Annotated in this window: 659 protein-coding genes, 2 tRNA genes, 26 pseudogenes and 1 riboswitch (1 of these 688 cut by a window edge); of the genes and pseudogenes, 367 read left to right on the top strand and 320 right to left on the bottom strand. The window is 56.8% G+C overall.

The window, feature by feature from the left end; all coding sequences use genetic code 11:
- Nucleotides 1-25 precede the first annotated feature (25 nt).
- From ACR3EM_RS21290 to ACR3EM_RS21265, 6 genes and pseudogenes are all read right to left on the bottom strand, one after another.
- The gene (locus ACR3EM_RS21290) at nt 26-1189 is read right to left on the bottom strand and encodes a hemopexin repeat-containing protein (RefSeq protein ID WP_480472884.1); all 1164 of its coding nucleotides are present in this window, start codon (nt 1187-1189) and stop codon (nt 26-28) included.
- Nucleotides 1190-1192: 3 nt separating this feature from the next.
- Nucleotides 1193-1549 (bottom strand): hypothetical protein, encoded by a 357-nt coding sequence (locus tag ACR3EM_RS21285; protein ID WP_480471979.1) that lies wholly within the window; start codon nt 1547-1549, stop codon nt 1193-1195.
- Nucleotides 1550-2028: 479 nt separating this feature from the next.
- Nucleotides 2029-2511 (bottom strand): metal ABC transporter permease, encoded by a 483-nt coding sequence (locus tag ACR3EM_RS21280; protein WP_480472924.1) that lies wholly within the window; start codon nt 2509-2511, stop codon nt 2029-2031.
- A gap of 11 nt (nt 2512-2522) precedes the next feature.
- Nucleotides 2523-2804: a metal ABC transporter permease gene (locus ACR3EM_RS21275; RefSeq protein ID WP_480472922.1), complete on the bottom strand. Its 282-nt coding sequence runs from the start codon at nt 2802-2804 to the stop codon at nt 2523-2525.
- Between the two features lie 36 nt (nt 2805-2840).
- Nucleotides 2841-3557 (bottom strand): annotated as a pseudogene (locus tag ACR3EM_RS21270) (ATP-binding cassette domain-containing protein); the annotation flags it as partial.
- 54 nt (nt 3558-3611) lie between these two features.
- Nucleotides 3612-4070, bottom strand: a pseudogene (locus tag ACR3EM_RS21265) (transcriptional repressor); the annotation flags it as partial.
- Between the two features lie 56 nt (nt 4071-4126).
- Between ACR3EM_RS21265 and ACR3EM_RS21260 the strand changes: the two are divergent.
- A pseudogene (locus ACR3EM_RS21260) lies at nt 4127-5193 on the top strand (zinc ABC transporter substrate-binding protein).
- 106 nt (nt 5194-5299) lie between these two features.
- Here ACR3EM_RS21260 and ACR3EM_RS21255 read toward each other — a convergent pair.
- Nucleotides 5300-7707, bottom strand: a pseudogene (locus ACR3EM_RS21255) (YbcC family protein).
- 14 nt (nt 7708-7721) lie between these two features.
- A pseudogene (locus tag ACR3EM_RS21250) lies at nt 7722-9270 on the bottom strand (proton-conducting transporter transmembrane domain-containing protein).
- 112 nt (nt 9271-9382) lie between these two features.
- Here ACR3EM_RS21250 and ACR3EM_RS21245 point away from each other — a divergent pair.
- Both ACR3EM_RS21245 and ACR3EM_RS21240 read left to right on the top strand, forming a co-directional pair.
- A pseudogene (locus tag ACR3EM_RS21245) lies at nt 9383-10271 on the top strand (LysR family transcriptional regulator).
- A gap of 366 nt (nt 10272-10637) precedes the next feature.
- Nucleotides 10638-10714, top strand: a tRNA-Pro gene (locus tag ACR3EM_RS21240).
- Nucleotides 10715-11457: 743 nt separating this feature from the next.
- On the opposite strand, the gene ACR3EM_RS21235 is transcribed toward ACR3EM_RS21240, so the two are convergent.
- Nucleotides 11458-11859 carry a hypothetical protein gene (locus tag ACR3EM_RS21235; RefSeq protein ID WP_480471970.1) on the bottom strand — a complete coding sequence of 134 codons (402 nt, stop codon included), beginning with the start codon at nt 11857-11859 and terminating at the stop codon, nt 11458-11460.
- Between the two features lie 405 nt (nt 11860-12264).
- On the opposite strand from ACR3EM_RS21235, the gene ACR3EM_RS21230 reads away from it, so the two are divergent.
- Nucleotides 12265-12957: an SOS response-associated peptidase gene (locus ACR3EM_RS21230; RefSeq protein ID WP_480471969.1), complete on the top strand. Its 693-nt coding sequence runs from the start codon at nt 12265-12267 to the stop codon at nt 12955-12957.
- A gap of 401 nt (nt 12958-13358) precedes the next feature.
- On the opposite strand, the gene ACR3EM_RS21225 is transcribed toward ACR3EM_RS21230, so the two are convergent.
- Nucleotides 13359-13883, bottom strand: a complete 525-nt coding sequence (locus ACR3EM_RS21225; protein ID WP_480472882.1) for a hypothetical protein — start codon at nt 13881-13883, stop codon at nt 13359-13361.
- Nucleotides 13884-14511: 628 nt separating this feature from the next.
- Between ACR3EM_RS21225 and ACR3EM_RS21220 the strand changes: the two genes are divergently transcribed.
- Genes ACR3EM_RS21220 through ACR3EM_RS21205 form a run of 4 tightly spaced genes read left to right on the top strand, consistent with a single transcriptional unit; the run spans nt 14512 to nt 17037 of the window.
- Nucleotides 14512-15141 carry a tetratricopeptide repeat protein gene (locus ACR3EM_RS21220; protein WP_480472880.1) on the top strand — a complete coding sequence of 210 codons (630 nt, stop codon included), beginning with the start codon at nt 14512-14514 and terminating at the stop codon, nt 15139-15141.
- Nucleotides 15081-15728, top strand: a complete 648-nt coding sequence (locus tag ACR3EM_RS21215) for a PH domain-containing protein (protein WP_480472878.1) — start codon at nt 15081-15083, stop codon at nt 15726-15728. Before ACR3EM_RS21220 ends, ACR3EM_RS21215 begins: the two co-directional genes overlap by 61 nt.
- 41 nt (nt 15729-15769) lie before the next feature.
- Nucleotides 15770-16378 (top strand): hypothetical protein, encoded by a 609-nt coding sequence (locus ACR3EM_RS21210; protein WP_480472876.1) that lies wholly within the window; start codon nt 15770-15772, stop codon nt 16376-16378.
- Nucleotides 16375-17037 (top strand): hypothetical protein, encoded by a 663-nt coding sequence (locus tag ACR3EM_RS21205; protein WP_480472874.1) that lies wholly within the window; start codon nt 16375-16377, stop codon nt 17035-17037. The genes ACR3EM_RS21210 and ACR3EM_RS21205 overlap by 4 nt, the downstream gene beginning before the upstream one ends.
- 260 nt (nt 17038-17297) lie before the next feature.
- Here the strand turns inward: ACR3EM_RS21205 and ACR3EM_RS21200 are convergent, their stop codons facing one another.
- Nucleotides 17298-17603, bottom strand: a complete 306-nt coding sequence (locus tag ACR3EM_RS21200; RefSeq protein ID WP_480472872.1) for a hypothetical protein — start codon at nt 17601-17603, stop codon at nt 17298-17300.
- A 323-nt stretch (nt 17604-17926) separates the two neighbouring features.
- Between ACR3EM_RS21200 and ACR3EM_RS21195 the strand changes: the two genes are divergently transcribed.
- The gene (locus ACR3EM_RS21195; RefSeq protein ID WP_480472892.1) at nt 17927-18466 is read left to right on the top strand and encodes a recombinase family protein; all 540 of its coding nucleotides are present in this window, start codon (nt 17927-17929) and stop codon (nt 18464-18466) included.
- Nucleotides 18467-18743: 277 nt separating this feature from the next.
- Here ACR3EM_RS21195 and ACR3EM_RS21190 read toward each other — a convergent pair whose 3' ends face one another.
- Nucleotides 18744-20039 (bottom strand): hypothetical protein, encoded by a 1296-nt coding sequence (locus ACR3EM_RS21190; RefSeq protein ID WP_480472871.1) that lies wholly within the window; start codon nt 20037-20039, stop codon nt 18744-18746.
- Nucleotides 20040-20585: 546 nt separating this feature from the next.
- Here ACR3EM_RS21190 and ACR3EM_RS21185 point away from each other — a divergent pair.
- The 3 genes and pseudogenes from ACR3EM_RS21185 (at nt 20586) to ACR3EM_RS21175 (ending at nt 23531) form a co-directional block, all read left to right on the top strand.
- Nucleotides 20586-20960, top strand: coding sequence for a hypothetical protein (locus ACR3EM_RS21185; RefSeq protein ID WP_480471962.1), 375 nt, complete (start codon nt 20586-20588; stop codon nt 20958-20960).
- Between the two features lie 667 nt (nt 20961-21627).
- Nucleotides 21628-22092 carry a phage regulatory CII family protein gene (locus tag ACR3EM_RS21180; protein WP_480471961.1) on the top strand — a complete coding sequence of 155 codons (465 nt, stop codon included), beginning with the start codon at nt 21628-21630 and terminating at the stop codon, nt 22090-22092.
- 75 nt (nt 22093-22167) lie between these two features.
- A pseudogene (locus ACR3EM_RS21175) lies at nt 22168-23531 on the top strand (type IV secretory system conjugative DNA transfer family protein).
- A 121-nt stretch (nt 23532-23652) separates the two neighbouring features.
- Here ACR3EM_RS21175 and ACR3EM_RS21170 read toward each other — a convergent pair.
- The 6 genes and pseudogenes from ACR3EM_RS21170 to ACR3EM_RS21145 form a co-directional block, all read right to left on the bottom strand.
- On the bottom strand, nt 23653-23880 hold the full coding sequence (locus ACR3EM_RS21170; RefSeq protein ID WP_480471959.1) for a hypothetical protein: 228 nt from the start codon (nt 23878-23880) through the stop codon (nt 23653-23655).
- On the bottom strand, nt 23849-24544 hold the full coding sequence (locus ACR3EM_RS21165; RefSeq protein WP_480472869.1) for a hypothetical protein: 696 nt from the start codon (nt 24542-24544) through the stop codon (nt 23849-23851). Before ACR3EM_RS21165 ends, ACR3EM_RS21170 begins: the two co-directional genes overlap by 32 nt.
- The gene (locus ACR3EM_RS21160) at nt 24541-25935 is read right to left on the bottom strand and encodes a hypothetical protein (RefSeq protein ID WP_480472867.1); all 1395 of its coding nucleotides are present in this window, start codon (nt 25933-25935) and stop codon (nt 24541-24543) included. Before ACR3EM_RS21160 ends, ACR3EM_RS21165 begins: the two co-directional genes overlap by 4 nt.
- 784 nt (nt 25936-26719) lie before the next feature.
- Nucleotides 26720-27331, bottom strand: a complete 612-nt coding sequence (locus ACR3EM_RS21155; RefSeq protein WP_480472865.1) for a C39 family peptidase — start codon at nt 27329-27331, stop codon at nt 26720-26722.
- A 49-nt stretch (nt 27332-27380) separates the two neighbouring features.
- Nucleotides 27381-28802, bottom strand: a complete 1422-nt coding sequence (locus ACR3EM_RS21150; protein WP_480472863.1) for a peptidoglycan-binding protein — start codon at nt 28800-28802, stop codon at nt 27381-27383.
- A 508-nt stretch (nt 28803-29310) separates the two neighbouring features.
- Nucleotides 29311-30661: pseudogene (locus ACR3EM_RS21145) on the bottom strand (IS3 family transposase).
- A gap of 396 nt (nt 30662-31057) precedes the next feature.
- Between ACR3EM_RS21145 and ACR3EM_RS21140 the strand changes: the two are divergent.
- Nucleotides 31058-32071, top strand: coding sequence for a nucleotidyltransferase family protein (locus tag ACR3EM_RS21140; protein ID WP_480472888.1), 1014 nt, complete (start codon nt 31058-31060; stop codon nt 32069-32071).
- A gap of 575 nt (nt 32072-32646) precedes the next feature.
- Here ACR3EM_RS21140 and ACR3EM_RS21135 read toward each other — a convergent pair.
- Nucleotides 32647-33762, bottom strand: coding sequence for a THUMP domain-containing class I SAM-dependent RNA methyltransferase (locus tag ACR3EM_RS21135; RefSeq protein WP_480472861.1), 1116 nt, complete (start codon nt 33760-33762; stop codon nt 32647-32649).
- Nucleotides 33763-34060: 298 nt separating this feature from the next.
- On the opposite strand from ACR3EM_RS21135, the gene ACR3EM_RS21130 reads away from it, so the two are divergent.
- Genes ACR3EM_RS21130 through nqrF form a run of 6 tightly spaced genes read left to right on the top strand, consistent with a single transcriptional unit; the run spans nt 34061 to nt 39921 of the window.
- Entirely contained in the window at nt 34061-35404 is a 1344-nt protein-coding gene (locus tag ACR3EM_RS21130; protein WP_480472859.1) for a Na(+)-translocating NADH-quinone reductase subunit A, read from the top strand.
- Nucleotides 35405-35409: 5 nt separating this feature from the next.
- Nucleotides 35410-36618 (top strand): NADH:ubiquinone reductase (Na(+)-transporting) subunit B, encoded by a 1209-nt coding sequence (locus ACR3EM_RS21125; RefSeq protein ID WP_480472857.1) that lies wholly within the window; start codon nt 35410-35412, stop codon nt 36616-36618.
- Nucleotides 36611-37426, top strand: a complete 816-nt coding sequence (locus tag ACR3EM_RS21120) for a Na(+)-translocating NADH-quinone reductase subunit C (RefSeq protein WP_480471955.1) — start codon at nt 36611-36613, stop codon at nt 37424-37426. The genes ACR3EM_RS21125 and ACR3EM_RS21120 overlap by 8 nt, the downstream gene beginning before the upstream one ends.
- The gene (locus tag ACR3EM_RS21115; protein ID WP_152460184.1) at nt 37426-38079 is read left to right on the top strand and encodes an NADH:ubiquinone reductase (Na(+)-transporting) subunit D; all 654 of its coding nucleotides are present in this window, start codon (nt 37426-37428) and stop codon (nt 38077-38079) included. Before ACR3EM_RS21120 ends, ACR3EM_RS21115 begins: the two co-directional genes overlap by 1 nt.
- The gene (gene nqrE, locus ACR3EM_RS21110) at nt 38079-38687 is read left to right on the top strand and encodes an NADH:ubiquinone reductase (Na(+)-transporting) subunit E (protein ID WP_050603817.1); all 609 of its coding nucleotides are present in this window, start codon (nt 38079-38081) and stop codon (nt 38685-38687) included. Before ACR3EM_RS21115 ends, nqrE begins: the two co-directional genes overlap by 1 nt.
- A gap of 10 nt (nt 38688-38697) precedes the next feature.
- The gene (gene nqrF, locus ACR3EM_RS21105; RefSeq protein ID WP_480472855.1) at nt 38698-39921 is read left to right on the top strand and encodes an NADH:ubiquinone reductase (Na(+)-transporting) subunit F; all 1224 of its coding nucleotides are present in this window, start codon (nt 38698-38700) and stop codon (nt 39919-39921) included.
- Nucleotides 39922-39980: 59 nt separating this feature from the next.
- On the opposite strand, the gene tviB is transcribed toward nqrF, so the two are convergent.
- The gene (gene tviB, locus ACR3EM_RS21100) at nt 39981-41264 is read right to left on the bottom strand and encodes a Vi polysaccharide biosynthesis UDP-N-acetylglucosamine C-6 dehydrogenase TviB (protein WP_480471954.1); all 1284 of its coding nucleotides are present in this window, start codon (nt 41262-41264) and stop codon (nt 39981-39983) included.
- A 14-nt stretch (nt 41265-41278) separates the two neighbouring features.
- Nucleotides 41279-42292, bottom strand: coding sequence for a GDP-mannose 4,6-dehydratase (locus tag ACR3EM_RS21095; protein ID WP_480472853.1), 1014 nt, complete (start codon nt 42290-42292; stop codon nt 41279-41281).
- Nucleotides 42293-42443: 151 nt separating this feature from the next.
- Here ACR3EM_RS21095 and ACR3EM_RS21090 point away from each other — a divergent pair, with 151 nt between their 5' ends.
- A complete protein-coding gene (locus tag ACR3EM_RS21090) occupies nt 42444-43223 on the top strand; it encodes a metallophosphoesterase family protein (protein ID WP_480472851.1) in 780 nt (259 codons plus the stop codon).
- Nucleotides 43224-43227: 4 nt separating this feature from the next.
- On the opposite strand, the gene ACR3EM_RS21085 is transcribed toward ACR3EM_RS21090, so the two are convergent.
- Nucleotides 43228-43752 (bottom strand): CBS domain-containing protein, encoded by a 525-nt coding sequence (locus tag ACR3EM_RS21085; protein WP_480472849.1) that lies wholly within the window; start codon nt 43750-43752, stop codon nt 43228-43230.
- Between the two features lie 123 nt (nt 43753-43875).
- Between ACR3EM_RS21085 and ACR3EM_RS21080 the strand changes: the two genes are divergently transcribed.
- The 7 genes from ACR3EM_RS21080 (at nt 43876) to ACR3EM_RS21050 (ending at nt 51165) form a co-directional block, all read left to right on the top strand.
- On the top strand, nt 43876-44061 hold the full coding sequence (locus ACR3EM_RS21080; protein WP_480471951.1) for a hypothetical protein: 186 nt from the start codon (nt 43876-43878) through the stop codon (nt 44059-44061).
- Nucleotides 44062-44128: 67 nt separating this feature from the next.
- Nucleotides 44129-45154 (top strand): FAD:protein FMN transferase, encoded by a 1026-nt coding sequence (locus tag ACR3EM_RS21075; RefSeq protein WP_480472847.1) that lies wholly within the window; start codon nt 44129-44131, stop codon nt 45152-45154.
- 15 nt (nt 45155-45169) lie between these two features.
- Nucleotides 45170-45400, top strand: a complete 231-nt coding sequence (gene nqrM / locus ACR3EM_RS21070) for a (Na+)-NQR maturation NqrM (protein WP_170692282.1) — start codon at nt 45170-45172, stop codon at nt 45398-45400.
- A 15-nt stretch (nt 45401-45415) separates the two neighbouring features.
- On the top strand, nt 45416-47086 hold the full coding sequence (locus tag ACR3EM_RS21065) for a sulfatase-like hydrolase/transferase (RefSeq protein WP_480472845.1): 1671 nt from the start codon (nt 45416-45418) through the stop codon (nt 47084-47086).
- A gap of 84 nt (nt 47087-47170) precedes the next feature.
- A complete protein-coding gene (gene gpmI / locus ACR3EM_RS21060; RefSeq protein ID WP_480472843.1) occupies nt 47171-48688 on the top strand; it encodes a 2,3-bisphosphoglycerate-independent phosphoglycerate mutase in 1518 nt (505 codons plus the stop codon).
- Nucleotides 48685-49815, top strand: coding sequence for a murein hydrolase activator EnvC family protein (locus ACR3EM_RS21055; RefSeq protein ID WP_480472840.1), 1131 nt, complete (start codon nt 48685-48687; stop codon nt 49813-49815). Before gpmI ends, ACR3EM_RS21055 begins: the two co-directional genes overlap by 4 nt.
- A 6-nt stretch (nt 49816-49821) precedes the next feature.
- Nucleotides 49822-51165 carry a S41 family peptidase gene (locus ACR3EM_RS21050; protein ID WP_480472838.1) on the top strand — a complete coding sequence of 448 codons (1344 nt, stop codon included), beginning with the start codon at nt 49822-49824 and terminating at the stop codon, nt 51163-51165.
- Nucleotides 51166-51196: 31 nt separating this feature from the next.
- Here the strand turns inward: ACR3EM_RS21050 and ACR3EM_RS21045 are convergent, their stop codons facing one another.
- From ACR3EM_RS21045 to ACR3EM_RS21035, 3 genes are all read right to left on the bottom strand, one after another.
- Nucleotides 51197-52723: an MFS transporter gene (locus ACR3EM_RS21045; protein ID WP_480472836.1), complete on the bottom strand. Its 1527-nt coding sequence runs from the start codon at nt 52721-52723 to the stop codon at nt 51197-51199.
- 94 nt (nt 52724-52817) lie between these two features.
- Nucleotides 52818-53171 (bottom strand): hypothetical protein, encoded by a 354-nt coding sequence (locus ACR3EM_RS21040; protein WP_480472834.1) that lies wholly within the window; start codon nt 53169-53171, stop codon nt 52818-52820.
- 10 nt (nt 53172-53181) lie between these two features.
- Complete coding sequence (locus ACR3EM_RS21035; protein WP_480472832.1) at nt 53182-53943, bottom strand: DUF6478 family protein; 762 nt, start codon at nt 53941-53943, stop codon at nt 53182-53184.
- A 242-nt stretch (nt 53944-54185) separates the two neighbouring features.
- Between ACR3EM_RS21035 and ACR3EM_RS21030 the strand changes: the two genes are divergently transcribed.
- From ACR3EM_RS21030 to ACR3EM_RS21015, 4 genes are read left to right on the top strand one after another with little or no spacing between them, the layout of a single operon-like run.
- A complete protein-coding gene (locus ACR3EM_RS21030; RefSeq protein WP_480472830.1) occupies nt 54186-57281 on the top strand; it encodes an ABC transporter transmembrane domain-containing protein in 3096 nt (1031 codons plus the stop codon).
- Nucleotides 57271-58167, top strand: coding sequence for a CPBP family intramembrane glutamic endopeptidase (locus tag ACR3EM_RS21025; protein ID WP_480472828.1), 897 nt, complete (start codon nt 57271-57273; stop codon nt 58165-58167). The genes ACR3EM_RS21030 and ACR3EM_RS21025 overlap by 11 nt, the downstream gene beginning before the upstream one ends.
- Nucleotides 58168-58226: 59 nt before the next feature.
- Complete coding sequence (gene accD / locus ACR3EM_RS21020) at nt 58227-59159, top strand: acetyl-CoA carboxylase, carboxyltransferase subunit beta (protein WP_480472826.1); 933 nt, start codon at nt 58227-58229, stop codon at nt 59157-59159.
- Nucleotides 59156-60430: a bifunctional folylpolyglutamate synthase/dihydrofolate synthase gene (locus ACR3EM_RS21015; protein ID WP_480472824.1), complete on the top strand. Its 1275-nt coding sequence runs from the start codon at nt 59156-59158 to the stop codon at nt 60428-60430. The genes accD and ACR3EM_RS21015 overlap by 4 nt, the downstream gene beginning before the upstream one ends.
- A 59-nt stretch (nt 60431-60489) precedes the next feature.
- Here the strand turns inward: ACR3EM_RS21015 and zapE are convergent, their stop codons facing one another.
- Complete coding sequence (zapE, locus tag ACR3EM_RS21010; RefSeq protein ID WP_480472822.1) at nt 60490-61548, bottom strand: cell division protein ZapE; 1059 nt, start codon at nt 61546-61548, stop codon at nt 60490-60492.
- A 146-nt stretch (nt 61549-61694) separates the two neighbouring features.
- Between zapE and ACR3EM_RS21005 the strand changes: the two genes are divergently transcribed.
- Complete coding sequence (locus tag ACR3EM_RS21005) at nt 61695-62936, top strand: MFS transporter (protein ID WP_480472820.1); 1242 nt, start codon at nt 61695-61697, stop codon at nt 62934-62936.
- Here ACR3EM_RS21005 and ACR3EM_RS21000 read toward each other — a convergent pair whose 3' ends face one another.
- The 6 genes from ACR3EM_RS21000 to ACR3EM_RS20975 form a co-directional block, all read right to left on the bottom strand.
- Nucleotides 62937-63848, bottom strand: a complete 912-nt coding sequence (locus ACR3EM_RS21000) for an ornithine cyclodeaminase family protein (protein ID WP_480472818.1) — start codon at nt 63846-63848, stop codon at nt 62937-62939.
- Nucleotides 63845-64465, bottom strand: coding sequence for an HAD family hydrolase (locus ACR3EM_RS20995; RefSeq protein ID WP_480472920.1), 621 nt, complete (start codon nt 64463-64465; stop codon nt 63845-63847). Before ACR3EM_RS20995 ends, ACR3EM_RS21000 begins: the two co-directional genes overlap by 4 nt.
- A gap of 146 nt (nt 64466-64611) precedes the next feature.
- Nucleotides 64612-65067 carry a YaiI/YqxD family protein gene (locus tag ACR3EM_RS20990; RefSeq protein ID WP_480472816.1) on the bottom strand — a complete coding sequence of 152 codons (456 nt, stop codon included), beginning with the start codon at nt 65065-65067 and terminating at the stop codon, nt 64612-64614.
- Nucleotides 65064-66524 (bottom strand): Si-specific NAD(P)(+) transhydrogenase, encoded by a 1461-nt coding sequence (gene sthA / locus ACR3EM_RS20985; RefSeq protein WP_480472814.1) that lies wholly within the window; start codon nt 66522-66524, stop codon nt 65064-65066. Before sthA ends, ACR3EM_RS20990 begins: the two co-directional genes overlap by 4 nt.
- 3 nt (nt 66525-66527) lie before the next feature.
- Nucleotides 66528-67361 carry an S-formylglutathione hydrolase gene (gene fghA / locus ACR3EM_RS20980; RefSeq protein ID WP_480472812.1) on the bottom strand — a complete coding sequence of 278 codons (834 nt, stop codon included), beginning with the start codon at nt 67359-67361 and terminating at the stop codon, nt 66528-66530.
- A gap of 103 nt (nt 67362-67464) precedes the next feature.
- Nucleotides 67465-68394 (bottom strand): AEC family transporter, encoded by a 930-nt coding sequence (locus tag ACR3EM_RS20975; protein WP_480472810.1) that lies wholly within the window; start codon nt 68392-68394, stop codon nt 67465-67467.
- A 148-nt stretch (nt 68395-68542) separates the two neighbouring features.
- Here ACR3EM_RS20975 and ACR3EM_RS20970 point away from each other — a divergent pair, with 148 nt between their 5' ends.
- Nucleotides 68543-69160, top strand: a complete 618-nt coding sequence (locus ACR3EM_RS20970) for a TetR/AcrR family transcriptional regulator (protein ID WP_480472808.1) — start codon at nt 68543-68545, stop codon at nt 69158-69160.
- A gap of 167 nt (nt 69161-69327) precedes the next feature.
- Entirely contained in the window at nt 69328-70002 is a 675-nt protein-coding gene (locus ACR3EM_RS20965) for a tyrosine-type recombinase/integrase (RefSeq protein WP_480472806.1), read from the top strand.
- 457 nt (nt 70003-70459) lie between these two features.
- Here ACR3EM_RS20965 and ACR3EM_RS20960 read toward each other — a convergent pair whose 3' ends face one another.
- The gene (locus ACR3EM_RS20960; RefSeq protein WP_480472804.1) at nt 70460-71041 is read right to left on the bottom strand and encodes a TetR-like C-terminal domain-containing protein; all 582 of its coding nucleotides are present in this window, start codon (nt 71039-71041) and stop codon (nt 70460-70462) included.
- A 124-nt stretch (nt 71042-71165) separates the two neighbouring features.
- Between ACR3EM_RS20960 and ACR3EM_RS20955 the strand changes: the two genes are divergently transcribed.
- The gene (locus ACR3EM_RS20955; RefSeq protein ID WP_480472802.1) at nt 71166-71756 is read left to right on the top strand and encodes a YceI family protein; all 591 of its coding nucleotides are present in this window, start codon (nt 71166-71168) and stop codon (nt 71754-71756) included.
- 65 nt (nt 71757-71821) lie between these two features.
- Nucleotides 71822-72361 carry a luciferase domain-containing protein gene (locus ACR3EM_RS20950; RefSeq protein ID WP_480472800.1) on the top strand — a complete coding sequence of 180 codons (540 nt, stop codon included), beginning with the start codon at nt 71822-71824 and terminating at the stop codon, nt 72359-72361.
- A 370-nt stretch (nt 72362-72731) separates the two neighbouring features.
- Here the strand turns inward: ACR3EM_RS20950 and ACR3EM_RS20945 are convergent, their stop codons facing one another.
- On the bottom strand, nt 72732-73646 hold the full coding sequence (locus ACR3EM_RS20945; RefSeq protein WP_480472798.1) for an NAD(P)-dependent oxidoreductase: 915 nt from the start codon (nt 73644-73646) through the stop codon (nt 72732-72734).
- 51 nt (nt 73647-73697) lie between these two features.
- On the opposite strand from ACR3EM_RS20945, the gene ACR3EM_RS20940 reads away from it, so the two are divergent.
- On the top strand, nt 73698-74615 hold the full coding sequence (locus ACR3EM_RS20940) for a LysR substrate-binding domain-containing protein (protein ID WP_480472796.1): 918 nt from the start codon (nt 73698-73700) through the stop codon (nt 74613-74615).
- A gap of 82 nt (nt 74616-74697) precedes the next feature.
- Here ACR3EM_RS20940 and ACR3EM_RS20935 read toward each other — a convergent pair whose 3' ends face one another.
- Both ACR3EM_RS20935 and ACR3EM_RS20930 read right to left on the bottom strand, forming a co-directional pair.
- The gene (locus ACR3EM_RS20935; RefSeq protein WP_480472918.1) at nt 74698-75039 is read right to left on the bottom strand and encodes a nuclear transport factor 2 family protein; all 342 of its coding nucleotides are present in this window, start codon (nt 75037-75039) and stop codon (nt 74698-74700) included.
- Between the two features lie 35 nt (nt 75040-75074).
- A protein-coding gene (locus ACR3EM_RS20930; protein ID WP_480472186.1) for an IS3 family transposase occupies nt 75075-76426 on the bottom strand; the annotation gives its coding sequence in 2 pieces (ribosomal slippage) (nt 75075-76090 and nt 76090-76426; 1353 coding nt in all).
- A gap of 407 nt (nt 76427-76833) precedes the next feature.
- Here ACR3EM_RS20930 and ACR3EM_RS20925 point away from each other — a divergent pair.
- Nucleotides 76834-77745 (top strand): fatty acid desaturase family protein, encoded by a 912-nt coding sequence (locus ACR3EM_RS20925; protein ID WP_480472793.1) that lies wholly within the window; start codon nt 76834-76836, stop codon nt 77743-77745.
- 486 nt (nt 77746-78231) lie between these two features.
- Here ACR3EM_RS20925 and ACR3EM_RS20920 read toward each other — a convergent pair whose 3' ends face one another.
- The 8 genes from ACR3EM_RS20920 to ACR3EM_RS20885 form a co-directional block, all read right to left on the bottom strand.
- Nucleotides 78232-78915 (bottom strand): type 1 glutamine amidotransferase, encoded by a 684-nt coding sequence (locus ACR3EM_RS20920; protein ID WP_480472791.1) that lies wholly within the window; start codon nt 78913-78915, stop codon nt 78232-78234.
- 10 nt (nt 78916-78925) lie between these two features.
- Entirely contained in the window at nt 78926-79897 is a 972-nt protein-coding gene (gene speB / locus ACR3EM_RS20915; RefSeq protein ID WP_480472789.1) for an agmatinase, read from the bottom strand.
- Nucleotides 79881-80693, bottom strand: coding sequence for an ABC transporter permease subunit (locus ACR3EM_RS20910; RefSeq protein WP_480472787.1), 813 nt, complete (start codon nt 80691-80693; stop codon nt 79881-79883). Before ACR3EM_RS20910 ends, speB (ACR3EM_RS20915) begins: the two co-directional genes overlap by 17 nt.
- Entirely contained in the window at nt 80693-81583 is an 891-nt protein-coding gene (locus tag ACR3EM_RS20905) for an ABC transporter permease subunit (protein ID WP_480472916.1), read from the bottom strand. Before ACR3EM_RS20905 ends, ACR3EM_RS20910 begins: the two co-directional genes overlap by 1 nt.
- A 56-nt stretch (nt 81584-81639) precedes the next feature.
- Entirely contained in the window at nt 81640-82779 is a 1140-nt protein-coding gene (locus tag ACR3EM_RS20900; RefSeq protein WP_480472785.1) for an ABC transporter ATP-binding protein, read from the bottom strand.
- A gap of 70 nt (nt 82780-82849) precedes the next feature.
- On the bottom strand, nt 82850-83932 hold the full coding sequence (locus ACR3EM_RS20895; protein ID WP_480472783.1) for a polyamine ABC transporter substrate-binding protein: 1083 nt from the start codon (nt 83930-83932) through the stop codon (nt 82850-82852).
- Between the two features lie 48 nt (nt 83933-83980).
- A complete protein-coding gene (locus ACR3EM_RS20890; protein WP_480472781.1) occupies nt 83981-85291 on the bottom strand; it encodes an NAD(P)/FAD-dependent oxidoreductase in 1311 nt (436 codons plus the stop codon).
- Nucleotides 85291-86640, bottom strand: a complete 1350-nt coding sequence (locus tag ACR3EM_RS20885) for a glutamine synthetase family protein (protein WP_480472779.1) — start codon at nt 86638-86640, stop codon at nt 85291-85293. The genes ACR3EM_RS20890 and ACR3EM_RS20885 overlap by 1 nt, the downstream gene beginning before the upstream one ends.
- 131 nt (nt 86641-86771) lie before the next feature.
- On the opposite strand from ACR3EM_RS20885, the gene ACR3EM_RS20880 reads away from it, so the two are divergent.
- The 4 genes and pseudogenes from ACR3EM_RS20880 to ACR3EM_RS20865 form a co-directional block, all read left to right on the top strand.
- Entirely contained in the window at nt 86772-87470 is a 699-nt protein-coding gene (locus ACR3EM_RS20880; RefSeq protein WP_480472777.1) for a GntR family transcriptional regulator, read from the top strand.
- 163 nt (nt 87471-87633) lie between these two features.
- Nucleotides 87634-89136, top strand: coding sequence for an aldehyde dehydrogenase (locus ACR3EM_RS20875; protein ID WP_480472775.1), 1503 nt, complete (start codon nt 87634-87636; stop codon nt 89134-89136).
- 111 nt (nt 89137-89247) lie between these two features.
- A complete protein-coding gene (locus tag ACR3EM_RS20870) occupies nt 89248-89499 on the top strand; it encodes a transposase (RefSeq protein WP_480472773.1) in 252 nt (83 codons plus the stop codon).
- A 90-nt stretch (nt 89500-89589) separates the two neighbouring features.
- A pseudogene (locus ACR3EM_RS20865) lies at nt 89590-90036 on the top strand (IS5 family transposase); the annotation flags it as partial.
- A gap of 289 nt (nt 90037-90325) precedes the next feature.
- Here the strand turns inward: ACR3EM_RS20865 and ACR3EM_RS20860 are convergent.
- Nucleotides 90326-90410, bottom strand: a tRNA-Leu gene (locus ACR3EM_RS20860).
- A 755-nt stretch (nt 90411-91165) separates the two neighbouring features.
- Between ACR3EM_RS20860 and ACR3EM_RS20855 the strand changes: the two genes are divergently transcribed.
- From ACR3EM_RS20855 to ACR3EM_RS20800, 12 genes are all read left to right on the top strand, one after another.
- Nucleotides 91166-91579: a hypothetical protein gene (locus ACR3EM_RS20855; RefSeq protein ID WP_480472771.1), complete on the top strand. Its 414-nt coding sequence runs from the start codon at nt 91166-91168 to the stop codon at nt 91577-91579.
- 2 nt (nt 91580-91581) lie between these two features.
- Nucleotides 91582-93582, top strand: a complete 2001-nt coding sequence (locus ACR3EM_RS20850; RefSeq protein ID WP_480472769.1) for a dynamin family protein — start codon at nt 91582-91584, stop codon at nt 93580-93582.
- 8 nt (nt 93583-93590) lie between these two features.
- Entirely contained in the window at nt 93591-95249 is a 1659-nt protein-coding gene (locus ACR3EM_RS20845; RefSeq protein WP_480472767.1) for a dynamin family protein, read from the top strand.
- A 38-nt stretch (nt 95250-95287) separates the two neighbouring features.
- Nucleotides 95288-95689: a hypothetical protein gene (locus ACR3EM_RS20840; RefSeq protein WP_480472765.1), complete on the top strand. Its 402-nt coding sequence runs from the start codon at nt 95288-95290 to the stop codon at nt 95687-95689.
- A gap of 23 nt (nt 95690-95712) precedes the next feature.
- Nucleotides 95713-96555, top strand: a complete 843-nt coding sequence (locus tag ACR3EM_RS20835; protein WP_480472763.1) for a hypothetical protein — start codon at nt 95713-95715, stop codon at nt 96553-96555.
- A 70-nt stretch (nt 96556-96625) separates the two neighbouring features.
- Entirely contained in the window at nt 96626-98665 is a 2040-nt protein-coding gene (locus ACR3EM_RS20830; protein ID WP_480472761.1) for a dynamin family protein, read from the top strand.
- The gene (locus ACR3EM_RS20825) at nt 98662-99948 is read left to right on the top strand and encodes a dynamin family protein (protein ID WP_480472759.1); all 1287 of its coding nucleotides are present in this window, start codon (nt 98662-98664) and stop codon (nt 99946-99948) included. The genes ACR3EM_RS20830 and ACR3EM_RS20825 overlap by 4 nt, the downstream gene beginning before the upstream one ends.
- Before the next feature lie 339 nt (nt 99949-100287).
- Nucleotides 100288-102468 carry a serine/threonine-protein kinase gene (locus ACR3EM_RS20820; protein WP_480472757.1) on the top strand — a complete coding sequence of 727 codons (2181 nt, stop codon included), beginning with the start codon at nt 100288-100290 and terminating at the stop codon, nt 102466-102468.
- Nucleotides 102469-102671: 203 nt separating this feature from the next.
- The gene (locus ACR3EM_RS20815; RefSeq protein WP_480472755.1) at nt 102672-103670 is read left to right on the top strand and encodes an FHA domain-containing protein; all 999 of its coding nucleotides are present in this window, start codon (nt 102672-102674) and stop codon (nt 103668-103670) included.
- On the top strand, nt 103670-104449 hold the full coding sequence (locus tag ACR3EM_RS20810; RefSeq protein ID WP_480472753.1) for a PP2C family protein-serine/threonine phosphatase: 780 nt from the start codon (nt 103670-103672) through the stop codon (nt 104447-104449). The genes ACR3EM_RS20815 and ACR3EM_RS20810 overlap by 1 nt, the downstream gene beginning before the upstream one ends.
- Nucleotides 104450-104472: 23 nt before the next feature.
- On the top strand, nt 104473-105735 hold the full coding sequence (locus ACR3EM_RS20805; protein WP_480472751.1) for a substrate-binding periplasmic protein: 1263 nt from the start codon (nt 104473-104475) through the stop codon (nt 105733-105735).
- 44 nt (nt 105736-105779) lie between these two features.
- Nucleotides 105780-106886, top strand: a complete 1107-nt coding sequence (locus tag ACR3EM_RS20800) for a peptidoglycan-binding protein LysM (protein ID WP_480472749.1) — start codon at nt 105780-105782, stop codon at nt 106884-106886.
- A 368-nt stretch (nt 106887-107254) separates the two neighbouring features.
- Here ACR3EM_RS20800 and ACR3EM_RS20795 read toward each other — a convergent pair whose 3' ends face one another.
- Nucleotides 107255-109468, bottom strand: coding sequence for an NADP-dependent isocitrate dehydrogenase (locus ACR3EM_RS20795; protein ID WP_480472747.1), 2214 nt, complete (start codon nt 109466-109468; stop codon nt 107255-107257).
- Nucleotides 109469-110039: 571 nt separating this feature from the next.
- Here ACR3EM_RS20795 and ACR3EM_RS20790 point away from each other — a divergent pair.
- Nucleotides 110040-111773, top strand: a complete 1734-nt coding sequence (locus ACR3EM_RS20790) for a type I secretion system permease/ATPase (RefSeq protein WP_480472745.1) — start codon at nt 110040-110042, stop codon at nt 111771-111773.
- Complete coding sequence (locus ACR3EM_RS20785) at nt 111773-113080, top strand: HlyD family type I secretion periplasmic adaptor subunit (RefSeq protein ID WP_480472743.1); 1308 nt, start codon at nt 111773-111775, stop codon at nt 113078-113080. Before ACR3EM_RS20790 ends, ACR3EM_RS20785 begins: the two co-directional genes overlap by 1 nt.
- A 3-nt stretch (nt 113081-113083) precedes the next feature.
- On the opposite strand, the gene ACR3EM_RS20780 is transcribed toward ACR3EM_RS20785, so the two are convergent.
- Nucleotides 113084-115129, bottom strand: a complete 2046-nt coding sequence (locus ACR3EM_RS20780) for a dockerin type I domain-containing protein (protein WP_480472741.1) — start codon at nt 115127-115129, stop codon at nt 113084-113086.
- Nucleotides 115130-115349: 220 nt separating this feature from the next.
- Here ACR3EM_RS20780 and ACR3EM_RS20775 point away from each other — a divergent pair, with 220 nt between their 5' ends.
- From ACR3EM_RS20775 to ACR3EM_RS20755, 5 genes are read left to right on the top strand one after another with little or no spacing between them, the layout of a single operon-like run.
- Nucleotides 115350-119189, top strand: a complete 3840-nt coding sequence (locus tag ACR3EM_RS20775) for an Ig-like domain-containing protein (protein ID WP_480472739.1) — start codon at nt 115350-115352, stop codon at nt 119187-119189.
- A gap of 18 nt (nt 119190-119207) precedes the next feature.
- Nucleotides 119208-120023, top strand: coding sequence for a SapC family protein (locus ACR3EM_RS20770; protein ID WP_480472737.1), 816 nt, complete (start codon nt 119208-119210; stop codon nt 120021-120023).
- Nucleotides 120010-121353 carry a TolC family protein gene (locus ACR3EM_RS20765; RefSeq protein ID WP_480472735.1) on the top strand — a complete coding sequence of 448 codons (1344 nt, stop codon included), beginning with the start codon at nt 120010-120012 and terminating at the stop codon, nt 121351-121353. The genes ACR3EM_RS20770 and ACR3EM_RS20765 overlap by 14 nt, the downstream gene beginning before the upstream one ends.
- On the top strand, nt 121350-123482 hold the full coding sequence (locus tag ACR3EM_RS20760) for a type I secretion system permease/ATPase (RefSeq protein ID WP_480472733.1): 2133 nt from the start codon (nt 121350-121352) through the stop codon (nt 123480-123482). The genes ACR3EM_RS20765 and ACR3EM_RS20760 overlap by 4 nt, the downstream gene beginning before the upstream one ends.
- Nucleotides 123466-124776: an HlyD family type I secretion periplasmic adaptor subunit gene (locus tag ACR3EM_RS20755; RefSeq protein ID WP_480472731.1), complete on the top strand. Its 1311-nt coding sequence runs from the start codon at nt 123466-123468 to the stop codon at nt 124774-124776. The genes ACR3EM_RS20760 and ACR3EM_RS20755 overlap by 17 nt, the downstream gene beginning before the upstream one ends.
- A 42-nt stretch (nt 124777-124818) precedes the next feature.
- Here the strand turns inward: ACR3EM_RS20755 and ACR3EM_RS20750 are convergent, their stop codons facing one another.
- The 10 genes from ACR3EM_RS20750 to ACR3EM_RS20705 all read right to left on the bottom strand — a co-directional run bounded on the left by ACR3EM_RS20750 (nt 124819) and on the right by ACR3EM_RS20705 (nt 139257).
- A complete protein-coding gene (locus tag ACR3EM_RS20750; protein ID WP_480472729.1) occupies nt 124819-125520 on the bottom strand; it encodes a response regulator transcription factor in 702 nt (233 codons plus the stop codon).
- Nucleotides 125521-127386, bottom strand: coding sequence for a PAS-domain containing protein (locus tag ACR3EM_RS20745; protein ID WP_480472914.1), 1866 nt, complete (start codon nt 127384-127386; stop codon nt 125521-125523). It abuts the gene before it with no gap.
- 89 nt (nt 127387-127475) lie between these two features.
- Nucleotides 127476-129092 (bottom strand): bifunctional aspartate transaminase/aspartate 4-decarboxylase, encoded by a 1617-nt coding sequence (locus tag ACR3EM_RS20740; RefSeq protein ID WP_480472727.1) that lies wholly within the window; start codon nt 129090-129092, stop codon nt 127476-127478.
- A gap of 18 nt (nt 129093-129110) precedes the next feature.
- A complete protein-coding gene (gene aspT, locus ACR3EM_RS20735) occupies nt 129111-130796 on the bottom strand; it encodes an aspartate-alanine antiporter (protein WP_480472725.1) in 1686 nt (561 codons plus the stop codon).
- A 194-nt stretch (nt 130797-130990) separates the two neighbouring features.
- Nucleotides 130991-131986 carry an ABC transporter ATP-binding protein gene (locus tag ACR3EM_RS20730; RefSeq protein WP_480472723.1) on the bottom strand — a complete coding sequence of 332 codons (996 nt, stop codon included), beginning with the start codon at nt 131984-131986 and terminating at the stop codon, nt 130991-130993.
- Entirely contained in the window at nt 131983-132978 is a 996-nt protein-coding gene (locus tag ACR3EM_RS20725; protein WP_480472721.1) for an ABC transporter ATP-binding protein, read from the bottom strand. The genes ACR3EM_RS20730 and ACR3EM_RS20725 overlap by 4 nt, the downstream gene beginning before the upstream one ends.
- Nucleotides 132975-134102, bottom strand: coding sequence for an ABC transporter permease (locus ACR3EM_RS20720; RefSeq protein ID WP_480472719.1), 1128 nt, complete (start codon nt 134100-134102; stop codon nt 132975-132977). The genes ACR3EM_RS20725 and ACR3EM_RS20720 overlap by 4 nt, the downstream gene beginning before the upstream one ends.
- 4 nt (nt 134103-134106) lie before the next feature.
- Nucleotides 134107-135111 (bottom strand): ABC transporter permease, encoded by a 1005-nt coding sequence (locus ACR3EM_RS20715; RefSeq protein WP_480472717.1) that lies wholly within the window; start codon nt 135109-135111, stop codon nt 134107-134109.
- A gap of 67 nt (nt 135112-135178) precedes the next feature.
- Complete coding sequence (locus ACR3EM_RS20710; RefSeq protein ID WP_480472715.1) at nt 135179-137218, bottom strand: ABC transporter substrate-binding protein; 2040 nt, start codon at nt 137216-137218, stop codon at nt 135179-135181.
- 482 nt (nt 137219-137700) lie between these two features.
- On the bottom strand, nt 137701-139257 hold the full coding sequence (locus ACR3EM_RS20705) for an alkaline phosphatase family protein (RefSeq protein WP_480472713.1): 1557 nt from the start codon (nt 139255-139257) through the stop codon (nt 137701-137703).
- Nucleotides 139258-139421: 164 nt separating this feature from the next.
- On the opposite strand from ACR3EM_RS20705, the gene ACR3EM_RS20700 reads away from it, so the two are divergent.
- Genes ACR3EM_RS20700 through ACR3EM_RS20685 form a run of 4 tightly spaced genes read left to right on the top strand, consistent with a single transcriptional unit; the run spans nt 139422 to nt 143338 of the window.
- Nucleotides 139422-140546: an ABC transporter permease gene (locus ACR3EM_RS20700; protein WP_480472711.1), complete on the top strand. Its 1125-nt coding sequence runs from the start codon at nt 139422-139424 to the stop codon at nt 140544-140546.
- A 1-nt stretch (nt 140547) separates the two neighbouring features.
- On the top strand, nt 140548-141354 hold the full coding sequence (locus ACR3EM_RS20695) for an ABC transporter ATP-binding protein (protein WP_480472709.1): 807 nt from the start codon (nt 140548-140550) through the stop codon (nt 141352-141354).
- A 14-nt stretch (nt 141355-141368) separates the two neighbouring features.
- Nucleotides 141369-142685: an MlaD family protein gene (locus tag ACR3EM_RS20690; protein ID WP_480472707.1), complete on the top strand. Its 1317-nt coding sequence runs from the start codon at nt 141369-141371 to the stop codon at nt 142683-142685.
- On the top strand, nt 142682-143338 hold the full coding sequence (locus tag ACR3EM_RS20685; protein ID WP_480472705.1) for an ABC-type transport auxiliary lipoprotein family protein: 657 nt from the start codon (nt 142682-142684) through the stop codon (nt 143336-143338). Before ACR3EM_RS20690 ends, ACR3EM_RS20685 begins: the two co-directional genes overlap by 4 nt.
- A 6-nt stretch (nt 143339-143344) precedes the next feature.
- Here the strand turns inward: ACR3EM_RS20685 and ACR3EM_RS20680 are convergent, their stop codons facing one another.
- Entirely contained in the window at nt 143345-144925 is a 1581-nt protein-coding gene (locus ACR3EM_RS20680) for an FMN-binding glutamate synthase family protein (protein ID WP_480472703.1), read from the bottom strand.
- Between the two features lie 234 nt (nt 144926-145159).
- Between ACR3EM_RS20680 and ACR3EM_RS20675 the strand changes: the two genes are divergently transcribed.
- Both ACR3EM_RS20675 and crcB read left to right on the top strand, forming a co-directional pair.
- Nucleotides 145160-145528, top strand: a complete 369-nt coding sequence (locus tag ACR3EM_RS20675) for a fluoride efflux transporter FluC (RefSeq protein WP_480472912.1) — start codon at nt 145160-145162, stop codon at nt 145526-145528.
- On the top strand, nt 145525-145887 hold the full coding sequence (gene crcB, locus ACR3EM_RS20670; protein ID WP_480472701.1) for a fluoride efflux transporter CrcB: 363 nt from the start codon (nt 145525-145527) through the stop codon (nt 145885-145887). Before ACR3EM_RS20675 ends, crcB begins: the two co-directional genes overlap by 4 nt.
- Here crcB and ACR3EM_RS20665 read toward each other — a convergent pair.
- From ACR3EM_RS20665 to ACR3EM_RS20640, 6 genes are read right to left on the bottom strand one after another with little or no spacing between them, the layout of a single operon-like run.
- Nucleotides 145884-147401 (bottom strand): DHA2 family efflux MFS transporter permease subunit, encoded by a 1518-nt coding sequence (locus ACR3EM_RS20665; protein WP_480472699.1) that lies wholly within the window; start codon nt 147399-147401, stop codon nt 145884-145886. The genes crcB and ACR3EM_RS20665 overlap by 4 nt on opposite strands.
- Complete coding sequence (locus ACR3EM_RS20660; RefSeq protein WP_480472697.1) at nt 147398-148375, bottom strand: HlyD family secretion protein; 978 nt, start codon at nt 148373-148375, stop codon at nt 147398-147400. The genes ACR3EM_RS20665 and ACR3EM_RS20660 overlap by 4 nt, the downstream gene beginning before the upstream one ends.
- Before the next feature lie 20 nt (nt 148376-148395).
- Entirely contained in the window at nt 148396-148716 is a 321-nt protein-coding gene (locus ACR3EM_RS20655; protein ID WP_480472695.1) for a cytochrome o ubiquinol oxidase subunit IV, read from the bottom strand.
- Nucleotides 148709-149341 (bottom strand): cytochrome c oxidase subunit 3, encoded by a 633-nt coding sequence (locus ACR3EM_RS20650; RefSeq protein WP_480472693.1) that lies wholly within the window; start codon nt 149339-149341, stop codon nt 148709-148711. Before ACR3EM_RS20650 ends, ACR3EM_RS20655 begins: the two co-directional genes overlap by 8 nt.
- The gene (locus tag ACR3EM_RS20645) at nt 149338-151428 is read right to left on the bottom strand and encodes a cbb3-type cytochrome c oxidase subunit I (RefSeq protein ID WP_480472691.1); all 2091 of its coding nucleotides are present in this window, start codon (nt 151426-151428) and stop codon (nt 149338-149340) included. Before ACR3EM_RS20645 ends, ACR3EM_RS20650 begins: the two co-directional genes overlap by 4 nt.
- The gene (locus ACR3EM_RS20640; RefSeq protein ID WP_480472688.1) at nt 151425-152378 is read right to left on the bottom strand and encodes a cytochrome ubiquinol oxidase subunit II family protein; all 954 of its coding nucleotides are present in this window, start codon (nt 152376-152378) and stop codon (nt 151425-151427) included. Before ACR3EM_RS20640 ends, ACR3EM_RS20645 begins: the two co-directional genes overlap by 4 nt.
- A gap of 130 nt (nt 152379-152508) precedes the next feature.
- Here ACR3EM_RS20640 and ACR3EM_RS20635 point away from each other — a divergent pair, with 130 nt between their 5' ends.
- The 8 genes from ACR3EM_RS20635 to ACR3EM_RS20600 all read left to right on the top strand — a co-directional run bounded on the left by ACR3EM_RS20635 (nt 152509) and on the right by ACR3EM_RS20600 (nt 163258).
- Nucleotides 152509-153738 carry a lytic murein transglycosylase gene (locus tag ACR3EM_RS20635; protein WP_480472686.1) on the top strand — a complete coding sequence of 410 codons (1230 nt, stop codon included), beginning with the start codon at nt 152509-152511 and terminating at the stop codon, nt 153736-153738.
- Nucleotides 153739-154124: 386 nt separating this feature from the next.
- Complete coding sequence (locus ACR3EM_RS20630; RefSeq protein ID WP_480472684.1) at nt 154125-155753, top strand: peptide ABC transporter substrate-binding protein; 1629 nt, start codon at nt 154125-154127, stop codon at nt 155751-155753.
- A gap of 66 nt (nt 155754-155819) precedes the next feature.
- Entirely contained in the window at nt 155820-156743 is a 924-nt protein-coding gene (gene oppB, locus ACR3EM_RS20625; protein ID WP_480472682.1) for an oligopeptide ABC transporter permease OppB, read from the top strand.
- Nucleotides 156744-156753: 10 nt separating this feature from the next.
- Nucleotides 156754-157683, top strand: a complete 930-nt coding sequence (locus ACR3EM_RS20620) for an ABC transporter permease subunit (RefSeq protein ID WP_480472680.1) — start codon at nt 156754-156756, stop codon at nt 157681-157683.
- Between the two features lies 1 nt (nt 157684).
- Nucleotides 157685-159490 (top strand): ABC transporter ATP-binding protein, encoded by a 1806-nt coding sequence (locus ACR3EM_RS20615; protein WP_480472678.1) that lies wholly within the window; start codon nt 157685-157687, stop codon nt 159488-159490.
- Between the two features lie 213 nt (nt 159491-159703).
- Nucleotides 159704-160597 (top strand): UTP--glucose-1-phosphate uridylyltransferase GalU, encoded by an 894-nt coding sequence (galU, locus tag ACR3EM_RS20610; RefSeq protein ID WP_480472676.1) that lies wholly within the window; start codon nt 159704-159706, stop codon nt 160595-160597.
- 28 nt (nt 160598-160625) lie between these two features.
- A complete protein-coding gene (locus ACR3EM_RS20605; RefSeq protein ID WP_480472674.1) occupies nt 160626-162062 on the top strand; it encodes a mannose-1-phosphate guanylyltransferase/mannose-6-phosphate isomerase in 1437 nt (478 codons plus the stop codon).
- 119 nt (nt 162063-162181) lie between these two features.
- A complete protein-coding gene (locus ACR3EM_RS20600; RefSeq protein WP_480472672.1) occupies nt 162182-163258 on the top strand; it encodes a DUF2793 domain-containing protein in 1077 nt (358 codons plus the stop codon).
- A gap of 34 nt (nt 163259-163292) precedes the next feature.
- Here the strand turns inward: ACR3EM_RS20600 and ACR3EM_RS20595 are convergent, their stop codons facing one another.
- Genes ACR3EM_RS20595 through ACR3EM_RS20585 form a run of 3 tightly spaced genes read right to left on the bottom strand, consistent with a single transcriptional unit; the run spans nt 163293 to nt 165683 of the window.
- Entirely contained in the window at nt 163293-164372 is a 1080-nt protein-coding gene (locus tag ACR3EM_RS20595) for a helix-turn-helix domain-containing protein (protein WP_480472670.1), read from the bottom strand.
- 52 nt (nt 164373-164424) lie between these two features.
- On the bottom strand, nt 164425-165162 hold the full coding sequence (locus ACR3EM_RS20590) for a hypothetical protein (RefSeq protein ID WP_480472668.1): 738 nt from the start codon (nt 165160-165162) through the stop codon (nt 164425-164427).
- On the bottom strand, nt 165159-165683 hold the full coding sequence (locus ACR3EM_RS20585; RefSeq protein ID WP_480472666.1) for an RNA polymerase sigma factor: 525 nt from the start codon (nt 165681-165683) through the stop codon (nt 165159-165161). The genes ACR3EM_RS20590 and ACR3EM_RS20585 overlap by 4 nt, the downstream gene beginning before the upstream one ends.
- A 98-nt stretch (nt 165684-165781) precedes the next feature.
- Between ACR3EM_RS20585 and ACR3EM_RS20580 the strand changes: the two genes are divergently transcribed.
- Entirely contained in the window at nt 165782-166363 is a 582-nt protein-coding gene (locus ACR3EM_RS20580) for a YceI family protein (protein ID WP_480472664.1), read from the top strand.
- Here ACR3EM_RS20580 and ACR3EM_RS20575 read toward each other — a convergent pair.
- The 7 genes from ACR3EM_RS20575 to ACR3EM_RS20545 all read right to left on the bottom strand — a co-directional run bounded on the left by ACR3EM_RS20575 (nt 166351) and on the right by ACR3EM_RS20545 (nt 173195).
- Nucleotides 166351-167037 (bottom strand): GntR family transcriptional regulator, encoded by a 687-nt coding sequence (locus tag ACR3EM_RS20575; RefSeq protein WP_480472662.1) that lies wholly within the window; start codon nt 167035-167037, stop codon nt 166351-166353. The two genes, ACR3EM_RS20580 and ACR3EM_RS20575, sit on opposite strands and share 13 nt — an antisense overlap.
- A 1-nt stretch (nt 167038) precedes the next feature.
- Nucleotides 167039-168061, bottom strand: a complete 1023-nt coding sequence (locus tag ACR3EM_RS20570; protein ID WP_480472660.1) for a trans-3-hydroxy-L-proline dehydratase — start codon at nt 168059-168061, stop codon at nt 167039-167041.
- A gap of 10 nt (nt 168062-168071) precedes the next feature.
- The gene (locus ACR3EM_RS20565; protein WP_480472658.1) at nt 168072-169307 is read right to left on the bottom strand and encodes an NAD(P)/FAD-dependent oxidoreductase; all 1236 of its coding nucleotides are present in this window, start codon (nt 169305-169307) and stop codon (nt 168072-168074) included.
- The gene (locus ACR3EM_RS20560) at nt 169304-170233 is read right to left on the bottom strand and encodes a 4-hydroxyproline epimerase (protein ID WP_480472656.1); all 930 of its coding nucleotides are present in this window, start codon (nt 170231-170233) and stop codon (nt 169304-169306) included. Before ACR3EM_RS20560 ends, ACR3EM_RS20565 begins: the two co-directional genes overlap by 4 nt.
- A complete protein-coding gene (locus tag ACR3EM_RS20555) occupies nt 170224-171183 on the bottom strand; it encodes a dihydrodipicolinate synthase family protein (protein ID WP_480472654.1) in 960 nt (319 codons plus the stop codon). Before ACR3EM_RS20555 ends, ACR3EM_RS20560 begins: the two co-directional genes overlap by 10 nt.
- 162 nt (nt 171184-171345) lie before the next feature.
- Complete coding sequence (locus ACR3EM_RS20550) at nt 171346-172404, bottom strand: ABC transporter ATP-binding protein (protein WP_480472652.1); 1059 nt, start codon at nt 172402-172404, stop codon at nt 171346-171348.
- Nucleotides 172401-173195, bottom strand: a complete 795-nt coding sequence (locus tag ACR3EM_RS20545; RefSeq protein ID WP_480472910.1) for an IclR family transcriptional regulator — start codon at nt 173193-173195, stop codon at nt 172401-172403. The genes ACR3EM_RS20550 and ACR3EM_RS20545 overlap by 4 nt, the downstream gene beginning before the upstream one ends.
- Before the next feature lie 150 nt (nt 173196-173345).
- Here ACR3EM_RS20545 and ACR3EM_RS20540 point away from each other — a divergent pair, with 150 nt between their 5' ends.
- The 13 genes from ACR3EM_RS20540 (at nt 173346) to ACR3EM_RS20480 (ending at nt 188119) form a co-directional block, all read left to right on the top strand.
- A complete protein-coding gene (locus ACR3EM_RS20540) occupies nt 173346-174605 on the top strand; it encodes an ABC transporter substrate-binding protein (protein ID WP_480472650.1) in 1260 nt (419 codons plus the stop codon).
- A gap of 96 nt (nt 174606-174701) precedes the next feature.
- Nucleotides 174702-175628, top strand: a complete 927-nt coding sequence (locus tag ACR3EM_RS20535; RefSeq protein WP_480472648.1) for a carbohydrate ABC transporter permease — start codon at nt 174702-174704, stop codon at nt 175626-175628.
- Between the two features lies 1 nt (nt 175629).
- The gene (locus tag ACR3EM_RS20530; RefSeq protein ID WP_480472646.1) at nt 175630-176478 is read left to right on the top strand and encodes a carbohydrate ABC transporter permease; all 849 of its coding nucleotides are present in this window, start codon (nt 175630-175632) and stop codon (nt 176476-176478) included.
- Nucleotides 176479-176500: 22 nt separating this feature from the next.
- Nucleotides 176501-177841, top strand: a complete 1341-nt coding sequence (gene melA / locus ACR3EM_RS20525) for an alpha-galactosidase (RefSeq protein ID WP_480472644.1) — start codon at nt 176501-176503, stop codon at nt 177839-177841.
- A gap of 11 nt (nt 177842-177852) precedes the next feature.
- On the top strand, nt 177853-179562 hold the full coding sequence (locus tag ACR3EM_RS20520) for an IlvD/Edd family dehydratase (RefSeq protein WP_480472642.1): 1710 nt from the start codon (nt 177853-177855) through the stop codon (nt 179560-179562).
- A complete protein-coding gene (locus ACR3EM_RS20515; protein WP_480472640.1) occupies nt 179562-180329 on the top strand; it encodes an SDR family NAD(P)-dependent oxidoreductase in 768 nt (255 codons plus the stop codon). The genes ACR3EM_RS20520 and ACR3EM_RS20515 overlap by 1 nt, the downstream gene beginning before the upstream one ends.
- Nucleotides 180330-180333: 4 nt before the next feature.
- On the top strand, nt 180334-181227 hold the full coding sequence (locus ACR3EM_RS20510; RefSeq protein ID WP_480472638.1) for a 2-dehydro-3-deoxygalactonokinase: 894 nt from the start codon (nt 180334-180336) through the stop codon (nt 181225-181227).
- Nucleotides 181224-181829: a 2-dehydro-3-deoxy-6-phosphogalactonate aldolase gene (locus tag ACR3EM_RS20505; RefSeq protein WP_480472636.1), complete on the top strand. Its 606-nt coding sequence runs from the start codon at nt 181224-181226 to the stop codon at nt 181827-181829. Before ACR3EM_RS20510 ends, ACR3EM_RS20505 begins: the two co-directional genes overlap by 4 nt.
- Entirely contained in the window at nt 181826-182686 is an 861-nt protein-coding gene (locus ACR3EM_RS20500) for an SMP-30/gluconolactonase/LRE family protein (protein ID WP_480472634.1), read from the top strand. Before ACR3EM_RS20505 ends, ACR3EM_RS20500 begins: the two co-directional genes overlap by 4 nt.
- A complete protein-coding gene (locus ACR3EM_RS20495) occupies nt 182683-184590 on the top strand; it encodes a beta-galactosidase (RefSeq protein WP_480472632.1) in 1908 nt (635 codons plus the stop codon). Before ACR3EM_RS20500 ends, ACR3EM_RS20495 begins: the two co-directional genes overlap by 4 nt.
- Nucleotides 184591-184662: 72 nt before the next feature.
- Entirely contained in the window at nt 184663-186492 is a 1830-nt protein-coding gene (locus ACR3EM_RS20490; RefSeq protein ID WP_480472630.1) for a family 1 glycosylhydrolase, read from the top strand.
- A 21-nt stretch (nt 186493-186513) separates the two neighbouring features.
- A complete protein-coding gene (locus tag ACR3EM_RS20485) occupies nt 186514-187440 on the top strand; it encodes a carbohydrate kinase family protein (RefSeq protein WP_480472628.1) in 927 nt (308 codons plus the stop codon).
- Nucleotides 187441-187453: 13 nt separating this feature from the next.
- Complete coding sequence (locus ACR3EM_RS20480) at nt 187454-188119, top strand: D-lyxose/D-mannose family sugar isomerase (RefSeq protein ID WP_480472626.1); 666 nt, start codon at nt 187454-187456, stop codon at nt 188117-188119.
- A gap of 49 nt (nt 188120-188168) precedes the next feature.
- On the opposite strand, the gene ACR3EM_RS20475 is transcribed toward ACR3EM_RS20480, so the two are convergent.
- From ACR3EM_RS20475 to ACR3EM_RS20465, 3 genes are all read right to left on the bottom strand, one after another.
- Nucleotides 188169-189434, bottom strand: coding sequence for an ABC transporter permease (locus ACR3EM_RS20475; RefSeq protein ID WP_480472624.1), 1266 nt, complete (start codon nt 189432-189434; stop codon nt 188169-188171).
- On the bottom strand, nt 189431-190237 hold the full coding sequence (locus ACR3EM_RS20470; RefSeq protein WP_480472622.1) for a taurine ABC transporter ATP-binding protein: 807 nt from the start codon (nt 190235-190237) through the stop codon (nt 189431-189433). The genes ACR3EM_RS20475 and ACR3EM_RS20470 overlap by 4 nt, the downstream gene beginning before the upstream one ends.
- A 74-nt stretch (nt 190238-190311) precedes the next feature.
- Nucleotides 190312-191307, bottom strand: a complete 996-nt coding sequence (locus ACR3EM_RS20465) for a taurine ABC transporter substrate-binding protein (RefSeq protein ID WP_480472620.1) — start codon at nt 191305-191307, stop codon at nt 190312-190314.
- Between the two features lie 178 nt (nt 191308-191485).
- On the opposite strand from ACR3EM_RS20465, the gene ACR3EM_RS20460 reads away from it, so the two are divergent.
- The 5 genes from ACR3EM_RS20460 to ACR3EM_RS20440 all read left to right on the top strand — a co-directional run bounded on the left by ACR3EM_RS20460 (nt 191486) and on the right by ACR3EM_RS20440 (nt 196784).
- Nucleotides 191486-192460 carry a LysR family transcriptional regulator gene (locus tag ACR3EM_RS20460; protein ID WP_480472618.1) on the top strand — a complete coding sequence of 325 codons (975 nt, stop codon included), beginning with the start codon at nt 191486-191488 and terminating at the stop codon, nt 192458-192460.
- Between the two features lie 209 nt (nt 192461-192669).
- Nucleotides 192670-193683, top strand: a complete 1014-nt coding sequence (gene cuyA / locus ACR3EM_RS20455) for a D-cysteate sulfo-lyase (RefSeq protein ID WP_480472616.1) — start codon at nt 192670-192672, stop codon at nt 193681-193683.
- Between the two features lie 32 nt (nt 193684-193715).
- Entirely contained in the window at nt 193716-194411 is a 696-nt protein-coding gene (cuyB, locus tag ACR3EM_RS20450) for a cysteate racemase (RefSeq protein ID WP_480472614.1), read from the top strand.
- A 9-nt stretch (nt 194412-194420) separates the two neighbouring features.
- Entirely contained in the window at nt 194421-195716 is a 1296-nt protein-coding gene (hisD, locus tag ACR3EM_RS20445; RefSeq protein ID WP_480472612.1) for a histidinol dehydrogenase, read from the top strand.
- 93 nt (nt 195717-195809) lie between these two features.
- The gene (locus ACR3EM_RS20440) at nt 195810-196784 is read left to right on the top strand and encodes a LysR family transcriptional regulator (RefSeq protein WP_480472610.1); all 975 of its coding nucleotides are present in this window, start codon (nt 195810-195812) and stop codon (nt 196782-196784) included.
- A gap of 11 nt (nt 196785-196795) precedes the next feature.
- Here the strand turns inward: ACR3EM_RS20440 and ACR3EM_RS20435 are convergent, their stop codons facing one another.
- Nucleotides 196796-198313 carry a trimethylamine methyltransferase family protein gene (locus ACR3EM_RS20435; RefSeq protein WP_480472608.1) on the bottom strand — a complete coding sequence of 506 codons (1518 nt, stop codon included), beginning with the start codon at nt 198311-198313 and terminating at the stop codon, nt 196796-196798.
- Nucleotides 198314-198499: 186 nt separating this feature from the next.
- On the opposite strand from ACR3EM_RS20435, the gene ACR3EM_RS20430 reads away from it, so the two are divergent.
- Nucleotides 198500-200935, top strand: a complete 2436-nt coding sequence (locus tag ACR3EM_RS20430) for a GcvT family protein (RefSeq protein WP_480472606.1) — start codon at nt 198500-198502, stop codon at nt 200933-200935.
- Here ACR3EM_RS20430 and ACR3EM_RS20425 read toward each other — a convergent pair.
- Nucleotides 200902-201855 carry a GlxA family transcriptional regulator gene (locus ACR3EM_RS20425; protein ID WP_480472604.1) on the bottom strand — a complete coding sequence of 318 codons (954 nt, stop codon included), beginning with the start codon at nt 201853-201855 and terminating at the stop codon, nt 200902-200904. The two genes, ACR3EM_RS20430 and ACR3EM_RS20425, sit on opposite strands and share 34 nt — an antisense overlap.
- A 97-nt stretch (nt 201856-201952) precedes the next feature.
- On the opposite strand from ACR3EM_RS20425, the gene ACR3EM_RS20420 reads away from it, so the two are divergent.
- The 3 genes from ACR3EM_RS20420 to ACR3EM_RS20410 are packed head-to-tail and all read left to right on the top strand — an operon-like array spanning nt 201953 to nt 205914.
- Nucleotides 201953-203113 (top strand): acyl-CoA dehydrogenase family protein, encoded by a 1161-nt coding sequence (locus ACR3EM_RS20420; RefSeq protein WP_480472602.1) that lies wholly within the window; start codon nt 201953-201955, stop codon nt 203111-203113.
- A 2-nt stretch (nt 203114-203115) separates the two neighbouring features.
- On the top strand, nt 203116-205131 hold the full coding sequence (locus ACR3EM_RS20415; protein WP_480472600.1) for an acetate--CoA ligase family protein: 2016 nt from the start codon (nt 203116-203118) through the stop codon (nt 205129-205131).
- Between the two features lie 3 nt (nt 205132-205134).
- Nucleotides 205135-205914: a carnitinyl-CoA dehydratase gene (locus ACR3EM_RS20410; protein WP_480472598.1), complete on the top strand. Its 780-nt coding sequence runs from the start codon at nt 205135-205137 to the stop codon at nt 205912-205914.
- A gap of 6 nt (nt 205915-205920) precedes the next feature.
- On the opposite strand, the gene ACR3EM_RS20405 is transcribed toward ACR3EM_RS20410, so the two are convergent.
- Genes ACR3EM_RS20405 through ACR3EM_RS20385 form a run of 5 tightly spaced genes read right to left on the bottom strand, consistent with a single transcriptional unit; the run spans nt 205921 to nt 210733 of the window.
- Nucleotides 205921-207384, bottom strand: coding sequence for an aldehyde dehydrogenase (locus ACR3EM_RS20405; protein ID WP_480472596.1), 1464 nt, complete (start codon nt 207382-207384; stop codon nt 205921-205923).
- A gap of 20 nt (nt 207385-207404) precedes the next feature.
- Nucleotides 207405-208442 (bottom strand): LLM class flavin-dependent oxidoreductase, encoded by a 1038-nt coding sequence (locus ACR3EM_RS20400; RefSeq protein ID WP_480472594.1) that lies wholly within the window; start codon nt 208440-208442, stop codon nt 207405-207407.
- A 3-nt stretch (nt 208443-208445) separates the two neighbouring features.
- Entirely contained in the window at nt 208446-209363 is a 918-nt protein-coding gene (locus tag ACR3EM_RS20395; protein WP_480472592.1) for a flavin reductase family protein, read from the bottom strand.
- Nucleotides 209350-210159: an alpha/beta fold hydrolase gene (locus ACR3EM_RS20390; protein ID WP_480472590.1), complete on the bottom strand. Its 810-nt coding sequence runs from the start codon at nt 210157-210159 to the stop codon at nt 209350-209352. Before ACR3EM_RS20390 ends, ACR3EM_RS20395 begins: the two co-directional genes overlap by 14 nt.
- Complete coding sequence (locus ACR3EM_RS20385; protein WP_480472588.1) at nt 210131-210733, bottom strand: amino acid synthesis family protein; 603 nt, start codon at nt 210731-210733, stop codon at nt 210131-210133. The genes ACR3EM_RS20390 and ACR3EM_RS20385 overlap by 29 nt, the downstream gene beginning before the upstream one ends.
- A 103-nt stretch (nt 210734-210836) precedes the next feature.
- Between ACR3EM_RS20385 and ACR3EM_RS20380 the strand changes: the two genes are divergently transcribed.
- The 4 genes from ACR3EM_RS20380 to ACR3EM_RS20365 all read left to right on the top strand — a co-directional run bounded on the left by ACR3EM_RS20380 (nt 210837) and on the right by ACR3EM_RS20365 (nt 215808).
- Entirely contained in the window at nt 210837-211517 is a 681-nt protein-coding gene (locus tag ACR3EM_RS20380) for a GntR family transcriptional regulator (protein ID WP_480472586.1), read from the top strand.
- Nucleotides 211518-211574: 57 nt separating this feature from the next.
- Nucleotides 211575-213152 carry a winged helix-turn-helix domain-containing tetratricopeptide repeat protein gene (locus ACR3EM_RS20375; protein WP_480472584.1) on the top strand — a complete coding sequence of 526 codons (1578 nt, stop codon included), beginning with the start codon at nt 211575-211577 and terminating at the stop codon, nt 213150-213152.
- A 138-nt stretch (nt 213153-213290) separates the two neighbouring features.
- The gene (cysK, locus tag ACR3EM_RS20370) at nt 213291-214370 is read left to right on the top strand and encodes a cysteine synthase A (RefSeq protein ID WP_480472582.1); all 1080 of its coding nucleotides are present in this window, start codon (nt 213291-213293) and stop codon (nt 214368-214370) included.
- Nucleotide 214371: 1 nt separating this feature from the next.
- Entirely contained in the window at nt 214372-215808 is a 1437-nt protein-coding gene (locus ACR3EM_RS20365; protein WP_480472580.1) for a pyridoxal phosphate-dependent decarboxylase family protein, read from the top strand.
- Between the two features lie 27 nt (nt 215809-215835).
- Here ACR3EM_RS20365 and ACR3EM_RS20360 read toward each other — a convergent pair whose 3' ends face one another.
- On the bottom strand, nt 215836-216258 hold the full coding sequence (locus tag ACR3EM_RS20360) for a VOC family protein (RefSeq protein ID WP_480472578.1): 423 nt from the start codon (nt 216256-216258) through the stop codon (nt 215836-215838).
- Nucleotides 216259-216558: 300 nt separating this feature from the next.
- On the opposite strand from ACR3EM_RS20360, the gene ACR3EM_RS20355 reads away from it, so the two are divergent.
- The 8 genes from ACR3EM_RS20355 to ACR3EM_RS20320 all read left to right on the top strand — a co-directional run bounded on the left by ACR3EM_RS20355 (nt 216559) and on the right by ACR3EM_RS20320 (nt 224117).
- Nucleotides 216559-218298, top strand: a complete 1740-nt coding sequence (locus ACR3EM_RS20355) for an ABC transporter substrate-binding protein (RefSeq protein WP_480472576.1) — start codon at nt 216559-216561, stop codon at nt 218296-218298.
- Nucleotides 218299-218379: 81 nt separating this feature from the next.
- Nucleotides 218380-219429 carry an ABC transporter ATP-binding protein gene (locus tag ACR3EM_RS20350; protein WP_480472574.1) on the top strand — a complete coding sequence of 350 codons (1050 nt, stop codon included), beginning with the start codon at nt 218380-218382 and terminating at the stop codon, nt 219427-219429.
- Nucleotide 219430: 1 nt separating this feature from the next.
- Nucleotides 219431-220507 (top strand): ABC transporter ATP-binding protein, encoded by a 1077-nt coding sequence (locus tag ACR3EM_RS20345; RefSeq protein WP_480472572.1) that lies wholly within the window; start codon nt 219431-219433, stop codon nt 220505-220507.
- Nucleotides 220504-221367 (top strand): carbohydrate ABC transporter permease, encoded by an 864-nt coding sequence (locus ACR3EM_RS20340; protein WP_480472570.1) that lies wholly within the window; start codon nt 220504-220506, stop codon nt 221365-221367. The genes ACR3EM_RS20345 and ACR3EM_RS20340 overlap by 4 nt, the downstream gene beginning before the upstream one ends.
- Nucleotides 221364-222161 carry a carbohydrate ABC transporter permease gene (locus tag ACR3EM_RS20335; RefSeq protein WP_480472568.1) on the top strand — a complete coding sequence of 266 codons (798 nt, stop codon included), beginning with the start codon at nt 221364-221366 and terminating at the stop codon, nt 222159-222161. Before ACR3EM_RS20340 ends, ACR3EM_RS20335 begins: the two co-directional genes overlap by 4 nt.
- An 8-nt stretch (nt 222162-222169) precedes the next feature.
- Entirely contained in the window at nt 222170-222571 is a 402-nt protein-coding gene (locus ACR3EM_RS20330) for a DUF2160 domain-containing protein (protein ID WP_480472566.1), read from the top strand.
- Between the two features lie 66 nt (nt 222572-222637).
- Complete coding sequence (locus ACR3EM_RS20325; RefSeq protein WP_480472564.1) at nt 222638-223033, top strand: BlaI/MecI/CopY family transcriptional regulator; 396 nt, start codon at nt 222638-222640, stop codon at nt 223031-223033.
- Nucleotides 223020-224117, top strand: coding sequence for a M56 family metallopeptidase (locus ACR3EM_RS20320; protein ID WP_480472562.1), 1098 nt, complete (start codon nt 223020-223022; stop codon nt 224115-224117). Before ACR3EM_RS20325 ends, ACR3EM_RS20320 begins: the two co-directional genes overlap by 14 nt.
- A 148-nt stretch (nt 224118-224265) precedes the next feature.
- Here the strand turns inward: ACR3EM_RS20320 and ACR3EM_RS20315 are convergent, their stop codons facing one another.
- The 4 genes from ACR3EM_RS20315 to ACR3EM_RS20300 are packed head-to-tail and all read right to left on the bottom strand — an operon-like array spanning nt 224266 to nt 227383.
- Nucleotides 224266-225279 (bottom strand): FecCD family ABC transporter permease, encoded by a 1014-nt coding sequence (locus tag ACR3EM_RS20315; RefSeq protein ID WP_480472560.1) that lies wholly within the window; start codon nt 225277-225279, stop codon nt 224266-224268.
- 1 nt (nt 225280) lies between these two features.
- Nucleotides 225281-226228: an ABC transporter substrate-binding protein gene (locus ACR3EM_RS20310; RefSeq protein ID WP_480472558.1), complete on the bottom strand. Its 948-nt coding sequence runs from the start codon at nt 226226-226228 to the stop codon at nt 225281-225283.
- Nucleotides 226229-226244: 16 nt separating this feature from the next.
- Nucleotides 226245-227030, bottom strand: a complete 786-nt coding sequence (locus ACR3EM_RS20305; RefSeq protein WP_480472556.1) for an ABC transporter ATP-binding protein — start codon at nt 227028-227030, stop codon at nt 226245-226247.
- Nucleotides 227027-227383 carry a DUF1636 family protein gene (locus tag ACR3EM_RS20300; protein ID WP_480472554.1) on the bottom strand — a complete coding sequence of 119 codons (357 nt, stop codon included), beginning with the start codon at nt 227381-227383 and terminating at the stop codon, nt 227027-227029. Before ACR3EM_RS20300 ends, ACR3EM_RS20305 begins: the two co-directional genes overlap by 4 nt.
- Nucleotides 227384-227485: 102 nt before the next feature.
- Nucleotides 227486-227689, bottom strand: a riboswitch (cobalamin riboswitch).
- Between the two features lie 167 nt (nt 227690-227856).
- Here ACR3EM_RS20300 and ACR3EM_RS20295 point away from each other — a divergent pair.
- Genes ACR3EM_RS20295 through ACR3EM_RS20275 form a run of 5 tightly spaced genes read left to right on the top strand, consistent with a single transcriptional unit; the run spans nt 227857 to nt 230691 of the window.
- A complete protein-coding gene (locus ACR3EM_RS20295) occupies nt 227857-228291 on the top strand; it encodes a hypothetical protein (RefSeq protein ID WP_480472552.1) in 435 nt (144 codons plus the stop codon).
- Nucleotides 228288-228944, top strand: coding sequence for a MotA/TolQ/ExbB proton channel family protein (locus tag ACR3EM_RS20290; protein WP_480472550.1), 657 nt, complete (start codon nt 228288-228290; stop codon nt 228942-228944). The genes ACR3EM_RS20295 and ACR3EM_RS20290 overlap by 4 nt, the downstream gene beginning before the upstream one ends.
- A 31-nt stretch (nt 228945-228975) precedes the next feature.
- Nucleotides 228976-229302, top strand: coding sequence for an ExbD/TolR family protein (locus tag ACR3EM_RS20285; protein ID WP_480472548.1), 327 nt, complete (start codon nt 228976-228978; stop codon nt 229300-229302).
- Nucleotides 229303-229306: 4 nt separating this feature from the next.
- On the top strand, nt 229307-229684 hold the full coding sequence (locus tag ACR3EM_RS20280) for an ExbD/TolR family protein (RefSeq protein WP_480472546.1): 378 nt from the start codon (nt 229307-229309) through the stop codon (nt 229682-229684).
- On the top strand, nt 229681-230691 hold the full coding sequence (locus ACR3EM_RS20275; RefSeq protein WP_480472544.1) for an energy transducer TonB family protein: 1011 nt from the start codon (nt 229681-229683) through the stop codon (nt 230689-230691). The genes ACR3EM_RS20280 and ACR3EM_RS20275 overlap by 4 nt, the downstream gene beginning before the upstream one ends.
- Nucleotides 230692-230704: 13 nt before the next feature.
- On the opposite strand, the gene ACR3EM_RS20270 is transcribed toward ACR3EM_RS20275, so the two are convergent.
- On the bottom strand, nt 230705-231334 hold the full coding sequence (locus tag ACR3EM_RS20270; protein ID WP_480472542.1) for a LuxR C-terminal-related transcriptional regulator: 630 nt from the start codon (nt 231332-231334) through the stop codon (nt 230705-230707).
- A 217-nt stretch (nt 231335-231551) separates the two neighbouring features.
- Between ACR3EM_RS20270 and ACR3EM_RS20265 the strand changes: the two genes are divergently transcribed.
- The 8 genes from ACR3EM_RS20265 (at nt 231552) to ACR3EM_RS20230 (ending at nt 241644) form a co-directional block, all read left to right on the top strand.
- Complete coding sequence (locus tag ACR3EM_RS20265; protein ID WP_480472540.1) at nt 231552-232793, top strand: aminotransferase class V-fold PLP-dependent enzyme; 1242 nt, start codon at nt 231552-231554, stop codon at nt 232791-232793.
- A 16-nt stretch (nt 232794-232809) separates the two neighbouring features.
- Nucleotides 232810-234006 carry a malate--CoA ligase subunit beta gene (locus ACR3EM_RS20260; protein ID WP_480472538.1) on the top strand — a complete coding sequence of 399 codons (1197 nt, stop codon included), beginning with the start codon at nt 232810-232812 and terminating at the stop codon, nt 234004-234006.
- Entirely contained in the window at nt 234006-234896 is an 891-nt protein-coding gene (gene sucD, locus ACR3EM_RS20255; protein WP_480472536.1) for a succinate--CoA ligase subunit alpha, read from the top strand. Before ACR3EM_RS20260 ends, sucD begins: the two co-directional genes overlap by 1 nt.
- Entirely contained in the window at nt 234896-235867 is a 972-nt protein-coding gene (locus ACR3EM_RS20250) for a 2-hydroxyacid dehydrogenase (protein ID WP_480472534.1), read from the top strand. Before sucD ends, ACR3EM_RS20250 begins: the two co-directional genes overlap by 1 nt.
- A gap of 26 nt (nt 235868-235893) precedes the next feature.
- Entirely contained in the window at nt 235894-236871 is a 978-nt protein-coding gene (locus ACR3EM_RS20245; RefSeq protein WP_480472532.1) for an HpcH/HpaI aldolase/citrate lyase family protein, read from the top strand.
- Between the two features lie 136 nt (nt 236872-237007).
- Nucleotides 237008-237472, top strand: coding sequence for a putative molybdenum carrier protein (locus tag ACR3EM_RS20240; protein ID WP_480472530.1), 465 nt, complete (start codon nt 237008-237010; stop codon nt 237470-237472).
- A gap of 107 nt (nt 237473-237579) precedes the next feature.
- The gene (locus ACR3EM_RS20235; protein WP_480472528.1) at nt 237580-238407 is read left to right on the top strand and encodes a methyltransferase domain-containing protein; all 828 of its coding nucleotides are present in this window, start codon (nt 237580-237582) and stop codon (nt 238405-238407) included.
- 222 nt (nt 238408-238629) lie between these two features.
- Entirely contained in the window at nt 238630-241644 is a 3015-nt protein-coding gene (locus ACR3EM_RS20230; RefSeq protein WP_480472526.1) for an ATP-binding protein, read from the top strand.
- Here ACR3EM_RS20230 and ACR3EM_RS20225 read toward each other — a convergent pair.
- The 3 genes from ACR3EM_RS20225 to ACR3EM_RS20215 form a co-directional block, all read right to left on the bottom strand.
- Complete coding sequence (locus ACR3EM_RS20225) at nt 241641-243290, bottom strand: peroxidase family protein (protein ID WP_480472524.1); 1650 nt, start codon at nt 243288-243290, stop codon at nt 241641-241643. The genes ACR3EM_RS20230 and ACR3EM_RS20225 overlap by 4 nt on opposite strands.
- A gap of 18 nt (nt 243291-243308) precedes the next feature.
- Nucleotides 243309-244367 carry a catalase family protein gene (locus ACR3EM_RS20220; protein ID WP_480472522.1) on the bottom strand — a complete coding sequence of 353 codons (1059 nt, stop codon included), beginning with the start codon at nt 244365-244367 and terminating at the stop codon, nt 243309-243311.
- Nucleotides 244368-244602: 235 nt separating this feature from the next.
- Entirely contained in the window at nt 244603-245481 is an 879-nt protein-coding gene (locus ACR3EM_RS20215; protein ID WP_480472520.1) for a LysR family transcriptional regulator, read from the bottom strand.
- Between the two features lie 98 nt (nt 245482-245579).
- Here ACR3EM_RS20215 and ACR3EM_RS20210 point away from each other — a divergent pair, with 98 nt between their 5' ends.
- From ACR3EM_RS20210 to ACR3EM_RS20200, 3 genes are read left to right on the top strand one after another with little or no spacing between them, the layout of a single operon-like run.
- Nucleotides 245580-246446, top strand: coding sequence for a phytanoyl-CoA dioxygenase family protein (locus ACR3EM_RS20210; RefSeq protein ID WP_480472518.1), 867 nt, complete (start codon nt 245580-245582; stop codon nt 246444-246446).
- Nucleotides 246443-247057, top strand: coding sequence for an HD domain-containing protein (locus ACR3EM_RS20205; RefSeq protein WP_480472516.1), 615 nt, complete (start codon nt 246443-246445; stop codon nt 247055-247057). Before ACR3EM_RS20210 ends, ACR3EM_RS20205 begins: the two co-directional genes overlap by 4 nt.
- 12 nt (nt 247058-247069) lie before the next feature.
- Complete coding sequence (locus ACR3EM_RS20200) at nt 247070-247918, top strand: 3-methyl-2-oxobutanoate hydroxymethyltransferase (protein ID WP_480472514.1); 849 nt, start codon at nt 247070-247072, stop codon at nt 247916-247918.
- A gap of 22 nt (nt 247919-247940) precedes the next feature.
- On the opposite strand, the gene hpaR is transcribed toward ACR3EM_RS20200, so the two are convergent.
- On the bottom strand, nt 247941-248390 hold the full coding sequence (hpaR, locus tag ACR3EM_RS20195; protein ID WP_480472512.1) for a homoprotocatechuate degradation operon regulator HpaR: 450 nt from the start codon (nt 248388-248390) through the stop codon (nt 247941-247943).
- A gap of 97 nt (nt 248391-248487) precedes the next feature.
- On the opposite strand from hpaR, the gene ACR3EM_RS20190 reads away from it, so the two are divergent.
- From ACR3EM_RS20190 to hpaH, 6 genes are read left to right on the top strand one after another with little or no spacing between them, the layout of a single operon-like run.
- Nucleotides 248488-248877, top strand: a complete 390-nt coding sequence (locus ACR3EM_RS20190) for a 5-carboxymethyl-2-hydroxymuconate Delta-isomerase (RefSeq protein ID WP_480472510.1) — start codon at nt 248488-248490, stop codon at nt 248875-248877.
- Nucleotides 248874-250385, top strand: coding sequence for a 5-carboxymethyl-2-hydroxymuconate semialdehyde dehydrogenase (gene hpaE, locus ACR3EM_RS20185; protein WP_480472508.1), 1512 nt, complete (start codon nt 248874-248876; stop codon nt 250383-250385). Before ACR3EM_RS20190 ends, hpaE begins: the two co-directional genes overlap by 4 nt.
- Entirely contained in the window at nt 250385-251239 is an 855-nt protein-coding gene (gene hpaD, locus ACR3EM_RS20180; protein ID WP_480472506.1) for a 3,4-dihydroxyphenylacetate 2,3-dioxygenase, read from the top strand. Before hpaE ends, hpaD (ACR3EM_RS20180) begins: the two co-directional genes overlap by 1 nt.
- Nucleotides 251240-251248: 9 nt before the next feature.
- Nucleotides 251249-252232 (top strand): 3,4-dihydroxyphenylacetate 2,3-dioxygenase, encoded by a 984-nt coding sequence (gene hpaD / locus ACR3EM_RS20175; protein WP_480472504.1) that lies wholly within the window; start codon nt 251249-251251, stop codon nt 252230-252232.
- A 13-nt stretch (nt 252233-252245) separates the two neighbouring features.
- The gene (locus tag ACR3EM_RS20170) at nt 252246-253100 is read left to right on the top strand and encodes a fumarylacetoacetate hydrolase family protein (RefSeq protein ID WP_480472502.1); all 855 of its coding nucleotides are present in this window, start codon (nt 252246-252248) and stop codon (nt 253098-253100) included.
- Complete coding sequence (gene hpaH, locus ACR3EM_RS20165) at nt 253097-253897, top strand: 2-oxo-hept-4-ene-1,7-dioate hydratase (RefSeq protein ID WP_480472500.1); 801 nt, start codon at nt 253097-253099, stop codon at nt 253895-253897. The genes ACR3EM_RS20170 and hpaH overlap by 4 nt, the downstream gene beginning before the upstream one ends.
- On the opposite strand, the gene ACR3EM_RS20160 is transcribed toward hpaH, so the two are convergent.
- The 5 genes from ACR3EM_RS20160 to ACR3EM_RS20140 form a co-directional block, all read right to left on the bottom strand.
- Nucleotides 253894-255129 carry a Tm-1-like ATP-binding domain-containing protein gene (locus tag ACR3EM_RS20160; RefSeq protein WP_480472498.1) on the bottom strand — a complete coding sequence of 412 codons (1236 nt, stop codon included), beginning with the start codon at nt 255127-255129 and terminating at the stop codon, nt 253894-253896. The two genes, hpaH and ACR3EM_RS20160, sit on opposite strands and share 4 nt — an antisense overlap.
- Nucleotides 255130-255151: 22 nt before the next feature.
- The gene (locus ACR3EM_RS20155) at nt 255152-256636 is read right to left on the bottom strand and encodes an aldehyde dehydrogenase (RefSeq protein WP_480472496.1); all 1485 of its coding nucleotides are present in this window, start codon (nt 256634-256636) and stop codon (nt 255152-255154) included.
- Nucleotides 256637-256642: 6 nt separating this feature from the next.
- On the bottom strand, nt 256643-258160 hold the full coding sequence (locus ACR3EM_RS20150) for a tripartite tricarboxylate transporter permease (protein ID WP_480472494.1): 1518 nt from the start codon (nt 258158-258160) through the stop codon (nt 256643-256645).
- A gap of 12 nt (nt 258161-258172) precedes the next feature.
- Nucleotides 258173-258712, bottom strand: a complete 540-nt coding sequence (locus ACR3EM_RS20145) for a tripartite tricarboxylate transporter TctB family protein (protein ID WP_480472492.1) — start codon at nt 258710-258712, stop codon at nt 258173-258175.
- 64 nt (nt 258713-258776) lie between these two features.
- Complete coding sequence (locus ACR3EM_RS20140; protein ID WP_480472490.1) at nt 258777-259724, bottom strand: tripartite tricarboxylate transporter substrate binding protein; 948 nt, start codon at nt 259722-259724, stop codon at nt 258777-258779.
- Between the two features lie 117 nt (nt 259725-259841).
- Here ACR3EM_RS20140 and ACR3EM_RS20135 point away from each other — a divergent pair, with 117 nt between their 5' ends.
- The 7 genes from ACR3EM_RS20135 (at nt 259842) to ACR3EM_RS20105 (ending at nt 267690) form a co-directional block, all read left to right on the top strand.
- Entirely contained in the window at nt 259842-260660 is an 819-nt protein-coding gene (locus ACR3EM_RS20135) for an IclR family transcriptional regulator (protein WP_480472488.1), read from the top strand.
- Nucleotides 260657-262003, top strand: coding sequence for an aminotransferase class III-fold pyridoxal phosphate-dependent enzyme (locus tag ACR3EM_RS20130; protein WP_480472486.1), 1347 nt, complete (start codon nt 260657-260659; stop codon nt 262001-262003). The genes ACR3EM_RS20135 and ACR3EM_RS20130 overlap by 4 nt, the downstream gene beginning before the upstream one ends.
- A gap of 331 nt (nt 262004-262334) precedes the next feature.
- Nucleotides 262335-262964 (top strand): CDP-alcohol phosphatidyltransferase family protein, encoded by a 630-nt coding sequence (locus ACR3EM_RS20125; RefSeq protein ID WP_480472484.1) that lies wholly within the window; start codon nt 262335-262337, stop codon nt 262962-262964.
- Nucleotides 262961-264157 (top strand): ABC transporter substrate-binding protein, encoded by a 1197-nt coding sequence (locus ACR3EM_RS20120; RefSeq protein WP_480472482.1) that lies wholly within the window; start codon nt 262961-262963, stop codon nt 264155-264157. The genes ACR3EM_RS20125 and ACR3EM_RS20120 overlap by 4 nt, the downstream gene beginning before the upstream one ends.
- A complete protein-coding gene (locus tag ACR3EM_RS20115; protein ID WP_480472480.1) occupies nt 264147-265859 on the top strand; it encodes an ABC transporter permease in 1713 nt (570 codons plus the stop codon). Before ACR3EM_RS20120 ends, ACR3EM_RS20115 begins: the two co-directional genes overlap by 11 nt.
- The gene (locus ACR3EM_RS20110) at nt 265852-266499 is read left to right on the top strand and encodes an ATP-binding cassette domain-containing protein (RefSeq protein WP_480472478.1); all 648 of its coding nucleotides are present in this window, start codon (nt 265852-265854) and stop codon (nt 266497-266499) included. The genes ACR3EM_RS20115 and ACR3EM_RS20110 overlap by 8 nt, the downstream gene beginning before the upstream one ends.
- Before the next feature lie 546 nt (nt 266500-267045).
- The gene (locus ACR3EM_RS20105; protein WP_480472476.1) at nt 267046-267690 is read left to right on the top strand and encodes a GntR family transcriptional regulator; all 645 of its coding nucleotides are present in this window, start codon (nt 267046-267048) and stop codon (nt 267688-267690) included.
- A 2-nt stretch (nt 267691-267692) separates the two neighbouring features.
- Here ACR3EM_RS20105 and ACR3EM_RS20100 read toward each other — a convergent pair whose 3' ends face one another.
- Genes ACR3EM_RS20100 through bioB form a run of 6 tightly spaced genes read right to left on the bottom strand, consistent with a single transcriptional unit; the run spans nt 267693 to nt 273075 of the window.
- A complete protein-coding gene (locus ACR3EM_RS20100; protein WP_480472474.1) occupies nt 267693-268448 on the bottom strand; it encodes a methyltransferase domain-containing protein in 756 nt (251 codons plus the stop codon).
- A complete protein-coding gene (locus ACR3EM_RS20095) occupies nt 268445-269068 on the bottom strand; it encodes a pimeloyl-ACP methyl esterase BioG family protein (protein WP_480472472.1) in 624 nt (207 codons plus the stop codon). The genes ACR3EM_RS20100 and ACR3EM_RS20095 overlap by 4 nt, the downstream gene beginning before the upstream one ends.
- A complete protein-coding gene (gene bioA, locus ACR3EM_RS20090) occupies nt 269065-270351 on the bottom strand; it encodes an adenosylmethionine--8-amino-7-oxononanoate transaminase (protein ID WP_480472470.1) in 1287 nt (428 codons plus the stop codon). The genes ACR3EM_RS20095 and bioA overlap by 4 nt, the downstream gene beginning before the upstream one ends.
- Entirely contained in the window at nt 270348-270968 is a 621-nt protein-coding gene (gene bioD, locus ACR3EM_RS20085; RefSeq protein WP_480472468.1) for a dethiobiotin synthase, read from the bottom strand. The genes bioA and bioD overlap by 4 nt, the downstream gene beginning before the upstream one ends.
- Nucleotides 270965-272098, bottom strand: coding sequence for an 8-amino-7-oxononanoate synthase (locus ACR3EM_RS20080; RefSeq protein WP_480472466.1), 1134 nt, complete (start codon nt 272096-272098; stop codon nt 270965-270967). The genes bioD and ACR3EM_RS20080 overlap by 4 nt, the downstream gene beginning before the upstream one ends.
- Nucleotides 272095-273075, bottom strand: coding sequence for a biotin synthase BioB (bioB, locus tag ACR3EM_RS20075; protein WP_480472464.1), 981 nt, complete (start codon nt 273073-273075; stop codon nt 272095-272097). Before bioB ends, ACR3EM_RS20080 begins: the two co-directional genes overlap by 4 nt.
- A 301-nt stretch (nt 273076-273376) precedes the next feature.
- On the opposite strand from bioB, the gene ACR3EM_RS20070 reads away from it, so the two are divergent.
- The 5 genes and pseudogenes from ACR3EM_RS20070 (at nt 273377) to ACR3EM_RS20050 (ending at nt 280573) form a co-directional block, all read left to right on the top strand.
- A complete protein-coding gene (locus ACR3EM_RS20070) occupies nt 273377-276328 on the top strand; it encodes an NAD(P)-dependent oxidoreductase (RefSeq protein WP_480472462.1) in 2952 nt (983 codons plus the stop codon).
- 511 nt (nt 276329-276839) lie between these two features.
- A pseudogene (locus ACR3EM_RS20065) lies at nt 276840-277118 on the top strand (hypothetical protein); the annotation flags it as partial.
- Nucleotides 277119-277169: 51 nt separating this feature from the next.
- Nucleotides 277170-277409, top strand: coding sequence for a hypothetical protein (locus tag ACR3EM_RS20060; RefSeq protein WP_480472460.1), 240 nt, complete (start codon nt 277170-277172; stop codon nt 277407-277409).
- Between the two features lie 108 nt (nt 277410-277517).
- Nucleotides 277518-279273, top strand: a pseudogene (locus tag ACR3EM_RS20055) (type I secretion system permease/ATPase).
- Nucleotides 279270-280573 (top strand): annotated as a pseudogene (locus tag ACR3EM_RS20050) (HlyD family type I secretion periplasmic adaptor subunit). Before ACR3EM_RS20055 ends, ACR3EM_RS20050 begins: the two co-directional pseudogenes overlap by 4 nt.
- A gap of 55 nt (nt 280574-280628) precedes the next feature.
- Here the strand turns inward: ACR3EM_RS20050 and ACR3EM_RS20045 are convergent.
- Together ACR3EM_RS20045 and ACR3EM_RS20040 are read right to left on the bottom strand one after the other, a co-directional pair.
- Nucleotides 280629-281273 (bottom strand): glutathione S-transferase family protein, encoded by a 645-nt coding sequence (locus tag ACR3EM_RS20045; RefSeq protein ID WP_480472458.1) that lies wholly within the window; start codon nt 281271-281273, stop codon nt 280629-280631.
- A 25-nt stretch (nt 281274-281298) separates the two neighbouring features.
- A complete protein-coding gene (locus ACR3EM_RS20040) occupies nt 281299-281850 on the bottom strand; it encodes a cysteine hydrolase family protein (protein WP_480472456.1) in 552 nt (183 codons plus the stop codon).
- Between the two features lie 100 nt (nt 281851-281950).
- Between ACR3EM_RS20040 and ACR3EM_RS20035 the strand changes: the two genes are divergently transcribed.
- Nucleotides 281951-282886 carry a GlxA family transcriptional regulator gene (locus ACR3EM_RS20035; RefSeq protein WP_480472454.1) on the top strand — a complete coding sequence of 312 codons (936 nt, stop codon included), beginning with the start codon at nt 281951-281953 and terminating at the stop codon, nt 282884-282886.
- Nucleotides 282887-283005: 119 nt separating this feature from the next.
- Here ACR3EM_RS20035 and ACR3EM_RS20030 read toward each other — a convergent pair whose 3' ends face one another.
- The 3 genes from ACR3EM_RS20030 to ACR3EM_RS20020 form a co-directional block, all read right to left on the bottom strand.
- Nucleotides 283006-285423: a GcvT family protein gene (locus ACR3EM_RS20030; RefSeq protein ID WP_480472452.1), complete on the bottom strand. Its 2418-nt coding sequence runs from the start codon at nt 285421-285423 to the stop codon at nt 283006-283008.
- Nucleotides 285424-285451: 28 nt separating this feature from the next.
- Nucleotides 285452-286702 carry an aminotransferase class V-fold PLP-dependent enzyme gene (locus ACR3EM_RS20025; RefSeq protein WP_480472450.1) on the bottom strand — a complete coding sequence of 417 codons (1251 nt, stop codon included), beginning with the start codon at nt 286700-286702 and terminating at the stop codon, nt 285452-285454.
- A 255-nt stretch (nt 286703-286957) separates the two neighbouring features.
- Entirely contained in the window at nt 286958-287851 is an 894-nt protein-coding gene (locus ACR3EM_RS20020) for a LysR substrate-binding domain-containing protein (protein ID WP_480472448.1), read from the bottom strand.
- A gap of 226 nt (nt 287852-288077) precedes the next feature.
- Between ACR3EM_RS20020 and ACR3EM_RS20015 the strand changes: the two genes are divergently transcribed.
- Genes ACR3EM_RS20015 through ACR3EM_RS20000 form a run of 4 tightly spaced genes read left to right on the top strand, consistent with a single transcriptional unit; the run spans nt 288078 to nt 292262 of the window.
- Entirely contained in the window at nt 288078-289433 is a 1356-nt protein-coding gene (locus ACR3EM_RS20015; protein WP_480472446.1) for an MmgE/PrpD family protein, read from the top strand.
- Nucleotides 289434-289447: 14 nt separating this feature from the next.
- The gene (locus ACR3EM_RS20010; protein ID WP_480472444.1) at nt 289448-289711 is read left to right on the top strand and encodes a hypothetical protein; all 264 of its coding nucleotides are present in this window, start codon (nt 289448-289450) and stop codon (nt 289709-289711) included.
- 36 nt (nt 289712-289747) lie between these two features.
- The gene (locus ACR3EM_RS20005; RefSeq protein ID WP_480472442.1) at nt 289748-290713 is read left to right on the top strand and encodes a D-2-hydroxyacid dehydrogenase; all 966 of its coding nucleotides are present in this window, start codon (nt 289748-289750) and stop codon (nt 290711-290713) included.
- Between the two features lies 1 nt (nt 290714).
- On the top strand, nt 290715-292262 hold the full coding sequence (locus ACR3EM_RS20000; protein WP_480472440.1) for a trimethylamine methyltransferase family protein: 1548 nt from the start codon (nt 290715-290717) through the stop codon (nt 292260-292262).
- A gap of 37 nt (nt 292263-292299) precedes the next feature.
- Here the strand turns inward: ACR3EM_RS20000 and ACR3EM_RS19995 are convergent, their stop codons facing one another.
- The 4 genes from ACR3EM_RS19995 to ACR3EM_RS19980 are packed head-to-tail and all read right to left on the bottom strand — an operon-like array spanning nt 292300 to nt 297846.
- Nucleotides 292300-293040: a maleate cis-trans isomerase family protein gene (locus ACR3EM_RS19995; RefSeq protein WP_480472438.1), complete on the bottom strand. Its 741-nt coding sequence runs from the start codon at nt 293038-293040 to the stop codon at nt 292300-292302.
- Nucleotides 293037-294104, bottom strand: a complete 1068-nt coding sequence (locus tag ACR3EM_RS19990) for a pyridoxal phosphate-dependent aminotransferase (RefSeq protein WP_480472436.1) — start codon at nt 294102-294104, stop codon at nt 293037-293039. The genes ACR3EM_RS19995 and ACR3EM_RS19990 overlap by 4 nt, the downstream gene beginning before the upstream one ends.
- Nucleotides 294101-295753 carry a hydantoinase B/oxoprolinase family protein gene (locus ACR3EM_RS19985; RefSeq protein WP_480472434.1) on the bottom strand — a complete coding sequence of 551 codons (1653 nt, stop codon included), beginning with the start codon at nt 295751-295753 and terminating at the stop codon, nt 294101-294103. The genes ACR3EM_RS19990 and ACR3EM_RS19985 overlap by 4 nt, the downstream gene beginning before the upstream one ends.
- Nucleotides 295753-297846, bottom strand: a complete 2094-nt coding sequence (locus ACR3EM_RS19980; RefSeq protein ID WP_480472432.1) for a hydantoinase/oxoprolinase family protein — start codon at nt 297844-297846, stop codon at nt 295753-295755. The genes ACR3EM_RS19985 and ACR3EM_RS19980 overlap by 1 nt, the downstream gene beginning before the upstream one ends.
- Before the next feature lie 519 nt (nt 297847-298365).
- Between ACR3EM_RS19980 and ACR3EM_RS19975 the strand changes: the two genes are divergently transcribed.
- Complete coding sequence (locus tag ACR3EM_RS19975) at nt 298366-299184, top strand: DUF2189 domain-containing protein (RefSeq protein WP_480472430.1); 819 nt, start codon at nt 298366-298368, stop codon at nt 299182-299184.
- 68 nt (nt 299185-299252) lie between these two features.
- On the opposite strand, the gene ACR3EM_RS19970 is transcribed toward ACR3EM_RS19975, so the two are convergent.
- Genes ACR3EM_RS19970 through ACR3EM_RS19960 form a run of 3 tightly spaced genes read right to left on the bottom strand, consistent with a single transcriptional unit; the run spans nt 299253 to nt 302330 of the window.
- Nucleotides 299253-300218 (bottom strand): sensor histidine kinase, encoded by a 966-nt coding sequence (locus ACR3EM_RS19970; protein WP_480472428.1) that lies wholly within the window; start codon nt 300216-300218, stop codon nt 299253-299255.
- Nucleotides 300206-300883, bottom strand: coding sequence for a response regulator transcription factor (locus ACR3EM_RS19965; RefSeq protein WP_480472426.1), 678 nt, complete (start codon nt 300881-300883; stop codon nt 300206-300208). The genes ACR3EM_RS19970 and ACR3EM_RS19965 overlap by 13 nt, the downstream gene beginning before the upstream one ends.
- The gene (locus ACR3EM_RS19960; RefSeq protein ID WP_480472424.1) at nt 300861-302330 is read right to left on the bottom strand and encodes a DUF4153 domain-containing protein; all 1470 of its coding nucleotides are present in this window, start codon (nt 302328-302330) and stop codon (nt 300861-300863) included. Before ACR3EM_RS19960 ends, ACR3EM_RS19965 begins: the two co-directional genes overlap by 23 nt.
- A gap of 172 nt (nt 302331-302502) precedes the next feature.
- Between ACR3EM_RS19960 and ACR3EM_RS19955 the strand changes: the two genes are divergently transcribed.
- The 3 genes from ACR3EM_RS19955 to ACR3EM_RS19945 all read left to right on the top strand — a co-directional run bounded on the left by ACR3EM_RS19955 (nt 302503) and on the right by ACR3EM_RS19945 (nt 306261).
- Nucleotides 302503-304809, top strand: a complete 2307-nt coding sequence (locus ACR3EM_RS19955) for a Tex family protein (protein WP_480472423.1) — start codon at nt 302503-302505, stop codon at nt 304807-304809.
- A gap of 201 nt (nt 304810-305010) precedes the next feature.
- Nucleotides 305011-305901: a LysR substrate-binding domain-containing protein gene (locus tag ACR3EM_RS19950; protein ID WP_480472421.1), complete on the top strand. Its 891-nt coding sequence runs from the start codon at nt 305011-305013 to the stop codon at nt 305899-305901.
- Between the two features lie 192 nt (nt 305902-306093).
- A complete protein-coding gene (locus ACR3EM_RS19945; protein ID WP_480472419.1) occupies nt 306094-306261 on the top strand; it encodes a hypothetical protein in 168 nt (55 codons plus the stop codon).
- Between the two features lie 351 nt (nt 306262-306612).
- Here the strand turns inward: ACR3EM_RS19945 and ACR3EM_RS19940 are convergent, their stop codons facing one another.
- The 4 genes from ACR3EM_RS19940 to ACR3EM_RS19925 are packed head-to-tail and all read right to left on the bottom strand — an operon-like array spanning nt 306613 to nt 308694.
- Nucleotides 306613-306834: a Rieske 2Fe-2S domain-containing protein gene (locus ACR3EM_RS19940; protein ID WP_480472417.1), complete on the bottom strand. Its 222-nt coding sequence runs from the start codon at nt 306832-306834 to the stop codon at nt 306613-306615.
- Between the two features lie 5 nt (nt 306835-306839).
- Nucleotides 306840-307175, bottom strand: a complete 336-nt coding sequence (locus ACR3EM_RS19935; protein WP_480472415.1) for a carboxymuconolactone decarboxylase family protein — start codon at nt 307173-307175, stop codon at nt 306840-306842.
- Between the two features lie 10 nt (nt 307176-307185).
- A complete protein-coding gene (locus ACR3EM_RS19930) occupies nt 307186-307944 on the bottom strand; it encodes an amino acid ABC transporter permease (protein ID WP_480472413.1) in 759 nt (252 codons plus the stop codon).
- Nucleotides 307945-307953: 9 nt separating this feature from the next.
- Nucleotides 307954-308694, bottom strand: a complete 741-nt coding sequence (locus tag ACR3EM_RS19925; RefSeq protein WP_480472411.1) for an amino acid ABC transporter ATP-binding protein — start codon at nt 308692-308694, stop codon at nt 307954-307956.
- Nucleotides 308695-308815: 121 nt separating this feature from the next.
- On the opposite strand from ACR3EM_RS19925, the gene ACR3EM_RS19920 reads away from it, so the two are divergent.
- The 3 genes from ACR3EM_RS19920 to ACR3EM_RS19910 all read left to right on the top strand — a co-directional run bounded on the left by ACR3EM_RS19920 (nt 308816) and on the right by ACR3EM_RS19910 (nt 314394).
- The gene (locus ACR3EM_RS19920; protein ID WP_480472409.1) at nt 308816-309586 is read left to right on the top strand and encodes a transporter substrate-binding domain-containing protein; all 771 of its coding nucleotides are present in this window, start codon (nt 308816-308818) and stop codon (nt 309584-309586) included.
- Nucleotides 309587-310190: 604 nt separating this feature from the next.
- Nucleotides 310191-312518 (top strand): fatty acid cis/trans isomerase, encoded by a 2328-nt coding sequence (locus tag ACR3EM_RS19915; protein WP_480472407.1) that lies wholly within the window; start codon nt 310191-310193, stop codon nt 312516-312518.
- A 139-nt stretch (nt 312519-312657) separates the two neighbouring features.
- Nucleotides 312658-314394: an adenylate/guanylate cyclase domain-containing protein gene (locus ACR3EM_RS19910; protein ID WP_480472405.1), complete on the top strand. Its 1737-nt coding sequence runs from the start codon at nt 312658-312660 to the stop codon at nt 314392-314394.
- A gap of 9 nt (nt 314395-314403) precedes the next feature.
- Here the strand turns inward: ACR3EM_RS19910 and ACR3EM_RS19905 are convergent, their stop codons facing one another.
- The 3 genes from ACR3EM_RS19905 to ACR3EM_RS19895 are packed head-to-tail and all read right to left on the bottom strand — an operon-like array spanning nt 314404 to nt 317220.
- Nucleotides 314404-316047, bottom strand: a complete 1644-nt coding sequence (locus ACR3EM_RS19905) for an FAD-binding oxidoreductase (protein WP_480472402.1) — start codon at nt 316045-316047, stop codon at nt 314404-314406.
- A gap of 54 nt (nt 316048-316101) precedes the next feature.
- A complete protein-coding gene (locus ACR3EM_RS19900) occupies nt 316102-316725 on the bottom strand; it encodes a glutathione S-transferase family protein (RefSeq protein ID WP_480472400.1) in 624 nt (207 codons plus the stop codon).
- Nucleotides 316726-316743: 18 nt separating this feature from the next.
- Nucleotides 316744-317220 (bottom strand): nuclear transport factor 2 family protein, encoded by a 477-nt coding sequence (locus ACR3EM_RS19895; RefSeq protein WP_480472398.1) that lies wholly within the window; start codon nt 317218-317220, stop codon nt 316744-316746.
- A 105-nt stretch (nt 317221-317325) separates the two neighbouring features.
- Between ACR3EM_RS19895 and ACR3EM_RS19890 the strand changes: the two genes are divergently transcribed.
- Nucleotides 317326-318222: a LysR family transcriptional regulator gene (locus ACR3EM_RS19890; protein WP_480472396.1), complete on the top strand. Its 897-nt coding sequence runs from the start codon at nt 317326-317328 to the stop codon at nt 318220-318222.
- A gap of 20 nt (nt 318223-318242) precedes the next feature.
- Here the strand turns inward: ACR3EM_RS19890 and ACR3EM_RS19885 are convergent, their stop codons facing one another.
- The 4 genes from ACR3EM_RS19885 to ACR3EM_RS19870 form a co-directional block, all read right to left on the bottom strand.
- Nucleotides 318243-320300 carry an adenylate/guanylate cyclase domain-containing protein gene (locus tag ACR3EM_RS19885; protein ID WP_480472394.1) on the bottom strand — a complete coding sequence of 686 codons (2058 nt, stop codon included), beginning with the start codon at nt 320298-320300 and terminating at the stop codon, nt 318243-318245.
- Between the two features lie 261 nt (nt 320301-320561).
- Nucleotides 320562-322742 carry a molybdopterin cofactor-binding domain-containing protein gene (locus tag ACR3EM_RS19880; RefSeq protein ID WP_480472392.1) on the bottom strand — a complete coding sequence of 727 codons (2181 nt, stop codon included), beginning with the start codon at nt 322740-322742 and terminating at the stop codon, nt 320562-320564.
- A gap of 4 nt (nt 322743-322746) precedes the next feature.
- Nucleotides 322747-323211 carry a (2Fe-2S)-binding protein gene (locus ACR3EM_RS19875; protein ID WP_480472390.1) on the bottom strand — a complete coding sequence of 155 codons (465 nt, stop codon included), beginning with the start codon at nt 323209-323211 and terminating at the stop codon, nt 322747-322749.
- Between the two features lie 29 nt (nt 323212-323240).
- Nucleotides 323241-324083 (bottom strand): SDR family NAD(P)-dependent oxidoreductase, encoded by an 843-nt coding sequence (locus ACR3EM_RS19870; protein WP_480472388.1) that lies wholly within the window; start codon nt 324081-324083, stop codon nt 323241-323243.
- A gap of 160 nt (nt 324084-324243) precedes the next feature.
- Between ACR3EM_RS19870 and ACR3EM_RS19865 the strand changes: the two genes are divergently transcribed.
- Together ACR3EM_RS19865 and ACR3EM_RS19860 are read left to right on the top strand one after the other, a co-directional pair.
- Complete coding sequence (locus tag ACR3EM_RS19865) at nt 324244-325131, top strand: AraC family transcriptional regulator (protein ID WP_480472386.1); 888 nt, start codon at nt 324244-324246, stop codon at nt 325129-325131.
- Between the two features lie 227 nt (nt 325132-325358).
- Nucleotides 325359-326669, top strand: a complete 1311-nt coding sequence (locus ACR3EM_RS19860) for a UDP-glucose dehydrogenase family protein (protein WP_480472384.1) — start codon at nt 325359-325361, stop codon at nt 326667-326669.
- Nucleotides 326670-326693: 24 nt separating this feature from the next.
- Here ACR3EM_RS19860 and ACR3EM_RS19855 read toward each other — a convergent pair whose 3' ends face one another.
- The 4 genes from ACR3EM_RS19855 to ACR3EM_RS19840 all read right to left on the bottom strand — a co-directional run bounded on the left by ACR3EM_RS19855 (nt 326694) and on the right by ACR3EM_RS19840 (nt 331570).
- Nucleotides 326694-327611, bottom strand: coding sequence for a glycosyltransferase (locus tag ACR3EM_RS19855; RefSeq protein WP_480472382.1), 918 nt, complete (start codon nt 327609-327611; stop codon nt 326694-326696).
- A gap of 389 nt (nt 327612-328000) precedes the next feature.
- The gene (rffA, locus tag ACR3EM_RS19850; RefSeq protein WP_480472380.1) at nt 328001-329236 is read right to left on the bottom strand and encodes a dTDP-4-amino-4,6-dideoxygalactose transaminase; all 1236 of its coding nucleotides are present in this window, start codon (nt 329234-329236) and stop codon (nt 328001-328003) included.
- Nucleotides 329237-329542: 306 nt separating this feature from the next.
- Complete coding sequence (locus tag ACR3EM_RS19845; protein WP_480472378.1) at nt 329543-330898, bottom strand: hypothetical protein; 1356 nt, start codon at nt 330896-330898, stop codon at nt 329543-329545.
- Nucleotides 330899-330973: 75 nt separating this feature from the next.
- Nucleotides 330974-331570 carry a polysaccharide biosynthesis/export family protein gene (locus ACR3EM_RS19840; RefSeq protein ID WP_480472376.1) on the bottom strand — a complete coding sequence of 199 codons (597 nt, stop codon included), beginning with the start codon at nt 331568-331570 and terminating at the stop codon, nt 330974-330976.
- Nucleotides 331571-331871: 301 nt separating this feature from the next.
- On the opposite strand from ACR3EM_RS19840, the gene ACR3EM_RS19835 reads away from it, so the two are divergent.
- The 11 genes from ACR3EM_RS19835 to ACR3EM_RS19785 all read left to right on the top strand — a co-directional run bounded on the left by ACR3EM_RS19835 (nt 331872) and on the right by ACR3EM_RS19785 (nt 339647).
- Nucleotides 331872-332084: a hypothetical protein gene (locus ACR3EM_RS19835; RefSeq protein WP_480472374.1), complete on the top strand. Its 213-nt coding sequence runs from the start codon at nt 331872-331874 to the stop codon at nt 332082-332084.
- A 355-nt stretch (nt 332085-332439) separates the two neighbouring features.
- Complete coding sequence (locus tag ACR3EM_RS19830; protein WP_480472372.1) at nt 332440-333543, top strand: Gfo/Idh/MocA family protein; 1104 nt, start codon at nt 332440-332442, stop codon at nt 333541-333543.
- A gap of 2 nt (nt 333544-333545) precedes the next feature.
- On the top strand, nt 333546-334415 hold the full coding sequence (locus ACR3EM_RS19825) for a hypothetical protein (RefSeq protein WP_480472370.1): 870 nt from the start codon (nt 333546-333548) through the stop codon (nt 334413-334415).
- Nucleotides 334415-335221: a WecB/TagA/CpsF family glycosyltransferase gene (locus tag ACR3EM_RS19820; protein WP_480472368.1), complete on the top strand. Its 807-nt coding sequence runs from the start codon at nt 334415-334417 to the stop codon at nt 335219-335221. Before ACR3EM_RS19825 ends, ACR3EM_RS19820 begins: the two co-directional genes overlap by 1 nt.
- Before the next feature lie 2 nt (nt 335222-335223).
- Entirely contained in the window at nt 335224-336108 is an 885-nt protein-coding gene (locus tag ACR3EM_RS19815) for a glycosyltransferase family 2 protein (RefSeq protein ID WP_480472366.1), read from the top strand.
- On the top strand, nt 336105-337121 hold the full coding sequence (gene galE / locus ACR3EM_RS19810) for a UDP-glucose 4-epimerase GalE (protein WP_480472364.1): 1017 nt from the start codon (nt 336105-336107) through the stop codon (nt 337119-337121). Before ACR3EM_RS19815 ends, galE begins: the two co-directional genes overlap by 4 nt.
- Nucleotides 337122-337285: 164 nt before the next feature.
- The gene (locus ACR3EM_RS19805; protein ID WP_480472362.1) at nt 337286-337438 is read left to right on the top strand and encodes a hypothetical protein; all 153 of its coding nucleotides are present in this window, start codon (nt 337286-337288) and stop codon (nt 337436-337438) included.
- 316 nt (nt 337439-337754) lie between these two features.
- Entirely contained in the window at nt 337755-337985 is a 231-nt protein-coding gene (locus tag ACR3EM_RS19800; RefSeq protein WP_480472360.1) for a UbiA family prenyltransferase, read from the top strand.
- Nucleotides 337955-338167, top strand: a complete 213-nt coding sequence (locus tag ACR3EM_RS19795; protein WP_480472358.1) for a hypothetical protein — start codon at nt 337955-337957, stop codon at nt 338165-338167. The genes ACR3EM_RS19800 and ACR3EM_RS19795 overlap by 31 nt, the downstream gene beginning before the upstream one ends.
- An 89-nt stretch (nt 338168-338256) precedes the next feature.
- A complete protein-coding gene (locus tag ACR3EM_RS19790; protein ID WP_480472356.1) occupies nt 338257-338682 on the top strand; it encodes a GtrA family protein in 426 nt (141 codons plus the stop codon).
- Nucleotides 338679-339647 carry an FAD-binding oxidoreductase gene (locus ACR3EM_RS19785; RefSeq protein WP_480472354.1) on the top strand — a complete coding sequence of 323 codons (969 nt, stop codon included), beginning with the start codon at nt 338679-338681 and terminating at the stop codon, nt 339645-339647. Before ACR3EM_RS19790 ends, ACR3EM_RS19785 begins: the two co-directional genes overlap by 4 nt.
- Nucleotides 339648-339661: 14 nt before the next feature.
- On the opposite strand, the gene ACR3EM_RS19780 is transcribed toward ACR3EM_RS19785, so the two are convergent.
- On the bottom strand, nt 339662-339844 hold the full coding sequence (locus ACR3EM_RS19780) for a hypothetical protein (protein WP_480472352.1): 183 nt from the start codon (nt 339842-339844) through the stop codon (nt 339662-339664).
- Nucleotides 339845-340024: 180 nt separating this feature from the next.
- Between ACR3EM_RS19780 and ACR3EM_RS19775 the strand changes: the two genes are divergently transcribed.
- The 3 genes from ACR3EM_RS19775 (at nt 340025) to ACR3EM_RS19765 (ending at nt 343936) form a co-directional block, all read left to right on the top strand.
- Nucleotides 340025-341500: a hypothetical protein gene (locus ACR3EM_RS19775; RefSeq protein WP_480472350.1), complete on the top strand. Its 1476-nt coding sequence runs from the start codon at nt 340025-340027 to the stop codon at nt 341498-341500.
- Nucleotides 341501-341903: 403 nt separating this feature from the next.
- Nucleotides 341904-342596, top strand: a complete 693-nt coding sequence (locus ACR3EM_RS19770) for a sugar transferase (protein WP_480472348.1) — start codon at nt 341904-341906, stop codon at nt 342594-342596.
- Between the two features lie 377 nt (nt 342597-342973).
- Nucleotides 342974-343936 carry a hypothetical protein gene (locus ACR3EM_RS19765; RefSeq protein WP_480472346.1) on the top strand — a complete coding sequence of 321 codons (963 nt, stop codon included), beginning with the start codon at nt 342974-342976 and terminating at the stop codon, nt 343934-343936.
- A gap of 12 nt (nt 343937-343948) precedes the next feature.
- Here ACR3EM_RS19765 and rfbA read toward each other — a convergent pair whose 3' ends face one another.
- The 5 genes from rfbA to ACR3EM_RS19740 all read right to left on the bottom strand — a co-directional run bounded on the left by rfbA (nt 343949) and on the right by ACR3EM_RS19740 (nt 353194).
- Nucleotides 343949-344824 carry a glucose-1-phosphate thymidylyltransferase RfbA gene (gene rfbA, locus ACR3EM_RS19760; RefSeq protein WP_480472344.1) on the bottom strand — a complete coding sequence of 292 codons (876 nt, stop codon included), beginning with the start codon at nt 344822-344824 and terminating at the stop codon, nt 343949-343951.
- Between the two features lie 5 nt (nt 344825-344829).
- Nucleotides 344830-345672 (bottom strand): dTDP-4-dehydrorhamnose reductase, encoded by an 843-nt coding sequence (gene rfbD, locus ACR3EM_RS19755; protein ID WP_480472342.1) that lies wholly within the window; start codon nt 345670-345672, stop codon nt 344830-344832.
- Complete coding sequence (gene rfbB, locus ACR3EM_RS19750) at nt 345669-346712, bottom strand: dTDP-glucose 4,6-dehydratase (protein ID WP_480472340.1); 1044 nt, start codon at nt 346710-346712, stop codon at nt 345669-345671. The genes rfbD and rfbB overlap by 4 nt, the downstream gene beginning before the upstream one ends.
- A 3-nt stretch (nt 346713-346715) precedes the next feature.
- Nucleotides 346716-347276 (bottom strand): dTDP-4-dehydrorhamnose 3,5-epimerase, encoded by a 561-nt coding sequence (gene rfbC / locus ACR3EM_RS19745; protein WP_480472338.1) that lies wholly within the window; start codon nt 347274-347276, stop codon nt 346716-346718.
- An 818-nt stretch (nt 347277-348094) separates the two neighbouring features.
- On the bottom strand, nt 348095-353194 hold the full coding sequence (locus ACR3EM_RS19740) for a PA14 domain-containing protein (RefSeq protein WP_480472336.1): 5100 nt from the start codon (nt 353192-353194) through the stop codon (nt 348095-348097).
- A gap of 434 nt (nt 353195-353628) precedes the next feature.
- Here ACR3EM_RS19740 and ACR3EM_RS19735 point away from each other — a divergent pair, with 434 nt between their 5' ends.
- From ACR3EM_RS19735 to ACR3EM_RS19725, 3 genes are all read left to right on the top strand, one after another.
- Nucleotides 353629-354609 (top strand): glycosyltransferase family 2 protein, encoded by a 981-nt coding sequence (locus ACR3EM_RS19735; protein WP_480472335.1) that lies wholly within the window; start codon nt 353629-353631, stop codon nt 354607-354609.
- Between the two features lie 144 nt (nt 354610-354753).
- Nucleotides 354754-355959 carry a glycosyltransferase family 4 protein gene (locus ACR3EM_RS19730; RefSeq protein WP_480472334.1) on the top strand — a complete coding sequence of 402 codons (1206 nt, stop codon included), beginning with the start codon at nt 354754-354756 and terminating at the stop codon, nt 355957-355959.
- 63 nt (nt 355960-356022) lie between these two features.
- The gene (locus tag ACR3EM_RS19725) at nt 356023-356946 is read left to right on the top strand and encodes a polysaccharide deacetylase family protein (RefSeq protein ID WP_480472333.1); all 924 of its coding nucleotides are present in this window, start codon (nt 356023-356025) and stop codon (nt 356944-356946) included.
- Here ACR3EM_RS19725 and ACR3EM_RS19720 read toward each other — a convergent pair.
- Nucleotides 356933-357160 (bottom strand): hypothetical protein, encoded by a 228-nt coding sequence (locus ACR3EM_RS19720; RefSeq protein ID WP_480472332.1) that lies wholly within the window; start codon nt 357158-357160, stop codon nt 356933-356935. The genes ACR3EM_RS19725 and ACR3EM_RS19720 overlap by 14 nt on opposite strands.
- Nucleotides 357161-357175: 15 nt before the next feature.
- On the opposite strand from ACR3EM_RS19720, the pseudogene ACR3EM_RS19715 reads away from it, so the two are divergent.
- A pseudogene (locus ACR3EM_RS19715) lies at nt 357176-357444 on the top strand (transposase); the annotation flags it as partial.
- A gap of 171 nt (nt 357445-357615) precedes the next feature.
- On the opposite strand, the gene ACR3EM_RS19710 reads toward ACR3EM_RS19715, so the two are convergent.
- The 10 genes from ACR3EM_RS19710 to ACR3EM_RS19665 form a co-directional block, all read right to left on the bottom strand.
- Complete coding sequence (locus tag ACR3EM_RS19710; RefSeq protein WP_480472331.1) at nt 357616-358617, bottom strand: WavE lipopolysaccharide synthesis family protein; 1002 nt, start codon at nt 358615-358617, stop codon at nt 357616-357618.
- Nucleotides 358618-358687: 70 nt separating this feature from the next.
- The gene (locus ACR3EM_RS19705) at nt 358688-359446 is read right to left on the bottom strand and encodes a glycosyltransferase family 2 protein (RefSeq protein WP_480472330.1); all 759 of its coding nucleotides are present in this window, start codon (nt 359444-359446) and stop codon (nt 358688-358690) included.
- Nucleotides 359440-359760, bottom strand: a complete 321-nt coding sequence (locus ACR3EM_RS19700; RefSeq protein WP_480472329.1) for a cupin domain-containing protein — start codon at nt 359758-359760, stop codon at nt 359440-359442. Before ACR3EM_RS19700 ends, ACR3EM_RS19705 begins: the two co-directional genes overlap by 7 nt.
- The gene (locus ACR3EM_RS19695) at nt 359757-360503 is read right to left on the bottom strand and encodes a glycosyltransferase family 2 protein (protein ID WP_480472328.1); all 747 of its coding nucleotides are present in this window, start codon (nt 360501-360503) and stop codon (nt 359757-359759) included. The genes ACR3EM_RS19700 and ACR3EM_RS19695 overlap by 4 nt, the downstream gene beginning before the upstream one ends.
- Nucleotides 360500-361132 (bottom strand): HAD family hydrolase, encoded by a 633-nt coding sequence (locus tag ACR3EM_RS19690; RefSeq protein WP_480472327.1) that lies wholly within the window; start codon nt 361130-361132, stop codon nt 360500-360502. The genes ACR3EM_RS19695 and ACR3EM_RS19690 overlap by 4 nt, the downstream gene beginning before the upstream one ends.
- Nucleotides 361122-361592 (bottom strand): PI-PLC domain-containing protein, encoded by a 471-nt coding sequence (locus ACR3EM_RS19685; RefSeq protein ID WP_480472326.1) that lies wholly within the window; start codon nt 361590-361592, stop codon nt 361122-361124. Before ACR3EM_RS19685 ends, ACR3EM_RS19690 begins: the two co-directional genes overlap by 11 nt.
- A gap of 294 nt (nt 361593-361886) precedes the next feature.
- Nucleotides 361887-362765: a class I SAM-dependent methyltransferase gene (locus ACR3EM_RS19680; RefSeq protein ID WP_480472325.1), complete on the bottom strand. Its 879-nt coding sequence runs from the start codon at nt 362763-362765 to the stop codon at nt 361887-361889.
- Between the two features lie 58 nt (nt 362766-362823).
- On the bottom strand, nt 362824-363666 hold the full coding sequence (locus ACR3EM_RS19675) for a CpsD/CapB family tyrosine-protein kinase (RefSeq protein ID WP_480472324.1): 843 nt from the start codon (nt 363664-363666) through the stop codon (nt 362824-362826).
- A gap of 13 nt (nt 363667-363679) precedes the next feature.
- Entirely contained in the window at nt 363680-365236 is a 1557-nt protein-coding gene (locus ACR3EM_RS19670; RefSeq protein ID WP_480472323.1) for a GumC family protein, read from the bottom strand.
- Nucleotides 365236-366138 (bottom strand): ExeA family protein, encoded by a 903-nt coding sequence (locus tag ACR3EM_RS19665; RefSeq protein ID WP_480472322.1) that lies wholly within the window; start codon nt 366136-366138, stop codon nt 365236-365238. The genes ACR3EM_RS19670 and ACR3EM_RS19665 overlap by 1 nt, the downstream gene beginning before the upstream one ends.
- 468 nt (nt 366139-366606) lie before the next feature.
- On the opposite strand from ACR3EM_RS19665, the gene ACR3EM_RS19660 reads away from it, so the two are divergent.
- The 5 genes from ACR3EM_RS19660 to ACR3EM_RS19640 all read left to right on the top strand — a co-directional run bounded on the left by ACR3EM_RS19660 (nt 366607) and on the right by ACR3EM_RS19640 (nt 381180).
- Nucleotides 366607-367962: an oligosaccharide flippase family protein gene (locus ACR3EM_RS19660; RefSeq protein ID WP_480472321.1), complete on the top strand. Its 1356-nt coding sequence runs from the start codon at nt 366607-366609 to the stop codon at nt 367960-367962.
- Between the two features lie 522 nt (nt 367963-368484).
- A complete protein-coding gene (locus tag ACR3EM_RS19655) occupies nt 368485-374907 on the top strand; it encodes a type I polyketide synthase (protein ID WP_480472320.1) in 6423 nt (2140 codons plus the stop codon).
- On the top strand, nt 374886-375896 hold the full coding sequence (locus ACR3EM_RS19650; RefSeq protein WP_480472319.1) for a glycosyltransferase family 2 protein: 1011 nt from the start codon (nt 374886-374888) through the stop codon (nt 375894-375896). Before ACR3EM_RS19655 ends, ACR3EM_RS19650 begins: the two co-directional genes overlap by 22 nt.
- A 2-nt stretch (nt 375897-375898) precedes the next feature.
- On the top strand, nt 375899-380524 hold the full coding sequence (locus ACR3EM_RS19645; protein WP_480472318.1) for a MupA/Atu3671 family FMN-dependent luciferase-like monooxygenase: 4626 nt from the start codon (nt 375899-375901) through the stop codon (nt 380522-380524).
- Nucleotides 380521-381180 carry a 4'-phosphopantetheinyl transferase family protein gene (locus ACR3EM_RS19640; RefSeq protein WP_480472317.1) on the top strand — a complete coding sequence of 220 codons (660 nt, stop codon included), beginning with the start codon at nt 380521-380523 and terminating at the stop codon, nt 381178-381180. Before ACR3EM_RS19645 ends, ACR3EM_RS19640 begins: the two co-directional genes overlap by 4 nt.
- 95 nt (nt 381181-381275) lie before the next feature.
- Here the strand turns inward: ACR3EM_RS19640 and nadC are convergent, their stop codons facing one another.
- The 4 genes from nadC to ACR3EM_RS19620 all read right to left on the bottom strand — a co-directional run bounded on the left by nadC (nt 381276) and on the right by ACR3EM_RS19620 (nt 385614).
- Complete coding sequence (nadC, locus tag ACR3EM_RS19635; RefSeq protein WP_480472316.1) at nt 381276-382136, bottom strand: carboxylating nicotinate-nucleotide diphosphorylase; 861 nt, start codon at nt 382134-382136, stop codon at nt 381276-381278.
- A 12-nt stretch (nt 382137-382148) separates the two neighbouring features.
- Nucleotides 382149-383687, bottom strand: a complete 1539-nt coding sequence (locus tag ACR3EM_RS19630; protein ID WP_480472315.1) for an L-aspartate oxidase — start codon at nt 383685-383687, stop codon at nt 382149-382151.
- Nucleotides 383684-384655, bottom strand: coding sequence for a quinolinate synthase NadA (nadA, locus tag ACR3EM_RS19625; RefSeq protein ID WP_480472314.1), 972 nt, complete (start codon nt 384653-384655; stop codon nt 383684-383686). Before nadA ends, ACR3EM_RS19630 begins: the two co-directional genes overlap by 4 nt.
- 77 nt (nt 384656-384732) lie before the next feature.
- Nucleotides 384733-385614: an NUDIX hydrolase gene (locus tag ACR3EM_RS19620; RefSeq protein ID WP_480472313.1), complete on the bottom strand. Its 882-nt coding sequence runs from the start codon at nt 385612-385614 to the stop codon at nt 384733-384735.
- Between the two features lie 619 nt (nt 385615-386233).
- On the opposite strand from ACR3EM_RS19620, the gene ACR3EM_RS19615 reads away from it, so the two are divergent.
- The 8 genes from ACR3EM_RS19615 to ACR3EM_RS19580 are packed head-to-tail and all read left to right on the top strand — an operon-like array spanning nt 386234 to nt 393445.
- Nucleotides 386234-386815: a TetR/AcrR family transcriptional regulator gene (locus ACR3EM_RS19615; protein WP_480472312.1), complete on the top strand. Its 582-nt coding sequence runs from the start codon at nt 386234-386236 to the stop codon at nt 386813-386815.
- A 16-nt stretch (nt 386816-386831) separates the two neighbouring features.
- Nucleotides 386832-388379, top strand: a complete 1548-nt coding sequence (locus ACR3EM_RS19610; protein ID WP_480472311.1) for a sulfatase-like hydrolase/transferase — start codon at nt 386832-386834, stop codon at nt 388377-388379.
- On the top strand, nt 388373-389128 hold the full coding sequence (locus tag ACR3EM_RS19605) for an ABC transporter ATP-binding protein (protein ID WP_480472310.1): 756 nt from the start codon (nt 388373-388375) through the stop codon (nt 389126-389128). Before ACR3EM_RS19610 ends, ACR3EM_RS19605 begins: the two co-directional genes overlap by 7 nt.
- On the top strand, nt 389128-389877 hold the full coding sequence (locus tag ACR3EM_RS19600) for an ABC transporter ATP-binding protein (RefSeq protein ID WP_480472309.1): 750 nt from the start codon (nt 389128-389130) through the stop codon (nt 389875-389877). The genes ACR3EM_RS19605 and ACR3EM_RS19600 overlap by 1 nt, the downstream gene beginning before the upstream one ends.
- Nucleotides 389877-390737 carry a branched-chain amino acid ABC transporter permease gene (locus ACR3EM_RS19595; protein ID WP_480472308.1) on the top strand — a complete coding sequence of 287 codons (861 nt, stop codon included), beginning with the start codon at nt 389877-389879 and terminating at the stop codon, nt 390735-390737. The genes ACR3EM_RS19600 and ACR3EM_RS19595 overlap by 1 nt, the downstream gene beginning before the upstream one ends.
- Nucleotides 390734-391642, top strand: coding sequence for a branched-chain amino acid ABC transporter permease (locus ACR3EM_RS19590; protein ID WP_480472307.1), 909 nt, complete (start codon nt 390734-390736; stop codon nt 391640-391642). The genes ACR3EM_RS19595 and ACR3EM_RS19590 overlap by 4 nt, the downstream gene beginning before the upstream one ends.
- A complete protein-coding gene (locus ACR3EM_RS19585) occupies nt 391639-392190 on the top strand; it encodes a carboxymuconolactone decarboxylase family protein (RefSeq protein ID WP_480472306.1) in 552 nt (183 codons plus the stop codon). Before ACR3EM_RS19590 ends, ACR3EM_RS19585 begins: the two co-directional genes overlap by 4 nt.
- Before the next feature lie 22 nt (nt 392191-392212).
- Entirely contained in the window at nt 392213-393445 is a 1233-nt protein-coding gene (locus ACR3EM_RS19580) for an ABC transporter substrate-binding protein (RefSeq protein ID WP_480472305.1), read from the top strand.
- 261 nt (nt 393446-393706) lie between these two features.
- On the opposite strand, the gene ACR3EM_RS19575 is transcribed toward ACR3EM_RS19580, so the two are convergent.
- A complete protein-coding gene (locus ACR3EM_RS19575; protein WP_480472304.1) occupies nt 393707-394474 on the bottom strand; it encodes an MEDS domain-containing protein in 768 nt (255 codons plus the stop codon).
- 357 nt (nt 394475-394831) lie between these two features.
- Here ACR3EM_RS19575 and ACR3EM_RS19570 point away from each other — a divergent pair, with 357 nt between their 5' ends.
- Together ACR3EM_RS19570 and ACR3EM_RS19565 are read left to right on the top strand one after the other, a co-directional pair.
- Entirely contained in the window at nt 394832-395644 is an 813-nt protein-coding gene (locus ACR3EM_RS19570) for a glutathione binding-like protein (RefSeq protein ID WP_480472303.1), read from the top strand.
- A 117-nt stretch (nt 395645-395761) separates the two neighbouring features.
- Nucleotides 395762-396874: an S-(hydroxymethyl)glutathione dehydrogenase/class III alcohol dehydrogenase gene (locus ACR3EM_RS19565; protein ID WP_480471510.1), complete on the top strand. Its 1113-nt coding sequence runs from the start codon at nt 395762-395764 to the stop codon at nt 396872-396874.
- Nucleotides 396875-397013: 139 nt separating this feature from the next.
- Here the strand turns inward: ACR3EM_RS19565 and ACR3EM_RS19560 are convergent, their stop codons facing one another.
- The 4 genes from ACR3EM_RS19560 to dctP (ACR3EM_RS19545) all read right to left on the bottom strand — a co-directional run bounded on the left by ACR3EM_RS19560 (nt 397014) and on the right by dctP (ACR3EM_RS19545) (nt 401201).
- Nucleotides 397014-397988, bottom strand: coding sequence for a threonine ammonia-lyase (locus tag ACR3EM_RS19560; protein ID WP_480472302.1), 975 nt, complete (start codon nt 397986-397988; stop codon nt 397014-397016).
- Nucleotides 397989-397990: 2 nt separating this feature from the next.
- Entirely contained in the window at nt 397991-398752 is a 762-nt protein-coding gene (locus tag ACR3EM_RS19555; protein ID WP_480472301.1) for an aspartate dehydrogenase, read from the bottom strand.
- A 74-nt stretch (nt 398753-398826) separates the two neighbouring features.
- Nucleotides 398827-400178, bottom strand: a protein-coding gene (locus ACR3EM_RS19550) for an IS3 family transposase (RefSeq protein ID WP_480472186.1) whose coding sequence is annotated in 2 segments (ribosomal slippage) — nt 398827-399842 and nt 399842-400178 — 1353 coding nt in all. Because the reading frame shifts where the segments join, the coding sequence is not laid out codon by codon here.
- A gap of 48 nt (nt 400179-400226) precedes the next feature.
- On the bottom strand, nt 400227-401201 hold the full coding sequence (gene dctP, locus ACR3EM_RS19545; RefSeq protein WP_480472300.1) for a TRAP transporter substrate-binding protein DctP: 975 nt from the start codon (nt 401199-401201) through the stop codon (nt 400227-400229).
- A gap of 143 nt (nt 401202-401344) precedes the next feature.
- Between dctP (ACR3EM_RS19545) and ACR3EM_RS19540 the strand changes: the two genes are divergently transcribed.
- Entirely contained in the window at nt 401345-402100 is a 756-nt protein-coding gene (locus ACR3EM_RS19540; protein ID WP_480472299.1) for a maleate cis-trans isomerase family protein, read from the top strand.
- Nucleotides 402101-402144: 44 nt separating this feature from the next.
- Complete coding sequence (locus ACR3EM_RS19535; RefSeq protein ID WP_480472298.1) at nt 402145-402834, top strand: GntR family transcriptional regulator; 690 nt, start codon at nt 402145-402147, stop codon at nt 402832-402834.
- Nucleotides 402835-403077: 243 nt separating this feature from the next.
- On the opposite strand, the gene ACR3EM_RS19530 is transcribed toward ACR3EM_RS19535, so the two are convergent.
- From ACR3EM_RS19530 to ACR3EM_RS19515, 4 genes are read right to left on the bottom strand one after another with little or no spacing between them, the layout of a single operon-like run.
- Nucleotides 403078-403641, bottom strand: coding sequence for a sarcosine oxidase subunit gamma (locus ACR3EM_RS19530; RefSeq protein WP_480472297.1), 564 nt, complete (start codon nt 403639-403641; stop codon nt 403078-403080).
- Nucleotides 403634-406588: a sarcosine oxidase subunit alpha family protein gene (locus ACR3EM_RS19525; RefSeq protein WP_480472296.1), complete on the bottom strand. Its 2955-nt coding sequence runs from the start codon at nt 406586-406588 to the stop codon at nt 403634-403636. The genes ACR3EM_RS19530 and ACR3EM_RS19525 overlap by 8 nt, the downstream gene beginning before the upstream one ends.
- Nucleotides 406585-406875 (bottom strand): sarcosine oxidase subunit delta, encoded by a 291-nt coding sequence (locus ACR3EM_RS19520; RefSeq protein WP_480472295.1) that lies wholly within the window; start codon nt 406873-406875, stop codon nt 406585-406587. Before ACR3EM_RS19520 ends, ACR3EM_RS19525 begins: the two co-directional genes overlap by 4 nt.
- 12 nt (nt 406876-406887) lie before the next feature.
- Complete coding sequence (locus tag ACR3EM_RS19515) at nt 406888-408138, bottom strand: sarcosine oxidase subunit beta family protein (protein ID WP_480472294.1); 1251 nt, start codon at nt 408136-408138, stop codon at nt 406888-406890.
- Between the two features lie 372 nt (nt 408139-408510).
- Here ACR3EM_RS19515 and ACR3EM_RS19510 point away from each other — a divergent pair, with 372 nt between their 5' ends.
- The 24 genes from ACR3EM_RS19510 to queF all read left to right on the top strand — a co-directional run bounded on the left by ACR3EM_RS19510 (nt 408511) and on the right by queF (nt 429258).
- Nucleotides 408511-409536: an ABC transporter ATP-binding protein gene (locus ACR3EM_RS19510; RefSeq protein ID WP_480472293.1), complete on the top strand. Its 1026-nt coding sequence runs from the start codon at nt 408511-408513 to the stop codon at nt 409534-409536.
- Nucleotides 409524-410621 (top strand): ABC transporter ATP-binding protein, encoded by a 1098-nt coding sequence (locus ACR3EM_RS19505; protein ID WP_480472292.1) that lies wholly within the window; start codon nt 409524-409526, stop codon nt 410619-410621. Before ACR3EM_RS19510 ends, ACR3EM_RS19505 begins: the two co-directional genes overlap by 13 nt.
- Nucleotides 410618-412129, top strand: a complete 1512-nt coding sequence (locus tag ACR3EM_RS19500; RefSeq protein ID WP_480472291.1) for an ABC transporter substrate-binding protein — start codon at nt 410618-410620, stop codon at nt 412127-412129. The genes ACR3EM_RS19505 and ACR3EM_RS19500 overlap by 4 nt, the downstream gene beginning before the upstream one ends.
- Before the next feature lie 61 nt (nt 412130-412190).
- Entirely contained in the window at nt 412191-413135 is a 945-nt protein-coding gene (locus tag ACR3EM_RS19495) for an ABC transporter permease (protein WP_480472290.1), read from the top strand.
- Nucleotide 413136: 1 nt separating this feature from the next.
- Nucleotides 413137-414000: an ABC transporter permease gene (locus tag ACR3EM_RS19490; protein WP_480472289.1), complete on the top strand. Its 864-nt coding sequence runs from the start codon at nt 413137-413139 to the stop codon at nt 413998-414000.
- A gap of 18 nt (nt 414001-414018) precedes the next feature.
- Nucleotides 414019-415812: a gamma-glutamyltransferase family protein gene (locus ACR3EM_RS19485; RefSeq protein WP_480472288.1), complete on the top strand. Its 1794-nt coding sequence runs from the start codon at nt 414019-414021 to the stop codon at nt 415810-415812.
- A 1-nt stretch (nt 415813) separates the two neighbouring features.
- On the top strand, nt 415814-416563 hold the full coding sequence (locus ACR3EM_RS19480) for a DUF1028 domain-containing protein (RefSeq protein ID WP_480472287.1): 750 nt from the start codon (nt 415814-415816) through the stop codon (nt 416561-416563).
- A 3-nt stretch (nt 416564-416566) separates the two neighbouring features.
- Nucleotides 416567-417400 (top strand): sulfite exporter TauE/SafE family protein, encoded by an 834-nt coding sequence (locus ACR3EM_RS19475; protein WP_480472286.1) that lies wholly within the window; start codon nt 416567-416569, stop codon nt 417398-417400.
- A 2-nt stretch (nt 417401-417402) separates the two neighbouring features.
- Nucleotides 417403-418122 (top strand): FadR/GntR family transcriptional regulator, encoded by a 720-nt coding sequence (locus ACR3EM_RS19470; protein ID WP_480472285.1) that lies wholly within the window; start codon nt 417403-417405, stop codon nt 418120-418122.
- A gap of 79 nt (nt 418123-418201) precedes the next feature.
- Nucleotides 418202-419344, top strand: coding sequence for an NADH:flavin oxidoreductase/NADH oxidase (locus tag ACR3EM_RS19465; protein WP_480472284.1), 1143 nt, complete (start codon nt 418202-418204; stop codon nt 419342-419344).
- 285 nt (nt 419345-419629) lie between these two features.
- Complete coding sequence (locus ACR3EM_RS19460; RefSeq protein ID WP_480472283.1) at nt 419630-420403, top strand: urease accessory protein UreD; 774 nt, start codon at nt 419630-419632, stop codon at nt 420401-420403.
- A 1-nt stretch (nt 420404) separates the two neighbouring features.
- On the top strand, nt 420405-420707 hold the full coding sequence (locus ACR3EM_RS19455; protein WP_480472282.1) for an urease subunit gamma: 303 nt from the start codon (nt 420405-420407) through the stop codon (nt 420705-420707).
- Nucleotides 420708-420722: 15 nt separating this feature from the next.
- Nucleotides 420723-420884 carry a hypothetical protein gene (locus tag ACR3EM_RS19450; protein WP_480472281.1) on the top strand — a complete coding sequence of 54 codons (162 nt, stop codon included), beginning with the start codon at nt 420723-420725 and terminating at the stop codon, nt 420882-420884.
- On the top strand, nt 420881-421213 hold the full coding sequence (locus ACR3EM_RS19445; protein ID WP_480472280.1) for an urease subunit beta: 333 nt from the start codon (nt 420881-420883) through the stop codon (nt 421211-421213). The genes ACR3EM_RS19450 and ACR3EM_RS19445 overlap by 4 nt, the downstream gene beginning before the upstream one ends.
- On the top strand, nt 421188-422948 hold the full coding sequence (gene ureC, locus ACR3EM_RS19440; protein ID WP_480472279.1) for an urease subunit alpha: 1761 nt from the start codon (nt 421188-421190) through the stop codon (nt 422946-422948). Before ACR3EM_RS19445 ends, ureC begins: the two co-directional genes overlap by 26 nt.
- An 18-nt stretch (nt 422949-422966) precedes the next feature.
- Entirely contained in the window at nt 422967-423419 is a 453-nt protein-coding gene (gene ureE, locus ACR3EM_RS19435) for an urease accessory protein UreE (RefSeq protein ID WP_480472278.1), read from the top strand.
- Nucleotides 423391-424056, top strand: a complete 666-nt coding sequence (locus ACR3EM_RS19430; protein ID WP_480472277.1) for an urease accessory protein UreF — start codon at nt 423391-423393, stop codon at nt 424054-424056. The genes ureE and ACR3EM_RS19430 overlap by 29 nt, the downstream gene beginning before the upstream one ends.
- On the top strand, nt 424053-424682 hold the full coding sequence (gene ureG, locus ACR3EM_RS19425) for an urease accessory protein UreG (RefSeq protein WP_480472276.1): 630 nt from the start codon (nt 424053-424055) through the stop codon (nt 424680-424682). Before ACR3EM_RS19430 ends, ureG begins: the two co-directional genes overlap by 4 nt.
- A gap of 93 nt (nt 424683-424775) precedes the next feature.
- Entirely contained in the window at nt 424776-425729 is a 954-nt protein-coding gene (locus ACR3EM_RS19420; RefSeq protein ID WP_480472275.1) for a LuxR C-terminal-related transcriptional regulator, read from the top strand.
- A 124-nt stretch (nt 425730-425853) separates the two neighbouring features.
- The gene (locus ACR3EM_RS19415; RefSeq protein ID WP_480472274.1) at nt 425854-426846 is read left to right on the top strand and encodes an MBL fold metallo-hydrolase; all 993 of its coding nucleotides are present in this window, start codon (nt 425854-425856) and stop codon (nt 426844-426846) included.
- A 185-nt stretch (nt 426847-427031) separates the two neighbouring features.
- On the top strand, nt 427032-427730 hold the full coding sequence (gene queC / locus ACR3EM_RS19410) for a 7-cyano-7-deazaguanine synthase QueC (RefSeq protein ID WP_480472273.1): 699 nt from the start codon (nt 427032-427034) through the stop codon (nt 427728-427730).
- Nucleotides 427730-428083 carry a 6-carboxytetrahydropterin synthase QueD gene (gene queD / locus ACR3EM_RS19405; RefSeq protein WP_480472272.1) on the top strand — a complete coding sequence of 118 codons (354 nt, stop codon included), beginning with the start codon at nt 427730-427732 and terminating at the stop codon, nt 428081-428083. The genes queC and queD overlap by 1 nt, the downstream gene beginning before the upstream one ends.
- Nucleotides 428080-428781, top strand: a complete 702-nt coding sequence (queE, locus tag ACR3EM_RS19400) for a 7-carboxy-7-deazaguanine synthase QueE (RefSeq protein ID WP_480472271.1) — start codon at nt 428080-428082, stop codon at nt 428779-428781. The genes queD and queE overlap by 4 nt, the downstream gene beginning before the upstream one ends.
- A 15-nt stretch (nt 428782-428796) precedes the next feature.
- Nucleotides 428797-429258, top strand: coding sequence for a preQ(1) synthase (gene queF, locus ACR3EM_RS19395; protein ID WP_480472270.1), 462 nt, complete (start codon nt 428797-428799; stop codon nt 429256-429258).
- Nucleotides 429259-429376: 118 nt separating this feature from the next.
- On the opposite strand, the gene speB (ACR3EM_RS19390) is transcribed toward queF, so the two are convergent.
- From speB (ACR3EM_RS19390) to speA, 4 genes are read right to left on the bottom strand one after another with little or no spacing between them, the layout of a single operon-like run.
- On the bottom strand, nt 429377-430225 hold the full coding sequence (gene speB / locus ACR3EM_RS19390; protein WP_480472269.1) for an agmatinase: 849 nt from the start codon (nt 430223-430225) through the stop codon (nt 429377-429379).
- Nucleotides 430222-431391, bottom strand: coding sequence for a carboxynorspermidine decarboxylase (gene nspC / locus ACR3EM_RS19385; protein WP_480472268.1), 1170 nt, complete (start codon nt 431389-431391; stop codon nt 430222-430224). Before nspC ends, speB (ACR3EM_RS19390) begins: the two co-directional genes overlap by 4 nt.
- A gap of 58 nt (nt 431392-431449) precedes the next feature.
- Nucleotides 431450-432661: a saccharopine dehydrogenase family protein gene (locus ACR3EM_RS19380; protein ID WP_480472267.1), complete on the bottom strand. Its 1212-nt coding sequence runs from the start codon at nt 432659-432661 to the stop codon at nt 431450-431452.
- Between the two features lie 19 nt (nt 432662-432680).
- A complete protein-coding gene (gene speA, locus ACR3EM_RS19375; RefSeq protein WP_480472266.1) occupies nt 432681-434570 on the bottom strand; it encodes a biosynthetic arginine decarboxylase in 1890 nt (629 codons plus the stop codon).
- Nucleotides 434571-435422: 852 nt separating this feature from the next.
- On the opposite strand from speA, the gene ACR3EM_RS19370 reads away from it, so the two are divergent.
- The 4 genes from ACR3EM_RS19370 (at nt 435423) to ACR3EM_RS19355 (ending at nt 441925) form a co-directional block, all read left to right on the top strand.
- Nucleotides 435423-437897, top strand: coding sequence for a CoA transferase (locus ACR3EM_RS19370; RefSeq protein ID WP_480472265.1), 2475 nt, complete (start codon nt 435423-435425; stop codon nt 437895-437897).
- Nucleotides 437898-437901: 4 nt separating this feature from the next.
- The gene (locus tag ACR3EM_RS19365; RefSeq protein ID WP_480472264.1) at nt 437902-439536 is read left to right on the top strand and encodes a N,N-dimethylformamidase beta subunit family domain-containing protein; all 1635 of its coding nucleotides are present in this window, start codon (nt 437902-437904) and stop codon (nt 439534-439536) included.
- A 521-nt stretch (nt 439537-440057) separates the two neighbouring features.
- On the top strand, nt 440058-440984 hold the full coding sequence (locus ACR3EM_RS19360; RefSeq protein WP_480472263.1) for an MBL fold metallo-hydrolase: 927 nt from the start codon (nt 440058-440060) through the stop codon (nt 440982-440984).
- Complete coding sequence (locus tag ACR3EM_RS19355; protein ID WP_480472908.1) at nt 440984-441925, top strand: MBL fold metallo-hydrolase; 942 nt, start codon at nt 440984-440986, stop codon at nt 441923-441925. Before ACR3EM_RS19360 ends, ACR3EM_RS19355 begins: the two co-directional genes overlap by 1 nt.
- Before the next feature lies 1 nt (nt 441926).
- Here the strand turns inward: ACR3EM_RS19355 and ACR3EM_RS19350 are convergent, their stop codons facing one another.
- The 14 genes from ACR3EM_RS19350 to ACR3EM_RS19285 all read right to left on the bottom strand — a co-directional run bounded on the left by ACR3EM_RS19350 (nt 441927) and on the right by ACR3EM_RS19285 (nt 454840).
- Nucleotides 441927-442985 carry a YeeE/YedE family protein gene (locus ACR3EM_RS19350; protein ID WP_480472262.1) on the bottom strand — a complete coding sequence of 353 codons (1059 nt, stop codon included), beginning with the start codon at nt 442983-442985 and terminating at the stop codon, nt 441927-441929.
- A 52-nt stretch (nt 442986-443037) separates the two neighbouring features.
- Entirely contained in the window at nt 443038-444261 is a 1224-nt protein-coding gene (gene hemA, locus ACR3EM_RS19345) for a 5-aminolevulinate synthase (RefSeq protein WP_480472261.1), read from the bottom strand.
- Nucleotide 444262: 1 nt separating this feature from the next.
- The gene (locus ACR3EM_RS19340; RefSeq protein ID WP_480472260.1) at nt 444263-444697 is read right to left on the bottom strand and encodes a DUF302 domain-containing protein; all 435 of its coding nucleotides are present in this window, start codon (nt 444695-444697) and stop codon (nt 444263-444265) included.
- Nucleotides 444698-444777: 80 nt separating this feature from the next.
- Nucleotides 444778-446040, bottom strand: coding sequence for an FCSD flavin-binding domain-containing protein (locus ACR3EM_RS19335; RefSeq protein WP_480472259.1), 1263 nt, complete (start codon nt 446038-446040; stop codon nt 444778-444780).
- A 24-nt stretch (nt 446041-446064) separates the two neighbouring features.
- Nucleotides 446065-446772 carry a c-type cytochrome gene (locus ACR3EM_RS19330; protein ID WP_480472258.1) on the bottom strand — a complete coding sequence of 236 codons (708 nt, stop codon included), beginning with the start codon at nt 446770-446772 and terminating at the stop codon, nt 446065-446067.
- A 2-nt stretch (nt 446773-446774) separates the two neighbouring features.
- Nucleotides 446775-448100, bottom strand: a complete 1326-nt coding sequence (locus tag ACR3EM_RS19325; protein WP_480472257.1) for a c-type cytochrome — start codon at nt 448098-448100, stop codon at nt 446775-446777.
- The gene (gene soxC, locus ACR3EM_RS19320) at nt 448084-449346 is read right to left on the bottom strand and encodes a sulfite dehydrogenase (protein WP_480472256.1); all 1263 of its coding nucleotides are present in this window, start codon (nt 449344-449346) and stop codon (nt 448084-448086) included. The genes ACR3EM_RS19325 and soxC overlap by 17 nt, the downstream gene beginning before the upstream one ends.
- Before the next feature lie 24 nt (nt 449347-449370).
- Nucleotides 449371-451068 (bottom strand): thiosulfohydrolase SoxB, encoded by a 1698-nt coding sequence (gene soxB / locus ACR3EM_RS19315; RefSeq protein ID WP_480472255.1) that lies wholly within the window; start codon nt 451066-451068, stop codon nt 449371-449373.
- Nucleotides 451069-451155: 87 nt separating this feature from the next.
- Nucleotides 451156-452001: a sulfur oxidation c-type cytochrome SoxA gene (gene soxA, locus ACR3EM_RS19310; RefSeq protein ID WP_480472254.1), complete on the bottom strand. Its 846-nt coding sequence runs from the start codon at nt 451999-452001 to the stop codon at nt 451156-451158.
- A gap of 70 nt (nt 452002-452071) precedes the next feature.
- Nucleotides 452072-452401: a thiosulfate oxidation carrier complex protein SoxZ gene (soxZ, locus tag ACR3EM_RS19305; protein WP_480472253.1), complete on the bottom strand. Its 330-nt coding sequence runs from the start codon at nt 452399-452401 to the stop codon at nt 452072-452074.
- Nucleotides 452402-452435: 34 nt separating this feature from the next.
- Entirely contained in the window at nt 452436-452852 is a 417-nt protein-coding gene (soxY, locus tag ACR3EM_RS19300) for a thiosulfate oxidation carrier protein SoxY (protein WP_480472252.1), read from the bottom strand.
- A gap of 46 nt (nt 452853-452898) precedes the next feature.
- A complete protein-coding gene (soxX, locus tag ACR3EM_RS19295; protein WP_480472251.1) occupies nt 452899-453375 on the bottom strand; it encodes a sulfur oxidation c-type cytochrome SoxX in 477 nt (158 codons plus the stop codon).
- Nucleotides 453376-453506: 131 nt separating this feature from the next.
- Nucleotides 453507-454085, bottom strand: coding sequence for a thioredoxin family protein (locus ACR3EM_RS19290; protein WP_480472250.1), 579 nt, complete (start codon nt 454083-454085; stop codon nt 453507-453509).
- Between the two features lie 14 nt (nt 454086-454099).
- The gene (locus ACR3EM_RS19285; RefSeq protein WP_480472249.1) at nt 454100-454840 is read right to left on the bottom strand and encodes a cytochrome c biogenesis CcdA family protein; all 741 of its coding nucleotides are present in this window, start codon (nt 454838-454840) and stop codon (nt 454100-454102) included.
- A 149-nt stretch (nt 454841-454989) separates the two neighbouring features.
- Between ACR3EM_RS19285 and ACR3EM_RS19280 the strand changes: the two genes are divergently transcribed.
- The 3 genes from ACR3EM_RS19280 (at nt 454990) to ACR3EM_RS19270 (ending at nt 456807) form a co-directional block, all read left to right on the top strand.
- Nucleotides 454990-455295 carry a hypothetical protein gene (locus ACR3EM_RS19280; protein ID WP_480472248.1) on the top strand — a complete coding sequence of 102 codons (306 nt, stop codon included), beginning with the start codon at nt 454990-454992 and terminating at the stop codon, nt 455293-455295.
- 100 nt (nt 455296-455395) lie between these two features.
- Nucleotides 455396-455704, top strand: coding sequence for an ArsR/SmtB family transcription factor (locus ACR3EM_RS19275; RefSeq protein WP_170543314.1), 309 nt, complete (start codon nt 455396-455398; stop codon nt 455702-455704).
- Nucleotides 455705-455745: 41 nt separating this feature from the next.
- The gene (locus tag ACR3EM_RS19270) at nt 455746-456807 is read left to right on the top strand and encodes a YeeE/YedE family protein (protein WP_480472247.1); all 1062 of its coding nucleotides are present in this window, start codon (nt 455746-455748) and stop codon (nt 456805-456807) included.
- A gap of 192 nt (nt 456808-456999) precedes the next feature.
- Here the strand turns inward: ACR3EM_RS19270 and ACR3EM_RS19265 are convergent.
- From ACR3EM_RS19265 to ACR3EM_RS19230, 8 genes and pseudogenes are all read right to left on the bottom strand, one after another.
- Nucleotides 457000-457314, bottom strand: a pseudogene (locus ACR3EM_RS19265) (transposase); the annotation flags it as partial.
- 398 nt (nt 457315-457712) lie between these two features.
- Entirely contained in the window at nt 457713-458825 is a 1113-nt protein-coding gene (locus tag ACR3EM_RS19260) for a Gfo/Idh/MocA family protein (protein WP_480472246.1), read from the bottom strand.
- On the bottom strand, nt 458825-459886 hold the full coding sequence (locus tag ACR3EM_RS19255; protein ID WP_480472245.1) for a sugar phosphate isomerase/epimerase family protein: 1062 nt from the start codon (nt 459884-459886) through the stop codon (nt 458825-458827). Before ACR3EM_RS19255 ends, ACR3EM_RS19260 begins: the two co-directional genes overlap by 1 nt.
- A gap of 62 nt (nt 459887-459948) precedes the next feature.
- A complete protein-coding gene (locus ACR3EM_RS19250) occupies nt 459949-461073 on the bottom strand; it encodes a substrate-binding domain-containing protein (protein ID WP_480472244.1) in 1125 nt (374 codons plus the stop codon).
- Nucleotides 461074-461105: 32 nt separating this feature from the next.
- Nucleotides 461106-462056: an ABC transporter permease gene (locus tag ACR3EM_RS19245; RefSeq protein WP_480472243.1), complete on the bottom strand. Its 951-nt coding sequence runs from the start codon at nt 462054-462056 to the stop codon at nt 461106-461108.
- Nucleotides 462056-463021, bottom strand: coding sequence for an ABC transporter permease (locus ACR3EM_RS19240; RefSeq protein WP_480472242.1), 966 nt, complete (start codon nt 463019-463021; stop codon nt 462056-462058). The genes ACR3EM_RS19245 and ACR3EM_RS19240 overlap by 1 nt, the downstream gene beginning before the upstream one ends.
- Nucleotides 463018-464538: a sugar ABC transporter ATP-binding protein gene (locus ACR3EM_RS19235; protein ID WP_480472241.1), complete on the bottom strand. Its 1521-nt coding sequence runs from the start codon at nt 464536-464538 to the stop codon at nt 463018-463020. The genes ACR3EM_RS19240 and ACR3EM_RS19235 overlap by 4 nt, the downstream gene beginning before the upstream one ends.
- On the bottom strand, nt 464535-465383 hold the full coding sequence (locus tag ACR3EM_RS19230; RefSeq protein WP_480472240.1) for a sugar phosphate isomerase/epimerase family protein: 849 nt from the start codon (nt 465381-465383) through the stop codon (nt 464535-464537). The genes ACR3EM_RS19235 and ACR3EM_RS19230 overlap by 4 nt, the downstream gene beginning before the upstream one ends.
- A 109-nt stretch (nt 465384-465492) precedes the next feature.
- Between ACR3EM_RS19230 and ACR3EM_RS19225 the strand changes: the two genes are divergently transcribed.
- The 3 genes from ACR3EM_RS19225 to ACR3EM_RS19215 all read left to right on the top strand — a co-directional run bounded on the left by ACR3EM_RS19225 (nt 465493) and on the right by ACR3EM_RS19215 (nt 473163).
- Nucleotides 465493-466506, top strand: a complete 1014-nt coding sequence (locus ACR3EM_RS19225) for a LacI family DNA-binding transcriptional regulator (protein ID WP_480472239.1) — start codon at nt 465493-465495, stop codon at nt 466504-466506.
- A gap of 1040 nt (nt 466507-467546) precedes the next feature.
- On the top strand, nt 467547-470813 hold the full coding sequence (locus tag ACR3EM_RS19220) for a transglutaminase-like domain-containing protein (protein WP_480472238.1): 3267 nt from the start codon (nt 467547-467549) through the stop codon (nt 470811-470813).
- A gap of 1333 nt (nt 470814-472146) precedes the next feature.
- On the top strand, nt 472147-473163 hold the full coding sequence (locus ACR3EM_RS19215) for a GlxA family transcriptional regulator (protein ID WP_480472237.1): 1017 nt from the start codon (nt 472147-472149) through the stop codon (nt 473161-473163).
- A 120-nt stretch (nt 473164-473283) separates the two neighbouring features.
- Here ACR3EM_RS19215 and ACR3EM_RS19210 read toward each other — a convergent pair whose 3' ends face one another.
- The 7 genes from ACR3EM_RS19210 to ACR3EM_RS19180 all read right to left on the bottom strand — a co-directional run bounded on the left by ACR3EM_RS19210 (nt 473284) and on the right by ACR3EM_RS19180 (nt 479807).
- Complete coding sequence (locus ACR3EM_RS19210) at nt 473284-473595, bottom strand: hypothetical protein (protein ID WP_480472236.1); 312 nt, start codon at nt 473593-473595, stop codon at nt 473284-473286.
- An 878-nt stretch (nt 473596-474473) separates the two neighbouring features.
- Nucleotides 474474-475151, bottom strand: coding sequence for an aspartate/glutamate racemase family protein (locus ACR3EM_RS19205; RefSeq protein ID WP_480472235.1), 678 nt, complete (start codon nt 475149-475151; stop codon nt 474474-474476).
- Between the two features lie 7 nt (nt 475152-475158).
- Nucleotides 475159-475881, bottom strand: a complete 723-nt coding sequence (locus ACR3EM_RS19200) for an ABC transporter ATP-binding protein (RefSeq protein WP_480472234.1) — start codon at nt 475879-475881, stop codon at nt 475159-475161.
- Nucleotides 475882-475884: 3 nt separating this feature from the next.
- Entirely contained in the window at nt 475885-476667 is a 783-nt protein-coding gene (locus tag ACR3EM_RS19195; protein ID WP_480472233.1) for an ABC transporter ATP-binding protein, read from the bottom strand.
- Nucleotides 476664-477635 (bottom strand): branched-chain amino acid ABC transporter permease, encoded by a 972-nt coding sequence (locus tag ACR3EM_RS19190; RefSeq protein ID WP_480472906.1) that lies wholly within the window; start codon nt 477633-477635, stop codon nt 476664-476666. Before ACR3EM_RS19190 ends, ACR3EM_RS19195 begins: the two co-directional genes overlap by 4 nt.
- 19 nt (nt 477636-477654) lie before the next feature.
- Nucleotides 477655-478524 carry a branched-chain amino acid ABC transporter permease gene (locus tag ACR3EM_RS19185; protein ID WP_480472232.1) on the bottom strand — a complete coding sequence of 290 codons (870 nt, stop codon included), beginning with the start codon at nt 478522-478524 and terminating at the stop codon, nt 477655-477657.
- A 95-nt stretch (nt 478525-478619) separates the two neighbouring features.
- Nucleotides 478620-479807 carry an ABC transporter substrate-binding protein gene (locus ACR3EM_RS19180; RefSeq protein WP_480472231.1) on the bottom strand — a complete coding sequence of 396 codons (1188 nt, stop codon included), beginning with the start codon at nt 479805-479807 and terminating at the stop codon, nt 478620-478622.
- 228 nt (nt 479808-480035) lie between these two features.
- Between ACR3EM_RS19180 and ACR3EM_RS19175 the strand changes: the two genes are divergently transcribed.
- The 6 genes and pseudogenes from ACR3EM_RS19175 to ACR3EM_RS19150 all read left to right on the top strand — a co-directional run bounded on the left by ACR3EM_RS19175 (nt 480036) and on the right by ACR3EM_RS19150 (nt 483574).
- The gene (locus ACR3EM_RS19175; protein WP_480472230.1) at nt 480036-480746 is read left to right on the top strand and encodes a GntR family transcriptional regulator; all 711 of its coding nucleotides are present in this window, start codon (nt 480036-480038) and stop codon (nt 480744-480746) included.
- A gap of 107 nt (nt 480747-480853) precedes the next feature.
- Nucleotides 480854-481111 (top strand): annotated as a pseudogene (locus tag ACR3EM_RS19170) (integrase core domain-containing protein); the annotation flags it as partial.
- A gap of 178 nt (nt 481112-481289) precedes the next feature.
- A pseudogene (locus ACR3EM_RS19165) lies at nt 481290-481652 on the top strand (DDE-type integrase/transposase/recombinase); the annotation flags it as partial.
- 62 nt (nt 481653-481714) lie between these two features.
- Nucleotides 481715-481852 (top strand): annotated as a pseudogene (locus tag ACR3EM_RS19160) (DUF2950 family protein); the annotation flags it as partial.
- A 136-nt stretch (nt 481853-481988) separates the two neighbouring features.
- Nucleotides 481989-482567 carry a helix-turn-helix domain-containing protein gene (locus tag ACR3EM_RS19155; protein ID WP_480472229.1) on the top strand — a complete coding sequence of 193 codons (579 nt, stop codon included), beginning with the start codon at nt 481989-481991 and terminating at the stop codon, nt 482565-482567.
- A 116-nt stretch (nt 482568-482683) separates the two neighbouring features.
- The gene (locus ACR3EM_RS19150) at nt 482684-483574 is read left to right on the top strand and encodes a LysR substrate-binding domain-containing protein (protein ID WP_480472228.1); all 891 of its coding nucleotides are present in this window, start codon (nt 482684-482686) and stop codon (nt 483572-483574) included.
- Here ACR3EM_RS19150 and ACR3EM_RS19145 read toward each other — a convergent pair.
- From ACR3EM_RS19145 to ACR3EM_RS19135, 3 genes are read right to left on the bottom strand one after another with little or no spacing between them, the layout of a single operon-like run.
- Complete coding sequence (locus tag ACR3EM_RS19145) at nt 483561-484133, bottom strand: thiamine pyrophosphate-dependent enzyme (RefSeq protein ID WP_480472227.1); 573 nt, start codon at nt 484131-484133, stop codon at nt 483561-483563. The genes ACR3EM_RS19150 and ACR3EM_RS19145 overlap by 14 nt on opposite strands.
- The gene (locus ACR3EM_RS19140) at nt 484130-484678 is read right to left on the bottom strand and encodes a decarboxylase (RefSeq protein WP_480472226.1); all 549 of its coding nucleotides are present in this window, start codon (nt 484676-484678) and stop codon (nt 484130-484132) included. Before ACR3EM_RS19140 ends, ACR3EM_RS19145 begins: the two co-directional genes overlap by 4 nt.
- Nucleotides 484678-485772, bottom strand: coding sequence for a pyridoxal phosphate-dependent aminotransferase (locus tag ACR3EM_RS19135; RefSeq protein WP_480472225.1), 1095 nt, complete (start codon nt 485770-485772; stop codon nt 484678-484680). The genes ACR3EM_RS19140 and ACR3EM_RS19135 overlap by 1 nt, the downstream gene beginning before the upstream one ends.
- Before the next feature lie 130 nt (nt 485773-485902).
- Between ACR3EM_RS19135 and ACR3EM_RS19130 the strand changes: the two genes are divergently transcribed.
- Genes ACR3EM_RS19130 through ACR3EM_RS19100 form a run of 7 tightly spaced genes read left to right on the top strand, consistent with a single transcriptional unit; the run spans nt 485903 to nt 493556 of the window.
- Complete coding sequence (locus tag ACR3EM_RS19130) at nt 485903-486928, top strand: succinylglutamate desuccinylase/aspartoacylase family protein (protein ID WP_480472224.1); 1026 nt, start codon at nt 485903-485905, stop codon at nt 486926-486928.
- Nucleotides 486925-488385 carry an aldehyde dehydrogenase gene (locus tag ACR3EM_RS19125; protein WP_480472223.1) on the top strand — a complete coding sequence of 487 codons (1461 nt, stop codon included), beginning with the start codon at nt 486925-486927 and terminating at the stop codon, nt 488383-488385. Before ACR3EM_RS19130 ends, ACR3EM_RS19125 begins: the two co-directional genes overlap by 4 nt.
- A gap of 24 nt (nt 488386-488409) precedes the next feature.
- Nucleotides 488410-489780, top strand: coding sequence for a Rieske 2Fe-2S domain-containing protein (locus ACR3EM_RS19120; protein ID WP_480472222.1), 1371 nt, complete (start codon nt 488410-488412; stop codon nt 489778-489780).
- On the top strand, nt 489777-490409 hold the full coding sequence (locus ACR3EM_RS19115; RefSeq protein ID WP_480472221.1) for a hypothetical protein: 633 nt from the start codon (nt 489777-489779) through the stop codon (nt 490407-490409). The genes ACR3EM_RS19120 and ACR3EM_RS19115 overlap by 4 nt, the downstream gene beginning before the upstream one ends.
- A complete protein-coding gene (locus ACR3EM_RS19110) occupies nt 490409-491035 on the top strand; it encodes a hypothetical protein (protein ID WP_480472220.1) in 627 nt (208 codons plus the stop codon). Before ACR3EM_RS19115 ends, ACR3EM_RS19110 begins: the two co-directional genes overlap by 1 nt.
- Before the next feature lie 38 nt (nt 491036-491073).
- Complete coding sequence (locus ACR3EM_RS19105; RefSeq protein ID WP_480472219.1) at nt 491074-492225, top strand: YlbE family protein; 1152 nt, start codon at nt 491074-491076, stop codon at nt 492223-492225.
- Nucleotides 492222-493556, top strand: coding sequence for an amidase (locus ACR3EM_RS19100; RefSeq protein WP_480472218.1), 1335 nt, complete (start codon nt 492222-492224; stop codon nt 493554-493556). The genes ACR3EM_RS19105 and ACR3EM_RS19100 overlap by 4 nt, the downstream gene beginning before the upstream one ends.
- On the opposite strand, the gene ACR3EM_RS19095 is transcribed toward ACR3EM_RS19100, so the two are convergent.
- The 5 genes from ACR3EM_RS19095 to ACR3EM_RS19075 are packed head-to-tail and all read right to left on the bottom strand — an operon-like array spanning nt 493510 to nt 499380.
- Nucleotides 493510-494442, bottom strand: coding sequence for an AEC family transporter (locus ACR3EM_RS19095; protein WP_480472217.1), 933 nt, complete (start codon nt 494440-494442; stop codon nt 493510-493512). The two genes, ACR3EM_RS19100 and ACR3EM_RS19095, sit on opposite strands and share 47 nt — an antisense overlap.
- Before the next feature lie 60 nt (nt 494443-494502).
- Entirely contained in the window at nt 494503-495000 is a 498-nt protein-coding gene (locus ACR3EM_RS19090) for a sarcosine oxidase subunit gamma family protein (RefSeq protein ID WP_480472216.1), read from the bottom strand.
- A 1-nt stretch (nt 495001) separates the two neighbouring features.
- Complete coding sequence (locus ACR3EM_RS19085) at nt 495002-497872, bottom strand: 2Fe-2S iron-sulfur cluster-binding protein (RefSeq protein ID WP_480472215.1); 2871 nt, start codon at nt 497870-497872, stop codon at nt 495002-495004.
- Nucleotides 497859-498116, bottom strand: coding sequence for a sarcosine oxidase subunit delta (locus ACR3EM_RS19080; RefSeq protein ID WP_480472214.1), 258 nt, complete (start codon nt 498114-498116; stop codon nt 497859-497861). Before ACR3EM_RS19080 ends, ACR3EM_RS19085 begins: the two co-directional genes overlap by 14 nt.
- A gap of 13 nt (nt 498117-498129) precedes the next feature.
- A complete protein-coding gene (locus ACR3EM_RS19075; protein ID WP_480472213.1) occupies nt 498130-499380 on the bottom strand; it encodes an FAD-dependent oxidoreductase in 1251 nt (416 codons plus the stop codon).
- A gap of 302 nt (nt 499381-499682) precedes the next feature.
- Here ACR3EM_RS19075 and ACR3EM_RS19070 point away from each other — a divergent pair, with 302 nt between their 5' ends.
- The gene (locus tag ACR3EM_RS19070; protein WP_480472212.1) at nt 499683-500471 is read left to right on the top strand and encodes a phytanoyl-CoA dioxygenase family protein; all 789 of its coding nucleotides are present in this window, start codon (nt 499683-499685) and stop codon (nt 500469-500471) included.
- Between the two features lie 195 nt (nt 500472-500666).
- On the top strand, nt 500667-501143 hold the full coding sequence (locus ACR3EM_RS19065; protein WP_480472211.1) for an N-acetyltransferase family protein: 477 nt from the start codon (nt 500667-500669) through the stop codon (nt 501141-501143).
- A gap of 34 nt (nt 501144-501177) precedes the next feature.
- On the opposite strand, the gene ACR3EM_RS19060 is transcribed toward ACR3EM_RS19065, so the two are convergent.
- Nucleotides 501178-502224 carry an aromatic ring-hydroxylating dioxygenase subunit alpha gene (locus ACR3EM_RS19060; protein ID WP_480472210.1) on the bottom strand — a complete coding sequence of 349 codons (1047 nt, stop codon included), beginning with the start codon at nt 502222-502224 and terminating at the stop codon, nt 501178-501180.
- Nucleotides 502225-502320: 96 nt separating this feature from the next.
- Nucleotides 502321-503250: a LysR substrate-binding domain-containing protein gene (locus ACR3EM_RS19055; RefSeq protein ID WP_480472209.1), complete on the bottom strand. Its 930-nt coding sequence runs from the start codon at nt 503248-503250 to the stop codon at nt 502321-502323.
- 96 nt (nt 503251-503346) lie between these two features.
- Between ACR3EM_RS19055 and ACR3EM_RS19050 the strand changes: the two genes are divergently transcribed.
- The 3 genes from ACR3EM_RS19050 to ACR3EM_RS19040 all read left to right on the top strand — a co-directional run bounded on the left by ACR3EM_RS19050 (nt 503347) and on the right by ACR3EM_RS19040 (nt 505849).
- Nucleotides 503347-504432: a hypothetical protein gene (locus tag ACR3EM_RS19050; RefSeq protein WP_480472208.1), complete on the top strand. Its 1086-nt coding sequence runs from the start codon at nt 503347-503349 to the stop codon at nt 504430-504432.
- 154 nt (nt 504433-504586) lie between these two features.
- A complete protein-coding gene (locus ACR3EM_RS19045; RefSeq protein WP_480472207.1) occupies nt 504587-505528 on the top strand; it encodes a fatty acid desaturase family protein in 942 nt (313 codons plus the stop codon).
- Nucleotides 505529-505531: 3 nt separating this feature from the next.
- On the top strand, nt 505532-505849 hold the full coding sequence (locus ACR3EM_RS19040; RefSeq protein WP_480472206.1) for a non-heme iron oxygenase ferredoxin subunit: 318 nt from the start codon (nt 505532-505534) through the stop codon (nt 505847-505849).
- A 21-nt stretch (nt 505850-505870) separates the two neighbouring features.
- Here ACR3EM_RS19040 and ACR3EM_RS19035 read toward each other — a convergent pair whose 3' ends face one another.
- From ACR3EM_RS19035 to ACR3EM_RS19020, 4 genes are read right to left on the bottom strand one after another with little or no spacing between them, the layout of a single operon-like run.
- Nucleotides 505871-506752: an amino acid ABC transporter permease gene (locus ACR3EM_RS19035; protein WP_480472205.1), complete on the bottom strand. Its 882-nt coding sequence runs from the start codon at nt 506750-506752 to the stop codon at nt 505871-505873.
- 55 nt (nt 506753-506807) lie between these two features.
- Complete coding sequence (locus ACR3EM_RS19030) at nt 506808-507641, bottom strand: transporter substrate-binding domain-containing protein (protein ID WP_480472204.1); 834 nt, start codon at nt 507639-507641, stop codon at nt 506808-506810.
- Between the two features lie 36 nt (nt 507642-507677).
- On the bottom strand, nt 507678-508520 hold the full coding sequence (locus ACR3EM_RS19025) for an amino acid ABC transporter permease (RefSeq protein WP_480472203.1): 843 nt from the start codon (nt 508518-508520) through the stop codon (nt 507678-507680).
- A 2-nt stretch (nt 508521-508522) separates the two neighbouring features.
- A complete protein-coding gene (locus ACR3EM_RS19020; RefSeq protein WP_480472202.1) occupies nt 508523-509269 on the bottom strand; it encodes an amino acid ABC transporter ATP-binding protein in 747 nt (248 codons plus the stop codon).
- A gap of 278 nt (nt 509270-509547) precedes the next feature.
- Here ACR3EM_RS19020 and ACR3EM_RS19015 point away from each other — a divergent pair, with 278 nt between their 5' ends.
- From ACR3EM_RS19015 to ACR3EM_RS19005, 3 genes are read left to right on the top strand one after another with little or no spacing between them, the layout of a single operon-like run.
- The gene (locus ACR3EM_RS19015; protein ID WP_480472201.1) at nt 509548-510126 is read left to right on the top strand and encodes a carboxymuconolactone decarboxylase family protein; all 579 of its coding nucleotides are present in this window, start codon (nt 509548-509550) and stop codon (nt 510124-510126) included.
- An 11-nt stretch (nt 510127-510137) separates the two neighbouring features.
- Complete coding sequence (locus ACR3EM_RS19010) at nt 510138-510725, top strand: helix-turn-helix domain-containing protein (protein WP_480472200.1); 588 nt, start codon at nt 510138-510140, stop codon at nt 510723-510725.
- 12 nt (nt 510726-510737) lie between these two features.
- Nucleotides 510738-512138: an MATE family efflux transporter gene (locus tag ACR3EM_RS19005; protein WP_480472199.1), complete on the top strand. Its 1401-nt coding sequence runs from the start codon at nt 510738-510740 to the stop codon at nt 512136-512138.
- On the opposite strand, the gene ACR3EM_RS19000 is transcribed toward ACR3EM_RS19005, so the two are convergent.
- A complete protein-coding gene (locus ACR3EM_RS19000; RefSeq protein WP_480472904.1) occupies nt 512094-512342 on the bottom strand; it encodes a flavin reductase family protein in 249 nt (82 codons plus the stop codon). The genes ACR3EM_RS19005 and ACR3EM_RS19000 overlap by 45 nt on opposite strands.
- Nucleotides 512343-512488: 146 nt before the next feature.
- On the opposite strand from ACR3EM_RS19000, the gene ACR3EM_RS18995 reads away from it, so the two are divergent.
- The 5 genes from ACR3EM_RS18995 to ACR3EM_RS18975 all read left to right on the top strand — a co-directional run bounded on the left by ACR3EM_RS18995 (nt 512489) and on the right by ACR3EM_RS18975 (nt 516419).
- The gene (locus tag ACR3EM_RS18995; protein WP_480472198.1) at nt 512489-513463 is read left to right on the top strand and encodes a LysR substrate-binding domain-containing protein; all 975 of its coding nucleotides are present in this window, start codon (nt 512489-512491) and stop codon (nt 513461-513463) included.
- Nucleotides 513464-513566: 103 nt separating this feature from the next.
- Complete coding sequence (locus ACR3EM_RS18990) at nt 513567-514628, top strand: LLM class flavin-dependent oxidoreductase (protein ID WP_480472197.1); 1062 nt, start codon at nt 513567-513569, stop codon at nt 514626-514628.
- Entirely contained in the window at nt 514625-515404 is a 780-nt protein-coding gene (locus ACR3EM_RS18985) for an SDR family NAD(P)-dependent oxidoreductase (protein ID WP_480472196.1), read from the top strand. The genes ACR3EM_RS18990 and ACR3EM_RS18985 overlap by 4 nt, the downstream gene beginning before the upstream one ends.
- Before the next feature lie 3 nt (nt 515405-515407).
- Nucleotides 515408-516211 carry an SDR family NAD(P)-dependent oxidoreductase gene (locus ACR3EM_RS18980; RefSeq protein WP_480472195.1) on the top strand — a complete coding sequence of 268 codons (804 nt, stop codon included), beginning with the start codon at nt 515408-515410 and terminating at the stop codon, nt 516209-516211.
- The gene (locus tag ACR3EM_RS18975) at nt 516123-516419 is read left to right on the top strand and encodes a trimethylamine methyltransferase family protein (protein WP_480472194.1); all 297 of its coding nucleotides are present in this window, start codon (nt 516123-516125) and stop codon (nt 516417-516419) included. The genes ACR3EM_RS18980 and ACR3EM_RS18975 overlap by 89 nt, the downstream gene beginning before the upstream one ends.
- A 282-nt stretch (nt 516420-516701) precedes the next feature.
- On the opposite strand, the pseudogene ACR3EM_RS18970 reads toward ACR3EM_RS18975, so the two are convergent.
- Nucleotides 516702-516950, bottom strand: a pseudogene (locus tag ACR3EM_RS18970) (IS6 family transposase); the annotation flags it as partial.
- 248 nt (nt 516951-517198) lie between these two features.
- On the opposite strand from ACR3EM_RS18970, the gene ACR3EM_RS18965 reads away from it, so the two are divergent.
- Nucleotides 517199-519256, top strand: a complete 2058-nt coding sequence (locus ACR3EM_RS18965; protein WP_480472193.1) for a DEAD/DEAH box helicase — start codon at nt 517199-517201, stop codon at nt 519254-519256.
- Nucleotides 519257-519335: 79 nt separating this feature from the next.
- Nucleotides 519336-519569 carry a hypothetical protein gene (locus tag ACR3EM_RS18960; RefSeq protein WP_480472192.1) on the top strand — a complete coding sequence of 78 codons (234 nt, stop codon included), beginning with the start codon at nt 519336-519338 and terminating at the stop codon, nt 519567-519569.
- Here the strand turns inward: ACR3EM_RS18960 and ACR3EM_RS18955 are convergent.
- Nucleotides 519532-519720, bottom strand: a pseudogene (locus ACR3EM_RS18955) (IS6 family transposase); the annotation flags it as partial. The gene ACR3EM_RS18960 and the pseudogene ACR3EM_RS18955 overlap by 38 nt on opposite strands.
- Before the next feature lie 240 nt (nt 519721-519960).
- Nucleotides 519961-521781, bottom strand: coding sequence for a caspase family protein (locus tag ACR3EM_RS18950; RefSeq protein ID WP_480472191.1), 1821 nt, complete (start codon nt 521779-521781; stop codon nt 519961-519963).
- Between the two features lie 177 nt (nt 521782-521958).
- Here ACR3EM_RS18950 and ACR3EM_RS18945 point away from each other — a divergent pair, with 177 nt between their 5' ends.
- The 3 genes from ACR3EM_RS18945 to ACR3EM_RS18935 all read left to right on the top strand — a co-directional run bounded on the left by ACR3EM_RS18945 (nt 521959) and on the right by ACR3EM_RS18935 (nt 524822).
- Nucleotides 521959-522609, top strand: a complete 651-nt coding sequence (locus ACR3EM_RS18945) for a DUF928 domain-containing protein (protein ID WP_480472190.1) — start codon at nt 521959-521961, stop codon at nt 522607-522609.
- Between the two features lie 44 nt (nt 522610-522653).
- On the top strand, nt 522654-524522 hold the full coding sequence (locus ACR3EM_RS18940; protein WP_480472189.1) for a CHASE2 domain-containing protein: 1869 nt from the start codon (nt 522654-522656) through the stop codon (nt 524520-524522).
- Between the two features lie 129 nt (nt 524523-524651).
- Entirely contained in the window at nt 524652-524822 is a 171-nt protein-coding gene (locus ACR3EM_RS18935) for a trimethylamine methyltransferase family protein (RefSeq protein ID WP_480472188.1), read from the top strand.
- Between the two features lie 32 nt (nt 524823-524854).
- On the opposite strand, the pseudogene ACR3EM_RS18930 reads toward ACR3EM_RS18935, so the two are convergent.
- A pseudogene (locus tag ACR3EM_RS18930) lies at nt 524855-525495 on the bottom strand (IS6 family transposase).
- A gap of 357 nt (nt 525496-525852) precedes the next feature.
- On the opposite strand from ACR3EM_RS18930, the gene ACR3EM_RS18925 reads away from it, so the two are divergent.
- Nucleotides 525853-527778: a caspase family protein gene (locus ACR3EM_RS18925; RefSeq protein WP_480472187.1), complete on the top strand. Its 1926-nt coding sequence runs from the start codon at nt 525853-525855 to the stop codon at nt 527776-527778.
- Nucleotides 527779-527898: 120 nt separating this feature from the next.
- Here ACR3EM_RS18925 and ACR3EM_RS18920 read toward each other — a convergent pair.
- Nucleotides 527899-528233 (bottom strand): annotated as a pseudogene (locus ACR3EM_RS18920) (DDE-type integrase/transposase/recombinase); the annotation flags it as partial.
- Between the two features lie 72 nt (nt 528234-528305).
- Nucleotides 528306-529657 (bottom strand): IS3 family transposase gene (locus ACR3EM_RS18915; RefSeq protein WP_480472186.1). Its coding sequence is split into 2 segments (ribosomal slippage): nt 528306-529321 and nt 529321-529657, totalling 1353 coding nucleotides; the frame shifts between segments, so codons are not numbered across the junction.
- Between the two features lie 95 nt (nt 529658-529752).
- Between ACR3EM_RS18915 and ACR3EM_RS18910 the strand changes: the two genes are divergently transcribed.
- From ACR3EM_RS18910 to ACR3EM_RS18900, 3 genes are all read left to right on the top strand, one after another.
- Nucleotides 529753-531021, top strand: a complete 1269-nt coding sequence (locus ACR3EM_RS18910; protein WP_480472185.1) for a tetratricopeptide repeat protein — start codon at nt 529753-529755, stop codon at nt 531019-531021.
- A 74-nt stretch (nt 531022-531095) separates the two neighbouring features.
- The gene (locus ACR3EM_RS18905) at nt 531096-531641 is read left to right on the top strand and encodes a GNAT family N-acetyltransferase (protein WP_170687528.1); all 546 of its coding nucleotides are present in this window, start codon (nt 531096-531098) and stop codon (nt 531639-531641) included.
- 70 nt (nt 531642-531711) lie between these two features.
- Entirely contained in the window at nt 531712-532008 is a 297-nt protein-coding gene (locus tag ACR3EM_RS18900; protein ID WP_480472184.1) for a cytochrome c peroxidase, read from the top strand.
- Between the two features lie 37 nt (nt 532009-532045).
- On the opposite strand, the gene ACR3EM_RS18895 is transcribed toward ACR3EM_RS18900, so the two are convergent.
- From ACR3EM_RS18895 to ACR3EM_RS18875, 5 genes are all read right to left on the bottom strand, one after another.
- Nucleotides 532046-533242 carry a cupin domain-containing protein gene (locus ACR3EM_RS18895; RefSeq protein WP_480472183.1) on the bottom strand — a complete coding sequence of 399 codons (1197 nt, stop codon included), beginning with the start codon at nt 533240-533242 and terminating at the stop codon, nt 532046-532048.
- A gap of 14 nt (nt 533243-533256) precedes the next feature.
- Nucleotides 533257-533586 carry a hypothetical protein gene (locus ACR3EM_RS18890; RefSeq protein WP_480472182.1) on the bottom strand — a complete coding sequence of 110 codons (330 nt, stop codon included), beginning with the start codon at nt 533584-533586 and terminating at the stop codon, nt 533257-533259.
- Between the two features lie 861 nt (nt 533587-534447).
- Nucleotides 534448-535347, bottom strand: coding sequence for a glycosyltransferase family 2 protein (locus ACR3EM_RS18885; protein ID WP_480472181.1), 900 nt, complete (start codon nt 535345-535347; stop codon nt 534448-534450).
- On the bottom strand, nt 535344-537125 hold the full coding sequence (locus ACR3EM_RS18880; protein ID WP_480472180.1) for an ABC transporter ATP-binding protein: 1782 nt from the start codon (nt 537123-537125) through the stop codon (nt 535344-535346). Before ACR3EM_RS18880 ends, ACR3EM_RS18885 begins: the two co-directional genes overlap by 4 nt.
- A 112-nt stretch (nt 537126-537237) precedes the next feature.
- Nucleotides 537238-537921, bottom strand: a complete 684-nt coding sequence (locus ACR3EM_RS18875; RefSeq protein ID WP_480472179.1) for a DnaA N-terminal domain-containing protein — start codon at nt 537919-537921, stop codon at nt 537238-537240.
- A gap of 468 nt (nt 537922-538389) precedes the next feature.
- Between ACR3EM_RS18875 and ACR3EM_RS18870 the strand changes: the two genes are divergently transcribed.
- The gene (locus tag ACR3EM_RS18870) at nt 538390-539697 is read left to right on the top strand and encodes an AAA family ATPase (RefSeq protein WP_480472178.1); all 1308 of its coding nucleotides are present in this window, start codon (nt 538390-538392) and stop codon (nt 539695-539697) included.
- Entirely contained in the window at nt 539694-540800 is a 1107-nt protein-coding gene (locus tag ACR3EM_RS18865) for a ParB N-terminal domain-containing protein (RefSeq protein ID WP_480472177.1), read from the top strand. Before ACR3EM_RS18870 ends, ACR3EM_RS18865 begins: the two co-directional genes overlap by 4 nt.
- A gap of 1058 nt (nt 540801-541858) precedes the next feature.
- Here the strand turns inward: ACR3EM_RS18865 and ACR3EM_RS18860 are convergent.
- Complete coding sequence (locus ACR3EM_RS18860; protein WP_480472176.1) at nt 541859-542734, bottom strand: LysR substrate-binding domain-containing protein; 876 nt, start codon at nt 542732-542734, stop codon at nt 541859-541861.
- A gap of 121 nt (nt 542735-542855) precedes the next feature.
- Here ACR3EM_RS18860 and ACR3EM_RS18855 point away from each other — a divergent pair, with 121 nt between their 5' ends.
- Both ACR3EM_RS18855 and ACR3EM_RS18850 read left to right on the top strand, forming a co-directional pair.
- Nucleotides 542856-543605 carry an SDR family oxidoreductase gene (locus tag ACR3EM_RS18855; protein ID WP_480472175.1) on the top strand — a complete coding sequence of 250 codons (750 nt, stop codon included), beginning with the start codon at nt 542856-542858 and terminating at the stop codon, nt 543603-543605.
- A gap of 17 nt (nt 543606-543622) precedes the next feature.
- Nucleotides 543623-544012 (top strand): ectoine synthase, encoded by a 390-nt coding sequence (locus ACR3EM_RS18850; protein WP_480472174.1) that lies wholly within the window; start codon nt 543623-543625, stop codon nt 544010-544012.
- Nucleotides 544013-544315: 303 nt separating this feature from the next.
- Here the strand turns inward: ACR3EM_RS18850 and ACR3EM_RS18845 are convergent, their stop codons facing one another.
- On the bottom strand, nt 544316-545434 hold the full coding sequence (locus ACR3EM_RS18845; RefSeq protein WP_480472173.1) for a permease: 1119 nt from the start codon (nt 545432-545434) through the stop codon (nt 544316-544318).
- On the opposite strand from ACR3EM_RS18845, the gene ACR3EM_RS18840 reads away from it, so the two are divergent.
- Nucleotides 545433-546290, top strand: coding sequence for a LysR substrate-binding domain-containing protein (locus tag ACR3EM_RS18840; protein WP_480472172.1), 858 nt, complete (start codon nt 545433-545435; stop codon nt 546288-546290). The genes ACR3EM_RS18845 and ACR3EM_RS18840 overlap by 2 nt on opposite strands.
- A 264-nt stretch (nt 546291-546554) precedes the next feature.
- On the opposite strand, the gene ACR3EM_RS18835 is transcribed toward ACR3EM_RS18840, so the two are convergent.
- Together ACR3EM_RS18835 and ACR3EM_RS18830 are read right to left on the bottom strand one after the other, a co-directional pair.
- Complete coding sequence (locus ACR3EM_RS18835; RefSeq protein WP_480472171.1) at nt 546555-547457, bottom strand: glutaminase; 903 nt, start codon at nt 547455-547457, stop codon at nt 546555-546557.
- A 175-nt stretch (nt 547458-547632) separates the two neighbouring features.
- Nucleotides 547633-549060, bottom strand: coding sequence for an alanine/glycine:cation symporter family protein (locus ACR3EM_RS18830; protein WP_480472170.1), 1428 nt, complete (start codon nt 549058-549060; stop codon nt 547633-547635).
- Between the two features lie 237 nt (nt 549061-549297).
- Here ACR3EM_RS18830 and ACR3EM_RS18825 point away from each other — a divergent pair, with 237 nt between their 5' ends.
- On the top strand, nt 549298-550110 hold the full coding sequence (locus tag ACR3EM_RS18825; RefSeq protein ID WP_480472169.1) for a helix-turn-helix domain-containing protein: 813 nt from the start codon (nt 549298-549300) through the stop codon (nt 550108-550110).
- A gap of 72 nt (nt 550111-550182) precedes the next feature.
- On the opposite strand, the pseudogene ACR3EM_RS18820 reads toward ACR3EM_RS18825, so the two are convergent.
- A pseudogene (locus ACR3EM_RS18820) lies at nt 550183-550689 on the bottom strand (DUF2165 family protein).
- 53 nt (nt 550690-550742) lie between these two features.
- Entirely contained in the window at nt 550743-551381 is a 639-nt protein-coding gene (locus ACR3EM_RS18815) for an ABC transporter substrate-binding protein (protein WP_480472902.1), read from the bottom strand.
- 204 nt (nt 551382-551585) lie between these two features.
- On the opposite strand from ACR3EM_RS18815, the gene ACR3EM_RS18810 reads away from it, so the two are divergent.
- Nucleotides 551586-551966 carry a hypothetical protein gene (locus ACR3EM_RS18810; protein ID WP_480472168.1) on the top strand — a complete coding sequence of 127 codons (381 nt, stop codon included), beginning with the start codon at nt 551586-551588 and terminating at the stop codon, nt 551964-551966.
- Between the two features lie 17 nt (nt 551967-551983).
- Entirely contained in the window at nt 551984-556759 is a 4776-nt protein-coding gene (locus ACR3EM_RS18805) for a glycosyltransferase (protein ID WP_480472167.1), read from the top strand.
- Here ACR3EM_RS18805 and ACR3EM_RS18800 read toward each other — a convergent pair.
- Nucleotides 556748-557803, bottom strand: a complete 1056-nt coding sequence (locus ACR3EM_RS18800; protein WP_480472166.1) for an NAD-dependent epimerase/dehydratase family protein — start codon at nt 557801-557803, stop codon at nt 556748-556750. The two genes, ACR3EM_RS18805 and ACR3EM_RS18800, sit on opposite strands and share 12 nt — an antisense overlap.
- 175 nt (nt 557804-557978) lie before the next feature.
- Here ACR3EM_RS18800 and ACR3EM_RS18795 point away from each other — a divergent pair, with 175 nt between their 5' ends.
- From ACR3EM_RS18795 to ACR3EM_RS18780, 4 genes are read left to right on the top strand one after another with little or no spacing between them, the layout of a single operon-like run.
- Nucleotides 557979-559718 carry a caspase family protein gene (locus tag ACR3EM_RS18795; RefSeq protein WP_480472165.1) on the top strand — a complete coding sequence of 580 codons (1740 nt, stop codon included), beginning with the start codon at nt 557979-557981 and terminating at the stop codon, nt 559716-559718.
- A gap of 2 nt (nt 559719-559720) precedes the next feature.
- A complete protein-coding gene (locus tag ACR3EM_RS18790; protein WP_480472164.1) occupies nt 559721-560413 on the top strand; it encodes a formylglycine-generating enzyme family protein in 693 nt (230 codons plus the stop codon).
- Nucleotides 560410-561204: a formylglycine-generating enzyme family protein gene (locus tag ACR3EM_RS18785; RefSeq protein WP_480472163.1), complete on the top strand. Its 795-nt coding sequence runs from the start codon at nt 560410-560412 to the stop codon at nt 561202-561204. The genes ACR3EM_RS18790 and ACR3EM_RS18785 overlap by 4 nt, the downstream gene beginning before the upstream one ends.
- Before the next feature lie 4 nt (nt 561205-561208).
- Nucleotides 561209-562165 carry a UDP-glucuronic acid decarboxylase family protein gene (locus ACR3EM_RS18780; RefSeq protein ID WP_480472162.1) on the top strand — a complete coding sequence of 319 codons (957 nt, stop codon included), beginning with the start codon at nt 561209-561211 and terminating at the stop codon, nt 562163-562165.
- 11 nt (nt 562166-562176) lie between these two features.
- Here the strand turns inward: ACR3EM_RS18780 and ACR3EM_RS18775 are convergent, their stop codons facing one another.
- Nucleotides 562177-562893, bottom strand: coding sequence for an OmpA family protein (locus ACR3EM_RS18775; RefSeq protein WP_480472161.1), 717 nt, complete (start codon nt 562891-562893; stop codon nt 562177-562179).
- 136 nt (nt 562894-563029) lie between these two features.
- Here ACR3EM_RS18775 and ACR3EM_RS18770 point away from each other — a divergent pair, with 136 nt between their 5' ends.
- The 4 genes from ACR3EM_RS18770 to ACR3EM_RS18755 all read left to right on the top strand — a co-directional run bounded on the left by ACR3EM_RS18770 (nt 563030) and on the right by ACR3EM_RS18755 (nt 569523).
- Nucleotides 563030-563791: a PP2C family protein-serine/threonine phosphatase gene (locus tag ACR3EM_RS18770; protein ID WP_480472160.1), complete on the top strand. Its 762-nt coding sequence runs from the start codon at nt 563030-563032 to the stop codon at nt 563789-563791.
- Entirely contained in the window at nt 563791-564681 is an 891-nt protein-coding gene (locus ACR3EM_RS18765; protein ID WP_480472159.1) for a M15 family metallopeptidase, read from the top strand. Before ACR3EM_RS18770 ends, ACR3EM_RS18765 begins: the two co-directional genes overlap by 1 nt.
- A gap of 3 nt (nt 564682-564684) precedes the next feature.
- A complete protein-coding gene (locus ACR3EM_RS18760; protein ID WP_480472158.1) occupies nt 564685-567135 on the top strand; it encodes an ImcF-related family protein in 2451 nt (816 codons plus the stop codon).
- An 87-nt stretch (nt 567136-567222) separates the two neighbouring features.
- Entirely contained in the window at nt 567223-569523 is a 2301-nt protein-coding gene (locus ACR3EM_RS18755) for a type VI secretion system Vgr family protein (protein WP_480472157.1), read from the top strand.
- 21 nt (nt 569524-569544) lie between these two features.
- Here the strand turns inward: ACR3EM_RS18755 and tagF are convergent, their stop codons facing one another.
- The 13 genes from tagF to ACR3EM_RS18690 are packed head-to-tail and all read right to left on the bottom strand — an operon-like array spanning nt 569545 to nt 585362.
- Nucleotides 569545-570015, bottom strand: a complete 471-nt coding sequence (tagF, locus tag ACR3EM_RS18750) for a type VI secretion system-associated protein TagF (protein ID WP_480472156.1) — start codon at nt 570013-570015, stop codon at nt 569545-569547.
- 3 nt (nt 570016-570018) lie between these two features.
- Nucleotides 570019-573549, bottom strand: a complete 3531-nt coding sequence (gene tssM / locus ACR3EM_RS18745; RefSeq protein WP_480472155.1) for a type VI secretion system membrane subunit TssM — start codon at nt 573547-573549, stop codon at nt 570019-570021.
- A 2-nt stretch (nt 573550-573551) separates the two neighbouring features.
- Complete coding sequence (icmH, locus tag ACR3EM_RS18740; protein WP_480472154.1) at nt 573552-574907, bottom strand: type IVB secretion system protein IcmH/DotU; 1356 nt, start codon at nt 574905-574907, stop codon at nt 573552-573554.
- Complete coding sequence (gene tssK / locus ACR3EM_RS18735) at nt 574904-576244, bottom strand: type VI secretion system baseplate subunit TssK (protein ID WP_480472153.1); 1341 nt, start codon at nt 576242-576244, stop codon at nt 574904-574906. The genes icmH and tssK overlap by 4 nt, the downstream gene beginning before the upstream one ends.
- A 23-nt stretch (nt 576245-576267) precedes the next feature.
- The gene (tssJ, locus tag ACR3EM_RS18730; protein WP_480472152.1) at nt 576268-576714 is read right to left on the bottom strand and encodes a type VI secretion system lipoprotein TssJ; all 447 of its coding nucleotides are present in this window, start codon (nt 576712-576714) and stop codon (nt 576268-576270) included.
- A gap of 5 nt (nt 576715-576719) precedes the next feature.
- A complete protein-coding gene (gene tagH, locus ACR3EM_RS18725) occupies nt 576720-578033 on the bottom strand; it encodes a type VI secretion system-associated FHA domain protein TagH (RefSeq protein WP_480472151.1) in 1314 nt (437 codons plus the stop codon).
- Nucleotides 578030-579082 (bottom strand): type VI secretion system baseplate subunit TssG, encoded by a 1053-nt coding sequence (gene tssG / locus ACR3EM_RS18720; RefSeq protein WP_480472150.1) that lies wholly within the window; start codon nt 579080-579082, stop codon nt 578030-578032. Before tssG ends, tagH begins: the two co-directional genes overlap by 4 nt.
- Entirely contained in the window at nt 579046-580923 is a 1878-nt protein-coding gene (tssF, locus tag ACR3EM_RS18715) for a type VI secretion system baseplate subunit TssF (protein ID WP_480472149.1), read from the bottom strand. The genes tssG and tssF overlap by 37 nt, the downstream gene beginning before the upstream one ends.
- The gene (gene tssE / locus ACR3EM_RS18710) at nt 580923-581642 is read right to left on the bottom strand and encodes a type VI secretion system baseplate subunit TssE (protein WP_480472148.1); all 720 of its coding nucleotides are present in this window, start codon (nt 581640-581642) and stop codon (nt 580923-580925) included. The genes tssF and tssE overlap by 1 nt, the downstream gene beginning before the upstream one ends.
- 23 nt (nt 581643-581665) lie before the next feature.
- Nucleotides 581666-582145, bottom strand: coding sequence for an Hcp family type VI secretion system effector (locus ACR3EM_RS18705; protein ID WP_480472147.1), 480 nt, complete (start codon nt 582143-582145; stop codon nt 581666-581668).
- A gap of 25 nt (nt 582146-582170) precedes the next feature.
- Nucleotides 582171-583679: a type VI secretion system contractile sheath large subunit gene (gene tssC, locus ACR3EM_RS18700; RefSeq protein ID WP_480472146.1), complete on the bottom strand. Its 1509-nt coding sequence runs from the start codon at nt 583677-583679 to the stop codon at nt 582171-582173.
- Between the two features lie 2 nt (nt 583680-583681).
- Nucleotides 583682-584218 (bottom strand): type VI secretion system contractile sheath small subunit, encoded by a 537-nt coding sequence (tssB, locus tag ACR3EM_RS18695; protein ID WP_480472145.1) that lies wholly within the window; start codon nt 584216-584218, stop codon nt 583682-583684.
- Between the two features lie 19 nt (nt 584219-584237).
- Complete coding sequence (locus ACR3EM_RS18690; protein WP_480472144.1) at nt 584238-585362, bottom strand: type VI secretion system protein TssA; 1125 nt, start codon at nt 585360-585362, stop codon at nt 584238-584240.
- A 228-nt stretch (nt 585363-585590) separates the two neighbouring features.
- Here ACR3EM_RS18690 and ACR3EM_RS18685 point away from each other — a divergent pair, with 228 nt between their 5' ends.
- Nucleotides 585591-586004 carry a DUF6484 domain-containing protein gene (locus tag ACR3EM_RS18685; protein WP_480472143.1) on the top strand — a complete coding sequence of 138 codons (414 nt, stop codon included), beginning with the start codon at nt 585591-585593 and terminating at the stop codon, nt 586002-586004.
- A gap of 38 nt (nt 586005-586042) precedes the next feature.
- Nucleotides 586043-586357 carry a hypothetical protein gene (locus ACR3EM_RS18680; RefSeq protein WP_480472142.1) on the top strand — a complete coding sequence of 105 codons (315 nt, stop codon included), beginning with the start codon at nt 586043-586045 and terminating at the stop codon, nt 586355-586357.
- Here ACR3EM_RS18680 and ACR3EM_RS18675 read toward each other — a convergent pair.
- From ACR3EM_RS18675 to tssH, 5 genes are read right to left on the bottom strand one after another with little or no spacing between them, the layout of a single operon-like run.
- Nucleotides 586354-587259 (bottom strand): beta propeller repeat protein, encoded by a 906-nt coding sequence (locus ACR3EM_RS18675; RefSeq protein ID WP_480472141.1) that lies wholly within the window; start codon nt 587257-587259, stop codon nt 586354-586356. The genes ACR3EM_RS18680 and ACR3EM_RS18675 overlap by 4 nt on opposite strands.
- 11 nt (nt 587260-587270) lie before the next feature.
- Nucleotides 587271-588503, bottom strand: a complete 1233-nt coding sequence (locus ACR3EM_RS18670) for a PAAR-like domain-containing protein (protein WP_480472140.1) — start codon at nt 588501-588503, stop codon at nt 587271-587273.
- Nucleotides 588500-589543, bottom strand: coding sequence for a 3-oxoacyl-ACP synthase (locus tag ACR3EM_RS18665; protein WP_480472139.1), 1044 nt, complete (start codon nt 589541-589543; stop codon nt 588500-588502). Before ACR3EM_RS18665 ends, ACR3EM_RS18670 begins: the two co-directional genes overlap by 4 nt.
- Complete coding sequence (locus ACR3EM_RS18660) at nt 589540-590640, bottom strand: DUF2169 family type VI secretion system accessory protein (protein WP_480472138.1); 1101 nt, start codon at nt 590638-590640, stop codon at nt 589540-589542. Before ACR3EM_RS18660 ends, ACR3EM_RS18665 begins: the two co-directional genes overlap by 4 nt.
- A gap of 9 nt (nt 590641-590649) precedes the next feature.
- Complete coding sequence (gene tssH / locus ACR3EM_RS18655; protein ID WP_480472137.1) at nt 590650-593361, bottom strand: type VI secretion system ATPase TssH; 2712 nt, start codon at nt 593359-593361, stop codon at nt 590650-590652.
- Between the two features lie 131 nt (nt 593362-593492).
- Here tssH and ACR3EM_RS18650 point away from each other — a divergent pair, with 131 nt between their 5' ends.
- A complete protein-coding gene (locus ACR3EM_RS18650) occupies nt 593493-595589 on the top strand; it encodes a serine/threonine protein kinase (RefSeq protein ID WP_480472136.1) in 2097 nt (698 codons plus the stop codon).
- 6 nt (nt 595590-595595) lie between these two features.
- On the opposite strand, the gene ACR3EM_RS18645 is transcribed toward ACR3EM_RS18650, so the two are convergent.
- Together ACR3EM_RS18645 and ACR3EM_RS18640 are read right to left on the bottom strand one after the other, a co-directional pair.
- Nucleotides 595596-597986 (bottom strand): caspase family protein, encoded by a 2391-nt coding sequence (locus tag ACR3EM_RS18645; RefSeq protein ID WP_480472135.1) that lies wholly within the window; start codon nt 597984-597986, stop codon nt 595596-595598.
- The gene (locus ACR3EM_RS18640) at nt 597907-598203 is read right to left on the bottom strand and encodes a hypothetical protein (protein ID WP_480472134.1); all 297 of its coding nucleotides are present in this window, start codon (nt 598201-598203) and stop codon (nt 597907-597909) included. The genes ACR3EM_RS18645 and ACR3EM_RS18640 overlap by 80 nt, the downstream gene beginning before the upstream one ends.
- A gap of 215 nt (nt 598204-598418) precedes the next feature.
- On the opposite strand from ACR3EM_RS18640, the pseudogene ACR3EM_RS18635 reads away from it, so the two are divergent.
- From ACR3EM_RS18635 to ACR3EM_RS18595, 9 genes and pseudogenes are all read left to right on the top strand, one after another.
- Nucleotides 598419-599259: pseudogene (locus ACR3EM_RS18635) on the top strand (IS5 family transposase).
- A 156-nt stretch (nt 599260-599415) separates the two neighbouring features.
- Nucleotides 599416-599463, top strand: a pseudogene (locus ACR3EM_RS18630) (hypothetical protein); the annotation flags it as partial.
- A gap of 117 nt (nt 599464-599580) precedes the next feature.
- Nucleotides 599581-600249: a Crp/Fnr family transcriptional regulator gene (locus ACR3EM_RS18625; protein ID WP_480472133.1), complete on the top strand. Its 669-nt coding sequence runs from the start codon at nt 599581-599583 to the stop codon at nt 600247-600249.
- 332 nt (nt 600250-600581) lie between these two features.
- Nucleotides 600582-600791 (top strand): YgaP family membrane protein, encoded by a 210-nt coding sequence (locus ACR3EM_RS18620; protein ID WP_480472132.1) that lies wholly within the window; start codon nt 600582-600584, stop codon nt 600789-600791.
- Entirely contained in the window at nt 600791-601225 is a 435-nt protein-coding gene (locus ACR3EM_RS18615; RefSeq protein WP_480472131.1) for a YeeE/YedE family protein, read from the top strand. Before ACR3EM_RS18620 ends, ACR3EM_RS18615 begins: the two co-directional genes overlap by 1 nt.
- A gap of 3 nt (nt 601226-601228) precedes the next feature.
- Nucleotides 601229-601666 (top strand): DUF6691 family protein, encoded by a 438-nt coding sequence (locus ACR3EM_RS18610; protein WP_480472130.1) that lies wholly within the window; start codon nt 601229-601231, stop codon nt 601664-601666.
- 23 nt (nt 601667-601689) lie between these two features.
- Nucleotides 601690-602574: an MBL fold metallo-hydrolase gene (locus ACR3EM_RS18605; protein ID WP_480472129.1), complete on the top strand. Its 885-nt coding sequence runs from the start codon at nt 601690-601692 to the stop codon at nt 602572-602574.
- A 21-nt stretch (nt 602575-602595) separates the two neighbouring features.
- A complete protein-coding gene (locus tag ACR3EM_RS18600; protein WP_480472128.1) occupies nt 602596-604275 on the top strand; it encodes a bifunctional protein tyrosine phosphatase family protein/NAD(P)/FAD-dependent oxidoreductase in 1680 nt (559 codons plus the stop codon).
- A gap of 97 nt (nt 604276-604372) precedes the next feature.
- Entirely contained in the window at nt 604373-606085 is a 1713-nt protein-coding gene (locus ACR3EM_RS18595) for a SulP family inorganic anion transporter (protein WP_480472127.1), read from the top strand.
- A gap of 202 nt (nt 606086-606287) precedes the next feature.
- On the opposite strand, the gene ACR3EM_RS18590 is transcribed toward ACR3EM_RS18595, so the two are convergent.
- Nucleotides 606288-606428 (bottom strand): hypothetical protein, encoded by a 141-nt coding sequence (locus ACR3EM_RS18590; RefSeq protein ID WP_480472126.1) that lies wholly within the window; start codon nt 606426-606428, stop codon nt 606288-606290.
- Between the two features lie 397 nt (nt 606429-606825).
- Between ACR3EM_RS18590 and dctP (ACR3EM_RS18585) the strand changes: the two genes are divergently transcribed.
- From dctP (ACR3EM_RS18585) to ACR3EM_RS18540, 10 genes are all read left to right on the top strand, one after another.
- The gene (dctP, locus tag ACR3EM_RS18585) at nt 606826-607926 is read left to right on the top strand and encodes a TRAP transporter substrate-binding protein DctP (RefSeq protein WP_480472125.1); all 1101 of its coding nucleotides are present in this window, start codon (nt 606826-606828) and stop codon (nt 607924-607926) included.
- 75 nt (nt 607927-608001) lie between these two features.
- Nucleotides 608002-609333: a TRAP transporter small permease subunit gene (locus tag ACR3EM_RS18580; protein WP_480472124.1), complete on the top strand. Its 1332-nt coding sequence runs from the start codon at nt 608002-608004 to the stop codon at nt 609331-609333.
- Nucleotides 609334-609336: 3 nt separating this feature from the next.
- Nucleotides 609337-610692 carry a TRAP transporter large permease gene (locus ACR3EM_RS18575; protein WP_480472123.1) on the top strand — a complete coding sequence of 452 codons (1356 nt, stop codon included), beginning with the start codon at nt 609337-609339 and terminating at the stop codon, nt 610690-610692.
- A gap of 390 nt (nt 610693-611082) precedes the next feature.
- Nucleotides 611083-612069 (top strand): CmcJ/NvfI family oxidoreductase, encoded by a 987-nt coding sequence (locus tag ACR3EM_RS18570; protein ID WP_480472122.1) that lies wholly within the window; start codon nt 611083-611085, stop codon nt 612067-612069.
- 30 nt (nt 612070-612099) lie between these two features.
- A complete protein-coding gene (locus tag ACR3EM_RS18565; RefSeq protein ID WP_480472121.1) occupies nt 612100-612828 on the top strand; it encodes an SDR family NAD(P)-dependent oxidoreductase in 729 nt (242 codons plus the stop codon).
- A 67-nt stretch (nt 612829-612895) separates the two neighbouring features.
- Nucleotides 612896-613801, top strand: a complete 906-nt coding sequence (locus ACR3EM_RS18560; RefSeq protein WP_480472120.1) for a LysR substrate-binding domain-containing protein — start codon at nt 612896-612898, stop codon at nt 613799-613801.
- Between the two features lie 89 nt (nt 613802-613890).
- The gene (locus tag ACR3EM_RS18555; protein ID WP_480472119.1) at nt 613891-615072 is read left to right on the top strand and encodes a CaiB/BaiF CoA transferase family protein; all 1182 of its coding nucleotides are present in this window, start codon (nt 613891-613893) and stop codon (nt 615070-615072) included.
- Nucleotides 615069-615779 carry a glutathione S-transferase family protein gene (locus ACR3EM_RS18550; protein WP_480472118.1) on the top strand — a complete coding sequence of 237 codons (711 nt, stop codon included), beginning with the start codon at nt 615069-615071 and terminating at the stop codon, nt 615777-615779. The genes ACR3EM_RS18555 and ACR3EM_RS18550 overlap by 4 nt, the downstream gene beginning before the upstream one ends.
- A gap of 19 nt (nt 615780-615798) precedes the next feature.
- On the top strand, nt 615799-616257 hold the full coding sequence (locus ACR3EM_RS18545; protein ID WP_480472117.1) for a GFA family protein: 459 nt from the start codon (nt 615799-615801) through the stop codon (nt 616255-616257).
- A 72-nt stretch (nt 616258-616329) separates the two neighbouring features.
- A complete protein-coding gene (locus tag ACR3EM_RS18540; RefSeq protein WP_480472116.1) occupies nt 616330-617238 on the top strand; it encodes a carbon-nitrogen hydrolase family protein in 909 nt (302 codons plus the stop codon).
- A 3-nt stretch (nt 617239-617241) separates the two neighbouring features.
- On the opposite strand, the gene nrtS is transcribed toward ACR3EM_RS18540, so the two are convergent.
- The 4 genes from nrtS to ACR3EM_RS18520 form a co-directional block, all read right to left on the bottom strand.
- A complete protein-coding gene (gene nrtS / locus ACR3EM_RS18535) occupies nt 617242-617427 on the bottom strand; it encodes a nitrate/nitrite transporter NrtS (RefSeq protein ID WP_480472115.1) in 186 nt (61 codons plus the stop codon).
- 382 nt (nt 617428-617809) lie between these two features.
- A complete protein-coding gene (locus tag ACR3EM_RS18530) occupies nt 617810-619240 on the bottom strand; it encodes an NAD-dependent succinate-semialdehyde dehydrogenase (protein ID WP_480472114.1) in 1431 nt (476 codons plus the stop codon).
- Nucleotides 619241-619336: 96 nt separating this feature from the next.
- A complete protein-coding gene (locus ACR3EM_RS18525; RefSeq protein ID WP_480472113.1) occupies nt 619337-620284 on the bottom strand; it encodes a LysR substrate-binding domain-containing protein in 948 nt (315 codons plus the stop codon).
- A complete protein-coding gene (locus ACR3EM_RS18520; RefSeq protein WP_480472112.1) occupies nt 620284-621060 on the bottom strand; it encodes an aspartate dehydrogenase in 777 nt (258 codons plus the stop codon). The genes ACR3EM_RS18525 and ACR3EM_RS18520 overlap by 1 nt, the downstream gene beginning before the upstream one ends.
- Nucleotides 621061-621206: 146 nt before the next feature.
- Between ACR3EM_RS18520 and ACR3EM_RS18515 the strand changes: the two genes are divergently transcribed.
- The 5 genes from ACR3EM_RS18515 (at nt 621207) to ACR3EM_RS18495 (ending at nt 625647) form a co-directional block, all read left to right on the top strand.
- A complete protein-coding gene (locus tag ACR3EM_RS18515) occupies nt 621207-622160 on the top strand; it encodes a dihydrodipicolinate synthase family protein (protein ID WP_480472111.1) in 954 nt (317 codons plus the stop codon).
- An 87-nt stretch (nt 622161-622247) separates the two neighbouring features.
- Nucleotides 622248-622790: a 3-hydroxyanthranilate 3,4-dioxygenase gene (locus ACR3EM_RS18510; RefSeq protein ID WP_480472110.1), complete on the top strand. Its 543-nt coding sequence runs from the start codon at nt 622248-622250 to the stop codon at nt 622788-622790.
- A gap of 27 nt (nt 622791-622817) precedes the next feature.
- Nucleotides 622818-623792, top strand: coding sequence for a TRAP transporter substrate-binding protein (locus ACR3EM_RS18505; RefSeq protein WP_480472109.1), 975 nt, complete (start codon nt 622818-622820; stop codon nt 623790-623792).
- Nucleotides 623793-623857: 65 nt separating this feature from the next.
- Entirely contained in the window at nt 623858-624391 is a 534-nt protein-coding gene (locus ACR3EM_RS18500) for a TRAP transporter small permease (RefSeq protein WP_480472108.1), read from the top strand.
- The gene (locus ACR3EM_RS18495; RefSeq protein WP_480472107.1) at nt 624388-625647 is read left to right on the top strand and encodes a TRAP transporter large permease; all 1260 of its coding nucleotides are present in this window, start codon (nt 624388-624390) and stop codon (nt 625645-625647) included. Before ACR3EM_RS18500 ends, ACR3EM_RS18495 begins: the two co-directional genes overlap by 4 nt.
- Before the next feature lie 218 nt (nt 625648-625865).
- Here the strand turns inward: ACR3EM_RS18495 and thiC are convergent, their stop codons facing one another.
- The 10 genes and pseudogenes from thiC to ACR3EM_RS18445 form a co-directional block, all read right to left on the bottom strand.
- Nucleotides 625866-627665, bottom strand: coding sequence for a phosphomethylpyrimidine synthase ThiC (thiC, locus tag ACR3EM_RS18490; protein ID WP_480472106.1), 1800 nt, complete (start codon nt 627663-627665; stop codon nt 625866-625868).
- A 438-nt stretch (nt 627666-628103) separates the two neighbouring features.
- Complete coding sequence (gene arsB, locus ACR3EM_RS18485) at nt 628104-629117, bottom strand: ACR3 family arsenite efflux transporter (protein WP_480472105.1); 1014 nt, start codon at nt 629115-629117, stop codon at nt 628104-628106.
- Nucleotides 629114-630379, bottom strand: coding sequence for an organoarsenical effux MFS transporter ArsJ (gene arsJ / locus ACR3EM_RS18480; RefSeq protein WP_480472104.1), 1266 nt, complete (start codon nt 630377-630379; stop codon nt 629114-629116). Before arsJ ends, arsB begins: the two co-directional genes overlap by 4 nt.
- Nucleotides 630376-631374 carry an ArsJ-associated glyceraldehyde-3-phosphate dehydrogenase gene (locus tag ACR3EM_RS18475; RefSeq protein WP_480472103.1) on the bottom strand — a complete coding sequence of 333 codons (999 nt, stop codon included), beginning with the start codon at nt 631372-631374 and terminating at the stop codon, nt 630376-630378. Before ACR3EM_RS18475 ends, arsJ begins: the two co-directional genes overlap by 4 nt.
- A complete protein-coding gene (locus ACR3EM_RS18470) occupies nt 631371-632204 on the bottom strand; it encodes an arsenate reductase/protein-tyrosine-phosphatase family protein (protein ID WP_480472900.1) in 834 nt (277 codons plus the stop codon). Before ACR3EM_RS18470 ends, ACR3EM_RS18475 begins: the two co-directional genes overlap by 4 nt.
- A gap of 285 nt (nt 632205-632489) precedes the next feature.
- Nucleotides 632490-633164 (bottom strand): aspartate/glutamate racemase family protein, encoded by a 675-nt coding sequence (locus ACR3EM_RS18465; RefSeq protein ID WP_480472102.1) that lies wholly within the window; start codon nt 633162-633164, stop codon nt 632490-632492.
- Nucleotides 633164-634450 (bottom strand): annotated as a pseudogene (locus tag ACR3EM_RS18460) (TRAP transporter large permease). The gene ACR3EM_RS18465 and the pseudogene ACR3EM_RS18460 overlap by 1 nt, the downstream one beginning before the upstream one ends.
- Nucleotides 634450-634971, bottom strand: a complete 522-nt coding sequence (locus tag ACR3EM_RS18455; protein ID WP_480472101.1) for a TRAP transporter small permease — start codon at nt 634969-634971, stop codon at nt 634450-634452. The pseudogene ACR3EM_RS18460 and the gene ACR3EM_RS18455 overlap by 1 nt, the downstream one beginning before the upstream one ends.
- Nucleotides 634972-634975: 4 nt before the next feature.
- A complete protein-coding gene (locus tag ACR3EM_RS18450) occupies nt 634976-635929 on the bottom strand; it encodes a TRAP transporter substrate-binding protein (RefSeq protein ID WP_480472100.1) in 954 nt (317 codons plus the stop codon).
- A gap of 205 nt (nt 635930-636134) precedes the next feature.
- The gene (locus ACR3EM_RS18445; protein ID WP_480472099.1) at nt 636135-636980 is read right to left on the bottom strand and encodes a MurR/RpiR family transcriptional regulator; all 846 of its coding nucleotides are present in this window, start codon (nt 636978-636980) and stop codon (nt 636135-636137) included.
- Nucleotides 636981-637238: 258 nt separating this feature from the next.
- On the opposite strand from ACR3EM_RS18445, the gene ACR3EM_RS18440 reads away from it, so the two are divergent.
- A complete protein-coding gene (locus tag ACR3EM_RS18440; RefSeq protein ID WP_480472098.1) occupies nt 637239-638834 on the top strand; it encodes a FumA C-terminus/TtdB family hydratase beta subunit in 1596 nt (531 codons plus the stop codon).
- Between the two features lie 15 nt (nt 638835-638849).
- Nucleotides 638850-639794 carry a LysR family transcriptional regulator gene (locus ACR3EM_RS18435; protein ID WP_480472097.1) on the top strand — a complete coding sequence of 315 codons (945 nt, stop codon included), beginning with the start codon at nt 638850-638852 and terminating at the stop codon, nt 639792-639794.
- Here ACR3EM_RS18435 and ACR3EM_RS18430 read toward each other — a convergent pair.
- The 5 genes from ACR3EM_RS18430 to glmS are packed head-to-tail and all read right to left on the bottom strand — an operon-like array spanning nt 639769 to nt 645007.
- Nucleotides 639769-640620, bottom strand: a complete 852-nt coding sequence (locus ACR3EM_RS18430) for an HpcH/HpaI aldolase/citrate lyase family protein (protein WP_480472096.1) — start codon at nt 640618-640620, stop codon at nt 639769-639771. The two genes, ACR3EM_RS18435 and ACR3EM_RS18430, sit on opposite strands and share 26 nt — an antisense overlap.
- Nucleotides 640617-641774 carry a CaiB/BaiF CoA transferase family protein gene (locus ACR3EM_RS18425; protein WP_480472095.1) on the bottom strand — a complete coding sequence of 386 codons (1158 nt, stop codon included), beginning with the start codon at nt 641772-641774 and terminating at the stop codon, nt 640617-640619. Before ACR3EM_RS18425 ends, ACR3EM_RS18430 begins: the two co-directional genes overlap by 4 nt.
- Nucleotides 641771-643018, bottom strand: a complete 1248-nt coding sequence (locus tag ACR3EM_RS18420) for a methylaspartate ammonia-lyase (protein WP_480472094.1) — start codon at nt 643016-643018, stop codon at nt 641771-641773. Before ACR3EM_RS18420 ends, ACR3EM_RS18425 begins: the two co-directional genes overlap by 4 nt.
- A 15-nt stretch (nt 643019-643033) precedes the next feature.
- Nucleotides 643034-644500, bottom strand: coding sequence for a methylaspartate mutase subunit E (locus ACR3EM_RS18415; protein WP_480472093.1), 1467 nt, complete (start codon nt 644498-644500; stop codon nt 643034-643036).
- 15 nt (nt 644501-644515) lie between these two features.
- Nucleotides 644516-645007 carry a methylaspartate mutase subunit S gene (glmS, locus tag ACR3EM_RS18410; RefSeq protein WP_480472092.1) on the bottom strand — a complete coding sequence of 164 codons (492 nt, stop codon included), beginning with the start codon at nt 645005-645007 and terminating at the stop codon, nt 644516-644518.
- A 469-nt stretch (nt 645008-645476) separates the two neighbouring features.
- Between glmS and ACR3EM_RS18405 the strand changes: the two genes are divergently transcribed.
- The 12 genes from ACR3EM_RS18405 (at nt 645477) to ACR3EM_RS18350 (ending at nt 657387) form a co-directional block, all read left to right on the top strand.
- Entirely contained in the window at nt 645477-646127 is a 651-nt protein-coding gene (locus ACR3EM_RS18405; RefSeq protein ID WP_480472091.1) for a helix-turn-helix domain-containing protein, read from the top strand.
- A 174-nt stretch (nt 646128-646301) separates the two neighbouring features.
- The gene (locus ACR3EM_RS18400) at nt 646302-647198 is read left to right on the top strand and encodes a class II glutamine amidotransferase (RefSeq protein ID WP_480472090.1); all 897 of its coding nucleotides are present in this window, start codon (nt 646302-646304) and stop codon (nt 647196-647198) included.
- Between the two features lies 1 nt (nt 647199).
- Nucleotides 647200-647883, top strand: coding sequence for a protein GlxC (locus ACR3EM_RS18395; RefSeq protein WP_480472089.1), 684 nt, complete (start codon nt 647200-647202; stop codon nt 647881-647883).
- Nucleotides 647884-647903: 20 nt separating this feature from the next.
- Nucleotides 647904-649232: an FMN-binding glutamate synthase family protein gene (locus ACR3EM_RS18390; RefSeq protein ID WP_480472898.1), complete on the top strand. Its 1329-nt coding sequence runs from the start codon at nt 647904-647906 to the stop codon at nt 649230-649232.
- 84 nt (nt 649233-649316) lie between these two features.
- Nucleotides 649317-650645, top strand: a complete 1329-nt coding sequence (gene glnT, locus ACR3EM_RS18385; RefSeq protein WP_480472088.1) for a type III glutamate--ammonia ligase — start codon at nt 649317-649319, stop codon at nt 650643-650645.
- Nucleotides 650646-651010: 365 nt separating this feature from the next.
- Nucleotides 651011-651631, top strand: coding sequence for a nitronate monooxygenase (locus tag ACR3EM_RS18380; protein ID WP_480472087.1), 621 nt, complete (start codon nt 651011-651013; stop codon nt 651629-651631).
- A gap of 322 nt (nt 651632-651953) precedes the next feature.
- On the top strand, nt 651954-653063 hold the full coding sequence (locus ACR3EM_RS18375; RefSeq protein WP_480472086.1) for an aromatic ring-hydroxylating oxygenase subunit alpha: 1110 nt from the start codon (nt 651954-651956) through the stop codon (nt 653061-653063).
- A gap of 15 nt (nt 653064-653078) precedes the next feature.
- The gene (gene gloA, locus ACR3EM_RS18370) at nt 653079-653516 is read left to right on the top strand and encodes a lactoylglutathione lyase (RefSeq protein ID WP_480472085.1); all 438 of its coding nucleotides are present in this window, start codon (nt 653079-653081) and stop codon (nt 653514-653516) included.
- 3 nt (nt 653517-653519) lie between these two features.
- Nucleotides 653520-653918: a cupin domain-containing protein gene (locus ACR3EM_RS18365; RefSeq protein WP_480472084.1), complete on the top strand. Its 399-nt coding sequence runs from the start codon at nt 653520-653522 to the stop codon at nt 653916-653918.
- A 148-nt stretch (nt 653919-654066) separates the two neighbouring features.
- Entirely contained in the window at nt 654067-655506 is a 1440-nt protein-coding gene (locus tag ACR3EM_RS18360; protein WP_480472083.1) for a glutamine synthetase family protein, read from the top strand.
- Nucleotides 655507-655568: 62 nt separating this feature from the next.
- The gene (locus tag ACR3EM_RS18355) at nt 655569-656585 is read left to right on the top strand and encodes an alpha/beta fold hydrolase (protein WP_480472082.1); all 1017 of its coding nucleotides are present in this window, start codon (nt 655569-655571) and stop codon (nt 656583-656585) included.
- A 349-nt stretch (nt 656586-656934) separates the two neighbouring features.
- Nucleotides 656935-657387 carry an Lrp/AsnC family transcriptional regulator gene (locus ACR3EM_RS18350; protein WP_480472081.1) on the top strand — a complete coding sequence of 151 codons (453 nt, stop codon included), beginning with the start codon at nt 656935-656937 and terminating at the stop codon, nt 657385-657387.
- A 207-nt stretch (nt 657388-657594) separates the two neighbouring features.
- Here ACR3EM_RS18350 and ACR3EM_RS18345 read toward each other — a convergent pair whose 3' ends face one another.
- From ACR3EM_RS18345 to ACR3EM_RS18325, 5 genes are all read right to left on the bottom strand, one after another.
- Nucleotides 657595-658602 carry a GlxA family transcriptional regulator gene (locus ACR3EM_RS18345; protein WP_480472080.1) on the bottom strand — a complete coding sequence of 336 codons (1008 nt, stop codon included), beginning with the start codon at nt 658600-658602 and terminating at the stop codon, nt 657595-657597.
- Between the two features lie 75 nt (nt 658603-658677).
- On the bottom strand, nt 658678-659361 hold the full coding sequence (locus tag ACR3EM_RS18340) for a GntR family transcriptional regulator (protein ID WP_480472079.1): 684 nt from the start codon (nt 659359-659361) through the stop codon (nt 658678-658680).
- A gap of 142 nt (nt 659362-659503) precedes the next feature.
- Nucleotides 659504-659962: a pyrroline-5-carboxylate reductase gene (locus ACR3EM_RS18335; RefSeq protein ID WP_480472078.1), complete on the bottom strand. Its 459-nt coding sequence runs from the start codon at nt 659960-659962 to the stop codon at nt 659504-659506.
- 65 nt (nt 659963-660027) lie between these two features.
- The gene (locus ACR3EM_RS18330; RefSeq protein ID WP_480472077.1) at nt 660028-660225 is read right to left on the bottom strand and encodes an NAD(P)-binding domain-containing protein; all 198 of its coding nucleotides are present in this window, start codon (nt 660223-660225) and stop codon (nt 660028-660030) included.
- A gap of 92 nt (nt 660226-660317) precedes the next feature.
- Nucleotides 660318-660767: an FCD domain-containing protein gene (locus ACR3EM_RS18325; protein WP_480472076.1), complete on the bottom strand. Its 450-nt coding sequence runs from the start codon at nt 660765-660767 to the stop codon at nt 660318-660320.
- Between the two features lie 229 nt (nt 660768-660996).
- Between ACR3EM_RS18325 and ACR3EM_RS18320 the strand changes: the two genes are divergently transcribed.
- Nucleotides 660997-661806 carry a PhzF family phenazine biosynthesis protein gene (locus ACR3EM_RS18320; protein WP_480472075.1) on the top strand — a complete coding sequence of 270 codons (810 nt, stop codon included), beginning with the start codon at nt 660997-660999 and terminating at the stop codon, nt 661804-661806.
- Between the two features lie 177 nt (nt 661807-661983).
- Here ACR3EM_RS18320 and ACR3EM_RS18315 read toward each other — a convergent pair whose 3' ends face one another.
- The 6 genes from ACR3EM_RS18315 to dctP (ACR3EM_RS18290) all read right to left on the bottom strand — a co-directional run bounded on the left by ACR3EM_RS18315 (nt 661984) and on the right by dctP (ACR3EM_RS18290) (nt 668234).
- Nucleotides 661984-662391 (bottom strand): universal stress protein, encoded by a 408-nt coding sequence (locus ACR3EM_RS18315; protein WP_480472074.1) that lies wholly within the window; start codon nt 662389-662391, stop codon nt 661984-661986.
- Between the two features lie 116 nt (nt 662392-662507).
- On the bottom strand, nt 662508-664022 hold the full coding sequence (locus ACR3EM_RS18310) for a malonate--CoA ligase (RefSeq protein ID WP_480472073.1): 1515 nt from the start codon (nt 664020-664022) through the stop codon (nt 662508-662510).
- A gap of 5 nt (nt 664023-664027) precedes the next feature.
- Nucleotides 664028-665284, bottom strand: coding sequence for a malonyl-CoA decarboxylase (locus ACR3EM_RS18305; RefSeq protein WP_480472072.1), 1257 nt, complete (start codon nt 665282-665284; stop codon nt 664028-664030).
- Nucleotides 665281-666597, bottom strand: a complete 1317-nt coding sequence (locus ACR3EM_RS18300; protein ID WP_480472071.1) for a TRAP transporter large permease — start codon at nt 666595-666597, stop codon at nt 665281-665283. The genes ACR3EM_RS18305 and ACR3EM_RS18300 overlap by 4 nt, the downstream gene beginning before the upstream one ends.
- A 5-nt stretch (nt 666598-666602) precedes the next feature.
- A complete protein-coding gene (locus ACR3EM_RS18295; RefSeq protein ID WP_480472070.1) occupies nt 666603-667145 on the bottom strand; it encodes a TRAP transporter small permease in 543 nt (180 codons plus the stop codon).
- A 102-nt stretch (nt 667146-667247) separates the two neighbouring features.
- The gene (gene dctP / locus ACR3EM_RS18290; protein WP_480472069.1) at nt 667248-668234 is read right to left on the bottom strand and encodes a TRAP transporter substrate-binding protein DctP; all 987 of its coding nucleotides are present in this window, start codon (nt 668232-668234) and stop codon (nt 667248-667250) included.
- A gap of 136 nt (nt 668235-668370) precedes the next feature.
- On the opposite strand from dctP (ACR3EM_RS18290), the gene ACR3EM_RS18285 reads away from it, so the two are divergent.
- Nucleotides 668371-669027 carry a GntR family transcriptional regulator gene (locus tag ACR3EM_RS18285; protein WP_480472068.1) on the top strand — a complete coding sequence of 219 codons (657 nt, stop codon included), beginning with the start codon at nt 668371-668373 and terminating at the stop codon, nt 669025-669027.
- Between the two features lie 117 nt (nt 669028-669144).
- Here ACR3EM_RS18285 and ACR3EM_RS18280 read toward each other — a convergent pair whose 3' ends face one another.
- The 3 genes and pseudogenes from ACR3EM_RS18280 to ACR3EM_RS18270 all read right to left on the bottom strand — a co-directional run.
- A complete protein-coding gene (locus tag ACR3EM_RS18280) occupies nt 669145-669522 on the bottom strand; it encodes a VOC family protein (protein ID WP_480472067.1) in 378 nt (125 codons plus the stop codon).
- 3 nt (nt 669523-669525) lie between these two features.
- Complete coding sequence (locus tag ACR3EM_RS18275; RefSeq protein ID WP_480472066.1) at nt 669526-670074, bottom strand: thioredoxin family protein; 549 nt, start codon at nt 670072-670074, stop codon at nt 669526-669528.
- 151 nt (nt 670075-670225) lie between these two features.
- Nucleotides 670226-670399: pseudogene (locus ACR3EM_RS18270) on the bottom strand (putative quinol monooxygenase); the annotation flags it as partial.
- 97 nt (nt 670400-670496) lie between these two features.
- On the opposite strand from ACR3EM_RS18270, the gene ACR3EM_RS18265 reads away from it, so the two are divergent.
- Complete coding sequence (locus ACR3EM_RS18265; protein ID WP_480472065.1) at nt 670497-671402, top strand: LysR family transcriptional regulator; 906 nt, start codon at nt 670497-670499, stop codon at nt 671400-671402.
- A gap of 90 nt (nt 671403-671492) precedes the next feature.
- Here ACR3EM_RS18265 and ACR3EM_RS18260 read toward each other — a convergent pair whose 3' ends face one another.
- The 3 genes from ACR3EM_RS18260 to ACR3EM_RS18250 form a co-directional block, all read right to left on the bottom strand.
- Nucleotides 671493-672035: a cytochrome b gene (locus ACR3EM_RS18260; protein ID WP_480472064.1), complete on the bottom strand. Its 543-nt coding sequence runs from the start codon at nt 672033-672035 to the stop codon at nt 671493-671495.
- Between the two features lie 423 nt (nt 672036-672458).
- Nucleotides 672459-673517, bottom strand: a complete 1059-nt coding sequence (locus tag ACR3EM_RS18255; RefSeq protein ID WP_480472063.1) for a DUF3500 domain-containing protein — start codon at nt 673515-673517, stop codon at nt 672459-672461.
- 12 nt (nt 673518-673529) lie between these two features.
- Entirely contained in the window at nt 673530-673829 is a 300-nt protein-coding gene (locus ACR3EM_RS18250; RefSeq protein ID WP_480472062.1) for a DUF2218 domain-containing protein, read from the bottom strand.
- A 368-nt stretch (nt 673830-674197) separates the two neighbouring features.
- Between ACR3EM_RS18250 and ACR3EM_RS18245 the strand changes: the two genes are divergently transcribed.
- Nucleotides 674198-675751, top strand: coding sequence for a trimethylamine methyltransferase family protein (locus ACR3EM_RS18245; protein ID WP_480472061.1), 1554 nt, complete (start codon nt 674198-674200; stop codon nt 675749-675751).
- A gap of 121 nt (nt 675752-675872) precedes the next feature.
- Here ACR3EM_RS18245 and ACR3EM_RS18240 read toward each other — a convergent pair whose 3' ends face one another.
- The 5 genes from ACR3EM_RS18240 to ACR3EM_RS18220 form a co-directional block, all read right to left on the bottom strand.
- Nucleotides 675873-677699 carry a BCCT family transporter gene (locus ACR3EM_RS18240; protein ID WP_480472060.1) on the bottom strand — a complete coding sequence of 609 codons (1827 nt, stop codon included), beginning with the start codon at nt 677697-677699 and terminating at the stop codon, nt 675873-675875.
- A 68-nt stretch (nt 677700-677767) separates the two neighbouring features.
- Complete coding sequence (locus tag ACR3EM_RS18235) at nt 677768-679108, bottom strand: NAD(P)/FAD-dependent oxidoreductase (protein WP_480472059.1); 1341 nt, start codon at nt 679106-679108, stop codon at nt 677768-677770.
- Nucleotides 679105-680601: an aldehyde dehydrogenase gene (locus ACR3EM_RS18230; protein ID WP_480472058.1), complete on the bottom strand. Its 1497-nt coding sequence runs from the start codon at nt 680599-680601 to the stop codon at nt 679105-679107. Before ACR3EM_RS18230 ends, ACR3EM_RS18235 begins: the two co-directional genes overlap by 4 nt.
- A gap of 5 nt (nt 680602-680606) precedes the next feature.
- Complete coding sequence (locus ACR3EM_RS18225) at nt 680607-681524, bottom strand: dihydrodipicolinate synthase family protein (RefSeq protein ID WP_480472057.1); 918 nt, start codon at nt 681522-681524, stop codon at nt 680607-680609.
- An 8-nt stretch (nt 681525-681532) separates the two neighbouring features.
- Nucleotides 681533-682243 carry a GntR family transcriptional regulator gene (locus ACR3EM_RS18220; protein WP_480472056.1) on the bottom strand — a complete coding sequence of 237 codons (711 nt, stop codon included), beginning with the start codon at nt 682241-682243 and terminating at the stop codon, nt 681533-681535.
- A gap of 234 nt (nt 682244-682477) precedes the next feature.
- Between ACR3EM_RS18220 and ACR3EM_RS18215 the strand changes: the two genes are divergently transcribed.
- The 7 genes from ACR3EM_RS18215 to pbfA all read left to right on the top strand — a co-directional run bounded on the left by ACR3EM_RS18215 (nt 682478) and on the right by pbfA (nt 691740).
- Entirely contained in the window at nt 682478-683428 is a 951-nt protein-coding gene (locus tag ACR3EM_RS18215) for a GlxA family transcriptional regulator (protein WP_480472055.1), read from the top strand.
- A gap of 181 nt (nt 683429-683609) precedes the next feature.
- On the top strand, nt 683610-684386 hold the full coding sequence (locus ACR3EM_RS18210) for a DeoR/GlpR family DNA-binding transcription regulator (RefSeq protein ID WP_480472054.1): 777 nt from the start codon (nt 683610-683612) through the stop codon (nt 684384-684386).
- 85 nt (nt 684387-684471) lie between these two features.
- The gene (locus ACR3EM_RS18205) at nt 684472-686160 is read left to right on the top strand and encodes a Na/Pi cotransporter family protein (protein ID WP_480472053.1); all 1689 of its coding nucleotides are present in this window, start codon (nt 684472-684474) and stop codon (nt 686158-686160) included.
- A 207-nt stretch (nt 686161-686367) separates the two neighbouring features.
- Nucleotides 686368-687555 carry a 2-aminoethylphosphonate--pyruvate transaminase gene (locus ACR3EM_RS18200; protein WP_480472052.1) on the top strand — a complete coding sequence of 396 codons (1188 nt, stop codon included), beginning with the start codon at nt 686368-686370 and terminating at the stop codon, nt 687553-687555.
- Nucleotides 687556-687577: 22 nt separating this feature from the next.
- Nucleotides 687578-688825, top strand: a complete 1248-nt coding sequence (phnA, locus tag ACR3EM_RS18195; protein WP_480472051.1) for a phosphonoacetate hydrolase — start codon at nt 687578-687580, stop codon at nt 688823-688825.
- A gap of 17 nt (nt 688826-688842) precedes the next feature.
- Nucleotides 688843-690285, top strand: a complete 1443-nt coding sequence (gene phnY / locus ACR3EM_RS18190; RefSeq protein WP_480472050.1) for a phosphonoacetaldehyde dehydrogenase — start codon at nt 688843-688845, stop codon at nt 690283-690285.
- Nucleotides 690286-690384: 99 nt separating this feature from the next.
- The gene (gene pbfA, locus ACR3EM_RS18185) at nt 690385-691740 is read left to right on the top strand and encodes a (R)-1-hydroxy-2-aminoethylphosphonate ammonia-lyase (RefSeq protein WP_480472049.1); all 1356 of its coding nucleotides are present in this window, start codon (nt 690385-690387) and stop codon (nt 691738-691740) included.
- Between the two features lie 25 nt (nt 691741-691765).
- On the opposite strand, the gene ACR3EM_RS18180 is transcribed toward pbfA, so the two are convergent.
- Nucleotides 691766-692650 carry a LysR substrate-binding domain-containing protein gene (locus tag ACR3EM_RS18180; RefSeq protein ID WP_480472048.1) on the bottom strand — a complete coding sequence of 295 codons (885 nt, stop codon included), beginning with the start codon at nt 692648-692650 and terminating at the stop codon, nt 691766-691768.
- Nucleotides 692651-692913: 263 nt separating this feature from the next.
- On the opposite strand from ACR3EM_RS18180, the gene ACR3EM_RS18175 reads away from it, so the two are divergent.
- The 4 genes from ACR3EM_RS18175 to ACR3EM_RS18160 are packed head-to-tail and all read left to right on the top strand — an operon-like array spanning nt 692914 to nt 699226.
- Nucleotides 692914-695367, top strand: coding sequence for a GcvT family protein (locus ACR3EM_RS18175; protein ID WP_480472047.1), 2454 nt, complete (start codon nt 692914-692916; stop codon nt 695365-695367).
- Nucleotides 695368-695382: 15 nt separating this feature from the next.
- Nucleotides 695383-696903, top strand: coding sequence for a trimethylamine methyltransferase family protein (locus tag ACR3EM_RS18170; RefSeq protein ID WP_480472046.1), 1521 nt, complete (start codon nt 695383-695385; stop codon nt 696901-696903).
- Nucleotides 696904-696962: 59 nt separating this feature from the next.
- Nucleotides 696963-697976: an Ldh family oxidoreductase gene (locus ACR3EM_RS18165; protein WP_480472045.1), complete on the top strand. Its 1014-nt coding sequence runs from the start codon at nt 696963-696965 to the stop codon at nt 697974-697976.
- Between the two features lie 11 nt (nt 697977-697987).
- Entirely contained in the window at nt 697988-699226 is a 1239-nt protein-coding gene (locus ACR3EM_RS18160; protein WP_480472044.1) for an NAD(P)/FAD-dependent oxidoreductase, read from the top strand.
- A 10-nt stretch (nt 699227-699236) separates the two neighbouring features.
- On the opposite strand, the gene ACR3EM_RS18155 is transcribed toward ACR3EM_RS18160, so the two are convergent.
- The 12 genes from ACR3EM_RS18155 to ACR3EM_RS18100 all read right to left on the bottom strand — a co-directional run bounded on the left by ACR3EM_RS18155 (nt 699237) and on the right by ACR3EM_RS18100 (nt 711052).
- Nucleotides 699237-699971 (bottom strand): SDR family NAD(P)-dependent oxidoreductase, encoded by a 735-nt coding sequence (locus ACR3EM_RS18155; RefSeq protein WP_480472043.1) that lies wholly within the window; start codon nt 699969-699971, stop codon nt 699237-699239.
- Nucleotides 699968-700699 carry an SDR family NAD(P)-dependent oxidoreductase gene (locus ACR3EM_RS18150; RefSeq protein ID WP_480472042.1) on the bottom strand — a complete coding sequence of 244 codons (732 nt, stop codon included), beginning with the start codon at nt 700697-700699 and terminating at the stop codon, nt 699968-699970. The genes ACR3EM_RS18155 and ACR3EM_RS18150 overlap by 4 nt, the downstream gene beginning before the upstream one ends.
- A gap of 3 nt (nt 700700-700702) precedes the next feature.
- A complete protein-coding gene (locus ACR3EM_RS18145) occupies nt 700703-701827 on the bottom strand; it encodes a mandelate racemase/muconate lactonizing enzyme family protein (protein WP_480472041.1) in 1125 nt (374 codons plus the stop codon).
- Nucleotides 701824-702918 carry an alcohol dehydrogenase family protein gene (locus ACR3EM_RS18140; protein ID WP_480472040.1) on the bottom strand — a complete coding sequence of 365 codons (1095 nt, stop codon included), beginning with the start codon at nt 702916-702918 and terminating at the stop codon, nt 701824-701826. The genes ACR3EM_RS18145 and ACR3EM_RS18140 overlap by 4 nt, the downstream gene beginning before the upstream one ends.
- Nucleotides 702919-702928: 10 nt before the next feature.
- Nucleotides 702929-704032, bottom strand: coding sequence for a mandelate racemase/muconate lactonizing enzyme family protein (locus ACR3EM_RS18135; RefSeq protein ID WP_480472039.1), 1104 nt, complete (start codon nt 704030-704032; stop codon nt 702929-702931).
- 32 nt (nt 704033-704064) lie between these two features.
- Nucleotides 704065-704616, bottom strand: a complete 552-nt coding sequence (locus ACR3EM_RS18130) for a TetR/AcrR family transcriptional regulator (RefSeq protein WP_480472038.1) — start codon at nt 704614-704616, stop codon at nt 704065-704067.
- A gap of 176 nt (nt 704617-704792) precedes the next feature.
- Entirely contained in the window at nt 704793-705524 is a 732-nt protein-coding gene (locus tag ACR3EM_RS18125; RefSeq protein WP_480472037.1) for a type 1 glutamine amidotransferase, read from the bottom strand.
- A gap of 166 nt (nt 705525-705690) precedes the next feature.
- Nucleotides 705691-707031 (bottom strand): glutamine synthetase family protein, encoded by a 1341-nt coding sequence (locus ACR3EM_RS18120; protein ID WP_480472036.1) that lies wholly within the window; start codon nt 707029-707031, stop codon nt 705691-705693.
- Nucleotides 707028-707846 carry an ABC transporter permease gene (locus ACR3EM_RS18115; protein ID WP_480472035.1) on the bottom strand — a complete coding sequence of 273 codons (819 nt, stop codon included), beginning with the start codon at nt 707844-707846 and terminating at the stop codon, nt 707028-707030. The genes ACR3EM_RS18120 and ACR3EM_RS18115 overlap by 4 nt, the downstream gene beginning before the upstream one ends.
- Nucleotides 707843-708739, bottom strand: a complete 897-nt coding sequence (locus tag ACR3EM_RS18110; RefSeq protein WP_480472034.1) for an ABC transporter permease subunit — start codon at nt 708737-708739, stop codon at nt 707843-707845. The genes ACR3EM_RS18115 and ACR3EM_RS18110 overlap by 4 nt, the downstream gene beginning before the upstream one ends.
- A gap of 12 nt (nt 708740-708751) precedes the next feature.
- Nucleotides 708752-709891, bottom strand: coding sequence for an ABC transporter ATP-binding protein (locus ACR3EM_RS18105; protein ID WP_480472033.1), 1140 nt, complete (start codon nt 709889-709891; stop codon nt 708752-708754).
- Between the two features lie 72 nt (nt 709892-709963).
- Nucleotides 709964-711052, bottom strand: coding sequence for a polyamine ABC transporter substrate-binding protein (locus ACR3EM_RS18100; RefSeq protein ID WP_480472032.1), 1089 nt, complete (start codon nt 711050-711052; stop codon nt 709964-709966).
- 140 nt (nt 711053-711192) lie between these two features.
- Between ACR3EM_RS18100 and ACR3EM_RS18095 the strand changes: the two genes are divergently transcribed.
- The 5 genes from ACR3EM_RS18095 (at nt 711193) to ACR3EM_RS18075 (ending at nt 717603) form a co-directional block, all read left to right on the top strand.
- Nucleotides 711193-711843 (top strand): GntR family transcriptional regulator, encoded by a 651-nt coding sequence (locus tag ACR3EM_RS18095; RefSeq protein ID WP_480472031.1) that lies wholly within the window; start codon nt 711193-711195, stop codon nt 711841-711843.
- A 122-nt stretch (nt 711844-711965) separates the two neighbouring features.
- The gene (locus ACR3EM_RS18090; RefSeq protein ID WP_480472030.1) at nt 711966-713345 is read left to right on the top strand and encodes a glutamine synthetase family protein; all 1380 of its coding nucleotides are present in this window, start codon (nt 711966-711968) and stop codon (nt 713343-713345) included.
- A 14-nt stretch (nt 713346-713359) separates the two neighbouring features.
- Nucleotides 713360-714754, top strand: coding sequence for an aspartate aminotransferase family protein (locus ACR3EM_RS18085; protein WP_480472029.1), 1395 nt, complete (start codon nt 713360-713362; stop codon nt 714752-714754).
- A gap of 13 nt (nt 714755-714767) precedes the next feature.
- Entirely contained in the window at nt 714768-716069 is a 1302-nt protein-coding gene (locus ACR3EM_RS18080) for an NAD(P)/FAD-dependent oxidoreductase (RefSeq protein ID WP_480472028.1), read from the top strand.
- A 199-nt stretch (nt 716070-716268) separates the two neighbouring features.
- Nucleotides 716269-717603, top strand: a complete 1335-nt coding sequence (locus ACR3EM_RS18075) for an NAD(P)/FAD-dependent oxidoreductase (protein WP_480472027.1) — start codon at nt 716269-716271, stop codon at nt 717601-717603.
- A gap of 131 nt (nt 717604-717734) precedes the next feature.
- Here ACR3EM_RS18075 and speB (ACR3EM_RS18070) read toward each other — a convergent pair whose 3' ends face one another.
- Both speB (ACR3EM_RS18070) and ACR3EM_RS18065 read right to left on the bottom strand, forming a co-directional pair.
- Entirely contained in the window at nt 717735-718700 is a 966-nt protein-coding gene (gene speB / locus ACR3EM_RS18070) for an agmatinase (RefSeq protein ID WP_480472026.1), read from the bottom strand.
- 349 nt (nt 718701-719049) lie between these two features.
- Nucleotides 719050-719652 carry a helix-turn-helix domain-containing protein gene (locus tag ACR3EM_RS18065; RefSeq protein ID WP_480472025.1) on the bottom strand — a complete coding sequence of 201 codons (603 nt, stop codon included), beginning with the start codon at nt 719650-719652 and terminating at the stop codon, nt 719050-719052.
- 147 nt (nt 719653-719799) lie between these two features.
- On the opposite strand from ACR3EM_RS18065, the gene glyA reads away from it, so the two are divergent.
- The 9 genes from glyA to ACR3EM_RS18020 all read left to right on the top strand — a co-directional run bounded on the left by glyA (nt 719800) and on the right by ACR3EM_RS18020 (nt 730853).
- Nucleotides 719800-721053 carry a serine hydroxymethyltransferase gene (gene glyA, locus ACR3EM_RS18060; RefSeq protein WP_480472024.1) on the top strand — a complete coding sequence of 418 codons (1254 nt, stop codon included), beginning with the start codon at nt 719800-719802 and terminating at the stop codon, nt 721051-721053.
- A gap of 11 nt (nt 721054-721064) precedes the next feature.
- On the top strand, nt 721065-722444 hold the full coding sequence (gene lpdA, locus ACR3EM_RS18055) for a dihydrolipoyl dehydrogenase (RefSeq protein WP_480472023.1): 1380 nt from the start codon (nt 721065-721067) through the stop codon (nt 722442-722444).
- A gap of 14 nt (nt 722445-722458) precedes the next feature.
- A complete protein-coding gene (gene lipA / locus ACR3EM_RS18050; protein ID WP_480472022.1) occupies nt 722459-723403 on the top strand; it encodes a lipoyl synthase in 945 nt (314 codons plus the stop codon).
- A gap of 25 nt (nt 723404-723428) precedes the next feature.
- On the top strand, nt 723429-724802 hold the full coding sequence (locus ACR3EM_RS18045) for an alanine/glycine:cation symporter family protein (RefSeq protein ID WP_480472021.1): 1374 nt from the start codon (nt 723429-723431) through the stop codon (nt 724800-724802).
- A 78-nt stretch (nt 724803-724880) separates the two neighbouring features.
- Nucleotides 724881-725303: a universal stress protein gene (locus ACR3EM_RS18040; RefSeq protein WP_480472020.1), complete on the top strand. Its 423-nt coding sequence runs from the start codon at nt 724881-724883 to the stop codon at nt 725301-725303.
- 16 nt (nt 725304-725319) lie between these two features.
- On the top strand, nt 725320-726414 hold the full coding sequence (gene gcvT / locus ACR3EM_RS18035) for a glycine cleavage system aminomethyltransferase GcvT (protein ID WP_480472019.1): 1095 nt from the start codon (nt 725320-725322) through the stop codon (nt 726412-726414).
- 17 nt (nt 726415-726431) lie between these two features.
- Entirely contained in the window at nt 726432-726797 is a 366-nt protein-coding gene (gene gcvH, locus ACR3EM_RS18030; RefSeq protein WP_480471648.1) for a glycine cleavage system protein GcvH, read from the top strand.
- A 111-nt stretch (nt 726798-726908) separates the two neighbouring features.
- The gene (gene gcvP, locus ACR3EM_RS18025; RefSeq protein WP_480471649.1) at nt 726909-729764 is read left to right on the top strand and encodes an aminomethyl-transferring glycine dehydrogenase; all 2856 of its coding nucleotides are present in this window, start codon (nt 726909-726911) and stop codon (nt 729762-729764) included.
- Between the two features lie 96 nt (nt 729765-729860).
- Nucleotides 729861-730853, top strand: coding sequence for a helix-turn-helix domain-containing protein (locus ACR3EM_RS18020; protein WP_480472018.1), 993 nt, complete (start codon nt 729861-729863; stop codon nt 730851-730853).
- Between the two features lie 178 nt (nt 730854-731031).
- Here the strand turns inward: ACR3EM_RS18020 and ACR3EM_RS18015 are convergent, their stop codons facing one another.
- Nucleotides 731032-731904 (bottom strand): LysR family transcriptional regulator, encoded by an 873-nt coding sequence (locus tag ACR3EM_RS18015; RefSeq protein ID WP_480472017.1) that lies wholly within the window; start codon nt 731902-731904, stop codon nt 731032-731034.
- 498 nt (nt 731905-732402) lie between these two features.
- Between ACR3EM_RS18015 and ACR3EM_RS18010 the strand changes: the two genes are divergently transcribed.
- The 14 genes from ACR3EM_RS18010 (at nt 732403) to ACR3EM_RS17945 (ending at nt 747908) form a co-directional block, all read left to right on the top strand.
- Nucleotides 732403-733404, top strand: coding sequence for a Gfo/Idh/MocA family protein (locus tag ACR3EM_RS18010; protein ID WP_480472016.1), 1002 nt, complete (start codon nt 732403-732405; stop codon nt 733402-733404).
- Nucleotides 733404-734975 (top strand): acyl CoA:acetate/3-ketoacid CoA transferase, encoded by a 1572-nt coding sequence (locus tag ACR3EM_RS18005; protein WP_480472015.1) that lies wholly within the window; start codon nt 733404-733406, stop codon nt 734973-734975. Before ACR3EM_RS18010 ends, ACR3EM_RS18005 begins: the two co-directional genes overlap by 1 nt.
- Nucleotides 734972-735739 (top strand): enoyl-CoA hydratase/isomerase family protein, encoded by a 768-nt coding sequence (locus ACR3EM_RS18000; protein WP_480472014.1) that lies wholly within the window; start codon nt 734972-734974, stop codon nt 735737-735739. The genes ACR3EM_RS18005 and ACR3EM_RS18000 overlap by 4 nt, the downstream gene beginning before the upstream one ends.
- A gap of 3 nt (nt 735740-735742) precedes the next feature.
- Complete coding sequence (locus ACR3EM_RS17995) at nt 735743-737266, top strand: aldehyde dehydrogenase family protein (protein ID WP_480472013.1); 1524 nt, start codon at nt 735743-735745, stop codon at nt 737264-737266.
- 57 nt (nt 737267-737323) lie between these two features.
- Nucleotides 737324-738574, top strand: coding sequence for an ABC transporter substrate-binding protein (locus ACR3EM_RS17990; protein ID WP_480472012.1), 1251 nt, complete (start codon nt 737324-737326; stop codon nt 738572-738574).
- A gap of 100 nt (nt 738575-738674) precedes the next feature.
- A complete protein-coding gene (locus ACR3EM_RS17985; protein WP_480472011.1) occupies nt 738675-739568 on the top strand; it encodes a carbohydrate ABC transporter permease in 894 nt (297 codons plus the stop codon).
- Nucleotides 739568-740449 carry a carbohydrate ABC transporter permease gene (locus ACR3EM_RS17980; protein WP_068340098.1) on the top strand — a complete coding sequence of 294 codons (882 nt, stop codon included), beginning with the start codon at nt 739568-739570 and terminating at the stop codon, nt 740447-740449. Before ACR3EM_RS17985 ends, ACR3EM_RS17980 begins: the two co-directional genes overlap by 1 nt.
- Nucleotides 740450-740455: 6 nt before the next feature.
- Nucleotides 740456-741568, top strand: a complete 1113-nt coding sequence (locus ACR3EM_RS17975) for an ABC transporter ATP-binding protein (RefSeq protein ID WP_480472010.1) — start codon at nt 740456-740458, stop codon at nt 741566-741568.
- On the top strand, nt 741565-743055 hold the full coding sequence (locus tag ACR3EM_RS17970) for a GMC oxidoreductase (RefSeq protein ID WP_480472009.1): 1491 nt from the start codon (nt 741565-741567) through the stop codon (nt 743053-743055). Before ACR3EM_RS17975 ends, ACR3EM_RS17970 begins: the two co-directional genes overlap by 4 nt.
- Nucleotides 743052-743810: a 3-ketoacyl-ACP reductase gene (locus ACR3EM_RS17965; protein WP_480472008.1), complete on the top strand. Its 759-nt coding sequence runs from the start codon at nt 743052-743054 to the stop codon at nt 743808-743810. Before ACR3EM_RS17970 ends, ACR3EM_RS17965 begins: the two co-directional genes overlap by 4 nt.
- 16 nt (nt 743811-743826) lie before the next feature.
- Entirely contained in the window at nt 743827-745419 is a 1593-nt protein-coding gene (locus tag ACR3EM_RS17960; protein ID WP_480472007.1) for a GMC family oxidoreductase, read from the top strand.
- Entirely contained in the window at nt 745416-745724 is a 309-nt protein-coding gene (locus tag ACR3EM_RS17955) for a Dabb family protein (RefSeq protein ID WP_480472006.1), read from the top strand. Before ACR3EM_RS17960 ends, ACR3EM_RS17955 begins: the two co-directional genes overlap by 4 nt.
- A 4-nt stretch (nt 745725-745728) precedes the next feature.
- Nucleotides 745729-746898 (top strand): dihydrodipicolinate synthase family protein, encoded by a 1170-nt coding sequence (locus ACR3EM_RS17950; protein WP_480472005.1) that lies wholly within the window; start codon nt 745729-745731, stop codon nt 746896-746898.
- Between the two features lie 5 nt (nt 746899-746903).
- Entirely contained in the window at nt 746904-747908 is a 1005-nt protein-coding gene (locus tag ACR3EM_RS17945; RefSeq protein ID WP_480472004.1) for a LacI family DNA-binding transcriptional regulator, read from the top strand.
- 40 nt (nt 747909-747948) lie between these two features.
- Here ACR3EM_RS17945 and ACR3EM_RS17940 read toward each other — a convergent pair whose 3' ends face one another.
- The 12 genes from ACR3EM_RS17940 to ACR3EM_RS17885 all read right to left on the bottom strand — a co-directional run bounded on the left by ACR3EM_RS17940 (nt 747949) and on the right by ACR3EM_RS17885 (nt 759399).
- Nucleotides 747949-748644, bottom strand: a complete 696-nt coding sequence (locus ACR3EM_RS17940; RefSeq protein ID WP_480472003.1) for an RraA family protein — start codon at nt 748642-748644, stop codon at nt 747949-747951.
- Nucleotides 748637-749341 carry an alpha/beta fold hydrolase gene (locus ACR3EM_RS17935; protein ID WP_480472002.1) on the bottom strand — a complete coding sequence of 235 codons (705 nt, stop codon included), beginning with the start codon at nt 749339-749341 and terminating at the stop codon, nt 748637-748639. Before ACR3EM_RS17935 ends, ACR3EM_RS17940 begins: the two co-directional genes overlap by 8 nt.
- 9 nt (nt 749342-749350) lie before the next feature.
- A complete protein-coding gene (locus ACR3EM_RS17930) occupies nt 749351-750472 on the bottom strand; it encodes a cobalamin-independent methionine synthase II family protein (RefSeq protein ID WP_480472001.1) in 1122 nt (373 codons plus the stop codon).
- A gap of 77 nt (nt 750473-750549) precedes the next feature.
- A complete protein-coding gene (locus ACR3EM_RS17925) occupies nt 750550-751512 on the bottom strand; it encodes a cupin domain-containing protein (RefSeq protein WP_480472000.1) in 963 nt (320 codons plus the stop codon).
- Nucleotides 751513-751663: 151 nt separating this feature from the next.
- Nucleotides 751664-752635 carry a nuclear transport factor 2 family protein gene (locus ACR3EM_RS17920; RefSeq protein WP_480471999.1) on the bottom strand — a complete coding sequence of 324 codons (972 nt, stop codon included), beginning with the start codon at nt 752633-752635 and terminating at the stop codon, nt 751664-751666.
- Nucleotides 752632-753648 carry a LacI family DNA-binding transcriptional regulator gene (locus tag ACR3EM_RS17915; protein ID WP_480472896.1) on the bottom strand — a complete coding sequence of 339 codons (1017 nt, stop codon included), beginning with the start codon at nt 753646-753648 and terminating at the stop codon, nt 752632-752634. The genes ACR3EM_RS17920 and ACR3EM_RS17915 overlap by 4 nt, the downstream gene beginning before the upstream one ends.
- Nucleotides 753645-754409 (bottom strand): SDR family NAD(P)-dependent oxidoreductase, encoded by a 765-nt coding sequence (locus ACR3EM_RS17910; protein WP_480471998.1) that lies wholly within the window; start codon nt 754407-754409, stop codon nt 753645-753647. Before ACR3EM_RS17910 ends, ACR3EM_RS17915 begins: the two co-directional genes overlap by 4 nt.
- The gene (locus tag ACR3EM_RS17905; RefSeq protein ID WP_480471997.1) at nt 754409-755458 is read right to left on the bottom strand and encodes an ester cyclase; all 1050 of its coding nucleotides are present in this window, start codon (nt 755456-755458) and stop codon (nt 754409-754411) included. Before ACR3EM_RS17905 ends, ACR3EM_RS17910 begins: the two co-directional genes overlap by 1 nt.
- A gap of 3 nt (nt 755459-755461) precedes the next feature.
- On the bottom strand, nt 755462-756790 hold the full coding sequence (gene hisD, locus ACR3EM_RS17900) for a histidinol dehydrogenase (protein WP_480471996.1): 1329 nt from the start codon (nt 756788-756790) through the stop codon (nt 755462-755464).
- A gap of 9 nt (nt 756791-756799) precedes the next feature.
- On the bottom strand, nt 756800-757747 hold the full coding sequence (locus ACR3EM_RS17895; protein ID WP_480471995.1) for an ester cyclase: 948 nt from the start codon (nt 757745-757747) through the stop codon (nt 756800-756802).
- The gene (locus ACR3EM_RS17890) at nt 757747-758283 is read right to left on the bottom strand and encodes an ester cyclase (RefSeq protein WP_480471994.1); all 537 of its coding nucleotides are present in this window, start codon (nt 758281-758283) and stop codon (nt 757747-757749) included. Before ACR3EM_RS17890 ends, ACR3EM_RS17895 begins: the two co-directional genes overlap by 1 nt.
- 69 nt (nt 758284-758352) lie before the next feature.
- On the bottom strand, nt 758353-759399 hold the full coding sequence (locus ACR3EM_RS17885; RefSeq protein WP_480471993.1) for an ABC transporter ATP-binding protein: 1047 nt from the start codon (nt 759397-759399) through the stop codon (nt 758353-758355).
- Between the two features lie 285 nt (nt 759400-759684).
- On the opposite strand from ACR3EM_RS17885, the gene ACR3EM_RS17880 reads away from it, so the two are divergent.
- From ACR3EM_RS17880 to ACR3EM_RS17865, 4 genes are all read left to right on the top strand, one after another.
- Nucleotides 759685-760914: an ABC transporter substrate-binding protein gene (locus ACR3EM_RS17880; RefSeq protein ID WP_480471992.1), complete on the top strand. Its 1230-nt coding sequence runs from the start codon at nt 759685-759687 to the stop codon at nt 760912-760914.
- A gap of 71 nt (nt 760915-760985) precedes the next feature.
- Nucleotides 760986-762017, top strand: coding sequence for a carbohydrate ABC transporter permease (locus ACR3EM_RS17875; RefSeq protein WP_480471991.1), 1032 nt, complete (start codon nt 760986-760988; stop codon nt 762015-762017).
- Between the two features lie 2 nt (nt 762018-762019).
- A complete protein-coding gene (locus ACR3EM_RS17870) occupies nt 762020-762904 on the top strand; it encodes a carbohydrate ABC transporter permease (protein WP_480471990.1) in 885 nt (294 codons plus the stop codon).
- Nucleotides 762905-762982: 78 nt separating this feature from the next.
- Entirely contained in the window at nt 762983-763975 is a 993-nt protein-coding gene (locus ACR3EM_RS17865; protein ID WP_480471989.1) for a nuclear transport factor 2 family protein, read from the top strand.
- A 59-nt stretch (nt 763976-764034) separates the two neighbouring features.
- Here the strand turns inward: ACR3EM_RS17865 and ACR3EM_RS17860 are convergent, their stop codons facing one another.
- Nucleotides 764035-764508, bottom strand: partial view of a nuclear transport factor 2 family protein gene (locus tag ACR3EM_RS17860; protein WP_480471988.1) — the 3' portion only. The gene runs 723 nt beyond the window's last position; only the last 474 of its 1197 coding nucleotides appear in the window; its start codon lies off the right edge, out of view — the gene reads right to left on this strand; its stop codon occupies nt 764035-764037.

The following is a 764508-nucleotide window of genomic DNA, read 5'->3' as shown; positions in this document are numbered from 1 at the left end:
AAAAACGCGGTCAATCGACGTCCAGTCAAGGAACGATATCGCGCCCGGGGTTCCCCTTCGCATCATCGCGGTTCCCCCTTCTCTCTCTCTCGCTTCGCCGCATATGCGCCCAAACGGCTGGGAACTTCGTGAAGAATGCAACATAGCCATATTGAGCTCCGGCACCATTCTGGAAGAAGTCTGATATCTGGTTGATACCGTCCCCACCCGGATCGAAGCCGAGCTGGGTTAAGGCCGGATCGCGCCACAGCGCTTCGGCTTCGCCTGCGCTCAATCCGATTGGCTTGGGATATCCATCATCGACTTGCCAGCCGTTTGAAGGGTCAATCCGCACATACCGTCCGACGATCCTGGCCCAGCCTGTGTTGTCGTCCGTGAAAAGATAGATCTTTCCATTGGGCTCACCCCACAGCGCTGCGGCTGGTCCTTTGCCCGAACCGGTAAAGACCTCATCAAGACCCGGCCAGTTTCCGGCGACCGGTTTGGGATAACCGGCATCCATGTTCCAACCATTCGCGGGATCAATGCGCACATACTTTGGTGGCTCGCCCGGATATTTCTTGAAGAAATAAACCTTGTCATTCGCTTTCGCATAAAGACACGAGTCAAACCCTGCGGCAAACTCTGCATCGAGTCCGGGCCAGTTCCCGGCAATCGGCTTGGGATAACCCGAGTCTACTTGCCAGCCATTTGAGGGATCGATGCGGATATACTCATCGCCTTTGAATACATAGATTTTGTCGTTGGGATCACTCCACAGCGCGGCGCTGATACCTGAGGTGAAATTGGCGGGCCAGCCTGGCCAGTTGCCTGCGATCGGTTTGGGATAACCCGAGTCCACTTGCCAGCCATTTGCTGGGTCGATGCGAATGTACTGGCTGCCCTTGAAGCAATAAATCTTGTCATTCGGATCGGACCACAGCAGGGCGTCGGGGCCACGATACCAGGTTTCGGGCCAGCCCGGCCAACGGGCACCCTCCCACGGTACATAGCCAGAGATATTGACGTTGAGATGGCCGTAAATCCATTCGATATTGGCAGCCGGCTCATTGGATGCCAGATCTTCAAGACCTTCCTGCACCTCTGCCGCGATATGAACGCGCTCCTCATCGGTGATGCGATATTCATCGGTGTTTCCGACATAGACGATGCCAACCGAAACGGTGTTGATCAGACGCTCGTTTGCCATGGCTCAATCCTCCTCCATGCAAGGAGCGGAATAGATCTCCTGTTCTTCCGGAGATTCACCCGGCGTTTGACTGGCCTTCATTTCGCGGTATTTTTTTGATTGCCGCAACTGCAGCGCCTTGAGGAAAAGCAGTTCTTGCCCATCGTCTTCGCCAGCAACTTCCGGGGAGACCTTGTCGGGAGAGAGCAATTCGGTTCCCGGTGGCAGGCGATCTTTCAGACCTTTTTCGTCATCAGGAACACCAACGATCATGAAGCGGCTGCCGCTATCATGGACAACTCTAATCCCAAGCTGTTTGAGTCTGGATTTCAACAGGCGACGGTCAGCGCGTTTTTCAGCGCAAATCACCATATTCGACATGATTATTCTCCTGCAGTTTAAATAAATTGAATTCAAAATCAATAAATTAGCCGCTGTTCCATACAACAGCCAGTGCCGCGGAAAAGCGGTCAGACGATCAAATCAGATCTGAAACATGCGCCACCAACAGTGGCTTGCAGACGCAAGTCTGGGTGTCATCAGGCACACCTTACTCAACCCTAGTATACACGAATTTGCCTTCAAATTCACCAGAATCGAGTTTTCTGAGCTCCTTAGGAGACAACGGACAAAGGGCGCGATCAAACTAACTGATCTGACACCAGAAATTGTCGATGACGTTGACGGCGAAATATCGCCTGCGGTGCCTGTCAATTGAGAGTGGCATGCAGTCTGGTGCGATTTATGTAGAGGGCGCAGGCATTCGCCCCACTATTTCTCAGTTGAGGGCAATAGCAGTTTGCAGCTTGCTGGTAAGCAAGCTCTCAACTCGGTTGCAAACGCCAGTGATTTGGCATGACCTAAGTGTTGCGCCATCCCCGCCACCCAAAAAGGTTGAAGCCTGCAAACAACAGGGCCGCGACACAGACTATCGAAGGACCCGCCGGTGTATCAAAGACGTATGCGGCCCTTAATCCGGCAACGGCGGAAAATGCGCCGATTGCCGCAGCAATCAAGGCCATTGCCTCGGGTGAGCGTGCCAGCGTGCCGCCGCCGCCGGAATGATCAGCAACGCTGCAATAAGCAAAACGCCGACGACCTTGATCGCAACCGCCACGGTGACGGCGAGACAACGTCAGGATCAATCGCTCACGCTTTGGATCAAAGCCACTGGCGTATGCGAGCTCTTCATTTAACGTTGCCGTAAGAAGTTGAGACCAGCGCCAGGTGATAAGGGCGACAACAAGCGCTGCACCGCCCCAGATCACAACCAGATCCGAGCGTGACACTGCAAGAATGTCGCCAAAGAGATACGCCATAAGATCGATGCGCACACCAGACAGGAAGGAGACCGCTACGAGCCCGAACGCAAGCGAGGAATGCGCAAGGACCCCAGCAGTGTGTCGATCGCATAACCACGGCCAGCCAAAAGCGTTACCGCCAGCGCCATGACAAGTGCCGCCGTCAGCGCACCCGCAAAGATCGACATCTGGAATGTAAGCGACAATGCGACACCAAGGATCGCAGCGTGTGCTGTAGCATCACCAAAATACGCCATCCGGCGCCATACGACAAAACATCCAAGCGGTGCGGCAGCGAATGCGACGCCGATACCAGCCAGCGTCGCGCGGGTCATAAAGTCATCGAACATTATTCTGCTGCTTCCTGAGTGTTCGCAGTGGTCGTGATCATGGTCATGATCATGACGATAGAGGGCCAGTGCACCCCCGGTTCCAGATCCGAACAGCGCCCGATATTCTGGGGCCGAGGCCACAACAGCAGGGGAGCCTTCACAACAGACATGACCATTGAGGCAAATCACCCGGTCCGAAGCACTCATGACAACATGCAGTTCGTGACTGACCATCAAAATGGCACAACCCGTATCACGCCTCACCTCTTCGATCTGACGGTAAAACGCCGCTGATCCGGGCTGGTCGAGCCCCTGCGTCGCCTCGTCCAGCAGCAACACATCAGGTCGGTTAATCAAGGCGCGGCCTAGCAATACACGCTGAAACTGTCCACCGGACAATTGCGACATCTGGCGCTTTAAAAGATCAGGGACGCCTGCGGAATTGAGCGCCTCTTGGCACTGTTTGCGAGAGACGTGAGTTGTCAGACGCATAAATCTCTCGACCGAGATTGGCAGCGTTGGATCGATATGAAGTTTTTGCGGCACATACCCGATTTTCAACCCAGGTTTCCGCGAAACCTTACCCACCGAGGGTTCGGTGGCACCGATGACAGCGCGCAGCAGACTGGTTTTACCCGAGCCATTCGGACCGACGATCGTTACGATCTCTCCGGGTTCGATTACCATATCCACGTGACGAAGCACGGTGTTCGCGCCATAGCGCACGCTGAGGTTTTCAACTGTGATCAGGCTCATTTCTACGCCTTTGGGTGCAGTCGGGGCAGATTCCTCAGCTTCTACAACTGTGCGTTCGATCTCGAAACCCGCCGCGCGTGCTGCAGCGCCCAATGCTCCCTTCGCGGGCGCAGATTGTGCTTCGGCGACGGCATCGCATTTTCTGCAGATCATGAAAGCAGGCGAATGCGTCGCGCCTGGATGAGAGCAGGCGACAAATGCGTTCAAACGTTCAACCTTGTGAACGAACCCGTTCTGGACAAGAAAATCGAGCGCGCGATACGCCACGGGCGGTTGCGATCCAAAGCCTTCATCGCGCAGGCGATCCAGAATTGCATAAGCTCCAAGCGCGCGGTGTTCCTGCAACAGCATCTCAAGAACTTTGCGCCGAACCGGGGTCAGGCGCAGCCCTTCTTCCTTGCATCGAGTTTCCGCTGTGGTCAGTGCGGTCTCAACGCAATTTTTGTGGTCATGTTCCTGGAACCCGACCGGAGCCGTATCTTCGGTCGAAACAGGGTGCGTCTCACTTGTCATGTTATTCCATATCATGTATGCCGCTCTTAATGTTATAAAATCACACAGAGGGTCTGATGTCCAGAAAGCTTCTTTCACTATCGATCACAACCGCATTGATGGGCGGGACGGCCATGGCAGAGGTGCCCAACGTTGCAGTAGATATTGCGCCGGTGCACTCGCTGGTCGCCCGGGTCATGGAAGGTGTCGGAGCGCCCGATCTGATCATGCAGCCTGGTGCCTCTCCGCATGAATACAATCTGCGACCTTCGGAAGCTGCCGCCTTGCAAGAGGCTGATATCGTTTTCTGGATTGGTGAAGACCTGACCCCATGGATGGAAGGCGCGTTGGAAACACTTGCCGACGGCGCGACTGTTACATCTCTGCTTGAGGCGGACGGCACCGTACTTCTCGATTTCCGCGAGAACGCATTGTTCGAGGCACACGAAGACCACGATGACCATGGGCATGACGAGCACGCCGAACAAGAGGAACATGATGACCACGATCATGACGATCATGGTGATGAGCATGCTGAAGGCGAAGAGCATGACGAGCACGAAAATGAACATGCCGACGAGCACGAAGATCACGCGGAACATGATGGCGATGATCATGATGGTCATGCACACGGCGAAAATGACCCGCACGCTTGGCTGTCCCCTGCAAACGCTGAAATCTGGTTGAACGTGATTGCATCACAACTGTCGTCGACAGATCCTGACAACGCCGGTACCTACTTTGCCAACGCCGCAGCTGCGCGGGAGGAAATGGCGGCTCTGTCTGCCGAGATCACCGCAACACTTGAACCGGTTCGTGGTAGCAACTTTATCGTTTTCCACGACGCTTATCAGTATTTTGAAGATGCGTTTGACTTCCCGGCCGCGGGTGCAATCTCAATCGCCGACGCTTGGACCCAAGCCCGGCCCGTATCGCAGAGATTCAGACCCGTCTTAGGGATGAAGGTATCGACTGCGTTTTGGCCGAACCGCAGTTCAACCCCGGAATTGTTTCAACCGTTCTGGAAGGAACCGAAGCCAATACCGGTGTCATTGACCCGCTTGGTTCTGACCTCGAACCCGGAGCATCACTCTACCCACAGGTCATCCGCAATATGGCCCAGACATTGGCCGATTGCCTGTAACTTCTGGCCCGGCGGTGTCTGAATAATCCGCCGGGCCGCATACCATTAGAGGCATCATGGGATCCCAGCGTCCAAGTGCTGGTTACTATAGAAGCGCGAAGCCCCGCTACTCGGCGGCTATTGCCTGTGCCTCGTCGACATGCTCATTAAATTTTGTCCACTTCAGGTCACCGCGATAGCGCCAGGTCAACTTGCCCTCCTCATCCATAGCAATCAGGTGAAGCCAGCCATTGTCGAACAGTTCACGCACGCCGGGATGACGAGCCAGAATGTCTGACATCGCCTCTCGCGGGGCTTCGATTATGACAGACAGGCGCAGCGGATCGTGTTGGTATGCAGCGCCATCGTGGACGGACTGCCAAGGTAACCCAGGACGCGGAGAGCCTGTGTTGCCCTCTAGAACTCCGATACCGCCAACTACGTTGTGCAGCAGTTTGTTACCACCTCCGAACAGGTTCGGGGCAACGGTCGAGCCATAATACTGCAAGCTGATCCAGCTGGCGACGACAACCGGTGCGGTCATTATCAACTCCAGCACATTGAATTCATCATCCCTTCGCCAATCGTAGTTGTGCAGGAACGCTTTGCCGGACAGATCCACTCCATCCGTGCGGTTCCGCGGAGCTGCGACAAAGGCACGGCATCCTGCAAGGCCCCATTCCGGACGAGTCTCGGCCCAGTCTCGTGCCCGCTTTAGAATTCTGTCGGCGCCATCAGCACGGGGCAGACGGTGCATCCGCTCTGCACGGGCGAGGTTTCCCGCTGCATCCAGCCATGTTTTCAAAAGCGCGAGTTTGTCGGTCGGTACTCCAGCAGGCAGGTCCAGTTCGTACACCAAAACCTCATCTGTGGTTGTGTTATGTAGCGCCGGCAGAAAGACGGTGTCAGAAGGGATGTCGACGCCATGGTCACGCAGACCAAGCTTCACGTCAGGCTCGTTCAATAGTGCCGCCAGAAGACGGGCATTCACATCCCCGGCATAGCCACCGCATGCACCGCACTGTAACGCACTTTGATGCGGGTTGTTGGTAACGTCGGCGCCATGACCGGCCAGCATCACAATCGGTGCGAAGCCCTTTGTAAGCGACATCGCCGACAACACGGATTTCGCCAGTTCAACCCGAGTTTTCAAGTCGATGGATGGGTCCAGCTGTGGTGCCGGGTCAGCTTTCGCTTTACTCCCCAAACCTAGCGAGTCTCGTATCAGTTTTCCGGCATAGAGGGGGCCGGTTGCTTCGACGAAGGCAAATGACGAGACGGCGGCCAATTTGAACCGTCCCAGGCGCGTTTGGCCCGAGCGGTATAGCGACGGCTTAGATCAGCTTTCTCTGACTCCGCCGCGCAGGATGACATGCCAGCTTGTAAAAGAACCGGACCGCGTAGTTCGGTCACATCAGAACCTGCCGCTTTGTGTGCGCTAGCAAGGCCGAAGAACCCAGCGAACCCAATCGTTTCTATCTTGGCATCCTGCGCTTCAAAGGCCCGACGAAAAACCTCTGAGCGGACATCGATGCAAAAGGCCGCCTGCACCTCGGGGCGGCCCTGTGCATTACGTGGTTTCCCACCAAGCAGAGTTTTTGCAAGCAGGCGCTGCTGTGCCCGCTCGGATGCATCCTGCAGCACAGTGTCGATCACAAGTTCTTTCGACGGCGTGACCAGGGTTCGGTGTGCTGCAATAACTTCAGCCCAACGCCCGGCAATCTGTTCTTCGTAGAAATTAAATAACGCCTCGTCGAAGACCATACGTACAGCCAGCAGCTCGGTCACCGTGCTGTCACTCGCACCTTCAAGTTCAGCTTGCCACAGGAAATAACGCCCGTACTGAGCCCATCCGCCGAGCGTCATCAGCCAGCGGTGAAAAGCGGTCTTCGCGGCACCCATATCAACGCTAAGCCGTTCCGAAGCCCGGCCGATGGCGCGCCAGTGCGAGCGATTTGTATCGGTCACGAAAGCGCAGAAACCGGACAACCCATGGATCTCGGGCGTCAGATCCCGCGATGCAAATTCACGCCATGAATGAAAGGTACCCCGCGTGTTGGACTGCGGCCAGAACGCTTGGCCCTGATCAAAATGACTGGCCGCCCATGCGCCGATGCGGTCGTCAATCAAACCCGGCCAATCGAAACCCGAGACTTCCGCTGCCAGCTCAGCAACTGTCGGCAAGGCTTGGGCGTCATCTGTCTCGACCTCCAGAGCTTCCCAAATGTCCTGCAATTTGGGTGCATTGAATTGATCCTCGACCGCAGTGACGGCATCACTCAGATCCGTCTTGGTGATGTCACCAGCCTTCAGCAGCGCAGCCCAATGTGACCGTTGAGGCATTATGCGGGCGCCACCCGTCCGTGCCAGGCGCGCGGCAGCGACGGCCAGTGGTTCGCCTGTCTGACCCAAGAAGGGATTCACCGCTACATTTGCCGACAGTGGGAAAAGCGGTGGGATTGCTTTTGCGGCATCGTTGGCTTCGGTCACAAGTTCCAGCAGCGCGGCGGGGTAAACTTCGAGTTTTGCAAACATGGACTCTGTTCCTTTCAGGCTACTGACCGCCTGGACCAACTGTCCAGAAGCTTGTCGAAAACCGCATTGGCATAAAGGCCGTTGGTTAGGTGGACGCGAAGGCCGGCAGCAGTTGGATGCATGGCCCATAACGGGAAGGTGGCTTGGGCAACGGCGACGCCGCCAAAACTTACAAGCGCCAGTATGATAAGCGCCCATTCCAGCGGGCCGGGGTAGGGGGGCTGCGGCAATGTACCAGCTGTCAGGTGCTGTACGATGGCTTGCAGCAGGAAGTAACTGACTGAGGTGACAAGGGCGAAAACGGCGGTGCGTTGCATCAGTTCGCGCGGGGCCGAGTCTGCAAATCCTTGCGCCAGCAAGTAGGCGACACCAAAGATCAGGATTACACCAAGGGCGATGATCTGGATCGACTTGCCGTCAAATCCGATGATCGTACCGACAAGGCCATAGATCACGATTGCAAAGATGAACGCCTGCAAAACGTTCCGTGCACTTGGCACTGCAGTCGGTCCCGGGCGACGGATCGCAGCGACGTTGCGCACAGCCTCACCGGAACTCAGGAAGGCATGCGCCTTGTAGAGCGAATGCGCCACGATATGCAGCAGAGCCAGCGGGAACAGCGCAAGGCCGCATTGCAAGACCATGAAACCCATCTGCGCAATGGTCGACCACGCGAGCGAAGTTTTGACCGCCGACTGGGTCAGCATAACCAATCCGCCAAACAGCGCGGTAAACCCGCCCAGCATAACAAGTAGCGCCATCACCCCCGGGGCAAGTAGCATGACATCTGCAAACCGGATCAGCAGGAACCCACCAGCGTTGATAACACCTGCGTGTAGAAGTGCGGAGACTGGCGTCGGAGCCTCCATCACCTCGGTCAGCCAACCGTGTAGCGGGAATTGCGCAGATGCCAAGACGGCCGCGATGGCAATCAAAAGCGCCGCGGTCATTGACATCCAATTCGCCTCAACCATCGCAAGGATGGTTTCGATATCGCTTGTCCCGGTCGCGGCAATCAAGAGAATGAAAGCCGCTACCAATGTGCCTTCGCTTAGACGTGCAACAACGGCTTTCTTACGTGCTGCACGTCGCGCTGTCTTGCGTTCGGGATAAAACAACAGCAGCCGTTTCAGTAGCAGGCTGATTGCCATCCACGCTGCAAAAGCTGAAAGAGATTGCCCGACATGACCAAAAGCAGAACTGCGGCCAAGGTCGCTGCCATCCAGCTTGTGAACGCGCCCTGATGCTGTTCCCCGTCCATATATGTCTTGGAATAGCGCAGCACGATCCAGCCAATAAAGCTGACAAGCACGAGCATGATCGAACTCACCGCGTCAAGGCGTATGGACAAACCGAACCCCATGAACCCGATCAGAGCAGATGTGCCGGGACCTTTTACAACCAGCAACGCAGCAGTCAGAGTCGCATTGCAAAGGCCACAAATGCGGCCACCTCTGTTAGTATCGGCACCGTCCCGGGCCGCTTCCCCGGATGTTGTGCTGCGTGAATTGCAGCCGCAATCAGCACCAGAGGGCTGAGCAGGGGCAAAAAAAGATAAATCATGATCGCGTTCCTTCAGTTCTCGAGGCCAGAAGCCGTTGAGACTGACTAGGGCAGCTATTCTAACAATAAAAATTCATTGTTATTTTAATATCGTTCGATATTTTAGAACGTAATGCCATTGAATTATCATCATCTCCGGTATTTTTGGGCTGTCGCCCATGACGGGAATCTGACCCGAACTGCGCAGCGGTTAAACCTGTCGCAGTCAGCGCTTTCGGTTCAAATCAAGCAACTGGAAGAACGCCTTGACCATGCGCTGTTCGAGCGTCGCGGACGGCAGTTACATCTGACCGAGGCTGGCCGTATCGCACTGGATCATGCAGATGCAATTTTCTCGACTGGGCAGGAACTTGTCGCAACGTTGAGTAGCACCGTGCAGGACCGGAAAGCCCTGCGTGTCGGTGCGCTTGCAACCTTGTCGCGCAATTTTCAGGTCGGGTTTCTCAGGCCCATTCTCTCGCGCATCGACGTCGAAGTTATCCTGCGCTCTGGCAGCCCGACCGAATTGCTCGAGGGGTTGGAAACGTTGAACCGGACATGGTCCTGATGAACCGCCCACCGCCGGACGACAGTCTGACACCCTATGAAACACACCATATCGGAGAACAAGCTGTCAGCATCGTCGGAACCCCGGAGCGACTGAAACAGGACCGCCCGATCAAAGAGCTACTGAGCAATCAGCCCTTCATTTTGCCGACAACCGACAGCAGCGTGCGCACTGCATTCGATGCAATGGCCAGCCGCCTGTCCGTCCGGCCTCAGATCGCTGCAGAAGTAGATGACATGGCGATGATGCGCCTGTTAGCGCGCGAGGATATCGGGCTTGCTCTGGTCGCACCAATCGTGGTGACGGATGAGCTCAATTCAGGTCGCCTCAAGGAGGCCACCGACCATCCGCGCATCAAGGAAACCTTTACGCCATAACATTAAGGCGCCGGTTTCCGAACCCCTTGGTCCAGGACCTTCTGGAACAGAATTCTGTGTCTTCTTTTCTGGCCTGAGAGCGCAGAATAACACAGGAACGTCTTGGTATTTTCATCAATTGTCGTGGCTTGAGAAGGCGTGATTTCCCAAGTGTCTTCCTAGTCGCAACACATTTCGTCGTGCATCTTGCCGAGTTCCTGAGCCGTTGTCCTCAATGTCGGGCTCAATACTGCGCTCTAAACACTTTGCCGCAATGCAACTGCCGTTCATCATTCATGCGAACCAACAAAGCCAATAACGCCTATCTAACCCAGAAACCGTCATTCCGATGGAGCGTAGATCAGCCCTTCACTAACATTCAAACTGTGCTGTGTAGACGGGGTTGATCACTAAAAAACCCTCTTGCACATCCAAACCCTCGGGTATAGATCACCCGCCACGGTCGGAGTGTAGCTCAGCCTGGTAGAGCACTGTCTTCGGGAGGCAGGGGTCGGAGGTTCGAATCCTCTCACTCCGACCAGATTATTGAATATTTTCAGAACTTTAGAGTGGCCTTTGCTGGCTTCGTTTTTGATGAATCTATTCGGGCAGCACAGGGGCAGCACCACGAAACCCGCTCATACTGATATGAGAAACTGGTTGACGCTCTTTGTTGCTAGTACTCGAACTGTGCCAGGTAAAGAAACTGATCCTTAAAAATTAGGAGGAGGGCCAAGCACAAGACGGCTACCGCAAGCGAACGGAACAGCTTGACGATCTCTCGCCTTTCCGCAGGCTTCGCGCAGTCATACCCCGTCAAAACCAAAAGGAAGTTTCTCAAGCCCTGCTCCTTATTGTGAACGCTTAGAACAGCAAAGCATAACCTAGAATGAGGTAACCGATCGTTAGCGATGCGCTTCCAGCTTTCGCAAGAAAAATTGGGCCAGTGTGGACTAAAGGTAGAATTTTCGCATTTCTCAGTTGTGATTTGTCATCTGAAGCATCGTACAAAATGATTGCCCGCTGTAGCTGCATGGCTATTGATATGACCAAGTAGTTCATAACCATTGATAACATGAGGAACAGAGACGACCAGTAGATCCCACCTCCAACGAATTTGTCTGAATAGAGAGCCTGGCCGAGTGAAAAACCACTATCGGTGCGCCCGCTACCGTGATTTCAAACTTGAGGTGTGAAATCATAGTTTCAACAAGCTCTTTAGGTGAAACTACATACCACAGTGGTGCTGTTTCTTCCGGCATATCACCCATGAAAACTCGCTCCTTATTGTGAATCCGCTTTATACCACTCCGCGATGGCGTCGTGCATCATCCAAGCCGACGGCGCTGTGCACTTGGGCTCGGTCTCACCATCTACGGTAAAATAGCTCCATTCCTCATCGTCCATATACCATGTTCCAAGGGCTTCGCCGTCTACGAGAAGAACATCGCCCTGCAAATCCTCATTGTGGTAGCCGCAAACTATGATGCCGTGGCGGACCTGAGCCCCTTCATCGACTAAACTGACTATTGTCTGGAACTGCGCGCGCACGGCGGCCAAATCTGAGCCGGAAATTCGGCCGACCTCGAATGAGTTGTATTTCAGCGTGCCGATATGTTGATTGTCGGCCTCGTTGACTTCAATTTCGCAAGTCAAATTTCCGTGCTGTTCGGTGGTAATAAGCACCCTCTTGCACTCCTTGTGGTTCATCAATTTCTACAACGTCAAAAAATAGCCACAGTACAAACATTGATCCAAAAGGCGACCAGAAAACAGAGATGATCCACCACGGCCAAGGGCTGTGACCTCGATCCCTAGCCATATCACCGACGACGGAAAAGATAAGCCACGTCATCAAAACAAAAAGCAGTACAACAATCAGAACAAGAGGAAATTCCACGTTTCGGTACCCATCTCAGTCTACAATAGCTGACCCGTTTGGACCGCGGTTTGCCATTGCCTATTCCGGCTCCATATATGCATCGCCGGGGTTTTGAATAGAGCCACAACCAAACGCGGCGCCTTACCCACCATCGGGATCAACAAAAAAAAGTTCACCAAACGTTCTCTCGATGCCGCTATGCTTTTCCAATGTGCGGACGACTCGGCAGACCTGAGATGACATGGGCAGAGCTATACGCTTTGCAGAATTGGATTGTGAACGGCGTCCCGGTCCCGGTTCAGCGCGATCCCAATGCCACAGACCTGTCGATGAGTTGGAACGTGAAACCCACTCAGATGCTGGATATGGCATTTATCCACGATGACCGGCTCATAAGCTCTACTGCCCGCTGGTGGCTTGTTCCGCACTGGTTCAAGGATGACGTGAAGGCATGGAAGCCAACGACTTTCAATGCGAAGATCGAGACCGCTCATGAATTGGGGTCGTTTCGTGTCGCGTGGAAACATAGCCGCTGTATCATACCCGCCAGCTTCTACTATGAGTGGACCGGCCCGAAGGGCGCCAAACAGCCATGGGTCATAAAGACAGACACTAATGATCCGTGCATGTACTTCGCAGGCCTCTACAGCCGTCTCTCATCGGGCCTGCACACCTGCACGATCCTAACCCGTCCCGCTCTGCATCAGATCGAACACATCCACAAGCGATCGCCGGTTATTCTCTCGAACGACAACCTGGTGCCCTGGATGGCTGGTGAAATTGACCATGACGCAGCGCAGGATCTCGGCTCCGAATGGGATGGCCGGATGCGCTACCACAAGGCGGCACCGATAGGTCGCGATGATGACGGGCCGGAATTAGTTGACGTTATCGAGACGTAATGGCTACGCGCAGTAGATCCCCAAAGAAAGCCGCAGACGAGAAGTATTTTCCCATCAGGGTACGCGTTAGAGTTCCGGAGGAAGGGTTCGGCCACAAGCTTGACGAGATGTTCTCGTGGCTTGATGCACATGCCGGACGGGGCTGCTGGGGGTGGAATGCAGACAACGTGCTTTCACGCGGCGCTCGGGATGCGACCTCGTTCTATCTCTTGAATGAGCAGCTGATAGCACCGTTCCTTGAGGCATTCGGCTTAGAATTGGCTCAAGGTGAAGCTAATCTATGCGGTGAAGGGTCGTTCAAGCTGCTTACCGCCCTTGGTAGTGATTGAAGTACGTTTGGCGGACACCACGATATCCAGATTTTTCTGAGACCCGCCTCAGAACCAAGCAGAGGATTAGTCTCAAATCAGCAATCGCTGATCCGGATCGTGTGTAGGAGAAACCTGTGCCGCAGGAGGTTTTCCGAGAGCTCGATCGAGGTCCAGGAGGCCGTACCGTGAACCTACAAAGATGTTGTGCAGGATGTTTTGAAAGAAGTGAGACACCGCCAGTGCATTTGTCTTAGACCCGTTTTTTGACTGGGTTCCTGCGTTTCCAGCGAATTCAAGAAGCTCTTCCAGCGCATTGAAGCCCTCGTTGACGATACGTTCGTTCAACAGGCGTGGGTATCGCTCCAGCACGTTTCTACGAGCTAGAGAGATCTCTCGCCTCAGCGGCCAATCATGGGGAACCGCGTCGGGTTCTCTCGCCATCATCGTTCGGATCTGAAAGAACGCGTGTCCCAGATTATAGAGATCATGGATAAAATCAGACGCCCTGTTACGTTCATCAGAGTCACTTCGGTTGAATGTCTCCAGAAGGGTCATGATCCCCTCGGCACGGCTTGCCGCCGATCGATTGAACGACTGTTCGTTCGTGAAAAACATCTGCTCGCCCCTTTAGGCTGTTTGTTCTTGGCGAATCATTCGCAGATGAAAATTTGGAGAAAAATAGAGAAGTTTGAGGGGGTTTCTCGAATGTTGGCAGTTGTATAAAGCTGTGAGCCTCCATGCGGCACCTCACGCGCTTACAGTCGCGGCAATATGGTCTGTGCAATAGCCGACCTTGGGCCGACGACCACATGCGGTAGAGTATTAGCTGAAATGGACGTTGATCGTCAGAACAGAATTCCAGAATGAGCAATGGCCGTTTACAGATCCAGCGAATGTGCTCAACGCCGTGCAAAAATCGAGGTTCGAACCTCACCAACTAGGACCATCGCGCGCGCATTGACAAATCCATGTCTGGAAGAGGGCGTGCCGTGTCGTGATATTTGGCACCCGAGCAATGCCCCGCACGAGCGATTAACGGCCTTCCAGTTGATGAGAGCACGATGCAGTCCTTCAACGGTTGTGGTCTGCTGAACGAATTTCGGCTACAATAATGATGTTTCAAACTCGTGGGTCACCGGGTTCATCCGGTTATCGAGCTGCATTTCTTTATCGGTTTCGAGGTTTTGGGCAATTGGCAGAAATAAACAAAGATCAGGATTCTACATCGCCTTCGGCGCAGTCATTGCTTCTGCGCGCCCAGGATCTGTATCGGAACGGCGACCTTGGTCAAGCTGAAGCCGTCACGAAGTCCTTGCTCAACATTCCGTCCGCACGGCCCGATGCGCTGTTTGGTCTCGGCATGATTCAGGTGAAGCGCGGATTGACCGAGGAAGCAAAGAAGAATTTCACTCAGGCTCTCGAGTTAGCTCCCAACTCCGCTGATGCGCATTTCCAGCTTGCAAGGCTGCTACATGATACGGCTCCAAACGAAGCCGAAGCGCACTATCGCAAGGCGCTGGAATCCCGGCCCGGATTTCCTGAAGCGCGTGATGGATTATCTCGGCTTTGCACCCCGCCAGTTCCGTCGCCCGACCTGTCCGGGCCGCAATATCCTGCCGAGGCGGGTGCGGAAGCCTCACCGCCGCAATCCGCAGCGAGCGAAGCCGAGGACAACGGGAGAAGCTCTTTGGCAATGGCGTGCGCCATGATCGGCATCGCGGTCCTGTCCATAGCTGTCTGGGGCCTGTTGGCATGGGTAATTGACGAATTTCTGCCGGAAATGGGCGATTTCGGCCTCTTCGCTCCGATTCTGTGGCGGTCGTTGTTTTCCTGTTGGGGATTGGCCGCCTCATACGCAGATCAAGGCTGGTAGAAGATCCCTTTATTGCGATGGTCGAATCCGATCGCGATCCGATTTCTGCCGAAATCGCCAAGCTCCTTAAAAGCGTTGTTCTCGACCGCAGGCCTGCACTGCTGGCACACCCGGGCAACATATTTGTTTTGCCCGCCTTTGTTGGCGGATGCGTCTTCTTTGCGTTGATCATGGCGCCGGCGCGCCTTGGAGGTATTCGCCTTCCACAAGCAAGCGAAACCGAAGCCATTTTGGTGGCCGTAGTTTCGGCGGCAGCTATTTCCGTGATCGCTATTCTCCGAATTTTGACGACGAGGATCACAATCCGTCAGGGACGGGTGCGCCTTGCCCGGGGAATTTTGCTCCGGCAAATCTCCTATGTCGAACTGGCCCGGGTCACGGACGTGACGGTGCACCGAGGTCCGTGGGGCCTGTTGACGGGGTACGGGACATTGACGCTAACGATCGGCGTACAAACGCCGCGCAACGTCCAACTCAGCGGGATCGCGAGAGGTGCACGGCTGAATAACCTTGCGGAGAACATCCGGCAGACGTCGGTTGCCCTTCGTGCCAGCCGTTGGGGGCGCGACGTTCTTGTCTGGCGCTAGGTGCTGCAACGCCTAGCCTTTCATCAAGGAGAGGAAGCGACATGACAACAAGCAGTGGTGATTGGAAGGGCTCGATTTCCGGTGCCGTGGATAAGGCTCTCGAGGCGGCCGGAGCTGCCAAGGACTCCATCGGCAAAGTGATTGATGATCCCAAGGGAGCGGCAGGAGCCGCAAAGGATGCGGTTGTTGATGCCATTGCAGACGCAGCATCGGATCCACTGGGGGCTGCAACGGATGCGTATGAGGCGGTCACGGATCCTTTTGGAATCGGCGACGCCGTCGAGGAGGCAATAAGCGAAGCGTTGAGCGACATCGCCGGTGAAATCGCCCCGGAAGGCTCATCCGCGGGAGGAAGCGGAGACGCGGCATCGGGTGGCGGCGGCGCGACCGGGGGTTCGGGTGCCGAGGATCGCTCGGCGACGGCGCCAGTGCTGCTGGAGGTGCCGGTGCAGGCGGAGCCGCAGGAGCAGAAGGTGGTGCCGGTGCAGGCGGAGCAGCGGGTGCAGAAGGTGGCGGAGCAAGTGCTGGTGCCGGAAGCGCCGCGGGAGGCGGCGCGAGCACAGGTGGAGGCGCTTCTGGCGCGGCCGCAGGCGCTGGCGTTGGCGGTGGCGCCGCAGCAGGTGCAGGCGCCGCGGCGGGCGGTGGCATGACCGCTCAGGCTGCCGCTTGGGCCATCGGGCTCGGTACGGTCTCAGGCGTACTTGGCAACGCGATCTCCGAGGCGCTCTCCTCCGGAGGGGACTCCAACGAGGCGCAACCGGACACTGAGACTTCGGACACTGATGGCGAATCTGGCGCGCAGGATGGCACAGCAGACGGCGATGAAGCCGGTGCCAACTCAGGAGACGATACATCGGAGCAGGGCACATCAGGCGACGCAGGTTCTAGCAGCGGTGGCTCGATCGAGGGGTCGGGTTGGGGTGATGCCGATTCTTCCGAATCCGGTGGTACGGGCGGCGAAAGCTCCGGCGATACCGGCGGCGGTGAAATCCAGGGCTCTGGATGGAGCGAATCCGATGGCTCCGGAGCCGAGGACGGCGGCGGCGGCATCGAGGGATCCGGCTGGGGCGATGACGGGTCCGGCGTGTCGGACGACGGATCTGGCAGCGGTGATGGCGATCAATCATCGGGCGGCGCGGGTGGAACATCCGGCGGGGATGGCGGTGCCTCGGGCAGTGAGGAAGGGAATGGCGGCGGGTCGAGCGGTGATGGCAGCGGCGGTTCGGACGGAGATGGCGGCGGTGGTACTATCGGGAGTGAAGGAGGGGGTGGCCTAGACGATCATTCAACTGGTGGAACGGGTGAATGAAAGCCTGTGACAGGTGGCTTATGCGGACCATCCATTGATGGAGCCCGCCCACTCGCGCTGGTTCTCAAGCGCGGTTCCCTCCTCCCCTCCGGAGCGGTAGAAACCACCAAACGAACATCTGACAAACTTCAAAAGTCTCAGACCCATGCATTTTTCTTCGCGGTCGGTGCACAGGCTTTCGGCGAAATTTCGGTCTATACCCCAGGGGGCGGGGTCGGAATGTACCGGCCCCCGCACACTGTTAGAGAAGCCAGAGCCTCTCAGACTTTGATCAACTCCAGCGCCAATTCGAGCGCCTCTTTGGCCTTTGCACTGATCTCTTCGTTCTCAGATTTTGCAAGCCTGTCTAGCTCTCTGAGAGATTTGATTGAATACTCGTGGCTTCCGTTGATCGCGATGCCTTCGAGATCGTCGATCCATTCTAGCGACAATTCCGTTTCTTCTGTTTCTTTGAAAGCGCGCGCTCCAGCGACTGCCCGGCGAAAGTAAGTCTCTTCATTTTCTGACATTCGGTTCTCCTTTCTCCTGTCATGACAAAAACTAGGCAGGAGAAGTCTCTTAGTCATGTAGTTTGTTGTTTTCTGACAATGGCTTACAATGCCAGACACTGCTGACATTGTATTGCGTCTGTCTGTCGCCAAATCGATATCTGATTGAATTATCTAGGCCGAACCGACTGACAATCTGGACATCGGAATACAAACCGACAGACAATGCCGTACACATTCGCAAATTCATCATCGAAAAAAGTTGTTGGGCGCTGGTCTCGTTAGGGTACACCCCACCAAAACGAAGCGATGAGACACTAAAAACGTATCAATTAAGTGTCTTGTAATTACCGAAGTGATTCTTATATCGAGTCTAGAGCCAAACGAGACACGGTGTGAAAATGAAAATCGGATATCGCAGAGTCAGTACGACAGATCAGAACTTGGACCGGCAAGAGCTCGACTGGTGTGAAAAGGTCTTTGAAGAGAAGCTGAGCGGTGCGAACCGTGATCGGCCAGCGCTTCGAGAATTGATCGACTTCGCCCGAGAGGGCGATGAGGTCATCGTTCACAGCCTCGATCGCTTAGCCCGAGACCTACGCGACCTAGAAGGCATCGTAGACGAGCTGAACGAAAAGGGAGTCACGGTTGAATTTCTGCAAGAGCGGCTGCGCTTCTCGCCAGATGCAGACGATCCGCTGTCAAAGCTGCAACTGCATCTGATGGGCGCCTTCGCCGAGTTCGAGCGATCTATGATCCGCAAACGCCAGGCCGAAGGTATTGCCCGAGCGAAGGCCAAAGGCGTCTATAAGGGCCGCAGAGCCACCATAGACCGTGATCGGGTTGCTCAACTGCACGCAGTTGGGATGGGGGCTACGGAGATAGCTAGTGAGCTTGGGATTGGGCGGGCGTCGGTTTATCGGGTATTGCAAGGCAACTGAACGTAGATGTAGACACAACGGCCACACAGCTGCCGTTCGCTGCTCTTGCAATATTAAGCCCTACCGAGGTCAGCTTTGCGCAGGAAGCGGACTTTGCAAATTCCGAGCAGCAGCCCGATGCTACCTTTAGTTCAAAGAAAGGTGATTTTGCGACGAACCTAACGATCCCACATATTTCGCTGGAAATCACAAATACCAGAAATCAAAAGAGGTATCCTGCAAGGCAATCACGAAAACGCCAGAACCCGTTATTGCCTGCAAGTCGGGCTTTTTCACATCACAGCTCAGGTACTATTGTCTCTACTTGCGTTTCGGCATCGTTCTGGATTTTCTGAAGCTCGTCGAGCCAATTATCTTCGTGAAATGCGAGCGTTGCTTCGAAATGGGCATCCAAGACGCCAAATGCTTGGTAAATTGCAATAAAAGCCTTGTCTTTGTCCGAACGGTTCTGTTCCCGAATGCCAAAAAAAGCATCTGTGGCGCAGTTAGATGGAATTGGAAGACTAACCTTATTTGCAAAAACCACATCGACTGCATCAAAGCGGAAAGAAATCATGCAACCGTCTTTGATGTTTGGTTCACGATGCAAATTCGCGATCAGTTTCTGATCGATTAACGTGGCATCTGAGCGATAGCTTGAAGCACCCCATCTGCCCTCGCGAGAACCTCCAAATACTTGAGCGCCGCGGTTCGGATCGGCACCCATAAAAAACTCACTATAGGCGACGTCGCCTAAATCGCCGCGCCCCGCGTAAGTCCCTTTTTCAAAGGAGCCGTATTTTTCGTTCATGGCCGCGTAGACAGCATCCAGAGAGTTCTTATCAACAGAGAGTTGCCGAAAAACTGCAAACACTCGATTATCCAAAAAGCCAACAGAAATTCTCTCATCGCCAGGGTTGGCCTCATCCAAAACGAACTGCATTCCTTCTATTCGAGGGTTGTTTTCTAGGGCATCTCGCATCGAACCTTGTTGTATCAAGTCCAGGTTGGTGGTTGGTAAAGTGTAAGATTGACCATCAGGTCTGGTTGAGAACCAGCTAAGATTTGAGAGGATGAATGCCCCGTTAGCAGGGTAATTTTTGTCGGCGGGGCTCTCGCTATAGCCGCGCTCGTTGATCAATATTTGTATGACATCCTCTTTACTCATACCGACTTCAAGTCCCAATACGTCGAGGTTTGCGGGGCTTTTTGCTTCTGACGTAACAGAAAGTGGCAATATCCGCTCGGCAGAAAACTCCGCAGATTTGTTGCCCGCGGAAACATCTATCGACGCGACACTGTCCGCTAGTTCGACATTCATCAAAAAAGATTCAGGACAGCTTTGGGGGTCAGGTACAGACACCCAATTTTTACTGGCTTCCGATTTCCGTAATAAACCGTTGCACCGAAGTACTTTGTGAACCAGCCGAAAACGGCCTGCATTTTCGCCAATTGCCAATTCAATAAAGCCTTCAGGCTTAGCGTTGGGACCGACACTACCCGCATAGAACCCACCGTTTTGTTCCTGCGCCTGTGCGCCTTGCCCCAACAAGAAGGTAAACGACACCGCTGTTGCAGCTACAATATGCTTCATGATTCTATCCCATTTTACTCAGGTACATAGTCGAACTCGAAACCGGCTCTAAATTTACGAACGGCGCAATCTTCACATTTGAGACGCGTCAAAAATTTTCACATCTGTGCATGTTGTTTAGCAGATCACTCGAAATGTTTCTTGTTGGCAACCCCTTACGCGTCGGTACACTATGCGTTGACGGATGCTTCCGGTGTCGTGCAATGGCGATGCAGGTTGCTGCAACATCGCTCAGCCTGGACGGCTGGCATTCGGTCCAAAGCCGGTCTATGACAGTCCGGAAAGCTGTTTTGAGATTGCGCGATGTAGCAAAAACGGAAAGGCTAGGGAATTTTCCGGGCTCTGGCGTGTCCCAAACTTGCCGCAGATGGGCTTCAGTTCTTCGCACGCTGGTCCCCCGCGACAGTCTATACAGGCCCTGCGCAGAATTGGATGACACCAAGATGATCGTGTTCACATGAAGAAGACGAAAAGTTTTTTCGGGGCGGCCTCTTTGGATGTGGGCCGTTCCATTTTCAGCCGAAACCAACTTAAAAGGGGCTATTCATGATACCCGCAAACTGGAAAACACTTACTGCTATTGCGCTATCCGTGCCAACGGCTTCTCACGCCCAAGAAATACGGAACGGTAATTACAGCGGAGCCACGCAGGCCAGCACGACCGTGGTCGTGAACATCAACAACAAGCGGGGAGACATCACAATCCTCGCCAATGGCTGCCTTGGCTTCGTGGAGGGCATTCTGGCGCGCAATGACAAGGGACAGCTCTTTCTGGTCGATGACCTCTATGACGAGTCGCAGTGCGCGGTTGCCCTCATTCCTCAGAGTGCGACGAGCTTTCAGACACAGGAAGGGCCAGAATGCAGTTACCACCACGGGGCTGCTTGTGACTTCAATGCTCTTGTTCAGTTGCAACAATAGTAGGAATGCGAGATGCGATGGATTCTAGAGCAAATCGATTACAAGACGTTCTGAACATCACGCCTCTACCATTTTCTAACCAGTTAATAAGACTGATCCCAACACTGCTGCCCGCCAAACCAGATGTTGACACTGCTGCCTAGAAATGTGGATTTGCCGGCTTAATCGGGTCCATTAATGAGCTATTGCACCATTCAAGAGCAAAGATGCGGAAAGCAGTAAAGCCCGCAATCCGCACTTGCAGAGTCTCGTATTGAAAGTCCGCTTCGGGCTGAGACCTGCCGAATGCCTCTGCGGCAACTTAGCGGTACGGCAAAGGCTGCTCAGGGCTCAAACCACCTGTCTGAACCCGCTGCAGAGAATGGCAGCTCAGTGCCCCAAAGCTCCGGATCCTGCTCAGTGCACAAACGACCGCTACTCAAGCACCAACTGACATTGGGCAAGGCCAGATTTCTGGCCCTGTTGACGCTTTATTCTGATATTGGAGCCTAATACAGGAAAAAGACCCCTATTTTACCATCCAAAGCTATTGGCACATAGCCGAAGACAACTTCAGTGGGGGAAGACTAATTTGACATCCCAACAATCGCAGCACCCCAACGTCTCATAGACTCCAACGCCTTTCCGATGCACCCTGTAAGAATAAAGGGTTGGGTCTGGAGGACATATGCGCGGAAATGACTTTGCTTCACTCGTTCACCGAATTCTGACGACCGAAGCCCAATTCAGCTCAAAAGAGGTCGCGCGGCATATGGGTCTGGAATACGATGCCTTTTACGCCCGTCTGCGCAACCGGACAGTGTTCTCGGCAAATGAAATAAAGGACTTGCTTTCTGCCATGCCTGACGCGCGGCTTGTGGGCTACTTCCTCGAAGAGACGAACTTTGTAGCAGGCGACCGTATCGAATCCAGCGGGCGCGACGACGAAGAAAACCTATACCGAGCCACCAACCGTATCGTTCTTGAAGCAACAGAAGTGATGCGCGCCATGCATCTTGCACTCGCAGATCACCGGGTGGATCATCAAGAAGCCCTAACCATTCAGGCCGAGATAGAAGAGGCTGAACGCGCTCTTGTTGCCTTGCGTCTGCACATTGCCGAAGCATCTAAAAAGCGCAGCATGTCAAAATAACACGCGTCAAATTGATTGCGCCAGACGTCGGAAACACTCATTTCCCATGCTCCACCCGAAAAGCAAGGAGCCCCAATGGATAGTTCTTCCGGCCAACATAATCCTCTTAGCATTCGGTTAGGTTTCACCACGCCACAACACAAGAACACAGGGTTTTCCAACCGCACACCGAGTGAGCCGACAACACAGGAAATCCGCACCGGAGCAGAAGGCCACCTTATCAGCTTTGCGCCAACGGGCTCCGGTAAGACTTGGGCATTGGCCATCCCCACCTTGCTGGATTACCCCGGGTCCGTTGTGGCCTTTGATCCCAAGGGCGAATTAACGAAAGCTACAGCGGCGCGCGGCAGGCCATGGGTCAGGACGTAATCATTCTGGACCCCTTCGGGATTACTGGCCTTGAAGCAGAAAGCCTGAACCCAATGGACCTTGTTTTGGGCAAGGAGCCAACATTGGAAGATGCCCAAAGTCTAGCGGCATCTGTCATCAATAGGGTGAGCGATCTGGAACCGTTTTGGGATATCAGTGCGCGAAACCTGGTTGCCCAACTGCTGCTCTACACACAGTATGAAAGCCCGAAGGGGCTGCGAACCCTACACGAAATCAACTATCTGCTGAACCAAAGCCTGAAAGATTTTGGGCTCACCATCCGCGATATGGCGCGATCCAAAAACAATCTGGTTTCAAGCGGAGCCCATTCCCTACCGACACAAGCAGACAGAACAGTGGCCTGTATTCTGGCATCCGCCCGAAGCCACACCGAAGTCTTCAGGGGCGAAGCCGTTCGAAAAGCAACCAGCGCCACAAGCTTTCCCTTGGAAAAACTGGATGGGGATAATGGTGTAACTATCTATCTGGTCCTACCACCTGTTTATTTACGCAGCCATTCCGCGCTTGTCCGAGTCTGGATGGAAGCTTTGATTGGTTGGCGTGTTCGACAGGTTAATGAAGTCAAACGCGAAACGCTTTTTCTCATTGACGAGGCCGCGCAATTGGGGCCAATGGATTTTTTGCTCACTTCGGTGACCCTGCTGCGCAGCTATGGAGTAAAGTGCTGGACCTTCTGGCAAGATCCCCAACAACTTCAGGCCTGCTACCCTCAGGATTGGCAGACGCTTTTCAATAACTGCCGCTACCACACTGTATTCGGTCGCCAGTCCTTCCTCGCCGAAGAAGCCTTTGCGCCGCTTTATGGAACAGTCGAAAACGATCTGAAGCAATGCGGGTATTTCGTTGAGCTCGGCGAAACGCCTTGTGCCTTTACACGCCCGGACGTTAATCGCGTGGTAGAACGTGTCCGCTCGCAGCCGCAACTCAAGGTCGAAAGAAAAAAGCCAAAGCCAAGTGAAGCAAATGCAGCTTTAAGCAAGCTGCTCAAAGAAGCTCCCGAACGCCCTGAGCCAGATTGCGGCGCGTGCGTTGATCCTATCCCTTTCTAGTTGGTTCCCTCCACCCCTAGTTACGTTCGGGCTAAAGTGACTTTTTCTGTTCCAATCAGCTTCGGAAAACAGAGTCGCGGTCGCGCGTTTCGTGACAGTGGTGTTTTTGCAGCACCCCGATTTAACCTTCTGCTTTTTGCATTCTTTTCTCAAGATCCTCAAGCATCCAATGGTCTGAAGGCTGCAAACGCCCTTCCTGACAAAGTTTCTGCGCAATACTAAGAGCGGCCTTGTACTCCGCGGCGGCGTTACTGCCTGCTTCCGCAAGTTTGACATGGGCGATTATCAAAGCACGTTGCCAGTCCGCATTGTCCGGATCACGCGCAGCAAGTGTGGCGCGGACTTCCATGGCCTTGCGGTACTCTGAAAGCGCTCCCGGGCGGTCCCCTGTGGCCGCCAGCATATTTTCCGAACTTGTCGTGGCTGACCGAAAGATTGCGCTGCCAGCCCGCATTGTCCGGATCGCGCGCAGCGAGTGTTTTATGCTTGAATAAGAGTTCCTCATAAATGCGTGTCGCCGCAACTCTATGACCCTTCCGCACCAGAGTATCGGCTACGTTACCCAACAAGTTAACTGGGGTATTACCCAGTACCCAAGATGAGCCGGAGCCACCTTCATGCTCTTTGCTGAACCGCTCCGCAGCTTCATAAGCCCCTTCATAGTTTCCGAGTTTGTTCTGAATATGCACAAGTCGGGCAAGAGCCAAACCCGTTTGGGGTGAGCCTGCGAGCAACATACGATCCGACGCCAAAGCAAGGGCGTGCGCAAGATCATCATGTGATAATCTGTCAAAAGAACCAGGTTCTTCGACCAATGCTCCAAGCAATTCATCCAGTATCTGATAAAGCTCACCCTCCTTCGGCCAGTTCTCGAGGCTGACCGAGGCCATACCAGAGTGCCGGTAGGTTTCAGCAGCCTCTGCAAAAAGCCGTTCCGTGAAACGCGCGATGTCATTGCGGGACTGATCGACAACATCGCGCACAAATCGGTAGCGGATTTCCCCGTCTTTCAATCCGCCACGCGCTGCGGTTTCAAAACGCGCCTCGGACAGCCGGTCGACCAGACTGACCACAAAGCGGCTTCCCAGTACACTTGCCAAGAGCAAGGCCCGCCTTGCATCAGGAGCGGTGTCGTGCAGCCGTTCAAGAACGATTTCATCGATTGGAAGTTCGGATAACTCCGGACCTTTTCGCAACCATCTTCTGTCAGATCTGCCTGCTGATCCATGTCTTGAAACCAGATAGGACGTGATTTCATTCTGGCGGCAATCTGCTCCAATTTGCGTGGGTTCCCGCCACTCTTCTCAACAATTCGCTCAACGATCTGTTCCGAAAGCCCCGGAAACTGGTTCTTCAAGGCTGGCGTTAGATCATCAACAGGTTCTCCAAGATCAATTTGGACATAGCGCTGTTCTGACAAAGTATCACCACCGACCCCTGTAAATGGCCCGGGATCGCTCGATCTGCGACTGCTTGCGTGGTGCAAGACCTCGGCGATTTTACTGCGGGGCTGCTCAACGTTCTGCCCATCTCGCCACTTAAGAAGCTGGCGGCTCCAATGTGTGAGAATAAGCAACAAAGGCCATCCTTCCCTGGTGCTCGTCGCGATTAGTTTTTCGGTAAATGCTGCTGTTGCTTGATCCCTGTCAGCAAACTGCGCGTCGTCAATTAGCACAACAAGCGGAACCCCAACAAACCCCTTTGAAGCAGGTGAAAAGAGGCGGGACAAATCGGCAATAACGCCATAAACAACAGAATCGATCCTTTTCCCAGCAGCATCCAAAGGAGCATCGCCGTCGTTTATGTGCTTTTTGACAATTGACCCGATACTCAAAACACTCGCGCCGATGCGCTTGATCAACCCTATGCCGATGGCTTCACCGGCGACTTCTATCGAAGCATCCGCAATTTCGATACCAACTTCAGACGCCAGATCTAATGCCTCAACAACAAGCGCACGTTTGCTTGACTTTCGGCGCGCCCATAGTTGTGCTGCAGTGAGGTGAGGAAGCAAGTCTTCCAGGCCGTTGAAGACAGTATTACCGGGGTTGGGGCCATCGGCAACTGCAAGACCCCACCAGACAAAATTCGAGGTTGCGCTGTAGTTGAACTGGTTGTTCTCGGCTTCTGGCATCACCGCAACGCGTTCAGCTAACCGAGCATAGTCATCAGGCCAATAATGTTCCGGATCACATTCCGTTGTCAGGTGTCGATACAACTCCATTGCTAACCGGGTTTTACCCAATCCTCTTTCCGCGTGGATCATCACTACGCGGTTAATTGGTTTTTCCACTGGTTTGCCGGGTTTTAGCTGCCTCGCGGCTTCTGCGACTTCTTCATAGGCACTCTTCAGCCGTTCTAAGTCGGCATGGCGATTCTCGCCGCAAAAGCTAAGTTCTTGCACGCTAAACCCTCTGATTAATCATTAGGAGCGAGAGCACCGCCACCTCTTCAGAAGTGCTATCGCAAGGAAAACGTTTATTTTATTGAACTCTTGCACGGCCTTGATGTCTTAACAAAACTTTTTTGAGAACCTCCCAGAAAATGCAATGTTGAGGAAGTGTTCATGACAATTCCCGCACATTTCTGTTGACCAAGTACAGAAGGTGTGTGCCTTGTTTCGTTTTCCAAAAACTCTATGGCGACTAAACAAGCTCGAAAGTTATTACACCTAACTGGATTGCTGCACCCGCATCCAAAGTCAAAATGTGCCATTCCTGATTTTCATTGCTGTCGCTAAGCGCGGTTCGGACGTTCGTTTCTGGAGAGGCAAAGGCGGCTCAGTCCCGCTCAGCTGCTATTTAGCGTCGGGCTCTGAACGTCCGGTTTGCGCGGTTTGCAACGCGCTGAGAGCAAAGCCACAAAGTGCGGTGGAGGTCTGCTTTGGGCTGAGGGTGTGTGAAAACTCTGGCCCACGAGCTCTCTCGTCGTGCTCGTTTTAAGCGCCTGTGTAAAAGCTCTCCCAGAAGCGCCAGAGAATGCACATAGAGGGTGCTTTCGTCGTATTTTGCTAGACCGTCAGAGTTTTCACACAGCCTCGGCTCAGAGCAGTCATTTGACATATTCAGTAGGACATTAACGCGGTTCTAACAGCCTAGTGCCTCCTGCGCGGACAGAGCGGACCTCTGGCGAGCAATTTCCAACTAGTTTTTCCGGCTCAGAGCCAACGTAAACAAAACGGCCAATTGTCATCTTTTTGGATATGCGAAAAAGGCGCTGCGAGATTTATCGAACTTATGATTGTGCCAATTATCGCGCAACGACGCATAGGTGATGATACGTGATTGAGATTTCGGAAGGTTGGGATCGCGCACGTAGACAACTTGCTCTGTGTCATTAAACCCCATCAACACAAAAGTGTGACCAGCATCTTGATGGACTTCAATCAACACCGGCAACCCCTTTTTCAGATGTCGCTTGATCCTGTTGAGGCCGGAAGCAAATCCCGAGCTGGTGCGTGGATAGCTCTGTATCTTCCACCTATAACCAACTTTTCCAAGTGCGTAGTTCATGTCACGCCAATATGTAAAGTCTTTGTTTCGCTGGCTTATTGGCTTGTGGCCTTCCGCTAAGGCCTTGAGTTGTCGTGGATCGGCAGCATCACCAAAATAGCGAAGAACCATCGCCGCAGATGTTGGCACACAGAGATTAGGTCCCTGACGAATATGGGGCACATCCAAACGTACAATCGTTTCAGAAACCTGCGGCGAAGGAAGCTTTCGGTGAGAAATTGAGCCTTGTTTCCAACTGATTTCTGCGCTCGAATATGTCGCCCAACACAGAGAGGTAACGAAAATCAACAAAGCTGATAGTAGGCCTGACCTTTGAAAGTGCATTCAATACCTCAATCTATTCAATTTCCACAACAAACGAGTTAGTGTTTCCCCAATAATCTCCCCACTTGTTGGAAAACCTAGGTGTTTCACTGTTCCGATTGCGCCTAACGTTCATATACACGGTGGTATACTCTTCATTGTTCCAATTGTTTGGTTGCCCTGGAAGCCAGTTAGTAAATCCGACTTCCTCGCCACTGTCCCATGTCCAACCACTAGATGGTTCTTTAGAGTTCTCGATTTGGATCAAGCCTATTGTCGGGCCAATCCACGACGTTCCGATGCCGTCCATATGCCAATAAGCAGGATCACGCGAAACCAAGTCCGAAATATATCCGTTTTCTTCTTTTGTGCTAATCGAGGCTAAATAGCCGTTTGCTTGATCGGCGAAGGCTTTTGCTTCGAGCCATGAAACTAGCGTCGGCGGCTGTGCTACAACATATAGGTGATGATTGAAGTAGCCATATGTAAGCCGCATCCCTTCGAGAGCTACTGAAGCTTGAACCAATCTCGGATCAGAATTCTTTAAAGACAGAAGTTCTGGAGAGAGCTTTCGGCTGACCTCCTGCGCTTCAGTAAGTTCACCTACGAGTGTTTCCGAGACGTGATTTGTAACGGAAAGTGCCTCGAGTGTCTCATTGTCAAGAATACCGGTATCAGTGATGCCAATCGACTTTTGGTAGTCAGCGACTGCATTTCTGAAGCTTTGACTCACTTGTCCCGGCATGTAGTCGTCTAAAATACCCAGATCTTGCAACTTTTCCTGTGCGCTCAAAATTGTTTGCTCTAGTTGGTTTGATGGGGAGAGCGATTCCGGCCACAAAACAAAGTAGCCAACAACCCCGCAGGCGCTGAATAGACCGACTAGAAAAAGCGAATATACTATCTGAGTTAGGGAACGCTTTTGAACTCCAAGTTTTCCCCCTTTGGGATTTACTGCGTATACTCGAACGGGAGTAGCTATGTTTTTTAGTTTTTGAGTACCAAGAGGTAGATAAGTGACTTCAACTTGGTTTTTGAGCAAATCGTACGCAGTTCCAGAGACAACCAACCCGCCAGGTTCAGCTAAGCTTTCGAGCCGTGCTGCGATGTTGACTCCGTCTCCGTAGAAATCACCATCATCATAGATCACGTCTCCTAGGTTTATGGCCATCCTATAAGCAATTCGCTTTTCCTTTGGGAATGACTCCTCGCGAGTTTCAATTTCCTGTTGGATAACGACGGCACATTGAACGGCTTGAACGACAGACGAAAATTCTGCGAACCAACCATCTCCTGTGAATTTTATGAACTTTCCATTGAAAGCGGCAGTCGTAGGTTCAACAATTTCGAGCCGATGCCGCTTTTGTCGGGTTATTGTGCCGGTTTCGTCCAGTTCGACCAAGCGACTAAAGCTAACCATATCGGTTGCTAGAATGGTAGAAACTCGACGGTCCAAACTGTGTCTTTCTACAAGTCAGGTTCTTGATAAAATTTTTCAACATCAAACCGAATAACTGCCTGTGCGTCAACTAGGGGCTTCACATTGAACTCTAGACATGTTCGGGTGAATCTTGACATGCTTCCCGTTTTTTAATTGGGCTTATTATGTTTGCATGCAGGTTGAAGAAACGACCAATTTCCCTCTATCCTGATGGTCCGCTTTGTCGCTCATTCTACTAGTTTGTTCGGTCCGCAGCATGTCCGCCATCAGCACCCATGGAACAGACTAGGTTGATTGCGTAGCGGAGGATTTCAGGCTCATCGTAACCATCAGAGAGTGGAGATGAGAATGAAATCCGGGAAACAGAAAGCGTCAGTAGAGAGAGTTGTCAAAGACATCCGCAGGAAGACACGGCGCCAGCATTCGGCAGAGGAGAAGATCCGTATTGTGTGTCCGTCATCGAATGATTTGGAACACGAGCGTTTGATTGGCTTAGGAGGATCAGGCTCGCCGTAGTTTCAATCTACGCCGCGTTCTGATGATGCAGCAAGCGGCGTTTCTGGATTGTCTGGTGTTTGATTTCCTTTCTGCGTCTGAGGATTGTTTCGGCTCGACCGAAATAGACATCGGCGGGTGTCAGATTGCTGATGCTCTCGTGGTATCGGTTGTGGTTGTAGTGATTGATGAAGTCGCCGATGGCCTGTTCGAGCGCTCCTGGCAGATAGTAGTTTTCCATCAGGACACGGTTCTTCATCGTCTGATGCCATCGCTCAATCTTGCCCTGGGTCTGCGGATGGTTGGGCGCTCCCCGAACATGATCCATACCCTGCTCATCCAGCCATTTCGCCAACTCGCCAGAGATGTAACTGCTGCCGTTGTCGCTGAGCAGCCGGGGCTTGTGGGCAACGGTGACACTGTCACAACCTGATGCAGCCAAAGCGTCTTCCAGTGTTCCTGTGACATCGTCAGCTTTCATCGTGGTGCAAAGGCGCCAAGAGACAACGTAACGGCTGTAATCATCCAGGATCGTAGACAGGTAGAACCAGCCCCAACCGATGACTTTGAGATAGGTGAAGTCGGTCTGCCAAAGCTGGTTCGGCCGCACAGTCTTCTCATGGAATTCATCCGCCGCTTTGATGGTGATGCAGGCTGGGCTAGTGATCAGATCTTGTGCCTTCAGAAGCCTGTAAACACTGGCCTCAGAAACGAAGTAGCGCCTGGTGTCGGTGAACCGCACCGCAAGCTCGCGGGGCGATAACTCGGGTTCTTCCAGAGCCAGTTCCACGATCTGCTTGCGCACCTTGTCGGGGATGCGGTTCCAAACCCTACCGGCCGAGAATGGCGATCCTCAAGCCCGGCCTCGCCGAAAGACAGATACCTGTCGTACCAGCGGTAGAAGGTCGTTCTGGGAATGCCGAGCTTTTCCAGTGTGCGTTTGATCGGCAGGTGCGAACCGTCAACCAGCCGGATGATCTCAAGCTTTTCGGATGCGGGATATCTCATTCGTCGTCTCCACCATCCTCGAACATGCTTTTTTTGAGCAGCCGGTTCTCAAGGGTCAGGTCGGCGACTACCTCTTTCAGCGCCGACGATTCCGCTCTCAAATCCTTCACCTCAGAGCTGGTAGCCTGGCGTGCGGTATCGCCAGCCAACCGCTTCTTACCGGCCTCAAGGAACTCTTTCGACCAGCTGTAATACAGGCTCGTAGCTATTCCTTCACGGCGACACAGCTCCGCTATGCTGTCTTCACCACGAAGCCCATCCAACACAATACGGATCTTCTCCTCTGCCGAATGCTGGCGCCGTGTCTTCCTGCGGATGTCTTTGACAACTCTCTCTACTGACGCTTTCTGTTTCCCGGATTTCATTCTCATCTCCACTCTCTGATGGTTACGATGAGCCTGAAATCCTCCGCTACGCAATCAACCTAGTCTGTTCCATGGGTGCTGATGGCGGACACCCGAAAGTCGCGTTGATCGCTGCGTGTAACCTGCTGATTATCCTGGGATCGGTATTGTTTGAGGCCTCACGGATCGCCTGGAGCCAGCCAATTTCGTTTCTATTAACGGGTTCGCCAAATACTTCCACAACCGCCTCAGCTGCTGCCCGGCCAATCGCCTGTTCCAGCGCAAACTGCATGTCTTCTCTTTAGCGATACTAAGGTTGGGGATGTGCGGAAGGAAACGCGGGATGTTCAACATCTTTATTTTTTGTTGAACATCAGGCATGCTCAACAAAAATTGAATCTGTTGAACACAGCAGGGATAAAGATGTTCACGCACCACTCATCCATAGCGCATGCTGCCTATCACGACCTTCTGCGGTCCTTGCAGGACGATGCTGTTTCGGACATCCGGGGCATCCCCACGCGTGTCGAACGAAACGGTAGGACCTACTGGTATGACACTTACCGTATCGGCTCTGATGTCAAGAAGCGCTACATCGGTGAGGACAGCGAAGACTTGCAGGGAAGGTTGGAGCAGCACAAGGCTTTGAAGGCTCGCCAGGAAGAGCGACGCCGTAGCCGGACACGCCTCGTGCGGCTTCTCAGAGCTGAAGGTTTTCTGGGCTTGGATGCGGCGACAGGCAGCATGCTTTCGGCGATGGCGGCGTCCGGTGTATTTCGTCTCGGAGGCACCATTGTGGGCACCCATGCCTTTCGCCTCTACGAAGGTGCCTTGGGTGTCCGTTTCGACATGGATATGGCGGCTCACACCGATGACATCGACATCGCTAGCTTCTCAAGATTGTCACTGGTGCTGGAGGATGCCGCATTCCCACCACTTGAGAATGTGTTCGGCGATTTTGACTTCGCTCCGCAGCCCAGTCTCAAGGCTGGTCGCACCTGGCGCTGGAAACAGACGCGCGGCGATACACTCGTCGAGTTTCTCACGCCATCCTTCGGTGAGGATGAAAGTGTGCGCGAACTGCCTGCTTTGGGTGTGGATGCACAAGGGCTGCACCATTTGAACTACCTGATCGCAGAACCGATCAAAGCTGCTGTCACTTACCGTAGTGGCGTATTGGTGCAGATCCCGCAGCCCGAGCGTTATGCCATCCACAAGCTGATCGTTGCAGATCGTCGTCTCGGCGAAGAAAGCCTCAAGGCTGAAAAAGATCGGCGTCAGGCAGCGTTCCTGATTGACGTGCTTGCTGAAGATCGGCCCGATGAGTTGCAGGACGCCTACGAAGATGCTCTCTCTCGTGGCCCTAAGTGGCGCTCCCGGATCAAAGCCAGCCTGAGCCGGATGCCAAAGATACAGCGCCTGCTACAAGAACAGTAAGGAGCGCGCGATAGTAGACAGTTCTCCTTGGTTCAATGAACCTGTCGAACCGGGGCAGGACTGGTTGGATTGGTAAAGCTGCCTGAAAATCAGCGCTTCTATGACCTAAAATCAATGGCTTGGCCATCTACACCGATCTTCGGGAGGCAGGGACCGGAGGTTCGAATCCTCTCATTCCGACCAATAAAACAAGGCGCCCACAGGGCCGCCTGCCCATTCCGCTACGTAGTCGGACAAAGCTGCCTTTCGTGCCTCCACGAGGGCAGCACGTAGGCTCGCCTCTACGAAGTTGCCTTGGGTGTCCGTTTCGACATGGGTATGACAGCTCATACCGATGACATCGACATGGCGGATCCTCCGTTTTCCCAAATACAACGCGGACGACTTCAGCGAGGGAGGATCGACGGCAAGCACCTCTTCTACGGTATATTTAGTGGTCCATCGCGCTTCTTCCTCGGTCGGGGCTGTATTACGCACCCCCGGTCTTATGGAAGCGAACCACTGCGGTTGGAAAGGACCATTTGGTGCGAAACAGAGACTAAACAATGTCGATAACAGTAGGTTTCTCTACGACGTTAAGTCAGCGGATCAGTACGATATAGGCGAATTTTGGTGCCGCCATGGTCAACGATCGGTCCCGGTGGCAACATCGGAAGGCGGGTGGCGCGTGCAAGTCCCGGGGTTGTGGTAACGATGCCGACGCGCCAGCCTAGGAAGCGGCTCATTAATACCTTTCCCAATGTGCCATAAAGCGAGCGCAGTCGCTTTTCATCGCCAATTCTGGCCCCGTAAGGAGGATTCACGATCACGAGGCCTTCAGGTCCTTCAGGTGGTTTGATGTCGCTGATCGAGCGGTGTTGAAAACGGGTGACATTGGAGACACCGGCGCGATCTGCGTTGGTAGTTGCGGCCTCAATGGCACCTGCATTGCGATCAGAGCCGAAATAGATCGACTCCAGTGCGGGTGCTGCCGGATTTTGTCGCAGATCCTGCCAGGTATTCCGGTCAAATGATGCCAGATATTCGAACGCAAAGGTGCGGGTCCGACCGGGATTCAGGCCGAGAGCAATCTCAGCCGCTTCAATCGGGAAGGTGCCAGATCCGCACATGGGGTCTAGAACCGGTTCGGATCCGTCAAACCCGCATTCGCGCAAGAACATTGCGGCCATGGTTTCGCGCATTGGGGCTTTTGCAACGGCGGGTTTATGGCCGCGCTTATGCAGTGGCTCGCCTGAACTGTCGACTGAAAATGTGCAGATATCCTTTTCGATTCGCAGCAGAACCCTTATGGGAGCTTCGGTTGAGATCGGAGCGCCCAGCGTTTCGGATATCGCCCTCTCGACACGCTGACGCGCTGCGCCCGCGTGATAGATGCGGGATTTCCGACTGGTGGCTTCGACTTTGATCGGTACGTTCGGGCGAAAATGTTCTGCCCATGGAAACTTGCGCGCTCGTTTGTCCAGCTGCGCCAGATGAACCGCTGGGAAACTGCCCAGGCGAACCAGAACCTTGTTTGCCCCACGCAGCTGCAGATTTGCGCGCCAGACCTCGGGCCAGTCACCGCGGCATGTCACGCCTCCGGGGGTGATGCGTGCGCCGGCAAAGCCGCGTTCACGAGCTTCGGCGCATAAGGGGGCTTCGAGGCCCGGTGTGGCGACAAGAAATATCTCGAGATCTTCAGTATTTTCCATCTCGGATGCTTACACCGGATGATCTGCGGACGCGACTGGCAAATTCCGCGACGCAATTCGCTGGCATTTTGACGCAATTCCAACGAAAGTGGTGCCTGCATGCCAGTTTCAGCGGTAACAGGTTTGCGTTTCGAGCCACGCTTGCGTAAAGGAGCGTGGATTGAAGTTGCGCCTGCGCGCGCGACCGGTGTCTTGGATGCGTGTCAACGCATCGCGCCCCATTGCCGGGTGCGGACATACCAAAGCAACAGCCCGGATTTCGGGGCGCAGGGAAGAAGGCTTGGAAGAACAGAGCGACATGCAGACTTTCAAACTCAAAAAAGGGCTAAACCTGCCGGTTGAGGGCGCGCCCGAACAGAAAATCCAGCCGGGGCCCGAGTTCTCGTCGGTCGCGGTTCTGGGAGGAGACTATATCGGTCTCAAGCCCAAAATGCTGGTGCAAGAGGGCGATGCGGTCCAACGTGGCACTCCGCTATTCTGTCATAAGGATGCGCCTGATGCGATGATGGTTGCGCCGCTGACCGGCAAGGTCGTGGCGATCAATCGCGGGGCGCGCCGAATATTGCAGAGTGTCGTGATCGAGGTCTCTGATGCCAATGATGGTGGCGTGGATTTCTCGGGCATCGGAGACTCCGAGACCGCCGAAGGTGTCGCGGCCAAGCTGTGCGCCGCCGGGCTGTGGACGTCTTTCCGCACACGCCCCTATTCGAAGATGCCTGAGCCGGGCACCAAGCCCGCTGCGATTTTCGTGACCGCGATGGATAGTGATCCGCTGGCAGGCGATGCGGCATTGATCATTTCAGATGCCGGTGAAGCGTTTGCAGAAGGTCTCGCAGCCGTCTCAAAGCTGACTGAAGGCACGACTTATCTGTGCCAGCAAGAGGGAGCATCGGTTCCCGGAGCAGATTTACCGGGCGTTGAAGCTGCTGCGTTTTCCGGGCCGCACCCCTCGGGTCTGGTGGGAACGCACATTCATTTCCTCGAGCCACTGGCCGGGGACAAGCAGGTTTGGACCGTTGGCTATCAGGACGTGATCGCGATTGGTCGCCTGATGCAGACCGGTCATCTGGACCAGAATATCGTGATTGCGCTGGCAGGGCCGGGGGCACGTCAACCGCGCCTGATCCGCACCGTGATGGGCGCATCGACCGATGACCTGACCCGAGACGAAGTATCTGTCGACGGTACCGCGAGGATTATCTCGGGTTCGATCTTGTCCGGGCGGCATGCTGAAGGGCCGACAGCCTATCTCGGCCGTTTCGCGCGACAGATCAGCATTATTCGTGAAGACCATGATCAAATCCCGATGGGTTGGATTCGTCCGATGCCGTCCAAATACTCGGTACAGCCTGTTTTGGGCTCGGCCTTTGCCAAGAAGCTCTATGCGTTCACCTCGAACCTGAACGGTGGCCGCCGCGCCATGGTGCCGACGGGCGTGTTCGAAGAGCTGATGCCGCAGGATTATCTGCCCACACAATTGCTGCGCGCGCTCTTGGTGATGGATACCGATACCGCGCAGGCACTGGGTGCGTTGGAGTTGGACGAAGAAGATCTGGGCCTTGTGGGCTTTGCCTGCCCGGCAAAATATGAATACGGGCTGGCGCTGCGCGACTGCCTCACCAAGATTGAAAAGGAGGGCTGATCCACATGGGTTTGCGCAGCTTCTTCGATCGGATTGAGCCGAACTTTACCAAAGGCGGCAAGTACGAGAAGTATTTCCCCATCTATGAGATGGTGGAGAGCTTTATCTACACTCCGAAAACCGTCACGACTGTCGCGCCGCATGCGCGCTCTTACGTAGATATGAAGCGGATCATGACCTATGTCGTGATCGCTACGATCCCTTGTATCCTTTGGGGGATGTACAACACCGGCTATCAGGCGAATTCAGCCATTGCCGCGTTGGGACCAGATTCAGCGACCGGCTGGCGGATTGCGATCCTGCAGATGTTCGGGATCTCGCTGAACCCTGACAGCATATTCGCCAATGTGATGCATGGATTGATGTATTTCTTACCGATTTACATCACCACGTTGGTGGCAGGCGGTATCTTCGAGGTCATCTTCGCCACCGTAAGGGGCCATGAGGTGAACGAAGGTTTCCTTGTTACTTCAATGCTTTACACACTGATTATGCCTGCGACCGCGCCTTTGTGGCAGGTTGCATTGGGGATCATATTCGGTGTCGTGATCGGCAAGGAAGTGTTTGGCGGCACAGGTAAAAACTTCCTGAACCCAGCTCTGGTGGGGCGTGCGTTCCTGTACTTCGCCTATCCCGCACAAATGTCGGGAGATTCGGTCTGGACCCCGGTTGATGGCTTCTCCGGCGCGACCGCGTTGGGCATTACTGCGGCTGAGGGCGTTCAGGCGCTGGCGGCTGATGGGATCACCTGGGCCAACGCCTTCTTCGGGCAAATCCAGGGCAGCTTTGGTGAGACATCGACGCTGGCTTGTATGATCGGTCTGGCCTTCCTGCTGACGACCAAGATTGCCAATTATCGCCTGATCGTGGGCTGTCTGGCAGGTACGATCGGCTTCACGCTGCTGCTGAACCTGATCGGATCGGACACCAACCCGATGTTCGCGATGCCCTGGTACTGGCACATCGTTCTTGGGGGCTATGCCTTCGGCTTGGCGTTCATGGTAACCGAGCCCGTCTCGGCCAGCCACACCAACATGGGCCGCTACATCTATGGCGCGCTGATCGGTATCATGGTTGTGATGATCCGCGTCATCAATCCGGCTTTCCCCGAGGGTATGATGCTGGCAATCTTGTTCGGAAACGTTTTTGCGCCGCTGATCGACTATTTCGTCGTCCAGGCCAACATCAAACGGAGGGCGCGTCGCCATGTCTGATACGCAATCCAACGAACCCAAAGGCGCGATCGCCAAATTTCTAGCGGCTTCGCCGGACTCGGTTGGCAAGACGATCTTTATTGCCGTAGCCGTCTGCCTTGTTGCCTCGATGGTCGTGTCCGCCGCTGCGGTCAGCCTGCGCCCGGTGCAGGAAGTCAACCGACTGAAGGATAAACAGGTCAACGTTCTGCAGGTCGCCGGCATCTACGAACCGGGCATTGACGTGACCGAGGCATTCGCCGCCTTTGAACCGCATGTACTGGAACTGTCTACCGGTGATTTCGTAGACGATCAGTTCGACCCGACCACCTTCGATGATATCGCCGCTGCCAGCGATCCAGAACTGAGCGTCGCTCTGGATGATGACCCGGCAGGGATCGGACGCAAGTCTAAATACCGCGTGATCTATCTTTTGCGTGATGACGCAGGCGCGCTGGACAAGGTAATCCTGCCGCTTCACGGTTATGGCCTGTGGTCTACGCTCTATGGCTTCATCGCGCTGGAAAACAATGGCAACGATATCTTTGGCCTTCAGTTCTATCAGCACGGCGAGACACCCGGTCTGGGTGCCGAAGTGGACAACCCACGCTGGAAAGCGCTGTGGAACGGCAAGAAGCTGCGTGACGATGCAGGTGATCTGCAGATTACCGTTGCCAAGTCGCAACCCGCAGCAGGTCCTGATTTCTATGTCGACGCGCTGGCAGGCGCCACGCTGACCTCGGTCGGTGTCGATAACCTGGTGAAATTCTGGATGGGCGACGCGGGCTACGCCCCGTTCCTGGCCAAACTGCAAGCAGGAGAGCTCTGATGTCTCAGACCAAGAAAGAGATGCTGGTCGACCCGCTTGTCGACAACAACCCGATCACGCTGCAGGTGCTGGGCATCTGTTCGGCGCTGGCGGTGACCTCGTCACTGCAGGTATCGATGGTGATGGCGCTGGCGGTGATCTTCGTGACCTCGTTCTCGTCCTTCTTCATCTCATGCCTGCGCAATCAGATCCCGGGTTCGATCCGGATCATCGTGCAGATGGTGATCATCGCGTCTTTGGTGATCCTAGTAGACCAGATCCTCAAGGCCTATGCATTTGAAATTTCCAAAACACTGTCGGTCTTCGTCGGCCTGATCATCACCAACTGCATCGTGATGGGCCGCGCCGAGGCCTTTGCGATGAAGAACCCCCCGGTCGCGTCTTTCATCGACGGTATGGGTAACGGAATGGGCTATGGCCTGATCCTGCTGCTGGTCGGCTTCATTCGTGAGCTGTTCGGGGCCGGGTCGTTGTTCGGTGTCACCATTCTGGAGACCGTCAACAATGGTGGCTGGTACGTGCCCAACGGCATGCTGCTGCTGCCCCCATCGGCGTTCTTCATCATCGGTCTGATCATCTGGGCCTTCCGCACATGGAAGCCGAACCAGGTGGAAGAGCGTGAATACAAAATCCAGCAGGTAGAGGCCCACTGATGGAAGGTCTGATTTCACTGGCCGTAAAGGCCATCTTTGTCGAAAACCTTGCGCTGAGCTTCTTTCTGGGGATGTGTACCTTCATCGCCGTGTCGAAGAAGATCTCGACCGCGCTGGGTCTGGGGATTTCGGTCATGGTCGTGCAGGCCATCACCGTGCCTGCTAACAACCTGCTGCTGAACTATCTTCTTAAACCGGGCGCGTTGGCATGGGCCGGGTTCCCGGATGTGGACCTGACCTTCCTTGGCCTGATTTCGTATATCGGCGTGATTGCGGCGATGGTTCAGATCCTAGAGATGGTGCTCGATAAGTATTTCCCGCCGCTCTACAACGCGCTGGGGATCTTCCTGCCGCTTATCACGGTGAACTGCGCCATCCTCGGCGGTTCGTTGTTCATGGTCGAGCGCGACTACAACTTTGCCGAGGCGGCGACTTACGGTCTGTCTTCCGGCTTTGGTTGGGCGTTGGCGATCACCGCGATGGCGGGTGTTCGGGAAAAGCTGAAGTACTCTGATATTCCCGATGGTCTGCAGGGTCTTGGCATTACCTTCATCACCGCTGGACTGATGGCGATGGCCTTCATGTCCTTCTCCGGCGTGAAACTGTAAGGAGGGCGGAATGGAGACCTTTACCCTAGGCGTCGCCCTTTTTACCGTCATCGTTCTGGCCTTGGTGGCCATCATCATGGCGGCGCGGTCTAAGCTGGTATCGACTGGCAACGTGAACATTACCATTAATGGTGAGAAAACCATTTCGGTCCCGGCGGGTGGCAAGCTGCTGCAAACGTTGGCAGCAGAGAAATTGTTCGTGCCCTCCGCCTGCGGCGGTGGCGGTACATGTGCACAATGTCGCGTGCGCGTGCATTCCGGCGGTGGATCGATCCTGCCGACCGAAGAAAGCCATATCACCAAACGCGAAGCGTCGTGCGGTGACCGGCTATCCTGTCAGGTTGCGGTCAAGCAGGACATGGACATTGAAGTTCCCGAAGAGGTCTTCGGCGTCAAGAAATGGGAATGCACCGTTCGCTCGAACGAGAATGTGGCGACCTTCATCAAGGCTCTGACGCTGGATCTGCCTGAAGGCGAAGATGTGAACTTCCGCGCCGGTGGTTATATCCAGATCGAAGCGCCTGCGCACCAGTTGGCCTATACCGATTTCGATGTTGAAGAAGAGTATCGGGAAGACTGGGATCGTTTCAATCTGTGGCAGTACAAATCCGTCGTCGCCGAACCGATTGAGCGCGCCTATTCGATGGCCAACTACCCGGACGAGAAGGGCATGATCATGCTGAACGTCCGCGTGGCTTCACCCCCTCCGGGGTCCGAAGGTATCCCGCCGGGTCAGATGTCGTCGTATATCTTTAACCTGAAACCGGGCGATATGGTCACAATCTCGGGCCCGTTTGGCGAGTTCTTTGCTCGCGAGACCGAGAAAGAGATGGTCTTCATCGGTGGTGGTGCCGGTATGGCCCCGATGCGCAGCCACATCTTCGATCAGCTCAAGCGCCTTGAAAACCGCAACCGCAAGATCAGCTTCTGGTACGGTGCGCGCTCGAAAAAAGAGATGTTCTTTGTCGAGGATTTCGACACTCTGGCCAAAGAGTTCGACAATTTCGAATGGCACGTCGCCTTGTCGGATGCCCAGCCCGAGGATGACTGGAAAGGTTATACCGGCTTTATCCACAACGTGCTGTTCGAGGAATACCTGAAGAACCACCCCGCGCCGGAAGATTGCGAATACTATATGTGTGGCCCGCCAATCATGAACCAGTCGGTCATCAACATGCTGCTGGATTTGGGCGTGGACCGCGAAGATATCATGCTCGACGATTTCGGCGGGTGATACCAAAAAAAACCGGCGCTTCAGGGCGCCGGTTTTTTCTTCTCGGCTACGGTGAAGGATTACAAACGCAGATCGCTTGCCTCTATCGGCAAGCAGGATTTGACGTCGAACAAAACGCTTTGGTCTTTGCCATATCTTCGAATTTCGCTTGGATCGAGCGCCAGGTATTCGCGATGCGCAACGGCCACCACGATGCCGTCATACGTTCCGGAATGGGCCTTATCGATCAGCGATATACCGTATTCATCGAACGCTGATTGCGGGTCGGCATGCGGATCATGCACATCCACTGCAACGCCGTAGTCCTGCAATTCGGTCACGATATCGATCACTCGGGTGTTGCGCAGATCGGGGCAGTTTTCCTTGAAGGTTAGCCCCAACACCAATACGCGCGCCGCGCTGACATTGATGCCTTCGCGGGTCATCCGTTTGACGAGTTGTGAAACGACATAACTGCCCATGCCATCGTTCAGGCGCCGCCCTGCCAGTATGATTTGAGGGTGATGACCAACGGCTTCGGCCCTGTGGGTCAGGTAGTAGGGGTCGACGCCGATGCAATGCCCGCCGACCAGTCCGGGTCGGAAGGGCAGGAAATTCCATTTGGTGCCCGCCGCGCGCAGCACGGCGTCGGTGTCGATCCCCAGACGACCAAAGATCATCGCCAATTCGTTCACCAGCGCGATGTTCAGATCACGCTGCGTGTTCTCGATGACCTTTGCGGCCTCGGCGACGCGAATGCTCTCGGCTTTGTGGGTCCCGGCGGTGATGATCCGCGCGTAAAGGGTATCGACCAGATCCGCGACCTCGGGTGTGGAGCCAGAGGTGACTTTGCAGATATCGGCGATCCGATGAGTTTTGTCACCGGGGTTAATCCGTTCTGGACTGTACCCCGCAAAGAAATCGCGATTGAATGTCAGGCCCGAGACCTGTTCCAGCACCGGCACGCAATCATCTTCGGTGGCGCCGGGGTAAACGGTGGATTCGTAAATCACTAGATCGCCGGGCTTTAGCACTGCGCCAACCGTTTCAGATGCGCTGAGCAATGGGGCAAGATCAGGCTGTTTGCCCGCAGTAATCGGCGTGGGGACCGTCACGATGAAGGTATCACATGTGGCCAGATCCGCCGCGTCGGTGGTGAAGGTCAATCCATCTGCCGCGCTCAGCTCAGCAGGTTCAACTTCAAGCGTCGTATCTTCTCCGGCACGAAGCGCGGCAATCCGCTCGGCATTGATGTCGAACCCCAGCACTGGCCCGATCCTGCCGAAAGCCACTGCCAGCGGCAGGCCGACATAGCCGAGGCCGATCACAGCAATCTTGCGGGCATTCGGGTCGGTTTCAAACATGCCGGTCACTCAGATCATTTCCCGTAATATTCTCGGAACCACTTGACGAATTGCGCAACGCCGTCCTTGAAGTCGGTCTGCGGACGATATCCGGTCAGGCGTTGCAGCAATGCGCTATCAGCCCAAGTCGCCGGCACATCGCCCATTTGCATGGGCATGTAATTCCGGATGGCTTTCTGGCCAATCGCGTCTTCGATGGCTTCGATGAAATCCATCAGACGCACTTTATCGCCGTTCCCGATATTCACCACACGATGCGGTGCGACGGGGGACAGGCTGTCTCCTTCTTCGATCTCATCGCGGTCCGAGGGGCGCACGGGGGGCACGTCGATCAGTAGCCGGATACCACGCACGAGGTCTTCGACATTGGTGAAATCGCGATACATATCCCCGTGATTGTAGATGTCGATCGGACGACCATCGAGGATCGCATCCACGAATTTGAAAAGCGCAAGATCGGGGCGTCCCCAAGGCCCGTAGACCGTGAAGAATCTGAACATGGTCGTCGGAAGGTCCCAAAGGTGCGCATAGGAATGCGCCATCGCCTCGTTTGCCTTCTTGGTGGCGGCGTAGATCGTCAGCTGATGATCGGCTTTTTCAACCTCGGTGAACGGCATCTCCTCATTTGCCCCATAAACCGAAGAGGTCGAGGCCATCAGCAGGTGGTCGACCTTATGCAGTCGGGCGACCTCCATCACGTTGAACGTACCCACAACGTTCGAGTCGATGTAGCTGCGTGGGTTTTCCAGGCTGTAGCGCACGCCTGCTTGCGCTGCGAGATGTACGATGATCTCGGGCTGGAACTCATCAGCGATTTGCATCAGCTTTTCGTGATCTTCCAGCAGGGCTTCGGTTGCGGTGAAATTCGGGTTTTGCAGCAACATCTGATGCCGGCGATGCTTGAGGCTGACATCGTAATAATCCGTCATTCCGTCATAGCCATGTACGCGAAACCCTTCGGACAGCAGCAGTTTGGCCAGATAATAACCGATAAAACCTGCCGTACCCGTGATCAAAACCCGTTTCATGTATCGTACACCGTTGTTCGGAACCTGCCTCTCAGGGATACTTTCCTCGTCGGATCGTCAAGCGGATATTTCAGGTTTCTGATGGGCAGAGGCATTGGGATCAGGATTTGGCGATTGCTGCAACCGGCTTACCGAGTTAGGCATCTGGCCGATGTTGCCGAGATGGATCAAAATTCTTCTGCGCCCGGAATCGGTGCAGACGCAGGGGACTGACCTGTCGACACTGGCCCCTGAGGGCCGGTTTTATGCGGTTGGCGATATCCATGGCAGGCTTGATCTTTTGCAGAGACTTCTGGCCGCGCTGGACGATGCCGTTCCGGTGGTTTTTTTGGGCGACTATGTTGATCGGGGCGATTACAGCGCCCAGGTCTTGCGCCATTTGCGTCATCTCAGCACCAGCCGCCACGGCAGGGCGATCTGCCTGAAGGGCAATCACGAAGAGATGTTGCTGAGCTTTCTCGACAACCCGGCCAAGTTTGAACGCGTTTGGATGCATAACGGAGGAACGCAGACGCTGGCCTCGTTCGGTCTGACCAGCACGCTTGATCTGGGGCCGGAAACTAAGGCCGAGAAGTTGAGACACGCGATGGGTGAGCCCTTGTTGGAGTGGCTGCGGGAACGCCCGCTGCACTGGACCTCCGGCAATATTACCGCGGTTCACGCGGCAATGGACCCAACAAAACCGGTCGAGGCGCAGATGCCTCGGACCTGCCTGTGGGGCCATCCGAATTTCCCCGCGAAGGCGCGCAGGGACAGACAGTGGGTCATTCACGGGCACACAATCATTGATGAGCCATGCGTGCGGGGCAGGGTCGTTTCAATTGATACGGGCGCGTTTGCGACAAACCAGCTTACGGCGGCCGAAATCTCGGATGGGACCATCCGGTTCATTTCGACCAACCGCTCAGGGATCGTATGTAGCTTGGCCTGAGCCTTTAGCCGACGATCATCTGCTTCATCTTGAGCGCTTCGTACTCCAGCTCTTTCAGGCGGAAATGCACCACGTCTCCGATGGTAATAACGCCGCGCAGGTTGCCATCGGTTAGCACCGGCATGTGGCGGAACCGTCCTTCGGTCATGGTTTTCAGCACATCGTTCAGAAGATCTTCGGGGGCGCAGGTTTTGACCTCGGTCGTCATCAGATCAGACACCGATTGCGGCAATGTCTGACCCGGTGTCTCGGCCATACGGCGTACGATGTCACGTTCAGACAAAATGCCCTGCAGTGCGCCGTTCTGGTCCGTTACAACCACGGCACCGATATGTTTGTCGCGCAGGATATCGACAACCGAATGTATCGTGTCGTTCGGGCGCACCGCAAATACTGCATCCCCTTTGCCTTCCAGCAGTTTCGCAACCGTCGAATGGGTCTGTGACAGGTTGGTTTCAACCGACTGACTGCGGGTTGTCGACGCGGCCTTGTCGCCACGTGTAGGGGGCTGGTAAGAGCTTGGGGCCATGGGCGGTCTCCTCTGTCTTGGGATATCTCTGTTCTGTCCACCTTAACGAAGGGGCAGCCGCTGTATAGGGTGCAAATTTGCAGACCGGCGTAACCCGGCCACTTTACAAGGAAATTCGATCACGTGAGCGAACTGTACCTGACCCCGCCCATAGCCGCGTTGATCTTCTTTTTTGTAGTTGTCTGCGGACACAATTTTCGCATGGCCTGGAAGCAGCAACTCCCCGGCTGGCAGAGGCGTGCGTGGGTGTTCGGCGTCCCGGCGGCAATCGGGCTTTTTATGCTGGCCTTTCTGCCGCTCAAGATATGAAGCCGGTTTGACTCTGCGCATGGCCACTGGCATACGCCGGGCACGGATTTTCCCAGGAGATCGCCCGATGCGCCATCTGATTGCTCTGGCTTCGCTGCTTTTTGTGACCGGCTGCCTGTTCGATACCGAACCTGATGTAGTTTCGCTGTCGGGTGAGACGATGGGAACGACGTTCAACATCACCGCAATCGGTGACGATCTGGACGAAGCGGCGCTTGGCGAGGCGGTGCAAGAGACGCTGGCGCAGGTCAATGCGCAAATGTCCAATTGGGACCCAAACTCCGAGGTTTCGACCTTTTCCGCCTCAGCCAGCACGGATCCTATGCCGGTTTCTGATGAATTCGCGCTGGTCGTGGAGGCCGCCAACGAGGTTCATGCCAAATCCGAAGGCACTTTTGACGTCACCCTCGGCCCGTTGATCGAACTCTGGGGTTTTGGTCCGCGCAAGCCCGAGGATCCGGTACCTGCAGATGCTGAAATCAACGCCGCTCTGGATCAGGTTGGTCAGGCGCGCCTGCTGACTCTGGATCGGGCGTCGGGGACGCTGGCCAAGTCTGAACCGGGTGTAGGGATTAACTTGTCTGCCATCGCCAAGGGCTACGGGATTGATGCGGTTGCCGCCCGGATTCGCGAAGCGGGGATCGAGAATTACATGGTCGAGATCGGAGGCGATCTTGTGGCCATGGGCGAGAATGACAAGGGTGAGGCCTGGCGGATCGGTATCGAAAAGCCGGAGGCCAGTGCTCAGGCCATTCAGTTGATCGTATCTCTGGATAATCTCGGCATGGCGACCTCGGGCGATTACAAGAATTTCTTCGAACAGGATGGCGTTCGCTATTCCCACATCATCGACCCGACGACCGGGCGCCCGATCACGCATCGCACCACTTCGGTTACGGTTCTGGCAGACAGCGCGATGATGGCGGATGCATGGGCGACGGCGATGCTGGCCTTGGGGCAGGAAAAGGGCATGGAACTGGCCGAAAAGCATAAACTTGCCGTGTTCTTCATCTCGCGGGATGTGACAAGCGGGGAAGAAGCCTATATCACCGTACAAAGCAGCGCGTTCAAGGATGCGCTGGGGACCAACTGACCGGTAGGAACCGTTATGAGCACCTTTATTCTGGCCTTTTTCCTGTTGCTGATCGTCATGGTTGGTATGGCGCTGGGTGTGATGCTGATGGGCAAGACCATCAAGGGCAGCTGCGGTGGCCTGAACGCGATCTCTGGTGCCGATAAATGTGTGGTCTGCCAAAAGGATGTCGATCCCGACAGCCCTCTGCGCGACCAGTTGCAGTGCAAGCGTGCGAAAAAGATGCTGCAACAGATGGAAGGCTAGGATACCCCTCTTGGCATGAGCAAAGCCAGGAACATCCTCTTCATTATGTTCGACCAATTGCGCTGGGACTACCTCAGCTGCTACGGACATCCACATCTCCATACCCCGAATATTGACCGGCTCGCTGCGATGGGCGTGCGTTTTGACCGCGCATACATCCAGTCTCCGATTTGCGGCAGTTCCCGTATGTCGACTTATACCGGCCGCTATGTGCATTCGCACGGTGCGTCGTGGAATGGTATTCCGCTGAAAGTCGGTGAGATGACCATGGGCGATCATTTGCGCAAGGCGGGGATGGGTTGCTGGTTGGTCGGCAAGACCCATATGCGCGCAGATGCCGAGGGCATGGCCCGTTTGGGGCTTGAGCCCGACAGCCTGATCGGTGCGCGCGTAGCCGAATGCGGGTTTGATGTATTTGAACGCGATGATGGGATGCGCCCCGAGGGACCCGATGGTTTCTATGATCCCGGTGGGGCTAAGAAGTACAACGAATATCTGAAGGACAAAGGTTACGACAGTGAAAATCCCTGGCACGATTTTGCCAATTCGGGTCTGGATGCAGATGGCAATGTGCTGTCGGGTTGGTTTCTGAAAAACTCATCCGAGGCGGCCAATATCGCCGAGGAAGACAGCGAAACGCCCTATCTGACCTCTCGTGGAATTGAGTTTATGGACGGCCATGAAGGGCCGTGGTGCTGTCACCTCAGCTATATCAAGCCGCATTGGCCTTACATCGTGCCGGAACCCTATGCCTCGATGTACGGCCCCGAGCACGTACTGCCGGTGGTTCGGTCCGAGGCTGAGCGGCAGAATGCGCATCCAGTGCTCAAGGCGTTCATGGACACGAAAATTGGCCAGACATTCTCACGTCAGGATGTGCGCGAGGCTGTGATCCCGGCCTATATGGGCCTGATCAAACAGGCCGATGATCAGATGGGGCGGCTATTCGACTGGATGGAGCAGACCGGGCGGATGCAGGACACCATGATCGTGCTGACCTCGGACCATGGGGATTTTCTGGGCGATCACTGGATGGGGGAGAAGACCTTCTTCCACGATGCCTCAACCAAAATGCCGCTGATCATCTATGATCCATCACCCGAAGCTGACGCGACACGCGGCACCACCTGCGACGCGCTGGTCGAATCCATCGATCTGGCCCCCACCTTTCTGGAGGTTGCAGGCGGAGAACCCGCCGGACACATCCTCGAAGGGCATTCGTTGCTGCCGATTCTACATGGGCAATCCGACAACACCCCGCGCGATGTCGTTATCTGCGAATACGACTATTCTGCTTCGCCCATTGCCCAGATGCTGAATGCTTCGGTGCGGGATGCGGTCATGTTCATGGTCGCAAACGAGAAATGGAAGCTGGTCCATTGTGAGGGTGGCTATCGCCCGCTTTTGTTCGATCTGGAGACTGATCCAGATGAACTGACCGATCTGGGCGAAAGCGATGAGCACGCAGACATTATCGCCGAGATGTATGACTATCTATTTGCCTGGGCCCGCCGTCCGTCTCAGCGCACAACCCGGTCCGAGGAGCAGCTGTTGAACATGCGCGGATCGAGCCGTGGAACAGGCGTAGTGATTGGTATCTACGACGAAAACGATATGCCGCTTGAGCTGACCGTGAAATACCGCAACCGTAAGGCACGGCCATTTGGGGATTACAAGGCAGATTAATTCTGCCCTTGCAGCGCCGAAAGACGGTTCAACCTTGCGCGGGCAGGGGGTAGAAGGTGGCAACACTGCACCCGGAGAGCTTTCATGACCGCCCCCAAACCCGTTGTCCTGTGTATCCTTGATGGTTGGGGCCTGTCTGAAGACACCAAAGCCAACGCACCCTATCTGGCCAATACCCCGAACTTTGATGCCCTTATGGCGGAAGGTCCTCGTGCGCAGCTGATTACGCATGGGCCGGATGTGGGTTTGCCCAGCGGTCAGATGGGTAACTCCGAGGTTGGTCACACCAATATCGGGGCAGGGCGCGTGGTCGCGATGGATCTGGGACAGATTGATCTGGCCATCGAAGACGGCTCGTTCTTTGACAATCACGCGCTGCAGGACTTCATCGCTAAGGTGAAAACTGCAGGTGGGGCAGCCCATCTGATGGGTTTGGTTTCGGATGGTGGAGTACACGGGCATCTGGATCACATCGTGGCCGCCGCCAAGGCCATCACCGATGCGGGCATCCCGGTCGTATTGCATGCCATTACGGACGGGCGCGATGTGGCTCCGAAATCAGCCTTTACCTATATCTCGGAGCTTGAAGACCGTTTGCCCGAAGGAGCAAAGATCGTCACCGTCTGCGGCCGCTACTTTGCCATGGATCGAGACAATCGTTGGGAGCGGGTGTCCGAGGCGTACAACGCCATCATCAAAGCGCAGGGCAGGGTGGAAAACACCGCCCATTTTGCCGTGGATCATGCCTATAACCAATCGGAAACGGACGAGTTCATCACGCCCACGGTGCTTGAGGGCTATGCGGGGCTGAAAGATGGTGACGGCTTCTTCTGCCTGAACTTCCGCGCCGACCGCGCCCGCGAAATTCTGCGCGCCATCGGTGAGCCCGGCTTTGCCGATTTCGACACCGGCCCGCGCCCAGAACTGTCGGCGCTGCTTGGCATGGTCGAGTATTCCGATGGCCACAATGACTACATGACCACTGTTTTTCCCAAGCGCGATATCGTGAATACTCTGGGCGAATGGGTCGCAAAACAGGGCTTGCGCCAGTTCCGGTTGGCCGAGACCGAGAAATACCCTCATGTCACCTTTTTCCTGAACGGCGGTAAGGAACAGGCTGAAGGGGGCGAGGACCGCTTTATGCCCAAGTCGCCCAAGGTGGCGACTTATGACATGCAGCCCGAGATGTCCTCGGTCGAAGTGACCGAGAAATTCGTCGGAGCAATACATGCCGGGTATGATCTGATTGTCACCAATTACGCGAACCCTGATATGGTCGGCCACACGGGCGACCTGCAAGCGGCGATTGATGCCTGCGAAGCCGTTGATCAGGGTTTGGGGCAAGTGGTTGCCGCCTTGAAACAGGTCGGTGGCGCGATGATCGTGACTGCGGACCATGGCAATTGCGAAATGATGGTCGATCCGCAAACAGGTGGCCCGCACACCGCGCATACGCTAAACCCGGTGCCTGTCGTTTTGGTCGGTGGTCCTGAGGGCGCAGGTTTGCGCGATGGACGGCTGGCCGATCTCGCGCCGACGCTACTGCAGCTCATGGAACTACCGGTGCCTGCTGAGATGACCGGGCAAAGCCTGCTGACATGAGGGTATTCTGGCTCAGCCTGACATTGCTCTGGCCGTGGCCTGCGATGGCTCAAGACAGCCCGTCTGAGGCCGCGTTGGAGGCTGCGCAAATGCTGGAGCAGGCCTCGATTGCTCTGTCGGAGGCTGACTCGGCCCGTGACCGCGTGCGTGCGCTGACCGAAACGATCCAGGCCTATGAGGTTGGGTTGACGGCGATGCGCGACGGTTTGCGCCGAGCGACGCTGCGTGAAGCCCAATTGACCGCAGAACTGCAGGCGCGCGAACAAGATGTGGCGCGATTGCTGGGCGTGCTGCAAACCATTGAAACGACCGCTCCACCAGTGCTGATGCTGCACCCGTCAGGGCCCTTGGGGGCAGCACGAACCGGAATGATGCTGTCCGAGGTCACACCGGGCCTGAACGCACAGGCCCGGGCGTTGGCGGCTGATCTGCAAGAGGTTCAGACGCTACGGCAGCTTCAGCAAAGCGCTGCGGATACGCTGACCGAGGGCCTGTCAGGCGTGCAGGATGCTCGAACGAAGCTGAGTCAAGCGATTGCAGACCGCACCGACCTGCCGCGCCGTTTTGTCGAAGATCCGGTGCGCACGGCCATTCTGATTTCATCGACAGAAACACTGGATGGGTTTGCCAGCGGCCTGTCCGAGATTTCAGCGGGCGAAATTGCGGTGACCACTGCCGATATCGCTGATCTCAAAGGCCAGATCGCGCTGCCGACGCAAGGTGTGATCCTGCATAGAGCGGGTGAGACGGATGCCGCAGGGGTCACGCGTCCGGGGTTGGTGCTGGGCACGCGCCCGCGCGCACTGGTTGTGTCACCGACGGCTGCGACGATCCGCTATCGTGGCCCTCTGCTGGATTTGGGGAATCTGGTGATCCTGGAGCCTCAGCCTGATCTGCTTTTTGTGTTCTCTGGCCTGCAAGAGGTCTATGGTCAGCCCGGACAGGTGATCCCCGAGGGTACTCCGGTCGGTCTGATGCCCGGTGAAACACCGGGAATCGGCGCTATTATGTCAACAAGCAGTGATGGCACTGGAACTGACCGGTCAGAAACGCTCTATATAGAGGTAAGACAAGACAACAGCCCCGTGGATCCGGACAATTGGTTCCGGACGGACAAGGATGGATAGACGAGTATGAAGAAATTTGTGATGGCCGGTCTGGCCGGCACCGTGGCAGGGATTATCGCAACCACTCAGATCGCAGGCCCCTTGCTGGCTCAAGAGGCTGAAAACAAGGCCAGCGTTTATGAGCAGTTGGATCTGTTTGGTGACATCTTCGAACGCATCCGCGCGCAATATGTCGAGGAAGTGGAAACCGAAGAACTGATCGAAGCAGCGATTGATGGGATGCTGACCTCGCTGGATCCGCATTCCAGCTACCTGTCTCCGGATGATGCGGAACAGATGCGCGTGCAGACGCGCGGCGAGTTTGGCGGGCTGGGGATTGAAGTCACGCAGGAAGATGGTTTCGTGAAAGTCGTCTCTCCGATCGATGACACCCCGGCGGATGCCGCAGGTATCGAAGCGGGTGATTTCATCACCCATGTGGATGGTGAGAGCATTCTGGGCCTGACACTGGACAAGGCGGTCGATCTGATGCGCGGACCGGTCGGGTCCGAGATCGTGATCACCGTAGTGCGTGAGGGCGAGGCTGATCCCTTCGATGTCACTATTATTCGCGACACTATCAAGCTGACGGCCGTTCGGGCCCGCACCGAAGGGACCAGTGTTGTTCTGCGTGTCACCACCTTCAATGACCAGACTTATCCCAACCTTAAATCAGGACTGGAAGAACAGATCGACGAGGCTGGCGGTATCGAAAACGTCAACGGTATCGTGCTGGATCTGCGCAACAATCCGGGCGGTTTGCTGACCCAGGCCATCAAGGTTTCGGACGCGTTTCTGGATGAAGGTGAAATCGTCTCGACCCGGGGCCGTGACCCCGAAGATGGTGAGCGTTTCAACGCCACGCCCGGCGATCTGACCGGTGGCAAACCAATTGTTGTTCTGATCAACGGTGGTTCGGCTTCAGCCTCCGAGATTGTTGCGGGTGCGCTGCAGGATCATCACCGCGCGATCGTCGTGGGCACCAAGAGCTTTGGCAAAGGCTCGGTCCAGACAGTCATGCCATTGCGCGGCGACGGGGCGATGCGTCTGACCACGTCGCGCTATTACACGCCATCGGGTCGCTCGATCCAGGCGCTTGGCGTCAGCCCGGACATCATCGTGGAACAGCCGCGTCCGGCGCCCGCAACCGAGGAGGAAGAGGAAAGCAATGCTCGCACCCGGTCTGAGGCCGACCTGCGGGGCAGCCTGAACAACGACAGTTTGAGCGAGGATGAGGTTCGTCAGATCGAAGAAGATCGTGCCAAGGCGGAAGCAACGGCAGAGCTGCGCGAGCAAGACTATCAACTGGCCTATGCCATCGATATCCTCAAGGGCCTGTCTGCCTTTAATCCGGCAGGTCCGTCGCAGTAATGCATAGAGGGCCGCATGCATTGCGGCCCGTTTAGCCTTCGACTTTGTGCAGCTTCTTCTCGTCCAGCATCAGGGAGAGTATGATCCCGATCGAAACCGAGATCGCAGAGAACACGAAGGCCATATTCATTCCACTATCAAAGGCTGTCGCTATGGCGGCCTTTACCTTTTCAACTTCACCAGACCCCAGTTTTTGCAGCACGGCCTTTGCCGAGTCGGTCGTCAGAGTACCGCCATTGATCGCTTTTTGATCCGCCTCTGACATGTCGATACCTGCGGCGGCAAGCTGATCACGCAAGCTGGACAGGCTGACGACATACATTATCGCCGTTGCACACGCGACTGAAATGGCCCCATAGACAAGATGAGTCATGAAGCTCAGCCCTCCCACCAGGCCCGCCCGTTCGGGTTTGACGGCGCAGACTGCGGCAGTGCCCGAGGGGCCGACCGTCAGCGTTGCTCCGAGCCCCATAAGCGCCATGCCGGGCAAGATCTGAAAATACCCCCAGCTTTCGGGTATGATGATCACGCTCGTCGCACCAACAGTTGCGCAGACATATCCCCAGAACAGCAACCGTTTTGGCCCGAAATCATTGTAAAGCGTGCCCGAAACGATGGAGCCAACCGCGAGCAATACAGTCAACGGAGCCAGTCCCAGGGCCGACTGGAATACCGACCATCCAAGCACCTTTTGCATGTATTGCGGGAAATACAGCAAGGCCACAAAAGCCGCCGAGACGTTGAACATGTTCAGGCCAAGAGTGATCAGAAACTCTCGGTTCTGCATCAGTTGTGGCAACAACAGCGGTTCCTTGACGCGCTTTTCGATCTTCGGGAACAGGAAGAACAGCACCGCGCTGACGAAGAACAGCAGCAAAAGCGGAACCGAGGTCCAGCCCCAATCCGCACCGACATCCAACCCGTAGAGCAAAAGCAGCACTGCGAAGGACAGAATGCCCATCCCGGCAAAGTCGATATGTTCACCTTTCTTATGCTGGGTCTCGCGCTCCATCAGTAGTATCGCGGTGGCCATCGATATGCTGGAGAAAATGACATTTGCCAGGAAAAACAATCGCCAATCGCCCAGATTGACCGCTGCGCCACTGATCAATGGGCCAAAAACATTGCCGGTTGTTACCCCTGCCAGAATGAGGCCCATCACCAACGCGCGGTGCTCTTCTCTCGATACTTTGGTGGCCCCGAAGGCCAGCGTGCAGGGCCAGACACAGCCCGCCCCGATCCCTTGCAAGGCGCGGGCGCCAATCAGGTAGTCCAGGCCAGGGGCGACAAAGCAAAGGATCGACGCGAAAAGGAAAATCGAAAGACCGATGATCATCACCTTGCGGTGTCCATACATGTCGCCTAGCCGGCCGCCAGCGACCATGGTCATGGCAAAAAACAGTGCATAAATATTGAGGACCCACTGCGTACTTGTGATATCTGCGTCGAAGCTGTTCTCGATTGCCGGGACCAGCATGAGCGCGCCGGTGAAATCGATCCCGATCCCAAAGCCTGTCACCATTAAGGCAATAACTTTGATGATGCTCTTGCGGTCCATGGGCCCCCCAATCCGCGCTAAATTACTCCATGATGCACGGATGGGGCTGAAAAGATAGGGAAACGGCCCGGTGTGTTTGAGATCAGGACGAATCCTAGGTGGCCTGAGACCGCCGGAATGCCCGTTTCAACATATCCAGTTCAGCGCGCAGCAGCGCCATCTCGGCACGCATGTCGTCAGCGGCCGGCGTGCCTGCGATGATTGTGAAATCCCCAAGCTTCTGATCTGTGGTTGCATCAAAGATGGCGATGCAATGGACCCCTTCAGACAACGCTGCAAGGGGCACTGGAATGCGCAGGCTCCACCCGTCCGCTTCGGAGGAGAGTTCGACATCCGGTACGGGCTCGCCAAGGTAGCGGACATCGATCTGCGGTTCACTCTCGGAGCGTAGATGCCCTTGCCACAGAGCATTTTCGAAACGGATCGGAGTCAGGATCGGTTGCGTCATGTCATCCCCCTTACAGATCGGCTCGATGGTGGCGACAGAACGTCAGATCACGTAGAATAACGCGGTTCATCGCGGGTTGCTCCAGAATCAGATCCAGCCATAGCTTTTCTATTCTGCGCTCGTTCAGGTGCAGATGCGCCAGATCAAAATCCACTGCGGCCTCGGGTCGGGACAAATCGAGTTGACGCAGAACCTGTTCGGTGTTCGGGCCATGCTGGATGTTGAGGCGGGCGAATACAACGGCTGGTCGTTCACTTTCCACCACCGTATCGACGCGCATAAGATGTTGGCCGGTCAAATTCGTCGCTGCGTCGGCAGGAAGCTCTACCGACAATGACAGGAAAGACCCTTGAAAATCAAAAACTTCTATCGCCATACTAAAAGGCGCGAGGTCCTTGTCCCGCCGGTTTCGGACTTGTTGCATCGCTATTTCAGACTGGTCGCAGTCATGAAACAGGGTCATTTGCTCATCCATCCGCGCCTTGCGCGGAGCTGAGGCCAGGCCTTTGCGGTCCGATGGCAGTTTCCACAGATTGGGTCTCCAGGACCAATCTGTACCCAATGGTCGCGGAAACTGGTCGGAACCGATCATGGGCTGAACCAGACGACCATCGGCTGCGCGCGTCAAAAGGTCGAGTTGCTTGCGCAACTGACGCGCATCGTCGCGCTGGCGTCGAAGTTCAGACAACGAAGCCTGATCCGCGCGTTGCGCGGCATCGCGCCACCGGGTCAGCAGCTTGCGTTGCAGATATCGGTCCAGAAGTTTGCCCATCGCCCCATATTCCAAAGCTATCCTCTTCTTTAGTCAAAGACCGCACGCGGGACAAACACGTCTTGTGCCGATCTGTCCAAAATTTGATCCTGGATCAGCGATCATAAATCAGGTCGAAAATCGCAGGATACGCGCCCTGTCATTCTTGCAATAGGTCAAGCCGAAGCGTACCTTCGGCTCTCTGATCGTTGGGATGTTGTGCAACGTCTTTGGATCATTCAGTTTCAAGGCGAGGCAGGTGTATGGAACCCACCTTATTTTCATTCATCTGGAAATACTCAAAAAAGCAGCAGATGGTGCTGTTGGCGCTGACAGTTTTGTCGTTTCCCTTCCTCTATGCGTCGCTTGAACTGCCAAAGCAGATCATCAATGACGCGATTGGTGCGCCCGCCGATACGGTGACGGTATTCGGGATCACCGTGACTCAGATTCAATATCTGATGATCCTCTGCTTTGCCTTTCTTGCCACTGTTATTGTCAGCGGTTTGATGAAGATGCGCATCAACACGATGAAGGGCATTCTGGCCGAACGCATGCTGCGCCGTCTGCGATTCACACTGATCAGCCGATCCATGCGGTTCCCGAAGTCTTATTTCGCCACCACCAGCCAGGGTGAGCTGGTATCGATGATCACGTCCGAAGCCGAGCCAATGGGTGGCCTGATGGGGGACGCAATCGCGCAGCCAGTTTTCCAGTTCGGCCAGATGATGACTATCGTCACCTTCCTGTTCATGCAAAGCGTCTGGTTCGGGTTGGCCAGTATTGCTCTGATCCCGTTACAGGCGTGGCTGATCCCCAAGCTGCAGCGGCAGATCAACTTGCTGAACAAGGACCGTATCCAAGAGGTTCGCCGCCTGAGCTCTGAGATCGGTGAAAGTGCCGCCGGTATCAGCGACTTGCGCACCAATGGCGGCTGGCGCTATCGCCTGGCGCAGTTCAGCCACCGCCTGGGCACCTTGTTCGAGATCCGGTTCAAGATCTACAACAAGAAATTTTTCATGAAATTCCTCAACAACCTGATCACGCAGATGACGCCCTTCCTGTTTTATTCGGTTGGCGGTTATCTGGCGATTACGGGTGAGGTGACGGTGGGTGCGCTGGTCGCGGCTTTGGGCGCGTACAAAGACCTCAGTGGCCCGTGGAAAGACCTTCTGACCTATTACAATCAAGTACAAGATATGTCGCTGCGTTGGGAAATCGTGACCGAGCGCTTTGCGCCTTTAAACATGATCCCCGAGCGCCTGTTCGAAGGCGTTCCAGAGACAATCCCACATCTGATCGGCAATGTTGAACTGCGTAATGTGACCGTGCGAGACGATGACGGGAAGACCATTCTTGAAGACATCGATCTGACCATTCCCCATGGCGCACGTGTTGCCATCCAGTCGACCCACGCTGCCGAACGTAGCGCATTGGCGCAGTTGCTGACGCGTGAATTGTTGCCGGTGCAGGGCGAAGTCGTCATGGCGGGTCACAACCTGAACGACCTGCACCAATCCGTGATTGCCGCCAGAATCGGTTACGCCTATTCGCGTCCCTATCTGTTTGACGGCACGTTGGGCGACAATCTTTTGATGCCGCTTCGCACGCACCCTCAGCATGAAAAAGACGCGCTGAAGCTACCCAGTCGCCGCCAGATCGAGGCGGTCCGGGCAGGCAATCCACCCGATTCACTCAGCGACGAGTGGATTGATCCGGGCTTGGCAGGGCTCGACGATATCGAGGATATCCGCGACTGGTGGTTCAAACTGGTCGAAGCGATGGGCATTGATGAGTTCATGTTCCGCCGAACCTTACGCTCCCGCTTCGATCCCGAAGTTCACCCGGAGTTGGCGCAAGAGATCGTCAATCTGCGCGAAACCGTTGCAGCCCGCCTGCAGGAGCGCGGCTTGGATCAGTATGTTTATCGCTTCGACCCGGATCTCTTTAACCCTGCGGTGCCTTTGGGCGGGAACCTTCTGTTCGCATCGCCGTCACACGATATCTCAGCCGATTTGTTGGCAGGTGACGGACGGTTCATGTCGATGCTGGCTGCTCACAAACTGGATGATGATGCGTTGCGCATTGCCGATGCGGTTTTGCAAACGCTGAACCAAACCTTTGGTCGGGATGGTGCAGATCACCCCCTGTTCTTGCGTTTGGGCCTGTCTAAGGACATGTATCACCGCCTTCTGGATATTGAGGAACAGCGCAATTCCAAAGGTGACGAGGCAATAAGTGTTCAGGATCGAGCACTTCTTCTGACCGTGCCTTTCATGCTGACCGCGGAACAGATCGGCCCCAGCTTCCCAGAGGAATATAAGGAAAAGATTCTTTCCATTCGCCACAGTCAGGCCGAAAGATTGCGCAGCGCTATGGACGGATTGTTTGTCCCGGTCTCACCTGATCTCTATGTCCCGCGGCTGACAGCAATGGAAAACGCGCTTTATGGCCGGGTTTCGATCATGGCTGGCGCTCATGTAGAAGAGATCGAAGACCTTGTGGCCGAAGTGCTCAATGAAGCCGGATTGCGCCGTCGCGCGGCGGCAATCATTTATGATCTGCCTTCGGGGCTGGGCGGAAATAATTTGCCGACGGTGTTTCAGGAGCGTGCCGCGTTTTCGCGTGCCGGGATCAAGCGGCCCGATATTCTGATCCTCGACAAGGCGCTTGCCAGCCACGATTCGGAAAGCCGCTTGCGTACCCGACTGAAACTGCGCGAGCTATTGCCCGACTCGATCATGATCTTCATGGAGGATCATTTTGCCCATCCCGAAGCCTACGACCTGTTTGTCGAGGTCAAAGACGGTCGCATCGACGGCGTGTCACGCGTACGACCGGAAACTGAAGATAGCTCCTCAGATGATCTCAGCCGGAAGCTCAAGATCATTTCTTCGACCGAGTTGTTCTCGCGCCTTGATGGTCGCAACCAGCGCCTGCTGGCGTTCTCGGCCCAATGGTATGAGGCCGCGGCGGGTCAAACCATATTCGCACGCGGCCAGGCGCCGGACGCGGCCTATCTGTGTATCTCGGGTGAGGCCAGTCTGAATCTGTTGGACAAGGATGGCGCGGTCGAAACGCTCTCGACGGTCGAACCCGGACGTCTGATCGGAGACCTCGCGATCATCACAAATGAACCACGACAGCTGGATCTGGTGGCGACTACGAATTGCGCATTCCTGAGAATCGGTGCTGAAGAACTGCGCGCGGTGATCGAAAGCGACGCAGGCGTCGCGGTCAAACTTCTCGAAACAGTGGCAGGTTATCTGTCATCGGCAGCGGAGCGACTGTTCCACCCTGGCACCACAACCGGACAAGAGGCGACCACGCAGCACGTCGAGCAGCCGAATGACACTTGATTATCAAAGGGCCTATGACCCCCATCAGGTTCTATTAACCGAAGCTCGGAAACGCCCCGAGCTTTGGCGTCTGATCGTTGGGATGGTCATTGTCGCTGCGGTTGTGCTCATCCTGAACACGATACTGTTCACCATGATCGCAAGTCTGGGATCCACCAAATGGGCGCGCGATTTCCTGAGCGGAACGTCCCCGGCGGCGCTTTTGGTCATTCTGGCCAGTTTCATCTTTGCCATTTTGGGGGTCGCACTCGCAGCAAGATGGGCCCAACGTCGCTCGCTCGCGACTGTGATCGGGCCGCAAACGGTGGCGATACGGCAGTTCTGGCGTGTCTTGCGTGCGTTGGTGTTGCTCGGTGTGGTTCTATTGATCTTGCCGCCTTATGATCTGGGGGCACCGCTGGTCGCCAATTTGCCGCTGTCCAAGTGGCTGATCTTACTGCCTCTGTCGGTTATCGCGGTCTTGATACAAACCAGCGCCGAAGAAATACTGTTCAGAGGCTACCTGCAACAAGGTCTGGCGGCGCGGTTCCAATCGCCGCTGATCTGGATGGTCCTGCCTTCGATTTTGTTTGCGGTCGGGCACTACAGCCCGTCGACAGCTGGTGACAATGCTCTGCTGATAGCCATCTGGGCGCTGGCTTTCGGGGTATTGGCTGCCGATCTTACCGCCAGATCTGGCACTCTGGGCCCGGCAATTGCCTTGCATTTCTTCAACAATTTTGCAGCACTGCTTGTGATTTCGTTGCCGGACAGCCTGAGCGGCCTGGCGCTGTATCACCTTCCGTATGAGGTCTCGGATACGCAGGCCATCCGACCCTGGCTGCTTGTCGACTTCGGGCTCATGATTGTGGGATGGCTCGCTGCGCGACTAGTCCTCAGGCGCTGATTGCAATTCCTGCGCCAGCGTCTTATTTGACGTCAACGCAGTCTCAGCAAGGTTCCGACATGAACTGGATCACAAACTACGTCCGCCCTCGGATCAACTCGATCTTCTCGCGCCGCGAAGTGCCCGAAAATCTTTGGCATAAGTGTGACGAATGCGGAACGATGTTGTTCCACCGCGAGCTGGCGGAAAACCAGAATGTCTGTACCCAGTGTGGTCATCACATGGCGATCACGCCGCGCGACCGTTTCACGCATCTGTTTGACGGCGGTATTTTTACCGAAGTGAAGGTCCCCGCGCCCAAGGATGACCCGCTGCAGTTCCGCGATCAGAAGAAATATCCCGACCGGATGAAGGCTGCGCAGAAAAAGACCGGCGAGAAAGAAGCGATGCTGGTCGCCACGGGTGAGATCGGACGTACTCCGATCGTGGCGGCGGCACAGGATTTCTCGTTCATGGGCGGCTCAATGGGCATGTTTGTGGGAAATGCGATCATCGCCGCAGCACAAGAGGCGGTGAAGCTGAAGCGCCCGCTTATCCTGTTCTCGGCAGCTGGCGGGGCGCGGATGCAGGAAGGCATCCTCAGCCTGATGCAGATGCCGCGCACCACGGTGGCGGTTGAAATGCTGAAAGAAGCAAACCTGCCTTACATCGTCGTGCTGACCCATCCGACTACGGGCGGCGTCACCGCGTCTTATGCGATGTTGGGCGACGTGCATATTTCGGAGCCGAATGCGCTGATCTGTTTCGCTGGCCCTCGTGTGATTGAACAGACTATCCGTGAAAAACTGCCCGAAGGCTTCCAGCGTGCTGAATATCTGCTGGATCACGGCATGCTGGATCGCGTCACCAAGCGCACCGAAATGCGCGAAGAGCTGATCACTATCACCCGAATGCTGATGAACCAGCCCCCGGCGGTCAAAGGTGATCTGCCGGCACCCGAGCCGGAAGCTGCAACAGAAGAAGCCCCCGCCGAGGACACGGCAGAAAAATGACCAACCAGAGTTCGGACGCCATCCTTGATCGGATGATGGCGCTGCATCCCAAGATCATCGATTTGACCTTGGACCGCGTCTGGCGTTTGCTGGCGGCACTCGACAACCCGCAGCTCAAACTGCCTCCGGTGATCCATATCGCGGGAACCAATGGCAAGGGCTCAACCCAGGCCATGATCCGCGCAGGGCTTGAAGGGGCAGCGTGCGCGGCCCATGCTTATACCTCGCCCCATCTGGCGCGCTTCCACGAACGCATTCGGCTGGCCGGAGAGCTGATTTCAGAGGCCGATCTGACGACGGTGCTGGATGAATGCTATGCTGCTAATGGCGGCGAGAACATCACCTATTTTGAGATCACCACCTGCGCCGCCTTGCTGGCTTTTGCGCGGACGAAAGCGGACTATACGCTGCTTGAGGTGGGTCTGGGCGGGCGTCTTGACGCCACAAATGTGATTGAACAACCCAAAGTAACGGTGATCACCCCGGTCTCGATCGACCACGAACAATTCCTCGGCAATACACTGGGCAAGATCGCGGCTGAAAAGGCCGGGATCATCAAACCGGGCGTGCCCTGCATCGTCGGTCCCCAGGAAGATGAAGCTTTGGAGGTCATCGAATACACCGCCGCCCGGCTTGGTGCGCCGCTGATGGTGCACGGTCAGCACTGGCATGTGCACGAGGAAAACGGTCGCCTCGTCTATCAGGACGAAACCGGCCTTCGCGACCTGCCGCTGCCCAATCTTCTGGGCGCGCATCAAATCCAGAACGCGGGTGCCGCGCTCGCAGTCCTGCGCCATCTGCAAATGGGAGACGCCGCCTATGAGGCCGCTGTCACCAAGGCCGAATGGCCCGCCCGGATGCAGCGCCTTAAAACGGGTCCGCTGATCGATCAGGCCCCTCAGGCTGAGCTTTGGCTGGATGGGGGGCACAATGCCGCCGCCGGAATCGCCTTGGCGGATGTATTGTCGAAGCTGCCTAAAAAGCCGACGCATATGATCTGCGGCATGCTCAATACAAAAGATGTTACAGGTTATCTCGCGCCTCTGGCCGCGCAAGCCGATACCCTCACCGCCGTCTCAATCCCGGGCGAAGCCAACACCCTCAGCGCCGAAGACACGGCCATGGCTGCTACAAAAGTCGATTTGCCCGCCTCGACGGCAGGCAGCGTAGCAGAAGCGCTCAGCGCGATCACCGCGAAAGACCCGCAAGCCCGTGTTCTGATTTGCGGTTCGCTTTATCTGGCGGGCAATATCCTGCGCGAGAACGGCTAAGGCTTCATCTGGCCAGAATACCTCGGGGGAGTCGCCAAAGGCGACGGGAGCAGTGCCCCCTACCGCCCCCAATCCTGATCCTGCATCTCACGTAGACGCGACGCTGTACGCTCAAACTCGAACGTTCCTTCACCTTCGACATACAGCATCTCGGGCTCCGCCGCCGCTGAACAGATCAGCCGCACTTTGGCTTCATAGAGCGCGTCGATCAGGGTCACAAAACGCTTGGCTTCGTTGAAATTGTTACGGGAGAGCCGTGGAACATCTTCCAGCACCAGAACCTTTACCGCCTCAGCGATGGCAAGATAGTCTCCGGGTCCCAGCATACGTCCGCAAAGATCGTAGAACGATGCTCGCGCCACTCCGTTTCGAAACGCGGGCAGAACAACTTCACGACCTTTGACCTGCAACGACAATGGCTCTGCGGGACCGCCGGATAGATCTTTCCAAACACCCCTGATCTTCTCACGTGCTTCTGGTCCAATGGGCGAGAAGTAGACCGGAGATCCCTCCAGTCGGTTTTGGCGATAGTCGGTCGGCGAAATCAGTTCCCAGACTTCAAGCTGCTCTTTGATATGCGCGATAAAAGGCAAGAAAAGCTGCCGGTTCAGCCCATCTTTGTACAGATCATCCGGATGCCGGTTCGAGGTCGTGACCACCACGACCCCACCCGCATGCAACATGTCGAACAACCGCCCAACGATCATGGCGTCGGTGATATCGGTGATCTGCATCTCATCAAAAGCCAGTACTTTGGCAGATTTCACAACCGCATTGGCCACCGGAGCCAAGGCATCCTCGATGCCATCTTCGCGGGCCTTGTGCAGCCCGGCGTGGATTTCTTGCATGAAGGCGTGAAAGTGTACGCGGCGCGCTGGAATATCGCCAAGTGTTTCAACGAACATATCCATCATCATGGATTTGCCACGCCCAACACCGCCCCAAAGATACAGACCCTGGGGTGGGGGCGGGGCCTTGCGGAAAAAACCACGCTTGACCGGTTCAGCCAGAGCCACCCGGATACGTTCAAACCGGGGTAGAACGGCCTCTTGCGCGTCATCACGCGTCAGCGTGCCATCCGCGATGCGCGCCTCGTAAAGCGATATCAAATCCGTCATATCCCGAGCCATAACGTTCGGTTCACCCGTTGAAAAGAAACCTTTTTCCGAACACATCAATTTTGCTGAACCGATACCACAAAACTCCTGAATTGACGGGTCTTGAGTTCACAGTAATCTGAGCCCTCAACAAAATCGGAGCCTTCATGCCCCAATCCGCACGTCTGCTGAATCCGATCCTGATCGTCGGGTGTATCATCATCACCGTCAGCTTCGCGGTGCGTGCGTCCTTTGGCGTATTTCAGATTCCCATCGCAGATGAATTCGGCTGGCTGCGCACCGATTTCTCGATGGCGATTGCCATTCAGAATCTTGCCTGGGGGATCGGGCAGCCGATCTTCGGGGCTATCGCCGAAAAGATCGGGGACCGGCGCGCCATCGTGCTGGGTGCTCTGACCTATACAGCGGGTATGGTTCTGAGCGCGTGGTCCGTGACGCCGTTCGGACATCAGATGTATGCGTGGCTTGTGGGGTTTGGCATAGCGGGAACCGGCTTTGGCGTGGTGCTGGCTGTCGTGGGGCGGGCCTCGTCCGATCAGAACCGCTCAATGTCGCTGGCCATCGTCACGGCGGCAGGCAGCTTTGGGCAGGTCATCGGCGCACCAACGGCTGAATGGTTGTTGAGTTTCCTGCCTTGGCAACAGGTCTTTCTGATCTTTGCCGCAGCGATCCTCGCACTGGTGCTGACTTTGCCTTACATGCGCGCGCTCAAACCCGCTGCAAAGAGTGAGTTGGAAGAAAGCATGAGCCAAATCCTTGGCAAAGCTCTTCGCGATCCGTCTTACGCGCTGATCGCCATCGGATTTTTCAGCTGCGGCTATCAGCTGGGCTTTGTCACCGCACATTTTCCGGCCTTCGTGACTGAAATGTGCGGCCCGATCCAGCCCGGAGGGCTTCTGCATTCAATTGGCATCACAACCACCTCGGCCCTCGGAGCGATTGCGATTTCCCTGATCGGTCTTGCGAATATCGGCGGGACCCTGTTGGCGGGCTGGGCCGGAAATCACTTTCCCAAGAAATACCTGCTGGCAGCGGTTTATACCGGCCGCACCATCGCGGCGGCCGCCTTCATCATGTTTCCGATCACACCGCTGACCGTGATCGCGTTCTCACTGGCTATGGGCTCTCTGTGGCTCGCAACGATCCCGCTCACCTCGGGCCTTGTCGCGCATCTGTTCGGTTTGCGGTACATGGGGACCCTGTATGGCATCGTGTTCCTCAGCCATCAGATCGGTAGTTTTCTGGGCATCTGGCTGGGTGGGCGCATGTATGATCTCTATGGAGACTATACGCTGGTCTGGTGGATTGGCGTCGGGATCGGAGCGTTCAGCGCCATCGTCCACCTGCCGATCCGCGAGGACCGCTCTGGCGTGGTCGCCGCAGCCTAATCAGGCCTGCTGATACTTGTCGATGATATAGCGGCTGGTCATCAGATCCAGATGCGCTCCGCCACCATTCTTGAATATCGTAATACTGGACGGGTCGGGCGAGAATTTCTCCAGCGCGTAGTAGTCTGCGATCAGGTCGTTGCCTGAGATCGCCCCCTCGGCAAGAGGGGTTTTGATCTCGCCAATGTGCTCAACCGTCGAGTCAAAGCTGTCCATGTAAATAGACCCACGCTGAAGCGCAGCGTCATCCGTCTCGCGCATGTCTGGCCTGTAAGCTCCAACAAGGTTCAGGTGCTGGCCGGGACGCAACCATTCTCCGCGGATGATGGGCTGAGTGCTCATCGTTGCGGTCGCGACGATATCTGCGCGATCTACGGCGTCCGGCAGGTCATAGGCAACGTCGACATTGTCAAACTTTTCGGCAAGGGCCTCGGCCTTCACGCTCGTCCTGTTCCACAAAGAAATCCGCGCGTGGGGGAAACCCGCTGTAAACGCCTCACACAAGGAAGCCGCAACTGGTCCGGCACCTAGGATCAATATGCTGCTGCTATCCGGGTTCGCCAACCGTAATGCCCCCAACAGGCTGTCACCGGCGGTCTTCCATTTGGTCACCAGAAAGAAATCAATCAATGCTGCAAGCCGACCATCCGCGTCGTCATACACACTGACCGAGCCGTCGATCACGGGTCGCCCGATCTGAGCATTACCCGGGAATATGGTTGTCGACTTGACCGCGATACCCAACCCGTCCACCCAGGCCGAACGCGACAGAAGGGTGTCGTCGCCTCGGTAGAGGAACGTATCTTCTATCTGTGCCTTCGGTCTCTGATGTCCCTTGGCAAGCGCTTCGGTCAGCTCAATCCAATCCAGATTGGCTTCTCCTTCTGCGAACGGTATCTGAAGAATGTTCACCGTGCCTGATCCTCCGATAACAGACCTTCGGCGACCAATCGCTCTGCCCAGCCTTGTGGCGTGTGGAAATGATGGGTCTGCCAGCCGCGCGCCCGCGCCGTTTCGATGTTGTCGATGCGATCATCAGCAAATAGCAGCGTCTCTGGCGCCAAACCACAATCGGCTTCCACCATTTCATAAATCGGCTGGTGCGGCTTGACGGCTTTCATCCGGCCCGAGACATATTGCCGGTCGAATTCGTTCAGAAACGGATAAACAGTGGTGGCATAATCGAAATTCTGCACCCCGAAGTTGGTCAGCGCAAAAACTGAAACATCGTTCGCACGCAGTGCCCGCAACAAGCGAACCGAATGCGGTATTTCGGGCGTTGCAAGTTCGATCCACTTGTCATGCCACATGCGAATTTCATCGCGCCATTTGGGGTACTTCTCGGCCCAGTCATAGATTGTGTCGGTAAAATGATGCCCCTGATCGACAAGATCATTCATCCCATGCAGATCAACCTCGGCAAACATAGCGCGACGGCGCTCTTCGCCGATGACCTTGTCGTAATAGCGTTCGGGTTGCCATTCGATCAGCACGTTCCCGATGTCGAAGATGACGGCTTCGATGGCCATGATGCGATCCCGCTCAAACTGCTCCAGTGCACATGGACTGAACCAATCCCAGGGCCGATATGCAAGCGCCAACCGCAGCGCGGAACGCGCTGCCTGGCCCAACGGAAGGCGATGCATCTTTGATGCGTCTCCGATCGGCGGGAGCGTTACCGACGCAACGCCGCCCGGATTTCCCGCTCGAGCGCGTCCAGAAATCGTGATCTGTCTGCCTTGCCAAAGGGTTTGCCCCCACCCCCTGCGCCCAGCGGGTTCGCCGCACGCAAGTCGGCCATCAGGTCGCGCATCGCCAGTTGCTGACCGATATTGGCCGCCGTGAAGGCCTCGCCATTGGGGCGCAGCACCCGCGCTTCGGCCTCGACGCATTTGGCAGCCAGCGGAATATCCGAGGTCACCACCACATCGCCCGGCCCACAGCGTTCAGCGATCCATTTATCCGCCTCGTCAGCGCCTTCGGACACGATGACGACCTGAACCAAGGGGTTAGCCGATGGACGCAGCCCTCCGTTCGAGACCAGAGCCATCGGCACCTGGTGCCGGGTTGCGACCCGCTCGGCCTCGGCCTTCACCGGACAGGCGTCGCCGTCGATATAAAGCGTCGTCACGCCTCTTTGGCCTGTTTCGCTGGTTTGGCCTTGGGCGCCGCTTTGCGCACCTTGAACTCTTCGGGGATCGGCATCCGATTGAACGCGTCCAGACCCGCGATCTTGTAAGCCTCGGCCAGGGTCGGATAGTTGAATGTGTTCTGTACGAAATAGTCCACCGTACCCTTCAGGTTCAGCACCGCCTGCGCGATATGGATCAATTCAGTCGCACCCTCACCAACGATCTGTACGCCCAAAACCCTGCGGGTTTTCAGTGAAAACAGCATCTTGAGCATCCCATGCTCCAGCCCCATGATATGCCCGCGTGAGGTTTCTCGGAACCGGGCTACGCCTACCTCATAAGGGATGCCGCGCTCCTGCAGTTCTTCTTCGGACATGCCGCAGGTCGAGATTTCGGGAACCGAATAGATGCCATAAGGATACCACGGGCTTTCCGGAAGGGTGGGGGTCTCGAGCGCGTGACAAGCCGCAACACGCCCCTGCTGTAGAGACGTGGAAGCCAGCGAAGGATGCCCGATTACATCACCCGTTGCATAGATATGCGGCACCGAGGTCTGATAGGTTTTCCGATCCACGCTTATGCGGTTGCGGTGATCCGTCTCGATCCCCACAGCGTCCAGGTTCAGGGCCGAGGTTGCCCCCATTCGCCCGGCTGCAAACAGCAGCATCTCGGCACGCACGTGGCGACCATTGTCCAGAGTGATCTCGACATGCGTGCCCGCGTCTTCAATCTTTTTGACGGCCGAGCCCAAGCGCAGATCGACGCCATTCTCGCGGATCTGATGGGTGAAATCATGGATCAGCGTCTTGTCGATGAAATCCAGAAACGTCTCGCGCGGTTCGATCAAGGTGACCCGAACGTCAAGCGCCGAGAACATAGTGGCATATTCGACGCCAATCACGCCGGCACCAATCACGCAGAGCGAACGCGGGATCTCCTCCATCTCGAGGAAATCGTCGCCATCAACGACGGTCTTGCCGTTGAATGGCACATAATCGGGCCGATAGGTCTTGGTGCCGGTGGCGATCAGGAACTTGGCCGCAGTAAGTCGCGTAGTCTCGCCCGCGTCCGTGGCAACTTCGACCTCGTGCGGGCCGGTGAATGTCGCCAGCCCGTTTAGGGTTTCAACGTGGTTGCGATTGAACTGATGTTCAAGCACATCTACCTCATGATCGAGTGTCATGTGCAACCGGGCTTTCAGGTCCTCAGCGCGGATCTGATCCTTCACTCTGTAGGAACGTCCGTAGAAACTGCGCTCGCGCCAGCCCGAAAGGTTCAACACAGTCTCGCGCAATGTTTTTGAGGGGATGGTGCCGGTATGCACCGAAACCCCGCCGAACCGGTCCTTGCGGTCGATCACCAGCACGCGTCGCTGCAATTTGCCAGCCTGAATAGCCGCCGAACGGCCCGAGGGGCCTGACCCGATTATGATCAGGTCATAGTCATATTTACTCATGCCTCAGTCTCCGTACAGCGCTTCGGCGTGGAAAGTGACGTGATCCTCCATGAAGGTGGACACGAAGTAATAGGAGTGATCATAGCCGGGCTGCAGACGATAAGTGGCCTGCTGACGACGCTCGGCGATTGCCTGCGCCAGCGCTTCGGGGCGCAGCAGATCCATGAATTGATCATTTGCACCGGTATCGATCAAGATCGGGCCATCAAAACCAACACTACGCATCATCAGCGAGGCGTCATGTTTTTTCCATGCGGCCTCATCTTCACCGAGATAAGCGCCCAGTTGCTTGCGGCCCCAATCCGAGCCCGTCGGGTTCGATATCGGCGCAAAGGCCGAGACCGAGCGGAACCGGCCCGGAAGGTTCATCGCAAGCGTCAACGCACCATGCCCGCCCATGGAATGCCCGGTGATTGCCTGACGTTCGGGGTCGATTGCGAAATTCTCTGCCAACAGCGTGGGAAGCTCTTCGGCGATGTAGTCCCACATATTAAAATGAGGCGCCCAAGGTGCCTGCGTTGCGTTAACATAGAACCCTGCGCCTTGACCCAGATCATAATCCTCATGATCTGCCACACCTTCGCCGCGCGGCGAGGTATCAGGGAACACCAGTGCAATGCCTTGTTCGGCGGCCCAACTCTGAGCGCCTGCCTTGGTCATGGCGTTTTCATGCGTACAGGTCAGCCCCGACAGATACCAAAGTATCGGAACCGGGCCGTCCTTCGCTTCGGCGGGAAGAAACAGACCGAATGTCATATCACATTTGCAGGCCGAGGAGGCATGGCGGTAGACGCCCTGCACACCACCGAAACAGGCATTTTCCGAAAGGGTTTCCATCAGGCTAGTTCCTCGCATTGGGTTTGTGCCATGGCTAACGTCCTGCGGCGTTGGCGTAAAGTCCGAGCGCCTTTAACGCGAGTATTTTTCGGGAAGGTGAAGATCAGAACGTACTGACCCAGCCGATCACGAAAGGCACGGTCACGATACTCGCGATGGTCGACAGCAGAATTGCAGCCGAGGCGCGTTGTGGGGCCACACCGTAATGCGCCGCAAGCATATAGACGTTGCCCGCCACCGGTAGCGAGGCTGCCGCAATCGCAACCATGGCCGGGAAGGGCGCAACCGGGATCAGCCAGATCACTATGACCGCCACGAAAAGCGGGTGCAGCACCAGTTTGCAGAAACTCAACCAGCCTGCGATCTGTATGCGCTCTGCGGATTTATCGGCCAGCGATGCTCCGATTGCAAATAGCGCACCTGGTGTGGCCGCTCCGCCCAGAATGGTCAGAAAGTCGTTCAATGGCGCGGGCATGGGGACGCGCAGAGCTGACCAGATCAATCCAGCCGATATCGACAGGATCATCGGGTTTTTCAGCAACCCGCGGCCGATCAGGCGCAAGGTGCTGGCGCTGATCCGGCCTTCGCGCCCGCCGTTGATCAGAATTACGATCAGCGATGAAAACACCACAAGATCCACGGTTAGGACCAACATCACCGGACCAATTGCAGCCTCAGAGAATAGAAGCGCCAGCATTGGCAGCCCCAGAAACCCGACATTCCCGATTGCTGCGCACTGCGCCTCGACCGCAGCGGTCGGAATGTCCAGTCTGCGCAGATAAGCCACAAGCGTTGCCAGCGCATAAACGCCGACGGTGCCCAGAAGATACCCGATGACCAGTCGGCCATCGAAGATCTCGGCAAAGGGCAACGTGGCGGCAAAGCGGAACAACATTGCCGACAGCGCAAAGAAGAAAACGAACTTAGTTAGGTAAGCCGTTGCTTCAGGAGGAAAGAATCTGCTGCGCCCCGCGCAATAGCCCAGGCCGATGATTGCAAAAAAGGGCAGGGTGCGCAGAAAAATCTCGACCATGCGAAAGTCGTAGCACGGTTTTTTGCGACGGCAAGACCGCGAAGACGTAGCTCATCGATATTCGCGACAAATTCGCGAATCTGGCGAAAATCATTGAAACTGAACCGACCGGTTTATACTGTGACGGGCAAGCAAATCAGGAGCCATCATGACCCAAGCCGCCACCATTCTGCGCACAGGCCGAAAATTCGATCAGGTTCTGCGCGGGGCTCGAGAGGTCTTCATGGCGGATGGTTTCGAAGGTGCAAGCGTCGACGACATCGCGCGTGCAGCGGGCGTGTCAAAGGCAACACTTTATAGCTATTTCCCCGATAAACGACTTTTATTCACCGAGGTTGTTCAAACCGAGTGTCGACTGATGTCCGAACGGATCATCGCCATGATCGACGAATCCAAACCTGCACGCGAAGTGCTTACAATCGCGGCAACACAGCTTACCGCTTTCCTCGTATCAGAGTTTGCGCAGCAAGTGTTCCGCATCTGCGTAGCCGAACGCGACCGATTTCCCGACCTTGGCAACGCCTTCTATGAGGCCGGGCCGCAGAATGGTCAGCAGAAGATGGCTGAATACCTGACCAAGGCTGTCACCAAAGGCGAGTTGGCCATCGAGGATGTGAATATTGCAGCCGAACAGTTCTCGGAACTCTGCAAGGTTCGCTTGTGGGGCAAAGCGGCATTCGGTATTCAAAGCAGTTTCTCACAAGACGAAATCGACGAGATTGCGTTGCAAGCGGTTGATATGTTCATGGCCCGTTACGGCGTCTAATCTGAGAAAGTTGTGGTGCGGGTGGAGGGGCTTGAAACCCTATATGTAGGTGTCTCAAGAAATCTCAGATAGAGAATAACTATATGAAAATGTTCAACTTACCTCCTACATCCGATCTCAATTAATCTCGACTAACGGCAGCACCTACCATACTTAAGGGTGGACCAATGGGTGGGCTGGTAGAGGGCTATAAGGCGAAGAACAAATTTAGCGTGCGTGGCGTTATTGCGTTAGAGGCTGGAAAGCACTGCGATGGCGCTGGGCTCTGGCTTGTGAAGACAGATACCAAAAGCGGTAAGTGGGTCCTTAGACTGACGGTTTTCGGTAAGCGACGGGAAATGGGCCTCGGGCGGTGGCCGTATGTTGGCTTGGCGGAGGCGCGGGAAGCAGCTGACGCAGCCCGACGCGAACTGCGGGAAGGCCGAGATCCGATCAGAGAGCGGCAGAAACGACGTTTAGAAGCCCAGCGCAACTTGCTTCTGTTTAGAGACGTCGCTCGGGATGCGTTTGAAGCGCGGAAGTCTGAGTTGCGGGGTGGTGGAAAAGCGGGGCGTTGGTTTAGACCGCTGGAGCTACACGTCATACCCAAACTTGGTCATTTGCCAGTTGATGAAATTACTCAGATTGATCTGCGGGATTGCCTTGCGCCTATCTGGCATGAGAAAGCCGAGACTGCTCGCAAGGCGTTGAGCCACCGATTTCAGGAGCTCATTGTAAAGCACACAACGGAAACCCCAGTGTCCAACCAGGTCATATTCACGACTTCAATGATGAACCCTGAACTTGAGTTAGAAGACTATGTAATTGGCCCCCACTATACTGAGGACAAAAAAGACGCTTAATTTCGATTTAGCGACGTTGACGTTGTCTCTGGCAAGGCCACTTCAAGGATCAGGGTCTTAGGCGACTTTCCAGAACTAGTGCCACAAGCTAACTCAATTAGCAATTGACGGCTTCCCCACGACGTCGGCGCGGCGCTTGAACTCCTTGTCAAGGCGCTCGATCGGGTTTGGGCCGGTTGGACGTGTCGTGGCAAGCGGGGCAGGGGCTTATGCTACCTCTGCTCCGAGTTCTGCAACGAGCCCAAGGTACAAATTGCTGCACCGTGCATCAATGTCGGCAGTGCGCAGAAAAGCTGACTTTTCAAACCCCGGCGGACGATCATAGCAAACGTTTACCAAGACCCTTTGGAGCAACCGCTATAAGAAACTGGCTGGATATGCTTTTGATCATAATTTGCTGTTCTGCCGAAATCTCGCGCCTGTTGCAGGTCGCTTTGATTGCAAAGTCAGGCGATGGTCACTGTCCCGAATTGGTTTTCACGATACTGCAAAGCAAATCGACATGTTTGTCCAGCCATTCTTCGTCCAGTGCCTCGTGACGTATGAGTTTGCGGAAATAAGGTGCAGCGACTGCTAGTTCTATGAGTTGGTCGACCGGAACGTCGGCGGTGATCTCACCGCGGTCTATTGCGGCTGCAAATACTGCTTCAACACTCGCGAACCTGTCTTTCATGAATTCTGTTATCACTAACCTTGCTTCTGTATCGGTGGACGCAGCAGCGACCACCTGAGGTGCAATTTGACCCCATGGTGTGTCATTCAAGGCTCCCATCAGTACTCCGAGTAACCAGCGCAGGTCAGATCGCAGCGGGCCATCGGTTTTGGGTGGTATGTTCGGCGGTGTTGCGATGCGCCGGAATGCTGCATCACGCAGACTACGCGCATCTGACCAGTGCCTGTAAAGTGTACTGCGCGAAATGCCCGTTGCCTTTGAAACTGCGCCATGAGTTACGTGCAGCACGCTTTCATCCATCAGTATCTTTTGCGCAGCATCAAGTGCGGCCTGTCGTGTGGCGATCAGCCTGGGATCTTCTTTCAATCGCCCCTCCTATAGAACATCTTGTTGCGCTATAGAACATTTTGTTCTATAAGTATGGCAAGCTAAAAACTAAAGCTCAATACTCGATTCCGCGAACACGTCTTTTCAAAATGGGAGCGTATCAATGTTCAAAGTGGCAGCAACCCCGGTGGCGGTACTCTTATCGATGGGAGCGACAACCGCATTGTCCGAGAGCGGCACTTACGAGCTGGATCCTGGACACAGTCAGGTATTGTTCAGCTACAACCACATCGGGTTCTCAGAAACATATGGAATGTTCTCAGGTTTTAGCGGTGAGATTGAGTTCGACGAAGATGATCCGTCTGGGTCATCTGTCACAGTGTCTATGCCTGTGAAATCCATGATCACGGGCTGGGGCGCCCGTCTGCAACACTTCATGTCCGATGACTTTTTCAGTGCGAGTGACAGTGACATGGTCACATTCGCCTCGACCAACATCGAAGTCACCGGCGACAATACCGCGAATATTTCTGGCGACCTGACTATGAATGGCGTCACCAAACCCGTTGTTCTGGAAACAACGCTTAACAAGTCAGCGCCATACCCGTTTGGCCCAAAAGAGGGCACTCCGACCTTGGGGCTGGCGGCCACGACAACTATCGTGCGGTCTGAATTCGGACTTGGGGCGTTTGCACCTGCGGTGAGCGACGAAATAGAGCTCTTGATCAATATCGAAGCGTTAAAAGCTGAATGATGTGTGCAGGGGCACCGATACGGCACTGAGCACTCAATCTTTACTTTTGACGGGCTGACAACAAAATGAATGTGTTCCTGAGACAACTGGCGGTTGCTACGACAGCAGTGGCTTTGACGTGCCCATTGGCATTCGCGCAGGAGCGCTTCTTGCCGGAGCGCACCTCGCCGCGTCCTGAAACGACAAGCGGCGTACCGCATACTCAGATCGGTGTCGAAATTAATGCCGAATTGGCCCAGCTATTGCTGGAGCGGGTTGCGCAATTCCCGGGGGTCACACCTGGCCCAACACGCATATCACTTCCTGGCGCAGTTGGTTTTCAGCTTGATCCCGAGATGCTGCTGTCTCAACCGAACTCTATCGTCGGTGGGTTTGAGTTTGCGCATATGCATCCTGATGGCAGTTTGCACGCTTCGCTGCACCCCGCAATGGCGCGACGGGCAATTGAGGCTGGCTGGGCCGTAGCTCACCCTTGGGCCGATCAACGCCCCGGATGGAGCGGCTTTGTCATGATATATACACCGACCACGCCAGAAGAGTTGGATGTCGTCATCGACCTGGTAGAAAGTTCGTACACCTTCATCACTGGCAACTCCTTGAGTTAAGCACGTGTTGCCCGAAAGTGTGCCGGGGCGCCCGCTTCCTGTCAGAGAGCAGTTTCAGCCACCTTGTTTCTCGCGGTCAATTTCTTTCTCACATTTTGCCATGGCAAAGCGCCCGATACGTTCAAGCCATTCGCATCAATGGTAGCTCCCGTCCCGCGCAGTTGAATTAGCAAAGCCCAGCGTCGAAGGTTCACTTCGGGGCTGTACTGCAGTCCTACAGACAAAAAATGCGGATGGCCGCAAAATCCGCGACTTTCCCATTCGTAGATCTCGGGATTTTGCGGTCGCAGCGTATGGCCGGTTCAACGGGCCGCGCCGCAGCATCTCGACCGGGTGGTGGAGGTCGGCTTTGGGCCGGAGCCTTTTTGCATCAGGCATCCGTCATATGCTGGACCAGTGAGGTCAGCTGTCTGTTGCCGTAGCCATCGTCCCAAGCCGTTTTGGTGCGGTCATGCATCAACTGGATGAAATCAGCGGGCGCGTTAAGTGAGAGATAGGTCTTCAACGCATCCTCTTGCGCCATCGCGTAAACCTTCAGGGAGGCTTCCGCACTATCGTAATCCTCAAACGGAACAGTTCTGGCAAAGAGATCATGGTAGTCATTAACCAGTTTGATCGTGGCAGGGAGTTGGTCGGCATAAACCTGCATCGGGATGCCCGCTTTTTGGCAGACAAGTGCACCGTAGATCATTCCAAACATGAACCCCTGTCGAACCGTGAAGAGGCCGGCAAAGAGCGCGGCAAGTGCCGTTGGCTTCTCTCCAACATGGGCGGACTTTCCACCCAATTCTCTGATGATACTGCCATAGCGGTCCCAGGTTCCAGCACTGCCCACCGTGAGGATTGTGGTTTCGTCACCTCCAATGCCGGAAGGGTAGGCATTGATCATGCCCAGCATGTAGCCAGCACCCTGTCCCTCGAGGATGATGACCAGTCTATCGGCATCCGAGGTATCGCCCGTGCTCATGTCGCAGATGGTCTTACCCATTAGCGAAACACTCAGCCCGTTGACCAGTTCAACAGTTTCCCTGTGGCTCTTGATACAGATGATGACAAAATCAGACGCCGCAATCGCATCATTCAGTGAAGAGCAGATCGTGGCTCCAGCCTCAGCAAAAACCTCTGCCTTTTCCGACGTACGGTTCCAAACGCTGACATCGTGGCCTGCCTTGAGCAGGCAATGCGCCAGCGCTGAGCCCATATTGCCCAGTCCCAAAACAGCAATTTTCATGATGTTTGCCTCCTGTGGTCGCCAATGAATTACTACACCAGCATGCGACGGCATCGGAGGATCACATAGTTGAAAATTTTTCTATATTGTTAGATGATCTTACTTATGGATTGGCGCACGCTTCCCTCTTTGACATCTCTCAGAGCCTTCGCCGCCACTGCCGAGTTTCGAAATTTGACCCGGGCGGCAGAGGCACTGAACGTGACCCATTCCGCAGTCAGCCAGCAAATCCGTGGGCTCGAACAACATCTTGGCACTCGGCTTGTCACCCGTACCCGGCATGGCATTTCTCTGACATCGCAAGGCGAATTCCTGTCGGCTGGCTTGCTTGAAGCCTTCGCTGAAATGGCCTCCGTGACCGAGAGCGTGTCGAGTGCAGAGTCGGTTCGACCGTTAGTGGTCAGCGCAACTCCGATGTTTTCAAGCGCGTTCCTCATGCCGCGTCTGTCGACGTTTATTGACGAATTCCCCAATATCGAATTGAGGATCGATTCAACGATCCAGGCTGTCGACCTCAAGTCGGGCGGAATTGATATGGCCATTCGATACGGAACAGGTCGCTGGCAAGGGCATGTCTCGCAGATGCTGCTACCAGGCTGTCTGACGGTCGTCGCGTCCCGCGAACTAATCGGAAACCGGGTGCTCACGAATCCTGCAGAATTGCTTGATTTCACGCTTCTTCAGGAACAAGCGTCAGTCGAGTTTGACCTGTGGTTAGAAAAGGTCGGAATTCCGACCGACGCCGACCGAAGGGTAGTCCGCGTGCCGGGCAATATGCTGCTGGATGGCATCCGTCGCGGTGATGGCATCGGGGCGACGGTACCCGCTTTTGTTTCTGACGAGCTGAAATCGGGACAACTCGTGGCACTGTTCGACGATCCAATACCTCAGATCGGCTACTACCTTGTCACTTTGTCTGGACCGGTTCGACCAGCGGCAAATCTGTTCATGCAGTGGCTCTCCAAATCAATTACCGAATATGAGAAAAGCCTTTTCCGATGGACGCCTTCTCACTTGCTGTAGGCAGTAATGAGCACCGACTAGAGTTAAACTGAATTGCCGTATATGACTGTGCGTACAGTGCGCGAATTGGCGCCGGATATGGTCATGTTCCCGCAACTTGGCGTTCATAATCCACACCATCATACCAACCGAGCGATTTGGTGACGTTCAGGTTGTCGTCTAAGTCCCACTCTTCCCAGCCCGAGAAACGAACATGGTTACCAGTCTCTTTATGATGGCCTTCGAAAGTCCACGCATAGACCATGTGGTGATCGGCGACGAGAACCGTGTCGAGGTTAAGAACGAGGTCAGGGAAGTCAGCCATAAATCCCGCCGCCATGTTGCCAATCTCCGTCCGGCTCTCCATCGGGTCGCCACCGTTCATTATCATGACTGTATGTTCAGCATGTCCGTCATCGAATGATTTGGAACACGAGCGTTTGATTGGCTTAGGAGGATCAGGCTCGCCGTAGTTTCAATCTACGCCGCGTTCTGATGATGCAGCAAGCGGCGTTTCTGGATTGTCTGGTGTTTGATTTCCTTTCTGCGTCTGAGGATTGTTTCGGCTCGACCGAAATAGACATCGGCGGGTGTCAGATTGCTGATGCTCTCGTGGTATCGGTTGTGGTTGTAGTGATTGATGAAGTCGCCGATGGCCTGTTCGAGCGCTCCTGGCAGATAGTAGTTTTCCATCAGGACACGGTTCTTCATCGTCTGATGCCATCGCTCAATCTTGCCCTGGGTCTGCGGATGGTTGGGCGCTCCCCGAACATGATCCATACCCTGCTCATCCAGCCATTTCGCCAACTCGCCAGAGATGTAACTGCTGCCGTTGTCGCTGAGCAGCCGGGGCTTGTGGGCAACGGTGACACTGTCACAACCTGATGCAGCCAAAGCGTCTTCCAGTGTTCCTGTGACATCGTCAGCTTTCATCGTGGTGCAAAGGCGCCAAGAGACAACGTAACGGCTGTAATCATCCAGGATCGTAGACAGGTAGAACCAGCCCCAACCGATGACTTTGAGATAGGTGAAGTCGGTCTGCCAAAGCTGGTTCGGCCGCACAGTCTTCTCATGGAATTCATCCGCCGCTTTGATGGTGATGCAGGCTGGGCTAGTGATCAGATCTTGTGCCTTCAGAAGCCTGTAAACACTGGCCTCAGAAACGAAGTAGCGCCTGGTGTCGGTGAACCGCACCGCAAGCTCGCGGGGCGATAACTCGGGTTCTTCCAGAGCCAGTTCCACGATCTGCTTGCGCACCTTGTCGGGGATGCGGTTCCAAACCCTACCTGGCCGAGAATGGCGATCCTCAAGCCCGGCCTCGCCGAAAGACAGATACCTGTCGTACCAGCGGTAGAAGGTCGTTCTGGGAATGCCGAGCTTTTCCAGTGTGCGTTTGATCGGCAGGTGCGAACCGTCAACCAGCCGGATGATCTCAAGCTTTTCGGATGCGGGATATCTCATTCGTCGTCTCCACCATCCTCGAACATGCTTTTTTTGAGCAGCCGGTTCTCAAGGGTCAGGTCGGCGACTACCTCTTTCAGCGCCGACGATTCCGCTCTCAAATCCTTCACCTCAGAGCTGGTAGCCTGGCGTGCGGTATCGCCAGCCAACCGCTTCTTACCGGCCTCAAGGAACTCTTTCGACCAGCTGTAATACAGGCTCGTAGCTATTCCTTCACGGCGACACAGCTCCGCTATGCTGTCTTCACCACGAAGCCCATCCAACACAATACGGATCTTCTCCTCTGCCGAATGCTGGCGCCGTGTCTTCCTGCGGATGTCTTTGACAACTCTCTCTACTGACGCTTTCTGTTTCCCGGATTTCATTCTCATCTCCACTCTCTGATGGTTACGATGAGCCTGAAATCCTCCGCTACGCAATCAACCTAGTCTGTTCCATGGGTGCTGATGGCGGACAGGGACGAAGCTTGCGAACTTTGCGCTTGAGCTCGGCTACTCCGGTAAGCTCAATGTTGACTTCATACTTACCCGGAGCGGCCAACTAAAGGCGACAGAATTCAACGGCAGATGGGGCGGGGGAACAGTACTCTATGCAATTTCGACCCGGCTAAGCGAGCTAAATGATGGACGGCAGATCTTCTTGCGCTCGTGGCGCGGCGAGAGAAGGGATGATGAGTCTTGCAGATCAAAACTTGCAGCCAGTGCCCAGTTTGAAAACTCAAATTTTGAAGGTGTTTTGGATTTAACTGGTCAGAGTAACAATCTGTCGCTTGTTGAGTATGTGTTTGTTTCTTCTAGCCGCGAGCAACTTCAACACTTGTATGATGCACATGTGTATTGTCCTAAGCCAGTGGAATCAGAAGGTTAACAAGATGCCAAGGTGGTTTGGAATTGGAGTAATCTACGCTTTATCAAGCACTTTGAGTTTGTGGCTGGAAATGATCTATGTGTCTGGTTTTGTAGTTGTGCTACACTCCACAATTTTTGCTGGTTTCTTGAATGCGGCCCACGAATGTGTGCACAGTGTCCACACAAAAAGGTGGCGTGATGAAAGCTCGTTTGGAGTATTTTGGTGCACGCCACTCCTAATAAACTACGGACTATTCAAGTCCAAACACTTGGCTCATCATGCCAATATTGGCAAAGCCGACGATACTGATCCACCACATAAGTTTACTTCTCTGCGGGAGTATTTCTACAGAATGAGTGGCGTATGGTATTGGCCAGCGGTTCTTTCAAAGTTGGTGTGCAGCCCGAAGAGCGCGGATTTTCCTTTCAAGCCGTCTCATAGTCTACTGAAAAGTGCAAAAGTTGCGCGACTAACAATTTTTGTTTTCTTGATTGTTGCAATCGTCAGTACGGTTTTCTTCCCTGTTACAATGCTGCTTATCTACTGGCTTCCGCTTCTACTTGCTCCCACAGCAATATTATTCTTTAGCCTATCAGAACACTATGGCTGTGGAGAATATTCTGACGGACAGTTCGAAACGAGAAGCGTCCAGAGTAACGCTGTCATTAGATACTTGATTTGGGAGGCAAATTATCATGCTGAACATCATGCATATCCGGGAATTCCGTCTCGACGCTTGCGAGCGATTTGGGCGGAAAATCTGGTTCCCAAACGCAAGGTAGAAAGATCTTATTTGGCTTTTCACTTTAACGTTTTGCGCGAAATCTCTGCGTCTAAGTAGACGGCTTTCTTAGTGGATGGATGTTAGTTTATCCAAACCTCAGCTCTTTGACTGGCTATCTGGCTGTGTCGAACTACCTTAAAATTGATTGATTTTGAGAGGCACGGGAGTTCTCACGACCACGTCGTGAATAGTAGATCGTTGGGTTTCTAAAACACCCCCTTCCAGCAACTAACCATGACCTTTTCGAACTGATGCGTTTCGAGAGAGCTGCATAGAATGCCATCATTCGTCGTTGTGCCGAAAATGGTAGGTCTGGGCTCACAGTCATATTTCGCCGCTCGATGAATGAACGGCGGCCGACCAGCAAGGCTCCCTTTGGCTATGACATTATCGAATTGGAAACCTTCGCTGGCCGACAGGCACATCAACTTGTCGCAATTTCTGAACTATTTCTTCTGGCTTGTATCTCCTGTTCGCCATTCTCGGTCCCCCGTCTCTCAAGCATAACGGTGGTCCAAATCAATTCGGGCATTCCTGCTCACTTCACCTTGTCCGGTCTCGCTTGAAGAACTCTTCGAACTTGTCGGCATAACCGTCGGAAGTCAGCGTTTCCTCGTTCCGCGCCAGCGCGCCTTCAGCGATATTGTCAGGCAGGATATTGCGCCGGGCTTCAACCAGATCGGTTAGAAAGGCAGAGGTGAATTCCGGATGTGGCTGGATGGTCAACGCCTTGTCACCATAGGCTAGTATCGCGTTGGCGCAGAAATCTGACGAGCCAATCACCTCAGCTTGGTCAGGGATTTCTGTCACCTGATCCTGATGCCAGGCCAGGATGCGTTCACTAGGCCCATCCGTGACCTCGTAATCCGTCGCGCCGACCGACCACCCGCCAGCAAACTTCTCTACCTTGCCGCCCAACGCCTGCGCTAAGATCTGGTGACCAAAACACACCCCGACAATGGGAACTCCGGCATCAAAGACATCGCGCAGGAAGTCTTCAAGCGGTGGAATCCAGTCATGCCCCTCGTAGGCACCGAATTTCGATCCGGTAATCAGCCAGCCATCAGCGTCGTGGATCGACGCGGGCAGAACCCCATCCAGCGCTTTATAGGTCACAAAGTCGAAGCCGCGCCCGGCCAACATCTTCTTGAAGAAGTCGTCATAGTCGCCGTGCTTTTCGCGGAGCTCATCAGGGGAGCGCCCGGTCTGTAATATCCCGATTTTCATGTTCGGCCTCTCAGACACGCCCAACTTCGACGCCCTCGGCACCCGCAGCTTTGGCAAGCAGGCACAACCAGTCATGTGCCACCGTGGCAGCTGCAACCGCGGTGATCTCTGACACGTCATAGGGTGGCGAAACCTCGACCACGTCCATGCCAATCAGGTTCAACCCCTCAAGGCCACGTACGAATTCCAGCGCCTGCCACGACGCCAGGCCGCCGGACACCGGCGTACCGGTTCCGGGGGCAAAGGCCGGGTCCATGCCATCCACGTCAAAGGACAGATAAACCGGCGCATCGCCTGCTCTCTTTCGCGCCACCTCGATCGCGGCGTCGATACCGTTGCGGTGAATCCAGGGGCTGGTGAGAATTTCAAAGCCGAAGTCCTCGTCATTAAAGGTGCGTAGCCCCACTTGGGTGGACTTGCCAACATCGATGATGCCTTCGCGCGCGGCGCGCAGGAACATGGTGCCATGGTCCTGCATCTCGCCGTCATCGTCCCATGCATCGCAATGGGCATCGAACTGGATCAACGCCACCGGACCGTATTTTCTGGCATGCGCCTTGAGCAGTGGGTAGGCGATCGAGTGATCGCCTCCCAAGGTCAACATCTTGGCACCGCTTTCGATGATGAGGTCAGCATGAGCCTCGATTGCAGGACGCACGGTATCCGGATGATGAGGGTCAAGATGAACGTCACCGTAATCCACGACCGACAGCGTATCAAACTGGTCGAACCCGAATGGGAAGGCTTTGAGTTCGGCCAGTTGAACCGATGCGGCCCGGATCGCCTGCGGCCCCAACCGGCATCCGGGGCGAAAGGTGACGGCATTGTCATAGGGAACACCCGTCACCGCCACATCGACCCCTTCGAGATCCCGGCTGTAATTGCGACGCAGGAAGCTGAGCACGCCGCCATAAGTCATCTCATGCCAACGGCCTTTGGTGGTTTCCTTGCGCAGGAAGGCCTGATCACCCGTGTGAGGCATATTTCTTGCTCCTGTTGATTTGCAACGCGGCGGCAATGATGCCCAGCGACACCACGCCGATGATGATGGTGGCCAGTGCATTCACATCCGGGCTCACTCCAAGGCGGACCTTCGAGAAGATGACCATCGGCAGGGTCGAGGCACCCGGGCCCGACACGAAGCTGGCGATCACCAGGTCATCCAGGCTGAGTGTGAAGGCCAGAAGCCAACCTGACACCAACGCCGGAGAGATTACCGGCAGGGTCACGTCAAAGAACACGCGCACCGGCTTGGCCCCCAGATCCTGCGCCGCCTCTTCGATGGACATGTCCATATCGACAAGGCGCGATTGGATCACCACGGCGCTATAGGCGGCCCCGAAGGTGGCGTGCGCGATGATGATGGTCAGCATACCCCGACCGCCGGGCCATCCGATCAGCCCCTCCATCGCGACGAACAGGAGCAAAAGCGACAGACCAATGATCACCTCGGGCATCACCAAAGGTGCGGTGATCATCATGCTGAGGATCGACTTGGTTCGGAATTTCTCAAACCGGGTCAGAACGAAGGACCCCACGGTCCCGATTGTCACCGCCAGAGTTGCACTTAGAAAGGCAATCTTGGCACTGATCCAGGCAGCCTGCAGGATTTGCGGGTCCCGGAGCAGCTCACCATACCACTTGGTTGAAAAGCCGCCCCAGACAGTGACCAGCTTACTTTCATTGAAGCTGAAGACCACCAGCGAGAGGATAGGGGCATAGAGGAAGATGAATCCCAAAAGCCCGGTCACCTGAAGAAATCTCGATTTGCGTTTCATCATTTCGCCCCTTCTTCAGCGGCCTGCGCCTTACGCAGCATCATAATTGGAATGACCAGGACGAAGAGCATGACGATCGCCACGGCGCTCGCTATTGGCCAATCACGGTTCGAGAAGAACTCGTTCCACAGAACCCGCCCGATCATCAACGTATCGGGTCCACCCAGTAGCGCTGGGATCACGAATTCACCGACTGCGGGGATAAAGACCAGCATGCAGCCAGCGATGATTCCGCTCATCGACAAGGGTAGTGTGACGGTGAAAAACGTCGTCGCTGGACGTGCGCCCAGATCGGCGGAAGCTTCCAGATAGGATTCGTCCAGCTTCACCAGGTTGGCGTAGAGCGGTAGGATCATGAACGGAAGGTAGGTATAGACGATGCCAACATAGACGGCAAAATCGGTCTGCAGCATGATCAACGGCTCGTCGATGATACCGATGGTCAGAAGAAAGTTGTTGATGATCCCGTTGGCCTTGAGAAATCCGATCCAAGCGTAGACTCTGAGCAGGAACGAGGTCCAGAACGGCAACACCACTAGCATCAGCAGGATGTTGCGTTTGTCGACCGGCGACCGCGCAATCATATAAGCCATGGGATAGCCAATCAGCAGCGTGATTACCGTGGAAATCGCCGCGATCTTGACCGACTCGATATAGGCCGAGAGGTAAAGCGGATCATCCAGCAAAAACAGGTAGTTCCCGAAATTGAGTGTCAGGTTCAGGAATCCGTCATCCCACTCCCAGATCGGAAGATAGGGCGGACGTGCAATTGCCGCCTCGGACAGCGAAATCTTCGCCACGACGAGAAACGGGATGAGAAAAAACAGAAGCAGCCAGAAGGTCGGAATGGCAATGACCAACCCGCGGCCCCCTAGGCCCAGCTTTTCCAGGATACGGCCAAGGAAACGACCGCCCGGAAGTTTGGTATTGATATCGGCTTCGGTGCTCACGACGTCACCACAACACCGGCATTACCGGCCCATCCGAGATGCACTTTTTCGTCCCAGTCAAACGGATCGTCCCCGGACCGGGTCATGTTGGTCTGGCTGACGCGCACGCGTTTACCGCTGTCCAGACGCACGTGATAGACCGAGGAGTTGCCCATATATGCAATCTCGTCGATCACACCGGTCAATGTGTTGCGCACATCCGGTAGCTTTTCCTTGGAAATCATGACCTTTTCCGGGCGCACGGCCACGGCGGCCTTCTGACCCAGAACACCGCTGATCCCATGGGGGACGTAGAGGTCGCTGCCAGTTTCCTTTGAACTGATGATGACATGATCGTCGCCGTCTTCGGTGATGCGGCCCTCGAACACGTTCACCGAACCAATGAAATCAGCCACGAACCGGTTCTGCGGGTATTCGTAAATCTCGTGTGGCGTACCGACCTGGACGATCTCGCCTGCTGTCATGATACCGATACGGCTCGACAGGGTCATCGCCTCTTCCTGATCGTGGGTCACAACCACGAAAGTCACACCCAGGCTTTCCTGAATCTTGATCAGTTCGAACTGGGTTTCTTCACGCAGTTTCTTGTCCAATGCGCCCAGCGGTTCGTCCAGCATCAGAAGCTTGGGTTTCTTGACCAACGACCGGGCCAGCGCGACCCGCTGACGTTGACCACCCGACAATTGGTGCGGTTTGCGCGAGGCGAACTGATCCATCTGCACAAGCGACAGCATGTCGGTGACGCGGGTGGCGATTTCGGCCTTGGGCAGACCATCGCGTTTCAGGCCATAGGCGATGTTCTTTTCCACGGTCATGTGGGGGAACAGCGCGTAAGACTGAAACATCATGTTGGTTTCGCGGGCATAAGGGGCCACACCGGCCTGATCCTGACCATCAATAATGATCTGGCCCGAGGTCGGGGTTTCGAACCCCGAGAGCATCCGCAGAAGGGTGGACTTACCACAACCGGACCCGCCAAGTAGGCAAAAGATTTCGCCCTTGTAGATATCCAGCGACACGTTTTCCACGGCGGTGAACTGACCGAACATCTTGGTCACGTTCTTGATCTGCAAGAAGGGTTCCGCGTTCGGATCGGCCCAAGGTTTCGTTTCGGTTACGGATCTGGCTTCTGACATGTTCGCCCCCTGAAGAGTGAATTGCATCGGACCGGAACCCGCGTGTCGGGTTCCGGCAATGTTTGCCGGGTTATTGTCCGGTCTTGATTGTGGTCCAGGCGCGGGTCAGCGACCGGTCATAGCGCGAGCTGTGCGGCTTGAGCGAAAACAGGTTCGCTGCGACATCAGCGGGAGGATAGATGCCCGGATCACTGGCCACCTCTTCCACAACGAACTCGGTCGCGGCCGTGTTGGGATTGGCATAGTAGACATAGTTGGTAATCGCGGCTGCAACCTGCGGTTCAAGGATGTAGTTTATGAACTTCAGTGCGTTTTCCGGGTTCGGTGCATCGTCGGGCACCGCCAGCATGTCAAAACCGACCTGACCACCCTCAGCCGGGATGGCATAGGCCACGTTGATGCCCTGTCCTGCTTCGGCGGCACGGTCGCGCGCTTGTAGAACGTCGCCCGAATAGCCGACCGAGACACAGATATCGCCATTGGCAAGGTCGTTGATGTATTGCGACGAATGAAAGTAACGGATGTGCGGTCGCACCGCCATCAACAACTCGGTCGCTTTCTCCAGATCACCCTTGTCTTCCGAGTTGGGGTCCAGACCCAGATAGTTTAGCGCGGGCGCCATGATCTCGGAGGGGCTGTCCAGGACGGCAATACCGCAATCGGCCAGCTTACCGGCGGTTTCGGGATCAAAGATCATGTCCCAGCTGCCAATCTTGCCCTCGTCGATGCGTTCCTTCACCTTGTCGACGTTATAGCCAAGACCCGTGGTGAACATCATGTAGGGCACGCCGTATTTGTTATCGGGGTCGTTGACCGCGATCACGTCCAGGATACCCTGGTCCAAGTTCCCATAGTTGCTAAGCGCGCCTTTATCGATTTCGGCAAATACACCAGCCTGCGCTTGGCGCGCCATGAATTCGATCGAAGGCACAACAACATCATAGCCGCTGGCACCGGTCAGCATCTTGGCTTCCAGCACTTCGTTGCTGTCGAACACATCGTAGTTCACTTTGATTCCGGTTTCGGCCTCAAAATTGGCGATGGTGTCCTCGGCGATGTAGTCCGACCAGTTGTAGACGTTCAACTCACCCTCGGCCATGGCCGCGCCTGCGGTCAGGGCCAGTGTCGAACAAAAGATTGCAAGGTTTTTCATGGAATCCTCCCTTTGGATTTTGAAGATTTTGAGACTTGAGTTGGAAAATCAGACGCCCAGTTTGTCGCGTGCGGCGTACCACCACGATCCAACCATCGAGTACGGTACGCGGAACATCCGACCGCCTGGGAAAGGATACCACGGCACCTTCTCGAACACGTCGAAACGGGTCAGATCGCCGTCGATGGCTTCGGACAGGATACGCCCGAATGTGTGGCTGCCGGTCACGCCGTGTCCGCTATAGCCGTGGGCGAAGTAGGTGTTCTGCCCGATTCGACCCATTTGGGGTACGCGGCTGAACGAGAGGGCAAAGTTACCGCTCCAGGCATAGTCGATCTTGACGCCTTTGAGCTGCGGGAAAACCTTGTCCATGTTGCGGCGCAGCTTGGCCTCGATATTGCTTGGATCGCTGCCACCGTAAACGGTGCCACCGCCAAACAGCATGCGCTTGTCACCCGACAGGCGGTAGTAGTCGAGGATGTAGCGGATATCTTCAACACAGGCGTCCTGCGGCAGCAACGAATGCGCGAGCTCTTCACCCAGCGGTTCGGTCGCCATCACCTGGGTCGACACCGGCATAACGCGCCAGGTCAGTGTGGGAACGACATGTCCCAGATAGGCGTTACCGCACAGAACCAGCGTCTTACAGGTTATCGTGCCTTTGGCTGTCTTGATCACAGGCTTGGCCGCATCAGTGTCTACGTCCGTCACCGGTGACATTTCATAGATCGTACCGCCCAGCTTTTCGAACGCCGCCGCTTCACCAAGCGCGAGGTTCAGCGGGTGCATGTGGCCGCCCGAATGGTCGATCAGGCCACCTTCGTAGAGGTCGGAATTGATGTGCTCGCGCAGCTGGTTCTTGTCGAGCATCTCCTGGTTTTTGATGCCGTAACTGGCCCAGAGGTTCATCCGCTCTTCCAACTCGCGCATATGCGCCTTGGTCAGACCGGTGAAGATGTTCTTTTCTTTCAGGTCGCAGTCGATTTCATACGTCTTGATCCGTTCACGGATGATCTCGCCACCCTCTTGCACGAGACCGGCAACAAAGGTCGCGGTGTCCTGACCATAGCGTTTCTTGATCGTCTGAAGGCTGGCATTCAACCCGTTAACGATCTGACCGCCATTGCGCCCCGATGCGCCCCAACCCACACGAGCGCCCTCAACGATGGCAACTTTGTAGCCTTTTTCGACAAGGTGCAGCCCGGTGGACAGACCGCTATATCCCGCGCCAATGATACAAACATCAATCTCGTTGTTACCCTGCAACTCGGCACGCTTCGGCGACGGATTGGCCGAGGCGGCATAGTAGCTCGTTGTGTGCCGGCCGTCTCCGGCATAGGAATTCGTCATGGCGTTCATCACACGACCTCCAGGTAAGAGTGGTATTCAAAGTCGGTTACTTGGCGGGAGAATTTCCTGAGTTCTTGCTGTTTGCATTCGACAAACATGGTCTGAAGCCGGGATGAGAAGATCTCGGCGACGTGTCCGCCTTTCTGAAACGCTTCGATCGCGGTAGCCCAATCCAGCGGCAGATGCTCAATATCCTGGTTGTAGGCATCACCTACGATGGCCGGCGCAGGGGTCATCTTGCGTTCGATCCCTATCAGGGCGCCGCCCAAAATACTGGTCAAAACAAGGTAGGGGTTGGCGTCGGCCCCGGCGACCCGGTGCTCAATCCGCCGCGCCTTGTGACTGCCACCCGGGATACGGATCGCGGCGGTACGGTTTTCATAACCCCAGGCCACCCCCGTTGGCGCATGTGCGCCCGGCAGAAGGCGACGATAGGAATTGGCATGCGGCGCGAAGGTCAGGGTGTTTTCCTGCATCGTCGCCAAAAGGCCCGCCACGGCGTTCAGCATTGTTTCGGTGCCTTCCTCTCCGCCATTGTCGAAGACGTTATTGCCCTGTTCATCAAGCAGTGAGAAATGCACGTGGAAGCCGCTTCCGGCGCGGTCGCCGTAGGGCTTGGTCATGAAAGATGCCGCGAAGCCATGCTTGCGGGCTATGCCCCGGACCAGACGCTTGAACAGCACCGCATCGTCAGCAGCACGCAGCGGATCATCCAAATGCATCAGGTTGATTTCAAACTGGCCCGCGCCGTTTTCGGAAATCGCCGCATCCGCCGGAATACCCTGCTGGGCGCAGGCATCATAGACGTCATTCAGAAAGCCATCGAAATGCTCCAACTCATCAAGCGACAGCACGCCATCAGAATCCAGCCGCTTGCCGGTTACCGGCGAACGCGGGGGCTCGGGGCGATCACCCGACGGATCGCAGAGATAGAATTCCAACTCAGTCGCTACCACAGGGGTCAGACCACGCGCCTTGAACCGATCAACTACACCCCCCAATGCGCGGCGCGGATCGCCAGTGAAGGGCGTGCCGTCTTCCCGGCGCATCCACAGCATCGCCATAGCGGTGGGGCGCTCTGACCAGGTGATCGGCAACAACTCGCGCCCGGTGAAATCGCACAGACCGTCCGAGTCACCAGTCTCGAAAACCAATTCGCTATTCTCGATATCCTCGCCCCAGACGTCGACACCAACCACCGAGAGCGGCATCCGCATGCCGCCCTCGACGACCTTACCTGCCTGTTCAACTGGCACGCGTTTACCGCGCAATGTCCCGTTCAGATCGCTCACGCAGGCAAAGATCGACTCGATCTCAGGCTTGTCATCCAGCCATTTTGTTAAGTCCGCCTTGGTCATCTTTTCCTCCGTAGTGATATCATATTTTATTTTGTGATATCTTTTATAATCTTTAGATGCCATTTTGCACTTGAGTCAATTATTTTTTCGAATACTGTCACAAATATCGAAACTTCCGCTCGGGTAAGCACATGCCAAAGGATCAGAATTTGATCATCCCTGAATTCGGCTCAGACAAGGATCTGACCACCCAGGAATATGTGTATGAACGCCTGCGCCATGCGATAATGATCGGCGCGATTCGCCCCGGAACCACCTTGACGATGCGCGGATTGGCCGAAGCCCTGAAGCTCAGCCCCACCCCAATTCGCGAAGCTGTTCGGCGTCTGAGTTCGGAACATGCCATCGAGGTCATGCAGAACCGGCGTATGACCGTACCTCGTATGACACTTGGCCGTTTCGAGGAACTCGTGGCGCTACGCGTTGCCCTCGAAGTGCATTCCGCAGAACGAGCGCTCCCCTATGTATCGGATATTATTATAGATAAAATGCGATCAATCGATGATGCGATGGATGCAGAGATCGAGGAGAACAACCTGGACAGCCTGACGATCCTGAATCAGGAATTCCATCGCACGCTCTATACGGTCAACCCCAACCAAGTCTCTATACCGGTGATCGAAAGTGTCTGGCTCCAGATCGGACCGTTCCAACGGCAGGTCATCGAGCAGCTTAAGGAATACTACCTTGTCGATCGCCACAAAGAGATCCTCGCAGCGCTCAGGACTCGCGATGCGGCCGCGCTAGTTGTCGCCACCGAAAGCGATATCCGCGAAGGCATGAGTCGCAACGGGCGGAGGCTTCTGACCCAAATGGCGGGCGAAACCTAGGCCAATCCCCCCCAAACCAGTTTTCCCAGGGCGTCATATAGGGCGCCCTGCTGCTGTTTTTTGCCCAAGATTCGCGATCTTGGGTACAAGCGTCACACTCAGTTGACTTTTTGTGATATCATTTTATAAGATGCGATATCTATTTTACTGCAAAGGGCGCGCCATGACCGAACTGACCTTTACCGACTGGCAGAATAAAGCAGCCGCCCTTGATATCCGCTCTCAAATGCTGATCGACGGCGACTTCGTCAGTGCGGCCTCTGGAAAAACCTTCGCCTCCATCAGCCCGGTGGATGGCCGGCACCTTGCCGATGTGGCCTGCGGTGGCGAAGAGGACGTAAACCGCGCCGTCAAGGTCGCCCGCGCTGCCTTCGAAGACGGACGCTGGTCAAAGCAGGCCCCGGCAGCCCGTAAACTTGTGCTACGCCGCCTCGCCGATCTGATCCGCGCCCATCGCGACGAACTCGCCCTTTTGGAGACTCTCGACATGGGCAAACCGATCTCGGACAGCACCTCAATAGACGTACGTGCCGTGTCGAACTGCTTCGACTGGTACGCAGAGGCCATCGACAAAATTTATGACGAGGTTGCCCCCACCGCCCCAGGCACATTCGCCACGATCACCAAGGAACCGCTGGGTGTGGTGGCGGCTGTCGTGCCCTGGAACTTTCCAATGCTCATGGCCGCCTGGAAGGTAGCACCGGCCTTAGCGACCGGTAATTCTGTTATCCTGAAACCCGCCGAACAATCCTCGCTGTCGGCTATCCGGTTAGCCGAATTGGCGCTTGAAGCAGCCATTCCTCCGGGTGTCTTCAATGTCGTCACCGGCAACGGTCCCGAGGTTGGGCGCGCCTTGGGTCTGCATATGGATGTGGACGGTTTGTTCTTCACCGGCTCGACTCAGGTCGGCAAGTATTTCATGGAATACTCAGCCCAATCCAACCTCAAACGTCTGGGCCTAGAACTGGGCGGCAAAAGCCCGAATATCATTCTGTCGAGCTATCGCGATACGGAACATGCCGCGACAACCTCGGCCCATTCGGCCTTCTTCAACCAGGGTGAAATGTGCACCTGCCCAAGCCGCCTTATCGTCGAACGCGCAATCCATGATCAGGTTGTCGAGACATTGGTTGAGATTGCCAAAACCTATGTCCCCGGTAATCCACTGGATCCCCAAACCAACATGGGTGCGATGGTGGATGAACGTCACACAGATCGCGTCATGGAATTCGTAGACCACGCGCGAAACGACGGTGCCGATTTGGCCATCGGCGGCAAGCGTGTCAACCGCGAAACTGGCGGTTGCTATATCGAACCGACGATCTTCGACAATGCTACTAACGACATGCATATTGCACAGGAAGAAATCTTCGGTCCCATGCTGACCGTAATCCCGGTTGATACTGTGGACGAGGCGATCAAGGTGGCCAATGACAGCTGCTACGGTTTGGCCTCAGCGGTTTGGACTGATGATCTTGCGACGGCGCACAAAGTGTCCAAGAGCATTCGCGCAGGTCTTGTATACGTCAATTGCTATGATTGCGATGACATGACCACACCATTTGGCGGATTCAAGGAATCCGGCATAGGTCGGGACAAGTCGCTCCATGCGCTCGACAAATATACCGAGTTGAAAACAACTTGGATGAATGTATGCGAAAGATAAGTTGCGTTATGAGCTTCGACTTCGAGAAAGCGAGTTTCTATCTCGCCCTAGGTCGTGTTGACAAAAGGGGTTCACTGCGCCTGATGATCATGATTCAAGCCGGTATGTGCAATGGAGACCAGCTTGGAACGAAACCTAATGTCGGACGAGGAGTGGGCGTTCTTTGAACGGTTCATCCTTTCGGTCCGTTCCCCGAATGGACGCAGACCGACCAATCACCGTCTTGATTTAGATGGGATATTCTGGATCGCGCGCACCGGATCACCCCTGGCGAAACTTGCCCGAAGAGTTCGGCAAATGGTCCAGCGTTTACCGGTAATTCCGACGTTGGACGCTGGCGGGCCTTTGGGAGGATATTCTTGAGGCATTGAACCAAAGCGGAACTGTCCCAGACGCGCTCCAAATGGTTGATAGCACTGTTATTCGAGCCCGCCATCAGGCGGCGGGTGCAAAAGGGGGGCTACGAGACAAGGTTTTGGCCGTTCAAGAGGTGGGTTCACGACCAAGATCCACCTCCGCGTCGACGCCCATGGACTACCAATGAGAACAGACATCACACCGGGGCAAACATCGGACTATCTGGGTTTTGATCTTGTGATGGCGGACAACCTCACCGAACCTCCGGTGCTGCTCGTTGGTCGGGGCTATGATGCTGATCGCATTCGCAAAACCATGAGCGAGCGCGATATTCTCACTCAAATCCCAATGCGCAAGACACGAAAGATGTGGGTCGGTGTGGATCGTGGGCTATATAAGCTGAGAAACATGGTTGAACGGTGCTTCAACAAACTCAAGAATGCCCGCCGTGTCGCCGCGCGATACGACAAAACTGCCGAAAACTACCTTGGCTTCGTCGATATCACATCTATCCGCCTTTGGTTCCGCCATTTGTCAACATGACCTAGGTTTCGGACGAACGTGAAAACTAAAGAAAAGTCCTTCAGCTTGAGGTGTTGGGCCCAAGAATCAGCCTACTTTTCTGTCAGTTAAGGCCTGCCAATTCTGAGGTGAAGTTGTCGCAAGGCTTCGAGAAAACCAATTTCGTATACCGCAGTTGGCACTTGCGCCGATTTTTAGGATAGCAAACAACGAAGTTGAGAATGGGTTTTTCAAAAGGTGGGCCAAGGGGTGGCTGAAAATAGATTCAAAAACGCAATATGTTGATAATTATGCGAATTTTTAAGGGATATGGTGCGGGTGGAGGGACTTGAACCCCCACGCCTTGCGGCGCCAGAACCTAAATCTGGTGCGTCTACCAATTTCGCCACACCCGCAATCCGGTGCCGAAGCACCGTTGTGAGGCGCTGAATAGCAAAGCTTTTGGGCGAGGGCGAGAGGTAAAATTTAACTCATCGCAAGATTATGTTTGGGGCATTGGGAAACAGTCGCTGGATGGGCGTTTTATGGGCCAGATTGGATGCCAGCTTGTTGCATGCTATCGTATTTGCGTTGGAAGCAATCGTTCCTTGGCGTCAATCCACCTCGTATAGCGTGTAAAATCAAATCCACACATTAATTCGTAACTCTTTGGTCGTAATTACGTTTCCAATATGGAAACAAAGTGCAATCTTCTAGTGTATTTTTTACTACTTTAGGTAGATTATACCTGATTTTACCAAGCCGAGCATCGCTTCCGGATATTTCCAAGCGATCGTATTGCGAGACTTTTCTTGACTGCCAAGGCTTTGAGAGGAGTAGAGAGGTCTAAGGGTTAGAGTCCTGATAGATATGGTTATTATATGAATCTACGCATAATTTTAGACACACCTGTTGACCTGCATCTGAAACAAAGTCAGCACATCAAGCATGCTGGATTTCGGGCGGTGAGCCTAATGTCGCTCCCTCATTGGTTGAGGCATTTCTATGGGGCGCGACCACAATTGCGCCACATTTCAAACGCCAAAAAATCTTATTCGCGTCAAAATAACACCGTGGTGATCGTAATTGATTAAGCGCAGGAGTTAATGAGTCTTTTTGCCATCTGGCACCGTACGAGTTTTTGCTCAACTCCAGTACAAGGGTCTCTGTCGTGACCAACCAGATCAAAACCGCTGCCTCCGAGCAAGACGTTGTAGGTCTTGCACGCGAAAGTTTCATTGGCGAGCTGAAAACCCTTAATCGCCAGCATCCTGGCACGGGTTTCGGAATCGCTCTTCGTACCCATTCAGGCAATCGATACCTGCTGGCCAATGCCCGCATGCCGCTGCCTGCACATAAATCCCAGGACTTCCCAACCGGACGCCGCGTGGCGTGTCTGGAAAATGGTGAGGGCTTCAGCTCGATCGAAATCTTGGCTGATTCCCTGGCTTATGAATCAATTTCCCCACGTTCCGAGGCTGCAATCCTCGGTAATGCGCTGGACCTGATCGCACGTATCGACACGCTTGCGAGCCTGCCGGACGGGGCAGGGGACCAGATCGCCGCAACTGGCACCGGAGGCTAAATATGGCGCGCAACGACCATCTTCTGTCTGTAGGAAACGAGGCTCTGTCTGAGATGACAGAGGCAATGTCCTCGTTGACGACACAGATCGATCAATTGACAGAGGTGGCGGATGCGCGCTCCTCGGCGCGGCTGGCGGCGCTGAAAACCAAGATGGAGAATTTCACCGCAAGCGTCACGCTTGTGGGGCAGGTGAAGGCAGGGAAATCTTCGATCGTGAACATTCTGGCGGGTCGGCCGAACCTGCTGCCCTCGGATGTGAACCCGTGGACATCTGTTGTTACCACCCTGAACATCAACACCCGGACTGAGGGCGATACCAGGTCCAAATTTACCTTCTTCGAGCAGGAAGAATGGGACAACCTGATGGTTGGCGGTGGGCGTCTTGGTGAGCTTGCCAATCGTGCCGGTGCGGATGACGAGATGGATGATATCCGTCGCCAGATCGCTGAAATGAAATCGAAATCCGAAGATCGCCTGGGTAAGCACTTTGATCTGATATTGGGTCAAAGCCACCAGTACGACTATTTCGACGATGAGCTGATCCAGCGCTATGTCTGTCTTGGGGATGAAGACGATCCGGACATCAACCCCAAGACCGGTCGCTTCGCCGACGTCACGAAGTCGGCTGAATTGTTCATGGATATCCCGCAATATCCGATCTCGCTGAAGCTGTGCGATACGCCCGGCGTCAATGACACGTTTATGGTGCGCGAGCAGATTACGCTGCGCAGCTTGCGAGGGTCCGAGGTTTGTGTCGTGGTGCTGGCGGCAAGTCAGGCATTGACCACCATGGATATGGCGCTGATGCGGATCATCGCGCAGTTTGAGAATCGCCAGATCATTCTATTCGTAAACCGGATCGATGAACTGTCCGACCCGGTTACCCAGGTGCCCGAGATTCGGGATCGCATTCAGGACACACTGAAGCAGAACAATATCGACGCCAACACCAGCGTTGTTTTCGGCAGTGCGCTGTGGGCCGAGGCCGCGCTGACCGGAAACCCGGACATTCTGACTGAGGAATCGCGCGAGGCGCTGAACACATTCTATCTTGCCGCCGGGTTTGGTGATCAGGCCGCGTCATTGAACAAGATCTGGGCGCTTTCGGGACTGCCTGATCTGTTGCTTGCAATGAATGAACGGATTGCCGAAGGGGCGGGGGGCCGCCTTCTGGATCGCGTCCGCCACCGTGCGCGTAACATTGCCAGCCAGATTCGAGCGACCGCAGTCGCCAAGACGCTATCCAGCACAGACGGCATTGTCCGCGATCTAGATGGTGCATCACCGGAAGATGCTATCGCAACGGTGTCCGACGAATACCAAAAGAAAGTCGCTGAACTTACGGGCAAACTGCGTGACAAGGTGTTGGAACGACTGGCCTCAGCCGAGGCAAACTTTGTCAAACGCGCGACGGATTCGCTGATTTCTCATTTGGAACAGAATGGGGAGCAGGGGACGTGGCAATATGATCCCGCAGGTCTGCGCACTTTGCAGAAAGCGGCCTATTTCAGCTTTGCACGCGCGATGCGGAAGGATGCCGGTGCATTGTATGCCGCCGCCGCTGCGGATGTCGAAGCGCTCTATCATAAGCTGTTGGGCAACCATCTGGGTGAGTTCAATATCGAAGCACCCATCGTACCGCGTGTCCCGCCACCTTTGGGGATTGGCCGCACCATTGCGCTGGATTTGCAAAGCACATGGTGGCGCCGATGGTGGCAAAAACGCAAAGGGTTCGAAGCCTATGCGGCGGACTACACGCGCCTGATAGCGTCAGAGGCGAACTCGATCACCAAGGATATCGAGGAAAACCAGATTGCAGCCGTTTTGGAAAATGTCCGCGCTACCCTGACCGATTTCATGGCTGAGCAGAAAGATACATTGCTCAGTATTTCGCAATCGCCAGACAGGGCTGCGGCACAGGTGGCCGAGCAGAAGCCGCAGAAGTCGCGTGACGATATTCTGGGTGACATCCTGAAAGACCTTAGTAACGAAGCAGCATAAGAAGAGTTATGGTAAAAGAATCACAAACCCGCTTCGTCTCTCCCAAGGCCTGGAACCGCATCGAGCAGTGGTCCCGGCGCAAGCCTGTGTTTGCACTTATGGGTGAGTTCAGCGCAGGCAAATCCACGCTGATGAATTTTCTTTTGCGTAAGCAAGCCTTGCCGACGCAGGTTACAGCGACGCAGCTGCCGCCGATCTGGTTCAGTTGGGGTAATCGACCGGCATATATAAAACGCCACGATGGCAGCACGCAGACGATCGAACTGGATCAGCTTGAACAGGTCGGCGTCAATGACGCGCAATTTGTACGGATTTTTCTTGAGGCCGACATTCTTGAGGCCGTCGACCTGATCGACACGCCCGGTATTTCGGATCCGAAAATCTCGACCGATGTGTGGCAGCGTGCCGTTGGACAGGCCAATGGCGTCCTGTGGTGTACTCATTCGACACAAGCTTGGCGTGAAACTGAGCGCGCCACGTGGGTGTCCCTGCCAGAACGTTTGCAGCATAAATCGCTGTTGTTGGTGACCCGAGCGGACGCGCTGAACCAAAAGGATCGCCAGAAAGTCCTGCGCCGCGTGAACCGCGAAGCCGGGCATCTGTTCAATCGCACAATCCTGTTCTCTGCCCGCGACGCTATTCTGGCCCGTGACAAGACCGGCGATGCCGAGCTTTGGTCACGCAGCGGTGGCGGCAAGATGGTGGACAGCTTCCTTGAGATCACGGAACAGATCATGGACAACCGTGCCGACATGCTGGCGCGTTACCAGATCGACAAATCTCTGCCAGATGCGCAGAAAGTGCAGCCTTTGCGCCCGGCTGGGAAAGAGGAAGAGGCACCGCTCAAGCTTGTTGATCCGGTAGATCAGCCTGTGGATGAAGTGGATGTAGTCACCAGCTTCCCGGTGCGCCCCGTACGGGTGGAACGCCGCTCGGACGAGGCTGAACGTCCCCGCATCGATGCGGGCGAAGCAGAGCGCATGCGGGCCGAAATGGAAGCTGAAGCAGAACCGGCCGAGGAAGATCTGCGCGCCCTCTTCGCTGAAAAAGAAGAGGAACTGCTTGATCTCAACCTACTGGCAAATCCCGTTACCGATGTCGATGAGTTCGACTTCGTCGAAGACGACGATGAACAAGATGACGCCGAGGCAGAGCTGATCGTTCTGGGCCCCGATGCCGACGAACGGGAAACGCAGGAGACGGTGGTAGAGGGCCAAGAAGGCGCAGATGACCAGCAGCGCTCTGAGGATGACATCGCAACCTCAGTGTCTTCGATCACTGCACTGCTTGCTGAACAGGACGAAGCGCAGGACGAAGACTATGAGCCAGAGCCGGAGTCAAATGCACTGACGTCGGTACGCGTTGTTGCCGTGAACGCTGAGCTATCGGATGCGGAAATCGACGAAGCTGAAGAGGCCACTCCGTCCGCGGACAGCGCGATGAACGCTTCGCCAGGCACACAACCCAGCGCGTTTGCGATGTGGAATGAAATTGTCGCGAGCGAGACACTGCCGGATGATGCAAAAGGCCTGCAAAGCGCCTTTGCCGCCTTCCTGACCGAGTTCGATCAGATCGCCCGCGAACACAGCGCGCGCAAGGACAAAGAGGTGTTGCGCGCTGTTCCCAAACACACCGACAGTGGCGGAGCGGAATGGCATGCGGTTTGATCCGAACCTGATTTCAAGACACGAAGGCAGGTGACGATATGTCGATTGAGCTTGCTTTGAGTTCGGCCATCGAGACGATACCCGACTGCGTTGCAGCCGGGTATGTCGATATGGAAACCGGGATGTTGTTGGGGACCAGCGCCGAAGATTCTGACAGCGCAGATGCACTGGATCATTTGGCACTTGCGGTGGCGAACCTGTTCCAAGGGCGGGGCGTCAAAGGGTTCGAGGAGCTGTTGCGGACAGCTCAGATTGACGACGTTGAGCATCCGGGATTTGGGGAAATCGCGGTGTTTTCTGAAGATCGTCTGCACATCTTTCTCAGGACGCAGAAATATCCTGATCATGTGGTGTGCTACATCTGTCGCAACAATACGAACGTGGGACTTGCACTTACGAAATCACATCTCAGCCTCGGGCCGGTAGCGGCGGCGGTTTAGACGGGACCAGAGGGGGTCACGGTATGATGGATAGCGAAATTCTGGAACTGCTCGAAGACATCGGGCGTTCGTCGGTGGCTCGTTTGTCGCCGGTGACCTTTCTTGCGGGTGACAATGCCAAGTCTCGCAGGCAGCAGGTTCTGGGCACAATCAGACGTACGATCCTGCCTCGGCGGATCGAATTTACTGCTGCGGATGGCGCGGTATTGGCCATCGAGGTCAACAGCTCGCGGATCACCGAAGTTTTCACCTGCGCCTCGGGGCCTGTGCCGGATTTCGGAACCGAAACTCGTGAAGATCTGACGGAACGACTGGCCCAGTTGGTGACGGACATATCGACGGCCACTGGCCCGCTGGAGATGGTGTCGCTGCGCCCTGATACCGCGCTTGAGGCGGACGATGTCGGTATCACCTTCTCTGAGATTGAAGCCGCCTGCGATAAAATCGACATCTCTGATGAGCCTCGCATGTCAGTCGTGCCTGACCCCGAGCCCGATACCGATCAGCAGCCTGAATCCGACATAGCGATGCAGTTTTACACGGGATCTGAGCGGTTTGCTCTTGGGCGAGTCCTGATCGGAGATGCTGAGGAGCACTCTTTCGATGGCATCTGCGCGCCGGATCAACCTGCACATCCCGGAACCGATCTGCTATCCCGCTTCGCGCGTGATCTTGCCGGATGGAATGCAGATGGATCTGATGTCCTGTCACAACCGCAACTGATCGTCATGCGCCCGTCAGGCGGTCAGGGTGCAGGTCTTGCTGTACTAAGCGACGGTCAACAGACCGCCGCTGCCGTCCATGATGCCCGCAAGTTGGGGGCCGTTGTAAACCTTTGGAAGTCCTTGAAAACCGCCGTCGAATGACCGCGTTCCTGCCAAATAGTGTCCATTTTGCAAAACTAAATCTAAAATACGAGTTACCAGGGTAAATCTAATGAGTGAACTGAATCGTCGCGAACTTATTCGCATAGCCGAAGACATGAATGAGGTGAGCAATGACGAGACCCGTCAATTCATCTCGCGGATCATCGACGATCTGTCGAACCTGAAGCCGTCGATTGCCTTTGTCGGTCAGATCAAGGCAGGAAAGTCGCGCCTGATCAACGGCTTCACCGGTCAGGCCGAATATCTGCCTTCGGATGTGAACCCCTGGACCACCGTGATCACCGACATGCATTTCGGCCATCCCTCGGGTCGGACCTCGGGCGCCGAGTTCCATTTCTTTGACAACCGCCAATGGCAGGCTCTGATTGCCGAAGGCGAAGAGCTGCGCAACATGTTCCCGGATGAAGAGGACAGCTATAAGCGCGAGATGATCGAAGAGCAGGTCGAAGCGATGAAAACCCGCGCTAAGCTGCGTTTGGGCGAAAGCTATAAGCACCTGCTGGGCGAGCATCACGATCTGGACGAGCTGACCTCGGATGATCTTGCTCGCTATGTGTGCGCGGGGGATGATCCAACCGAAGAAGGTGGCCACGACCCGGGCTCGGACCGGGGTCTGTACAGCGATATCACCCGTAAGGCCGAGGTCTATTTCGACATTGGCCATTTCCCGTATCCGGTCACCGTGACCGACACGCCGGGCGTTAATGATCCCTTGCTGATCCGTGAAGAGATTTCGCGCCAGTATCTCAAGGAATCTGATTTCTTCGTGGTCGTCCTGTCCGCGCATCAGGCCCTTTCGCGGGCAGATCTGAAACTGTTCCGCCTGATGCAGGCGTTGGAATTGGGTCAGATCGTGGTGTTTATCAACCGTGTGGATGAACTGGGCGGTGGTGCCGACGATGCCTCGAAAGTTCGCGCCGACGTGATGGACGGGCTGGAACAGGCACTTGGAAACTCGGATATCGATGTGCTGATGGGCAGTGCCCAGTGGGCACATTACGCGCTGACCGGGGATGAGACCGGCATTGATCACGATGAGATTCTGGCTTGGCTGCGAGCGCATCCAGAGCAGATGAAGCAATATCTGTCGGGTGTGGAAGAGATCAAGCAAGGCCCCGGCCCTATCAGCCGCGAGGGCGTATTGCGTTTTGCAGCCATGATCGCCTCGGGGCTGCCCGACTTGCGCCGGCATGTCACTACGGCGCTGACCGAAGGGCCTCGCCAGGAACAAATGCACATGGCGTGGCAGCACTTGAACAGTTTTGCGCAGGGCGAGCTGGAGCGCAGCACCGCCCATCTGCGCGCGATCGAGGCGCAGGACGAACCGGATACCGCAGATGCGGATGAAAACAATCAGACGCTGGCCGAACTGCGCGCGATGGTTGCCGAAAAGACCGAGGCGATCACCAATGACATGGATAACGTGTTGGCCAATCTGCGAGGCGTGATGGATGACACTGTGGCCGAGGCGGTCTCGATTGTCGTTCGCGGTCCCGACGGGCAATCGCCTCTGCTGGCCAAGGATGGCGAGACCGAGCTGAACTTTACCCCTCTGCGCGAACGGATGCGGGAGCTGGTGCAGGGTGCAACGCAGGTCGTGCGCCAGCGGATGCTGAGCGAGCTTTATGCTGTCGACATGCAAAGCAACGCGGCCTTGCGTGCCCTGCCCGGTTGGCAGGAACCAGTGGATAATCGTATGAACACCAGCGCTGTCCGGTGGTTCCGCCCGGATACCAGCGCCCTGACCCGGGGTATTACGGTAGAGCTACGTGTCACGTGGCTGTCCCGCCTGATCTCGCGCCGTAGTGTTCTGAACCGGGCCGAGCGGATGATTGTGCAGGAATTTGAGATGATCGGCGACGATCTTGTGGACACCGCCCGTAGCGATCTGACAGAACGGTTGCAAACTGTTCTGGATCACTATCTGGCGCTGCTGGCCGGACATCTGGAACACCGGAGCGGCAGCGGCACAAATGCGCGCGCCGAAGCGCAACGAGCCGTCGATCAGGCGCGCCGCATTACGGATGAGCTGGGATCGGTGCATGGAACCGCACCCGTAGACACACGACAGGCAGAGGCTGCAGAATGATTGAATTCCCCGGAACCGAGCAGGAAGTGCGCCAGTTGGAGCGCTTTTTGACCGTCACCGAAAAGCAGCCTACCTCGTCTGAGCTGGACGAGATGCGTGCTCGCGCTCTGGCCCATGCCGAGCGGCTGTCGAATGCGGTGTCGATCGGGTTTGCCGGGGAGTTTGGCGCAGGGAAGTCCAGCCTCGCCAATATGCTGGCCGGTGCGGACATCCTGCCGACGGGGCCGCAGCATCTGAAACTGCCTTTGGTCATAGTGGCCTATGCAGAGGTCCCGGAAACCACTGTCGGATGGTGGGACAAGGAGCCCAAAATCTATTCAGGGATCGCTTTGGAAAAAGCTGCGGCCGACAATCCGGACTTCATTTCGGTTGGGTTGAACACCCCTGCCCTGCAGGAAATCTCATTGTTTGATCTGCCCGGTGCGGGTGCATTGGACGACACCTATAAGCCAACCTTGGATCTTTTAAGATATGTGGATTGCGCGATCTGGTGCACCAACGGTACGAATGCGTGGCGCGAAACCGAGCGTCACTTGTGGTCGAAGGTTCCACAAAAATTGCGCGATAACAGCCTGTTGGCCATTACACACGCCGATCTTCCCCCTGTTCGCGATGCATTGGACCGGGTCGTTGGGCGCCTGAACAAGGAAAAAGACGGCCTGTTTCGTGCTGTTGTGCCGATTGGAACCCCTGTGGCCGTACGCGCGATGGAGTGCGAGCCCGAGCCTGATTTTGAGCTTTGGGAATCCTGCGGTGGACAAAATCTGGCCGAGCAGGTGCTTCAAATCGCTTTGGATCATCGTCAGCATGATCTGGACGCGGCGCGCAAGGATTTGGCGCAGGAATTCCTGCCTTATCTGGATCAGTTGAAAGGTGAGGATCCCGAGACCCTCAGTACGGAAAGCCACGCGGTTCACGCCAGCCTGGAATCCGCCCTACCCCCTCTGGACAACCCCATTCTCGAGGACTGGCTGGCTGCGATTGCGAGCATCTATGGCGATCTGCGCGAAAGCTCTGAAATCGAACCCGCGGCCTTCCTTCAAAGCTGTCAGGAGATCGTCGAGGATTTTGCAGAACGGTTGGAGTCCGGTCAGGAAATCGACCCAGAGGCTGACTGGATTCCAGTAGAATTCGAAAAGGCAACGGATTTGCTTCTACTACTGCAATTCGAGAGCGGCGATGCACCTCTGAAGGACGCAATCAGCATCCTCGCACAGCTCAGCGACAACCTCGCCTGGGCTGGAAGCACGGTTGCGTCTGCGCCACCCAGAACTGGCACCTAAGAATTTCCCGCTAAAATTGAGCCGCAATGCGGCGATTCGAGACTGCAAGAATCAATCCGTTATTGTTTCGAATTCGTGGACCAAACAGCGAATTCTGGAAGATAGACTTCAGATTTTTCCACCGCATATTACAATATATAGTGTTCACTAGCAATTTAGGCACAAAATAAGCTGTTTGCAATTTTTTGATCCTTAGTGAAGCCATCAGGCGGCCCCAATAAAGTCAAATTTGAAACGTCTAACCGTCTCAAGTGTCCTGCGGTTGTGTTTGGTTGTGAGTTCGCGGGCTGAAGCCCTGGTTATCCATACCGCAACAATGAGTAATATGGGCGGGAAGATATGAGCCACAACCAGGCTGTCGGCGCAACGCACGACGAACCTCAGATCGAAGGATTGCAACCGGGCGCAAAGCTGCTGCGGGGTCAGTATGAAATCCTCCGTTTCCTCAGCAACGGTGGGTTTGGAATTACCTATCTTGCACGCGATAGCCTGGACCGGGATGTGGTCATCAAGGAATGCTATCCGGGTGCGCTCTGCCAACGGAATGGTGACTTGGTTGAGCCCGCCAATCCCGATCACAAGGACGACTTGCGTGCGATCATCGACCTGTTCATTCAGGAAGCCCGCAATCATGCCCGGCTGGTCCATCCCAACATCGTTGATGTGCACCAGGTATTTGAGGACAACAACACCGCCTATATCGCGATGGATCTGATCCGGGGTTGCGATCTGCTGGATTATGTCGAGAACCCTGAAAACAAAAGCGGCCCTGACTTCATTGTTCAGGTCACTGAGAAGATGCTGTCGGCGGTCTCGTTCATCCATCAAAGCGGCATGCTGCATCGAGATATCTCGCCGGACAATATCCTGATCGATGAAAACGGCGAACCGATCCTGATCGACTTTGGTGCGGCACGCGAACAGGCGGCCAACAAGTCGGCGGCATTGCTGACCTTGCGGGTGATCAAGGATGGATATTCGCCGCATGAATTCTATGTGCGCGGCGCGGAACAAGGTCCCAGCAGCGACCTTTATGTGTTGGCTGCCACGCTCTATCACGCAATCAGTGGTGAGCGCCCGATTGATGGCCAGACCCGCCTGAACGCCTTCAACAACGGACAAGACGATCCTTACGAACCTCTGGCCGGGCGTTTCAAAGGTTATCCTGATGGGTTCCTCGAAGCGATCGACAAAGCGATGGAAGTCCACACCACTGATCGCCTGCAATCCGCTCTGGATTGGTTGCGGATGTTCCGAGGTCCGGGCGTCATGTTCGATACTTTTGCCTATCGGCCGGTCTCGGTCATTGTGGGTATGGATCGTCTGGATGAGCAGGCAGAAAAGGAACGCATTAAGGCCGAAAGCGAAAACGCCGAAGCCGTTGTGACCGCTCTGCTGGCTGGAAACGCGGATCTGACACTTGGCAACGAAGAGAAGTCCGAAGACGAGCTGGCACAGTTTTCGCCGCAGGAGCAGAACGTCGCCGCCGTTGATACCGTGGTCAAAAGCGGTTCGGGTGGCAGCGGCAAGATGATTGCAGGGGTTGCGGTCGTTGTCGCGGCTCTTGCCGCCGGAGGATATTTCGTGATGTCGGGCAATCAATCGACGCCCGAGGCAACCCCAGCAACAGCGCAGGCACCGGCCACTCTGGCGCCTGTTGATGCTGAACCGGAACCGGTCGAGCAGACCGCCGAAGCCACGACAGAGCCGCAACAGGCCGAACCCGCTTTGGCATCGGAACCACAACCTACGCCAGAACAACCTGTCGAGCAGACACAGGCCGCGTTGGAGGATCCGGTTGTTACTGAGGTTCCAACTGAGGAAACGCCTCCAATTGCTACTGAGGAAGTGGCGCCTGACGCGGCGGCGGCCGAACCTGCCAAGGTTGCAGAGGCTCCGACCACTGCGGTGAATCTGGTGCAGGATCAGATTGCATTCGGGCATTGGGACGTCGAAGTTCCGTTCTCAATGTCTAAACGCCGCAGTTCCACCGGCAACGTCATTGCAATCAATGGCGTGGACGAGGGTCAGGATATGTCGGTGATCGGTGATTGGGTTCAGCGTGGTGCTACGATCTTTACGCTGAACGGTGAGCCTGTTCGGGCAGATGCCTCGCTCGCGGGACAGATTCTGGACAATTTCTCGGTCGATCCCGACGGCTATATTCGTGTCGCCGCGCGTTATCGCCCGCTGGGTCAGACCCGGGCGCAAAACGGGTTACTGGCTTTGCCCGCTTACCGGATGTTTGGCTTGCAAAATGGGTACGCATTCGATGTTCGGCATGCGGGGGACGCCGGTTGGCAAACCGTTGTAGCCGCTGTCCCGGCCGAAGCAGCTGGTGAATTGCAGGCTGGTGACATTCTGCTGCGTGAGGCTCAGACCGGCGTCGCGATCGACGGCCCCGAAAGTCTGGATGCCGTTCTTGCCCAGCTTGTGTCTGAAAACCAACCCGATGCGCGCCTGAGTGTTCTGCGCAACGGCGGCGAAAGCTCGGCGGTCATGCCGCTGGCACAGGAGTAATTCAAACCGGTTCATTGTGAAAATCGCCAGCGTGTGTGTGCTGAGGGTGGCGCATCATCGTCACCCCGTCGGGAACCGGCCCGGCGCGAAGTTACAAGTTTCCATGTTTCCCATTCATCAGTGCCCCTGTGCGTGATGCACGGCGGTTTGTAGCAGCCCCGCGGGACGAAACCCGTGTCAGAATTCAAGAAGGTGTCGACACCATGTTCAAATATAAAAGCCCTCTCAGCCGGCTTCTCGAAGGTGCCGGAAAACCTAAAGAAGAAGAAAACGTAGAACCCGAAGCGGTACAGGAGGACAAGCCTGAACCGATCGCGGATTTCAACGCTCTGCGCGCTGCGCTGGGTGGCGGCAATATGGCGACGGAGAGCTACGAAGACTCAGACGAGTTGATCCCCGAAGAGGCGATGCCCGAATTCGATGAGGATGCATCCACGGTCGAAACTGTAGAGATCGAAGAAGAACTTGCCGCACCGGAAGAGGTCGAAGAAGAAGAACCGATCGTTACCCTTCATCTCAGCGCGGAAGATGCAGTTCAGGCTGTCGAAGAGATCGAAGAGGAAAATATCATGGCCGCGGTTGTCGAAGAGACCGCACCGTCTGAGCCTGAAGAAACGCCCGAGCTGCAGCCGGAAGCTGAAGCGGAGCCGGAGGTTGTGGCAGAGGAGCCCCAACCTGCCCCGGAACCCACCCCAGCGCCTGTCATTGAAGCTCCGGTCGCGGCCCCTGCCCCGGTCGAAGATCGCCGGTCGCGCGTAAAGACCACATTCCTGGGTTTTGAACGAGCAGACACGCATGTTCAGGAACTGATCGAAACCGCCGAACCTGTTGCCAAGACGGAAACTGCGCAGCAGACTTTCCCCGTCGGCTGGCTCGTCATCACAGCCGGTCCTGGCCGTGGGTCGTGCATTACCCTTACCGAAGGTCTGATGCAGATTGGCCGGAACGACGATCAGGCCATTCAACTGGATTTCGGAGATACCGGTATCTCGCGCAGCAACCATGCTGTGATCGCCTATGATCCCGAGGACCGGAAATGCTATCTGGGACATGGTGGCAAAGCGAACCTCGTGCGGCTGAACGGTAAGCCGGTTCTCAGCACTGTTGCTCTGTCCAGCGGCGATTTGATCCGTATCAGCGAAACTTCGATCCGCTTTGCCGCCTTCTGCGATGATGGCTTTGACTGGCGGGATGCTGATTGATGCTGGCGACCCCTGCATATGACATTGCTCTGATCCTGGACCAGGGTCAGCGCGACACGCAGGAAGACGCGATTGCCGCGCGGGTCTTTGATACGGCCAATGCAGGTTATGTCGTGATCGCTGACGGTATGGGCGGGCACGACGCGGGCGAGGTTGCATCCGAACTTGTAATCTCGGCCTGGCAAGAGGCGCTGGACGCGCAGCTTGAACGCAATGACGTGACTGAGGGCGCTCTGCTCGACGCCCTGCCCATGGCAGCCATACAGGCGAATGCCGAGGTGGCGAGCCATGGCGAAACCTCCGGGGCCCGGCTGGGATCAACCTTGCTGGGAACCTTGCTGGTGAACCAGAACCTGTTCTGGATTTCGATCGGCGATAGCCCTCTCTATCTGTTTCGTGACGAGACTCTGTCGCAGATCAACGAGGACCACTCGATGGCGCCTGAGATCGATGCGAAGCTGGCGCAAGGTCTGCTGAGCGCGGAAGAAGCGCAGGGTCATCCTGACCGCAACCAGCTGACCTCGGTCATCATGGGGGCCGCTATTCCAAAGGTGGATTGCCCCGAAAAGCCGCTGGCGCTTAGCGCGGCAGATATTCTGATCCTTGGGAGCGATGGGCTTCAATATCTCAGCAATGCCGAGATCGAAGAACTTCTGCGTCAGCACAAGCATTCCCCGGCACGTGACATCGCGGATGCGCTTCTACAGGCGCTGCATACCAAGGCGGATCCGGATCAGGACAATATCTCAATCGCCGTGGTCAAACCGGCGCAGAACTAAACAAGGCAGGGATACAGGACAACATGAGAACCCATCTGATCATATCCAGTCTGGCTCTTGCGGCCGCAACAGGGGCGGCCTCCGCGCAAGAAGCCTGTTCGACCTACGAGATCCAGCGTGGCGACAGCCTGCGAGAACTGGCGATTAAGGTCTACGCCACCGAAGATTACCGGTTTATCTATGATGTGAATCGCGATGTCATCGGTCCTAACCCGAATATCATTCGTGTTGGCGACATTCTGGCCTTCCCTTGCCTGGAAGATATCGGCCGCGCCCCTGAATTGCCGGATACCGAAGCGGGCCGCATGGCAGCGGAAATGGCATCGGAACTGGTCAAGGCCGCAGAAGAGCGTGCTGCAAAAGCGATCGCCGAGGCCGAGGCCCGCGTCGCCGCAGCTGAGGCCGAGGCCAAAAAGGCTAGCGAAGATGCAGTCCTCGCGGCCAAAGTAGAAGCCAAGAAAGAGATCGAGGCTGCCCGCGCCGAGGGTGCTGCGCTGATCCGCAATGCGGATGGTGGTGAACGTCCCGAAATCCGCGATCGTCAACTTCTGCTGATCACCGGGGGTAACTACGCACCCTTCACCGATGAGGCACTGCCGAACCGGGGTCTCTATACCGATCTGGTCGAAACCGCGATGCTGCGGGCCGCGCCGGAACAGCCCTACAAGATTCAGTTCGTCAACGATTGGTCATCGCATCTGGACCTGCTGATGCCGACCCTCGCGTTCGATGCGACCTTCCCGTGGTCGCGCCCGAATTGCGAAGAAGCTGAGGCCTTGTCCGAAAGTGATCGAACCCGCTGCGAGACCTACAATTTCTCGAACCCTTTCTATGAAGTGGTCGATACATTCTTCGCAAAGGCTGGTTCGGGCTATGAGGAAACTCTGACTTATTCAGATTTCGTCGACGCCACGATCTGCCGACCCGAGGGATGGTCCCTGTCGCATATGGATGCGGTCGGCCTTTATGAGCCTGCGATCAAGTTGATACGCCCGGTCTCACCTGATGACTGTTTCCACGCGGTGATGGATGGTTCGGCCGATATCGTTGCGGTCGAAGCCCATCTGGCCGTCGAGGCCATTGGGCGACTGGGCTATGAGCATCAGATCATCGAAAACCCCAATCTGGCGGCAATCAAGTCGCTTAACGTCATGACCCACAAAGATAATCCAGATGGAGAAGCGATCCTCGAAACGCTGAACCAAGGTCTGGCGATCATGCAGCAATCAGGCGAGTGGCGCGACATCGTTTCAACCGCCCTGCGCCATCAAATGGAAAATGGTTAAGGCCCCAATTGGCCTGGCAAAACAAAAGTCTGGAGGAAGTGGACATGTTTAACAAGAAACTAAAGAAAGCAGTACTGTCGGCAACAGCCCTCACCGCGCTGAGCGCAGGTGCAGCTGCCGCGCAAGAGGCCTGCTCTAACTATACCGTTCAGGATGGTGATACACTGGCAACCATCGCCATTGCCGCCTATGGCACCTCGAACTATCAGCCGATTTTCAATGCGAACCGCAACGCGATCACCAATCCAGGTTCGCTTGAAAATGGCTTGGTTCTGGCTTTGCCCTGTGAGGATGGCAGCCTGCCAAACGGCCAGAGCGCGCAGGAACTGATTGCTGCTGAAGAAAAGCGTGCAGCGAGTGTCAAACGCTCGAATGTTTATGCACCGCCGATCAAGATGGTTGCGGGCAACGGCTGGGAGCCGTTCACGACTGAAGCCCTGAACGGTGGTGGCATCATGACTCGCCTGGCTACAACAAGCCTTCAGCGTGCAGGCAATAGCCGCGACTTCTCGGTCAGCTTCGTAGATGACTGGAGTTCGCATCTGGACACACTATTGCCACTGGGTGCATTTGATATTTCGATCGCGTGGACTGTACCGGATTGTACCAACCGCTCCTATGAGTGGTCTGCAGAAACCGAAGCCCGGTGTACTCAATTTGTCGCTTCAGTTCCGGTATATGACATCGTTGGTGGCTTCTTCACTTTGCCTGAAAGCGAATACGCAAAGGCGACGGATTTCTCCGACCTTGAGGGCTCGACCGTTTGCCGCATGGCAGGCTGGAGCATGGTGGTGCTGGAAGAACAAGGTCTGAACCGCGAGAATACAACTGTTGTTCAGCCCAATTCGGCCCGAGAATGCCTTGATGCGGTATTGACCGGAACTGCAGATGTGGCGGCGTTCGAGGTCGACCTGTTCGCGTCGACAATGAAAGACATGGGTTTGACTTCGGCTGACATCGTTGAAAATCCGTATGTATCCACTCTGTCGTCGATGAGCTTCCTCGCGCATCGCACCAATCCGTTCGCACGTGAATACATCGCGATGATGAACAAGGGTCTGATTGAGATGCGTGAATCCGGCGAATGGTACGCAATTATCTCGGACACGCTGCGCGAACAGAACGAAAAGCTGAACGCGGCGTCCAACTAATCCCTCGGTCGAAAAGACCAAATTTGGGCTGGTCTCGGGACCGGCCCTTTTTTTGTTGTGCGACCGGGTTTCACTTCTACGTCGGGAGCGCATACGGTCGCGAAACAAGGTATGCACCTTTTTGTATAGTCATAATATATATGAATGCTTCTTTTAGCGCATAAAAAGCGCCTCGCTACGGGAATCCCCCAATATTCAGCTCGAGTATTTCGCGTAGTGTGGATTTAACAGCACCGGTGAGGCGTCAGCCCCACCACTCACTCAGAAAAGGGTTGGCTATGGGGGCCAACCCTTTTCTTATTGGAGCAACGAAAAAACCGGCCCAGAAGGGCCGGCTTGATCATTCATCAACAAATTTGAGGCGGCGATCAGCCGATCAGTGCATTCAGTGTTGCACTGGGGCGCATTACAGCCGCTGTTTTGGTTGGGTCGGTATGATAATAACCTCCCAAGTCTGCCGCCGCACCTTGGGCTGCTGCCAGCTCAGACAAGATTTGCCCTTCCTTGTCAGCCAGTTCCTTTGCCAAAGGCGCAAACTCAGCTGCCAGATCTGCATCATCTGACTGCGAAGCCAAAGCCTCGGCCCAATAGCGTGCGAACCAGTAGTGGCTGTCGCGGTTGTCCGGCTGACCGACTTTGCGGCTGGGCGACTTGTTGTTGTCCAGAATTCCTTGCGTTGCAGCCTCGGCAGCGGTTCCCAGAACACCAGCTTTGGCGTTACCTTTGCTGTCTGCCAAGAAGTTCAGGGATTCCCCCAGCGCGCAGAACTCACCCATCGAGTCCCAGCGCAGGTGGTTTTCCTCAACCAACTGCTGAACATGTTTCGGGGCCGAGCCACCGGCACCGGTTTCGAACAGGCCACCGCCATTCATCAGTTTGACGATGGACAGCATCTTGGCCGAGGTGCCCAGCTCCAGAATCGGGAACAGATCGGTCAGATAATCCCGCAACACGTTACCGGTGATAGCGATGCTGTCGTTCCCTGCAGTGATGGTTTCCAACGACTGACGGGTCGCTTCACGCGGTGCCATGGTCAGGAACTTGTCGGCTACGCCAGCAGCTTCCAGCGCCGGTTTGACGTATTTGATCAGCTCAGCATCATGGGCGCGGTTCGCGTCCAGCCAGAAGATCGCCTCAGAGCCCGTCAAACGCTGACGATCCATCGCCAGCTGAATCCAGTTCTCGATCGGTGCCTTCTTCACGGTGCAGGCGCGCCAGATATCACCCTTTTCCACCGCATGCTCATGCAATGTCTCACCATTGGCCAGAACAATGCGGATGGTGCCGTCCGCGGGCGCTTCAAATGTGGTCGGGTGCGAGCCATATTCTTCTGCCTTTTGCGCCATCAGGCCAACGTTGGCGACGGCACCGGCAGTGGCTGGGTTCAGCGCACCATTGGCTTTGAAGAAGTTGATCGCCTCGTCATACACCGGCGCGTAGCAACGGTCAGGGATGACGCAGTTGGTATCACCCTTGGAACCGGTCTCGTCCCAGCCTTTGCCACCCGCGCGGATCACGGCGGGCATTGAGGCATCAATGATGACATCAGACGGCACGTGCAGGTTGGTGATGCCCTTGTCGCTGTCGACCATATACATCGACGGACGGTCACCTTTCAGCGCGTCAATGGCGGCCACGATATCCGCATTGTCCTTCACACGTTCCAGCAGGTCGCCCAGACCCGAGTTGGGGTTCACACCCAGCGCGTCCAGCTCTGCGCCGAATTTCTCGAACACCGGGGCCAGCCATGCCTTGACCGCGTAACCGAAGATAATCGGGTCAGAGACCTTCATCATGGTCGCCTTCATATGCAGCGAGAACATGGTACCGTCGCTCTTGGTGTCCTCGATGGCATCTGCCAGGAAGGATGACAGCGCCTTTACCGACATAAAGGTTGCGTCGGCCACGGTGCCTTCAGCCAAAGGCCAGCCGTCTTTCAGAACGGTGACGTTGCCATCATTGCCAACAAATTCGATCTTCGCATCGCCTGCTTGCCCGGCTGTGATGGTGGCTGATTTCTCATTCGCATAGAAATCATTGCCGGACATCGACGATACTTTTGTCTTGCTGTCCGAAGCCCACTCACCCATCGAGTGTGGGTTCTTCTGGGCGTAGTTCTTCACTGCACGCGCCGCGCGGCGGTCAGAGTTCCCCTCGCGCAGAACAGGGTTCACGGCTGAGCCCTTGATGGCGTCGTAACGCGCACGGATCGCCTTTTCCTCATCGCTTGAGGGTTCTTCTGGATAGTTGGGGATGTCATAGCCCTGCGATTGCAGTTCTTCGATGGCAGCCACCAGCTGCGGGACCGAGGCCGAGATGTTTGGCAGTTTGATCACGTTGGCGTCGGGTGTCTTCACCAGTTCACCCAGAGCAGCCAGATCATCAGTGATTCGCTGTTCGTCAGTCAGGTTTTCCGGGAAGGTGGCTATGATGCGCCCAGCCAGAGAAATATCCTTGGTTCCGACGCTGACACCCGCAGCGGATGCGAACTTGCGGATGATGGGCAGGAACGATGCGCTCGCCAGTTCCGGCGCTTCGTCTACAATGGTATACAATATATCGAAGTTCGATTTTTCTGCCATATTCCCTTACCTTTTTTAAAGCCTTTCGGGGCGTGCGATCCAAGAGTGTGTGCCAACGCTCAATACTGGCACCGAGCCGTAACGAGGCGGTGACGCCCCACGGATGACTCTGATTTGACAGGGCCTCCCATAAATCAGGATTGGATTGGGATCAATCGTGTTTGGGCGCGCAAATTGACACGGTTTGGCGAAATGCCGATTTCAAAGGAACCCGTTTAACCGGCTCTGACCTTTAATAACCGACTGCAACAATCAACGTACGCCCGCCTCATCAGAAGGATTGAAAGTCGCCGACAGCTTTAGCGGTCTCTGAAACCAACGGTACGATTAACCTTGTCTTGACCGGAACCCGAGACCAGCGAGGAGTTGTGATGTTCAGCGTAATTCTGCCTGCAGCACGTGCGAACCTGTTCATTGCTTGCTCAAACCTGTTTGCCTGAATTAAACGCCCGTTGTTCGTGGTTTGGGGGATAGATATAGTTAGCCCGCAGGTCAGGCCGCGTATAAGATCAGAATGTTCGGCTTCGGGCGCGTATTACTTATCATTGGTTGGGGGCCAACTTTAGTGAGTATGAAAAATCAGCCAAATGCGTCGCAGCGCCATGAACTGCGAAAGGTGATGGGTCAGGGGCGAAGCTTTCTGGCGCTGGCCTTTTTGTTCAGCGTTTTTGTCAATCTTCTGATGCTGACTGGCCCTCTGTTTATGTTGCAGGTGTATGACCGCGTTTTGGGATCGCGCTCGGTCGAGACATTGTCGGCGTTGTTCTTATTGGTCGCCCTGCTCTACGGCTTGATGGCCATGCTCGACTATGCGCGCGGGCGCATCGTTGCCCGGTTCGGGGCGCGGTTTCAGTCTTCGCTGGATGAACGGGTCTTCGAAGGAACGATGCGACGGGCACTGTTTCCGCAATTCCGCTCGGCCCCTGCGACTGCCCTGCGTGATCTTGAATCGATCCGGTCCCTCTGTGCATCACCTGTGCTGCTGGCCGTGATGGATTTGCCCTGGACGCCGATCTTTGTCGCCGCGATTTTCTTGTTCCACCCGCTTCTGGGATGGTTGGCTGTCGGCGGCGGTACGCTTCTCATAGTGATCGCCATGCTGAACCAAATGCTGACCCACCGGAAGGTCGCCGAAGCACAGAGTGCGTCGGCTAAGGCAAATGCGTTCTCCGAGCACGCGCGACAAGCGGCCGAAGTTGTCCGTTCGCAAGGTATGCAGGAGGACGTGGCGCGTCGCTGGATGAAACAGCGATCCGAAGCGTTGTCTCAATCGATTTCAGCCAGCGACTGGACAGGCAGCTTTACCTCGCTGACCAAATCTCTGCGGCTATTCCTGCAGTCTGCGATGCTCGCTTTGGGGGCATTGCTTGTTCTGCGCAATGAGATGACGCCGGGTGCAATGATTGCAGGGACCATTCTTCTGGGTCGCGCACTTGCCCCCGTGGAAATGGCTGTCGGGCAATGGTCGATGATCGAACGGGCGCGCACCGCCTGGATCAACCTGAACAAATTTCTGGATGCCACACCGCCCGAGGCGTCGCGTACGAAGCTGCCGGTGCCCAAGGCGCATCTTGTGTCCAAGAGTCTGACGGTGGTGCCACCCGGCGCCAAAATTCCCACTTTGCGGAATGCGAACCTGAACCTCGAACCGGGAAAAGCTCTGGGCGTGATCGGTAAAAGCGGTTCGGGCAAGACAACACTTGCAAAAGCTCTGCTTGGATTGTGGATGCCTGCCGCAGGTGAAATACGTTTGGCCGGAGCCACTTTGGATCAGTACGACCCGGATGATCTGGGGCGCCACATTGGGTATCTGCCACAGGAAGTCACATTGTTTAACGGCACCGTCGCCGAAAATATCGCACGGATGTCACAAACTCCGGACCCAGAGGCTGTGGTTGCTGCGGCCAAAACCGCAAATGCGCATGAGCTTATTCTGAGCCTCGAGAAAGGGTATGATACCTTTCTGGAAGGCAATGACAGCCAGCTTTCAGGTGGCCAGAAACAGCGTATCGCCCTTGCACGTGCGCTTTATGGAAATCCAGTGTTGCTGATTCTGGACGAGCCGAACTCAGCCCTTGATGCAGATGGTACGCTTGCGCTGAACAACGCCGTGCGTGAGTTCAAGGCCGCGGGTAAGTCCGTCATCATCATGACACACAGGCCGCAAGCGATTTCGGAATGTGATGATCTGGTGGTCGTCGAAAAAGGCCAGATCGTGAAATCTGGCAAGCGCGATGAGGTGCTCAGCACGATGGTGCAGAATGCCAATGTTATCAAACGGCATCTGAACAAGGTGGGTGAGTAATGTTCAAGAAGGGTGAAAAGACGGCGTGGAGCATCACGGCACCCGCTCTGGTCGGGCTGTTGGCACTGGCCATTCTTGTTCTGGGACTAGGCGTTTGGAGCATCCGGACTCAACTGGCGGGCGCGATCATCTCGCAAGGGGTGGTTGAAGTCCAAAGCAACCGCCAGGTGATCGAACACCCCGACGGTGGGGTGGTTGGCGAGATTTTTGTGCGCGATGGCGACGACGTCGCGCGCGGGCAACTGCTGTTGCGTCTCGATGACACGTTTCTTGCGTCCGAGAAGACGATCGTTGAGTCACAGCTGTTTGAGCTTATGGCGCGCAAAACGAGGCTGGAATCAGAACGAGATGGTGTAGACGCTTCTGAACTTGATGCCCGTCTCGGTGAGCTTCAGGCGCAGGAGCATATCGGAGAGGACCTTCTAGCGGGCCAGCAGCGCCTGTTCGATGCGCGTCTGGACACGCTCACTCAGCAGATTGACCAGTTGGGTAAGCAGAAGATTCAGATCGAAGATGAAATCGAAGGTATACAGGCGCAATTGGCTGCATTGCGCACGCAGGTTGTGCTGATCACCAATGAGTTGAGAGATCAGGAAGGGTTGCTGCAACGCGGCCTGACACAGGCCAGCCGCGTCTCGGCGCTGCAGCGGGAAGAGGCCAGTTTGAACGGTGAAATCGGACAGCTGGAATCCACGATTGCACGCCTGAACGGACAAATCTCCACTACCGAGATCCAGATTGTTCAGCTGAAAGCAACCCGTCGGGAAGAAGCAATTGCCGAGCTTCGGGATGTCCAATCCCGGGTTGTGGAACTTGCCGAACGCCGTTTGTCATTGACCGAAAGATTGTCTCGTCTGGATATTCGAGCACCGGTGGCAGGCACCGTTTACGATAGTCAGGTCTTTGCCATCCAGTCGGTCATTCAGCCTGCAGAGCCCATGATGTACGTTGTTCCGCAGGATACGCCCTTGCTCGTGGCCGCACGCGTTGATGCATTGCACGTCGATCAGTTGCACCGCGGGCAGGAGGTCGCCCTGCGCTTTCCTGCCTTCAACCAGCGCGAAACGCCCGAGCTTGACGGTCATGTAATCAACGTGTCCGCAGATACATTCACCGATGAAACGACCGGCTTTACCTTCTACCGCGCCGAGGTGGAGCCCGATGACGGACAACTTGAACGCCTGAACGGTCAGGAGTTGCTGCCCGGTATGCCGGTTGAGGCGATGATCAAGACAGATGAGCGTACCCCCCTGTCCTATCTGATCAAACCGCTCGCGGACTACTTCTATCGCGCGTTCAGGGAATAAGCCTTAGGGGGCCTCAATATTGCCGAGCAGGATTGATGTCATGTCGGCGGTGAATGCTCCGTCGACAATGGTGATATCCGTTCCTGTAGTGTAGTCGACATTGTTTCTGGTGATCCCTGACAGGTCCTGATCCGCCTCCAGAAACACCCACTCCGGTTCGTGCGGAGAGGGCAGGCCGACGACAGTTTGCAGAATGACCAAAGCGTCCAGTGCACTCACCTTTCCATCCTGCGTGACATCAGCCGCTATAAGGTTCTGAGGTGTCGCTGGCCCCCAGGTTGGGTCCAGCCCGACCGCGATGCGCAGCACCTGAAGCGCATCAAGGGCGGTGATATCATTGCTCGCGTTCGAGTAGGATTTGACGATATCCAGCTTGCCGGAAAAGGTGCCATCGGGGACATCCAGATCGAATACGCCCTGCTCATCCGCTTGTGCCACGACGGTTGCGCCGCCGTCAGGAGTGAACCTGATTTCCGCATCGGTCAATGCCGGGTTCTGGCTGCTTGAATCAATGGTAACCGGGCCGGAAACCCCATCAGATGCATTGTTGTCCGGCCCGCTGCCAAGATTTGTTGGGATATGATCTGGACCGTCAAAGCCGGTGCCAAAGATATCTGTACTGGTTAGTGAGGTGCCTTGCGCAGAAAGTACCTCAATCGTTTCATCACGATATGTAATCCGCGCGCCTTGCGCGGTCATGGTAAAACTCAATTGCGCCGGGGAGCGTAGAAATGAATAGTCGGTCAGATCAAGCCGATCATTCCCGGCCTCAAAGTCTGTGATGGTTGTGGTACCGCTGCTTTCGCGCAGCACGAAGATATCTGCGCCCGTCCCACCCGTCATGGTGGTTGCGCTGGTGCCCGTGATCAGAATGTCATCCCCTGCCCCGCCGTTCAGATTGGTATCCAGGAGCCCGCCTTTCAGCATATCATCCCCGGCAGTACCGCTGAGCGACCCAAACCCTTGATCGATAACACCCAGATTTGCGACAGAAACACTTAACTGCGTGAGGCCCGGGTCCTGTTGTGAGGCTGCAAAAATCTGCAGCTCGTCTCCGATATGCGCAACGCCTAGCGTTTCGACATTCTGCAACCCGCTTGCGGCCGTGTCTTCGAAACTGTCCATATGGATCAGCTGACCATCCGGGGTCATTGTAAACAAGGTAATGCCGTCATCCCCACCCCCGGCGACGACAAAGACGCGGCCATCAACTTCGATCACCGAAAGGTCCTGCACCGATGCAAATCGCGTATGCAATGTATCAAGCACGTGATCGGTTGCGTTGAGCGTTCCGTTACCGCTCAGGTTCATGACGCTAATGGAATTGCTGTCCGCGCCCGCGACAACAATCCAGGACTTGCCGTATGCCTGCACCGCCTCAATCGCAGTCGGCGCGCCGATACCCAACGTTTGAAGGCTGGCGGCCCCATCCGTGAGGGTCAGAGCCCCCGTGTTGGGATCTACGGCAAAGCTTCTGATCGTGCTGCTTGCCGTATCCACCGTGAGTATGAAGTGGTTTCCACCCGATTGCGCGGCCTGCATCGCGTCCGCGCGACCCGAGGTCAGACTCGTCAGGGTCAGAGACCCATCTCCGTTCACGCGATAGGTGCCAATCTGGGCGCTATCCGTGTGCGCAAGGGTCAGAAAACTGTCAGCCCCGATCGCGGATTGCGCCACGGCCGAGATATCGCCTCCGCCCGAAAGCCCCACGGTTTCTTGCAGCGCACCGACGGTCCCATCGGTGTTCAGATCATACCCGACCAGCCCCGCAGCGGTATCCACATCCAATACCAACCGGGTCTCGGTACCCAAAGTAACAAGTGCTCCGCCGCGCCCGACCTGCTGTGCGATGGAAGCCCCAAAATATTCCTGATCCTGCAATACCGGAGCAGCCGTATCTGTCAGGTGCCACGAGGCAATCCCCCCCTGCAGCCCGGTCGCACTATAGAGATACGTTTCGCCGTTAAACGTTTTTAAAGCCAGATCGCCGATACCTGAATCGAGCGCTGCGGTCCCCGTTGCAACCACTCTGTCGAACTGAAGCATCATCGTTGTTTGCCCCCAATGCCAACATTGGCACTGCAATCAGAATGACCCGATGCTCCGGCGCGAAACCAGAGCAGGAATGTGGTGAAAACAAGGACTTCGGTTTCAGTTTTATTCAAGTTTTCCCATCTGGCCCCATTGCCATCAGGACGGGAAGACCAACCGGTTCCGGCGGGTTGCCATCTGTCGACTGACAGAACGCGACCACCGATTGTGAGGGAAGATGACCAAAGACATCGATTCGACCGATACTCGGAACTCCGAGACATCACAGCACAACGGACAGAAATGGAGCTGGATCGACAAAAAGCTGCAACGCTGGGCAGGTCGCGGATTGCTGGGGGGGTTGAGCACCACCTTAATGGCTCTGCCTGCGCTGGCGCAGGCCACGGATGATGCGCTTTCTTCGTTCCAGTTTGCCGAAGCAATTACTGGTGTGCGCTCGGCACAACTCATGCCGAACGGGGACGTGCAACTGAAGATGATGGACGGGCGTACCGTCGTAGTAGGGGCCGAGAACATTCAGGTTCTTGAAAACGGTTCCATCATGGTCGCTGACGAAGCTGCGATGGAAATTGCAGAACTCGCGGCTGTTGAAGTTGCGGGCGCAGCCGCTGCGGGCGGTGGCATCAGCGGTGCCGGACTGGCGTTGGGCGGTCTCGGCCTTGCTGGTGCGGCAGCCGCCGCCGGAGGCGGCGGCGGTGGTGGTGGTCGTGATGATGAGAGTACCGAGGAACCTTCCGTGGTTCCCCCCACGCCACGACCTCCAAGCCTAAATCTTGCTGAGCTGCAATCTAACGCGCTCAGCGATATCAGCACACAGACTGTTGCACCTGATGGGACGGCGTCAGTTGAAGTCATGATTGGAACGGTTACCAAAACCGCTACCCCAGCAGTCGACGGAAGCTGGAGCGTGTCGTTAACACAGGCCGAGGCTCAGGCCCTCTCTCAGGGGATTTCGGCCGTGACCGTTCAATATCTCGACGGTGATGGAACAGTTCTGTCGGTTGGGGTTGCGCAGTTTGATGTCGATACCATACCCCCAACTCTTTCCATCGACACCTTTTCCCACGGCGCGGTTCTGAATGCAGCCGAACAGGGGATCGACCTGACAATCTCTGGAGCAACCGATGCTGAGAACGGACAGGCAGTGACAGTTTCAGTCAACGGTCAGGATTACAGCGGCACCGTTACGAACGGAGGATGGAGCGTTACGGTCCCCGCGGGCGATCTTGCCTCGCTATCAGATGCGGCGACGATATCGGTAACCGCGAACGTCTCCGATCTCGCCGGTAACCCGGCAGTACAAGCAAGTGGCAGTTTTGACACCGATTTCAGCGCGCCCACGCTGACTCTGAACCCCGTTGCCGGAGGATCAATCGAATTGATTGACGTGAGCGCCGATCTGGTTCTGAACGGATCGTCGAACACCGAGGACGGTCAGCAGGTTTCCGTTACCTTCAACGGACAAAACTACACCGGCGCTGTGTCCGGAGGCGGTTGGAGCCTGACTATTCCGAACGCAGATCTTGCTAGCCTGTCGACGGGCACCCCCGTCGCCATCTCGGTCGCTGTCACAGATTCCGCAGGCAACCCCGCAACGCCGGTCTCGGTGTCTGTGCCCGTAGATCTGACGGGTCCATCTATCGCCATCGATCCGCTGTCGGTTGGGGACATGCTCAATGCGGCTGAGGCAGGTTCGAATTTGGTGGTAAGTGGCACGGTTGGGAATGTTGCAGGTGGTCAGACCGTCACAGTCACTCTGGATGGTCAAACCTATACTGGAATTGTCTCCGGCAGTGCGTGGAACGTTAGTATCCCCAGCGCGGATCTTACAACGTTGGCAGATGGTGAAGCCTTCACGTTAACCGCTGATGTGAGTGATAGCGATGGACTTAACGCGCCGCAGGCAGGGCTCGGGTTTGTTAAGGATGCGACCCCGCCATCGCTGAGTATTGATACATTCTCGGCGGGTGCGGTGATGAATGCCACCGAGCAAGGCGTGGATTTGGTTATCACCGGGTCGACAACCGCCGAAGACGGTCAAACAGTGACGCTTACCTTCGAAGGCCAGCCGTACACCGGAACCACAATGAGCGGCGCATGGAGCGTAACGGTACCGACGGCCGACCTCAGTTCTTTGTCGGATGGGGCAACAGTTAATGTAACCGCTGACATCTCTGATAACGCCGGCAACCCTGCAGTGCAGGCAACCGGCAGCTTTGACACGGATTTCTCTGCACCTTCCCTTTCAATCACAACGACATCTGGGGGGGCTGTTTTGAACAGGGTTGAAAGGGACAGCGGCCTGACGATCTCGGGCACCTCTGATGCTGTCGACGGCTCACAAATTGTAATCGAGATACGTCGCCCTGACGGTTCGCTCGAAACAAGCGGCACAACGACCGTAAGCGGCGGGATCTGGAATTATGTGGCCCCCTCGGGTGATCTGAGTGGTTTGCAGGATGGAGCAACCTACCAGATAAAAGCTTCTGTTTCGGACGCCGCAGGCAACAGCGCGAGCACAAATACCAGCTTTGATACCGATCTGAGCGCACCCACCCTCTCGTTAGATGCGCTTGCGGTCGGGGGAACTCTGGATGTTCTCGAACAAGCGACGGATCTGCAGATCACCGGCGCAACAAGCGCAGAGAATGGTCAAATCGTTACCGTCAACCTGAATGGCCAGGACTATTTTGCGACCGTGACAAACGGCAGTTGGGTCGCAACGGTTCCCGCACTGGATCTGGCCGCTTTGGCGGACGCGAGTACGTTCTCGATCACTGCTTCAGTGCAAGATGCCGCGGGAAATGCGGCTGCGAATGCCACGACATCTCTTACCACGGATTTCCGCCCGATACTGAGTATGAGCGACGTAGGAACCAATGAGGCTCTGTCGCTGAGCGATTTGCAGAATGGCGGCACCACGATTACAGGTAGTTCGGTTGGGCTGAGTGCCGGACAGGCCGTTACAGTTACGTTCAATGGCGCTCCGGTAGGCAGCGGGACTGTTGCCGTCGATGGCTCCTGGTCGCTCAGCATCCCGGCTTCACAGTTCGTATCTGTCGAAGCCGGGGACGACCTGAGCTTTGAAGCGCAGGCATCGGTTGCAGCGGGACAAGACCCTACGCCCGCCACCAATCAGGCCATCGCCCACATGCCTGCGGCCTACACGATCGCTGAAGCTGGTCGAAGCGGATCGACAGTGACCTTCGAAGTTTATGCCGACCCAGACCGAGATATCTCGGGGGGGCTGGATTTTACTGCGGATCTTGGGTTTGACCCGGCGGTTGCAACCTATGATACCAGCTCGGAGGTTGAAAACAGCGATTTCACCTTCTTCCTCGCAAATCCGCAAGGGGCTGCAACCATCAGTTTCGCAGGTGCTTCGACAAGTTTTAGTGATTTGTCACAACCTATCATGACGTTCACGATGACCGTACAGGATGCGTCGCAGCCGATCATCTTGTCACTAACAACCCCGGATGGCGGCCCATCTCAGTTTCACCTGGGAACGGATGGGGCCGATACGCTGACTGCAAGCGCCCTTGACGATGTCATTCGCGGGGCTGGCGGCGACGATGCGATTGACCTCACCAGCGCAGGACGGGACGTTGTCGTGTTCGAGGTTGATCCAACGATCAACGGCACAGATACGATCACGGGCTTCACTTTGGGGCCCGCTGCCGAAGTCACCGATGCAATCAGGTTCGCGGGGCTCGATACCAGCAGCTTGCGTGGAAACGGCACCGGTTTTGAGAGCCTGAACCTCGGAGGATCGATAGGGCAAGACACAGGCTTCGTCGGATTGCAGACGGCATTATCGGACCTCGATAGCGACACGATTGCAGCCGCAGCGGAAACCTTTGGCGGGGCGCAAGCGGGTGACGAAATCTATCTGATGGCAACGGATGGGAATGACAGTCTTCTGGTGAAAGTCGATTACTCATCATCTGATACCGCCACAGTTGAGACGATAGCACAGTTCGATGGGCTCGCTGATCTGACTGATCTCAATGCAGATAATATTTTGCTTTCGGACCCAACGGGTGCAAGCGCCTGATTGAGGCTGGTGGTGCAGATGGATGATAAAATCATGGCAAATATTGGCGTTGTTCCTGTAACTCATGAACGGCATGGGCATCGGTACTGGCAGCGTTTCACCACTTACGATTTTGCTGCCAGCCAGGTTACTTGTCCCGTGGTCAGTCCCGAGGTTCTGCAAGTAGCGGCTGCATATCCGATGCTCTTTCAGTCGGATGGCGAGCGTATCGAACCTGTTGCTCTATTCTCCATGACAGCAGGGCTCACTTCGCCGTTTGTCTCTGACGATGGTAAATGGCTCGCTTGCTACGTGCCGTCCGCCCTTCGGTGCTTTCCATTTCGAGCTGAGCGCTTGAGTGAAAAGCAATACCGACTTCTGGTCGATGAAGCATCGGGCCTTATTTCATCCGATCCAGAAGACATGCCTTTCTTCACGAGAGACGGGCGTGTTACGACCGAACTGCAGAGCGTTCTGGACTTCTTCCGAATGCGCGAAGCTGCGGTGCGAGAGACGCACAAAATATGCAAGCGAATTCAGTCTTTGGGCTTGTTTTCTCGGTTCGGGCCTGCTTCGGGGTCAAATTCTCTGCCTGAGCTGTTGATGGTCGACGAAGACGAGTTGGCTGAATACTTGGGCTCGGGTTCCAATGAACCCATCCCCGTCACCGCGTTGCGGATGATCCACGCACACCAGGTTTCGTTGTCACATTGCGAGTGGCTGTCAGAAGCACAAAGCCAGCGGCAGAAATACCGACCAAAGCCGAACTCCGGCTTATGCGGGTTCGTCTCAGCGTTGGGTCAAGACATGATCCGTTTGCAGCATGAAAATCGGGTGACCTATGCGCAGGGTTAGGTCTGGCTTGAGATGTTATTCTTCCCTCGTGTTCTTGGCTCTGACGTCGGCCTGCGCTCAAACTCCTGAATTAACGCAGGTTTCCATGTCCTTTGCCGACGGATCGACAGGCTCCGGTGCAATAAACCCTTCGACAACATTGATCCGAAGTGGGTTTGGACAACGCGTTCGCGCTGCAGTTCAAAACAGCCCTGCTCTGGCGCAGAGCGCATCACGGATGGGAATTGCAGAAGCCAATCGTGATGCCGCGAGAGGTGAATTTCTACCCCAGGTTTCACTGGGGCTCAATGCGCGTTCGGAACGAACGTATTCGGATCGGGAAGACCTCACCCCTTACGTGCGTGTATCACAGCTTGTCTATGACGGCGGAGCTGCCGCCAATTCGCTTACTGCCGCACGCGCGCGCGTGCTGGAAAGCCGTGGCGATCAACTGCAAACCGCTGCGGCGACTGCTCTGTCTGCGATAGAGGCATATGTCGTGGTTTTGGATCGCCGCAAAATCTATGACATATCGCAGCGCAATGTTGAGGTTCACCAAGAAATTGAGCAACAAATTTCTGAACGGGTGAACAGCGGCGTTGGATCTCGGGCCGATATTCTTATAGCACAATCTCGCGCCGCAGATGCGCGAACACGTTTTGCTGATGCAAGAACAAGGGTGGATCGTGCTGAGGCCCGGTTTCAGGAAGTGTTCGGAATACCTGCGGGAACTCTTCCTCCCGCAGTTCCTGCTCCTGAACTCAGTCGCAGCGACGAGCAGATCGTACTTGATAGCCCTCAGATTAGACGTGCAGATGCCGCGTTGGTTGCTGCTCGTGCCGAGTGGGCTGCGGCTCAGGCCAGGCGTAAACCGGATGTGCGCCTCACCGCTTTTGCCAATCACGATGATTTCTCGGATACGGATTTCGGCGTCGATTTGTCGGTTAACTACGAACTCGACAGCACTGGTCAACGCCGTGCCGCAATCGCCGCAGCGCAGGAACAGGTCAAGCAGGTCGAGGCCGAGCGTGAGGTTTTGATCCGCGAAATCGGGCGTGAACTTGGGTTTATACGATCGGATCAGAAAGCGGGCGCGGATCGCTTGCGAGAAGCCCGGCTGGCGATGCAGGCCAATGCCGAAAGCGTCACTGCCGCCCGCGCACAATTTACCATCGGTCGACGCAGCCTGATCGAAATTCTGGACGCTCAACGGGACTACGTGAATGCGCAGGAAAGGTTAATCCTGGCGGAACAGAGTTACTTTCTGACCAATTACGCCGTTCTAAACCTGACCGGTGACATTCTTGATTTGCTCGAATTGAGTTTCACGAATTGGAACGGGACACCATGAGTTTTCAGGACAGCCCTATTACTGCGTTGGAAGCGTGTTTGCTGAATGTCGCCGTAACGCTCGATCGACCTGTGACGCTCGCATCAATACATGCTGCGCAATCAGGAAAGAGCGGTAATCTGACGATCCGCGACGCCATCGCTGCCGCTCAGCGGGCCGGATTGCAGGTGGGTTTTGGTTCAATGAAGTTGCCTGATTTCGATACGACCCTCTTCCCCGCCATCCTCTTGTTGGAAAACGAGCGGGCAGTGGTCTATCATGGCCGGTCTGACAACGGTGACTTTCTGATATTCGATCCCGATTTGGATGAAGGGATTGGGGAAATCCCCGAAAGCGCTCTGAAAGACAGCTATACTGGTTACGCGTTGCTTTTTCGCAGAGCGTATCAGGATCGCGCGACAACGGGTCGGAACGTCCACGAAGGCCACTGGTTCTGGTCAGCGCTCGCCGCGAGCCGATGGACATATGCGCAGGTCGCGATGGCGGCTGCGTTGGCCAACATTCTCGGGTTATCTACTTCCGTTTTTATCATGGTCGTCTATGACCGCGTGCTGCCAAACGAAGCGACAGCATCCTTGGTGGCTTTGACCCTTGGTGTCGGCCTTGCGCTACTCTTCGATTTCTTACTGAAGATACTGCGTGCAGGATTTATTGATCGCGCGGGTGAGCGGGCGGATCTGGCGATGGGTCGACGCATTTTCGATCAGTTGATCAACATCGGCATGGCTGGGAAATCGGGGTCAACCGGTGCTACGAGCAATACCGTACGCGAATTTGAGACCCTTCGTGAATTTTTCACCTCGGCAACTCTGGTCGCTGTTGTCGACCTTCCCTTCATCGCTCTTTTTCTTTTTACGATCTATTTGGTTGGGGGGTCACTGGCGTTGATTCCTGCCTTGGCGATTCCAGTCGTCCTACTGACCGGTCTTGCGATACAACCGATGCTGTCCCGGTTGGCTGAGCAAAGCTTTTCGGATGGCCAATCAAAACAATCTGTTCTGGTTGAAGCCCTGACAGGCCTTGAAACGATCAAGACCACAGGAGCCTCGCGGTTGATGCGATCTCGATGGGAAGAGGCGATCAAACGGCAATCGAACCACGGATCACGCACCAGGGCGATTACACAATTCGCACTGAACCTGACCGGTTTTACGCAACAGGCGGCACAAGTCTTGGTCGTCTTCTATGGTGTATTTCTTATTACCGATGGGCAGACGAGCATGGGCGCGCTTGTCGCATCGGTGATGTTGACCGGGCGTGCTCTGGCACCGTTGGGGCAATTGGCTCAGACCTTGACGCGTGTCAATCAGGCGCGAAGCGCCTATCGCAATCTCGACACTTTGATGAATGTTGAAAGCGAAAGGCCCGATGGACGCCAATGGATAAGTCATCCCAAATTCAAAGGCCGAATTTCGTTCAACAATGTTTATTTCGCTTATCCAGACCAAGTGGATGATGCTTTGAATGGAGTATCATTTAACATTGAGCCAGGTGAAAAAGTTGCCATTCTCGGCCAGATCGGCTCAGGCAAAAGCACCATCACACGATTGATGCTGGGGCTTTATCACCCTCGGGTGGGTTCGGTGACGCTGGATGGGTTGGACATCCGTCAAATCGATCCGGGCGATCTGCGTCGCAATGTCGGGTCGGTATTGCAGGATGTCTGGCTGTTTTCAGGCACCGTGCGAGAGAACATCGCGAGTGGTGGGCTTCGGGTTCGGGATGAAGACTTGATCAGAGCGGGCCAGTTGGCTGGGGTTGAGGATTTTATCTCGCGGCATCCGCACGGATATGACCTGCGCGTGGCTGAACGTGGCGAAGGTTTGTCGGGCGGGCAGCGACAAGCAATTGCTTTGGCCCGGGCACTTGTTGGACGGCCGCCGGTTCTGCTGCTGGACGAACCCACCAGCGCGATGGACATCAAATCCGAAGCTGAGGTCATACGGCGTCTGAAATCAGCCACACAGCAGGAAACGGTAGTTGTTGTCACACATCGTTCGAGCCTGCTCGAACTTGTCGATCGGGTGATCGTGATTGAAAACGGGAAAGTTGGCATCGACGGGTCCAAGAGCCTGCTCACGCAACACGTGCGCAAGACCGGGAGGCATTTGAATGTCGCGGCATCCTGAGCTTGAAACTCTTGCCCGCGAAATGCGTGGACGCACATCGCTTCGGGGTTCGCTGCTGTTGATCATGATTTCCGTTTGCATGATCAGTGCGTTTATTTGGGCCTATTTCACGGAACTTGACGATGTGGTGCGCGCCGACGGTAGGATTGTGCCCTCGGGTGACGTGCAGGTGATTGAAGCCACCGAGGCGGGCGTATTGCGGGCTTTGCATGTCCGAGAAGGCCTGCTGGTTGATGCGGGCACCTTGCTGATGGAACTCGACACAAATCAGATTGCGCGCGAGCTGAGTCAGGAACAACAACGCGTCTATGGCTTGATGGCGCGGGCCCAGCGGCTACAAGCTGAAATCGATGGGACAGACCTGATATTCAGTGGTGAGTTGCTGAGTGGTGCTCCCGGCGTCGTCCGTTCTGAGACGGCGCTGTATCAGGGTCGACAAGCCGAACTGGCGGCTGAAATTGCCATCCTTCACAGACAGCGCGAGCAAAGACAGCGCGAATACGAAGAGGGGCTGGTCGATCAGGTGACAGCGGTCGAAACACTGAATGTTCTGGCGGAAGAACGCGCACTGATGGTGCCATTGGTAGAGCAACGTATGGAGCCCATGACGACTCTGTTGGCTTTGCGACGCAGCGAGGCGGAGTGGAAGGGGCGCAAGGTTCGTGCAGAAGCGGTAATCAGCAGATTGAAAACCGGCCTTGATGAGGTTGATGACAAAGTCCGCGCCACTCGCAACCGGTTCCGCAGTGCTGCCTTGACCGACTTGGCGCTGGTGACCGCAGAATTGGCTGCATTGCAACCCGCGCTACCCGCTTTGCGCGACCGCGTGTCGCGTGCGCAGATACGCGCGCCCATGCGGGGGGTCGTGAACCGCATCCATCGCACCACCATAGGCGGTCTGGCGCGCAGCGGTGAGGAATTGATCGAGCTTGTTCCGTTGGATGATCGATTGCTGGTTGAGGCTTATGTCAAACCTGGCGATATCGCCTTTTTGCATCCGGGCCAGCCGGTAAAGATCAAGATCACAGCCTACGATTTTTCGCGCTATGGAAGCCTGGATGGTGAAATTGTCCGCATCGGGGCCGACACGATTACGCGCTCAGAGCGCAATGACGAAGAGGTTTTTGTGGTCGAGATCCAGACCACAGGTACCATGCTGGATTCGGGTGGCTTGGCTGTTGAGATCATCCCTGGAATGATTGCGGAGGTTGATATCTTGTCGGGCAGGAAAACGGTGTTTGATTACCTCATCCAACCGGTTCTGAAGGTAAAAGATCAGGCTTTGCGTGAATAGCTTGGCCCGGTTCGGCGCCGCATCAAGCTGGCGCCGCAGTGTTCAATGCCAGCTTACATCGCCGAGGAAGATATAACCCGCACCGTATATTGTTTTGATAAGGCGTGGTTTTTTAGGGTCTTCGCCCAGCTTTGTCCGCAAGCGAGAGATACGGACATCCATCGCGCGGTCAAAACTGTCACCAGCACCTCCACCCAGCATATCCTGCATCCGCGCACGGCTGATCAGGCGTTTGGGGCTTTCCAGAAACAGACGCAGCACTTCACCTTCTGCATGACTGAACGGTGTTTCGATACCGTCGGCATCAATCAGAACATATCGATCGAACTGGGCTGTCCAACCATTGAATTCGGCCACATCCGAGCTTTGAACCGCAGGGCCAGACGACCGCAGACGGGCACGGATACGGGCAACCACTTCGGCGGGGTCAAAGGGTTTTGTGATGTAGTCATCGGCACCAAGCTCAAGTCCGGTGACACGATCCTGCACTTGCGCCCGGCCCGAGATGATGATCACCGCTGCACCTTGCTCCAGCGCCAATCGATGCACCAACGCCAAGCCGTCGGTATCGGGCAACGATAGATCCACTAGACAGACATCCGGGGTGACACGTTTGAGCGAGGCTTCAAATTCGCGGGCCCTGGCAAAGCTCTGGGTGCGAAATCCAGCCTCTTCCAGAGCATCGGTCAGAATACGCCGAATTTCGGGCTCATCATCAAGGATAGTGACCAAAGGATTTGTCATCTATGCGGCCTCGGTGCGGATCAGCGCCGACAATTGCGCCTGAGTAAACGGTTTGCGCAGGACCGGCGCACGGGTCAATGCCTGATTGTGCAGCGGATCGGAGTGAGGCAGGGATGTCATCATTATACAGGGCAGCGCACCGTTGATCTGGTCCACAAGGTCGATGCCAGTCCCCTCCCCCTCCAAACGGATGTCGGTCACGACTAGCGAGATGTCATCAATCTCTGCCGTCAACTCAAGCGCTTCATCAGCCGAGCTTGCCTCGATAACCGAGCAACCCAGCTCGACCAGCATGTCGCGAAACTGGTCACGCAGGTCATCGTTATCCTCAACCAGCAGGACAAGACCCGATCTCGCCGGCGGCGCAGGACGGTAGGGCAAGCGCATTACCACTGATGCCCCGGATGGAGTGTTGCGCAGACTCAGATCTCCTCCGGCAAGTTTTACAGTGTCGTAGACCATGGGCAGACCCAACCCCGAGCCATCGCTTCCCTTCGTCGTAAAAAACGGGTTCAGCGCCTTGTCGAGCGCCTCCGGCGAAAAGCCAGGGCCTGTGTCCGAGACCGTGACCTCGGCCCAGATCGTTCCGATCGCGTGGGCACTGATGGTTATCTGTCCCGAGCTGCCACAGGCGTCACGGGCATTGAGAACCAGATTCAGCAAAGCGTCCTGCACCATCCCCGGATCAAGCATCAAAGGCGCGTCAGGCAAAGTGTTCACGACAGACAACCCCATGCCGCGTGGCAGTGATGGAGTCGCCAGAACCCGTAAATCCTCAAGCAGCCCGCGCATATCCGTGGCTTTGGGCTGCGGCGTTCGGTTGCCGGTCATGTCGGCGATACGGTTCAGCAATTGACCACCACGGCGCGCAGTCGACTGAGTGGCCGCCACAAGTTTATCGGCCTCTTCTGGCAGCTCCATCTTGGCCAGTCGAGACTGCATCCCCAGGATAATGGTCAGAAGGTTTGAGAAGTCATGGGCCAACCCGCTTGTCATTTGCGCAGCCATGGCGCGGCGACGGGTCTGCTGCAGGGCAACGCGTGCCTGTGTTTCTTCGGTGATATCCACCGACATGACATAAACCCCGCCGACCTGATCTGGTGTAAAGGACACGCGAATGCGCCGGGCATCCTGATCTTCGGTGAATTCAAACACTGATGGTTGCCCGCCATAGGCCTGCTCCAGGTGCGGTTTGACCCGGTCATAGGCCGCCTTACCTAGAGCCTGAGATATATGGAGCCCCAGAATCTCTGACGGGCGACCCGGCATGACCGAACTGAGACGGCGGTTGGAATAGTCATACTGCTTGTTGGCATCGAGATGCGCGATATGCGCAGGCATCATCTCGGTCGTCATCCGCGTTCGGGCTTCGATCTCTGTCAACTGGCGTTTGGCCTCTTCCAACGCGGTGATGGTGGCAGCAAGTTTGCGGTTGGTGGCCGAAAGCTCTTCGGCGTGGCTCAGCAACTGCCCTGACAGTTCTTCGGACCGGGCGCGCAACAGATCCTCGACCTGTCGGGTTCGGGTGATGTCTGTATAAACGGCCACCCAGCCACCATTTGGCAGTGGTGCACCTTCGATGGAGATCACCTGACCATTGGGGCGAACACGCTCCATGTAATGAGGCTCAAAGGCCAGGGCCTGCGCGACACGGCTTTCGACCATATCCTCAACAGCGCCATCCGCGCCATATTCCCCGCGGCTGGCAAGAAAATGGATAGTGTCGCGGAACAATGCCCCCGGCTGGACGAGTTCTTCCGGCAGGTCAAACATCTCTTGAAAACGCAGATTGCTGAGCACGAGACGGAGCTTGCTGTCGTAGATCGACAGCGCCTGGCCGATGAGGTTCAAGCCAGAAGTGGTCATCGCCTTAATGCGCTGTTCGGTAATCTCCAATTCCGTCCTCCCCTGCGCCTATGGGTAACACCAGTTCGGGCGCAGGTGTAGGGCCTTGTCTAACCGTGTAGCGGTTGGTTGTTCGCAGCGCGATAGGCCTGCACATATCCTCGCGCGACCGAGCGGACTGCAGTTCCAATCTGTGAATAGGCTTCGTCCGGAAGATTGGCGAAAGAGACGCGGGCTGACCAGCTTGGGGCGTCAAACCCGCTGCCATTCAACAGGACGATGCCGTAGTCCTCGGCCAGTTTGAAGGCGATATCGAGCGGGTGGACATTATGCTTGATCCAGGTGACCACGTCCTCACCCACATACTTTCGCAGCCAGAATTCGAAGTCGATGATGCCGTAGTATGCATCATAATGCTCGCCCGCCTGAACCTCGACCCCCAACGCCTCGGTCAGCAGTTTGAACCTGCGGTGGACCAGTTCCATGCAGGCGGTCTGATAGGCTTTTTTGGTATCTACGAGTTCACACAGTGAAAACAGCGTCATCATCACCTGTTGCGGTAGCGATAGTCCCGCCGTGTGGTTCAGCGCCACATCCCGGCTGTCGGCCACTAACCGGTCGATAAAGCGGATATCGCGCGGTGTCAGGCTGAGTGTGCCATAGCGCTTGTCCAACTTCTGTTTGATGTCTTCGGGATGCTCGGCGAGTTTCAGGTCAAATATGTTGTCTTGCGCGACGGCGATCACACCCAGACGCCAGCCGGTACAGCCGAAGTACTTTGAATAAGAATAAACTCCGATCGTATTACGCGGCAGATGGCCCATCACCGAGGTAAAGTCATGTACGAACGTGCCATAGACATCGTCGGTCAGCACGATCAGGTCGGGTCGGTGGTTTTCAACCAGATCAGCCAACTTGCGTAGTGATGCGGTGCTGAGCGCCACCGAGGAAGGATTGCCCGGATTGACCAGAAAGAACGCCTTTACCTTGGGGTCTTTCAGCTTCTCCACCGCGGCATCGGTCAGCTGAAATCCGTCTTCCTCATCCGTTTCCACATGCACGGATTCGAGGGCGTAGTCCTCAAGCTCGGGCATCTCAAGATAAGGCGTGAAGATCGGAGTGCAGAGAGCGATGGTGTCACCCGGACTCAGCAGCCGGTTCGCTTTCAGCGTTTTGAAGATATAGCACATCGCTGCTGTTCCACCTTCAACCGCGAACAGGTCGAATTGCGCGTCGGGACGGTGACCCGCACACATCGCCCACATCAGGTATTCATGCGCGATGGCTGCGTTGTGTTTCAGGATACGGTCCGGGACAGGATAATTATCACCAATGATGGAATCCGTCAGTTCATGGACAAACTCATCCGCGTTGAACGCGAAAGCCGAAATGGCGTGGGTCACAACTTCCAGCAGAATATCGACGCCCGGCATGTCGGCATTTGCCACGGCCCAGCTCTGCAACCGGTCATGGCAGCCCTTCATAGCAGGCATACCGCCCAACCCTGCCGGATGGTTCATTACGCGCTTGGACTCGGTCACTGCGAACTGACCCAGCGCAAAGAAAGCCTCGCGCGGGCGGGTGGCAACCCAATTGGGGTTGCCGCGACCTGCGTTCAGAAAGGCGCTGTTGGCCTTGCGCGCCTCGGCCGAGGCCAGTTGGATCAGCTCATCCTTGATCTGAAACGGGCTGAGCGCTTCGTAATCGTGCAGCGTGAGTCTATCCATGGATCGAACCTTTCGAAATCAGCTTAGGATCAAAACAACGACCATTCCGAAAATGGTCAGCAATGTGTTGCCAATGGCATAGGGCATCCCATAGCCAAGCGCCGGGATGCGGCTTTGGGCAGCCTCCTGGATCATGCCCAAGGCAGCCGTGGTCGTTCGCGCACCGGCACAGGCGCCGAACAAGATAGCGGGGTGGAACTTGAACACGTAGTGCCCGACATAAACCGCAAAGATCATCGGTAGCGAAGTGGCAACAATCCCCCAAAGAAGCAACGCAATCCCCGCTTGTTGCAGCCCGGCGACAAAGCCCGGCCCTGCAGTAATCCCGATCACCGCTATAAAGACATTCAGACCCAGCGTATTCATCAGCCATAGCGCAGGCCCCGGTATGCGGCCAAAGGTTGGGTGCACCGTCCGCAACCAACCCAGTACCAGACCGGCCAACAGTGCCCCTCCTGTAGTGGACAAGCTGATGGGAAATCCTCCCATCATGATCGCCAGCGTGCCGATCACGCCGCCGATAAAAATACCCCAGCCGACAAAGGCCAGATCGGTGGTGTCGACAGGCCGATCAGCATAGCCGATCTCGGCGATGGCGGCCTCAACGTGGCGTTTGGCACCTTGAAGGGTCAGAATGTCCCCGCGATGGACCACGGTGCCCGGCAGCAGCGGTAGATCCAGCATGTTGCGGGTCAGCTTCGAGACATAGACACCGCGTGCAATCGACATTTTGCTGAGCTGTTCGAGGGTCTTGTTGTGGACCTCCTTGCTGGTGATCAACACGTCCAGTTTTTCGGACGGGATGCTTAACAGATCAGGAGCGTCAGCCTCTTTCAGATTGGTTTCCAGCAGGGTCACAAGATCGGCACGACGGCCCGAGAACATGACGACATCACCCGCCTCAAGCACAGTATTGTCGTCTACTTCGATCACCTGATCGCCGCGACGTAGTCGTTCGGCATAGATGCGGACACCCGGCATCAGATCCTTGACCGGCTGGCCCAGCAGGTCGCTACCCGCAGGAATTTCAAACGCCCGCGCTTCGATGGCGCGATAGGCCGAGACGATGCCTTCACCGGTTTCCACCGATGCACCGCCACCCAGCTTGGCCTCGTATTCCTTACAGGCGGCGGGCAGATCAACGCCGATCAGGCGCGGCCCGATCTTGGCCAGAATTATGGCCGAACCGATAGTGCCATAGATATAGGTGACCGCATACGCGACTGGGATCTGGTTGGCATAGGTCTTGGCCTGCTCGGCCGAGAGGCCCAATTGGCCAATCTGATCGGTCGCAACCCCGATCGCCGCCGAGATCGTCTGCGAGCCAGCATAAAGTCCCGCGGCATACCCCAATTCCAGTCCTGCCACCTTCGCAGCTATGACAGGAATCACCAGACAGAGAGCAAGGACACTGAGCGCAAAGAACACCTCGCGCGCGCCGTCTACCTTCAGGCCGCGCATGAACTGAGGTCCGACACCGTAACCCACAGCAAAGATAAACAGAATGAAGAAGGTCGATTTGACCGCTGAGTCGATGTCGATATGCGCCTGCCCGATCACCACCGCCGCCAGCAAGGTTGCAGTCACGGTGCCCAGACTGAACCCCATCAGCTTCCATGGGCCGACAAGGAAACCGATACCGATGGATAGAAATACCGCCAGTTCAGGATAGGTCTGAAGAATATTCACCAGCCAATCGAGCATACTCCACCTCACAATATCAGGTTCGGCAAAAGCCGGACGTGACAAAGATGGACCTCGGCACAATTCGCCAAAAATTCAGATCGGTCCGCAAACGTCCGACTAGTTGTCCGGCACGGGTGTGCCAGCGCAAGATTCTATGCGGTTACGATACTGTAAGTGCTCAGCATGTCTAGGTTTTTTACAGCCAGGACGCGTCAGGCCTCCATCAGCTCGCGCCATCGGTGGCAGAGAACCAAGTGGGTGGCGTCTTCATGTTCAAGCTGCGGCTCTTCCTGGCGGCAGATATCAATCGCATGAGGGCAGCGTGTGTTGAACTTGCACCCGGTCGGAGGGTTCGTCGGAGACGGTATTTCGCCCTCCAGCTTCTGCGCCTTGCCCTTCTCATCGGGATCAAGTGAGGGGATCGCCGAGAACAGAGCCTTTGTGTAGGGATGGCGCGGGCCTTCGAACAGCTGGCGTGTGGGGGCGCTTTCGACAATGCGGCCCAGATACATCACAGCGACATGATCGCAAGTATGGGCTACGACGCTCAGATCGTGGCTGATGAACATGAATGTCAGGCCCAGCTCCTCCTGCAGACTTTTCAGCAGGTTTAGAATATCAGCCTGAATTGAGACATCGAGCGCGGCGACGGATTCGTCTGCCACAACAAAACTCGGCCCCGACACCAGAGCACGCGCGATTGATATGCGCTGTCGTTGCCCCCCGGAAAACGCATGTGGGAAGCGACGCAGATGCTCAAGGTTCAACCGGCATTTCGCAGCGATCTCGCGCACACGGGCGTCGGTTTCGTCGCGTGTTTTGGTCAGGCCCATGACCTCAAGCGGTTCGGCAATGATATCGCGCACGGTCATACGCGGGCTGAGTGCCGCATAAGGGTCTTGAAAGATCAGTTGCGCGCGGCGGCGATACTCTTTCAGGTCAGCGGGTTTCATCTCAGCGAGATCGAATTGCACTTCACCATCGTCATAGGTGGCGTGGCCACCCGTGATGGGAACCGCATTCAGCAGGGCGCGTCCCAGCGTTGTCTTGCCGGAACCCGATTCCCCAACGACGCCAAAGAACGTTCCCTTGGGGATATCGAGCGTGATGTGATCGACGGCCTTGAGGATCCTCTTGTTGAAAATCTTACCGCCGATCTGGAACCCGACCGAAAGGTCCTGAGTGCTGATAAGGGGTTTATCGCTCATGCGGCGGATCCTTCAGTGCAGAGATGGCAGGCGGCGCGGTGGTCGGGGCCGACATCGCTCCAATGTGGGGCCTGGTTTTTGCAGATGTCGCCGATGATCTTGCCGCAGCGCGTGTGGAATACGCAGCCGTCGGGCCGCTCAAGCGGCGACGGGATATCGCCAGGAACGGGCTTGAGCGGCTTGTCCAGATCGTCCAGCTGAGGCAGCGCATCGATCAGGCCCTGCGTATAAGGGTGGGTCGGCGCATGGATCACCTCGCGCACCGGACCCTGTTCGATGATGCGGCCCAGATACATCACAGCCACCTTGTCGGCAGTCTGGGCGACGACGCCCAGATCGTGAGTGATGAAGATGATCCCCATCCCAAATTCAGAAACCAGATCTTTCATCAGGTCGATGACCTGTGCCTGAATGGTGACGTCCAAAGCGGTCGTGGGTTCATCTGCAATCAGCAGCTTGGGTTTGGTCGACAACGCCATGGCGATCATCGCACGTTGGCGCATTCCCCCGGACAGCTCAAAGGCGAACTGTCCGAACCGCGTCGCAGCGTCCGATATGCCGACACGGTCCAGCATCTCGATCGAAAGCTCTTTGGCCTGTTTTTTGTTCATATCCGTGTGGATCAACAATTGCTCGACCATCTGGCTGCCAATGGTCATAGCAGGTGCAAAACTGGCCATCGGTTCCTGAAAGATCATGCTGATGGCACCGCCGCGCACAACCTCCATGTCACGCGGGCGCTTCAAGGACATCACATCCACCGGACCTGTCTCCAGATGCAGGTTAATCTTGGTCTCAGGCGCATAGACGGTGTTATTGGCATTCAGCTTCATCAGTGATTTGGCTGTCACCGACTTGCCTGATCCACTTTCACCGACCAGCCCCATCACCTCGCCGGGAGCGAGTGAAAAGGATACGTTGTCTACAGCGGTGATCAGACCCTCATCCGTCTTGAATTGAACGGTGAGGTTTTCAACATCGAGCAGGCTCATTTCTTGGACTCCGAATAGGGGTCCGCTGCATCGCGCAACCCGTCGCCTACAAATACAAATGCCATCACTAGCGCGATGAAGAACAATACCGGGATGAAATACCACTGATAATTCAGCAATACGTCGGCACTGGTCACATTCTGCAGCATCACGCCCAGACTGTTGACCGGGTCCTTCAGGCCGAGGCCAATAAAGCTGAGAGCGGTTTCGCTGAGCACCACATAAGGGAACGTGATCACCAGATCGACGATGATATAACTGGTGAAACTGGGCAGCAAGTGTTTGCGGATGATGTGACTGGGTGACGCTCCGCTGAGTTGCGCGGCCAAGACGTATTCCTGATTGCGTTCAGTCAACAGATGCGTACGCACGCGGCGGGCCAACGTGGGCCAGCCAACCAGACCCAGAATGGCTGTAATCACGAAAAATCGCGTCTCTGCCGACCACTCTGGCGGGATAAAGGCGGCGATGGCCATGAACAGTGGGATCGAGGGGATGGTACGCACCGCATCCGTGATCATCTGGATCAAACTGTCGATCATGCCACCGTAATACCCGGCGACCCCTCCGATCGCGAGGGCCAGAACAAATGAGATCAGAACCCCCAATGTCCCAACCTGAAGCGATGTCCAAACCGCGTGCAGAGTTCGGCTGAAAATATCCTTACCGGCAGCATCGGTGCCAAACAGGTGGACATAGCCGGTGTCCGTGCCAAACAAGTGGATGTCACCGGGGATGAAGCCAAACAGTTTGTAAGGGTCCCCCTTTACGAAGAACTGGACGTAACGCCGCTCGTCTTCGTTGACCTTCTCCACCCAGCGGAAATTCGTCGCCAAGGAGCGTTCACGCGTCACTTCATGCAAAAACGGGCGCAATGAACAGCCGTTCTTGTCGCAGAATTGCGGAATCTGCGGCGCGCCGTTTAGATAGTCCTTGTCACGCCCTGCGGCAGTGGGATCGTAAGGCGACAGAAATGGTGCAAAGATCCCAGACAGAATCAACACCATCAGCACCGTGGCGGCAATCATGGCCGAGCGTTGTTTCTTGAACCGCGCCCAGATCAGCTGTCGTTGAGATGCGGTGAAATAGGCTTCTTTCGCCTGTTGTTTTGTCATCGCAGTCATCGGCTTACCTCAGAATACTCTTGCGGACGCGCGGATCGAGAACCGCGAGCAGAATGTCGGTGGCAAAGTTCAGCGTCACGATGGAGGCCGTCAGTAGGAAGATGATCGCTCCTGCAAGCTGCTGGTCATTTGATCGGGCCAGCGCCTCCAGCAGCAGCGATCCCGCTTCTGTCAATGTCAGGATCAGGGCCACAATCGGCAATTCGTTGAAGATACGGTTCAGGTCAAACCCAAGCGAGTTCACAATCGGTCCCAGTGCATGACGAGCCGGATATCGCCATAGCAGGCGACGACCATAGATACCGCGTGCGGCGGCGGCAGTGACATAAAGTTTGCCGATCTCGTCAGACATCAATGCCCTTACGGTTTGCAACGCAAAGGCGGTGGCCGACCAGCCCAGGATAAACACTGGCAGCCAGGCATGCTTCATCAAGTCAACGAATTTCGCCCAGGACCAGGGCGCGTTTTTGTACTCGGGTGAAAATAGCCCCGTCAGCGTTTCACCGAAATAGATGGTCGAAAAAAGCATCACCATCAGCGCCAGCAAGAAGTTTGGCATCGCCAGACCCAGATAGCTGACGATGCGCAGCGTGTTGTTCAGAAAGGCATTGCGCGACGCGGCCGAGATGATGCCGACCGGGATGGCAATCGCGTAGGCAAGCGTCAGCGAGCCCAGGCAAATCCACAGGGACACCCAGAACTTGTCGCCCAGCAATTGTGCGATATCGACCCGAAGGATACAGCTGTCGCCAAAGTCACCGCGAAATGCTCCGGAAAGCCAGCTGACCCAGCGTTCCAGAAAGGGGCGATCCAGACCCAGACGAATACGCTCATTCTGAATATCTGTCAGCGTGATCGCCTGCCCTTGCGTGTTCTTGTAGGCAAGGTAGCGCTCGGCACAGTCACCTGGCACAAGCTCCATCAATGAGAACACGATTAGTGAAACGATCACCAACGTGATCAGTGCCATGACCGCCCGGGTCGCGGCAAATCGGGCGAACTGTAACATGGGTATCCTTCAATAAAGACGTGAAGACGGGCGTTGCCGCCCGTCCTCCGATTGTATCAATCCGCGATTATTCGCTCAGCGACCATTGATATGCGCGGTAAGGATAGGTGCGATAGAATTCATAAGATGCTGTTTTGAATTCAGGCACGTTGCTCAGCTTGTTGCTGACATATACCGGCGATGGGGCCGAGATGATGCCGATGAATGTCAGATTTCCTGTCATCGATTCAACCATGCTGTTGCCGATCTCACCTTGCTCTGCAGAGCCGGGAATTGCTGCCTGGAACGCGTTGATACCTGCAATCAGGTCTTTCGCGTATTGCGGCGGCTCAACACCGGCCGATCCATCCGAGTCGACCCATTCAGCCCAACCCATCGCAGGGCGCAAGCCGAAATAGTCCGAATACGGCGGCACCCACAGCTGATTGTCACCCAGATTTGTGCCGACAGGTGAACCCACGGTCCACGTCAGGACGTCCAAAGCGTTCGACGACTGGGCCGACCGATATTCGTCCGGCGTCACCTCTTTGATGGTGGTGTTGATCCCGATATCTTTCCAGTTCTGCGCGATCAGTTCGACCAAAGCCGCGGAAACCTCTTGCGATGAGAACTGCCAGTCCAGAACAAGCGGATCACCGTTGGGCATGTCGCGATTGCCGTCACCATCGGCATCCACCAGTCCAACCTCGTCCAGCAGAGCGCTGGCGCGATCCTGGTCGAACGAGGCTTCGTAGCTGACCCATTTCGGATCAACAAAATCCGGAACCGGAGAGAAGCCTACATATTGCTGCGGAGTACCCAGACCGAAATAGATTGTCTCGTTGATTTCGTCCCGGTTAATGGCGTTCGACATCGCGGCACGGAAGCGGAGGTCGTTGAACACCTCGCGAACTGCTTCATCTTCATGCGTCAGGTTGAAGGCAACCGCCGGCATCGCAATTGTCGGCCGCACGTCGATACGGTAATTGCCTGCTTCCTGCCCTTCCAGCAGCACCGGGGCATTTGGCAGAACAACCGATTGCGCCTTGTAATCCACCTCGCCATTCAGAAGTTTCAGCAAACGCACTTCCGAGTCACTGATGTAAACTTCGTCCTGCTCGTTGATATAGGGCAATTGATTACCCGCCGTGTCGACGGCGAAGAAATATGGGTTCGCGACCAGGTGACGGCCTTCCGCAGTCTCCTCGACAAGGATGTGGCTCTCCAGTGTCGGGACCGCGTTTTTGGGCAGACCCGCCAACTTGTCCCCCGCGGTCAGCATGGGCGATGGCGTGTCGGTCCAGTCAGAGTTGCCGTAATAGGCTTTGATTGCATCATAGCCGTTTTCATAACCAAAGGCCTGCGCGTTTGCATCCGCGTCGGCATTGATTTCAGGGTGGAACTGACCCAGGAAATGCATCGGCTGATAGGGCTGTACATACTGGGACGCGAAGGTTTCGATCAGGCCAGCTTTGGGTGCTTTGAGGTTGAATTGAACGGTCTGTTCATCCAGCGCGACCACTTCAATGGGCTCACCACCGGCCAGGGCATAATCTTTGGCTTCGGGGATGACATTCGGGTCCATCATCAGGTTGTTGTACCAGAACACCACATCCGCCGACGTGAACGGTGCGCCATCCGACCACTTGTGGCCTTCGCGCAGAGTTACGGTCAACTGCGTGAAATCGTCATTCCATTCAAAGGATTTGGCGACGTGAGGAACAATTGTCTGCAGATCGTCCGCATAGCGTACCAGGCTGGTATGCCGCACGGACAGGAAATCCGAAGTGCCGGATTCGGTCGCATTCGACAGTGCATCGAACTGACCACCATACTGGCCGATCACGTCGTAGGGCACTACGATCAAAGGCTCGCTGGGAAGACGGTCTGCCACTGCGGGCAGATCGCCATTCCCCTTGATGCGGGCATTCAGATCGGCGATCGCCGGGTTTTCTGAAAAGCTCAGCTCGCAATTTGCAGCGGATTGGAATTCTGCCAGTTCGTATTGCTGTGGATGCTCACCGGCAGCGATGCCCTGCGAATCTGCCACGGTTATGGCCGGGCAGGCCGCAAACGCGGCGCCGGGCAGCACAACCGCCGCAACACCGGATAGGAGTAATCTTTTCATCTTGGAACCCTCTTGGTTTTGAGTCTTTGAAATGGCGATGCACACCAGGTGGATGACACCGGGTGTGATACTTGGGCTGAATTGTTGTGCGGATCGTTGTGTGACTGCCGGGAGATGACAGAAATGGCCCTCTGCTGCCAAAGCAGATCGGTACCGTTTAGTCGTGTCATCCCACCCAGCGCCATCGTGTTGGCAATGCTGTCATTCACATTGGTCTTCGTCATCATGCCCGCAAACTCAGGTCTTTCTTCAATTCAGCAAAAGACCATAAAGATGTGACAGTTTTTTAATGTTTTTGTCACCAAAAATATTTTTCGGTCAAAAACCCAAGCATTCGGTCATTTTCCCTACAACTACAGACAGAACGGGCAATAGGCCCAATTATTGGGCCAGAAACACTTCTTTATACAGAAGTGCTCTGCCTGAATAATAATCAATCTGAAGGCGCAGCCGGCCGGAAAAGCGGCCCGCCTTCCACGAATCTAGTGATACCGACGCTGAGATTTCGGACCTTCCGCGGTGATCGAATCAAGCGAAAGCGTGTGGTCGGTGTTGCGCATCCGGTGACGCAGCATCTGGCGGCACAGCCGTGCAAGATCAGTTGCGAATTCCGGTTTGCCCGCGACATTCTCATGCTCCCCGCGCCCTTGATGATCAAACAACAAAGGCGGCAGATCGGCGGCAAACTCGACCAGCGTGAAGCGCTCGTCCCGCAAGATGCCCAAACAAGAGTCGCTGTTTCCTGTTTTCAGTCGGTTCTGCCAAAGTGACGGATCTTCGGGCTCCGAGAAATCCAACTCGCTGAATGTATAGCTGCGCCAATCCGCAGGTGTCTCACCCCGCACCAGAGGCAGCAAGGACCGGCCATCCATCGAATTAGGTGCCACCTGCCCGACCCAGTCCAGAATCGTGGGCGAGATGTCGATGGATTCGGTTGGTTCGGCAACCACCCTGCCCGCCCCTTCCCCGGGGACACGGATCATGAGTGGCGTCTGATATGCCGCGTCATAAACCGACATCTTGCCCCAGGAGAACCTGTCGCCCAGCATCTCGCCATGATCGGCGGTGATCACCACAAGGGTTTTGTCGTAAAGGCCGCTGTCTTTCAGATATTGAATGACCCGACCGATGTGATGATCAACTTCGGTCGCCAATCCAAGATAAATGGCGCGCAGGGTCTGTAGATTTTCTTCGGTTTGTTCGACCTCATCGAAACCCAGAACCGCGTTTCGAAGATCGCTTTTGTCGATCAGTGGTCCAAAAAACGGATGCATTGCCTTTTCATCTTCAGCCGAAGGCAGCGTATCCGGCAGCGGCAGTTGCGCCGGATCATACATGCGATTGTAAGGTGCAGGCGCGACCAATGGCGGGTGAGGCCGGATATAGGTCAGGTGCGCGAACCAATCGGTCTTATCGTAGGCAGCAATGCTATTCAGGAACGTATCGGTCAGAAACGCTGTATCGCTGTCTTCGGCGCGATAAAGCGCCGGGTCGTTCAGCTTTGGTGGACCGCCATCGGGTGATACAGGCTTGTAGACGTCCAAATAGTTCTCGAATTTGTATCCTTTCTTCAGCAAATGAGATCGCCACGGATAGGATTCTTCGAGTCGCATTTCGACAATCTCGTCGAAACCTGCCATCGGGTGCTCATAGCTTTTGGCCACAGGATCATTGGGATGGAGAACCCGCGGGTCGACCGATGTATCGGTGTACCCATAGAGCATCGGGCGGTAGCCGGCCTTGCGCATCTCGGTCGCGATATTCGGCGTGTCGTGACGCATCGGTGTGCCATTCCGGATCGACCGGTGGTTCATCGCATACCGTCCCGTCAACATCGAAGCCCGAGAAGGGCCACAGGGGTTCGTGACCGAAAAGTGCCGCTTGAACACCGTTGCCTCGCTCATGAATGCGCACAGATTGGGCATGTTCACATGTTCGGAAAGCACTCCGTTCAGGCAATCCGCGCGCAGTTGATCGATGGTGATAAAAAGAACATTCCCGGTCTGACCCACGGTGCCATTCTCCGATTGGTGTTTCACGATTTGCGGCGGACAGTGTCCGGCTTTCGTAACAGGCGCAACTGGTTTTCAGCCGATCAGAGATTGGAAGTTACTGTATCACCATCGCAATTGATGGGTGCTAAAACCCGGTCCGGTTGAACAAAGCCATTGCAGCCGCACCCGGATTGACTTCACATACCGCTATGAACCGACCTGCGATCACCTCTGACACCAGCGCATCCGGCGTGTGCTTGCGGATTTCGGGTGATCTGCGCACGCAACAGCTGGATAAGGTTGAAGCCGATTTCGCGGCGATCCATCCGAGCGGACAGGATGTTGTGATGGATCTGTCACAATTGCAGGCGCTGGATACAGGCGGTGCCTGGCTGGTGGCAAACCTGTCGCGCCGATTGGGCGCCGATGGTGCGAATGTCCGTTTCGAAGGGTTAACGCCTGCCCATTCTTCGCTGATCGATACGGTGTCGCAGAACATCCCCGAAAAACTGGGCGATCAGGCGCCTCCGACAGGTTTTGTCAATTGGGTGGGCCGGATCGGTGAACATACGGCAGGGGCATGGCGGGACACGCTGTCGATCCTTGGATTCCTCGGACTGACCCTGCACCGGCTGGTGCGCACGCTGATCATGCCCTGGCGACTGCGGCGTGCGGCGCTGGTTTCGCAGATGGAACAGGTCGGTTTCAAGGCGCTGCCCATCGTGACGCTGATGGGTTTTCTGATCGGTGTGGTCCTAGCCTTTCAGGGCGCGACCCAATTGAAACAGTTCGGAGCCGAGATTTTCGTGGTCGAGCTGATCTCGATCTCGATCCTGCGCGAACTTGGCATCCTGCTGACTGCAATCATCGTGGCAGGCCGGTCGGGTTCAGCTTTTACCGCCTCGATAGGCTCAATGAAGGTGCAGGAAGAGATCGACGCGATGCGCACGCTGGGTCTTGATCCGATCGAGGTGCTGGTCGTTCCGCGCGTTGTTGCGTTGCTGATCATGCTGCCCATTCTTGGGTTCGTGGCCGATATGGCTGGTCTGATCGGCGGCGCATTGATGAGCTGGATCGATTTGGGCGTCAGCCCCGGCATGTTCCTGACGCGGCTCAAGGAAAACACCGGGGTCTGGCAATTGGCGATTGGCATGATCAAAGCCCCGTTCTTTGCGCTGGTGATCGGGACAATTGCCTGCTGGCAGGCGATGCAGGTCAAAGGATCATCCGAAAGCGTAGGTCAGCGCACGACAGCTTCGGTCGTGCAATCGATCTTCATGGTGATCGCCATCGACGCGCTGTTCTCAATCTTCTTTTCCGAGCTGGGGGTCTGACATGGACGGCACCGCCCTGCAGGACAACCCTCAGAGTGAAACGCAGCGCGAAGCTGTCATTCGCGTACGAAATCTGACCAACCAGTTCGGTGAGCAGGTGGTGCATGACAACCTGAACCTCGATGTCTGGCGCGGTGAGGTTCTGGGCGTTGTCGGCGGATCAGGCACCGGAAAGTCGGTGTTGCTGCGTACGATTGTCGGACTGAACAAACCCAAGGCGGGCAGCATAGAGGTACTGGGCGTCGATGTGCTCAACGGCCCCGAAGCCGACCGTCAACGGATTGAAAAAAGCTGGGGCGTCGCATTTCAGGACGGAGCGCTGTTTTCGTCTCTGACTGTGTTGCAGAACGTGATGGCGCCGCTGCGCGAACATACCAGCATCAGCGAAAGCCTGATGGCGGCGCTTGGGGGGCTGAAGATCAGCCTCGTAGGGCTGCCTCAGCTAAGCTGCAGCAAGTTCCCTTCGGAACTGTCGGGCGGGATGCGCAAACGGGCAGCTCTGGCGCGCGCGCTCTCGCTGGACCCCGAGATCGTGTTTCTGGACGAGCCTACCGCCGGATTGGACCCTATCGGAGCTGCCGCATATGATGATCTGATCAGAGAGCTGCAGCAAGCGTTAGGCCTTACCGTGTTTATGGTCACCCACGATCTGGACAGTCTTTACGCAATTTGCGACCGCATCGCGGTACTTGCGGAAAAACGCGTGCTGGTTGAAGGTCCGATAGAGGACATGACCAAGGTCGACCATCCTTGGGTCCAGGAATATTTCACAGGCCCTCGTGCCCGCGCGGCGCAAGAGAAAGGGTAGGACAGGTAGAGGCGATGGAGACCCGAGCGAATTATATCCTGATCGGTGCGTTCACCCTTGCCGGTATACTGGGGGCTTTCGGCTTCTTCCTGTGGCTCGCCAAGTTCGAAGTCACACGGCAATACGCGTATTATGATGTGTTATTCGACAATGTGGCAGGCCTGTCTGCGGCAGGTGGCGTCAACTATAATGGTCTGCCTGTGGGTCAGGTCATCTCGTTGCAGCTGGATGACAACGACCCTTCCAAGGTCCGTGTCCGCCTTGAAGTTGACGCAGATATCCCGGTCACCAAGGAAACCATTGCGCAGTTGCAATCGTTGGGCGTGACCGGTGTCGCCTATGTCGAGCTATCCGGTGGTTCCGCCTCGGCTGAACGATTGCCGCAGAACAGCGTGATTCAAAGCAAACGGAGCTCAATCCAGTCTCTGCTGGAGGGTGCGCCGCAGGTTCTGGAAAAAGCCCTGACCTTGCTTGAGGACCTGAACTCGGTTGTGGATGAGAAGAACCGTCAGGCCGTCTCCGAGATCCTGAGCAATCTGTCCTCGGCCTCGGGGCGACTGGACAAAACACTGTCGGATTTCGAAAGCCTGTCGAGCGATCTGGGCGGCGCTGCGAAAGAGATCGGGGATTTCACCAAGCGTCTGGATACGCTGGCCGACACTGCCGAAACCACGCTTACGACCGGAACGGATACGCTGAACAGCATCAAAGAGGCTTCGGAATCGGCGAAGACTGCGCTGGATACCGCGAATGGTACGCTGCAGACCGCCCAGACCGTGATGACCGAGGAAATACGACCTTTTATCGAACGCGGTTCAAGACTGGCAGATCATCTGATTGTGCTTTCCGAGGAAGGCAGCATCACTTTGGGTACGGTTACCGAGACCTTCGCGAACGCGAACACCACGCTCGGCTCGATCAATTCCGCCATGGATACTGCCAAGACTGCGCTTGCTTCGGCCGAGCGTGCCTTTGACTCAGCCAATCGCGTTATGGACGAAGATATTGCGTCGGTTGCGGAAGATGTGCGCAAGGCGGCCAATCAAGTGGCTTCGACCGTTTCGAACATCACCGAGAAGATCGACAAGATTTCGGATGACATTCTCAGCGCGTCGCAATCCGCTTCGGACCTGTTGGGCACGATCGATGGCATCGTGCAGGACAACCGTCGCCAGGTCTCGGACTTCCTGCGCGTAGGACTGCCACAGTTCGTCCGCTTTATTGAGGAATCACAGCGTCTGGTCATCAGTCTCGACCGCTTGGTCGACAAGGTTGAGCGCGACCCGGCCCGCTTTTTGTTAGGCACCCAAGCATCGGAGTTTCGTCAATGATACGGCCCCTAATCCTGACTCTGGTGTTGGCCGCAATGGCTGGATGTACCGGCTTGGACACATTGCGTCAGGCGTCGAAACCCAATGACCTGTATCTGTTAACTCCGAAAAGCACCTTCTCGACATCTCTGCCCAGAATCCAGCAGCAAATCGTTGTTGAAGAGCCCACTGCAACGGCTGCGGTGAACACCGACCAGATCGCAGTTCAGCCCTCATTGTTGCAGGTTCAGTATTTGCCCAGAGCCCGCTGGGTTGACCGGGCCCCTTTGATTGTTCAGGCCCTGATGGTCGAAAGCTATGAGAACTCCGGTAAGGTCGCGGCTGTTGGCCGTTCGACAGTCGGGCTGCGCGCGGATTATGTCATTGCACCCGATCTGCGTGAGTTTCAGGGCATCGTTGTCAGCGAGTCAGAGAACTCAAAAACGGTGCGTGTGGAAGTACGCATCAATATCAAGATCATTGACGAGTACGAAGATAAGATCATCGCCTCCAGCTCGTTCCAGGAAAATGTAATGGCCGCCAGCGACCAGACACCGGACCTGGTTGAGGCCTTTGATGTTGCCTTGGGCAAGACCATGCGGGACTCCGTCGAATGGAGCATCCGCAAAATTCATACTCATGCGCAGAACAACCCGCGCTCGATCCCGCGTTAAACCAGTCTAAAAGTGACTGGCTGAGGCCGCTTTCCAGTCAGCTGCGAATTCTTCTGGGATAGCTTCGCCTAGCAGTGCGCCATCTTCCAGAAAGCTGTACAGATCTGCGTAGGTTCGTTCCCGCTCATCCGCTGTCCGGCGGCGGATATCGGCGGGCCGCAGATCCGAGACTTTTTCCTTGCCCATTGCCCCCAGAATTTCGCGGAAACTTTCCAGCGTTGCGTCGTGATATCGGTGCACACGCTGCCGTTTCTGTGGCACATTCACGGCCCGACCCCGGATCGGATCTTGCGTCGCAACGCCCGAGGGGCAGCGGTTGGTGTTGCAATGCAGCGCCTGAATGCAGCCTACGGCAAACATCATCGCCCGCGCTGCGTTGCACATGTCGGCGCCAAGAGCGAATTTTTCGATCATGTCGAACCCGGTCGCTACCTTGCCCGAGCAGATAACGCGGATCTTGTCGCGCGCTCCAATCCCGCGCAGGCAGTTGTTCACGAAGATCAGCGCCTCATTCAGCGGCATTCCCAGCCGGTTGGTAAATTCCACGGGCGCAGCACCGGTACCCCCCTCGGCTCCGTCTATGGTAATGAAATCGGGCAGAATGCCGGTCTCCAGCATGGCTTTGCAGATTGCCATGAATTCAGTTGGATTGCCTATACAGAGCTTGAAGCCAATTGGCTTTCCCTCCGACATCTCACGCAATTGCTGCACGAAATGCATCAACCCGGTAGGTCCGTCGAAGGCCGAATGAACAGGCGGAGATATCACGTCCTGATGCACCGGCACTCCTCGGATCTCTGCTATTTCCTCATCCACTTTCGCTGCAGGCAACACGCCACCATGAGAGGGCTTTGCTCCTTGCGAGAGCTTGATCTCAATCGCTTTTACAACGTCCTTCTTGGCCCTTTCGGCAAACTTATCTTTGTTAAAACCGCCCTCAGGCGTCCGGCATCCGAAATAGCCAGTACCGATCTGCCAGATTATATCCCCACCCTCAGCCAGATGGTGCGGAGAGAGCCCGCCCTCGCCCGTGTTATGGGCAAATCCGCCATCCTTCGCACCTCCATTCAGCGCGCGGATCGCATTGGCACTGAGCGCGCCAAAGCTCATCGCGGAGACGTTCAGGCGTGAGGCGTCGTACGGTTTTTCACATTGCGGGCCGCCGAGCATCACCCTTTCTTCGCTTTCGGGAACATGCTTGGGCGCGAGTGAATGGTTGGCACGGTGATAGCCAACGGTTTGGATATCGTATTGCGTACCGAAGGCCTGCGTATCGACCTGCCCCTTGGCGCGTGAATAGACCAGACTGCGAATGATACGGTTGAAGGGCCGACCACTTTCGTTGGTTTCCACGAAATATTGGCGGATTTCAGGGCTGACAAATTCCAGCATGTATCGGAAATGTCCAAGGACAGGGTAATTGTTCAGTACGTTGTGCTTTGTCGTCAGCATATCGTAGAGGCCAATCACCGCATAAGGGATAAGGAACACCAGCAGCCAGTAGGCGGGCGGCCAGAAGAAGCCCCACAGCAGGGTCAAGGGCAGGCACACATAGCTGAGGATGTAATAAAGCCTGCGAACAATCATATCTGATCTCCCTGGGTCGCGCCAAAGCGGTTCGGCTGTTGCCTGTTCATATCCGAGACCGTGGAACAATTTGACCTTTCAGTGCAAGCCTTTGTAGCCAACGTATTCATAACGAATGCTTCATCGCCCTTGCTTGAAGCGTGTTGAAGCAATCTGTATGCCGGATGGAAACGGGTCAGAGCAGGATCAGCCGCAGTGTCACGTCCACCTTCTCGCTTCAGGCATCGCGCGCTGATGTATACGGCGGTTTTCGTTGGTGGAGCTGCAGGATCGCTGTTGCGAGAACTCTTCGCGCTGGAAATACCCGGTGCCCCGTTTTTGACAGCGACCTTCGGCATCAATGTCGTGGCTTGTTTCATCCTCGGCTGGCTCTATGCCATACGCCATCGCATTCACGCCCATTTGCTGCATTTGGGGGCAGTCGGGTTTTGTGGTGGCTTATCCACCTTCTCTTCCTTCGTGGCCGAGCTCGAGCGGATGGCTGAGGCCGGTAGCTCACTGGTGATTATAGCGATCGCGGCAGAGATCCTGTTTGGCTTGAGCGCCGCCATTCTGGGCGAAGCCTTGGGTCGCCGTTTATCGCCTTCGGAGGCTGCAGAATGAACGAGCTCTATCTGCACAGCATGTTTGCCCTGGGCGGGGGGCTGGGCGCCGTTCTGCGCCATTGGCTGGCCCTGCGTGTGACACACGATCTTCCATACTCCACGCTGATTGTGAATGTCGTGGGCAGTTTGCTGCTTGGTCTCTGGATCGGCTATCTGGGAGGCCCGGTAGACATGGGTGAAGAGGAAAAACGACTGGTGTTTGGCTTTTGTGGCGGGTTCACCACTTTCTCAAGTTTTGCTTATCAATCTCTGCAGCTGCACCGGGAAAAAACCATCGCGCTTGCTGCTGGAAACATCCTCATCAGCCTTGTTTTGTGCTGGTTTGCGCTTTGGCTCGGTCTTTTTCTGACCCGCTAGTGTACGGGCGCTGCGTTGCGCGCCTCTGGGTTCGGCGCACGACAGAAGAACAGCAGCGGAATCGTTGCCAGCGCCAGCAGACCTAAATTATTGAATACTGTCAGGTATGAGATCATCTCGGCCTGCTTTGCGATCTCCTGTCCCAGCAATGCTGCGCCCTCAGCGCTGTCTGGTGTCAAACCTAACGGCTCGAGGTAGGCCTGCGCGGCGGGGTTGTAAGGCGTCACATTCTGGCTCAGAACCGCTGTGTTCGTTTGCAGGCCTCGCACGACCCAGGTTCCTACCAGAGAAATCCCAACAGATGACCCCAACTGCCGCGTGACGTTGAACAGGCCCGAGGCCTCATCCTGCCGCGTCTTGCTGATGCTCTCGAATGCCAGAATGGACATTGGAACAAAAACCAGCCCCATGCCGAGGCCGCTGACGAACCCCGGCCAGGCAAGCTGCCAGAAGCTCGCATTCAGATTTAGCGAACCCATCATGAAATTCCCGATCGCGGTCAGCAGCATGCCGAGGCCGGCCAATACGCGCGGATCGAACCGGGTGACCAGAACGGCTCCGGTCAGGACCATGGACGCACCAGCAGCAATTCCGCGTGGGATAAACAGATGCCCCGATGCGATGACCGGATAGTCCAGCAGGTTCTGGACAAAGGTTGGCAGAATGGCGATGCCTCCGAACAAAGAAATCGCAAACCCGGCGATGACGAGGTTGCACAGCGCGAAATTGCGGTCCGCGAAAAGGCGCAGATCGACGACAGGTTGCCGGGATGTAAGCCCGTGAAGGATAAACCCCATCGCACCCAGAACCGAGGCGATAACCGCAACCTGAATGATCCGGGACGACAGCCAGTCCTTGGTCTCTCCCTGATCAAGCACGAATTGCAGGCAACCGATACCAAGGGCCAGCAGCGCCAGGCCTTTCCAATCGATACGAACCTCTTCGGTTTTGTCATCAGGAAGTTCCCCGGCCAGCAACAGCAAGGCCATCGCCGCAACGGGTAGGTTCACGAAAAAGACCATCCGCCATGAGAAATATTCGGTCAGAATGGCCCCGACAGTCGGCCCCAGGACCGGAGCGACCACAACACCCAGCCCAAACACCGCCATTGCCTGCCCCCGTTTTTCGCGCGGGAAAGCGTCAAACAGAATGGATTGTGAAAGGGGGATCAGGAAGGCGCCGAACATGCCTTGCGCTAACCGGAATGCGACAATGGTCTCGAGGCTCCACGACAGACCGCACATTACCGACATGGTGGCAAAGCCCGTGACCGCCGTCAGGATCAATCGTCGTCGCCCGACCCTGCGTGCGACAAAGCCGGTTAGCGGCATAACCACTACGGCCGAGACAATATAGCTGGTCAGGATCCATGTCGCCTGATCGGTTGTTGCGCCGAACGCGGCTTGAATATGGGGCAGCGCGACGTTGACGATGGTGCTGTCGAGCACCTCAAGAATGGCGCTCAGAACAACGGCCACCACAATCACGCGATTGATGTGGCCGGGATCGGTCATTGCCCTGATCCGGTTGTATCAACCGTGACCTTGCTGCTGCCCCCGACCCGCAGCGGCGCGTCCGTTGGATCAAGCTCGATCCTTACTGGAAACCGCCTTGTGACCTTGACCCAGTTGCCGCTGGAGTTTTCTGACGGCAGCAGCGAAAACGTATCGCCCGAGCCACGCCCGATGGAAGCTACTCTGCCCGTCAGAGCGATGCCCGGCAGCATATCGACCCGGATTTTGGCTGGTTGACCCGGTCGGATACGGGGCAGAGAGGTCTCTTTGAAGTTGGCATCGATCCACCATTCCGAGGATTCGACGATCGAGAATTGCGGCGCATTCGCGGATACCGATGACCCGGGGCGAAGGGTTAGGTTGGCGATCCAACCATCGGCAGATGCATAGATCTTGGTCCAGGCCAGATCGGCCTGTGCAATCTCCAGCGCCGCTTGCGAGGACAGCACGTTGTCTTGCCGAGCCGCCAAACCGCTTTGCAATGCGGCCAGTTCGGAGCGGCTTGTGGTCAACCGGGCCGAGGCTTGCGCGAACTCCGAAGTGGCTTGATCCAACGAGGCTTGTGCAAGATTGCCGTCTGAAAACAAAGCTCTGGCCCGTTCCAGATTGCTTTTTGACGTTTCATAGAAAGAACCGGCACTTTCCACCGCGGCCTGCGCCGCCGTGATCTGGTTCGAGAAGGATTCGGCCTGTTGAATGGCGCTGTCCAGATTGGCCTGAGCCTGATCAACCGAAGCCTTGAACTGCGTCTCATCAATCGTGAACAGCAGATCACCCGCTTTAACCGGTTGGTTGTCGGATATTGCGACCTCCGCGACTTGTCCGGTCACCTGCGCCGCAACAAAGATAATGTTGGCCCCGATATAGGCATCTTGTGTCGAGGGGTATCGTTCTTCATGTCGCCAGAATAACAGCAGCCCGACCGCAATCGCGGCGAGCATGCCAACAACGGCGATGACTTTGATTGGCTTCATTCGCTACCGTCCTTCCCGGATCACATCATGTGCATCCGCACGGCCAGATTGCCCAGAATCCAAACTGTCCCGCCGATGATGATGAGCAACACGAGGGTTGAGAACAGGATTAGGTCCATGTCCTCGCGGCTACTGCGACGACGGTCGATATGCAGGAAATAGACCAATTGCACGACCAGTTGGGCCAGACCAAGCAGGCCGATGGCAAAATATACTCCGGGTGTCTCGATGCCGTACCGATACGCGATGGCAAACACGACAAGCGTCAGTAAAAGAGAACCGCCATAGCCGATGACATAGCGCCGCCGTTCGCGCCGGTGTAGTTCGGTCCGTCTATCCATAGGCCAGCCCTCCGAAATACACGATGGTTATGATGCCGATCCAGATCAGATCGAGGAAGTGCCAAAACAGCGCCAGCCGCACCACACGTGAGATTACCAGATCGGTCATGCCCATCACGCGCAGCTGGATGCCCAAAACGATCAACCAGACGCACCCTGCTGCGACGTGCAGCCCATGCAGTGGCACAAGGCCATAGAAGGCTGACAGAAAGCCGCTGCGTTGTGGGATACCGCCTTGCGCAGCCATGTTCATGAAATCGCGGATCTCCAGCACCAGAAAGCAGAGCCCCAGTAGGAGTGTGACACCAAACCAAAGAACGATGCGCGCCCGTGGCAGATTGTATTTCAGCGCCAGCATCGCAAGCCCTACGGTCAGGCTGCTGGTCAATAGGATCAGCGTCTGGGCGAAGATGCTTTTCAGGTCGAACAGCTCATGCGGTCCCGGCCCTCCGGCCTGCGCATCGATCATGGTGATGTAGATTGCGAACATCAGTCCGAAATAGACCAGATCGCTCATCAAAAAGACCCAGAAACCGAAGGTTACGATCTCGGTGACCTTATGCGCGCTGGCATGATCCTCGCCAAGGTTGATCCCCGGATAGCTGTGCTCGGGTGCGCGCCTCATGTCACGGCCTCCATATCCGGGCGCGCAAGGCCTCGGTTTTCCGGCGCGCATTCATGGTCACGGTCCACGGCTTGAGTGCTGCGGACCAGCGCCAGCCAGGCCTCGTGTTCTTTGCGTACCTCTTCGGCGGGGATGATGATTTCGGTGCTGGTGTCGAAGCTCCAGATGATAAAGGCAAGGATCATCGCGATGGTCATCAAAGCGGCCAGCCACCAGATCCACCAGACTAGTGCGAACATCCAGACGCCGCTGAGCACACACAGGATGAACCCGATGCCGGTATTGCGCGGCATTTCGATATCTTCATAGGCCTCCGGTTTGGGATAGGCCTGACCTCGCTCTTTGGCGGCGGCAAAGTCATCGCGATCGGTCACTCGCGGGATAATGGCGAAGTTATAGGGCGGAGGTGGCGATGGGATAGACCATTCCAGCGTGCGCCCGTCCCACGGATCGCCGACGGGCGCACGGGACTGATCGCGGTCGCGGATGCTGACCCAAAGCTGGATCAGCACCGAGAACAAGCCGCATGTAATCACCAGCGCACCAAGCACGGCGACAATCATATAAGGGTGAAAGCTCGGGTCCTCCCAGCTGAATGACCGGCGCGGCATTCCCATCAGGCCGACGAAATAAAGCGGCATGAAGGTTAGAAGGAAACCAACAGTCCAGCAAAAGACCGAAACGCGGCCCCAGAATTCGTTCAGACGGAAACCGAAGGCTTTTGGGAACCAATAGTTATAGGCGGCGAGCAAGCCGAACAGCACACCGGGCAACAACGCGTTGTGGAAATGTGCCACCAGGAACAGCGTGTTGTGAACCTGATAATCAACGGTCGGGTTGGCAAGAATTACGCCGCTGAGACCACCGATCACGAATAGCATCAAGAAGGCCAGACCATAAAGCATCGGCACTGAAAACCGGATACGCCCACGATAGAGCGTCGCCATCCAATCGTAGACTTTCACCCCCGTTGGAATGGCAATCAGCATCGTGGCAATGCCGAATACAGCGTTGATCAGCGCGCTTTGACCCATGGTGAAGAAATGGTGCAGCCAGACTGTGAAGGACATGATTGCAATCGACATCGTGGCGATGACCAGCGAGTTATAGCCATATAGGCGCTTAGCCGAGAAAGTAGCGAAGACTTCGGAATAGATGCCATAGGCGGGCAGGACCAGCAGATAAACCTCGGGGTGACCAAACAGCCAGAACAGATTGGCATAGTTCATCATGTTGCCGCCGAGATCATTGGTGAAGAAGTGAAAATCTAGATAACGGTCTGCGGCCAGCAGCAGCGCGGCAACACCCAGCGGCGGCATGGCAAATATGATCAGGATCGAGCTGCAGATGATCGTCCAGCAATACATCGGCAACCGCATAAACTTCATCCCCGGCGCACGGAGTTTATAGATCGTGACCGCGAAGTTGATACCCGTCAGCGTCGTACCAATGCCCGAGACGACAATGGCCCAAATCCAGTAATCCGGCCCTACACCCGGATTAAACGCGGCTCCGGTATAAGGTGGATAAGCCGTCCAACCACCGGTCGAGAACTCTCCCACCACCAGTGAAACCATCAACATCATGCCCGCAGAAACGGTCAGCCCAAGGCCGATCTGGTTCAACACCGGAAAGGCAACATCGCGCGCGCCGATCATCAGCGGGATCACATAGTTTGCAACGCCAAAGACGAAGGGCACAGCGACAAAGAAAACCATGATGGTTCCATGGGTGCTGAACAGCTCGGCAAAGTGTTCAGCTTCGAGAAACCCATCCCCCGGCCCAGCGGCCTGCTGGGCGCGCATCACCACACCCTCCAGCACGCCGCGCGCCAGCATGACGATGGCGAAAACGATATACATGATACCGATCTTCTTGTGATCCGTGCTGGTCAGCCAGTCACGCCATAGCGGCCCCCACAGGCGGAACCATGTCAGCACCGCCACCACCACAGCAACTCCGACGACAACGATGCCAGCAGCTGCGTTCGCCACGATCTCGTTCGCGTTGGGGTTCTGGATAAGCCCCATGATGGGCAATGCGTCCCAACTCAGACGGCCAAGGAAACCAGTCTCGGCAGATGTCATTGCTTCGCCTCCTGCCCGAACGCGGTCGTGCCGGGTTGCTGGTTCAGGGGAAGGGGTTCACCGCTGTGATAGCGATGCAGGATCGATCCGAACAGATCACCCTCTTCCAACGTGAAATAGAGCGCATTGAGGGGCATAAGCGGTGTCCCCAAAGCCGCTTGCACCTCATCCCGATCCGTGCGCATGGCGAGCGTGCGATAGGTATCCTCGGTCAAGGGGATCCCATTGGTCCGAACGCTTGTCACCCAAGCTTCAAAGTCTTTGGGCTGCATGGCCTGCGTCAGAAACTTCTGCTTGGTGAAACCACGGCCATTATATTGGGTGTTCTCTCCTTGCATGGTCTTTGGTGTATCCGCGACCAGATGCAGCTTGGTCGTCATTCCGGGCATGGCATAAATCTGCCCTGCCAGCGCAGGGATCATGAAAGATTGCATCACTGTGTCGGTCGTCAGGGTCATCGCCACCTGCTGATTGATCGGTATGCCCAGCTCTCCCACGCTTGCGATACCCAGATCGGGATAGATGAACAGCCACTTCCAATCCAATCCGACCACTTGAACCTGCAATGCTGGTTCCTGACCGAACGGGGCTGCGTAGGGATCAAGACGGTGGGTGGCCTTCCACAAATAAAAGGACAGGATCGCCACGATCACGACCGGCACACCCCACATCAAAAACTCAAGCTTTGCCGAAAAATCCCAGTGCGGTGTGTAAGCTGCTGCCCCGCCCTTGCGACGGCGATATCGCAAGGCAATCAAAGGCACCAACACCAGCACAGGAATGACGGCAATCAGGATCAAGGCCGTAGCGCGAAAAAGATGCGTCTTCTGCACTGCTGCTATCGGTCCTTGAGGATCCAGGAAACTATCACTCGCCCCGGCGATCTGGGCCGACACCAGCAGCGCGAGCAAGGCGGGTACTGCCACAGCGGAGATCCGGGGGATGGTCACGCTTGCTGATCCTCTTATGACGGGGTTCTTGGCAACTATCGGCAGAGTCAGACTATTTCTCAAGACCTTTTCCGGGAGGATGCCCACGGCGCGGTTGACATGGAGGATGGGGCACGCGAGACCTGAAGACATGCGATTGACCGTTGCCTTGATCTGTCTGACCTTGCTTGCAATGCCCGTCTTTGCGCAGAATCGCGAGGCGGTCGAGAGGCAATTCCAGAGTTGGTTGCAGCAAGAGATCTGGCCCCAGGCAAAAGCCAAGGGCGTTTCACGACGCACCTTTCAGCGGGCTTTTGATGGCGTGACCCTAAACTGGGAGTTGCCGGATCTGGTGCCTCCGGGAAGCCCGAAGAAAACACCGAAGGCTCAGCGTCAGGCAGAATTTGGCTCTCCTGGGCGTTATTTCAATGCAAACTCGGTGCGAGGGGCCACGTCCGTAGGTCGCCAGATGGCGCGGCGTCATGCGAAAACGCTGGCGCGGGTCGAAGCAAAAACGGGTGTGCCCGCGCGCATTATTCTGGCCATCTGGGGGCGTGAGAGCGGCTATGGACAGGTTCCAATCCGCCACAACGCCTTTCAGGTCCTGGGCACCAAGGGCTTCATGAGCACACGCTCCAACTATTTCACCGGTGAATTGATCGCCGCCCTGCAGATTGCCGAGGCTGGGCACGCATCCGTGCTGAAAAGCAGTTGGGCGGGCGCGCTGGGACAACCGCAATTCATGCCAACCAGTTTTCTGACCTATGCCGCCGATGGGAACGGAGATGGTCGTGCTGATATCTGGGGGTCTGAGGCGGACACCATCGCCTCTATCGGCAACTATCTGGCACAGCATGGCTGGGTGGCAGGGCGCGATTGGGGCTTCGAAGTGACCGTGCCAAGCGATGTATCCTGTGCGCTTGAGGGGCCGGATCAGGGGCGTTCAGTTCAAGACTGGGCTGCGATGGGCGTCGCACGCGTCTCGGGGCGACCATTTCCTATGCATGAACAGGCGGCTGAAGGTTATTTGATGATGCCCGCCGGGCGCAAAGGTCCCGCCTTTATCGTAACCCCGAACTTCTATGTCCTGAAGGATTACAACACCAGCGACCTCTACGCGCTGTTTGTGGGGCATGTCGGGGATCGCATCCAATATGGCGTCGGAGATTTCAGCGGTCGATGGGGCAACGTAGGCGGGCTCTACCGTTCTGACATTGCCCGGATGCAAGAAGCACTGGTCCGGCAGGGGCACGATGTGGGCGGCGTCGACGGGTTGCCAGGCTATAAAACCCGCCGTTCGATCGGACGCTGGCAGGAGGCAACCCGGCAGCCTCCCACTTGTTTTCCCGAAGCCGAAATGAAGAGCAAACTGAAGCCTTAAAGCTTCGGGTGATTCGCCGTTCAAGAGCCTATTTTCGGACGCATTCACCTTGTCAGATATATCGTGCTTCACGAAAATGTCAGGACGAGAAGATGTTTCAGAATATTCTTTCGAAGGCAGCGCCGGTTACGGTTTCATTCGATCTTTGACCTCACGATTGTTCCCAATGCTCTTTACCTTTGTCGAAAAAACGGCACGCTTCCCGCAGTGAAAGTTACCTTTCGCCGTTAGATTTCTGGTATCCCCTGTCGCCGCAGGCCAGGTTTTTTTGTCTCATCACGATTTAGGTCAACGCGCTGCCATCGCAGATGCCGGAAACGAATAGATAGAAGAGTCACCCCACGGCAGTGGTGCGGCTTCTGATATCAATAAATGGGAGTAAACACATGAACACACTGATCCGAACCTCGTTGGCGGGGCTATTGTCCTCAACCATTATCGCTGGTGCCGCAATCGCTGCGGGCACCCACCCGGAAACTGGTGAGGCATTGGCCGATGACCAGACCTTTACCTATCGTATCCTTGACGAACACAGCTCGGTTGACCCTCAGGTCGTCGAAGATGTTTCGGGCGCTGAGATCGTGCGCGATCTGTTCGAAGGCCTGATGAATCAAGACGAAGAAGGCAATCTGGTTCCCGGTGTTGCCACCGGATTTGAAGTCAACGACACCAAGAACGTTTACACCTTTACCTTGCGCGACAACGCAAAATGGTCAAACGGCGATCCGGTTACGGCAGGCGATTTCGTCTATGCCTGGAAACGTGCCGTCGATCCTGAACTGTCCTCGCCTTATGCGTGGTTCATGGAGCTGATGTCGATCGAAAACGCAGCCGACATCATCGCAGGCGAAAAGCCGGTGGACGGGCTGGGCGTTAAAGCCATCGATGATAAGACGTTGGAAGTACGCCTGAGCGCCCCCCTGCCCTATTTCCCGCAGATGACCACCCACTCGACCACATTCCCTGCCCCGCAGAAGGTCATTGAAGAGTTCGGTGATGCCTGGACGCGCCCCGAGAACATCGTTTCGAACGGTGCCTATGTCCTGACCGAGCATCTGCCGCAGGAACGCTCGGTCCGCGAGCGTAACGAGATGTATTGGGACAACGACAACACGATCATCGACAAGGTTGTGGCGCTGGTCATCAACGATGAAAACGTTGCCCTGACCCGCTATCTGGCAGGTGAACTGGATCGGACCGAAATTCCAGCAGGTCAATATCCGCGCTTGAGCCAGGAGCACCCGGAAGAAGCCATCAGCTTCCCGCGCCTGTGTAACTATTACTATACCTTCAACCTGTCCGAGGGCGGCCCGGAGGCCTTCAAAGACCCCAACGTGCGTCAGGCCCTGTCGCTTGCCGTTGATCGCGCGATCATCACCGAAAAAGTGATGGCCGGTGGTCAGCCCCAAGCCTATACATTTGCGCCGGAAGCAACCGCAGGTTTCACCGTTCCAGCGGTTGAAATGGCTTCGATGTCGCAAGCTGAGCGCGACGAACTGGCCAAGGAGCTGTTGGCCGAAGCGGGCTATGGCCCCGACAACCCACTCAGCTTCGAGATGGTCTATAACACTTCGGAAAACCACAAGAAGGTTGCAGTAGCTCTGAGCCAGATGTGGAAGCAGAAGCTCGGCGTTCAAGCCGAACTGGCCAATATGGAATGGAAAGTGTTCCTGGAAGAACGTGGCAACCAGAACTTCGATCTGGCGCGCGGCGCGTGGTGTGGCGACTATAACGAGGCCTCGACCTTCCTCGACCTGCTGCAGTCGGATTCAGGTTACAACGACGGCAAATACAACAATGCCCGCGTGGACGAGTTGCTGGCCGAAGCCAAGACTGCGGATGACGCAGCGCCGCTCTACACCGAGGTCGAGCGTATCATCGCGCAGGAAACCCCGGTGATCCCGATCTACCACTATGCCGGTGTCTATATGATGGACAGCGATGTGGGCAACTGGCCGGTGAACAATGTCGAGCAGAACTGGTATTCGAAGAACCTTTATAAGCTCGCCGAATAATCGTCTTTGACCCACGCTTTGCCCCGGTATCGTCCGGGGCAAAGCCAATAAACGCGGGGGCATGAAATGCTTGCCTATAGTTTCCGGCGGCTGATGGTCGCCATTCCGACGATCCTGTTGCTGGTCGTCGCCTGTTTTTTCCTGATGCACGTGGCACCCGGTGGGCCCTTTACCTCGGAGCGGCCTCTGCCGCCGCAGGTTCTGGCCAATATCGAGGCGCGCTACGGACTGGACCAACCGCTGTGGAAACAGCTGTGGGACTACCTTTATAACATCGTTGTGCATTTCGACTTTGGTCCGTCCTTCAAATTCAAGGATCGGGACGTCAACGACATCATCGCACAGGGTTTTCCGATCTCTCTGACCTATGGCTCGCTGTCGTTCCTGTTTGCGACCGCCGTGGGCGTTACACTGGGGATTGCAGCTGCGATCCGGCATAACACCTGGATCGACTACTTTGCCGTTGGGCTGGGCATTGCCGCTCAAGCCCTGCCGAACTTCATCATGGGTCCGATCCTGATCCTGACTTTCACGTTGTGGCTGGGTTGGCTGCCGGGTGGGGGCTGGCATGGCGGCCAGTGGCAGTATCTGGTGATGCCCGTCATCGCGCTTGCGACGTCCTATATGGGTTCGATTGCGCGGATCACCCGGTCGTCGATGTTGGAGGTTTTGAACTCAAACTTTATCCGAACCGCGCGTGCCAAAGGCTTGCCCACAAGAACTGTGATCTGGCGTCATGCGCTGAAGCCCACGCTGCTGCCGGTCGTCTCTTATCTGGGCCCGGTCTTTGTCTATGTGCTGACGGGCTCGGTTTTTGTCGACATCTATTTTTCGACCGGTGGTCTGGGGCAAGCCTATGTGAACTCAGCTCTCGCCCGCGACTATGCCGTGCTGCTGGGTGTCACGATCCTCTATGGCGCGTTGACCGTTATCGTGAATCTGCTGACCGACCTGGCCTATGCCTGGTTCGATCCAAAAATCCGCTACTAAGGGGCTGGCCATGCTAGGAAAATCACAAAAAGCCGCCCATCTGGCCGAAGAAATCACAGATTACACGGTCATTCAGGGGCGATCGCTCTGGCAAGACGCACGCATGCGCTTTGTCCGCAACAAAGCGGCAATGGCGAGCGTCTTCATTCTTGGGATGATCGTGTTGTTCACGATCGTTGGTCCCTATTTTGCGATCTGGGATAATGAAGAGATCGATTGGAACGTCATGGGGGACGTGCGTGGCATGGGCATGCCGTCCGTAGAGACCGGCCATTTTTTCGGTGTCGATGACCTGGGACGCGACCTTTACAGCCGCGTTATTCAGGCAACCACGACGTCTCTGCTGGTAGGTCTGATTGGCGCAGCGACTGCGCTGATCGTTGGCACTTGCTATGGCATCGCCGCAGGCTATATCGGCGGACGCACCGATAGCGTGATGATGCGCTTTGTCGATATCCTTCTAGCGATCCCGGCAACGCTGGTCATCATTCTGCTGCTGGTTGTCGCGGGACGGTCATTCTTCATGTTGTTCATTGCCCTTGGGGCAGTCGGTTGGCTGACCATGGCGCGAATTGTACGTGGGCAGACCCTGACCCTGAAGAACCGTGAGTTCATCGAGGCCGCGCGCGCCGCTGGCGTTGGCGAGTTCACGATCATGTATCGTCACATCCTGCCCAATCTTCTGGGTGTTGTGATCGTATACGCCTCGCTTCTGGTGCCCGAAATGATCCTGACCGAGAGCTTCATTTCGTTCCTCGGCCTTGGCATTTCGGAACCTTACACCTCGCTCGGGCGTCTGATTGCCGAGGGGGCCGGCACCATGAGCTATGGCACCCTGTGGCAGCTGATGTACCCGCTGACTTTCTATGTCACCATTATCATCACGATGTTCTTCATCGGCGATGGCCTGCGTGACGCTCTGGACCCGAAGGATCGCTGATATGAGTTTGTTCTCCGTCAAGGACCTGAGCGTCCAATTCGACACACCAGATGGCGTGGTCGAGGCTGTGAAAGGCATCAGCTTCGACATCAACCCCGGTGAATGCCTCGGGATCGTTGGTGAAAGTGGATCGGGCAAAAGCCAGACCTTCATGGCCGCGATGGGGCTGTTGCCGCCTGCTGGGCACGCCTCGGGTTCCGCCATGTTGAACGGCAAGGAAATCCTGAACCTACCTATAAATGAGTTGAACCGCATCCGTGGCGCGGATGTGGGCATGATCTTTCAGGATCCGTTGACCGCCCTGACACCGCATCTGCGGGTAGGCCAGCAAATGCGTGAGGTTTTGCAAATCCACGAAGGCCTGCAGGGCACAGCCGCGCGTCAACGTTGCCTGGACTGGCTGAACCGGGTGCGCATCCCTGAGGCGGCACGACGTCTGGATCAGTATCCGCACGAGCTTTCGGGCGGGATGCGTCAGCGCGTGATGATCGCCATGTCGATGCTTTGTAATCCCAAACTTCTGATTGCGGATGAACCCACGACCGCTCTGGATGTTACCGTTCAGGCCGACATTCTGGACCTGATGGTGCGTCTGCAGAAGGATGAAGGGACCGCGATTGCGCTGATCACGCATGATATGGGCGTTGTGGCGCGGATGTGTGATCGGATTCAGGTCATGCGCATGGGTGAATTTGTCGAAGCAGGTGACACGCGCGAGATCTTCCGCGCGCCTCAGCACGACTACACGCGCACCCTGCTTGAGGCCATGCCGCGCATTGATGCGGGCGATGCGCCCAAGGCATTGCCTGCCGTTGAAGAACCGCTGCTCAAGGTCGATGACGTTAAGGTTCACTTCCCCATTCATGTCTCGGGCGGGCTGTTCGGTCGCAAGGTGCCGCTGAAAGCGGTTGATGGCGTCAGTTTTGACATCCGCAAGGGTGAAACCCTGGGCGTGGTGGGCGAGTCCGGATGCGGCAAATCCACGCTGGCACGGGCTGTTCTGCAATTGATCGAACCCAGTGCAGGCAATGTCAGCTGGTTGGGCAGTCCAATTGTTGGTCTGAAACGCGCCGAGTTGAACAAGTATCGCAAAGATCTGCAGATCGTGTTTCAGGACCCGCTGGCCAGCCTTGATCCACGTATGACAATCTCGGCCTCGATTGCAGAACCGTTGAAAACCTATCGCCCCGATCTAACCGAGCGCGAGCGTAAAGAGATGGTCGCGGAAATGATGGGACGGGTCGGTCTGAATGAAAACATGATCAATCGTTATCCGCACGAACTGTCCGGTGGACAGAACCAGCGTGTGGGAATCGCGCGTGCGATGATCAACAAGCCAAAACTGATCATTTGTGACGAAGCCGTTTCGGCCTTGGATGTGTCCATTCAGGCTCAAATCGTCGAATTGTTGCGCGAATTGCAACAAGAATTCGGCCTGTCGATGATCTTCATCAGCCACGATCTGTCTGTGGTGCGTGCGATCTCGAACCGGATCATGGTTTTGTATCTCGGTCGCATCGTGGAGCTGGGTGATGGAGAGGTGATTTGTTCCGAGCCTATTCACCCATATACAAAGTCTCTGATCTCGGCGGTGCCGATCCCCGACCCGGATGTCGAGCGCAGCCGCCAAAGGCTTAAACTTCCCGGAGAATTGCCGTCGCCCATGGATCCGAAAGCAGCGCTGCGTTTTCTGCCCAGTCGGTTATCGGCAGGCGAGGTGGATTATGTGCCGCAACTTAGCGAAGTGGCACCGGATCACTTTGTGGCAGAACATGATCCGCTTGAGGCCATCATGGCCAAAGGCTGACACTCTACGCGCCCCTGATGCCGCCAAGGGCTTGGGGGCGCGGTTTCGTTCTTGATCCGGTTTCGTTTTGACTCTGACCTTAGGTTAATGGCAGATTCCAACCGGTCCACGGTGTCCATGCCTGGTACGATTGATTGATACGGATTTAAGACTTATGTGGAGGCGCCGGCAATCGAAGAACCCGCCGGACGAGCATCGAATTTGAGAGGTAATATGACACGCAAGGTCACCAAGGCGATTTTCCCTGTTGCAGGAATGGGTACGCGGTTTTTGCCGGCGACCAAATCGGTTCCAAAAGAGATCATGACGTTGGTCGACCGCCCGCTGGTTCAGTATGCCATCGACGAAGCCCGTGCCGCTGGGATCAAGGAATTCATCTTCGTAACCTCGCGCGGCAAATCTGCACTTGAGGATTATTTCGACCACAATCTGGTGCTTGAACAGGATCTGAAATCCAAAGGCAAAGACGAACTGCTGGAAGTTCTGAACGAAACCAACATGGAAAGCGGTGCGATTGCCTATATCCGCCAGCACAAGGCTCTGGGTTTGGGCCACGCGGTGTGGTGCGCACGTCGCCTGATCGGGGACGAACCCTTTGCGGTCATGCTGCCTGATGATGTGATCGCAGCTGACAAACCGTGTCTGCAGCAGATGGTCGAGGCCTATGAGGAAACTGGCGGCAACATGGTGGCCGCGATGGAAGTTCCAAACGAGAAGACAAGTTCCTATGGAATTCTGGATACTGGCGAGAATGTCGGCACGGTCGTCCGCGCTAAGGGCATGGTCGAAAAGCCCAAACCCGAAGAAGCGCCATCGAATCTGGCTGTGATCGGTCGCTATATTCTGGGTCCGTCGGTCCTCTATAACCTGAACCAGAAGAAAGCGGGCAGCGGTGGTGAAATCCAGCTGACCGATGCGATTGCCGAAGACATCACCAACGGCGTACCCGTCTTCGGTTACAAGTTTGACGGTCGGCGCTTCGACTGCGGCTCAAAAGCAGGATTCCTGCGGGCAACCGTCTCCTTTGCACTGGATCGCGAAGATCTGCGGGACGATCTGAGCCGCTATCTGCATGACATCGTCGCCTCGGACCAGGCCGCCCAATAAAACGATCCGGTCTGAGGGAGCAGCCATCATGAGCAAGATCTATCCGGTCATCCTGTGTGGCGGCTCTGGCACGCGGCTTTGGCCGTTGTCACGTAAAAGTTATCCCAAGCAGTTCGTACCGCTAATTGGGGAAACCAGCCTGCTGCAACAATGCGCAGAGCGTCTGCGCGGGCCGGATGATGCGCCCTATGCCAAGCCATTGATCCTGACCAACGAAGCGTTTCGCTTCGTGGTACCCGAGCAATTGATCGAGATCGGTGTCAATCCCGGCCCGATCCTGATCGAGCCTGAGGGGCGCAATACAGCACCGGCCGTGTTGGCCGCCGCGCTGCACCTTGCTTCAACTGACCCGAATGCAGTGATGCTGGTGGCCTCGTCGGATCACGTCATCCCAGACACCTCCGCCTTTCACGCGGCCGTGGCCGAAGGCGCGCGCACCATAGCCGACCGCGGCGACCTGGTGACATTCGGAATCACACCTGATCGACCCGAGACGGGGTATGGATATCTCAAGCTACGCCATTCGCCCGATGCATCTGGGGCGGCGGTTCAATTGGATCGCTTTGTCGAAAAGCCCGATCTTGAGAGCGCCAAAGCGATGGTCTCGGACGGCAGCTACCTTTGGAACTCGGGCATCTTCCTGTTCGCCGTGAAAGACATCCTGCACGCATTCGAACAACACGCCGCAGACCTTTTGGCACCGGTGCGATCGGCTGTTGAGCAAGCTCAGTCCGATTTGGGGTTCTTGCGTCTTGATCCAAAAGCATGGAGCACGGTTCAGGATATCTCGATCGACTATGCCGTGATGGAAAAGGCCCACAACCTCAGCGTGGTTCCCTATGCCGCCGGGTGGTCAGATGTGGGTAGCTGGTCCGCGGTGCAAGAACTGAGCAACCCGAACGCTGACGGTGTCGCAACCTCGGGCGAGGTCACGGCCATCGATTGCCGCAATGTGCTGGTTCGCTCGGAAGCCCCGGCTCAGGAAGTCGTTGCGATGGGACTTGAAAATGTGATCACGGTCGCGATGCCCGACGCAGTTCTTGTGGCGAGTATGGATCGGGCCCAGGACGTCAAACAGGCCGTCGCCGCATTGAAAGCCAAGGGCGCGAAACAGGCGGAATCCCTGCCTGTCGATCACCGTCCCTGGGGCTGGTTCGAAAGCCTTGTGATCGGCGACCGGTTTCAGGTCAAACGGATCCATGTTCACCCCGGCGCTTCGCTCAGTCTGCAGTCGCACCATCATCGGTCCGAACACTGGATTGTCGTGGAAGGCACGGCTGAAGTCACCATTGATGACAAGGTGCAACTGGTTTCCGAGAACCAGTCAGTCTACGTACCGCTGGGTGCGGTGCATCGGATGGTAAACCCAGGCAAGGTGCCGATGGTTTTGATCGAAGTGCAAACCGGAACCTATTTCGGTGAAGACGATATCATTCGATACGAAGATATATATGCACGCGATTAGCGGCTGGACTTTTTAACACATGATAAATCGGGCGTTCGGCCCGGTCAGGCGAGATTCACGCGGATCACGGCAGGGTGGCGCGCAATCATCGTCGGACCGACAGCCATAGGAGGACGCCCGTGCCACAAAACTCACCCCGATTGAACCTGCCCTATCTGCAACCCGCGCAGGCCCAGAAACACGTCACCCATAACGAAGCGCTGCGGGCGCTGGATCTGGTCGTGCAACTTAGCCTTGCGGCGTTGAATTCCACAGTTCCGCCGGCCGCACCGGATCAGGGTGAAATCCACGCCTTGGGGGCTTCTCCAACCGGCGACTGGAGCGGTCAGGCCGGTAAATTGGCCGCGTGGATCGACAATGCTTGGCATTTCGTGACGCCCGGCATTGGTTGGCAGGCCTGGGATCAGGGATCGGGTCAGATCAAGGTCTGGAACGGATCGGATTGGATTGACCCGCCCGTCAGTACGCAAAACCTGTCTGGTGTCGGGATCACCACAGGGTCCGACAGCACCAACCGGCTGGCGGTGCGCAGCCCGGCCACGTTGCTGACCCACGAGGGAAGCGGGCATCAGTTGAAGATCAACAAGGCGGGTGCTGGTGATACGGCCTCGTTGCTGTTCCAGTCGAACTGGACCGGCCATGCCGAAATGGGCCTGTCCGGCAGCACCGAGTTTTCGATCAAAGTTTCACCCGACGGCGGAAGCTGGACCGAGGCATTGCGGATCGATGCCAGCAATGGCACTGCAAGCGGCGCGGCGGTGCAAAGCAGCGTTGACGACACCACGCCGGGGCGCTTGATGCGTGCAGATTATGGCTATGGGCCCGGCAACGTATTGGGCGTGGTCTCGGAAACTGGCGGCACCCCCGGCGGGGCCGTTATCGAACGTGGCAGCAGCGCGAACGGCGATTATGTGCGGTTTGCCGACGGCACACAAATTTGTACAGCGACACTGGGCGCGGTTGGGTGCACCACGGCGACCGGTGCCCTTTTTGCCAGCAGCTCGGCAAACTGGGATTTCCCCATCGCTTTCGCTTCGGGTACGGCACCCGTCATCAGCGGCAATGGTGGCGGGCTCAACCGATTCCTCGGCTTCGATGCGCCGTCGGAGACGGAGGTTACCTATCAAGTGATATCTGCAACATCTGATGCAACCACTCTGTCACCGACACTTATCGCGATTGGCCGCTGGTTCTGAGCCTTCTGATCGCCCGAGCCTATGGTCCGGGCGATCACAAATCTGCTGTCCAGACGCGGTACCGCCCTTGCCCGGTAACCTCTCGGATCAGGCCTCTTCGGGTGAATTTGTCCAGATTTCGCTGAACGGCGGCACGAGAGGATTGGGTCAGTTCTTCAGCCAGCGGGGCCGAGACCATTGGCCAGGCCGTTAGTGCATCGATCAAAACGGGCGGTGTGCGCCCACTCAAGTCTGACGTTGCATCGCGCGCGCGCGTTTCCCATGCGCTGATCCGGTCCAAATGCAGCAAGGCGGCAAGTGCGGCCTGCCCCGCCCCACGCACCCAGGCCGCCAGTTTTTCCTCAACTGTTCCGGAGCCGCGTAAAGCGCCTGGTCCAGACAAGGCCAGCGGCATAAACAACGCCCCGCCGCGCCCCATCGTTGCGGCGTGTCGGTTCGCGACGATTGCGGCTTCGGTGTCCTGTCCGATTCCGGGGGAAAACGCCCTCCATGCATGAAAGCCAACAGCGGCCAGCGTGACCGGATGCAATCCGTCCGCGCTGCGCATCACCTCGGCCAGATCGGCGACCGCTTCGGGCGTATCTTCAATCCCTTGCGCCTGACGGTCGAGAAATGCGGTGAGACCTGTCTCCCATCCGCCGTCCGATGGGCCAGCGCCCGAGGTCAGCCTGCGCACAGCCCAGCCTGCGCGATAGAGGGCCTGAACATCATCACTCGTCGCCCCGATCCGCAACCCCGTCCAAAGCGCCAGGCGATCGACCCCGATCCGGTCACCGGTCCACCAGCCCAGGTCCGAGACCTCCATCAATGCCAACCGATGCCCCCAGCCCGACGGGCCTGCCCTCAACCGCTCATCCAACGCACCGAAGGTCAGGGCAAGATCCGCAAGATCGGCGGAAAGTTCGGATTGCGCCGCGCGCCAGTCTCGGGGATCGAACAAAAGTGTCTGCTCGGGCCGCGGCCCCGGTGTCAGCAGATCTTCAGGGTTTTCGTCATCAGGCGGAGGAAGAAACCACAGATCTTCATCTTCCGGCGGATCAGCGTCGTATATACTGCGGGGCCCCTCTTCGGTGGCCTCGTCATCCAGATCCGATGTCAGAGGTTTAGGCGTCATGGCCGATATTCTTCGACCATTTACGGCGGTTCACAAGGGGTATTCGAACTGTTCAGCCGGTAAAGGTCTCGGTCAGGATGCTAAGCTCGTTACCCAGATCGGTTTGCTGGTCGCTGCCCAGAAGCATATAGCCATAGCCATCGCCCGCCCAGGTGGCTGTCGCCAGCCCGCTGAGCACAGCCAGGTTCACATCCTTCGCTGGCGCACCCTCACCCTGTCGGATAATGCAGAACGCAAAGGGCTGACCCTGTGCGTCCGCAAAAACGATTTGGATCAGCGGTTTGCCTTTGAACGACAGCACCTGCGCCCGCCTCAGATCAAGCCCGGGCAACGCCTCAAGCACATCCCGGTTCAGCGAACGGCCCAACTCTGCTTCGGCGCGGGCAAACTGTGCATCCAGCGCCTCGGGCGAATTGTTCAGCGAGGCGATGGTTTCCGGCACATAAAGCGACTGGTAAATCGCCGCCTGCGCGGCCCAGCCCAGTTCCGCGGGGCGCGTGGACCAGAATGTGGCTGAAACCGCTATGACTGCAACCGAAGCCGCAACTGCCAAAAGGCGCATAGGCCCAGCAGAGCTTTGCGTCGCGACAGGTTGAGGCAGATCTACCTGCGGCGTCTTGGCGGGCACATCCTCAAAGGCCTGCTGAACCGCCGCAGCGAACGGATCGAGTGCCATAAGGCGCGATTCCAGCGCCGGATCATCGGCCACTGCGTCCTCAATGGCGCGGGCCTCGGATTCCTCAAGACTGCCTTCCAGATAGGCCAGAAGCGTCTCATCTGAAAACTTCATTTGCCACTCCGTCGCACGATGTCAGCCCCGTCGTGCTGCATCACGGATTTCAGTTTCTGCCGGGCGTTGGACAACCGGCTCATGATCGTACCGATGGGAACGTCCAGCATAGCAGCAGCTTCGCGGTAACTGTATCCTTCGACAAATACAAGCATCACCGTCTCGCGCTGCGCTTCTGGCAGTTGCATCACTTGAGTAAACACCTGAGCGGCGAAAATATTCGTTTCTGAATCGGGTCCGGATGCAATTAATTCAGATTCGGGCGTCACGGACAGCGCCTGCGCCTTTCGAACCGAACGTGCGCGGATTTCGTTCAACCAGATCGAGCGGCAGATCGTCATCAGCCAGCTGTCCAAACGGTCATAAGAAGTGACCTGATGGTGCCTCTCCAACGCCCGCAACGCAGTCGCCTGCATTAAATCGTCTGCAATATCCGAAGCGCCCGACAGAGCCAGCCCAAAACGCCAGACCCGTTTGGAGTGGGTCTGGATCGCGCCGCGTACGGCTTGTTCGGAACTCATTTCAACACTCATCGAATAAATCGCGACCTGTGTGTGTTTGCTTTGGCATGGGACCGGGCCCGCTTGGTTTGAACTGACATAGACTCTGGAGGAAAGAAATGAAACTTCTGCTGAAAACATTCACGATTGCGTCGGCAATTGTTGCAATGCCCGCATTTGCGGCCAACTGGACATTGGATTCTGACGCCTCGCATCTGGCCTATGGCACTGTTAAAATCGAGGATGTGGGAGAGGTTAACTCCTTCTCAAACCTCTCGGGTCACGTCAGCGAAGACGGGAAGGTCGAGATCGATATCGACTTGTCTTCGGTTGAGACCAATATCGACATTCGCAACGAACGCATGATCGAGCATGTCTTCCGCAAGGCCGCCACTGCAACGTTGACGGCCCAGATCGATATGGATGCTGTCTCGAAGTTGGCCGTAGGGGAAACCACCGTGATGGAAGTGGACGCCAAACTGTCGCTGGTAGGCACCGAGGTCGATTTCTACACCGATATGTTCATCCTGCGGGTCGGCGAGGATGCAGTCATGGTATCGACCAATGACATGGTCTTTATCAGCGCCGAGGATGCAGGGGTTACCCCCGGTGTCGACAAGCTGATGGAACTGGCGCAACTGCCCAGCATCACCCGCACCGTCCCCGTCACAGCACGCCTGATGTTCACTCAGGAGGGCTGAGACTCTGTGGCGCGACGGGCTGTCATCAGTGTAATGAGTTCTTCTTTGGTTCGCCCGATATGCGTCGCAAGCAGAGCGCAGGCCGCGTCAGTCTGACCGGCCTGCGCCAGCTGCAACAGCTCTCGATGTTCTTTGCGGGCAGGCCCGCGCTGCTGCATCACGCTCAGATGCATGCGGATGTAGCGATCGGATTGCAGCGATACCCGATGCAGCAGTTCATTGGTCAAGCCGCGCCCCGCCGCAGCGTAAAGAGCTGTATGAAAACGATGGTTCAGCGCACCCCATTGGCCAACATCGTTTGCGTCGTATGATGCCTCCATCTGTTTCAGGATATCCTTGCATTCTGCAAACTCTACAGTGGTCATCGCAGGGATGGCGCGCCGGAACAGGTCAACTTCAAGCAAAACCCTCAGGTCGAATATCTCGGCTATCTCGTCCAGCGAATGCTCGGTGACCGTCGCGCCTCGGTTTGTGGTCAAGACGACCAGCCCCTCGGCATCCAATTGTTTAAGGGCTTCGCGTATTGGCATACGGGACACATCATATTCTTCCGCAAGCGCTTCTTGCCGGATGGTTTCGCCCTCGGCCAGTTCACCGCTCAGGATACGTTCACGCAGATCGCTGGCGATCACATCAGGCAGGCTTCGGCGGGCAATGGCGCGTTTGGATCCCATGTTACGCACCCCAGGTGTCGCTCAGACGGTAGCCGCCCGGCCACGGGTCATCCGGGTCCAGCATTTGCTGATGCGTGCCGGTGATCCAGCCCCGGCCCGATATTTCCGGGGTAATCGCATTACGACCGTTCAGATCGTGCTGATTCACGATTCGGCAGCGGAACTCGCTGTCGATTACCGAGCGTGCATGATACCGGTCGGTCGCTGACATCTGCCCCTTTGCCAACAGCACCGCCATCCGCGCCGAGGCCCCCGTGCCACAAGGCGAACGATCCAGCTTGCCCGGTTTGATGGCAACCGTATTGCGGCCGGTCAGGATTTCACCTTCTCTTCGCAAGGGCCCAGCAATCTGACAGAACGAGATGTGATTCCAATCCTTGGTGGGATGGTTGAAACCCAACTGCTCATTTGCAGCGTCGGTGATCCCGGCACCAGTGCGGGCCAAGTCTGCACCTTCATCCGGCGTCAATGCAAAGCCAAGATCCGCGGCATCCACAATGACAAAACTGTCGCCACCAAAGGCGGTGTCGACGCGCAAGCTACCAATCCCTTCAACCTCAATCCGGGCGTCTAGCTTGTCCGCAAAGCTTGAGACATTCTGAACATAAATACGCTCGGCCTTGCCATTGCGGCACTTGGCCCGCACGCGGACCAACCCTCCGGGTGCTTCGAGCGTCATGTGTGTCTCGGGCTCCTGCATCGGGATGATCCCGCTATCGAGCAACACGGTTGAAACGCAAATTGAGTTTGAGCCCGACATAGGCGGCGTGTCTTCGGGCTCCATGATGATGAACCCAGCATCCGCGTCAGGATGCTTGGGCGGGACCAGCAGATTGACGTGCCGAAACACGCCCCCGCGCGGTTCATTCAATACAAAACGGCGCAAGGTCTGGTCCGAGGCGATGAAGTTGCGCTGATCCCAGATCGTGTCGCCGGGTGGAGGTGCGACACCTCCGACAATCACGTCACCGACCTCTCCTTCGGCATGGGCCGATACGACGTGAATGGTCTTTGTGCTGCGCATGAGATCCCCTTCAGAAACGGTTGGCAGAGTATGGATGCAACGAGATCGGAGGTTCCTGGCCATCGATCAGTGCGCCGATCAATTCGGCTGTTCCAGCCGATTGAGTCAGCCCTAGATGACCGTGACCGAAAGCATAAAAGACGTTCGCGGACCTGGCCGACGGCCCGATGACTGGAATGCTATCAGGTAATGATGGCCGGAAACCCATCCATTGCGTGCCGCCTTCGGTTTTGAGGCCCGGCAGAAATTGCGCGGCCTTTTGCAACAGAATGTCCGCTCGTTTGTAATTCGGCGGCAATTTCAGGCCACCAAGCTCAACCGCACCTCCGATGCGAACACCACCATTGATACGGCTCGCGACGAAACCATGACGCGAAAAGGTCAGATGCATCCGAAGATCGAAAGCACCTTTGGGCAGCGTCGTATTATACCCGCGTTCAGTCTCCAGCGGGATATGATCACCGAGAGTTCGCGCAAGGTGGTGCGACCACGCCCCGGCTGCGACGACCACATGCGGAGCTGCAATCCTGCCCTCGGCGTGGATGATTTCAACACCGGCATCGCGCGGTTCCAGCGCCCGGATTTCGCACTGTTCGATCGTTCCTCCCCGTTCACGAAATACCCGCGCCAGATGCTCGACCCAGGCTTTGGGGTCGACCGTATTGAGCCAGCCGGGCGTGAACCCCGCATGCGTGAAACGGGGGCTGAGGCCCGGTTGCTTTTCGGCAATCGCCGATGGGCTTTCCAACAGCTCGAACTCTATCCCATGGCGGCGACGCAACTCCCATGTGGGCAGGCTGGCACGGAATTCAGCCTCACTTTCGTAAAGCTGCATCTGCCCGTCGCGCTGCATCCTCTCTTCGCCGTCGACCGAAGGGATCAATCGCCCCAGCGCGGTTGAGGACAAGTCCATCAACTTGGTCTGAGCGTCCAGAAGGCTCTCATATCGGTCCAGCCTGCTGGCGCGCCAGAACCGGTACATCCATGGCGCGATCTGCAGTGCATAGGCGGGTGGGATCGACAATGGGCCAAGCGGATCAAACAGCCATTTCGGGGCCTTGCGCATAATTCCGGGCGTTGCCAAGGGTTCCACTTCGGGGAAGGCGAAGGCCCCGGCATTCCCGGCCGAGGTCTCGGACGCGACGCCCTTTCGATCCAGCACGCGGACTTTATGCCCTCTGCGCTGCAACTCCAGTGCGGTGGTGATGCCAATGACACCGGCCCCTATGATGACCAATTCGGTCACGCCTCAATGCCTGTGCGGAAGGGATCCTGTCTGTCGAAGATCAATGTGGCTTCGGCCATGACATAGGCTTGCCCGGTGATACGTGGGATCACCCCGCCATTTGGGCCCGGCTGATAGGACAGGCGATAAGAACTGCCGATGACACTTTCCTGCACAATCTCATCTCCGGCAGCCAACTGATTATCCGCAGCCAGACACGCCAGCCGCGCGGAACTGCCGGTGCCGCAGGGTGAGCGGTCATAGTTGTCATCCGGGCAAAGCACAAAATTTCGACTATGCGCCCCGCTGGGCGAGTGTCCCTGCAGGATCACATGATCCACAGGCTCACCATTTTCGCCCCCCTCCCCTGCGTCAATCGAGGCTTCACGGATCGCGATAGTCAACGCGGTCAACGCGCCGATATTTTCAGCCGTCACGGGGATCGGGCTGGGATCGACGATAAAGAACCAATTGCCGCCATAAGCGATATCGCCCGTTATCGACCCATGTCCGGGCACATCCAACGACACGTTCTTCCGGACCCGGCGGCTTTCGATATTGGTCACGGTGACAGTGTTGGCATCATGAAGCTCAACCGTCACCACTCCCGCTGGGGTTTCAATACGGTGCGTGCCGACATCAATCCGTCCCAAGTGCGCCAAGGTAACAGCCAGCCCTATTGTGCCGTGCCCACACATGCCCAATACCGCGTCCACATCGAAATAGATCACGCCGGTCACGCAGGAGGTATCCACCGGCTCAACCAACAACGCGCCGACCATGGCCGGCTGTCCGCGGGGTTCAAGCATGATCGAGCGATAGAAGGTTTCATGTTCGGTCGCCAACCGACGCGCCCGCTCTGCCAGAGGCCCGGTGCCAAGATCGGGGGCGCCGTCCAGAATGACCCGCGTAGGCTCACCTCCGGTATGGCTGTCGATCACATGCATTCGGCAATCACTCCGCCCTGCCTCGACCAATCGGCGAACCAGCCGCGGAACAGCGCATATTGCTGCTCGCAGTAGTTACGCTGCGCGTCTGTCAGCGCATCGCCTTCGTTGAAATGCAGTTGGTATTCGTCTTCTCCGTTCAGCACCAGAAGGTGCTTGTAGTAAAGCACCAGATCAGGGCCTTCATCGAAGCTCGACAATACATGGATCGCCTCGGTCAGTTCTTGCGCGCGTTGGCGCGCCTCGGCATGGCCTGCAGCTGCTTTCTGAGACAGTGCAGCCAGCAAAAGCGCCTCACGCGGCAGAGCGGTGCCGATTCCGGTGATCGAGCCAGTTGCACCGCAATTGACGAAGCCATGGTAGACCTCGGTATCGACGCCGACCATCAGCGTGACCTGATCATCCTGGCTGGTAATATTCTCGGCGGCATAGCGCAGATCATCCTTGCCACCAAATTCTTTGAACCCAACCAGATTGGAATGCTCGGCGCGCAGGGCAAAGAACAGATCGGCCCGTGTGGCAAAGCCATAATACGGGCTGTTGTAGATGATTGCGGGCACATCCGGTGCGGCTTCGAGGATCGCCTTAAAGTGATTTTTCTGCGCTGCAGGCGAGCTGCCCCGCGACAACACCCGCGGGATCACCATCAGCCCCGCCGCGCCCATCTTCTGCGCATGGGCCGCATGGGCAACCGCTGATTTCGTGTTGATCGCCCCGGTACCGACCACAACTGGCAACCCGGCATCGATCAGACGCTCAACCCCTTCCATCCGCTGGGCGTCAGTCAGCAAGGGCCAATCCCCCATCGAGCCGCAATAGACCACGGCTGACATCCCGGCTGCGATCATCTCTTGTCCTTTGCGGACAAGCGCGTCGAAATCCGGTTGGCGAGCGGAGGTGCAGGGGGTCATCAAGGCGGGCATCGTGCCGGTGAATACGGTGTTTGGCATTCCAGGGTCTCCATTCGCTGAGCGCACGAATCTTCAGTATCGGATATTGGATACAAAATCCATAAATAGATTTGTGCCTCTTTTCAGCGGCACACAACGCAACGGGCCAGAAGCTTTGAAAGCTAATGACCCGCGTAAGTTCATGGCATACAGATTGGATGCTCAGCGCAACCTCTGCCCGGTCTCCGGATCGAACATCATGGCGCGTTCCGTGCGGAACGAGATACCGATCCGCTCTCCATTCTTGCTGCGCTGATCTTCGCGTTCTTCAACGATCAGTTTATCACCATTTGGGGTTAGCAAATAGGAATACGACACACCGCCAAGCGCTTCGGTCAGGTCCACAGTGCAGGACTCTCCGTTGCGATCGACCTGAATATGCTCGGGGCGAATGCCCAATGTTACCTTCGTGGCACCGGACGGCACACCATTCGTCACCGGGATGGATTCAGACAAGGCCGGATGGCGCACGGTTCCATCGACCACATCACATTCAAGGAAATTCATCGCTGGCGAACCGATGAAACCAGCGACAAATTTGTTGTCAGGATCGCGGTACAGATCCATCGGAGCTCCGACCTGTTCGATTCGCCCATCCCGCAGCACGACGATCTTGTCGGCCATGGTCATCGCCTCGACCTGATCGTGCGTCACGTAGATCATTGTCGCACCGATTTCCTGGTGCAGACGCGCAATCTCAACCCGCATCTCCACCCGCAATTCTGCGTCGAGGTTGGACAGGGGCTCGTCGAACAGGAATACCTCGGGGCCACGCACAATAGCGCGACCGATGGCTACTCGTTGACGCTGACCACCCGACAGAGCCTTGGGCTTGCGTTTCAAATACTGGTCGAGCTTGAGAATACCCGAGGCTTCCTGAACCTTCTGATCAATTTCGGCCTTCGCCACACCGTTCATCCGCAGGCCAAAACCCATATTCTCGGCCACGGTCATATGTGGATAGAGCGCATAGGTCTGGAATACCATCGCCACACCACGCTTCGCCGGATCCATATGCGTGACATCGCGTGCGCCGATATGAATCTCTCCGTCCGATGTCTCCTCCAACCCGGCTATCATCCGCAGCAATGTGGATTTGCCGCAGCCTGAAGGGCCAACGAAGACACAGAATTCACCATCTTCAATCTGCAAATCGATCCCGTGGATGACCTGAGTCTGGCCATAGCGCTTGATCGCGTTCTTCAGGGTTACACCTGTCATGTCGCTTGTATCCTGTTCTTCTGGCTCTCGGGGAACCGCCACGCTTGTGCTTCGGTTCCGATTTGTTCGGCTACACGCCGAACGCGGGGAACCCATGATTCCAATTGTTCGAAATTCATCCGCCCGGTCGATCCGGTGATCGAAAGCGCACCCAACACGCGCCCACCAGGCGTCAGAATAGGACAGGCCACGCAGATAATGCCGGGTTCGTGCTCTTCATCGTCAACGGCGTAGCCCCTATTGCGGATCAGCTCCAAATTTGCGCGCAAGGCCTCTTCTGAGGTCAGCGTCTTGTCGGTGAACCGATGAAAGCTCTGCTGCGAAATCGTTTTCTGCAGCAGGACCTCATCCAAATAGGCCATCATCGCCTTTCCGACACCGGTACAATAAGCCGGGCCGACTTTTCCGGCCTCTGAATACATCTCGACCGGTCGCTGCGCGTTTCGCTTGTCTACATATAGAACCTGGCCAGAATCGAGCTGCGCCAGATGCACCGTCTCGCCGGTTTCCTGGCTGAGCACATCCAGGAACGGCCGCGCGATCGGCGCCAGTGAGCTTTGAGTCCAAGCCGAATGCGCCAGACGCACGAGGCGCATGCCCGGGGAGTAGGTCTGCCGGTCAGGATCGTAATACAACATCCCCTGATTGGTCAGTGATTGCAGAAACCGATAGAGGGTTGCCTTGGGAAACTCGCTGCTTTCCAGCAGTTCCGCAAATCGAACAGGGCGATCGAACGACGCCACCTGCTCCAGCACATCACATGCTTTTCCGATTGTACCGTCACCTGCCACGGGTGCCAATTCTCCTCCACTTTCCCTGCGGCCAGGCCACGAGGGTCTTGACAAGACTAGCCGAGTCGATGTGTAGTTTTCAATATATAAAACACGGTTTCATTATTTGGAACTTAAAAACACCAGAATGGAAGCAAAAGGGAGGAAACCATGCATTCCATCTTCAAGCGCACCACGGCTGCGCTGGCCATGAGCGTCGCAATCGCGGCTCCGGCCGCTGCCGAGCTCTCGGGCGAGCTGCGCATTTTCCTCGACACATCGAACCCTGCGCCCCGCGCGACAATGGAAGCGATGATCGAGCGCTTTGCGGCAGAGCACCCCGGTCTGGAAATCGAAACCACGGTGATCGACCGCGAAGCCTATAAGACCCAAATCCGCAACTTCCTGACGGCGGACACGCCTGATGTCGCCACATGGTATGCTGCGAACCGGATGAAACCTTATGTGGAGGCGGGTCTTTTCGAAGATGTATCCGATCTCTGGGCCGAGCCTGAGATTGCAGACAACCTGGCCTCGACCAAAGGTGCGATGACCATCGACGGCAAACAGTGGGGCGTACCCTACACCTACTATCAGTGGGGCGTTTACTATCGTAAAGACATCTTCGATGAGCTGGGCCTGAGCGAGCCAACCACCTGGGAAGAAGAGCTGGCAAACTGCCAGAAGATCGTCGATTCGGGGCGCGCTTGCTACACCATCGGGACCAAGTTCCTGTGGACCGCTGGCGGCTGGTTCGACTATCTGAATATGCGCACCAACGGCTACGACTTCCACAACCAGCTCGCCAATGGCGAAATCAGCTGGGAGGATGATCGGGTCAAGCAGACCTTCGCCAACTGGAAGCAGCTGATCGATATGGGCGCGTTTATCGACAACCACCAGACATATAGCTGGCAAGAGGCCCTACCCTTCATGGTCAACGGCGAAGCCACGGCCTATCTGATGGGTAACTTCGCCGTGGCCCCGCTGCGCGAGGCTGGTCTGTCCGATGATCAGTTGGATTTCTACCAGTTCGTCGCCATCAACCCCGATGTAGAACTAGCCGAAGACGCGCCGACCGACACGTTCCACATCCCGGCCAATGCTTCCAACAAGGAAGCCGCGCGCGAGTTCTTGCGCTTTGTGGTTTCCGCGGATGAGCAATCCGAAATCAACAACGGCGCAAATCTCGGCCAGCTTCCGGTAAACGCGCAGTCTTCGGTGGATGACGATAAGTTCCTGCTGCAAGGTTTCGAGATGCTGTCGTCGAACAGCCCCGGCGGCGTTGCCCAGTTCTGGGATCGCGACGCGCCTGCTGAAATGGCCAAAGTGTCGATGGAAGGCTTTCAGGAATTCATGGTCAAGCCCGACAATGTTGACCGTATTCTGGCCAAGCTGGAACGTGCACGCGGGCGCATCTACGACAACTGATTTGGAATGTAGGCCGGGCTGAAGCCTGGCCTATGCCAAGCACAATCGTAGGGCGGGCTTCAGCCCGCCTTCACCCCACCAGACCCGAGAGTCCTCATGACAGCTGCAGTAGACGTCCCCGAACAGGAAAGCTGGTTCCACAGAAACCAACAACGCATCGCGCCGTGGCTATTTCTGGCCCCCGGCCTGCTGTTCTTCATGGTCTATGTGATCATCCCGGTTTTCCAATCCTTCAACCTTTCTCTCTACGAATGGGACGGGCTGGGTGCGGCGGAATACGTTGGCTTTCGGAATTACGAGGACCTCTACTGGGAGTGGGTCGACCGGGACGCATTCTACATTTCGCTCAAGAACAACCTGATCTGGTTGATCCTGTACCTGGCGGCGATCCCAGCGGGTCTTTTCATCGCACTGTTTCTAAATCAGACAGTTTGGGGCATCCGCCTTTATAAATCGCTGTTTTTCTTCCCATTCGTTATTTCTCAAGTCGTCGTCGGCCTTGTGTTCACTTGGTTTTATGACCCGACCTTCGGGCTTTTGAACGAATTCCTCGGCTTGTTTGGCATGGGACCGTTGAACGTATTGGGCGACGAGCGCTTCGTGACTTACGGCATCATCTTTGCCGGCCTCTGGCCGCAGACAGCCTACTGCATGATCCTCTACCTCACCGGCCTCAACGCCGTGGATCCCGAACAGATCGAGGCCGGGCGTCTGGACGGTGCAAAAGGCTGGCGGATGCTCTGGCACATCATTCTGCCGCAGCTGCGCCCTGCCACCTTCATCGCCTTTGTCGTGACCATCATCGGCGCGCTGCGCAGCTTCGACCTAATCTCGATCATGACTCAGGGCGGTCCGTTCGGGTCGTCTCGCGTTCTGGCCTACTACATGTTCGAGGTCGCGCTGTCCGAATACGGCTTCCGCATGGGATATGGCGCGGCCATCGCCGTGATCCTGTTCCTGATCATGCTCTGCTTCATCGCCTATTTCCTGTGGTCGATGTATCGTGAAGAGAAGGGGCACTGAGATGTTTCCCAAACCCATCGAAAAACAACCCCGCGCGGCACAAATTACCTATCAAGCCATGCTACCTCTGGCCTTGCTGCTATGGCTCGGCCCCCTGCTGGCGGTTGCCCTGTTCTCAGTCAAACCGGCAGCAGACTTCACCAACGCGAATTACTGGGGCCTGCCGTCCAGCTTTGAGGGTGCAGTCAACTACGGGCAAGTCTTCTTCAACTCGGACATGCCGCGCTATCTGATGAACTCGTTTCTTATCACCGTTCCGACGGTGATTGGCGCGGTCGCACTCAGCTGCATGACCGGGTTCGCCTTGGGTATCTACAAATTCAGATCAAATCTCTGGATCTTCTTCATGTTCGTGGCAGGTAATTTTGTACCCTTCCAGATTCTCATGGTCCCGGTGCGCGACCTGACGCTGGAACTAGGTCTTTACAACACCAAAACCGGTCTGGTCTTGTTTCACATCGCGTTCCAGACCGGCTTCTGCACGCTCTTCATGCGCAACTTTATCCGCGCCCTGCCCTTTGAGCTGATTGAGGCGGCGCGAGTCGAGGGCATCAGCGAATGGCGTATCTTTTGGTACGTCGTCCTGCCGCTGATGAAACCGGCGATTGCAGCGCTCAGCGTGCTGATTTTCACCTTCATCTGGAACGATTATTTCTGGGCGGTTGTTCTGACCCAGGGCGCAGAAAGCCAGCCTGTTACGGCAGGGATCACCAGCTTCAATGCGCAATTCCGCGCCGCCTATCAATTGATGAGTGCCGGTTCTATCGTCGCGGCGCTGCCGCCGGTGGCCATGTTCTTCCTGATGCAGAAACACTTCATCGCGGGTTTGACCCTCGGTGCCGTAAAATAACGCCAAACCAAAGGTTTGCCCGATGACCAAGATCACCTTTATCGGAGCGGGGTCCACGATCTTCATGCAGAACATCGTGGGCGATGCCCTGCTGACCCCGGCATTGGCCGACAGCCATTTTGCGTTGATGGACATCGACCCTCAACGTCTGACCGAGAGCGAAACAGTAGCGCGCGCCATGATCCGCTCAGTCGGGACAGGCGCTACGGTATCGACCCATACCGACCGCCGCGCAGCGCTTGAAGGGGCCGATTTCGTCATAACCGCCTTCCAGATTGGAGGGTACAAACCTTGCACCGTCACGGATTTCGAAATCCCCAAACAGTACGGGCTGCGCCAAACCATCGCTGACACGCTTGGCGTCGGAGGCATAATGCGCGGGCTGCGTACGGTCCCGGTCCTGTGGGATGTGGCAAGAGATATGATGCAGCTCTGTCCCGACGCGACGCTGCTGCAATACGTCAATCCGATGGCGATCAACACCTGGGCGTTGGCCGAGCAATTCCCAACGCTTAAACATGTCGGGCTCTGCCATTCGGTCCAGAACACGGTCGAGGAATTGGCCCATGACCTCGACCTGCCCAAAGACGAATTCCGTTATAAGGTCGCAGGTGTGAACCACGTCGCCTTCTTCCTGCGCCTCGAACATCAGGGTCGCGACCTCTACCCCGCCCTCCGCCAGGGCTATGCGCAGGGTGCACTGCCCAAACCCCCGCTGCTGATGCCACGGTGCCCAAACAAGGTGCGGTATGAGGTGATGGATCATCTGGGTTATTTCTGCACCGAAAGCTCGGAACATCTGGCCGAATATGTGCCGTGGTTCATCAAAGACGGGCGGCATGATCTGATCGAGCAATTCTCGATCCCGCTGGATGAATACCCTACCCGCTGCGTTGAGCAGGTTGCGAATTGGAAAGAACAGGCCAAAACCTTGACCGATGGTCGCGATATCCATGTCACCCGCAGCCACGAGTTCGCGGCCGATCTGATGAACGCTATCGTAACCGACACCCCCTACACGGCCTATGGCAACCTGCCCAACACCGGCCAAATCCCGCAACTGCCTCTTGGTGCCGCGGTCGAAACCCCTTGTCTGGTGGACAGCAATGGCGTGCAACCTTCCGTCGTCACTGACATTCCACCACAACTGATCGCGCTCATGCGGACCCAAATCAACGTTCAGGAACTCACCGTCCGTGCGCTGGTCGAACAGAACCCCGAGCACATCTATCACGCTGCGATGATGGATCCGCACACAGCGGCCGAGTTGGACCTGCGCCAGATTCGCAATCTGGTAACAGATCTTCTGACTGCTCATTCAGACTGGCTGCCCGACTGGTGCCAGCCCGCCAAAGCCGCTTGAAGGGGTAATCAATGACCAAGAAACGCCGCTCGGAACACTGGTACGGGAAGCTCGACAAAGACGGGTTCATCCATCGGTCCTGGATGAAAAATCAGGGTTTTCCTGACCACGCATTTGACGGACGCCCAATTATCGGCATCTGCAACACATGGTCGGAACTGACACCCTGCAATTCGGGCCTGCGCGACCTGGCCGAAGGTGTCAAACGTGGCGTGTGGGAGGCCGGCGGCTTCCCCGTCGAATTCCCCGTTATGTCGCTGGGCGAAACCCAGATGAAACCCACGGCCATGCTGTTCCGAAACCTGCTGGCGATGGATGTCGAGGAATCGATCCGCGCCTATGGCATTGACGGCGTTGTCCTGCTGGGCGGATGTGACAAGACCACGCCGGGGCAGCTGATGGGTGCAGCCTCGGTCGATCTGCCCTCCATCGTAGTCAGCTCCGGCCCGATGCTGAACGGGAAATTCAAGGGCAAGGATATCGGCTCGGGCACGGATGTCTGGAAGTTCTCGGAAGAGGTCCGTGCAGGAGAGATGACCCTGCAGGATTTCATGAACGCCGAGTCCGGCATGTCGCGTAGCGCCGGGGTTTGCATGACCATGGGCACAGCTTCCACCATGGCCTCACTGGTCGAGGCAATGGGCATGAGCCTGCCCACCAATGCCGCCCTGCCCGCCGTCGATGCCCGCCGCATGGCGCTAGCGCATCTGACCGGCAAGCGGATTGTCGAGATGGTGGACGAAGACCTCAAACCCTCGGACATCCTGACCAAAGAGGCGTTCGAGAACGCCATTCTGACCAATGCTGCAGTCGGAGGCTCAACCAACGCTGTCGTGCATTTACTGGCGCTTGCAGGACGTGTCGGCGTTGACCTGACGCTCAAGGATTTCGAACTCGGAACCGAAATCCCGCTGCTGGTGAATTGCATGCCCTCAGGAAAATATCTGATGGAAGATTTCTGCTATGCTGGTGGTGTGCCAGCCGTGCTGAACGAACTCAAACCCTTCTTACGCCCGGCCAAAACTGTCCTGAACAAGGATATATCGGCCCATTATGAAGGAGCCGAGTGCTATAACACCGATGTCATCCGCCCCTTCGCTGATCCGGTCAAACCCGCTGCTGGGCTGCGTGTTTTGCGCGGCAATCTTGCTCCTAACGGGGCCATCGTGAAACCATCGGCAGCAACAGACGTGCTGCTGGAAACGGAAGCAGAGGCTTACGTTTTTGAAAACATCGAAGACCTGAAGGCGAACATAGACCGCGACGACCTGCCAGTGACGGCTGAAACCATTCTGGTGCTCAAGGGCTGCGGGCCCAAGGGCTATCCCGGCATGCCCGAAGTTGGCAATATGCCGATCCCCGCCAAGCTGGTGAAGGAAGGCGTGCGCGACATGATCCGAATCTCGGATGCCCGCATGTCAGGCACTGCTTATGGCACCGTCATCCTGCATGTCAGCCCCGAGGCACAGGCGGGCGGCACATTGGCGCTGGTTAAAACCGGTGATCGCATCCGCGTATCGGCCAGCAAGGGCGAGATGGAACTTCTGGTCGATGAGGCAGAACTGGACGCCCGCCGCGCCGCCTGGCAACCGGACGATCCGCATTACACCCGCGGCTACGCGAAACTCTATATCGACCACGTGCTGCAAGCGGATCAGGGTGCCGACCTTGATTTCCTTGTTGGAAAAGACACCCGCCTTGTGACCAGAGAGAGCCATTGATGACCCAACCCGCCACTTTCCATGACCTGAACGGAGCATCGGTTTACATTACCGGCGGCGGCTCCGGGCTTGGGGCCGCGTTGACGGACGGCTTCATGGCACAAGGTGCCCAGGTCGCCTTCATCGGCCGCTCTGACGCCGGTACCTTTGTTGATGAAATGCGTGAAAAGCACGGGCGAGCGCCCCTGTTCCTGCAGGGCGATATGACCGACACCGAGCTTTTGCACGCCACCATGCAACAAGCGGCTGAGGCGCATGGCCCGCTTGACGTGTTGGTCAACAATGCGGCCAACGACAAGCGCCACGGGCTTGAAGAAACCACGCCCGAGTTCTGGGACTGGATGATCGAGGTCAACCTCAAGGCCTATTACTTCGCCTGTCAGGAAGCTGCGCGCCAGATGAAGGACAAAGGCGGGGCAATCGTCAATTTCAGCTCGATCAGCTATCTGATGGGCAATTCGGGTTATCCGATCTACACGACTTCGAATGCGGGGATCACTGGCATGACCCGTTCATTGGCGCGCGAACTGGGGCCGCAGGACATCCGGGTCAATGCGCTGGCTCCGGGCTGGGTGCTGACCCAGAAGCAGCTGGATATGTGGGCAACGCCCGAAGATCTGGCCGCGCATCTGGAGCGGCAATGCCTGAAAGAACACCTCAAACCCGAAGATATGGTTGCGCCGACACTGTTTCTTGCGTCAAAGGCCAGCCATGCGATGACTGGCCAATGCATGGTGGTTGATGGCGGTGTGGTGACAACAGGATGATGAGATGAACACGGACTGGATCGCAGTTGATTGGGGAACATCCCGCCTGAGGGCCTGGGCCATGCAGGGTGACACTGTGCTGGAACACTCTCAGTCACAGGATGGCATGTCCAAAACAGCCGGCGGAGATTTTCAGGCCGCGCTAATGGCGCTGATTGAGCCCTGGTTGCCCGCAGAAACCGTTGATGTCATCGCTTGCGGCATGGTCGGTGCGCGACAAGGCTGGGTCGAAGCACCCTATGTCGCCGTCCCCTCGGCCCCTGTGCCGAATGCTCCGATCCGGGTCCCGGATACTGACCCACGTATCCGCGCGTTTGTCGTACCGGGTTTGAAGCAGTCCGATCCTGCCGACGTTATGCGCGGCGAAGAAACTCAGATCGCGGGCTATCTGGCAACGCGCCCGCACTGGGACGGCGTCATTTGCCTGCCCGGCACGCATACCAAGTGGGTGCAAATCAGCGCCGGAGAAGTCATCAGTTTCAGAACATTCATGACCGGCGAATTGTTCGATCTGCTGCGCGGGCAATCGGTACTTCGACACTCGGTAGAGGACGGATGGGACGACGCAAGTTTCAGCGAAGCGGTCACGGATGCGCTGTCCAAGCCGGAACAACTGGCCGTTCGGTTGTTTGGCTTGCGCGCCGCTGACCTGCTGCACGGTCAAAGCAAGTCTGTAGCCAATGCACGGTTGTCCGGCATGCTGATCGGGGCTGAGCTTGCCGCGACGCGGCCCTATTGGCTGGGTCAGCAACTGGCAATCATCGGACCGGAAGGTCTGTCAAATGCCTATGCTGCAGCGCTCGGACAACAGGGCGCGATGATTGAGATCGTGGACGCCACAACTGCAACGCTTGCAGGTTTGTTGCAGGCACGATCCCTGACGAAAGAAACCGCATGAGCCGCCCTGTCATTGCCATCCTGCGCGGATTGACCCCATCCGAGGCCGCCGCTGTCGGGCGGGCGCTGATCGACGCTGGAATTGATCGGATCGAAGTTCCATTAAACTCGCCCAACCCATTGGAGAGCATCAGAATTCTGGCACGCGAATTTGGCGATGATGCTCTGATCGGTGCAGGTACCGTTCTGACCCCGGATGAGGTCGACTCGGTGGCCAATGTTGGAGGCCGCTTGATTGTCTCGCCCAATTGTGACGTCGACGTCATCTCGCATACTCATAAGCTAGGTCTCGAAAGCTGGCCGGGCGTGTTTACTCCGTCCGAAGCATTCTCGGCACTCAAGGCGGGTGCGAGCGGGCTGAAGCTGTTTCCGGGATCCATGGCCGGACCCTCGGGGCTTGCCGCGATACGGGCAATTCTTCCTGCCGGGACTCAGGTTTTTGCCGTCGGTGGCGCAGGGCCTGAAAACTTCAAGGAATGGATCGAGGCCAGCGCAAACGGGTTTGGCATCGGATCAGCACTGTTCAAACCGGGCATGTCTGTCGCGGATATCGCTGAACGAGCCCGCAAGATCGTCGCAGCTTATGACGAGGCCATCGCATGAGTCAGATCTATGACGACCGCCCTTGCGAATTGGGCGAAGGACCGTTGTGGCACCCGGAACGGCAGCAATTGTTCTGGTTCGATATCATCGGCAAACGCTTGATGTCGCGTGACGGAGACACGGCACAGGTCTGGCAGTTTGATGAGCATGTCTCGGCCGCAGGGTGGATCGATCACGACACTCTGCTGATCGCGTCAGAAACCGGGCTTTGGCGGTTTGGGTTGGAGACTGATGCGAAAGACCTCATCGTAGCGCTTGAGGCGGACAACGCCGTTACGCGCTCGAACGACGGTCGCGCAGACCCGTGGGGCGGGTTTTGGATCGGCACCATGGGTAAACAGGCCGAGGCCGGTGCCGGATCGATCTACCGCTATTGGCAGGGAAAGCTGAGGCATCTGGTCGGGGATATCACCATCTCGAACGCTATCTGCTTTGCGCCCGATCGGTCCTGTGCCTATTTCTGCGATACAGCGACCAAACAGGTCATGCGTTGGCAATTGAATGCGCAAACGGGATGGCCCGAGGGAGAGGCAGCTGTCTTCCTCGACCTCACCCAAGAAGGACTAAACCCGGACGGTGCGGTCGTCGACGCGCAAGGCAACATCTGGATCGCCCAATGGGGTGCCAGCCGGGTGGCCGTTTATGACGAGGATGCACATTTTCTGCGTGCAGTCGATTTTGACGCCCGCCATACTTCCTGCCCCGCATTCGGAGGCAACGATTTGACGACGCTGTTCTGCACCACGGCCCGGCAGGGGTTGGACGCAGATACATTGAAATCAAACCCAACCAACGGCATGACCCTTTTTGCGCCAGACGTCGCGCATGGGCAGATGGAACACAGAGTCATCTTATGAAACCCGAACTTGGCGTATGCTATTACCCGGAACACTGGCCTGAAACGCAGTGGTCCGAAGACGCGGAACGTATGATCCATGCAGGTCTGAAATGGGTCCGTATCGGCGAATTCGCCTGGAGCCGGTTAGAGCCAATCCCCGGCGATCTGCAATTCGGCTGGCTCGACCGTGCCGTCGAGACGCTTGGTGCTGCGGGGTTGAAGGTGGTGATGGGCACGCCCACGGCAACACCACCCCGGTGGATGCTGGACAAGCATCCCGACATGCTGGCCGTTGACGCCAATGGTAACCCACGCAAGTTCGGGTCGCGCAGGCATTATTGCTTCAGCCATCTGGGCTATGTCGAAGAGAGCGTGCGCATTGCGCGGATCATGGGCGAGCGCTATGGGCGCAACCCTAATGTCGCCGCGTGGCAGATCGACAATGAATATGGTTGTCACGACACAACGCTCAGCTACAGCCCGGTTGCATTGCAGGCATTCCGGCTCTGGCTAAAGAACCGCTACGGAACCGTTCAAGCCCTGAACGAGGCGTGGGGCAATGTGTTCTGGTCGATGGAATACGGCAGTTTTGACCAGATCGACCTACCCAATCTGACCGTGACAGAACCCAACCCGGCGCATGTTCTGGCCTTCCGCAGATTCAGCTCGGATCAGGTTGTGGCCTTCAACAAAGCTCAGGTCGACGCGCTGCGCCCTCTGACAGATGCACCGCTGCTACATAATTATATGGGGCGTGTATTGGAATTCGATCACTTCGAGGTCGGCAAAGACCTCGACATCGCCACTTGGGACAGTTATCCGATCGGCTTTCTGTCGGACCGGCTTGAGGCTGATGACACACATAAGGCAGCGTTCCTGCAACAAGGCGATCCGGATATGCAGGCGTTTCACCACGACCTCTATCGCGCGGTTGGCCACGGGCGTTGGTGGGTGATGGAGCAACAGCCCGGTCCGGTGAACTGGGCACCTTACAACCCGGCCCCGCTGCCCGGCATGGTGCGGCTCTGGTCGTTGGAGGCTGTGGCGCATGGTGCTGAAGTTGTCAGCTATTTCCGCTGGCGCCAGGCCCCGTTCGGGCAAGAACAGATGCATGCAGGTCTTCTGAGCCCTTGGGGAGACGACGCCCCCGCTCTGGCCGAGGCGCGCCAGACAGCCGACGAATTGGCCGAGCTTGGAGAGATCAAGCCCGCACGTGCCAAGGTCGCTATCCTGTTCGACTATGCGTCGGATTGGGCGTGGCAGACGCAGCGTCAGGGGGCGGACTTTGGGTATTTCCGTTTGGTCTTCTCGGCCTATCGTGCGTTACGGCGGGCTGGGCTATCGGTAGATATTCTCTCTGCGGCCGATCTGCTTCCCGAGGGCTATGACCTGATCCTGGCACCGGGTCTCGCAAGTGTGGACGAGGATCTGCAAAAGTCGTTGTCCAAGGCCAAACTCGCGATCCTCGGACCGCGCACAGGCGCCATCACGCCCGAGTTTCGCATCCCCGACCACGGACGCCCCGGCCTGTCGGCGCTGGATTGCTCGGTCGATGTGATCGAGACATTGCCCCCCGGCACCGAACGCCCGGTAGAGGGCGGCGGCGCAATCATCCACTGGGCCGAACATCTGTCCGGCGACGCGCCCGACCTACTGAGCTTTGACAATGGCAACGCGGCACTGAAGGGAAATGATAGCCTGTGGTATCTGGGTGGTTTTCCGGATGAGCCTCTTTGGGACAGGATCATCGCCATGGCGGCGCAACAAACGGGCCTGCCCGTCGTTTCGATGCCAAACGGCTTGCGACGGCGCGAGACAGCCTCTTACGAGGTTCTGATCAATTACAACGCAGACCCGATCGTCTGGGGAGATACCCGGGTCAACGGTTGTGATGTCGTGTTCCGCACACGCGTGCAGCCATAATAATAAGGGTAGATAACGCTAACATAACCTGCTAGGTCGCAGAGCTAAGGTCACGCCCAGCAGGTTGCAACGATGAAATACACCCGTTCAAACTTTCCCGACGATTTCCTGTTTGGTGCGGTCGAGCCTGCCAAGATTGCGGGCGGGTTTGATAGTTATCGTTTGCACATCCACTGGGATCAGATCCTTCAGGATGGATGCAAATCGGTGCCCGAAGCTGTGGATCACCTTGCGCGACGAGTTGATCAAATACTGGAACTGGGATTGCGGCCCTGCGCGATACTTGACCATAAAACTCTGCCAGCTGCTCTGGTGGATCAAGGCGGATGGCGCAACCGGGATATCGCTGCGCGATTTGCCGATTTCGCCGAGATAATCGTAGCACGGATTGGTGAGCTTTTGTTCAGCATCGCAACCCGTGGTCCCCTGCCCGCCCAACAGAACGACAAACGCGGCACCGCGCGGAGCCTGCACCACCAGCTGCTGGCGCAAGGCATGGCCGTCCAAGCGATGCGCGGCTATGGCATGACGAATGTTGGTGCGGAGCTGAGTTACGGGCTAGAGGCCGTCATCGACAGGTCCTATCCAACATCTATACTGAAACCGTTAGGTGCCGATCTGCCCGAAAACTGGCAGCAGGACCTTGGCACAATTGCGGAGCCTGTCGACTGGTATGGCCTTTCGCTCGAGATCTTGCCAAAGCTCCTTGAGGTACAAGGCTACTCCAAGGACGTACCGCTCTTTGTCACGCTGGACGGCGGCACACTATCTAAATTGGAACTTGGGTTGGAAGCGGTTCAAGATGTGCTTCGGCAGAATGTACCTATACAGGGTGTTTTCCTGAAGTCGTCGAGTGCAGAGCTGCTGACATTTCTGTCCGATCAACCACACCCGGCGCCATGGGTCAAGCCAGAAAGCCATGTGCATGCGCATTGGAACCTTGTCGCGGATATCGGCGGCACCAACACCCGGTTGGGGGTCGTCACCAACGGAGAATTGACCGACCTGCGAAAATACCCGACCGGCACTCTGACCGATCTGCGCGATGCGCTGCACAGCTTGCGGGACGAGATCGGCACCGATCCGCGTGCCGTAGTAGCCGCAGGGGCCGGGCCGGTACGGAATGGCTCTATCCGCCTGACCAATGCCAATCTTGATCTATCCGAAGATGAACTCGCCCGTGCCACTGGCGCGCAACATACCTTCGTGATCAATGATTTCACCGCAGCTGCGTGGTCAGTCGCGAAGATTACCGAAGATCATGTTGAAGTGCTGCAAGGCGAAAGCGCCCCCCCGATTGGCACCCGTCTGGTTGTGGGACCCGGTACCGGGCTGGGCGTCGGTGCCCTGCTCTGGTCCGAAGGTCATTTCCATACAGCATCGGGTGAAGGCGGGCACATGGGTCTGTCACCCCGGCACCTCGATGAAGTTGAGGTCTTCGACGCCGCCCGACGCATAGCGCCCGAGTGTTTCTTCGACGATAGTCTGGTGATCGAAGCGGAGATGTTTCTGAGCGGAACAGGCTTGCCGATCCTGTATCAGGCTGTGGGGATGGCGAGCGGCCGGACTGAAACAGCAATACGATCCGCCAAGGATATCTTGCAGGACGCGCGGGATGGGAATGATCCCTGCGCCGTTAAGACCGCGCGTATGTTCACCGAACATCTCGGCGCGATCATGGGTGATCTGGCAATGGCCCTGGTTCCAACAGGCGGTGTTTTCTTGGTGGGTGGCGTCGCCGAAAAGAACCGCTGGCTTTTCGGTCAAGATTTCCTGAGGGCCTTCAATGCGGGCGGACGGTTCGATACGCTGCGTCAGGGAATGAACCTTTATGTCTCGGAACAAGATGAGTTCGGCATTGTTGGCGCTAACAATTTCTGCCAGAATGCGCTCGCGCGCTGAGCAAGGGAAGAGGACAGCGGAATGATCCTGTGCTGCGGAGAAGCCCTGATCGACATGATTGCCGCGCCCACTGTTTCGGGTGAACAGGGGTTTGTACCGCATTCCGGCGGGGCCATCTTCAACACGGCAATTGCACTGGGACGGTTGGGCGTTCAGACCGGGCTGTTGACCGGCCTCTCGACGGATATGTTCGGCGAGCAACTGACTGCCGCACTGCAGATCAGCCATGTCTCGACCAATCACATCATTCGCTCGGATCGCCCCACGACATTGGCCTTTGTGCAGCTGCAGGACGGCCACGCGAGCTATAGTTTTGTTGACGAAAACTCAGCCGGTCGGATGCTACGTCCCGACGACATGCCGGACCAGCTAACGGGGGTCTCAGCGCTGTATTTTGGAGGGATCAGCCTTGCCTGTGAACCCTGCGCTGATGCTTATGCCGCGCTTCTAGAGCGTCACGGCTCGGATCGCGCGGTGATGCTGGACCCAAACATCCGACCGGGATTCATCAAAGATCAGACGCGATACCGCACCCGTCTGAACCGGATGATCGCTCTGGCCGATATCGTCAAGGTTTCGGATGAAGACCTCGACTGGATCATCCCAGGCCCGGAAACTCATGCCGAGAAAATCCCGCTGCTGCTGCAAGCCGGACCGGCGGTTGTGATCGTCACCCGAGGCGGTGACGGCGCGACGGGTTATCTTGCCGACGGTTCCGAGGTCTCGGTCCCGGTGCAAAAGGTCGACGTCGTCGATACCGTTGGTGCCGGCGATACTTTCAACGCAGGCGTTCTCGCTCAGCTTGAGCAAACCGGCCACCTGAACAAACCGGCGCTACGGACCCTTTCGGCAGACAGCATGAAGGCCGCACTTGAACTGGGCGCGCAGGTAGCCGCTGTAACTGTCTCCCGCGCCGGGGCAAACCCGCCCTGGGCGCATGAACTTTGATAGGCATACGACCATGAAACGATCCGATATCAACAACATCAAGGCCGATGCACAACGCTTTATCCAGTCATTCGGGGCGGTGTTGCCACCTTTTTCCGATTGGTCACCCGATGAGATGCGCAGCGACAAGGCTGCAGGCATTCGCAACCGAGGGCTGGGCTGGGATATCACCGACTATGGACAAGGTCGGTTCGATGAGCTTGGGCTGTTCCTCTTCACCCTGCGCAACGGAGACGTAGACGACTTGAGCCAAGGGCGCGGCATGCTTTATGCCGAGAAACTTCTGATTTCGCGCGATAAACAACTGTCGCCCATGCACCGCCACATCCTGAAAGCCGAAGACATCATCAACCGTGGGGGCGGTGATCTCGTGATGGAGATCTACGCCTCAGATCCCGACGGTGGCATCGATCGTGAAACGCCTGTTGTTGTCCCGAGCGACGGTTGCCCGGTCATCATTCAGCCTGGAGAGCTATTGCGCCTGAAACCTGGTCAAAGCGTCACCCTGATGCCCGGCATCTGGCATGCGTTCTGGGCCGAACAGGGCGATTGCCTGATTGGTGAGGTCTCGACTGTCAACGACGATCGTACAGACAATGTGTTCGAAGATCCGATCCCGCGATTTGCGACCATTGAGGAAGACGCGACTCCGGATTTTCTGCTGGTATCCGATTACTGAACGACCCCCGAAATATTCGGGAGCCGTTTCTATGCCATGATCCGACAGATCAGCTGCGGCCTTTCCACGGCACCAGCCAGTTTTCAGCCTTGCGCATCAGGATATCGATGCCGTAGCCGATGATACCGATCATCACGATGCCCATGATCACGATGTCGGTCAGCTGGAATTTCGACGCGGCGATGATCATCATCCCGGCGCCTTTCTGGGCTGCCACCAGTTCAGCAGCAACAACCGTGCCCCAGCAAACGCCCATCGCGACCCGTGCGCCCGTGAATATCTCGGGCAGAGAGTTGGGTACGATCACATAACGCATGATCTGCCACTTAGAAGCGCCCAGCGAATAGGCGGCGTGGATTTTCGAGATGTTCACCCCGGAAACCCCTGCCCGCGCAGCGATGGTCATGATCCAAAGCGCCGCCAGGAACAGCAGAACGATCTTTCCTGTTTCCCAGATGCCGAACCAGATGATAACCAGCGGGATCAGCGCCAAAGGCGGAACCGGACGCATGAATTCGACGATCGGGTCGAACCAGCCGCGGAACCAGCCGGACAGGCCCATTGCATAGCCCAGCGGGATGCCCACCAGTGCACCTGCTACAAAGCCTGCGATCACGCGGAGCAGTGACCAGCCCAGGTGCTGCCACAGCGAGAAGTTCTGGTAGCCCTCGCTGGCAATTTCAAAGAAACGCGCAACGACGGTTTCCGGTGCAGGCAGCCAGATCGGGTTCATCTGCAGGCCCTGATCGGGCGTAAAGCTGATCGCGCCTTTCCCGGTCAGAGTAACAGTACCATCACCTGTATCCACCGCATCATCCGGGCCAATGGGCGTGCCATTGATGGCGATGATTTTCGCGCCATCCGCGCGTTTGGCGTCGTCGTTTTTGTCGAACAGAATGGTGGAAGACCGGCCCGCAGGTGCCGCAAAGGCATCATCCTTGGCAAAGCCGCTTCCAGGCTCGACCTCGAACTTTTCGGCCTCTTCACCAAATGCGGGGACGCGGACAAAGACGGTCGCCTCGTCCGTGGTGCCATCCGCATTCTCCAGAGTGTAGGTGAATTGCGTTTCGCCCACAAAGGGTCCGGGCACATGGATCGGGAACAGTTTTGACCCCGTGAACGCGGCCCAGATCACAAAGATTACGAGGACCGAGATGATTGACGCCGCCCGATCCGCACGAACCGCGCTTTCATCGCCAAAAGTTACCGTTTTCAGGCTGGTGAAGTCCTGACGTGACTGCAATCCCCGACGCATCGCGTAGACGATGAAGAACGCGCCGCCAAACAGGCCAATGTAAAACAGAAGTACAATCATGATGCCTGCTCCGTCCGACCCATAATTTCTTCTTCCATCTCCCAGATCATCGAGAGAATCTCATCGCGTTTTTCTGCGAACCCTTCGGATTTCTTCACGTCCCGCAGATCCGCGTTCACGCCGCGCTCGGCGAACGGCAGGTTGTATTCGCGATGAATTCGTCCGGGCCGGGGTGCCATCACGATCAGACGCTCGCCCAGCAAAAGGGCCTCTTCGACCGAGTGGGTGATCAGAATGATCGTCTTGCCGGTTTCCTTCCAGAGTTTCAGAACAAGGCCCTGCATCTTTTCGCGCGTCAGCGCGTCCAGAGCGCCCAGAGGTTCGTCCATCAGGATAACGTCCGGCTCGTTGGCCAAACACCGCGCCAGCGCCACGCGCTGTTGCATACCGCCAGACAATTCGTAGACCGCCTTGTCCTTGAAATCCTGCAAACCCACGACTTCGAGCAGATGATCCGAGATCTGGTCGCGTTCGGCCTTAGGCATCCCTTTCATACGGGGACCGAAATCGACATTCTCGCGCACGTTCATCCATTCGAACAAGGCGCCTTTCTGGAAAACCATTCCACGTTCAGCGTCCGGTCCTTCGACGAGGTGACCGTTCAGTTCGATTTTACCCGATGTAGGGGCCAGAAATCCCGCAACGATATTGAGAAGCGTGGTCTTGCCGCAGCCCGATGGGCCAAGCACCGACATCAGCTCGCCTTCTTTCAGGCTGAGCGAAACATCCTGTAGTGCCTGCACCGATGAGCCGTTGGGTAGGTCGAAACGCATGGACAAATCGACAATGTCCAGTTCAGGCATCCTGTATCCTTCCTGCGTGCATATCTGTTGACCGGCCCTCTGTGGGGCCGGTCTTAATTGGCGACTTGTGAGTTTTAGTTACCTGCCGCCGCAAGTGGTGCTGCATTCACGGCACCATCATACGAATCCAGCGCCGACTCGATGCTGCCTGCCGAAACGAAAACGTTGGCCACACCCTTCATGAAGTCCTGCGCGCCGCCGCCCAGCCATTTCTCGGACAACTGCTCCTCAACCGATGGGAAGGAGAAGGTGGCGATGGTTGCCTCGGCATCCGCGGGATCCATACCAGCATCCTTGGCGATCACCGGCAGCATTTCGTCCTTGCTGTCACCTGCATTCCATTTCGCATTGGCGTCTGCGGTGACTTTCAGGAACTTGGACAGAAGCTCGGGCTCTTCCTCGATAAAGCCTGACGGGGCGCTGGTCACGTCGAAGACCAGGATGCCAAGCTCTTCTTTTTCAGCGCCGGTCAGCAGGATATTGCCATGCTCGACCATGCGACGCAGCGCGCCGCCCCAGCCGCAGACCATGTCCAGGTTGCCCTGCGCAAAGGCCGCCGCGCCATCTGCGGGTGCCATGTCAACGATCTCCATCGAACCGACATCCACGCCGAAATGACCCATCTGGGAGAGGAAGCCGTAATGCGCCGCCGTACCGATCGGAACGCCAACTTTCTTGCCGTTCAACTCGCCCGCGTTGCCTTTGTCGATCTCCAACGCTTCTGCGACGACGCAGTTGTCGTTGTCCGAATAGCTGACCGCGACATCGACGATCTGAATATCCTGTCCTGCCGACGTGGTGACCACGAAGGGCGGTACGCCCTGACTGACCGCGATCTGTACGTCGCCCGACGCCATCGCTGCGGACATCGCCGTACCAGTGTCGAAGGACACCCAGTTGATCTTTACACCAAGCTCTTCTTCATAGGTTCCGTTTGCCTTGGCATATTGGAACGGCATCGGCCATTCCAGGAAATACGCAACCGTAATCTCATCCAGCGCCGCCGCTTGCGAAGCGGTTAGTGCAGCAATGCCGGCAAAGGTGGTTGTGAGCAGTTTTCTCTTGATCATTTTGACTACTTTCTCCCTGCTGGTTTCGTCAGCCCGATTATTGCGAAACTTCGACCTGCGAAACAGTGGGAAAACCATAGTCGCAGGCGGGCGGAATCGTGAAATAAAAATCTTGTTGCGGAAAAAGCGAAACTTTGTTTCGCTTTAGCCTAATCAGTCACAGATCAGGAGCGCTTGGATGCCACAAAAATCACTCAGTCTCAGATGGCTGGAGGTGTTTCAACTTATTTCCAAGCTTGGATCAATCCAGAAGGTTTCGGCCGAAACCGGTTTGTCGATCAGCACCGTGTCGAACCATCTGCGCAGCTTAGAGAAGGCGCTGGATGTCGAACTGGTTGATCACAGCCGTCGCCCCATGGGTCTGACCCCTGCCGGAACCGTGTTCTCGCGCCATGTTCGGGAGGGGTTGATGGCCCTGAAACGTGGCGAGGCTGAACTGCGCTCGGGTACTTGGCAACACGCAACTGATCTGCGGCTGGGTCTGATCGACGACTTCGACAGCCGGGTCGCACCCGAGCTTTTCCGGCATCTGTCAGCTTCGTTGCCGAGGTGCAGTTTCCGCCATTTCACTCGCCCCAGCCACGAAATCATAGACAAGTTGCAATCCCAGAAACTGGATGCAGGTGTGGCCACGCGCCCCTCAGGTCATGCTGAGGGGTTGATGGAATTTCCACTGCTCAGAGACCCGTTCATTGTGATTTTGCCACCCTCGTTCAAAGGCCCGGTTGAAGAGCTGCTTGATTCAGAGACCTCCTTGCCATTGTTGCGGTATTCTCGGGACCACACCATTGGAAAACTGATCGAAAGCCAGCTGACCCGCAGCAAGATCAGCCTGCCGAACCGGTTCGAGCTTGAGTGTAATCAGTCCATCATTGGGCTTGTCGCCGAAGGCAGTGGCTGGGCGGTCACGACCGCTGCTAGTTATTATCGCGCGCGCAGATTCCACGAGGACACGCGCGCCGTGCCCTTTCCCGGGAAAAGCTTCGCACGGACCGTGTCGCTGTTTACCACCAGCGTCAATCCACCAACCACAACACGATTGCTGCACAACACTTTGTATAATCTGATCCGCCAGCACGTAACCGAGCCAATGACGGCGAAGTTCTCGTGGCTGAAGAACGATTTTCGCACCCTCCCGATGACATCTGAATGAACGACCCTCAATCAATCGCGGAATATCGAAGTTATCTTCCGGGTTTTTCGAAACCGGAAACGCGATGCTTGACCGACGGGCGCTGTAAGCTCTGATAAACTTCGAACATGCGGCCCATAGTCTGGCTGCAGCCGAACCCGAAATCCAACCTATGACCCATTCGCCCGTTGACCCCACAACCGGCTCAGGGTTCAGATCAGGACAGCTTAATGCACCTTTCTCGTTTCCCACGCGTTTTTCTTGCCCATCTGCCGACTCCGCTGGAGCCGATGAAACGTCTTTCCGACGCATTGGGGGTCGAGATCTGGATCAAGCGCGACGACTGCACCGGGATGTCGACCGGGGGCAACAAGACCCGCAAGCTTGAATTCCTGTTTGGTGAGGCTCTGGAACAGGGCGCGGGTATGGTGATGACGCAGGGTGCAACCCAGTCCAACCATGCGCGCCAGACGGCAGCTTTTGCTGCCCGATTGGGTTTGAAATGTCATATCCTGCTGGAGGACCGCACCAGCTATAACAACGCCAATTACAACAATAACGGCAACGTGCTGCTGGATCATCTGCATGGTGCCACGACCGAGAAATTTCCCGGTGGCCACGATATGCCCGCCGAGATGGAGCGCGCCGCAGAAAAGAATCGCGCCGAGGGGCACAAGGTCTATGTGATCCCTGGCGGCGGTTCGAACCCGACGGGTGCACTGGGGTACGTCAATTGTGCGTTGGAAATGGTTAGTCAGGCCAATGATGCTGACTTGCAGATTGACCGCGTGGTGCATGCCACCGGCTCTTCTGGCACGCAGGCCGGACTGGTAACCGGGCTTTGCGCCATGAACACCGGCATCCCCGTGCTGGGCATCGGCACCCGTGCACCGCAACCCAAGCAAGAACATATGGTCTATGATCTGGCCTGCAAGACAGCTGAAAAACTGGGCTGCTCAGGCGTCGTGAGCCGCGAAGATGTGATGGCCAATACGGACTATGTGGGTGAAGGCTACGGTCTGCCGACCGAAAGCGGGATTGAGGCGATCCGGATGTTTGCGGAGCTTGAAGGTATTCTGCTGGACCCGGTCTATTCCGCCAAAGGTGCCGCAGGTTTGATCGATCTGGCCCGGAAGGGCACGTTCAAAGGCGAGCGTCTGGTGTTCCTCCATACCGGAGGTTCTGTTGGTCTGTTCGGTTATGATTTCGCTTTCGATCACTCGGATCGTTGGGTCAATCTGTAAATGCTGGCGAGTGTCTTCTACCAGGTTCCCGCATGACCCGCCGGGTCGTGGGCATATTGGGCGGCATGGGCCCCGAGGCGACAATCCTATTGCAACAACGCCTGCTGGGCACGGTGCAAGCGCAGGATGATGCGGATCATTTGCCCTTGCTGATCGACATGAACCCGCAGGTCCCCTCACGCATCGCCCATCTGATCGAAGGGACCGGCGCTGATCCCGGCCCGGTTCTGGCCAACATGGCGCGGGGGCTGGAACGATCGGGCGCGACGGCACTGGCCATGCCCTGCAATACCGCGCATCATTATGCGGGGCAGATCGAACAGGCGATCTCGATCCCATTTCTGCACATGGTCGATCTGTCGATTGAACAGGCGGCTCAGGCGCTGCCTGACGGCGGATGCCTCGGCATCCTGGCCTCGCCGGCGATGCGTAAAGCCGGAGTGTTCGACGCTTCATTGGAGCGGGTAGGTCTTTCGGCGCTCTGGCCGAAAAACGAAGACCAGATGCTGAATGCAATCCGGCAAATCAAGGCAGACGGGGCGATCCCGGCAACACACGAAACGCTCTCTGCCGCCACGGCAGACCTGACCGGGCATGGTGCCCAATTGCTGCTCGTGGCTTGTTCCGAGTTTTCGCTCCTCACGCGTACGCTTTCTTCGGAAGTGCCCGTCCTTGATACCGTCGACGTTCTGGCCAACGCCATTCACGCCCATTACCTGCCCAGTTGAGGTACCCTCATGGCCGTCACCTATCTGAAAACCGCCGAACCCCGCCCGGAAACAGAGAACACCGATATCCACGACATCGTGTCGATCATGCTGTCAAACATCGAACGCGAGGGTGAAGAGGCGGTGCGGCGCTATGCCGAAAAGCTCGACGGCTGGACCGGAGATTTCGTCCTGTCCGAGACGGCGCGCAAAGCTGCCTGCGACCGCGTACCCGATACGGTCAAAGAAGATATTCGCTTTGCCCACGCCAACATCCGTCGCTTTGCCGAGGCACAAATGACCACGGTACAAGAGTGCGAGATCGAGGTGATGCCGGGCCTGATCGCTGGGCAAAAGCAAATCCCGATCTCGAGCGCGGGCTGCTATGTGCCCGGTGGAAGATATAGCCATATTGCCAGCGCTCTGATGACCATCACAACGGCCAAGGTCGCCGGGGTGCCTCATATCACCGCGGTCTCTCCGCCCCGCCCCGAGGCGGGTATTCCCGATGCAATCGTCTATGCGATGGACCTCGCCGGGGCCGACCTGATCCTGAACCTTGGCGGCGTTCAGGGGATTGCCGCCATGGCGCATGGACTGTTCGGAGCGCGACCTGCGGACATTCTGGTCGGCCCCGGAAACGCCTATGTGGCCGAGGCGAAGCGGATGCTGTTCGGCAAGGTGGGTATCGATATGTTCGCCGGGCCTACGGATTCTCTGGTGATCGCGGATCACACCGCATCCGTCGAAACTGTTGCGTGGGATCTGGTTAGTCAAGCCGAGCATGGCATGGACAGCCCGGTCTGGCTCGTCAGCACCGACAAGGCGCTGGCACACGGGGTGATTGCGCGCGTGGATGCGTTGATCCACAGCCTGCCTGAATCCAATGCCTTAGCCGCGCGGTTGGCATGGCGGGATCGGGCCGAAGTGATCCTATGTGACACGCGAGAGGAGGCGGCCCGAGTGGCAGATGACTACGCGCCGGAACACCTGCAGGTCATGGCCGAGGATCTGGACTGGTGGCTGGATCAGCTGTCGGCCTATGGCTCGTTGTTTCTTGGGGCCGAGACGACCGTATCATTCGGCGATAAAACTTCGGGTCCGAACCACGTGCTGCCGACCAGCGGCGCCGCGCGCTATACCGGAGGCCTGTCCGTCCACAAATTTACCAAGACGGTGACGTGGCAACGTTGCACGCCTATGGCCTCGCACGAGCTGGCCCGACGCACTGCCCGGATCAGCCGAATGGAGGGTATGGAGGGCCATGCGCGCGCCGCTGAGATGCGTTTGTCCAAACACGAGGCCGTCACTCCTGTTACGACATAGGGGCAGTCGTCATGCGATCTGATTTGAGAAATTTTGATAGCAAGACTCTCATAGTTTGATCATAGTTAACCAAACTCCAACGAGACGACTCGGATGCCACGCCAGACTGCTCCCAAGGACCTCAGCCTCAAGTGGCTGGAATTGTTTCAGATCTGCGCGCAGAAAGGCTCGCTGCAGGCGGCAGCGAAGGAAACCGGACTGACCATCAGCACAATCTCGCACCACTTGCGCAATCTCGAGGATCATCTTGGCGTCGAGTTGTTCAATCATGCGCGCCGCCCAATGGTGCTGACGCCAAAGGGCCATGTCTTCCTGCGCAATATCGATGACGCGCTGCATCTGATCCGCAAGGCCAAGGCCGAAGCCTCGGCAGGCAGCATTGCCGAGGCCAGCTATCTGCGCTTTGGCACAATCGAGGATTTTGACAGCGACATTATTCCCGAGCTGGCCGTATACCTGTCGGCCAACATGCCCGCCTGCGATTTTCTATATCACACAGACTCCAGCCACGCGATCATCGAGATGTTGCGCGACCGGCAATTGGATGTGGGAATCTCAACCACACCCACCGAAAAGATGCGAGATCTTCGGGACCGCCCCCTTTTACGCGATCCGTTTGTCATCGTTCTGCCAAAGGTGAATGACGAGTCGTTGACCGATATCGTCGAAGGGCGCACGAAATTGCCGTTCCTGCGGTTTTCCAATTCGCTCATCATTGCGCGGCAGATTGAATCGCAATTGCGCCGGATGGGGTTTTCCCCGCCCCACAGGTTTGAGTGCAGCAACAATCAGACCCTGATGTCCATGGTTTCGGCCGGGGCCGGCTGGACCATCACGACACCACTCTTGTATTCGCGCGCCAAACGGTTTCAGCCAAAGCTGAAAATGCACCCCTTCCCGGGAAAGAGCTTTTCACGCACGCTTGCCCTGGTTGCGACACCGGATTGTTCCCGCTCGGTGATTGAGCTGGTCGACACCAAAACCCGCGCGCTGATCCGGGATCGCATCCTTGCGCCCCTTCATGCGGATAACCCTTGGCTCACTGATCGTTTCGATCTGGTTGAGTAATCCGGCCGTGCTCAAAGGATATTGAAGCGCGCTCGGATCAGGCGGTCCTGCTCGGGCGTCAGATAGTTGGGGCGGTGATCCCGCAAGATTTCCTGCGCCTTCAGGCGCGCACGGGACCAGGCATCAAGCGCACCATTTTCGGCCCATGTCCGGGGCTCGTCCCGGTCGGCTAATGACGGGTAAAAATAATCCCGTTCCATCGCAGCGAAGGTGTGCTGCCCACCCAAAAAATGTCCCTCGCCCAAAACCGCCTCGCAAATAGCGTCAAAGCCCAGATTGTCGTCGGTCACCTCGATGCCCCTCAGGGCGCGATAGGTGTTCGAATGCATTTCGTCATCAAGCACAAAGCCCTCGAAGCTCGCCCCCAACAGGGACGCCGTCATGCCCGAACTTTCGTAGATCAGATTACCGCCCGCCAGCGCTGCGGCCATCGAGGTCAGCCCCTTCTCCATCCCGTATTGCGCATCTATGGCTTTCGCGTCTGTCATCGAACAGGCCACGCCCGAAGGCAGCCCCAACCAGTTCGACAATTGAGCAGAGGCAGCGTTCAGCACCGCGGTTTCACCACTCCCACCCGAAAACGCGCCGGTACGCAGGTCGATCACCAAAGGCCAGTTAGAGAACACCATCGGAAATCCGGGTTGGATTGCGTGAACCATCACCAGGCTGGCCAAGGTCTCGGCCAGAGATTGGGCCAGAAACCCAGCCAAAGTCGCAGGTGCCGTGGCCCCCGCCTGCGCGGCGGTGATACAAGACATTGGGATATTTTGTTCGACACAGGCATAGACGACATCTACCGCATCTTCACCATAGCGCATCGGCGAGATCACGGGGCTGATATGCGCCTTCATGAAAGGGCGTTTCGAGAATTCGCCCGGGCCACCTGCGGCGATGTCCAACATCTCGACGATGGGGGCGACATGCGCGGCCAATGTGAAGGAAGTTGCCGTAGGCTTGGTGGTGTTCTTTATCAGCGCATAAGCGGTGTTTACGTCCAGATCGAAGGTCTCAGGTACGTCAGTGGCAACGCAGCAGCGGGTAAACCAGCTGACATTGGCCAACACATCCTGAAGCCGTGTGAAATCATGCAAATCCTGCAGGGTCGACGGGCGATAGAGGCCCGTGTCCGGATCAAGCGTCTGAACCGCCGCCCCACCGGTTCCGAAATGCACGCGATTGCCGCCCACCTCGATCGAACGCGTCTCATCCCGCCCGTGAAGCACAAAGGTTTTGGCGGCCTGATCGATGGCTTGCTCTACAAGCTGCGGCGAGAAGGTCACCCTACCCTCGCCAGTGTCGCTCGCACCGATCGCCAAAAGATCTGCGTGCAGCCGCGGCGGCACCTCGCCCATTCCCAACCTGTCGAGCAGATCGAGCGCGGTGGAATAAATACGCTGCAGCTCAGCGTCGGTCAGGGGTTTATAACTGCCGCCGGGCTGTCCCGGTGGGCACGGATCAAGCGCAGGCTTTTCCGCCCGTTGTGCAAGACGGCCCTTTCGCCCTGCCCGCTTTCCCTGCCGCGCTTCCATCGCAGTCCTTTCAACATGATGTAATGACTTTATTCAAAGGATCTCGACTGTCCGGATTCAACGGGAATTACCTTTCTACGATTATCTCAAGATCAATCTTCGATATTCTGCGTAAAAACGCCCAATCGCTTGAAAACCCACACATGCGCCGGACTAATTCCGGAAAACCAGCCGGAGGGTTCTTGCATGAAATCGCGTACCAAGGTGGTTGTCATCGGAGGCGGCATCGCCGGATGCTCAACGCTCTATCACCTGACCCGTGAAGGATGGAGCGATGTTGTACTGGTTGAGCGCAACGAGCTGACCAGCGGCACAACCTGGCATTCTGCTGCGCAAGTGACCAATTTCGGCATGAATCAGACCATGGTCGGGCTCAAGACCCATTCGATCAACCTGTACAAGGAACTGGCCGAGGACCCGGATTATCCGATCAACTACCATCACGGCGACGGTGGTATCCGGCTGGCCGATACGCCGGAGCAGATGCAGGGATATCGACATTTCGCGTCCATGGCGCGCGGGATGAATGTTCATTTCGAGGTGATCGACGCCGAAGAATGCGCCCGCCGTCATCCGTTGATCTCAACCGAGAACCTGCTGGGCGGGCTCTGGGATCCGCTGGATGGCGACATAGACCCGGCGCAGTTGTGTCAGGCCTTGGCCCGCCGCGCACGCAAAGCCGGGGCCGAGGTATATCGGAACACGCCGGTCACTGCGCTGACCCAGCATAAGGACGACACATGGACCGTGCACACCGAACATGGTGACATTGACTGCGATATCGTGGTGAACGCCTGCGGGTATCGTGTGAACGAGGTCGGTGCCATGATGGGCGTGCACCACCCTGTCGCATCGATGGAGCATCAGTATTTTCTGACCGAAGAAATCCCGACTATCCGCGAAGCGGGGCACCGGATGCCCCTGCTGCGCTGTCCGATCAGCGATTACTACTGCCGTCAGGAAAAGAACGGATTGCTGGTCGGGTTCTATGAACAGGATTGCAAAACCTGGGGCATGGACGGGATTGATCCAAACTTCGTCAACGCCTTGTGTCCGGATGATCTGGACCGGGTCACCGATGTGCTGGAAGGCGCCTTTGCCCGTATGCCCGCGCTGATGGAGGTGGGAATTCACACCGTCGTCAACGGCCCCATCACTTACACGATTGACGGCGCGCCGCTGGTCGGCCCGATCCCCGGCAAACGCAACGCCTTCTGCATCATTGGTCTGCGCGCAGGGTTGGGCGAAGGTGGCGGCCATGGCTGGCTGCTGGCGCAGCAGATCGTGCATGGTGAGGCCTGCTATGACACATGGTGCCTCGACCCGCGCCGTTTCACAGGTCACACGAATGTGGAACTAACCGCGCTGAAAGCCATCGAGGACTACCAGAACGAATTCCGCTTTCACTTCCCCTATGAACACCGCCCCGCGGGCCGCCCGGCCAAGACTACACCGTTGATGCCTGTTTTCGCAGCCGAAGGGGCAGAATTCACTGTTGTGAACGGGTGGGAACGGGTTGATTACGTCAAGCCGTCACCCGAGTTTCATCCCTCGCTGAGTTTCAATTTCGATGAGGCCTTTGATCTGGTTGCAGCCGAGGTTCAGAACATTCAAACCAATGTCGGCCTGACCGAAGTCAACGGCTTCAACCGTATCGAGATCACGGGCGCGGATCGTCACAAGTTTCTCGACCGGATGCTCTGCGGTGCGGTGACAAAGCGCGAAGGGCGCGTGGGGCTAGGCTATCTGCTCAACCACCATGGCATGGTCAAGGCTGAAGCCACCATCGCCAACCTGCCCGCCAGTGATCGTGGCCCGGCGCGGGTTTGGTACGGCTCGGCCGCGGCCAGTGAATATCACGATATGGACTGGTTGCAGGCACATCTGTCTGACGAAGAGGATGTGCAGCTGAAAGCACTGACCAATGATCAGACCATTCTGGTGCTCGCGGGCCCCAAAGCACGTGATGTCTTGTCAGCCTGCGCGCGCGGCGACTGGTCCCGCGACAGCTTCCCTTGGCTGTCCGTGCGCGAGTGTTTTGTCGGCATCGCTCCGGCTACGGTGCTGAACATCAGCTTCTCAGGCGAATTGGCATATGAAATCCACGTCCCCAATGGTTCACTTTATGCGGCCTACCTCGCCCTGCGGCAGGCCGGGAACGCGCATGGGTTGAAGCTGTTCGGAGCGCGAGCGGTGGATTCGATGCGGATGGAAAAGGGCTTTTTGCACTGGAAAGCCGATCTGCTGACCGAATTTGATCCATTCGAGACCGGTTTGGACCGATTTATCAGGCTGAACAAAGGTGACTTCATTGGCCGGGACGCATTGATGAAACGTCAAGCGGAGGGCGCACGCAAGAAGCTGGTCAATCTGCAGATCGACGCAACCCACGCGCCTGCGCATGGCGGCGCATCTTTGATCTCGTCAGGCAAAGTCGTGGGCACGATCACGTCAGGTGATTGGGGTCACCGTACCGGATTGAACCTTGCCTATGGCTTCGTTGAGCCGGATTTCGCGGCCCCCGGCAGCCGAATGCAACTCGACCTGTGCGGCGAGATTGTCGAGGCAGAGGTCATTACGCCCTCACCCTACGACCCGGAATTCTCGCGAATGCGCGCCTGACCTTGCCCACTATTCCGATAGGCCGTCGGCGTCAGCCCGAATTCAGACCGAAACGCCCGTGTCATAGCGCTCGCGTTTTCATATCCGCATCGGCTGGCGATCTCGGCCACCGATTGCTGCGTCTCGGTCGCCAGGTTACGTGCCAGGTTCAGACGCAGGCGACGGTAGAGCGCCTGCGGCGTTGTTCCCAGCTCAGCTTGTACCCGGCTTTCGATCTTCTTCTGCGAACAACCCAGCTGCCGTGCGATCTCCTTGATCTGCACTGGCGTCTCGAGTGATTTCTGCATGATGTTCAGAACGCGGTTCACCAAACTATCTCCGGACTTCATCGGCAGTGCAGCGGCGCCCGGTTCACCGCGGTTCATCAACAGATGTGCGACCTCCATCGATAAAAGCGGGCCGTGGTCCGCAAGGATCAGTGCCGTTGCCAAATCATAAGCCGCCATCGCGCCGGAACAGGTGATCCGGTTGCGATCGATCACATAGCGTTCCTGCACGGCATCGACCTCAGGAAAGGCCTCTTCGAACCGCGAAAGCTCATCCCAGTGAATGGTCGCGCGGTGACCTTCCAATAGGCCAGCACGGGCGAGCAGCCAGCTACCCGTATCCAAACCCGCCAGGTTAACATGCCGGGTCGCCGCTCGCCGCAGAGCCCGCAACGTCTCGGGCATTGCAAGGTCGAGATATCCGTAAGAAGGCATGACGACCAGCGTATTGCCGGTCTCAATCCCCAGCGCGCCATCCGGCGTCACCCGCAATCCGCTAGAGCTTTGGACCGATGCGCCATCCGGCGAATAGAATCGCCACGCATAAAGCTTCTGCCCCGCCAGAGTATTTGCCGCGCGCAGCGGTTCAACCAAACTGGCCAGACAGTGGTTCGAAAACCCGTCAAACAGCAGAATGTTATATCTCTGCGTCAACTTTTTCTATTCCCGCATGATATTTGACGAATACTGCATGTCATCGAGTCAGACAATCTCGTTTCATCGGCAACCAGATATCAAGGGAACACGCACCATGCAGTTTGGTTTGTCCGAAGAACAGGAAATGATCGTCTCGACGGTTCGCAGCTTTGTCGAGAAGGAAATCTACCCGCATGAGGCCGAGGTTGAACGGACCGGTCAGGTCTCGCACGAACTGGGTGAGCAGATCAAACAAAAGTGCATCGATCTGGGGTTCTACGCCTGCAACTTCCCGGAAGAGGTTGGCGGCGCGGGCTTGTCGCATCTCGATTTCACGCTGGTCGAACGCGAGCTGGGCCGTGGCTCGATGGCGCTGACCCATTTCTTTGGCCGCCCGCAGAACATCCTGATGGCGTGTAACGATGAACAGCGCGAGCGTTACCTTCTGCCCGCCGTGCGTGGCGAAAAGATGGACGCGTTGGCGATGACCGAACCGGATGCGGGATCGGACGTGCGGGGAATGAAATGTCAAGCCGTGCGCGACGCCGGGGACTGGGTTGTCAACGGCTCAAAGCACTTCATCTCGGGCGCGGAACACGCGGATTTCTTCATCGTCTTCATCGCCACCGGCGTCGACGAGACCCCGAAAGGGCCAAAAAAACGGATCACCACATTCCTTGTGGATCGCGGCACACCCGGCTTCGAGGTGCGCGAGGGATACAACTCGGTCAGCCATAAGGGTTACAAGAACTACATTCTGTATTTCGACAATTGCCGCCTGCCTGACGCGCAGGTGCTGGGCGAGGTGGATGGCGGCTTTGCCGTGATGAACGAATGGCTTTACGCAACCCGACTGACGGTTGCGGCCTTTTCGGTCGGGCGCGCGCGTCGCTGCTTTGACTATGCGCTGAACTACGCTGCCGAGCGCAAGCAATTCGGCCAGCCGATCGGCAAGTTTCAGGGTGTAGGCTTCCAGATCGCCGACATGATCACCGAGATCGATGCCGCCGATTGGCTGACCCTCTCTGCAGCGTGGCGTCTGGATGAAAATCTGCCCTCGAACCGAGAAATCGCGTCGGCCAAGCTCTACGCCTCGGAAATGCTGGCACGTGTCACCGACACAACGTTGCAGATATTTGGCGGTATGGGCCTGATGGATGACTTCCCCATCGAACGTTTTTGGCGCGACGCGCGGGTCGAGCGCATCTGGGATGGCACCAGCGAAATTCAGCGCCACATCATCAGCCGCGACCTTCTCCGTCCGCTGGGCGCCTGACGATGAGCAAAGATCTCACCCGGCTGCTGCGGCCCAAATCCATCGCTGTGATTGGCGGTGGCGCCTGGTGCCAGCAGGTCATTCAGCAATCTGAGCGCATGGGCTATGCGGGCCATATCTGGCCTGTGCATCCCAAGGCTGCTGATATTGCGGGTCACAAGGTCTATGGGCGTCTGGAAGACCTGCCCGAGGCACCGGATGCGGTTTTCATCGGCATCAACCGGCACGCCACGATTGAGGCGGTTCAGCTATTGGCCCGCATGGGGGCCGGCGGTGCGGTGTGTTTCGCATCTGGCTTCTCGGAAGCAGCCGCAGAGGATGAAACCGGTGGCGACCTGCAGCAACAACTGATTTCCGCTGCAGGTGACATGCCTATTCTGGGGCCGAACTGCTATGGCTTCATCAATGCACTGGACGGAGCCTTGCTGTGGCCGGACCAGCATGGGGCTAAGCCTGTCGATAAGGGCGTTGCGATCCTGACGCAAAGCTCGAACATCTCGATCAACCTAACCATGCAAAAACGTGCGCTGCCAATTGCTTATATGGTGGCCTGCGGGAACATGGCCCAGACCAGCCAGGCCCTGATCGCTTCGGCTCTGTTAAACGACCCACGCGTCACTGCAGTTGGGCTGCATGTCGAAGGGTTCAAGGACATTCGTGAGTGGGAAGCTCTGGCTGCCAAAGCATACCGCAAAGGCATTCCACTGGTAGCCCTCAAAGTCGGTGCGTCCGAACAGGCACAGGCCGCAACCGTGTCTCACACGGCTTCTCTGGCAGGCAGCGACGCTGGCGCGCAAGCCCTGCTTGAACGTCTTGGCATCCCGCGCCTGTCCGCCCTGCCCGATTTCCTTGAAACGCTGAAACTGCTGCATTGCTATGGCCCGCTGTCAGGCCGCAACATCGCCTCGATCAGTTGCTCTGGCGGTGAGGCCAGTCTGATCGCCGACATGGCCGTTGGCACAGGCCTGACCTTCCCATGTCTGTCCGATAACAAGAAAGCCCATCTGCGCGATGCGCTTGGCCCCATGGTCGCGCTGAATAATCCGCTGGATTACCACACCTATATCTGGCGTGATGAAGGGGCGATGACGAAGGCCTGGGCCGGGATGACCGGCGATGACATTGACCTGACGGTCTCGATTGTCGACTACCCGAACACCGACGCGACCGACTGGATCTGCGCCACGCGGGCGGCTCTGAGGGTGCGCGCTGAAACCGGCGCTCGGTTCGCCATCGCAGCTACGCTGCCAGAGCTTTTACCCGAAGACGTCGCGCAAGAGCTCGTGGACGGAGGTGTCGTGCCTTTCATGGGGCTGGCCGAAGCGCTCTCCGCCATCCGCGCGGCAGGGCAGATCGCAGCACCTTCGGCAATCCCCGTTTGGCTGCCGGGCACAACCGAGGCCAATCGGACTCTCACCGAAGGTGAATCCAAAAGGGCTCTGGCCCAATGCGGCCTGCGCATCCCGCAGAACCGCACGATCAGTGGGCCAGACGAGGCACGTGCAGCGGCGCAGGAAATGGATGCACCCTTCGCGGTCAAAGGCGTTGGTCTTGCACATAAGTCCGAGCATGCCGCCGTTCGACTGGGCGTTCAGGCAGAGGACGTCGCCAAGGTTGCAGCCGAGATCGGAACGAGCGAGATTCTGATCGAAGAAATGATTACCGGAACGGTCGCCGAACTGCTTATCGGGGTGGTCCGCGATCCGGCGCATGGATTTGTGCTGACTCTGGGTGCAGGTGGCGTCCTGACCGAAGTGCTACGTGATACCGCATCGCTTCTGCTGCCCTGTACCTCCGATGAGATCCAAACCGCCCTTGGCAAACTGAAGATCGCGCCGCTGCTGGTGGGCTATCGCGGCCAACCGGCGGCTGATATGGATGCGATCATCACCGCGATTGAGGCCGTTCAGGTTTATGTCATGCAAAATGCCGACACGCTTGGCGAGGTTGAGATTAACCCGCTCCTCTGCACGCCCGACAAGGCGGTGGCCGTGGACGCCCTTATCAGAAAGGCCTGAGAAATGGACCCGATCAAAACCCGCCGCGAAGGGGCGATCCTTGAGGTGACGCTGGACCGACCCAAGGCCAATGCGATCGACCTAGTCACCAGCCGGATCATGGGCGATGTCTTTGCCGAATTCCGTGACGATCCTGAGTTGCGCGTGGCCATCCTGACTGGCGCAGGTGAGAAGTTCTTCTGCCCGGGATGGGATCTGAAAGCCGCCGCCGAAGGCGATGCTGTCGATGGGGACTACGGTGTTGGCGGCTTTGGCGGCCTGCAGGAATTGCGTGACCTGAACAAACCGGTCATCGCTGCCGTTAATGGCATCGCCTGCGGTGGCGGGTTGGAACTTGCTCTATCCGCAGACATGATCCTGGCCGCTGATCACGCCACTTTTGCGTTGCCCGAGATCCGTTCGGGCACGGTGGCCGACGCGGCGAGTGTCAAGCTGCCCAAGCGCATTCCCTATCACATCGCGATGGAGTTGCTGCTGACTGGCCGCTGGTTCGATGCCGAAGAGGCCAATCGTTGGGGGCTGGTGAATGAGATAATCGCGGTCGATCAATTGATGGATCGCGCTTGGGAACTGGCGCGCCTGCTCGCCTCGGGGCCGCCGCTTGTCTATGCGGCGATCAAAGAGATCGTGCGTGACGCTGAAGATGCCAAGTTCCAAGACACCATGAACCGCATCACCAAGCGCCAGCTGCGTACGGTTGATGTGCTTTATGCAAGCGAAGACCAGTTGGAAGGCGCGAAGGCCTTTGCCGAAAAGCGCGACCCGGTCTGGAAGGGCAAGTAGCCCGCCCTAACGCATGACGAATGGGTCCGGGATCGGCTCATCGCTGGTCCGAAGCCAAACGGCTTTGACGGTTGTATAATCCAACGCGGCTTCGATCCCGCCTTCGCGCCCATGACCTGACAGCCCATGGCCCCCAAACGGCGCGATCGGGCTGACCGCACGATAGGTGTTCACCCAGACGATCCCCGCCCGAATGGCCCGGATCATGCGATGGGCGCGGGTGAGATCTCGGGTAAACAGCCCGGAAGCGAGACCGTATTGGGTGTCGTTGGCAATAGTGATGGCCTCGGCCTCATCTTCGAAACTGATGACCGACAGCGCGGGGCCAAAGAACTCATTGCTCAAGCAGGCCGCGTTTGGGGCGGTGTCACAATCCAGAATGGTTGGCGCGAAATAATACCCGTCGCGATCCAGAGCCTGCCCCCCGGTAACCAGTTTCGCGCCCTGCTCAATTGATTGAGCAATCAACGTTTCGGCCCTGTCGCGTTGACGCGCGGTGCAAAGCGGTCCGACCTCGGTCTCCATCTTGCCAGGCGCGCCGATGACAATCGCTTCGGCCTTTTCTTTCAGGCGCGCCAGAAAGGCGTCCTTGATCCCGGCCTGTACCACAAGACGCGATCCTGAAACGCAGCTTTGCCCGGTCGCTGCAAACACCCCTGAGACCTGAGCGTTCGCCGCACTTTCCAGATCGGCATCGTCAAATACGATGAATGGGGATTTGCCGCCCAGTTCCAGCGATGTCGAGGCCAGATTCTCTGCTGAATTGCGCACGATATGACGGGCCGTCTCAGGCCCGCCGGTAAAGGCCACATGCGCCACTTTCGGATGACTTGTCAGCGTGGCGCCCACTTCGGGGCCGCCCGTGATGACACTCAGGACACCCTTGGGGAATCCGGCCTGATCGAAGATACGCGCAAATTCCAGCATCGGCGCAGGACCATCTTCGCTGGCCTTGAGGACCACTGTACAACCTGCAGCCAATGCAGGCCCAATTTTGACCGCCGACAGAAACAGCTGAGAATTCCACGGCACGACTGCCGCAACAACACCCACGGGTTCGCGCCGCAGCCAGACCTCCATATCCGGTTTGTCGATGGGCAGGTGTGCACCTTCGATCTTGTCTGCAAGCCCAGCATAATACCGATAATATTCAGCCACATAAGCGATCTGCGCGGTCGTTTCGCGGATGATCTTTCCGGTGTCACGCGTTTCCAACTCCGCCAGTCGCGGCGCGTTCTCAGCAATCAGATCGGCGAGGCTCATCAGAAGCTTGCCCCGCGCGCTGGCCGTCATTTGTGCCCATTCAACCGAGATAAACGCTCGCTCAGCCGCATCCACCGCGCGGTTTACATCGTCAACGGTGGCGTCGGGCATCCGGGCCCACGGGTTGCCTGTCGCCGGGTCGATGCTATCGAAATGCTGGGCGGCGTCTTCGAACTGACCGCCGATATAGTGCTGGAAGCTTTGCATATGTCTTTCCCTTAAGGTGATCAGGCAAATGCGGGCATCACATCATTGATAAACCGCTCAAGCGAGGCTTTTTTCCGCTCAAACGACATCGAGCTGTCGATCCAGAACGCATATTCATCATAGCCCAACGCCTCATACCCTTTCAGCCGTTCGATAACCTTATCAGGGGTACCGATCACGAGGTCCCGCGCCATGGCCTCGGGGCTATAGAACGGGTGGGCGGTAATCTCTTCATCGGTAAGCGGCTCGATTAGTCCATGAGAGATTTCGCGCTGGTTCATGAACCACGCCCCGAAATAACAGTAGAACCGGTTCAGCTCGACAGCTCCTAATTGGGCGTCCTCATCGCTGTCTGCCACATAGGTGTGCTGCAGCAACATGATTTTCGGGCGTGGTTGGTCTGAATGTTTTACACAAGCCGCGTTGAACTTTTCCATCAGGTCCGAGATTTCAGCATCACCCTTCCACAACGGCGTCACCTGCACATTGCATCCCTGCGCAACCGCAAATTCGTGGCTGTTCGGATCACGAGCCGCAATCCAGATCGGAGGGCCTTCGGGCCTCAATGGAAGCGGTGCCGAGGTGGTTTTGGGAAACTGATAGAACTCTCCTTCATGCTCGCAATCGCCCTCCCAAAGCGCCTTCACAGCAGGCACAAGCTCGCGCATGCGCTGACCGGCTTCCCAGGCATCCATACCCGGCATCAGGCGCTCGTATTCAAAGGAATACGCCCCGCGCGCGATACCCACCTCAAGCCGTCCATCAGTGATGATGTCGGTCATCGCCGCCTCACCGGCCAGTCGGATCGGGTGCCAGAATGGTGCGATCACGGTCCCCGTCCCCAGCCGCACATTGTTGGTGTGACGCGCGACGTCCACCAAACTCAGAAACGGGTTTGGCGCGATGGTGAAATTCATACCATGATGTTCACCCGTCCAGATTGCATGCATCCCGCCCTGATCGGCGATCCTGCACAGCTCAACGAACTCATCATAGATCTTCTTCTGATCTTCATCCGCAGAAATGCGCTCCATATGAGCAAATAGCGAGAACTTCATCGCTCAACCCTCTGATGTGACAGGTCGGATGGTACCGCTGTCCTGATTACCAAAATACACCCCGAAATTCCCCATTCGGCTTTCAACTGCAAAACGCTGCAACATCGTGCGCACCACCGGGTCGGCCAAAGCAGCAAGCGTCTGTGCATCGAGGTCATGGAACGCGCCCTGCTCCGCAGCTTCCCCACTGGCCTGACACAAGAATGAGATATGCTGGGTTTCGCGCGTCTCGTCTTCGTAAACGGAATAGATGAACCCTGCCTCAGCCTCGACCCCATTGGTGTCGATCAATCGCCGAAGGGCTGCTGATGCACCGTCTTTGCCGACTTTGACTTCGGGCAAAGCGAACGAACCGCCTTCGGTCTCGACCAACAAGACCCTTCCCTGATGCGCAATCAGGGCCGAGACCATCAGGTTGGCGCGATTGTTCAACGCCTCGGCTTCTGCCGCTGGCGTGACATAAGCGCCCCGCGCATAGCCGAGGCCCGGATGGGTATTGTTCGCATAGGCTTCGACCTTGCCCATCAGGATCAGATGATCGCCTGCCTCAACGGTTTTGAACATCGAACAGTCAAACCAGGCCGAGACACCGTCAAAAATCGGTGCACCATGCGGTCCGGGCCGCCAATCAACCGCTGAAAAACGATCCTCGACCGGTCGGGCGAATGTGTTTGAAACCTCTTTTTGCGCCTCGGACAACACGTTGACGGCAAAGCCTCCCGCACCGGCAAAGGCGTGGTAGTTGCGTGATGTATTCGCAAGGCAGACCAGAACCAAAGGCGGATCAAGCGAGACCGAGGTGAACGAGTTCGCCGTGAACCCCAGCGGTCTGCCATCGGGGTCGTGTGTCGTAACCACGGTCACGCCCGTCATGAAAGCGCCAAACGCATTGCGCAGGTCGCGTGGATCAATCTCTGTCATCGTTTGCCTCCCACCTAAGCCAGTCTTTCAGGGCCGCATTCACCTGCTCCGGAGCGGTTAGGTTGACCAGATGCCGATGTCCTTCGATGACCACTGATTGCCCCATGGGGGCGGCTGCGGCCATGTTATCAGACATTTCAAGCGTCGAATTCAGGTCTCCATCCCCGGTGATCGCAAGAAATGGGCAAGCGATGTCGCCCAAACGGTCGGCATAGGTCCGATCCCCGCGCGCAAATGCGCTGTAGGCCGTTGCATAACCAACTGGATCGACTTTAACCAACCAGCCTTCCACGTCCTTCCGCGCAGCCTGTTCTATCGGACTATTACCAAACCAGCGGTTCAGAGGTGTCTCAAGATCGAAACACCCGCTGCCAATCTGATCCGCGCGCGTTTCCACCGCTGCACGCGCCTCGGGGGATCGGAGATATACACCGTTCAACAGCGCCACCCGCTCGACAGCATCAGGATAGCTAACTGCGTAGCCTGCGGCGACAAGCGCACCCATGGAGTGACCGGCGAGACTTACGCGTCCAAGGTTCAAAGCTGCCAGAGCCGCCCAGAGCCATTCGACGAAGGCAGGCAGTTGCGCGCCCTCAGGCAATCGGGACGATCCTCCATGCCCCGGCATGTCCACAGCAATCACACGATGCGTTTCCGACAGCACATCAACCTGCGGCCCCCAGGCCGCGGATTGCATCCCGACCCCGTGGATCAACACCACCGGTTTTCCGCACCCCGCTTCACGATAGCTTAGCGTTCCGTAGGGTTCAGACAGCTGCAGGGTTGTCAACGTCATGGCCCAACTCTTTCAGGTCTTGATAGCGATCACCGATCCGGTGATGCGGACGCCCACCGACCGAGGCACCAAGCGCCACCACGATCTCATCCGGTGCCGGCGCGTCCGCAACAGACAACTGAATAGTCAGATAGTGACTGCGCCGACCGCCATCGTTCTTGTCCATCAGCGGTATCTGCAGCGGCGCATTGGCCGGACCGCGTGTGTTGGTGAACGCAAGATAGGATTTAGCGCCTACCGCCTCGCGATAATGGTTCCCGAACCGAAGCGTATGGATCAACGCCGAGGCATGCTCAACTTCACCATTCACACCAACTATGGCGGATTTTCCGTAGCCCTCAACCTTGTCGCCCCCTCCGGCGGCGTCCAACACCATCTCAGTCAGCAGCTTGCCCAGTCCCGGCGCGCAATCGCTGATCTCAGGCCTCAGATTCTCGACGAAACCCCGACCTGCCCACGGATTTCGGATAACCGAGACGGCTGCGATCATCTTCAAGGGGCGCTCAGCCACCCTGCCCCCTTCGATCAGAGTGTTTTCAACATGAAGAAGCGTTTTTCGGATTTCGGCTGGCATGGCTGCACCCTATGGTTCGATTCTCGATTTGATTTATGGTATACCATAATACCATCAGTCAATCCCATTGCGCCGAAACACCCTCATTGATATCACCGCAGCTATGACCACACCCGCGCTTTCCAGAATAGAACAACCGCCCTTGACCCTGCGGGACATCGTGCAGGAACGTATGCGGGACGCGATCATCGAAGGGCATTTCAAACCGGGAGAGCGGCTAGTCGAACGACCATTGTGCGATCAGCTTGGTGTCAGCCGCACCGTTGTGCGCGAAACGATCCGCTATCTCGAAGCCGAAGGTCTGGTTGAAATCCTGCCCGGGCGCGGACCAATCGTGGCGCTTATGAACTGGAATGATGCGCAGCAAATCTACGAGATCCGACGGATGCTGGAGACGGCGGCAGCTCGAAAATGCGCCAAAAACATAACTGACGAGCGCGCGATGCGCCTTCGGAGTGCGCTCGACCAGCTCAAGCATCAGTTTACCGACAAAACACCCGGTGGGCTATTTCGCGCCACGGCGGGATTTTACGCCGAGATATTTCAGGGCGCGGGCGACTATATCGCGTGGGAGATCGTGCAACGCCTCAACGGCCGCATCAGCCGGTTGCGCATGATGACCCTCTCTTCGACTGAACGCAGCCGCCCGGGGCCCGAGCATATGCAGGCGATTTGCGATGCGATTATCTCAGGCGATGCGGAAAAAGCCGCAGCGGCGGTTGAGAGACATCTGGATGACACCACCGCGATTGCCGAAAGACTACTGGCCGAACACGCCGATTAATCGCCTCTCATTTCAGATCTTATGTCCAGATCTGTCGTTTCTTGGTAATGTCTCACAATGATCTGTGAGTTTGGTGAGTTCAGAATCGATCTTCTGCGTCAGGAACTTCTGCGCGACGGATCGGTTGTCGATGTAGAACCGCTGGCGTTCCAGCTCATCGCCCTTTTGGCCAAGAACCAAGACCGCCTCGTAACAAAAGACGAGCTGTTTGCCACCTTGTGGGGCAATCGGATCGTGTCCGAGGCTGCCTTGTCCACTTGCATCAAATCGGCGCGGCGCGCTGTCGAAGATACCGGGGATCGGCAAGCAGTTATCAAAACAGTTCATGGCAAAGGGCTGCGGTGGACGGCCCCGCTGCAGATCATTGATTGCGAGGCAACGCCCGCATCCGTAGTGCCGCAGGATCTGGACGTGCAGGACACCGAATGGATCGAAGCCGCGACACGGCCCACAATCGCCATTCTTCCCTTCGATAACATCGGTGCGGACGGCACGGCCAAAACGCTCAGCGCCGCGATACCACACGAACTCATCGCATCCATTTCTCGGTTGCGCTGGATTGCCGTGATCGCGCGCGGGTCATCGTTTCGCTTCCATTCAAAGTCCGGTGAGATCGGAGAAATCCGCAAGAGTCTCGGGGCCCGATATTGCCTGACCGGCAGTGTCGAAGTGATGGGCCCTCGGGTCGCTATCAGCGTCATGCTGTCCAGTACCGCAGATGGCGAAGTGATTTGGGCCGACCGTTTCAATTCCCGCCTCGATGATGTGCACGAGGTGCGCGAGCAGATCATTTCTCATGTCGTCTTCGCCATCGAGGTTCAGATCCCGCTGAGCGAGGCGTCAAAGGCACGCCTCCGATCGCCCGAAAATATCGATGCCTGGGCAACCTATCATCTGGGCTTGCAATCCCTCTATCGCTTTGACGCCAATGAAAATGACCGGGCGATTGCCTTATTCGAAAAGGCGATCGCATTGGAACCCGAATTTGCTCGGGCGCACGGGGCGTTGTCTTTCGCTCATTTCAAAACAGCCTTCATGCACTATTCAGACAGTCGCGCCGAACCGATGAAGCTCGCGCGGGCCGAAGCCGAACGTGCCGTCGACCTGGACCCGATGGACCCGTTTGCAAATTTCAACATGGGCCGCGCCCTCTGGTTGGTGGGTGATCTGGACAGCGCCAAAATCTGGCTGGACCGCTCCACCGCGCTCAGCCCGAATTTTGCGCAAGGCATCTACGCCCGCGCCTGGACCGAAACGGTATCCGGCGCCAGTGGCATCGGTCGGCGTCTATCGGACGACGCCCGCGCGCTCAGCCCGCTTGATCCACTACTCTATGCGATGCTGGGAACACGCGCGATGAGCCTGGCGATGGAAGGTCGCGATAGCGAAGCCGCGGATTGGGCAGTACGGGCTGCAAATGCGCCGGGAGCGCATGATCTGATCAGCCTGATTGCGACGTTTACAAACGAACTGGCGGGCAACCAAACCGAGGCTGCCCAATGGGCAGATCGCGTGCGTGCCTCGCGCCAACGCATCACACAGGATCATTTCTTCCGGTCGTTCCCCTTTACCGACCCGGATACGCGTTCACGGTTTTCAGGCGCGTTGTCCCGGCAAGGTATTCCCCAAATCTGAGCCGAAAGAACCAATTTCACGCCGATTTACAGGGTTTCCTCAGAAACTCCTCAGGACTCGCGCCACCCATTGCGTCTAGTCTTGCGGCATTAGGGGCCCCTGATCCGGCCAAACCAACACTTCATGTAGGATAATACAATGACCGATCAAAAGCTTAGAACGACGCAAGGAAACGGGTGCGTTTTTGACAGCGTTCTGGATACCATCGGGAACACTCCCGTCATCCGCATCAACAATCTGGGCCCCGAAGGCGTCAATCTGTTTGTGAAATTCGAAGCATTCAATCCCGCCGGGTCGGTCAAGGATCGTCTGGCCGTTAACATCATCGAGGCTGCCGAACGCAGTGGCGCCCTGAAGCCGGGCCAGACCGTGGTCGAGGCCACAAGTGGCAATACCGGCATCGGGCTTGCCATGGTTTGCGCGCAAAAGGGTTATCCTCTGGTGGTGACTATGGCCGATAGTTTCTCGGTCGAGCGTCGTCGCCTGATGCGGATGCTGGGGGCGAAAGTGGTCCTGACCCCACGCGCCGAAAAGGGATTTGGCATGTACCGCAAAGCCGCCGAACTCGCCGAGGCGCATGGCTGGCTACTGGCGCGGCAGTTCGAGACGGAGGCCAATGCCGAGATTCACGCCGCAACCACCGCACAGGAGATTCTGAGCGATTTCAACGGTCAACCGCTGGACTACCTCGTGACCGGCTACGGGACTGGCGGTACAGTTACCGGCGTCGCCCGGGTGCTGCGCAAGGAACGGCCCGAGACCAAGATCATCCTCTCTGAGCCTGCCAATGCGCAACTGATTGGCAGCGGTATTGCCACTGACCGTGGGCAAGATGGTGATCCTCTGTCCAGCCACCCGGCTTTTGAGCCGCACCCGATCCAAGGCTGGACACCGGATTTCATACCGGCCGTTTTGCAGGAATCGATCGACAACAACTTCTTCGACGAATTGATTCCCGTCCCCGGCCCAACAGGCGTGGAATGGGCCCGGAAACTGGCCAGCCACGAGGGCATTCTGACGGGCATCTCAGGTGGGGCCACCTTCGCAATCGCCGTCGGCATTGCTGAAAAAGCCGATCCGGGCGCGAACATCCTGTGCATGCTGCCCGATACTGGCGAGCGTTACCTGAGCACACCCCTCTTTGAAGGAATAGCCGAAGAGATGACCGAGGAAGAGATCGCGATCTCGAACTCCACTCCCGGCTATCAGATGTCCTGAGATGGCTGATCCGTTCTTAGCACTGAGCGTGGCTTGCAACCGTGCCCTGGCCTACCGGCGATCTGTGCCAACGCGCCCTTGCCCGCCCGAGAAGAGCTTTGACGAGATGCTGGCCATCTTTGACGAACCTCTTCCCGAGCATGGCAAAGACGCCGAAGCCGTGATCAACGATCTCGCGGATCGCGGCGAACAGGGGCTTACCCAAATGGTCCACCCCAGGTTCTTTGGTTGGGTGTTGGGAGGCTCGGCTCCTGTGGGCGTTGCCGCAGACTGGCTGGTAAGCGCTTGGGGACAAAACTCTGCGTTCCATCGCTCTTCCCCCACCACTGCGGCGGTGGAACAGATCGCAGCTGGGTGGCTGTTGGACATTCTCGATCTGCCCCGCGACGCCGCTGTTGGATTTGTCACGGGCGGAACGGTTGGCAACTTCACGGCACTTGCCGCAGCGCGCGGAGCGGTTTTGCGCGCCCATGGCTGGGACCCGGATGAGGATGGGCTGTTCGGAGCACCTCCGATCACAGTGTATCTGGGTGATGATGCACATACATCGGTCATGTCGGCACTCGGATATCTCGGTCTTGGTCGGAACCGTGTCAAACGCATAAAGACCGACGCTGAGGGACGGATGGTCGCCGCTGACCTGGCGCAGCAAATGAGCGCGCAGACGGGGCCAGCGATCATCGTCACACAGGCCGGGCAGATCAACACCGGCGCGTTCGATCCGTTCGACCAGTTCGCAGACATTGCAGAACGATCAGGCGCATGGATCCATGTGGATGGCGCATTCGGCCTCTGGGCGCGCGCGCATCCCGAATATCGCGCGTTGACCGACGGCCTCGACCGCGCGAATTCCTGGAGCGTCGATGGTCATAAATGGCTGCAAACCCCATTTGACAGCGGCTATGCAATTGTTCGGGACAAAGACGCCTTGCAAAAGGCGATGCGGATCAGCGCAAGCTATCTGCCGCCCCAGGCTGAACATGAGCGCATCCCGTGTTTCCTGACCCCTGAACTGTCACGCCGCGCGCGCGGCCTGCCAACCTGGGCAGTGCTCAAATCGCTTGGCCGCGAAGGGGTTCAAGAGATGGTCGGGCGTCATTGCAAAACCGCCAAGCGCATTGCAGACCGTTTGCGACCGGTCGAAGGTATACACATCTTGAACGAGGTCGTCCTGAACCAGATCATCATCAGCTTTGGCAACGAAGAGGCGGAGTCAGAGACCCGCCGCAAAACGACCGAAGCCGTCATCGCAGGCATCTTGGAAAAAGGCAAAATCTTCGTCGGCGGCAGCCAATGGCGCGGGGATTGGGTAATGCGCCTATCGGTGATTTCCGACGCAACCGAGCTTGAAGCGGCGGATCAGATTGCTGATCATATTCTGGCCGTTTGGGCGGAAGTTCAACGCACTCTGGCGACATCTTCAAGCCCCGCCATTTAGCGTAGAGCCACTTGTTTCACACTGGATTTAACCGGTGTGAACGGCTTGATGCACCTCAACGATGTTACCTTCTGGGTCGTGAAAAAAGATCTGGTGCCATTCTTTGGCGAAGGCCGTCCCATAATCTGAATAGAGAATATTGTTAGCCTCAAGCACCGCTTTGAAGGCTTCGATATCGTCGGTTCGATACGCAATGTGGCCGCGTTCTACGGGGTTGATCGTCTCACCATGTTTGAAAGCTACATCCAGATTGCGCTCGGCCAGATGCATCTGCATTGCACCATCTGTCGCAAACCGGATTTTACCGTCATATCCCTTATCGTCCGTTGCCACCGGCCGCGGAAAATTCTCAATCGGGATGTCTTCAAGACCCAGCACATCGGTATAGAACTTGTGCAAACGTTCAACATCGTCGGAAACGTAGTTGATGTGATGGAATTCGAGCTTCATGGGCATAAACTTCTATTCGTAGCCCGACGCAAGAAACCTCATGAACCTCTTGCTTGCAAGCCTGCATCGGCGCAAATGCCCAGAATTCAACACGTGATTTCGACTATACCGACAGCAGCCTTCTCGTTAAGTCAGTTGGCCGGGATTTAAGTTGGATATTCGCGCATACTGAAATTAGTATTCAAAAACAATATTCTATGCAATTACTAAAAAATTAGTTTGACACCGTAGCAAAAAATCGCTGATGGTTGTGGGCATCCGGTTAGCGCCGGACAAGCAAAATATCTTGGGAGGAGACAGATGCGGAGACATCTACTTTCCGCAGTGGCGGCGGCTGCCGTCATTGCGGGGCACGGTCCCGTGTGGGCCGACGAAGCCGCAGCACAACGTTGGATCGACGACGAGTTCCAGCCATCGACGCTGTCGAAAGACGAGCAGATGGGTGAGATGAAGTGGTTCATTGAAGCTGCACAACCCTATTCGGGCATGGAAATCAACGTCCTGTCCGAAGGCATCCCGACGCATTCCTATGAATCCGAGGTCCTCGCCAAAGCGTTCGAAGAGATCACCGGCATCAAGGTCAATCACCAGATCCTCGGCGAAGGCGAAGTGGTTCAGGCGGTTCAGACTCAGATGCAGACCGGCCGGAACCTGTATGATGGCTATGTCAACGACAGTGACCTCATCGGCACACATTCGCGTCTGCAACTGGCCTATCCTCTGACTGACATGATGGGGGGCGACTGGGCGGCAACAACATCGCCAACGCTGGATTTGGATGACTTCATGGGCATCCAGTTCACCACCGGTCCTGACGGCAAGCTGTATCAGCTGCCGGACCAGCAGTTTGCGAACCTATACTGGTTCCGCAAGGACTGGTTCGATGACGAAGCCAACAAAGCCGCGTTCAAAGAGAAATACGGCTATGATCTGGGCGTTCCGGTCAACTGGTCGGCCTATGAAGACATCGCCGAGTTCTTCACCAATGATGTGAAAGAAGTCGATGGCGTCGCGATCTATGGCCACATGGACTACGGCAAGCGTGCGCCTGATCTGGGCTGGCGCATGACCGACGCCTGGCTGTCGATGGCCGGTGCTGGCGATAAGGGTGAACCGAACGGTGTTCCGGTCGACGAATGGGGCATCCGCATGGAAGCGGGCACCTGTAACCCTGTTGGTGCGTCCGTATCGCGCGGCGGTGCTGCAAACGGCCCGGCTGCGGTTTATGCGATCCGCAAGTGGGACGAATGGCTGCGGAACTATGCGCCTCCGGGTGCGGCGTCTTATGACTTCTACCAGTCGCTGCCGGCGCTCAGCCAGGGCAACGTGGCCCAGCAGATCTTCTGGTACACCGCCTTTACCGCCGACATGGTGAAGCCGAAGTCCGAAGGCAACAACACCGTGGATGACGAAGGCACGCCGCTGTGGCGAATGGCACCCAGCCCGCACGGCCCCTACTGGGAAGAAGGCCAGAAGGTCGGTTACCAGGACGTGGGCTCTTGGACGTTCCTGAAATCGACCCCCTCGGATCGTGCCCAGGCAGCTTGGCTCTATGCCCAATTCGTGACGTCCAAAACTGTTGATGTGAAGAAGTCCCATGTAGGTCTGACCTTCATTCGCGACAGCTCGGTCAACCACGAGTCGTTCACCGAACGCGCACCCAAGCTGGGTGGTCTGGTCGAGTTCTATCGCTCGCCTGACCGCGTGGCATGGTCGCCGACCGGCATCAACGTGCCGGACTATCCGAAGCTGGCCCAGATCTGGTGGCAGCAGATCGGTGACGTGAACTCGGGCGCCTTCACGCCGCAAGAGGCAATGGACCGTCTGGCCGAAGAGATGGACATCACCATGTCTCGCATGCAGGCTGCAGATGAAAGCGCCGGTGTCTATGGTGGCTGTGGCCCGCGCCTGAACGAAACCCAGGATCCTGCCTTCTGGCTGGAGAAAGAGGGTTCGCCCAAGGCCAAGCTTGAGAACGAAAAGCCGCAGGGCCAGACCGTCAACTATGACGAACTGGTGGCGCGCTGGCAGTCTCAGTAAACTGATGCAACCGGGGGTGCCGTCTGCGGCACCCCCACCCCAAGACCAGTGCCGCGCACTGAAGGACCGGAACTCACGGACATGATAGAACTTCAAGACGCGACCAAACGGGTCGGTAACGTCATCCATATCAAGCCCACTAACCTGAAGCTGCAAACCGGCCATTTCAATGTGCTGCTGGGTGCGACGGGATCGGGCAAGACCTCTCTGATCAAGATGATGGCCGGGCTGGACCCGATTGCTTCGGGTAAAGTCTTCATGGATGGGCAGGACGTCACAAGGCTGAACACTCAGAAACGGCAGATCAGCCTGGTGCACCAGTTCTTCGTGAACTACCCGCATATGACTGTTTTCGACAACATCGCCTCGCCGCTGCGCGTGGCAGGCATGGCCCAATCCGAGATCGAAGGCCGCGTCGAAGAAGCAGCCGACCTGCTGCAACTGCGCCCGATGCTGCAACGCCGCCCGCATGAGCTGTCGGGTGGGCAACAGCAACGGACCGCACTGGCCCGCGCCATCGCGAAAGAAAGCCGCGCGGTGTTTCTGGACGAGCCACTGGCAAACCTCGATTACAAGCTGCGCGAGGAACTGCGTGAGCAGCTGCCCGACCTGTTTGCCGGGCGCGGCGCCGTGGTTGTCTATGCGACCTCGGAACCGGAAGAAGCGCTGCTGCTGGGCGGCTATACCGCGCTAATGGAAGATGGCCGCGTCACGCAGTTCGGCCCCACGGCAGACATCTATCGCAACCCGGAAAACATCGCTGCAGCACGCGTGTTTTCGGACCCTCCGATTAACGTGGCGCACATCACCGTATCCGGTGCGCAGGCGCAACTGGCAGGCGGCGGTGGCTGGGCCGTCTCTGATATGGCCGATGGAGACTACATGGTCGCAGTGCGCCCGCATCGGGTCACGCCATTCCGTACCTCGGACGCTGACGTTGAGCTGACAGGCCGCGTGATCGTGACCGAGCTTTCGGGTTCAGATTCCAGCGCGCATTTCCGACACGGGTCGGATGACTGGGTATCCCTGGCCGCTGGCGTGCATCCCTACCAGGTTGGCGAAGATCACAGTTTCTATATGAACCCGGCACATTGCCGGTATTTCGGCCAAGACGGCCAAAGGGTCGCGTGACATGGCACAGATCAAGCTTTCAAACCTGCGACACAGCTACATGCCCGCGCCGAAAGGCCCCGAGGATTATGCGCTGAAAGAAGTTGACGTAACGTGGCGCGATGGCGGGGCCTATGCGTTGCTTGGCCCATCCGGCTGCGGCAAGTCGACGTTGCTGAACATCATCTCGGGGCTTCTGACCCCGTCCGAAGGGCAGATTCTGTTCGATGGTCAGGATGTGACCGCCCTCCCCCCCGATCAGCGCAACATCGCACAGGTGTTCCAGTTCCCGGTGATCTACGACACAATGACTGTGGGCGAGAACCTGGCTTTTCCGTTGAAGAATCGAGGTGTTGACGCAGCGCGGATAAAACAACGGGTCGATGAGATCGCCGAGATGCTGGACGTCACGGATATGCTGAATACCCGTGCCTCGGGTCTGAGCCCAGACAACAAGCAAAAGATCTCGATGGGTCGCGGACTGGTCCGCGACGATGTGAACGCGGTGATGTTTGACGAGCCGCTGACAGTGATCGACCCGCATCTGAAGTGGAAGCTGCGATCGAAGCTGAAAGAGCTGCACCAGCGCGTCAAAGCTACGATGATCTACGTGACTCACGACCAGACCGAGGCGCTGACATTTGCGGACGAAGTGGTCGTGATGCAGGAGGGCGAAGTGGTTCAGATCGGCACCCCAGTCGAGCTGTTCGAGCGGCCTCAGCACACATTCGTCGGACACTTCATTGGCTCGCCCGGCATGAACGTTCTGCCCTGTGAGACCCGAGGTGACCGAGCGGTGTTCGAAGGCCATGAGGTTATGCTGGAAGGCCCCACTCATGGCGACGGAGGCCGCACCGATCTGGGCATCCGCCCCGAATATGTGGGCTTTGGCGATACCGGCATCCCGGCGCATGTGACCAAAGTCTCGGACATTGGCCGTCATTTCGTAGTCAGCGCGATGGTCGGCAACACGGCTCTCAAAGCCGTGACCGAACACAGCGTGCCCGAGCCCGGATCACAGGTCTTCCTGCAATTCAAACCTGAACAATCCCGCGTCTATCGCGACGGCTGGATCGCAACCGAGGAGCGGGCGCAATGAGAACAGAAAACCAAAAGGCGTGGTTCTTTGTCCTGCCAGTGCTGGCACTGGTCGCGTTCAACGCGCTGGTGCCGATGATGACAGTGGTCAACTACTCGGTGCAGGAAACCTTCGGCAACAACCAGTTCTTCTGGGAAGGGCTAGGCTGGTTCGAACAAATCCTGCGTTCCGACCGGTTTCAGGCCGCATTGGGACGGCAATTCCTGTTTACTTTCCTCATCTTGCTGATCGAAGTTCCACTTGGCATCATCGTGGCCCTATCCATGCCCCGCAAAGGCTTCTGGGTGCCGGTCTGTCTGGTGCTGATGGCCCTTCCGATGCTGATCCCATGGAACGTGGTCGGTTCGATGTGGAACATCTTCACCCTGCCGAAAATCGGCCTGATGGGATATTTCCTGAATGACGTTATGGGCATCAACTATGACATGACGCAACAGCCTCTGTCCGCCTGGATCACGGTCATCGTCATGGATGTCTGGCACTGGACCTCGCTGGTTGTGCTGCTGTGCTATGCGGGTCTCGTGTCGATCCCGGATGCCTATTATCAGGCCGCCAAGATCGACGGTGCCAGCCCATGGTCGGTGTTCCGTTATATCCAGTTGCCCAAGATGAAAACCGTTCTGACCATCGCCGTTCTGCTGCGCTTCATGGACAGTTTCAATATCTATACCGAGCCCTTCGTTCTGACCGGCGGTGGCCCCGGCAACTCAACGACCTTGCTGTCGATCGACCTGGTGAAGATCGCGCTGGGACAGTTCGACCTTGGCCCTGCGGCCGCGATGAGCCTGATCTATTTCGCCATCACGCTGCTTGTGTCGTGGGTCTTCTACACTCTGATGACAAAGGATGACGCGCAATGAAGAAGCGGTCCCTTATCCCGATCCTCTATATCGCGTTCCTGATGCTGCCGATCTATTGGCTGGTGGCGATGTCCTTCAAGACCACGAACGAGATCCTGTCGGGCTTTTCCCTGTTTCCCCAGACCTTTACGCTGGAGAATTACATCACCATCTTCACTGATCCAACGTGGTACTGGGGTTACATCAACTCCATCCTCTATGTGACGCTGAACACGGTGCTTTCGGTCTGTGTCGCCCTGCCTGCGGCCTATGCGTTCTCGCGCTATCGGTTTCTGGGCGACAAACAACTGTTCTTCTGGCTGCTGACCAACCGGATGGCCCCGGCTGCGGTGTTCGCCTTGCCGTTCTTCCAGCTTTATTCCTCCATCGGGTTGTTCGACACCCATCTGGCGGTAGCACTGGCGCATACGCTGTTCAACGTGCCGCTGGCGGTGTGGATTTTGGAAGGCTTCATGCGCGGCATCCCGAAGGAGCTGGATGAAACAGCCTATGTGGACGGCTATTCCTTCCCGCGCTTCTTTGTGACGATCTTCCTGCCCAACATCAAAGCGGGCGTCGGCGTCGCGGCCTTCTTCTGCTTCATGTTCTCGTGGGTAGAAATGCTGCTGGCCAAAACCCTCACGGCGGTCGAGGCCAAACCCATCGCCGCCGTGATGACCCGGACGGCCTCTAGCGCTGGGTATGAGCTGGGCCTGTTGGCAGCCGCCGGTACGCTGACCATCATCCCCGGAGCCATCGTCATCTGGTTTGTCCGCAACTACATCGCGCGCGGTTTCGCGATGGGACGTGTGTGAGGTTCGATATGCGTAAACTCCTTCTCACCCTTCCTTTCCTGCCGACCATGGCTATGGCCCAACAGGCCGGATGGGGCAGTGTCGGCCAGCAAGAGGAAAAAGGCTTCTCGTGGACCGACCCCTTGTGGCCCGATTTCTGGATGGCCTGGACACCGGCTACGTTGGCTCTGTTCGTTGGCATCTTCTCGGCCATCGCGTTGATCGGCCTACTAGAGGGGTTCAAGTACCGCGACGGGATCGAACGGCGCGGGGTTCTGGGCCTGACGACCACGCTGGGCGACCGGCTATTCATCACCTTACTCGGTTCCGCTTACATCTTCCTCGCCTGGCTCGGCCTGGTCGGCCAACCTGTCTGGACACCCCTATTCTTGTCCATCGGTTGGGGGATTTTCGTTTTCTGGAAAGTTTAGGCTTTGCGAAACAGCGAAAGGATGCTTGTCTGGCAAGCATACTAAGAAATGGCGACACCGAGACCGATGCGAAAGAAAAAGACATCCAATCTGCTGACCGAAGTGGAACTGGAGTTCATGAATGAACTCTGGGCACTTGGTGAGGGCTCGGTCCGTGACGTTCTTGACCGCCTGCCGCCAGAACGCAATCTGGCTTATACATCCGGCGCGACCATCCTGCGTATTCTTGACGAAAAAGGCTTTGTCGAGAGTCGCAAGGACGGCAAGACGCTGATCTATAAGCCGCTTCTGGAAAAAGACAGGTATCAGACACGGTCGCTACAGAATCTGTCCCGTACATTGTTCGACGACACGCCCGCCACGTTGGTCGCGCGTCTTGTCGACGATGCCGGGCTGACAGAGACGGATCTTGAGGACATTCGGGCACTGGTAGAGAGGAGACTGCAAAATGACAGCAGTTAAGCCCGTACTCGACTTCTATCTCGAGCTGAATCTGGTGATGGTTCTGGCATTGTTGATTTGGTTGACGTCGCGCTACGCTTTGAAACGGACGTCCCTTCAATTCGCGTATTTTGCGCAGCTTCGCGTGTTCAAGATACTGCTTGTCTGCGTCGTGCTCAGCCCGCTGCTGGCGATCGGCCTGGCCGAATTGTTGCGCTTGGCCTTGCCTGACCGTCCTATCGCCCTTGGTGACATCGCGGTCGCGGCGTATCTGCGGGGTGACATCGCCCTGCCAGCCACCCAGTTCGAGAGCTTGCTCAACATACGGGAACGTTGGGCAGATAACGTACTAAGTGGCGGTTCTGTCTTATCCTTGATTGCGTTTGCTGCAATTGCCACCGGGGCAATTTTTCTCGCAGCGCGCGTGGTACATGCTGCATATCGAATTCGCGGAACCATAAACGCCAGTTTCCTCTGGCGGCGTTCGTCGAAAGTCGACATTCGGCTGTCTGACCGTATATCGGTCCCTTTCGCAGTGCGCGGATTGCGCCGGAGGCACGTTGTCTTGCCTACGCACTTGCTCGACACGCCGGATGAGCTGCGATTTGCCATCGCGCATGAATTCCAGCACGTCCGCGCCGGTGATGTAGAATGGCAACTGATGCTTGAGCTTTTGCGTCCGCTGATGTTCTGGAACCCCGCCTACATAGCGCTGAAGTATGAATTTGAGCGTCTGCGTGAACTGGGTTGTGATCAATCCATTGTGGCAAGACGGCGCTTGAATGCTTCGCACTACGCCAATTGTCTGTTGAACTATTGCGGTCGCATCGTGGCGCGTGATCGATCCTACGTTCTGGACGTCGCATTGGTCAGTGGTGGCCGCGCCAAGCGCGTGTTGCGCCAGCGGGTACTGGCGCTGTCAGATGCGCCTCTTCTGCTTCGCCCGACCAACACTCTGGTATTTGGCAGCACGCTGATATTCGCCGGGATACTGGCTTTCGGCTCAGTTTCAATGCGCCAGACCGACGACTGGAGCCATGACAGACTCATGCTATCGACCGTCGTCAATCTTGAGCGATTGGCCGAAAGAAATCAGGGCAATTAGGTCTGTCCATATTTGCGCCGTCTCAGAAAGCGGCGCAAAACCATGTTTGTGAGCAGGAAAAGAAGCGCAAGTCTGGAACATCATGCGCGCGCAAGACCTGGTCGAAGCGTGTGATATGGCTTGAAACAAGCCAGAACCAGCTTCAATCCTAATGCACCTTTCGCGCTGTACGAAACAGCAACAGGAATACGAATACGGACCCGATTGAGGTGGTCACGATCCCAACAGGCAATTCCTGCGGAGCAAGTAACAGCCTGCTGAGGATATCCGAGCCAGTCAAAAGCGCAGCACCAACCAAGGCCGCCGTGGGCAGTAAATGGCGGTGCAGCGGGCCGGCAATTCCTCGGGCGATATGCGGCACCATCAAGCCGACAAAGCCGATCACGCCAGCCACCGAAACAAAGACGGCGGTCGCAAGGGCCGCGGTGAAGAACATGCTGAACCGCAGGCCCTGCACGGGCACGCCCAAAGTGGTTGCGGTCAGATCTCCTGTCAGCAAAGCATCCAGCCAGCGACTGCGGTAGAGTGAGTAGCTCAGGATCAGTATCAAGCCCGCGCAGACAAGCGGAAAAGTCTCCCAACGGGCGAGGCCCAACCCGCCCAGCATCCAGAAAATCACCGAATGCGCGGCACGACTATCGCCCGCGAAGATCAGATAGTTTGTAATGGCCGAGAACAGGAAAGACACCGCCAGCCCAGCCAGGATCAGCTTTTCAGGCGCACTTGTCCGCAGGCCATGCACCAGCGCGAGCACGATACCCGACGCCACCAACCCTCCGCAGAACGCAGCCAATGGCAAAGTCCAGAAACCCAGAATATCTCCGGTCACAGTGATGACGAATACGGCCCCCGCTGCAGCCCCCGATGACAGACCAAACAGAAATGGATCCGCCAGATCGTTGCGTGTGGTGGTCTGCAGCACAACGCCGACGATACCCAGGCCCGCACCGATCACCGCTGCAAACAATGCGCGCGGCAGGCGCAGATCAAAGACGATCCGATGCATCGGAGACATCTCTCCTCCGGTCAAGCCGGTGCCCAGAAGGATCGCCTCGAATGTGTCCGTGATCGGAATCGAGGTGGTTCCATAGATAGTCGAGATCAGCAAAAGGGCAGCCAGAACGACCGCCCCCAGCAAGAGTATCAGGCCCAATCGGCCCATATCAGTTGAGATCCGGATGCATGGCCTTGGCCATTTTTAAGATCGCAGCGATGTTCGCCGGTCCCGGAGTCAACTCTTCATAGCGCAGGCCGATCCAGCGTTCGTTCTTGACGGCATCAGTCTGCGACATCACAGGGTGTTCCTGCAGGAACTTGAAGGTATCTGCCGCGCCATTGCCTGTCTGATAATCCAGTAGCACCAGGAATTCAGGGTTGGCTGCGGCAACCGCTTCCCAAGAGGTACGGCCCCAGCTTGTATCCATGTCACGCGTAACGCTTTCACCCCCTGCCGCTGCGATCATGGCATCAGGAATGGCGAACTTACCCGCCGTGAAGGGCGCATCAGCAGGGCCGTCCAACAGGAACACGCGCGGTTTGGGCAGGTCAGCGGTCCGAGCCTCGATTGCGGTCAGCTCGTCTTTCCAGCCCGACACAAGCGCTTCGGCCTTGTCCTCGACATGCATGACCTTGCCCAGACGCAAAACATCGTCGAACAGCAGGTTCATGCTGGCTTCGGGGCGATCCTTGTCCAGATGGACGCAGCTTTCGGTCAGGATCATGGTCTTGATGCCGAAAGGTTCCAGCGTGTCGGGGGTCACATCTCCGCCCGGCTTCATACCGTAATACCAACCGGCAAAGAACAGGTCAGGTTCGACCGCAACAAGGTTTTCGACAGTCGGGTATTTCGGCGCGAGTTCAGGGATATCGCCGCGCAGCGTGTCGAACTCGGGGCTGGTCTTGTACCATCCGGTGATGCCGGTCAGACCGACGATCTTGTCCTGCAGACCCAGCGCAAAGGCCATGTCGGTCATATTCATATCATGCACGACCAGACGTTCTGGCGCGGCATCAAAGACAAGCGGTTCACCGCAATTGTCAACCGTCACCTCTTGCGCAGCGGCGCCGCTTGCCATGGCAGTGACCAGCGCCACGGACCAGATTTGCTTCATTGATAGTCTCCTGAGTTTATGTGGAAAGCGTTGTTCTTCGGATGTCCAGAACAGGGATCATGCGGCCTTCGTGGTGAAAGCGCAGGTAATCGACACCGAAGGTTTCGCGCACACGTTCCGATGTCAGTACCTCGTCGACCGAACCAAACCCGGTCAGGCGCGTGGATTTCATCAGGGCAACATGGGTGGCGAATTCAGGGATCATGACCAAATCATGTACGATCATGACGACAGTAATGCCCAGATCCGCGACCAGAGACAGCATCCGCCCCTTCGCATCGGGATCCAAATGATTGGTCGGCTCGTCAAGAAACAGCAAAGTCGGGTTCTGTGCCAGCGCCCGAGCGATATGCGCGCGCTGACGCTCACCACCCGACAGTTGGGCCATCTTCTTGTCAGCCAGCGCGCCAAGGCCCGTAATATCCAATATACGGCTGAGCTCCTGCGCGTGTTCACCCGCAGACCGGTCCGCGCGGATCGGAATCTGGCCGAGCGCCACATAATCCCGCAGCGACAAGCGCCCGTCGGGCATCTCTTGCTGACTGACCACCGCGATCATCCGAGCACGCTCTTTTGCCGAGAGTTGCTTGAGGCTGCGCCCCTTGAGCAAAACATCCCCTAGTGCCAGCCCTTCCGCCCCACACAGCAAATTCAGCAGTGTGGTTTTACCTGCACCGTTGGGGCCCGCGATTGCCAGTATTGACCCTTCGGACAGCTCAAAGGATACGCCTTGCAGCAGTATGTCCCCATTCAAGGCATAATATTCGAGATCCGAAGCCACCAGAAACGGCTGGACGGTCATATCAACACCTCCTGACTGATCGGGGGCATGCGAGACAAGGTTTTGGTGTAAAGGGCACGCGGACGCTCGCTGGCTTTGGTCCAGCCATCCGGGCTCTGTTGATATTGACGGGCAAACTCGGCCAGGGCTTCGACGTCAATCAATGTCTGGATATCACCAAATAGATACTGCGCCTTGCCGACCGCTTGGAAACCTACGGTCACGGGATGCGCGCATCCTGCCATGCAATCGACAGCCCGGATCGCAAAGCGCTCGGGCAGCTTCGATTGAAGCGTATCATGCACTCCATCCACTGATTGCGCGGCCGCACAGGTCGAACAGATCAGAACAAAATGATCAGGTGCGCCAGGCATATAACCCCCCGCCTCTGCCCAAACGCAGTGCGAAGGTGCTGATTACAGAAACACGTGTATCACGTGCCATCAAAGCCTCCTTCCAGGACGCCCCGCCCCGGCTTGGTTGAACAACTGATGGCAGGTCTCCTGACTCGCGGGTCGGTGCTTGGCCATCCTTCCCGACCCCTGGGGCCAGTGGCTGTTTGGCTTCGCTCGCCGCTTACAGTTGCGGGGGCAGTTACGGGTTTGGCCAGTGTAGACCGCACCGTATTCCCTTTTCATCCCACGGGCGCACCCTTGGGAACCATCACCGGATTCAGTGCCTGAGATCGATGAATGCGTCAATACGAAAGTTATCACGCGTTACCGGTCGGCCGGACACAATCGCGCCACCCGCTCTTTCACGTCTCGGTTGGATTGGATAAGAGGGATCAACCCCTGCAAAGATGCGCGGGACAAACCCTCAGCGCTAAACAATCAGGAGCCCGCTCATGCCGTATCACCGCCTCGCTCTGGTAGCTGTGCTGGCAATTTCATCAACAAATTCGGCGCTGGCGCAATCTGCTGACGACAACCCCTCGGAACTGTTGCTGGAGCTCAATACCGTGCAAAAGGTGAACGGCGCCTGCCGCTTGACCTTTCTGGTTCAGAACGAAACCGGAAGCGATATCGAGAAGGCAGCTTTTGAGACCGTCATTTTCGACAGCTCGGGCCGTGTCGTTACGCTTTCTCTGTTCGATTTTCGGGATCTGCCGGCAGACCGTCCGCGCGTGCGTCAGTTCGGCCTGCCCGATCTCAACTGCGACTCGATCGGGCGCGTTCTGATCAATGGCGCAAACAGCTGCGTTGTCGACGGCTCAGAAAGCGATATCTGTGCAACAGGACTGAACCTTACCAGCCGGATAGATGTGGAGCTTTTGGGATGAACGCGCTTGAAGCATTGCGCCAGATCGTGGCTCTGGGCGGGCCAGTGGTGGCCATTCTGATCGTGATGTCAGTGCTGGCTCTGGCCGTCACGCTTTACAAACTGTGGCAATTCACCGTGACCGGAGTTGGACGACATCGGGTGCTGTCCCAGGCCCTGACGGCATGGGATGCCGGGGATCATCAGACTGCACGCGCGCGATTGGCGAAAAGCCACAGTTATCTGGCCCCATTGGTCGGTGCAGCCATGGATGCGCCCGATCTACCCGGTCTCGATGATCGTCTGGATGCTGAAGCCGGATTGGCCCTGGCAGGGCTGGAGCGCGGTTTTCGCCTTCTTGACACCGTTGCCCAACTCGCGCCTTTGCTGGGGCTGTTCGGGACCGTTCTGGGTATGATCGAAGCGTTCCAAAGCCTGCAACAGGCAGGCAGCTCCATTGACCCGTCGCTGCTTGCGGGTGGCATCTGGGTGGCGCTGATCACCACCGCCGTGGGGCTGGCGGTTGCGATGCCGACCTCAATGGTTCTGTCATGGTTCGAAAGCCGCACCGCGCGCGAGCGGGTCTTTGCAGACAAAGCACTGCGGACCGTGTTGGTACCAGGTCAGCTCGCCAAAGAGGCCGAGGCCATTTCAGCCGTGCCGGAACATGCGTAACCGGGCGCCATTTGTCCGGCGGACCCTGTCGATGACGCCACTCATCGATGTGATCTTTCTGCTTTTGCTGTTCTTCATGCTGACCTCGACCTTCTCAAAATTCGGCGAGATCGAGCTGAGCAGCACGACTGGCGGAACCGCGCAAACCAGCGAACCGTCTGAGCGGGTCTTTCTACAGCTCGGTGCGGAACGTCTTGTGTTGAACGGCACGGCGATAACCTTGGACGATCTCGCGACCGAGATCGAAACCGGGCAGGTGCTCGTCAGCCTCGATACCGATGTCACGGCCCAACGCCTGACGGATCTGCTGGTTCGGCTGCGCGGGCGCGAGGGGCTCAGCGTTCTGGTGCTGGAGTGAGCCGATGATTCGCCAGACCGCCCCCCGCCGAAAACGCGATTCAACCATAGCTCTGATCAACGTCGTCTTTCTGATGCTGATCTTCTTCCTGATCACCGGCACCATCGCACCACCACTGGACCCTGACCTCGACCTTGTGGACACGTCAGAGCTCGAAGGGCGCGAACCGCCCGACGCGCTGGTTCTGCACAAGGATGGAACGCTGAGCTTTCGCGGAACACCTACCGATGCTGAGACCTTCATGGCCGATCATGAGGAAGGGCCGGTACGGATCGTTCCGGATCGTGATGCTCCGGGTGCGCGCCTGATCGAAGTCACGGGCCTGCTGCGCCGCAATGGTGCGCCTTCCGTGTTTCTGGTCACAAAACGGACACTGGAATGATCCGGGGGTCGGTCATAGTTGCCGCGCTGGCCATTCTGGTGTCGCTGATTTTGCACGTTCTCGGCCTCAGCATGACTGCATCTGTTGAACCGGGTGAACCTGCCGCACAAGGCAATTCCGACGTGGTGGACCTGAGCAACAGCTTCGAAGATCTTGCGGAGACGCCCAGCGATCCAGTGGAACCCGAACCTGCCGAAACCCCAGAACCGGAAGCAGCCGAAATCCCCACCAGCGAAGCACTGGTTGCGTCCGACGATCCGCAACGCGTTTTTGCCCCCGATTTCGGCGAGGCTGAAACGGTTCAGCCAGAGGTGATCGAACCGCAGGACGCCGAACCGGCTGATCCCTCAGACAGCGAAGAACCTGCGCGCGCTGATGCCGAGACTGCAGAGCCGACTTCGGTTGATGAGGTTGCTGAAATCCCGCGAGGCGAACCGGCCACAGAACCAGAGCCGACAGAGGCCGAAGCGCCCGCCCCCCCGGTCATCGCTGCGCTGGAGCCGGAGGAGGAGGCGGATCTTGCCGCTTCAGAACAGGCAGTAACCGAGTCAATCCGTCCACGCCTACCTGATCGCACACCCAGCGAAGCGCCCGAAGGCGTGGCCGACAGCTCGGACCAATTCGCCGAGTTACGCTTTCCGCAACAGCTCATCGAGTCGCCACTAACGACCTTTCAACGCCAGGGCACCGATGCCTTTACCCGCGGCGATCGTCAGCGTCAGTCGGGCGGGCGCGGGCCGGGTAACTCCAACACCACCAACTATGCAGGGCTGGTACTGGTGCATTTGAACCGGACCCCAGCAGTCTTTGTGTCCGAGCGCGGATTTGCGCGGGTTTTCTTTCAGATCGACCCGGATGGCACACTCGCATGGGTTGAGATAACCGACAGTTCCGGTTCAACCCAGATCGACCGTGCCGCAAAAGAGCAGATCCGCAGAGCAGCCCCTTTCCCGCCGCCTCCGGGTGGAGTGAGCCGAAAACTCTCTTTCTACTATCAGAATGGCTGACCTTCAGGTCTCATTAAGCATTGTCGGCTTTTGAAGAATAATAAAAAGCGATCGCTTGCGCGCGGTTCTTGATCGATAGCTTCTCATAGATGTTCGACAGGTGGAACTTCACTGTATTGGTCGAAATTTGCAGCTCTTTCGATAACTCCCGGTTGGACATGCCGGTCGCCAAAGCTTCAAGGATCGCCAGTTCCTTGCGCGACAGCGTCTGCAACGGGTTTTGTTGCATCTTGCGCACGTCGATGAACAGAAAAACCATCTTGCCTTTGGCCACATCAACGCAGGTTTCAAGCAAGCCTTCGACGTCACCAGAGCGCGGTGCGAACCCGGCAGCACCCGCCTGCATGGCCTGACGCGGCACATCCCCGGCTTCATCACCATAGACCACAAACCGCGGGGCGTTGGCCTGTTCACGCAAAACCTCGATCAGTTTGGCTGCGCCCAACGCGGGCAGTTCCCAAGATACTACCCCCACTGCAACCGGGATGCGCATGACCGTACCAAGGAAGCCTTCGGCCGTAGCCGAGGTCGCCACGAGCGAGAATCGCGGATCACGCTCAAAGATTTCGGACATAGCCGAGAGGACCAGAGGGTTGTTGTTGGCCAGCATGACATCGATGGGGCGCTGTAACGTCTCGGTCATTGATTTCCTGTCCAATTTCGCAAGAACCCATCCATATGGGTAGGTACTATGTTGGTATACATCAGCATATTTACCTATTTGGGTAGTAATTTACCCATCCAAATAGGTATCCCAAAGCAGTAGTAAGTTACGTTGCGCAATGACGCAAGTTTCGGTTCTCCTCCAAGGAAAGGCGATCAGCGGGGCGAAACTTGTCCCTGCCGCCGCGGAGGAACATATGACTTTTCAAATCTACCCCAGCCTCGAAATCCCGGAAACCCTGGCCGCAGGTCCCGGACCGGGAAACACCGATGCCCGCGTTCTGCAGGCCTTTGCCCGTGCCGGCATCGCGGATCACATGCACGGTGATGTTCTGCGCGGGATGATCGAATGCAAGCACATGCTGCGCGAGGTCTGGGGCACATCAAACGCTTATACATTTGCCGTCGCGGGCACAGGCTGGAGCGGCCTCGACACCATGTTCTCGGCCGTCATGCCAGGCGACAAGGTCGTGGCCTTCACGAACGGCACTTTCTCGGGCATCGATGCATTGACCCTGCGCATCAAGGCCGCGACCCCGGCTGAACACGCGGCCAACCCGCTGGAACCGCAAGCCGCCAGTGTCACCGTGATCGAAGTTCCCCACGGCCAGCCCGTCACCGGCGAGATGATCGAAGAGGCTCTGGCCCGGCACAAACCGAAATGGGCCTTCATGGCGCATTGGGAAACCGGTTCGGGCCGTGTGAACGACATCCAGGGCTTTTCGGATGCTTGTGAACGCCACGGAGCGATGGGCCTGATCGACGCTGTGTCGTCGCTGGGCGTCGCGGACTTCCGCATCGATGATTATCCGGGTGTCGTTGGCTGGGCTTCATGCCCGCAGAAAGGCCTGTGCTGCCTACCGTTGACCTATGCGCCGGTTAGCTTCACCGACGCTTACATCGACGCGCTAAAAACCACCGGCGCCTACACCTACGTCCACAACCCCATTTTCGAGACCCGCCACTGGGGCATCGTTGACCGGCAGGACGTAGAAAAAGGTACTTATCACCGCACCCATTCGGGTTACGCCGTTGCCGCCTTCCATGAATCCCTGCGCCTGACTTTGCAGGAGGGGCTGGCCAAACGCGCGCATTCCTACAAGACGCATGAGGCCGTTCTGCGCGATGCCGTCAAGGCACTGGGTTGCAAAGTGATCTCGGACATGCCCAGCCTTGTGGTATTGAACCTGCCAGCCGAGCTTGCGGGCCGCGAGATGGAATTGGTGCAGAACTGCCGCGCCCGTGGCTTTGGCATCTGGCCGACGCTCAGCGCTCCGGTACAGGTCCGCATCGGCATCCTGAACCAGCTGAACCACCAGGCGATCAGCCGCATCGTGAAGCTGTTTGCCGAAGCGATCCGCGAGATGGGCGGCTCGGTGGATTTCGAAGCCATCGATGCGCTTCTGGAAAGCCGCTACGGCACATCTATCGCTGCATAAACGGGAGGAAATGCAGATGGATATCCACGAATATCAGGCAAAAGAGCTTCTGTCGAAGTTCGGCGTCGAAACACCTTCGGGGGCTCTCGCCTATAGCCCGGAACAGGCTGCGTATCGCGCGCGTGAACTGGGAGGCGATAAATGGATCGTGAAGGCTCAGGTGCACGCCGGTGGGCGTGGCAAGGCCGGGGGCGTGAAGCTGTGCAATTCGGAAAATGAAATCCACGAAGCCTGCGACGAGATGTTTGGCCGTAAGTTGGTGACGCATCAGACCGGTCCCGAAGGCAAGGGCATCTACCGCGTCTATGTAGAAACTGCGGTGGCGATCGACCGTGAGATTTATCTGGGCTTCGTTCTCGATCGCTCCAGCCAGCGGGTGATGATCGTCGCCTCGTCCGAGGGTGGGATGGAGATCGAAGATATTTCTGCCGAACGCCCCGACAGCATCGTCCGTTCGATCGTCGAGCCGGCGGTTGGCCTGCAGGAGTTTCAAGCGCGTGAGATCGCGTTCAATCTAGGGCTTGAGCCGCGCCTGATCCAGCACATGGTCCGCACCTTGCAAGGCTGCTATGCCGCTTTCAGCGAGCTGGACGCGACCATGGTCGAGATCAACCCGCTGGTCATCACCGGCGATGACAGGGTGCTGGCGTTGGACGCGAAGATGAGCTTTGACGACAACGCCCTGTTCCGCCACCCGCAGGTCGCAGAGCTACGCGACAAAAGCCAGGAAGACCCGCGCGAAAGCCGGGCGGCGGATCGTGGCCTGTCTTATGTCGGACTGGACGGCAATATCGGTTGCATCGTGAACGGCGCCGGTCTGGCCATGGCCACGATGGACACCATCAAGCTGGCCGGTGGTGAGCCTGCAAACTTTCTGGACATCGGTGGTGGAGCCTCGCCTGAACGGGTGGCCAAGGCGTTTCGACTGGTTCTTTCCGATGACAATGTTCAGGCGGTTCTGGTCAACATCTTCGCTGGCATCAATCGCTGCGACTGGGTTGCCGAGGGTGTCGTGCAAGCGCTGCGTGAACTGGAGTTGGATATCCCCGTGATCGTCCGTCTGGCGGGCACCAATGTCGAGGAAGGTCAGAAAATCCTCGCCAAATCGGGCCTGCCGATCATCCGCGCAACCACCCTTATGGAAGCCGCCGAACGCGCCGTGGGTGCGTGGCGCAACGACCTGACCCAAAACACCAAGATGAGGGCCGTGTAATGAGCATTCTTCAGGACCGCGACACCCGCGTTATCGTTCAAGGCATCACCGGACGCATGGCGCGCCTGCACACCAAGGACATGGTGCAGTATGGCACCAACGTCGTTGGCGGCGTTGTTCCTGGCAAAGGCGGAGAGACCGTCGAAGGCGTACCCGTCTTCGACACCGTCAAACAGGCGGTCGAGGCCACCGGTGCCGAAGCCAGCCTCGTCTTCGTACCGCCCCCCTTCGCGGCGGATTCAATCATGGAGGCCGCAGATGCAGGTATCCGCTATTGCGTCTGCATCACTGACGGTATCCCGGCGCAAGACATGATCCGCGTCAAGCGCTACATGTATCGCTATCCCAAAGACAAGCGCATGGTGTTGACCGGCCCGAACTGCGCCGGAACCATCAGCCCCGGCAAGGCGCTGCTGGGTATCATGCCGGGCCATATCTACCTGCCGGGCACTGTGGGCATCATTGGACGCTCGGGCACGCTGGGTTATGAGGCTGCGGCGCAGTTGAAAGAGCGTGGCATTGGCGTCTCGACCAGCGTAGGCATCGGCGGCGATCCGATCAACGGCTCGTCTTTCCGAGACATCCTTGAGCGGTTCGAACAGGACGAAGACACCGAGGTCATCGCCATGATCGGTGAGATCGGCGGCCCTCAGGAAGCCGAGGCGGCGGAGTATATCCGTGACCACGTCACCAAGCCTGTTGTGGCCTATGTCGCGGGTCTGACCGCGCCCAAGGGCCGGACCATGGGCCATGCCGGCGCGATCATCTCGGCCTTTGGCGAAAGCGCCAGCGAGAAGGTGGAAATCCTGTCGGCGGCGGGTGTGACAGTTGCCGAAAACCCCGCGGTGATTGGCGAGACCATCGCCCGTGTCATGGGAAAGGCTGCGTGATGGTCAAACCTTCGGTCCTTGTCACCCGTCGCTGGCCTGCCGCCGTCGAGGCGCAACTGGCCGAAAACTACAACGCCGTGCTGAATACAGGGGACATTCCGATGTCTCCGGCGGAACTCCGCGACGCGTTAAAGACATACGACGCGGTTCTACCTACCGTCACCGACACGCTCAGCGCCGAGGCGCTGGACGTGGCCGCAGCTCAGACCAAGATTTTGGCCAACTACGGCGTCGGGTACAGCCATATCTGTGAACCGGCGGCCCGCGATCTGGGCATGACGGTCACCAACACGCCCGATGTTCTGTCTGAATGCACCGCCGATCTGGCCATGACGCTGCTGCTGATGGCCGCCCGCCGCGCCGGTGAGGGCGAGCGCGAGCTGCGTGCTGGCGGATGGACCGGCTGGCGCCCGACCCATCTGGTCGGCACCAAGGTCAGCGGCAAAACGCTGGGCATCATCGGCTTTGGCCGCATCGGTCAGGAAATGGCCCGGCGCGCGCATCACGGGTTTGGCATGAAGATCGCGGTCCAGAACCGCAGCGCCGTGTCGCCCAACGTGCTGAAGCAGTTCGATGCTACCCAAGTCGAAACGGTGGATGATCTGCTGCCGCATTGCGACTTTGTCTCGCTGCACTGCCCCGGCGGGGCTGCGAACCGGCATCTGATCAACGGACGTAGGCTGGACCTGATGAAGTCCGACGCCTTCCTGATCAACACCGCACGCGGCGAGGTGGTGGACGAGCATGCCTTGGTGCAGTCGCTGATGTTCGACACGATCGGCGGCGCCGCACTGGATGTGTTCGACGGCGAGCCACGCATTAGCCCCGACCTGCTGCAATGCGACAACCTCGTGATGCTGCCGCATCTGGGCAGCGCAACAAAAGAAGCACGCGAAGCCATGGGCTTTCGCGTGCTCGACAATCTGGGCGACTTCTTCGCAGGCCGCCCACCCCGTGACCGCGTGATCTGACGCACCCTTCTTCAAAGGACCAACTCATGAGCTTTTATGCCCTTGAACAAGCCCCCGCGCGCCTGAACCGCAGTGAACTCGCCGTGCCCGGCAGCCAGCCCGGCATGTTCGAAAAAGCCGCCGAATCGGATGTGGACGTGATCTTCCTCGATCTTGAGGACGCGGTAGCCCCGGACGAAAAAGAACAAGCCCGCAAGAATATCATTCAGGCCCTGAACGATATCGACTGGGGCAGCAAGACCATGTCGGTCCGCATCAACGGGTTGGACACGCATTACATGTATCGCGACGTTGTGGATGTAGTCGAACAAGCCGGTGAGCGGCTGGATCTGATCATGATCCCCAAGGTCGGCACCGCAGCGGATGTTTATGCCGTCGACATGATGATCACGCAGATCGAAGACGCGATGGGTTACAAGAAACGCATCGGGTTCGAGCATATCATCGAGACCGCTCTGGGCATGCAGAATGTCAGCGAGATCGCAGCTGCCTCAAAACGCAACGAAAGCCTGCATTTCGGTGTCGCGGACTATGCGGCTTCGACCCGAGCACGGACGACAATCATCGGTGGTGTGAACCCCGATTACGCGGTTCTGACCGATCCCGACGCAGACACGCACCGGGCCAGCCATTGGGGTGACATGTGGCACTATGCTCTGGCCCGCATGGTTGTGGCAGCCCGCGCTAACGGGTTGCGGCCCATCGACGGCCCTTTTGGTGATTTTCAGGACCCCGAAGGCTACAAAGCTGCTGCGAAACGTGCTGCAGTGCTGGGTTGCGAAGGCAAATGGGCGATCCACCCCAGCCAGATCGCGCTTGCGAACGAAGTCATGTCGCCCAGCGACGCTGAGGTCACCAAAGCGCAACGCATCCTCGTCGCCATGGCCGAAGCCGAAACCACTGGCAAAGGTGCCGTTTCACTGGACGGTCGTCTGATCGACTATGCCTCGATCCGGCAGGCAGAGGTCATGGTCGAAAAGGCCCGTCAGATCGCTGCCGCTTGAACAGATAAACACCCCGGCGCGCATTCTTCCTGTTGGCAGGATGCGCGCACTCTCAGCTTCTGACCTCAAATCAATAGTTTACGGACCCTTAGATCTGCGCATACCCTGACCCGGCGTCACTATCAGGAACAGGGCTTTGAAAATCGTTTCAGGCGGACAGACCGGTGTAGACATGGCAGCGCTTGAATTTGCCAGAGCAAACGGTTTGTCCTATGGCGGTTGGGTGCCAAAGGGTCGAACAAATGAATGTGGTCGTATATCTGAAGATTTTGAGGGCCTAACCGAGACACGATCCGAAGACGTTATCGAAAGAACCCGGTTGAACGTCGCATCCGGCGATGCCACGGTTGTATTCGTCGATGGATCAACCAGCCCGGGCACGCAACAGACCATCGCCTTCGCCTCGGATGTCGGCAAACCACATCTTGTGATCGATCTCAGGGACGGGATCGAATCCTGCACGCGTCAGGTCGAAACATGGTTGCTGGCCCACCCTGTAGGAATTTTGAACATCGCCGGCCCCCGCGCCTCGGAAGCACCGGGCATCGGCGCAAAAGTAACCGAGGTGCTGAGAGGCAACCTGCTGTTGCTCAGCAGTTGACCAGAGGTTTCCTGGTGAAATTCGCTAGTTGATTTAGCGGAACCTAAGCGAGTTACCTCGAACCCATGAGGATGTGCTAGAGTTCTGGCCTGTTTAAGAGGTCGGCCATGTCAAACACGCGCGCGTTCGAAAAGATGGAGATTGACGGCTGGTCCAACCCAGCCATCGCCAAGGGGTATGCGGATGGTTTTGCCCAAGCGACGCGGGTCGTCGCCGAGCGGCTATCTGATGCAATAAAGGCAGAGAGCGGAACTCAGGTCCTCGACCTCTGCACCGGTCATGGTGTGGTGGCGGCCGCATTGCTCAAGCGTGGGGCATCAGTTGTCGGATTGGATTTCTCTCAAGCGATGATTGCGCTTGCCAAATCTGCCGCCCCCGAAGCGGTGTTTATCCATGGGGATGCAATGGCAATGGAATTTGAAGACGCCAGCTTCGACGCAGTGACCATTGGCTTTGGCGTTCCCCATTTTCCTGATCCTTTACGCGGCTTGACCGAGGCCGCACGGGTTTTGAAACCAGGTGGTCGGCTGGCGTTTTCGATTTGGCAGGGCAAAGGCTCGGAAGGCGCCTTTGGATGGCTGTTCGACGCGGTAGGACGCTTGGGCGACCCAGAAGTTTCATTACCCGAAGGGCCAGATGCGCACTTGCTGGCAGACAAAACTGTAGCGCAATCTCTACTCACCGAAGCCGGTTTCACCGAGATATCTTCAGAGGTTTTAGCCACACAATTGGCGGTGTCAGAGCCCGAGTTTCTGTTTGACGCCTTTGACCGGGGCGCCGTTCGTGCGGCCGCGCTGCTCAGCGGTCAGCCTGCGGCCAAACGTGACGCCATTCGCACCGATCTGGCCGCACGGGCGCGCGCCGAAGGTGTAAGACAGGATTCCGGTATCTTGGTTCCTGCGCCCTCAGCCATCGTCTCGGCGATCAAGAAATGACCCCACATATCCAAAGTGGAAGCCGAAGCGCTCCAGACATAGCCAGACGGGGCACTATCCTATAGTCTCGCAGATAACTTCGCGGCTCTGGCCTAGGACGCGAAGCGGGGGTTAAATGTTATGAGGCTCAAATATGGGGGGCATGTCGCCAGTTCCAGGTCAAAACGGACTCAGTCACATCACGCGCCATTGCGATGCCGCTGACATGGTCAGAGGCCGCTAATGGTCGGGCGGGCAACCGGTTCCGATACCGATCTTGACGGGATGGAGCATCGGCATCTGACGGTGATGCTGGTGGATCTCGTCGGGTCTACTGTGCTGGCCCAAACACTTGAACCCGAAGACCTGTTATCAACCACACTGCGGTATCAGAAGCTGGTCGAACAGGCGGCAGCAGAATTCAACGGCAGGGTGCTGCAGATCGTCGGCGATGGTATTCTTGTGGCCTTTGGATGGCCTGCCGCATCCGAGAACAATGCCGAACGCGCCCTGCGCGCAGCGCTGCGTACTCACGCTGATCTTGCGACGCTGGCGGGCCCGATGGATCTGAGTTGCCGTATCGGAATTGCATCCGGTGTTGTTCTGGTTGGCGATATCGCACTTGGGTCCAATGTTCAGCCAGACGCCATATTCGGCGCGACACTCAACCTTGCTGCACGATTGCAGGCTCTGGCCGCACCCGGAGAGACGATGGTTTCGGGCGCAGCACGCACTCTTGGGGCAGGACAACTGGAGTTTGAGCCCCTGGGTACACAAACACTGGCCGGGTTTGATCATCCTGTGCCGGTCTATCGACTGATCGGTGAGGCGCAGGAAACGCTCCATCTGAAAGACCGGACAGCCTTGTTCGGACGTGACGCTGAATGCGATCAGTTGCAAAACGCCTGGTCAGAGGCCAAAGCCGGGCGCGGCGGGGTGGTCCATCTGATGGGCGAAGCTGGCATTGGGAAATCCAGGCTGATCCGCGATATGCGCAAGGCCATGAGCCCCCGCGCTTGGGTGACTTATCATTGCAGCCCATTCCGGGTGAACACGCCTTTTCATCCCTTGGCAACACAGGTCGAGCGCTGGTGCGGCATCCAGAATGGCGATAACACCGACACGCGGCGTAACCGCATTACCCAGCATCTGTCTGATATTCTGGATGGCCCCCAGCTTGAGACGCTGTTCTTCGTTCTGGCCCCCGGCCCCGGCGATTGCGGCGCGACCAGCGAGGACGAGCTGCGCAGAAAACTCTCTGATATCTTTCTGCGCGTATATCAGCGGCTCAGCTCGGATGGGCCGGTTTTGCTTGTGGTCGAGGATCTGCAATGGGCCGATCCTTCGACCGTTTCGATCCTGCGTGACGTCGCCAAACATCTGATCGGGTTTCCGATTTTGATGCTGATCGCCTCGCGCGAGGAATTACCGCAAACGCTTGAAACTCGGATCCCATCGCTTAGGCATATGCGCCTTGAACCACTAGGCGAAAAAGATGCCGCAGCGCTGGCGAGGGCTGCGTCGGATGCACAGCTGGACGACGTCACGACTGCGCAGATCGTGGCCCGCAGCAACGGTGTCCCGTTGTTTATCGAAGAATGCGCCGTAGCGATCGCTGCATCACCGGGTCGCGTCGCCGGCAATATTCCCACGACGCTGCACGACCTTCTGGCACAACAGGTCGACGCAGCCGGTGAACTGCGCTGCGCAGCGGTCGAGGCAGCAGTGATCGGTGGGGCCTTCGATGCGGTATTGTTGTCGCATATCAGCGACCTCAGCCAGTCGGATGCGGAAGAGGCAATCTCTCGCCTCGCAGCCGACGGAATGCTGCAACCATTGCCAAAACTTGGTGCGCGTCGCAGCCAGTATTGGCGCTTTCGGCACGAACTGGTACGAGAGGCCGCTTATCAAAGCCTTGTCCGGGACCGTCGCACCCATCTTCACCAACGCACTGCCGAAGCGCTGACCGCACAGCCGGAGGCTGCACGGCAACCCGAATTGATCGCACGTCACTGGGAACTTGCAGGCTCTGCCCCGCGTGCGGTGGCAGCTTGGATCGAGGCGGCGCGTCAGAACCTGCGGCGACATGCCAGCAGTGAAGGGGCACAGCAGGCCCGAAATGGGTTGCGCCTGCTGGACGCCCTACCCGCCGAGCATCGCGACAAATCCGAACTGAGCCTGCAATTCCTGTTGGCCGCTGCCGAGCGCGTTCGGGTCGGTTATGGTTCTGAACCTGCGATTGAAGCATTCGCACGCAGCTTTGAACTGGCCAAGAAACTGGACGACCGCCGGACGCTGGTCCGCGCCGGGCGCGGGTTGTTCACCGCTGCGATGGTAAAGGGGGATTACTACAACGCAGAACGCTGGGGCACCGAGATGGTCGATGCGTATGACGATCATCACACCAGAATGGTCGGCAACTATATTCGCGGTGCGGCCCTGTCTCCACGCGGGAAATTTGCTGCGGCAACCGACGCTTTGAACGAGGCCACCGCCCATGCCGAGGCGCATGCCGCAGAGGCCGGGAACGAACCGGATGTGGCCGCGATGATACAGATTGAGGCCATGACCGCGCTGGTCCAATGCTTTCAAGGGCAGGCCGACGCCGCGCTTGCCGGGGCGAAATCAGCCGTCGACGCCGCTGGATCACTTGGTCAGCCGTTGATGCTGGCCAATGCGCTGCACTGGATGACCGAGATCCATATGCAACTGGATCATCCGGACTATCCCCATGTCGCCAAATTGCTTGATGAAGCGGTGCGCAACAACGGAGGCCCCTATTACCAGGCGGTTGCCGTTGCCCACCTTGCAGGATCAGCGATCCGTTCTGAAAATCCCAAACATGGCGTTCAACTGCTCGAAGCCGCCTGGCAGAAAATGCGAGAAACGGGAGCTGAAGCTGCTGGCGTTCTGGTCAATACAGAACTGGCCAGGGGGCATCTGGCATTGGGCCAGATCGACAAAGGGCTATCCGCCGTCGAAGCAGGGCTGGCCTGCGCGGCATCGACTGGCGAATGTAACTACGAGGCGGAATTGCGCCGGATCCAGGCCTCGCTTTTGCTGGAAGAAGGAAGCTCTGTCGCCGCGGCCGAAACGGCGCTGCATCAGGCCGTTTCTGTGGCCGAAAAGCAGGGCGCGCGATTGTATGAGTTGCGGGCATTGAATGATCTGGCCTGTATCCAGCCGGCAAACACCGAACTCGCCGACCGTATCGCAAAATTGCAGACAGATGACCTTGCGACCTATGCCAGTGCTTAATCCCTGCGTCCCAGTACGCATTCATCGGGGTTCAACCCAACAAACGCTGCGATTTCGGCAAAGGTCGACGTGCGTTTGACCATGTCAAATCCGCGCGCCGTGAAGGTTTCTTCCGAATACAGGTTCTTGGATACCATGGGATTGTTCATCAGTTGCGTGATCGCGTCATATCCAACCATCGAGGTCATCAGATCACCCATGATGACTGTGCCCTTATGCTGCTCGGCAAAAAGGCCCGGAAATAGCTCGACCCGGTCGACATTGCAATATAAGCGGCTGAGATCCGCGACCAACTCGTCGGCAAAAGGCTGATCCCCAACAAGTTCGGCAAAGCTGGTGTGGGGTTTGCGTCGGAAATGATGACGATATGCGTTCAATGACGGCAGCCGGGCCTTGCGGGTCAGCGCGATGGTCGCTTCGACCGGTGCAGGGGCGTCTTCTGAGGGTTTCTCGAACATGAAATCCGGCGTATTGCGCAGCGACATCCGGGCTGCGGGCTGATGTGAGAGGGATTCAATCATCTTCTCAAGCCCCGTCTCTTCGACCAGCCGGGGGTTGAACCGGAAGCCTTCGGTTCCAACCTGAACGCCGTCAATCAGGAACCGATCAGGGATCATCGAATGCCACCGGTAGAGCAGGTTGAACTCGATCGCGATCTGGTTGGAATGCTGCCAATGTTCCCGGCGATTTACACCAACCGGCAGCTTGAAAGGCATGTTGGCGATGTGGCCGATATAATCCTCCATCACCACCTTGATCAGCAAGGCGATCAGCGCGCAACGGGTGGTTTGAAACACCCTCTCTTTGTCCCAACCGGGTGTCCCGCGCTGTTGCAGCCAAAGGATATCAGCTAGCTGGTTATGCGTCCGCAACATCAGCGTATTGATCACCACATAACCGATGGTGCCATTGCCGTTGTCGAGCCCGGTGGCATGAAAGTCGAGCAAGCGTTCATTGATCTGGTCACAATCCAGATCGGGACGCGCACGTTTCAGGGCATCTCGCAGCTTTTGCTCACAATGCAACTTCCGCCCGGCATTGCTGCCTCCGGTGGCGAGACTGCCATCGAATGGTGGCGCAAATTCCACCCCGCCGGATGCAGCCCGCCGGAACAGCTTGGGCGACCATGTTTCACCATTCTCATCCGTTCTGACGGCCATCCGATGGGTCAACTCGCCCGTCTCGGGGTCACGTTCGCGCAGCATGTCGGTCTGGTAATCGTGCAAGCCATAGATCTGGCACAGATCAACCTCATGGTTTGAATCCGTCTGATCAGCCGGACCTTTGGGGCCGAATGTGCGCAGAAAACTGTCCGTGAACCATTGTGCCGCCGAGATGAACAGCAATGTCGAGCCCTGCGGGCACAGTAACGTCAGCGGACTGCCGTCCATCTGCTTGCGCCGTCGGAACAGATCGGCCACCTCGTCTTCGGGCGGCAGGAGCGGTGAAGGTTCCTCGGGCGGCAAATGGCGGCCAATCCACTTGTGGGAATAGACACCAGACCATGTTGTGTAGTCTGCCCCCAATGTCAGAGGGCGCGGCCGGTGAACCCGGGCAGCCCGTGCAAGCCTCAGCGCCACAAGACGGCTCGCAAGCCCGCGGTTCACCTGGAACAGGTGATCAAGCAATGTATCAATATCCAGCATCCTTGAACCTCCGTTCGGTTAGCGATTGGGGAAACGCGCGCGTGCAAGGCTCAGATAGGTTCTGAGGCGGATGGTGTTGATCGGTCCAAGCGGCTCATGTTCAGCAGTGACGCGCCAGGGAGAAAAGCTCATGGCGTCGCCATCATGCGGGTCAAACGCGGCGTGTTGGGCAATTGTAATATCCGCCACCGGGGTCACCGTCGGATGGTGCGGATCCAGCGGTGCATCCGGTTGCGGGTCACTCGCCCAGCGGATGCGATTGTCCAGAAGATCGAAATCATCGCCCTCGCGAGGTGGTTCGACGATGCAGAACTCAAAACGGTTCTCGCCAGATGCCACATCCTGTCGCAAGTGCTGCCCGATCCCATCGGGACTATCCACCGGACATTCGGGAGCTTCGGGCCTTACGCTGCGCGCGAGGTAGCGTACAATCAGGTCAGGCCCCAGCCGATAAGGCGTTGTTGACCAAAAATGTGCAGAAAAGGGCGAGTGCATATAGTTCGACGCGAACTCAACCGCGATACGCTGATGTCGCTTCCCCTCTTTTGTCAGCAGCACACGTAAGGCGGCGCGCAGACCTTCCCGGATCAGCCGCAGGCTCCACCCTCGCCGCTTGTTCATGGCGTGCTTCAAAGCCTGACCCGTCGCAACAAGGCGGTTCAGCCGCTCATAATCTATCGGCTCATAGCTGGGAAAGGTGTCCTTGTCGGTCAGTACGAAATCAAAATCGTCGCTGATCTGCGCAATTCCCAGATGTTCCAGCGCTTTGGCGTCAATCAGCTTGGGTTCGGGCACGTCGAACAGCTTGATCGCCATTCCATGGGCATCAGGCTTGCGATCATCCAGATGCGCCCCGTTAGAAAAACGAATGGCAGCTTCATAAGTACCCGGTTGTGCAAAAAGCCCATGGCAAAGATGGGCCGGCAGGTCGTCCCTGATGCGAAAGCTGGCGGCGACGCAACCATGACTGCGCCCATGCTGCGCTCGCAATCGTCGCCCATTCCAGCGAGGTACCGCTTCCCGGTTCTGATCGATAACGTCCTGAACAAGATCGGGGGGCACGGAGTTATCGGACATTTTCAACAATCAACCTGGTTCACAAAACTAATCCGGTTACGACACGCCTAAATATGCCGAACAAATGGCATTTCTGAATTCTAACAGCCTACACCAGTTTGCCTTTTCCATCAAATCCGCAAGTTGCAGCCCGTTGATTGACCCGTCGGGAAACCGTCACGACATAGCCCGTGGTCAATCGCGACAATGCCAGCCAATGGAACAAACCGGCAATCCTATCACAGGCGATTTAGCTTCAGATCGTTTCCGAGCGCGCTTCGTTTACGACCCAGTTCCGGAAAGCCTCGGCATCAGGACTCAATTGAGCACCTGCATTCGTCAAAACATGATACTCCTCGACCCCTGCAACTTCATGGCCCGGCAAACATCGTTTCAGCCCAAACTTCCCAATCAAATCATCGCTGGCCGGAGGTCGCGCCAGTGCAATTCCACACCCTGCCCCGGCCAGAGCCAAGGCATTCAGGGTCGTGTCGACATAGTTTACCCTCGCCCGTTCCGGCAGCACATCTGCCCCGAGAACCTGCACCCAGTTTTTGCGATGATCTGCGACCTCGATCAGCATGTGATCCAAGATGTCATCCGCGTTGTGGATACGTGCCGCCAAGTCGGGGTGCGCAACCGGTATCAACGTTTCCCCAAAAAGCCGCTGAGCCTCAGTCCCCGGAGGCGGTTGCCCAAACGCGATCCAGACTTCTGCGGTCCGGGGCGGTGTTTCAGGGCGGCCCGACAGAGAATACAGCTCTAACGACACTCCCGGATGGGCTTCAAGAAATCCCGGCAGCCGCGGTGCAAGCCATCCAGCCGACAACAGCAGCGACACCCCGACAACCAGTGGCTTGGATCGAGGCGAGGACAGGACGGCGGCAGCGGCCTCCATCCGACCCAGCGACTCCCCCACAACAACCAGCAAGCTCCGCCCGGCTTCAGTAAGCGCCACACCCGCAGCTTTGCGTTCAAATAGCGGTCGCCCAAGATGCTTCTCCAGCGCCCGTATTTGCTGACTGACAGCAGGTGGCGACATGGCCAGACGTTCCGCCGCGCGGGCAAAACTACCGGTGCGCGCAGCGGCCTCGAAAACACGCAGCCAATTGAGGGATGGGATCCGTTTGCTCATGACAAAGAATAAGTTCAGCTTAACCTCTGGGGCAAGAGAAACGTCTTCTCAGATGGCACGCACCCATTAGGCTCAATCCAGCATCAAGGGAGGAAACGATGCGAGATTCGATGCCAGACTATGTCGAAAGCTACCGCGCAAACGGCTACGTCGCGGGATTACCCGTGTTTTCCGAAGATGAAGTCTCAGCGCTGCGTCAAAAAATCGAAACGCTTGAGGCAGAACATGCCGTGGGTGCAGCCGGATATGACTTAAATCAGTTTTTCCGCGTCAATGGCCATGTCGTGATCCCTCTGATGGCCGAACTTGCCAGAACACCTGCCATCCTGGACATTGTTGAAGGAATTCTGGGCCCTGACCTGCTGGCTTGGTCTGTGGAACTGTTCATCAAAGAACCACACAGCCCTCATACCGTTTCATGGCATCAGGACATCACATATTGGGGAATGGGCGAAACCGATGATGAGGTGACCGCTTGGGTCGCATTGTCCGACGTTTCAGTAAAGGCGGGCTGTATGCGCTTCATTCCCGGCAGCCACAAAGGCGGGATCGCTGACCATGAGGACACTTTTGCCGAGGACAATCTCCTGTCGCGCGGGCAATCCATTGCGGGGATCGACGAAAGCATGGCCCAACACGGATCACTGAAACCCGGCGAGATGTCCCTGCATCACGGACGCTGCTTTCACGCCTCGGGCGCCAATGGCAGCGATGATCGCCGCATCGGTCTGGCGATCCGCTATGTCACGCCTGCGGTGCGAGATCATGCGCCGGGGCGAGATTGGGCGATGCCCGTGCGCGGCGAAACCCCGGCTGGTGGCTGGGGGTGTATTGCAGGCCCACGCGGCTTGTTTCATCCTGCCGATCTGGCACTCTATCAAAAGATACTCGAGGGTCAGGCAGCGACTCTCGCCGCGGGTGCGGATCAGGCAGTCGGATTCTATGCAACTGGAGACAGCAAATGAACGAAACGGTCAGCTTCACAGCGATGAAAGACGGCACCAAGGAGGATTACGAACTTCTTGAGCGCCTCGAGAAACCCTTCCTCGCGCTGACCGCCGACCGCGTGCTGGAAGAATTGCGCCGTGCAGGTGAGGTCACTCTGGAAGGCTATCCGATCACACGTCTGCAGCACGGTTTGCAGTCAGGAACCCGTGCCCTTCGCGATGGCGTTGATATCGATTGGGTCGTGGGCGCACTGCTGCATGATATCGGCGACGGTCTGGCCCCGCAGAACCATGACCGCATGTCTGCCGAGGTAATCCGCCCCTTCGTTCGGTGGGAGGTCTCGTGGACTATCGAACATCACGGCATCTTCCAGACGCTCTATTACGGGCACCATTATGGCTGGGATCGTAACGCCCGTGATCGGTATCGCGATCACCCGTTGTTCAACACCTGTGCCGCCTTCTGCGAGCATTGGGATCAATCAAGCTTCGATCCCGATTACCCCATGGAGTCGCTGGAGTTTTTCGAACCCATGGTGCGTGAAGTGTTCGGCCGCACGGCCTATGACCCTGCCGTGATCCGCGAGGGAGAGATCACCAACCTGCCCGAACAGCTTGGCGGGAAATAAGAGATACACAGCATGAAACGTATCTACGATTTCAGTCGCAATCCGGCTGAACGAAACTTCACGGTCGCCGATCTAAAAGCGCTCAAGGGGTCGGGCCGCACGTTGTCGATGGCTAACCCGGCCAACAACGACGAACTGCAAGCCTGTGTCGACGCGGGCATTGACTTGTTCGTCGTCGGCGCGGACCAGATGGAAGACGTGCGTCGTATCGCGCCAACTCATTTTACTGGCGCGGGTTCGTCATGGGCGCAGTTTGGCTCAGATGACGAAATCATTGCGCATGCCTACGAGACCATGCGCAATGGTGCCGACATGTATTATACTCTACGGTCTTTCGACGTCATGGAGCGCATGGCCACCGATGGCATTCCTGTGCAAAGCCATATCGGTCTGATCCCGACATTCAGCCATCACTGCGGCGGGTTGCGTGGCTGGGGTCGAAAGGCCGACGAAGCCATAAAAATCTTCCAAACGCTGAAACGCATGGAGGACGTAGGCGTATTTGCTGTCGAGGCCGAGTGCATTGCAGAAGAAGTCCTGTCAGCCGTTAACACCAAGACAACGGTTGTAACGTTCTCTCTGGGCTCGGGGAACGCCGGAGATGCGGTATTCTCATTTGTCGCAGATATCTGTGGCGAATCCAGCGAAGAGGAGACCCCTCCAAAACATGCGCATGCGTTTGGCAATGTCGGGCGGTTGCATAAACAAATTCATCAGGAGCGCGTTGCTGCATTGTCCGAATTTCACAACGAAGTCACTGCGGGTCACTTTCCATATCCGGCGACCAATATCGGCATGCTGGACGGCGAGCATGAGAAATTCCTCGAAGCTTTGGACAAATGGCGTCCGACGCATGAATAGCTGTGATCGTATGTCAAAAACTCTAAGCTTGGATCAGTCTTTCTAACAGGTCCAGCAGCTGTTCGTATTCTTCGTCGCCAAGGGTTTCCCGGAACTGGGCGGCGATACGGGCACCTTCTTCAATATTGTCGTCAATGATGGCCTGCCCCTTGGGCAGAAGTGAGATGATCTGCCGTCTTCGATCATCCGGATCGGATTGACGCAGGATATACTCTTTCTCGGACATGGACTGCAGAATGCGCGTAACACTTGGCGCTAACAGTCCCGCGCGCCCGGCCAGTGCGGTGGCATCAACTGGCCCCCATTCATCCAGCACGCGGAGGATGCGCCATTGCTGCTCGGTCAGCCCGGAATCTTGCAACATGGCGCGGATCGGGGCCATTACAGATTCCCGCGCTCGGATCAGGGAAATCGGCAGAGACCGCGTAGTGGGTGGCAACTCATGTGCCTTGGAGTAAGCTTTTTTGCGCATGGCCCTGCTTAACATTGTTATCATGTTAATAAAAGAGCTTGACTCGAGGGATGTCATTTATTTATCGTGTGAATTATTAACATGACAAGGAAAACATGTGCCGCACTTTCAGATCGATTATTCGGGAAATCTTGAAAAGATCGTCGATATGACCGGTCTGTGTGAATGTATTCGCGCCACCGCTACCGGAATTGAGACCTTCCCGATGGCCGGTATCCGCGTGCGGGCCATACGGGTCGATCACTATGCCATTGCCGATGGCGATCCGCAGCACGGGTTCATCGACATCTCGGTCCGCCTGCGCGCAGGTCGTGCAGATGACGTAAAGCGAGCGGCGACCAAGGCTCTGTTTGACGCCGTGACGGAATTTTTGGCCCCGGCCATGAAAGGCCACTCGATCGCCGTGTCGCTTGAGATGCGCGATATCGACCCCGAACTGTCGCCTAAAACAGGCACAACCCGAGATCACCTGAGGAGTGCAGAATGACAGCACTGAGCCAGAATATTGAGAAGCTGAACGAGTTTTTGGCCCGGTTCCAAGCAGATGGCGTCAAGAACCGCGTCGCGGGTGAGGATCGGGACGGATCGGGCGGCGTTTTCCAGACGACCTCCCCCGTAGATAAATCGGTGATCTGTGATGTCGCGCGCGGCAATGCGCAGGATGTCGACGCCGCAGCCTGCGCAGCCGCAGACGCCTTCCCGGAATGGCGCGACATGCCCGCACCCCAGCGGCGGCGTATTCTGCTGAACATCGCCGACGCCATCGAGGCGCGCGCCGAAGAAATTGCTCTGTGCGAGTGCTGGGATACCGGGCAAGCATATAAGTTCATGTCCAAGGCCGCTCTGCGCGGGGCTGAGAACTTTCGGTATTTCGCCGATCAGGTCGTTCAGGCGCGTGACGGGCAGCACCTGAAATCCCCGACCCTGATGAATGTCACGACCCGCGTTCCAATTGGTCCGGTGGGTGTCATCACACCCTGGAACACACCATTTATGTTGTCGACCTGGAAGATCGCTCCGGCACTGGCCGCGGGCTGTACGGTCGTCCACAAACCCGCCGAGGCGAGCCCCCTGACCGCCCGTCTACTGGTTGAAATAGCCGAAGAGGCCGGGTTGCCCAAAGGTGTTCTGAACACCGTCAACGGATTTGGTGAGGACGCGGGCAAGGCGCTGTGCGAACATCCCAAGATCCGTGCCATCGCCTTTGTCGGCGAAAGCCGGACCGGTAGCCTGATCACCAAGCAAGGGGCAGATACGCTCAAACGCAACCATCTGGAGCTTGGCGGCAAGAACCCCGTGATCGTCTTTGAAGACGCCGATCTGGAGCGCGCATTGGATGCGGTGATCTTTATGATCTACTCGATCAATGGCGAGCGCTGCACATCCTCGTCGCGTCTTCTGGTTCAGGACACAATCCGCGCAGACTTTGAGGCCAAGCTGGTCGAACGTGTAAATAACATTCGCGTTGGACACCCACTGGATCCCGCGACCGAGATCGGTCCGCTGGTGACCGAAGAGCACTTCAACAAAGTCACCTCATATTTCGATATCGCCAGACAGGACGGCGCGACCGTGGCCGCCGGCGGTGAGGTGGTCGGAGATGCAGGCTATTTCGTGCGACCTACCCTTTTCACCGACGCAACCAACCAGATGCGCATCGCGCGGGAAGAGATCTTTGGCCCCGTCCTGACCTCAATCCCCTTCACGACTGAAGAAGAGGCGCTGAACATCGCCAATGACACGCCCTATGGTCTGACCGGCTATGTCTGGACCAACGACCTGACCCGTGCACTGCGGTTTACTGACAGGCTCGAAGCGGGGATGATTTGGGTGAACTCCGAAAACGTGCGGCACCTGCCGACCCCGTTTGGTGGCGTCAAAGCCAGCGGCATCGGGCGCGATGGCGGCGACTGGTCGTTCGAATTCTATATGGAGCAGAAACACATCGGCTTCGCCACCGGTCAGCACAAGATCACCCGGTTGGGGGCAAGCTGATGGGAGAGTTCGTTCTTGCCGCGAAGATGACCCACGTCCCGACCCTGTTGATGTCGGAACAGGAAGGCCCGATCAAAGGCAAGCGTCAGGCCGCGATTGATGGTCACCGGGAAATCGCGCGCCGCGCCAAGGCTTTGGGCGCCACCACCGTGATCATCTGCGACACACATTGGGTGATCAATGCCGGGTTCCATATCAATGCAAATGCACGTTTCGAGGGGCTGTTCACCTCGAACGAATTCCCACAGTTCATCCAGAACCTACCTTATGCCTACAACGGCAACCCCGAGATGGGTGATGCGATTGCAAAGATCGCATCGGACAAAGGCGTATATACCTTGGCGCATCACCTCAACAGTCTGGAACTGGAATACGGCACGCTGGTCCCGATGCGTTTCATGAGCCGCGAACATGAAATGAAGGTAGTCTCGGTCGCAGCATGGGCCACGGTCCACGATCATGACGAAAGCCGCGTGATCGGAGAGGCCATTCGGGAAGCGGTTGAGGCTTCAGACGAAAAGGTTCTTCTGGTTGCCAGCGGATCACTCAGCCATAAAATCTGGGCCAATAAGGACTACGCTGCCAACAACGGTACTTTCACCATCAGTTCCGAGTTCAACCGTCAAGTTGACCTGCATGTCCTTGAGATGTGGAAGAGCGGCGATCACGCAACCTTCCTGAAGATGTTGGGCGATTATGCCAATTTCTGCTGCGGCGAGGGGTCGATGCACGACACAGCGATGCTCTACGGCGCGTTGGGCTGGGATCAATACACCGGCAAATGCGAGGTGGTGACCGAGTATTTCCCGTCTTCGGGCACAGGCCAGACCAACGTCATTTTTCCCGTTCAATAGGAGGCCGCGGTGCCCGTTCCTGCCCCTAATCTCTATCCCGATTTCAACACCATCCGCCTGAGCCATGTTTGCCTGAATGTCAGCGATCTGGCGGCCTCTCGGGCCTTTTATGTCGATATGTTCGGCCTGCAAGTCAGCGAAGAGACCGACGGCCACATCTACCTGCGCGCGCTCGAAGAGCGAGGGCACCATTCGGTTATTTTGCAGAAATCCGACCAACCCGGCACGGTCGAGGTTATGGGCTTCAAGGTCTTTGATGAGACGGATCTGGATCGAGCCGAAGCATGGTTTCAGGCCAAAGATCGTCCGACTCAATGGATCGAACGCCCGCATCAGGGCCGCACCCTGCTCACCTCGGATCATATCGGCATTCCGCTGGAGTTCTATCACAAGATGGACCGCCTGCCTCCGATCCATCAGGAATATGCCCGCTATCATGGCGTCCGGCCTCTGCGGATCGATCATTTCAACTGTTTCAGCCCGAATGTGGATGACAGTGTGGCGTTCTACAGCGAAATGGGCTTTCGCGTCACCGAATATACCGAAGATGAGGACAGCACGCGCCTGTGGGCGGCGTGGCTGCACCGCAAGGGCGGCGTGCATGACATGGCCTTCACAAACGGCATGGGTCCACGGATGCATCACGTCGCATTTTGGGTCGCGAACCCGCTGCATATCATCGATCTGCTCGATGTGATGTCGACCACCGGCTATGTGGACAGCATCGAACGTGGTCCTGGCCGGCACGGCATCTCTAACGCCTTTTTCCTCTATATCCTCGACCCCGACGGCCATCGGATCGAGATTTACAGCTCGGATTACCAAACCGTCGACCCGGATCACGAACCGTTGAAATGGGACCTCAAAGACCCACAGCGGCAAACACTTTGGGGTGCCCCTGCCCCGCGCAGCTGGTTCGAGCATGGAACCGAGTTTGTCGGCACATCGGTTCAGGACCCCGACCTGAACGCCACCCCAATCATTGCGCCCTGAAATGGAGACACCAATGCGATTTGCCAGCTTCTCTGCGCAAGATGAGCAGTTCTATGGCGCCATCACGGATGCCGGAGCCATCGCTCTGAACGCAGCTTTCCCTGAGTGGCCGACCCTGTTCGATGCGGTCTGCGCCGGGGGGTTAGGCGATCTCGGGCGCGCTGCCGAAAGCGCTGCGGTCACGCACACGGATTTTACTTATGACATGGTTCTGCCCGACGCGCGGCGCATCCTGTGTGTTGGCGTGAATTTCCCGGATCGGAATGCAGAATACAAAGATGGCAGTGCCCAGCCACAGAACATGTCTCTGTTTCCGCGCTTTGCCAGTGGCTTCACAGGCCATGATCGCCCGCTGATCCGCCCCCCGGAAAGCCACCAACTGGACTATGAAGGCGAAGTGGCGATCGTCATTGGCAAAGGTGGCCGCCGCATTCCTCAGGCTCAGGCCTATGATCACATCGCTGCGCTGACCCTGTGCAACGAGGGCACCATCCGGGATTGGGTGCGGCATGCCAAGTTCAATGTCACCCAAGGCAAGAACTGGGACCGGTCCGGCGCGATGGGCCCATGGCTGGTGCCTTTCACCGATCCGGCCCAGTTGGACGACGCGCGCATCATCACCCGTGTGAACGGAGAGGTGCGTCAGGATGATTTCCTGTCGCGCATGATGTTCCCGATCCGGCGCGAGATCGAGTACATTTCAACCTTCATGACCCTGCAGCCGGGCGACATGATCGTCACCGGCACGCCTTCGGGTGCTGGTGCGCGGTTCGATCCCCCACGCTTTCTGAAACCCGGAGATGTGGTCGAGGTCGAGGTTGAAGGCATCGGCCTGCTGCGCAACGGCATCGAGGACGAGACCGTATGACCCCACAGGACTACGCCGAAGCCGCCGCTGATCTGCTCGCAGCAGAGCGTAACCGCCAGCAAATCGGATTGCTCAGCCTGCGTCACCCTGAGATGGCGATGGATGATGCCTATGCGGTGCAGAACGCGATCTATCGCGCCAAGCTGGCCGAGGGTCGCACGGTGATCGGCTGGAAGATCGGGCTGACCTCGAAAGCGATGCAATATGCGCTGAATATCGACATTCCTGACAGTGGCATCCTGTTCGATGACATGCTGTTTGAGAATGGCGCGACCATTCCAAAGGGGCGGTTCATCCAGCCCCGTATCGAAGCTGAGATCGCTTTTGTGATGAGGGATGCCATTAGTGGAGCAGATGTCACCCGCGAACAGGTTCTAGCGGCAACGGATTATGTGGCCCCATCGCTTGAAATCCTCGATACTCGAATTCAGCGCGTGGACCCGGAAACCGGTAAAGCGCGCACTGTATTTGACACGATTAGCGACAATGCAGCCAATGCAGGCATCGTTTTGGGTGCTGAACGGCACGCAGTTGATGCGTTTGACCTCCGCTGGGTCGGAGCACTGACCTTCCGCAACGGTGAGATCGAAGAGACGGGTCTTGGCGCAGGTGTGCTAAACGATCCGGTCGAAAGCGTCGTCTGGCTGGCACGGCGCATGGCGCAATATGGGCAGAGTATCGAACCCGGTCAGGTCATTCTGTCTGGCAGTTTCATTCGGCCAGTCGAATGCCCATCCGGCACCGAAATTCACTCTGATTTCGGTCCCTTCGGCGGCGTTGATATCCGTTTCGCCTAAGGGGTGGCCACCACCCCTTGCGCGCACCAGTTGTCGAATATGCGCAAGGCTTCCTCGGCAAAACTCACGTCGTTTATATGCGCTTCGATCTTATACAAATCGACATTGGACGGGGCTGCGGCTGCAAGCTCCGACAAGAAGCTGTCGAGACCTGCCTTGTCATGCAGATCTGCCCCTTCCCGGTCCCATTCACCCAGTCCCAACATTGGCAGCAGCAGCGCGACCGGGCCGGTTGCAGTGGCCAATTGCCGTGCATGCGCCCGTGCGACTTCTCGACGTTCTTCCGTGTCCAACACGACAGAAGTCAGCAACCGGTTATGAGCATGATGCGGGTGATCCGCCCATTTCTCGGGCATCGGTTGCCAGCCCACGATATCAACCAGGTCATAGCAGCCAGGCGCCACAATTTGCGGTATGCCGTTCAGCCCCGCATGGGTTAATCGCCCCTCACCCGCCGAGATATTCGATCCGTTGATGTGATTGCCCAGCTCCTGCGTGCAAAAGTCGAAAACGCACGCGAACGCTCCCTGTTCTGCGAGGCTTTCAAACGCGCGACCGCCCATCCCGGTTGCGTGGAAAACGGCCACTTCATAGCCCCGCGCCTCAAGCGCAGGTTTCAGCGGCACCATGTATTTCAGCGCGGATTTCCCGAGCGAGGTCATCCCTATCAGCGGTTTCTGCCGATCCGGCGGCACCACGGCTCGCGCAGCGCCCAGAACCGCACCAGCCGCCTGGCTGAGCGACGCCTTGCAGACCGAGTTCAGCCCATAAAGCCCTCCGGCCCACAGGATCATCTGCGTATCTGCGGCCAGCCGATCTGCCGGGATCAACGGCGAGAACGACACCGTGGACACGATGTATTTCGGCACTCCCAAAGGCACTGCGGCGCACACATCCAGCGCCAAATCGGTTCCCATCGTACCACCCAGCACGATCACGCCGTCAAATTTGTCTTCTTGGTACAAACGCGCGGTCAGTAATGCCGCGCCGTTCGACATGATTTGCATCGCATGGTTTTCATCGCCCGAGGCGATGGCGGCGTCGATCGAACTGCCACCTTCTTCGGCCACATCGTGCTTGGAGTAATCCGTCGCCTCAGAAGGATCGCCCAGAACCGAGACATCCATCGTCAGCACGCGACCACCCTGATCGCGGATCACACCGGACAGAAAACCCAACTCATCATCCTTGGTGTCGAACGTGCCGACTACGAGAATGGTTTTGTCCGCCATGGCGTTCTCCTTCCGCAATGGATTACAGCTTGATCCACGCTGTTTTGAGGTTGATGTATTTCTCGATGGCGTGCAGGGACTTGTCGTGCCCATTGCCCGACTGTCCGATGCCACCCAGCGGCACGGTCCCGTCCGCGCCCCCATAGGTATTCACATGCATCACACCGGTACGCACGGAACGCACCATCTTGTGGGCACGCGACAGGTTTGAGGTCCAGACCGCACCCGCAAGCCCGTAGACCGTTGAATTCGCGATCCGCACCGCGTCTTCTTCTGACTTAAAGGATGTCACACCCAACACCGGGCCAAAGACTTCTTTTTGGGCCAGCGTCGTCTCAGGCCTCACCCCGGCAACAACGGTGGGAGCCATAAAATAGCCGCCTGTCTCCTGCAAAATGCGATCGCCGCCGGTGATCACCTCACCACCTTCTGCGCGCGCGGTTTCGACGAAGCCAAGATTCTGCGCCAGTTGAGTTTCAGAATTCACCGCCCCAATGGCTGTCTCTAACGACAACGGGTCCCCGACGCGCATCGCTTGTGCCGCTTTGGAAACTGCAGCCACGAAATCATCATGGATGCTGGCCTCAACCAACAGACGTGATCCTGCCACACAAACCTGACCGGCATTGCGGAAGATACCCGCCGCCGCGACCTTGGCGGCCTGATCCAGATCGGGCGCATCCGCAAAAACGATGTTGGGAGATTTGCCGCCGAGCTCCAGATAGACCCGTTTCATGTTCGATCGCGCGGCATATTCCATCAGTCGCCGCCCCGTCGCACCCGAACCGGTGAAGACAAGCGCGTCGACATCCATCGACAGGCCCATCGCTTCACCCACCACCGCACCTTCGCCGGTCACCGCATTCAACACACCCGGCGGCAAACCGGCCTCATGCGCCAGCTCCACCATACGCATCAACGACAATGAGGCCGTCTCGGCCGGTTTCAGAACAACTGAATTGCCCATGGCCAAAGCAGGGCCCAGTTTCCACGCGCCAATCATCAGCGGGAAGTTCCACGGGATGATCGCACCAACAACGCCCACCGGTTCCTTGTGGATCATACCCAGAATATCGCCCGGTGTTGGGGCCACCTCGCCGTAAATCTTGTCGAGCGCTTCCGCATAATACCGTATCGTACCGGCAGCCGAGCCCGGCTCGGCCTTCAGGGCCATACCAATCTCTGTGCCGTTGTCACGCACCCCCAGCACAGCAAGCTCCAGAGCGTTCGCCTCGATCAGATCCGCCCATTTCAGCAGTACCTTCTTGCGTGCTGCTGGGGGCTGACCGGCCCATCGCCCATCCTCAAACGATGCTCGTGCCGCAGCGATGGCGGTCTCCATATCCTGCCGAGTGCCTCTTGCGACAGTGGTCAGAACCTGCCCGTTAAGCGGTGATATCACGTCCATCACCGCGCCGTCCGAAGCTGCGACATGCTTTCCGTTGATCAGGTGAGTGAACGCCGGAACCGGTTGTGTGCGCAGGGCGTCGATCGAGGATTGGTCCATCATATTCTACCGTTGTTGGCTGTCGTGCAGATCGTGGTCCTCATCCGGCAAATGCGCGCGGTATTCCTTGATCAGGGTCCGCACGTGGATCGCCAGAACAAGCACGATGATGACAAACAGAATGAAAGAAATCGGCCGGTCGATCATATCCAGAGGTGTCTTGAGGCGCGGCAGAGCCGAACGCAGCTTGACCTCCATGATGCCGCCCAGAACCATGCCCAGAATGATCGGAACAATCGGCAGGTTGAGCCGCTTGAGCACCAGACCCAACACTCCAAATCCGGCAGCGATCATGCAATCGCTCAGCGAATTGCGCAGTGAATAAACGCCGACGAAGGACAAAAGCAGGATCATCACACCCAGAAACCGGGTTGGTACGCGGATAATCTTGGTCAGCAGATTGGTCGAAAACAGCAGAAACACCATGACGATCACGTTGAGCAGGATCAGCGCGAGGTAGAGCCCGTAGACCAGATCAATGTTGTTCTGGAACAGCTGCGGCCCAGGGATCACGTTATGGACATAAAAGACCGACAGCATCATCGCCGTCAGCGCCTCACCCGGAATACCCAGCGCCAACAAGGGGATCATCGCCGCTGCCGGAACAGCGTTATTAGCCGCCTCCGAGGCGATCAGGCCTTCGGGTGAACCTTTGCCGAACGCATCGGGGTCTTTTGAGGTTTTCTGCGCGTAGGTGTAGCTCATGAATTGGGCAGTGAACTCTCCGGTGCCCGGGATCATCCCCAGAACGACGCCAAAGCCTGAGGCGACCGTAGCGACACGCTTGTGACCCAACAGCTCTTTGATTCCGGCGGTCATGCGACCCGTGATCGGTTTGGCGTCCGGGCTATTGTCCGGGGCGGTCAGCAGGAAGAACGCCTGGCTGAGGGCGAACAGCCCCAGAACCACAACGATCAGATTGACGCCCGAACTGAGGAAGCTGAATCCGAACGTGTAACGCTGAGTATAGGTGACCGAATCCAGCCCAACGGTCTGCAGAAATATCCCGAACATCGCGAGCATTCCGGCGGCAAATATCTGGCCACGATGGGCCAGGATAACCAGAATGATACCCAACAGCGCAGCCAGAAAGATCTCGCGGCTACCAAACATCGGCGCAACAAGGGCGAGTACAGGCGACAGCAGGATGAGGCACAGGATGCCGAAAATCCCACCCCAGAACGATGCGCTATAGGCCAGCGAAACGGCACGATGCGCCTGCCCATTCCGCGTCATCGGATAACCGTCGTAGGAGGTCAGCGCGTTGACGGCTGTCCCCGGCGTGTTGATCAGAACTGCTGGGATCGCGCCCCCATACATGGATGAGCCATAGATCCCCAATAGCATCGTCAAACCCACAATCGGGTCCAGCGAGAAGGTTGCGGGCAGCAGGATCGCAATGGCCACCGCAGGGCCAACACCGGGGATGGCACCGATGATCACACCGCCGATCGAGCCGACGAATAGGGCCAAGATCACATCCCATCGGGCCAGCATTTCGGCCCCGGCAAGCAGGTTTTCCATTCGCGGCTCCGATCAGAAATAGGTCAGCATGATCTGACGCAGCCCATCCGGCAGGGCCTCATAAATCCTGCCCGCGGGGATTTTCACCTGCAGGAAGGTTTTGAACAAAACAACGATGACAACCGCGCTGGCAACGGCGGCTCCAATCGCAGCCGTGCTACGATATCCGACGCGCAGCACCAACAGGATCGAGAAGACTATGGTTGTCGGCAGGTATCCCAAAATCGGTACGGCCATCGCATAGACCACGAACCATCCCGCATATTCCAAGGCGCAGAACCATAGCCATACCTCGCGCCAACGGTCGCCAATCCGTTCCGATAAGGCTGAACCCAGAAGGTGCAGAGCCGCGAAACCGACCATCCCGATCAGAGAAACTGCGGGCCAGAACCGAGGTTGCGCAGCCAGTTTCTGCCCGCCGCGCCATGCGGTTTGATCCCACAGCTGCGTCAGCAGAAACACCGAAACGGCCAGCGCGAGCCATGCAAATACGATATCACCGGGACGGCGATAACGCTTGAACAATGCTTGAAGAGTTCTGACCCGGGACATCCTCGCCCTCGTCCGTTTGGGAAGCTTCAGGCCGGGCGTTCAACCCGGCCCACTGGCTGTGCGATCAGTTACCGCTCAGCATACCTTCGATGCGCGCCATGGTCTCGATGTCGGACTGGATCTGGCCCACCACATCATCGGCTGGCTGCCAGTAAACGGCGGCTCCGGTTTCGGCGGCCAGCTTTTGGGCGCGTTCAGACTGCATGGTCTTTTCGGCCACGGCGATGATCTTATCGCGTGCCTCCTGTGGCGTGTCCTTGTGGACAAACAAACCATTCCACAGCGATACAGCCAGATCAGGGGCCAGTTCGGCTACGGTCGGAGTGTCCGGTGTCAGCGGAATACGCTCTGACCCGATCGAAGCCAGCACTTTAACACTGTCGAGGCAGGGAAGGATCAGTTGCAGCGTGGTGTTGATCACATCCACATCGCCCGAGGCCAGCGTGTTGCAATCCAGCGCATCAAAGGCGGCGTCGGAGGCGTAAGAAAAGCCCATCTCTTTCGCCAGCCCCAGTGTTACCTGCGTTGGCACCAGCGGCGCGCCGAAATGGCCAAGCACCACGTCGTTGCCGCCAGCATATTCCGCCAGACCCGCCATATCGTCATAGGGCGCATCACCCGATGTGGCGATTACGAAGGGATAGGTCAGAAAGTTGCCCAGCGGCACGAACGGATCGGGGTTCAGTTCGGGAATGCCGATCTGCGGACCGACGACCGGGATCGCAATCAGGAATGATCCAACCGTGTAGCCATCGGCGGGCGCATTCGCGACTTCGATCGCTCCGGGGAATGGACCGCCACCACCGCCCGGCTTGTTCACAACCGCCGCAGGCACACCGTATTCGGCCTGAAAGTCCTCGGCGATCATGCGCGTCAGGACATCTTCAAGATCGCCCGGAGGCCACGGAACCACAAACTCGACGGGCTTTTCCGGATATTCGGCCAGCGCAGCCCCTGTGACGGCGGCCATGGCCAGCGCCGTCGCGGACAGTGTTTTTGCAATCTTTGACATGAACGTCTCCCTGGTGTGGTTATTGTGGTTCATATTTTGAACCGTTGTTTCAAAAAAGGTTGCCATGTTAATCGCAATCTGTCAAACTTTTTTGGAAGCAACCAAGAACAGGCCCAAATGTCCTCTGCCTCAAAAACCCTGCAATTGCTGGAACACTTCTCTCCTGACCGGCCTGAGATCGGGCTGTCGCAACTCTGCAGATTGGCAGGGCGCGACAAGGCTACGACCTATCGATATCTTCAGGCTCTGGAAGAGGTTGGATTTATTGAGCAAAATCCCGGCACCAAACAATACCGTCTTGGACCTGCTTTGCTGCAACTGGCGCAGACCAGAGAGTTGACCGTACCTCGCAAGGCCGGGGTCGAGGCCCCGCTGCGCGCGCTTGCGGACGCGACCGGAGAAACCTCACATGTCTCGGTCCTGTCAGGCAAAACGCTCTATAAGCTCATGGCGCACGAATCGCCCCGCCACAGCATTCGTGTCATCATCGACATCCAAACCTTTCCATTGCATGCGACAGCCTCAGGCCTGTGCGCGCTGGCCTTCGGACCCGAGGATTTGCTGGAGGTGGCAAATGCCGACTTGGCCGCATTCACTTCTGCCACCATGACGGATCCCGACACGCTGCACGCTGCCATTCAGAAAACTCGCGCCTGTGGCTTTGGTAAATCCGAGGGCAGCCTTGAGGCGGATGTCCACAGCCTCGCCGCGCCGCTCTTCGATCAGGCAGGGCAATTTGCGGGTGCCGTTTCCGCTGCAAGCGTCGCCACACGTTTCACACCCGAGCTTGAACATCAGATTCAAACGCACCTGATCACCGCCAGCCGGACTATCACACATAATTGGGGCGGCGCCGTCCCAACTCAAATCGAGCAGGCCTGGTCGACAGGCCGAGACCCCTCACGAGACCTTCAGGAATTGGAACCCACCCGATGAAAGACTCGAATTTTCTCAAGGAACACAACGGCCGCCTGATGTGGCATCCGATGACCTCGCCGCAGGACAGTATCGACACGCCGCCCAAGATCATCACCGGGTCCGAGGGGGTTTCGATTACCGACATAGACGGTCACACCGTCGTCGACGCGGTCGGCGGCCTGTGGAACGTCAATCTGGGCTACTCCTGCCAACCGGTGAAAGACGCAATTGCGGCGCAGCTGCAGAAACTGCCCTATTATTCGACTTTCCGCGGGGCCTCGAACGATGCCGCGATCGAGCTGTCCTATGAACTGTCCGAATTCTTTGCACCAGACGGGATGACACGGGCGTTTTTCACGTCTGGCGGATCAGATTCAGTCGAAACCGCTCTGCGCCTGTCACGTCAGTATCACAAGCTGCGGGGCGAGCCGGGACGCATCAAGTTTCTAAGCCTGAAGAAAGGGTATCACGGCACCCATATGGGCGGGGCGAGTGTAAACGGCAATGCCAATTTCCGCACCGCTTACGAGCCGCTGCTGCCCGGCTGCTACCATATTCCAGCGCCCTATACATATCGCAACCCGTTCAACGAAAGCGACCCCGAGCAACTGGCCCAGCTTTGCGCCGCAGCCCTGGAGGATGAGATCGCATTTCAGGGCGCGGGCACCATCGCCGCGATGATTATGGAGCCTATTCTGGGCGCGGGCGGGGTGATCCCTCCGCACAAATCCTTCGCACCGATGGTGCGGGAGATCTGCGATCGTCACGGCATCCTGCTGATCACCGATGAGGTCATCACCGCTTATGGTCGTACCGGAGCCTGGTCAGGCGCACGCCTTTGGGGCATTCAGCCCGACATCATGTGCACGGCGAAAGCGATCACCAACGGGTTCTTCCCGTTTGGCGCGGTCATGCTTGGTGACAAGTTGGTTGACGTGTTCGAAGGCAATCCAAATGCCAAGATCGGCCACGGATACACCTATTCCGGTCACCCGGTAGGTGCCGCGGCCGCGCTGGCCTGTCTTGCCGAAACAAAGCGCCTGAATGTCACAGAAAATGCTGCTGCGCGCGGCACTCAGTTGTATGAAGGCTGCAAAGCGCTGCAGCAAAAGTATGACTTAATCGGAGACGTACGCGGCGGGCATGGTCTGATGACAGCCATTGAAATGGTAAGCGACCGGGGCACCAAAAAACCTATCGACGCGGCAACAGCCAGCAAGGTGCAGGAAGTCGCGTATGACTCAGGCGCCATGATCCGGGTGTCCGGCCCCAACCTGATCCTGTCGCCACCGCTGGTTTTGTCTGAACAGGAAGCAGACACAATCCTGTCGGCACTGGAGGCTGGTTTCCGCGCTGTCTAACAGGCGTTCATCGGTTTGCTAGAATGGCCGAGCGGATTACGTTTACAGCTGAGCGCCCCAACGTTGCTTGGGGCGGCTCTACCAACCTGATCAAAATTAGCTGTCAGTACGTCGCTGGACTTTGCTCCATCTCGATATAGTTGTCAGATACAGACGGGGAACGGTCCGGACTTGCGTAGCGGGTAGCGGAACACACAACGTCGTGAACAGCCTCCTACCCGTTTTCCTTTCGCGCGCGCGTTCGCTAGTCGTTAACCGAGTTGCTTGTCTGGATTCTGCAAGATTTAATACAGGCCGCTTACGCCAACGACCAGAAAACCCACGACCACGCATGCTTGACGCCCATATCCGACCTCTGATCGACCCGCCTCTTAATGCAATTGGGCGGGGACTTGCCGCGCGTGGGGTGTCAGCCAACACAGTCACCTTGATCGGATTGGGCTTCGGAGTTCTGGCGACAGTAGCGATCATTGTCGACCACCTGTGGATGGCGATTGCACTGATCCTCTTGTCGCGCCTTGCGGACGGGCTGGATGGGGCAATTGCCCGCGCCCAGCGAAAGACTGACTTCGGGGGATACCTCGATATCACCTGCGATTTCATGTTCTATGGCTTGATCCCGATGGCTTTCATATGGACCGATCCAGCCGGAAACGCGTTGGCCGGAGCGTGGTTATTGGTAAGCTTCTATTTCAACGGCGCGACGTTCCTGGGATATGCCATCTTGGCCGAGAAACATGGACTGAAAGCCCAAAAACACGGCGCAAAATCGCTCTACTTCACCGGAGGCCTTCTGGAGGGGACCGAAACAATTGCGTTCTTCATTGCAATCTGCCTGTTGCCCGCCTGGTTTACACCAATGGCGTGGGGTTTCGGCGTAGTTTGCTTTATCACGGCCCTCTCGCGCATTCTGCTTGCGCGACAGGTTTTTGCCCCCATGGAAGATAAGGAAAACCCATGAAATATCTCATCGCCGCCGCATGCGCAGCCCTTGCAGGAGCGGCATGGGCCGAGCCCGACCCGGCGAACTGGGACGACGTTCTGAACGAAGCCGATGGTCAGACCGTGTATTGGAACGCCTGGGGCGGATCAACGACGACAAATGACTTCATCGAATGGGTCGGCACTCGGGTCAAGCAAGAGCATGGCGTTACGCTGGAACACGTTAAGCTTGCAGACACGGCTGACGCCGTCAGCCGCGTGATCGCCGAGAAATCCAGTGGCAAGGATACTGATGGTGCGATTGATCTCATCTGGATCAACGGGGCCAACTTCAGTGCCATGAAAGAGGCCGATCTGTTGTTCGGACCCTTCGCGGAGGCCCTGCCCAACTGGCGCTTCGTAGATGTCGAAGGCAAAACCGTAACCACCGACTTTACGGTTCCGACCGACGGATTCGAAAGCCCTTGGGCCATGGCACAGGTCGTATTCATCTATGACAGCGAGGTCCTGCCCGATCCACCCAAATCGGCCGAAGCCATTCGCGACTGGGTGAGCGAAAACCCCGGCCGTTTCACCTTTCCGCAGCCGCCGGACTTTCTGGGCACCACCTTCCTGAAGCAGATGCTGATCGAATTGGTCGAGGATCCGGCGGTTCTGCAACAGGCAGCCGGCGACAACTATGCCGAAGTAACCGGCCCGCTCTGGAACTGGTTGGAGCGGGTTACGCCCGACCTCTGGCGATCTGGCCGAGCCTATCCGCAGACTGGTCCCAGTCAGTTGCAGCTGATCAACGATGGCGAAGTGGATATGGCGATCAGCTTCTCTCCGGGTGAGGCCACCGCAGCCATCGCCAATCAGCAATTGCCAGAAAGCGCACGTACCTTTGTGCTGGATGGCGGTACGCTGGGCAATGCCAGCTTCGTGGCCGTTCCCTATAATGCGTCTGCCAAGGCTGGTGCCATGGTGGTTGCCAACTTTCTGATCAGTCCCGAGGCACAGCTGCGCGCGCAAAACCCCGAAGTGTTGGGTTATGGCACTGTGCTGGATATGGATGCTTTGCCGAAAGACGACCAAGCCGCCTTCGATGCGCTGGAACTGGGCGTTGCGACCCTGTCCCCGGTCGAGCTGGGCCCGGCGTTGCCGGAGCCCCATCCCAGCTGGATGACCCGGATTGAAGCGGACTGGGCCGAGCGATACGGCGTTGGCAACTGATCTCAAACCGGTCACCCGTTGGGGTCTGGCACCCACGCTGACCATCGGATTGCTGTTGGGTCCCATCGCCGCCGGTTTGGTCGGAACCATCGTTCCAGCCTTCGGCGGGTTACGCCCCGGTGGTGAGAGCGCCCTGTCATTCGACCCATGGCTTCGGCTTTGGGCCGAGCCGGGTGTACTGCAAGCCATATGGCTGTCGTTCAAAACCGGAGTGCTGTCGACCTTCGGAGCATTGCTCGGGTGCTTTTTGCTCATCGCGGGTTGGTATGGCACGCGGGTCTTTAACCGCGTGGAAAGTGCTCTGTCTCCGCTGCTGTCAGTTCCCCATGCAGCTGCCGCGCTTGGTCTGGCCTTTCTGACCGCGCCATCCGGATGGATCGCCCGCCTGATTTCGCCCGAGATCACCGGCTGGGCTCGTCCACCCGATCTGCTGATCATTCAAGATCCGGGCGGCTGGTCGTTGATTACCGGTCTGATGATCAAAGAACTGCCCTTTTTGCTATTGATGTCGCTTGCCGCATTGCCGCAGATCAGATCGGCTGAGCGAATGAAGGTCACACAGGCGTTGGGCTACGGCAAGGTACGGGGGTGGTTTCTGGCGGTAATGCCATCGCTCTACGCCCAAATTCGCCTGCCGGTGTATGCAGTTCTCGCTTATGCGATGTCGAATGTTGATGTAGCCATGGTGCTGGGTCCGTCCCGTCCACCACCTCTGTCGATATTCATCCTACGCTGGATGACCGACCCCGATCTGGCGTTGCGCGCACCGGCAGCGGCTGCGGCATTAGTACAGCTGGGATTGGTGGTGACCGCAATCCTGATCTGGCGCGGCGGAGAGAAACTTGTTGCCACGCTCATCAATCGGGCCGTCGAAAGTGGCGAGCGCCACGCTGGTCTGCGCGATTACATTTTGCGCGCAGTGGGCGTGACGGTTGCCAGTTTGGCAGCGCTGGCGGTCTTTGGAGGTCTGCTCAGTCAGTTGATCTGGTCATTCGCAGGACGATGGCGGTTCCCGGATGCGCTGCCGCAGGGGTTCAGCCTGATGTCGTGGGCCCGACATGGACCGGCAGCGGCAGAGGTCACCCTAGTCACCTTCGGGCTGGCGCTCGTTACTGCGTCAATCGCACTGAGCCTGGTGATCGGCTGCCTGAACTCCGAAACCCGCCGGGGGCGTGAGATGAACAAAACGGGATTGGTGATCCTGTATCTGCCCCTGATCCTGCCTCAGATAACTTTCCTGCCCGGCCTGCAAATCCTGATGATCCAGATCGGGGCGGCCCAAGGGGTCGCACCCGTGATCCTTGCCCATCTGGTGTTCGTCCTGCCCTATGTGTTCCTGGCCCTCGCCGGACCATATCGCGCATTGGACAATCGCTATACCACCATTGGCGCCGCCATGGGGCTGGGCGCGGTCGGCATTCTGTGGCGCATCCGTTTGCCGATGCTGCTGGCACCGGTTTTGACAGCGCTTGCTGTGGGCATGGCAGTGTCGGTCGGGCAATATCTGGCGACCCTGCTGACCTCGGGCGGGCGGGTCAACACGCTGACCACCGAAGCTCTGGCCTTGTTTTCCGGCGGGGATCGCCGCGCAATCGGCGTCTGGACCATCGCACTGGCCGCAACCGCATGGCTGCCGTTCTTTCTGGCCCTGATTATCCCCAGATTTGTGTTCCACAACAGGATTGGTCTGCGCCATGGCTGAAACGGGTTTGGTTCTTGACCAGCTATCGATATCGCATGCCGATGGCAGACCACTAACACATCTGTCTGCCTCAATCGCGCCGGGCGAGGTGCTCAGCCTGATGGGCCCTTCAGGCGTTGGTAAATCAACGGTTCTGGCGGCGATTACCGGCACACTTCCATCTGCATTTAGATTGCAGGGGCGTATCACGCTCAACGGACGTACCCTCAATGCTCTGCCACCGCAAAAACGGCGTGTCGGCATCCTGTTTCAGAACCACCTTTTGTTCCCCCACTTGTCCGTGGGTCAGAACATCGGGTTCGGATTGCCGCGACGTACGCCCGACCGACACGGCAGAATACAGGGCGCCTTGGCCGAGATCGGACTTGAAGGGTTTTCCGAGCGTGATCCGGAAACGCTATCAGGCGGTCAGCGTGCACGCGTCGCGTTGATGCGCATGCTTTTGGCGGAACCGGATGCCCTGCTGCTGGATGAGCCCTTCTCACGCCTCGACGTCAGCTTACGTGCGAAAATGCGCGATCTGGTTTTTCAACGCGCCCGGGCCGCTAGTCTGCCCGTCTTGTTGGTCACACACGATCTGGCCGACGCGGAAGTTGCGCAGGGTGAGATCATTGACTTGCCAGATAGGCAAAGCTGCTAATCCACAGATCAGCCAGCAACACATCACGTATACTCATTTTCGATTAGCTCGTGGGGCGGCACGTCGCACTAAGTAACCCCCTCAAATCCAGCTTGAAAACCAGAACATGCTAAAATCAACACGTACCGCCCACTGCGCAAGCATCGCATTGTGGCGAAAATGTGTCCACTATTTGCTTTGAAACTTACTGTTTACATCGCGGAAACAAAGCGTTTCGCGAAATCCTGCGGTGCTACGGGGTTTCCCCAATTTCTGGCGCGCGGCTTTTCTGGCACCTTGGAGTCATCGGATCGTAACTACCACTTACGCCCTCCGGCACAGAATGGGGCTGGCTCTTACCCCCTCAGCCAGCCCCTTTCTTTTCGGCTCATCACTGAAGTTCGCACTGAGGCCCTGCGCGTTTAGAGTCGTAGCCGTATTGGACCATAGCTTCGCCCACATCGGCACCTATCCTTTTGGCATCCGTGTCCAACCGGGATACCCTCGTGCCGACGGGTCGAGGTTGGCCTGTTGTTCACCCCCACACATGATTATAAGTGCCTGACGATGCGCCGAATTAAGCGCGAAATCGACGGAGGCCCGGTGGCGCATCAGCAGATCAAGAAATCGGATGATTTGGCAGAAAAACTGTCGGCCAGGATTGTTCGGGGTGAGTTTCAGCCCGGAGAAAAGCTGCGACAGGATCTGATCGCGCGCGAGTTCGGGGTGAGCCAGGTCACGGTTCGGGAAGCTTTGCTCAACCTTGCTTCGCAGGGATTAGCGATCAGCATGCCGCGCCGGGGCATGTGCGTGGCCCCCATGGATCAAAGCGCGATCGACGAACTGCACACTATGCGATGCGCACTTGAACCTGTCGCTCTGTACCGCTCAGTTCCTAATCTGACGCCCGCACAAATCGCAGAGATCGAAAAGACACACACAAGGTGCAACGCTGCAGAAACCTCTGCAGACTGGGAAGAAGCAAACCGCGCATTCCATATGGCGGTCATAGCTGCCTGCAGAATGCCGCGCATGATTGCCGCGATCAACAACCTTCAACTTTTGTATTCATGGCATTTCAATACGCGCCAAACTGTCCGCTGGCGGCAGGGCGAGAACCCGGACCATGCGGCCATCCTGGCAGCAATCAAAGACCGCAATGCTGAGCGTGCACGCACGATCATGCAGCGCCATCTGACCCGGATGTCCTAGGATCACCCCGGTTTTCGGGCAATGATCCAAACCGCATGATAGGTCAAAGGCAGGCCAAGAGGGCTTTCGAAAAGGCGCGTATAATCGTCGATGAATTGCGTCAGACGGGATCGGGTCCAAGGGGCTTGCGCCCGACCATTCACACCCGTCTTGCGCAAATGGTCGAGGACATCACGCGCAGATGCGAAACGCGCTTGCCGTATGGAGTTTCCTGTCTTCACGACTTCCAGGTCATCTTCAACGAAAGACGCCAGTTCGCGAGCATTGCAAAGACTGGGGGCCTTCGCCGTTGATCCGATCTGCGTCAATTCCCGATATTGCTGGGGGCCAAATCCTGACACGGCCAACCAGCCGCCGGGCGCAAGCGCAGTTGCCGCCCTGCGCAAAAAACTGGCGGGGTCATACAGCCATTGGATCATCGAGGTCGAGGTGATGAGGTCGGGGCTTTCCGGCCACTCGATATCCGCAGCGTCACCACCCAAGAACACGGCATTTGCCGCATCCGCTGTCCACTGTGCTTCGGGCGAAAGATCGTTGAGGGTCAGAGCCCCAAAGTCAAACCTCGCGCATAGCCGCTGAGTCAGATGACCGGTTCCACAACCCAACTCCAACGCCGAAGCGAAATACCGGGGCGCTCCGCTCTGGCAGAGGTCCTGAACCAGCAGATCGGCGATATGGGCCTGTTGATCAGCTGCGGCATGATAGCTTTCAAAGCTCCGGCTGAAACTGCGTTGTACCCGCTCTGCAAGCTGTATCATGACACGGTCCATCCGGCCCAACTTTGCCCTGTTTCAAAAGGAATATGTGGCCCGGACACGGACCGGATGGCGTGGCGCTGCGCGCTCCATGCGCGCTCTTGCGCTGCCGCGGGAATGACCCGATCGCGCTGCGGTATCCAGATACGATCAAACCGGGTATCCGGCGCAGGCCCGCGCCGGATGATGGCGTGCAATTCAGCCCGAGCGGCGGCCATATCGATGTCTGGCGCTGCACTTTTCAGGCCAGCCCGTCGGCAAAACCGCGCAAAACTGTCATCCGAGAGATTGTCTGCGGTCGCGCGGATAAGGTCTGGCGTTATCCCCCTCTCCTTATCCGCCGGAAACAACGTTCCTGCGACGGCAACCCGTCGCGCGGGCTGATATCCGACCCTCGACATCCAATGCGCGGCAGAGGCGACACCAAATGAAAAGGCGACAAGATTGACATCATCGAACTGTTCAAGTTCCGGTAGAGGGTCGTCCAGCCGCGTGTAATCCTGAACCAACAGGACAGAATGATCTCCTCTTAATCCATCGAAAGCAGCCGCCCCGACCGCCCAACCGCCGAACACAAGGGTGAGCAACGCCGTCTCTGAGCGCGACAACCATTGACGTTTCATCCGATGTCCTCGACCAGCGAAATCATGGCAGCCGTTACACGGCTCAGTTCATTCGAAGAGATGATATAGGGCGGCATGCAATAAATGTTGCGGGTGAAGGGGCGCAGCCACACACCGGTTTCCGGCGCCCGACGATGTGCAATCGCGGGATCGACGCGGCCTTCCATTTCAATCACGCCGATGGCTCCCAAAACCCGGACATCGGCAACGCCGAGAAGTCTTCGCGCCGGGGCGAGTTCGTGTTCCAACTGACTGGCGATATCTTTGACCTCGGTGCGCCAGTCGCGCTGTGAAAGCTGATCAAGGCTTGCAATGGCTGCGGCGCAGGCCAGCGGGTTGGCCATATAAGTCGGCCCATGCATCATGACGCCGGCCTCGCTTGCACCGATGCCAGCCGCAACCGGTTCCGAGGCAACGGTGGCCGCCATCGTAATATGACCGCCGGTCAGCGCCTTACCGAGGCATAGGATATCCGGCACAATATCCGCGTGATGCATCGCAAACAGCTCGCCCGTCCGCCCGAATCCGGTGGCGATCTCATCAAGGATCAGCAAGATCCCATGCGCATCACACAAAGCGCGAGCGCGCTGCAACCAAGTGGGGTGATAGAAGTACATTCCACCCGCCCCTTGCACCACCGGCTCAAGGATCAGCGCGGCAATCCGGTCGCCCTTATATTTCAGCAATACTTCCAGCGCGCCCAACCCATTCAGGTCCGGGTCGTCACTCCACTCCTGATCGAACCCTATGGGAGGTCGCGGTAGAAAATGCTGGATCGATAGGGCACCGCGGAACAACCCATGCATGCCGGTAACGGGGTCGCAGACACTCATCGCTTTCCATGTATCCCCGTGATAGCCGCCGCGGATGGTTGCAAATTCCGAGCGTTCCGACCGGCCGTTGGCCATCTGATATTGCACGGCCATTTTCAGCGCCACCTCGACCGCAACCGAGCCGCTGTCACTGTAGAAAATACGATCAAGCCCGTCGGGCAGAAGATCCACAAGCCTGCGGCCCAGTTCGATCGCGGGCTCATGGGTTATCCCGCCGAACATGACATGGGGCATCCGGTCCAGTTGCTGCCGCATGGCAGCCGTGATGGCCGGGTGACGATGCCCGTGCACAGCACACCACCACGATGACATCGCATCAATCATTTGGACGCCGTCATCCCGCGTGAGCCATACCCCTTCGGATTGGGTGATAAAATGCATCGGTCCCGGATCGAGGATGTTGGTATAGGGGTGCCACAGATGGCGTGCATCAAACTCCAGCGGTGTCACAGAAAACTCCGGATCGTATCGGTATCGATTGCGGCAAAGGCCTTGGAAAGGGTCTCCTGCGACAGATCCGCGAGGTGCGGAAGCCGACCCAAATGCCGAACATTGCCCATCTCGACTATCGTCTGCTCCACATCCGGCTCTGCATCGCCAACGAAGGCGACACCGACCACCGGACACCCAGCCTCTCTCAAAGCCCGCAGCGACAGGAGCGTGTGATTGATCGTTCCAAGCGCTGTACGCGCCACGAGAATGATGGGGGCCTGCCATCTCGCAAACAGATCGAGGAAGAAATGCTCACGGTTCAGCGGCACCATGATACCGCCCGCGCCTTCGACCACGAGCGGCCCGGTGATATCGGGCAGGCTCAGACGATCCAACGCGATCTCAACGCCCATATCTTCGGCAGACAGGTGGGGTGAGGCGGGCATCCTGAGCCGATAGATCTCGGGCAGAACCTCAGCATCAGATAAGGATCTGATCGTTTCCGTATCGGTGATGTCATCAAGACCGGATTGCACGGGTTTCCAATAGCGGGCCCCAAGAGCACCAACCAACCCCGCAGCAAAGATGGACTTGCCGACGCCGGTATCCGTGCCGGTGACGATCAAAGCACTCATGCGGCAATCCTTTGGTGATATGCGATTGTGTCAAACAGAGCGCTGATATCCGCGTGGCTGACATTGCCGGTGATGGATATGCGCAGCCGCGATGTGCCGCGTGGAACTGTTGGCGGGCGGATGCCCCGGACGTCAAATCCCTGCCCCTGCAAAGCGGCGGCCATGGCCATGGTCCGGGCCTCATCCCCTAGCAGGATCGGGATGATCTGACTGCTAAGAGCAGCCTCAGCCACACCATTGCGCTCCGCTTCGGAATGGGCGTGATTGAGACGCGCTCGGGCCGCTTGGATCAGGTCAGTGTCGCGTTGCAAAACCTGCAACGCCACCCGCACAAGCGCTGCGGTCAGCGGAGCCGGAGCAGTTGTGAATATGAAAGGACGCGCCCGATTAATCAGTGCATCAATCATCACCCGTGGACCACAAACCAACCCGCCCGAAACTCCCAGAGCTTTGCCGCAGGTGTGCACTGTCAGCAACTGGGCTTCTGACGCGTGGGCCAAACCTCGTCCTTGAGGGCCAAAAACTCCGGTGGCATGGGCTTCGTCAACAATCAGCACTGCCTCGTGCGTGATCGCAAGGTCAGACAGCGCCTTCAGAGGAGCAGTGTCGCCTTCCATGGAATAGACACTTTCGACTGCGATCCAGATCTGACCCAACCCGCTATTCGCTTGCCATGCAGCAATGATCCGACGCGCGTCATCCACGTCATTATGAGCGAATGCGCGCGTTTCGGCACGACCCATGCGCATGCCTTCATGCGCACTCGCGTGAACCAGTTCATCATGCAGAACGAGGTCCTCTGCAGCAGGTAACGCGGAAAAAATCGCCTGATTGGCTTGAAAACCGCCGCCCATAAACAAAGCGGCCTCAGCGCCGAAGAAAACAGCTGCTTCCTGCTCCAACGCTTCATGTTCCTCGTGGTTGCCGCGCAATAGGCGCGACCCGCCCGCGCCCACAGGCACGCCGCGATCCAGCGCACTGCGCGCCGCCTGTTCCAGCATCGGGGACCCGGCCAGACCCAGATAATCATTCGATGCAAAATCCAGCCCACCCGCCAGGGACAACGACCGCCGCCGATGGCGTGTGTCCAGAACTTCGAGCATTGAGGTCAGGCGGTCCAATACCTTCATTCAGCCACGTCCTTGCAGGCCCGCTCCTGTGCGCGTTCGGCTTGCAGGCCAAGTTTGGCAAACAGCACTGCATCGACATCTTCCTCGGGGTTTTCGGCCGTCAGAAGGGTCTCACCCACGAAGATTGAATTCGCTCCGGCCAGAAAACACAGGGCCTGAACCGCATCGCTCATATCGCTACGCCCTGCAGACAGGCGTACATAGGATTGTGGCATCATGATCCGCGCGCAGGCGATGACGCGGACGAAATCAATGGGGTCGACCGGCTCAGCGTCCGCCAGAGGTGTATCCTGCTGAGGCATCAGCATGTTGACCGGTACGGATTCTGGCGCCGGGTCCAGATTGGCCAGCGTCACCAACATATCGAGCCGGTCCTGCACACCTTCACCCATCCCGAGGATACCACCCGAACACACCTTGATCCCCGCCTCTTGCACGCGGGTCAGTGTATTGATCCGATCCGAGAATGTGCGGGTCGTGATGACCTCGGGGTAATAGCGTTCCGAGGTATCGATATTGTGGTTGTAGTAATCCAGCCCGGCATCACGCAGGCGCACGATCTGGTTGTCGTCCAGCATCCCAAGCGTCATGCAGGTTTCCATACCAAGACCCCGGACGCCTTCGACCATGGCGACAAGCGCATCCATATCCCGGTCCTTAGGCTCTCGCCATGCGGCCCCCATGCAAAAACGGGTCGCACCACCATCTCGGGCCTTGCGCGCCTGATTCAGGACTCGCTCGACCTCGATCAGTTTCGAGGCCGACAGCTTGGAACCATTGCGGGCCGATTGCGAGCAATAGGCACAATCCTCGGCACAACCGCCCGTTTTGATCGAAAGCAGCTTCGAGGTTTGAATTTTGTTGGGGTCAAAATGCGCGCGATGCTGCGTCTGCGCGCGATAGAGCAGATCCATCAAAGGTAGGTCATATAAGGCTTGCGCGGCCTCGCGGGTCCAAGAGATGCCGATGGCTGTCATTTTATCGATAATAATCCTATAATCTCGATTTAGGAGGATTCAGTATCGATAAATTTGAAAACTACAACTCAATTCTTCGACAGCAGTCCAGTCTTAGCTTCTGTTGATTTCGCAGCACTCAAGGTGCTGAGCGTTGAAATCCATCACTACGCTCAACGTCCTTCCACAAACAGCACCCTGTCTATTTTGCAGGATTTTGACGCTTGATTGCATGAAAAGTTCGCAAACTGATGTTTCCGATAGTGAACTGGAGTTTACGATGCGCTCAGACCGGATTCTAACGCAACCAGGCAGGTAGACTATGAGTGACCTTGAAGCGCAACGCAAACTCTCGATCGAAGCGACATTTAACGGACCACCGGCCCGGACCATCAACCCGTTCTTTGGCGTAGGCCCGATCACCGATGTGATTCAGGACGAGGCTGACGGGCGCAAGAACCGCTTCGAATTTGACCGCTGGCTGGAGGGCACCTATCGCAAGGTAGACGACAAAGGCAACGACCTCGGCCCGTTCACCACGGCTGAAATCGGGCGTTCGATGCACCGCGGTTATCCGGCGGACGCGATCCTGCGTGACATGATGTTTCACATTCACCGCTATTTCGGGTTCCCCAAGGAAAACGGGATGGCCGTTGGCTTGGGCGGCGGCCACAGCGGCTTCACCGTCGCCATCATGCATCTGATGAACCCAAACCTGGACGGTCAGAAATTGTTCGTCGACACCCCGCGTCCGGAATCCGAGGAAGCGACCAAGGGCGGATTTTTCCGTCAAAGCTGGGGCACTCAGATCCTGGAGTTGCAGCAATTCGCGGCCAACGGCCACGAAGACAAGGTCGTGTTCTCGGGATCGGAAGGCACTATCCCGTCCGCTGATGAACTGGAGACGATGGGCATCACTCTGTTTGTCGGCGTTGGGCACGAAACGACCGGCGCCACCACTTACACCACGGAAGAAGTGAAGTCGCTGCTGGAATGGCTGGACCGTGATCCAGCAAACCGCCACGCGATGATCGACGCCACCTCGATGCTCGGCGGCATGCCCTGGCCGCAGGACGTGGTCGAAGCCTTCATGGCGAAGTGCAACATTTTCACTCCGTTTCAGAAGGCAATCGGCGGTATCTCGGGATATTTCCTGGCCTCGTTTACTCCGGCGGCAATGCAGCTGATCGAAGACAACCAAAAGAACCCGGCCTGGGCCATCGCGCGCCAGTTGAAGCTGGTGGTTCCGACGGACGCTAAAAAACCGCTGACCGGCGAAAAGACCGTTGGGCTTGGCCCCTTCTACGACGCTGCGGCCGACAAGATGATCGGAGGCGTGATCAATACCTTCTCGTCACTGGCCTTTGCCGAAACCACCTATGGCCTTCTGCGCGTCGAAAAGATGTTCGGCTCGGTCGAGGTGATGAACCAACGCTCGGCAGCCAACCGAGCAAAGATCGACGCGTGGCTGGCCGGGCAGGAGCTTCTGGTCGCCGGTGTGAGCGACGCGCAAAAACGCGGCGCTGCGGTGACACTACTGGCGGTGAATGATCCCGGCATCACTGATCCGGCCATTCACGGGCGTATCATCGCCCGCTCGAAACAACTGCTGGGCTATGAAGGCCTGACACATCCGAATGGCGATTATGAACCCGGCCTGGACGCCGCGCGCTATGTAAACGCCTTCCCCGGCACGCCGGGCGACTACCGCGCCTGGATCGGCGGCATCCGCGAGCCCGAGGATATCGTGCGCCTGCTGGAAAACATCTCTTACGCCTATCACCGCGCCAAGGTGGTCGTGCTGGAGGAAGAGCTTGCTGCCCAAGGCACGACCTTCGAAGCCTCGGCTGCAGGTGGATCGGACGTGCGCAAAGACGACCCGAACCGTGCCTATCGCATCCTGATCGCCGACCTCGTCGGCCTGAAATTCGGCTCCGACGGTCAACCAGACGCATCGGCTGCCAAAGCCTATGTGGAAGAACAAGGCGCGACATTCACCTATGGTGGCTGGGATGGCTCTGAACTGCCTGCAGGACAACATTTCTTCTATCTACCGGATCTGTCCACTCACGAGGAACTGACAGCAGCCTGCTGTAACAACCAATATGACGCGGTGATTGCGGCGGCGACCTTCTTTCCGGAAAATGCAACCTTCCCCGAAGGCGGCGTGCGCATCGGCGCTGGTACTGGCAACATGGCCAGCGCTTGCTGGGGCGGTGGCGACGGCGCAGGTGGTGGTGCCCCGCTGATGAATACCCCCAGCTTCAACAGTCGCGCCACGGCCCAAACCGCGATGAAAGCTTTGCTGCGTGTTCTGCCGGACCTCAAAGTCGACGAGATGCATAAGCGTGTCGTTGCTGGCGATTTCGACACTGGCAAACACCTGCGAGACTACCCGACCGAGAAGCTGGAAGGGAAACGCCTGGGCGTCATCGGCTATGGCAATATCGGTCGAGAAGTTGCCAAACTGGGTAAGGCCTTCGGTATGACGGTCGCAATCTATGCCCGTGAACGTCATCGGAAGTGGATTGAAAGCGAGGGCTTCATCTATGCCGCAACCCCGGAAGAAGCCGCGACAGGAGCCGATGTGCTTTCGCCCCATACAGGTCTTGGCGCCAAGGGCGCAGATGGTGTTTTTGCCAACGCGGGTCTTGTGGGAGCATCAGTACTGAACGCGTTAAACGACGGTGCGGTTCTGGTGAATTACGACCGCGGAGAAGTTGTCGATGCCGATGCTCTGAATGACGCGATGGCCTCGGGCAAAGTGGCCTATGCAGCCATTGACGCCGATCTTTTCATCGCCGATGACGGCAGCCTGTTCGGCCCGATGGTACCCTACCGTCCGCTGATCGAGGCTTATCCCGATCGTCTGGAGTTGCTGCCCCACGCCGCTGCCGACACCGAGCACACCTCGCGTGTTGAAGGCGCGAAACAGGCGGTGGATCAGATCCTGTCCGCGATCCGCTATCGCAAAGTGATCAACTGCAAGGGCGATCTGCCTGAGGGGTACGCAAGCGGCGGCGCACAGACAGTGCCGGGCGTGGGTAAGGTTTCCCCCTCAGTCATTGCTGCGGCTGCCGATGATGCCGAGACGCTGATGCGCCTGCGCGATATCACTGAGACACTGGCAGCGATCTGGGGCGCCATCGAAGCGACGCGCGACCCCGCCCGCCGGGCAGAACTGATCGAACGTCACGGCGAAGCCCTGACCTTGGCTGCAAATACCCTGCATCGCGATTTCGATGCCCTCGGCTTGGTCGGTGGTTACAACTAAGGGGCGCCCACCAACCCTGACAACCTGACCCCGGCGTGCGAGGGGCTCTCTTCGCGCGCCGACTTCATTGCCGACCTCCATCGCTACGATCTTTTGCTAGCTAGACAGTGATGAGATGTCCCTAAAAATTATCTACTCATAGTTGTTTTCTCGGTGCGCCTGAGATTTATCGGGCAACCACCTCGATTGCGCGCAAGCGCAACAAAAACCCACGTTTTCAATATGCTAACTATTTGCATCTAGCGCGCAATGAGAACTCGAACGTTAGGTGTTGGCATCCTCTACATCAACGTGCCTTGCTGGTTAAAATCGCGCCATATCCCATTGTTTATATTTATATATTAGTAACTTACTTCAAATCCTAAGGACGCAATCGCACACTTCCTCATTGCTTCCTCCTCGAACAATTCAATCCACGGGTTATCAAAAAAACGATAGCAACGTTGATTGGATGCATATGGCTTTTTGAGCGACGCAGAACTGTCCACACGGACAACTTAAACAAGACTATCTGAAGCTCAACCTACCCAAGAGGAAGCAATATGCCAACCTTTTCACCTTTTCCCCCTTTTCCAACAACATCACCGGCACCGATGGCGATGACTTTGTCACCTCGCTGCTCACAGGCGAAGGCACCATCGATACCGGCGCTGGTAACGACACGATCCGCAGCTTCCTGAACGCGGATGAAACAATCAACGCAGGCTCTGGTCGTGATTTCATTGATGCAGGTGCGGGCAACGACACGATCAATGCAGGCACTGGCGTCGACACCGTTCTGGGCGGCGCAGGCAACGACGTGTTCGAGTTCACCGAAGACTTTTTTGCGCCAACCGGCGGCGTGAACAATCTGACTGTCATCGGAGATTTCTCTGCCGATGATCTCATCAACCTGACCGGTTTGGGATCTGATGCCTCCTTCGCTGATCTCGACACCAATGGCGACGGCGTTCTCGGCGAGGGCGACGACAATGTGTTCGCCGGAGCAGACGGCACCTTTGTCGAGCTGTATTTTGACAATGCAACCATTCAGATCGGTAATATCGACGGCATTCCAGAGCTGACCGAGGACCTGTTCTAGATAGGCTGAACCCAGCCTTAAGGCACAAGCGCCTCCGGTCTACCGGGGGCGCATCATGTTTATTTACTCTATTTTTCGACGCCAAGCCCTTGTGGAAAGGATGTTGAAGTGAAGACCGAAAGCCGTTCTGCATCACCCGGAAAAGGCGAACTCCGTTCAGCGCGCGACAGCGGCACGACATTCTTGGGCATCGCTTTTTTCTTCAGTGTTTTCGTAAATCTGCTGATGTTGACCGGACCGCTGTTCATGCTGCAGGTCTACGACCGGGTGCTGAGTTCGCGTGCAATCGAAACCTTGACGGCGTTGTTTCTGCTGGTCGCACTTCTCTACGGCTTAATGGCAATGCTTGATTTTTCACGCGGCCGTATTGTAGCGCGGTTCGGAGCACAGCTGCAAACACAGCTTGAAGAACGCGTATTTGCCGCGACATTGCGCAGGGCGCTGAACCCGAAGATGCGCGGCACACCAGCCTCGGCATTGCGAGATCTTGATACGATACAGGGTCTTTGCGCCTCACCCATTCTGTTGGCGTTGATGGATATCCCATGGACCCCGTTATTTCTGGCGGCGATTTTTCTGTTCCATCCGTGGCTGGGTTGGTTGGCGCTCGGGGGCGGATTGGTGCTGATCGGCATCGCCGTGCTGAACGAAGTCATGACTCGGCGCAAACTGCTGGCAGCGCAATCCCAAGCGGCGCACGCAGCATCATTTTCTGAACACGCAAGGCAAGCGGCAGAAATCGTTTGCGCACAGGGCATGCAGCATAACGTGACCGAACGCTGGTTGCGGCAACGCTCGGTTGCGTTGACGGATTCGATCCGGGCAAGTGATTGGAGCGGTAGCTTTTCATCGCTCACCAAATCGCTTCGTCTGTTCCTGCAATCGGCGATGCTGGCCCTTGGTGCATTGCTGGTGTTGCGCAATGAAATGTCGCCGGGGGCAATGATCGCAGGTTCGATCCTGCTGGGGCGGGCCTTGGCACCGGTGGAGCAATCAATCGGCCAATGGTCCATGGTTCAACGGGCGCGTACAGCCTGGCACTCTCTGGACCGATTTCTTCAGACAACTCCGCCGCTGGCCAAGCGAACCAAACTGCCTGAACCCGAGGCCAGATTGGACGTGAAGTCTCTGAACCTTATCCCTCCCGGAGCGGCACAGGCGACATTGCGCAATATATCCTTCCGGCTGGAGCCCGGCACCGCCATTGGTGTGCATTGGTGTGATTGGCAAGAGTGGTTCGGGCAAGACGACATTGGCCAAGGCATTGCTGGGCCTGCTGCCACCCACCGCTGGTGAGATCCGGTTGGGCGGTGCAACGCTGGATCAGTATGACCCTGTCGAATTGGGCCAGTATCTTGGTTATCTGCCGCAGCAAGTGACGCTCTTCCAAGGCACCGTAGCCGAAAACATCTCGCGCCTGTCACTGGACCCTGATCCCGATGCGGTGGTTGCCGCATCTTAAAAGGCCAATGCTCACGAAATGATACTGGGGCTGCCAGACGGTTACGACACCATGCTTGACGGCAACGACAGCCTTCTGTCAGGGGGGCAGAAACAGCGCATCGGCTTAGCGCGGGCGCTATATGGCGATCCGGTTCTGTTAGTATTGGACGAGCCCAATTCGGCGCTTGATGGCGAAGGTACCCAGGCGCTGAACGGGGCCGTGCGTGCGCTTAAATCTGCAGGTAAATCCGCTCTGATCATGACGCATCGCCCTCAGGCCATCGCGGAATGCGACGCACTGATCGTTATGGAGCAGGGTCACGTAGTCCGGGCCGGGCCCCGAGACGAAATTCTTGGCGGAGTGGTCGAGAACGCAAACCTGCTCAAGCGGCAACTCAGCTCGGTTGGTGGATCAACATGAACAAATTGAAAAGGCCAGCGTGGTATATCACCCTGCCCGCCTCGGTCGGATTTGCGGCAGTGGCCATCTTGGTGATTAGTCTCGGCGTGTGGGGAACCCGGACCCAATTGGCAGGCGCCATCGTTTCTAGTGGCGTGATTGAAGTGCAATCCAACCGGCAGGTGGTGGAGCATCCCGATGGCGGCGTTGTAGGCGAGATTCTTGCGCGAGACGGTGACCGCGTGCAACAGGGCGACGTTCTGGTGCGGTTGGATGACACGATACTCGCTTCGGAACATACGATCGTTGAAGGTCAGTTGTTCGAGGCCCTGGTGCGGACAGCCCGGCTGGAGGCTGAGCGTGATGGCTCGGACGCAGCGCAATTGGCGGAGCAATTGCAAAGCTTGCAGCAGACGGAAGCGATCGCGGGAGGCCTCATATCCGGTCAGTTGGACCTGTTTGCCGCGCGCGCCGAAACTCAGGCACAACAAATTGAGCAACTGATCAAACAGCGAATTCAGATCGAAGCTGAAATTGAAGGAACGCAAGCTCAGCTGTTCGCTCTGAAGAAGCAGCTGGTATTGATTGCCAATGAGTTGCAAGACCAAAAAAGCCTGTTTGACAGGGGTTTGACGCCTGCCAGCCGCGTATCCGCACTGGAACGGGAAGATGCTGGCCTGACTGGTGAAATTGGCCGATTGGAGGCAACAATCGCTCGTCTGCGCGGGCAGATCGCATCGACCGAGATTCAGATCGTTGAGTTGCGGGCAATGCGCCGTGAAGAAGCGATCAGCGAGATCCGTGAGTTGAAAGCTGAAATTGCTGAGCTGTCGGAACGGAGGATCGTTCTGAGCGAGCAATTGTTGCGCATGGACATTCGCGCTCCAGTAACCGGGGCCATCCACAGCAGCATCGTGTTTGCAAACCAGTCCGTTATTCAGGCCGGAGAGCCCATGATGTACATCGTACCGCAGGATACCCCTTTGCTGGTGGCTGCACAGGTCGACGCAATCCACGTTGATCAAGTGCACAAAGGGCAGAATGCGACGTTGCGATTTCCGGCTTTCAATCAACGCGAAACGCCGGAGCTGCAAGGACAGGTGATCAACATATCGGCAGATGTTTTACGGATGAAGCGACCGGCTTCAGCTTCTATCGCGCAGAGCTTATCCCCGAAACCGGTCAAACAGAACGATTGAACGGTCAGGTGTTGCTCCCTGGAATGCCCGTTGAAGCGTTCATCGAAACGGATGCGCGAACGCCGTTGTCTTATTTGATCAAACCGATGACCGACTATTTCGTGCGGGCATTCAGAGAGTAAGCTCGGATCAGTGGCGCAGTGACCGCGCGCAAACGCGGTCACGATGAGGTATGGGTCAGGCCGCAAACAGATTTTGCTTCAGATCCTGATCCAGTTGCGTATCGCTTTCGATCAATGCCTTGATCGCCGGGCGGGACAGAACGCGCTGACGGTAGGCCTCGATATTCGGATAAGTGGTGTGATCCACCTGCGCATAGCCAGACAGCACAAAGAACCAGGTCAGATAGGCGTCCGCTGCCGAAAATCTCTCGCCCAGCAGATAAGCGCGCCCGTTCAGGTGGTTTTCCAGTACCTCGAACCGAAGCGGAGCAAGCGCGCGCACGCGGTCTTTTACCTCGTCGGTGGCCTCCTGATAGAACACGACACGGAACAGGCCTTTGTGCAACTCGGTAGCGCAGAAAGCCAGCCAGCGCAGCATCTGGAAATACTCGGGGCTGGTCGGGTCGACGCGGAAATCCGCGTTCTGTGATTGTGCCTGAATCCAGGCAATCACAGTCGAGGTTTCAGTCAGCCTGGTGCCGTCTTCCAGTTCCAGAACCGAGACCTGACCCAGCGGGTTGATATCATACAGCGATCCGCCGGCTGCCAATTCCTTGGTCGCCAGATTGAGGGGGGCGATATCCAGATCGACCCCGCCCTCAGCCGCAGCAAAACGTGCGGCCAGAGAACAGGTGAGGGGGGCGTGGTAGAGGGTGGTCATGGTAATCTCCGTTACGTACTGCCGCTTATGCCGCAGCCAGATAGTCGGCGGTGGTCACAACTTTGGCATAGGCAAAGGACAGCGCAGACATATACGCCTTGTGCACCTGTTCCGCCGGGATCACTTCGCCATTGAACTCCAGATCGCGGGAAGAGCAGGCATCCTCGACCACGGTCACGTTCAGGCCGATATCGGCGGCGTTACGAGCGGCGGCGTCGATGCACATGTGGCTCATGTCGCCAGCGATGGTCACATCGCTCACCTCATGTTCTGCCAGCAGCGCCTGCAGATTGGTATCGCGGAAGGCGTTGACGTAGTGCTTTAGCACCTTGTGCTCACCCTCTTGCGGGGTGACCGAGCTGTGGATTTCGGCACCCGATGTGTTCGGCGCAAAGAAGGGCGGGTTGTCGATCTGGAACTCGTGATGCACATGCACGACCATCTGCCCAGCATCGCGGGCCTGCTGCAGTAACCGAGCGGCGTTGGCAGCGCTGTCTTCGATCTTGTGCAGCTCCCATTTGCCGCCGGGAAAATAGTCGTTCTGAATGTCGATCAGGATCAATGCGGATTTGGTCATCGTGGTCTCCGTTTCTCGGTCTGTATCCAGCGCTGATTTAAGGCACCGGTCGCCGTAAGTTGACTGGCGCATTGGACATAAAACGCGTTAAATCTGACAAATGACACAACCCGCTCTGACCATCGGCCTTGCCGCCTATCCCGAGGCTCAAAACGCCGCGATTCACGGGTTGCAGGACCTGTTTGCCGTGGCCAACCGGTTCCAGCAGAACCATTCCGAACGGCCACGCCTTGTGGAAACGCAAGTCATTCGAAATTTCAACAGGGATGACAGCCGGTTAGAGGCATTGATCCTGCCTCCTGCTCTGGGCCAGCGCATCAGCGGTGCGAAAGAACAAGCCCTGGTTAACTGGATTCAGCGCCATCATTGCCGGGGTACATTGATCTGTTCGATTTGCGCTGGCGCATTCCCGCTGGCAGCCACCGGCCTGTTGGACGGACGGCAGGCAACAACCCACTGGGCACTGGCGACAGACTTTGCCAATCAATACCCTCAAGTGCAGCTGCAGGCCGACCGGCTGCTGATCGACGATGGCGATATCATCACCGCCGGAGGCTTGATGGCCTGGACCGATCTGGGCCTGCGTCTGATCGCACGCTTTATGGGACCTGCTGTGATGCTGCAGGTCGCACGGTTCTTCCTGATCGACCCGGGCGAACGAGCCCAAAGCTTCTACAGCTCATTCTCGCCCAACCTGACCCATGGGGACGATGCCATACTTCGCGTGCAACATTGGCTTCAGATGCGATATGCAAGTTCGGTTACCGTGTCCGAAATGGCCCGTACCGCGCGCCTTGAACCGCGCACTTTCGGACGTCGGTTTCAATCCGCGACCGGGCTCAGCCCATCAGAATACCTTCAGCAGCTGCGTGTCGCCAAAGCCCGCGAACGGTTGGAGCTGTCGCAGGCCAGCATCGAAACCATTGCACGAGCGGTGGGTTACATGGATATCTCGGCCTTCCGCCGCATGTTCCACAAGATTGTAGGGCTGTCGCCGGGAGAGTACCGAAAACGGTTCTCACCGGCGAAAGCCTGACCTCACGTCAACGCCAGGGACAATCATCAGGCCAATAGCGAATGTATGGCCGTTAATCGCAACATGTTTAAGCGTTCAGACATGTGGCCGAACACTCAAACTGCAATCATCGGGATTGCTTAGGAGCGCAAACGCTTACCTTCGGGATCGAAAGGCGCATCCTTCAAGATACGTGCAGTATGCGGTTTACCCAAAACCTGGATCACCACCTCATCCCCGGGTTGCGCGACATTCGGGTCGGCATAGCCGATCGCCAATGACTTACTAACGGAATAGCCATAGGCACCCGAAGTCACCCGGCCAACTGGCTTACCATCTGACGTGAAGATCGGCTCACCTCCGGTCGCGTCCGCATCCTCGCTCACATCCAGCTCGAACAGTGACAGGAGTTCGCGCGGGGCGTTGTCTTTGACCGCCAGATAGGCCTCCTTATGCAGGAACCCCTTGTCCAACTTGATCAGGCTGGCCAAACCGACCTCTTGTGGCCAGTATTCCTGAGAATACTCCCTGCCCCAGGATCCATAACCTTTTTCAATGCGCAACGATCCCAGTGCGCGACCACCAACTGGCCCACCATCACAGCCTTTTACCGCTTCGAGAAGGGCGGTGTAGAGGGCGACCTGATCCTCTTGTGCGCAATGCAACTCCCACCCCAGATCACCGGTAAAGCTGACCCGGATTGCCACACAGTCCACTCCAGCAACGGTTATTTTCCGGGACCTCATGAAGCGAAACGCCTCGTTGGACAGATCGGCATTGGTCAGGCGCGCCAGCGCCTCGCGCGATTTGGGTCCTGCAATGTTGAAGCCCGCGATACGATCGGTCGCGATTTCGAGCGTGGTGCCTTCGGGCAGCGGCACCATGTTGAAGAAACGTTGATGATAACGCTCGGCCATACCAGAACCGATCATCATGTATTCATCGTCATCCAGCTTGGTGATCGTAAAGTCGCCCGCAACGCCGCCGCGTACCGAGATTAGCGGCGTCAGGCAACTGCGTCCCACTTCGGTGGGCACGCGATTGGCCACGAGACGGTCCAGCCAATGATAGGCGCCCGGCCCCTTGATCACGTAATTTGCGAAGTTCGAGATGTCGATGACACCTACATTTTCGCGCAGCATTCGCACCTCGCGTCCAACCGGATCGAACCAGTTCTGGCGCGTAAAGCCGTTGGTCTCTTCTGTGCCAGGTTCATCAGCAAACCAAAGCGGATGTTCCCAGCCGCAGTTCAGGCCAAAGACGCAGCCCATTTCCTTCTGCATTTCATAGGCCGGGCGCACACGGGCCGGGCGACCAGCGCTGCGCTCCTCGTTCGGGAAATGGATCTTGAAACGGTGGGTATAGGCGTCCTCGACCCGTGCCTTGGTGAACTTCTTGTCAGCCCAGTCACCAAAGCGGGCGAGATCCCAGGCGAACATGTCGTATTGAGGCTCGCCTTCGATCATCCATTGCGCGGCCAGCAGGCCCAGCCCCCCCGATTGTGAGAAGCCAGGGATCAGCCCCCCGCACAGGAAGTAATTCTTCAGCTCGGGCACCGGCCCCCACAGCATATTGGCATCTGGCGACCAGATCATGGGCCCGTTGATCACCCGTTTGACCCCTGCCGTTGCAGCAACCGGCACACGTTCGGTGGCGCGAATGACATTCTCCATGATCCGGTCCAGATCATCGGGGAACAAATCATGAGCGAAGTCCAACGGCGTGCCCTCTTCCGCCCAAAACTTCATGTTTTTCTCATAGGCACCGATCAGCAGCCCGTTGCCTTCCTGACGGAAGTAATACTCGCCATCCCGGTCGGCGATTGAGGGCAGACGACGGCCCAGATTGGCCACCTCGTCGATGGTTTCGGTCACAAAATACTGGTGCTCAGTCGGTTGCAGCGGCAACGTCAGCCCCGCGAGAGCCGCTACCTCTCGACCCCAGAGACCGGCAGCATTGACCACCCATTGAGTGTGAATGTCGCCCTTGGGCGTGCGCACGATCCAGCTACCATCAGGTTGTTGTTCGGTCGCGATCACCGGGCAAAACCGTTCAATGGTCGCACCCATGGCCCGAGCTCCGGCGGCATAGGCATGAGGCACGCCTGACGGGTCCACGTTGCCGCCATCTGGTTCGTACATGATGCAACGAATGTCATCGAACTGCGCCAGCGGGTGAAGTTCCTTCGCCTCTTCACGGCTGACCTCATGGAAATTCAGGCCATAGAAACGCGCCTTGGCCTCCTGAAGACGCAGCTGGTGTTCCCGTTCTTCGGTCTGAGCAAGATAAAGCGATCCGGGCTGGAACACGCCGCAGCTTTGACCGGTTTCCTTCTCCAGCTCTTTATACAAGTTCATCGTATAGTGCTGAATGCGCGTAATGTTGTTGTTGTCGTGTAACCCGTGGATATTCGCCGCCGCGTGCCAGGTCGAACCGGATGTCAGTTCGTCGCGCTCCAACAACACAACATCGGTCCAGCCGAGCTTGGCCAGATGGTACAGGATCGAGCAGCCGGCCAGCCCGCCACCGATAACAACAGCTTGTGCATGAGTTTTCATGAGTGTTTGTCCTTTGGCACACCGCTGCTCAAGCGGCGATCTCTTTCATGACAGCTAGGAACTTGGCGACTTCACCGATCGAGTTGTAGTGGCACATCGAAACGCGCACACAGGCGTCAAAGCCCAGCGGCGTCAGGATGTTGCCGGAGTAATGGTCCGCCTTGCGCAGATGCGTGCGGATCCCTTGTTCGTTCAGCTTTTTAACAACCTCAGCCGAGTCCACACCTTCAACGCGCAGCGATACCAGACCCTCGCGCGCTGGATTGTCGACACCCCCCAGAATGGTGACCTTTTCCATCTCGGCCAGACCACTAAGGTTCCCGGTGCCGTGGATCATGGCATCGGTCAGCGCCTTTTCCTGAGCGTGAATGGCATCGCCTGCCGCCAGAAACTTGCCGCGCCGATCGGTGGCATCGCTCACCTGACTGCCCAGCCATTCGAAATAGGACACGACGTCGGACATGGTGGCATAAGCTCCGGTGTCGCGCGTGCCCATTTCCCAATTGCCTGCGGGACCATCCAGCAAAGCATTGTGCTCGAGTTGGGTCAGACGGTCAGAAATCCACGCCACGCCGTATCCATGGCGAGAAAAGACTTTGTACGGAGAGATCACGTATCCATCGATATCGTAGGCAGTCAGATCAATCCGGCCATGAGCTGCATGCTGAATACCATCCACGATGATGAAGCAGTCCGGCGCGACAGCGCGAATGGCCTGCGATACAGCAGCCACATCCACCCCCATTCCCGTTACGGGCGAGGTGTGTAAAATCGTAGCCACCTTGGTATCCGGCGTCACAGCAGTGGCATAAGCCTCGGCGGTTATGGTGCCCGTGGCGTCATCATGGCGTATCAGTACATGTTCCTGCCCTGCAATACGGGCCCAGCGGTCACAAGCCGACCGCGTCGCCGGATGCTCCAGAGTCGATCCCAGCACAATACCGGAATCAGTTCCCAGGCAGGCGTTCATGATCAACCGAAACAACAGTTCGGTTCCGCTTTCGCCTACAAAAAACTGCCCGCCGGGCGCGTTCATGAAATCCCGCATATCCGCCTTGGCTGCATTGATCGTTGCAACCAGCGCATGAGACCCCGGGTTGTCACGCCCCTGATTGTCCGGGATCGCGGCATAACGAACAGAACTATCCAGCACGGAATTCAACGTCAGCGCCCCTCCGGCGTTTTCGAAGAAAACCCGCTCACCCTGTTCGGGACAATGATCGATCTGAGCGAAACGGTTACGGACCTGTTCCTGCAGGCTTTCAGAAAATTGGCTCATGTAGTTGTGCCCGTGCGTGGTGGATGTGGTGTTGCTTTCGCCAAACTTAGTGTGGTTCGCGACCTAAGACTTGCAAAATAATACAGGCCAATGCATCCGAAAACTCTGTGCAAGAGCTTCGACAATTCCGATGCACCTTTCAAACGTGGCTTTACATTTGGCTTGTCCTTCAAAGTGAACAAAGCAGGTCCGGCGACTGAACCGCGCCAGCGCACCATTGGATTTCGTGTTCGTTCTGGCGCCGGAATATGCTGATCATCCATGTCGGGCATTGGTCTCCGAAGCAGCCTTCACCAGCCAATCCTGAAACAGGCGAACTGGGGGTGTTACGGATTTTCCCCTGAGCTTGACGTAGTAGGCCCAAGGGCTATCCAGATCAAATTCCAGGGGCTCGATCAGCAACCCACGCTCCAGGTAGGGTCGCACAAGTGATTTAGGCAAGGCCACGCAGCCCAGCGATTTGGCGGCGAGTTCCATCGCGAGATTGGAGGCATTGGTCCGAGGGCCCTCTTTCTGATTGAGATCCTGAAGTCCAAACTCTGCCGCGATCTTTTCCCAATATGCGGGCCTGCCCAGAATGTGGATCAAACGCGCATCCTGCAATTGCTGCGGCTCGGTGAGCGCGCTGCCCCTCACCTCGAAACCGGGCGCACAGACTACGGTCAACTTGTCCAACCACAATCGCGTCAATCCGTCTGCCACGTCATCAACATGATTGAGCGTGATGGATAAGTCCGAGACATTTGGTTCGACATCAGTCCAGATCGTGCCATGTACGGTCAAAGCGATATCAGGGTGGACCTCTGCGAACCCTTGAATGACGTCAGGCAGCCAGTTCTCTGCCAGACTGACCGGGCATGAAACGACCACGGTTCGATTGTGCGAGCGCTGGACAATCGACTGCGTCGCTGCATCGATCTCCTGCAGCGCATGACGCACCGATGGCAAATAGGCTTTCCCCACATCCGTCAGCGACAGTGACCGCGGATGCCTCACGAATAGCGGGCGTTTTATGAACTCTTCCAACGAACGCACATGATTGCTTACGGCTGACTGGGTACAGTTCAACTCTTCAGCCGCACTGGTGAAACTCAAATGCCGCGCGGCAGCCTCGAATGAGCGCAAGAAGGAGAGGTGAGGCAGAGTCATCATAGCGGGCACATCCGAGACAGGTATCAGGCCAATTAGGCCGCATAATCCGAAGCATTTCGCCCATTTGCGACCTCAGAACTGGTTCGTTCGCGACACGACTGTTCGATAGTCACAAAAAATCCGGTGCCATAGCCCGCAGTTTGTTTTCGTGCCGCATACCGAAAAGAGGTCTAAATTGGCCAGAGACATCCGAATTCCAAACCTCAACGCATGCAGGCAAGCCGTGACGGACACTTTTGATAAGGTTGCAAGTTTTACCCTTGCCAGCAAGGTCGAGGATTTCCCCGATACAACACTGCAAGCGGCAGCGCTCATGCTGCTGGACACGCTGGGCATCACAATCGGGTCTGGTCCCATGGCCGCCGGAACAATTGCCCGGGATACGGCTCGGGCACTCTATGGTGCGGGCGAAGACGCACTTGGCGCGCGAATGGTTTTCGACGGCCGCCGTGTCAGCGTGGCCGGTGCAGCCTATGCCGCGGCCACCCAGACAGACAATCTGGATGGGCATGACGGGTACAATCCTACCAAGGGGCATATCGGCGTTGTGATCGTCCCCGCTCTGATGGCGCTTGCCGAGACGGTCGATGATTTCTCGGGTCCCGAAGCACTGGCCGCAGTCACCATCGGCTATGAAATCGCCGGACGTGCGGGCATCGCTCTGCACGATACTGTAAGCGATTATCATACTTCGGGAGCGTGGAACGCCTTGGGGGTTGTTGCGCTTGCCGCACGGATGCGCGGCCTTGATGCAAATCAGATGCGTCAAGCAATGGGCATTGCAGAATATCACGGCCCCCGCAGCCAGATGATGCGCGAGATCGCCAATCCAACCATGCTGCATGATGGCTCAGGCTGGGGCGCGCTGGTGGGCGTATCTTCGGCCATTTTGGCCGAGAAAGGTTTCACCGGAGCGCCTGCAATCACCATCGAAGCTGACGATGTCGCCCCGCATTGGCAGGACCTTGGTCAGTTCTGGCAGATGGAGCGTCAGTACGTAAAACCCTATCCGATCTGTCGCTGGGCACATGCTGCCATTGATGCAACGCGCGCATTGATGCGCGAACACGACCTGAGCCACCACGACATCGCGTCCATTCAGGTCAACACGTTCCATGAAAGCGCCTGTCTGTTCCAGGGCATGCCCGACGACACCTCAAAAGCACAATATTCCCTACCCTTTGCGGTCGCCACGATGGTCGCCCACGGGCGTATCGGGGTCGAACATATCACCGGAGCTGGCCTCTCGGACCCGCTGGTGGCCTCGATTGTTGATCGCATTTCCATAGCCGAGACGGCGCGCCATTCGGACCGTTTTCCCAAAAGCCGCTTCGCCGATGTCAGCATCGTGCTGAAAGACGGAGGTCAGCTGGACTCGGGCGATGTACATGCCCGCGGCGGTCCCGAAGCTCCGATGGATCGAGACGAGGTTATCGGCAAGTACATGGAATTTGCCGCACCATCGCTGGGCGAGGCCCGGGCTGCCGCCATTCGTGAGGCGGTGCTGGGGCTGACCGATCCGACCTCAAAGTTCTCGGATCTGGGCGCATTGATCTACGACGCGCCTGACAGGGCGTAAGCGGAACCAATGCAATGCCTTTGAGTCTGTTGAAATACACGCTGTCGGACACGTACCCAGAGACCGAAGATATCCCGGCCACGCTCGATCTGAAGCCCAGCCATGATGCCTTGATCAACAGTGGTGGCATCCACAATCTGGCCTATGCCCAAAGCCAGATCGCCCAGATCCGCGTCGGCCGTGTTGAAGCGACCTCATGGCGCTCTGAGCATCAGGGACAGGACAGGTTCTGCATCTTCGTCGACATCTCATCCACTGCTTTTCACCCAGACGACTGAAACCGCTGCTCAGGAATTCAACAAAGAGGTCGCGTTGTGAAATCCCCCGTTACCATTCTGCACACAGACAACCCCGAGGCATCAAAGGCCGTGCTCACCCAACAGCATCCGGATCTGGAAATCCACACCTGCGACAGCTACGAGGCTCTGCCCCAAATGATCGCGGATACGCAAGCCGAGGTGGTCTATTCCGTCCGCTTCGCGGGCACGCCCGACTTCCCCCGTCAGGCGTTGATTGATGCCCCCAGCGTAAGATGGGTCTCGGTGGGTGGATCAGGAACGGATCATATGAACCCGTGGGATACAGAGACGTTCACCGTGACCAACGCCGCAGGCGTCGCAGCGGATATGATGGCGCAATATGCGTTGGGGGCAATGCTCCATTTCTCGCTGGACATTCCCGGGTTCCGAGACGCTCAAGCACGACGGGACTGGATTCCGGGCAAGGTCGAACCGATCGACGGTAAGACCGTGTTGATCCTGGGCCTTGGTCAAACCGGTATGGCCGTCGCAGCCCGGTGCAAAGCGATGGGTTTTTCCACGATCGGCGTGCGTGCGCATCCCAAAGATACTCTGAATGTTGACGAGGTGCATGGCATGGACGCCCTGCCCGACCTTTGGCCGCGGGCCGATTTTATCGTTGCCTGCGTGCCATTACTGGACAGCACCAAGGGTCTGGTCAACGCCTGTGCTTTCGCCAGGATGAAACCCAGCGCGGTGATCATTGACGTCTCACGCGGGGGCGTGATTGACGAGGCTCCACTGGTCCACGCGTTGGAGACCGGCGCCTTGAAAGGGGCTGCTCTGGATGTCTTCGCCATCGAACCTCTGCCTGCAGAGCATGTGCTGTGGGGGTTCAGTAACGTGATCATTACCCCGCATTGCTCATCGGTTTACGAGGGCTGGGATCTCAAATCCGTTGAGATGTTTTCTGACAACCTCTGGCGATATCGCAAGGGCGAAGCGCTGACAAATATCGTCAACCCGAAACGAGGATACTGACATGGCACGAGAAAGACGCAGCGCCCGTTGCGGTGGTCGGCGGGGCAAAAGTGATCGCAGCAGTGTAAGCATCCAGCAGCTGCCCTGGCAAAATGTAGTCAACACATCCCCCAAAATGGAACTGCTGAGCGAAGAGCAGTTGGATCAGCTGCACGCGACCTCGATGCGTATCCTGTCCGAGGCCGGAATTCGCGTTATGGGCGACAATGTGATGGACCTGTTCGAGAAGGCCGGAGCATTGGTGGACCGTGATACCAAGACCATCCGCATTGACGAAAGCATCGTTACCGAGGCGCTGAAAACCGCCCCCGAAACCTTTACGCTGACAGGCCGTAACCCGGATAAGCGTATCACGATGGGAGGCAACCATGTCAATTTCGGCCTCGTCGCGGGCCCGCCGAATGTACATGACTGCGTCAACGGTCGGCGGCCGGGCAACTATGAAGATTACTGCAACTTCATCAGACTGGCCCATCACTTCAACGCCATCCACCTGATCGGCAATCAGGTGACCGCACCGCTTGAGATGCCCGCCAACAACCGGCATCTGGACACCTATGACGCCAACCTGAGCTATAGCGACCTCAGCTTTCACGCCACGGCGATTGGACGGGGCCGTGCAATTGACGGCATCAACATGATGGCGATTGCGCGCGGCATGACGCTGGAAGAGATGCGTACCGATCCGGGACTCATTACGATCATCTCGGTCAACTCTCCGCGCCTGTTCGACGACGCGATGGGAGACGGTTTGATCGCCATGGCCGAGCATGGCCAGCCGGTTACGATCACACCGTTCACTTTGATGGGGGCAATGACCCCGGTCACCCTTCCCGCCGCGCTGGCGCAACAGAATGCCGAGGCGCTGTTTGGCGTAACCCTGACCCAGCTGGTCAATCCCGGCACGCCGGTGATGTATGGGGCTTTTACCTCGAATGTAGACATGCGCTCGGGTGCGCCTGCCTTCGGTACACCGGAAAACACCAAGGCCAACATGATCAGCGGCCAGCTAACGCGGCGATATGGCATTCCGTACCGAACCTCAAACGCCAACGCCTCGAACGTTGTTGATCTGCAGGCAGCGTATGAGACGATGATGGCCACATGGGGTGCCGTTCTGGGCGGGGCAAATCTGGTCTATCACGCGGCCGGATGGCTCGAAGGTGGACTGACCGCATCCTATGAGAAACTCGTTATGGATGTGGAAATCCTGCAGAACATGATCGAGTATCTGAAGCCGCTGAAATTCGACGAAAGCGAGCTTGGATTTGATGCGATCAAAGACGTGCCTACCGGCGGCCATTTCTTCGGCACCGAACACACGATGGAGCGTTACGAGACCGCGTTCTACGCTCCGATGCTGTCCGACTGGCAAAACCACGGCGCGTGGGAGGCCGCAGGATCAAAAACTGCACTGAACCGGGCAACCGAAATCTGGCAACAAGCGCTGCGGGAGTATGAAGAACCCGTGATGGACCCCGCGATCCGCGAGGAGTTGGACGCCTATATCGCCAAGCGCAAAGAAGAGATTGGCGGGGACGAACCGTAGGAACAAAAAAAGGCCGGGTCATCAGCCCGGCCTTTGTTTACAGAAGGTCGAACAAACGCCCCGGCACATTACCCTGCCGAGGCAAGTCCAAGGCTCGCATCAACGCAAACATCATCGCTTGGTTCGAGGTCACAACCGGTTTGTTCAATGTCGCCTCAATCCGGTCGACAGCTTCGACGGCACGCATATCGGTGCAACTGAGTACAATGGCCTCGGCCTCGGGGTGGTCGGCCTGGCAGGCCAGATCGAACACCTCGCCCGGAGTCAGCTCACCCTGACCATAGTTTCCTAGTTCGCGGCCAATATTGGCACATTTAATCGTGGTGATCTGGTTTTGAGCCAGAAAGTCCACCGCTTGCGTGTTTATCTCGCCAAGATAAGGCGAAGAAAAGCCAACCTTGGTCACACCCAGCGTCTTGATGGCGCCCACCAAAGCCCCAGCCGCCGTGAACGACAGCGCACCCGATCCGGCCTTGATGTCTTGTGCCAGTTGCTCGTCAAACGACGGACCATGGGTCAGCGTCGCAGAGGTACAACCATACAGCACCACATCGGGTCGCACGCCTGAGATCATCTTCAGGTCATGGCTGATATCCGATGCCCCAAGACCAGCCATCTGATCCGAGCCGGGAATCTCATCCACGTCATATCCACCCATGCGCTGGAAATGCACCGTTGTATCCGGGCAGCGCATCAGCATCATATCCGCTTCGAGATTGGTGTTGGTGAAGGGCACCAATACGCCGATCTTAGCCCGTGTGCGGGTCTCATGTGTCATGACGTCACCTCTTTCAGAACGGCCAGACAGCGGTCCATGATGTCCTGCTCGCATATCGTGGCGCGCAAACAATCACCCAGACCATAACCCCCCATGCCGCGCATCAGCAGCCCCTCGGCCCGCAGGGCAGCGTCCGCCCTATGCGCGGTTTCAACATCCGCAAATCGGATCAATACGAAATTGGTATGGCTGGGTGCAACAGACAGCCCCAGCGCCCGGCACCCGGTTGCAAAGCGATCCCGAATGGCAGCAGTTTTCGCCACTGTTTCGCGCATATGTGCCTGATCGCGCATCGCTGCCGTGGCCATGGCTTGCGAGGGGATCGAGACATTGTTGGGGTTCAGCAACTTGCGCACTTCATCCGCAACCGCAGGTGGGAACAGACCCCAACCCGCGCGCGCGCCTGCCAGCCCATAAGCCTTGGAGAAGGTGCGCAAGACCACGGTATCTCCACGATCCACCAACGCGAATATCTCGGCGGGGTCCTGAGACTGATCGGCAAACTCGGCATAGGCCTGATCGACCACCAGCAAAACATCTTCCGGCAGGGCATCGCGCAGACGGATAATGTCTGCATTCGGGATCAGAGTACCGGTTGGATTTCCCGGGTTGCAAACGAAGACGATCCGCGTCTCGGGTACGACAACTGCCAGAATATCGTCGACCGAAACGGTCAGATCCACCTCGTGCGCTTTCACATAGTCCGCCCGCACCTGCGCCGTCGCCGAGGCCACATAGGCATAACCGTAATCCGTGCCCAGCACGCGGTCACCCGGCCCGGCAAAAGCGCGGATAAGGCAGCCGATCAGTTCCATCGACCCGGCCCCGCACAGGATATGCTCAGCCGTCACACCATGCGTTTCGGCAATCGCCGCGCGAAGCTCGGGCCAGTCGGGATCGGGATAGAGCGGCATCTGCTCCAATGTCGCCTGCCCCGCCGCGATTGCTGCGGGGCTTACCGGAAAGGCACTTTCGTTCTGGGCCAGAGAAACGGTGTCCGGACCGCCCAGATCAGCCAAGGCGTAGGCAGCCATCTGCCGGACATGATCAACTGCCCTGATCATGACGCACTCCCATAGACCTTCGCGCCTTCATCCGTGACCAATCCGCGTTTAAGATCCAGCGCCAGAGCCTCTGGATCTCTCTTGACTGGATCGCCGAATCCGCCGCCGCCGGGCGTGTCGAAGATCAGATAGTCATCACCTTCCACGCGCAGTTCGCCCTTGCCTGGGATGTCGCTATTACCATCGCGGAACCGGATCCGCCCCGGCGCACCGGGTTGTCCGCCCATGCGACCAAGGGCCGGGAATTTCAGACGTTCGACAGAAAGGAACACAATGAACGGGGCATTGTTGGACGAGGTCATCTCAATCCTCTGGCCCAATCCACCGCGATACTGACCGGCACCACCGGAATCAGGCAGCAGCTCCCGCCGCCACATGATCACAGGGGCCACACTTTCGGTGATCTCGACCTGAGAACCGAAGACCCCCGATGGATAAGCGGTCGCCGACAACCCGTCCGCATGGGGCCGCGCGCCAGTGCCACCGTTGTGCACAGGTTCAATTGCAAACTCGCGCCCACCATTTGCCGCGACTTCGGGCGCGTGGCGCATGGGCAGGTCGAACATGCACGAGGCACCTTCGGCAGGAACTTGATCCGGCAGTGCCAGATGCAAACAGCCTAACACCAGATCGGGGGTCACCTGCCCCAGCGTATGACGCATCGCCACCGGCACCGGGCGCTGCGCATTCAGGATGCAACCCTTGGGGCCATCGACAGTAAATGGCTCCAACGAACCCGCATTGTTGGGAATATCCGGCCCGACGATGCAGCGCAGGGCAAAGACCGTATAAGCCGTGGCATAGTTCAGCGGCACGTTGATGCCCTTTTTCGAACAGCCCGACGTGCCGGTGAAATCAACATGCATCCCGTCCTTGGTGACGGTCAGAGTGGCGTGCAATTCCAACTCGTTCTCGTAACCATCCATGCGAAGTACGTTCTTGTAAACGCCCTCGGGCACCTCGGCGATGGCCTCCAACGCGCCCTTACGCGACGTGTCGACAATGTAGTTGCCCAGCGTGTCCAGATCATCGATCCAGAACTCGTCCATCATCGCAACCAGACGGGTCACCCCGGCCTCGCAACAAGCGATCAGGGCGTAGATATCACCCTCGTTGGCGATCGGCTCACGCGAGTTGGCGCGGATGATATCCATCAGCAGCGCATTGGGCGTCCCTTCTTCGACCAGCTTGCACGGCGGGATCAACAACCCTTCATCGTATATATCCGAACCTTCGGGACCCATACCAAGACCGCCCAAATCCACCAGATGCGAGGTGCAGGAGGTGAAGCCAACCACTTTGCCATCCTTGAAGGCAGGCATCATCAGCAGGAAGTCATTCAGATGCCCCGACGCCAACCAGGGGTCATTGGTCATATAGATGTCGCCGGGTTTCATGTCCTGCAATGCAAAGCGCGCGCGCAGATGCAGCACGGCTTCGGCCATCGTATTGATATGGCCCGGTGTACCAGTCACGGCCTGAGCCAACATCCGGCCGTTGACGTCAAATATCCCGGCAGAGATGTCACCGCATTCGCGTACGATGGTCGAGAAAGCAGCGCGGATCAGGGTCTGACCCTGTTCTTCGACCACCGCCAACAGGCGGTTCCACATCACTTGCAGGCGGGCGGTGGAAAGTTCGGCAGTCATCATGCGCCTCCTTTCTGGTCTTGAACAAGGACAAGGTTGCCGATGGCATCCATATGTGCCGAGAAATCGGCGGATACGAGCGTGGTGGTTTGTGGTTCGTGGATCAATGCAGGGCCCGAGACGTGATCGCCGGGTTTCAGATCAGCACGAGCCACAAAAGCCGCGTCTTTTGCTTTACCATCGACATCACAAGTGATGGGGCGTGTTTCAGTCACGACGAACACCGACCTATCAGGCGTTCCCGGCACCGGCGGCACTGCGCTATCGGGGGTGGCGACGCGCACCGCCCAGTTCAGAATCTCAATCTTCATCCCCGGCACGGGGCGCGAGAATTGTTTGCGATACTCTTTCTCGAATGCAGCGGTCAGAGGGGTGATATCCTCGACCGACAGTGCCCGATCAGGGAGGGTGATCTCGATCTCGTGCCCCTGCCCGTTGTAACGCATGAAGGCGGTGCGTTGGATCTCGGTCGGCGCATCGCCTGCGCCTTGGGCCACGACTTCCTTTGCCTCCGCAATCATAACGTCGAACAGACGGTTCACGCCGTCCATATCCATACTGTCCAGCAGTGAATAGCGCGAGCGGACGATCTCGAACGAAACCGGCGCAAACAGGAAGCCCACCGCAGACCCGACGCCCGGATTAGGTGGGACCACGATGCGCGACACACCGGCAGAGCGTGCCACCCGACTGGCATGCAGAGGGCCGTTGCCGCCAAAAGCGATCATCGTGCGCGGTCCAAGGTCCTTGCCGCTTTCCACTGCATGCATCCGCCCGGCGCTGGCCATGCTCTCGTCCACGATACGGCTGACTCCGTCGGCGGAGCCCACAGCATCAAGGTTCAGCTTTTCACCAATCACACGGGTCAGTGCAGCCTTGGACCCTTCGGGATCGAGTTGGATATGCCCCTCGGCGAAGGTATCTGGCACAATGTACCCGAGGGTGATGTCGCTATCGGTCACGGTGGGATCGGTGCCTCCGCGCATGAACGCCACTGGCCCCGGTTCAGACCCGGCCGATTTCGGGCCAACGGTCAGGCGGCCCAAGCGATCCACACCCGCGATCGAGCCACCGCCAGCGCCGATCTCGATCATCTCGATCACCGGGATGCGCACGGGCATGCCCGACCCCTTGATAAACCTTGCGGCACGCGCGATTTCGAATGACCGCGAGGTTTGCGGGCGTGCGTTGTCGATCAGGCAGAGCTTCGCCGTGGTGCCCCCCACATCAAAGGACAGAACCTCGTCCAAACCAGCCCGTGCGGCGATGCGCGCGGCCAGAATGGCCCCACCCGCCGGACCGGATTCGACCAAACGGATGGGAAACCGGGCAGCCGTCTCGACCGTGCACATGCCACCACCTGCAGTCATCATCAGGATCGGACAGGTGATCCCTTCGGCCTCGAACTGGTCGACAAAACGGGCCAGATAACTCTCCATCAACGGCTGAATATAAGCGTTGGCCACGGTGGTGCAGAGCCTGTCAAATTCGCGCGCTTCCGGACTGACATCAGAAGAAATCGAAATCGTCAGATTGGGGCGATGCTCGCTCAGGATTTCTCGCAATCGCCGTTCGTGAGCAGGGTTGGCATAAGCATGCATCAAACAGATGGCGATGGCCTCGGCCCCGCTTGCATCAATCTCGGCAAGCAGGCCATCGACCTGCGTTTCATCAAGGGGGATCAGCACCTCACCCTCGACAGACATCCGTTCACTTATGGTCAGGGATCGTTCCCGCGGGACCAGCAGGTCCGGTTTTTCCAAGTTGATATCGTATTGGGAATACCGCCGCTCGTACCCGATATCGAGGATATCGCGAAAACCTTCGGTGCAGATGGTCGCCACAACGGCCCCGCGCCGTTCGATCAGCGCGTTGGTTGCCAGGGTGGTTCCATGGATGAACCCAGTCACCTCAGCCAGAGACCGGCCAGATTGCGCCATGACACGAAGTGCGCCCTCCATAGCGCCTTCAGCAGGGTTTTGATGAGTAGTCAGGGTCTTGGTCGAGGCCAACATGGTCTCGTTACCGGAAACCAGAACTGTGTCGGTAAATGTGCCGCCAATATCAATGGCCAGGCGCAGCGCAGTCGTCATGTATCATCCCGTGTTCTTGTGAGTGTAAGCAACAAAAGCACCCTTGCGGGTGGTTACCAACACATCGGCACAAGGTCACAACCGGTTGCACGGCGGCCCAAGCAGCTGGGGATGATCTGACAAGTCATGCAGGCATAATGCGTGCTGACGCGTTGGCTACTAGCGAGTTTGCGACAAAGCGGCCTGCAAGCGACAAAATTCTCGCTATCGGGCAGAATAGGCTACCAGGTCTAGCCTGTAGATTTACGGGAACTTGTCCCGCGAACCATCATCGACCGGGGTTTGGCCTGGAATAAACGCTGTTCGCCATGCTCCAGACCGTATCAACCCATTTCGTATAGTTGAGACGCCCAAGCGAGCACGCTCTCCCCGCGATAGCGTCGCTTGGCTGCCATACTCCTCCCTTGCCCTCGCGTTTCACCTGATGCAGACTTTTACGTAGAGGAGGAATGCCTGTTTCACCGCTGCGCCTACTCGTGAACAGCCCAGCACGGTTTCATGCTTTGGGAGGACTCTATCATGACATCCAAGACCGCGGGTCCCACGCCACCCGACAATCTGTCGCCGCAGCAGCAAGCCATGCCTGAAGTCAACAGGCTGACGGTGGATGATATCACCGCATCGCTGAAGGATGGCTTTTCTGACTTCCTCGCGCGCCCCTTGATGAGTGGTTTTTTCGGCCTGTTCTATGCGGTTTTCGGCATCCTGTTTGTGTGGTGTCTGGTCTGGCTCGGAAAGATCTGGATGATCATTCCTGCAGCGGTAGGCTTTCCGCTGGTGGCACCATTCGCTGCCGCCGGGCTTTACGAAATGTCCCGTCGGTTGCAGAAGGGTGAGAGTTTCGGCTGGTCCGAAATCCTCACTGTCATGGCCAATCAACGCAAGCGTGAAATGGGCTGGATGGCCTTTGTCACGCTGTTCATTTTCTGGGTATGGACCTACCAGATCCGCCTTTGGCTGGCGATCACCCTGCAGAAATCATCCTTCTCGGATTTTGAAGGGTTTTTGAACATCGTATTCTTCACACCGCAGGGCTGGACCTTTCTGGCGATCGGCACCTGTGTCGGTGCCTTTCTGTCGGCTGTCCTGTTCTCGGTGACCGTTGTTGCCATGCCCATGCTGCTCGACCGGGAAACCAATTTCGTATCCGCCATGTTAACTTCCATCCGCGTCGTCACCGAGAGCCCCGTGGTCATGCTGAGCTGGGCGGCGATCATCTCGGTCACCATGCTGTTGTCGTTGGTTCCGGCATTTCTTGGCCTGATCTTCACCCTGCCAATCCTCGGCCACACCACATGGCATCTCTATCAGCGGGCTGTGTCACCGGCAGAGGTGTGATCACTAGATTCCCAACCTATAACAACTGGTTGCGGGGCTATGTACGATACGTGCCGCGAAATCTCTGTTCACGACATCGCGAACACGATCTCAAACCGTGCTCCGCTCTCTGAAGGTATCAACGAGATCTGCGCGCCATGTGCCCTCAGAAGATTTTCCGCGATTGCCAGACCCATGCCTGTGCCCCCTTGTTCGCGAGCCGTCGTGAAGAAAGGCGCAAAAATCCGGTCCCGGTTGCCCTCGGAGATCCCCGGACCATCATCCTGTACGATCAATTGTCCCGGCGCCGCGCTGAGCACCACCTGACCCGCCCCGTGGCGGCAGGCATTGTCCAACAATTGCTGTAAAACCACTTGCAGGCCTGATGCGGCCAGCGGCAGACGTTCGTCAACGCTTTCAAACCGAAGGGGCAGGTCCGGGAAACGTGCACGCAGATCTTCTGCAAGCTCTGCCAGCGTACATGTTCCGTGATGCTCTGGTGCCCGTGCGGCAGCGACACGGTTGAGGGCGCTGAGCTGGGTTTGCATCTGATCGCTGGCACCCAGAATCTGTTGCAGCAACGCACGGTCTTGATCCGCTAGCCCCTTGGCCTCCTCCAGCAACTCCGCCGCTGCGCGGATCGAGGTTACCGGTGTTTTCAGCTCATGCGTGACATGGTCGGCGAAACTGCGGATCGAGGTTTCACGTCGTTGCAGAGTTTGAGCCATACCGAGAACCGAGCCGGCCAGACGGGACAGTTCCTGCGTGCCATAGTGCCGAGGCGGGTCCGTGCGTTGACCACGCTCGACCGCCCCGGAATAGGCGGCTAATGCCGAAATCGGCCGAAGCAACAAGCGCACCAACAGATATCCCAGTACGCCGGTGGCCAGTCCAATCAGGCCCGCCAACAAGACTGCCGCGTTGCGAAAGCCGACCTCGGGGCCAAGATAGCGCAACGCGATGAGGCCCAGCAACGACAGAACCAGCGTTCCCGCCAGTGCGCCGCCAAGCACAAAGCCCAACGATGGGCGCCACTTGCGCCTCAGCTCGGCCATGCGCCCATCCGTAGGCCGATGCCATGCACGGTTTCGATGGCGCTGGCCCAACCGTTTTCGCCCAGTTTGCGGCGCAAGTTGCGCAGATGGCTATCCAGCGTTCGGTCCGCAATCGCGCTGCCCGCACCGTAGATCGCATCAATCAATTGCGGGCGCGAGACGATTGCCTCGGGCGTTTGCATCAGGCGGCGCAGGATCGATAGCTCGGTCGCGGTCAGGGTCAGCGGTGCCCCATCGAGCTTGGCGGAATGACCTGAAGCATCCAGTTCGACCGGACCATGGCGCAGAATGGCCATCACACCTCGGGTCGTGCTGCGTTTCAGGATCGCCTTGATCCGCGCCACCAATTCGCGCGGACTAAAGGGTTTGGTGACGTAGTCATCCGCCCCAAGCTCGAGACCCAGAATCCGATCAACCTCATCATCGCGAGCCGTCAGGAACAGGATCGGCACTTCTGAGCGCGCGCGTAGCTTGCGACAGACCTCAAGGCCATCCAACTCGGGCAACCCGACATCCAGCACCACCAGATCGGGGGCTTCGCGCATGGCATGGGTCAGCGCCATTTGCCCGTCGCGGGCGGTGACAACCTGATAGCCCGCGCGTTCCAGCGTAATCGAGACCAGCTCGCGCAGGCGCGGGTCGTCATCCACGACGAGGATTTTCATCAGATGCCTCCGGCTTCGCTTCGGTGGTCAGATTACGGATCACTCGATCCGCGCGAAACCCCCATTCCCGCCAATTGGTGATCTGTGGGGTCCATGCGGAACAGCCTGTTGGGCGCGGAGAGCGCGCGAGCTCTGCGGCGGCCATTGGGCCAAGCCGACAGACATAATATGCGTCGTAACGCTGCGGATGGTTCAGGTTCTCGCGCGCGATCAGCGCTGCAAAGTTCACGAAACAGCAGGCATAGAGCACACCGAACCCCAACCCGGCGGATCGCACCAGCAGCCATCGGTTCGATTTGCCCCGCAAGATTTGCCAGCCAGTCAAACACAGCCCGGCGGCCACCAATGCCATCCAGATCGCTGCATGTACCCGCAGATAGGTCAGCCCGTAAGCCTCGACATAGAGGGATAAGCGCATGAGGGACGAGATCACCAGCAACACGTTCTGACCTAACCACAGCATCATCCAACGGGTCAGACCCTGCCGCTCAGCTAGAAACGGGCGGGCGGCCAATGCGAAGGCTCCAGCCAACAATGCGGTCGCCAGCAGGGGATAAGCGCCGCGATGGGCATATTCCGCGTGGCCCATACCCTCGGGAAGCTCTGCATTTCCCCAAAGAAACGCCACATCCATGATCGTTTGAACCGCCAGGAGCAGATTGAACGTTATCAGCGCATTGGCGACGGACCCGGCATTCAAACCAAACCCGGGCAGAGACCGGCTGCGTTGAGGTCCAACACGCGGGGCCAGCAAGCCGGGCTGTATTGCCACGGCCAGAAACGGCCAGATCACCATCGAAGCCCCGAGCCAGAACAGAACCCGGTCAAACCGGAGGTCGAAGCGCCACAGCCTATCAAGCCAATCTGACAATACCGGATTTGCCGAGACCATGAGAGAGATCAGGATCAAAGCTCCGCCAACCGGGAAACCCCAAGCCCGCAGCAATCTCAAAATCGCTCCGTCAGCACGCGATACCGTCTGACTATGCCGGATCGCTTCAATTGCCTGCCGGATGGCGAGAAACGGGACTTGCGACAGAAATCTTCGATAAGACGCGCCACTCCATTGGCCCAAAACAGCCCAACACAACGCAACAGTCGAACCGCCCAACAGGAAAGCAACCGATAGGGCCTGCACATATTCCACGACCGGCAGAACGCTCAGGACCAACAAAACCGCAGGCCCGATCAGCCCGGTGCGCCTGCCCAGAAGCAGCCATACGACGCCCGCCACAGCCAGCGCGAATATGGCCAGCGACACCCCCGGTGCATAATCCAGAAACAATACATCCGCCAACGCGACAAGAATTGCCAAACCTCCAACAGCGTGGCGTTTGCCCGGCCCCAAGCTGCCGTCGCTCCTGTTGCCTTTCTGCTCGGGCGCATCAAACCACCAGCTGTCCTGCAAAACCGACGCGGGAACTCCGCGCACGATGAACTGTCCCATATCACTGCTCCTTTTTGTTATGGTGCGGCCTTTGTCTGGTGGCCTTAGGTGCAGATCACCGCACAGCACTCGTGCAGTTTTCGTGCAGAGCGGGGTTTATGGCTGAAACCCCCTTCCCCTCGCCTGTCCCTCTGGCTAAGACGGTCCCCCAACCGTCTGTCAGGAGGCCCCTTTGGACCGCATCGCCCGCACCATCGCCACCGAGATCAATGCCCGCCCGGAACAGGTAGGGGCCGCGGTCAAATTGCTGGATGAGGGGGCAACGGTGCCCTTTGTCGCGCGCTACCGCAAAGAGGCGACCGGCGGGTTGGATGACACACAGTTGCGTACCCTGTCCGACCGGCTGACCTATCTGCGCGAGCTTGAGGCCCGGCGCGAAGCGATTGTGAACTCGATCAAGGATCAAGGAAAGCTGACCGATGATCTGATCAAATCCATCGCGCAGGCCGAGACCAAGGCGCAGCTGGAAGACATCTACCTGCCTTACAAGCCCAAACGTCGAACCAAAGCTATGATCGCCCGTGAAAATGGCCTTGAACCGCTTGCCGATGCCATTCTGGCAGAGCGCTCGGCAGATCCCGAAGCATTGGCCGAAGGGTATTTGGGCGACGCCGTCCCGACCACCAGGGACGCCCTGAACGGAGCACGCGACATCATCACCGAGCGGCTGACCGAGAATGCTGCACTTTTGGGAGAGCTGCGCAATTTCATGCAGCGCGAGGCATTGTTGACCGCCAAGGTGATCGAAGGGAAAGAACAGGAAGGCGCGAAGTTCAGCGACTATTTCGATCATACCGAGCTTTGGGCCAAAACCCCTTCGCATCGGGCGCTGGCGATGCTGCGCGCCTCGAAAGAGGGGATTGTAACGCTGGATATCGCGCCCGAGCCCGAAGCCGGTGCCGCGCGGGCTGAGGCGATGGTCGCTGCCCATCTGCATACAAGCGGTGATGGCCCCGGTGACAAATGGTTGCGCAAAGTTGCCGGCTGGACCTGGCGCGTGAAACTGTCGCTTTCGATGATGGTCGAACTGATGGCCGATCTGCGCAGCCGCGCGCAGGATGAGGCGATTCAGGTGTTTTCGCGCAATCTTAAGGATTTGCTGTTTGCCGCCCCTGCAGGCGCGCGCGCGACGCTGGGTCTGGACCCGGGCATTCGCACCGGCGTCAAGGCCGCTGTTGTGGATGAAACTGGAAAGGTCGTGGCAACTGATACGCTTTATCCGTTCCAACCCAAGAACGACCTGCGCGGAGCCCAAGCCGCCATCCTAAACCTGATTGCCGCCCACAAGATCGAGCTGATCGCCATCGGCAACGGCACCGCCAGCCGCGAGACCGAGCGGATGGTGGCTGACACACTCGCGCTGCTGCCCAAAACGGTCAAGGCACCCACCAAAGTTGTCGTGTCCGAAGCCGGGGCCTCGGTCTATTCGGCCTCGGAACTGGCGGCACGTGAGTTCCCGGATCTCGATGTCTCGCTGCGCGGCGCGGTCTCGATTGCCCGCCGTCTGCAAGACCCACTCGCCGAGCTGGTGAAGATCGAACCCAAAAGCATCGGTGTAGGCCAATACCAGCACGATGTGGACCAGCACCGCCTGTCTCAATCGCTGGAGTCGGTGATCGAAGACGTCGTGAACGCAGTGGGCGTCGATCTGAACACCGCCTCAGCGCCCCTGCTGTCGCACGTTTCGGGCCTCGGGCCCGGTCTGGCCGAAGCCATCGTGACCCATCGCGACATCAACGGGGCCTTCACCGCGCGCAAGGACCTGCTGAAGGTGGCGCGGCTTGGTCCCCGTGCCTTTGAGCAATGTGCAGGCTTCTTGCGTATCCGCGAAGGGGCGGAACCGCTGGACGCCTCATCCGTCCACCCCGAGGCTTATGACGTCGCCCGCCGCGTTGTCGCCGCATGTGGGCGCGATATTCGACAGATCATGGGCCATGACGGAGCCTTGAAGGGGCTGCGGGCCGAACAGTTTGTTGATGATACATTCGGCCTGCCGACCGTGCGCGATATCTTTGCCGAACTGGAAAAACCGGGCCGGGATCCGCGGCCCAGCTTCAAGACCGCTTCGTTCACGGACGGGGTCGAGGAAATCACCGATTTGAAACCCGGCATGGTTCTTGAAGGCACCGTCACAAATGTCGCCGCTTTCGGCGCATTCGTAGATATCGGCGTGCATCAGGACGGATTGGTACACGTTAGTCAGTTGGCCGACCGTTTCGTCAAAGACCCGCATGAAGTGGTCAAGACCGGTCAGGTCGTCAAAGTGCGAGTGGTTGAGGTGGACGTACCCCGCAAACGCATCGGGTTGACGATGCGCAAGGATGGTGGTGCCTCGGCGCGCGAAGATAAAGCCGCGCGCGGGCCGCGCAAACCCGCGCCTCATGGCAAACCCAAGAGCGTTCGGAGTGGAAAGCCAGACCACAGCACGCAAAACAGCGCCTTTGGCGACGCACTTCGGGATGCGCTGAAATCCAAGTAGCCATTGCGGCTGAACATCAGGCGCTGCACTCACGCTGTATCGTCGATTGATGAAACCGGGCCGCTGTTGTTCCAAAACGGCCCGCGCATCTCTGCCATACTCAGCTCAAATCAACCATTTGCAAGCCAGTCTCCCATATGTAAAATCTCCAATATCAAGCAAAACATAAGAAATTCTTATAGCTATACCCACGAGGATCCGATGCGCCACAGTCAGCTCAAAGCCTTCCACAATGTTGCGCTCCATGGTGGGTTCTCGACTGCGGCCGAAGCGCTATTTCTGACCCAGCCCGCAGTTTCTGAGCAGGTGCGAAAGCTGGAACAGGATCACGATCTGCTGCTGTTTCAGCGCGAACGCAGACGCGTTTCTTTGACACCTGAGGGCGAGAAGTTGTTTCGCTTTACCAAGCAATACTTTGAAATCGAAAGTCAGATCGAGGACTATCTGTCGGAATCGAAAGCGTCGATTGACGGCGAATTACGGATCATCGCTGACTCGGCCCATCATCTGACGGATTACCTGGGCCCATTTCGTGCGATGTACCCCAACATCACGATCATGGTTCGATCCGGAAATACGAATGAAATTCTGGAAGAACTGCGAGCTTACAATGCCGAAATCGGTATTGTGGGCAGCCCTTCACCGGGCAGCGACATGACGATGCTCAATCTGGGTGCCACCAACATCGTAGCCTTTGCCGGGCGCGGAGTGCTGCCACTTTCAAAAACATCACTGTCGTTCAAAGAGCTCAAGACGCTGCCACTTATCTTTCGCGAACAAGGTTCCAAAACCCGTCAGAAACTTGAGGAAGAGGCACGTCGCAGAAAAGTCACCCTGAAACCCGCCATCGTCGCCGAAGGGCGCGAAGCAGTCCGCGAACTGGTGGCCTCGGGGGCGGGCATCGGCTTTGTCTCACGCGCGGAGTTCGGGCGCGATGACCGATTGCGCCAGATCGAACTGGCAGATGTCGATCTGCAAATGGGCGAAAGCATGATCTATATGACCCAGCGCCACGAGGTGAAGGTCATCCGCGCGTTCATGGACTTCGTCCGACGCGTTCAGGATGAAAAGCATTCGGAAACAACCGGATAAAACCGGGGCCCGACACGCGCGAACCCTCATTCGTCGCCTTTGTAATACCCGATCACATCGTTTTCTGTTGTCGCCCCTAGGCCGTTCAACAAACGGTTTGAGTAGTTGAAATAAGCACAGACCTGATTGACTTCGAGGGTCCTCGATATCCGTCTTTGCACCGGTGCAAACGTAGGGGTATCGGGCATGGTCATGCAGGACGGATTTTTGCTTGGAACCAGCTCGAAATTCTACGAACTCTATGGGTGGGAGCTGCGCGAGCCCTTGGCAGTTCAGTTCGAAAGCAGCCGCCCGCTGGGTTTCCCGGGCCACCCGATGGATGTGCATAGCGCCGAGATGCATTATGCAAAAAATCGGTAAGATGTTCGAGCTCGACCCGCTGACCATGCATTCTTGGCATGCCGGGATTCATCCGAGCCGTGCCTATTCTGCCTCCACGCATCAGAATTTCGATAAGTGGAGCGGCTCGACCTTTGGCAACCCGCGACCACTGCACTTCCACACCCGCGGGCATTACGCGCTGGGTGAGATTTCGCTGAACATTCTGGACCCAACCATCCGCGTTGAAGGGATCGTGATATGGGGGCTGAATCCAGAATGCATCCCGGGTGGCGCCCAGATCCAGAGACATACCCCGGCGTCAAAACGGTTTTTGATGCAACGGCGCGGACTATGGGACAGGGTTCCCATGGCAGGCTCAGCGTGTCCTGATCAGCCTGCCGCTTCTGTAATGGTCCCGCGAGACAAAGGCAGCTTATGGTGCGAGCAGGCATCCTTGAGCGTAATAGCCATGCCCTCAGCGTCGCGATAGATCACGATCTCATCGTCGAATATCCGCACAGCGCTGAGTTCGCGGCCAAAGTCCTCAGACCGGCCAGCGACGTACCTGCTGTCTCGGATAATCCCCTCAGCACCGGCCAGATCAGGAGGCATTAGGCTTACTCCGAAAACACGTCATAGGCCTTTAGCGCCTTGGCGCTGTAGGCATAGGACGGCCCTCCGCCCATATAAGTCGCCATCGCCAGCGCCTCGCACAGCTCGTCACGCGTCGCGCCCAGCCGGACCAGCGATTTAACATGAAACCCGATGCAACTGTCGCAGCGAGTGGCGATCGCGATGCCAAGCGCCATGAACTCCTTGGTCTTTTCGCTCAGCGCACCATCGGTCTTGGCCGCCTTGCCCATGATGCCGAATCCGCGCACGGTTTCGGGTACCTCTTTCGAGAAAGCCCCTATATTGGCCTCGGTCTCGGCCATGAAATCTTTCCAGTTCATCACTTACTCCTTATCCGCGCTCATCCGCGCCCATGCGGCGTTCCAACCAGCGCACGCCTGCACTGATGATCAGAACCAGGACCAGGTATTCAAAGATCAGCAGTGTATAGATTTCCAGCGGGCGGTATTCCGTCACCACCAGCTCGTTCGCTCGTCGGGTCAGTTCCTGCATTCCGATGACGCTGGCAAAGGCACTCATCTTCACAATGTAAATAAACTGGTTCGCCAGCGGTGGCAGGATACGCCGGATCGCCTGCGGCAGGATCACATAGCGCATGGTCTGCACATAGTTCAGCCCGACGGTCTGCGCCGCCTCGCGCTGTCCGCGGGCGATGGATTGGATACCTGCGCGATAAATCTCGGCCGTGAAGGCACTGTCAGAGATCGCCAGAGTGATAATCGCGCCCCAGAACGGATCGATGGGCACGTTCATCCCCATCGACTGGAACACGATGGGCAAACCATAAAACACCCAGAACAACATCGGCAGCAGGGGAATGGCGCGAATGAATTCGACATAGACCCGGTTGACCAGCCGCCAACCCCGTTTCTCGGACAACCCTGGCAAAGCTACCAACAGGCCAATCACGATTGAAAGGACGGCGGCGATCAACGAGATCAGGATCGTCGAGCCCATCCCGGAAATCAGGAATTTGACATTCGTCCAGCCCGAGTCCGTTGTCGGATTGATGACATACCAGCCCCAGGTCTGGGAAGATGAGCAGCCTGCCAGCAACAGCAGCGGCGATATCAGAAATAGTTTTCTCATCGGCCCCACCTAATGCTGCAGAATTTGACTGAGGAATTTACGGCACCGCTCGGATTGCGGATTGGTAAAGAAGTGCTCGGGGTGCCCTTCCTCTACAATCTCGCCCGCATCCATGAAGATCATCTTGTCGGCCACCTTCCGGGCGAAGCCCATCTCATGGGTGACGACGACCATGGTCATACCTTCCTGCGCCAGTTCGACCATCACATCCAGAACCTCCGAGATCATCTCGGGGTCAAGTGCCGAAGTCGGTTCATCAAACAGCAGCACACGGGGTTCCATGCACAACGAGCGTGCTATGGCGACACGCTGCTGCTGGCCGCCCGACAATTGAATGGGCCGCTTGTCTGCCTGATCTGGAATATGCACCCGCTCAAGGTAATGGCGGGCTTTTTCTTCCGCCTCTTTCCGGCTTAACCCCCGGGCCTTGATCGGTCCCAGCGTCAAGTTCTCCAGCACGCTCAGGTGCGGAAAAAGGTTGAATTGCTGAAAGACCATTCCGACTTCGGAACTGATCGCAGCAACCGACTTGGGGTCATTCGTCAGCTCGACGCCATCAACCCGGATCGTGCCTTTCTGATGCTTTTCCAATTGGTTGATACAACGGACAACGGTCGACTTACCCGATCCGGAGGGTCCGCAGATCACCACCTTTTCGCCGCTTCCGACCGTCAGGTTGATATCCTTGAGAACATGAAAGGTGTCGAACCATTTGTTCACGTTCACAAGTTCGATGGCGGCGTCTGGCATTGGCTGGCCTGCCCCTATTTCAGTCTTAGTTGAATATTTTCTTGAGGTTATCTTTCTCTTTGCGCTTAAATCAACAAAGAACACGGCATCAAGGCCGAAACGCCACCAACAGGAGAGATTGATGAACACTTTTTTGAAAGCTGCGGCAGCAGCCGCGCTTGGACTGGTATTGTCCGGCGCAGCACAGGCACAATCAGCTCTGAACGAGGTTCTGGATTCCGGCGTTCTGAAGGTCGGCACAACTGGCGACTGGAACCCGATGTCACTGCGTGACCCGGCGACCAACAGCTACAAAGGTTACGACATCGACATCATGAACGAGCTCGCGGCTGATCTGGGTGTTGAGGTCGAATATGTACCCACCGACTGGAAAACACTGGTGAATGGTGTGGTGGCGGGGAAATATCACCTGACCGGCTCGGCCTCGATCTCACCGCCGCGGATGAAGGTCGCCGGTTTCTCAGACAGCTACATCGCGGTGGAGTTGTTCCCCTATACGACCAAAGACAAGGCGGACAAGTTTGATGGCTACGAGTCGATCAACCAACCAGGTGTGACCGTTGCCACAACCTTGGGTACCACCTTCGAGAAACGGGTGCGCGAGTGGTTCCCGAATGCCGAGATCAAAGTGGTCGAAGCCCCGGCCCGCGGTTTTCAGGAAGTGATCGCCGGGCGCGCGGATGTGTTCATCACTTCGAACATCGAAGGGTCGACGCTGGAACAAAAGTTCCCTGTCGTGCGCGTCAAGAACGCCGGTCCCCGCTCTCCGTCGCCCATCGCGATGATCCTTCCGCAGGCTGATCAGGTTTGGATCAACTACGTTAACAACTGGATCGAGGTGAAGAAGGCGCAGGGATTCTTCGAAGAAAACCGCAAGAAATGGGGTCTCTGATTGCATTTGGTGCCCGGTTAATTCGCCGGGCGCTTTTCACTCAGGCCGCCGTCAGGGCAGACTGATCAAAGGCAAACAAGATCCCTCCAACAAGTGCAGCATCCGCCAGAGGTGCGAGGTCGACCATGCGACCTTGCGCCATAACGAACGTCGAATGCTGAGTGGCTTTTAGCTCACCTAAGCCTTAATTTGATCCGGGATTTCAGGTGCCGCCAAAGCTGCGTCTAGATCGTATCGACGGCTGGGCTCCCAAGCGATCATGTTCATCCTCCAGGGTCAGAACGCCAACACGTTCCGCCGTGCCCATTGGTAAATCATAAGATGCGGGTCGATAGCAGTGTCGAGCAGCCCGGGATTCACCACCCGCGACAAGCACTTAATCTTGTCCCAAGATTTCATGGACCTCCCATCCGACCAGGCAGTCTTCTTTCACTAAGTTACGCCCATGATCCGCCTTTGCCAGACGATCTGAATTTTAGCTCTTTGCATGCGTGGTGCGCGGTGTCGAAAGCAAAAAGCTTGTGATCTACAGACTCGACAGGCGCGCAGTCTACACGCCATCTTACGGAGGTATTGAGAACCAATTCTATGGGATAACGCACTGATGTCTAAAGCGCTGCGGAGATGGACGATTCTGATGGGGTTGGTCGCCATTTTTTCGTTGTGGTCTCATCCCGGGTCAGAAGCCCGCGCCCAAACACAGGCCACCAACGATTGGACCGATGTACGCACTGTTCTAGATCGACGCTGTGTGGTTTGTCACAGCTGCTATGACGCGCCTTGTCAGCTGAAACTAACCTCGGATGAAGGTCTGTTGCGTGGCGGCAGCAAACAGGCGGTTTATCACACCGAACGCCTCTCGGATGCGCAGCCCACGCGGCTGGGGATAGATGCGCAGTCCGCTTCGGAATGGCGCGGGCTCGGGTTTCACCCGGTCACGCCCGGATTGCTTGAACGGTATCTCGATCTCGGGCGCAACAGCAGCCTGTCGCCAAACGAACCGGTCCCGGATGCGCTCGGCCTCGCGTTGGACCGGCCCCTTGTTTGTCCGACACCAGACGAGTTCGATGATTTCCGCAAGGCCCACCCGCTGGCTGGAATGCCGTATGCAACCGCCCCGTTGAGTGACCAAGACTACGCCCTGCTGACATCATGGATACGCGTCGGCGCACCAGCGACCGCGATCCCCGAGAACATCCCCCACGACATCCAAGGGCAAGTCACCGAATGGGAGGGCTTTCTGAACGCTCCCGATCTGCGCAGTCAATTGATGAGCCGGTATATATACGAGCACCTCTTTCTGGCTCGACTGCACTTTGAAGGGGACAGCGCAAGCAGGTTTTTCCAGCTCGTACGCTCGCGCACGCCCACAGGTGACGAGATTGACGTGATCGCGACCCGCCGCCCGTTCGATGATCCTGGTACTGCGACCTTCTATTACCGGCTTCAGCCCATTACGGAAACGATCGTGCACAAAGAGCACCTGGTCTACCCCCTGAGCCCGGCGCGCATGACGCGATACCAAAGCTTGTTCCTTCAGCCCGACTGGGCACCCTCGGGCCTGCCCGGATACGGCGAAAGCGAGGGCGGGAATCCATTCACCACATTTGCCGATATTCCACCGCGCAGTCGCTATCAGTTCCTGCTCGACGACGCGCTGTTTTTTGTACGCAGCTTCATTCGCGGCCCGGTCTGTCACGGCGAAACGGCGGTCGATGTCATTGAAGATCGTTTCTGGGTCAGCTTTCTGGACCCTGATGCAGACCTGTCTGTTACGGACCCAAGCTATCTTGCGGATGGTGCCGGATATCTCGAATTGCCTGTCTCAACCAGTGAAGGTGGAACACTGGATCAGTTGCAGGGGGTCTCGCACAAAAATCAGGTGCAATACCTCAAGTTCCGCGACGCACGCTATGGGCAAAGTGAGGCGCACAGAACCGGCTTGGGTTATGATGCGATCTGGGACGGCGGCGGCACCAATCCGAACGCCCTGATCACCGTATTCCGCCATTTCGACAACGCCTCGGCAATGACCGGACTTCATGGCTCAATCCCCGAGACTGCGTGGGTGATCGACTATCCGATTTTTGAGCGTATCTACTACAATCTGGTGGCTGGCTACGATGTCTTCGGCCGTGTCGAGCATCAGCTGACAACGCGGCTTTATATGGATGAACTGCGTATGGAGAGCGAAGACACTTTCCTAACCTTCCTGCCAAGAGCTGTACGGCCCCGGATACACCGAAGCTGGTATAAGGGCGCGCTCAGTGAGATTCATACCTATTGGCACCGCCGCCATGTCGACGGCAGTTTTCCGACGGGGATCACCTTTGACACGGAAAGCCCAAAGCAAGAATTTCTTCTGGCGTTGCTTGATCGTGGTGCCGGGCTTTGGCCCCTGACCGACCCGATCAATAGATGCGATAGCCCTAACTGCGCGCCTTCGGAAAGCGCCTCGGATCTGGAACGCCAGCTGCGTCCGCTTGCCGATCAGTCGGGGAACTGGGTGCAATTCCTGCCCGATCTTTCGATTTTGTTAGTCGAAGATGGCGCGGACACACCACAGGTTTTCTCGCTGATCCACGACAAAGCGCATGACAACGTGGCGTTTCTGTTTAACGAGGCACACCGGCGCGATCCGCAATCCGATCGGCTGACAATCCTGCCGGGATTAATCGGCAGCTATCCGAACTTCTTTTTCAACGTCGAACTGGCTCAGATCGACAGTTTTGTCGACACCCTGCTGGCTGTGAAATCCGACGCCGATTGGATGCAACTGATTGAAACCTTCGGCATACGCCGAACGAGCCCCGATTTTTGGGCGCTGAGCGATCAGGTACAAGATGCTATGGTTCGGCAGGATGCGGTTCAGGCGGGAATACTGGACCTCAATCGCTATAAGGACCCCCAGCCGAGCGACGATCCAACCTGATCTCAGATCGACGCAACACACGCACACACTACACCCGAACGTGAACCAAGAGGAGCGCTCGGCCAGAATACATCTGTCGCCACACGTGTTTACTTCAGCGGCGATCGAAAACCGCTGAATCAGAGGACGGGCGCGGCAGATGGCGTTCAATCGCAGGGATATCAAAGCCAATGGTCGGGGGAGCGTGGCGCAGCAGGTGCGGCTTTGGTCCGGTCTGATTTTGCTGGTCTATGCAACCGTCCATTTCATCAATCACGGGCTTGGGCTGGTCTCATTGCGCTGGATGGACAGCATGCTGTCCGTCATGTCCGCGATCTGGAGCTCGTTCCCCGGAACAATCCTGCTCTATGGAGCGTTCGCGGTTCATATCTTACTGGGCGCGTGGAGCATTCTGAGCATCCGCAGTCTGAAAATGCCGTTCTGGCGCTGGTTCCAGATCGCGCTGGGGCTGGCCATCCCCTACTGGCTGGTCAGCCACATCATCGTCACGCGCGGCTCTGAACTGGTGACAGGTGTCCCGGTGACCTATCTGCAAGAGCTGTCGCTGCTCTGGCCTGTCTCCGCCATCAAACAGAACGCACTTTTGCTGCTGGTCTGGGTTCATGGCCTTATCGGTATTCATTTCTGGTTGCGACCGAAACCTTGGTACAAGGACGGGCTGTTAATCCTTCTGCCCTTCGCCATCGCTGTACCTATCGTCGCCGTGGCCGGATGGATGACCGCCGCCAAACGCGAGGCATTGCGGCTGAGCCTGACACCTGAAGGACCCGAAGCCGTCGATTTGGCCGCGCGGGTGGCTACAGTGCGTGACGCGGTGTCAGAGTATCAGGCCATCGCGCAAGGTTGGGTTGCCATTATCCTCAGCTGCTTGCTGCTGTTCTTCGTGATCCTGTACATCGCACAAGGCCTTCGCCGTCAGGTGCAGGTCACCTATGGAAACGGACTAACCGTGAATACGGCCCCCGGCAAAACCCTGCTGGATGTCAGCCGAGACAATCGCATCACCCATATGTCTGTCTGCGGTGGGCGTGCGCGCTGCTCGACCTGCAGGGTCGTCGTGATGTCCGATCAGGGCGGGCTCAGCCCCATAGGTCCAGCCGAGCGCAAGCTGCTGGACAAGATCAATGCCGAGCCGAACATGCGGCTGGCCTGTCAGGCCCGCGTGGTTGGCGATGTCAGTATCCGTCCAATCATTCAACCTCGACGCGCCGTGTCGACCCCGCTGCAATCGGACCCCTTCGGCTGGGGCATCGAGCGTGAAGTCTGCGTACTGCAACTCAAGATCAAAGACTTCCGCCCATTTGTGGACAAGACTCTGCCCTATGACGTCGTTTTCGTGCTCAACCAGTTGCTTGATCTGATGGTTGAGCAGATCGAGGCCCAGAACGGACATATCGACAAGTTCACCAATGATGGGCTGACGGCAGTTTTCGGGCTAGAGACCCATAAAGCCGAAGCTGCACGATCCGCGCTTTACGCTGCCGCGCGATGTCAGGAATTGGTTGAGGGCACCGAAGGCAAGCTCCCCAGGAACCTCTCTGCACCGCTGAAGATCGGCATCGGCATCCATTCCGGGCGCGCCGTGATTGGGCGCGTGGGCAAAAGCTCGGACCAGATTGCGCCCGGCCCGGTCACCGCGATTGGGACCGTTTCACTGGTCGCCGATGCATTCGAGACCATTACCCGCACCTCGGAGGCCGTTATCGTATATTCGATATACGTGCATGAGCTGTGCGGCCTAGGCATCCCCAACATGCTAGGTCAGACCGGGGGGATCACGATCAAGGGTCTGGCAGGGAAAGTTGATGCCGTTATCGTGAAAAACAGCAGCCCGCTGCGCAAGAAACTGGAGCTGACCCAACGCCAAAGGACGTAGCCGACAAGGTTACGTGCTTTGCCCTGTTGGCCCGAATACTTCGAACTGGATGTTCTGCGCTGGAATGCCCAGCGCCTCCAACCCGGTCTTGATCTCCGACAGGAACGGCCCCGGTCCGCACAGCAGATAGAGCGCATCCGGCCCGGCGTTCAGATCCACAAGCGTTTGCGGCGTGATACGTCCATGAACCTGATAGTCACTACCGAGAATGTCGGTCGCATCTGGCTGACTATAGAAGATCAGCGCCTGCGCATTCGGCAATTGATCAACCAGTTGCCCGGTCTCTTTTCGCAGCGCATGTTCAGAACTATTTCTGGCACCATGCACAAACCACAACGGTCGATCATGCCCGTCGGCAAAATCTCCGTGTAGCATTGCCATCATTGGCGTCATCCCAACCCCTGCACTGACCAAAACCAATGGCTGATCACCTGAGGGAGCGATGAAATCACCAGAAGGTTCGGACGCGATGATCTCGGCCCCCTCGGCCAAATCATCGTGCAAGAAACGCGAAACCAAGCCTTTGGGCTCTCGTTTGATCGTCAGTCGATAACTGTCCGCGGCACTCGGATCGCCGGATAATGAATAGCTGCGCTTCACCGCCTCAGGCTGGCCGGGGATTTCGACGGATATGGGCAGATGCTGCCCAGCGACGAACGGCCAGACCGGTTTGCCGTCAGACGGGCTCAGGTGGAAAGACGTGATGCCCTGAGCCTCGGGAACACGTCGTGTGACCGTGAACCGGCGGGTCTGATCTTGCTTCGACCAACGCAGAGCCAATGCATTCGGGCGCTCGATGACGGCCTTGACTGTGACGTCGATCATCCGCCATGCGTCATCATCATTGGCGTCGGTCGGGTGCCAATCGATACTTGCGCGACCGGTAATATGCAGCAAGCTGCCGGTTTCGAAATCGACAAAGACCAGCCCGATCCGCGGATCGGCGATTAGATTGCCAATCGTATTGAAGAAATTGTTCCCCGCGTAATCCGGTATCCGCAGGCGCTGCGGGCCTTTGACCTGAACAAACCCGGGCGCACCACCACGGTGCGATGCATCAAAGCCACGCGAAGGCTTGTCCGCCCCTTGCTGATGCCCGGACCCGATAAACATCGTTTCGGACCTGGCAATCAGGGCGATCTGATCCGGGGTCAATATTGCTGAATGCCGGGCTTCGCCCGGTTGGTTTTCGACGCGCCGCCAGACGCGCTCGTGGATATATTGCGGGCAATTGCCGAAGGTCTGCCGGATATCGATAGCATAGCCGCCATCGGATCGGCGCAGATGACCGCTGAGCCGATTGCGCCGACGGTTGGAGAGTTCGATCCCGATAAGTCCCACATCCGTTCCTGCCGCAAAGGCACTGAACATAGGATCTTGCGCTTGGGCTATGGTGCCCAAGGTCAGGCCTTGTGGGTCTGGCGAGCGGATGAAACCCTCGGGCCCATCAATCAGGGTAATCCATGTCGAGCCGGTCAAATCCTGGCCGGACAAGACCAGAAACGGCAGCGAGGCGTAGAATTCCCGATGTTGTTCGGGCATGTAATCCCGGATGAACCCACCAGCCCATTTCGAGATATCGCCAACGCCTGCACGCTCTTGCGCGGCGCGTTCTCCTGCATGAAAGGGAGTGTCTGCGGTTTTCTGGTTCATTTCACCGATCCTCCGGGAATAAGAGGCCAGTGCCTTGGCACCGGCCTCAACGCGTCAAGCAAGTTCAGGGATGGGCGAGGTCGCCATGCCGACGAAACCGGGCTGCGATTCAATCCGGGCCAGCCAATTGCGAATGTTAGGATAAGGCGTCAGATCCACACCTCCTTCGGGGGCATGCGCGATATAGCTGTAGCCTGCCACATCCGCGATGGTGATCGTATCGGCAGCCAGCCAGTCACGGCCAGCCAAATGTGCCTCCATCACCTTGAACAAGGCATGGGCCTTGGCCACCGCCGCGTCGTGATCCAACGGCGCACCGAACACCTTGACAAGACGCGCGGCGCAAGGGCCGGAATAGACATTGTCCGCTGCAACAGTCAGCCAGCGCTGAACCTCGGCTGCGATTTTTGCATCCGTAGGCATCCAATGCGCTCCCGCCGCATATGTTTGAACCAGATACACGAGGATCGCGTTGGAATCCGCCAGGGTATAGCCGCCATCGTCAATCGCAGGCACCAGGCCAAACGGGCTGATCTTCAGATAGTCCGGTGCTTTATGCGCACCATTGGCCATGTCGAGGTCAATAGTTTCATAAGGCAGGCCCAACAGCGCCAGCATCAGTTCAACCCGGTGGCAATGGCCTGATTTGGCATTACGGTAGAGTTTGATAGGTGTCATCGTAGTATCCTGTTCTGGTTAAAGTCCAAGGTCGCTGAGACCCGGGTGATCGTCAGGGCGACGACCCAGAGGCCAGCGGAATTTGCGGTCTTCTTCGGCGATGGGAAGCTCGTTGATCGATGCATGGCGATGAGCCATGTAACCATTGGCGTCGAACTCCCAATTCTCGTTCCCATAGGCACGAAACCAGTTGCCGCTGTCATCGTGGTATTCATAGGCATAGCGCACCGCGATCCTGTTACCCGAATAAGCCCACAGCTCTTTGATCAGGCGGTAATCCAGTTCCTTGTTCCACTTGCGGGTCAGAAACTCCTGAACCTGTTCGCGCCCCTTCGGGAATTCTGCGCGGTTGCGCCAAACGGTGTCCGGCGTATAGGCCAGCGCAACCTTGGCCGGGTTACGACCATTCCAGCCATCCTCGGCCAAGCGAACCTTCTGCTTGGCGGTTTCCTCGGTAAAGGGCGGGACGGGTTGGCGTGGGGGTTCTGTGCTCATGATCCAATCCATTTTGGTGTGAACAGGTTGCCAAACAGCTAGTTTACGTCGCCAATCAAAGGAATATACTGCTTTGGAAAGTCATTATTTTGGATTTTGATGGTAATGGATCGTCTTCAAACCCTAGAGATGTTCATCGCTGTTGCCGATGCTGAAAGCTTTGCAGGCGGCGCGCGCAAATTGGGCCTCAGTGCGCCCTCGGCCACACGCGGGGTCAATGCGCTTGAAGAACGGCTGGGCGCACGTCTGTTCACCCGCACAACCCGCCGGGTGCGCCTGACTGAGGTCGGGCAAGCCTATTTGGAAGACGCAAGGCACATTCTGGCGCAGTTGCAGGCCGCCGACGACGCCGCCCGAGGTGCCGCTTCAAACCCGGTGGGCCAACTGCGCATCACCTGCCCGAATGAATTCGGGCGCATTCATGTAGCACCCATTCTGACAGATTTTCTTGATCAGCATCCAGGTATGACCGCTGATGTCCTGATGCTTGATCGCGTGGTGGATCTGGTCGAAGAAGGCATCGATCTGGCTGTACGGATTGGTGAGCTGCCGTCCTCTGGATTAACCGCCGTCCGGGTCGGTCATGTGCGCCGGGTCATTTGCGGTGCACCTTCCTATTTCCAGGTGCACGGCTCCCCGAAAACCCCATCCGATCTGCAATCACACCAGATCGTGTCTGCTGCCGGCGTTAGCCCGGTGACCGATTGGCGGTTCGGCGCTGATCTGCAAGAGACAGTGCGCATCAAACCCCGGCTCATGGTAAGCAGTGTCGCAGCAGCGATTTCGGTGGCGCGTCAGGGATGGGGCCTCTGTCGGGTGTTATCCTACCAGATCGGACCGGACCTTGAGGCCGGCACATTGCAATCGGTGCTGGATGCCTACGAACCGTCCCCACTGCCCGTCCATCTGGTCCATGTCGAGGGGCGACGAGCCCCCGCAAAGACCCGCGCCTTCATAGATTTTGCCAAGAACAGGCTCAGATCCGTACCGGTACTAAGATAATCCTGCCGACACCGTTTGCTTCAGTTCTTTTCCGTGTTGGTAACAGGACGCCAGTCCTGTGCGGGGGGGGAATCCAACAAGGCCTTGGCACGCGCGCCCATCGCGACCGAGGCCGGGTCTCCGTTTCGCGCCCGGTCGGCGGTTTCAAATGCTTCAACGGCCTGCTCAAACCGCCGTGCCCGGTAATCTTCCAGTCCCTGTTCATACGCTTCGATCCACGCCAATGATCCGTCAAAATCATCGGACATTGCGATCAGCTCATAAACCACAAGTTCTTCACTGCGCCCAAACACCGTCAGCGTATCCAGCTCGCGCACGATGATTGTATCGCCAGCCTCGCGCCGGGTCTCGGGGCCAATCAGGATCATGGTGCCGTATTCCTTGTTCGCTCCCTCCAAACGACTGGCGACATTCACCACATCGCCAATCGCGGTGTAGTTCAGCCGCTGCTCGGACCCGATGTTTCCGACCAGTGCCTCACCGCTATTCAATCCAATCCGAACCCGCAGAGGGTTACCCGCCTCATCCTTGATGCCCGCCGCCTCGACTTTGGCGACAAGATCCAGCGCCGCGCAGCAGGCATTTTCGGCATGGCAGGCATCCTTGCGGGGTGCGCCCCAGAACGCCATCACGGCATCACCCATGAACTTGTCAATGGTGCCATCATGGCGCGCAATCGCTGCCGAGGCTGCGCTGAAAAAGGGCTCCATCAACTCAACGATCTGAGGGCCGAGTTTCTCGGACAGGCCGGTAAATCCGGTAACGTCACAGAACAGAACCGAGATGGGTTTGATGTCACCCCCGGGCTCGGTCTTGATACCTTCAGCAACCAGCATCCGAACCAGATCAGTGGGCACATATTTTCTGAAAGCCGACAGACCCGCCGCCATGCTGGCCGTGGCTGCGGACAGGTTTGCCAACTCGGACAGTCTGGAGGGTCTGCGCGAGATACGTTCGACATCAAACCGCTCGATCTTACTCAAGTCCTCGGCAATACGTGCTAATGGGTTTGCGACAACCCTTCGGACCAGCCAGATTGCCAGCCCGGTTGCAACAACCACAACGCCGATCAGGATATAGATCAGGTTGATCAGGGTTTTATCGATTCCCGACAGGAAGGCCGCTTCCGGAATAACGGTTGCCACGCGCCAGCCATAGAACCCCAGCGGCGTCAGAGCCACCGCGTAGGGCACGCCATCGATCACGACCCGCGTTGTCTGGCTGCCCGGTGTGTTTTCATCCGGGTTGCCCAGCAGTTTCTCGCCCGAGATCATGGCGACTTCGTATAACTCCCCTTCGCCCATGCGCGCCGGGGTTGTCTCATCCGCCTCTGCGTCGGGAATGGCAATCACCTTGCCATCGGCATCGAGGATGAAGGCCGCCCCAAACTCCCCGGGATGGAGCGTCGCCAGAAAGCGCGACAGCCGGTCTGTCTCGATCGCGACGGCCAGAACACCCTGCCGCCTCCGGTTGACGTCGATCGGGCCCGCAAAGGCATAAACGGTCTTTTCACTGCCCGGCAGGTCACGCGCTTCGATCCAGCCTTGCGATTGCAGACCTATGAAGTTTCCGAACCAGGCATGATTGCGCGGGTCATAAGTTGTCTCGGCAAAGCTCCGCTCTTCGAACTGGATGTCGCCGGGAATGAATATATAGCGATCCTTTCGCAACATCCGGTCCCGGATGTTCTTGTCGATCTCGATCATCTCAAGCCCGCCGTCGCCAAGACGGTGCGATGCGAAGAAATTCCCGTCAGGCCACCCGAAGAAGATCCACGATATGTTGGGCTGCGCCTGCAATTGCGACAGAAAGACGAACTCGCGCTTGTCCGCCTGCCGAGTCTCGATGACGTTTTGAACGAAGATCGTCCGTACGGCAGCCCAGGCGGCCTCGGCCGATTGGAGGGTCACACCGACCTCGATGCGGACCGTATTCGCGATTTGGCTGTTGATCTCCGCTGCGAGCATACGGCTGTTATCACGCGCCGTCGTCCACCAAAGGGAGTGGACGAGGAACGTCGATACTCCGATGGACACGGCAACCAGCATTGAAACAGCAACGCCAACGCTAATCCGCATGAAAGCTCCGCAAATGACGACAGGTAGTGCAGTATTGGAGTGAGACGGTCAACAGCGCAAAGGTTACTTTGCTGCAACGCCAAAATCTCACGCAAGTGTTAGGCACGTGTTAACAAAAGCGCTTCTACAAACGGAATATAACCATCCGGCGCAGTAAGAAACAGTGATCAATCAACGGATTCGGAAGGCCAAACAAAGAGATATGAAAGCCGCTAGATAAGCTGTACCGCAGGCCGACCCCCACGATACAGCTGTCTTTGATTAAACGAACGCGACCCCATTTTCGTTCATCGGCAGCTCTGCGACTCGCAGATCCAGTTCAGCGATAGCATTTGCCAGGGCCGGAGCAGCAGGGGGCGTTCCGGGTTCTCCGACACCCGTCGGGGCCTCGGCTGACGGGATGATATGGGTCTCAATCGACTGGATGTCCGAGATCCTCAGGGGCTCGTAGTCCGGGAAGTTGGACTGCTCGACTGCGCCACCATCCAGAGTGATTTGATCCCTCATCGCGTGACCGATGCCATAGCCGATACCGCCTTCGATCTGGGCCCTGACAACATCCGGGTTGACCGCGATACCACAATCAACCGCAGCAGTGATCTTTTCAATGCGAATACCGTCTTCAAGGTTGCCAGAGATCTCGACCACCTCGGCCACGTAAGACCCGAACGATTTGTGCACAGCAACACCCTGAACATTGCCCGGTTCCGGGTTGCCCCAATTGCCTTTCTCGGCCGCCAGTTTCAGAACACCCGCTTTGCGCACCTGGTCCTTGTCATCACCGTTCAGATAGGCCAGTCGGAATGCGACCGGGTCTTGCCCAACGGCCTTGGCTGCCATGTCCATCATGACCTCCATGACATAGCCAGTGTGAGTATGCCCGACCGAGCGCCACCACAGAACCGAGGTTGCTTTTTCCGTATCGGACAGACCCACCGCCATACCGGGGATGGCATACGGGCTGTCCGCAAGACCCTCGATGCTTGAGTGGTCAATTCCGTCATGCACCAAAGCGGCCTCAAACGGAGTACCCTTCACAACGGGCTGACCGGCAACCTGATGCAACCAACCTACTATGGCGCCGGTTTCGTCCAGACCCACTCGCACTTTATGCCCAAAGGCCGGTCGGTAGTAGCCGCCCCGGATATCGTCTTCGCGGTCCCAGACCAATTTGACCGGGCGTGACCGGTCGGTCAGCACAAAGGCCAGCGCGGCCTCGACCTGGTAATCTGCATCGGGCGTCGCGCGGCGCCCGAATGAGCCACCGGCCAGCATGGTGTTGATGTGAATTTTCTCTGCGGGCAGCTCGAAAATCTGCTGATAGGCCATGTGCGGCCCTGTCGGCATCTGCGCACCATCATGCAGCACGATGTCACCGTCAGCGGTCTGCTCAATCGTGCAATTCAAAGGTTCCATCGGGGCATGCGCGAGCAGCGGGAAGTAGAAGGTCTTCTCCACTACAGTGGTGGCCCCATCCACAGCAGCTGCGACCGCAGCCTGATCGGCCTTGTTGACATTGTAGGTCGGAGCGGCATCCAGCGCGGCCATGATCTCATCGCGGATTTCCTGCGACGAGCGGTTCTCGGCAGCGGATAGATCCCAATCGACCTCTAGCGCTTCACGTGCCTGCATGGCAGCCCATGTGTTTTCTGCATAGACAGCGACACCATGCTTGGTGGGCAGGGTCTGGGCCATGATGAAGCCTTTGACCTCTTTGGCCGCGTTGTCATCAAAACCGGCGACGGTGCCCCCGCGTTGAGGTGTGCGCTTGACCATCACAACCATCTGGTTGTCCAAATGCACGTCCATCGCGAATTTCGCGGTGCCGTTGACCTTGATCGGGCTGTCCTTTCGGCGGGTCTCAGCATTGCCGATGATCTTCCATTCGGACGGATCACGCAAACGCGGCGTCTCGGACGGTGCGATAGCAGCAGCGGCAGCAACGAATTCACCCAAAGGCGCGGATTTGCCTGCCCCGGTGATCAAACCCTCCTGAATATCCAAGGACGATGGCTCGACACCCCAGGTCTCGGCTGCGGCTTTGATCAGCATCTCACGCGCATTCGCACCGGCAGTGCGGTATTGCACCCAGGAGTTCGCGATCGCAGTGGATCCGCCCGTGCCTTGGAACGGACCAAACAGAGTGTTGTTGTAGACGGTCGGATCAGACGGGGCGAACTCATAGTCGATCTGATCCATGGTGACGCCCAGTTCCTCGGCAATCAACGAGGTCAGGCCGGTGGCGGGCCCCTGCCCTTTTTCAAAATGCTTCACGATCGCAATGACATTGCCATTGCTGTCGATCTTGACGAAGGGATTCAGCATCGCGTCGGCCTGACCGGATGCGGCCATGGCACCATCTGCGTTTGCCCCAACATACAGAACTGCACCGGCTGCAGCGGCTGTTTTAAGGAATCCGCGGCGGGAAAGTTTAGCTGTCATGGACTCAGGCCTCCAGAATCTCGGATGCGCGCAGAACACCGGCGCGGATGCGTTGATAGGTGGCGCAGCGGCAGGCGTTGCCGTGCATGTAATTATCGACCTCTTCAGCCGTGGGCTTGGCATTCTCGCGCAGCAGGCCCACTGCATTCATGATCTGTCCGGACTGACAATAACCGCACTGGACCACGTCCAGCTCAAGCCACGCCTGCTGCACGGCAGCACCGATCTTGTCCTGCTCCATCACCTCGATGGTGGTGATTTCTGCGTCTTCGACATCTTCGATATAGGTCTGACAAGACCGGACCGGTTCGCCATTCATATGCACGGTGCACGCTCCGCAGGATGCGACACCGCAGCCGAATTTGGTACCGGTCAGCTTCAACTCGTCCCGGATCACCCACAGGAGCGGGGTGCCCGGTTCGGCCTCGACGCTATGCGTTTGACCATTCAATTTCAGTTCGATTGCCATGGCTTCAAGGTCTCCCTTTTGGCGAGTGGTTAGTTTGATTGTTCGTATTCAGAGAAGGCATCCGCATAATCCGGGTGCCAGCGTGACAAGGCAGGACGGTTCTCAAGGATATCGCCCAAAGCCCAGGACACCCGGCGCTTGTCCCGCTCGGACGAGACGTCATTGTCCGGGCACAGGATGTAGAAATCGCCTTCGGACACCCGCGCGATAAGATGATCTATGGTTTGCTCCGAGGTCCAGGCTGCGGCAGGCTTCTCGGGGATATGCCGCGCAATCATGCCGGTATAAGTGAAACCCGGCACAAAGAGATGAGCCGAGATGGGCGCGTTAGCCTCACGCAGATCGTGCGCCAGCATCTCGGTCAAAACCTTAACCCCGGCCTTTGAAACATTATAGGCCGGGTTGCCGGGCGGTGTGGTGATGCCTTGTTTCGATCCGGTGTTGATCACAACGGCCGGGCGTCCAGCTTCGACCATACGCGGCAGAAAAGCCTGAACCCCGTTGATGACGCCAAACAGATTAACTTCGATCAGCTTGCGCCAGGCATCAGGGTGATCCCAACTGCCGCTGGGTCGAGCGATACCAGCGTTGTTCATCAACACAGCCACCTCGCCGACTGCATAAGCAGCGTCGGCCAGATTTTGCACGGCATCTACATCACTGACATCCGTTGGAACCGCTTGCACCTGCGCGCCACCTGTCGCGATAGCTTCGAGCTGCGATGTTGCCTGCTCCAACGCTTCTCCGGGCAGATCCGCAAGCAAGACGCTGAGACCCGATTGCGCGAAGCGTTCAGCCGCTGCAAGACCAACACCACTGGCAGCACCGGTCACAACGGCAAGGCCACCTTTCTCAATCGCCTGATTGTACATGCCACCCTCCTGCCTTTGGCCTTGCATAAGGGTAGTGTGCTGAGAGGCGATTGCGCTGCCTTATCCTCCGAATGATCTGCCTATTCCTCCGACAAGCGGCGGAAGATTGTTTTCAGACCGTGTGAAACCTCTATATTTCCAAAGGACAGGAGGGTTCTCGATGGTATCAAAAAGTCTGGTGGCAGACGTATTCGAACAGGTGCGTTCGAAAGGCGCAATGGGCTTCGGGTGCAAGACAGGCGTTGAAGGGTTGTTTGCGTTCTGCAATCACGAAACTACCGAATGCGCCGCCGGATTCTACGAACCGATCATGTGCCTGGTCCTGCAGGGTGCGAAAGAGGCATATATTGGCGGACGTGTGATCCGTTACAGTGCGGGCGATACGCTGATCGTCAGCCATGCGGTACCCGTCGAAGCCGCCGTCATCAAGGCCAGCGCCGATGAACCCTATGCCGCGCTGGCTTTGAAGCTGGATCTCGCCCTCGTCCGTAGCCTGGTGGATGAGATCGGAGACTTCGAAGATGGAGACGTTCAGACGCTGAATGTCGCCGCCTCAGATCAGGCGTTGATTGATGCGGTCGCACGCCTTTACCGCCTTTCACACGACCCGGTTGAAGCCCACGCCCTGGCACCGCTGGTTCTGAAGGAGATACATTTCCGCTTGCTGCGCGCCCGCCACGGAGGGATGCTGCGCCAGCTGTTGCGGCATGAAAGCCCTGCCAGCCGCATCTCAAAGACGATCGCTCTGATCCGGCGCAACTACAAAACCAGCATCCCGGTCGCTGATCTGGCGCTTGAATCTGGGATGAGCTTGTCGGCCTTTCATGAACATTTCAAAACCGTAACCTCGACGACACCGTTGCAATATCAAAAGGACCTGCGCCTGCTTGAGGCGCGGCGGTTGCTTCAATCGGGAAACACTTCGGTCGCTTCAGCGGCGTATGAAGTAGGATACGAAAGCCCGACGCAGTTCAGCCGCGAGTATTCGCGCAAGTTCGGGCTGTCACCGAGTGATCAGAAATCCAATCCAGCCCTATTGGCTGGTTAGGGTCTTACGCTCGTCCACCTCATACGCCGGTAAAACCATCAGCCATCCTTCGCCATTTTTGGCGACAGTTGGCGCAATCGTCGATGACCAAGGCAATATCACCTTGAATACCGCCCCGCTAAGCGCTTATTCGGTCTCAACGAAAGAACGGTTTTGAATATCCGTCGGGTTCGCGAACACGATAGGATGTGCCGGGCGGCAGCTCGTCAAGGAAAGGGATTCGAAGAATGCGTATTGCAATGATTGGCACCGGCTATGTCGGTCTGGTTTCGGGTGTGTGCTTTTCCGATTTCGGCCATGATGTGATCTGCGTCGACAAATCCGAACGCAAGATCGAGATGCTGCAGTCCGGAGAGGTGCCGATCTACGAGCCCGGTCTTGATGTGTTGATGGCCAAAAACGTGGCTGCCGGACGTTTGAGTTTCACCACAGATCTGGTCAGCGCTGTCGATGGTGCCGATGCGGTTTTCATCGCTGTAGGCACTCCGACACGGCGAGGTGACGGGCACGCGGACCTGACCTATGTCATGGCTGCGGCGGAAGAAATCGCGCAAGCCATCACCGACTACACCGTCGTCGTCACCAAATCGACCGTCCCGGTTGGCACTAACCGCAAGGTGCATTCGGTGGTTGCCGCGGCCAATCCAAAAGCCGAGTTCGACGTCGCCTCGAACCCCGAATTCCTGCGTGAAGGCGCTGCGATTGATGATTTCATGCGTCCGGACCGCGTGGTTGTCGGCGTCGAAAGCGAACGCGCCGCCGAGGTGATGGCTGAGATCTATCGCCCTCTCTACCTGCGTGACTTCCCGATCCTGACGACCGATCTGGAAAGTGCCGAGATGATCAAATACGCAGCCAACGCCTTTCTTGCGACCAAGATCACCTTCATCAATGAGATCGCGGGCCTCTGTGAACGCGCCGGAGGCGACGTCAAAGAAGTCGCACGCGGGATTGGTCTGGATGGGCGCATCGGTAACAAGTTTCTGCACGCCGGTCCGGGCTATGGCGGTTCGTGCTTCCCGAAAGACACCGCCGCTCTGGCTCGGATCGGTCAGGATCACGCTTATCCGATGCAGATTACCGAAACTGTCATGCGTGTGAATGATGAAGTGAAAAAGCGGATGATCGACAAAATCCGCGACGTCTGCGACGACAGCTTCAACGGCAAGACGGTTGCCGTCCTTGGAGTTACTTTCAAACCCAATACTGATGACATGCGCGATGCACCTTCGCTGACCATCGTTCCTGCTTTGATCGGCGGTGGTGCGCGTGTACGTGTGGTCGACCCTCAAGGCCGGTCAGAGGGGGAAGCACTGCTGCCCGGCGTCAGCTGGATGGACGATCCATATGAAGCCGCTAAAGATGCAGATGCGGTGGTTCTACTGACCGAATGGAACGAATTCCGCGCCCTCAACCTGAGCGAATTGGCCGAGACGATGAAATCCGCTCGAATGGTCGATCTGCGCAACATCTACTCGTCAGCGATGGTACTGAATGCAGGCTTTGACAGTTATGTGGGTGTTGGCGCCGGCGACTGATTGAGGTAGGCACTGCCCCTGGGGTCACGGAAGGCGACTAACCTCGCGCAGATGTTCGACGCGCCGCAGGAAGGTCTTTTCAAACGAATGCTCGGCTGCAAAGCGTGCCGCATTGCAGGCTTTGCTCAGAATGTCTTCTCGATTTTCGTGCAGACCCGCAACGACCTCAGCCATCTTGGCCGGTTTGCCCACCGGCACAGACCAGCCGCCGTCAGAGCGCGTCAGCACCCCTGAAAACGCCTCGTTATCGTATCCGACGATGGGAATCCCGCAAGACATCACCTCTGGGTAAGTGCTTGAAGGATCGCCTTGAACATGGGTGCATAAAAACAGATCCACGTTTTCACGCAGGAACGGAATCCAACCGTGACGGAAATCCATCGGCGGTAACAGAGACACTTTGTCCTGTAGCCCCAACCGCTGGATGTCACGGGCGATTTCTGCCTCCTGCGGTCCGCTGCCGACGATACTCATCTCAAAAGGCACGTCCTGTCGACGCAGCTCAGCGGCAACTTCGGGCAACCCAGCAGCGCCTTTCATTGGGATCAGCCGCCCGCCAAACGCCAGCCGAAGTGGGCGGCCTGAAAGTAGTGCAGCTGAACGCTCCGTCACCTCGTCAACCGAAATCACATCCTTGGACAGAACGCGATTATCAAAGAACAAAACCGCCGATGGGACGTGTTGCGCATAAACGTCATAAGTCGGCGCCCCGCTGCATTGCAAACCGGCCAATCGACGTAGCAGCTGCTGTCGGCGACGTTCTTCACCGCGGAGCCACAATAAACGTCGGGCATGGTGAAACGGTGCACCGGTCAGTTCTGCCGCAGCGATTTGCCGCTCCGTTTTAGGCGAATATTCCGTGGTGCAAACAAAAGGCACACCCACCGCCGAACAGGCATCCGCAATCGTGACATGCCAACTGGACAAAAAACCCAACGCCACAGCTGCCGTCCTCAGACGTGTTTCTAATGCTGCTTTCCCTTGCGGGTGAACTCCAAGGGTAAAGCCATTCTCTCGGGCTGCACCACAACGCGGTCCATATCGTCTGTAGGCGTCTCGTAAAGATCAACCAGCCCGCAAACCGAAGCCGGCTAGTGATTAGCAAAACACTGTGCACCTTCCGGATACTTCTGCGTCATAATCAGCCCACCATCCGGCGCGCGCTGCGCTTTTTAGCTGGAGAATAACAAAATTTCATTCGCTGCTGTCATAATTTGCGACGCAAGACACCTGAACCATCGAAATTCCAGACTATATAAATGTTTGAAATCAATAGGCTCTGTAAACGAGCCAAGCGCAAGATGAAACACGCGGCTTAGTGAACTCGAGCTTCAACCCAGCTTTTCAGGCAGACAGCGAATATTCTGAGCACTGAACCGAGCAGTTACGCCGTTTGTCAGATATTGGCGTGCCACATCGATCACTCGGTCAACTTCGACATTCATTCCGAAATACAGTGGTAGGCGTACCAATCTTGACGATGCGGAAACGGTCACCGCCAAGCTACCCGAAACGCGCCCATGAAGCCGTCCAGCAGGTGTGGAATGAAGCGGGACGTAATGAAATGGTGTTTCTATTCCGTGTCCCCGCATATGAGCAATGAAGGCTTTCTGGTCCTGAGCATCCCGGAGCAGCAAGAAGAACAGATGCCCATTGCCGCGACAATGTTCGGGAACGGTTGGCAATTCAATCCGTCCGATGCGCTCGAGATCGGCAAACCCTGCGCGATAACGGTCGCAAGTAGTAAGTCGATCTGCGCTCACCCGTTCAACCTGCTCAAGCTGCGCGAATAGCATGGCGGCAACAAGCTCGGAGGGTGTGTATGACGATCCGATATCGACCCAGGTATATTTATCGACAGCGCCTTCGAGGAACCGGGCGCGATTTGTACCTTTGTCGCGAATGATATCAGCCCGCTCGACAAGATCAGGTCGATTGACGGTCAATGCACCGCCCTCTCCCGAGGTGATATTCTTTGTTTCGTGAAAACTGAAAGTTGCCAAGTCAGCAAGGCTGCCACAAGGACGTCCATAATAAGACGACCCCAGCGCTTGCGCCGCATCTTCGACCAGAATTAACCCGTGGCTACGCGCAATCTCGGCCAGCGACACCATATCTGCTGGCACACCCGCGTAATGCACGGCGAAAATTGCTTTGGTGCGTTTGGTGACAGCAGCAGCAACGGCACTGGGATCAAGATTGAGCGTCCGAGGGTCGACATCAACGAATACCGGAACTGCCCCACGCAACACCACTGCATTGGCCGTGGATACAAAAGTGAACGATGGCATAATGACCTCGTCCCCGGGCACGAGATCGCACAGAATTGCAGCCATCTCCAGCGCGCCGGTACAGGAGTGAACCAAGAATGCCTCGAGAGAGCCGGTCAGTTCACGCAGACGCGCTTCGCATGCAACCGTGAATTGATCACCACCTGCAAGATGCCCATTTGCCAGAACCGTTTGAAGATAGTCAAATTCCCTGCCTGCCAAAGCAGGCACATTGAACCTTAGCGTCCTATCTTCTGCCAGTTTCTGATCCGCTTGAATGTTGGCATCTTTTGGCATCCGGACGACTGGTTATCCTACTCCATAGTATACTTAGGCTCATCAGAACCAGCTTCAGAGAAGCATAGAGTTTTTGACGCACACGCCAAAATCAACATAACGTTTGATAACATGTAAAACGAACAGCGTGACCAAAAAACTTCACAAAATCGACACAACGTGTGATTGTTCACATTCAGAGTGCACGATTAAAATACAATCCAACATCTCTGCGCCCACTGTTCACGATACAGAATTGATAAATTAGTCGTTTACAACTGAGCCTAGTGTATCGATTCCATCACTCTCGATCTATCGACGAAGAGATCATGGACGCCAGACAAAGCTCTTTCCGATACCGAAGAAAACCAGCGGGCTGGTTGCGCGATCAAGGCCGTCTTCATCGCGTACGCGATAGTCGATACCCGTATTCAGGCTCCAATCCTGACCAATATCATGACTGTAAACCGCACTGATCGCCGAAAACTCTACCCCAGTCGATGAATCCGTCGCTTCCGAAACAGCATAGAGGGCACGCAGCGAAAACTGCGAAAATGGTGTCAGACCCCAGATATAGCCCACATCGATCACCGTCGCAGCGAAGTATTCATCTTCGTCATCAGACAAGATTTCGCGACTCAAACGGACACGCAGAGTGTTTGGGCCATACTCCCTGTCAAAGGCGAGCGAACCAATTGCATCAATCGTGCCACTGGGGCGCCGCGCCGCGCCTAAAGTCGCAGCAAAGTCCCCGTCTGGCACCGCAAAACTACGACCCAGAAGGAATCGATCGAGACGGCCGGAAATTGTTCGGCTGGTATCAAGAAGCGCAGATGCAGAGCCGTTGGCAACATCATGTACCACTCCAACGCTACCGATTAGGCCGGATTCGCTGGAGTCGCCAGAAATCACCTGTCGTTCGTCAATATCCGTGTATCCGATCGAGGCCTCAAGTCGGGTGAGAGCTGAAAATTCATGACGCAGACCCAAAGACACTGCATCGGTATCGCGCTCGGTCTCTTCATCGTCATCTTCTTCAAACCGTTCGATCGCATAATCAACACTGACCGTTGTGACCGGCGATAACGCGAGGGACAACCCAACATCACCACCAATCTGGTCGTTATCCACAAGCCCAGCATCTGTCGCATCCGTATATCGTAGGCCTGAACCGGCCAAACCGAAGCTGTACCCTACCAGATTCTGCCGCCCGCCATCGAACGAAAAGCCATAGGAATATTCGCTGCGCGTCCCTTCGCCCGTCAGATCCGAGAAATCTGAAGGCAATACAATAAAACCATCCTCATCCTCGAAATCGGACAATGACCGCAGCAATCCGATGTCAAACCGCAAGTAGTCGGCTTCCAATTCCAAGCCAGCATTTGCAGCCTCGCGAGTATATCCAAAACCCAGACGCGCATCGCCTATATCGAAACTGTCTTCCCTGTCTGGCAGATCCTGCAAGCGCAGGCCGGTGACTGCATCCAGCTCAATCGTTTGAGAGCGCGTTTCGCTGGAGAGACCAAAGGACAGTATCGTTGACGCAATGAAGCCGTTTCCCGGATCAGGTACATCAAGCGCAAGGTTGCGGCCATATTCAAAGCGTTCGGCGATGCCAAAACGCAGCTCCAGGCCACCTGGCTCAACCGGAATTTCCTGACCTTGTACTCCGCTCGCGGTCAAGGACGCTGCAATTATGACAACCGCACCTGACCGGTGGATCCTTTCGTCTTTAGTCACTGCCCCAACTTTCGCGTATTATTCAAACAAGCGTCGTTGCGGTACGACGACCACATCACCATCCACCAGACGTGTCGACGCACCCTGTCCGGTACCGTCCAAGATGGCATCGTAGTTGAACCGGAAAACCCGTTCGTTGCCTGCTTTATCGGTACGCCGCAACATGACGCGCTTGGTCGCGGCAAAGCGTGAGAATCCGCCCATTTCAGCAAAAAACTGCAACAGTGTCGTACCGGGTGGCACTTCGTAGCGCCCTGGCGAACCCGCTTCGCCCACCGCGTAAACCAGAATCGGATCGGGATCTTCGGCTTCGCCGATGGTAGCGATCGACACCGTCACAGTGGGCCGCGATGCAAAATTTGGCTCAAGCTGGGTGGCCAGAGAATCTTCGACCTGACCAACGCTTCGTCCGGCAACTGCAAGCTGACCGGCAAGGGGCAAGTTTATCCGACCATCAGGAAGAACAAGCACTTCATCGTTCAGGCTTGAGTCTTCCAATACGTTAATACTGAGGACATCTCCGGGCTGAATACGATAGCTGCTTTGCGCGAGTGCGGGTACGGCAACCAATGCACCGGCGATAAATGAAAAAAGCAGCGTAAATACGGGCCTCATAAGCCAAGTTCTCCCTAATACTATTCCTGCGCACACGTTCCCTCGACGCCATGTGTCTGACGAGCTGGACGGACCTTACCCCTGTGGCAATGCCACATTGCACGTGATTCGAGTCAAACGCTACAATTCGATTAAGAAAATGGTCACTTTCCCCCGCTACTACTTCCAAAAAGGCAACACTTGACCCCAGGGCAAGCCACGATGTTCTGCTTGAGGCATAATTTTGCCTCTTTTCCTGTGTTGAGTGTCAGAAATCGTCACTTGACTGACTCGCTATATCCGAAAAGAGGTTGACGCTTCGATGAGTGCAGGACTGATCTTCTCTGGAATTCTGCTCGGTGCATTGGCCGGATTTATCGGTCTTATTAGCGGCATGCCCATTTGGACCGCTTTTTTGATCTATAGCGGATTTGGGGCCCTTTGCGTTTTGACCGGCGCGATGATCCTTGCGACCAAAGCCCATGGCAATTCGGATCCGGAACGCGCGCTACCCATCGCACAACCGGATCGGTAGATAGCCAGAATTCGGTCAAGGGACTTAATATCGGTCCAATAGACCTGAATATTTTTTTGATAACGCGACCTCTGGAGCCAATTTAAGGGGGAAACAATAGAGGGTTAACGTCAGGATTGGACAAATATTGGACGGCCCTTCACCCAACAGCCTTGAAGAAGTTACGGGGAAATTGTTTAAGGTCCATGGATATGTTCAGAGTAAGTTTGATTTAAGTTTTATAGGTAGGAGATCATAGAAAATGTTCGCCGATCTCGGCGTTTGTTCAGTCGGTGCGCAATGTAGCCACAAATTATTCGTTTGGCACCGATCTAGTACTTCGTATTTTGTTCCCGATTGAAAAGGCCATGTATACATGGACAGGAATCTGAAAATTGCCGTTGTTGGCCTGGGTAAGATGGGCCTTTCCCATTATGCGCTCGTCAACGCCCATCCTGACACAGAAACCATTGCATGTGACGCCAGCGGATTCATGGTGGATGTTCTCAGCAAAAACACCACCGCAAAAATCTACAAGGATTATGACAGATTGCTGTCAGACGAAGCGCTGGACGCCGTCGTAATCGCCACGCCCTCTCGCGCCCATGGGCCGATGGTACGGGCAGCACTTGATAAAGGCTTACACGTCTTCTGCGAAAAACCCTTCTGCCTGGACTGGGAAGAAGGGCAACAGCTGTCCGATGTGGCACGCGCAAAGGGCTTGATCAACCAGGTCGGCTATCATTATCGCTATGTCGGTGCCTTTCGGGAACTGCATCGTATTCTGCAAAGTGGCGCCCTTGGAACGGTCACGCATGTGTTGGCCGAAGCCTACGGCCCTGTCGTGTTACGTCCGAAACGTCAAACCTGGCGCACCAAAAAATCTGAGGGTGGCGGATGCCTTTATGACTATGCGGCACATCCAATCAATCTGTTGAACTGGTGTTTCGGTGTCCCCGACACAGTCAGCGGCTCGGCAATGAATTCAGTCTTTTCGACCGATGTAGATGATGAGGTATTTAGTACGCTGCGCTGGACAGATGGACCGACAGCTCAGCTATCAGTAAACTGGTGCGATGAAAGTCATCGCAAGATGTCGACCAAAATCAGCGTCATAGGTACCAACGGGCGCGTGAATGCGGATCGTCAGGAATGCCAGCTTTACCTGCGCCAACCGGTCGATGCATTACCCGAGTACGAGGCTGGTTGGACCGTCCGCTATACCACCGGGTTGACCGATGAGGTCTGGTTCTACCTGCGAGGTGAAGAATATTCGGCGCAACTGGATGCTTTCATCAGCGCTATTCGGGACGGTGCTCCTAAAACCCACGAGAATGACTTTCAGTCTGGCGTCGAAACCGACCGAACTATGGCAATGATCATTCACAACAACGAAACCGGTGCGTCCGTGGGCGAGCCTCCCAAACCACGCGCCGCCGAACCGGCCAAGCGCGGCTGGTTCCGTCGGACGGGAGCGTGATCATGGATAAACTGCTGTTCGGCGACAATCAGTTCTTCGGCATCAACCACATGTCCGAAGAAAAAGCCCGCGCCCAAGCAATGCGGTTTCAGAAAACCGACGCGATCATGGACGTTCTGGATATCGCATATGATGCGGGCGTGCGCACCTTCATGTGCACCACTCACGACAGGATCTCTGAGATTGCAGATCGTGTTCGGGCCAATCCCTCCCGATACTCGGATTTCACGTTTTATCCATGCATGCCATATGCGCACAAATACGCAAATGCTGTCACCGAACATGGTATGATCGGCGCTTTGCGGCAGTTTATGCCCGATGACGGATTGTTTTCGACTGCACTGGCCGGAGGTAAAGCGCTGGCCACAAAAGAAGTCGATGGAATGGCAAAGGTTCTGATCGACATGGAGATGAAGATGTTTGCCGGGCTAAAAACCCCGGTCATCTTCGTTCAAAACGTTTTCACTGATCTACTGCTGGGGATGGGATTTACCCGCGCCTTGCGCATTTTCGACGATCACATCCGTGAAAAACACGGGGCCGAACCCGCCTATATAACGATGAACATGCCGATGTTGCTTCAGGCCCTGGAATCTGAAGGTATCAAGCGCCCGATCATATGTTCGAACATCAACAAGATCGGCTTTCGCATGTCGGGCGGTTATGATGCCTATCTCGAAGCGCTCAAATCAGGCCGGGTCCGGGCCATCGCCATGTCTGTCTATGCGTCTGGGGCCATCCCTGCCGAAGAAGCGATTGAGTGGATCGCGGGCCTTCCGGGGGTTGAAGCGCTGGTTTTTGGAGCGTCCAGCGCAGGTAACATCCGCCATACGAAACAGTTGGTGGATCATTACATGGGAGAGGTCGAGTGATGGCTGACGGAACATCGATCGGTATGACCGAAGGGGCCACTGGCCACGATTATCCTCGGGTCGACGTGCTGAATGTCTACGTCCATGACATTTCCATGGACGATCTCGTCAAGAACTTCAACGAAGGCACGATCCTGACCTTGCACGTCGACATGATCATGAAGCTGCAAAAGGATCGCGAGTTTCTTGAGATTTTCGACAAGTTCGACGTAATCACTTGCGACAGCCAGATTCTGTATTTCGCAACCAAATTTCTTGGAACCCCGGTGTCTGAGCGGGTCTCGGGGTCAGACTATTTTCCAAAATTCTATATGCACCACAAGGACAACCCGGACGTGACCGTGTTCCTGTGCGGCGGCAAGCCAGGGATCGCTGACATCGCGGCCGAACGCATAAACGCCAAGACAGGGCGTCAGTTTGTTGTGGGAACAGATGCCCCGCCCTTTGATTATGAAAACGACCCCGCCGAAATCGATCGAATGATCGAACGGATCAACGACTCCGGCGCGAGTGTTCTATTGGTGGGCCTTGGCGGTGGGCGTCAGGAAAAGTTTATCATGAAATACCGCGACCGAATGCCCAACATACGGCTGTTTTTGCCGTTGGGCGGAACCATTGACTATGAGGCGGGCACCTTCCAGCGCCCACCATCATGGATCACCGAATGGGGATTCGAATGGCTCTATCGTCTAGTCAAAGAACCACGGCAGCGTTGGCATCGGTATGTCGTGCACGAACCACCTGTGTTGTGGGCACTGCTCAAACAAAAACTCGGGGTCTATCGTGATCCTTTTGGCGACAAGTAGCGATGCCTTCCGAGCAAATCATATTGTCCGGCGAGGATTGGAGCACGACTGACCCAGACGCCATCCTGAGCGTCAATATCGCTGCCCATAATGAAGAGGGGTATATCGGCGACTGCCTGAACGCTCTGTTGCAACAGGATCAAACCGCTGGGCGTGTTGAGGTCATAGTCGCCGCAAACGCCTGCACTGACCGGACTGTCGAGATTGTCTCGAACTATGGAGCACGTTTCGAGGATCGCAACTGGCGGCTGGTGCTGCTCAAAATCGACGAGCCGGGCAAGCCCAACGCATTCAATCAGGGTGACATGGTCAAGACAGGTTGCTCGACAATCTATCTGGATGCCGATGTGCGCTGCGATCCGGAGTTATTGGGACAGTTGCGCGCGGTTCTGGATCAGCCGCGACCGCTCTACGCGACGGGCACTTTGCAGGTAGCCCCGCCGACAACATGGGTCACGCGTCGATATTCAGATTTCTGGGTTCGTCTGCCATTCCTGCGCGGGGGGGCCGTTGGGGCCGGCGTCTTCTCGGTAAACGCGGAAGGCAGGAAATGTTGGGGGCAATTCCCTGACATAATTTCGGATGATACGTTTGTACGGCTGAGCTTTTCACCCGACCAACGGGTCGAAGTGCCTGCCAAATATCACTGGCCCATGGTCGAAGGCTTTCGCAACCTTATCCGTGTCCGACGCCGACAGGATGCAGGTGTGGAAGAAATCCGCCGCCTATACCCCGAACTCATGCGCAATGACACCAAACAACCACTGACCATAGCGGAACTTCTGCGTTTGATATTCGAAGCGCCTATTAGCTTTATGGTCTATTTGACGTTACAAATCTTTGTTCGCATGGGACCCAGCACTATGGAATGGACCCGTGGACGATGACTGAAGCCAACAAAAAACGTGTTCTGTTGACTGGTGGTGCAGGCTTCATCGGGTCGCACACTTATGTGGCCCTAAACGAGGCTGGCTATGACGTCTGGATTCTGGACAACTTCGCAAATGCGCGCAGGGACGTACCCGACAGGCTGGCGAAGATCACCGAAAACCCCACGCGCGTTTTTGATTGTGATATTCGAAACGCCGCCGAGGTAACGCAGGTATTTGCAGCCGGTAGGTTCGATGCGGTCGTACATTTCGCCGCTCTCAAAAGCGTACCTGAGAGTCAAAGCAACCCGATGGGCTATTTTGAGACGAATTGCATCGGTCTCTACAACATTGCGTCTGCAATGAAGGCGCATAACGTTAAGCACATAGTGTTCTCATCCAGCGCAGCGATTTACGGCAACCCGGAAACGATGCCCATCGCCGAGGAAACTCCAGCCTCACCTCAGAGCGTCTATGCGCAGACAAAATGTGTGGGTGAGGAGTTTCTAACAAGCCTTGCCAATGCATCGCCCGAACTGCGGATTGGCATCCTGCGCTATTTCAACCCAGTAGGTGCACATCCATCGGGCTTGATCGGCGAAGACCCAAGCCAGCCGCCAACCAACCTGGTGCCGGTCATCGCGCAGGTCGCGCTAGGACAGATGATCGAGCTCAAGATCTTTGGCGGCGATTACCCGACCCCTGACGGCACAGGAATCCGCGATTACATACACGTCCTCGATCTGGCGCGGGGTCATGTTCTGTCGCTTGACGCATTGTTCGGTGAAACTGGCAATCACTGTGTCAATCTGGGGACAGGTATGGGTTACAGTGTATTGGATGTCGTCAAGACCTATGAACAGGTGTCTGGCCGCCCTATTGCTTATCAAATCACGGAACGTCGCGATGGTGATCCTGCGATCTCCTGCGCCGCAATCGAACGAGCCAAGGCAATCCTTGGCTTCAAAGCACAACTTGATCTCGAAGATATGTGCACCGGCAATTGGCGCTTTTTGACGGAGGCGGATTAGATGACAAGTCAGGCGGCTCTCTCGAACAGCGAAGGAACCTAGTCTGTCGATCCGGTTCGGGTTGTCGATCTGGATGGAACCCTGATCGCATCAGATATGCTGCACGAAACTTTCTGGTCTGCACTCTCGCAGGACTCGAGCACATTGTTCGCAGGCCCCTTGCATTGATCAAAGGTCAGGCCGCATTGAAAGCGGCTCTGCAAGACAAAGGTCAGGTTCAGGTCGATGCTTTGCCCTACGATCGAGAAGTCATGGACTATATCAAATCCTGGCGCGACGCGGGAAAGAAGGTGGCATTGGTGACCGCCTCGGACTAGCGCATCGCAGACCAGATTGCGACCCCTATCGGCCTGTTAGATTAGGTTTACGGCTCGGAAGGGGAAGTAAGTCTGAAGGGCTGCAACAAGGCCAGCTTTCTTCAACAAAAAATATGGGGCGAACGGCTTTGCCTATATTGGCGACAGCAGCGCCGATCTGGCGGCCACAGTAAACGCCTCGGATGCGGCAGGTGGCAAAGTGGCTCGTCTAGGCTGCACCATTGAACATCTGATAACCGGTACCGTTTCACGCAGGGCCCATCTCAAAGCGCTACGCTCGCATCAATGGCTCAAGAGTATCCTAGTGTTTCTGCCGATGATCGCCGCGCAAAATTTTGCGCCCGAGATAATCGGCGACAGCCTGCTCGCCTTTATGTCCTTTTGTCTGATCGCTTCGAGCGTCTATGTCGTAAATGATCTACTGGACCTCAAGGCCGATCGCGCGCATCCCCGAAAGCGCAATCGCCCCTTTGCGTCGGGTGCAATCCCGGTTTCGCATGGGCTTTGGATGGCTTGTTGTTTGGTGGTTTTTTTCTGGCCGCCTTGACCAATCTGGCGTTCTTCGGGGTGATGCTGATCTATTTCGGGATCACCACCGCATATTCCATCACGCTGAAACGCAAACTTATTGTTGGTGTTTGTATGCTTGCCGGTCTCTATACCGTACGGATCGTCGCAGGCGGGGTTGCTATTGGAACCGTATTGTCGATGTTGCTGCTCGCATTTTGATCTTTCTCTTTTTCTCTCTGGCGGCTGTCAAACGACAGGCAGATCCGCTTTCTGTTGATTGCCGCGCTGGCGTTAGGAGGCACCGTATTGTGAGTTTGCGAACGCTCATTCTACGTTATTCCTTCTTTGCTGTCCTCGCGACGCTCGCCAACCTTGGAGCACAACGGGTCGTTTTCGCCACTATCGGCGATAACGCGTTGATCCCCGCGATTCTGGTTGGAACCGCAGTAGGGCTGGTGCTGAAGTACGTTCTGGACAAGCGTTGGATCTTCTACGACCTGGGTGCAGGCGTGTCCGACCACAGCAAGAAGTTTTCGGCCTATACCGCGATGGGGATTGTCACCACCGCAATCTTCTGGGGTATGGAAACGGCATTCTGGTTGATCTGGCAAACCGACCTCATGCGAGAGCTTGGGGCCGTTCTGGGTTTGGCGATTGGGTACGTTGTGAAATTCAATCTGGATCGTCGGTTTGTCTTCACCGATTCTTCGCTTTCGATCGGAGCTTCCAGATGAAGCTTTCTGGATGGGGAAACTACCCGGTGGTCGACTGCGATATCAGTAAACCCCGCAACGAAGACGAGGTGCGACAGGCCGTGATGGCATCAAACGCCATCGCCAGAGGAAACGGACGCGCATATGGCGACAGCGCGCTAAGCCGCACCAATACGATCGAAATGCGCAAGCTCAATCACATGCTGTCATTCGATCCCAAGAGCGGCCAGTTGATTGCCGAAGCTGGTGTCTTGCTGTCCGATATCATCGCAGCTTTCTTGCCCCGCGGTTGGTTTCCGGCGGTGACACCGGGCACCCGTTTCGTAAGTTTGGGCGGGATGGTGGCTGCCGATGTGCACGGTAAGAACCACCATATCTATGGATCATTCGGGAACTGTATTGACTGGCTCGACGTGATGATCGCCGATGGTACGGTGACGCGATGTTCCCGCAACGAGAATTCCGAGCTGTTCGAGTGGACGATTGGCGGGATGGGCCTGACAGGCGTGATCCTACGCGTCGCATTGCGGCTGCGACCCGTGGAGACCGGCTGGATCCGGCAAACAACCCACGTCGCGCAGAACCTCGATGCGGCGATTGATCTTTTCGAGGGATCTCTCGATGCCACCTATTCGGTCGCATGGATCGATTGCCTAAGCACTGGCGACGCTTTGGGGCGGTCTCTGGTTATGCTGGGGAAACGTGCAACGTGGGATGAATTACCCGGCAAGCACAGCACGAACCCCTTCCCTTCCGTTGCCGCCCAAAAACTGAGGGTTCCATTCAACTTCCCGGGCTTTTGTTTGAACAAGTATTCTGTCCGGGCGTTTAACGCGCTTTATTACTGGAACGGTCAACGTGGCAGCGCGACCAGCTATGTGAACTGGAACAGCTACTTTTACCCGCTGGACTCGATCATGGATTGGAACCGGATATATGGGCGCAAAGGCTTTGCCTCGGTACAATCAGAAAGGCTGAAACTATGAGCAATGGTCCGGTCCTAATCCTTGGCGCGCGCTCCGATATCGCCCTTGCGACTGCCCACAGCTACGCGGCGCTTGGACATCCCATTCAACTGGCCGCCCGTAATTCGGAATCCCTGATCACCGCCAAAGAAGACCTTGAGATCAGGTATCAAGTTCAAGTCACTCTGCACGATTTCGATGTGCTTAACCTCGGCCATCGTCCGCGCGACCGCAAAACGCAAGAACGTGATTTATTTGAAACCCATTTGGGCGCTGGTCATGACCGTGATACGTTGCATTCCCGAACTATTGTCAAGAAGATGTGCATCTAAATCCGGCACCTCACTAGCCGCCCAACAGCCCTAGCAGCGTATCAGCTCGCGAAAGACAGAACTCCAATGCCAAATCTATTCGCACATTTTGTTCTGTACTCGTTCCCAGTTGTGGCTTTGATCTTGTTCCTGAATTTGGAACGAAACAAAGCCATCATCCTGACCATCATTGCCGGTTACCTATTCCTGCCGAACGAGGTTGAGTTGGACCTGCCGCTTTTGCCCGTGATCGACAAATCGCTTCTGCCTGCGCTGACCGCTCTTGTTTTGTCTGTCGTTCTGAAAGACAGGCCAACCAATTCTTCTGGTGCAACAATCACTGCCGATGACAAATATGTTGCGCATTCGACATCTAAGTTTGGCACGAACACCGTCCTAGCCCTGATAATCGTTATGTGTTTAGCTGCGTTCGGCACCGTTCTGACCAATCAAGCGCCTGTGCAAATCGGGCCAATATTCTTACCTGCACTACGCATCTATGATGCGTTTTCGATCATCCTAAGCTCACTGACGATGGTTATACCTTATGTATTGGGTTGGAGATATCTTAGATCAGCAACAGATCATCGGTTGCTGCTTGGTCTGCTGGCGTTTGCCGGGCTGCTCTACTCACTGCCATCACTTTTTGAAGTTCGTATGAGCCCGCAATTGAATGTATGGATCTACGGCTTCTTCCCACATGCCTTTGACCAACACATTAGAGCCGGAGGGTTTCGCCCACTTGTCTTTCTTACCCATGGACTGGTTTTGGGCATATATTTCTCTGTGGCCACCATTGCCTGTGCGGCAATGTTGAGGCGTTCAAAACTTGCTGCGTCCAACTCGCTCATCTGGTCTCTGGCATTGGTCTGGATGTTGATGGCGTTGTTTTTTGTGAAATCCTTGGGTGCGCTGATGATTACACTGGTGTTGCTACCGTTTGTTCTGTTGGCAAGCAGTCGCACCATGATGCGAGTGGCAACCACTATCGGAGTCATTGTGTTGATTTTCCCAATGCTGCGCAGTCTGGGTTGGATACCCATCGAGCATATATCAGAGCTCGCAAACACTATTGATCCCGAACGTGCAGCCTCTTTTGATTTTCGCATCGCAAACGAAAATCTCCTCTTAGATCGCGCACAAGAAAAACCGCTTCTCGGATGGGGCGGCTATGACCGAAACGCGTTATTTGATCCCGAGACTGGTCGAAACATCGTCATAATTGACGGTATATGGGTGGCGTTTTTCGGGCATTTTGGCTGGCTTGGTTACATAACTCGCTTCGGATTGTTAACATTCCCCTTGTTCTTCTGGATGTCAAAAGGACTTCCAAGGCCGATACCTTATGCCACTGCGGGTCTGAGCCTCGCGTTGGCTGCAAACCTCGTTGATCTTATTCCGAACTCAGGCCTTACGCCTATTACGTGGCTGATAGCCGGTTCTTTGACCGGATACGTTACCAGCAGGCAATTTCAGACTGAGCAGGTTGCTGACACAGCAGATATCGCCTCACAGCACGCCGCGTCGCAATATCCGCTCAACATCCGTAAGAAACGCGTCTGAGATAAGAATGAACCAAGAACTTTGACATGCGATACCGCGCAACCGAATCTTTGTGCCCATCAGCTTTATGGCGATTTCAGGCCCACCAAGAGGAATAAAGCACGGGTTTCCAGCATGCTTGGATCAACCATAACACGAGGCAAGCCATCTATCTGGAAACAATGCGGCAGTTCGGACAAAACTTACTACCTATGAAGACAAGAATTCACCTTTTTTGTGGCAATGCACATTTGTAGAGTTCGTTAAGATAGTGTAAACATGAATCGTGAGCAATCATGCTGGCTTGATCCGGATACGAATGCTCATATATGTGTAAGTGTTGCTGGGTCACGTTGTTTTGAATGGCTTGGTGTGTGTCAGGTAGGTGAGGCCATATTTCGGCTTTGGTTTGAAAGTTAAAAAAATGACTATTCAGGATACGAGTATTCCCGGTAAGCGTGGTCACCGGAAAGTTGTTCAACAGACGGGTCGGAATTCGACCAACCCCACGCGAATTTACAAAAACCTGTTCAAGCGCGTCCTTGATGTGGCAATCGTGCTGCTCGCAATGCCGATTGTGCTGCCCATCGTTCTGGTGCTTGCAGCAATCGTCGCGACGGATGGCGCCAACCCGTTCTATGGGCAACGCCGTGTTGGCAAGAATGGGCGTATCTTCACCATGTGGAAGCTGCGCAGCATGGTCCCGAATGCACATGCTCTTCTGGAAGATTACCTGGCCAAGAACACCTTGGCGCGGCTGGAATGGGAACAGACTCAGAAGCTCAAGGATGATCCTCGGATCACGTCGTTTGGTCATATTCTGCGCAAAACATCCCTCGATGAGCTGCCGCAATTGTGGAACATACTCATCGGTGAGATGAGCTTAGTGGGTCCGCGCCCGATGATGCCGGAGCAGCGTGCTCTGTATCCGGGCAAAGCCTATTTCTCGCTACGCCCGGGTTTGACCGGCTCGTGGCAGGTATCCGAACGCAATGCGAGCACCTTCGCCAGCCGTGCCGACTTCGATACGTCGTATGCCGAAGACCTGACCCTAAAAACCGACATTGGTATTCTCTACGCAACCGTTGGTGTTGTCGTACGGGCAACGGGCTACTGACACGCCCCCCAAGAACCAGTGATCAAGTATTCCGTCGGGCTACCTGGTGACGGAATACTTTTTCGGATTTGATCACAGAAATCGGTGGGTCATGATCAAGAACCCGAACAATTACAAGCAAAGTGCTCATATCATTGAGCGTTATCAAGATCACACCTTCGCGTTTCGGGGTGTAGTCTTTGGCGAATGCCACGTTTTAGCCAACGATTAGAGCCCCTCTGGCGACTTTCTCGCTTTGCGTCACCAGGGGCGTTTCAATTTAATTGCAGCACATTTATTACCGCGCCCATGTCAAAAAAATAGTTTTGTCAGGATCAGCGAGCAAACCTATATCCGAAAAGTAATACAGGCTCGATACTTCTAAATTAGGGTATGTGATGTTTAAGAGTTTCAAACGGTTTATGTCCCCCGGCCTTCTGTTGACGCTTGCCGCCTGCGGCAGCCTTGGCAAATGCGGCAGCCCCAAACCCATCGAGAAATCAGAATTCAACGAACTCTACCAAACCCCCGTTCATGTTTCGCCCGGGCCTCAGGCGGTATTCCACATCGGTCACAGCCTCGTTGCTCGCAACATGCCGTTCATGCTCGAACAGCTTGCTGATGAAGGTCACAGCTATAACAGTCAGTTGGGCTGGGGCACAGCGCTCAAGGCGCATTGGGAACCTGATGAGGTGATCAACGGGTTCGATGTCGAAAACGACCATCCTCGGTACCGCGATGCGCATGAGGCCGTCGCGACAGGTGATTATGACGCGCTGGTTTTGACCGAGATGGTCGAAATTCGCGATGCAATCAAATACATGGACAGCGGCGATTATCTGCATCGCTGGGCACAGGCCGGTTGGAAAGCCAATCCCGATAAGCGCGTTTATCTTTACGAGACCTGGCATCCGTTGGACGATCAGGAAGGTTGGCTCGAACGATTGGATCTGGACCTTGACCGCTATTGGGAGACGGAAATCCTACAGCGCGCAATGGCCTATGACGACATGCCCAACCCGATCTATGTGATCCCGGCCGGTCAGGTCTTTGCCCGTTTCGTACGTGAGGTCGAAGATCGGGGCGGCGTCGGCCCGATCCAGCGCCGCGAGGACCTTTTTGCCAAAAACGATGACGGTACGCAGGATAGCATCCACTACAACGATCTTGGGGCTTATCTGGTGGCCTTGACCCACTACGCGGTGCTCTACCAGAAATCACCTGTGGGACTGCCGCATCAATTGAAACGGGCTGACGGAAGCGACGCGGATGACCCCGGGCCTGAAGTCGCGCTCCTGATGCAGGAAATCGTCTGGGATGTTGTCACCAACTATGCCCCAACCGGCGTTCCACAAGGATAAGGCCGGGCAGGCTCAACCCGCGATCAGATTGGCAAGATACTGACCGTAACCATTTTTCGCGAGCGCTTCGGCCCGTTCGGCCAAATGTTCGCGCGTAATCCAGCCTTTTTGATAGCTAATCTCCTCGGGGCATCCGGTCTGCAACCCCTGCCGTTCCTGCAGCGTGCGAACGAAATTTCCTGCGTCCAGCAGGCTGCCATGTGTTCCAGTATCAAGCCAGGCATATCCACGACCCATGCGGATGAGTTCGAGTTGATCCTCAAGCAGGTATTGTTCCAGAAGGCTGGTGATCTCCAATTCACCCCGACCAGACGGCACCACCTTCCGTGCACGTTCGGGCGCTGATCCATCCAGGAAGTAAAGCCCCGTCACGGCATAATTCGATGGCGGAGACTCAGGCTTTTCGATGATCGCACGCACGCGGTCCTGATCATCGAAATCGACCACACCATAACGCTGCGGATCATTCACGTGATACCCGAACACCGTTGCGCCGGACGCAGACTGATCGGCCTTCAGCAACAACTCGGGCAAACCGTGACCAAAGAAGATGTTATCACCCAGCACCATTGCACTTGGGGCACCGCTTAGGAACGTATCTGCCAAAATATAGGCTTGTGCCAACCCGTCCGGGCTGGGTTGCACAACATAGCTGAGCGATATGCCCCATTGGCTGCCGTCACCCAGCGCGCGCTGAAACTGCTCTTGATCCTGAGGCGTCGTGATGATGCAGATCTCACGGATATCCGCCAACATCAAAACGCTGAGCGGATAATAGACCATCGGTTTATCATATATTGGCAAAAGCTGCTTCGACACACCTTCGGTGATTGGATAAAGGCGCGTGCCCGATCCTCCGGCCAAGATGATCCCTTTGCGTTCCGTCACTGGTACTATCCCTTCAGGTCACTCAAAATATCGGCCAGCCCGTATCGCCAATCTGGAGGGCTGATGAAAAAAACCCGCTCAGTATCCGCACAGTCCAATCGCGAATTCAAGGGGCGGCGCGCCGGTGTGGGGTAATCAGAGCTAGGGATATCAATCACATCACAATCGAGTTGCGCCTGATCAAAAATCTCGCGCGCAAAATCAGCCCAACTGACGGAGGGATATCCTGCGTAGTGATAAAGGCCACGCTTTTGAGGATCTGCACGCATTTGACATGCGATCTGGTGGCAAGCCTGTGCCAGATCCCGTGCCGGAGTTGGACCACCGATCTGATCTGCAACCACCGCCAAGTGGTCGCGCGCCTCTCCCAAGCGCAGCATGGTCTTGACGAAGTTGTTCCCATGCGATGACACCACCCAGGACGTACGTAAAACTGTGGCCTGAGCGTTTGTTGCAGCGACCGCCCGCTCACCGGCCAGCTTAGATCGCCCATAGGCCGCAAGAGGATTGACTGGATCAGCCGGGTTCCAGGGTTTTTGCCCGCTGCCGTCAAAAACATAGTCCGTCGAGATCGTGACAAAAGGAATGCCCAGCACAGCGCATGCACCTGCCATCGCCCCTGGCGCGGCGGCGTTGATTGTGGTGGCAAGTTCTTCTTCCTCTTCTGCCCGGTCCACGGCTGTATATGCGGCCGCGTTGATCACCGCGGTGGGATTTCTGTTTGCGATGATTCCAGAACATGCATCGGGATCCGTCAGATCGGCATCAGACCGCGACACACATTCGACCTCTGACAACGGCGCCAGTTCGCACGCCAGCTGACCAGAGCTGCCAAAGACCAAAATCACGTCGCGACCCCCAACCTGCCGCTGACATTGTGCCGGTCCAGCAGCGCCTGCCACCATTCTTCGTTGGCAAGATACCACTCGACCGTTCGGCGCAGCCCTTCTTCAAGCGTTACGGACGGGCTCCAGCCCAACTCATCGCAGATCCGAGACGCATCGATTGCATAACGCGCATCATGACCGGGCCGGTCAGGCACAAATGTAATCTGCTCGGCATAGCTGCCCTGCGGTTTTGGACGCAACTCATCCAGGATGGCGCACAGGCCACGCACCAGCTCAAGATTAGAGCGTTCGTTGTTGCCGCCAATATTGTAGGATCGACCGTTCTGCCCCCTGTCGGCCACCAGCAGCAACGCATCCGCGTGATCTTCGACATAGAGCCAGTCACGCACATTCGAGCCAGTGCCATAGATTGGTAGCGCTTTACCCGCCAAGGCGTTCAGGATCACCACCGGGATTAGTTTCTCAGGAAAATGATAAGGCCCGTAATTGTTGCTGCAATTCGTCAGCACGATAGGCAAGCCATATGTCTCATGCCAAGCACGCACCAGATGGTCCGACGCCGCTTTGGAGGCAGAATAGGGACTGCGGGGATCATAAGGAGTATCTTCCGTGAACAACCCGTGCGGACCAAGACTGCCAAACACCTCATCCGTCGAGATATGGTGAAACCGGAACCCTTCAGGTTTGCCACGAGCGATCCAGTTCTTCCGAGCAGCTTCCAACAACGTGTAAGTCCCGGAAATATTGGAATCGATGAAATTTCCGGGGCCATCGATGGATCGGTCCACATGGCTTTCCGCCGCGAGATGCATGATTACGTCAGGCTGGTGCGTTTCAAGCGCTTTATCCATAGCACTGCGATCCCGGATATCGGCGTGAACGAAACTGTACCTGGGGTCATCGGCAACGCTGGCCACATTCTCCAGACATGCCGCGTAGGTCAGAGCGTCTATGTTCACCACCTCGTGCCCACGCGCTATGGCCAACCGCACCACTGCAGACCCGATGAATCCGGCCCCACCAGTAACCAACAACTTCATAACTTATCCTTCCCACGCGAAGGGGCTTTTGAACTCCGCAAAACGCTGCGCACTTTCGTCCTTCGCCGACAAGATCGCAGGTCCACCGAGGTTCCAATCGATCCCGATCTCGGGGTCATCAAACCGAACCGTACCATCGCACTCAGGCGCATAGTAGTCACTGCACTTGTAACAGATTTCCGTATCCGGTTCGCATGTGGCAAACCCATGCAGGAATCCCTGTGGCACCAGCATCTGGCGCCCGTTTTCTGCACTCAGCTCGGCACCGAACCACTGACCATATGTCGGGCTTCCCTTTCGGATATCGACGGCAACATCGAACAACCTTCCCCGGCTGCACCGAACCAGCTTGTCCTGTGCATGAGGAGGTGATTGAAAATGAAGGCCGCGCACCGTACCCGACTGGCGCGACAGTGAGTGATTATCCTGCACAAAATCCACATTGATCCCGTGTTCGCGCAACCGCGCAGAATTCCAGCTTTCGCTGAAGAACCCGCGCTCATCGGCAAAGCGATCAGGCGTCAGGATCACAAGCCCGGCCAGCGGCGTCAATTCCACCTTCATTATTCAACCCTTTCTCAATGATCCGATGGCGGCGGCGTCGAGGCCGGAAATTCCCTTCGGTGAGATAAACAAATACAAAACACTCTTGTTGCGATGTTACTGATAAATCGAACAATTCAGAACATATTGAACCCAAAAAACCAGTCATGTTGCAAAAGCGACGGCAGCTTTCAAACGCTGGTAATAGATAATCTGGTTCAAACCAAGGCAAAGCCCGAATTCAATCTCGTGCCGTATCGTTGATGTATAGATCACAAGGGGTTGTTTGCTCGAACTGAGGGAGAAGTTGAACTTCTACTTTACGTTGATCATCGCCTCAGTCTTTTGACAAAGTGTAGGCGGAGCTGAACAAGGACAGGAACGGCAAAGACTCGCCGCTCACCGGCGGTTCATTGCGCGTATGAAGTCCCATCTAACTTGACTCTGTTCGTGGTCAAGGTAGGTGCATCTACTCAAGATAGACATGTTTCAAAGGCCGGAGCGCAGGTTACTACGTGGTTGGGGCACTGGGAATTGCCATTTGCTTTGCTTTGCTGGCGGGTATCACCGCACTAGCGATGGGCTTTGGTGTGTGGGTCGCTTTGGTGATCTATTCTGCTACCGGAATAGTTGTATTTCTTGCCATCGCCGCCATTCGAGTTTTGCGACCAAGAATTGCAGTTTCACCCCGTATAGCCTCTGCCTCGAGAACAGAAAAACCTCAATACAAACGTTGAACCATAAAAAAGCGGGCCCTGAGAAACCAGAGCCCGCTATTATTTTGTCTGATGCAAGTTTTGAAAAGCCCGGTCGAAATCATGTACCGGGCTCTTCTTCAATTACATATCGAAGACCTCGACCGTAACGGTCGCGCGGGTAAAGTCCCCATCATCATCGCCGGCCCAATAGTCGAATGTATCAACTCCGACAAAATCCGGGTTCGGGACGTAAAGCAACTGCCCGTCATCCTGAACATAAACATTGCCGTTCGGTGTCGTGGACAGGCCATCGACGCGCAGGTCATCGCCACCAGCATGCGAGTCATTCGACAGAACGTCGATCAAAACCGCCATACCAGCATTCGTTGACGCAGAGTCATCCTGTGCAGTGGGGTTCACATTGTCGAACGACACGACGCCGTTATACTGCGCGCCGCCCCAATCATTGATGGACCAGGAATTCGCGATCTGCTGATCCGTCATATCGAGCGTGATGACGTGGGTCATCTTATGAAGCTCACCGGTCGCACGATCTGATACGAAGTCTTCTAGCAACAGAACATTCTCGCCCGATTCAGTCTTGTAGTACCCCTCGGTTGCAATGAACTGAGCGATATCCCAGTGCCACCATAGAATATGCTGATCACCCTCGAAGTCACGATCCCGGCTACCGATCGAATCTGTTTTTGTACCGCTGAGATGGAGGTTCTCGCCTTCAGAGATTACGGTATCCGTTTCCAGAACAAAGCCAAGCCGGCCTTCAACCAGATCATCTGAACTCAGGATCGAATGGCGATCCTCGTTGTACCCGACAAAGTTGGTCCCGTTGTTTGCCATGACCAGATCGATAAACACATCGTCGTAGTCTTCGCCATTCGAACCGAAATGGAAGGGTTGATCCAGGTTCGCTCCAGTTGCAAAGCCGTCAATAGTCATACCGTTAGAGACGATATCGAATGCGTTTCCGCCCAATTGGAAGCCGATTTCAGGATATTGACCAGGTTGTTGAGTGGCCAAGAGGTCAAAATCGATCAACGTGTAGTGGGAGCTATAAGACAAGTCGACGCCACGAGTAGTTTCCCAATTCGTGAAACCATCCATAACCGATCGGACATCATGACTCTGATCCGGACCATTTTTGATCACGATCAGGCCAACTTCAGTGCCGAAGGCCTCGTTGTTCTCGAACCCTTGGATCGGTGCTTGGTCAAGGCGCAAATACTCGTTGCCATAGGCAAGTTCAGGTTGATCCAGGTTTTCACCGAGCGGGTCACGTAGCTGGCCGCGAGTCATCCAGACAAATCCATGCGTGGTATTTGCAGCCACGTTATCTGAGGCTTCAACCAGACGCCCAGCGAAGAAGAAGCCTTCGCCGGTCCGCCCATTGTCATGCCGCTCAACATCGCTTTGCAGCTTTACCTGGGATTCGCCGTAGGACACGCCTTCGGTCCTGATTGCGATATTGCGTGACCAGACACCTGTCTCATTACCATCCTCTGCAACAAAGGCGGCACCAAAGATATCCCAAGCCACATTGTCCGTGAAGGTCGCATTGCTATCGTGATGCACAAATCCCCAACCCGGAGATCCGCTGACCGAGTTACCAATCGCAATCGCGGGATCATCCCGATCTTCGATCCCGGTCCGATGGAAGTGGAAAGAGTAGCGGCCCTGAACGTTCGAATCTGGCTGTACAGTGCCAATCGAGTCGATACTGAACGCCGGCTCCGACTTATCGGTCCGTCCCAGATCGTCAAAGGCGGCATAGCGTACATCCACATCATCCGAGTGCATGAACATCGTATGCCCGCGGTGGTGAACAGCAGTATCTTCGCCATCCTCACTGGAGAACGTGATATTGCGCGAAGTGTTCGCAACATAAGCGGAAAGATCGTCACGCGGCGTATCGTGGTCGTGTTCCAACGGGCGATCAATAGTGATCGTATTTCCACTGATGCCAGTGATAACGACTTCTTCATCTTGGCTTTCGTGATGAATTACCGATCCAGCCGCCTGATCCCAGTACCAGCCTTCCTTGTGTGTACCCGTCAAAACGATGCTATCGCCAACCTGCCAGCCTTCGGGAATATCACTCAGCGTGATTTCAGTGTCGCCAGCCATCGGCGCATCATCAACCGTCAGGAAGCTGGTTTTTTCAGCGCCATGAATCTCGACCTGTCCGTGCGAGATTACGCCACGGGATAACAGCATCGGATCCCAGCCGACATCGATATCACCATTGTTGGCAATCACGATCTCAACATCCACATCGTCGGCAATCGGATTTTCTTCGGTTCCGATCTCCAGACGACCCGTCCCGGAAACAACCATGGTGTCCACCAGGATCTTCGAGTCTGCGTCATGCGCAAAGGAAAGCTCGCCATCCACACGTACGGTGAAAAGGGACTCGTCACTTTCGCCGGCATAAACGACCGAGATACCTTCGGGGATCAGTACCTGAGCACCCGCATCCGGAATCCGGCCTTCATGCCATGTATTCGGGTCGAACCAGTCACCGTCGCTAATCGCGACATGGGTGGCCTCTGAACGCGGTACGAGATCCATGAGCGCCACGTGCTCAACCGCACGGCTTTCATCCCCGCCATGTGGATGCGCGTCGGGCTGTGCCATCACTGCGGCTACGTAGTCGTCAACCTCATCAGGGCTTGTAGGTGGTGGAATGTATCCGTCACTATGACCACCATGCGAGCCACCGCCGGTGTGACTGTCATCACCCGAGCTTTGGTCGTCGCCACCAGTGTGGTCGCCATCATCCGTACCATGATCGCCGCCGGTGTGACTGTCATCACCCGAGCTTTGGTCATCACCGCCAGTGTGATCACCATCATCCGTACCATGATCGCCGCCGGTGTGGCCGTCATCGCCCGAGCTTTGGTCATCACCGCCAGTGTGATCACCATCATCCGTACCATGATCGCCGCCGGTGTGGCCGTCATCGCCCGAGCTTTGGTCATCACCGCCAGTGTGATCACCATCATCCGTACCATGATCGCCGCCGGTGTGGCCGTCATCGCCCGAGCTTTGGTCATCACCGCCGGTGTGATCGCCATCATCAGTGCCATGATCTCCGCCGGTGTGGCCGTCATCGCCTGAGCTTTGATCATCACCGCCAGTGTGGTCGCCATCATCCGTACCATGATCGCCGCCGGTGTGGCCGTCATCGCCTGAACTTTGGTCATCACCGCCAGTGTGATCACCAGCATCCGTGTCATGATCTCCACCCGTGTGACTACCATCACTCGTGCTTTCGGAATAGCTCAACGAGTCGCCACCGATCACTTCGCGGCGACCATCGCTATCTGGACCAGCCCACTCCAACTGAAGTGTCGCATCGCCATAAGCTTCAAAATAAAGGATTTCTATGTCATGCGAACCCGCCGACAACTCCAGTGTCACGCGCTGTTCACGTGTTGCATGCAAGCCGTCATTGTCGATTACAGGCTCACCATTGATATAAAGCGCTGAGCCATCATCCGAGTTCAGGTAGAACGTATAGGTCCCCGCCTTCTGCACATTCAGGTTGCCCGAGTAACGTACTGCAAACAAGTCGCCCGGACCGCCTTCCCAAAACGGCTCTTGACCATTCATGAAGCTCAGGTTTTCCACCGCACCCGTTCCATAAGGTGTCGCCTCAAAATCGATCTCTTGAATGCTATCTACCGACTTTGAAAGTAGGAAATAGTGGCCCAGCAAGCCCTGACGACCTGCGCCCGTGCCATCGCTAGAATCGGAATCGTCATCGCCCGTGCTGTGGTCACCATCACCAGTGTGGTCATCATCACCCGCATCTTGGTCACCACTGTCAGCGTCGTCATCATCACCTGCGCCGTGGTCACCGCTGTCGGAATCTCCGTCATCGCTGGTGCTTTCAGGGTAACCCAGCGCTTCGCCACCAATCACTTCGCGCTGGCCATCGCTGTCCGGACCGACCCATTCCAGTTGGAGTGTCGCTTCACCATAGGCTTCGAAATAGCGGATTTCGATGTCGTGCACACCGGCCGACAGGTCCAGCGACACGCGCTGCTCAAGCGTCCCATGCAATCCATCATTGTCGATTACAGGCTCGCCATCGATATACAGAACCGAACCGTCATCCGATGTCAGATAGATCGTATACGTCCCGGCCTCTTGCACGTTGAGTTGGCCTGCATATCGCGCCGCAAACAAATCGTTTGGGCCGCCTTCCCAGAACGGGTCCTGCCCTCCCATGAAACTCAGGCTTTCGACGGATCCTTCTCCGTCGGGCGTTGCATCAAAATCAACTTCGTTCAGGTTGCTGATGAAGTCGGGCAAAATAAAGTATTCGCCCCGCAGCCCCTGACGCCCCGTCTGGGTTCCGGTATCTGTATCTTGATCACCGTCGCCAGTGTGGCCATCATCGCCAGTATCGTGGTCGCCGTTATCGGTGTCTGCGTCGTCGCCCGCGCCTTGGTCACCGGTGTCGGTACCCGTATCGTCACCTGCGCCCTGATCGCCGGTATCAGTGCCCGTATCGTCACCTGCGTCTTGGTCGCCGGCATCAGTGTCCGTGTCGTCGCCCGCATCTTGGTCACCGGTGTCGGTACCCGTGTCGTCGCCTGCGCCTTGGTCACCGGTATCGGTATCCGTATCATCGCCTGCGTCTTGGTCGCCGGTATCAGTGCCGGTATCCTGGTCGCCCGTGTCGTCACCCGCACCTTGGTCGCCACTATCTGTGTCACCATTGTCGCCCGCATCGCCATCGGTCTGATCCACGTCTACGGGTTTCTCGCCCTTCGACAGTGCATCACCGGTGATGGTCTCGCGCTTCCCATCGCTGTCAGGGCCTTCCCATTCCAGCTGCAGGGTCGACCGACCGCGGCCATCGAAGTACCGAATCTCGATGTCATGAGCGCCAGCATCCAGATCCAAGGTAATCTCACTGTTGCGACCACCCCGTCCACCGGCGTTTTCAGCAACCAACTCACCGTTGATATAGAGCATCGCGTTGCTGTCGGATTTCAGATAAAACGTGTACCGGCCAGCTTCGATCACGTTGAGATCACCGAAATAGCGCGCCGCGAAGTAGTTCTTCGCACCACCCTCCCAGAATGCTCCGCGCATCCGCTGGATGTCCAAGGCATCGACCGTCGATGTCGCCGTTGGCTCTGCATCAAAATCGACATCCGCCAGCCCGGTATATCCCGAGTTCAGGGTGAAATATTCTGCGTTCAGACTCATAGCTACGCCCGTTTGCTCAAATCCCGATGTTTCGGGATGATTGTTTCCACTTGCTGGCCTCAGCGAGGCTCAAGTGCGGCAAAACTATGTCGGGCGACAGCTGCCGCGGTCTTCGCCCACATACTAGGAACAACATGCGTACTGTGTTTGAAGCCCTTTTTCAGGCCTTCTGGACGACCATTCAGGCACAATATTCCACGCGCGCACTCAAGCCGCTGCATGGCGCTAATGCCCCAATGATTCCACATAGTTACTGCTCGCCCATCATACTGCGGTACAACCGCAATCCTTAACCCTGAACTGTTTCAATTTGCTTGACAGTGCAAGTTAAGGATCGGCACAACGTTGACGACAAGCAATTTGCAGCGCAATTTTTTGCCATATGGGCACAAACACGCCGATTTTATTTGATTTTCCCTACGTCCGGAGACGCTATGGATGAGATTTCAGGCATTGGTGCCGTCGTAATCGGGCGAAATGAAGGCAGCAGATTGGTGTCCTGCCTAGATTCGATTCCCGCAAATATCGGAAAAATCGTCTATGTTGATTCGGGATCGACCGATGACAGCCTCGCAAACGCACAAAAAGCTGGTGCTGAGGTGGTTGAGCTCGATCTGGATCAGCCCTTTACAGCTGCGCGCGCGCGTAACACCGGGTTTCGCACATTAATCGCTGATAAGAACATCCATTTCGTTCAGTTCGTCGATGGAGATTGTGTCGTTCAGCCAGGGTGGTTCCAATCCGCCGCGCAATTTCTGTCAGAAAATCCCAAAACCGCCGTGGTCTGCGGTCGACGGCGCGAGCGGTTTCCTGATGGCACGGTGTATAATCGGCTTTGCGATATGGAATGGGACACCCCAGTGGGCCAATCCGATGCCTGCGGCGGGGACGCGATGATGCGTGTAGAGGCCCTGAGCCAGGTCGGTGGCTACCGCGACACCATGATTGCTGGAGAAGAGCCAGAGCTTTGCGTGCGATTGCGGGCCGAAGGATGGCGAGTCTGGCGATTGGATGAAGAAATGACGCTGCACGATGCAGATATGACCCGGCTGAGCCAATGGTGGAAACGGGCCCGACGCAGTGGCCATGCCTTTGCCGAAGGCGCCGCACTGCATGGCGCCCCTCCGGAGCGCCACAGCGTCCGAGCGGTCAAACGCATTCTGGCCTGGGGCGTAATGCTCCCCCTGACATTATTGCTGGCGGCTGCTTTGATATCGCCCTGGGCACTTCTGGGATTTGGGCTCTTTCCCCTTCAGGTATTGCGTATCGCCTTGCGCCAGAACCCTGGAAACAGAACCGCGTGGGAATATGCGTTCTTTCTCGTGCTAGGCAATTTCCCCGAGGCCATGGGCGTTCTGGAATACCAACTCAGGCAATGGCGCGGGAAACCAGCGGGGATTATCGAATACAAATAGCATATTTCGATACGTTGAAATCTGGATCATATCTCAAAATTCAGCATTCTGCCCTTATGCCGCCACAGAATGATGATCTGAACTCGATCCTATTCCCTCGGTCCCGAGCAGCGGCTTTGAAGAGTTAGTGTTAAGGTGTTTCAAATGCGTGTGGCCTATCTGACAAACCAATATCCAAAAGTAAGTCACACCTTCATTCGGCGTGAAATTAACGAACTTGAAAAGCAGGGCGTTGAGGTCGAGCGTTTTGCCTTTCGCGGCTGGGATGCCGAAGTCGCCGACCCTCAGGACGAAACCGAGCGCCATAAAACGCGCTATACGTTAGGAAATGGCGCAGGCAGGTTGCTGCTGACCGCAATCAAGTATGCCCAACGCAATCCCCGGCCATTCTGGCGTGCTTTGAAATCTGCGCTGTCCATGTCGCGCAACGCGATGCGCCCTTGGCCTTATCACCTGATCTATCTCGCCCATGCCTGCCAGATCAAACTCTGGCTGGACGAAAACCCGGTCTCGCACCTGCATGCACATTTCGGCACAAACCCTGCAGAGGTCGCCTTGCTGATCCGCCAATTAGGCGGCCCCGAGTACAGCTTTACCATCCACGGCATGGATGAAGCGGACAACGCACCTAAACTGGCCTTTGACCGCAAGGTCGCAAATGCACGTTTTACCGTTGCGATCAGCGCCTTCAGCCGCAGCCAGTTGATGCGCCATGTCGCGTCCGAAGACTGGTCAAAACTCAAAGTTGTTCATTGCGGATTGGAATCTGACGCCTTTGCCGATCCTGCCTTGATCAAAGTGGTCGACGATCCTGTCCTGTTGTGCATTGGCCGTCTCAGCCCCGAGAAAGCCCATCTGATTTTGCTTGATGCCTTCGCTAAAGTTCTGAAACTGCATCCTCAGGCGCGGCTGGTATTGGCTGGGGATGGTGAACTTCGCGCGCCCATCGAACATAAAATCGCAGCACTGGGTCTTGGAGACGCGGTGCGGATCACGGGCTGGATCTCTTCAGAGCAGGTTCGGGACGAGATTCTAAACTGCCACACTCTGGTGCAGCCCAGCCTGATCGAAGGGCTTCCCGTGGTCATCATGGAAGCGATGGCACAAGCCCGACCCGTCATATCAACCTATGTTGGCGGCATACCCGAACTGGTTCAGCCAGAAAAGACCGGATGGCTGGTACCGGCCGGAGATGTTGGCTCTCTGGTAGAAGCCATGTGCAACACCCTGTCCGTTTCGGCGGAAGACCGAAAGCGAATAGGCCAAGATGCGCTAGATCGGGTCACGGCGCGTCACAGCATTACCCACGAGGTCGAAAAACTGCGCGCCTTGTATCAGGGTCAGGTCTGATCGATGGGAGTGTTGAAACAAACGGCACTGTCAGTCCTTAGCACCGGACCAGCCTATACATTAATGCGTTCACATGCCCTGCGCACCAATCCAACACTGGTTTTGTGCTATCACACGCTTGGCTTGGATACCGAGGTGATGGATGCGTGGACCGTTGCGCGCGCACGGGACTTTCAGCAGCAGATCGCTTTCTTGCGTCAGTACTTCGATATTGTCAGCCTCGATCAAGCGCTTGATCCAGCTGCCCCGGCATCGCGCCCCCGGGTGGTAATCACCTTCGATGATGGAGATGTGGGGCTGTTCACTCATCTGTTGCCAATTGTCGAAGCCGAGGCGCTGCCCGTCACGCTCTATATTGCGACCGCGCAAATCGAAAGCCGACAACCCTACTGGTTTGACCGGATCATGAACGCCTTGCAAAACCCAGGGGTCACGACCATCCGCGTCGAAGCCGACGGGCCAAAAACTTGGCAGATCGGCCCTGAAACAGGTGCTACAAGATGGATGGTGATCTCGGATATCCTAGAGACGCTAAAAACTGTCGCCCCGGACTTGCGCGAAGCTTTGACCCTTGAAATTCTGCAACAGGCCGGACCATCTCAGGTCGATGTCACACCTCTTGCGCCGCTTACGCGCGAGCAGCTGCGAGAGTTGGCGCAATCGCCATACGTGACCATCGGTGCGCACAGTCACTGCCACAACCTGTTGGACCAAATTCCGCTGGATGAAGCCATGCAAAGTATACAAGACTCCCGGAAGCTGTTGCAGAAGTGGACGGAACAACCCATCAACCATTTTGCGTATCCAAACGGCAACCACAGCCCAGCGCTGCAAGACGCGGTGAAACAGGCCGGTTTCACATCGGCAACAGCGCTCGGATCAGAGCTATGCGATCCTCTGCAGGTTAACCCTTATGCGATCCCGCGCGTGCTGGTGGGACGTTATGACAGCCTCGCCCGTATGCGCCTTCGATTTATCGGGTATTGAGGCCCCATCTGGATGACGGGGCTGAATTGCGTTTCAAAACACCCAGATTAGCCGCTTCGTCTTTCACCAAAACCTCGAAGACGCTCGCAAATGGCTTGTCGCGATCATCCTCAGCCACCGGCCAGTCAGCTATCCCGCTCCAATCCGCGATATACTGGATGTCGCTGGCAAGGACATAATCGAATACATCACCCTCTTCCTGAAGCGCACGCAAGGCATTTGGGCTTACCTTCCGGATGTCGAATGGTTACTCGGAGACTGCAGGTATGGCGCCAATTGGCTCCGGGAAGCGTTGAAAGACAAAGGGATACGTGCCCGTATCCCTCGCCGGAAACAGCGAAAGAAAGCGGTGAAGTATGACAAGCGCCGATACAAACGCCGCAACCGGATGGAGAACATGTTTGGTAGGCTCAAAGACTGGAGGCGTGTGGCAACAGATGCCCGAAGGACTTCCTGTCAGCCATCGCGCTCGCGGCTCTCGTCAGTTATTGGTTATGAGCCCTGAGCCTATTCATATACAATTCTAGTCCCGGCCAAACCCAAGCGGTCCTATAATGATTGGAAGCGGAGTTAATATGAACCAAATTCCGCTCATTTGAACCTGCACCATTACTTGATCTGAATAAATCCAAGCATTGTTTCACAAACAGGAATATTCAGCGATCAAGTTCAGGTTGTCGTCTCCAGCTCAATGACGTCCATAAACTTCAAAGACAGCGCCTTTTCATATTTCCGTGCGTCCGCGGACGTCACAGCCCCGGCGTAAAGCATCATCCAGTCTGAAAATGTCAGTTCATTCCGAATCCAGCGCAGATCATAGCGGTTAACAAATTCCCGCAAGGTACCTGTCTGTACCTTCGACCAGAAGAAATCAGTTGTACCGTAATCGGCGACCGCGAAACAATCGCGATAGGCAGCCCAGCTATCCTCGACGCTCCAGTCCAGCTTTCGTCCGATCCGCGTCAGAAAGCTTGACGCGATATAGCTTTCCGCAACCGCGTGTTTGCACATCTCTACAATTGGGATCTCATCCCACATGTCAGAGACCGCCTCGGGGAAGTGGTCTGGCGGTGGAGCACTGACCAAGTCCGGTGTCCAGTACTTCAGCATATCCTCAGCATGGCCGAAAACAGTCTGATCGCCCCAATGATAGGGTGCGTATTTCAGCGTGCCATGTCCGACGCCAATTATGCGGTGCTTCTGATCAAAGCCCCCGCTGGGAGGAAAAGTCAGCGCCATGCTGGCCAAAAAACCCATCACGTTGTGACGATACAGTCTCTGGTCCGTGCGCGTTTTCAGAATCCACTCCGCCCCGTCCTCATGCGCTTTGCGAACCCCCGCTCCGGCGCTGACCAGTTGCATGTTCACATTGGAAAAACCCGGCATATCAGGTTTGGCCGACAGGACAATCTTGACCCCTTCCTGCCGCAGCGCGTTTAGCAAACGTTCAGGGGTGTCATCCCATGTCGACAGATAAAGCCGGACCTGAGGCATTGTCCGCCTATAAATGCGCATTGTTTCCAGCGTGACATCATCGTCTTCGGCAATAGGTCCCTGCATAACAATCGCCATCGGCCCAAGATCTTTTTCAGGCTCGGCCATCGGCGCGATCTGAGCGCTGAATTTCGGGCGACTTGTATAGGTCAAAAAGGCCTGTCCACGATGATTCATTTGGCGCATCGTCCACATCAAAATCCGTCGACAAACCTTAAAAAACAGGCTGTTATCAGATTGTGGGTCGTTATTCATCAACCAACCCCTTGATGGCCTTCTGCGACACCGGAGATGTGAGGAACGCATCCAGATCAACCGGCACACCGATCCCGTGCATTCCAGCGCCGACCTTACCGATCGTATGACATACGATTTGCGCACCGGCATCCGCCATGGCGGTATAAACGGGAGCCACATAAAACTCGCCATTCACCCGGATATCCTCCGCTATCATGCGATCCGCCGCCGCAACGAAATCCGAACCTTTCGCAAAGTTGTAGATGCCCACGGTCGCCTCGTCTGAGACGACAACCTTTTCGATCACTTCGACCACGCGCCCGCTATCGTCCCGGCGCACGAAGGACCATTTATCGTCATCGGCCCACATCGTCATGATCAACCCATCAGCATCGCCAATATCAGACAGATATGCATCAATACTTGCATCAATGTACTGATCGCAGTTGGCAATCATCAGCGGGTTATCATTATCAATCACCTCGCGTGCCAGCAACACGGTGCACGCCGCGCCCTCGGTCACTTCATCCACATAGATGATACCACAGCCTGGTGCCCAGCTTTGCAGTTTGTCAGCTAGACCATACTCGGTATCGTGGTCTCGCAAGATCAAAAACGTAAAACGATGCGGAGTGCTCGGTGTCAGATTTTTGATCACCACTTGGATCATCGGGAACCCGTGAACCGGGATCAGTGGTTTGGGCAAATCATAACCAGCAGTCGCAAACCGGCTGCCACGACCCGCCATCGGCACAACGATGTTCAACATAGATATTTGTCCCCTGCTATGCTGGGTAGTTTCACGACAACGGTCGTGGTATCGGTCAGAGCTTCAAAATCAGTGGCTTCACCTGGTTCAATCAGAATGATATCGCCATCCGAATATTCCTGATCATTCATCCGCACGCGGCCCGAAACAATCAATGTCACTTCGGGTGCAATCTTGTGCATGTGGCGTGGTTCGAGAGTGCCTGCATCATAGCTTTTCACAGCGACCTCCGCGGCTTCAGTCCGCAGCACAGCCGGGTCGAAATCTCCGACAAACCAACCTTTAGTCATGTCATTCAGGCGGAAGGTTTTCATTGCCGCACCGCCTTTCGGCGCGCCACCAGCTCTTGCTCATATTCTTCAACCGCCTGCGGTGTGGCCAATGAAATATACTGGTCACGATCAATCCGATGAATCCCGATCTGTTTCTGCGACAAGATCATCTCATTGAAGGACGGACAAACAAAAAACCCGCCATTCACATCAGCCCCTTTCAGGATCATGGTTTTCGCCGCTTCGACAAAGTCCGCACCCTTTCGGAAATAGTAAATCCCTGCAGTCGCGTCGCGGCTGATCGGGCGTTTTTCGGCGGCTTCGATCACCAGCCCGTCTTTGTCGGTCTTGACGAAAGACCAGCGTGGGTGAACGCTGTCAAAGACAACCGTTCCTGCGTCCAGATCACGCGCGCGAAATTCGTCGATTACCGAGCCAACATCAAAGGCCAAAACCTGATCGGAATTGGTAATCAATAGCTCTTCGTCATTGTCCATATGCGCAACGGCTAAAAGCGCAGTGCAAGCTGCACCTGCCGTCTTGCCATCCGCGCGCACGACTGAGCATCCTGGGATCAGCAAACGCAGGACATCTCCAAGGTGAAACCGAAGGTCATCTTCCTTGCGCACGATAAATACAAACTCGACCCCGGCGATACTGGTCAACGGCTCGGTCGTATGATCAATCAAAGGACGGCCGTCGATCTCGATAATCGGCTTTGCAAAAGGAAAGCCATGTTTGCGGAACAGATCATCTCCGCCTGCCATGGGAATCACAATTTTCATGCGGCGCGCTCCTCTACCTGAGCAATGGCATCAAGAATACGATCCAATTGCACATCAAATACGGTCTGAACGACTAGCAAGGGGCATCCTGCTTCTTCCGCAGCTTTGATCCCGTTCGGATTGTCTTCGACCACCAAGCACTGCTCAGGCTTCAAACCCAGCTTCTCGGCGGCGGTCAGGTAAATCTCGGGATGCGGCTTCGCCTTCTTCACATCCTCATTGCTGAGCATCACATCGAGGTACTTGGACAGCGCAGCCTGATCCATCATCAGCTCGACACTACTGCGCACCGCATTCGAGGCTAGGCCCAGCTTGTAACCACGCGCCTTGAGGTTGGAGAGGGCATATTCATGCACGAAGATCGGATTACAGTTCAGATGTACCTGATCGATCGTAAACTTCTGCTTCAACGTGTTCAGAAACCCATGCAATTCACGCGGCAAACCGCGCTCTTTCGACAACATCTCCAGCTTCACACGCGTTGGCAGCCCGTCAAAAGTGGATAGATGGTCGGCGCGCGAAATCTCATATCCAAAGTGCTCCAGCGCTCGGTTCAGAGCGTGGAAATGCCACTCTTTAGCGTCAATCAGCACGCCGTCCATGTCAAATACTACGGCTTCAATCGTCATTGAAAAACTCTCTGGCTTGTTCAGGATAATCGGTGCAAATCAGGGCATTTTCATGACCCAGCACATCCGAGCCGCGCAGCATCTCCCATACCGGGCGATGATCACGACCATGCAGTTCAGGCGACACGATGCAGACCCGCTTTCCCGCATCCAAGTGGCGTGCGATGATAGCTGTATCCCACCAGTCCGAGCGGAACGCATCCAGCCAAACCCCTTCCGCGCGATCATAAAAACTGGGGTCCATTTCTTCGTCGCTATGCCGCGTAAAAACGGGGATACCCGAGTCTAGCCAGCGCAAGGCGTCTGGGACGGACATGTCAAAGACAAAGGCATCGCGAATGGAATAAGCGTCCAGAAAATCGCGCACCATGTCGGTCAGACCGTCGGCCTTTATGTTTAGTGCTAACGTCAAATTGGGCCCCAGATCGCGATAGATTTCGGCCATATCAGAGGCGAGCATACAACCATCAACTGGAGGATCATGAGACACCACCAGAGCCCCGGCAAGATCACGAAAATCCGTCTCTGTCCCGAAACCCAGTTCAAATGAACGCCTGAAAGCAACCGGTAGGTTTTTCTCTTCCGGTGATTTCCAATAACCCCTGTGGCTAAGTACCTGCATGACCATGACTACTCACTAAAACAATTCTACCTTAGGATTAACACATGACAGCCTCAAGAAATTAACCGGCTGCGTAAAAACTGATCTTCTTTTTGCAACACTGTGGAGATTACACCATCACTGTTGCTGAATTTATTGCTCCGAAATGTAATGAAAACAGGTCTCACCCTCCACCCTGCATGATGGTGATGCCTCCTTCAATCCGACTGACGACAGCCATCGCTGCATCGCCCGGCGACTGGGATAAATCGGTCGCGAGGTCGAGAATTCGCCGCGCGGTACAAGGAGGCGCTTTCCCATAGTCATGTAATTAAGTGTATTCACCACGGTGATAACATAAGCCTTTGCCTGACCCATGCCGCGCAGAAGGTCCGGTAGGTTTTCTTGGCAATATACACCAAGCGTTCCCCCAATGATGATCAATTCACCTCCTGGCCGCAGGACACGCTTGATCTCACTCAGAGCAGGGTGAATATCAAAATATTGATGCGTCGAAACGCACAGAACCAAATCTGCGTGGTCGTCGGCGAACGGTATTTGCTCTGCCTGACCATCATGAACTGTGGCTATTGGCAGACCTTCGCGTTCCGAGAAAATCGCACCCATCTGGCGATAGGCCGCAACCGGTTCGATCCCGAATGCCCCAGCGCCAACAGCCGACAGAGACAACAGGTTGGCACCCATCCCCGAGCCAATCTCCATCACGTTGCGATCGCGAAAGTATTCTGCCGTCAAATGTGGCGCGAACCCCTCAAAGGGTAAGGCCTTGTTCCGATCCAGCCAGAACGCATACTCGCGACATGAATCCGATGCCAAACGGCCCATAGTCGTCAAGCTACCTGACGATGCATCAAGCCACTCAAGTTCCTCGGCAACGCGAACTGCATCAGACAGCTCTGAATCCGGTTCGGCCATCAGGCTTTTCTGCAGCATGAGCTGGATCAGCTTATCTGAGTCCTTACCCAACAACTGGGCCCGAATGCGGTGCAAATGATCATCGGACCACATCATCAGGCTTCTACCTCCTGGCTTACCACGCCGCGTTTCCGGATTGGATCTGACGTCACTCTCAGTAGCCGTAGGTATAGGGCTTTTCCAGATAGCGGCACTTGTTCAGCACCACACCCAGAAGATTGCTTTTTTCGCGAATCTCATGTTCGCATTTCTTCATCTCTTCGACCGTAGAAGTCTCAGCTGCTGCGACCAGTAGCACACAATCGATCTGGTCCAAAAAGGCGTTTGTGTCATCGCATGTCAGCAGAGGTGCCGTATCAAAGATCATGACATCCGGATTATAGCGCGCCTCGAGCCCGTCAATCACCCGCGCCGCATCCTTGCCTTGCAGCAGTTCAGATGGGTCCTGCGCAGGGCTACGATTGGTGGCGAAGGCCAGCTTGTTCTTATAGCAGAACATATGCTCTTCAGGATCTGACGTACCTGCCAAGGCCAGAGCAAAAGCATGTTTCTCAGGCAGATTAAGCATCTTTTCAATGGACGGTCTGCGCAGATCGAGATCGATCAACATTGTTCGCATATCGCGCTGTCGGGCCAACCCGAATGCCAGATTGAGGCTCAATGTTGACTTACCGCAAGCGCTGCCAGGTGAGGTGATCGCAACGCGACGCCAACCGTTTTTGCGCATTTCATGAAGCAGTTTGGTTCTCATGCCGTCGAATACACTGGAATCATCGCCCGGCTGATCCGTGACGACGCGGGCGCGTCTCAAGGCTTTGGCACTGAATTCCTGCCGGGGCAAATCGGCCCAAGCCTTGTCGGTATCCTTGACAGGGTTGGGTTCGGCAATCTCGCTTTGGGGAACCGCGACATTCACGGGCTCGGCGGTTGCGACATCAGACAACGTCTTTTCGCGCGCCGCCCTGGCTTTTTGAATTGCGGATTGAATGCGTTCCATAATAAATACCTTTTCAGCCGTTGCCGGACTGTTCGGATGCTGCACCGATGCCCAATTTGTCAGTTACAATCGATATGATCTGATCCAGCGGCTCATAGTCTATCTGCATCAGGTAGATCAGCAGACAACCCCCAATAACAGGCACCAGAACGGTCACCGCGATCACACCTTTACGCATCGCGACCTGTTCGTTTGTCTTGATATATGGAACTGAACCAAAGACGGGTCCGCCGAGCTTTGCCTCCAACTCCTTTGGCCGTCGTATCGTGTTGTTGAGCACTTCCAGCAGAAGGAACAATGCGGCAGCCGAGCCGATACCGGCCACCAGCCCCAGGAAGGCGATCAGTTTGCGGTTCGGGTCAGCCGGATGCAATGGGATCGTAGCCAATTCGGTTACAGTTATGCGCTGCCCCTGCGACTGGGCTTCAATCTGGTCGCCTGTTCTGGCCTCGGCAAGGCTGGCTGTAGCCTGAGCGTATTGATCCCGCAGGTTGTCATAGTCACGTTCAAGCGTTCCAAGTGTAATCGCGTTTCTTGGTGTCGCTTCGATCGAAACCGCCAGTTTTTCGATATCTTGTTCATTGATGGCGCGTTCTTGTTCGATAAACGCAATTTGCCCGTCGATATCCGAAAGCTGCAATTCGAACGCCGTAATGTTTGGAGCCGTCTCAGTCCCAAGTCCCAGCTGAATATTGGCTGCTTCTAATGCGGCAATCTGGGCATCAAGAGATTTGATCCGAGGATGGTCATCCGAATAAATGGTACGTGCCGAAGCCCGCTGATCCTGAAGCTGCCGCAACTGACGCTGCTCGGGAGTCAAACTTTCACCCAGTATATCCGGACGGCCCGTGCGCTCATAGACCTCAACCAAACGCGCCCTGCGATCTCTGAGGCCCGACAATTCCCGATCCAGCTGAAGCACGCGCGCTTGAAGCGATGATTGACGGTTACGTCGATATTCCAGATTTTCCGGCAAGGCGTCCTTGTGGGTTTCCTGATACTCGAGAATGCGCGCGCCCTGCTCGCCCAACTCCTTATCCAATCGCGCGACTTCGCTCACAAAAAACGCCAGCGTCTGACTGGTTGCACTGGTACGCATCTCGATGTTCTGCTCAAGAATCTGGTCGACCAGCTCATTGGTGACGACCGCAGAAATCTCACCGGTTGGCGCAGCGAAGGAAACCCGAACAAAGGAAGCACGATTGTTGAAATCGAACAGAGGAAGATCAATGGTGATGCGTTCGATCATGTCGGCGACGATTACATCATCTGGCAGGTCGGGTTGATCAGCGTGGACTCCGAATTTGTCCGACAATTCCAGCAATTTCGAACGCGTCAGGAGACGCTGCTGGATCACTTCAAGGATTTCAATTCCGCTCGCCTGAACGGTAGAGGAAGCGAGCTCACCGGGGATTTGCGGCGATTCAACAACCAGGCGCGCCTGTGCGCGATAAACCGGCGGCAAGGTGAACGCCAGCACGAGACCAGCGACCGTGCAGCCAATCACTATCAAAGCCAGATAGGGAAAGCGCCGAAAGAAAAGCGACAAATAAAACCGAAACTCACTCATCATAGCTGAAAGTCGCCTGTTTGCTCTGGTTGGCGCGCTGCGAAAAAGGCACCGTCATCCAGAACCTTCTGCACAGTGTGCCCAATGATACTCTTGTTGCCGCGTGTGAACGCGTAAACCATCGATAGATCGCACAATTGGTTGACCAGCCGCGGGACGCCTCCGGTGGCTTCATGTACCAGATCAGTGGCCGCCCGGCTGAACAGATTGCGCTTGGCACCCGCTATCGCCAGCCGATGCCCAACATATTTTCGAACCGTTTTGGAATCCATCGCCGTCAAATGAAAGCTCGAAGCCACCCGCTGGGCAAACTGACGCATCTCGGGACGTCGGATCATATCCAGAAGTTCCGGCTGCCCAACCAGAACCAATTGCAACAACTCATCTTTGTTCGAGTTGATATTGGTGAACATTCGAAGCTCTTCCAGCGACTCGACACTCAAATTCTGAGCCTCGTCGAAAATCAGGATCACACGGCGCCCGCTTGCGTACTGATCAATCAGATAGGCCTGAAAAGCCGCGAAGAGGTCGACATACGTACCCCCGGCAGGCGCAGGTTGGTCCAGTGACATAAGAACCCAACGCAAAAGCTCACCCCGGTCACCATGCGCATTGGAAATCAATCCGATCTTGACGTCATCACCCACCGACTTGAGTAGATGGTGCACAAGCGTCGTTTTGCCCGAGCCTACCTCGCCCGTAATCAGGGTTATCGGCGCGCGAGTCAAAATTCCGTATTCCAGCATGGTAAACGCACGTTGATGAGACGCAGACCAGAACATGAACTCGGGATCAGGCACGAGCGAAAACGGCCGCTCGGTCAACCCGAAGTGGTCCGTGTAAATATCCAATGAGCTGCCGGTCGTATGATTACCGGACGTATGGCCAGTACGTATGTTCAACGTGATCACTCTTTCACTTACGGCGTAGACACAAACTAAAACACCGCTTGCACCATGTTACACCAAAAAACGGCGAGTTTGAGGCATCTTCTTCCAGATTCGCTATCTCGTTGCTATGTTCTAAGTCACAATAACTCGGCCTAATGATTGGCCTCGGTGATTACGCTGCTGAAATAAAGTTAGAAGCCGCAATTCCACTTCCTTGGATGAAGCGGACTAAACCCTGGTCATGGTCATATTTTGAACACTCAATACGTAACACTATTTAGCGGCGCATTCGAGTTCGCCAGCACGCTCTCCCATACCGAGTCCACTAATGATACACAACTGGCCCCACGATTGTTCAAGAATCGCAAGATCATCAAAAAAATGCCAGATTGATATTTTAAGGGTAGTTTCGAGCAAAAAAATTGCTAAGCGAGTTGAAATCTATTCGTACAGTAGTGTTCAGGTTATATTAGGTTCAATATGTTAACGCGATACAAGCAAGGGCTCTTCAGTGAGGGTCTGAATGCGCGAGCATTGCGCAGTTCTTTGTGGACGTTATTTTCATTCGGAGGCACTCAGGCAGTTCGGCTTGCGTCGAACCTGATCCTGACACGCCTACTTTTCCCCGAAGCTTTCGGCATAATGGCACTGATTGTCGCAGTGATGATTGGTCTATCCATGGTGTCGGACGCGGGGATCAGCCCTTCAATCCAACAAAATAAGCGCGGCGACGACCCGGATTTTCTGAATACAGCTTGGACTATGCAGGTCGCTCGCGGTGCGATTTTGTGGCTGGCAAGCTGCGCGCTCGCCTACCCACTAGCAAAGTTTTACAATGAACCCGCGCTCGCACTGATGCTACCGGTCGCGGGACTCTCATTGTTAATCGATGGGCTTAAACCCACGACCGTGGAAACCGCAGGTCGCCACCTGATGATCGGTCGGGTCATGCTGCTGGACTTCCTCGGCCAGACCATCGGCGTTATCGTAATGGTTGTTCTGGCGCTGGTGTTCCAGTCAATCTGGGTTCTTGTCGTCGGCATAATCGTCGCCAGCGCCTCTAAGGTCACACTTTATACCCTATTCCTTGTCGGCGAGCGCAATCATTTCCGCTGGGAAAATCAATCGGTTAGCGAGCTCTTTCACTTTGGAAAATGGATCTATGTGAGTACGATTGCTGGTTTCATCGCCACTCAGGGTGATCGTATCATTCTCGGGAAGTTTCTGACCATCGAAATGCTCGGTCTGTACAGTATCGGCTTCTTCATCGCCAGCTTCCCGTTTCTTCTGGGAGACGCGATACTGGGGCGTATTTTGATCCCACTGTACCGCGAAAAGCCGCCATCAGAATCAGCCCAAAACTTTCGCGAGCTGCGAAAAATGCGCTTCTTGGTCACTGGCGCGCTCCTAAGCATAACTCTGATCCTCGCTATGCTGGCACCGATCATCGTTTCGTTTCTATATGACCCCCGGTACTCCCATGCTGGCGGTATCGCCACGCTTATTGCGGTCGCAATGACTCCACTCGTGATTCTTCAGACCTATGACCGGGTAGCTCTGGCAGCTGGCGATTCCCGTGGTTTCTGCCTGTATGTCGTCGCAAGATCGACCACACAGATCACGTTCTTTCTTGTCGGCGTAAGCCAGTTTGGAATTATCGGCGCGTTGGCGGGACAATTTATCGCCAATATTGCCGTTTCTCCGATGTTGGCCCTGCTGGCGCGACGGCACAAAGCATGGGACCCACTACATGACGTGGTCTTTGGCGTTATCGGGATTGGCCTTGGCCTATGCGCCGTCTGGCTGAACGCAGACGCGATAGCCAAGCTTCTCTAAAAACCTAGATCGTTGGGTTGAGCTCGCGACACTCTTTTTTCCGCGTTGCCATGAAGGGTTTTTCGGCAGTCGAAAACATCAGCGCAGAAAACCCTATGGGCAGAACGGCAGCCAGCGCCAGAAACGGCGAGCTTCCGAATGTGCCGGTCTGGTTATAGGCGAGCGCTTCATGCAATGTCGTCTTGACTCAATGCAGGTCGCGAAACATGTCGCCATCAGCAGGTTTTTAAGCGGGGCACTCACCAAAAAGGCCTCGACAATCTGTGGTCAATTGGAAAACTGTTTCCTATATAGGCACCTGCTGGTTGACAGATTGGGAAAGCTTGAAGAAACCGCCGGATTGGCCATATTTCAGGCTATTTCGTTCGCTAAGCTGGGATTATTGGTTCAGCTTCAGATCTGGGAAGGGCTAACTGATCGGAAACCACCGCAAGTTCCGTGATACTGTTCATAGATATCCAGGCAACAAGTGCATTATGCGGTACAGGAATTAATACGTTCAAAGGTTACTCGGTTAAGGTTATGGACGGTTCAAAAGTGAATAACTCAGCCAGAGATGGTGATATCGCGATCGTTGGCATGGCGGCGCATTTGCCCGGCGCCGACTCGATTGAAACATTCTGGTCTAATCTGCGCGGCGGCATTGAATCGATACAGCGCCTGAGCGAGGAAGACCTTTTGGCCTCGGGCGAGGCACCTCATCTTCTGAAACGGCCTGACTATGTGCCTTTTGCCGCACCGCTCGACGGGTTCGATCGGTTTGATGCCGAGTTCTTTGGCCTCTCGCCCAAGGAAGCCGCCATCATGGACCCGCAACACCGGCAGCTGCTGGAATGCGCATGGGAAGCTTTGGAGAACGCAGGCCACCCGCCCGAGACCTTTCCCGGACCCATCGGTGTGTTCGCGGGCTGCGGAATGGGCAGCTATTTCTATTTCAACGTCTGCTCAAACCCGGATCTGGTCGATGATGTGGGTATGTTCCTGTTGCGCCATACCGGCAATGACAAGGATTTCCTGTCCACCCGTGTCAGTCATGTGCTGGACCTGAAGGGGCCCAGCGTCAATGTGCAAACCGCATGCTCAACCTCGTTGGTTGCGGCGCATTATGCCGTGCAGGCGCTGATGACCGGCGAATGCGATATGGCGCTGGCGGGCGGTGTCACCATAGAACTGCCTCAGAACCGAGGATACATCTATAAAGAGGGCGAGGTGCTGTCGCCCGACGGCCAATGCCATGCATTCGATCACCGTGCGCAGGGAACCGTCTTTGGTTCGGGCGCTGGTGTCGTTGTGCTGCGCAGATTGGCGGATGCGCTGGAGGACGGGGACCATATCTGGGCCGTCATCCGCGGTACGGCGATCAACAATGACGGGGCCGCCAAGGCTGGTTATCTCGCACCCTCGGTCGACGGCCAATCCGCCGCGATTTCCGAGGCCCATATGATGGCGGACGTGACCGCCGACACGATCGACTATGTCGAGTGCCATGGCACGGGCACCTATCTGGGCGACCCGATCGAAGTGGCGGCGCTGACCAAAGCGTTCTCGGAAACCACGCAGGAAACCGGGTTCTGCCGTCTGGGGTCGGTGAAGACCAATATCGGCCACCTCGATACAGCCGCCGGTGTGGCCAGCCTGATCAAGGCGTCACTGTCGTTGCATCACCGTCAGTTGCCGCCCAGCCTTGGTTATGAAAAGCCCAACCCGGCAATTGATTTTGAAACCAGCCCCTTCCGCGTCAACGACACGCTGACTGACTGGGTGCCGCAGAAAGGCCCGCGCCGGGCCGGTGTGAACTCGTTGGGTGTTGGGGGCACCAACGCGCATGCGATCTTACAGGAGGCACCGGTACGGCAGGAGTCTGATCCTTCGGACTGGCCGTTCCAGTTGCTGACCGTCTCGGCCCGCAGCAAGAAGGCGCTGGATCAGGGGGCCGAAGCGCTGGCTGCGCATTTGCGCGCGAACCCCGGTCAAAACCTCGCAGATGTGGCTTGGACTCTGAAACAGGGTCGGCGCGCGTTTGAAAAACGCCGGGTTGTGGTGGCTGAAACGCACGAACAAGCCGCAGCGATTCTGGAAGAAAACGACCCGCGTCGCGTGTTCACTCATACGGTGATCTCGGACAACCCCGACCATGTATTCATGTTCCCCGGCGGCGGGGCGCAATACGCGGGCATGGCGCGCGATCTCTATGAGACCGAACCGGTCTTTGCCGACTGGATGGACAAGGGTCTGGATATCCTTCAGCCCAAGCTTGACTACGACATCCGCGCCATCTGGCTGCCCGAGCCGGATCAGATGGCCGAGGCGGATGAGCGGTTGAAGACCCCTTCGGTGCAACTGCCACTGATCATGATCACCGAATACGCGCTTGCGCAGCTTTGGATGTCATGGGGCGTGGAACCGGCGGCCCTTGTGGGTCATTCGATGGGAGAGAACACGGCGGCCTGTGTCGCAGGCGTGATGTCGTTTGAGGATTGCATCGGGCTGGTCCATCTGCGCGGCAAGCTGTTCGATACGGTGCCTGCGGGCGGGATGCTCAGCGTGCCGCTGCCAGCGGATGAGCTGCGCCCGCTGCTAGGGGATGACCTTGATCTGGGTGCGGTGAATGCGCCGGGCCTGACAGTCGCCACCGGCCCACAAGCCGCACTGGATGACCTGCAGCAGAGACTGGCGAAACAGGATGTCGACTGTCAGCGCATCCCGATCGATATCGCCGCCCATTCGCGGATGCTGGAACCGATCCTGAAGGATTTCGGTGATTATCTGCGGTCGATCAAGCTCAACGCACCACAGATTCCCTTCCCTTCGAACCGCAGCGGCACCTGGATCACCGAAACCGAGGCTACCGATCCCGAATACTGGGTCGGTCACTTGCGCGGCACCGTCCATTTTGCTGATTGCATCGGCACTCTGGCTGAAAACCCTGAGCGTATCTTTATCGAGGTTGGCCCTGGCAAAGCGCTGGCCTCTCTAACAGGACAGCATGACAAGGTTGACGCCAATCAAGTGATCGGCAGCCTGCGCCACCCGGATGATAGCGTCGCTGATGACGCCTATTTCATGGCGATGCTGGGCCGTGTCTGGGCGCTTGGCGGAACGTTTGATTGGGCACAAATCTGGGGCGAGGCACGGCGCAACCGGGTGCCGCTGCCGACCTATCGGTTCCAGCGCTCTCCCTATTTCATCGAGCCGGGCAAGGTGCAGTCTGACAGCGCGCAAAAATGGCTGATGCGGACCGAAAACCCCGAAGACTGGGGCTATCGCGTGGCATGGTCGCCCAAATATGCCGAATGTGATGTGGATGTCTCGGGCGATCTGTCGGATAGCACACAGGAAAACTGGCTGATCTTCGCGGATGAGGCCGGGCTGTGCGGCGGGTTGGCCGAACGCCTGCGCAAAGCCGGACATACGGTGACCCTCGTCACCGCCGGCGATGCGTTTGCACGCATTGATGCTGATACCTATCGACTTGCCCCCGAACGCGGGCGCGAAGGGTATCAGGCGCTGCTTGCCGATCTGGCAGCTAATGACCGCGTTCCCGACCGGATCGTGCACGGCTGGCTGCTGACACAGGACGAGAGCTTCCGTCCCGGCAGCAGCTTCTTCCATCGCAATCTTGAGCAGGGCTTTTTCAGCCTGTTCTTCCTTGCGCAGGCCATCGGGGAAGAGGACCTCTCGGGCCCGATGCATATCAGCATCCTAAGCTCTGGCGCGTTTCAGGTCCGGGACGAAGGCCTGCCCCATCCCGAAAAGGCCACGCTGACTGGCCCTGCCCGCGTGATCCCCCGCGAATATCCGGGTATCACCTGCGGGGTTTTGGACATCGACCTGCCGCAGCAAAACGGCAAACGCAAAGCTCCTGCCCCGTCGCCCGAACTGGCCGGTCAGGTACTCGAAGACCTGCTGGCCACTCCCGGAAATTGGACGGCTGCCCTGCGCGGCGGCAAGCGGATGGATCAGCAATACCGTACTCAAACCCTGCCCGATCCGATGCCTCAGGATCTGCCACTGCGCGATGGCGGCACCTATCTGATCACCGGCGGTTTTGGCGGCATTGGTCTGACGCTGGCCGAGTCGCTCATTAATCGCTGCAAGGCAAATATCGTTCTGGTTTCGCGCGGCGCGCTGCCGCCTCGTGACCAGTGGCCCCGCATCCTGCAAAACAGCGCGCCACAAGATGGCACAGCCCGCCGTATCCGCGCGATTGAGGCGTTGGAGGCTGCTGGCGGCAAAGTCCTGTCGATCAGCGCCGATGTCTCGAATGTCGAAGATATGCGTGCAGCAATCGATCAGGTGACAGCCGAGTTTGGCCAGATCAATGGCGTCATCCACGCAGCCGGTCTGATCGACGACGCCCCCATCATGACCAAGTCCATGATGGAGATCGAAGACGTCTTTACCCCAAAACTCCACGGCACGCAGGTCATAGACCAGTTGTTCCCTGATGGCACACTTGACTGGTTGGTGCTGTTCTCCTCGACCTCGACAGCGACTGCCTCGATTGGTCAGGTCGATTACGTGGCGGCGAATGAATACCTTAACGCTTACGCACGCGCACGCTCCGGGGACAAAACGCAAGTGCTGGCGATCAACTGGGGCATCTGGTCCGATGTCGGCATGGCTGCCGATGCGATGGAGGCGCGCACCGGCGGCACCCCACCCCCTACCGAGCCTGCATCTGTTCCGATGCTGGATGAGGCCACATTCGATCCCTCGGGCAACCGGCTCTTCACTGCGACCTATTCTGCCAAAGACCGCTGGTTCCTGAACGATCACCGCACCAAGGCAGGTGACGCGCTGATCCCCGGCACCGGCTATCTTGAGCTGGCGGCCGAAGCGATGGACGCGCAGGGTGAGATCACTCCGTTTGAGATCAGGGATCTGTACTTCCTGCGCCCGCTCGCGGTTTCCGATAGCAAAGATCAGCAGATTAAGCTGCGCCTGCCGCGCAGTGATGTCGGTTATGATCTGATCGTCGAAAGCGCTGCCGAAGGTGACGGCTTTGAAATGAACGCGCAGGCCAGCCTGTCTCTGCTGCCGCTACCCACGCCCGATCCTATCGATATCGCCGCGATTGCCGCGCGCTGCTCCGATCCGCGGCAAGCGCCCGAAGGTGGGCGCCTGCGGTCCAGCCAAGAGGCGCATCTGGCCTTTGGTCCGCGTTGGCGTGTTTTGACCTCGACCGCGCTTGGACAGAGTGAGGGGATTGCACATCTGGCCCTGACGGATGATCTGCGCAGCGATCTTGATACAGGGTATCGCCTGCATCCCGGCCTGATGGATCTGGCAACCGGTTGGGCCATGGCGCTGATCGAAGGCTATGAGCCGACCCACCTGTGGGTGCCTGTTTCATACCGATCAGTCCGTGTTCACCGACCCTTGCCTGCGGAAATCGTCAGTTGGGTGCGCAATGCGGGCGATAACCGGGCTGATGGTGAAACCGCCAGTTTCGACGTCACGATCACTGCCCCAGACGGCACCGTCTGCGTTGAGGTCGAGGGCTTTTCGATCCGCCGCATGGAAGAGGCCGCCGGTTTTGCTGCGTCCGAGGCTCCGACCGCGCAGACAAGCGAATTGGACACTCCGGCCCCGCTGTCGCCAGCCGAGGAACGTCTGCGCCACAACCTGTCGCAGGGTATTCTGGCCAGCGAAGGGGCCGATCTGTTCTTCCGGGCGCTGGCAGCAAAGCAATCGCAGGTCATCCTGTCCTCGCTTGATCTGAATGGCCTTGTGGCGCAGGCGGGTGAAAGCAATGCCGATGCCGCCGGGTCGGAACAGAAGTTTGAACGGCCCGAGCTAGACTCGGATTACGTGGCCCCTGAAAATGATATCGAAATCCGGCTGGCCGGCTTCTGGCAGGAACTGCTGGGCGTCGATCAGATCGGGGTCGAAGACAGTTTCTTCGATCTTGGCGGCCATTCTTTGATCGCCGTGCGTCTCTTCGCGCAAATCCGAAAAATCTACAACGTGGATTTCCCGATCTCGGTCCTCTTCGAAGCTCCGACAATCCGCAAATGTGCGGAACTGATCGCCGCACGCGGTGTTCCGACCGAAGGAGGTGGTGGCGAAGCACCAGCGGCTGCCCCGGCCACTCCGGAACGGAGGTTCACTCATCTTGTGCCGATGCACACCGGCGAGGGCGGACCAAAGACGCCGTTCTTCCTTGTCGCAGGTATGTTCGGCAACGTGCTGAACCTGCGTCACCTGGCGCATCTGATCGGCACCGACCGGCCCTTCTATGGTCTACAGGCGCGTGGACTGTTCGGGGATGAAGACCCCCATCGCGACCTGTGCGAGGCCGCGCGTGATTATATTGCCGAGATGCGGCAGGTTCAGCCAAAAGGACCGTACATGCTGGGCGGCTTCTCGGGCGGTGGCATCACAGCCTATGAGATCGCGCAGCAATTGACCGCGGCGGGCGAAGAAGTCAGCGCGCTGGTAATGCTCGACACCCCGCTGCCGGTGCGGCCCTCAATCAGCAAACGCGACCGGATCATGATCCAGCTTCTGGAACTGCGCGAACGCGGCCCAAGCTACCCTGTTGAATGGGCCAAGAACCGCATCGCGTGGGAGATGGAGAAACGCAAATCTGATGAAGAACCGGAAGCCGAAGGCCAGCAATTCCACAACGCTGCCATAGAAGAGGCGTTTCTGGAAAGCGTTGGCTCTTATCCGCTGAAACCGTGGTCCGGCCCGCTAACCTTATTCCGTCCACCGCTGGTGGCGAAATGGAAGGTGGCCCCGGATCGCCTGATCAACCACGAACGCGACTACATCACCCCGGACAATGACTGGACCCCATGGGCTCCGAAAATCGAGGTGTTCGAGGTGCCCGGAGACCATGACTCGATGGTACTGGAACCAAATGTACGCGTTCTGGCCTCACGTATGAAACGATGCCTGGATGAGGCGGAGAGAAAATGTCTGACCCCAGCCTCCTGACCGTTCTGCTGAATTACAAAACCGCGGAAATGACCCTGCGCGCGGCCGAAGCCGTGCGTACCGCGATGGAAGGTATCAAGGGTGAGATCATTATCGTCGACAACGACTCGCAGGATGGGTCTTACGAGACGATTCTGACCCATGTGACTGAACAAGGCTGGGACAAGGACGGGCAGGTTCGGGTGATCCAATCCGGCCATAATGGCGGCTTCGGTGCTGGCAACAATGTGGGCATCCGCGCTGGGCTAAGCGACGGATCGCGGCCCGATTATTGCTATATCGTCAACTCGGATGCCTTCCCTGCGCCGGATGCAATCCGCATCCTGCTGAGCCATCTTGAAACCACGCCCGAGGCCGGGCTCGCGGGCAGCTATATCTACGGCGACGATGGAGAGCCGCATCTGACCAGCTTCCGCTTTCCTTCGATCGCCAGCGAGTTTGAGGGCTCGATCAATTTCGGGCCCGTCAGCAAGCTGCTGGGCCACAGGGCCGTTCCCATCCCGATCCCGACGGAAACGCAGCCTGTGGACTGGCTGGCCGGGGCCAGCCTGATGATGCGTGACAGCGTGTTGGCCAAGATCGGACTGTTTGACGAAACCTTCTTTCTTTATTTTGAGGAAACCGACCTTTGCCGTCGGGCCGCCCTTGCCGGGTATCGCACCGATTATGTGCGCAACAGTGAGGTCATGCATATCGGCTCGGCCTCGACGGGTATGAAAACGTGGAGGCGCGTGCCCGGATACTGGTACGATTCAAGGCTGCACTATTTTGTCAAAAACCACGGCGCGCTTTACGCGGCTGGTGCCACTCTGGCCCATCTTGCAGGTGGGTTCCTGCATTGGCTACGGTGCCTGATCACCCGCAAGGAACGCGGCGTTTCACCCTATTTTCTGCTGACCCTACTCTGGCATGATACCCGTGCGCTATTTCGCGCGGCGCTGGGCCGTAACAGGAAGGTCGGCGCCCCAGAACCTGTTGTTGGAGAGTAATGATGTCGTTTACCACGCTTTTGATCGGCCACGAATCCCTTGTGATTCAATGTGGAACCATGCTGCGCGAGGCGGGTCACGGCATTCAGGGCGTAGTGACCCGAAACGACGACGTTCGCGCATGGGCTGAGGCTGAGGGCCTACCCGTTCATGCCCCTGGTAAAGATTTGCAGGACCGGCTGGGTGAGACCTCATTCGACTGGTTACTCAGCATTGCCAATCTGGATCTTCTGCCGCAATCGCTGCTGGATCGAGCGGGCAAAGGCGCGGTCAACTTTCACGACGGCCCATTGCCGCGTTATGCAGGGCTGAACGCTCCGGTATGGTCGATTTTGAACGGCGAGACCCGGCACGGCATCACATGGCACATGATTTCAGGTGGCGTGGACGAAGGCGACATTATCGCCCAGCGCATGTTCGATATCGACACCAATGAGACGGCGCTGACGCTGAACACCAAATGCTATGCCGCTGCGATCGACAGCTTTCCCGAAGTGATTGGGACACTGGCAAGTGACCATCCCACGCTGACCAAACAGGACCTGAGCCTGCGCAGCTATTTTGCCAAAGACGCGCGCCCTTCGGCAGCAGGACGGCTGGATTTCATCAAATCGGCACAAGAAGTTGCGACATTGGTCCGTGCGCTGGATCACGGCGAATACTGGAACCCGCTGAGTTGCGCCAAGCTGGAACGCGGCGGTCGCATCTGGCTGGTTGGCAAGGCTGACGTGGCTGAGGCCGATGCCATCGAAACCCCCGGCACCATCCTGTCGCGCACCGAAGACAGCCTGACCATCGCCACCGCTGACGGCGCGGTCGCGCTGAGTGGATTCCGCGATTGCTTTGGTGCGACCGTTTCGGCTGATACGGTCACGAATGGCAGCAAAGCCCTAGCGTCTCCCTCGGTTGAAGAGGCTGAAGCGTTGAGCAAAGAGCTGACCTCGACGCTCGCCTCGGAGCCCGCGTGGCGGGCCGATCTGGAGCAGCTCAGCCATCCCGACATTCCGATGATCGACGCCTCCGCCGCGTCAGGCGCGCCGCGAATGCAAACGCTGCACGTCCCCGCAGGCGTGACCGAAGCGCAGATCAACGGCGCGCTGGCCGCGTTGTTCTGCCGTCTGGCCGACAGCGATACGCTCGATCTGGCGCAACAGATGCCGGGCGACAGCACCCATCTGTCGCCTTGGGTTCCGGTGCGGTTCAGCACGGGCAGCAGCTTTGCCGCCTCTTGCGCCAAATTCGATGCCGAGCGCGCCAACGCTCAGGTGCGCGGGCCGTTTGCCTGTGATCTGCCCGCCCGTGTCCCGGCACCGGTTCAGACGCCGCAGATCGGCATCACCAACTCCGTCGCTTCGGGGCTGGTTCCCGGGACCAGTCTGACTCTGACACAAAACGGAGATCAGGTGATCCTGATCGCCGACGGTGGTCAAGTGAACGAGACCTCGCAACGCCTGTTCTCGGCCCGTCTGGAAAGCTTACTAGCCGCGCTGGCCGAACCTGGCATGGCCGAGCGCCCCGTCGCCGACCTGCCCATTCTGCCCGATCCCGAGCGGCAGCAGATCGTTCTGGACTGGAACGCGACCGCAACCGACTACGACCAGACCTCATGCGTGCATCATTTGTTCGAGGCGCAGGCCACGCGCACCCCTGACGCCGAAGCGCTGGTTTTTGAGAACACGGTCTACAGCTATGCCGATCTGAACGCCGCCGCGAACCGCGTGGCGCATGTGTTGCGAGATATGGGGGTCAAACCCGGAGTTCTGGTTGGCGTGCATACACGCCGCTCCCCCGCTCTGCTGATCGGCGCGCTGGCTGTCCTGAAAGCGGGCGGGGCTTACGTTCCCGTCGACCCGACCTATCCAGCAGATCGCGTCGCACTTTATCTGGAAGACAGCGGAGCGGCCGTTGTCGTCACCGATTCAAGCCTTGCCGGTGATCTGCCCCCGCATAGCGCACAGGTTCTGGAACTGGACAGCGATCCCCGCGTTGCCGCTGCCGGAATAGAGAATATCGACAGCGGAGTCAGCGCCGATGATCTTGCCTATCTGATCTATACGTCCGGTTCGACAGGGCGGCCCAAAGGCGTGATGATCGAACATCGCAATGTGGCTAACTTTTTCACCGGCATGGACGGGCGCATCCGTCATAACCCCCCCGGCGTGTGGCTGGCCGTCACCAGCCTGTCCTTTGATATCTCGGTTCTGGAGCTGTTCTGGACGCTGGCGCGTGGGTTCAAGATCGTTCTCAGCGACGACGAAAACCGCACACTGGTTGCAGGCGACGCGGATTATTCCAAGGCCATCACGGGCCGCGGGATGGAGTTTAGCCTGTTCTATTGGGGCAATGATGACGGCGTCGGGCGCGACAAGTACAAACTGCTGCTAGAAGGCGCGCAGTTTGCCGATCAGAACGGTTTCTGCGCTGTCTGGACGCCCGAGCGCCATTTCCACGCTTTCGGTGGCCCCTACCCCAACCCGTCCGTGACCGGTGCCGCCGTGGCTGCCGTCACGCAGAATATCAGTGTGCGCGCAGGCAGCTGCGTGGCACCCCTGCACCACACCGCCCGGATTGCCGAAGAATGGGCCGTGATCGATAACCTGACCAACGGGCGCGCCGGGCTTGCCATTGCGTCGGGCTGGCAGCCCGATGATTTCGTCCTGCGCCCCGAAAACACTCCGCCCAACAACAAGCCTGCGATGTTGGAATCCATTGCCACCCTGCGCCAGCTTTGGGCCGGGGAAACGGTCGAGTTCCCTACCAAGTCCGGCGACATGCACGGCGTCGTCACCCAACCGCGCCCGGTGTCGAAGATCCTTCCGATCTGGGTCACCACAGCGGGCAACCCCGATACGTGGCGCGAGGCAGGCGCCATTGGCGCCAATGTTCTGACCCACCTTCTGGGCCAAAGCATCGAAGAGGTGTCGGAGAAGATCGGCATCTACCATGAGGCGCTGCGCGAGGCCGGGTACGACCCGAAAGACTTCAAAGTCACCCTGATGCTGCACACGTTCGTCGGCGAAGACCGCGAAGCGGTGCGAGAGGTCGCGCGCGAGCCGATGAAGGATTACCTGCGCGCAGCTGCTGGCCTGATCAAACAATACGCGTGGGCTTTCCCTGCGTTCAAGAAACCCAAAGGGGTAACCAACCCGTTCCAACTGGACCTTGGCAGCCTCTCCGAGGATGAGCTGGAAGGCATTCTGGACTTCGCCTTCCAGCGCTATTTCGAAGATTCCGGCCTGTTCGGCACGATTGAGGATTGTTTGCAACGGGTCGAGGAACTCAAGCGCATCGGCGTCGATGAGATCACATGCCTGATCGACTATGGCATCCCAGTCCCTCAAGTGCTGGACGGTTTGCGCCCACTGGCCGAGGTCCTGCGGCTGGCAAATCTGGAAACCGCGCTGGACGATAACGACTATTCCATCGCTGCGCAAATCATCCGCCATAAGGTCACGCATATGCAATGCACCCCCTCGATGGCGCAGATGCTGGTAATGAATGACGAGGCGCGCTATGCGCTGGGTCAGTTGAAACATATGATGGTCGGCGGTGAAGCCTTGCCCGGCGCGTTGGTGTCAGAGCTGAACAAGATCACGCAGGCGCAGATACAGAACATGTATGGCCCGACCGAAACCACCATATGGTCCACCACCGAAATGGCAGAACCTGTTGCCGGTGTGGTCAATGTCGGTACCCCGATTGCGAACACTCAGGTTTACGTTCTGAACGACGCCATGGACCCGGTTCCGATCGGCTCGGCCGGAGAGCTTTACATCGGTGGTGCCGGTGTTGCGCGTGGTTATTGGCAACGCGAAGATTTGACGGCCGAACGGTTCGTGCCGGACCCATTCTCGGGCCTGCCCGGCGCGCGGCTCTATCGCACGGGCGATCTGGTTCGCTGGCGCGCCGATGGCAAATTGGACTTCCTGGGCCGTGCCGACCATCAGGTCAAGCTGCGCGGCTATCGCATCGAACTGGGCGAAATCGAAAGCTTGCTGGACGCCTGCCCGGGCATTCGCCAAACGGTCGTCATCGCCCGCGAAGATACGCCTTCGGTGGTTCAACTGGTCGCTTATCTGATCACCGATGCACCCATTGTGGAAACGGCGTTGAAAGAAGCACTTTCTGCGCAACTGCCGGATTTCATGGTCCCGGCGCATTTTGTGACGCTGGAGCAGTTCCCGCTAACGCCGAACAAGAAGATCGACCGCAAGGCCCTTCCCGCCCCGGCGCCACGACGGGTCAGCAGCCCCGTGGGCGCGGCTCAGCCCGCAGCAAGTGGCAGCAATCAGCAAAAAATCGCTGCGATCTGGGAACGTATTCTGGGCGTCACCGGTGTGACCGGGCGGGACAGCTTCTTTGATCTGGGCGGGCACTCGTTGCTGGCGGTTCAGGCGCATCGCGAGATCCGAACCGAGCTGGACGTGCCATCGCTCAGCATTACCGACATCTTCCGCTGCCCCACCCTATCCGCGCTTGCTGACGTCGTGGATCAGAAAACCGAAGGCACCGCCCCGGCAGAAAATGCGGAAGAGGTTGCCGCGGCCAAGGCAGAACGCGCTGCTGAGCGCAGCGATGCGATGGCCCGTCGTCGACAGATGCGATCCCGGCGCCAAACATCGGTATGATCGACCCGGATGCGATCATCGCCCCCCTGCGCCGGATTCTCGGTGCAGGTGTGGGGATCGCTGTCACCGACCCAGCCGTCTCAATCGGGCAGCTGTTGCCGGAGGAAGAACCCACAATCGCCCGCGCCGTAAAGGCCCGTCGAGTTGAGTTCACTGCCGGGCGCGTGGCAGCCCGGCAAGCCCTGGATCAGATCGGCCAACCTGCCGTGGCCATCCCCAGCGCACCTGACCGCAGCCCGATCTGGCCGCCGGGCATTATCGGTTCAATCACCCATTGCGCCGATCTTTGCATCGCCCTCGTCACCCGACCTCAGATTGCGCAGGGTATCGGCGTGGATGTCGAACCCAACACCCCTCTGGATCGTGAGATGCTCGATATCATCTGTACGCCCGCCGAACTATCTTGGCTGGCAGCTCAGCCAGCGGTCGAACAGAACCTGCGCGGCATAGAGATATTCTGCGCCAAAGAAAGTGCCTATAAGGCGGTCTATCCGTTGATGGGCAAAGTTCTTGCGTTTACCGATATGCGGCTCACCTTCGACCCCGACGGCACGCATTTTACCGCCATGATACCTGGCGCACCCGTCATCGAGGGCTCATTGATACGCCTGCCGCAGCACATCATCTGTGTATCGAAGGTGCCACCCGTGATCTAGGCGGGACGGGTTCAGCGATAATGATGCCCTGCCTGCAATCGGTCCGCAATCTGCAGCGATCCCTAAATTCAACGGCGCCTACGCCTGCGGAAACGTCAGCGACGCTTCGCGACGAAATCGAGACCGATGTCCAGGCAAGGCGCGCTATGAGTGATCCAACCCATTGAAATAAGATCGACCCCGGTTTCCGCCACGGCCCGCACGCTGTCAGGGGTGATCCCACCCGAGGCTTCGGCGATGGCTCGCCCGTCGATCATCTCCACCGCACTGCGCAGGGTTGCCGGATTCATGTTGTCGAGAAGCACCGCATCGGCACCGATCTCCAGCACTTGGGCCAGTTGCTCCAGCGTATCGACCTCGATCTCGATCTTGACCATATGGCCCACCGTATGCCTCGCTCTGGTCAGGGCCGGGCCAACGCCCCCGGCAATGGCGATGTGATTGTCCTTGATCAGCACTGCGTCACTCAGGGAGTAGCGGTGGTTCATGCCACCGCCTGCACGCACCGCATATTTTTCAAGCGCGCGCAGACCGGGGGTGGTCTTGCGGGTGCAGGCGATGGCGGCATGTGTACCTTCGATGCGGTGCACCAGATCGGCGGTTACGCTGGCGATACCCGACAGGTGTCCCATGAAGTTGAGTGCGGTGCGCTCGGCGATCAGAAGGCTGCGCGATGGACCTTCGAACGTGGCGATGATCGTGCCCGGCGCGACGGGGTCGCCGTCCTCGACATGGCGGGTCATTGTGATAGCCGGATCAACCAGTGAGCAGGCAAGCTCTGCGCAATCCAATCCGGCAATGCATCCGGATTGCCGCACCCGGGCCACAACCTCCGAGAAATGATCATCCGGAATAACAGCGGTCGAAGTGATATCACCAGCCAGGCCCAGATCCTCATCCAGCGCGCGGCGGATCATTGGTTCAAGCATCAGCCGGGGCAACGGTGCAAGGGGCATGTGGGTCATGGTTCAGGCAGTCCTTGGCAAGGGGTGTTCGCTGACCGAGTTGGCACGGGCCAAAACCTCGGTCAATGTCATCAAGTTTGATTGCGCTGCAGTTGCTGGTTCGGGGAAATCACTGCGATAATGCCCGCCGCGCGATTCACAGCGTCGTTCGGCGAAAACCGCAATTGAAAGCGCGACGAGAGCTGCATCAGAGGCGCGTCCGCCCGCATGAACCAGCGGCAACAAGTCCGAGATGGCACGACGCAGCCCCACCCCGTTACGGATCACGCCCAGATGTTGCGAAGCCAGAGGCTGCACCGAGTTGAGATCTGTCCTAGGCAACCTCTCAGGTTCGGGCGCAGTCAGAAGGGTTTGCATCTCTCGCCCGACAATGCTGCGCGCAGCGCGACGCCCCATCACCACCGCCTCCAGCAGTGAGTTGCTGGCGAGGCGATTGGCACCATGCAAGCCCGTGGCCGCGCATTCGCCAATAGCCCAGAGGCCCGGCAGCGTACTGCACCCGCCCTCGTCGACAGCAATACCGCCCATATGGTAGTGCGCTGCCGGTCGTATCGGGATCGGTTCGCGCACGGGGTCTATACCATGGGCGGCGCACAGGGCGTGAATGCTGGGGAAACGCTGTGCAAAACCAGAGCCAAGCGTTGCACGCGCATCGAGAAACGCCTTTCCACCTTCCGAAATCACCCGATGCACGGCACGGGCAACCACGTCACGTGGGGCCAGTTCCGCATCCGGAGTATGCGCCATGAAGCGCGTGCCAGTCTGGTCGATCAGTGTGGCACCCTCACCTCGCACGGCTTCGCTGATCAAAGCCAAGGGTGTTCGCACGCTATCGAGTGCAGTGGGGTGAAACTGCACGAATTCCATATCCCGCAAAGCCGCTCCCGCACGTGCGGCCATCACGACGCCCTGACCGATATTGCCCGAAGGGTTGGTGCTGGCGTCAAACAGACCGCCACAGCCACCAGTTGCCATGATGACCTGAGCGGTGCGCAGAACCTCGGCATGATCACCATTTTGCAGATGAATGCCGCTGACGCGCCCGTCGGTTGTCATCAACCGCCGGACCTCGACACCGGTCAGGCAGGTGATCGACGGAGATCGTCGCACGGCACGCGTCAGGGCTGACGTGATTTCGGCTCCGGTGCGGTCGCCGCCAACATGCAGGATGCGGCGGCGCGAATGTGCTGCCTCTCGCCCAAATGCAAAGGCGCCGTCTGCGGCTCTGTCGAAGCGAACGCCATGGTTCTCCAATACGGCGATCGCCTCCCTCGCTTCCGACAGGATGCCGGAGACGACAGTTTGGTCACATAGACCGTCCCCGGCTCGCAAGGTATCGGACAGGTGTAATGCAGGATCGTCGTCCGACGCCAAGGCGGCAGCAATCCCCCCTTGCGCCCAAGCGCTGCTACATTCCTGCCCCAACCCATCGCGGGTGATCAGCACCACCGGTTGCGGTGCCAATTCCAGCGCGGCCATCAGCCCGGCGATGCCGCCACCGACGATGGCGGTTCGGCCATGAAGCCCTTCCAGCCGGATCATTTCACCGCCAGCATCCGTTCTACCGAGCGGCGCGCATCATTGGCGATTGCCGGATCAACGGTGACCTCGTGACGCCCAAACTCCAGCGCCTCGCGGATGTTGCGCAGGCTGATGCGCTTCATATGCGGGCACAGGTTGCAGGGACGCACAAACTCCACATCCGGGTGGTTCAGCGCCACATTGTCACTCATGGAGCATTCGGTCAGCAGACAAACCCGCGCCGGTTTCTTGTCGCCGACGAAATCCGACATTACCGCGGTAGAGCCCGAGAAATCCGCCTCGGCCACCACATCGGGCGGACATTCGGGATGGGCCAATACGGTGACGCCTGGCCACGCCTCGCGCATCGTGCGTACGTCTTCCGGGGTGAACAACTCGTGCACTTCGCAATGTCCGTGCCAGGCGATCAGTTCTACATCGGTTTCTTTGGCGACGTTTCTGGCAAGATATTCGTCCGGTATCATCAGCACGCGCGGCACCCCGAGGGATTCCACCACTTTCACCGCATTGCCCGAAGTACAGCAGATATCCGATGCTGCCTTCACAGCTGCCGACGTGTTGACATAGGTGATCACGGGCACACCGGGATGAGCTTCACGCAACAGGGCAATATCCTCGGGCGTGATCGAATCCGCCAATGAACAACCCGCACCCGTATCCGGGATCAGCACCGTTTTTTCAGGGTTTAGTAACTTGGCGGTTTCAGCCATGAAATGCACGCCCGCCAGCACGATAACATCGGCGTCGACCTCGACGGCTTCGCGCGCAAGGGCAAGGCTATCGCCTACGATATCAGCCACACCGTGGAAGATTTCCGGTGTTTGGTAGTTGTGGGCGAGGATAACCGCATTCTTCTCGCGCTTGAGTTCGAGGATGGCTTCCAGATCCTCTTCAAACAGCATCCATTCAGGTGGCGGAATGATCTGCTTGACCCGGTCATATAGCTCCGGAAGATGGAAATCTTTCATTGGCTTCTCCATTTATACTCGATTCGAGTACATCGAAGCTGTGATTATTCTCGATTCGAGATTATGTCAAGCAAGGCTCACGACCTTGAGAGCGGTAACCTTGCTGCTGATAACATACGAGCTTCGAGAATAGCTGGCCGATAGCGGAACAGACGCGCCGGTCGCCCGCCGGTACCGCTGGACATTTCACCGGTCTCTTCAACCAGCTCCTGCTGGTCGATCTGGCGGCGAAAATTCGGTTTGTGCAGGTGCAGACCTGACAGCGCTTCGACCGTGCGTTGCAGCTGCAACAATGTGAAGCTCTCAGGCATGAGCTCGAACACGACCGGAGAATACTTGATCTTGGCCCGCAGGCGCGAGATGCCGGTGGCGAGGATGCGACGGTTGTCGCCTGCCATGGGACGACCGAACTCTGCACCATCGACCAATCCGGCCTCGTACATCAATTCGTAACGCTGCAACGCCAGTTCTTCGTTCCAGGTCTTGCCATTAAGACCAAAAAGATAATCGACGCGCTGTATCAGCAATGGATCACTGCCCGCCCATTCGGTCAGACGCCGGGTGATATGCGGCAATACCTCGGGACTGCGATCACGGTGATCCTCCCAGGGGAAATACTGATACCAACTACGCCAGGCCGGACGTCCCGCACCGGCGGCGTCCTGCTCTCGCACCAAACCGAGATAGCTGATCGATATGCGCTGCGAAACATCGGCAGTGTCAGAACGCGGATCACGGTCCTTGTCGGCAAAAGTGTAGAGTTGTTCAAGATAGCCCACCGGATGACCAGTCTGCGCCTCAATCCAGGCGCGCAAACCACTCTGAAGGCTGCGATGCGAAGACTCGAAGGGACCAGACGGCAGCGCCTCGCCACCGCGCAACGTCATGACGCGTGGCTGATTGTCAGTCACGGCGGTCAGGATGGCGATCAGTTCTGCTGGGGCTAGTCCGCTGGGCAAGAAGATACCTGTATGTTGAATATCGCTGGGCGCTGGTCTTAAGATTACTTTCTAGCTTGTATCTCAAGCCTTTGCTTGCGGAAATGCCAAAGCGGATCGGCCTCTTTGTTTGAAGCGTGTTTAACGGGTTTTGTTGATCGTTTTCCACAAACCCTGAGCAGGTTTTTTTCTACAATGCGCGATGATCACCGAAGTAGATTCGTAGCTGCAGCACCAACCAAACCTAAGCCCTCAGATTCGATTGCTTATAAATGCCTACCGAAACGACCGAGGCTGTTTACGATCTGGCTGTATGCGAAATACCGGTACACAACGCCATCGGATCAGCAAAGCAGTCAGCCCCCAATTCAGCGATTTCGCAATCCAATTACGATTACCACTAAAGGTGCTTCTATTCCCTTTTCGGCAACGTGAATTCTTTGGAATTGCAATAAGTTGGCAAAGTCATCGCAAACGGCCCTTTCCAACGAAAGCCTGCTCCGGCATTAAATAAAAAACATACATGCCTGTTTTTTATTTGACCAAGACGTGTACGCCGCCCTAACGTAAATCAACCTCGACCCCGAGGATGATTCGAAAGCCTATGACCCAAAGCAAACAACAACAGAAGAGTGAAGAGATGCGCGCCAGATTGCGACGCGCAACATTGCTGACGTTGATGGAAAAAGGTTTCCGCAACGCAGGAACTCCCGAGATCTGCCGCCAGGCCGGCGTATCCCGTGGGGCGATGTTTCATCACTATCCCAACCGTAACGCCCTGCTGCTCGATGCAGCGATCGACCTATGGCAAAAAGTGCCTGAACGCCTGCGCGGGCTGGTCGCCGAATTCAAGGATGGCGCATTTGATGTCGATGCCTTTGTCGATGGCGCTTGGGAAAACATGTTTGCCGATGACGTCGTGCTCCCCTCTTTGGAACTGACATTGGCCGCGCGAAATGATGCAGAACTGGCCGAACCCGTGGCCAAGGGATTGCGGGATCTGTTCAACAGCTACTACGCCATCTTGCACGAAACCTTCGCCGCTCAAGGCTGGGAAGAAGAGGCTATTCGCGATTGTATCAACCTAGTGCTCTGTGCCCTGCGCGGCCTCAAAGTACAATCACTGGTCTATCACAGCCCACAATTCGAAACCGAGATGATGGCGTCGCTCAAGAACGCTTTCAGACACGCGATCCAGGCCATGGCCGAGGATAAGAGCTAGAGAAAACAGGAGAAAAATGGCGACAATTCGGAACGTGCTGCTGGTCATTGCTGACCAGTGGCGTGGGGATACTATTGCCGCATGGGGGCATCCGGATGTGAAAACGCCGCATCTGGACGCTTTCGCAGCCGAGGCGATGTCGTTCCGTCGGCATCACGCGCAGGCCGCACCCTGCGGGCCGTCGCGGGCCTCCCTGCTGACGGGCTTATATCTGATGAACCACCGGCAGGTCAGCAATGAAACTCCGCTGCCTGCCAGCGTTCCAACCCTTGCACATCTTGTGGCAGAAAGCGACCGCACGCCGGTTCTGTTCGGCTACACCGATACGCCCAACGATCCTGAGAACGCCGCGCAATTGCAGCCTTGGGTCTGCCCCGGCTTCGAAACTCGCGCCGGTTTCTTCTACCACGACGGTTTTGCCGCGTGGCGCGATTGGCTGCAGGAGCACGGTGTCGAGATCGAACAGGACGACGATCCCGAAAGCGTCTTTCTGCCCAGGGGCGGCTATGACCCCGCGCAGCCGGACGCACCCTGCCAATACCCGGCGAAATTCAGCGACACAGCCTTCATGTTTGGCGCAGCGCGGGAATACATCACCGAGATGGGCACGCAACCGTGGTTCGTGAACCTCAACTGCCTGCGTCCGCACCCGCCGATGGTTGCGCCCGAACCATTCAATCGTTTGTTCGAACCCGCGAACTTGACGACTCCGGCACGACTCCATGCCCCCGCGCAAGTGGCCGAAAGCCACCCGTTTCTGGCCGCATCTCTTGCTGCCTACGGGGCCAAGCGCTATTTCCGCACCGACCTCACATCCGATCAGGTGACCGACGACCACGACCGTAAGATGCGTGCCGCCTATTACGGGAACATGGCCGAGGTGGATGAGAAATTCGGCACGCTGATCGCCGATCTCAAGGCCAGTGGGCAGTATGACGAAACGCTGATCATCTTCACCTCGGACCATGCTGACCAGTTGGGCGAAAACTGGATTTATGGGCGGCGCGGGCCGTTCCCTGGCCTGTTCCATGTGCCGCTGATGATCCGAGATCCGCGCCATCCGGCCAGCCACGGCACCGAGAGCGACGCATTCACCGAAACCATCGACATCCTGCCTACCATCGCTGATGCGATCGGCCAGCCCGCGCCGCAATGCGACGGGCGTTCCCTGACCCCGTTCCTGCAGGGCAAACCGCCCAAGAACTGGCGCTGGCATACGGTGTGGGAGACCGATTTCCGCGAGCTCCGCTTGAACCCTGATCTGAAGCGCTTGCTGCCGGATCACGTGGACGACTGCTGTTTCACCGCGCTGATGTCGCGGGATTGGCTTTACATCCATTTCCCGGCGCAACCCGCGCTGCTCTACGACCTGAATGCGGACCCGCATTGCCACGACAATCTGGCCCAAGACCCGACGCATGCCGCGCAGCTGGCCGCCTGCGCACAGGCGCTGCTGAGCCACCGCATCAAACACACACCCAAGCAATTGTCGGATTACTGGTTGACCTACGCGACCGACGGCAAGGCGCAGAAAACCTGGAACACGGGAGGAGACGCGTGCTGAAGATTTCAGGCCTGACAAAGAAATTCGGGGCCTTTCAGGCGCTGAACGTCGGGCAAATTGACATACCCACGGGACAGGTGACCGGGATTGTCGGCCCCAACGGGGCGGGCAAGACCACCCTGTTCAACACCATCGGCGGCGCTTTTCGCCCTGACGCGGGCAAGGTGGTGCTGGACGGCACCGACATCACCGGCCTTCCGCCGCACAAGCTGGCCGAACAGGGGCTGGTGCGTACCTTTCAGATCAGCCGCGATCTGGGCGCGCTGACCATTCTGGAAAACCTGCTGCTGGCACGCCCTGGACAACTGGGCGAAGGCATCGCCGCCTCGCTGTTTTCCCGCGCCCGCATCCGCGCCGAGGAAGAGAAAGCCATCGAACACGCCCGCGCCCTGCTGGAGCGGGTCGATCTGTGGCGACTGGCTGATCAGTCGGCGGCGAACCTGTCTGGCGGTCAGAAAAAGCTGCTGGAAGTGCTGCGCGCCATGATGCTGTCGCCCAAGGTCATCCTGCTGGACGAACCCGCCGCCGGTGTCGCGCCGACGATGGAGGGCGTGTTGGCCGACTTCATCCTGTCGCTCAAGGCCGAGGGCGTCACGTTTGCCATCGTCGAGCACGACATGGAGATGATCGAGCGTCTGTGCGACAGCGTCTACGTGATGACTGAAGGGCGCGAGATGATGCACGGCTCGTTCGCGCAGGTCACCACCGATCCGCGCGTGCTGGAAGCCTATCTGGGGAGCATGGTGTGATGAGCAATCCGATCCTGACAGTCGATGCCCTGCGCGCCGGATATGGCAGCGGCGGCGATATCATCAAGGGTGCAGGGTTCACCGTGTCCGAGGGGGCGATCTCGACCATCGTGGGCCCCAATGGGGCGGGCAAGTCCACACTGATCAAATCGCTGGTTGGCCTGCTGACGCCGCGCGCGGGCACGATCACGCTGAACGGCGCCAATGTGACCCGGCTGAACGCGCCGTCCAAGGCCCGCGCCGGGTTGGGGTATGTGCCACAGGAACACAACGTGTTCCGCAACATGTCTATCGGCGAGAACATGACGCTGGCCTATGAGTTCATCGCCAAAAACACCAAGGACCTGAAAGCCGCGCGCGAGCGGGTGTTCGACATCTTCCCCGACCTTGCTCACCGTGAGGGCGACATGGCAGGTAACCTGTCCGGCGGGCAGCGACAGATGCTAGCCTTTGGCTGCGCGCTGATGCCCGACCCCTCGCTACTGTTGTTGGATGAACCCAGCGCGGGCCTCAGCCCGAAATACGTGGCCGAGATGTTTCAAGCCGTGAAAGCCGTGAACGATGCGGGCGTGTCGGTCCTGATGATCGAACAAAACGTGAAAGAGGCGATGGTGATCTCGGAAACCGCCATCGTGCTTGTGTCGGGTCAGGTCCGGGCGCAGATGCCCGCCCCCGATTTCCTCAACCATCCGGATATCCACGCGCTCTATATGGGCACGGCGGATGCCACAGCGGCGGAGACCGTCTGATGTTGCATATCCTGCTGAACGGCGTGGTCTCGGGGCTTTTGGTGGCCCTGCCCGCCATCGCGCTATCGCTGACCTACGGCGTGCTGAACTTTCCCAATTTCGCCATCGGCTCGATGATCACAATGGGCGCTTACATCGCCTTGTTCTTCAACGTCGATATCGGCGCGCCGCTGCTGCTGGCCGCCGGGCTGGGGGCGGTCGGGCTGGCCTCGGTCGCGCTGCTGACGGATCGGCTGGTCTATAAACCGCTGCGCAATTCGGACCACGTGACGCTGTTGGTGGCGTCGATGGGGGTCTATTTCGTGCTGGAGAATGTGGTGCGGTTCCTGTGGGGGTCGGACATTCGCGGCTATGACATCGCCGTGGCGCGCCCGCATCGCTGGATGGGGATGCGCGTCAATAACGAACAGATCACCATCGTCATCGTCGCGCTTCTGGCCATGGTCGCGGTGTGGTTCATTCTGATGCGCACCCCGCTGGGCCGCGCCATGCGAGCCGTATCGGACAACCCTGATCTGGCGGGCGTGCGGGGCATCAATCGCAACTACGTCATCGCGGCGGTCTGGGCGATCTCGGGTGTGCTGGCGGGCTTTGCCGGAGTGCTGGTGGGTATGGACGGCGTGGTCGATCCGCTGATGGGCTGGAACTACATCCTGCCGGTCTTTGCCGCGGTCATTCTGGGCGGCATCGGCAACCCGCTGGGGGCCGTCGTCGGCGCGCTGCTGATCGGTGTAGCCGAAGAGCTGTCGACCCTGATCCTGCCTACCACCTACCGTCAGGCCGTGGCCTTCATGATTATCGTCCTGGTGCTGTTGCTGCGCCCGCATGGACTGTTTGGCAAAGCGAGGATCAGCAGATGATCGGCTATCTCACCGCAATTCTTATCTTCGTTATCATCTCGGCCCTGATCGGGCTGGCGCTGAACCTGCAATGGGGTCAGGCCGGGATGGTCAATTTCGGCATCTTCGGCTTCTTCGCTGTTGCCGCCTATGTCGCGGGTCTGTCGGCGCTGGCCGGGGTGCCCGCGCTGATCGCCGCCGGGCTGGCGGTGATCGTGACCGTAATCCTGTCGGCGCTGGTGGCGTTGGTCTCGGCCCGATTGCGCGAGGATTATCTGGCCATCGCCACGCTGGCCTTTGCCGAGGCCGTCCGCCTGTTCCTGCTGAACGAGACCTGGCTGACCGGTGGTGCCAACGGCTTGCCCGGCATCCCCCGACCGCTGTCCGGCGTTGCCTCGGGCCTGAACTATGAGTTGATGTTCCTCGCCATTTCGGTCGCGGTCTTCGCCTTGTGCTTTGTCTTCGCGCAACTGCTGACGGTTTCGCCTTTCGGGCGCGTCTTGCGGGCGCTGCGCGAGGATGATCTGGTCGCCGCGACGCTAGGAAAAACCACGCTGTCCTTCCGCGTCCGCGCCTTTGCCGCAGGCGGGGCCATCATCGGTGCGGCAGGCAGCCTGCACAGCTTTTACTTCAGCTATATCGACCCCACGCAGTTCGGCGCGTTCGTCACCGCCTATGCCTTTATGGCTGTGATTGCGGGCGGGCGCGGGTCGAACACCGGCCTGATGATCGGCGCGGTATCGGTGATGGTGCTGCTGGAAGGCACCCGTTTCCTGAAAGACCTCATGCCGTTTCTGGACGCAGGACAGGCCGCATCACTGCGCCTGATCCTGATCGGCGTGGGCCTCATCCTTCTTTTGATCTACCGCCCGCAGGGTTTCATGCGTGAATACCGCCTGCAGGCGAAAGACGGAGAACTGTCATGAGCCGGATTTCTCCCCTCTCGGCTGACACCCTTTCGGATGAGGCCCGCACCGTCTTTGACGAGATGGGCCGCTACGGTCCATTCGGCAATCTGGTCGGCGCGATGGCGCACCGTCCGGTGATCCTGAAACACCTGTTCGGTATGTTGCTGGACCTGCGGGACGAGGCGGTGCTGCCCCGCCGCGCGCTGGAACTGGCGCTGGTGACCGTGTCAAAGCTGAACGAATGCACCTATTGCATCTCGCACCACGCGCCGATGCTAGAGGTCTCGGGCCTCAGCGCCGAAGGCATCGCCCGATTGCCGGATGTGGTCGATCACCCCGAACTGGACGCAGTGGACAAGATGGTGGTGCGCTATGCCATGGCCGTCACCACCCGCGCCAACCGGATGCGGGATGCCGAGGTCACCGACCTGCGCGTCCATTTCACCGATGCGCAGATCGTCGAACTGACCTGGCGCATCGCGCTGTGCGGCGCGTTCAACCGTTTCAACGACGCATTGCAACTGACGCTGGAACCGGGGGTCGAGGAGGTCCCCGCCAGCACATGACCACTCAGAGGAGGACAGAGTGATGACAAAACTGATCATGAACCGCAGGCGGTTTCTGGGCACAACAGCGGCAGGACTTGCCGCCACGACCCTGCCGCTGCCCGCGCTGGCGCAGAACGCGCCGGTAAAGATCGGCATGATCTCGCCCCTGACCGGCGGCGGGGCATCTTACGGCCCCAACATCGTCAAGGCGGCGCAGGTCGTTGCAGGCCAGATCAACGACGCGGGCGGCATTCTGGATGGCCGCCAGATCGAGATCATCGCCGAAGACAGCGAAACCAACCCTACCGCCGCCGTGCGCGCCGCGCGCAAGCTGCTGGACGTGGATCAGGTCAGCGCCATTGTTGGCATGTGGGGCTCGGGTCCGACGCTGGCGGTCAAACCGCTGGCCATCGAAAAAGGAGTCTCGGTCAGCTGCCTGGGCGCGGCGGATGCGATCACCGAAGGTGATCATGGCGGTCTGATCTGGCGCTTTCAGGCCACAGGCCGCGAGTGGGGTGTGCCCCCGGCCAAGGCGATGCTGGCGGCGGGCTACAAGAAGGTCGGCATTCTGGCGGTGCAGACGGCGTTCACCCAGTCAATGATCGGCCCCTTCGTGGAAACCATCGAAGCAGGTGGTGGCGAAGTGGTGGTACAGGCCGAGGTCAAACCCGATCAGCCCAGCTTCCGCGCCGAGGTCGACAAGGTTATGAGCGAAGATGTCACCGCCGTCTTCCTGCCTGCCTATGTCACCCAGTTTACCTCGATCGCCAAGGAATGGTTCCGAGGTGGATACGAGGCCGAACTATACACCCTAACCATCGCCGCCAGCGCCGGTGTGAACGGCGGCGGTAAGTTCATTGAAGCCGTCGGCGCAGAAGTAGGCGAAGGCATCAACCACCTTCAAGCCACCAATGACAGCTCGTCGGCGGCCTACAAAGAATTCGAGGGCCTGATGGGCGTCGAACCCGGTACCTTCCTGCCCTTCTCGGCCCTGTGCGCGGATTCGATGGCCGTTCACGTGGCAGCGATGGAAAAGGCGGGCACGCCGGATGCCACGGTTTACACCAAGGAAATCCTGAGCATCACAAATGGCGGTGGGTCAGATGTCGGCGGTGCTGTTCCCCTGCTCGAAGCTGTTCGTGCAGGCACGGCAGTAAATTACACAGGTTACGGCATGGATGTCGCCTTCCACCCAGACGGCAACCTGAAAGACCGGCCCTTCGCACATTTCGTCATCAAAGGCGGCAAAGACGTTGAGCTCGGCACAATCTGATTTGCAATTACTGCTTGGTAGCATCTAGCCCTGTGGCATCCCTACAAACGGGGTGCCCGACCAAACCATACAAAATAGAACTTGGCCATACCGTACATGGATAATGTCACGAGTCTGCGATCCGGAATCGCGGGCATTTGTGACGCGCTCACGCTGATCAAACACGGCGACACTATCAATTTAGCGGATAACTACGCCTGATCCTCTCGCAGCAAGCATAGGCTTAGTTTGTATTCCCAATACCCACTAAGACCAATACCTTCAAGAAGCGAGGAACCGCGACAGTGGAAATCTGAACGTGTCCTCATGGCATTTCAGCGCGTTAAGCACTGCGGACCCGGTGAAATCACGCGTATCGTATTGGCAAACGCTGACCAAGGGATGACGATGCCCGATCTCGTGATTGAATTGTCGCTCGTAAGCAAACAACTCCTCATGGCTCATGCCCAGATCCAGACACCAGCTCATGTCGCCCAGCAACCTAAAGCTGCGCCATCCGGCGCGGGTGGCCGTAAAGATGCTGCGCTCGATAAAGCGACACATCTCTTCACCATCAGGCAGACCGCAGCTTTGGACGAGTTGGCCAGTTTCGATCGCATTAGGCAACCCGTCCCACGCCTGACCGATGTGACTCAAAATTTCGGTTCGCACCTTGTCCGTTGCGATTAAAAAGCACGCGTCGCCATTACGCAGACCATCGGCGAGAAACGGCACCGACCATTTCAGCCGCCCCAGATCGTTTTCGTAAAGCGTGCAGATGTGATTGCCGTATTCGATGGCCACACCTTCCAGCAGTACTTCGCTAGGGCGGCCATTCTGAGAGGTTTCGCCATCCGTCGTGACGTTACCGTCAAGGAAGGCCATCAAATCCTCGCGGCGAAAACGGCGCTCTTTCTTGACGCCAATGCGCTGACACACCAAACGTCCTGAATTGGTCCAGCGTCGCAATGACGCTTCGCTGACTTTCAGGATGGCGGCGGCTTCCTTGATGTTCAGAAGCTCTGCGCTTGGATCAGGTTGTATGGCCACGTTCGCTCCTTGTGACATATTTGCGGTATCTGACGCCGGGTTGCTGCAGGGGTGGGTAATTCCCGCAGCTTATTGAACTCACAGATAATTCCCGCGCCAAAACAATTGCTCCCACCTCCACTATATCCAACCGACTATGGTGAGCAAGGTCCATTAGCATTGGTTATACATAGTTATACTTTTATATCTTTTAATGGATTTTGTTGACATATTGCCGCACTCAACGCTAACGTTCAACATCAACAGCTTCCCGATGATGTCACCGCGCTGACCTTCATTCGGCAAACACGTTCGGTATCACAGCCCCGGTCAAACAGGGTGCGCAAAGCCGGACGTCCAACAGAGAGGAAACCCAAGATGACAGACAAAGTCCGGCTTTTGCACCACCCAGCCTCGCAACCCTGCCGAACGGCGCTGCAATTCCTGATCGAAAACAATATTCCGCACGAGGAAGAAGTCGTCGACATCACGACCAACATTAACGAAAGGCAGGAATTCAGGGATGAATACAACCCGACCGGTCAGGTGCCGATCCTGTGTGACGGCGATCTACGGGTCTGGGAAAATGTCGCCATCGGACGCTATCTGAACGAAAAATACGACTGCCCCGATCATTGGTTCGGTGGCAACCTGCTTGAGCGTACGCGGATCAACATGTTCGTACAGTGGTACGCATACACGCTGCGGTTAGGCGGGGGCGCCTTCCACTGGACGATCTTCGCGCCGATGATCTATGGCACTGACAAGGATTTCACCGCCGAGGTACGCAAGGGCAAACACCTGCTGTACGAGGCGATGGATTTGCTGGAAAACTACTGGTTGAAGGATACCGAATATCTGTGCGGCAACCAGATCAGCTATGGCGATCTGGCCGCATTCCATGAATTCGTGTCGCACGAGGCGGGTGGCATCATCCCCGATACCGTTTGGGCCAAGCATCCCAAAACACGCGCCTGGTTCGAGAAGATCTCGGAACGCCCGGCAGCGAAGCAGGTGAGTAAGTGGCAGTATGAAACGATCCGTCAGGTTCTGGGCGGTGAGTTGAAAGTAACGTTCACACGCCGAACCGCGGTTTTGAAAGGCACCGAGGCGCATGGCGGCCACAATACCGGTCTGGTTCACACCGGCGAGAAACGCGATTACATCGCCGAAGTTGAATCAGCGGGCTGATCCACTAGCCCTCTTGGACAGATGGGAATGCCGCCCTGCGAGATCGGGTGGCCTTCCTTCCGCTCCACTGGAACGTGGCCTTTGCGACGCTCCGGTTCAGAAACGAAAGCTCTGATCATGCGTACGCGTGCCGCCGTTGCCGTTCAGGCAGGCAAACCTTTGGAAGTTATGGATGTGAACCTTGAAGGCCCCAAGGCGGGCGAGGTTTTGGTGGAAATCAAGGCGACCGGCATCTGTCACACCGATGAATTCACCCTGTCGGGTGCCGACCCCGAGGGGCTGTTCCCCGCCATTCTGGGCCATGAAGGTGCGGGCGTGGTGGTTGAGGTCGGCCCCGGTGTGACCAGCCTGAAACCCGGCGATCACGTCATCCCGCTCTACACCCCGGAATGTCGCGAGTGCGAATACTGCCTGCACCCCAAGACCAACCTGTGCCAGGCGATCCGGACCACGCAGGGGCAAGGCCTAATGCCCGATGGGACCTCGCGCTTTTCGACCCTGGATGGCGATCCGATCCTGCACTACATGGGCTGCTCGACCTTCTCGAACCACACGGTCCTTCCGGAAATCGCGCTGGCCAAGGTGCGTGAGGACGCGCCATTCGACAAGATCTGTTACATCGGCTGTGGCGTGACCACCGGCATCGGCGCTGTGATCAACACCGCCAAGGTGGAGATTGGCAGCCGCGCCATCGTGTTTGGCCTGGGCGGCATTGGCCTGAACGTGATCCAGGGTCTGCGTCTGGCCGGAGCGGATCAGATCGTGGGCGTCGACCTGAACCCCTCGAAGGTCGAGATGGCGACCAAGTTCGGCATGACCGATTTCGTCAACCCGAAAGAGGTTGAGGGCGATCTGGTGCCCTATCTGGTCGACCTGACCAAGGGCGGTGCGGACTACACCTTCGACGCCACCGGCAACGTCGGCGTGATGCGTGATGCGCTGGAATCAGCTCATAAGGGCTGGGGTGAGTCGATCATCATCGGCGTGGCCCCTGCCGGAGCGGAAATCTCGACCCGTCCGTTCCAGTTGGTCACCGGCCGGTCATGGCGCGGCACGGCCTTTGGCGGCGCGCGCGGCCGGACCGACGTGCCGAAGATCGTCGACTGGTACATGGAGGGCAAGATCGAGATTGACCCGATGATTACCCACACCATGGGTCTGGACGACATCAACCACGGCTTCGACCTCATGCACAAAGGCGAAAGCATCCGATCCGTGGTCGTCTACTAAGACCCTGCGAAAGAGTTGTTTCAAGACGGCGTGCCAACCGGCGCGCCGTTTTTATTTTCCAGCCCGAGTCGCACCAAGCAGGATGATCAGATGTTGCGCAAGGCCTAAAACACGACCACCAGATGGTGGTAACCGTTGTTTACGCCTGATCGCGTTTTTCGCTCATTACCGCATTTAGATCCGCATTGCCCCCGGAAACGATGGCGACAACTGTTTTACCGGCCCAGCGGTCCGCATATTTCAGAGCGGCGGCAAATGCCACGGCACCCCCGGGTTCGGCCAGGATTTTCAGCTCATCCAGCAGAACCCGGATCGCGGCAAGCGCCTGTCCATCCGTAACTGCAAAACCATCCGAAACCAGTTTTTGGTTGATGGGAAACGTCAGTTCACCAGGGATCTGAGTAACAATGGAGTCGCAGACAGACTGATGACCCGGATCATTTCCAATGCGTTTTCCGGCCTGGATGGACTTGCGGGTATCGTCGAAATGTTCCGGCTCTGCGACAAAAACTTTAGTCTCGGGGCACAGAGCGTTTAGCGCCGTCGATACCCCGGCAATCAAGCCGCCGCCGCCCACCGGACAGACGACCGCATCAGCGCTGACGCCCAACTGCTCCAGCTGTTCGGCGATCTCAAGCCCGACAGTGCCTTGACCGGACATCAGGACATAGTCGTCATAGGGCGGAACCATGACCGCGCCGGTACGTTCGGCCACGTCTTTGGCGATCTGGGCGCGGTCTCCGGTTTCGCGGTCATAAGTGATCACCTCGGCACCGTATTCTGCCGTGTTGCGCAGTTTGATAGAAGGCGCGTCGTCGGGCATGATAATTGTTGCACGGACACCCATTGCGGCAGCGGCGGCGGCCACACCCTGCGCGTGGTTTCCCGATGAAAAGGCCACGACACCGGATTGACGTTCAGCCTCGCTTAAGGATGCAATCTTGGTGAAAGCACCGCGGATCTTGAAAGACCCGGTGCGTTGTAGGCATTCCGGCTTCACCAACAGGCGAAAACCCAGCCGGGCATTCAACAGCTCGGATTCCAGAAGGGGTGTAACGCGGGTGACACCGTTCAAAGTGTCGGCTGCAGCCCGGATCATTTCCAATGTCAGCATGTTCAGGTTCCGATCTGCAAAGTGGCGGTGTGAGAGTTAAGCAATGCAATCACGCTCTGCGGAGTGATCCGGCCCGTGGCGGCATTTTCGTCCGTCGGGCGGTTCTGAATGCTCATGGTGAAATCCGAACTGTCCGAGGTAACGCGCACCGTGTGTTTGTTTCGCGTCAGCGTTGGATCGGCCCAGACTTCCATCCGGGTTCGATCCGGTCCCAGCCCCGCAAGGCTAAGCGCGGCGGCCACGTTAACATTGGCTGGGAACTCCTGTGCCACCTCGGTGACGCTGCCGGAAATGATCTGTTTCGCCTCGGTCAGGCCCGATAGATCCAGACCGGTTTTGCTCAGATAAGGGGCATTGATCAGGCCGGCCACCGGTTTGCGGGTCTCAATAGTTACGGACTTGATCTCGCCCACCGCAACCGCCTTGAGCGCATCCAGCCCCAGCATCGCACCGGATGGAATAATAATCCGCCCTCCTGTGTCACGCGACAGCTCGACCAGATCCTCACGGCCCAGCAATTGACTGCAGGACATGACAATCAGGGTTTTCCCGGCCTGTAGCACCGGCTTTGCAAGGTCGTCGAACAACTGTGGCGGCAACCCTTCCAGAACCCAGTCGCAATTCGCTGCCAGGGCGTCGAAATCCATAAAGGGTACTGGCTTCGACAGCTCGGCGTTTAACGCATCGAGACGTTCGGGGCGACTGGCCGCCATCCCCGTCAGTGCAAATCCGGGTATCTGGCCGCGATCGATGGCCCGGGCCACGTGTCCGTCATCGAATGATTTGGAACACGAGCGTTTGATTGGCTTAGGAGGATCAGGCTCGCCGTAGTTTCAATCTACGCCGCGTTCTGATGATGCAGCAAGCGGCGTTTCTGGATTGTCTGGTGTTTGATTTCCTTTCTGCGTCTGAGGATTGTTTCGGCTCGACCGAAATAGACATCGGCGGGTGTCAGATTGCTGATGCTCTCGTGGTATCGGTTGTGGTTGTAGTGATTGATGAAGTCGCCGATGGCCTGTTCGAGCGCTCCTGGCAGATAGTAGTTTTCCATCAGGACACGGTTCTTCATCGTCTGATGCCATCGCTCAATCTTGCCCTGGGTCTGCGGATGGTTGGGCGCTCCCCGAACATGATCCATACCCTGCTCATCCAGCCATTTCGCCAACTCGCCAGAGATGTAACTGCTGCCGTTGTCGCTGAGCAGCCGGGGCTTGTGGGCAACGGTGACACTGTCACAACCTGATGCAGCCAAAGCGTCTTCCAGTGTTCCTGTGACATCGTCAGCTTTCATCGTGGTGCAAAGGCGCCAAGAGACAACGTAACGGCTGTAATCATCCAGGATCGTAGACAGGTAGAACCAGCCCCAACCGATGACTTTGAGATAGGTGAAGTCGGTCTGCCAAAGCTGGTTCGGCCGCACAGTCTTCTCATGGAATTCATCCGCCGCTTTGATGGTGATGCAGGCTGGGCTAGTGATCAGATCTTGTGCCTTCAGAAGCCTGTAAACACTGGCCTCAGAAACGAAGTAGCGCCTGGTGTCGGTGAACCGCACCGCAAGCTCGCGGGGCGATAACTCGGGTTCTTCCAGAGCCAGTTCCACGATCTGCTTGCGCACCTTGTCGGGGATGCGGTTCCAAACCCTACCTGGCCGAGAATGGCGATCCTCAAGCCCGGCCTCGCCGAAAGACAGATACCTGTCGTACCAGCGGTAGAAGGTCGTTCTGGGAATGCCGAGCTTTTCCAGTGTGCGTTTGATCGGCAGGTGCGAACCGTCAACCAGCCGGATGATCTCAAGCTTTTCGGATGCGGGATATCTCATTCGTCGTCTCCACCATCCTCGAACATGCTTTTTTTGAGCAGCCGGTTCTCAAGGGTCAGGTCGGCGACTACCTCTTTCAGCGCCGACGATTCCGCTCTCAAATCCTTCACCTCAGAGCTGGTAGCCTGGCGTGCGGTATCGCCAGCCAACCGCTTCTTACCGGCCTCAAGGAACTCTTTCGACCAGCTGTAATACAGGCTCGTAGCTATTCCTTCACGGCGACACAGCTCCGCTATGCTGTCTTCACCACGAAGCCCATCCAACACAATACGGATCTTCTCCTCTGCCGAATGCTGGCGCCGTGTCTTCCTGCGGATGTCTTTGACAACTCTCTCTACTGACGCTTTCTGTTTCCCGGATTTCATTCTCATCTCCACTCTCTGATGGTTACGATGAGCCTGAAATCCTCCGCTACGCAATCAACCTAGTCTGTTCCATGGGTGCTGATGGCGGACAGGGTATTCAACGGCCACGATCTTTGCTCGATAGTTTTCCAGCTGCTCTGGTGTCAGCTCGACCACTTCAATCCCGGCGGCTTCGATCTGCTCGAACCATTTCGGGCTTTCCGCTTCAGCATTTTCCCAGGCCCAGCTCACAGCTTCATTTGCTGCTTCTTTTACCCAGCCCTGCTGCTCTTCGCTCAGACCGTCGAACCATGCCTTGTTGGCGGTCCAGAAGGTGTGCTCAAAGTTTTCGCGGGTGAAGACGTAGGCGCTCAGGACGTCCTTGAACAACAGAACCTCGGATGGCGGCGAATAGGCCCGGCCATCGATCGCGCCGGTCTGCAGTGCAGTGTGCACCTCGGAGAACGCCATCGGAACAGCCGAGAAACCGGTCGCCCTGTAGCGCTCGATCGCCATCGGCTGGCCCGGAACGCGCATTTTGAAGCCTTCGGCATCTTCGGGGAAGTTCACAGGAACATCGACGCCCTTGCGCACGACAAAACCGGTGAAGTCGGTCGGGATCGTGCCCAGCAGCTCCATGCCCAGATCGTTCATGACGCCGTTATAGACTTCGTTCATGGTCGAGCCGGGGCCGTAAACTTCTTTACCCTGCTCCCAGTCATTGGCGATGTAGCCCAGAATCGACACGTCCCAGCGGGGGTCAAGCTCGGAGTGGTTCCACGACATGGTCATCTGAACCGCACCCTGGGCAACCTGCTCAACGATCGACGTCCAGTCACCCAGATCACCGCCCGGGTGATACGAAACAGACATGGTACCACCGGACAGCTCGTCCAGACGCTCCATGAATTGCTCGGATACTTTGTGGAAGATGTGTTCCTGATCCATCACGTGACCCAGGATGATATCCTGAGCCGATACACTGGACGCGGCAAACCCGGCAAAGCCGAGCGCAACAGCACCAGTCTTCAGAATTTTCGATACCTGCATTTGCGAAGATACCTCACTTTAATGCGAACTCTGCCTGCTTTCGGGGCGGCCCCAGCAGACTGGCAGAGTTATTTACCTGTATACAGCTATATGTCAATAATTGATTTATGGCAGCATTATATGCCGTTACCTAAAGAAGGTGCATGCAGGTTATGAAGACTGATCCAAAATCCCTGTTCGATGAAGGCCGCCACAATCGCGCAAAAATAGGATTCGTACTGCTCGCTACAGAGCAGACAATCGAAGACGACATGATGACAATAATGCCCAATGGCGTAGGCACACACTTCACGCGCGTCGCCATCCCAAACAGCATAACCGTCAAAAACTTGACCGATGTCGGACAGGATTTGGCGCGTGCCGCCGAAACCCTGCTGCCGGATGGCAGCCTGGATGTCATCAGCTATGCCTGCACTTCGGGCAGTCTTGTTCTGGGCGAAGACAAGGTGTTCGCTGAATTGCAAAAAGGCGCCCCGAACGCAGTGGCAAGCTCGCTGATCACGGCCGTGATCAATGCCCTGAATGCACTGTCCGTAAAAAAGGTCGCGGTGTGCACACCTTACCTGGATGAAGTAAACCGCCAGGAACAGACATATATGGAAGAACGCGGCTTTGAAGTGACCACGATCCGCGGTCTGAACCTCGAAAAAGACAGCGACATGATCCGCGTCCGTCCCGATGCCATCGTGGAATTGGCACGATCCGTGGATTCGCTCGAGGCAGAGGCCGTCTTCATCAGCTGTGGCGCATTGCGTGCGGTCGAAATCGTCGATCAGCTTGAGGCCGAACTTGGCAAGCCGGTCGTCTGTTCGAATCAAGCCATGGCCTGGGATGTGTTGCGCCAAGCGGGCATCAAGGATCAGATTTCAGGATACGGACGGTTGTTGAGAGATTACTGATTGGCGGTCAGAAACGGTTAAGAACACGAGGAGGGATCAGAACAGTGACTATTGCAGATCCGGAAATCACGGCGCCCCCAAAGGTGACTGTGGACGAGATCCAAGAGCAAATTCTGGAGCGCATTTGCTTTGCGTATTACCCACCGGGCGCTCAGCTGAAAGAGGCCGTGCTTGCCAAGGAATTCGGTGTCAGCAGAACACCCGTCAGAGATGCCATTGCGCGAATCGGACATCTTGGACTGATCGAAACCCGCAACGGGGTTGGTACAGTTGTCATTGAGCTTTCGGCAGAGCGTGTCCGCCATCTCTATGAGATGAGGATGGAGCTGGCCCAGATGATCGGAACATTGTCGCCGATCACTGTTACAGCGCATCATCGGGAAGAAGCGCGCGCGATTTACGAAGATGCTGTTGCGCTGCGAGAGCGGTTGGATTCCCAGGAATATGTAAAACTGAACCAACGGCTGCAGGCACTGATCGCATCGTTGATCGGAAACCGCTCGCTGCGCGAGTTCTGGAATCAGGCATATTTCCAGTCGTCCAGCGTCTGGCATCGCATGGAACAGATTGTTGGTATCGTCGCTTATGACGCTGTGGTTCAGGAAACCTTTGATCTGGCGAAAGCGCTGGAGCGTGAAGACATTGCCGCCGTCGGGTTTCTACAGAGAATCTACATAGGCTATGCTTTTCAACTGATCGAAAAACACCTGCTAGACCCACAAAAAAGAGATTGAATTTGGCCGCGCAGACCGGTTCTTCGGGTCGGCGCTATCGGCTAAACCCATCGAGGCGAGAGAGCTGAGCCAGTTGCTTTTTGCCACAGGTCTGAACCGTGTTTTTTCGCGCCCATCCAAAGCAATACCGTCGTCGATCACATACTGAATCGTGCAACGTTTGGACTTGCGCCGATCAGTAAACGGCGTGCAAAGAACTCGACACGGGTGGGCAGCGATGATGCGCTGCCCTCGGGCTGACGCTCAGGCGATGGATTTCGCCGCCGCCAGCAGACCATGATGAAGTGATCCTGCCGAAGATCTGGGCCCTATGACGGCCACATGATCGTCTGCCAGCTTCCACAGGAAAACGCCCAGATGCTCAGCCGTGGTACGGATCGCCGCGCCCTGTTCCATCGTGCGAACCGGGGCATTGCTCAGCCGTTCGAACAAGTCGGACAAGGCAGCACCTTGCACATCGAACCGGCACCATCCGTCGGTCTGCTCGGCAACCGAGGCTGGATCGCCGGTGATTTGTTTCAGCTCAGATGCCAGCAGCTCGTGGCTGTCATGCGGTGCAGTGACCATCCACTGATCCGGCCCCATCCAAAACACGGCATAGGGTGCCGCCACGTCGGATTGACCAACTTCGGGCAATGTCACACCAATCTTGTCGGCCAGTGCATTTTGCACGGCACCTGCCTGATCCGTCCGTGCGGCGACCGAGGCCAGCGCTTGATCCACTACTTCGGTGATGGTGATCGTGCCGATGGTATCGACGCGCGGTGCGTCGCTGCCCAGCGGGGTGATGGGTTTCAGTTTATGCACGAAGCTTCTCCCCTTCCGGGTCCACGAAATGAGCGCTGACGATTTCGACCATGATCTCTTGTCCTTCCAACGGGTTCACAAGGCGCAGCTTTTCGCCCTTGCGATCGAAACCGCCTTTGACGAAGCCCAACCCGATCGAGCTTTCAAGGATCGGCGAATAGGCCGCCGAGGTCACATAGCCCTGATCATGGGCAGCATCGACCGGCCCGGTGGCGTTCATCAGATGCCCGCCCGCTGGCACGGTGTCCTTGGCATCCACTGGTTTAAGCCCGACCAGCGCAAGCGCCTCCGGGGCATTCATCCCCTCACGACGGCTGAGCACATTGCCGATGCAGTCCTTCTTGGTGCTGACCATACGGCCCAGCCCAAGGTTCAGCGCGGTGGTTGTGCCGTTCAGTTCGTTGCCCGCAGCGTGACCCTTTTCGATCCGCATGACGCCCAGCGCTTCAGTGCCGTAAGGCACGACGTCGAACTCTTCGCCCGCCTCCATCAGCGCGCGCATCAGCGCGTCACCATAGCGTGTGGGTACAGCGATCTCATAAGCCAGCTCGCCCGAGAACGAGATCCGGAACAGCCGCGCACGACAACCACCGCACACGGTGATCTCACCACAAGCCATGAAGGGGAACGCCTCGTTCGAGAGGTCAAACTCAGGATCCACGATCTTTTGCAGCAGCTTGCGGCTGTTCGGTCCGGCCACGGCATACTGCGCCCAGGCCTCGGTGGTCGAAATTAGCTGAACATCCATTTCCGGGTACAAGCACTGGCGCACGAATTCCATGTTGCGATAGACCAGAACCGCGTTGGCGGTGGTCGTGGTCACGACAAAATGGTCCTCAGCCAGACGCGCGGCGGTGCCGTCGTCATAGGCCACGCCATCTTCGCGCAACATCAGGCCATAACGCACCTTGCCTACGGGCAGTTTGGCGAAGCCGTTGGCGTAGATCGTGTTCAGGAAAGCCGCGGCATCCGCGCCCTGCACATCGATCTTGCCCAGCGTGGTCACATCACAGACACCGACCGAGTTGCGGGTCTGCAGAACCTCGCGGTCCACCGATTGCCGCCAATGAGTTTCGCCCTTGCGGGGGAACCATTGGGCGCGCAGCCAGTTGCCGACTTCAACAAACACCGCGCCCTGTTCCTCGGCCCATTTGTGGCTGGGCGTCAGGCGGGTCGGGTGGAATTCCTTACCGACCGCGCGGCCACCAAAGGCTCCCATCGCCACCGGCGTATAGGGTGGGCGGAAAATCGTCGTGCCAGTTTCCGGGATCGATTTGCCCGTCAGTTCCGCCATCACCGCCAGAGCACCAACGTTCGAGGTTTTGCCCTGATCCGTAGCCATACCCAGTGTGGTGTAACGTTTCAGGTGTTCGACCGAAGTGAAGTTCTCCTGATGCGCCAGCTTCACATCCTTGGCGGTCACATCGTTCTGATAATCCAGCCAAGCGCGTTTGGCACCTTTGACATGCCAGAACGGCGTGATCGAAACAGGCGCGTCCGCTGCAGCAGGCGAATCAGCAGGCGTTGCCGAGATCCCGAGATCCCCCAGCGCAGTCACTGCTGCCGCCGCACCGCCTTGTAGTGCAGCATCGGTGGTCAGTTCACCCTTGGCCGCACCGGCAACGATCTGGCCAACGGGCAGACCCTCGCCTGGAACAAAGGCATGGATATCCGCGTTCCAGACCGGGCGACCGCGCTGATGACAGGTCAGGCCCAGGTTCGGGTTCCAACCGCCGGACATCGCCAGTGCCTCGCAATGCAGATCGCGGGTGTAACCTTTGTCGGTGCGCACCTGTACCGAGGTCAGACCAAGGCGGCCCGATGTGTTGGTGATCTCGGCCCCTTTCAGGACTTCGGTGCCCTCAACATCGGGCGCGTCGGGACGCGTATCGACAATGGCCGGAACCTTGACGCCCTGTGCCATCAGATCGCGCGCCGTCTGATGCGCATCATCGTTGTTTGCAAACACCACAACCGATTGTGCGGGCGTCGCGGCCCAGCGGTTGGCGTAGGCCCGTACCGCTCCGGCCAGTAGAATGCCGGGCCGATCGTTGTTCTCGAACGCAATCGGACGTTCGATTGCTCCGGTCGCAATCAACGCGCGCTTGGAGTAGATCCGCCACAAGGTCTGACGCGGCTTGTCCGCCTCGGGCTCAATCAGGTGATCCGCGTTGCGTTCGACCGCGCCATAGATGCCGTGATCATAGGCACCAAAGACAGTCGTGCGCGGCATCACCCGCACATTCTGCATCGACGCCAGCTCTGCCAGAGTCTGCGCAACCCAGTCGGTTCCAGAGATATCGGCTAGAGCCCCAGTCTCGGCAATCAGACGCCCGCCCATACGGAAATCCTCATCCGCCAGAATGACCTGGGCACCCGCACGTCCAGCAGTCAGCGCCGCTGCCAGACCCGCCGGACCCGCGCCGACGATCAACAGATCGCAGTGCAGAAAGCCCTTGTCATAATGATCCGGGTCATCTTCTCCGGTCAGGCTACCCAGACCGGCGGCTTTGCGGATGATCGGTTCATACAGCTTTTCCCAGAACGCCTTGGGCCACATAAACGTCTTGTAGTAGAAACCCGCGGTCAGGAAGTTCGAGAACCGGTCGTTGATCGCCATGAAGTCGCGTTCCAGCGACGGCCAGCGGTTTTGCGAATTGGCACTCAGCCCGTCATAGAGCTCGACCACGGTCGCGCGGGTGTTGGGCTCCTGCCGTCCGCCCGAGCGCAGCTCGACCAGCGCATTAGGTTCTTCACTACCCGAGGTCAGCGGCCCGCGCGGACGGTGGTATTTGAACGACCGCCCCATCAGCCGCACGCCATTGGCGAGCAAGGCCGAGGCCAATGTGTCGCCTTCAAACCCCTGATAAGACTTGCCGTCGAATTTGAAACTCAGGCTGGCGTCACGGTTGATCAGGCCACCGTTCAGACGATTGCGTTGTGTCATTGGGCAGCCTTCCTTGCGGTTTTGGCGACATCGCGCGCCAGCTCGACGTTCAGAATTTCATGGGTCACCGTGTTGCGGGTCACCACCAGCCACGACCGGTCGCCCTGTTCGTGGAACCACAATTCACGATGTTCGCCCGCGGGGTTGTCGCGCAGGTAGAGGTAATCGTGAAACGCCTGCGCCGCATTCTCAGCCTGCCAGTCGGGCCGGTTGATGAGGGACGCATCGCCCAGATAAGTGAACTCCTGCGCGTCGCGCGGGCCAAGCAAAGGATGGTTGATAATCATCTGATAAGCCCCTCAGTGCAGGTTCGGTTGGGCGCCCTGCCCTTTTTCATCGATCATGTGCCCGGTCATGAACCGGTCCAACCGATAGGCGGTCGCGGTTTCGTGCGGACGGTCGGTTTTCAGAAGATGGGCAAAGCAATAGCCGGACGCCGGCGTTGCCTTGAAGCCGCCGTAGCACCAGCCACCATTGAAATAGAGCCCATCGATATGCGTCTTGTCGATAAAGGGCGAGCCATCCATGGACATATCCATGATACCACCCCAGCTGCGCAGCAGGCGCGCGCGACCCAAAGCAGGGATCAGCGACATGCCGCTTTCGATCACGTCCTCGACCACCGGCAGATTGCCCCGTTGCGCATATGAATTGTACATATCCAGATCGCCACCGAACACCAGACCGCCCTTGTCGGACTGGCTGCAATAGAAGTGACCCGCCCCATAGGTGATCACGCCGGGGATGAAGGGCTTGAGCCCCTCTGAGACAAAAGCCTGCAACACGTGGCTTTCGATCGGCAGGCGCATCCCGGCCTTCTCCATCACGCGGCTGGAACTGCCTGCCACGGCGACGCCGACCTTCTTGGCACCGATGAAGCCGCGGGACGTGTCGACCCCAAGGACCTTACCGTTTTCGATACGGAAGCCCGTGACTTCACAATTCTGGATAATGTCGACGCCGCGCATATCCGCGCCACGCGCATACCCCCAGGCCACCGCATCGTGACGCACCGTGCCGCCCCGACGATGAAGCAATCCGCCTTTGATCGGGAACCGCGCGTCGTTGAAGTTCAGGAACGGATACATCGCGCGGACGCCTTCGGTATCCAACAGCTCGGCATCGGATCCATTCAGGATCATCGCATTGCCCCGACGCCGCGCCGCATCCCGCTGCGCGTCGGAATGCACGAGGTTCAGAATACCGCGTTGGCTGACCATCGCGTTGTAATTGAAATCCTGCTCGAGGTTTTCCCACAGTTTCAGCGAAAACTCATAGAACGGTTCATTGCCGTCCAGCAAATAGTTCGACCGGACAATCGTCGTGTTCCGACCGACATTTCCCCCACCGATCCAGCCTTTTTCCAGAACCGCGATACGGGCCCCACCGAATTCCTTGGCAAGATAGTAGGCAGTCGCCAGACCATGTCCGCCACCTCCGACGATGATATAGTCGTAAGCATCCGCAGGCGCCGGGTCACGCCATTGCGGACCCCAACCCTTGTGGCCGGTCATAGCCTCCTTGAAAAGTCGCAGAGCTGAAAAACGCATGAAGGCTCCTGTTCGTTGCAGTCTTTGGTTTGCACCCAACTCGGCTTGTGTTGCAGATGCTGTTTCGGACAGAATCCATTTCAGAACCGACAAACTTGGGCATCGCCCTAAAAAGACCCGCGCCTGAGCTTCGGACAGAACCTGTTTTTGCCTGCCAAAAAGAGAGCCGGGAGCGCGCGACGACCTGCATATAGAAAACCGGTTTTCGAAAGGGCAACTGCATCTGCCGAAGGAATAAGTCGAAAGCGAAGGTCATCCGACGCTATCGGCGAGATATGATCCTGATGGTGAAAAAGCAGCAATGATGCATTGACAACTGCGCTCCAAAATTGCAACCAATTACATATTGGTTTATTATAAAGGTTGCGAGCTGTGCCCAACCAAAACCCCAACGCCAAGTCTGACTCGTCAGTCGAGATCCTGAAGCTGTCTGACTTCAGCCTCTCGTTTCGCGGCCAACCCGCATCAGCCGTGGATGGTTTGGACCTGTCGGTATCTGCTGGCGAGACTTTGTGCATCGTGGGTGAATCCGGATGCGGAAAATCCGTCACCGCCATGGCCCTGATGGGGCTGCTGCAGCGTGACGTCATCGATATTCCGTCTGGCCTTCTGGAGTTTGAAGGTCGGTCATATGACCTGCGCACCGAACAGCTGGACGGCGCGACACGAGGCGATCGCATGGCGATGATCTTTCAGGAACCGATGACCTCGCTCAACCCCGCCTTCAGGATAGGCGATCAGATCACCGAGGCCGTTTTACATCACCGCAACTGCAACCGAGACGAAGCTGACGCAAGCGCTTTGGCCATGCTGCGCCGCGTTGGCATCCCAGCCCCGGAACAGCGGTTGAACGAATACCCTCACCAGCTTTCCGGTGGCATGCGGCAGCGTGTGATGATCGCGATGGCGCTGATCAATAACCCCTCGCTGCTGATCGCGGACGAACCGACAACGGCGTTGGATGTCACCATCCAGGCGCAGATCCTCGATCTTGTCCGAGAGCTTCAAACAGAAACCGGAATGGGAACCTTGTTCATCACCCACGATCTGGGTGTGGTGGCTGAAATCGCGACGAATGTGGCTGTCATGTATGGGGGCCAGATCGTCGAGAGCGGCCCTGTCGACGCGGTATTCGACGATCCGCAGCACCCCTATACCATCGGCCTTATGAGCTCGGTCCCGCGGATGGCAGGATCGCGGGATCGGCTGATCACCGTGCCCGGAACCGTGCCGTCTCTGGCCGATATGCCTACTGGATGCCGGTTTCGCACGCGCTGCCCCTTTGCCACTGGCGAGTGTGCAGACCGCCCGATCTTGTCAGAGATGGGTTCCGAACATGCGGTTGCCTGCCACTACGCCCCACTGGAACAGCTCAAGGGGGTCAGATGCGCGATGTAATCCTTGAGGCGCGGAACCTCACACGCCATTTCACACTGGGTGCCGGGCTGTTCGAACGCAAAACCAGAGTGCGCGCGGTCGATGGCGTTTCGCTGTCGGTGCGCAAGGGTGAAACCTTTGCGATTGTCGGTGAATCGGGGTGCGGAAAATCGACGCTTGCGCGCCTTTTGATGCGGCTGGATCGGCCGACCTCTGGCCAGGTCCTGTTTGAGGGGCGGGAGGTTCAGGACCTCGCCCGTCGCGAAATGGCCCCTTTGCGCCAGCAGATGCAGTTCGTCTTCCAGGACCCATTCTCGTCGCTGAATCCGCGCATGACCGTCGGCAAGCTGGTGGGCGAACCGCTGGAGGTGCATGCGCCTGAATTGGACGAGACCGCGCGCCGTGAAAAGGTGGCTACGTTGCTGGCTCAGGTTGGGTTGTTGCCGGACCACGCCAACCGCTATCCGCACGAATTCTCAGGCGGTCAAAGACAGCGGATCGGCATCGCCCGCGCGCTGGCTTCAGGACCAAGGTTGTTGATCGGGGATGAACCGGTCTCGGCATTGGATGTGTCGGTACAGGCGCAGGTGATCAATCTGTTGAATGACCTGAAACAGGATCTGGATCTGACCCTTGTGATCATCGCCCATGATCTGGCCGTGATCCGTCACATGAGCGATCGCATCTCCGTGATGTATCTGGGTAAGGTGGTCGAAACTGGCCCTGCCGATCAGGTTTTCGAAGAACCGCGCCATCCGTATACGCATGCCCTATTGTCCGCGATACCGGAACCCGAGCCGGGCCGCGACCGTGATCACATGGCGCTTAGAGGCGAAACGCCCAGTCCATCGTCTCCGCCATCGGGTTGCCGGTTTCACACCCGTTGCCCCTTTGCACAGGACGATTGCCGAGCCCAGACTCCGGTTCTTGACGATGCGGATTCGCATCATCACGTCGCCTGCCATCACTGGAAAACCATACCAGAGGCCGGAAAACCGGCCCCGCCCCGACGCCGCAGCGCCGGAGCAGAAGAGCGGTTCGCGCTGTATCGCGCGGCTGTCCAATCTCCCCAGGCTTCTGCCAAAAACAGAGAGGAAATATCATGAATGTCTTGAAAACCGGTCTTGTGGCCGGATTACTCGGCGCGACTGCCCTCAGCGCACAGGCCGCCGATCTGCGCATCGCCCTGCAATCGGACGCCGATGTGCTCGACCCTGATCAGTCCCGTACGTTCGTGGGACGCATTGTCTACGCCTCACTCTGCGACAAGCTGGTCGACATCACCCCCGATCTGGAGCTGATCCCACAACTCGCCACCGGTTGGGAATGGAGCGAGGACGGCACGTCCCTGACCATGACCCTGCGCGAAGGCGTGGTGTTCCATGACGGCACGCCCTTCAACGCACAAGCCGTGGCCGACAATATCGACCGCTCGCAGAACCTTGAGGAATCGCGCCGCAAGTCAGAACTGAAGTCGGTGACCGGAGTTGATGTGGTCGATGACTATACGGTTCGCTTCAACATGGCCGCGCCTGATGCAACTCTGCTGGCGCAATTCGCCGACCGTTCGGGCATGATGGTCTCTCCAACCGCTGCGAAAGCTGCTGGTGCAGATTTCGGGCTGAACCCAGTGTGCTCTGGCCCGTTCAAGTTTAAGGAGCGTGTGGCCCAGGACCGGATCGCGCTGGAGCGCTTCCCGGATTACTGGAACGCGGATCAGATCCACTTTGACAGTGTCACTTTCCTGCCGATCCCCGACACCACCGTACGTCTGGCCAACCTGCAATCCGGTGACATCGACATGCTGGAGCGTCTGGCCGCGACTGATCTGACGCAGGCCGAAGGAGATGCAGGCATTAATGTCGAGAGCGCTGTTTCACTTGGCTATCAGGGCATAACGATCAACGTGAACAACGGAGACAAGGGCGATAATCCCTGGGGCAACGACAAACGTCTCCGTCAGGCGCTAAGCTATGCGTTGGATCGTGACGCGATCAATCAGGTCGTGTTTGAAGGCGCCTTTGCGCCGGGCAATCAGCCCTTCCCACCCACATCACCGTGGTATGACGCCGACCATCCGGTGCCTGCACGCGATATAGACAAAGCCAAAGCGCTGCTGACCGAGGCGGGCTATCCTGATGGGATCGACCTTGAGGTTCAGGTCCCCAACACCACCGTCCCTCTGCAACTGATGCAGGTCGTTCAGGCCATGGCCGCCGAGGCCGGGATCAATATCGAGATCACGTCCAAAGAGTTCGCCACACTGCTCGCCGATCAGAGCGCTGGCGACTATCAGGCCAGCCAGATCGGATGGTCGGGCCGCGTGGACCCGGATGGCAATATCCATCAGTTCATGACCACCGGCGGCGGCATCAATGACAGCCACTATTCGGACCCGAAAGTGGACGAGATGCTGAACAATGCCCGTGCCTCAACAGACTTTGACGCACGCAAGGCTGAATATGACGCCGCGCGGGACATTCTGGCAGCGGATATGCCCATCGTTTACCTCTATCACCAGACATGGATCTGGGCACTGGATGATGGGCTCAAAGGCTTCAACCCCTATCCTGACGGCATGATCCGTCTGGAAGGCGTGAAGCTGGAGAAATAAGCCACTCACGGCCTGCCCGGCCTTTTGGCCGGGCGGGTTCCTTTGATCGAAAGCCCAAGCCATGTTGTCTTTCATTCTGCGTCGCATCCTGATTGCGATACCGACAATCCTGCTGATCTCGATCTTCGTTTTCAGCCTGCAAAAGCTGCTGCCCGGCGATCCCGTGCTGGCGATGGCAGGCGAAGAGCGTGATCCGGAAGTGCTGGAGTTCCTGCGCGAGAAATATCGCCTGAACGATCCGATCCCAGTGCAATACCTGACCTGGGTTGGCAACGCGTTGCAGGGCGATCTGGGGATTTCGCTGCGCACCAATCAGCCAGTGACCGAACTGATTGCAGAAAAGCTGCCGGTGACGATCCAGCTTGCCATTATGGCCATCCTGTTTGCGCTTGTGATCGGAATCCCGGCGGGCATCTTGTCGGCGGTGAAAAAGGGGACCGTCACAGACTACGTGGCCAACATCGTGGCGCTGTCCGGACTATCCATTCCGAATTTCTGGCTGGGGATCATGCTGATCCTGCTTGTTTCGGTAAAGCTCGACCTGTTGCCCGCCTCGGGTTACGTGCCCTTGTCTGAGGATCCGGTGAAATCCATCACCACCATGCTGATGCCCGCCTTTGTGCTGGGGACCGCACTGGCGGCAACGCTGATGCGACATACGCGGTCGGCCATGCTGGGCGTGCTGAAATCAGACTACGTGCGCACTGCCCGCGCCAAGGGTTTGCACGAACGCCGGGTCGTCCTGAAACACGCCTTCCGCAATGCGCTGACGCCGATTGTGACCCTGACCGCACTGCTGTTCGGCGAGCTGATCGCCGGAGCGGTCCTGACCGAACAAATCTTTACCATCCCAGGTTTCGGCAAGATGGTCGTCGATGCCGTGTTCAACCGCGATTATGCCGTGGTGCAGGGCATCGTATTGGTCACCGCTGTGGGTTTCATCGTGATGAACTTGCTCGCAGACGTGGCCTATGTGCTGCTCAACCCGCGCCTGAGGGCTGCCTGACATGACCGTTGCCGATCCTATCCTGTCTCGTCGTCCCGAAAACCGTGTGTGGAAGAAATTCCGCACCCACAAAAGCGCCATGCTGGGCGGCTTTCTTGTCACCTTCTTTGTGTTGATTGCCCTACTGGCCCCGATCCTGCCGGTGCCTGATCCGGCGGCCACCGATTGGGGCGCGGTGCGCAAACCACCAACCGCCGCTCATCCGTTTGGTACAGATGAAATCGGGCGCGACGTGCTGGCCCGGATGATCTGGGGGGCGCAAGCCTCGCTTCTGGCTGGGGTGGTTTCCGTTGGGATCGCGGTGATGCTGGGCGTACCTCTGGGCATCATCGCCGGGTATTTCGGTGGATGGGCCGACGCCATCATCTCACGCTGCACCGAGGCGCTGCTGGCTGCGCCTTTCCTGATCCTTGCGATCGCATTGGCGGCCTTTCTAGGGCCATCACTGACCAACGCGATGATTGCCATCGGTCTGTCAGCGACCCCGATCTTCATCCGGCTGACCCGCGGACAAGTGTTATCGGTCCGGGCTGAGGATTATGTGACCTCGGCCCGCGCCATCGGATTGCCCACGGCGAAGATCCTCAGCCGCTACATCTTTCCCAACGTGCTGCCACCGGTGCTGGTGCAGGCCACGCTCACCATCGCCACCGCGATCATCGCGGAGGCGTCGTTGTCCTTCCTCGGCCTCGGCCAACAACCTCCAGCACCCAGCTGGGGATCGATGCTGAATACGGCCAAGAACTTCCTCAACCAGGCCCCATGGATGGCCATGTGGCCGGGCATCGCGATCTTCCTCGTTGTGCTGGGGTTCAACCTTCTGGGCGACGGGCTGCGCGATGCGCTTGACCCGCGCGAACACTGAATTTCGGAGACAAAGAACATGTCAGATTTCACCACCCGCCCCGAGATCCGAGGCACCTTCGGAGTCGTCACCTCGACCCATTGGATCGCCTCGGCTGTGGGCTTTGGCATTCTGGAAAAGGGTGGCAACGCCTTTGACGCCGCAGTTGCCACGGCAATGACCTTGCAAGTGGTTGAGCCGCATCTGAACGGCCCGGCAGGCGACATGCCCGCGATTTTCCACTCGGCCAAAACCGGCAAGACCGAGGTGCTGTGTGCGCAAGGTCCCGCCCCCGCTGCTGCGACAATCGAACACTATACCGGGTTGGGTCTGAATCTGATCCCCGGTTCTGGTCTGTTGGCCACAGTGATCCCCGGAGCCTTCGATGGTTGGATGCTGATGCTGCGCGATCATGGCTCACTGCCGCTACGCGATGTGATGGCGCCCGCTATCGCCTACGCGCGCGACGGGCACCCTGTGCTTCCGCGCGTGGCGCATACCATCAACGGTCTTTCAGATTTCTTTGAAGACGAATGGCCTACATCCGCAGAAACCTGGATGCCGGACGGCAAAGCCCCCGAGCCGCACAGCAACTTTGCCAATCCGGCGCTGGCGGCGACCTATGAACGCCTTGTGACAGATGCCGAAGCTGCGCATAAAGATCGTCTGGAGCAGATCGATGCGGCGCGGCGCGTGTGGCGCGAAGGCTTTGTCGCGGATCGCATCTTCGAATATCTGGCCGATGCCAAGGTCATGGACGTGTCAGGCCAGCGCAACAGCGGGGTCATGGCGCGTAAGGACATGGCCGACTGGCAAGCAACCTACGAAGAGACACTCACCTACAACTACCACGGATGGACCGTTCATAAGACTCACGCCTGGAGTCAGGGGCCGGTCTTGTTGCAAGCTTTGGCCATCCTCAAGGGGATTGATCTGGGCGCAATGGACCCGAACGGGGCCGAGTTCGTGCACACGGTGATTGAGGCGATGAAACTCGCCTATGCAGATCGCGAGGCTTACTATGGTGATCCGGCGTATAGCGAAATCCCGATGGACTATATGCTAAGCGACGAATACGCCGCCCAGCGCCGCGCCATGATCGGCCCGGATGCATCACAGGATCAACGCCCGGGCCGGGTGCCCGGTTTTGAACACTTGGCAGACGCCTATGTCGCTCGCGCAGCGCGTGATTTCTCGGCCAGAACCGGGGCCAGCGCGGGTGAACCGACCATGTCGCATCTGACCGAGAAACGCGGTGACACCGTGCATCTGGACGTGATCGACCGCTGGGGGAACATGGTGTCGGCAACGCCGTCCGGGGGGTGGTTGCAAAGCTCACCCGTCATCCCGGGGCTGGGATTTCCGCTCAACAGCCGGGCACAGATGTTCTGGTTGGAACCTGGCTTGCCGACCTCGCTGGCACCCGGACGCAGGCCACGTACGACACTGACACCCAGCCTTGCGGAAAAGGACGGGGTCCAGCTGGTCTTCGGCACTCCCGGAGGAGATCAGCAAGACCAATGGCAATTGATCTGGTTCTTGCGTTTCGTGCATTTCGGGCTGGGGCTGCAGGAATGCATGGACGCGCCACTGTTCCATTCGATGCATTTTCAGGGCTCGTTCTATCCCCGCGCCACAGCGCCCGGCGAGATGATGATCGAGGAAACCTTTGGCGAGACCGTGATCGAGGACCTGCGCGCGCGCGGTCACAAGATCACCGTGGCCGAGCCCTGGACAGTTGGGCGCCTCACCGCAGCCCTTCGGGAAAAAGATGGAACCTTGCGCGCGGCGGCAACACCGCGGCTGATGCAGGCTTATGCAATAGGACGCTGACATGACGTATTCCCTGATCGCAAAAGACCCCGAGACCGGAGCCATCGGCCTGATCGTGGCCAGCCGCTTCTTCGCTTGCGGCGCGCGCGTTCCGTGCGTTGGTGCGCGCAGTGCGATTGCCTCTCAGGCGTTCTCGAACCCGGTCTGGGGAACCGAAGGGCTCAGGCGGCTTGAGGCGGGCGAAGCTGCGCAGGCGGTTCTGGATGATCTCGTCACCCGGGATTCAGGTCGGGACGCGCGACAAGCCCACCTAATGGACGCACAGGGCAACTTTGCGGCCTATACCGGGGCTGATTGCGTCGACTGGGCCGGGCATCGGCTCGGTGAGGCACATTCGGTTGCAGGCAACATGCTGGCTGGGCCGGATGTCGTGGACGCCACTTTCGAAACCTACGCCTCGGAAACCGGCCTGCCCTTTCCAGAACGCCTGATGGCGGCCATGGAGGCTGGCGAGCGCGCGGGGGGCGACAAACGCGGCAAACAGGCCGCCGGTCTTGTCATTCATCGCGGGCAATCGCATGCATGGCTGGATATGCGCAGCGACGACCACGCTGACCCTCTGGCCGAACTGCGCAGGCTTTATGATGTGGCTGCTGAGCGGTATCTACATTTTGCGGAGGCGATGCCCAGCGAGCAGAATTTCTCGGGCAATCCCGACCGGGGCGCGCTGGAAGAGGCGATTGCCCGCGCGGACGCGAAACGTCAGGCCGAAGGGCGGGTAAGCCGCTCGCTGGCCAGCGACCCCGCGTGAGATATGGGCGGGATTGACCTTTCCACTCTGGCAACGCTGATCGCCATCGCAGGTGCGGCCGGAGTGTTTGGTGGTATTCTGGCCGGTTTGCTGGGCGTTGGCGGAGGGATCGTTATCGTTCCGGCGCTTTACTTTGCCTTGTCATTGACCGGCAGCAATCCTGCACTGACGATGCAGGTTGCAGTGGGTACGTCGCTGGCAACCATCGTGTTCACGGCGCTGTCCTCAAGCTGGGGGCACTACAAGCGTGGGGCGTTGGACATGGCGCTGCTGAAACGCTGGGCCCCGGCCATTCTGGTTGGAGTGATCATTGGCGGCCTGCTTGGCGGCGTGGTCAGCGGCTATATTCTGGTCGCCGTCTTCGCGACGGTTGCTGCTCTAGTGGCGCTGGACATGATCTTTCGCAAACCCGGCAATAGCGGCCCGCCGCGCAGTTTTTCTCCGCGCGTCTGGGCTACGACCGGTGTGTTTGCCGGTGCGATTTCCGCGATGATGGGCATCGGTGGCGGTACTGTCTGCGTACCGGTTCTCAACTTTCTGGGCTACGACATCCGACGCGCGGTGGGCACCTCGGCGGCAATCGGCTTTGTCATCGGCCTGCCGGGCGCGCTGATCTATGCCGGAACAGGTCTGGGGCAATCCGGCTTGCCGCCTTTCTCCATCGGTTACGTCAATCTGGTCGCCGCAGCGCTGATCATCCCGCTGACAACCAGCTTTGCCCATGTGGGCGTCCGCATCGCGCACACGATTTCGCAACGTGCCTTACGCCTTGCCTTTGGTGCATTCCTGATGCTTACGTCTTTGCGCATGTTTTACGACCTGACCGGAGCGTTCTGAACTTGGGAAATTGTCCAACAGATACTGAGCTGACCGCCGCCCTGCGCGCTGGGATCGAAACCGGCGATTTCCTGAAGAACGGCAAGTTGCTGCCCGAACGCGCACTGGCCGAAGCGCTAACCGTTACCCGCGCCCGTATGCGTCGGATTCTGGATCAGCTCGAGGAAGAAGGCACCGTGTTTCGCAGGCACGGACAAGGCACGTTCGTGTCACCACCCCCGGCCGTTGGCGCAAGCCCGTTCCGCGCCGTTGCAGCCAAGGTTATGCCCCGTGATGTCATGGAAGTACGTCTGGAGATTGAACCGGCATTGGCGGCATTAGCGGCACAACGCGCCTCGATCAAAGAATTGCGAACGCTTGAACAACTCATGAGGGCCACACTGGATGCTGCCGATACGCAGGCTTACGGGGTTGCCGATGATGTGTTTCACTACAAAATCGCGGAACTGGCTCACAATCCGTTGTTCCTGACGGTATATGACTCGATCCGCGCTGTACGGAAGCAATCTGAATGGACACGTCAGCGCGAGACACAATATTCGTCCGCGACTCTGGTACGCCTCGGCGAACAGCACGAACTGTTGTTCAGCAACATCGCATCACGCGACAGCCAGGCCGCCGCAGAGGTCATGCAATCGCATCTGCTTTCGGTATCAAACGCCATGCTACGAGACAGGACATATGCGCAAGCCGAGAACCTCACCGAGCAGCCAGAAGGTTAGCATGACCTTGGCGTCTTCCATCAGGTTTGGATGACCCCCTCTCGTCCACCCTCCTAATACAAGACAGAGACAGAGAAAGATGCCCACACTATTCAGCAGCTTTCACCTTCGTGATGTGACGTTCAAAAACCGTATCGCTGTCTCACCGATGAGCCAGTATCGCGCCGTGGAAGGCCGGGCCAATGACTGGCATCTTGTGCATCTGGGACGGTTTGCCATGGGCGGAGCGTCGCTGGTCTATGCTGAGGCGACGGCGGTGACCCGCGACGGGCGTCGCACGCCAGGGGATCTGGGCCTTTGGGACGACAGCCAGATTGAACCACTGAGGCGTATCGCTGAGTTTATCACGCGCGAAGGTGCGGTACCGGGCATCCAGCTGAGCCATGCGGGGCGCAAAGCATCCGAGCGACGGCCTTGGCACGGCGAAACGCCACTGGATGAGGAGGATGTAAGCGCACGCAACGAAGAGGCGTGGCCGGCCATTGCGCCATCTGCCCTCCCCTATGCCGAAGGTTGGCCGACGCCGCGGGAAATGACGCAAAGCGATATCGAAGCCGTCATTTCCGCATTTGGTTCCGCTGCGAGACGTGCCCATTCCGCCGGTTTCAAGGTGATCGAAATCTATGCGGCCCACGGCTTTCTGGTGCATCAGTTTTTGTCACCGGTGACCAATCAGAGACAGGACAGATGGGGCGGCAATGCAGAGAACCGAATGCGGTTTGCCGTTGAGGTCGCACGCGAAATCCGCAGAAACTGGCCCGAGGGTTTGCCACTGGCCTTTCGCCTGTCAGCGACCGATTGGCTGGAGTCGGGGCTGACCGTCGAGGACACGGTTGAGATCGCGGCAGCGCTCAAATCGGTGGGTGTCGACCTGATCGATTGCAGCTCGGGCGGGATCGGTGGCAAAGAGAGGCCGCAACGGATGACCATTGCACAAGGGTTTCAGGTGCCTTTCGCCGCGCAGATCAAGGCGCAGGCAGATATTCCCACCATGGCCGTCGGCTTTCTGTGGGACCCGAAGGTTTGCAACGCTGTCATAGAACGGGGCGACGCCGACATGATCGCCCTCGCACGTGAGCTGTTGGACGACCCCAACTGGCCCCTGCACTGTGCTGCGGAACTGGGGGAGGACACTGGTCACGCCCGCTGGCCCGTCGAGGCGGGCTGGTGGCTGATGAAGCGAGAGCGGCTGCTGTCCAAACTTGGTCTGCATCCGCTCTAGTCACCTGCCAGCAATCGGAATGCGATTGGTCCTGAATCCGGATTGCAGGTAAGACGACGGTAGCTAAAGCGCAATTTGCCCATTTCTTAGGCGATCCACCGAAAAGCGCTTAACGAATAACCACGCACTCCAGGTTGGTGGCCACCAGCGTTGTCGAGGAGTGGTTTCCAAACGCGCTAACGCGGAAACACGGGACTCGAACCAACGCGTTGCGGGTGCGATATTACTCAACTTGCCTCCATATTGCCCACATCGGAAAGGGTGCAGCCACGTGCGAAAGGCTCAGTGAGCCTCAGCACCAAGCGGCTGGGTGACAGAACGGTGTTGGATGTCCTGCACCAATCCGGCTCGTTTAAGTGTCTGTTTCCCCGCGCGCTCTCGCCTGAATTGGACACGGTTCTGCTGAATACTGCCGGTGGCGTTACGGGAGGTGACTCATTTCGGTTCAGTGGCACAGTTGCCACGGGAACGACACTTACGCTGACCACTCAGGCCTGCGAACGCATCTACAAAGCCAAGCCCGGCCCCTCCGGCCAGGTCACCAACCATCTGACGGTTGGGTCAGGTGCACGGGTGAACTGGTTACCTCAGGAAACGATCCTGTTCAACGGCTGTGCTCTCGACCGCCGACTGCTTATCGAGATGGCACCCGATACAACAACGCTGTTGGTCGAGCCATTGGTCTTCGGGCGCGCTGCGATGGGAGAGACCCTGACTGATATCCGCCTGCGTGACCGGATCGAAATCCGGCGCGATGGCATGCCTATCTTTCTGGATTCCATACGGTTCTCAGGTGACCTGCACAGCCATCTCTCGGGGCAGAACATAGCCAATGGCTCCCTTGCGATGGCGTTGGTCATCTTTGCCGGGCCCTCGGCCGAGGGTCAGTTAGACACTGTGCGCCGGATGCTGCCCGATACTGCCGGAGCCAGCCTGATCGGAAATGATCTTCTGGTCATCCGGATGCTGGCCCAGAACAGCTTCACTCTGCGCAAGGCTCTGCTGCCGGTTCTGCGCCGGTTGAACAACGATACCTTACCACGATGCTGGATGCTCTGACATGAACCTGACCCCACGCGAGAAAGACAAACTGTTGGTCGCCATGGCTGCCGAAGTTGCCCGTAAGCGGCTGGCAAGAGGCGTCAAACTGAACCACCCCGAGGCGATTGCTCTGATCTCCGACGCGGTGGTCGAAGGCGCGCGCGATGGCCGGTCCGTGGCTGACATGATGCAGGCGGGGGCCGAGGTGATCACCCGTGCACAATGCATGGAAGGTGTGCCCGAGATGATCCACGAGGTTCAGGTCGAAGCCACCTTTCCGGATGGCACCAAGCTGGTGACCGTTCACAATCCCATTCGCTAACGAAGGAACTCTGATATGACCCGTATGCTCTTCCCTGCCCTGATCCTGGCCGGTCCTGCCGCCGCCCATACCGACGCACATATACACGCCCACGGCACCGACTATGCCACACTTGGTATTGGTCTGGCGGCGGCAGCGCTGGCCATGGTGGCGCTGATGATCAAGCTGAACAAATGATCCCCGGAGAAATCATTCCGGCCGAAGGCTCTCTGACGCTCAATGCCGGACGACGCAGTCGCCTTGTCGTTGTCGCCAATACCGGTGATCGACCGGTGCAGGTCGGCAGCCATTACCATTTTGCCGAAGCAAACTCGGCTTTGGACTTTGATCGTTACGCTGCCTTGGGGATGCGCGCGGACATACCCGCTGGCACTGCTGTCCGCTTTGAACCGGGACAGATCCGCGAGGTCATGCTGGTGCCGTATGAGGGGCGTCGGCACATCTATGGCTTTAACATGCACATCATGGGGGCTTTGAAAGATGCCGGGCAAGATAAGTCGGAGTGACTATGCCTCGATGTTCGGTCCCACGGTCGGCGACAAGGTACGTCTGGCCGACACTGACCTCATCATCGAGGTTGAAAAGGACCTGATCGTGGATCGCGCGACCGCCGCGCGCTTCAGTGAAACGGGTCATCGCGAAGACGTCTATGGGGAAGAGGTCAAGTTCGGCGGCGGCAAAGTCATTCGCGATGGGATGGGACAGTCACAGGTTACTCGCGCCGCAGGTGCTGTGGATACGGTGATCACCAACGCGCTGATCGTGGATCATTCTGGTATCTACAAGGCAGATGTGGGCTTGAAGGACGGACGCATTGCCAAGATCGGCAAGGCTGGCAACCCCGACACCCAGCCCGGGGTCGACATCATCATCGGACCCGGCACCGAGGCCATCGCGGGCGAAGGGCGTATCCTGACCGCAGGTGGGTTCGACAGCCATATCCACTTCATCTGCCCGCAACAGATCGAGGACGCTCTGCATTCCGGCCTCACAACCATGCTGGGCGGCGGAACCGGTCCCGCGCATGGCACTCTCGCCACGACCTGCACCCCCGGCCCCTGGCATATCGGGCGGATGCTGCAGGCGGCGGATGCCTTCCCCATGAACCTTGCCTTTGCGGGCAAGGGCAACGCCTCATTGCCTGCGGCACTAGAGGAACAGGTAAAAGCCGGAGCTTGCGCTCTGAAACTGCATGAGGATTGGGGCACCACACCCGCTGCTATCGATTGCTGCCTCTCGGTGGCTGATGCGATGGACGTTCAGGTGATGATCCACACCGATACGCTCAATGAATCCGGCTTTGTGGAAAACACCGTGGCCGCCATGAAAGGGCGTACCATCCATGCCTTCCACACCGAAGGCGCGGGCGGAGGTCACGCCCCGGATATCATCAAGATCTGCGGCGAGAACCATGTTCTGCCCTCATCGACCAATCCCACGCGGCCCTTCACGGTCAATACGGTCGAAGAGCACCTCGATATGCTGATGGTCTGCCACCACCTCGACAAATCCATCCCCGAGGACGTAGCCTTTGCAGAAAGCCGCATCCGGCGCGAGACGATTGCGGCCGAGGACATCCTGCATGACATGGGCGCATTCTCGATCATCGCCTCTGACAGCCAGGCGATGGGACGCGTGGGGGAGGTACTGATCCGCACCTGGCAAACCGCTGACAAGATGAAGAAACAACGCGGCCGCCTGCCCGAGGAAACCGGCGAGAACGACAACTTCCGCGTTCGCCGCTATATCGCTAAATACACGATCAACCCTGCCATTGCCCACGGCCTCAGCCATGAGATCGGCAGTATCGAAGAGGGCAAGCGCGCTGATCTGGTCCTGTGGAACCCAGCCTTTTTCGGAGTGAAGCCCGAGATGGTTCTGTTAGGTGGTACAATCGCCTGTGCACAAATGGGCGATCCAAACGCCTCGATACCAACCCCGCAGCCGGTCTATAGCCGTCCGATGTTTGGCGCTTATGGGCGCTCGGTCGAACACTCGGCGATCACATTTATCTCTAAGGCCGCGCAAGCCGAGGGGATTGGTGATACACTGGGACTGGCCAAGCAGACCGTCGCGGTCCGCAACACGCGGAATATCGGCAAGAAAGATTTGTTGCTGAACAACGCGACTCCGCATGTCGAAGTCGACCCCGAAACCTATGAGGTCCGCGCCGACGATGAGCTGCTGACCTGTCAGCCCGCCGAAGTTCTGCCCATGGCGCAGCGCTATTTCATGTTCTGAGACCCCAAGAGGCCCCCGATGACTCCTGAAATCAAAACTGCCCGCATCTATCACGATCACTCACATGCCCCGGCTCATGCGCAGGTCTCGCTGGACTATGACGGGCGCTTCCTGCGTCGAAAAATGCTTGCCACCGACGATGGAGAGGCGTTTCTGGTCGACCTGGCCCAAACCTTGTCGCTGGATCACGGCGGTGTCCTGATACTGGAGGACGGTCGCAAGGTCGAAGTGATCGCTGCACCGGAACAATTGCTGGAAGTGACCGGAGGTAACCTTCTTCGCCTGGCTTGGCATATCGGCAACCGCCATACGCCTTGTCAGATTGAACAGGATCGTCTGCTGATCCAGCGTGACCATGTCATCCGGGATATGCTTGGTAAATTGGGGGCGACCACCCGCGAAGTGGTTGAACCCTTCACACCCGAGGGCGGCGCATATGGTCATGGTAGGACCCATGGTCACGCCCACTAACGCAGATATCCTGACGCTGACCCAGTGGTTGTCGCCCGCTTATCCGGTGGGTGGCTTCGCCTATTCCCATGGTTTGGAATGGGCAATCGATTGCGGTGATGTTCAGACGGCCGACGACACCAAAGCCTGGATTGCGGACGTGATCAGCTTCGGCGCGGGCTGGTCCGACTGCGTGTTTCTGGTATCGGCATACAAAGCTCAATCGGCCGAAGCATTGCACGAGGTCGACGTGCAGGCGCGCGCGTACTGTGCCTCATGCGAGCGATTGCAGGAAACGCACCTTCTGGGTCAGGCCTTCTGTGAAGTGACCGCAGCGGTTTGGGCGCTGGATCTCGCCGCTCTGACCTACCCGGTTGCTGTTGGTTGTGCGGCGCGTTTGCGGGGATTGCCGGTCGAGCTAACCACTCAGATGTTTCTGCACAGTTTCATGTCCAACCTCACCGCTTGCGCGACGCGTCTGATACCGTTGGGGCAGACACAAAGTCAGCGCGTCGTACACGAAATGACGCCCGTTTGCGCCCGTGTTGCCTCGGACGCTCAGACAGCCAGCCTGGACGACCTGAGCGCAACCAGTTTTCTGGCCGACATCGCATCGATGAAACACGAAACACAACATTCGAGGATCTTCAGAACATGAGCAACATGAACGGCCCGCTTCGCGTTGGTATCGGCGGCCCCGTGGGCGCGGGCAAAACCACGCTGACGGCAGCCTTGTCCGAGGCGCTGCGGGACAAGCTGTCGGTTGGAGTGATTACAAACGATATCTATACTCAGGAAGATGCCGAAGCCCTATTGCGCATGCAGATCTTGCCTCGGGATCGTATCATCGGGGTGGAAACGGGCGGTTGTCCGCATACTGCGATCCGAGAGGACGCCTCGATCAATCTGGCGGCCGTCGCCGAAATGCAGGCCCGCCATCCAGACCTTGATGTTATTCTGATCGAAAGCGGTGGCGACAATCTGTCCGCGACCTTCAGCCCGGAATTGGCGGATCTGACCATCTACGTGATTGATGTCGCCGCTGGTGAAGAGATCCCGCGCAAAGGAGGTCCCGCGATCAAGAAGTCAGACATCCTGATCATAAACAAAACCGATTTGGCACCCCATGTCGGTGCGTCATTGGAAGTCATGGAACGCGATGCGCAAACCATGCGAAATGGACGGCCCTTTCTGCTGACGTCGCTTCGTCACAGGAAAGGCGTTGATGCGATTGTCGATCTGCTTGTCCAGCAGGGTGGACTAGGCGTATCGGCCACCCACTAACCGTCGCCTTGGATTATCTTCAACGGTGTTTGGATTCTCGGGCTTTGCCGCTAGTCTATGATCAAGTGAGTTCCATTTGATCGAAGCTACATCGTGCGCTCTATCATATCACCGGAAACCATCGCCAAATGGCAGCGGATCGTCGATCTGATCGCACGCGTTGCGGACGTACCCGCAAGTCTTGTCATGCGCACGCATGAACCGCACCATTCGGTCTTTGTCACCAGCCACAACGAAGGAAACCCTTATGCGATCGGTCGCCGTTTCACGCTAAACGAAAAGCTCTATTGCTATGGCGTTCTGGAATGCAACGGTGAGCTTACTGTCGAGGATGCCGCCAGCAATCCGAGATGGCAGGACAATGATGATATGGAACTTGGGATGCGATTCTATATCGGATATCCGCTGAAATGGCCGGATGGATCGATATTCGGTACAATCTGCGTTCTGGATTCACGTCGAAATCGGCGCGCCTTGCTATTCCGAGAGGGGCTACAGGAATTCGCCAGGGTTATCGAAGACGACCTTGCGCTGTTGATAGAGATCCAGCGGCGCACCGAGCTTGAGAAAGAGTTGCAGGCAACGTTGGACCAGTTGGAGCAACGTGTCGCCAATCGCACCAAGGATCTTGAAGAGGCGAACGCTGCGTTGCGCGTATTGCTCAATAGCGTGGAAACCTCACGCGAAGACTATGACGAAAAAATATTGCGCCAGATCAAAGGTCTCGTTGTCCCATATCTCTCCAAACTGCGCGGGCGGCTGGATCACGACCCTGCCGGGCAGGCTTATCTCGAACTTGCTGAAGAAAACCTCAAATCGATCACTTCAGAGATGAGCGATCATCTGACCACGATCTTCGAAGCTTTGACACCTGTCGAACAGGAAATCGCGCAGTTGATCATGCGCGGGCAAACCACAAAGGATATCGCGCGAACGCTATCGCGCGAGCCCAGCACGATCGAGTTTCATCGAAACAACATTCGCGCCAAGCTTGGATTAAAGCGCAGCGGCAAGAACCTGCGTAGCCTGTTGTTGGCCGCGCAGTAAAACATGGGGATGACCCCCATGTTTTCCCCGTGTTTTTCCGATGCGAAGGCTAAGACATCCGATGGTTACCCTAAGTCAGGTCCGGGTCAGAACCGGATCGGATGACAACAGGGAAATCTAAACGATGGAAAAAGACGATCTGAACCTGAAACCGACACTATTGCGCGGCAACGAGGATGACTTGGCGCCGGGCTTGTCGCGACGCTCCTTTTTTATGGCTGCCGGTGCTGCTGGCGTAGGTGGTGCGGCCTCACTTCTGACAACCACATCTGCCAAGGCGCAATCCACCGATTGGACTCAACCCGGCAACAACAATGGTGTCATCGAGTTGCAGAAGACCACCGGGCAGTCGGTAGATGGCGCAGTCGGAATCGACTATTTCGGCCATTGCGCAATCAAAATAACTTCGCCGGGCGGGGCAACCGTTCTGTTCGATCCCTGGCGCGATGATCCCTCGGGCGCATGGGGTCTATGGTTCAAGAATGAATTCCCGGAAACCCCGGTCGACATCTGCATGTCAACGCACACGCATTTCGATCACGACGCCATTCATCGCCCAATCTCGACCATGGTGCTGGACCGGATGGTTGGAAATTTTGAATTCGCAGACATCAAGATTACAGGCTTTGCTGACAAACATGTCTGCCGGGCTCCGGGCTGGTATGACTGGACCAACGCCTTGGGTGAATTCGGCGTTCAGGCCTGCCCACCGGACAACGTCAGCCATATGGATATGGTGGTCTATCTCGTCGAAACGGGAGGAATTCGAACCCTGATCTGGGGTGACAATCGGCACAACCCGCCACAGGAGTTCTGGGATGCCATCGGACAGGTCGACGTACTGACTCTGCCAGTGGACGGATCACAGCATATTCTGGACTATAAGCAGGGAGATGACATTGTCGCGCGTCTCAAACCCAAAGTCATTATTCCAACCCACTACCTGAACGAAACGACCAGCTATACCCTGACAACGCTGCAGCATGCAGACGATTGGGTAAAATCGCAAAGAAGCTACAAGATGCTGGACTCGGCCAGCCTGTCGCTTGAAGCCGGTGAAGTGGCAGGAATGGATCGCGAATTTCTCTACTTTGGTCACAATGCACTTGTGAGCTAATTCCCCCCAGCCCTGGGCGATCTGGAACTTGTCGCCCGGGGATCCTACCGCTCATGTCGAAAATGATCACGATACCGACAGCACGATACGTGAGATCAAAACGGCATTGAGCCTGACTGTGAAATACAGTAGCGGTCCCCGCGCCGGTCGCAGCCTACCCGGTTATCAAAACAAGGACTGACATCATGAAAACGACTTTGGTCTGCTCTGGCGGACTGGATTCTGTGTCTCTGGCACATGTGCTGGCGGGCCAGGGACACCTATCGCGCCTGGTCTCATTCGACTATGGCCAACGACATACAAAAGAGCTCGACTTTGCCGCCGCCTGTGCCACACGGCTGGGCGTCCCCCATCATCTGATCGATCTGCGCTCGGTCGGGGCGACGTTGACCGGATCGGCATTGACCGATGATCTGGACGTGCCCGACGGTCATTATGAAGAAGAGACCATGAAGGTAACCGTGGTCCCAAATCGCAACGCCATCATGCTGACGATTGCATACGGCATCGCATCGGCACAGGGGGATGATACGGTGGCGACTGCGGTGCATGGAGGGGATCATTTTATCTATCCCGATTGCCGCCCTGATTTCACCGATGCTTTCGATACCATGCAACGTGCAGCTCTGGACGGCTACGCGCAGGTCGCTTTGCATGTACCATTCGTGCATCGCGCGAAAGCCGATATCGTAGCGGACGGCGCGCGGGTTAACACGCCATTTGACCAGACGTGGTCCTGCTACAAAGGCGGCGATCTGCATTGCGGGCGCTGTGGCACTTGCGTTGAACGGCGCGAAGCATTCGATCTGGCGGGCGTTCCCGATCCAACCCTCTATGCAGACCCAGAGTTCTGGCGTCAGGCGGTCGAGAGGAAACGCGCCTGATGTACAGGATCACCAAGGAATTTCACTTCTCCGCTTCACATCAACTAACCCACCTGCCTGACGATCACCAATGCGCGAGACTACATGGGCATAATTATATCGTCGTGGTCGAACTTGCCTCGCGCGATCTGAATAACGACGGGTTCGTGCGGGACTATCATGAACTGAAACCACTCAAGAGTTATATTGACGAAACGTTCGATCATCAGCACCTGAATGATGTACTGAACTGCGTGACCACCGCCGAAAACATGGCGCGGCATTTCTATGATTGGTGCACCGCACGCTGGCCGGAAACGGCTGCAGTGAAAGTATCCGAGACGCCCAAGACCTGGGCCGAGTACCGGCCATGACCCTGCGCATCGCAGAAATCTTTGGCCCCACCGTTCAGGGCGAGGGCGCACTGATCGGACAACCCACTGTCTTTGTGCGCAGCGGTGGCTGCGACTTCCGTTGCGCGTGGTGCGATAGCCTGCACGCGGTCGACAGCGCCTTTCGCCACGATTGGAAGGCCATGAGCACCGAGGATATCTGGACCGAAGTTCAACACCTGTCCGGCGGGCAGCCTTTGACCGTGTCCCTGTCGGGCGGCAACCCCGCCATTCAGGACTTCGGACCGCTGATCCGGCACGGTTCGGATGCGGGTTACCTCTTTGCCTGCGAGACACAAGGCTCGGTCGCAAAACCTTGGTTTACGGATCTGGCCAATCTGGTGCTCAGCCCGAAACCGCCCAGCAGCGGTGAGCAGATGGACTGGGCCATGTTCGAGGCTTGTCTGGCGGTCCGCCCCGAAAACACCGTTCTGAAGATCGTAATCTTCGATGAGACCGATTTCACCTGGGCGCAGGATGTAGCCAACCGCTATCCGCATCTGCCCTTGTACCTGCAGCCCGGCAACCCGGAAACCGACCCCGATCTGCCGGTCGATCTGACTCAGGCAACCGGACGGCTGGAATGGCTGATTGACAAAACCCTGAGCGTTGGGTGGTTCACCCCGCGTATCTTGCCCCAGTTGCACGTGCTGGTCTGGGGCAACAAACGCGGCGTATAACGAACGGAGACGGCTATGAGCGATATCTACAGCAACCTTACCCAACTGGGCGGCGACACCGTCCTGCCGACCAATCCTGACGAAGCCGTTTTGGAGCGGGTGCAAAACCCGCAATCTGACGTGTATTACAATGTGCGTTTCACTGCGCCCGAATTCACATCGCTTTGCCCGATGACCGGGCAGCCGGACTTTGCCCATCTGGTCATCGACTATGTACCCGGCGACTGGCTGGTAGAAAGCAAATCGCTGAAACTGTTTCTGGGTTCTTTCCGCAACCACGGGGCGTTTCACGAGGATTGCACGATTTCGATTGCCCGCCGCCTGCAAGAGTTTATGAAACCGCGCTGGCTGCGCATAGGCGGCTACTGGTATCCGCGTGGTGGCATCCCGATCGACGTGTTCTGGCAAACCGGACCCTTGCCCGAGAATGTTTGGGTTCCTGATCAGGGTGTTCCGCCTTATCGCGGGCGTGGCTGAACTGTTGGCTGAAAGCTACGCTCTGAAATCCAGCTCGTTTCCTGAACAGGTTGCGAGCGCCAGTGCTTCACCGTGCATAGCAGAATTCAGGTCCAACAGATCTTACGTGCGACCGTTCTCAACCGTCGCACGCCGCCATTAGGCGATAGGTGATCTGGGCCGCGGTAAAATCCCACGCCGCTTCGCCGTTGGGCGCAAGTTCGACAACGTCGAAACCGACACAGCGTCGGCCTTTCAGCGCATTTTCTACAAGGTGCAATGCCTGATAGAACGATAATCCGCCTGGAACCGGTGTTCCCGTTGCAGGCATCTGACTGGGGTCTAAACCATCCACATCAAAGCTCACATAGATCAGTTCGGGGAAGTCTTCCGGTAATTCCACCGATAAGATGTTTCCCGTTACCAGTTCCTCGGCGTCCACGTGAAAGACCTTGTTGGCCAAACGACTTTCTGCTTCCTGTAGGCAAAGCGCGCGCACACCGAACTGAGCCAGACGAATGCCATCTTCGACCAGCAGGTGCATCACCGACGCATGGGAGTGTTTTTCACCCTGATAGGCAATCCGCAGATCAGCATGGGCGTCAACCTGCACGATGCCGATGGGTCGGCCCAATGCACGCGCGACTCCGGAAACCGCGCCGTAACTCAGGGAGTGTTCGCCGCCCAAAGTCACGGGGATTTTGCCAGCTTTCGCGACGGCTTCGGTCGCGGCAGCTATGCGCTCCATCACCTCAGGCAGTGGCCCTTGGCAATCAATCGGTTGGTGCGTATAGATGCCTGCGCCGCAGGGTTCCTTGCCTTTGCACAGGCGTTCAAGCTCGTTAGATGCCTCGATGATTGCGTCTGGTCCGGATGCCGTGCCAGAACCGTATGAGACGGTGCGCTCCAACGGTACAGGAATGACATGAAAACGTCCGGCTACATCCCGTTCCGCCTGGGTAAGCTCACTGTCCAGAAAAACGCTCATGAGAGCCTCTCCTTAAAATCTTCATAACCAAACTGTTTCACGATTTTCAGCGCATCGGTCTCGCTGTTCCACAGGGCGATGGCGGGCAACGGGACACCATTGAAGGTGTTGGTTTTGACCATCGAATAATGCGCCTGATCGAGGAACGCAAAGCGCTGCCCGATGGTCAGCGAAGCGGGCCATGTGTAATCCCCGATCACATCCCCCGCGAGGCAGGACGGACCGCCCAGCCGATAGGTTGTTCCCACCACAGCTTCATGCATCAGCGCGGGGCGATACGGGGCTTCAATCACATCTGGCATATGACATGTCGCCGAGATGTCTGTGATCGCGAGATTCATGCCGTTGACAGGTAAATCGAGAATTTCACCCACCAAAATACCCGCATCCAGCGCCACAGCCTCACCCGGTTCTAGATAAACATCAACCTGATGCTTGGTTCGAACCTCCTGAAGGAATGCAACCAATGCGTCACGATCATAATCCGCACGGGTTATGTGATGCCCTCCTCCGAAGTTCACCCATTTCAGGTTAGGCAGATAGGGAGCCAGCTGAGGTTCAACTGCGGCCCATGTCCGGGCCAACGGTTCAAAACCCTGCTCACATAGTGTGTGCATGTGAACGCCATCCACGCCTGCCATGTTTTCGTCCGTCAGAGAACTGACAGGCGTGCCGAGCCGGGAACATGGCGCGCAAGGATCGTATTTCGGAATTTCACCCTCCGAGTGCTCGGGGTTGATCCGCAGCCCAACCTGCACACTGGCGTTCCGGGCCTGATCGAGGAAACGGTCTTTCTGCGCGGGGCTATTGAAGATGATATGATCAGAGAGCGCCAATATCTCGGCCATGTCCTGTGCTTTGTAGCCCGCGCAGAACGTTGCAACCTCACCCCCGTATTCTTCGCGCCCCAATCGCGCCTCGAAGATACCACTGGCGCAGGTGCCGCCGAGATATCTCTGCACCAGAGGCGCCAGAGAATACATGGAAAAGGCCTTGAGCGCGCTCAGAACATGTGCGCCAGTTCGATCCGAGACATCCTTTAGGATCGACAGGTTCCGCTCGACAGCCTTTTCGTCAACGACAAAACAGGGCGAAGGAACGCGGCTCAGGTCAAAATCGCGAAAGGCACCAGCATCGCCGGCCTGTGTCGTCATCATCTCGGACATGGGTCCCACCTGGTCAGGGCGCAGGAAGGGTGTCCCTCCCGCGCGGTCTTGTTATGGATCAGAACGTAACCGGGCCGTCCAGTTCATGCACTTGCCAGGGCAAACCATGGTCATTCAGCATATCCATGAAATTGTCGGGATCCAGCTGCTCCATATTCCAGACGCCGGGTTCGACCCAGTTGCCTTTGAGAACCTGCGCCGCGCCGATCATCGCCGGAACGCCGGTGGTGTAAGACACTGCCTGCGAGCCCACTTCGGCGTAACATTCCTCGTGGTCGCAGATGTTGTAGATGTAATAGGTCTTCTCGCCCGAACCATCCTTTGCCTGTCCGGTGGCAATGTCGCCGATGCAGGCTTTGCCCTTGGTTTGCTCGCCCAGATCACCGGGATCGGGAAGCAGTGTTTTCAGGAACTGGATCGGGATGATTTCCTTACCGTCATGCATCACTGGGTCAATGCGGGTCATACCGACGTTTTCCAGAACCTTGGCGTGCATGATGTAAGCGTCGCCGAAGGTCATCCAGAAACGGGCACGCTCGATTTCGGGGAAGTGAGTCGAAAGCGACTCCAGTTCCTCATGATACATCAGGTACATATTCTTCGGACCAATGCCCGGAAAGTCGAACTCAACCTTGTGGGACATGGCAGGTGTGGTCCGCCAATCGCCGTTTTCCCAGTGGCGTGCTTCCTGCAGCACTTCGCGCAGATTGATCTCGGGGTTGAAGTTGGTGGCGAAGGCTTGATCATTCGACCCGCCATTCGCATCGAGCACATCAATCTGACGAATGGTGTCCAGCTTGTGCTTTTTCAACCAGGTCGCAAAAACAGACGTTACGCCCGGATCAAATCCTGAACCCAGGATCGCCATAAGCCCGGCTTCTTTGAACTTGTCCCGATACGCCCACTGCCAGTGATATTCGAACTTGGCTTCATCCTCAGGCTCATAGTTTGCGGTATCCAAATAATGGCACCCAGCTTCCAGGCACGCGTCCATCAGTTTCAGATCCTGATAGGGCAGCGCGAGGTTCACCAGAATCTCGGCCCCGGTTTCACGGATAAGCGCAACGGTGGCCGCGACATCCATCGCATCCAATTGTGCCGTCTTGATATCCACACCCACGCGTTCCTTGACGCTGGCCGCGATGGCATCGCATTTAGACTTGGTCCGGCTGGCCAGAATGATATCCGTGAAGATATCGGCATTCATTGCCATCTTGTGCACTGCAGCATGGCTGACGCCGCCGGCGCCTACGACAAGTGTCTTTCCCATGGGTTTCTCCTGATCGTGGTTATTCAAAATAGGTGTATCCATTCATCGAGTCGCGATAGGACCCGATCAGCGTCTTGCGTTCATCAGCCCTGATCTTCCCTGCCGAGATCGCTTCGTCCACCATCTTGCGGAAGGCGGCGATACAATCGGCCGGATCATACTCAACATACGAAAGCACTTCGGCAATGGTATCGCCCTCCTGTTCGTGGAGCAGATCGAACCCGCCGTCGGCCCGCAAGTCGATTGTTACCACATTCGTGTCTCCAAAGAGATTGTGCAGATCCCCCAGCGTTTCCTGATAAGCGCCGACGAAGAAGACCCCAAGATAATAGGGCTTGTCTTCAGGCAGAGAATGCACGGGCAAGGACGGCGAGGTTGAGCCTGCCAGAATGAACTGATCCAGCTTTCCGTCGCTGTCGCACGTGATATCCGACAAGACCACGCGCCGGTCAGGCTCTTGGTTCAGCATCTGAAGCGGTACGATCGGGTGTAGCTGATCAATCGCCCAAACATCGGGGAGCGACTGGAAAACCGAAAAGTTGCAGTGATACACATCCGCAATCTTCTGCAGTTCCTTTTCCAGATCACCGCTTTGCTCGGCCTCGGGGGTGATTGTTTTGATCCGTGCCATGAGGTTCAGATAGATCCGCTCGGCCCGCGCCATCTGGCGCAGATCCACGTAGCCTCGGCGGAACAAGGCACGCAGTTCATCCCGATAGAACCGAGCATCGTTCCAGCATTCCTGCACCCGTTCAGGCACAAGATATCCTGAAATTGCGGCCAGATCCGACACCAGATGGTGATCGTCCGGTTCAACCGCCGGTGCGTCCGGCGCGTCATAAAGCGTACTCTCCAGCACGTCGAAGACGAGCATCGACGATGTCGCCGTGACCGCCCGGCCGCTTTCCGTCACCAGAATTGGGTGATCGATCTCGGCCTCATCCATGGCATAGGCCACGGTTTCCACCACATTGGCGCAGTACTCTGACATCGAGTAGTTGATCGAGTTTTCGGTCGCTCGTTTTTCACCGGTGTAATCCACGCCAAGACCCCCGCCCAGATCCAGATGGGTCAAGGGCGCACCTTCGCGGGTCAGTTCGGTGAAATAGCGGCAAGCTTCGGTCGCGGCGCGGCGCACATCGTTCACGTCCGGGACCTGACTGCCCAGATGGGAATGCTGCAGCTTCAGACAATGCAACAAACCTTCGTCTCGCAGGCGATCCACAACGCGCAACAACTGGTCGGTGTTCATGCCAAAAGCTGATCGATCCCCCGAACTGCTTTGCCATTTGCCGCTGATCTGGTTGGTCAGCTTCACGCGAACCCCCAGCAACGGATCGATCCCCAGCTCTTTCGCGACTTCGATGACGATCTCTGCTTCCTTTGGGCTCTCCAGGACGATTACTGTATTAAATCCCAAACGGCGTGACAGGATCGCCAAGCGTACGAATTCTGCATCCTTGACCCCGTTGCAAACAATAAGCGCCTCTTTCGACAAGCGATGAGCCAGGGCAATAACAAGTTCGGGTTTGGATCCCGCCTCAAGGCCATAGTCATACTGGCGGCCAAATTCGATGATCCGATCCACGACCTGTGCTTGTTGGTTTACCTTGATCGGGAAAACCCCGCGATAAGGTGCACGGTATCCAGTCCTTGAAATGGCTTGCGCGAAGCTCTCGTTCAAATGCCGGATTTCCGCTTCAAGGAAACTTTTGACGCGCAACACCATCGGGCTGGCGATGCCGCGCTGTTGCAAGTCATGCAGGATCGCCGGCAGGCTTACTGCCGCAGCCTCGGGATTGGCAGGATCACACAGAGCAACATCACCGTTCGCAAGGACGGTGAGCAGACCTTTGCCCCAACGGTCGATACCGTAAATGGAGTCGGAAACGGGCTGTTCATCAGGCATTCGAACAAACCTTTTCTGAGATGTATTGAAGATAAGAGTACAGCAGCTCAGCGTAATTGCCGAGTAGCACTACGCAGGTTCTATCTGTCCGGCGTTATGAAGATGAAGCCATTTCATCTGCGTATACTCCAAGTCAAGCTCTCTTTAGAAAGCTGAGCGGCGGATATAATTGCGGAGTTAATGAGTCAACGGAAAATTTCTTCCGATGACCTTGATGCCAACGGTGATAGTGACACGTTTGCTGATCACTGCTTTGGTATCTGTTACAGAGATTTGACTATCTGTCAGGCGAAAAGGCAATTCTGGTGGCCGCTTGCTCAAAGTTGACTAAAGCAAGCCCTAACGATCTCTTTCAAAGGCGCGCAATATCCGAACGAAGTGATCCTGTTGGAGCACAAACCGCCAAACTAGGTCAACAAGTGCAAAGCAGATTCCGATGCTGCGATGCCTTTCATTCATCAGTTCCTACGAAATAGGCTCAATCGCGCGGATATACTGGTCATTCAGAGGCGCGTTATCTTATCACGGACAAGGGGCAGATCAGGTCATCCACCCACGACAACTGGCATCCTCTTGAGCCCTCAGCCTCTGTGCATTGTATAAACATGTCCGGCACATGGTTCGAACCACGGACGCTGATCTGCCGCCTGTCGACGTCTTCAATTCACTCAATCATTGGCCGCAAAGTGCACCGCAAAAGCGCAAGCTACACCGCAGTAGCGAAGACGATCAGGTCGGCCTCATGCCAAAACTCGCGCAGTTTTTGTCGGGATCGGCGCAGTATTGGTGACACCCACACTCCTAAACTCGTTCAAAACGGGGAGAGTTGCTCCCACGACTGGAGAATTTGACATGACCACTCGTCCGCTGGAACACATCCGGGTGCTCGATTTCGGCCAATACTTGGCTGGACCACTCGTTGGTATGATGCTGGCCGATCTGGGGGCTGAAGTGATCCGCATAGATCCGCCCGGTGGGCCGAGGCTGAAAGAACCCGCGACAGATATGCTTTCACGTGGGAAAACTGCGGTGACACTTGATCTGAAATCGCGCACGGGCCTTGCCACGGCACGCGATCTCATAGCCCGCTCGGACGTGGTGATCGAGAATTTTCGCCCCGGAGTTATGAAACGGCTGGGGCTGGGGCCACGGGATTTAATTGCGATCAACCCACGGATAATTTCGCTTTCACTACCGGGCTTCGCATCTACGGACCCCGCATTGGCCGACCTGCCTGCTTGGGAAGCGGTTATCGCCGCCCGCACAGGGCAATTTACCGACATGGGATTGAACCGCCGTCTGATGGGGATCAACCCGTCGTTTACACCTTTGACGCTGGCGTCAGCCTACGGGGCAGCCTTCGGAGCTATGGCGGTACAATTCGCTCTGCTCGCGCGCGGTGACAATGGCGGCGAGCATATCGAGGTTCCGCTTGCGTCTGCGTTGCTCGAAGGGCTCGTCTACAATTGTGAACAGATTGAGGATTACCCTGAGCGTTACAAATCCCCGCGCGAGGTAGAACTGGACCGGCGTGCCGCGGAGGGGCTGCCGCTGGACCTGAGTTTTGCTGAACTGGAGGAGTTTCTCGACCCGTTTTACCGCACCTATACCTGTGCGGATGGGCGCGGATTCTACGTCGTGGCGGGCAGCGTGAAGACGCACCCCCGCAGGGTGCTGAAGATCTTGGGCTTGGAAGAGTTGGCCGACGAACTGCCCGACTTCGATGCCTATCTGGATAAAGCGGACTGGCCAGATGAATGGTCGCTTCGCAATTACCCTGTCGGCGACCGGGACCGCGAAAAGGTGTCTTCCGCAATGAAAGCGGCGTTTCTGACGCGATCCTCGCATGAGTGGGAGGCATTGTTTGGCGCCGCAAAAGCGCCAGCCACCGCGCAGCGGTTCAGCCAGGAGTGGATGGCCGATCCCCACGCGCTGGCCTCTGGCCTGGTTATTGAGGTAGATGACCCACGCCATGGCAAGATGCGGCAAATGGGTAATGTGGCCTGGCTGGCAGGTGACACGAACGCCATGGACAAACGTCCCGGCCCAGAGCCTGACAGCGCACCCCTCTCTGATATTCTTGCTGAGCCAAAGCGATCAGGAGGTGTCGGTACAGAATCCAGAGGCTGGCTTGATGGTCTGAAAGTTCTGGATCTGACAAATGTTATCGCAGGGCCGACCATTGGCTCCACCCTTGCCCGGTTCGGAGCCAAGGTGACGTCCGTTCAACCGGTCGAGCCCTCAGTGGATCCCTGGAATACGGTGGTATTTGGTCTGCACGCCCATCGCGGTAAAGATAGCATTCTTCTGAACCTACGCAGTGAAGATGGGCAGGACGCCCTGCGCCGTCTGATTGCAGACAGTGACGTCATCACCATGAATGGCACGGATGAGCAACGCGATGCGCTGGGGCTGGGCGAGGCACAGTTGGCCGCAATCAATCCGCGCCTGATCCTGGTACAGCTCGATGCCTTTGGCGGCCCCGCGCGCGGCCCGAAATCAGACCATCTGGGCTATGACGATCTTGCGCAGGCGGCGACAGGGGTCATGGTACGATTTGGAGGCGGAATGCAAACGCCTGAGGAACACGCCCATTTTGGCACGATTGACGTACTGACCGGATATTGCGCCTGCGTAGCGTTAGGGGCGGCGCTGCTGCGTCTAGAACAGACCGGCAAAGGTGGCATCGCACGTGCTGCGCTAGCTGGAGCTGGCAATCTAATTCAGGCTCAGCTGATGTACGATTTTGACGGCCGCGCACCCTTTGACGAACCAACTGGCCGAGAGGCGCTGGGCTGGGGTCCATTCTATCACTGTTACCGGGCCGCGGACGGTTGGATGTTCTTTGCCGCGCCAACAGAACGGCAGAATGCTTTGCGTATGATTGCCGAATTGGCGGATTTGGCGGAAACGCCCGAATGTCAGTTGACGAATGCCTTGGTTGAGCGTTTCGCTATCCGCTCTGCCACACATTGGGCAGACGCATTTGCAGGTTCCTCGTCCACTGTCATGCCGTTGGGCTCTTTGCACGACACGCGCGATGCGGTTTTGCAGATGGAGAGTGCAGGCGCGGTTGATTTGAACCGAAGTACGTTCAGCGCCATCCGCCATGATTTGCATCCGATGGGGCGCTGGTGCGATCTGGTCGCTCCCAACGCGGTGCGTCCATCCCGGGCAAAGATCACCATTCCTGACCCAATGCCGAAATACGGCGCGGACACTCGCCGTGTTCTTTCGGATTTGGGCTTTCCCGAGGAGCGGATCGCAACGATGATTGCATCCGGCGCGGCCAGCGAAGACTGGTCAGAAAAATACCTACCGGAATAGGAAAATGACGAATTCAGAAGGGCCATCGCCAGCCACCGCACCCCGCACCCGCAGCAAGGCGCGGCATATCCTCGATAACTATTTCATCGGACCGGCCCGGGATGATGCGGTGTTGGAAATCTGGGGCTATACCCCCCGCATGAGCTATGCGCCGGGTGACACAGTGGCGCTGCATGTTTCGACTACGGCTAAGACATGGGACCTGGAAGTAGGTCGCGACGGGTTAAATTATGAACCTGTGTTACGTGAACAAGGATTGGCGGGCTCGCATCAGGAAACCCCTGTCGATTGCTCGGTCAAGGGATGCAATTGGCAGATTAGTCACAAGTTCACCATCCCAGCCAACTGGCGACCGGGTGGCTACCTGATTACGTTTAGCGCCGAGCGCAACGGTGATCGCGTTGAGGAACATCACCTGATCCTCGTACGTGGTGCCTCCAGCAATACTGCGCCGAGCATGGTGTTGATCTGCGCGACGGGCACCTGGCTTGCCTACAATTGCTGGGGAGGCTCAAACCACTACGAAGGAATCACTGGACCCGGCGGCAACGAATTTTCAGCTGTCGTTTCTACCCAACGGCCATGGAGCCGGGGCTTCTGCAGGCTTCCCAACGGCGCCCCTCGTGCAGTCCCCGAGACGCCACACACACCCGGGACTATGGTGCGCTATCCCTATATGGAATGGGCTTATGCCTATGGCTATTCCAAGAAATATGCGTCTGCAGGCTGGGCCAGTTACGAACGTCATTTCGCGCGCTGGCTTGAGTCTGAGGGGTTCGAATTCGAAATCGCCACTCAGCACGATCTTGAAGACGAACCGGATCTTCTGAACCGCTATAAATGCGCAGTTTTCGTGGGGCATGACGAATATTGGTCAGCCAATATGCGACATTCGGTCGACCGGTTTACCGAAGGCGGAGGCAAGGTGGCACGGTTTGCCGGGAACTTCCTTTGGCAGACACGCATTGAAGACGAAGGCCGTACTCAGGTCTGTTACAAATACAAGGCCGAACAAGATCCGCTTTTGGGAACCGATCAGGAGCATCTGGTGACAGCCGCATGGGATGTCCCACCAGTCAACTGGCCCGGTGCGAAAACCTTTGGGGCGAATGGACTAAAAGGAATTTACGCGTGTTTGGGCCGCTGCGTAGGGCAAGGTAGCGGTGGCTTCACTGTCTACCGCCCCGGTCACTGGGCGATGGCAGGAACCGAGCTCGGATATGGCGATCAGCTGGGGGCCGGGTCGCGCATATTCGGCTATGAGGTCGACGGGGTGGACTATCGAATGCAGGATGGACTGCCCTATGCCACAGGAACAGACGGTGCAGACCCGAACATGGAAATACTGGCGATGGGGCTGGCGACCAATATCGAACCTGACCACGGGGCATGGGGTGAGACAGCGTATATCGGCGACGATGAGGCCAAGTTTAAAGCAAAAGCCCTGTTTGGAACCGTTACGGAAGTCACATTAGATCGCAGTGCGCGCGGAAACGGCGTAATCTTGCATTGGCACCGCGGTAAAGGAGAGGTCTTTACTGCCGGCACCTGCGAATGGGTCACGGGCTTGGTTCGTAAGGATCAACAGGTCGAACGTATCACGAACAACGTGCTGAGAAGGTTCGTCGCCTCTGGTTGATAGATCGAAGGATCATTGGAAGTCAGGAAAGCGGGACAAAACATCCACCCATGATCTATTCATTAGCGACGGCTTTTGGTGTCCTGCGTCATGTATTCATCTTCAGTAAGTCAACCAATAAGCTTGCGATCTTTTCAAGTTGGTCTTCCATTGAGAAATGGCAGCTCTCTAGAACATGAAGCTCTGAACCCAGAATCGCGCCCCAGATCAGCTACACGGGTTTCCGCCCAAGCGCTGCATATCGAGGCGCGATCTCATTGGTATGTTTGAGATCGTATTCGATAACAGCGCGTGCACTGCCGCTTACTCTGAGGGACGCTGCAGAAATGCTCACTGATTTGGCGATATCAATTGCAGAGCGGAGGGCCGCGTAGAAACTGAATAGTTCGCTGCATTGAAGTGAGACCCTGATCTCACCTGCGGTTTCCTAACCGTGACACGCCGATCCAGAAGGGCGCGCGTCGCATCCATTTCCATCTTTCGTCATTTACAAATTATAATATTCATTTTATTGATTGTATATGAGTGGAAATGCAATTTCTCGACGCACTTTCTTGTACAGCGCCGCGTGCCTCGCGGCGCTTGGCGCTCAATCCAAAATCGTTCGGGCGGAGTTTCAGCTCGGTTCTTCGGCCCGGATTACTACATTGTCAGACGGGTACCTGTCGTTGCCGCCGGAAATGGTCTTCGGCTCGATGCCGAAGGAAGAACTCGAGTTGCTTCTGAACAGCAAACAAGTGGACGTGACCACGTACGAACCAGAGTGCAACGTGGCGCTCTATCGCGATGATGAAAACACGGTCCTGTTCGATGTTGGAGCTGGCCCGGATTTCATACCCACATCCGGCAAGCTTTTGGAAACTCTTGAAACAATCGGCTTGTCGCCCGAAGACGTCACGCACGTGATCTTCACCCATGCGCACCCCGATCACATCTGGGGTGTTCTGGATGACTTCGACGATCTGCTTTTCACCAACGCCACGCATCATATTGGCCGCAATGAATGGGATTATTGGTGGAACCCTTCAACAGTGGCTTCGGTCGGGGAAGATCGCGCTGCGTTCGCCGTGGGCGCAAAACGGCGTATGGAAGCAATTGAGCATCAGGTCGCGTTCTTTGATGATGGGCAAGAGATTCTTCCCGGTATTGCCGCCCATGCAAGCTTTGGGCACACGCCCGGTCACATGGCCTTTGAAATTCGAAATGGCAGTGACTCTGCGATGATCGTCGGCGACGCGCTCGGAAATCCGCACGTGGCTTTTGAACGTCCCGATTGGCACAGTGGCACTGATCAGGATCCCCAAGCCGCCGCATCCACGCGGAACTCGCTGCTGGATCAGATATCTCAGGAACAAATGAAAATCATTGGCTTCCACCTGCCGAACGGAGGGGTTGGCCGGGTCGAAAAGACCGACTCCGCATATCGATTTATTGGAGAGCCTTCATGATGCGATCGCTCATAGTTGCCTTGACCTTCGCCACACCAGCTTGGGCAAGCGAGGATATTGCGGACCAATACCCGCAAAGCATGCTGTATTCCAAGCCGGTCGAGTACATCCCCGGCGTCTATTCCGCCATTGGCGCGACGGCTCCGCCCACTTATGAAAACTCTGGCCACAACAACAACCTCAGTTTCATTGTAACCGGTGAAGGCGTGGTGGTTATTAACGGCGGCGCTGCCTATGTCCTTGCCGAAGCGCTTCACAAGGAAATTCAGGCAATCACAGATCAACCGGTCAAGCTTGTCTTCAACGAGAATGGTCAGGGGCACGCGATGCTGGGCAACGCGTACTGGTCAGAACTCGGCATTCCTATCATCGCTCATTCGGATGCAGCAGCCGAATTCGAGGAATACGGCCCTCAGATCCTCGAAGGAATGCAGCGATACAATCAGGACAAGGCAGAAGGGACATTCCTGGCTGGCCCAACCGAGACATTCGATGATGAGTACGTGGTTGAAATGGGTGAGTTTCGGATTGAGGCAAAATATCTCGGGCCTGCACACAGTCCCGGCGATATCTCGATCTGGTTGCCGAACCAGAGCCTTGTCATCGCGGGTGATATGGCCTTTCACGAGCGTATGTTGCCGATTTTTCAGGAGACCTACACCGCAGATTGGCTGGAAAGCTGGGACAACGAATTCGAGGCTTTGGAAGCTACATATGTCATTCCCGGGCACGGCCATCCGACAAACATGGATCAGGTGCGCCGCTATACCCGCGACTACCTGATATATCTGCGCGGCAAGATTCAAGAGCATATGGATGCGGGCGGTGATCTGGCTGAGGCTTATTACGTCGATCAGTCACCGTACGCCCACTTGGATACGTTTGAGGAACTGGCGACGAAAAATGCCGGGCGCGTCTTTGAACAAATGGAATTCGAGTAACTCAGGAACGTTGCGGAACAGGCATTCGCATCAATAACCTATGCGTGCAGATCGCCCCGACCCACATGAAAAAAACGGCAAGCCATGCGGTCAATGACAGGGCGGACCCTCCTGAAAGCCCGGCACCTACGGCACAACCTCCTGCCAGCATCGCACCGAACCCCATGAGGACAGCTCCAACGAGGTAGCGTTCCATCGGAGTATCCGGACCAAACCGTTCGACCCTCCACTCCCCTGCAACCAAGGCCGAGCCTGCTGCACCAACTGCGACACCCGGAACAAGGCCGATACCGAAGGACAACACGACGTTTCGCTCGGCAACCAACGCCATAAGCGTATCCGTGGCCGGCCCGGTAAACGTGACTGACGACACAGGCACAACTTCAAAAGATGCTTGCGCGATGGCAAATGTCATCATCCAGCCCAGCGCCACAGCCACGCCAACTCCTGCGGCTGTTACGATCCTTGCAAGCGTGACCTTCCGGTGGAATGCAAATGCAATTGCCAACACCAATCCCAAGGCTGCGACGGCTGTATACGTCGCTGGCGAAAAACCAAGTATTTCCGAAAGATCGCGCGGCGCGCCTCCTGAGACGGTCCAGATACCGGACAGCAACTCGCGCGCAGGACTGAGAATGCCCGTGTAAGCTGCCTGAGCCACCAAGGTTAAAACCAATCCTGTCACGAGCGCGCGCAGATTACCGCAAGAGGCCAGTACCAAAAGGCGAGATGCACATCCGCGCGCCAGAACCATACCAACGCCGAACATCGACCCACCAATTATTGCACCGCTAAGGCTGCCCGTCGACGCGATGGCACGTGTCCCGGAAAGGTCCAGCCATTCAAGCCAGACAAGCGCCTGCACTAAGGTGAGCGCCGCAGTAAAAGCGATCAGCCAAACCGCAAGACGAGGACCAAACTCGCCTTCGGCGACTTCGACGGTCGATGCTCGTAAACAAAAGTGAGACTTCTGAGCAGTCACGCCGAACAAGACACCGACGAGCACTCCGGCAAATGCCAAGGCGCCAGGGTCTCCCAACAGATCGATGAGCCTCTCCATGAACAGAAACCCTCACTTCGTCGCGTGTGAATCCTTGTCTTCGGTCAAGTTGTCATTGCGCGGCCATTGGCCTGCGCGCCAATTGGCATTGCGTCCACAACTCAGCCAATGCAGATATCAGACGATCCACGTCTTCGGTGGAATGCACCGGCGATGGTGTAATCCGCAGACGTTCCGTTCCCTTGGGGACGGTTGGATAGTTGATTGGCTGGATATAAATCCCGTAGTCACGCATCAATACATCAGAGATGAAGCGACACTTGACCGGATCGCCGACCATGACCGGAATGATGTGACTTGGGTTCGGCGTATACGGAATACCCAGATCGTCCAGCCTGTCTCGAACTTCGCGCACGCGCTGCTGGTGTAGATGTCGTTCCGCATTGCTTTGTTTCAGGTGCCGAACCGAAGCCGTTGCGCCTGCAGCCACGGCCGGAGGCAATGCGGTGGTAAAGATAAACCCATTAGCAAAGGACCGGACAAAATCGACAAGCTCTTTCGACGCCGCGATGTATCCACCGACTACGCCGAACGCTTTGCCCAATGTTCCCTCGATGACGGTTAGCCGATCCATCAGGCCTTCGCGTTCCGCAATGCCACCGCCGCGCGGTCCATAAAGCCCGACGGCGTGAACCTCATCCAAATAGGTCATCGCACCATAGCGGTCCGCCAGATCACAGATCTCGGCAATTGGTGCGATATCGCCATCCATGGAATAGACGCTTTCGAACGCAATGAGCTTAGGGGCATTGGCAGGCAGTTCAGCAAGGTGTCTTTCAAGATCCGCCACATCGTTGTGTTTCCAAATCCGCTTTTGACAACGACTGTGGCGAATACCCTCAATCATCGAGGCATGGTTCAGCTCGTCAGACAGAACAGTGATGCCGGGAATGAGGGATGTCAAAGTGCCTAATGCGGCCCAGTTCGACACGTAACCTGACGTAAACAGCAATGCCGCCTCTTTGCGGTGCAAGTCAGCGAGCTCTTGTTCCAGCAAAACATGCGCGTGAGTGGTTCCTGAGATATTCCGCGTTCCACCTGCCCCAGCACCATTTTCATCAATCGCCTTGTGCATTGCCGCAAGAACACTGGGGTGCTGGCCCATACCGAGATAATCGTTCGAACACCAAACAGTGACGTTTTCGGGGCCGTTTTCCGCGTAGCTGCGTGCGGTTGGAAATGCACCACGCTGTCGTTCGAGATCAGCAAAAATCCGGTAGTTCCCGTCTTCTTTCAACTGCTCCAATTGGTCTCTAAAATACTGTTGGTAGTTCATTTCAGTTCCCAACAGCCTCTTCCACGATCCCGGACAACAGGGACTGGACCTTTTGCATCGGCCCGTCAGGGTAGCTTCGGTATCCCACCATCACGCCACTTTCATTTTCGGCTACAAAAATCCCGTAGGGGCAGAAGCCGATATTCATCGGGTCGGCTTCCATCACCTCGCGCGAGATTTTCGCCGAGCAGAAAATGAAGATGTCTGCGGCGGCGAATATCTGTTTATCGCTACCGACATCAGCGCCTGTTCGATTCAGCATTTCGCCAACATGGCTCACATAGTCGATGACCAACCCCTGCCCCACAATCGCGGACTCGACGGCGAATGTTGCATCATCAAAACTGCCATCAAACGGGGTGGTGATGACCTCTTCCGCAAATGTCTGGCTCGCAAGAACAGCTGAAAACGTGGCCGCAGCGATAAAGTGTTTCATGGTTTTAGTCCTCCTCCTGAACCGCATTTTCTCAGATCGCTCATCGGGGGTTTTGACACCGGCCAAAGCCCCCGAATGCCTTAACCGAACATGTCTGAGGTGATACCGGCGTACCAACCCAGCGACTCTTCGTAAGTTGCTTTCCTCAGGTCGGCATCTTCGCCCGTTTGGCTGATAAAGCCGTCCACTTTGGCGATCTTTTCTGGTGTTGCCTCGTAGGTTGCACCAACCTTCACGCCATCATCGGTATCAATGAGAGACCAGCACGTGTTGGAGAATTTGGCCGGGAACACTTTGGAACCGGTCAACGCACCTCGCACGGCATTCGCACAGACCTTTGCCTGACTGTTGGCCGAGAAACCGGATTTCGGCATGTCACCCTGCTGGCTGGCGTCACCAAGAACGTAAATATCCGGATCGGCCTTGGAGGACATATCCGCGGCGTTCACGGGTGCCCAGTTGCCATCGGTCACGCCTGCCATTTCCGCGATGCGTCCGGCTTTCATCGCTGGGATCACGTTGCAGACATCGACCTTTGTTTCTTCGCCGTCGATGGTCACCGTCATTGCGTCCGGGTTTACGGATACATTGCCGCCGCCGAAATCCTCGCCGATCCAGTCAACCATTCCTTCGTAGTGGTTGGCCCAACCCTCTTGGAACAACGACATCTTGGAAAACTTCGGTTTCGGGTCAGCAACGATGATCTTCGCTGTCGGGTTGTTCGCTTTCAGAACATGCGCAACCATTGAAACCCGCTCATACGGTCCGGGTGGGCAACGGTACGGGTTCGGAGGGGCGACCATCGCAACGGTACCACCCTCGGGCATTGCCATGATCTGCGCTTTCAGAAGCTCGGTCTGAGAACCAGCCTTGTACGCATGCGGCATCTTGTTCTGCGCCGAGACATCCCAGCCCGCGACCGCGCCATCCACAAAGTCGATACCCGGGCTCAGGATCAGCTTGTCATACGGAACGGATCCGCCGCCGGCCAGGGACACAGTCTTGGCATCGCGATCCACACCTGTGGCCCAATCATGGACAACGTTGATGCCGTAGTTCGCGGCAAGTGTGCCATAACTGTGGGCGATGTCCGATAGCTCTTGAAACCCTCCAAGATACAGGTTTGAGAAGAAACAGGTGTAGTAGGTCCGCGACGGCTCAATCAGCGTCACGTCGATCTCACCCTTGCTGTCCTTTGCAATATAACGAGCGGCAGTTGCGCCGCCCGCACCGCCGCCGACTACAACGACTCGTGGTTTGCCTTGAGCCAACACCATCGGTGCCGATAGCCCGGCCGCCACTACGCCGGCAGCTCCGAGAAATACTCGTCTGTTGAGTGTCATCGCGTTTCCTCCCGTTGGGCAATGTTAGTTTGGATTATTGAAGTAGGCGGCCAAAGCTGCGATCTCGTCATTGCTCAGCCGTCCTGCGATCATTTGCATGACCGGATGTGGCCGCTGTTTTTCTTTGTAAGCGTGCATCGCGACGACAAAGTCCTCGTCCGGCCAATACACGATCGAAGGAATACCCTCATCGTTACCTTCGATCTGGTGGCATGTTGTACATTCGCTGCTGAGATATGCGCCGTACTCAGGATCTCCTTGAATCGCCAGGATCGCGGGGTCGACAGAATGGTCCGTGCCCTTCGCCGTTGGATCCGCTTCGGGGATGTCCTGAGGATTGTCGGAGAATCCACGTAGATAGGCGATCACATTTGCCCTGTCTTCTGGATCTTTCAGGCCACGAAAACTCATTCTCGTGCCTGACGCAAAGGCGCGTGGGTTTTCGATATAGGCCGAAAGAGTATCCGCATGCCATTCCAGACCTGAGTTTCCCGCACGCACGAGACTCTTGGAATAGTTGAAGCCATCCAGACCTGCTGCCTTGCGCCCAAAAACCCCATTCAGATGCGGCCCGATTTTGTTTTCAGCCTCTTGCCCAACCTGATGACAGCCTTTGCATTGGGCGAACACTGCTTTCCCCGCCTCAGCATCGCCAAGGTCTTCTGCCGCGTAGGTCGATGAGGCAATAGCCCCAAAGAACACGGCACAAACCAGTGCGTTCGCCCAACGCATCGTCAACTTCCAAACGTCTTCAGATAGAGGATCAAAGCTTCGACATCGCCTTGTTTCTTAAGGCCTGCAAAAGACATCCGAGTGCCTTTCATGTATTCCTTGGGTTTCGTGAGGAAGGCGGTCATTTCTTCATCGGTCCAGACGAGCCCTGCCTCGGCAGCGGCCTTCATCGCTTTGGAATATTTGAACCCCTCGACCGATCCGGCATTGGCTCCGATCACCCCATTCAGCGCAGGCCCGGTGCTGTGCTTTGCACCGTCTCCGACCTGATGACAGGACTTGCACTTCTTGAAGACTTTCTCTCCAGCGGCAACCAGTTCTGCCGCCCCGTCGACCTCAGCGGCTTCCTGAACTGCTGGTGTTGCGGCGGCCTCTTCTTCCGGCTTTGGCGCAGCTACGGGAATGAACGTGGGCCCTTCTGCCGTAAATGTCGGCAACTCATCCGGATTGGCATCATTCATGACCGAGTTCGAACCACCCTCCGGCGGGGTTTCAACCAGAAAGACAGAGCGCATCGTAACGGCGGTTTCTGCTTTGCAGTTCTCCATGCAAGGTTCTTCGCTCCATTCGGCGTACTCGGTCTCGGGTCGAACATCGACGACAAAGCCGTCCATGTTGTACATCTCGAAATCGGCGAAGTTTTCGTTGTTCAGCTCGAAATCGTCATCCACCAAATCATTGGAATAGAGGATGTATGCGACAATTGCGTAGGTCTCATCCGGTGTCAGTGTGCCCGCTTCACCAAAGGGCATTGAGCGGGAGATGTAATCCCATGCGGTCGACAAATGCGGCCAATAAGATCCGACGGTTTTTACAGGATCGTCGTCCGCAAGCGTATCGAACCCACCGGCCAGAACAGGCCAGTTGTCGGCACCTTCGGCAAATTCGCCGTGGCACGACGCGCAGCGGTCGACAAACACCTCTTCACCGGTCCAGACGTCGCCTGATCCAACGGGTAGGCCACGCCCATCAGGCAAGACGTCAACGTCCCAGGCCATGATCTCTTCTTCCAGTGCGAGCCGCCCAAGCCCAAAGGTACCGTCACGGTCGGGCACGGGCGCGGTCAGGTTCATACCATTCGCTGCCCGTTCTGCCGCCGCAGCCTGTATTTCTTCAACCTTAAGCTCTAACTCGGCTGCTCGATTGGCTTCTGCCTGCGCTTTTTCCTGGGCCGTTGCTGCGTGCGCTTCGACCTGGCCAATCCGGGTTTCCAAAGTTTCTATCTTCGCCTGGCCGTAGTTTCGGTTCGCGAAAGCCACAGCTGCCGCAAGCACCAACGCCGTGCCGCCAAATACGGGCAGGAAAACATGACTAAGAGATTTCGACATTCTCAGCGATCCCTTCTGCGCTTACGTACCAAGTCTGGATACAGTTGTTGTGATAGACCGCGTTTTCTCCGCGTTTTTCGCGCAGCTGGTCTTTGGTTGGCTGCACGTAGCCGGTCTCGTCTATCGCTCGGGCCTGCAAAAGCATTGGTGCTCCGTCCCAGTTCGTATCGAGATAGAAACGCGTCAAAGCCTTGCTGTCGCCCTGTTTGCCAAGGCGCGCGGTCTCCCAGGTGATCCCACCGTCCTTGGACACATCGACCCGTGTAATTTGCCCGTGGCCTGACCAGGCAAGTCCGGAAATGACCAGCGGGCCCGGCCTGTGTTTGATCGGCATTTGCGGGCTGGGTGAGGTGATGACGGATTTTGCATCCATCACCCAAGTCCATTTCTGGGCTGTGCCATCGGCGTAAACATCGGTGTATTTTGATGTTTCTTCCCGGCTTTCGACGGCCATATCGACAACTTCGATGCGGCGCAGCCATTTGACCCACATGTTGCCTTCCCAACCCGGAACAACCAGTCGCACGGGGTATCCATGCTCCATCCGCAGCGCTTCGCCATTTGCCTTGAAAGCCACCAACACGTCATCCAGCGCTTTTTCCATCGGGATGGAGCGGCCATTGGATGAGGCATCAGCGCCTTCAACATAGACCCATTTGTCTGGTGAGATATCGGCGCCTGCTTCCTGCAATAGCGTCCGCAGCGGAACGCCGGTGTATTCCATGTTGTGAATCATGCCGTGGGTAAATTGGACGCCATTGAGTTGCGCACCCGCCCACTCCATACCGGTATTCGCCGCACATTCGCAGAAATACACGTGGTTTTCGCGCGGGAACCGCTCAATGTCGTCGTAAGTAAACACAAGCGGGCGATCGACCAGCCCGTTGATCATCAGGCGATAATCCTCTTTGCGCAGTTCAATCGCGCCTGAATGGTGACGTTCAAAGGCGCACCCTTGCGGAGTGATCGTGCCATCGAGCGCGTGGATCGGTGTGAAGTTGATCGACGAAATCGGAGAGGCGGTCAGCCATTCCACGTTGCGACGAACGACATGGGATTCGAAGCTGATTGGCATACCGTAAGGTGACTCATCGACACCGGCACCCGTGTAAGAAGCCCAATCCTGAAGCTCTGTTATCAGCGGGTCGGGCGTGTCCGCCACTGCTGCCCCTGCAACGGATCCTGCGGCGACCGCAGCGCTGCCTCTCAGGAAGGCCCGGCGGGACGGTTTGAACGCGTCATCCATATCTCTTAGGTCTCCATCTGTTTCTTAAGCGCCGACAACATCGACACTGGTGTTCTCTTGCACCGTGACGGTGCCAAGGTTGCGAATGTGGTTTTCGACGACATCCCAGATCGGCGGACCCTCAGTGCCTTCGTTGACACTAGCCCAACCAGCCACGACGTAGGTTTTCGATGGATCAATCGCTTCACCTGTCTTGAGCAGGGTCATTTCGCTGATCCGTTGCCCTTGTGGCTTGGTCACATCGATGCGGTAGCCAAGCCCACCGACGCGAACCATATCGCCGCCCTGTTGGTAGTAGGGATCGGGATTGAACAGGTTGTCACCGACATCCTCGAGGATCACATGGATGAATTCGCCTGTCATTTCTGTGCGGTAGGCATTGGGATACGACATCGATGTGACGTTCCAGATGTCCTCGCGCGTAATCTCCTGTCCCGGCAGGATTGAGGGTCCCCAACGGACGCCGGGCGACATCGCGATATCCGCTTCGCGTTCGCTGAGCAGCGCATCGCAAATCAGGTCATCCCAGGTGCCGTTAAAGTTGCCGCGGCGGTAGAGCAACGAGTCCGTTTTGCCGATCACCTCGCCCAGCGCGGTTTCATATGGCGCGCGCTGTTCGTCGATCAGAGCAGTGATCGCTGGATCGGGCGCAATGACGTCAGAGAAGATCGGGATCAGCTTGTGCTTCAGCCCCATCATCTGCCCGTCCCTCACGTCGAGATCCACACGGCTGACGAATTTTCCGTTCGAGCCAGACGCGATGATATGCGTTTTACCCACCAGAACCGGCTCGGGCAGCGCATCATGAGTGTGGCCGCTGAGGATCACGTCGATCCCTTGCACCCGGCCTGCCATCTTCTTGTCCACGTCAAAGCCGTTGTGGCTGAGGACAACAACGACATCAGCACCGGCATCGCGAACCTCGTCCACCATTGCCTGCATGTTCTCATCCCGGATACCGAATGAATATTCTGGGAACATCCAGCCCGGGTTCGCGATTGGCATGTAAGGGAATGCCTGGCCGATCACGGCGACCTTTGCACCGCCCCGATCAAAGAACTTGTAGGGCTGGAACAATTCTGCAGGTTCATCCCACTCGGCATCAAAGATGTTCTGACCCAAGGCCGCAAAGGGCAAACCTTCGACGATTTCGTTAACCCTGTCGCTGCCCAACGTGAACTCCCAATGGAAGGTCATAGCATCGGGTTTCAGCGCGTTGATGACATTGACCATGTCCTGACCGGCCGTCTGATAGCAGGTATAGGAACCATGCCACGTATCGCCACCGTCCAATAGAAGGGCATCGGGACGGTCCACTCGAATTGCGTTTATGACCGTTGAGACCCGGTCCAATCCACCGACCCGACCATAAGCCTTCGCCAGTGCCGAGAAATCATTGTAGGTCAGTGCATATGCCGACGGGCTTCCATCTTCGATGCCATAGGCCTTGCGGAAAGCGGCGCCAGTAACATGCGGCATCTGACCCTGCGCATCGCCAATCCCAAGATTGATCTCGGGTTCACGGAAGTAAATCGGCTTGAGTTGCGCGTGAATATCGGTGACATGGATCAGGCTGATGTTACCAAAGGTCTCAAAATCCAGTAGTTGATCCTGTGTCAGGCTTTGCTGCGCAGCAAGTCTGGCCCATTTGCCAAACCCGGACGCCCCGTACAAAGCCGATGCAGCCATTGAAACCTGCAAGAAGTCACGTCGAGAAATCATCTATCAGCTTTCCTATGACACATATAAATGTGTGAATGTTATTCGTATGAAAAACCCGCGCCGGGCATCGCCCACGCGGGTCGTTCGTTACTGACGTACTGCAGGAGTTTCGACTGAAAGCCCGTTGCCACGCGAGGCAACATAGAGCTCCAGCGCACGGAACTCGTCCGACCCTTCAGCAAAGGTTTCCGCCCGCGTATCGCGAATACAACCGCGGAAACGATTGTGGCGCGAGATCAGCTTGGCCTGCTTCAAACGGTAAGTCGGGAACCCATTGATCATACCCTGGCTCAGGTGATCCGCTCGGATCATATTGCCCCAATTGTCTTCGTGACAGTTGGCACAGCTCAGCTCTAGCTGACCGTAGCGAGTATAATACATTTCCTTGCCCTGCTCCCAAAACGGTGCGGCATCGCCATCAATAGCAACATCCATAGGCATCCCGCGTGACTGCAGACCGATCAAGGCGACCATACCCTGCATGTCTCCGCCAGACCATTTCCAGGCATCGGCCTCCATGCGATCCGTACGGCACTTGTTGATCAGATCTTCCATGACCACCAGCTTGCCGCTTTCGGCATCAACCTTTGGCATGGACGCCTGCAATCCTTTGAAGCTTTCCACCCCATTATGGCACGAGGCACAGCTTTCCCCAGCGGCACCATCAACCGTCTCAAAGAGATCGGCAGCCTGATCGACGAAGATCATCGCCGGATTGTCGAAATCATCAATTTGAAGCGCCTGGGTTTCATCTGTCCTGAAATGCCAGCCCGAGTAGATCGTATCGAAGTTCTCGACATGCGCTGGCGCCTCGGTGATCGAGGTCATGTCCAGCTCGTCATTGATTACTAGATTGTCGTCATCCGGTCCGGCCATTGCTGCCACTGGGAAAACCAGAACTGCCGCGATCGCCGTTAGTGCCTTGGTATTCATTGCGTTCCTCCCTTGGTGGACCAGCGCCAGAATTCACAACCAGCGCTGACCTTCCTTAGTGGTCGAGCCGTCAGGCGATCTCGATCATTTTTTTCTCGTCGTAGACCGAGCCGTCATCATCGTACCAAGTGAAAACGAACTCGCCGGCTTCAGGCACAGTTGCTTCAAACTGAAAGTACGGATTGGTCGAAATCGCCGGCTCCATAGTCACATCAACCACCATTTCTCCGTTAAACTCGCAGGTGAAACGGTTGATAATCGAACGCGGAATAACGTTGCCTGCTTTATCCTTACGCTGGCCGCTTTCCATCTTGTGGCTGATCAGAGTCTTGATCGTTATGGTTTCACCAGCAGCGGCTGTCTTTGGAACCTTGACGCGGGGTTTTACACCGGATGCCATTGGTTAGTCTCCTGTTCTTCAGGGCGCGTGGCGATCAGCCGCCGCAGCCGCCGATTGTCACTTTTACGGTCGCGGACGCTTTGGCAAAGCTGCCATCTGCCATCTTCGCCACGGCAATGACATCTTGCGTTCCGGCAAGACGGATGCGGGTTGAAGCGGCTTGTTCAGCAGCCAGCGGGCCGAAATTGAACGTTGCAACACCCGGCTCGGGGTTGCCTGCGGCCACGATGAGAATTGCAGCAGCACCCGGAGCGTTAACCTCGATTGGTACGGTGTTCCCGTTTTCTGCGATTTCCGGTGCTGTCAGCGTAACGCCGCCGTCAGCCACATCTGCCCCGCCTGTAAATGCGGCGATTGCATCTTCAGCGGCCGCATTTGCGCGTAACGGCAAAATTGTCAGGAACGCGGCGCCCAGCCCAAGGGCCAGAGTCTCGCGGCGAGAGAGTTCCATTTTCAATCTCCTTTGAATCTTCGAGAATTCACGCCAGAAAGCGCGATCATTCTTCTTTCAAGGTCGCAAGAAACGCGACCACGTCCTCGATTTCCTGTGCTGTCAGGATCGACATCAACGGCGCGCTTGGCGCTTTGCCGGTGTAGGCATCGCCCGGGCGGATATAGCCGTCATCCTTGTAGAACGCCGGCATTACCGTGCCTTCGAACGTCATCTTTGCGTTTGCGACCAATCCGCGAAGCTCTGCTTCGGTCCAACGATCACCGGCACCGTCCAGTATCGGTCCAACTTCGCCATGGAACGGAATGTCGGCCAAGGCCGAGACCGCGTGGCACGCCACGCAATTGCCTTTTGACTTGTCGCCAACGATAAGCGCGCCATTTGCCGCGTCACCTGTAACGCCGGTCAAAGAGATCTCGATAGCGCCATAGTCATCATAGGTTACGTTTTTCGGCTCTGTATCTGCCGCATATGCGGCAACTCCCGTCATTGCGCAGACCGATATTAAGAGTCTCAGCTTCATGATCCCTCCCATTTGCTAACGCGCCGACGGCGCCTTGCGACCCAAAGCCTTTGTGTACCGTAGTCGACGAGTACCGCCTGTCGCAACATTAAATTCATTATAATGAATTTTTTTATTTATAACAGTAGCGCTCAATCTTGCGAAACATTGTTTCGCTCTTGAATGCGACGCGCGTGATACCGCTGAAAATCTTCACCATTATCAAGTTCGTATCGTTTCTCATCGACCCAGGTGAAAAGATCTAAGGTTGTTCCCTTGGCGAACGCTCCGGGCATTACAGCGACCGCGGCATCGATGGCTGTGGCACCCTCGGGCACCTCTTCTGGCAGGAATACAAGCGTTGGAGTAAACAGAATCCCCCATTTGCGCATCAGCGCTCTTTGCTCGTTCTCTTCCCCGTCAAAGTCGGTGGCCGTAGTGCTTCCATGCAAATCCAGTTGGACGACAAAGAAATTCTCTTCGAGAAACGCCTCCAGGTCAGGCTGGGGGAACACCTCTTCGTGCATCTTTTTACAATAAATGCAGCCCTGCTGTTCAATGAATAGTACCAACCGTTTACCCTCGCTTGAGGCCTCTTCAAGATCCTCGCGGAGGTCTTTGAACGTGTCGCGCATCCACGGTGTCTTATGCAATCCGTCGTCGCCCAGCTCAGCGGCGGAAACTACCCCGCCTATCAGGCAAGCGATTAAAACTGACAAAGCTCGTTTCATGTCTTCCTCCCGAATTAACCAATGGCTGCAAGCCATGGCATGTGGTCGAGCATCCATTGTGCAATGTGATTGATGGAGTTGGTTGCGATGAGGGCGCCGAAAAGTATCAGAAAACCACCCATGGCCTTTTCGATGAGGGGCAAGTGCTTCCTGAACCGCGCCATCCACTGCATGAAGGGGCGAACCAGAAAGGCCGCTAAAACAAACGGTGCAGTCATTCCAACCCCGTATACGAACAGAAGCATCGCACCACGCCAGGCTGTTTCGGTTCCGGCCGCCGTAAACAGGATCGCGGCAAGGACCGGCCCAACACAGGGTGTCCAACCAAAAGCAAATGCCAATCCAAGGACATAGGCCCCAATCAGACTTACGTTTGATGTTTCGCCGACGTCTGCACGAAATTGGCGATACAGGAACCCGATACGAACGAAGCCCAGGAAATGCAGACCCATCGCAATGATGATCGCCGCTGCGATCCAACGCAGGATGTCGAAATAATCTCGTACCAGCTGTCCAAATATCGAAGCCGTCGCCCCAAGCGCCATGAAGATCGTTATGATCCCCGCTGCAAATGCGATTGCAGAAAGCGTCGCCCTGCGTCGAACATCAGCGGAGATAGACGAACCCGCAGATATCTGCTCCATCCCAACCCCTGCGAGATAACTCAGATAGAACGGCACAATCGGCAGAATGCAGGGCGACAGAAAGGATAGCAGTCCTGCGACCAAAGCTCCTGCAAATGTAATGTCGAGCATGGTCAAACCTGTCCTGACGCGCTATCATTCACACATTCAAAATAGTAAAGATATATTGCTACAGTCAATCGGAGCTTGAGATGCGCCACCTATTTCTGCTTGTGCTTGCGAGTTTTTTGCTTGTTTGCCCCGGGATTTCACGGGCAGAAATGGCGCTTCTGATGGCAGAAGAAGAAGGGTGTATGTGGTGTGCCCGATGGGACGCCGAAATTTCAGAGATCTACCCCAAGACACCCGAAGGAAATGCCGCTCCGCTTCAGCGCGTCGATATTCATGAGGCCCTACCTGATGGCATAGCGTTGGAGCGATCTCTCTACTTCACACCAACCTTTGTTCTGCTGGACAACGGTCAAGAAGTCGGCCGGATCGAAGGCTATCCCGGTGAAGACTTTTTCTGGGGTTTGCTGGGCGTTTTGCTGCGTGACGCAGGGGCGCCGCTTGAGACCTCTGGATAAATTGGGGCAGATTACATAAACTGTTTTGAATGCGTGAAGCCAAGAAAGCGAGGCGATCTTGTTGGACAAATCTTCGAAACTGCCTGTGTTCTCCAAGGACATGTGCGCCGAAGACATGGACAGAATGATGGAGAATGCTCAGACGGCGTCAAGTTTCCTCAAGGCAATCAGCCACGAGGGGCGCCTGATGATTTTGTGTTATCTGTCGTCAGGGGAAAAATCTGTCACGCAGATGGAAGAAATGCTCTCGGCACGTCAGGCTGCCGTGTCTCAACAACTATCCCGCTTGCGCTTTGAAGGCTTAGTGAAAACGCGGCGTGAGGGGAAAACGATTTACTACAGATTGGCTGATGATCGATCGACGCAAATTCTGGAAGTCGTTTACGATCTTTTCTGCAGGGAGAAGTAGAAGCCGTTCAGAAAACCGCCAGCTTTGGGAGGAGACTGGCAATGTTCGAAGCATTGGGAGACGCAAATACCGTTGCTCTGATCGGTTTGATTGGTGGCATCGTATTGGGGCTGGCTGCGCGCATCGGCCGTTTTTGCACGTTGGGTGCAATTGAAGACTACCTTTACGCAGATGATGACCGACGGCTGCGCATGTGGGCTATTGCAATCGGTGTTGCGATTGTCGGCAGCCATGCAGCCATAGGGTTGGGATGGCTTGATCCTGTCGGAACAAGGTACCTTGCGCAGACCTGGAACCCACTCGGTTCGATCGTGGGTGGCCTTATGTTCGGTTACGGAATGGCCATCAGCGGAAACTGCGGCTATGGCGCGCTGGCACGGCTGGGAGGTGGCGACCTTAGATCATTTGTCATCGTTTTGATCATGGGTCTGTCTGCTTACGTCGTGATGTCCGGGCCGCTCGCATATCTGCGGGTTTGGGCCTTTCCAGTGGAAATGGACCTGCGTGACCCGCAGAGCATTAGCTTCCTGACCGAGCGGCTGACCTCTATTCCAGCTTGGCTCATCGGCGCTGTCATCGGCATCGCTTTGGTGATCTTTGCTTTGGCGAACCAGCGCTTCCGCCGTACACCGGCGCAAGTATTTTGGGGATCTGTCGTCGGACTAGCGATCGTCTCAGGCTGGCTTGGTACGAATTGGGTTGCGACAAACGGTTTCGACGGTGAGCCGGTGCAAACCCATACCTTCGCTGCACCCCTTGGTGACACGATGCTCTACCTTATGACAGCGTCTGGAAACACGTTGTCCTTTGCGGTCGGATCAGTTTCTGGCGTTCTCATTGGCGCATTCTGGGGGTCGTGGTCTAAAGGCCATTTCCGATGGGAAGCTTGCGAAGATCCGCGTGAGCTCAAGCGGCAAATGCTAGGCGCGGCGATTATGGGTCCAGGAGCGATCATCGCGGTTGGGTGCAGCGTCGGGCAAGGCATATCTGCCTTCTCACTTCTGGCCTACAGCGCACCCGTAACATTCGCCGCAATATTTGCAGGCGCAGCGCTTGGATTGAGGCAACTCGTGTCTGGACTGTCGTTCATAACTGAGCGTTGAGTTAAAGGTTCAATTCAGAGTGGATCCGGGTTCGCACCAGCGCAGCATACGTGCGACCTGAAAAAAATAAAATGGTTCAATTGCTGTAGTATTGGCAGTTCTACAACAAATGTGAGTGTGCTTATAAAGCTGCAACTTCGAGAGTGACTACATTCAAAACTTTACGGAGTCCTCGCCAGTAGTCTTGTGCTTTTGGCTACGCCGTTTGTAGCAGCGTTTGTCGTATTGAACGGTTGCTTTTCGTTGTTTCCGACCAGGGATGCAGGCTCGTATCCCTTTGTCTTTCAACGCCTTACTGTACCAGCCGACGTCGTAGCCCCGATCTCCGAGCAGCCATTCCACATTCGGCAAGCTGCTGAGCATGGCCCGTGCACCGATGTAGTCACTGACCTGTCCGGCAGTGACGAACAAGTTGAGTGGACGCCACTGGCTGTCGCAGACCGCGTACAATTTGGTGTTCATGCCGCCCTTGGTTCGACCAATCTTTCGGCCACGCCCCCCTTTTTTGAAGGGCTTTGTCAGGTTGTTCATCTTTTGCCGAAGAGCATGTCCTGAGCGATAATCATGCGATCACTTCGGATGTATACTCTTGCCAAATATTGAAAGCATCGGCGCGGGCGTAGCGTTAAGATCTGACGGAATAGCGGTGAAATTTTTTTGGGCGGAGCAGAGCAGTGGTTTGCTCATAGGCTAAGAGAAATCGTGCCCTGATTGGGAGACCTGTAGTGCCTCATGATCTTCTCTCGTCGGCAGGCGTACCAGTGCGAGGTTTCAGTTCGATTATTCAGGCCCTTTTTCCTGATGGCGATCCCAACCTTGGCTGTGGCATCCTGATTTTCATGCGCATCTTTCCTATCGCACCACTTCGATACGCCAAGCTCCGAAACTGTGGGAGATTGGTTCTTTCATTGGATATCGATCCATCTCCCGTCATGTTTTGAAGATTTCAAGGCGCTGGCAATGAAGGCCATACCCAGCATTCCATCGTTCAAACCTGGCAACAGATTTTGCGCCCCCTGATCCCCCCGGATCAGGGCCGCGGCATCCGCATACAAAGTCGCAAACCCCTCCAGATAGCCTTCAGGGTGTCCTGGGGGTACGCGTGTGGCTGCCCTCGATGCTTGGGACGTAGCAGCAGAACCACGCGTCATGGTCTGACTTGGGTGCCCAAATCGCGTGAACGTCATGTGATTTGGATGTTCTTGCGACCATTCAATGCCGCCGCATTCGCCATATACACGTAAACGCAGACCGTTTTCATTCCCCACTGCCACCTGACTGGCCCATAGCATACCGCGCGCGCCGCTGGCATAGCGCAACAGGATGTGGGCGTTGTCATCCACCCGACGGCCCGAAACCATACTGGACAGGTCGGCGGCAAGGTGCGAGGGGACTTCGCCGGTCACAAAATGCGCCAAATTGAACGCGTGGGTGCCGATATCGCCGATGGCTCCGGCCCCAGACCGCTCCGGGTCGGTCCGCCAATCGGCCTGTTTGTTATCGGACGCGGCGGGTTCGGTCAGCCAGTCCTGCGCGTATTCCACCTGTACCAGCCGCAGCTTGCCCAGATCACCCGAGCGCACCATGTCACGCGCCTGCCGGATCATGGGATAGCCGGTATAATTATGTGTCAGAATGAAATGCGCAGGCGACGTTTCCACCGCTGCCTTGATCCGCGCGGCGTCCCTGACTGTGGACGCCAGTGGCTTATCGCAGATTACATGAATCCCAGCTTCAAGAAACGCAATTGCCGGGTCCGCATGCATGTGGTTCGGGGTCACGATGGCCACCGCGTCGATGCCGTCCGCGTGTGCGGCCTCGGCCTGTGCCATCTGGCGGAAGTCGGAATAGGACCGTTCGATCCCCAGTTCTTTGGCCGAAGCCTCGGCCCGCTTCGGGTCCGACGACAACGCCCCCGCTACCAGATGCCACTGCCCGTCCAGCCGGGCCGCGATACGATGCACACCTCCGATGAATGCGCCCTGCCCACCACCAACCATGCCCAGTTTCAAAGGCATCACTGGTCCAGCCCCAGCATGGATCGGATCATGGCCTGATCCACTTCACCGCCCGCGAAATCGTCAAAGGCCTTATCTGTGGTTTCAATGATATGGCGCGCGATGAAGGGCGCGCCCTCGGCTGCACCCTGTTCGGGGGATTTCAGGCAGCATTCCCATTCCAACACCGCCCAGCTGTCATAGCCATATTGCGTCAGCTTCGAGAAAATCGCACCGAAATCCACCTGCCCGTCGCCGGGGCTGCGGAACCGCCCTGCCCGGTTGGTCCAGCCTTGATAGCCGGAATAGACGCCTTGGCGACCGGTCGGGTTGAACTCGGCATCCTTGACGTGAAAGGCGCAAATGCGCTCGTGATAGAGGTCGATGAACTCTAGGTAGTCCATCTGCTGCAGCAAGAAATGCGAGGGGTCGTAGTTGATGCGGCAGGCCTCGTGCCCGCCAACGGCATCGAGAAACATCTCAAAGGTCGCTCCGTCGAACACATCCTCGCCGGGGTGGATTTCGAAGCCAATAGCCACGCCCTGCTCCGCATACGCGTTGAAGATCGGACGCCAACGCCGGGCAAGCTCGGCGAAAGCTTCTTCGATCAAGCCCTGAGGCCGTTGTGGCCACGGATAGAGATAGGGAAAGGCCAGCGATCCGGTGAAGCTGACCGTGGTATCCAGCCCCATGCGCCGCGCGGCGATGGCGGCCTTTTTGACCTGATCGACGGCCCAATCCTGTCGCGCCTGCGGGTTGCCGTGCACGGTCTCGGGGGCAAAGGCATCGAAAGACTGGTCATAGGCGGGATGGACGGCAACAAGCTGTCCCTGCAGATGAGTCGACAGCTCACTGACCTCAACGCCCGCATCGCGGCAGGTGCCGACAATCTCATCGCAATAGGTCTGGCTGTCGGCGGCCTTGTCCAGATCGAACAGCCGCCCGTCAAATGTCGGGATCTGTACAGCCTTGTACCCCAGACCCGCTGCCCATTCCGAAATTGACCCCAACGAATTGAACGGAGCCGCGTCATCCGCAAACTGTGCCAAAAACAACCCCGGTCCTTTGATCGCACCCGGCATATCAGCCTCCCATGAATATCCTGTATGTCAGGCCCCGACCGGGGCCTGACGGGTTCAGGCAATTACTTGCCGCCCCAGCGTTCGGGGTAACCCGGCATGCCTTCGCAGCCACAAGCCGCATAGTGCAGCGGCGGCATCGACGGGTTCACGAAATCGGCCAGATTGTCGTTGGTGATTGCCGGCTGCGGCAGGTTCCATTCAGGTCCGGGGATCGCTTCGCCATCCAGAATTTTCAGAGCCGCCAGAATAGGCGTGCGCCACTGATAGGTCGGGTAGGTCGGCGCGATGGTGTTCAAGCCGATCTCTTGCCATTTCTGCAGGAAATCCTGCTGGTCTTCGCCGGTCACAATCGGCACGTCCAAACCCATATCCTCGAAGGCTTCAATCGCCGCGACCGAAGTTGCGCCCGCGTCCATCCAGACCGCGCCCAACTGGGTGCCGCGCTGAATATAATCCTCGACAATCGCTTTGGTCTTGGCGCGGTCGCCATCGGTGAATTCCGCACCGACGATGTTCAGACCGGCCTCTTCCAGAATGCGTTTCGCAGCGGAGTACCGGGTTTCCAGAACGTCTACACCAGGCAGGATGCGTAGCATCAGCACGTCCGAGCCTTCGGGCGCGTTGGCGGCGATGAATTCACCGGACTGGATGCCAAAGCCATATCCGCCAACCGGTTTGATGAACGTGACCGGGCAATCGGTGTTCACACCTCGGTCGAACACAATCACGGGCAGCTGTTCGCAGGCTTTTTCCACAGCGGGGGTCAGGGCTGCGGTCGTGTTGGGGGACACGATCAGGGCGTCACAAGTGCCACCGGCCAGCAGATCCTCGATATCGGCGATCTGCTTGTCGTCCGAGCCCTCGGCGTCGGTCACAACGAACTCGGCGATGCTGTCATGCTGTTCGACCTCGGCCTGCATGGTATTCCAACCGACCACGCGCCATGGGTTGTTCACGCCTGCGTTCGAAAAACAGATCGTATGCGGGCCGTCCTTCTTGAAGCCCGAGGTATCGGCCATCACATCGCCATAGTGTTGCAACCATGGGGTTGCGGCATCACCATTGGCGGTTGCGCCCAGCATGTCTTTTTGTTTTGCAAACTCGGCCGGGTCGTCGAAGTTCTGCGCTTGGGCGGGCAAGGCCAACGCTAGCGTAGTCAGGGCTGTTGCCGTGAATTTGTTGATCATTCTTGTTTCCTCCTCTGAATAGTTTCGGGCGCCTATCCCCCGGATCGGCGTCGTCGGTATCCGGCGATCACCACCGCCGAGATCAAAATCAGTCCCTGCACCACGTCGCGAATGGGTTTGGGAAAGCCCAGGATGTTGAGCAGCGTGAACATCGCCTGCAACACCAGCGCCCCCGCAATAGTGGCTCCTACGGTGCCGCGCCCGCCCAGCAATTGTGCACCGCCGATGACGGCGGCGGTGATCGCCTGAAGCTCCAGCCCGACGCCCACATCTGTGGATACGCCCGCGAAGCCGCCCAGCAAGATCCCAGCCATGACGGCCGAGATCGAGGACATAATAAAGGCGACAATCCGCGTTTCCGTGAGTGGGATTCCGGCCAGCAATGCGGCCTTTGGATTGTCGCCCATCGCAATCAAGCGCTTGCCATAATTGGTGCGGTGCATCAGCCACCACATGGCAACGCAGACTACGACCATCACGATCACCGCGACGGGCAGGATTTTGATCAGCGGCAGATCTTTGATCAGGTAGCGGCCGAAGAACCGAAAGTTCTCTGGCAGATACCCGCGCGGAGCACCTCCCGACCATGTCAGGGCCACACCGCTGAGCGTGATCATCATCCCCAGCGTGGCGATGATCGACGGCACCTTGAGCCACGACACCACCAGTGCGTTCACCGTGCCCACGATCACGCCCAACCCCAGCATGACAAGGATCACCCACCACGTCGCGCTGGCATCCCCGTCCAGCAGGATCGAACTGCCGATCACCGTCAGCGTCACCAATGCTCCTGCCGACAGATCAAACCCGCCCGAGTTGATGACGTAAAGCTGCCCCACCGCCAGGATCGCAATCGGTGCCGCACGTTTGAGGAAATTCATGTACCCCGTCGGCTGCAGGAAATACGGCGACAGGATCGCAATCGCCACAAACAACAGCGCCAGCACCAGAAAGACAGGATTTATCTGCTTCAGCCGCGCCATCATGCCTCGATCCTCCGGCTGCGCACGGCATAGACGGCAACGGCGGCTACGATGATAACCCCGCGCAGGATCTGTTTGGCAAAGGCATCGACGCCCGCGATGTTGAAGATCGAGTCGATCAGCGAGAAGATCATCACCCCCATCAGAGTACCCCAGACGCCCCCACGCCCGCCGGACAAGGCGGTGCCTCCGATGACAACCACAGCGATGGATTCCAGATCATAGACGCCGTCTCGCCCGATCCACGGCGCGCCCGAGCGTAGGCGACTGGCCAGATACAGCCCCGCTATGGTTGCGCAGACCGAGCAGATCACATGAGCCATGATGACCACGCGCGCGGTGCGCATACCGGCCAATTTGGCCGCATCCGGATTGCCACCAACCGAATAGATGTTTGATCCTGCACGAGTGAAGCGCAGGAACACCCAGGCGACCACCGCCAGGGCGATCAGAAAGATCAGGCTGATCGAGATGCCCCCGACCTGCCCATAGGCGAAGACCTGAAACTCTTCCGGAACTTCCCCGGCAAAATTGTTGAACGTAGCACTCAACAGCCCCTGCAGGATCAGCGCCATACCAAGGGTGGCGATCAACGGGTTGACCTCGAACTGAGTGATTACCAGCCCGTTGATCAGGCCAACCACAACGCCCACCGCCAGGACGGCGGCAATCGCCGGCAGCATCATCGACGGATCGCCCGACATGATGGACGAGGCCAACACCGCAGATACCGAGATCAGGTTCGCCACGCTCAGATCGATGGACGCGATCAGAATGGCAAAGGTCTGCCCAATCGCCGTGATCCCCAGCGCAATTGAGCGGCCCAGAAGGCCCAGAAGGTTTTCGGCGGTCAGATATTGCGTCTGCCCGGTCGCCACCGCGACAATGACGTAGATCGCCACCGCCACCAGCAGCAACAGAAACGGCGCAAGAGCTGCCAGGTTCCGGGGTTTGCCGATCTTCATGAGGCTTCCAGTTCCAGATGCGCCTCGGTCGCGGCATGCATGACCTCGGCCTCGCTGGTGCCATATCCGAACTCGGCCACGATCTTGCCGTCGCTCATCACCAGAACCCGGTCCGAGATGCCAAGAACTTCGGGCAAATCAGACGAGATCGCCATGACCGCCGCCCCCTCTTGCGCCAGCTTACGCATCTGGGCGTAGATCCCGGCCTTTGTGTTGACGTCGATGCCACGGGTGGGTTCGACAAAGATCAGAATCTTCGGGGCCAGCGACAGCCAGCGTGCAACGATAGCCTTTTGCTGGTTGCCGCCGGACAGAGACTGAATTTCGACCTCATAATTCGCCGCACGTAAATCAAACGCATCAAACAGCGCATCCATCTGATCAAGAGTCGCAATCGGCGACTTGTTCGGCGCGCCCAGAGCCTCGGAAAACGCCCGCGCCGAGATCATGCCGTTGTCACGGACCGATTGCATCAGCATCAGCCCCTCAGCCTTGCGGTCGCCGGGCAGCATGGCGATCCCGGCCTTGGCGGCGCTGCGCGGATTGGTCAGCCGGACCGGTTTCCCCTCAACCGTCACCGCGCCGGTTTCGAACGGTTCCACGCCAAACAGGGCCAAGGCCAGCGCCGTACGGCCTGCACCCTGAACGCCCGCAAACCCGGTGATCTGACCCGCGCGCAAGTCCAGATCAATGTCGAACAGGCGGTCATTGCCGCCCCCGCGCACATTCAGCACGGCCTCGCCAACCTCATCCGGCGTCGCGGGTTCTGGGTAGAAATGCCCAATGTCACGCCCGACCATGGCTTCGACTATCTGACCGGTTTCCGGCACATGATCGAATGCGGCCGCGACCTTGCCATCCTTGATGACGGTGACGCGATCGGCCAGACGGCGAATTTCGCGCATGCGGTGGGTGATATAGACAATCGACCGCCCCTGCCCGCGCAGATCGTCAATCAGTTGGAACAACAAATCACATTCGGTATCGTTCAACGCTGCCGTCGGCTCGTCCATGACGATCACCTGTGCGTTGAGCGACAGCGCCTTGGCAATCTCGACCATTTGCTGCTGCGCAACGTCCAGATCGCTGACCAGGGTGTCCGGGCCAAAGCGATGGCGATCCCCAAACAGCGCCAGCACCTCCTGCGTTTCGCTCCGCATCCTGTCGATATCCAACAGGCCCCAACTGCGCGTGGGCTCCCGGCCCAGAAAGATATTCTCGGCCACGGTCCGGTCCGGCAGTAACGAGAACTCCTGATAGATTACGCTGACGCCTTGAGCGAGGGATTCCAGCGGGTGCTGAAACCGCACCTTCTGGCCGCGCAGAAAGATGTCGCCTTCTTCTGCCTGATACACGCCGGACAGTACCTTCATCAGCGTGGATTTGCCTGCGCCATTTTCTCCGACCAGGGCATGGACCTCGCCAGGGCGCGCCGAAAAACTGACAGCGTCCAGCGCTTTGATCCCCGGAAAGACCTTGGTGATCCCCTTCATCTCAAAGATGACATCACTGCTCATGCCTCCGCCCAGCCCTTACGAATGAACGCAGCACTATCGTGAAACAGCTGCGGGTGGTCTTCGAACATCGGGCGCCAGATGCGGGTGGCCGCAGCGAGCTCCGAGACACCTGCACCAAAGGCCTCCATCACCACCCAGCCATCGAACCCGGTTTTCTTCACCTCCGTAAAGATCGTGCCAAAGTCGATCTGCCCAGTTCCAGGCGTGCCGCGGTCATTTTCCGAGATATGCAGAACGTTGATCCGGCCAGAGAGCGCTGCAATCGCCTGCGCCTGATCCTTTTCTTCGATATGTGCATGGAACGTGTCGTACATGATCCCGAACGCGGGATGCTCGACCAAGTCACAATACCGCGCTGCCTGTTCGGCCGTATTCAGAAAATGGGTTTCAAACCGGTTGAGAGGCTCCAGCGCCAGTCGCATCCCCCGCTCAGCCGCTTTTTCAGCCATTCGGTGATGCGCTTCGGCACCGCGCTGCCATTCGTCAGCGGTTGGCCCGCTGCCGGTGAAATGCCCGATCGGCGCATGAAAGGGCCCGCCGATGGTTTCGGCACCCAGTGCTGTCGCGCAGTCCAGTATCCAGTCCAGATGAGCAACACCGCCCGCCCGGATATCTGGGTCGGCACTGGTCGGGTCTGCGTTGGGATCAGGGACAATCGCTGTGCAGGTCCGTTCCAGCCCCAGCGCATCCAGCTCAGCCCCCAGCCATGCATAGTGATCGGCGGACCCTTCAAGGACTGGAATTTCAACACCGTCATACCCTGCTTCGGCAGCGAGCTGGCAAAACTCCAGCCGCGCCTTGTCGATCAGCCCACCGACGCACAGCAGGTTCACACCCAGCTTCATGTCCCCTCCCCAGAGCTCAGAAGATGCCACGGTGCGAATCTATGTAATCGATTTCATTTATTATGTAAACCATTACATTCTTCGTTTTTCGCTGCTATAAATCGTCAGCATGACAAGAAACTCGAATAAGAGACCCACGGTTCGGGACGTTGCGCGGGTGGCCGGTGTCTCTACCGCCACAGTAAGCCGGGCGTTGCAATCGCCTGATATCGTTTCCAAAAAAACACGCGACGCTGTGTTCACGGCTGTCTCGGAAACTGGGTACAGTGTCAACACTGCTGCGCAGATGCTGCGGCGAAATCGGTCGGGTACGGTGCTGGTCATCCTGCCGGATATTTCCAACCCCTTCTTTTCCAAGATCCTGTCAGGCATCGAAGAAGTTGCGACCCGCGCCAATCTGACGATCTTAATCGGCAACACCAACGGGGAAGACGCGCGGTATGCGAATATCCTCGAAAACCTGCGCAACGGACGCGCGGATGGTGCTTTGATTCTGAACGGTGCCGCGCCTCCGGATGGGATGCTGCCGGAGGGCACCCCGGTCGTCTCAATCTCAGAACGACTGGATGATGCAAGCTATGCTCATGTCGGGACCGACAACCGGAAAGCGGCGTTCGATGCCACGCAATATCTGCTTGCTCAGGGACACCGAAGAATCGCGCATGTCACCGGACCCGAAGGCAATCCGCTGACCAATGACCGGTGCGCTGGCTATGTTCAGGCGATGGAAGAAGCCGGCCTGACAGACCACATCCACACCATCCCCGGTGGCTTCACCTATGAATATGGTGAGCAGGCGGCAGATCAGTTAATCACCCAATATCCGCGAACCACCGCCGTTTTCTGCGCCAACGATGAATCCGCTATGGGGGTAATCCGGGGCCTTCAGCAACATGGATTTACCGTGCCCGACCAGATATCTGTGATGGGCTTTGACGACATACCGTTTTCCCGAATTTTTCAACCTGAACTGACGACCGTACACCAGGCGCGAAACCTTATAGGGCAACGCGCGATGGAGATGTTATTGGAACTTCTGGCGAATAACGAATATCCGGTTGGCTCAGTGTTTCTGGAACACTCCATCGTGACGAGAAACAGTGTTGGAAAGCTACGCGAATAGGTTCCATTGGCTTTGTCAGGTTGTTCACCTTTTACCGAAAAGCGTGTCCTGAGCGACAACCATGCGGTCACTTCGGACGCATACTCTCGCTCAATATTGAAAAGCATCGGCCCGGGCGTGGCCTGCCCCAACACCAAAACAGCTTTCGCAAGAAGCGCTTAGCTGAACCCTTTTTTCAGCGCGATTAAACTAGGATATCCAGCCCATCGCCATTTGAATCAATGACATGTTACCACCAGTGTTTCTTGCCGTTGATCAATATCACCACCCCAACCAGATGCGATTTGTTTGTCAGCTCGCTGAACCACCTTCCCTGTTCAGCCAGTTTGAAACGCTACTTATCCCCAAAATGCATAGTCTTGGAATTAAGGGTACAGTCCGGCAATTGGTGACACAGTCCAGAAATTGAGAGCACAATTTTTAAACTGATTTTGCATAGTTTTCTGAAGCAAGCATCCAGCAATTAGCGGCCTGTGACATCGGGCTACAATTGGCTTTGTGAAGCTGGCTGCCCAAACCGAACGATGTTACGCCTCGCAAGTATGGCGGCGATGCGCAGTAGGCAGAATTTGCAAAGCTCGACGGGCGCCTCCAGTAGTCCCTTGCTTACGCCGGTATGCACTACCGCAGTAGCAGTCAGGGACGAAGCCGATTTTTGCAGTAACAACCGGAGGGATGAAACCCTTTTTGCGTGAAACTATCCACTACACCGTTAGGTCAGGTTGTAAGTCTAGGTGACAATGTGGACGAAATGCACTGCGCGCGCCTAGTATAAAAAGGTCGTCTAGGAGGTTCGCATGCCGACAATGCAGTAAAGACGAGAACGCATTACAGTTCAGCCGAGGGGAAGGAAATGATCTTCCACGATTGTATGATCGAATTTCGTAAAGACTTTGAAGCACTTCCATGGTGGATGCGAAAATCGCTCGTTCGCCACGGGAAGTCACGCATCGAAACGTATTTTGTTTGTTTGGAAACACATTTCACGTTGAAAGCTCCGGTCAAGGACAGCGCACTCATATCCAATGGGATGTAGGCTAATGTTCTTTTCACGTAATTCATGTTTGCTTCCGATCGTACTTGTCGCTGGTGTCAGTTATCCCGGCGATGCGTCTGCTCAAGAAGATGCGACGTCGCTCTTAACGCTCCAGGGCGCTGGGCTTGAAGCCGATCTGACTGCCCCGGAACATTTGCCGTCCATTGCCGCGCTGTTGGACGGCAATGCAGATACGGTCGCTCGATTTGACATTGTTGGCGGGGAACCGGTGGATGTGGTGATTGGTTTCGGAGGACGCGTTGCCAGTGCGACGGAACTTGTTCTTGCCCTGTCAAACAATCCCTCAGACACGCCACCTGCCCGAGTGGATATTCTGATTTCAACCTACTCTCCGACTTCCGGGTTTCGATCTATGTTCGAAGAACGCATAGATGCACTGAAGCCCGAACAGGTCATCCCGCTGGCGCCCGCCGCGGCGTCCTGGGCATTAATTCGCCTTTTCCCGGCAGACGGTCAGACACAATTCGCCCTGACCGACGTGTGGTTGATGGGCCGGGACGGCCCACCAGAGCCGCAATACGCATTTGGCGAAGCTCCGGCGACAGCGATTACCATGATCGAAGAACTTGAAGCTCTTGGTGAAATCGGATTTTCGCTGACAGCGGCTGAGCAGGGCATTTTTGAGCGAGCGAAGACTGAAATGCTCGATATGCGCGATCTGGAGGAAATTGCCCTATTAGCTTCGGGTGTGATCGAACAATCCGATCGCGATGCCTACCGTGCACAGCTTGATGGGATCGAAGCCCAGATTCGTGCAGATTTAGATGAGAACGCATCCCCTTTTGTGCTTGGTGCAAACCTTTTGGAATGGTTGCACGAGAACACGTTTTCCAACGGGTACAGACTGCGACAAACGGATGTATCAACGGTTCTCGACCAAGGTATTTTTAACTGTGTCTCATCAGCAGCCCTGTATAACATTCTTGGTTGGCGTTTGGGTTTGGACCTAAGAACCATTGAAGTTCCCGACCATGCTTTTTCAATACTCTATGACGGCATTGACCATGTGGACGTCGAGACAACGACCCGGCGTGGGTTCGCACCCGCCCGTGAACAAATTGAGGAATTCCGCGAGCTCACAGGGTTCAATTACATTCCCCAGTCGCACAAAGATCTACGACGCGAAATTGATCGCAACGGGACGGCTGCGTTGATCTACTATAATCACGGAGTGGAATTTTATCGCGACGGAAAATTCCGTGAAGCTCTACTTGCTAATTTCCGCGCCATGAGCCTTGACCCTGAATTCTCATCCGCCATCACGAATGCACTGGCGGCGTTGAACGGATGGGCCAGATCGCTGGGGCAAGCCAGCGAATGGGAGCAGGCCACGGCCGTTGCTGCTTTGGGCCGACGATTGTCTGCAGATGACGAAATTCTTGCCGCAAACCAGCGCGCGGTATGGAGCAAATGGGCGGACTCTCTATCAGCTTCGGGGGACTATGTTGCAGCGCTTGAAATACTCGATCGGGCAGCGAAAGAGATTCCAGACCAAAACTTCGATCCCGACCGCATTGCCGTTTTTTTGAGGCCGGCAGAGGTAGCCATATCTCGCGGTGAATGGGAGCAAGCCTTTGCAATATCGGACCGGGCGGTCGATCTCCTGGAGGGTGCGGCACAAGCCGAAGTTGGTAAGTGGCAGTCAAACCTCTATCTTCGACAGGCGCGGTCTTTGATTGGCACAAAAGACTATGAGGTCACTGCGGATCTGCTGATGCAGGGTCTCAGCGCAGATGCCGACTCCAAAAGCGTTCAGCGACTGGCACGCTTCCTTGCGCAGGAATGGGCCAAGGACAGCGGTGGAATTATCGAAGGACTATCCAGAATTGCGGATTTATCAAACCGATTTGCGGCCCTTGCGGAATTTGATGCCGTGGCCGAAAATTTTGCCATAAAGCAAATCAATGCGGGACTCGGTGCGCGCACACTGGAAGAAACATTGGCCGTGGCGCAAGAAATTCAGCCTTTGATTGCCAAAGCGGGTTCCGATTTTGACGCCGGAGCGTATGCCTATAACGCTTATGGCCGCGCGCTGATCGATGGAGAGGATTGGCAAGCGGCTGCTGAACTGCATTCAGATGGGCTGTCAGCGCACCCCGATGACTATTACCTATCTAGGAATGCGCGCTTTGTTGCACAGAGATGGCAGGCAGCTGCGCTATCAGAAGGGGGAACCGCTGACCTGGAAGCGGTCAACGCCTTGCTTCGTCAGTTGTTTCCGACCTTCGCGATAGACCCAGGATTTGAAGAGAATGAGATTATCAGAAAGGTGAACACGCAACTGCGCGATGGAGACTATGATGATGCAGAGCGATTTCTGGCAAGTGCACAGCTGCTACTATCACCCGACAGCTTTCGCAAACTCAGAGTTCTAATCATTGATCATCGCGCACAACTCGCAATGAATGACAAAGATTGGGAAACAGCCGCAACACTCTATTCTAATGGCCGCAGCGAATTGAACGACGCCAAACTGTTTTCCAATAACGTGGCGTACGTGGCGCAGGAATGGACGCGTTCAGCTGGAGCTGAATCGGGCGCTCAGGGCGTAGCCACCGCGGCAGAAAAGCTGGGTATCTTGTTTCCAAGCGACGACAAGGTCGCGAAAATGGGCACGCGAACAATACAGAAACTGATCTCCGAAGCCGTTCGATCCGGCGAGATTGACCTTGCGAAGACACAACTGGCGAGCGCAAGGCCGTATCTTTCGCCCAAGGATTTCGACAGCAGCACCATTGTGCTTTACCGTGACTGGGGGAACGCGCGATTGGAGCAAAGTGATTGGCAAGGCGCACTGCTTGCCTATGCCGCTGGGCTTGAGCTGGTTCCAGACTCGCGCGATTTGCGACGCAATGTTCCTTATGCCTTTCAAGAATGGTCCAAATCTGCCCTAAACGCGGATGGCCCGGTTGGGTTGATCGCTGCAGTTGAGGAGATGGAACAGACCTTTCCTGATAGGAAAACCTTGTCAGATATTTTAGACAACGTTCTGTCTGATCGGGTTGAAGTGATGATCAATGACGACAGGCCGGACGCCGCCTTGAAACTCATAGACGACGTTGCGGTTGTTCTTGATCCCGACACGACGCACGATGTTAAAGTATACGCCTACGAGAAATGGGCGAGGCTGTATTTTAACAATGATGGCTGGCAACGCGCGGTGGAAATCTACGACCAAGGGCTTGAAGACGTGGGCAAAAGCTCGCTTTTAGAGAACAATCGGCGATATGCGCAATCAAAAGCGGATTAGGCGACTCAGGCCTCCCCGTCCAAACCTCACAGTAGCCCGCTGGGTGCCCTTGATGCAGATGATATGGGGGCGACACCCAAGTTGCTCAAAGCTCGGCTTGGTAGAGATGGTTGTTCTGGTTGGGACCCTCCTGCAATTAGAGACGATCTTGCAGCATCCGCGTTTGACCGTCGGGTCACACCAAAATCAAGCCGTAAAATGGAACACTTAGCCCGCCATATTTGAGTGATGGAATGTCAACGACAATCGGCCATACCGGCTCAGGCGGTGTAATACTTGCGGCTGGATATCGGGAGAAAATACGTCTTTATGCGGCTTGGAAGTAACTTTTCCTGGGGAACGAGCATCTGCGGCGAGTGCGGTCGTGATCGACACTGATTGGGTTTAGTTCTCTCCCTTTCCTTTCTTCTATACCAACTCAGGTCAGCATATTCGCGCAGGAAGGGATAACTCGGATCCTCAATATGCGGATTCCTTCAATTTGCAGAGCTCACAAGATGACTATATCCAACCTGAGCGCTAGCTTTGAACCACCCCAAAGCTTGCGACAGATCATCCGATACCCTTCGGCTATTTGACGAGATCCCAGAATAGGTACTCGTAACCTGGTGCTTTGTTTTTGCTTGGATGACGTTTAACGCCGGACGTGATTCAGAGCAGGATAGTTTCCAACAGATTTCAATTTAACCTTTCGTTAACGCTTAGGTTCGTTCGCTTCTGATGCAGAAATGTCATGATTTTTCAATCACTTTGATACTAACTGCATTTCCACGCTATGCTCTGTGCCGCAGCTGCGTTGGCGGCGTGAGATCGAGCTAAAGCTGACAGCAGGTCACGATGAGGCATCGGCATGTCGTAGCGTCGGCACCAGCGATGCCACGTACTGCAACTAGAGAAAGCGCTTCGGCGGGATGGGCCGAGCACAGCTGCCCGAGCAGAAGCGCCTGGAGAAAGAGAACGCTCGGCTGAAGAATATCGTGGCTGAACTTAAGCTGAACAAGCTGATCCTCAAGGAGAGCTTGAGCCATCTAAAGCCCGGGACCCGCCCACAGAGGAGTTTCGTCAGGCCGTCATTCACACGCGCCAGAAGTTGGCAACGTCTGAGCGACGGACGTGCCAGGTGACCGTGTTTGCTTGCTGGTTGTCGCTAGCCTTCGATATCTTCTCTGCCATGACTAGGCTCTTCTCACCAAGAGCGAGTGAAACGAAGATCCGTTCCTGAAAGGAAAGCTGTGAACCTGTTGCATGGATGAGTACCTGACTGTTCTACACCTATACTCTATGGAGTGTTGGTGCCATTCATCCATCTTGGTTGCCACTGGGAGAAGTTAAAATGAACCCGAGAAACTTTATTCCAAAGGGCGCGGCCAGCTATCGCATAGACTTCGATGGGTCGGCCAAAGAATTATATTTCCTGCTGTTGCCTAAACTGACCATGCTTGCCTTTAGCGCTGCAGTGGAACCTTTACGGATCGCCAATCAGGTCACAAACAAGGAATTGTACAAGTGGTTTCTGATCACAGAAGACGGAAATCCGGTTTCTTGTTCGAATGGAATTGAGATTACGCCGGATTTCGCCTTGTGTAGCCTACCGCGATCCTCGCGGCTGTTTGTCTGCTCGGGTATTGAACCGGCAGAAAGCACCAACCCCAATGTGCTGTCATGGATTCGCCGCCAGAAGGCCTATGGTTGTAACTTGGGTGGTATCTGTACTGGAGCTTTTGCCCTTGCAAAGGCTGGAGTTTTGTCAGGGAAAAGATTCACTTTGCATTGGGAAAACCGCCCTGCTTTTATCGAACACTTTCATGATTTGGAACCGTCGGCAAACCTGTATGAGATCGATAACGAGCTTATGACATGCGGTGGTGGCAACGCTGCAATTGACATGATGCTGGACATAATCGAATCCGATTTTGGAAACGACCTCGCGGTCATCGTTTCAGACATGTGCATCCACTTTCGGTCCAACAACAGTAAAACGCTTCAGAAATCAGCGTTCTCGGTGGCGTTGGGCAGCCGCAACCAATACCTGATCAATGCCATGCAGATCATGCATGAAAATCTTGAAGACCCATTGGATATCTCTGAAATAGCGGAGGCCGTACAGATATCTCGTCGTCAGTTAGAGCGCCTTTTCCAAAAGTATGTCGAAACTTCACCAGTGCAGTTTTACATCGAATTACGCGTTGAACGGGCTTACGCATTGCTCAGCGAAACCGAGATGCCCGTATCTGAGATCGCAGCCGCTACGGGCTTTGGAAGCGCCACCCAGCTGACAGTGCGGTTCAAGAAACGCTATGGTGAAGCACCAACTTCGTTCAGAAGAGGCTGGTCTGAAAGACGGGGATAATTTGCGATTGGCTTGTGTCAGAAATCGCAACCTCCATGCTGTTATTATAAGTTCCGCCTAGATCGTGTTGATAGAAGGCTCAGCGTGGGTCGTAAGAAATGAGACTGTTCCTTCGAACCGTCAACAACAATCAGCATCACCAACTTTCCAGATCGGGGTGTTGCCGTTGCTGAGATTGTTCAGGGCTTGGTTTTTTGCGGCAACGAGACGACAGATAGATTTCGGTTTTTCGGGTGATTTCATCAGACCTAGCCTTTTCAAAGAATATTGGAGAAGTGGCAATTTCAGTAGCTGGGCTATGCTGCGTTCGACCATGAACTCTTCCAGATCCCGATAGAGCACGCCGTATCGGACATAGCAAAACACAGCAACACGCCATACTTGAGTCGGCTGGTAGACTGCTACTATTGCGAGCATGTCGATCCAAATCACAAGGACTGCGTAAAAGGAGAAGCTATGCTCGTCTTATCCCTTCGTCACAGCTGCGATGTTTGACTTGAATCAATATCGCTTAAAGGGTGGTGCCTCGAACCTCAATAAATTCACAGGAGAGAATGAGTTGCTTCAAATTTCGGTCTCTGATCGGCCCTGAGAACTAGGCGATGGCGCCAGTTATACCGTCATATTTTAGATCGAAGGGCAGAACTTCTTCCTCAATCTGTCAGATAGCTTCAGCGCATACGATAAGAGTAGGAAAATCTAGATGTCAGACTACCTCCAGAGTCATTAACTGACGATGTTGAGAGGCTCACATTCTTGACAGAACAACTCGGTGCCTTCTCGGATTCAGAAGGTCAGCCCAAACCTATTATCATAATAATCTTCGGCATTCAGAGTCTCGGGGATTGCAGCTGGTGCGTTACAAACAAGGGATGCCTGCTTAAAGGGTGCGGTACGTTCTCGTTGTGTGATGGGTTTTCGTGCTCCAGCATCCCAAAGTAGCGCGTGCTCTGATCCCAAATGAAAGACAACGAAGGGTAACGTCAGGAGGTTACCCTTCAAATCTCTGGTCATAAGAACTTCGCGCACTCCGTCGACCAGGTTGGTGTTTTCCCCTCGATTATTTCTATGCGTCTAAGTTTCCAAAGATAGCCATGCGCTTTCCCCTGACGACGAATTGCGCAAAGACTACTATCAGGAACGAACCCTGCGCAAATTCGGTCAGAGCGTCGAAGAATTCGAAGCTGACTCTGAATCCGCACATCACGCGATCAAGCAAGCGCTGAGCCCGCTTGAGGCAATGCCCAAAAAAATATTTAACAGATCCATCACAAGGAATGCCAAAAGATGCCGTTGCCCGAAGAGAATTCTCAAGCATAAGAGCAAAGCTTTGTAGTCGTCAGTTTTGCCTTAACCAAGGCCTCTACAAACGTAACTCCGCAAGCAACCCCATCGACGACTGGCAGGCCGAATTCCTCGGACAAATGCGACATCAGGTCAGTCATTCCGGCACAACCCAGAACAATGGCTTCGGCCCGATCCTCGTCGATGGCCGCGCGGATTTCAGCGCGGATAATATCAACCGTATTCGGATCGTTCTCTTCCAGCTTAAGAACCGGTACATCTGACGCGCGGACCCTAACGCAGCGGCGATCCAGACCGTAGCGCAACAGATTGGCTTCCAGTCCCGCCAATGAGCGGGATAGTGTCGTAATGACGCTGAACTTGGGACTGATCATAGACGCCGCGTGATAGGCGGCCTCACCAACACCAACGACCGGAGCCGAGGTGATGCAACGTACAGCGTCGACGCCTGTGTCATCGAAACAGGCCACTACGATGCCATCCACATCCGGATGCTGCTTGACCACATCCAACAAGCCCGGAACACAGGTCGAAACATCCAGATACCCTTGGATACTGGCGGGACCATCCTGCGAATTGATGGCGATGATCTCGGTATCAGGGCTCGCGACGGCGCGGGCCGCCGCCTCGATCTTTCGAGTCATAGAACCGGTGGTGTTGGGATTGACGACTAACAGTTTCACAATATCCTCACACTTCCCCGCCCAGATAAGCAGCTTTGATCCGGGGATCGGTCAAAAGCTCTTTGGAATTGCCTGAGATCACCACATTTCCGGTGGTCAGCGCATAGGCACGGTGCGAAATCGATAGCGCCATGCGCGAGTTCTGCTCGACAAGCAGTACCGACACGCCTTCGTCCCGGTTGATCGCCACGATGGACCGCGCGATGTCCTGCACCAGTTTAGGCGCAATTCCCAGCGACGGCTCATCCAGCAAAAGTAAGCGAGGTTTGGCCATCAGGGCGCGCCCGATTACCATCATCTGCTGCTCGCCGCCCGACAGAGTGCCAGCCGATTGCGAATACCGCTCACGCAGGCGCGGAAACCGTTCCAGAACCGAATCCAGCGTGCGCTGCACTTCCGCCTTGTCCGAACGGGTGAACGCCCCCATCAGCAGATTGTCTTTCACCGTCATGTAAGGAAAGACACGCCGCCCCTCGGGCACCATCGCGATGCCTTTCGAGACGATTTCGGCCGGGTTGGTTCCGGCAATCTGTTCGCCCTCAAACGCCACTGAACCGGATTTGATCTTCGCCAGCCCGGTGATCGCCCGCAAGATCGAACTTTTGCCCGCGCCATTAGCGCCAATCAGAGCGACAGTTTCACCTTGTTCCAAATCAATCGATACACCTTTCAGCGCATAGACGTGATCGTAGTAGAGTTCGACATCCTTGAATTCCAACATCTTGCTCATGGTTCAGATCCCGATTTCGTCATCTGCGCTGCCCAGATAGGCTTCGATGACTTTTTCGTTGTTCTGGATTTCTGCCGGCGTACCCTCGGCAATCATTTCGCCGAAGTTCAAAACCACAATCCGGTCGGAGATTTTCATCACCGCTGGCATATCGTGTTCCACCAACAATACGGTGACACCCCGGTCATCGCGCACCTTGCGTACCAGATCGACCATTTTCATGGTTTCATCGTGGTTCATTCCCGCAAAGGGCTCATCCAGCAGCAGTACCTTTGGATCGGTCGCCAGGCCAATGGCGATCCCCAGCGCCCGCAGATTGCCCTGCGGCAGGTTCGAGGCCTGCTCGTTGGCAATGTCTGTCATACCGAGGAAGTCGATCAGATCGTCCGCATATTGCCCAAAACTGTCGACATCTTCGTGGGCTGTTTTGGTCCCCCAGAAATACCCGGCCAACGAGGCTCTGGCCCGCAGGTGCTGCGCGACAACGATGCTTTCGCGGACTGTCATCGATTTGAAGATCGTCGTCTCCTGAAAGGTTCGGACAACCCCTTTTCTGGCCACCACATGCGGCTTCAAATTCGAGATGCGCTTACCTTCGAACAACACTTCGCCTGATGTCGTCGGCAAGAATGACGAAATCATCTTGAACAACGTGCTTTTGCCTGCCCCGTTTGGCCCGATCACTGACAGGATCTCGTTCTCGTTCACATTGAACGAGATATCGCTGTTGGCAGTCAGCCCTCCGAACTTCTTGGTGACATGACGGACTTCCAGAAGATGGCTCATTTGTCCGCCCCCTTCTGACCCGGCAGGCGCAGGCTGAGCAGCCCGTTAGGCAGGAACAGCATCAGGATGATCAGCATGCTAGAATAGGCCAACAACTGGAAGCGACCAAGTTCAAACAACAAGTCCCAACCGAAGTACAGAACCAGCGTGCCCAGCATCGGGCCAAAGACATAGCCCAGCCCGCCGAGGAAACAGTTCAGCATGAAATTCACGCTATCGGCGACTTGAAAGCTGGATGGGTAAACCGACTGGGCAATGGAACCGAACATCGCCCCTCCAATGCCGCCCAGAAAGGACGAAATGGCGAACACGATGACCCGGATGTACGAGATGTTCACGCCGATCGAACTCGCCAGTTCCTCGTTCTGCTGCATCGACCGGCACAAGTGGCCAAGCCGCGAATTCACCAGCCGGTACATTGCGGCAAAGGTCAGAACCATCAGCACGCAGGCGGTGTAGTAGAAGGCCAGCCTCGGGTTCTCAAGCGTCGCGAAATCCGGGATCAGTGTAAGTCCAAGGACCGAGACGCCTCCGGGAAGCGGGATCGAAGTAATTCCCTTCGCCCCGTTGGTAATGGGCAGGGCCAGCGCGGTCAGCGTGACCACCTGTGTCAACACCAGCGAGATCATGGCGAAATAGACGCCGCGCAATCGCAGGATCGGCAGTCCGATCACAACCGCCACCCCGGCAGCAAACAGCCCCGCAAGCGGCAGTGATAACCAGAAAGACATACCTGCCTTTGTCACCAGAATGGCCGAGACATAAGCGCCGATCAGCGCAAAGGCACCCTGACCGATATTGATGCGGCCGATATAGAAGGTCAACCAGACACCCGCGCTGGCGATGGACAAAAGTGCCACCGAGGTCAGGGTATAGTACAGATCGGACCGTCCTGAGGCCGCGACGAAGCCAGGCACCAGGATGAATATCGCCAGCAGGAACACTGCCAGACCGGCCCATTGGATCATGTTGAGTTTCGGCACTGCGCTATCCCCACGGCTTACCCATCAGCCCCTGCGGGCGGATGGCCAGGAAAATCATCAGCGAGACGAAAATCAGCAGATAGGTGATGTCGCCGTATTGCGAGAGGACGGCCAAACCGATGGCTTCCAGGAACCCAAGGATGATACCGCCAGCTATCGCACCGGAAATCACGCCCGCACCACCGATCATTACCATCATGAAGGCCTTGATCGAGGTTGGGCCACCCATCCCCAGATTGACGCCGGTGATGGTCACCAGCAGCCCGCCGACCAGACCGGCCAGCATCGCACCCAGTGCAAACCCGATCATGGAATAGCGGTCGACATTGACGCCCATCAACTGCGCCGCGGTTCTGTCCTGCGCCAACGCGCGCAGGGCGCGACCGGTTTTGGAATACTGCATGAACAGAATGAATGAGACGATGGACAAAATGGCCAGAACGCAGATCAGAATGCGGTCATACGGCATGATCAACCTGAAATCCCAGTTGAAAACACCGTCGACGATTTTGGGGACACCGCGTTGTTTCTCGCCAAAGACCAGCAAGATTATGGCGTCGAACAGGAAGGCCAGCCCAGCCGCCAGCAACATCGTGCTTTCCTCGCGCGATGACCTTCGTATAACCGGTGCGAACAGGAACCTTTCGATCAGTGCACCCAATACGGCAAGAGTGATGCACGAGGCCAGCAAAGCCAGCACAAAGGGCCAGCCGAGCTGCCCGTAGAATGTGTAAGTGACAAACCCACCCAGAACATACATCTGCCCATGGGCAAAGTTCAGCACGTTCATCAAGGCGAAAATCAGCGTCAAACCCAGGGCGATCATCGCATATTGCGCCCCCAGATAGATACCGTTTGCTAATATCTGTTCCATGAGTGTCCCGCGTAAGGTTCGGGTCTCCCGGGCTGTTTGTCAGCCCGGGAGAGTGAGTGGCTCGTTAGGCTTTTGCCTTGATTGGGAGTATTGCCTCAGTCAACTTCAGCGACGAAAAGCGTGTCAAACTCTCCGTCCTGATAGACATTCACTACCAGCGGAACGGCAATCTGACGCTTTTGTCCAAACGATGTGGTCCCCACATACCGCATCGTGGCGTCGCCTTTCATGAAGGGATTGGGGGCCTCAAACGTATCCATCGTGGTCTGGAAAGCAGTAACGTCGTCAATGCCAGCCGGGTTGGCGTTCAACGTCGCCAGAATGTATTCCAGCGCATAAACTTTGGTGTTCGACTCGTCGTTATACTCGCCGAACATATCGGTATAGCGTTTGACGAACTCCTTCATGTCATCCGATGCGATCTCGGGCGTTGACGCGCCACCGACAGAAATGAACCCATTGGCCAAATCCCCTGCCCCTTCGCGCAGAACTGTCGCGTCCTGCGCAGTTTCGGTCGAGATCAGGCCCTGGAATCCAAGTTCACGTGCCGAGCGGATCAGTTGCGGCGCATTGGCCGGAGAGACGCCCGAAAGAACCAGCAAATCGGGCTGGGTACGCATGACCGGGGTCAGGACCGGAGTAAAATCGGTGGTATCCACCTGATAGGTGACGTTGTCCGAAACAACCTCAAGCCCCAGCGCCTTGGCCGCTTCCACACCACCGTCCCGCTGGCTTAGCGGGTCGGATTCGTTCGCGGCAACAAACGCCACGGTCTTCACGCCCTTCTCGTCTTTCAGGTACTTATAGATCGCAGGACCAGATTGGTAATTCGCCACCATCCCCAGAACCGCGTTGGATGCGGGTGCGGTATAAAGTTCTTTCGGGAAGGCGTAAGGGAAATACATGATCCCGTTGGCCTCGGCCACGGGGCGCACGGCGGCAGCACCGTCATCGACATTCGGGCCGACCACATAGTGGATGCCTTCCTGCGCCATCTTTTCCATGCCCGCGATTGCGCGCTTGGGGTCTTTCTGGTCATCGAAGGATACGATCTCGATATCATAGGTCGTATCGCCGATCTTATACCCGCCCTTTTCATTGAGCCACTCGGCGCGAGCCTCCATTGAGCGCTGGTTGGAAATCCCCCAGGCTGCCGCCGGGCCGGATGTCACGCCCACAAATCCGATCTTGAGGACAGGGTTTTCCGCCCAGGCCGCAGAAGCCAGCGCCGTTACGGAAAATGCCAGGGCGACTGAAGTTTTCATCAGGGTTCTACGTTTCATTCTTTCCTCCCTATGAGGTCTCGGCGCCTCTTCTGTGCGCTTGGCGAAGTAAACAATGCGTCGGGTCGAATCCCGGAATGCACCTTGGATACTGCATTGTTAACAATCTATGTCAACGTTTTTAGTAAACGTATTTGTTGAATTTGTGAACAGAAGTCCAATATATTGTCAGTTAAGAGTAGTACGGCTAAATACGATCGACGTGTATTCCAGCCAAATTGGAACAAGATGACAGACGCCCAGCAAAAACTCGACACCGTTCAAACCGATCCGAATGAGCAATTGATCGTCGACCGTATCTATTCGGCAGTCATGGAACAAAAGCTGGCACCCAGAACCAAGTTGAGCGAACAAACTTTATGTGAAACTTTCGGCGTCGGTCGGATGCGGGTCCGAAGAGCTTTGCTGCTGCTGAGTAGCCAAGGCATTGTCGAACTGCGCTCAAATCGCGGCGCCTTTATTGCCTGCCCGAGTCCTAAGGAAGCCCAGGAGGTTTTCGAAGCTCGCTTGATGATCGAAACGGGCATCGTGCGAGAATTGACACGTGAGATCAGCAGCGCAGGTGTCAATGCGTTGCGAACACATATCGAAAAAGAAGACGAAGCTCGCGCAAGAAACGACAGAACTGAGGTTATCAGACTTTCCGGCGAGTTTCATGTCGAATTGGCTAAATGCCACAATAACGCGGTACTCACACGCGTCGTTAAGGAACTGGCGACCCGATCGTCTCTGATCGTAGCACTGTTCGGCACCCACAAGGATTCATCTTGTCCAGATGATGAGCATGCATCAATCATTGATGCAATCGTGAGTGGCGACCCGCAATCCGCAGAAGACAACATCCGACACCACCTTCTCCATATAAAAAACAGCCTGGATCTGGAGCAAACCCAAAAGGTTGAACCCGATCTTGCTAAGATACTCACCGGGCGCATGTAGTTGGTCGTGCCCAAACTATTAGAGGGGACTACGTCAACGAAGTTGTGGGCGCACTTGTCCTGCGACTTCGGTAAACAGCAGAAAACCGGATGTCATTACACTTGGGAATTGCCGCTGTCGGCGCCAGAACGGCATACATTGATTTAGGCTCGCCTTGGGAGAATGGATGTTGCGATAGCTTCAACGGTCGAATGAGGGATAAACTGCTCAATGGCGAGATATTCCATAACCTGCGCGAAGCGCAGATCGTCATCGAAAATTGAAAAAAGCACTACAACACCAGAAGACCACACATTGCATTGGCTTATCGCCCATCAACGCCAGAACCCATCGTGCCGATAGGCCAAAGGCCGATCATGCACTAACAATCAAATTGGACCCGGCAGATGGGGTCACTCAACCCTGATCCCCCCTGCTGAAATAGTCTTCTGCCATCATTAGCGAACGGAGAATCAAAATGGAAACGAAACGACACAAGCCCGAAGAGATTATCACGAAGCTACGGTAAATTGAGGTGCTTGGGTTGGGCAAAAGAACCGTCCAGTAGCGACCAGGCTCTTTGGCAAAGCGCTGTCGTCAAGTCAATTCCCGAGTAAGATCGTCATCGACAAAAGCGGTGCTGATGCGACCGGCATGCGAGAAGTGAACAGAATTCTGAGGCGATTTGGGTGCCCCGCCAAAGCACAGACAATCAAGCCCCAGTATCTGAGCAACATGATCGAACAGGATCATAGATTCATCAAGCGTCTCATCGGGCACATGTGTGGGTTCAAATCGTTCAGATTTGTCTCGGCTACTTTGGACGGCATCGAAGTCGCGAACATGATCCAGAAGGGCAATTCTCCAGCACTACGACTGCGGGCTTTCGGATGTTTGCTGAGATCGCAGGATAGGTGTGTCCAGTAAGTCGCTGGCGCTGGATGTCACAAAAGTTTGCGACACATCCAGCCTAGGTTCCCTCTTATTATGGCGAGATTGGCATCCTTTATTTCATGGTTGGCGAAACTGGCATTGTCTATGAGGCAAGTTTCGGTCGTGAGTCGCTAGAAGTGGCAGAGGGGTTTTCGGTATTCGATCTCGAACCAGATTGGACGCCAGTCGAGTAGTAAACCAAGGTTCGAGTTTTTCCCGTATAGTTGCTTTCGCCAACGGCGGTACAAATGATTGACTGGGCCAACAAAATTGGCGCAACTATAGAAATTAGCTTTAGGCGAACCATCTTCGAGATCGGCACGGAAGACTGTGATCAAACAAAGAGATATTGAGCACGATGTCGGACAAACGCTGCTGAGATTGAGGCAGGAACGTAATCTGACCCTTTCTGAGTTGGCCACTGCAGCGCAGATTTCAACGTCGATGATCAGCCGTATCGAGAATGGTAGCGTCTCGCCCTCTCTTGGGACGCTTCAGGCTTTGGCGGAGGCAATGGATGTCCCTCTGATGGCATTGTTCGCACATACCGAGGTTTCAGCAGACGTGCATCATGTCAAAGCCTGCGAAGGATTGGCCTCGCGGCGGATCACACAAGGACACGCGCATGACTACCTGTTGCTTGGCAAGCATGGCGGGCCAGGCGGCATGTTTCAATCTGCGAGGATCAGCATCTCGAAAGACCAGTCAGAAACGTTGCCAAGTTATCAGCACGAAGGATACGTCTTTCTGTACCTGATCAAGGGTGATGCAGTGTATCGGTGCGGTACAGAAAACTTTGCCATGACAACCGGCGATACCCTGAGTTTCGATGCCAAATTGCCTCATGGGTTTTCCGAGATCGTGTCAGACAGCATCGAATTCATTACTGTCTCGACACGCCCACAATAATGATGGCCTCACGTTGTCCGCGGACTTTTACAACATAACTTTCCTCGACCATTGTCGGTCGTTACATAATATTTTACTATGAGTAGCCAACCCAAAGAACGACAGCGTTGCCCCATATGAAGATCACATTCAAACAGGTTGACGCGTTTCGTACCGTTGTATCGACCGGAACGGTGACCGAGGCTGCAGCGATGCTTGGGATATCGCAACCGGCGGTCAGTCGGTTGATTTCGGATTTCGAGGCCGAGGTTGGTTTTCAACTGTTCCAACGGTCAGGACGGGTATTGGTGCCCACCGATGAAGCCCGGTTGCTGGTAGAAGAGGTGCGCCAGGCTGTCAGCGGTATGGAGCACATCAAAGACTCGGCCGCTGCAATCGGTAAATTCGGTCATGCCCGGCTGAATCTCGTGATCACGCCGGGGGTCTCTTCTCAACTGGCACCCGATCTACTCGGTGAATTCGCAACCGCTTGGCCGCACGCCATGGCGCGCATGGAAATCGCCCCCAGCGACGATGCGGTCGAATGGATGGTATCCCAGAACTATGATTTTGGGATCACGACGACTGAACCGGCCAATCCCTCTTTCGAAAGCCTTGTTATCCGTGACAGCGATGTGTGCTGCGTGCTGCCCACTGGCCACCGTCTGGCAGATAATACAATCGTGCAGGCGCGGGACTTGGAGGGTGAGAACTTCATATCTTACATGCCGTCTTCACGCTTCCGGTTCGAGATCGATCAGTTTTTTGAAGCAAAAGACATCGCACGGCACATGCAGTACGAAACCCGGACCACCGATGCCATCTGTCGTCTGGTCGCTCGAGGCCTTGGCGTTTCTGTCGTCGGGGCCAGCCTTGAATACCTCAAGACACTACCCGACTGCGTCGCCCTGCCCTTTGCCGCGCCGCTGACGTTTCGGGCAGTATTGTTCTGGTCCAAGAACAAACCACTCACGGCCGTTGGGCAATCTTTTCTGAACATCGTCCAGACGAAAGTCACCCGCGATTGAGCGCCTCGCGAAATGTTTCGCGGGCCTGCGCACTGTGGATATAGGCGTAGTCTCGCGGGTGCGATTCTCCGGCTTGTATCTCCATTGAAACGAATTGCGGGCCGCTGGCCGACAAGACATGTGGCAGTGACTCTGAGAATTGGTCAAGCGCTGTAAAGCGCTGCACTCCGGCATAGCCCGCGGCCCATGCCATGGCCGCAAAGTCGACGCGTTCAGCACCAGGCAAGGGATGTGATCCGTTTACTTCATACACCCTGTTGGCGGACAGGAAATGATACAAGTTGCTGACCCCGGCATTGGCAATCGTCACAAGCGAGCCGAGGTTCATTAGCAAACTGCCGTCCCCGTCCAGAACGATCACCCGCCGGTCAGGATTTGCCAGCGCCAGCCCCAGACCGTGTGAGGATGCCTGGCCCATCGCTCCGACAGCCACGTAGTTCAGATCGCGCGGGTTCAGCGCCAACCAGTCGAAACAACTTTGGTAGACCGCGACCACGATATCTTCTTCGCGTACATGCGGGATCAATGCCTTAAGAGCCGCGTCTCGATACATGATCATGGGGCCTCCGGCGATCGGCCAATCAAGAAGATATGAGGTCTGGACGCCGCATAGGCAGCCTCAACCATGGACGGAATCTGAGCCTCGTCCCCCGGTGCCTCGATCAAAGAATGCGACAGGTTCATCGCGTCCAGAACCGGCTGGATGATCCGAACACCGTACGCGGCCGATTGATCCGGTAGCAGATGCGGTTCTTTCCCTTGCAGGCCAACCATCATGACGATGGGCAATTCGTAGTCGACACCAATCGCCCGGATCGCATTCAATGAATCCATCAAACCGGTCTGCTGCATCATCAGTATTGCCCGCGTGCCGTTGTAAGACATCGCGCCACAAATACTGACGCCTTCATCTTCCTTGCAGATCCGGGTCAGGCGAAAATCGGGATCGCGCGAGATCGGCCATAACAGACCATCGCTGGTCACTATGTCCGGCAGGGCCACAACTTCACCGATGTGGCACGCTTTGATAGCTGCAATGATAGCGGCCCCGGACACATGCGCCACCGACGGCGCGTCGTTGCGGGATTGCGGTGCAGCGACCATCACGAAGCTCCGTCCAGAAACGCGGCGATCCCGCAACGCGCCGCATGCATTTCATGAGGGTGACCAACGGTGATGCGGATGTAGTCGTGGTAAGCAGCCGAGGCGAATCTGCGCACGGCAACGCCACGTTGTCGCAGAAATCGATCGGCCGCTTCGGCAGATTTTCCTTGGTCCGGGAAGCGAACCAATACGAAATTGGCCTGACTTGGTACAACCTCCAACCCCAGAGCACGCAATTCTGTTTCGATCCAGCGCCGTCCCTGCGCGTTGGCTTGGAAAACCGCCTGCGTATGCGCCTTATCTTCCAACGCGGCGATGGCCGCGGCAACCGAAGGAGACGCAACCGGGAACGTCAACCCGATCCGCCGTACGCTGTCCACAACGTCGCTGGGCCCGTACATCCACCCCACGCGTGCCCCGGCCAGCCCGTATATTTTGGAAAATGTCCGGCACATAACCACATTTTCTGAATCCTCGACCAGCCTGTGTGCAGGCTCGTAATCATGGGCATCGACATATTCTTCGTATGCGGCATCAATGATCAGCAAAACATGGTCGGGCAATGCCGCATGTAGCCGTCGCAACTCGGCCCGGTTCAGGTAGGTTCCAGCCGGGTTTTCGGGATTGGCAAGGTAGACCACGCGCGTACGTTCACTTAGCGCGTCGATCATTCGGTCCACCGACGGCTTGAAGCTGTCATCATCAACAGACACGACCTCGGCATCATTGGCATAGGCGTAGTTGGGCACTTTCAGATAGCCATTGGCGCTGCGGATCAGCTCGGTTCCTGGCCCCAGATACGCGCGGGCCAGCCGTGCCAACAGATCGTCCGATCCCTGCCCGGTTGTGATCCGCGCCGCGTCCAGCCCAAAATGCGCGGCAATGGCAGGGGCCAGAATTTGGTCTGGATTTTCCATGTACCGCTCGACCGAACTAATGGCCGCACAAGCGGCGGCACGCGCGTTCGGGCTCGGGCCAAAAACGTTCTCATTTGAATTCAGCAGAGCCGCTGGCGGTGGCACGTCGTCGGACGCCCCGCCCACCATATGAGGTTTGATTTTTTCGATTCCCGCTTTCGCGCGCGTCAGAGTCATAGAGTTCCTCCGGCAGAGCCAAGGATGGCTTTGCGCCATCGCACTTCATATCACATAACAATAGATTTTTTACAATTCACTTTCAAAAAAATTATGATATGAAGTGGATGCGCCAGCAAAAAGAAATCGGATGACCCGCACAGAATCTCACCAATCTAGTAGGCTGCACCTGACCATCGATCTTGATGCGCCGGGCAGGCAGGTGGGCGATCTGATGCTGAAGTGGTCGGACAATTCGGTGCCGCTGGGCTATCACCCAGTACCGGTGATCAGCCTGAAAGGGCGGCCGGGACCGAGTGTTCTGGTCCTTGGCGGTACGCATGGGGATGAATTCGAAGGACCGGCCGCGATAATGCGGCTCGCGGCGCGCCTGAACTCCGACGAGTTGGCTGGACAGGTGATCCTGATCCCCGGGCTAAGCGCACCGGCGCTGGCGGCTGCGTCCCGTGTCTCTCCGCTGGATGGTCAGAACCTGAACCGTGCCTTTCCCGGAGAAGCCGATGGCGGTCCAACCGCAATGCTGGCGCATTTTGTCGAGACGGTTCTTTTGCCACGCGTGGACGCCGCAATCGACTTGCATTCCGGGGGCAAAGCCTCGGTCTTCGAACCCTGCGCATTAGCCGCCCGTACGCAAGACAAGGCGCTCACCTCCGCCAACATGGATCTTGCCCGTGCCTTTGGATTGCCTTTGATCTGGGTGCTGGGCACACATAATGACAATCGATCTGTAAACTCGGCAGCCGCGCGGACCAACACGCCCATGATCGCGACCGAATTGGGCGGAGGAGGAGGAGTTGATCCCGAAATCACCGATTTGGCTGAAACGGGTTTGCTTCGATGCCTCAGGCATCTGGGAATCTTGCAGGGCGATCAGCCCAAGCAAGTAGCAGCAGAATGCGTGGAGATCGCTGACCCGTCGCAATCGATATACGCCCCCGCGGATGGTTTGTTTGATCGGCGCAGTAGGGCTGGCCAATACGTCGAACGTGGTACACTCGCTGGAAGGTTGCATTTCCCGGCGGAGCCTGAGCGTGCATCAATAGATCTGAACTTCTCTGCCTCGGGGTATGTTCTGGCCCATGGCAACCGGGGCGTGGTCTGCCGCGGCGATCTGCTGGCACTGGTGGCACAACCTGCGGTCGGAGACATTGAATGAGGGCGTACACTCCATTCATCTCGGGCGTGTTTGTGGACTGGAGCGGCGAAATGTTGACCAGCATCGACCCCGCAACAGGTCAAGGGTGGAGCACCATCGCCCGCGGCAATGCCCAAACCGCCGATCAGGCAATCCGAGACGCTGATTACGCCTTTCGCAACGGGCCATGGGCCAAAACGGGCCCAAATGAACGCGCCGATATGCTCGACCGGCTGGCGGATGTTCTGGAACATCGATGGGAAGAGCTTGTAACACCGGAAATCCGCGACAATGGCAAACGGATCACCGAAGTGCGGGGCCAGTTTTCCGGGCTGCACACTTGGTTTCGCTACTTCGCCACCCAAGTGCGCAAGCTGGGACCCGAAGCACAAGCGAACTCCATCCACGGTGTCCACAGCGTCGGCCATCACATTCCCTATGGCGTAGTTGTTGCCATTACGCCGTGGAATTCACCCCTGATGATCCTGGCATGGAAACTGGCCCCGGCCTTGGCGGCGGGCAATACAGTGGTCGTCAAACCATCGGAAATGGCGTCGGCCTCGACTTTGGAATTCGCGCGCCTGGCGCATGACGCGGGCTTGCCACCCGGCGTGTTGAACGTCGTCACCGGGCTGGGGCATGAGGTCGGCGAAGCGTTGGTACGGCACCCTTTGACACGTAAAGTCACCTTTACCGGATCAGATCTAGGCGGTCGCAAAGTGGCCGAGGCTGCGGCGGCAGGTGTGATCCCCGCCGTACTGGAACTGGGCGGCAAGTCACCCCAGTTGGTGTTCGCCGATTGCAATCTTGACAACGTGGTCAATGGGATTTTGTCCGGGATCTTCCTGTCCAATGGCCAGACCTGCGTCGCCGGTTCGCGCCTGATCGTCGAGGTCAGTTTGAAAGACACGCTGGTCTCGCGCCTGATCAACCGCGCGCGCGTATTGAAGATGGGCGATCCGATGGACCCTGAAACACAGATCGCACCGCTCGCCAACGAACCCCATCTGCACAAAGTCATCGCGATGATCGAACAAGCCAAAGCCGAAGGGGCCGTTTGTATACTGGACGGGTTGGAATCCACTGCAGGGCGCGACGGGTTCTATGTCGGGCCGACCATATTCGACGGTGTTTCGCCTGAGATGCAGCTTTGGCGGCAAGAGGTCTTCGGCCCTGTACTGGCAGTCACTAGCTTTGAAACCGAAGACGAAGCCATCGCGCTAGCCAATGACAGTGACTACGGTCTGGCCGCAGGGGTCTGGACGACAGACTCCAAGAAAGGCGAACGGGTTGCTGAAGCCATTGCAGCAGGCACGGTTTACATCAACCATTATCGCAGCGTCGATCCCGCCAGCCCCATCGGCGGGATCAAGCTGTCGGGCTATGGCCGTGAGCTTGGTCCCGACGCCATCAAGGATTTTTGCCAAACCAAATCGATCTGGACCGGTGCCAAACCGGTGCCTGATCCCTTCCCCTGACCACTGGCGTGCACGGAGGACGCAATGAACGATCATTTCTCGGCCCCCAAAGGCAATTTCCGCGGCCATGACCAGCAGAATGTCTGGCACGAAACCCCTGACCCTGAGCTGACCGAAGTTGGCCCCGGCACACCTTGCGGTGAGTATCTGCGCCGATTCTGGATGCCAGTTGCGATGACGGACCAGATCGGTGACCTGCCCTATCGCATCCGCATTCTGGGCGAAGATCTGGTTCTGTTTCGCGAAAAGAAAGAGGGCAAACTGGGGCTGACCCATCTGCATTGCTGCCACCGCAACATGAGCCTTGAGTTTGGTATTGTCGAGGAAGGCGGCATTCGCTGCTCCTATCACGGCTGGAAATACGGGCTGGACGGCACCGTTCTGGAAACCCCGTGCGAACCGCCCGCTTCTCAGGTCAAGAAAAAGGCCTGTCTTGGGGCCTATCCGGTGATCGAATACAAGGGCTTGGCCTTTGCCTATATGGGCCCGGCCAGTGAACAGCCGCCCTTCCCGGTGATGGACACGTTTGACGAAGAGGGCGATGAACTGGTGCCCTACCTCATCAAATCCCCCTGCAACTGGCTGCAAGTGATGGAAAACGCCTGGGACCCCTTCCACGTGGTCTACCTGCACACGCTGGCCGTGCGCAGCCAGTTCATCGACGCTTTTGCCGAAATGCCGATGATCGAGTTTCATGAAAGTCAAACCGGCGATTTCTACACCAATGTCCGACGCGTCGAGGATATCGTCTGGGTCCGGATACATGACCACATGCTGCCGTCGTTCACGCAGAATGGGGGTCATTTCCCGGTTCCGGACGGGCCGCGTTATTTCGGGCGCTGCGGGTTGTCGCGCTGGATCACTCCAATTGACGACACCAACACGATGGTCATCGCCTGGCGACATTTTCGGGATGCTGCGGCGAATGACGACCCCAAGGGGCTGACGGACAAAAGCAAGGTTGGCTACGGCATGACAGATTTCTATGGCCAAGACCCGGAACGTCCCTATGAGATGCGCCAGCGTGATCCGGGCGACTACGATGCCTGGGTAAGCCAAGGACCAAAGAACATCCATGCGCGCGAAAACCTCAGCTTTACCGACCGGGGTGTCGCCAAGGCGCGCCGCCTGCTACGCAACGCCATTCGCGCCCTGCAAAACGGTGAACGCCCGCCACAACCCTCCGACAATTTCGCAGACAAGGTGATCCCGACCTATGCCGGGGATACGATGCTGCGCATTCCGTTGCAGGAGGGTCGCGACGATGGGGCGGTGCTGAAAGAGATTTCGCATCAAGTGGCCGAGATCTACAAATCCGGCGACCATCTTCAGGGCGACGCCCGTAGGGCGTTCATCATCGACGCCCTCAAAGACTACGAGGCAAGCTGGTCATGACTACACGCATTCCCCACAACCCCGGCCGCGTTGACTGGTCCGGCGAAAACCCCGGCATCTATCTGAAACGGGATCCCGAACAGGATCATTACGACACGCTGGCGCTGTTCTTTCGGGTGGTTCTGTCGCCCTATGGGCGCGGGAATGCAGCGTTGATCCTGGGTGCTCCGGATCAGGCGCAGGGCTGGCCGCAAGTGCCTAACCTTATCATGACCGACAACCAGCGAATGATGCGCTGGATCGTAGATGGCTGGGTGACCAAAATGCCAACCTTTATCGGCAAGGCCGGGCTAGGCGCAATGACATGGCTGGATTGCGACAGCGTGGAAAAGCGTCCCGGCGACTTGAAATCCCGGTACTCCGAAACCCTGCGCGGATCGGGCGTGACGGTCGAGATGATCTGGCAGGATATGGGCCCGCCTTTGCCAGTTGAGGTGACCAAGGAAAACTCGGCCACCAAAGCGCATGAGATGTATTCTGTGTTCCTTGAGGCCAAAGCGGCACAGATTGTGGTCAACGGCACCCCCCTGCCCGGTCAGGTTGCCAGCCGCCAGTTCTTTGGTCGCACCATGTCGACCGCGTTTCTGGCCTTCTCTGAGACCTGGGTGACCCCGCAGGAGGATCTGTGATGCCTTTGAATGAACCGATCACCCCCGGCACCGTTGATTGGACCGGCGAAAACCCCGGCATCCTGCTGAAAGACGACAACGACAATTTCTCGGCTATGGCACTGTTTTTTCGCGTGGCATGGTCTCCGGTAGGTCAGGGTCAGGTTTTGCTGCTATACGGAGCACCGGATCGGGTTGAGGGATCGCCTGACGCACCAAACGTGATCCTGAGTGACAATCCAGACCTTACGGCGTTTCTGAAAACCAATTTCATCAGCAAACTGGCCGCTTTCGCCAACGCCCCTGCCTTTGCAACCCTACCCGAGATCGGCACGCAGGTCGTACGTTCAACCGGTGATCCCATGAGCCATCGCTATACCGAGACCATCGTCGGCGAGAACCTGACGATTGAGCTGGTCTGGGAGGGGTTCGAACCACCTCGCGCGCTGGAATTGTCACCACATGAGGTCGCCTCGGGCGAGCAGAACATGTTCTCGCTTTTGGTGCCCGCACATTCGGCGCAGATCATTGTCAACGGCCACCCGCTGCCGGGCAAGCTGGGCACACGCGTGCAGGCCGGATACGAGACGACGACTGCATTTCTGTATTTCTCGGAAACTTGGATCATTCCACCAGAGGGCGCGTGATGCTGCATCCGGCCGATCAATTAGCCTTTGACCGGGCAATGGTGACGCAACCGGTCTGGAACCGGTTCAATACGGCATCTGAGGCGCTGGGTCTGGATGAAAACGTGCTTCTGCACGCCGGTCCTGCCTTTGCCAACCCGAATCAGATCACTGTACCGATCCTGAATTCGGCCTGTGTTGCTGCCGTCTGGCAAGGTCTGGCGAAGGATTTTGATCAGGCCGAGGCGATGATCAGCGGGGGTGAGATCGTTTTGAAGCCTGCGCAGGACCACGACGTCGTGACACCTCTGGCTGCCGTGGTCTCGGCCGATATGCCGCTACATACGATCTATGATGCATGGCGCGGGCAGCAACGGGTCTATGCACCGATCAACGCAGGCAGTCGCCCCGCTATGCGGCTGGGGCTGCGGTCCGAGGCGGTTCTGGATCATATCCGATGGCTCAACACCCGGTTTCTGGATGTTTTGGAGAAAGGGCTTGCCGAGGGAATCGCACTGGTACCACTGGCCGTGATCGGCTTGTTGGGCGGGGATGACTGTCACGGGCGTACCCCTGTGGCGGCGCAGGCACTGATTGCAGAACTCAAGGATCGAACGCCCGGCGGGATCACCGATCACGATGTGCTGGCGTTCATTAGCAGCTCGCCCTCGCTGTTTCTGAACCTGTGGATGGCCGCCACCAAGTGCATGATGAAACTGGCCGAAGGGATTGACAGTTCCAGCTTCGTAACGGCGGCAGGCGGCAATGGGCGAGAGGTCGGCATTCAGGTTTCCGGCCTTCCGAACCAATGGTTCACGATTCCAGCCGGCACGCCGAAAGGCACATTCGACGTGGACTTGCCAAAAGACCGAGCCTTGGGCGCGATTGGTGACAGCGCCGTGGTCGAAGCCTTTGGGCTGGGCGCGATGGCCATCGAATTGAGCCCCGAACAGCAAAAAGGGCTTGGTGCCTATCTGCCCGATGACGCACAAGCGCGCATGTCGGGCCTGTCGGTTGGTGCGCACCCTTATTTCCGAGCGTTGGATGTAAGGTTGGGTAGCACGGCGCGTGGTGCCGTTGCGCAGGGGTCGGGGCCAGTGATCGGCTTAGGTATCCTTGACCGGCTGGGTCAAGCCGGACGGTTGGGTGGTGGCATCTACGACATGCCCGTCACACCGTTTGCAGCAGCGTTGAAAGCGTTGGAGGCATGATCGCGCTGAATCAACACTCTGCCCATGTGCTTGCCGCGATGATCCAGCGGGGTGAGGTGAAACCGTCCGAGGTGATGGCCGCACATCTGGACCGGATCAAAGATCGTGAACCTGTCATCGGGGCCTTCCAGACCCTCGATGCGGCGCGCGCCATGGAGCGGGCCTATGCCGCCGATGCACTCCCCTCTGGCGGCGCGCTCCATGGCGTGCCTTTTGTGATCAAGGACATCATCGACACAGACGAAATGCCAACAGGGTGGGGCAGCGACCTGTATGCCAGGCGGAGCCCAGAGCGCAATGCGGCCTGTGTACAGGCCTTTCTAGACGCCGGTGCAATACCGATCGGTAAAACCGTCACTACCGAATTTGCCTATTTCAGACCGGGCAAGACCGCCAACCCGGCCAACCCAGCACACACTCCTGGTGGGTCGTCATCCGGCTCGGCCGCGGCTGTGGCCGATTTCATGACACCGCTCGCATTCGGGTCTCAAACGGCCGCGTCGCTGATCCGACCTGCCGCCTATTGCGGGGTATGCGGGTTCAAGCCAACGACCGGACGGTATGATCTGACGGGTGTCATGGGGCTGTCCGAAAGCCTTGATACGCTGGGTATTCTGACCCGTGACCCTCGGGACCTGGCTCTGTCCGACGCTGTGTTGCGCGGTACAGACCTGCGTCCGCCACCTGAGTTCGATGATGCCCTGCCCCGGATCAGCTTAATGCGCGGCCCATATTGGCAGGACGGCTCAGTCGAAATGCGGGATACCTGCACGCGCGCCCTGGGCGCCATTGCCGCCACCGGCGCTGAGGTCGGAGAGATCGTCCACCCGCCTGTTTTTTCCGAACTCACTCAGGCTCAGATCGCTGTTATGGGGTACGAGGTCGCGCGACAACGCGCGACGGAGTACGCGGTCGGCGTTCCCGGTATCAGCCCGCAGTTTCATGAGCTTGTCACCGCAGGTTTGGCAGTCAGCGACAGGGAATACCGTGCAGCTCTGGACCTGCGGGACCGTGCAGATGCGATGCTGGATCAAATGTTCCGCGACATAGATGCGCTTTTGGTTCCCTCTGCGCCCGGACCGGCCCCTATGGGATTGGAGGCGACCGGAGATCCGCTTTATTCTCGCATGTGGAACCTGTTGCAAGTGCCGTCGGTGGCGCTGCCCTTTGGGACCGATCAAAACGGGCTGCCACTAGGCATTCAACTGATCGGACGAAAAGGTGGTGATGCCCGCCTATTAGATACCGCGGCCTGGGTTCACCAACATCTATCGCGATTAGCCATCACGGGATCAGCGGCAACAGCACGGCGAGCGAGACCGGAATGCTGACGGCGGCAATCAGCGTCTGTAGCGTAACAATAGCCGCCATCAGCGGTGCATCACCACCCAGTTGCTTGGCCAGCGTGTAGGACGAGGCACCTGTCGGCACGACCGAATAGACGACCGCAATCTGCAGCACATCGCGTGGCAGCCCGGTCAGCAAGCCGATCACTAGGACCGCGACAGGAAACACAACCATCTTGCCCGCAAAGGCAAGGATCAAAGGCAGCGTGCTGGCAGCCATAGCACGAACCCTCAGATTGGCCCCCACCGCAAGCAAGGTAATCGGCAAAGCCCCCGCCCCCAAAACATCCGTTACATCATGCACGACCGCGATCCTGTCCCCGATCAACTGGTTGGCGCAAACTGCCAGAAAGATCGAGATCACGTATGGATTGCGCGCCAGTTCTCGCAAAATGGCGATGGGCAGGCTATTGGCGCGGTCGCTTTTCAGCGCACCGACCATCAAGATGACCATCACGATATTGGTCGTCGGCACCAATATCGCCGTTGCAAGAATAGCGATGTCCAGTGCCGCCGGCCCGTACAGATTGGCCGCCAGTGCAAGACCAATGAATGAATTGTGCCGCGCGCTGCCTTGCAAAATCGAAGTCGCCTGAGGCGGTGCGAACCCCAGCAGACGGGCGGAGACAACTGCAAACACAAGTGCCGCCACAAACCCGCCCAGAATAGCCATCGAATAAAGCCCCAAAGCCGACTTGTCCAAAGGTGACAGTGAGATTTTGCTGAACAAAAGGCAGGGCATCAGAACCCAATAGACAAGCTTGTCATTCAGGTTCCAGAAATCGGTACTGGGAATACCGCCTTTGCGCAGGGCAAGCCCCAGCGCAATGATCAGGAAGATCGGCAGGATTGAGGTCAGCGTCATCAGCATTGCGGCATCTCTTTCACCCCGGTGATTACCGATCCGCTGTGCCGCCCCGCGCCTGTTGGGTCAAGCCATGGCCCGCGCCAGATAGTCGTCGATCATGTCACCAAAGCTCTGTTCGACCGCGAACTCGAACCCGTCCTGATACCGCATCACCAGTGCCTTGAGGCCAAAAACCTCGGAATAGGTCACTGCATCCGGTCCGAACACGCTGTCATGCAGGTCCAGCGGGCAGGCAATCGCCATGATCTCGGCCGCATCGGGACCAGTAACGCGGAAAAAGGTCATCGTGTCCGAAACCCGAACGATACTGATATCAGCCGGGCAGTCCGTGGGTTTCAACTGGGCCTCCAGAGCCTCTTCCCGCGCCAGCGGCGCTCGGGCGATCCAATGATCACGACCGACATAGAAAAGCTCCGTCCCCTCTTCTTCCGTCCGGTGATTGGCACGGTCCGGAAAACCCGGCAATGTATCGCAAACCCAGGCCCCGACCGCCTCAGCCGCTCCCTTGAGGTCGAACAACGCGGTCAGCCCGCAGCGTTGAACCGTAACATCGTAGCTCATCTCAGGACCTCAGCAGTTTGCCTTCGGGATCGTGGAACACCGGTTTCGTCACCTTGACCGGGATCACATCATCCTTCAGCCGGACATGGGCGGTTTCGCCCTGACGCGCATGGCCGTTTTCCAACAGCGCCAGCCCGACCCAGCGGTTGTTCACAACGCTCCAAACACAGGCCGTGACCAGCCCGTCTGTCGCCTCTTTCCGGCCTCCCGGCGTCAGGGGCGCGCCTTCTGGGATTTGTCGGTTGGGATCTTCTGGCAGGATGCCCACCAACTCGCGCCGTGGCGCACCGCGCGATCGGCGCAGCGCAATCGACCGTTTGCCCAGATAATCCGACTTTTTCTTGGACATCGCCCAACCCATACCCAGATCATAGGCATCGACGGTCCCGTCAACCTCGTGTCCCAGTGACAAAAACCCTTTTTCGACCCGCAGCACATGGCTGGATTCCGACCCTACAGGCAGAATGCCAAAGGGCGTGCCGGCTTCCATCACCTTTTCCCACAGCTCGGCCATGTGGCGGGGGGCGACATTCACCTCAAAGGACAGCTCTCCGGTAAAACTTACGCGCACGACCCGAGCCGGCACTCCGGCGACAGTGCCTTCGCGGAAGGACATGAACGGAAACGCCTCGGGTGAGAGGTCAATATCGGTGCCAAGCGCCTGCATCACTTCACGCGCTTTGGGGCCGCATATGGTGGCATTGTTCCACTGGCTGGTGACCGTAGTGATCATCACCTGCCAATCGGGAAACTCGGTCTGCAGCAGTTTCTCCATATGCTGGTTCACCGCATCCGCATGGCCGGTCGAAGTCGAGATTAGCCAGCGATGCTCATCCAGCCGAAAGGCAACGCCATCATCCAGGATCAAGCCATCCTCAGTCAGCATCAAGCCATACCGCCCATCACCCGGTTTCAGGCTGGACATGATGTTGGAGTAGACGAAATCCAGGAATTTCGGAACGTCTCGCCCTTTCAATTCGAACGTCCCCAGCGGCGAGCCGTCATAGACACCCACGCCCTCACGCACGGCACGACATTCGCGATTCACCGCCTCTTGCAGACCTTCGTTGGGTTTCGGAAAATACCCCGGACGCCGCCAGCGGGCACCGGCTTCGTACATCACCGCACCATTATCCTTGTTCCACTGGGTCACAGGGGTATGACGATATGGGAACAGCCCCCAACCTTCGCGCAATCCGCCAATCGCACCGAAAGAAACCGGCGTGTAGGGCGAGCGGAAGGTGGTCGTGCCAACCTCTTGCAGCGGCAGACCTTTTTCCATCGCGACAGTGCCGATGATGTTGATATTGCCGGTCTTGCCTTGATCAATGCCCATGCCACCGGTTGTATAGCGTTTGACATGTTCGACATTGTCATAGCCTTCGCGCAGGGCCAGATGCACATCACTGACCGACACATCATTCTGAACGTCCAGAAACGCCTTGCCCCGCTGACCGGGAACACCCACCCGCCAAAGCGGTTCAATCGCATAGGTAAGGTCTTCACCCCCATCGACAATCCGATCAAGCGTCAGATTGCCCGCCGCCGCGCCCACGGCTCGACAGGCCTGCGCTGCCTGATCGGGACAGAAGGCCGCCAGATCCTCGTCAAACCGGAGCGTGCTACGGGACTGAGACCACAGATGCACCGTTGGGCTCCACCCGCCGGAACACGCCAGCAGGTCGCAGTCGATCCAAACTCCTGCCCCACCGGTTTTGGGCACAGCCCTTACGGCGCGGACACTCTTGTGCCCACGAACCTCGCTGACGACGGTCGCGACATGCACTGTGACCCCGGACACCAGATCCAACGCCGCCTGTGGCACCTTGTTACGACTGTCAAGGATCGCCTCGACCGTGACGCCTGCGGCAGCCAAATCAGCGGCCACTGCATAAGCGCTGTTGTTGTTGGTAAACAGCACCACGCGTTGTCCGGGCATCACGCCCCAACGATTCACATATGCCTGCACGGAAGAGGCAAGCATCACGCCGGGGCGATCATTGTCGCCGAATACCATCGCACGTTCGGTGGCCCCGGTTGCGATCACAACCTCGGCTGCAGGAACCCGCCAACTACGTTCGAGGATCCCATCCTGTTCGGGGTCACGCTCATTGACAATCATCAGATTATGCTCGCGATAAGCCCAGACGGTTGCATTTTGCAGATGGGTCACGTTCTGCATCCCGTCTAACTCGGACACCGCATCGGCCACCCAATCCGTTGCCGGGCGGCTCTCGATGGTCAGGTTCCGATTGAGCAGGCTACCGCCAGCCTCGGTCCCCTCATCCGCCAGAAACACCCGCTTGCCCGCACGCCCTGCCTCAAGCGCTGCTTGCAATCCGGCGGGACCCGCCCCGGCGATCAGCACGTCGGCATGGGCATGCCGTGCCTCGAAATGACCCTTGGACGGAGGTTTGGACGGAGCAGCAGCCAGACCGGCGGCCTTGCGGATCGACGGTTCAAACAGGTGCCAGTTGGGCCATTTGAATGTCTTGTAGTAAAACCCGGCCGGGATGAAGCGTGTGAACAGCTGGTTGATACCACCCAGATCGAACTCGGGTGAAGGCCAGCAATTGACCGACCTTGCACTCAGGCCGTCGCGCAGCGGTACGGTGGTCGCAGGGCGGTTGCCCGAGGCATCATTGCCATCCAGTTCCACTAGAGTCGCGGGTTCCTCGGGGCCGTGACCCATGATCCCGCGCGGGCGGTGATATTTGAAACTGCGCGCGGTGACACGAACACCGTTGGCCAGCAGAGCCGATGCGAGCGTATCCCCTTCGTAACCCTCATAAGGCTTGCCGTTGAACGTAAACCGCACAGGGCGGTTTCGGTCGATACGCCCACCCGAAGCGCGGCGGTTACTCTGTGCCATCGGGTGCCTCCACAATGTCATGGGTCCGGGTGTCGCGCCAGATCGTGAACCATTCACCGCACCCGCGCGCGTGCCACCATTTTTCTTGGACCGGCCCCAGCGGATTTGGCGTTACAGTCAGATATTCGACCCATTCTGCATCGCTGACCGCATTGGGGTCGGGACGATCCGCCCCAACCGGTCCCCCATAGATGAATTCGCTTTCATTACGCTTGCCACAGAACGGGCAGGTTATAAGCAACATGATCCGTCCTTTCCTATCGCGCAGTGGTGGTGCCAGCTTCCATTACGAAATCCAGATACCGGAACCGACCGAGCGTGAAGGGCGCCATCAGCGGGTGCGGTTGTTCCTTGGCAACCAGATGCGCCAGTGTCAGTCCGCCCGCCGGGATCGCCTTGTACCCGCCCCACCATCCGGCGGTGACGAACAGGCCCGGAACTTCGGTCTGGTCCATGATGGGTGAGGCATCATGCGCAATATCCAGATGCCCGCCCCATTGCCGCATCAGCTTGAGCTTTTTGAAACTTGGGAACAGAGACAGCATCGCGGTCACTGTATCCTCGAAGACGTGCTGTTTGATGTCGCGGCGAAAGCTCTGCCCCATATCGGGTGCCCCGCCAATTACCAATTCGCCCTTGTCGGACTGGCTGAAATAGAACCCACTATCGGGGCAGTTCACGATCACATCGACCAGAGGCTTCACCGGCTCGGACACAAATGCCGTCAGGTTTATCGTCCGCAAAGGCAGCTTCAGCCCAACCGTCTCGGTCAGCGTTGTCGTATGTCCCGAAACGGCCACCACCACCTTGTTTGCCTTAACGACGCCGCGATTTGTCTCAACCCCTTCGATCCTGCCATCTGCCCCGCGTATCAGGGATTGCACTGCGGTTTGCTGGTGAATTTCAACCCCGCGCGCGTCCGCCGCGCGCGCATAGCCCCATGCCACGGCGTCATGCCGGTTCACACCCGCATCCGTATGCACCATCCCGCAGATCACCGGCAGGCGTGCATCAGGCCCACCCCCAGTCAGCGCCGGAATGCGTCGGCGCAATTCCTCGGTCGTGATTTGCTCATAGGTCGAGCCGTAAATATCCATCGTCAACTGCCGCCTGCGCAACTCACGCAGTTTGGGCCAGGTCTGCACTACATCCACCATGGTGCGCTTTGAGTGCATCATGTTGAAGTTCAGCTCATCCGTGAGCCCTTCGTACATGGCAACGGATTTGACGTAGAACGGAATCGACTCGTCCCGCATGTAATTCGAGCGGATCGTGACGGTGTTGCGGGCGATGTTTCCGCCCCCAAGCCAGCCGCGCTCAAGCACCGCAACGTTTGTGATGCCGAATTCCTTGGCCAGATAGTAGGCGGTTGCCAGCCCGTGGCCCCCCGCCCCGATCACAACCACATCATACTGATCTTTCAGCGGTGGGCTGCGCCAGGCCAGTTGCCAGTTACGGTGGCCGGACAGCGCATTCCGGGCAAGAGAGAAGATGGAGTATCTTTGCATGATAGTAATAATATTTATTAATATGCACTTTTCGTCAATGAGTTTTTGCCCGTTTGCCTTCGATAGCTCGATAAGCTCAGCCCTATGCGGTTTTGAAAAATTCAGATAATGTATAGCCATGAGTTTACGCGTAGCGCAGTTCCATCAACGCCTTGCCGGCAAGTGGTCGGCGCGGTCGCTATGGCCCTGCTTCATCATCAACTGCCGCAGCTCACCTGCCTTGTAACGCCAGATCAACCGGGCGCGATGCGCCCTCTATCTGCAACAGCCTCAGAGGATGAGGTGATGGAAATGGACGTTACATGACACACAATTCTGACCTGAAATCCATTCAGGAAACATATGCTCGCGACGGCGTCGTGCTGTTGAAACACGTATTGTCGCAGGACTGGCTGAACAAGCTACGCCAGGCCGTCGACGACGAAACCGCCAAAGGCGACCGCTATTTTGCCTACAAGAATATGCGCGAGCATCCGGGTGTATTTCAGGAATATTGCCTGAACTCGGATATCGGACGACGCGTGGCCGAGGTGGCTGACAGCCCATGGACCTCGCTGATCTACGACCAGATTTTTGCGAAAGAGCCGGGAACCAGAACCCAAACGGGTTGGCATACTGATCAACCCTATTGGCCGGTCGCGGGGCCTATCATGACAATTTGGATTGCATTGGACCCAGTGGACCCAGACAACGGCGCATTGGAATTTGTCCGCGGCTCACACGCGTGGGGTGCCAAGTACCGACCCTTTAAAACCGACCAGCTTGGTGCATTCCTGCATTATCTTGAGGAAGACAATCCCGACTATATCGACATGCCGGATTTCGAGGCCAATCGCACCGCGTATGACATCTTTCACTACCCGAAAATGGAACCCGGAGATGCGCTGGCTTTTGACGGCATGACCGTGCATTCGGCGATGGGAAACCGAACCTCGACGCGACGCAGGCGCGGCTATGCGATCCGCTTTGCTGTAGACGGGGCAACTTACCAACCGCGCGACTCTGTGACCGAATGGTTGCATGACGACAGCCTAAGCCCCGGTGCGCCCTTCGCCGGGGGGCGGTTTCCGGTGATCTACGGTGCGGCATAACCCCTAGTCATGTCTTCGGTAACTTGACGTTTGCCTGCCGAAAACGGATGGTTGGGTCATGATCATCATGACCCAATCCTTCGGACGCTATTACAACGCCCCCTAAAGTGGAGCGGTCAATGATGTTTAGTCTGAAAGTGCCGCCACAGTGCGGCATTTTTCGTTTCGCTTCTGTGGCCCGAACAGGAGGTGACGATGGAGAACACAAACTCAGACCCGATTGTGCAAATTCGCGACGCAGAGCTAAGTGATCTGTCTCAGATACTAACAATGATCCGCGCATTGGCCGAACATCACGGCGATGTTCCAGATGTCAACGCGTCAGATTTGAAACGTGATTTGTTCGCCAATCCGCCTTGGATTTATGCCCTGGTCGCCGAATTGGGCGATCAGATCGTCGGCTATGCCGCGCTTTGCCCTTTAACCCAGTTGCAGGTGGGGCTGCGCGGCATTGATATACATCATCTCTTTGTCGAGCGGTCGTTTCGCGGCGCGGGGATCGGACGGCAACTGATCGAAGGGTCCAAACGTAAGGCGCGGGCTCTGTCCTGTCGTTACATGATGGTCGGTACACATCCCGATAATTCAACCGCTCAAGCTGTCTATCTGTCCTGTGGATTCGAGCAACGACACGGAACACATCCAAAGTTTCGCATTTCCCTTGATGCCTGACCGCATTGGGGCTTTGGACCGCTTGTCTCGCGCTTCATGCCTGAACCGTGAGTTCAATCGGGTTAGCTTCGGCTTCGATCGCTCGATCCAGTGTTTTGCGGAACAGTTTTGCACCTGCGTCCAACCCCAAGTCTATATGAGGCGTTTTGGCGTGTTTCATGCCCAGGTGCACCCTCTCCAGAACCTCCTTGTCCTCAAGAAACGCCATTCGCGCGCCGTCATTCATGAATTTGGAAACCTCAGCATTCTCAGGATCTGAATTGCGATGCTGGAACCAGAAATACCGTGTTCGGTCCTCATCAATCGGAGTCATGAAATTGTAAGAGATGTTGATGAACGTCTCGGCAACCGCTTGCTTATCATACCCTCCGGTCCCGACGGGCGTATAGATGGATTTGTTCAAACCAATCGCAGGCATACACATTTCGTAATGCTGTAACCTGTCGCAATCCCCTTCGAATGCCACCAGCTTGGCATAGTACGGCGAGGGCGGCTTGTTCTCGATCCAGCGTGAGACGATCACACCACGATCCGTTCTTTCGACATTCAGTGGCTCTTCGTCTGTACCAGCCCCTGCAAAGGACGACACATGAACCCAGGCCACATGGCTGGGGTCAAGCAGATTGTCACAGACCCAAAGGTAATGGCAGTCGATATCCATCACGCCACCGTCGGTCTTACCCCAGCTTGGATCATCAAAATTTTCAATCGGAAATATTTTGTCGGGATCGGCCAATTCCGGATCTCCCATCCAGATCCACAAGAAGCGGTAACGATCCAACACAGGATAAGATTTAACGACTGCCCGGCGCGGGGTCATGCCGCGCTGGGTCGGACTGTCAGTGCATTTTCCCGAGCAATCGAATTTCAGACCATGGTAACCGCATTCCACCACATCGCCGATCAGATTGCCTTTGGACAGCGGCAGTTTGCGGTGCGGGCAGGCATCCTCCAGCGCGACCGGGGTGCCGTCCTGCTGGCGGTAGAACACAATGTTTTCACCAAGAAACGTCTCGGCCTTCAATTCGCGTCCGATATCCTTGCTCCAGGCGGCGACGTACCAGCAGTTTCTCAGAAACATCGATAGGCTCTCCATTTGGTCAGATGGCTTATAACAGTATGGGCGGTAGAGGCCCCCTGTGCCATGCCGGAAAGGTAATATCTTGTATAAGCCTGGCTAATTTAAAGCGGTGGCTGGATCGGGGATCTCCGGTTGCGCCTCGACCTCGGCATGAATCCAGTTCAGGAATTCGGCTACCTTCTCACTATCTTTGGCTTCCTGTGATCGCACCAACCAATAGGACAGCGGGGATTGCGTCATCTCGGCGAAGGGGCGGATCAAGCGACCATCCGCCAACATATCAATGACCAGCGGCTCTCGCCCCAAAGCCACACCCAAGCCTTCGATTGCGGCCTGAACAACCATGTTCGATTGCCCCAGCCGACGGGTTCGCATCGCGTTCGGCAATGTCAGGCCGCACTGCCGCGCCCAGAACTCCCAAGTCGGGCTGGCTGCCCCGTGATGCAGATTCTCATCTATCAGCATGGTGTGCCGCGCCAAATCCTCGATCCTGTGCAAATCGGGGCGCAAGCCGGGCGCGCAAACCGGAAACAACCGTTCGCCCATCAACAAATCCACCTCAAAGCCGGGATACTCGCCCAACCCATAACGAATACCGACATCCGCATCTGCCCCGGAAAACGGATATTGTCCTGTATCCGTCGCGATCGAAATCGACAGGTCAGGGTGCGCCATGTCAAAGCGCAAGAGCCGCGGGAATAGCCAGTTGAACGCAAAGCCAGGCAAGCAAGAAATAACGATCGTCCGATCGGTCCGCGTCTTGTCCCGAAGCTGCGTGCACACGTCTGAAATGCGCCCCAACCCTTCTGAGATTGCAAGCGCAAGTTGCTCGCCCTCGCGTGTTGGGCGCGACTGACGCGCACCGCGCACCAACAAGTCCCGGCCCAGCCACTCTTCTAGTGAACGGACATGCTGGCTGACGGCACTCTGGCTAACGCCCAGTTCCGCTGCGGCGGTAGAAAACCCCGAGTGCCGGACCACCGCCTCGAAGGCGCGCAGCGCGGAGTAAGGCAGGTTCAGGATCATATTAGCCACCCTAATGCCAACCATTATCACATTCAAATGGATTGGGCGTCCTTCCGCAGCTTACTTTATGCCCACCCGAACCCGCAGGAAACGCCAATGTCGGACATCACACCCGAGCGCGGAGCGCGCAATCTCTTGTCAAACTGTGCCCATGCAGTGGCCGGGGAACGGCTGTTGATCGCCTATGAACCGCCCGAGTTCGGATATTTCGATGCCGATAGCGTAGCTATCGTCTCAGGCGTTGCCCGATCCATGGGTCTTTCCGTCGACGCCGTGGATGTGGGATTCAATCCCGGCAATCCACACCTGTCGCCCGAGTTGCTGTCCCGGTTCGAAGATGCCGACATCATCCTGTTTCTGGCGCGGCTGGGGGATCAGCTGAGATTCTCAGACATGCCGCAAGGTAAGAAGGTCATCGTCAGCTTCGCCCTCAGCCGAGAGCTGTTCGGGTCGGGGTTCTCGAACGGGCATCACGATGCGTTCATGGAACTCAAAGCCGGAATAAATGCAGTGCTGAACACCGCAGAGGACGTGCGCTTTACCTGTCCCTTGGGCACGGATGTACGAGGTCGGCCAGAGATGAACCTGGACCCATCCGGCGACACCTCGATCCTGCGGTTTCCAATGTCGGTCTTCACGCCGGTTCCGGCGCACAGCTTCTCAGGTCGCGTGGCATTGACGTTCCTGACCGGGACGGGGTCGAAATACTATGACGACTATACCGTCGAGTTTGACCAACCGATTTTTGCCAACTTCAACAACGGTCGCTTGATCGGATTCGAGGGCCATCCTGCAGATGCCGCCCAAGCCGAAGCGCATTATGACCGGGTTGCCGAGCAGTTCGGCATTGACCGCAACTTCGTGCATTCGTGGCACGCGGGTATTCACCCGGGCTGCGGCTATCCCTGGGACATGCGCGATAATTACGAGCGTTGGGGTGGCGCCGCCTTTGGCAATCCGCGCATCCTGCATTTCCACACCTGCGGAGCCTACGCTCCAGGCGAGATTAGTTGGAACGTATTCGACCCGACCATTGTGGTAGACGGCGTGACCTACTGGGAAAACGGGATTTTCCATGCCGACCGTTTGCCCGGTGGATCCGAGATACTGGAGCGTTACCCCTGCGCCGCCGGGTTGTTTGTCAGCCCGGACATAGATATCGGACTGCGAAATGCGAGCTAAGCTTTCTGTCTTGATTGAACGCACCCTGGCACGTTAGCCTGCTAACAATAGCACCCGTCAGAATGGGCGCTATGGTGCGGAGCACTCCCGTCTCCGGTGCCGGATTACGCGATGAGGGCGCAGCCCCCGCTCCGGCAAATATTGTGGAATTCTCATGTCACAAGCAATCGTAACGCCTCTGACTCAGGCTTTGGCCGAAGGTAAATTGACGCGCGAAGAGTTGAAGGGATTCATGCAAAGATCAAACGGGCCCGGCCTACGCCACCTGGCGCTTTGGATCGCTGTGCTGACCTTCACAACCACCCTCGTCACATTGGCCTGGAACAGCTGGCTGATCTGGCCTGCGATGTTCCTGCAGGGCATTGTTCTGGTTCACCATTTCTCATTGCAGCATGAATGTGTGCATTATACCGTCTTTCGCACGCGCTGGCTGAACGATCTGGTCGGTCAAATCTGCGGTCTGATCATCATTCTACCGCATCGGTTCTTCCGCTACGAGCATTGCGACCACCACACCTATACGCAGTTGACCGGGGAAGACCCCGAACTTATCCCGTTACCCCAAACCATTGGCCAGTACCTGCTGTATCTGTCCGCCCTGCCCTATTGGCGCGGTAAGTTCACCGAACTGTTTCGCCATGCTTTGGGAAATCTCAGCGAGACGGAATTGCGGTTTATTCCAAAGGTCGAACATCAGGCGGTTTATCGCGATGCCCGCCGAATGCTTACCATCTATGCGGCGATCTTTTTGGGTATGGCTATTACCGGTTGGTGGGGTCTGATCTGGTACTGGATCATACCGCTGTTTCTGGGCGAGCCGGTGATGCGCTTTATCCGCATGACGGAACATGTAGGACGCCCAACCGTGGCGCAGATGTCGGAAAACACGCGTACCAATCTGGTCTCGGCACCCTGGGCCTTTCTGTGCTGGAACATGAATTACCATGCCGAGCATCACTATGTGGCCTCGGTTCCGTTTCACGCGTTGCCGCGCCTGCATGAAAAGCTGAAAGACCACATATACGTCGAGCCCGGAGGGTATCTGGCCGCTCACCGCGAGATTCTGCGCCAGATCCAGCACAAGGCAGAGGCGTGATCCATGGCTGATGAAAAACCGTGGAAGGATGTGATCGAGGTGGATCGGCTGGAAAAGAACTGGGTCACACGGGTGGAAGTCGGCAGGCGTCTGATCGCAGTCTATGACACATCTAGCGGGATATTTGCCTCACTAGCACTCTGCAATCATGGCGGCGCGGATCTGTGCGATGGCTATTTTGATGGGCATATCATCGAATGCCCCTTGCATCAGGGTGCGTTCGACGTGCGGGATGGGCGCCCGGTTTCAGCACCAGCGACAAGAGTTATGAAGGTATTCGAAACTCGGGTTGAGAACGGCATGGTGCAGATCAGAGTCTGAACCGGTCTCGCCCTTGATCGGCTAACGCCTGTCTGAGCGTTTTTCGAGGCGTGCGAACAATCGACTGAGGCCAAAGCAGACCACAAAGTAGAAGGCCGCTGTCGTGATCCACGCCTCGAATATCATGCGGGACGAAGCCACAAGCTCAACCGTTTTATAGGTCAGTTCCTGTACCGAAATCAGAGACAGGATCGAGCTGTCTTTGATCAGTGAAATAAACTGGTTTGCGAGCGGCGGCACCACTTTTTTCATCGCCTGCGGCAGGACCACATAGCGCAGTTCCTGAAACCGGCTCATGCCGATGGACCGGGCCGCCTCGCGCTGGCCTTTGGGAATCGACTGGATACCAGCACGGACGATTTCGCCGACAAAGGCACTTTCGAACAGGGCCAGAACGATGACGCCCGAGACCAGAGAGGGAAAGCGGCGCATGTCGCCAAAGAAGAATTCCCAAACCTGATTGTCCTCTTGCCGCGCAATGCTGCGGGCCCAGCGATCTAGGTTCAGCGCGTCGATCAGCTGTTGGGACAGGAAGAAGAAGAAGATAAAGACCACAACGACCGGCGGTACGTTGCGCAGAAATTCAAGATAGGTGCGGGCCAGCATGCGGATCGTCAGATTGCCCGAACAGCGCGCAACGCCCAGAATGGTGCCCAGGATCAGGGCCAGAATGCCGGAATAGATGCTGATGCGGATCGTTGCCACAAGGCCCTGCAACAGCAGGTTGGCAAAGTATTCCTCGCGCCCCGAATGCCAGCCGACGATATAGCCGGGGATCAGTTCCCACCGCCATTTGTAATTCAGCGTGCCTTCGATCGACAGCCAGATATACCCGAAAAACGCGATCAGAATCGCGACAATCAGATAATCGGGCCATCTGAGTTTTTTCAGGAAGTCTTGCACCTGGGCCGCTCCGCGTCTGGGTCGGGGACGACGGTGCCGCCCCCGGTTCGTTCAGTTATTGCGCAACCTGATCGGCCCACTCTTCGGTGGCGAACCAGTAATTGTGACGTTCTTCCAACCAGCCAGAGCGCCAGTTCTGCGCGATCCAGTTGTTGAAAAAGTTTATCGCATCCGGGTCGCCCTTTCGCATAGCAAAGGCTTCGCCGCGCGGGTCGAACAAATCGCCCTCCAAAACGACCAGAGTGTCAGGATTACGGCCCGCCTCGCGGTTTGGCGTGGGCTGCGATGCCATGGTTGCATGGGCATTGCCATTGAGAACCTCTTGGGTCGATGCGCCGTCCTCATCAAACAGCAGCAGATTAGCCTCGGGGAAATTCTCGGCGATAACAACAGCTGGCGTGGCCCCGCGACGTGCGGCAAATGTCACGTCCGGAGAGTTCAGGTCCTCTCGGGTCATGCCAGCCGTCATTTCCTTGTTGGCCAGAATGGCCAGACCGGAAAACGCATAAGGGTCGGTGAAATTCACCGTCAGGTTCCGCTGCGCCGTCACCGACATGCCCGAGATGATCACATCGAAGTTGCCCGACACCAGCGCGGGGATGATGCCATCCCAAGCCGTAGGCACGAATTCGACCTCAACCCCCATGTCTTCGGCCAGTTTGCGCCCGACATCCAGTTCAAACCCTATCAGGTCACCGTTCTTGTCTCGCATGGACCACGGCACGAACAACGACAATCCGATGCGGATCACGCCGTCTTGTTTGATGGTTTCAATTACACTTTCGCTGGACAGGCCCTGGGTCGCGCTTTGCGCCCAACCCGATGTGGCGACACTTGTTGCCACGACCGCGCCGAGAGCGGCCCCCAACATTCTGCGAGAAAGCTTCATCTTGGTTCTCCTTGTTGTCCGACATAGTTCTCAGTTTTATTGGTCGACGGCATATTTCTTCTCTAGATGGCTCACGCCGATCGACAGGATCAGGGTCACCACCAGATAAACCAGAGCGATGGTGAACCAGATTTCGAAACTCATGTAGGTATCGGAAATGATGTTGCGGCCAAACGTGGTCAGTTCGGCCACCGCAATCACGCTGACAATCGCCGAGGATTTGATCAGATGAACGACCTCGCCGGTCATGGGCGGTAGCATAAAGCGCACTGATTGCGGCAGGATGATATAGCGATAGGTCTGATAGGGGCTCATCCCGATGGATTTCGCAGCTTCCCATTGACCGGTTGGGATCGCATTGATCCCTGCCCGAAAGATTTCGGAAATCAAAGCCGAGTGGAACACCGCCAATGTCAGAATACTGGCGGTGTAGCGGTCAAATCCAAAGATCGGGCCAAGCACATAGTAGAAAAGGTATAGCAGAACCAACAATGGGATGTTGCGGATCAGTTCCAGAAACCCCACCGCGACAGCTGATCCGATTACAAGACCTGACAATCGCAGCAATGCTATGAGAAGACCAATCGCTGTCGCCAGCAGGAACGATATCACCGACAGTTTGATTGTAGCAACCAACCCGATTGGAATTTCGCCCCATTCAAACCCGACCTCGGTATTGCGATACAGGAATTGCGGCACGCGGTACCATTGCCAGTTATACCCCATGCTTTGCGCACCAACATACGCACCGTATGAGATCAACCCGACAATGATGGCGTAGATCGCAATCGAAATCAGAACCGAGTCGAAAAAACGCTTCAGGATAGGCGGCCTTGGCAGCGGCTGACCCTTTGGTCCGGATATGCCCAGGTCGCTCATGCTCAGTGGGCCAGAATCTGATCCAGGAACAGGCGGCACCGCTCACTGGAAGGATTGGTAAAGAACTGCTCAGGTGGCGAGACCTCGACGATCCGCCCTGCCTCCATAAAAACCATCGTGTCCGCGACTTTACGGGCGAAACCCATCTCATGTGTGACGACGACCATGGTCATGCCGGTGTCGGCCAGTTCGACCATTACATCCAGAACCTCGTTGATCATCTCGGGATCAAGCGCCGAGGTCGGCTCATCAAACAGCATGATCCGGGTTTCCATACACAAGGATCGTGCAATGGCCACGCGTTGCTGTTGCCCGCCCGAAAGCTGCGCAGGGTATTTGTCCGCTTGTTCCGGGATGTGCACACGCTCTAAGTAATTGCGCGCGGTCTCTTCGGCCTGAGCCTTCGAGATTTTGCGCACTTTCATCGGACCAATCGTAAGGTTTTCAAGAACGGTCAGGTGCGGAAACAGGTTGAACTGCTGGAACACCATTCCGACTTCCTGACGCAGTTCGCGAATTTCCTTGGCGCCGTCATAGACCTCGATCCCGTCAATCACGAGGCGACCGGAATTGTGCCATTCCAAACCATTGAAGCAGCGGATCAACGTCGACTTGCCGGAACCGGACGGACCGCAAATCACAACCTTCTCGCCCTGATGCACCGTCAGATCAATATCTTTCAGCGCGTGGAAAGTGCCATAAAACTTGTCCAGATTGGTCACTTCGATCATCGGAGTGGCTTGGTTCATGTCGTGCCTGTCTGGGTTCGGGACGCCAAGGTCGGTTGTTTGAAGTTATCACGGGCGCACCACGCCCGGCTGCGCAGCCTGGTCGACCATCACAATTCAGCCGGTATAGGACGGCCGCTGCGATTGCGTGGAGCGGTCGGCCAAAGCCAGAGACTCCTCAAAGTTGTTGCACTGTAATTAATATGGTTGCTTAATATGCAATACTCGTCAATAAAAAAGTCAGAGCGAAGGATTACACTGCCTGAAATTTGTGCTCGTGACCAAAGGAGGAACTGTGGATGTCCGCATGGATCAGGATGATATCTGACGAAGATGCCGACGCGCAGCTGCGGACCACTCTGGACCTGGCGCGTACGCCACATGGAACGGTGGACAATGTCATGCGCGTCCATTCTCTGCGACCTAACACCATGAAAGGACACGTGATTTTGTATCGGGCCTGCCTTCACGATCAGGTCAACACCGTTCCGATGTGGTTTCAGGAAGTCATCAGCTCTTACGTCTCCACACTCAACACTTGCCCGTATTCCTACGCCAATCATTGGGCCAATGCGCGCCACCTGATCGGCGACGACGCGCGCGCTGACAAGATCGAAGCCGCACTGAAAGCCCAACGCCCGCAAGAGGCGTTCGAAGGCGCCCATCTTGAAGCACTTAGATATGCCGAGAAGCTGACAATCTCACCGGGAACGATGATCGAATCAGATGTCACTGCCCTTAGGGAATCCGGATGGTCGGATGGAGAAATTCTCGAAATCAACCAGATCGTTGGTTATTTCAACTACGCCAACCGATTGTTAAATGGCCTTGGCGTCACGACTAAAGGCGATGTTGTGGGGTATTACAGCAGCGAGTGAAAGGACGGATCATGCAAGGAGACCCTCCGGGCAGACAGATCGACCGCGCCATTGGTGCTTCGCTGAAGGAACTGCGTCAAAGCCGCAAACAATCCGCGCGTCGACTTGCTGAACAATCTGGTATTTCCGCCGCCATGGTCAGCCGCATCGAAAACGGATTGGTTTCCCCGTCGATTGACACATTAGCTGCATTAGCAGAAGCGCTTGAAGTCCCGATTGTGTCGTTGTTCCGTGAGGCGCGGACCGACCACACTGACTACACCCTTGTACGCCACGGTGAAGGACTGAAATCGACCCGCATCTCGGCGGGGCACAGCCACGAATATGTCAATCTGGCACTGCATTCACGAAAAGACCTGCGCTTTCAGGCGCGCCGCGTCACGCTGCTGCGCGAAGGTGGCCCACCCCCCACTTATGTGGGTCATGGCGTGGTCTTTGTGCAAGCCATCGAGGGCGAAGCCGTCTACCGATATGGCGAGGCCCGCTTTACGCTCTCGGCCGGTGACTCGATCAGCGTTGACGCTGAGCTCAACCATGGGTTCGAAGATGTTCTGACCCGCAAGTTTGTCTTTCTGACCGTTCAAGCCGAGCGCCCGTGAAGCCCTGATGACATGGCGGAGGCAATCGATCTTGAACTGACCAAAGGGTCCATTCCAAGTCACTTTCGGACCCTGGCCGTTCCAGGCGCGGTCGGAATGTTGTTCAGTACGCTATACAATATTGTCGACATCTTTTTTGCAGGGCTCCTGTCCACCAGCGCGCAAGCAGGGCTCGCGCTAGGGTTTCAGGCCTTTTTCATCTCAATCTCGGTGGGCGTTGGACTGGGTGCCGCCATGAGTGCTCTGGTCGGCAATGCCTTGGGCGCAGGCGACAACAGAACGGCGCGACGACTGGCAGCGCAAGGGATGTCATACGGATTTGTTGCATCCTGCCTGCTTGCCCTGGCCGGATTGTGGTTTGGGCCCTTGCTGATCAAGCTGGTTTCTGAACCCGGCGTATACCGTGACGCGGGGCTACGCTATTTCTATTGGCTGCTTCTAGCAATGCCGGGGTTCCTGCTGGCCCATGGCTGTAACGGTATCCTTCAGGCCCATGGTGATGCTGTTTCCATGCAGCGGGCACTCATTGTGGCTTTTCTGGCAAACATTATTCTGAACCCGCTTCTGATCTACGGGATCCCGGGTGTGATCCCAGGTATCGGCTTTGATGGTTTGGCTTTATCCACCGTAATCAGTCAGACCGGTGTGATGATCTTTCTGATCCGGCAAGTGCTCCGGAGGCGACGGATGAAACGATTGCGTGTCGCCTATTTCATTCCCCGCATGAAACGGTTTGCCGAAATCTCTTTACAGGTTCTACCCACTGCTCTTTCCTTCATGGTCATGCTGCTGTCGGCCTTCGTCATGCAGTTCGCGCTAAAACTGTTTGGCGAACATGCCATCGCGGGGTACGCGATCGCAATTCGTCTGGAACAAGTTTTGCTGCTGCCCATTCTGGGCGTGACAGGCGCTCTACTGCCAATCGCGTCTCAGAATTTTGGGGCACGTGATAATCAGAGAGTACGCGCCGCGCTATTCTACTGCTGGCGCATCGGCTTCATCATGTCACTGATCGCGATCCCGATCCTCTGGTTTGGCGGACCCTTGCTTATGCGACTTTTCACAACGGACCCCGAAGTGATCCGTGTCGGCGTCAGCTACTTACGCGTCGATAGCCTGATTTTGCCCTTCTACATGATGTTGTTTTCGATCAACTCGCTGCTGCAGGCCTTTAAGAAACCGATCTGGACAGTCTGGATCAGCCTGTATCGCCAGGGGTTCGGAGTGGCATTCTTTGTCTGGGTGTTTATTGGCCCTTTGGGATTCAATGAAATCGGGGTCTGGTTGGGAACAGCAGCGGCTGTTGTATCCGGTTGGGTCATCGCTATGGCATTGACTACAAGGATTGCACAAACACAGATCGGCGGTTTAAGATCTGAAGACATATACAGACCCTCGGGAGGCTTCCGATAAAATCCCAGTTTTGGGAAGGAGGAGGTTTTCATGACGGACAATCAACGAGAGATTCAGCGTAAGCTCCGTGTTCTGCAGCCTGCTCAGAATACGGCTTTTCTTGTTAATGCAGATCTGCAACGCGGGCGGAGCCGCCATCAAAGAACAGACCGCGCTGATGGCGGTGCCGTGTTCGCCATTGGTGGTGACAATCGTAACGGGCATCACCGCTTTGCGCATCGCGGATGTGATTTCGGTGGTGTCTAGCACGTCGCCTCCGTCTGGCTCATACCTTTGTGCGAGGGCGACCGCCTTGATCACAAGAACGAATTGCTTAAGCTCTGCCCAACAAAAACTTATGCAGGTCTGCGATGCGACGTGCCCTTCGAAACAAACTGGATCATCTTCGGCCCGATGCATTGTCGAAACTTGAACCGGTTGGCTTTGACAGCAATCGTATGCGGCGTTCGCTGCCACCATTACAGACCCTGATCGCCTTTGAAGCGGCCGCGCGGTTGCATAGTTTCACGCTGGCCGCTGCGGAACTGAACCTGACACAACCGGCGGTCAGCCAGCAGGTCAAACTGTTAGAGCATCGTTTGGGCGTCAAACTCTTCCGTCGTCGCAACAACATGATCCTGTTGACTGAAAAAGGTGAACAATTCGCCGAAGACGTGGCTGAGATCCTCAACACACTGGGCGAATGTGTGCAGAATCTGGCCCCTGATGCCGGGCGGACGACGCTGACGGTCAGCTTGCTACCGTCCTTTGCCTCGACATGGTTTGCTTCGCGGGCGCATCGGTTTGTGGCGGCCAATCCTTCGGTCGACTTGCTGACGTTGTCGACCGTGGCAAAGACAGGCTTTGGGCAAGAGGATGCGGATGTCGCCATTCGCTGGGGTTCGGGCGGATACACGGATGGTTATGAAGAGTATCTTTTCGGTGAACAGCACATGCTCGTCGCCTCAGCGCAAACTGCCGCGATGTTGGGCGACATTTCAGATATCGGCGCGCTGGCAGACCGGCCCTTTCTGCACGACACCAATTACAATGAATGGCGTGCTGTGATTGAAATAAATGGCGGAGATCCGGCGGCGTTCGAACACGGGGTCTATTTCGGCGACAGCAGCGCCACAGTGAACGCCATTCTCTACAGTCAGGGCATCGGTGTAGTGCGCGATGTAATTGCCCGACATCTGCTGGCCTCAGGTGCTTTGGTCCAATTGCCGTTCGAGCCCGTCGAGGGGCCGTTTTCCTACTATTTTATCTGTCCCGAACGCCGCGTCGAACAGCCCCGCGTTCAGACCTTTCTGACCTGGTTGAGGCAAGAGGCACAAAGCCCATAAGAAATTCTTTGTCGCTGATAAAGGATTCACCATTTGGTGCTTTGTCAACGTTTCGTCAAACTGCGCGGAATACATGTAGCAGCCAGACCGGAGCCCGAAGGACATGGAATTTTCGTTGTTCAACTTGATGACCAAGCCTGTTGACGGGTCTTCACATTCAGATGTGTTTAACCAGATGCGCAGCATGACGAAAATGGTTGATGACGCAGGCTTTGGCGTGGCGTGGTTCGCCGAACATCACTTATCGAACTATTGCATCTCGCCCTCGCCGCTGATGATGGCTTCGCACATGGCCGCGCAAACCAAGCGGATCAAGGTAGGTCCTGCGGTTGTGGTGATGCCTTTCTATGAGCCCCTGCGTCTGGTCGAGGATATCTGCCTGACCGATCAGTTGACAGAAGGCCGTCTCGTACTGGGTCTGGGCACCGGATATCAGCCGCGCGAATTCAAGAAGTTCGGGTTTGAGATCAATGACCGTCTGATGCGCGGGCTGGAGATTTGGGACTGCATCGAACAGGGCGTCTATAGCGGCGTGATCGACTATCAGGGCGACCACATTCAGATCAGCAACGCGGCGCTGTCCATCGCGCCGGTTCAAGATCGCATCCGCACCCTCGCAGTCGGCAACGCGCCCGAAATGCGCCAGAAGATGATCGACTACGGGGCTGAAACGCTGACCACCCCGGCCATCGGGCCAAACGCAATCGTGGGCACCGCTCGGCGGCTGTACAAGGAAACGCGGACCGAGAACGGCTTGATGGGCGATGATTTCCCGTTTGCGGTACAGCGCTATGTCTACGTCGCCAATGACAAGGACGATGCCCGCGCCGCGGCCGTGCAGGTTCTGATCCATGCGCGCATGTCCAACAACATGCGCCGCCCCGAACCGCTGATGGACGGCGCGGACCTCAAGATCGTGCCCTTCGACAATGAGCCCGACATCGACACAGTTCTGCAACGCGCCATCATCGGCGATGTCGAAGAGGTCACGCAACGCATCGTGGCCGAGGCGCGAGAATTCGGCATCACCCATCTGAGCGTCTTCATGCAGATCGCCTCGATGCCGTTTGCCAACACCCTGCGCTCGCTGGAGCTGTTCTGCGATCAGGTGATGCCTGCGGTCAATGCCGCGCTTGAGGCCGATAATGCAGCGCTCGCTTCATGACCGGTCTAGATTTTTCGCTGGCAGGCAAATCCATTCTGATCACCGGGGCTGCGCGCGGATTAGGCGCGGCCATGGCGCAGGCCTGCGCTGCGCAGGGCGCACAGCTGTGCCTGCAAGACATCAACGCTGAGGCTGTCGAGGCCACGGCGGACAGCTTGCGCGCGGATGGAGCAACTGTGCAAACAGCCGCCTTCGACCTGACTGATTTCGACACCTGCACCGATTGGGTGCAGGGCATCGGTTCGATCTGGGGCCTGATCAACAATGCTGGCATCACCAATCACGGGCATGTGCTGGACCAGACTATCGACGACTACCGGTCCATCTATGACTTGCATGTCTTTGCGCCTTTCGTACTGGCGCGTGAGGCAGCTCAGGTGATGAAGGCCAATCCGGGGCCGCAGCGGGGTCGGATCGTCTCGGTGTCCTCGATCGCGGCCACGCACCCGCGGCCCGGAATCGGCAACTATGCCTCGTCCAAGGCGGCCATCGCTGGGCTGACGCGGTCTCTGGCGGCGGATTTCGGGGCGGATGGCATCTGCGTCAACGCCATTGCACCGGGCTATGTCCTGACCGAGATGAACCACAAAATCCTGAGCGATCAGGATTTCGTGCGCCGGATTGAAAACCGGACCCCGGCGGCACGATGGGCCGAGCCTGCAGAAATCGCGGCCCCGGTCGCGTTCCTGATGTCCGAGGCGGCATCCTACATCAACGGGCAATTGCTGGCCATCGACGGCGGCATGAGTGCCTTTTTGCAATCGAACGAGGGGTAACACATGGCGCGACTGACAGGGAAAGTCGCCTTGGTGACGGGTGCGGGCTCGATGAAGCGCGGCATGGGCAATGGCAAGGCTACGGCCATCCGGCTGGCACAGGAGGGGGCCGCCATCGCTGCGCTGGATCTGGATGAGAACGCCGCCGAGGAAACCTGTGACCTGATCCGGCAGGACGGCGGACGGGCCATTGCCCTGACGGCAGACGTGACGCGGGAAGATCAGGTAAAGGCCGCCATTGCTCAATGCCTGTCCGAATTCGGTCAGATCGACATTCTGCAAAACAACGTGGGTATCCTAAAAACCGGCGGCGCGATGGATAGCACGGTCGAGGATTGGGACCTGCTGGTTCATGTGAACATGAAAGCGGTCTTCCTGCCCACCAAACATGTACTGCTGCATTTCGTTGAGCGCGGGGCCGGGGTGGTGACCAATATCTCCTCGATCGCCGGGCTGCGGTATCTGGGCACGCCTTACATCGGGTACAACGCCACCAAGGGCTCAATCATTTCCTTCACCCGCAATCTGGCGGCGGAAATGGCCCCGCATGGGGTGCGCGCCAACGCAATCCTGCCCGGCTTCATCGACACGCCGATGGCGCGTAACATCACCGAACAGAACACGGATGACCCGTCGACAATCGACTGGGACGCGCTGGACAAACAACGCACCGCGCGCATCCCGCTGGGTCGCGTGGGCACCCCTTGGGACGTGGCCAATGCCGCCGTCTTTCTGGCCAGCGATGACGCATCCTATATCACTGGTACCGAAATCACCGTCGACGGAGGGGTGTCGTGCCGCGTGTAAAAGGGCGGTCGGGATTGATTGTCACGATCCCGTCGCGCTGGACCGCTGGCAGCGGGCCGGAGCGGATGTTTCAGGTGACCAGGTGCAGATCGACTGCACCCTGTTGATGGATCTGGTGGCAAAGGCCTGTCGGAAATCCGCGTGCAGGGGCGTGGGGCGACGACCGAGTTCACGATGGGTGGCGATACTAGCGTGTTCTGCACCATGAAAAGCGCGCCCTTATACGCGATCGGGACGGAGCGCGCCGCTCGACCATCGAGGCGGGTGTGATCAATTTCGCACGCCCTGCCCAAACCTGCCAGATGTGTCGCAAGCTTTTGGAACGACCAGCACTAGCAATTTGCTACACACTCCTATCCTCCGATTTCGGCAAAAAGCCGAATTCCAGACGTCGTAATATTGGGGAATTGCTGCTTTCGGATCATGTTGGCAACCTCAATGCCGTCCAGAGTTGCGGACGCGAATGTGAAAGATCTAACCCACAAATGTGGCGAACACGCAGGTGGGTCTCGTCCATGCGCCAAGAACTCAGCGTTGGTCGCTTTTTCGATTACGCCCGCGCTGCGATCAGCAGCGAATATTTGGCAACCCACCTGTTCAATGTGGCATGACCTAGGCGCACGCCGCGTTCAGCCATGATTTCTTCAAGATCGCGATAGGAAACTGTGTAGCGCAAATAGAAGAACACAGCATACGAAACCACTTCCTTGGGGAAGTGGCAGCCTTTCAAAGAGACCACACTGAAACCTGCTCGCAATTGATTTCAAAGCAAAAGAACCAAGACACGTGATTAGGTCAACCAATGTCCAATGTTTGCGACACAACCGCCGACCTAATTCACAAGGTTAAAACGCAGCAACCATTGGTTGGGCGGTCGCGAAAGCCAGTTTCCTGTGGTTGATACATTCTCTTTCGGGCGCACATTACGGGCTATACATCTGAACCAAATACCACTATCGCCAAGTCTTTCCCCGCATTTGGTGACCCATGCAAGATTTCTCTGCCCTCCCTAAAACCCTATCCGAAGCGCTGTCTCAAAAAGGCTATAGACACTTGACGCCTGTACAAGAGGCCGTGTCAGACGAAGCGTTGGTAGGAAAAGATCTGCTTGTCTCTGCGCAAACCGGTTCGGGTAAAACCGTGGGCTTCGGGCTGGCTATGGCGGAAGAGCTTCTCGATAAGCACGGTCGATTTGACCGAGCAGCGGCGCCATTGGCCGTGGTCATCGCACCCACGCGCGAATTGGCCTTGCAGGTTCGGCGAGAGTTCGACTGGCTGTTTGCTGAGGCCGGGATAGTCACTGCGTCGGCAGTAGGTGGTATGGATGCGCGCACTGAACGCAGGGCGCTCGAGCGCGGTGCACATGTCGTGGTCGCCACCCCTGGACGGCTACGCGATCATATCACACGCGGGGTGATCGATCTGAGCGATCTACGGACCGTCGTCCTCGACGAAGCCGACGAAATGCTGGACATGGGCTTCGCTGAAGACCTTGAATACATCCTTGATCAAACACCTCAGAACCGGCGCACCTTGATGTTCTCGGCCACCGTTCCGCGCGGCATTGCCAAGCTCGCCCAGACCTACCAGAAGGAAGATGCACAGCGGATCAAGGTTGGAAATTCAGAAGCACAGCATTCGGACATCACCTATAGCGCCTTGAACGTGGCGCCATCGGACATCGAAAAAGCGATCATCAATTTGCTGTGCTATCACGACGTACAGACTGCGATTGTGTTCGCCAACACCCGATCCATGGTTGCCCGGCTGACCGCGAAATTCTCCAACCGGGGATTTGCTGTCGTCTCATTGTCAGGGGAGCTCAGCCAGACAGAGCGCACCAATGCACTGCAAGCCCTGCGTGACAGGCGCGCGCAAGTTTGCGTTGCGACGGACGTGGCCGCCCGCGGTATTGATCTTCCGGGGCTGGAGTTGGTGATCCATGCAGATCTCCCTTCTAATGCGGAAACCTTGCTGCACCGCTCTGGACGCACAGGCCGCGCCGGGCGCAAGGGATCGTCCATCCTGATCGTGCCGGGTCGGCAACGCGCGAAGGCGCAGCGCTTGCTGAAGACAGCCAAGTTGGAAGCCGAATGGGGCGCCCCGCCCTCTGCGGATGAGGTGCTCGCACGGGAAGAGGAACGCATAATCTCCAATCCCGCCTTGGATGAGCCGCCAAGTGCCGAGGAAACAGCTTTTGCAGAGCGGCTGCTCAGCGGAAGGACTCCAGAGCAGGTCGCGGCAGCCTATTTGCGACTCTACCGAGAGCGCCACTCCGCACCTGAGATACTCAGCGCGACGCCGGAATCCGAAAAACGCAACACTGACAAGCGCGCGGCGTTTGGGCCAAGCACTTGGTTCTCACTTTCTTTGGGGCGCAAGCAGCGTGCAGAGCCGCGTTGGTTGTTGCCAATGCTGTGCCGCAATACGGGTTTGTCCAAAGATGCGATCGGCGCAATCCGCGTTCAATACCAAGAGACCTTTGTCGAGATTGCCAATGATGCAGTGCCCGCATTGAAACAAGAGTTGGGGGCCGAGCTCTCCATAGAACAAGGTGCGACGCTGACTGAGCTGGCGGGCACACCAGATTTCGATGCCTCACCTAAGGGGCCGCCCGCGGCACCTTATTCATCAAACGACACAGCCAAAAAACGAGGACCTCGTTCAGGCAATCCGACGAAAGCTGCGCGCGGCTCCGAGCTTTCCGACCAAGATGCCCAGAATGCGTTCAAGCGCCTAAAGGGTAGAGGAAAATCCGCTGCAAGCACATCGAATGAACGAGCAAACGAAGACAAGTCAAAGCAGGACAAGGGTCTGCAGGCGCAACCGAAAAGCGAGCGAGCAAAGGCAAAACCACAGCCCGCCGCGAAGGATAAGAAGCGGCAAAAACAAGACAAGAACGCCTCCGACACATCCAAATCTCTGAGAGCACGAAAGGCGCCTCCCAAGACCGGTAACAAAGTCTCAAACGCGCCGCGTTCAAAAAGCAAAAAAGGCAAGGGCGGAGAAGCAAGACCTTTCCGCAAGCCTTCTAGAGGAAATTGAACACTCCGGCACCTATCGACAAACCGGTAGGAAAAGATATGCGGGTTGCCCAAAGAATGTTGATTTGGCACAATTTTTTTTGCCCAACCCCATCGTCAAAGTGAAGCCGAATTCTGCAACGCCGCTCCCCAAAAAGCAGCCGTTTGCGAAACTAGGGGTTCTGGCGGAACAAAAGAAAAGCGACGAGTTCATCACTTTGCCAAAGGTGCTGTCAGACAAATTCGAACCAGTCTCAAGTGTGCCAATTGCGCTGCCCTTTTCACGTCAAAAGGATCACGCCACTCTGCTGAAGCGGCGGACCGTTTCAGCTTGAAAGTACCTCTGTGGGTGAGAGATCTTTCCTAGTTGAAGTGGTTATAGACGAAAGAGTGAACTGCGGCGAATTTCTACAAACTTCGCATCTGTCTGAAACGCAACATCGCTCGTTCTCGTCGTCGGAGTGGCAGGTGTGAATTCTCAACCCGTTTGATGTCCGCGTGCGCAACGTGCGAAACCGCAAATCAAATCGCAAAGCCTAATGGAGTTAAGAGAATCTTGAACGGATATTGAAAAGAACTGTTAAACAAATCGCCCCAACCGGAGCAAATTGAGGCTGGTAAACTTTACCTCAAATCCTTATTGAAACGAAAATGCTGATCCGGTTACCGGCGTAATCTCAGTAGAAAAACAAACAGTTTCGCTGAAACTCTTTGGGCAAAAACTCGTTATTTCAAAGAACCTTCCAAAACCACGGAACGCGCATTAGATCCAGAGCCATCGAACCATTTTGTCGGCGTCACGTCGCTAAGATCGCGCCGTCCGCGCGCTTCGTACTGAAATTGGGCAAATGATTTGCCACCTTTGCCGTGGGTTTTGTTTGGCTTGGATGGCAACCAGTTAGTATAGCTCACTGGCTCACCGCTGAACCACCGCCATCCGATGATGGCACTGTCTTCTTTGGGGTCCTTTCTGAATCCGAAATAGGGTCCGGCCTTATAACTGATTTTCGTTTTGCTATCGTATCCCACTTCAAAGAAAGCCGGGTCACTTGAAATCATCCGGACGATGAACGCATTCTCCGCAGCCGATGTGATTGCGGCCAAATCCAGGCCACATTTTTGCGCCTCGCTGCGCGCACTCTGCACGCTGCCTGAATAAACCAGCGCAACGTATAGGTTACCGCGAAACGCGCCGTAGACGCTTTTGCGCAGGCCTAAACAGCCAAGAATTTTCGTGACTTCTTCGGATTCGCCTAACACTTCCAACTCGGATACATTCTGGCGAACAGCAAAGGGATTACTGATAAAGCTCGCGCCCGCGTCCGCCTGCGGCCTGATCCCCAGGCTGGAAAGGACGGCAAGATCGACATATCCGGTTTGTTCTAACCCGAAATTGGCCTGAAGTGCCTTGATGCCTGATCGGGTTCGAGGCCCAAAAACACCATCGGGCGCGCCGACCTCGAAGCCTGCGTTGTTAAGACTTTTTTGTACTTCCGTTTTTCGGGCAGGACCCGGCAAGAGCGCGGCTTCTACCTCATCGAACCGTCCGCTCTTTCTGCTCCAGGCAGGTGTGATCTGGGCCATCCGTTTCAGCATTTCGGGCTCGGATAACGTTGCTGTGCGATAAGACCTGGCAACCAAATCCCACCCCCTAACCGTGTTCACTTTCATAGCCGCTGCCAGCGCGTTTTCCCGAGTTTCCTGTGGCTGTACGACTGGTATGTCAGCCTCTTGAAGGCCCAGCGCGGGCAATGCAGCCTGTTCTACCTTTGGAACCAAAAAAATGTCCTCGCCCGGTAGGGAGCCATAGACAAATGGCTCCTGATACCCGTCGGTCAGCGCGAACACGCGATCGCGCACCTTGCGGAACAGTTTACCAAGTTCCAAACCCGGTTCTTCAACATGTTCCAGAAACGCCTGCGCGTAAGGGCTGTTCCGGCCGTCGCCATCCTGCGCCAGAGTCCCACCTCGGGCCGCGTATCCGACCACGACACCTCCTGGTTCAACCGCGGCCAGTCCCCGCCCGATTGAACGAGTGCTCGAAGCCCTTTTCATCTGGGCTAAAAATGGGTTGTTTCGGCATGCGTCAACAATCACGATATTTAGAGCGGATGAGCCAGCAATGGCATTCACGATAGCGTCCAAACGAATGGCTTCGAATTCTACATCCCGGTCACTTTTCAGTGTAGCATTAACGGGTATCAGATAGTTTGTGTTCTCGATTTCGATTCCATGTCCTGCGAAATACACAAGCGCCACTTCTGCATCGGCTGCGACTTCGGCAAAATCACGCAATGCAATGCGCATATCTGTGTAACTCAGGTTTTGATGCTGTGTAACTTCAAACCCAATGCGCTGTAACGCTCTGGATATGTCCTTGGCATCATTGGCCGGATTGCGTAGGTCCGGGACGTATTGATAGGCGGAGTTACCTATTACAAGCGCGACGCGCTCGCCCTTAGCCTCTGCCGAAAACGGCAAGATCAAGAGCAAACAAACCACCGAAAAACACCAGACGCCGCTTCGCCATTTGCTTTCAGGAATCATGGGCACTGACTCAACTCTGAACCAAACAGATCCTTATTCTAGCACAAAGTTGCCCGGTCACCGAGCTTAAGATCAGCTGAAGCGAAACAGACCGATATCTGGACTCAACGTAATTTCAAGCATACGCTAAACCTTCAAATAGCGGATTCATTAGCAATTTTCTTCGCGGGGCGCCTTGTGTCGTGGAATTGGGTATCAATAGCTGTTTTTGTCTTCCTACTGGCTGCCGACCTGTTTCTCAGTGGTTTTGCACTGGCTTCCGGCAAAGACGAAAACACCGGCAAGTCATCGGAAATTGTGTTTATTCCTCCGGAGATCGGCGCGCCAAAGGATCGAATGGGCGCAGGCACCCGGAATATACTGTCGGATGCGGCTTCTGACCTATTGCTACTGGTCCCAACAGACGGTGGGTTAACAACTCAGGCCTTTCCGCCTTTGATCTGGCGGCTAACCCAAGGTCATCGTGGCAATATAATCGTCAAGCTGGGTCCATTCGGGATGACTGCAACAGAGTTACACATCGGGGGTCCATTCCCACCCGGCGATTATGGTCTGGACCTCAGCAGGTCAAATCTTCTGCTGGACACTGACCGGGTTTACCTTTGGCAACTTGAGTTGCTCGATCCAAACACCAACGCGGTAGTCAAACGATCATCAGGGTTGATTGAGCGTGTGCCAGAAGTATTTAAATCCGACACCCCAGCTGCAAATGGTCTGTGGTTCGACGCGCTTTCTGAACTTGTGGATATAGGCCTCAGCGGACGAGTTCAGGTGACGGATCCTGCTGAACTCGAACAATTGTTGAACTCAGCTGGCGTGGGTCAGTGACATTGAAGCGTCAAAGGCACGCATGGCAGAGAACGTCATCGCTTATGCCGGTTTGGCAACGTTGGGTTTTGGTCTGTGTCATTACACTGATTGTCGGCATCCCTCTGATCGAACTCCGGCAAAAAGGCGTGCTCGAACCACTTGAGCTTCTCCAATACGACTGGACAACATCGGCCTTTGCCGTGGATGAACCTATAACAGACGTCTATCTGGCAGCCATCACCGACAGAGATTTGGGCGAATGGGGTTGGCCTGTTCCCGATCGCCAATTGGCGCAGATTGTAAGCACCTTGCTCGCCTCTGGTGCTACTACGGTGGGTGTGGACATTTACAGGGACGTTCCGGCAGGTGAAGGTCGGGACGCTTTGCTTGAGGTTCTGAGCGATCCCAGAGTTTTCGTGATCTCGAAACTACAGGATGGCGAGACTGCAGGCATTGCTGCGCCACCGGACACGCAAACGGGGTTCGCTGATATTCCAATTGACCCTGATGGCGTTGCCCGACGCACCCTGCTGCTGGTCAATACGCAGGATGGTATTTCCCTGTCACTGCCTATGCATCTGGCCGCAACCCACGCCGGACAACCCGCATTGAAAAGCGATCCCAATAATCCGCGATTTTTGATGTTTGGCGATACGATTGCAAAACCTTTGGCACCAGGCGCAAATCTGTTTCGCAACGTGGATACGTCCGGCTATCAAATCATCATCTCCTACAAGAATGCACTGCCAATTGCACACAGTGTCCCCGCCGCAGAAATTCTGGACCAAATCGATCTAAACCGTTTTGAAGGAAAGGCCGTGATTATCGGTGTCACCAGCCATTCCGTGAAAGATTACTTTTCCACACCGCTCAACCGCTCGACCGGGGCGAGTTTTACGTTTGGTGTCGAAATTCACGCTGCCATCGTCCAGCAGTTGATTGACTACTTCAACGGTCTGGCCACTCCATTGCGTGCACTAAGCAGCCAGATTTCTACCATTGTCATCTTTGCTTTAGTCTTCTGCGGGGCTTGTGCGTCGGTGTTCGTCAGAGTCACCGGCAATGCCGTCTTAGTGGCTGGGACAGGCGGCATTCTGCTAACGGTCGGATTGTCCTTTTTTCAAAAATTTGCGTTACTAATGCCTGTTGCGCCCTCCCTGCTGGGATGGACCTTAGGATTTCTATTGGGCTTCGGGATTATCTCGGGCTTTTCACGCAATCAGAGACGCGCCATCGCACAGGTGTTTTCAACGCATCTGTCCGAGGAATTGGCAGCCGAGCTCTGGAAACAGCGAAGAAATCTTCTTACCGGTGGAAAGCCCAGATCACGCCAGTTGTTTGTCACCGCGCTACTCGCGGATATCGAAGGGTCGACTCTCGCCGGGAATGCAATGGATGCTGAAGAGTTCATGGCGTGGATCGCGCGCATTCTGGATCGGCTGGGAGAGATCGCCCGCGCGCATGGTGGCTTTGTTGAGAAATACACCGGAGACGGCATTCTGGTCGTATTTGGCGCGCCGATTCCAAGTGATACACAAGAGCAAAGGCAATTGGACGCGCAAGCTGGATTGCGTTGCGCCTATGCCATGGACCGCGCCGTGGCATCGCTGAACAACACTTTTCAACATCAACGTGCATACAAGCTACGCATTGCGCTGAACAGCGGAGACGCGATCGGGGGCACACTGGGTGTCAGCGGATCCATGCACTACAATGTCATCGGCGACACGATAAATGTCGCTGCGCGCCTGGAAAGCTGGATCAAGACCTTACCACCGGATGCCGATGGGTTTCGTCCCATTTGTATGACCATGGCGACGGCAAAAACTGCGGATACTGAACGACGATGGCCGGTGACTGCAAGTTTCGTTCACGATGATGGCGAAACAGAAATTCAAGTGGTTGAACTCGGCGGACGTGTTCCCGAGTAGCCTTGGCCATTTTGTATTGAGAGTTTCAACGTTTTATTATCGTCACATCCACGAAAAAAGGCTTTGCCGAACTGGCCTTGGGTGGAGCGAAGGGTTTGCCCCTTGGCTAAGTCTGCAGGAATTCTCTGAGTGATTGAGAAGGGAATACGCGAACTTTGCGCCACAGCACCGTCCAAGTTCAAATTACACGGTCGGGATCCCGCCAGAACAGTGACACTAGGTAGCGACAATATTGTTCTGATGCCGGGATACCGGTCGCCCTTTGCCAGCGATCAAAAGGGGGATGTCAGACGAGTTTGAACCAGTCTCAGTTTACTGTGGAAACTGTGAACCTATCCGGGGCAGAGTTGACGCCACTCGGCTGGAGAGGCCGTGTGTGTCAGCTTGAATGTGTCTCGGCTAGCGAGGGATCTTATCTGGTTGATATGGTTGTAGACGAAGGAGTGGACGACGATGAGTTTCTGCAAACTTCGCATGCACCAGTAACGCTGCATGGCGCGTTCGCGTCGTCGGAACGTGCGAGTCTTCGACCCGGTTGTTGAGTCACCTGCCCTTCCTACTTTGAGTGCACCCAATTTTCTAAGCGCAGCCTTTTTGGGATGCAAAACGGTCGGTCAAAATCTCACCGGCGAAACTATAGCGCTTCACTAATTTCTAGAGAAACTTCAGTGTTGCAGCTTTATTTCGGCGTTTAGTGACAACGGCTTCCAGCACCTCCCCGTCGTTATCAACAGCACGCCAAAGAGAATGCCGCTTGCCATTCACCTTCACAAAAACCTCATCTAAACGCCACTTCCATTTGGAGCACGCGCGCAGCCGCTGAATACGCTTCCGTCTGATCTTAACAGTAAATATCGGGCCGAATCTGTTCCACCTGTATCGGACAGTTTCGTGGCATACGTCTATGCCTCGCTCGTGCAGCAAACTTTTCGACATTCCGAAACGACAGCGAAAATCGGATGTGCAGCATCACCGCAAAACTTGAGTCAAGTCGCTCAGGTTAGCGGTATTGAAGAGCACATGAACTCCAGAGGTCCATTGTGCGTCTAGAGATCATGTTCGGCAGGCTGAAAGATAAGCACAGTGTGGCGATCAGATACGACAGATTTTCCTATCAGTCATCGCACTAGCGTCACTCGTCATTTATTGGCTATGTGTCCTGATCCCAAGCACTTTGATAGTTTCACTATCTTCGGTATAATTAGTTTGTTGGCTTTTTGGTTCAATGGAGATCGTTCAGGCATTTGGATGAAATACAAGAAATAGTTTTGGTCCAGATCATCGTTTGATTTTTCCTAGCCGTCTAACTTGATTGTGTGTGAGTACTACGATGCCGGTGTTTGTTAATTTGTTTTGGGCCATAGTTTTTGCAACGGTCTCTTTTTTCATGCCAAACGCGAGCGCAGCGGAAAGTAAGCGAGTCGCTTTGGTGATAGGAAATTCCGATTATCAGCACGTTTCCAATCTCCCTAATGCTGCTAACGACGCAAGAGACCTTTCTTTGGCACTTGGCCGTATTGGTTTTGAGGTAACCGAAGGTATTGATTTGGATTATCGCACGATGCGCCTGACGGTTCGCGACTTTGCGCTAGTCGCACGAGATGCCGAAACAGTGCTTATTTACTTTGCCGGGCACGGGATCGAAATCGACAACACCAACTTCCTTGTTCCGGTCAACGCGGAGCTGAAAAGTGACCTCGACGTTGAACTTGAGGCCATTCGCCTTGATACGGTGGTGAACTCCATAGCCGTCACCAACGGTTTGAAAGTGGTTCTTGTGGATGCATGCCGGAATAATCCATTCCTAACGAACATGACACGGACTTCCACGACACGTTCGATTGGTCGGGGGCTCGGCCGGGTCGACCCCGGTGGCGTTTTGGTTGGATACGCCGCTCGCGCAGGTACGTTAGCGCTGGACGGCGACGGTCGAAATAGCCCTTACGCTCAGGCGTTGTTAGAACACATTGAAGAGCCGGGGCTCGAAATAGGGCGGCTCTTTCGCAAGGTACGATCTTCTGTACTGTCATTGACGGATGGTTACCAAGAGCCGTACACCTATGGTTCGTTACCAGATCGAGAATTTTATTTGGTTCCAGCCACCCAAACCACTCAGCAAAAAGAAACAAAAGCATCAGATCCTCGTTTGACCGAGAGTCCGTTGGTATTGGCATGCGATAAGTTGGCATCAGACCCAGACGATTTATCCAAGCCGAACCGCTCGCCCGGAGTAATTGACGAAAACATTGAACTCGAAATAGCGATACCTGCCTGTAAAATTGCGACTGAAGGACATCCACAGCATGCCCGCAGTTTTTATAATCTTGCGCGGGTGGAGTTGCTCGGTGGAAATACTGAAGCTAGCGTTAGTAACTTCAGAGAAGCGACCAGACTCGGTCATGCTTTGGCCAGAGTAAAACTGGGAAAATTGTTATTGCAAAGTGAAAACAATGCGCATGTCGAGGAAGGTATTTTGTTTTTCGAAACGGAAGCGCGTGGAGGGAATGCAGAATTTGCGAAAATACTTGGCGATCACTTCAGTGGGGCGACTGGATCTTCCGCTCCAAAAAATGACAAGGCAATGTACTACTATGAAATCGCGGCTAGCGCCGGTGACCTAGATTCGATGTTCCAAATTGGCCACCGCTTGGTATCCAATACGCGGTCCACAAAAGAGCAAAGAACATTAGGTCTAGAATTTCTTGACCGTGCCGCTAAAGCAGGGAGTGTTCCAGCACAAAATCGTCTTGCAAATGAATACTTCGCCCATGAAAATCCGAACACAAGACAAAAAGCCACAGAGCTTTTTGAATCCGCTGCTAGTGCAGGCGATACGCACGCTCAACGCCGTTTAGTTCAGATTTATTCCGGCAACAGTGGGTTCACACAAGACGCAGAACGCTATGCTTTCTGGGTCCTCACACTTGCAGATAGCGGCGAGAGCCGCTTCAATGTCGAAGCCGGATGGAATTACGAAGTAGGTTACGGCGTTAAAAAAAATCCTGAGCAGGCGGCGAAATACTACTACGCTGCATTGCGCAACGGCGAAAGCCTACTTCTTGAACGCTCCGCTTCGGACTGGGACAAAGATACCGCCAAAGAGATGCAGAGACTTCTGAGTTTTTATTGGGAAGCACGTTATGCCGGTCCAATAGACGGGTTGATCGGCAAAGAGACAAGTAAGGCAATGCAACGTGTGTGTGAATGTGCGGCAAGCTCGCGTTCAAAATACTTTTCAGAAGTATTTTCACGCTGAATTCAGAGCGCAATGGCGGTTCTGTCGCAATTTTCGTTGAAGGCTGGAGAGATGGCGCAGGTGGGTTGATTATCCTGCCAGTTGAACAAACTGCTGAAACGGGGAGAGTCCGGGTGTGAATTAACCTATGCGGATCATGTTGACCAGTTCGATACCAGCTAGGGCAGATGCAACTGAATCGAAAGACTTGAAACCCAGCATTGGCCTGATCCGACGTTCTATGAAGCGATGGTCTTGTTCAATGATGTTGTTGAGATATTTCCGCTCACCATCTCGATTGGTACAGGGCAGCCAAAGCCTTCCAGCATCTTGTTTATGGCTTTGATGCCAGCGGCGTTAGCACCGCTTTTGTCGATGACGATTTTCCGTGGCAAACCCTTCGCCTCAAGCGCACGAGCAAAGAACTTGGTCGCCGCCGCTTTATTCCGGCGCTTGGATAGCATGAAGTCGAGGGTGTCCGTCATCGAATGATTTGGAACACGAGCGTTTGATTGGCTTAGGAGGATCAGGCTCGCCGTAGTTTCAATCTACGCCGCGTTCTGATGATGCAGCAAGCGGCGTTTCTGGATTGTCTGGTGTTTGATTTCCTTTCTGCGTCTGAGGATTGTTTCGGCTCGACCGAAATAGACATCGGCGGGTGTCAGATTGCTGATGCTCTCGTGGTATCGGTTGTGGTTGTAGTGATTGATGAAGTCGCCGATGGCCTGTTCGAGCGCTCCTGGCAGATAGTAGTTTTCCATCAGGACACGGTTCTTCATCGTCTGATGCCATCGCTCAATCTTGCCCTGGGTCTGCGGATGGTTGGGCGCTCCCCGAACATGATCCATACCCTGCTCATCCAGCCATTTCGCCAACTCGCCAGAGATGTAACTGCTGCCGTTGTCGCTGAGCAGCCGGGGCTTGTGGGCAACGGTGACACTGTCACAACCTGATGCAGCCAAAGCGTCTTCCAGTGTTCCTGTGACATCGTCAGCTTTCATCGTGGTGCAAAGGCGCCAAGAGACAACGTAACGGCTGTAATCATCCAGGATCGTAGACAGGTAGAACCAGCCCCAACCGATGACTTTGAGATAGGTGAAGTCGGTCTGCCAAAGCTGGTTCGGCCGCACAGTCTTCTCATGGAATTCATCCGCCGCTTTGATGGTGATGCAGGCTGGGCTAGTGATCAGATCTTGTGCCTTCAGAAGCCTGTAAACACTGGCCTCAGAAACGAAGTAGCGCCTGGTGTCGGTGAACCGCACCGCAAGCTCGCGGGGCGATAACTCGGGTTCTTCCAGAGCCAGTTCCACGATCTGCTTGCGCACCTTGTCGGGGATGCGGTTCCAAACCCTACCTGGCCGAGAATGGCGATCCTCAAGCCCGGCCTCGCCGAAAGACAGATACCTGTCGTACCAGCGGTAGAAGGTCGTTCTGGGAATGCCGAGCTTTTCCAGTGTGCGTTTGATCGGCAGGTGCGAACCGTCAACCAGCCGGATGATCTCAAGCTTTTCGGATGCGGGATATCTCATTCGTCGTCTCCACCATCCTCGAACATGCTTTTTTTGAGCAGCCGGTTCTCAAGGGTCAGGTCGGCGACTACCTCTTTCAGCGCCGACGATTCCGCTCTCAAATCCTTCACCTCAGAGCTGGTAGCCTGGCGTGCGGTATCGCCAGCCAACCGCTTCTTACCGGCCTCAAGGAACTCTTTCGACCAGCTGTAATACAGGCTCGTAGCTATTCCTTCACGGCGACACAGCTCCGCTATGCTGTCTTCACCACGAAGCCCATCCAACACAATACGGATCTTCTCCTCTGCCGAATGCTGGCGCCGTGTCTTCCTGCGGATGTCTTTGACAACTCTCTCTACTGACGCTTTCTGTTTCCCGGATTTCATTCTCATCTCCACTCTCTGATGGTTACGATGAGCCTGAAATCCTCCGCTACGCAATCAACCTAGTCTGTTCCATGGGTGCTGATGGCGGACACGACGCCGCCATGCGCGCGTTCAACATTTACAGGGGCGATCCCTTAGCGCTGGCCGACCAGGCGATCGAGGCCTCGCCGGATTATGCAATGCCATATATCCTGAAAGCCTATCTGTTCGGATTGGCAACCGAGCCTGATTCTGCAGCTGAGGCACGGAACATTTTGGCGACAGTCCGCTCACTTGCCAAATCCGACCTGGAAAAATCGCATGTCGATGCCCTGAATGCGCTTCTTGCCAACAATTGGACGGAAGCTGCCGTCAAGTTGGATCGTCACAACATGGCGTTTCCACATGATATTCTCGGCCTGCAAGCCGGTCACCTGATGGACTTTTATCGCGCCAATGCGCGCGACATGCGGGACCGGATTGCGCGAGTCCTACCGAAGTGGTCGGAGGACCAGCCGGGCTATTCCCTCCTCCTGGGCATGTATTCCTTCGGGTTGGAAGAGACCGGAGACTATGGCCGTGCTGAAGCCGTTGGTCGGGAGGCGGTCGAACGCGATCCGTTGGACTGCTGGGCGCAGCACGCTGTCGCGCATGTGCTGGAAATGCAGGGACGTGCTGAGGACGGGATCGAATGGATGGCGTCGCGTGAACCAAATTGGTCGGGTGATGACAACTTCTTCAAGGTCCACAACTGGTGGCACAAGGCGCTGTACCACCTAGACCTCGGTCAGACCAATGAGGCGATCAAGCTGTACGATGCGCGGATTCGCGAAGGAAAAAGCGACGTGGCGCTGGATCTGGTCGATGCCTCAGCCCTTCTGTGGCGCTTGCATCTGGAAGATCACGACATCTCCGACCGCTGGGCCGATGTTGCAGCGTGCTGGGACAACCACGCCGATGGCAAGCTATATCCATTCAATGATTGGCACGCGGCCATGGCCTATCTGGGATCCGGTCGCGATGACGAGGTCGATCGTATCGTTGATCAATATCGCAATGCACCCGCCGGTGGCGGCGAGACATCGCGTTGGGCCGCAGCAACAGGGCTGCCCTTGATCGAAGGGTTCCGGGCATTTTGGCAGGGCCGCTACGAAGATGCGACCGAAGCGCTTCATGGTGCGCGGTTTATCGCGAACTCGTTTGGCGGCAGTCACGCGCAACGCGACATCATCGATTGGACGTTGACCGAAGCTGCGTTGCGTTCTGGCAATCGAAATGCGGCAGAAGCGCTGGCAAACGAGCGGATTGCTGTCAAACCACACAGCCCCATCAACAAACGCTTTTTGGGTCGCGCGAATGCGCAGCCCCAAGGTTCCATGATCGTGGCCTAGAAGCTGACGTCGCAAAGAAACTGGCGCGGGCAAATATTCGCGCGCGCCAGATGACCTGATTGAGAGGACAAAAAATGGGAATTGAAATCCGCCATGTCGAAGCACAGGACGGATCGGACATCAAACGCATATTAACTGATGATTCCGTGATGTTGGGCACAATGCGCCTGCCACATGTTGCAAACGCCAATGTCGAAGCGCGTATCAACACGGGACTGGGCGACTACAAACTGGTGGCTGAAGTAGACGGTAGTGTCGTTGGCATCTGCTTTATGTCGTCGACGCCGGACGTGCCACGCCACAATCACGCAGGCGAAATTGATCTGGTCGCGGTCCGCAGCGACTTTCAGGGCAAGGGAATAGCCAAAGCGTTGTTGGGCGCGATGCTGGATCTCTGTGATAACTGGTTGCAGCTGGAACGAACCGGCCTCTTGGTGTGGTCGGACAACACTCACGCCATCGAGCTTTACGAAGCCTTTGGATTTGAGCGGGAAGGCGTCATTCGCAAATACGCCCGTCGTCCGGGCGGCTTTGTCGATGCGGTGATGATGGGCCGATTGTCGGATCATCACCCGGCGCCTGATCTGCATGTCGGCCACCAGGCGAACCATTCCATTTAAACATCAAAACCAAAGCTGCTGCGTTTCAATCGAACGTAGCGAGAGGCATCAGCTTGCGAAGGGAAAAGACATGACTCTCACATATTGTGCCAAGCGCTCGGCGAAGCTGATCATCTCGATATTATACCTGACAACGGTGATAGCCGGCACGGCTGCGCGGGCTGACGTTCAACGCCTGCCCCCGCCTCTAACAGATACAGATTTTCTGTGGGATGGAAATCCTGACCAGGCACTCGTCACTCTTGGACAAAATCTCTTCTTTGACCCCATTCTTTCGGGCAATCACAACATTTCCTTCGGAACTTGTCATGACCCGTCGTTAGGAACTGGGGACGGATTGGCGCTGGGTATTGGCGAGGGTGGCTAAGGCGTAGGTCAGAAGCGCGAGACGAAGGACGGCGTGATCAACCTTGTTTCTTCGGAGGGACGAGGGTGAGAAAACCCTCTTCCACAAGGCGGCGTACGAGAAGCAGCCGTGCGTCGTCGTCGAGATTCCCAGGCAAGGCGCGGGCGGTGGCACATTGCCCGTCCATTAGAGCCACGAGGTCGGGTTCGACATGCGGCGGAAAGGTCATCGCTTTACCGTTGAAGTGCAGGCAAAGCCCGTCAGGGCCAGAGTCGAGGATCGCTCCGGTGCCTGCGCGCGGGATCACATCGGTGTCCAGCCCAAGCGCTTCAATCCCAGCAAGATCGACGAGATGGCCGCGGAGCGTCGGTTGACGCGCGGCACGGGCGGCATCGGAGGCGGTTTCGAGGATTTCGGGGCGATGCAGTTCGCGGCAGAGCAGTTCGACCAGCGAGTTCCAACGCACCTGGGCCACGTCGCGCGCGGCAGGCGTTACGGAGAACCCTACCGGCAAGGATTCGCGGAACCGCGGATCCGCCAGAACGGCGCGTTCCAGCGCGTGCAGGGCAACGACCCTCCAGGTCACAGGGAACACGCCCACGGTTAGGTGCAGCGAAGTTCTGTCGCGGGCGACGGCATCATGCCACCAGCCGCGCGGCAGGTAGAGAATATCGCCGGCTTCGAGATCGAAGGCGTCGATCAGGTCACCGGGGCCGCCCTCGGCCTCGGAGGGTGGCTGACCGACGGTCGGCAGGTGCCGGGGGTTGTCAAACAACCGCCAGTGCTTGCGACCCTCGAGTTGCAGCACGAAGACGTCGTGAGTGTCGTAGTGCGTAGCAAATCCCTGTTCACCCGGCGGGGTGAGGTAGGCGTTGACTTGGAACGCCGCCGAGAACTCGGTGGCGAGCCCCTGGCAAAAGCGCCGCAACGGTGTCCAGCGGTCCTGAAGCGCCTGAAGAATGATCGTGGCCCCGTCACGGTATTCTTCGTACAGGCGATCGAGCGTGCCGACGTGACCGAACGGTCCAGCCCCGCGCAGCGCCTCGAACGGGATGACCTTGCCATCGCGAGCCAATCTTATGAACGGGGCGGAGACATGGCTTTCCGACAGGATAGCATCGACGTCCTCGAGGTCGAGCAGACCGACATAGCGACCCGGATCGCCGCGATGGGTGACGTAGGGTTTCCGCTCCCAGTACTCGTCTTTGAACACCGTAGGAGATAGCGGCGCCACGAGCGCAGATAGATCGAACATCGCCCGGAAACCCGTCAGTCGGGATCAGATCCCGGGGGCCACGGTATCTGAAGCACTTCGTCGCCACCGGGGCCTGTGTCGCTGTCGAAGATCAGGATATCGTCGTTGGGGTCTCCATCGGCGTCGACGGTGCGTCCGCCGGTATTGCCCCCAGCCGAGAAGTTTCCCGCGCCGAACAAGCGCGAGGCGGGGACGCTGAATTCCACCCGGACCACTCCGATATCGTCTGGTTGGAGACCGCGACATTCGTTCTTGCGAGCTTCGTGCTGTCGGCGCAGCAGACGTTTTTGCCGTGCGAGTGCATCGCCTTTCTCGTCGGACCGGGATTTGGATTTGTTGGACATGGATCAATCCCCTTTCTGAAAACGTAGCTTGGAAAAGTGACTACAGAATAGCACAACCTGAAGAAATTTGGGTGGCAAGCTTTGCGTGCGAAGCCTGTCTAGCAGAGTTCCGCTGGAATTGCCTCGCTAACCTAGTGACTGCAGGAGCGGATCGCGTCAGATAAGGCTTATCGCGGCGGTGGTTAATTCGGTCTCGAAGCCGACATCAGATGCGGCGCAACATTCGATCGATAGGTCCGACTGGTTCAGTTGAGGACGGCCCAAACCGGGCCTTGCGCGCGGAATTGGGGCGCTGTGATCGCAGCCCGCTTTGCGGTCAATCGCTGCATGGGCAAAGTTGGGAGCCGCTCAATCTCACAGAATGCAGACTTTGCGGACTCGCGCGAACGCAGCATAAAGAACGCGGAACTCCCAGATATGCTTATTGCTGTTGCGGCAAGTAAATTAAATCAGGGGAACGCACCAATCCGGGTGAATCAGGGCCATCTTACAAAACCCCATTGCGTCACTACCGGAGAATAGCCCGTCGCGGGTGGCGAGCGCAGTGCGCCTGCTAGGGTTCATGGCCTTTGCTTCAGCGGCTGCTAAACTGGACGGAATCGAAGTGACGCACATGATCCGCAAAGGCCTACTCACACTCGGAATCTGCCCATTTCGTCAATTTGCGGAACTGGCGACATAAGCCGCTGGTTCGGTGTCATCTCTTCGTTCAGTCAGAAACTTCGCAACAAATCCGTGTGTCCAGTAAGTCGCTGGCCATTCCAAAAGTTTGCGGAACATCCGCTTAGATGTAAGGCGCAGGGCTCATTGCGCTCATAATCGGTAATAAATGCGCAGCACCACCGAGCTGCCGAAACGCCCTCATTTCCGCTGGTCAGGCTGCCGGAACCACAATAACCGAACAGTTTCAGTGATCTTCACGATCCGCAGTGCATAATGAACGCCCCAAACCCCAAAAGCTTGCCCCGTCGACAGCTCAGGAGTCCTAAGGAGATTTCTCAGTGTCTTGAAGGACGGGATCATTTTGTGAATAGGCGGGATATAATTCACGAAGCCACGCTTAGCATTGCGGCGCAAACGCGCGCCCTCGATGCGGCGGGCTTTTGTAATGTGCTCTCGCAGGCTGCCGCGCGCGGGATGGCGGACAATGGCATTTGCAGCAAACAGGATGGGCTCACCTGCAGATTTGGCCCGATCATTCCACTCCATGTCCCCGCCCGATAGCACCGTGTCGTTAAAACGACCGACCCGATCCATGACAGAGCGACGTACGATCAGGTTAGCGGTCACCGCCCTGCCCCGTTCGACCCATTTCTGCTGCTCAAGCCCAAGATGCACATCGTAAAGTTCGGTTGTTGTCCAATCCCGACCGTTCGGGATCAGCACGACATTGCCGCCAAACCGCCCGACCTCAGGATGGTCTGAGGCGATCTTCAGACCCGCCGCTACATATTGGGGATCAGGCTGGCAATCGGAATCGGTGAAAAACAGCAACTCAGCCGCCGCATCTTCGATACCGCGGTTTCGCGCAGCATATGAACCGGGCTTTGCCTCACTCAGAATGCGCGCGTTTGAAGGTAACCGAAAACCCTCAGGCACTGGATCAGTGGGATCGTTGTTTACCGCAAGTATTTCAAAGCGATCAGCCGCAATGGTCTGCGCCACAAGACCATCCAAACAAAGCTGCAGCTGATCCCAGCTCTGATAGGTCGGGATGATAACCGAAGCGTCCAGAGGCGTTTTTTTAGACCCTAAGCTCATTCTGCTTTGACCGAGCTGGAATACTGATGGTCGTACAGAGTTTTGAACGGTCCATCATGTTCCAGCAGCTGCGCCGCGCTGCCTTGTTCCAGAACTTCTCCGGCTTCAATGACCACGATCTTGTCCGCATGCATGATAGTGGACAGGCGATGCGCAACGATGATCGTCGTCCGCCCTTTGGTCAAACGATGCAATGCTTCCTGCACCTGATGTTCGGACCGTGAATCCAGCGCACTGGTCGGTTCGTCTAGCAGCAAGATCGGGCTGTCACGCAACAACGCGCGCGCAATCGCAAGACGCTGTTTCTGCCCCCCTGACAGGAAGGCGCCGTTTTCGCCGACCATGGTGTCAAACCCATCTTCAAGCGCCATGATGAAATCGTAAGCGTTTGCAGCCTTCGCGGCATCAATTACGTCTTGCTGTGACGCCCCTTCGCGACCAAACCGGATGTTGTCGGCTATTGAAGCCGAGAACAGAAACGTCTCCTGACCCACGAAAGACATGTTCTTGCGCAGCGTTTCAAAGGACGCGTATTTGATGTCCAACCCGTCAATCGACACCGATCCACTAATCGGGTCATAGAGCCGCAGCGCGAGGTTCAGAATGGTCGATTTACCGCCACCCGACAGGCCAACAAGCGCCGTCGTTTGACCCGCTTCAAAGGTCAGCGACAGGTCTTTCAGGATCAGGTCGCGCTTGCGATACCCAAATGAAACGTTATCGAACACGAGTTGACGCGGACCATCCGGCAACGCCTTGGGGTCTGCTTCTTCAGGAAGGGTTTCGGGCTGATCCAGCAGGTTGAACAGCATCTTCACCCGCCGTAGGCCAACCTCCATCTTCACCCGCACCTTTGACAGACGTTTGGCAGGCTCATAGGCCATCATCAGCGCCGTCACAAATGACATCAACTCACCCGGGGTGGAGCCAGCTGAACCGAAAAGCTTGGCGGCACTTAGTCCGATCACCGAAGCGATGGCAAAACCCGCCAAAATATCCATCAACGGGCTGGTTGCTGCTTGCAAACGCGCGAGTTTGTTGCTGCGCTTTTCCACGCTTTTCACGGCCGTGTACATCTGTCCGGCCATCCGCTCTTCGAGCCCGAAGGCTTTGACCACTCGAATGCCCGCCGAAGTCTCCTGAATCACTTTCATGATCGCCGCCATCGACTGCAATTCCATATCCGCAATCGCGCGCACCTTGCGCAGTAGGGATCGAACACCCCAAATCGCCAGGGGACCAATGATCAGAGTGAACAATGACAGAACCGGCTGCTGATAGAACATAACGAACAGCAAACCAAGCAATGTCAGCGCATCACGAACAGCGGTGGTCACCATGACCTCGATCACCATCCGTGCAGCCTGCGCTGATTGAGTCACCCTCATCAAGAGGTCCGAGCTTTCGGTAAGGTTAAAAAAAGAAACCCCTTGCCGCAAAAGCTTGTCATAGAGCCTGATCTGTTGTTGAGCGATTATTCTGTTTCCCGCTCGTGTCAGCGCCACCACCTGCACGTACGTCGCGATACCCTTGATAAGGAAGATCATGAAGACCGCGATCGAAACACCCAGAATCTTGCTGGAATTTTCACTGTCAAACAGCGAATCCACCACATCGCGCATGATGAATGCCACCGCTGCAGTGGTGAGCGCAACAAAGACCATTGCAATGGTAGCAATGATATAAGGCACCATCTGGGCCCGGATGTTCTCAGCCAGCAACCGCCACAGGATTGAATCTTCGGTGAGTGCTGCGAATTTCGATTTGATCTTTAGCAATGTCAGCTTCCACAGTGATCAACGGCGAGGCGGAATGGATCGTACCGCCCTTAAACCATCGTCGCTAGATAGTCTGCCCACCCTCGTTGAGCAAGCCCACCCGCCCCCTGCCCTATTCTGCGGCCTCGATGCGCACAGTCCGGACCGATGGATCGACGCGCCCATAGGCTGCCAGAACACGGGACATCCACTTTTGGGCAATATAGTCCGCCATAAAGCGTGACGGCGCAATCAACGTTACTTGCCCCCCTGCCCGCTCGGCTTCGTTCAGATGCTGAAACCAGCTGGCCCAAAGCTCAGGATCGCGACCATATAAAATGGACTGGACCTGGCCCCAGACATCTTCGCTTTCAGGCGGCGGGACAGTCGGCTTGCCCTGAAAGGGTACGACATTTGTCGTCTCTGTCGGTTCCTGCTGCATCCGATCCTGAAAATCGGATCCGATCACAGGCCAGATTTCAGCCGTGTCCAGCATGAGCTGTTTGAGGTCCAGCTCGTATACAGCGACACGCCCACGTACGGCTGCACGCTTTACCGCTATCCAACCCGAGCTCCGAAATTTCGCCATTTCTCGCTTTACCGTCCGTTCGTTCACGGACCAGAGGCGTGCGATCTCCTCACGACCGATCGACAGCTCGTTGGAACGCCAATTGTACCGCGTGGTGACCAACGTCATCAGTCGTAGGACGCTACGGTGCCTATGCTTGTCACCGGACAACGCATAAACTGCCAATGCTGACAGGATATCATACTTCAGTGCAGGCGCATTACGCCCGACTGGTTTCGCAACCTGCATAGGTGTCCTCACCGCCTTTACATGCCTCAAACGGGTTTATCCGCCATGAATGCGCTGTTTCCCAACGCTTTTCGTGATTGTGGCCCGATTAGCGTCCAATAATCCGATTCTGTCAAGACTTGGTTACACTTGCGTTCGATGGATGCCCCAATCTGCTTTCAAAAAAGAAAAGAAATAGGTGAAGTTCTGGTGATGGGGGACACCTTGGTTGACCCCTTAACAGCCTATGATGTCCCCCCAAATGCAGAGGTTCGGCCAAATACGTCCCCCTAAATGTCGCCTGAATCCGGCGACGGAGTCCCATCTAACTGATGGCTACTAACCGAATCGGTTTCAGCGCTCATCAGTCTTATTTTCTTACCCATGGGTAAGTTCACAACTCCACAATAATTTCTTTTGCTAAAACCGCAAATCAAGCGTAAATAACGAAAGTGAGAAAAATAGCGTCCAACAAATGAGAATTGAGGCATGTACACGCACGAAGACCTAAACGCATTGCGTACGCAGTCCCTGAAGCTGCAGGGCTGGATTCGGCAGCAAACCTTCAGTCCCGAGATGGAGAAGACCTTACGCCGCTTCTCAAGCTGGGAGGTGTCCGAGCTGATCTTCAAAGTGAATCAGTCGACCTTCCGGGGAAAGCTGGCCGCTGATCCCTCCTTGCCTGGCGGTGAGGTAGAGCCTGATGGGCGTCAGCGCTGGTTCAGCCTGGAAGAAGTCAATGAGTTGCGGCGGAGGCTCAAGATCAATCGCAAGGCGCTAACGCCGCCGCGCCCAGCGGGTAAGCGCGCGATCCGCGCAGCCGTCGCGAACTTCAAGGGCGGCGCTGGTAAATCGACTGTTGCTCTGCACCTCGCGCATGCTGCGGCACTAGACGGTTATCGTGTGTTGGTGGTGGATTTTGACCCACAGGCTACGCTCAGCCATTCGATGGGGCTGACCGACGTTGCCGAAGACTATACGGTTTGGGGCATCATGGCCCGCGATCTGATCCGTGAGACGACACGGATGAACAACCGCCCTGCGGCTGCGGAGTCCGGAACCGCCCTGCCCCGCCGCGAATTGCCACCATCAATTACCGATATGGGCCTTGGTGATCTGCGGATATCGGACTTCATCAAGCAGACCTCGTGGTCGACCATTGACGCGATTCCCTCATGCGCAAACGCAGCCTTTGTTGAATTCGCGTCTGCTCAGTATCGCCATCTGAATCCAGAGTGGTCGTTCTTTGCCGCGGTGTCACGCTATCTGGATCAGATCCCGGACGACGCTTACGATCTGATCCTGTTCGATTGTCCACCCGCGATTGGCTATCAGTCGATGAACGCAGTGTTCGCCGCTGATATGCTCTATATCCCGTCCGGGCCCGGCTATTGGGAATACGATTCAACGACATCGTTCATCGGTCAGTTGGCTGAAGCGCTCGAAGATCTGGCCTATGGCTTCGACAAGACCTTACCCACGGGTAAGATCGGTTTACCCAAGACCTTCTGCGAACTGCGCTTCTTGCTGACTCGGTATGAGCCGGGCAATGCACTTCACACAGCAATGTACGACGCTTTCCGCAAAGTCTTTGGGGATCATCTTGCCGAACACCCGGTTGAAATGACGCGAGCCGTTGAACAATCGGGGCGCTTCCTGAGCTCGGTTTACGAGATGGATTATCGTGAGATGACGCGGGAAACCTGGCGTCGTGCACGGTCGACTTTTGACAACGTTTACGATGAATTCCGGGGCGTTATGTTGTCGGCCTGGGATAAGTTGGAGGATGACGCATGAGCCGCAAACGCAGAATGTTCGATATCGACATGCCAGCGATGGAAGATATCCCGGCCAGAAAAACACCTGACGGAGCGCTTGAAAAGCGCCGTGGACCAATGGCGGCGGCTATCTCCGAGAACGCAGATGCGTTGCGTGATCAACAGTCTACCGAAGACGCGATCCGTGTTGAGAATGACAGGCTCGCGCATGAACTGGTTCGACTCCGGAGTGAAGGATTGGTGACAGAGCAGGTCGCTCTGGCGGATGTGCTTACCGAACGTCTGACACGAGATCGCAAGCCTGGGCCTGATCCGGAACTGGATGAGTTAAAAGCATCAATTCAGGATATCGGCCTGTCGAACCCGATCCGTGTCGAGCGCCGTTCTGATGGGCGCTATGAGCTGGTACAGGGTATGCGACGGTTGTCGGCCTATCGCGCCTTGCTAGAGGAAACCGGCGATACAGGATATGCGACAATCCCCGCCGGAATTTCAGAGCCGGCGGATTTGAATGACAGCTATCGTCGGATGGTGGATGAAAACCTGATCCGAAAAGACATCTCATTTTCTGAGATGGGATCTTTGGCGCGTGCGTATGCAGATGATCCAACGAACGATTGCCCGGACGTAGACAAGGCCGTGTCTGCGTTGTTCAAGTCAGCAAGCTACACCAAACGCAGCTATATCCGTGCGTTCGCCAGTTTGCTTGCGATGCTCGAGGAGACGCTGATGCATCCGAATGACATTCCGCGGAATGTCGGGGTGGAGTTAAAGCGGAAGCTGGATACTGATCCCGGGTTGATCCATCAGGTCAATACAGCGCTGATGAACGAGCCAGAAAGAGATGGCACTCGAGAGGTCGCCATATTGCGTGGTTTCTTGGCTCAGGAGAATGAAGTCGCAGCGAAACCTCCGGCTGAATCAGTGAGCAAGCCGCGCCGAGCGAAAACCACGTTTCAGGTTACGGGCAGGGCAGGGATCGCCAAATGCTCCGCTTCAAGTGGTCGGTTGGAACTACGCTACAATCTGGATTTCACGCGCGTTGATCGCGCGAAACTGGAACGAGCCGTGAGCGTATTGATTGATGATCTGCGTGAAGAGGATGATCTTACCCATGGGTAAGGCGCAGAGTAGGGTGCTCATTGCGATTGTGTCTAACTATGTCTTTTGGTTCCAATGATCCGTAATGTGGTTGTTTTTATGGTGGGGTGTTCGGCGCTGAAAGAAGTGTGGCACCCGACCTTGGATTAAGTTTCGGAGTTTAGTCACAGGAACGCGTCCTATCGCCTAACAGGTGAAGTTCGAGCGGGTTCAAAGGTGATTGCGGGCCGTTTGGATGCTACCATCGGCAATAGAGGAACTACGTGGTTGTGTCGGTTCTGTATGTAGAAGGGTTTAGAAATCAGTGTAGATAGGGAATCGTATAAGTCAGCATTCGAGTTGCCAAGATTGGCTACATTGACTTGGTTACAGCAATGTGAAGGCAGTGCGCAAAAACCTATTATAATGAGCATTAATGATGTTGCTGCCCGATTCCACCGAGTATTCTCGGGCTCTGTTAGGTTCTGTTGTAAACTGGACGTGTCACGAACCTTTTGGGGGCTGGGTTGACGATCATGCATGTTCCGGCATTTGTTCGCAGCGAGGGTGTTGTCACATTAACTTCCTGCCCAACTCTTCCGGTGAGAGCCGATGTACCAGCTCTGCCAGCCGTTGCTCTGCTTCCAGATCGATATCGGAGCAAGGTTCGACAAACTGCCGAGGTTGACGGCCAGGCTTGGTGCCTTGGCGGCTTGGTCCGGTTGCTGGCTGTGGGATCTTCTTGCGTTGTGAGGGATCCAGGTTTCATACGAAAACCGCAACTTAGAATGACGGAACCGGCTGCTTTAGTTTATTACAACTACCAAGATGACTTAGTGCGTTCAGAACTTTTCAACAGTGCCCCGAATAGCAATCGCCATTCTCAGAAACGAATGCTGTCAGTCCCAGGTCGTTCAACGTTGGAGATACCGACCCCATCCAACTCAAGATTAAGAAAAAATTTGAGAAACGAACGTCACCAGCCTGAACCTGCCATTCGTCACGACGGTTTGATGCTGCGATACGGCCCGTGGTGCCGGGCGCTCGCCACAAGGTCAAACCAAGACGCAGAGCTAAGTTGCACAGCGCGAACCCGAATCTCAAATCGACATAAGCCACTTCTTGAAAATTCTCACACATTCCCGCTCCTGATCGCCCGGGCGGCAGACGAAGTAGAGCCCACGATCCAGCGGAACACGGCTATCATCAAGACGGATCAGTCGACCAAGTTTCAAGTCTCTCTCTGCCAAGAGATGTCTTGCCAAGGCCACGCCTTGTCCGTCAATCGCCGCCTCCAACAGAACGGCACTGTCGACGTATTTGATACTTTGCGAGTTGATCTGATCTGCGTTCAGCCCGACTTGCACAGCCCAGGTTTCCCATCCAACGTTGAAAGCATCGTGCAATAGTGGGAGAGCAGCCACGTCTTCGGCACGCATTGGTAGCTTTGCTTGGTCAACAAGGGACGGCGCCGCCACGACAATCAGTTCCTCATGTCTTAACTGCTCATGATACAACCCATCCCAGCCGGGTTCTCCGAACCGCAGAGCTACATCGACCTCGGATGTGTCAAAATCTGCATAGGCATCATTTGTGTCCAGCAACAGTGCGATACCCGGATGCTCTTGCTGAAACGAGCTCAGTAACGGAACAAGCCAATTGAGCGCCAGCGATGTGGACAGGGACACTGTAATCGACTGGCGGTGATGTAATCGCTTCACCTCCGTCACGCCCAATTGCAATGCAGAAAACGCGCTGCGTGTCGATTGATGCAGGCGCTCCCCGGCGGTGGTCAGTTCAACGCCATTGGGGCGGCGGTGAAAGAGCGTCACGCCAAGATGCAGTTCCAGCAACTTGATTTGCCGGCTGATCGCCCCGTGGGTAACGTTCAGAACATCCGCTGCCTTAGTCAGGCTGGAATGGGTTGCGGTTTCGTCAAAGGCCTGAAGCGCCCTAAGATGTCTGAGGTTTTCCATCATGTGAGAAAATCTAACAGCAGTGTTCTAAAAACTCGATAGGCACCCTGAAGTTTGAGAAGTTATACTGATCTCAACCTAGTAAATCTCACACCCAATGCGCCCAGAGGGAGTAAACACTATGCCCGAAGTCAAAGTTGCGCTGATGACAGGTACAGGACAAGGCATTGGCCGGGGCTGCGCCATTGAAATGGCAAAGGCTGGCTACAAAGTCTCGCTGATGTCCCCCTCCAACCGTTCTGTCGAACTGGCGGAAGAACTTGGAGGTATAGGTCGCCGCGGCTCTGTTTTGGATGTCGATGATTTGCAAGCGATGATCGATAGCACCATGAGCAGGTATGGCCGGATTGATGCAATTGTCAGCAACATGGGCCACGGCGGAACTGTGCCAGAAGCCATCAAAACCGTCGGCTTCGATCCTGATTTCGATGGGCCGCTATTGGAGCTCAGTGACGCGTTATGGCACGAAAGCCTGGATATGTATGTGCTGAATGTCGTGAAGATTGCCCGTATCGTCACGCCCATTCTGATTGAACAAGGCGGGGGTGCTTTCGTAAACATCTCGTCCATGAATGCGGTTGAGCCACGCGCGCCCTATCCCATGAGTATGTTGCGCGGCGCTTTGCACAGTTTCTCGAAGCTTTACGGGGATCGGTATGCGCGGCACAACATTCGCATGAACAACCTGTTGCCTGGTTTTTGCGAGAACGTGAACCTGTCTGAGGAGGCCCGCAGGTCCATCCCGGCGCAGCGGCCCGCGACGTTCGAAGAAATTGGACAAGCCTGCGTGTTTCTTGCCAGCGATGGAGCTCGGTATATCAACGGTCAGAGTGTACTGTCCGACGGCGGGATGAACCGCGCAGTTCGTTAGAGAATAGGTGATGATAAATGATTGTTACGGCACTCACAGATATCCTTGGTACAGATCGAGACGTTTCCGGTCCGGGTTGGAATAGCAGAAGGTTACTGCTTGCCTCGGATGGGATGGGGTTCTCGCTGACGGATACGATCATCAAAAAAGGTATCGTGCTTGAGCTTGAGTACACCCATCATCTAGAGGCGTGTTACTGTATCGAGGGCCTAGGGCAGATCAGAGCGTCTTGCGATGAAACCTGGCATTCCCTTGAACCATTCGCCCTCTATGCTTTGGATCAAAATGACCGGCACTTAGTGCAAGCGACAGACGCTGATCTGCGACTTGTCTGCGTATTTAATCCACCGCTTAGCGGTCGCGAAGTTCACCGCGAAGACGGAAGCTATGCACCGACGGAATCCTAATGCGCGTAGCTCTGTCTGAGCACTCCCATCCATACAACATGCCGCATCGACCAAGATGGTCTTAGGGTGCAGTGCTGCAGTGGAGAGGCGCAGGCGCCTTACGCCCGGCGCTCCACTCCGGTTATTCACTGCGTCAAGCCAAGCCTCGATGCAGCTTAACCGAACCGGCCATTCGTTGCTCCCTCGATGTCGACGCGTTGCCCGAAGTCGGCGGTGTGCCATGATCTACCTTTCGTGGTGCCGACATCCAGATCTGGTCCAGAATGCTTAGCAACTTTTTTGGCGACAACGGATATCGCAATGCTAACCGAACATTCCAAAAACCCAACCTGCTGCCATTGAGCCACCTACCGCTAGGGAGAGGTAGAGCAAAAACGGTTTCAACTTCAGTACTGGAAAGATCGCCATTGCGCCCCAAATGCTGACGACGCCACCCGATACCAGAAACGCCATCGCTGCGCCGGGCGACATGCCATGATCCATAAGGGAGCGGGTCAGCGGCAAAGCGGCGTATCCATCCAGATAAGCAGGAGCACCAACAATGACCGCCAGCGGTATGGCCCACCATACGTCGCCACCCATGTAAGACGACAAAGCTTCAGGCTCCAACAGGCTTTGCAGAACAAACTCGGCCGCAAAGGCCGGGATTAAGCAAATCAGGACGAGACGCGCTATCGCGACGAACTCGGTCTTAAAGTGACGGCGATACTCCCGTGAACGCCAGACAGCCCATTCGATTTCATTCGCCTGGCAGACCGGCCCGAGGTTTCCGATAAGCGCGTTATCACGCAGCGCCGACTGGGCCCAAGATTGGCTGCGAAGCAGCGCGGTTACCCCTCCTCCTAACAAACCCAGTGCCATAGCGGCAAGCGTTTTGCCGATTGCGAAACTCATCCCCAAGGTAGCGATGGTTGTGGCCAGCATGGCTGGATCGGTGACAGGCGATGACAGCCAGAATGCCATGACAGGTGCCAGCGGAACACCGGCGGCCAACAATCCAGACATTAAGGGCAGAACCGTAACACCGCAGACAGGTGTCACCGCTCCGATCAAAGAGGCTGCAACGATTGTTTTGAGCAGGTTGCCGTTAAACACCTCGGCGATTTGGCCGCTGGCCCCGCTGGCGCTGACCCATGCCGCGATCAGAATTCCGGGAATGACAAGCGGCGAAACCTGAAGCAGGCTGATTGCCACAAACGAAAGCGTCTCCATGGCCTTGGCGGGAAAGGTAACAGAAATTCCCACCATGGAGACAAGCAGCACAGTTATCAGGATTTTCGTTTTTGAGATTCTGGGAGCGAGAGTGCTGTCGTTTGCCATGGCACGTCCTTTCAAAGGCTGCGCTACAAATAGCAACTTGAGTGAACTCGGAAAATCGAATAGTATTGAAGGCAGGTATAAGAGAATACGAAACCTTGTCATGCCGCATCTGGATAGCGATCTGCTGAGAACCTTCCTTGCTGTCAGGGATACCGGCAGCATTCTCGCGGGCGCGGAGAAAATCCATCGCACCCAGTCTGCCGCCAGTATGCAAATCCGAAAACTGGAGGAGCTTCTGGGTAACGACGTCTTTGTGCGTCACGGTCGAGGCGTGCGTCTGACCACCGTTGGAGAACGGCTTGAGCCAGTCGCCAGAAAAGTCGTAGGAGAGCTCAATGACATCTTTGCGGAGCTAACCGGAATAGAGCTGACCGGGGTGCTTCGAATTGGAATCCCCGACGACCATAGTTCTGAGTTGTTGTCTAAAATCATCGCGGACTTTGCCCGCGACAATCCTAAAGTGGAACTCAATGTACAGCGTTCATTGAGCACTGGCTATTCAGCTGCATTGGCTTCCGGGCAGTTGGATATCGCTGTTCACGAAGTCGCGGAATTAGGCCCCAATATGGAGCCCCTGAAAGATGAACACATTGTCTGGGCAAGATCGCGGGCCTATGCCATTCACGAAGCAGACCCATTGCCTGTTGCGTTGTTTGACCGTGATTGCTGGTGGCGGGACGTAGCGGTGAATGCACTGAATGAAGGCGGCCGCGACTATCGGGTTGTCTATTCCAGTGAAAGCGCTTCGGGCATTGCTGCAGCCGTTCGGGCGGGTGTGGCCATCGGTGTTCTGAACGCGGACATGTTGACATACGACATGGTTAAACTAACCGCCGAGAACGGGTTTCTGCCGCTGCCCGCATCCAAGCTTGTGATTGAGTATGGTCAGAAAAATGATCCTGAGATTTGCGGAGCGATGGCTGATGCAATTCGAGAAGCATTCGGAGCCGTAAGCTAACCAGCACTATACTGATGGCGAGCTAGTCGCGACATATCGTCGACTGCCCCGCTTCACGCAGGTGAAAACGACCCAAAGCGATCATTAGATACGGTGCTGTCATTCTGCGGTCGCAACCGCGATTGCCACCATTTGTTGGACGGGCAGAACCAGGGTGCCGCGCGGCGTCATGTGCTACGGACAATCTGTATCTGGGTATTATCTCGACAAGTCGAATTCAGTCTTCTCATTACTTTTAGACGGCTAAAACCATCTTGGAGCTACCTAAAAGACCGACCAATTTGTCGCTTGAGAGAGCATTGAAGCAGCGCGTGTTCCGGCATGCGAATTGCCATAAGTATTCAGCCCAGGAGACCACAATGCGATAGAAGCGATTTTTGGTGCGATAACAAGCAAACCACCACCAACACCGCTCTTTCCGGGCAGACCCACCCGGAAAGCGAAATCACCCGAACCGTTGTAGTGTCCGCAAGTCATCATCAGAGCGTTTACCCGGCGGGCATGATGTCGCGAAATAACGCGAGGAGCGCCATCCAACCCAGCAAGAATGCGGCCAGCCATTGCCAACTGTTTGGTCGTCATTTCGATCGCACATTGATGAAAATAAACCCCAAGCGTAAGTTCCGGTGAATTAAAGAGGTTCCCATGGGATTTGAGGTAATGCGCAAGCGCAATGTTTCTGGATCCGGTCGCCTGTTCGGACGCGGCTACCCTGCGATTGATATGAATTTCGTCTGATCCGGCCATTTGCCGAACAAGTCCAAGCATTTCTGAAAGTGCAATTTTAGGCTCTCGCTTGGATAGCAAAGCATCCGTGGTAACAATCGCGCCAGCGTTGATGAATGGATTGCGAGGTCGACCTTTCTCGATTTCCAATAGTACGACAGAATCGAAAGTGGCCCCCGATGGTTCTCTGCCAACCCTTTTCCATAGTTGGTCCCCCACTCGCCCAAGCGCTGCCACAAGCGTAAAGACCTTTGATACACTCTGTATGGAAAATGGTGTGTCAGCCGAGCCCGCGCTAAACACATGCCCATCGTTCAGGCATACGCTTATCGCGAACTGCTTTGGGTCAATTTCAGCAAGTTCGGGAATGTACTGAGCCGTTCGCCCCCAGTCATCCTGTTTGAATATTTCAGCCGCAATGTTCTGCAACACATCGTTCATTAGGATCCCCTCACGCGTTGGCCGCATGTCGGGCCTGATTTCATGTGCAATTCGGACCGGAAATTTCTGTTTCCTCTAATACAACAAAGAACCTCGCCAAAACTGGCGAGGTTCAAGTTAGTTAGAGCTCGAGCATTGAAGACGAACATAAATCCGTCACGCTCCTTTGTGGAAATCAGTCTTTCACTTTCCCGGTCCATGCCGTGCGATCGATGTCCAGATCAGGAAAATCGTCTGGGTTCAGAACTGGGCGTTCCACACCTGCTGCAAGCTGCTTACGGAAGTCTTGCAAGATGCGGAGGCATGTCGGCAGCAGCATCATGATCACGACAAGGTTGACCAGGGCTAGCAGGCCCATTGCGGGGTCAGAGAATGCGAACACCGATGTCGCACCCGGCGCTGTCGCCCCAAGAAACACGATACCCATAATAGCAACGCGCAGAACGTTGATCGCCATGGGGTGTTTGGTAATCACGGTCAGCGCGTTTTCACCCAGATAGTAGTTGTAGATGATCGAACTGAACGCGAACAGCAGGATGATGAACGTCAGGAAATACTGGGTCCACTCGCCCAGATGGCTTACCAACGACTGCTGCGTCAGGACCACCCCATCGATATCTGCACCGGGCTGATAGACGTCGCTCAGCAACACGACCAAAGCGGTGCATGTGCAGATGACAATCGTGTCGATGAAGACCGAGAACGACTGGGTGATACCCTGGCTGATCGGGTGACGTACATCCGCTGTTGCGGCCACGTTCGGAGCCGAACCCAAGCCGGCTTCGTTCGAAAACAGACCACGTCGCAGACCGTTCGCAATGGCCGCGCCCATGCCGCCACCGACTGCTTCTTCCCAACCGAAGGCGTTCGCAATAATCGAGACGAACACACCCGGTACGTCAGCGATGTTGATCAGGATGATCACAAAGGCCATCAGCAGATAAGCCATTGCCATGATAGGAATAACCACATCCGCTACTTTGGCAATCCGATGAATGCCGCCAAAAACCACGAAGCCGGCAATCACTGTGAGCACTGCACCGGTGACAAAACGGCTAAGGCCAAGGCTTTCTTCTGCAGCGCCTGCAACCGTGTTGCCTTGGAATGCGTTGAAACCGATGGCAAAGGACGCGATCAGGCAGATCGCATAAACAATGGCCAGCCAACGGTACTGCTGACCAAGCCCGTGTATGATGGAACGTGCGGGTCCGCCGCGGAAATCTCCATTTTCCTGACGACGCTTATAAAGCTGCGCCAGCGAGCATTCGACCAAGCTGGTAGCCATACCGACAATCGCGATCGCCCACATCCAGAACACCGCGCCCGGGCCACCAAGCGTAATGGCAACCGCAACCCCGGCGATGTTCCCGCCACCAACGCGACCGCCGACCGACACCAATAGCGCCTGCCTAGCCGAGATGGCATTAGGATCAGCGCTTTGGTTGTTTGAAGACAGCACACGGAACATGCGCTTGAAAAACTGAAACTGAACGAAACCGGTCAGTAGAGTGATGAAGACGCCGAAGATGACAAGAATTGGTACAAGCGACCAACCCCATGTCAGGTCATTGATGGCGCCGAACAGGCCGTCGAAAATTCCCATGTTTCCTATGTTTCCCTGTTAGTGATGACCATGCGCCGTGGGCAATGGTCTGATCGCCGCACCGCATCAAGTCTGGTAGCACCGGGCCCGCGTTCGACTCAATTTGGTGAGGTGATGCAACCAGTTGCAAAAAGGTCTTGCATGAGCGCCAGATAGCGCCACATTATTGTCCGGTGTTGATCAAAATATCTGACGTTTTCGGATTCGGTGGTCCGAAAAGAAGGGAGCAGGCCAAATATGACGGATGATTTCCAACGGAACCTGAGGTTGCTGACGAACCATTTCAAGTCTGTGGCCGAGGTTTGTCGTCAGCTGAAGATCAACCGGTCGCAGTTCAACAAATACCTCAATGGTGCCTCTCGGCCATCGCAACATGCCCTTGCGAAGATCTGCGATTTTTTTGGTGTCGAAGAAGGCGAGATATTACTTCCGCATGATAATTTTGCGGAACTGGTTCGACTTCGGCGTGACGCCAACGTTGGCCCATTGGCCTATTCTGCCTATCTGGAACAATTGGCCAGGCGCTCTCGCAATGATCTGTCCCGGTATGATGGTTTCTACCACGAATATTCCTATGCCATGACATATCCGGGATTGATCTTGCGGACTCTGGTACGACTGTCGACAGAAGGAGGTGTCACGCGTTACTCGCGCATCGAAAACATGGCGATCAAGGGCCGGGACAAGGCCCGCATGCATGGTCGCTATAACGGGCTGGCTTTCTACCTGAACGACCGCATCTTTCAGGTCGATTTCGATGCGATCACTGGCGAAGAAATCAGTCAGACAATTCTTTATCCTAATTTCAAGAACCGTCACAATCGGCTTCCCGGACTGAAGCTCGGAGTCTCGACCAGCAGTTCCAGAGAACCGCTTTGCGCGCGCGTTCTCTATTGCTTCCTCGGAAAAGAAACCAACATTAAGGACGCTCTTAAGGCGTGTGCAGTTTTTGAACCTGACGATCCGGAAATTGATCGATCAATAGAGATGATGGTAAGAAACACAATGAACATCGACGATTCACACTTTCGTGTAATGAGCGACTTGTAGGATCGGTCAAAACGATGTTGCTGAATAACTAGTGCGGTGCGAATCCACATCATAGTGTTCCATGTCCTAACGTCAGGCAAAATAGATGGCCAGTGCGATCAGTCCAACGCTATTGGCAAGGCCCCAAAGCAACATTTGGAGATGAGTATTCTGACCTCCTTCATGCCCGAACCAGTGGCAGAAGTAATTCCCTGCGATAAGAAATCCGGCCCAGGTGGTACAAAACAGCAATGCGCCAATCAGGCCCAGCGACAACCCCACTGAAATGATGACAATGCCTAAGGCTGCGCCCGCCAGTGCTCCAACACCAAGCCAAAGCCCGGCGACGGTCAGCAACTCCAAGCCGACAATGAACGAGAACAACCGGCGTCGGATCTTTCAGTTGGTGAGGTGCCAGTAAGCAACATGTACGTAGGCTTCTGGATATTCCTCACGCATACGTTCCATATCCATAACCTGCGCTGTATAGGTTTCGTTTAAGAACGGGTGAAACACATTCTCAAACTCATCTATCGTTAGCCAGGCCGCCATGAATGCCAAGTTGACGCACCCGGTAACAAGTAAAACAGTATCCAGCATCTCTTATCCGTGGATTTCGCCCGCCCGGGACCGGCCCGGACAAGCAGCTAAGTTCAGGATTCCCAGTACATGTATTGTGGGTAAATTTCATTGGAGATATGCACTGCAGCTCCTTTTAGATTGCTGTTGCGGTGATTATGTAGCGACCACCAGTAGGGCTGAATGATGACGCCCTCGTCGACCGTGATCTGTTCCAGCTTGGCCATGATCTCGCACCGGGCGTCCGGGTTTGGCGTCGCCAAAGCTTGATCGACCATCGCGTCGAACTCGGTATTCTCGAAACCGGTCTCGCTCCAGCTTGCTCCGCTTTTGTAGGCAAGCGCGAAAGTCTGGATGCCAAGCGGACGGTGGTTCCAGTTGGTGACCGAGAAGGGGTAACTCGCCCATTCGTTCCAGAAGGTCGAAGACGGGTAGACCGTGCGTTTCACGTTTATGCCCGCATCGCGCAGCTGGCCGGCGATCGCATCACCCGTGGCCTTCCAGAATGCGCTGTCGAGCGTAACGAGGTCGAATTCGTAATCGCTCATCCCGGCCTCTTCCAACAGGGCCAGGGCAGCTCCGGCATCGCGCTTCGGAGCACTGATGTCGGCATATTCAGGATGTTTGGGCGAGACGTGATGGTTTTCTGCGACGCTGCCGAGGTTGTTATAGGCGAGCTCCAGAACTGTGGCGTCGTTGACCGCCTGTGCCAGCGCGCGGCGTAGAACAGAACCGTGCTATCCTTCCCTCTGCCGGATCAGATCCCTACCTGGCATTGATCGCAAAGCGATGAGCGGTCCAATTGCAAAAGGTTGACTGGGAACTCGCGCAAAGGTCATACTCATATTATTTCATATGTACGAGGTGGACCGATGGCAAAACCATCCAGACCACGGAATTTGAGGAAGAAGATTTTGATGGGCGTGGCTGTATCGGCCATTCCGTTGGCTGGGTGCGATCTTATCGATGCAATTGAGTCTTCATCGGGTGGTCCAACCCCTAGCATAACCGCATCTCCGGACGAGATTGCAGCATTTGAAGCAGCGAAATCTCAGGGTACCGTGGCATCGGTCGAACAGTTTCTGCGCGGTTATCCTGACAGCATGCTGGTGCGAAAACTGCTGCAAGATCAATCGCCAGCTACCCTTAGCCGGATTAGCGACGCTGTTGTTCAGGGTTTAAGCCCTGCGGTTGTAAGCTCGCTTTCACCCGGCGTAAAACAAGCTCTTGGGATACAGGTGGATCGCGGTGATGGCGGCGATGGGCGTGAAGGCGCGTCTGACGGCTATAGCGGATAGCTCCCGAATATCAGCGCGTGAAACCTGATACCTCTTCCATTGAAAGCAGCAATTTGCTCTCGGTTTCCGTAATCGTAACCAACTACAATTACGGACACTATCTTCAGGCGTGCCTGGACAGTTTGTATGCTCAGACCTGCGTGCCGGACGAGATCATTGTGGTAAATGATGGCTCAACCGATGGCAGCTCCGAAATATTGGCGCTCCAGCAGGGGATCACCGTGATTGATCAACCCAATGGCGGGCAGGCAGCGGCGTTCAATGCTGGTTTTGCCGCCAGCCACGGTAAGATCGTGATGTTCGTTGACGCAGATGACAAGCTTGAACCGCAGGCCATCGAGGTTGTGCGCCGGTTGTGGAGCGACGAAATATCGGCTTTGTCCTTTGGGCTTTGCATGATCGACGGTCAGGGGCGAGGGATCGGGCAATATGCAATGGACTTGCCTGACGACGATCTTCTGGGCCGGATGCTCAGCCAACTGACGATTCCGTTCATGCCCACCAGCGGAAATGCCTTTCGCCGTGACGTTGTTGCTTGGGCCTTTCCTCTGCCCACGGAACGCTGGCGCATAAGTGCAGATGCGCTGCTTATTCGGGTGGCGGTCCTGGCGGCCCCGATCCGGCAAATCCGGCAGACGCTGGGGGCATATCGTGTTCATGGGCAGAACAACTATTTCCGCAGTGGCGTCACAGGCCCGTGGCGGGCCAACCGCGGTTTGCGTGACATTGCGCAGGCTGGCTTGGACCTTATCGCGTTGTCTGATCGCGCAGGGCGTGATTTGTCGCGTTCCGATCGCACGAAATTGCTGTTTGCGGCGTCGCGATGTCAGATGAAGGCCGAAAACCTCGTGTTTGACACGGGATCTCTGGCTGCATTTAGGAAACGAGCATTGTCGCTTGCTCAAGGCGGGCGAGTAACCTCTAGCCTGTGGCTTTATCTCACCTGCGCCCGTTTCAGCCGAACCATCAGGAAATGGAGTGTTGATCCCCGGTATCAACGACGTTTCTTGCGCACTGCACTCGATATTCTACGAGGCCGCAGATTGACCCGCGATCTTGCCGCGCCTGGAGCCACTCGCACACCTTTTGAGGCCCGTCTGTCGCCGGAATCTGAACCGCCCCAGGATCCCATGGAGTGGCTGACAGGTCCGGAGTGGTCCCGTGATCACAGCACGGGTGGTGCTGACCTGAGTGCCGGGAGAGGGCGGTTCAGCTTTGCGCGGGTCTGGTCCGGACCCGCCAAGCTTAGCTTGGATGTTGTTCCGCGTTCAGATCTACCCGTTGAGATCGCAGTCTTTCACAATGGATTGCCAGTGGGATCTGAAGAAGTCATATCGAAGAAAACTATAACAGTCGTGCTGCCCGAAGCAGCAAGGTTGCCTCCCCCCCCGGATGATATTGAGCTACGGATTACGGATCAGTTTCCCGGGCGATTTGGCGTGTTTTCCAGGATTTGGCGCAAAGCCCATCGCCTGCAAATCCAGCGCATCGGGTTGGAGCCGGAGCCAGCTGAACCAGCTTCAGCTGTCGTGCCGGTGGCTGGCAGTGCTCTGATGTCGGGTTTTGGGGATGTGGTGCAGACGAAAAATGGTCACGTGTTGTCGGGCGAGCGGTTGATTGGTTCTGGCGAGGCACTGTCACTGGCTGTGCCGCCCCTAAAGCCGCCCTTTTGCCTGCAGTTGAGTTTTTCACCGGATCAAGTGCCAGGGTCTTTGACAATTGGAATACGTGACGCGGTATACCACGCTGAAATCGGTCCTTCGGGACAGTGCTTGATCGAAATTCCACATATGATGGACGTTTTTGACAGCCCGGCCGTGCTGAGATTTGACCTGCAACCACAGGAATTCCTGGATGACCCGGTCATCGAAATTCAAAGCATGTCTTGGCTACCCGAGGGTCCGGTTGGGCGGTATGAGTTGCCTGCACTGGTTCCGGGTGGCTGGGCTGGTCCGGGCACAGGGAGGGCCTTGTCGTCGTTCCTGTCCGATGGCTGGATGCATGATCCGGACGGCACCGCGATGATGTTTGGAAGCACCGCACAGATTGTGGTGTCGCAGGCGGCTGTTCGCACCGGTTCCGTTCTGCGCCTTGATCTGGAGCCTTTGGACCCAATCGCGCTGCGGGATCGGCTGGTGCTGGTGATCAATGTGGGCGGCACTGCCCGAGCAACGGTACAGCTAACCGGGGCGGGAATTGTCGAAGTCGATCTTGACGGCGTTCTGGCGGGCCCCCGGCATCGGATAGAAATCGATATCTACGCCGCTACTCGCCCACAGGATAACCAAGATGACGGGCTTGTCGGAAACCACGGTGGTCTGCGGCTGAACCGGATTGGAGTTGCTGCCGACAACGGGCAAGAACAAGCGCTGGCTCAGCCCGTCCCGGCTTTGCCGGATATGCAGGTCGCGCGCATTCTGAAACAGCTGCGGCAAGCGTTGCGGCAAGGGGCCGATTATTCAAAACTCGAAGCATTCAGAGACGAGCTGACCGCCGCTATTTCTGCGCTTAGCCCCTCAGCCGCATTTGGTGGGCTGGCAGCGAATGACTTGGATATGCTGACGCAATTGTCGGCAAAACTTCCAAGCTGCAAACAAAAGTTTGAACCGCTGGATCGGGCTGATTGGTTGCGTGATCTGGCGCTTCGAATGCTGCAGGGTCCCGGATATATAACTCTGCAGGGAACAGAGCTGACCGCCTTGCCCGAGCTGACGCCGGATTTCGCCCGGATACTTGGGGCTTACCTCGTTGCCGATCCAGTTGCTGGCACCAAGAAATCTGAATTACAGGCCTATCAGGATCACTTGGTTTCGATACTGTCTCAGGCGCGCGAAGTTATCGCCAATAGCCCGGAAAACAGCCCCCTTGGTCTTTTGGCGGGGCAGGTGGTTACATCCTTCCGCGCCCGGCAGTTGCTGTTCAGTGATCTGCCGCTGCGACCGCATGTTCAAGCTTTTGCACAGGCGCTTGAGGCCAAGCTGCTGAGGGCCGGGTTCGATTTGTTCGCGCCGCAAACCCGTGCGCGCGGGCCGCGTCGTGGCCCGTTCAGAATTGGGGTGGTCCTGCACAACACGAAACCTTCGCCTGAGACTTGGATATGGCGCGCATTGTTACGCAAGCTCTCTGCTGACCGGGTCGAAGTGACGCTGTTTTTGACAGAACAGAATGCGGCCCCCGACTCGGGCTTTGAAGGCTGTCGGGTGGTCGGCCTTGCCGGGTATTCCCTATCCGAGACGGTGGTCTCCATTCGCAGAGCTCAGGTGGATGTGATGCTGCTTGGTGCCAATTTTTATGGCCATTGCTTCATGGCCGAGCTTTGCGCGCATCGATTGGCGCCAAGGCAGATTGCATTGTCGGCGGTTTTCCCGGCGACTACCGGATTTGCCAGTGTTGACAGTTTTGTTCTTGGTAAATCCGTGGCCCCTTCATGCGCTTCCGATGACTATACTGAGACGATACATTGGGCCCCCGGCGCTGGGCAGGCGTTCGACATACCTCCGGCACCCAGGGTGAATGTGGATGCGATACAGGTGACTCGTAAGCGAGTCGGCATCGATGCTGGGGCGGTAATGCTTGTCAGTGGTGCAATGACGGACAAGATAGGCGCGGAAGTTCTACAAGTCTGGACCCGCGCGTTGGCAGCCGTTCCCGAGGCTGTGCTGGTGCTTTATCCTTTTGCCGCCAGCTGGCAGCAGACCTATGACGGATCGATTTTCAATGCCCGAGTGGCAGAGGCCTGTAAAACCGCCGATGTCGATCCGCGCCGGATCCGCATCCTCCCTCCGATCCCGAATGCAGAAGTCAAACAGGTGTTGGTTGCAGCGGATTTGTATCTGGACAGCTTCCCGTATTCCGGGGCAACGACCACGGTTGAAGCGTTGCAATGCGGTCTGCCCGTTGTTGCCTTGCAAGGTAAAACGCAGCGCGGACATCAAGCTGCAGGTTGGCTGGCAGAATTCGGGCTGGGTGATCTGATTGCCAATTCGCATCAGGCCTATGTGGATATTGTGGCTGATCTGGCTGGTGATCCCGCCCGCTTATCTGAGGTGCGAGCCCGGATTGCGGAAAGTCGGGAAACGGCGATGAAGCAGCACGAATTCGCGCGCTGGTTTGAGGACCTGCTGCTGCCCAAGTCCCAAGGCGGCCCGGAGCCGCGTTATCTGTTTCACCACATGCCAAAAACAGGCGGCACCAGTCTGAAGCGGATCTTCAGCAGTTGGTTCGAACTGGCCGAAGATTATCGCGCGCCCTGGGCCTATATCATGCCACCAGCCTTGGATCTGGATAGTTTGGGAGCGAAGACGATGCTATGTGGTCATTTTGCAGCCGATCGGGCCCGGTTGACGGAAAGATATCCGCAAACTGCCAACTCAGATCGCTGGCGCAAAATCACTTTTCTGCGTGACCCGCTGGAGCGTGCGATTTCAATTCACGCCTATGAAAAGAAACTGCGGCTCGACTATGATCAAACCTATCAACCCGTCCCGCTGGGAGAGTACCTGCGGAGCAACGAAGGGATCTTTCTGACGCATTTCGAGTGTGATGAAAGCAACTGGCGACAGGTGCTGGACAGTTATTGGTTTGTCGGCACGCTCGAACGGATACCTGCGTGTATGGACTATTTGGCAGCCAAGCTCGGCAAACCTGCACCGGATGTGCTGCCGCATGAAAACGCAAGCTTGCGAACCGAGGACGCGACAGAGGAAGACATCGCCGTATTTCGCGCGAACAACGCCATCGAATTCGAGATATATGACGCCGTGTCTGCGCGTCTGGACACGTTATTGCCCTAACATACGCGCGATCAGGTCCCGTGCTGAATAACGTGGTGCCCAGCCGGGGTAATCGGTTTGAAACGAGCGTGTATCCGAAATCCACCACTGATGATCACCATAGCGGGGTTCGGGGTTAATCCGGCGCGGCACTTCGCGGCCTAGCAGGTCCTGTGCGATATCCAGCGCCTCGATTACAGAAACCGAGCTGCCACGCCCGCCGCCCATGTTATAGACGCCCAAAAGTTTGTTGCCCTGCATGACGCGCACGAACGCCTCGGCCAGATCATCTGCATGTAAATTATCGCGCACCTGCTTGCCGCCATTGCCGATCACTTCATAACATTCGCCACGTAAGGCGGTCCGACAGAGGAAGGACAGAAACCCGTGCGCTTTGGAACCGCTGTGATCCTCGCCCGTCAGACATCCAGCCCGGAACACCGCAGCTCTCAGGTCAAAGCGGGTGGCATATTCCTGAACCATCAGATCTGCCGCAGTTTTTGATACTCCGAACAGGCTGTGCTGTGTCTGATCGATGGACATGGATTCATCGATACCATGTGCGTAAAACGGGTGGTCCGGCGAAGGTTCCAACCGGCTGTCATGTTCCTGCAATGGCAGCAGATTAGGACGGGTGCCGTAGACCTTATTCGTGGATGTAAAAAGAAATGCCGCGTCCGGAGCGAAAGTGCGGCACGCGTCAAGCAAGTTCAAAGTTGCAGTGGCATTGATGGCGAAATCGGTGAAAGGATCACGCGCCGCCCAATCATGCGAAGGCTGCGCGGCTGCGTGGACGACCACAGCCAGACCCCGACCGATCTTGCGAAACAAGGCTCTGATTGCCTCGTCGTCGCGAATATCCAGATTGTAGTGCTGGTAACCTGGGCAGCTGGCGGCAAGCGCTGCCTGTTTACCTGCATTGCTGGCGGCGTCCCCAAACAGCACCCGCCGCATATCATTGTCTATGCCGACAACGTCAAACCCCAACGCCGTAAATCTGCGCACAGCAGCAACCCCGACAAGTCCCAGTGATCCGGTCACAAGGGCCAGGCTGTTGGTGGTCACGGGCTGGGTCTCCGGCTGTCTCTGAATGTGTTTAAATTCTAATATCTTTGTCGCTAAACCTACCGTTTTCGCGTATAAGGAACAAGCTACTTTAAGGCTTTACAGATGTTCGACTATTCGGTTCTGGATGGTGTGGCTTAGAATTTTAATAATCTCAACGCTTTTTTTTCAAGCGTTGACAGATGACGTATTTGCTCAGTCTGCCGGACCGGGGGCGGGCAAGCGGGTTGCGTTTGTCGTTGGCAACTCGGCCTATCAGGGCACTCTTGGCAAGCTGCGAAATCCAGTCAACGACGCCACAGATGTTGCCACCAAGCTTGAAGAGCTTGGGTTCGAGGTCATACTCGCCACCGATCTGAGCCTGCACGCTTTCCGGGCCTCACTGCTGAATTTCGCAACCGAGATTGAAGGCGCAGATACATCGTTGTTTTTCTATGCAGGACACGGTGTGCAGGTGAACAATGAGAACCACCTGATTCCGGTGGATGCCCAAATAAACCGCGACCGCAACCTGTCTGACGAGACGATTACAGTAAACCGCGTGGTTGGTTTGATGAACCAATTCACCGAAACATCGATTGTTCTGCTTGACGCCTGCAGGGACAATCCGCTGACCAGTGATATACCGATAGGCGGGCAAGTGGACGGGTTCGGGCGGGGCCTGGCACGGGTGAGGGCGGATGGGGGGTCGTACATTGCCTTTGCGACAGCACCGGGGAATGTCGCGTATGACGGCGAGGGGCGTAACAGCCCGTTTACCACGGCTTTGTTGAAGCACATCTCGACGCCTAACACTGATATTCGTCTGATGATGGCTGACGTGCGGCGCGATGTCTTTGCAGCTACGCAGCAACGGCAATTGCCGTGGGAGAATAACTCGTTAATCGGTCGTTTTTTCTTTGATGAAAACAGTACGCTGCAACGTCTGGACAGCAGCGCCCGCACCGAGGCTGAGGCGTGGCAGGCGATTGCCAGCACGAACCGGCGCGAGGATTACGCAGCTTTTCTGCAAGCCTTTCCTGACGGGAATTTCGCTTCGGTGGCGCGTCTGAAAATCACCGCGCTGGAACAATCCGAGGAACGCGCAAGCGCGGCGCAGTCGGGATTTGTCCGGGCGCGGGCGACCAATACCGAAGAAGAATGGAACAATTTCCTACAAACGTTCCCCGAGGGGATATTGGCCGATATTGCCCGCGAAGAACTGCAGGAATTGCAGGACGAGATCGAGCGCAACCGCATGACGCTTGAGGAAATCCACTGGCGCTCTATCGAAAACTCTCATGCGGCTTCGGATTTCCGCATGTTCCTGTCGCTCTATCCTCAAGGCGCGTTCTCCGACCTGGCGCAACAGCGCCTCGAAGCGACCCTGCGCGCCGAAGAGATCGTTGCCTCACTGGCTGACGGAGCCTTGCCCGAAGATGTCAGTGATGTTCGACTTGAGCGGGAAATCAAGCGCAAGGTGACGCAGATACCAGTGCAGTTCATTCAATACGGTTTGAATGCGCTGGGGCATCAGGTCTCTGATATCTCCGGCGTTCTTGATGCCCCGACGCGCCGGGCGGTACGCAATTATCAGGCCACCATCGGTGCCTCGCAAACGGGCCGTCTTACACCGCAACAGATCGTGGATCTCCTGCTATCGGCTGCGGCGCTGGGCGACAGTCATGCGTTGACGGCAACGGGGATCATGCTGACCGCGGGGCAGGGATTGCGCAAGAACGAGAAGATGGCACGCCTGTGGCTGGACCGGGCGGCAGATCAGGGCAATGGGCTGGCGATGGCCAATCTGGGCATCCTCTATCGCGATGGATTAGGGGGTGAGCGCGATCTGTCCAAAGCCCGATCCTTGCTGACCGTTGCCGTGACATTGGGTGTTGAAGGGGCCGAACCGGTTTTGCGGAGCCTTGGAAATTGAGAGTGTACGCGATCCTATTGATCGGGATCATGCCCGTTTTGGCTGACGCACAGCTTCTGTTGCCGACCCCTGAACTTCGTGTTGAAAAAGACTGCGATATCTGCCCTGAGATGGTGATCCTGCCGGACGGGTTGTATATGTCCCGCGCCCCGGTGATGGTTGAAGAATTCCGCGCTTATGTTCAGGAAACCGGCTACAAAAACGCTGGTTGGGGGTGCAAATGGAACTTTCCGGGTTTTGAACAGGGTCCGCGACACCCGGCGACTTGCATCACCTATGAGGGGGCCGAAACCTATGCCGATTGGCTCAGCGACAAGACTGGCAAGCCTTATCGACTGCCCACCGCCGAAGAGCTGACTTACGCGGTGATGGCGTCGGCAACGACAAACTATTGGTGGGGTCAGCAGATTGGGCGGGATCGCGCAACGTGTCTGGGGTGCGGTCGGGCGCTGGACGCCGTGGGGACAACCCCCGTGGACAGTTATGAGGCCAATCCCTTTAACCTGCTGGATGCCGTGGGTAATGTCTGGATCTGGACAAGTGATTGTGTGTCCGCTGCGTGCGAGGAACGGCTTCTGCTGAGCGGGGGCTGGTCAAGCCCGCCATCGGATCTGAGGATGACCAAAAGCATTTTCAACAGCGTAACGGTACCTTTCAATACCTATGGCATTCGTGTGGTGAGGGAGTTCGAATGACACATATAAGTTGGTTTTTCCACGTCCTGATTTTCTGTTTTGCCGGGGGCATTGCATGGGCGCAGAACGAGACAAGCTCGGGTAATGTCTTTCGCGATTGTGATAGCTGTCCCGAGATGATCTTGTTGGAAAATGGCTCTGCTATCGCCGCAACTTTGATCACCCGCGCACAATTTGCCGAGTTTGCTGCAGAAACCGAATTACCCGGCGATGAAAGCTGTTTTATCCGTATCGCCAAACGATGGAAGAACACACCCGGCAAAGGCTGGTCTGACCCGGGGTTTGAACAGGGGCCGGATCATCCTGCGGTTTGCATGAACTGGCTTGAGGCCACAGCATATACGGACTGGCTTAGCGAGAAGACTGGTCAGTATTACCGTTTGCCAACCTACGAAGAATCCGTAGCCGCCACGGCGGCGGGGGCGGAAACGGCCTTTTGGTGGGGTGATGATTTCGCCGAAATCTGTGACCGCGCGAACGCCGCAGATGCCAATTTCAAAGCTGCTTTTCCTGAAGATGGCCGGAAGTTTCTGACCTGCGACGACGGGTATACCTATACCTCTCCGGTCAGGGCCTTTCCGCCCAATCAACTGGGTCTCTATGATGCGGTAGGCAATGTCTGGCAATGGACCAACACCTGCTTCAAAGGCGACTGTTCAAATGCGGTTTTTCGTGGTGCCTCGTGGGTAGTGCCCGCTAAAAACCACTTCCGCAACGACGGGCAATGGGCCGACAGGATTATTCTGCGCAATTCGGCGGTAGGTTTCCGCGTCTTACGGGACGCGCAATAGCCGGATGCCGCATCTCAGAGACAGCACCAAGAAAATTCTGGTCACAGGCGGTGCCGGTTTCATTGGCTCGCGTCTTGTGGATCGGCTGCTGGCACAAGGCCACGATGTTCTGTGTGTCGACAATCTGTTCACCGGGTCCAAGCGCAATATCGCGCATCTGCATTCAAACCCGAATTTCGAGTTCATGCGCCATGACGTGACCTTGCCATTATATGTCGAAGTGGATGAGATCTATAATCTCGCCTGTCCTGCCTCGCCGGTACATTACAAACATGATCCGGTTCAAACCGTTAAGACATCGGTACATGGCGCGATCAATATGCTGGGTTTGGCCAAACGGTTGGATGCGCGAATTTTTCAGGCGTCAACGTCGGAGGTCTATGGTGATCCCGCGACGCCGGAGCAATCCGAAGATTATTGGGGGCATGTTAATCCGATCGGGCCGCGCTCTTGTTATGACGAAGGGAAGCGTTGTGCCGAAACTCTATTCTTCGACTATCATCGGCAGCATGGGTTAGACATAAAGGTCGCCCGGATTTTTAATACTTATGGCCCGAACATGCATCCTGCTGACGGACGGGTGGTTTCGAATTTCATCACGCGTGCATTAACCGGTAAACCGCTGATCATCTATGGTGATGGCAGCCATAGCCGTTCATTTTGCTATGTGGATGATCTTGTCGACGGCATTATGGCGCTAATGGGGACCGATGCTGGAGTGACCGGTCCGCTCAACCTGGGAAACAGGCAGGAGATCACGATATTACAGTTGGCTCAGCGGGTGTTGTCACTCACGGAATCGCCCTCGGGGATTGAGTTTCAGGACACTACACCAGATGACCCAAGACGTCGCCGACCGGATCTTACCCGCGCCAAGGCCGTGCTTGACTGGACCCCGCAGACTGATCTTGATGAAGGGCTACGGCGTACCATCGCGTATTTTCGGGGCAACTCCGGTTGAACTGCAAGCCGTCAACTCATGGCCTGGAATTCTACGCGGCGGTTTTCCTCGGCGCGCGGATTGCTGGAGTTGACCGGAAAACGTTCCCCCATCCCGACTGTTTCCAGACGCTGAGGTGCGATACCACATTCCTGTACCAGATGACGCGCGACTTCTTTCGCGCGCAGTACCGAAAGGCGCTGGTTATATTCATCCGAGCCGGATGTATCCGTGTGCCCAATGATGCGAAACAGGTCAATCGGGCTGGTCTTCATTGCGGTACACATAGCTGACAGCTTGGATTTCTGACTTTCATCCAGCGCAGCAGAATCGTACCCGAATTTGATATGCATATTGATCTGCAATTCGGTGTCGAGCTTGGCGTAGACCAGTGGCTTATTCGGATCGGTTGCACTGGTGACCTGAGTGGTATCCGGCGTTGACGTCGTGCCGGTTTCCTGTGTCGTGATTGCTGTTTCCGTCGTTGGCAGGGTTGCAGTTTGCGCCGAAGGTGAGATCTCAATGCTTTCGGGGCTTACCGCCTCGGCCTGAATATCCTCTACCGTGACCAACGAAACACCACGGGCATTCGAACTGCCGTCAAGCGAGCGGGTCAGCGGCCGGTTCTGAACCTCAATCTGCCGGTTGAAAATCTCATTGATTTCCTCCGGAGTCATCTCTTGGCCAAGCGCGGGCAGGGCCAGAACGGCAAGGCAGATTCCGCCGATACATCCTGAATAAAACCGCATTTGAATCACCTGAGAAAAAAGGATTTGTACGGTCCCGATACTAGGTTAATATCTACAAATATTCAATTCTGTCTTTTGTATTGGCTGCTTCTTCGGCCCTGTGTTGTGGGCTGCCGGACTTGGGTGAACGCTCGGTATGACAGTTCCGACGACCAAAATTCCACACCCGCCGCGCCGTGCGGCTTTATATGTCGCCGGGGCGGGGCTGACCCATACCGGCCGGGTGCGGTCTGACAATGAAGATGCTATCTTAACTGATCCAACCGGGGTTCTTTGGGCCGTGGCCGATGGGATGGGTGGATACGGGAACGGAGATGTAGCCTCAGACATAATCACGCGTCATTTGTCTGAAGTGGTTGATACGATGTCAGCAATACCTGCGCTGCGTAGTAGCCTTCAGGCGGCGAATACTGAAATTCAGTCAGTGGCGCGGTCCAAGGGAACACAACGCTTTGGTGCAACGGTGGTGGCGTTGATGTTTCAGAACGGTCACGCCAATATCGTTTGGGCGGGTGATTGTCGTGCATATCTGATGCGACAACGCTGCCTTAGGTTGCTGACACGTGATCACACGGTCGTTCAAACTATGGTCGATGAGGGGTTGCTGCGTGATGAAGACAGCGCCAGCCATCCTGACGCTCATGTTGTCACCCGCGCCGTCGGATATGAACCTGAGATTGAACTTGATGCGCTGTCCGTTCCGGTGGTGCCAGGTGATATTCTGATGCTGTGCAGCGACGGGCTGACGGCGTGTCTGGGTGATCATGACATCGCCGATTGCGCATTGAGGGCGACAGACCCCGAGGCCCTGTGCGCCGATCTTATAATCCATTGCCTTGAACGCGGTGCGCCGGACAATGTTTCGGTGGTATCGACCTTCGTGCAGGAAGCACGCTGATGCGACAAGGTACGCTGATCGGCCCGATCATCATTGCGATAGGTTTGATTGCCGCGGCGATTGCCTTTGCGGTGGTCGGAGCGGTCTTGCAGACCGCCGATGGCGGGACTGAGTTACGGCTGGATCGTGCCGAAGACAGGATTGAGACCCTGACCACCGAAATCAAAGCGCTGAGTCAGGCGTTGAATGAAGCTGAAACAGCCATTGAACGACAGGCGGAAGCGAATGCGCTTCTTGCGGCCCAGGTGCCCTCTGCCGCGACGACAAATCCCGTCGGCGATGCAGCACAGGGGTTAAGCCTTGATGTGACGCAAACCATGCCCGAGATCGCGGACCACATTCCCACTGAAGAGATGACCGAGGTCATGCAGTTGGCCAAGGCGCGTTTCAACAAGGGGATAACGCAACCGCGCAATTCCACGATGCTCAAGCTGTTGGGTCAGCCACGGCGCGACTATGGCACCAACTGTCAGGGTATCACCAACGCGGCGCTGAGCGCGCTCGTGGAAACAAGGCAGGTGGGTCCAATTCGTGTAACCCTGCTGCGTCCGGCGCTGGACTCGCTGGAGCGGATTTTTAACACCCTGCAAGCCACCGAACCTGATATCTATGCAGCGCTCGGGACGGCAGGTGGCCTGTGCGTACGGCTGATCCGGGGCTCCAGCAGTTCGATCTCCAATCACTCATTCGGCACGGCGATCGACATCAAGCTTCAAGGACAGCTGGATGGCTTTGGCGATGGTGGTACGCAGTTTGGTCTGTTGTTACTGGCCGAGTTGTTCAATGCCGAAGGCTGGTATTGGGGCGCGACCTATCGCCGTGAAGATTCGATGCATTTCGAAGTTGGCGAGGAAACGTTGCTGCGCTGGCGCGCAGAAGGTCAGCTGTAGCTGATGGTGCGCAGAGATGCTCAGCCAGCGTCGGGCAAGCAGGTCTTCGAGAAAGCTGCGGTTCCCATATTCGATTTGATTGACCGTATGGATGAAGAAGTGCGCGCTGGCGAATCTGCGTTGTTGGCGCGTGCAAAAGAGGCCCTGACCGTGTTCGCAGGTGCGTTGGAGCAAAGCGATGTTCCGCAGCCTGCGATTGCTCCGGCGCGATTGGGGCTCGCCATGCTGATCGATACGCGGGCCCGCGCGCAGAGCGCTTTGAAACTGACTACGTGGAGTGTTCTGGCGCAAAAGGCTTTGTTTGATGACCACCAAATGTCGCTGTCGCGTATACGCGAGTTTTCCCAAACCGCCCGCGATGCCGGGGCTGACTATGCTGGTCTTGCAGCGTTTCTGGACGATGTGGCGCTGCAAGTACAAACGGGTGGTCGCAGCCTGACAAGAAGCCGCTCGAATTGGGGCGTGTTTGCGGTGCTGAGTTTTCTGGTGTTTTTGCTGTCGCTGGCCGGATATGCGTGTTGGCTGGAGTATCGGTTCCACGCCAGAATTCTGGATCGGTTTGAACAGGATATTGGTGCGATTACGCTGGCACCTGATATGGCAAGGGCCGAGTTGACCAACTCACTGACACAGGTTTCCCAAGCGCGGGATCGGGTGGTTCGTGCAGCACAATATGCACCGTTGCGCCGGGTTGTTCGATTGCCACGCGTGGACAGCGAAACAGTCGCGGAAAACAGATACCGGTCTGACGTAGCCAAAGTTGGTCCCGCCACGCTGGCCACTGTACTGGAGGAGGTGCTGGCGACCGAAGGCGACAGCCTGAAACTTTACGACGCGCTTCGGGCTTTTGCTGTGCTCAGCGGTGATCTGCAATGGTCACCCGCCTATCTTGAAGGCTGGTTGGAGGATAACCAAGACGCCCATGGTTTACCCGGGTTTTCTCGTCATGTGATGGCGTTTCCAACCCCCGACGGTACGATACAGGCCACCGATGCGCAGATACAGGATCTGGCGCGTGGCTTTGCCAGCGAGACGTCCGAGGCGGATCGGGTGTGGCTGGAACTGTTGCGCGCTTCGCAGACCCGGGCTCTGCCGTCCTGGAATCCCGAGGCAAATATACCGGGTCTGTCCGACATCCTTGTACGCCGTTCCGGCGTTGCGTTGGATTCGGCTTTGCCGGGGTTGTTCACGCAGGACGGCTGGGCCTATGCGCGGGATTACGGCATTGGCGTCGCCGTACAGGATGCCCGCCGCATGGTTCCGGTGGTGTTGGGTCAGATGTCTGACCCGGTCAATCAAACCCCGGACGAGGTTCAGGCCCGATTGCATCGGGAAACGATTGCCGTGTGGACGGAGTGGTTGTCCGATCTGCGGGTGGAACCGTTCGATGACCCGGATCGGGCCATTCTGGTTTCAGGCGTATTGGCGCAACGCGCGAATCCGCTATCGCAGGTGCTGCGCGCAAGCTGGACGCAGATGGGAGGGCGGGACCAAAGCCGAAGCTTTGACCAAAAGGTCGAATTGGGCCGTGTTTTTGGTCCGGTGGTCCAATGGATGGATGAAGGCGGCATGGCAGAGCTCAGCCAGCTGTTTTCAACATTGAACGTGGCACTCAGCACGCGGCAGCGCGACGGAGAGAAAGGTACAGCGAAACTGGTTAGCGTGCAGGAACGTGCGCGGACGATCAACGTGCTGCAAACCGCCCCCCGGATCATTGTGCAGATTGCTGAAGATGTGCTGGCACAGGCCAACGCGGCAACCTCTCAGTCTGGCGCAGATCCACTGGTTCTACGCTGGCAACAAACCATCTATCCCGCCTGCCGCAGAGTGTTGCACAATCAGTACCCATTCGCAGACGGTGCGGACGCAGTTCCGTCCGAGGTTACTGCATTGATGGCCCCAAACGGCAGTCTGATGCAGTTCTACAGTGCTTATCTGGCCCAATTCCTCGATCAGTCCTCACGGCCATGGCGCTGGAAACCAGAAGCACGTTTTGCCGGGCTGGACCCAGATTCAGCCGCCTTTTTCGAACGTGCCGTCCTGTTGTCCGATGCGCTTTTTGATGCGCAGGGTCAGTTGCAGCTGCAGCTCGAGATGGCGGCATTGGCCGAACGCGGACGAATGGTTGTCGCAGTGGGGGGACAGGGCGCGCCGGTGCGTGCAACAGGTGAACCGGCGATATTGGCATGGCCGGGCCCGGCGCCGCTAATGGGGGCCAGTATCAGCTTCCGTGAGGGCACAGACAATGCAGAACTTAATGCCGCCGGATATTGGGGATTGTTGAGGCTTCTGGATCGGTTCCGGCTGCGGTTTCGCGACGAAGGTGCCCGGGTTCTGGTCGACATTCGCAGCGATGATGGACGCGCATTTGTGGAAATTGTGTTCCCGGATGCGGCGAACCCAGTTTCGGCGCGTAGCTTGATGCGTGGATTCTCATGCCCACCGGTTCTGTAAATTGCGCGCCGGGACTCTGCGGCGCGCCATGCCTGTGCTACATTAGCACGCAGATTTGAAAGAGATTTTCAGGAAGCGAGTGCAGTGATGTTTGACGAGCGGCATTTCCAGGCCAAGACCGAGCTAGTCGATACCCCCGACGACCCGGATGGGTTGCGCTTTGCCCGGATGACCGGCTTCGATGCCATCAGCACGTGTTTCAAATTCGAACTCACACTGCAGTCGTCCGATTTCAACGTTAGTTCGGACAAGTTGCTGGGAACTCCCGTTACGGTCCGGGCTGGGTTTGAAGAACACGAGCGCTATTTTCACGGTTTGGTCGATCAGTTTCGCTTTGCCGGTCTCAAAGAAGGGTGGGGCCTTTATGAGCTCACGCTCAGGCCTGCCTTGTGGTTTCTATCGAAAACCACAGATAATCGCATTTTTCAGGCCAAAAGCGTTGTCGAAATCATCGAAGAAATTCTGGGTGAGCAGGACAATCTGCTGTTCGAACTGCGTCTGAACGAAAGTTATGAGCCGCGCGACTATTGCGTTCAATATGGTGAAAGCGATCTGGATTTTATCCAGCGGCTGATGGAGCATGAAGGCATTTACTATTTTCATGAATTTGACGATGGAGAACACAAGCTGGTTCTGGTCGATGACATTGCCACCTTGATTGCCACCGATGGGATGACCGAGATCGAATTTGAAGGCGACAAGATTGATTTTGCGCAGGACCCGCAAGTCATCACGGATTGGGACAGAACTGATGCTGTCGTGCCGGGTGCCTATGTGCATACCGACTATGATTTCATCAAACCGTCCGCCGATCTGATGGCGCTGGACGAGCTGCCGGTCGGACATGAACAGGACGACAAGGAACGTTACAGCTATCCCGGTACCTATATGGACCATGGACGCGGCAAAGATCTGGCCACTGTCAGACTGCAAGAGGGCCTGTCCCCGGCACAAAGGATCACTGCTGTATCCACCGCACGAATGCCGTGGTCCGGTGCGCGCTTCAAGTTGGCGCTGTATCCGCGTGATGCCGAGAACGCGGAATACTGTATTCTGCGGGTCGATTATGACATGCAGGGCAAGGCCTATTCGTCGCTTCTGGGCGACAACGAACACCCCGGCTTCGAGGCCAGATATCTTCTGATGCCCGGCGACATCCAATACCGGCCACCCCAGGTAACTCCAAAATCTGTTATGCGTGGCCCGCAGACAGCTGTGGTTGTGGGCCCATCCGGAGAAGAGATTCACACAGATGAATACTCGCGCGTCAAGGTGCAGTTCCATTGGGATCGCGAGGGGGCGAATGACGAAAATTCCTCGTGCTGGGTGCGGGTGTCGTCTGTCTGGGCTGGGGCGGGCTGGGGCTTTATCCAGATCCCGCGCATCGGGCAGGAGGTCATCGTTGATTTTCTGGAAGGTGATCCGGATCAGCCGATTATCACCGGCCGCGTCTATAACGCAGAACAGATGCCGCCTTACGGGTTACCTGACAATGCGACGCAATCAGGTTGGAAGTCTAACTCGTCATTGGGCGGGGGCGGCTGGAATGAATTGCGTTTCGAAGACAAAAAGGGCTCGGAAGAGGTCTATTTCCAAGCCGAAAAAGATCACAATGAGTTGGTCAAGAATAATGAGACCCGCACCATCGGCAACGATTGGGTCGAGGATGTGGGCCATGACGGCACCCAATCCATCGGCAATGACCGCACTGAAAGTGTCGGCAACAACAAGTCTACATCGGTGGGTGTAAACCGCGATGTGATCATCGGCAGCCATGACACTGAAACAGTCGGCGCAACGCGTACGCTTACTGTCGGGGATACGGAATCGATCACCATCGGCTCCAGTTCCACGGAAACTATCGGTTTGAACCACACCCAGACCGTAGCGGCGCTGCAGACCGTAACAGTTGGTGCGGCGCGCACTGATACAGTAGGCGCAGCAGAAACCCGATCTGTCGGGGCGGTACAGACAAATACAATCGGTGCGAGCCGTTCAATGACCGTGGGGGCGCAACAGGATCACGAGATCGGTGCTGATGACAGTTGGAAAATCGGCGGTAACCAAAAGGTCGAAATCGCAGCAACGCAAGATGTCGAGATTGGTGCCGACGGGGCCTATAAGATTGCCGGTTCAAGGTCTGTTAATGTCTCCAAAGACTCGAAACACGTAATTGCTGAGATGATGGAGGTCGAGGTTGGCAAAGATCTGTCGATCAAGGCCGTCGACAGCATCACTTTGGTTTGTGGAGATGCCAAGCTGCAGATGAAAAAGGACGGAACGATTGTGCTGGATGGCAAAGATCTGTCGTTGAAGGCCAGCGGTAAGATCGTGGCCAAGGCCAGTGGCAACATGACATTGAAAGCCAGCAAGATCAGCCAGAACTGAGTTCGGCTATTGGGGGCTCACTCAAAAAAGATTGCCAAAGCAGTCTTCTGGTTTGACCGGCGGGTCTGAGGCCCAGGCCAGCGGTGGTGTCAGCGAGGAAGCCACGGCTGGAGGATCGGAAACGGGCTGCAGGGCTGCGTACAACGCATCCGGGTTAAATGCTGGGCTTTGTGACATGCAAAGCGCTGGGAAAACAGCGGCGGCCCAGTTTTCAACCCCTGCCTGATCGGCAGACTCCACAGGACAACACGCCGCCAGAGGAAAGTGCCGCCCGACGGCATCTTGGCTGGGCAATATCGCCAGAGCCAGCATATGCTCCGGCCCCTGTATCAAAGCGTGCAGGGCCGTCTCAGGCCAGATTTCGGGCCGACGGGCCGGTTCGGCCAGATGCAGGGTCAGCCATCTATCCAGCAAAGGCCGGATATGTGGTCTCAACCCGCGTGCGACGAAATCGCCGGATGCTGGCATTTTGCCAAAGAAGCCAGTACCCATCGATCAGAACCCGCTGGGGCAATCAAAGCCGGAAAACATTTCCAGATTAAAGGGGTTGTCCACGGAATTGGCGCGGAGATCGAAATCGGCTTTGTAATTGGCCGCCGAAAGGCTAAGGCGGAACACTTCGGGCAGTGTTGTGGGCGAAAGGCGCCCGGCCCGGATCAGTCGCAAAAACGCCCAGGACCCGGTCTGCGAGGTGATGACCTCGGTCGAGCCATCCACAGGCGCGAAACTCATCGTGATCATATTTGTCCCATCCGGTCCCGGCCATGTCATCGGCACTGGCCGCGCGGCTGCGTTGAAGTAGCTGAGCGTTTGACCATCCAGATTCAACGTGATCCTGCTTGCGTTGGCTGAAAGGTCCCTGGGCTCCAGCGCAAAGGACATCACCGGACCCGCGCCACCGGGAAACAGGGCCTGACGCATGGCGCGCGCGTTCTGGAAAGGGAACAGCGACGCCGGGTCCAGCCCCAGATCATTGCGCCAGCTCCAGGGCCGGGTGGTGGTATCGATATAAGGGGCAAGGTGGTTTTCGGTGAAACTGTCGACCAAGCCACCAGGCCCGAATAGTCGCGCGAAATCGGCCGTATTCACATCAATCGAACTGGATGGATCAAACGGGTATCGCCCCCGCGTTGCCGAAACACAAAACGGCATCACATCCGCCCGCCATTGTGCGTTGAGACCAGCGACGATTGCGTCGCGCGTGAATTCGATGGTGTCGCCCGCAATTCCGCGTACCCAATCATTGATCGGCGGGGGCAGGAACTGCGCCTCGTCGGCAATCGCACCAGTCAGCACCGGCAATCCGCCGCGCGCCAGCAACTCCGCCTGGGGGTTCGCCCCGGCAGATACTGTCTGAAGCTCATTATACAGCGCGGTCAGCGCTACGGTTGTGTCGCCGATAAGCGGTGGTTGTCCTTCGACCTCTTCCACAACGCTGCGAACCGGTTTGAAGTGATCGGCGACCGGTGCACCGGGGAGGGCCGCTGTCGCGCCCCCGCCGGACCCGACGATTTTAGAACCCTTTTTCGCAAGCTTTCCGACTTTACCGAGTTTTTTGGTGGCGGCCTTGAGCAACCCTTTGGGTGGTCCGCCGCTATCGGTATTTTCAACGCGTGTGAGATGGGTCTGGGCCACCACTTCCAGCAGTAGCCGCTTGAGCGCGCTGTCATCCGACGACAGATCCTTGAGATTGACCCGTGCCGTGTTCAGATCGGTGATCGGGGCCAGCCGGATGTCGCGTAGGAAGCTGTCCCACTGGGCCACGTAGTCATCGTAATATAGCTTGAGAATATCCGTCTCGAGCAATGTCGTTGTGGTATCCGAGCTTTCGGCGCACCCCCCTTCGAACACGGCGCGATCCAGAATGGCCTGCGCAGCCACTTCGGGCACGGCGGGCAGCACCGTCTTGTGGAACCCCTCATAGGTAAAGGCACCGGGGAGGCCCACCCGCAGAGTTTTCTCGGACAGCCGTGTCAAAACACGTGTCCCGTTGGGTCCGGTATGTTCAGCGGGTATCCAGTCCTCCAGTCCCGAAACCTGCGGCTGCCGCATCAAGGACCGATAGGCACGGATCGCAAGCGGTATGGTGCAGATGCTTTCCAGGGCGGTATTCACCAGGGCCGGATCGGGCGCGATACGGTCCTCCTCATTGGCCATCCGGGCAATGGCAGCCAATTGGTGATCAACGGCATCTTGCGTCGGAAATACATCAATCGGGGCGTATTCGGGCAGATCAATCTGCCACCATTCCGCGATGAAATCGGCGTCATAGGCCGCCAATCCGGTCATCATCTGGTAGGTTTTCAAGGCGCTAAGCAGGAAGTCCGGATCACGTGAATGGCGCCACATGGTGGCCTCAAGTGTTGCAACCATGCGTGGTTCGAGAATATTGCGCAGCGTGTGATCGTAGGCCAGGGTTTGCGCCTGATCCAGCTCAGCTTTGGCGGTGGGGCCGAATATGGTCATTAAACCAGCTTGCACAGCGCTGTCGGAATTGATGGTTTCGGAGGCCGCATCCAGCGCCAGATCGAGATCCAGCGGATCGGTCGGAGCTTGGCGGGCAGCAACATTGGCCAGCCGCGCATTCAGCTTAGACAATTGCCGCTCCTGATCCGTCAATCCACCGGAGTAACGGAGATACGAGAATGTAAACATCAGCACGGCCACCACCGTGGCAAGTGTTGCCGCAGCCAATGTCCCGCGGAATATCCAACGCCGGCGATCTTCGGCACGTGGATCAAAGGTGCCCAGACCGGCCTCCTTGAACACAACCTCGGTTAACAGATTGCGCAGGAAGAACGATCGTTTTTCCCCCATCGCCCGAGGTTTGGGCGGTGCAACCGGCAAGCCCAAAGACTGGCTCATACCAGAGATCATCTGATCTATGGGCGAACCTTCCTGAGTGGCTGAAGTTAGATAGAATCCCCGCAGCCAGGGGCTGTCTTCATAGCGGCTTTCCCCGAAGACGGCATCGATCAGTTGCTTGATCGGACCGCTCAACTGGTCCAGTTGACTGGGAAAGCGGAAGGCTGCGCCACGCTGGTCCAGCGGTAAATCCGATGCCATGCGCCCGACTAGGCGGTGTTCGAGTTCGGATTGCAGGGCACGGGTTTCGCGATCTATCGTAACCCCATCTACCCGGACATCTGTGGGTAGGGTAGCACCCCAAACCTGCTCGCGCTCACGGGTCGACAGATCGGCAAAGAAGGGCTCGAACCCAGGGATCAGATCCGCTTTGGTGATCATCAGATAAACAGGAAGTTGCAGACTCAGCTCATCCTGCAGTTCGATCAGACGCTTGCGCAGCTCTCGCCCGTGTTCACGGATCGAGGCGTCGGACCCGGCAAGTTCCTGAACCGACAAGGTCAGGATCACACCGTTCAGCGCGCGCCGACCGCGGTGTTTGCTCAGCAGTTTGAGAAAACCTTTCCATTCGGCGGCATCGACCTCGGCGTCGCTTTGCTGTTGTACATAGCGGCCTGCAGTGTCGACCAGCACGGCCTCTTCGGTGAAAAACCAATCGCAGTTTCGAGTGCCACCAACGCCTTTGAGGTCGTCTGACAGGTCAATTGGGAAATGCAGACCGGAATTACGCAGGGCTGCGGTTTTGCCAGTGCCGGGCGGGCCGATGAACAGATACCAGGGCATGTCGCGCAGGAATTTACGCCCCCCCAGTTTCGATCGTTTCATCTGATCCATGATTTCGGCGAATTTGGCGTTGACCTCAGCAACATTTTCCTCGCCGGGCGCGCTGGGCTCTTCGGGCGGGGCGGCGGCCAGTTCGGCGACAAACATGCGATTGGCACGCGCTGCCCTGATCTGCTTGTAAAGCAACCGCAGCAGCCACAGAATCCAGATCACGCCAATGGTAATTGTGCGTGACAGATCACTTTCCAGAGGCGCTGTTTCGCCGAATTTCAGCAATCCTCCAAACAGCCAGATCAGTACCGATAACAGGCTGAGACCGATGATAGTCCACAAAAGGCGGGAGAAGAGAAAGCCGAAGATTGCTTTGACAACACCCATCCCTAAACCCTCTTTTGAACGATGATTTCGACCCGGCGATTCCGGGCACGGCCTTCTTTGGTACCGTTGTCAGCAATCGGTTCCGCCGCAGCGCGCCCCTCGACCGAGATCAGATCGGTCGGAACGCCTGCTGCGATCAGGAGTTCTGCGATTCTTTTGGCACGAGCTTCGGACAGGCCTTGATTGGATTGGAATGGGTTGGTGCGTTGCACCGGAATGCTGTCCGTGTGGCCGACGATACGCAGTTTGCCAATGATGTCCTGATTATCCACGATTACGCTGGCGATCGATTGAACCAAAGTCGTGTATTGCGGGTTCAGATCTGCCTTGGCAGAGCGGAAGACTTCGGGGTTGGTTGCCTGCAGGACCACAATCGCCAGCGAGACGTCCTCGCGCCCGGACAGGGCGGATACGGTGTCAGGTGGGGCGGCCTGCGCAAACAATGGCAACAATTCAATGATCAGCGGCTCGGGTATCGGGCTGGGTTCCTTGACGGTTTCAATGATGGGTCGGAAAATGGCGGCCCGTTCAGGCGGGGGGAGCACTTCGGCCAGCGCATAGAGCTGTTCGCCCTTGTTTGACAGACGAACGCCAAGTCCCACATAGACCAGTGCCATGAACGCGATGACGATCAGGCCAATCGCCCAGAGCGGCACAATGAATCCCGGATTATCATGTTCGGCGACAACCCCTTGCCAATGGGGTGAAATGGCTTTGTCTTCGGCGTCAGAGTCCGTCAGTGCGCGCGCCAGCTGAGCCCGCAGTTGTGTCAGCGTGGCTTCGCCGCTTGAACCCGTCAGCCGGTGTTTGCCACGAAACCCAAGGGACAGGCACAAGAACGCCAGCTCGGCCAGATGTGGATCACGCTCGGGGAAACGCAGCAAGTCGTCGGTCAAGTCAAAGAACCGCTCCCCTGCATCGACATTGCCATAGAGTTCAGCCACCAACGGCATCCTTGGCCAACCAGACCCACCGCCCCATGGCGTGTTGAGCGCAATGTCATCCAGCAGGGCGGCGACAAACCAAGCGCCCTTGTCGGCTTGCCCCAATGTCAGCCCCGAAGAGACAGCGCTGTCGCGGGCATATGTCAGATTGTCCAGTAAACGGGCGCGCAGAACCTCGGGGTTTTCAGGGGCCGAGGCGGTTTCAAGCTCTGGCGCGAGCCCAAGCAGCGGCGAAAACGCATTGACTAGTGGATTGTCCGAAGCTCTGGCGTCCCGCAATCGCGCATCGGAAACTGGAACCGTCGAATGTGAGTGACCATGTTGTGACGCCGTTGCTTCGCGCTTTTTCGACACAGGTCGAATGCGCGTGCGGCCAGCATCTTGGCCCAGTCCGAATGGATCATCTTTCGTCATGGTTTGCGGCTCACGGCGTAGCAGTCAATGTCAGGGTCGCGGTCCAGCTTTCCCGCCACCCCAAGAACAAAACCCGGCGCGTCCGCGAGGGCCGCCCAATGTTCCGAGTTGCGATCAAGTTCCAGACACAGCCTGTCTCCGTCATAGGGGATTTCACGAGGCTGCGAATGAAGAGGTTTTAGCGGAATACCCGGCAGTTTCGATTTCCACAGATCGTCGAAATCATCTGCGGCACCGACAGTGGCCTGATTGATAAAGATCTTACGCATCATCTCTTCGGACATCTCGCTGCCGACCCGGATTACGATACGGTTGCTTTCGATGATACCGGGATTGTCGATGCGCACGGTCCAGATGTTGTCTGCATGCCGTTTGACGGCCAATGCACGGGATTTCGGCTCGACATGCTGAAGCGAGAGTACCAGTGAACGTAGCGTGTCGGTCAGTGCATCGAAGGCGGGTTGCGGATCCGTGTGATCATACAACGGGAACTCGGCCAGCCTGCGTGAAGATGAGCCGAAAGTTGCCATCTGTCCTGCCAGCCCGGAAAGCTCCATGAACAGATCCGAGGGGTGTAGATTGTTCTGCGCCAGAATGTGTGCCATCCGCGGTCGTGCTGCATTGGCCAGTTGCAGTATCAGCAGGTTTTCCATTGATGCGCCCGTGCCGCCCAGAACCATTTTGCCATGGGCATCTGCAATCCGATCAAGACCGGTGACCAGTTCTTTCAGAAAACTGGCATATCCGGATTGCGCTCCGAGTGTGAGAGCAGGCGCAAGAAATCCAGAAGCCAGAGTCACTGCACCGTTGGAATCCAACCCGTTGATGCGCGCGATTGGCAAGGAGGTGTAGCCTGCGGTGTCATCACCGGGCAACAATAGCCGCGGTGCAAGACGTGCCACTTCTATTTCGGTGGGATCGGCCCCGCCGCGTATGGCGTCGCGCACGGTTATGATCTCACCGCGATAGCGGGTGCCGGATGGGTCCGCATGGCTGGGGTCAATCTGTGCGGCGTCGGCCCGTTCCAGCGGCACTGCCAATTGTACCAACCCGGCTTCGGTGTCCGCGCTTACCTGAGCTGGCGGCACCGCCGCTGTGCTGCCGGGTACTGAAAATATCGTACCATCAGGCAGGATACCATCTGCCGTTTCGATACCGATAAGCCCTGCCTCAAGCGCGTTGCGGTCCAGCGTCAGACTTCCGAAGCCCCAGTTTTGCAAAGGCACGGCACGGATTGCGCGCCGGGTCAGCCATTCATTATGGCGATCCTGCTGTTGCAAATGTTGTGTACGCAGGAACAGCCCTTCGGACCAGACCACCTTGTTGCTATCGGTCATGCGCAGTCGGCTCCTTTTACGGTTCAGGCGTCTTGAAGTTGCAGACCCGAGGGTCCGGCAGACAGGATCACACCGGCATTCTTGCCGGGTGCGGGCGTTTTGGCGCGGAATTGCTTGCCCGTCGGGTCGCGGAAGGCAGCTACGAACCCAACGACGGTTGTTTCCGGCTGCATGGTCAGGGTTTTGGTTGCCACATTGCCCGGGGTCAGCACGATCTGTTCGGCCTTGAGCAGCTCACTGCCCAGGGCCGCGGACGGGTCCTGAAGGGCGAAGAAATCCGCGCTGTCAAAAGCACCGCTGCCAGACATCTGAAGCAGGAAGATGGTCAAGGGTCGGTCCTGCCCGTCCACACCGGGGTTCGCACCGGGTTGCCCCTGTGCCGACACTGTCAGAGTACCTGGCTTCTTACAGGCGGAAATGGTCAGGGTGGCGGCGATGCCGCCGATGAATAAACGTCGGTTCAGGCTCATCTCTGCTAACTCCCTTTTGTTTCGTATGCATCGCGAAAATCCGCGCCGACCTCGCCAAGAAAGCGCTCTTCTGCAGATTTGGCGATGTCTCGGTATCGTTCCTGATAAAGCTGCCACATCTTGGCGGAACGCCCGCCTGCCACGATCTGTTCCAGAAAACCGGTATCCTCCAGTTCCCTCTCAACCTCCTCCGGGTCGAACCGGTCGATCATCCGGCGCAGCGCTGCCTGCAGGGCTTTCCAAGTGCGGATCTGGTGATCGGCAAGGTCACGATAGGCATCAGTTACAGCCCGATCGCCGGGCAGGTAGGTGGCGTCTCGATTGCGTATGATAGAAAGCAGCGCTTCGTCCGTGCTGGCCAGAAACTTCAGCGGATTAACGTCTGAATTCGCAATGATGGTCTGGGCTACGCGGATCTTCTGCTTTTCCTGTGCCCGGGTGCGCAGCAAGAACATCAACCCTTCAACGCTTTCGCGCAGGCGCGCGCCGATCGCCTCAATCTCTTCTGCTGTGGCGTGTTTAGCTTCTTCTTCCGAAAGCCCCAAACCCCGAAACAGAGCTGTGCGCAGATCGGCGTCTTCGGTTGCCAAAGGCGTCTGGGGCCGAACCGGCTCTGTCGGTTTATATGCAGGTTCGGGGGCAATCCTTACGGATGGCGCAGGATCTGTCGCATCTGCTGCCTGACCCGGCAGAGGATCTTCGTGTGTCTCGGTGGGCGTGTCGTCGAAATATCGGCTCGCCGAAAACGAAGTCTCCTGCGGGGTGGCAGATTGCCTGCTGAGGTCAAGCTCAAACGGATCGCGCTGATCCAGCGGGCGGGGCGGAGGGGCCGGTTCATTCGGCTCGGTCCATTTGTCCCACTCGTCGGATGTGCTTCTGGTACCAAATGGGTCGGGCAACTCCTTGGGTCTTTCCTTTGGTGCAGCATCCGGCATCTCGGGTGTTCCGAAATCGAATAAGCTGTCGCCGGCTGGTTGTGGCGAGGTGACTTCGTCCGTCTTAGCGTCGTGCAGATCGACGCGAATGACAAAATCGCCAAGGCGCAGGCGCATATGATGTTCCAGTCGGAGGCTGTTGCCCGTGCCCAATGGTTCCGACGATCCGTCAATGAACAGCCCGCCCGAGCTGGCATCCAGAACCGCAAGCTCACCGCTCTCATCGGTCAGAATGAGGTGTTTGCGCGAAATGAACATATCAGGGTCATCCAGCCGCCAGTCGCAATCCTCACCTCTCCCGATCAACATCTGGCCACCCAAATAGGTTTTCTGCGTTTCGCTTTGCGCATGTGGGGCGCTTTCGAGGGTCAGGGTTACACTCATGCGGCCACCTTGTTGTCAGGGGTGGCACTCCAGTTTTTTGTGATACTGGGCACGCAAAGGTCGTCAGCATCCTGATCCGGCAGCGGGTTGAGCCAGATCGTACGCCCCAATTGGCATGCGCCCAGCCGGGCATCCGGTACTTCGTCGGCGCGCAGGACAAGGCGCAGGTTGAATTCGATCTCGCGCCCGGCCGCAAACACCACGGCATGGCACAGTCGCTCCCAAAGATCTGGGTTTTCCAGAAATGCAGCGAACTGGTCAAAGCTCAACGGGCCTACACGTAGCTCGGCTCGTGACAGGCGGTCAAAGCTGCGCGCACCCACGACCGCCTCAGTCCCCAGACCTGAATGAGCCTGGCCCAAGCGGGTTTGCAGCGCTTCGGGCAGATCGATCCAGACACCGACAAATTCTTCAAGCGCAACCGGCGCATCCACGACAGACTCGATAAAGGCGGTCAAACGTTCGGGACTGTGACGATCCTGAACCAGCGATGTTGCGTGCCGCAACTTGGCATCGTTCAGTTTTCTGTCGTCGGATAGGGTGCCGGGCAGGCCAAGCCCCGCTAGGGCTCGCAGCATGGCAGTTACTCGCCCGCCATCGTCATGGACCATGTGAATTTCCGGGCGGGCGTCGGCCCAGGCGCGCCAGTAGAACGCCAGCATTCGGTGCTGAAGCATGTTGACGAGGTCCAGAAAGGACGTGTCTGCCAGTGCGCCCGCGTTGTCGCCAGCGAACCAGCGGTTCGACAAGCGCTCGCGTACCCAGCGGGTCAGGTGTAGCGGCATCGGGCCTTCAGGACCCAACAGGCCCAGGACGTTGACGGAAACCTGTGGAAGGCCGCCTTCGCGAAGGGTCAGGCTGGCGACATCTTGTGTGGCAAATCCTTGCCTTGGTGATTGACCCAGTCGGGCAGGTTCGTTCATGGGCCCGCCAGAGCGGCCAAACCTTTGCCCATCAGTTTCCAGCAGTGCCAGCATCTGGAAGAAATCCATCTCGGTGATGCTTTGTTCTGCTAGATCGGGCTGCGCGCGCCGGGCGTCATCGGCCATGCTACCTCCTGTTGTTGCTGCGTCAGATGCGTGCGGGTCCGGATGAATGAGTTTATGCCGACATGGCGGGCGAACAGGTGCGACAGCAAAGCTGACAGAAGCAGCGAACTGTGACCCGACAGAACGGTCTCGTCTATTTCCAGCGTGATCTCGACTCCGTGGCCAAAGCAGATAGGTCCAGGGCGCTGGATCCGCTCAATCACGGGCCAGGATTGTACGCGCGTCAGCGAGCGGCCGTGGCGTTCCAGCGTTGGATCGCCCCGATCGGCATATAGCATCAGCAATGCGCGCAAAGGTTCACTGTCGCGCCCTTCGGCTGCCAACGAGATGTGGTTCAGGCTGAGTTGTGCGATCCAGCGCCAGGTCAGATCGTCCATCTTGCGCTCAGACCCGGACCCCGATGGGAGGGCCGAGCGCAGCGATGGGCGCGGCCGTTTGAAGGCGCTTAGCAGATCGACCTTGCCCACCGGATCACCGGTTTCCAATGTCAGCACCGGGGTGTCATCAAGGATCGGCAGATCGCGGTTTGTGCAGAGGGCCCGGATATCCAGCCGTTTGAGGGCCCCACTGCTGTTCATGCCAGCGGGGTGGGTCACCGAGATGAACAGATCGTCACCGGTATAGCTGGTCCGGGTTTGCCCACGTCTGATTTCATCTTCGCCCGGTCGGCGCGGTCGGCGTTCGACCGAGTAGACATAGCCGGAATCCGAGCGCTGTTCGACGGAAAATATCGGGGTGACACGCGCCTGCGGCCCGTTGGTTTCGGCATCTTCAACACGAAGCAGGCGATAGACCTCGTAATCCCGGGGGCGCGTGCGGTCAGCATGAATGATGTGTGCCGATTTCTGCGGATCTAGCTGAACCAGATTGCATTCCCGTTCGAACAGATTGACCAGCGGAGTGGCAAAAAGTTGAAAATCCTTCAACTTCACATCGTTGAGCGCGGGTTGTTCCTTGTCCAGCAAGATCACCAATTCGATGCTGGTGCCCGTGCAAGTTGCCACTGCGTTAAACAGGCCCGACAGCCGTGCATAATGGAACCGCTCCGGCATCAGGAAGTATTCCCGCAGCAATCGATAGCCTTCGAAGGCGTGGCGAACTTTGGGGGTCAGTGCCTCATCGTCCGAGATACCGACCATGGTCGGTGCCGCCGCGGGCTGAAATCGTGCGTTGCGTTCGGCTGGGCGTACCACCATACGATGCCCGAATCCAAACACCGCATCAAAAATTGCACCTGCTCTGCTGCTGGTTCCGAAGTAGATATCCAGACTGTCCAAGCTCAGATCGGACATTAGCCCAGGGCCGGTGCGTGTCAGTTCGATCCGCAAGCCCGCCTGGGGCTGCGATCCGGCCTGATCCCCGATCCCTGCCTCTCGCAGGGAGCCCGGGTCCTGCAGGTATTCCACCTTGGAGATTTTGACGGGCCACAGGTGCACCGCTTGTGCGGTTGTGAATGTTGAACGTGTGGTCAGCCCGTCGCGTAAGCCAGATACCAATCTTGTGCCCCGGACAACCTCGTGCCCGCCCACCATGCTGTCGATCTGCGGGCCGGGGGCCAGACGCGCCATGGACATGGCCGGACTGGGGCCGGCCAGATCGGGATACAGAGTGTCCAGCAGGTTGCGTACATAGCGGCTGGCCTCACCATCTACCTTTAATCGGGTACGAGCGCCCAGAAATGCGACGCCTTCGAGCAGGCGTTCAACATAGGGATCGGGGCAAGGTGTGCTTTCAATCGAAAGGTTGCGTGCCACATTCGGATGAATTGCAGCAAACTCTCCGGCCAATTCGCGGATATGGGTCAGTTCCTCTTCGTAATATGCCAGGAACGCGCGATCCATCAGAGCTCTACCAACGTTGTTGCGGCTTCTCCGTTGTCGAGGTCGATCGCTGTGGACAAGCGCAGCCGTTCTGGCACCGGAGACAGCAAAAGAACGCCGTCGATGGTGATCCGCATACCAGTCTTGTCATTGAAATCGACCTTTACTCGAACGGTGTTTTTCTTCAGCCGTGGCTCATAGATGTGCAGGACCTGCCTGATCTCACGCTCTAAAGCGTCTTTGTCAAAATCGGATCCGCGACGCCCCGAGAATGATGGCACACCATAGTTCAGCACCGAGCTTCGGACCTGCGGAAAATCCGTCAGTTCTTCGGCGGTGGTCTGTGTGGTCATCTGTTCCAGTTCGGTCAGCAGAAAATCGGCCTCCATCCGTTCGATGTTGAACAGCATCTCGATATCACGACGCACCGCTTCGCGCAGAGTGTCGGCATCAACCACAATGCCGCTGTCTTCCAACCTTTGACGCTGGTGCATCTTGGCAACGTAGACGTGCAGTTTCTGTCGCTGTTCGTCGCCAAGGTCTACTAGCTGCTCAACCGCGCGCGCACCGCCCAAAACGACCTGCTCCAAGTCGACATTGCGTCCCAGCTCTTTGCTAAGTTCCAGGCGCATACTGTCGGTTTCAGCCAGAACACCCGGCAATTCATCGACCAGCCGGTCCCACAGGGACGGCTGGACGCGTTCTTGACGGGCAGACAGCCCAGACCTTTGGTTTGACATAAGTTCAGTCGGCCCTTTTTGGGTCACGCACCGGCTGAGATATCGTATTCAATCTCGTGCTCATCTCCGGCGCTGTGGTCGTCGGCCTGAACGGTGTAGAGGATCGAGATCTTCTCACATGTCAGGCTCACATGTTCTTCAATCACCAGACTGTCCTGAGGTGTTGGAAGAATTTCATAACCTGAAACTACGACATTCTCCATTTTGATCACCAGATAGTCCAGATGCGCTTCGCCGGAATCCTTGCGAACCGCGATTGTCACCTCCGGGAAGTCCTTGCCCTGCATGCAAGCCAGCGCAAGATAGGGTGAGGAGGCGTCATAGAACTTGTTGACTTTGACGGCCCCAACCTGGGCACGGGCAAGCGACCGACCACTGCCGACCTGTGCAGTTGCGCCCTGCTGGATGATCCAGTCGATGGAGTGGACATCGATCTCATCTTCGTGATCAGCGCGCACGCTTTCGCCAGGGACGTCGTCGATCAGCATATATCCGGTTAACATGGAATTACTCCTTTAACTTAATGAACTACGATTTGACGGAGGGCAGCTCGGATACGAGCCTCAAGCTCGCGTTGATGCCTTCCAGTTGGTAATGAGGTCTGAGGAAAAACCGCGCATTGTAGTAGCCAGGGCGTCCTTCGACACTGTCCACCTCAACCTCTGCCGCAGCAAGTGGACGTTTGGCCTTGGCTTTGTCATCAGCCATGGACGGGTTGGCCAACACATAGCGGTTGATCCATTCGCTTAGCCAAACCTGCATATCGGACCGCTCTTTGAACGTGCCCACCTTGTCGCGTGCAATGGCCTTGAGGTAATGCGCGAACCGACTGACCGGGAACAGATAGGGCAGGTTGGCAGACAGCCGTTCATTGGCCTGCGCATCCGGATCGACCAAACGTCCGGCCCGGGTTTCGTCATCCTGCAGCGAATGAGCCCCGATAAAGGCAGCCAGATCGGTGTTCTTGCGATGCAGTACCGGCATCATGCCCAGCTTGGCCAGTTCAGCCTCGCGCCGGTCATCGATGGCGATCTCGGTCGGGCATTTCATTGCAATCGAGCCATCGTCGGTCGGGAAGCTGTGAACCGGTAGATTGGTCACGGTTCCACCGGATTCCACGCCCCGGATCTGGGTTCCCCACCCATACAGCTTGTGGCTGCGGTTGATATTCACGCCCATCGCAAAGGCGGCATTCATCCAGACATAGTGATCATGCTTGCCGTCAATGGCTTCTTCGAAATCGAAACCCTTGACCGGAATGGTGTCCGCGCCATAGGGCAGGCGGCCCAGCACGCGTGGCATGGTCAACCCGATGTATCGTGCATCCTCGCTTTCGCGCAGCGATTGCCAGCTGGCATAATCCGGAGACGACACGATGCCTTCCAGATCCTGCGGGTTGGGCAATTCCTGCCAGCTTTCCATCTTGAACAGCTGCGGTGCAGCGGCGGCAATGAATGGTGCGTGGGCCGAGGCACATATCCCCGACATCTCGCGCAACAGACTGACGTCCTGCGGATTGTGTGAGAACTCATAAGCGCCGATGATCGCCCCGAATGGCTCGCCGCCGAATTGCGAATACTCGGCCTGATAGATGCTTTTGTAGATCGGGGACTGGTCCCACATCTGGCCTTCGAAGTCCTGCAGCGTTTCGCCCAGATCCTCTTTCTTGATGTTCATCACCCGGATCTTGAGCTTCTGATCTGTCTCGGTGTTGTTCACCAGATAGTGCAGACCACGCCAGGTGCCTTCCATCTGGCGTACTTCGTCATTGTGCAGGATTTCATTCATCTGCGTGGTCAGAAGACCATCGATACCGGCAATCAGTGACTTGATGGATTTGATCGCATTGCCTGAGATTGTGGCCGAACCTGAGCGATCCTTGGCAGCAATCGCCAGATTGGCAACCAGCCCCTTGAGCTTGTCACTCTCACTGTCTTTTATGCGGAAATCTTTTTCCAGCAGGTCGGAAAATTCACCCAGATCCAGTTCTTCGGCCTCGGCGGCGCCTCCGGCGGCCTGTGCTTCTTTCTCAGCCATGCTTAACCCTCCTCGCTTTCAGCGTTTTTCAGGGCTTCTTCGGCGGCTTGCGCCAGAAGCGGTTCGTTGTTCAGAAGTTGGGCGATGCGCTTTTCCGCATCGACCTTGCCGTCCATGTATCCCAGCAATTCCTCAAGCTGGTTGCGCATTTTCAGCAACTCGTTCAGCGCCGGAACCTGCGCCGCCATCTTGTCTGGGGCAAAGTCACCCATGCTGGAAAAGGTCAGATCCACGAAAAGTTCTTCGTCGGCTTCCCCGCCATCTGCAGATGGCAATGTGTTTGGAACACGGGTCTTCACACGCGGACCAAGGGCTTCCATGAATTTGTTGAAACGACCCGCATCGGTTTCGACAAAGTTGCGCTCACCTACGGGTTTTTTGGCTTCAGGTGTCTCGGATTTCCCCGCCAGATCGGCCATTACGCCCATCACAAATGGCAATTCAATCGTCGTGGGACTGCCATAATGTTCAACGTCATAAGCAATTTGCACCCTCGGGGCGCGATTACGCTCAATGACCTTCTGCTTACTTTCGGACATTTAAAACTCCTTCGAAATTTTAAGACTTTCTCCCCTTGGCGTCCTCCACGCCTGCAACGTTGCGAAACTCTTTCAGGCCGGATGGGGCGACTTCCTCCATCAAGTCCATGAAATCCATCGGGACCATGCGCCTTAGCCGACGGGCCAGATGAGGAATCGGGCTTGACGGTTCAGTGCGCTCGTAAAAGGCGATAATGCTGTCCAGGCAACGTTCGACATCCGCACGGGAATTCACGACGCCGGGTGTCGCAGAGCTGGCGGGCGTGGCGGTTGCCGGAGCAGCCTGCGGTTGCTCGGATACGATTTCCTGTTCGCCGTCAGACTGACGGATGTCTGACATTGCCACCTCCAGCGTGGTTCGTACCTGTCCCAGAAATTCCCCTAGTTCGTTCAGGTTCAGCCCCGGATCCTTTTCGTAACCGGCCTGAGTGTTGAAACGTACGCAAATGGAGCCAAGTGCCTCCTGTGCCTGATTCAAGGCTGCAACCAGTGCTTCGGCGCGATCCGGTTCTTCTGCCGCCAGCGCACGTGTTCCCGCCTTGACGCGCCCGACGCGGGCTTCGTGCTTGGCCGCGATCCCTGCCAGTTCTTCTTCGGTAGCACCGGCATATTTGGCTTGCGCGTCAAACGCGCTCAACGTGGCGGCCGCCAAATCCTCTCCGGTCAGGGGGCCGATGCCACGGGGGCTGAGTGCGACTGAAAACTTCAGGTCACCAAGAAGTCCGTTGTCATCATTCTCCAACTGTTTGATCGCATTCTGCCTGGGCTGAACGCAGGCTTGCGGCGTATCGCGGTCCCGCAGTGCCGGGTTCAGAGTGTCCCAATAGGTTTCCAGCGTTGCATCCAGCATCTTAAGGCCAGCTGCCAGCCCCTCGAAACTGTCAGTGGCGACACCGGCACGGATGAGAATATTCAACATCCGCAGATCGCGACCCGTCTGGGCCAGGTCTAATCCGTCGCGTTCAATAGATGACCAGTCGATCGGTGCAGCAGAGGGGTTGAGTGTCCCGTCGGGCAGCACACGATTAGTCTTCGTCGCTGTTTCAAGCAAACGTTCTATCGCGTGGAAACGCGGTTCGTTCCTCAGTTCCACCCCGGAAGGGTTGTCACCTTCCAACGGCTCAAGAAGGATCCCAAAATCCATACAGCAGCCTAAAATTTGCGTTCAACAATGTTCAAAGTCTCGCAAAACAATCTGATTCTTGCAATAAAATCACTATATCTCGATATTTGGCATTATTTGTGTGAACTAGATACCAGAAGATGTCTGCAGCCTTGGCCATCGTGGATGACGGGTCATGAAATCGAATTTGCTTTTGGTGAAGGGTGCAGCTTCATGTGATACTGAACAGCAACTACGCCGGAGGGTTGCATGCGTGTTACAGAACGGATCGATGGAATTATGATCGGTGTCCTTCAGGGGTTCGAGGACGGCGTGCCTTTGGTCGCATATCCGGCCAATCCGCTGGATCACCCGGTCGCTGCGCGCAGTCTGGTGATGTTGGACGACAATCACACCGGATGCGAGGTGGCGCTCCAATTCGAACAAGGGCAGGTTGATTGCCCGTTGATCCTTGGACGGATCATTGCGCCGGGCGATGGTGCCGAGATTGTCCGGGATGGAGACCGCGTGCGCGTCACCGGTCAGGAGCGGATTGAACTGCGCTGCGGCAAGGCATCAATCATCATGGAAGCGGATGGTCATATCACCATAAGGGGCAGCTATCTGGTCAACCATGCAACGGCGTCCAACCGTATCCGCGGCGGTTCGGTCAACATCAACTGAACAGGTGACTGGTGACAAGCCTGATCCTTGAAAACATAGTGCGACAACACGCAGAAGAGGCGGCGCATCTGTGGAATATCTACGACTACGCGTTGCTCAATCCCGATGAAAACCCTGATATGGATGAAGAGCGCATCGACCGGGTCGTGGAACGTCTGAACGCTCATATCGACGGGCTCCGCGTTGCAGGTGAGGAAGGGTTACGCGTGGCGCAGGAACGGTTCGATGAATATCCTGAACCAGGTGAGCTGTTCGTTTTGAGGATGCTGCAACCCAACGCCGCCGATGTCTGGATCGCCGATTTGGATCTGGATGGGGTGCGGGCGTATTTGGCAGAGAAGTTAGCGGGTTAGGCCATAGTCACCTGATCAAATTTTAACCAATATTCCTCGTCGAATATCAGAACGTCTTTCATACCTAGCGACCACAATGTGTCTCCGCCAACAACAAGCTCTGAAAAACTGTTAGCAATTTTGAGGGGTTCCGGAATAAGCGTGAGTTCATCTTCAACATCGAGAATGAACAACGCAGTGAACCCGGCCAAATAAATGTCTCCGTGATATTCCGCTACGCTCCATATATCGATTATCCCGGGTTCGCTGCAAAGAAGTTCGAAGTTATCCTGTCTACCACGCAATACAGTCCCGTACTGACCGGCCGTATAAACCTGCCCACCCTTCGTACATAAGACAGCGTAGAAACAAGCGTTTGTCTGACTTTGAACCGGATGCCAATCTGTTCCGTCAAAACGCCAGACCACACCAAATTCCCCCGCTGCGTAGAGCTCGTGAGCACCAAAACCATCAATGGATTCGAAGTTCTGCTGATCAAATTCTTTGCGTAGTGTTTCGGATGGGCTGATATCGGTCCATTTGTTGGCGCCGTCGCGCCGGAAAACTTGCATAGATGTTCCAGCGGCATAAAACCTGCCATCGATCCAGGCAAGTTTACGCAACGGCCCGCGTTTGACAGCGATGTCTTCTTCGATTGTTTCACCATTAACAAAATGAATGAACTTACCCCAGTCTCCTAAAAAGGCTGGGCCTGATTGGTGACCTTCACTGTAACAAGCAGAAACAATGCTGTGATCGCGATTTCCGATGGGTTTGACCGTACCGTTATGCATTTCCAGCAAGGCTGCGTGCGGTTCGTTCCTATCGCCAGCCAATTCGTCAATGACGCATGAAAAAGCCAGCGTGATATCATCCTTGGCAGCTCCACAAGTCAGCGAGAAATCGTTAAGAATTGGTTGCATATGTGGCTTCCTCAACCGCCGGCCATTTTCATTGCCTTGTCGAGATAAGACTGGATATTGTCGATCATACGCCTTGCTTCGACTGCCGGTCGGCCCGGGTTTTTGTCTGCGCGCAACGGTGTATTCTCTGTGACCCCTGCTTCTTCGTGAAATGCGTCAAGCTGCGCTTTGATGCAGGCGGGGCTACAATCAGATTCCGGAAAAACCTTTTTCATTGATGAAATCGATTTATCACGCATCTGGCCATAAGTAAGCGAATGGCAATTCAATGGGTTCTTTGGATCACTTGGTGACAATGCATTGTCAAGGATCTCGCAATACATGTCGTTATGCATCAATCCATGGCTTCCCTTGTTATGTGTTGCCCCTTCGGCACAAACACATGGTGCTGCCTTCTCATTGTAGCTGACTCCAGGCAGTGCGGTTCCGTCCACCGAAAAACTGGATTCGGGTACTAGGTGGTGGCCTGTTTGCTTGCCACAGCATTCTCCCTTGTCGGCGTCCTTTTTTGCCACAAGTTTGCATTTCATTGCTGCAAGACAAGGGTTTTTGCGCGCCGCACCAGAGTCACGCATACGTTCTTTGTTTACGCGGTTTTCGTCTGACGCCAGATCTTTTGACGCCTTTAGACCAACGAAGACCGCGCCGCCGGCTTTATGTGAAATTGTATCGTCCGAACTCCGGGTAGTGTTGTCCACACCGGGGGAAAGGCTTAGTCCCGCTGCTTTGCAAGCTTCATCAAGATTCTTGTAGTCTTTGCAGCCTTCCTGCATCTTTTGGATATCTTTGGCGCAGGGATTTGTCGGGTCAACCACCCAAGGTTGCCCAATCTTCGGCCAGGGTGGCGCGTTGGGCGGTGAGCCATGATTGTTGGTCTCGATATCCGAGAACCGGCATATATTCTTGCCCTCGGCTTTCACATTCATCGAATAGGCCTGCGATTTGGCCTTGCCGGTGTTCTTTGAACTGACGATGCCCTTTTTACTCGCACTTCCGGCCTCAGTGCCGGTGGTTTTTGTGAAATGTGAGTTGTTTTTCAAGTTGATCGTTTCGTCACCGATTTTGACGGTTCCGGTGCCTTTGTCCGTATTACTGTCCATCCCGAAGGAAGGATAGGGGATCGGAACGCCCGGCGGTGTTGGCGGGGCTTGCGGCGGCGTGAAACAAACATCGGGAAACGCGGCAATCACTTGGTTGGATTGCTTCTTGCAGGACACTTCCAGATTATTGGCGAAGACGGTCATGCGGCGCTAGCCTTGTCTGAAATCTCGGGTGCGAAGAACACTGCCGCGCCGCAGGTTCCATCATCCCCCGAGGCTTCTATGAGCACCGGATTACCTGGCGCGTAGCGCTTGATCGAAGCTTCCAGCGCCCATGCGATCATTATCGGAACCGCTGCGGCGCCCACGTTCCCGATGCATTCGGTCGGAGTCCAAAGTTCCTGTAACTCCCGGTGTTCACGCAAAAGCCGTTGCATCGACAACGCGGTTTGTTTGAAGAAATAAGCCTCACCGGTCAGATCAGAAATGCGATAATCAATCCGGTCGAATGTAATGCCCGAGTTCTCAAGCGCCTGACGATAGGCGCTGGTCATGCCATCGGCGCGGAGCGGCAGTTCTTCATCGTTGTACAAATAGGCCAATTCGCGGTTCAAGCCGAGACCTGTCATCGCAAGCTGTGTCGGCGCCCCGCCGGTACATAGCAGCGCGGCGGCTGCCTCGCCAGGAATGAAACCATTGGCGTTGTTCCCGTCGAGAAGACGACCGGCTTGGATGAAACTGGCGACGGCGGGACCTGTCAAAAGGCTGTCTGCGCCGACAATCAGTACGTGATCATCCGGGTTCTGACGGAGTATGCGACTGGCGCGTTCCAGTGCGGCAAAGCCCGAGGGCCGGCCATATTCCACGGTTTCGAAACTGGTCTGTTGCGACAGGCCTGAAAATTCGATCAGCTTTCGGGCGAAACTGTCGGGGTCGCGCACGGGCGCGCCGCGTCTGGTTTCTTCGGCCAGACAGAGAATGACGGTCAGGTTTTCGATCTGTGCGCGGAAGCCCTCAAGCGCGTCGACCACAGCACCAGCTGCCAGATGCGCGACACGTTTTTCACCGACCCAATTTCGGGGCAGGGGGACCGGAGCCCCCAATTGCCATTCACCATCGGCGGCCAGAAAATCGGTTTCCTGAAACCCGTCCAGCCCGCCCCGCATGGCCGCCGCAGATGCCGCGCGATTCAAGCCGACGGCCGTGACCATTCCTGCGGACAGGATGTTGACGGCGCCGGTCATAACGCAACCTGTTCAGGCATGCGTAAGGAATGGGCTGGCCTGTAGACTTTGCCTTTCTGCTTAGCGCGCACCTGCGCGCGCGTAGGCGGTCCAATCCAGAACTCGGTAAATTCGGTGATCACCCGGCGAATAGGCACCTCGACGCGCCAGGTGAGCGAGAAAACCCTGTTCTCGGCGTCAATCAGCAGCGTGTCAGGCAGGGCAGTTTGTTCCAGTGCATTTTCCCAATCGCGCCAGATGGTCAGCGGCAATCTGGTATCGGGCAGGTAAAATGCTTCTTTCCCGCGCGGCGTCAAGTTGACGAGTACCACTTGAGCGCCGCCGGCAGGATAGTCGATCTGCTGATCGGTCGCGGTCTGCTGATAATAGCGTTCATCGAAATCTGCGGGCAAAAACGGAAAGACATTGTCTTTCCAGTTATCGTCATAAGTTCCGGCAAATCGCTGCCGTTCGGGTGAAACGCGCGATATTGGCCCCAGCGCCATTGGTTTGTAATCTTCATAGGGCGAAGTAACGGGCACTCCGATTTCTTCGGTGTTTGGAAGGGGAAGCCCGCTCAGGCGTGACTGGTTTTTGACGCTGGCAAATCCCTGTCCGATAGGGTTGGGCAGATAGACGGGTGGAAGCTTGTCTTCCGGGTCCAGCATGCAGGCTCCGCCAAAAGCAGTATCGTAGCTGAACGCCGCCCGGGAAAAGGGAATAGGGTCAGTTGTCGTGATTGCTGGGCCGATCACACGCCATTCCCGGTGACCGATGACGTTGAACGTCTTGGCCATGGCGCCAACTTTCAAACCGACTTGAACCTTTTGGGCGGGTTTACCGCCCGGCGCATAGGCGGCTCCGTTCAGGACGACGTCACATTTGCCTTTGCGAAACGCAAAATCGGTTTCCCATGTGGTTGCCGAATACCCCGGTTCGCCACTGTATTCATCGGCCATCACCAACGGAGCCTGCTGTGGCATTGGCAGCGGTGGCTGATCCGGGTGGTCGGGAAATCCGAAGGTGCCCTTGACCACCAGCGACAAGTATTCGCGCCCGGCCACATCCATTCCCATCGTGATGCCATAGGCGAAATTAGTTTTATTGAAAACCTGCATCTGCTGGGCCTATGCAAATTTGTAGGCGAACCCGTCCGGGCCACCGGAAACAACTACCGAAGTCAGCTCAGCCCCTTCCAGCGAATAGTTCAGGATCTGGCGGCTGAGCTCGGGCAAAAGCGTATTCGTCAGGATCGCATCGATCATCCGGCCGCCGCTTTCAATTTCAGTGCACCGATCTTTGATGAGCTGCATCGCACTTGCGTCAACAGTCAGCTCAGCGCCGTATCCTTCTTCCAGCCGTCTGGCGATACCGCGCAGCTTGTGCCCGGCGATGGCCTCGATCATTGAATCTGACAATGGATAATAGGGGATCGTCACCACTCGCCCCAGCAAAGCGGCGGGAAAGACATTCAGCAGCGGAGCGCGCAGCGCCGCGGTCAACTCCTCCATATCGGCCGTTTTGCTGCCGTCTTCCGTCATCGCCATGATCTCTTCCGAGCCAACATTCGAGGTCAGCAGGATTAGCGTGTTCTTGAAATCGATCCGGCGCCCTTCGCTGTCATCCATCATGCCTTTGTCAAAGACCTGAAAGAAAATCTCGTGCACGTCCGAATGAGCTTTCTCGACCTCATCCAGTAGAATGACCGAGTATGGGCGGCGGCGCACGGCTTCGGTCAGAATGCCGCCTTTGCCATAGCCAACATAGCCCGGAGGTGCCCCTTTCAGCGTCGAGACAGTGTGCGCCTCCTGAAATTCGCTCATGTTGATCGAGATCAGGTTTCCTTCGCCGCCATACATCAGATCAGCCAGTGCCAGCGCGGTTTCTGTCTTGCCGACGCCCGAAGGGCCGCACAGCATGAAAACGCCGACCGGCTTTTCCGGTGCGCCAAGACCCGCAGTGGCGGTCTGAATACGATTCGCGATCATCTCCATCGCATGGTTTTGTCCAACAACCCGTTCCGCCATGGTCGTTGCCAGCGCCAGCGCTCGTTCGCTCTGGCTGGACAGCATCCGCCCCATGGGAATGCCGGTCCAGTCCTGAACAATGGCGGCGACGGCTTGCTTATCAACTGATGGCAGGATCAGCGGAGTCTCACCCTGCGCCTCGGTTAGCTGGGTCATTTTCTGGCGCAGTTCAGATAGCGCGGCATCGCGATCAAAGGGTTCGGTTTCAGGTTTGGTTGGATCACTATCTTGTTCATCCGCACCAGCCTCAATTTCGGCGCCGGTTTCATCCAGAACTGCGCCAGAGGCGCGCAACTGGCCGCGCAGCTCGAGGATGTCTTTGACCAAGGCCTGCTCCGCTTCCCAACGGGCATTGGCGGCCTCCAGCTGGCTTTTGGCCGCTGCGATTGCGGCATCGACATCGGTCTTGCGCTCGTCGATGTCGATGCCGATCTCGCCCTCCCGGTCGATGATTCCAGCTTCGATCTCCAGCGCGGCCAGACGTCGTTCGACATCGTCAACTTCGGCAGGTGTGGCATGTTGCGACACGGCGACCCGGGCGCAGGCGGTATCCAGCAATGAGATCGCCTTGTCCGGCAACTGACGGCTTGGAATATAACGGTGCGAGAGTTTGACCGAAGCTTCTATCGCTTCGTCCAGAACCTCGACCTGATGGTGCTTCTCCAGCACTCCGGTGACGCCACGGCACATCAATATGGCCTTGTCTTCGGACGGTTCATCGATTTTGACGACCTGAAAGCGCCGGGTCAGGGCGGGGTCGGGTTCGATATGCTGTTTGTATTCAGCCCATGTTGTCGCCGCGACGGTCCGCAGTTCTCCCCTTGCCAGTGCAGGTTTCAGCAAATTGGCAGCATCGCCTGTTCCAGCCGCACCCCCTGCGCCGATCAACGTATGAGCTTCGTCTATGAAAAGGATGATGGGTGTGTCTGAGCTTTGAACTTCGTCGATCACGGCTTTCAGGCGCTTTTCGAATTCGCCTTTGACCGATGCCCCGGCCTGCATCAACCCGATGTCCAGCATATGCAGGTCCACGTTGCGCAACTGAGGCGGAACATCGCCCCGTGCCAGACGTTGGGCAAATCCTTCGACCACGGCGGTTTTACCCACACCTGCTTCACCCGTCAGGATCGGGTTGTTCTGCTTGCGACGCATCAGAATATCGATGATCTGACGGATCTCGGCGTCACGCCCGACAACCGGATCCATCGCCCCGTCCCGGGCGCGCTGTGTCAGGTTGGTGGCATATTTTTCAAGCGACGACTCGCCACCGCGCGCCGGTTTACGGGGGGCTTCTGCGGCACCGTCGGGTTCAATGCGTTCCAGCGAAGCCGCCAGAAGGTCGTCAAGTTGCGCTGCCATCGCCGCCGGGTCGAGCTTGTCGAACTCAAGACTGATCTTGAACAACAACCCCTCCAGCACGGGAACCTGCAGGGCGGCCAGCAAAATATAGGCTGAACGAACGGTGTCATCGCCAAAGTCAAGCGATCCAAAGTTCCATGCTTCTTGAATGGCCCGGAAAATATGATCCGAGAATTCTTCGACTGATCCGGCACCATGGGGCAGGGCATCGGTTGCACGCAGCATGTCACCGGTCAGTTTGTGGCGATCAACACCCGCAGCATCCAGCAGGATGTCCATATCTGAACGCTCGGAATCTGCCAGTTCGGTTATGAAATGCACAAGCTCGACATAAGGATTACCGCGTCTTTTCGCGGCTTGTGCGGCACCTGAAAAAGCTGCGAAACAAATCGGATTAAGTTTGCCCACAAGCTCTTTGCGTTTCACTGTTTCCTGCGACCCCCGTGGTGCCATACACTGTCCCTCAATTGCGAAAAAATTTAAATTCTCTGAAAAAGCAAACCGGTATAGTACATAAAGTATAAGCTAGTTCCGGAATTGAATCGATAGTTTTGACAATGGGCTAATTCCAGCGGGGCGCGTTGATGATTGATCCGATGCCAGGTGATATTTTTCAGACCGGCCAGGTTCTGAACAACACTTATGAAATTCTGGGTGTGCTCGGCCGGGGTGGTACGGGCGAGGTTTACCTGGCCCGCAACCGGGTCGTGGACCGGAAGGTGGCGATCAAGGCGCTTAATTCGCAGTTCTCCGGCAATGCTGACTATGTCGAACTAATGAAGCGCGAAGAAGAGATACGTACTATCGTGCACGATGCAGTGGTGCGCTATTCCGAGTGCTCGATGTCAGATCAGAACCACGTGTTTCTGGTGATGGAGTTTGTTGACGGAACCTCGCTGAACGACCTGATGGTGAAGCGCCGGATCGAAGATCGGGAGCTTTTGATTGTCGCGCACCGCGTGCTTGAAGGGTTGGTTCAGGTGCACCGCAACGGGATCGTGCATCGCGATCTGAGCCCGGACAATATCATCCTGCGCGATGGTGACCCCGAGCGGGCGACGATTATCGACTTTGGTATCGCCAAGGATACAACGACAGGTGCTCGTACAATCGTTGGGAACGATTTTGCAGGAAAATATGAATATGCCGCACCCGAACAACTGGAAGGCCAGGCCGAGCGTCGGACGGATCTGTATGCGTTGGGGGCATCGCTTCTGGCTACAGCGCGGGGGGAAATCCCGTTTCTTGGTGCCACGCCGGGCGAGGTCATCCGGCGCAAACAACAACCATTGGACACATCCGGGCTTGGTGAAAACCTGCGGCACCTGATTGACTGGTTGTCTGCTCCCGCGCCTGACGATCGTCCCAGCGATGCGGCTGAAGCGTTGGAATGGGTTGGTGGGAAATTGAAGCCGGCCAGTGCTTCTTCTGAACGTGGCACAAAGGGTCGCGGAAGAACCGGTGGAAACATGTTTATTGGTTTGCCTGTTGCTTTGGTTGCCGTGCTCGGAGGGCTGTGGGCAGGTGGAGTTTTTGACGACCTGTTCAAACCACCACTGCCAGTCGCCAGCCCCTATGAGCTGACTGTAACCACTCTGGTTGACGGCAGTATGGTTTTGGCCAGTCATGCGCCGGATCAGCCGGGGGCCGATGTCATCCGAACCGGATTCGAGCGCGCAACCGGACAGTCAGCATCGCAAGAGGCCGTCACTCTGGCTGATGGAGTGCCCAGCCCTGAGTGGCCCACGTTGATGAACCAATTGATGGGCCTTGCCGCCAATCTGGAAAGCTGGGAGCTGTCGGTGACGGACGCGCACGCCAATCTGAGTGGTATCGCGTCCAGTGGTTCGGCGCGGGGTGCTCTTGAGGCTCAACTGGCTCAGTTCGTCAGCGCCTCGGGCATTGAGGTCGAACGGGATATTGTCGCAGGTCCCCGCGTTCTGTCACGCGCTGCATTGCAATCGTCACTGTCGCGACTGGGAAATTGCGGGCCGCTTAGCGCCTCAGCCACTGCTGACGGCACATATGCGTTGTTTGACACGATCACCATCACCGGTGATCTGGCCAACGGATCTGATCAGGATACGATCCAGCGTGCGCTGGGCCCAGTAGTGGGTGACAGAAACCTGCGTTTTGACACCACGATCCTGAATGATCAGCTTTGTGCTATTCGCGCAGTGCTTCCGGATGTGCCTTCCGCGAACCTGTCAATTTGGCTGGGAGATGGGGCCACTGGCGCGCCCTCGCTCAGCGGTGTATTTCGGACAGGCGAAAACCCGATGGTCGAAGTGCATGTGCCTGAAACGATTTCGGACGGGTCGCTGTGGGTCATGGTGGTCGACAATACTGGAACCGTGTTCCATGTGTTGCCGAATGTGAACCGGACCGCACATAACCTGGCTTCTCTGGGAGAGATCCAGAACGGGGTACGACAGGTGCGGGTTCTCCATTCGATTGAAGAGTTCAAGCAAGACAATACGCGCCTGGCGATCCGGATCAATGAAGGCGACTATGGAAAAACAGAAGTGATCGCAATTCTGAGCCGCTCGGACTTGTTCGATCTCCGCCGCCCCCGCGATGAAAGCGTGACATCGGTGGCTGAGGCTTTGGCCGGAGCCTTAGAAGGCCGAGAGGGGGAAATCATCGGCGTTGCCAGCCGGATCATTGATGCCCGACCCTGAGGCTGGTTAGAACAGATCGAACCGCACTGGGTTGATGGCCCAATACACCCGCGCTGCCAAAAGCAGACGTTCTTTGGGATCATTCAATGTTGCTGCGGACAGTGGAACACCCTGTGCTACTGCGACGTTTTCCAGGGCCTTTTTGGTGGCCGGTCCGACCTGGCCATCGACCGCCACGTTTTGCCCCAGTTCATTCAAGGCCAACTGCAAACCCCGATCCAGCGCAGTACGTGATAGAGTCCCCAATTGATCGCTGGCCTGTCCTGCGGCGTCGGTATCTGCCAGAAGTGAAGCCTTGGCCGCACGCAAGGCCGCGTCCGCTGGCCCCTTACCCGGGACCTGCCCGTCTAGAATGATATAAGCGCCGTTTGCCCCGCCCCATGCATCGCCACGTGCCAGCGACATGTCATACCAGCCCAGCGCTTCTGTTTTAGTCCGACCGGGAAGCTGACCTCGTAAGATCATGCGGGCCACGCTGGCAGGTGCTGTTGGGTGACCTCCCTCGGTGGCGGCCAGAAAATACTCCAGCGCCTTGTCGTGATCCACCGGATTGCCGCCCAGCCCGTTCAGGGCCACGTAAGCGAGGTTGTCGTACCCGTAAATGTCCTTACGCAATTCGGACGCCCGTAAATAACGCATACCGCGTTCAGGGATATAATGGTCGGAGTTTTCACGCAGGAAATACAGCCCCAGTTCGTTCATCGAATAGGTATGACCCAGCTCGACTGAACGTTCGAGCAATTCAAAGCCGCGTTGTTTGGCCGCTTGCGTTGTACCTTCGCGCAGCAACTTCTTGCCCAGCGTATGCATCGCATAAGGATCTTGTTCGGCAGTACCCTGTTCCAACAACTCCAGCGCCATCTGCGGATCACGGGGGATGCGGGTAACCGCACGGTCTATCCGTTCAGAGTCCAGCAAAACTGCAAGGGCATATTTCGCGCGGATATGACCGGCCTGTGCAGCGGCCAAGATGTTGGCATAAGCCTCGCTTAGTTGACCGGCGGCTTGCTGAACGCGACCAAGTTGATAACGAAACCGCGCATTGTCGGGGTCGGTCGCAGCAGCTGTCTGACAGGCCTTCAGCCCATCGGAAATTCTGATTTCATTGGGCAGACGAAACACGCCCACGCCGTTCAGATCCAATGCATCGCCCGCCTCAAGATCACAGGCGTTCATGTTCAGTTTCAGCGATACATCAACCCGCTGGCGCTGCTGGCCCGAGGTCACTATCTCGACCGAGAATGTATCCGAGATGTCGGGTGTGACGAAATCCACCGCGCGGATGTCGGAAATTTCCGGAGCGTAGGAGATTGCGCCATTATCCTGTCCTGAGCCAATGGCAATAACACCCTGTTCGGGTCGCTCGACCAACTGAACTTCGTCAATATCGGTGCCCAGTGCCTGCTCCAGAAGCTGGGACAGCGGCACGTTCTTGTTGAATTGCTGGGTCAGATCCAACGACCGAGATATTGCTGCCTGAGGTGTTTCCGACACCGCCTCGGATTGCGATTGCGTCAGGTAGAAAGGTTTAACCAGCGTTGAGCTTTCCCATGGAATCTGTTGCCCGTTGGTCGAACTGTGCACACGTTCTCGAATGACCGGAAACAGAGCCTGAATGTTTTCAAACGGCGCGGCGCGCGCGGTCTCCAGAACGGCTGCTGTATAGGGGCTGTTCTGGCCCGAGGCTCCATCGCTTGCCACCGCCCCGGGTGAGGTCGAATAGGCCACGAGTGAGTTCAGCGGCGTTCGGAATACATCAAAGCCGGTGCGTGTTTCGAACAGGTTGGCGTCCAGATCGGCCGCCAGTCGGATGTCGCTGAAAGGATTGTCCCGGCAGGAATCAAGGATGGCCACATGTGCGGAACTACGGGCGGATAGCGTATCGATAACCCGGTCCAGTGTCATCGTCGCAAGAGGAACGTCATAGATGCTTTCGAACCTGGCATCCACGGGCAGCAGGTAATTCCTGCGCCCGATCTGGATTCCGTGCCCGGCATAATAAAACAGAACATTGGCAGAATCCGGGATGTTGAGGACGGCGGTACGGAGTAGTTCTTCGAATTCACGCTTTTCAAGATCATACCCGTCATAGACCTTAAAGTTGAACTCGCGCAGTAATGCCGCGATGTCCTGAGCATCCTTGCGTGCATTGCTGAGGTCACCGACATGGGTGTAATCCTGATTGCCGATCACGATCGCAATGCGCGGTGCGCCCGGCGTTTGTGCCAGCGTCGCGTTGCCGAGCAGGCATAGAGGAAGCATTACACCCAGTATTCGGCCTGCAACTTCGCGCCAGAACATGCGTGGCTCCTCCGTATCAGCCCCAGCTTCCTCCGCCGCCGCCTCCAGCGCCACCACCATCGCCGCCGCCGCCACCACCGCCTCCGTCGCCGCCATCGCGATCCTCACCAGTGGGCGAAGAACTGGGTGAAGGTGTCTGTACAGGGGCGGACGCAGGTGATTGCGCTGCGGGTGTTGCAACCGCCGGAGCAGCAGCTGCAGCCGGTTGCGGCTCAACAGTCGGCTCTGTCTGGCTGCTATCGATCGGAAGGCCATCGCAGCCTGCCAAAATTAACGTGCCGCACATCATGAACGATAGTGATACTCGGACCATCACGGGTTTCCCCCTTTAAATTCAACCATAATAATACAATAATAACTTTACGTGGAGTAAGCTCAATCTGTCCATGCTTGTTTAACAAAGACCATTTTGCAGTGCTGTGAAGTTAGTCACTCTCGTTTATGATCGGCCCGTAGGATTAGTGCCCATTGAAATGGCTACAGTCTCTGTTCCGGGCTAATTCAAGCTACTGAACTTCAGGAGGCGAGTTGAGCAACTTGTTTTGGCTTGGCGACGCGCAGATGTCGTGCCGTGAGCCCTATTTCCCCAAGTTGCCACGGCAAACCAAGTGTTGATGGTCATAGATTTCTGAGCGGGATTTTCTTCTTCAACCGCAATGGCTTGTGTTGGTGGGGTGCGCCCAAAGAATACGATCTGCATAAGCTTCTACAAAACTGCTGGAGCCGTTGGAGTGATAAAGATTTCTCCGCTCAGATGATGGCGGGGCTATCTGCCGATTCCAACGAGATGAAGGCCGCGATGATCGACGCCACCTATCTGAAAACCCACCGCGCTGAGCCCAGTTTGAGCGTCAATTATGGAGGATCATGAACCGATCAGGGGGATCAATTTCCCGACGAACGGGGACCGCGTGGACCCCTGATTAACAGAGCCAAAAAGGGGCATGAATACCAAGCTGCATGCCATCTGCGATAGCCCGAGAAGTCCCCTCAACCTGTTCGTGATTGCGGAACAGATCAGCGATCACATCGGTGCATAGGCGTTGTTGAACAGCCTGCCGTAAGTCGAACGGTTATTCGGAGATCGCGGCTATGATGCGGATTGGCTTAGAGAAGCGTTGGACGACAATAGGATATGCGCGTGATCCCTCGTCGCAGACAGCGTAAAACGCCGGAGATGCGCGACAAGCGTAGGTGCAAATGGCACAACCGGATTGAGATCATGTTCGGCAAGCTAAAAGATCGGAGGCGTGTTGGAACTCGATACGACAGGGGCCCTATCCGCCATCAGCTCTCGTGCCCTTGTCATTTTCTAGCTATGGGTCCTGAGCCTAGACATGAAAGTTGCACAGGCTTTAGGCTGATCTAGCCCGGCGCCTCTGATACATAGCGGTAGGGGCGACTTTCGTCCTTGACCCCGATGGGGTCCTGAGGGCAATGCTCCACTATCCGATGACCAACGGTCGTTCGGTCGATGTGCTTCTTCGTCTGGTGAAGGCGCTTCAAACGTCCGAGGCCCACAAAGATTGAGATCCCGGAGAATTGGCAGCCTGGTGAGGCGGTTGTTGTTCCTCCGTCTGCAACTGCCGATGCTGCAAACGCAAGGATGTCTGAAGATTTTGGCATAAAGGAAATGATTTTCCGACCGGAGCGTTTTGCCTTCCGTAAACAAAGACACAGGAAAAGGGATATGGAAGACACGTGGATTACCAAGTTCAAGGGCCTCAGTCGCCTGCCTGCTGATATCCGGGCCGAACTTGAAGAGGGTAGTGAAATCATCTCGGTACCTGCGGGCACTCAGATATTTGCTCCGGGGCAAACTGCGGATAACCTCTGGTTGCTGCTTGATGGCACTGTCAAAGTGCAACAGAAATCCGAGTCTGGTAGAGAGGTATTTCTTTACCGAGTTCATGCAGGTGAAAGCTGCGTGCTGACGACGGCGTGTATGCTGGCGTTTGAAGACTATGCTGCCGAGGGCATGTCAGAGACCGATGTCAAAGCTGTCGCAATCCCGCGTAGGACATTCGACGATCTTGTCGCAAAATCACCGGTGTTCCGAGAGTTTGTGTTCACGGCTTATTCGCGTCGGATCACGGATCTTTTCACGCTGATCGACGATATCGTATTTAAACGGATGGATGTACGGCTGGCATCCCGCCTGCTTGAGCTTGCGGACCACAGGAATGCTGTTCACGCCACACACGCAGTGCTGGGAACCGAACTTGGAACCGCCCGAGAGGTTATTTCGCGCACCCTTTCAGAGTTTCAGCGGCGTGGTTGGGTCGAGCAATCAAGAGGTGAGGTCAGGCTTATCGAAAGAGAAGGGCTGGAACATCTGGTGAAATCCTCAGGCGCATAGCGCTGAATGACGTTTTACCAAAGAAATTGGTATGCTTTTTCAAAGTTGATCTTGAGCACGCAAACGGCGATGCCAGCCGCTGCCCTCCGTTGCGGCGATTACTCCGGGCCGCATTATCGCAGCCCCAGCATCTGATGCGTGAGCTCCTGTGGGTCTTCGCAAGCCTGGCATCGGAATGAGCCTTTGACCGGGACTCTGGGAACGCGCTGATAAGCATGCCGGAGATTGACCCGCCTGCAAAGGACAGCATGTTTCCCGTTGGTGACCAAGTCACCAAAGCTCTGAGAGGGTCTGTGCAAATGTTCATCCATCGATTCTCGATGGAGTGAGACATGACCACCAATATGGGAAAATTCGACCGGGCGGCGCGGATCCTGATCGCAGCAGCTCTGGCATACTTAGCTTTGGCTACAAACCTGTTGGGCGCAGGTATTTTGTTCTGGCTGGCACTGATTGTCGCCGCGATTTTCACCCTTACTGCATTTGTGGGCAACTGCCCGGTCTACAGCATAATTGGCCTCAAGACCTGTCGGGACTGCTGATGATCGAAACCATGTTTACCCCGTGGATGTCGCTGACAGGTGGCGTTCTGATTGGCGTGGCATCGGTTCTGCTGATGTTGTTGATAGGTCGCGTGATGGGTGCGACAGGCATTCTCGCCGGGCTGCTGAGGCCCGCTTCAGGCGATGACTTCGCATGGCGGGCTGTATTGCTGGCAGGGATGGTGACCGGCCCGATGGTGGTCTGGCTGACGTCGGGCCAGATGCCGACAGTCCAGGTTCCAGAATCCTCCACAGCACTGGTTCTGGGAGGGATCATTGTCGGGCTGGGCGTGACCTTCGGTGCAGGTTGTACCTCGGGTCACGGAGTGTGCGGCATGGCGCGGCTGAGCCTCCGCTCGATTGCCGCGACGGGGACGTTCATGCTGTTCACCTTTGTCACGGTTTTCATCATCCGCCACGTGATTGGAGGATAAGCCATGAAGCTGATCGCAATCTATGTGACGGGTCTGATCTTCGGCGTCGGCATCTCGCTTTCGGGCATGGCAAACCCGGCTAAGGTTCTAAATTTCTTTGATGTTTTTGGTGCCTGGGATCCCTCTCTGATCTTCGTGATGGGGGGCGCCTTGGTGACGACGTTCATTGGCTACAAGCTGGTGTTTGGTCGGGCTGCACCGATGCTTGATCCCGCGTTCCACCTGCCATCGGCCACTGGGATCGATGCGAAGCTCCTCGGCGGCTCCGCTTTGTTCGGCATCGGCTGGGGCATTGCAGGGTTCTGCCCCGGTGGCGCGCTGCCCGCGCTCGGGACTGGCCGGTGGGAGGTCTTTACCTTTGTCGGTGCTCTCATTGTTGGCATCGCGGTTGCCAAGTTCCTGCAATCTGCGCTGACGCCCGATCTGCAAATCAACAATTGACGACCCTTCGGAGGAGAGAAGTTATGACCACCTATCCCGTCAACATGACCGTAAAACCTGACGTCTTTGCGTTCTTTGATCCGGCGACGAATACGATCAGCTATATCGTGAAAGATCCGAATTCCAACGCCTGTGCCATCGTCGACAGCGTCATGGACATCGACTATGCCGCAGGGCGCATCACTTTTGACCACGCGGATGAGCTGATCCGCGTGGTCACTGAAAAAGGCCTGCAACTGGAATGGATCATCGAGACCCATGTGCATGCCGACCACCTGTCCGCCGCGCCCTATATCCAGCAGAAGCTGGGCGGCAAGATCGGTGTGGGATCCAATATCACGGTTGTGCAGGACACGTTCGGCAAGGTCTTCAACGAAGGCACGGAGTTTCAACGCGACGGCTCGCAATTCGACGCCCTGTTCGAGGATGGCGATACGTACACAATCGGGACGATGCAGGCTTTTGCCATGTATACTCCCGGTCATACCCCGGCATGCATGGTGCATGTGATGGGCAACGCCGCTTTTGTCGGTGACACGCTGTTCATGCCCGATGGCGGCTCAGCACGCGCCGATTTTCCGGGGGGCAATGCAGGGGTCCTTTACGACTCAATCCAAAAGGTGCTGGCCCTGCCTGATGAAACCCGTTTGTTCATGTGCCACGACTATGGTCCGAACGGGCGCGACCTTGCATGGGAAACCAGCGTGGCTGAAGAAAAAGCCCACAATATCCATGTCGGGGGCGGCAAGACGAAAGAAGAGTTCGTCAGGTTCCGTACCGAACGTGACGCCACGCTGGCGATGCCGAACCTGATTATCCCTTCTCTGCAGGTCAACATGCGGGCCGGGGAAGTTCCAAGGGACTCGGACGGCAATCCGATGCTCAAGGTTCCGGTCAACACGCTCTAAGCGGCCAGAGGGAGGAAAGACATGGAATTCCGAACCATATCGCCCAAGTTTGCGGTCAGCCCGCAGATCACCGTTGACGACGTCAAGACAATCGCGGCGAAGGGCTTTCGCGCGATCATCTGTAACCGTCCCGATGGTGAAGGAGTTGATCAGCCGTCCTTCAAAGAGGTTGCCGCCGCCGCCGAAGCCGCGGGTATCGAGATGCGTTATGTTCCTGTGCAATCGGGCATGGTCAAGGATCAGGACGTTCAGTCATTTGGCGATGCGCTCGAAGACCTGCAGCGACCGGTTCTGGCCTATTGCCGGACCGGGACACGCTCGGCCACCTTGTGGTCGTTTCATGAGGCCAAAAAGCGTCCGATCTCGGAAATCCTGATGGCTGCCAAGGCGGCGGGGTATGACATGAACGGTGTTGCCCGTCGAATTGCCAATGGGGGCAAAACGCCGACCGATACCGGTGATGCCCATTTTCAGGTTGTGATTGTGGGTGCAGGTGCCGGTGGCATCTCGGTCGCGGCCAGCCTGAAAGCGCGGCAGCCTGATCTGGACATTGCGGTCATCGATCCGGCGGACATCCACTACTATCAACCCGGCTGGACCATGGTTGGCGGTGGTATCTTTGATGCGCAGACAACGGCGAAAACCATGGGCAGTCTGATTCCAAAAGGCGTCCACTGGATCAAAGCTGCGGTCGCCGCGTTTGAACCGCAGAACAACGCGGTTGTGCTCGATGGTTGCCGGGTGGTGAAATACGACCGGCTCGTAGTTTGTCCGGGTCTGAAGCTGGATTGGGGCAAGGTGGAAGGTCTTGAGGACACACTGGGGCGCAATGGCGTGACCTCGAACTATCGTTATGATCTTGCGCCCTATACCTGGCAGCTGGTGCAGGACATGAAACAGGGCCGTGCCATTTTCACCCAACCGCCGATGCCGATCAAATGCGCGGGAGCGCCGCAGAAAGCGATGTATCTATCAGGCGACGCCTGGTTTCGTCGCGGTGTACTTGGGGATATTGACATCCAGTTCATGAACGCGGGCGGGGTGCTGTTCGGGGTCAAGGACTATGTTCCGGCGCTAGAGCAATACGTGGAGAAATACGACGCCACGCTCAACTTCTTCCACAATCTGATGGCGATCGACGGACCGGCCAAAAAGGCGGTGTTCGAGGTGGCCAGACCGGACAGCGACGCAAGCACGATCGAGGTCGAATTCGACATGATCCATGTCTGCCCGCCACAGACCGCACCTGATTTTGTGCGGGTCTCACTACTGGCGGATGCGGCGGGCTGGGTCGATGTCGATCAGGCTACACTGCGCCACAAGAGCTATGACAACATCTGGTCGCTGGGTGATGTGATGAACGCTCCGAATGCCAAGACCGCTGCAGCGGCGCGAAAACAGGCGCCGACGGTTGCAGGCAATATCGTCGCTGACATCGCGGGTCGCTCGGCAGTGGCGCAATACGATGGCTATGGGTCATGCCCGCTGACGGTGGAACGTGGAAAGATCGTGTTGGCCGAGTTCGGCTATGGTGGTGCTTTGAAACCCAGCTTTCCGCGTTTCTTGATCGACGGGACAAAGCCCACTCGCATGGCGTGGTTTCTGAAAGAAAGCCTGCTGCCGCCGATCTATTGGAAGGCAATGCTGCGCGGCAAGGAATGGATGGCGCGGCCGGAAAAGCTGAATGTTGCAACGGAATAATCGATGGGTCTGTCTGCGTAATTTCCCCCGTTTCAATGCGTAGCGACGCGCGGGCGGCGCCGTGGGCGTCGCCCGCCATCCAGATTGAAAGAGCAAGATGAAAGATCGACTTCGCCGATATGTCCCTGTTCTGGGCTGGGCGCGCAGCTATACGCGCGGCGCGTTTTCAAACGATCTGATCGCGGCGCTGATCGTGACGATCATGTTGATTCCGCAATCGCTGGCCTATGCTCTGTTGGCGGGGCTGCCTCCCGAAGCCGGCATCTATGCGTCCATTCTGCCAATTGTGCTTTACTCCATCTTTGGCACTAGCCGCGCGCTGGCCGTCGGGCCGGTGGCGGTGGTGTCGCTGTTGACGGCCACGGCCATTGGGCAGGTCGCTGAACAGGGCACGGCAGGCTATGCAGTCGCAGCCCTGACACTGGCCTTCTTGTCCGGCGCTTTTCTTGTGTTGATGGGTGTTCTGCGTCTGGGTTTTCTAGCCAACTTCCTCAGCCATCCGGTGATTGCCGGATTCATCACGGCCTCGGGGGTATTGATCGCGACCAGTCAGGTGAAACACATACTGGGTGTCAACGCACATGGGCACACGCTGCCTGAAATGGTCGGGTCAATATTTGCGCATCTGCCCCAGATCAATTGGATTACATTGGCAATTGGCGTGATTACGACCGGTTTTCTGTTCTGGGTACGCAGGCATCTTAAGTCATCTCTGCAGCGCCTTGGAGCCGGGCCAGTTCTGGCCGACGTTCTGACTAAAGCCGGGCCCGTGGCTGCCGTAGTTGCTACAACGGTTGCCGTTTGGGGCTTTGATCTGAACGCGCAGGGTGTGCAGATTGTGGGGGCTGTGCCGCAAAGCTTACCTCCGCTGACATTGCCCAGCTTTTCATCAGATCTGATCGAAGCGCTTGTGATTCCAGCGATCCTCATCTCTATCATCGGCTTTGTCGAAAGTGTCTCAGTCGCACAGACGCTGGCGGCGAAAAAGCGTCAACGTATTGACCCGGATCAGGAACTGATCGGTTTGGGTGCAGCCAACCTCGGGGCCGCGTTCACCGGAGGGTATCCGGTTACGGGTGGCTTTGCGCGTTCGGTGGTCAACTTCGATGCAGGGGCTGAAACCCCGGCTGCGGGGGCCTTTACCGCCATCGGCCTTGCCATCGCTGCGGTTGCGCTAACCCCTTTGGTCTACTACCTGCCCAAAGCCACACTGGCGGCGACGATTATCGTTGCCGTGCTCAGTCTTGTGGATCTATCGATCCTGAAAAAGACTTGGGATTACTCCTGCGCCGATTTCACGGCAGTTTCCGCAACTATTCTTCTGACGTTGGGCTTGGGCGTTGAAGTCGGAGTGGCGTCCGGAGTGGCGATCTCGGTTTTGCTGCACCTTTACAAAACCTCCCGCCCGCATGTGGCCGAAGTCGGTCTTGTCCCCGGAACCCAACATTTCAGGAACATCCAGCGTCATGATGTGGAAACCGTGCCTTCGCTTGTAACGCTGCGCGTTGATGAAAGCCTGTATTTTGTAAATGCACGTTTTCTGGAGACCTTCGTTCAGAACCGCGTGACCGATGGTGGTGCCGTTCGGAACGTGGTGCTGATGTTTTCTGCAGTGAATGAGGTCGATTTTTCTGCCCTCGAAAGCCTTGAGGCGATAAACCATCGGCTGACCGACATGGGGGTCGGTCTACACTTGTCCGAAGTCAAGGGACCCGTCATGGACAGATTGAACCGCACGCATTTCCCTGAGGTTCTAAATGGTCAAATCTTCCTGTCTCAATACGAGGCTTGGTTCAGCTTGAGAGCTTAAAGTACACCAAAAAGTCGAGCACAGTCAGTGTGGCACCGGACACCCAATGTGCGTGTGACGAGGATACGCAACAGATCTCGTGACCCGGTCTCCTAATATCAGGCCATAGTGTTCCGCCGTGACGATGGCGCAGTAGAGATACATCTATTCGCCGTAGCAAGGTTTCATTCATACTCCAAGATTTCAGCGTTGATAGCTTCTTCTATTGCGCTCGCACTGCGATCAGCCGCGAATACTTCGTCATCCTCGTATTCAAGGTGGCGTGGTCGACCCGCACGCCGCGTTCGGACATGATCTCTTCCGAGTCGTGATAGGACACCGCGTGCCGAAGATAGAAGAACATGGCATACAAAACTAAATCCTATTGAAAGTGGCAGCCTTTAAAAAAACGAAACTATGACCCGTCCGAAACTATTTATTCTAAGCAAATGCTACAACGGGCAACCGCGTTAATCTGAACCAAGAGATTGCGACGCAACTGAAGATTTTCCATTTTCGCAAATCAGCCCCGTGCTTTGGAACGGTACGCTCTGCATGAAGTTGTTAGGGGTTCTTTCGGGGCCTCCGACACAGCTGGCTGTGGTCCCATGGGTAAATGTGCAGCGACGTGGAAATTCACGGAAAGGTGAGGAAATCAACAATTGGAAAAAAAATATTACCAATTTAAAAAACTCAGACTATCTTGCGCCTGCATCGGCATGGCCTCGCACGGGCATGACGATGATCAAAGGGAGGAACACATGACCAAGAAGCTCATTACACGCCGCAGCGCATTCAAGACGATTGCTGGTGCAGGCGCGGCGTCTCTGGCGGCCCCTCACATTGCGACGGCTGCAGGAGAAGGAACCACTTGGAAGATCCAGACATCTTGGCCCGGGGGGATCGGGCTACAGACCTTCAAAGACTGGTGCGCCACAATCGAAGAAAAAACCGGCGGGGAACTTGCTTTTCAAGCCTTTGGTGCCAATGATGTTGTGGGTGATTTCCAGCTGGCCGATGCGGTGAAAAATGGCGTTTTGGACGCCATCAATCCGTTCACCATCTATTATCAAGGCATCATCCCCGCGGCAGTGTTCCTCAGCTCTTACCCGCTGGGGCTGCGTCAGCCGCATGAGTATGACACATTCTACTATGGCCTCGGTGGCATCGACATTGCTCGCGAATTGCTGGGCGCACAGGGGCTGCATTTTGTCGGTCCGGTGCATCATGGACCGAACATCATCCACTCGAAAGTTCCGATCCGTTCGATCGATGATTTCGAAGGCCGCAAGATGCGACTGCCCGGCGGCATGGTTGCCGAAGTATTCTCGGAACTTGGTGCTGAAACCACGGTTCTACCGGGGTCGGAGATTTTCCCGGCACTGGAAAAGGGCACCATCGACGTGGCCGACTTTGTTGGTCCTGCAGTGAACCATGCATTGGGTTTCAGCCAAGTGACCGATTACATCGTAATGGGACCGCCGGGCTTTATGTCGGTGTACCAGCCGGTCGACCTCATGGATATCACCGTCGGCAAGGCCGCATGGGACAAGCTAAGCCCGCAGATGCAGGAATTTGTCGAGATGGAAACCCATGTCTATTCCGATCTGCACCACGCCGCGATTCAGGCCGCCGATCAGGAAGCCTGGAAAAAATTCGAGGCCGAAGGCACCGAGATCACCCGCCTGTCGCAGGACGATGTCGAGCTAATGACCGAGATCGCCGTGCCGATCTGGTTCAAATACGCCAACCGCGACAAAGACGCGGCGCGGGTGTTCAAGATCCAGCTCGATTACATGATGTCCGGTTCGCTGGGCTATGTGACACCGGAGATGATCGAAGGTCAGACTCTGGACCTGTAATTCTCGGGCCACGTACCCTTCGGTCCGCGCAGGTTCTGCGCGGACCTAACTTTCCTTTGGACTTCGGAACGTAACATGCCAAGCGTCGATTTTACGCTGCCGCACTGGCTGTATTGGGTGGGTTTGGTCGCCTTTCCCGCTTTGGCCATGGTGCTGGCGCGCCGCACGCAACCTCAGACCCGCACCTATGGGCTGCCACTAGGGTATTTGATCCTGGTGACTGGTGGGATGCTGGGTCTGCATCGCTTTTATTTGCGCAATCTGCTGGGGCTCGTCTATCTGCCGGTCTTCCTCATGATCCTCTACGCCAACGGACAGGAGCGTGAGGCGCGGAACGAATTCTCCGATGCAATAAACGTGGTGCGCCAGGCCGAACGTGTGATCGAACGTGAAGCTGGCCGGGTTGAGACTGCCGAGGCTGAGCTGGATGAGCTAAGGGCTGCCGCTGAAGCCGCGCAAGACGGCACCGCTTTGCAGAAACGACGTGCCGAGCGGGCGCTGGACCGGGCGGAAAAAGCTATCAGTACCGGCCGCGAGCGTTTGGACGAAGCAAACGCCGATTTGCAAGAGGCGCAACCGCTTGCCGAAACCGCCGGCGCGACCCGCGCGATGTGGAGTTCGGTTGCGCGCTACGCCTTTTACACAATTCTGGCTTTCCTCGTTGTGGACGCCCTGTTGCTTCCCCGGCTTGTCAATCGCGCGCGGGAGAAAGCTGCAGTGGACCCCGACGAACCAGAGCTGGAAATCGACGAGGAAACCGCCGCCCGGGCAGCCGAGATGGACCCCGGTGCGCGGAAGGCCGATCATGAATATGCCGAAAACTGGATTGATCGACTGTCCTTATATGCAGGTGAATTTGTCAGCTATTGGGCGGTGATTGCGGTCTTTGTCTACTACTACGAAGTGATCGTCCGCTATGTGTTCAATGCACCGACCAACTGGGCGCATGAATCCATGTATCTGATGTTCGGCATGCAGTACCTGATCGCGGGCTCATATGCGATGCTGACCGAAAGCCACGTGCGTGTCGACATCTTCTATGCGCCGCTGTCCAAGCCCAGAAAAGCCTGGGCCGATCTGTTCACATCGATCTTCTTCTTCATCTTTGCCGGCACGTTGCTGGTGACGTCGTACATCTTTGCGATGGACGCAATCGCAGTGCCTACCGGCAATTCAGTTGTCTCGGAATGGGCGCGCGGCAATCTCGGCTTCTTCGAGATGTTCGGGGCGCTGACTTTTGGCGACTGGACGGATCCGAATGTCCGCTGGGGTGAGATCAGCTTCAACGAATGGGAAATCCCTCTCTGGCCGATGAAGTGGATGATGGTTGTGGGCGCGATCCTGTTGATTTTGCAAGGGGTGTCGAAACTGTCCAAAGACATCCGAACTATTGCACGGGGGTTCTGACCGATGGGTCTGGAAATGTCCATCGAGCTGCTGACGCTCGTAATGTTCGGGTCGTTGCTGGCCCTGCTGATGGCCGGTTTGCCGCTGGCCTTTGTGACCGGGGGGCTGGCTTGCGTCTTCTTGTTCCTTTTGGGAGACGCACGAGCCCTGAATATCGTGCCCAGCCGGATCTTCCCGCTGATGACGAATTATCAGCTGTCGGCGATCCCGCTATTCATCTTCATGGCTGCGATGCTGGAAAGGGCAGGGATCATCAACGACATGTTCGATGTGATCTACAAGGTTCTCGGCGGGCTCAAGGGCGGACTGGCGGCGGCGACCATTCTGGCCTCGACCGTGCTGGCGGCGATGGTCGGCGTGATCGGTGCGGCGGTTGTAACGATGGGAATCATCGCGCTGCCAGCAATGTTGAAGCGCAACTATGACCCAAAGATCGCTATGGGTTCGATCATGGCTGGGGGCACTCTGGGCATTTTGATCCCGCCATCGATCCTTGCCATCATCTATGCAGTTGTTGCTGAGCAATCTGTAGGCGAGCTGTTCATCGGCGCGGTGGTGCCCGGGCTGATGCTCTCGGGGATGTATATCCTCTATGTTGTGGTCCGGTCCTATATCAATCCGGTGCTGGGACCGCCGATCCCCGAAGATGAGCGGATCTCAAATCGCGAAAAACTGCGCCTGCTAAGCAAGATGTCAGCTCCAATCGCATTGATCGTCATCGTATTGGGGGTGATTTTCTCGGGCGTTGCCACGCCGGTTGAGGCCGCGGGCATCGGCACATTCGGTGCTTTTATCGTAGCTGCGATCCACAACAAACTGGACTGGCCCACGGTGCGTGAGGCCTGTCTGACTACGCTCAAGGCTTCGGCCATGGTGATCTGGATCATGTTTGGCGCGACCATCTTTGTGGGGCTTTACGTGCTGGAAGGTGGTCAGCAATTTGTGCAGGAGACGATGCAGAACGCTGGTCTGGGTCCGTGGGGCATTCTGATCGTCATGCAGATATTGCTGGTCGTGCTGGGCATGTTCTTGGACTGGGTTGGTATTCTGCTGCTATGCGTGCCGATCTTCGTGCCGATCATCAAGGCGCTGGGGGCCGCAGCCTTTGGTTTTGATGACCCGAATGATCTGGTTTTGTGGTTCGGGGTTCTCTACCTCGTGAACATGCAGATGAGCTTTCTGTCTCCGCCCTTCGGTTATGCACTGTTCTACTTGCGTGGAGTTGCGCCGCCATCGATTCCGATGACAGATATCTTCAAAGCTGCGCTGCCCTTCCTGTTCTTGCAGATCGTCGGTCTGGTGATCTGCATGCTATTCCCATGGGTGGTGACCTGGTTGCCAAATCTAGTTTACGGTTAGGGCTTTGTCAGATCGTTTGTCGATCATCTTGCATAGCTGTTAACAGAAGTTTCGATGGTTAATTCCTGCGCCGGATATCGAAAGGTTAGGCGCAGGTGTTGCGGCAGGAACAGATGACATTGCCAGCTTCTTTGCGCACGGGCTTTGGTCGGGCGCGGCCAGAAAGCTGTGCTTTTGCACGCATGATTTTGGAACCCTGTTTTCGCAATATGGGGCTTTCACAGATATACAATGCGTAATTTTGTTATGCATTGATTGACTCTCGGACCCTAGATTTCTTATCCTGCACAAGTGCGGACGATCATAGTTAGGACAAACCTTGCCCGCTGAGATCACCGATTACCGCACAAAATTCCGGCGCGGCCGGATGGGAAATGCGGGGACAGACGGATGAATGTGATTGTACAAACTGAGCGGATCGGAGAATTCACTTATCTCGATGCTGCGACCGAGACGTCCTTGCTGCGAAATGGCAAGGTGTACACGCGGCGCGACAACAGCGGATCAGATGATCATTGGGTTGGTGTCACCTTCGATAAACGCAAGATACCCGTACATGACGCCCGCGCATTTGATGGGGCAGGGCAGCACCGGCTGGGCCCCAATGGTTTTGAGCTGTTGCAGCAGCCGCTGGACGGCCCCGAGTTTGATTTTCTGGATAATCAGCAAGTGGTAGAGCGCTATTATCCGCAGTGTCAGGAGGTCATCCGTCAGTCCACTGGCGCACGGATCGTGGCCGCCTTTGATCACAATGTCCGTTCGGTTTCAGGTAATCGCAGCAAGCAACGTATCACAGGCGGCCAGCAGGTGCAGCCGCCGCTACATATGGTTCATGGCGATTACACCATGACCAGCGCCCCGCAACGGTTGTGTGATCTGACCCGACCACCGACCAGCAATGATACCTACCGCTTCACGCTGGCGGACGGGGCGGCGTTGCTCGACAAGGATGCAGTGGATCAGGCGATTGGCGCAGGACGGTACGCCATCATCAATCTGTGGCGTAGCATCGCCAGTGAGCCAGTGATGACCAACCCACTGGCGTTGTGCGACGCGGCATTGGTCTGCCCCGAGGATCTGGTGGTGTTTGAAATCAACTATGCGGACCGGATCGGCGAAAACTACTATGCCAAATATTCGGATCAGCACCAATGGCTGTTCTATCCCGAAATGACGCGGGATGAGGCGCTGTTGATCAAACAATGGGATTCAGCGGGGGAACTGTCGCGTTCTAAAGGGGCCCGGGCCGATAGCTCTCGACCGGATGGCGGCTCAACGTTCAGCTTCCACAGTGCCTTTGCCGATCCGTCGGTCGGAGACGACGCCCCGGACCGTTGGAGCATCGAGGTCCGCTGTGCTGTTCTCTACGATGTATAACCCCCGAAAAACCGCGAATTGAGAGATGCTATGTCGACTGTCTGTGCAATCGTTGGTGCCGGAGAGGGTCTGGGTACAGCTTTGGCGCGCAAATTCTGTAGTGAAGGAATGGATATCGCGCTGATATCGCGCACCGAAGAGGGAAGCGCCGCTGCCAAAGCCGCCGCTCTGGCAGCGCGGCCCGAGGCGCAGGTGAAGTATTACTGCGCTGACGCCACTGACCCCACGACATTGGAATATGCCTTGTTCGTCGCTGCCAGCGAATTGGGTCGGATTGATCTGCTGATCTACAACGTGCGGGATGCCTTTACCGCCATTGACCCGCTGGACATGACCTATGAGGCGCTAGAGGCAACCTTGCGGCTTGAAGTTGTCGGTGCTTTTGCAGCGGCAAAAACGGTCATGCCCGCGATGCGGGAGCGGGGCCAGGGCAGCGTGTTTTTCTCAAGCTCGACCGCCGCGTTCCGGGGATCAGGCAAGATGCCGCTTTATGCAATCGGAAAATTCGGTTTACGGGCGCTGTCGCAAAGTCTGGCACGCGCCTATGCCAAGGACGGTATTCATATCGTACATGTGCGTCTGGACTGTGATCTGGATGTACCGGTGATGCATGAACGCTATGGCGACCGCTATGACCCCGAGAAGCTGGCACAGCCGGATGACGTGGCGCTCAGCTATTGGCACACATATCTGCAGCCACGCTCCGCCTGGAGCAATGAGATCGAGTTGCGTCCTTATTCCGAAACCTGGACGTTCTGAGCGCCTGCGCTCATCTTTCGGGCCGGTCCTGCGCTACGGCTGGGCAGTAGGAGGGGGTGCAACCACCATGTCTGATGACCGAAAATCCGTCGACCGTGATCGCTTTCCACCATTTGGTGGACTCAAGGCGTTTTTTGAGGTGGCATTGGTGGGCAACACCGTGCGCGCAGCCGAACGCCTAGGTATATCGCCTTCGTCGATCAGCCATCAGCTCAAGGCGTTGGAGGCAGAGCTGGGCGTACGGCTGATCGAAAACCGCAAGGGTAAGCTGTATCTGCTGGCTGAAGGGGTCCGTTATTTCGACCGGATCAAGCAGCCGATGCTTGAGATTCTGCGCGCGACCGAAGCGGTTCGTTCCGCCCCCGGGCGCAAGCGGGTGTCGCTGACCCTGACACCTTCGTTTGCCGCCGGATGGCTGATGCCTCGGCTGCTGGATCTGGATAGAAAACACCCGGATCTTGAGATCAACCTGATCACCACCACGCGCGTTGTCGATCTGCTGCGGGAAAATATCGATCTGGCAATCCGGCGCGGATCAGGCGTGTGGGACGGATACATCGTCAAACCGTTGCTGGCCGAGGCCATCGTTCCGGTTATGTCCCCCGTGCTTTGGGACTCACTACAATGTGAAACGCTTTCAGAAGCTTTTCAGAAGGCACGGATACTGGTCAATACCACGGTCGAGGGCGAGTGGGATACATGGTGCGCCACGCGGGATCTGACGCCACCAGACCCGGAGCGGTTCTATGATCTGGAAACCTATGAACTGACTATTCAGGCGGCACAAGACGGGCTGGGAATAGCCTTGGGACGCAGGCCTTTGGTTGATCCGTTGCTGGAAACGGGTGCGCTTGTACAACCTTTCCAAACGCCCGAGATCAGCGACAGCGCATATTACATCGTGCATCGCGACACGGCGTTGAGTTCTGACGTCAAGCGCCTGCAGGACTGGCTGTTGTCGCAGGTCATGTGAATTTTATTCATATCCTTCTGAATTGTTTGCAGTACCTCGAATGCGCCGTGCTGCCTAGTCTGACGCTGGCAACAATCACGGAGTCCGCCATGGCGCAGGCCGAGACACAACAGTTCAGCGGCCCTTTGGCCGGGATACGCATCATTGATCTGACCACCGTCATTTCCGGACCGATGGCTACGATGATGCTGGCAGATCAGGGCGCGGATGTCATCAAGGTGGAACGCGCCGACGGCGATTATACCCGGCAACTGGCGACGCGACGCGGCGGGCACGCAGCCTCATTCCTGAATAACAATCGTAACAAACGCTCAATCGTTGTCGATCTCAAGAACCCCTCGGATTTGGAGGCGGTGAAACAGTTGGTGGCAACGGCAGATGTGTTCATTCAGAACTTTCGGCCCGGCGTTGCTGACCGGCTTGGGCTAGGATACGAGGCGCTGAGCGCAAAAAACCCCAGGCTGGTGCATATGTCCATCGCGGGATTTGGCTTTGATGGGCCATTGGCCGGGAAGCCAGTGTATGATCCACTGATACAAGCGGTCTCGGCCCTGACCACAGTGCAGGCGGGTTCGGACGAGGAACGTCCGCGTCTGGTGCGCACCATTTTGCCCGACAAGCTGACCGCTGTGCAGGCCAGTCAGGCCATAACTGCCGCGCTGTTGGCGCGAGAGCGGATCGGCAAGGGGCAGAAGGTGACGCTGTCAATGCTGGATACGGTGACTGCGTTCCTGTGGGCCTCGGACATGAACGGGCATACGTTCGTGGGAGACGAGATGGAGAAAGAGGAAAGCCAGTCTTTTCACGATCTGATCTATCAGGTGAAGGACGGCTATCTGAGCATCTCCATCATGCAGGACAAGCATTGGGAAGCGCTGGCTCAGGCCACCGGCCATCCGGAAATCCTAACGGACGAGCGCTTCAAAACGGCCGAAAGTCGCGAGGTTCATCGCTCCGCGCGGCTGGAGCTGACACAATCCATCGTCAGCCAGGCAGAGCGCGACATGCTGCTGACCGCTCTAGAAGCCGCCGGAGTGCCTTGCGCCCCGGTACTGACTCGGAAGGAAATGCGGACCCATCCTCAACTACAGGCGAACGGCACGCTGTTTGAATACGACCATCCCACTGCGGGGCGTTTGCGCCAAGCGCGTAACCCTGCAGTGTTCCACGGTACTCCGGCCAGCAATATCCGCCCGGCACCAGAACTGGGTGCACATACGGATGAGGTGCTGGTGCCGCTGATGCCGGATCGGATGGCGCGCTCGTCATGATTGATTTCTATTACGCCCCAACACCGAACGGCTGGAAGGTCGCCATTATGCTGGCAGAAGTTGGGCTGGCGCATAACACCATCCTGATGCGGCTGCCGCAAGGCGATCAGTTGCGGACCGACTTTCTGGCTATCAGTCCCAATGGCAGAATTCCGGCGATTGTCGATCATACTGCAGAACGCTCTCTACCAGTGTTCGAAAGCGGGGCTATCTTGTTGTACCTGTCGGACAAGACCGGCCTGTTCGGGGCCCGTAACCGGGTTGAGCAGAAGGAACTGACCGAGTGGATGTTCTGGCAGGCCGCCAATCAAGGGCCGATGGCAGGTCAGCTAAGCCATTTTGTAAACTACGCGCCAGATGGGCAGGACTATTCCCACAACCGCTACAAAGGTGAATACGAACACTCGCTCGCGGTGCTCGAAAACCGCCTGGAAGGGCGCGACTTCATCCTGTCGGATTATTCCATCGCGGACATGATGACGTTTCCCTGGGCCTTCATCGCCAAACCGTTAGGGGTGTCCTTGGACCAGTTCCCCAATGTGGCGGCCTGGCGTCACCGCATCAAGCAGCGCCCCGCTGTGCGCGCTGCGATCGACCTGCACAAAGACGCACAATTTTCCGAAGCAGCCAACGCGACCAACAATTCGGTTCTGTTCAACCAGTCGGCAGACCATCTGCGACGGTCGCAAGACCAGACTCCGACCTGACACAAAACAGGGCCACCAAATGCGCCTTGACCGACCGAGGGACACCCAACATGGAGACGAAGATATGCCAGAAATTTCAGGAAGCTGCCTCTGCGGGCAAGTCAGCTATAGGTCCACTGAGTCCGAGCCGAAAATGACAGCAATTTGTCATTGCCCCGATTGCCAAAAACAGACTGGTACAGGTTTCTCTGTGAATGTTCTGGTGCCGACCAGTTCAGTGGCGCTCAGCGGGTCGTCGCTTGGGCAATATGTGGTGGATGGGGCCTCGGGTTCGCCAGTGCGGCGTAATTTCTGCACCAATTGCGGATCGCCTCTGTCCACCGAACTGGACGCGTTCGACCACCTGTCTGCGATCAAGGCGGGAACGTTGAACGACAGTTCGTGGGTGCAGCCTACAGTTCAGATCTGGTGCGACTCGTCTCAGACATGGTCGGTGCTGGATGATGCGCTGCCGCAGGTCGCGAAAAATCCCGGCTGACCCTATAGTGATCGAAGGCGGTTATAACGATGGCCATCTTCGATGCTTAAGGCAAATAAAAGGAAAAACACCTTGAAACTTGCAGCAGTTCAGGCCGCACCGGTCTTTCTGGACCCGGCCGCCACCACCCAAAAGGCGCTTGCCCTGCTGCAAGAGGCCGCTTCGAACGGGGCGAAGACCGTCGTCTTCCCCGAGGTTTTCCTGTCGGGCTACCCGGTGTGGCTGCGCGCGCCTGAGGTGGCCCATAACGACGCGCTTCTGAAAATCGGTCATGTTGCCTATCTGAAATCCGCCATTTCGACCGACGGCCCCGAAGTCACGTCCCTCGTGGACGCAGCCCGGCGATTGGGTGTGTTCGTTTATGTGGGTATCGTTGAACGGACCGGCTCGGGCGGCTCGGTCTATGCTGCACTGGTGGCAATCCATCCCGAACAGGGCGTCGTCAGTGTGCATCGCAAGCTCAAACCAACCTTCCATGAACGGCTGATCTGGGCCGATGGAGATGGGCATGGGCTGCAAGTGCATGATTGGCAAGGGCTGAAATTCGGAGGTTTGAACTGCTATGAGAACTGGCAGCCGCTGGCGCGTCAGGCGCTGTACGATCAGGGCGAACAAGTGCATATCGCCACTTGGCCAGGAGATCTGGACGTGACTGAGAATATCACGCAGTTCATTGCGCTCGAGGGGCGGGTGTATTGCGTCTCGGTCTCGGGCCTGCTGCGGGTTCAGGACATTCCCGACAGTTTTCCTCTACGCGATCAAGTCATAAAAGGGCGGGATGTGATCAACGATGGCGGCTCAATGATTGCCAGGCCGGATGGTGCGTTGATTGCAGGGCCGGTGGTCGGCGAAGAGCAGATCCTCTATGCCGATATTTCTGCCGAGGCCATTTTAGGCGCGCGCCTGAAACTGGACCCCGCTGGCCACTATAGCCGCCGCGACGTGTTGAGCCTGGAGCACAATTCTCGGCGCTTGGATTGAGCGTCAAACCTGTTTAGTGAGACTGTTTTCGCGGATGGCCAGTACCGAAGAATAGGTAAACACCGAATAGGGCACGCAGTAAGTCATCATAATTTTCAGGGCCATGGTTGGATCGACATCCGCTGAAAACAACCGATCGCCATGGTTAATCGAAGCCAGCAAAGTACCGACGATCAACGCGATGCACATTGCCCGCCGTACCACCTCGCACCTGACGGCAAGCTGCAGTAACTTCGAGACTATCTCTTCGGACTTTGGTCGCTTGTTCGCTATTCTTGGTCTTCCGTTTCCAAAACCTAGCGATGGACCAGTTCAGAAGGGGAGGCTTAGCCTGTGCAGACATTTCATATCAGTCTGCCCAAGGTAAACGTCTGCTTGAAGACCGCGGTCATGACGCCGATTGGTTGAGAGAAGGCGGAAGCAGGGTAAGGCAACTGTCCGCCTTGACAAGCGTCGAGATTATGTTTGGCAGGCTCAAAGATTGGCAGCGTATGGCATCCAGATATGACAGATGTCCGAAGGTCTTTCTGGCCCCAGCCGTTGTCTATTGGCTATGTGCCCCGAACCTAGGCTAGCAAATCGAAGTTGCGTGCCAGATATTTTTGACTGACATGTAATTGTCCAGGCCTTCGGTTCCGCCTTCTCGACCATAACCACTGGACTTGACGCCACCGAAGGGTGTTTCCGGCATGGAGGCCTCCAGTGTGTTGATTGAAAGGTTGCCGACCTCGACCTCATCCACCAGCCGGTCGATATAATCGGCGCGATTGGTGAAGGCGTAGCCGGCAAGGCCATAGGGAACAGCGTTCGCTTGTTCGATGGCGTGATCCAACGAGCTGACGGGGTTGACGACTGCGACGGGGCCAAAGGGTTCTTCTTGCATGATGCGAGCATTGTCCGGCACGTTCAGCAGCACGGTGGGTTGAAAGAAGTATCCTATGTCGCCATGACGCGCGCCACCTGTGGCGACCGTGGCCCCTTTTGCGCGGGCGTCTTCGACAAGTTCGGTCAGTGCAGGGATACGGCGGTCGTTGGCGGTCGGCCCCATTTCCACACCATCGTCCATGCCATTACCGACGACGGTAGCCTGGGCGCGCTTCACAAAAGCATCGGCGTAGTCGTCGAAAATGCTCTCATGAGCAAAGAATCGAGTGGGAGATGTACAGACCTGACCGGCATTGCGCATCTTGCGCACAGCGCTGGAGGTCGCTGCCGTTTGCACATCAGTATCCTCGCAGACGATGACCGGCGCGTGGCCGCCCAATTCCATCAGCACACGCGTGTCATTCTGCGCTGCCAACGTGGTCAGATGGCGGCCCACAGAGGTTGAACCGGTGAAAGCGACGAGCCGAACAGGCTCCTGCGGGATCAGGTAAGCCGAGATGTCGGCCGGATTCCCGAAGACAAGGTTCAATACACCGGGCGGCAACCCTGCATCTTCAAAGGCTCTGGCAATGTGAATGGCGCCTGCGGGCGTTTCCTCGGCAGCCTTCAGAATCACGGAGCACCCCGAAGCCAGTGCGCCCGCGATCTTGCGTGCAGGCTGGCTCATCGGAAAGTTCCACGGAGAAAACGCAGCAACTACGCCAACGGGTTGGTGATGCACGGAAAACTTGTGACCACGGGCGGCGGGGATCACGCGGCCATAGGTCCGCATTGCCTCTCCCGCATCCCATTCGAAGAATTCCGCGCCACGGATCACCTCTAGTCGAGCCTGTTGCAAGGGTTTGCCATGCTCCAGCGTGATCGAGGTGGCGATCTCTTCCTGCCGTTCTCGCATCAGGGCGGCAGCACGCAGGATCGTATCAGCGCGGTCCCGTGGCGACGTGCGGCTCCAGAGCGCGAAACCTTTAACTGCGGCATCCAGAGCATCGTCGAGATCGCTCTGCCCGGCGCAGGGAAGGCGGCCGATTTCCTCTTCGGTGGCCGGATTGACCACCGGTATATCAGAGCGTGTCTTGCGCCACTCGCCCGCGATGAACAGCTTCATTTCTGGATACATGGACAGCCGCCTTTTGATTGACTGAACATTAGATCACCCGCCATGGGCATTCGCCTCAAGTGAATTGGATGAATACTGATATCAGAATGAGGAATATCAGCCCTGCCTCATTTGCGCCGCCAAGTGGAGCGCCGCCTTGAACGCCCGCCCCGCCGGGGACAAGTCATCATCGGCGCGCAACGAAACGCCGATTGGTCCATGACCGAAGGGGACCGTCCAGTCCAGCTCTACCAAATGGTCATTTTCGATGTCGTGGGCGACAACTTCGGCTGGCATCAGCCCGATCAGATCGCGCGACTGTAACAGGGTGCGGTTGGTCAGGTAAGACACGCTTTCGATCGAGACCGTAGGCACATATTGCTGTTGCCCGGTAAAGAAATGATCGACCTGCCGCCGCAATGTGGTTTCCAGCGGCGGCAGGACCCAGCCAAAAGGCTTGGTCTGGGCAAAGCTGACCTCAGCATTGCCCGCCAGAGGATGCGTTGGCCCGACTACGGCCAGAATGCGATCATCAAAAAGTTTTTCCTGCCTGATCTTGTCGCGATGACGGTGCGATGGAAGGCGCCCGACCACCATATCGATTTCTCCTGACAGCAATCCCGGCATCAGCACCTCATTGGTGCCTTCCACCACTTTGATCGCAACCTTTGGACGTTCGGTCAAAAGAACTTCAATAGCTGATGGCAACAGACTGGCAGAGGCTGCCAGCAGAGTACCAACGACTACGCGGCCGGCATTTCCTTCGCTCAGATCATCAAGTTCCTGAGCCGCTTGCGATATCTGCGCGAAAATCAGCTTGCCATGCCGGATCAAAGTTTCGCCAAAAACAGTCGGCCCGACACCGCGATTAGTGCGGTCGAACAGTTTGACCTCGAAATCCAGTTCCAGATCCTGGATCATCTTGGTGGCGGCGGGCTGAGATATCCCCAGCGACCGGGCGGCATTCTGGATGTTTCCGTGCGTTCCAACCGCCACCAGTAAACGCAACTGCCGTAGCTTAAGCCGAGTCAGCGCGCGCTCAACGATGCGAGCATGGCGTTCCATCACAAGGTGATCCTTAGGTCGATCTGGTCAAGCTTTGCCACTACGCTCATCGCGGCCAAGGCCGAAGACCGGGGGTTGTCGGGCAGGGAATTGCCATGGATTTGAAAATGAAACTCTCCAAACGTGCCCTTTGCGGTAACTTCATGAATGTTCTGCGTAATTGACGCATCCGCGATCAGGCGAACATGCGTCTCATCAAAGCCAAGCCCGGACAATGCGACGGCAGCCGCTACATTTGCATTCTTGGGGTAATCCAGCGCCGCGGCGCGGGCACTTCCTTCGAAATGCACCTGTGCCCCTTCTGATAAACCATCAAGATCCAGCTTGTCTTCCGCCGGAGAGCCACGCCACCCCTGCGGTGGCTTGCGACTGGTATAGGTTACAGTGCTCAGCCCGCCGACATTCGCCGCGCTCAGGCAATCCAGAGCACCGATAGCTCCGCTCGCCAGATACAGTCTTGAATTTCCTTCCTTGGCTGCCTGCGTAAGCGCGGATTGGATAGCCGCGTCTGCAAGCGCCCCGAGCGATACTGTGAGCATGTTGATACCGCGCGCCAGAATGCGGGGACCATGCTCCGCCAGCGCCGCGTGCCCTGCGCAATCAATCATCAGATCCAGATCATCTGGCAACGCTTCGACCGTTGCAACCTCCAGTGTTGCGTCGGGCGCCACTCGCTCAGGCCGCAGCAAAATGGCGGTAAGTTCATGTCCGCGATCCGCAAGGGCCGCGCGGACATATCGCGCAATGGCGCCTTTTCCGATCAATCCAACCTTCATTCCATTGTCATAGGTTAATCCAAATTGCACTGGAATTGAAAAGCGTCAGATATTCATTTTTTCGATACCCACTTACCGGCTTCACCTTGGACGCCGCCCGCGCAATGCAGTTTGTTAGCGGCAGCACATTCTACAGGTAGCGGCTCATGCAATATACAAAACACGAAGCGAAGGCTTATGCCCGCGAGAACATGACGGGCATCTGGGCGGCCGCTCTGAACCCGTTCAGAGAAGACCTCTCGCTGGATGAGGAAGGCCTGCGCGCCAATATCCGGCATTGGATCGACGACCTTGGCATTCAGGGCCTGTTTATCGCGGGCAAGCAGGGGGAATTCTGGGCGATGAGCCTGGAGGAGCGCAAGCGCAATATGACCATCGCGGTTGAGGAGTGCGCCGGACAGGCCGGGACGATCATGTCGATCTCGGATCAGAACCTAAATACGGCGCTGGAGCTTGGCCGCCACGCGCAGGATTGTGGCGCGGATTATGTTGTGGTTCATGCGCCGATGCTCAGCTTTTGTCAGGAACGTGGGGAGCTGCTCTATCAGTATTATAAACGCTTCTGCGATGAACTGGACATCGGCATCGCCATGTGGAGCCATCCTGACAGCGGCTATCTAATGCAGCCCGAGGAATGCGCGCGGATCGCGGATTTACCCAACATTGTCGCGATCAAATACTCGGTTCCGCGCGAGATGTATGTGCGCCTGAGCCATATGGTTGGTGATAAGATCCATGTCTCGACATCAGCTGAACACGAATGGCTGGACAACATTCTGGAGCTCGATTGGAAGCTCTATCTGTGTTCATCCCCGCCCTATCAGTTGCAGACGGCCAATGATCAGCGCATGAATGAATACACGCGGCTGGCATTTGAAGGCAAAGCAGAAGAGGCGCGGCGCGTCTTTGACAGCCTCAACCCAGTGCGGGATGCGATGAAGCGCACCAAACCGGCCAGCAAACCCACCGCTTTTGGCAAATACTGGCAAGAACTTCTGGGGCAGCATGGCGGGCGTGTCCGGGCACCTATGTTAGAGCTGACCGAGGCAGAGAAAGAGCTTATCCGCAACGGGTTCAACGAATGCGGACTGAAGCTTTGATATAAGTAAATCAGATACCTACTTACGGACAATTTCTTTGCAGCTATGGAGATTGTCACACAGAATTTTTCGCGATGGGAGAAGGTCATGTCAAAACTGTCCGCGTTCAACTTCAAGACCTGGATTGATGAACACCGTCATCTGCTTAAGCCCCCGGTGGGCAACAAGATGGTTTTCGAAGACTCTGACATGATGGTCACGGTTGTAGGTGGCCCCAACAAGCGCACCGACTATCACGACGATCCGGTCGAGGAGTTCTTTTATCAGCTTGAGGGTGATATGCTACTCAAGCTCTATGATGGCGAAGAATTCTATGATGTGCCGATCCGCGAGGGTGAGATTTTCCTGCTGCCGCCGCATGTGCGCCATTCGCCGCAGCGTCCGCAGGAGGGCTCGGTGGGGCTGGTGATCGAACCTAAGCGTCAGCAAGGGCAGTTCGATGCAATCGAATGGTACTGCTTTGAATGTCAGCACAAAGTATTCCGAGCCGAGTTTCAGCTGCAGTCCATCGTCAAGGACCTGCCACCGGTTTACGAGAAATTCTATGCGTCGGAAGAGGACCGAACCTGCCCGAATTGTGGTACCGTGCATCCGGGCAAGGAACCTCCTGAAGGCTGGGTAAAGCTATAATAGGTCAGAAAAAAGACAGGGAAAACGATGAAACACTTCGCCAAGATTATTACCTCGGCAGCCCTCGTGGCCGCGTCATCCGTTGCCGTGAAGGCCGAAGAATTTCGACTGGGGCTGATCACTCCGCCCCCACATATCTGGACCAAGGCCGCCGAAGCCTTCGGCGCTGAGCTGGCCGACACCTCGGGTGGTGCACACAGTGTTTCCGTCTTTCCGGCCCGCCAGTTGGGCAATGAGGCCGAGATGCTGCAGCAGTTGCAAACCGGTGCGCTTGATATGGCCTTCATGACGGTCGCCGAGGTTTCGAACCGGGCGCCCGAGCTTGGAGCGTTTTATGCACCCTACCTAGCCAATGATATCGGCCATGCGGGCCGCATTCTTCGCTCAGACACGGCCAAATCCATGCTTGAACCGCTGCCCGGGCAGGTGGGGGTCGTCGGTGTCGGCTATGGCATGGCAGGTCTGCGCCAGATCGTCAGTCGTGGGGAAATCGGCTCTGCGGAGGATCTTGCCGGGCTGAAATTGCGAATCACGCCTTTCACGCCGATTCTGGATTTCTACAACGCTGTTGGTGCCGCGCCGACCCCGATGCCCCTTCCCGCAGTCTATGATGCACTGGCCAATGGTCAGGTCGATGCCATTGACATGGATGCGGAACTGATCTGGGTCCTGAAATACTATGATCACGCTGATACCATCGTGCAGTCGGATCATATGATGTTCCCGATGGTCGGCCTTGTGTCCGCCAAGGTCTGGGCCGGGCTATCAGATGAGGATCGCGCCATGATCGGCGATCTGATGGCCAAACATGTGGACAGCACCATCGACAGCTATGTCGCCAACGAAGCAGGCTGGCTGGAGCAGATCGCAGGCACGGGCAAGACCTACACCAAAGTGGATGCCTCGTTCTTTGGCGATGCGATTGACGAATGGAATGCCACCTGGTCCGAAAAAACCTCGTCGCTTGAAGCTTTGCGCGCAACGGCAGCAGAAACCGAGTAAGGTTCAATACAGGCAGTGAACTGGGCGCGAGTACGCTCGCGCCCTTTTTTCGTGGGGAAGGGGCCATGTTGTATCGTGTGTCAGCCGCTTGGGCGCGGATCGAGTTGCAGGCCGCAGCTTTGCTGGCGGTCTGCGTGACGCTATTGATCCTTCTGAATGTTGCTACCCGCAATGTTGGGCAAGCGTTGTTCTGGGTCGACGAACTGGCGATCTATGCCATGGTCTGGATGACTTTTCTTGGCGCCTCGGCCGCGTTGCACTATCGCAGCTCGGTTTCGATTACGATCCTGTCCGATGTCGCGTCCCATCGATGGCGTCGTGTGATCCGCAAATGTGTCGATGTCATCGTCTTCGCCTTTTCGCTGGCGATGCTGTGGTTCTGCTGGCGATGGTTTCTGCCCGCCGATCTTGCCAGTGCCGGATTCGACACGGTGAAGTTTCAGGGCAGCACTTTCAACTTCATCTATGCTGAACCAACGCTGACGCTAGGCTTGCCGAAATATCTGTTTTGGCTGGTAATGTGGCTCTTTGCCCTTGGCGCGACGCTGCATTCAACGACGCATCTTTTGTCAGCGGCACAGACAGAGGACGCAGCATGAGCGCTGTACTTTTTCTGGTAGCGTTGCTGCTGTCCGTGCCCGTTGCCATTGTGCTTGCAATCACCGCGGTCTGGTATGTCTGGGAAAGCGGCAACACGGTTCTTTTCGACAGCTTTGCCCAGAAGATGTTCGGAGGGCTGGAAAATTATGGCCTGCTGGCCATTCCGCTGTTTATGCTGACCGGTGAATTGATGAACGAAGGTGGCATGACCCGCCGCCTTGTCGCGCTGGCACGTGTCTTTGTTGGCGGGTTTCGCGGAGGGTTGGCCTATATCAACCTGCTGGCCAATATGTTCATGGCTGCGATCATCGGCTCGGCCACTGCTCAGATCGCGGTGATGTCGCGCGCAATGGTGCCCGCCATGAAAGACGAAGGCTATGATGAGGGGTTTGCCGCAGCAACAACGGCGGCAGGGGGGCTTCTGGCCCCCGTCATTCCGCCTTCGATGATGTTTGTCATCTTTGGCGTTCTGGCCCAGATCCCCATCGGGCAAATGTTTATTGCCGGAATCATTCCCGGGCTTCTGCTGGCACTGTGCTTTGCGCTGGTGATAACGCTAATCGGCTGGTCGCAGCAGTTTCCAAAAGGCGAGTGGATGTCGCGCAGCGAAGCCGTACGCGCATTGCTTCAGGCTCTGCCAGCGATGCTGGTACCGGTGTCCATCATCGGGGGCATCCTGCTGGGCATCGCAACACCAACGGAATCCGCCGCCGTTGCTTCGCTTATAGCCTTTCTTATCGGCTGGCTGGTCTACCGTGATCTTGACCCGCAAAAATTGGGCGAGATGTTCAGGCGGACAGCCTCAAATGCGTCGATGATCCTGTTCATGATCGCAGCGGCCAGCGTCTTTGGTTGGGTCATCATCTATGAAGAATTGCCGCAGAAACTGGCTGATCTGATCACATTGATCACTTCGGATCCCTTCATGTTCCTTTTGATCGTCAACGTGGCGCTTCTGTTGATCGGCATGGTCATCGACGGTATCGCCGCGATCATCCTGATCACGCCCATCCTGCTGCCCATCGCGACCGGCTCTTATGACATCAGCCCCTATCAGTTCGGGGTCGTAGCCTGCCTGAACCTCGTGCTCGGGCTTTTGACGCCGCCTGTCGGCATAGGTCTTTATATTGCATCTTCCATGAGCGGAACCACGCCAGGTGCGATTCTGAAATCGCTCTGGCCGTTTTTGATCGCAGTGGCCGCAGTTCTAGTTCTGCTGAGCTATTTTCCAAGTTTGTCCACGTTTCTGATCTGACAGGGCACAAGATCGCAGCCGTAGATACCTGGTGGAGCCATATCATCACGCACATGCGTCAACCGTGGTTAGGGCGAACAGGTCTTATAGGCCCGACAATCAAGCGAAGTACCCCGTGCTGAGATAAGTGAGAAAACGTCTGTTTGCACGACATGAGCAAAATACGCTGCAATCGTGCAGGTATCACCGGAGCCGGAATTCAGCTCCGGTGACATTTGTCAGCTCTGTTTGGGTTCCACAGGTATGTAGAGGTCACCACCTTCACGGAACCGCGCGGCCATTGCCTCCATTCCTTCCTTCTGCGCCTCAGACCGAATGTCGTGGCTGATCCGCATTGAGCAAAATTTCGGCCCGCACATGGAACAGAAATGCGCCACCTTGTGCGCCTGTTTGGGCAGGGTTTGATCGTGGAATTCACGTGCGGTGTCCGGGTCCAGCGACAGGTTGAACTGATCCTCCCAGCGGAACTCGAACCGGGCGCGGGACAGGGCATCGTCGCGACGTTGCGCACCCGGCAGGCCTTTGGCCAGATCGGCCGCATGGGCGGCAATCTTATAGGTGATCACGCCGGTTTTCACGTCATCCCGGTCGGGCAGGCCCAGATGCTCCTTGGGCGTGACATAGCAGAGCATCGCGCAGCCGAACCAGCCGATCATCGCCGCGCCAATGCCGCTGGTGATGTGATCATAGCCCGGCGCGATGTCTGTAGTCAGGGGGCCAAGCGTATAAAAGGGCGCTTCGCGGCAGCACTCCAACTGCTTGTCCATGTTTTCCTTGATCTTGTGCATGGCCACGTGGCCGGGGCCTTCGATCATCACCTGACAATCCTTGGCCCAAGCGATCCTGGTTAGTTCGCCCAGCGTCTCAAGTTCGGCAAACTGTGCCTCGTCATTTGCGTCTGCAATAGAACCGGGCCGCAGGCCGTCACCGAGGCTGAATGATACGTCGTAGGCACGGCAGATGTCGCAGATCTCTTCGAAATGTTCATAGAGGAAGCTTTCCTTGTGATGATGCAGGCACCACTTGGCCATGATCGAGCCGCCGCGGGACACGATACCGGTGACGCGGTTTACAGTCATCGGCACCATATGGAGCCGAACGCCCGCATGGATGGTGAAATAGTCCACCCCCTGTTCCGCCTGTTCGATCAGCGTGTCGCGGAATACCTCCCAGGTCAGGTCCTCGGCGATGCCATTCACCTTTTCCAGCGCCTGATAGAGCGGAACAGTACCGATCGGGACGGGTGAATTGCGGATGATCCATTCGCGGGTATTGTGAATGTTGCGCCCGGTGGACAGGTCCATCACCGTGTCCGCGCCCCAACGGATTGACCAGACCATCTTGTCCACCTCCTCTTCCATCGAGGAGGTCACAGCCGAAGTACCCATATTGGCGTTGATCTTGACCAGAAAATTGCGCCCGATGATCATCGGTTCGCTTTCGGGATGATTGATGTTGGCCGGGATGATCGCGCGGCCTGCGGCAACCTCGTCCCGCACGAATTCCGGGGTCACATAATCTGGTATGTTGGCACCCCAGTCATTGCCTTCGCGTTGCTCGGCCACAGCCTCGCGCAGTTGGTTTTCGCGGATGGCGATAAATTCCATCTCCGGGGTGATAATCCCGGCGCGGGCATAGGCCAGTTGCGTCACTGCCTTGCCATCCGTGGCGCGCAGCGGGCGCGGACGGACCGGGAATTCCGGGGTCAGCCGATCCCCGTCGACAAAGCCATTATCCTCGGGTTTGATCTCGCGCCCGTCATACTCCTCGACATCGCTGCGCGCCTCGATCCACTTTCGGCGCAACGGGGCCAGACCTTGTCGAATATCAGTAATCACATTCGGATCAGTGTAGGGACCCGAGCTGTCATAGACCGGCAGCGGCGGTTCACCGGCCGTTGGATGGACCGAGATTTCGCGCATCGGGACGCGCACATCAGGGTGCCGCGTGCCACTCACGTAAATCTTGCGCGACGCTGGTAATTCACCCGTGGTGATCTTGGGATTGGGGACGTTCATTATGGTGCTCCTCAAGCAATTCAACTCAAAAAGACACCAGATGAGTCGTGGCTTGGGGAAACGAGAGGGCGTGGAGCCCCCTTGTTCGGAGAGCGCCTGCCCGGTTTCCGGCCTGCGCACCCTAGCTTCCTACGCCAGTGTCAACTGGGTCAGGTTCAAAGGGTCGCGTCGCCGGGCAATGCCCCGTCAGCCTCTCAGTCCCCTTGGTGGGACTCCCCTGCGTGCGAAATTTGTATTGCATGTTGTGCGGAGTAACAACGCATAGGTGTCACCTTCACCATCATTTGGACGAAGAACTTCGTGACAGTTGATTTGTTGCGGCACCGGGGCAGCTTGAATCATACCTCTTGGCGGTGAACCCCTTTTGTCAATAAGACCTAAGTCCGACCAGAAGCGGCGGATTTACTTCAAGGTGTGAATACCAAAGGGATCGCGACTTTAGGCAGGTTGGAAACGATCACGCGTTCGGTTGGCGAAGGCGACCAGCGAGAGCATTACGGGGACTTCAACCAGAACGCCTACAACCGTCGCCAGAGCTGCGCCTGAATTCAGCCCAAACAGGCTTATGGCGACGGCAACGGCCAGTTCAAAAAAGTTGGAGGTACCAATCATCGCGCAAGGAGCCGCGATACGGTGCGGGACCTTCAGCGCATAGGCCGCCCCGTATGCCAGGGCAAAGATCCCATAGCTTTGTATCAGAATCGGGACGGCGATCAGGACGATGACCATCGGTTTGGACAGAATCGTCTGGCCCTGAAGACCGAACAGGATCACCACCGTCGCAATCAGCCCCATTACGGACCAAGGTTTGACTCGGGCCGAGAAGCTGTCGATGGCCTCTGACGATCCAAGCCGCTTACGGGTGATCAGACCGGCGATCAAGGGAAGGATGACGTATAACACGGTGGCCAGAACCAGTGTCTGCCACGGGACTGAGATATCGGTGACCCCTAGCAAAAAGGCGACGATAGGCGCGAATGCAACAACCATGATCAGGTCGTTGACCGAAACCTGAACTAGCGTATAGGTGGCGTCGCCTTTGGTCAGCTGCGACCAGACGAAGACCATTGCGGTGCACGGCGCGGCACCTAACAGGATCAAGCCAGCGGTATATTGCGCGGCGTCTTCGGGCTCGATCCATGGCGCAAAGACATGGTCGAAGAATAGTACCGCTAGAAGGGCCATGGTGAACGGTTTGATCAGCCAGTTGACTGTTAGTGTGACGATCAGGCCTTTCGGTTGGCGTGCAACACCTGCGACCGCGCCGAAATCGACTCCGACCATCATGGGATAAACCATGGCCCAAATCAAAACGGCCACGACAAGGTTGACACTGGCAACCTCGGCCGAAGCCACAAGCCCGACTAAACCGGGTGCAGCCAGACCGATCAGCACACCTGCGACCATGGCGAGGGCGACCCAGACGGTTAAGTAACGTTCGAAGATGCTCATGAATATGCCTCTTTAGTCTGGTCTTGCAGTTTGCCGGATATGAGCGCAGCTAAGGCAACCATTGCAGCCGCCGTGCCTAGCACAAGGGGTAGCCCGCCGATCTGATAGGTGAAGCCAGACAGAACGGTTCCGACAAGGCGGCCTGTCGCGTTGGCCATATAGTAAAAGCCTACATCCATTGTGACCCGCTCGGACTTGGTGAAGGCGAGGATCAGGTAGGAATGCAGTGAAGAGTTGACGGCGAAGATCGCCCCGAACACCAGCAGACCAACGACCAGCGTGATCGTCAGCCAGGTCTCAGGACCAGATGACAGCCAGACAGCCAGCGTCAAAGCCGCAAGAACGCAGAACAGTGCTACGGCCCAGTTACGCGCAGCGCGGATCAGGTCTTCTTCGGAACGGTTCGTGGCGCGCAGGATTTTGGGTGCGCTGGCCTGAACTGTTCCGTAAAGGATGATCCAGAATGCCATGAATGTGCCGATCATGAAAAACGCGCTGCGGTTGCCCACTTCGGTGCCGTCGGACAAGACCGCGTAGAAATAAATCGGGATTCCGACGACGAACCACACATCCCGCGCACCGAACAGAAAGACACGCGCGGTCGACAACCAGTTCACATTGGCAGATTTTGAGAACACCTCGGAAAACTTCGCGCCCTTACGCCCTTTGGGCAGGCCCGGCGGCATAAATCGAACGACGGCGAACAGGATTACCGCAAGCACGGCCGCCATGACCAGGATGGCCGCCTGAAATCCAAGCGTGGCCAACATGACAGCGCCTAGCAAGAAACCCAGACCCTTGACTGCGTTCTTGGATCCCGTCAGCACGGCCACCCAGCGGAACAACCCGCCGCCTTCTGCGGGCGCAAGCAGTTTTACAGCGGATTTCGAAGACATCTTGGCCAGGTCTTTGGCCACTCCGCTCGCCCCTTGCACGATCATGACAAAGGCGACAGACGCACCAACCGCCCAGTCGGGGTTTAGTTGTGTCAGAGCCAGAAGCGCCAACACTTGCAACCCAAGCCCCGCATAAAGCGTCGATGTCAGCCCGAAGCGCGCCGCGATCCAGCCCGCCGCAAGGTTCGTCACCATCCCTGCGATTTCATAAAGGACAAACAGATAAGCCAGCTGTATCGGCGAGAAGCCCAGCGTATGAAAGTGCAACAGCACCAGCATCCGCAGTGCGCCATCCGTCAGCATAAAGGCCCAATAGGCCGCGGTGACTGCGATATAGGCTGACAGTCCCTCTGGCCGTTCGGTCACAGCGAGGACCCAACCATCAGCGCAACATCGACCAGACGATAAGCATAACCCATCTCGTTATCGTACCACGCATAGATCTTCACCTGAGTTCCGTTCACCACCATGGTCGAGGGCGCATCAATGATCGAAGACCGCGCGTCATTGGTGTAATCGGTGGATACCAAAGGCCGGGTTTCATAGCCCAGAATACCCTTCAGCTCGCCTTCGGCGGCGGCTTTGAAGAAAGCGTTGACCTCTTCAACAGTGGTTTCACGCTCAACCTCAAACACGCAATCGGTCAGCGAGGCATTCAGCAAGGGAATCCGGACGGCATGGCCGTTCAGCCTGCCTTTCAGTTCGGGATAGATAAGCGTGATTGCCGTTGCCGAACCTGTGGTGGTCGGGATCAACGAATTCAGCGCCGATCGCGCGCGGCGCAAATCTTTTGCGGGGCGATCGACGATAGTTTGCGTGTTGGTCACGTCATGGATCGTGGTCATCGAACCGTGACGAATACCAAGGTTCTCGTGGATCACCTTAACCACTGGCGCCAGGCAGTTGGTAGTGCAAGACGCTGCCGTCACGATATGATGCGTGTCGGGGTCATAAGTGTTCTCATTGACGCCCATGACAATATTGGCGGTGGGGCCATCCTTGACCGGGGCAGAGACAACAACCTTTTTTACACCCGCTTCGAAGTAAGGAGCCAGCTTCGCCTCGGTCTTAAAGACGCCGGTACAGTCAATAACGACATCGACGCCGTCGAATAGAAGATTGGTCAGATCCTTGGTGCCAACGAAGGGCAGGCGTGTGCCATTGATCGACACACTACTGTCGTCATGCGCGAACTCTGCATCCCAGCGACCATGCACCGTGTCGAACTCCAGCAGATGCGCATGCATCTCGGGATCACCGACCGCGTCATTGATCCAGGCGATGTTTGCACCTTTTTCAAGCAATGGCTTCAGGGCCAGTTTCCCCATCCGGCCCAGACCGTTTACCGCGTAAGTCGTCATTTCGCGTCCTCAAGTTGCGTCCTGCCGATGTCATCCACGGCGGATTGCAATGCGATCCGGTCAAGGCTTTCGACCGGCAAAGAGGTAAAGGCCTGAATACGCCGCTTGAGCGCTCCGTAAGCGTTCTGGAATGCGAGGCTTTTTTCAGCATCAGTGCCTTCGGCTTTCACCGGATCTTCCATACCCCAATGACCGCTAATTGGCTGACCGTCCCAGGCAGGGCATTCCTCGTTTGCAGCCTTGTTGCAAACAGTGAAGACAAAATCCAACTGGGGTGCGTCCGGGCCGGAAAACTCAGCCACGTTCTTGGATCGCAGCACGTCAGTGTTGTGTCCTTTGTCTTTCAGGACCTGCACCGCAAACGGGTTTAGTTCCGAAAAGGGGCGTGTTCCTGCAGAATAGACGTTGAACCTGTCTCCGGCGATATCTCGCAGCAGCGACTCGGCAAAAATAGAACGCGCCGAGTTGCCGACGCAGATGAAAAGTACGTTGAATTTCCGATCTGTCATTGTGCCTTTTCCTTGCTCCAGGGGCATGCAGATATCAGGGCGACCACGGCAGCAATCGTTCAACAAAAAGCCGAGCATGTGCTGCACGTTCTTCATATCAACTGAATAGAGCAGAGAAGTGCCGACACGTTCCTGGGCCACCAATCCGGCCCTTAGGAGCGCATTGAGATAGCTCGACAGAGTACTGGCCTTGATGCCGAGTTCAGACGCCAACTCGCCTGCAGGTACCTTGTCAGGAAAACGTCGCATTAGCATGCGAAACACTGACAGGCGCTGCGGGTGGCCAAGAGCTGAGAGTTGATTCGATACTACTTCTACCATATTTCGCGAAATATCGAAATATAAACTATACGTCAACGGTTCTATTTTCATGCTCGAACCGACCGCATCACGGCTTAAAAGCGCAAGTGAAAAACTCAACCATTAGCGCTTGGCTGGATATAGATTCAGATTCCGGAGCCACGGCATATGGCCGACGACGCTAGCTTCGAATAATGCGTTGCAACCTATGTCGCCGGGCTCGCCATTTGCGGGCATCATTTTGAGTGGACCGCGTAATAGAACGGGTTCTCGGCATAGTCGTGCAAGAATTGCCGCACTTTAACGTCAAGCGCGAACGGTCGTATTTTCTGTTTGGCTAGTGACGGCGCGCATTAATCCTACTGCAGCTTGTGTGCCATCTATCAGAGGTACAGGAACAGAAGGGCCGATTTTGCGGGCGAAACCGGCCAATGGACCTCCTCCGAGAACGATAGAAGACGCGCCTTGGGCGGCAAGGTGTCGGCATTTTGCGCTCAAGGCGTCATGCAAGCGGGATTGCACCGTTCCGGGATCACCTTGATCACCACCAGTGACGGACGCGATGCCTATCAGCGCGTCGGTAAGGCCCAGTTCTTTGACTTTTTGAATAAGCGGTGGGGCGACTCTGTCACCGAAGGTTACGATCCCAAAATTGCCGCCTAAAGCGTGGGCAGCGGTGAAGGCAGCGCTGGCGATGCCAATGACTGGCGTATTGGGTCGAAGGCGTCGGATGTCTTGGGCGCCTGTATCGCCGAAAGAGGCCAGAATGATCCCGTCGCATGGCTGATCATGAGCGTCAACGGCGGCTTTCACGCCATCAACCGCCAGGCGGGTATCGGCATCCGTCACGATGAGTTCCGGACCGAACGCAGCTGGCATAGTTGTGAAGACATCACCTGGCGACGCCACGGCATCTGCGGCCTCTTTGATCTTGGCGGTGACGCCTTCTGACGTATTCGGATTTACAATCAGCAGCCGCATCAGAGGATCACCGACGGTAGCCAGAGAGAAATGAAGGGAAATAGGTTAGTCAGGATCAAGGCAATGATCATCGCGCCAATGAACCAGAGCATCGAGGGGATGATCTTCGCGATGGAAATCTTCGCAATGGCGCAGGTGATCAGCACGACCGATGCGACGGGGGGAGTCTGCTGGCCAATCCCTAGGTTAATCGTGAGGATCAAACCGAAATGCACCCTGTCGATTCCAAGCTGATCGGCAAGCGGCAGAAAAATCGGGACCAGCATCAGGATCGCTGGTGTTCCGTGGATGATGGTGCCTGCCAGCAGGAAGAAGATGTTAATAGCGGCCAGAACCACCCAGTAATTCTCGGAAATACCCAAAATAGCATGAGCGATATCCTGCGGAATACGCTGGTTGGTTAGATACCATCCCAGAAGTGTCGAGGTTGCCACGATAAACATGAGCATTGCTGACCGTTTGCCCGCGACTCGCAGCGTGTCGATCAACGTGCCGATCCGAACTGTCCGGTAAAACACTGCGGCCAGAACGATTGACCAGAACGCGGCAATGGCGCCGGCCTCGGTGGCGGTAAAGATCCCGCCCAGAATACCAACGAGGACCAGCACGGGCAGCGTCAGCGGAATGAGCGCGTCCTTACCGGTCTCTGCAACGCGTGAGAAGGAAAACGCACCTTCCGTTGGATAGTTGCGCCGGACTGCCAACATATAGGTTGTGCCCATCAGCAGCGCACAGACGAGCAAACCTGGCACAATGCCCGCAGCGAACAGTTCCGCAATCGATGTATTGGCCACATAAGCATATAGAATGAGGTTCAGTTATGGTGGCACTATGATCGCCATGGTCGCTGATGTGGAGGTGACAGCCGCAGCAAAAGCCGCCGGATATCCTCGCTTGCGCATCTGCGGGATCATTACCGACCCAATCGCCGCAGCATCTGAGGTGGCGGTGCCGGAGATTTCTGAAAAGAAGAGCGATGTCAGAATATTGACGTGTGCCAACCCGCCCCGGATGTGTCCGACAAGGGACGATGCAAAGGCGATCAGTTTCTCGGCGATCTTGCCCTGATTCATAATCTCGCCTGCAATCATGAAAAGCAGCGCTGCCACCAGCAGATAGTTGTTGGCCCCTCCAAAGGGGATCAGCCCGATGATCTGCGGTGCAACTGCAGGATCAAGCAAGATCATGGTTGCCGCCGTGACGCCAAGCACGAAAGCGATTGGCAATCCGGCAATCAGAAGGGTGACGAGGAGAATCAGGATGATCCAGCCAGGGTCAAGAAACATCAGGCGTCGCTTTCGGGTAATAGATCGTCAGGGTGGATACTGCCGGTCATGATGCCGACAAGGCGTACGGCGCAAAAGATCACGATGAGCACCCCCCCGACCGCCATTGTGCCGCGAAACAGGATCATTGGCAGATCAATAGAGATCAGCGACCGGCCCGCAAAACTCTCTGCGGCAATCCCGCCATACCAGGCCAGCAGTGCTCCGAAGCCGCCCATAAGGATCAGGTTGGCCATGGTAACCACACGTTTCAAGGCTTCTGGAAAAACGCGTAATACGGCGTCAAAGCCCAAATGTTCGTTTGTCCGGGTTAGATAGGCCGCGCCGATAAAGGTCAGAGCCGCCAACATGCGTGCCGGAAGCTCTTCACCCCAGGACACACTGTCGTTCAGGATGAACCGGGCAAAGACCGCCCAGTTCAGAAGCAAAAGCAATAAACCCGCCATGGCTACGACCAGCGCGTCGAGCGCTGCGGTGATCCATCTGTCACCAATTTGGATAAGCGTGGCCAAGTGGTTCATGAGCCTACTCGATACCCAGAGCAGTCTTGGTCGCTTCGATCATGTCCGCGCCAATCACGTCAACAAACGTAGGGCTTTCATAAAGCGGCGCGGCTGCGGCTTGGAATGCAGAAAAGTCGATCTCATTCACTTCCAGCTTGTCCGACAATGCAGCGATGGTTTCGGTATCCGTTTTTTCACCCCATTCGAACGTCCAGGATGCAACTTCATTTGCCACTGTCATCAGCGTTTCTTTTAACGCGGGATCGAGGCTGGCCAGATAGGGTTCGCCAAAGACAAGGAATGTCGGCAGGTAGACGTGGTTTGATAGCGACATATAGCCTTGCACTTCGTACAGCTTAGCCGTGTCTACCACGTTTGCCGGATTTTCCTGTCCGTCGATGGTGCCCTGATCAAGCGCCGAATAAACTTCGCCAAACGAAAGCGGTGTTGCATTTGCGCCAAGCGTGTTGAACATTTCAACGCGTTGCTTGTTTGTGGGGGTGCGGATTTTCAACCCTTCCAGATCATCGGGCGTCACAATCGGGCGCACCTTATTGGTGATCTGACGAAAGCCATTGTCCCACATCGCAGCAAGCACCATGCCGCTACCATCGAACCCATCGGCAAGCATTTCACCAGCGGGGCTCGCCGCAAAAACTTGCACGGCGGAACGGTCTTCAAAAAGATATGGCAGATCGAAAATCGCTGTGCGCGAATTGATCTGGCTCACAGCAGAGGCAGACAATGAGGTGTGGTGCGTGCCTAGTGACAGGCCCTGCAGCACGTCTTCTTCCTTGCCAAGCGTGTTTGACATGAAGATCTGTACGTCGATTTCTCCGGGTGCAGCTTCTTCGACACGCCGTTCGTATTCTTGCAGGAAGACATGCGCAAAAGAGCCCTCCGGAAGAGACGAATTGATCTGAAGGACAGCCTCAGCGGCGACGGAAAATGGGAAAACAGCAGCAACTGTTGTCATTACAAAGTATCGTGTTATCGGTCGGGCTCCTCGTGAGAGACAGTGAAGATTCGTATTGATAGTATGAAAAAAAGTTTTTCACATAATGTGAATTATGAAATAGTATTTTCACATCATGACACGCGATTTGCTTCAACTGAGCAGGCAAGGCCTGTTGGAGAGTGTTTTTGGACAACCGAAAAACAATCTATCCGGATATGCGTGTTTAGAGTTCGGCGAACCGACCGTGGATGTCTTCGATCTTGGCAAGTCGGTTTCGGCCCTCGGTGCCGGAACGCTCCAAGGCTCGCGCCGCGATCAAATTACAAACCGCCAGTACGCCCGTGTGATCAAGCAGGGGCCCGTTCGATGCGGTAACGCAGGTGAACCGCCACGTCACCGGAAGTGCTTCTATTGCAGGGGCGTCGCCAATAAATGCTGTTCTGGTTCCTGCATCAAGCGCTGCCGCAGCGAGAGTCGCCGCGTTGCTTGGCGCCCGGCGCAATCCAATCAGCATCAGCACGTCTTGGGGGCCAAAACTTGCGGCGGTTTCGGCCAGAGTTTCGCCCGGGTTAGGGACAAGGCTGACCTGCGGCAGCACTTGGCAGGTTTGCCACGAAAGGTAATTCGCCAGCGGATAACCGGACCGAAATCCAGCGACCCAAAGGCGCGGTGCGGCGTACATGGCTTCGACAAGATCGTTCAGGGCCTGATCGTCCAATGCTTCGAACGTCTTTTCCAGGTTGCGTCGAGATTGCTCCAGATGAGGCGCTATAGCATTCCCCTCCGACGTGCCTCCCGCCGCCAGCCGATGCAATGCGGCACCGGTTTGTCCTTCATTACGAACCGCCTTACGCGCGTCTTCATAGGATGCGTACCCGATCTTGCGGACGAACCGGGATACTGTGGCATTCGAAACGCTTGCCAAACCGGCGATTTCGGAAGCTGAATAACCCGCCAAGTCGCCCGGAAAACTAAGTATCGCTTCTGCCAACCTCCGCTCGCTTGGGTGAAGCTCTGGCAAACTGGCGCGCACACGCGCAATGAATGACTGTGATGACGCATTTTTCATATATGCAAAATGCGTTTCATAAATCCTCGTGTAAAGCGCTCGATCGTTTGTCTGTGCTCAACCAGAGTTAGCCAAGCCAAAACGGTGACCGCGTGGCCGGGCCTTTCGACTAACATTGCCGCAGCCAAAGAACAGGTGATGGAAAGTCCGTCCGCTTTCTTCGCAGTCACATAGTAAAATAATAATTAAAAGTTATCAAAAAATGCCATTCATTAGATATCGTTGATCATTTTTACTGTTGCTGCTAAATCTCGCACCATGACTCAGCTTTCAAAAACAATCGCCAACACGCGTTACAAATACCTTGGATCAGAGGGACTGGAGACGGTTCATTTCGAGGGCCAGGCTTTTCTGAAGGTTTCACCTGAGGGCGTCAGAACGCTTACGTCTACCGCATTCGCGGAAGTGTCACACCTATTTCGCGCCAGTCACCTTGCGCAGTTGGCAGACATTCTGGAGGACGCCGAAGCCTCGGCCAACGATCAGTATGTGGCATTGGAGTTACTCAAAAACGCCGTGATTTCAGCAGAAAGGGAATTTCCCAGCTGTCAGGACACGGGCACGGCCATCATCCATGGCAAGAAGGGGCAGAACGTGTTGGTTCAGGGCGATCTGCACGAGGCCGTGCGTGAAGGTGTACGAGACACTTGGGAGACCCGCAATCTGCGGTTCTCTCAGATGGCGCCGTTGACTATGTTCGAGGAGCAGAACACCGGCACCAATCTACCCGCACAAATCGACATTGAGGCCCATACCGGCGACGCCCTTGATTTCCTGTTCATGGCCAAGGGCGGCGGATCGGCCAATAAGACCTTCTTGTTTCAGGAAACTCGCAGGTTGCTGGAACCTGAGCGTATTTTGGATTTTTTTGATGAAAAGATCAGGACTTTGGGCACCACCGCTTGCCCGCCCTACCACCTGGCCATTGTTGTTGGCGGCTTGTCGGCCGAGCAATGTCTGAAGACAGTGAAACAGGCCTCGGCGCGCGAACTGGATGACCTGCCGACGACCGGCAGCCCGGATGGCCGCGCCTTTCGGGATATTGAACTTGAGGCGCAGATTCTGGACCTGACCCGCAATATGTCCCTGGGGGCACAATTCGGGGGCAAGTATTTCTGCCATGATGTGCGCGTGATCCGATTACCACGCCATGGTGGCAGCCTGCCTGTCGGGATGGGGGTCAGTTGTTCGGCTGATCGGCAGATCAAGGGGCGCATTGACCGAGACGGTATCTGGCTGGAGCAACTGGAACATGATCCCGCCCGCTTTCTGCCCACGGAAGATTTCGGGGCACAGCCTGCGACCCGGATCAATCTGGATCAGCCAATGGACGGCATTTGCGCGGCGCTGTCCGATCTATCCGTTTCCAGTCCTGTTCTGTTGTCCGGTACGATGATTGTTGCCCGGGATCTAGTTCATGCGGAACTCGCCCGATTGGTCAATGAAGGCCGGGACTTGCCCCGCTATATGCTGGACCATCCGATATATTATGCGGGTCCGGCCAAAACGCCTGACGGACATGCCTCGGGGTCATTTGGTCCTACGACCGCAGCCCGAATGGACCCATATGTACCGGAACTGCAGGCACATGGTGCGTCACGGGTCATGATCGCCAAAGGCAATCGGGCGGTGTCGGTTGTGCAGAGCTGCCAGCGTTATGGCGGATTCTTTCTGGGCTCGGTCGGCGGCGCGGCAGCGGTGTTGGGCAAGGATGTCATCAAAAGCATTGAAGTTCTTGATTTCCCGGAATTTGGAATGGAAGCCGTTTTTCGCATCAAGGTCGTGGATTTTCCCGCATTTGTGATTATTGACGACAAAGGGGGCGATTTCTTTACACGCAAGCCGAACCTTTGAAGAATAGGAATTGCGATGTCACCGTCGTCTGAAAAGATCACCTTACGCCAGTTGCAGATTTTTCTGGTTGCGATCGAAACCCGCAGCTTTGTGCGCGCAGCTGAGAGGTTGTCGCTGACACCACCTGCAGTATCAATGCAGATGAGCCGTTTGAGCGAGGCGTTTGGCGCGCCTCTGTTCGAAAAGTCAGGGCGCTCGGTCATTCCCAGTGAGGTGGCCACCGCCCTTGTGCCCTATGCCGAACGGATGACGGAAACGTTGTCCGAGGCGGTTGATGTGGTGCAGATTATGCAGGGTAAACTGGATCACCGTGTGCGGGTCGCCATGGTCTCGACAGCGCGCAATTTCGGGCCGCATCTGTTGGCGCAATTTCAACAGCAGCATCCCGAATGCGATCTGCAGTTCAAGATTGCAAACCGTCGTGAGGTAATCGCGATGCTGGATGACGGTCAGATCGATTTGGCGCTGATGGGGCGCCCACCGAGGCGGCTGGAAACGACCTCACACCAGTTTGCCAAGCACCCATATGTCCTGATCGGACATCCGGACCATCCGCTGGTACGATCCAGCCGCATCCGCCGGTCAGATTTGCCTGCCCATAATTTCCTGGTGCGCGAGAAAGGGTCGGGAACACGTATGGTACACGAACATTTCTTTTCCGATTCAGGGCTGCCGCAGCCCCGAGCGCAGGAAATGGAAAGCAATGCCAACATCAAACAGGCGGTCATGGCGAATATGGGATTGGCTTTCATATCGGCCCATACGATTGCGCTGGAAATCATGGCGAACAAGCTCAGGATTCTGAATGTCGAAGGCATGCCGGAATACCGCGATTGGTTTGTCCTTCATCTTCGCGACAAGCCCTTGCGCCCTGCTGCGCGTGCCTTTCGGGATTTTGTCGATCAGGAAGGGCCTGGTTTCATGCGAGACTTTTTCAAAGACGCCGGGATTGCAACATAGCCTGCGCCCGGACCACGATTGGGAGGTCTATCATTTTTCCGTCCAACATGATTGCCCCTAAACCCTGTCCAACCGCGGTTTCATATGCCTCGACGACACGGGTGGCATAGTTAATCTCATCAGCATTCGGGGCGAAAACGGAATTCACGACGCCGACTTGGCGCGGGTGAATACACATGACCCCATCAAATCCGATACTGCGTCCAAGCTCGACGCTGGTTCTGAACAGATCCATATTGTCAATTTCGGCGATGCTTGCAGGTAGCCCAATTGCTTCAAGACCTGCTGCCTTTGCAGCCCAGATCAGGGATTGTGCGGCAGGCTGCAGGGCGGCGGCGATGGGAAGACAACCGGAATCGGTCGAGAAGTCTTCGGTGCCGAAGGCCAGAGCTTTCAATCGCGGCGTGGATCGTGCGATGACCGAAGCGTGCAACAATGCCTCGGTTGTTTCGATAAGCGCAATCAGTCCGATCTGACGGTCCTGCACTTTGTTCTGGCGTTCCAGCAAGGAGAGGTAATCGTCGATCAGACGCAGGTGGTCCGCTCCTATGACTTTGGGCAACATGATAGCCTCGACCCCGGGTAGGATGGCGGTTTCAAGATCCCGCACGCATTCGCCTAGATCGGCATTCACCCGAACAATGACCGGCATATCTTGCGCCACCAGCGTTGAAACCGTGTCGGCCAGACCATCCCGCGCAGCCTGTTTGCGGTCACGCGGCACGCTGTCTTCCAGATCCAGCAGGATCGCATCTGCACCGCGTTCATGCGCGCGTGCCACCAAACCGGCCCGATGCGCAGGGGTAAACAGGTAGGACCGGATCATGCCGGGACCTGCTCGGCAAACTCCATCCGAATAATGTCGGAATGTTCGCCGAGCGCCGGGACCCGACCAAAATGCGGGGTTTCGGGGTCGAAGCTGTGGCGCACCGGCGCGGCAACCAAATGTGCCTCTTCGCCGTTTTCCAGAGTAACTGCCGTGCGGCGCAGCTGAGGATGCTCGGCAAAGGCTCCGACCGAGTTTACCGCGCCATAAGCGATAGCCGCATTGAACAGTTTGGCCTCCAGCGCGGCCCGGTCATGTGCTAAGAAGAAGCTTGCCACGATTTCATCAAGAGCGGCGCGATTGGCAACGCGCTGCGCGGCGTCGCAGAACCGGAGGTCCGTGGCCAGTTCAGGCTGTTCGATCACTTCGGCACACAGGCGTTTCCATTCGCGTTCGTTTTGGATCGAGATCGCCAGAATTTCGTTATCTGCCGTAGTGAATCCGCCATATGGTGCGATCGAGGGATGGTGCAGGCCCACCGGTTGCGGCGCATTGCCAGCGTAGACTGTGTGCATCAAGGGCACGGTCATCCAATCGGCGGCAGTATCGAACAGGGACAGTTTCACCGCGCTGCCCTCGCCGCTGATGCCGCGCGCAATAAGGGCTTTCTGAATGCCAATAATGGCGTTCATGCTTGCACCGATATCGCAGACCGACACACCGATACGGCCCGGATGGCCCGGGGCCCCATTTACGGACACAAGCCCGCTCTCGCATTGCACCAGAAAGTCATAAGCCTTCATGTCGCTATAACGACCATCCTCGCCATAGCCGCTGATGTCACAGGTGATCAGGCGCGGGTTGCGTTTGCGCAGCACATCCTCTCCAAAGCCGGCACGGGCAATCGCGCCCGGTGCAAGGTTCTGGATGAACACATCCGCCTTATCGAGAATCCGGTGTAGCAGCGCGGCATCCTCAGGGTTCTTGATGTCCAGACACAGGCTTTCCTTGCCGTGATTGGCCCAGACAAAATACGAGGCCGAACCTTTGACCGCTCCATCATATTTTCGGGCAAAATCGCCGGTGTCTCGTTCGATTTTGATCACGCGTGCGCCACCCTGGGCAAAGTGACAGGATGCAAGAGGTGCCGCAACGGCCTGTTCCAATGAAACAACCAGCAGGCCTTCGTAAGGTTTGAATGGGGTATCGGTCATGCGGCGTCTCGCGTCTGCAAAAGGGCAAGGGTGCGGTGCATTTCATTGGCAACGATTGTCATGCCTTCGTCAAAACCCATGCCAGGTTTGACCAGAACGCGGTCGGGCCGGGTCGCCATGGCTGCATGCAGGCAGGCACGGGCTGAGATATCGGTCTCGTTGCAGGTACCGCCCTGATAGGCCGCAACACCATTGGCCTTGCAGTAGAGAACGGCATCGATGGTATTGTGCAACGATCCCAGGTCCGGCGTTTTGATCTGAACCATGTCGCAGCAGCCAGCGTCAACAAAACGCATAACGTCCTCGAACGTGTTGCACCATTCGTCCGCGACGATTTTAACATTGCTACCAAGCGTCTTTAGAACGGTACGAATATCACCCAGCAGGGTGATCTGGCCCTCCTGCGATCCGGCATCCGCTGGCCCTTCGATATACAGATCGAACGGTGCAGCGCGGCGCTCCAGTGTGGCCAGATAGCTGGCGATCTTGTCATCGTCATTGTCGAAGATCATTCCGATTGTGCCATAGACATCAATATGCAGCACCGGGTGATAGCCTGGATCGCTGCGCAGGTCCTGGATGCGCCGTGACAGCCACGTGACATATTCGGCCAGTTTGCCGCCGTTTTGCCCCAGTTTTTGCGGGATGTTGTTGATCAGGCCATGGGGCAGGGCATCGACGCGTTTCAACACCATCTTGTCCACGGCTTCATAGCGGTTGTCGCCACTTTGCCCGAACAGCTTCAACGGAGCGATAACCGGTTCCAACCCCCATTCGTCGCAGACAACTTCAAATTTTATCCTGCCTTTCGCAATAGCCGCGGCCGACAGCAAAGCTTGTGACAAGCCGTATCTGACCGCCGTATGCAGCGGCTGCCCGTCGATTGTCAGCTTATCGAAATACGCCGCACTTTTGCGAAAGTTTGTGACGTCGTGCCCGATCAACCGAGGGGCCAGATGTTGCTTTAGAAACGGGATGACCTGCCCGGCCAAAAACAGGGGATCGCGGCCCGCGGCGCCGGAATACTGAACTGCCGCACAATCGCCTTCGGCAATCTGCCCGTTGTCCAGTTCAAGCAGGATCGAAACGCTCTCTCCAAATTGTCTGACACGGGCGAAACCCTCGGTTATGGCCGCACCGCTATAGACGAAACCGTCCTGCTTGGCGCCCAGTTTGATGGCCGCCTGATCGTCAAAATAGTACGAGGCGAGCCCCGGAGCAAAAACGACATTCTTGATCTTCATCTTACACTCTGTGAGTTAGGCGGTGATCGCAGGGCGACCAATCAGTTTGCTGGCGGATATGGCACGGACGTCGTCGACCACCATGTCAAAGGATACGTCCCGCCCTTCCGCGCGGGCGCGTTCGGCGATCCGATCCTTGTGGAAGGTCATGACATCTTTGGGCAGCGGCACGTTCCCGGTCTCAAAGATCCTCAATGCCCCATGGTTGTCGCGCACTGGCGTCAGTTTCCCCGCGTTACCCGAGGCCGGAGCGAAGGGCACATCCATTACACCGGTTTCAAAGGCCAATACCGCACCGCGCGCGATGTCACCCTTTCCCAGTTTTAATACGGCGCGCATGACGGCGTGAACTTCGGCCTCGATCACTTCAACCTCAGTGAGGATTTCATTGCCGTCGTTCCGGTTCTGATCCGCGATCATGTTCACCATCTGCCGGGTTGCCTTAAGACCGGCTTGATTTGCCTCGAGTGAAGGAATCCCGCTGGCTTCATGCGGAGTCTTGACAATTATCTTAGTGGCCCGCGCTTGTTTGGCGGCCAAGGCACCCAAGCAAATTACCGCTGTGGCCTTAGCCTCGTCTTCGGGGAAGCCGCCCATCCACTGATGGAAAACGGTCGTCAGCTTGTAGTCCTCATAACCCGCGTTCTGGAAATAGTGATGACCCAACCGCCGCAGCGACCGCAGCGCTGCCACGTCCTGAACAAGATTGCCGGCCTGACCGTAACCCAGCGTGATACAGCGCACGCCCTGTTCCAGCGCCAGCAGCCCTTCGATGATTGCGACGACATGAGACACGAATGGCGGTACAAGCGTTCCGGTCAACGGGCCGAAAGGCTCGCGATTGATGCGCACACCGTGCTCTTCGAAACGCCCTACCAGCCGGTCGCAATATTGCCAGTGGCGGATCGACTGTTCCAGCGGGATATTCTTGGCATAGGGAATGTTGTACGAAATACCGCCGCCCTCGTAGGACGAGAACCCGGCGCTCAGCGTCACCTCGGTCAGCAGCCGCGCATCCGGAGTTCCATGACGCACCTGGATCGGCTTCGACACTGCATCCACCAGTTTTTCGCACCCGGTGACACCGTGATTTACAGCCGGAAACCCATTCAACAATGAGGTTCCGGCAGCGCGGGACCGATCGATGCCTTCCTGCGCCTCGTCATAGCGGTTGTGGCGCGTGTAGGCGTCGATGGTGGTGGGCAACACATCGCAATACGGGGACAGACCTTCCATCAACGCTGTATGTTCCCGCAACAACGCCACACCAGCGCGCGGCTGCAGCAGTGTTTTCCCTGTTTCGTCCGCTTGTGCCAGTGCCACCGAGAATTGCTTGTCCTCGGGCAGTGCAGCCTGACGCTCAACCGCGGTTTCAAAATTTACTTCGGAACCCGTGTGCCATGATTGAAGAACGGTTTCGCGTTCAGCGTCAAAAACGGCATCGGCCAGCCGGGTATTCGTGATCTCTGGCATGTCAGTCATGTCATCATCGGCCGTCTACACGGCAGCCCAGTCGGTAAATCTGATCGAGACTGCGCCGGAGTTATGGCCGATATTCGGAATGCGGCGCAGATCGATATCGTCCTTCAGCAACGCGACAACATCGCTGATGTTGACCGAGGCTGGAAAGACGCGGTCATATCCCATGTCCTGAAAGCACTGCGCAACAGTCGCAAAGTCCCGCTTGCCGATCACAAGGTTCCCGCCGACATACAACAGAATTTCCCCAATCCCTGCGTTTTCACATCGCTCACGCAGCCCCTGGCAATCGATTTCACCGTGGCCATAGATCGACGACACAAGGATCGCGTCTGCGTTTTCTGCAAGTGCTGCTGTGACGAACTCTGCCTGACTGACCATGACACCAAGATTGACGACTTCTATCCCAGCCCGGGTCAGCAGGCTGGTCAGGATCTTGTTTCCAACGGCGTGGCAATCAGCGCCGATTACGCCCAGAACTACTTTGTACGTTTTTTCTGCCGCAAACATCTGTGGTGTCTCCTCCTGTCGCGCTGCCGGAGTTGGTAATTGCGATTCTCAGTTACGTAAAGAAAAATGACCGGCTTTTTATTATAGATAAGTTTTAGTTACTTTATGAGTGATCCTAGATGATACTCTCTCGGGCAAGCTGTAAACGACTTCTCCGTTTAGAAGCTTATCCCGGAACCTTGCGAACGGTATCCGTTCTCTAAAGGCGTACATGGCTGGATGTCAGTGGTCTTGGCGCCGGTTGTCGCAGCTGTCAGAACAATCAGGAAGCATACAAAGAAAATCCGAAACACTGTTGCGACGGATCAATCGTCGTGCGCAAAAGCTCCTGATTGGGACCATCCCGATACCGAAATCCGGAACCTAAGCACTGAGATGAAAAAAAACCGCCCGCCAAGACCGACTACCCAAATCAGGTTGTCATGTGTCATGGTTGGATTAGACATCCAAAGAGATCAAGAGGACCGGAATGGCGCAGGCCGAAACGACCGATGAAAAAGTGATCTTTTCGCAAGACCCACATAAAGTTCGGGACAGTAGCGAAAAGAATCTGGAAACTGCGATCGGGCGCGAAATCAAGGCTTTGCGATTGCAGCAGGATACGACAATTGCCGAATTGTCGGTGTTGACCGGTTTGTCGATCAGTATGTTGTCCAAAATCGAAAACGGTGCAACTTCGCCTTCATTGACGACGCTGCAGTCCCTTGCAGATGCGCTGAGCACACCGATTACGTCGTTCTTTCGCCGCTATGAGGAAACTCGCAACGCGGTGCATACGAAAGCGGGCGAGGGCGTCGAGACCGAGAGGGCGGGCACCCGAGCCGGACATCAGTACAACCTTTTGGGCCATTTGGGGGCCAATGCCAGCGGAGTCGTGGTTGAGCCCTATCTGATTTCGCTGACCGAGGAGTCGGATAAGTTTCCTACGTTCCAGCATGACGGGATCGAAATGCTGTATATGCTGGAAGGTGAGGTCGATTATCGCCATGGCGACAGCATCTATGCATTGAAGCCGGGGGATACTCTTTTCTTTGATGCCGACGCGCCTCACGGGCCCGAGATTTTGGTGAAACTGCCCGCCAAGTATCTGTCGATCATCTCATATCCTCAGACCAGTTGATCCTTAACGTCTTGTTTTCTTTTGAACCGGGATGGCAGTCGCCTCGGGTGTTTGATGCGTGCGAGCCAGCTTCCGAACGCATTTTCCCCACATGAAAATTTATTTCTTCTTGTTGTTTTCTTGAAGTTGGGCTGATAACGTCAGATTCGACAAAACTTCAGAGGGCAAAAGCTAATGTGCGGAATTGTCGGACTATTCCTTAAGGACCAGTCACTTGCACCCCAATTGGGTTCGATGCTGACGGATATGCTGGTCACGATGACCGACCGGGGCCCGGACAGCGCAGGTATTGCAATTTATGGCGCCGAGGCGAACGGCGCTGCGAAACTAACGGTGCAGTCGGATTCACCCGACGAGGATTTTCGGACCCTTGCGGCGGATCTTGAGGCTGCGATTGGAACAAAAGTTTCCTTGCGGTCGAATGACACTCATGCCGTTCTGGAATTGGACGGTACGAAGGTCGAGCAGGCGCGTCAGGCCGTGCGTGAGCTGCGCCCCGGACTGCGCGTAATGTCGGACGGCGCGACGATTGAAATTTACAAAGAGGTTGGCCTGCCCAAGGACGTGGCGGAGCGATTCAACGTCTCGACCATGAGCGGTAGCCATGGCATCGGCCATACGCGGATGGCAACTGAATCTGCCGTGACTACTGAGGGGGCGCACCCGTTCAACACCGGCTCGGATCAATGCCTCGTGCACAATGGGTCGCTGTCGAACCACAATGCGCTGCGTCGCAAGCTTAAGCGCGAAGGCGTTCGCGTTGAATCGATGAATGATACCGAGGTTGGTGCAGCTTACCTGACCTGGAAGATGCAGAACGGCGCAACTCTGGGTGAGGCGTTGGAAAGCAGTCTGGAAGATCTGGACGGGTTCTTCACTTTCGTCGTCGGCACCAAAGACGGGTTCGGCGTGGTCCGTGACCCGATCGCCTGTAAACCGGCCGTTATGGCCGAGACTGACCAATATGTCGCCTTTGGCAGTGAATACCGCGCGCTGGTTAATCTGCCCGGCATCGAAGACGCCCGCGTCTGGGAACCTGAACCTTCGACCGTCTATTTCTGGAGCCACTAAGATGCAGACTTACGACGTTGCAGAAAGCGGCCTACGTGGTTTGAACTCGACCCTTCAGGCGCAGAGTAAAGAGACCAATCAAACCAGTTGGGAAGTTCAGAACCCCAAGGGCAGCCACGCCATCGCAGTGGGTCTGGACGCGCCGATTGAGGTCACCGTCAAAGGCTCGACCGGGTATTATTGCGCAGGCATGAACCAACAGGCTACCATCAAGGTCGAGGGTTCGGTGGGTCCGGGTGTTGCCGAAAACATGATGTCGGGCACCGTGATCGTCGAAGGCGATGCCAGTCAATATGCCGGGGCGACCGGGCATGGCGGTTTGCTGGTGATCAAGGGCAATGCCAGCTCGCGCTGCGGGATTTCCATGAAAGGGATCGATATCGTCGTCCATGGCAATATCGGCCACATGTCTGCTTTCATGGCACAGGCTGGCAATCTGGTGGTCTGCGGCGATGCGGGCGATGCGCTTGGCGACTCGCTGTATGAGGCACGGCTGTTTGTGCGCGGCTCGGTCAAAAGTCTTGGCGCGGATTGCATTGAGAAAGAGATGCGGCCCGAACATCTGGAACTGCTGGCCGACCTTCTGGAACGCGCCGGAACAGATGCGAAGCCGGAGGAATTCAAGCGCTATGGCTCGGCCCGTCAGCTCTATAATTTCGACGTCGACAACGCAGCCGCTTACTGAGGACGAAGGGTATGAAAGATATGGATCAGACCATCCCCCGCACCATGCCGATCCAGTCGGCGACGTTTACCAACCCGATCAACGCTGAGATCCGGCGCGCGGCGGCGACCGGCATTTATGACATTCGCGGTGGCGGAGCCAAACGCAAGGTGCCCCATTTTGATGACCTGCTGTTTCTGGGTGCATCAGTGTCCCGCTATCCGCTCGAAGGGTATCGCGAACGTTGCGATACCTCGGTGACGCTGGGTACGCGCTTTGCCAAGAAACCCATCGAGCTGGACATTCCCGTGACCATCGCGGGCATGAGCTTTGGGGCTCTGTCCGGTCCCGCGAAAGAAGCACTGGGTCGCGGCGCGTCGATGGCTGGAACATCGACTACTACTGGCGACGGCGGCATGACGCCCGAAGAACGCGGACATTCGTCCAAGTTGGTCTATCAGTATCTGCCGTCGCGCTATGGCATGAACCCGAACGATCTGCGCAAGGCGGATGCGATTGAAGTTGTTGTCGGTCAGGGTGCGAAGCCCGGCGGCGGCGGTATGCTGCTGGGACAGAAGATCAGCGACCGCGTGGCTGAGATGCGCACGTTGCCCAAGGGTATCGACCAGCGCTCGGCCTGTCGTCATCCGGATTGGACCGGGCCGGATGACCTGGAAATCAAGATCCTCGAACTGCGTGAAATCACCGACTGGCAGGTGCCGATCTACGTGAAAGTCGGTGCGACCCGGCCCTATTACGATACAGCGCTGGCCGTGAAAGCCGGGGCTGACGTGGTGGTGATGGACGGGATGCAGGGCGGCACAGCCGCGACGCAGGATGTGTTTATCGAACATGTTGGCATTCCTACGCTGGCCTGTATCCGACCGGCCGTACAGGCGCTACAGGACCTGGGCGTGCATCGTGAAGTGCAGCTTGTGATCTCGGGTGGTATCCGCACCGGTGCCGATGTGGCCAAAGCCATGGCTCTGGGTGCGGATGCGGTGGCTATTGGTACTGCGGCCCTCATCGCTTTGGGCGACAACGACCCGAAATGGGAGAGCGAGTACCAGAAACTCGGTACCACCACCGGAGCGTATGATGACTGGCACGAAGGGCAGGACCCTGCGGGCATCACCACGCAGGACCCGGAACTGGCCGCGCGTCTAGACCCGATCGAAGCGGGTCGTCGGTTGCGCAATTACCTGAAGGTGATGACGCTTGAGGCGCAGACCATCGCGCGTGCTTGCGGCCACAATCACCTGCACAATCTGGAACCCGAGGACCTGTGTGCCCTGACCATGGAGGCCGCCGCCATGGCACGTGTGCCGCTGGCGGGCACCGACTGGTACCCGGGCAAGGCAGGGTTCTGATCGACACATGAGACCAAGGCGCGGCCCGACAGGGCGGCGCCTTTCTTCTATTGAGACATATCAACAGGGAAAGGGAGGCCGACCATGACGATAGATCTGGCTGCTTTCGCCAAGGAAAAAGGCGTCAAATACTTCATGATTTCGTTCACCGATCTGTTTGGTGGACAGCGGGCCAAGCTGGTGCCCGCACAGGCCATCGCCGACATGCAGGAGGACGGTGCGGGCTTTGCTGGCTTCGCCACGTATCTCGACATGACCCCGGCGCATCCGGATATGTTGGCGGTGCCCGATCCATCCTCGGTCATTCAGTTGCCCTGGAAGCCCGAGGTTGCCTGGGTGGCCGGAAACTGTGTGATGGAGGGCAAGGACGTGGCGCAAGCCCCGCGCAACGTGCTGCGCCGCTTGATTGACGAGGCCGCTGCCGAAGGCATGCATGTCAAAACGGGTATCGAAGCGGAATTCTTCCTGCTGACCCCGGATGGCGAGCAAATCAGTGACCCGTTCGATACGGCGGAAAAGCCTTGTTACGATCAACAGGCCGTCATGCGCCGCTATGATGTGGTGCGTGAGATTTGCGACTACATGCTGGAACTGGGCTGGGGCCCGTATCAGAACGACCACGAAGACGCCAACGGACAGTTCGAAATGAACTGGGAGTTTGACGATGTTCTGAAGACGGCTGACAAGCATTCGTTCTTCAAGTTCATGACCAAATCGGTGGCTGAAAAGCACGGCTTGCGCGCCACCTTCATGCCCAAACCCGTGGAGGGGCTGACAGGCAACGGCTGCCACGCCCATATCTCGGTCTGGGATGCGCCGGGCGCGGATGCCAAAACCAACGTGTTCGCCGGCGAAGGCGAAGGCCCCACCGGCGAGGTCGGTCTGGGTGAGCAGGGCAAGTATTTCCTCGGCGGTATCATGAAACATGCCAGCGCGCTGGCGGCGATCACCAACCCCACGGTGAACTCCTATAAACGTATCAACGCGCCGCGGACCATGTCGGGGGCGACCTGGGCCCCCAACACCGTGACCTGGACCGGTAACAATCGCACCCACATGGTGCGTGTCCCTGGCCCCGGTCGGTTCGAACTGCGCCTGCCCGATGGTGCCACCAACCCCTACCTGTTGCAGGCGGTGATCATCGCCGCCGGCCTCTCCGGCATCCGCTCGAAGGCTGATCCGGGCCGTCGCTATGACATCGACATGTATGCCGAGGGCCATACGGTCACCGATGCGCCAAAGCTGCCTCTTAACATGCTGGATGCGCTGCGTGATTACGACAAGGATACAGAGTTGAAGGCGGCCATGGGCCAGGAGTTCTCAGCAGCATATCTGAAGATGAAACATCAGGAATGGAACTCCTTCGTCTCTCACTTCTCAAGATGGGAAAAAGAACACACGCTCGATATCTGATCCTGTTTGGACGGCGCAAATTCACGCAGATTTACGCCGCAATCAGACCATCCATGTCGCCGGAGTGTTCGCCTACACTCCGGCGTTCCTGTTTCAATCGATCATCTTTTGTGAGGTGGCGCATGATCGATACCCGATTGACCCGTCTTTTCGGGCTGACCTGTCCCGTTGTTCTGGCGCCGACGCCGGGACTTGCCGACGGGTCATTGGCTGCGGCAGTCGCACGGGCGGGTGGCTTGGGGCTGATCGGTGCTGGGGAACGCGATGCGGACTGGATCGAACGCCAGTTTCAAGCCGCAGGAAATGAGCCGGTGGGCTGCGGGTTCACGACCTCGCATCTGGCAAAATCGCCCGAGCTGTTGGACATGGTTCTGGCACGGCGTCCTCGCGCAGTTTTCCTTTCTCATAGCGACCCACGTCCGTTTGCACCCCGGATTGCACAAGCCAATGTCCCGTTGATTTGTCAGGTCCTAGATTTGCAAGGCGCCGCGTTGGCCGTTGAGGCGGGTGCTGACGTAGTGGTGGCGCAAAGTAGCGTATCATCGGAGAAATCAGGAGCACGTACGACGTTTGCCTTGTTGCCCGAAGTCGCGGATTTCCTGTATCGCGAGGCGCATGACACCCTGCTGTTGGCTGCCGGAGCCATTGCCGATTCCCGCGGGCTGGCAGCCGCTTTGGTAATGGGCGCGGATGGTGTTGTCATGGGCGCTCGACTTTGGGCCAGTGAAGAAGGGCAAGTTCATTCAGACTTAGCCAAGGTCGTCCTGCATGCGACCGGGGATGATAGGGTTCAGGCCTTGAACTCAGACGAAAACCAGCCTGAGCCTGTGGTCGCACCCACTTTGCGTAACTTACATGCGACGATACCTGTTGGCGAAGGGATAGGTCTGATCAGAGACATGCCGCCGGTAGGGGATATCCTGAATACAATAACGCAAAAGGCCGAGCGGTTGATGGTGCACGCGCAGCGCAAGGTGATCCCGTAGGGCTTGCCGGGATCGCGCAGCGCAAAGCCCGCTTGAGTTCGGTATTCGAAGCCCTGTTGAACATGTGCTGCTTGATTCGAAGAGGTCGGCCGAAAAATTCTGGCGATTGTATTGAGTTTTGCTCAGCGAAATTGCGAAAACGTCATAATTGTCGAGCGGATTCAGGGTATTTTTTGCGAATCATGCAAATTTACGTGACGCATTCGTAAAAAATAATAGACAAGGTGCGTTTTTCGCAGTTCACTGCTGGCAGACACTACGAAAACGCTCGGCCGCAGAGCCGTGGTGTCGATTTCGAAACCCTATGTCAGGAACTTGAACGATGAAGCCAATCAATTCGTTGCTTGAGTCTTTCTTCGAAGAAACCACTCCAAAACGTGGCCTGCCCGCTGCGGCCTATAAGGATGCAGAATTCTGGCGGGCCGAATGTACCTCGGTCTTTACACGCAACTGGGTTTGTGTCGGGTTCGCACATGAGCTGCGTGCTGCAGGGGATGCTGTCCCGGTCACGGTGGCTGAACATCCCTTGCTGCTCATCCGTAACACTGCAGGCGAGATACGGGCTTTTCACAACATTTGCCGTCACCGTTGTCTGACCCTGGTCGATGCGCCCAAAAATGTGGGTAAGCTCATCCGCTGCCCTTATCATGCCTGGGCCTATGATCTGGACGGACAGCTGCGTGCTGCGCCTCATTTCGGTGGTGCAAACGATCATCAGGCCGAAGGGTTCGACAAGAAACGAAACAGCCTGGTCCCCGTGCGCAGCCATGTCTGGAAAGATTGGATCTTCGTCAATCTCGACGGTAACGCGCCAGATTTTGACGAGTATTCCGCCACCATTCAGGGCCGTTTGGAGGGGATGGACTGGGACAAGTTGGAATGCATCGGAACGCTCGATTTCGGCGAGATTGCCTGTAACTGGAAGTTCATCATGGAGAATTTCATCGAGCCTTACCATGTCCAGTTCGTGCATTCCTCGACCACGGATCAGCCATTGGAAGACCACTATACGATCGTCGACGGCAACTGCATGGGCAGTGCGGTTGATCTGGAGGAAGAGATCGGGACATCGGGCAGCCTGGGTGTCAGCTCGCGCTATCTGACGCTCTATCCGAACTTCATTCTGGGCCGGTATTTTCCGGACCAGATGGGGGTCTATCTGAATATCCCCACCGGCCCCGGCACAATGATGCAGAAGCGGGCGCTTTACACCACAGAAGGGCAGGCGCTGACACAGGACGAGATCGAAGGCCTGAAGCAGCTGTGGTGGGATGTGCACAAAGAAGATCATGAGATGACCGAACGGCTGCAGCTGGGACGGGCCTCATCCATCTCGGATGAAGGCGGCGTGCTGTCTCCGGCATGGGAGGACAGCGTGCGCGCGTTCCAGGAAATGGTGGCGCGGGATGTGACCGCCACCGAAAACCACTGAATTGAGGAGAAAACCGTGACCGATAATATCAGCAGCGGGTTCCGCCTTGCTCATACGATGATGCGGGTGATGGATATGGAAAAATCGCTGGAGTTCTATTGCGGGATCTTGGGGATGCAGGTCCTGCGCCGCACTGATTACCACGAAGGCAAATTCACGAACACGTTCATCGGCTATGGCCCCGAGGCGGAATTTCCGACGCTGGAACTGACCGCAAACTGGGATCAGGAAGAGTCGTATGACCACGGCAATAGCTGGGGCCATATCTGCATCGAAACCCCGGATGTCTACAAGGCGTGTGAGGATCTGGCAGCTGCCGGGGTGAATATCACACGCCCGCCGGGGCCGATGAAGAACGGCACTCGCGTCATCGCGTTCTGCGAAGACCCGGACGGCTACAAGGTTGAACTGAACGAATCCATTCTGAAACATCTGGCCAAGGAAGGGTCCTGATCCATGGGCGATAAACCACAGCTATTCAAATTCGATCTGGTCGAGGATCGCTACAACGCGATGGGCGACAGCGACACGTATATCAAGCCGATGGTGACCAGCGAATTCAGCAAGACCATGTGCGGCGGCATCAATGTGCTCAACAACATCAAGGTGCCATGGGACCTGACCTGTGACGAGATCATCTATTGCCTGGAAGGCACCTTCCGGCTGGTCTGCGATGGCGAAGAATATATCTGCAACCGCGGCGACGTTCTGTTCGTACCCAAGGACAACCACATCTCATACGAAGCAGATGAGAAGTGTGTGATCTTCTACGCTGCCTATCCGCATAACTGGAAACAACTGGCTGGGATCACCAAAGTTCCGGGCATCGATCCCGACGACTTCGTGGCGGGCTGAACGTCCGACGCTGCCTGAAGGCGGGTGTTCTTGTTCCTCTCTCAACGTCCGGGACACCCGCTTTCCCCATGGCGAGAACACCGCCCAATTCCAGACCGTCAGGTTCTGAGTTCCGAAACCTGACGGCCCCCCAACAGGAGGAAGCCAAGTGCCCAAAGACAATGCAAACAGCAAGATCTACTACGAAAGCTTTCAGGACGCGGTTGAACGCAACCGTCCCAAAATCCCCGCCGTCAAAAAGCAGTTAGAGGAGGCAGGCGTCAAATATGTGATGGGGGCCTGGATCGACCTGCATGGCATCCCCAAAACCAAGCCTGTCCCGATGAGCGATTTCGAAGAGCTGTGCCTGGGCAAAGGGCCACAATTCGCGGTGCATTCGATTTCCTATGTCCCCGAACTGAGCCCCGCCGACAGTGATCAGGTCGTGGTGCCGGATCTGGACGCGGTCTATATCTGCCCATGGGACACCTCGATGGCGATCATCTTTTCGGACCTCTACTGGGAAGATGCGCCCTATAATGTCTGCCCCCGCCAAGCACTGAAGCGCGCGATGCACGAGGCTGCGCAGGATGGCTATGTTGGCTATGCCGGAGTCGAACCCGAATTTATCGTGATGAAGTATGACGAGGCCGGTCAACCGGTGAAAGCCTTCGACAACGATCCGGCGGATGGCTTGCGCCCGCGTCGTCAGGCGTTTGGCTATGATGTGGAATATTCAGTCGACTCTATGCCGTTCCTGAAGGACATGATCGACATCATCGAAGGGCTGGGCTGGAACCTGCATGACGTGGTGGCTGAAGGCGCCTATTCTCAGTTCGAGCTTGATTTCCACTATACCAACATCCTGGAAATGTCCGACCGGCTGGCGTTCTTGCGGATTGTGTTGAAAGAGGTCGCCAAGAAACACGGTATGTTCGTAACCTTCATGCCGAAACCCACCGTGGGTGACTGGCGCTCAGGCGCACATATCAACATGTCGATGCAGCATGAAAGCCGCCCCGGCGAAAACATCTTCAAGACTGAGGATGGCGAGTGGTCGGAGGAAAGCCGTTACGCCGTCGGAGGCTTGATGCAGCACGCCGAGGCGATTACTGCGATTACCTGCCCGACTGTGAACTCGTATAACGGTTTGGTTCCACGCGTGGGTGGGTTCGAAGGCGGCACTGTCACATGGGCGCCGACCAACATCACCTTCGGGTACAACAATCGATCCGCCCAATTCCGCTTGCCGCAAAGCCGCCACTGCATTGAAAACCGCGCTTGCGACATGACGATGAATGTTTATCTGGCTATGGCGATGCACCTGACTTGTGCGGTTCAGGGGATCAAGAACAAGATCGATCCCGGCAAACCCACGGATTTCGACCTCTATTCCAAGACTGACAGTGAGCTGACCGAGCTTGGTATTCGCCGCCTGCCGCGCACCTTGTGGAACGCAATCGAAGCGTTGCGTCATGACGAGATGGCCGAACACGTGATGGGTCCGGTCATGCGCAAGTCCTATCTGGAGTACAAAAACGACGAGTGGGAGCGGTATCACCAATCTGTCACTGATTGGGAAGTGCAGGAATACCTAAGGCTCTACTGACCGAAACACGGATGGCCCCGGTGGTTTTCGGGGCCATTCTCAAATTAACAGCAGGGGTATCCATGGCACAGGAATTCCAGTTGCTCGAACTCGGCGACTTCCCACTTTTGTCAGGTGAGGTACTGAAGGGTGCCAAGCTCGCTTACCAAACCTATGGAACCCTGTCGCCCGCGCGGGATAACGTCGTCGTGCTGCCGACGTTTTATACCGGCACCAATTCCCGTAACGAGGGGTTCTTCGGCCCGGGCCGAGCCTTGGATCCGGCGCGGCATTTCATTGTCAGCCCGAACCTGTTCGGCAACGGGCGGTCATCTTCACCCTCGAACACACCTGCGCCGCAGGATGGCCCGCGATTTCCACTGGTGCAGATGTGGGACAATATCGCGGCACAGCATCGTTTGATCCACGACCATCTTGGTATCGAGCAGATCGCGCTGGTTGCAGGCTGGTCCATGGCCGGGTGCCAGTCGTACCAATGGGCAGCGCAATATCCCGATATGGTCAAGGCGATCCTGCCGTTTTGCGCCTCAGCCAAAACGTCGCCTCATAATTTTGTATTTCTCGAAGGCGTCAAAGCTGCGCTCTGCGCTGATCAAAGCTGGAACGGAGGCGATTACGATGAACCACCCGCGGCGGGGCTAAAAGCCTTTGGGCGGGTCTATGCAGGTTGGGCATTTTCCCAGACGTTTTATCGCGAAGGTCTGTATAAGCAGCTTGGCTTCAACACGATCGAAGACCTTCTGATTGACTGGGAGATCGATCATGCTGAGGGCTGGGACGCCAACAACCTTTTGGCCAAGCTGGCAACTTGGCAAGCTGGCGACATCTCAGCAGGCCCGCTTTACAATGGTGATTTCAAAGCGGCCCTTGGTGCGATCAAGGCCCGTGCAATCCTGATGCCATGCAAGCAGGATCTGTACTTCCCGCCAGAAGACAACGCCATCGAAGCGCAGCACATGCAGTATGCAGACTTCCGTCCCTATGACTCTCCTTGGGGTCACTGTGCCGCCAATCCGGGCAACGATGCAGGTTTCACCGCCTCGTTGGACTCGGGGATTCGAGAGCTTTTGCAGGAATAGTTCGCAAGAGGCATTTCGCCATTCAGGATATCATCGATGGAATGGTACTTCCGCGCGAAGACACCAGCTGTTTCCTGAAGGGTTTAGAAGGGATTTTCCGGACCGAAAGAGATCATGCACATATCAGGCAAGGAAAATCAGGAGCTGATTGAAGCGCTGGTTAAAGCCTGAAATCCACAGCATAGCCCTCGCGTTTACGGGAAATCGGTTTGAAATCTTTGAGGGTTCAGCCCTATGATCCAAGCAATGCTGGCCTGATACAACAAGAGGACGCCCCGTGAATTTATCGCGAAACTCAGAAACGGACAGGCCGTCCCGCCAACGGGGCACTCATTCGGTCGGAGAGCGATTGAACAGCGAGATCGTTCAGATGCTCGAACTCGACGGGCGAATGCCATTTTCAGAGATTGCGCAGAAGCTTGATGTTTCCGAGGGCACAGTACGTAATCGTGTCAACGCCATGAAAGAGGCTGGCCTGCTTCGGATCGTTGCGATCACCGATCCCACAGCTTCGGAATATAAGGCGGATGCCATGATCTGCTTGAAGGTTGCGCCGGGTACGACCCCGCAAACCGTCGCGGATCGACTGGGTGAAGTTACCAGCGTGGTTTACATTCTCTGGGTTACGGGACGATTTGATCTGATGGTTGAACTGGTCTGTGACGAGCCCGATGATCTTGCGACCTTTTTGGAAGAGCACATTCACGGCGTTGAGGATATCGTGGATGCCGAGGTGATGCTGGGCCTCAAGAATTTCAAGAATCAGTTTCTGCTCAAGCGTAATTTGGAACCGCGGTCCTAGGATCAGGGCGGCACAGCTATGTTCTGCATTTCATTTCGGTTCTGCTGAGCTTTTGAATGCATCAGGGTTTTGAGCTCCCATTAACATTTAGATTGCCGGGTGATGGGATGAGTTCTTCCTCATTGTTCAAATCAATGCTGCCCAGATTAAAAACCGACCAAGCTTGGCGGACAAAATGATCTTGCCGGCCCGATAGATCGCCTGACGTCAGCCTGATGGCAGCACATCATCGCTGCCGACCCGCATCGAATTCTTGGCACGCCGGTCGCTGATCGGCGTGACGCCAAAAGTTTCCCGATAATGCCGCATGAACGCGCCGGGGGTTGCGTAGCCGACCATATAAGCCACCTCTGCAATCGGGTCGTTTGTATACAGTACCAGCTGTCGCGCCTGGTTCATTCGCATCCTGCGGTAATAGCTGAGCGGGCTTTGACCGGTCGCTTTTTTGAACCCGCGCTCAAGTGAGCGTGCTGACAGGCCGACCGCATCGGCCACTTCACTGATCTGGATGGGGTTTTCGATATGTTCTGCAAAGTGCTGAATAGCCCGTGCCACCTGTTTCGGAAGCAAATCCTGACTCTTGGCGGTCGAGAGCGCCGGAACTTTTTGTGACATGGCGGCGCTGCGGATGAAAGGGTGCTGAAACCAGCACGCAACTTCGGCCATGATGTCGTCGCCTAGGTGGTCTTCGATCAACGTCAGCATATGGTCAAACACGGCTGATGCACCAGAGATGGTTGTGAAGGCACCTTCCGTACAAATTACGGTGTCTGTGATCGGAATCTCGGGAAACTCGGCCTGAAAGGCGGCCTCATAACACCAGTGGACAGATAGGGGCTGATCTCCGGTCAACCGGGTTCTGGCCAAAGGAAATACACCGCCGCTGATCGCGCCAAGCTGCGTTTTGTCGCTCAGCAGCCTTTGCAGGGCCGCGTTCGCTTTGGAGGGGTATTCGAACACACTGTTGGGGCTTGCGGTAAACAGCAAATGATCCAGGGCTTTCACGTCAGCCAAAGCGCAATGCGGCGAAAATGTTACTCCGGCAGAGGACTGCACAGGCGCATTTTTTTCAGCAACCACTGTCCAGCGGAATACATTCTGCCCTGAAATCTCGTTGGCGGCCCGCAGGGGCTCGATACACGAGGTCAGGCAAGCCATGGGGAATCCCGGAAAGATCAGGATGCCAAGAGATGTGGTATGTGCTTTCTCCGCCATTTTCCGATCACAAAATCACAATTCCTGCGACCGGCCATCGGATCGAAAGATTGATTGTGAAGCTGTATCCTGATGTCATTTCGGTTGGCCCAACAGATGTTGCTCAATCAATTGGAAAGCATATCCGATATGGATTTTCTGTATATATCCGACTGCCGCGATATCTTTACGTTCCAACGCCATCAATAAATCGGATGTTTCCCGGGTCAGTGCATCATATGCGTCAGACCCTACCAGTTGCTCCATGCGGTGCCAAACACTGGTCGCTTGAAAATAGGCCTGGTTCCAGAACTCGCGCAGTGTCGAATTGCCGATCAATGATGTGATCAACGCCTGAAGGCGCTGGTTAAGTTTCACGAACTCCTGAGAGTCAAGCCGTTCCCGCAGCGCCAGGGCGCATTCATGAATCGACCGGATCTCTTCCTGATGATGGATTTCGATAGAGGTTGGTGACAGTTCTCCGATCAGACCGGCCAGCACCATCCTCACTTCATAGAGATGGCGTATACGCTTGCCCGAAAGCTCAATGACAACTGTCCCGACACCATTGCGTGTTTCGACCAGACCTAAATGCCCGATACGCTGAATTGCATCCCGGACCGGAGTTCTGCTGACGCCGAACTCCTTAGCGAGCGCGGCTTCTTTCAGCTGATCGCCGGGCCGGTAATGCGCAAAGCAGATACGTTCAAGAATTTGCTCCTGAATCTGGTCAACTGTGACCTTGGCAGGTGCATCGATCTGTCGTTCGGTAATAATCAAGTATCGGAGCCTTCCGCGTGAGCTGAGTTCGATTTTAGTGGGCTGTATACATCTTATTTCAGTCGATGTTGAGATTTAAGCTGCAAATCAGAGATCAGCCCCTGACTTCATGCAGATAAAGCAAGACCCAACCCGTATACTTTCATAGATCGGACAACCCCTCTTTCAGATTTGTCAGCAACCCAGAAGATTCCATATGCATGCGAAGGCGCTGATTGTAGCCGCCGGGCGTGTTCAGTGACTGGACCAGCTGTCGGCAGCTTGGCGCGGAAATCAGGCTTGATCCGACAAGCGTGCGCAGAAAGGCTTCGCCTTGTTCGGTGTCCTGCACTTGCTGACCAAGCCAGTCACCTGCGCCTTGAACCATAAAGACAGCTGGCGACAACACGGCCTGCGCAGCCAGATAGGCGCTCAGTTCGGCAACATTATTCATCTGAAATACCGAATTTCGTGCGCCGAACAGGTCATCCACAATAGATGTATCGCCAAGCACCAGAATTGGAGAGCCGCCAACTGCAATCCCCGGAAATGGGATCATGTTGGCCACTGCGCGGGCAGGGGCAACCATGTCCGTCAGTTCTTCCAGCGTAGGGCCGGTCATAAGTGAAATGACTTGCTGATCCGGCAGGAACTTTAGGCCTTCAAGCACGGGGTGAGCCTGTTCAGCTAGCAAGCCCAGAAAATGACGTCGCTTGCGTCGATCACGTTCTGATTGTCTGCGACCGTCACGTTTGAGAACTTACGGGCCAAACCGGTAGACTGCGTTTCACCGCGGCGGGATACAGTGATCTGATGACCATCAGCCGCCATTCCTTCGACGACTGCTACTGCGATGGTACCAGTGCCGATAACTCCAATTTTCATCAGATAACTATCCTTGTGTTGGCGTTGCAGGGATGCCTTGTCAGTCTGATATGTCTATCAGGCCCACAGAACACTTCTTGTGAAAGCTTGCTTCAAGCGTTCGATTCAACCTCGTGCGTGAGCAGGTATATGCAGATCAGACGGTACTCGTATCCGATGTGGACGCGTTGAATGTGTCCAATTGCAGTTATGTCGTCTTGCTCCAGCGCAGCGAGCAACTCCTTGGTTTCAATCATGAGGGCGTCATAAACCTCCTGCCCAACGGTTTTCTCCATACGGTGCCACACGCTGGATGCTTGAACATGAGCCTGGTTCCAGAGCTCCCGAAGTATCGCGTTGCCTATCAATGAGCCTATCAGCGTCTGCGACTGCTGGTTCAGGGCAACAAATTTCTGCGCGTCGCCGTTTTCGCAAAGCGCGATGGCCTTGCGGTGGATCAGACGCGCTTCGTCACAGTGTTGTTGCGTAATGGTGGCCGGATCGGCGACTCCGTCGTCGTCACCGAAACAGGATTCGAATATATCACAAACTACCCTCGACAAATCCTGCTCAGTAAATAAGTCAACTGGCGGCTGACTCAGCCATAGCAGGGCACTGCTAAACAGCCGAACTGCCGCAACTGTAAGACTGAAATCCGGCGTGCCCTATTCGGCGCGCCGGGTGTCGTGAGAACGTAGGCGGTTGAGGTTGCTTATGCGCCCGTTGCGGCCATCCGTATAGGTCGCTCCGATCTCTTTCGGGGTTATCCAACAGATCAGACAAAGACAGAAAATGAGACTTCAGACCTATATTGTCGACGCTTTTTCAGACCGCACCCTCAGAGGAAACCCCGCGGGTGTGTGCCCGCTTGACGAATGGCTGCCTGCATCGGTCATGCAATCCATCGCGAGTGAGTTGAACCAATCTGAAACGGTGTTTTTTGTTCCCAGAGCAAATGCACACAACAGCGACGCACTTGCCGAATACGACATTCGCTGGTTCACCCCCACGCGCGAGGTCGATATGATCGGACACGCGACGCTCGCCGCTGCTCATGTGGTGTTTTCCAATCTCGGGGTAGGGTTGGAAGCGGTCACCTTTCATTCCAGTTCTGTCCAAATGACTGTTCGACGCGGGGAAACCGGACTGCGACTGGATATGCCCGCACTTGTGCCAGAGGTGATCGACGCCCCCTCGGGCCTGATCGAAGCACTTGGGAAGAGGCCTGCGAAATTACTGGCCGCAAAGCATTATCTGGCGGTTTTTGACAACGAAGATGACGTTCTGAGCTGTGCTCCGGACTTCGCCGCTCTGGCAAAATTGCCATTGCCGGCAGTCATCATATCCGCGCAAGGGTCAGGAGAGTTTGATTTCGTTTCACGGTTTTTTGCCCCGGCGAACGGAGTGCCAGAGGATTCAGTGTCGGGCGTGTCGCATTGCTGTCTGACACCTTATTGGTCTGAAGTATTAGAGAAAAAACAACTGTTAGCGCGTCAGTTATCGGCGCGGAGTGGTGTGATTTCTTGCGAATACGACGATCCCAGGGTGTTCCTTGAGGGAACGGCTGCAGTGTCGTTGGAAGGTGTCCTGTTCATTCACTGAAGCTGCTGAAGCAGTTTGATTAACTGCGGGATGCATCTGTGCGCAGCCATCCTGCCGTGGGCTAACTTTTTATTACCGAACGCTCGCGTAAGCTGGTCCGCTATGGGTTCGACCAGTCAAGATAACGGTGTGCGGGCATCCGTCGATATATGCTTCAACGGATGCCTCAGATATCTGTTATCGAACCACATGAACCGAGCACGGAGCGTGACGTACCACGCGTGCGGCGGTCGAACCCAGAAGGTAATCCTGCAGGCCGGGGCGGTGGCTTGCGATGACTATGCAATCGGTTTCATGTGACGCCGCATAGTCTAAAATCCCGCGGCCTGCGTGCCCTTCGACCACTTCAACTTTGGCGCCCGGAATATCACCGATCAGCGGTTTCAGCTTGTCGCTGATCGCCGTTTTGGCAATTTCAAAGTGGTTCTCGGGCAGCAAGTCGCTGGTGTATTGCGGCAGATGTTCGACAACATGCAGCAATGTCAAACTGCCATCACTTTGCCAAAGGGCCCGTGCAACCTGGATAGACTGCGCGACGTCGCGATCTGCGTCAAAGGAAACGGGCACGAGAATATTTCGATACATTGATCAACTCCGAAAAATGCAACGACCAGTGCACGCAAAGATTGCGTACGCTGGCCGTTGAAGTTTGACCTGCAGCATATTCGAGGAGAGTGGCTGCATGGTCGGGGAAGGTCATGTCAGGCGGCCACAAACATGTCTTTGTACTGGTCACGCAGGACGTTCTTTTGAACTTTGCCCATGGTGTTGCGGGGCAACTCATCCAGCAGGATCAGTTTGCGAGGATGCTTGAACCGCGCAAGGCTGTCACGAACGGCACCCATCATCGCATCCAGATCGGGGGACTGGCCCGGCTCGGCCACGATCACACCCAGAACGGTTTCGCCAAAGTCAGGATGCGGCACGCCAACCACCGCGCTTTCCATAACGCCGGGCTGATCATCCAGAACCAGCTCAATTTCCTTGGGATAGATGTTGTATCCGCCCGAGATGATCAGGTCTTTGTTGCGACCAACGATATGGACATACCCATCATCGTCGATGCGACCCAGATCGCCGGTGATGAAGAACCCATTCTCGCGCAGTTCGGCGGCGGTTTTCTCCGGCATCTGCCAGTAGCCCTTGAACACGTTGGGCCCGCGCACCTCGATCTCGCCGATCTCGCCCTGCGGCAGCGGATTGCCATCTGAATCACAGATCTGCAGTTCGACCCCGGGCAAGGGAAAGCCTACGGTGCCTGCGCGGCGGTCACCGTCATAAGGGTTTGAAGTGTTCATATTGGTTTCGGTCATGCCATAGCGTTCCAGGATGCGATGACCGGTACGTTCTTCAAACTGCACATGAGTTTCGGCCAGCAACGGGGCCGAGCCCGAAACAAACAGGCGCATATGTGCGGCCAGATCCTTGGTGAAACGATCATCATCCAGCAGACGGGTGTAGAAGGTCGGCACGCCCATCATGGTCGTGGCTTCCGGCATCCGTCCGATGATCTCATCCAGATCGAATTTGGGCATGAAAACGATGCTGCTGCCCGCGGCCAGCGTGACATTGGTGGCCACGAATAGTCCGTGAGTGTGAAAGATCGGCAGCGCGTGCAGCAGCACGTCGTCGGATGTGAAGCGCCATTCCTTGACCAGCGCCTGCGCATTCGACAACAGGTTATTCTGGGTCAGCATTGCACCCTTCGACCGGCCCGTGGTCCCCGAGGTATAGAGGAACGCGGCCAGATCATCGCCGTCACGGTCAACGGTCTCAAAGCTGGCAGGCATGGCGGCTGCCTGCTCCATCAGGCTGCCGCTGCCATCAGCGTTCAGGGTTTCCACCTTCGCGTCAAGCTGCGCACCAACCGGGGCGAGTTTCTCTTCGCTGCGGCTGTCACAAACGATCAGCGAGGCGCCACTGTTTTCGATGAAATAGGTCAGTTCATCCACCGTGTAGGCGGTGTTGAGCGGCAGGAATACAAGACCTGCTTGCGCACAGGCAGCATATAGCGCCAGCGCTTCGGGCGATTTCTCGATCTGCGCCGCAACCCGGTCGCCGGGTTTCAGCCCCAGCTGCGTTGCCACATGGGCGATCTGTGCGGCGGTGCTCAAAAAGTCCTGATGGGTGATGGTCGTTCCGTCGAGCAGCTGCAAAAAGGCTGTGTCTTTACCGGCATGAGCGCCGAACAAACCGTCATAGAGAGGATTGGCCATAAGGGTTACCTTTCCTGTGTCGTGGTGAGAGAGGCTGACGCGGCAAGCGATTTGGCCTCGGGAGAGGCGATGACCTCGCGGGTATTGGCGAACTGCTCGTGGTTCTGGGCCACACGGCCAAGGTCATAAAGATAGTTGACCATTGTCCCGCCAGACTGCGCCCGGCCTTTGTCCGAAACATCGGCATCGGCATGGACCGCATGGACCAGCGCGCCATTGCCAAGATGGAACCGTGCTACCGGATCAAACGGCAGATCGCCGCGGCCTTTGGCGCTCAGCAGGTAATGTGCGGCCAGCGCCTTCATCTGATCGGGCTCTTCGATGTTCCAATCGATGCTTTCCTGCGACAACCATTTGGTCAGCCCCGGAATTGGCGAGAGTGTGACGAAAGTCTTAAGCCCCGCCAACTCAGCCGACAGGTCCGAGGCCACCTGTTTAATCAGCGAGTTGCCGAAAGAGATGCTAGCGAGCCCCGCCTGACAGTTGGAGATCGAATAGAACACCGCCGTATCGGCCTGATCTTCAGGCAACGGATCGCGGTCTTCGGCAAGCAAAGCCTGAACCGAACCCGGAATGCCGCTGTTCAGCGCCACTTCGACAAAGATCAGCGGCTCGTCCGGCATCGAGGGGTGGAAGAAGGCAAAGCAGCGCCGATCCGTGGGTTCAAGCCTGCGGCGCAGGTCGTCCCAGCTGTCGATAGCATGCACCGCTTCATATGCGATGATCTTTTCAAGGATATGCGCCGGGCTCTCCCAGTTGATCGGGCGCAGCACCAGAAAGCCGCGGTTGAACCAGCTGGCGAACAGGTGCCGGAAATCCAGATCAAGCGCCTGCAACTCGGGCTCCTTGCCGCCCAACCGTAGCAGGTCGGCCCGCATCTGTACCAGCGCCCCGGTGGCACCGGGTACTCGGTTCAGGCGGCGGATCATCTCTTGCCGCGCCGGTTCGACGGCAGCGGCAAAGGTGCGATAGCTGGCCTTCGAGGGGTTGCGCTCGTACTCGTCCAGTGACGAACGCACCGCCTCGGGGTCGATATTCATGGCGGTGGCGAGATAGCGGAAGAACTCCAGCTTGTCGTCATCGCTCAGCGTATCGAACCGTGTCAGGATTTCCTCGGCCAGAGCCAGCCCCGAGGTTTCCCCTGCTGACCCAACCAGCGCGTCGGCCAGTTCGGTCAGCGGGCGGCCATCCGGGGCCACCGCGCTGTCGCGGCGGTAACGCCGCTCGAACACGGTGGATAGAAGATCCGCCAGCAGGGTCATACCGCTGCTCCCATGATCACGTCGGGCAGCCAGGTGGCCAGACCGGGGAACAGGCAGAGCAGGATGATTGCGATCACCATACAGGCCACGAAGGGCAACGAACCGGTCAGGATGGTCTTCAGCGAGATGTCGGGCGCAATGCCGTTGATTACATAAAGGTTCAGACCAACCGGGGGTGAGATCAGGCCAATTTCCATGTTGATGGTCAGCACAACCGCGAACCAGATCGGGTCAAAGCCGGCGGTGGTGATGATCGGCAGCAGGATCGGTGCCGCCATCAGGATCACAGCCACGGGTGGCAGGAAGAACCCGGCGATCAGTAGGAACACGTTGACCGCACCCATCAGAACCCAACGGTTCACGTCCAGCGTACCGATCCATTCGGCAATCGCCTGTGTGATGAACAGCGAGCTGAGCATGTAAGAGAACACACCGGCAGCGGCGATGATGAACAGGATCATCACGCTTTCCTTGGTGCTGTCGCGCAGCACGACCCAGATGTCCTTGGGGTTCCACAGCTTGTAGATGATCATCGCGATCAGCAGGCAGAGCAGGGCACCGACAGCAGCCGTTTCCGACGGGGTGGCGATACCGCCATACATGGCGTAAAGCACACCCAGAATGATGCCGAGGAAGGGCAGCACGCGCGGCAGAATCTCGAACCGTTCGGCCCAGGTGTAGCTGCCCGAACCCAGACGGGTCGCGTCACCGGATTTCCAGGTCGAATACAGCGACCAGGCCATGAACAGACCCACCAGCATAAGGCCCGGGATCACACCGGCCAGAAACAGACGGCCAATCGAGGTTTCGGTGGCAATACCGTAAACGATCATGGTGACCGATGGCGGGATCAGGATTCCCAGAGTACCGCCTGCAGCGATCGAACCGGCGGCGACGCCGTCAGGATAGCCACGTTTGCGCATCTCCGGGATACCCATCTTGCCGATGGCGGCACAGGTCGCGGGTGACGAACCGGACATAGCCGCAAATAGGGCACAGGCACCGAGGTTTGATACGACCAGACCGCCGGGAACACGGGTCAGCCAGCGTTCCAGCGCTTCGTACAAATCCGCTCCAGCTCTGGTAGAGGCGATTGAGGCCCCCATGATGATGAACATCGGGATAGACAGAAGGGCGAAGTTATCGAGTTTGCCGAACAGGATTTCCGGCATCAGTTCCAGCGAGCGCGGTCCGTCAAAGACGATTAGGAACCCAGCCGAGACGATCAGCAGGCCGATGGCCACGGACACGCCCGAGAAAAGAACAAGGATGGTGGCGATGGCGACAATAGCGCCGAGCAGAAGGGGATCCATCGGCTTTACTCCAGACCAAATGGTTTATCGATGCCAAGCAGGACGGCGACGAGATCGGCGATCAGTTGCAACAACAGCAGACCAAAGCCAACTGGGATGGCGAGGTAGGGGATCCACAGGCGAACGCCCCAAACGGTGTCGGATTTCCATCCGCGCTCCCATGCGAAGTGCCAATACTCGTAGCCGTAGAACAGCATGACTGAGACGATGGCGATGGACAGAACCGAAGTCAGGATCGCCATGAAGAAGCGCGCACGCGGTGCCAGTGAGATTGGGATCAGGTCGACATTCACATGCCCGCGCAGGCGCTGCACATAAGGCAGCCCGACCAGCGTGGCCGCGATGACCAGATAGATGACCGCTTCGGTTTGCCAGATGGTCGATTGATTCAGCACGAAGCGCACGACGATCATCTGGCAAGTGATAGCGACAGCAGCGACGATCATTCCTGCGGAACACCAGCCCGCCAGAGTTGAAAGTGCGGCGACGAAGCGAAGGAAGGGATTGTTCCCTGTGTGGGAAGCAACGGCAGAGCTATGACCGGCCATTTGCGCCTCCTGTGATTGAGATGCAATTAAGTCTGAAGATCAGAGAAGATCAGAACTGAGATCAGGGGCCGGGCGGCGGCGGGGCCGCCCGGTGAGAGGGGGTCACTCGACCGCCAGAGCCTTGTCCAGCAGGTCCTGCCCATCAGGAACCTCTTCTACGAAGGCTTTGTAGGACGTCTCTTGTGCCAGGGCGCGCCAGGCTTCGAAGTCTTCCGGGCTCATCTCGGCAATTTCGACACCAGCCTCTTCAAAGACCTTGGCCGAGTTTGCGTCCTGTTTCTTGGCTTCTTCCAGATAGAAGGCCTGTGCTTTTTCCGAAGCAGCCAGCAGGGCGGCCTGCTGTTCTTCGTTCAGACCATCAAAGGTCGATTTGTTCATCAGCAGCGGCTGATACATGAACCACAGGGCCACATCGCCCGCAGGGGTGTAGCACGCGACCTGCTCGTAGATGCGATAGCTGACGAAGGACGAAGACGAGGTGTTGGCTGCCTGCAGAACGCCGGTTTGCATCGCGTTATAGATTTCCGACGATGCCATGGATGCGATCGAAGCATCTGCACCTGCCAGCATTTGCTCGAACGACTTACCAGCCGCGCGAGTTTGCAGACCCGCCACATCCTCGGGGTTGGTGATGCATTTGTCCTTACCGGCGAAGCCACCAGCCAGATAGCCGTGTACCAGAACCATTACATCATCGTCGGCCATCTTGGCCTCAAGCGCGTCCATGAAGGGGGAATCCGCCAGGCGGGCTGCGTGATCGTGGTTCTTCACCAGACCCGGCATCAGCGTCAGGTTATAGGCGGGCTGCTGGCCACCGGCATAGCTGAGCGGCAGAACCGTCATATCCAGCTGACCCCGGCTGAGCGGCTTGTACTGCTCGCGCGGTTTGAACAGCGATTTCGAGCCGAAGATCTTGATGTCCAGGTCGACATCGGCAGCGGCGACCTCATCGGCGACCATCTGCGCCACCTGATGGCGGATGTCTTTGTTCGACCACTGATGCGACAGACGTAGTTCTTTTGCACTGGCCAGCGTACCGGCAGATGCAAGCGCCATCGCGGCAACGGCGGTTTTGAGAATGGCTTTCATTTTTTCCTCCCTGTGAAACCCGGGCTGACCGGGGATACTGGAAATCATAGGGGGCTTATGTTTTTTTAGTCAAGTATTTTGTATACAAGAATTGAATTCTTGAGTTCTCGTTAATTTGTGAATAAAACAATAAGCCATGGACCAACGCCTTGCGGATACCATTGCCCAAGACCTGGAAGAGCTGATCTTTGACGGCACTTTCCCAGCCGGAGATCGTCTGGACGAAGTTCGCCTGGCTGATCAATTCGGCGTTTCACGCACACCACTTCGAGAAGCATTTCAAAGGCTTGCCCTGTCGGGGTTGGTTGACCTCATCCCGCGCCGTGGCGCTTTTGTCCGACAGCCCGGCCCGGTGGAGCTGATGGAGATGTTTGAGGTCATGGCTGAGCTTGAAGCTGTTTGCGGACGCCTTGCTGCTCTGCGCATATCGGACAAGGCTTTGGAGGATTTGTCCGACGCAAACAACAAGTGCCAGATGGCGGTGGATGCCGGGGACCCGGATACCTACTACCTCGAAAACGAGCGGTTTCATCGAATCATATACAATCAGTCCGGCAACTCGTTTCTGGAGCAAGAGGCGTCGAAGTTGCATAGAAGGTTGAAACCCTTCCGGCGGCAACAGCTGCGGTTCCGTGGACGTATGGAGCAGTCGATGTCCGAACACGAGGATATCGTGAATGCGCTCGACAAAGGAGATCCAGAGGAAACGGCGAATGCATTGCGCACCCACGTCGCCGTGCAGGGCGAGAAGTTCCACAACCTCATGGCCTCTTTGAAGAACACATCCGAATAACGTCATTCGCGCAGTGCGCGGCGGTGCCCAGGGCCACCTTGAGGCTGGGATGTCTAGCGGTATAAGCAGACGGCTTTGTATATTGGTTGGGTGAGGGGCGACTTAACTGGCTATCACTTATTCATCCATGGCGAAGTCGATATGAATGTGATTGCCATCAGGATCCCAGACATTCAGTTGCACAATATTTGCTGCAGCCAAATCCGTGCGCCGATACGTGACGTCCAACTGTTGCAGCTTGTCCTCGAACGTTGCGCGCCCGTTTGCGGAGAACGCGAAATGCTCAAGCTTCAGGCTTGTTTCCGAACCCACCGCTTCGGTCTCAACCCCCACTAAGTGCACGTAAGCGGTGTCGCCGGCATAGAGCCATGCGCCCGGAAACGGAAAATTCGGCCGTTCACCGACCCTCAATCCCAATACGTGTTGGTACCATTCGATCATCTGGCTCAGACGCGTAGTCCGCAGGTTCACATGATTCAGAGTCTCGATTGGCATGTCTTACCTGCGCGACCATTTGATCGAGCAACCCATCGAGGTGATCTGCTCGCGTGGTCCCTGACCGGTTTCTGAGATTTGGAGCATGGCGTTGACCAGTTCCGGAGTTCGATTATCGGTCGCTCCCATGTGTGCATCATCCAGTCGACCGCGATATTGCAGCTCACCATTGGCGTTCAGTCCGAAAAAATCCGGCGTGCAGACTGCGTTATACGCTCGACCCACAGACTGGTCCTCATCAACGAGATAGGGAAAGGCGAAACCGTTGCGACGTGCAAATTCCTCCATCCGGGGCGGCGCGTCTTCAGGGTAATCCTGATAATTGTTGGACATCACCGCCAAAACGCCAATGCCTTTGGACATAAGGTAATCCGCATCACTTGCAAGCCGGGCAGCGATGGCTTTGACGTATGGACAATGATTGCAAATGAAAGCGATCAGCAAGCCGTTCCCCAGATGGTCAGACATCTTGACCGGCACGCCAGCCGGAGTTTTTAGCGTGAAGTCCGGCGCCTTCCAGCCAAAGTCGCAGATCGGGGTGTCCAACAGCATGATCGCCTTCCTTTGTGATGAGCCTGGGTGGCGTTCAGCCGACCGAGGTCATTTCGTTCAGCGTGAATTCCGCAACCGCACCTTCGGTGGCGGCCATATAGTCCTTCAGATGCTGATTATTCATATGGGTTTGCCACAATTCGCGCGATTCCCAGTTCTCATAAAACAGGAAATGCGCTGGATTGTCGTTATCCTGATGCAGGTCGTAATTGATACATCCCTCTTCGGCGCGAGTGATGTCGATCAGTTTGATCAGCTCAGCCTTCACCAGTTCGATCTGATCCGGGTTGGCCTTGATGTTGGCCACGATGGTTAGTTTTGCCATGTTATTTATCCTCAATCGGTACTGAGGAGTACTTATCCCGTTGCCTCTGCCGGATAAACGGGTATTGATCGAATAGATAATCCGGAAATTCCGCATAATGCTTCTGAAGAACATCGCTCTATTTCTGCAGATCGTCGAAAAAGGTTCACTCACCGCAGCCGCGCGCGAGGCGGGATTGTCCGCAACCACAGTGTCCGAGCGACTGGCAGCCCTCGAAGCACACTACGGCGTCGTACTGCTGAACCGGACGACCCGTTCCGTCCGCTTGACGGAAGAAGGCCGCGCACTGGTCGAAGGTGCGCGCGAAGTATTGGAATCCGTTGACGAGCTTGATGCGCGTATCCGTATGGGTGCACAAACGCTCAGCGGACCTATCCGAGTGTCCGCGCCCAATGACTTGGGGCGCTCGATTGTGTCAAAGGCAATCGGGAATTTTCTGACAGAGCATCCGGATATTTCGATCGAACTGTCGCTTTCGGATGGCTATGTCGACGTGGTGGGTGAAGGTATCGACATTGCTTTGCGCTTCGGCGAGATCGGTGACAGCACATTGCGAAGACGTAGTCTGGGTGAGTTTCGGCGGCTGGTCTGTGCTGCACCGAACTATCTGGAGCGGCAGGGAACCCCAAGCGCGCCATCGGACTTGAGCACGCATAACTGCCTCGTGATGCGATTTGGTACCCATCTCGATAATCAATGGCGCTTTGGGCACGGTTCTGAGCAGCAGGTCGTTACCGTCAGAGGTGATCGCGTCGCCAATGATGGCGCGTTGGTTCGGCAGTGGGGGTTGGAGGGGCGCGGGATCATCCTGAAATCTGCGCTGGATGTCAGCGCCGACATTGATAATGGAGACCTAGTAGAAATCCTGCCATCTTACGCGCCATCACCGACGCCGCTGCAGATGCTCTTCCCACCTGGTCGAACCCAGCCACGGCGTGTGCGAGCCTTTGCGGATCATCTTGAGAAAGCTGTGCGCCGTTCCGTGGAGCAGCACATTGACTGAGACCGAAGCCAGTTCAAATTGTCAGATGTTATCCCTGAAAACCGGTTCACACGGATAGCAGGCCGTGCGAACCGGGCGCAGAAAATTTGCTTAACGTGCTCCCAGCATCCGCCTCAGGGTACCGTCCTTGTTGATGATGTGGTGCTTGATCGCTCCGACGACGTGCAGAAGGATTGCAGCGATAACGATCTTGGCGGCTAGAATGTGGATGAGCTCACCAAGCTCTGCCAGGCTTTCATTGATGGCAATTGGTCGCCCGGTGTCGCCAAGGTTGGCCGCCACCAGATCCAGACCAAAGAGTGTCAGCCCGCGACCGGACATATAAGCATCCAGCATACCCGACAACGGCATCGCGATCGTGCCCAGGATCAGCACCCAATGAACCACCCGCGCCAGACCGTGTCCCATACGGGTGTCAGAGTTGACCTCTTGTGGCCATCCCATGCGCAGACGCAGAACCGCACGCCATAGAATGAAGACAAAAAGGAGCATGCCGAGGGATTTGTGAAGACCGTACAGGGCGAACTGTTCCGTGCGGGTCAGGTACAGACCCATGGCAATGACCGCGATCATACCCAGCCCGACGATCCAGTGCAGAGAGATCTCGGTGCGGGTCAGAGGTGTGGTAGACATGGCTCGTTCCTTTGTGATGTGCCAAGCGTTGAGGACTAAACGGTCAAGCCGGGCGGTTCCGGCGAAATAAACCTGTTCGCCTTAGATTTTGCTCAACGGATTGATTGTCGTTGAGCAGCAGGCCAGCACGGTCTTCTGTCGCGGCACTGAAGTCGGCTGGTATCTGGGCATAGCTGGGAGCTTTCGGTGCAGGACTGGTGGAGAACACCCAGCCTCTCGCGACCAGGTGCAATCCGGCGACGTTGACACACCTACACGCGCAATGCGCAGGCAAGCGCTGAAATCATCCTCGCTGTTTCGACCGCCCTGATGTGGCGATGACTCGACTTCACCCCAGTGATTTATTTGGCGGCTTCAGAGTTCTAGATTGACGGTCTTCGATCATGATTATTTCGACTTGATGGGCTTATGCGTTGCGAGAGTTTATTGGCCGTACTCTTTGGTCGGGTTGCGATAGATTGTGTGGTAGTGCCCCGAACCCACGGCGCTGCTGCCTACATTGCCGCCGGTCGACAGCATCTCGATGATCAACGTCGGGCCTTGGATGCGCATATATGTGGGTGTGTTGACCTCATCGGTTCCCGACCAGGCAAATGAGATGTCTTCCAATCCATCAGACAGTTCGGCCATGCGCGGGATGGCGTTTTCATCCGGCTGAATCGCAACCCATTCCTTGATGGCAGCCAGCAATAGCTCTCGCTGCCCGGTATCCATATCCGCGGCAGACAAGCCGATCACCGACGGAATGGTGCCATCCTGCCCCGGTCCGGTCAGCACATCCTCGGGGATTGTGCCCGCATCTGCAGCGGTCTGTTGTGCTGCGTTCAGAGCAGAAAAGACTGCGTACCCGGACAGGTGCATGTCGCGCACAGCCTGATAGTCAACTCCGTTGACTGTAAATATTGCCGGTTCGGTGCCGACAAACGTGGGCGACATGGTTTCGATCCGGTTGCTTTCGATCGAGATGTTCAGGGCAAGATGATGCCCGCCGAACTGCCATCCCCATGATCCGTCGGTTGAGGGTGTGCCGAAGAAAGACAGCCAGTAATTCTCTGGTGCCCATTGCAGCTGTTTGGCGCGCTTGTCCGCACTCAGGAACGTCTCAGCGGCCAACGCCTCGACCACGCTCTGATAGCCGTCCTCGCCCAGCGATGACGCCAGGAATTCAAACAGCAACGCGCGCTGCTCGTCCGAGAGTTCGCCGACCGAGATACCCGTCCGCTCAACGATCCCCGCAGGCAGGTTGGACCATTGCGCGCGGTTGGGGCTGCCCATATCAAACATGAACTGAGCCTTCGCGCCATCGTCGATGCTGGCCAGAAACGTCTGGGCCGCCTCAAGGGCTGCGACGCCCGATGCCGGTCCGTAAGGCTGCGCGTAGGCTGGGATCGGGAAGATCTGCGCATGTTCATGAGTTGGGGCTTCATGTGCGAACGCGGTCGTGGCGAGGAACAACGCTGCGGTTATCGTCAAAGCTCTCATCGTCATTATCCTTTATTCAATGTCCGTAGCTTCGGGCCAAATCACGCGCAAATCCTCGCGAAAGGCGAACCGCTCTAAATGAGAGCCAAGGATTTCTTGCAACTTCTGCAACTGTTCAAAGGTCTCGGCTTGGGCGCTCAACCGCAGAATGTCACCCTCGGCCTGTGCCCGCGCCGTGCCAGCTGAAAAGTGGAACACGACCTCATCTGTTTGTCGTTCAACATTGATCTTGTGGCCAAAATGTTTGGAAAGCTGTTCGACATACCCGTCGGCCTTCGGGGTTGAGAGCATGGTTTTTGATGACACTGGCATCCGGCAATCTCCGCTTTGTACTGAAGCGGATATAGCAACGCCATATTTGCTGGATTAGTTCGTTTTGTCAGATTTCTTTCTTCGATGAATTGAATGAATGGATATCCGTATCCGAAGGTTTATTCCATAGTGGCTGCTGACCAGACCACCTTTATCCAGCTTCAGCGCGCGATTTGTTGGAAGTTTAGGCACCCTGAAAGAGCGCCTGTGCCCATTCTGGAGGTCTTAAACAGCGGCTGCGGTCGAAGCGAATTTGGTCGATAGCGTTCAAAGTCCGATCATGTCGTTTCCTGCAAGCGGGTTTCGGGAATCGTCAAGTGAGCCGTCGTCAAAACTGAAAGGATCGTGGAAACTGCTGGAGAAACCTGATGACGACAGAAACGGTAACTCGTTCCCGGTCTGGTGGGCGGTTGGCCCGCCGCGCCATCCGCACCACACCCAAGTTTGACATGCTTCCGGGCCTGACGCGCGGCATACCGCTGTGCGAGGTGATGGATCAGGCGCATGTCGAACGGATCGACGCGGCCTCGATGGATATATTGGAGAATGTTGGCGTCCAGTTCCGTGATCCGATTGCACTGGAAGACTGGAAGAAGGCGGGCGCAAAGGTCGAGGGCGAGCTTGTCTTCCTCGATCGGGGCTTGGTGCGCGAATTGATCGCCACGATCCCTTCGGATTTCACCTACCACGCGCGCGACCCGAATAAGAATGTGCGGCTGGGTGGAAATCACTCAATCTTTGTGCCGATGACCGGCGCGCCGTTCCTGCGCGATCTGGATGATGTGCGCCGTAACCCGACGCTGGACGATCTGGCGATGTTCCATAAGCTGGCACATATGATGCCCGCGCTGCATTCTTCGGCACACCATATCGTCGAGCCATATGATCACCCGATCAGCCAGCGGCATTTGCGGATCACCTATTCGTCCATGAAGCACTCGGACAAGACGTTCATGGGCATGACGACATCGCCCAAGAACGCCGAGGATGTGATGGAGATGTGCGCGATCCTGTTCGGTGAGGATTATCTTGAGGATCACCCTGTCACCACGGGTAACTGTAACGGAAACTCCCCGCTGGTGTGGGACGAAACCATGCTGGGCGCGATGCGCGCGTTCTGCCGCCGTAAGCAGCCGGTGCTGTGTTCGCCTTTCGTGTTGGGCGGTGCCAACACACCCGCCAGTGTACCGGCCACAGTGGCGCAGTTGAACGCCGAAGCGTTAAGCGCGCTGGCCTATACTCAGGTCATCCGCAAGGGGGCGCCCGCGATCTACGGGCATTACCTATCCACGGTCTCGATGAAGTCCGGTGCACCGATGGCAGGTACGCCTGAGATCAGCCTCATGAATTTCATGATCGGCCAGATGGCGCGATACTATGGCGTGCCATGGCGGACCTCGAACACGCTGGGCGGGGCCAAGACCTTTGACGCCCAGGCCGGGTACGAATCCGCTACCACCTTGAGCGCCGTGATCCACGCTGGAGCAAACTATATCTGGCATTCGGCGGGCTGGAATGAGGCCGGGATGCATTGCTCGGTCGCGAAGTTCATCGTCGATGCCGAACAATGCGCAATGGCTTATCGCATGGCGGAAGGCCCCAAATGGGCCGACTTCGATCAAGCTGTCGCAGCGGTTCCTGATGTAGGCCCCGGAGGTCACTATCTGGGCCATCCGCACACGCAGGAGAACTTCCAGCAGGCTTTCTTCATGCCTGAGCTCTTCGACAACAATTCGATCGAGCAATGGCAGGCCGAGGGCAGCATCGAGATCACCGAGCGCGCTCTCAAACATGCGCGCAAGCTGCTGGCCGAGTATCAGGAACCCAAGCTGGACGATGCCAAGAATGAAGCGCTGCTGGATTATATCGCGCGTCGTGAACGTGAGATACCGGCGGCGGATGAATTGAACCAGTCTTACTGAGCCGGATACACTCCCCGAACTGGCCCGTCTTTCTTTTGAGACGGCTTCTTTTTTGAGTTCTCAAACGCGAAACGCCGCCCGAATTGGGCGGCGTTCTTGGTTTGGATTTGAGCGCTGTGGCTTATTCAGCAGCCTGTGTAGCGGTGCCTTCGTGCTTGTCACGCAGCCCGTCACGGTAGAGCGCTTTGCACAGCGAGATGCACATCAGGCCCATTACCATGGTGAATGGCAGTGCACCGATGATCATTGCGTTGCGCAATGCGTCCATCGGGTTGTTTTCACCCGCCGCCAGGATCAGCGCACCAATCACTGCCGTCAGGATCACACCCCAGATGATACGGTGCTTGATGCCCGTCTCCTGGCTGCCGCCTGACATGATCGTATTCATCACCAGAATACCTGAGTCCGCAGAGGTCACCAGGAAGGTCATGATCAGGATCACGCACATCACGTTCAGCATCGACAGCAGGCCACCGTCGATCATGTAGGACAGCGTCACGAACAGCTTGTTGGTGTTCGATGCGCCGATGATCGCGCCCTCGGCCGCGCCTGCCAGCTCAAGGTCAATCGCCGTTCCGCCCAGAACGGTCATCCATGCAAAGCAGACCAGCGCAGGTGCGAAGACGCAGCCAAGGATGAACTCACGCACGGTACGTCCCTTCGAGATGCGTGCCAGGAACAGGCCCACAAACGGCGAGAACGCAATCCACCAAGCCCAGTAGAAGGTGGTCCAGCCGGCTTGCCAGCCGAATTGACGACCTTGCTCGCCTGCGGCATAGGCTGCGGCCAGTGTGGCCTCATCCAGTTCCGCCGCTGCCCCTTCCAGACCGCTCTTGAAGCCGTCAAAGCTGCCCCAGGCATTGGTTGCACCGCCCATCAGGGCATCCGCGTGGGCTTGTGCCTCGGCAGGCAGAGCTGCCGCGAAGGCTTCGGCCGAGAGCGGACCATAGGCACCGAAGCTCAGCGAGATGAAGTGCAGGATATAGTCGACCATTGCCGTGCCATAAGTGGTCATGGCGAAGACGAACGAGCCGAACACAACGAAGGTGCCCAGCAGGATGATCGACAGAACCAGGTTCAGGTTCGACAGGTATTTCACACCCCGGCCAACACCCGATACCGCCGAAATGATCGACAGGCACATGATGACAACCAGACCCGTGATCAGACCCACTTTGGACGGGGTTGGCACTTCACCACCCAGATCCATCACCCATTCCATGCCGGTGATGGCATAGACACCGTCGATGAACTGGCTGACGCCGTAACCAATGGTGACGGAAACACCCAGGATCGTTGCAACAACACCCAGCACGTCAACCACATGGCCCAGAAAGCCGTTCATCAGCTTGCCGAACAGCGGCGTCAGGGCCGAGCGGATGGTCAGCGGCATGTCGCGGGTATAGGCGTAGTAGGCCAGCGACAGGCCAGTCACCACGTAGATCGCCCAAGCATGGAAGCCATAATGCAGGAAGGTGAAGCGATAGGCCGACTGCAGCGCCTCGGGCGTGTTGCCGGCCACATCTTCCGACACCACCACCGGGTTCGAGCCCCAAAGGCCCAAAGGCTCGGCTGTGGCAAAGACCATCAGGCCGACGCCCAGACCGGCCCCGAACATCATCGAAAACCACGAAAAGTTCGAGAACTCGGGCTTTTCGCCCGGTGTGCCCATGACGCGTTTGCCGGTGCCCGGAATGATGGCCACTATGGCCAGAAAGAAGAAGAACAGCCCGACGATGATGACGTAGAAGCCGTTGAAGCTTTCCAGAAGCTTGCCGTTCCAGCTGCCCAGCGTGCCGTTCGCATTGGCCGGAAACACCAAAGCCCACAGCACCAGCGCAACCATGATCGCCTTACTGATAAGCGCAATCGGAACGCTGTAATTCTCATAAAATCCGGCATCCGCCGTCTTTATCTCCAAATCCGTAAAAGGGTCCTTTATCGACATCTAATTCCTCCCGTGTCGAGTTTCCCGCCATTCACTGGCTGTTCTTATTGGCATGATCGCAAATCGGTTTATTCGTCGGTTGCTTTCCATTCCTTCCATCTCAGGATCAGGTTCGCTCCAATCTCGCGGAACGGTTGCGGAGGCAGCTGTTTGGGCGCAGCCTCGGCGTTGAAATGTCGTGAAATTTCGGATTGATGGCCGCAGGCCATCTCGGCGGCAGCGATGCCTGTCAATGTGCCGCGCGCTGTGCCCAGCCCATTCTGCACGCAGCCCGAATAGACACCGGTATCGATTTCCCGCGCCACAGAGACGCTGTTCAGGCTCAGGCAAAGGTGACCGGCCCATTGATATTCCATCTGATAGCCCGCTAGTTGCGGAAAGCGCTGGTCGAATTTGCGTTGCATGACTCTGCCAGCCCGGCGCAAGTCGCTTGCGGAGGCCGCCATTCTGGGACGCAGCGCTGCGCAGGTGCGGGTGATAATCCGGTTGCCGCCCTGACCGGTGTCTATGCGGCGCACTGTCGTGCCCATCGGGTCAGACGGGGTCACGCCCCAACGGTTCTGCCCACCCAGTTTGCGAAGTGCGTCATCATCCAGCTCGGGTGTCATCGCGGCAAACAGGAACAACTGCATCAGTCGGTTGCGCTCGATCCCGAAGCTTTCCAGATGACCATTGACGGTCAGTATGACTTTCGGAGCAGTCACCGCGCCTTTTTGGGTCATTACCTGCCAGCCTTCACCCTTGCGGGCAAAACCGGTAACGGGACTGTTTTCGAAGATGCGCACGCCTTGTCCGACAAGCCCGTCTGCCATCCCTCGGATGTAACCAGCGGGTTGCAGCATCACTGTACCAGACGTGTAAAGCCCGGAAACGTAATGGCGCGAGCCGGTCAGTTCGAACATCTGCTGCGGGTCCAGCACCTGACTCTCCTCACCCAGCGAGGCGAGATGCTCAGCGTAACTTTTGTTGTGGGCCTCGGCTTTTTCAGTGGCAGCCCCATTCACCTTGCCAGAGGGATCAAAGAAATTCGGATCGATCTGGTATTCTTCCACCGCCGACCGGGCAAAGCTTATGGCCTGCCGGTTCAATGCGATCGTTTTTTGATCATCACCACCGCCGGAGTAGTCGTCCGAGGCCAGATCATGCGGCAGGTCGATCATGAAGCCCGAGTTTCTTCCTGCAGCTCCCTCTGCTACGCGCCCGGCCTCGATTACCACGACACGGGCATTGGGTTGCAACTGCAGAATGCGCCGGGCTGCGGATAGGCCAGCATATCCTGCACCGATGATTGCGAAGTCGGCGCTTTGATCGTCATCCAGCACTGCCGCAGGGACCTGGTCGCCCAGAATGACACTCCAGGCGGCAGGCCCTCGTTGGACCGGTAGGGTATGTGCAGTGTAGCGTGTCAATTCACAGCCTCGTCTGCGTCATCGGCAAGATCAATCCAGATGGTTTTCAACTGGGTATACTGATCATGGGCGTGAACCGAGTTGTCACGTCCGCCAAAACCCGACTGTTTGAAGCCTCCAAACGGCGTCGAGATGTCGCCTTCGCCAAAACTGTTCACTGTTACGGTGCCAGCGCGCAATGCACGGGCGCCGCGGATCGCGCGTTTTGCATTGGCGGTGAAGATCGATGCGCAGAGCCCGTATTCGGTGTCATTGGCAACCGAGATTGCCTCATCAAACCCGGACACTTCGATAACCGACAACACCGGGCCAAAAATTTCCTCGCGCGCAAGGACGGCATTGTTATCAGAGACTTCGACAACTGTGGCCTCAACAAAGCCGTTATCAGCCTTGCCACCGATCACGACGTTTTCGGCCTGATCCAGATAGCCGCACACCTTGTTGTAATGTCCTTCGGACACCAGCGCGCCCATGCGGGTTTCCGGGTTCAACGGGTCGCCGATATTCCACTGCTTGGCGTGATGTGCGATTCGGTCCAGCAATTCGCCTTTCACGTCTTTGTGTACGATCAGGCGCGAACTGGCCGAGCAATTCTCACCCATGTTCCAGAATGCGCCATTGACCAGATGCTGGGCCACGCGGTCCAGGTTCTCGGCATCGTCCATCACGATGGCAGGGTTCTTGCCGCCCATCTCAAGCACAACCTCTTTGGCATTCGACTCCGCCGAGTAGGTCAGAAAGCGCTTGCCTGTCACGGTCGAGCCGGTGAACGAGACCATGTCGATACCCATGTGACGGCCAATCGGTTCTCCGACATCCGCCCCTCCGCCTGGCACGATGTTGAGAACGCCGGCCGGGATACCAGCCTCCATCGCCAACTCTGCCACACGCAGCGCAGTCAGGGTGGTTTCTGCCGCCGGTTTGACAACCAGCGAGCAGCCCGCAGCCAGGGCCGGGCCGATCTTCCACGCCAGCATCAACAGCGGGAAGTTCCATGGTAGCACCAACCCTACGACGCCAATGGGCTCGCGGATGACCATTGCGATATGATCATCGGAGGCGGGCGAGACCTGATCGTAGATTTTGTCGATCGCTTCGGCGTGCCATTTCAGGCAGTGGATGGTCTCGGGTACATCCACGGTCTCACAGTCATAGATGGTTTTGCCGCTGTCGATGCTTTCCATCATCGCAAGCTCGCGCGCGTTGCGGGTCATCAGTTTGCACAGGCGGATCAGCACATCCTTGCGCTCGGACGGGTGCAGTTTCGACCAGCGGCCATCGTCAAAGGATTCGCGCGCCTTTTCGACCGCAAAATCCACGTCTGCGGCATCGCAGGCGGCAATCTCGGCCAGTTTGTCGCCTGTGGCCGGATTGACGGTTGTAAAGGTTTTGCCGGACATCGCCGGGCGGAAGCTGCCATCGATGAAAGCGCCGGTAGGCAGGTCCAGACCCGCGGCAATGGATTTGTATTCGTCCTGAGTCAGCAGATTCATGTCTATTATCCTTCTGCCACGATGTCGGCGATTTTGCGTTTCAACACACGCGTGACCTGTTCCAGCGCGCGTTTGTCATCCTTGTTCAACCCGCGCAGCGGTGGGCGCATGACGCCTGCATCGATCCCGTTCATGGTGACGCCATGTTTGATGGTCTGGATGAACTTGCCACCCTGTTCCAGCACGTGCATCAGCGGCAGCATCGCTGACATGATGCGGCGGCCTTTGTCGAAATTGCCCTCGACCACACAGGCATTGTAGAGCGCCACGTGTTCGGCAGGCAGGAAGTTCGACCCACCACAGACCCAAAAGGGCGCGCCCCAGGCGAAGAATTCCAGCGCCTGATCGTCCATGCCGCAGCCCAGCTGGATATGTGGATAGTCGCGTGCCAGCAGATGCACCCGATTGATATCGCCTGAGCTTTCCTTGATGCCGCAGAAATTGCGGCTGCGGCCGACGCGATCCAGAAACTCTTCGCCCATCATGGTGCCGGTGCGGTGTGGATAGTTGTACAGCATCACCGGTAGATCAGCGGCCTTGTCGATGGCCAGCGCGTTCAGCGCGTTTTCCCGATCGGTGGGCACCGAATAGGCCGGGCTGGCGAGCAGGATCGCATCCGCGCCAATCTCGCGCGCGCCAGCGGCCAGAGCGATCGAATCCGGTGTCATCATCGCGCCGGTCCCTACGACCAGCGGTAGACGACCCTGCAAACGCTGATGGGTGAACTTGGCCAGCTCCAGCCGCTCGGCCACGGTCTGGGAATAATTTTCGCCGGTCGATCCGCCTGAGATCAGGCCGTGCACGCCGTTTTCGATCAGGTATTCGATCACATCAGACAGGGCATCCCAATTGACGCTGCCATCTTCATGATAAGGGGTCACCACCGGGGTGTAGATCCCTTCAAACTTGAACAGGGGAGTCATTTACATCCTCATGCAGGGTTTTTGCGCGCCACTGTCCCCAGCGGCAGGTCAAGCCCGGTGGGCGTGACGAACAGCTCGATCTGGTCGCGCGAGAGATTCCAGTGATCGATGGCCAGCTGCGCAGCAGCCGCCTCATCACCTGCCTCGATGGCGGTGATGATGGCGTCATGCTGGGAGCTGGCTTCAGAGAGATTTTCAACCATCGTCGCATCTTGCGGACGGTAGAAGGTCATGCCGATCCGGGCGTGGTCGATCAACAGCCGTTTGAAGGATGGCAACAGATAGATGTTATCCGCCATATCTCCGGTAACCTCATGGAACCGGTTGTTCGCCATCGCCCGATCCGCACCCGAACCGGATCGCAGCGCCGTTTTGAATATGTCTTGCGCTTGCTTTAACTCATCTAATTGGGCGGGTTTTGCGTTCTTGGCGGCCAGCTGCAGGATGGCGCCGTAGATCATCGGTGCCGCTAGAAAAAAATCTCGCAGAGTGGTATAGGACATGCCAGAGACTCGCGCGCCCCGATTTTCCCGCAGCTCCACATAGCCTTCGCCTGCAAGCTGCCGGAACACCTCGCGCAACGGCGTGCGTGATATCTGAAACTCATCCGACAATGTCGCTTCGTCCAGATCCGCACCGGGGCTCATGGCCAGAGTCAGGATTTCGGTCTTGAGGTGTTCATAGAGTTCCGACTTCCGGCGCCGGGCTGCATCTTTCATCAAAACTGCTCCATTTCGTGGCTCCGAGTCTCTTGTGTGCGAGGTCGATTGCGCAGCCTTACAAGAAAATACAATTTGAGTACAATGAAAAAAATAGGAGTATGCAATTTCTTCCGAACGGGCTAAGCGACAGATTGGGATGTGCGTTCGCCGACAATCGCCAACCCCAAGGCTCACTCAAACCAGAGGACAGATATTTTTGCTGTCTGCTGGAATTCTGATACGAAGGTCACCATGTCCAAAACCCAGCATTTTACGTTCTTGCTGATCGAGGAGTTCTCTCATCTGGCCTTTTCCTGCGCGGTCGAGCCCCTGCGGATCGCCAATCTGGTTCAGGGCGAAGAGCTATATAAGTGGTCGATCTTGTCCGAGGATGGAGAAAGGGTAACCTGCTCCAACGGCATCGTGACGATTGTGGATGGGGGAATCTCGCACATCCCGAAATGTGATCGGCTGTTTGTTCTGTCCGGCATTAACATGCGCAACCACGTGACCCGCCCTTTATTGGGCGCGCTACGGCGTGAACGGGCGTTGGGAACTCCTATCGGGGCGTTGTGTTCGGGTTCCTGGCTATTGGCCGAGGCGGGTTTTCTGGATGGGTCAGAGGCTGCGATCCACTGGGAATATCATGACAGTTTCATGGAAGCTTTCCCCGAAGTGAATCTGGTGCGCAGCGTGTTCACGGCGGATGGCAAATACATCAGCGCGTCGGGGGGGACAGCGACTGCTGACCTGATGCTGCATCTAATCGAGCAGGATCACGGCCATGACCTGGCGGTCTCGGTGTCGGATCAGATGGTGTATAATGCCGTTCGCAATTCAACCGCTGAGCAGCGCGTTTCATTGCAGTCGCGTAACGGGATGCGCAACGCTCATCTGGCAAAGGCGATCCAGATCATGGAGCGGAACCTCGAAGCCCCGATTTCTCCGACTGAGATTGCGTCAGAACTTGGGATCTCCACACGCCAACTTGAGCGACTATTCGGAAAATTCCTGAATGCGTCGCCGAAGAAGTATTTCATGGAGATGCGACTGGATCGAGCTCGGAAGTTGCTGCTGCAGACTGAGGCTTCTGTCACGGATGTCGCGATCGCTTGTGGATTTGAGAACCCCGGGCATTTCTCGCGGGTGTACCGCGCCAATTTCGGCATCACGCCACAGATGCAGAAAAACAAGATTGATTGAAATGCTGCTATGCCCACAAAACAGCAGGTGAATCCTGCGATTTGCGGGTTTGACGCCTGACTCTGGTCAGGATACGAATTCTTAGCCTGTGTTTATGTGGGTATTTTTGTCATAATCCAACAATTATGTGGACTTCTTTAGCTATTTTGTTACACCCGTCCTTCAAGGATGGAATAATTAGATGACGGACCAGTTCTCTCTCACGCCGCGAGAGATGCAATTGCTAGAAGCCTTACGTAGCCTCGGAGGCGATGCGCGCAACGCCGAGTTGGCGAGTTTTCTTGATGTTTCGGAAGAAACGATCCGGCGTACGGTCAAGTCGCTCTCCAAGCGTGGTCTGATTTCGCGCGCCCACGGTGCCGCGCGCCTGACCGGGGCGCAGCATGATACTAATTACTTCCAGCGACTGGGTGCGCATATCAACGAAAAGCGCAGGATTGCTGAAGCAATCGCAGATCTGGTTCCCGATGGCGCATTTCTGTTTTTGGATGTTGGAAGCACCACGGCCTTCGTGGCCGAAGCATTGCGAGGCAAAAGTAGCCTCAGGGTAGTCACTAATTCCTCGAACGTGGCGCACACGCTGCTTGCGCGTCAGGGCAACCGCGTGTTTCTGCTGGGCGGCGAGATGCATCGTGACAGTCTGGGCGCGTTCGGCTTCGTCGCGGAAAGTCAGGCCAGACGGTATCTTTATGATTTTGCTATCCTCAGCGCGGATGCCTTGAGCGCCAAGGCGGGCTTCATGTATCTCGACCCGTCGGAAGCTGAGCTTGCTGCCGTCGTCGCGGAGCGTGCCGAGATGACGATCATGGCGATGGTTCATCAGAAACTCGGGGCTCTCGCCCCACATCAAGGGCTTGATCCACGGCTGATTTCGAAACTCGTGATCGATGCTGAGCCGGGAAAGAAGCTGTCCGCCAGGCTGGAGCATTGGCAGATCGAAGTTGAGGTGGCCGCCTGATGTCACTGACCTCTTTATCAGAAATTAGGAAATACGGAGCAGACCAAAAAGCCCGCATTTCAAACCGGCAGAAAGATCGCGCAGAATGGCAATTTTAGTATTCTTGACGCAACTGGCCGGTGCCACAATGCTCTTGCTGTTTGCGGTTCGTATGGTCCGCACCGGGATCGAGCGCAGCTATGGCGCGTCGTTTCAGCGGGTGCTGACGCGGAATGAAAGCATGGTGGGTTCGAGCCTTACCGGCCTGCTGTTGGCGGTAGTGCTGCAATCGTCGGCGGCGGTTGCGCTGCTGGCCTCGGGCTTTGCCGCCGGTGGATATCTGGCCTTTCCCGCCGGTCTGGCTGTTGTGCTGGGCGCGGATCTGGGCTCGGCACTTGTGATCCAGATTCTGTCGTTCCGACTGGATTGGTTGGTTCCGCTATTGCTGGCAGTAGGCGGCTGGCTGTTCGTCAAGACCGAACGCAAGAAGCCGCGCCAGATCGGGCGCATTCTGATGGGGATTGCCTTTATCCTGATCTCGCTGCGGTTCCTGCGCGAGGCAATGGATCCGATCCGTGACAGCGCCTTCCTGCCTGCAATCGCCGACTATCTGGTGCGTGATTACGTGACTGCATTTCTTGTCGGCGGTGCTCTGGCATTTGTCATGCACAGCTCGGTGGCGGCAATCCTGATGTGTGTCACATTGGTGCAAATCGGTGCGTTGCCATTTTCCGCCGGTCTGTCCCTTGTTCTGGGGGCGAATATGGGCAGTGCGCTGATACCTGTCTGGCTGACCCGTGGTATGGAGGCGCGCGCCCGTCGCATCCCCTTTGCCAATCTGGCGTTGCGCGGGGTTTGGGCGGTGCTCTGTCTGTTTGCTGCAAATCTGGCTTTGCGTTCCGGGTTGGTAAGTGGCGATTACCAAGGTCAGATGCTGGTGAACGCGCATCTTATGTTCAATGCCTCTTTGCTGATCCTGTCGCTGCCGTTCTGCACGTTGCTACAACTTCCGTTCGAACGCCTCTTCCCCGATGCTGCGCCAAACAGTCAGGCCGATCCGCTGGCGCGCCCGGTCAGCGCGTTGGATCCCGGCTTGGTTGAAACGCCGACACTGGCCGTCTCGGCGCTCAAGCGTGAGCTTCTGCGCATGGCTGATTTGGTGCAGATGATGTTCAGCCCCTTGCTTGGCCTTTACCGATCTGGCGATGAAGAACAGATCAAGGCCATTCAGGATATCGATCTGGATGTGAACCAGTGCCTGACGGATATTCGCACCTTCGTGGCCTCATTGCCGTCCGAGAACATGGACTCCCGGCATGCGGATGTTGCCCGCGACGTGCTGGAATACGCGGTGCGTCTTGAAACGGCAGGGGACGTTGTGGCCAAACGACTGACCGTGCTGGCATCGGAGTTGCGCGAGAGCGGTAAGCAGTTCTCGCCGGAAGGCTGGGCGGAACTGCAGGAGATGCACGAAAAAATCCTTGCGAATCTCAAACTGGCAACGAACGTGATCCTCTCGGAAGACCTTGAGAGCGCGCGTCTGCTAAATCTCGAAAAGACAGAGATCAAACGGGCCGAGCGTGACAGTCGCAAGCGGCATTTCCGCAGGTTGCAGAACGGTATGATCGACAGCTTTGAAACCAGCGATGTGCATCTCGAGACCCTGCGCGCATTGCGCGAGTTCAACAGTCATATCGCAGCGATCTCGACACCGATTCTGTATTCGAATGGCCAGTTGCTGGAAACGCGGTTGATTGAAACCTTGTCGCAACGAGAACGCGAAGCGGAGACCTGAGAGCCACCTGCGTTTCGCAAGATTTTCGGTCGTATATCGGCGCTGCTTTGCCCACATTTTGGTCCACGTCGCGCATTTGCGGGGCGGCTTTTTTGCGGCCGCTCGACATCTATAAATAAATCCTATGATAAGATTGATATTATCGATTTTACATATGGGCCTCCGGATTGCAAAGGGTTGATCACAACGCGGTATCGGAGGTGAAGGATGAACAGAAGTGACCGGAAGATTGAAGCACCCCGTTTGGGTGAAGCTTATCTTCTGACGCCGGGGCCTTTGACGACATCTTATCCGGTGAAACAGGCGATGCTGCAGGACTGGGGCAGCTGGGACGAAGATTTCCGCGCGATGACGCGCGAGATGCGCAGCCGGTTGCTGGCGTTGCTGGGCGAGGGTGCCGAAGAGTTTGACTGCGTTCCGATGCAAGGCTCGGGCAGCTTTGCGGTTGAGGCGATGTTGGCGGCGTTCATTCCGCGGGATGGCAAGGCGCTGGTACTGGCGAACGGGGCTTATGGTCAGCGTTCGGCGCAGACGCTGGCCTATCTGGGACGCGATCATGTGGTGCTGGACAAAGGCGATTACTTGCCGCCGCGAGGGTCGGAAGTGGCCGAGATTCTGGCCCAGGATCCTGCGATCACCCATGTAGTTGCGATCCATTGCGAGACCTCATCGGGTATTCTGAACCCGGTCGAGGAGATTTCGGAAGCCGTCTACGGGGCAGGGCGCAAGCTGCTGATCGACTCGATGTCGGCCTTTGGCGCGATTGAACTCATGCCGTCTGAGATTCGGTATGAAGCGATGGTTTCCTCCGCCAATAAATGCATCGAGGGCGTGCCAGGCTTTGGCTTCATTATCGCCCGCAAGGATGAACTTGAGGCGGCCAACGGCAACAGCCACTCGCTGTCTCTGGATGTGCACGCGCAATGGGCGCATATGGAAAAGACCGGCCAGTGGCGGTTCACGCCGCCGACCCATGTGGTTGCGGCCTTCCTTGAAGCGCTGCGCGCGCATGAGGCCGAAGGCGGTGTTGCAGGCCGTGGCGCACGCTATGCTCACAACCGCGATGTAATGGTCGCGGGCATGCGCGAGCTGGGCTTCGAGACCTTGCTGCAGAACCGCTGGCTGAGCCCGATCATCGTGACGTTCTTCTGCCCTGCGGACGAGAACTTCGTCTTTGACCGCTTTTATGAGCTGATGAAGGACAAAGGCTTTATCATCTATCCCGGCAAGCTGACGGTTGTGGACAGTTTCCGCGTCGGCTGCATCGGGCAAATGGATGAACATGTGATGCGGCAGGTTGTGGCCGCCGCCAAGGACAGCCTGGCCGAGATGGGGGTCGCGAGCGCGGCGCCTCCGGCACGGGCACTGGAAGAACGCGCCAAACTGGCCGCCTGAAAAGACAAAGGACACTCCTCAAATGACCATCCATACCCCTGTGACCGCGAATGAGCGCGTCTATCCCGCGCCAAAAGTTCCGGCCATCGCCATCTGTCTGGACGGCTGTGAGCCGGAATATCTGGAAGTGGCCATCGCCAAGGGCCTGATGCCGACGCTCAAGCGCATCCGCGAGACTGGCACCGACCGACTGGCGCATTCGGTGATCCCCAGCTTCACCAACCCAAACAACCTGTCCATCGCCACCGGTCGTCCACCGATCGTGCATGGCATCTGCGGCAACTACCTGATCGATCCCGATAGCGGCGAAGAGGTGATGATGAACGATGTGCGTTTCCTGCGCGCACCGACCATCTTCTCGCAGTTCTACGAGGCGGGTTATCGCGTTGCCATGGTCACCGCCAAGGACAAGCTACGCGCACTGCTGGGTGCGGGCCTCAAGTTTGACGAAGACCGCGCGGTGGCGTTTTCCTCGGAGCGCTCGGGTGAGACCACAAAGGCGGAACACGGCATCGATAATGCCAGCGCGTGGCTGGGCATGGATGTCCCCGAGGTCTATTCGGCAGAGCTGTCGGAATTTGTATTCGCCGCGGGCGTGAAGCTGCTGAAAGAGTTCAAGCCTGACATCATGTACCTGTCGACCACCGACTACATCCAGCACAAGTTCGCCCCCGAACAGCAGGGCGCTTTGGACTTTTACGCCATGTTCGACAAATACCTCGCGCAGTTGGATGAGCTGGGTGCGGCCATTGTCGTCACTGCAGACCACGGCATGAAGCCCAAGCATAACGCAGCGGGCGAGCCCAATGTGATCTATGCGCAGGACCTGATGGACGAATGGCTGGGCGAGGGTCAGGCCCGTGTGATCCTGCCGATCACCGACCCTTATGTGGTTCACCACGGTGCGCTTGGAGCTTTTGCCACCGCCTATCTGCCCGAAGGTGCGGACCGCACGGACATCATGACGAAACTTGAAGCACGGGATGAGCTTATCCTTGTCATCGACAAGGAAGAGGCGATCCGCCGCTTTGAACTGCCCGCCGACCGGATCGGCGATATCGTGATGATCTCGGGCGAGAACATGACCATTGGCACCTCGGCAGACCGCCACGATCTGGCCGCGCTGAAAGAGCCGCTGCGCAGCCATGGCGGCTTGACCGAGCAGGAAGTGCCCTTCATCGTCAACCGCGTGATTGACCTGCCGGGCCAACCCGAGGAACTGCGCAACTTCGATGCATTCTTCTATGCCACCACGGCGGCGGCGCAGTAACTATGAAAGATCAGGCAATGACTGAGATCAGAAACGAAGGGATGCGCATCGGCGGCGAGATCGTCTTTACTGACGAGACCGTGCCAGTTCTCTATCCCTACACCAATGAGGTGATCGGCCATGTCCCCGCGGGCAAGGCCGAGCACGCCCGCCGCGCGTTCGAGATCGCGGCAAACTACAAATCCAAGCTGACCCGGTACGAGCGCAGCCAGATCCTGCAACGGGCCGGAGAGCTGATCGGTGAGCGCCGTGAGTATCTGGCCAAATGGCTGGTGCTGGAGCTGGGCATCTGCCACCAGCACGCGATCTACGAGACCAAACGTGCGCAGGATGTCTATCAGTTCGCCGCTGCCGAGGCGCTGAAGGATGATGGCGAGATCTTCTCGTGCGACCTGACCCACAATGGCAAGGATCGCAAAATCTTCACCACGCGGGAACCTGTGGGCGCGATCAGCGCGATCACGCCGTTCAATCACCCGCTGAACATGGTCAGCCACAAGATCGCGCCGTCGATTGCGTCGAACAACTGCATGGTCTGCAAGCCGACGGAACTGACGCCGCTGACGGCGCTGACGCTGGCGGATATCCTCTATGAGGCGGGTCTGCCGCCCGAGATGTTCCAGGTGGTCACTGGCTGGCCGCAGGACATTGGTGAAGAGATGATCGTCAATGAAAACATCGACATCATCACCTTCACCGGCGGCGTGCCAGTGGGCAAGATGATCGCGGCCAAGGCGGTTTACAAACGTCAGGCGCTGGAGCTGGGCGGCAACGACCCGCTGATCGTTCTGAACGACCTCAACGATGCCGATCTGGACAAGGCTGCGACCATTGCGGTGGCCGGTGCCACCGGCAACTCGGGCCAGCGCTGCACTGCGATCAAACGCATTCTGGTGCAGGAGAGCGTGGCTGACAAGTTCGTGCCGCTGGTGCTGGAGAAGGCGAAGAAGATCAAGTTCGGCGATCCACAAGACCCCGAGACCGAACTGGGCTGCGTCATCCACGACAAGGCGGCAGAGCTCTTTGAGAACCGCGTTTATATGGCCGAGAAGGAGGGGGCAGAAATCCTCTATCATCCCGGCCGTCAAGGCGCGCTGCTGCCCCCCATCGTGGTCGACAAGGTCCCCCATGACAGCGAGTTGGTGATGGAGGAAACCTTTGGCCCCATCATCCCCATCGTTCGCGTGCAGGACAATGATGAGGAGGTCATGGCGATCTCGAACTCCACTGAATTCGGCCTGTCCTCAGGTGTCTGCACCAACGACCTGAACCGCGCAATTGCCTTTATCAACGGGCTGAACGTGGGCACCTGCAACATCTGGGAACAACCCGGATACCGCATCGAAATGTCCCCCTTCGGCGGCATCAAAGACTCCGGGAACGGCGTCAAAGAAGGTGTTATCGAGGCGATGAAGTTTTTCACTAATGTGAAGACATATTCGATGCCGTGGCCAAGGTAGGGGCATAGAGGAAAGTCTGAACCTCTCACCACGGCGCGAGGCCCGTCATGGGGCCTCGCGCTGTCGATCTCTGCGGATCAAATCAAAATCGAGGATGATATGTCTGTCAGAATTACCCACACCGAAGGCGAGTCCAACACTTCGGGTGCGCGTAAATCGTGGCAAAAGTCCTCAATCGGGCCACGATCTGCGCCTTTGCTGAAACGCGACGCGGATGTGTTCCTGCATCAAAGCCTGTCCAGTCCCTGTGTGAACACTATTGCCAAGGCCGAAGGCATCTGGATCGAGGATCTGGATGGCCGCCGGTATATGGATTTTCACGGCAACTCGGTCCATCATATCGGCTATGGCCACCCACGCCTGGTCGAAGCGATCAAGACGCAGCTGGATGACCTGCCATTTGCACCGCGCCGGTTCACCAACGATCCGGCGGTGGAGCTGGCCGAAAAACTGGCTGAAATCGCGCCCGGTGACCTTGGAAAGACGCTATTCACCACCGGTGGTTCAGACGCCAATGAAGTGGCTCTGAAAATTGCGCGCGCCGCGACTGGCCGGTTCAAGACAGTCAGCTTCTGGGATGCATTTCACGGGGCCGGTTTCGGTGCGGCGTCGGTGGGAGGTGAGGCGACCTTCCGCAGTCACATCGCGGGGCCTTTGATTCCTGGGGCCGAACATGTCGCGCCTTTTGCCTGTTATCGCTGCCCTTATAACCATGCGGGTCCCGAAACCTGCGGTCTGGCCTGCGCCAAGATGGTCGAATACGTCTTTGAGCGCGAAGGCGATATCGCCGCCGTCATCGCGGAACCGATGCGGGCAGTGCCCTATGTCCCCCCGGCGGGCTTCTGGCAAGCGGTACGCGAGGCGTGCAACAAACACGGCGCGCTGCTGATCATGGATGAAATTCCCACGGGTCTGGGCAAAACAGGCAAGATGTTTGCTTTTCAGCATGACGACATCGTGCCCGACATCGTGACCCTTGGCAAAGCACTGGGCGGAGGCATCCTGCCCATCGCTGCCTGTGTCGCACGCCGCGATCTCGATGTGTGCGGAGATTTTGCCATCGGGCACTATACGCATGAGAAGAACCCGGTCACGGCCCGCGCTGCTCTAACCACCATCCAGATCATTGAGGAAGAAGGGCTTGTCAATCGCGCCGCCGATTTAGGTGCCCACGCGATGGACCGGCTTGAAAGCGAATTGGCGCAGGTTGAGATCGCAGGCGATATCCGCGGGCGCGGCCTTATGTTCGGGATCGAGATCGTCAAAAACCGTGCCACCCGCGAAGCCGACAATGCCTGCGCTGAGCGTATCTACTATGCCTGCCTGAACGCTGGGGTCAGTTTTAAGATCAGCCAGGGCTGCGTGCTGACTCTATCCCCGCCATTGACCATTGGGCGGGACGATCTGGATCAGGCGCTGAATATTGTCATCACCGCAATTCGGGATCAGATCTGACGCCGTGGGGTCGCACGTTTTGTCATTAGCGCAGCTGTGCCGGTCGGTGCGCGTTTGGCTTGTCGGCCTCAGAGAGCCAGTCAAACAGCACCTTGGCGCGATCCGAGGCCTGATTGTGCAAGACGACATAGAAATCCAATGGAGACGAAACCGTCTCGGGTATGAGTTTGACCAGCTTGCCTGATGCGATCAGCTCGGACGTAAGACCTTCCCAACCCAACACTGCCCCCATGTCATCCTGCGCGGCCTGCAGTGCGATGACATAGTTGTTGACGCGGTGCGCGGCCTTCAGTTTCGCCGTGTGCCCGAGCGCGCGTAGCCATTCCTGCCAATCTGTCCAGCCACTGTCAGCCGCTTCAAGATAGATCAGGGGGATATCCGCGACGTCCGCAGGAGACCCAAGCTGATGTTGCTCGGCAAAACGCGGGCTGCCAAGGGCCATGATCTGGTCGTGAAACAGGGCACGGCAAAGGCCGGAATCCTGATCCATGTGACCGTAATGGATGCTCAGGTCGCAATCGGATGGGCTGATGTCCTGATCGCTGACGATCTGGGCCACCGAGATATGCGGATGGCTTTTCCAGAACTGCGCCAGACGGGGTGTCAGCCATAGCGAGCTGACTGCTGTGGTTGAACGTATCGTAACCGATGACCGCCCGTGATGTGCCCGCAGTTGCCCAACGGCCTCGTTGATACCCTCAAAACCGCGTTGCAAAGCCACCAGCAAGTAAGCCCCGCTTTCCGATAGTTCGACACCACGGTGAAAGCGATGGAAAAGATCGCAGCGCAGCTCCTGTTCAAGGCTTTTGATCTGATGGCTCACGGCCGCAGGGGTCACGTTCAACTCTTTTGCTGCGGCTTTGAAGCTGACGTGGCGCGCGGCAGCTTCAAAACTGACCAAAGACGTCATCGGAGGCATATCGTAAGGTCGTTTGGGCAATTTCACCTCGTATAACGTCTGCTACGGTTGCTTGTATTACAAGCACAGAGTGTAGTTTAGAGTTATTTCAAGTAATCCAAGGTGAGATTTTTTGCAATTGCGCAGATCGCAGGACCAACCAGAATAAGGCCGATTCACAAAGGGCGTTGTGGAGCTGTGCCTGACGATTCCTGTACAGAAACGAAAACTATGGTGACACCGGCGTTGCCAAAGAGCTTTTGAAGGAAAACAAAATGAAATCACATGCCAAAGTGGTGGTTGTCGGAGGCGGGTGCGTCGGGGCCTCGATCCTCTATGGGCTGACCGAGCATGGATGCTCGGACGCGGTTATGCTGGAGCGGACTACGCTGACCTCTGGTTCGACATGGCACGCGGCCGGTTTGCTTGTGACTTTCGTGCGCTCGCACAACGTGTCGAAGATGACGATGGAAACCATCCGCATCTATACCGAGGTAGAAGAGAAGATGGGCAGCTCGGTCGGGCTGCGGAAGGTCGGCCAGCTGCGAGTGGCCAATACCGAAAAGCGCTGGGATGAGTTCCAGTCCTATATCTCGATCGCCGAAGCCGCTGGGGTGCCCTGCAAGCTGCTGACCCCGGAAGAGATTGCCGAGGTGCATCCGCTGCTGAACCAGAGCCCGGATATCCGAGGCGGAATTTTGCACACCGAGGACGGCTATGTGAACCCAGCCGATATCACCATGGCGCTGGCCAAGCTGGCGCGTGATGCGGGGGCGACTGTCTACCAGAATACCGAGGCTCAGGCTTATGAGAAGCTTGAGAATGGTCATTGGAAAGTGACCACCAATCAGGGCGAGATCACGTGTGAGCATCTGATCTTTGCGACCGGGAATTACGCCCGCGAAAATGCGCGCCGCGTGGGGCTGGATCTGCCCTGTATCCCGATTGTCCATCAGTACTGGACGACCGAGACTGTGCCGCTTCTGAAAGAGCGCAGGGCGCAGGGTCTGCCTGAATTCCCGATCCTGCGGGATGAGGATTACGGCGCTTATCTGCGCGAAGATGTGGGCGGCATCCAGTTCGGCCCCTATGAGTTCACCAAAGACCTCAAACTGTTTGCCGAAGACCGCGTGCCGCCTGAGTTCGGGGCCGACCTGTTGCCCGAAGATTTCGATGCGGTGGAAACTCAGTGGGAGCGCGCCATTGAACGCGTACCCACTTTGGGAGAGGTCGGAATCAAGGCCAACACCCGTGGTCCGTTCCAGATGACCCCGGACGAGCTGCCTCTGGCTGGTCCCGCACCGGGGCACGAGAACCTGTGGCTGGCCGAAGGCATGCCCGGCGGCATCCTGTGGGGCGGCACTGTCGGCAACCGTCTTGCCAAGTGGATCGTCGATGGCGATCCAGGTATGGACATGTCGGAACTCGATCCGCGCCGGTTCTCGGACTACGCGTCGAAACGATGGACCATGGACAAGGTGCGCGAGACCTGGGGCACGCACATGGATGCGCACGTACCGGGCGAGGATTTTCCTAATGCGCGTCCGATGAAGACCGTGGGCAGCTATGATCTTCTGACTGCTCAGGGCGCGGTCTGGACCAGTTTCAATGGCTACGAATTCCCGCGCTGGTTTGCCAAATCGCCCGAAGAGGCAATCCCTGAACACAGCTTCCGACGCACCAACCATATGGAACTGGTGCAGGAAGAGGTGCGCCGCACGCGCGAAGAGGCTGGGTTCATCGAAATGTCCCCGATGACCAAATTCACCGTACGCGGGCCGGGGGCCGCTAAATGGTTGGACAGTTTGATGGCTAACAAGCTGCCCAAAGTGGGCCGCATGACCCTGTCGCTGATGCTGAATGAAAAAGGCGGCATGGATGCGGAGTATACCGTTGTGCGGTATGCCGAGGATGACTTCTATCTGATCTCTACCCCGAATTGGCGCGCCTATAACTGGGATCAGATGCAGCGTTTGTTGCCCAAAGATGGCTCGGTCATCATGGAAGATATCTCGGAGCAACTGGGCGTGATCGCTCTGGCCGGACCCAAGATACGTGAGATCCTGCAGCCCCTGACCGACAACGATCTGTCGAACGAGGCTTTCCCGTGGCTTTCGGCACAGATGGGAGAGGTGGGTTATGCCAAGGGTGTGCACCTGTTGCGTGTCTCGTACACCGGTGAGTTGGGATGGGAATTGCACCATCCGGTCGGATATAACCGCCATCTTGTTGATCTGTTGCTGAAGGCGGGCGTGAAGCCATTTGGCCTCGAGGCATTGGAGTCGATGCGCCTTGAGAAATCCTATCGCGCGATCAACCGTGAGATCTGCAAGGATCTGACGCCATACGAGGCAGAATTGGGCCGGTTCGTGGCCATGACCGAAAAGGTTGGCGGGCAGGTTTGTGAACGGGACTTCATTGGCAAAGCGGCGCTACAGAAACAGCAGGAAGAGGGTGGATACAATACCTTGGTCACGCTGAAGCTGCCGTTCTGCGACACCTCGGTGATGTTCGACGAAGGCGTTTATGCCGATGGCAAGCTCATCGGGCGGGTCACTTCTGGTGGGTTCTCGTACTATTGCAACCATGACATCGCGATGGCGCTGGTGCCGCAGGATATGACGGCGCCCGGCACCAGGATGCAGGTGCTGATTCACAATGAAATGCGCGAGGCAGAAGTGATCGACACCTGCGCCGTTGACCCCACCAGCGCCCGTGCGCGCGCCTGATCCGGAGGATTTGAAATGGCAGAAGCAAGAGCACGCTCAGGCCGTGGCGGAGGGCGCGCGGCACGGGTTCAGGCCCGCACCAACCCGCCTCCGGTCTACTTGTCGACGCTGAACCGCAAGGTTGGCCCGATTGATCTGCTCGGCCCCGAAGGCGTCGAGAAGATCCACAACGCTGCGATGACGATCCTGGAAACCACCGGCATCGAGTTCCGCGATCCCGTCGCCTTGGCTGACTGGAAGAAATACGGTGCCGATGTGCAAGGCGAACGCGTGCGTATCGGGCGTGAGATGTTGATGGACCTGATCTCGGCTGTTCCGTCGGAATGGGGCTATGCTGCGCGCAACCCGGATCGCTCATTGCGGGTGGGTAACCAGCATTCGGTGTTTGCCAACGCCTACGGGGCACCATTTGTCTATGGTCTGGACGGCGTGCGCCGTCCCTCGGTGCTGGAAGATGCCCATAACTTCTTCAAGCTCAGCCAGATGAGCCAGTCGATGATGGTGCCCGGTATTCTGCCGGTGGAGCCGCAGGATGTTCCAGTGCCGCAACGCCATCTGGAGCTTGTTCACGCCGCGCTCACACTGACAGACAAGCCGATCAAAGGCTCGGTCCTGTCTGAGCAGGCGGCACGCGATTCAGTTGAGATGGCGCGCATCGTGTTCGGCGTGGATTTCGTGGACGAGAACGTGGTGATGGCCGCCCTGTTGAATTGCAACACGCCTCTGGTCTGGGATGAGACCATGTTGCAGAGCCTGCGCGTCTATGCGGCGGCCAACCAGCCCTGTCTGCTTTCGCCCTTTGTTCTGGCCGGTGCCAGCACACCTGCAAGCCCGCAGGGGGGTGTGGCGCTGCTGATTGCGGAATCTCTGGCGGGCATGGCTTATAGCCAGATCATACGGCGCGGAGCTCCGATGGTGCTTGGTGTCGCGATCATGGGTGTATCAATGAAGACAGGCGCGCCGATGATGGGCTCACCTGAACCCGGTCTGATGAACTTACTGGTGGGGCAGATGGCACGGTTCTACGGGGTGCCGTGGCGAACTTGTACGATGTGGACCGGATCGAAGTCACCGGACATGCAAGCCGCGTTTGATACCGCAAACACCATGTGGCCGGTGCTGCTGGGCGGCGCGAACTATATTGTCCATTCGGCGGGGTTCCTTGAGGGCGCGCTGGGCGTAAGTTATTCCAAATGGGTGCAGGACGCGCTGCAGCTGGAAAACTTCCACCGCTTCTTTAGCGGCTTGCAAGATGAGAATCTGGATGCGCTTCTAGGCGATATTGATCAGATCGGACCCGGCGGGCACTTTTTGGGAACCGACCACACGCGCGAAAATCCGATGCATATGAACCACCTGCAAAACAACGATAGTTTTGAACAGTGGGAAGCTGAGGGTTCGAAAACGGCTGAGATTGTCGGCACGGAAGAAGCAGAGCGTATGCTGAGAAACTATGTTCAGCCTCCGATGCCCGACGATCGACGCGGGGCGCTGGACGAGTTTGTCGCCAAAAAACGTGCGGAATACAGCGCGTGACGCGATAACAAGAGGCACATCGGTGCCTCTTTCAGCCACACAAGGACAGGATTCAGCGAATGACCGAAATCTCGACGAAAACGCTCTCACTTCAAGAGGTGCGGGAGTTTGCCAAATCCGTCCTTGTGGCTGCCGGGATGGACGATGGGGGCAGTGAGCTGATCTCTGAGATCGTCACCAAATCCGAGCGTGATGGACCGCGCAGCCATGGTTTGCGCATGCTGCCGGTCTATGTACAAAGCTTCACCTCGGGCTATGCCAACCCCGCCGCCAATCCCAAAGTCGAACGCATCGCACCCGGTGTGCTGCGCGGAGATGCAGATAACGGCTATTACCAGATTGCTGCGGCGTTGGCTCTGGACGAGCTGATCGGAATGGCCCGCGAGAACGGCATCGCAGCGTTTACTTGTGCCAACAGCCATCACCTTGCCGGTTTGCGCTTTGATACCGAACCGCTGGCTGAGGCCGGGTTGGTTGCGCTGGGCGTCGTGAACTCTCTGTCGATGGTGGTGCCGCAGGGTGGTGTGCGCCCGGTCTTCGGTACCAACCCGATGTCGTTTGCCTGTCCGCGCGAAGGCGCGGCGCCGATTGTCTGGGATCAGGCGTCTTCGATGGTGGCATTGATGGATATCCGCATGGCCGCGGCCGAAGGGCACGACCTGCCGCATGCAGCCGGGCTCGACCCCGAAGGCCAACCCAGCACCGATCCGAACGCCATCCTCGAAACCCGTAGCCTGTTGCCATTTGGCGAGCATAAAGGGGCCGCGATTGCCTTCTTGATCGAGGTTATGGGAGCAGCCTTGGCAGGGGGCACTCTGTCGGTCGATAACGCAGATCGCGAAGCGCACGGAGCGCTGAATATCAAGGGCGGATCCACCTTGATTGCCATTGACCCGAAACGGTTCGGGAACGCAGCGTTTGACGACTACGTCAAGCGTATCTGCGCCGAGATCGAAGGCAACGGCGCGGCCCGAGTGCCCGGCGATGGACGGTTGAAGAACCGTGCTGCATCAGAAGCCGAGGGCGTTCGCGTCAGCACCGAATTGCTATCTCAACTGGATGCGCTGCGGTAAAGGGTTACGAAATGACGGGCGTGGTGGTAATCGGCGGTGGCGTCGTGGGCATTTCCTGTGCCTTGGCGCTGCAATCGCAGGGGCATGCGGTCACGGTTGTTGAACCCGGGCCGGTCGGTGAAGGGGCCAGTTGGGCCTCGTGCGGGTGCATCGCTGTTGGTGAAGTTGTGCCTTTGTCCCAACCGGGCATGCTGATGAAAGTCCCCGGTTGGTTGCTGCATCCGGAGGGGCCATTGGCCCTGCGTCCGGCTTCAACTCTTCGTCTGCTGCCATGGTTTGCTCGTTTCGCTGCCAATGCGCGCCCCGCCAAGATGCGGGCCATCGCGGCAGATTTGGCGCGCCTGACCTTTGCCGCCACCGATGATTTCAAGGCTCAGCTGGCAGATATCGGTCAGCCAGAACTTCTGGTTGAGCGACCGGTGATCAAGCTGTTTGACGATGATACCGATCGCGCAACCATGGCAGCAGCTTTCGATCTGGCACGAGAGTTGGGGTGCACGATAGATGAGGTTTCTGGCCGCGAGGCTCATGACATTGATCCCGCCATTGCGCCTGATTTCAAACACGCTGCTCTGCTGCGTGACTGGAGTTTCGTGACCGACCCCAAGAAGCTGGTCGAAGCGCTGCATCGGGCCCTTGTCAGCCGCGGCGGCACGGTTGCGCATGGCGCGGCAGATACTTTTCAGCGCGAGGGCCGAACGGTTAAAGCCGTAAAACTTCGCGATGGCCAAGCCTTGCAAGCGGATGAGTTTGTCCTCGCGGCGGGCACGCATTCGCGTTACCTAGCGCAGCAATTGGGCGTTTCGATCCAGCTGGAAGGCGTTATCGGCTATTCCACCGCGCTGCACGATACTGGCTGCGATCTGGCGCACACAGTTTTTTACGCCAAGGGCGGTTTCGGTATTACGCCTTATGAGGATGCGCTGGCAGTGGCCGGAACCATCGAATTTGCCGAGCTGACAGCGAAACCAAATTGGAACCGCGCAGACATTCTGGTCAAGCGCGCGAAACGCGTGCTTCCGGACCTTAGAGTCGAAAATGCCGAACGTCGCATGGGTCGTCGCCCGTTCACTCCGGATACACGACCCATTATCGGGCGCAGCGGACGGTTGGCGAACGTCACCTTCGCCACCGGACATGGCCAGTTGGGGCTGACCCTGGGTGCAACAACCGGGCGTCTGGTTGCGGATGAGATCGCGGGTCGGAGGCCGGGGATCGACCTTCAGGCGTTTAGCCCCGACAGGTTCTGAGGCCCAGTTCTCAGGGCAGGCTCAGCTTTGCCATCCGTCCACCGTCGACCGTGTAGATTTGGCCGGTAATAAACCCGCTTTCATCTGCTGCGAGGAACGCAGCCAGCGCAGCGACCTCTTCGGGTTTTCCGGTCCGGGCAACCGGATGGATTTTTCCGATGTCGCGGCGAAATGCCTTTGGGTCGGGCATGGAGTCGATAAAGTCGAGATTCAGATCGGTATCGATCCATCCCGGGGCGATGGCATTGCATCGGATGCCCTCATGCCCATGATCGATGGCAACGGCGCGCGTTAGCCCGTGCAACCCTGCTTTCGAGGCGCAATAAGCCGCGTGGCCGGGATTGCTGCCTAGCCCTTCGATGGACCCGGTATTGACAATGCTGCCCCGCGTCTTCCGCAGATGGGGCAGGGCAGCCCGGATCATCAGGAATGGTGTAGTCAGGTTGACGGTCAAGGTTCTCTGCCAGTCTTCCAGGCTCATATCCTCGACGCAGGCCTCTTGCATCATCCCCGCGTTGTTGATCAGAACATCCAATTGCCCTGTGCGAGCGATCACCTCTACCACCACCTGACCGGGAGAGTTGGGGTCGGTGAAGTCGGCTGCGATCCCCTCGAACCTGTCATCGTTGCCGCGTTGCGCCGTAATCACGCGCGCACCTTCCTCGGCCAACCGAACCGCGATGGCTTGCCCGATCCCGGAGCGGCCACCTGTGACCAGAGCTACCTTGCCGTCAAAGCGCCTCATGCAACCGGCTTCCCGCCATTGACCTCGACCAGCGTGCCGCACATATAGCGCGCCGCATCTGAAGCGAGGAACAGAACAACATCCGCGATGTCCTCAGGTTCGGCAATCCGTCCCAAAGGAACGGTCTTGCCCAGCTCAGTCACCGCCTCGTCGGGGTCGAACCCACGTTTGGCGAAGCCCGAGCGCAGCATTGGTGTGTTCACCTCATTCGGGCAGACGGCGTTGATGCGAATACCCTGATGCGCGTGGTCCATCCCCATGCATTCGGTCAGCGAGGCAATCGCTGCCTTGGTCATGCAATAGAGCGCATGGTTCGGCCCCGGAGCCTTGCCACCCCAGCACGATGCAGTGTTGACGATGGCCCCGCCGCCCGTCTCAGCCATCAATGGGATGGCGGCGCGGCAGACCCGGAACGGAGCTTCGACATTCACGCCCATGGACAGCGCCCAATCCGCATCCGAGGTCTCGGTGACGGGCCCCCGCGTGATCACACCGGCATTGTTTATGACGATATCCAGCCCACCCAAAGCCTGACGTGCCTTGGCGGCCAGTTGGTCGCAATAGGTTGGTTCGAGCAGATCGCCGGGCAGATGGGCATCCGCTTCAATGCCGTCGGTGCACCGATCAGCGACTGCCACCTGCGCACCCTGTGCGCGCAGCTGTTTGACGATGGCTTGCCCAATGCCACCGGCCGCACCAGTGACCAGCGCTTTCTTACCCTGAAACACGTCTTACTCCTCCCAGCTTGCAGCGGCTTGTCCCAGCAGGTCCCGGTGCATCGTCACGCCGAGGCCCGGCAAATCGGGCGGCAGGACACCGCCGTTTTGGATAGGGGCGTTGAAAGCTCCGGTCTGGATCGTCACCATATCACGCGGGTCCAGCACGCAGCGTAACAGGCGTTCAGGGACGGTCGCACCCATGTGGAAGATTGATGCGGCAGAGAGCGTCGATCCCACGGTGTCCTGTACGCTGATCGTCAACCCAGCTGCGCGGCAGATATCACGCTGGCGGCGCGCGGGGGTCAGGCCTCCCGCCTTTGAGATTTTCAGCCCGATGCCATCGGCCACGTCCAGCGCGACCAGCTTGGCAATATCGCCGTCGTCCTGCGCCAGCTCGTCCAGAATGATCGGAACATTGCAGCGCTGGCGCAAAGACACGGTCTCGCGCCATGTGGCACAGGGGGCCTCCAGCACAAAATCCAGCCCGTTCGGAAGTGCACGTAACATCCGCAAGGCTGTTTCAGGGATCAGGCCACCATTCGCATCTACGATGAAATATTCACCCGGCTGGCGATCTGCCAGCGCGGCCGCAATACGTTCCGCATCTAGTGCGGGCCCCCCTTCAGAATCCAGCGCGCCCACTTTGACCGAATGGCCCATATAACCCATCGCCCGATGCTCGGCGACACGGGTGCGCATATCTTCGGGCGTGCCCGCATAGATTGAGCTAATCACGGGCAACCGATTTCCTGTCGCACCACCCAGCACCTTATAGACCGGCAAGCCGACCGATTTTCCGAACAGATCCCAGCAGGCCAGATCGATCGCCGATTTCGCGTGATTGTGCCCCAGCAGAGCCTCGTCCATCGCGTCGTTGATCCGGTCCACATCGCGCGGATCGCGTCCGATCAGGTAGGGCACGATTTCTTCGATACCGGCGCGGGCGCCGCGCGCATGTGCAGCGATGTAGTTGGGGCCAAAGGGGGTGGACTCGCCCCAACCCTCGGTGCCGTCATCCGCTGTGATGCAGACGATAACACTATCAAACCCAGTATAGATGCGCCCGCCGGACAGCTCGTACGAGCCGCCCGTATAGGGCAGGTGCAGTTCAAAAAGCTCGATCGTTTTTATCTTCATGACGTCACCTGCGGCGGGATCAGCACCAGTTGCCCAGTGTGCTTCTTGGCCAGAAAATCTTCCTGAGCCTCAGCGATGTTGCGCAGCGGATAGGTCTTGGCAACGACGGGGCGAATTTCTCCGGCTTCGATGTATTTCACGAGGTTTTCGAACACGATGTCTTCCTGAAAGGTACAGCCAAAGAGCGTGAGATCTTTTAGATAAAGCGTGCGCACGTCGATCTCGCAGATGGGACCTGCAATAGCTCCGGCCGTGGCATAGCGCCCACTTCGGCGCAAAACATCCAGCAGGCTGGGCCATTGCGGACCGGCCACCAGATCGATGACGACGTCAATTGATCCTTCACCCAATTCCGCCACCAGATCGGCATTGCGATCCAGGATACGATCAGCCCCCAGCGCCCGCACCGCTTCAGCCTTCGCAGCCGAGCACAGCGCAACTATCTGTACGCCGCGTCGCTTTGCCAATTGCACGGCAGCCGAACCCACACCGCCCGAAGCGCCGGTGATCAGAACAGTTTCTGCCTCAACACCTGCACGATGCAGCATTCCTTCGGCGGTGGAATAGGCGCAGGGGATTGCGGCCAGTTCCACATCGTCCCAGTCACAGTTCACCGCATGGGTTTCCTGCGCAGGTGCCACGCAGAACTGGGCAAAGCCGCCGTCGCATTCGCTGCCGAGGGTCCAGCACTCGTATGGACGGTAATCTACGTAGGTTCGCAGCATGTTCCGCACGATCACGCGCTCACCGATGCGGGTGGGATCTACGCCTTCTCCAATCGCGGCGACATAGCCGCAGACATCCGCGCCTTGGATGCGGGGAAAGGTCAGGGGCGTGCCGGACCAACTGGCGTCGCTATCATCAACCGTGTCAAAGCCCGAGGCCCCGCCTGTGTTTGTATCCTCGGTCACCGCCTTGGAGTACCAGCCGATCCGGGTGTTGATGTCTGTATTGTTCACACCCGCTGCTGCGACCCGGATCAGGACCTCACCGAGACCGGGTTGCGGGACGGGTATGTCGGACCGGTAGTCTAGCATCTCGATACCGCCATGACCGGTCAACAGGACGGCGTGCATGGTTTCGGGGATCATGAAGCTCTCCTTAGAACGAAGCGACTGGCGTGCCGAATTTGGTCTCATCCGGGATGATGCCCAGGCCCGGTCCAGTCGGGCACTGAATATGGCCGCCTACAATGGAGATGCCGTTTTCGGGATCATAGTTGCCTTCGATATAAGGTGCGGCGAGCCATGCGCCTTCCATCAGGGTGGGGCGAACAGTTGCTGCAATCTGAGTGCAGGCAGCCGCGATGATGTCGCCGCCCCAGCTGTCATCGCAGGTATGTGGCAGGTTGCGGGCTTCGCAGATATCCCGGAACGTTCGCATATGTTGCAGGCCACCTATGCGTGTCACCTTCATGCCAAACCCGTCGACCAGCCCTGTTCCGGCGGCAGAGATCACAGTGTTCAGGTCAACGCTGTTTTCATCCATATAGATGCCATGGGTGACTTGCGGGCGGATTTTCTGCAGGTCCTGATAGGTGTTGCAGGGTTGTTCCATGATGAACGGGATGTCGGGGCATTCCCGGCTGACGCGCAGGGCGTCGCGGGTGGTCCAGCCCCGGTTGCCATCCACGGCAAGGCGCATACCGGTTCCGCCGATGACTTCCCAGACTTTGCGGATGGTTTCGATATCGATCTCGACGGGGCGTCCGCCGACCTTGATCTGCAGGCGGGGATAACCCTCGGCCAGCTTCTCTTTGGCGAGACCTGCGATATCGTCTGGCGCGCCTACACCCGTAGCGTAGTAGGATGGTACCCGATCTGTCTGCGCCCCACCCAGCAGGTCGGCAACATTGACGTCCAGTCTTTTGCCGATCAGGTCATGGGCGGCAATGTCGATGGCCGCTTTGGCATAGTTGTGCCCATTCAGCAGCCCGTTCATCCGGTGATGCAGCGCAACCGGCCAAAGGTCGGCTCCGATCAAACCTCTGGCCATCTCTGTCAGAGCGGCGCGGGCCCCACCCGCATGCGCCTCGGCATAGGTGGGACCTACTGGACAGGTCTCACCCCAGCCAGAGGTTCCATCCTCAGCCACCAGTTTGACCAGCGTAGTGTCCAGAGCCCAGACCTCGGCATTGGCCATGGTGTATGGACCGTTCTTCACCGGCAGATCATGTGCGTAGATGTGGATTTCCTTGATCTTCACGTCGGTTCCTTTGTCCTTGTCCGGGTGCCGGTCTATCTAATATCGGCAGAAGTCAGCAGCGCACGAGCGCAGCGTATCGTGGCAATGGTTGCGGGTTCGACGCCAAGCAACCGGGCGCCTTCAGTCAGCCCTTCGTGCAGAATAAACAGAGCTTCGGACAGGGCCTCGATATCGCAATCTGGTGCGACTCGTGACAGCCGTGCGCGGAACATGTCGCGGACATGCGCCTTGTGCGTTTCGACTGCCATCCGGATCGCCTGGCTTTCGGGATAGGCCGCCAGTGCGTTGCGAAACAGGCAGCCGGTGTTTGAAATCTCATGCAGCCAATCCGACAGTCGAACGAGGACATGCAGCACATGTTCTGCACCAGTTGCATCGTCCTGACCGATCCAATCAGAATAGGTCGCGTCCCTGTGCTTCAGCGCGCCTATGACCATCGCCTCGCGGCTGGGGAAGTATTTGTAAAGCGTCCGCAGCGAAACGTTTGCACCTTCGCGCAGCGCTTCTACACCTTGCGTCGCAAAGCCCATCTCAGAGAACTGTCGGTCCAGGTTTTCCGCGATCTGATGCTGTGTGTCGTTCATGAGATCATGGTAGAGTGATCGTTCTACCTTTGACTTGAAGAATTACGACACGGACCTCTACGCGACCGACAAGAGAACCGCTTCAACACGGCAGGTTTTCTGGGCTCGGCAGCGCGATGCAGTTGGTCATCCAGAAGGTACGCAAGATCGCCGCTTGGCGTTTCAGACTTGTATCGTCAGGCTGGTGTTTTTTGCTTCAACAGATAATCACGCACCACACCGGCCAGCATCGAGCGGTTGTCTTCAATCGCCATATTGCGTTGACCCTTATCGGCTTCTTCATCCGTGAGAACAGTGCCGCGCCGGGTCTCCAGCAGATCGCTGGCGTAAGCTTTTGCGAATTCCGGATGGCCCTGCACAGTCACGGCAAAGCCGGGATACCACAGCGCGCCGTTCTCGCAGAATTCGGTTGATGCGATGGTCACCGCACCTTCGGGTTTCTCTTCGACCTGATCCTGATGATAGGCTTGGATGGCAATCTTATTGGGTGCCTCGCCCAGTTCGGTCGGCCAGTCGGCAGTGGTTGGATACTCATGCACACCAAGGCCCCAACCTTTGTTGGATTTGCGTACCACTCCACCCAGGGCCTGCGCGATGATCTGGTGGCCGAAGCAAATGCCGAACATCAACCTGCCGGCGTCGCGCGTATTGCGAATGAACTCTTCCAGCGGCGGGATCCAGGCGTGATCCTCATAGGCGCCGAACTTTGATCCGGTGATCACCCAGAGATCGGCCTCTGCCGGGCTGGCAGGAAATTCCTCGTCCAGAACGGCATAAGAAATGAATTCGGCATCCACATCGCCAAGCCATTGCTGCACCATGCCGGGATAGTCGCCATGTACCGGGGCCAGCGTTTCGGGCGGTCGGCCGGTTTCAAGGATACCAATGCGAATTCTGTGATCGCTCATCATACTCTCCTGACCGGCAGCCCATACCATGCATAGATCAGCGTGAACATCGCAGGTTGAAAGTGTTCCGGTTCAAATTTTCGAAAGGGTAGAATCATTACATCTGGGGCTTGGGGGCCGCGTTCAATATCTGCGCTGCATCGCATCTCTGCAAACAGTTGCGTGGTTACAACCGGCTGAGGTAATAGGTATATTCTGCGGGTGTGATGGGATCCTGAATGGCAGCGATCTCATTCCGTTTCACGGTCGCGTAGAGATTGCGATAATCGCCAAATATGTCCTGCGCAATTGATGAGGCCTCGAAACGTGCAACTGCGGATAGCCAGTCATGATCCAGCGGATTGGCCGGCACGCATTCGGGGTCATCCAGTGGGCGCTGCAAGGCAGGCGCATTCTCAAGACCATGCATCATGCCACCCAGAATGGCGGCCATAGCGAGGTAGGGGTTTGTGTCCGCGCCGCTGATCCGATGCTCCAGACGCGCGCTCGGGCCGTTGGTTTCGGGTAGGCGGACCGAGGCAGCCCGGTTGTCCAGACCCCAGTCAGGTGCCGCCGGGGCGAAGCTGTTGGGGCGGAACCGGCGATAGGAATTGCCATGAGGCGCAAAGATGGCCTGCAGGTCGCGCATGCTGTCCACCACACCTGCCACAGCGTTGCGCAGGGTCTGCGAAATTTGTTCCCCGTCGCCCGGCGTGAAGATGTTGTTGCCGCCCTTGTCCACGACCGACGCATGCACATGCATCCCATTACCGGGGTAATCCAGATAGGGCTTGGCCATAAAGGTGGCCTCGAACCCGTGGCTGGCGACAACACCGCGTACCAAACGGCGGAACAGGATCGCGGTTTCGGCTGCTTCCAATACGTCGTCTGTATGGTGAAAGTTGATCTCGAATTGGCCGGGGCCATATTCTGCGATCAGGGTGTCGGTGGCCAAGCCCTGAGCTGCGCTGGCAGACAGGATATCGTTCAGGATCGCTTCGCGCCGCGCCAGAAGTTCCATGTCGTAATTCTGGGCGTCAGGGCTGAAAGCGGGTGGGGTAGGTGCCTCGAACCGTTCATTGCGGGCGCGCAGGACGTAGAACTCCAACTCGGTTGCAACGACCGGGCGCCAACCTTTTTCATCAAATCGGTTCCAGACCGAGCGGAGAATCTCGCGCGGGGAATGCGGGCTGATGTTTCCCTGCATATCGGTCATTTCCACCAGGACCTGAGCCACGTTTCCGTTAAGCCATGGGGCTGGACGCAGAGTGCCTTTGACAGGTGTCAGAAGGCCGTCGGGGTCGCCGACCTCAATGCCAAGACCGGTATTTTCGACTTCATTGCCCATGATCGCGGGTGCGTAAGTCGAAAGGGGTAGACGAACGGCCCCTTTCTCCAGTTTTCCCACGTCATCGCCGGGCAACCATTTCCCTCTCAGGACCGCATTGATGTCGCATAACAGCAATTCGATCCTGTCGGGGGTGCCATGAGTTTGACAATGATCTGCATATTCTTTGGCAAAACTCATGCTGCTTGCTCCGCCATTTGTTCTTCTTTCTGGCGCTTTCTGATCGCTTGTTTGTTCAGAAGAGATGCAGTGATCGTGCCGACGGTGACCAAGCAAATCAGAATTGTCGACAGCGCGTTTATCTCGGGGCTCACGCCCAGACGGACCGAGCTGAAGATCTTGATCGGCAATGTGGTCGACGACGGGCCAGCCACGAACGAAGCGATCACCAGATCGTCCAGCGACAAGGTCAAGGCAAGCAGCCAGCCAGAAATGACCGCCGGGGCAATGATCGGCAGCGTCACCGATCTGAACGCATCGAAGGGAGTACAGCCCAGATCGAGCGCCGCCTCTTCCACGGACCGGTCAAAGCTGACCAGACGCGAGCTGACAACGACAGACACGTAACACATCGAAAATGTGGTGTGCGCCAGAACGATCGTCAGGATACCGCGATCCAGCCCGATCGAGATGAAGAGCAGCAGCAATGACAGTCCGGTGATCACCTCGGGCATCACAAGCGGCGCATAGATCATGCCCGAAAACAGGGTGCGTCCAAAAAACCGCCCTCCGCGCACCAGTACGTAGGCCGCCATCGTGCCCAATACAGTCGCCGCGATAGAGGACGCGAGCGCAACCTTTAGTGTCACGATGGCAGCATCAAGGAACGCCTCGTTTCTGAAGACCTCTCCGTACCATTTGGTCGAAAATCCGCCCCAGACGGTGACAAGCCGCGATTCATTGAAGCTGTAGATGATCAGGATGATCATCGGCAGGTACAGAAATGCAAACCCAAGCGTAAGCGAGGTCGCGTTGAACCATGTCAAACGTCTCATTGCTCGGACTCCATCATCTTTTGCTCGTTGCGCTGATAGAGGACGATCGGGATGATCAGGATCAGCAACAAGACCACAGCCACAGCGCTTGCCACTGGCCAGTCGCGGTTCGAGAAGAACTCTTCGAACAGAACCTTACCGATCATCAGCGTTCCGGACCCGCCCAGAAGCGATGGGATGACAAACTCACCCAGAGCCGGGATGAACACGAGGAAGCATCCCGCGATGATGCCGGATTTCGACAAGGGAACCGTGATCAGCCAAAACGCTGATGTGCGCGAGCAGCCAAGGTCTTCTCCGGCTTCAAGCAGTGATCCATCCAGCTTTTCCAGCGTTGAATAGATTGGTAGGATCATGAACGGGCAGTAGGTGTAGACGATACCGATATAGACCGCCCAATTGGTGTTCAGGATCGTCAGCGGTTCACCGATCATACCCAGCCACATCAGAAATTGATTCAGCAGCCCTTCCTGACTCAGGATTCCCATCCAGGCATAAACGCGGATCAGAAAGCTGGTCCAGAACGGCAGGATCACCAGCATCATCAGGGTCGGGCGCCATTCGTCCGGGGCATTGGCCATCGCGTAGGCAATCGGAAAGCCTATCAACAGGCACAGGAAGGTCGATATCGCCGCGATCCGAAGGCTGGACAGGTAGCTTTTCCAATAAAGATCGTCTGTGGTCAGGAACACAAAGTTCTCGAAATCCAGTTCCGAGAAGAACTCTTTTATCGCGCTCCAGCCGCCCGCCAAATCCAGAGTCGGTGTGTATGGGGGTATCGCGAGCGCGATATCGGACAGGGAGATTTTGAGAACGATCCCGAACGGGATCAGGAACAGCACCAACAGCCATATGTAGGGCACTGAAATCAGGAACAAACGCCTATAGTTCATGTCTCGTCCCCGTTACCGATCCAGCACGATGCCGGCTGTTTCGGTCCAGGACAGCCAGACCTCATCGTCCCAGGTGAGATCCCGTCGGGCGATACGACGATTATTTGCTGTTTGCGCTTTCACCATTGCGCCGTTGGGCAGCTCAACCTTGTAGGTCGAAATATTGCCGAGATATGCAATGTCATGGACCTTGCCCTGAACCACATTGGTGCGGCCATCCGGGCGTTCTTTGCTGATCGCCACTTTCTCGGGTCGGATGGCGAAGGTGCATCGGGCTTCAAGCTCGGGTGCGTGCGGGCATTCAGCGACAAGTGGGGCCTGTCCTTCGGACCAGTGAAGCTCGGTCTTGCCGTCTCCTCGAGGTTTGGCGTTTCCTTCGATCAGGTTCACGTCGCCAATGAAATCCGCCACATAAACCGAATTTGGAGTTTCGTAGATGCGATCTGGAGTTTCGACCTGCACCAGTTCGCCATGGTTCATGACTGCAATGCGACTGGCGACCGTCATTGCTTCTTCCTGATCGTGCGTGACGATTACGAAGGTGGTGCCAGTCTGCTCCTGAATGTCCATTAGTTCGAATTGGGTGTCCTGGCGCAGTTTCTTGTCCAGCGCGCCCAGTGGTTCGTCCAATAAAAGCAGCTTGGGCGCCTTGGCCAACGATCGAGCCAACGCGACCCGCTGTCTCTGACCGCCAGAGATCTGATGTGGTTTTCGTTTGGCAAATTTGCCAAGCTGAACGAGGCTCAGCATTTCCTCTACTCGCGCGGCAATCTGATCCTTTGGCATCTTGTCGCGTTTCAGTCCGAACGCGATGTTATCCCAGACCGAAAGATGTGGGAAAAGGGCGTAGCTTTGGAACATCATGTTCACAGCGCGCTTGTTTGGGGGGGTGCTAGCCATGTCCTGACCATCAATCGTGATTACACCTTTTGTGGGTGTCTCAAAACCGCCCAGCATCCGCATCAGAGTTGTCTTGCCGCAACCCGAAGGGCCAAGCAATGCAAAGAATTCCTTGCGGTAAATATCCAGTGTGATGTCGTTGATCGCGGCGAATGCGCCAAAATTCTTGGTCACCGACTTAAACGAAATCAGTGGGGTTTCATCCGCATCTGTCCAGGGTGCAAAGACCGATGCGCTTGCCGGTTGGTTCATACTGAGTCCCTCCTTACGGAAACCGCCCGGCCCAGGTTTGGGTCGAGCGGTCCGGATTGATCACAGGCTGTATCAGGTGCCCGATTTGATCTTGGTCCACAAACGGGTCACGACCCGCTGTGTTTTCGCCGGGTAGGGCGTCGTGATGTAGAGGTTCTGCATGGTTGCTTCATCCGGATAGATCGCCGGATCTCCGATCACGTCCTCTTCCAGGAACTCTTGCGAGGCTTTGTTGCCGTTAGCGTAGTAAACGTAGTTCGAAGCGGCGGCCATGTTGTTGGCGTCCAGGATGAAGTTCAAGAACTTATGCGCAGCTTCCGGGTTCGGCGCATCTGCAGGGATGGCCATCTGGTCGAACCACATCAGCGAGCCTTCGGCGAACGGGTGATATTCGATCTCAACCCCGTTTTCGGCCTCGGCGGCACGGTCACGGGCCTGCAAGACATCACCCGACCAGCCCACGGCGACACAGATATCGCCATTGGCCAGCGCGTTGATGTATTCCGAGCTGTGGAATTTTTGGACATAAGGGCGCACAGCGGTCAGAAGTTCTTCGGATTTGGCGATGACGTCGGTGTCATGGCTATCCGGGTTCTCTCCGATATACTGTAGCGTCATCGGGATGATTTCAGTTGGTGCATCCAGAAAATGAACACCGCACTCGGCCAGTTTCTCCATATTCTCGGGTTTCAGGACCAGATCCATGCTGTTGAGCGCCACATCTTCGCCCAGCACTTCTTTGACCTTGCCCACATTCACGCCAAGCCCAGTGGTTCCCCACATGTAGTTGATCGAGTGAGCATTGTCCGGGTCATAGCCCGAAGTTCGATCCTGAATAACATCCCAAAGATTGCCTGAGTTCGACAATTGCGACTTGTCCAGAGGTTGGAACGCGCCGGCCTGAATCTGGCGTTGCAGGAAGGTGCCGGTTGGCACAACCACATCGTAACCCGAACCGCCAGCCAGCATCTTGGTTTCTAGAACTTCGTTGCTGTCAAATACGTCATAGATCAGATCTATTCCGGTTTCTTCTTCGAATTTGGTCAAAAGCTCTTCGTCTATGTAATCTGACCAGTTGTACACGCGCACTTCACTCGCCCACGCGGTTTGTGCCGCGACTGCCGCAATGACGAACAGCGCACTCGACTTATGCTTTAGCATTCTTTTCTCCCCATCTGTCGGTACTGCGTTGCAATTTTGATCAAAATATGATTCTTTGCAAGCGCCTCGTCAAAATTTGATAATTTTATGATGGTGAACTAGGTTTCGATGCACGAATTGACAGGAGCGAAAAGAGAAGAATGAACCGGTTGACAGGCAGAAAGCCGGAGCACGAAACGATCTACGTTCAGATCAAGGAAATGATCTTGTATGGTGAATTTGTGCCCGGACAGCCGCTTACCATTCATGGTCTTGCCGAGGCGATAGGGGCCGGGGTAACGCCTGTAAGGGAATCGATCCGACGATTGACCGCCGAGGGCGCATTGGTGGCGCAAGAAAACCGTCGGGTGGAAGTTCCGGTCATGAGTGTCCATCGCTTGCAGCAGATCGAATTGGTTCGAATGTCAGTCGAGCCGAACCTTGCGGTTATGGCGGCTGAAAACTTCAAAGAATATCAAATAAGTGAGTTAGAACAGATAGATGCCATGGTTGACCGAGCCATTGAGGCTGGCGACATAAGAAGATATCTCGAGGCAAACTATCAGTTTCATTTCAAGCTGTATTCCGCTGCCGACGCTCAGATTCTGCAGCGAATTGCAGAGTCGCTTTGGCTGCAGATCGGGCCGTCATTGCGTGTCGTTTGCGGTCGCTCCGGGACAGCGAACCTGTTGGACCACCACCGCGAGGCGACTGAAGCGCTGCGAGGAGGAGACCCGGAAAAGGTCAGAACCGCTATTGAGCGAGATATCAGCCAGGGCATGGATTTTGTTCGCCAAACCCTTCCGGCTTAGCGTGATTTAAGTCGCTTGTTTCTGGCTGGTGAAACGTGGTGATTGACTATCATCTCAGATTTGATCAAAACTGTTTGCGTTGAAGAAGGTATCGCTTGTTTAGCGGTGTCGCGGAGGTTTTGATGAAAAATGCGAACAGTGATCACTGGCAGGAGAACCTGTCGGATGAATTCATGGCATACGCACAGGGGCGCAAAATCGATGAGGTCGAATGCATTGTGCCGGACCTTGCAGGGACCTCGCGTGGCAAGGCGATGCCCGCCATCAAGTTCAGGCCGGAAGAGGACCTCGCACTTCCGATCTCGCTCTTTTATCAGACGATTTCGGGTGAGTATGTCGATATGGAAATCGAGAACCAGTGGCTTGAAAAGGATATCGTGCTGTGCCCGGATATGAGCACGGCCTGCTCGGTTCCCTGGTCGGGTGACGATGTGTCGGTTCAGGTCATCTGTGACATGTTCAACCGCGATGGCTCGGCGCTGAGCGTCGCACCGCGCAACGTGTTGAAACGCGTGATGCAGGCGTATCGCGACAAAGGCTGGGCACCGATCATCGCGCCAGAGCTCGAGTTCTATCTTACCAAACCCAATCTCGACCCGAATGAGGAGATCGAGCCACCACTGGGCCGGACTGGCCGTAAAGGTGCGAGCCGTCAGGTTTATTCGATGGCCGCAGTCGATGAATATGGGGCGGTGATCGACACCATTTACGACTATGCCGAACTACAGGGCCTCGAGATTGATACCGTCATTCAGGAAGGCGGCGCGGGGCAGATTGAAATCAATCTGATGCATGGTGATCCAGAGCGTTTGGCCGATCAGGTGTTCTACTTCAAGCGCACGATCAGGGAAGCGGCGCTGAAAAACGGTGTCTTTGCCACTTTCATGGCAAAGCCGATCCGGGACGAACCCGGCAGTGCCATGCATGTCCACCAAAGTGTGATCGACACGACGAGCGGCAGGAATATCTTTTCGAACGAAGATGGCTCTGCCTCGGACCTGTTCCGTTGGTTCATCGGCGGATCGCAACATTATATGATGCAGGTTGTTCCGCTGCTGGCGCCCTATGTCAACTCGTACCGCCGGATTACGGTCGATGGCCAAAGCGCGCCAGCCAACCTGGAGTGGGCGCGCGACAACCGTACGACCGGTCTGCGTATACCGCATTCCAGCCCTGCTGCGCGTCGACTTGAAAACCGGGTCATCGGGATGGACTGCAACCCCTACATCGCCATCGCCACGTCGCTGGCCTGCGGGTATCTGGGGATGATGAACAAGATCGAGCCACGCGCCGAAGCCAAGCAGGAAGTCTGGGAGGCGGAAGAGCCGCTGCCTGCCAGCCTGCGTGAGGCGCTTGACCAGTTCGATGATGCAACCGAAATCCGTTCGGTCCTGGGTGAGGAATTCTGCCAGCTCTATGCAGATATCAAACGCGCTGAAAACGAAGAATACCAGCGCGAAATCTCACCCTGGGAACGGCAGCACCTACTTTTGAACGTTTGATTGGAGACCCTAACATGACGGCATTCGCAAACCATCTGCCCACTGCTGAACTGCAGGCGATGGACGCTGCCCACCACCTGCATCCCTTTACCAAGGGGGATGAGTTGAATGAAAAAGGCGCCCGCGTCATTACCGGTGCAAAAGGTGTCTGGTTGCGCGACAGCGAAGGCGCCGAGATTTTGGACGGCATGGCCGGTCTCTGGTGCGTCAATATCGGTTATGGCCGGGAAGAGTTGGCCGAGGTCGCAGCACGGCAGATGAAAGAGCTGCCTTATTATAACACCTTCTTCCAGACTACACATGTCCCTGCGCTAATGCTGGCTAAGAAGCTGGCTGAGCTGGCACCCGGTGATCTGAACCATGTGTTTTTTGCCAATGGCGGCTCGGACGCCAATGACACCAACATTCGTCTGGTGCGCACTTACTGGGCCGAGAAGGGCCAGCCCGAGCGGGACGTGATCATCTCGCGCTGGAACGCCTATCACGGTTCGACCATTGGTGGCACGTCGTTGGGTGGAATGAAAGGGATGCATGAGCAGGGCAGCCCGCCGATCCCGGGCATCGAGTTCATTGATCAGCCGAACTGGTGGGCTGAAGGTGGTGACGTATCGCCCGAGGAATTCGGCCTCGAACGCGCGCGCCAATTGGAAGCCAAAATCAAAGAGGTTGGGCCGGAAAAAGTCGCGGCCTTTATCGGCGAGCCGATTCAGGGGGCGGGCGGAGTCATCGTGCCACCATCGACGTACTGGCCCGAGATTCAGCGCATCTGTAAGAAATACGATATCCTGCTGATCGTTGATGAGGTGATCTGCGGTTTTGGCCGGACTGGCAATTGGTTTGGCTCACAAACACTGGGCATCAATCCAGACATTATGACAGTAGCTAAGGGGCTCAGCTCGGGCTATGCGCCCATAGGTGCGTCGATAGTGTCGGACGAAATTGCGAAGGTTCTTGACGGGACCGAGTTCAATCATGGCTATACCTATTCCGGCCATCCTGTAGCCTGCGCCGTAGCGTTGGAGAACCTTCGTATTCTGGAAGAGGACGGGATCATCGAACACGTGCGTAACGTAGCCGCCCCTTATCTGAAGGAAAAATGGGAGGCTCTGGCCGATCATCCGCTGGTGGGCGAAACAAAGATCGTTGGAATGATGGCCTCAATTGCGCTGACCCCGGACAAGTCGACCCGTGCTCCGTTTGCGTCGGACGCTGGAACCGTTGGGTATATCTGCCGTGAACGGTGCTTTGCGAACAATGTCATCATGCGTCATGTGGGCGATCGGATGATCATTTCTCCGCCGCTGACCATTACGCTGGATGAAATCGACGTCCTGATCGAACGGGCCCGCAAATCGCTGGACGAATGTCTTGAACAGATCCGCGTGGACGGAATGTTCGAAGCGGCGTGAATGCGAGCCTCCAATGGATCTGCTGACCGCAAATGACCGGTTGGGGGAATACCCCGGCTCATACTATGCCGATGTGGCCGAAACCCTTGACCCGTTACCCCGGGCGCAGGGATCGTTGGAATGCGACGTCTGCGTTGTCGGTGCGGGATTCACGGGCCTTTCAACGGCCTATCATCTGGCGCAACGTGGCTATGACGTGATTGTGCTGGATGCACAGCGTGTCGGTTTTGGCGCATCCGGCCGCAATGGCGGTCAGGTCAGCATGGGGCAGCGCGTCGATCAGGAAGAGCTTGAAGGCATGGTCGGGGACGAGCATGCACGCCAGTTGTGGGATATTGGCGCGCAGGCTGTCGATCTGGTGCGCGAACTAACCAAGAAGGATGAGGTCCGCACCAGTTTCCACGATGGCGTGATCCACACAGTGCACCGGGAACGGTACCACAAGCACAATGTGGAATACGTCGAGCACATGAACACCAAATATGGCTATGACAAAATCCGACTTCTGGACAAGGATGAATGTCGCCATTTGGTGAACTCACCTGCCTATTACGGCGGAACGCTGGATATGGGTGCGGGTCACGTGAACCCGTTTGAGCTTGTGCTGGGTCTGGCGCGGCTGGCCGTCAAAGCAGGTGTGCGGATATTCGAACGGTCGAAAGTCAACAAGGTTCTGGAGGGTGAGCCCGCGGTGGTCAAGACCGAGGAGGCCAGCGTCAAGGCGCGCTATGTGGTTTTGGGTTGTAACGGCTATTTGGGTGAAATGCACAAACATGTGGCGCAACGTGTCATGCCGATCAACAATTTCATCGTGTCCACCGAGCCGATGGACCCGGCAGCGCAGGAAGAGATCATACGTAACAACTATGCGGTCGCTGACAGCAAGTTCGTGATCAATTATTTCCGCTTCTCTGACGACCACCGCCTGCTGTTTGGCGGCACCGAAAGCTATGGTTACCGGTTCCCGTCCGACATCGCCTCGGCGGTGCGAAAGCCGATGACCGAGATATTCCCGCAGCTGAAGGGCGCCCGCATCGATCATGCCTGGGGTGGAACGCTGGGCATTACCATGAACCGGATGCCGCATTACGAACGGATCGGAGGTAATATTCTGACGCTGTCGGGCTTCTCGGGCGCAGGCGTGGCTCTGGGTACGTTGTCGGGTCAGATAGCGGCAGAGACCATTGCAGGTCAGGCAGAGCGTTTCGACATCATGGCCAAAGTTCCGACCAAACCCTTCCCCGGCGGTCCGATGTTTCGCACACCGCTTCTGGTGCTGGCGATGCTTTGGTTCAGCCTGCGCGATAAGTTGTAGACTTTGTGCTCGACCCGCGTAGATCATGCTTTTGAGAAGCTAACAGTATGGTATGTCGGCGGTGACGGTGAAAACAGATAGGCGCATGACGCGCGGCGCGGCAAAGCGTTCCGATACCCCGATGGCAGCCGTTGGTTGCTTTGCGGTGTCCTGCCTCGCTGCGACCTGCAACATCTGCATCCGACCCGGGTAACAGCGGATGAAGAGACTTTATGAACCCCTGGCCTATGGCGATCGCCCGATCCGTGACCGGTATTGGGACAGCACGGTTGATGCGCCTATGCCTGAGTATCAGGTTCAGGCTGGTGAAACGGTGTGTGAATTCGCAATCATCGGTGGCGGCTATACCGGTCTGTCAGCGGCACTGACTCTGGCCGGGGCAGGGGCGGATGTGGTGTTGCTGGACGGGCAAGGGCCCGGCTGGGGTGCCTCTGGTCGCAATGGCGGGTTGGTCTCGGTCGGCAGTGGCAAGATGGAACACGATCAGATCGTCAAGAAATACGGCGAAGATGACGCGCGCGTGTTCTTCGATGCCGAACGTGCTTCGGTCGATTTGGTCGAGGAGTATCTGGATCGGTACAATCTGGACGTGGATCGTCATTCCAAGGGTTACACTTACGTCGCCCATCGGCCTGCCGCTGTTGAGGGGCTCAAGCAATACGGGCAACAGTATACGAACCGCTATGGGCTGCCTTATGAGTTCGTTCCAAAGGAAGAGATGGCTGCGCATGGCCTGAACAGTCCTGATTTTCACGGTGCTGTGCATCTGCCGATCGGATTTGCACTTAATCCGATGAAGTTCGTTCTAGGCCTGACCCGGCAGGCCGAAGCTGCCGGAGTGCGCATGTTTTCGCATTCTCCGGTCACAAGGATCGCGCAGGACAACGGCCATGTTCTGCATACGCCCAACGGGATTGTGCGTGCAAAGAAGCTTCTGATCGCAACCAACGGTTATTCCTCAGACGATCTTCCAATGGCATTTGCGGGTCGCTATCTGCCTGTGCAGTCGAACATTCTGGTCACTCGACCCTTGAGTGATGACGAGATCAATGCGCAGGGATGGTGGAGCGCGCAGATGGTCTGTGACACACGCACGCTGCTTCATTATTTCCGTCTGCTTCCGAACAAACGAATGCTGCTTGGCTTACGCGGTTCGGTCCGTGTAACGGAGACCAACATCGCCGCGACCGAGGCCAAAGCTCACGCTGATTTCAAGCGGATGTTTCCCGAATGGAGGCATGTGGAAATTGCGTATTTCTGGTCGGGTTTGATCTGTATGACCCGCAATCTCGTGCCCTTCGCCGGCGCGGTTCCCGGGTTGGACAACGCCTGGGCTGCGCTGGGGTATCACGGCGGTGGTGTAACGATGGCTCCTTATGCGGGCGCGCTGATCGCCGATCAGGCTTTGGGCCGTGCAACCCGACCCCATCCTGATCTGATGAAGCGCCCGATGCGCCGGTTCGAGTTTGGCTCATGGCGACGCGCCTCGCTGCCGTTGGCCTTCACGTGGTACAAGATCAAAGACAACCTTTGATCCCGCCAAGGCGCGCGCAGGATTGCAGAAAGACCCCCGAGACTTCATTCAAAGCCAGCTCAAAGACTAGGCAGGATTCCCCTGCGGTCGTGGCGAAGGCCGATCTTGGCCTCCGCTGGTTGCCGATATCTTCAGGTTCTGTTGCGGAAGATGAATCCGATGAAGTTTAGCAGCAGCTGCGCAGCCAGGATCTGGGTGCTTTCGGTCGGATCATAGGCTGGGGCAACCTCGACCAGATCGATGCCCACCACATCGCCGCGCTTGGTGAGGCCCTGCACGATTTCCAACACATCGTAGTACTGAAACCCGCCGTGGCTGGGTGTACCGGTTCCCGGCGCGATTGACGGGCAGAAGGCATCGATGTCGATGGTGACATAGTACCGCGCGCCCTCAGGGATACGATCTAGAACGCCTTCTGTCCCCAGCTTGCGTACCTGCCGCACAGAGATGATGTCCGAACCGCGCGCGCGCGCATCGTCGTACCCTTCCTTCGCGGTCGAAGACACGTTGCGAATGCCCAATTGGGTCATGCCTGAGACATAGTCTTTCTCGATAGCTCGGCGCATCGGGTTTCCGTGGCCCAGGGTCACGCCTTTACGCTCATCGACGAAATCCAGATGCGCGTCGATTTGAACGACGTGGATCGGGCCATTCTTGGCGCAATCTTCAGCGTAGGCATTGATGCAGGGGATGTTGATCGAGTGATCGCCCCCGATCGTTACCGGGATAGCACCCGCATCGAGGATCTTTTTCACCCCGAATTCGATGTTGTCGTGGCTTTCTTCGGTCTTGGTATGGATGATGTCTGCGTCGCCTATGTCGACGATGCGCACGTCCTCACCCAGATAGGTGGCGTCATCCTCGTGATCATAGGCTCCAGCATGACCAAAGCTGAACAAGGTCGATGCCTCGCGTACGGCCCGCGGGCCAAACCGTGCGCCCGGTCGGAACTGGCATCCGAAGTCGAATGGCGCACCAAGGATGGCGACATCTGCGTCGATCTTGTCCCAATTCTCGACATAAGGTTTCTTGCCGAATGTTGAAATACCGACAAAGGGTAGATTCAAGCGTCCAGATTCGTAGCCATGACCTGACATGATTTCTCCGTTTCCGAGAGTTTAGTGATGAGCCCGTTCCGGCGGGAACGAGGCGATTTGAGAGGTGGCGGACAGTAAACTGGTCGCGATCAGCATGAGGAACACCGAAAATCCCATGAGCCGTAGCGCTCGGCGCGCTGCGGACAAATGGACAAAGCATCCCTCGCGGGGCGATATCGGTTTATCGTGACAATAGATGTAGAGCATGCAGTAGGCCGAGATTAACACTACAATCGACAACTGATGCAAGATACTGGCAATAAACAATCGCGACATCGGCATGTTAGAAACCACGCCGTTGATGGCACTGGTCCTTTCAGCCCAGGTCTTACCCGATCGATGCCCCAGATCACTCCAGCGAGACCCAGAGAACTCTGGCGTCTTCTTCGCTGGTCGAGATGCAGCCGTGGCCCATGCCGCTGTCGTAATAGAGAGAGTCACCTGCTTTCATTTTCAGAGGCCGATAGTGCTCAGAAACGAATGTGAGCTCGCCACTGATCACGTACATGAACTCTTCGCCGCTATGACGGATCCAGGTCTCGAATTCTGACAAATCGCGGGCTTTGATCGTTGCGATGTAGGGCAACATGCGCTTGGTGGTCAGCTCAGGGCAAAGCAATTCGTGCAGATAGGTGGGAGTGTCCTTCATTTCGCCTTCACCTTTTGGGGTGAAATCGCGGCGTCCTGAAATTCCGGTCTGGTTGGTTTGCAGGAACAATTGCGGTGTGCTCATGTCCAACGCCTGCGTCAGCCTGCGAACAATGTCGAAGCTGGGGCGTGTCTGATTGTTTTCGATCTTGGAAAGTGTCGAGCGACCGATTCCTGCAGCCCGTCCTGCTTCTTCCAACGTCCATCCTTTTGCCCGGCGCGCATCCCGGATTGAGCGCCCCAGTGCAGCGCCTTCATCCTGTTCCTCCGGACCGGAGGCCTCGTTCGAAGTATCATCTGCCATGAAAATCCCCCTGTTTTTCTTCAGGTTACCTGTTTCCCCGCACTCACACAACTTCACAAAAATGAGATTAATGTTGCCATAAGAGATAAAAATCCACTATAGGAAACAAAATTTCGTACTTGGGATTCGGGATTGCTGGAGGAGACCATGTTTACAAAATCGATCAAAGATGCCGATCCGGTCATTGCTGCGTCAATTGCGCGTGAAGGCAAACGTCAGGCAGAGCAGATTGAGCTGATTGCGTCGGAAAACATCGTTTCGCAGGCTGTCATCGACGCACAAGGCTCTGTTCTGACAAACAAATATGCCGAAGGTTACCCCGGTCGCCGTTATTATGGCGGGTGCGAATATGTGGATGAAGTGGAAAGCGAAGCGATCGATCGCCTCAAGAAACTTTTCGGGTGCGAATATGCAAATGTTCAGCCGCATTCGGGCGCGCAAGCCAACGGCGCGGTGAAGCTGGCGCTGCTTAGCCCCGGAGACACGATCCTTGGCATGTCGCTGGATGCCGGCGGTCACCTGACCCATGGTGCAAAGCCCGCGCAATCAGGCAAGTGGTTTCGTCCGGTACAGTACGGTCTGACCGATGCAGGTCTGATCGACTACAATCAGGTTGCAGAGCTGGCCCGGGCTGAGAAACCCAAACTGATCATCGCCGGGGCATCGGCCTATTCTCAGAAAATCGATTTTGCCAAATTCCGCGAAATTGCTGATGAGGTCGGGGCGTGGCTGCTGGCCGATATGGCGCATATCGCTGGGTTGGTAGCCACGGGTCTGCACCCCTCGCCGATTGGACACGCTCATGTGGTTACTTCTACCACGCACAAGACTCTGCGTGGCCCGCGCGGCGGCATCATTCTGACCAATGATGAAGCGCTGGCGAAGAAGATCAATTCGGCAGTTTTCCCCGGCTTGCAAGGCGGCCCTCTGATGCATGTGATCGCGGGCAAGGCAGTTGCCTTTGGCGAGGCTCTGAAGCCGGAATTCAAGGAATACATGCAGCGCGTCGTCGACAGTGCGTCCGCGTTGGCTAACGTGATGATGGCACGTGGTTGCGACATCGTTTCGGGTGGCACCGAGAACCACTTGATGCTGGTTGATCTGCGCCCCATCGGTGTGACGGGCAAGGACGCCGAGGCCGCGTTGGAACGCGCCGGGTTCACCTGCAACAAGAACAGCGTTCCCGGCGATCCTGAGAAGCCGACCATCACCAGTGGTATCCGTCTGGGCACCGCTGCCGGATGCAGCCGCGGCTTTGGACCGGAAGAGTTCAAGCAGATTGGCCACCTGATTGGAGATGTGTTGGACGCACTGGCACAATCCCCAGGCGGAGATGAAGCTGTCGAAAAAGAAACCCGCGAGAAGGTTCACGCCCTCTGTGCAAACCACCCGATCTACTGAAAGAAGACCAGATGACTTACGATCTTATCGTCATCGGCGGCGGCCCGGGCGGCTATGTTGCAGCCATTCGCGCGGCTCAGTTGGGCTTGAAGGTGGCCTGCGTCGAAGGGCGCGGGGCACTGGGTGGAACCTGTCTGAATGTGGGGTGCATCCCCTCCAAAGCGTTGCTGACCTCTTCGGCCAAATATGCCGAACTTGCACATCTCTCCTCCCACGGTATTGCGGTCGAGGGGGCCAGCATTGATGTATCCGCGATGATGGGGCGCAAGGACAAGATCGTCGGCGATCTGACCAATGGCATCGCGTTCCTGTTCAAGAAAAACGGCATTGATCTGATCGAGGGCTGGGCCAGCATTCCGGCGGTCGGGCAGGTCAAGGTGGGGGATGACGTCCATGAGGCAAAGAATATACTGATCGCCACCGGTTCCGAACCCACCTCGCTGCCGGGGATCGAGATTGACGAGCAGGACGTCCTCAGCTCAACCGGCGCGATTGCGCTGGACGTTGTGCCCGAGCATCTGGTGGTGATCGGTGCTGGTGTGATCGGGCTGGAACTGGGGCAGGTCTGGGCCCGTCTGGGCGCCAAAGTGACGGTTGTTGAATATCTGGACCGTGTGCTGCCGGGCATCGATGGCGAAATTGCCAAGCTGGCGCAGCGCGCCCTGTCCAAACGCGGGCTGAAGTTCCAGCTGGGCCGTGCTCTGAAATCGGTCGAGAAAACGGATGCGGGCCTGGCCCTGACCGTGGATCGTGTAGGCAAGGACAAAGAAGAAGTGATCGAGGCCGATAAAGTCCTGATCGCAGTTGGTCGTCGGCCGGTGACCCGGGGTCTTGGTCTTGCGGACCTTGGTGTTGCGGTAGACGCGCGCGGGTTTATCGAGGTTGATGATGCCTTTCAGACATCGGTGCCGGGTGTTTATGCCATCGGCGATTGTGTTCCGGGCCCGATGCTGGCGCACAAGGCTGAAGAGGACGGTGTTGCTTGTGTCGAGATGCTGGCAGGGCAGGGCGGTCACGTGGATTACAACACTGTGCCCGGCGTCGTGTACACCGATCCTGAGGTTGCTTCTGTCGGATTGACCGAGGAGGCGCTTAAAGAGGCCGGAGCCGAGTATTTGGTGGGCAAGTTTGCCTTCATGGCCAACTCTCGCGCGCGTTCTACCGGAGAAACCGATGGGGCGGTCAAGGTTTTGGCTGACCCGAACGGCAAAATCCTGGGCGCTCATATCTGCGGTGCACATGGCGGTGATCTGATTGCCGAACTAGTTCTGGCCATGACCAAGGGCGCAACCGTGTCCGAAGTAGCCGCAACCTGTCACGCACATCCGGCCATGGGAGAGGCGGTGAAAGAAGCCTGCCTCGACGCCATGGGCCGCGCGATCCACGCGTAAGGGGGAATAGCCAGATGACCGTCCAGCTTCGTCCTCGCCACCCGGAAAAAGCCAAGAAGGCAGACAGTGTAATCCCGCGCAAGCCTAAGTGGATTCGCAAGAAAAAGGGCGACAGCGCAGAATACTATGAAACCCGACGCCTGATGCGCGAGCATGATCTGGCAACGGTCTGTGAAGAGGCCGCGTGCCCGAACATCGGTGAATGCTGGTCCAAACGCCATGCCACGATGATGATCATGGGCGAGATCTGTACGCGTGGTTGTTCCTTCTGCAATGTAGCCACCGGTCGGCCAGATAAGTTGGATGTATTCGAACCGGGCCGAGTTGCTGCCGCCGTCAAGAAGCTGGGTCTTCGCCATGTGGTGATCACGTCAGTTGACCGGGATGATCTGGAAGATGGCGGCGCCGAGCATATCGCGCAAACCATCCGCGCCGTGCGCCATCAAAATCCGGGAACCACAGTCGAAGTTCTGACACCGGATTTTCTGGGAAAAGGATGCGCCTCAGATATTGTATTTGAAGCGGCACCGGATGTCTTCAACCACAATCTGGAAACTGTACCGCATCTCTATCCGACGGTGCGCCCGGGTGCTCGCTATTACACGTCGCTCCGCTTGCTCGACGATGCAAAGCGCACCAATCCCGAGATTTTCACGAAATCGGGCCTGATGGTTGGTTTGGGCGAAAGCTTGAACGACGTGCGGCAAGTCATGGACGACCTGCGTGCTGCCAATGTCGATTTTCTGACCGTCGGCCAGTACCTGCAACCCACCACGAAACATCATCCGATCGACCGGTTCTGGTCACCGGAAGAATTTGCCCAACTGGAACAGATCGCGCGTTCCAAGGGCTTCTTGCACGTGTCGGCGACTCCGCTGACCCGTTCGTCGTTCCACGCGGACGAAGATTTTGTCGCCCTAAAGCAAGCCCGCCAACGGGCTTTGGCGAACTGGGCATAACTCTAACGCATATGGGAGGAAATCCATGGAAGCGTTAAACTCAATCGTAGGGGCCATCAATGGCGTCGTATGGGGGCCGCTGATGTTGGTTCTCATTCTTGGCGTCGGCTTCTTCCTGCAGGTCGGCCTGAAATTCATGCCGATCCTGCGCGTCGGCACAGGTTTCAGCCTGCTGTTCAAAGGCCGTGAAGGACAGGGCGAAGGGCAAATCAGCCCGTTCAACGCGCTGATGACCTCGCTGTCGGCGACCATCGGTACGGGTAATATCGCCGGTGTGGCCACTGCTGTCTTCCTGGGCGGTCCGGGCGCCTTGTTCTGGATGTGGATGACCGCCCTGGTGGGCATGGCCACCAAATATGCCGAAGCCGTCTGCGCGGTTAAGTATCGCGAAAAGGACGAGCTTGGTAACTATGTCGGCGGCCCGATGTACTACATCAAGAACGGTCTGGGCGCGAAATGGGCCTGGCTGGGCGTTGCTTTCGCTCTGTTCGGCGCGATCGCTGCCTTCGGCATCGGCAACGGCGTACAGGCCAACGGTGTGGCGCAGGTACTGGAAGCCAACTTTGGCCTCAACACCTCGGTCACCGGTGTCGTGCTGATGGTCCTCACCGCAGCCGTGATTCTGGGTGGTATCACCCGCATCGGTGCGGTTGCCGGTAAGCTGGTTCCCTTCATGGCGGTCGCTTATATAATCGCCGGTCTGCTGGTTCTGCTGATTAACATCGGCAATATCGGTTCCGCCCTGTCGCTGGTCTTTACCTACGCCTTCACCCCATCGGCCGCCGAAGGTGGTTTCGCGGGCGCAGCCGTCTGGGCCGCCATCCGCTTCGGTGTGGCACGTGGTGTCTTCTCGAACGAAGCCGGTTTGGGTTCGGCACCGATTGCGCACGCCGCCGCCGAGACCAAAGGTCCGGTAAACCAAGGCCTGATCGCTATGCTGGGTACGTTCATCGACACCATCATCGTCTGCTCGATCACCGGTCTGGCAATCATCGCTTCGGGTGCGTGGACATCGGGTGAATCCGGTGCGGCGCTGACCAGCCACGCGTTCGAACTGTCGCTGCCGGGTATCGGTGGGTATCTGATCGCCATCGCTCTGTCGATCTTTGCCTTCACCACCATCCTGGGCTGGTCGTTCTACGGCGAGAAATGTGTGGAGTTCCTGCTGGGTGTGAAATCCCTGATGCCCTACCGCGTCCTGTGGATCGTCATGATCTACTTCGGCGCAACTGCAGATCTGGGCTTCATCTGGCTGCTGGCGGATACGCTGAACGCCATGATGGCCATTCCGAACCTGATCGCCCTCGCATTGCTGAGCCCAATCGTCTTCAAACTGACGAAAGAGTTCTTCGCCTCGGGCGGCAAATCCGAAGAGCCGGGCGCAACGGCTGCCGAGTAATCTCGGGTCTAAAGAATGCGGAGGGCCATCTCGGCCCTCCGGTTTGAAACCGAATTCCCTATCTCGAGGAGAGACGTGATGGCCACGAAAATCCTGCTGCCTATTGATCATACCGACGACCGTTCGTGGAAGAATGCCCTGCCTCTCGCACTGGAACAGGCGAAATTCTACGGGGCCGAGCTGCACGCGGTTGCCGTCATCCCTGAGATCATCCAGCTGCCGAACCTGCCCGCCAACTATGGTGCTGGCGCAAAAGAGCACGTGCGCAATGCGGTTCAGGCCATTCTGGATCATGGCGATGCCTCTGACGTAACAATCCAAGTCGAAGAAGGCAGCGTATACCGCGAAATCCTGAAGCTCGCCTACAAGGACGGCTTTGACCTGATCGTCATGGCGTCGACCAAAGGTGATTTCCCGAACTATGAGATTGGCCCGAACCTCGCCCGTGTCGTGCGCAACGCGCATTGCACCGTTACGGTCGTTCGTGACCAGTCCCGCTGATTGAAAGGCGCTAGTTATGACAGAGATTAAGCGCACTCCTTTGTACTCGTTACATGTTGAGTTGGGAGGTAAGTTGGTTGATTTTGCTGGTTGGGAGATGCCTGTTCAGTATCCCTTGGGGATAATGGGTGAGCATAAGCAGTGTCGTGAGAAGGCGGCGTTGTTTGATGTGAGCCATATGGGTCAGGTTATTCTGCGGGGCGAGAATGTGGGTGAGAAGCTGGAAGCTTTGTGCCCGCAGGCCTATGCGACGCTGAAGGAAGGCAAGGCGCGGTACGGGTTCTTTACGAACGAAGACGGCGGGATCATGGACGATTTGATCGTGTCGAATGCGGGGGATCACTACTTTGTGGTGGTGAACGCGGCGCTGCGGCATCAGGATATTCCGCATATGCAGGCCAATCTGGACGGCGTTGAGGTGACTGAGATCTTCGATCGTGCGCTGGTGGCGGTTCAGGGCCCCAAGGCCGAAGATGTGGTGGGCGCGCTTTGCCCTGCCGCGCGGGATCTGAAGTTCATGGAAACCACCGTGGCGGATATCTTGGGTGTCGAATGCCGCATCTCGCGGCTGGGCTACACCGGTGAGGATGGCTATGAGATCTCGATCCCCGAGGACAAGGCCATCGAGATCAGCAAGGCCTTTCTGGCGCATGAGGATTGCGAAGCGGCCGGTCTGGGCGCGCGCGACAGCCTGCGGCTCGAGGCGGGTCTGTGCCTCTATGGCAATGACATCGATCAGAGCACCTCGCCGGTCGAGGCGAGCCTCGGTTGGGCGATGCAAAAGCGCCGCAAGGAAGAGGGCGGCTTCCCGGGGGCCGACCGGGTGCAAAAGGAACTGGCCGAAGGCCCCGCCAAAAAGCTGGTCGGTATCAAACCGACAGGCCGCGCACCGGCGCGTCAGGGCGTTGAGATCCAGTGCGCCGAGGGCAATACCATTGGCCAGATCACCTCGGGCGTGTTTGGCCCCACGGTGGGCGGACCGGTGGCGATGGGTTATGTGAGCAAAGGCCATGGCGAGCCGGGTGAGGCGGTGAACCTGATCATCCGGGGCAAGCCGCAACCGGCCGAGATCGTTGCGCTGCCCTTCGTCACCCAGAATTACAAGCGTTGAAGTCAGGAGAGAGACATATGGCAACCTATTATTCCGAAGAGCACGAATGGCTGACCGTTGACGGTGACACGGCCACTTTGGGCATCACCAAACATGCGGCGGAACAGCTGGGCGATGTGGTCTTCGTCGAGCAGCAGGAAGTTGGCGACGAGTTCGAGAAAGATGGTGAGATCGGCGTGATTGAATCCGTCAAGGCGGCATCCGAGCTCTATGCCCCGGTCGATGGTGAGATCGTCGAGGTGAACGAGGCGCTGGCCGACACCCCGGGCGCGCTGAACGAGGACCCCGAGGGCGAGGCCTGGATCTACAAGATCAAGATCACAGACGCGTCGCAGCTCGAAGATTTGATGGACGAAGCTGGCTACAAGGCCTTCATCGGATAAACCCAAATGGCGGGTCCAGTCACGGATCCGCCCTTCATCTGGCTAAAAATATCTCCGCCGAAGGCTCCCGCAGTCTCCGCCGGGTCTGACCTATCCTTGAGGAGCGCACACATGGCCTTCAAACTGACCGATTACGAAGCCTATGACTTCGCCAACCGTCGCCATATCGGGCCCAGCCCGACCGAGATGCGCGACATGCTCAAGGTGATCGGCTTCAAGACGCTGGACGAGCTGATCGACGCCACCGTTCCACCCGCAATCCGGCAGAAAGAGCCGCTGGACTGGGGCCCGGCGATGACCGAGCGCGATGCTCTGTTCCACATGAAAGAGGTGGCGAGCAAGAACAAGGTTCTGACCTCGCTGATCGGTCAGGGGTATTACGGCACCACGACGCCGGCGCCGATCCTGCGCAACATTCTGGAAAACCCGGCCTGGTACACCGCCTACACGCCCTATCAGCCCGAGATCAGCCAGGGCCGGCTTGAGGCGCTGTTGAACTTCCAGACCATGGTCAGCGACCTGACCGGGCTGGATGTGGCCAACGCCTCGCTGCTGGACGAAGCCACAGCTGCGGCCGAAGCGATGGCCATGGCCAAGCGCGGCGGCCGGTCCAAGGCCAACAACGCAGCCTTCTTCGTCGACAAGAACTGCCACCCGCAGACCATCGCGGTCATTAAAACCCGCGCCGAGCCTCTGGGCATCGAGGTTCAGGTCGCCGATCCGGACACGCTGGATGCAGGCGCGGTCTTTGGTGCGATCTTCCAGTATCCCGGCACCCACGGCCATGTGCGCGACTTCACATCGGAAATCGCCGCCCTGCATGAACACAAGGCCATCGCGATTGTCGCCGCCGATATCCTGTCGCTGGCGCTGCTGAAGTCGCCCGGCGAGATGGGCGCGGATATTGCCATCGGCTCGACCCAGCGCTTTGGCGTTCCGATGGGCTATGGCGGCCCGCACGCCGCGTATATGGCAACCACTGACAAGCTGAAGCGCTCGATGCCGGGCCGGATCATCGGCGTCAGCATCGACAGCCGGGGCAACAAGGCCTACCGCCTGGCCCTGCAGACCCGCGAGCAGCACATTCGCCGCGAAAAGGCGAACTCGAACGTCTGCACCGCGCAGGCGCTGCTGGCAGTGATTGCTTCGATGTATGCCGTGTATCACGGCCCCGACGGCATCAAGGCCATCGCGCAGTCGGTGCACCGCAAGACCTCGCGCATGGCCGCTGGTCTGGAAGAGGCGGGCTTTGCCGTTGAGCCGGAAGTGTTCTTCGACACCATCACGGTTGAGGTCGGCCATCTGCAGAACGTCGTCATGGAAGCCGCCGTGGCCCGCGGCGTCAACCTGCGCAAGGTTGGCGAGACCAAAGTGGGCATCAGCCTGGATGAACAGACCCGGCCGGAGACCATCGAGGCGGTCTGGGGTGCCTTCGGCATCGACCGCAAGGATGACAGCTCGAACGTGGCTTACCGCCTGCCGGAACATGCGCTGCGCGAAAGCGCCTACCTGACCCACGAGATCTTCCACAAGAACCGGGCCGAGGCCGAGATCACGCGGTATATGCGCCGTCTGGCCGACCGCGACCTGGCGCTGGACCGGGCGATGATCCCGCTGGGGTCCTGCACCATGAAGCTGAACGCCACGATCGAGATGATCCCGGTCACCTGGCCCGAGTTCGGCAACCTGCACCCGTTCTGCCCCGAAGATCAGGCGCAGGGCTATCACGAGATGATCGACGATCTGAACGACAAGCTGTGCCAGATCACCGGCTATGACGCGATCAGCCAGCAGCCCAACTCGGGAGCGCAGGGCGAATATGCGGGCCTGCTGACCATCCGCAACTATCACTTCGCCCGCGGCGAAGGGCATCGCAATGTCTGCCTGATCCCAACCTCGGCCCATGGCACCAACCCGGCCTCGGCGCAGATGGTGGGCTGGCAGGTTGTGCCGGTGCAGGCGGATGACAAGGGCAACATCGATGTCGCAGACTTCCGCGCCAAGGCTGAGAAGCACAGCGATCATCTGGCCGCCTGCATGATCACCTACCCTTCGACCCATGGCGTGTTCGAGACCACCGTGCAGGAGGTCTGCCAGATCACCCATGATCACGGCGGTCAGGTCTATATCGACGGGGCCAACATGAACGCCATGGTCGGTCTGGCGCGTCCGGGCGATGTGGGCGGTGACGTCAGCCACCTGAACCTGCACAAGACCTTCTGCATCCCGCATGGCGGCGGCGGCCCCGGCATGGGTCCGATCGGCGTCAAGGCGCATCTGGAAGAGCATCTGCCCGGCCATCCGGAATACGGCACTGCCGTGGGTCCGGTCTCGGCGGCACCCTTTGGCTCGCCTTCGATCCTGCCGGTCAGCTGGGCCTATGTGCTGCTGATGGGTGGCGCGGGTCTGACGCAGGCGACCAAGGTGGCGATCCTGAACGCCAACTACATCGCTGCGCGTCTGCAGGATGCCTATCCGATCCTGTATACCTCGGAAACGGGTCGCGTAGCGCATGAATGCATCCTCGACACCCGTCCGCTGGACGCCGAGGCGCATGTGACCGTGGATGACGTGGCCAAACGCCTGGTTGATTCAGGTTTCCACGCCCCGACTATGTCCTGGCCCGTGGCCGGCACCCTGATGGTCGAGCCCACGGAATCGGAACCCAAGGACGAGCTGGACCGCTTCTGCGACGCCATGCTCTCGATCCGCTCCGAGGCGCAGGACATCATCGACGGCAAGATCGACGCGGAGAACAACCCGCTGAAAAACGCCCCCCACACGGTGCGCGATCTGGTCGGCGACTGGGACCGCCCCTACACCCGCGAACAGGCCTGCTTCCCTCCGGGCTCGATGGGCGTCGACAAATACTGGTCCCCCGTCAACCGCGTCGACAACGCTTACGGCGACAGAAACCTCATCTGCACATGCCCCCCCATGTCAGAATACGAAGAAGCCGCAGAATAATACAACAAAACCCCGCCAAAATCGGCGGGGGTCATTTCCAAAACCAGAGGCAGCCCCGTGAAAGAGGCTGCCTCCATCAAGACCGACGGAGAAATCATGAAACACTACGTCGTAAGAAAGGACTACACAGGACGAGCCAAGACGGCAGGTATATCGCGGGAGCGTGTTCAGCATATCGATGTCATTCTGCGCAGCCATGCCGACAAGGCTTCAGCCGAAACAGTTCTGGAATTCTACCGCGCGCTAAACAAGCTGGTGGAAAATCACACTTATGTCGTCACCTTGCGCGTCCAGGCCGAAGATTCGGTTGGTGGGCCACTCTATTGGGCCGGGCGCATGGCGATCTTCTGGGGCGATTTCGACAATATCTGGAAACCGGTGGGGACGGAAAAGTCGTGGGTTTCGCAGGCCTTGAACCTATCGCCAAGATCTCTTCTCGTCGGAGGTGCGGTTATGCTTCTGACCCAGTCTGGCGGAACGGACCGATCAGTTGCTGCCATTCATCAGAGTTTTGAAGCCGCAGCGTTGGAGAGCGGGCTGAGAAATTGTGGCAACGCGACGCATATCTCGGCGGATGGGCGCACACATAGCGCCAATACGCGCCTGAGCGCATTGCGTCTTCTGGCAGAATTCGTGTCGATGGATCATGGCGAGTATCTGGCGGATACCCTGCGCCGGTATATCGGGCTTGTCGAACCAAACCGGAAATCCGAGAGCCAGGTCGCAAACCGGTTGATACGCCGCGCGCAAGGGGACAAGCTGGTCACGCTTGTAGTGGAAAAGATGTTGGACAACATTGAGGACCCGTTGAGCATCTCCGAGCTTTCAGGTTTGGTGGGTACATCCGTTCGTCAGCTTCAAAGACGGTTTCTTTGTAAAACGGGCGCCAAGCTGTTGGAGACTTATAAAGAGCTTCGGTTGGAACGGGCTTGTAGTCTGCTGAAATACACAGAATTGCCGGATATCGAAATTGCATCTGCAACGGGATTTTCATCGCGGGCAGCGATGTCGCGGGCGTTCTTCAAGCACTATAAGTCTCGGCCAGAGAGCGTCAGAAATCGGCGTTTTATTGGCAGCATGCGGGCTTGACGGCGATTAGCCTTTTGGACCCTCACACTTCAAAGAACCCAAGCCAGGAGCGTACAAAGAAACCTGTTCGGGCTTTTCAACGCTAAACGGAACCGATCTCTCCAAGTTGCCAAGGTGACTGGTAATGGAGGGTTGAAGTTTGGGCGATGATCAGGTTGAGAAGGGCGAGGTATAGGGGCTAATTGTTGAGGAATTCGACAAATCTCCGCGCAAGGCTTTGACGCCGCGAGGTGCCAGTCCAAACGGCTTGAATTGTGAGTTTTGGTAAAGACCATTCTGGCAGTATGCGTTGTAACCGACCGGTCGAAAGTTCTTCTGAGATCAAACTTACCGGAAGATTTCCAAAGCCTACACCTGCCAGCGTTCCAGCTTTGGCTGCTAAAATGCTTTGGACGCTGAGTTGGCTGACATTCAGCGTTATTTCCTGCACATCTTGCTTGCGTGTCAGTGAAAACACATCACCCACTGGTCCCATCGACACAAAGGGAAGCGGCTCAAGATCTTTGGGGACAGCAACAGGGCCATGGCGCAGGAGGAATTCGGGTGTGGCGACCAGCATATGCTGAACAGACCCGATCTTTTTTCGGGTCATGCTGGAATCCGGCAAGTCACCAATCCGTATGGCCAGATCATAGCGCTCTTCGACGAGGTCTTTGATCTGGTCAGAATAATCCAGCGTCAGCGCAACGTTTGGATGGCGAGCAACAAATTCCATTACTTTGGATTCGAGCGCGGGATCGGGAACAAATGCTGGCAAAGCAATTCGCAACGCGCCTGCGACATGATCGGAACCGGTTTCAATCTGTTCCAGGGCCAGTTCGATGCAGTCCAACCCCTGTTTCGCAGCTTCGAACAGGTTTCGCCCATTCTCCGATAGAGTCAGTTTCCGTGTTGTGCGATGAACCAGGACTTCTCCAAGTTCGTCTTCAAGTCGCGCGATATGATGGCTGATGACAGATGGCGCGACACCTAACCGCTTTGCGGCCTTAACGAATGCGCCTGTTTCTCCGACAGCGACAAATGCAATAAGGCTTTGGGCGTAACGATACATCCATTCAATGTATCGAGGAGTGCAGCCAGATAAAACGGGTTTCTCTATTAAAGCGAGTTTCAAGCTGACTGTCTTAACTCAACTCCGATATCTGAGAATACCTAACGGGCAGCGCTCTGTTCGTCGTGATCAATGCTGATCTTGGGGCGGTCAAGCAATGAACAGAGCAACGATTAGTGAGCCGATGATTTCCGACATAGTTGGTGCCTGGTGGCGCGTGCAGCATCGGATGTAGAGTAGATAAACTGGACGCGTTAAATGATCGCCTCACCGAGTTCCTTGTTAGCCCGATCACAAATCAGATGTTGCTTTGATGGGATGCAAGCCCGCGGCTTAGCTGCGAGTGATTGAGCAAACGCCGTTTTCATCGACATGATGTGAGTGATAATCACGGGTCATCCGTGCAGTTCCATAAAAAACGAAAATCCCTGTATTGAAAAATATGGAACGTTCCAATAAGAATGATTCTGGAACGTTCCATATGTTGGGGGAAGAGAAATGGATTGGATTTTCGTTGGCGCGAGTACAATCGCTTCCGAGCATATGCTGAATGCGGTGCGCCAGCAGGCCGGCCACGATGTCAGATGGATTGTCAGCAATTCGTCTGATCGGGTGAGGGTCTGGGCTCAGGAGCATGACATTCCCAACGCAACCACCGATCTGAAAGAGGCGCTGACTGATCCGCGTACTAAGGCGGTTTACATCTCTTCGACCAATGAAAAGCACCACGGGCAGGCTTTGGCCGCTATTGCGGCGGGCAAGCACGTACTTTGTGAAAAACCTTTGGGCATGACGCAGGCCGAAGCCGTTGAAATGGTGCGTGCCGCCGATGAGGCCAGAGTGGCATTTGGAACAAATCACCACCTGCGTTGCTCAGGGAGTCATCGTGCAATTCGCGACCTGATCGATGATGGGCGTATTGGTGACGTTCTGTCACTGCGCATTCATCACGCTGTGCACCTACCGGGTCACCTGCAGGGGTGGCGTATTAACTCGGCCGATGCTGGCGGTGGGGTTATACCCGATATTGTTGTTCATGACGCCGATGTCACCCGATTCCTTTTGCGTGAGGACCCTGCTTCTGTTGTTGCGCAGATGGCTAGCTCTGGGATGGGGCAAGGGGTCGAAGACTCGTGCATGTCGGTCTGGACCATGCCGTCTGGCGCCATGGTCATGGCGCATGAGAGTTTCACGCACCCCCATGCTGGCTCTGGTCTTGAGGTTCATGGAACCAAAGGATCGATCTTTGCGCGTGGCGTGATGACCCAAAGGCCCGTTGGGCAAATTGAGCTGGTCACTGAAAACGGGCGCGAGGAAATCCCGTTCTCAGATCATTCTTTATACGTTCAGGGCGTCTCGGAGTTCGTCGGGGCCGCAGCAGGGCAGGGCCGTCCGGCCGCTGATGGCGCAGATGGGGTCAAATCCTTATCGGTGGCATTCGGCGTGCGCGAGGCCGCTGTCTCGGGGCGGCGTGTTGAAATAGATTACGGTGGTTTCTGATGTCCAAGCTTTGTTCCGCTTCCGAGGCCGTATCGCGTATTCCTGACGCGGCTGTCATTACGGTTTCTTCCTCTTCGGCGCTGGGGTGCCCTGATCTGGTGCTGAAAGCGCTTGGGCAGAGATTTCAAGCCGATGGGCATCCGCGCGATATCACGACGCTCCATCCCATTGCTGCAGGCGATATGTATGGCGTGAAGGGCATGGAGTATCTGGCGCAGGACGGGCTGCTGGCGCGTGTGTTGGCCGGATCTTATCCGTCCGGGCCGTCCAGTCTTGAGATGCCGGAGATCTGGAAAATGATCGTTGAGGATCGGGTGGCGGCGTACAATGTCCCGTCGGGGATTCTGTTCGACATGCATCGTGAAGCGGCGGCGCATCGCCCCGGCGTGTTAACGCAGGTTGGGCTAGATACCTTCGTCGACCCGGTGCGCGAGGGATGTGCGATGAACGCAAAAGGCGCCGCGGCACCGATTGTATCCCGCGCCGAGTTTGGCGATCAGACTTGGCTGCATTTCCCGAATATCAACCCCAACGTCTGCATCCTGCGAGCGACCACCGCCGATGAGTTCGGCAATCTCACCTATGAACATGAAGGCGCGTATCTGGGCGGACTCGAACAGGCAATTTGTGTGCGCAACCATGGTGGGTTGGTGATCGCTCAGGTCCAGCGTGTGACGGCTGCGGGCAGTCTGTGCCCGCATGATGTTCGTGTGCCAGGGCATCTGGTCGATCTCGTCGTGGAAGACCCCGACCAGAAACAGACCACCGAAACACCATATGATCCTGCGATTTCCGGTCAAGTCATGCGCCCGTGGGGCAGTTTTTCACTGGCAGAGCACGGGGTTGAGAAGATCATCGCCCGCCGGGCCGCCCAAGAACTCAGATCCGGTATGAGCGCTAATCTGGGGTTTGGCATCAGCGCCATGGTTCCGCGTATCCTGCTTGAAGAGGGGCACCCTCAGGCGGTCACGTGGGCGATTGAACAAGGCGCTGTTGGTGGGGTGCCTTTGACAGGTTTCGCGTTTGGCTGTGCCTCAAACGCCCATGCTTATGTGCCGTCACCGCAGCAGTTCATCTATTTCCAGGGTGGCGGTTTCGATATGTCGTTCCTGTCCTTCCTTGAGGTGGATGTCGAAGGGAATGTGAATGTCTCGAAGCTTGGAAAAAAACCTTATCTGACGGCTGGGTGCGGTGGTTTCGTCGACATTACGGCGCGGGCGAAGAAGATCGTGTTCTCGGGCTGGTTTGAGGCGGGCGCCGGGATTGAGCTGACCGAAGATGGTATCAACGTCGCAACGCCCGGCAAATTCACCAAGATGGTTGATCAGGTCGAACACGTCACCTTCTCTGGTCGTCGTGCGCGCGAAACCGGGCAGGACGTGCTTTACGTTACTGAGCGCTGCGTGATCCGCCTTGCCGACACAGGCCTGGTAGCGACAGAGATCATGCCGGGCATCAACGCCGAGCGCGACATTATCGCTGCCTCAGCAGGTCGCGTCAAAGTTGCTGAGAACGCGATACAAATGCCTAAATCGCTGTTCTTGGATGGCCCGATGGGGATGAAGCTGTGAGCGGGATCAGCTTTCATATTGAAGGTACAACGGCTGTCCTGACACTGGACAACGCTGCAAAGCTGAACGCGTTGACCGTTGAGATGCTTGAGGCATTAGAGGTCCGGCTACAGGAGGTCGAGCGTGATACCTTTATTCGTGCGCTTGTTCTGACCGGGGCAGGTGAGAAAGCATTTTGTTGTGGGGCAGACATTGGCGCCTGGGGTGGTCTGAGCCCGGCTGAGTTCGCCCGACACTGGGTACGGGACGGGCATCGCATTTTTGATCGTCTTGCCCGGATCGGCAAGCCGACCATCGCAGCGATAAACGGTCACGCCTTCGGTGGGGGACTCGAACTGGCCAGCTGTTGCGACCTGCGGCTGGTAGCGCCGTGCGCGACGCTTGCCTTGCCCGAAGCACGGGTCGGAATTGTACCCGGCTGGTCAGGGACACAGCGATTGACGCGTTTGATTTCCGAAAGTGCAGTGAAAGAGATGGCTTTGTTTGGACGCCGTATTGGTGCCGACCGGGCTGTTGCACTGGGATACGCCGCCGAGATCGCCGAGGATGCGCAGTCACGCGCGCTTGAGATCGCGGCCGAGCTGACCGACCTTTCGCCTCGCGCAACAGAGATCTCAAAAAACATGATCCACGCTGCGGTGGGTGAGGACACTCATGCGGTTGTCGAAGCTTTGGGTAGCGCCGCCATCGCCGCGTCTGCGGATCGCGAAGAAGGTGTGGCGGCCTTCATGGAAAAACGTAACCCTCAATTTTCGGGCCTGTAACGAATGAAAGACCTGACGATCAACCCTGCCATTCCCTTTGACATGCCTGCGCTGTTCGAGGGTCGTCATCTGATCAACGGCGAATGGCTGGACAGCGCCTCGGGCGAAACCTTCGAGAGGTGTTCACCTTCACATGGTCATGTGGTGAGCCGTTCGGCTTTGGGTGGCGAGGCGGAAACAGAAGCCGCCATCAAAGCCGCGCGTCAGACCTTTGACAGTGGTGTCTGGAGCCGCGCTTCTGGCAAAGAACGTGCGACCGTGTTGCTCAAGATCGCCGATTTGATCGAGCAAAACGTTGACCACATTGCAGTGATTGAAACGCTGGAGAGCGGCAAACCGATCAGCCAATCGAAAGGCGAGGTTGGCGGTGCGGCAGACCTTTGGCGCTATGCGGCCTCACTGGCGCGCAGCACGCATGGCGACAGCCACAACACGTTGGGCGAAGACATGATGGGTGTGGTGTTGAAAGAGCCCATTGGTGTCGTATCAATCATCACGCCCTGGAATTTCCCGTTCTGGATCCTCAGCCAAAAGCTGCCATTTGCGCTGGCTGCGGGTTGCACCGTGGTGGTGAAGCCCTCTGAGATGACGCCTTCGACAACTCTGATGCTGGGTGAATTGTTGATTGAGGCCGGTCTGCCAGCAGGCGTTTGCAATATCGTGTTGGGGTATGGCGTTCCGGTCGGCAGCGTGATGTCCAGCCATAACTGTGTGGATATGGTCAGCTTCACTGGCTCGACCGCCGTGGGTAAGACGATCAGCGCTGTCGCGTCTGGCACGCTCAAGAAAGTGGCGCTGGAACTTGGTGGTAAAAACCCGCAGGTGATCTTTCCCGATGCGGATTTGGAAGCTGCCGCAGATGCTGTTGTATTTGGTGTCTATTTCAATGTCGGCCAATGCTGCAATTCCAGCAGTCGGATCATCGTGCATGAAGACATTGCCGAGGCGTTTCGAGACCGAGTTGTCGCCCTGTCTCGCAAAGTTAAATTTGGTGATCCGCTGGATCCGACGACACAGGTCGGCGCGATTGTGACACCCGAACATAACGCGAAGATCGACACCTATGTCAAAGCGGCGAAAGACGCTGGCGCGACCATCGCGTTGGGCGGCGCTCCGCTTCAGGTCGAGGGTCTGGGCGATCAATTCTATCAACCGACGGTAATTTCAGACGTCGCGCCGGAAATGCCCATCGCTCGGGACGAGGTATTTGGCCCGGTCCTATCGGTGCTGACGTTCAAAACACTGGACGAAGCCATCACTCTGACCAATGATAGCGCTTACGGTCTGTCGGCAGGGGTCTGGAGCGAAAACGTTCACACCTGCCTGGAATTCGCCCGTCGTGCAGAAACGGGAACGGTCTGGACCAACACCTGGATGGACGGCTTTCCCGAACTTGCGTTCGGTGGCTTCAAACAATCCGGGCAGGGGCGGGAAATCGGACGTTACGGGTTCGAGGAATTTTTCGAGGTAAAATCAGTGGTCATGCGTATCGGCAACAGTCGTGCGCCATGGGTGTCACAAGACTAAGACGGGGCGCCGCAAAGGGGCGCGCCAAGGAAGATCGCATTTAGGGAGGAAACAAGAATGCGTAATCTACTGAAGACCAAATCTCTGATCGTTGCCGGTCTGCTCTGCACGACCAGCCTTGCTCAGGCAGAAGAGGTTGAAGTTCTGCACTGGTGGACGTCAGGCGGCGAAGCTGCGGCGCTGAATGTGCTGAAAGATGACCTGTCTGGGCAGGGCATCGATTGGACCGACATGCCCGTCGCCGGTGGCGGTGGTGAGCAAGCCATGACCGTTCTGCGTGCCCGTGTCACAGCCGGAAACGCACCGACAGCCGTGCAGGCACTGGGTTTTGACATTCTGGACTGGGCCGGTCAGGGCGCGTTGGCGGATCTGAACGATGTTGCGGCCCAGGAAGGCTGGGACGATGTCGTTCCGGACGCGCTCAAGGCTTTTGCCAAGCATGACGGCAAGTGGGTTGCGGCACCGGTCAACGTGCATTCGACTAACTGGGTATGGGCCAACAAGGCTGTTCTGGATGCCAATGGTATCGCTCAACCAACCAATTGGGATGAGTTTGTGGCCGCTGTCGAAGCGCTGAAAGCCGCTGGTATCACCCCGATCGCACATGGCGGTCAGGCCTGGCAGGATGCGACCATCTTTGATGCGGTGGCGATGTCCACGCTTGGCCCAGACGGCTACAAAGCAGCGTTCATCGATCTGGACGAAGGAACTCTGGGTGGTGACGCTATGAAAGAGGCCTTCGACCGCATGGCCTTTATTCGCGACAACGTTGACGAGAACTTCTCGGGCCGCGACTGGAACCTTGCAACGGCGATGGTCATCAATGGCGAGGCCGGTTTCCAGATGATGGGCGACTGGGCGAAAGGTGAGTTCCTGGGCGCGGGTAAAGTCCCGGGCGAGGATTTCCTGTGCTTCCGTTTCCCCGGCACGCAGGATCAGGTCACCTTCAACGCCGACCAGTTCATGATGTTCGATCAGGGTGGCTCGGTTTCGGCTGAACAGGCCGCCTTGGCCAGCGCGATCCTGTCGCCGTCGTTCCAGATTGCGTTCAACAAGGTCAAAGGCTCGGTGCCTGCGCGTACGGATGTGGATGGCAGTGATCTGGATGCCTGCGGACAGCAGGGCATGAAGGATCTGGCTGCGGCTGCATCATCGGGCAATCTGTTCGGCTCGATGGCGCATGGTCACGCAGCGCCTGCTTCGGTGAAGAACGCGGTCTATGACGTGGTCACCGCCCATTTCAACGGCGAATATGACAGTGAAACGGCAGTGGTCGAGTTGGTCGACGCTGTTTCGATTGCCAAGTGATCCTAACGTGATCCTCCCGATGGGGCGGCGGTGCAGCCGCCCTGTCACCTTAGGGGCGTGAACGCTCCGATCTTTTGCACTCGAACGAGGAGGGCGCGCCATGGCTGCTTCAGCCGACGCGGATTTCAAGACACGCCTTCAGAACTGGATACCCAAGCTGGTCCTGTCACCATCGCTGGCGATGATGCTGGTCTTTGTCTACGGCTTCATTCTGTTTTCGGTCTATCTGTCATTCACAGACAGCCGCATCCTGCCAACCTTCGGCTGGGTCGGTTGGGAGAACTACGACAAGCTGTGGCGGTTGAGCCATTGGGAGACCTCGCTGATCAATATGGGGATCTTTGCGAGCCTCTATATCGTGATCTGCACCTGCATCGGGCTTGGGCTGGCAATCTTCCTCGATCAGAAAATCCGTGGTGAGGGGCTGCTGCGTCCGATTTATCTATACCCCATGGCGCTGAGCTTCATCGTCACAGGCACCGCCTGGAAATGGTTCCTCGACCCCGGCATCGGTCTTGAGAACGTGATGCACACATGGGGTTGGACCAGTTTCGAGTTCGATTGGATCAAGAACCGTGATTATGCGATTTATACCGTCGTTCTGGCGGCGGTCTGGCAGACCAGTGGCTTCGTTATGGCCATGTTCCTTGCGGGTCTGCGCGGCATCGACAACGAAATTCTGCGGGCAGCACAGATGGATGGGGCCTCGAACTGGAACCTCTATCGTCGGATCATCATCCCCCAGCTAAGACCCGCGTTCCTGTCGGCCTTCGTTATTCTCAGCCACCTCGCGATCAAGACCTTTGACCTTGTAATCGCCCTGACCGGAGGTGGGCCGGGCCGTGCAACCGAACTGCCTGCGACGTTCATGTATTCCTACACCTTCACGCGGAACCAGATGGGGATCGGCGCGGCCTCTGCCACGATCATGTTGATGACCATTGCAGCGATCATGATCCCCTATCTGTATGCAGAACTGCGGGAGAAACGCTGATGTCTCAGGCAACTCAGGATACCGCAATTCGCACGGGCCGCGTCACGCGCACGCTGATCTATCTGGTGCTGCTGCTGTTCGGTCTGTTCTATCTGCTGCCGCTTTATGTGATGCTAGTGAACTCGGTCAAACCGTTGGAAGAGATCACCGGCGGTGGCATGATGAACCTGCCGCAGGTGTTCACGATAGAACCCTGGCTGAAGGCCTGGTCCTCGGCTCAGATCGGAGTCGATCCAACCGGGTTGAAGCCCTATTTCTGGAACTCGATCAAGATGGTGGTTCCGGCCGTGATCGTCTCGACCATCCTCGGAGCTCTGAACGGTTATGTGCTGACCAAATGGCGCTTCAAGTATGACACCATCCTGTTTGGCCTGATGCTGTTTGCCTGCTTCATCCCATTTCAGATCGTCCTGATCCCAATGGCACGGATGCTAGGCATCATCGGTTTGGCGGGCACGACCTGGGGTCTCGCGTTGGTCCACGTGGTTTACGGGATAGGTTTCACCACGCTGTACTTCCGTAATTACTACGCCGTGTTCCCGACCGAATTGATCCGGGCGGCGCAGATCGATGGCGCGGGCTTCTTCCAGATCTTCTGGCGCATCCTGCTGCCCAGTTCCGGGCCGATCGCCGTGGTGTCGATCATCTGGCAGTTCACCAATATCTGGAATGACTTCCTGTTTGGTGCGTCTTTTGCGGATGCAAATAGTCAGCCGATGACGGTGGCGCTGAACAATCTGGTGCAGTCATCAACCGGTGTGAAAGAATACAACGTTCATTTCGCAGGCGCCATTCTGGCCGCCATGCCAACTCTGCTCGTCTACATCGTGGCCGGTCGATATTTCGTCCGCGGCCTGATGGCGGGTTCGGTGAAAGGATAAGACCTGATGGGTTTTCTGGACATAGATAATGCGACCAAATCCTATGGGTCGGTCGAAGTTCTGCACAAAGTCGATATCTCGGTGCAGGAAGGGGAATTCCTTGTGCTTGTCGGCCCCTCGGGCTGTGGCAAGTCGACTTTGCTGAACATGATTGCAGGGCTCGAAGAGATCACCAGCGGAGAAATTCGCATCAAGGATCAGGTGATGAACGGGGTGCACCCCTCCAATCGTAACATTGCAATGGTGTTCCAAAGCTACGCGCTTTACCCGAACATGACGGTCGGACAGAACATCACCTTCGGGTTGGAGATGCATGGCGTTCCGAAACCTGAACGGGACAAGGCGATGCAAGAGGTCGCCAAGTTGTTGCAGATCGAGCAGTTACTTGATCGAAAGCCCGGTCAGCTTTCCGGCGGACAGCGCCAGCGGGTTGCGATGGGGCGGGCGTTGGTGCGGAATCCGGATGTGTTCCTGTTCGACGAACCGCTGTCCAACCTCGACGCCAAGTTGCGTGTCGATATGCGGACTGAGATCAAGAAGCTGCATCAGAACCTTGGCACAACCATCGTCTACGTCACCCATGATCAGATCGAGGCGATGACTCTTTCCAGCCGCATCGCGGTCATGAATGGCGGGTACGTGCAACAGCTGGGTACGCCCCAGGAGATCTACGACGCCCCCGCAAATATCTTCGTGGCGACCTTCATGGGCTCACCTGCGATGAACGTGGTGCCTGCGAAAGTGGCTGTTCTGAACGGTCGTCCGCATGCCGAGGTTGCTTTGCACGACGGGTCAATGGCGCAACTGCCTTTCAGCCAGGATAACCTGTCTGCATGGGATGGGCGTGAGATTCTGCTGGGCATTCGTCCAGAGACGATTACCGACATGGATGGCGCAGATCGTAAATCGACGAACATCGCGCAGATGACCAATCGGATTGTTGTTACGGAACCCGCAGGCTCTGACACCTTTGTGTCGATGATACTCGGAGGGCAGGACGTAATTGCAAGGATGCGCTCGGATGCCGAGGTGGCACCGGGTCAGGATTTCCCCTTTGCCGTAAACATGGAAAAGGCGGTGGCCTTTGATCCTGAAAGCGAGATGCGGATCGCCCCGTGACACAAGCCGACGTCATAATCATCGGCTCCGGGATCGGGGGGGCAACGCTCGCCGCAGCGCTGGCCCCGTCGGGTCGCCGTATTCTGATCCTTGAGCGAGGGGAGCATTTACGCCCCTCGCCTCAGGATCGGGATCCAAAAGCGATTTTTGGTGATGGCTGTTTTCGTCCGGACGAGACCTGGCTTGACGGAGAGGGTCGGCCGTTCAACCCCGGGAATTACTATTGCGTCGGCGGCAACTCCAAGTTCTACGGAGCCGCTTTGATACGATATCGGAAAGAGGACTTTCAGCGCCGTCAGCATATGGGGGGTGAAGCCCCCGGCTGGCCGATTTCCTACGAGGAGCTGGAGGCCGACTATACGGCTGCTGAACAGCTCTACGATGTGCATGGAACGACTGATGAAGATCCAACCGAGCCCGAGCATAGCGCGAACTATCCGCACCCTCCGGTGCCGGATGAGGCAGACATCGCGGACTTGCGGGATCACCTACGCCGCAGCGGTTTGACCCCGTCCTCAGTTCCATTGGGCGTGGATATAGAAACATGGCTCGCCGCGGGCCAAACCACATGGGATGCGTTTCCAAACACTCGCGGCGGCAAGATGGATGCGGAAACGCGGGCGCTTGCGCAGGCTCTGACCTACAAGAATGTCGACCTTCTGACCAAAGCATCTGCCCAAAAACTGATCGCCGGAGACGACGGGCAGATAACCGGTGTTGAGGTCGAGGGGCAGGGTACGCTTGCGGCCCCATTGGTCGTGTTGGCCGCAGGGGCGGTGCAATCCGCAGCCCTGTTGTTGAAATCTGCCAATGACAATTGTCCGACGGGTCTGGCAAACCGCTCGGCTCAGGTGGGACGGAACTTTATGAACCATAATTGTTCAGCCGTGCTTGCCCTGCATCCATTTCGCAGGAACCGGGCCATCTATCAGAAAACACTGATGTTCAATGATTATTACAATGGTGATGGCAAGGGCGGCTTCCCGCTCGGTAATATCCAGATGCTGGGCAAGATCACGGGCCCCATTCTAGCGGCGCAGACCCGTTTGCCGGGTCTGATTGCAAACCTGATCGCGAACAGAAGCTTTGATTTCTATGCGATGTCTGAAGATCTGCCAAACCCAGAAAGCCGCGTAACAATTAACCGGGGTCAAATCTGTCTCGACTGGAAACGGTCGAACTGGGCTGCGCATGAAGCACTAGTTAAGCGACTGAAATTCCATCTGCGGAGGGCGGGTTTCCCGATTGTGTTGTCGCGGCCTTTTGATCGCCGAACACCTTCTCATCAATGCGGTACGGCGCGTATGGGGGTGGACCCGAAAGGCAGTGTCGTTGACATCTACTGTCGCAGTCACGACCACAGGAACCTGTTCATCGTTGATGCCTCGGTGCTGCCGACATCTGCTGCGGTAAATCCGGCGTTGACCATTGCTGCACTGGCACTTCGGGCGGGCCGTCACATCACCGAGACGGAGTTCGCAGCATGACCGGAATCGCCTTGGTTACAGGGGGGCAGCAAGGCATTGGTCTTGGCATCTCACGCGCGTTGATTGCGGCTGGGTACAAGGTGGCGTTGGCTTCACAGTATGCGGTTGACGCACCGGTGGTGCAGCAGGCTTTGACCGAGCTTGGCGCAAACGCTTTCTATGTTCAGCATGACGTGTCTGACATCGCGCGCGTTCCTGCGCTGCTGGATCAGATCGAGGCTGAAGCGGGTCCTGTCACGACGCTGATCAACAATGCAGGCGTCGGTGCACCTGTGCGCGGTGACATGCTGGATCTTAAGCCCGAGAATTGGGACTTCGCCCAGAATATCAACATGCGCGGCGCATTCTTTCTGGCGCAAGAGGTGGCGCGGCGCATGTTGGAGCTGCCGCAGGACATCTATCGCTCGATCATATTCGTGACCTCGGTCAGCGCCACGATGGTCTCAATCGAACGCGCTGAATATTGCGTATCAAAGGCGGCCGCTGCGATGATGGCGCAGCTTTTTTCCGTTCGCCTTGCGCCCCACGGGATCGGAGTTTTTGAGCTGCGACCCGGTATCATCGCCACCGAGATGACGGCGGGTGTCCGTGACACATACACCGATCGGATCGAAGGCGGTCTGGTTCCTGCAGCGCGCTGGGGCGTGCCCGAAGATATCGGGTCCGTCGTCATACCGCTTGTTCAGGGGCATATGCACTTTTCCACCGGCACCACCATTGCGGTGGATGGTGGCCTGTCAATTCCACGTCTTTAGATCAGGACACATCAGAATGTCTGAAGGGTATGATTTCATTGTCATCGGGGGCGGCTCGGCCGGTTCGGTCATTGCCGCGCGCCTGTCCGAAGAGCCTGCAGCGAAAGTATTGCTGCTCGAGGCCGGATCGACAGACCGCCACCCGTTTTTTCATTTGCCGGCTGGTTTTGCCAAGATGACCAAGGGCATTGGCAGCTGGGGCTGGTCCACCGTTCCGCAAAAACATATGCAGAACAAGGTCTTCAACTATACTCAAGCCAAGGTCATCGGGGGCGGTTCTGCGATCAATGCGCAGATTTATACGCGCGGGGCAGCGCAGGATTACGACGACTGGCGGCAAATGGGGTGCGAGGGCTGGAGCTATGCCGACGTGCTGCCCTATTTCAAGAAGTCCGAGGACAACGATACCTATGACAACGACTTCCATGGCAAGGGCGGGCCGATGGGTGTGTCGATGCCGGCAGCACCTCTGCCGATTTGCGATGCCTATATCAAAGCCGCTGGGCAGCTCGGCATTCCCGAAACGCGGGACGTAAATGGCGCAAAGCAGGACGGTGCAGGGCATTACCAGCTGACCCAGCGCAATGCGCGGCGCTCGTCCGCTGCGATGGCCTTTATCGCACCGAACCGTAGTCGATCCAACCTGACCGTGCGCACGGGGGCTCAGGTCCGTCGTATCATGGTCGACAAGGGCCGTGCGACCGGCGTCGAAATGATGAGCGGCGACAGGATCACCGCCGCGAAAGAAGTCATTCTATCCTCAGGCGCCATCGGATCGCCGCGTTTGCTGCAGCTATCGGGGATTGGTCCGGCTGACCATCTGGAAAGCCTTCGGATAAACACTGTCCATGACCAACCGCAGGTTGGCGCGAACCTTCAGGATCATCTGGATCTCTATTCGATCTGTGAGGTCACCGGACCGCATACCTATGACCGATTTGCCAAGCTGCATCTCTCGGCCCTGGCCGGGTTGCAATACATCTTCACCCGGAAAGGCCCGGTCGCTTCAAGTCTCTTTGAAACGGGTGGTTTCTGGTATGCCGATCCCGATGCACGATCCCCTGATATCCAGATGCATCTAGGCCTTGGCACCGGCATCGAAGCGGGTGTCGAGGCCATGCCAAACGGTGGCGTCACGCTGAATGCCTGCTTCCTGCGGCCCCGCTCACGCGGTACCGTGCGATTGCAAAGCGCTGACCCTGCTGCGATGCCCTTGATCGACCCCAATTATTTGGCCGATCCTTATGATCGCGAGATGTCCATTCGGGGCCTGAAACTGGTGCAGAACATCCTCGCGCAGGACGCGCTGATACCATATATCTTGGCCGAGCGTCTTCCGGGGCCGGGTGTGCAGACCGAACAGGAATATTTCGACTTTATCTGCGTGCATTCCAAAACCTCGCATCATTGCGCAGGCACCTGTCGTATGGGCAGCGATGCCGAGGCGGTCTTGGACCCGCGTTTGAGGTTTAACGGGATCGAAGGGCTTCGTGTTGCGGATGCCTCGATCATGCCGACGGTCAATTCTTCGAACACCAACGCCCCGACCATCATGATCGGCGAGAAAGCCGCTGACATGATCAAACAAGATCAAGGTATCTTACAATGATCCGCCATATCGTACTGACCAAGTTCCGCCCTGATGTCACGGAAGAGACCGTTGAAACAATCTACGCAGGGCTCGCAGACCTGTCCGAGACCCTGCCAGGCGCAAGCGGATTTACCGGTGGCCGCAGTGAAAGTCCTGAACAGATTGAGCGCGGCTATATGCACGGTTTCGTAATCGATTTTGAAGATTGGGCGGCGCTTGAAACCTATCAAAACAATGAAGCCCACAAGGCGTTGGGCGCACAGCTAGTCGAAAACGCCGTCGGCGGGATCGACGGCATTCTGGTGCTGGATCTGGAGGTGTGAGGCGATGACTCTGATACTGCCAAATCTCGACGGGCAACTACAGCCGTACACTCTGAGCGGAACGCCATTGGTGCCACGTGCGCCTAAAGTGCCGCTGACACGCACGGCCTTTGCCGCCGCGCATGTAGTGTCGGACCCACTGGCCGAGCGGAAACCCTGGGATGGACGCCCCGCTGTGGATTGGGATGCCACGCTGCAATTCCGACAAGGGCTTTGGGATCAGGGTCTGGGGCTGGCCGAAGCGATGGACACGGCGCAGCGGGGCATGGGCGTCGATTGGGAAACCGCGCTGGAGCTAATTCAGCGCACGATGCAGGCGGCCCATGCGCACCCGTTGTCGCCCCGTGTTGCATGCGGGGCAGGGACCGATCATCTACCACTGAGCGCGCTGAAAACTGCGGGTGAGATTCTGTCCGCCTATGAACATCAGGCCGAAGCGATCGAGGCCGCAGGTGGCCAGCTGATCCTGATGGCATCGCGTGCGTTCCCGGCAATTGATGCCGGGCCAGAGGTCTATCATGACGTCTATCGGGCGTTGATCGATGGGGCGGCTGAGCCCGTGATCCTGCATTGGCTGGGGGATATGTTTGATCCCGCTCTAACGGGTTATTGGGGCCACAGGGACGTCGCAGCGGCCAGCGATTTTGTTCTGAACCTGATCAATGAAAACCCGGACAAAATAGACGGGATAAAGATATCCCTGCTGGATCAGACCCATGAAGAAGCCTTTCGCTCCCGGCTTCCGCCCAACGTGCGCCTCTATACTGGTGACGATTTTAACTATGCCGACCTGATCGCCGGAGATGGTACGCATTTCTCGCACGCTTTGCTTGGTATCTTCGCGGCGATTGCGCCGGCGGCAAGTCAGGCACTTGAGGCGCTCGCATTGGGTGAAATAGACCGCTACCAAGCGCTGTTTGCGCCGACGGTGCCCCTGAGCCGCGAGATTTTCAAAGCGCCGACTCAGTTCTACAAGGCCGGGATCGCTTATCTGGCCTGGCTGAACGGCGCGCAGTCTCACTTCGTCATGCCCGGCGGTTTCCAGTCCAGTCGTGACATTTGCCACTATGCAGAGGTCTTCCGGCTTGCGGATAGGGCTGGTTTGCTCTCGAAGCCGGAACTGGCTAAAGCACGGATGATCACGTTGCTGAACCTGCACGGAGTTGAACAATAATCTGAATGCGAAGACCGACGATCATAGATGTGGCCAGAAAGGCAGGTGTTTCGAAATCGACAGTCAGTCTTGTCCTGCAAGGCAGCGCTCAGGTGAAGTCCGAAACCCGGACGCTGGTGCATGCGGCCATGAAAGAGATCGGTTATGTCTACAACCGGTCGGCGGCAAATCTGCGCTCGACCGGAACCGCTCTCATTGGTTTGGTGATCAACGATCTGACCAACCCGTTCTTCACGGAATTTGCGACATCATTGCAGATGGCGTTGGGCTCTCGTGGCTATGCGGTGGTCGTGGCCAACACCAATGAAGACCCTGCGCTTCAGGATCAGGTCATTGGCGCGATGCTGGAACATGGCGTGTCGGCTCTGATCGTGTCTCCGGCTTATGGGGATGTATCCCGAACATTTGCCGCTGTTGAACGGGCGGGCATACCTCTGATGCAAGTCCTGCGTCAGGTCGAGAGCAACACAAAAACTTTCCCATTCATTGCGCCGGACTATACCGAAGGTGGGCGCATCGCGACGCGACACCTCATTGAAACCGGGGCAAAGAAAATTGCGTTTGTCGGCGGGTTGGAAGGGCGCAAAGTTACCCATGAAAGGTATTCCGGATACCTGGAAGTGATGGAAGAAAGCGGTCTGACCCCTCTCGTATTGACTGGCCGCAGCAGCCGCGTGTTTGGGCATACTGCCGCCGTTCAGCTGTTCGAAGATCAGCCAGATTGCGACGCAGCGGTTTGTTTCAATGATCTCGTTGCATTCGGGATGATCAACGCCTGTCACGAAGCCCAAAGACAGATTGGTGCGGATTTTCAGATGATCGGGTTTGACGACATCGCAGAGGCTTCGGAGTATTGGCCTGCGCTCTCCACAGTGCATTGCGGTGTTCATGGGTTTGGAGAGAAGATTGCCGATATGATTGTTGGCTGGCTACAGGGCACAACCAAACCCCAACCTTGCCTGCGTACACCGGTACGGCTCGTACTCAGGCAGACGACGCGCGGTTCTTGAGCCGGGAAAGTTCAGAAATTGGGCGCTGTCACCAAGCAGATCAGGTGCGCGCCTTTTCGAATGCGGACCAGGCGGCTTCGAACGCGGCAAAGTCGAACCCTTCGGCGCGGGCAGGTTCCAACACCAGCTTTTCGGTCTCAAGCAGTTTGTGGATCGCATCGGCCAGCCTAGGGATGTCTTTCTCAGGGATCACCAATGCACCGTGACGGTCGGCGTGGATCAGATCGCCATCTTCAACCATCATGCCGAACACGGTGACCGGAGTGCCGATTTCGCGGACATGAACAAATGCGTGGCTGGGCCCCACAGAGCCGGCGATGACGGGGAACCCCTCGGGCAGGTCACCCAGATCACGCATCACGCCATTGGTCAGCGCGCCGGACAGGCCAAAGCCTTTGTGAATGGTGGTGTTGATTTCACCCCAATAGGCACCAATGGCGTTTTCGCCATCCACATCCTCGACGACCGCGATACCGGGGCGGGGGCCTTCGGCCATGTGGCGGTAATAGTCCATGCGGCGGGTTTTTATGATATCGACGGGCTCAGATGGGGGTTCGACAGCCGCGATCTTGGCCGTGCGGGCATATCCGACGACTGCTCCGGCATCTGGGTCGCTGCACAGTACAGTGCCACGCGTGAACTGGTCGAAACCGCGCCCGCCTTGGGCGACCTCGATCGCGTTGCAGACGGTCGGTGTATCTACCGATTTCAATAGAGTCAGCAATTCATCATTCATCGTCAACATCCTTCAGCCAGCGGCGCAGGGCCTGCGTGGTTTCAACCGATTTCTCAAGTGTCGGCAGATGCCCTGCATTCTCGATGATAACCAGCTCGGATCGCGGTAGCAGATCGTGCATCAACTCATGGCGAGAGATCGGGCAAAGCTTGTCTCCGCGTCCGCACAGTACCAACGCAGGTTTGTCGAAACCGCGCAGCGTTGCGGTTTGATCGGGCCTGTCGCGCAATGCGATTGACTGCTCGCAGAAGATATCCGGTCCGAGCTCCAGCGCCATCTCCATGCACAAATCCAGTATCTCGGCCCGGTTTTCACCATCGCTGAGATAGTTGGGTTTCATCTCGTCCCGCATCACATTTTCAAGCCGTCCGGCACGCGCAGCTTCCATCTGAGGTCCACGGCGTGCCTGGACTTCGGGCAATTCTGCGAGCGGGTTTGTGTCCATCAGCGCCAGTCCGACAATGCGGTCGGGCGCTTGCCGCACGATCTCCATGGCGACAATGCCACCCATGGACAAACCGCCCAGCGCAAACCGTTCCGGCTGGGTCGCGAGGATTTGCGCAGCCAGCCCGGCCATCGTATCGCTACCCGACAGTTCAGGCACCGATACAGCACGTTCGGCCGAGAGCGCTTCGATCTGAGGTGCAAAAAGCCGGGCGTCACACATCATGCCTGGCAGCAGAACAAGTGGAGTCATCTCTTTTCCCTAAACGGACGCGGCGCCTTCCGACAGGGCAGCAAGCTTGGCATAGGCAATGGAAGGATCAACGGCACCGAACCCGGCAAAGGTGCCAAAGCCGCAATCACTACCTGCGATGACTCGTTCGGCTCCGACGATGTCCGTAAATCTGGCGATACGTTGGGCCACAAGTTCCGGATGCTCAACAAAATTCGTCGTGGTGTCGACGACCCCGGGCACCAGCACCTTGTCATCCGGGATATCCGCTTTGCGATCCCGGAACACTGTCCATTCGTGCCCGTGGCGCGGATTTGATGTTTCAAACAGAACATAGCGCGATTTGGTCGCCATCAGAGTGTCAAACATCTTGGACATCGGGATATCGCACAGATGCGGACCTTCGTAGTTACCCCAGCAAATGTGCACGCGCACCTTTTCAGCCGGCACATCCGAGAGCGCGTGGTTCAGTGCATCGACATGCATCTGCGCCACTTTGATGAACTCATCATCCGACAATTCAGTGAACAACATGTGCCGCGACAGGGCCAGATCCGGACAATCTAACTGCAGGTCCAGACCAGCGGCCACGATGGTCTCATATTCCTCTTTCATCGCATTGGCGAGTGCGGCCAGATAAGCTTCGCGCGATTTGTAGAAATCGTTCTGCAGGAATAGTGAGATCACGCCGGGGCTGGCGGCGTTCATGAAGCCGCGCTTAATCCCGTGTTCCGCCATCGCGCTTTTGAGGTTGGCGATGTCCTTCTGCAGTTCATCCTGCCCTTTGGATCGGACCTCGCCCGTGCACATGGGGCGCGCGTATTGAGGTGTTCCGCCCGCATCGGCCAGCCGCTGCAGAAAACTCGGGAACATTTTTAGATCGGCTGGGGCATTGCGGGGGCTATCGCCCGAAAAGCCGGTATAACGATCTTTCACATAAGTCGCATAGCTGATCTTTGAGGTCTCACCGTCTGAGACAATATCGATCCCGGCATCCTTTTGCTGTTTGACCGTCTCTGAGACAGCGGCGGTAATACAAGCATCGAAAGCGTGCGTGTTATAAGACTCCCCGCGTTCGCGGGCAAAGATGAAGTCCACCACTTCCTGCGTGCGTGGCAGGCTGCCCACATGGGTTGTCAGAACTCGGGTCATCTTCGTCTCCTCAGTCTTGTTCCTTGTGGCAGTCTCATCGGGCGGGACCGGCTTTCTTCCGACCACCGCCCGGTGGGTCAAATGCCGATCCAGGTCGCGCCCGCTGGATCATCCGTTGCGGTGATGCGATACAAACCCGCCTGGCCTGTCATCGAGGGTGCCACGCTGTAGCGTTCGCCGGGCAGAACCAGCGCGGTGTCGCCACCGGACAAAGTGGTCACCACATCGTTGATAGCGATCCGCCAATGGCCGATGGCAGGCATAAGGACCACCGGCTTCACAGCTTCGACCAGAGTATCCACGCTGGAGCCGCGGGTCAGGAAATCGACCTCAAACCCGGGTTTGTCCCTTATGATCCCATTCTCGCCGATCACAATAGCGGGTTTGTCGGCGGCAAGCGCCATCAAGTCCCAATAGCGCGCGACGTATTTTCCGACCACATCTTCGACAGGAACCTCGGGATATTCCTTGAGCTGTTCGTCGCTCAGCAGCGGCATGGGTCGTACGTTGTGCGGCAGTTCCTGACCCTTCTTCGAGTCATAAAGCACTCCGTTATCGCCCAGCATAAGCCCGTGTGCCTGTGCGTCTTCGATGACCTGAGGCGCCCAAGTCACCCCTCCGCCCGCATCGTCACCGCCGAGGATCGACATAATCATTCCATAGTCCTGGCCAACGTTTTCAAACCCGCGGAAGATACCGGTCGGGATGTTGAAAATGTCACCTTCCTCGGCGATGAACTCGCCCGCTGTGCCGTAACGGCCCCAGAAGAACCGCCAGCGGCCTTTGGCGACAAAGAAGACCTCGGCCGTGGTATGACTGTGCAATGAGTTTCGGCATTTCGGGGGCTGCCCCGCTGCGCCAATGTTAAAGCCGATCTTGTCTGTAATGTGGACGTGCTGGTCGGGGCTTTCCGATACGCCGCCACCGACGATGGTGAAGTTCTCTTTCTGATCCGATCCGGGTGTGTGGGCGTCGATAAAGGCGGTTTTACAGGGCTGAAGCTCGCCATAGCGAACGATGCGGTTTTGGATGGTGCTCATGATGCTATCTCCTTGGTTTCGGGGGTTTGTGGGATCAAACCCCATGTCCCGGAGGTCGGTTGTTCAACCGCCGCGCGCGCAGGCTCGCACGGTGCGCGTGAAAGCGCTTCGCGGCTTGGCTGGCATCGAGATATGCACCCGCCTGGATCAATCAGACATCTCCAGTTTGCAGTAGGATCTGTTTCCAGATTGCAACTTCGTCATAGAGGCTGAATTCCCGACGCAGGCCCCATGGGCCGTATTCTGCATGGGACATGCCCATCACGTGTACTTTGACCCCGGTTGGCCGACCGAAAGCGCCCCAACCATCGTGGGTGCCGTCCAAAGACCAGCGCACCGAAGCTCTTGGCGGCATCATATCGCCGTCCATGCCGATCTGATGGTGGATTTTGAACGTCGCATTCGGGAACGAGGACCGCAGACCAATCCAGAACTCGCTGACCGCTTCGCGTCCAATGGCTTGTTTTGAACCAGCGTACTCACCGATCACGGCGCGATCATAATCAGCAAGAATATGGTTGAAATCCTTGTCCATGATGCGCGTCAGCGTCTCGGCATAGCGTGCGCCCCATTCGTTGTTGTTGCCGGTCCCGTGATAGCCACCGTCCACATCAATCTCAGGCGAAAAGGGGCGGCTCGCCTTTTCCGGACCGCCTTCTGAGGCGATCAGGTCGCGTGTATAATCCTCGGGCTCCAGACCTAGTTGGCGTACAAGTCCGCCATAATCGCGCACCAACCACTCGTCATAGATCGTTTCGCCTTTTGCTGCGCAATCCGCGATCACCCGGACCACCCACTTCTTGCCGCTGGCTTTCCCGAACTGACCATCCTGCAGATGGGTCGCAGTTGTTAGAAGCCGGTGAGAGGACAAGTGACCGTGTTCATCCGAGTGGGACCAGATTACATCTTCACCGTATAGCTGGCGATCCGGGAATTCATGGCAGGTCGCCATCGTTGATGCGATCACAGTCTGATTGCCATGGCTGATACCCATCGGGGTGCGCACCGGGATCTCAGGCGCATAATAGCGGTTTAACGTCTCAGTTCCGCGATCTTCCCAGATCTCTTTCGTGATCCCGAGAATGTAGTCCGGAAAGTCTTTCCATTTGTTCGCATAGGTCATGGGGTAAAGCCCTTTGGTTTTCGGGCCGAACCGCGCATTTTCAGCGGGCCGGGTATTTGAATGGTCTCAGATGCGGTGCCATCCTCGATGCGCGACAGAAGAACATCGACTGTGGCAGAAACCATTTGGTTGATTGGTTGCCTGATGGTCGTCAAGTCGTAGGCCGGCCAGGCGGCCATAGGCACGTCGTCGTAGCCGACGACGCTAATGTCACCAGGAACAGACAGGCCAAGTTCGAACCGAACAGTATCCATAACGGCAAACGCCATGTGGTCATTGCCGACAAATATCGCGTCGGGCCGATCCGAAGCGCTGCACAGCTTGCGCGCGATGGTCGAGGCGGTTTCCTGATTGTACTTGCCGTCTTCGATTGCGAATGGTTCAAGGCCGTGCTCTTTCAGTCCGTCCACAAACCCCCGCATGCGATCCACACCTGTCGAGGACTCCTGCCAGCCTGAGATGTGCGCAATCTTCTTATGGCCACCGCCCGCCAGGAAATGCGCGACAGTGCGCCCGCCCTGTATGTTGTCTGATGTGACCTGTGCCAGATTACCGGAAACCTGGCCCCGATTGAACATGACCACAGGGATACCTGCGTCGTCGCAACGCTTGGCGATATCGTTGGACATGTCGACCGAGGCTGTGATGATGCCGTCGACCTGAAAAGACAGCAGATCCTCGACGATCTTGGGTACGCTTTCGTCATTCTTGGCCATGAACAGCAGGATATGATAGCCGCGCTCCTTCAGCGCTCGATCGAGGTATTCCAGTGCCATTGGATAGAACTGGTTCTCAAGATAGGCCACAACCACGCCGATGATCCGGCTTTTTCCGGTGATCATTGCTCGCGCCAGCGTATTGGGTCGATACCCAAGTTCTTCGGCGGCTCTTTTGACTTTCTTGCGCGTTGCGGCTGATGCTGAAGCACCGGGGGTGAACACTCGGCTTACCGCTGATTGGCTGACACCCGCAAGGCGGGCAACGTCGAAGGATGTAACTTTCTCTGCCATCAGTCTGCCGTCCATCCGCCATCGATCAACAAGGAAGTGCCGGTGACAAGGCTTGAGGCATCCGACGCCAGGTAGAGGGCAGCACCGGTGATGTCACTGAGCTCGCCCACGCGGCCAAGCTTGATTTTTTCCTCGATCCAGGCCCGTCTTTCAGGAATGGCCAGTGTTTGTTCCCCCAAAGGCGTGCGGATGAAGGTTGGTGCGAGCGTGTTTACGCGGATGCCCAGTGGCCCCCATTCGATGGCCATAGCTTTGGTAAATCCTTCGACCGCGTGTTTGGTACCGCAATAGACCGCGCGATCAATGCCGCCAACCTGGCCCATCTGGCTGGTGATGTTGATCAGGCTACCGGATTTTTTCGCCGCGATCAGGTCGCGCGCCACCGCGCGGTTCAGAAAGTAGGCCCCTTTGAAATTCAGATCGCTGACCGTATCAAAATCAGCCTCGGAGGTTTCCAGCGCCGGGCTGTGCCGGGCCATACCTGCTGAGTTGATCAGGATGTCAAACGGACCGTTAGTGCCCACAGCAGCCTCGGTTGCAGCGATGTCAGCTACGTCCAAGGCAAGTGTGTTTGCATTCCAGCCCTTTGCTGCGAAAGCGTCGGCAAGATCGGTCAATTTGTCTTCGCGCCGCGCAGCCAGTGTTACCTCTGCCCCATGGCTGGCCAATGCGGTGGCGCAGGCCAGTCCGATGCCCGAGGAGGCTCCGGCCACAAGGGCGCGTTTGCCATCTAGGCGAAAGGACGGTGCAGGGGGCAAGTTCATCAGATATCTCCAACTGGGAAGGGCACGCGGCCCGGGACACGGGCCTTATTGAACTCGCGCAAACGTCGGAAGACGTCCACCCCCAATTGCCGATAAGCGTCCAGTATATCGACCATGACCCAGTTCTCGCGAATGCGCCCATCGGCGATCCGCCAGAAGTCGAGGCTGCGCATGGTGATTTTCTTGCCAGATGGTGCGATGCCCAACCACCCGTCATGTGTGACTGTTTGCACCATGTCGGGCCATCCCGTGACAGCGACGTAGGGACCGTCGCCAAAGAAGTGATAGGTGATCTCGTCCAGATACTGCCCGCGATCCGGCATGCCGGAAAGGAAGGGGATCTGGTGCCAGTTGCGGAACCCTAGAATGCCCCGGCAGGTACCGATTCCGGCCGGGCCGTACCAATTCATGTTCTCATGCCAGAATCGCGACATCTCCATCACTTCGGGCCCGCCCTGCGACGGATGCCGTTTCATGTGGTCCAGCATATCCACGATCAGGTCGCGGCTGGCTTTGCTGTCAGCTTCAGCATGCGGTCCGTGAGACAGGCCATCACTCGTTGCGGGGCCGGGAATAAAGATCTCGGCCCCAAGCGATGGAGCCATCGGCCAGGCACCGACCTGCATCATCACCTCGGGCAAGTCCCAGATCATCTGCATCTCGGTGATTTTGCCGTCCACGATGCAGTAATACTCGTGAAACCGCATATGAACCAAGTGACCCGAAGGCGGGATATCCAGCAATGGACCCACAAAGGTGCCAACGTAGTGCCCGCCGCAGCCGACCCAGTTGTTGCCGTGCTCATCTTCGCCAGCCATGATCAGCCATTCGCGCCTTTCGGCGTCAGGCCATGCGTGTCGCAACGGGGTCAGAACGTTGTCGAAAAACGCTGCCGGTCCGATCTGATCGCCGAAAGGATGACAGCAATGGAACACCGCATCCGGAGAACAGAGCGTGTCCAACGCGCGCCGAATGGCCGCGTCGTCCCAGTCGTATAACGCCATCCGCATCGGTGCCAGAAATTCGCGGTTCGTCATGTGGATGGACATGGATTACTCCGCAGCTTCAACCGGAACAACGGGCGCGCCATAAGGCACGTTGCGACCTCCGTAGCGGCGCACGCGAATGTTGCACTGTTCTGCGTGCCCGACAAAACCTTCCAGCATACACAGGCGTGAGCCATATTCGCCGATCAGCGCTGCGGCCTCATCAGTGGTTACCTTCTGATAGCTGTGCGTTTTCAAGAATTTACCGACCCATAGCCCACCCGTATAACGGCCTGCCTTCTTCGTGGGTAACGTGTGGTTGGTGCCAATCACCTTATCGCCATTGGCGACGTTCGTGCGGGGGCCGAGGAACAACGCCCCGTAAGAGTGCATGTTGTCCAGATACCAGTCGTCGCGATCAGTCATGATCTGAACGTGTTCATAAGCCATGTCATTGGCGACCTGCAGCATTTCCTCATGCGTATCGCACAGGATTATGTCGCCATAATCTTCCCACGAAGCCGACGCGGTTTCGCGCGTTGGAAGGATTTTCAAAAGCCGGTCAATCTCGGACAAGGTGTCCACGGCTAGGCTGCGCGAATTGGTAATCAGGCAGGCGGGTGAGTTGTACCCGTGTTCCGCCTGACCCAGCAGATCGGTGGCGCACATCTCGGCGTCGACCGTCTCATCTGCGATCACCATGGTTTCGGTCGGACCCGCGAACAAGTCGATGCCAACGCGGCCAAACAATTGCCGTTTGGCTTCAGCAACAAAGGCGTTGCCTGGACCGACGATCATGTGAACCGGATCAATGGTTTCAGTCCCTATCGCCATTGCGCCTACGGCCTGAATTCCGCCTAGCACGTAAATCTCATGCGCACCGCCCATATGCATTGCGGCGACAATCGCGGGGTGTGGCGCGCCATCGACCGGAGGGGCCGAGGCGATGATGCGTGGCACACCCGCCACCTGCGCGGTCAGCACGGACATATGGGCTGAAGCCACCATCGGGAATTTACCGCCAGGGACGTAGCAGCCAACTGACCGCACCGGGATGTTGCGATGGCCCAGAATGACGCCCGGCAGGGTTTCGACCTCGATATCCGTCATCGAGGCCCGCTGCGCCTCGGCAAATCGGCGGATCTGGGTCTGGGCGAACTTGATGTCCTCCATATCCCGGGTCGAGACCTTCTGCATCGCCGCCTCGATCTCGGAGGCATTCAGGCGAAACGACGCCGGGCTGTATCCATCGAACTTTTCGCTCAGCTCCCGGACGGCTGTGTCACCGCGATTTTCAATGTCGGACAGCGTCCCTTCGACAACTTTGCGCACCTTGGCGTCATCTTCGGCGCGCGCTTCTGAGGGTTTGCTGGTTTTTAGGTGTTCGATTGTCATATCAGCCTCCTAGGCCGTAGGATGTGCGCTATATTCAACGGGTGCTTCGAAGCCCCAGCCTCTGCCACGGAACACATCGCCCCCTAGTTGTTCGACGATGCTGGCAAAATCGACCCGCACAATGTTCTCGGCGATTCTGGACCCTTCGATGCGCCAGAAGTCGATGTAAGGGACGCGGATTTTCTGCCCGGTGGCCTTGATGCCCATGAAGTCACGTTCAAGCGTGGCATGGCAGGCCCCAAAACAAGCGGCCCAGTCTCCGTCTTGCATGAAATGAGGGGTCACGAAATCCCGGTTCCCGAAAAACTCGCGGAACGGCGAATACCAACCGCTTTCAAACTCTTCGAGGCCGTGTTTCAGGCCGCAGCCGTAGTTGGCATCCCAAACGAAATCCTCATGGAAGAATTCCGAGACATCGACGTCAGAACGTTGTAAGGCCGCTTCCATCGCCTGAACAACATCAAGCGGGCGTGCAGAAGCGCCCTGGCCCTGCTTTCCCCGCCACAGGCGTGCGACAGGCGGGTCAAGCCGATCCCAGCCCTTGCCTTCAAACACGTCCCATCCCAACTGGGCGGCAACGCTGGCCAGATCGACATTCACTTTGTTATAGGCGATGCGCCCGTCGCGAACCTGCCAGAAATCCACATATGGAATACGCAGCGGGCGACCCGTCGCCGGGATACCCATGAAGTCACCGGCATGGGTTGCATGGCAGGTGCCGATACAGGCCGCCCAGTCGCTATCCTCAAGCCACACCGTTGTGTCAAACTGGCGATTGCCGAAGGCGGTGCGGAAGGGCTCCTGCCATCCTTTCTGGAACTCATGGAGACCGGATTTGCGGCCGCACCCGGAATTACCGTCCCAGACAAAGTCTTCGTGAAACCAGGGCGACATGTCGGTCTCGGACCGCCCGAGCGCCTGTTCCATGCCTTTTACCAGTTCCAGGACGGATGCCATCATGCGCCTCCGTCGGGCCGTGGCGGCGTCGCCTCACCTCGATCGTAAGATTCCCAACCCATTCCGGCGAACACATCATGCCCCAGCTGAGCCAGCACATGCGGAAAATCGACCATCACCCAGTTGTCGACAATTTTCCCATCCACGACTTTCCAGAAATCCATATACCGGATCTCGACCCGTTTCCCGGTCGGTGCAAGACCCATGAATTCACCGGAATGAGTTGCTTCTTGACGGCCAAAGGCCGCGGCCCACTCTCCCATGTAGAGGCGGGCTTCATCGACGCAGATCTTGTCCGAAAACGCTGCCTGAAACGGGCGCTGCCAATTGTCCTGGAACTCTTTCAAGCCGTTTTTGGTGCCACAGCCGGTATTGCCCATCCAGCGAAAGCCTTCGGAAAAGAATTCTCCGATGTCGCTGATACGGTGATCATTCAGGCCATCTACCATCCCTTCGATGACAGCACGCGTTTCCGCGGTCTTGTTCATGTCCGTATCGCGGCTGAGCACGGCTTGTTCAGGGCGAGACCCCTTCATGGCAGCATTCTCCTATCTGGCTGACCTGTAAGCACTTTTGGTCACGTGGCGGCTTGCGCCGTGGTCGCCTCAGTCCAGGCGTTCCCCTGAGTTGGCATCGAACAGATGGCAAACAGATGCGGGAATATTCACGTTCACTGGTGTTCCAATCTCGGCCCGGTAATCTTTGCCCGCACGAACCGAGGCAATCGTACCCCCAAGTTTCAGGGTCACAATCGTTGCGTCGCCAAGCAGCTCTAGTGAATACAGCGGGGCAGCGGATGTCCCATCAGGGTCGAGGTTGGCGTCTTCGGCGCGAAAGCCCAGCGTCGTCTTGCCCTGGTGATTGGTCTGCAGACCCTCGATCCGGACATTTTCGCCGGTGAATACGCCGTTCTTCACTTCGCCTTCAAGCAGATTCATTGCAGGGCTGCCGATGAAGCTGGCTACGAATGTATTTGCTGGCGTGTCATAGATGTCAGTGGGTGTGCCCACCTGCTGAACCACCCCTTTGTTCATGACGACGACCCGATCTGCCAGCGTCATTGCCTCGATCTGATCATGGGTCACGTAAATTGTCGTGACCTGCAGTTCGTGGCTGAGGTTCTTGATCTGATGGCGTGTGGAAACACGCAGTTTGGCGTCGAGATTGGATAGCGGTTCATCCATCAGGAACACGTTCGGTTCTCGCACAATAGCTCGTGCCAGGGCGACCCGCTGTCGCTGACCGCCGGATAACTCGGCCGGGCGGCGATGCATGAATTCAGTGAGTTCGACCATCTCGGCTGCTCGTTCGACGCGCTCGTCATGGGTCGCTGGGTCCGTTTTCCGAACCTTCAGGGGAAAGCGGATATTCTCGTAAACATCCAGATTGGGGTAGAGCGCATAGCTCTGGAACACCATCGCTACGTCACGATCCTTCGGGTCCAGATCGTTCACAACTCGACCGTCAATCGTGATCTCGCCTTCGGTGACATCTTCCAGTCCAGCGATCATGCGCATTGTTGTCGTCTTGCCACAACCAGACGGGCCGAGCAGCACCAGAAACTCTTTATCCGCGATTGTCAGGTCAAAGTTGTGCACGCCAATAAATGACCCCCACCGCTTTGAAATGTTCTTCAGCTGAATCTCGGCCATGTCTGCTCCAAGCATTGCATGCGTTCTCAAAATTGTTGCCAAAGATTCGGAAAAATAGCAAGCGTAAGTTTTCTATGCCGATGCGTTCATCGCAAACTTTGACGGCAATATCAGTTATAAATTCAAGTAAATCATGATTATGCTGCGCTCAAAAGGATTAACTTGTCATATGAGAATAAATTGTCATAATGATGAATGCGAATGCACAACAGATGAATAGAAGTCAAAACAATAAGACTTGGCAGGTCGGCGCCTGCACATGAACCAACCGGAGGGTTTATAACAATGAATCTGATTAGAAACTTCGCTGCTGGTGCAGTCGCGGCCATGATGGCCACGGCTGCCTATGCAGAGTGTGAAATCGCCAGTGGCAACGTCAATGTCTTGGCGAATGACTTCCCGGCGCTCAAGGCGATCACGTCCACGGCGGCAGAATGCGCGGGCGGTGTCACTGTCGGGGCAAACCACAACAAGGATTTCCGTAACTTCCATGTTCAGGCGCTGACGGCCAATCCGGCCGAGTACAGCTCGGTTGTGGTTGCGAACTCGTCAATTGTTCCGCTTCTCAACGAAGGCCTGATCCGCCCGCTGGATGACTTGGTTGCCAAACATGGCCAGGCTCTCAGCAAGAACCAGTTGATCACCATTGACGGTAAGATCATGGCGATTGCCTTCATGGCTAACGCGCAGCACCTCTTCGTGCGTCAGGATATTCTGGATCAAGTCGGCAAACCCGTGCCCACGACTTGGGAGGAGGTTGTCGAAACCGGTAAGGCAATCAAGGATGCGGGTATCATGGAGCACCCGTTTGCCTTCCTCAGCATGTCCGACTGGAACCTGGGTGAAGAGTTCGTGAACATGTATCTTGGTCACGGCGGTGAATTCTTCAAGCCTGGCACAGCAGAGCCAGCAGTGAACAACGAAGCGGGCGTCGCGACCCTGAACATGATGAAAGAGCTGGTGTCGCTGTCGAACCCCGACTTCCTGACATACAACACCGCAACTGTTGTTCCGATCTGGAAATCTGGTGATCTCGCCATTGCCCAGCTTTGGGGATCCAGCGGCGGCGAGCTTCTGGGCGGTGAGGGCGCTGCCGAAGGTGTTGCTGAAAACACTGTTTTGGCTGGGGCACCAACCGTTGCAGGCGGTGATACTCCGTCCTCCACGCTTTGGTGGGATGGGTTTACGATCTCAAAAAACATCTCTGACGAAGATGCCGAAGCGACCTTTATCGCGATGATGCATGGTATCTCACCCGCGATGGTCGAGGAGAACAACGATGCCGCAGTTTGGCTGATGGATTCCTACAAGCCTGGCCCGGCTGCAGTAGGCGTTGCTGCGACGGCTACAGGCGGGGCCGATCCTTACCCGATGCTGCCATACATGGGCTTGCTGCATCAGGCGTTCTACGAAGAACTGCCCGACTTCCTGCAGGGCAATGAAAGCGCCGAGCAGACTCTGGCAGACATCGAAGCCGCCTACATCGCGGCGGCCAAAGAGGCCGGCTATTTGTAAGAGCCATGCCCGAGGCGGGTCGTCCCGCCTCGGCTTCCCCCAAGCCGCGAAGCTGACATAGGTGCCGGGTTATGAAACATCGCACTTTCTTCTGGTTCATCTTGCCATCATTGGCCGCGATGATCTTTTTCATTGCCTTGCCCATCGTATCGGTGGCGGTGCAGTCTCTGTTCGTTGAGCACGAGCAAATCATGATCGAGGTCGAAAACTGTGGACCGTTCAAATGCGAAACGGTTTTGCAGGTCGACAATGAGGCGACAGCCGCGCTGCAGGCAGAGGCGCCTCTGGGCCGATTTAACGGTTTGGGAACCTATACAAACCGGAAACATCTGGCGTTTGAAGAAGTCAGCGTAGCCTGGAGTGAAACCGAGACAATCGGCGACTTCATGGGCGAGTTGCTGAACTTGCCCTTCTACAAAGCCCTGATCTTTACCCTGACCTACACCGCTGTCGTGACCCCGTTTGTGATCGTGCTGGGTTTAGGTGTGGCGCTGGCCGTGAACAATCTGCCACGTTTATTGAAGGGGCCGACCATTTTTGTCTCGCTGCTGCCTATGATTGTGACGCCGCTGATTGGCGCACTTATCCTGTTTTGGATGGTGGATGCGGACGGGATTATCGGCGCAACTTTGCAAAAGATATTCGACGATCCGAACCTGTCCCTGAAGGCCTCAACGCCGCTGACTTGGATTATGCTGATCGTCTACGGGATCTGGAGTTCGACCCCCTTCAGCTTCATCGTCTTCTACGCTGGTTTGCAGACAGTTCCGAAAGAAACGCTTGAGGCGGCTAAGATTGACGGCGCCTCGCGTTGGCAGGCCATCCGATATGTGGTCATTCCTTATATGGCGCCGTTGGTGGTGTTTATCACCCTGATGCAGTTGATGGATAATTTCCGCGTGTTTGAACCCATCGTCGCGTTCTCGGCTTCGGCCAAGGCAACGTCGTTGTCGTGGATCATCTTCAATGACCTGCGAGGTGGCGACGTCCAGCTGTTCGGCTCTGCCGGAGCAACGTCTTTGCTGACAATCATCGGTATTTCCATCCTACTCACCCCTGTGCTGATCCGCACATGGCGCGACTTTAACCGGAAGAGGGCCTGATCATGTCAACATCAGTCGCTGACAGACGTTCCAAAGGATTGATCTGGTTCACCAGCAGCTTCGTGGTTCTGTGGATTCTCATTGCTGCTGGGCCTTTCCTTTGGACTGTTTGGGGGTCGTTTAAAGTTCAGGCCGATTTCTTTTCCAAAGCTGACTGGACCAACGCCGTCTACGGTGTGATGACCACGGCTGAAACCGGCAGCGCGTTTACGGGTGGCGGGTATCTTGGCGCATGGGTTGAGCAGGAGTTCTGGCGCAACTCGATCAACACGGCGATTGTCGTATTCTTCACGGTCATCATTTCGCTGACCTTTGGCACCTTGGGGGGCTATGCCCTTGCACGCTCAGGTTTCAGATACGCGTTTTGGCTGCTGATGGCGGCGCTGGTTTTCCGGGCCATGCCTCATATCACGCTAGTTTCGGGCTACCTGCTGCCGTTCTTTGAGTGGAACGTCTGGGGTAAGCTGGGGACAACGGTTATCGTTCTGGTGGCGATCAACCAGCCGTTTACGCTCTGGATGCTGCATTCGTTCTTTTTGAACATCCCCAAGGACATGGACGAAAGTGCCATGGTGGATGGTTGCACGCGGTTTCAGGCGTTTCGGCATGTCATCATCCCAGTGATGTGGCCGGGTGTGATTACCACGGGTTTGTTCAGCTTCCTGCTGGCTTACAATGATTTTGCAATTGGCGCGGTTCTGTTGAGTTCTGAAAACCAGACCATGGTTCCAAAAATTGCGAGTTTCCTTGGAACGGTGCGCGAAACCGGGGACGTGATGTTCGCTGTCGCTGCAGCGGTCAGCGCGCTGATCCCATTGTTCTTCCTTGTTCTGTTCTTCCAGCGGCAGATCGTCAGTGGCCTCACGGCCGGTGCGGTAAAAGGCTGAATTCGACTGATGCAGATCCGGCCAATCTGGCCGGATCTTTTTTTGTGTTCTCGAACGAGCGAAAGATACGCGTGACACATGACTACTCTGCAATCCGCCAAAGCGCTTGTGCGCAACTACTATGCCGCAATTGACCAGGATCCGGTTGAAGCGGTCAGGACTTATTGTGCGCCGGATGCGCTCTGGCGTGGGTATCACCCGTTCAATGAAATCCACAACCCGGAGGACGTTGCCGCGACCTTTTGGGTGCCGTTGAAAACGGCGGTCACGCGTATGCAACGTCGGCTTGATTTGTTCATGGCGGGCGAAAACGGGCTTGAAGATGGTGGTATCTGGGTCGCTTCCATGGGTCATCTCATGGGGCTTTTCGATCAGCCTTGGCTGGACATTCCGCCGACAAACAAGATTGTCATGCTGCGCTATGCCGAGTTCATTCGCGTCGAAGGGGACAAAATCACCGATACCGCGATGTTCTTCGATATCCCGCATCTAATGATGCAGGCGGGCCTCAACCCATTCCCGCCTCAGACTGGAGCGCAGCTGGTTCAGCCCGGCCCGATGACTCATGACGGAGTGATGTTTGACGAGCAGGACCCTGCCGAAGGCGAGAAAACCCTGCAGGCCATCGAGTTCATGATCAATGATATCCGCGATTGGAAGGGTCGGGAGGAAGAGGGGGTGCTGACCGAATTGCCGCGCAGCTGGAACGACGACATGATTTGGTGGGGTCCGTCAGGCATCGGTGCAACTTATACGATCGAGCGCTACGCCAAACAGCATGCGGGTCCTTTTCGCGAAGGGTTTACGGATCGCATTTTCAACGGCCACGTTGCGCGCATAGCCGAAGGAAGTTTTGGCGGGTTTTTCGGCTGGCCGAACCTGACATTGACCCCTTCGGGCGGCTTCATGGGTATGCCGGCCACCGGCAAGCCAGCCGATATGCGCGTCATAGACATGTACCGCAGATCGGGTGACAAACTGACCGAGAACTGGATCTTCATCGACCTGCTGCACTTCTGGAAGCAACAGGGTTTGGATGTCCTTGCGCGCCTTCCTTATATGCGCGGATAGCCAAATTAAAACGCACCCCGTTCAGGGGTGCGTTGTCATAGGTTTGTTCTTGGGCTTCTCTATTCGCCCAAGATTTGCATCAGAATTCCAAACTCATTGAAAACAGTCCATTCTTTCAGGACTTTGTTGTCTTTGATCTGCCACTGGGTGATGCCCCAGATATGCGCTTCTTTCCCGGTCGGTTCGCCATATGGCCCATTGCCACGATGGGCGCCAACACCGCCCCAGCGCACCGAGACCAAATACCCGTCTTCTGCGTTGCCCATCCAATAAATGTCATCGACAGAGATCCGGATGTTCGGGAACATCGCAATCATCGACATTATATGAGAGCGCAATTGGCCAACGCCTCGGTAGACCCGACTGGTCGAACCTTCGAGCACGATGTCTGGCGCATAGACCCGGTCCATTGCACTGAAATCACGGCGATTCCAGATGCTCTCGAATGCGGCGTGTGTGAATTCACGTACGTTGCCGTCGATGACATCCGGGATCGCGGGTCGCTTTGGAAAGCCTTGGCCGTCCATGCGGTT

The sequence above is a fragment of the Ruegeria sp. AH3 genome (assembly GCF_056536265.1).
This window is presented reverse-complemented; position numbering and strand designations above follow the sequence as displayed.

What these genes read in the sequence shown, in the direction of transcription:
- ACR3EM_RS21290 (WP_480472884.1), bottom strand. Translation starts at nt 1,189, where the DNA reads ATGGCAAACGAGCGTCTGATCAACACCGTTTCGGTTGGCATCGTCTAT.
- ACR3EM_RS21285 (WP_480471979.1), bottom strand. Translation starts at nt 1,549, where the DNA reads ATGTCGAATATGGTGATTTGCGCTGAAAAACGCGCTGACCGTCGCCTG.
- ACR3EM_RS21275 (WP_480472922.1), bottom strand. Translation starts at nt 2,804, where the DNA reads ATGACCCGCGCGACGCTGGCTGGTATCGGCGTCGCATTCGCTGCCGCA.
- ACR3EM_RS21230 (WP_480471969.1), top strand. Translation starts at nt 12,265, where the DNA reads ATGTGCGGACGACTCGGCAGACCTGAGATGACATGGGCAGAGCTATAC.
- ACR3EM_RS21225 (WP_480472882.1), bottom strand. Translation starts at nt 13,883, where the DNA reads ATGTTTTTCACGAACGAACAGTCGTTCAATCGATCGGCGGCAAGCCGT.
- ACR3EM_RS21210 (WP_480472876.1), top strand. Translation starts at nt 15,770, where the DNA reads ATGACAACAAGCAGTGGTGATTGGAAGGGCTCGATTTCCGGTGCCGTG.
- ACR3EM_RS21205 (WP_480472874.1), top strand. Translation starts at nt 16,375, where the DNA reads ATGACCGCTCAGGCTGCCGCTTGGGCCATCGGGCTCGGTACGGTCTCA.
- ACR3EM_RS21200 (WP_480472872.1), bottom strand. Translation starts at nt 17,603, where the DNA reads ATGACTAAGAGACTTCTCCTGCCTAGTTTTTGTCATGACAGGAGAAAG.
- ACR3EM_RS21195 (WP_480472892.1), top strand. Translation starts at nt 17,927, where the DNA reads ATGAAAATCGGATATCGCAGAGTCAGTACGACAGATCAGAACTTGGAC.
- ACR3EM_RS21190 (WP_480472871.1), bottom strand. Translation starts at nt 20,039, where the DNA reads ATGAAGCATATTGTAGCTGCAACAGCGGTGTCGTTTACCTTCTTGTTG.
- ACR3EM_RS21185 (WP_480471962.1), top strand. Translation starts at nt 20,586, where the DNA reads ATGATACCCGCAAACTGGAAAACACTTACTGCTATTGCGCTATCCGTG.
- ACR3EM_RS21180 (WP_480471961.1), top strand. Translation starts at nt 21,628, where the DNA reads ATGCGCGGAAATGACTTTGCTTCACTCGTTCACCGAATTCTGACGACC.
- ACR3EM_RS21170 (WP_480471959.1), bottom strand. Translation starts at nt 23,880, where the DNA reads ATGGAAGTCCGCGCCACACTTGCTGCGCGTGATCCGGACAATGCGGAC.
- ACR3EM_RS21140 (WP_480472888.1), top strand. Translation starts at nt 31,058, where the DNA reads ATGTTCACGCACCACTCATCCATAGCGCATGCTGCCTATCACGACCTT.
- ACR3EM_RS21135 (WP_480472861.1), bottom strand. Translation starts at nt 33,762, where the DNA reads ATGGAAAATACTGAAGATCTCGAGATATTTCTTGTCGCCACACCGGGC.
- ACR3EM_RS21130 (WP_480472859.1), top strand. Translation starts at nt 34,061, where the DNA reads ATGCAGACTTTCAAACTCAAAAAAGGGCTAAACCTGCCGGTTGAGGGC.
- ACR3EM_RS21125 (WP_480472857.1), top strand. Translation starts at nt 35,410, where the DNA reads ATGGGTTTGCGCAGCTTCTTCGATCGGATTGAGCCGAACTTTACCAAA.
- ACR3EM_RS21120 (WP_480471955.1), top strand. Translation starts at nt 36,611, where the DNA reads ATGTCTGATACGCAATCCAACGAACCCAAAGGCGCGATCGCCAAATTT.
- ACR3EM_RS21115 (WP_152460184.1), top strand. Translation starts at nt 37,426, where the DNA reads ATGTCTCAGACCAAGAAAGAGATGCTGGTCGACCCGCTTGTCGACAAC.
- nqrE (WP_050603817.1), top strand. Translation starts at nt 38,079, where the DNA reads ATGGAAGGTCTGATTTCACTGGCCGTAAAGGCCATCTTTGTCGAAAAC.
- nqrF (WP_480472855.1), top strand. Translation starts at nt 38,698, where the DNA reads ATGGAGACCTTTACCCTAGGCGTCGCCCTTTTTACCGTCATCGTTCTG.
- tviB (WP_480471954.1), bottom strand. Translation starts at nt 41,264, where the DNA reads ATGTTTGAAACCGACCCGAATGCCCGCAAGATTGCTGTGATCGGCCTC.
- ACR3EM_RS21095 (WP_480472853.1), bottom strand. Translation starts at nt 42,292, where the DNA reads ATGAAACGGGTTTTGATCACGGGTACGGCAGGTTTTATCGGTTATTAT.
- ACR3EM_RS21090 (WP_480472851.1), top strand. Translation starts at nt 42,444, where the DNA reads ATGTTGCCGAGATGGATCAAAATTCTTCTGCGCCCGGAATCGGTGCAG.
- ACR3EM_RS21085 (WP_480472849.1), bottom strand. Translation starts at nt 43,752, where the DNA reads ATGGCCCCAAGCTCTTACCAGCCCCCTACACGTGGCGACAAGGCCGCG.
- ACR3EM_RS21075 (WP_480472847.1), top strand. Translation starts at nt 44,129, where the DNA reads ATGCGCCATCTGATTGCTCTGGCTTCGCTGCTTTTTGTGACCGGCTGC.
- nqrM (WP_170692282.1), top strand. Translation starts at nt 45,170, where the DNA reads ATGAGCACCTTTATTCTGGCCTTTTTCCTGTTGCTGATCGTCATGGTT.
- ACR3EM_RS21065 (WP_480472845.1), top strand. Translation starts at nt 45,416, where the DNA reads ATGAGCAAAGCCAGGAACATCCTCTTCATTATGTTCGACCAATTGCGC.
- gpmI (WP_480472843.1), top strand. Translation starts at nt 47,171, where the DNA reads ATGACCGCCCCCAAACCCGTTGTCCTGTGTATCCTTGATGGTTGGGGC.
- ACR3EM_RS21055 (WP_480472840.1), top strand. Translation starts at nt 48,685, where the DNA reads ATGAGGGTATTCTGGCTCAGCCTGACATTGCTCTGGCCGTGGCCTGCG.
- ACR3EM_RS21050 (WP_480472838.1), top strand. Translation starts at nt 49,822, where the DNA reads ATGAAGAAATTTGTGATGGCCGGTCTGGCCGGCACCGTGGCAGGGATT.
- ACR3EM_RS21045 (WP_480472836.1), bottom strand. Translation starts at nt 52,723, where the DNA reads ATGGACCGCAAGAGCATCATCAAAGTTATTGCCTTAATGGTGACAGGC.
- ACR3EM_RS21040 (WP_480472834.1), bottom strand. Translation starts at nt 53,171, where the DNA reads ATGACGCAACCGATCCTGACTCCGATCCGTTTCGAAAATGCTCTGTGG.
- ACR3EM_RS21035 (WP_480472832.1), bottom strand. Translation starts at nt 53,943, where the DNA reads ATGGGCAAACTTCTGGACCGATATCTGCAACGCAAGCTGCTGACCCGG.
- ACR3EM_RS21030 (WP_480472830.1), top strand. Translation starts at nt 54,186, where the DNA reads ATGGAACCCACCTTATTTTCATTCATCTGGAAATACTCAAAAAAGCAG.
- ACR3EM_RS21025 (WP_480472828.1), top strand. Translation starts at nt 57,271, where the DNA reads ATGACACTTGATTATCAAAGGGCCTATGACCCCCATCAGGTTCTATTA.
- accD (WP_480472826.1), top strand. Translation starts at nt 58,227, where the DNA reads ATGAACTGGATCACAAACTACGTCCGCCCTCGGATCAACTCGATCTTC.
- ACR3EM_RS21015 (WP_480472824.1), top strand. Translation starts at nt 59,156, where the DNA reads ATGACCAACCAGAGTTCGGACGCCATCCTTGATCGGATGATGGCGCTG.
- zapE (WP_480472822.1), bottom strand. Translation starts at nt 61,548, where the DNA reads ATGACGGATTTGATATCGCTTTACGAGGCGCGCATCGCGGATGGCACG.
- ACR3EM_RS21005 (WP_480472820.1), top strand. Translation starts at nt 61,695, where the DNA reads ATGCCCCAATCCGCACGTCTGCTGAATCCGATCCTGATCGTCGGGTGT.
- ACR3EM_RS20995 (WP_480472920.1), bottom strand. Translation starts at nt 64,465, where the DNA reads ATGGCCATCGAAGCCGTCATCTTCGACATCGGGAACGTGCTGATCGAA.
- sthA (WP_480472814.1), bottom strand. Translation starts at nt 66,524, where the DNA reads ATGAGTAAATATGACTATGACCTGATCATAATCGGGTCAGGCCCCTCG.
- fghA (WP_480472812.1), bottom strand. Translation starts at nt 67,361, where the DNA reads ATGGAAACCCTTTCGGAAAATGCCTGTTTCGGTGGTGTGCAGGGCGTC.
- ACR3EM_RS20975 (WP_480472810.1), bottom strand. Translation starts at nt 68,394, where the DNA reads ATGGTCGAGATTTTTCTGCGCACCCTGCCCTTTTTTGCAATCATCGGC.
- ACR3EM_RS20970 (WP_480472808.1), top strand. Translation starts at nt 68,543, where the DNA reads ATGACCCAAGCCGCCACCATTCTGCGCACAGGCCGAAAATTCGATCAG.
- ACR3EM_RS20965 (WP_480472806.1), top strand. Translation starts at nt 69,328, where the DNA reads ATGGGTGGGCTGGTAGAGGGCTATAAGGCGAAGAACAAATTTAGCGTG.
- ACR3EM_RS20955 (WP_480472802.1), top strand. Translation starts at nt 71,166, where the DNA reads ATGTTCAAAGTGGCAGCAACCCCGGTGGCGGTACTCTTATCGATGGGA.
- ACR3EM_RS20950 (WP_480472800.1), top strand. Translation starts at nt 71,822, where the DNA reads ATGAATGTGTTCCTGAGACAACTGGCGGTTGCTACGACAGCAGTGGCT.
- ACR3EM_RS20945 (WP_480472798.1), bottom strand. Translation starts at nt 73,646, where the DNA reads ATGCCGTCGCATGCTGGTGTAGTAATTCATTGGCGACCACAGGAGGCA.
- ACR3EM_RS20940 (WP_480472796.1), top strand. Translation starts at nt 73,698, where the DNA reads ATGGATTGGCGCACGCTTCCCTCTTTGACATCTCTCAGAGCCTTCGCC.
- ACR3EM_RS20925 (WP_480472793.1), top strand. Translation starts at nt 76,834, where the DNA reads ATGTGTTTGTTTCTTCTAGCCGCGAGCAACTTCAACACTTGTATGATG.
- ACR3EM_RS20920 (WP_480472791.1), bottom strand. Translation starts at nt 78,915, where the DNA reads ATGAAAATCGGGATATTACAGACCGGGCGCTCCCCTGATGAGCTCCGC.
- speB (WP_480472789.1), bottom strand. Translation starts at nt 79,897, where the DNA reads ATGCCTCACACGGGTGATCAGGCCTTCCTGCGCAAGGAAACCACCAAA.
- ACR3EM_RS20910 (WP_480472787.1), bottom strand. Translation starts at nt 80,693, where the DNA reads ATGAAACGCAAATCGAGATTTCTTCAGGTGACCGGGCTTTTGGGATTC.
- ACR3EM_RS20900 (WP_480472785.1), bottom strand. Translation starts at nt 82,779, where the DNA reads ATGTCAGAAGCCAGATCCGTAACCGAAACGAAACCTTGGGCCGATCCG.
- ACR3EM_RS20895 (WP_480472783.1), bottom strand. Translation starts at nt 83,932, where the DNA reads ATGAAAAACCTTGCAATCTTTTGTTCGACACTGGCCCTGACCGCAGGC.
- ACR3EM_RS20890 (WP_480472781.1), bottom strand. Translation starts at nt 85,291, where the DNA reads ATGAACGCCATGACGAATTCCTATGCCGGAGACGGCCGGCACACAACG.
- ACR3EM_RS20885 (WP_480472779.1), bottom strand. Translation starts at nt 86,640, where the DNA reads ATGACCAAGGCGGACTTAACAAAATGGCTGGATGACAAGCCTGAGATC.
- ACR3EM_RS20880 (WP_480472777.1), top strand. Translation starts at nt 86,772, where the DNA reads ATGCCAAAGGATCAGAATTTGATCATCCCTGAATTCGGCTCAGACAAG.
- ACR3EM_RS20875 (WP_480472775.1), top strand. Translation starts at nt 87,634, where the DNA reads ATGACCGAACTGACCTTTACCGACTGGCAGAATAAAGCAGCCGCCCTT.
- ACR3EM_RS20870 (WP_480472773.1), top strand. Translation starts at nt 89,248, where the DNA reads ATGGAGACCAGCTTGGAACGAAACCTAATGTCGGACGAGGAGTGGGCG.
- ACR3EM_RS20850 (WP_480472769.1), top strand. Translation starts at nt 91,582, where the DNA reads ATGGCGCGCAACGACCATCTTCTGTCTGTAGGAAACGAGGCTCTGTCT.
- ACR3EM_RS20845 (WP_480472767.1), top strand. Translation starts at nt 93,591, where the DNA reads ATGGTAAAAGAATCACAAACCCGCTTCGTCTCTCCCAAGGCCTGGAAC.
- ACR3EM_RS20840 (WP_480472765.1), top strand. Translation starts at nt 95,288, where the DNA reads ATGTCGATTGAGCTTGCTTTGAGTTCGGCCATCGAGACGATACCCGAC.
- ACR3EM_RS20835 (WP_480472763.1), top strand. Translation starts at nt 95,713, where the DNA reads ATGATGGATAGCGAAATTCTGGAACTGCTCGAAGACATCGGGCGTTCG.
- ACR3EM_RS20830 (WP_480472761.1), top strand. Translation starts at nt 96,626, where the DNA reads ATGAGTGAACTGAATCGTCGCGAACTTATTCGCATAGCCGAAGACATG.
- ACR3EM_RS20825 (WP_480472759.1), top strand. Translation starts at nt 98,662, where the DNA reads ATGATTGAATTCCCCGGAACCGAGCAGGAAGTGCGCCAGTTGGAGCGC.
- ACR3EM_RS20820 (WP_480472757.1), top strand. Translation starts at nt 100,288, where the DNA reads ATGAGCCACAACCAGGCTGTCGGCGCAACGCACGACGAACCTCAGATC.
- ACR3EM_RS20815 (WP_480472755.1), top strand. Translation starts at nt 102,672, where the DNA reads ATGTTCAAATATAAAAGCCCTCTCAGCCGGCTTCTCGAAGGTGCCGGA.
- ACR3EM_RS20810 (WP_480472753.1), top strand. Translation starts at nt 103,670, where the DNA reads ATGCTGGCGACCCCTGCATATGACATTGCTCTGATCCTGGACCAGGGT.
- ACR3EM_RS20805 (WP_480472751.1), top strand. Translation starts at nt 104,473, where the DNA reads ATGAGAACCCATCTGATCATATCCAGTCTGGCTCTTGCGGCCGCAACA.
- ACR3EM_RS20800 (WP_480472749.1), top strand. Translation starts at nt 105,780, where the DNA reads ATGTTTAACAAGAAACTAAAGAAAGCAGTACTGTCGGCAACAGCCCTC.
- ACR3EM_RS20795 (WP_480472747.1), bottom strand. Translation starts at nt 109,468, where the DNA reads ATGGCAGAAAAATCGAACTTCGATATATTGTATACCATTGTAGACGAA.
- ACR3EM_RS20790 (WP_480472745.1), top strand. Translation starts at nt 110,040, where the DNA reads ATGAAAAATCAGCCAAATGCGTCGCAGCGCCATGAACTGCGAAAGGTG.
- ACR3EM_RS20785 (WP_480472743.1), top strand. Translation starts at nt 111,773, where the DNA reads ATGTTCAAGAAGGGTGAAAAGACGGCGTGGAGCATCACGGCACCCGCT.
- ACR3EM_RS20780 (WP_480472741.1), bottom strand. Translation starts at nt 115,129, where the DNA reads ATGATGCTTCAGTTCGACAGAGTGGTTGCAACGGGGACCGCAGCGCTC.
- ACR3EM_RS20775 (WP_480472739.1), top strand. Translation starts at nt 115,350, where the DNA reads ATGACCAAAGACATCGATTCGACCGATACTCGGAACTCCGAGACATCA.
- ACR3EM_RS20770 (WP_480472737.1), top strand. Translation starts at nt 119,208, where the DNA reads ATGGATGATAAAATCATGGCAAATATTGGCGTTGTTCCTGTAACTCAT.
- ACR3EM_RS20765 (WP_480472735.1), top strand. Translation starts at nt 120,010, where the DNA reads ATGCGCAGGGTTAGGTCTGGCTTGAGATGTTATTCTTCCCTCGTGTTC.
- ACR3EM_RS20760 (WP_480472733.1), top strand. Translation starts at nt 121,350, where the DNA reads ATGAGTTTTCAGGACAGCCCTATTACTGCGTTGGAAGCGTGTTTGCTG.
- ACR3EM_RS20755 (WP_480472731.1), top strand. Translation starts at nt 123,466, where the DNA reads ATGTCGCGGCATCCTGAGCTTGAAACTCTTGCCCGCGAAATGCGTGGA.
- ACR3EM_RS20750 (WP_480472729.1), bottom strand. Translation starts at nt 125,520, where the DNA reads ATGACAAATCCTTTGGTCACTATCCTTGATGATGAGCCCGAAATTCGG.
- ACR3EM_RS20745 (WP_480472914.1), bottom strand. Translation starts at nt 127,386, where the DNA reads ATGACCACTTCTGGCTTGAACCTCATCGGCCAGGCGCTGTCGATCTAC.
- ACR3EM_RS20740 (WP_480472727.1), bottom strand. Translation starts at nt 129,092, where the DNA reads ATGGATAGACTCACGCTGCACGATTACGAAGCGCTCAGCCCGTTTCAG.
- aspT (WP_480472725.1), bottom strand. Translation starts at nt 130,796, where the DNA reads ATGCTCGATTGGCTGGTGAATATTCTTCAGACCTATCCTGAACTGGCG.
- ACR3EM_RS20730 (WP_480472723.1), bottom strand. Translation starts at nt 131,986, where the DNA reads ATGAGCGATAAACCCCTTATCAGCACTCAGGACCTTTCGGTCGGGTTC.
- ACR3EM_RS20725 (WP_480472721.1), bottom strand. Translation starts at nt 132,978, where the DNA reads ATGAGCCTGCTCGATGTTGAAAACCTCACCGTTCAATTCAAGACGGAT.
- ACR3EM_RS20720 (WP_480472719.1), bottom strand. Translation starts at nt 134,102, where the DNA reads ATGACTGCGATGACAAAACAACAGGCGAAAGAAGCCTATTTCACCGCA.
- ACR3EM_RS20715 (WP_480472717.1), bottom strand. Translation starts at nt 135,111, where the DNA reads ATGTTACAGTTCGCCCGATTTGCCGCGACCCGGGCGGTCATGGCACTG.
- ACR3EM_RS20710 (WP_480472715.1), bottom strand. Translation starts at nt 137,218, where the DNA reads ATGAAAAGATTACTCCTATCCGGTGTTGCGGCGGTTGTGCTGCCCGGC.
- ACR3EM_RS20700 (WP_480472711.1), top strand. Translation starts at nt 139,422, where the DNA reads ATGAACCGACCTGCGATCACCTCTGACACCAGCGCATCCGGCGTGTGC.
- ACR3EM_RS20695 (WP_480472709.1), top strand. Translation starts at nt 140,548, where the DNA reads ATGGACGGCACCGCCCTGCAGGACAACCCTCAGAGTGAAACGCAGCGC.
- ACR3EM_RS20690 (WP_480472707.1), top strand. Translation starts at nt 141,369, where the DNA reads ATGGAGACCCGAGCGAATTATATCCTGATCGGTGCGTTCACCCTTGCC.
- ACR3EM_RS20685 (WP_480472705.1), top strand. Translation starts at nt 142,682, where the DNA reads ATGATACGGCCCCTAATCCTGACTCTGGTGTTGGCCGCAATGGCTGGA.
- ACR3EM_RS20680 (WP_480472703.1), bottom strand. Translation starts at nt 144,925, where the DNA reads ATGATTGTTCGCAGGCTTTATTACATCCTCAGCTATGTGTGCCTGCCC.
- ACR3EM_RS20675 (WP_480472912.1), top strand. Translation starts at nt 145,160, where the DNA reads ATGTATACGGCGGTTTTCGTTGGTGGAGCTGCAGGATCGCTGTTGCGA.
- crcB (WP_480472701.1), top strand. Translation starts at nt 145,525, where the DNA reads ATGAACGAGCTCTATCTGCACAGCATGTTTGCCCTGGGCGGGGGGCTG.
- ACR3EM_RS20665 (WP_480472699.1), bottom strand. Translation starts at nt 147,401, where the DNA reads ATGACCGATCCCGGCCACATCAATCGCGTGATTGTGGTGGCCGTTGTT.
- ACR3EM_RS20660 (WP_480472697.1), bottom strand. Translation starts at nt 148,375, where the DNA reads ATGAAGCCAATCAAAGTCATCGCCGTTGTTGGCATGCTCGCCGCGATT.
- ACR3EM_RS20655 (WP_480472695.1), bottom strand. Translation starts at nt 148,716, where the DNA reads ATGGATAGACGGACCGAACTACACCGGCGCGAACGGCGGCGCTATGTC.
- ACR3EM_RS20650 (WP_480472693.1), bottom strand. Translation starts at nt 149,341, where the DNA reads ATGAGGCGCGCACCCGAGCACAGCTATCCGGGGATCAACCTTGGCGAG.
- ACR3EM_RS20645 (WP_480472691.1), bottom strand. Translation starts at nt 151,428, where the DNA reads ATGACATCTGCCGAGACTGGTTTCCTTGGCCGTCTGAGTTGGGACGCA.
- ACR3EM_RS20635 (WP_480472686.1), top strand. Translation starts at nt 152,509, where the DNA reads ATGCGATTGACCGTTGCCTTGATCTGTCTGACCTTGCTTGCAATGCCC.
- ACR3EM_RS20630 (WP_480472684.1), top strand. Translation starts at nt 154,125, where the DNA reads ATGAACACACTGATCCGAACCTCGTTGGCGGGGCTATTGTCCTCAACC.
- oppB (WP_480472682.1), top strand. Translation starts at nt 155,820, where the DNA reads ATGCTTGCCTATAGTTTCCGGCGGCTGATGGTCGCCATTCCGACGATC.
- ACR3EM_RS20620 (WP_480472680.1), top strand. Translation starts at nt 156,754, where the DNA reads ATGCTAGGAAAATCACAAAAAGCCGCCCATCTGGCCGAAGAAATCACA.
- ACR3EM_RS20615 (WP_480472678.1), top strand. Translation starts at nt 157,685, where the DNA reads ATGAGTTTGTTCTCCGTCAAGGACCTGAGCGTCCAATTCGACACACCA.
- galU (WP_480472676.1), top strand. Translation starts at nt 159,704, where the DNA reads ATGACACGCAAGGTCACCAAGGCGATTTTCCCTGTTGCAGGAATGGGT.
- ACR3EM_RS20605 (WP_480472674.1), top strand. Translation starts at nt 160,626, where the DNA reads ATGAGCAAGATCTATCCGGTCATCCTGTGTGGCGGCTCTGGCACGCGG.
- ACR3EM_RS20595 (WP_480472670.1), bottom strand. Translation starts at nt 164,372, where the DNA reads ATGACGCCTAAACCTCTGACATCGGATCTGGATGACGAGGCCACCGAA.
- ACR3EM_RS20590 (WP_480472668.1), bottom strand. Translation starts at nt 165,162, where the DNA reads ATGAAGTTTTCAGATGAGACGCTTCTGGCCTATCTGGAAGGCAGTCTT.
- ACR3EM_RS20585 (WP_480472666.1), bottom strand. Translation starts at nt 165,683, where the DNA reads ATGAGTTCCGAACAAGCCGTACGCGGCGCGATCCAGACCCACTCCAAA.
- ACR3EM_RS20580 (WP_480472664.1), top strand. Translation starts at nt 165,782, where the DNA reads ATGAAACTTCTGCTGAAAACATTCACGATTGCGTCGGCAATTGTTGCA.
- ACR3EM_RS20575 (WP_480472662.1), bottom strand. Translation starts at nt 167,037, where the DNA reads ATGGGATCCAAACGCGCCATTGCCCGCCGAAGCCTGCCTGATGTGATC.
- ACR3EM_RS20570 (WP_480472660.1), bottom strand. Translation starts at nt 168,061, where the DNA reads ATGCGCAGCACAAAGACCATTCACGTCGTATCGGCCCATGCCGAAGGA.
- ACR3EM_RS20560 (WP_480472656.1), bottom strand. Translation starts at nt 170,233, where the DNA reads ATGCATGTGATCGACAGCCATACCGGAGGTGAGCCTACGCGGGTCATT.
- ACR3EM_RS20555 (WP_480472654.1), bottom strand. Translation starts at nt 171,183, where the DNA reads ATGCCAAACACCGTATTCACCGGCACGATGCCCGCCTTGATGACCCCC.
- ACR3EM_RS20550 (WP_480472652.1), bottom strand. Translation starts at nt 172,404, where the DNA reads ATGACAGGTGTAACCCTGAAGAACGCGATCAAGCGCTATGGCCAGACT.
- ACR3EM_RS20540 (WP_480472650.1), top strand. Translation starts at nt 173,346, where the DNA reads ATGCATTCCATCTTCAAGCGCACCACGGCTGCGCTGGCCATGAGCGTC.
- ACR3EM_RS20535 (WP_480472648.1), top strand. Translation starts at nt 174,702, where the DNA reads ATGACAGCTGCAGTAGACGTCCCCGAACAGGAAAGCTGGTTCCACAGA.
- ACR3EM_RS20530 (WP_480472646.1), top strand. Translation starts at nt 175,630, where the DNA reads ATGTTTCCCAAACCCATCGAAAAACAACCCCGCGCGGCACAAATTACC.
- melA (WP_480472644.1), top strand. Translation starts at nt 176,501, where the DNA reads ATGACCAAGATCACCTTTATCGGAGCGGGGTCCACGATCTTCATGCAG.
- ACR3EM_RS20520 (WP_480472642.1), top strand. Translation starts at nt 177,853, where the DNA reads ATGACCAAGAAACGCCGCTCGGAACACTGGTACGGGAAGCTCGACAAA.
- ACR3EM_RS20515 (WP_480472640.1), top strand. Translation starts at nt 179,562, where the DNA reads ATGACCCAACCCGCCACTTTCCATGACCTGAACGGAGCATCGGTTTAC.
- ACR3EM_RS20510 (WP_480472638.1), top strand. Translation starts at nt 180,334, where the DNA reads ATGAACACGGACTGGATCGCAGTTGATTGGGGAACATCCCGCCTGAGG.
- ACR3EM_RS20505 (WP_480472636.1), top strand. Translation starts at nt 181,224, where the DNA reads ATGAGCCGCCCTGTCATTGCCATCCTGCGCGGATTGACCCCATCCGAG.
- ACR3EM_RS20500 (WP_480472634.1), top strand. Translation starts at nt 181,826, where the DNA reads ATGAGTCAGATCTATGACGACCGCCCTTGCGAATTGGGCGAAGGACCG.
- ACR3EM_RS20495 (WP_480472632.1), top strand. Translation starts at nt 182,683, where the DNA reads ATGAAACCCGAACTTGGCGTATGCTATTACCCGGAACACTGGCCTGAA.
- ACR3EM_RS20490 (WP_480472630.1), top strand. Translation starts at nt 184,663, where the DNA reads ATGAAATACACCCGTTCAAACTTTCCCGACGATTTCCTGTTTGGTGCG.
- ACR3EM_RS20485 (WP_480472628.1), top strand. Translation starts at nt 186,514, where the DNA reads ATGATCCTGTGCTGCGGAGAAGCCCTGATCGACATGATTGCCGCGCCC.
- ACR3EM_RS20480 (WP_480472626.1), top strand. Translation starts at nt 187,454, where the DNA reads ATGAAACGATCCGATATCAACAACATCAAGGCCGATGCACAACGCTTT.
- ACR3EM_RS20475 (WP_480472624.1), bottom strand. Translation starts at nt 189,434, where the DNA reads ATGATTGTACTTCTGTTTTACATTGGCCTGTTTGGCGGCGCGTTCTTC.
- ACR3EM_RS20470 (WP_480472622.1), bottom strand. Translation starts at nt 190,237, where the DNA reads ATGCCTGAACTGGACATTGTCGATTTGTCCATGCGTTTCGACCTACCC.
- ACR3EM_RS20465 (WP_480472620.1), bottom strand. Translation starts at nt 191,307, where the DNA reads ATGATCAAGAGAAAACTGCTCACAACCACCTTTGCCGGCATTGCTGCA.
- ACR3EM_RS20460 (WP_480472618.1), top strand. Translation starts at nt 191,486, where the DNA reads ATGCCACAAAAATCACTCAGTCTCAGATGGCTGGAGGTGTTTCAACTT.
- cuyA (WP_480472616.1), top strand. Translation starts at nt 192,670, where the DNA reads ATGCACCTTTCTCGTTTCCCACGCGTTTTTCTTGCCCATCTGCCGACT.
- cuyB (WP_480472614.1), top strand. Translation starts at nt 193,716, where the DNA reads ATGACCCGCCGGGTCGTGGGCATATTGGGCGGCATGGGCCCCGAGGCG.
- hisD (WP_480472612.1), top strand. Translation starts at nt 194,421, where the DNA reads ATGGCCGTCACCTATCTGAAAACCGCCGAACCCCGCCCGGAAACAGAG.
- ACR3EM_RS20440 (WP_480472610.1), top strand. Translation starts at nt 195,810, where the DNA reads ATGCCACGCCAGACTGCTCCCAAGGACCTCAGCCTCAAGTGGCTGGAA.
- ACR3EM_RS20435 (WP_480472608.1), bottom strand. Translation starts at nt 198,313, where the DNA reads ATGGAAGCGCGGCAGGGAAAGCGGGCAGGGCGAAAGGGCCGTCTTGCA.
- ACR3EM_RS20430 (WP_480472606.1), top strand. Translation starts at nt 198,500, where the DNA reads ATGAAATCGCGTACCAAGGTGGTTGTCATCGGAGGCGGCATCGCCGGA.
- ACR3EM_RS20420 (WP_480472602.1), top strand. Translation starts at nt 201,953, where the DNA reads ATGCAGTTTGGTTTGTCCGAAGAACAGGAAATGATCGTCTCGACGGTT.
- ACR3EM_RS20415 (WP_480472600.1), top strand. Translation starts at nt 203,116, where the DNA reads ATGAGCAAAGATCTCACCCGGCTGCTGCGGCCCAAATCCATCGCTGTG.
- ACR3EM_RS20410 (WP_480472598.1), top strand. Translation starts at nt 205,135, where the DNA reads ATGGACCCGATCAAAACCCGCCGCGAAGGGGCGATCCTTGAGGTGACG.
- ACR3EM_RS20405 (WP_480472596.1), bottom strand. Translation starts at nt 207,384, where the DNA reads ATGCAAAGCTTCCAGCACTATATCGGCGGTCAGTTCGAAGACGCCGCC.
- ACR3EM_RS20400 (WP_480472594.1), bottom strand. Translation starts at nt 208,442, where the DNA reads ATGAAGTTCTCGCTATTTGCTCATATGGAGCGCATTTCTGCGGATGAA.
- ACR3EM_RS20395 (WP_480472592.1), bottom strand. Translation starts at nt 209,363, where the DNA reads ATGACAGAGATTGATCCACGCGACCTGCGCAATGCGTTTGGCGCTTTC.
- ACR3EM_RS20390 (WP_480472590.1), bottom strand. Translation starts at nt 210,159, where the DNA reads ATGACGTTGACAACCCTGCAGCTGTCTGAACCCTACGGAACGCTAAGC.
- ACR3EM_RS20385 (WP_480472588.1), bottom strand. Translation starts at nt 210,733, where the DNA reads ATGCCAGCCGAAATCCGAAAAACGCTTCTTCATGTTGAAAACACTCTG.
- ACR3EM_RS20380 (WP_480472586.1), top strand. Translation starts at nt 210,837, where the DNA reads ATGACCACACCCGCGCTTTCCAGAATAGAACAACCGCCCTTGACCCTG.
- ACR3EM_RS20375 (WP_480472584.1), top strand. Translation starts at nt 211,575, where the DNA reads ATGATCTGTGAGTTTGGTGAGTTCAGAATCGATCTTCTGCGTCAGGAA.
- cysK (WP_480472582.1), top strand. Translation starts at nt 213,291, where the DNA reads ATGACCGATCAAAAGCTTAGAACGACGCAAGGAAACGGGTGCGTTTTT.
- ACR3EM_RS20365 (WP_480472580.1), top strand. Translation starts at nt 214,372, where the DNA reads ATGGCTGATCCGTTCTTAGCACTGAGCGTGGCTTGCAACCGTGCCCTG.
- ACR3EM_RS20360 (WP_480472578.1), bottom strand. Translation starts at nt 216,258, where the DNA reads ATGAAGCTCGAATTCCATCACATCAACTACGTTTCCGACGATGTTGAA.
- ACR3EM_RS20355 (WP_480472576.1), top strand. Translation starts at nt 216,559, where the DNA reads ATGCGGAGACATCTACTTTCCGCAGTGGCGGCGGCTGCCGTCATTGCG.
- ACR3EM_RS20350 (WP_480472574.1), top strand. Translation starts at nt 218,380, where the DNA reads ATGATAGAACTTCAAGACGCGACCAAACGGGTCGGTAACGTCATCCAT.
- ACR3EM_RS20345 (WP_480472572.1), top strand. Translation starts at nt 219,431, where the DNA reads ATGGCACAGATCAAGCTTTCAAACCTGCGACACAGCTACATGCCCGCG.
- ACR3EM_RS20340 (WP_480472570.1), top strand. Translation starts at nt 220,504, where the DNA reads ATGAGAACAGAAAACCAAAAGGCGTGGTTCTTTGTCCTGCCAGTGCTG.
- ACR3EM_RS20335 (WP_480472568.1), top strand. Translation starts at nt 221,364, where the DNA reads ATGAAGAAGCGGTCCCTTATCCCGATCCTCTATATCGCGTTCCTGATG.
- ACR3EM_RS20330 (WP_480472566.1), top strand. Translation starts at nt 222,170, where the DNA reads ATGCGTAAACTCCTTCTCACCCTTCCTTTCCTGCCGACCATGGCTATG.
- ACR3EM_RS20325 (WP_480472564.1), top strand. Translation starts at nt 222,638, where the DNA reads ATGCGAAAGAAAAAGACATCCAATCTGCTGACCGAAGTGGAACTGGAG.
- ACR3EM_RS20320 (WP_480472562.1), top strand. Translation starts at nt 223,020, where the DNA reads ATGACAGCAGTTAAGCCCGTACTCGACTTCTATCTCGAGCTGAATCTG.
- ACR3EM_RS20315 (WP_480472560.1), bottom strand. Translation starts at nt 225,279, where the DNA reads ATGGGCCGATTGGGCCTGATACTCTTGCTGGGGGCGGTCGTTCTGGCT.
- ACR3EM_RS20310 (WP_480472558.1), bottom strand. Translation starts at nt 226,228, where the DNA reads ATGAAGCAAATCTGGTCCGTGGCGCTGGTCACTGCCATGGCAAGCGGC.
- ACR3EM_RS20305 (WP_480472556.1), bottom strand. Translation starts at nt 227,030, where the DNA reads ATGACCGTCCAGCCGTTTCTGGTGGCTTCGGATCTCGAATATTATGCC.
- ACR3EM_RS20300 (WP_480472554.1), bottom strand. Translation starts at nt 227,383, where the DNA reads ATGCCTGGCGCACCTGATCATTTTGTTCTGATCTGTTCGACCTGTGCG.
- ACR3EM_RS20295 (WP_480472552.1), top strand. Translation starts at nt 227,857, where the DNA reads ATGCCGTATCACCGCCTCGCTCTGGTAGCTGTGCTGGCAATTTCATCA.
- ACR3EM_RS20290 (WP_480472550.1), top strand. Translation starts at nt 228,288, where the DNA reads ATGAACGCGCTTGAAGCATTGCGCCAGATCGTGGCTCTGGGCGGGCCA.
- ACR3EM_RS20285 (WP_480472548.1), top strand. Translation starts at nt 228,976, where the DNA reads ATGACGCCACTCATCGATGTGATCTTTCTGCTTTTGCTGTTCTTCATG.
- ACR3EM_RS20280 (WP_480472546.1), top strand. Translation starts at nt 229,307, where the DNA reads ATGATTCGCCAGACCGCCCCCCGCCGAAAACGCGATTCAACCATAGCT.
- ACR3EM_RS20275 (WP_480472544.1), top strand. Translation starts at nt 229,681, where the DNA reads ATGATCCGGGGGTCGGTCATAGTTGCCGCGCTGGCCATTCTGGTGTCG.
- ACR3EM_RS20270 (WP_480472542.1), bottom strand. Translation starts at nt 231,334, where the DNA reads ATGACCGAGACGTTACAGCGCCCCATCGATGTCATGCTGGCCAACAAC.
- ACR3EM_RS20265 (WP_480472540.1), top strand. Translation starts at nt 231,552, where the DNA reads ATGACTTTTCAAATCTACCCCAGCCTCGAAATCCCGGAAACCCTGGCC.
- ACR3EM_RS20260 (WP_480472538.1), top strand. Translation starts at nt 232,810, where the DNA reads ATGGATATCCACGAATATCAGGCAAAAGAGCTTCTGTCGAAGTTCGGC.
- sucD (WP_480472536.1), top strand. Translation starts at nt 234,006, where the DNA reads ATGAGCATTCTTCAGGACCGCGACACCCGCGTTATCGTTCAAGGCATC.
- ACR3EM_RS20250 (WP_480472534.1), top strand. Translation starts at nt 234,896, where the DNA reads ATGGTCAAACCTTCGGTCCTTGTCACCCGTCGCTGGCCTGCCGCCGTC.
- ACR3EM_RS20245 (WP_480472532.1), top strand. Translation starts at nt 235,894, where the DNA reads ATGAGCTTTTATGCCCTTGAACAAGCCCCCGCGCGCCTGAACCGCAGT.
- ACR3EM_RS20235 (WP_480472528.1), top strand. Translation starts at nt 237,580, where the DNA reads ATGTCAAACACGCGCGCGTTCGAAAAGATGGAGATTGACGGCTGGTCC.
- ACR3EM_RS20230 (WP_480472526.1), top strand. Translation starts at nt 238,630, where the DNA reads ATGGTCGGGCGGGCAACCGGTTCCGATACCGATCTTGACGGGATGGAG.
- ACR3EM_RS20225 (WP_480472524.1), bottom strand. Translation starts at nt 243,290, where the DNA reads ATGCTGGATATTGATACATTGCTTGATCACCTGTTCCAGGTGAACCGC.
- ACR3EM_RS20220 (WP_480472522.1), bottom strand. Translation starts at nt 244,367, where the DNA reads ATGTCCGATAACTCCGTGCCCCCCGATCTTGTTCAGGACGTTATCGAT.
- ACR3EM_RS20215 (WP_480472520.1), bottom strand. Translation starts at nt 245,481, where the DNA reads ATGAGCAAACGGATCCCATCCCTCAATTGGCTGCGTGTTTTCGAGGCC.
- ACR3EM_RS20210 (WP_480472518.1), top strand. Translation starts at nt 245,580, where the DNA reads ATGCGAGATTCGATGCCAGACTATGTCGAAAGCTACCGCGCAAACGGC.
- ACR3EM_RS20205 (WP_480472516.1), top strand. Translation starts at nt 246,443, where the DNA reads ATGAACGAAACGGTCAGCTTCACAGCGATGAAAGACGGCACCAAGGAG.
- ACR3EM_RS20200 (WP_480472514.1), top strand. Translation starts at nt 247,070, where the DNA reads ATGAAACGTATCTACGATTTCAGTCGCAATCCGGCTGAACGAAACTTC.
- hpaR (WP_480472512.1), bottom strand. Translation starts at nt 248,390, where the DNA reads ATGCGCAAAAAAGCTTACTCCAAGGCACATGAGTTGCCACCCACTACG.
- hpaE (WP_480472508.1), top strand. Translation starts at nt 248,874, where the DNA reads ATGACAGCACTGAGCCAGAATATTGAGAAGCTGAACGAGTTTTTGGCC.
- hpaD (WP_480472506.1), top strand. Translation starts at nt 250,385, where the DNA reads ATGGGAGAGTTCGTTCTTGCCGCGAAGATGACCCACGTCCCGACCCTG.
- ACR3EM_RS20170 (WP_480472502.1), top strand. Translation starts at nt 252,246, where the DNA reads ATGCGATTTGCCAGCTTCTCTGCGCAAGATGAGCAGTTCTATGGCGCC.
- hpaH (WP_480472500.1), top strand. Translation starts at nt 253,097, where the DNA reads ATGACCCCACAGGACTACGCCGAAGCCGCCGCTGATCTGCTCGCAGCA.
- ACR3EM_RS20160 (WP_480472498.1), bottom strand. Translation starts at nt 255,129, where the DNA reads ATGGCGGACAAAACCATTCTCGTAGTCGGCACGTTCGACACCAAGGAT.
- ACR3EM_RS20155 (WP_480472496.1), bottom strand. Translation starts at nt 256,636, where the DNA reads ATGGACCAATCCTCGATCGACGCCCTGCGCACACAACCGGTTCCGGCG.
- ACR3EM_RS20150 (WP_480472494.1), bottom strand. Translation starts at nt 258,160, where the DNA reads ATGGAAAACCTGCTTGCCGGGGCCGAAATGCTGGCCCGATGGGATGTG.
- ACR3EM_RS20145 (WP_480472492.1), bottom strand. Translation starts at nt 258,712, where the DNA reads ATGTCCCGGGTCAGAACTCTTCAAGCATTGTTCAAGCGTTATCGCCGT.
- ACR3EM_RS20140 (WP_480472490.1), bottom strand. Translation starts at nt 259,724, where the DNA reads ATGTCAAAGATTGCAAAAACACTGTCCGCGACGGCGCTGGCCATGGCC.
- ACR3EM_RS20135 (WP_480472488.1), top strand. Translation starts at nt 259,842, where the DNA reads ATGTCCTCTGCCTCAAAAACCCTGCAATTGCTGGAACACTTCTCTCCT.
- ACR3EM_RS20130 (WP_480472486.1), top strand. Translation starts at nt 260,657, where the DNA reads ATGAAAGACTCGAATTTTCTCAAGGAACACAACGGCCGCCTGATGTGG.
- ACR3EM_RS20125 (WP_480472484.1), top strand. Translation starts at nt 262,335, where the DNA reads ATGCTTGACGCCCATATCCGACCTCTGATCGACCCGCCTCTTAATGCA.
- ACR3EM_RS20120 (WP_480472482.1), top strand. Translation starts at nt 262,961, where the DNA reads ATGAAATATCTCATCGCCGCCGCATGCGCAGCCCTTGCAGGAGCGGCA.
- ACR3EM_RS20110 (WP_480472478.1), top strand. Translation starts at nt 265,852, where the DNA reads ATGGCTGAAACGGGTTTGGTTCTTGACCAGCTATCGATATCGCATGCC.
- ACR3EM_RS20105 (WP_480472476.1), top strand. Translation starts at nt 267,046, where the DNA reads ATGCGCCGAATTAAGCGCGAAATCGACGGAGGCCCGGTGGCGCATCAG.
- ACR3EM_RS20100 (WP_480472474.1), bottom strand. Translation starts at nt 268,448, where the DNA reads ATGATACAGCTTGCAGAGCGGGTACAACGCAGTTTCAGCCGGAGCTTT.
- ACR3EM_RS20095 (WP_480472472.1), bottom strand. Translation starts at nt 269,068, where the DNA reads ATGAAACGTCAATGGTTGTCGCGCTCAGAGACGGCGTTGCTCACCCTT.
- bioD (WP_480472468.1), bottom strand. Translation starts at nt 270,968, where the DNA reads ATGAGTGCTTTGATCGTCACCGGCACGGATACCGGCGTCGGCAAGTCC.
- ACR3EM_RS20080 (WP_480472466.1), bottom strand. Translation starts at nt 272,098, where the DNA reads ATGAAGGTATTGGACCGCCTGACCTCAATGCTCGAAGTTCTGGACACA.
- bioB (WP_480472464.1), bottom strand. Translation starts at nt 273,075, where the DNA reads ATGACAGCCATCGGCATCTCTTGGACCCGCGAGGCCGCGCAAGCCTTA.
- ACR3EM_RS20070 (WP_480472462.1), top strand. Translation starts at nt 273,377, where the DNA reads ATGAGTGACCTTGAAGCGCAACGCAAACTCTCGATCGAAGCGACATTT.
- ACR3EM_RS20045 (WP_480472458.1), bottom strand. Translation starts at nt 281,273, where the DNA reads ATGACCACCCTCTACCACGCCCCCCTCACCTGTTCTCTGGCCGCACGT.
- ACR3EM_RS20040 (WP_480472456.1), bottom strand. Translation starts at nt 281,850, where the DNA reads ATGACCAAATCCGCATTGATCCTGATCGACATTCAGAACGACTATTTT.
- ACR3EM_RS20035 (WP_480472454.1), top strand. Translation starts at nt 281,951, where the DNA reads ATGACACAACCCGCTCTGACCATCGGCCTTGCCGCCTATCCCGAGGCT.
- ACR3EM_RS20030 (WP_480472452.1), bottom strand. Translation starts at nt 285,423, where the DNA reads ATGAAAACTCATGCACAAGCTGTTGTTATCGGTGGCGGGCTGGCCGGC.
- ACR3EM_RS20025 (WP_480472450.1), bottom strand. Translation starts at nt 286,702, where the DNA reads ATGAGCCAATTTTCTGAAAGCCTGCAGGAACAGGTCCGTAACCGTTTC.
- ACR3EM_RS20020 (WP_480472448.1), bottom strand. Translation starts at nt 287,851, where the DNA reads ATGACTCTGCCTCACCTCTCCTTCTTGCGCTCATTCGAGGCTGCCGCG.
- ACR3EM_RS20010 (WP_480472444.1), top strand. Translation starts at nt 289,448, where the DNA reads ATGCCTTTGAGTCTGTTGAAATACACGCTGTCGGACACGTACCCAGAG.
- ACR3EM_RS20000 (WP_480472440.1), top strand. Translation starts at nt 290,715, where the DNA reads ATGGCACGAGAAAGACGCAGCGCCCGTTGCGGTGGTCGGCGGGGCAAA.
- ACR3EM_RS19995 (WP_480472438.1), bottom strand. Translation starts at nt 293,040, where the DNA reads ATGACACATGAGACCCGCACACGGGCTAAGATCGGCGTATTGGTGCCC.
- ACR3EM_RS19990 (WP_480472436.1), bottom strand. Translation starts at nt 294,104, where the DNA reads ATGATCAGGGCAGTTGATCATGTCCGGCAGATGGCTGCCTACGCCTTG.
- ACR3EM_RS19985 (WP_480472434.1), bottom strand. Translation starts at nt 295,753, where the DNA reads ATGACTGCCGAACTTTCCACCGCCCGCCTGCAAGTGATGTGGAACCGC.
- ACR3EM_RS19980 (WP_480472432.1), bottom strand. Translation starts at nt 297,846, where the DNA reads ATGACGACTGCGCTGCGCCTGGCCATTGATATTGGCGGCACATTTACC.
- ACR3EM_RS19975 (WP_480472430.1), top strand. Translation starts at nt 298,366, where the DNA reads ATGACATCCAAGACCGCGGGTCCCACGCCACCCGACAATCTGTCGCCG.
- ACR3EM_RS19970 (WP_480472428.1), bottom strand. Translation starts at nt 300,218, where the DNA reads ATGGCCGAGCTGAGGCGCAAGTGGCGCCCATCGTTGGGCTTTGTGCTT.
- ACR3EM_RS19965 (WP_480472426.1), bottom strand. Translation starts at nt 300,883, where the DNA reads ATGAAAATCCTCGTCGTGGATGACGACCCGCGCCTGCGCGAGCTGGTC.
- ACR3EM_RS19960 (WP_480472424.1), bottom strand. Translation starts at nt 302,330, where the DNA reads ATGGGACAGTTCATCGTGCGCGGAGTTCCCGCGTCGGTTTTGCAGGAC.
- ACR3EM_RS19950 (WP_480472421.1), top strand. Translation starts at nt 305,011, where the DNA reads ATGCGCCACAGTCAGCTCAAAGCCTTCCACAATGTTGCGCTCCATGGT.
- ACR3EM_RS19945 (WP_480472419.1), top strand. Translation starts at nt 306,094, where the DNA reads ATGCAGGACGGATTTTTGCTTGGAACCAGCTCGAAATTCTACGAACTC.
- ACR3EM_RS19940 (WP_480472417.1), bottom strand. Translation starts at nt 306,834, where the DNA reads ATGCCTCCTGATCTGGCCGGTGCTGAGGGGATTATCCGAGACAGCAGG.
- ACR3EM_RS19935 (WP_480472415.1), bottom strand. Translation starts at nt 307,175, where the DNA reads ATGAACTGGAAAGATTTCATGGCCGAGACCGAGGCCAATATAGGGGCT.
- ACR3EM_RS19930 (WP_480472413.1), bottom strand. Translation starts at nt 307,944, where the DNA reads ATGAGAAAACTATTTCTGATATCGCCGCTGCTGTTGCTGGCAGGCTGC.
- ACR3EM_RS19925 (WP_480472411.1), bottom strand. Translation starts at nt 308,694, where the DNA reads ATGCCAGACGCCGCCATCGAACTTGTGAACGTGAACAAATGGTTCGAC.
- ACR3EM_RS19920 (WP_480472409.1), top strand. Translation starts at nt 308,816, where the DNA reads ATGAACACTTTTTTGAAAGCTGCGGCAGCAGCCGCGCTTGGACTGGTA.
- ACR3EM_RS19915 (WP_480472407.1), top strand. Translation starts at nt 310,191, where the DNA reads ATGTCTAAAGCGCTGCGGAGATGGACGATTCTGATGGGGTTGGTCGCC.
- ACR3EM_RS19910 (WP_480472405.1), top strand. Translation starts at nt 312,658, where the DNA reads ATGGCGTTCAATCGCAGGGATATCAAAGCCAATGGTCGGGGGAGCGTG.
- ACR3EM_RS19905 (WP_480472402.1), bottom strand. Translation starts at nt 316,047, where the DNA reads ATGAACCAGAAAACCGCAGACACTCCCTTTCATGCAGGAGAACGCGCC.
- ACR3EM_RS19900 (WP_480472400.1), bottom strand. Translation starts at nt 316,725, where the DNA reads ATGACACCTATCAAACTCTACCGTAATGCCAAATCAGGCCATTGCCAC.
- ACR3EM_RS19895 (WP_480472398.1), bottom strand. Translation starts at nt 317,220, where the DNA reads ATGAGCACAGAACCCCCACGCCAACCCGTCCCGCCCTTTACCGAGGAA.
- ACR3EM_RS19890 (WP_480472396.1), top strand. Translation starts at nt 317,326, where the DNA reads ATGGATCGTCTTCAAACCCTAGAGATGTTCATCGCTGTTGCCGATGCT.
- ACR3EM_RS19885 (WP_480472394.1), bottom strand. Translation starts at nt 320,300, where the DNA reads ATGCGGATTAGCGTTGGCGTTGCTGTTTCAATGCTGGTTGCCGTGTCC.
- ACR3EM_RS19880 (WP_480472392.1), bottom strand. Translation starts at nt 322,742, where the DNA reads ATGACAGCTAAACTTTCCCGCCGCGGATTCCTTAAAACAGCCGCTGCA.
- ACR3EM_RS19875 (WP_480472390.1), bottom strand. Translation starts at nt 323,211, where the DNA reads ATGGCAATCGAACTGAAATTGAATGGTCAAACGCATAGCGTCGAGGCC.
- ACR3EM_RS19870 (WP_480472388.1), bottom strand. Translation starts at nt 324,083, where the DNA reads ATGTACAATCAGGCGATTGAGAAAGGTGGCCTTGCCGTTGTGACCGGT.
- ACR3EM_RS19865 (WP_480472386.1), top strand. Translation starts at nt 324,244, where the DNA reads ATGGTATCAAAAAGTCTGGTGGCAGACGTATTCGAACAGGTGCGTTCG.
- ACR3EM_RS19860 (WP_480472384.1), top strand. Translation starts at nt 325,359, where the DNA reads ATGCGTATTGCAATGATTGGCACCGGCTATGTCGGTCTGGTTTCGGGT.
- rffA (WP_480472380.1), bottom strand. Translation starts at nt 329,236, where the DNA reads ATGCCAAAAGATGCCAACATTCAAGCGGATCAGAAACTGGCAGAAGAT.
- ACR3EM_RS19840 (WP_480472376.1), bottom strand. Translation starts at nt 331,570, where the DNA reads ATGAGGCCCGTATTTACGCTGCTTTTTTCATTTATCGCCGGTGCATTG.
- ACR3EM_RS19835 (WP_480472374.1), top strand. Translation starts at nt 331,872, where the DNA reads ATGAGTGCAGGACTGATCTTCTCTGGAATTCTGCTCGGTGCATTGGCC.
- ACR3EM_RS19830 (WP_480472372.1), top strand. Translation starts at nt 332,440, where the DNA reads ATGGACAGGAATCTGAAAATTGCCGTTGTTGGCCTGGGTAAGATGGGC.
- ACR3EM_RS19825 (WP_480472370.1), top strand. Translation starts at nt 333,546, where the DNA reads ATGGATAAACTGCTGTTCGGCGACAATCAGTTCTTCGGCATCAACCAC.
- ACR3EM_RS19820 (WP_480472368.1), top strand. Translation starts at nt 334,415, where the DNA reads ATGGCTGACGGAACATCGATCGGTATGACCGAAGGGGCCACTGGCCAC.
- ACR3EM_RS19815 (WP_480472366.1), top strand. Translation starts at nt 335,224, where the DNA reads ATGCCTTCCGAGCAAATCATATTGTCCGGCGAGGATTGGAGCACGACT.
- galE (WP_480472364.1), top strand. Translation starts at nt 336,105, where the DNA reads ATGACTGAAGCCAACAAAAAACGTGTTCTGTTGACTGGTGGTGCAGGC.
- ACR3EM_RS19800 (WP_480472360.1), top strand. Translation starts at nt 337,755, where the DNA reads ATGATCGCCGCGCAAAATTTTGCGCCCGAGATAATCGGCGACAGCCTG.
- ACR3EM_RS19785 (WP_480472354.1), top strand. Translation starts at nt 338,679, where the DNA reads ATGAAGCTTTCTGGATGGGGAAACTACCCGGTGGTCGACTGCGATATC.
- ACR3EM_RS19780 (WP_480472352.1), bottom strand. Translation starts at nt 339,844, where the DNA reads ATGGCCGAGGTTAAGCACATCGAAATCGTGCAGAGTGACTTGAACTTG.
- ACR3EM_RS19775 (WP_480472350.1), top strand. Translation starts at nt 340,025, where the DNA reads ATGCCAAATCTATTCGCACATTTTGTTCTGTACTCGTTCCCAGTTGTG.
- ACR3EM_RS19770 (WP_480472348.1), top strand. Translation starts at nt 341,904, where the DNA reads ATGACTATTCAGGATACGAGTATTCCCGGTAAGCGTGGTCACCGGAAA.
- ACR3EM_RS19765 (WP_480472346.1), top strand. Translation starts at nt 342,974, where the DNA reads ATGTTTAAGAGTTTCAAACGGTTTATGTCCCCCGGCCTTCTGTTGACG.
- rfbB (WP_480472340.1), bottom strand. Translation starts at nt 346,712, where the DNA reads ATGAAGTTGTTGGTTACTGGTGGGGCCGGATTCATCGGGTCTGCAGTG.
- rfbC (WP_480472338.1), bottom strand. Translation starts at nt 347,276, where the DNA reads ATGAAGGTGGAATTGACGCCGCTGGCCGGGCTTGTGATCCTGACGCCT.
- ACR3EM_RS19740 (WP_480472336.1), bottom strand. Translation starts at nt 353,194, where the DNA reads ATGAGTCTGAACGCAGAATATTTCACCCTGAACTCGGGATATACCGGG.
- ACR3EM_RS19735 (WP_480472335.1), top strand. Translation starts at nt 353,629, where the DNA reads ATGGATGAGATTTCAGGCATTGGTGCCGTCGTAATCGGGCGAAATGAA.
- ACR3EM_RS19730 (WP_480472334.1), top strand. Translation starts at nt 354,754, where the DNA reads ATGCGTGTGGCCTATCTGACAAACCAATATCCAAAAGTAAGTCACACC.
- ACR3EM_RS19725 (WP_480472333.1), top strand. Translation starts at nt 356,023, where the DNA reads ATGCGTTCACATGCCCTGCGCACCAATCCAACACTGGTTTTGTGCTAT.
- ACR3EM_RS19710 (WP_480472331.1), bottom strand. Translation starts at nt 358,617, where the DNA reads ATGAATCATCGTGGACAGGCCTTTTTGACCTATACAAGTCGCCCGAAA.
- ACR3EM_RS19705 (WP_480472330.1), bottom strand. Translation starts at nt 359,446, where the DNA reads ATGTTGAACATCGTTGTGCCGATGGCGGGTCGTGGCAGCCGGTTTGCG.
- ACR3EM_RS19700 (WP_480472329.1), bottom strand. Translation starts at nt 359,760, where the DNA reads ATGAAAACCTTCCGCCTGAATGACATGACTAAAGGTTGGTTTGTCGGA.
- ACR3EM_RS19695 (WP_480472328.1), bottom strand. Translation starts at nt 360,503, where the DNA reads ATGAAAATTGTGATTCCCATGGCAGGCGGAGATGATCTGTTCCGCAAA.
- ACR3EM_RS19690 (WP_480472327.1), bottom strand. Translation starts at nt 361,132, where the DNA reads ATGACGATTGAAGCCGTAGTATTTGACATGGACGGCGTGCTGATTGAC.
- ACR3EM_RS19685 (WP_480472326.1), bottom strand. Translation starts at nt 361,592, where the DNA reads ATGCTCGCCTCTGATATGGCCGAAATCTATCGCGATCTGGGGCCCAAT.
- ACR3EM_RS19680 (WP_480472325.1), bottom strand. Translation starts at nt 362,765, where the DNA reads ATGATGTGGTCCGATGATCATTTGCACCGCATTCGGGCCCAGTTGTTG.
- ACR3EM_RS19675 (WP_480472324.1), bottom strand. Translation starts at nt 363,666, where the DNA reads ATGGAACGCATTCAATCCGCAATTCAAAAAGCCAGGGCGGCGCGCGAA.
- ACR3EM_RS19670 (WP_480472323.1), bottom strand. Translation starts at nt 365,236, where the DNA reads ATGAGTGAGTTTCGGTTTTATTTGTCGCTTTTCTTTCGGCGCTTTCCC.
- ACR3EM_RS19660 (WP_480472321.1), top strand. Translation starts at nt 366,607, where the DNA reads ATGTTAACGCGATACAAGCAAGGGCTCTTCAGTGAGGGTCTGAATGCG.
- ACR3EM_RS19655 (WP_480472320.1), top strand. Translation starts at nt 368,485, where the DNA reads ATGGACGGTTCAAAAGTGAATAACTCAGCCAGAGATGGTGATATCGCG.
- ACR3EM_RS19650 (WP_480472319.1), top strand. Translation starts at nt 374,886, where the DNA reads ATGTCTGACCCCAGCCTCCTGACCGTTCTGCTGAATTACAAAACCGCG.
- ACR3EM_RS19645 (WP_480472318.1), top strand. Translation starts at nt 375,899, where the DNA reads ATGTCGTTTACCACGCTTTTGATCGGCCACGAATCCCTTGTGATTCAA.
- ACR3EM_RS19640 (WP_480472317.1), top strand. Translation starts at nt 380,521, where the DNA reads ATGATCGACCCGGATGCGATCATCGCCCCCCTGCGCCGGATTCTCGGT.
- nadC (WP_480472316.1), bottom strand. Translation starts at nt 382,136, where the DNA reads ATGCCCCTTGCACCGTTGCCCCGGCTGATGCTTGAACCAATGATCCGC.
- ACR3EM_RS19630 (WP_480472315.1), bottom strand. Translation starts at nt 383,687, where the DNA reads ATGATCCGGCTGGAAGGGCTTCATGGCCGAACCGCCATCGTCGGTGGC.
- nadA (WP_480472314.1), bottom strand. Translation starts at nt 384,655, where the DNA reads ATGAAAGATTTCCATCTTCCGGAGCTATATGACCGGGTCAAGCAGATC.
- ACR3EM_RS19615 (WP_480472312.1), top strand. Translation starts at nt 386,234, where the DNA reads ATGCGCGCCAGATTGCGACGCGCAACATTGCTGACGTTGATGGAAAAA.
- ACR3EM_RS19610 (WP_480472311.1), top strand. Translation starts at nt 386,832, where the DNA reads ATGGCGACAATTCGGAACGTGCTGCTGGTCATTGCTGACCAGTGGCGT.
- ACR3EM_RS19600 (WP_480472309.1), top strand. Translation starts at nt 389,128, where the DNA reads ATGAGCAATCCGATCCTGACAGTCGATGCCCTGCGCGCCGGATATGGC.
- ACR3EM_RS19595 (WP_480472308.1), top strand. Translation starts at nt 389,877, where the DNA reads ATGTTGCATATCCTGCTGAACGGCGTGGTCTCGGGGCTTTTGGTGGCC.
- ACR3EM_RS19590 (WP_480472307.1), top strand. Translation starts at nt 390,734, where the DNA reads ATGATCGGCTATCTCACCGCAATTCTTATCTTCGTTATCATCTCGGCC.
- ACR3EM_RS19585 (WP_480472306.1), top strand. Translation starts at nt 391,639, where the DNA reads ATGAGCCGGATTTCTCCCCTCTCGGCTGACACCCTTTCGGATGAGGCC.
- ACR3EM_RS19580 (WP_480472305.1), top strand. Translation starts at nt 392,213, where the DNA reads ATGACAAAACTGATCATGAACCGCAGGCGGTTTCTGGGCACAACAGCG.
- ACR3EM_RS19570 (WP_480472303.1), top strand. Translation starts at nt 394,832, where the DNA reads ATGACAGACAAAGTCCGGCTTTTGCACCACCCAGCCTCGCAACCCTGC.
- ACR3EM_RS19565 (WP_480471510.1), top strand. Translation starts at nt 395,762, where the DNA reads ATGCGTACGCGTGCCGCCGTTGCCGTTCAGGCAGGCAAACCTTTGGAA.
- ACR3EM_RS19560 (WP_480472302.1), bottom strand. Translation starts at nt 397,988, where the DNA reads ATGCTGACATTGGAAATGATCCGGGCTGCAGCCGACACTTTGAACGGT.
- dctP (WP_480472300.1), bottom strand. Translation starts at nt 401,201, where the DNA reads ATGCAGGTATCGAAAATTCTGAAGACTGGTGCTGTTGCGCTCGGCTTT.
- ACR3EM_RS19540 (WP_480472299.1), top strand. Translation starts at nt 401,345, where the DNA reads ATGCAGGTTATGAAGACTGATCCAAAATCCCTGTTCGATGAAGGCCGC.
- ACR3EM_RS19525 (WP_480472296.1), bottom strand. Translation starts at nt 406,588, where the DNA reads ATGACACAACGCAATCGTCTGAACGGTGGCCTGATCAACCGTGACGCC.
- ACR3EM_RS19520 (WP_480472295.1), bottom strand. Translation starts at nt 406,875, where the DNA reads ATGATTATCAACCATCCTTTGCTTGGCCCGCGCGACGCGCAGGAGTTC.
- ACR3EM_RS19515 (WP_480472294.1), bottom strand. Translation starts at nt 408,138, where the DNA reads ATGCGTTTTTCAGCTCTGCGACTTTTCAAGGAGGCTATGACCGGCCAC.
- ACR3EM_RS19505 (WP_480472292.1), top strand. Translation starts at nt 409,524, where the DNA reads ATGCGCGATGTAATCCTTGAGGCGCGGAACCTCACACGCCATTTCACA.
- ACR3EM_RS19500 (WP_480472291.1), top strand. Translation starts at nt 410,618, where the DNA reads ATGAATGTCTTGAAAACCGGTCTTGTGGCCGGATTACTCGGCGCGACT.
- ACR3EM_RS19495 (WP_480472290.1), top strand. Translation starts at nt 412,191, where the DNA reads ATGTTGTCTTTCATTCTGCGTCGCATCCTGATTGCGATACCGACAATC.
- ACR3EM_RS19490 (WP_480472289.1), top strand. Translation starts at nt 413,137, where the DNA reads ATGACCGTTGCCGATCCTATCCTGTCTCGTCGTCCCGAAAACCGTGTG.
- ACR3EM_RS19485 (WP_480472288.1), top strand. Translation starts at nt 414,019, where the DNA reads ATGTCAGATTTCACCACCCGCCCCGAGATCCGAGGCACCTTCGGAGTC.
- ACR3EM_RS19480 (WP_480472287.1), top strand. Translation starts at nt 415,814, where the DNA reads ATGACGTATTCCCTGATCGCAAAAGACCCCGAGACCGGAGCCATCGGC.
- ACR3EM_RS19475 (WP_480472286.1), top strand. Translation starts at nt 416,567, where the DNA reads ATGGGCGGGATTGACCTTTCCACTCTGGCAACGCTGATCGCCATCGCA.
- ACR3EM_RS19465 (WP_480472284.1), top strand. Translation starts at nt 418,202, where the DNA reads ATGCCCACACTATTCAGCAGCTTTCACCTTCGTGATGTGACGTTCAAA.
- ACR3EM_RS19455 (WP_480472282.1), top strand. Translation starts at nt 420,405, where the DNA reads ATGAACCTGACCCCACGCGAGAAAGACAAACTGTTGGTCGCCATGGCT.
- ACR3EM_RS19450 (WP_480472281.1), top strand. Translation starts at nt 420,723, where the DNA reads ATGACCCGTATGCTCTTCCCTGCCCTGATCCTGGCCGGTCCTGCCGCC.
- ACR3EM_RS19445 (WP_480472280.1), top strand. Translation starts at nt 420,881, where the DNA reads ATGATCCCCGGAGAAATCATTCCGGCCGAAGGCTCTCTGACGCTCAAT.
- ureC (WP_480472279.1), top strand. Translation starts at nt 421,188, where the DNA reads ATGCCGGGCAAGATAAGTCGGAGTGACTATGCCTCGATGTTCGGTCCC.
- ureE (WP_480472278.1), top strand. Translation starts at nt 422,967, where the DNA reads ATGACTCCTGAAATCAAAACTGCCCGCATCTATCACGATCACTCACAT.
- ACR3EM_RS19430 (WP_480472277.1), top strand. Translation starts at nt 423,391, where the DNA reads ATGGTAGGACCCATGGTCACGCCCACTAACGCAGATATCCTGACGCTG.
- ureG (WP_480472276.1), top strand. Translation starts at nt 424,053, where the DNA reads ATGAGCAACATGAACGGCCCGCTTCGCGTTGGTATCGGCGGCCCCGTG.
- ACR3EM_RS19415 (WP_480472274.1), top strand. Translation starts at nt 425,854, where the DNA reads ATGGAAAAAGACGATCTGAACCTGAAACCGACACTATTGCGCGGCAAC.
- queC (WP_480472273.1), top strand. Translation starts at nt 427,032, where the DNA reads ATGAAAACGACTTTGGTCTGCTCTGGCGGACTGGATTCTGTGTCTCTG.
- queD (WP_480472272.1), top strand. Translation starts at nt 427,730, where the DNA reads ATGTACAGGATCACCAAGGAATTTCACTTCTCCGCTTCACATCAACTA.
- queE (WP_480472271.1), top strand. Translation starts at nt 428,080, where the DNA reads ATGACCCTGCGCATCGCAGAAATCTTTGGCCCCACCGTTCAGGGCGAG.
- queF (WP_480472270.1), top strand. Translation starts at nt 428,797, where the DNA reads ATGAGCGATATCTACAGCAACCTTACCCAACTGGGCGGCGACACCGTC.
- speB (WP_480472269.1), bottom strand. Translation starts at nt 430,225, where the DNA reads ATGAGCGTTTTTCTGGACAGTGAGCTTACCCAGGCGGAACGGGATGTA.
- nspC (WP_480472268.1), bottom strand. Translation starts at nt 431,391, where the DNA reads ATGTCCGAGATGATGACGACACAGGCCGGCGATGCTGGTGCCTTTCGC.
- ACR3EM_RS19380 (WP_480472267.1), bottom strand. Translation starts at nt 432,661, where the DNA reads ATGGGAAAGACACTTGTCGTAGGCGCCGGCGGCGTCAGCCATGCTGCA.
- speA (WP_480472266.1), bottom strand. Translation starts at nt 434,570, where the DNA reads ATGCCTGATGAACAGCCCGTTTCCGACTCCATTTACGGTATCGACCGT.
- ACR3EM_RS19370 (WP_480472265.1), top strand. Translation starts at nt 435,423, where the DNA reads ATGACCACTCGTCCGCTGGAACACATCCGGGTGCTCGATTTCGGCCAA.
- ACR3EM_RS19365 (WP_480472264.1), top strand. Translation starts at nt 437,902, where the DNA reads ATGACGAATTCAGAAGGGCCATCGCCAGCCACCGCACCCCGCACCCGC.
- ACR3EM_RS19360 (WP_480472263.1), top strand. Translation starts at nt 440,058, where the DNA reads ATGAGTGGAAATGCAATTTCTCGACGCACTTTCTTGTACAGCGCCGCG.
- ACR3EM_RS19355 (WP_480472908.1), top strand. Translation starts at nt 440,984, where the DNA reads ATGCGATCGCTCATAGTTGCCTTGACCTTCGCCACACCAGCTTGGGCA.
- ACR3EM_RS19350 (WP_480472262.1), bottom strand. Translation starts at nt 442,985, where the DNA reads ATGGAGAGGCTCATCGATCTGTTGGGAGACCCTGGCGCCTTGGCATTT.
- hemA (WP_480472261.1), bottom strand. Translation starts at nt 444,261, where the DNA reads ATGAACTACCAACAGTATTTTAGAGACCAATTGGAGCAGTTGAAAGAA.
- ACR3EM_RS19340 (WP_480472260.1), bottom strand. Translation starts at nt 444,697, where the DNA reads ATGAAACACTTTATCGCTGCGGCCACGTTTTCAGCTGTTCTTGCGAGC.
- ACR3EM_RS19335 (WP_480472259.1), bottom strand. Translation starts at nt 446,040, where the DNA reads ATGACACTCAACAGACGAGTATTTCTCGGAGCTGCCGGCGTAGTGGCG.
- ACR3EM_RS19330 (WP_480472258.1), bottom strand. Translation starts at nt 446,772, where the DNA reads ATGCGTTGGGCGAACGCACTGGTTTGTGCCGTGTTCTTTGGGGCTATT.
- ACR3EM_RS19325 (WP_480472257.1), bottom strand. Translation starts at nt 448,100, where the DNA reads ATGTCGAAATCTCTTAGTCATGTTTTCCTGCCCGTATTTGGCGGCACG.
- soxC (WP_480472256.1), bottom strand. Translation starts at nt 449,346, where the DNA reads ATGGATGACGCGTTCAAACCGTCCCGCCGGGCCTTCCTGAGAGGCAGC.
- soxB (WP_480472255.1), bottom strand. Translation starts at nt 451,068, where the DNA reads ATGATTTCTCGACGTGACTTCTTGCAGGTTTCAATGGCTGCATCGGCT.
- soxA (WP_480472254.1), bottom strand. Translation starts at nt 452,001, where the DNA reads ATGAATACCAAGGCACTAACGGCGATCGCGGCAGTTCTGGTTTTCCCA.
- soxZ (WP_480472253.1), bottom strand. Translation starts at nt 452,401, where the DNA reads ATGGCATCCGGTGTAAAACCCCGCGTCAAGGTTCCAAAGACAGCCGCT.
- soxY (WP_480472252.1), bottom strand. Translation starts at nt 452,852, where the DNA reads ATGGAACTCTCTCGCCGCGAGACTCTGGCCCTTGGGCTGGGCGCCGCG.
- soxX (WP_480472251.1), bottom strand. Translation starts at nt 453,375, where the DNA reads ATGAAGCTGAGACTCTTAATATCGGTCTGCGCAATGACGGGAGTTGCC.
- ACR3EM_RS19290 (WP_480472250.1), bottom strand. Translation starts at nt 454,085, where the DNA reads ATGAAACGAGCTTTGTCAGTTTTAATCGCTTGCCTGATAGGCGGGGTA.
- ACR3EM_RS19285 (WP_480472249.1), bottom strand. Translation starts at nt 454,840, where the DNA reads ATGCTCGACATTACATTTGCAGGAGCTTTGGTCGCAGGACTGCTATCC.
- ACR3EM_RS19280 (WP_480472248.1), top strand. Translation starts at nt 454,990, where the DNA reads ATGGCGCTTCTGATGGCAGAAGAAGAAGGGTGTATGTGGTGTGCCCGA.
- ACR3EM_RS19275 (WP_170543314.1), top strand. Translation starts at nt 455,396, where the DNA reads ATGTGCGCCGAAGACATGGACAGAATGATGGAGAATGCTCAGACGGCG.
- ACR3EM_RS19270 (WP_480472247.1), top strand. Translation starts at nt 455,746, where the DNA reads ATGTTCGAAGCATTGGGAGACGCAAATACCGTTGCTCTGATCGGTTTG.
- ACR3EM_RS19260 (WP_480472246.1), bottom strand. Translation starts at nt 458,825, where the DNA reads ATGCCTTTGAAACTGGGCATGGTTGGTGGTGGGCAGGGCGCATTCATC.
- ACR3EM_RS19255 (WP_480472245.1), bottom strand. Translation starts at nt 459,886, where the DNA reads ATGCCGGGTGCGATCAAAGGACCGGGGTTGTTTTTGGCACAGTTTGCG.
- ACR3EM_RS19250 (WP_480472244.1), bottom strand. Translation starts at nt 461,073, where the DNA reads ATGATCAACAAATTCACGGCAACAGCCCTGACTACGCTAGCGTTGGCC.
- ACR3EM_RS19245 (WP_480472243.1), bottom strand. Translation starts at nt 462,056, where the DNA reads ATGGCGCGGCTGAAGCAGATAAATCCTGTCTTTCTGGTGCTGGCGCTG.
- ACR3EM_RS19240 (WP_480472242.1), bottom strand. Translation starts at nt 463,021, where the DNA reads ATGAAGATCGGCAAACCCCGGAACCTGGCAGCTCTTGCGCCGTTTCTG.
- ACR3EM_RS19235 (WP_480472241.1), bottom strand. Translation starts at nt 464,538, where the DNA reads ATGAGCAGTGATGTCATCTTTGAGATGAAGGGGATCACCAAGGTCTTT.
- ACR3EM_RS19230 (WP_480472240.1), bottom strand. Translation starts at nt 465,383, where the DNA reads ATGAAGCTGGGTGTGAACCTGCTGTGCGTCGGTGGGCTGATCGACAAG.
- ACR3EM_RS19225 (WP_480472239.1), top strand. Translation starts at nt 465,493, where the DNA reads ATGACAAGAAACTCGAATAAGAGACCCACGGTTCGGGACGTTGCGCGG.
- ACR3EM_RS19220 (WP_480472238.1), top strand. Translation starts at nt 467,547, where the DNA reads ATGTTCTTTTCACGTAATTCATGTTTGCTTCCGATCGTACTTGTCGCT.
- ACR3EM_RS19215 (WP_480472237.1), top strand. Translation starts at nt 472,147, where the DNA reads ATGAACCCGAGAAACTTTATTCCAAAGGGCGCGGCCAGCTATCGCATA.
- ACR3EM_RS19200 (WP_480472234.1), bottom strand. Translation starts at nt 475,881, where the DNA reads ATGAGCAAGATGTTGGAATTCAAGGATGTCGAACTCTACTACGATCAC.
- ACR3EM_RS19195 (WP_480472233.1), bottom strand. Translation starts at nt 476,667, where the DNA reads ATGAGCCATCTTCTGGAAGTCCGTCATGTCACCAAGAAGTTCGGAGGG.
- ACR3EM_RS19190 (WP_480472906.1), bottom strand. Translation starts at nt 477,635, where the DNA reads ATGATCCAATGGGCCGGTCTGGCAGTGTTCCTGCTGGCGATATTCATC.
- ACR3EM_RS19185 (WP_480472232.1), bottom strand. Translation starts at nt 478,524, where the DNA reads ATGGAACAGATATTAGCAAACGGTATCTATCTGGGGGCGCAATATGCG.
- ACR3EM_RS19180 (WP_480472231.1), bottom strand. Translation starts at nt 479,807, where the DNA reads ATGAAACGTAGAACCCTGATGAAAACTTCAGTCGCCCTGGCATTTTCC.
- ACR3EM_RS19175 (WP_480472230.1), top strand. Translation starts at nt 480,036, where the DNA reads ATGACAGACGCCCAGCAAAAACTCGACACCGTTCAAACCGATCCGAAT.
- ACR3EM_RS19150 (WP_480472228.1), top strand. Translation starts at nt 482,684, where the DNA reads ATGAAGATCACATTCAAACAGGTTGACGCGTTTCGTACCGTTGTATCG.
- ACR3EM_RS19145 (WP_480472227.1), bottom strand. Translation starts at nt 484,133, where the DNA reads ATGATCATGTATCGAGACGCGGCTCTTAAGGCATTGATCCCGCATGTA.
- ACR3EM_RS19140 (WP_480472226.1), bottom strand. Translation starts at nt 484,678, where the DNA reads ATGGTCGCTGCACCGCAATCCCGCAACGACGCGCCGTCGGTGGCGCAT.
- ACR3EM_RS19135 (WP_480472225.1), bottom strand. Translation starts at nt 485,772, where the DNA reads ATGACTCTGACGCGCGCGAAAGCGGGAATCGAAAAAATCAAACCTCAT.
- ACR3EM_RS19130 (WP_480472224.1), top strand. Translation starts at nt 485,903, where the DNA reads ATGACCCGCACAGAATCTCACCAATCTAGTAGGCTGCACCTGACCATC.
- ACR3EM_RS19125 (WP_480472223.1), top strand. Translation starts at nt 486,925, where the DNA reads ATGAGGGCGTACACTCCATTCATCTCGGGCGTGTTTGTGGACTGGAGC.
- ACR3EM_RS19120 (WP_480472222.1), top strand. Translation starts at nt 488,410, where the DNA reads ATGAACGATCATTTCTCGGCCCCCAAAGGCAATTTCCGCGGCCATGAC.
- ACR3EM_RS19115 (WP_480472221.1), top strand. Translation starts at nt 489,777, where the DNA reads ATGACTACACGCATTCCCCACAACCCCGGCCGCGTTGACTGGTCCGGC.
- ACR3EM_RS19110 (WP_480472220.1), top strand. Translation starts at nt 490,409, where the DNA reads ATGCCTTTGAATGAACCGATCACCCCCGGCACCGTTGATTGGACCGGC.
- ACR3EM_RS19105 (WP_480472219.1), top strand. Translation starts at nt 491,074, where the DNA reads ATGGTGACGCAACCGGTCTGGAACCGGTTCAATACGGCATCTGAGGCG.
- ACR3EM_RS19100 (WP_480472218.1), top strand. Translation starts at nt 492,222, where the DNA reads ATGATCGCGCTGAATCAACACTCTGCCCATGTGCTTGCCGCGATGATC.
- ACR3EM_RS19095 (WP_480472217.1), bottom strand. Translation starts at nt 494,442, where the DNA reads ATGCTGATGACGCTGACCTCAATCCTGCCGATCTTCCTGATCATTGCG.
- ACR3EM_RS19090 (WP_480472216.1), bottom strand. Translation starts at nt 495,000, where the DNA reads ATGAGCTACGATGTTACGGTTCAACGCTGCGGGCTGACCGCGTTGTTC.
- ACR3EM_RS19085 (WP_480472215.1), bottom strand. Translation starts at nt 497,872, where the DNA reads ATGGCACAGAGTAACCGCCGCGCTTCGGGTGGGCGTATCGACCGAAAC.
- ACR3EM_RS19080 (WP_480472214.1), bottom strand. Translation starts at nt 498,116, where the DNA reads ATGTTGCTTATAACCTGCCCGTTCTGTGGCAAGCGTAATGAAAGCGAA.
- ACR3EM_RS19075 (WP_480472213.1), bottom strand. Translation starts at nt 499,380, where the DNA reads ATGCAAAGATACTCCATCTTCTCTCTTGCCCGGAATGCGCTGTCCGGC.
- ACR3EM_RS19070 (WP_480472212.1), top strand. Translation starts at nt 499,683, where the DNA reads ATGACACACAATTCTGACCTGAAATCCATTCAGGAAACATATGCTCGC.
- ACR3EM_RS19065 (WP_480472211.1), top strand. Translation starts at nt 500,667, where the DNA reads ATGGAGAACACAAACTCAGACCCGATTGTGCAAATTCGCGACGCAGAG.
- ACR3EM_RS19060 (WP_480472210.1), bottom strand. Translation starts at nt 502,224, where the DNA reads ATGTTTCTGAGAAACTGCTGGTACGTCGCCGCCTGGAGCAAGGATATC.
- ACR3EM_RS19055 (WP_480472209.1), bottom strand. Translation starts at nt 503,250, where the DNA reads ATGATCCTGAACCTGCCTTACTCCGCGCTGCGCGCCTTCGAGGCGGTG.
- ACR3EM_RS19050 (WP_480472208.1), top strand. Translation starts at nt 503,347, where the DNA reads ATGTCGGACATCACACCCGAGCGCGGAGCGCGCAATCTCTTGTCAAAC.
- ACR3EM_RS19045 (WP_480472207.1), top strand. Translation starts at nt 504,587, where the DNA reads ATGTCACAAGCAATCGTAACGCCTCTGACTCAGGCTTTGGCCGAAGGT.
- ACR3EM_RS19040 (WP_480472206.1), top strand. Translation starts at nt 505,532, where the DNA reads ATGGCTGATGAAAAACCGTGGAAGGATGTGATCGAGGTGGATCGGCTG.
- ACR3EM_RS19030 (WP_480472204.1), bottom strand. Translation starts at nt 507,641, where the DNA reads ATGAAGCTTTCTCGCAGAATGTTGGGGGCCGCTCTCGGCGCGGTCGTG.
- ACR3EM_RS19025 (WP_480472203.1), bottom strand. Translation starts at nt 508,520, where the DNA reads ATGAGCGACCTGGGCATATCCGGACCAAAGGGTCAGCCGCTGCCAAGG.
- ACR3EM_RS19020 (WP_480472202.1), bottom strand. Translation starts at nt 509,269, where the DNA reads ATGAACCAAGCCACTCCGATGATCGAAGTGACCAATCTGGACAAGTTT.
- ACR3EM_RS19015 (WP_480472201.1), top strand. Translation starts at nt 509,548, where the DNA reads ATGTCCGCATGGATCAGGATGATATCTGACGAAGATGCCGACGCGCAG.
- ACR3EM_RS19010 (WP_480472200.1), top strand. Translation starts at nt 510,138, where the DNA reads ATGCAAGGAGACCCTCCGGGCAGACAGATCGACCGCGCCATTGGTGCT.
- ACR3EM_RS19005 (WP_480472199.1), top strand. Translation starts at nt 510,738, where the DNA reads ATGGCGGAGGCAATCGATCTTGAACTGACCAAAGGGTCCATTCCAAGT.
- ACR3EM_RS19000 (WP_480472904.1), bottom strand. Translation starts at nt 512,342, where the DNA reads ATGCCCGTTACGATTGTCACCACCAATGGCGAACACGGCACCGCCATC.
- ACR3EM_RS18995 (WP_480472198.1), top strand. Translation starts at nt 512,489, where the DNA reads ATGCGACGTGCCCTTCGAAACAAACTGGATCATCTTCGGCCCGATGCA.
- ACR3EM_RS18990 (WP_480472197.1), top strand. Translation starts at nt 513,567, where the DNA reads ATGGAATTTTCGTTGTTCAACTTGATGACCAAGCCTGTTGACGGGTCT.
- ACR3EM_RS18985 (WP_480472196.1), top strand. Translation starts at nt 514,625, where the DNA reads ATGACCGGTCTAGATTTTTCGCTGGCAGGCAAATCCATTCTGATCACC.
- ACR3EM_RS18980 (WP_480472195.1), top strand. Translation starts at nt 515,408, where the DNA reads ATGGCGCGACTGACAGGGAAAGTCGCCTTGGTGACGGGTGCGGGCTCG.
- ACR3EM_RS18975 (WP_480472194.1), top strand. Translation starts at nt 516,123, where the DNA reads ATGCCGCCGTCTTTCTGGCCAGCGATGACGCATCCTATATCACTGGTA.
- ACR3EM_RS18965 (WP_480472193.1), top strand. Translation starts at nt 517,199, where the DNA reads ATGCAAGATTTCTCTGCCCTCCCTAAAACCCTATCCGAAGCGCTGTCT.
- ACR3EM_RS18950 (WP_480472191.1), bottom strand. Translation starts at nt 521,781, where the DNA reads ATGATTCCTGAAAGCAAATGGCGAAGCGGCGTCTGGTGTTTTTCGGTG.
- ACR3EM_RS18940 (WP_480472189.1), top strand. Translation starts at nt 522,654, where the DNA reads ATGCCGGTTTGGCAACGTTGGGTTTTGGTCTGTGTCATTACACTGATT.
- ACR3EM_RS18925 (WP_480472187.1), top strand. Translation starts at nt 525,853, where the DNA reads ATGCCGGTGTTTGTTAATTTGTTTTGGGCCATAGTTTTTGCAACGGTC.
- ACR3EM_RS18910 (WP_480472185.1), top strand. Translation starts at nt 529,753, where the DNA reads ATGCGCGCGTTCAACATTTACAGGGGCGATCCCTTAGCGCTGGCCGAC.
- ACR3EM_RS18905 (WP_170687528.1), top strand. Translation starts at nt 531,096, where the DNA reads ATGGGAATTGAAATCCGCCATGTCGAAGCACAGGACGGATCGGACATC.
- ACR3EM_RS18900 (WP_480472184.1), top strand. Translation starts at nt 531,712, where the DNA reads ATGACTCTCACATATTGTGCCAAGCGCTCGGCGAAGCTGATCATCTCG.
- ACR3EM_RS18895 (WP_480472183.1), bottom strand. Translation starts at nt 533,242, where the DNA reads ATGTTCGATCTATCTGCGCTCGTGGCGCCGCTATCTCCTACGGTGTTC.
- ACR3EM_RS18890 (WP_480472182.1), bottom strand. Translation starts at nt 533,586, where the DNA reads ATGTCCAACAAATCCAAATCCCGGTCCGACGAGAAAGGCGATGCACTC.
- ACR3EM_RS18885 (WP_480472181.1), bottom strand. Translation starts at nt 535,347, where the DNA reads ATGAGCTTAGGGTCTAAAAAAACGCCTCTGGACGCTTCGGTTATCATC.
- ACR3EM_RS18875 (WP_480472179.1), bottom strand. Translation starts at nt 537,921, where the DNA reads ATGCAGGTTGCGAAACCAGTCGGGCGTAATGCGCCTGCACTGAAGTAT.
- ACR3EM_RS18870 (WP_480472178.1), top strand. Translation starts at nt 538,390, where the DNA reads ATGTACACGCACGAAGACCTAAACGCATTGCGTACGCAGTCCCTGAAG.
- ACR3EM_RS18865 (WP_480472177.1), top strand. Translation starts at nt 539,694, where the DNA reads ATGAGCCGCAAACGCAGAATGTTCGATATCGACATGCCAGCGATGGAA.
- ACR3EM_RS18860 (WP_480472176.1), bottom strand. Translation starts at nt 542,734, where the DNA reads ATGGAAAACCTCAGACATCTTAGGGCGCTTCAGGCCTTTGACGAAACC.
- ACR3EM_RS18855 (WP_480472175.1), top strand. Translation starts at nt 542,856, where the DNA reads ATGCCCGAAGTCAAAGTTGCGCTGATGACAGGTACAGGACAAGGCATT.
- ACR3EM_RS18850 (WP_480472174.1), top strand. Translation starts at nt 543,623, where the DNA reads ATGATTGTTACGGCACTCACAGATATCCTTGGTACAGATCGAGACGTT.
- ACR3EM_RS18840 (WP_480472172.1), top strand. Translation starts at nt 545,433, where the DNA reads ATGCCGCATCTGGATAGCGATCTGCTGAGAACCTTCCTTGCTGTCAGG.
- ACR3EM_RS18845 (WP_480472173.1), bottom strand. Translation starts at nt 545,434, where the DNA reads ATGACAAGGTTTCGTATTCTCTTATACCTGCCTTCAATACTATTCGAT.
- ACR3EM_RS18835 (WP_480472171.1), bottom strand. Translation starts at nt 547,457, where the DNA reads ATGAACGATGTGTTGCAGAACATTGCGGCTGAAATATTCAAACAGGAT.
- ACR3EM_RS18830 (WP_480472170.1), bottom strand. Translation starts at nt 549,060, where the DNA reads ATGGGAATTTTCGACGGCCTGTTCGGCGCCATCAATGACCTGACATGG.
- ACR3EM_RS18825 (WP_480472169.1), top strand. Translation starts at nt 549,298, where the DNA reads ATGACGGATGATTTCCAACGGAACCTGAGGTTGCTGACGAACCATTTC.
- ACR3EM_RS18810 (WP_480472168.1), top strand. Translation starts at nt 551,586, where the DNA reads ATGGGCGTGGCTGTATCGGCCATTCCGTTGGCTGGGTGCGATCTTATC.
- ACR3EM_RS18785 (WP_480472163.1), top strand. Translation starts at nt 560,410, where the DNA reads ATGACACATATAAGTTGGTTTTTCCACGTCCTGATTTTCTGTTTTGCC.
- ACR3EM_RS18780 (WP_480472162.1), top strand. Translation starts at nt 561,209, where the DNA reads ATGCCGCATCTCAGAGACAGCACCAAGAAAATTCTGGTCACAGGCGGT.
- ACR3EM_RS18775 (WP_480472161.1), bottom strand. Translation starts at nt 562,893, where the DNA reads ATGCGGTTTTATTCAGGATGTATCGGCGGAATCTGCCTTGCCGTTCTG.
- ACR3EM_RS18770 (WP_480472160.1), top strand. Translation starts at nt 563,030, where the DNA reads ATGACAGTTCCGACGACCAAAATTCCACACCCGCCGCGCCGTGCGGCT.
- ACR3EM_RS18765 (WP_480472159.1), top strand. Translation starts at nt 563,791, where the DNA reads ATGCGACAAGGTACGCTGATCGGCCCGATCATCATTGCGATAGGTTTG.
- ACR3EM_RS18760 (WP_480472158.1), top strand. Translation starts at nt 564,685, where the DNA reads ATGGTGCGCAGAGATGCTCAGCCAGCGTCGGGCAAGCAGGTCTTCGAG.
- ACR3EM_RS18755 (WP_480472157.1), top strand. Translation starts at nt 567,223, where the DNA reads ATGTTTGACGAGCGGCATTTCCAGGCCAAGACCGAGCTAGTCGATACC.
- tagF (WP_480472156.1), bottom strand. Translation starts at nt 570,015, where the DNA reads ATGGGTACTGGCTTCTTTGGCAAAATGCCAGCATCCGGCGATTTCGTC.
- tssM (WP_480472155.1), bottom strand. Translation starts at nt 573,549, where the DNA reads ATGGGTGTTGTCAAAGCAATCTTCGGCTTTCTCTTCTCCCGCCTTTTG.
- icmH (WP_480472154.1), bottom strand. Translation starts at nt 574,907, where the DNA reads ATGACGAAAGATGATCCATTCGGACTGGGCCAAGATGCTGGCCGCACG.
- tssK (WP_480472153.1), bottom strand. Translation starts at nt 576,244, where the DNA reads ATGACCGATAGCAACAAGGTGGTCTGGTCCGAAGGGCTGTTCCTGCGT.
- tssJ (WP_480472152.1), bottom strand. Translation starts at nt 576,714, where the DNA reads ATGAGCCTGAACCGACGTTTATTCATCGGCGGCATCGCCGCCACCCTG.
- tagH (WP_480472151.1), bottom strand. Translation starts at nt 578,033, where the DNA reads ATGAGTGTAACCCTGACCCTCGAAAGCGCCCCACATGCGCAAAGCGAA.
- tssG (WP_480472150.1), bottom strand. Translation starts at nt 579,082, where the DNA reads ATGGCCGATGACGCCCGGCGCGCGCAGCCCGATCTAGCAGAACAAAGC.
- tssF (WP_480472149.1), bottom strand. Translation starts at nt 580,923, where the DNA reads ATGGATCGCGCGTTCCTGGCATATTACGAAGAGGAACTGACCCATATC.
- tssE (WP_480472148.1), bottom strand. Translation starts at nt 581,642, where the DNA reads ATGTCAAACCAAAGGTCTGGGCTGTCTGCCCGTCAAGAACGCGTCCAG.
- ACR3EM_RS18705 (WP_480472147.1), bottom strand. Translation starts at nt 582,145, where the DNA reads ATGTTAACCGGATATATGCTGATCGACGACGTCCCTGGCGAAAGCGTG.
- tssC (WP_480472146.1), bottom strand. Translation starts at nt 583,679, where the DNA reads ATGGCTGAGAAAGAAGCACAGGCCGCCGGAGGCGCCGCCGAGGCCGAA.
- tssB (WP_480472145.1), bottom strand. Translation starts at nt 584,218, where the DNA reads ATGTCCGAAAGTAAGCAGAAGGTCATTGAGCGTAATCGCGCCCCGAGG.
- ACR3EM_RS18690 (WP_480472144.1), bottom strand. Translation starts at nt 585,362, where the DNA reads ATGGATTTTGGGATCCTTCTTGAGCCGTTGGAAGGTGACAACCCTTCC.
- ACR3EM_RS18685 (WP_480472143.1), top strand. Translation starts at nt 585,591, where the DNA reads ATGCGTGTTACAGAACGGATCGATGGAATTATGATCGGTGTCCTTCAG.
- ACR3EM_RS18675 (WP_480472141.1), bottom strand. Translation starts at nt 587,259, where the DNA reads ATGCAACCAATTCTTAACGATTTCTCGCTGACTTGTGGAGCTGCCAAG.
- ACR3EM_RS18670 (WP_480472140.1), bottom strand. Translation starts at nt 588,503, where the DNA reads ATGACCGTCTTCGCCAATAATCTGGAAGTGTCCTGCAAGAAGCAATCC.
- ACR3EM_RS18665 (WP_480472139.1), bottom strand. Translation starts at nt 589,543, where the DNA reads ATGACCGGCGCCGTCAACATCCTGTCCGCAGGAATGGTCACGGCCGTC.
- ACR3EM_RS18660 (WP_480472138.1), bottom strand. Translation starts at nt 590,640, where the DNA reads ATGCAGGTTTTCAATAAAACTAATTTCGCCTATGGCATCACGATGGGA.
- tssH (WP_480472137.1), bottom strand. Translation starts at nt 593,361, where the DNA reads ATGGCACCACGGGGGTCGCAGGAAACAGTGAAACGCAAAGAGCTTGTG.
- ACR3EM_RS18650 (WP_480472136.1), top strand. Translation starts at nt 593,493, where the DNA reads ATGATTGATCCGATGCCAGGTGATATTTTTCAGACCGGCCAGGTTCTG.
- ACR3EM_RS18645 (WP_480472135.1), bottom strand. Translation starts at nt 597,986, where the DNA reads ATGGCGGCGACGGAGGCGGTGGTGGCGGCGGCGGCGATGGTGGTGGCG.
- ACR3EM_RS18640 (WP_480472134.1), bottom strand. Translation starts at nt 598,203, where the DNA reads ATGGTCCGAGTATCACTATCGTTCATGATGTGCGGCACGTTAATTTTG.
- ACR3EM_RS18625 (WP_480472133.1), top strand. Translation starts at nt 599,581, where the DNA reads ATGGAAGACACGTGGATTACCAAGTTCAAGGGCCTCAGTCGCCTGCCT.
- ACR3EM_RS18620 (WP_480472132.1), top strand. Translation starts at nt 600,582, where the DNA reads ATGACCACCAATATGGGAAAATTCGACCGGGCGGCGCGGATCCTGATC.
- ACR3EM_RS18615 (WP_480472131.1), top strand. Translation starts at nt 600,791, where the DNA reads ATGATCGAAACCATGTTTACCCCGTGGATGTCGCTGACAGGTGGCGTT.
- ACR3EM_RS18610 (WP_480472130.1), top strand. Translation starts at nt 601,229, where the DNA reads ATGAAGCTGATCGCAATCTATGTGACGGGTCTGATCTTCGGCGTCGGC.
- ACR3EM_RS18605 (WP_480472129.1), top strand. Translation starts at nt 601,690, where the DNA reads ATGACCACCTATCCCGTCAACATGACCGTAAAACCTGACGTCTTTGCG.
- ACR3EM_RS18600 (WP_480472128.1), top strand. Translation starts at nt 602,596, where the DNA reads ATGGAATTCCGAACCATATCGCCCAAGTTTGCGGTCAGCCCGCAGATC.
- ACR3EM_RS18595 (WP_480472127.1), top strand. Translation starts at nt 604,373, where the DNA reads ATGAAAGATCGACTTCGCCGATATGTCCCTGTTCTGGGCTGGGCGCGC.
- ACR3EM_RS18590 (WP_480472126.1), bottom strand. Translation starts at nt 606,428, where the DNA reads ATGTTCTTCTATCTTCGGCACGCGGTGTCCTATCACGACTCGGAAGAG.
- dctP (WP_480472125.1), top strand. Translation starts at nt 606,826, where the DNA reads ATGACCAAGAAGCTCATTACACGCCGCAGCGCATTCAAGACGATTGCT.
- ACR3EM_RS18580 (WP_480472124.1), top strand. Translation starts at nt 608,002, where the DNA reads ATGCCAAGCGTCGATTTTACGCTGCCGCACTGGCTGTATTGGGTGGGT.
- ACR3EM_RS18575 (WP_480472123.1), top strand. Translation starts at nt 609,337, where the DNA reads ATGGGTCTGGAAATGTCCATCGAGCTGCTGACGCTCGTAATGTTCGGG.
- ACR3EM_RS18570 (WP_480472122.1), top strand. Translation starts at nt 611,083, where the DNA reads ATGAATGTGATTGTACAAACTGAGCGGATCGGAGAATTCACTTATCTC.
- ACR3EM_RS18565 (WP_480472121.1), top strand. Translation starts at nt 612,100, where the DNA reads ATGTCGACTGTCTGTGCAATCGTTGGTGCCGGAGAGGGTCTGGGTACA.
- ACR3EM_RS18560 (WP_480472120.1), top strand. Translation starts at nt 612,896, where the DNA reads ATGTCTGATGACCGAAAATCCGTCGACCGTGATCGCTTTCCACCATTT.
- ACR3EM_RS18555 (WP_480472119.1), top strand. Translation starts at nt 613,891, where the DNA reads ATGGCGCAGGCCGAGACACAACAGTTCAGCGGCCCTTTGGCCGGGATA.
- ACR3EM_RS18550 (WP_480472118.1), top strand. Translation starts at nt 615,069, where the DNA reads ATGATTGATTTCTATTACGCCCCAACACCGAACGGCTGGAAGGTCGCC.
- ACR3EM_RS18545 (WP_480472117.1), top strand. Translation starts at nt 615,799, where the DNA reads ATGCGCCTTGACCGACCGAGGGACACCCAACATGGAGACGAAGATATG.
- nrtS (WP_480472115.1), bottom strand. Translation starts at nt 617,427, where the DNA reads ATGTGCATCGCGTTGATCGTCGGTACTTTGCTGGCTTCGATTAACCAT.
- ACR3EM_RS18530 (WP_480472114.1), bottom strand. Translation starts at nt 619,240, where the DNA reads ATGTATCCAGAAATGAAGCTGTTCATCGCGGGCGAGTGGCGCAAGACA.
- ACR3EM_RS18525 (WP_480472113.1), bottom strand. Translation starts at nt 620,284, where the DNA reads ATGGAACGCCATGCTCGCATCGTTGAGCGCGCGCTGACTCGGCTTAAG.
- ACR3EM_RS18520 (WP_480472112.1), bottom strand. Translation starts at nt 621,060, where the DNA reads ATGAAGGTTGGATTGATCGGAAAAGGCGCCATTGCGCGATATGTCCGC.
- ACR3EM_RS18515 (WP_480472111.1), top strand. Translation starts at nt 621,207, where the DNA reads ATGCAATATACAAAACACGAAGCGAAGGCTTATGCCCGCGAGAACATG.
- ACR3EM_RS18510 (WP_480472110.1), top strand. Translation starts at nt 622,248, where the DNA reads ATGTCAAAACTGTCCGCGTTCAACTTCAAGACCTGGATTGATGAACAC.
- ACR3EM_RS18505 (WP_480472109.1), top strand. Translation starts at nt 622,818, where the DNA reads ATGAAACACTTCGCCAAGATTATTACCTCGGCAGCCCTCGTGGCCGCG.
- ACR3EM_RS18500 (WP_480472108.1), top strand. Translation starts at nt 623,858, where the DNA reads ATGTTGTATCGTGTGTCAGCCGCTTGGGCGCGGATCGAGTTGCAGGCC.
- ACR3EM_RS18495 (WP_480472107.1), top strand. Translation starts at nt 624,388, where the DNA reads ATGAGCGCTGTACTTTTTCTGGTAGCGTTGCTGCTGTCCGTGCCCGTT.
- thiC (WP_480472106.1), bottom strand. Translation starts at nt 627,665, where the DNA reads ATGAACGTCCCCAATCCCAAGATCACCACGGGTGAATTACCAGCGTCG.
- arsB (WP_480472105.1), bottom strand. Translation starts at nt 629,117, where the DNA reads ATGAGCATCTTCGAACGTTACTTAACCGTCTGGGTCGCCCTCGCCATG.
- ACR3EM_RS18475 (WP_480472103.1), bottom strand. Translation starts at nt 631,374, where the DNA reads ATGACGACTTACGCGGTAAACGGTCTGGGCCGGATGGGGAAACTGGCC.
- ACR3EM_RS18470 (WP_480472900.1), bottom strand. Translation starts at nt 632,204, where the DNA reads ATGGTAGAAGTAGTATCGAATCAACTCTCAGCTCTTGGCCACCCGCAG.
- ACR3EM_RS18465 (WP_480472102.1), bottom strand. Translation starts at nt 633,164, where the DNA reads ATGCGGCTGCTGATTGTAAATCCGAATACGTCAGAAGGCGTCACCGCC.
- ACR3EM_RS18455 (WP_480472101.1), bottom strand. Translation starts at nt 634,971, where the DNA reads ATGAACCACTTGGCCACGCTTATCCAAATTGGTGACAGATGGATCACC.
- ACR3EM_RS18450 (WP_480472100.1), bottom strand. Translation starts at nt 635,929, where the DNA reads ATGACAACAGTTGCTGCTGTTTTCCCATTTTCCGTCGCCGCTGAGGCT.
- ACR3EM_RS18445 (WP_480472099.1), bottom strand. Translation starts at nt 636,980, where the DNA reads ATGAAAAATGCGTCATCACAGTCATTCATTGCGCGTGTGCGCGCCAGT.
- ACR3EM_RS18440 (WP_480472098.1), top strand. Translation starts at nt 637,239, where the DNA reads ATGACTCAGCTTTCAAAAACAATCGCCAACACGCGTTACAAATACCTT.
- ACR3EM_RS18435 (WP_480472097.1), top strand. Translation starts at nt 638,850, where the DNA reads ATGTCACCGTCGTCTGAAAAGATCACCTTACGCCAGTTGCAGATTTTT.
- ACR3EM_RS18430 (WP_480472096.1), bottom strand. Translation starts at nt 640,620, where the DNA reads ATGATCCGGTCCTACCTGTTTACCCCTGCGCATCGGGCCGGTTTGGTG.
- ACR3EM_RS18425 (WP_480472095.1), bottom strand. Translation starts at nt 641,774, where the DNA reads ATGACCGATACCCCATTCAAACCTTACGAAGGCCTGCTGGTTGTTTCA.
- ACR3EM_RS18420 (WP_480472094.1), bottom strand. Translation starts at nt 643,018, where the DNA reads ATGAAGATCAAGAATGTCGTTTTTGCTCCGGGGCTCGCCTCGTACTAT.
- ACR3EM_RS18415 (WP_480472093.1), bottom strand. Translation starts at nt 644,500, where the DNA reads ATGACTGACATGCCAGAGATCACGAATACCCGGCTGGCCGATGCCGTT.
- glmS (WP_480472092.1), bottom strand. Translation starts at nt 645,007, where the DNA reads ATGTTTGCGGCAGAAAAAACGTACAAAGTAGTTCTGGGCGTAATCGGC.
- ACR3EM_RS18405 (WP_480472091.1), top strand. Translation starts at nt 645,477, where the DNA reads ATGGCGCAGGCCGAAACGACCGATGAAAAAGTGATCTTTTCGCAAGAC.
- ACR3EM_RS18400 (WP_480472090.1), top strand. Translation starts at nt 646,302, where the DNA reads ATGTGCGGAATTGTCGGACTATTCCTTAAGGACCAGTCACTTGCACCC.
- ACR3EM_RS18395 (WP_480472089.1), top strand. Translation starts at nt 647,200, where the DNA reads ATGCAGACTTACGACGTTGCAGAAAGCGGCCTACGTGGTTTGAACTCG.
- ACR3EM_RS18390 (WP_480472898.1), top strand. Translation starts at nt 647,904, where the DNA reads ATGGATCAGACCATCCCCCGCACCATGCCGATCCAGTCGGCGACGTTT.
- glnT (WP_480472088.1), top strand. Translation starts at nt 649,317, where the DNA reads ATGACGATAGATCTGGCTGCTTTCGCCAAGGAAAAAGGCGTCAAATAC.
- ACR3EM_RS18380 (WP_480472087.1), top strand. Translation starts at nt 651,011, where the DNA reads ATGGTTCTGGCACGGCGTCCTCGCGCAGTTTTCCTTTCTCATAGCGAC.
- ACR3EM_RS18375 (WP_480472086.1), top strand. Translation starts at nt 651,954, where the DNA reads ATGAAGCCAATCAATTCGTTGCTTGAGTCTTTCTTCGAAGAAACCACT.
- ACR3EM_RS18365 (WP_480472084.1), top strand. Translation starts at nt 653,520, where the DNA reads ATGGGCGATAAACCACAGCTATTCAAATTCGATCTGGTCGAGGATCGC.
- ACR3EM_RS18355 (WP_480472082.1), top strand. Translation starts at nt 655,569, where the DNA reads ATGGCACAGGAATTCCAGTTGCTCGAACTCGGCGACTTCCCACTTTTG.
- ACR3EM_RS18345 (WP_480472080.1), bottom strand. Translation starts at nt 658,602, where the DNA reads ATGGCGGAGAAAGCACATACCACATCTCTTGGCATCCTGATCTTTCCG.
- ACR3EM_RS18335 (WP_480472078.1), bottom strand. Translation starts at nt 659,962, where the DNA reads ATGACCGGCCCTACGCTGGAAGAACTGACGGACATGGTTGCCCCTGCC.
- ACR3EM_RS18330 (WP_480472077.1), bottom strand. Translation starts at nt 660,225, where the DNA reads ATGAAAATTGGAGTTATCGGCACTGGTACCATCGCAGTAGCAGTCGTC.
- ACR3EM_RS18320 (WP_480472075.1), top strand. Translation starts at nt 660,997, where the DNA reads ATGAGACTTCAGACCTATATTGTCGACGCTTTTTCAGACCGCACCCTC.
- ACR3EM_RS18315 (WP_480472074.1), bottom strand. Translation starts at nt 662,391, where the DNA reads ATGTATCGAAATATTCTCGTGCCCGTTTCCTTTGACGCAGATCGCGAC.
- ACR3EM_RS18310 (WP_480472073.1), bottom strand. Translation starts at nt 664,022, where the DNA reads ATGGCCAATCCTCTCTATGACGGTTTGTTCGGCGCTCATGCCGGTAAA.
- ACR3EM_RS18305 (WP_480472072.1), bottom strand. Translation starts at nt 665,284, where the DNA reads ATGACCCTGCTGGCGGATCTTCTATCCACCGTGTTCGAGCGGCGTTAC.
- ACR3EM_RS18300 (WP_480472071.1), bottom strand. Translation starts at nt 666,597, where the DNA reads ATGGATCCCCTTCTGCTCGGCGCTATTGTCGCCATCGCCACCATCCTT.
- ACR3EM_RS18295 (WP_480472070.1), bottom strand. Translation starts at nt 667,145, where the DNA reads ATGGCCGGTCATAGCTCTGCCGTTGCTTCCCACACAGGGAACAATCCC.
- dctP (WP_480472069.1), bottom strand. Translation starts at nt 668,234, where the DNA reads ATGAAAGCCATTCTCAAAACCGCCGTTGCCGCGATGGCGCTTGCATCT.
- ACR3EM_RS18285 (WP_480472068.1), top strand. Translation starts at nt 668,371, where the DNA reads ATGGACCAACGCCTTGCGGATACCATTGCCCAAGACCTGGAAGAGCTG.
- ACR3EM_RS18280 (WP_480472067.1), bottom strand. Translation starts at nt 669,522, where the DNA reads ATGCCAATCGAGACTCTGAATCATGTGAACCTGCGGACTACGCGTCTG.
- ACR3EM_RS18275 (WP_480472066.1), bottom strand. Translation starts at nt 670,074, where the DNA reads ATGCTGTTGGACACCCCGATCTGCGACTTTGGCTGGAAGGCGCCGGAC.
- ACR3EM_RS18265 (WP_480472065.1), top strand. Translation starts at nt 670,497, where the DNA reads ATGCTTCTGAAGAACATCGCTCTATTTCTGCAGATCGTCGAAAAAGGT.
- ACR3EM_RS18260 (WP_480472064.1), bottom strand. Translation starts at nt 672,035, where the DNA reads ATGTCTACCACACCTCTGACCCGCACCGAGATCTCTCTGCACTGGATC.
- ACR3EM_RS18255 (WP_480472063.1), bottom strand. Translation starts at nt 673,517, where the DNA reads ATGAGAGCTTTGACGATAACCGCAGCGTTGTTCCTCGCCACGACCGCG.
- ACR3EM_RS18250 (WP_480472062.1), bottom strand. Translation starts at nt 673,829, where the DNA reads ATGCCAGTGTCATCAAAAACCATGCTCTCAACCCCGAAGGCCGACGGG.
- ACR3EM_RS18245 (WP_480472061.1), top strand. Translation starts at nt 674,198, where the DNA reads ATGACGACAGAAACGGTAACTCGTTCCCGGTCTGGTGGGCGGTTGGCC.
- ACR3EM_RS18240 (WP_480472060.1), bottom strand. Translation starts at nt 677,699, where the DNA reads ATGTCGATAAAGGACCCTTTTACGGATTTGGAGATAAAGACGGCGGAT.
- ACR3EM_RS18230 (WP_480472058.1), bottom strand. Translation starts at nt 680,601, where the DNA reads ATGAATCTGCTGACTCAGGACGAATACAAATCCATTGCCGCGGGTCTG.
- ACR3EM_RS18225 (WP_480472057.1), bottom strand. Translation starts at nt 681,524, where the DNA reads ATGACTCCCCTGTTCAAGTTTGAAGGGATCTACACCCCGGTGGTGACC.
- ACR3EM_RS18220 (WP_480472056.1), bottom strand. Translation starts at nt 682,243, where the DNA reads ATGAAAGATGCAGCCCGGCGCCGGAAGTCGGAACTCTATGAACACCTC.
- ACR3EM_RS18215 (WP_480472055.1), top strand. Translation starts at nt 682,478, where the DNA reads ATGTCCAAAACCCAGCATTTTACGTTCTTGCTGATCGAGGAGTTCTCT.
- ACR3EM_RS18210 (WP_480472054.1), top strand. Translation starts at nt 683,610, where the DNA reads ATGACGGACCAGTTCTCTCTCACGCCGCGAGAGATGCAATTGCTAGAA.
- ACR3EM_RS18205 (WP_480472053.1), top strand. Translation starts at nt 684,472, where the DNA reads ATGGCAATTTTAGTATTCTTGACGCAACTGGCCGGTGCCACAATGCTC.
- ACR3EM_RS18200 (WP_480472052.1), top strand. Translation starts at nt 686,368, where the DNA reads ATGAACAGAAGTGACCGGAAGATTGAAGCACCCCGTTTGGGTGAAGCT.
- phnA (WP_480472051.1), top strand. Translation starts at nt 687,578, where the DNA reads ATGACCATCCATACCCCTGTGACCGCGAATGAGCGCGTCTATCCCGCG.
- phnY (WP_480472050.1), top strand. Translation starts at nt 688,843, where the DNA reads ATGACTGAGATCAGAAACGAAGGGATGCGCATCGGCGGCGAGATCGTC.
- pbfA (WP_480472049.1), top strand. Translation starts at nt 690,385, where the DNA reads ATGTCTGTCAGAATTACCCACACCGAAGGCGAGTCCAACACTTCGGGT.
- ACR3EM_RS18180 (WP_480472048.1), bottom strand. Translation starts at nt 692,650, where the DNA reads ATGACGTCTTTGGTCAGTTTTGAAGCTGCCGCGCGCCACGTCAGCTTC.
- ACR3EM_RS18175 (WP_480472047.1), top strand. Translation starts at nt 692,914, where the DNA reads ATGAAATCACATGCCAAAGTGGTGGTTGTCGGAGGCGGGTGCGTCGGG.
- ACR3EM_RS18170 (WP_480472046.1), top strand. Translation starts at nt 695,383, where the DNA reads ATGGCAGAAGCAAGAGCACGCTCAGGCCGTGGCGGAGGGCGCGCGGCA.
- ACR3EM_RS18165 (WP_480472045.1), top strand. Translation starts at nt 696,963, where the DNA reads ATGACCGAAATCTCGACGAAAACGCTCTCACTTCAAGAGGTGCGGGAG.
- ACR3EM_RS18160 (WP_480472044.1), top strand. Translation starts at nt 697,988, where the DNA reads ATGACGGGCGTGGTGGTAATCGGCGGTGGCGTCGTGGGCATTTCCTGT.
- ACR3EM_RS18155 (WP_480472043.1), bottom strand. Translation starts at nt 699,971, where the DNA reads ATGAGGCGCTTTGACGGCAAGGTAGCTCTGGTCACAGGTGGCCGCTCC.
- ACR3EM_RS18145 (WP_480472041.1), bottom strand. Translation starts at nt 701,827, where the DNA reads ATGAAGATAAAAACGATCGAGCTTTTTGAACTGCACCTGCCCTATACG.
- ACR3EM_RS18140 (WP_480472040.1), bottom strand. Translation starts at nt 702,918, where the DNA reads ATGATCCCCGAAACCATGCACGCCGTCCTGTTGACCGGTCATGGCGGT.
- ACR3EM_RS18130 (WP_480472038.1), bottom strand. Translation starts at nt 704,616, where the DNA reads ATGAACGACACACAGCATCAGATCGCGGAAAACCTGGACCGACAGTTC.
- ACR3EM_RS18125 (WP_480472037.1), bottom strand. Translation starts at nt 705,524, where the DNA reads ATGAGCGATCACAGAATTCGCATTGGTATCCTTGAAACCGGCCGACCG.
- ACR3EM_RS18120 (WP_480472036.1), bottom strand. Translation starts at nt 707,031, where the DNA reads ATGAGTTTTGCCAAAGAATATGCAGATCATTGTCAAACTCATGGCACC.
- ACR3EM_RS18115 (WP_480472035.1), bottom strand. Translation starts at nt 707,846, where the DNA reads ATGAGACGTTTGACATGGTTCAACGCGACCTCGCTTACGCTTGGGTTT.
- ACR3EM_RS18110 (WP_480472034.1), bottom strand. Translation starts at nt 708,739, where the DNA reads ATGAACTATAGGCGTTTGTTCCTGATTTCAGTGCCCTACATATGGCTG.
- ACR3EM_RS18105 (WP_480472033.1), bottom strand. Translation starts at nt 709,891, where the DNA reads ATGAACCAACCGGCAAGCGCATCGGTCTTTGCACCCTGGACAGATGCG.
- ACR3EM_RS18100 (WP_480472032.1), bottom strand. Translation starts at nt 711,052, where the DNA reads ATGCTAAAGCATAAGTCGAGTGCGCTGTTCGTCATTGCGGCAGTCGCG.
- ACR3EM_RS18095 (WP_480472031.1), top strand. Translation starts at nt 711,193, where the DNA reads ATGAACCGGTTGACAGGCAGAAAGCCGGAGCACGAAACGATCTACGTT.
- ACR3EM_RS18090 (WP_480472030.1), top strand. Translation starts at nt 711,966, where the DNA reads ATGAAAAATGCGAACAGTGATCACTGGCAGGAGAACCTGTCGGATGAA.
- ACR3EM_RS18085 (WP_480472029.1), top strand. Translation starts at nt 713,360, where the DNA reads ATGACGGCATTCGCAAACCATCTGCCCACTGCTGAACTGCAGGCGATG.
- ACR3EM_RS18080 (WP_480472028.1), top strand. Translation starts at nt 714,768, where the DNA reads ATGGATCTGCTGACCGCAAATGACCGGTTGGGGGAATACCCCGGCTCA.
- ACR3EM_RS18075 (WP_480472027.1), top strand. Translation starts at nt 716,269, where the DNA reads ATGAAGAGACTTTATGAACCCCTGGCCTATGGCGATCGCCCGATCCGT.
- speB (WP_480472026.1), bottom strand. Translation starts at nt 718,700, where the DNA reads ATGTCAGGTCATGGCTACGAATCTGGACGCTTGAATCTACCCTTTGTC.
- ACR3EM_RS18065 (WP_480472025.1), bottom strand. Translation starts at nt 719,652, where the DNA reads ATGGCAGATGATACTTCGAACGAGGCCTCCGGTCCGGAGGAACAGGAT.
- glyA (WP_480472024.1), top strand. Translation starts at nt 719,800, where the DNA reads ATGTTTACAAAATCGATCAAAGATGCCGATCCGGTCATTGCTGCGTCA.
- lpdA (WP_480472023.1), top strand. Translation starts at nt 721,065, where the DNA reads ATGACTTACGATCTTATCGTCATCGGCGGCGGCCCGGGCGGCTATGTT.
- lipA (WP_480472022.1), top strand. Translation starts at nt 722,459, where the DNA reads ATGACCGTCCAGCTTCGTCCTCGCCACCCGGAAAAAGCCAAGAAGGCA.
- ACR3EM_RS18045 (WP_480472021.1), top strand. Translation starts at nt 723,429, where the DNA reads ATGGAAGCGTTAAACTCAATCGTAGGGGCCATCAATGGCGTCGTATGG.
- ACR3EM_RS18040 (WP_480472020.1), top strand. Translation starts at nt 724,881, where the DNA reads ATGGCCACGAAAATCCTGCTGCCTATTGATCATACCGACGACCGTTCG.
- gcvT (WP_480472019.1), top strand. Translation starts at nt 725,320, where the DNA reads ATGACAGAGATTAAGCGCACTCCTTTGTACTCGTTACATGTTGAGTTG.
- gcvH (WP_480471648.1), top strand. Translation starts at nt 726,432, where the DNA reads ATGGCAACCTATTATTCCGAAGAGCACGAATGGCTGACCGTTGACGGT.
- gcvP (WP_480471649.1), top strand. Translation starts at nt 726,909, where the DNA reads ATGGCCTTCAAACTGACCGATTACGAAGCCTATGACTTCGCCAACCGT.
- ACR3EM_RS18020 (WP_480472018.1), top strand. Translation starts at nt 729,861, where the DNA reads ATGAAACACTACGTCGTAAGAAAGGACTACACAGGACGAGCCAAGACG.
- ACR3EM_RS18015 (WP_480472017.1), bottom strand. Translation starts at nt 731,904, where the DNA reads ATGTATCGTTACGCCCAAAGCCTTATTGCATTTGTCGCTGTCGGAGAA.
- ACR3EM_RS18010 (WP_480472016.1), top strand. Translation starts at nt 732,403, where the DNA reads ATGGATTGGATTTTCGTTGGCGCGAGTACAATCGCTTCCGAGCATATG.
- ACR3EM_RS18005 (WP_480472015.1), top strand. Translation starts at nt 733,404, where the DNA reads ATGTCCAAGCTTTGTTCCGCTTCCGAGGCCGTATCGCGTATTCCTGAC.
- ACR3EM_RS17995 (WP_480472013.1), top strand. Translation starts at nt 735,743, where the DNA reads ATGAAAGACCTGACGATCAACCCTGCCATTCCCTTTGACATGCCTGCG.
- ACR3EM_RS17990 (WP_480472012.1), top strand. Translation starts at nt 737,324, where the DNA reads ATGCGTAATCTACTGAAGACCAAATCTCTGATCGTTGCCGGTCTGCTC.
- ACR3EM_RS17985 (WP_480472011.1), top strand. Translation starts at nt 738,675, where the DNA reads ATGGCTGCTTCAGCCGACGCGGATTTCAAGACACGCCTTCAGAACTGG.
- ACR3EM_RS17980 (WP_068340098.1), top strand. Translation starts at nt 739,568, where the DNA reads ATGTCTCAGGCAACTCAGGATACCGCAATTCGCACGGGCCGCGTCACG.
- ACR3EM_RS17975 (WP_480472010.1), top strand. Translation starts at nt 740,456, where the DNA reads ATGGGTTTTCTGGACATAGATAATGCGACCAAATCCTATGGGTCGGTC.
- ACR3EM_RS17965 (WP_480472008.1), top strand. Translation starts at nt 743,052, where the DNA reads ATGACCGGAATCGCCTTGGTTACAGGGGGGCAGCAAGGCATTGGTCTT.
- ACR3EM_RS17960 (WP_480472007.1), top strand. Translation starts at nt 743,827, where the DNA reads ATGTCTGAAGGGTATGATTTCATTGTCATCGGGGGCGGCTCGGCCGGT.
- ACR3EM_RS17955 (WP_480472006.1), top strand. Translation starts at nt 745,416, where the DNA reads ATGATCCGCCATATCGTACTGACCAAGTTCCGCCCTGATGTCACGGAA.
- ACR3EM_RS17950 (WP_480472005.1), top strand. Translation starts at nt 745,729, where the DNA reads ATGACTCTGATACTGCCAAATCTCGACGGGCAACTACAGCCGTACACT.
- ACR3EM_RS17945 (WP_480472004.1), top strand. Translation starts at nt 746,904, where the DNA reads ATGCGAAGACCGACGATCATAGATGTGGCCAGAAAGGCAGGTGTTTCG.
- ACR3EM_RS17940 (WP_480472003.1), bottom strand. Translation starts at nt 748,644, where the DNA reads ATGAATGATGAATTGCTGACTCTATTGAAATCGGTAGATACACCGACC.
- ACR3EM_RS17935 (WP_480472002.1), bottom strand. Translation starts at nt 749,341, where the DNA reads ATGACTCCACTTGTTCTGCTGCCAGGCATGATGTGTGACGCCCGGCTT.
- ACR3EM_RS17930 (WP_480472001.1), bottom strand. Translation starts at nt 750,472, where the DNA reads ATGACCCGAGTTCTGACAACCCATGTGGGCAGCCTGCCACGCACGCAG.
- ACR3EM_RS17925 (WP_480472000.1), bottom strand. Translation starts at nt 751,512, where the DNA reads ATGAGCACCATCCAAAACCGCATCGTTCGCTATGGCGAGCTTCAGCCC.
- ACR3EM_RS17920 (WP_480471999.1), bottom strand. Translation starts at nt 752,635, where the DNA reads ATGACCTATGCGAACAAATGGAAAGACTTTCCGGACTACATTCTCGGG.
- ACR3EM_RS17910 (WP_480471998.1), bottom strand. Translation starts at nt 754,409, where the DNA reads ATGAACTTGCCCCCTGCACCGTCCTTTCGCCTAGATGGCAAACGCGCC.
- ACR3EM_RS17905 (WP_480471997.1), bottom strand. Translation starts at nt 755,458, where the DNA reads ATGTCCATCCACATGACGAACCGCGAATTTCTGGCACCGATGCGGATG.
- hisD (WP_480471996.1), bottom strand. Translation starts at nt 756,790, where the DNA reads ATGACAATCGAACACCTAAAAACCAGCAAACCCTCAGAAGCGCGCGCC.
- ACR3EM_RS17895 (WP_480471995.1), bottom strand. Translation starts at nt 757,747, where the DNA reads ATGGCATCCGTCCTGGAACTGGTAAAAGGCATGGAACAGGCGCTCGGG.
- ACR3EM_RS17890 (WP_480471994.1), bottom strand. Translation starts at nt 758,283, where the DNA reads ATGAAGGGGTCTCGCCCTGAACAAGCCGTGCTCAGCCGCGATACGGAC.
- ACR3EM_RS17885 (WP_480471993.1), bottom strand. Translation starts at nt 759,399, where the DNA reads ATGGCCGAGATTCAGCTGAAGAACATTTCAAAGCGGTGGGGGTCATTT.
- ACR3EM_RS17880 (WP_480471992.1), top strand. Translation starts at nt 759,685, where the DNA reads ATGAATCTGATTAGAAACTTCGCTGCTGGTGCAGTCGCGGCCATGATG.
- ACR3EM_RS17875 (WP_480471991.1), top strand. Translation starts at nt 760,986, where the DNA reads ATGAAACATCGCACTTTCTTCTGGTTCATCTTGCCATCATTGGCCGCG.
- ACR3EM_RS17870 (WP_480471990.1), top strand. Translation starts at nt 762,020, where the DNA reads ATGTCAACATCAGTCGCTGACAGACGTTCCAAAGGATTGATCTGGTTC.
- ACR3EM_RS17865 (WP_480471989.1), top strand. Translation starts at nt 762,983, where the DNA reads ATGACTACTCTGCAATCCGCCAAAGCGCTTGTGCGCAACTACTATGCC.